855 protein-coding genes, 15 tRNA genes, 1 other RNA gene and 3 pseudogenes (2 of these 874 running past the window's edge) are annotated in these 895,572 nt (G+C 64.6%); 528 read left to right on the top strand and 346 right to left on the bottom strand.

Going from position 1 to position 895,572, the window contains the following annotated elements; genetic code table 11:
- Positions 1-73, bottom strand: partial view of a nucleoside-diphosphate sugar epimerase gene (locus ACOYR4_RS14665; RefSeq protein WP_422847112.1) — the beginning only. It extends 410 nt beyond the left edge of the window; only the first 73 of its 483 coding nucleotides appear in the window; the start codon lies at positions 71-73; its stop codon lies off the left edge, out of view.
- 142 nt (positions 74-215) lie between these two features.
- Positions 216-2,003: a DEAD/DEAH box helicase gene (locus ACOYR4_RS14660; protein WP_422847111.1), complete on the bottom strand. Its 1,788-nt coding sequence runs from the start codon at positions 2,001-2,003 to the stop codon at positions 216-218.
- Positions 2,004-2,301: 298 nt separating this feature from the next.
- Here ACOYR4_RS14660 and ettA point away from each other — a divergent pair, with 298 nt between their 5' ends.
- Positions 2,302-3,963 carry an energy-dependent translational throttle protein EttA gene (gene ettA, locus ACOYR4_RS14655; RefSeq protein WP_015014713.1) on the top strand — a complete coding sequence of 554 codons (1,662 nt, stop codon included), beginning with the start codon at positions 2,302-2,304 and terminating at the stop codon, positions 3,961-3,963.
- 59 nt (positions 3,964-4,022) lie between these two features.
- Positions 4,023-6,566, top strand: coding sequence for a DUF1631 family protein (locus ACOYR4_RS14650; RefSeq protein WP_422847110.1), 2,544 nt, complete (start codon positions 4,023-4,025; stop codon positions 6,564-6,566).
- A gap of 77 nt (positions 6,567-6,643) precedes the next feature.
- Here the strand turns inward: ACOYR4_RS14650 and ACOYR4_RS14645 are convergent, their stop codons facing one another.
- The 3 genes from ACOYR4_RS14645 to ACOYR4_RS14635 all read right to left on the bottom strand — a co-directional run bounded on the left by ACOYR4_RS14645 (position 6,644) and on the right by ACOYR4_RS14635 (position 9,595).
- Positions 6,644-8,065 (bottom strand): TAXI family TRAP transporter solute-binding subunit, encoded by a 1,422-nt coding sequence (locus ACOYR4_RS14645; RefSeq protein ID WP_422847109.1) that lies wholly within the window; start codon positions 8,063-8,065, stop codon positions 6,644-6,646.
- A gap of 225 nt (positions 8,066-8,290) precedes the next feature.
- Positions 8,291-8,788, bottom strand: a complete 498-nt coding sequence (locus ACOYR4_RS14640) for an EF-hand domain-containing protein (RefSeq protein ID WP_422847108.1) — start codon at positions 8,786-8,788, stop codon at positions 8,291-8,293.
- 9 nt (positions 8,789-8,797) lie between these two features.
- Entirely contained in the window at positions 8,798-9,595 is a 798-nt protein-coding gene (locus tag ACOYR4_RS14635; RefSeq protein WP_422847107.1) for a lectin, read from the bottom strand.
- A gap of 250 nt (positions 9,596-9,845) precedes the next feature.
- On the opposite strand from ACOYR4_RS14635, the gene ACOYR4_RS14630 reads away from it, so the two are divergent.
- Positions 9,846-11,429 (top strand): EAL domain-containing protein, encoded by a 1,584-nt coding sequence (locus ACOYR4_RS14630; protein ID WP_422847106.1) that lies wholly within the window; start codon positions 9,846-9,848, stop codon positions 11,427-11,429.
- Positions 11,430-11,475: 46 nt separating this feature from the next.
- Positions 11,476-11,997: a GNAT family N-acetyltransferase gene (locus ACOYR4_RS14625; protein ID WP_422847105.1), complete on the top strand. Its 522-nt coding sequence runs from the start codon at positions 11,476-11,478 to the stop codon at positions 11,995-11,997.
- An 83-nt stretch (positions 11,998-12,080) separates the two neighbouring features.
- Here ACOYR4_RS14625 and ACOYR4_RS14620 read toward each other — a convergent pair whose 3' ends face one another.
- The 8 genes from ACOYR4_RS14620 to ACOYR4_RS14585 form a co-directional block, all read right to left on the bottom strand.
- Entirely contained in the window at positions 12,081-13,091 is a 1,011-nt protein-coding gene (locus ACOYR4_RS14620; protein WP_110961188.1) for a P1 family peptidase, read from the bottom strand.
- A 77-nt stretch (positions 13,092-13,168) separates the two neighbouring features.
- Positions 13,169-13,540: a copper-binding protein gene (locus tag ACOYR4_RS14615; RefSeq protein WP_295943636.1), complete on the bottom strand. Its 372-nt coding sequence runs from the start codon at positions 13,538-13,540 to the stop codon at positions 13,169-13,171.
- Positions 13,537-14,076 (bottom strand): DUF411 domain-containing protein, encoded by a 540-nt coding sequence (locus ACOYR4_RS14610; protein WP_422847104.1) that lies wholly within the window; start codon positions 14,074-14,076, stop codon positions 13,537-13,539. The genes ACOYR4_RS14615 and ACOYR4_RS14610 overlap by 4 nt, the downstream gene beginning before the upstream one ends.
- A gap of 16 nt (positions 14,077-14,092) precedes the next feature.
- Complete coding sequence (locus tag ACOYR4_RS14605) at positions 14,093-14,599, bottom strand: cupredoxin domain-containing protein (RefSeq protein WP_422847103.1); 507 nt, start codon at positions 14,597-14,599, stop codon at positions 14,093-14,095.
- 14 nt (positions 14,600-14,613) lie between these two features.
- Positions 14,614-15,996 (bottom strand): multicopper oxidase family protein, encoded by a 1,383-nt coding sequence (locus tag ACOYR4_RS14600; protein WP_422847102.1) that lies wholly within the window; start codon positions 15,994-15,996, stop codon positions 14,614-14,616.
- 1 nt (position 15,997) lies between these two features.
- A complete protein-coding gene (locus tag ACOYR4_RS14595) occupies positions 15,998-17,425 on the bottom strand; it encodes a TolC family protein (protein WP_422847101.1) in 1,428 nt (475 codons plus the stop codon).
- Entirely contained in the window at positions 17,422-17,889 is a 468-nt protein-coding gene (locus ACOYR4_RS14590) for a hypothetical protein (RefSeq protein ID WP_422847100.1), read from the bottom strand. The genes ACOYR4_RS14595 and ACOYR4_RS14590 overlap by 4 nt, the downstream gene beginning before the upstream one ends.
- A 104-nt stretch (positions 17,890-17,993) precedes the next feature.
- Positions 17,994-18,494, bottom strand: a complete 501-nt coding sequence (locus tag ACOYR4_RS14585) for a hypothetical protein (protein WP_422847099.1) — start codon at positions 18,492-18,494, stop codon at positions 17,994-17,996.
- 267 nt (positions 18,495-18,761) lie between these two features.
- Between ACOYR4_RS14585 and ACOYR4_RS14580 the strand changes: the two genes are divergently transcribed.
- Complete coding sequence (locus ACOYR4_RS14580) at positions 18,762-22,286, top strand: EAL domain-containing protein (protein ID WP_422847098.1); 3,525 nt, start codon at positions 18,762-18,764, stop codon at positions 22,284-22,286.
- A 12-nt stretch (positions 22,287-22,298) separates the two neighbouring features.
- On the opposite strand, the gene ACOYR4_RS14575 is transcribed toward ACOYR4_RS14580, so the two are convergent.
- The 3 genes from ACOYR4_RS14575 to ACOYR4_RS14565 all read right to left on the bottom strand — a co-directional run bounded on the left by ACOYR4_RS14575 (position 22,299) and on the right by ACOYR4_RS14565 (position 24,678).
- Entirely contained in the window at positions 22,299-22,937 is a 639-nt protein-coding gene (locus ACOYR4_RS14575; RefSeq protein ID WP_422847097.1) for a YitT family protein, read from the bottom strand.
- Between the two features lie 184 nt (positions 22,938-23,121).
- Positions 23,122-24,003: a DUF3703 domain-containing protein gene (locus tag ACOYR4_RS14570; protein WP_422847096.1), complete on the bottom strand. Its 882-nt coding sequence runs from the start codon at positions 24,001-24,003 to the stop codon at positions 23,122-23,124.
- 3 nt (positions 24,004-24,006) lie between these two features.
- Entirely contained in the window at positions 24,007-24,678 is a 672-nt protein-coding gene (locus ACOYR4_RS14565; RefSeq protein ID WP_422847095.1) for a cation transporter, read from the bottom strand.
- A 73-nt stretch (positions 24,679-24,751) separates the two neighbouring features.
- Here ACOYR4_RS14565 and ACOYR4_RS14560 point away from each other — a divergent pair, with 73 nt between their 5' ends.
- The 4 genes from ACOYR4_RS14560 to ACOYR4_RS14545 all read left to right on the top strand — a co-directional run bounded on the left by ACOYR4_RS14560 (position 24,752) and on the right by ACOYR4_RS14545 (position 27,940).
- Positions 24,752-25,216, top strand: coding sequence for a Cd(II)/Pb(II)-responsive transcriptional regulator (locus ACOYR4_RS14560; protein ID WP_422847094.1), 465 nt, complete (start codon positions 24,752-24,754; stop codon positions 25,214-25,216).
- 157 nt (positions 25,217-25,373) lie between these two features.
- Complete coding sequence (locus tag ACOYR4_RS14555) at positions 25,374-26,174, top strand: MlaE family ABC transporter permease (RefSeq protein ID WP_015014693.1); 801 nt, start codon at positions 25,374-25,376, stop codon at positions 26,172-26,174.
- 54 nt (positions 26,175-26,228) lie between these two features.
- Positions 26,229-27,254 carry an MlaD family protein gene (locus ACOYR4_RS14550; RefSeq protein WP_309824880.1) on the top strand — a complete coding sequence of 342 codons (1,026 nt, stop codon included), beginning with the start codon at positions 26,229-26,231 and terminating at the stop codon, positions 27,252-27,254.
- Entirely contained in the window at positions 27,251-27,940 is a 690-nt protein-coding gene (locus tag ACOYR4_RS14545) for a hypothetical protein (RefSeq protein WP_422847093.1), read from the top strand. Before ACOYR4_RS14550 ends, ACOYR4_RS14545 begins: the two co-directional genes overlap by 4 nt.
- Positions 27,941-28,084: 144 nt before the next feature.
- On the opposite strand, the gene ACOYR4_RS14540 is transcribed toward ACOYR4_RS14545, so the two are convergent.
- The 6 genes from ACOYR4_RS14540 to ACOYR4_RS14515 all read right to left on the bottom strand — a co-directional run bounded on the left by ACOYR4_RS14540 (position 28,085) and on the right by ACOYR4_RS14515 (position 31,598).
- Positions 28,085-28,423, bottom strand: coding sequence for a hypothetical protein (locus tag ACOYR4_RS14540; protein WP_085944693.1), 339 nt, complete (start codon positions 28,421-28,423; stop codon positions 28,085-28,087).
- A 186-nt stretch (positions 28,424-28,609) separates the two neighbouring features.
- A complete protein-coding gene (locus ACOYR4_RS14535; RefSeq protein WP_015014689.1) occupies positions 28,610-28,795 on the bottom strand; it encodes a hypothetical protein in 186 nt (61 codons plus the stop codon).
- A 308-nt stretch (positions 28,796-29,103) separates the two neighbouring features.
- The gene (locus tag ACOYR4_RS14530; RefSeq protein ID WP_422847092.1) at positions 29,104-29,883 is read right to left on the bottom strand and encodes an alpha/beta hydrolase; all 780 of its coding nucleotides are present in this window, start codon (positions 29,881-29,883) and stop codon (positions 29,104-29,106) included.
- A 156-nt stretch (positions 29,884-30,039) separates the two neighbouring features.
- Positions 30,040-30,129: transfer RNA gene (locus tag ACOYR4_RS14525), tRNA-Ser, on the bottom strand.
- An 84-nt stretch (positions 30,130-30,213) separates the two neighbouring features.
- A complete protein-coding gene (locus ACOYR4_RS14520; RefSeq protein ID WP_295944349.1) occupies positions 30,214-31,131 on the bottom strand; it encodes an SPFH domain-containing protein in 918 nt (305 codons plus the stop codon).
- A gap of 41 nt (positions 31,132-31,172) precedes the next feature.
- Positions 31,173-31,598, bottom strand: a complete 426-nt coding sequence (locus ACOYR4_RS14515) for an NfeD family protein (RefSeq protein ID WP_060984862.1) — start codon at positions 31,596-31,598, stop codon at positions 31,173-31,175.
- 146 nt (positions 31,599-31,744) lie between these two features.
- Between ACOYR4_RS14515 and ACOYR4_RS14510 the strand changes: the two genes are divergently transcribed.
- Positions 31,745-34,111 carry an Orn/Lys/Arg decarboxylase N-terminal domain-containing protein gene (locus ACOYR4_RS14510; protein ID WP_422847091.1) on the top strand — a complete coding sequence of 789 codons (2,367 nt, stop codon included), beginning with the start codon at positions 31,745-31,747 and terminating at the stop codon, positions 34,109-34,111.
- Positions 34,112-34,288: 177 nt separating this feature from the next.
- Positions 34,289-34,849 carry a fasciclin domain-containing protein gene (locus tag ACOYR4_RS14505; protein WP_015014682.1) on the top strand — a complete coding sequence of 187 codons (561 nt, stop codon included), beginning with the start codon at positions 34,289-34,291 and terminating at the stop codon, positions 34,847-34,849.
- Between the two features lie 95 nt (positions 34,850-34,944).
- Here the strand turns inward: ACOYR4_RS14505 and ACOYR4_RS14500 are convergent, their stop codons facing one another.
- Positions 34,945-35,808, bottom strand: a complete 864-nt coding sequence (locus tag ACOYR4_RS14500; RefSeq protein WP_422847090.1) for a DNA ligase — start codon at positions 35,806-35,808, stop codon at positions 34,945-34,947.
- A gap of 95 nt (positions 35,809-35,903) precedes the next feature.
- A complete protein-coding gene (gene fabI / locus ACOYR4_RS14495) occupies positions 35,904-36,704 on the bottom strand; it encodes an enoyl-ACP reductase FabI (RefSeq protein WP_015014680.1) in 801 nt (266 codons plus the stop codon).
- Between the two features lie 104 nt (positions 36,705-36,808).
- Here fabI and ACOYR4_RS14490 point away from each other — a divergent pair, with 104 nt between their 5' ends.
- The 4 genes from ACOYR4_RS14490 to ACOYR4_RS14475 are packed head-to-tail and all read left to right on the top strand — an operon-like array spanning position 36,809 to position 42,391.
- Positions 36,809-38,635, top strand: coding sequence for an extracellular solute-binding protein (locus ACOYR4_RS14490; protein WP_422847089.1), 1,827 nt, complete (start codon positions 36,809-36,811; stop codon positions 38,633-38,635).
- Between the two features lie 18 nt (positions 38,636-38,653).
- Positions 38,654-39,685 carry a microcin C ABC transporter permease YejB gene (locus ACOYR4_RS14485; protein WP_422847088.1) on the top strand — a complete coding sequence of 344 codons (1,032 nt, stop codon included), beginning with the start codon at positions 38,654-38,656 and terminating at the stop codon, positions 39,683-39,685.
- A gap of 13 nt (positions 39,686-39,698) precedes the next feature.
- Positions 39,699-40,754 carry an ABC transporter permease gene (locus ACOYR4_RS14480; protein WP_209820275.1) on the top strand — a complete coding sequence of 352 codons (1,056 nt, stop codon included), beginning with the start codon at positions 39,699-39,701 and terminating at the stop codon, positions 40,752-40,754.
- A gap of 2 nt (positions 40,755-40,756) precedes the next feature.
- A complete protein-coding gene (locus tag ACOYR4_RS14475) occupies positions 40,757-42,391 on the top strand; it encodes an ABC transporter ATP-binding protein (protein ID WP_422847087.1) in 1,635 nt (544 codons plus the stop codon).
- 142 nt (positions 42,392-42,533) lie between these two features.
- On the opposite strand, the gene ACOYR4_RS14470 is transcribed toward ACOYR4_RS14475, so the two are convergent.
- Positions 42,534-43,133 (bottom strand): lipocalin family protein, encoded by a 600-nt coding sequence (locus ACOYR4_RS14470; protein ID WP_343735378.1) that lies wholly within the window; start codon positions 43,131-43,133, stop codon positions 42,534-42,536.
- 277 nt (positions 43,134-43,410) lie between these two features.
- Between ACOYR4_RS14470 and ACOYR4_RS14465 the strand changes: the two genes are divergently transcribed.
- The gene (locus ACOYR4_RS14465) at positions 43,411-44,028 is read left to right on the top strand and encodes a hypothetical protein (protein ID WP_422847086.1); all 618 of its coding nucleotides are present in this window, start codon (positions 43,411-43,413) and stop codon (positions 44,026-44,028) included.
- 157 nt (positions 44,029-44,185) lie between these two features.
- Here the strand turns inward: ACOYR4_RS14465 and ACOYR4_RS14460 are convergent, their stop codons facing one another.
- The gene (locus tag ACOYR4_RS14460) at positions 44,186-45,085 is read right to left on the bottom strand and encodes a LysR family transcriptional regulator (RefSeq protein ID WP_343735380.1); all 900 of its coding nucleotides are present in this window, start codon (positions 45,083-45,085) and stop codon (positions 44,186-44,188) included.
- 116 nt (positions 45,086-45,201) lie between these two features.
- Here ACOYR4_RS14460 and ACOYR4_RS14455 point away from each other — a divergent pair, with 116 nt between their 5' ends.
- The 4 genes from ACOYR4_RS14455 to leuD are packed head-to-tail and all read left to right on the top strand — an operon-like array spanning position 45,202 to position 49,278.
- The gene (locus ACOYR4_RS14455) at positions 45,202-46,227 is read left to right on the top strand and encodes a tripartite tricarboxylate transporter substrate binding protein (RefSeq protein WP_422847085.1); all 1,026 of its coding nucleotides are present in this window, start codon (positions 45,202-45,204) and stop codon (positions 46,225-46,227) included.
- 46 nt (positions 46,228-46,273) lie between these two features.
- Positions 46,274-47,173, top strand: a complete 900-nt coding sequence (locus ACOYR4_RS14450) for an alpha/beta fold hydrolase (protein WP_422847084.1) — start codon at positions 46,274-46,276, stop codon at positions 47,171-47,173.
- 30 nt (positions 47,174-47,203) lie between these two features.
- Positions 47,204-48,622 carry a 3-isopropylmalate dehydratase large subunit gene (leuC, locus tag ACOYR4_RS14445; protein ID WP_422847083.1) on the top strand — a complete coding sequence of 473 codons (1,419 nt, stop codon included), beginning with the start codon at positions 47,204-47,206 and terminating at the stop codon, positions 48,620-48,622.
- Positions 48,619-49,278: a 3-isopropylmalate dehydratase small subunit gene (gene leuD, locus ACOYR4_RS14440; protein WP_422847082.1), complete on the top strand. Its 660-nt coding sequence runs from the start codon at positions 48,619-48,621 to the stop codon at positions 49,276-49,278. The genes leuC and leuD overlap by 4 nt, the downstream gene beginning before the upstream one ends.
- Before the next feature lie 36 nt (positions 49,279-49,314).
- Here leuD and ACOYR4_RS14435 read toward each other — a convergent pair whose 3' ends face one another.
- Positions 49,315-50,301 (bottom strand): PhnD/SsuA/transferrin family substrate-binding protein, encoded by a 987-nt coding sequence (locus tag ACOYR4_RS14435; protein ID WP_422847081.1) that lies wholly within the window; start codon positions 50,299-50,301, stop codon positions 49,315-49,317.
- 259 nt (positions 50,302-50,560) lie between these two features.
- Between ACOYR4_RS14435 and ACOYR4_RS14430 the strand changes: the two genes are divergently transcribed.
- From ACOYR4_RS14430 to ACOYR4_RS14415, 4 genes are all read left to right on the top strand, one after another.
- On the top strand, positions 50,561-51,430 hold the full coding sequence (locus ACOYR4_RS14430) for a hypothetical protein (RefSeq protein WP_422847080.1): 870 nt from the start codon (positions 50,561-50,563) through the stop codon (positions 51,428-51,430).
- 23 nt (positions 51,431-51,453) lie between these two features.
- Entirely contained in the window at positions 51,454-51,915 is a 462-nt protein-coding gene (locus tag ACOYR4_RS14425; protein WP_422847079.1) for a hypothetical protein, read from the top strand.
- Between the two features lie 136 nt (positions 51,916-52,051).
- Positions 52,052-53,287, top strand: coding sequence for a hypothetical protein (locus ACOYR4_RS14420; protein ID WP_422847078.1), 1,236 nt, complete (start codon positions 52,052-52,054; stop codon positions 53,285-53,287).
- Entirely contained in the window at positions 53,272-55,476 is a 2,205-nt protein-coding gene (locus tag ACOYR4_RS14415) for an ATP-binding protein (protein ID WP_422847077.1), read from the top strand. Before ACOYR4_RS14420 ends, ACOYR4_RS14415 begins: the two co-directional genes overlap by 16 nt.
- 37 nt (positions 55,477-55,513) lie before the next feature.
- Here ACOYR4_RS14415 and ACOYR4_RS14410 read toward each other — a convergent pair whose 3' ends face one another.
- Positions 55,514-55,945 carry a hypothetical protein gene (locus tag ACOYR4_RS14410; protein WP_422847076.1) on the bottom strand — a complete coding sequence of 144 codons (432 nt, stop codon included), beginning with the start codon at positions 55,943-55,945 and terminating at the stop codon, positions 55,514-55,516.
- A gap of 176 nt (positions 55,946-56,121) precedes the next feature.
- On the opposite strand from ACOYR4_RS14410, the gene ACOYR4_RS14405 reads away from it, so the two are divergent.
- Complete coding sequence (locus ACOYR4_RS14405; protein WP_422847075.1) at positions 56,122-56,655, top strand: 2'-5' RNA ligase family protein; 534 nt, start codon at positions 56,122-56,124, stop codon at positions 56,653-56,655.
- 85 nt (positions 56,656-56,740) lie between these two features.
- Here the strand turns inward: ACOYR4_RS14405 and ACOYR4_RS14400 are convergent, their stop codons facing one another.
- Positions 56,741-57,634: a LysR family transcriptional regulator gene (locus ACOYR4_RS14400; protein ID WP_121942658.1), complete on the bottom strand. Its 894-nt coding sequence runs from the start codon at positions 57,632-57,634 to the stop codon at positions 56,741-56,743.
- A 106-nt stretch (positions 57,635-57,740) separates the two neighbouring features.
- Between ACOYR4_RS14400 and ACOYR4_RS14395 the strand changes: the two genes are divergently transcribed.
- From ACOYR4_RS14395 to ACOYR4_RS14380, 4 genes are all read left to right on the top strand, one after another.
- Entirely contained in the window at positions 57,741-59,105 is a 1,365-nt protein-coding gene (locus tag ACOYR4_RS14395) for an acyclic terpene utilization AtuA family protein (protein ID WP_422847074.1), read from the top strand.
- 11 nt (positions 59,106-59,116) lie between these two features.
- Positions 59,117-59,488 (top strand): AtuA-related protein, encoded by a 372-nt coding sequence (locus ACOYR4_RS14390; protein ID WP_422847073.1) that lies wholly within the window; start codon positions 59,117-59,119, stop codon positions 59,486-59,488.
- 45 nt (positions 59,489-59,533) lie between these two features.
- Entirely contained in the window at positions 59,534-60,526 is a 993-nt protein-coding gene (locus ACOYR4_RS14385) for a Bug family tripartite tricarboxylate transporter substrate binding protein (RefSeq protein WP_422847072.1), read from the top strand.
- A 183-nt stretch (positions 60,527-60,709) separates the two neighbouring features.
- On the top strand, positions 60,710-62,830 hold the full coding sequence (locus ACOYR4_RS14380; RefSeq protein WP_422847071.1) for an alpha/beta hydrolase domain-containing protein: 2,121 nt from the start codon (positions 60,710-60,712) through the stop codon (positions 62,828-62,830).
- A gap of 182 nt (positions 62,831-63,012) precedes the next feature.
- Here ACOYR4_RS14380 and ACOYR4_RS14375 read toward each other — a convergent pair whose 3' ends face one another.
- A complete protein-coding gene (locus ACOYR4_RS14375; RefSeq protein WP_422847070.1) occupies positions 63,013-63,906 on the bottom strand; it encodes a LysR family transcriptional regulator in 894 nt (297 codons plus the stop codon).
- Between the two features lie 136 nt (positions 63,907-64,042).
- On the opposite strand from ACOYR4_RS14375, the gene ACOYR4_RS14370 reads away from it, so the two are divergent.
- The 3 genes from ACOYR4_RS14370 to ACOYR4_RS14360 are packed head-to-tail and all read left to right on the top strand — an operon-like array spanning position 64,043 to position 65,948.
- Positions 64,043-64,909 carry an MBL fold metallo-hydrolase gene (locus tag ACOYR4_RS14370; RefSeq protein WP_422847069.1) on the top strand — a complete coding sequence of 289 codons (867 nt, stop codon included), beginning with the start codon at positions 64,043-64,045 and terminating at the stop codon, positions 64,907-64,909.
- 46 nt (positions 64,910-64,955) lie between these two features.
- Positions 64,956-65,288: a hypothetical protein gene (locus ACOYR4_RS14365; protein ID WP_288851276.1), complete on the top strand. Its 333-nt coding sequence runs from the start codon at positions 64,956-64,958 to the stop codon at positions 65,286-65,288.
- 3 nt (positions 65,289-65,291) lie between these two features.
- A complete protein-coding gene (locus ACOYR4_RS14360; RefSeq protein ID WP_422847068.1) occupies positions 65,292-65,948 on the top strand; it encodes a DsbA family protein in 657 nt (218 codons plus the stop codon).
- Positions 65,949-66,177: 229 nt separating this feature from the next.
- On the opposite strand, the gene ACOYR4_RS14355 is transcribed toward ACOYR4_RS14360, so the two are convergent.
- The 3 genes from ACOYR4_RS14355 to ACOYR4_RS14345 all read right to left on the bottom strand — a co-directional run bounded on the left by ACOYR4_RS14355 (position 66,178) and on the right by ACOYR4_RS14345 (position 68,391).
- A complete protein-coding gene (locus ACOYR4_RS14355; RefSeq protein ID WP_422847067.1) occupies positions 66,178-66,744 on the bottom strand; it encodes an AAA family ATPase in 567 nt (188 codons plus the stop codon).
- Positions 66,745-66,980: 236 nt separating this feature from the next.
- The gene (locus tag ACOYR4_RS14350; RefSeq protein ID WP_422847066.1) at positions 66,981-67,925 is read right to left on the bottom strand and encodes an NAD(P)/FAD-dependent oxidoreductase; all 945 of its coding nucleotides are present in this window, start codon (positions 67,923-67,925) and stop codon (positions 66,981-66,983) included.
- Positions 67,903-68,391 carry an Rrf2 family transcriptional regulator gene (locus tag ACOYR4_RS14345; RefSeq protein WP_422847065.1) on the bottom strand — a complete coding sequence of 163 codons (489 nt, stop codon included), beginning with the start codon at positions 68,389-68,391 and terminating at the stop codon, positions 67,903-67,905. The genes ACOYR4_RS14350 and ACOYR4_RS14345 overlap by 23 nt, the downstream gene beginning before the upstream one ends.
- Before the next feature lie 247 nt (positions 68,392-68,638).
- Here ACOYR4_RS14345 and ACOYR4_RS14340 point away from each other — a divergent pair, with 247 nt between their 5' ends.
- Positions 68,639-69,361: a class I SAM-dependent methyltransferase gene (locus ACOYR4_RS14340; protein ID WP_422847064.1), complete on the top strand. Its 723-nt coding sequence runs from the start codon at positions 68,639-68,641 to the stop codon at positions 69,359-69,361.
- A 121-nt stretch (positions 69,362-69,482) separates the two neighbouring features.
- On the opposite strand, the gene ACOYR4_RS14335 is transcribed toward ACOYR4_RS14340, so the two are convergent.
- On the bottom strand, positions 69,483-70,433 hold the full coding sequence (locus tag ACOYR4_RS14335; protein WP_422847063.1) for a LysR family transcriptional regulator: 951 nt from the start codon (positions 70,431-70,433) through the stop codon (positions 69,483-69,485).
- Between the two features lie 118 nt (positions 70,434-70,551).
- Between ACOYR4_RS14335 and ACOYR4_RS14330 the strand changes: the two genes are divergently transcribed.
- Positions 70,552-70,950 carry a tautomerase family protein gene (locus tag ACOYR4_RS14330; RefSeq protein ID WP_056063965.1) on the top strand — a complete coding sequence of 133 codons (399 nt, stop codon included), beginning with the start codon at positions 70,552-70,554 and terminating at the stop codon, positions 70,948-70,950.
- 49 nt (positions 70,951-70,999) lie between these two features.
- Complete coding sequence (locus tag ACOYR4_RS14325; RefSeq protein WP_422847062.1) at positions 71,000-71,476, top strand: cupin domain-containing protein; 477 nt, start codon at positions 71,000-71,002, stop codon at positions 71,474-71,476.
- A 180-nt stretch (positions 71,477-71,656) separates the two neighbouring features.
- Here ACOYR4_RS14325 and ACOYR4_RS14320 read toward each other — a convergent pair whose 3' ends face one another.
- A complete protein-coding gene (locus ACOYR4_RS14320) occupies positions 71,657-73,318 on the bottom strand; it encodes a DUF4435 domain-containing protein (protein WP_422847061.1) in 1,662 nt (553 codons plus the stop codon).
- 212 nt (positions 73,319-73,530) lie between these two features.
- On the opposite strand from ACOYR4_RS14320, the gene ACOYR4_RS14315 reads away from it, so the two are divergent.
- The 23 genes from ACOYR4_RS14315 to ACOYR4_RS14205 all read left to right on the top strand — a co-directional run bounded on the left by ACOYR4_RS14315 (position 73,531) and on the right by ACOYR4_RS14205 (position 101,250).
- Positions 73,531-74,781 (top strand): ROK family transcriptional regulator, encoded by a 1,251-nt coding sequence (locus ACOYR4_RS14315; RefSeq protein ID WP_422847060.1) that lies wholly within the window; start codon positions 73,531-73,533, stop codon positions 74,779-74,781.
- Complete coding sequence (locus ACOYR4_RS14310; RefSeq protein WP_422847059.1) at positions 74,778-76,355, top strand: sugar ABC transporter ATP-binding protein; 1,578 nt, start codon at positions 74,778-74,780, stop codon at positions 76,353-76,355. Before ACOYR4_RS14315 ends, ACOYR4_RS14310 begins: the two co-directional genes overlap by 4 nt.
- A complete protein-coding gene (locus tag ACOYR4_RS14305) occupies positions 76,336-77,391 on the top strand; it encodes an ABC transporter permease (protein WP_422847058.1) in 1,056 nt (351 codons plus the stop codon). Before ACOYR4_RS14310 ends, ACOYR4_RS14305 begins: the two co-directional genes overlap by 20 nt.
- Before the next feature lie 203 nt (positions 77,392-77,594).
- Complete coding sequence (locus ACOYR4_RS14300) at positions 77,595-78,575, top strand: substrate-binding domain-containing protein (protein WP_121419798.1); 981 nt, start codon at positions 77,595-77,597, stop codon at positions 78,573-78,575.
- A 112-nt stretch (positions 78,576-78,687) separates the two neighbouring features.
- Positions 78,688-79,698, top strand: coding sequence for a sugar phosphate isomerase/epimerase family protein (locus ACOYR4_RS14295; protein WP_295942296.1), 1,011 nt, complete (start codon positions 78,688-78,690; stop codon positions 79,696-79,698).
- 56 nt (positions 79,699-79,754) lie between these two features.
- Positions 79,755-80,918: a Gfo/Idh/MocA family protein gene (locus ACOYR4_RS14290; RefSeq protein WP_422847057.1), complete on the top strand. Its 1,164-nt coding sequence runs from the start codon at positions 79,755-79,757 to the stop codon at positions 80,916-80,918.
- 678 nt (positions 80,919-81,596) lie between these two features.
- Entirely contained in the window at positions 81,597-82,448 is an 852-nt protein-coding gene (locus ACOYR4_RS14285; protein WP_422847056.1) for a type IV pilin protein, read from the top strand.
- Between the two features lie 22 nt (positions 82,449-82,470).
- Positions 82,471-83,304, top strand: coding sequence for a type II secretion system protein (locus ACOYR4_RS14280; RefSeq protein WP_422847055.1), 834 nt, complete (start codon positions 82,471-82,473; stop codon positions 83,302-83,304).
- A 63-nt stretch (positions 83,305-83,367) separates the two neighbouring features.
- Complete coding sequence (locus ACOYR4_RS14275) at positions 83,368-84,300, top strand: type II secretion system protein (RefSeq protein ID WP_422849668.1); 933 nt, start codon at positions 83,368-83,370, stop codon at positions 84,298-84,300.
- Positions 84,301-84,804: a hypothetical protein gene (locus ACOYR4_RS14270; protein WP_422847054.1), complete on the top strand. Its 504-nt coding sequence runs from the start codon at positions 84,301-84,303 to the stop codon at positions 84,802-84,804.
- Positions 84,801-86,114, top strand: a complete 1,314-nt coding sequence (locus tag ACOYR4_RS14265; protein ID WP_422847053.1) for a hypothetical protein — start codon at positions 84,801-84,803, stop codon at positions 86,112-86,114. Before ACOYR4_RS14270 ends, ACOYR4_RS14265 begins: the two co-directional genes overlap by 4 nt.
- Positions 86,111-86,698 (top strand): hypothetical protein, encoded by a 588-nt coding sequence (locus ACOYR4_RS14260; RefSeq protein WP_110961231.1) that lies wholly within the window; start codon positions 86,111-86,113, stop codon positions 86,696-86,698. Before ACOYR4_RS14265 ends, ACOYR4_RS14260 begins: the two co-directional genes overlap by 4 nt.
- Positions 86,699-86,830: 132 nt before the next feature.
- Entirely contained in the window at positions 86,831-88,627 is a 1,797-nt protein-coding gene (gene mshL, locus ACOYR4_RS14255) for a pilus (MSHA type) biogenesis protein MshL (RefSeq protein ID WP_110961232.1), read from the top strand.
- Between the two features lie 500 nt (positions 88,628-89,127).
- The gene (locus ACOYR4_RS14250; RefSeq protein ID WP_209820241.1) at positions 89,128-89,589 is read left to right on the top strand and encodes a tetratricopeptide repeat protein; all 462 of its coding nucleotides are present in this window, start codon (positions 89,128-89,130) and stop codon (positions 89,587-89,589) included.
- Positions 89,586-91,091 (top strand): ExeA family protein, encoded by a 1,506-nt coding sequence (locus ACOYR4_RS14245; protein ID WP_422847052.1) that lies wholly within the window; start codon positions 89,586-89,588, stop codon positions 91,089-91,091. Before ACOYR4_RS14250 ends, ACOYR4_RS14245 begins: the two co-directional genes overlap by 4 nt.
- Positions 91,075-92,820: a GspE/PulE family protein gene (locus ACOYR4_RS14240; protein WP_099730536.1), complete on the top strand. Its 1,746-nt coding sequence runs from the start codon at positions 91,075-91,077 to the stop codon at positions 92,818-92,820. Before ACOYR4_RS14245 ends, ACOYR4_RS14240 begins: the two co-directional genes overlap by 17 nt.
- Positions 92,821-92,842: 22 nt before the next feature.
- Positions 92,843-94,114 (top strand): type II secretion system F family protein, encoded by a 1,272-nt coding sequence (locus tag ACOYR4_RS14235; protein ID WP_291442392.1) that lies wholly within the window; start codon positions 92,843-92,845, stop codon positions 94,112-94,114.
- A gap of 80 nt (positions 94,115-94,194) precedes the next feature.
- Positions 94,195-94,782 carry a hypothetical protein gene (locus tag ACOYR4_RS14230; RefSeq protein WP_422847051.1) on the top strand — a complete coding sequence of 196 codons (588 nt, stop codon included), beginning with the start codon at positions 94,195-94,197 and terminating at the stop codon, positions 94,780-94,782.
- Complete coding sequence (locus ACOYR4_RS14225) at positions 94,779-95,561, top strand: prepilin-type N-terminal cleavage/methylation domain-containing protein (protein ID WP_422847050.1); 783 nt, start codon at positions 94,779-94,781, stop codon at positions 95,559-95,561. Before ACOYR4_RS14230 ends, ACOYR4_RS14225 begins: the two co-directional genes overlap by 4 nt.
- Positions 95,562-95,589: 28 nt before the next feature.
- Complete coding sequence (locus ACOYR4_RS14220; RefSeq protein WP_422847049.1) at positions 95,590-97,926, top strand: hypothetical protein; 2,337 nt, start codon at positions 95,590-95,592, stop codon at positions 97,924-97,926.
- Positions 97,923-99,158 carry a type II secretion system protein gene (locus tag ACOYR4_RS14215; RefSeq protein ID WP_422847048.1) on the top strand — a complete coding sequence of 412 codons (1,236 nt, stop codon included), beginning with the start codon at positions 97,923-97,925 and terminating at the stop codon, positions 99,156-99,158. Before ACOYR4_RS14220 ends, ACOYR4_RS14215 begins: the two co-directional genes overlap by 4 nt.
- Positions 99,155-100,474 (top strand): type II secretion system protein, encoded by a 1,320-nt coding sequence (locus ACOYR4_RS14210; RefSeq protein ID WP_422847047.1) that lies wholly within the window; start codon positions 99,155-99,157, stop codon positions 100,472-100,474. The genes ACOYR4_RS14215 and ACOYR4_RS14210 overlap by 4 nt, the downstream gene beginning before the upstream one ends.
- Positions 100,475-100,500: 26 nt before the next feature.
- A complete protein-coding gene (locus tag ACOYR4_RS14205; protein WP_422847046.1) occupies positions 100,501-101,250 on the top strand; it encodes a type II secretion system protein in 750 nt (249 codons plus the stop codon).
- Between the two features lie 42 nt (positions 101,251-101,292).
- Here the strand turns inward: ACOYR4_RS14205 and ACOYR4_RS14200 are convergent, their stop codons facing one another.
- Both ACOYR4_RS14200 and ACOYR4_RS14195 read right to left on the bottom strand, forming a co-directional pair.
- Entirely contained in the window at positions 101,293-101,643 is a 351-nt protein-coding gene (locus tag ACOYR4_RS14200) for a hypothetical protein (protein ID WP_422847045.1), read from the bottom strand.
- 282 nt (positions 101,644-101,925) lie between these two features.
- Complete coding sequence (locus ACOYR4_RS14195; RefSeq protein WP_422847044.1) at positions 101,926-103,410, bottom strand: PLP-dependent aminotransferase family protein; 1,485 nt, start codon at positions 103,408-103,410, stop codon at positions 101,926-101,928.
- A 141-nt stretch (positions 103,411-103,551) separates the two neighbouring features.
- Here ACOYR4_RS14195 and ACOYR4_RS14190 point away from each other — a divergent pair, with 141 nt between their 5' ends.
- The 12 genes from ACOYR4_RS14190 (at position 103,552) to ACOYR4_RS14135 (ending at position 120,441) form a co-directional block, all read left to right on the top strand.
- Positions 103,552-104,364, top strand: coding sequence for a c-type cytochrome (locus ACOYR4_RS14190; protein WP_422847043.1), 813 nt, complete (start codon positions 103,552-103,554; stop codon positions 104,362-104,364).
- A gap of 14 nt (positions 104,365-104,378) precedes the next feature.
- Positions 104,379-105,659, top strand: coding sequence for a c-type cytochrome (locus ACOYR4_RS14185; protein WP_422847042.1), 1,281 nt, complete (start codon positions 104,379-104,381; stop codon positions 105,657-105,659).
- 60 nt (positions 105,660-105,719) lie between these two features.
- Positions 105,720-106,121: a thioredoxin family protein gene (locus ACOYR4_RS14180; protein ID WP_015014655.1), complete on the top strand. Its 402-nt coding sequence runs from the start codon at positions 105,720-105,722 to the stop codon at positions 106,119-106,121.
- Positions 106,122-106,322: 201 nt separating this feature from the next.
- On the top strand, positions 106,323-109,673 hold the full coding sequence (locus tag ACOYR4_RS14175) for an SNF2-related protein (protein WP_422849667.1): 3,351 nt from the start codon (positions 106,323-106,325) through the stop codon (positions 109,671-109,673).
- 276 nt (positions 109,674-109,949) lie between these two features.
- Entirely contained in the window at positions 109,950-110,546 is a 597-nt protein-coding gene (gene rimP / locus ACOYR4_RS14170) for a ribosome maturation factor RimP (RefSeq protein WP_422847041.1), read from the top strand.
- Positions 110,547-110,626: 80 nt separating this feature from the next.
- Positions 110,627-112,111, top strand: a complete 1,485-nt coding sequence (gene nusA, locus ACOYR4_RS14165; RefSeq protein ID WP_015014652.1) for a transcription termination factor NusA — start codon at positions 110,627-110,629, stop codon at positions 112,109-112,111.
- 24 nt (positions 112,112-112,135) lie between these two features.
- Positions 112,136-115,003: a translation initiation factor IF-2 gene (infB, locus tag ACOYR4_RS14160; RefSeq protein WP_422847040.1), complete on the top strand. Its 2,868-nt coding sequence runs from the start codon at positions 112,136-112,138 to the stop codon at positions 115,001-115,003.
- 24 nt (positions 115,004-115,027) lie between these two features.
- Complete coding sequence (rbfA, locus tag ACOYR4_RS14155; protein ID WP_044400872.1) at positions 115,028-115,399, top strand: 30S ribosome-binding factor RbfA; 372 nt, start codon at positions 115,028-115,030, stop codon at positions 115,397-115,399.
- A 3-nt stretch (positions 115,400-115,402) separates the two neighbouring features.
- Positions 115,403-116,383, top strand: coding sequence for a tRNA pseudouridine(55) synthase TruB (truB, locus tag ACOYR4_RS14150; protein ID WP_422847039.1), 981 nt, complete (start codon positions 115,403-115,405; stop codon positions 116,381-116,383).
- Between the two features lie 163 nt (positions 116,384-116,546).
- On the top strand, positions 116,547-118,373 hold the full coding sequence (typA, locus tag ACOYR4_RS14145) for a translational GTPase TypA (RefSeq protein WP_015014649.1): 1,827 nt from the start codon (positions 116,547-116,549) through the stop codon (positions 118,371-118,373).
- Between the two features lie 101 nt (positions 118,374-118,474).
- Positions 118,475-119,350 (top strand): DMT family transporter, encoded by an 876-nt coding sequence (locus ACOYR4_RS14140; RefSeq protein ID WP_422847038.1) that lies wholly within the window; start codon positions 118,475-118,477, stop codon positions 119,348-119,350.
- Complete coding sequence (locus tag ACOYR4_RS14135) at positions 119,347-120,441, top strand: enoyl-CoA hydratase/isomerase family protein (RefSeq protein ID WP_209820225.1); 1,095 nt, start codon at positions 119,347-119,349, stop codon at positions 120,439-120,441. Before ACOYR4_RS14140 ends, ACOYR4_RS14135 begins: the two co-directional genes overlap by 4 nt.
- Before the next feature lie 134 nt (positions 120,442-120,575).
- Here the strand turns inward: ACOYR4_RS14135 and ACOYR4_RS14130 are convergent, their stop codons facing one another.
- The 4 genes from ACOYR4_RS14130 to smpB all read right to left on the bottom strand — a co-directional run bounded on the left by ACOYR4_RS14130 (position 120,576) and on the right by smpB (position 123,082).
- Positions 120,576-121,484: an anti-sigma factor gene (locus ACOYR4_RS14130; protein ID WP_422847037.1), complete on the bottom strand. Its 909-nt coding sequence runs from the start codon at positions 121,482-121,484 to the stop codon at positions 120,576-120,578.
- Between the two features lie 22 nt (positions 121,485-121,506).
- Complete coding sequence (locus ACOYR4_RS14125; RefSeq protein WP_422847036.1) at positions 121,507-122,058, bottom strand: RNA polymerase sigma factor; 552 nt, start codon at positions 122,056-122,058, stop codon at positions 121,507-121,509.
- Positions 122,059-122,092: 34 nt separating this feature from the next.
- Positions 122,093-122,464, bottom strand: coding sequence for a hypothetical protein (locus tag ACOYR4_RS14120; protein ID WP_422847035.1), 372 nt, complete (start codon positions 122,462-122,464; stop codon positions 122,093-122,095).
- 144 nt (positions 122,465-122,608) lie between these two features.
- A complete protein-coding gene (gene smpB, locus ACOYR4_RS14115; protein WP_060983841.1) occupies positions 122,609-123,082 on the bottom strand; it encodes an SsrA-binding protein SmpB in 474 nt (157 codons plus the stop codon).
- Between the two features lie 129 nt (positions 123,083-123,211).
- Between smpB and ACOYR4_RS14110 the strand changes: the two genes are divergently transcribed.
- Positions 123,212-123,652 carry a type II toxin-antitoxin system RatA family toxin gene (locus tag ACOYR4_RS14110; protein WP_015014642.1) on the top strand — a complete coding sequence of 147 codons (441 nt, stop codon included), beginning with the start codon at positions 123,212-123,214 and terminating at the stop codon, positions 123,650-123,652.
- A complete protein-coding gene (locus ACOYR4_RS14105; protein ID WP_422847034.1) occupies positions 123,645-123,992 on the top strand; it encodes an RnfH family protein in 348 nt (115 codons plus the stop codon). The genes ACOYR4_RS14110 and ACOYR4_RS14105 overlap by 8 nt, the downstream gene beginning before the upstream one ends.
- Positions 123,993-124,043: 51 nt before the next feature.
- On the opposite strand, the gene ACOYR4_RS14100 is transcribed toward ACOYR4_RS14105, so the two are convergent.
- Positions 124,044-124,568, bottom strand: a complete 525-nt coding sequence (locus tag ACOYR4_RS14100; RefSeq protein ID WP_422847033.1) for a DUF4124 domain-containing protein — start codon at positions 124,566-124,568, stop codon at positions 124,044-124,046.
- A gap of 108 nt (positions 124,569-124,676) precedes the next feature.
- Here ACOYR4_RS14100 and guaB point away from each other — a divergent pair, with 108 nt between their 5' ends.
- From guaB to ACOYR4_RS14065, 7 genes are all read left to right on the top strand, one after another.
- Positions 124,677-126,152, top strand: coding sequence for an IMP dehydrogenase (guaB, locus tag ACOYR4_RS14095; protein WP_015014639.1), 1,476 nt, complete (start codon positions 124,677-124,679; stop codon positions 126,150-126,152).
- Positions 126,153-126,244: 92 nt separating this feature from the next.
- On the top strand, positions 126,245-126,502 hold the full coding sequence (locus ACOYR4_RS14090) for a type II toxin-antitoxin system Phd/YefM family antitoxin (RefSeq protein WP_110961258.1): 258 nt from the start codon (positions 126,245-126,247) through the stop codon (positions 126,500-126,502).
- Positions 126,499-126,933, top strand: coding sequence for a type II toxin-antitoxin system VapC family toxin (locus ACOYR4_RS14085; RefSeq protein ID WP_056063857.1), 435 nt, complete (start codon positions 126,499-126,501; stop codon positions 126,931-126,933). The genes ACOYR4_RS14090 and ACOYR4_RS14085 overlap by 4 nt, the downstream gene beginning before the upstream one ends.
- Positions 126,934-126,945: 12 nt before the next feature.
- Entirely contained in the window at positions 126,946-128,562 is a 1,617-nt protein-coding gene (gene guaA / locus ACOYR4_RS14080; RefSeq protein WP_422847032.1) for a glutamine-hydrolyzing GMP synthase, read from the top strand.
- 301 nt (positions 128,563-128,863) lie between these two features.
- On the top strand, positions 128,864-130,120 hold the full coding sequence (locus ACOYR4_RS14075) for a tyrosine-type recombinase/integrase (protein ID WP_422847031.1): 1,257 nt from the start codon (positions 128,864-128,866) through the stop codon (positions 130,118-130,120).
- 155 nt (positions 130,121-130,275) lie between these two features.
- Complete coding sequence (locus tag ACOYR4_RS14070) at positions 130,276-131,097, top strand: type IV toxin-antitoxin system AbiEi family antitoxin domain-containing protein (protein ID WP_422849666.1); 822 nt, start codon at positions 130,276-130,278, stop codon at positions 131,095-131,097.
- A complete protein-coding gene (locus tag ACOYR4_RS14065) occupies positions 131,081-132,028 on the top strand; it encodes a nucleotidyl transferase AbiEii/AbiGii toxin family protein (RefSeq protein WP_422847030.1) in 948 nt (315 codons plus the stop codon). Before ACOYR4_RS14070 ends, ACOYR4_RS14065 begins: the two co-directional genes overlap by 17 nt.
- A 269-nt stretch (positions 132,029-132,297) precedes the next feature.
- On the opposite strand, the gene ACOYR4_RS14060 is transcribed toward ACOYR4_RS14065, so the two are convergent.
- A complete protein-coding gene (locus ACOYR4_RS14060) occupies positions 132,298-132,678 on the bottom strand; it encodes a helix-turn-helix transcriptional regulator (RefSeq protein ID WP_422847029.1) in 381 nt (126 codons plus the stop codon).
- A gap of 136 nt (positions 132,679-132,814) precedes the next feature.
- Between ACOYR4_RS14060 and ACOYR4_RS14055 the strand changes: the two genes are divergently transcribed.
- From ACOYR4_RS14055 to ACOYR4_RS14040, 4 genes are read left to right on the top strand one after another with little or no spacing between them, the layout of a single operon-like run.
- Positions 132,815-133,753 (top strand): hypothetical protein, encoded by a 939-nt coding sequence (locus ACOYR4_RS14055; RefSeq protein WP_422847028.1) that lies wholly within the window; start codon positions 132,815-132,817, stop codon positions 133,751-133,753.
- A gap of 12 nt (positions 133,754-133,765) precedes the next feature.
- Positions 133,766-134,245, top strand: coding sequence for a hypothetical protein (locus ACOYR4_RS14050; protein ID WP_422847027.1), 480 nt, complete (start codon positions 133,766-133,768; stop codon positions 134,243-134,245).
- A 19-nt stretch (positions 134,246-134,264) separates the two neighbouring features.
- Positions 134,265-135,080, top strand: coding sequence for a TIGR02391 family protein (locus ACOYR4_RS14045; RefSeq protein WP_422847026.1), 816 nt, complete (start codon positions 134,265-134,267; stop codon positions 135,078-135,080).
- 13 nt (positions 135,081-135,093) lie between these two features.
- Positions 135,094-136,377: a hypothetical protein gene (locus ACOYR4_RS14040; RefSeq protein WP_422847025.1), complete on the top strand. Its 1,284-nt coding sequence runs from the start codon at positions 135,094-135,096 to the stop codon at positions 136,375-136,377.
- A 46-nt stretch (positions 136,378-136,423) separates the two neighbouring features.
- Here ACOYR4_RS14040 and ACOYR4_RS14035 read toward each other — a convergent pair whose 3' ends face one another.
- On the bottom strand, positions 136,424-139,072 hold the full coding sequence (locus ACOYR4_RS14035) for an AAA family ATPase (protein ID WP_422847024.1): 2,649 nt from the start codon (positions 139,070-139,072) through the stop codon (positions 136,424-136,426).
- Positions 139,073-139,476: 404 nt separating this feature from the next.
- Here ACOYR4_RS14035 and radC point away from each other — a divergent pair.
- Both radC and ACOYR4_RS14025 read left to right on the top strand, forming a co-directional pair.
- Positions 139,477-139,983: pseudogene (gene radC / locus ACOYR4_RS14030) on the top strand (RadC family protein).
- A 281-nt stretch (positions 139,984-140,264) separates the two neighbouring features.
- On the top strand, positions 140,265-140,615 hold the full coding sequence (locus ACOYR4_RS14025) for a DUF2958 domain-containing protein (RefSeq protein WP_422847023.1): 351 nt from the start codon (positions 140,265-140,267) through the stop codon (positions 140,613-140,615).
- Between the two features lie 60 nt (positions 140,616-140,675).
- Here ACOYR4_RS14025 and ACOYR4_RS14020 read toward each other — a convergent pair whose 3' ends face one another.
- Positions 140,676-141,269 (bottom strand): DUF3892 domain-containing protein, encoded by a 594-nt coding sequence (locus tag ACOYR4_RS14020; RefSeq protein WP_422847022.1) that lies wholly within the window; start codon positions 141,267-141,269, stop codon positions 140,676-140,678.
- A 297-nt stretch (positions 141,270-141,566) separates the two neighbouring features.
- On the opposite strand from ACOYR4_RS14020, the gene ACOYR4_RS14015 reads away from it, so the two are divergent.
- The 3 genes from ACOYR4_RS14015 to ACOYR4_RS14005 all read left to right on the top strand — a co-directional run bounded on the left by ACOYR4_RS14015 (position 141,567) and on the right by ACOYR4_RS14005 (position 144,751).
- Entirely contained in the window at positions 141,567-142,394 is an 828-nt protein-coding gene (locus tag ACOYR4_RS14015; RefSeq protein WP_422849665.1) for a DUF932 domain-containing protein, read from the top strand.
- Between the two features lie 66 nt (positions 142,395-142,460).
- Entirely contained in the window at positions 142,461-144,479 is a 2,019-nt protein-coding gene (locus ACOYR4_RS14010) for a ParB N-terminal domain-containing protein (RefSeq protein ID WP_422847021.1), read from the top strand.
- A gap of 62 nt (positions 144,480-144,541) precedes the next feature.
- Positions 144,542-144,751 (top strand): hypothetical protein, encoded by a 210-nt coding sequence (locus ACOYR4_RS14005; protein WP_422847020.1) that lies wholly within the window; start codon positions 144,542-144,544, stop codon positions 144,749-144,751.
- Positions 144,752-144,978: 227 nt separating this feature from the next.
- Here ACOYR4_RS14005 and ACOYR4_RS14000 read toward each other — a convergent pair whose 3' ends face one another.
- Positions 144,979-145,605, bottom strand: coding sequence for a TetR/AcrR family transcriptional regulator (locus tag ACOYR4_RS14000; protein WP_422847019.1), 627 nt, complete (start codon positions 145,603-145,605; stop codon positions 144,979-144,981).
- Between the two features lie 59 nt (positions 145,606-145,664).
- Between ACOYR4_RS14000 and ACOYR4_RS13995 the strand changes: the two genes are divergently transcribed.
- Positions 145,665-146,189 (top strand): DinB family protein, encoded by a 525-nt coding sequence (locus ACOYR4_RS13995; RefSeq protein WP_422847018.1) that lies wholly within the window; start codon positions 145,665-145,667, stop codon positions 146,187-146,189.
- Positions 146,190-146,386: 197 nt separating this feature from the next.
- Here ACOYR4_RS13995 and ACOYR4_RS13990 read toward each other — a convergent pair whose 3' ends face one another.
- Positions 146,387-149,653: an AAA domain-containing protein gene (locus tag ACOYR4_RS13990; protein ID WP_422847017.1), complete on the bottom strand. Its 3,267-nt coding sequence runs from the start codon at positions 149,651-149,653 to the stop codon at positions 146,387-146,389.
- Between the two features lie 990 nt (positions 149,654-150,643).
- On the opposite strand from ACOYR4_RS13990, the gene ACOYR4_RS13985 reads away from it, so the two are divergent.
- Positions 150,644-150,958 (top strand): DUF736 domain-containing protein, encoded by a 315-nt coding sequence (locus ACOYR4_RS13985; protein ID WP_422847016.1) that lies wholly within the window; start codon positions 150,644-150,646, stop codon positions 150,956-150,958.
- A gap of 63 nt (positions 150,959-151,021) precedes the next feature.
- On the opposite strand, the gene ACOYR4_RS13980 is transcribed toward ACOYR4_RS13985, so the two are convergent.
- Positions 151,022-151,312, bottom strand: a complete 291-nt coding sequence (locus tag ACOYR4_RS13980) for a helix-turn-helix domain-containing protein (RefSeq protein ID WP_422847015.1) — start codon at positions 151,310-151,312, stop codon at positions 151,022-151,024.
- A 299-nt stretch (positions 151,313-151,611) separates the two neighbouring features.
- Between ACOYR4_RS13980 and ACOYR4_RS13975 the strand changes: the two genes are divergently transcribed.
- The 9 genes from ACOYR4_RS13975 (at position 151,612) to ACOYR4_RS13935 (ending at position 159,093) form a co-directional block, all read left to right on the top strand.
- Positions 151,612-151,962, top strand: coding sequence for a DUF2958 domain-containing protein (locus ACOYR4_RS13975; protein ID WP_422847014.1), 351 nt, complete (start codon positions 151,612-151,614; stop codon positions 151,960-151,962).
- 365 nt (positions 151,963-152,327) lie between these two features.
- The gene (locus ACOYR4_RS13970; protein WP_422847013.1) at positions 152,328-153,083 is read left to right on the top strand and encodes a DUF7011 domain-containing protein; all 756 of its coding nucleotides are present in this window, start codon (positions 152,328-152,330) and stop codon (positions 153,081-153,083) included.
- A 126-nt stretch (positions 153,084-153,209) separates the two neighbouring features.
- Entirely contained in the window at positions 153,210-153,506 is a 297-nt protein-coding gene (locus ACOYR4_RS13965) for a helix-turn-helix transcriptional regulator (protein WP_422847012.1), read from the top strand.
- Between the two features lie 26 nt (positions 153,507-153,532).
- Positions 153,533-154,399 carry a replication initiator protein A gene (locus ACOYR4_RS13960; protein WP_422847011.1) on the top strand — a complete coding sequence of 289 codons (867 nt, stop codon included), beginning with the start codon at positions 153,533-153,535 and terminating at the stop codon, positions 154,397-154,399.
- 241 nt (positions 154,400-154,640) lie between these two features.
- Positions 154,641-155,279 carry a ParA family partition ATPase gene (gene parA / locus ACOYR4_RS13955; protein ID WP_422847010.1) on the top strand — a complete coding sequence of 213 codons (639 nt, stop codon included), beginning with the start codon at positions 154,641-154,643 and terminating at the stop codon, positions 155,277-155,279.
- The gene (locus ACOYR4_RS13950; RefSeq protein WP_422849664.1) at positions 155,276-155,536 is read left to right on the top strand and encodes a chromosome partitioning protein ParB; all 261 of its coding nucleotides are present in this window, start codon (positions 155,276-155,278) and stop codon (positions 155,534-155,536) included. The genes parA and ACOYR4_RS13950 overlap by 4 nt, the downstream gene beginning before the upstream one ends.
- The gene (locus tag ACOYR4_RS13945) at positions 155,533-156,078 is read left to right on the top strand and encodes a DUF2840 domain-containing protein (RefSeq protein WP_422847009.1); all 546 of its coding nucleotides are present in this window, start codon (positions 155,533-155,535) and stop codon (positions 156,076-156,078) included. The genes ACOYR4_RS13950 and ACOYR4_RS13945 overlap by 4 nt, the downstream gene beginning before the upstream one ends.
- Positions 156,075-156,686 carry a S26 family signal peptidase gene (locus ACOYR4_RS13940; protein ID WP_422847008.1) on the top strand — a complete coding sequence of 204 codons (612 nt, stop codon included), beginning with the start codon at positions 156,075-156,077 and terminating at the stop codon, positions 156,684-156,686. Before ACOYR4_RS13945 ends, ACOYR4_RS13940 begins: the two co-directional genes overlap by 4 nt.
- A gap of 436 nt (positions 156,687-157,122) precedes the next feature.
- Entirely contained in the window at positions 157,123-159,093 is a 1,971-nt protein-coding gene (locus ACOYR4_RS13935; RefSeq protein ID WP_422847007.1) for a relaxase/mobilization nuclease domain-containing protein, read from the top strand.
- 106 nt (positions 159,094-159,199) lie between these two features.
- Here the strand turns inward: ACOYR4_RS13935 and ACOYR4_RS13930 are convergent, their stop codons facing one another.
- Positions 159,200-160,096: an AraC family transcriptional regulator gene (locus tag ACOYR4_RS13930; RefSeq protein WP_422847006.1), complete on the bottom strand. Its 897-nt coding sequence runs from the start codon at positions 160,094-160,096 to the stop codon at positions 159,200-159,202.
- 290 nt (positions 160,097-160,386) lie between these two features.
- Here ACOYR4_RS13930 and ACOYR4_RS13925 point away from each other — a divergent pair, with 290 nt between their 5' ends.
- The 3 genes from ACOYR4_RS13925 (at position 160,387) to ACOYR4_RS13915 (ending at position 163,953) form a co-directional block, all read left to right on the top strand.
- On the top strand, positions 160,387-160,764 hold the full coding sequence (locus ACOYR4_RS13925; protein WP_422847005.1) for a nuclear transport factor 2 family protein: 378 nt from the start codon (positions 160,387-160,389) through the stop codon (positions 160,762-160,764).
- Positions 160,765-160,897: 133 nt separating this feature from the next.
- Positions 160,898-161,287, top strand: coding sequence for a nuclear transport factor 2 family protein (locus tag ACOYR4_RS13920; protein WP_422847004.1), 390 nt, complete (start codon positions 160,898-160,900; stop codon positions 161,285-161,287).
- 143 nt (positions 161,288-161,430) lie between these two features.
- The gene (locus ACOYR4_RS13915; RefSeq protein WP_422847003.1) at positions 161,431-163,953 is read left to right on the top strand and encodes an excinuclease ABC subunit UvrA; all 2,523 of its coding nucleotides are present in this window, start codon (positions 161,431-161,433) and stop codon (positions 163,951-163,953) included.
- A gap of 150 nt (positions 163,954-164,103) precedes the next feature.
- On the opposite strand, the gene ACOYR4_RS13910 is transcribed toward ACOYR4_RS13915, so the two are convergent.
- Entirely contained in the window at positions 164,104-164,520 is a 417-nt protein-coding gene (locus ACOYR4_RS13910) for a winged helix-turn-helix transcriptional regulator (protein ID WP_422847002.1), read from the bottom strand.
- 92 nt (positions 164,521-164,612) lie between these two features.
- Here ACOYR4_RS13910 and ACOYR4_RS13905 point away from each other — a divergent pair, with 92 nt between their 5' ends.
- Positions 164,613-165,473: an SDR family oxidoreductase gene (locus ACOYR4_RS13905; RefSeq protein ID WP_422847001.1), complete on the top strand. Its 861-nt coding sequence runs from the start codon at positions 164,613-164,615 to the stop codon at positions 165,471-165,473.
- Between the two features lie 85 nt (positions 165,474-165,558).
- Positions 165,559-166,029 (top strand): cupin domain-containing protein, encoded by a 471-nt coding sequence (locus ACOYR4_RS13900; RefSeq protein WP_422847000.1) that lies wholly within the window; start codon positions 165,559-165,561, stop codon positions 166,027-166,029.
- A gap of 79 nt (positions 166,030-166,108) precedes the next feature.
- On the opposite strand, the gene ACOYR4_RS13895 is transcribed toward ACOYR4_RS13900, so the two are convergent.
- On the bottom strand, positions 166,109-167,059 hold the full coding sequence (locus ACOYR4_RS13895; protein WP_422849663.1) for a DMT family transporter: 951 nt from the start codon (positions 167,057-167,059) through the stop codon (positions 166,109-166,111).
- A gap of 118 nt (positions 167,060-167,177) precedes the next feature.
- Between ACOYR4_RS13895 and ACOYR4_RS13890 the strand changes: the two genes are divergently transcribed.
- From ACOYR4_RS13890 to ACOYR4_RS13800, 19 genes are all read left to right on the top strand, one after another.
- A complete protein-coding gene (locus tag ACOYR4_RS13890) occupies positions 167,178-168,065 on the top strand; it encodes a LysR family transcriptional regulator (protein WP_422849662.1) in 888 nt (295 codons plus the stop codon).
- 381 nt (positions 168,066-168,446) lie between these two features.
- A complete protein-coding gene (locus ACOYR4_RS13885) occupies positions 168,447-169,391 on the top strand; it encodes a LysR family transcriptional regulator (RefSeq protein ID WP_422846999.1) in 945 nt (314 codons plus the stop codon).
- Positions 169,388-169,663 carry an EexN family lipoprotein gene (locus ACOYR4_RS13880; RefSeq protein WP_422846998.1) on the top strand — a complete coding sequence of 92 codons (276 nt, stop codon included), beginning with the start codon at positions 169,388-169,390 and terminating at the stop codon, positions 169,661-169,663. Before ACOYR4_RS13885 ends, ACOYR4_RS13880 begins: the two co-directional genes overlap by 4 nt.
- A 221-nt stretch (positions 169,664-169,884) precedes the next feature.
- Positions 169,885-171,888 carry a conjugal transfer protein TraG gene (locus ACOYR4_RS13875; protein WP_422846997.1) on the top strand — a complete coding sequence of 668 codons (2,004 nt, stop codon included), beginning with the start codon at positions 169,885-169,887 and terminating at the stop codon, positions 171,886-171,888.
- Positions 171,885-172,349, top strand: a complete 465-nt coding sequence (locus ACOYR4_RS13870; protein WP_422846996.1) for a CopG family transcriptional regulator — start codon at positions 171,885-171,887, stop codon at positions 172,347-172,349. Before ACOYR4_RS13875 ends, ACOYR4_RS13870 begins: the two co-directional genes overlap by 4 nt.
- A gap of 50 nt (positions 172,350-172,399) precedes the next feature.
- Positions 172,400-173,386 (top strand): P-type conjugative transfer ATPase TrbB, encoded by a 987-nt coding sequence (trbB, locus tag ACOYR4_RS13865; RefSeq protein WP_422849661.1) that lies wholly within the window; start codon positions 172,400-172,402, stop codon positions 173,384-173,386.
- Entirely contained in the window at positions 173,383-173,760 is a 378-nt protein-coding gene (locus ACOYR4_RS13860; protein ID WP_422846995.1) for a TrbC/VirB2 family protein, read from the top strand. Before trbB ends, ACOYR4_RS13860 begins: the two co-directional genes overlap by 4 nt.
- Positions 173,757-174,026 carry a VirB3 family type IV secretion system protein gene (locus tag ACOYR4_RS13855; RefSeq protein WP_422846994.1) on the top strand — a complete coding sequence of 90 codons (270 nt, stop codon included), beginning with the start codon at positions 173,757-173,759 and terminating at the stop codon, positions 174,024-174,026. The genes ACOYR4_RS13860 and ACOYR4_RS13855 overlap by 4 nt, the downstream gene beginning before the upstream one ends.
- A gap of 10 nt (positions 174,027-174,036) precedes the next feature.
- The gene (gene trbE, locus ACOYR4_RS13850) at positions 174,037-176,457 is read left to right on the top strand and encodes a conjugal transfer protein TrbE (protein WP_422846993.1); all 2,421 of its coding nucleotides are present in this window, start codon (positions 174,037-174,039) and stop codon (positions 176,455-176,457) included.
- A complete protein-coding gene (trbJ, locus tag ACOYR4_RS13845) occupies positions 176,454-177,218 on the top strand; it encodes a P-type conjugative transfer protein TrbJ (protein WP_422846992.1) in 765 nt (254 codons plus the stop codon). The genes trbE and trbJ overlap by 4 nt, the downstream gene beginning before the upstream one ends.
- A 10-nt stretch (positions 177,219-177,228) precedes the next feature.
- A complete protein-coding gene (locus ACOYR4_RS13840) occupies positions 177,229-177,522 on the top strand; it encodes a hypothetical protein (protein WP_422846991.1) in 294 nt (97 codons plus the stop codon).
- A complete protein-coding gene (trbL, locus tag ACOYR4_RS13835; protein WP_422846990.1) occupies positions 177,519-178,898 on the top strand; it encodes a P-type conjugative transfer protein TrbL in 1,380 nt (459 codons plus the stop codon). The genes ACOYR4_RS13840 and trbL overlap by 4 nt, the downstream gene beginning before the upstream one ends.
- Positions 178,899-178,922: 24 nt before the next feature.
- Positions 178,923-179,627, top strand: a complete 705-nt coding sequence (gene trbF / locus ACOYR4_RS13830; RefSeq protein WP_422846989.1) for a conjugal transfer protein TrbF — start codon at positions 178,923-178,925, stop codon at positions 179,625-179,627.
- The gene (gene trbG, locus ACOYR4_RS13825; RefSeq protein ID WP_422846988.1) at positions 179,624-180,616 is read left to right on the top strand and encodes a P-type conjugative transfer protein TrbG; all 993 of its coding nucleotides are present in this window, start codon (positions 179,624-179,626) and stop codon (positions 180,614-180,616) included. The genes trbF and trbG overlap by 4 nt, the downstream gene beginning before the upstream one ends.
- A 2-nt stretch (positions 180,617-180,618) precedes the next feature.
- Entirely contained in the window at positions 180,619-181,896 is a 1,278-nt protein-coding gene (locus ACOYR4_RS13820) for a TrbI/VirB10 family protein (RefSeq protein ID WP_422846987.1), read from the top strand.
- Positions 181,893-182,156, top strand: coding sequence for a DUF2274 domain-containing protein (locus ACOYR4_RS13815; protein ID WP_422846986.1), 264 nt, complete (start codon positions 181,893-181,895; stop codon positions 182,154-182,156). The genes ACOYR4_RS13820 and ACOYR4_RS13815 overlap by 4 nt, the downstream gene beginning before the upstream one ends.
- A gap of 254 nt (positions 182,157-182,410) precedes the next feature.
- Positions 182,411-183,535, top strand: a complete 1,125-nt coding sequence (locus ACOYR4_RS13810) for a hypothetical protein (RefSeq protein ID WP_422846985.1) — start codon at positions 182,411-182,413, stop codon at positions 183,533-183,535.
- A 336-nt stretch (positions 183,536-183,871) separates the two neighbouring features.
- Positions 183,872-184,459 carry a 2'-5' RNA ligase family protein gene (locus ACOYR4_RS13805; protein ID WP_422846984.1) on the top strand — a complete coding sequence of 196 codons (588 nt, stop codon included), beginning with the start codon at positions 183,872-183,874 and terminating at the stop codon, positions 184,457-184,459.
- Between the two features lie 105 nt (positions 184,460-184,564).
- The gene (locus tag ACOYR4_RS13800) at positions 184,565-185,635 is read left to right on the top strand and encodes a DUF6352 family protein (protein WP_422846983.1); all 1,071 of its coding nucleotides are present in this window, start codon (positions 184,565-184,567) and stop codon (positions 185,633-185,635) included.
- 100 nt (positions 185,636-185,735) lie between these two features.
- Here ACOYR4_RS13800 and putA read toward each other — a convergent pair whose 3' ends face one another.
- Entirely contained in the window at positions 185,736-189,482 is a 3,747-nt protein-coding gene (gene putA, locus ACOYR4_RS13795; RefSeq protein ID WP_422846982.1) for a trifunctional transcriptional regulator/proline dehydrogenase/L-glutamate gamma-semialdehyde dehydrogenase, read from the bottom strand.
- A gap of 127 nt (positions 189,483-189,609) precedes the next feature.
- Between putA and ACOYR4_RS13790 the strand changes: the two genes are divergently transcribed.
- The 3 genes from ACOYR4_RS13790 (at position 189,610) to rlmD (ending at position 192,004) form a co-directional block, all read left to right on the top strand.
- A complete protein-coding gene (locus ACOYR4_RS13790; RefSeq protein WP_015014569.1) occupies positions 189,610-190,083 on the top strand; it encodes an Lrp/AsnC ligand binding domain-containing protein in 474 nt (157 codons plus the stop codon).
- A 92-nt stretch (positions 190,084-190,175) separates the two neighbouring features.
- Complete coding sequence (locus tag ACOYR4_RS13785) at positions 190,176-190,472, top strand: hypothetical protein (RefSeq protein WP_422846981.1); 297 nt, start codon at positions 190,176-190,178, stop codon at positions 190,470-190,472.
- A 68-nt stretch (positions 190,473-190,540) separates the two neighbouring features.
- Positions 190,541-192,004: a 23S rRNA (uracil(1939)-C(5))-methyltransferase RlmD gene (gene rlmD, locus ACOYR4_RS13780; RefSeq protein ID WP_422846980.1), complete on the top strand. Its 1,464-nt coding sequence runs from the start codon at positions 190,541-190,543 to the stop codon at positions 192,002-192,004.
- A gap of 70 nt (positions 192,005-192,074) precedes the next feature.
- Here the strand turns inward: rlmD and ACOYR4_RS13775 are convergent, their stop codons facing one another.
- Positions 192,075-192,449 (bottom strand): hypothetical protein, encoded by a 375-nt coding sequence (locus ACOYR4_RS13775; RefSeq protein ID WP_060985215.1) that lies wholly within the window; start codon positions 192,447-192,449, stop codon positions 192,075-192,077.
- Between the two features lie 115 nt (positions 192,450-192,564).
- Positions 192,565-193,260 carry a Bax inhibitor-1/YccA family protein gene (locus ACOYR4_RS13770; protein WP_015014565.1) on the bottom strand — a complete coding sequence of 232 codons (696 nt, stop codon included), beginning with the start codon at positions 193,258-193,260 and terminating at the stop codon, positions 192,565-192,567.
- Positions 193,261-193,481: 221 nt separating this feature from the next.
- Here ACOYR4_RS13770 and ACOYR4_RS13765 point away from each other — a divergent pair, with 221 nt between their 5' ends.
- A complete protein-coding gene (locus tag ACOYR4_RS13765) occupies positions 193,482-193,889 on the top strand; it encodes a GlcG/HbpS family heme-binding protein (RefSeq protein ID WP_015014564.1) in 408 nt (135 codons plus the stop codon).
- 252 nt (positions 193,890-194,141) lie between these two features.
- Here the strand turns inward: ACOYR4_RS13765 and hemP are convergent, their stop codons facing one another.
- The 9 genes from hemP to ACOYR4_RS13720 all read right to left on the bottom strand — a co-directional run bounded on the left by hemP (position 194,142) and on the right by ACOYR4_RS13720 (position 201,827).
- Positions 194,142-194,366, bottom strand: a complete 225-nt coding sequence (hemP, locus tag ACOYR4_RS13760) for a hemin uptake protein HemP (RefSeq protein ID WP_422846979.1) — start codon at positions 194,364-194,366, stop codon at positions 194,142-194,144.
- A gap of 270 nt (positions 194,367-194,636) precedes the next feature.
- Positions 194,637-195,050, bottom strand: coding sequence for an ExbD/TolR family protein (locus tag ACOYR4_RS13755; protein ID WP_015014562.1), 414 nt, complete (start codon positions 195,048-195,050; stop codon positions 194,637-194,639).
- A 3-nt stretch (positions 195,051-195,053) separates the two neighbouring features.
- The gene (locus ACOYR4_RS13750; RefSeq protein ID WP_015014561.1) at positions 195,054-195,770 is read right to left on the bottom strand and encodes a MotA/TolQ/ExbB proton channel family protein; all 717 of its coding nucleotides are present in this window, start codon (positions 195,768-195,770) and stop codon (positions 195,054-195,056) included.
- A gap of 25 nt (positions 195,771-195,795) precedes the next feature.
- Complete coding sequence (locus ACOYR4_RS13745) at positions 195,796-196,485, bottom strand: energy transducer TonB (RefSeq protein ID WP_422846978.1); 690 nt, start codon at positions 196,483-196,485, stop codon at positions 195,796-195,798.
- 103 nt (positions 196,486-196,588) lie between these two features.
- Complete coding sequence (locus tag ACOYR4_RS13740; protein ID WP_056063825.1) at positions 196,589-196,861, bottom strand: (2Fe-2S)-binding protein; 273 nt, start codon at positions 196,859-196,861, stop codon at positions 196,589-196,591.
- A gap of 136 nt (positions 196,862-196,997) precedes the next feature.
- Complete coding sequence (locus tag ACOYR4_RS13735; protein ID WP_422846977.1) at positions 196,998-198,140, bottom strand: alpha-hydroxy acid oxidase; 1,143 nt, start codon at positions 198,138-198,140, stop codon at positions 196,998-197,000.
- A gap of 114 nt (positions 198,141-198,254) precedes the next feature.
- The gene (locus tag ACOYR4_RS13730; protein WP_060986085.1) at positions 198,255-198,947 is read right to left on the bottom strand and encodes a Fe2+-dependent dioxygenase; all 693 of its coding nucleotides are present in this window, start codon (positions 198,945-198,947) and stop codon (positions 198,255-198,257) included.
- A gap of 66 nt (positions 198,948-199,013) precedes the next feature.
- A complete protein-coding gene (locus ACOYR4_RS13725; RefSeq protein WP_291443144.1) occupies positions 199,014-201,236 on the bottom strand; it encodes a TonB-dependent receptor in 2,223 nt (740 codons plus the stop codon).
- Positions 201,237-201,506: 270 nt separating this feature from the next.
- The gene (locus tag ACOYR4_RS13720) at positions 201,507-201,827 is read right to left on the bottom strand and encodes an SWIB/MDM2 domain-containing protein (protein ID WP_015014555.1); all 321 of its coding nucleotides are present in this window, start codon (positions 201,825-201,827) and stop codon (positions 201,507-201,509) included.
- Between the two features lie 307 nt (positions 201,828-202,134).
- Here ACOYR4_RS13720 and rraA point away from each other — a divergent pair, with 307 nt between their 5' ends.
- A complete protein-coding gene (gene rraA / locus ACOYR4_RS13715; protein ID WP_422846976.1) occupies positions 202,135-202,647 on the top strand; it encodes a ribonuclease E activity regulator RraA in 513 nt (170 codons plus the stop codon).
- A 15-nt stretch (positions 202,648-202,662) separates the two neighbouring features.
- Here the strand turns inward: rraA and ACOYR4_RS13710 are convergent, their stop codons facing one another.
- A complete protein-coding gene (locus ACOYR4_RS13710) occupies positions 202,663-203,577 on the bottom strand; it encodes a DMT family transporter (RefSeq protein ID WP_422846975.1) in 915 nt (304 codons plus the stop codon).
- Positions 203,578-203,670: 93 nt separating this feature from the next.
- Here ACOYR4_RS13710 and ACOYR4_RS13705 point away from each other — a divergent pair, with 93 nt between their 5' ends.
- The 12 genes from ACOYR4_RS13705 (at position 203,671) to ACOYR4_RS13650 (ending at position 216,042) form a co-directional block, all read left to right on the top strand.
- Positions 203,671-204,093, top strand: a complete 423-nt coding sequence (locus ACOYR4_RS13705) for a gamma-glutamylcyclotransferase family protein (RefSeq protein ID WP_422846974.1) — start codon at positions 203,671-203,673, stop codon at positions 204,091-204,093.
- 252 nt (positions 204,094-204,345) lie between these two features.
- The gene (aceA, locus tag ACOYR4_RS13700; protein WP_015014551.1) at positions 204,346-205,677 is read left to right on the top strand and encodes an isocitrate lyase; all 1,332 of its coding nucleotides are present in this window, start codon (positions 204,346-204,348) and stop codon (positions 205,675-205,677) included.
- Positions 205,678-206,198: 521 nt separating this feature from the next.
- A complete protein-coding gene (locus ACOYR4_RS13695) occupies positions 206,199-206,990 on the top strand; it encodes an ABC-three component system protein (RefSeq protein ID WP_422846973.1) in 792 nt (263 codons plus the stop codon).
- Positions 206,977-207,195 (top strand): ABC-three component system middle component 7, encoded by a 219-nt coding sequence (locus tag ACOYR4_RS13690; protein WP_422846972.1) that lies wholly within the window; start codon positions 206,977-206,979, stop codon positions 207,193-207,195. The genes ACOYR4_RS13695 and ACOYR4_RS13690 overlap by 14 nt, the downstream gene beginning before the upstream one ends.
- Positions 207,188-208,807 carry a DUF2326 domain-containing protein gene (locus tag ACOYR4_RS13685; RefSeq protein WP_422846971.1) on the top strand — a complete coding sequence of 540 codons (1,620 nt, stop codon included), beginning with the start codon at positions 207,188-207,190 and terminating at the stop codon, positions 208,805-208,807. Before ACOYR4_RS13690 ends, ACOYR4_RS13685 begins: the two co-directional genes overlap by 8 nt.
- Before the next feature lie 657 nt (positions 208,808-209,464).
- Positions 209,465-210,223: a hypothetical protein gene (locus ACOYR4_RS13680; RefSeq protein ID WP_422846970.1), complete on the top strand. Its 759-nt coding sequence runs from the start codon at positions 209,465-209,467 to the stop codon at positions 210,221-210,223.
- Positions 210,224-210,373: 150 nt separating this feature from the next.
- The gene (locus tag ACOYR4_RS13675; protein ID WP_422846969.1) at positions 210,374-210,781 is read left to right on the top strand and encodes a hypothetical protein; all 408 of its coding nucleotides are present in this window, start codon (positions 210,374-210,376) and stop codon (positions 210,779-210,781) included.
- 119 nt (positions 210,782-210,900) lie between these two features.
- Positions 210,901-211,455 (top strand): hypothetical protein, encoded by a 555-nt coding sequence (locus ACOYR4_RS13670; RefSeq protein ID WP_422846968.1) that lies wholly within the window; start codon positions 210,901-210,903, stop codon positions 211,453-211,455.
- 108 nt (positions 211,456-211,563) lie between these two features.
- Positions 211,564-211,749, top strand: a complete 186-nt coding sequence (locus ACOYR4_RS13665) for a hypothetical protein (protein ID WP_010458148.1) — start codon at positions 211,564-211,566, stop codon at positions 211,747-211,749.
- A 4-nt stretch (positions 211,750-211,753) separates the two neighbouring features.
- Entirely contained in the window at positions 211,754-211,903 is a 150-nt protein-coding gene (locus tag ACOYR4_RS13660; protein WP_010458146.1) for a hypothetical protein, read from the top strand.
- 637 nt (positions 211,904-212,540) lie between these two features.
- Positions 212,541-214,301: a DNA primase family protein gene (locus tag ACOYR4_RS13655; RefSeq protein ID WP_422846967.1), complete on the top strand. Its 1,761-nt coding sequence runs from the start codon at positions 212,541-212,543 to the stop codon at positions 214,299-214,301.
- 556 nt (positions 214,302-214,857) lie between these two features.
- Positions 214,858-216,042 carry a tyrosine-type recombinase/integrase gene (locus ACOYR4_RS13650; protein ID WP_422846966.1) on the top strand — a complete coding sequence of 395 codons (1,185 nt, stop codon included), beginning with the start codon at positions 214,858-214,860 and terminating at the stop codon, positions 216,040-216,042.
- 225 nt (positions 216,043-216,267) lie between these two features.
- On the opposite strand, the gene ACOYR4_RS13645 is transcribed toward ACOYR4_RS13650, so the two are convergent.
- The 3 genes from ACOYR4_RS13645 to ACOYR4_RS13635 form a co-directional block, all read right to left on the bottom strand.
- Positions 216,268-217,533 carry a hypothetical protein gene (locus ACOYR4_RS13645; RefSeq protein ID WP_422846965.1) on the bottom strand — a complete coding sequence of 422 codons (1,266 nt, stop codon included), beginning with the start codon at positions 217,531-217,533 and terminating at the stop codon, positions 216,268-216,270.
- 828 nt (positions 217,534-218,361) lie between these two features.
- Complete coding sequence (locus ACOYR4_RS13640; RefSeq protein WP_422846964.1) at positions 218,362-219,138, bottom strand: peptide chain release factor family protein; 777 nt, start codon at positions 219,136-219,138, stop codon at positions 218,362-218,364.
- 344 nt (positions 219,139-219,482) lie between these two features.
- Positions 219,483-219,914, bottom strand: a complete 432-nt coding sequence (locus ACOYR4_RS13635; RefSeq protein ID WP_422846963.1) for a hypothetical protein — start codon at positions 219,912-219,914, stop codon at positions 219,483-219,485.
- Between the two features lie 529 nt (positions 219,915-220,443).
- On the opposite strand from ACOYR4_RS13635, the pseudogene ACOYR4_RS13630 reads away from it, so the two are divergent.
- The 11 genes and pseudogenes from ACOYR4_RS13630 to ACOYR4_RS13580 form a co-directional block, all read left to right on the top strand.
- Positions 220,444-220,671, top strand: a pseudogene (locus ACOYR4_RS13630) (isocitrate lyase); the annotation flags it as partial.
- A gap of 317 nt (positions 220,672-220,988) precedes the next feature.
- Positions 220,989-222,908, top strand: coding sequence for a threonine--tRNA ligase (thrS, locus tag ACOYR4_RS13625; RefSeq protein WP_422846962.1), 1,920 nt, complete (start codon positions 220,989-220,991; stop codon positions 222,906-222,908).
- 152 nt (positions 222,909-223,060) lie between these two features.
- Positions 223,061-223,597 carry a translation initiation factor IF-3 gene (infC, locus tag ACOYR4_RS13620; RefSeq protein ID WP_043565452.1) on the top strand — a complete coding sequence of 179 codons (537 nt, stop codon included), beginning with the start codon at positions 223,061-223,063 and terminating at the stop codon, positions 223,595-223,597.
- Between the two features lie 184 nt (positions 223,598-223,781).
- Positions 223,782-223,985 (top strand): 50S ribosomal protein L35, encoded by a 204-nt coding sequence (gene rpmI, locus ACOYR4_RS13615; protein WP_005795135.1) that lies wholly within the window; start codon positions 223,782-223,784, stop codon positions 223,983-223,985.
- Positions 223,986-224,010: 25 nt separating this feature from the next.
- Positions 224,011-224,370 carry a 50S ribosomal protein L20 gene (gene rplT, locus ACOYR4_RS13610; protein ID WP_005795139.1) on the top strand — a complete coding sequence of 120 codons (360 nt, stop codon included), beginning with the start codon at positions 224,011-224,013 and terminating at the stop codon, positions 224,368-224,370.
- Between the two features lie 207 nt (positions 224,371-224,577).
- Complete coding sequence (pheS, locus tag ACOYR4_RS13605) at positions 224,578-225,630, top strand: phenylalanine--tRNA ligase subunit alpha (protein WP_309824640.1); 1,053 nt, start codon at positions 224,578-224,580, stop codon at positions 225,628-225,630.
- A 71-nt stretch (positions 225,631-225,701) separates the two neighbouring features.
- Positions 225,702-228,149 carry a phenylalanine--tRNA ligase subunit beta gene (gene pheT / locus ACOYR4_RS13600; protein ID WP_422846961.1) on the top strand — a complete coding sequence of 816 codons (2,448 nt, stop codon included), beginning with the start codon at positions 225,702-225,704 and terminating at the stop codon, positions 228,147-228,149.
- A gap of 25 nt (positions 228,150-228,174) precedes the next feature.
- Positions 228,175-228,501, top strand: coding sequence for an integration host factor subunit alpha (locus ACOYR4_RS13595; protein ID WP_110961273.1), 327 nt, complete (start codon positions 228,175-228,177; stop codon positions 228,499-228,501).
- A gap of 97 nt (positions 228,502-228,598) precedes the next feature.
- Complete coding sequence (locus ACOYR4_RS13590; protein WP_422846960.1) at positions 228,599-229,033, top strand: MerR family transcriptional regulator; 435 nt, start codon at positions 228,599-228,601, stop codon at positions 229,031-229,033.
- Between the two features lie 30 nt (positions 229,034-229,063).
- A tRNA-Pro gene (locus ACOYR4_RS13585) sits at positions 229,064-229,140 on the top strand.
- 236 nt (positions 229,141-229,376) lie between these two features.
- Entirely contained in the window at positions 229,377-229,688 is a 312-nt protein-coding gene (locus ACOYR4_RS13580) for a single-stranded DNA-binding protein (RefSeq protein ID WP_422846959.1), read from the top strand.
- Between the two features lie 76 nt (positions 229,689-229,764).
- On the opposite strand, the gene ACOYR4_RS13575 is transcribed toward ACOYR4_RS13580, so the two are convergent.
- From ACOYR4_RS13575 to ACOYR4_RS13545, 7 genes are all read right to left on the bottom strand, one after another.
- Positions 229,765-229,971, bottom strand: a complete 207-nt coding sequence (locus tag ACOYR4_RS13575) for a hypothetical protein (protein WP_422846958.1) — start codon at positions 229,969-229,971, stop codon at positions 229,765-229,767.
- Between the two features lie 366 nt (positions 229,972-230,337).
- Positions 230,338-230,413 (bottom strand) — tRNA-Thr (locus ACOYR4_RS13570).
- An 11-nt stretch (positions 230,414-230,424) separates the two neighbouring features.
- Positions 230,425-231,432: a class 1 fructose-bisphosphatase gene (locus ACOYR4_RS13565; RefSeq protein WP_056063775.1), complete on the bottom strand. Its 1,008-nt coding sequence runs from the start codon at positions 231,430-231,432 to the stop codon at positions 230,425-230,427.
- A 23-nt stretch (positions 231,433-231,455) separates the two neighbouring features.
- Positions 231,456-234,212 carry an aminopeptidase N gene (pepN, locus tag ACOYR4_RS13560; protein ID WP_422846957.1) on the bottom strand — a complete coding sequence of 919 codons (2,757 nt, stop codon included), beginning with the start codon at positions 234,210-234,212 and terminating at the stop codon, positions 231,456-231,458.
- Positions 234,196-234,870: an HAD family hydrolase gene (locus ACOYR4_RS13555; RefSeq protein WP_422849660.1), complete on the bottom strand. Its 675-nt coding sequence runs from the start codon at positions 234,868-234,870 to the stop codon at positions 234,196-234,198. Before ACOYR4_RS13555 ends, pepN begins: the two co-directional genes overlap by 17 nt.
- A 9-nt stretch (positions 234,871-234,879) precedes the next feature.
- A protein-coding gene (gene prfB / locus ACOYR4_RS13550; protein ID WP_110961277.1) for a peptide chain release factor 2 occupies positions 234,880-235,984 on the bottom strand; the annotation gives its coding sequence in 2 pieces (ribosomal slippage) (positions 234,880-235,902 and positions 235,904-235,984; 1,104 coding nt in all).
- Between the two features lie 485 nt (positions 235,985-236,469).
- Complete coding sequence (locus ACOYR4_RS13545; RefSeq protein WP_060987474.1) at positions 236,470-237,378, bottom strand: alpha/beta fold hydrolase; 909 nt, start codon at positions 237,376-237,378, stop codon at positions 236,470-236,472.
- Positions 237,379-237,535: 157 nt separating this feature from the next.
- Here ACOYR4_RS13545 and ACOYR4_RS13540 point away from each other — a divergent pair, with 157 nt between their 5' ends.
- The gene (locus ACOYR4_RS13540; protein ID WP_422846956.1) at positions 237,536-238,597 is read left to right on the top strand and encodes an aldo/keto reductase; all 1,062 of its coding nucleotides are present in this window, start codon (positions 237,536-237,538) and stop codon (positions 238,595-238,597) included.
- Between the two features lie 93 nt (positions 238,598-238,690).
- On the opposite strand, the gene ACOYR4_RS13535 is transcribed toward ACOYR4_RS13540, so the two are convergent.
- Positions 238,691-240,115 carry a M20 family metallopeptidase gene (locus ACOYR4_RS13535; RefSeq protein WP_422846955.1) on the bottom strand — a complete coding sequence of 475 codons (1,425 nt, stop codon included), beginning with the start codon at positions 240,113-240,115 and terminating at the stop codon, positions 238,691-238,693.
- Between the two features lie 25 nt (positions 240,116-240,140).
- The gene (locus ACOYR4_RS13530) at positions 240,141-241,139 is read right to left on the bottom strand and encodes a Bug family tripartite tricarboxylate transporter substrate binding protein (protein ID WP_422846954.1); all 999 of its coding nucleotides are present in this window, start codon (positions 241,137-241,139) and stop codon (positions 240,141-240,143) included.
- A gap of 177 nt (positions 241,140-241,316) precedes the next feature.
- Between ACOYR4_RS13530 and ACOYR4_RS13525 the strand changes: the two genes are divergently transcribed.
- The 3 genes from ACOYR4_RS13525 (at position 241,317) to plsY (ending at position 243,593) form a co-directional block, all read left to right on the top strand.
- The gene (locus tag ACOYR4_RS13525; RefSeq protein WP_422846953.1) at positions 241,317-242,276 is read left to right on the top strand and encodes a LysR family transcriptional regulator; all 960 of its coding nucleotides are present in this window, start codon (positions 241,317-241,319) and stop codon (positions 242,274-242,276) included.
- A gap of 71 nt (positions 242,277-242,347) precedes the next feature.
- Positions 242,348-242,839, top strand: a complete 492-nt coding sequence (locus ACOYR4_RS13520; RefSeq protein ID WP_110961282.1) for an aminoacyl-tRNA deacylase — start codon at positions 242,348-242,350, stop codon at positions 242,837-242,839.
- Between the two features lie 61 nt (positions 242,840-242,900).
- Positions 242,901-243,593: a glycerol-3-phosphate 1-O-acyltransferase PlsY gene (plsY, locus tag ACOYR4_RS13515; protein WP_110961283.1), complete on the top strand. Its 693-nt coding sequence runs from the start codon at positions 242,901-242,903 to the stop codon at positions 243,591-243,593.
- A gap of 36 nt (positions 243,594-243,629) precedes the next feature.
- Here the strand turns inward: plsY and ACOYR4_RS13510 are convergent, their stop codons facing one another.
- Genes ACOYR4_RS13510 through ACOYR4_RS13500 form a run of 3 tightly spaced genes read right to left on the bottom strand, consistent with a single transcriptional unit; the run spans position 243,630 to position 245,854 of the window.
- Positions 243,630-244,649, bottom strand: coding sequence for an HD-GYP domain-containing protein (locus ACOYR4_RS13510; RefSeq protein WP_015014475.1), 1,020 nt, complete (start codon positions 244,647-244,649; stop codon positions 243,630-243,632).
- Positions 244,650-244,665: 16 nt separating this feature from the next.
- Entirely contained in the window at positions 244,666-245,367 is a 702-nt protein-coding gene (locus ACOYR4_RS13505; RefSeq protein ID WP_296336656.1) for a retropepsin-like aspartic protease family protein, read from the bottom strand.
- 1 nt (position 245,368) lies between these two features.
- Complete coding sequence (locus ACOYR4_RS13500) at positions 245,369-245,854, bottom strand: YajQ family cyclic di-GMP-binding protein (RefSeq protein WP_015014473.1); 486 nt, start codon at positions 245,852-245,854, stop codon at positions 245,369-245,371.
- Positions 245,855-245,930: 76 nt separating this feature from the next.
- On the opposite strand from ACOYR4_RS13500, the gene murB reads away from it, so the two are divergent.
- Entirely contained in the window at positions 245,931-247,004 is a 1,074-nt protein-coding gene (murB, locus tag ACOYR4_RS13495; RefSeq protein WP_422846952.1) for a UDP-N-acetylmuramate dehydrogenase, read from the top strand.
- 224 nt (positions 247,005-247,228) lie between these two features.
- On the opposite strand, the gene argG is transcribed toward murB, so the two are convergent.
- The 4 genes from argG to ACOYR4_RS13475 form a co-directional block, all read right to left on the bottom strand.
- Complete coding sequence (gene argG / locus ACOYR4_RS13490) at positions 247,229-248,566, bottom strand: argininosuccinate synthase (RefSeq protein WP_015014471.1); 1,338 nt, start codon at positions 248,564-248,566, stop codon at positions 247,229-247,231.
- A gap of 85 nt (positions 248,567-248,651) precedes the next feature.
- On the bottom strand, positions 248,652-248,969 hold the full coding sequence (locus tag ACOYR4_RS13485) for a pyrimidine/purine nucleoside phosphorylase (RefSeq protein ID WP_295942278.1): 318 nt from the start codon (positions 248,967-248,969) through the stop codon (positions 248,652-248,654).
- A 163-nt stretch (positions 248,970-249,132) separates the two neighbouring features.
- A complete protein-coding gene (locus ACOYR4_RS13480) occupies positions 249,133-249,795 on the bottom strand; it encodes a glycine zipper 2TM domain-containing protein (RefSeq protein ID WP_422846951.1) in 663 nt (220 codons plus the stop codon).
- Between the two features lie 135 nt (positions 249,796-249,930).
- Positions 249,931-250,323, bottom strand: a complete 393-nt coding sequence (locus ACOYR4_RS13475; RefSeq protein WP_422849659.1) for an arsenate reductase — start codon at positions 250,321-250,323, stop codon at positions 249,931-249,933.
- A gap of 52 nt (positions 250,324-250,375) precedes the next feature.
- Here ACOYR4_RS13475 and folC point away from each other — a divergent pair, with 52 nt between their 5' ends.
- The 12 genes from folC to ACOYR4_RS13415 all read left to right on the top strand — a co-directional run bounded on the left by folC (position 250,376) and on the right by ACOYR4_RS13415 (position 260,086).
- Positions 250,376-251,701: a bifunctional tetrahydrofolate synthase/dihydrofolate synthase gene (gene folC, locus ACOYR4_RS13470; RefSeq protein WP_291442512.1), complete on the top strand. Its 1,326-nt coding sequence runs from the start codon at positions 250,376-250,378 to the stop codon at positions 251,699-251,701.
- Between the two features lie 22 nt (positions 251,702-251,723).
- The gene (locus tag ACOYR4_RS13465; protein ID WP_422846950.1) at positions 251,724-252,572 is read left to right on the top strand and encodes an SPOR domain-containing protein; all 849 of its coding nucleotides are present in this window, start codon (positions 251,724-251,726) and stop codon (positions 252,570-252,572) included.
- Between the two features lie 25 nt (positions 252,573-252,597).
- Positions 252,598-253,086, top strand: coding sequence for a CvpA family protein (locus tag ACOYR4_RS13460; RefSeq protein ID WP_422846949.1), 489 nt, complete (start codon positions 252,598-252,600; stop codon positions 253,084-253,086).
- A gap of 78 nt (positions 253,087-253,164) precedes the next feature.
- Positions 253,165-254,670: an amidophosphoribosyltransferase gene (gene purF, locus ACOYR4_RS13455; RefSeq protein ID WP_060986307.1), complete on the top strand. Its 1,506-nt coding sequence runs from the start codon at positions 253,165-253,167 to the stop codon at positions 254,668-254,670.
- A gap of 143 nt (positions 254,671-254,813) precedes the next feature.
- Positions 254,814-256,235 carry a glutamate--tRNA ligase gene (gene gltX, locus ACOYR4_RS13450; protein ID WP_422846948.1) on the top strand — a complete coding sequence of 474 codons (1,422 nt, stop codon included), beginning with the start codon at positions 254,814-254,816 and terminating at the stop codon, positions 256,233-256,235.
- A 65-nt stretch (positions 256,236-256,300) separates the two neighbouring features.
- Positions 256,301-256,376 (top strand) — tRNA-Ala (locus ACOYR4_RS13445).
- A 32-nt stretch (positions 256,377-256,408) separates the two neighbouring features.
- Positions 256,409-256,484 (top strand) — tRNA-Glu (locus tag ACOYR4_RS13440).
- 53 nt (positions 256,485-256,537) lie between these two features.
- Positions 256,538-256,614 (top strand) — tRNA-Asp (locus tag ACOYR4_RS13435).
- Positions 256,615-256,678: 64 nt separating this feature from the next.
- Positions 256,679-256,754, top strand: a tRNA-Ala gene (locus ACOYR4_RS13430).
- 34 nt (positions 256,755-256,788) lie between these two features.
- Positions 256,789-256,864, top strand: a tRNA-Glu gene (locus ACOYR4_RS13425).
- 52 nt (positions 256,865-256,916) lie between these two features.
- A tRNA-Asp gene (locus ACOYR4_RS13420) sits at positions 256,917-256,993 on the top strand.
- A gap of 210 nt (positions 256,994-257,203) precedes the next feature.
- On the top strand, positions 257,204-260,086 hold the full coding sequence (locus ACOYR4_RS13415) for a bifunctional diguanylate cyclase/phosphodiesterase (RefSeq protein ID WP_422846947.1): 2,883 nt from the start codon (positions 257,204-257,206) through the stop codon (positions 260,084-260,086).
- A 227-nt stretch (positions 260,087-260,313) separates the two neighbouring features.
- On the opposite strand, the gene ACOYR4_RS13410 is transcribed toward ACOYR4_RS13415, so the two are convergent.
- The 3 genes from ACOYR4_RS13410 to ACOYR4_RS13400 form a co-directional block, all read right to left on the bottom strand.
- Positions 260,314-261,072, bottom strand: coding sequence for a 3-hydroxyacyl-CoA dehydrogenase (locus ACOYR4_RS13410; RefSeq protein ID WP_260667383.1), 759 nt, complete (start codon positions 261,070-261,072; stop codon positions 260,314-260,316).
- Positions 261,073-261,191: 119 nt separating this feature from the next.
- A complete protein-coding gene (locus ACOYR4_RS13405) occupies positions 261,192-262,244 on the bottom strand; it encodes an extracellular solute-binding protein (RefSeq protein WP_060986320.1) in 1,053 nt (350 codons plus the stop codon).
- 389 nt (positions 262,245-262,633) lie between these two features.
- Positions 262,634-263,182 carry a phasin family protein gene (locus ACOYR4_RS13400; RefSeq protein WP_015014459.1) on the bottom strand — a complete coding sequence of 183 codons (549 nt, stop codon included), beginning with the start codon at positions 263,180-263,182 and terminating at the stop codon, positions 262,634-262,636.
- A 198-nt stretch (positions 263,183-263,380) separates the two neighbouring features.
- Between ACOYR4_RS13400 and ACOYR4_RS13395 the strand changes: the two genes are divergently transcribed.
- The 9 genes from ACOYR4_RS13395 to ACOYR4_RS13355 all read left to right on the top strand — a co-directional run bounded on the left by ACOYR4_RS13395 (position 263,381) and on the right by ACOYR4_RS13355 (position 274,442).
- Positions 263,381-264,313 carry a histone deacetylase family protein gene (locus ACOYR4_RS13395; protein ID WP_060986310.1) on the top strand — a complete coding sequence of 311 codons (933 nt, stop codon included), beginning with the start codon at positions 263,381-263,383 and terminating at the stop codon, positions 264,311-264,313.
- A complete protein-coding gene (locus ACOYR4_RS13390; protein ID WP_015014457.1) occupies positions 264,310-264,792 on the top strand; it encodes an acyl-CoA thioesterase in 483 nt (160 codons plus the stop codon). The genes ACOYR4_RS13395 and ACOYR4_RS13390 overlap by 4 nt, the downstream gene beginning before the upstream one ends.
- A 252-nt stretch (positions 264,793-265,044) precedes the next feature.
- Positions 265,045-266,265, top strand: coding sequence for a nicotinate phosphoribosyltransferase (gene pncB / locus ACOYR4_RS13385; protein WP_209820190.1), 1,221 nt, complete (start codon positions 265,045-265,047; stop codon positions 266,263-266,265).
- A 76-nt stretch (positions 266,266-266,341) separates the two neighbouring features.
- A complete protein-coding gene (locus ACOYR4_RS13380; protein WP_422846946.1) occupies positions 266,342-267,754 on the top strand; it encodes a sodium:proton antiporter in 1,413 nt (470 codons plus the stop codon).
- 176 nt (positions 267,755-267,930) lie between these two features.
- Positions 267,931-268,914 (top strand): 2-hydroxyacid dehydrogenase, encoded by a 984-nt coding sequence (locus ACOYR4_RS13375; protein WP_422846945.1) that lies wholly within the window; start codon positions 267,931-267,933, stop codon positions 268,912-268,914.
- 75 nt (positions 268,915-268,989) lie between these two features.
- A complete protein-coding gene (gene rmuC, locus ACOYR4_RS13370) occupies positions 268,990-270,843 on the top strand; it encodes a DNA recombination protein RmuC (protein WP_422846944.1) in 1,854 nt (617 codons plus the stop codon).
- The gene (locus ACOYR4_RS13365) at positions 270,840-272,039 is read left to right on the top strand and encodes an MFS transporter (RefSeq protein WP_422846943.1); all 1,200 of its coding nucleotides are present in this window, start codon (positions 270,840-270,842) and stop codon (positions 272,037-272,039) included. Before rmuC ends, ACOYR4_RS13365 begins: the two co-directional genes overlap by 4 nt.
- 40 nt (positions 272,040-272,079) lie before the next feature.
- Positions 272,080-273,417 carry a hypothetical protein gene (locus tag ACOYR4_RS13360; protein ID WP_422846942.1) on the top strand — a complete coding sequence of 446 codons (1,338 nt, stop codon included), beginning with the start codon at positions 272,080-272,082 and terminating at the stop codon, positions 273,415-273,417.
- A 47-nt stretch (positions 273,418-273,464) separates the two neighbouring features.
- Complete coding sequence (locus ACOYR4_RS13355) at positions 273,465-274,442, top strand: FecR family protein (protein ID WP_422846941.1); 978 nt, start codon at positions 273,465-273,467, stop codon at positions 274,440-274,442.
- A gap of 56 nt (positions 274,443-274,498) precedes the next feature.
- Here the strand turns inward: ACOYR4_RS13355 and ACOYR4_RS13350 are convergent, their stop codons facing one another.
- From ACOYR4_RS13350 to ACOYR4_RS13330, 5 genes are all read right to left on the bottom strand, one after another.
- Positions 274,499-275,362, bottom strand: coding sequence for a TIGR00730 family Rossman fold protein (locus ACOYR4_RS13350; RefSeq protein WP_015014451.1), 864 nt, complete (start codon positions 275,360-275,362; stop codon positions 274,499-274,501).
- 119 nt (positions 275,363-275,481) lie between these two features.
- A complete protein-coding gene (gene crcB, locus ACOYR4_RS13345; RefSeq protein ID WP_043565422.1) occupies positions 275,482-275,865 on the bottom strand; it encodes a fluoride efflux transporter CrcB in 384 nt (127 codons plus the stop codon).
- Positions 275,866-275,987: 122 nt separating this feature from the next.
- On the bottom strand, positions 275,988-277,292 hold the full coding sequence (locus ACOYR4_RS13340; RefSeq protein ID WP_422846940.1) for a TRAP transporter large permease: 1,305 nt from the start codon (positions 277,290-277,292) through the stop codon (positions 275,988-275,990).
- 20 nt (positions 277,293-277,312) lie between these two features.
- Entirely contained in the window at positions 277,313-277,822 is a 510-nt protein-coding gene (locus ACOYR4_RS13335; RefSeq protein WP_015014448.1) for a TRAP transporter small permease, read from the bottom strand.
- Between the two features lie 18 nt (positions 277,823-277,840).
- A complete protein-coding gene (locus ACOYR4_RS13330) occupies positions 277,841-278,824 on the bottom strand; it encodes a TRAP transporter substrate-binding protein (protein WP_422846939.1) in 984 nt (327 codons plus the stop codon).
- Between the two features lie 173 nt (positions 278,825-278,997).
- Between ACOYR4_RS13330 and ACOYR4_RS13325 the strand changes: the two genes are divergently transcribed.
- Both ACOYR4_RS13325 and ACOYR4_RS13320 read left to right on the top strand, forming a co-directional pair.
- Positions 278,998-279,534: a winged helix DNA-binding protein gene (locus ACOYR4_RS13325; protein ID WP_422846938.1), complete on the top strand. Its 537-nt coding sequence runs from the start codon at positions 278,998-279,000 to the stop codon at positions 279,532-279,534.
- Between the two features lie 92 nt (positions 279,535-279,626).
- Positions 279,627-283,277, top strand: coding sequence for a hydantoinase B/oxoprolinase family protein (locus ACOYR4_RS13320; RefSeq protein ID WP_422846937.1), 3,651 nt, complete (start codon positions 279,627-279,629; stop codon positions 283,275-283,277).
- A 79-nt stretch (positions 283,278-283,356) separates the two neighbouring features.
- Here the strand turns inward: ACOYR4_RS13320 and mnhG are convergent, their stop codons facing one another.
- From mnhG to gyrA, 16 genes are all read right to left on the bottom strand, one after another.
- Positions 283,357-283,755: a monovalent cation/H(+) antiporter subunit G gene (gene mnhG, locus ACOYR4_RS13315; protein ID WP_110961963.1), complete on the bottom strand. Its 399-nt coding sequence runs from the start codon at positions 283,753-283,755 to the stop codon at positions 283,357-283,359.
- Positions 283,752-284,030, bottom strand: coding sequence for a K+/H+ antiporter subunit F (locus ACOYR4_RS13310; RefSeq protein WP_015014443.1), 279 nt, complete (start codon positions 284,028-284,030; stop codon positions 283,752-283,754). The genes mnhG and ACOYR4_RS13310 overlap by 4 nt, the downstream gene beginning before the upstream one ends.
- Positions 284,027-284,578, bottom strand: coding sequence for a Na+/H+ antiporter subunit E (locus ACOYR4_RS13305; protein ID WP_422846936.1), 552 nt, complete (start codon positions 284,576-284,578; stop codon positions 284,027-284,029). Before ACOYR4_RS13305 ends, ACOYR4_RS13310 begins: the two co-directional genes overlap by 4 nt.
- Entirely contained in the window at positions 284,575-286,296 is a 1,722-nt protein-coding gene (locus ACOYR4_RS13300; protein ID WP_422846935.1) for a monovalent cation/H+ antiporter subunit D, read from the bottom strand. Before ACOYR4_RS13300 ends, ACOYR4_RS13305 begins: the two co-directional genes overlap by 4 nt.
- Before the next feature lie 159 nt (positions 286,297-286,455).
- Positions 286,456-286,821 carry a Na+/H+ antiporter subunit C gene (locus ACOYR4_RS13295; protein ID WP_108625301.1) on the bottom strand — a complete coding sequence of 122 codons (366 nt, stop codon included), beginning with the start codon at positions 286,819-286,821 and terminating at the stop codon, positions 286,456-286,458.
- Positions 286,812-289,757, bottom strand: coding sequence for a monovalent cation/H+ antiporter subunit A (locus ACOYR4_RS13290; protein ID WP_422846934.1), 2,946 nt, complete (start codon positions 289,755-289,757; stop codon positions 286,812-286,814). The genes ACOYR4_RS13295 and ACOYR4_RS13290 overlap by 10 nt, the downstream gene beginning before the upstream one ends.
- 115 nt (positions 289,758-289,872) lie before the next feature.
- Positions 289,873-290,334 carry a ComEA family DNA-binding protein gene (locus tag ACOYR4_RS13285; protein WP_422846933.1) on the bottom strand — a complete coding sequence of 154 codons (462 nt, stop codon included), beginning with the start codon at positions 290,332-290,334 and terminating at the stop codon, positions 289,873-289,875.
- Between the two features lie 34 nt (positions 290,335-290,368).
- Positions 290,369-291,526 carry a lipopolysaccharide assembly protein LapB gene (gene lapB, locus ACOYR4_RS13280; protein WP_422846932.1) on the bottom strand — a complete coding sequence of 386 codons (1,158 nt, stop codon included), beginning with the start codon at positions 291,524-291,526 and terminating at the stop codon, positions 290,369-290,371.
- Complete coding sequence (locus tag ACOYR4_RS13275; RefSeq protein ID WP_422846931.1) at positions 291,516-291,845, bottom strand: LapA family protein; 330 nt, start codon at positions 291,843-291,845, stop codon at positions 291,516-291,518. The genes lapB and ACOYR4_RS13275 overlap by 11 nt, the downstream gene beginning before the upstream one ends.
- A gap of 132 nt (positions 291,846-291,977) precedes the next feature.
- Positions 291,978-292,325, bottom strand: a complete 348-nt coding sequence (locus tag ACOYR4_RS13270) for an integration host factor subunit beta (protein ID WP_192421921.1) — start codon at positions 292,323-292,325, stop codon at positions 291,978-291,980.
- 74 nt (positions 292,326-292,399) lie between these two features.
- Positions 292,400-294,085, bottom strand: a complete 1,686-nt coding sequence (gene rpsA, locus ACOYR4_RS13265) for a 30S ribosomal protein S1 (protein WP_056063647.1) — start codon at positions 294,083-294,085, stop codon at positions 292,400-292,402.
- Between the two features lie 195 nt (positions 294,086-294,280).
- Positions 294,281-296,311, bottom strand: coding sequence for a bifunctional 3-phosphoshikimate 1-carboxyvinyltransferase/cytidylate kinase (locus tag ACOYR4_RS13260; RefSeq protein WP_422846930.1), 2,031 nt, complete (start codon positions 296,309-296,311; stop codon positions 294,281-294,283).
- A gap of 135 nt (positions 296,312-296,446) precedes the next feature.
- On the bottom strand, positions 296,447-297,319 hold the full coding sequence (locus ACOYR4_RS13255; RefSeq protein WP_015014432.1) for a prephenate dehydrogenase: 873 nt from the start codon (positions 297,317-297,319) through the stop codon (positions 296,447-296,449).
- Between the two features lie 12 nt (positions 297,320-297,331).
- Entirely contained in the window at positions 297,332-298,429 is a 1,098-nt protein-coding gene (gene pheA, locus ACOYR4_RS13250; RefSeq protein WP_015014431.1) for a prephenate dehydratase, read from the bottom strand.
- A gap of 65 nt (positions 298,430-298,494) precedes the next feature.
- The gene (gene serC / locus ACOYR4_RS13245) at positions 298,495-299,604 is read right to left on the bottom strand and encodes a 3-phosphoserine/phosphohydroxythreonine transaminase (RefSeq protein ID WP_422846929.1); all 1,110 of its coding nucleotides are present in this window, start codon (positions 299,602-299,604) and stop codon (positions 298,495-298,497) included.
- A gap of 95 nt (positions 299,605-299,699) precedes the next feature.
- Positions 299,700-302,366: a DNA gyrase subunit A gene (gene gyrA, locus ACOYR4_RS13240; protein ID WP_295942738.1), complete on the bottom strand. Its 2,667-nt coding sequence runs from the start codon at positions 302,364-302,366 to the stop codon at positions 299,700-299,702.
- Positions 302,367-302,589: 223 nt separating this feature from the next.
- Here gyrA and ompA point away from each other — a divergent pair, with 223 nt between their 5' ends.
- The 4 genes from ompA (at position 302,590) to ssrA (ending at position 305,111) form a co-directional block, all read left to right on the top strand.
- Positions 302,590-303,234, top strand: coding sequence for an outer membrane protein OmpA (ompA, locus tag ACOYR4_RS13235; protein ID WP_291442575.1), 645 nt, complete (start codon positions 302,590-302,592; stop codon positions 303,232-303,234).
- Between the two features lie 90 nt (positions 303,235-303,324).
- The gene (ubiG, locus tag ACOYR4_RS13230; protein WP_015014427.1) at positions 303,325-304,035 is read left to right on the top strand and encodes a bifunctional 2-polyprenyl-6-hydroxyphenol methylase/3-demethylubiquinol 3-O-methyltransferase UbiG; all 711 of its coding nucleotides are present in this window, start codon (positions 303,325-303,327) and stop codon (positions 304,033-304,035) included.
- A 1-nt stretch (position 304,036) separates the two neighbouring features.
- Complete coding sequence (locus ACOYR4_RS13225) at positions 304,037-304,711, top strand: HAD family hydrolase (protein ID WP_422846928.1); 675 nt, start codon at positions 304,037-304,039, stop codon at positions 304,709-304,711.
- 13 nt (positions 304,712-304,724) lie between these two features.
- Positions 304,725-305,111, top strand: a transfer-messenger RNA (tmRNA) gene (gene ssrA, locus ACOYR4_RS13220).
- A 118-nt stretch (positions 305,112-305,229) separates the two neighbouring features.
- Here ssrA and ACOYR4_RS13215 read toward each other — a convergent pair.
- The 28 genes from ACOYR4_RS13215 to ACOYR4_RS13080 all read right to left on the bottom strand — a co-directional run bounded on the left by ACOYR4_RS13215 (position 305,230) and on the right by ACOYR4_RS13080 (position 321,647).
- The gene (locus ACOYR4_RS13215) at positions 305,230-306,318 is read right to left on the bottom strand and encodes a tyrosine-type recombinase/integrase (RefSeq protein WP_422846927.1); all 1,089 of its coding nucleotides are present in this window, start codon (positions 306,316-306,318) and stop codon (positions 305,230-305,232) included.
- A gap of 47 nt (positions 306,319-306,365) precedes the next feature.
- On the bottom strand, positions 306,366-306,641 hold the full coding sequence (locus ACOYR4_RS13210; protein ID WP_422846926.1) for an excisionase: 276 nt from the start codon (positions 306,639-306,641) through the stop codon (positions 306,366-306,368).
- A complete protein-coding gene (locus ACOYR4_RS13205) occupies positions 306,638-306,961 on the bottom strand; it encodes a hypothetical protein (protein ID WP_422846925.1) in 324 nt (107 codons plus the stop codon). Before ACOYR4_RS13205 ends, ACOYR4_RS13210 begins: the two co-directional genes overlap by 4 nt.
- Positions 306,958-307,149 (bottom strand): hypothetical protein, encoded by a 192-nt coding sequence (locus ACOYR4_RS13200; protein ID WP_422846924.1) that lies wholly within the window; start codon positions 307,147-307,149, stop codon positions 306,958-306,960. The genes ACOYR4_RS13205 and ACOYR4_RS13200 overlap by 4 nt, the downstream gene beginning before the upstream one ends.
- Before the next feature lie 199 nt (positions 307,150-307,348).
- The gene (locus ACOYR4_RS13195) at positions 307,349-307,768 is read right to left on the bottom strand and encodes a DUF7448 domain-containing protein (RefSeq protein ID WP_422846923.1); all 420 of its coding nucleotides are present in this window, start codon (positions 307,766-307,768) and stop codon (positions 307,349-307,351) included.
- Between the two features lie 61 nt (positions 307,769-307,829).
- On the bottom strand, positions 307,830-308,045 hold the full coding sequence (locus tag ACOYR4_RS13190; RefSeq protein WP_422846922.1) for a hypothetical protein: 216 nt from the start codon (positions 308,043-308,045) through the stop codon (positions 307,830-307,832).
- The gene (locus tag ACOYR4_RS13185; RefSeq protein WP_422846921.1) at positions 308,032-308,241 is read right to left on the bottom strand and encodes a hypothetical protein; all 210 of its coding nucleotides are present in this window, start codon (positions 308,239-308,241) and stop codon (positions 308,032-308,034) included. Before ACOYR4_RS13185 ends, ACOYR4_RS13190 begins: the two co-directional genes overlap by 14 nt.
- A complete protein-coding gene (locus ACOYR4_RS13180; RefSeq protein WP_422846920.1) occupies positions 308,234-308,734 on the bottom strand; it encodes a hypothetical protein in 501 nt (166 codons plus the stop codon). The genes ACOYR4_RS13185 and ACOYR4_RS13180 overlap by 8 nt, the downstream gene beginning before the upstream one ends.
- Positions 308,727-309,863, bottom strand: coding sequence for a hypothetical protein (locus ACOYR4_RS13175; RefSeq protein ID WP_422846919.1), 1,137 nt, complete (start codon positions 309,861-309,863; stop codon positions 308,727-308,729). Before ACOYR4_RS13175 ends, ACOYR4_RS13180 begins: the two co-directional genes overlap by 8 nt.
- The gene (locus tag ACOYR4_RS13170; RefSeq protein WP_422846918.1) at positions 309,860-310,411 is read right to left on the bottom strand and encodes a hypothetical protein; all 552 of its coding nucleotides are present in this window, start codon (positions 310,409-310,411) and stop codon (positions 309,860-309,862) included. The genes ACOYR4_RS13175 and ACOYR4_RS13170 overlap by 4 nt, the downstream gene beginning before the upstream one ends.
- 1 nt (position 310,412) lies before the next feature.
- Entirely contained in the window at positions 310,413-311,279 is an 867-nt protein-coding gene (locus ACOYR4_RS13165) for a hypothetical protein (protein WP_422846917.1), read from the bottom strand.
- Between the two features lie 24 nt (positions 311,280-311,303).
- Positions 311,304-311,636 (bottom strand): hypothetical protein, encoded by a 333-nt coding sequence (locus ACOYR4_RS13160; RefSeq protein WP_422846916.1) that lies wholly within the window; start codon positions 311,634-311,636, stop codon positions 311,304-311,306.
- A 26-nt stretch (positions 311,637-311,662) separates the two neighbouring features.
- Positions 311,663-312,019, bottom strand: coding sequence for a hypothetical protein (locus ACOYR4_RS13155; protein WP_422846915.1), 357 nt, complete (start codon positions 312,017-312,019; stop codon positions 311,663-311,665).
- Entirely contained in the window at positions 312,016-312,429 is a 414-nt protein-coding gene (locus ACOYR4_RS13150; protein ID WP_422846914.1) for a hypothetical protein, read from the bottom strand. The genes ACOYR4_RS13155 and ACOYR4_RS13150 overlap by 4 nt, the downstream gene beginning before the upstream one ends.
- A 35-nt stretch (positions 312,430-312,464) precedes the next feature.
- Entirely contained in the window at positions 312,465-312,647 is a 183-nt protein-coding gene (locus ACOYR4_RS13145) for a hypothetical protein (protein ID WP_422846913.1), read from the bottom strand.
- Positions 312,644-313,534, bottom strand: coding sequence for a recombination-associated protein RdgC (locus ACOYR4_RS13140; RefSeq protein ID WP_422846912.1), 891 nt, complete (start codon positions 313,532-313,534; stop codon positions 312,644-312,646). Before ACOYR4_RS13140 ends, ACOYR4_RS13145 begins: the two co-directional genes overlap by 4 nt.
- Before the next feature lie 59 nt (positions 313,535-313,593).
- Positions 313,594-313,902: a KTSC domain-containing protein gene (locus ACOYR4_RS13135; protein ID WP_422846911.1), complete on the bottom strand. Its 309-nt coding sequence runs from the start codon at positions 313,900-313,902 to the stop codon at positions 313,594-313,596.
- Between the two features lie 62 nt (positions 313,903-313,964).
- Positions 313,965-315,755, bottom strand: a complete 1,791-nt coding sequence (locus ACOYR4_RS13130; protein ID WP_422846910.1) for a YqaJ viral recombinase family protein — start codon at positions 315,753-315,755, stop codon at positions 313,965-313,967.
- A gap of 67 nt (positions 315,756-315,822) precedes the next feature.
- On the bottom strand, positions 315,823-316,932 hold the full coding sequence (locus tag ACOYR4_RS13125; protein ID WP_422846909.1) for a RecT family recombinase: 1,110 nt from the start codon (positions 316,930-316,932) through the stop codon (positions 315,823-315,825).
- Positions 316,929-317,129, bottom strand: a complete 201-nt coding sequence (locus tag ACOYR4_RS13120) for a hypothetical protein (protein WP_422846908.1) — start codon at positions 317,127-317,129, stop codon at positions 316,929-316,931. The genes ACOYR4_RS13125 and ACOYR4_RS13120 overlap by 4 nt, the downstream gene beginning before the upstream one ends.
- Positions 317,130-317,231: 102 nt before the next feature.
- Positions 317,232-317,846: a hypothetical protein gene (locus tag ACOYR4_RS13115; RefSeq protein WP_422846907.1), complete on the bottom strand. Its 615-nt coding sequence runs from the start codon at positions 317,844-317,846 to the stop codon at positions 317,232-317,234.
- On the bottom strand, positions 317,843-318,067 hold the full coding sequence (locus tag ACOYR4_RS13110) for a hypothetical protein (protein WP_422846906.1): 225 nt from the start codon (positions 318,065-318,067) through the stop codon (positions 317,843-317,845). Before ACOYR4_RS13110 ends, ACOYR4_RS13115 begins: the two co-directional genes overlap by 4 nt.
- Positions 318,064-318,255, bottom strand: a complete 192-nt coding sequence (locus ACOYR4_RS13105) for a hypothetical protein (RefSeq protein WP_422846905.1) — start codon at positions 318,253-318,255, stop codon at positions 318,064-318,066. The genes ACOYR4_RS13110 and ACOYR4_RS13105 overlap by 4 nt, the downstream gene beginning before the upstream one ends.
- Entirely contained in the window at positions 318,252-318,707 is a 456-nt protein-coding gene (locus tag ACOYR4_RS13100; protein ID WP_422849658.1) for an SAM-dependent methyltransferase, read from the bottom strand. Before ACOYR4_RS13100 ends, ACOYR4_RS13105 begins: the two co-directional genes overlap by 4 nt.
- 41 nt (positions 318,708-318,748) lie before the next feature.
- Positions 318,749-318,943 (bottom strand): hypothetical protein, encoded by a 195-nt coding sequence (locus ACOYR4_RS13095; RefSeq protein WP_422846904.1) that lies wholly within the window; start codon positions 318,941-318,943, stop codon positions 318,749-318,751.
- A 296-nt stretch (positions 318,944-319,239) separates the two neighbouring features.
- The gene (locus ACOYR4_RS13090; RefSeq protein ID WP_422846903.1) at positions 319,240-319,806 is read right to left on the bottom strand and encodes a hypothetical protein; all 567 of its coding nucleotides are present in this window, start codon (positions 319,804-319,806) and stop codon (positions 319,240-319,242) included.
- 1,239 nt (positions 319,807-321,045) lie between these two features.
- Positions 321,046-321,252 (bottom strand): hypothetical protein, encoded by a 207-nt coding sequence (locus ACOYR4_RS13085; RefSeq protein ID WP_422846902.1) that lies wholly within the window; start codon positions 321,250-321,252, stop codon positions 321,046-321,048.
- On the bottom strand, positions 321,249-321,647 hold the full coding sequence (locus tag ACOYR4_RS13080; protein WP_422846901.1) for a hypothetical protein: 399 nt from the start codon (positions 321,645-321,647) through the stop codon (positions 321,249-321,251). Before ACOYR4_RS13080 ends, ACOYR4_RS13085 begins: the two co-directional genes overlap by 4 nt.
- Before the next feature lie 72 nt (positions 321,648-321,719).
- Between ACOYR4_RS13080 and ACOYR4_RS13075 the strand changes: the two genes are divergently transcribed.
- Positions 321,720-322,421: an SOS response-associated peptidase gene (locus ACOYR4_RS13075; RefSeq protein ID WP_422846900.1), complete on the top strand. Its 702-nt coding sequence runs from the start codon at positions 321,720-321,722 to the stop codon at positions 322,419-322,421.
- 2 nt (positions 322,422-322,423) lie between these two features.
- Positions 322,424-322,720, top strand: a complete 297-nt coding sequence (locus ACOYR4_RS13070) for a hypothetical protein (protein ID WP_422846899.1) — start codon at positions 322,424-322,426, stop codon at positions 322,718-322,720.
- Positions 322,721-323,437: 717 nt separating this feature from the next.
- Here the strand turns inward: ACOYR4_RS13070 and ACOYR4_RS13065 are convergent.
- The 4 genes from ACOYR4_RS13065 to ACOYR4_RS13050 form a co-directional block, all read right to left on the bottom strand.
- On the bottom strand, positions 323,438-324,448 hold the full coding sequence (locus tag ACOYR4_RS13065) for an SDH family Clp fold serine proteinase (protein ID WP_422846898.1): 1,011 nt from the start codon (positions 324,446-324,448) through the stop codon (positions 323,438-323,440).
- A 55-nt stretch (positions 324,449-324,503) separates the two neighbouring features.
- Positions 324,504-324,776: a thermonuclease family protein gene (locus ACOYR4_RS13060; RefSeq protein WP_422846897.1), complete on the bottom strand. Its 273-nt coding sequence runs from the start codon at positions 324,774-324,776 to the stop codon at positions 324,504-324,506.
- Positions 324,777-324,938: 162 nt separating this feature from the next.
- Positions 324,939-325,358 (bottom strand): hypothetical protein, encoded by a 420-nt coding sequence (locus tag ACOYR4_RS13055; protein WP_422846896.1) that lies wholly within the window; start codon positions 325,356-325,358, stop codon positions 324,939-324,941.
- Positions 325,359-325,399: 41 nt separating this feature from the next.
- Positions 325,400-326,155 carry a LexA family transcriptional regulator gene (locus ACOYR4_RS13050; protein WP_422846895.1) on the bottom strand — a complete coding sequence of 252 codons (756 nt, stop codon included), beginning with the start codon at positions 326,153-326,155 and terminating at the stop codon, positions 325,400-325,402.
- Between the two features lie 74 nt (positions 326,156-326,229).
- On the opposite strand from ACOYR4_RS13050, the gene ACOYR4_RS13045 reads away from it, so the two are divergent.
- From ACOYR4_RS13045 to ACOYR4_RS12840, 42 genes are all read left to right on the top strand, one after another.
- Positions 326,230-326,451, top strand: coding sequence for a hypothetical protein (locus ACOYR4_RS13045; RefSeq protein WP_422846894.1), 222 nt, complete (start codon positions 326,230-326,232; stop codon positions 326,449-326,451).
- A 367-nt stretch (positions 326,452-326,818) separates the two neighbouring features.
- Complete coding sequence (locus tag ACOYR4_RS13040; protein ID WP_422846893.1) at positions 326,819-327,046, top strand: hypothetical protein; 228 nt, start codon at positions 326,819-326,821, stop codon at positions 327,044-327,046.
- Entirely contained in the window at positions 327,043-327,306 is a 264-nt protein-coding gene (locus ACOYR4_RS13035) for a hypothetical protein (RefSeq protein WP_422846892.1), read from the top strand. Before ACOYR4_RS13040 ends, ACOYR4_RS13035 begins: the two co-directional genes overlap by 4 nt.
- On the top strand, positions 327,306-327,587 hold the full coding sequence (locus tag ACOYR4_RS13030) for a hypothetical protein (protein WP_422846891.1): 282 nt from the start codon (positions 327,306-327,308) through the stop codon (positions 327,585-327,587). Before ACOYR4_RS13035 ends, ACOYR4_RS13030 begins: the two co-directional genes overlap by 1 nt.
- A gap of 112 nt (positions 327,588-327,699) precedes the next feature.
- Complete coding sequence (locus tag ACOYR4_RS13025; protein ID WP_422846890.1) at positions 327,700-328,605, top strand: hypothetical protein; 906 nt, start codon at positions 327,700-327,702, stop codon at positions 328,603-328,605.
- Positions 328,598-329,959: a replicative DNA helicase gene (locus ACOYR4_RS13020; protein WP_422846889.1), complete on the top strand. Its 1,362-nt coding sequence runs from the start codon at positions 328,598-328,600 to the stop codon at positions 329,957-329,959. The genes ACOYR4_RS13025 and ACOYR4_RS13020 overlap by 8 nt, the downstream gene beginning before the upstream one ends.
- Before the next feature lie 8 nt (positions 329,960-329,967).
- Positions 329,968-330,198 carry a hypothetical protein gene (locus ACOYR4_RS13015; RefSeq protein ID WP_422846888.1) on the top strand — a complete coding sequence of 77 codons (231 nt, stop codon included), beginning with the start codon at positions 329,968-329,970 and terminating at the stop codon, positions 330,196-330,198.
- A 1-nt stretch (position 330,199) separates the two neighbouring features.
- Complete coding sequence (locus ACOYR4_RS13010; RefSeq protein ID WP_422846887.1) at positions 330,200-330,388, top strand: hypothetical protein; 189 nt, start codon at positions 330,200-330,202, stop codon at positions 330,386-330,388.
- Positions 330,385-330,567, top strand: a complete 183-nt coding sequence (locus tag ACOYR4_RS13005) for a hypothetical protein (protein WP_422846886.1) — start codon at positions 330,385-330,387, stop codon at positions 330,565-330,567. Before ACOYR4_RS13010 ends, ACOYR4_RS13005 begins: the two co-directional genes overlap by 4 nt.
- Entirely contained in the window at positions 330,564-330,854 is a 291-nt protein-coding gene (locus tag ACOYR4_RS13000; RefSeq protein WP_422846885.1) for a hypothetical protein, read from the top strand. The genes ACOYR4_RS13005 and ACOYR4_RS13000 overlap by 4 nt, the downstream gene beginning before the upstream one ends.
- A complete protein-coding gene (locus tag ACOYR4_RS12995) occupies positions 330,851-331,201 on the top strand; it encodes an endonuclease (RefSeq protein WP_422846884.1) in 351 nt (116 codons plus the stop codon). Before ACOYR4_RS13000 ends, ACOYR4_RS12995 begins: the two co-directional genes overlap by 4 nt.
- The gene (locus ACOYR4_RS12990) at positions 331,194-331,715 is read left to right on the top strand and encodes a hypothetical protein (protein ID WP_422846883.1); all 522 of its coding nucleotides are present in this window, start codon (positions 331,194-331,196) and stop codon (positions 331,713-331,715) included. Before ACOYR4_RS12995 ends, ACOYR4_RS12990 begins: the two co-directional genes overlap by 8 nt.
- Complete coding sequence (locus tag ACOYR4_RS12985) at positions 331,712-332,230, top strand: nuclease domain-containing protein (RefSeq protein ID WP_422846882.1); 519 nt, start codon at positions 331,712-331,714, stop codon at positions 332,228-332,230. Before ACOYR4_RS12990 ends, ACOYR4_RS12985 begins: the two co-directional genes overlap by 4 nt.
- Positions 332,231-332,240: 10 nt before the next feature.
- Positions 332,241-332,912, top strand: a complete 672-nt coding sequence (locus ACOYR4_RS12980) for a hypothetical protein (RefSeq protein ID WP_422846881.1) — start codon at positions 332,241-332,243, stop codon at positions 332,910-332,912.
- A gap of 216 nt (positions 332,913-333,128) precedes the next feature.
- Positions 333,129-333,205, top strand: a tRNA-Met gene (locus tag ACOYR4_RS12975).
- A gap of 430 nt (positions 333,206-333,635) precedes the next feature.
- The gene (locus ACOYR4_RS12970; RefSeq protein ID WP_422846880.1) at positions 333,636-334,184 is read left to right on the top strand and encodes a helix-turn-helix domain-containing protein; all 549 of its coding nucleotides are present in this window, start codon (positions 333,636-333,638) and stop codon (positions 334,182-334,184) included.
- The gene (locus ACOYR4_RS12965) at positions 334,177-335,451 is read left to right on the top strand and encodes a terminase large subunit domain-containing protein (RefSeq protein ID WP_422846879.1); all 1,275 of its coding nucleotides are present in this window, start codon (positions 334,177-334,179) and stop codon (positions 335,449-335,451) included. Before ACOYR4_RS12970 ends, ACOYR4_RS12965 begins: the two co-directional genes overlap by 8 nt.
- An 8-nt stretch (positions 335,452-335,459) precedes the next feature.
- Positions 335,460-336,833, top strand: a complete 1,374-nt coding sequence (locus tag ACOYR4_RS12960) for a DUF4055 domain-containing protein (protein ID WP_422846878.1) — start codon at positions 335,460-335,462, stop codon at positions 336,831-336,833.
- Positions 336,833-337,939, top strand: a complete 1,107-nt coding sequence (locus ACOYR4_RS12955) for a phage minor head protein (RefSeq protein ID WP_422846877.1) — start codon at positions 336,833-336,835, stop codon at positions 337,937-337,939. The genes ACOYR4_RS12960 and ACOYR4_RS12955 overlap by 1 nt, the downstream gene beginning before the upstream one ends.
- 7 nt (positions 337,940-337,946) lie before the next feature.
- Positions 337,947-338,255 (top strand): hypothetical protein, encoded by a 309-nt coding sequence (locus tag ACOYR4_RS12950; RefSeq protein ID WP_422846876.1) that lies wholly within the window; start codon positions 337,947-337,949, stop codon positions 338,253-338,255.
- Positions 338,255-338,476, top strand: coding sequence for a hypothetical protein (locus ACOYR4_RS12945; RefSeq protein ID WP_422846875.1), 222 nt, complete (start codon positions 338,255-338,257; stop codon positions 338,474-338,476). Before ACOYR4_RS12950 ends, ACOYR4_RS12945 begins: the two co-directional genes overlap by 1 nt.
- A gap of 138 nt (positions 338,477-338,614) precedes the next feature.
- Entirely contained in the window at positions 338,615-339,394 is a 780-nt protein-coding gene (locus ACOYR4_RS12940) for a DUF6651 domain-containing protein (protein WP_422846874.1), read from the top strand.
- A 64-nt stretch (positions 339,395-339,458) separates the two neighbouring features.
- Positions 339,459-340,763 carry a P22 coat - protein 5 family protein gene (locus tag ACOYR4_RS12935; protein ID WP_422846873.1) on the top strand — a complete coding sequence of 435 codons (1,305 nt, stop codon included), beginning with the start codon at positions 339,459-339,461 and terminating at the stop codon, positions 340,761-340,763.
- 54 nt (positions 340,764-340,817) lie between these two features.
- Positions 340,818-341,069: a HeH/LEM domain-containing protein gene (locus ACOYR4_RS12930; RefSeq protein WP_422846872.1), complete on the top strand. Its 252-nt coding sequence runs from the start codon at positions 340,818-340,820 to the stop codon at positions 341,067-341,069.
- Between the two features lie 3 nt (positions 341,070-341,072).
- Positions 341,073-341,558 (top strand): DnaT-like ssDNA-binding protein, encoded by a 486-nt coding sequence (locus ACOYR4_RS12925; protein ID WP_422846871.1) that lies wholly within the window; start codon positions 341,073-341,075, stop codon positions 341,556-341,558.
- On the top strand, positions 341,555-341,914 hold the full coding sequence (locus ACOYR4_RS12920) for a hypothetical protein (protein ID WP_422846870.1): 360 nt from the start codon (positions 341,555-341,557) through the stop codon (positions 341,912-341,914). Before ACOYR4_RS12925 ends, ACOYR4_RS12920 begins: the two co-directional genes overlap by 4 nt.
- Positions 341,915-342,310, top strand: a complete 396-nt coding sequence (locus ACOYR4_RS12915) for an HK97 gp10 family phage protein (protein WP_422846869.1) — start codon at positions 341,915-341,917, stop codon at positions 342,308-342,310.
- Complete coding sequence (locus ACOYR4_RS12910; RefSeq protein ID WP_422846868.1) at positions 342,307-342,708, top strand: phage tail terminator-like protein; 402 nt, start codon at positions 342,307-342,309, stop codon at positions 342,706-342,708. Before ACOYR4_RS12915 ends, ACOYR4_RS12910 begins: the two co-directional genes overlap by 4 nt.
- A gap of 137 nt (positions 342,709-342,845) precedes the next feature.
- Positions 342,846-343,487, top strand: a complete 642-nt coding sequence (locus ACOYR4_RS12905; protein WP_422846867.1) for a phage tail protein — start codon at positions 342,846-342,848, stop codon at positions 343,485-343,487.
- A gap of 118 nt (positions 343,488-343,605) precedes the next feature.
- Positions 343,606-344,100, top strand: coding sequence for a phage tail assembly chaperone (locus ACOYR4_RS12900; protein ID WP_422846866.1), 495 nt, complete (start codon positions 343,606-343,608; stop codon positions 344,098-344,100).
- The gene (locus tag ACOYR4_RS12895; protein ID WP_422846865.1) at positions 344,019-344,420 is read left to right on the top strand and encodes a DUF1799 domain-containing protein; all 402 of its coding nucleotides are present in this window, start codon (positions 344,019-344,021) and stop codon (positions 344,418-344,420) included. The genes ACOYR4_RS12900 and ACOYR4_RS12895 overlap by 82 nt, the downstream gene beginning before the upstream one ends.
- Before the next feature lie 34 nt (positions 344,421-344,454).
- Positions 344,455-344,745 carry a zinc ribbon domain-containing protein gene (locus tag ACOYR4_RS12890; RefSeq protein ID WP_422846864.1) on the top strand — a complete coding sequence of 97 codons (291 nt, stop codon included), beginning with the start codon at positions 344,455-344,457 and terminating at the stop codon, positions 344,743-344,745.
- Between the two features lie 87 nt (positions 344,746-344,832).
- Positions 344,833-350,586 carry a tape measure protein gene (locus ACOYR4_RS12885; protein WP_422846863.1) on the top strand — a complete coding sequence of 1,918 codons (5,754 nt, stop codon included), beginning with the start codon at positions 344,833-344,835 and terminating at the stop codon, positions 350,584-350,586.
- Positions 350,583-351,518 (top strand): hypothetical protein, encoded by a 936-nt coding sequence (locus ACOYR4_RS12880; protein WP_422846862.1) that lies wholly within the window; start codon positions 350,583-350,585, stop codon positions 351,516-351,518. The genes ACOYR4_RS12885 and ACOYR4_RS12880 overlap by 4 nt, the downstream gene beginning before the upstream one ends.
- Positions 351,518-352,192: a hypothetical protein gene (locus ACOYR4_RS12875; RefSeq protein WP_422846861.1), complete on the top strand. Its 675-nt coding sequence runs from the start codon at positions 351,518-351,520 to the stop codon at positions 352,190-352,192. The genes ACOYR4_RS12880 and ACOYR4_RS12875 overlap by 1 nt, the downstream gene beginning before the upstream one ends.
- On the top strand, positions 352,192-353,040 hold the full coding sequence (locus ACOYR4_RS12870) for a hypothetical protein (RefSeq protein ID WP_422846860.1): 849 nt from the start codon (positions 352,192-352,194) through the stop codon (positions 353,038-353,040). The genes ACOYR4_RS12875 and ACOYR4_RS12870 overlap by 1 nt, the downstream gene beginning before the upstream one ends.
- Positions 353,040-353,459: a hypothetical protein gene (locus tag ACOYR4_RS12865; protein WP_422846859.1), complete on the top strand. Its 420-nt coding sequence runs from the start codon at positions 353,040-353,042 to the stop codon at positions 353,457-353,459. The genes ACOYR4_RS12870 and ACOYR4_RS12865 overlap by 1 nt, the downstream gene beginning before the upstream one ends.
- Positions 353,459-353,923, top strand: coding sequence for a hypothetical protein (locus tag ACOYR4_RS12860; protein ID WP_422846858.1), 465 nt, complete (start codon positions 353,459-353,461; stop codon positions 353,921-353,923). The genes ACOYR4_RS12865 and ACOYR4_RS12860 overlap by 1 nt, the downstream gene beginning before the upstream one ends.
- Positions 353,924-353,932: 9 nt before the next feature.
- Positions 353,933-354,610 (top strand): hypothetical protein, encoded by a 678-nt coding sequence (locus ACOYR4_RS12855; protein ID WP_422846857.1) that lies wholly within the window; start codon positions 353,933-353,935, stop codon positions 354,608-354,610.
- Positions 354,610-354,930, top strand: a complete 321-nt coding sequence (locus ACOYR4_RS12850) for a hypothetical protein (protein ID WP_422846856.1) — start codon at positions 354,610-354,612, stop codon at positions 354,928-354,930. The genes ACOYR4_RS12855 and ACOYR4_RS12850 overlap by 1 nt, the downstream gene beginning before the upstream one ends.
- The gene (locus tag ACOYR4_RS12845; RefSeq protein ID WP_422846855.1) at positions 354,927-355,394 is read left to right on the top strand and encodes a lysozyme; all 468 of its coding nucleotides are present in this window, start codon (positions 354,927-354,929) and stop codon (positions 355,392-355,394) included. Before ACOYR4_RS12850 ends, ACOYR4_RS12845 begins: the two co-directional genes overlap by 4 nt.
- A complete protein-coding gene (locus ACOYR4_RS12840) occupies positions 355,391-355,753 on the top strand; it encodes a hypothetical protein (RefSeq protein ID WP_422846854.1) in 363 nt (120 codons plus the stop codon). Before ACOYR4_RS12845 ends, ACOYR4_RS12840 begins: the two co-directional genes overlap by 4 nt.
- Before the next feature lie 118 nt (positions 355,754-355,871).
- On the opposite strand, the gene ACOYR4_RS12835 is transcribed toward ACOYR4_RS12840, so the two are convergent.
- Together ACOYR4_RS12835 and ACOYR4_RS12830 are read right to left on the bottom strand one after the other, a co-directional pair.
- Positions 355,872-356,150, bottom strand: coding sequence for a hypothetical protein (locus tag ACOYR4_RS12835; RefSeq protein ID WP_422846853.1), 279 nt, complete (start codon positions 356,148-356,150; stop codon positions 355,872-355,874).
- A gap of 365 nt (positions 356,151-356,515) precedes the next feature.
- Positions 356,516-356,704, bottom strand: a complete 189-nt coding sequence (locus ACOYR4_RS12830) for a hypothetical protein (protein ID WP_422846852.1) — start codon at positions 356,702-356,704, stop codon at positions 356,516-356,518.
- 30 nt (positions 356,705-356,734) lie between these two features.
- On the opposite strand from ACOYR4_RS12830, the gene ACOYR4_RS12825 reads away from it, so the two are divergent.
- The 16 genes from ACOYR4_RS12825 to ACOYR4_RS12750 all read left to right on the top strand — a co-directional run bounded on the left by ACOYR4_RS12825 (position 356,735) and on the right by ACOYR4_RS12750 (position 372,265).
- The gene (locus tag ACOYR4_RS12825) at positions 356,735-357,202 is read left to right on the top strand and encodes a Spy/CpxP family protein refolding chaperone (RefSeq protein WP_209820163.1); all 468 of its coding nucleotides are present in this window, start codon (positions 356,735-356,737) and stop codon (positions 357,200-357,202) included.
- Between the two features lie 17 nt (positions 357,203-357,219).
- Positions 357,220-357,546: a hypothetical protein gene (locus ACOYR4_RS12820; protein ID WP_422846851.1), complete on the top strand. Its 327-nt coding sequence runs from the start codon at positions 357,220-357,222 to the stop codon at positions 357,544-357,546.
- Positions 357,547-357,563: 17 nt separating this feature from the next.
- Positions 357,564-358,250, top strand: a complete 687-nt coding sequence (locus ACOYR4_RS12815; protein WP_422846850.1) for a response regulator transcription factor — start codon at positions 357,564-357,566, stop codon at positions 358,248-358,250.
- Positions 358,247-359,629, top strand: coding sequence for a sensor histidine kinase (locus ACOYR4_RS12810; RefSeq protein WP_422846849.1), 1,383 nt, complete (start codon positions 358,247-358,249; stop codon positions 359,627-359,629). The genes ACOYR4_RS12815 and ACOYR4_RS12810 overlap by 4 nt, the downstream gene beginning before the upstream one ends.
- Positions 359,630-360,035: 406 nt before the next feature.
- Entirely contained in the window at positions 360,036-361,001 is a 966-nt protein-coding gene (locus ACOYR4_RS12805; protein WP_422846848.1) for an ABC transporter substrate-binding protein, read from the top strand.
- A gap of 22 nt (positions 361,002-361,023) precedes the next feature.
- Complete coding sequence (locus tag ACOYR4_RS12800) at positions 361,024-361,860, top strand: ABC transporter permease (protein WP_060986336.1); 837 nt, start codon at positions 361,024-361,026, stop codon at positions 361,858-361,860.
- Positions 361,857-362,636 (top strand): ABC transporter ATP-binding protein, encoded by a 780-nt coding sequence (locus ACOYR4_RS12795; RefSeq protein ID WP_422846847.1) that lies wholly within the window; start codon positions 361,857-361,859, stop codon positions 362,634-362,636. The genes ACOYR4_RS12800 and ACOYR4_RS12795 overlap by 4 nt, the downstream gene beginning before the upstream one ends.
- A 29-nt stretch (positions 362,637-362,665) precedes the next feature.
- Positions 362,666-363,478 carry a histidine utilization repressor gene (gene hutC, locus ACOYR4_RS12790; RefSeq protein ID WP_291505708.1) on the top strand — a complete coding sequence of 271 codons (813 nt, stop codon included), beginning with the start codon at positions 362,666-362,668 and terminating at the stop codon, positions 363,476-363,478.
- A gap of 64 nt (positions 363,479-363,542) precedes the next feature.
- A complete protein-coding gene (gene hutH, locus ACOYR4_RS12785) occupies positions 363,543-365,081 on the top strand; it encodes a histidine ammonia-lyase (protein WP_422846846.1) in 1,539 nt (512 codons plus the stop codon).
- Between the two features lie 39 nt (positions 365,082-365,120).
- On the top strand, positions 365,121-366,845 hold the full coding sequence (gene hutU, locus ACOYR4_RS12780) for a urocanate hydratase (protein WP_422846845.1): 1,725 nt from the start codon (positions 365,121-365,123) through the stop codon (positions 366,843-366,845).
- Complete coding sequence (locus ACOYR4_RS12775) at positions 366,846-367,703, top strand: phytanoyl-CoA dioxygenase family protein (protein ID WP_209820156.1); 858 nt, start codon at positions 366,846-366,848, stop codon at positions 367,701-367,703.
- Complete coding sequence (locus ACOYR4_RS12770; RefSeq protein WP_209820314.1) at positions 367,703-368,329, top strand: HutD family protein; 627 nt, start codon at positions 367,703-367,705, stop codon at positions 368,327-368,329. The genes ACOYR4_RS12775 and ACOYR4_RS12770 overlap by 1 nt, the downstream gene beginning before the upstream one ends.
- 72 nt (positions 368,330-368,401) lie before the next feature.
- Positions 368,402-369,697 carry an imidazolonepropionase gene (gene hutI / locus ACOYR4_RS12765; protein ID WP_422846844.1) on the top strand — a complete coding sequence of 432 codons (1,296 nt, stop codon included), beginning with the start codon at positions 368,402-368,404 and terminating at the stop codon, positions 369,695-369,697.
- Positions 369,694-371,076: a formimidoylglutamate deiminase gene (locus ACOYR4_RS12760; protein ID WP_422846843.1), complete on the top strand. Its 1,383-nt coding sequence runs from the start codon at positions 369,694-369,696 to the stop codon at positions 371,074-371,076. The genes hutI and ACOYR4_RS12760 overlap by 4 nt, the downstream gene beginning before the upstream one ends.
- A 34-nt stretch (positions 371,077-371,110) precedes the next feature.
- Positions 371,111-371,926, top strand: a complete 816-nt coding sequence (gene hutG / locus ACOYR4_RS12755; RefSeq protein WP_422846842.1) for an N-formylglutamate deformylase — start codon at positions 371,111-371,113, stop codon at positions 371,924-371,926.
- 123 nt (positions 371,927-372,049) lie between these two features.
- Entirely contained in the window at positions 372,050-372,265 is a 216-nt protein-coding gene (locus tag ACOYR4_RS12750; protein WP_015014410.1) for a hypothetical protein, read from the top strand.
- Between the two features lie 29 nt (positions 372,266-372,294).
- On the opposite strand, the gene asd is transcribed toward ACOYR4_RS12750, so the two are convergent.
- The 6 genes from asd to ACOYR4_RS12720 form a co-directional block, all read right to left on the bottom strand.
- Positions 372,295-373,146 carry an archaetidylserine decarboxylase gene (gene asd, locus ACOYR4_RS12745; protein ID WP_015014409.1) on the bottom strand — a complete coding sequence of 284 codons (852 nt, stop codon included), beginning with the start codon at positions 373,144-373,146 and terminating at the stop codon, positions 372,295-372,297.
- 64 nt (positions 373,147-373,210) lie between these two features.
- Complete coding sequence (locus tag ACOYR4_RS12740; RefSeq protein ID WP_015014408.1) at positions 373,211-373,924, bottom strand: ABC transporter ATP-binding protein; 714 nt, start codon at positions 373,922-373,924, stop codon at positions 373,211-373,213.
- A 1-nt stretch (position 373,925) separates the two neighbouring features.
- The gene (locus ACOYR4_RS12735; RefSeq protein ID WP_056063566.1) at positions 373,926-374,699 is read right to left on the bottom strand and encodes an ABC transporter ATP-binding protein; all 774 of its coding nucleotides are present in this window, start codon (positions 374,697-374,699) and stop codon (positions 373,926-373,928) included.
- Positions 374,692-375,690 carry a branched-chain amino acid ABC transporter permease gene (locus tag ACOYR4_RS12730; protein ID WP_422846841.1) on the bottom strand — a complete coding sequence of 333 codons (999 nt, stop codon included), beginning with the start codon at positions 375,688-375,690 and terminating at the stop codon, positions 374,692-374,694. Before ACOYR4_RS12730 ends, ACOYR4_RS12735 begins: the two co-directional genes overlap by 8 nt.
- A 58-nt stretch (positions 375,691-375,748) precedes the next feature.
- On the bottom strand, positions 375,749-376,612 hold the full coding sequence (locus ACOYR4_RS12725; protein ID WP_015014405.1) for a branched-chain amino acid ABC transporter permease: 864 nt from the start codon (positions 376,610-376,612) through the stop codon (positions 375,749-375,751).
- Positions 376,613-376,723: 111 nt separating this feature from the next.
- Entirely contained in the window at positions 376,724-377,911 is a 1,188-nt protein-coding gene (locus tag ACOYR4_RS12720) for an ABC transporter substrate-binding protein (RefSeq protein ID WP_015014404.1), read from the bottom strand.
- A gap of 545 nt (positions 377,912-378,456) precedes the next feature.
- Between ACOYR4_RS12720 and ACOYR4_RS12715 the strand changes: the two genes are divergently transcribed.
- The 4 genes from ACOYR4_RS12715 (at position 378,457) to ACOYR4_RS12700 (ending at position 381,483) form a co-directional block, all read left to right on the top strand.
- Positions 378,457-379,626, top strand: a complete 1,170-nt coding sequence (locus ACOYR4_RS12715; protein WP_422846840.1) for an HPP family protein — start codon at positions 378,457-378,459, stop codon at positions 379,624-379,626.
- A 302-nt stretch (positions 379,627-379,928) separates the two neighbouring features.
- Entirely contained in the window at positions 379,929-380,180 is a 252-nt protein-coding gene (infA, locus tag ACOYR4_RS12710) for a translation initiation factor IF-1 (protein ID WP_015014402.1), read from the top strand.
- Between the two features lie 185 nt (positions 380,181-380,365).
- Positions 380,366-380,442 (top strand) — tRNA-Pro (locus ACOYR4_RS12705).
- Between the two features lie 297 nt (positions 380,443-380,739).
- Complete coding sequence (locus ACOYR4_RS12700) at positions 380,740-381,483, top strand: DUF1624 domain-containing protein (RefSeq protein WP_015014401.1); 744 nt, start codon at positions 380,740-380,742, stop codon at positions 381,481-381,483.
- A gap of 101 nt (positions 381,484-381,584) precedes the next feature.
- Here ACOYR4_RS12700 and ACOYR4_RS12695 read toward each other — a convergent pair whose 3' ends face one another.
- The 6 genes from ACOYR4_RS12695 to ACOYR4_RS12670 all read right to left on the bottom strand — a co-directional run bounded on the left by ACOYR4_RS12695 (position 381,585) and on the right by ACOYR4_RS12670 (position 386,317).
- Complete coding sequence (locus ACOYR4_RS12695) at positions 381,585-382,370, bottom strand: foldase protein PrsA (RefSeq protein WP_015014400.1); 786 nt, start codon at positions 382,368-382,370, stop codon at positions 381,585-381,587.
- 68 nt (positions 382,371-382,438) lie between these two features.
- Positions 382,439-382,699 carry a BolA family protein gene (locus ACOYR4_RS12690; RefSeq protein ID WP_060987418.1) on the bottom strand — a complete coding sequence of 87 codons (261 nt, stop codon included), beginning with the start codon at positions 382,697-382,699 and terminating at the stop codon, positions 382,439-382,441.
- A gap of 15 nt (positions 382,700-382,714) precedes the next feature.
- Entirely contained in the window at positions 382,715-383,254 is a 540-nt protein-coding gene (locus ACOYR4_RS12685) for a septation protein A (RefSeq protein WP_422846839.1), read from the bottom strand.
- Between the two features lie 24 nt (positions 383,255-383,278).
- Complete coding sequence (gene msrB, locus ACOYR4_RS12680) at positions 383,279-383,692, bottom strand: peptide-methionine (R)-S-oxide reductase MsrB (RefSeq protein WP_060987416.1); 414 nt, start codon at positions 383,690-383,692, stop codon at positions 383,279-383,281.
- Entirely contained in the window at positions 383,689-385,170 is a 1,482-nt protein-coding gene (locus tag ACOYR4_RS12675; protein ID WP_422846838.1) for a protein adenylyltransferase SelO, read from the bottom strand. Before ACOYR4_RS12675 ends, msrB begins: the two co-directional genes overlap by 4 nt.
- Positions 385,171-385,249: 79 nt before the next feature.
- On the bottom strand, positions 385,250-386,317 hold the full coding sequence (locus ACOYR4_RS12670; RefSeq protein WP_422846837.1) for an AraC family transcriptional regulator: 1,068 nt from the start codon (positions 386,315-386,317) through the stop codon (positions 385,250-385,252).
- Between the two features lie 185 nt (positions 386,318-386,502).
- Here ACOYR4_RS12670 and ACOYR4_RS12665 point away from each other — a divergent pair, with 185 nt between their 5' ends.
- Positions 386,503-388,236, top strand: coding sequence for a carboxylesterase/lipase family protein (locus tag ACOYR4_RS12665; RefSeq protein ID WP_422846836.1), 1,734 nt, complete (start codon positions 386,503-386,505; stop codon positions 388,234-388,236).
- A 46-nt stretch (positions 388,237-388,282) separates the two neighbouring features.
- On the opposite strand, the gene ACOYR4_RS12660 is transcribed toward ACOYR4_RS12665, so the two are convergent.
- A complete protein-coding gene (locus ACOYR4_RS12660; RefSeq protein WP_015014393.1) occupies positions 388,283-388,969 on the bottom strand; it encodes a Crp/Fnr family transcriptional regulator in 687 nt (228 codons plus the stop codon).
- 288 nt (positions 388,970-389,257) lie between these two features.
- Between ACOYR4_RS12660 and ACOYR4_RS12655 the strand changes: the two genes are divergently transcribed.
- The 20 genes from ACOYR4_RS12655 to ACOYR4_RS12560 all read left to right on the top strand — a co-directional run bounded on the left by ACOYR4_RS12655 (position 389,258) and on the right by ACOYR4_RS12560 (position 411,374).
- Positions 389,258-390,901 (top strand): 3-(methylthio)propionyl-CoA ligase, encoded by a 1,644-nt coding sequence (locus ACOYR4_RS12655; RefSeq protein WP_422846835.1) that lies wholly within the window; start codon positions 389,258-389,260, stop codon positions 390,899-390,901.
- Between the two features lie 187 nt (positions 390,902-391,088).
- Positions 391,089-392,321, top strand: a complete 1,233-nt coding sequence (locus tag ACOYR4_RS12650; RefSeq protein WP_060987411.1) for a branched-chain amino acid ABC transporter substrate-binding protein — start codon at positions 391,089-391,091, stop codon at positions 392,319-392,321.
- A gap of 95 nt (positions 392,322-392,416) precedes the next feature.
- Positions 392,417-393,370 carry a branched-chain amino acid ABC transporter permease gene (locus ACOYR4_RS12645; RefSeq protein WP_056063520.1) on the top strand — a complete coding sequence of 318 codons (954 nt, stop codon included), beginning with the start codon at positions 392,417-392,419 and terminating at the stop codon, positions 393,368-393,370.
- A 4-nt stretch (positions 393,371-393,374) separates the two neighbouring features.
- Positions 393,375-394,697, top strand: coding sequence for a branched-chain amino acid ABC transporter permease (locus ACOYR4_RS12640; RefSeq protein WP_422846834.1), 1,323 nt, complete (start codon positions 393,375-393,377; stop codon positions 394,695-394,697).
- A gap of 2 nt (positions 394,698-394,699) precedes the next feature.
- On the top strand, positions 394,700-395,485 hold the full coding sequence (locus ACOYR4_RS12635) for an ABC transporter ATP-binding protein (protein ID WP_422846833.1): 786 nt from the start codon (positions 394,700-394,702) through the stop codon (positions 395,483-395,485).
- Position 395,486: 1 nt separating this feature from the next.
- Positions 395,487-396,182, top strand: a complete 696-nt coding sequence (locus tag ACOYR4_RS12630; protein WP_060987409.1) for an ABC transporter ATP-binding protein — start codon at positions 395,487-395,489, stop codon at positions 396,180-396,182.
- Positions 396,183-396,371: 189 nt separating this feature from the next.
- The gene (locus ACOYR4_RS12625) at positions 396,372-398,471 is read left to right on the top strand and encodes a 3-hydroxyacyl-CoA dehydrogenase NAD-binding domain-containing protein (protein WP_422846832.1); all 2,100 of its coding nucleotides are present in this window, start codon (positions 396,372-396,374) and stop codon (positions 398,469-398,471) included.
- Between the two features lie 41 nt (positions 398,472-398,512).
- Positions 398,513-399,688, top strand: a complete 1,176-nt coding sequence (locus ACOYR4_RS12620; RefSeq protein ID WP_015014385.1) for an acetyl-CoA C-acyltransferase — start codon at positions 398,513-398,515, stop codon at positions 399,686-399,688.
- Between the two features lie 3 nt (positions 399,689-399,691).
- Complete coding sequence (locus tag ACOYR4_RS12615) at positions 399,692-400,192, top strand: PaaI family thioesterase (protein ID WP_238990648.1); 501 nt, start codon at positions 399,692-399,694, stop codon at positions 400,190-400,192.
- A gap of 115 nt (positions 400,193-400,307) precedes the next feature.
- The gene (locus tag ACOYR4_RS12610) at positions 400,308-402,176 is read left to right on the top strand and encodes an acyl-CoA dehydrogenase (protein WP_422846831.1); all 1,869 of its coding nucleotides are present in this window, start codon (positions 400,308-400,310) and stop codon (positions 402,174-402,176) included.
- On the top strand, positions 402,176-402,385 hold the full coding sequence (locus tag ACOYR4_RS12605) for a hypothetical protein (RefSeq protein ID WP_343734623.1): 210 nt from the start codon (positions 402,176-402,178) through the stop codon (positions 402,383-402,385). Before ACOYR4_RS12610 ends, ACOYR4_RS12605 begins: the two co-directional genes overlap by 1 nt.
- Before the next feature lie 323 nt (positions 402,386-402,708).
- Complete coding sequence (locus tag ACOYR4_RS12600; protein WP_015014381.1) at positions 402,709-403,500, top strand: SDR family oxidoreductase; 792 nt, start codon at positions 402,709-402,711, stop codon at positions 403,498-403,500.
- 153 nt (positions 403,501-403,653) lie between these two features.
- Complete coding sequence (locus ACOYR4_RS12595) at positions 403,654-404,085, top strand: PaaI family thioesterase (RefSeq protein WP_108625350.1); 432 nt, start codon at positions 403,654-403,656, stop codon at positions 404,083-404,085.
- A gap of 114 nt (positions 404,086-404,199) precedes the next feature.
- Positions 404,200-405,216, top strand: coding sequence for an NADP-dependent oxidoreductase (locus ACOYR4_RS12590; protein ID WP_422846830.1), 1,017 nt, complete (start codon positions 404,200-404,202; stop codon positions 405,214-405,216).
- Entirely contained in the window at positions 405,216-405,668 is a 453-nt protein-coding gene (locus ACOYR4_RS12585) for a GNAT family N-acetyltransferase (protein WP_422846829.1), read from the top strand. Before ACOYR4_RS12590 ends, ACOYR4_RS12585 begins: the two co-directional genes overlap by 1 nt.
- 54 nt (positions 405,669-405,722) lie before the next feature.
- A complete protein-coding gene (locus ACOYR4_RS12580; protein ID WP_422846828.1) occupies positions 405,723-407,390 on the top strand; it encodes an isovaleryl-CoA dehydrogenase in 1,668 nt (555 codons plus the stop codon).
- Positions 407,391-407,419: 29 nt separating this feature from the next.
- Positions 407,420-408,361, top strand: coding sequence for a glutathione S-transferase family protein (locus ACOYR4_RS12575; RefSeq protein ID WP_422846827.1), 942 nt, complete (start codon positions 407,420-407,422; stop codon positions 408,359-408,361).
- A gap of 148 nt (positions 408,362-408,509) precedes the next feature.
- On the top strand, positions 408,510-409,415 hold the full coding sequence (locus ACOYR4_RS12570; protein ID WP_209820137.1) for an SDR family oxidoreductase: 906 nt from the start codon (positions 408,510-408,512) through the stop codon (positions 409,413-409,415).
- A gap of 101 nt (positions 409,416-409,516) precedes the next feature.
- Positions 409,517-410,122: a methylated-DNA--[protein]-cysteine S-methyltransferase gene (locus ACOYR4_RS12565; RefSeq protein WP_422846826.1), complete on the top strand. Its 606-nt coding sequence runs from the start codon at positions 409,517-409,519 to the stop codon at positions 410,120-410,122.
- 226 nt (positions 410,123-410,348) lie between these two features.
- Entirely contained in the window at positions 410,349-411,374 is a 1,026-nt protein-coding gene (locus tag ACOYR4_RS12560) for a diguanylate cyclase (RefSeq protein ID WP_422846825.1), read from the top strand.
- A 33-nt stretch (positions 411,375-411,407) separates the two neighbouring features.
- Here the strand turns inward: ACOYR4_RS12560 and ACOYR4_RS12555 are convergent, their stop codons facing one another.
- The 3 genes from ACOYR4_RS12555 to ACOYR4_RS12545 form a co-directional block, all read right to left on the bottom strand.
- Positions 411,408-412,490: a DUF72 domain-containing protein gene (locus ACOYR4_RS12555; protein ID WP_422846824.1), complete on the bottom strand. Its 1,083-nt coding sequence runs from the start codon at positions 412,488-412,490 to the stop codon at positions 411,408-411,410.
- 45 nt (positions 412,491-412,535) lie between these two features.
- Positions 412,536-412,940, bottom strand: a complete 405-nt coding sequence (locus ACOYR4_RS12550) for a hypothetical protein (protein ID WP_422846823.1) — start codon at positions 412,938-412,940, stop codon at positions 412,536-412,538.
- 241 nt (positions 412,941-413,181) lie between these two features.
- Positions 413,182-413,475, bottom strand: a complete 294-nt coding sequence (locus ACOYR4_RS12545; RefSeq protein WP_422846822.1) for a DUF4148 domain-containing protein — start codon at positions 413,473-413,475, stop codon at positions 413,182-413,184.
- Positions 413,476-413,748: 273 nt separating this feature from the next.
- Here ACOYR4_RS12545 and ACOYR4_RS12540 point away from each other — a divergent pair, with 273 nt between their 5' ends.
- The 3 genes from ACOYR4_RS12540 to ACOYR4_RS12530 all read left to right on the top strand — a co-directional run bounded on the left by ACOYR4_RS12540 (position 413,749) and on the right by ACOYR4_RS12530 (position 418,308).
- Positions 413,749-416,118: a Tex family protein gene (locus ACOYR4_RS12540; RefSeq protein WP_422846821.1), complete on the top strand. Its 2,370-nt coding sequence runs from the start codon at positions 413,749-413,751 to the stop codon at positions 416,116-416,118.
- Between the two features lie 87 nt (positions 416,119-416,205).
- Positions 416,206-417,036 (top strand): HDOD domain-containing protein, encoded by an 831-nt coding sequence (locus ACOYR4_RS12535; RefSeq protein WP_015013848.1) that lies wholly within the window; start codon positions 416,206-416,208, stop codon positions 417,034-417,036.
- 99 nt (positions 417,037-417,135) lie between these two features.
- The gene (locus ACOYR4_RS12530) at positions 417,136-418,308 is read left to right on the top strand and encodes a patatin-like phospholipase family protein (RefSeq protein ID WP_422846820.1); all 1,173 of its coding nucleotides are present in this window, start codon (positions 417,136-417,138) and stop codon (positions 418,306-418,308) included.
- 60 nt (positions 418,309-418,368) lie between these two features.
- Here the strand turns inward: ACOYR4_RS12530 and ACOYR4_RS12525 are convergent, their stop codons facing one another.
- Together ACOYR4_RS12525 and ACOYR4_RS12520 are read right to left on the bottom strand one after the other, a co-directional pair.
- Positions 418,369-421,191 (bottom strand): EAL domain-containing protein, encoded by a 2,823-nt coding sequence (locus ACOYR4_RS12525; protein WP_422846819.1) that lies wholly within the window; start codon positions 421,189-421,191, stop codon positions 418,369-418,371.
- A 268-nt stretch (positions 421,192-421,459) separates the two neighbouring features.
- Positions 421,460-422,596 (bottom strand): iron-containing alcohol dehydrogenase, encoded by a 1,137-nt coding sequence (locus tag ACOYR4_RS12520; RefSeq protein WP_422846818.1) that lies wholly within the window; start codon positions 422,594-422,596, stop codon positions 421,460-421,462.
- Positions 422,597-422,693: 97 nt separating this feature from the next.
- Here ACOYR4_RS12520 and ACOYR4_RS12515 point away from each other — a divergent pair, with 97 nt between their 5' ends.
- The 3 genes from ACOYR4_RS12515 to ACOYR4_RS12505 all read left to right on the top strand — a co-directional run bounded on the left by ACOYR4_RS12515 (position 422,694) and on the right by ACOYR4_RS12505 (position 425,453).
- Complete coding sequence (locus ACOYR4_RS12515; RefSeq protein WP_422846817.1) at positions 422,694-423,563, top strand: 2-keto-4-pentenoate hydratase; 870 nt, start codon at positions 422,694-422,696, stop codon at positions 423,561-423,563.
- A gap of 61 nt (positions 423,564-423,624) precedes the next feature.
- Positions 423,625-424,587 (top strand): alpha/beta hydrolase, encoded by a 963-nt coding sequence (locus tag ACOYR4_RS12510; protein ID WP_422846816.1) that lies wholly within the window; start codon positions 423,625-423,627, stop codon positions 424,585-424,587.
- A gap of 8 nt (positions 424,588-424,595) precedes the next feature.
- A complete protein-coding gene (locus ACOYR4_RS12505; protein ID WP_015013854.1) occupies positions 424,596-425,453 on the top strand; it encodes a YbgC/FadM family acyl-CoA thioesterase in 858 nt (285 codons plus the stop codon).
- 63 nt (positions 425,454-425,516) lie between these two features.
- On the opposite strand, the gene ACOYR4_RS12500 is transcribed toward ACOYR4_RS12505, so the two are convergent.
- The gene (locus ACOYR4_RS12500) at positions 425,517-426,434 is read right to left on the bottom strand and encodes a YgfZ/GcvT domain-containing protein (RefSeq protein ID WP_422846815.1); all 918 of its coding nucleotides are present in this window, start codon (positions 426,432-426,434) and stop codon (positions 425,517-425,519) included.
- 45 nt (positions 426,435-426,479) lie between these two features.
- Here ACOYR4_RS12500 and mltG point away from each other — a divergent pair, with 45 nt between their 5' ends.
- The 6 genes from mltG (at position 426,480) to ACOYR4_RS12470 (ending at position 431,175) form a co-directional block, all read left to right on the top strand.
- Positions 426,480-427,466, top strand: a complete 987-nt coding sequence (gene mltG, locus ACOYR4_RS12495) for an endolytic transglycosylase MltG (protein WP_310047005.1) — start codon at positions 426,480-426,482, stop codon at positions 427,464-427,466.
- A 24-nt stretch (positions 427,467-427,490) separates the two neighbouring features.
- Positions 427,491-428,168 (top strand): dTMP kinase, encoded by a 678-nt coding sequence (gene tmk, locus ACOYR4_RS12490; RefSeq protein ID WP_422846814.1) that lies wholly within the window; start codon positions 427,491-427,493, stop codon positions 428,166-428,168.
- Complete coding sequence (locus ACOYR4_RS12485; RefSeq protein ID WP_422846813.1) at positions 428,165-429,172, top strand: DNA polymerase III subunit delta'; 1,008 nt, start codon at positions 428,165-428,167, stop codon at positions 429,170-429,172. The genes tmk and ACOYR4_RS12485 overlap by 4 nt, the downstream gene beginning before the upstream one ends.
- 15 nt (positions 429,173-429,187) lie before the next feature.
- Positions 429,188-429,547: a PilZ domain-containing protein gene (locus tag ACOYR4_RS12480; protein ID WP_015013859.1), complete on the top strand. Its 360-nt coding sequence runs from the start codon at positions 429,188-429,190 to the stop codon at positions 429,545-429,547.
- 150 nt (positions 429,548-429,697) lie between these two features.
- Entirely contained in the window at positions 429,698-430,504 is an 807-nt protein-coding gene (locus tag ACOYR4_RS12475) for a TatD family hydrolase (protein ID WP_422846812.1), read from the top strand.
- Positions 430,501-431,175: an ankyrin repeat domain-containing protein gene (locus tag ACOYR4_RS12470; RefSeq protein ID WP_422846811.1), complete on the top strand. Its 675-nt coding sequence runs from the start codon at positions 430,501-430,503 to the stop codon at positions 431,173-431,175. Before ACOYR4_RS12475 ends, ACOYR4_RS12470 begins: the two co-directional genes overlap by 4 nt.
- A gap of 108 nt (positions 431,176-431,283) precedes the next feature.
- On the opposite strand, the gene msbA is transcribed toward ACOYR4_RS12470, so the two are convergent.
- Positions 431,284-433,086: a lipid A export permease/ATP-binding protein MsbA gene (gene msbA / locus ACOYR4_RS12465; RefSeq protein ID WP_422846810.1), complete on the bottom strand. Its 1,803-nt coding sequence runs from the start codon at positions 433,084-433,086 to the stop codon at positions 431,284-431,286.
- A 140-nt stretch (positions 433,087-433,226) separates the two neighbouring features.
- Here msbA and tolB point away from each other — a divergent pair, with 140 nt between their 5' ends.
- The 5 genes from tolB to ACOYR4_RS12440 all read left to right on the top strand — a co-directional run bounded on the left by tolB (position 433,227) and on the right by ACOYR4_RS12440 (position 436,869).
- Positions 433,227-434,546 carry a Tol-Pal system beta propeller repeat protein TolB gene (gene tolB / locus ACOYR4_RS12460; protein WP_422846809.1) on the top strand — a complete coding sequence of 440 codons (1,320 nt, stop codon included), beginning with the start codon at positions 433,227-433,229 and terminating at the stop codon, positions 434,544-434,546.
- 44 nt (positions 434,547-434,590) lie between these two features.
- Positions 434,591-435,133, top strand: coding sequence for a peptidoglycan-associated lipoprotein Pal (gene pal / locus ACOYR4_RS12455; RefSeq protein WP_015013864.1), 543 nt, complete (start codon positions 434,591-434,593; stop codon positions 435,131-435,133).
- Positions 435,133-435,924 (top strand): tol-pal system protein YbgF, encoded by a 792-nt coding sequence (gene ybgF / locus ACOYR4_RS12450; RefSeq protein WP_422846808.1) that lies wholly within the window; start codon positions 435,133-435,135, stop codon positions 435,922-435,924. Before pal ends, ybgF begins: the two co-directional genes overlap by 1 nt.
- Positions 435,921-436,751, top strand: coding sequence for a tRNA threonylcarbamoyladenosine dehydratase (locus ACOYR4_RS12445; RefSeq protein WP_422846807.1), 831 nt, complete (start codon positions 435,921-435,923; stop codon positions 436,749-436,751). The genes ybgF and ACOYR4_RS12445 overlap by 4 nt, the downstream gene beginning before the upstream one ends.
- A gap of 42 nt (positions 436,752-436,793) precedes the next feature.
- Positions 436,794-436,869, top strand: a tRNA-Lys gene (locus ACOYR4_RS12440).
- 142 nt (positions 436,870-437,011) lie between these two features.
- On the opposite strand, the gene ACOYR4_RS12435 is transcribed toward ACOYR4_RS12440, so the two are convergent.
- Entirely contained in the window at positions 437,012-438,076 is a 1,065-nt protein-coding gene (locus tag ACOYR4_RS12435) for an AI-2E family transporter (RefSeq protein WP_422849657.1), read from the bottom strand.
- A 242-nt stretch (positions 438,077-438,318) separates the two neighbouring features.
- On the opposite strand from ACOYR4_RS12435, the gene ACOYR4_RS12430 reads away from it, so the two are divergent.
- From ACOYR4_RS12430 to ACOYR4_RS12410, 5 genes are all read left to right on the top strand, one after another.
- Positions 438,319-441,198 carry a 2-oxoglutarate dehydrogenase E1 component gene (locus ACOYR4_RS12430; protein WP_015013899.1) on the top strand — a complete coding sequence of 960 codons (2,880 nt, stop codon included), beginning with the start codon at positions 438,319-438,321 and terminating at the stop codon, positions 441,196-441,198.
- Between the two features lie 51 nt (positions 441,199-441,249).
- A complete protein-coding gene (gene odhB / locus ACOYR4_RS12425; protein WP_422846806.1) occupies positions 441,250-442,524 on the top strand; it encodes a 2-oxoglutarate dehydrogenase complex dihydrolipoyllysine-residue succinyltransferase in 1,275 nt (424 codons plus the stop codon).
- A 90-nt stretch (positions 442,525-442,614) separates the two neighbouring features.
- The gene (lpdA, locus tag ACOYR4_RS12420) at positions 442,615-444,042 is read left to right on the top strand and encodes a dihydrolipoyl dehydrogenase (RefSeq protein ID WP_209819511.1); all 1,428 of its coding nucleotides are present in this window, start codon (positions 442,615-442,617) and stop codon (positions 444,040-444,042) included.
- 80 nt (positions 444,043-444,122) lie between these two features.
- Complete coding sequence (zapE, locus tag ACOYR4_RS12415; protein ID WP_015013902.1) at positions 444,123-445,220, top strand: cell division protein ZapE; 1,098 nt, start codon at positions 444,123-444,125, stop codon at positions 445,218-445,220.
- Positions 445,217-445,915 carry a hypothetical protein gene (locus ACOYR4_RS12410; RefSeq protein WP_422846805.1) on the top strand — a complete coding sequence of 233 codons (699 nt, stop codon included), beginning with the start codon at positions 445,217-445,219 and terminating at the stop codon, positions 445,913-445,915. The genes zapE and ACOYR4_RS12410 overlap by 4 nt, the downstream gene beginning before the upstream one ends.
- Before the next feature lie 152 nt (positions 445,916-446,067).
- Here the strand turns inward: ACOYR4_RS12410 and ACOYR4_RS12405 are convergent, their stop codons facing one another.
- A complete protein-coding gene (locus ACOYR4_RS12405; RefSeq protein ID WP_015013904.1) occupies positions 446,068-446,874 on the bottom strand; it encodes a PP2C family protein-serine/threonine phosphatase in 807 nt (268 codons plus the stop codon).
- A 107-nt stretch (positions 446,875-446,981) separates the two neighbouring features.
- Here ACOYR4_RS12405 and ACOYR4_RS12400 point away from each other — a divergent pair, with 107 nt between their 5' ends.
- The gene (locus tag ACOYR4_RS12400; RefSeq protein WP_172727569.1) at positions 446,982-447,185 is read left to right on the top strand and encodes a YdcH family protein; all 204 of its coding nucleotides are present in this window, start codon (positions 446,982-446,984) and stop codon (positions 447,183-447,185) included.
- Positions 447,185-449,257: an ATP-dependent DNA helicase gene (locus ACOYR4_RS12395; protein WP_422846804.1), complete on the top strand. Its 2,073-nt coding sequence runs from the start codon at positions 447,185-447,187 to the stop codon at positions 449,255-449,257. The genes ACOYR4_RS12400 and ACOYR4_RS12395 overlap by 1 nt, the downstream gene beginning before the upstream one ends.
- On the opposite strand, the gene ACOYR4_RS12390 is transcribed toward ACOYR4_RS12395, so the two are convergent.
- The gene (locus ACOYR4_RS12390; RefSeq protein WP_015013907.1) at positions 449,220-450,017 is read right to left on the bottom strand and encodes an outer membrane protein assembly factor BamD; all 798 of its coding nucleotides are present in this window, start codon (positions 450,015-450,017) and stop codon (positions 449,220-449,222) included. The genes ACOYR4_RS12395 and ACOYR4_RS12390 overlap by 38 nt on opposite strands.
- Positions 450,018-450,224: 207 nt before the next feature.
- On the opposite strand from ACOYR4_RS12390, the gene dnaE reads away from it, so the two are divergent.
- The 3 genes from dnaE to clpA all read left to right on the top strand — a co-directional run bounded on the left by dnaE (position 450,225) and on the right by clpA (position 456,631).
- Positions 450,225-453,758 (top strand): DNA polymerase III subunit alpha, encoded by a 3,534-nt coding sequence (gene dnaE / locus ACOYR4_RS12385; RefSeq protein WP_422846803.1) that lies wholly within the window; start codon positions 450,225-450,227, stop codon positions 453,756-453,758.
- A gap of 98 nt (positions 453,759-453,856) precedes the next feature.
- Positions 453,857-454,225, top strand: a complete 369-nt coding sequence (clpS, locus tag ACOYR4_RS12380) for an ATP-dependent Clp protease adapter ClpS (RefSeq protein ID WP_015013909.1) — start codon at positions 453,857-453,859, stop codon at positions 454,223-454,225.
- 57 nt (positions 454,226-454,282) lie between these two features.
- On the top strand, positions 454,283-456,631 hold the full coding sequence (gene clpA / locus ACOYR4_RS12375; protein ID WP_110958534.1) for an ATP-dependent Clp protease ATP-binding subunit ClpA: 2,349 nt from the start codon (positions 454,283-454,285) through the stop codon (positions 456,629-456,631).
- A 110-nt stretch (positions 456,632-456,741) separates the two neighbouring features.
- Here clpA and ACOYR4_RS12370 read toward each other — a convergent pair whose 3' ends face one another.
- Complete coding sequence (locus tag ACOYR4_RS12370; RefSeq protein ID WP_422846802.1) at positions 456,742-458,913, bottom strand: AsmA family protein; 2,172 nt, start codon at positions 458,911-458,913, stop codon at positions 456,742-456,744.
- A 195-nt stretch (positions 458,914-459,108) separates the two neighbouring features.
- Between ACOYR4_RS12370 and ACOYR4_RS12365 the strand changes: the two genes are divergently transcribed.
- The gene (locus ACOYR4_RS12365) at positions 459,109-460,026 is read left to right on the top strand and encodes a pseudouridine synthase (RefSeq protein ID WP_422846801.1); all 918 of its coding nucleotides are present in this window, start codon (positions 459,109-459,111) and stop codon (positions 460,024-460,026) included.
- Between the two features lie 271 nt (positions 460,027-460,297).
- On the top strand, positions 460,298-462,196 hold the full coding sequence (locus tag ACOYR4_RS12360) for a Cache 3/Cache 2 fusion domain-containing protein (RefSeq protein ID WP_422846800.1): 1,899 nt from the start codon (positions 460,298-460,300) through the stop codon (positions 462,194-462,196).
- A 56-nt stretch (positions 462,197-462,252) separates the two neighbouring features.
- Here the strand turns inward: ACOYR4_RS12360 and ACOYR4_RS12355 are convergent.
- From ACOYR4_RS12355 to gabT, 7 genes are all read right to left on the bottom strand, one after another.
- Positions 462,253-462,326 (bottom strand) — tRNA-Gly (locus ACOYR4_RS12355).
- 108 nt (positions 462,327-462,434) lie between these two features.
- A complete protein-coding gene (locus ACOYR4_RS12350; protein ID WP_422846799.1) occupies positions 462,435-463,931 on the bottom strand; it encodes an NAD-dependent succinate-semialdehyde dehydrogenase in 1,497 nt (498 codons plus the stop codon).
- Between the two features lie 165 nt (positions 463,932-464,096).
- On the bottom strand, positions 464,097-464,915 hold the full coding sequence (locus ACOYR4_RS12345; RefSeq protein ID WP_137745621.1) for an ABC transporter permease: 819 nt from the start codon (positions 464,913-464,915) through the stop codon (positions 464,097-464,099).
- 41 nt (positions 464,916-464,956) lie between these two features.
- Positions 464,957-466,219, bottom strand: coding sequence for an ABC transporter permease (locus tag ACOYR4_RS12340; protein WP_422846798.1), 1,263 nt, complete (start codon positions 466,217-466,219; stop codon positions 464,957-464,959).
- 59 nt (positions 466,220-466,278) lie between these two features.
- Positions 466,279-467,310 (bottom strand): ABC transporter substrate-binding protein, encoded by a 1,032-nt coding sequence (locus ACOYR4_RS12335; protein ID WP_422846797.1) that lies wholly within the window; start codon positions 467,308-467,310, stop codon positions 466,279-466,281.
- A 99-nt stretch (positions 467,311-467,409) separates the two neighbouring features.
- On the bottom strand, positions 467,410-468,507 hold the full coding sequence (locus ACOYR4_RS12330) for an ABC transporter ATP-binding protein (RefSeq protein ID WP_422849656.1): 1,098 nt from the start codon (positions 468,505-468,507) through the stop codon (positions 467,410-467,412).
- A 43-nt stretch (positions 468,508-468,550) separates the two neighbouring features.
- Positions 468,551-469,855, bottom strand: coding sequence for a 4-aminobutyrate--2-oxoglutarate transaminase (gene gabT / locus ACOYR4_RS12325; RefSeq protein ID WP_422846796.1), 1,305 nt, complete (start codon positions 469,853-469,855; stop codon positions 468,551-468,553).
- Positions 469,856-470,045: 190 nt separating this feature from the next.
- Between gabT and ACOYR4_RS12320 the strand changes: the two genes are divergently transcribed.
- On the top strand, positions 470,046-471,464 hold the full coding sequence (locus tag ACOYR4_RS12320; protein ID WP_422846795.1) for a PLP-dependent aminotransferase family protein: 1,419 nt from the start codon (positions 470,046-470,048) through the stop codon (positions 471,462-471,464).
- Between the two features lie 176 nt (positions 471,465-471,640).
- On the opposite strand, the gene ACOYR4_RS12315 is transcribed toward ACOYR4_RS12320, so the two are convergent.
- From ACOYR4_RS12315 to ACOYR4_RS12275, 9 genes are all read right to left on the bottom strand, one after another.
- On the bottom strand, positions 471,641-472,315 hold the full coding sequence (locus tag ACOYR4_RS12315; protein ID WP_209819527.1) for a GntR family transcriptional regulator: 675 nt from the start codon (positions 472,313-472,315) through the stop codon (positions 471,641-471,643).
- A 67-nt stretch (positions 472,316-472,382) separates the two neighbouring features.
- Positions 472,383-473,405 carry a TRAP transporter substrate-binding protein gene (locus tag ACOYR4_RS12310; protein ID WP_422846794.1) on the bottom strand — a complete coding sequence of 341 codons (1,023 nt, stop codon included), beginning with the start codon at positions 473,403-473,405 and terminating at the stop codon, positions 472,383-472,385.
- A gap of 60 nt (positions 473,406-473,465) precedes the next feature.
- Positions 473,466-474,731, bottom strand: coding sequence for a TRAP transporter large permease (locus ACOYR4_RS12305; RefSeq protein ID WP_422846793.1), 1,266 nt, complete (start codon positions 474,729-474,731; stop codon positions 473,466-473,468).
- A 46-nt stretch (positions 474,732-474,777) separates the two neighbouring features.
- Positions 474,778-475,413: a TRAP transporter small permease gene (locus tag ACOYR4_RS12300; protein ID WP_043565346.1), complete on the bottom strand. Its 636-nt coding sequence runs from the start codon at positions 475,411-475,413 to the stop codon at positions 474,778-474,780.
- Positions 475,414-475,558: 145 nt separating this feature from the next.
- Positions 475,559-476,908, bottom strand: a complete 1,350-nt coding sequence (locus tag ACOYR4_RS12295) for an FAD-dependent oxidoreductase (protein ID WP_422846792.1) — start codon at positions 476,906-476,908, stop codon at positions 475,559-475,561.
- Complete coding sequence (locus ACOYR4_RS12290) at positions 476,899-477,165, bottom strand: 2Fe-2S iron-sulfur cluster-binding protein (protein WP_422849655.1); 267 nt, start codon at positions 477,163-477,165, stop codon at positions 476,899-476,901. Before ACOYR4_RS12290 ends, ACOYR4_RS12295 begins: the two co-directional genes overlap by 10 nt.
- Positions 477,166-477,191: 26 nt before the next feature.
- Positions 477,192-478,322, bottom strand: a complete 1,131-nt coding sequence (locus ACOYR4_RS12285) for an NAD(P)/FAD-dependent oxidoreductase (protein WP_422846791.1) — start codon at positions 478,320-478,322, stop codon at positions 477,192-477,194.
- 27 nt (positions 478,323-478,349) lie between these two features.
- Complete coding sequence (locus ACOYR4_RS12280) at positions 478,350-479,297, bottom strand: 4-hydroxyproline epimerase (protein ID WP_422846790.1); 948 nt, start codon at positions 479,295-479,297, stop codon at positions 478,350-478,352.
- Between the two features lie 36 nt (positions 479,298-479,333).
- A complete protein-coding gene (locus ACOYR4_RS12275) occupies positions 479,334-480,251 on the bottom strand; it encodes a dihydrodipicolinate synthase family protein (RefSeq protein WP_291442755.1) in 918 nt (305 codons plus the stop codon).
- Between the two features lie 290 nt (positions 480,252-480,541).
- On the opposite strand from ACOYR4_RS12275, the gene alaS reads away from it, so the two are divergent.
- Both alaS and ACOYR4_RS12265 read left to right on the top strand, forming a co-directional pair.
- Positions 480,542-483,169, top strand: a complete 2,628-nt coding sequence (alaS, locus tag ACOYR4_RS12270) for an alanine--tRNA ligase (protein ID WP_422846789.1) — start codon at positions 480,542-480,544, stop codon at positions 483,167-483,169.
- Between the two features lie 101 nt (positions 483,170-483,270).
- Positions 483,271-486,252 (top strand): HD domain-containing phosphohydrolase, encoded by a 2,982-nt coding sequence (locus ACOYR4_RS12265; RefSeq protein WP_422846788.1) that lies wholly within the window; start codon positions 483,271-483,273, stop codon positions 486,250-486,252.
- A gap of 119 nt (positions 486,253-486,371) precedes the next feature.
- Here the strand turns inward: ACOYR4_RS12265 and ACOYR4_RS12260 are convergent, their stop codons facing one another.
- The 5 genes from ACOYR4_RS12260 to ACOYR4_RS12240 all read right to left on the bottom strand — a co-directional run bounded on the left by ACOYR4_RS12260 (position 486,372) and on the right by ACOYR4_RS12240 (position 491,437).
- Positions 486,372-487,427, bottom strand: a complete 1,056-nt coding sequence (locus tag ACOYR4_RS12260) for a GGDEF domain-containing protein (RefSeq protein WP_422846787.1) — start codon at positions 487,425-487,427, stop codon at positions 486,372-486,374.
- A gap of 39 nt (positions 487,428-487,466) precedes the next feature.
- On the bottom strand, positions 487,467-488,240 hold the full coding sequence (trmB, locus tag ACOYR4_RS12255) for a tRNA (guanosine(46)-N7)-methyltransferase TrmB (RefSeq protein WP_296340004.1): 774 nt from the start codon (positions 488,238-488,240) through the stop codon (positions 487,467-487,469).
- On the bottom strand, positions 488,237-489,262 hold the full coding sequence (gene gluQRS, locus ACOYR4_RS12250) for a tRNA glutamyl-Q(34) synthetase GluQRS (RefSeq protein WP_422846786.1): 1,026 nt from the start codon (positions 489,260-489,262) through the stop codon (positions 488,237-488,239). Before gluQRS ends, trmB begins: the two co-directional genes overlap by 4 nt.
- Positions 489,259-490,263 carry an NAD(P)/FAD-dependent oxidoreductase gene (locus tag ACOYR4_RS12245; protein WP_404976510.1) on the bottom strand — a complete coding sequence of 335 codons (1,005 nt, stop codon included), beginning with the start codon at positions 490,261-490,263 and terminating at the stop codon, positions 489,259-489,261. The genes gluQRS and ACOYR4_RS12245 overlap by 4 nt, the downstream gene beginning before the upstream one ends.
- 235 nt (positions 490,264-490,498) lie before the next feature.
- The gene (locus tag ACOYR4_RS12240; protein WP_056744595.1) at positions 490,499-491,437 is read right to left on the bottom strand and encodes a LysR family transcriptional regulator; all 939 of its coding nucleotides are present in this window, start codon (positions 491,435-491,437) and stop codon (positions 490,499-490,501) included.
- Positions 491,438-491,541: 104 nt separating this feature from the next.
- Here ACOYR4_RS12240 and ACOYR4_RS12235 point away from each other — a divergent pair, with 104 nt between their 5' ends.
- From ACOYR4_RS12235 to ACOYR4_RS12215, 5 genes are all read left to right on the top strand, one after another.
- A complete protein-coding gene (locus tag ACOYR4_RS12235) occupies positions 491,542-492,243 on the top strand; it encodes a pirin family protein (RefSeq protein ID WP_110958555.1) in 702 nt (233 codons plus the stop codon).
- Positions 492,244-492,283: 40 nt separating this feature from the next.
- Positions 492,284-492,697, top strand: coding sequence for a DoxX family protein (locus ACOYR4_RS12230; RefSeq protein ID WP_015013937.1), 414 nt, complete (start codon positions 492,284-492,286; stop codon positions 492,695-492,697).
- Positions 492,698-492,850: 153 nt separating this feature from the next.
- Positions 492,851-493,405, top strand: a complete 555-nt coding sequence (locus tag ACOYR4_RS12225) for a flavodoxin family protein (RefSeq protein WP_060987534.1) — start codon at positions 492,851-492,853, stop codon at positions 493,403-493,405.
- Between the two features lie 59 nt (positions 493,406-493,464).
- On the top strand, positions 493,465-493,872 hold the full coding sequence (locus ACOYR4_RS12220) for an OsmC family protein (RefSeq protein ID WP_422846785.1): 408 nt from the start codon (positions 493,465-493,467) through the stop codon (positions 493,870-493,872).
- Entirely contained in the window at positions 493,869-494,768 is a 900-nt protein-coding gene (locus ACOYR4_RS12215) for a pirin family protein (RefSeq protein ID WP_422846784.1), read from the top strand. Before ACOYR4_RS12220 ends, ACOYR4_RS12215 begins: the two co-directional genes overlap by 4 nt.
- A gap of 60 nt (positions 494,769-494,828) precedes the next feature.
- Here ACOYR4_RS12215 and ACOYR4_RS12210 read toward each other — a convergent pair whose 3' ends face one another.
- The 4 genes from ACOYR4_RS12210 to ACOYR4_RS12195 all read right to left on the bottom strand — a co-directional run bounded on the left by ACOYR4_RS12210 (position 494,829) and on the right by ACOYR4_RS12195 (position 499,111).
- Positions 494,829-495,605, bottom strand: a complete 777-nt coding sequence (locus tag ACOYR4_RS12210) for a sulfurtransferase (protein WP_422846783.1) — start codon at positions 495,603-495,605, stop codon at positions 494,829-494,831.
- Positions 495,606-495,692: 87 nt separating this feature from the next.
- A complete protein-coding gene (locus ACOYR4_RS12205) occupies positions 495,693-496,547 on the bottom strand; it encodes a MinD/ParA family protein (RefSeq protein ID WP_015013942.1) in 855 nt (284 codons plus the stop codon).
- Positions 496,548-496,557: 10 nt separating this feature from the next.
- Positions 496,558-497,331, bottom strand: coding sequence for a GGDEF domain-containing protein (locus ACOYR4_RS12200; protein ID WP_043566426.1), 774 nt, complete (start codon positions 497,329-497,331; stop codon positions 496,558-496,560).
- A 91-nt stretch (positions 497,332-497,422) separates the two neighbouring features.
- Positions 497,423-499,111, bottom strand: a complete 1,689-nt coding sequence (locus tag ACOYR4_RS12195) for a SulP family inorganic anion transporter (protein ID WP_422846782.1) — start codon at positions 499,109-499,111, stop codon at positions 497,423-497,425.
- A gap of 178 nt (positions 499,112-499,289) precedes the next feature.
- Between ACOYR4_RS12195 and ACOYR4_RS12190 the strand changes: the two genes are divergently transcribed.
- The 4 genes from ACOYR4_RS12190 (at position 499,290) to ACOYR4_RS12175 (ending at position 502,625) form a co-directional block, all read left to right on the top strand.
- Complete coding sequence (locus tag ACOYR4_RS12190; protein WP_082753545.1) at positions 499,290-499,781, top strand: BON domain-containing protein; 492 nt, start codon at positions 499,290-499,292, stop codon at positions 499,779-499,781.
- A gap of 133 nt (positions 499,782-499,914) precedes the next feature.
- A complete protein-coding gene (locus tag ACOYR4_RS12185) occupies positions 499,915-501,150 on the top strand; it encodes a PLP-dependent transferase (RefSeq protein ID WP_422846781.1) in 1,236 nt (411 codons plus the stop codon).
- Between the two features lie 95 nt (positions 501,151-501,245).
- Positions 501,246-502,115, top strand: coding sequence for a DUF2189 domain-containing protein (locus ACOYR4_RS12180; protein ID WP_422846780.1), 870 nt, complete (start codon positions 501,246-501,248; stop codon positions 502,113-502,115).
- Positions 502,116-502,445: 330 nt separating this feature from the next.
- Positions 502,446-502,625 (top strand): hypothetical protein, encoded by a 180-nt coding sequence (locus tag ACOYR4_RS12175; RefSeq protein ID WP_060987529.1) that lies wholly within the window; start codon positions 502,446-502,448, stop codon positions 502,623-502,625.
- A 20-nt stretch (positions 502,626-502,645) separates the two neighbouring features.
- Here the strand turns inward: ACOYR4_RS12175 and ACOYR4_RS12170 are convergent, their stop codons facing one another.
- Positions 502,646-503,326, bottom strand: a complete 681-nt coding sequence (locus ACOYR4_RS12170) for an arylesterase (protein WP_422846779.1) — start codon at positions 503,324-503,326, stop codon at positions 502,646-502,648.
- 15 nt (positions 503,327-503,341) lie between these two features.
- Here ACOYR4_RS12170 and ACOYR4_RS12165 point away from each other — a divergent pair, with 15 nt between their 5' ends.
- From ACOYR4_RS12165 to ACOYR4_RS12150, 4 genes are all read left to right on the top strand, one after another.
- Positions 503,342-504,043, top strand: a complete 702-nt coding sequence (locus tag ACOYR4_RS12165) for an ABC transporter ATP-binding protein (RefSeq protein ID WP_056063137.1) — start codon at positions 503,342-503,344, stop codon at positions 504,041-504,043.
- Positions 504,044-504,161: 118 nt separating this feature from the next.
- Positions 504,162-504,908: a 23S rRNA (guanosine(2251)-2'-O)-methyltransferase RlmB gene (gene rlmB, locus ACOYR4_RS12160; protein ID WP_060987527.1), complete on the top strand. Its 747-nt coding sequence runs from the start codon at positions 504,162-504,164 to the stop codon at positions 504,906-504,908.
- Positions 504,909-504,942: 34 nt separating this feature from the next.
- The gene (locus ACOYR4_RS12155) at positions 504,943-505,668 is read left to right on the top strand and encodes an SIR2 family NAD-dependent protein deacylase (protein ID WP_422846778.1); all 726 of its coding nucleotides are present in this window, start codon (positions 504,943-504,945) and stop codon (positions 505,666-505,668) included.
- Between the two features lie 178 nt (positions 505,669-505,846).
- Positions 505,847-507,013: an ABC transporter substrate-binding protein gene (locus ACOYR4_RS12150; protein WP_422846777.1), complete on the top strand. Its 1,167-nt coding sequence runs from the start codon at positions 505,847-505,849 to the stop codon at positions 507,011-507,013.
- 89 nt (positions 507,014-507,102) lie between these two features.
- Here ACOYR4_RS12150 and ACOYR4_RS12145 read toward each other — a convergent pair whose 3' ends face one another.
- The 3 genes from ACOYR4_RS12145 to ACOYR4_RS12135 all read right to left on the bottom strand — a co-directional run bounded on the left by ACOYR4_RS12145 (position 507,103) and on the right by ACOYR4_RS12135 (position 509,344).
- Positions 507,103-508,059, bottom strand: coding sequence for an aldo/keto reductase (locus ACOYR4_RS12145; protein WP_422846776.1), 957 nt, complete (start codon positions 508,057-508,059; stop codon positions 507,103-507,105).
- A 77-nt stretch (positions 508,060-508,136) separates the two neighbouring features.
- Positions 508,137-508,751, bottom strand: coding sequence for a chromate transporter (locus tag ACOYR4_RS12140; protein WP_422846775.1), 615 nt, complete (start codon positions 508,749-508,751; stop codon positions 508,137-508,139).
- The gene (locus ACOYR4_RS12135; protein ID WP_015013955.1) at positions 508,748-509,344 is read right to left on the bottom strand and encodes a chromate transporter; all 597 of its coding nucleotides are present in this window, start codon (positions 509,342-509,344) and stop codon (positions 508,748-508,750) included. The genes ACOYR4_RS12140 and ACOYR4_RS12135 overlap by 4 nt, the downstream gene beginning before the upstream one ends.
- A gap of 249 nt (positions 509,345-509,593) precedes the next feature.
- Here ACOYR4_RS12135 and ACOYR4_RS12130 point away from each other — a divergent pair, with 249 nt between their 5' ends.
- A complete protein-coding gene (locus ACOYR4_RS12130) occupies positions 509,594-510,439 on the top strand; it encodes a fumarylacetoacetate hydrolase family protein (RefSeq protein ID WP_309824375.1) in 846 nt (281 codons plus the stop codon).
- Between the two features lie 117 nt (positions 510,440-510,556).
- Here ACOYR4_RS12130 and ACOYR4_RS12125 read toward each other — a convergent pair whose 3' ends face one another.
- Positions 510,557-510,841, bottom strand: a complete 285-nt coding sequence (locus ACOYR4_RS12125; RefSeq protein ID WP_309824373.1) for a DUF6150 family protein — start codon at positions 510,839-510,841, stop codon at positions 510,557-510,559.
- Between the two features lie 280 nt (positions 510,842-511,121).
- On the opposite strand from ACOYR4_RS12125, the gene ACOYR4_RS12120 reads away from it, so the two are divergent.
- Entirely contained in the window at positions 511,122-511,829 is a 708-nt protein-coding gene (locus ACOYR4_RS12120; protein WP_309824371.1) for a VIT family protein, read from the top strand.
- Between the two features lie 144 nt (positions 511,830-511,973).
- Here the strand turns inward: ACOYR4_RS12120 and ACOYR4_RS12115 are convergent, their stop codons facing one another.
- From ACOYR4_RS12115 to ACOYR4_RS12105, 3 genes are all read right to left on the bottom strand, one after another.
- Positions 511,974-513,356, bottom strand: a complete 1,383-nt coding sequence (locus tag ACOYR4_RS12115) for a type II toxin-antitoxin system HipA family toxin (RefSeq protein ID WP_422846774.1) — start codon at positions 513,354-513,356, stop codon at positions 511,974-511,976.
- Positions 513,357-513,395: 39 nt separating this feature from the next.
- Positions 513,396-513,698 carry a helix-turn-helix transcriptional regulator gene (locus ACOYR4_RS12110; RefSeq protein WP_422846773.1) on the bottom strand — a complete coding sequence of 101 codons (303 nt, stop codon included), beginning with the start codon at positions 513,696-513,698 and terminating at the stop codon, positions 513,396-513,398.
- 68 nt (positions 513,699-513,766) lie between these two features.
- Positions 513,767-514,726 (bottom strand): LysR substrate-binding domain-containing protein, encoded by a 960-nt coding sequence (locus tag ACOYR4_RS12105; RefSeq protein ID WP_422846772.1) that lies wholly within the window; start codon positions 514,724-514,726, stop codon positions 513,767-513,769.
- A gap of 93 nt (positions 514,727-514,819) precedes the next feature.
- On the opposite strand from ACOYR4_RS12105, the gene ACOYR4_RS12100 reads away from it, so the two are divergent.
- Genes ACOYR4_RS12100 through ACOYR4_RS12085 form a run of 4 tightly spaced genes read left to right on the top strand, consistent with a single transcriptional unit; the run spans position 514,820 to position 519,983 of the window.
- A complete protein-coding gene (locus tag ACOYR4_RS12100; protein WP_309824367.1) occupies positions 514,820-516,184 on the top strand; it encodes a D-serine ammonia-lyase in 1,365 nt (454 codons plus the stop codon).
- Between the two features lie 55 nt (positions 516,185-516,239).
- Positions 516,240-517,226 (top strand): tripartite tricarboxylate transporter substrate binding protein, encoded by a 987-nt coding sequence (locus ACOYR4_RS12095; protein ID WP_309824365.1) that lies wholly within the window; start codon positions 516,240-516,242, stop codon positions 517,224-517,226.
- 34 nt (positions 517,227-517,260) lie between these two features.
- Positions 517,261-518,823: an amidase gene (locus ACOYR4_RS12090; protein ID WP_422846771.1), complete on the top strand. Its 1,563-nt coding sequence runs from the start codon at positions 517,261-517,263 to the stop codon at positions 518,821-518,823.
- A gap of 14 nt (positions 518,824-518,837) precedes the next feature.
- Positions 518,838-519,983 (top strand): NAD(P)/FAD-dependent oxidoreductase, encoded by a 1,146-nt coding sequence (locus tag ACOYR4_RS12085; RefSeq protein ID WP_422846770.1) that lies wholly within the window; start codon positions 518,838-518,840, stop codon positions 519,981-519,983.
- 36 nt (positions 519,984-520,019) lie between these two features.
- Here the strand turns inward: ACOYR4_RS12085 and ACOYR4_RS12080 are convergent, their stop codons facing one another.
- The 3 genes from ACOYR4_RS12080 to ACOYR4_RS12070 all read right to left on the bottom strand — a co-directional run bounded on the left by ACOYR4_RS12080 (position 520,020) and on the right by ACOYR4_RS12070 (position 522,491).
- Complete coding sequence (locus ACOYR4_RS12080) at positions 520,020-520,235, bottom strand: YjfB family protein (RefSeq protein WP_015013966.1); 216 nt, start codon at positions 520,233-520,235, stop codon at positions 520,020-520,022.
- Between the two features lie 102 nt (positions 520,236-520,337).
- A complete protein-coding gene (locus ACOYR4_RS12075; protein WP_422846769.1) occupies positions 520,338-521,753 on the bottom strand; it encodes a dihydrolipoyl dehydrogenase in 1,416 nt (471 codons plus the stop codon).
- A 144-nt stretch (positions 521,754-521,897) separates the two neighbouring features.
- Positions 521,898-522,491 carry a YigZ family protein gene (locus tag ACOYR4_RS12070; RefSeq protein ID WP_309824357.1) on the bottom strand — a complete coding sequence of 198 codons (594 nt, stop codon included), beginning with the start codon at positions 522,489-522,491 and terminating at the stop codon, positions 521,898-521,900.
- A 226-nt stretch (positions 522,492-522,717) separates the two neighbouring features.
- On the opposite strand from ACOYR4_RS12070, the gene ACOYR4_RS12065 reads away from it, so the two are divergent.
- Entirely contained in the window at positions 522,718-522,921 is a 204-nt protein-coding gene (locus ACOYR4_RS12065; protein ID WP_309824355.1) for a hypothetical protein, read from the top strand.
- Between the two features lie 46 nt (positions 522,922-522,967).
- On the opposite strand, the gene ACOYR4_RS12060 is transcribed toward ACOYR4_RS12065, so the two are convergent.
- The gene (locus ACOYR4_RS12060) at positions 522,968-523,513 is read right to left on the bottom strand and encodes a GNAT family N-acetyltransferase (RefSeq protein ID WP_422846768.1); all 546 of its coding nucleotides are present in this window, start codon (positions 523,511-523,513) and stop codon (positions 522,968-522,970) included.
- A gap of 62 nt (positions 523,514-523,575) precedes the next feature.
- The gene (locus tag ACOYR4_RS12055) at positions 523,576-524,538 is read right to left on the bottom strand and encodes a bifunctional helix-turn-helix transcriptional regulator/GNAT family N-acetyltransferase (RefSeq protein ID WP_422846767.1); all 963 of its coding nucleotides are present in this window, start codon (positions 524,536-524,538) and stop codon (positions 523,576-523,578) included.
- 191 nt (positions 524,539-524,729) lie between these two features.
- On the opposite strand from ACOYR4_RS12055, the gene ACOYR4_RS12050 reads away from it, so the two are divergent.
- Positions 524,730-527,141 (top strand): YgiQ family radical SAM protein, encoded by a 2,412-nt coding sequence (locus tag ACOYR4_RS12050; protein WP_422846766.1) that lies wholly within the window; start codon positions 524,730-524,732, stop codon positions 527,139-527,141.
- Between the two features lie 126 nt (positions 527,142-527,267).
- Here the strand turns inward: ACOYR4_RS12050 and ACOYR4_RS12045 are convergent, their stop codons facing one another.
- The 3 genes from ACOYR4_RS12045 to ACOYR4_RS12035 form a co-directional block, all read right to left on the bottom strand.
- Entirely contained in the window at positions 527,268-527,729 is a 462-nt protein-coding gene (locus ACOYR4_RS12045) for a hypothetical protein (RefSeq protein ID WP_422846765.1), read from the bottom strand.
- Between the two features lie 193 nt (positions 527,730-527,922).
- Entirely contained in the window at positions 527,923-528,633 is a 711-nt protein-coding gene (locus ACOYR4_RS12040; RefSeq protein WP_422846764.1) for a DUF1294 domain-containing protein, read from the bottom strand.
- Between the two features lie 18 nt (positions 528,634-528,651).
- Positions 528,652-529,542, bottom strand: a complete 891-nt coding sequence (locus tag ACOYR4_RS12035; protein ID WP_422846763.1) for a CoA transferase — start codon at positions 529,540-529,542, stop codon at positions 528,652-528,654.
- 134 nt (positions 529,543-529,676) lie between these two features.
- Between ACOYR4_RS12035 and ygiD the strand changes: the two genes are divergently transcribed.
- Complete coding sequence (gene ygiD / locus ACOYR4_RS12030; protein ID WP_422849654.1) at positions 529,677-530,582, top strand: 4,5-DOPA dioxygenase extradiol; 906 nt, start codon at positions 529,677-529,679, stop codon at positions 530,580-530,582.
- Positions 530,583-530,695: 113 nt separating this feature from the next.
- Here the strand turns inward: ygiD and ACOYR4_RS12025 are convergent, their stop codons facing one another.
- Together ACOYR4_RS12025 and ACOYR4_RS12020 are read right to left on the bottom strand one after the other, a co-directional pair.
- Entirely contained in the window at positions 530,696-531,310 is a 615-nt protein-coding gene (locus ACOYR4_RS12025) for a nucleotidyltransferase family protein (RefSeq protein WP_422846762.1), read from the bottom strand.
- A complete protein-coding gene (locus ACOYR4_RS12020; protein WP_015013978.1) occupies positions 531,303-532,499 on the bottom strand; it encodes an amino acid aminotransferase in 1,197 nt (398 codons plus the stop codon). The genes ACOYR4_RS12025 and ACOYR4_RS12020 overlap by 8 nt, the downstream gene beginning before the upstream one ends.
- 106 nt (positions 532,500-532,605) lie before the next feature.
- On the opposite strand from ACOYR4_RS12020, the gene uvrB reads away from it, so the two are divergent.
- The 16 genes from uvrB (at position 532,606) to ACOYR4_RS11940 (ending at position 545,052) form a co-directional block, all read left to right on the top strand.
- A complete protein-coding gene (gene uvrB, locus ACOYR4_RS12015) occupies positions 532,606-534,696 on the top strand; it encodes an excinuclease ABC subunit UvrB (RefSeq protein ID WP_422846761.1) in 2,091 nt (696 codons plus the stop codon).
- Positions 534,697-534,948: 252 nt separating this feature from the next.
- Entirely contained in the window at positions 534,949-535,485 is a 537-nt protein-coding gene (gene iscR / locus ACOYR4_RS12010) for a Fe-S cluster assembly transcriptional regulator IscR (protein ID WP_015013980.1), read from the top strand.
- 115 nt (positions 535,486-535,600) lie between these two features.
- Positions 535,601-536,821 (top strand): IscS subfamily cysteine desulfurase, encoded by a 1,221-nt coding sequence (locus ACOYR4_RS12005; RefSeq protein ID WP_056063047.1) that lies wholly within the window; start codon positions 535,601-535,603, stop codon positions 536,819-536,821.
- 39 nt (positions 536,822-536,860) lie between these two features.
- A complete protein-coding gene (gene iscU / locus ACOYR4_RS12000; protein WP_422846760.1) occupies positions 536,861-537,262 on the top strand; it encodes a Fe-S cluster assembly scaffold IscU in 402 nt (133 codons plus the stop codon).
- A 25-nt stretch (positions 537,263-537,287) separates the two neighbouring features.
- Positions 537,288-537,611 (top strand): iron-sulfur cluster assembly protein IscA, encoded by a 324-nt coding sequence (iscA, locus tag ACOYR4_RS11995; protein WP_015013983.1) that lies wholly within the window; start codon positions 537,288-537,290, stop codon positions 537,609-537,611.
- 81 nt (positions 537,612-537,692) lie between these two features.
- Complete coding sequence (hscB, locus tag ACOYR4_RS11990; RefSeq protein ID WP_422846759.1) at positions 537,693-538,211, top strand: Fe-S protein assembly co-chaperone HscB; 519 nt, start codon at positions 537,693-537,695, stop codon at positions 538,209-538,211.
- A 78-nt stretch (positions 538,212-538,289) separates the two neighbouring features.
- Complete coding sequence (hscA, locus tag ACOYR4_RS11985; RefSeq protein ID WP_060984593.1) at positions 538,290-540,161, top strand: Fe-S protein assembly chaperone HscA; 1,872 nt, start codon at positions 538,290-538,292, stop codon at positions 540,159-540,161.
- Between the two features lie 40 nt (positions 540,162-540,201).
- On the top strand, positions 540,202-540,540 hold the full coding sequence (gene fdx, locus ACOYR4_RS11980) for an ISC system 2Fe-2S type ferredoxin (RefSeq protein WP_015013986.1): 339 nt from the start codon (positions 540,202-540,204) through the stop codon (positions 540,538-540,540).
- Positions 540,540-541,253, top strand: a complete 714-nt coding sequence (gene dnaQ / locus ACOYR4_RS11975) for a DNA polymerase III subunit epsilon (RefSeq protein ID WP_056063030.1) — start codon at positions 540,540-540,542, stop codon at positions 541,251-541,253. The genes fdx and dnaQ overlap by 1 nt, the downstream gene beginning before the upstream one ends.
- Positions 541,254-541,290: 37 nt before the next feature.
- Positions 541,291-541,365 (top strand) — tRNA-Val (locus tag ACOYR4_RS11970).
- Positions 541,366-541,415: 50 nt separating this feature from the next.
- Positions 541,416-541,490 (top strand) — tRNA-Val (locus ACOYR4_RS11965).
- A gap of 156 nt (positions 541,491-541,646) precedes the next feature.
- Positions 541,647-542,684, top strand: coding sequence for a histone deacetylase family protein (locus tag ACOYR4_RS11960; protein ID WP_422846758.1), 1,038 nt, complete (start codon positions 541,647-541,649; stop codon positions 542,682-542,684).
- A gap of 39 nt (positions 542,685-542,723) precedes the next feature.
- A complete protein-coding gene (locus ACOYR4_RS11955; RefSeq protein WP_422846757.1) occupies positions 542,724-543,821 on the top strand; it encodes an NAD(P)/FAD-dependent oxidoreductase in 1,098 nt (365 codons plus the stop codon).
- Positions 543,822-543,966: 145 nt separating this feature from the next.
- The gene (locus ACOYR4_RS11950) at positions 543,967-544,269 is read left to right on the top strand and encodes a DUF883 family protein (protein ID WP_008904788.1); all 303 of its coding nucleotides are present in this window, start codon (positions 543,967-543,969) and stop codon (positions 544,267-544,269) included.
- 52 nt (positions 544,270-544,321) lie between these two features.
- Positions 544,322-544,717, top strand: coding sequence for a phage holin family protein (locus ACOYR4_RS11945; protein ID WP_015013990.1), 396 nt, complete (start codon positions 544,322-544,324; stop codon positions 544,715-544,717).
- The gene (locus tag ACOYR4_RS11940) at positions 544,714-545,052 is read left to right on the top strand and encodes a hypothetical protein (protein WP_422846756.1); all 339 of its coding nucleotides are present in this window, start codon (positions 544,714-544,716) and stop codon (positions 545,050-545,052) included. Before ACOYR4_RS11945 ends, ACOYR4_RS11940 begins: the two co-directional genes overlap by 4 nt.
- 116 nt (positions 545,053-545,168) lie before the next feature.
- On the opposite strand, the gene ACOYR4_RS11935 is transcribed toward ACOYR4_RS11940, so the two are convergent.
- The gene (locus ACOYR4_RS11935) at positions 545,169-546,224 is read right to left on the bottom strand and encodes a quinone-dependent dihydroorotate dehydrogenase (protein WP_422846755.1); all 1,056 of its coding nucleotides are present in this window, start codon (positions 546,222-546,224) and stop codon (positions 545,169-545,171) included.
- Positions 546,225-546,260: 36 nt separating this feature from the next.
- On the opposite strand from ACOYR4_RS11935, the gene rpiA reads away from it, so the two are divergent.
- The gene (rpiA, locus tag ACOYR4_RS11930; RefSeq protein WP_422846754.1) at positions 546,261-546,950 is read left to right on the top strand and encodes a ribose-5-phosphate isomerase RpiA; all 690 of its coding nucleotides are present in this window, start codon (positions 546,261-546,263) and stop codon (positions 546,948-546,950) included.
- Positions 546,951-547,087: 137 nt separating this feature from the next.
- Here the strand turns inward: rpiA and ACOYR4_RS11925 are convergent, their stop codons facing one another.
- The 5 genes from ACOYR4_RS11925 to ACOYR4_RS11905 form a co-directional block, all read right to left on the bottom strand.
- Positions 547,088-547,735: a DUF4124 domain-containing protein gene (locus tag ACOYR4_RS11925; RefSeq protein ID WP_422846753.1), complete on the bottom strand. Its 648-nt coding sequence runs from the start codon at positions 547,733-547,735 to the stop codon at positions 547,088-547,090.
- Positions 547,736-547,803: 68 nt separating this feature from the next.
- Positions 547,804-549,849 (bottom strand): M3 family metallopeptidase, encoded by a 2,046-nt coding sequence (locus ACOYR4_RS11920; RefSeq protein WP_422846752.1) that lies wholly within the window; start codon positions 549,847-549,849, stop codon positions 547,804-547,806.
- A 69-nt stretch (positions 549,850-549,918) separates the two neighbouring features.
- Positions 549,919-550,773: a bifunctional methylenetetrahydrofolate dehydrogenase/methenyltetrahydrofolate cyclohydrolase FolD gene (gene folD, locus ACOYR4_RS11915; RefSeq protein ID WP_422846751.1), complete on the bottom strand. Its 855-nt coding sequence runs from the start codon at positions 550,771-550,773 to the stop codon at positions 549,919-549,921.
- A 72-nt stretch (positions 550,774-550,845) separates the two neighbouring features.
- On the bottom strand, positions 550,846-551,472 hold the full coding sequence (locus ACOYR4_RS11910; protein WP_015013997.1) for a response regulator transcription factor: 627 nt from the start codon (positions 551,470-551,472) through the stop codon (positions 550,846-550,848).
- Positions 551,469-554,030 (bottom strand): PAS domain S-box protein, encoded by a 2,562-nt coding sequence (locus ACOYR4_RS11905; RefSeq protein WP_043565349.1) that lies wholly within the window; start codon positions 554,028-554,030, stop codon positions 551,469-551,471. The genes ACOYR4_RS11910 and ACOYR4_RS11905 overlap by 4 nt, the downstream gene beginning before the upstream one ends.
- Positions 554,031-554,197: 167 nt before the next feature.
- Here ACOYR4_RS11905 and aceE point away from each other — a divergent pair, with 167 nt between their 5' ends.
- The 5 genes from aceE to ACOYR4_RS11880 all read left to right on the top strand — a co-directional run bounded on the left by aceE (position 554,198) and on the right by ACOYR4_RS11880 (position 562,379).
- Positions 554,198-556,906 (top strand): pyruvate dehydrogenase (acetyl-transferring), homodimeric type, encoded by a 2,709-nt coding sequence (gene aceE, locus ACOYR4_RS11900; protein ID WP_060984580.1) that lies wholly within the window; start codon positions 554,198-554,200, stop codon positions 556,904-556,906.
- 19 nt (positions 556,907-556,925) lie between these two features.
- Positions 556,926-558,611 carry a dihydrolipoyllysine-residue acetyltransferase gene (gene aceF / locus ACOYR4_RS11895; RefSeq protein ID WP_422846750.1) on the top strand — a complete coding sequence of 562 codons (1,686 nt, stop codon included), beginning with the start codon at positions 556,926-556,928 and terminating at the stop codon, positions 558,609-558,611.
- Positions 558,612-558,630: 19 nt separating this feature from the next.
- Positions 558,631-560,481, top strand: a complete 1,851-nt coding sequence (lpdA, locus tag ACOYR4_RS11890) for a dihydrolipoyl dehydrogenase (RefSeq protein WP_422846749.1) — start codon at positions 558,631-558,633, stop codon at positions 560,479-560,481.
- Between the two features lie 48 nt (positions 560,482-560,529).
- On the top strand, positions 560,530-560,739 hold the full coding sequence (locus ACOYR4_RS11885; protein ID WP_422846748.1) for a DUF3079 domain-containing protein: 210 nt from the start codon (positions 560,530-560,532) through the stop codon (positions 560,737-560,739).
- Positions 560,740-560,957: 218 nt separating this feature from the next.
- Positions 560,958-562,379, top strand: a complete 1,422-nt coding sequence (locus ACOYR4_RS11880) for an aspartate kinase (RefSeq protein ID WP_209819583.1) — start codon at positions 560,958-560,960, stop codon at positions 562,377-562,379.
- A 108-nt stretch (positions 562,380-562,487) separates the two neighbouring features.
- Here ACOYR4_RS11880 and ACOYR4_RS11875 read toward each other — a convergent pair whose 3' ends face one another.
- The 7 genes from ACOYR4_RS11875 to ACOYR4_RS11845 all read right to left on the bottom strand — a co-directional run bounded on the left by ACOYR4_RS11875 (position 562,488) and on the right by ACOYR4_RS11845 (position 568,863).
- The gene (locus tag ACOYR4_RS11875) at positions 562,488-563,843 is read right to left on the bottom strand and encodes a four-carbon acid sugar kinase family protein (RefSeq protein ID WP_422846747.1); all 1,356 of its coding nucleotides are present in this window, start codon (positions 563,841-563,843) and stop codon (positions 562,488-562,490) included.
- 3 nt (positions 563,844-563,846) lie between these two features.
- Positions 563,847-565,127, bottom strand: coding sequence for a ribulose-bisphosphate carboxylase large subunit family protein (locus ACOYR4_RS11870; RefSeq protein ID WP_422846746.1), 1,281 nt, complete (start codon positions 565,125-565,127; stop codon positions 563,847-563,849).
- Between the two features lie 74 nt (positions 565,128-565,201).
- Complete coding sequence (locus ACOYR4_RS11865) at positions 565,202-565,744, bottom strand: VOC family protein (RefSeq protein WP_056644354.1); 543 nt, start codon at positions 565,742-565,744, stop codon at positions 565,202-565,204.
- 103 nt (positions 565,745-565,847) lie between these two features.
- Positions 565,848-566,648, bottom strand: a complete 801-nt coding sequence (locus ACOYR4_RS11860) for a transporter substrate-binding domain-containing protein (RefSeq protein ID WP_309824302.1) — start codon at positions 566,646-566,648, stop codon at positions 565,848-565,850.
- Between the two features lie 51 nt (positions 566,649-566,699).
- Positions 566,700-567,482, bottom strand: coding sequence for an amino acid ABC transporter ATP-binding protein (locus tag ACOYR4_RS11855; protein ID WP_422846745.1), 783 nt, complete (start codon positions 567,480-567,482; stop codon positions 566,700-566,702).
- Between the two features lie 14 nt (positions 567,483-567,496).
- Positions 567,497-568,183 (bottom strand): amino acid ABC transporter permease, encoded by a 687-nt coding sequence (locus ACOYR4_RS11850; protein WP_422846744.1) that lies wholly within the window; start codon positions 568,181-568,183, stop codon positions 567,497-567,499.
- Complete coding sequence (locus ACOYR4_RS11845; RefSeq protein WP_422846743.1) at positions 568,180-568,863, bottom strand: amino acid ABC transporter permease; 684 nt, start codon at positions 568,861-568,863, stop codon at positions 568,180-568,182. The genes ACOYR4_RS11850 and ACOYR4_RS11845 overlap by 4 nt, the downstream gene beginning before the upstream one ends.
- 229 nt (positions 568,864-569,092) lie before the next feature.
- Between ACOYR4_RS11845 and ACOYR4_RS11840 the strand changes: the two genes are divergently transcribed.
- Entirely contained in the window at positions 569,093-570,139 is a 1,047-nt protein-coding gene (locus ACOYR4_RS11840) for a LacI family DNA-binding transcriptional regulator (RefSeq protein WP_422846742.1), read from the top strand.
- A 21-nt stretch (positions 570,140-570,160) separates the two neighbouring features.
- Here ACOYR4_RS11840 and ACOYR4_RS11835 read toward each other — a convergent pair whose 3' ends face one another.
- Complete coding sequence (locus ACOYR4_RS11835) at positions 570,161-571,111, bottom strand: DMT family transporter (RefSeq protein ID WP_298450648.1); 951 nt, start codon at positions 571,109-571,111, stop codon at positions 570,161-570,163.
- Positions 571,112-571,532: 421 nt separating this feature from the next.
- On the opposite strand from ACOYR4_RS11835, the gene ACOYR4_RS11830 reads away from it, so the two are divergent.
- Positions 571,533-572,438 carry a LysR substrate-binding domain-containing protein gene (locus ACOYR4_RS11830; RefSeq protein WP_094286206.1) on the top strand — a complete coding sequence of 302 codons (906 nt, stop codon included), beginning with the start codon at positions 571,533-571,535 and terminating at the stop codon, positions 572,436-572,438.
- A gap of 8 nt (positions 572,439-572,446) precedes the next feature.
- Here the strand turns inward: ACOYR4_RS11830 and ACOYR4_RS11825 are convergent, their stop codons facing one another.
- Positions 572,447-573,208: a DeoR/GlpR family DNA-binding transcription regulator gene (locus ACOYR4_RS11825; RefSeq protein WP_422846741.1), complete on the bottom strand. Its 762-nt coding sequence runs from the start codon at positions 573,206-573,208 to the stop codon at positions 572,447-572,449.
- 158 nt (positions 573,209-573,366) lie between these two features.
- Between ACOYR4_RS11825 and ACOYR4_RS11820 the strand changes: the two genes are divergently transcribed.
- Positions 573,367-573,999: an NUDIX domain-containing protein gene (locus ACOYR4_RS11820; protein ID WP_422846740.1), complete on the top strand. Its 633-nt coding sequence runs from the start codon at positions 573,367-573,369 to the stop codon at positions 573,997-573,999.
- A gap of 21 nt (positions 574,000-574,020) precedes the next feature.
- On the opposite strand, the gene ACOYR4_RS11815 is transcribed toward ACOYR4_RS11820, so the two are convergent.
- On the bottom strand, positions 574,021-576,393 hold the full coding sequence (locus ACOYR4_RS11815; protein ID WP_422846739.1) for a penicillin acylase family protein: 2,373 nt from the start codon (positions 576,391-576,393) through the stop codon (positions 574,021-574,023).
- 138 nt (positions 576,394-576,531) lie between these two features.
- On the opposite strand from ACOYR4_RS11815, the gene ACOYR4_RS11810 reads away from it, so the two are divergent.
- Both ACOYR4_RS11810 and ACOYR4_RS11805 read left to right on the top strand, forming a co-directional pair.
- Positions 576,532-577,629, top strand: coding sequence for a GlxA family transcriptional regulator (locus ACOYR4_RS11810; RefSeq protein WP_422846738.1), 1,098 nt, complete (start codon positions 576,532-576,534; stop codon positions 577,627-577,629).
- A gap of 157 nt (positions 577,630-577,786) precedes the next feature.
- Positions 577,787-578,752: a class I SAM-dependent methyltransferase gene (locus ACOYR4_RS11805; RefSeq protein ID WP_422846737.1), complete on the top strand. Its 966-nt coding sequence runs from the start codon at positions 577,787-577,789 to the stop codon at positions 578,750-578,752.
- A gap of 111 nt (positions 578,753-578,863) precedes the next feature.
- Here ACOYR4_RS11805 and ACOYR4_RS11800 read toward each other — a convergent pair whose 3' ends face one another.
- On the bottom strand, positions 578,864-579,367 hold the full coding sequence (locus ACOYR4_RS11800; protein ID WP_422846736.1) for a flavodoxin family protein: 504 nt from the start codon (positions 579,365-579,367) through the stop codon (positions 578,864-578,866).
- A gap of 122 nt (positions 579,368-579,489) precedes the next feature.
- Between ACOYR4_RS11800 and ACOYR4_RS11795 the strand changes: the two genes are divergently transcribed.
- Entirely contained in the window at positions 579,490-582,294 is a 2,805-nt protein-coding gene (locus ACOYR4_RS11795) for a PAS domain S-box protein (RefSeq protein WP_422846735.1), read from the top strand.
- 31 nt (positions 582,295-582,325) lie between these two features.
- On the opposite strand, the gene ACOYR4_RS11790 is transcribed toward ACOYR4_RS11795, so the two are convergent.
- On the bottom strand, positions 582,326-582,841 hold the full coding sequence (locus tag ACOYR4_RS11790; protein ID WP_422846734.1) for an EVE domain-containing protein: 516 nt from the start codon (positions 582,839-582,841) through the stop codon (positions 582,326-582,328).
- A 314-nt stretch (positions 582,842-583,155) separates the two neighbouring features.
- On the opposite strand from ACOYR4_RS11790, the gene ACOYR4_RS11785 reads away from it, so the two are divergent.
- Positions 583,156-584,268, top strand: coding sequence for a DUF3592 domain-containing protein (locus ACOYR4_RS11785; protein WP_422846733.1), 1,113 nt, complete (start codon positions 583,156-583,158; stop codon positions 584,266-584,268).
- Positions 584,269-584,293: 25 nt separating this feature from the next.
- On the opposite strand, the gene alkB is transcribed toward ACOYR4_RS11785, so the two are convergent.
- From alkB to ACOYR4_RS11760, 5 genes are all read right to left on the bottom strand, one after another.
- Positions 584,294-584,947, bottom strand: coding sequence for a DNA oxidative demethylase AlkB (alkB, locus tag ACOYR4_RS11780; protein WP_422846732.1), 654 nt, complete (start codon positions 584,945-584,947; stop codon positions 584,294-584,296).
- A gap of 64 nt (positions 584,948-585,011) precedes the next feature.
- The gene (locus tag ACOYR4_RS11775) at positions 585,012-585,776 is read right to left on the bottom strand and encodes a 2OG-Fe(II) oxygenase (RefSeq protein ID WP_422846731.1); all 765 of its coding nucleotides are present in this window, start codon (positions 585,774-585,776) and stop codon (positions 585,012-585,014) included.
- The gene (gene ada / locus ACOYR4_RS11770) at positions 585,773-586,906 is read right to left on the bottom strand and encodes a bifunctional DNA-binding transcriptional regulator/O6-methylguanine-DNA methyltransferase Ada (protein ID WP_422846730.1); all 1,134 of its coding nucleotides are present in this window, start codon (positions 586,904-586,906) and stop codon (positions 585,773-585,775) included. Before ada ends, ACOYR4_RS11775 begins: the two co-directional genes overlap by 4 nt.
- Positions 586,907-587,133: 227 nt before the next feature.
- Entirely contained in the window at positions 587,134-589,944 is a 2,811-nt protein-coding gene (locus ACOYR4_RS11765) for a DEAD/DEAH box helicase (RefSeq protein WP_422846729.1), read from the bottom strand.
- 39 nt (positions 589,945-589,983) lie between these two features.
- Positions 589,984-590,856: a helix-turn-helix transcriptional regulator gene (locus ACOYR4_RS11760; RefSeq protein ID WP_422846728.1), complete on the bottom strand. Its 873-nt coding sequence runs from the start codon at positions 590,854-590,856 to the stop codon at positions 589,984-589,986.
- A gap of 166 nt (positions 590,857-591,022) precedes the next feature.
- Here ACOYR4_RS11760 and ACOYR4_RS11755 point away from each other — a divergent pair, with 166 nt between their 5' ends.
- From ACOYR4_RS11755 to ACOYR4_RS11745, 3 genes are all read left to right on the top strand, one after another.
- Complete coding sequence (locus tag ACOYR4_RS11755) at positions 591,023-591,499, top strand: DUF3237 domain-containing protein (protein ID WP_295938946.1); 477 nt, start codon at positions 591,023-591,025, stop codon at positions 591,497-591,499.
- Between the two features lie 70 nt (positions 591,500-591,569).
- Positions 591,570-592,607, top strand: a complete 1,038-nt coding sequence (locus ACOYR4_RS11750) for a Bug family tripartite tricarboxylate transporter substrate binding protein (RefSeq protein WP_422846727.1) — start codon at positions 591,570-591,572, stop codon at positions 592,605-592,607.
- Positions 592,608-592,774: 167 nt separating this feature from the next.
- Positions 592,775-594,454 (top strand): DUF6351 family protein, encoded by a 1,680-nt coding sequence (locus tag ACOYR4_RS11745; RefSeq protein WP_172727527.1) that lies wholly within the window; start codon positions 592,775-592,777, stop codon positions 594,452-594,454.
- 79 nt (positions 594,455-594,533) lie between these two features.
- On the opposite strand, the gene ACOYR4_RS11740 is transcribed toward ACOYR4_RS11745, so the two are convergent.
- From ACOYR4_RS11740 to ACOYR4_RS11730, 3 genes are all read right to left on the bottom strand, one after another.
- Positions 594,534-595,049 carry a hypothetical protein gene (locus tag ACOYR4_RS11740; RefSeq protein WP_110958627.1) on the bottom strand — a complete coding sequence of 172 codons (516 nt, stop codon included), beginning with the start codon at positions 595,047-595,049 and terminating at the stop codon, positions 594,534-594,536.
- A gap of 96 nt (positions 595,050-595,145) precedes the next feature.
- The gene (locus ACOYR4_RS11735) at positions 595,146-595,397 is read right to left on the bottom strand and encodes a GlsB/YeaQ/YmgE family stress response membrane protein (RefSeq protein ID WP_015014032.1); all 252 of its coding nucleotides are present in this window, start codon (positions 595,395-595,397) and stop codon (positions 595,146-595,148) included.
- Positions 595,398-595,480: 83 nt separating this feature from the next.
- A complete protein-coding gene (locus ACOYR4_RS11730) occupies positions 595,481-596,188 on the bottom strand; it encodes an adenylate/guanylate cyclase domain-containing protein (RefSeq protein ID WP_422846726.1) in 708 nt (235 codons plus the stop codon).
- 159 nt (positions 596,189-596,347) lie between these two features.
- Between ACOYR4_RS11730 and ACOYR4_RS11725 the strand changes: the two genes are divergently transcribed.
- Positions 596,348-596,797, top strand: coding sequence for a hypothetical protein (locus ACOYR4_RS11725; RefSeq protein WP_422846725.1), 450 nt, complete (start codon positions 596,348-596,350; stop codon positions 596,795-596,797).
- A gap of 44 nt (positions 596,798-596,841) precedes the next feature.
- Here ACOYR4_RS11725 and ACOYR4_RS11720 read toward each other — a convergent pair whose 3' ends face one another.
- Entirely contained in the window at positions 596,842-597,429 is a 588-nt protein-coding gene (locus tag ACOYR4_RS11720; RefSeq protein ID WP_291442932.1) for a C40 family peptidase, read from the bottom strand.
- A 196-nt stretch (positions 597,430-597,625) separates the two neighbouring features.
- Here ACOYR4_RS11720 and ACOYR4_RS11715 point away from each other — a divergent pair, with 196 nt between their 5' ends.
- The 4 genes from ACOYR4_RS11715 to ACOYR4_RS11700 all read left to right on the top strand — a co-directional run bounded on the left by ACOYR4_RS11715 (position 597,626) and on the right by ACOYR4_RS11700 (position 602,138).
- Positions 597,626-598,798 (top strand): PQQ-dependent sugar dehydrogenase, encoded by a 1,173-nt coding sequence (locus tag ACOYR4_RS11715; RefSeq protein WP_422846724.1) that lies wholly within the window; start codon positions 597,626-597,628, stop codon positions 598,796-598,798.
- 204 nt (positions 598,799-599,002) lie between these two features.
- On the top strand, positions 599,003-600,532 hold the full coding sequence (locus ACOYR4_RS11710) for a thymidine phosphorylase family protein (RefSeq protein WP_422849653.1): 1,530 nt from the start codon (positions 599,003-599,005) through the stop codon (positions 600,530-600,532).
- A gap of 2 nt (positions 600,533-600,534) precedes the next feature.
- Positions 600,535-601,446, top strand: coding sequence for a ribose-phosphate diphosphokinase (locus tag ACOYR4_RS11705; protein WP_422846723.1), 912 nt, complete (start codon positions 600,535-600,537; stop codon positions 601,444-601,446).
- Positions 601,447-601,535: 89 nt separating this feature from the next.
- Entirely contained in the window at positions 601,536-602,138 is a 603-nt protein-coding gene (locus tag ACOYR4_RS11700; RefSeq protein WP_137745505.1) for an isochorismatase family protein, read from the top strand.
- An 85-nt stretch (positions 602,139-602,223) separates the two neighbouring features.
- Here ACOYR4_RS11700 and chrA read toward each other — a convergent pair whose 3' ends face one another.
- Positions 602,224-603,576, bottom strand: coding sequence for a chromate efflux transporter (chrA, locus tag ACOYR4_RS11695; protein ID WP_422846722.1), 1,353 nt, complete (start codon positions 603,574-603,576; stop codon positions 602,224-602,226).
- Positions 603,577-603,761: 185 nt separating this feature from the next.
- Here chrA and ACOYR4_RS11690 point away from each other — a divergent pair, with 185 nt between their 5' ends.
- Positions 603,762-605,747, top strand: a complete 1,986-nt coding sequence (locus ACOYR4_RS11690; RefSeq protein WP_422846721.1) for a propionate--CoA ligase — start codon at positions 603,762-603,764, stop codon at positions 605,745-605,747.
- A 51-nt stretch (positions 605,748-605,798) separates the two neighbouring features.
- On the opposite strand, the gene ACOYR4_RS11685 is transcribed toward ACOYR4_RS11690, so the two are convergent.
- From ACOYR4_RS11685 to ACOYR4_RS11665, 5 genes are all read right to left on the bottom strand, one after another.
- Positions 605,799-606,245: a GNAT family N-acetyltransferase gene (locus ACOYR4_RS11685; RefSeq protein WP_060986499.1), complete on the bottom strand. Its 447-nt coding sequence runs from the start codon at positions 606,243-606,245 to the stop codon at positions 605,799-605,801.
- A gap of 97 nt (positions 606,246-606,342) precedes the next feature.
- A complete protein-coding gene (locus ACOYR4_RS11680; protein ID WP_422846720.1) occupies positions 606,343-610,161 on the bottom strand; it encodes a sensor domain-containing protein in 3,819 nt (1,272 codons plus the stop codon).
- Positions 610,162-610,330: 169 nt separating this feature from the next.
- Entirely contained in the window at positions 610,331-611,257 is a 927-nt protein-coding gene (locus ACOYR4_RS11675; protein WP_422846719.1) for a DMT family transporter, read from the bottom strand.
- The gene (locus tag ACOYR4_RS11670) at positions 611,254-611,805 is read right to left on the bottom strand and encodes a methylated-DNA--[protein]-cysteine S-methyltransferase (protein WP_422846718.1); all 552 of its coding nucleotides are present in this window, start codon (positions 611,803-611,805) and stop codon (positions 611,254-611,256) included. Before ACOYR4_RS11670 ends, ACOYR4_RS11675 begins: the two co-directional genes overlap by 4 nt.
- A gap of 80 nt (positions 611,806-611,885) precedes the next feature.
- The gene (locus ACOYR4_RS11665) at positions 611,886-613,505 is read right to left on the bottom strand and encodes a DNA-3-methyladenine glycosylase 2 family protein (RefSeq protein ID WP_422846717.1); all 1,620 of its coding nucleotides are present in this window, start codon (positions 613,503-613,505) and stop codon (positions 611,886-611,888) included.
- A gap of 151 nt (positions 613,506-613,656) precedes the next feature.
- Here ACOYR4_RS11665 and ACOYR4_RS11660 point away from each other — a divergent pair, with 151 nt between their 5' ends.
- Genes ACOYR4_RS11660 through ACOYR4_RS11650 form a run of 3 tightly spaced genes read left to right on the top strand, consistent with a single transcriptional unit; the run spans position 613,657 to position 617,215 of the window.
- A complete protein-coding gene (locus ACOYR4_RS11660; protein WP_422846716.1) occupies positions 613,657-615,045 on the top strand; it encodes a phosphomannomutase/phosphoglucomutase in 1,389 nt (462 codons plus the stop codon).
- A gap of 20 nt (positions 615,046-615,065) precedes the next feature.
- Positions 615,066-615,845, top strand: a complete 780-nt coding sequence (locus ACOYR4_RS11655; protein WP_422846715.1) for a carbon-nitrogen hydrolase family protein — start codon at positions 615,066-615,068, stop codon at positions 615,843-615,845.
- The gene (locus ACOYR4_RS11650) at positions 615,842-617,215 is read left to right on the top strand and encodes a 3-deoxy-D-manno-octulosonic acid transferase (protein WP_422846714.1); all 1,374 of its coding nucleotides are present in this window, start codon (positions 615,842-615,844) and stop codon (positions 617,213-617,215) included. The genes ACOYR4_RS11655 and ACOYR4_RS11650 overlap by 4 nt, the downstream gene beginning before the upstream one ends.
- A 52-nt stretch (positions 617,216-617,267) precedes the next feature.
- Here ACOYR4_RS11650 and ACOYR4_RS11645 read toward each other — a convergent pair whose 3' ends face one another.
- From ACOYR4_RS11645 to ACOYR4_RS11620, 6 genes are all read right to left on the bottom strand, one after another.
- A complete protein-coding gene (locus ACOYR4_RS11645; protein WP_422846713.1) occupies positions 617,268-618,602 on the bottom strand; it encodes a TolC family outer membrane protein in 1,335 nt (444 codons plus the stop codon).
- A 102-nt stretch (positions 618,603-618,704) separates the two neighbouring features.
- On the bottom strand, positions 618,705-619,046 hold the full coding sequence (locus ACOYR4_RS11640; protein WP_422846712.1) for a rhodanese-like domain-containing protein: 342 nt from the start codon (positions 619,044-619,046) through the stop codon (positions 618,705-618,707).
- 33 nt (positions 619,047-619,079) lie between these two features.
- Positions 619,080-619,793, bottom strand: coding sequence for a protein-L-isoaspartate O-methyltransferase family protein (locus ACOYR4_RS11635; protein ID WP_422846711.1), 714 nt, complete (start codon positions 619,791-619,793; stop codon positions 619,080-619,082).
- Positions 619,794-619,834: 41 nt separating this feature from the next.
- Entirely contained in the window at positions 619,835-623,017 is a 3,183-nt protein-coding gene (locus ACOYR4_RS11630; RefSeq protein ID WP_422846710.1) for an efflux RND transporter permease subunit, read from the bottom strand.
- Between the two features lie 15 nt (positions 623,018-623,032).
- Complete coding sequence (locus ACOYR4_RS11625; RefSeq protein ID WP_422846709.1) at positions 623,033-624,226, bottom strand: efflux RND transporter periplasmic adaptor subunit; 1,194 nt, start codon at positions 624,224-624,226, stop codon at positions 623,033-623,035.
- Positions 624,227-624,228: 2 nt separating this feature from the next.
- Positions 624,229-624,987, bottom strand: coding sequence for a TetR family transcriptional regulator (locus ACOYR4_RS11620; protein ID WP_422846708.1), 759 nt, complete (start codon positions 624,985-624,987; stop codon positions 624,229-624,231).
- A gap of 232 nt (positions 624,988-625,219) precedes the next feature.
- On the opposite strand from ACOYR4_RS11620, the gene ACOYR4_RS11615 reads away from it, so the two are divergent.
- From ACOYR4_RS11615 to ACOYR4_RS11505, 23 genes are all read left to right on the top strand, one after another.
- Complete coding sequence (locus tag ACOYR4_RS11615) at positions 625,220-626,032, top strand: GntR family transcriptional regulator (RefSeq protein WP_015014064.1); 813 nt, start codon at positions 625,220-625,222, stop codon at positions 626,030-626,032.
- Between the two features lie 46 nt (positions 626,033-626,078).
- Positions 626,079-627,281 (top strand): ABC transporter substrate-binding protein, encoded by a 1,203-nt coding sequence (locus tag ACOYR4_RS11610; RefSeq protein ID WP_422846707.1) that lies wholly within the window; start codon positions 626,079-626,081, stop codon positions 627,279-627,281.
- A 96-nt stretch (positions 627,282-627,377) separates the two neighbouring features.
- A complete protein-coding gene (locus ACOYR4_RS11605; protein WP_110959148.1) occupies positions 627,378-628,250 on the top strand; it encodes a branched-chain amino acid ABC transporter permease in 873 nt (290 codons plus the stop codon).
- Positions 628,247-629,218 carry a branched-chain amino acid ABC transporter permease gene (locus ACOYR4_RS11600; protein ID WP_298450825.1) on the top strand — a complete coding sequence of 324 codons (972 nt, stop codon included), beginning with the start codon at positions 628,247-628,249 and terminating at the stop codon, positions 629,216-629,218. Before ACOYR4_RS11605 ends, ACOYR4_RS11600 begins: the two co-directional genes overlap by 4 nt.
- Positions 629,208-629,969: an ABC transporter ATP-binding protein gene (locus ACOYR4_RS11595; RefSeq protein WP_422846706.1), complete on the top strand. Its 762-nt coding sequence runs from the start codon at positions 629,208-629,210 to the stop codon at positions 629,967-629,969. Before ACOYR4_RS11600 ends, ACOYR4_RS11595 begins: the two co-directional genes overlap by 11 nt.
- Entirely contained in the window at positions 629,966-630,682 is a 717-nt protein-coding gene (locus ACOYR4_RS11590) for an ABC transporter ATP-binding protein (RefSeq protein ID WP_422846705.1), read from the top strand. The genes ACOYR4_RS11595 and ACOYR4_RS11590 overlap by 4 nt, the downstream gene beginning before the upstream one ends.
- A gap of 67 nt (positions 630,683-630,749) precedes the next feature.
- Positions 630,750-631,715 (top strand): tripartite tricarboxylate transporter substrate binding protein, encoded by a 966-nt coding sequence (locus ACOYR4_RS11585; protein ID WP_422846704.1) that lies wholly within the window; start codon positions 630,750-630,752, stop codon positions 631,713-631,715.
- Positions 631,712-632,998: a 3-isopropylmalate dehydratase large subunit gene (locus tag ACOYR4_RS11580; RefSeq protein WP_422846703.1), complete on the top strand. Its 1,287-nt coding sequence runs from the start codon at positions 631,712-631,714 to the stop codon at positions 632,996-632,998. The genes ACOYR4_RS11585 and ACOYR4_RS11580 overlap by 4 nt, the downstream gene beginning before the upstream one ends.
- On the top strand, positions 632,995-633,495 hold the full coding sequence (locus ACOYR4_RS11575; RefSeq protein WP_422846702.1) for a 3-isopropylmalate dehydratase: 501 nt from the start codon (positions 632,995-632,997) through the stop codon (positions 633,493-633,495). The genes ACOYR4_RS11580 and ACOYR4_RS11575 overlap by 4 nt, the downstream gene beginning before the upstream one ends.
- On the top strand, positions 633,488-635,188 hold the full coding sequence (locus ACOYR4_RS11570; protein ID WP_422846701.1) for a hydantoinase B/oxoprolinase family protein: 1,701 nt from the start codon (positions 633,488-633,490) through the stop codon (positions 635,186-635,188). The genes ACOYR4_RS11575 and ACOYR4_RS11570 overlap by 8 nt, the downstream gene beginning before the upstream one ends.
- Positions 635,185-637,269, top strand: a complete 2,085-nt coding sequence (locus ACOYR4_RS11565) for a hydantoinase/oxoprolinase family protein (RefSeq protein ID WP_422846700.1) — start codon at positions 635,185-635,187, stop codon at positions 637,267-637,269. The genes ACOYR4_RS11570 and ACOYR4_RS11565 overlap by 4 nt, the downstream gene beginning before the upstream one ends.
- Positions 637,266-637,901, top strand: coding sequence for a cysteine hydrolase family protein (locus ACOYR4_RS11560; protein ID WP_422846699.1), 636 nt, complete (start codon positions 637,266-637,268; stop codon positions 637,899-637,901). The genes ACOYR4_RS11565 and ACOYR4_RS11560 overlap by 4 nt, the downstream gene beginning before the upstream one ends.
- Before the next feature lie 8 nt (positions 637,902-637,909).
- On the top strand, positions 637,910-639,334 hold the full coding sequence (locus tag ACOYR4_RS11555; RefSeq protein WP_422846698.1) for an FAD-dependent oxidoreductase: 1,425 nt from the start codon (positions 637,910-637,912) through the stop codon (positions 639,332-639,334).
- Between the two features lie 4 nt (positions 639,335-639,338).
- The gene (locus ACOYR4_RS11550) at positions 639,339-640,202 is read left to right on the top strand and encodes an isocitrate lyase/PEP mutase family protein (RefSeq protein ID WP_422846697.1); all 864 of its coding nucleotides are present in this window, start codon (positions 639,339-639,341) and stop codon (positions 640,200-640,202) included.
- 229 nt (positions 640,203-640,431) lie between these two features.
- A complete protein-coding gene (gene msrA / locus ACOYR4_RS11545) occupies positions 640,432-640,974 on the top strand; it encodes a peptide-methionine (S)-S-oxide reductase MsrA (protein WP_422846696.1) in 543 nt (180 codons plus the stop codon).
- A 201-nt stretch (positions 640,975-641,175) separates the two neighbouring features.
- On the top strand, positions 641,176-641,601 hold the full coding sequence (locus ACOYR4_RS11540) for a transcriptional repressor (RefSeq protein WP_422846695.1): 426 nt from the start codon (positions 641,176-641,178) through the stop codon (positions 641,599-641,601).
- Positions 641,598-642,281, top strand: a complete 684-nt coding sequence (locus ACOYR4_RS11535; protein ID WP_422846694.1) for an ATP-binding cassette domain-containing protein — start codon at positions 641,598-641,600, stop codon at positions 642,279-642,281. Before ACOYR4_RS11540 ends, ACOYR4_RS11535 begins: the two co-directional genes overlap by 4 nt.
- Complete coding sequence (locus tag ACOYR4_RS11530; RefSeq protein ID WP_422846693.1) at positions 642,278-643,516, top strand: FtsX-like permease family protein; 1,239 nt, start codon at positions 642,278-642,280, stop codon at positions 643,514-643,516. Before ACOYR4_RS11535 ends, ACOYR4_RS11530 begins: the two co-directional genes overlap by 4 nt.
- Positions 643,517-643,581: 65 nt before the next feature.
- Entirely contained in the window at positions 643,582-643,833 is a 252-nt protein-coding gene (locus ACOYR4_RS11525; RefSeq protein ID WP_060984366.1) for a hypothetical protein, read from the top strand.
- Between the two features lie 42 nt (positions 643,834-643,875).
- On the top strand, positions 643,876-644,505 hold the full coding sequence (locus ACOYR4_RS11520) for a DUF3299 domain-containing protein (RefSeq protein WP_422846692.1): 630 nt from the start codon (positions 643,876-643,878) through the stop codon (positions 644,503-644,505).
- A 57-nt stretch (positions 644,506-644,562) separates the two neighbouring features.
- Complete coding sequence (locus tag ACOYR4_RS11515; protein WP_238990659.1) at positions 644,563-645,024, top strand: hypothetical protein; 462 nt, start codon at positions 644,563-644,565, stop codon at positions 645,022-645,024.
- Between the two features lie 479 nt (positions 645,025-645,503).
- The gene (locus ACOYR4_RS11510; RefSeq protein WP_422846691.1) at positions 645,504-647,621 is read left to right on the top strand and encodes a TonB-dependent receptor domain-containing protein; all 2,118 of its coding nucleotides are present in this window, start codon (positions 645,504-645,506) and stop codon (positions 647,619-647,621) included.
- Between the two features lie 298 nt (positions 647,622-647,919).
- Entirely contained in the window at positions 647,920-649,542 is a 1,623-nt protein-coding gene (locus ACOYR4_RS11505) for a sensor domain-containing diguanylate cyclase (protein WP_110958664.1), read from the top strand.
- 41 nt (positions 649,543-649,583) lie between these two features.
- On the opposite strand, the gene modC is transcribed toward ACOYR4_RS11505, so the two are convergent.
- From modC to modA, 3 genes are read right to left on the bottom strand one after another with little or no spacing between them, the layout of a single operon-like run.
- On the bottom strand, positions 649,584-650,672 hold the full coding sequence (gene modC / locus ACOYR4_RS11500) for a molybdenum ABC transporter ATP-binding protein (protein ID WP_422846690.1): 1,089 nt from the start codon (positions 650,670-650,672) through the stop codon (positions 649,584-649,586).
- Positions 650,669-651,352: a molybdate ABC transporter permease subunit gene (gene modB, locus ACOYR4_RS11495; RefSeq protein ID WP_422846689.1), complete on the bottom strand. Its 684-nt coding sequence runs from the start codon at positions 651,350-651,352 to the stop codon at positions 650,669-650,671. The genes modC and modB overlap by 4 nt, the downstream gene beginning before the upstream one ends.
- Before the next feature lie 36 nt (positions 651,353-651,388).
- The gene (gene modA, locus ACOYR4_RS11490) at positions 651,389-652,156 is read right to left on the bottom strand and encodes a molybdate ABC transporter substrate-binding protein (protein WP_422846688.1); all 768 of its coding nucleotides are present in this window, start codon (positions 652,154-652,156) and stop codon (positions 651,389-651,391) included.
- Positions 652,157-652,251: 95 nt separating this feature from the next.
- On the opposite strand from modA, the gene ACOYR4_RS11485 reads away from it, so the two are divergent.
- Positions 652,252-653,004, top strand: coding sequence for a TOBE domain-containing protein (locus ACOYR4_RS11485; RefSeq protein WP_422846687.1), 753 nt, complete (start codon positions 652,252-652,254; stop codon positions 653,002-653,004).
- 48 nt (positions 653,005-653,052) lie between these two features.
- Here ACOYR4_RS11485 and ACOYR4_RS11480 read toward each other — a convergent pair whose 3' ends face one another.
- Positions 653,053-653,448: a DUF2845 domain-containing protein gene (locus ACOYR4_RS11480; RefSeq protein WP_343736280.1), complete on the bottom strand. Its 396-nt coding sequence runs from the start codon at positions 653,446-653,448 to the stop codon at positions 653,053-653,055.
- Positions 653,449-653,586: 138 nt separating this feature from the next.
- Between ACOYR4_RS11480 and ACOYR4_RS11475 the strand changes: the two genes are divergently transcribed.
- The 5 genes from ACOYR4_RS11475 (at position 653,587) to ACOYR4_RS11455 (ending at position 658,695) form a co-directional block, all read left to right on the top strand.
- Positions 653,587-654,312, top strand: a complete 726-nt coding sequence (locus tag ACOYR4_RS11475; RefSeq protein WP_422849610.1) for a response regulator transcription factor — start codon at positions 653,587-653,589, stop codon at positions 654,310-654,312.
- A 56-nt stretch (positions 654,313-654,368) separates the two neighbouring features.
- Positions 654,369-655,706: an ATP-binding protein gene (locus tag ACOYR4_RS11470; RefSeq protein WP_422849652.1), complete on the top strand. Its 1,338-nt coding sequence runs from the start codon at positions 654,369-654,371 to the stop codon at positions 655,704-655,706.
- A 1-nt stretch (position 655,707) separates the two neighbouring features.
- Positions 655,708-656,808 (top strand): ABC transporter ATP-binding protein, encoded by a 1,101-nt coding sequence (locus ACOYR4_RS11465; protein WP_343736283.1) that lies wholly within the window; start codon positions 655,708-655,710, stop codon positions 656,806-656,808.
- Positions 656,809-656,880: 72 nt separating this feature from the next.
- Positions 656,881-657,585: an HAD family hydrolase gene (locus ACOYR4_RS11460; RefSeq protein WP_422849609.1), complete on the top strand. Its 705-nt coding sequence runs from the start codon at positions 656,881-656,883 to the stop codon at positions 657,583-657,585.
- Between the two features lie 153 nt (positions 657,586-657,738).
- Positions 657,739-658,695 (top strand): AEC family transporter, encoded by a 957-nt coding sequence (locus ACOYR4_RS11455; RefSeq protein WP_422849608.1) that lies wholly within the window; start codon positions 657,739-657,741, stop codon positions 658,693-658,695.
- A 27-nt stretch (positions 658,696-658,722) separates the two neighbouring features.
- On the opposite strand, the gene pdxH is transcribed toward ACOYR4_RS11455, so the two are convergent.
- On the bottom strand, positions 658,723-659,364 hold the full coding sequence (gene pdxH / locus ACOYR4_RS11450; protein WP_422849607.1) for a pyridoxamine 5'-phosphate oxidase: 642 nt from the start codon (positions 659,362-659,364) through the stop codon (positions 658,723-658,725).
- Positions 659,365-659,480: 116 nt separating this feature from the next.
- Between pdxH and ACOYR4_RS11445 the strand changes: the two genes are divergently transcribed.
- The 6 genes from ACOYR4_RS11445 to ACOYR4_RS11420 all read left to right on the top strand — a co-directional run bounded on the left by ACOYR4_RS11445 (position 659,481) and on the right by ACOYR4_RS11420 (position 665,657).
- The gene (locus ACOYR4_RS11445; protein ID WP_015014099.1) at positions 659,481-660,053 is read left to right on the top strand and encodes a TetR/AcrR family transcriptional regulator; all 573 of its coding nucleotides are present in this window, start codon (positions 659,481-659,483) and stop codon (positions 660,051-660,053) included.
- Positions 660,054-660,199: 146 nt separating this feature from the next.
- Positions 660,200-660,661 carry a (2Fe-2S)-binding protein gene (locus ACOYR4_RS11440; RefSeq protein ID WP_015014100.1) on the top strand — a complete coding sequence of 154 codons (462 nt, stop codon included), beginning with the start codon at positions 660,200-660,202 and terminating at the stop codon, positions 660,659-660,661.
- 15 nt (positions 660,662-660,676) lie between these two features.
- Entirely contained in the window at positions 660,677-662,959 is a 2,283-nt protein-coding gene (locus ACOYR4_RS11435) for a molybdopterin cofactor-binding domain-containing protein (protein ID WP_422849606.1), read from the top strand.
- 435 nt (positions 662,960-663,394) lie between these two features.
- Positions 663,395-664,270 carry a hypothetical protein gene (locus ACOYR4_RS11430; RefSeq protein ID WP_422849605.1) on the top strand — a complete coding sequence of 292 codons (876 nt, stop codon included), beginning with the start codon at positions 663,395-663,397 and terminating at the stop codon, positions 664,268-664,270.
- A complete protein-coding gene (locus ACOYR4_RS11425) occupies positions 664,267-664,854 on the top strand; it encodes an AAA family ATPase (protein WP_422849604.1) in 588 nt (195 codons plus the stop codon). The genes ACOYR4_RS11430 and ACOYR4_RS11425 overlap by 4 nt, the downstream gene beginning before the upstream one ends.
- On the top strand, positions 664,851-665,657 hold the full coding sequence (locus ACOYR4_RS11420; protein WP_422849603.1) for an HNH endonuclease: 807 nt from the start codon (positions 664,851-664,853) through the stop codon (positions 665,655-665,657). Before ACOYR4_RS11425 ends, ACOYR4_RS11420 begins: the two co-directional genes overlap by 4 nt.
- Positions 665,658-665,887: 230 nt before the next feature.
- Here the strand turns inward: ACOYR4_RS11420 and ACOYR4_RS11415 are convergent, their stop codons facing one another.
- The 3 genes from ACOYR4_RS11415 to ACOYR4_RS11405 form a co-directional block, all read right to left on the bottom strand.
- Positions 665,888-666,097, bottom strand: a complete 210-nt coding sequence (locus ACOYR4_RS11415) for a hypothetical protein (protein ID WP_422849602.1) — start codon at positions 666,095-666,097, stop codon at positions 665,888-665,890.
- A 26-nt stretch (positions 666,098-666,123) separates the two neighbouring features.
- Entirely contained in the window at positions 666,124-666,543 is a 420-nt protein-coding gene (locus tag ACOYR4_RS11410) for a hypothetical protein (RefSeq protein WP_422849601.1), read from the bottom strand.
- Between the two features lie 439 nt (positions 666,544-666,982).
- Positions 666,983-668,218 (bottom strand): alpha-hydroxy acid oxidase, encoded by a 1,236-nt coding sequence (locus ACOYR4_RS11405; RefSeq protein ID WP_422849600.1) that lies wholly within the window; start codon positions 668,216-668,218, stop codon positions 666,983-666,985.
- A gap of 119 nt (positions 668,219-668,337) precedes the next feature.
- Here ACOYR4_RS11405 and ACOYR4_RS11400 point away from each other — a divergent pair, with 119 nt between their 5' ends.
- Positions 668,338-669,237 (top strand): LysR family transcriptional regulator, encoded by a 900-nt coding sequence (locus ACOYR4_RS11400; protein WP_422849599.1) that lies wholly within the window; start codon positions 668,338-668,340, stop codon positions 669,235-669,237.
- An 87-nt stretch (positions 669,238-669,324) separates the two neighbouring features.
- Complete coding sequence (locus tag ACOYR4_RS11395) at positions 669,325-669,888, top strand: nucleotidyltransferase family protein (RefSeq protein ID WP_422849598.1); 564 nt, start codon at positions 669,325-669,327, stop codon at positions 669,886-669,888.
- Between the two features lie 28 nt (positions 669,889-669,916).
- Here the strand turns inward: ACOYR4_RS11395 and ACOYR4_RS11390 are convergent, their stop codons facing one another.
- Positions 669,917-670,441 carry a superoxide dismutase family protein gene (locus ACOYR4_RS11390; protein WP_060983890.1) on the bottom strand — a complete coding sequence of 175 codons (525 nt, stop codon included), beginning with the start codon at positions 670,439-670,441 and terminating at the stop codon, positions 669,917-669,919.
- Positions 670,442-670,540: 99 nt separating this feature from the next.
- Positions 670,541-671,134 carry a gamma-glutamylcyclotransferase gene (locus ACOYR4_RS11385; protein ID WP_422849597.1) on the bottom strand — a complete coding sequence of 198 codons (594 nt, stop codon included), beginning with the start codon at positions 671,132-671,134 and terminating at the stop codon, positions 670,541-670,543.
- A gap of 107 nt (positions 671,135-671,241) precedes the next feature.
- Between ACOYR4_RS11385 and ACOYR4_RS11380 the strand changes: the two genes are divergently transcribed.
- Entirely contained in the window at positions 671,242-671,763 is a 522-nt protein-coding gene (locus tag ACOYR4_RS11380; RefSeq protein WP_422849596.1) for an OmpA family protein, read from the top strand.
- A 115-nt stretch (positions 671,764-671,878) separates the two neighbouring features.
- Here the strand turns inward: ACOYR4_RS11380 and gloA are convergent, their stop codons facing one another.
- Positions 671,879-672,292, bottom strand: a complete 414-nt coding sequence (gene gloA, locus ACOYR4_RS11375; protein WP_015014110.1) for a lactoylglutathione lyase — start codon at positions 672,290-672,292, stop codon at positions 671,879-671,881.
- Complete coding sequence (locus ACOYR4_RS11370; RefSeq protein ID WP_422849595.1) at positions 672,289-672,840, bottom strand: PaaI family thioesterase; 552 nt, start codon at positions 672,838-672,840, stop codon at positions 672,289-672,291. Before ACOYR4_RS11370 ends, gloA begins: the two co-directional genes overlap by 4 nt.
- 73 nt (positions 672,841-672,913) lie before the next feature.
- On the opposite strand from ACOYR4_RS11370, the gene ACOYR4_RS11365 reads away from it, so the two are divergent.
- Genes ACOYR4_RS11365 through ACOYR4_RS11350 form a run of 4 tightly spaced genes read left to right on the top strand, consistent with a single transcriptional unit; the run spans position 672,914 to position 676,590 of the window.
- Positions 672,914-673,393: a MarR family winged helix-turn-helix transcriptional regulator gene (locus ACOYR4_RS11365; protein WP_422849594.1), complete on the top strand. Its 480-nt coding sequence runs from the start codon at positions 672,914-672,916 to the stop codon at positions 673,391-673,393.
- Positions 673,383-674,642 carry an MFS transporter gene (locus ACOYR4_RS11360; protein ID WP_422849593.1) on the top strand — a complete coding sequence of 420 codons (1,260 nt, stop codon included), beginning with the start codon at positions 673,383-673,385 and terminating at the stop codon, positions 674,640-674,642. The genes ACOYR4_RS11365 and ACOYR4_RS11360 overlap by 11 nt, the downstream gene beginning before the upstream one ends.
- Positions 674,643-674,678: 36 nt before the next feature.
- A complete protein-coding gene (locus ACOYR4_RS11355) occupies positions 674,679-675,182 on the top strand; it encodes a MaoC family dehydratase (RefSeq protein WP_422849592.1) in 504 nt (167 codons plus the stop codon).
- Between the two features lie 31 nt (positions 675,183-675,213).
- On the top strand, positions 675,214-676,590 hold the full coding sequence (locus ACOYR4_RS11350; protein ID WP_422849651.1) for an MATE family efflux transporter: 1,377 nt from the start codon (positions 675,214-675,216) through the stop codon (positions 676,588-676,590).
- A gap of 75 nt (positions 676,591-676,665) precedes the next feature.
- On the opposite strand, the gene ACOYR4_RS11345 is transcribed toward ACOYR4_RS11350, so the two are convergent.
- Both ACOYR4_RS11345 and ACOYR4_RS11340 read right to left on the bottom strand, forming a co-directional pair.
- Positions 676,666-677,463, bottom strand: coding sequence for an SDR family NAD(P)-dependent oxidoreductase (locus ACOYR4_RS11345; protein WP_422849591.1), 798 nt, complete (start codon positions 677,461-677,463; stop codon positions 676,666-676,668).
- 72 nt (positions 677,464-677,535) lie between these two features.
- Positions 677,536-677,922 (bottom strand): hypothetical protein, encoded by a 387-nt coding sequence (locus tag ACOYR4_RS11340; protein ID WP_422849590.1) that lies wholly within the window; start codon positions 677,920-677,922, stop codon positions 677,536-677,538.
- A gap of 232 nt (positions 677,923-678,154) precedes the next feature.
- On the opposite strand from ACOYR4_RS11340, the gene ACOYR4_RS11335 reads away from it, so the two are divergent.
- From ACOYR4_RS11335 to ACOYR4_RS11230, 22 genes are all read left to right on the top strand, one after another.
- On the top strand, positions 678,155-678,469 hold the full coding sequence (locus tag ACOYR4_RS11335) for a hypothetical protein (protein WP_422849589.1): 315 nt from the start codon (positions 678,155-678,157) through the stop codon (positions 678,467-678,469).
- A 2-nt stretch (positions 678,470-678,471) separates the two neighbouring features.
- Positions 678,472-678,675, top strand: coding sequence for a hypothetical protein (locus ACOYR4_RS11330; RefSeq protein WP_422849588.1), 204 nt, complete (start codon positions 678,472-678,474; stop codon positions 678,673-678,675).
- A gap of 211 nt (positions 678,676-678,886) precedes the next feature.
- Entirely contained in the window at positions 678,887-679,120 is a 234-nt protein-coding gene (locus ACOYR4_RS11325; RefSeq protein ID WP_422849587.1) for a hypothetical protein, read from the top strand.
- 2 nt (positions 679,121-679,122) lie between these two features.
- The gene (locus ACOYR4_RS11320; RefSeq protein ID WP_422849586.1) at positions 679,123-680,421 is read left to right on the top strand and encodes a protein rep; all 1,299 of its coding nucleotides are present in this window, start codon (positions 679,123-679,125) and stop codon (positions 680,419-680,421) included.
- A 41-nt stretch (positions 680,422-680,462) separates the two neighbouring features.
- Positions 680,463-680,636, top strand: coding sequence for a hypothetical protein (locus ACOYR4_RS11315; protein ID WP_422849585.1), 174 nt, complete (start codon positions 680,463-680,465; stop codon positions 680,634-680,636).
- A 281-nt stretch (positions 680,637-680,917) separates the two neighbouring features.
- Entirely contained in the window at positions 680,918-681,355 is a 438-nt protein-coding gene (locus ACOYR4_RS11310) for a hypothetical protein (RefSeq protein ID WP_422849584.1), read from the top strand.
- Positions 681,352-681,999: a hypothetical protein gene (locus tag ACOYR4_RS11305; protein WP_422849583.1), complete on the top strand. Its 648-nt coding sequence runs from the start codon at positions 681,352-681,354 to the stop codon at positions 681,997-681,999. The genes ACOYR4_RS11310 and ACOYR4_RS11305 overlap by 4 nt, the downstream gene beginning before the upstream one ends.
- A 93-nt stretch (positions 682,000-682,092) precedes the next feature.
- The gene (locus tag ACOYR4_RS11300) at positions 682,093-682,257 is read left to right on the top strand and encodes a hypothetical protein (RefSeq protein ID WP_422849582.1); all 165 of its coding nucleotides are present in this window, start codon (positions 682,093-682,095) and stop codon (positions 682,255-682,257) included.
- A 12-nt stretch (positions 682,258-682,269) separates the two neighbouring features.
- A complete protein-coding gene (locus ACOYR4_RS11295) occupies positions 682,270-683,109 on the top strand; it encodes a major capsid protein P2 (RefSeq protein ID WP_422849581.1) in 840 nt (279 codons plus the stop codon).
- A 2-nt stretch (positions 683,110-683,111) separates the two neighbouring features.
- Positions 683,112-683,393, top strand: coding sequence for a hypothetical protein (locus ACOYR4_RS11290; protein ID WP_422849580.1), 282 nt, complete (start codon positions 683,112-683,114; stop codon positions 683,391-683,393).
- A 2-nt stretch (positions 683,394-683,395) separates the two neighbouring features.
- Positions 683,396-683,656 carry a hypothetical protein gene (locus ACOYR4_RS11285; RefSeq protein WP_422849579.1) on the top strand — a complete coding sequence of 87 codons (261 nt, stop codon included), beginning with the start codon at positions 683,396-683,398 and terminating at the stop codon, positions 683,654-683,656.
- Positions 683,635-684,036: a hypothetical protein gene (locus ACOYR4_RS11280; protein ID WP_422849578.1), complete on the top strand. Its 402-nt coding sequence runs from the start codon at positions 683,635-683,637 to the stop codon at positions 684,034-684,036. Before ACOYR4_RS11285 ends, ACOYR4_RS11280 begins: the two co-directional genes overlap by 22 nt.
- The gene (locus tag ACOYR4_RS11275; RefSeq protein WP_422849577.1) at positions 684,029-684,562 is read left to right on the top strand and encodes a hypothetical protein; all 534 of its coding nucleotides are present in this window, start codon (positions 684,029-684,031) and stop codon (positions 684,560-684,562) included. Before ACOYR4_RS11280 ends, ACOYR4_RS11275 begins: the two co-directional genes overlap by 8 nt.
- Complete coding sequence (locus ACOYR4_RS11270; RefSeq protein WP_422849576.1) at positions 684,559-685,128, top strand: hypothetical protein; 570 nt, start codon at positions 684,559-684,561, stop codon at positions 685,126-685,128. The genes ACOYR4_RS11275 and ACOYR4_RS11270 overlap by 4 nt, the downstream gene beginning before the upstream one ends.
- 325 nt (positions 685,129-685,453) lie before the next feature.
- Complete coding sequence (locus ACOYR4_RS11265; RefSeq protein ID WP_422849575.1) at positions 685,454-686,146, top strand: glycoside hydrolase family 104 protein; 693 nt, start codon at positions 685,454-685,456, stop codon at positions 686,144-686,146.
- A 2-nt stretch (positions 686,147-686,148) separates the two neighbouring features.
- Positions 686,149-686,532, top strand: a complete 384-nt coding sequence (locus ACOYR4_RS11260; RefSeq protein WP_422849574.1) for a hypothetical protein — start codon at positions 686,149-686,151, stop codon at positions 686,530-686,532.
- Between the two features lie 2 nt (positions 686,533-686,534).
- Positions 686,535-686,969 carry a hypothetical protein gene (locus tag ACOYR4_RS11255; protein ID WP_422849573.1) on the top strand — a complete coding sequence of 145 codons (435 nt, stop codon included), beginning with the start codon at positions 686,535-686,537 and terminating at the stop codon, positions 686,967-686,969.
- Entirely contained in the window at positions 686,969-687,379 is a 411-nt protein-coding gene (locus ACOYR4_RS11250; RefSeq protein WP_422849572.1) for a hypothetical protein, read from the top strand. The genes ACOYR4_RS11255 and ACOYR4_RS11250 overlap by 1 nt, the downstream gene beginning before the upstream one ends.
- 2 nt (positions 687,380-687,381) lie before the next feature.
- Entirely contained in the window at positions 687,382-687,537 is a 156-nt protein-coding gene (locus ACOYR4_RS11245; protein ID WP_422849571.1) for a hypothetical protein, read from the top strand.
- Positions 687,534-687,962 (top strand): DUF1353 domain-containing protein, encoded by a 429-nt coding sequence (locus ACOYR4_RS11240; protein WP_422849570.1) that lies wholly within the window; start codon positions 687,534-687,536, stop codon positions 687,960-687,962. Before ACOYR4_RS11245 ends, ACOYR4_RS11240 begins: the two co-directional genes overlap by 4 nt.
- Positions 687,959-688,123 (top strand): hypothetical protein, encoded by a 165-nt coding sequence (locus ACOYR4_RS11235; protein WP_422849569.1) that lies wholly within the window; start codon positions 687,959-687,961, stop codon positions 688,121-688,123. Before ACOYR4_RS11240 ends, ACOYR4_RS11235 begins: the two co-directional genes overlap by 4 nt.
- Entirely contained in the window at positions 688,120-688,272 is a 153-nt protein-coding gene (locus ACOYR4_RS11230; RefSeq protein WP_422849568.1) for a hypothetical protein, read from the top strand. The genes ACOYR4_RS11235 and ACOYR4_RS11230 overlap by 4 nt, the downstream gene beginning before the upstream one ends.
- 175 nt (positions 688,273-688,447) lie before the next feature.
- On the opposite strand, the gene ACOYR4_RS11225 is transcribed toward ACOYR4_RS11230, so the two are convergent.
- The 6 genes from ACOYR4_RS11225 to ACOYR4_RS11200 form a co-directional block, all read right to left on the bottom strand.
- The gene (locus tag ACOYR4_RS11225) at positions 688,448-688,798 is read right to left on the bottom strand and encodes a hypothetical protein (RefSeq protein ID WP_422849567.1); all 351 of its coding nucleotides are present in this window, start codon (positions 688,796-688,798) and stop codon (positions 688,448-688,450) included.
- Between the two features lie 261 nt (positions 688,799-689,059).
- Positions 689,060-690,799 (bottom strand): SulP family inorganic anion transporter, encoded by a 1,740-nt coding sequence (locus ACOYR4_RS11220; RefSeq protein ID WP_422849566.1) that lies wholly within the window; start codon positions 690,797-690,799, stop codon positions 689,060-689,062.
- A gap of 16 nt (positions 690,800-690,815) precedes the next feature.
- On the bottom strand, positions 690,816-691,172 hold the full coding sequence (locus ACOYR4_RS11215; protein WP_422849565.1) for a TIGR01244 family sulfur transferase: 357 nt from the start codon (positions 691,170-691,172) through the stop codon (positions 690,816-690,818).
- A gap of 1 nt (position 691,173) precedes the next feature.
- Positions 691,174-691,623, bottom strand: coding sequence for a DUF6691 family protein (locus tag ACOYR4_RS11210; protein ID WP_422849564.1), 450 nt, complete (start codon positions 691,621-691,623; stop codon positions 691,174-691,176).
- 32 nt (positions 691,624-691,655) lie between these two features.
- Positions 691,656-692,087, bottom strand: coding sequence for a YeeE/YedE family protein (locus ACOYR4_RS11205; RefSeq protein ID WP_015014120.1), 432 nt, complete (start codon positions 692,085-692,087; stop codon positions 691,656-691,658).
- Positions 692,081-692,416, bottom strand: a complete 336-nt coding sequence (locus ACOYR4_RS11200; RefSeq protein ID WP_422849563.1) for an ArsR/SmtB family transcription factor — start codon at positions 692,414-692,416, stop codon at positions 692,081-692,083. Before ACOYR4_RS11200 ends, ACOYR4_RS11205 begins: the two co-directional genes overlap by 7 nt.
- A gap of 99 nt (positions 692,417-692,515) precedes the next feature.
- Here ACOYR4_RS11200 and ACOYR4_RS11195 point away from each other — a divergent pair, with 99 nt between their 5' ends.
- From ACOYR4_RS11195 to ACOYR4_RS11165, 7 genes are all read left to right on the top strand, one after another.
- A complete protein-coding gene (locus ACOYR4_RS11195; protein ID WP_422849562.1) occupies positions 692,516-693,376 on the top strand; it encodes an MBL fold metallo-hydrolase in 861 nt (286 codons plus the stop codon).
- Positions 693,377-693,422: 46 nt separating this feature from the next.
- Positions 693,423-693,803: a rhodanese-like domain-containing protein gene (locus ACOYR4_RS11190; RefSeq protein ID WP_108498613.1), complete on the top strand. Its 381-nt coding sequence runs from the start codon at positions 693,423-693,425 to the stop codon at positions 693,801-693,803.
- Between the two features lie 85 nt (positions 693,804-693,888).
- Complete coding sequence (locus ACOYR4_RS11185) at positions 693,889-694,080, top strand: YgaP family membrane protein (protein WP_015014124.1); 192 nt, start codon at positions 693,889-693,891, stop codon at positions 694,078-694,080.
- A gap of 65 nt (positions 694,081-694,145) precedes the next feature.
- A complete protein-coding gene (locus ACOYR4_RS11180; RefSeq protein WP_291446655.1) occupies positions 694,146-694,511 on the top strand; it encodes a carboxymuconolactone decarboxylase family protein in 366 nt (121 codons plus the stop codon).
- Between the two features lie 139 nt (positions 694,512-694,650).
- A complete protein-coding gene (locus tag ACOYR4_RS11175; RefSeq protein WP_422849561.1) occupies positions 694,651-695,187 on the top strand; it encodes a molybdopterin-dependent oxidoreductase in 537 nt (178 codons plus the stop codon).
- A gap of 27 nt (positions 695,188-695,214) precedes the next feature.
- Positions 695,215-698,301, top strand: a complete 3,087-nt coding sequence (locus tag ACOYR4_RS11170) for a response regulator (protein WP_422849560.1) — start codon at positions 695,215-695,217, stop codon at positions 698,299-698,301.
- Complete coding sequence (locus ACOYR4_RS11165) at positions 698,294-699,484, top strand: response regulator (RefSeq protein ID WP_209819665.1); 1,191 nt, start codon at positions 698,294-698,296, stop codon at positions 699,482-699,484. Before ACOYR4_RS11170 ends, ACOYR4_RS11165 begins: the two co-directional genes overlap by 8 nt.
- 25 nt (positions 699,485-699,509) lie before the next feature.
- On the opposite strand, the gene bioB is transcribed toward ACOYR4_RS11165, so the two are convergent.
- The 9 genes from bioB to scpA form a co-directional block, all read right to left on the bottom strand.
- Entirely contained in the window at positions 699,510-700,553 is a 1,044-nt protein-coding gene (bioB, locus tag ACOYR4_RS11160; RefSeq protein ID WP_422849559.1) for a biotin synthase BioB, read from the bottom strand.
- Between the two features lie 354 nt (positions 700,554-700,907).
- A complete protein-coding gene (locus tag ACOYR4_RS11155) occupies positions 700,908-701,297 on the bottom strand; it encodes a phosphopantetheine adenylyltransferase (RefSeq protein WP_422849558.1) in 390 nt (129 codons plus the stop codon).
- A 90-nt stretch (positions 701,298-701,387) separates the two neighbouring features.
- Positions 701,388-701,753, bottom strand: a complete 366-nt coding sequence (locus tag ACOYR4_RS11150) for a hypothetical protein (protein WP_422849557.1) — start codon at positions 701,751-701,753, stop codon at positions 701,388-701,390.
- Positions 701,754-701,783: 30 nt separating this feature from the next.
- On the bottom strand, positions 701,784-702,254 hold the full coding sequence (locus ACOYR4_RS11145) for a VOC family protein (protein ID WP_060987719.1): 471 nt from the start codon (positions 702,252-702,254) through the stop codon (positions 701,784-701,786).
- A 110-nt stretch (positions 702,255-702,364) separates the two neighbouring features.
- Positions 702,365-704,413 (bottom strand): acetyl-CoA carboxylase biotin carboxylase subunit, encoded by a 2,049-nt coding sequence (locus ACOYR4_RS11140; protein WP_422849556.1) that lies wholly within the window; start codon positions 704,411-704,413, stop codon positions 702,365-702,367.
- Positions 704,414-704,422: 9 nt separating this feature from the next.
- Positions 704,423-704,833, bottom strand: a complete 411-nt coding sequence (gene imm45 / locus ACOYR4_RS11135) for an Imm45 family immunity protein (RefSeq protein WP_082753581.1) — start codon at positions 704,831-704,833, stop codon at positions 704,423-704,425.
- A 15-nt stretch (positions 704,834-704,848) separates the two neighbouring features.
- Positions 704,849-706,381 carry an acyl-CoA carboxylase subunit beta gene (locus ACOYR4_RS11130; RefSeq protein ID WP_060987717.1) on the bottom strand — a complete coding sequence of 511 codons (1,533 nt, stop codon included), beginning with the start codon at positions 706,379-706,381 and terminating at the stop codon, positions 704,849-704,851.
- 35 nt (positions 706,382-706,416) lie between these two features.
- Complete coding sequence (gene meaB, locus ACOYR4_RS11125; RefSeq protein WP_209819671.1) at positions 706,417-707,445, bottom strand: methylmalonyl Co-A mutase-associated GTPase MeaB; 1,029 nt, start codon at positions 707,443-707,445, stop codon at positions 706,417-706,419.
- Positions 707,442-709,610, bottom strand: coding sequence for a methylmalonyl-CoA mutase (scpA, locus tag ACOYR4_RS11120; RefSeq protein ID WP_060987716.1), 2,169 nt, complete (start codon positions 709,608-709,610; stop codon positions 707,442-707,444). The genes meaB and scpA overlap by 4 nt, the downstream gene beginning before the upstream one ends.
- Positions 709,611-709,753: 143 nt before the next feature.
- Here scpA and ACOYR4_RS11115 point away from each other — a divergent pair, with 143 nt between their 5' ends.
- On the top strand, positions 709,754-710,389 hold the full coding sequence (locus ACOYR4_RS11115; protein ID WP_015014137.1) for a GntR family transcriptional regulator: 636 nt from the start codon (positions 709,754-709,756) through the stop codon (positions 710,387-710,389).
- Positions 710,390-710,573: 184 nt separating this feature from the next.
- Entirely contained in the window at positions 710,574-712,430 is a 1,857-nt protein-coding gene (locus tag ACOYR4_RS11110; protein ID WP_422849555.1) for an AMP-dependent synthetase/ligase, read from the top strand.
- 16 nt (positions 712,431-712,446) lie between these two features.
- Here ACOYR4_RS11110 and ACOYR4_RS11105 read toward each other — a convergent pair whose 3' ends face one another.
- Positions 712,447-713,550: a saccharopine dehydrogenase NADP-binding domain-containing protein gene (locus ACOYR4_RS11105; RefSeq protein WP_422849554.1), complete on the bottom strand. Its 1,104-nt coding sequence runs from the start codon at positions 713,548-713,550 to the stop codon at positions 712,447-712,449.
- A 138-nt stretch (positions 713,551-713,688) separates the two neighbouring features.
- Here ACOYR4_RS11105 and ACOYR4_RS11100 point away from each other — a divergent pair, with 138 nt between their 5' ends.
- Complete coding sequence (locus ACOYR4_RS11100; protein WP_422849553.1) at positions 713,689-714,177, top strand: Lrp/AsnC family transcriptional regulator; 489 nt, start codon at positions 713,689-713,691, stop codon at positions 714,175-714,177.
- Between the two features lie 93 nt (positions 714,178-714,270).
- Here ACOYR4_RS11100 and ACOYR4_RS11095 read toward each other — a convergent pair whose 3' ends face one another.
- Positions 714,271-714,858: a lysophospholipid acyltransferase family protein gene (locus ACOYR4_RS11095; protein ID WP_422849552.1), complete on the bottom strand. Its 588-nt coding sequence runs from the start codon at positions 714,856-714,858 to the stop codon at positions 714,271-714,273.
- 599 nt (positions 714,859-715,457) lie between these two features.
- Between ACOYR4_RS11095 and ACOYR4_RS11090 the strand changes: the two genes are divergently transcribed.
- From ACOYR4_RS11090 to ACOYR4_RS11080, 3 genes are all read left to right on the top strand, one after another.
- Positions 715,458-716,351 carry an alkane 1-monooxygenase gene (locus ACOYR4_RS11090; protein WP_422849551.1) on the top strand — a complete coding sequence of 298 codons (894 nt, stop codon included), beginning with the start codon at positions 715,458-715,460 and terminating at the stop codon, positions 716,349-716,351.
- A 282-nt stretch (positions 716,352-716,633) separates the two neighbouring features.
- A complete protein-coding gene (dusA, locus tag ACOYR4_RS11085; protein ID WP_422849550.1) occupies positions 716,634-717,635 on the top strand; it encodes a tRNA dihydrouridine(20/20a) synthase DusA in 1,002 nt (333 codons plus the stop codon).
- Positions 717,577-718,215: a GNAT family N-acetyltransferase gene (locus ACOYR4_RS11080; RefSeq protein WP_422849549.1), complete on the top strand. Its 639-nt coding sequence runs from the start codon at positions 717,577-717,579 to the stop codon at positions 718,213-718,215. Before dusA ends, ACOYR4_RS11080 begins: the two co-directional genes overlap by 59 nt.
- Before the next feature lie 51 nt (positions 718,216-718,266).
- On the opposite strand, the gene ACOYR4_RS11075 is transcribed toward ACOYR4_RS11080, so the two are convergent.
- On the bottom strand, positions 718,267-721,110 hold the full coding sequence (locus tag ACOYR4_RS11075; RefSeq protein ID WP_422849548.1) for a bifunctional diguanylate cyclase/phosphodiesterase: 2,844 nt from the start codon (positions 721,108-721,110) through the stop codon (positions 718,267-718,269).
- Between the two features lie 224 nt (positions 721,111-721,334).
- Between ACOYR4_RS11075 and ACOYR4_RS11070 the strand changes: the two genes are divergently transcribed.
- The 3 genes from ACOYR4_RS11070 to rsxB all read left to right on the top strand — a co-directional run bounded on the left by ACOYR4_RS11070 (position 721,335) and on the right by rsxB (position 724,918).
- Positions 721,335-722,423: a GTP pyrophosphokinase gene (locus tag ACOYR4_RS11070; RefSeq protein ID WP_422849547.1), complete on the top strand. Its 1,089-nt coding sequence runs from the start codon at positions 721,335-721,337 to the stop codon at positions 722,421-722,423.
- A 204-nt stretch (positions 722,424-722,627) separates the two neighbouring features.
- Entirely contained in the window at positions 722,628-724,199 is a 1,572-nt protein-coding gene (locus tag ACOYR4_RS11065; RefSeq protein ID WP_422849546.1) for a polyhydroxyalkanoate depolymerase, read from the top strand.
- A complete protein-coding gene (gene rsxB / locus ACOYR4_RS11060) occupies positions 724,196-724,918 on the top strand; it encodes an electron transport complex subunit RsxB (protein WP_422849545.1) in 723 nt (240 codons plus the stop codon). Before ACOYR4_RS11065 ends, rsxB begins: the two co-directional genes overlap by 4 nt.
- Positions 724,919-724,976: 58 nt before the next feature.
- Here rsxB and ACOYR4_RS11055 read toward each other — a convergent pair whose 3' ends face one another.
- Entirely contained in the window at positions 724,977-726,464 is a 1,488-nt protein-coding gene (locus ACOYR4_RS11055; protein ID WP_422849544.1) for a methyl-accepting chemotaxis protein, read from the bottom strand.
- 179 nt (positions 726,465-726,643) lie between these two features.
- Here ACOYR4_RS11055 and dapC point away from each other — a divergent pair, with 179 nt between their 5' ends.
- From dapC to ACOYR4_RS11025, 6 genes are all read left to right on the top strand, one after another.
- Complete coding sequence (gene dapC, locus ACOYR4_RS11050) at positions 726,644-727,849, top strand: succinyldiaminopimelate transaminase (protein WP_209819684.1); 1,206 nt, start codon at positions 726,644-726,646, stop codon at positions 727,847-727,849.
- Positions 727,850-727,865: 16 nt separating this feature from the next.
- Complete coding sequence (gene dapD / locus ACOYR4_RS11045) at positions 727,866-728,699, top strand: 2,3,4,5-tetrahydropyridine-2,6-dicarboxylate N-succinyltransferase (protein WP_060987303.1); 834 nt, start codon at positions 727,866-727,868, stop codon at positions 728,697-728,699.
- Between the two features lie 68 nt (positions 728,700-728,767).
- The gene (locus ACOYR4_RS11040) at positions 728,768-729,931 is read left to right on the top strand and encodes a PilT/PilU family type 4a pilus ATPase (RefSeq protein WP_060987304.1); all 1,164 of its coding nucleotides are present in this window, start codon (positions 728,768-728,770) and stop codon (positions 729,929-729,931) included.
- Between the two features lie 164 nt (positions 729,932-730,095).
- On the top strand, positions 730,096-731,283 hold the full coding sequence (gene dapE / locus ACOYR4_RS11035) for a succinyl-diaminopimelate desuccinylase (RefSeq protein ID WP_422849543.1): 1,188 nt from the start codon (positions 730,096-730,098) through the stop codon (positions 731,281-731,283).
- Positions 731,280-732,194 carry a 50S ribosomal protein L3 N(5)-glutamine methyltransferase gene (gene prmB / locus ACOYR4_RS11030; protein WP_422849542.1) on the top strand — a complete coding sequence of 305 codons (915 nt, stop codon included), beginning with the start codon at positions 731,280-731,282 and terminating at the stop codon, positions 732,192-732,194. The genes dapE and prmB overlap by 4 nt, the downstream gene beginning before the upstream one ends.
- A 129-nt stretch (positions 732,195-732,323) precedes the next feature.
- Positions 732,324-734,351, top strand: a complete 2,028-nt coding sequence (locus tag ACOYR4_RS11025) for an ABC-F family ATP-binding cassette domain-containing protein (protein WP_422849541.1) — start codon at positions 732,324-732,326, stop codon at positions 734,349-734,351.
- A gap of 491 nt (positions 734,352-734,842) precedes the next feature.
- On the opposite strand, the gene phbB is transcribed toward ACOYR4_RS11025, so the two are convergent.
- From phbB to ACOYR4_RS11005, 4 genes are all read right to left on the bottom strand, one after another.
- Positions 734,843-735,580: an acetoacetyl-CoA reductase gene (gene phbB / locus ACOYR4_RS11020; protein ID WP_056062618.1), complete on the bottom strand. Its 738-nt coding sequence runs from the start codon at positions 735,578-735,580 to the stop codon at positions 734,843-734,845.
- Between the two features lie 255 nt (positions 735,581-735,835).
- A complete protein-coding gene (locus tag ACOYR4_RS11015) occupies positions 735,836-736,618 on the bottom strand; it encodes an EAL domain-containing protein (protein WP_422849540.1) in 783 nt (260 codons plus the stop codon).
- A gap of 272 nt (positions 736,619-736,890) precedes the next feature.
- On the bottom strand, positions 736,891-738,069 hold the full coding sequence (locus ACOYR4_RS11010) for an acetyl-CoA C-acetyltransferase (protein WP_060985858.1): 1,179 nt from the start codon (positions 738,067-738,069) through the stop codon (positions 736,891-736,893).
- A 70-nt stretch (positions 738,070-738,139) separates the two neighbouring features.
- Entirely contained in the window at positions 738,140-739,840 is a 1,701-nt protein-coding gene (locus ACOYR4_RS11005; RefSeq protein WP_110958727.1) for a PHA/PHB synthase family protein, read from the bottom strand.
- 122 nt (positions 739,841-739,962) lie between these two features.
- Between ACOYR4_RS11005 and ACOYR4_RS11000 the strand changes: the two genes are divergently transcribed.
- On the top strand, positions 739,963-740,304 hold the full coding sequence (locus ACOYR4_RS11000) for a hypothetical protein (protein ID WP_422849539.1): 342 nt from the start codon (positions 739,963-739,965) through the stop codon (positions 740,302-740,304).
- On the opposite strand, the gene ACOYR4_RS10995 is transcribed toward ACOYR4_RS11000, so the two are convergent.
- From ACOYR4_RS10995 to ACOYR4_RS10985, 3 genes are all read right to left on the bottom strand, one after another.
- Entirely contained in the window at positions 740,224-741,147 is a 924-nt protein-coding gene (locus ACOYR4_RS10995) for a polyphenol oxidase family protein (protein WP_422849538.1), read from the bottom strand. The genes ACOYR4_RS11000 and ACOYR4_RS10995 overlap by 81 nt on opposite strands.
- Complete coding sequence (maiA, locus tag ACOYR4_RS10990) at positions 741,126-741,794, bottom strand: maleylacetoacetate isomerase (protein WP_422849537.1); 669 nt, start codon at positions 741,792-741,794, stop codon at positions 741,126-741,128. Before maiA (ACOYR4_RS10990) ends, ACOYR4_RS10995 begins: the two co-directional genes overlap by 22 nt.
- 103 nt (positions 741,795-741,897) lie before the next feature.
- Positions 741,898-742,353 carry a MarR family winged helix-turn-helix transcriptional regulator gene (locus tag ACOYR4_RS10985; protein ID WP_043566498.1) on the bottom strand — a complete coding sequence of 152 codons (456 nt, stop codon included), beginning with the start codon at positions 742,351-742,353 and terminating at the stop codon, positions 741,898-741,900.
- A 122-nt stretch (positions 742,354-742,475) separates the two neighbouring features.
- On the opposite strand from ACOYR4_RS10985, the gene ACOYR4_RS10980 reads away from it, so the two are divergent.
- The 3 genes from ACOYR4_RS10980 (at position 742,476) to ACOYR4_RS10970 (ending at position 744,078) form a co-directional block, all read left to right on the top strand.
- On the top strand, positions 742,476-743,171 hold the full coding sequence (locus tag ACOYR4_RS10980) for a fumarylacetoacetate hydrolase family protein (protein ID WP_116749809.1): 696 nt from the start codon (positions 742,476-742,478) through the stop codon (positions 743,169-743,171).
- A gap of 113 nt (positions 743,172-743,284) precedes the next feature.
- Positions 743,285-743,836 (top strand): NUDIX hydrolase, encoded by a 552-nt coding sequence (locus tag ACOYR4_RS10975; RefSeq protein ID WP_015014179.1) that lies wholly within the window; start codon positions 743,285-743,287, stop codon positions 743,834-743,836.
- Positions 743,837-743,844: 8 nt separating this feature from the next.
- A complete protein-coding gene (locus ACOYR4_RS10970) occupies positions 743,845-744,078 on the top strand; it encodes a DUF1737 domain-containing protein (RefSeq protein ID WP_015014180.1) in 234 nt (77 codons plus the stop codon).
- A 57-nt stretch (positions 744,079-744,135) separates the two neighbouring features.
- On the opposite strand, the gene ACOYR4_RS10965 is transcribed toward ACOYR4_RS10970, so the two are convergent.
- The 7 genes from ACOYR4_RS10965 to ACOYR4_RS10935 form a co-directional block, all read right to left on the bottom strand.
- Positions 744,136-746,430 carry a penicillin-binding protein 1A gene (locus ACOYR4_RS10965; protein WP_291446689.1) on the bottom strand — a complete coding sequence of 765 codons (2,295 nt, stop codon included), beginning with the start codon at positions 746,428-746,430 and terminating at the stop codon, positions 744,136-744,138.
- A 118-nt stretch (positions 746,431-746,548) separates the two neighbouring features.
- Complete coding sequence (gene ligA / locus ACOYR4_RS10960; protein WP_422849536.1) at positions 746,549-748,636, bottom strand: NAD-dependent DNA ligase LigA; 2,088 nt, start codon at positions 748,634-748,636, stop codon at positions 746,549-746,551.
- A 14-nt stretch (positions 748,637-748,650) separates the two neighbouring features.
- Positions 748,651-749,766, bottom strand: coding sequence for a cell division protein FtsZ (locus ACOYR4_RS10955; protein ID WP_422849535.1), 1,116 nt, complete (start codon positions 749,764-749,766; stop codon positions 748,651-748,653).
- 16 nt (positions 749,767-749,782) lie between these two features.
- Positions 749,783-753,307, bottom strand: a complete 3,525-nt coding sequence (smc, locus tag ACOYR4_RS10950) for a chromosome segregation protein SMC (RefSeq protein WP_422849534.1) — start codon at positions 753,305-753,307, stop codon at positions 749,783-749,785.
- 261 nt (positions 753,308-753,568) lie between these two features.
- Positions 753,569-754,642, bottom strand: coding sequence for a GGDEF domain-containing protein (locus ACOYR4_RS10945; protein ID WP_291446693.1), 1,074 nt, complete (start codon positions 754,640-754,642; stop codon positions 753,569-753,571).
- A gap of 131 nt (positions 754,643-754,773) precedes the next feature.
- Entirely contained in the window at positions 754,774-757,878 is a 3,105-nt protein-coding gene (locus ACOYR4_RS10940; RefSeq protein ID WP_422849650.1) for a bifunctional diguanylate cyclase/phosphodiesterase, read from the bottom strand.
- Between the two features lie 271 nt (positions 757,879-758,149).
- On the bottom strand, positions 758,150-759,601 hold the full coding sequence (locus tag ACOYR4_RS10935) for a short-chain fatty acyl-CoA regulator family protein (protein ID WP_422849533.1): 1,452 nt from the start codon (positions 759,599-759,601) through the stop codon (positions 758,150-758,152).
- Between the two features lie 148 nt (positions 759,602-759,749).
- On the opposite strand from ACOYR4_RS10935, the gene ACOYR4_RS10930 reads away from it, so the two are divergent.
- The 10 genes from ACOYR4_RS10930 (at position 759,750) to ACOYR4_RS10885 (ending at position 771,084) form a co-directional block, all read left to right on the top strand.
- The gene (locus ACOYR4_RS10930; RefSeq protein ID WP_422849532.1) at positions 759,750-760,148 is read left to right on the top strand and encodes an acyl-CoA thioesterase; all 399 of its coding nucleotides are present in this window, start codon (positions 759,750-759,752) and stop codon (positions 760,146-760,148) included.
- The gene (prpC, locus tag ACOYR4_RS10925) at positions 760,145-761,308 is read left to right on the top strand and encodes a bifunctional 2-methylcitrate synthase/citrate synthase (protein WP_422849531.1); all 1,164 of its coding nucleotides are present in this window, start codon (positions 760,145-760,147) and stop codon (positions 761,306-761,308) included. Before ACOYR4_RS10930 ends, prpC begins: the two co-directional genes overlap by 4 nt.
- 24 nt (positions 761,309-761,332) lie before the next feature.
- Positions 761,333-763,969, top strand: coding sequence for a Fe/S-dependent 2-methylisocitrate dehydratase AcnD (gene acnD, locus ACOYR4_RS10920; protein WP_422849530.1), 2,637 nt, complete (start codon positions 761,333-761,335; stop codon positions 763,967-763,969).
- Positions 763,970-764,010: 41 nt separating this feature from the next.
- Positions 764,011-765,213 (top strand): 2-methylaconitate cis-trans isomerase PrpF, encoded by a 1,203-nt coding sequence (prpF, locus tag ACOYR4_RS10915; RefSeq protein WP_422849649.1) that lies wholly within the window; start codon positions 764,011-764,013, stop codon positions 765,211-765,213.
- A gap of 64 nt (positions 765,214-765,277) precedes the next feature.
- Complete coding sequence (locus ACOYR4_RS10910; RefSeq protein ID WP_015014192.1) at positions 765,278-766,150, top strand: isocitrate lyase/PEP mutase family protein; 873 nt, start codon at positions 765,278-765,280, stop codon at positions 766,148-766,150.
- 132 nt (positions 766,151-766,282) lie between these two features.
- Complete coding sequence (locus ACOYR4_RS10905) at positions 766,283-767,632, top strand: diguanylate cyclase domain-containing protein (protein ID WP_422849529.1); 1,350 nt, start codon at positions 766,283-766,285, stop codon at positions 767,630-767,632.
- A gap of 35 nt (positions 767,633-767,667) precedes the next feature.
- Positions 767,668-767,997, top strand: coding sequence for a hypothetical protein (locus ACOYR4_RS10900; RefSeq protein WP_422849528.1), 330 nt, complete (start codon positions 767,668-767,670; stop codon positions 767,995-767,997).
- A 225-nt stretch (positions 767,998-768,222) separates the two neighbouring features.
- A complete protein-coding gene (locus ACOYR4_RS10895; protein WP_422849527.1) occupies positions 768,223-768,690 on the top strand; it encodes a CopD family protein in 468 nt (155 codons plus the stop codon).
- 100 nt (positions 768,691-768,790) lie between these two features.
- A complete protein-coding gene (locus ACOYR4_RS10890; protein ID WP_422849526.1) occupies positions 768,791-770,638 on the top strand; it encodes an ABC transporter ATP-binding protein in 1,848 nt (615 codons plus the stop codon).
- A 119-nt stretch (positions 770,639-770,757) separates the two neighbouring features.
- Complete coding sequence (locus ACOYR4_RS10885; protein ID WP_108625571.1) at positions 770,758-771,084, top strand: EthD family reductase; 327 nt, start codon at positions 770,758-770,760, stop codon at positions 771,082-771,084.
- A 33-nt stretch (positions 771,085-771,117) separates the two neighbouring features.
- Here ACOYR4_RS10885 and ACOYR4_RS10880 read toward each other — a convergent pair whose 3' ends face one another.
- Positions 771,118-773,154 (bottom strand): tetratricopeptide repeat protein, encoded by a 2,037-nt coding sequence (locus ACOYR4_RS10880; protein WP_422849525.1) that lies wholly within the window; start codon positions 773,152-773,154, stop codon positions 771,118-771,120.
- Between the two features lie 252 nt (positions 773,155-773,406).
- Here ACOYR4_RS10880 and ACOYR4_RS10875 point away from each other — a divergent pair, with 252 nt between their 5' ends.
- Positions 773,407-773,706, top strand: coding sequence for a helix-turn-helix transcriptional regulator (locus ACOYR4_RS10875; protein ID WP_309824061.1), 300 nt, complete (start codon positions 773,407-773,409; stop codon positions 773,704-773,706).
- 68 nt (positions 773,707-773,774) lie between these two features.
- Here ACOYR4_RS10875 and ACOYR4_RS10870 read toward each other — a convergent pair whose 3' ends face one another.
- A complete protein-coding gene (locus ACOYR4_RS10870) occupies positions 773,775-774,767 on the bottom strand; it encodes a Bug family tripartite tricarboxylate transporter substrate binding protein (protein ID WP_422849524.1) in 993 nt (330 codons plus the stop codon).
- Between the two features lie 38 nt (positions 774,768-774,805).
- A complete protein-coding gene (locus ACOYR4_RS10865; RefSeq protein ID WP_422849523.1) occupies positions 774,806-775,903 on the bottom strand; it encodes a lactonase family protein in 1,098 nt (365 codons plus the stop codon).
- 375 nt (positions 775,904-776,278) lie between these two features.
- Between ACOYR4_RS10865 and ACOYR4_RS10860 the strand changes: the two genes are divergently transcribed.
- From ACOYR4_RS10860 to ACOYR4_RS10845, 4 genes are all read left to right on the top strand, one after another.
- Positions 776,279-777,250, top strand: coding sequence for a Bug family tripartite tricarboxylate transporter substrate binding protein (locus ACOYR4_RS10860; RefSeq protein WP_060984441.1), 972 nt, complete (start codon positions 776,279-776,281; stop codon positions 777,248-777,250).
- Positions 777,251-777,299: 49 nt separating this feature from the next.
- Positions 777,300-778,211 (top strand): 5-dehydro-4-deoxyglucarate dehydratase, encoded by a 912-nt coding sequence (kdgD, locus tag ACOYR4_RS10855; protein WP_422849522.1) that lies wholly within the window; start codon positions 777,300-777,302, stop codon positions 778,209-778,211.
- 159 nt (positions 778,212-778,370) lie between these two features.
- Positions 778,371-778,835, top strand: a complete 465-nt coding sequence (locus ACOYR4_RS10850; protein ID WP_209819717.1) for a nuclear transport factor 2 family protein — start codon at positions 778,371-778,373, stop codon at positions 778,833-778,835.
- A 76-nt stretch (positions 778,836-778,911) separates the two neighbouring features.
- Positions 778,912-779,877, top strand: a complete 966-nt coding sequence (locus ACOYR4_RS10845; protein WP_422849521.1) for a 2-hydroxyacid dehydrogenase — start codon at positions 778,912-778,914, stop codon at positions 779,875-779,877.
- Between the two features lie 65 nt (positions 779,878-779,942).
- On the opposite strand, the gene ACOYR4_RS10840 is transcribed toward ACOYR4_RS10845, so the two are convergent.
- A complete protein-coding gene (locus ACOYR4_RS10840; RefSeq protein WP_422849520.1) occupies positions 779,943-781,244 on the bottom strand; it encodes a M20/M25/M40 family metallo-hydrolase in 1,302 nt (433 codons plus the stop codon).
- 96 nt (positions 781,245-781,340) lie between these two features.
- The gene (locus tag ACOYR4_RS10835; protein WP_295944772.1) at positions 781,341-782,207 is read right to left on the bottom strand and encodes a LysR family transcriptional regulator; all 867 of its coding nucleotides are present in this window, start codon (positions 782,205-782,207) and stop codon (positions 781,341-781,343) included.
- Positions 782,208-782,304: 97 nt separating this feature from the next.
- On the opposite strand from ACOYR4_RS10835, the gene ACOYR4_RS10830 reads away from it, so the two are divergent.
- Entirely contained in the window at positions 782,305-782,712 is a 408-nt protein-coding gene (locus ACOYR4_RS10830; protein ID WP_295944775.1) for a nuclear transport factor 2 family protein, read from the top strand.
- A gap of 1 nt (position 782,713) precedes the next feature.
- Here ACOYR4_RS10830 and ACOYR4_RS10825 read toward each other — a convergent pair whose 3' ends face one another.
- Complete coding sequence (locus ACOYR4_RS10825; protein ID WP_422849519.1) at positions 782,714-783,640, bottom strand: LysR substrate-binding domain-containing protein; 927 nt, start codon at positions 783,638-783,640, stop codon at positions 782,714-782,716.
- Between the two features lie 107 nt (positions 783,641-783,747).
- On the opposite strand from ACOYR4_RS10825, the gene metE reads away from it, so the two are divergent.
- Positions 783,748-786,141, top strand: a complete 2,394-nt coding sequence (metE, locus tag ACOYR4_RS10820; RefSeq protein ID WP_422849518.1) for a 5-methyltetrahydropteroyltriglutamate--homocysteine S-methyltransferase — start codon at positions 783,748-783,750, stop codon at positions 786,139-786,141.
- Between the two features lie 13 nt (positions 786,142-786,154).
- On the opposite strand, the gene ACOYR4_RS10815 is transcribed toward metE, so the two are convergent.
- Positions 786,155-787,120 carry a ketopantoate reductase family protein gene (locus ACOYR4_RS10815; protein WP_422849517.1) on the bottom strand — a complete coding sequence of 322 codons (966 nt, stop codon included), beginning with the start codon at positions 787,118-787,120 and terminating at the stop codon, positions 786,155-786,157.
- Positions 787,121-787,450: 330 nt separating this feature from the next.
- Between ACOYR4_RS10815 and ACOYR4_RS10810 the strand changes: the two genes are divergently transcribed.
- From ACOYR4_RS10810 to ACOYR4_RS10785, 6 genes are all read left to right on the top strand, one after another.
- Positions 787,451-787,984: a MarR family winged helix-turn-helix transcriptional regulator gene (locus tag ACOYR4_RS10810; protein WP_422849516.1), complete on the top strand. Its 534-nt coding sequence runs from the start codon at positions 787,451-787,453 to the stop codon at positions 787,982-787,984.
- Between the two features lie 33 nt (positions 787,985-788,017).
- Complete coding sequence (locus ACOYR4_RS10805) at positions 788,018-789,496, top strand: efflux transporter outer membrane subunit (protein ID WP_422849515.1); 1,479 nt, start codon at positions 788,018-788,020, stop codon at positions 789,494-789,496.
- A 67-nt stretch (positions 789,497-789,563) separates the two neighbouring features.
- Positions 789,564-790,898 (top strand): HlyD family efflux transporter periplasmic adaptor subunit, encoded by a 1,335-nt coding sequence (locus ACOYR4_RS10800; RefSeq protein ID WP_422849514.1) that lies wholly within the window; start codon positions 789,564-789,566, stop codon positions 790,896-790,898.
- Between the two features lie 16 nt (positions 790,899-790,914).
- Positions 790,915-792,558 (top strand): DHA2 family efflux MFS transporter permease subunit, encoded by a 1,644-nt coding sequence (locus tag ACOYR4_RS10795; RefSeq protein ID WP_296339865.1) that lies wholly within the window; start codon positions 790,915-790,917, stop codon positions 792,556-792,558.
- A gap of 262 nt (positions 792,559-792,820) precedes the next feature.
- A complete protein-coding gene (locus ACOYR4_RS10790) occupies positions 792,821-792,979 on the top strand; it encodes a DUF3309 family protein (protein ID WP_007856361.1) in 159 nt (52 codons plus the stop codon).
- Positions 792,980-793,237: 258 nt separating this feature from the next.
- Positions 793,238-794,917, top strand: a complete 1,680-nt coding sequence (locus ACOYR4_RS10785; RefSeq protein ID WP_422849513.1) for a PAS domain-containing sensor histidine kinase — start codon at positions 793,238-793,240, stop codon at positions 794,915-794,917.
- Positions 794,918-794,950: 33 nt separating this feature from the next.
- Here the strand turns inward: ACOYR4_RS10785 and ACOYR4_RS10780 are convergent, their stop codons facing one another.
- The 5 genes from ACOYR4_RS10780 to ACOYR4_RS10760 all read right to left on the bottom strand — a co-directional run bounded on the left by ACOYR4_RS10780 (position 794,951) and on the right by ACOYR4_RS10760 (position 798,256).
- Positions 794,951-795,523 carry a hypothetical protein gene (locus tag ACOYR4_RS10780; protein ID WP_422849512.1) on the bottom strand — a complete coding sequence of 191 codons (573 nt, stop codon included), beginning with the start codon at positions 795,521-795,523 and terminating at the stop codon, positions 794,951-794,953.
- Between the two features lie 170 nt (positions 795,524-795,693).
- Complete coding sequence (locus ACOYR4_RS10775; RefSeq protein ID WP_422849511.1) at positions 795,694-796,146, bottom strand: YiiD C-terminal domain-containing protein; 453 nt, start codon at positions 796,144-796,146, stop codon at positions 795,694-795,696.
- 107 nt (positions 796,147-796,253) lie between these two features.
- Positions 796,254-796,739, bottom strand: coding sequence for an NUDIX hydrolase (locus ACOYR4_RS10770; RefSeq protein ID WP_422849510.1), 486 nt, complete (start codon positions 796,737-796,739; stop codon positions 796,254-796,256).
- Positions 796,740-796,866: 127 nt separating this feature from the next.
- On the bottom strand, positions 796,867-797,769 hold the full coding sequence (locus tag ACOYR4_RS10765) for a LysR family transcriptional regulator (RefSeq protein WP_422849648.1): 903 nt from the start codon (positions 797,767-797,769) through the stop codon (positions 796,867-796,869).
- A gap of 4 nt (positions 797,770-797,773) precedes the next feature.
- Entirely contained in the window at positions 797,774-798,256 is a 483-nt protein-coding gene (locus tag ACOYR4_RS10760; protein ID WP_110958762.1) for a MarR family winged helix-turn-helix transcriptional regulator, read from the bottom strand.
- Positions 798,257-798,382: 126 nt separating this feature from the next.
- On the opposite strand from ACOYR4_RS10760, the gene ACOYR4_RS10755 reads away from it, so the two are divergent.
- The 11 genes from ACOYR4_RS10755 (at position 798,383) to mmsB (ending at position 808,914) form a co-directional block, all read left to right on the top strand.
- Positions 798,383-799,585 carry a 3-hydroxybenzoate 6-monooxygenase gene (locus tag ACOYR4_RS10755; protein WP_015014223.1) on the top strand — a complete coding sequence of 401 codons (1,203 nt, stop codon included), beginning with the start codon at positions 798,383-798,385 and terminating at the stop codon, positions 799,583-799,585.
- A gap of 65 nt (positions 799,586-799,650) precedes the next feature.
- Positions 799,651-800,784 carry a cupin domain-containing protein gene (locus ACOYR4_RS10750; protein ID WP_015014224.1) on the top strand — a complete coding sequence of 378 codons (1,134 nt, stop codon included), beginning with the start codon at positions 799,651-799,653 and terminating at the stop codon, positions 800,782-800,784.
- A gap of 84 nt (positions 800,785-800,868) precedes the next feature.
- Positions 800,869-801,576, top strand: coding sequence for a fumarylacetoacetate hydrolase family protein (locus tag ACOYR4_RS10745; RefSeq protein ID WP_422849509.1), 708 nt, complete (start codon positions 800,869-800,871; stop codon positions 801,574-801,576).
- Between the two features lie 15 nt (positions 801,577-801,591).
- Entirely contained in the window at positions 801,592-802,230 is a 639-nt protein-coding gene (gene maiA / locus ACOYR4_RS10740; protein ID WP_422849508.1) for a maleylacetoacetate isomerase, read from the top strand.
- Positions 802,231-802,295: 65 nt separating this feature from the next.
- Positions 802,296-803,351, top strand: coding sequence for a Bug family tripartite tricarboxylate transporter substrate binding protein (locus ACOYR4_RS10735; RefSeq protein ID WP_422849507.1), 1,056 nt, complete (start codon positions 802,296-802,298; stop codon positions 803,349-803,351).
- A gap of 255 nt (positions 803,352-803,606) precedes the next feature.
- Positions 803,607-805,130: a CoA-acylating methylmalonate-semialdehyde dehydrogenase gene (locus tag ACOYR4_RS10730; RefSeq protein WP_291444726.1), complete on the top strand. Its 1,524-nt coding sequence runs from the start codon at positions 803,607-803,609 to the stop codon at positions 805,128-805,130.
- Between the two features lie 189 nt (positions 805,131-805,319).
- The gene (locus ACOYR4_RS10725; RefSeq protein ID WP_422849506.1) at positions 805,320-805,700 is read left to right on the top strand and encodes a lysozyme inhibitor LprI family protein; all 381 of its coding nucleotides are present in this window, start codon (positions 805,320-805,322) and stop codon (positions 805,698-805,700) included.
- Between the two features lie 45 nt (positions 805,701-805,745).
- Positions 805,746-806,912 (top strand): acyl-CoA dehydrogenase family protein, encoded by a 1,167-nt coding sequence (locus tag ACOYR4_RS10720; RefSeq protein ID WP_422849505.1) that lies wholly within the window; start codon positions 805,746-805,748, stop codon positions 806,910-806,912.
- Positions 806,913-806,974: 62 nt separating this feature from the next.
- On the top strand, positions 806,975-807,478 hold the full coding sequence (locus tag ACOYR4_RS10715; protein ID WP_422849504.1) for a TfoX/Sxy family protein: 504 nt from the start codon (positions 806,975-806,977) through the stop codon (positions 807,476-807,478).
- Between the two features lie 33 nt (positions 807,479-807,511).
- Positions 807,512-807,913 carry a DUF488 family protein gene (locus tag ACOYR4_RS10710; protein WP_060985436.1) on the top strand — a complete coding sequence of 134 codons (402 nt, stop codon included), beginning with the start codon at positions 807,512-807,514 and terminating at the stop codon, positions 807,911-807,913.
- A gap of 116 nt (positions 807,914-808,029) precedes the next feature.
- On the top strand, positions 808,030-808,914 hold the full coding sequence (mmsB, locus tag ACOYR4_RS10705; RefSeq protein ID WP_422849503.1) for a 3-hydroxyisobutyrate dehydrogenase: 885 nt from the start codon (positions 808,030-808,032) through the stop codon (positions 808,912-808,914).
- A 120-nt stretch (positions 808,915-809,034) separates the two neighbouring features.
- On the opposite strand, the gene ACOYR4_RS10700 is transcribed toward mmsB, so the two are convergent.
- The 4 genes from ACOYR4_RS10700 to icd form a co-directional block, all read right to left on the bottom strand.
- Complete coding sequence (locus ACOYR4_RS10700) at positions 809,035-812,667, bottom strand: EAL domain-containing protein (protein ID WP_422849502.1); 3,633 nt, start codon at positions 812,665-812,667, stop codon at positions 809,035-809,037.
- 18 nt (positions 812,668-812,685) lie between these two features.
- Positions 812,686-813,099 carry a response regulator gene (locus tag ACOYR4_RS10695; protein ID WP_015014235.1) on the bottom strand — a complete coding sequence of 138 codons (414 nt, stop codon included), beginning with the start codon at positions 813,097-813,099 and terminating at the stop codon, positions 812,686-812,688.
- Positions 813,096-814,946: a PAS domain S-box protein gene (locus ACOYR4_RS10690; protein ID WP_422849501.1), complete on the bottom strand. Its 1,851-nt coding sequence runs from the start codon at positions 814,944-814,946 to the stop codon at positions 813,096-813,098. Before ACOYR4_RS10690 ends, ACOYR4_RS10695 begins: the two co-directional genes overlap by 4 nt.
- A gap of 388 nt (positions 814,947-815,334) precedes the next feature.
- On the bottom strand, positions 815,335-816,594 hold the full coding sequence (icd, locus tag ACOYR4_RS10685) for an NADP-dependent isocitrate dehydrogenase (RefSeq protein ID WP_015014237.1): 1,260 nt from the start codon (positions 816,592-816,594) through the stop codon (positions 815,335-815,337).
- Positions 816,595-816,819: 225 nt separating this feature from the next.
- Here icd and ACOYR4_RS10680 point away from each other — a divergent pair, with 225 nt between their 5' ends.
- Both ACOYR4_RS10680 and ACOYR4_RS10675 read left to right on the top strand, forming a co-directional pair.
- Positions 816,820-817,023: a hypothetical protein gene (locus tag ACOYR4_RS10680; RefSeq protein WP_015014238.1), complete on the top strand. Its 204-nt coding sequence runs from the start codon at positions 816,820-816,822 to the stop codon at positions 817,021-817,023.
- Positions 817,024-817,221: 198 nt separating this feature from the next.
- Positions 817,222-817,761 (top strand): DUF192 domain-containing protein, encoded by a 540-nt coding sequence (locus ACOYR4_RS10675; protein WP_422849500.1) that lies wholly within the window; start codon positions 817,222-817,224, stop codon positions 817,759-817,761.
- Between the two features lie 172 nt (positions 817,762-817,933).
- Here the strand turns inward: ACOYR4_RS10675 and ACOYR4_RS10670 are convergent, their stop codons facing one another.
- Entirely contained in the window at positions 817,934-818,515 is a 582-nt protein-coding gene (locus ACOYR4_RS10670) for a superoxide dismutase (RefSeq protein ID WP_422849499.1), read from the bottom strand.
- A 211-nt stretch (positions 818,516-818,726) separates the two neighbouring features.
- On the bottom strand, positions 818,727-820,052 hold the full coding sequence (xseA, locus tag ACOYR4_RS10665; RefSeq protein WP_422849498.1) for an exodeoxyribonuclease VII large subunit: 1,326 nt from the start codon (positions 820,050-820,052) through the stop codon (positions 818,727-818,729).
- 352 nt (positions 820,053-820,404) lie between these two features.
- Here xseA and ACOYR4_RS10660 point away from each other — a divergent pair, with 352 nt between their 5' ends.
- The 6 genes from ACOYR4_RS10660 to adk all read left to right on the top strand — a co-directional run bounded on the left by ACOYR4_RS10660 (position 820,405) and on the right by adk (position 824,555).
- Positions 820,405-821,052, top strand: a complete 648-nt coding sequence (locus ACOYR4_RS10660; RefSeq protein WP_015014242.1) for a MotA/TolQ/ExbB proton channel family protein — start codon at positions 820,405-820,407, stop codon at positions 821,050-821,052.
- A gap of 5 nt (positions 821,053-821,057) precedes the next feature.
- On the top strand, positions 821,058-821,492 hold the full coding sequence (locus tag ACOYR4_RS10655; RefSeq protein ID WP_015014243.1) for an ExbD/TolR family protein: 435 nt from the start codon (positions 821,058-821,060) through the stop codon (positions 821,490-821,492).
- Positions 821,493-821,497: 5 nt separating this feature from the next.
- Entirely contained in the window at positions 821,498-822,607 is a 1,110-nt protein-coding gene (lpxK, locus tag ACOYR4_RS10650; RefSeq protein ID WP_422849497.1) for a tetraacyldisaccharide 4'-kinase, read from the top strand.
- 28 nt (positions 822,608-822,635) lie between these two features.
- Entirely contained in the window at positions 822,636-822,818 is a 183-nt protein-coding gene (locus ACOYR4_RS10645) for a Trm112 family protein (protein WP_056062396.1), read from the top strand.
- Positions 822,815-823,645 (top strand): 3-deoxy-manno-octulosonate cytidylyltransferase, encoded by an 831-nt coding sequence (gene kdsB / locus ACOYR4_RS10640; RefSeq protein ID WP_422849496.1) that lies wholly within the window; start codon positions 822,815-822,817, stop codon positions 823,643-823,645. Before ACOYR4_RS10645 ends, kdsB begins: the two co-directional genes overlap by 4 nt.
- Before the next feature lie 253 nt (positions 823,646-823,898).
- Positions 823,899-824,555 carry an adenylate kinase gene (gene adk / locus ACOYR4_RS10635; protein WP_060983883.1) on the top strand — a complete coding sequence of 219 codons (657 nt, stop codon included), beginning with the start codon at positions 823,899-823,901 and terminating at the stop codon, positions 824,553-824,555.
- Positions 824,556-824,707: 152 nt separating this feature from the next.
- On the opposite strand, the gene ACOYR4_RS10630 is transcribed toward adk, so the two are convergent.
- From ACOYR4_RS10630 to ACOYR4_RS10620, 3 genes are read right to left on the bottom strand one after another with little or no spacing between them, the layout of a single operon-like run.
- Positions 824,708-825,178 (bottom strand): DUF6152 family protein, encoded by a 471-nt coding sequence (locus ACOYR4_RS10630; protein ID WP_422849495.1) that lies wholly within the window; start codon positions 825,176-825,178, stop codon positions 824,708-824,710.
- A 41-nt stretch (positions 825,179-825,219) separates the two neighbouring features.
- Positions 825,220-825,639: a hypothetical protein gene (locus ACOYR4_RS10625; protein WP_422849494.1), complete on the bottom strand. Its 420-nt coding sequence runs from the start codon at positions 825,637-825,639 to the stop codon at positions 825,220-825,222.
- 20 nt (positions 825,640-825,659) lie between these two features.
- Positions 825,660-826,619 carry an asparaginase gene (locus ACOYR4_RS10620; RefSeq protein ID WP_422849493.1) on the bottom strand — a complete coding sequence of 320 codons (960 nt, stop codon included), beginning with the start codon at positions 826,617-826,619 and terminating at the stop codon, positions 825,660-825,662.
- Between the two features lie 83 nt (positions 826,620-826,702).
- Here ACOYR4_RS10620 and lexA point away from each other — a divergent pair, with 83 nt between their 5' ends.
- The 3 genes from lexA (at position 826,703) to ACOYR4_RS10605 (ending at position 829,523) form a co-directional block, all read left to right on the top strand.
- Positions 826,703-827,377 carry a transcriptional repressor LexA gene (lexA, locus tag ACOYR4_RS10615; RefSeq protein WP_110958782.1) on the top strand — a complete coding sequence of 225 codons (675 nt, stop codon included), beginning with the start codon at positions 826,703-826,705 and terminating at the stop codon, positions 827,375-827,377.
- A 383-nt stretch (positions 827,378-827,760) separates the two neighbouring features.
- Positions 827,761-828,060, top strand: coding sequence for a hypothetical protein (locus ACOYR4_RS10610; protein ID WP_209819750.1), 300 nt, complete (start codon positions 827,761-827,763; stop codon positions 828,058-828,060).
- Between the two features lie 455 nt (positions 828,061-828,515).
- On the top strand, positions 828,516-829,523 hold the full coding sequence (locus ACOYR4_RS10605) for a D-2-hydroxyacid dehydrogenase family protein (RefSeq protein WP_015014252.1): 1,008 nt from the start codon (positions 828,516-828,518) through the stop codon (positions 829,521-829,523).
- Between the two features lie 130 nt (positions 829,524-829,653).
- On the opposite strand, the gene ACOYR4_RS10600 is transcribed toward ACOYR4_RS10605, so the two are convergent.
- The 4 genes from ACOYR4_RS10600 to ACOYR4_RS10585 all read right to left on the bottom strand — a co-directional run bounded on the left by ACOYR4_RS10600 (position 829,654) and on the right by ACOYR4_RS10585 (position 833,507).
- Complete coding sequence (locus ACOYR4_RS10600; protein ID WP_060984712.1) at positions 829,654-830,781, bottom strand: branched-chain amino acid ABC transporter substrate-binding protein; 1,128 nt, start codon at positions 830,779-830,781, stop codon at positions 829,654-829,656.
- 131 nt (positions 830,782-830,912) lie between these two features.
- A complete protein-coding gene (locus ACOYR4_RS10595) occupies positions 830,913-831,164 on the bottom strand; it encodes a hypothetical protein (protein WP_238990671.1) in 252 nt (83 codons plus the stop codon).
- Between the two features lie 344 nt (positions 831,165-831,508).
- A complete protein-coding gene (locus ACOYR4_RS10590; protein WP_422849492.1) occupies positions 831,509-831,943 on the bottom strand; it encodes a DNA polymerase III subunit chi in 435 nt (144 codons plus the stop codon).
- A 7-nt stretch (positions 831,944-831,950) separates the two neighbouring features.
- Positions 831,951-833,507, bottom strand: coding sequence for a leucyl aminopeptidase (locus ACOYR4_RS10585; protein WP_422849491.1), 1,557 nt, complete (start codon positions 833,505-833,507; stop codon positions 831,951-831,953).
- Positions 833,508-833,530: 23 nt separating this feature from the next.
- On the opposite strand from ACOYR4_RS10585, the gene lptF reads away from it, so the two are divergent.
- From lptF to ACOYR4_RS10560, 5 genes are all read left to right on the top strand, one after another.
- Complete coding sequence (gene lptF / locus ACOYR4_RS10580; RefSeq protein ID WP_291444684.1) at positions 833,531-834,637, top strand: LPS export ABC transporter permease LptF; 1,107 nt, start codon at positions 833,531-833,533, stop codon at positions 834,635-834,637.
- A complete protein-coding gene (gene lptG, locus ACOYR4_RS10575) occupies positions 834,634-835,743 on the top strand; it encodes an LPS export ABC transporter permease LptG (protein WP_015014258.1) in 1,110 nt (369 codons plus the stop codon). The genes lptF and lptG overlap by 4 nt, the downstream gene beginning before the upstream one ends.
- Positions 835,744-835,765: 22 nt before the next feature.
- Positions 835,766-836,137, top strand: a complete 372-nt coding sequence (locus ACOYR4_RS10570; protein WP_110958787.1) for a sirohydrochlorin chelatase — start codon at positions 835,766-835,768, stop codon at positions 836,135-836,137.
- Positions 836,138-836,210: 73 nt separating this feature from the next.
- Positions 836,211-837,152 (top strand): CysB family HTH-type transcriptional regulator, encoded by a 942-nt coding sequence (locus ACOYR4_RS10565; protein ID WP_056062356.1) that lies wholly within the window; start codon positions 836,211-836,213, stop codon positions 837,150-837,152.
- Positions 837,153-837,229: 77 nt separating this feature from the next.
- A complete protein-coding gene (locus tag ACOYR4_RS10560) occupies positions 837,230-838,396 on the top strand; it encodes a pyridoxal phosphate-dependent aminotransferase (RefSeq protein ID WP_422849490.1) in 1,167 nt (388 codons plus the stop codon).
- 22 nt (positions 838,397-838,418) lie between these two features.
- Here the strand turns inward: ACOYR4_RS10560 and ACOYR4_RS10555 are convergent, their stop codons facing one another.
- The gene (locus ACOYR4_RS10555) at positions 838,419-839,321 is read right to left on the bottom strand and encodes a DMT family transporter (protein ID WP_422849489.1); all 903 of its coding nucleotides are present in this window, start codon (positions 839,319-839,321) and stop codon (positions 838,419-838,421) included.
- Between the two features lie 251 nt (positions 839,322-839,572).
- Positions 839,573-840,820: an ISL3 family transposase gene (locus ACOYR4_RS10550; protein ID WP_422847186.1), complete on the bottom strand. Its 1,248-nt coding sequence runs from the start codon at positions 840,818-840,820 to the stop codon at positions 839,573-839,575.
- Between the two features lie 373 nt (positions 840,821-841,193).
- On the opposite strand from ACOYR4_RS10550, the gene kdpF reads away from it, so the two are divergent.
- The 6 genes from kdpF (at position 841,194) to ACOYR4_RS10520 (ending at position 849,495) form a co-directional block, all read left to right on the top strand.
- Positions 841,194-841,289 (top strand): K(+)-transporting ATPase subunit F, encoded by a 96-nt coding sequence (gene kdpF, locus ACOYR4_RS10545; RefSeq protein ID WP_044394814.1) that lies wholly within the window; start codon positions 841,194-841,196, stop codon positions 841,287-841,289.
- On the top strand, positions 841,286-843,079 hold the full coding sequence (kdpA, locus tag ACOYR4_RS10540) for a potassium-transporting ATPase subunit KdpA (RefSeq protein ID WP_422849488.1): 1,794 nt from the start codon (positions 841,286-841,288) through the stop codon (positions 843,077-843,079). The genes kdpF and kdpA overlap by 4 nt, the downstream gene beginning before the upstream one ends.
- A gap of 20 nt (positions 843,080-843,099) precedes the next feature.
- Positions 843,100-845,166 carry a potassium-transporting ATPase subunit KdpB gene (gene kdpB, locus ACOYR4_RS10535; protein ID WP_422849487.1) on the top strand — a complete coding sequence of 689 codons (2,067 nt, stop codon included), beginning with the start codon at positions 843,100-843,102 and terminating at the stop codon, positions 845,164-845,166.
- A 173-nt stretch (positions 845,167-845,339) separates the two neighbouring features.
- Positions 845,340-845,957 carry a potassium-transporting ATPase subunit KdpC gene (gene kdpC / locus ACOYR4_RS10530; protein ID WP_422849486.1) on the top strand — a complete coding sequence of 206 codons (618 nt, stop codon included), beginning with the start codon at positions 845,340-845,342 and terminating at the stop codon, positions 845,955-845,957.
- 67 nt (positions 845,958-846,024) lie between these two features.
- Positions 846,025-848,751 (top strand): DUF4118 domain-containing protein, encoded by a 2,727-nt coding sequence (locus ACOYR4_RS10525; RefSeq protein WP_422849485.1) that lies wholly within the window; start codon positions 846,025-846,027, stop codon positions 848,749-848,751.
- A 21-nt stretch (positions 848,752-848,772) separates the two neighbouring features.
- Positions 848,773-849,495, top strand: a complete 723-nt coding sequence (locus ACOYR4_RS10520) for a response regulator (RefSeq protein ID WP_422849484.1) — start codon at positions 848,773-848,775, stop codon at positions 849,493-849,495.
- A gap of 7 nt (positions 849,496-849,502) precedes the next feature.
- Here the strand turns inward: ACOYR4_RS10520 and ACOYR4_RS10515 are convergent, their stop codons facing one another.
- Positions 849,503-850,468 carry a helix-turn-helix transcriptional regulator gene (locus ACOYR4_RS10515; RefSeq protein WP_422849483.1) on the bottom strand — a complete coding sequence of 322 codons (966 nt, stop codon included), beginning with the start codon at positions 850,466-850,468 and terminating at the stop codon, positions 849,503-849,505.
- Between the two features lie 94 nt (positions 850,469-850,562).
- Between ACOYR4_RS10515 and ACOYR4_RS10510 the strand changes: the two genes are divergently transcribed.
- Positions 850,563-851,171 carry a glutathione S-transferase family protein gene (locus tag ACOYR4_RS10510; RefSeq protein ID WP_422849482.1) on the top strand — a complete coding sequence of 203 codons (609 nt, stop codon included), beginning with the start codon at positions 850,563-850,565 and terminating at the stop codon, positions 851,169-851,171.
- A gap of 186 nt (positions 851,172-851,357) precedes the next feature.
- Here ACOYR4_RS10510 and rng read toward each other — a convergent pair whose 3' ends face one another.
- The 7 genes from rng to ACOYR4_RS10475 form a co-directional block, all read right to left on the bottom strand.
- Positions 851,358-852,848 carry a ribonuclease G gene (gene rng, locus ACOYR4_RS10505; protein WP_422849481.1) on the bottom strand — a complete coding sequence of 497 codons (1,491 nt, stop codon included), beginning with the start codon at positions 852,846-852,848 and terminating at the stop codon, positions 851,358-851,360.
- 24 nt (positions 852,849-852,872) lie between these two features.
- Positions 852,873-853,487 (bottom strand): Maf family protein, encoded by a 615-nt coding sequence (locus ACOYR4_RS10500; RefSeq protein WP_060987548.1) that lies wholly within the window; start codon positions 853,485-853,487, stop codon positions 852,873-852,875.
- A gap of 264 nt (positions 853,488-853,751) precedes the next feature.
- Positions 853,752-854,219: a 23S rRNA (pseudouridine(1915)-N(3))-methyltransferase RlmH gene (gene rlmH, locus ACOYR4_RS10495; RefSeq protein ID WP_007858784.1), complete on the bottom strand. Its 468-nt coding sequence runs from the start codon at positions 854,217-854,219 to the stop codon at positions 853,752-853,754.
- A gap of 70 nt (positions 854,220-854,289) precedes the next feature.
- Positions 854,290-855,138, bottom strand: a complete 849-nt coding sequence (gene rsfS, locus ACOYR4_RS10490) for a ribosome silencing factor (protein ID WP_422849480.1) — start codon at positions 855,136-855,138, stop codon at positions 854,290-854,292.
- 184 nt (positions 855,139-855,322) lie between these two features.
- Entirely contained in the window at positions 855,323-856,303 is a 981-nt protein-coding gene (hemF, locus tag ACOYR4_RS10485; RefSeq protein WP_422849479.1) for an oxygen-dependent coproporphyrinogen oxidase, read from the bottom strand.
- Positions 856,303-857,583: a phosphoribosylamine--glycine ligase gene (gene purD, locus ACOYR4_RS10480; protein ID WP_343735791.1), complete on the bottom strand. Its 1,281-nt coding sequence runs from the start codon at positions 857,581-857,583 to the stop codon at positions 856,303-856,305. The genes hemF and purD overlap by 1 nt, the downstream gene beginning before the upstream one ends.
- Before the next feature lie 114 nt (positions 857,584-857,697).
- A complete protein-coding gene (locus ACOYR4_RS10475) occupies positions 857,698-858,417 on the bottom strand; it encodes a YebC/PmpR family DNA-binding transcriptional regulator (protein ID WP_087745583.1) in 720 nt (239 codons plus the stop codon).
- A 241-nt stretch (positions 858,418-858,658) separates the two neighbouring features.
- On the opposite strand from ACOYR4_RS10475, the gene ACOYR4_RS10470 reads away from it, so the two are divergent.
- From ACOYR4_RS10470 to ACOYR4_RS10460, 3 genes are all read left to right on the top strand, one after another.
- Positions 858,659-860,197 (top strand): helicase HerA-like domain-containing protein, encoded by a 1,539-nt coding sequence (locus ACOYR4_RS10470; RefSeq protein ID WP_422849478.1) that lies wholly within the window; start codon positions 858,659-858,661, stop codon positions 860,195-860,197.
- Positions 860,198-860,377: 180 nt separating this feature from the next.
- A complete protein-coding gene (locus ACOYR4_RS10465) occupies positions 860,378-861,190 on the top strand; it encodes a glycine-rich domain-containing protein (protein ID WP_146871024.1) in 813 nt (270 codons plus the stop codon).
- 180 nt (positions 861,191-861,370) lie between these two features.
- The gene (locus ACOYR4_RS10460; protein ID WP_422849477.1) at positions 861,371-862,213 is read left to right on the top strand and encodes an enoyl-CoA hydratase-related protein; all 843 of its coding nucleotides are present in this window, start codon (positions 861,371-861,373) and stop codon (positions 862,211-862,213) included.
- Between the two features lie 53 nt (positions 862,214-862,266).
- Here the strand turns inward: ACOYR4_RS10460 and ACOYR4_RS10455 are convergent, their stop codons facing one another.
- Both ACOYR4_RS10455 and ACOYR4_RS10450 read right to left on the bottom strand, forming a co-directional pair.
- A complete protein-coding gene (locus ACOYR4_RS10455; protein WP_422849476.1) occupies positions 862,267-863,715 on the bottom strand; it encodes a M20 family metallopeptidase in 1,449 nt (482 codons plus the stop codon).
- An 11-nt stretch (positions 863,716-863,726) separates the two neighbouring features.
- On the bottom strand, positions 863,727-864,728 hold the full coding sequence (locus ACOYR4_RS10450) for a tripartite tricarboxylate transporter substrate binding protein BugE (RefSeq protein WP_110958799.1): 1,002 nt from the start codon (positions 864,726-864,728) through the stop codon (positions 863,727-863,729).
- Between the two features lie 258 nt (positions 864,729-864,986).
- On the opposite strand from ACOYR4_RS10450, the gene ACOYR4_RS10445 reads away from it, so the two are divergent.
- From ACOYR4_RS10445 to ACOYR4_RS10425, 5 genes are all read left to right on the top strand, one after another.
- A complete protein-coding gene (locus ACOYR4_RS10445) occupies positions 864,987-865,961 on the top strand; it encodes a LysR family transcriptional regulator (protein ID WP_110958800.1) in 975 nt (324 codons plus the stop codon).
- A gap of 201 nt (positions 865,962-866,162) precedes the next feature.
- Positions 866,163-867,137: a threo-3-hydroxy-L-aspartate ammonia-lyase gene (locus ACOYR4_RS10440; RefSeq protein WP_422849475.1), complete on the top strand. Its 975-nt coding sequence runs from the start codon at positions 866,163-866,165 to the stop codon at positions 867,135-867,137.
- Positions 867,138-867,220: 83 nt separating this feature from the next.
- A complete protein-coding gene (upp, locus tag ACOYR4_RS10435) occupies positions 867,221-867,850 on the top strand; it encodes a uracil phosphoribosyltransferase (protein ID WP_056062295.1) in 630 nt (209 codons plus the stop codon).
- 299 nt (positions 867,851-868,149) lie between these two features.
- A complete protein-coding gene (locus ACOYR4_RS10430; RefSeq protein ID WP_422849474.1) occupies positions 868,150-869,160 on the top strand; it encodes a BMP family protein in 1,011 nt (336 codons plus the stop codon).
- A 175-nt stretch (positions 869,161-869,335) separates the two neighbouring features.
- Positions 869,336-870,247: a 5'-methylthioadenosine/S-adenosylhomocysteine nucleosidase gene (locus tag ACOYR4_RS10425; RefSeq protein WP_422849647.1), complete on the top strand. Its 912-nt coding sequence runs from the start codon at positions 869,336-869,338 to the stop codon at positions 870,245-870,247.
- A 46-nt stretch (positions 870,248-870,293) separates the two neighbouring features.
- Here ACOYR4_RS10425 and ACOYR4_RS10420 read toward each other — a convergent pair whose 3' ends face one another.
- Entirely contained in the window at positions 870,294-870,716 is a 423-nt protein-coding gene (locus ACOYR4_RS10420; RefSeq protein WP_422849646.1) for a DUF4087 domain-containing protein, read from the bottom strand.
- Between the two features lie 5 nt (positions 870,717-870,721).
- Entirely contained in the window at positions 870,722-871,621 is a 900-nt protein-coding gene (locus tag ACOYR4_RS10415) for a glycoside hydrolase family 19 protein (protein WP_422849473.1), read from the bottom strand.
- Between the two features lie 187 nt (positions 871,622-871,808).
- Here ACOYR4_RS10415 and ACOYR4_RS10410 point away from each other — a divergent pair, with 187 nt between their 5' ends.
- The 4 genes from ACOYR4_RS10410 to ACOYR4_RS10395 all read left to right on the top strand — a co-directional run bounded on the left by ACOYR4_RS10410 (position 871,809) and on the right by ACOYR4_RS10395 (position 876,131).
- Positions 871,809-873,353, top strand: coding sequence for an ABC transporter ATP-binding protein (locus ACOYR4_RS10410; protein ID WP_422849472.1), 1,545 nt, complete (start codon positions 871,809-871,811; stop codon positions 873,351-873,353).
- Positions 873,354-873,355: 2 nt separating this feature from the next.
- On the top strand, positions 873,356-874,042 hold the full coding sequence (locus ACOYR4_RS10405; RefSeq protein WP_422849471.1) for a hypothetical protein: 687 nt from the start codon (positions 873,356-873,358) through the stop codon (positions 874,040-874,042).
- A complete protein-coding gene (locus ACOYR4_RS10400; RefSeq protein ID WP_422849470.1) occupies positions 874,032-875,093 on the top strand; it encodes an ABC transporter permease in 1,062 nt (353 codons plus the stop codon). Before ACOYR4_RS10405 ends, ACOYR4_RS10400 begins: the two co-directional genes overlap by 11 nt.
- Positions 875,094-875,207: 114 nt before the next feature.
- A complete protein-coding gene (locus ACOYR4_RS10395) occupies positions 875,208-876,131 on the top strand; it encodes an ABC transporter permease (protein ID WP_422849469.1) in 924 nt (307 codons plus the stop codon).
- 34 nt (positions 876,132-876,165) lie between these two features.
- Here ACOYR4_RS10395 and ACOYR4_RS10390 read toward each other — a convergent pair whose 3' ends face one another.
- On the bottom strand, positions 876,166-876,525 hold the full coding sequence (locus tag ACOYR4_RS10390) for a VOC family protein (RefSeq protein WP_422849468.1): 360 nt from the start codon (positions 876,523-876,525) through the stop codon (positions 876,166-876,168).
- A gap of 71 nt (positions 876,526-876,596) precedes the next feature.
- Here ACOYR4_RS10390 and ACOYR4_RS10385 point away from each other — a divergent pair, with 71 nt between their 5' ends.
- Together ACOYR4_RS10385 and ACOYR4_RS10380 are read left to right on the top strand one after the other, a co-directional pair.
- Positions 876,597-877,880: an amidohydrolase family protein gene (locus ACOYR4_RS10385; RefSeq protein WP_422849467.1), complete on the top strand. Its 1,284-nt coding sequence runs from the start codon at positions 876,597-876,599 to the stop codon at positions 877,878-877,880.
- Between the two features lie 150 nt (positions 877,881-878,030).
- Positions 878,031-878,819: a hypothetical protein gene (locus tag ACOYR4_RS10380; RefSeq protein ID WP_148279960.1), complete on the top strand. Its 789-nt coding sequence runs from the start codon at positions 878,031-878,033 to the stop codon at positions 878,817-878,819.
- A 40-nt stretch (positions 878,820-878,859) separates the two neighbouring features.
- Here the strand turns inward: ACOYR4_RS10380 and ACOYR4_RS10375 are convergent, their stop codons facing one another.
- The 10 genes from ACOYR4_RS10375 to ACOYR4_RS10330 all read right to left on the bottom strand — a co-directional run bounded on the left by ACOYR4_RS10375 (position 878,860) and on the right by ACOYR4_RS10330 (position 890,020).
- A complete protein-coding gene (locus ACOYR4_RS10375; RefSeq protein WP_422849466.1) occupies positions 878,860-879,993 on the bottom strand; it encodes an ABC transporter permease in 1,134 nt (377 codons plus the stop codon).
- Position 879,994: 1 nt separating this feature from the next.
- Positions 879,995-882,805, bottom strand: coding sequence for a ribosome-associated ATPase/putative transporter RbbA (gene rbbA / locus ACOYR4_RS10370; protein ID WP_422849465.1), 2,811 nt, complete (start codon positions 882,803-882,805; stop codon positions 879,995-879,997).
- Positions 882,769-883,839: an HlyD family secretion protein gene (locus tag ACOYR4_RS10365; RefSeq protein WP_422849464.1), complete on the bottom strand. Its 1,071-nt coding sequence runs from the start codon at positions 883,837-883,839 to the stop codon at positions 882,769-882,771. The genes rbbA and ACOYR4_RS10365 overlap by 37 nt, the downstream gene beginning before the upstream one ends.
- 227 nt (positions 883,840-884,066) lie before the next feature.
- Positions 884,067-884,720: a DUF1569 domain-containing protein gene (locus tag ACOYR4_RS10360; protein WP_422849463.1), complete on the bottom strand. Its 654-nt coding sequence runs from the start codon at positions 884,718-884,720 to the stop codon at positions 884,067-884,069.
- 132 nt (positions 884,721-884,852) lie between these two features.
- The gene (locus tag ACOYR4_RS10355; protein ID WP_422849462.1) at positions 884,853-886,079 is read right to left on the bottom strand and encodes a GGDEF domain-containing protein; all 1,227 of its coding nucleotides are present in this window, start codon (positions 886,077-886,079) and stop codon (positions 884,853-884,855) included.
- A gap of 221 nt (positions 886,080-886,300) precedes the next feature.
- Complete coding sequence (locus ACOYR4_RS10350) at positions 886,301-887,557, bottom strand: hypothetical protein (protein ID WP_422849645.1); 1,257 nt, start codon at positions 887,555-887,557, stop codon at positions 886,301-886,303.
- Positions 887,557-888,321 carry a hypothetical protein gene (locus tag ACOYR4_RS10345; RefSeq protein WP_422849461.1) on the bottom strand — a complete coding sequence of 255 codons (765 nt, stop codon included), beginning with the start codon at positions 888,319-888,321 and terminating at the stop codon, positions 887,557-887,559. Before ACOYR4_RS10345 ends, ACOYR4_RS10350 begins: the two co-directional genes overlap by 1 nt.
- 5 nt (positions 888,322-888,326) lie before the next feature.
- A complete protein-coding gene (locus ACOYR4_RS10340) occupies positions 888,327-888,902 on the bottom strand; it encodes a hypothetical protein (protein WP_015014300.1) in 576 nt (191 codons plus the stop codon).
- Complete coding sequence (locus ACOYR4_RS10335) at positions 888,899-889,195, bottom strand: DnaJ domain-containing protein (RefSeq protein WP_015014301.1); 297 nt, start codon at positions 889,193-889,195, stop codon at positions 888,899-888,901. Before ACOYR4_RS10335 ends, ACOYR4_RS10340 begins: the two co-directional genes overlap by 4 nt.
- Positions 889,196-889,306: 111 nt before the next feature.
- The gene (locus ACOYR4_RS10330) at positions 889,307-890,020 is read right to left on the bottom strand and encodes a YebC/PmpR family DNA-binding transcriptional regulator (RefSeq protein ID WP_060984321.1); all 714 of its coding nucleotides are present in this window, start codon (positions 890,018-890,020) and stop codon (positions 889,307-889,309) included.
- A gap of 217 nt (positions 890,021-890,237) precedes the next feature.
- On the opposite strand from ACOYR4_RS10330, the gene ACOYR4_RS10325 reads away from it, so the two are divergent.
- From ACOYR4_RS10325 to ACOYR4_RS10315, 3 genes are all read left to right on the top strand, one after another.
- Positions 890,238-891,467 carry a nucleoside recognition domain-containing protein gene (locus ACOYR4_RS10325; protein WP_422849460.1) on the top strand — a complete coding sequence of 410 codons (1,230 nt, stop codon included), beginning with the start codon at positions 890,238-890,240 and terminating at the stop codon, positions 891,465-891,467.
- A 444-nt stretch (positions 891,468-891,911) separates the two neighbouring features.
- Entirely contained in the window at positions 891,912-892,469 is a 558-nt protein-coding gene (locus ACOYR4_RS10320) for a LysM peptidoglycan-binding domain-containing protein (RefSeq protein ID WP_422849459.1), read from the top strand.
- Entirely contained in the window at positions 892,469-892,903 is a 435-nt protein-coding gene (locus tag ACOYR4_RS10315; RefSeq protein WP_422849458.1) for a lysozyme inhibitor LprI family protein, read from the top strand. Before ACOYR4_RS10320 ends, ACOYR4_RS10315 begins: the two co-directional genes overlap by 1 nt.
- Before the next feature lie 420 nt (positions 892,904-893,323).
- Here ACOYR4_RS10315 and ACOYR4_RS10310 read toward each other — a convergent pair whose 3' ends face one another.
- Complete coding sequence (locus ACOYR4_RS10310) at positions 893,324-894,088, bottom strand: hypothetical protein (RefSeq protein ID WP_422849457.1); 765 nt, start codon at positions 894,086-894,088, stop codon at positions 893,324-893,326.
- Positions 894,089-894,190: 102 nt separating this feature from the next.
- On the opposite strand from ACOYR4_RS10310, the pseudogene ACOYR4_RS10305 reads away from it, so the two are divergent.
- Positions 894,191-894,510, top strand: a pseudogene (locus ACOYR4_RS10305) (IS3 family transposase); the annotation flags it as partial.
- Positions 894,511-894,611: 101 nt separating this feature from the next.
- Here ACOYR4_RS10305 and ACOYR4_RS10300 read toward each other — a convergent pair.
- Positions 894,612-895,572 carry the 3' portion of a protein kinase domain-containing protein gene (locus ACOYR4_RS10300; RefSeq protein ID WP_422849456.1) on the bottom strand. 359 nt of this gene lie beyond the right edge of the window, so the window shows 961 of its 1,320 coding nt (coding positions 360-1,320); its start codon lies off the right edge, out of view; its stop codon occupies positions 894,612-894,614.

Genomic DNA, 895,572 nt, shown 5'->3' with positions numbered 1-895,572 from the left:
TTTGGCTGCCTGCTGCAGCCATGGTGGTGCCCAGGGTGATGTAGACGTCATCCACCGGGGGCAAAGCAGACATCGCCGCAAAATCCACCGCATGCAGTTGCAGGCGGGGATGGGCCAGCGCGGGGGCTCGCCGCCCCTTGGCATGCAGCACATGGACTGTCGTGCCCGAGGTCTCGGGCGCGCCCGCTGCGGGGGCAGAAGGCGCCTTGCGTGACTCAGCGGTTAAAAGAGCCGCGAGGACCGCCTGGCCCACGAGACCCGTTGCCCCGGCCACCACCGCTACCCGCGCCTGATCCGCCGCCATAGCCACCACCTCCAGAGTTGCGATACCCACCGCCACCACCACGGCGACCGCGTTCAGCCATGCTGTCCACGCTGGTGCGCATGGGGTCGGGCTGACCGCCCGCACCATGGCCCGAGCTGCGATGGCCTGGATTGCTGTGACCCAGGTGGGTGCCCAGGTGCGCATTGGCACGGGGGGGTTGTGCGTCATCGTAGCGATGGCCGCCACCGCCCTCTGGGCGTGGGCCCCGGCTGCGTGCTGGTGCCTGGGATGCGCCGTCACGTGGGCCGCCGCGACCACCACCTTGTCCGCCACGGCCGCCGCCGGCCGGGCCCTGGGCGTTGCGGGGCGCGCCGCCGCCGGAGCGGCCACCGCCGCCATTGCCGGCACGAGGGCCGCGCTCGCCGCCGCCACCCTGGCCGCCGCCTTGGCTGGCCTTGTTGGTGCGGATGCGTTCCATCATTTCGGTACGGGCGGCCTTGGCGGCAGCCTGCATCACGTCGCGGCTCGGGGGCTTGCCAGCGCCGCCCCAGATGGTCTGGCGACCCATGGCGATGGGCTCGGCCTTTTCACCAGGCTCGGGGCCAAAGCCTTCGATGACTTGCACGGGGATCTGCTGCTTGGTGAAGCGCTCGATGTCCATCATGAAGCCTTCCTCGTCCATGCAGACCAGGCTCACGGCTTCACCCGTGGCGCCTGCGCGGCCCGTGCGGCCGATGCGGTGCACGTAGTCTTCAGGGACGTTGGGGATTTCGTAGTTGACGACGTGCGGCAGGTCATCAATGTCGATGCCGCGCGCAGCGATATCGGTGGCCACCAGGGCGCGGATCTCGCCGCTCTTGAAGCCTGCCAAGGCCTGCGTACGGGCGCTCTGGCTCTTGTTGCCGTGCAGTGCCATGGCCTGTACACCGTTCTTGGTCAGGAACTCGGCCACGTTGTTGGCGCCGAACTTGGTGCGCGTGAACACCAGCACCTGGCTCCAGTTGTGCTGCTGGATGATGTGCAGCAGCACCTGCTTTTTCTTGCCGCGGCCCACGGGGTGGATCACCTGCGAGATGCGTTGCACCGTGGTGTTGCGCGGGGTGACCTGAATGCTCTGGGGGGTCTTGAGCAGGGTGTTGGCCAGCTCGCGGATCTCATCGCTGAAAGTGGCCGAGAACAGCAGACTTTGCTTGTCATTGGGCACCAGGGCCAACACCTTCTTCACGTCGTGGATGAAACCCATGTCCAGCATGCGGTCGGCTTCGTCCAGCACCAGCACTTCCACCGTGGACAGGTCCAGGAAGCCCTGTTGCTGCAGGTCCAGCAGGCGGCCGGGGGTGGCCACCAGGATGTCCACGCCACGCTTGATGCGGTCGATCTGCGGGTTCATGCCCACGCCGCCGAAGACCACCGTGGAGTTGATGTCCAGGTACTTGCCGTATTCGCGCACAGATTCTTCGACCTGGGCGGCGAGTTCGCGGGTGGGCGTCAGTACCAGGGCGCGGATGCCCTTGCCGCCAAACTTGTTCTTGGGTGCAGTGCCTTGCGAGAGGCGGTGCAGCATGGGCAGGGTGAACGCGGCGGTCTTGCCGGTGCCAGTCTGCGCGCCGGCCAGAAGGTCGTGGCCTTCCAGAACAGCGGGAATGGCCTGGGCCTGAATGGGCGTGGGGGTTTCATAGCCCGTTTCGTGCACGGCCTTCAGGATGGCAGGAGCCAGGTTCAGTTCGTCAAATGTCATGTCATTGGATGCGCCCGTCCGGGGCGCTGGGTATCCGCCTGTCGTGCAACCGGGAGGTTGCCGAGCCAGTCTCAGGCTGATGAGGTTCAGGATTGGGAGCCCGGAAGCGTGGCTTCCTTCGTCCCCAGCAGTGTGCTGATGTGGCGGGCAACTGGAGCCCACAACGGGGGTATTGTCGCATGGACCGATAATCCAAGGTTTGAGAGCGCGTTCGGCGTCCTTTTGGATTGCTCCAAATGGTCCTCCAAACACGCTCGGATGCAGACTTCCTGCCCACTTTCGCAAGCTAGAACCCTCCATGGCCCAATACGTTTATTCGATGAATCGCGTCTCCAAGACCGTGCCGCCCAAGCGGCAGATCTTGAAGGATATCTCCCTGAGCTTTTTCCCGGGCGCCAAGATCGGCGTGCTGGGCCTGAACGGCTCGGGCAAATCCACGCTGCTGAAGATCATGGCGGGCGTGGACAAGGAGATCGAGGGCGAGGCCATCCCGATGCCGGGCATCAAGATCGGCTACCTGCCCCAAGAGCCGCAGCTCAACAACGAGCACACGGTGCGCGAAAGCGTGGAAGAGGCCATGGGCGAAGTGTTTGCCGCCAAGGCCAAGCTCGAAGAGGTGTATGCCGCCTACGCCGAGCCCGATGCCGACTTTGACGCCCTCGCTGCGGAGCAGGCCCGCCTGGAAGCCATCATCGCCACCGCCGGCACAGACTCCGAGCACCAGCTCGAAATCGCGGCCGACGCACTGCGCCTGCCCCCATGGGATGCCAAGGTCGGCCTGCTGTCGGGGGGCGAAAAGCGCCGCATCGCACTGTGCCGCCTGCTGCTGTCCAAGCCCGACATGCTGCTGCTGGACGAGCCCACCAACCACTTGGACGCCGAGTCGGTCGACTGGCTGGAGCAGTTTCTGCACCGTTTCCCCGGCACCGTGGTGGCTATCACCCACGATCGCTACTTCCTGGACAACGCCGCCGAGTGGATTCTGGAACTGGACCGGGGCTACGGCATCCCCTACAAGGGCAACTACAGCACCTGGCTGGACCAGAAGCAGGCCCGCCTGGAGTCCGAGCAAAAGGGCGAAGAGGCCCGTGCCAAGGCCCTGAAGAAGGAACTGGAGTGGGTCCGCCAGAACGCCAAGGGCCGCCAGGCCAAGAGCAAGGCGCGTATCGCACGCTTCGAGGAACTGAGTGACTACGAATACCAAAAGCGCAACGAAACGCAGGAAATCTTCATTCCTGTGGCCGAGCGCCTGGGCACACAGGTCATCGAGTTCAAGAATGTCACCAAGTCGTTTGGTGACCGCGTGCTCATCGACAACCTGTCCATGAACATTCCGGCCGGCGCCATCGTCGGCATCATCGGCCCCAATGGCGCCGGTAAATCGACCCTGTTCAAGCTCATTGCGGGCCGCGAACAGCCAGACAGCGGCGAAGTCGTGATCGGCTCGACCGTGAAGATGGCCTTTGTGGACCAGCACCGTGATGCCCTGTCGGACGACAAGACCGTGTGGGAAGACATCTCCGGCGGCCTGGACATGATCAACATCGGCAAGTTCACCATGGCCAGCCGCGCCTATGCGGGGCGCTTCAACTTCAACGGCGGCGACCAGCAAAAGAAGGTGGGCATGCTGTCGGGCGGTGAGCGCGGCCGACTGCACCTGGCCAAGACGCTGATTGCGGGCGGCAATGTGCTGCTGCTGGACGAGCCTTCGAACGACCTGGACGTGGAAACCCTGCGCGCGCTGGAAGACGCTTTGCTTGAATACGCGGGCACAGTGTTGGTTATCAGCCACGATCGCTGGTTCCTGGACCGTATTGCCACGCACATCCTGGCCGCCGAAGGTGACAGCCAGTGGACGTTCTTTGACGGCAATTACCAGGAGTACGAGGCCGACAAGAAGAAGCGACTCGGTGAAGAGGGCGCAAAGCCCAAGCGGATGCGTTTCAAGGCCCTCAAATAAAGGCCGAGGTCAAGTAGGATTGCATCTGGAAACCTCTTGCCCGATTCCTCCCTCCCACCATGTCCCTGCCCGCATCGCGTCTGAGAACCGTTTTCCGCGCCTGCGTTGTCAACGCCGTTCGCCGGGGCGAGGCACTGATGGGGCAGCTCGTCAAGGTCACCCAGAGTGCCTTGACCAGCGAGGAGTCGGCTAGCCGCAACATCCAGCAGCGCAATTTGCTCAGCGATGCGCTGCGCCTGCTCAACGAGCATGAAGCAGCGCTGGTCAAGGGCTATCCCATGGCCCTGCTCGAAATCTTTGCCGAAGGCCCTGCAGTCGCTAAAGGACGCAGTTCGGCCGACGACACCGGCATGGACTTTGGCGAGCTTTCGCTCATGGACGAAAGCGAGATGCAGGCCCAGGTGGAGCTATCCAAGGCCCAGCAGTCTGCGCTCCATGCCACGGACGCCGTGCTGGCAGAACTCAACACCCTGGTGAGCGCTGCCCAAGGTTTGCGCAGTGTGCAGCCTGAACGCAATCCGCTGCGGCCCGAGAGCTACATCCGCGCGCTGCAGCAGGTGGTGGGTGAGACCGGCGTTTCCGCAGAGGTCCGCCAGCTGTGGATGCAGCACATGCGCGACCTGTTGGGCAAACTGCTGGCCGAGGAATACAAAAAAACCGCCCAGAGCCTGCGCGAGCATGGCGTGCAGCCGGTGGGCTACGCGGTGCTCGGCACGCCTGCGGGCGGCGGACGCGGCGCAGGCCCGGGCACCGGTTACGGCGGGTCTGGCTACGGTGGCCCCGGCACGGGGTACGGGGGCGGTTATTCGGGCTACGGCCCTTCGATGAATGCGCCCATGGGCGACTATGGCAACACCGGCTACGGGCGTGGCATGGGCCCCAGCACGGGCTGGAGCGGCGAGTCGCAGCAAGGTGCCATGGTGCCCATGCCTGTGGATGCTGCCGAAGAGGCGCTGCTCACCGTCGGCATCCTGCGTCAGATGCTGGCGGGGGGCGATCCCTTTGCCCCTCCTCCGGTCTATGGAGCCGTGCCGGCTCAGGCGGTGGTGGTGCCCAGCGGTGCGGGTCAGCCGGGTTGGGTGGACCCCCGTGCGGGAGCCGTCAGCGCCCAGTCATCGCTGGCCGGGGGCTACTACCCGTCGGGTGCGGCTGCTGAAGCGATTGAAGACATGGCCCAGCTGGAGCGGCTGGTGGGCCGACTGGCAGGGGGCGGCACAGTCAGCCAGCCCGGGTCCTTGCCCGTGCCTTTGGCCGGCTGGCGGGGGCCTGGCGTGGCACCGGTGGTCTATGCCGCCGTGCCAATGGAGGCCGCAACCCAGTCCACCGCCATGGCGGTGGAGGTGGTGGGGCGCATGATGGCCAACATCGCGCAGGACGCCCGCTTGTTGCCTCCCGTGCAGCAGGCGGTCAAGAGCCTGGAGCCCGCGCTCAAGCAACTGGTGCACCACGACGGACGGTTTTTTACCGACAGCAATCACCCCGCGCGCCGCCTGCTGGACGAGCTGACGCAACGCAGCCTGGCATTCACTGCAGAGACGGAGCCTGGTTTCAGTCGTTTCATGCGGCTGGTGACGGAGGCGGTGGGCCACCTGTCCGCCCATGAGGTCAAGGATGCGGGGCCCTTCGATACCGTGCTCAAGGCGCTGCAGTCGGCCTGGGACACCCAGGAACAAAAGATCAAGGCCCATCAGGAGGCCGAACAGAAAGCCAAATTGCAGGCCGAGCAGCGCGAACTGCTGGCCGAGAAGATCGCAGCCGATATCCGCAAACTGCCCGATGTGGACAAAGTGCCGTCGGACGTGCTGGATTTTGCGGCGGGCCCCTGGGCTGACGTGGTGGCGCTGGCGCAGGTGATGCGCGGTGACGATAGCCAGGACGATGACCCCAGCGGTTATCTGGCGCTGGTCCCGGTGCTGCTGTGGACGGCGCAGCCGGACCTCACCCGCCAGGAGACGGACCGCCTCAATGAGGCCATCCCTGGCCTGCTGGCCAAACTGCGCAAGGGGCTCAAGACCATCAATTACCCGGCGGTGCAGACCAGCGCTTTCTTGCAGCGGCTGGTGGCGTTGCACCAGGCTGCTTTTGAAAAGCCGGCGCATGCTGCCCCCGCACCGGCCCCTGCGCCCGAGCCCGAAGCGGTCTCCGAGGTGGCAGAACTGGCCGAACCGCCCGAGGCGTCCGCTGCTGCTCCTGCCCCGCAGGACAGCGCCCAGGCTCCGTTGGACACGCCGGACCCTTATGCTGACTTTGTCATCGGGGCGTGGGTGGAACTGGTGACCAATGGCCGGGTGGTGCGCACCCAGCTTACGTGGGCCAGCCCGCATGGCACCCTGTTTCTGTTCACTGCGCCCGATGCCAGCACCCAGTCCATGACCCGCCGCATGCGCGACAAGCTGGCGGCTGAAGGCTCTCTGCGCGTGGTACCGGCCCAGCTTCCCAAAGCCGCCAAGCCGGCGGCCCGCGCTTCGGGCGTTGCGGAGACGGGTGGGGCAGACCGCAAGTCGTCTGAGGGTCGTACGGGCTCCAGCTCCCGAATGGCGCCGCTGTCCAAGTCCGCGCCTCTGGCCCCGGCTTCGGGTGCCAAGACCCCCAAGAATCGCTGAGCGGAAAGACACCTGCGCTGCGGGTGGCTCTTTGAGTGCTGCCAGCGGCCTTGTGCCACTGGCCACTGAAGCCTGGGTCAATGCCCAGTTCCTGCTGCGCTCCCTGTTCCCTTCATGCTGTTTTCAGTCATCCCCTCGCCCGGAGTGCTGTAGTCGGTCGATCCTCCAGCCCCCTCCGACGCGCGCAGCAGTTTTTTGCGCACCAGGTGGATGTGGTTGCGCAGGGCATACAGCTCGTCCGCATACGACAAAGGCACGCTCACCTTTTCGGCCTGGGCTTCCAGGTTGTCCAGGGTGCGCAGCAGGGTTGCAGGGTCGCTCTTGCCCATCTCCAGGTCGTTCTCGATCTCACGCAGGCGGCCATACCAGCGGAACACCCGTGACCGCACCCGGAACTGGTAAAGCGGCGGGACGATGCGCGACAGCGGCAGCATGATGGCCAGCAAGATGCCCAGCACCAGCCACATACGCTCGATCAGGTTGGCCAGCCAGAACGGCAGGTAGCGTTGCAGCATGGGCACCGGCTCATTCATGGCCCGGTCGCCCTCCTTGGCAATCGGCAGCTCGCTGCCGCGCGTGTTGGGGAACTCACGCGCCCGGTTGAACCAGCCTGCGCCGCTGTGCAGCTTTTGGGCGTTCTGGGCAAACAGGGTGAGCAGGGCGGGGTGTGTGCCGTCGCGCGCCAGCAGGGACGTGGTGGTGGCCACGAGCCGGACATCGCGCTGGGGCACGTTGGCCGCAAGGTCCACCACGCCGCGTGGCAGCGTCACGGGGGTGAGGAACGGAAACCGCCGCGCGTAGGCCTCGTGCTGCGCAAAGTCCAGCAGTTGCACACCGGGAGTCTGCAGCAGCATCTGCACCATCAGCGATTCGGGCGCCGAGGCAAACACCAGGGCATCCAGCCGGCCGGCGAGGAAATCCACCGTGGCAGGCGTCTGCTCCAGCCTCGACAGCTTGACCGACACCGGCTCCACCTTGTTGGCCTGCAACAGGCGCTCGATCAGCGTGGGAACGCCGCTGCCCTCCGACCCCACATTGACCCGCCAGCCGCGCAGCTGCCGCAGGCTATCAAGCCGGGGGGCGTTGTGCATGCGCTCTGCTGCGTCGGTGCGGTAGAAAAGCCACAGCGGCTCCACAAACAGGCTGCCCAGGGACACGAGGTTGTCCGGGTCATCGGGCTGCAGCTCAGCCGTACCGCCCTGCACAAAGGCCACGTCAGCCTGGCCGTCCCTCAGCAGCTGCAGGTTGTGCGACGAGCCCTCGCTGGGCAGCAGTACCACATCAATCCCGTCGACAGCCAGTGCCTTCTGGTAGCGCTTGCCAAACTCTTCATAGGCACTTTGGGCGGGGCCGGTGGCCAGAGTCACCGTCTTGGGCGGATTGGGGTTGAGCCACCAATAGGCCAGCACCAGCAGCCCGACCGCCAGGAAGGCGAGGGGGCCCGCCGACACAATCAGATCGCGCAGGGTGAGAAAGGTGTTGCGAAAGGCCTGGGGCATGGGGGATGGACCAACGGAGCGAAAACAGGGCGAAAGTGGCGCTTCGGCCAACCGGGATGACCCGCCAGCGCAACAGGGTTCGTTCCGGAGCCCTGTTACGCAATCAGCAAGCCGGTGGATTATCTGGGCAGGAGCTACAGCGCCACGTATCCGCACTTGTCTTCACGCTCCAGGAGTTACCCCGGCCTGGAATACCTGGGGCGTTGAATTCGCCAGCGTAGCCTTCTACTGCGGCAAGCGCCTGCGCTGGCGCTCGTAGGCCATGCATTCCTGCAGCGAGAGCATATCGTTCTGGTCCACATCTGCCGCTTCGAAGTAGGCCATGCGAGCCTGCACCACCTCGGTGAACGACAGCCTTCCGTCCCCATCCTTGTCAGCTGCAGCCAGCCGCCTCAGCTGGCCTTTGCCGATGCGGGGCAATTGGCTGAGGTGGGCGAGATGGACGTAACCCTCTGCATCGGGGCTCAAGCTGTGCCAGCCCTGCACGATGTCCTGGTGAAACTCGTCCAGCGACACGTTGCCGTCGTGGTTGAGGTCGGCCGCCGAGCAGATGGCTTGCAGCCTGTGGGTGAGGGTTGAGGTCACCGGTTTGTGGGCCTTGGCAGGGCGGGGTGGCGTGGTGGGCGACGATACCGCCGTGTCGGCTGCGTTGGCTGTGTGGGCCGCCAGTGCCAGCACGAGGGAGCAGGCGCTTGCAGAGATCCGTTGAAGATTTTTTTGCATGGGGGCTCCTTACCACCACCAGCGTTGGCTGGGGCTGCGGTTGCAGGGCCACACCATCGTGTGCGCCCCGGGGCGGACCTGGCCGGCGTCCACATCCAGGCATTTGCCGGTGAGCTGGCTCACGATCTGCCCACCCCGGGTGAACCAGCTCTGGCTGCGCGAACCTGAGCAGGACCACAGCACCACCCGAGCGCCATCCCGTGGGTCGCCACGGTCCACATCCACGCACAGGTCGCGTACGCGGATCTCGCCCCCGCGCCCCACCGCAAAACGCTGTGATGCCGTGCCGTTGCATTCGTACACCTGCAAGGTGGTGCCAGGCTGGAACTTGCCACCCCGCACATCGAGGCACAGGCGGCCGTCCACGCGGATCTCGCGCCCCCAGTCGCCGCCCTGGCCGGGGTAGCCCGGGTACTCGGGGCGCCGGTCGTCGTCGTGACGGTTGTGGTTGGCCAACAGGGCAATGCCCGCAATGGCGGCCACGGCCGCTACCGCCGCCCCGGCATTGGAGCCGCTGTTGTTGCCGGAGGCATAGGTCCGCATAATCTTGAAGCGACCACCGCAACCACCGTTGGTCCACAGCTCGCGGTTGGTAAGGTCGTAGCCCCAGGTGCGGTTGAAGCGGCACGCTCCCTGGGTTTGTTCCACCAGATCCACCTGGGTCACATCGTCCGCCAGGCGGTAGGAGGTGTAGCCGCCGCTGGACTGCAAATCCACCAGCTGGTCCTGCGCCAGTGCGGGCGGCGTGCCCACGAGCAAGGGCAGGCACAGCAGCCATGCACGTTTCTGAAACGTATGGTCTCTCATGGGTTGACTCTCCTTGTTCCGATCCGGGGCCATGGGGATAGGGTGGGGTGGCCGGGCCCAACCTTTGGGCACATCCCACCCGCTGCATCATAGGACGGCCAGCCCCCCTCATGATGGGGTGTCGGCAGCGCCACAACAACGCGAGCGGTAGAAATCCCGCTGGAGTGGCGGTACCTGTTACGGCATGATGGGGAGGTGCCGGGGCAGACCGTCATCTGCCTGTGTTTTCCCCCATCCACCGCCGTGCTCGATGAAACGCTTCTATGTCGTTGCCTCCATCCCACTGCTGTTGGCGGCGCTGATTCCCATAGCAGCATCCCTGTGGGTGGCTCATCGCAAGGCCAAGGATGACCAGATCGCTTACCTGACCTCGTTGGCCGATGAGGTGCTGCGGCGCGGTGTGGCCTCGCGCCAGCAACTGGTGGCTGCGCTCAACGATCTGGACGGCGATCCGCACCCCGCTTGCAGCCAGGCCAGCCTCACGCGCATGCAGCAGCTGGTGGGTACCTCGTTCTATCTGCAAGGCATGGGGTCGGTGAAGGACGGGGCTTTGGTCTGCAGCACCCTCACGGCGGGCCATGAAGTGGTGCCGCTCACCGGTAACCACATGGTCACCTCGACGGGCATTTCCAGCTGGATTGGCGCCCGCTTGCCCTTTGCCCCGGAGCAGCCTTTCAACATCTACGCGCGCAACGGCCATGCGGTGATCATTCACCCGGGCATCGTCATCGACATGCCTGTGCTGCATGCAGATGTGGCGTTGGGGCTTCTGATTAGCACGCCAAAAGCCCTGATCCGCTCCAAGGGGCCGCTGGACACCCAGTGGCTGGATCTCTACACACCCGATGTGAACAGCGTGGTGAAAAGCGAAACCCACTACATCGTCTTTCGAGTGTCGAAGGACAACAACATCGCGGCAGTTGCGGCGGCTCCCAAGGCGTTGGCCCACGAAGGGCTGAAGACCCAGGCGCTGATCCTGGCACCCTTGGGTCTGTTCGCCAGTGCCCTGTTTGCGCTGGGGGTGGCGGTGCTCACCCGGTGGCAGCTGTCGCCGCGCGTCCGGCTGCGGGCGGCCTTGCGACGGCGTGAATTTTTTGTGCTCTACCAGCCCATCGTGGACCTGCAAACCGGCCAGTGGGTGGGGGCCGAGGCGCTGCTGCGCTGGCGTCGCCGCAACGGCACCCTGGTGCCACCCGATGAATTCATTGCCGAGGCCGAGAGGGCTGGGGTGATTGCGCACATCACGCGGTACGTGATCGACATGGTGCTGGCGGACCTGCCCGAGATGCTGAAGGCCCGCCCGGGTTTTCATGTGAGCCTGAACCTGTCGCCCCAGGACCTGGTAGCCGATGGGCCCGTGCAGTACTTGCAGCGGCGCTTCAGCGCCATGGAGTTTCCGGCAGGCGCGCTGATGCTGGAAGTCACCGAACGGGGGCTGGTGGATATAGAAGCCGCGCGGCCCGCGCTGCAGGCGGCGCGGCAGATCGGTGCGTCCATTGCGCTGGATGACTTTGGCACGGGCTACTCCAGCCTGTCGATGCTGGAGTCCATTGACATCGACACCCTCAAGATCGACCGCATTTTCATCGCCAGCATCGGTGCACAGGCCGCCATCAGCCCGGTGACTACCCACATCATCGAAATGGCCCACACCCTTCAACTGGCGCTGATTGCCGAGGGCGTCGAGACGCAGGACCAAGTGGACTTCCTGCTCGCACGGGGTGTGCGCCAGGCCCAGGGCTGGAAGTTTGCCCGCGCCATGCCCCTGGGGGATCTGCTGGCCGGGTTGCGTGCAAGCGGCCGTGCCACCCCGGCGGATGCAGCGGGGATGTAGCCGGGGTACAGGCTTTCAAGCTCAGGCTACTTGCAGAATACGGGGCATGCACATTGCACTGCTCGCCCCAGCCCAGCACGAGTCCCTGGTAGACCTATTGTGCGAACTCCATGCTTACTATCGCGCGCCCGACGACCCGCAGCCAGCACCCGCGCGCGAACAAATCCGGGTCCATCTGCGGGAGCGGCTGCTGTCCGAGACCTCACCGCTGCGCCTGGTGGTGGCGGTGCGTGCAGACGGCCCGGTGGTTGGCCTGGCCGCCATCGTGCTGCAGCACTCCCTGGTGGACCCACACCCGCACAGCAGCGGGCAATGCCAGGTGAAAGAGCTCTATGTGGGTGAGCAGGCCCGCAATGCGGGTGTGGGGCACGCGCTCATGGCATGGGTCGCACGCTATGCGCTGGAGCATGGGTGCGCCCGCATGGACTGGAATGTGAAGGCCGGCAACCACCGCGGGCGGGCGTTTTATGAGGGGCTGGGCGCGACCCGGGTGGCTGACCGACTCAGCTACCGGCTGGAGCGTGAGGGCATGGACAAGCTGGTGGGCGCGACGGGCACAGCCCGTTGAATCTCCCAGGGCGTTGCTCGCGGCAGGGCGACTGCGCAGGCGTCCGGCGAACCTTATCGCATCGCCCCCATGCGGTGGATAGCTTATCGGCCCAGTTCCGCCGCCGATGGCAGGTACAACCCCTCGGCTGTGGTGATCGCGCGCGCAGCGCGTGCTGCCCGCGCCGTGGCGATGGCCGTGGCCTCGGCTGCCATGGTGGCCAGCACCATCATGCCCAGGCTCTTGCCGCTGCGGCCCGTGCCCAGGCTGAAGAGGGTGTCGCCGTCGGACATGGTGTGCACGGGGTTGATGCTGCGCGCCAGCCCGTCGTGCGCGGCCACGGCCAGGCGGTGGGCCTGCACCTTGGTGATCACGGCGTCGGTGGCGACCACGCCGATGGTGGTGTTGGTGCCCGCCAGCAGGGGCTGGGGCGGGTCGCCGCGCAGCAAGGCGCGGCGTGTGTCGCGCAGGCGCAGGCCGTCGTCGGTACGGGCTCCGGCAATCACTTGGGCGGTGTCCGGGTCGATCACGTCGCCCAGCGCATTGCAGGCGATGAGCGCGCCCACTGTGACCCCGTCCACGGTGACCGAGGCGGTGCCGATGCCGCCCTTCATGGCGCGCTGGATGCCGAAGATCTTGCCCAGCGCCGCGCCGGTGCCCGCGCCCACGTTGCCTTCGGCCGGGTCGGCGGTGGAGGCTGCCTCGCACGCCGCGTAGCCCGCTGCCGCATCGGGGCGGATGCGCATGTCGCCCACCAGCAGATCGAACAGCACGGCGGCAGGCACGATGGGCAGGCGGCCCACGGCCACATCAAAGCCCACGCCGCGCTCTTCGAGCCAGCGCACGGCGCCGGTGGCGGCGTCCAGCCCCCAGGCGCTGCCGCCTGCAAGCATGATGGCGTGCACCTTGTCCACCAGGTTGGAGGGGTGGAGCAAATCCGTCTCGCGCGTGCCGGGGGCGGCACCCCGCACATCCACCCCGGCCACGGCGCCCTCGCGGGTGATGATGACGGTGCAGCCCGTGGGGCGGCGGGTTTCGGTGAAGTGGCCGACCTCGATGCCGGCCACGCGGGTGATGCTGCCAGCGTCGCCAGCCAGTGTGTTGGAGGAACTCATGGCCGTTGATTATGGTGCCCATGCGCCGTCCGACAGTTGCGCAGCATCAGGGCCCTGGCGCTGCGCGTGGAGTCGCTTCAGGGCGCTTTCTCGATCCGCTGGACGTGGTATGCGCCGCTGATCTGCTCGGCCCGAAAACGCACCTTGTCACCGGGTTTCAGATCGCCCACCACGCTGGCGTCGGCCACGCGGAACACCATGGTCATGGGCGGCATCTCCAGGTTCTTGATCTCGCCGTGCTTGAGGGTGAGGCGCAGGGTGCGCGGGTCCCAGCGGGTGATTTCGCCTTCGCTCAGATCCGCCGGTGGCGCGGACGGTGCGGTGGCGGCGGGGTGGTGGCTGCTGTGGCTGTCTGCGGCAGCCCCTGCGGGCGCCTGCGCCAGGGCGGGCCCTGCAACCAGGACGAGCAGGGCGGCAGCCAGCGGGATGGAGAAGAAGTGCTGGGTCATGTGGATGCCTTTTTGTTGTAGCTGTTGAAGATGCGCGTGCTGCCGTCGTGGGCCACCAGCAGCACGTCGTACGGGTCGCGCCGGTCGCCATACACGGCGCCGTCCATGCCTGGCGATCCCACGGGCATGCCCGGTACGGCCAGGCCCAGGGCCTTGGGCTTTTGCTGGAGCAGCTTGCGCACATCGCTGGCGGGCACGTGGCCTTCCACCAGGTAGCCGCCCACCAGCGCGGTGTGGCACGACCCCAGCTTTGGCGGCAGGCCCAGACGGGCGCGCACGGCGTTGTTGCCAGTGGCATGCACCTTCACGGCAAAGCCGTTGGCTTGCATGTGGTCCACCCAGTCCTGGCAGCAGCCGCAGTTGGGGTCTTTCCACACTTCCAGCGGCGTGGTGGTGGTGGTGTTGGCGGCGCGGGACCCAACCGGCAGCAAAGCGACGGCCAACCCCGCGCCCAGCACGGGCAGGGTGGTGGTGAGCCATTGGCGGCGGGCCGGACTGGCTGGGGTGTATGGGGAACGGTGACGTTGGAGGGGCATGGTGTTTCTCCTGGCATTAGGGGTTGCGGGGCAGCACGGTGATGGTGCCGGTCATGCCGGCCTGGTAGTGGCCGGGGATGAGGCAGGCAAAGTCAAAGCTGCCTGCGCGGTTGAAGTGCCACACGATGTCGCCCTTCTTGCCCGCCGCCACATGGGCCATGTAGGGCTCGTCGTGCTCCATGCCGGGGTGTTTTTTCATCAGCTCCGCGTGCTGGTCCAGCTCGGCCTTGGTGCCGATCACGATCTCGTGCAGCACCTTGCCTTGGTTCTCGGCACGCAGCCGCACGGTGTCTCCCTCCCGCACCTCGATGTGGCGGGGGCTGAACCGCATGTCGTCGCCCATGCGCACGGTGATGGTGCGGCGCACCTGCTGGGCATCGCCTGCAATGCCCCAGTCCTTTTGCTCTTTGACCATGGGGGCTGTGGTGGTTCGGTGGGGCATGTTTTCATGCCCATAGGCAGAAAAAGTGCCGAATGCGCTAGTGCATATTGCCCAGGTAGCTATGAATTTGATAGTGTTCATGGTGATTGGTAGCGTCAATGTTGGTGGCCGCTGGCAGCTGGCTTGCGCGCATTGGCGGCGCCCGGGGCCGTACCCGGGGTGTCGGTACGTGCAGGGCGGGGCGTGGCAGCTGGCGCGCCTTGCCATTCAAAGGCCTGGGTGCCGCGTGGCTGCCTGTAGTCGCCGGGGTCGGCGTAGCTGCCTGCGGGCTGATCGGCACGCACCTTGAGGGTGGTGAACATGCCGCCCATCTCCAGCGGGCCAAAGGGGCCGGTGCCGGTCATCATCGGGAAGGTGTTGTCGGGCAGCGGCATCTCCATGGCACCCATGTCGGCCATGCCGCGCTCGCCCATCACCATGTAGTCGGGCACGATCTTCTGGATCTTGCCCACCAGTCCGCGATGGTCCACGCCGATCATGGTGGGCACGGCGTGCCCCATGGCGCCCATGGTGTGGTGGCTCTTGTGGCAGTGCAGGGCCCAGTCACCCGGCTCGTCGGCAATGAACTCCACCTGCCGCATCTGCCCCACCGCCACGTCGGTGGTCACCTCGGGCCAGCGCGCGCTTTTGGGCACGGGGCCGCCGTCGGTGCCGGTCACTTCAAACTCGTGCCCGTGCAGGTGGATGGGGTGGTTGGTCATGGTGAGGTTGCCCACCCGGATACGCACGCGCTCGCCCTGCCGCGCCACGAGCGGGCTGATGGCAGGGAACACCCGGCTGTTCCAGCACCAGATGTTGTGGTCCAGCATGGTGTTGACCTTGGGGGTCATGCTGCCGGGCTCCACGTCGAAGGCGTTGAGCAGGAAGGCGTAGTCGCGCTGGACCTTGGCGATCTGCGGGTGACTGCCCTTGGGGTGGGTGATCCACAGGCCCATCATGCCCATGGCCATCTGCACCATCTCGTCGGCATGCGGGTGGTACATGAAGGTGCCGGGGCGCCGCGCCACGAACTCGTACACAAAGGTCTTGCCCGGCTGGATGGCGGGCTGGGTCAGGCCACCCACGCCGTCCATGCCATTGGGCAGGCGCTGGCCGTGCCAGTGGATGGTGGTGTGCTCAGGCAGGCGGTTGGTGACAAAGATGCGCACGCGGTCACCTTCGACCACCTCGATGGTGGGGCCGGGGCTCTGGCCGTTGTAGCCCCACATGTTGACCATGAAGCCGGGCGCTACTTCGCGCACCACGGGCTCGGCCACCAGGTGGAACTCCTTGACACCCGCATTCATGCGCCAGGGGGCGGTCCAGCCGTTCAGGGTGACCACGGGGTTGTAGGGCCGGCCCGTGGGCGGGTGCAGCGGCGGCGCGGTGTCTGCGCTGGACTGCATTGCGGGCTCGGGCAGCGCGGCCAGGGCCACGCGGCTGACGGAGGCTGCAGCCACGGCCGTGGCGGCGCCAGAAAAGAAATTGCGGCGGTTCATGTCAATGGCCTTGTGGGGTGGTGGAGGCTGCGGCGCCGGAGGTGAGGCCCTGCAGGGCACCGGGCGAGGTACCCGTCAGCGCCAATTGCAGGTCGGTCTCGGCCAGCCAGAAGTCGCGCTGCGCTTCGATGGCGTTGGCCACGGCCTGCGTGCTGTTGCGTGCTTCGGCCAGCATGTCCCACACGCTGGCCAGCATGCCGTTGTAGCGCAGCGTGGTTTCGTCGCTGATGAGCTGGCGCAGGGGCACGACCTCCGCCTGCTGTTGGCGCGCCAGGTCCAGGGCGGTGCGGTAGGTGAGCCAGGCGGCACGCACCTCGCTGCGGGCGCGCACGGCGGTGTCTTGCAGCTGGGCGGCGCTTTGCTCCACCTCGGCCTGGGCGCGGGTACGGGCTGCGCCGCCCCAGTCGAACAGGGGCAGGGGCAGTTCGATCTCCCAGCCGCGCTTGATGTCGCTGCTGCCGGTGGCTCGCTCGGTCGCGGTGTTGCGGCTGTAGGCCAGTCCGATGTCGCCAAACACGGCGCTAGCGCGGCTCCAGCCCTGGCGCACTGCCTGGGTGTCGAGCTGGCGGCGCGCGGCCTGCACATCCAGCCGCTCGCGCAGGGCGGTGGCTTCGATACCGTCTGCGGGCAAGGCGGTGGCGGGCAGAGGGGGCAGCTGCGGTGCCAGCTGGTATTGCGCCTGCGCCCCCCACACACCCAGGCGGCGGTTCAGGTCCTCGCGGGCGGTGGCGGCCGCCAGCCGGGCGCGGGCGCGCTGGCTGTTGGCCTCGTGCAGCACGGCTTGCTCGCGGGCCTGCTGCAGGCGGCTCCAGTTGCCCACCTGCGCCATGCGGCGCGCCAGCTCGGCTCCTACCTCGGCGGCTTCGACCATGCGGTCGTGCGTGGCAGCCACCTGCTCGGCCGCCACGGCGCGCAGCCAGGCACGGCGGGTGTCTGCGGCCAGTTGCACCACGTCCTGTGCGGCTTGCAGCGTGGCGATCTGCAGGCGCTCGGCTTCGCGCTGGGTGCGCCAGGGCAGGGTGATCAGATCCATCAGGCCAAAGGCGAGGGTGCGTTCGATCTCACGCTCCTGGCTATTGGTGAAACGCCCCAGGGTCAGGTGCGGGTTGGGCAGCGAGATGGCTTGCACCCGCTCGGCATCGGCCACGCTCAGTGCGGCCAGCCGGGCTTGCAGGCCGGGGTTGTTGAGCAGGGCAATGCGCACGGCGGCGTCTTGTGTCAGGGGCTGGGCAAGCCAGCCATCAATGGACTGCTGGGCCTTTGCGCGGGCGCTCCGGTCCATCGCGGGCAAGGCCGCCTGCGCTACGCCGGCGGTACGGCCTGCAGTCAGCGCTGCGACATCACTGCGCAGGCCGTCGGACGACACGCTGGCGCAGCCCGCCAGCAGGGTGGCGGCAGCCAGCACGGAAAGGCGGTGGGTGCTGGTCATGGCTTGCCCTTCTGTTCGGGGTGGTGGGCGGGGTGGGCACTCCCTGCGCTGCCGTGGTGCATCTCATGGGCTGTGCCAGGCGGCTTTCCATGGGGCATGCGGTGTTGCATGCCCTGGTGGTGTGGCATGGGGGCTGCTGCGGAGGCTGCGGGCGCGGGGGGCGGTGCGGAACCGCGCTGCGCCTCCCAGGCCACGATGTCCGCATGGCCGCGCGGGAACGCGCCCACGGCCTCGTGTGCCTGGCGCCAGGCCTGGGGAGTGGGCAGGGCGTCCACCAGCGGGGGCTGCGGTGGCATGGCCGTGTAGGGCAGGGGAGCGGTGGGTGCATCGGCGCGGGTAGCGTCGGGTGCAGATGGGCTCTGGGCTTGCGCCAGCAAGGGCGACAACAGGGCGAGACAAGCCAGTCGCATGGGCCACGATGGCCCGGGCGACGGCGAGGAGAGAAAAATAGCAGGGGCGCGCATGGCGATCTCCAGACAACGAACGAAAAAACACGGCGCTGCCGCCCGATGGGCCCCGTGGTGCGGGGTCAATCAGGCCGTGGCAGACGCACTTCGGGCGTCGGAGATCAGGCGATGGGTGGTTTGATGGCCAGCGCTGCGGGGGCGCTGTCAAACTGCGCGGAGGCCAGGGGCAGCAGGGCTCCGGCCGGCAGGGGGGCGGGGGTCAGCGATGCGGGCAGGCCCAGCATGGCCGAATGGCAGATTTCGCAGGCCGAGCAACTGGCGCTGTGGTGGTCGTGGTCGCCGTGAGTCGGGCAGCCAGCGCCGTGGTCCTGGCACGCTGCAGAGTGGCTGGCAGTAGTGTGGTCGAGGGCGGGCTCGGCCGCCGGACCATCATGGTGGGCGTGGGCGTGTGCCAATCCCTCGGCCTGGGCAAGGGTCGCGGAATGATCGTGGGGGTGGCTGTGGTCGTGGGCCATGCCTTCCGCCATGGGCTGATGCGCCGCAGTGTGCTGCGCCGGGCCTGCAGGCAGCAGCGGCGCCACAATGCCCGCCGCCATGGCCGTGCCTGTCAGGCCCCGAAGGACCAGCACCACCATCAGCAGGAAGAAAAAGCCGCGACGCATCCTTCAATGATACGGCGGGGCGGCCCAAGGTTCCACTGGCACGCCCTTTTCTGGCCCGGCGCGCCGGGGCAACCGGCCAAGGACCGTGAGGGCAAACCCGCGCAAATCGTGCATGCCTTTTTGGAACATGGGCAGTACCATGTGACGAAACACGTCGGTTCCCACCTGTCCATTTTTCCGCAGGTCCCGGCCAATGTGTTTCCAAGCGTCTTTCTCTTGCACAGAAAGGTCGGTATGCCCCCATGGGTCGCTGGAATGTGGAGCACCTTGTCCGCGCGGATTCGCTGGCTGGTGCTGTGGGCCACGCTGCCAGCGGTGCTGCTGGTGGTGTACCAGGCACGGACCCACCGCACAGACGCGATCGCTGCCGCTGAAGAGCGCGCGCTACAGACCCTTCAGTCGGTGGCCGGTACCCAGCAACGGCTGATTCAGAACACCCGCCAGTTTCTGCAGCAGCTGGCCGCCATGCCGCAGGTGCACGACCCCGCCGCCCCCCAGTGCGGGCGCTACCTGGCCGAAGTGCTGTCGCTCAACACCACCTACGTCAACATTGGTGTGCCTCGTGCGGATGGCGAGCTGCTGTGCAATGCGCGGCCGCTGAAGGCGCCTGTCAATGTGGCCAACCGCCCTTATTTTCAGCAGACGATCTCTGGGCGGGACTTTGCGGTGGGCAGCTTCCAGGTGGACCGCGCTGCCCAGGTGGCCAGTGTCAACTTTGCCTACCCGGTGATTCCGCCGGGCACGCAAGACGTGGTGGCGGCTGCCGTGGCGGTGGTGTCGCTGGAGTGGTGGAGCCTGCGGCTCACCGACCTGGGACTGCCGGACGGCGCGGTGGCCCGCGTGTCCGACCCCGACGGCCGCGTGCTGGCGCGCTACCCGCCCGATGCCAGCGAGCTGGGGGCTCCGTTTGCCGATGGCGAGTTCCGCGCCCTGGTGCTGCAGACCCCGCAGGGCCAGCGCCAGCGCACGCGCGCGGATGGCACCCCTGAGCTGGTGGTGTTCCAGCCACTCATCGAGGCGGGCGGTAAACCCGTGGCCACCATGAGCCTGGCCGTGCCGCTGGACAACCTGTACGCCACAGCCAACCGCCGCATGTGGACCGAGATGGCGTTCTTGCTGGGTGGCCTGGTGCTGTCCTTTGCCGTGGCGCAGGTGGGGGTGCGGCGCGGCGTGATGCGGCCCCTGCGGCGCCTGCTGCATGCCACGGACGAGCTGGCCGAGGGACGCTATGTGTCGCGCGTGCCCGCCACGGGCCTGCAGGAGCTGACCGAGCTGGGCCGCCGGTTTGACCGCATGGCGCTGACCCGCCAGAAAGCCGAGGCCGAACTGCGCCAGAGCGAGGAAAACCTGGCCATCACGCTGCACTCCATCGGCGATGGCGTGATCGCCACCGATGCGCAGGGCCGCGTCACCCGCATGAACGCGGTGGCCGAGCGCCTGACGGGCTGGCCCCTGGCGCAGGCCACGGGGCAGCCCTTGCCCGAGGTTTTCCACATCGTCAACACCGGCACCCGCGAGCCGCAGATAGACCCGGTGCAGCTGGTGATGGACCGGGGCCAGGTGGTGGCATTGAGCAACCACACCACCTTGCTGGCCCGGCATGGCGCCGAGTACCACATTGCCGACAGCGCCGCCCCCATTCGCAACGCGCAGGGGCAGATCGTGGGCGTGGTGCTGGTGTTCAGCGACGTGAGCGAGTCCTACCGGGTGCGTCGCAAGCTGGAGGACAACGAGGCGCGCTTTCGCACCCTTACGGCGCTGTCGTCCGACTGGTACTGGGAGCAGGACGCGCAGTTTCGCCTCACGCATGTCGAGGGCCGGGCCGATGACCGGCTGGTGCAGGAGGCCGCGCTGCACATGGGCAAGACCCGCTGGGAGCTGGCCGCACCGGGCATGAGCGATGCGCTGTGGGAAGAACACCGCGCGCTGCTGGAGCGCCACCAGGAGTTCCGCGACTTCGAGTTCGAGCGCCGCGACCAGCAGGGCTGCTCGTACTGGGTGTCCATCAGCGGCACGCCCGTGTTTGATGACGACGGTGTGTTTTGTGGCTACCGGGGCGTGGGCAAGGACATCTCGGCCCGCAAGCGCGACGAGAACGAGCTGCGCATTGCGGCCATTGCGTTCGAGTCCCAAGAGGGCATGATCGTCACCGACGCGGACACGCTCATCCTGCGCACCAACCGCGCGTTCAGCCGCATCACCGGCTACAGCGCCGATGAGGTGGTGGGCCGCCGCACCAGCCTGCTGGCCTCGGGCCACCACGACAAGGCGTTTTTTGATGCCATGTGGGCCAGCCTGGCCAGCACCGACGAGTGGAAGGGCGAGCTGTGGAACCGCTGCAAGAGCGGCGAGGTGAACCTGCACTTCATGGCCATCACCGCCGTCACGGACCAGCACGGGGTGCTAACGCACTACGTGGCCACTCTCAGCGACATCACCCAGCGCGCGGCGGCGGCGCGGGAGATCGAGCACCTGGCGTTCTACGACCCGCTCACCCACCTGCCCAACCGCCGCCTGATGATGGACCGCCTGCAACAGGCGTTTGCCACCAGTGCGCGCGCGGGCCTGCAAGGGGCCCTGCTGTGCCTGGACCTGGACCACTTCAAGACCCTGAACGACACCCTGGGCCACGACATGGGCGACGTGCTGCTGCAGCAGGTGGCCCAGCGGCTCACGGCCTGCGTGCGAGAGGGCGACACCGTCGCGCGGTTGGGCGGCGACGAGTTTCTGGTGCTGCTGGAAGACCTGGGCGCCCTTGCCACCGATGCGGCCGAGCAGGCGCAGGCGGTGGGCGAAAAGATTCTGGCCGCGCTCAACCAGCCCTACCAGCTCGCATCGCACCACGTGCACAGCACCACCAGTGTGGGCGCCGTGCTGTTCAGCGGCCAGGGGCAGACGGTGGAAGATGTGGTCAAGCACGCCGACTTGGCCATGTATGCCGCCAAGACCGCAGGGCGCAACGGCATCCGGTTTTTTGACCCGCGCATGCAGGCCGCTGTCACGGCCCGCGCGGCGCTGGAGAACGACCTGCGCACGGCGCTGGAACAGGGCCAGTTCACGCTGCACTACCAGGTGCAGGTAGGCTGCGGCAAGCATGTGGTGGGGGCCGAGGTGCTGATCCGCTGGAACCACCCGGCGCGTGGCATGGTGCCGCCGTTCGAGTTCATCCCGCTGGCCGAAGAGACCGGGCTGATCCTGCCCATCGGCCTGTGGGTGCTGCAGACTGCCTGCACCCAGCTGCGCCGCTGGCAGGACGACCCGGCCACCGCCCACCTGCAACTGGCGGTGAACGTGAGCGCCCGCCAGTTCCGCCAGGCCGACTTCATGGAGCAGGTGGTGGCCGTGCTGCGCCAGACCGGGGCGCGGCCTGACCGCCTGAAGCTGGAGCTGACGGAGAGCCTGGCGCTGGACAACGTGGACGACACCATCGCCAAGATGAACGCGCTGCGCGCGCTGGGCCTGCGCTTTTCGATGGACGACTTTGGCACCGGCCAGTCGTCGCTGTCGTACCTCACGCGGTTGCCGCTGGACCAACTCAAGATCGACCAGAGCTTTGTGCGCAACATCGGCATCCAGCACACCGACGCGCTCATCGTGCAGACCATCATCGGCATGGCGCAGAGCCTGGGCATCGACGTGATTGCCGAGGGGGTTGAGACCGAGGCGCAGCGCGCGTTTCTGGAGCGCCACGGCTGCACGCTGTGGCAGGGCTACCTGTTCAGCCGCCCGGTGCCCATCGAGGCGCTGGAGCAGCGGCTGCACAGTGGGCTGGGCTGGCAGGTGTCGTCGTAGTACTACACCACCCTAAACCGCCATGTAGCGGCCCGGCCGGTGGTTCATGGCCAGCACCAGGTTGAGTGCCACGGCACCTGCAATCGACCAGGCCACACGCAGGGGCTCCACCGTCCACAGGGCCAGCAGCACGATGACGCAGTCCACGGCCATCTGCACCTTGCCCGCGCGCCAGCCGTAGCGGTCCTGCAGGTACAGCGCGGCAATGCCCACGCCGCCCAGGCTGCAGCGGTGGCGGAACAGCACGAGGAAGCCCGTTCCCGTGATCAGCCCGCCGGCAATGGCCGCGTACAGCGGCTGCAGCTGCGCAAATTGCAGGAACTGCGACTGCAGCTCGGTCAGCAGCGACAGCAGCAGCACCGCGATGAAGGTCTTGACCGTGAACGCCCGGCCCAGCTTGCGCAGCGCCAGCCAGTAAAACGGCAGGTTGAGCACAAAGAAGATCTTGCCAAAGCCGATGCCCGTGGCGTAGTGCAGCAAAAACGCCAGCCCCGCCGTGCCACCTGTGAGCAACCCCGCGCTGGTGAAAAACGCCACCCCCACCGAGATGAGCAACACTCCGGTGAAGATGGCCACGGCGTCTTCCGTCAGGCTGTGGGGCACGACCAGCGGGGCAGGGGTTGCGGGGGCGGCAGGGGCGCGGGAGGGCATTGGCAAAAAGCAAAAGGGATGAAGGCTGTGCTCGCGGCCCCCGGGGCAGAGGGCGGCGCACAGGCAGTGGATTGGACCATGCAAGCCCCATGCCGGGCTTGTCGTGCGTCAAATTCCGGGTGCCCGGTGGCAGCACTGTTCGTGGTTGTTTACTCCTGATTTGATAGCTGGTAGCGCTTATAGATCAAGCGCCATCGCCAGTTTTTTGCAGAAATGGGACGGGCTGCAGGCGCGCAGCGGCCATGGCCCCGTCAATCAGCCGCTTGATGTGTGGCTGCGGCCCCATGGGCGCCAAGGCACTCACCCGTGCCCGGCCCGTGTTGCCGATGGGCAGCCGCGCCAGCGCATGGCCCAGCGGCACCAGGGCCAGCCGCAGCACCTGTCCACCGGCCTCGCGCAGGTCGCGCAACTGCAGGGCGTAGCGCAGCATGGCTGTGTGTGACCGCCAATGCAGGGACAGCGTGGTCTGCCCCAGTACATGCGCGGCCTCCAGCCAGCGCCAGCGGGTGGCGGGCGGTGCGCCGGCATCGCTCGCAAATGCTGCCAGCAGGTGGTCGAACGCGCGCTGCGTGTGCAAGGGGTCAGCTATGGGATCTGCCGCGTGGCGCGCCGCCAGCTGGCGCCAGCGCCGCTGTCGGTGCCGGTAGAACACCTGGGCAAACGCCGCGCTCAGGGGCGTCATCAGCCAGGGCAGGTGGCGCGCGACCACGTCGATGTCGTCGGTGTAGAGCGTGCGGCCGTCCGGCATCGGCTGCAGCGTGATGCGGTGGTCCCAGCGCCGCATCAGCGTGCCCTCGCCGTTGTCGCGCAGCGTGGGCCATGCGCCGTCCTGCGCGGCGGGCTCGATGGAGATGCGCACGGTTTGGGTGCCCAGGGGCAGCAACCCCAGCAGCCGCATCTGCAACGGCAGATCCCCGGGGGACCAGTGGCTGGGCCAGGGCGCGCCGCCGGGGCGCGTGAACCGCACCAGGGGCGCCGTGATGTGGCGAAAAACGGCAGTGCTTTGCAGTTGCGCAGCCACCCATTCGGGCGGTGCATGGAGCGGAGTGGACAGGCGTACGCGCATGGCTCAGTGCCCGTGGGCTGCGGGGGCGTCTGCGGTGCTGGCCAGCTCTTGCCGTGCATGGCGGATCACGCTCCAGCCGCCGCTGATGGCCAGGCCGGCCATGACGGCGGCCACCACCAGATCGGGCCAGGCCGTGCCCGTGCCCAGCACTCCCAGCGCAGCGGCCATCACTGCCAGGTTGCCCAGCGCGTCGTTGCGCGTGCACAGCCACACGCCGCGCATGTTGGCATCGCCCTCGCGCCAGGCGTAGAGCAGGGCGGCCACCCCCAGGTTGGCCGCCAGCGCCAGCAGGCCCACGCCACCCATGGTGAAGGGCTCGGGCGGCACCCCTTGCCACACCCCCCACGCCACCCGGCCGATCACGAACACGCCAAAGGCCAGCATGCTGGCCCCCTTGAGCAGCGCGGCACGTGCCCGCCAGGTCAGCGCCATGGCCAGCACCCACAGCGACAGGCCGTAGTTGGCTGCATCGCCCAGAAAGTCGATGGCGTCGGCCAGCAGCGACGCCGAGCCCGACTGGGTGCCCGCGCCCAGTTCCACCACAAACATGGCGGCGTTGACGATGAGTGCAATCCACAGGATGCGGCGGTAGCGCGGGTCTGCGCTGGCGGGGGCTTCGTGGCTGTGGCCGGGGGCGCCGTGGTCGTGGTGGCCGTGATGGCAATGGGCGGACATGGTGTTTTCTCCTGGCAGTTTTGGAAAGCGATGGCATCATTGGAAACCTTGAAGTCACTTGAAGGTCAAGCCCATGGACCCCCACGCTGCACAGTTCCGCATCGGCGAGGCCGCTCAGCAGTCCGGCGTGTCGGCCGCCAACATCCGGTATTACGAAAAAGAGAGGCTGCTGCCGCCCGGCGCGCGCGGCGACAACAGCTACCGCCTGTACAGCAGCGCCGACGTGCACCAGCTGCGTTTCATCCGCCTGTGCCGCGCCATGGACATGTCGCTGGACGAGGTCAGGACCTTGCTGGCGCTGGACTGGGACAGCAAGACCGACTGCCATGCCGCCTGCGACACGCTGGATGCACACCTGGTGCATGTGCGCACCCGCCTGGCCGAGCTGCAGGCGCTGGAGGCCGACCTGCAGGCGCTGCGCAGCCGCTGCGATGGCGCGGACGCCACCTGCCACATCATCGAAGCGCTGCATGCGCGGGCTGACGCGCAGCCCGTGGGCGCCATCGCCATGCCCAGCCAGGGCAAGCGCCATGTGTGAGCAGTTGTTGTGCGGTGTGGCTGTGTAGGGGCTAATTGCTACCTAATTAATAGCTGCTCAGGCATATCCTTCTAGCGCTACCGCCCGAAAATGGCCCAAATATCTCCAGAAGCCTGCCATCGACTGCCCTGGCGCATGCCCCCGCTATGATCCGCCCATGATCTCGCGCCTTCCCGGCCTCTCCCTGCCCGAACGTGTGTGGAACACGGCGCGGCGCTGGGCGGTGGCCTGGTGGCGCATCCTGTATCTGGGCGCGGTGGTGCTGGTGCTGGTGTTGTCGCCGTCCAGCTACGGCAAGGGCACCCGCCGCGCGCTGGCCCGGCACCTGTACCTGGACACGGCGCCTGTGCTGCTGGGCTTCACGGTGCTGGCGGCGCTCATCAGCCTGGTGCTCACACGCATTGTGGTGGTCACGGCGCTGAGCTACGGGTTGTCGCGCTATGCGCTGGAGATGGTGATCCGCGTGCTGGTGCTGGAGCTCATCCCGCTCACGGCCGCCTTGTTTGTGGCCATGCGCTGCACCATTCCCAACGGCTCGCAACTGGCTCACCTGCGGCTCACGGGCCGGTTCGAGGCGCTGCGCCGCCAGGGCTCTGATCCGGTGCGCATCGAACTGCTGCCCCGCGTGATTGCCGGGGTGTTTGCCTGCGTCACGCTGGCTGCGCTCAGTTGCGTGGTGGCGCTGGTGCTGGCGTACCTGGGGGTGTACGGCTTCAATATGGCGGGGCTGCCGAGCTACACGCGCATGTTCGGACAGGTGTTTTCGCCCAGCGTGACCATGGTGTTTGTGCTCAAGACCCTGTTCTTCAGCCTGGCCGTGGCGCTGATCCCCATGGCTGCCGGGCTGTATGACAGCGGCGAACGCACCCAGCCCGACTCGGAACTGGGCGGCCTGGCCCGCATGTTTGCCGTGCTGCTGCTGATCGAGGTGGCCTCGCTCATGGGCAACTACTACTGACGGCCTGCGCCAGTCGCACCCACTCGCACCCCCCCCCCCGCACAACCCCACGACATGAACGACCACTCTCCCAAGCCGTCGCAAGGCCCCGCTGCACCTCCCGCCGGGGCTGACATTCCCCCGGTCGAGACCCTGCGCCCGGTGGCCTATCTGGAACTCAAGGCTGCAGCGCTGCTGCTGTTCACCCTGGCCCTCATCGTGGGTTCGGGCCTGTACCTGCTGTATGCGCGGGGCGCTTTCGAGCCCACGCAGACGCTGGTGCTGACGGCCGATGACTCCGAAGGCGTGGTGGTGGGCATGGACATGACCTTCTCGGGCTTTCCCATTGGCCGCGTGCGGCGCATCGAGCTGGCCGAATCGGGCAATGCCCGCATCCTGGTGGACGTGCCCCGCAAGGACGCACACTGGCTGCGCGAGTCCAGCGTTTTCACGCTGGTGCGCGGTCTGGTGGGGGGCACCAACATCCGGGCGTACTCCGGCATCCTGACCGACCCCGCACTGCCCGATGGCGCCGTGCGGCCCGTGTTGCGCGGCGACGCGACGGCGGAGATCCCGCAGCTCATGGCCACCGCACGCGAGCTGCTGACCAACCTGAACGCCCTGACGTCGCCCGACGCCGCGCTGGGCAGCACCCTGACCAACGTCAAGGCCCTCACCGAGCGGCTCAATGGCCCGGGCGGTGCCTTGGGCGTGCTGATGGGCAACGAAACCGATGCGAAAAAGATCGTGGCCACGCTGGAGCGCACCAACGCGCTGCTGGCGCGCTTGGACGGCATGGCCGCCCGCGCCGATAAACAGGTGTTTGGCAGCGAGGGCAACAAGGACGCGCTGGTGCCCGAGGTGCGCGCCACCGTGGCACAGCTCAACGGCTTGCTGACCGACACCCGCACCAGCCTGAAGAAGGTGGACGCGGTACTGGTGGAGGCCCAGGCCATCGGTGCCAATGCCCGCGAAGCTACGACGGACCTGGGCGCGCTGCGGGCTGAGGTTGAGAGCAATCTGCGCAAGGTGGAAAGCCTGGTCAACGAGATCAACCGCAAATGGCCCTTTGCACGCGACACGGAGCTGAAGCTGCCATGAACCCCTCTGCTGCACTTCGTTTGCGGGCTGCGTTGCGGCTCCTGTCCATCGGCTGCGCCTTCGCGTTGGCTGCGTGTTCCAGCCAACCCCCGGTGCCCGACTGGCAGATGAACGCCCAGGGCGCGACTCAGAAGGCCATCGAGGCCTACCTGTCTGGCAATGCGCGCGTGGAAAAGCTTGAATGGGACCGTGCTCGCGCCGAAGTGGCGCGCACGGGCCGCCCCGATCTGCTCGCCCGCCTGGAGCTGATGCGCTGTGCGGCCCAGGTGGCGAGTCTGGTCACCGAACCCTGCGAGCGTTTTGAGGCCTTGCGGGCCGATGCCGCAGCGCCCGAGCAGGCCTACGCCGACTATCTGGCGGGCCGCGTTCAAGCCGGTCAGGTGGCTCTGTTGCCACCCGCACAGCGTGCCGTCGCTACGGCGGGCAACGCTACCAGCTTGGCGGGCATTGCCGACCCTCTTTCACGCCTGGTGGCGGCGGGTGTCTTGTTGCAGACAGGGAAGGCCAGCCCCGCAGTCATCGCCACAGCCACCGAGACTGCGTCGGCACAGGGCTGGCGCAGGCCGCTGATGGCGTGGTTGCTGCTACAGGTGCAACGGGCTGAAGCCGCTGGAGACGCTGCTGCAGCCGACGCCTTGCGCCGCCGCGTGAGCGTGGTTGAGCAGTCGGCGGGCTTGCCCCGTTAGCCAGTCACGCCACGCGGGGGCGATGGGTAAGGCATTGGATACCGGGAGCGAGGCGCCGTCAAAGTGGCTGCTTCAACAGGCGCGCTCGCAGTGACTTTGGGCCCGTAGCAGGGCTCTGGTCGCCGCTGGTAGCAGCCGCTTCTATCAACGCAAGCGAGCCTGCAATTGGGTCTCGATGTCGTCCCGCTCCATGGCGAACTGCTGGGGGCTGATTTCGTTGGACTCCAGCTTGCGGGCTACAGACAGCAGCAGCACGGTGTTTTCAAGGCGCGTGTCCTGCTGCAGCGAAGGGGGCAGGGCGGTCAGGCGGTCAAAGCTTTGCTTGTAAAGCTCGCTCCAGCTCATGGCCCCTGCCTGCGCCTGGGCCCTGGCACCGTCATACCAGCGCGAGAACTCATCCAGGGCGTTGTCGCGGGGGCTGGAGCAGCCAGCCAAAACGGCCAGCAGCGCGATCGATCCCCAGAATTTTGGGTAATGAATCAAGGAAAAACGGTTTGCAGAGATGCGAAAACGTGTGGTCACGATCGTCCTCCATTCCAGAATGCCACCGAAAACTCCCGGTGTGCAGCGCCGAATGGTACTCCGATGCTATGCTTTTTGCTACTGTGTTGCTCTTTGGACCCACACACGCTGCAGCGCAGCGCCAACGATGCCGGCTCGCTCCGGCGCTCAGTGGTCCAGAAAGCTAGTGGACAAGATCTGATCCAGCCCCGTGAGCCCGTTCGACATCGAGTCCACAGACTGCACGGCCACGTCCGGCATCAACAACGACACCGCCGCCAGCACTGCCAGCACCACGGTGCCGATGAACGCGACCAGCGCGCGCGCTCCCGGCGGTAAGGAATGGCGTTTCATGATGAAGTCCTTTTCAGCAAAAAGGGGTGAGGGGCCGCAATGACCTCCCAGTGCAACCTCAATGGCTGCTGGCTAGGATTTCAGCAAAGTGCCGCAGTTCCGCGTGTAAGACAAGTGCGATACCGGGTGTCTATGGGCAGCTGTTACGGGCTGTTGCCTTTACAAAGAATCCAGAAACCTTCTGCTCCGCCCAACCTGGGGAATTTGCGGTGAAGAGGCCCGCTCACCGGCGGCTGGAGCGCACTGTGGACCTGCTGCGAGTGAGGCCATTGGAGCAACCCACTCGTGTCCTCCCCGCCGGATAGGGTTCAAGGCTTGGGCGCCTGAATCCACGCGGTAATTTGTCCAATCGCTTCCTGCTCCATGCCGATGAACCCATGCCAGTGCTGCGCCGCGCACTCGTCTCCCACCGGGTTGGAGCCGCCATCCACCACCATCAGCTTTTTGACGGGTGCCCGCGTCAGCCCTTGGAGGATGGCGGGCGTGTCGCTGGCTTGGCAGTGTTTGCAGCCGTCCCTGGCGTGGTGGTAGACCAGCACCGGCAGCTCGATGGCTTGCAGGTTTTGTGCGGGCACCGCGCCCGGTGTGCTTCGGCGCACGATGCTGGAGGTCAGCACCAGCCCTGCAATCGCCGGGTCTTTGACATGAATGGCCATGGCTGTCGCGGACACCGTGCCTCGGCTGGTGCCCACCACCCACACCGGCAGGTCCCTTTTGCGCTTCACAAATTCCAGCACCTTGGCGATGTCGGTCATGTGCGCCGCACCTGTGCGTTCGGTCCAGCCCAGCTCCATGTCGCTGGGCCGCCCAAAGATCGCCACGTTGTATCCATGCGCTGTGAAATACGGCGCAGACCGGACGAGAAAGTTGCCGCCGGTGGCGCGACCATCCTCCACTTTGCCGAACCCGCCCGCGCCGCCTGGAAAAAGAAGTACCGTGGCCTTGGCTTTCGGCGCAGCCTCCCAGAACAGCGTGTGGGTCACCCCGTCGCGGGTGGGCACTTTGAACAGCATCCCTTCCGCCCACGCTGGCACCATCAGGTTTGCCAGCCCCCAGCAGATACCGAAGAACTTCCAACGCATCAGCATGTGCAGACCTCCAGGGGGTTCATTGACAGCACATCAACCGGAGCGCCGCGTGGGCAAGGTTCAGCGCGTAGCCGTGGTACACAAAGCCACTGTGCGCAAGACAGGTCCGCCAGAAAACAAAAAACCCAGGTGACCGGAATCACCTGGGTTGATATGTGGCGGAGAGGGCGGGATTCGAACCCGCGGTGGGGATTAGCCCACACACGCTTTCCAGGCGTGCGACTTAAACCGCTCATCCACCTCTCCGAAGCTCTCGATTATAGCCACAGGATTGGGGCATTCCGGTCAGAGGTCGGTATCGCCTGAAAATTTACGCTGACAGATGCGCCGTCAGTCTGCCTTTTGGGAGGTCTGCACCATCTTCATGGCCGAGCCGATCAGCGCTGACACTTCGGTCATGTTGCTGGGCACGATGAGGGTGGTGGTGGCATCCGACGCGACCTGGCTGTAAGCATCCACGGCCCTTTCGGCCACCTTGAGTTGCACGGCCTGTTCGCCGCCAGGCTGGCGGATGGCGGCAGCCACGCGTTCGATGGCCTGGGCGTTGGCCTCAGCCACGGCCTTGATGGATTCGGCCTCGCCCTGGGCCTTGTTGATGACCGCCTGTTTTTCGCCCTCGGAGCGGGCGATGAAGGCCTCGCGTTCGCCCGTGGCGATGTTGATCTGTTCCTGGCGGCGGCCTTCAGATGCGGCGATAAGTGCGCGCTTTTCACGCTCCGCAGTGATCTGGGCCTGCATGGCGTGCAGGATTTCCTTGGGTGGCGTCAGGTCCTTGATTTCGTAACGCAGCACCTTCACACCCCAGTTCAGCGCGGCTTCGTCGATGGCCTGCACCACCTGCGCGTTGATGATGTCGCGCTCCTCAAAGGTTTTGTCCAGCTCCAGCTTGCCGATGACCGAGCGCAGCGAGGTCTGCGCCAACTGCGTCACAGCCATGATGTAGTTGCTCGACCCGTAGCTGGCGCGCATCGGGTCGGTGACCTGAAAGTACAGGATGCCGTCCACCTGCAACTGCGTGTTGTCGCGCGTAATGCACACTTGGCTGGGCACGTCGAGCGGAATTTCCTTCAGGCTGTGCTTATAGGCGACCTTGTCCACGAACGGGATCAGAAAGTTCAGGCCCGGGGTCAGCGTACCCGCGTATTTGCCCAGGCGTTCTTTCACCCAGGCATTTTGCTGGGGCACGACCTTGACCGAGCGGGCGATGAAGATCACGGCAATGATCAGGAGGACGATGGCAATTTCCATGAGAAGCCTTTCTTGGCGGTTCGGTAAAGGATCTGCGGTGCTTACAGCGGGTCCACCAGTAGGCGGTTGCCCACCAGTTCGGCGACCCGGTGCATGCCGGTCGAGGGGGTGACCCCGGGGCGGTGGATGGCCGTCCATTGGGCGCCCCGGTACTTCACGGTGGTGGTGCCGTCGGGGCTCCAGCTTTCGATGAGGATGGTTTCACCCACATCCATGTTCACACTGCGGTCCGCGCGTGCCGACGGGTCGCCAGGGCGTTTTTTGCGCACCAGGTAGCAGGCTACAACGGCCCCGCCGCCCACAATGGCGGCCGACACCATCTGCAATGCCGACGCCAGACCGAGATGGGCGGCCAGGGCGGCGGCCACCAGCCCCAGCGCCACCATGAGCAGATAGAACGTACCGGTCAGCAGCTCTGCCACGACCACGGCCCCCGCTGCCAGCCACCAGATGGTGGATGCCTCCATGTCGAACCTCCTCATGTGGTTGTGTTTGTTGCACCACATTCTGGGTCAAAAGAATGGCAGTTCAAAGGCGCGTCAACGTTATTCCTTACACTTCGCGCCTATTTCGTTTTTTGGCCGGGCAGGCCACGGCTCCCTGGAGGCTGCGCATGAAGTTTCGCTTTCCCATCATCATCATCGATGAAGACTACCGTTCCGAGAACACCTCGGGGCTTGGCATTCGTGCGCTCGCGCAGGCCATCGAGGCCGAGGGCTTCGAAGTGGTTGGTGTCACCAGCTATGGCGATCTGTCGCAGTTTGCCCAGCAGCAAAGCCGGGCCAGCGCTTTCATTCTGTCCATCGACGATGAAGAGTTCACGGTGGGCGAGGGGCTGGACCCCATCGTGCTGAGCCTGCGCAACTTCATTGGGGAAGTGCGCCGCAAGAACGCCGATGTGCCCATCTATGTTCATGGTGAGACCAAGACCAGCCGCCACCTGCCCAATGACATCCTGCGCGAGCTGCATGGCTTCATTCACATGTTCGAGGACACCCCCGAATTTGTGGCGCGCCACATCATTCGCGAAGCCAAGAGCTACCTCGAAAGTGTGCAGCCCCCGTTCTTCAAGGCGCTGCTGGACTACGCCGAAGACGGCTCGTACAGCTGGCACTGCCCCGGCCACTCGGGCGGCGTGGCCTTCTTGAAAAGCCCCGTGGGTCAGATGTACCACCAGTTCTATGGCGAAAACATGCTGCGCGCCGACGTGTGCAACGCGGTGGAAGAACTGGGCCAGCTGCTGGACCACAACGGCGCCATTGGGGAATCGGAGCGCAATGCGGCACGCATCTTCAATGCCGACCACTGCTTCTTCGTGACCAACGGCACGTCCACGTCCAACAAGATGGTGTGGCACCACACCGTGGCCCCTGGCGACGTGGTGGTGGTGGACCGCAACTGCCACAAGTCCATCCTGCACAGCATCATCATGACCGGCGCCATCCCGGTGTTCATGAAGCCCACGCGCAACCATTTCGGCATCATCGGGCCCATCCCCCAAAGCGAGTTCGAGCCCAAGGCCATTGAGGCCAAGATCAAGGCCAACCCCTTGCTCAAGGGCGTGGACGCCAAGAAGGTCAAGCCACGCGTGCTGACTCTCACGCAATCGACCTATGACGGTGTTCTGTACAACACCGAGACCATCAAGGGCATGCTCGACGGCTATGTGGATAACCTGCACTTCGACGAGGCCTGGCTGCCGCACGCGGCGTTCCACCCGTTCTATGGCAGCTACCACGCCATGGGCAAGAAGCGCACGCGGCCCAAGCATTCGGTGACGTACGCCACGCAGTCCATCCACAAGCTGCTGGCCGGCATCAGCCAGGCATCGCATGTGCTGGTGCAGGACTCGCAGACCACCAAGCTCGACCGCCACCTGTTCAACGAGGCGTACCTGATGCACACCAGCACCAGCCCTCAGTACAGCATCATCGCCAGCTGCGATGTGGCCGCCGCCATGATGGAGCCGCCCGGTGGCACCGCGCTGGTAGAAGAAAGCATCCTGGAGGCGCTGGACTTCCGCCGCGCCATGCGCCAGGTGGAGGACGAGTTCGGCAAGAACGACTGGTGGTTCAAGGTCTGGGGTCCTGAAAAGCTCACCGACGAGGGCATCGGCCGTGCAGAAGACTGGATCATCCGCAGCGACAGCAAGAGCAAGAAGGGCAGCAAGTGGCACGGCTTCGGCCAACTGGCCGACGGCTTCAACATGCTGGACCCGATCAAGTCCACCATCGTCACGCCTGGCCTGAGTCTGGACGGCAAGTTTGACAAGACCGGTATCCCTGCGTCCATCGTGACCAAGTACCTCGCCGAGCACGGCGTGGTGGTGGAGAAGACGGGCCTGTATAGCTTCTTCATCATGTTCACCATCGGCATCACCAAGGGCCGCTGGAACACGCTGCTGACGGCGCTGCAGCAGTTCAAGGACGACTATGAGAAGAACCAGCCGATGTGGCGCATCCTTCCCGAGTTCTGCCAGCAGCACAAGCGCTACGAGCGCATGGGCCTCAAGGACCTGTGCCAGCACGTGCATGAGATGTACGCCAAGTACGACATCGCGCGCCTGACCACCGAGATGTACCTGTCGGACCTCACGCCCGCCATGAAGCCCTCGGACGCGTACGCGCACATTGCGCACCGCACCACCGAGCGCGTGGAGATCGACCACCTGGAAGGCCGCATCACCGTGGGCCTGGTTACGCCGTACCCGCCGGGCATTCCGCTGCTGATTCCGGGCGAAGTGTTCAACAAGAAGATCGTGGATTACCTCAAGTTTGCGCGGGAATTCGCCAAGCTGTGTCCGGGCTTTGAGACCGATATCCACGGCCTGGTGGAAGTGGAAGACGAGAACGGCCAGGTGCGCTACTACGCCGACTGCGTGGCAGAGCAAGGCAAGACTGGCAAGAACCCCAAGCCGCTGGCGACCGCCAAGAACCTGGTGCAGGTGGGCGACGACGGCCCGTACGGGCGCAACGTGTAAGCACGTCTTCGCGCTGGTGTGTGGGTGCACCAGCGTCTCGAAAATCGCTCCCCCGGCATGGCTGGTGGAGCGATTTTTTTATGCGCTTGAATCCGTTGTGGTTTTGGGGGCGTATTAACTATCAGCCGCGTGACTCTCATGCGGTGACTGTCTTCACAAACCACTCAGGAGATCTTCATGACCCTTCGATTCAACGCCCGCTTGGCCACCATCGCTCTGACGGCTGCCATGGCAGCTGCCGCAATGCCCGCTATGGCGCAGGTCATGGTGGGCGGCGCGCCCATGCTGGCCAGCAAGGACATCATCGACAACGCTGTGAACTCCAAAGACCACACCACCCTGGTGGCTGCGGTCAAGGCGGCAGGCCTGGTGGAGACGCTCAAGGGTCCCGGTCCGTTCACGGTGTTTGCACCCACCAATGCGGCATTTGCCGCACTGCCCGCCGGCACGGTGGACACGCTGCTCAAGCCCGAGAGCAAGCCCACCCTGACCAAGGTGCTCACCTACCACGTGGTGGCGGGCAAGTACGACGCTGCTGCGTTGTCCAAGATGATTGCCGATGGCAAAGGCATGGCCAGCCTCAAGACGGTGGCAGGCGGAACACTCACCGCCAAGGCCAGCGGCAATGCCGTCATGGTGACCGACGAAAAGGGCGGTACGGCGACAGTGACGATTGCCGACGTGTACCAGTCCAACGGTGTGATCCACGTGGTGGACAAGGTCCTGCTGCCCAACTGATTGCACAACTAATGGGCGCGAGGCGGCATGCGCTGCCGCGCTCAGCTCGCGTATCGCCACCTCGTCGAAATCAGTTCGGGTTTGCGGTGGCCCCGTCAGCGGGTGGGCGGCATGTCGTCTCGCACCCGCACAAAACTCGCGAAGCGTGGCAGGCCGCTGTCGTGGGTGCCTCTGAAGCGGTAGGTCACCCAGCTGCCCACGGGCGGCGGGTGGTCGCGCTCCGCGTCGGTCAACCCTGCGCCCAGCCGAAACCGCTGGCCCGAAGGCATCTCCACCACCAGGGCGCCCAGCCGCCCGGCGTGGCGGCCCTGGCCGGGCAGATGGGCGACCACCTTGGCCTCGGTGTCTTCGTGGGTCTTGACCTTGATGAGGTCGTCACTGCGCCCTGCGCGGTACATCGATGCGCCCCGGTGCAGCATCAGCCCCTCGCCACCCGCGCGCACGGTGCGCAGCAGCAGCTTTTGCAGTGCGGCGTCACTCGCCACACGCTGCTGGAGCACCGCCTGCACCCATGGCTGGTCCAGCGACTCTACGAGCTGGTTCAGCGCGGGCAGGCGCTGGTCAAACGTGCCGCCGTGCGCGGGCAGGTCAAACACCATGAAGCGCATCTCGCGCCAGGCGGCATCGTCCGGCTGCTGCTGGCGCACGGTGGACTGGGCGTGGCTGAACCGGCCGCGTCCTGCCCACAGCTCGCCGTCCATGGGCGTGTCGGGCCAGCCGGCGGTGAACCAAGATGGGACCGCCACGGTTTCACCACCCCGCGTGCGCAGCGTATGGCCGTCCCAATAGCCGCGCACGCCATCGTATTTTTCGCTCACCCAGTAGTCCGCGAGGCGCATGCCGGGGCGGTACACATTGGCCAGCAACAGGGCGGGTGCATCGCCGGCCCAGGCCTGGGGGGTGGTCAGTGCGGCCAGGGGTGCGAGGCCCAGCAAAGCCAGGCAGTGTCTGCGGAGCATGATGGAGGTGCTATCAAAAAAATAGCTTCTAGCGCATGTTCTATCAGCGCTAGAAGCCTGTTTGGTTCAAAAATGCGGTGAGCCCGCTTGGCGGATTACACCTGGTCGGCGCTCAGGCCAGCGGTCTGGCTGAAGCCGCCGTCCACATAGGTGATCTCAGCCGTCATGCCCGATGCCAGGTCCGACAGCAGGAAGGCCGCCACATTGCCCACGTCTTCAATCGTCACATTGCGGCGCAGGGGCGAGGCGTCGGCCACACGGCTCAGCAGCTTGCCAAAGTCCTTGATGCCGCTGGCAGCCAGGGTCTTGATGGGGCCGGCACTGATGCCGTTGGCCCGGATGCTGCGGCCGTCTTCGGTGCGGCCCACGGCCTCGGCCAGGTAGCGCACGCTGGCCTCCAGGCTGGCCTTGGCCAGGCCCATGGTGTTGTAGTTGGGGATGGAGCGCAGCGCGCCCAGGTAGCTCAGGGTCAGCAGCGACGACTTGTCGTTCAGGTAGGGCAGGGCGGCCTTGGCCATGGCCGGGAAGCTGTAGGCGCTGATGTCGTGGGCAATGCGGAAGCCTTCGCGGCTCAGGCCGTCCAGAAAGTTGCCCGCAATGGCCTCGCGCGGTGCAAAGCCGATGCTGTGCACAAAGCCGTCAAACTTTGGCCAAGTCTGCGACAGGTCTGCAAACATGCGCGCGATCTGCTCGTCGCTGGCCACGTCGCAGTCAAACACCAGCTTGGAGTTGAACTCGGCTGCAAAGTCGGTGATGCGGTCCTTGAAGCGCTCGCCCACGTAGCTGAACGCCAGCTCGGCACCTTGCTCGTGGCAGGCCTTGGCAATGCCGTAGGCGATGGAGCGGTTGGACAGCACGCCCGTGATGAGCAGCTTCTTGCCGGTCAGAAAACCCATGTGAAATCTCCTTGTGGAATAGCGGAATGCAGGCTTGGCGCCCGGTGCATGTGGATATGCGGCTTTGGCTGCAAGCCCCTGCGAACGTAGTGCAGAATTGTCGCATGCGGTTTTGGCTGGCTTTGTTGCTGATGGGGAGTGCTGTTCCAGCGTGGGCAGCACATGCGTATGCCTTGTGGGGCGCGCCGCGCTATCCGGCGGGCTTTGCGCATTTCGACTATGTGAATCCCGAGGCCCCCAAGGGCGGTGAGTTGCGGCTGGTCAGCAACTTGCGCACGTCCACCTTTGACAAATACAACCCGTTCACCATCAAGGGCAACGCACCGGCCTACCTGTCGTCGCTGATGTTCGACTCGCTGCTGGTGGGCTCCATGGACGAGACCGCAACCGGCTATGGCCTGTTGGCCGAAGATGTGGAGGTCGCCCCCGATGGACTGACGGCCACCTTCCGGCTGCGGCCTGAGGCGCGCTTTCACAACGGTAAACCGGTACTGGCCCAGGACGTGAAGCACAGCTACGAAACGCTGGTCGGCCCCTTCACCTCACCCTCTTACAAGACCTTGCTGATCGAAGTGGCGGGCGTGGATGTGATCAACGACCGCACTGTGCGCTACCGCTTCAAGCAACCCAACCGCGAGCTGCCCATCACCGTGGGCGGCTTGCCGGTGTTCAGCCGCGAATGGGGTGTGGAAAACGGCAAGGCCAAGCCCTTTGACCAGGTGGTGATGGATATCCCAATCGGCAGCGGCCCTTACAAGATCGGGCCCGTGCGGTTTGGCAAGGACATCACCTACGTGCGCGACCCCCAGTACTGGGCGCGCGACCTCAACGTGCGCAAGGGCACGGCCAACTTCGACCGCATCCTGGTCAAGATCTACAAGGACAACACTGCGCGTCTGGAGGCCCTGAAAGCGGGCGAGTTCGACCTGATGCGGTTCTTCAGCGCAGGCGATTGGGCCCGCCGCGTCACGGGCAAGAAGTTCGACACCGGCGAGCTGGTCAAGGGCGAGTTCAAGCACAAGCTGCCGTCGGGCTTTCAGAGCTACGTGCTCAACACCCGCCGCCCGCTGCTGCAGGACGCGCGGGTGCGCGAGGCCCTGGGCCTGGCGATGGACTATGAGTGGATGAACCGCCAGATGTTCTACGGCGCCTACCAGCGTGTGAACGGCCTGTTTGGTAACACCGCCTGCGAAACCAAGGGCAGCCCGTCGCCCGAAGAGCTTGCGCTGATGGACCCCTACCGCAAGGACATTCCTGCGGCCGCCTTCGGTCCCATGACCGTGCCCCCGCGCACCGACGGCGATTCGTCACTGCGGGCCAACCTGCGCCGGGCGCAGGCTCTGCTCAAAGAGGCGGGCTGGGAGGTGCGCGATGGCGCCCTGCGCAACGCGAAGGGCGAGGCCATGGTGCTGGAGTACATGGACAGCAACGAAGGTGGCGTGCGCACTATCACCCCCTGGATCCGCAACCTGGAAAAGATCGGTGTCACGCTGCGCTTCCGCTCGGTGGACTTTGCGCTGTACCAGCAACGGCTGCAGAAGTTCGACTTTGACATCACCACGATTGCCTTTCAGGGCACCAACAACCCGGGCCAGGAGTTTGCCGACATGTTCGGCAGCCAGGCCGCCGACACGGAAGACTCCGGCAACTTCGCGGGTGTCAAGAACCCGGCGGTGGACGCGATGGTCAAGGCGATGACCTCTGCCAAAACCGAGGCGCAACTGCTGCCTGCCTGCCATGCGCTGGAGCGCATCATTGCGCACAGCCACTACCTGATTCCGCAGTGGACGGCCGGTACACATCGCATGGCGTACAACGCCTGGCGCCTGGCCAAGCCTGCCACGGTGCCGCCGTACTCCAGCGGTGAAAGCTGGGTCATCGACACCTGGTGGGCACGCATTCCCCCGCAGACCGCGCCCGACAAGAAATAACCACCCGCCAGCCCACCCATGTTTGCCTACATCCTCAAACGCGTGTTGCTGATGCTGCCCACCCTGCTGGGCGTGCTGCTGCTGACCTTTGTGGTGATTCAGTTCGTGCCGGGCGGCCCCGTGGAGCAGTACATGGCCGAGGCCAAGGCTGGCGTGGGCGGCGGCGGTGCCGAAGGCGGTGGCCTGAGCTACCGGGGCGCTCAGGGCGTGGACCCCAAGCGGCTGGAGCAGATCAAGGCCCTGTACGGCTTTGACAAACCGGCGCATGAACGCTTCATCCAGATGCTGGGCCAGTTCGCGCGTTTTGATCTGGGCAAGAGCTTTTTCCAGAACAAGGACGTGTGGCAACTGGTGGCAGAGAAGCTGCCGGTTTCCATCAGCCTGGGCCTCTGGACCTTCTTCATCAGCTACCTCGTCGCCGTGCCGCTGGGCGTGGCCAAGGCGGTGCGTGCCGGGTCGCGGTTTGACCTGGTGACCACGCTGCTCATCTTGCTGGGCTATGCCATCCCGGGCTTTGTGCTGGGCGTGGCGCTCCTGGTCATTTTTGGCGGGCAACTGCAGTGGTTTCCGCTGCGGGGGCTCACGTCGGCCAACTGGGACGAGCTGAGCTGGGGCGCGCGCATCGTGGACTATCTGTGGCACATCACGCTGCCGGTGATAGCCATGGTGCTGGGCAGTTTCGCCGTCACCGCGATGTTGACCAAGAACGCTTTCCTCGAAGAGATCCGCAAGCAGTACGTGCTCACGGCCCGTGCCAAGGGCCTGAGCGAGCGGCAGGTGCTGTGGAAGCATGTGTTCCGTAACGCGCTCATCCCCATCATTACCGGCTTTCCGGCAGCGTTCATCGGCGCGTTCTTTGCAGGTTCGCTGCTCATCGAGACCCTGTTCTCGCTCGACGGCCTGGGCCTGCTCAGCTACGAGAGCGTGATCCGCCGCGACTACCCCGTGGTGCTGGGCACGCTGTATTTGTTCACGCTGATCGGGCTAGTCACCAAGCTCATCAGCGACCTTTGTTATGTGTGGGTGGACCCGCGCGTGAAGTTTGACTAGCCCGAACGCACCGATGGCCCCGATGAGTCCTGCTGCTACCCCCATTTCACTCTCCCCGTCCCGCCGTGCCTGGCTGCGCTTCAAGCGCAACCGCCTGGGGTACTGGAGCCTGCTGATCTTCTGCGCCCTGGTGCTGGTGAGCCTGTGCGCTGAGCTGGTCAGTAACGACAAGCCACTCATCGTGCGCTACGAGGGGCAGACCTACTTCCCCCTGTTCAAGGACTACCCCGAGAAGACTTTCGGGGGCGACTTCGAGACCCCCACCGACTACCTGGACCCCTTCATCCAGGAGCGGCTGAGCATGGGCAGCAACTGGGCTCTGTACACCATCAACCGCTACGGCCCCAATACGCTCAACTACTTTGCCAAGGCGCCCAACCCCTCGGCCCCCACGGGCGACAACTGGCTGGGCACGGACGACCGGGGGCGCGACTTGCTGGCGCAGTTGCTGTACGGCTTTCGGGTGAGCGTGCTGTTTGGCCTGGCGCTCACCACCACGGGCGTGCTGCTGGGCGTTATCACAGGGGCCATCCAGGGCTTTTTTGGCGGCAAGACCGACCTGGCGTTCCAGCGCTTTATCGAGATCTGGGGCTCCATGCCCGAGCTGTACCTGCTCATCATCTTCAGCGCGGTGTTTGCGCCCAGCATTGCGCTGCTGCTCATCTTGCTGAGCCTGTTTGGCTGGATGGGCCTCTCGGACTATGTGCGTGCTGAGTTCCTTCGCAACCGCCAGCTCGATTACGTGAAGGCAGCCCGTGCGCTGGGCGTGAGCAACAGCCAGATCATCTGGCGCCACATCCTGCCCAACAGCCTCACGCCCGTGGTCACGTTCCTGCCGTTTCGCATGAGCGGCGCGATTCTGGCGCTGACCTCGCTCGATTTTCTGGGCCTGGGGGTACCGCCGGGAACGCCCTCGTTGGGCGAGCTGCTGAGCCAGGGCAAGAACAGCATTGATGCGTGGTGGATCTCGCTGTCCACCTTCGGCGTGCTGGTGGTCACTCTGTTGCTGCTGACCTTCATGGGGGACGCGCTGCGCGATGCGCTCGACCCCAGAAAGGCGGATCTGTGACCATGACGGCATCCGCCATGAAACCCGCGCTGCTCGAAGTCCACGACCTGCATGTGCGCTTCGGCGCCAAGGAGGTGGTGCGTGGCGTCAACTTCTCGTTGGCTGCAGGCGAAAAGCTCGCGCTGGTGGGCGAGTCCGGCTCGGGCAAGACCATCACGGCGTTGAGCCTGCTGCGCCTGGCGGGCAATGCCGCCATCACCGGCCAGGCCCTGCTGCAGGGGCGGGGCGACCTGCTGGCGATGACCGAGCGCGAGATGCGCGGCGTGCGCGGCGGCGACATCGCCATGGTGTTCCAGGAGCCCATGACCGCGCTCAACCCGCTGATGACAATTGGCCAGCAGATTGCCGAGATCCTGCTGCTCAAGAAGGGCCTCACCGGTGCCCAGTGCGCGCAGGCGGCCATCGATCTGCTGGCCCAAACCGGCATCTCAGAGCCCGCGCGCCGCGCCAATAGCTTTCCGCACCAGCTCAGCGGTGGCCAGCGCCAGCGCGCCATGATCGCCATGGCCCTGGCCAGCAGTCCCAAGCTGCTGCTGGCCGACGAGCCCACCACCGCGCTCGACGTCACCTTGCGCGGCCAGATCCTGGACCTGCTGAGCGACCTGCAGCGCCAGACCGGCATGGCGGTGCTGCTGATCACGCACGACCTGAACCTGGTGCGCCGCTTTGCCGACCGCGTGGCGGTGATGGAGCAGGGTGTGCTGGTGGAGCAGGGGCCTGTGGCCGAGGTCTTCAGCGCGCCCCAGCATGCCTACACCCGCCGTCTGATCGCCAGCCAGCCACGCCGCGATGTGATCGAGGCCGACCCGCCCGCAGGCACCGCGCCCGTGGTGCGGACGCAAGACCTGCGCGTGGTCTACCCCACGCCGCTGCCGGGCATCAAGGGCTGGTTCAAAAAAGGCGAGTTTGTGGCGGTGCAGGGTGCCACCTTGCAATTGCTGCCCGGTCAGACGCTGGGCGTGGTGGGCGAATCCGGCTCGGGCAAGTCCACGCTGGCCCAGGCCATCCTGGGGCTGTTGCCCTCGACGGGACAACTGCAGGTGGGTGGGCAGGCGTGGCAGCAGCCCGCCATGCGCAACACGCCCACCAACCAGCAATTGCGCCGCCGGGTGCAGGTGGTGTTTCAGGACCCGTTCTCGTCCCTGTCCCCCCGCCTCACGGTCGAAGAAATCGTGGGCGAGGGCCTGAAGGTGCATGAGCCCGCACTCAGCGTGGCCGAACGCCGCGCGAGTGTGGAGGCGGTGTTGGCCGAAGTAGGCCTGGCCGAGGCCCAGTACCCGCGCCTGCTGGAGCGCTACCCGCATGAATTTTCGGGCGGCCAGCGCCAGCGCCTGGCCGTGGCGCGCGCCCTCATCGTGCAGCCGCAGGTGCTGGTGCTCGACGAGCCCACCAGCGCCCTCGATGTGTCTATCCAGCAGCAAGTGCTGGGCCTGCTGCAGCGCCTGCAAAAAGAAAAGGGCCTGAGCTACCTGCTCATTACCCACGACGTGGACGTGATCCGCGCCATGGCGCACGATGTGCTGGTGATGAAGGACGGCGCGGTGCTCGAAAGCGGCAGCGTGACGGAAGTGGTGGACGCTCCCCAGCATCCCTACACCCAACGTCTGGTGGCCGCCGCCACAGTACCTGGCGGATAGTTTTTAGGGTTTTTGGGCTGCAGGCGCTAGTGGAATATGCGCGGCCTGCTATCAACTTTGAATGTTTTGCGTCCGCGTCCCGTGGCGCAGTTTGGTGGGTGAACCATGCATGGGGCCATGCCCCTTATGCTGCGTACGGTGATCAGGTTCTGACCGCTGGGCGCCGCGCATGTTGCTCCACGCCGGGCTGTGCCCAGACGAGCTTGCGCACATCCACGCCCAGGGCCTGCGCCCGCTCCATCAGGTGCTCGCGCACATGCCAGGGCAGGGTGGGTGTGCGGGACAGCACCCACACATACTCGGTGCTGGAGCCCACCACCAGGGCCCACTGGTAGTTCTCATCCAGCGCCACCACGTTGTAGCCGCCGTAAAACGGCCCGAAGAAAGACACCTTGAGCGCTGCGCGGTCGGGGCTGTCCACAAACTCGGCACGGCCCTCCGCTTCCTTCCACTGCTTGCGCACCGGGTCGTAGCCCCGGTTCACGACCTTGATGGTGTTGTCTGCGTTGCGGCTGTAGGTGGCGGTGGCTTGCGTCAGGCCGCGTTCAAACGAATTTTCGATGCGGGCCACCTCGTGCCATTGCCCTGTGTAGCGGCCCACGTCAAAGCCCGAGACGGGCTGCACGCCTTCGGGTGTGCGCGGCGTGGAGCAGGCCGACAACATCATCACCCCCATCAACGCGGCTGCACCCACGATCCAGGGCCAGGGGGAGCGGCGGGGCGTGGTGTGGATGGCTGGCATGGTGGTTTCTCCTGAGGGCTGTTGTTGTGGGGAGGGGCGCTGGCTGCAGCGCCTGCCTGGCAACCGACTGTAGGTACGGCGCCTGATGCCCGGTGTAGGAAGGCGCTGGCGCGTGGTGTCGGCGGCGCGGCGGACCGTGCTCGGTCGGTATGTCCCTCTGTACTCTTTGAATGGTCACTCGTGCTGTCTGAACCGTGCGGGGTTAGAGTGCAGCAAGGCAATCGCGGCGTGCCTCAGCTCCCTGGCGCATTTGGCCGTTCAGCCGTCAAGGAATCCCGTGAACCATTCCAGATCTTCATACCCTTCTGCATCGGCCTCGGTGCAGGCACCGCGACAAGACCTGCTTGCCGATGACCCGGCAACCCGCAGCTACCTGCAGGCGCGGCGCCAGACAGCGCCTGGCGCATGGAGCAGCGGCTTGCATCTGGGGGCGCAACAGGTGCTCTGGGCGGCGGGTGCCGATGCGCCCGCACCTTCCGTGAAGCTGAGCCTGCCCTTGGGCGGCGCGCGCACAGCACGCCAGTTCTTCCGCCATGCCGTGCCCACCCCCCTGGAGCTGGAAAACGCCATTGCGGTCGTGGAGGATGAGGTCTACGTGGCCCATCGGCAGCTACAAGGCTTGTTGCCCGGCGGGCAGGGGTGGGCCCCATGGTCTGCAGATGCAGCCCTGCATGAGCTGGCCACCTTGGCGGGCGTGCCGCCCGGGGCTCAACGCGTGCTGACGCTGGAGGCCATGGAGCGCCTGTTCAATCGGCTCGCCGCTGTCGCCGAGGGTCGCCCCGCAGCGCACGAGGGCCTGCCGGAAGACCCCGTCTTTGCCGGCACGCTGCTGGTGCTGCGCGAGCTGATGCACCACCTGCCGTTCGCCACCATGACATTGGTGGAGACGCCGTAGTCGCCATTCTGAAATTCGCCCGATGTGCGAGGCGCTTTCGCATGGGCTCTTGCACGGTGCCAGGGCATACAGCGAAGGTATCGGCGGGCCCTTGCAGCCCAGGCAGGCGCCGTGACGCGTCAACGCGATCGGCAAAGGCAGCCGGGCCTGCCGTCGGTCATGTGCGGGGCGGTGCGGCGAACCAGTCCCGCAGAAAGTCAGCCAGCGCCCGCGTCTTGGCCGACAGGTCGCTGCGCGTGGGGTAGACCAGCGTCACATCGGCGGCGGGCAGCGACCAAGTCGGCAGCACGCGCACCAGGCGGCCCGCAGCCAGGTGGGCCGCCACGTCCCATTCGGAGCGCATCAGCACCCCGTGGCCTTCCAGCGCCCAGGTGGTGGCGGCCGCGCCGTCGTTGGTGCTGAGCATGCCGCGCACCTTCACGGTCTCCTGCCGCTCGCCCTGGTGCAGGTGCCAGGTGCCATAGGTCTCGTCGCTCTCGCGGATCACGATGCACTGGTGGGCCAGCAGGTCGGACGGCTGCTCGGGCTCGCCGGCCTGGGCCAAGTAGGCGGGCGATGCGCACAGCACGCGCCGGTTGGCCAGCAGCCGCCGGGCCGTGAGGCGCGAGTCCGGCAGGTCGCCAAAGCGCACGGCCGCGTCAAAGCCTTGCTCCACCAGGTTCACGGGGCGGTCCGTCAGGTGCAGCTGGACCTCCACCTCGGGGTAGGCACGGGCAAACGCCGACAGCGCGGGCGCGATGTGCACACGGCCAAAGCCCAGCGTGGCGGCCAGCTTGATCAGCCCCCGGGGCGAGCTGCGAGCGCCGGCCACCGTGCGCTCCAGCGCCTCCAGGTCACCGAGGATGCGGGCACCGTCCAGCAGATAGGTCTCTCCCTCGGGCGTGAGGCGGATGCGCCGGGTCGTGCGGTGCAGCAGGCGCACGCCCAGCCGGTGTTCCAGCTGCGCCAGGCGCCGGCTGACCGCGGGCGGGGTGATGCCCATCTGCTGCGCGGCTGCGGCCAGGCTGCCCTCCTTCATCAGCAGGGCGAAAAAGCGCAGGTCCGAAAAACCGTCCATGAAGATACCTGATTCGTGCTTTGAATTTATGAATGAAGTAATTTTGACGGTATTTATGGCTTTGGACATCACTCCTAAGATCACATCCACAACAAATATCCGCAGGAGACAAACCCATGACCGCTGCTTTCACCACCACCCACCCGTCCTGTCCACGCAGCGCGTCCCGTCGCCTGGCGGCTGCCGCAGCGGCACTGGCCGCGCTGGCCCTGCTGTCGCCGGCTGCAGCCCTGGCGCAACCGGCTGGCTATCCCAACAAGGCCATCAAGCTCGTGGTTCCGTACGCACCGGGCGGCAGCGCCGACATCGCGGCGCGCCTGGTGACGGACGAATGGGGCAAGGCCCTGGGTGGTTCGCTGTTCATCGAGAACAAGGGCGGTGCGGGCGGCAACATCGGCGTGGACATGGTCGCCAAGGCCCAGCCCGATGGCTACACCATCGGCCTGCAGACGGTGTCGCTGGCCATCAACCCGGCGCTCACTGCCAAGATGCCATATGACACCTTGAAGGACCTGGCGCCCATCGGCATGGTGGCCAGCTCGCAGCATGTGCTGGTGGTCAACAACGCGGTGCCGGCCAAGAACCTCAAGGAGCTGCTCGCACTGCTCAAGGCCAAGCCAGGGCAATACTCTTACGGCTCGGCGGGCCCGGGCAGCACCTTCCACATGTCGGCCGAGCTGTTCAAGGCTGTGGCGGGAACGCCCATCGTGCACATCCCCTACCGTGGCGGCGGCCCGGCCATGATCGACACCATGTCGGGCCAGGTGGCCATGAGCTTCCCGGTGCTGTCGGCCGCACAGCCGCACGTGCAGGCCGGCAAGCTGCGCGCCCTGGGCGTTACCGGCACGAAGCGCTCGGCGCTGATGCCCGATGTGCCCACCATTGCCGAGGCAGGCCTGCCGGGCTACGCCTTCGAAACCTGGTTCATCGTGTTCGCGCCGGCTGGCACGCCCCGGCCCATCATCGACAAGCTCAACGCCACGCTGAACCAGGCCCTCAATACTGCGGCGCTCAAGGAGCGCATGGCCAAGGACGGGTTCGACCCCATCCCCTCCACCCCCGAGCAGGCCCGTGCACGGCTGGAGCAGGAAATGCCCCAGTGGGCCAAACTGATCAAAGAGCGCGGCATCACTGCAGAGTGAGCGGGCTCGCCTTCCACATCGCCCCACGGCCATCACCACCTCACCCATGACCACTTCACTTTTCCCCGGCTTCACGCCGCATCGCGTGCCCACGCCCGACGGCCAGCACATCCATGCACTGGTCGGCGGCACGGGCCCGGCCTTGCTGCTGCTGCACGGGCACCCGCAGACCTCGGCCATCTGGCACAAGGTGGCGCCCGTGCTGGCGCAGCACTTCACGCTGGTGCTGGCGGATCTGCGGGGCTACGGCGACTCGGCCAAGCCCGCCGGCGATGCCGAACATCTGCGCTACAGCAAGCGCACCATGGCCGCCGACATGCTGGCCGTGATGGCGCACCTGGGCCATGCGCGCTTTGCCGTGCTGGCCCATGATCGGGGCGCCCGCGTGGCGCACCGCCTTGCGGCCGACCAACCCGAGGCGGTCTCGCGCATGGTGCTGCTGGACATCGCGCCCACCCTGGCCATGTACGAGCAGACCAGCAACGCCTTCGCCCGCGCCTACTGGCACTGGTTCTTCCTGATTCAGCCCGCGCCGCTGCCCGAGCGCCTGATCGAGGCCGACCCCGCCGCCTACGTGCGTGACGTGATGGGCCGGCGCAGTGCAGGCCTGGCCCCGTTCGACGCGCGTGCCCTGGCCGAGTACGTGCGCTGCCTGGCCCTGCCGGGCACGGCCCACGGCATCTGCGAGGACTACCGCGCCGCCGCTGGCATCGACCTCGTGCACGACCGCGCCGACCGCGATGCGGGCCGCGAGCTCGCCATGCCTCTGCTGGCCCTGTGGGGTGAGCAGGGTGTGGTGCACCAGTGCTTTGAGCCGCTCAAGGAGTGGCAGCGCGTGGCGACTGACGTGCGCGGCCATGCGCTGCCCTGCGGCCACTACATCGCGGAAGAAGCGCCCGACGCGCTGCTGGAAGCTGCCCTGCCTTTCCTGCTGGCTGGCCAATAGCCCATTCCCCTCACACCCATCACGATGACCATGACCACACCCGCAACGCTCTACCAGAAGCTGGTGGCATCGCACACCGTGGCCGTTCTGGACGAACAGAACGTGCTGCTGTTTTGCGACCTGCACCTGATGAACGAATACACCAGCCCCCAGGCCTTCGCTGGCCTGCACGAGGCCGGGCACGGCGTGCCCATGCCGGGGCAAAACGTGGCGGTGGTAAGTCACATCATCCCCACGCACCCGGTGCGCCACCGGGTCATTCAAGACCCCCCTTCAGCGCTGCAGGCCAGCAACCTCAAGGCCAACTGCGACCGCCATGGCATCCCGTTGTTCGACACCAACGACCCGCTGCAGGGCATCGAACACGTGGTCGCGCCCGAGCACGGCATGGTGCGCCCTGGCATGGTCATCATCTGCGGCGACAGCCACACCACCACCTACGGCGCGCTGGGTGCGCTGGGCTTCGGCATCGGCACGTCCGAGGTGGAGCACGTGCTGGCCACGCAGACCCTGGTCTACCGCCTGGCCAAGGACATGCGCACCCGCGTCGACGGTGTGTTGCCCCTGGGCACCACCGCCAAGGACCTGATCCTGATGATCATCAGCCGCATCGGCGCACAGGGCGCGCGCGGCTATGTGGTCGAGTTCTGCGGCAGCGCCATCAGTGCGCTGTCGGTGGAGGCGCGCTTCACGCTTTGCAACATGGCAGTGGAAGCGGGCGCGCGCGGCGCACTGATTGCGCCCGACGCTACCGCCATCGACTACGTGCTGGCCAAGGCCCCCGACGTCACTGGCGACGTGCGCGCGCAGGCCCTGGCCCACTGGGCCACGCTGCGCAGCGACGAAGGCGCCGTGTTTGACGCGGAGCATGTGTTCGATGCGGCCGAGGTGGCCCCCTTCGTCACCTGGGGCACCAGCCCCGACCAGGCCATGGCCGTCAACGCCGCCGTGCCCCGGCCTGAGGACATCACCGACGCCGTGCAGCGCAGCAGCGCCGAGCAGGCCCTGCGCTACACGGCCCTGTCCGCCGGGCAGCCGCTGGCGGGCGTGCCGGTGCAGCACGTGTTCATCGGCTCGTGCACCAACGCCCGCATCGAGGACCTGCGCGAGGTAGACCGCGTCGTTGGCAGCCGCCGCGTGGCCTACGGCGTGCGCGCCATGGTCGTGCCCGGCTCGGGCGCGGTGAAGGCCCAGGCCGAGGCCGAAGGCATCGCCGCGCGCCTGGTGGCGGCAGGTTTCGAATGGCGCCAGCCCGGCTGCTCCATGTGCCTGGCCATGAACGACGACGTGCTGGCCCCGGGCCAGCGCTGCGCATCCACCACCAACCGCAATTTCGAAGGCCGCCAGGGCAGGGGGGCGATCACGCACCTGATGAGCCCGGCCATGGCCGCAGCCGCGGCCGTCACGGGTTGCATCACTGACGTCAGAACCCTGGAGGGGACCGCATGAGTGCCGACCACAACACCAGCTTGCGCGGCAGGGCCGCACTGCTCGACATCGCCAACCTGGACACCGACCAGATCATGCCCAAGCAGTTCCTGCGCGGCATCGACAAGTCGGGCCTGGCGCCGGGCCTGCTGTACGACCTGCGCTTTGACGGCGCCGGACAGCCGCGCGAAGACTTCGTGCTCAACCAGCCAGCTTTTGCCGGCACCGATGTGCTGCTGGCTGGCAGCAACTATGGCTGCGGCTCCAGCCGCGAGCATGCGGTGTGGGGCATGCAGCAGTACGGCTTCAAGGCGGTGGTGGCGTCGAGCTTTGGTGAGATCTTCTACTCCAACGCCATGAACAACCGCCTGTTGCTGGCGATGGTGAGCGAGGACGATGCCCAGGCCTTCATGCGCGAGGCCCGTGCCCACCAAGGGACGATGGCGATAGAGATCGATGTGGAGCAGCGCCAGGTGCGCACGGCAGGGCACAGCGCGCCCTTCACCATCTCCGAGCGCCACCGGCGCATGTTCATCGACGGCCTGGATGTGATTGGTGCCTCGTTGACCTACCGGGACGAGATCACGGCATTTGCCCAGCGCCACTGGGCCGCCCAGCCGTGGGTGAAGGATGTCGCGCGGCGCACGCGCGATCGGCTCAGCGCCGCATCCGCGTAGCCTTGACCGGTCGGCGCCTTGGCGCTGTGGGGGCGCCTACTTGGCGGCAGCCTTGGCCGCCTGCGCCGCCTTCTGCGTCTTGTTGTACACCTCCATCACCGTCGCAAAGTCGCGCTCAAAGTTGATGGGCAAAAAGGTGTCGTTTCCTGGCAGCAGCTGCCGCAGCTTGGGCGAAAAGCTGTAGCTGAAGGAGCACTTCTTCACACGCGCCTGCAGATCGGGCGAGACATCCTTGCCCATTGTCCAGGTCTCGGTCATGAAGGGTGGGCTCTCCCACAGCGTACGGATGCTGGAGCCTTTCACGTCGCCCTTCACCACCATGCGCTGGTACAGGTCGCTGGCCACGGCCGCCGCCGGGTAAAAGCCATGCATCACGCCCGTGACCGAGCGCTCATGGCCGTTGGAGAACACCACTTCGTAGTTCTGATCTGGCACCAGCCCGATGGCGGGGAAGAGTGCGCGCGGCGCCAGGTTGCCCGAGTTGGACGTGGGTGTGGTGTGCGCAATCTTCTTGCCCACCAGGTCCTGCGGCTTGGTGAAAGGGCTGTCCACGCGTGCGATGAGGATCAGCTTGTACGAATTGCGTTGCCCGCTGGCCTTGTTGCCCGGCACGCCGAACGGCGCGGGCTGGCCTGCCGCCACCAGTTGCGGCACCAGGCCGGGGTTGACCTGGGCCAGCTGGGCCTTGCCAGATACCAGGCTGTCGATGAGTTCCTTTTCGGCCAGCACGTCGATGTTGGTGCTCTTATCCAGCGACTCGCCCTGCTGGTTCTGCAAGTCGATGTTGCCGCAGCGCGCCAGGTGGTTGAAGTAGTCGCCCCACAGCAGCATGGTCTCGGCCTTGGCATAGGTCTTGGGCATGGCCACCACCAGCTTTTCGCGCGGGCTGTTGGTGAACTGGTTGGCGGCTTGCGCAGCGGCAGCAGGCTTGGCGGCGGCGGCACGCTCCGTCTGTGCAGCCACTGGGCCCAGGGTCAGGGCAGCGCCAGACAGCAGTGCATACAAGCGGGTATCGAATCGCATGGTTAAGGTCCCTCCGGTGTGTTGCTTTGGATCGGGCCGAGCCCGAGGGCCGAGAGTATGCAGGCGCTTTGGGTGATGATCGGGCACCCATGCGACTGCGTGCGGGCTCTCGGCACAGCCGCCAAGGCACTGGACGGTTTGTCAACCGACCGTCTGGTGCGCTGGACAAGGCCGCGAGGGACAGGCGTGGCAACGCCCGACACAATGCCTGCACGCCATCACGCAATACCCTTCATACGTTCACCACCGTTCCAGTCCCATGTCGCAAAACACCCTCACGCTGCAGCTGTTCTTTGAAGACCCGATCAAGCTCAAGACCTGCCAGCTGGTCTACCAGTACCTGTGCGCAGACAACACCGAGCAGGCCCAGCGCTGGGCCGACAAGCTGGGCGCACCTAGCCTGGAGGCCTTGTGGGATGGGGAATGGTTCAACCAGTCGGTCACTGCAGCGCCATCGCACCTGGTGCTGCAATTTGATACCGGCACCAGTGGCGACCTGCCTTTGCTGCAGATCGAAACCCTGTTCCGCCACGGCCTGCGGGCGGCGGTGCTGGAGGTCTTCTACGACCAGGTGGGCGAAACCGAACGCATGCACTTCGACCAGGGCCGCTGGGTGTCGCGCCAGGCATTCATGGACGCCAACCCGCAGTGGCGTGCGGTGGTCGAGCCTGTGCCACAGGTCGGCGAGGGCTGCGAAGACGACGATGCCGATGACCGCTACGCCTGCTCCAAAGACCCGGTCAAGCCGCTGGCCGTTGCCAAACTGCGCCAGCAGGAAGAAAAGCGCAAGCGTGAGGCCCGTGAGGCGGCTGAGGCGTTTGTCGAAATGGCGCGGGCCATGGGCAAAAGCGGCAAATCACCCGTGCAGGGGCTGATGGCTGTGCTGCTGTTGCGGGCCGGGTTCAAAGGGCTGGTGCATGCGGTGGTGTTCACGGTGGTCACCGTGCTGCTGTTCAAGGGCTTTTGGCTGTGGATGGGCCTGGGGCTGGTGCTGGCCGTGGCGCTGCCGCTGTACTACATGGCCACTGAACACAAAGCGCTGCGCGGGGAAGACGGCAGCGATGATGGAGACGGTGACGCCGACCAGCCTGGCGACGATGGCCCCGCCACGGTGATGGCAGCGCAGTAAAAGCATCTCAGGAGAACAACAACATGCTGACGCAAATCGAATGGTGGGGTGGGGTGATCTTTGTGCTGGGGGCGCTGACCTACCGCATGGTCATGGGGGCGCTGGAAAGGCCGGCGGACGGCATTCCCTGGTACCGGCTCATGATGCACGTGTTCTTTCTGGCCCCGGCCGCGCTGCTGGCGGGCTATTTCTACCCGCTCACGCAGCCCGCGCTGCAATACGGCTACCTGGCGCTGCTGGCCGTGTCGCTGCTGATCGTGGCCGTGATGCTGGTGCAGGAGATGACCGGCGATTCGGGTGAGAGCGAAGAAATGAGCCGCAGCAAAGAGCCCTTGAAGGAGGACGCAAAAGCCGAGGCCGAAGACCACGAAGAGCCCGGGTGGCTGATGTCGGTGGTCGGCGCCGTCGTGTTGTACAGCCCCGTGCTCACGGCGTGTGGCCTGGCCTGCACCAAGGCCTGGCCCATGGTGCAGCCGTTGCTCTGACGCATCGGCAATGCCGATCCTTTGCGGCCGGATGGCTTGGCAGCAATGACAATGCCCGCCAGCCACGTGCCGTTTATTGGCAGCAGGGGCCCTCTTTTAGTTTCAGCGCGTTTATCCCGCCACCGCCGCACCACACATGTCTGCCGATTCTTTTGCCGACCTCTTGTCGATCTACATGCGCCGCATTCGCGCCAGCGCCTCGGGCGTGGCCACCGAGATCGGCCTGAGCCGCGAGGCCGTCAACAACTGGCGCAACGGCATCTCGGTGCCCAACCCGCGCTCGCGCGACAAGCTGGTGGCCTGTACCCGCTACCTGCGCCTGACCGAGAGCGAGGCCAACCGGCTCCTCAGCGCCGCAGGGTTCGCGCCCGAGTTCCCGCTGCAAGCCGAGTCCACCGGCGCGCAGCCGTTTGCTGCGTTCCAGGACAAGGTGTTTGCGCAGCTGGCCCAGGCGGTGCCATACCCCATCTCGCTGCTGCTGTCGCCCGCGCACTGGGGGCAGCCGCCGTTCCGGCACGAGCTGCTGCAGCGCGCCCGCACGCAGTACGGCGAAGGCTCGGTGCTGCACATCCAGCCGCCCTACAGCGTGAGCACCGTGCCCGCCGAATACTTCGCCGCCATCGGCCGCCAGTGTGGGCTGGGCGATGTGGCGTCGGACTACGAGTTTGAATCCGCGCTGGAGCGCCGCCTGCTGGCGGGTGAGCGCATCTTCTGCCTGGTCAGCCGCTTTGAGCAGGGCACGCCTGCACTGCGCGAAACCCTGGCCGGCATCCTGCGCAGCCTGAGTGAGATGCACAGCGGCCGCCTGCACCTGCTGCTTTGCGGCGGGCAGGCGCTGGCCGACCTCAAATACCGCAGTGGCGATATGTCGCTGCTCAACATCGCACAAGTCCACCATTGGCCCGACCCGTCGCTGGCCGACCTGATGCAACTGGCCCGCCACCGCTGGCCCGAGCAGCCCTGGGCCGAGCCAGTGGTGGCCGCGCTGCAGGCCCTGAGCGGCGGCCACCCTGCGCTGTTTGAAGAAGGCCTGCAATGGCTGGTAGACCACCCCGGCGCGGGCGCCAGCCTGCACGAAGGCCAGCCCGCCTTCAGCGCCCTGCGTACCCACCTGGCCAGCAGCCCGCGCCTGTGGCAAACGTTTCTGCCGCTGGCGCAGGCGCCTGCCAGCCGGGCACGCCTGCAGCAGTTGCTGAGCGCCGACGACCTGGGCCGCGCGCGGCCCTACCTGCAGGACGATGACCTGCGCAGCCTGTTCTGGGGCAACCTCATTCTTGCGCGCGGCACCGGCGATGCAGCGCGGCTGCACTGGCGCAGCCCCACGGTGCGCGAGGCTGGCTGGATGGTGCTGGATTCATGTTCGGCCGACTGATGCCCTGGCTGTCCCGGCCCGTGGTGCGCGCCGTGGTCATCGCATTGGTCACGCTGTTTGTGGCCAGCGCCGTGTTCCTGCCCCAGCACAACCCGGCCACGCGGGGTCGGTTCATGGCGGCGATGAATGTGGGGCCGTTGTGGGGTGAGCTGGTGCAGTGGCGCGTGGCCATGGTCAACGCCCGTAACGAGCTGGATGCCTGGCCCACAGACATTCAGAAGTACGCGCCCCCCATTACCAACCCGCAGCTGCGCGTAACGTCCCCGCGCCCCAATGTGCTGCAGGCCGACATTGCCCACAACCCTGAATTTGGCAAGCTGGCGGGCACGCAGGTGGTGGTGGAGCTGCAGCCCGGCACCCACACCTGGACCTGCCGCCCCGGCAACCCGCCCATCCCGCAGGGCTACCTGCCCATCAACTGCCAGCAGGGCAGCACCGACGATTTCGAGCCCGCCAAGCCCGCGCCAGACGCCGACCCCTTTGGCTGGATGCGCTCGCTCATCACATGGTGCGCGGTCATCTTTGGCGTGGGTGCCGTGCTGTGGGTGGTGCGCCACCCGCTCATCGGTGCAGGCCAGCTGCGCCCCGCGCGTCTGCGCCGCACACCGCTGGCCCGCCTGCCGCACATCGACCGGCTGCTGCGCTGGCTGCGGCGGCTGGAGCCCACGCTGCAGGCCGCCGACATTCGCCTGGTGGACTGGCGCCGCGCAGTGGCCTGCGCCCAGGCCACGGGCAGCGAGCGCGCCCCGGCCCTGGCCCGCGCGCTGGCCGAACGCGTGTCCGCCCGCTGCCAGCCCAGCACCGACTGGGCGCTGCCCGGTGCGGTGTTTGAATGGTCGTTCCCGCCCGACTTGCCTGTCTCGCTGGACCGCTGCCTGGTCTTTGTGCCTACCCCCGTCATCGACGAAGCCACCGTGCTGCGCCAGCTGCGCGCCGTGCAAACCGGCAGCGACGTGCTGCTGATCCTGAGCGATCACAGCGTGGACACCCCCTGGCCGCTGCTGCACGCCCACACCCAAGACCGCGCCAACCTGCATGTGATGGCCGACAGCGCCAGCGAGACCGAATGGCTGATTGGCGGCGACGCCCTGCAAGTGTTGCTGCGCCTGCTGGCCGCGCAACTGCGCATCACCCGCATCTCGCCCTACCAGACGCGCGGTGGCGTCACGCGAGAGGGCGCCTTCTTTGGCCGCGCGCAACTGCTGGCCCGCGTCATCAACCGCGAGCCCGCCAACTACCTGGTGGTGGGCGGGCGCCAGCTGGGCAAAAGCAGCCTGCTCAAAGCCGTGCAGCGCCGCATGGCGGGCCACCCGCACACCGTGTGCCATTACGTCTCGCTGCGCGACCACCGCCTGGCACCGCGCATGGCGCTGCAGTTCGGCCTAGCGGCCGACACACCGCTCGAAGCCATCGTGGACCACCTGCAGGCGCAATACCAAGGCAAGCGCCTGGTGCTGCTCATCGACGAGGCCGACCTGTTCTTCCGTGACGAATCGGCCAATGGCTACGTGCAGCTCTCTACCCTGCGCGCGCTCAGCGAAGAGGGCCGTTGCTGGTTCATGCTGGCGGGCTTTTGGGATTTGTACGCCACGGCCGTGCTCGACTATCAAAGCCCGCTGCGCAACTTTGGCGAGGTGCTGACTATCGGCGGCCTGGAGCGCGATGCCTGCCGCGAACTGGCCACTGAGCCATTGCGCAAGCTGCGCCTGGGCTTTGACAACGAGCACCTGGTGAGCCGCCTGGTGGATGCCAGCGGCCAGCGCGCCAACCTGGTCGCCATCCTGTGCCAGGAATGCCTGGAGGCGCTGGCGCCCGGCGAACGCGTGATCGAAAAGAGCCACCTCGACCAGGCCCTGGCCTCGCAGGCCGTGCAAGACGCCCTGGCCGGATGGGGCCGCCTGAGCCATGACGAAGCCGCCTGCCGCGTCGACCGCATCGTGGTCTACCACACGGCCCAGGCGGGGCAGTCCAGCCTAGTCACACTGGCCCAGCTGCTGCAAAGCAATGGCATCGCAGGCGACGCACAGGCCCTGCGCCAGTCGCTGGCGCGCCTGCAACTGGCCTATGTGCTGCGCAAACACGAGGCAGGGGAATATCGCTTTGCCATCCCGCTGCTGCAGGACCAGTTTGAACCGGCGGAGGTGGAACTGCTGCTGCACCAGGAGCTGGCGGTGCTGGCGCGCGCTTAGTCCGTGCGGCCCGGCTCATGTCGTGAGCCGGCTGTGTTTACGGTAACTTGCGAGGTGGACTGCCCGCCAATCGCCTCAGCGCTTCAAGCTCCGTGGGCATGTGTAATACGCGGATGCCTGTCATGGCTTCGATGGCCTCTCGCTTTGACCAAATATCTGTTTTGTCACTGGTGATGAAGATGGAGCACCCGGCTTTGAGAGCGGAGTCGAGATGTTGCGCATCAACGCGTTTACCGATGAGTTTTCTCAGTGGCTCAAAGTTAGTTGTTGGTGCATCGTCATCCCAACTGCCCGTATCTTCAGCCCAGCTCAAATGGGCTTGTTCCCAAGTGGAAGCCGATCCTGGGACGAAATTTGTCACCTTCCGGCTGCGTTGTTCAAAAGGGAAGTAGTGAGTTGTGATCAGTCCGGAAGCCTCAAGCTCCGCGACCTCTTTCAACATGCCACCTATATCAACATAAACTTTCATCGTCCCATCCTGGGTGTAATTGAACAAGTGGCGTTTGTTATGGGAGCTTGATGTTGGACGTCTTCCATTTACGCTCCGCCGTGGCTTGGTCCAACAACGAACTGTCTCTCTGAATACTTGCTCTCAGTCTCAGCTAACAGTTGCTATTTTTCAGACTCAGTGCGGAGGTTACTCCCATGAATCCCACCCTGTACACCATTGCTTATCCCACCTGCGCGCCGCAAGACATGCAGGCCATCGAAACCTGGCGCGCCGCCAACGACCCCACCGGCCACGCGCTGGTGCGCCCGCATTTCACCCTGGTGTTTGCTAGCAACGCGGTGGACGAAGCCACCTACCTTGCCCATGTGGCGGCGGTGGCGACGCGAACGGCGCCCATCGCATTCCACTGCCGCTACGCCATGCTGGGGGCCGACGCCCACAGCCCGCGCGCCCATGCCTATCTGGTGCCGGAAGAAGGCTATGCCGCGTTGTCTCTGCTGCACGACGTGCTCTACACCGGCGCGCTGGTCGAAGCGCTGCGTCTGGACCTGCCTTACACCCCGCACATCACCGTAGGCACTTTCGAGTCAGCACCCATGGCGCGCGCGTGGTGCGCTGAGCGCAACCAGGCGGGCGTGTCTGTGCCCGGCCAGGTGGCTGCGCTGTGGGTGGGGCAAGTGGTGGATGGGCGGTTTGAACACCGGGGCCGGTTCGATCTGATGGGCTAGTTTTTTTTTGACGCAAAAACGGCCTTCACCTCGCGTCTATTGAGCGCTTCAAGCTATCAAATATGTAGCTTTATCGCTACGCCCCTCAAGGCCGCTGCGCCATCACCAGCGCATACAGCGCCTGCGCCGCCACCGACAAGCTCTCGTCCCGCCGCCGTACCAGGTAGATCTGCCGCGTCAGCCCCGGCAGTGACAGCGGCCGTGTGACCAGCCCCGGCTGGTCAAAGTGGAACAGCGTGAGTGCCGGCACCACGCTGATGCCCAGCCCCGCGCGCACCATGCCCATCACGGTGGCGAGCTGCTCCACCTCCATCAGCGTGTGCATGGCCTGCGGGTGCAGGGCGGCCTCCAGGTACTGGCGCACGCTGCTGGTGCGCGCCAGGTGGATGAAGGGCCAGGCGGCCAGGTCCTGCGCGGTGATGGCCTTGCGCCTGCGCGCCAGCGGGTGGTCGGCTGGGCACACCAGATAGAAGTTGTCGCTGCAAAACGGCTCGGCTTGCAGCGCGGGCGTGTCGGCGCGGATGGCGGCCAGTGCAAAGTCGGCATGGCCGCTGGCCACGCGGTCGATGCAGGGCTCGGACAGCACATCGGCAATGTCGATCTCGATGCCCGGGTGCGCCGTGCGGTACTGCGCCAGCACGCCCGGCAGCCAGCCCGCCGCCAGTGATGGCAGCAGCGCCACGGCCACACGCCCGCGCTGCAGTGTGGCGGCACTGCGCACGGCGGCCAGGGCGCTGGTGATTTCGGCACGGATGCGGCGGGCCGACTCCAGAAAGTTCTGCCCCTCGGGCGTGAGGTCCACATGCCGCGTGCTGCGGTCGAACAGGCGCAGGCCCAGGTCGTCCTCCAGCGCGCGGATGAGGGCGCTGAACGCGGGCTGCGACAGGTGGCACAACGTGGCGGCGCGCGTGAAGCTGCGCTGCTCGGCCAGCGCGAGGAAGGCATCGAGCTGGCGGCTGGAGAGGTGGGGGGCGCTCATGCGGGGTGGGTGTGATTCATCTGTTTTTCAGATGGATTCATCGTAACAATCGATTTCACAGAATACAGCCATGTTCCTACATTCACGGTCAGGAGACAACGGATTCATGCCGAACGAACAAAGAACCAAGCTGCTGGTCGGCTGCGCCGCCGGCTTCTCGGGCGACCGCACCGATGCCGCTTTGCCGGTAGTGCAGGCGCTCATCGCCAGCGGCCAGCCTGCGGTGCTCATCTTCGAGACCCTGGCCGAGCGCACGCTGGCCCTGGCCCAGCTGGCGCGCCGCACCGACCCCGATGCTGGGTATGAGCCGCTGCTGGTGGACCTGCTGCGCCCCGTGCTGGCACAGTGCCTGGCCCACGACGTGCGCATCGTCAGCAACTTTGGCGCAGCCAACCCGCACGGTGCCGCGCGCCGCATCCACGCCCTGGCGGCCGAGCTGGGCCTGGCCCGCCCGCGCATTGCCGTGCTGCAGGGCGACGACCTGAGTGGCCCAGAACACCGCGCGCTGCTGCGAGATGCGCTGGGCAGCGCGATGCCCACCGAGCCCATCGTCAGCGCCAACGCCTACATCGGCGCGCAGGCCATTGCCGATGCGCTGCGCGCGGGCGCCGACATCGTGGTCTGCGGCCGTGTGGCCGATCCGTCGCTGGTGTTGGGCCCCGCGCTGGCGCACTACGGCTGGGTGCTTCATGATTGGGACCGGCTGGCCCGCGCCACCATGGCCGGGCACTTACTGGAGTGCGGCGCACAGGTCACAGGCGGCTACTTTGCCGACCCTGGCTACAAGGATGTGCAAGGCCTGGCGCAACTGGGCTACCCCATCGCCGAGATCGACGCCGACGGCCACTGCACCATCACCAAGCCCCCGGGCACGGGCGGCTGCATTACCGAGCGCACGGTGAAGGAACAGCTGCTGTACGAGCTGCACGACCCGGCGGCGTACCTCACGCCCGACGTGGTGGCCGACATCACCACCGCCCGCGTGACTACCGTGGGCAACGACGCGGTGCGGCTGGAAGGCGTACAGGGCCATGCGCGGCCCGCCACGCTCAAGGTCAACGTGTGTTTTGAATCCGGCTGGTTTGCCGAGGGCGAAATCTCCTACGCCGGCCCGCGCGCCGAAGCCCGCGCCCGCCTGGCGGGCGAAGTGCTGCGCGAGCGCCTGAGCGGCCTGGGCCCGCTGCGCATCGACCTGATCGGCGTGACCAGCATCTTTGGCGACGACACCAGCCGCTGGCTGGATGTCCCCCACAACGACGGCAATGACGCCCGCGATGTTCGCCTGCGCGTGGCCCTGCAGCACCGCGACCACGCCAGCGCCCAGCGCCTGGTGCGCGAGGTAACCGCGCTCTACACCTGCGGCCCCGCAGGCGGTGGTGGCGTGCGCACGGCGATGCGGCCGCGCCTGGGCACGGTGTCGTGCCTGGTGCCGCGCGATGCGGTGGCCGTGCGTTTCGAGATGGTGGATTGAGGACTCAAGCCATGACCACTATAAACCTTCCCGTCACTGTTCCCTTGTATCGCCTGGCCCACAGCCGCACGGGCGACAAAGGCAACCGCTCCAACATCAGCGTCATCGCCTGGCACCCGGCGCTGTGGGATGTGCTGGTCGATCAGGTCACCGAGGCCGCCGTGGCACGCCATTTCGCGCAGCGCCGCCCGCGTCAGGTCACGCGCTACCTGCTGCCCCAGCTGCAGGCCATGAACATCGTGCTGGACGACGTGCTCGACGGCGGCGTGAACGATTCGCTCAACCTCGACAGCCACGGCAAGGCACTGAGCTACCTGCTGCTCGATATGCCCGTCACTGTGCCCGACCACCTGGCTGCGCACTTTGGCGGCCCCATGGCTTAGACGCCCCCTTTCGCTTTTTCATCCATACCAACACCAGGAGACAACATGACCCCTTCATCCCCCCGCCGCGCTCTGCTCGCCACTGCCGCCTTGCTGGCGCTCGGCGCATTGCACGCCCCCGCTGCGCTCGCCCAGGCGGCCGGTGCCTACCCGGCCAAGGCCATCACCTTTGTCGTGCCCTTTGCCGCAGGCAGCGCCACCGACCAGCTGGCGCGCGCGCTGGGCCAGTCCATCACCAACGACACCAAGCAGCCCGTGGTCATTGACAACAAGGCGGGCGCCAGCGGCATGATCGCCGCGTCGGCCGTGGCCAAGTCGGCGGCCGATGGCTACAGCGTGCTCATCACCACCAACACCACACACGCCGCCAACGAGCACCTGTACAAAAAGCTCTCGTACGACCCGGTGAAGGACTTTGCGCCCGTCACCGGCCTGGGCAAGGGCGGCCAGGTGCTCGTGGTCAACGCCAGCGCGCCCTACAAGAACGTGGGCGAGCTGCTGGCCTTTGCCAAGAAGAACCCCGGCAAGCTCAGCTTTGGCAGCGGCAGCTCATCGAGCCGCATGGCGGGCGAAATGCTCAAGCAGCTGGCGGGCGTGGACATCCTGCACGTGCCCTACAAGAGCAACCCGCTGGCCATCACCGACCTGCTGGGCGGGCAGATCGACTTGATGATCACCGACACCTCCACCGGCGTGCCGCAGGTCAAGGCGGGCAAGCTGCGTGCGCTGGGCTACTCCACGCAAAAGCGCAGCGCGCAATTGCCCGATGTGCCCACGCTGGACGAAGCGGGCGTGAAGGGCTATGACATGGGCTACTGGTTTGCGGCCTACGTGCCCGCAGGCACGCCCGCGCCGGTGGTGGCGCGCTTGAACGAGCTGCTCACGGCTGCCACCAAGAGCGCAGCGGCCAAGAGCTTCTACGACAACGCCGGCTCCGAAGCCTGGACCACCACGCCCGATGAACTCGCCAAGTTCCAGGCCGCCGAAACCCAGAAGTGGGGCAAGGTGATCAAGGCCGCAGGTATCGAAGCCGAATAAGCCACCGGCCAACCCACAGGCCCACGCACCGGGCCGTTTCATTCCCGTTTTGCTTCTCGCAGCCTGCCTTCACCGGCAGGTCTGGGCGAAGCCTTGCCCGCGCGCAGCGCAACAGACGCTGCCGCTTTGTTCCAGAGCCGCCCAAGCGGCCCACGCCACCACCCATCCAAGGAGACAGGCACCATGAAACCGCTTCATGCATTCACCAAACTCGCGCTGACGGCTGCCGCCGCAGCCGCCATCACCGCCTGCGGTGGCGGCAGCAACGACGCGCCCAAGGGTCCGGCCCTCAAGCTGGCCATCACCGCCACCGAAGCCTTCCCCGGCACCTACGGCGACGTAGGCGAATACGAGCGCGTGACCGGCACCGTCAGCGGCGAGGTGGACCCCAAAGACCCCAAGAACGCCGTCATCCAGGACCTGGCCCTGGCGCCCACCAACGCCAACGGCATGGTCGAGTACCAGGCCGACTTCGTCATGCTCAAGCCCAAGAACATGGCGAAAGCGAGTGGGGTGCTGCGCTATGACGCGCCCAACCGCGGCAACATCCTCACCATGCTCAACCCCACGGCCACGCCCAGCGATGCGGTGTACCTGGAGCGGGGCTATGTGATGCTCTATTCCGCCTGGCAGGGCGACGTGCCCAAGAGCACCGCCGCACGCCTGACGGTGACGGTGCCCGTGGCCAAAAACAAGGACGGCAGCAGCATCACCGGCCCCTACCGTGCCGAGCTGGTGCCCGCGGCCGCCAGCCCCGCAATGATGCTGCCCGGCGGCGTGTTCAACGGCACCATGATTCCGTACGAGCCCGCCAGCCTGGACAACACCCAGCCCGGCTACTCGCTCACCCGCCGCGCCAATGAGACCGATGCACGCGTGCCCGTGCCTGCCAGCGACTGGAAATTCGCCACCTGCGACACCGGAACCAACGCCTTCCCTGGCACACCCAGCCCCACCAGCGTGTGCCTGAAGGGCGGATTCGACCCAGCCTATCTGTACGAGCTGGTCTACGTTGCCAAAGACCCGAAGGTGATGGGCGTGGGCCTGGCTGCGCTGCGTGATACGGTCAGCTTCTTCCGCAGCAAGGCGGCCGATTCGAATGGCACACCGAACCCCTTGGCTGGCCGCATCACCCACACGCTGGGGCAGGGCACCTCGCAGTCGGGCAACGCCATGAAGACCTTCCTGCACCTGGGCTTCAACCAGGCGCTGGATGGCGGGAAGGTGTTCGACGGCATGTACGCCCACGTGGCGGCACGCCAGACCAACATCAACACCCGCTTTGCCGTGCCCGGCGGCGGTGGTGGCCTGCGCACCGACCACACCGCCTTCGGCCAGACGGCACCGCGCGGGCTGGACAAGGACTACCAGGACGACATCAGCGGCCGCCAGGGCGGCGTGATGAAGCGCTGCGCCGCCACCAACACCTGCCCCAAGTTCTTCCTGGGCCTGTCGGGCACCGAGTTCTGGCAGCTGCAGGGCTCGCCCGTGCTGACCGACGCCAACGGCACCAAGGACCTGGCGCAGCCCGACAACGCCCGCATCTACTACTACTCCAGCACCCAGCATGGCGGGGCAGGGGGCACGGCCAGCATTGCCTATGCCCCTACGCGCGCCACGTACCCCACGGGCACGGTGGCGCAGTTCAACGACACCTTCCGCGCGCTGTTCCTCAACCTCGAAGACTGGGTGGTGCGCGGCACGCAGCCACCCGCCAGCCAGGTGCCCAAGCTGGCCGATGGCACGCTGGTGCGGCCCGAGGCGCTGAGCTTCCCGGCCATGAAGGGGCTGACCTGGGCGGTGGGCGGCGTGCAGACGGCGATCCCGGACTTCAGCTACCGGGGGCTGTACAACAACTTCCCGCTGTTTGACTTTGGCCCGCAGTACATCCCGCAGGACGAGGCTGGCATTGCCACCGTGCTGCCCCCGCGCAATCTGGGCCGCGACTACGCCATCCTTGTGCCGCAGGTCGATGCCAGCACAGGCCTGACGCGTGCGGGCATCCGCAGCGTGGAGGCGCGTGCGCCGCTGGGCACCAGCATCGAGTTCAACTACGTGGCCACACCCGGCATCACCGACCTGGCCAACCTCACGGGCAGCTTCATCCCCTTCCACAAGACGCGCGCCGCGCGGCTGGCGGCGGGCGATGCACGCCCCTCGCTGGAAGAGCTGTATGGCACGCAGGAGGGGTATGTGGCTGCGGTGACGCAGGCCGCCAACGACCTGGTGGCCCAGCGCCTGCTGCTGCAGCGCGATGCGGACCTGCAGATTGCGCGTGCCAAGGCCGCTGCCGTGCTGCCCTGATGTGACGTGACGTGACTGCACGCACGCACGGCCCCGTGCCGTGCTGTCCCCTGCAGGCCCCCAATCCCTCTTTCACAAGGGTTGGGGGCATTTTTTTGGCCAAAGTGGCCGGATGCGCTAGAGGAACATGCCTGAGTAGCTATCAAAAGCGTAGTGGCTGTGTGTGGCCTGGCCAGCCGCCTTCACCAAGGCACCCGCGCAAACCGCTCCACCAAAAAATCCAGCAACGCCCGCACCGCAGGCGACAAGTGCCTGCGCGACGGGTACAGCGCATAGATCGTCATCACCGGCAAGTCCCACTGTGGCAGCACGGCCTGCAGCTCGCCGCTGTGCAGGTAGGGGTTGACCAGATAGGTTGGCTGCATCGCAATGCCGCCGCCTGCCAGCGCTGCGCGCATCAGCGTGGTGGCCTCGTTGGCGCTGAAATGGCCGCTCACGCCCACACGCTCCACCACATCGCCCTGCGTCAGCTGCCACACGCTTTTGCCAAAGTTGGCATAGCTCAGGCACCGGTGCTGCGCCAGGTCGGCAGGTTGCTGCGGCACGCCGTGGGCGGCCAGGTAGGCGGGTGATGCCACCAGCACCGAATCACACCGCGCCAGCGGCCGGCCGATGAGCAACGGGTCGGGCTCGGCGCTGATACGGATGGCCAGGTCGATGCGCTTTTCAACCAGGTTCAGTGACCCCTCGCTCGCGTCCAGATCGATCTTGAGCTGCGGGTGTTGTGCCAGAAAGTCCGCAATCGCCGCACCCATCTGCGCAAACGCAAACGACACGCTGCAGGTCAGCCGCAGCTGCCCGCGCAATGCGCCTTCAGTGGTGATGGCGGTTTCTTCTTCCAGGTCTTGCGACAGCGCCAGCATCTGCTGGCAGCGGCGCAGCGCATGTTCGCCCGCGTCGGTCAGCGTCACGCTGCGGGTGGTGCGCTGCAGCAGCCGCGCCTGCAGCCACTGCTCCATCTCGCCCACGTAGCGCGTGACCATGGCACGCGACATATCCAGTTTGTCGGCCGTGGCGCTGAAGCTGCCGCTGGTGGCGACTTCGGCAAACACATGCATGGCGGTCAGGCGGTCCATAACGTGAAAGTTTTGGGGTTATTTGATCGATTGGTGAAACAAATATGCGCGAATTATCGGGTTTATTAGATCGATTGGTGCAAATAAACTTCATTCCGTCCTCTGCACCACCGCTCAACACCCCGGAGAAACCACCATGTTCCGAACCACCCTCATCGCCGCCACCCTCGCCGTTGCCTTCACCGGCGCCCAGGCCGCCCAGCCGCTGCAGGTCAAGGTCTACAACGCCGACGGCAACAGCTTCAACGTCAACTCCACGCTGGTCTATGGCGAGAAAGAAGCCATGGTCATCGACGCCGGCTTTACCCGTGCCGACGCGCTGCGCATTGCCGCCAACGTGCTCGACACCGGCAAAGAGTTGAAGACCATCTACGTGAGCCAGGCCGACCCCGACTATTACTTCGGCGTCGATACGCTGAAAGAAATCTTCCCCCAAGCCGACGTGGTGACCACGCCCGCTGTGCTGGAGAAGATCAACGCCAAGCTGGCCGGCAAGATCGCCTTCTGGGGCCCCAAGATGGGCGCCAACGCGCCGCGCACGCCCGTGCTGCCCAAGGCCATCAGCGGCAACACGCTGAGCGTGGACGGCCAGACGGTCGAGATCCGCGGCACCACGGGCCCGCTGGCGCACCGCCCCTATGCGTGGATTCCATCCATCAAGGCCGTGGTGGGCAACATCGGTGTGTTTGGCACCAACATGCATGTGTGGACGGCCGACACCCAGACCATGGCTGAGCGCAGCGCCTGGGTGGCCCAGCTCGACGAAATGGCCGCCCTGCAGCCCACCGTGGTGGTGCCGGGCCACATGCCCGCAGGCACGGCGCTGGACGCCAGCAACGTGACCTACACCAAGGTCTACCTGCAAGCGTTTGAGAAGAACGCCGCCGCCACCAAGACCAGCGCCGAACTCATCGAGGCGATGAAAAAGGCCTACCCCGCAGCGCCCATGGGCCTGTCGCTGGACATCGGCGCTAAGGTCAACAAGGGCGAGATGAAGTGGTGAGATGACGTGTTGAAAGCTGTCAAAGCAAGTTGTTGAAAGGAACCAGATCGTGACCACGCACCCGCTCCAACAAGTCCTGCAGCACCTGCACGCCGGGCGCTGGAATGCGGCGCACGATCTGGTGCAGCACGACGGCTCCATGCTCGGCGCCTGGCTGCACGGCATCCTGCACCTGCAAGAGGGCGACCTGGAAGACGCCGAAAACTGGTACGACCGCGCCGCCCGCCATTTCCGCAGCCGGGGCACCCTGGCCGAAGAGATTGCGGCGTTTGAGGCCGCACTGGCCGCACACCTTACCCAGCTTGCCCAGGCTGCACCCGCAGCGGCACCAGCCGCCGCCACACCGCCTGATCCTGAAGATTCTGAAGAGAGACCCTGATCCATGCCCTCCACGCCCACCGTCACCGTGACGTACCTGTTCGACCCCCTGTGCGGCTGGTGCTACGCCGCCGCACCCGTGCTGGCCCGCTTGCAAGCCACGCCCGGCGTGCAGGTGGTGCTGGCGCCCACAGGCCTGTTTGCAGGCGCAGGCGCCCGGCCCATGGACGCGCAATTTGCCGCCTACGCCTGGTCCAACGACCAGCGCATCGCGCAGCTCACCGGCCAGCCGTTCAGCCAGGCCTATCGCGAGCAGGTGCTGGGCCAGCCGGCCGGGCGTTTTGACTCGGGCCCTGCCACGCTGGCCCTCACCGCCGTGGCCCAGACCGAGCCCGCGCGCGAGCTGGAGGCACTGCACTCCTTCCAACGCGCACGTTATGTGGACGGGCGCGACACCACGGGGCCCACCGTGCTGGCCGATGTGCTGAGCGCCCTGGGCCTGCATGCTGCTGCAGCGCTGGTGCGCGAACCCACCGATGCCCTGCGCGCCGCCATGCTGCAGCGCGTGGCTGCCGCCCGTGCCGACATGGAAGCCCTGGGCGCACAAGGCGTACCGCAACTCGCAGTGGGCAACGCCGCCACCGGCCGCCGCCGCGTGCTGGGCGGCCAGGCCTTGTACGGCAACTTTGATGCGCTGTTGCAGCAGGTGACCCAGGCCTGAGCGGCGCGACCACCGCAGCGCCGGGCCACTGCGGCAGATCGCTGCCTGGCCTGCGCCATGTCTTTAAGGCGACGCTGAAAAAGCCTCCGCGATGCGGCGGGCCCTGGGTCGGGATGGGCTGCAAGGCGCAAACCACAGCGATAGCCGTAGCTATCGCGAGGATTTGCAACGCTGCAGACCGTCCTGAGCCAGGGATGCGCCGGGCGCGAGAGGCTTGTTCAGCGTCGCCTTAAGCCCCGTGGTCCGCCACGGGCACCCACACCACGGTGTGGTTCGCGCACTCCACTTCGTCCGGCGGCTGCCACAGGTCGCTGGCCAGCTCAAAGATGTGCGGTGGCACCACCATCGAAAACGTGGCGCCCTGTTCGGCGTTGCGCCGCAACACACGCGCGCGCCGCACCTCGCGCGGGGCGTCCAGCACATACACCACCATGGCATCGGCCCATGGCCCCATGCGGGCGTAAAACGCATCGCGCTGGTGCTGCTGGATCAGGCCCACCTCCAGCACTACGTCGCCACCCGCGTTCAGCACGGCCTCGGCTGTCTTCCAGATCTGCTCCAAGCAACGCAGCGTGCGGGGTACGTACCAGGCCATGACGTCCGCCGCATCGGGCCGGTCGGCCGAAAACAGCGTGGCCATCCAGTCGTCCAGGTTCAGCGGCACGGCGCTGTGCAGCTGCACCAGCTGGCGCACAAAGGTGGACTTGCCCGCACCCACGGGCCCGATGACCAGATGGATGCGCGGGGAGGGGGCGGCGGCACCTGCGGGGGCCGTGTGTGTGGAAGTGGCGTGCATTGATAAGGGCTCTAGAAATGCAAAAAGCCCTCTCTGCAAGCAGGGAGAGCCTTCAATGCGATGGACCAAAAAGAAAAGCCCTCAACGGTGGTGGAGGGCTTTGCGGCTCGCTCAGGCCTAAGGGGCCGGACGCGATAGGGCAGTGTAGGTGCCCGCTGCGGGCTGCGTCAACCGTTGGTCCGTGTGCCGTGTGTTGAGTCCCCCAATCACACCCTGCGCGCACCCGGCAAGCTGGGTCACGCCCCAAACACCAGCGCCTGGTGCGCCCCCACACCCGCCAGCACGCCTTCGGCCGAGGCCAGCGTGGCGTTGTGCCGCATCAGCGTCAGGTCGCCAGCGGCATACACGCCGGGCACGGTGGTCATCTTGTTGGCATCGGTGCGAATGTACGGGCCCATGGGCCCATCGTCGAACGCGCAGCCCAGCTGCTCGGCCAGCGGGCTGGCGGGGCGGGTGGTGGCTGCCACATACAGCGCATCCAGCGGTACCACGCGCGCATCACCGCCACCGGTGGCCTGCAGGCGCACACCCTGCAGCACCTGGCCCGGGCCTTCCAGCGCGGCGATGGGCGCGGGCTCGATGGTGATGCCCAGCGCCAGCAGCCGCTCGCGCTCGGCGGTCTCCTGCGTGGTGTCGCCGTTCAGGAAGAGGGTGGTCGGGCCCCAGTCGGCAATCAGCTGCGCATGCATGGCCGAGCCTGTCGAGTGGTACAGCACGCCCAGCCGCTGGCCCGCAAATTCATACCCATGGCAATACGGGCAGTGCAGCACCGATGCGCCCCAGCGCTTGCGCAGGCCTGCAATCTCGGGCAAGCCATCCTGCACGCCAAACGCCAGCACCAGCTTGTGCGCCTCCATGTGCGTGCCATCGTCCAGCACCACTTCAAACCCGTTCTCTGGTGACCCGGCGCGTTGCTGCGCCCTGGCCGACACCACCGTGCCCTGCACAAAAACCACCGTGGGATAGGCCGCCAGCTTGCGCCGCGCCTGCTGGATCATCGCCAGCGGCGGCTCGCCGTCTTGCCCGAAGAAGCCGTGCGACGCCGCCGCAAACCGGTTGCGCGGCTGGCCTGCGTCCACCACGCACACCCGCCGCCGGGCGCGCGCTAGCTGCATTGCGGCCGATAGGCCGGCAAAGCTGCCGCCTATCACGATCACCTCATACGCCTGGGTGGTTGTCATTGCCGCTGTCGCCATGCTCAATCTCCTTGTGACCGTGGCACCCGGCCACCATGCGTTCATGAAACTCAGCCGAGAGCTGCGCCAGCGTCACTGCGCCTAGCCGCGCCAGCAGCGCTTCTTCGGCCGCCTGGTAGGCGTCGGTCAGCGCGCGGTTCACCGCTTGCTCCACGATGCAGCCGGGGCTCTCCACCCTGTTGCCCACCGCCAGCAGCGTGGGCGCGCCCAGCGCCTCGTAGATGTCGCGCAGCGTGATGTCGGTGAGCGGGCACGACAGCACCCACCCGCCACCATGCCCCTTGGCCGACGAAACAAACCCCGCATACCGCAGCCCCGCCATCAGGCGGCGCACCACCACCGGGTTGGTCTGCATTGCCTGCGCCATCGCCTCAGACGTGGCGGGCCCCTCCATCTCTGCCATGTGCAGCAGCGCGTGGAGAACATTGGAAAGTCGGCTATCTCGTTTCATGCAACATTAAAAGTTGCGTGATGCTAGCATGCAACCAGAAACAGTGCTGGCGCACGAACAGAAAACTACTGAATTGATAGCTGCTGGTGCTTGATGGATAAGCGCTAGAGGTCAATTTGGCTTGATTTCTGACAGATGTTTTCCACTCTAAACGTTCGGGTTGAGCCTGTCGAAACCCTGCGCTGACCTGGCAATGCCGTTGGACAAGTTCAACGCAAAAGCGCGTATCCACCACACGCAACACACCATGACCCAACCCACCACGTCCCCCTTCACCGACCCCGCCGCGGTCGCCCGCTATGCCGAAGGCCCCCGCCGCAACGTGCCCGGCTACGACAGCCTGCTGCCCATGGTTCGCATCCTGCTGGCCGAGCGCGTGCCCGCTCACGGCCGCGTGCTGGTGGTGGGCGCAGGCGGCGGGCTGGAGCTGGAAGACATGGCGCGGGCGCACCCCGGCTGGCGGTTCGACGGCGTGGACCCCAGCCAGCCCATGCTGGACCTAGCGGCGCAGCGGCTGCAAAGCGCGGGCATGCCCGGCGACCGAGTGGCGCTACACCACGGCTATGTGCAGAGCGCACCAGCCGGGCCATTCGACGGCGCGACGTGCCTGCTGACTTTTCACTTTGTGCCGCGCGAGGAGCGTGCGGCCATGGCGGCGGAGATCCGGCGGCGGCTCAGGCCAGGGGCACCGTTGGTGGTGGCACATCTGAGCGTGGCGGATGGCTCAGGTGCTGGCGGCGAGGGCGGGGCAGGGGAGCGCGACCTATGGCTGTCACGCTATGCCGCGTTTCAGGTGGCGTCCGGCGTGCCGCCCGAGCATGCGGCCAGGGCGCGGGACAAGATTGCTGCAGAGCTGGCGGTGCTGACGCCGCAGGAAGACGAAGCGATCCTTCGCGAGGCCGGATTCAGCGATGTGCAGATGTTTTACATGGGCTTTGCGTTCAGAGGCTGGGTGGCATCGGCCTGCTAGCAAGCAATGAAAGCGGGCCAGCTCATTGGACCCGCACGCCCGTACCTTGCTCACCCCCAGGCTGTCTTGCAGCTGGGGTCAGCAGCCCCCGGCCAGCCAGGCGGTGGTGCATAAAACGCCCTCAACGCACAGGCGCCAGCGCCCACCGGTCCTTCGCCGCTTTCGCCAAAAAATCAATCACCGCCTTCACCCTGGCCGCATTGCGCCGGCCCGGTGACGACACCGCGTACAGCGTGTGCACGGTGCGGGACGCAAAAGGCGCAAGCACCTCCACCAACCGGCCTTGCGCCACATCGGCTGCCGCAAGCGGGCTGGACAACATGCCGATCCCCGCGCCGCTCACCAGTGCGTGGTGCACCAGGGCCGAGCTGCTGGCGGCCAGGCGCGAGCGCACGGTCACCTCCAGCGGCTTGCCTTGTGCGTTGCCTTTTGGATTGTGAAAAGCCCATGTCACCGCCGGCCCCTGCGCGGTGTGCGTCACGGTGTGGTGCTGCTGTAGCTCGCTAGGCTCGGCGGGCGTGCCGTGCTGTTTCAGATATCCAGGGGCCGCGTACAGGCGCCGCTCGAACCGGCCCAGCGCGCGCGCCACCACCAGATCGCTGTGGCCCACGGTGGTGCGCAGCGCCACGTCGATGCCCTCCGTCACCAGGTCGGCCACGCGGTCATCGGCCAGCAGCTCCACCCGCAGCGCGGGGTAGCGCGCCTGCAGGTCCGCCAGGTGGGGCAGCACCAGCGCTTCGCAAATCTCCTGGCTGGAGGCCAGGCGCAAGGTGCCCGCCACGCGGCTGCGCTGGTCCGACAGCGATGCCCCTATGTCCTCCAGCTGCGCCAGCAAGGCACGCGCTTCCTGCGCCAGCTCTGCGCCCTCGGGCGTGGCCGACAGGCCGTGTGTGGACCGGCGCAGCAAGCGCACGCCGTAGCCAGCCTCCAGCCGGTCCACACCGCGCGCCACCACCGACACCGCCACATCCATCTCGCGCGCCGCCGCAGAAAACGAACGCAGGTCGAGCGACCGCACCAGCCACCGCAGGTCGGCCGGATCGGGGAGGAAGGAACGGGGTTCTTTTTTCATCGAGCGCGCCTTTGCGTGCGGAGCAAAAGCCATTATCGCCACGGGCGGTTTCCGTGGCGGGGCGCAATTTCTACAGTGAAGGCTCGTTCAACCCCATGAGTTTTTACAGGAGCCCTCCATGCCCATCCTCAACGTCAAAGTGTCCGCCCAACGCACGCCCGAGCTGTCTGCCCGCATTGCAGAAACCCTGCTCGACCTGACCACCCGCGTGCTCGGCAAGCGGCGCGACCTCACCGCCGTGGTCATCACCTTTGTCGACCCGGCCGACTGGTACGTCGCCGGCCGGTCGCTGGCCGACCTGAAACAGTCGAGCTTCTACTTCGACGTCAAGGTGGTGGACGAGACCAACACCAAGGCCGAGAAGGCGCGCTACATCGCCGAGGCGTTCGCAGCCTTTGAAGGCCTGCTGGGCGCGCTGCACCCCGAAAGCTACGTCTACGTGCAGGACGTGCGCGCCACCGCGTACGGCTTTGGCGGCCGCACGCAGGAGTACCGCCACCAGCACCCCGAGCAATAAGCAATCAATCAAGCAAGCCATCAACCAATAGCTAACCAGGAGCACCGACATGACGACGATGACGACAACGAACAACCACCTTACCGACGTGATCGTGGCCCAGACGCTGGAGCGCGCGGGCCTGGTGGACTGGATACCCGAAGGCGAAGGCAAGTGGTCCCTGCCCATCCAGTTCCTGCCCGACGATGCCGGCTGGGTGGAGCTGATGCGCCTGTCGCCCGGCACGCGGCTGGGCCTGCACCGGCACACGGGCGAAGTGAACGCCCTGACGCTGGCAGGCGAGCGCCGCCTGAACGATGGCCGCGTGGTGCGGCCGGGCGACTACATCCACGAGCCCGCTGGCAATGTGGACTGGTGGGAGGCGACGGGCACCGAGGAGCTGCTGGTGCATGTGGTGGTCAAGGGCAGCGTGGAATACCTGGGGCCGCATCACGCGGTGCTGCATCGGATTTCCACGGCGGATCGGCGGGCGGATTACCACCGGTGGTGCAAAGCGGTGGGGGTAGTGACGCGTGATCTGCACTAGGGGGTCGGCCAGGCGGGGCGCTCTATACGAAGTAGGCATGCAACTTTCGCACGGAAATGTGAGTAGAAATAAGCTACAGCGCTTATCGTTGTAGCGCTCGTAGCTATAAATTGTGGAGTAAACGCTCCCAACAACGGCTGCATGGGAATTCCTCTTCGAGGGGTTTGCAATGTCGATCTGCTAAGGATTTATTTTAATTTTTGGCAGGAATTCAGAGAAATGAAGTGGAATATTTCCAAAATCGCGTTTCGTCATTTCTCGCACCTTGTCTATATATGCTTCTTGTTTTATGTTAAAAAATCTCGTTATTTTTTTCGTTAGATCTTTTCTGTTGAAGGCTCTAATTATTCCATCGTAGTCGCGTTCGCTGACTAGGTGATTTGCTTCTTGAAGAGCGGTATTGTATATTTTCATTGTGTCGATCTGTTTGATGTGGTTTTGAAGCGCATTTGAGTAGTCTTCGATTGAAGCGTCTTTTGAGCCGAATTGGCCTAATTTTAAATTGACTATGTGACGCGTAGCATCCAGTGCATGAGTATGTATATTTCTTTGAAATTCATCTATAATAAATTCTTTGACTGATTCAAATACTAATTCTGGATCTAGCAAAAGCTGATTGGCCACCGCTTTGATAATTCCGGGCGCAAGGTATAAATTTTCTATTTCGGCCACTAGTGGTGTAAAAATTCCACTGCTGGCGTAAGCTTGTAGTTGCTCTTGGGATAGGTAGTCTCTATCTATCATGCCGAAGCATTCGATGCGATGTAGATCACGAAGTGATCTGAATACTTTTGTTGCTGCCAGAACCGATGCACATGAACCAACTGGTTTTATGGAGAATTGTGGATAAGTTAATTGGTATATCTCCAAATCGTACGAGTTGCTGGAACCTTCGACGAAGAGGACGGGCTTCCGGCTTCCCAGAACCTCAAGGTAAATGTCTTCTGGGATTGAGTCCTGAGACTCTATGCAAAACCAATTGAATTCCCCATTTAAATAATCTTTGAGGCAAACTTTTACAGCGCCAATTCGATCTGCTGCAAACATTAGGTCATGGGTCAAGTAAACAAATGTGCAGTCCGGCCGGGCTTTCTCGATGGCGTTCCATAGCGTATCTTGAATGGCCTTATGAAGATGTATTTCTGGTTCATCAACAACGATGATTGATTCATCTCTCGCACAGAAGCATTGCGCAATCAAGTAGAAAATTACTCGTTCTCCGTCGCTCATGGCGCGAGCAGGATAGCCCATCTCTTCGCTTCCAGTAGGAAGTGCACGTACTTCACCGCTTAGAAATTGGAGTTTGCGATGCGGAAGGACCGATTCCCACACAGTCTGAACTTTGCGGAGGAGATTTTCTGGGAGAGGGACTAGTACATCGCTTCTGCGCTGTTGTGCTTCATGCTCAAGTAGTTTGGTGTAGCTATCTGAAAATAGTAGTGTAAGTAGTTTTTCAAAATCATTTAAGGGGGCGGTTTCTAGGTTGCTTGATTTTCCATATCTGGCATTTAGTCTGAGCTGGCTTTTATTGCTTTCATAAGTCTGTTCATCCCAATTCACCGGGCGCGGCGCCCAGTGAAAAGCCTCTTCCGCTGCTTTATAACTTATTGGACTGGTGCTTTCGGGGAAAACCAGAGATCGTTGAGCTGTTATCCTATGAATTTTTGCCTTCTGGGGGCCTTTTAATTCAAGCCAACCCCCAAGCCTGCTTTTTCCCGCCCCGTTTGCCCCAATAACTACAATACTGGTTTGGCATTTCAGGAGCACTGGTTGTCCTGGCGCCGAAATTGAAGGAGGAAAGGTAACTTCTTTCATTTGAATTTCTTGGATTATTTCTGTCATTTGAATGCCTCGGGTCCGTGTCTATTTGTCTGCCTTGAGGATAAGGGGTGCGAAATTGAGGCGCAAGACGCTGAGTTACCGTTCAATCATCGTATCTTTGGCCTGAAATGGTCCAAAGTTCAGTCTTGCCCGGCCAAAGTAGACCGCATAGCATCCCTGTCAAGCACCCACCCCCATGAGGTGCTGCACAAAAACATGACAGGAGACAAGCCTTGCCATCCACCCGCTGGAGTCACTGCGGCACCGAAGACCTGAGCGTCTTGCAGACCATCTTCTGGTCCGCCGGCGCGTCGCGCAATGCGCTGGCGCAGCGCCTCGCCTATTCCAAAAGTAAGGCCAACGCCATGGTGGCGGCGCTGCTGGATGAAGGCTTGCTTGACGAGGTGGGCCTGCAGGAGTCCTCGGGCGGCCGGCGGGCCGAAACCCTGCGTTTGAGCGAAACCTTGGGGGTGGTGATTGGTGCCGACCTGGGCGCGACCAGCATGCAAATTGCCGTGATGCGGCCTGACATGACGGTGCTGGCGCGGCACCGCGAGCCGATCGATGTGCGCCAGGGGCCGGGCGTGATCCTGGCGCGGGTGCGGGGGCTGATGCGCGAGCTGCTGGCGCGCTGCGGGCTGGCGGCGCACCAGGTGATTGCCATTGGCATGGGCGTGCCGGGGCCGGTGGATTTTGAGAGCGGGCAGCTCGTCAACCCGCCGCTGATGCCCGACTGGGACGGCTTTTCCATCCGCGACTACCTGCGCGAGGCGTTTGCCGCGCCGGTGTTTGTGGACAACGACGTGAACCTGATGGCGCTGGGCGAGATGTACCGGCTGCAGCGCAACCTGCCCAACTTCTTGGTCATCAAAGTGGGCACGGGCATTGGCTGCGGCATTGTGTGCCACGGGCAGGTGTACCGGGGCGCCAATGGCTCGGCAGGCGATGTGGGCCACATTTGTGTGGACCAGCACGGCCCGCGCTGCCACTGCGGCAACCAGGGCTGTGTGGAGGCGATGGCCGCAGCGCCCGCCATGGCGCGCATGGCGATGGAGGCCGCGCAGCGCGGCGAAAGCGCCCTGCTGGCCGAGCGGCTGCAAAGCACGGGCACGCTGACGATTGAAGACGTGGCCCAGGCCAGCCGCACGGGCGATGTGGCGGCCAACGCCATCATCCAGCGCGCGGGCAGCCTGGTGGGGCAGATGCTGGCGTCCATCGTGAACTTCTTCAACCCGTCGCATGTGTTCATTGCGGGGCGGGTGACGGACATGGGGCCGCTGTTCCTCGCGTCGGTGCGGCAGAGCGTGTACCACCGGTCGCTGGCGCTTTCTACGCGGCACCTGGAGATTCAATACGCGCCGCTGGCCGACGATGCGGGCGTGGTGGGCGCGGGCGTGCTGGCGATGCAGGAGAGCCTGTCGCGCGCGGGCTCGATCTCCGGGTCGGGGTCGGCTGCGGGCGTTGGTGTGGGGGCTGTGCGATGAGCGTAGCCGTCGAGTTCCGCAACGTGACCAAGGCCTTTGGCCCGGTGCGCGTGTTGCACGGCGTGAGCTTTGCGCTGCAGCCGGGCCGCGTGTACGGCCTGCTGGGCGAGAACGGCGCGGGCAAGTCCACGCTGATGAAGATTCTGGCGGGGTACGAGAGCCCCACCACCGGCGAGGTGGTGGTGGACGGCGCGGTGCGTGCACCAGGCGGCGGATCGCGCGCGGCCGAGGCGCAGGGCATTGTGCTCATCCACCAGGAATTCAACCTGGCGGACGACCTGACGATTGCGCAGAACATCTTTCTGGGGCACGAGATCAGGCGCGGGCTCTTTCTGCCGCCGGGCCGCCCCAAGGCAGAAAGCGGCCCCCTCGGGGGGCAGGGAGCGACACGCAGTGCGCGACCGTGGGGGTCATGGTTCCTGGACGACAAGGCGATGCGCGAGAAGACGCGCGCTGCCTTGGCACAGGTGGGCTTGCCGCTGGACCCAGACACGCGGGTGCGCAAGCTCATCGTGGCCGAAAAGCAGCTGGTAGAGATTGCCCGCGCGCTGGCCCGCAATGCGCGCCTGCTCATCATGGACGAGCCCACCGCCACGCTGACCCCGGGCGAGACGGAGCGCCTGTTTGCGCTGATGGCCGGGCTGAAGGCGGCGGGCGTGACCATCATCTACATATCGCACAAGCTCGACGAGGTGGAGCGCACCACCGACGAGGTGGTGGTGATGCGCGACGGCCTACTGGTGGCGCGCGAGGCCACGGCCAGCGTGACGCGGCGGCAGATGGCCAACCTGATGGTGGGGCGCGAGCTGGCGGATTTGTTCCCGCCCAAGCTGCCTGCGCCGGAGGGTGGCGCGTCGGCCATCCAAGTGCGCGGCCTCACGGTGCCGGGCTGGGCCGAGGACGTGAGCTTTGACGTGCGGCGCGGCGAGATTCTGGGCTTTGCCGGGCTGGTGGGCGCTGGCCGCACGGAGCTGTTCGAGGGCCTGCTGGGCCTGCGCCTGCGCTCGGCCGGCACGGTGGAGCTGGCGGGTAAGCAGGTGAATCTGAAAAGCCCGCGCGATGCGGCCCGCCACGGCCTGACGTACCTGAGCGAAGACCGCAAGGGCAAGGGCCTGCACGTGCACTTCAGCCTGCGGCCCAACCTGACGCTGATGGCGCTGGAGCGCTATGCCAAGCCCTGGCTCGACCCGGCGGCCGAGCAGGCTGCGCTGCGCGATGCGGTGCAGGAGTTCGGCATCCGCACCGGATCGCTGGAGGTGCGCGCGTCGTCGCTGTCGGGCGGCAACCAGCAAAAGCTGGCGCTGGCCAAGGTGCTGCACCCCGGCCCCAGCGTGGTGGTGCTGGACGAGCCCACGCGCGGCGTGGACGTGGGCGCCAAGCGCGAGATTTATCACCTGGTGCAGCGCCTGGCGGCGCAGGGTCTGGCGGTGATCGTGATTTCGTCCGAACTGATGGAGCTGATCGGCCTGTGCCACCGCGTGGCGGTGATGCGCGCCGGGCGGCTGCAGACCACACTGCAAGAGCCAAATTTGACCGAAGAGGAGTTGATTGCACATGCCACAGGTACCCGCTGAAAACGCACCCACCGCAGCGGCTGCGGCAGCGCCCACCGCACCCGCGGTACTTGGCGAAGGCCGCCACGGCGGCGCCACGGCCTGGTGGGGCAGGTTGCACGGGCTGGGCCCGGTCATCGGGCTGGTGCTGCTGTGCATTGCGGGCACGCTGCTCAACAGCAACTTTGCCACCTACGACAACGTGATGAACGTGCTCACGCGCACGGCCTTCATCGGCATCATCGCGGTGGGCATGTGCTTTGTGATCATCTCGGGCGGCATCGATCTGTCGGTGGGGTCGATGGCGGCGCTGATCGCAGGCTCGGTCATCTTGTTCATGAACGCCATGGCGCCCGTGCTGGGCTCGCCGATGGCGGCCGTGGTGGTGGGCATGCTGCTGGCCGTGGTGCTGGGTGCGGTGTTCGGGCTGGTGCATGGCCTGCTCATCACCAAGGGCCGCATCGAGCCCTTCATCGTCACGCTGGGCACGCTGGGCATCTTCCGCGCGTACCTCACGTATTTTTCGAACGGCGGGGCGATCACGCTCGAAAACGATCTGTCGGACATCTACAGCCCGGTGTACTACGCCAACCTGCTGGGCGTGCCGATTCCGGTGTGGGTCTTTCTGCTGGTGGCGGTGGTCGGCGGCGTCATCCTGAACCGCACGGCCTACGGCCGCTATGTGCAGGCCATCGGCTCCAACGAACAGGTGGCGCAGTACGCGGCGGTGGACGTGCACAAGATCAAGATCCTCACGTACATGCTGCTCGGTGTGTGCGTGGGCATTGCCACGCTGCTGTACGTGCCGCGCCTGGGGTCCGCATCGCCCACCACGGGCCTGCTGTGGGAGCTGGAGGCGATTGCCGCCGTCATCGTGGGCGGCACGGTGCTCAAGGGTGGGGCGGGCAGCATCACTGGCACGGTGGTGGGGGCCATCCTGCTCTCGGTCATCAGCAACATCCTCAACCTCACCAGCATCATCAGCGTGTACCTGAATGCGGCGGTGCAGGGCTTCGTGATCATCGCGGTTGCCTTCATGCAGCGCGGCAAGAGATGACGGAGTGGCCGGAACAACTCTCCTGGCTTTGTTGCTGTCTGCGCTTGTATATCGCCGTGTCAGTCGCACTGTCTGCGACACAGCGCCTGGCCAGGACCGCTTCGCTGAGTTTTCCAGCCACTCTTTGCGTGCATTTGTTTTTCAAGGTGTTCCCCAGCCGGCCAGCTTCCATGGCCATATTTCAAAGCAACAGGAGACAACGCATGAACAGCCAACTTTCTTCTTTCACTCGCCGCCTGGCCCTCTCGGCCGTGGGGGCCGCCGCCTTCGCATTGGCCGCCCCCGCCATGGCGCAGGCCAACAAGACGGTGGTGGGCGTGGCCATCCCCTCGGCCACGCACGGCTTCACCGGCGGCATCGTGTACTGGGCCAACCAGGCCAAGAAGGACCTGGAGAAGGCCCACCCCGGCCTGCAGGTGATCGTGAAGACGGCAGGCGGCGCGCCCGAGCAGGCCAACCAGCTGCAGGACTTGGTCACGGTGAACAAGATCAACGCGCTCGTCATCTTCCCGTTTGAATCGGCCGCACTGACCAAGCCCGTGGCCCAGGTCAAGGCCAAGGGCGTGTACGTGACGGTGGTGGACCGCGGCCTGACCGACACCAGCGCGCAGGATGCGTACGTGGCCGGTGACAACACCGCGTTCGGCAAGATTCCGGCCGAGTACATCGCCAAGGCGCTTGGCGGCAAGGGCAACGTGGTGGCCATGCGCGGCATTGCGACCACGCTGGACAACGAGCGCATGGACGCGTTCAACAGCGTGCTGAAGAACCACCCCGGCATCAAGCTGCTGGACGCCAAGTACGCCAACTGGAACCGCGACGACGCCTTCAAGGTCATGCAGGACTACCTGACCCGCTTCCCGCAGATCGACGCGGTGTGGGCCGCCGACGACGACATGGCCGTGGGCGTGCTCAAGGCCATCGAACAGGCCAAGCGCAAGGACATCAAGCTGGTGTTCGGCGGCGCGGGCGCCAAGGGCATGATCAAGACGCTGATGGATGGCAGCAACCCGCTCATCCAGGCCAACGTGTCGTACAGCCCCAAGTTCATTTACGACTCGATCAAGCTCACGGCCGAGGCGCGCATCAAGGGCGAAAAGCTGCCTGCTAACACCATCATTCCTTCGGTGCTGATCACCAAGGAAACGGCGAAGGACTTCTACTTCCCCGACTCGCCGTTCTGATGGTGTTTTGAATCAAATAGGCCTGTAGCGCTTATTCATCAAGCGCAAGCAGCTATTGAAAGAATAGCTGTTTGCGACTTTGCATCTGCAACCCCCGCCCCTTGGAGCCGCCATGCCAAGACCCGTCACCCTCTTTACCGGCCAGTGGGCCGACCTGCCTTTGGCTGAACTCGCGCCGCTTGCCAAAAGCATGGGCTACGACGGCCTGGAGCTGGCCTGCTGGGGCGACCATTTCAACGTGCAAGAGGCGCTGTCGTCGCCCCAGTACATCAAAGACAAACATGCACTGCTGGCCCAGCACGGCCTGCAGTGTTTTGCCATCGGCAACCACCTGGTGGGCCAGGCCGTGTGCGATTTGATCGACGAGCGCCACCAGTCCATCCTGCCGCCCCACGTGTGGGGTGATGGCGAGCCCGAGGGCGTGCGCCAGCGTGCAGCGGCCGAGCTGGCCGACACCGCGCGTGCAGCGGCCAAGTTCGGCGTGAAGACGGTCACGGGCTTCACGGGTTCGTCGGTATGGCATTCGATCTATGCCTTTCCGCCCACTACGCAGGCGTATTGGGACAAAGGCTTTGCCGATTTTGCGAAGCGCTTCGGCCCCATCCTCGATGTGTTCGAGCAGCACGACATCAATTTCGCGCTGGAAGTGCACCCCACCGAGATTGCGTTCGACATCGCCTCGGCCGAGCGCGCGATTGCGGCGGTGGGCGGCAACAAGCGCTTTGGCTTCAACTACGACCCGAGCCACCTGGCCTACCAGGGCGTGGACTACATCAAGTTCATCCGCCAGTTTGGCCATCGCATCTACAACGCCCATATGAAGGACGTGTGGTGGGGAAAGGGTGACGGCACGGTGGGCACGTTCGGCGGCCACACCAGCTTTGGCGATGCGCGGCGCCACTGGGACTTTCGCAGCGTGGGGCGCGGGATGATCGACTTCGAATCCATCATCGTTGCGCTCAACGACATCGGCTACCAGGGCCCGCTCTCGGTGGAGTGGGAGGACAGCCGCATGGACCGCGTGCACGGCGCCACCGAGAGTGCGGCGTTCTGCAAGCGGCTCGACTTCAAGCCCGCTGCCGGTGCATTCGACGCCGTGTTTGCGCGGGACAAGCAGGCCTAGCCGCACCCCTGCATAAAACCGATAACAACAACACACAGCGAGCAAAGGCGTTTCGTATGTCCAGTCCTAGAAAGCTCCGCTACGCCATGGTCGGCGGCGGCCACGGCGCCTTCATCGGCGCGGTGCACCGAAAGGCGATGGCGCTCGACGGCCAGTTTGAACTGGTGGCGGGCGCGCTGTCGTCCTCGCCCGATCGGGCGCGCGCATCCGGCGCCGAACTGGGCCTGGCGGACGCCCGCAACCACGGCAGCTGGCAAGACCTGCTGGCCGACGAACTGCGCCGCCCCGCGCATGAGCGCATCGACCTGGTGAGTATCGTCACGCCCAACCATGTGCACCACCCGGTGGCGCTGGCGTTTGTGCAGGCTGGCTTTCATGTGGTGTGCGACAAGCCGCTGGTGCACACCAGCGCGCAGGCCGACGAGCTGGTGGCGGCCGTGAAAAAGGCGGGCACCGTGTTCGGCGTGACCTACAACTACACCGGCTACCCCATGGTGCGCGAGGCACGGAACCTGGTTCAGAGCGGTGCGCTGGGCCAGATCCGCAAGATCACCGTCGAATACAACCAGGGCTGGCTGGCCACGGCGGTGGAAGATGGCGGCGCCAACAAGCAGGCCGACTGGCGGCTGGACCCGGCGCGCAGCGGCAGCGCAGGCACGCTGGGCGACATCGGATCGCACGCCGAAAACCTTGCCGCCACCGTCACCGGCCAGCACCCCGCCTGGGTGTGCGCCGACCTCACCACCTTTGGCGCCGGACGCAGGCTGGACGACGACGCCCAGCTGCTGCTGCGCTACGACAGCGGCGCACGCGGCTTCATCGTGGCATCGCAAGTGGCAGCGGGGCTGGAGAACGACCTGCGCCTGCAGGTGTCGGGCACGCTGGGCACCATCACCTGGCGGCAGGAAGAACCCAACCAGCTCATCCACTCCCCCGTGGACGGCCCGCGCCGCATCCTCACGCGCGGCTCCCCCTGGCTCAGCCCGGCCGCGCTGCGCGCGGGGCGCATTCCTGCGGGTCACCCCGAGGCCTTCATCGAAGCCTTCGCCAACGTCTACCTGGGCGTGGCCGCCGACATCCGCGCACGGCAGGCGGGCACACCGCCCGACCCGCTATGCGCCGACTACCCGCGCGTGGAAGATGGCGCACGCGGCGTGCACTTTATCGAGCGGGTGGTGGCCTCTGCGGCCAGTGAGCAGAAGTGGACGGCGGTGCGTTGAGCAACGCTGGCGTTACACCGCCATGGATCTTCCGCACCTGCGATCAAAGAGATGAAACAGCGTTGAGAAGGGGCGCAACGCGCATACGCCCCTGGTTTGTTATGCCGGTGGTTTACACCCACACGCATGCCTCGCAGCTGCACCCTGCGAGGGTTGGGTAGCCGCGACCATCTCCGCCCCGACCTTTGGCGGGAGGTTCTGCGCTCGCTAAATGTTGCTCACTTTGCGGAGCCTTTCCGCCTGCCTGTCCGTGTGAGGTTGGCGCAAACGCCAGGCCTGTTGGCAAGTTCTGAATTCCCTGGATTTTTTGGTCAGGAAAACCCTGAGCTTGTCGATAGCTGTTAACTATTGAAAAGCATGACTAATTGTTTGTTTTTGTTGCTGTTGTGTCACTAATACATACGCACTATGGCTATGCGAGGGCACTTGCGCGATGCTTGCGCACCATCTTCTGAAGTTGGTGGTTAGACAAATAATGGCCGTAAGCCATTGATTCAAATCAAAAAAATAGATGGATGGGATGCGGGTCGGATGCCACCCAACAAGCGTTGCCAGCAGTGCCGCAAGGCAGTTGAGGGATGCAAAACGCGTGGATCGCTGACGCCAATTTTTAATTGTTTACTTTCGTTACGTTTAGTAATCTCCGCGCTCACTCTTCTTTCAACGCCTGAGGAAATCATGCGATCACTTTTCTCCGTCCTGCCTGCTCGGCGCGCACACTGTTCTCCCGGTTCCCGAGCGACGCAGGGTGGTTTTACCCTGGTGGAATTGGCTGTTGTGTTGGCCGTCATCGGCTTGATCATCGGCGCCGTGGCCATCGGCAAGGATGTGCAGCGCAATGCCGAGTACACGAAGATCAAGAACAAGTTCATTGACCAGTGGGAGCAGGCGTACAACCAGTACTACCAGCGCACCGGTGTGGTGGTGGGCGACAGCCAGACGGCGCCTCGCATCATGGTGAATGGCACTGCTTACACGGTGACCGGAACAACACCGTTGTCTGGTGGGGACATGACTGCCGTCACTCCGCCTGCACCTGTCTGTGCGCATGCGCCTGAAAGCGATAACGCAATTCGTAACTCTGCTACCGCCTTCGTGGCAAACACGAATGATCTGCGCCAGTACATGACACGAGCGGGTATCCGTATGCCCCCCGGCCGTGCCGAGGGCCAGGAGGATCTCTACGTTTACACAGACACCAATGGGTCACCACAGGAAATCCAAGTGTGTTTTCAGTGGAATCCGCCGAGCTCACCCGAGGGCGCAGGCAATGTGATGGTCATTGCCGGACTCACCCCTGACTTGGCCCGCATGCTGGACCAGATGATCGATGGCAAGCCTGACGCGCAAGAAGGTCGTTTCCGTCTGCGCGGCATTGCCAACGGCACGCCGAATGGACCTGGTGTGGAGTGGTCTGCCAACAACTCCTTTGGTCGGGGAGCCGGAACTCCCACGGCCACCGGCGCGGGCAACACCCGTGACGAAGAGCAGGTCATCACCCTGACCGCCATCTACAAGATGAACCAGTAATCAGGGCGAGGAATAAAACATCATGAACCAATTATTCAAGAACCTGGCCCTCCGTTCGCGCGCAACGCGTCAGCAGGGTTTCACGCTGGTCGAACTGGCGGTTGTGCTGGCGGTGATCGGCCTCATCATCGGTGCGGTGGCCATCGGCAAGGATGTGCAGCGCAATGCCGAGTACACCAAGATCAAGAACAAGTTCATCGACCAATGGGAGCAGGCCTACAACCAGTACTACCAGCGCAATGGTGTGGTGTTGGGAGACAGCCAGACTGCACCCCAGAACATGGTCAATGGCGAGCGCTTTCTGGCCGCAGGTACGCGATCTGGTCGCGATATGACGCGTGTTACGCCTCCCAACGCGATTTGCCGCGCTGCTGCAGGGCAGGGCATGACCCGAGGATTCACTGCTGGCACGGACCCTGATCTGCGCGCTTTGATGACGCGTGCTGGTATCCGCATGCCTCCCGGCCGTGCCGAAGGTCTGGAAGACCGCTATGTCTACCTGGATACCAATGGCAACCCGCAAGAAGTCCAGGTGTGCTTCCAGTGGAATGTGCCGTTGGGCAACGGATCTGCTGCGGATGCGGTGGGTGACGGCATGGGTAACGTGATGGTCATCACTGGCCTGACGCCCGACCTGGCACGCGCATTGGACCAAATGATCGACGGCAAGCCGGATGAGCGTGAAGGCCGTTTCCGTCGCCAGGGCGTGTTGAACAACGCAGGCGGCACTAATCCCAATGCGCCGGGGCAGGAGTGGCAAGCCTCCAACCGTGACCAGATCGGCACGAACAACGATCGTGCTTTTGACGAAGACCAAGTCGCCATCGTCACGGCCATCTACCGCATGAATCAGTGATGCGGCGTGATCCCTTCCACCATTGACTCTTTAAACAACTTATTTCCCTCGTCGGAGGTTTCAATGAAAAAGATGCATTCGTTTCGTGGGCTGGGCCGCAAGGTCCAGCAAGGTTTCACATTGGTCGAACTGGCCATCGTGCTGGCAGTCATCGGCCTGATCATCGGTGCTGTAGCTATTGCCAAGGATGTTCAGCGCAATGCGGAATATCAGAAGGCAGTTAACAAGTTTGCCTATCAGTGGAAGATGGCGTACGACCAGTACTACCAGCGAACCGGCGTGGTGGTGGGTGATTGCCAGCAAGCCCCGACGTACATGGTGGATGGTTCCGAAACCACAATCAATGGCGGTAATGCATGCACGCGTGCAGGATCTATGAATGTTCCTGGCATTCCAGCCAGCTTTGAGGGGCGAGGGGCAAAAATTTGCTCGGGCCAAGGGTATGCCGTAGACACTGTGGGTGACGGAGACGCAGCGTTGGCGACATTAAACCTGCGTACGCTGATGACTCGGGCTGGTGTGCGCATGCCCCCGGGCCGCGGCGAAGGACACGAAGACCGGTTTTTGTACATCGACTCCAACGGTAACCCTGCCGAGTTACAAGTTTGCTTCCAATTTAATGTCAGTGGCACTGCGAGTGGTGCTGGGAACGTGATGGTGATCCGTGGACTGACCCCTGACTTGGCCAGATTCATGGACCAAGTGATCGACGGAAAGCCCGATTCGCGCGAAGGCCGCTTCCGTATCCAAGGACGTCCTGCTCACGCCAATGGAGGTGCCAACCAAGCCAATGCCCCTGGTACGCAATGGGAGGCCAATAACACCCAAGGCAATAGTCTCGGAGCTGGTACTGGTGCGACAGCGATGACTAACAACGATGCTCGCCCTGGAATTGTCAACAACCCGAACAACAGCAACGGAGGGACAGCTGGAGGGCGTACGTTGGACGAAGACCAGGTTATCTTGCTGACCGCCCACTGGATCATGGAGCAGTAATTGAACGGCACCCGTACGCTCAAGCTGGCCTGTCTGGCGCTGGCCACTGCCCTGCTGGGCTGTGGAGCCTGGCTGGCGCAACGCGGTCTCAAGCAACTGGCTTGGGAGCGGCAGCAATTCGCGCAGTTGCAGCAGGGGCTCGAAAGCGCCCGCAGTCTTGTGCCTGAAGTGCAGCGGCGCGAGCAACTGGTGCGTTCTATCAAAGACGTTTCGCAACAGGTGGAGCGCATGGGTTTTGACCCGTCCCAGTGGGGCGAACGTCGGCTGCGCCGTGCCGTAGCCCCGGCGACGCGGGTCGAGGCGGCTCAGTTCCTGGGCGAACTGGGTCGTGGCGGAGCAGGGCAGATCTTCGTGGCGGATGTTTTTGAGATCGCTACTGTGTCGCCTGAAGCCAGCCTGTTCCAACCACCGATGCCCGGCGACCAAGGGCTTTTGCTGGGCGTCACGGGCACGCTGCACTTTCAGACGGCGTCTGTTTCTCCATCGCCGAAGGTGACCCCATGAGTGCAGAACATGTGTATCGCGTAGCCAGTTCCGGCTGGTTGCACTGCCACGGGCATCAGGTTGAAGAGGTTCCTGCATGGCCGCGCTTGACCCATAGTGCGCTGGTGGTGCTCGACATGGACGACGTCTACACCGACGTCTGGCGTTTCGAGGGCAAGACGGAATACGCCGCCGCGCTGGTTGAAAAGCGTGTGCGGACGCAGGGGCTGGTCGAAGGCGCCGCCCACGTGGTGGTGCACCGGCTGGTTAAGCTGCCGGGCGGCTTTCAAGTGTTCTTTTCGGCGATTTCGCTGGACTTGTGGCAGCGTTGCACTCAATGGGCCAAGGATCAGGACGACCATTGTCTGGTCATGATGGCTGGTGGCCTGCTGTGTGACGGCGTGGCTTCTGGCGGTGCGCGCATCGTGCTGACGCAACGGCGGCTGATGTGCTTCGTGCAATCGGAAGAGGGCATGGTCTTTGGCTCTACCCAGGCATTGGGGTCTGGGCCATCTGCCATGGCGAGTGCGGCCCAGGTACTGACGAGCAATCACAGTGCGTTGTTGACGCGGCTGGGCGCTGAGGCCGTTGAGTGGGGCACGCTGTGGTCCATGCAGCCCGCCGATGTGGACACCTGCCTTGCTGCGGTACGCAGCGTGGCGGGTGGTGCACCAGTGGTCATGCACGCGCAGGAGATGACGCTGGCTTCCGAGCGGGTACACACCGTCATGCCTGCGTTGGCACGCAAGGCGGCAGGCCGCCATGCCCTGAATCCAAGTCTGGAGCGGGTGGCATGGCGTGCAGAGCGCTGGGTGGCTCCGATTACGGTGGTGACGGCGCTCGTCGGCATCGTTCTGGCCATCGTGGGCGTGCTGGTCGGGCAACTGGCGGATCAGCAGCGCAATGCGGGCATGAACCAGCGCGCCGAGCTGGAGACGCTGCAAAGCCGAATCCAGGCGGTGTCGTCGGTCGAGGCTCCGCAGAAGCTGTTGCCGGTGGCTGAGTTCTCTCGCACGCTGGATGAAGGTGCCCGCCATGATCCAGTGGCGTTCATGGCCGTGTTGAAAGCTGCGTCGAACAAAGACATTCGGATTCAGCGCGTCCGCCTGGAAACCACAAACTCTTTGGGCGGTGCGCAACCGAGCAAAAAGGCCTTCCGTGTAGACGGCGTGGTGGCACCCGGTGCCTCGGCTTCCGTGACGCGTTGGGTTTCGCAGATGGCTGCGGCTGGCTGGACGCTCCGGGCGGTGGACCCCACCTTCACGCTGCCAGGTTCTTTCTCGTATGAGCTGGTGGCCAATGCAGCAGCACCAGGAAATGTGAAACCATGAAATACGCGGCTTTACTTCTCAATGGGCTTGCCATTCTTTTGCTCGGCTGGGGGCTGTATGGCGTTTTTCAGCTCACTCAGGCGCGCACTCCGTCGATGCGTCCCATGACCGTGGAGCTGGCGCCCTTGCCAACTGCTTTGCGGACGGATCAGGAGCGCGTTACCGAAGCTTTTGGCGCCATGTCCCGCATCCAGGCGCAGACGACGACGGCTGGTACTGATCCGCAGCGTCTGATTGCGCTGCCGGTGCCTGGTAGCGATGTGGTGGGCAGCGTGCAGATGCCGCGCCGTTCCCTGTCATTGCATCTGGATGATCTGGCATCGGAACGGCAGTCGGTGGTGATCGATGGCCAGTTGGCCCGTCAGGGTGCACGGCTGGAGGGTGGTGGACGCGTCGTGCAGGTACGCCCCAGCGAGGCGGTGGTTACGGAGCGGCTGGGTCGCCAGACACTGACGCTGCCTCAGGGCGATTTGCGGGTGGGCACGCTGCGCTGGCCCGACGGATCGCTGGCAAGCATCAATACCCAGGAATTCCGCTCGGGCCTACCGGGTGGACAACCCGGCCCCATCAAGAGCTTGCCATGACCACGAAGGCCTTCAGACAGCACACAGACTGCGTCGAGCACTGTTCGATGAGTGCATCGCGTTGTGTGTACCTGTTGGCTTCTCCTCATGACCATTTCAAGAAATCACGCTAGTAGCGCCAAGGACAGCGATATGAACAATCCTCCGTTTTTCAAGCCATTGGCGCTGGTATGTGCCGCCCTGGTGCTGGCTGGTTGCGCCAGCCCTTCGCCCCGTAGCGCTGCCAGCCTCCCGCCGCCAGACACCAGCGCGGCAGACCAGATGCGCGAGCACGCTGCGCAGGAGGCCCAGCGCTTGCTGGTGCATCAGCAGATGTTGCTGACCGAAATCAACAAGACGGCTGCGGCACCGGTCATTGCTCCAGTGGCTCCAGTGTTCGATCCCCTGGAAGGCAAGCTGATCAACGTGGCCATGTCCCGCGCCAGCATCAGCCAGATCTTGAGTGCATTTGCCGACGCAGGAAATCTGAACCTGATCGTTGATCCCAATGTGCTCAAGGGCGGTCAATTGGCAGATATGCACTTGCGCCAAGTGACATTGCGTGAAGGCTTCAATGAAGTCCTGCGTACTTACGACGTGGCTGGCGAGTTCCGTGGCAATACGCTGCGGGTGAACCTGACCGAGGAAAAGTTCTTCTCGCTGAACTTTCTGAACACCAAGACCAGCATCCAGATGGGCTCTGGCGGTAATGTCTTCGGCAGTACCAATTCGGGTGGTGGAGGCGGAAGCGGCAGTGGCAGCAGCGGTGGCGGCGGTTCGGGCGCCCAGCAGGGCAGCCTGACCATGTCGGGCTCTGGCGGCGGCAGCACGGACCCGTACCAGGAAATCGAGACAGCGCTGAAGTCGGTACTGGGCGACGCCAACCAGGACCGCCTGGCACAGCAGCAAATGCAGCAGCAGAACTTGACCATGACGACGCCGGGTTCTTCTTCGCCCTGGATTGGAAGCGGTGCCAACCCTACACGTCCAGCCCAGTTGCCACAGGCACCTTTGGCCACCATGACCGAGGACAGTGGCTTCACGCTGAACAAGATGACCGGCACGCTGTATGTGAAGGCCCGGCCCTCCAAGATGCGGGCGGTCGAAAAGATGCTGGCCCAAGTGCACAAGGTGCTGGGCAAGCAGGTGTATGTCGAGGCGCAGCTGATCGACGTACAACTGTCTGACAACTTCGAGTTCGGAGTGGACTGGACGTCTTTGCGCAGCCGTCTGGCGGCCGGCTTTGGCTCGTCGCCCATGCAGTTGGGTGGCAGTTCGGGCACGCTGCCAAATGCCGCCACTGGCTACCCTTCGCGGGCGATTTCCATTCCTGCAGCGCTGATCGGGAGCGTGGCTGGGCCTGCGCTGGGCGTTTCCTACCAGGGCAGCAATTACGGCATCGTGATCAACGCGCTGCGTTCATTTGGCAATCTCAAGGTCTTGTCCAACCCCAACGTGCAGGTACGCAATGGAACCCCTGCGTTGCTGTCGGTGGGCACCAGTTCGCGGTACGTCTCTCAGTCCGCATCGACGCAGACTGTGCCGGGCGGTGGAGCTTCCACCACCTCGTCCAGCGTACAGACCGACACGGTGTTCTCCGGCGTCATGGTAGGCGTGCTGCCCATGGTGCGTGATGATGGTCGCATCGAGCTGCTGCTGAACCCCATGCAGAGCGATGTGGACCCTGCAAGCCTGCAGTTGGTCTCGGTAGGGGGCGATAACCTGGTCTCCCTGCCCAAGGTGAGCTACAAGGGGCTGACCACGACCTTGAACGTGGGTGATGGGGACGTGGTGGTGGTTGGGGGGTTGATCGACCAGCGCAGTTCCAACAATGATCGCGGCGCACCCGGTGTCTCCGACGTGCCGTTGCTGGGCAAGTTGTTTGGCAACGAAAACAAGGTGCACGGAAGCCGTGAACTGGTGATCGTCTTGCGGGTGCGCGTGCTATGAGCCTCATCCACGACGCGCTGAAATCCATGGATGCGCCTCAAGATTCCAAGCCTGCCATGGCAAGGGCTTCCAAGGCGACGGTGCGTGCCCGTCCTGCGTGGCTGGATGCCATGCTGGCTTTTGCCGTCGTATTAGGGGCGGGGATTTTGGGATGGTTTGTCTGGCAGACCCAGATGAAGCCCAAGGCTCTGCCGCCGCCGATGGCTGCTGCGCCAAACCCGGTTCCTGCTCCAGCGCCGGCACCGGTGGCGGTCACTTCGCCGGTTGCTGAAACGGCTGCGCCTGCTGCAGCCCCTGCATCTACGATGGCTGCTGCGCCTGCACCAGCAGTCCCTGTGCCTGCAGCCGTGCCAGTTCCCGCTGTTGCTGCGGCGGCTCCTGCGCCTGCACCAGTGCAGTCACCGACTCCGGCTTCGGCAGTTGCCGTGGAGCCTGCGACTCCCAAGACGGTCGTGGCGGCCGGTCCGCGCGTTGAGACCGTTACGCCTGCAGCCGCTGCTGTGAATCGCAGCAGTACGACGCGACAGGCACGTGGTGTCACTCGCTCCACCACGGCGGCTGCGCCGGCTGTGGCTCCAGCCCCTGCCGTGGATGATGCACCCGTAGAGCTGCGCTTCGCCCGTTTCGTCGCCGCCATGAAAGAGTCGCGGACAGCCGATGCTGAGCGTGAATTGGCCGCATTGAAGGAGCGTCTGCCCGCGGGGTCTCTGGGACTCGTGCGCGCCCAAGCCTGGTTTGACCTGCGCGCCGGCCGCGATGCCGCAGCGGCAGATGGTTATCGCACCATCCTTGAGCGCCTGCCGGGTGACGAAGAGGCCGCCATCAACCTGGCCAGCATCCAGTCGCGCCAGCAAAAGACAGAAGAAGCGCGCGCAACCCTTGATGCCGCATCGCGACTGCAACCAGATTCGGCTGCGCTGCGGGCTGCATTGGCCCAGTTCACACCCGCTGCACGCCAATGACGGCCAATTCCATCTATGCCACGCTGGGGTTGTCGCGCAATCCGTTTCCGCCGACACCGGATGCGGGTTCGTACTTCTTCACGCCGCGGCTGGAGGAGGATTTCGCGGAGATCGTGCATTGCATTGAGGCGCGCAAGGGCTTTGTTCTTCTCACCGGAGAAGTGGGGCTGGGCAAGAGCACTTTGGTGCGGCGCCTGCTGGACACCCTCAGTGGCAAGAACTGCCACTCAGCGCTGATCCTGAACACCTTTTTGCAAGACAGCGCCCTTTTGTCTGCCATACAGTCAGACTTCGGTTTGCCGCCTTCGGACTCCGTGGAGCAGGGGCTCGCGCGACTCACAGAGTTCCTGATCGCGAGGCACCAGGCTGGCGAGATCAGCTTGCTGGTGATCGATGACGCGCAGAACCTCAGTGTGGAATCGCTGGAGCTGGTGCGGTTGTTGTGCAATCTGGAGACCGGCCAGGAAAAACTGTTGCAGATCCTGCTGGTCGGACAGCCTGAGTTGGAGGAGACCCTGGCGACGCCAGAGTTGCGTCAGCTCAAAAGTCGCATCATCAAACATGCTCGCCTGTCGGGTCTGCAAAAGGATGAAGTCACGCGTTATTTCGACTTTCGTGTGAACGCTGCGGGCGCAGAGGGGCGCCTTTCCATCGAACCTGCCGCAGCGGACGTTTTGCACCGCGCCACGCAGGGAAACCTGCGACGCATTCACTTGGTGCTGGACCGTTGTCTGTACGGTTTGGCGAGTACCAGGGCATCGGTGGTGACGGAATCCCTGGTTCAGCGTGCGGTGGCCGATCTGCCCGCGCTGGGGGATGAAGCTGCGGCGATTGCCAAGGTAACTGGCGGCACTCGTGGCCGCAAAGCCTGGGTGCTTGCTGGCTTGCTGGCGGGCACCACAGCAACCGTCGCCTTGGCCAGCTGGGGGTTGGCCACCCAACCCAGCGAGCATGTGGCGTCAGCCGCCGCAGTGGTGGCAGCCCCCACCCCTGAGGTAGTTCGGCCGACAGTGTCGGGCGCTGCGTCGGCGGTTCCGCCCAATGGCAGCTCTGCGGCCGCCGTAGTGGCAGCTGCACCGGCACCCAAGCTGCAGCCTTCGGCGGGGGTATCCGGGCGTGAAGCGTGCGAAAGCCAACTCAAGGCGGCGGCTGCTGCTGACGAGGTCGTGCACGTTTACCGTCTGCCTGATGGCATGGGGGACACCCTGAAACCATCGACTCGCCTGTGCCGTTTCAATGTGGACAAGGAGTCCTGGGTCGCATGGCTGGGGCGCAACAACACGCGCAACATCGAGGCCGCTGAACAGGTCACGCGCAAGGTACAGGCCAAGCTCAAGAGCATGGGCTTGCTGGACAAGCGTGAGCCGGACGACGGTTTTTTTGGTTCGAAGACTGGAGAGGCGTTCGCCCGCTTTCAACTGCAGCAGGGTCTGCCGCCCACTGGTAAACCCGACGAACTGACCTTCTTAATTCTGGAGCATCAGGATGCATCCCCCCGCTGAATCATTGCTAGAGGCCTCGGGCCAGTTGCAGCCCGCAGGCCCTACGGCCGAGGATCGCCTGGCGGTGCTGCGTGACAAGAGTCCTTCCCTGGGCGCTGCATTGGTCAATGCTGGCCTTGTGTCTGCAGTCGCCATCGACTACGTGTTGCAAAAGCAGAAGATCGAGAAGGTGCCTATGGGCAACCTTTTGGTGGAGCTGGGTTTCGCAAGTGCCAATGAGGTCGCGCGTCAACTCGCTGGCCAGCGCGGGCTGCGCTTTGTCAACGCCGACGAAATGCCAGAGCCCGATACAGCGGTAGCGGGCATCTTCAACCGATCGCTGTGCCTGACGTATGGTTTCCTGCCAGTGCGGGAAAACGACGAAGGTCTGATCGAGGTGGTGCTGGGCGACGCGCAGCCAGACACAGTGACCGAGCTTGTTCAGCGCAAGCTGGGCAAGGGTTGCCATTTCTTTCAGGGAGAGTTCGACAGCGTTGCACAGGCCATCCAGCAGCACTATTACTTTGCCGAGCACCCTCCTGCACGACTGATCGAGAGCGAGGTCCGCAAGCTCGAAGCCGACGTGGATCGTGCCTACAGCCCCGCTCGCTTGCTGGAGCACATGCTTCACCTGGCTGTACGCGAACGCGCGACGGATATTCACCTGGCGCCCACGGCGCGCAGCCGTTCGGTGTTGTTGCGGGTGGACGGTGTTTTGCGTCCTGTGTTTGCGCTCTCGCCGGCTTTGGACCGTTTGGTGGTCTACGTCAAGCTGCAGGCTGACATGGATGCCAGCGAACAGCGCTTGCCCCAGGACGGGAGCTTTACCGCACAGGTGATGGAGCACAACTTCACCATCCGTGTCTCCACCTTGATCTCCGAATTTGGCGAGCGCATGGTGCTGCGCCTGCTGCCCGAGCGCAGCAATCTTGACAAGCTGGCGGACCTCGGGTTCCTGGAGGAGGACGTGGCCGTCATGGCCAAGGCGTTCTCGCGTCCTCACGGACTCATCTTGATCACGGGCCCCACCGGCTCAGGCAAGAGCACAACGCTGCATGCCGCGCTGCGCATGCAGCCTTTGATTGAGCGCAATGTGCTGACCGTGGAGGACCCGGTGGAATATCGTGTCCCGGTCGCCTGCCAGACCGAAGTGAACCGCCGTGCGGGCTATGAGTTCGCCAATGCCATGCGGCACTTTCTGCGGCATGACCCCGACATCATCCTGGTGGGCGAAATCCGGGACTCGGAGACCGCGCGTGCAGCGTTGGACGCTTCCTCTACGGGTCACCTGGTGTTGTCTACCTTGCACGTGGGCAGCATTTTCGGAGTGATGCCTCGCCTCAAGCTCTTGGGGGTGGACACAGAAACGATCGCTGAAAACCTGGTGGCAGTGATCAACCAACGCCTCGTACGCCGCATCTGCCCGCACTGCGCCAAGCCACGTCTTGCGACTGATGATGAGCGCCGTTGGCTGGGGCAGGGCGCTGCAGGTGAAATGCTGCAGGTGTTCCATGGCGCCGGCTGTCACCATTGCCGTGACACAGGGTATCTGGGCCGCCTGCCGGTGTACGAAATGCTGGTGGTTAACCGGGATCTCGCGGATGCCATCGCCTCAGATGCCACACGGGCCGAAATGCGGCAGCGCGCGCTGGCAGCAGGCATGCGACCCATCTTGACGTTGGCGCGGCACCGCGTGTTGGCAGGTGAGACCACGATGGAGGAAATCCTCCGCACCGTGGGCGAGGACTGAGCCGCTTTGGCGGAAGCATTGCATGGCCAATCTCAACACTTATTACTACCGCGTACTGCTGCCTCACGGTGGGGTGCGCTCGGGTCTGTTGCGCCTGGCAGTCAAGCGCGACTTGTCTGCCCGCCTGAGGCTGGAGGCCGACACGGACGGCACGGTGATCAGTCTCTGGCGTTTTCCTGCATGGCTGGCAGTGGTGGCCGATGCGCTTTTGCACCTGTTCCGAAAGCAGGTGCGCGGCGAGGACCTTGCTGGCTTCCTTCGCGACCTGGGTCTCATGATGCGCGCGGGTGTTCCCGCCCTCGATGCGCTGACCACCCTGGTGGAAGAAAGCCACAGTGTGGGCAATCCGGCCATGGCGTCTGTCGCTCGCAATATGCTGGACGACCTGAACGCGGGTGTGGGCATGACCGAAGCTTTCAATCGGCACCCCAACGTGTTCCCCGAGACCGTGCGCAACCTGATCTCCATCGGGGATCAGACAGGTACTCTGGACCGCATGCTGGGCGAAGCCGCCGAGCACGTCGAGCGCATGATCAATATCCGGCGTGACATCAAGACTGCGCTGATCTATCCGGCGTTCGTGTTCGCCTCCATCATCGGCGTCGCCATCTTCTGGATTTACTACGTCGTGCCCAACATGGCGCGCCTTTTCAAGCAGCTGCAGGCGAAACTGCCGCCCATCACTGAAGGGCTGGTGGCGTTTGCTAACTTGCTGTCCACCCATCTGCCCTGGGTGCTGCTGGTCACTGTCATCGTCGTGTCTATCGGCGTCATTGCGTTCAGGCGGTCCGAGCGGTTCCAGCTTGCCACCTATACCCTGATGCACCGGTTGCCGATTGCTCGTACGTTGCTGGTGTCCTCTGGCATGGCGCACATCACTGAGCACCTCTCGATCTTGGTGCGTGCGGGGGTGGACATGGTGTCCAGCCTGCGCGTTCTGGGGCGTGCTACCAAGAACCGCTATTACCGTACCCGACTCATCCACGTGGCGGAATCGGTTTCGCGTGGGGAGTCCGTGTCTTCATCCATGCGGCGCGTGGGCGGTTTTCCTGCGATGGCAGTTCGCATGATTTCTGTAGGGGAAGAGTCCGGTAGCCTGGATCAGCAACTCTCACACCTTGCGGCGGACTATCGCAAGCGCCTGGAGGTGTTGGTGAAGTCGCTCGCCGAAATCCTCAAGCCTCTGATCATTCTGGTTGCCGGCGGCTTGTTTCTTTTCCTGATCGTTGCGCTGTTGTTGCCGGTGTACGACCTGGTGCGGCAGTCGGTCACGCAGAGCATGGGGGGCGGATAGTTATGTGTCTCCTGGGTTGCCTGCGAGTTTTCTTTTTTTTAATGACCCGCCCGCGGTTGCGCAGGGTTGGGTGCTAAAGCATGCGTAAGCCTTTATTGATTGGTGGTGGCCTGGGGCTGCTGGTGCTGGCCCTGGTAGCGGGTAGCTTCTGGCTGGCCGGGAATAGCGCCGAAACCACTCCGTCAACACCAGCAAGGTCGAACGTTAGTCAACGGGTTTCTTCGTTGTCCTCGTCTTCATCTCCGACCGGTCAGAGCCCTTCTTTGGCTGGAGGCAACAGCGCGGCTTTCCGTTCGCCACAAGAAGTGCAGGAGCGGCGGCGACGTCTGGCGGAGGTTCGTGCCGAATTCAATGCCTTGCGCGCCCAAGGGGTCAATGCGTCGCCGGAACGCATGCTTTCTTTGGTCAATGAACTTGAGGCGCTGGCACCGCCAGGGTTTGATCCACGCTATTACCAAGCCCTGCGCAAGATGCTCGAGTCCAGTGCGCGCATTCAGGTATTGAACAAGGAACTGCAAGCCATCAGCAAGGGCACATCTCCCAAAGATTTAGAGCGTCAGAAAGTGCTGATGGACGAAATGCGTGCGCTGGGTGAGCGTGTCGGCGCGGAAGCTCGGAATTTGCAAACCTACGCACCCAAGCCAGGGTCAGGGGCTAAAACGCCATGACTATTTGCTGCTTCCCGTCGCTCCACCTACATTTGTGGCGGCCTGCGCAGCGGGGGTTTTCTTTGTTGGAGGTGTCGGTGGTGCTCGTCGTCGCCGGCTTGATGTCATGGGCTGCCTTCAGTGGTTATGAGACGGTATCGGCGCAGCAGGAAATCGAACGGGGCCGGGCGGAGGCTCACCAGCTTCAGTCCGTTATCCGTGCATTTGCATTGCGGCACGGCCGGCTCCCTTGCCCTGACGCAGTAGGTACGGGCTACGAGTCGCTGAGTTCTGGCAGCTGCACATCGGGTACCCAGGTCGGGTGGTTTCCTTACACCTCCGCGGGGTTACCTACTCCTTCTGACCGGTTGCGTGCGCGCTATTCCGTGTTTCGCGGTGCGAACGTCGATCCGACGCAGGATGCCGATCTGGCGGTGGCGCTTGAGCGCTCTGGAGATACAGAAGGTGCGGATACGTTCAAGGACGTTACGGATCTCGTCGTGGCGCTCAACAACGCGTCCCGACTGCCTTTTGCCTCGTCAAGAACCCATATCACAGGTGATGGCGGTGCAAGCGGAAACATCGACTGCGCTACCAATGCCTTCATGGCGGTCGCGTACTGGGTTGTCGTCCCGCTACAGGACCGGGATAACGATGGCAGCCGTCTGGACCCACCTCATACGCTGAACAATGTGTGTGCCGCAAGCCCTTCTGCGCCACTGACTCGCTTCTCCGACGACGTGGTGATGGCGGAGTCGCCCATTCAGTTGGCGGGCTGGTTGCGTTCTAGCTTGCCATAGCGTTTCAATAAAAACACTTACAAGATCCATGCGTTCCTTCTTTTCCAAAGCCCCTGTATGCCGCCAGACAAGCTCTGACGCGCGTGGCTTCGGGCTCTTGCAGGTGCTGCTGCTGATCTCGGTAATGTCTGGCTTGGCCACGATCGGCTACCTGCAATGGCGTGAGCGCGCACTTATAGAGTCTTCGCGCCAGGAGAGGCAGGTGCTTGCTCAAGCGGATCAGGCGCTTGTTGCCTTTGCCACTGTGAACCATCGGTTGCCGTGCCCCGACACCAACCGCGACGGAGAGGAAGATTGCGGAACACTGACAGATCAAAAAGGCTGGCTGCCGTCCGTTACGCTGCGTCTCGCTGGCGTTGACCCCGGCGTGGATGTGGGCCAGCTGCGCTACATGGTGCAGCGAGGTGCAGGAGATAACAACCTAACTACGCTGACAGACTCGTGGAGACCACTGGCGTACGACGATGCAGGCACGACGTTCTTCAGCATGCGCGGAACTGGCTACCCCAGTGACATCCTCACGTTGACGGATCTTTGCCAACGCATTGATACGGCTCGTACCACCACGATATCTGCCGATATGGCCCGCGTGAATGCGTCCCCGGTGCGGTCCGTTGCCTATGCGTTGGCACATCCCGGTATCAATGATGCGGACGGCGATGGGGATCTTTTCGACGGAGCAAACGCAAACGGGGCAGCTAACGCCAATTTGATGGAAGACCCTGCGCGAAGGCCCTTGCTCGCAACCTACAACGACATTGTGCTGGAGCGTTCGTTCACCAGCCTGTTGGCTGCTTTTCAGTGCCAGCCTTTAATTGACTCCATCAACGCTGTTGCTCTCGGTGAGGACATCGTGAGTCAAGTGGCAGACATGAAAGCAGACAATATTGAAGCCGCACGGCGCGCCGTTGCGTTCTCAACGCTGGCCGCCGTCATGACCAGCCTGGAGATTGCGCTGGCTGTGGCAGAGGGTATATCGGATGCTGGCAATGCAGCTGCCGAGTGGGTGACCTGCGCAGCATCGCTGGGGCTGGCTGTCAATGCGTGTGCTGCCGCGCCGCAGCACACGGTAGCCATTGGGCTTGCGGGCGGGGTGGTGTACGCCAATATTGTGGCCGTAGCCTTGAATGCCACGGCTGCAGGTATTGCAGGAACAGCCCTCACCCTGGCAGACAGCTCTGCCACTGCCGCAGAAATTTGTCCTCCGCGTGATCAAACTCTGATCAACCAGATGCTGGCAAACGCCAAGACCGAACGAGACAACGCAGTGAATGCGCTTGCCGCTGTGGATGCTGAAATCGTCAATAAGACAAACGAGCGCAATACAGCAATCACTGTGCGCGACAACACAGTGGCGTCCTTGCGAGCGTTGCTGCGAGGTAGCGGCGCATCGTCGCAGATCGATGACCGTGTGGATCCGCTGCTTAATGCCGCACAGAGTTGGGGAAATTACTCCTACGCCTACGAGGCTGCCGTGGCCAACGTCAGCCGCGCCACTGAAGCGCGCGACACCTGGGCTGACAAAGTCGCTAGCTACGATGCGATGCTTGCTGACAGCGCGGGCTCGTTGGCGCGGCTCAACGCGGACATCGCTACGCTCGACGCTCAGATTGCCGCGACCAGCCCGAGCGACACCGACCGGTTGAATCTGTTGCGCGGGCAGCGCTCCGGTAAAGAAGCCGAAATTCGTATGTTGGAGAGCATTCCGCAGATACAGACCCTAACCAATCAAATTGCAGCGCTGGATGCGCAGATTGCCACCAATCCACCGAACAAGGCAGAGTTGGAGAAGGAGCGCGCGCGCAAGGCCCGTGAGTTGGACGCCAATCTGTTCCGTGCAGCTCGTGCGGATGCAGTCAATTCCCTGGCATCTGCCCAGGCGACGCTGAACACCGCAATCGCTGATCGTGATGCTGCGTCATCCAGCTTTGGTCAGGCGCGAACCCAATACCAAACCGCATATGCCAATCTGACCGGTGCTGGCCGTTACGCTGTGTATGACGGTAGCGGGAATGTGATTGCCTACCGGTGTACGAGCGGGTGTGCGCAAGGCGAAGTGAACATCACCAACGACCTCAACACCCTGTTGTGGAATCTATTCGGTTTTCCTGGCACTACAGCCCCTAACACAGATGCCACGTATCTGAAACCCTTGAAGCTACAGAAAGAACTGGACGCCTTGGTGAAGAAAAGGGAGGCCGCCGCAGAGCGCGCGACCAAAGCCCAAGCGCAAGTGACTCAGATGCAGGAAATGGTCGACAAACCAGCTGCCTGCAACACCACTGGGTCGGCTGTAGTACCTATGACGCCCGCCCAAGCTCAAACCATTCTGGAGAATGTGGATCGCAAGGGAGGCACGCGATGATGCTCAAACACCTCTCTGTTCGACGTCAATCCGGGTACTCTTTGGTGGAGCTAGGTGTAGCAATGGCCATCGTTGGCATCATCGGCGTCATTGTCTGGCGTTGGGTAGCCTCTACTCGGGAGCCGCTTGAGCGGCCGGCCATCGTGGGGCAGTTGGCGGAGGCGCAGGCTGCGCTGGAAGGGTTTGTGCTTGCGCAAAGCCGCTTGCCTTGCGCTGCATCCAACACGGGCGGCAATGAGAACTGCGCTGATGCCGCGGCTGTTTTTCTGCCATGGCGCACTTTAGGGTTGAGCAGCCGTTTCGGCCAACTGCACTACGGTGTGAACCGGGGGGGGACCGGGTTGAATCTTGCCCCCGAGGCGGGAGCACTCGCGCGATCGGTGTCACCTGACCTGAATCTCACACTGACTGGCATTCCATCCATCGATCCCGATTTGCCTTCCGATGCAGCGGTTGATGCCGCTCTGACTAAGGTGGAGGCCGCCATGACGGCCGCGACTGCTCAGCGCGCAGCGGATGCGAATGGCCTGGACTGGTGCCGGGTGCTGCGGCGGTTTGCTGCTAACCCCTCGGCGGCTGGTGTTTTGCAGGCGGGGAATGCGACCGACAGTATGCCTGTCGCGTTTGTAGTGGTGCACCCCGGGTTGAACAACATCTTCGAAGGAAGCAACGTCAGTGGCGGTGTGGGGGGGCGATTCTTTGATTTTCCTGGCCGGGCTCAATCCGCAAACTACGACGACATCGCGATCGGTGTTGGTCCAGCCGATTTGGCTGGGCGCATTGGCTGCGCTACTCGTTTGAGCGCCATGCAGGCCGCTGCTCAGGCGGCTTACACCGCTTATGACAATGCGCTTTTGACGCAGGAGTACTGGTCGCTGCGTGTGTTCGACATTGCGCAGGCCGAGTCTGCATTGTCAGGAGCCCAATCAGGTGTTGCCTTGGCGGCAGTCAACGCCGCCCTGGCGGGCGGTAGCTTGGCGTTGGCGATTGCATCAGCTTCCAATACGGAAGGGATCACCATATTCGGTATTGCACTGGCTGGTGTGAATCTTGGACTCGCAATAGCTGAGGTGACCTTGGCAGCAATTGACCTAAAAGAAGCTGAGGACGCGTTGCAAGCTTCCATCGACAAGGAGGCCGCTGTGCGCGCCTATGTGGTGCATTTGTATGAAACACTGGCACAGGCAATGAACTACGCTGTGCTGTTGGACCGCAAGGGACTCAATCCATGAAGCGCCCTACCATCAAGCGCCGTATGACGGGATTCACCCTGGTGGAACTGTCGGTGGTTTTACTTGCATTAGGGCTGATCCTGCCTGGTGCCGTGATCTTCTGGCAGTTATCAGAGCGCCAACGCGTAACCACACAGCAAATGGACGTGCAAAAGCAGGCACGTGATTCATTGCTGGGTTTTCTGCATTCCAACTATCGCTTGCCATGCCCAGCCGCCAATTCGCTCGGTTTGGAGGACTGCGCGAGCAACCGTCAGGTGGGATTTTTGCCGTGGCGTACCCTCAATCTTCCTCGGCCGGAAGCGGGAGCGCTGAGGTACGGCGTTTCTCGCGCGCCTGACTCTGCCTCTGCATCTTTGGATGAGGATTTGGCGGTGCGGCTGGATCGGATGAATCCGCTGAGAGTGCGCACACCGGATCCCAAACCACAGAATGCCGATGCCCCCAATCCGAACGCACCTCCGATCCCCGCCACCGCTGCTGGAATTCTGGGTGCGACCTATTCCGGCGACGATGCTATTCCGCTCAATTCGGCATGTAACGCGGCGAATGCGCCTCCTTGCCCGCTTGGAGTTGAAAACGCTGTCAATCTGATAGATATCTGTTTGGCGTTGAACCGAGGGGGGGATGGCCTCGTGCCTGCTGCGGGTCGATTGGCCACGCAGGTGGGAGCGAGCCGACGGGCTGCTGCGTTTGCAATCGCTGCTCCAGGAATGCTCGACGCAGATGGCAATGGTGCGGCTTTTGATGGGGCCAACGCGACTGCTGATAACGCTAATCCAACCTTTGAGGCGCCGGGCCGGGCTGTCACCGACATCTATGACGACATAGTGGTGGCAGCGAGCCATAACGAGCTGTTTTCCGAATTGAGCTGCGGCGCTTCGCTGTCTGCAGTATCCCATGCCCATTTCAACGTCGCCACAGGCTCGTTGGTAATGGAGCGAGCGATGTACGACTACCGAGATCAGCTCTACATCGCGGTGGTGTTGGCGCGGGCCGATGTGGCAGCCGCAGCTGCCGGCGTAGCGTCAGCGGTAGCAGGATCTCTGGACGCTGCAAAGGAGATGGTGTCCGCCGTGGCAGACACAACAATGTCCGTGGGTGCGCGTGCCTTTCAGATTGCTTTGGCTGCTGTGGGCATCGGGCTGGCGGTTGCCAGCGACGTGGCAGCGGCCTATGCAGTGATTGATGCCGCCTTGTCGTTGGCGGAGGCGGAACAGGTTCATAGTGACTTCGCGGCCCGCACTACGGCTATGACTAACCTGTCGCGCACCCTTAACGAGAACGCGCTGCGCGCCGATGCAATCGGCCATTGAACCCAATGCTTTTCGAGTTACGCACTATGACCCCCATTTCTGCATTCGCCGCCAGCGTCAGGGTATTTCGCCGCCAGCGCGGCTTCTCACTGATCGAATTGAGCGTAGTCCTTATCGTGATCGGGCTTGTGATTGGTGCCGTAGCTGTGGGTCGGGACCTCCAGCGGTCTGCCGCCAACCAGCGCTTGTCCACGGACTTCATTCAAGGGTGGCAACTGGCTTATGAGGCGTACTTCAATGGCGTGGGGCGCCCGCCTGGGGACAACCCATCCAACCCAACGGGCCGTGTCAACGGCAATGTCACTCCTGCGGGTACGGAGCTGTGTGGCACAACAATGATCAATCAATTTTTGGCAGCGGGAATTCGCGTGCCGACTGGGCGTACTGAGGGGCAGCAAGACAGGTACGTGTACCTCGACAGCAACGGTAACCCCCAGGAGGCGCGTGTCTGTTTTCAGAGCGTTGACTGGTCTGAACCCGCCGACACCGTGAACAATTACGTGCTCCGTCCACGCAATGTGATGGTGATTCGCGGTGTGACCTTTTCCTTGGCGGGCTCGCTGGACCAGCAGATTGATGGCCGCACCGATGCGCGTTTTGGAAGCTTGCGCGAAGGACCTCTGGCGAACGGCACAATCCCTGCTGCCAACACAACCAACAGTACTGGCATGAATTGGTCCATTGACGACCGTGTTGCGTTCGGTTCCACCGCGCCAACCTCGCTTGACGAGTCTCAGGTGGCCGTGACGACGGCCTACTTCAAAATGATGCGTTGAACTGAGCTCATGCCCTAACTGGTGCGATCAGAAAGCGCCGCCTCAAAATCCTGCCAGCTGAAACCGCTGGTCAAAATTCATCTTGCCCAACACCCGCAGCGCCGCGTTGCGGGTGGCGTTGTCCACCTTGCTGATGTCTAGGCTGTAGCGCTTGGCGGTGGACACCACATCCACACACTTGTGGCCCCATTGCACCGCCACCAGCAGGGCGGGGCGCTGGCCTGCCTCGGCGCCGACGGATACGCCGCGCTGCTCGGGCCGCAGCATGAATTCGAGGTGGGGGGTACGCACCAGGGTGAGGCGGTCGGCACCTTGCGGACCCAGGGCGAACGAGACCACCCAGTCGTCTTCGTCTTCCACCATCACAAACGGTACATGCTGGGGTGCGGCCATGGTGCTGGGCGTTGGGGTTAGGGGGCGGGGCGGGTGGGCCGCCGTGGTGCATTGCCCGGGGTGCGAGCGGGCGCCAGTATGCCGCCGCAAGCGCCATGCCTGCTGCGGGAGAACCCGAGGTTGGGCCTTTCCAACGCAGGGCCGGGTGTCAGCCTGGTGCAAGGCTGGCGCGGTGCCTTGTGGGGTGGGCAATGCGGTGGGGTCCAGGGGCTGCGCGATGGGTGCGGATGCCAGGGTTTGGCTAAAAATGGGACCAGGCGCCAGATTTGTATGCCTTTGTAGCTATTGTTTTGATAGTAATTTGGGTGTTTCCGCGCTCTCTGGTACGGCGGTCGCCAAGCCCGTGGCCAGTTGGCCCACGGTGGCCAGTGCGGCCTCCAGCCGGTGGTGGGCGGGGTGGCCGTAGTTGATGCGCACGCAATGCGCAAATCGCTGGTCGGCCGAGAAGATCTGCCCCGGCGCCAGGCTGATGCCCTGTTGCAGTGCCAGGCGGTGCAGCTCCAGCGCGTTGACCTGGGGAGGCAGTTCCACCCATAAAAAGTACCCGCCCTCGGGCCGCGACACGCGCGTGCCGGGCGGGAAGTGCTGGGCCACCGCAGCCAGAGCAATCGCCTGTTGTTGTTCCAGGCTGCGGCGCAGTGCGCGCAGGTGACGGTCGTACCCACCCTGGGCTAGGTATTCGGAAAGCCCCTGCTGCGACGGCGTGGCGGCCGAGAGCGTGGTCATCAGCTTGAGCCGCTGCACCGCTGTGGCTTGGCGGCCGGCTGCCACCCAGCCTACGCGATAGCCGGGCGCCAGGCTTTTGCTGAACGAACTGCAGTGCATCACCAGCCCCGCGCCATCAAACGCCTTGGCTGGGGGCGGGCGCTGGGGGCTAAAGTGCAGCTCACCGTACACGTCGTCTTCGATCAGCGGCACGCCGTGGCGCGCCAGCAGGGCGATGAGCTCGCGCTTTTTTTCCTCTGGCATCAGGCTGCCCAGCGGGTTCTGAAAGCTGGGCATCAGCCAACAGGCCTTGATGGGCTGGTGGGGTGTTTGCCGCTCCAGTGCTTGCGCCAACGCCGCCAGGTCGATGCCATCGCGCGGGTGGGTGGCGATCTCCAGCGCCTGCAGGTTCAGCCGCTCCAGCGCCTGCAGCGCGGCGTAGAAGGTGGGCGATTCGACCACCACCACGTCGCCCGGCTGTGTGACGGCTTCCAGGCAGAGGTTGAGCGCCTCCATGGCGCCGTTGGTGATGATGATTTCTTCCACATCCACCGCCGTGCCGTGCACGCCGTAGCGCAGCGCGATCTGCTGACGCAGGCGTTCGTCGCCGGGCGGCAGGCTTTGCACGATGTTCCACGGATCGAGCTTGCGCATGCCGCTGGCAAGGCACCGCGCCAGGCGCTCCAGCGGAAACAGCTCCAGCCCCGGAAAGGCCGAGCCCAGCGGCACCAGGTCGCGGTCGCGCGCCAGGCCCAGCACCTCGAACACCAGGTCGCTGATGGCCACCTCGGTGGAGGTGACTGCGGGCTGGGAGGGCTGGGGCTCGGCCGGGCGGGCCTCGGCGGCGCTAGGCAGCCGGGCGCTGACGTAGTAGCCCGAGCGCGGGCGCGCGTGGATCAGGCCCTGAGCCTCCAGCAGGTAGTACGCCTCGAACACAGTGGACGGGCTGATGCCCCGCGTGCGGCTGGCCTCGCGCACGGAGGGCACGCGGTCACCGGGGCGCAGCGCGCCGCTGTGGATGAGCTGGGCGATGGCGTCAGCGTGGCGTTCGTAGCGCTTCATGGGCGGGGCGGGGTTGATGCAGGGCAAACTGATCTGTATTTTTAACTCGAAACTGAATCTGTACTGTTTTTATGGTCGGGCGTAGAGTGGCGGACTGTGTGGGCGCACGCCCACCGACTGTTTCCCCAGAGATAAAAAGCCATGATCGATTGCCTGCGCAGCCTGCTGCGCCCCATTGTCTGCCTGCCTGCAGCCGCCGCCCTGCTGGCGCTGGCCTTGAGCGCTGGTGCTGTGGCCCAGACGGCGCCCCCTAATACCGCCGCTGCAGCGCCCGTGGCCACCGCATCCACGGCGGCCACGGTGCCCGCGTCGTCCATGGCGTCGCGCGTGCTGGCCTGCACCGCCTGCCATGGCAAGGAGGGCCGCGCCACGCCCGACGGCTACTTTCCGCGCATTGCGGGCAAGCCGGCTGGGTACTTGGCCAACCAGTTGCTCAACTTCCGCGACGGGCGGCGCAGTTACCCGCAGATGGGGTACCTGATCGAACACCTGACAGACGACTACCTGCGGGAGATGGCCGAGTACTTTGCCGCGCAGGACTTGCCGTACCCGCCACCGCTTGCGCCGCAAGTGCCACCCGCCGTGCTGGAGCGCGGGCGCGTGCTGGTGCAGCGGGGTGACGTTGCGCGCAACATCCCGGCCTGCGTGGCCTGCCACGGTGCGGCCATGACGGGTGTGGTGCCGTCCATCCCCGGCCTGCTGGGCCTGCCGCGTGACTACCTCAACAGCCAGCTGGGTGCCTGGAAGACCGGCCAGCGCCGCGCGCACGTGCCCGACTGCATGGCCGATATTGCCCGCCAGCTCACGCCCGATGACGTGAGCGCGGTCTCGGCCTGGCTGGCCGCCCAGCCCGTGGCGGCGGGTGGCAAGCCAGCCCGCACGTTGCCTGCCGCCATGCCTGCGCGCTGCGGCGGTGTGGCGGAGGTTCCCGTTGCTGCTGCAGCTGCACGCTGAGAAGGGATGCACCGATGAAACGCATCCTCTGGACCCTGTCTTCCGTGCTGGCGGCGCTGGGTATTGCCGCTGCCGTGCTGATCACCCTGAACCTGCGTGGCGAAGAGCCGCTGCCCGCCACCGAGACGCTGCAATCCACGCCTGCGCTGGTGCAGCGCGGCGAATACCTGGCCCGCGTTGGCAACTGCATGGCCTGCCACACGACCACAGGCGGCGCGCCGTTTGCAGGCGGGCGCGGTATCGAGACGCCGTTTGGCGTGGTGCACAGCTCCAACCTCACGCCCGACAGGGCGCAAGGCATTGGCAGCTGGACCTCGGCCGAGTTCTGGCGCGCCATGCACCATGGCCGCAGCAAGGACGGGCGGCTGCTGTACCCAGCCTTCCCGTACCCCAACTACACGCAGGTGACGCGCGAGGATTCGGACGCCATCTTTGCCTATCTGCAAAGCCTGCCCGCTGCGCCAGACGCCAACCGCGCCCATGCGCTGCGTTTTCCGTACAACACGCAGGCGGCATTGGCGGTATGGCGTGCGCTGTTTTTTGCACCCGGAGCGCCCGCCGCCGAACCCACGCAGACGGCCGAATACAACCGGGGCGCCTATCTGGTCAACGGGCTGGGCCACTGCACCGCCTGCCACACGCCGCGCAATGCACTGGGCGCCACGTCGGACGCCAAGGCGTTCACGGGCGGTCTGATTCCGGTGCAGAACTGGTATGCCCCCGCGCTCAATGCGGCGCACGAGGCGGGCGTGAAGGAATGGCGCACCGATGACGTGGTGGCGCTGCTCAAGACCGGTGTGGCCCCGCAGGGCTCGGTACTGGGCCCGATGGCCGAGGTGGTGTTCCGCAGCACGCAGTACCTCAGCGACGCCGATGCGCGCGCCATGGCTGTGTACCTGCAGGCCCTGCCGCAGCAGGATCACAAGGCGCCCGCCACCGTAGCCCCGCCCCCTGCCAGCGCAATGGCCCGGGGCGGCAAGGTGTACGAGCAGCAGTGCGCACAGTGCCACGGCGACCGGGGGCAGGGCGAGCCCGGCGCGTTTCCGGCGCTGGCGGGCAACCGCGCCGTCACCTTGGCCGACCCGACCAACCTGGTGCGCGTCGTGCTGCAGGGCGGCTACCTGCCCGCCACGGCAGGCAACCCGCGTCCGCATGGCATGCCGCCGTTTCAGCAGACGCTGTCGGACGAAGAAGTGGCGGCGGTGACCACCTTTGTGCGCAACAGCTGGGGCAACCAGGCGCCGGGTGTGGGTACCATCGAGGTCTATCGCGCGCGCGAGCGGCGCGGCATGTAGCGCCAGGCCCCAGGGCCAGCGCCCGCCGCCTCGCAGCGCGGCCCTCCAGGAGCCTTTTTGATGTCCAGTCCCGCCGCACTGCCCGAACCCACCCCCACGAGCCCGGGGGGCGCCACGCCCAGCGGCTGGTGGGCCGTGTGCCTGTGCGCAGCGTGGTGCGGCACCTGCGGCATCTACCGTCCCTTGTTCGACGAATTGGCCCGTGCGCACCCGGACGTGCGGTTTGAATGGGTGGACATTGAAGACGAGTCCGATCTGGTCGGGGACCTGGATGTGGAAACCTTTCCCACCCTGCTGATTGCCGACGGCGAGCGGGCCCTGTTCCTGGGGCCGCTGTTGCCGCAGGCGCCGGTGCTGACACGGTTGTTGACCAGCCTGCAGGGGGCGGCGCCCGGTGGTGCTGGCGTGGGGGGCGACGCCCAAGGCGTTTTTGACAGGGTGCGTGCTGCGCGCGGCGGCTAGTGGGCAGTCTTGCGGCCTGGTAGCGGTCGTTGCCGTAACTCCGCTCATTGTCTGAATGCTCTTTATTTGATAGCTGATAGCGCATGATTCACTAGCGCTACAGCCACTTTTTGCTCGAAATCCGTGTCCACACCCCGCCCACCCTGGTTCCCGCTCAATTCACTGCAGGCCCAGTGCGACAAGGGCGCGTGGGAGCGGGGCATGGAGCTGTACCGCCAGGCCGACGTGGTGCGTGTGGGTATCCGGCAGCCAGCCGAAGGCCGGTGGGCCCTGGCGGGTGAAGTTCAGGGCAGCTCGCCTCAGCCGTACGAGGTGTCAGTACAACTGGTGCTTGCGCCCAACGGCCAGGTCAAGCAATGGTCGGGCGACTGCAGTTGCCCTGTGGGGGCAGATTGCAAACACGCCGTGGCCCTGACCCTGGAGGCCGCGCACCGCGACCCGGCGCAGGGCCCGTCGTCCACGCGCGCTGCAGATGCGCTCAAGGCCATGCAGGAGCGCAAAGAGGCCCTGGCGCGCGCCGAGGCCGAGGCCCGCCTTCTTCACTGGCTGCAGGAGTGGGACCGTGCCCTGGGCGTTGCTGTGCCGCAAGAGCCGGTTGCACGGCCGGGGCGGCCCGAGTGTTATCTCTACCTGGTCTCCACCGTAGGGCGGGCGCGCACCAGCGTGCCGCAGCTGCAGCTGGAGGCCGTGGTGTCCTACCCCAAGCTCACGGGGGGCTGGTCCAAGCCGCAGCAGATCCGCACCCAGCCGGCCCCCGGCCAGGCGGTGTACGACCGCGCCAGCGATGCCGACCGCCGGGTGCTGCAGCTGCTGCGCGCCATGCCCCGCAGCGTGGGCTATTACTCGGCCTACAGCGTCGCGCCTATCGGCGTGCTGGAGGGCGCGGTGGGCCTGCTGGCGCTGGAGCAGGCAGCGGCCACGGGCCGCCTGTTTGTGGATGCGGGTGGGTCCACCGTGGGTGCGCCTTTGCGATGGGGCGACCCGTTGCCGATCACGTGGGCATGGCAGGCGTCTACTCCTCTACAAGGCGGCGAGGCCATCTGGGGCCTGCAGGCCAGTCTGCCGGGCGACACTGCGGTTCTGTGCGATAACCACCCGCCGCTGTATTTGGACGCCGTCCAGGGCGTTTGCGGCCCGGTGCACGCCGAGGGCCTGAGCTCCGCCCAGGTGGCCATGCTGCTCAAGGCGCCCGCGCTCGCTGCTGCCGCCCTGCGAAAGCACCATGCCGACGTGGTGCGCCGCATTGGCGGCGTGTTGCCGTTGCCTCCGGCGCTGGGACCGCTCACACAGGTGCGGGGGGTGAAGCCCGTGGCGCGCTTGCATTTGGCCCCGTCGCCTGCCGACAGGGTGGCCGAAATGGGGCTCATCGCCGCGCAGTTGCGGTTTGACTACCAGGGCCATGTGGGCTGGTGGGCTGGGCAGGATCTGGCAGTGCTGGTGCCAGGTGCCGACGGCGCCCAGGTGCTGCTGCAGCGCGATGCGGTGGCTGAACGCCATGCCGTCGAGCGCCTGGAGGGGCTGGGCCTCCTGGCCACGGACGACGGCCTGTTTGGCATCCCCGGCGAGCGCCCGCAGGACGACTGGATGCGCTGGGCGGACGACGGCTTTGCGGCGCTGCGCGACGCGGGGTTGGATGTCACGCTGGACGCGGCGCTGCATGGCTGGGTGCAACACGCCGACCGACTGGATGTGGTGCTGCAGCCTGCGGGTGACGATGCGGCCACATCGCCCTGGTTTGCGCTGTCGCTGGGCATGGAGATCAATGGTGTGCGCCACAACATCCTGCGCTGGCTGCCCGATTTGATTGCTGCCGCCGCAGCCCGGCCGCTGGACCCTGCCACGGGCCTGCCCCAGCTGCCTGCGCATGTCTACATGGCCTCGTTGACCGGCCCTGGTTTTGTGCGCCTGCCCACCGACGCGCTGCGGCCCTGGATGGCCGCGCTGCTCGATCTGGCCGGCGACCGCGCGCGTGATTTCAACGCCGACAGCCTGAAGCTTTCGCGCCTGGACGCCCTGCGCACCAGTGCTGCGCTGGGTGAGGGCGCGGTATGGCAAGGCGCCGCTGCCTTGCGCGGCATGGTGGCCCAGCTGCGCGGCGCCAGCGCCTTGCCCGAGGTGCCGCTGCCCGCCAGCGTGCGTGCCACGCTGCGCCCGTACCAGCAGCAAGGCCTGAACTGGCTGCAGTTTTTGCGGGCCCACGGCCTGGCCGGTGTGTTGGCCGACGACATGGGCCTGGGCAAAACGCTGCAGACCTTGGCGCACATCCAGGTCGAAAAAGACGCGGGGCGGCTGACTGCCCCCGCACTGGTCATCGCACCCGTGAGCCTGATGGGCAACTGGCAGCGCGAGGCCGCCCGCTTTTGCCCGGGCCTGCGGTGCCTGGTGCTGCATGGCGCGGGTCGGCACGAAGTGGCCGATGAAGTCACCGCGCACGACCTGGTCATCGCCCCGTATTCGCTGCTGCAACGCGACCGCGAACGCTGGCTGGCACACCATTGGCACCTGGTGGTGCTGGACGAGGCCCAGAACATCAAGAACGCCAGCAGCCAGGCCGCGCAGGTGGTGAGCGAGCTGCAGGCGCGCCACCGGCTGTGCCTGTCGGGCACGCCCATGGAAAACCACCTGGGCGAGATCTGGAGCCTGTTCCACTTCTTGATGCCGGGGTTTCTGGGCAGTCAAACGCGCTTCAAGGAAGTGTTTCGCACGCCCATTGAAAAGCAGGGCGATAGCGCGCGCATGGCGCAACTGCGGGCGCGCATCACCCCCTTCATGCTGCGGCGCACCAAGGCCCTGGTGGCCGAGGAGCTGCCGCCCAAGGTGGAATCGGTCATGCCCGTGGAGTTGACGGGCGCGCAGGCCGACTTGTACGAAACCATCCGCCTGGGCATGGAAAAGACCGTGCGCGAGGCGCTGCAGTCCAAGGGGCTGGCGCAATCGCAGATCACGATCCTGGACGCGCTGCTCAAGCTGCGGCAGGTGTGCTGCCACCCGCAGCTCGTGCCGCTGGAGGCTGCTGCCAAGGTCAAGACGTCGGCCAAGCTGGACCACTTGATGGCACTGCTGCCCGAAATGCTGGCCGAGGGGCGGCGCGTTTTGGTGTTCTCGCAGTTCACCAGCATGCTCACGCTGATCGAGGCGGAATTGAAGGCGCGCAACCTGCCCTGGGTCAAGCTCACGGGGCAGAGTGTCAAGCGCGACACGATCATCGAGCAATTCACCAGCGGGCGGGTGCCCCTGTTCCTCATCAGCCTCAAGGCGGGCGGGGTGGGGCTGAACCTGCCGCAGGCCGACACCGTGATCCATTTCGACCCCTGGTGGAACCCGGCGGTAGAGGACCAGGCCACCGACCGCGCCCACCGCATCGGCCAGATGCAAAGCCTGTGGGTGATCAAGCTGGTGGCGCAGGGCACGATTGAAGAGAAAATCCTGGCGCTGCAGGAGCGCAAGGCCGAGCTGGCCGGCAGCCTGTACAGCGGCGCGGCCGCCCGCAAGGAGCCGCTCTTCACCGAAACCGATCTGACAGAGCTGTTGCAGCCGCTATCAGTGTCATAGCTGGTAGCGCTTGTGGGGCAAGCGCAAGACGCTGATTTGGTACGCTGCGGCCCCGCAGGCCGCATGAACACTGGCTGGGGCCGGTTGACAACAGTTTCCTGAACCAGTGCCTTTGCAAATCAACAGTTTGCGCGCTACAATATGACTCTCACGACCAAACGGGCGGGTACCAACCGCCCGTTTTTTTTGGTCGAACGCTTTTGGAGCTCGAAGCTGTCGGGGAAGAGTCTCCGGGGGTTATCGGGTTTTTTGTTTTTCCGGGATTGAACTGAGCACGTGGCACTACAGCAAGTCGTTGAACAAATTGTGACGGGACTGGGATATGACCTGGTGGAGATTGAGCGCTCTGCCGGCGGCCTGTTGCGCGTCACCATCGACTTGCCCTGGGAGCAGCCAGCCGCTGATGCCCCCCAGCCCGTGATCGAGCAGTTCGTGACGGTCGAGGATTGCGAGAAGGTCACCCGCCAGCTGCAGTTTGCGTTGGAGGTCGATGGCGTCGAGTACAAGCGCCTCGAAGTGTCGTCCCCCGGTATCGACCGCCCCCTGCGCCACGAGCAAGACTTCGTGCGCTTCGAAGGTTCGGTCATCGACATCACCCTGAAGGCGCCCATTGGCGCCGCAGCAGCGGGAGGGCAGGTCAATGCCACCCGCAAGAAATTTCGCGGCACGCTGGAGCGGGCCGAGGCTGGTGGCTGGCAGATCGTCTGGAGCGACGAGCCGCCGGTCAAGCCAGGTCAAAGAGTCAGCAAGAAACGCGTGCCCGCCCCTTTGCAGGCCATGGGCTTCACCTTGGACGAGTGCCGGGATGTGCGCCTGGCGCCCATCGTGGACTTCAAGGGGCGTGCAGGCAAGGCCGGGGCAGCACCTGCCTGATTTGCTGCAGAAAATTGTGGGGTGGGTGGTCGCAGCGCGCAGCCCCCGCCCTCGGGTGATTGAAATAGGAGAGTCGTCGCATGAATCGCGAATTGTTGATGTTGGTTGAGGCCATTTCGCGCGAGAAGAACGTGGAGCGTGATGTGGTCTTGGGCGCCGTGGAGTCGGCCCTGGCCCAGGCTACCAAGAAGCTGTACCAGGGCGAGGTGGACATTCGCGTGTCGATTGATCGCGACAGCGGCAATTACGAGACTTTCCGCCGCTGGCTGGTGGTGCCCGACGACGCCGGTCTGCAGAACCCCGAAGCCGAAGAGTTGCTGATGGATGCCAAAGAGCGCATCCCGGACATCGAGGTGGGCGAATACATCGAAGAGGGCGTGGAGTCCGTGCCCATCGGCCGCATCGGCGCCATGGCTGCCAAGCAGGTCATCCTGCAGAAGATCCGCGACGCTGAGCGCGAAATGCTGCTGAACGACTTCATGTCGCGCGGCGAAAAGATCTTCACCGGCACCGTCAAGCGTATGGACAAGGGCGACATCATTGTCGAATCCGGCCGTGTGGAAGGCCGCCTGCGCCGCAGCGAAATGATTCCCAAGGAAAACCTGCGCAGCGGCGACCGCGTGCGGGCCATGATCATGGAAGTGGACCTGACCCTGCGTGGCGCGCCCATCATCCTGTCGCGCTCGGCACCCGAGTTCATGATCGAACTCTTCCGCAATGAAGTGCCCGAGATCGAGCAAGGTCTGCTGGAGATCAAGTCCTGCGCCCGTGACCCCGGCTCGCGTGCCAAGATCGCCGTTCTGAGCCACGACAAGCGTGTGGACCCCATCGGCACCTGCGTCGGCGTGCGCGGCACCCGCGTGAACGCGGTGACCAATGAACTCGCTGGCGAGCGCGTGGACATCGTGCTGTGGTCGGAAGACCCGGCCCAGTTCGTGATTGGAGCATTGGCCCCGGCCAATGTGTCCTCCATCGTGGTCGATGAAGAAAAGCATGCCATGGACGTGGTCGTGGACGAGGAAAACCTTGCCATCGCCATCGGCCGTGGTGGTCAGAACGTGCGCCTGGCGTCCGACCTGACCGGCTGGAAGATCAACATCATGGACGCCGCCGAAAGCGCGCAAAAGCAGGCCAACGAGACCGATACGGCCCGCAAGCTGTTCATGGAAAAGCTGGATGTGGACGAGGAAATCGCCGACATCCTGATCTCCGAAGGCTTCAACAGCCTGGAAGAAGTGGCCTATGTGCCGCTGCAGGAAATGCTGGAGATCGAAAGCTTCGACGAAGACACCGTGAACGAGCTGCGCGCCCGCGCCAAGGATGCGCTGCTCACCATGGAAATCGCCCGTGAGGAAAGCGTGGAAGAGGTCTCCCAGGACCTGCGCGATCTCGAAGGCCTCACCCCCGAGCTGATTGCCAAGTTGGCTGAGGGTGGTGTGCACACACGTGACGACCTGGCCGACCTGGCCATTGATGAACTGACCGACCTGACCGGACAGTCTGCAGAAGAAGCCAAAGCCTTGATCATGAAGGCGCGCGAACACTGGTTCGCGGGGCAAGAGTAAAGGTCAGGGAGGCACGAACCACATATGTCCAGTAACACTGTCGCCGAGTTCGCCACCGAACTCAAAAAATCGCCTGAAACCCTGCTCGACCAGCTCAAGGCTGCGGGCGTGGGTAAGGCTGCCCCCTCCGACGCATTGACCGAGTCGGACAAGCAAAAGCTGCTGGCTTACCTGCAGGCCAGCCACGGCACGGCTTCGGCCGACCGCAAGAAGATCACACTGGTCAAGAAGTCCACCAGCGAGATCAAGCAGGCCGATGCAACGGGCAAGGCCCGCACCATCCAGGTGGAAGTGCGCAAGAAGCGCACGTTCATCCAGCGCGACGAAGGCGCAGAGGCCACGGCCGAGTCCCAAGCAGCGGCTGCGGTGGAAGAGCCCGCCGTGTCGAGTGAGGACCTCGAACTCTCCCGCCGTGAGGAAGAAGCCCGCCGCCAGGCCGAGCTGATCCGTCGCCAGGAAGCGGAGTTGGCCGAGAAGCGTGCAGAGCGTGAAGCCCGCGAGAAGCGCGAGCGCGAAGCCGAAGAGCGCGCTGCCGCCTACGCTGCCCAAGAAGCCGAAAAGAAGGCCCAGGCCTCGGCCGTGAAGCAGGAAGCCACGCGTGAGCAGGCGGCTGAAGCTGCTGCGCGCGCCGCCGCCCAGACGGAAGCCCGCGAAAAGGCCCAGGCAGAAGCCAAGGCCCGCGCGGACGAAGAGTCTGCCCGTGCCCGCGATCTGGAAGAGCGCCGTCGCAAGGCCCTGGCCGAGGCAGAAGCCATTCGCGCCATGATGGCCACGCCCAAGAAGGCGGTCATGGTGGCCAAGAAGCCCGAGGAACCCAAGCCAGCGGCCAAGCCTGCTGCCGTGGGCGACGCCAAGAAGGGCACGCTGCACAAGCCCGCCGTTGGTACCGGTGGTGCGCGTACGGCAGCGGCAGCACCTGCCACTGCAGGCGCTCCCGGCGCTGGCAAGGAAGTCAAGTCGGCCAAGCTGTCGTCCAGCTGGGCCAACGAAACGGCCAAGAAGAAAGAAATCAAGACCCGCGGCGACAGCAGCGGTGGTGTGGGCCGTAACAACTGGCGTGGTGGCCCCCGTGGCCGTCGTGGTGACAACCGCGACCAGCGCGATGACCACCAGAACGCAGCCCCGGCAGAAGCCCGCATCATTGAAGTGCATGTGCCTGAAACCATCACGGTGGCAGAGCTGGCACACAAGATGTCGATCAAGGCCTCTGAAGTCATCAAGGCTCTGATGAAGATGGGCCAGATGGTCACCATCAACCAGCCGCTGGACCAGGACACCGCCATGATCGTGGTGGAGGAAATGGGCCACAAGGCGGTGGTGGCGGCGCTGGACGATCCAGAAGCCTTCACCGACGACGATGCAGGTCAAAAAGACGCCGAGCTGCTGCCACGCGCTCCGGTGGTTACCGTCATGGGCCACGTGGACCACGGCAAGACCTCGTTGCTGGACTACATCCGCCGCGCCAAGGTTGCTGCAGGCGAAGCCGGCGGCATCACGCAGCACATTGGTGCCTACCACGTGGAAACGCCACGCGGCATGGTGTCGTTCCTCGATACCCCTGGTCACGAGGCCTTCACGGCCATGCGTGCCCGTGGTGCCCAGGCCACCGACATCGTGATTCTGGTGGTGGCTGCCGACGACGGCGTCATGCCCCAGACCAAGGAAGCCATCAAGCACGCCAAGGCGGCCAAGGTGCCGATCGTGGTGGCCATCACCAAGGCGGACAAGCCCGATGCCAACCCCGACCGCGTCAAGCAAGAGCTGGTGGTGGAAGAGGTGGTGCCTGAAGAGTACGGTGGCGATTCGCCCTTTGTGGCCGTGTCGTCCAAGACCGGCATGGGCATCGACGACCTGCTGGAGCAGGTCCTGCTGCAGGCCGAAGTGCTGGAACTGAAGGCGCCGGTCGAAGCCATGGCCAAGGGCCTGGTGATCGAAGCCCAGCTGGACAAGGGCCGCGGCCCGGTGGCCACGGTGCTGGTGCAGTCCGGTACGCTGAAGGTGGGCGATGTGGTGCTGGCTGGCCAGACCTCCGGCCGCGTGCGCGCCATGCTGGACGAAAACGGTAAGCCCGCCAAGACGGCTGGCCCGTCGATCCCGGTGGAAATCCAGGGGCTGTCGGATGTGCCGCAGGCCGGTGACGAGTTCATGGTGCTGTCCGACGAGCGCCGTGCTCGCGAAATCGCGACCTACCGCGCGGGCAAGTTCCGCAACACCAAGCTGGCCAAGCAGCAGGCCGCCAAGCTGGAGAACGTGTTCAACGAGATGACTGCGGGCGAGGTGCAGACCCTGCCCATCATCATCAAGGCGGACGTGCAGGGCTCGCAGGAAGCGCTGGCCGCTTCGCTGCTCAAGCTGTCGACCGACGAGATCCGCGTGCAGCTGGTCTATGCCGGTGTGGGCGGTATCAGTGAGTCCGACGTGAACCTGGCGATTGCTTCCAAGGCCATCGTGATCGGCTTTAACGTGCGTGCCGATGCCGGTGCGCGCAAGCTGGCCGAGTCGAGCGATGTGAACCTGCATTACTACAACATCATTTACGACGCCGTGGATGAGTTGAAGGCCGCCATGTCCGGCATGCTGGCACCCGAGCAGCGCGAAGAAGCTCTGGGTACCGCCGAGATCCGCACGGTGTTCGTGGCTTCCAAGATCGGTACGGTGGCGGGTTCGTACGTCACCTCCGGCCAAGTCACGCGCAATTGCAAGTTCCGCCTGCTGCGCGACAACGTGGTCATTTACACCGGCGAAGTCGAGTCTGTGCGCCGCCTCAAGGACGATGTCAAGGAAGTCAAGGAAGGCTTCGAGTGCGGTATCAAGCTGCGCAACTACAACGACATCAAAGAGGGCGACCAGCTGGAGTTCTTCGAGATCAAGGAAATCGCGCGGACGCTGTAAGGCGAACGGTATAACAGCGACAACATGGCTGCGAAGAAATCATCCGCCCCCAACCGCGCCTTCAAGGTGGCCGACCAGATCCAGCGCGATCTGACGGAACTGATCGCGCGCGAGTTGAAAGACCCGCGCGTGGGCATGGTGACGCTGCAGGGCGTGGAAGTCACTCCCGACTACGCCCATGCCAAGGTGTTCTTCAGCCTGCTGACGGGTGACCCGGTGGAAACCCAGGCAGCCCTCAACCAGGCTGCCGGGTTCCTGCGCAACGGCTTGTTCAAGCGTTTGCACATTCACACCGTGCCTACGCTGCATTTCGTGTTCGACCGCACCTCTGAGCGTGCGGCTGACATGAACGCCTTGATCGCCAAGGCGGTGTCTTCGCGCGCGAAAGAGGACTAGTCCATGCACGCGCCACGCACCAGGGTGCAGCGGCGCCCTGTGCATGGGGTGTTGCTGCTCGACAAACCGCTCGGCCTTTCGAGCAATGACGCCTTGCAAAAGGCGAAATGGCTTCTGCGCGCCGAGAAAGCGGGCCATACGGGCACGCTCGATCCGCTCGCCACGGGCGTGTTGCCGCTGTGCTTTGGAGCGGCCACCAAGTTCAGCCAGCTGCAGCTGGACGCTCCCAAGACCTATGAAGCGATTGCGCTGCTGGGTGCCACCACGACCACCGGCGATGCCGAGGGCGATGTGGTCGAGCGGCGCGAGGTGCTGCCCGAGCAGGTGACGCCGGAGCGCCTGGCTGCCGTCCAGCAGCAGTTCACCGGCCCCATTCGCCAGGTGCCTCCGATGCACAGTGCGCTCAAGAAAGACGGCAAGGCGCTGTACGAGTACGCACGCGCCGGTGTCACGGTGGAGCGTGAAGCGCGCGATGTGGTGATCCATGTACTCAAGCTCACGCTGGTGCAGACAGATCAAGCGCAGCCAGCTATCAAAATAGTAGTGACCTGCAGCAAGGGTACCTACATCCGCACGCTGGGTGAAGACATCGGCGCCGCACTGGGCTGTGGTGCGCACCTCACCTTTCTGCGCCGCATCGATACCGGCGGGCTGGGAGTGGAGCGCTGCGTCACGCTGGCGCAGCTGGAGGCCATGCCCGAGGCTGAGCGTCTGGCCGCCCTGGAGGCGCCCGAGTCGCTGCTGGCACAACACATGCGTGTCACGCTGGACGGTGAGAATGCAGCCCGATTCCTGTCGGGCGTGCGTCGCCGTGGCAACTGGCCCGATGCCAGTGCCGTGGCGGTGTTTGGCGAGAGTCCTCCGGCGCTGCTGGGGGTTGGCCACATCGTGGGCGGGGAGCTGGTGCCGGACAGGCTCCTGAGTCCGCTGGAAATTCAACAAATTTTGGAAGGCATGCCGCAACCCGCGCCACATACCGCATGACGGATCGATTTGCACTTGCCATCGCCACGCAGCACCGCGTTGCAGCCCTTGCCCATGCGTCAGCATGGGCGGCGGACTGCGCCTCGTGCTGCGCGCCGGTGTCATTGTGCAAATACGACCCCTCATGCGGTATGTGACGCTGCTGCGGAACATTGGAAAAACTATGACGACGAAACAAATCCGCAACATCGCGATCATCGCCCACGTTGACCACGGCAAAACCACCATGGTCGACCAGCTGCTGCGCCAGTCCGGCACCTTCGCCGACCACGAAAAGGTCGTCGACACCGTGATGGACAACAACGCGATCGAAAAAGAGCGCGGCATCACTATCCTGGCCAAGAACTGCGCCGTGAGCTGGAAGGGCACGCACATCAACATCGTGGACACCCCCGGCCACGCGGACTTCGGCGGCGAAGTGGAACGTGCCCTGTCCATGGTGGACAGCGTGGTGCTGCTGATCGACGCGCAAGAAGGCCCCATGCCCCAGACGCGTTTTGTGACCAAGAAGGCCCTGGCCCTGGGCCTGCGCCCCATCCTGGTGGTGAACAAGGTGGACAAGCCCGGTGCCAACCCCGACAAGGTCGTGAACGCTGCGTTCGACCTGTTTGACAAGCTGGGTGCTACCGACGAGCAGCTCGACTTCCCCGTCGTGTACGCCTCGGGCATCAACGGCTGGTCGTCGCTCGAAGAAGGCGCTCCGGGCGAGCAATGGGGCCCAGACATGTCGGCCCTGTTCGACACCATCCTCAAGCACGTGCCGCCGAACTCCGGCAACCCTGACGCGCCCCTGCAACTGCAGATCTCGGCGCTGGACTTCTCCAGCTTCGTGGGCCGCATCGGTGTGGGCCGCATCAGCCAAGGCACACTCAAGCCCGCACAGGACGTGCTGGTCATGGAAGGCCCCGATGGCAAGACCACCAAGGGCCGCGTGAACCAGGTGCTGACCTTCCAGGGTCTGGACCGCATGCAGACTCCCCTGGCAGGCCCGGGCGACATCGTGCTGATCAACGGCATTGAAGACATCGGCATCGGCGTGACCGTGACCGACCCTGCCAACCCCGCGCCGCTGCCCATGCTGAAGGTGGACGAGCCCACGCTGACCATGAACTTCTGCGTGAACACCTCGCCCCTGGCCGGCCGTGAAGGCAAGTTCGTGACCAGCCGCCAGATCTGGGACCGCCTGCAAAAGGAACTGCAGCACAACGTGGCCCTGCGCGTGAAGGAAACCGACGAAGAAGGTGTGTTCGAAGTGATGGGCCGTGGCGAACTGCACCTGACCATCCTGCTGGAAAACATGCGCCGCGAAGGCTACGAGCTGGCCGTGTCCAAGCCCCGCGTGGTGTTCAAGGACATCGACGGCGTCAAGCACGAGCCTATCGAGCTGGTGACGGCTGACATCGAAGAAGGCCACCAAGGCGGCGTGATGCAAGCCCTGGGCGAGCGCAAGGGCGAGCTGGTGAATATGGAGTCCGACGGCCGTGGCCGCGTGCGCCTGGAATACCGCATCCCGGCCCGTGGCCTGATCGGTTTCACCAACGAATTCCTGAACCTGACGCGCGGTTCGGGCCTCATCAGCAACATCTTCGACAGCTACGAGCCGCACAAGGGCGATATCGGCGGTCGCAAGAACGGTGTGCTGATCTCCATGGACGACGGTGAAATCTTCACCTACGCCCTGGGCAAGCTGGACGACCGTGGCCGCATGTTCGTGAAGGCCAACGACCCCGTGTACGAAGGCATGATCGTCGGTATCCACAGCCGTGACAACGACCTGGTGGTGAACGCCACGCGCACCAAGCAGCTGACCAACTTCCGCGTGTCCGGCAAGGAAGACGCGATCAAGATCACGCCCCCGATTGACCTGACGCTGGAATATGGTGTGGAGTTCATCGAGGACGACGAACTGGTCGAGATCACGCCCAAGTCCGTGCGCCTGCGCAAGCGCCACCTGACCGAAAACGAGCGCAAGCGCGCTGCCCGTTCCTGATGGATAGGCGGGTTGGTCCATCGATGGATCGATAGACTGACCGTTTCCGACAAGGGCCACTGCAGCGCAGTGGCCTTTTTTCCGTCTGCAAGTTGGAACCCATGTTGAAACTCACACATTCCCGTGCCGTGGTGCTGATGGTGGCCGTGACCCTGATGTGGTCCATCGCCGGTGTGGTCACGCGCCACCTGGAGCATGCGGCGAGCTTTGAGGTGACCTTCTGGCGCAGCTTCTTCACGCTGCTGGCGCTGCTGGTCATCCTGCCGGTGCTGCAGGGCAGGGCGGTGTTTGCCTCGATGCGCCATGGCGGGCGGGCGTTGTGGATCTCCGGCGTGTGCTGGAGCGTGATGTTCACGGCGTTCATGGTGGCGCTGGTGCTGATGCCGGTGGCCAATGTGCTGGTGACCATGTCGGTGGGCCCCTTGCTCACGGCGCTGTTTGCACGGGTGTTCATTGGCCACCATATCGCTCCCCGCACCTGGGCCGCCATTGCGGTGGCTGGGCTGGGCATTGGCTGGATGTACGGTTCGCAAATGGCGGGCCTGCCACTGCTGGGCACCCTGGTGGCCCTGTGCGTGCCGGTGGCGGCGGCGGTGAACTGGACGGTGGTGCAGCACTCGCAGCGCCATGGCCATGCGGTGGACCTGGTGCCGGCAGTGCTGGTGGGTGCGGTGATCTCGGTGGTGGCGACCCTGCCGCTGGCGTTGCCGTTTCAGGCATCTTTTTACGACCTAGGGCTGCTGGCCCTGCTGGGCGTGGTGCAATTGGCGATTCCCTGCGTGCTGGCGGTGCGCTGCGGCAGGGTGCTCAAGGCGCCCGAAATGGCGCTGCTGGGTTTGCTGGAAGTGATTTTCGGCATCCTGCTGGCATGGCTGGGTGCGGGCGAGAAGCCCGCGCCAGCCGTGCTGACCGGAGGCGCACTGGTCATCGGTGCGCTGGTTTTCAATGAACTGTTGGGTTGGAAGGAACAAAAATGACGGAGACGGTTGTGTCTGAAGTGTTGAGCGAGGTGCGTGGCCAGGTGGGCTTCATCACCCTGAATCGTCCACGGGCGCTCAATGCCCTGTCGCTGGGCATGGTGCGTGACCTGATGGGCATCCTGCTGGCATGGCAGAACGATGCGCGGGTGCTGGCGGTGGCCATTCGTGGCAGCAACAAGGAAGGCCCGTTTGGGGCTTTCTGCGCGGGCGGCGATATCCGCTTTCTGCACCAGGCAGGCAGCCAAGGCAACCCGCTGATCGAGGATTTCTTCACCGAGGAATACGCGCTCAACCATCTGATCCACAACTACGCCAAGCCCTACATCGCGTTCATGGACGGCATCGTGATGGGGGGCGGCATGGGTATCAGCCAGGGCGCAGCCCTGCGCGTGGTGACCGAACGCACCAAGATGGCCATGCCCGAAACCGCGATTGGCCTGTTCCCGGACGTGGGTGGTGGGTACTTTCTGAGCCGTTGCCCCGGCCGAGTGGGCGAGTGGCTGGCCCTGACGGGCGACACCATCGGCGCAGGCGATGCCATTGCCTACCAGCTGGCCGATGGCTGCATGCCGTCAGACCGGCAGGCGGCGGTGTGGGACGCCCTGGCCACGCAAAGCTTTGCAGATGGCGCGGCTATCAAGGCCTATGTTGCTTCTCAATTTGTAGCGGCTCAGGCAAGTGGTTCTAGCGCTCAGGCCGATATTGATCAATATTTTGCGCTGCCAACCGTTGGCGAGATCGTGCGGGGTCTTGAAGCGGCTGACAGCGACTGGGCACGTGCCACGGCCGCCACGCTGCGCAAGCGTTCGCCGCTGATGCTGCATGTGGTGCTGGAACAAATCCGCCGCGCCCGCACTATGGGCCTGGCCGACGACCTGCGCATGGAGCGCGACATGGTGCGCCACTGCTTCTTCCTGCGCCCGGGGCAAAGCGAGACCGTCGAAGGCATCCGCGCCCTGGCTGTGGACAAGGACCATGCGCCCCGCTGGAATCCTGGCCGCATTGAAGACGTGACGCCGGACATGGTCACCCCGTTCTTTGCCAGCCCCTGGCCTGTGCACGCCCATCCGCTGGCCCATCTGGCCTGACTGGCGAAGGCTGTCCTAGGACGTTCGGCTGCGCCCCGGGCGCCTGTTCGAGACCTCTCCGGGCGCTCGCAGCGGTGACTGCGGGCCGGGAGGTCTGCGATCTGCCTGCCATGACTACTGCGATGTTCCCGCTTTTATGGGTTCAATTGCTGGTACACGGCGGTGGCCAGGGCCAGCAGATCGGGCCGCGAGAGCTGGCCGCTCAGCGCATAACCAAAGCCCCCATCTGTCCAGTAAAAGCCCGGTACGGGGCCTTCCTGTGTGAACTGGAACGCGGTAGCGGGAGCGGCCGCCAGCGGCGTTTCCTTGCTTCGTGGTGCCCCGCCTTTGTTTTCGCCCGCAGGGCGGGGCGAGGACGGCGCCAGAGCGCCCAGGTACAGCGTGATGCGCTGGCCGGCGCCATTCTGGTACATGAACTGCGCGCGCACGCCCGTGTCGCCCGGCAGCAAGCGGCCACCCACCAGTTCATAGCCTTGTGCACCGAGCGCGGGGACTTTGAGGGGTCGGTCCAGGCGCTTGGACAGCCATTGCACCAGGTGGTCTTGCTGGGCGGCAGTGACCTCTACCGGGTGGCGCACTTCGGGTTGGTAAACCGCATGGGCCACCGAGGCCTGTTGTGCAAAGCGCTGTGCCGGTTCGGCGGCCACCAGCGTGGTGCCCTGGCCCGCAGCGATGGTTTGACCGGACATCCCGGCGGGCCAATGGCTGCGCCCCGTCCAGCCCAGCACAAAGGCCAGCAACACGGATGCCGCCATTCCACCCCAGCGCCACCATTGCGCGTATTGCTCGCGTCGGTCGGTGGCACGCTGCGCTGCGGCCAGCAGGGCGTCGGGCACGGGGGCGTGGAGCAGGTCCTGGTGCAGGGCCTGCAGCCGCTGCCGCTGCGTCTGCCAGTGGGCCAGCGTGGCCTGGGCCTCCTCATCGTCCCGCAGTTGCTCGCGCAGTGCCTGGGCCTGCGCAGGAGTCAACTGGCCGTCCACAAGGGCGTGCCAGGCGCTGGTTTCTTCAGCGCGCGGTGGAGGGGTAGGGTGCTTGGGGTCCATGGCGGGGGATCGGGTCTGGGGGCTATTTGAGGCGGCGCAGCACTGGTGTGGTACTGCCTGCGGCCGTCACGGAGCTTGGCTGGGTGGCGGCTGTAGGGCCTGACGCGGGTTCGCGGTCCATGAGCACGCGCAGGCGCGTGCGGGCCCGCGACAGGCGTGACATGACGGTGCCCACCGGAATGCCCAGGATGCGTGCCGTGTCTTCGTAGCCCATGTCCTCCATCGCCACCAACAACAGCACGGCCCGCTGGTCGGCGGGCAGGCGCTGGAGACAGCGCTCCAGGTCCAGCGCATCGTCCGACCGGGACGGAGTGCCGGGCAGCTGATCTTGAACTTCGTCGATGTCCAGGGCTTGCAGCGAGGGCAATGCGCGGCGCTGGTTGAGGTACAGGTTGTGCATCAGGGTGAACAACCATGCGCGCAGGTCGCTTCCGGTGCGCCACAGCAGCCATTTGCTGCAGGCACGCTCCAGCGTGTCCTGCACCAGGTCATCGGCCGCCCAGGCATCGCCTGTCAGCACCCGCGCGTAGCGGCGCAGGGCGGGCAGCTGTTCGATGACCTGGGAGCGGTTCATTCCGCGCGAAGCCTGGGGTGCGCTGACCGGTTTGTTACGGCCGCGCGGTGCGCCAGACTTGGTTCACGCCGTCGCCCGTCTTGTCCCCGGGCTTGGCGTCCTTGGCCCAGTAATACAGCGGTTTGCCCTTGTAGGCCAGCTGGGTCTTGCCATCGTCGCGAGTAACCACGCTGTAGTCAGCGCCCGGGGCCTTGCTGGCCATCAGCGGCGGCCAGTTGGTGGCGCAGGGGCCGTTGCACACCGATTTGCCGCTGCCAGCCACATCGCGGTCAAACGTGTAAAGGGTCATGCCGTTTGCGCCGACCAGCACGCCGTCCATGGTCTTCACGGGCGAGTTGTCCATGGTGGCGCAGCCAGCCAGGGCGATGGCTGCGACGAGGGTGGTCATCGAGATCAGTTTCTTCATGGGTTTCTCCAGAGGGTGGTGCAGGCAAAGGCGAATGCTGTCTTGCACCGGGACAAACACATGGACGCGGCGGTTTATTCCACAGCGTCGCAAAAAAATCTCAAGGGCGGTCCGTGTACGCACAGACCCCATCGTGCAGCAGACTCAGCGGCTGCGGCTCTTCATGGCGCGTTCCACTTCGCGCTTGCCTTCACGGTCCTTGATGGTGTCGCGTTTGTCGTGCTCGGCCTTGCCCTTGGCCAGTGCGATTTCGCACTTCACGAAGCCGTTCTTCCAGTGCAGATTGACGGGCACCAGGGTGTAGCCCTTTTGCTCGACCTTGCCAATCAGCCGTTTGATGTCATCCTTCTTGAGCAGCAGCTTTTTGGTGCGCGCCGATTCCGGGTTGACGTGGGTGGACGCTGTCTTGAGCGGGTGGATCAGGCAGCCGAGCAGAAACAGTTCGCCATCGCGGATCAGCACATAGCCATCGGTCAGCTGCACCTTCCCCTCGCGCAGCGCCTTGACCTCCCAGCCGTGCAGCACCATGCCCGCCTCGTGGCGCTCCTCAAAGAAGTAGTTGTAGGCCGCTTTCTTGTTGTCGGCAATGCGGGATGTGGGATCGGGTTTTTTGGCCATGTAGTTCAGATGCGGCGCCCTGCGGGAGATAAAAGGTCTCCCTACATACAATTGTGGCCGTTCAGAGACCCGTGATTCTAGTTTCCCCGGCCGCCTTTCCCCTTCGAAAGCCGCGCGCCCACTGCCTGCATGAAAACCGTCCACAAGTCCGTCCTCATTTGGTACAGCCCCGAAGAGATGTTTTCCCTGGTCACCGGGGTGGAGCACTACCCGCAGTTCCTGCCCTGGTGCGACCACGCTGCGGTGCTGGAGCAGACCAGCGAGGGCATGACCGCTGAGGTGGGCATTGCGTTCAGCGGCATTCGCCAGACCTTCGTCACGCGCAACACGCACGAGGCGGGCAAGCGTGTGCAGATGCATCTGGTGAAAGGACCGTTTTCACGGCTGGACGGGGACTGGCACTTTCATCCCGTGGGAGACGGCACGCAGCGTGCGTGCAAGGTGGAGCTGCTGCTGAACTACGGGTTTGACAGCGCTGCATTGGCCGCGCTGGTGGGGCCGGTGTTTGACCGCATCGCGGGCAGTATGGTGGATGCCTTCGTCAAGCGCGCGGAACAGGTCTATGGCTGAGAAAGGCCCCGGCGTCCCGGCGACCCTCGCTATCTCCGTGGTTGCCTGCTTGGCGCCGCGCGAGGTGCGCGAATGGGTGCTGGATTTACCGGTGGGCGCTACCGTGGCAGATGCCTTGCGCGCCAGCTGTGGGGTGGAGGCGGGTGATGAGCCGTCGGTTGGCATCTGGGGCCGTGCCGCCAAGCTGGATGCAGTGCTGCAGCCCCTGGACCGTGTGGAAATCTACCGCCCCTTGAAGGTGGACCCCAAGGTGGCGCGCCGGGAGCGTTTTGCCCGCCAAGGCGCGCGCACCACCGGGCTGTTTGCGCGGCGCAGGCCCGGGGGCAAGTCGGGCTACTGAATCCCACGTGCTGGTCGGCGGGGGAGGCCGAAGCAGCACGTCACTCACAACTCAGCGTACGCAGTCGCTTGCGACGATCTCGTCGATGCGCTTGGCCTCTGCCGCGCGGGCGGGGCCGTCCAGGAAGATTTTTTCGCCCTGGGCATTGGCTTGGGTGATGGGCTTGCCTGCGTCGAACGCTGCTTTTGCCGCACGTGCGCGGGTGCAGTTTTCGGCTTTGGCCTTGGCGATCTTTTCGTCTTCAGCCTTTTTCTTGGCGGCTTCTGCGGCCTCAGCCTGGGCCTTCTTTTCTTCCAGCTCCTTGTCCTTGCCCGCGCCTGCAGCGCTGGCTGCGGCCTTGGGCGCTGCTGCCACGGCAGGGGCTGCATCGGAGGCTGCGGGTGCGGCAGGGGGCGCTGCACGTGCCGGACGGTTGCCGCCTGGCTGCTTCAGGATGCTTTTTTCAGGGATGTCGGGTGGCGGGGGGCGGTCGCTGAAGACCTTGCGTCCGTCTTTGTCTGTCCACTGCCATTGCGCCGCCGCGCCCATGGCCCAGGTGCAGGCCACGGCCAGCAGGAGAAGCTTGTGCATTTTCATTCGGACAAGTTTATCCATGTGATTCCCCCCCCGCCAGTGCGTTGGAGATGGGTGGGCGCGTTTTCGCCACATGCGGCGCGGGTACAATCCGTTTTTTGGAGCTTTCTCATGCGCCTTCTTGGAAAAGCGCTCACCTTCGACGATGTGTTGCTGGTGCCAGCGTACTCCCAGGTCCTGCCCAAGGACACGTCCCTCGCGACGAAACTCTCCCGCAATATCCAGCTGAACCTGCCGCTCGTGTCCGCCGCCATGGACACCGTGACCGAAGCGCGCCTGGCCATAGCCATTGCCCAGGAGGGCGGCATTGGCATCGTGCACAAGAACCTCACGGCGCAAGAGCAGGCCGCCCACGTGGCCAAGGTCAAGCGCTACGAATCCGGCGTGCTGCGCGATCCGGTGGTCATCACCCCCGAGCACACCGTGCTGCAGGTGCTGCAGCTGTCCGAGCAACTGGGCATCTCGGGCTTCCCGGTGTGCGACGGTGGCAAGGTGGTCGGTATCGTCACGGGCCGCGACCTGCGGTTTGAGACCCGATACGACGTCAAGGTCCACCAGATCATGACCCCGCGTGAGAAGCTCATCACGGTCAATGAAAAAGAGGGCACCACGCCTGCACAGGCCAAGGCGCTGCTCAACAAGCACAAGCTCGAACGCATCCTGGTCGTGAACGACGCCTTTGAACTCAAGGGCCTGATCACGGTGAAGGACATCACCAAGCAGACTAGCTTTCCCAACGCGGCCCGCGATGCCGCAGGCCGCCTGCGCGTAGGCGCTGCGGTGGGTGTGGGCGAGGGCACCGAAGAACGCGTCGAAGCGCTGGTCAAGGCCGGCGTAGACGCCATCGTGGTGGACACGGCCCACGGCCACAGCAAGGGCGTGATCGACCGCGTACGGTGGGTCAAGCAGAACTATCCGCAAGTGGACGTGATCGGCGGCAACATTGCCACCGGTGCCGCTGCGCTGGCACTGGTTGAGGCCGGTGCTGATGCCGTCAAGGTCGGCATCGGCCCAGGCTCCATCTGTACCACCCGCATCGTGGCCGGCGTGGGCGTGCCCCAGATCATGGCCATCGACAACGTGGCCACGGCACTCAAGGGCACGGGCGTGCCGCTGATTGCCGACGGCGGCATCCGCTACAGCGGTGACATCGCCAAGGCCCTGGCCGCTGGCGCTGGCACCGTGATGATGGGCGGCATGTTTGCTGGCACCGAAGAAGCACCTGGCGAGGTGATCCTGTTCCAGGGCCGCAGCTATAAGAGCTACCGCGGCATGGGCTCCATCGGCGCCATGCAGCAGGGCAGCGCTGACCGCTACTTCCAGGAATCGAGCACGGGCAACCCCAATGCCGACAAGCTGGTGCCCGAGGGCATCGAAGGCCGTGTGCCCTACAAGGGCTCGATGGTCAGCATCGTCTACCAGATGGCGGGCGGCGTGCGTGCATCCATGGGCTACTGCGGCTGCGCCACCATCGAAGAGATGAACAACAAGGCCGAGTTCGTCGAGATCACCACTGCTGGTATCCGCGAAAGCCACGTGCACGATGTGCAGATCACCAAAGAAGCGCCGAACTACCGCGCTGACTGATCGTTGTAAGCCGATCTGGCCTGATTGAAAAAATCTGGTCAGACTGATATAGTCTGGTCTGAATTCACCATTCAGGCCAGACTTTTTTATTTATGCAGTCCGTTGGCATCTACGAAGCCAAAAGCAGGTTCTCTGCCTTGATCGAACTGGTCGAGCAGGGCGAGGAAGTGCGCATCACCCGTCACGGCAAAGAGGTAGTACGCATGCTGCCGGTGCGCCGCCGCCCAGTGATTTCTGACGAACAGATTGCGCGCGAACTGGGCCAGATGGACGCGTTGCATGCCAGCATTCAACCCGCAGGGGCAACGACGGTGGACGGCTTGCGCCGTGCAGGGCGGAGCACTGCATGACCGCTTTCGTGCTTGATGCCTCGGTCACTGCCGCCTGGTTGTTGCCGGACGCGGCCAGCGAACACACCCGCCGCCTGTACGCCCTGATCCGCCGCGATGAGGTCGAGCCGCAGGCGCCCAACCTCTGGCACTGGGAGTGCCACAACATACTGGCCACCGGTGTGAACAGCGGGCGCATTCCAGCCGCTTCCGTCGAAGGCCTGTGGGGCGTGCTCGAAGCAATTCGGCACCGCGTTGAATTGCACGAACTGGCCCCTGCCCAGCACAAGGCCGTGCTCGACGTGGCATTGGAAACCGGTCTGCCCACCTTTGATGCTGCGTACCTGTGGCTGGCCCGTTCGCTGCGCCTGCCTTTGGCCACCTTTGATTCTCACCAGATCGCTGCCGCCCAGCGCAGCGGCGTCCCGCTTCTTGATCTCTCCAGCCTCTGACGGACCACCACCATGCAACACCAGAAAATCCTCATCCTCGATTTCGGCTCGCAAGTCACCCAGCTCATCGCCCGCCGCGTGCGCGAGGCCCATGTGTACTGCGAAGTGCACCCCTGCGACGTGACCGACGAATGGATCCGTGACTACGCCAAGGACGGCTCGCTCAAGGGCGTGATCCTGTCGGGCAGCCACGCCAGCGTGTACGAGGTGGACGACAAGGCACCCAATGCAGTGTTCGAGCTGGGCATCCCTGTGCTGGGCATCTGCTACGGCATGCAGACCATGGCCCAGCAGCTGGGCGGCAAGGTTGAAGGCTCCAACACCCGCGAATTTGGCTACGCCGAAGTGCGCGCGCACGGCCACACCGAGCTGCTCAAGGGCATTGAAGACTTCGCCACCCCCGAAGGCCACGGCATGCTCAAGGTGTGGATGAGCCACGGCGATAAGGTCACGGCGTTGCCTCCGGGCTTCAAGGTCATGTGCTCCACACCGTCGTGCCCCATTGCTGGCATGGCCGACGAAAGCCGCCATTACTATGCCGTGCAGTTCCACCCCGAAGTCACGCACACCGTGCAGGGTCGCGCCTTGCTGGAGCGTTTTGTGCTGGGCATCTGCGGCACTCGGGCCGACTGGGTCATGGGCGACTACATCGAAGAAGCCGTGCAGAAGATCCGCGAACAGGTGGGCGATGAGGAAGTGATCCTCGGCCTGTCGGGTGGCGTGGATTCGTCCGTGGCGGCAGCTCTGATCCACCGCGCCATTGGCGACCAGCTCACCTGCGTGTTTGTGGACCACGGCCTGCTGCGCCTGAACGAGGGCGACATAGTCATGGACATGTTCGAAGGCAAGCTGCACGCCAAGGTCATCCGCGTGGACGCGAGCGACCTGTTCCTAGGCAAGCTGGCCGGGGTGAGCGAACCTGAGCAAAAGCGCAAGATCATCGGCGGCCTCTTTGTGGACGTTTTCAAGGCCGAAGCCGCCAAGCTCAAGGCCGGCACCGGTGGCCACAAGGGCGCCACCTTTTTGGCCCAGGGCACGATCTACCCTGACGTCATCGAAAGCGGCGGCGCCAAGAGCAAGAAGGCCGTCACCATCAAGAGCCACCACAACGTGGGCGGCCTGCCCGAGCAGCTGGGCCTGAAGCTGCTGGAACCCCTGCGCGACCTGTTCAAGGACGAAGTGCGCGAACTGGGCGTAGCCCTGGGCTTGCCGCCCGACATGGTCTACCGCCACCCCTTCCCTGGCCCTGGCCTGGGCGTGCGTATCCTGGGCGAGGTGAAGAAGGAATACGCCGACCTGCTGCGCCGCGCCGACGCGATCTTCATCGAAGAGCTGCGTAACTTCAAGGACGAAGCGACCGGCAAGACCTGGTACGACCTCACCAGCCAGGCCTTCACCGTGTTCCTTCCCGTCAAGAGCGTGGGCGTGATGGGCGACGGTCGCACGTATGACTACGTGGTGGCCCTGCGCGCTGTGCAGACCAGCGACTTCATGACCGCCGACTGGGCCGAGCTGCCTTACGCGCTGCTCAAAAAGGTTTCGGGCCGCATCATCAACGAAGTGCGTGGCATCAACCGAGTGACATATGACGTGAGCAGCAAGCCACCAGCGACGATCGAGTGGGAATGAAATCAGGTCCTTCGGGGACTATCGTGACCTATCGAAAAACTGTCGTAACGTGTTGATTTAGAAAGAAATACGTCACGGCAGCTATCGGTGGCTATCGCCGACCAGCAAAACGGATTGGCGGTAGAGGTGACGGTAGAAACCGGAGGCCGGATTAAGACCCTCCCGTTTACTATCCAGACCAAACCGGTCTTTGACGGTAAACCGCTCCTCAGGAAAGCTTGTTTCATGCGGCTTTCCGAGCATCAGCAGGTCTCCTGACCCCTGACGGTAAAAGCCGTCATGAACAGGAGGAAAAATCTCGATGCTTACCGACACCGCACTACGCAATCTCAAGCCTAAGTCCAAGATTTACAAGGCTTCCGACCGCGACGGCATGTACGTAACGGTATCAACCACCGGTACCGTCACCTTCCGCTACGATTACCGTCTCAACGGCCGGCGCGAGACGCTGACCATTGGACGGTATGGGCCGTCCGGCATTTCGCTCGCGATGGCCCGCGAAAAGCTGCTGGACGCCAAGAAGGCCGTCGCCCAGGGCAAGTCCCCGGCGCATGAGAAGCAGCGCGAGAAGCGCCGCCTGACCGCCGCCAAGAACTTCGGCGACATGACCGCCCAGTGGATGGCCGGTGCCCGGATGGCCGACAGCACGCGAGCGATGCGCAAGAGCATCGTCGATCGGGACATCCTGCCGGCCTTCCAGAACCGCCTGCTCAACGAAATCACCGCCGACGACTTGCGCGCCCTGTGCGGCAAGGTGAAAGGGCGGGGCGCCCCGGCCACCGCAGTGCATATCCGCGACATCGTGAAGCAGGTCTATGCCTTCGCCATCCTGCATGGGGAGAAGGTAGACAACCCAGCGGCCGACGTAGGCGCAGCCTCGATTGCGACCTTCGTGCCCAAGGACCGCGCCTTGTCGCCGCTGGAGATCCGCCTGATGTCGCGGCAGATGGAGTCGGTGGCCACCTATCCGACCATTCGACTGGCGTTGCGAATGATCCTGCTGACGCTTGTGCGCAAGAGCGAGCTGATCGAGGCCACCTGGGACGAGGTCGATTTCGAGAACGCGACCTGGACCATTCCGAAGCAGCGGATGAAGGGGCGCAACCCGCATGTGGTCTACCTGTCGCGCCAGGCGCTGGACATCCTGGTGGCGCTGCACACCTGCGCGGCCGGCTCGAAGTTCGTGCTGCCATCGCGCTACGACTCCGACCATTGCATGTCTCACGCGACCCTCAACCGGGTCACGCAGATCGTCGCGCAGCGGGCCAAGGCCGCAGGCCTGCCGCTGGAGCCGTTCACCGTCCACGATCTGCGCCGTACAGGTTCGACGTTGCTCAACGAGATCGGGTTCAACCGAGACTGGATCGAGAAATGCCTTGCGCACGAAGAAGGGCGTTCCTCGCGCTCGATCTACAACAAGGCCGAGTACGCCGAGCAGCGGCGCCACATGCTGCAGGAGTGGGCCAACATGGTCGATCACTGGATCGACGGGCAGACCTACGTGCCGAAGCTGATGCCGGACAACGTGGTCGTGCCGGTGCTCAGCGCGGCTTTGTAAGGGAGGGCCGCATGATGCCCTCATCGGTACTCTCCGTCGACGCCCAGGGCAAGGTTTGTGCACATGGCGAAAAGATCACTCTGGGTGATCTTTTCAAGCCCTTATCAAACTGGTCGGACTTGGCGAAGGTTTATAAATCTGTTATTTTGGGCACTATGGATGCTCAAAATTCTGGAAAACTAAACCACTTGTTGGCCGAACTGGGCGATACCCGCTTGGTGTCAAGCCGATGGCTACGAGCGCACGGCTACTCCAACAGCCTGGTGGCGCGCTATGTGAGCAGCGGCTGGCTGGTGTCGCCAGCGCGTGGCGTCTACATGCGCAGGGGCGGGCGGCTGCAATGGGATGGGGTGGTCCGCAGCCTGCAGATCGGCGAGGGCATGCCGCTGCACGTCGGGGGACATTTCGCACTGGCCCTGCAGGGACACGAGCACTACTTGCGTCTGGGCGATGCCGGGGTGATCACGCTGTATGGGCCACAGCAACCGCCGGGCTGGTTGGGCAAGCTGTCGCTGGAGCTGCGCTTCGAGTACCAGGGCAAGGGTCCGCTCGATCTCCAGGTCGTGCCTGTCACTGCGGAAGTCTCCGAGAAGGCGTTGTCGGAAGCGGGTCTGGCTTGGCATTCAGCAGCACCTGGGACTGATGCGCTGGTTTGCTCGACGCCCGAGCGTGCCATGCTGGAACTGTGCGACAGCGTTTCGGATGCGGCTGGGGTCTACGAGGTCGATGCGCTGATGCAGGCCATGACCACGCTGCGGCCGCAGCGCGTCGGCCTGCTGCTGCGCTGCTGCCGCAGCATCAAGGCGAAACGGTTGTTCTTGGCCCTGGCCGATCGCCACCGGCATGCGTGGCTGGCGCACGTGTCGCTGGAGGATGTCGATCTGGGTCGGGGCAAGCGTGCGCTGGTGCCCGGTGGGCGCTTGCATCCGACCTACCAGATCACCTTGCCGGGAGACCTCGATGAGCACCTGGCTTGACCAATGGGACCGGCGCTACACCGACCGCGTGCGGCTGCTGGTCGAAATCCTGCCGGTGCTGGCGCAGGAGCAACGCTTTGCGCTAAAGGGCGGCACCGCCATCAACCTGTTCGAGCACGATCTGCCGCGCCTGTCGGTGGATATCGACCTGGCCTGGCTGCCTGTGCATGACTATGCCGAGGACGCGAGGCTGATCGCCGAAGCACTGGGGCGACTGGCGGATGTACTGCGCGCCCGGCCTTTGCAATTGCAGGTGCAGACCTCGGCGGGTGAGGGCGGGGCGGTCACTCGCTTGGTGGCCAGCCGCAACCGTGCACGCGTGCAGATCGAGACGACGCCGGTGATGCGCGGCACGGTGCATCCGGTGCGAACCATGGTCGTGCGGCCACGGGTGGAAGATGCGTTCGGCTTCGCCGAGGTGCAGGTTCTGGACTTTGCCGACCTCTACGCCGGCAAGCTCGCGGCAGCGTTGTCGCGGCAGCATCCACGCGACCTTTTCGATGTCGGCCTGCTGTTGCAGGACGACCGTGCGGACGAGGCGCTCTGGCGCACCTTCCTCGTGTACCTGACGTGCAGTCCCAAGCCCGCATGGGAGATGCTGACGCCGCGCGTGCCTGCGGATTTCTTGGCCACCTTCGAGGCCCATTTTAAGGGTATGACGGCCGAGCCTATCGGTGTGGCTACGTTGCTGGAGAGCCGTGAGCGCCTGTTGGCACGCGTAGCGCATTGGCTGAATGCACCGTCATGTGCCTTTCTGGAATCCGTCGAGGATGAGCAGCCGGATTTCGGTTTGATCGGACTTGCGCATGCGGCCGAGTTGCCAGGTGTGCGACGCAAGCTCCACAACCTGGCTCAGCGCACGGTGGCCAAGCGTGCGGCAGATCGCCAGCAGCTTGACGAAACGCTGGCGCGGATCGCCGGTGCCAGATGACGAAGGAGGCTGCCGCGATGGTTCACGATTTCACACTGGTCTATGCACTGGACTCGGGCATGGGGTCGCAGGAGGACGTCCTTCGCCAAGTGGCGAACAGCGACTGCACCGATGCCACGGTCGGCTGGGGGCGGCCGGGTCATTTCGACTTGGCTTTCAGCAGGGAGGCGAGCGACCACGATGCTGCGGTCACGCTTGCCACGGCGCAGATGGCACAGGCGCTGCCCGGGGCGGTACTGGTCCGGGTGGACAAGCATTTGATGGTGACGTCATCCTCGAACAGGGCGGTGTCGGCGCAGCCTCACGTCCGGTCCGCTGGACGAGTTGGTCTTCGCTGATCGAGAGGCTTGCTTGCGGCCTTCGATCCAGGCTTCGACTTCTTCCAAGTCCCAAACGACGCAACGGGCGGTGAGGCGGAAGCGGCGTGGGAATTCGCCGCGCTGTTCCATTTCATAGATCGTCGTCTCGGCCAGAGGCACGATCTGGTGCAGTTCGTGGCGGCGGATGGTGCGGCGGAAGGGCAAAACGCCGTGCTTCGGGAACTGGGGGAGATTGCCGTAGGCGATCGAGCCGGGCAGGGGGAGGGCGGACGGCGAGCGCATCTCGGTACCGTTGACTCGGCCTATGTTTCCTGTCGGGTTATTCTCCATGTCGAACTCCGTGGTTGTCCGGCGATATGAGTTGCCACCGCATGACGACATGGTGGCTTTCAATGGCTATCGCGGGAACTCACTGGAGCGTAGAGAGGCGTACTGAAGACAAATAGCCAAGGAAAAGGGGGAGGGTATGGCGACGATAACGGTTTCTCCGATTCATTTCGAGGACTACAGCGGCATCCAGTTTGAGCGCCTTGTCTTTGCATACCACGTGCGCGCTGGCTGGCGTGACCTGATCTGGCATGGCCAATCGGGAGGCGACCAAGGGCGGGACATCGCGGGTATCGAGCCATTCGACGACCAGCCGGCACGCAAGACCATCATCCAATGCGCGAACCGGGACACGCTGACCCTAGCGAAGGCCAAGGGCGATATGTCCAAGGCGGTCAAAGCCGCTGGCGGGGCGCCGAATGCTTTCAAGTTCGTCTCTCGTGGCCCTGTTTCGGACGTCAGCCGAACTCGGATCGAGCAAGCCGCGGCATCCCTCGGGGTTGCGCATGTGACGATATGGTCAGGCGTGGAATTCGAGGAGAACCTGCGGCTTCGCGCCGAGTACCTGCTGCATCGTTTCGTCCATGGCATCGAGTTTCCCGACGCTGAGATGGAGATCCGAAAGTTTGTGGACGACTTCCCCGATCTCTCGGATGCCGATGTACTGCAGTTGATGGCGGCCGTGTTCGATCGCCCGGTCTTTCGGACACCGTTTCAGCAGGAAAGCTCCCTGCCTGCCTTTCAGCAGGCGATCGAAGACACCATTGGCGCACTCAACACCGGCGTTTGGCGGACGCGCGAGGGAGACGAGATCAGGCGTATCCCCTCGATCCATCATCTTCGAGATCAACGCATCCAGGCAGTGCTTGCAAAGGTAGTTCGTCAAGTCGATGAGCTGCGCCGCATCTTTGTGACCCATCTCAAGGAAGGTGAGATCAGGCATTGTGGATGCGGTCAGCCGAATTGCCCCACGTACATGCTCACGCATCGCGTTGCCGAAGAACTGGACGAAGCCAGACGGAAAATTCTGACGATGTTTCGATCGGTGTATGCGCCCTTTGACGTGAGTCTTCAGTAGGCGAGCATGGAAATGGCATTGTCCGAAGAACAAATTCAGTATCTCAATCACCATCCGCCAGGCGAGGCCGTGGCTCGCGCGTTGTCCGAACTACTGGTCAATGACCGTGACTTGCTCGGTATCGACGCCAACGAACGATCCATCACCTTTCGCTTCGCGATGTATCTCCAACGGCATTTTCCTGATTGGACCGTAGATTGCGAATACAACCGGGATGGCGCTGAGCCGAAGAGGCTCGGACATCTGGAGCTGTATCCGGACAGCGAGGATGATGAGGCGAAGACCGTATTTCCAGATGTGATCGTTCATCGACGGGGCACGAGAAACAACTATCTGGTCTTGGAGTTCAAGAAGTCAACGAGCCGTGTTGACCGGCAGATCGACCTTCGGAAACTTCGGGGCTATAAGCAGCAGCTTGGCTACGAGCATGCCCTGTTTGTGGAGGTTGGAACCGAGGGGCGGGCGGTCATCACCATGCTTGAATGGGCTTGAGAGGTAACAGGGAAAACTCATGACACGCATTCCACCGTTCAGCTCACAGCACCTTGAAGCTGCGTGCCGCGTGCTCGCCGATACCGAGCGTGGCCTGAGCGGCACGCAGATCGAACGCCTGCTGCAAGAAATCGAGATTGCCGACACGTCGCCCGGCATGACCAAGTGGAAGCGGTTGTTCAATGCGCTGGCCGGCGCGCAAAACCACCACCAAATCGGCAACCATCTCATCATGTTCATCAATCGCGCGATGAACCCGGTGAGCTATGCCCGCGATCCCGCGACGTTCGCCTGGCGGCGCGACGAACTCAATGTCGTCCTTGCCTTCTCCGGTTTCTACGTGCGAGACGACGGCAAGGTCGGGTACGCCGACAAGGCCACGACGCTTGATGCCGCTCGCGCCCGCGCGGGACGACTCAAGGCCGCGCTGGAAAGCCGCGTCGTCCATGCGGAAGTGCTGAACTACTGCCGCGCCGAGTTGCTGGACGAGAACTACTTCCATGCCGTGTTCGAGGCAACGAAAGGTGTTGCGGAGCGGATTCGCCTGTTGTCGGGCCTGAACGGCGATGGCGCGGACTTGGTGAACAAGGCATTCGCAGGCCAGCAACCCGTTCTCGCCTTGGGACCGCTCACCACCGAGTCCGAAAAGAGCGAGCAGAAAGGCTTTGCCAACTTGCTGATCGGCCTATTTGGTGCTGTGCGCAATCCGCTGGCCCATGCGCCCAAGACGAATTGGCCCATGTCCGAACAGGACGCACTGGACATCCTGACGCTGGTATCGCTGATTCACCGCAAGCTGGATGGCACCACGAAATTAGCGGCCGTATCGCCGTAAGGGAGAGACAGGAATGGACGAGGCGATCGTTGTCTTCTCTCGAAAAGGGATTTTCCAGACCACGATCGCCGCGCGCGACGTTCGCAGTCGGGAACATGCGCGCAAGCTGTGGCCCCTGGTATCTCCCGGCGCATCACGGCAGATGGTGACGTGGGTCAGTCCTTCCTTCGAGAGTGGGAAGTTGCGTCGGCGCTCCCATTTCCGGGTGCTTCCTGCCCAGCACACCTTCAACCCCAAAGCGCACTTCGACGATGAAGAGTCCAGCCGGTGGCGCGCCGTGCAGGAAAGCCCTGAACACCGGCGGGCGAAAGAACTTGTCGCGGCTGAACTCTCACGACGCCTGCATGCCGGGCTTGCGATGCCGTGGGCGTTCAAGGATGCGGATGCGTCGGACTATCCGCTGGAAGGCAACTTGTTGCTCGGCGCCGACCAGGTGGCAACCGAGCATCCCCTGGAGACGCCCTTCGGCAGCAAATTCCGGCTTGACGTGGCTGTGCTCGGGCCGCCGGTCCAGGCCGAGCCGATGGTGCTGGGCGGCGTTGAAATTGAACTCGGCCACGCCTTTGACGGGCGGAAGGCGCTGATCGGGAAGTCGCTCGGATTTCCGCTGATCTCCATCGACATCACCGAGATGAGGCTGGACGAACTCACGCCCGAGTGGGCTCAGCAGGTATTGACCGCGACCACGCGGAGCCACGAGCAAGGACGTCGGCAGACCTACATCTATCTCCACGACCTGCTGTACCCCCTCTACGCGCAATTGCCGGCGTTTCTGGACGACGAGCAGCGCCATCAGTTCCTTGTGTTTGCCGACAATGAGACCCTGAACAAGTTGGTGCGCTGGATGAACCTGCTCGCCGAAAAGCTGGAGTACCCGAAGGGTACGGTCGCCGTTGCTTTGGTCAATGGCAAGAACGAGCAGTCGCGCAAGATGCTGGAACGCGCAGGGCAGGTGGTTGGCCCTGACTGGAGTGAGTTCAACGGCCAGCGATGCCTACGGCTGACCCTGCCGCGTCCCAAAGGCCCGGCGGATCTCCAGGCTCATCGCTTCCACATGACGATGGCGCGCATCCTGCTGTCGCACACTGATGCGCTCGTTGGCTACAAGTATTGCAACGGCGTGGACAACAACCATCCCGAAGATGACGTGTGGGTTGCGCATCGCTGGATCGCCGACCTGAAAACCCATACCCAGCACCGCGTATTACCAAAGCGGCTGGCCGAACCGATCAACAGGTTGATCGCTGTGGTCTCTGATTTGCATCGCAATCACGCGGCTGCCAGCCAAGAAGCGTGACCGACTTGACGCCTCGTGCGGTCTTGGTTGTCTGACCAATACTCTCTCAGGCAGATGCGCCTTGGATGCCAGCCCCTGCAGCAACCGGCGGCCCGGCCTTGCGCTTCTTTGCGGTCTCTTCCGAACGCTTGTGCACCTGTGCGCGCCAGTTTTCCAGCGCGAGGATGTCTGCGAGCAGTTCGTCCGGCTCGGGAACAGCAACGCCACCCATCATTGCCTTGTCATGGGCATAGTTGGAGCACTTGCTCATCCCCGCGTTGACCTGCGCATAGTCATCATCGTCCACACTCACACCGACGAGTCGCTGTGTTTCCACGCCCTTGCGGAATCGGAGAATGACTTCGCGCAGAAGGACTTCTTCCACAGCACGCTCCCATGCCATGCGCAGGCGGAAGTACGCATCAACGGTCTGCCGGCGATGCTCCTGCTCCTCACCTTCCTTATGCAGTTTAGCGATGGCCTGTTGCTGCGCCTTCAACGCGCCGATGCGCTTGCTGGCGTTCTTCCCCTCGAACGGCAATTCCGGGTCCGCTATGCCGAAGCCTTCAGCGCGCCGCGTCAGGCTTTGCGTGGCTACTGCGGCACCCACTTGCTTCGCCTCCTCGGCCAGCAGACAGAGGAAATAGATGTCGTGCGTGAAGATGATGACCTGCCGCTGCATCGCTTCAGCAGCGAGGCGCTTGGCCACGCGCTCGCGCCGACGGTGATCGAGCGATGACACTGGATCGTCGAAGACGATTCCTCCCTTGCCGCCGCTCAGACCTACCTCGGCAAGGAACGAGCCGATCGCGATGGCGCGTTGCTCGCCTTCGCTCAGGATTTCACCGGGACTACGTACCTGCGGTAGCTGTAGCTTCAGCTTATGCAGCGCTTTCCCTCGGTCAGCACGGCTTTGCAGAGAAACGCTCAGGCTTCCCACGCCCAGGGCTTTGAATTCGCGGTTCAACGCATCGGCCAGCTCCTTGGAGACGACTTTCTCCGCCAGTTCCGACGCCTTGAGGGATATGGCGTTTGTCCTGACGGCGGTTAGACAGTTCTTCAGCTTTCCCTGGTGTTCCAACTTCGCCACCGCCGTAACCACTGCCTCCTTGACCTGGCTGAGTTTTACGCGGGCGTCCAACTCGCCAAATTGCTTCTGCAATGCAGCGCGGGCTTCTTCATTCGAGGCCTTCTCCAAAGCCTCAGCTTCGGCATTCAGCTTGTCAGCGAGCGTCTGCAACCGTTCAGCCGGACTGAGCAGCGCTTGATCCAGACCCGTCCAGTCATGGGAGACGACCGCAGCCTTGATCGCTTCATGCCGAACCGTCAGTGCGGCCTCGAAAGCCTTGGTGTCGGCCACCAGAGGTGGGTCGATTTCTTCAATTTCCGCCTGCGTCGCCTCATCAAGGTTCAACGCCATGACCGAGGCGGCAAACGGACGGTACTCGGCAGCGAGCGCTTGGCGCCTCGCCTGGGCCGTCTTCTCCGCTTCCGCTTGTATGAACGCCTCAAATCGCAGCAACCGTTCCGCGCCTGCGGCCAGTGGCTGCTGACACAGCGGGCACGCGGCGTCTGCTCCCAAATCTGGGAACTGTTTGTCCGGATGAGCTTCTAGCGCGAACTTCCGGGCTGCATCAAACAGTTCCCGCCATGCTTCTCCACCAGTTCCCGGCAGAAGGTTTTCCCCTTCCTTGAAACTCTTCGCCGCGAGGGCTGCGGCTGCCTGTGCCGTGCGAAAACCATCGGCCAGTGCCTTCAACTTAGCGATAGTTTCAGGGCCGACCACAAGCCCTTTCTCGACAGAATTTTTGGCGATTGCTGCGACACGGCGCGCGCGCAAGCGCAAGAGACCCGCCTTTTCCTTCGGGTTGTTCTCTTTGAGACTTTTCTCCAGCGTTTCCCTCTGTTCAAGTTCTTCTGGCTTGAGCGCAGCGAGAGTTTCAACCTGCGCAGTGCTGGTTTTTGCAGAGAGCGCCGCGATCAGCTTTCCGACGGCAGTTTCCCCCTGTAGGTGCGCAAATGCAGTGAGATCCACCGCCGACTGCTTTTGCTCGGCCTCGACGGAAATTTTGAGTTGTTGACAGACCTTGGCAAGTGCCTCGAATACGTCCAGACCATACGGCACGTAAGAGAAGTCATCCTCGTTATCCAAATAAGCACGCGCGCAATGTGCGTCGAAAATGGCGAAAGACGAAAGCTCTGGAGGCGCCTCTTTCCCTTGCTGCCAGACTACCTCTTTGAGTGCGCCATCAATGGATATATCGAAGGAGGCCTGGGCATTGCCAGCCTTGGCTCCTGGCAAATTGGCATTGGGATGGATGGGTTCCGATTGATCGCGCGCCCGACAGGCACGCTTGAGAACACGCGAGTATCCTGATTTTCCAGAGCCGTTATCGCCATATATGACGGTCATGCCGACCGGACCAACCGCCAACTGCTGATTTTCTGCAATTGCGTTGACGTTGTGCAGATTCTTGATGGCCCGAAGCTCGATATGCGTGGTCGCCTCAACTTGTGCTGGAATCTGGTCAGCCGTTAGCGGCTGGGGCTGGCGGTTCTTCGGGTCTAGAATTCCGTGGGCCAGCTTGAGCAAGGCATACAAATCCTCATGATCTTGTGGCGTCAGCGCTTGTTTCGCCAGTAGGCGAGAAACCGCATCGCTCTGCCACGCCGGAAGCCCCTGCGTCCAAGCCAAGATTTCCTGCAATATCGCCATGAGCCCTCCCTGTCTCTATTGGTTACTTGGTATGACCCCAGTTTAACTATGTTGCATTCCATTGGGGAGTGAACTTCAAAACGCAGCAGCGTCCCGGCATTCCGCCGTCGGGCTCGCGGGCTGTGCCCCGCGCCTCGTGCCGAGTCGCGGCCATCCGGCTTTGATCCCTGACGCCTCCGGCCCTTGAGGGCCTGCGCGCTGCGCTTGCCCATCCGTCATCTCTGCGGGTGGTGGGCTGTGGGCGGTCTTGCTGTTCCCTTCACCGTATCACGGCGTTCTCGCCGTCAAGGGTTGCGCGCCTTTTGCGCTTGCGGCCGTGGCCGTCTTCGACCCTGTGACGGCTTGCGCTGCGCCGTGTAGCGGCCGGTTCCAGGCAATTCCGCCTGAGCAACCGGAGCACGATCATGTCGCAACTTTCTCTGTCTCTCGATTCTTCGCTGCTGGTGCGTGACGCGCAGGGCCGTTACCTGCTGGCGTCGGCGGACCAGATTCTGGCGGCGGCACGCCAGGTCATCGATCTGAAGAATCCACGCGGGACACTGTTCACTTCGCCGGCGCTGGTCAAGGACTACCTGCGCACCAAGCTGGCCAGCTTCGAGCACGAAGTCTTCGCGGCGCTGTTCCTCGACAGCCAGCATCGGCTGATCGAGTACGTGGAACTGTTCCGCGGCACCATCGACTAGGCATCGGTGTATCCGCGCGAGGTGGTGAAGGAGGCCCTGCGGCTCAACGCGGCAGCGGTGGTCTTTTCGCACAATCATCCGAGCGGGAGTCCCGAGCCGAGCCAGGCCGACAGGGTCCTGACCCAGCGCCTCAAGGAGGCCCTGGCGCTGGTGGACGTGCGCACGCTGGATCACATCGTCGTGGGTGGCGCAGTCACTACGTCATTCGCCGAATGTGGCCTGCTCTGACCACGGGGGCTTCGGCCCCCTTTCTTTGCTGCGCCCAGCGGTGCAACTCCGGCCCTCGCGGGCCTGCGCGTGCTACGCACATGCCGAAGGCAGGTCTGCGTGGGTGGTGGGGTGGGGCGGTCTTGCTGTTCCCTTCATCGTGCCACGGCGTTCTCGCCGTCAAGGGCTGCGTGTGCAAGCACGCTGGCAGCCTCCGGCCGTCTTCGACCCCTGACCGCTTGCGCTGCGCCGTGACCCGGAGGTGACGGGCAATTCCGCCCGGCAATCAGCAGGAGTTCACCATGAACAACGCACTCATCACTGACGAGCAGCGCATCGTGCTGCTGGCTAATGGCCGCGAATCCTTGCAAAACCCGGACTTCGATTCGGAGCCCGTGGTCAAGCTCTTTACGCCGGACGCCGGCGCGACCTGGCTGCTGACCGAGATTGATCCCGACGACCACGATCACGCCTTCGGCTTGTGCGACCTGGGCTTGGGGATGCCGGAACTTGGCTGGGTCAGCCTGGGCGAGTTGGCGACTGTGCGCGGTGGGCTGGGCCTGCCGATTGAACGTGACCTGTCGTTCCGCGCCGAGAAGCGGTTGAGCGCCTACGCGCGCGATGCGCGGCGGGCCGGGCGGGTCGTCGTGTGACCCGGCCCTGGGGCGTCGCAGGACGCTCCTTCAACCCCGACGCGAGGCAACACGAGCCCCTTAGAACTCCGGCAGGTTCTCCAGATTGTCCCGCTTGGTGCTGTTCTTGTTGGTCGTCAGGTAGACATCGTCTATGAGATGCACCTGCGCACCAAGCTTCCATTTGCCGTCTGGGGCTTTCGTTCTGGTCTGGAATGTCGCTTTGCCGAGGCGAATGAGGTCGGCCACGAAAGCACGTGACACGGTGCGGTTGGGGCCTACTTCTGCGGGCTTTTCCTCTTTCACCTGAACGAATTCGATGTGGCTCCGGTCTTGGTTGTACCTGACGGCCGTGATGCAAAAATCTGCCATATCCCTCCCCTTGTAGATGGCGAACATCGAGAGGGAAAGTGGGGGTGCTTGCGTAGATTTCAACTGCTGCAACCATCCATACCTGCTCAAGCTGAAATAGGCGTCCCCGGCCAAGAAGACATGGCCGGTCGCGCTGTCGTGCTGCGCATCGAGCCTCGCTGCGCGAGTCTCGCCCCATTCGGGCTTCCATCGTTCCCTCGCTCCGCTCAGCTGACGCCTCCGGCCCGGCTTCCAGATCCGGGCCTGCGCGCTTCGCTTGCCGTGCAGTCGGCACACAGAGGCGGCCGTTGCCTGTTCAGCCATCTTCCCTGACTCCATCACCTTGCTCGCGACTGTAGCCCGCGTCCGTGTGCCGTCAAGGCGCGCAGGGCCGTGTCCTCGGCTACGCCTGCGGGCCGCACCAACCCCGCGCTTGTTTCCTTGACGGCTCCCGTCCGCGTGCTCCTGACCGTCGCGGGCGATGAACTCAGGAAAGACGGTGGCAACGAGGCCAACCGGGTTCTTCGTGCCGACCGCACCAACAGCCGAAAGGCTGGGCTCCGAATCTTGGAATCCGGTGTGCGGTGTGAACAGCAAACCCTTTTTGTCAGGAGAAAGACCATGCAACTCGCATCCCGTTTCGCTTCCCGTTCCCCGTCGCTGCGCAGCGATTCCCCGCTGTCCGATGACCAAATCCGCCGCGTGGCTCCGTCCATCTTCGCGGACGCCCCGCATGAAAGCCGTTCCGAGCGGTACAGCTACATCCCCACCGCCGCCGTGCTGACCGAACTGCGCAAAGAAGGCTTCCAGCCCTTCATGGTGACGCAGACCCGCGTGCGCGATGAAGGCAAGCGGGAACACACCAAACACATGCTGCGCCTGCGCCACGCCAGCCAGATCAACGGCGCGGAAGCCAATGAAATCGTGCTGCTCAATTCCCATGACGGGACGAGCAGCTATCAGATGCTGGCCGGGATGTTCCGCTTTGTTTGCAGCAATGGCCTTGTCTGCGGCGACACCGTGGCCGATGTGCGCGTACCCCACAAAGGCGACGTGGCCGGGCACGTCATCGAAGGCGCCTATCAAGTATTGGGCGGCTTCGAGCAGGTGAAGGAATCGCGTGACCTGATGCGCAGCATCACGCTGGACGATGGCGAAGCCGAAGTGTTCGCCCGCGCCGCGCTGGCCCTCAAGTACGACGACCCGGACAAGCCTGCGCCCATCACCGAATCGCAAATCCTGATGCCGCGCCGGTTCGACGACCGCCGCCCCGACCTGTGGAGCGTGTTCAACCGCACGCAGGAGAACTTGACCAAGGGCGGATTGCATGGCCGCGCCGCGAATGGCCGCAGGCAGAGCACGCGCCCGGTACAGGGCATCGACCAAAACATCCGTTTGAACCGCGCTCTGTGGCTGCTGGCCGATGGTATGCGCGCCCTCAAAGCCTGAATCCTTCCTCCCGCCGGAGGGGCGGTTTCCCCTCCATTCCTTGTTTCATTCGATTGGAGATACACCATGAACGCCATTACCCAAACCGAAGCCCGCGCCATCCACGCCGCCACGCTGGAAGCAGCTGATCCGTCCAAGAACCTGATCCTGGTTCCGCTGTCGCGGCTGGTGCTGCGCCCCACGGGCCGCAACGTGCGCAAGACCCCGCGCTTGTCCGTCCCTGAACTGGCCGCGAGCATCCAGCGTGTGGGCCTGCTGCAAAACCTCATCGTGATTGCCGCCCCCGATGGCGAGCATTACGAAGTCGTGGCCGGTGGCCGTCGCTTCGCAGCCCTCAAGCTGCTGGCAAAGAAGCACCGCATTGCCAAGAATTGGGAGGTGCCTTGCCTACTGGTGGCCGATGGCACGGCCCGTACCGCCAGCCTCACCGAGAACGTGCAGCGCGAAGCCATGCACCCGGCAGACCAGTTCGAGGCATTCGCCGCGCTGGTGGCCGAAGGTCGGCCCATCGAAGACATTGCAGCGGATTTCAGCGTTACGCCGCTGGTGGTTCAGCGGCGCTTGAAGCTGGCGAACGTCTCGCCGCGCCTGATGACCGACTATCGCGCCGATGCCGTCACGCTCGATCAGTTGATGGCGCTTGCTATCACCGACGACCACGCCGCGCAGGAAAGTGCGTTCTACGATGCGCCGACGTGGCAGCGCCACCCATCCAACCTGCGCGAACGCGTGACCGAGCGCGAAATCGACGCCTACCGGCATCCGCTGGTGCGATTCGTGGGGCTGGATGCCTACGAGTCCGCAGGCGGTGGCGTGCGCCGCGACCTGTTCGCGGAAGGCGATGCGGGCGTGTATCTGCTTGACGCCGCACTGCTGGAACGGCTGGCGCAAGACAAGCTGGCAGGCATTGCCGCCGAGGTGAAGGCCGAAGGCTGGGCATGGGTGGATGCCACGCCCGGCGTGACCCATGCCGATCTGCATGCCTTCCAGCGTGCGCCGAGGGGGCGCCGCGAACCGACCAAGCGCGAGGCACAGCGCATCGAGAAGCTGCAAGCCAAGATGCAGGAAGTGGGCGAAGCCCTTGACGCCGCACTGGAGGCCGAGGACGAGGACAAGGCCGACGCGCTACAAGAGGAAGGCGAAGCCCTGGGCGAACAATTGCAGGCGCTGGAAGATAGCTTGCAGGACTACAGCCCGACCGTGAAGGCCGCTGCCGGTGCCATCGTCACCACCGGCCGCAACGGCGAGGCCGTGATTCATCGCGGCCTGCTGCGCGAGGCCGAGGCCAAGGCGCTTCGCACGCTGGAACGGCTGCGGCAGGGTTTCGGCAGCGACGATGCTGCGAACGACGCCGAAGGCGAGGACGACGAGCAGCCCAAGACCGTCGCCATGTCCGACCGGCTGGCGCAACGCTTGAGCGCCCACCGCACGGCGGCGCTGCAAATCGAAGTGGCGCGGCATCCGCAGGTGGCGCTGGCCGCGCTGGCGCATGGCATGGTGCAGGCCGTCTTACAGGCAAGCCACTATGGGACCGACCTACCGCTGGGCGTGCGCCTCACGGTGCAAGACCGGCTGGAAAGCATGGCCCCGGACTGGCCGGAGTCTCCTGCCGCAGTGGCCCTGCGCGAACTGCAACAGGCATGGAACGGCAAGCTGCCCGAGAACAGCGCCGAACTGTTCGCCGCGCTACTGGCGATGGAGCAAGGCGAGCTGGTCAAGCTGCTGGCCGTGTGCGTGGCCTCCACGGTAGACGTGGTGACACCCCGCGCCACGCCGCACCAGCCCAGCAAGGAACTGGCGCAGGCAGTGAGCCTCGACATGGCTGCGTGGTGGCAGCCGACTGCAGAAGGCTACTTCAAGCACGTCCCGAAGGCCGCAATCCTGCAAGCCTTGGGCGAGTACGCGCCGGATCACGTCACCCGGCTGGCGACGCTCAAGAAGGCCGACATTGCCAGCGAAGCAGAGCGGCTGGCTTATGGCACGGGCTGGATGCCTGCCGTCTTCAAGGCCGAAGGCCTGCGGGAGGGCGCCCCGGAGGATGCCGAAGGCGTGGCGGATGAGCCTGCCGAGGCGCTGGCCGCTTGATCCGCACAGAAGGCAAGCGTCCCGGCTTGGACCGGGGCGCTTCGCTTGATAGGAAAACTGCCATGACCCGCACCACCACTAGCCGCTCGCGCATGGCGGCGGTTTATGCCGTCGGCAGGGTACGCGCTCGCCGCTGGCACGGCGATGGCGACGTGCGCGGCTACCGTCCGCCTCGCGGCTGGACGGCCCGCGCCGATCTCACGGACATTCACCCCATCATGGGCCGCACCCTGCCGCGCGCCGTGTGGTGGTTCATCGAGACGAGGGAATGACCCTCACCCCCGGTCCAGGCCGTTACGCCCTGGACCGGGGGATTCAAAAAAATCCGGGCGCGGCGGTGGCCGCGCCCGGTGATGAAGCACCAAAGCCCAGACACGACGCCGCCACCTTCGCAGAGGCTCAGGCGGCGACGTTGAAGACATTGTTGTATTGCGCGAGGTCTTTGGCCATGGGCTTTCGTAGTTGGCCATTGCCACTCAACGGGATGGTCATGGGTGCTTTAAAGGCCGGCGACGTCGGTCAAGTACAGCAGCAGCATACGCACGAGTTCCGTCCTGACGGCGGTCGATTCCAGCTCACCACGGCGAACAGCGTTATGGATGACCCCGTCCAGCACGTCGGAGACGAGGGTGCCGGTCAGCGCATCAGCGGCAGAGCCTCGACCGCCACGATAGTGCGCGATGGCGTTGGCATGACAGCCGAGGTATTCCGTCTCGAAGGCGCTGTGCGGGTCGCGTAGCCCTTCTGCTGCTGACACCTCGTCCAGCAGAACCTGATGCAGGCCGGGGTTCCCGGAGTGCACCGCAATCATGTCGTCCACGAGTTGTTCGACGTACTGCCGTAGGCTTTTCCCGGCAGGAGGCTTCTGCACCGCTGCCAAGCAGTCATCCAGGTGCTTGCGGCGGATTGCGTCGATCAGTGCGTGCTTGTCAGGAAAGTATTGATAGAGGGACCCGATGCTCACGCCAGCTGCCTCGGCCACAGCGTTGGTCGTGAATCCTGCCCAGCCGCGCTGCCCCAGAATGCGAGCCCCCGCCTGGACGATCGCCTCAACCGTCGTGCGGGAACGTGTCTGGCGAGGTTGCTTGCGCATAGGCGGCGTGGCAAAAGGAATGCGAGTAGACATGCGGTCTTACGTACCGGAGGATGTGAGCTATTAACTCACATTCTGAAAGGATCTGGATCATGAGAGTTTTGACATCGATCCAAGGCTTGTTCCGCTATCAGGCCTGGGCCAACGAAGAACTTCTCGGCAAGCTCGAAAGACTCGATCCCGAGCGCCATGCCCAAGAACGGCATGACGCGCTGCGACTGCTCAACCACACCCTGATCGTCGGCCGGATCTTCGCGGGGCATCTGAACCGGCAATCGCACGGCTTTACGGCGGACAACACACCCGACACGCCAACGCTGGAGGCCCTGAAGGACGCCATCGGTACGTCAGACCGCTGGTATCTGGACTACCTGCACAAGCTGGCGCCTGAAGTGCTGACCGAGCCCTGGCCCTTTGTCTTTACCGATGGGGACAACGGCTTCATGACACGCGAAGAAATGCTCATGCACGTAATCGTCCATGGCACATACCACCGGGGCGAAGTGGGCCGCATCCTTCGCTTGGCTGGCGCAGATCTTCCATGGGACACCTTTGCGGTCTACCTGCATCGGAGCGAGCCAGTGAGGCGCCGTGTGTCAGTTACGCTGGCGCCATAGTTCAGATGCTCTGCGCTGGCGCGATCTCGGCGACAGGCAGAGGCTGGCAACAACCCGCTCAATGCACTGCGCTCCGTGCCACCTTTGCCGTCACCGCCATTCGGCTTCAATCCCTCGCGCCAGCGGTGCCGCGCGCTTCGCTTGCCTTCAGGTGATCGGTGTACAGTCCGCGCGGACTGATTCCAGCCCCGGAACGACTACTGAGGTTGGGCTGTCAACACCGCTTCGCGCTCGGGGAGGCGCTGGAGCGGCAAGAGATCCATGACATCGCAAAACAACGACCGGTTCTGCCAGTCGTTCCGGTCGCCGATCACGTAGAAGCGCCGCTTTGCCCGTGTGGCCGCCACGTTCAACAGGTTGGGTTCCGAGACCGCCCAATCCCGTGCGCCGGAACCTTCGGTATTGCCGCCCAACACCATGATGACGACCGGAGCCTCTTTGCCCTGCATGGTGTGGATGGTTCCGGAAACCATCGTGTCACCGAGCAGGCGTTTGAGGTTTTCCTGGACAGCCTTGAAGGGCGTGATGACCGAGATGTCGGCAGCATCCACGCCGTCCATGCGCAACAGGGCGAGCAGTGCCCGCAAAGCCTCTCCCTCGGCCGGCACCCAGTTCCCGTCGGATGTTCCGCTGGCGTGAATCCATCCGGTCGGCAGGCGCGCGCGTGTCTCCTTGTCGGCGCGCGGTGCGATGGTGCCGTACACCATGGCGCCGTCGTAGGCAATGCGGTTGGCCAGCCCGTGCATCGGCTTGTCGCAGCGCCGATGCACGACCAAGGGCAGCCCCACCCACGTTTTGCTTCCGGCCGGTCCTGCCAGACGGCCCCATGTCGTAGCCTGGTCTGCCAAGGTCTGCGCGGACTGTCTGTTGGGGAGCCAATGCGCATCGACGCGGTAGCGCGTGCGCATGTGTTCCAGCACTGCGTCGGACACGGTGACGATAGGCTTGAGCTGAAGAGGGTCGCCCACCAGCAGCGCGCGCCGGGAGCGCCACAGCGCACCCACCGCTGCTTGCGGAGGTGCCTGTCCGGCTTCATCAACCAGCAGCCAGCCGATCTCCCCCGGCCCCAACGAGCGGAAAGAGCGTGCGAACGAGGCAAAGGTGCTGCTGAGCACCGGCACGACCATGAACAACGAGGCCCAAGCCGAGCGAATCGCCTCGCGCGAGAGTCCCTGCAGGTGCGCGCCGGTCAACATCGCGTTGATCAGGAACAGGTTGGAGCGCATCCGTGCCGCCTCCAGCTCGAAGAACGTCCGATGCAGCTTCAGTGCCTGGATGAAGACGCGCGCTCGGGCCCGTCGCCAGCCCTCGATGTGCCAGGGTTCGGCCAGTTCGATGGCGTCGCCACGACCGATGACGCCGCCGCGCAGCCATGCCAGCAGATGGTCGGCCCGGCAAGCGCTGGCCAAATCGCTGGCCTGTTGCGTCAGGGATTGATTTTCCGCCTGCAATTTTTTCAACGCCTGCTGCGCATTGGCGATCTGCCGATCCAGTTGCTGCCTGGAGTCCTCGAACTGCTTGGCGAGCCGCGCGATGCGGTCGAACTCGGCCTTGGCGAGGCCATGCCGGTCTTGCAGCAGTTTCAGCGCAGCGTTCCAGGTGCGCGACGCACCCCACAGACTGCATAGGTTCACCCAGAAGCCTGGCTTGCTGGCCTGGTGCTGTGCAAGCGCCTCCAGCGCATGTTTGAACGCCGCATTGGCGGGGCGGCCTTCCTCGGCATCCAGGCGCGCCTGTTGTTCCGTCGTGTGCTCCAAGCGCTGTTCAAGCGCTTGCACGGTGGCGATCGTCTCGGCGATCTTCTTTCTGGTCGTTTCCAGCGTCTGGATCAGAGCGCGGATGCGGGAGGCATCGGCGCACGCCGAGCGAACCTGCGCCTTGGCCGCCTCGTACTCGGCGACCGCCTGCTGCCACAGGGCTTGGCGTTGTACCGATGTGCGCTCCTTGTTGAGCTGGTTGTGCACGCCGAGCCATTCCTTCAGGCCTTGCGGCGCCTTCTTCTGTGGTGGCGGAGATGCTTGCTGGCCATCGGCCTGGGCAGTAACGGCCGGGCCGGCAAACAGAGGCTTGGCGACATTCTCATCGTCGGTTTCGTCGCTGGCTTCCTCGCTGTTGTCCGCCTTGTCTTGGCTGACCGATGGACTCTGCCCATAGAAGTAGCGGTCCACGAACGCCTTGCGCCGCGCCTTGCTGCCCAGCGCACCAGAGATCAATCCCCAGGCCGGCTTGCCGGTGATCAGCTCGCCCAGGTCGGCGAAGTGCTCGGCCTCGGGCAGCCAGCTCTCGTCGATCTTGTCGCGCTGGGGCAGTTCAAGGGTGACGTTCTCTACGGCGCCGTTGTTGGACGAAGCGACCACGATCTCGAAGCCGTACAGCGCAGGATTGAGCTTGAAGGCGACCTGTTCCTTGCCGCCATCGTTGCCGGCTTCGCGCGCGTTGCTGGCGAAACCGTCGGATGCGCGGCGCAGCGTGGCAAGCACGTCGGCCCGGCTGGTGATGATGGCGGCGATCAAGTCGCGCAGCAGGGTCGTCTTGCCCGTGCCCGGCGGGCCATTGACTCCCAGAAGTCCCTGTCCGTCAGCGAGCTTGGACAGAACGGTGTTCACTGCCAGTTGCTGGGAATGCACAAGCCCCAGGTGCCGTTCGGAGGGCCAGCAGCTATCGGCATGGGCCTGCGGCATCAGCCGCTCGATCAGCGACCGGGATGCGTCGTCGCTGTCGATGTGCAGCCGCGGTTGCGGATTGTGGCGGCGCAAGTATTGGTTCAGCGCTTCGCTCGCCACGCCCTTGCTGAGGCTGTCAGCAACGGTGGCCAGGTCGTCGAGCAGGAAGTTGTTGAGCGGATCATCCTCCGATGCGGGCTTGTCGGGTTTGACGGGTTGGGAACGGAATCGCAGTGGTGGGCGCTCAACACTCGCAAAGAAGTCCGCCACGCCGAGGAACTGCAGCACCCACCGGGTGAAGTCCCGCAGCGCGCCGCCGGACACCTGACCTTGCAGCTGCGAGAGCGCCTGCTCGGCGGCGGCCCGTCGATCGTCCTCGAATCCACGTGTCCAGTCCTTTCTCGCCAACGCCCGTCCGAGGAACCAGGCTTCGCTGGAGAGCACGAAACTGTCCTCTACAAGTTGCCCACTCATGGTGAACTTCGCGGCGAACAGCGCTGACTCTCGGTGCTGTGGTTCGCGGTAGCCCTGGTCGGCGCCGTACAGGTCCTGGAGTGCGGCGGCGACGAGCCGACTGTCGTACAGGTGGGCATAGAGCGTGTGGCTCCATTCGCGCTTGTCGGGAAGCCGTTGCTTGCTGACGATGCTCTCGGGTGCCCAAGGAGGGATGGGGCGTGCGCACGGCGTGTCGTGAAGGAATGCGCCATAGGCGCTGCTGCGCTTTTTGATCTTGGGGGCCGATTGCGGTTGCAGCAACTCGACTGCATGCCAGTACCGGACGATGTTCTCGGACTCCTTCAAGATGCCTTCCCTTTCATGTTCTTGGTTTGCTTCAGGGTCCACGCTGCGGGTATTTGCCATCCATCGGCTTGAATTGCCGTGGATGCTGTGCGCATGCGGGACACCTCAGTGATGCACTGATTTTGCATGTTGCCATGCCCTGGCTTTCCCACGGACGCTGTGTTTCGCCGTCGTGGTGGCTGACAAAGTGGAAAACGGGGAGCCGTGTAGCGTGTCGGTGCGCCGCACCGCCGGGCTTTTCGGGCTACGCCCCGTGCCGACTTCGCTGTCACGGCCATCCGGCTTCAATCCCTCACGCCTTCGCGCCATGCGGCGCTGCGCGCTTCGCTTGCCTCCAGGGGATCGGCGCAAGGCCCATCCCCCGCCGCGCGCGGCTTGGCGCCCCTTGAATACCGCCGAACCGGCTTTCGCCGGATCGGCCAGGCCTGCGTCCCGCCGGCGAAGGGTAGGGCGGGGCGGGGGTGGATACGCCGTGGCTTGCTGCGCCAGGTTGTGGAAATGCGTGCCGTCCTCGACGCTGGCAGTTGGCCTATCACGTCACGAAGGACGGTTCACGGACACCCCACCCGGCATCGTTATGGAGCTTCCACGCCACGCCTCAAGACTGGCGCCGCAAGGTGCGGCGGGGGTGTTCTCGCCTGTCGTCGGGGTGTTTGACCTGGCCCGCGTCAGCAAGCATGCCGGTGCAGCCTTCGTGCGGGGATGCCGAGTCGGCCAGTCTCCTTTCGGAGTGGTTCGGCCCAAGGCGTCCTTGTCTCGTTGTGAATCCTGGCGGTGGCGCGGCTGCGCCTCGGGCTTCATGGCTGCAACCGTCCGGCGAAAACAATTTCCCCGCCGCTGCGCGGCTTCCTCGCGGGACAAATTCTTTGCGCCTTCCGGTTCTCCACTGCGTTGCGACCGCGTGCGGTGCAGCCCGCCCGTCCCCCGCCGGCCGGATCACAACAAGGACGCGATGGGCGCGAACCTTGTTCAACCGAAAGGAAAAACATCATGGCCAACATCGGCACCTTCACCGCAGACAAAGACGGTTTCACCGGCACCCTTCGCACCCTGACGCTCAACGTCAAGGTCAAGCTGGTTCCCAACGACAAGGGGGACAACGAGAAAGCCCCAGACTTCCGCGTCCAGGCCGCCAGTCACGACATCGGCGCGGCGTGGAAGAAGACCAGCGAGGCCGGACGGGAGTACCTTTCCGTGACCCTCGACGATCCTTCGTTCCCGGCAACGGTCTATGCCCGCTTGATCGAAGGCGAGGACGGCACGCACGACCTGATCTGGTCGCGCAACAAGCCGCAGCCGGCCTGACGGCCCCAAGCGCCCCGCCCATGGCGGCGGGGCCTTGTGCTGCTCTTCGCAGCACGACAACTGCTACGACCTGGCAGCCGCGAGCTGGCTTTCTGTCTCGGTCATTAACACGGCGGTACTGCATCCGAGCGCGCTGGCAAGCTTGAAGATGATCGCCAGCGTGGGCATGTGCTCGCCGCGCTCGACCTTGCCCACATGAGAACGCTCGATGCCGGCCAGATTTGCCAGCGACTCCTGTGCAATGCCACGTTCTGCCCGCAATGCGCGCACCGCCGCGCCGAAGGCTTGCGCCAACTCGGCATCGAAAGTGGTAACGCCGGCCGGTCGGCCGGGTTGAACGGAACGCTTCTGCATAGACAGAAGCGTCCTGTTTAGAGACAATTAAAACCACGTTATCTTTAACTCAAATCCTGCGGATTTGCCTGCTTCCGTGCTTTTACGGAAAACCGCATCTGCGGATTTCGCCAGAACCGAGAAGCCGTATCCGTGCCTTCACTGACCCACCCAATTCCGCTTTTCCGTTTCCGTGCATGTGCGGATTCGATGGTTTGCGCTTGCGTGTCTCCACACGAAAGCGCGCATCCGGTTCAGTGGTTCCACGCTTTCGCGGAAAGGCGGTTTCGTGCATCCTCGGTTCCGTGGGGTTCCTGACCATGACCCAACCATTCACTACTGCCGATGAGCGTACGCAGCTGCTCGCCAACGGCGCAGCGCGCGCTGCTGGTCAGGGCATCGACCCGCGACCCGTGGTGCGGCTGTTCACGCCGGATGCGCACGCCACCTGGTTGCTGGCCGCGCTCGACCCGGCCGACGGCGATACGGCCTGGGGCCTCATTGATCTCGGCATCGGTATGCCGGAGTTGGGAACGGTCAAGCTGTCCGACCTGGCAGGCATCGTCGGGCCGCGTCAGCAGCCCATCCAGCGCGATCTGTATTTCCGAGCATCGCGGCCGTTGTCGGAGTACGTCCGGCTGGCGCAGATCGACGGCTCGATCCCTGACTGATCGAGTTGCTGGCCGCGCTTCGGCGGCCATCCAGACACGGGCCCTTGCGGCGCATTGTGTCTATTTCGGTCTGGCTTATGACATTGGCAATCTGAATCGCCGCTCTTGCGCCAATGCGGTGCATCCTGATCCAAATGGACATGATGCCTGGCGCGGCTTGCGGCAGGGTGTCCGGTACTGCGCCCCATTTCCGGGCGGTGCAGCCGTCGCATTCGGACGATTCACGTAAGACTTCGGAGCCAATCCGTCTTGACACCGCTCGTTACAGATTGAGTGTATCCCTTTGCTGGGGCGCGTTGAGGTTTTGATGGCGTGGCTCCAGCGTGCCGACGTGGCGACGAACCCTGACAACAGGAGGTTGCCTCATGGCTGATCGGAGCGCCGAACCCTGGTATCCCACCGCCGCGTATCTCTACGTGCTGCACCTGGATGATCTTGCTCTGGCTTGGGAGTATTTGCGCCGCCATCCCGACTACCGCCGCGACTGGCTGCGCCGTCGCCGCAAACCGGACGCCGCCCACAGTTGGGGGCTGCGCATGCTGGAAGACCCGGCCTTGGATGCGCGCGACGCGCATCCGGCCTGGTTTGCTGGCCATCCCTGCATAGCGCAGTTGCACCCGGACATCGACCCGCCACCGGATGCAGTCGCATTCGAACTGTGGCGCATTCCCGGACACAAGCATCTGATCCACGATGGCCAACGCCTGACGCTTGCTGCGCGTTGGCCCGGCTGCTGCCTGCGCCTGACGTTGGCGCCTGGTCTGGAGGATGGCATGGCCTACGTCTACGCCATCCGCGCGTGCGACATGCCTTGCGCGCGCCACTGCGTGCTTCGTGCCGAACTGGACAAGCTGACCGTGACCGCCGAAGGCTCGCCCGCCGCAGCGGCCCAGCCTCGCCCCGCGCCGACCACGCTGCAGGAGTTGCACACCCTGCAGGCACTCGACGCCAGCTTGGCAGGGGCGTCCCTGCGTGAAATCGCTGAAGGCCTGTTCGGCGCCGACGCCGTCGTCAACGGCTGGTACGCCGATGGTGGCTTGCGGTCGCGCGTACGCCGTCTGGTGCGACGCGGCCTGACGCTGATGCGCGGCGGCTATCGCCGCCTAGCCCAACTACCGTGACTTGAGCAGGGTCGTTTTACCTTCACTGCAAAACGACCCTCAACGGGACGCATCCCTTTCCTGAGACTGCCTCCATCTGGCCGCGCTGGTGCGGCCAGGCTGTCCTGATCGATGGAGGCTTACCCGATGCGACCCGCTCCCTTGCGGCCTGCTGCCGCGCCCGCTACATCCCTGCAGCCCGCTGCTGCAGCACAACCCCAACGCTACCTCACCAACGACGAAGCCGCCGAATACCTGCGCTTGTCGCCGCGCACGCTGGAAAAACAGCGCGTGATTGGTGGTGGACCGAAGTTCCGCAAGTTCGGCCGTCGCGTCATGTACGCGGTGGCCGACCTCGATGCCTGGGCCGACCAACGCAGCTTCGAGGCCACGTCCGATCCCGAGTACGCCGAGCACCACTCGGCTGACAGCCGTGCGCGCTGATCGGCGCTTCGCCGGTGGCCATCGCCATGTCCAGCCCTTCGCTGCCGTCCCGATCACCGGGGCAGCGGCCAGCGCAGGAGCGGGAACAGCTCGACCTGTTCCGCGCGCTGCCGGGCGACATGGCGCCGCGCGACAGCCAGGATTTGATGGCCTTTCCCTTCTTCTCGTTGGCGAAGTCCAAGCGTGTCCAGCCGATCGACTTCCGCGCCGGCGGCGTGACGATCCGCGTGGAGGGAACACAGGAGCACGGCATCGCCACGATCTGGGATGCCGACATCCTGATCTGGGCGGCCAGCCAGATCGTGGAAGCGCGCGATGCGGGCATCCGCCCGTCGCGCTTCATGCGCGCCACGCCCTACGAGATCCTGCGCTTCATCGGGCGCGGCACGTCGCTGCGCGACTACCAGCGCCTCAAAGCGGCCTTGGATCGGTTGCAATCGTCCACGGTGGCCACCTCCATCCGCGAGACGACGGGGCGGCGCCTGCATCGCTTCTCCTGGATCAACGAATGGAAGGAGCTGGCCGACGCCCGCGGCACGCCGCTGGGCATCGAGCTGATCCTGCCGGACTGGTTCTTTGTCGGCGTGATGGACGCTGCGCTGGTGCTGACCATCGACCCAGCGTATTTCAAACTCACGGGCGGCATCGAGCGCTGGCTGTACCGCCTGGTGCGCAAGCATGGTGGCAAGCAGCCGGGAGGCTGGCAGTTCGACTTCAAACACCTGCACCGCAAGTCGGGCAGCACTGCCAAGCCCTACGACTTCGCCTGCGATCTGCGCGCGCTGGTGGCGCGGCAGTCGATGCCGGGCTACGTCCTGGGCATCGAGCGGATGCCGGACGACGGGGCCGAACTGCTGACCTTCCGGCCCGTGCTGCGGACGGCACGGGGATAACTCGGGAAGAAACTGTGAATGGCCTCGTGCTATCAGGCGTGCCGGGTGTCGTGCTATCGGGCGTGGCCCTATCGTGCTATCAGGCGTGCGAACTCGCCGCAAAGCCAGTAACGGTGAGGGTTTGCGGCCCCTCTAACTTCCCTAACTTAAATTCAATAACTTTTAGTAGAAGCGCACCGTTTCGGTGGACAACCACAAAACGGCACGGCCAGGCACGCATTCCAGCAAGGGGGGGCGCGCAATGATCGTCGCCCTGCTCAACCAGAAAGGCGGCGTCGGCAAGACCACGCTCGCCACCCACATCGCCGGCGAGCTGGCCATGCGCGGCCTGCAAGTCGTGCTGCTCGACGCCGATCCGCAAGGCTCGGCGCTGGACTGGACGCAGCGGCGCGCCCAACAGGGCTTGCCGCGTTTGTTCAGCGCCGTGGGCCTCGCACGCGAGACGCTGCACCAGGAGGCACCCGAGCTGGCACGCAGGGCCGATCACGTCGTCATCGATGGCCCCCCGCGCATCGCTGCGCTGGCACGCTCGGCGCTGCTGGCGGCCGAGCGCGTGCTGATCCCGGTGCAGCCCAGTCCCTACGACTTGTGGGCGTCCGCCGAGATGGTGGCGCTGATCCGCGAAGCGCAGGTGTTCCGGCCGGCGCTGCGCGCGGCCTTCGCCATCAATCGGCGCATCAGCACGACCATCATAGGTCGCGAAGCGCGCCAGGCGCTGGCCGACCAGCCGCTGCCCGCGCTGCGCTCGGAGGTGCATCAGCGCATCGTTTTCGCCGACAGCGTGGCTGCCGGCCGGCTGGCCCGCGAGACGGCACCTGACAGCGCCGCCGCGCGCGAGGTCACCGCGCTGGTCGATGAACTGCTGCGGTGGCCGACATGACCGCAGAGCGATCTGTGCGGGGCAAGCGCGTCGGCATCGGCGCACGTCCGCCAGCGAACCCGCACGCAGAGGCGTGGGTTCGCCAGGGCGAAGCCGACGCCTTGCAGAAAGGCGACCTCTACACCGCGCGCCTGACCCTCGACATCACCCCCTCGATGCGCGCACGCATCAAGGTGTTGGCCTTCACACAGGGCGTGACGGTGGCCGAACTGCTGCGCGGATTGTTGGAACGCGAGTTCCCGGAGAACACACCATGAACGCTCACGCTTTGGCAGCCATGCCCGCCACGTCACCTGCAGTCACGCCGTCTCTCGCAGCGCTCGCCGGGCGTGTCGGCGCTGCATCGCTGACCCGCGTATCGCTCGCCCACGTCGAGCAACGTATCGACCTCTACCTGCGGTTCGGCGAACCGATGCGCACCATCCGGCTCGACCGCTGGCGGCGCGTTGCGATATTCCCGCCCGGCGCGTTGTTCTGCCGCATCCGCTGGCATGCCAACGACTACGGCACGATCCGCTGGCAACTTATGGTGATGCAGGCCTGCACGCCGCTGGACGCCGCGCAGCGCATCCCCGGCGTGCTGCCCGGTGCGCGGTTGCTGCTGCACGCCGAGGGCGAGCCCGCCGTGCGCGCCGTGCTGGCGCAGATCGACGCCATCGAAGCGCTGGGTATCGCCACCATCGACGTGTCGCCCGCTTACTGGCGCACGCTGGGCAACCGACTCGCTGCACGCCTGCCGTTGCCTGAATACACCGCTGAACGACACGCCGCCTGGCTGGCCGGGAGGACGCTGCCATGACGACGCTTTCCACACCCGCCAGCGCCACGGGAACGGCCCCGCATCCTCGCTCGCGCCTGCGCGCTCGCTTTGTGCTGGCGGGCCTGTCGGCCTGCGGCCTCGCTGCGCTGGCCTGGGTGTCCTTCCTGCCCGACAACATGCGGCCACTGCCGCGCTTCACCTACAACCCGTCAGACAGTGTGGCGGTTGGCTGGTATCGCGTCGAACCTATCGACCACCGGGCCGACTCGCTGCCACGTCCGTTGTCCGTGGACAGCATCGTGCTGGTTCCTCTGCCGACCGACGCCGCCGCACTGGCCGCGCAGCGCGGCTACCTGCCGACGCGCGTGCCGCTGCTCAAGCGCGTGGGTGCGATTGCGCCGCAGGAGGTGTGCGTCGCTGGCCGCAGAGTGCGCATAGACGGCGTGCCGGTGGCCGCCGTGCTGCCCGCCGACCGCTTCGGCCGCCCGCTGCCATCCTGGCAGCAGTGCCGCCGTCTCGAACCGGGCGAACTGTTCCTGTTGAGCGTAACCAACCCGGCGTCGTTCGACAGCCGCTATTTCGGCCCGGTGCGCGCATCCGCCGTGCTCGGCGTCGCGCATCCGGTCTGGCTGGAGACACGCCGATGATGGCCGCCGATTCGCTGCGCTTCATCGTGTCATCCGGCGTGTCGTTCCCCTGGCCGTCACCGTGTCGTCGCGCGTGTCGTTCGAGCGCATCCGCGCCGCACTTCGCGCAGCATCCGGTGCCGCTTTCCCACGTGCAGGCGTCTTGCCTCGAACACGCCTGGCCTGCGGCCGTCGGCGTGTTCACTGGCGCGCTGGCTGCTCGCTCGGCAGCGCCGCCGGGCCGCCGACGCCCGGAGCGTCAGCGCAGAGCAAAGGCGGAAGGCAAGATAAAAGGTCGCGGCACACAGCCGCTTGAAAACCCTGTCTGCACGTGGGGTTGGCGCGGCACGCGCCAAGGGGCAGCAGCGTGCCGCGAGAGTGCGCAATGCCGCATCGACGTTGGCGAAAGCGCGTGCTTCGCGCGCTGGAGTGCGACGGCCTTGGATGGAGCCGCACCATGAGCAACCGCAACAATCAGAACGACAGCGAACGTTTTCGTGTCCGTCCCGGTGCGCCGAAGCAGCGGGGCGACGCCTTCATCAACAAGGTGCTGCGCCAGACCAACAAGGCCGGTGTGAAGCTCGGCAAGACCGCCGGCAAGGTCGGCCAGCGGCCCGGTTCCCGGCTGGGGCGCGGCCACGTTGCGGCGCGCTTTGCCGGTCGCGGGTTGGGCGCGAACGCACGGCGCGTCACGATCAAGGTGAGGCTCGTCAATCTGGCGCAGGCCGGGCCACGCTCGACCGCCGCGCACTTGCGCTACATCGAGCGCGAAGGCGTCGATCGCCAAGGCGGGCCAGGCCACGCCTACGGACCGACGACCGACGATGCTGACCTCGAAGCGTTCAAGGAGCACGGCGAAGGCGACCGACACCAGTTCCGATTCATCGTCTCGCCCGAGGATGCCGAACAGCTCGACGACCTGCGCACCTACACGCGGCACCTGATGGCGCGCATGGAGGCCGACCTGGGCACGCGGCTGGAATGGGTGGCGGTCGATCACTGGAACACCGACAACCCACACACGCACGTCGTCCTGCGCGGCAAGGACGACACCGGCAAAGACCTCATCATCTCCCGCGACTACATCGCCGAAGGGATGCGCCGGCGGGCCGCCGAACTGGCGAACGAATGGCTGGGGCCGCGCACTGAGCTGGAGATGCAGCGCGCCATGCTGCGCGAGGTGGAACAGGAGCGATGGACAGGACTGGATCGCACCTTGCAGCGCGAGGCCGGCGACGATGGCTTGGTGCGTATCGAGCGCTTCGCCGAACCCCGGCTGCAACGCCAGCGGCAAATGCTGATCGGTCGCCTGCAGCGCTTGCAGCGCATGGGCTTGGCGACCGAGCAGCAGCCCGGCGTGTGGGCCGTCCATGCCGAGGCCGAACTGACCTTGCGAGCCATGGGCGAGCGCGGCGACATCATCCGCACGATGCAGCGGGCCATGAGCGGCGAGCAGCGCGAGCTGGCCGTGTTCCAACCCGGCGAAGATGTCCGCGCCATCGTCGGCCGCGTCGCCGGCAAGGGGCTGGCCGATGAGCTGAACGACAAGGGCTATCTGATCGTCGATGGCACGGACGGCAAAGCGCACTACGTCGCGCTGCCGCCGCGCTCGGAGCTGGAGCAGTATCCGACCGGCGCCGTGGTGGAAGTGAAAGGCGCGGCCGACGTGCGCGCCGCCGCCCGCGACATCGCCGCGCTGGCCGTCGATGGCGTGTACCGCGCCGATCATCACCTGGCCGTCGCGCAAGGTCAGGCCACGTCCGACCGTGATCCGCGTGAGGTGGTGGCGGCGCATGTGCGTCGGCTCGAAGCTCTGCGCCGTGCGGGCATCGTGGAACGTGAGGCCGAAGGCGTCTGGCGCGTGCCTGCCGACTTGGCCGACCAGGGCCGCCAGTACGACGCTCAACGCCTTGGCGGTGGCGTGGTGGTGGAGCTGAAATCGCACCTTCCCATTGAGCGGCAGGCCCGCGTGATCGGCGCCACCTGGCTCGACCAGCAGTTGATCGGTGGCGGCAGGGGGCTGGGCGACCTGGGCTTTGGTTGTGAGGTCAAGGATGCGCTACGCCAGCGCGCCGACTTTCTGGCCGAGCAGGGATTGGCCGAGCATCGTGGACAGCGCGTCGTCCTTGCCCGCAACCTGCTGGCGACGCTGCGCGGGCGCGAGCTGGCGCAGGCCGCGAAGGACATTGCCACCGAAACCGGGTTGGAGCATCGTCCGGTGGCCGAGGGGCAGCGCGTGGTCGGCATCTATCGGCGCAGCGTCATGCTTGCAAGCGGACGCTACGCGATGCTCGATGACGGCATGGGATTTAGCCTAGTACCGTGGCGGCCGGTGATCGAGCAGCGGCTGGGGCAGCAACTCGCCGCGACAGTGCAAGGCGTTCGCGTGTTGTGGGAAATTGGACGGACACGAACACAAGGTGTTTGACATACGGTCAACTCAACTTCAACTCGAAGGGCGGTTCACAAGACACAGGAACTTCTTGCCCCACAAGACACAATTCCTGCATGGGAAATGCGGGTGTTGTGGACGCTTATGTATCAATGGATTGCGCCTCGGAAATATGCATCCGTCGAAACTCCGCCGGCGTGCAGCGCGCCTCGCGTCTGAAGAACTTGCTGAAGTTGGTGGGTTCGTCGAAACCGAGTTTGTCGGCAATTGTGGCGACGGAATAGTTCGTGTGCACCAGTAGGCGCTTTGCTTCCAGAGCAATCCGCGCAGCGATGAAGGCCTTGGCCGTCATACCCATTGATGCCATGACGGCGCGTGCCAGCGTTTTTTCGGTGTAACCGAGGTGGCTGGCATATTCAGCCACCTGATGCCACTGCAGAAAGCGTTCTTCTACAAGCTGCTGAAAACGCCTGAAGCGTTGCGATGCAGGAGAAACCAGTGGTTCCTGTGTCTGTCGTCTGCCTTGCAGAATACTCAGCCGCGTCAGTAGTGTATGTAGCTGATGGCGCAATAAGGTATGCACGTCTTCCTGCTGCGCGTCGATCAGCGTGTCCTCGCGGATCTGCTGAAGCAAGTCCGTTATCTTTCGCAGCTCTTGGCTACTAAGGAGCATGTGTTCAGGCAGCTTTTCCAAATCGAGCACGAGTTTGAGATCGTGGGCGGTTGTCGACACGGGCAAGACGAATTCGGGCTTGAATAGAACGTTCCATCCGTCCCAATCTTCACTTTGTCCATAGTTGTGGGCTTGTCCAGCGCGCACAAAAACAAGCGATCCCGGTTCACAGGATATCGACTTGAAGTCGACCATTTGGGTGCTCTTGCCCTGCGTGACGCACACCAAGGTATGAAACTCGTACCTGTGCGTGACCCGTACCTGTTCTTTGCCCCTGCGTCTGAGGTCGGCCATAGAAAAAACTTCTAGGTCGAGTTGGTAGGGGGCTTGTGGCCGATAACCCAGCCGTTGGATTTCTGTGCTCATCTTTCCGCTTCCTAGGTCCGGACTGTACCTCCTTCTTGTTCAATATTGCGCAAATTGTCCAATAAGTATCCCAATTAGTCCAAAAAGTACTGCTGATTATCGCTAATGTTGTCTAAAAATAACCATTGTGCGCAGCACTTGTCAAGGCGAACGTTGAGGCGGTCAGTAGCGGATGCAGGCCCGTGTGGCCACCCTTGCAAAAGCTAAGGCGTGCAGAGTTAATGCCTTTGTCAAAGTGTTGTTTCGCAAATTCAATCAGTAGCTTTTCTTAACCAAATCAACGAAGCAACATGACTCAGACAGAAACAAACAAGCAAATCGTCACCGCCGCATATCAAAGGATTTTTGGAGACCTGGATATCACAGGCGTGGACGAATATATGAGTGCGGACTTCATTCAACACAATCCGACCATTGCGGATGGTCCAGAGGGGGTCAAGGCACTTGTGCAAATGTTGATCTCACAAGGTGTCCCGAAACAGAAGTGCACGTTCAAGCATGTGGTTGCCGAGGCGGACACTGTCATCCTGCATTCTCGTTACGAAATGGCGGGCAAAGAATGGCGCTTCATTGATATTTATCGCATCGCGAATGGAAAGTTGGCCGAGCACTGGGACGCCATGATGCAGATGCCTGATGTGCGGAGCAATAACAACCCGATGTTCTAACTGGAAATTCATGGGTATCACCTCCCGCCAGAGATTGCTCGGCGTACTTCTTCTTGTCTCCGGCCTCGCCGGGGGCACCGTCCCAGCATGGGCACAACATTCTTTCGCAACTGCATCATCAAAGGAACGCACTATGAACACCATCGACATTGCCAAGGCTTACATCAAGGCCGTACAAACCGGCGATCAAGCCACACTGGGCAGCATCATTTCGCCTGACGTGATTTGGCACCAGCCGGGCAAGAACCGGTTTTCCGGCACACATCGGGGTATGGTTTCTGTCGGCCCGATGCTGGGCGCGATGATGGAAGCGTCCCAAGGGACGTTCGCAATCACCCGCGCCGACCACTACATGGCCAATGGGGACTGGGTTGCCATCACCATCGAATTTGCGGGTGAGGCCAATGGCATCAAGCTCAAGCAAGCTGGTGTGGATCTGATCCGTATCGAGGGCGGCAAGATCGTCGAAGTGCGCCTGTTCTCTAGCGATCAAGCGCAAGAGGATGCGTTTTGGGGCCAGTGAGCACTTGGCTTTGCAGCGGTAGGCGAGTGCCCATCCCCGCGCGCAGCGGAGGCTCGTCTTCCTGGCTACAGGTGCAACCGTGATGGCATGCGCCAGGTAGCCCAGCGCCGAAGAGATCGCGAACGATTCAAGAAAGAAATCGCATGAGCATCGACCAGTTCTCTCCAGCCGCCGATGGGTTCCTTGTCACCCAGGTGCGTGGTGCACGTGTGCACAACCTAAGGAACATCGACGTCGATGTGCCCTTGCAGCAACTGGTGGCCATTGCGGGGGTATCGGGGTCGGGCAAGTCGTCGCTGGCGATGGGGGTGTTGTACGCCGAGGGGTCACGCCGGTACATAGAGGCCTTGTCGACTTACACGCGTCGCCGCATGTCTCACACGGCACGGGCCACAGTAGACTCGGTGCGGCACATACCTGCGGCACTCGCGCTTCGCCAGCGACCCGGCGTGCCCGGTGTGCGTTCGACCATTGGGACTTCGACAGAACTGCTGAATGTCCTGCGGGTGATGTACTCCCGCCTCGGCTCGCACCTGTGTCCCAACGGACACCGGCTGGATCCCACCATCGACGTTGCTGCGAACAAAGATCTGGTCTGCCCGGTGTGCGCGGAGGTGTTTTACCCGCCCGGCGCTGAGTCCCTCGCCTTCAATTCCGACGGCGCCTGCCCCACTTGCGCAGGAACCGGAGTGGTGCGCGAAATTGAGGACCGGGCCCTGATCCCCGACCCGTCGAAGACCATCGACGAGGGGGCTGTGGCGCCATGGGGAATGTTCGGGCTTGCGGTGATGCCGCAGGTGGTCGCAGAACTGGGTGTCCGAACCGACATCCCGTACGCCAAGCTGACCAAGCAGGAGCAGCACATCGTGCTCGATGGCCCATCCGAAAAGCGACAGATACGGGTTCCATCGAAGTCAGGCAAGTTGTTCGACCTCAACTTCACCTACCGGAACGCCCGCGAGGCCGTGCGCGAAGCGATGAATAACGCCACCAGCGAGAAAGGCCTCGCCCGGGTGAACCGGTTCATCGCCGCCTGCAGCTGTCCGAGCTGCCACAGCACCCGCCTCTCCGAGAAGGCACGGGGCACCCAGGTGGCCGGCATCAACTTGGCCGACGCGAGCGCGAAGACCCTCAGCGAGGCCCTCGATTGGGTCCGCACCATCCCCGCCACCCTGCCTGCGGACATGCGCCCCATGGCCGAGATGATCACTGGCCAGTTCGTCGAGATGGGCCGACGGCTGATGCAGCTCGGCCTGAGTTACCTCACCCTGGATCGGGCGAGTTCCACCCTCTCGACCGGGGAGCGTCAGCGCGTCCAGCTCGCGCGGGCCGTGCGTAATGAAACCACTGGAGTGCTGTACGTCCTGGACGAGCCCTCCATTGGTTTGCACCCGGCCAACATCGAAGGCCTCATCGGGGTGATGCGTGACCTGTTGACCAATGGAAACTCCGTCGTCCTGGTCGACCATGATGTACAGGTGCTCCGTGAGGCCGATTGGCTCATCGAGATCGGACCCGGCTCCGGCACCGCAGGTGGCTCCATCCTCGCCCAGGGCTCCGTCGATCAGGTCGGCGAAGAGCCAGCGTCGTTGATCGGTGGTTTCCTCGTCGGTCGCGAACCGGTGACCATCCGTGACCGCGTCTCCGAGGCCGAGATGTTTGCGCACGGATCGATCCGGCTGTCGACCATACCGATCCACACGGTCCGTGCGCTCGATGCTGCGATTCCCAAGGGCCGACTCACCGCTGTCACGGGCATGTCCGGCTCGGGCAAGACGACCCTCGTACTCGACAGCCTCGTTCCAGCCCTTGCCGCCGCCCATGCCGGTGTTCAGTTGCCCCCGCACGTCAAATCCCTGGATGCCGAGGGTGTGACGCAAGTGAACGTCGTCGACGCAACCCCGATCGGCACCAACGTGCGCTCCACGGTCGCCACCTACAGCGGCGTGCTCGACGACCTGCGCCGTGCGTACGCGGCCACCCTTGCCGCGAAGAAGGCCGGACTGACAGCCGGCGACTTCTCCTACAACACCGGCTCACTGAGGTGCCCTCGCTGCGAAGGAACCGGCCAAGTTGTGCTCGACGTGCAGTTCCTACCCGACGTCGACATCCCTTGCACCGACTGCAGTGGTACCCGTTACGCCCCAGAGGCTACCCGAATACGGCTCGACACGACCGAGGGAGACCGTTCACTTCCCGAACTGCTCGGCGCTACCGTCGCCGATGCCGCCAGACTCTTGATGGGTCAGCCGAAAGTGCGCAAGAAGCTGCAGACCCTCATCGATCTTGGCCTGGGCTACCTCACCCTCGGCGAGGACACGCCCACCCTCTCCGGCGGGGAGGCCCAGCGCCTCAAGCTTGCCGCCGAGTTGGGACGCAACCACACCGGGACGCTCTTTGTCTTCGACGAGCCCTCTGTCGGCCTCCATCCTCTCGACATCCGTGTTCTTTTGGGCGTTCTCGACCGGCTGCTCAGGACAGGAGCCACCGTGATCGTGATCGAACATGACCTCGATATGATCTCGAACGCCGACCATGTCATTGATCTCGGTCCTGGCGGCGGTGCGGATGGCGGCCGGATCGTCGCGACCGGCACCCCTGCGCGCATCGCTGCGAATCCGGACAGCGTCACGGGTCGCCACCTAGCTGGGCTCGTGTTCCGGTAACGGGAGAGATCATCGACCGGTCTCTGGAGTTGCTCCGCTGGTGATCGCCTCGCGAATGCTGCAGGCAGCCTGCTGCTGTAAAGGTCTACGTCTGCGCGAGCCAGGCGGCAAGGCAACGGCGCCAAGCTCATTGCCACCGTGCTTGTCCGTTCATTTTGAGTGCTGCGATTCGCCCTTGCCGAGCTGGCTGAATGGGCATTCAAGGATAGCGCCGGATTCGGTGGCTTCCTGACGGTCTTCTTCCGCAGCGATCTCTTCCGGCACTGCGTCCCCCCACTTTCGCATCGCATCCAGCACATCGCGCAGTCCCTCACCCAAGGGCGTGAGTTCGTAAACGACGCGCGGCGGTGTCTCGGCATACGCTGTGCGCGTGACCAGCCCATGGCGTTCGAAGCCTTTGAGCCGGTGCGTCAGCGTGTGCGCGCTGATGCCGGGCAGCGCCTCCCTGAGTTGCGTGAACCGTTGTGGTCCGTGCAGCAACTCGCGCACGATCAGAGTAGCCCATGGGCCGTCAAGGAGTGTCAGGAACCGGGCGACTCCGCAGCAAGGCGTCTTTTTTTGATCCATGGTCGGAATTCTTCCATTGGTGCATTTGACGTAACCGATGCAAATATTACACCATCAATACTCTTTCAACTGCATTATTGTGAGGAACTGACATGACTTATGTGATCCATGGCGCTACCGGAGCCCAAGGTGGCCCGCTTCTGGCTCGCCTGACCGGGTCGGGCCAACGCGCTGTAGCCGCTGTGCGCAACACGGTGGCCGCCAAAGGTGTGCCTGCCGTCGCGGTCGACAACGCCTCGGTAGATTCGCTGGCTGCCGCTTATGAGGGCGCCAAAGGCGTCTTTATTCATCTGCCGGTGGTGGCTGAAGCAAATCGGCTTCAGTACGCCCGCAACATCGCGCAAGCCGTTGGCCGCGCCAAGCCGCGGCGGGTGGTGATCTCCACCAGCGGATGGGTGGTGGACGAGCCCAACTCCCCGCTGCAGAACCCGCCTGACAGCGCGATCGCGACGCTCATCCGCGAGGTTCAGCAAACCGGGGTTTCGCTGGCGGTCGTGGCACCGCGCCTGTTCTTCGAGAATTTGCTCAACCCCGTCGTGCTGGGGGCAGTGAAGTCGGAGGGCATTCTTCGCTATCCGTTGCGGGCGGACTACCCAGTGTCGTGGAGTTCTCATCTGGATGTCTCCGAGGTCGCCGAGCGCCTGTTGCTGGACATATCCGTGACCGGAGTGGTCGGGGTCGGTCAGGCCCCTGGCATCACCGGAATGGATCTGGCGGCGGGCTTTTCGAGCTACCTCGGTCGCCCGGTGTCGTTCAGCAGCCTGCTGCCCGAAGCCTTCGGCGAGTTGATCGCCCCCTTGTTTGGCGCGGATGCGGCGGCCGGGGTGGTCGCAGGCTACCAGGCGCAAGCGAGAGCTTCCGCAAACGCGATCACCCAGGACACGAGTGCACAGCGTCTGCTGGGGCTGACGCCGCGGTCGTTGCAACAGTGGCTGACCGACATATCCGCCTGAATACAGGAGCAACCTATTACCAACTTCCGCTTCCCATACGACGGGGTGCGGAAGACCCCATCCTCAACCCAAGAGAAAAATCCAAATGAAATTTTTTGTGAAACGCACTGTGGAAGCATGGACCCTGTCCGCTATTGTCGCCCTGGGGGCCGTTGCCCATGCGGCTGAACTGACGGCACCCAAGATCGTGTCGCCCGAAGTCGCTCAATGGACCCCGATGATTCCCCAGATGGGCAACAAGGGGCCGGCATTCTCGATCGTGTTTGGGAAGCCGGGGGTGATTGGCCAGCCCTTCGGTGGCATGTTCCGGGTGCCTGCAGGCGGTGAATCACCGTTGCACACCCACACCTCGGACTATTGGGCGGTCATGGTGTCCGGCACCGAATCGGCACGCGAGAAGCTTGAAGACGCGCCCACGAAGATTGTTCCCGGCGCCACCTGGTTCCAGCCCGCCAAAGCTCCGCATATCAACAGATGCATGGGGCCCGAAGAATGTGTGTTCTTCGTCTATTACCCGAACGGGATGGACTACATCCCCACCGACACCACGAAGTGACGTGCCACTGGAGCGGGCGTCACCCCGCTCCAGTGGCACGGTGGATGCTCCGTTCCTGCCGCCGGTGATGTGGCCGACTTTATTTCCGATTCGTCAAGAAGACACCGATGGTTGACACGGCGCCGCCGGCCAGCATGGACGCCAGCACCGCTTCACCCAGCACGCCAGCGGAGAGCAAGACGCCGAAGGCCGGCACCAGGTTGGTGAAGACAGCCGTTCGGGAGGGGCCGACCGCTTGGATGCCTTGGATGTACCAGATGAACGCGACGACGGTGCCGATGGCGCCCAGGTAAAGCACCGACGCCCAGACCTGCCAGCCTAAGGTCGACCAACGAACCGTTCCAAGCTCGCCTATGGCACCCACGGACAGAAAGGCGAGCCCCCACAAAGCGGCGTAGGTGGTGGCGGCAATGGCGGACATCGACTCCATGGCTATTCTGGAAATCAGCGTGTATGCGGCCCAGCTCAAGACAGCCATCAACATCAGCATCTCCCCCAGGCCGATCGATGCGCCGATGTCTCGCAGGGCCCCTGCGAGATCGCCTCGGGTGATCACGATCAACGCACCGACCAGGGCGATGCCAATGCCCACCCAACGCTTCGATCCCAGCCGCTCCCGGAAGACCAAACTGGCTAACAACGCGGTGACGATGGGCGTCAGACTGACGAACAGGGCGGTTCGGCCCGCAGGAATGCGGGCCAGCGCGCCGAAGAAGCACACGTTGTAGAGAAAGATGCCTGTCAGGCCCATGGCGGCGGTGGTCAGCCACTGCGACCGGATCAGGCGGGGCAGCCCCCCTTCGAGTCTGTGGGCGACCCAGACCAGCAGCAGGGCCGCCACCAGGAATCTGCCGAATGCGGCCGCCATCGAAGGCAGCGCCTGAGCCAGAATCCTGCCGGCGATGAAGGTGCCTCCCCAGAACAAGGCGACCATGACCAACCTGAAGCCCAGCCCCGGACTGAGTGCCAGAGTCCCGCTTGACGTTTGTGGGGGCGGTGCCAGCGTTAGGGAAGTTGTTGGTGTCGTCATGGTTGGGGCCGCAAGATAGTGGCTTCTGTTGATGGATTCGTCGCGCACAGTCAGATGTTATTGTTCATTCGTTGTCATAGTAAAATGAGCAAACACTCATGATGAATGAGGCCCTAACATAACTTTCACGCAACTCGAAATCTTTGCCGTCGTCGCAGAACTCGGTGGCTTTACGGCAGCCGGGCAGAGGCTGGGAATCACTCAGTCGGCTGTGTCTCACGCACTCAAGCAACTGGAAACCGAGTGGGGAGTGACGTTGCTATCGCGTGGGCCGACCGGCATCGAGGTCACGGAGGTCGGCCAAAGCCTGTTGCTGCGCGTGCGCGAACTGCTGGGTGTTTCCGAGGCGATCCGGCAGGAAGTTGCAGCAGTGCGGGGGCTGAACCGAGGGGTGCTGCGCATCGGCTCGTTCGGCACCACGTCGTCATTGCAGGTGCTGCCCCAGATCTTGGAGCGCTTCACGCAAAGTCATCCAGAGATCGATGTCTTCGTAGATGAAGGCGAGGACGACGAGGTGAGCCAATGGCTCATCGAGCGCAGGGTGGATGTGGGGTTCGTGGTGCTCCCCGACGAGCGGTTCGATACTGTTCCCTTGGTGGAGGATCAGTTGGTCGCCCTGATGCCGGCCACGCATCCGCTGGCGGCCAAGAAGGACGTGTCGTTGTCCGAGGTCTGCACGATGCCCTTCATCATGACTTTGGCGGGCAGTGCTTCCGCCATCCAGCGCCTCTTTGAGCAAGAGAGACTGCACCCCACGGTGAAACAGCGCTACGCACAGATCATCACCATCATCAAAATGGTGGAAAGCGGCTCAGGCTTTTCGATTGTGGCCGATCTGGCAGCGCCTGAACCTGTCATGGCGCTGTGCCCGGGGGTTGTCAAAAAGCCGTTGGACCCCAGGGTGAAACGATCTGTCGGTCTGGCGGTGCTGAAACGAGCGCACGCCAGCCCCGCTACCGAAGCCTTCCTGAAGGTGGCAAAGAGTGTCGCGGTCTCCTTGCGTTAAGCCTGATCTAAAACTGCTGATGCGCACTTGGTGCAACCGTTCTTCCCAGTCCATAAAGTCAGTCGTCTGGCATTGTTGGTGAGCGCCAAGCAGACCTTGAGCCACCGGACATAAAGCGACTTCTCAGCATCGGACCTCCACAGATTCAACGCTGGGCACCAGCGCAACGTTGTAGGCAACTGGCTGTGGCTGTATGCATCCATGTTCACACTCTCTATTAGTGCATTTGACGTAACTCGTTATCAATATGCACTATTTGGCCTTGTTCTTCGTAGGCAACCACGAACTGCCTAAGGCAGTGATAGGTGCAGCGCTTGCGGCATTTTTCAACGCGATCCGCATTCAGACTACTTGACAAAGGTATCTCATAGAGGTTCAGCCATGGAGTTTCGCCACCTTCGATGTTTTCTTGCAGTTGCTGAAGAACTCCACTTTGCTCGCGCTGCCGAGCGACTACACATTGAGCAGTCACCGCTGTCGAGAGCAATTAGAGAGCTGGAAGACGAGCTGGGAGCATCGTTGTTCGCCCGCACTACGCGAAACACTCGCCTAACACATGCGGGAAGAATGTTTTTGGAACACGTACCCCGCATTTTTACTGCTCTAGAGCAAGCTCGCGACAGCGTCAAGGCAGCCACCAACGGATTCCACGGCCAATTGCGCATAGCGCTTTCTGATGGTGTAACTCCAAGTTGCTTTTCAGCATTATTGGCACTCTGCCGACAGGAGGAACCTGAGATCGAAGTTCGTTTGGCTGATGTACCATTTCCGCAACAGATAAAAGGGCTGCACGATGCTCTCTATGACGTAGGGTTTTCTCAATCTGACGAATCTGGCAATGGACTTATTGCCGAACCCATTTGGCATGACTCCGTACTGATTGCAGTGCCCGCACGCCACCCCTTGCTCGCATATAAACAGATCCCATTAGACGAGGTGCTACGTTATCCGTTGGCGCTTGGCGATGCGCGGATATGTGAAGGACACGCTCGCCAAATTGACCGCATATTACGTCAATCGAGTATGAACCCATTGATCGTCGAACGAGTCGCGTCCTTCGACCTGATGATGACTTTGGTCTCAGCCGGTTTTGTTCTTGGACTGGCCGGAGCTTCGCAAATGGCCGCCAGCCGTGAACCAAGCGTCGTGGCGCGACCGCTGGCCGGTGGCCCGCACCTGCTTACGACCTACCTGCTGCGTGTAGGTGGTGAACCGTCGGATTCTCTGTGCCGGTTCATCGAACGGGTCTATGCCGTCGAGCCCCCCAATGGAAAAACATCTGCTGCACGCATAAAGCCCGACTCACCGGAGGAAATTGATCCATGAAGAATATCTTCCCGCTTCTGCTTGCCGCAGCGCTGGTGGCTTGTGGCAAGCCCGAGCCGACTGCGACAAACAACAGCACTGCCTCAACCGAAACCGTCGAGTCGCTCGTAGCCAATCCCGAACGGCTGAAATCACTGCGCCAGCAGTGCAAAACTGATCGTGCAAAGCTCGGCGACGAACTCTGCAACCGAGTGGCCGAAGCCACGAACCGACGTTTCCTTGGCGACGGCAAAACGCCCTACACGCCACCGAAGGAACAACCCAAGTTCTGATTCCGGTCGGTTTCCCCTAGAAGCCGTACTTTTTGCTCGATACGCCGCAGCGCACCGTCGCTTGCGGCGTTTTTACTTGCTGCGCCGCTACATGAATTGATGCTGTATCGAGCACCTTTGTCCCGATAACGGTCTTTGACCGCCTTTGATCCAACCCCGAATCTCGCGCATGCGGCACGTTTTCGTGCCACTTGCCACGCAGGAGAAATCGGGAGGTCTGGATGCAAGGTCAAGGTGTGCTGTTCGGGCAGATCGTTGCTGTTTTCAGCATCGTGATCGCCGGCGTGTGGGGTGCCACGCAATGGACAGCCACCACCCTGGGCTACCAGCTACGCCTGGGTTCGCCCTGGTTCGATTTCTTCGGCACACCGGTTTACCACCCCTGGCGGCTGTTCGAGTGGTGGTTTTTCTTCGATGCCTACGCGCCGCACGTCTTCGACATCGGCGGCGCGATCGCAGGTGGCAGCGGCCTGGTCGCGGTGCTGGTCGCCATCGCCATGTCGGTGTGGCGTTCGCGGCAATCGAAGCTGGTCACGACCTACGGCTCGGCGCGCTGGGCCGATGCCACGGACATCCGCAAAGCCGGGCTGAATCAGCCAGCAGGCGTTTTTCTCGGCCTCCATGACGGGCAGTACCTGCGGCACGAAGGACCGGAACACGTCCTGACCTTCGCGCCGACGCGATCCGGCAAAGGTGTCGGCCTGGTGGTGCCGACGCTTCTTTCCTGGCCCGCGTCCGCTGTCATCCACGACATCAAGGGTGAGAACTGGCAGATCACCGCCGGCTGGCGCTCGCGCTTCTCGCACTGCCTGCTGTTCAACCCCACCGATGCCAAGTCAGCGGCCTATAACCCGCTGCTGGAGGTCCGGCGCGGCGCGCATGAGGTGCGCGACGTGCAGAACATCGCTGACATCCTGGTGGACCCGGAAGGCGCGCTGGAACGCCGCAACCATTGGGAGAAGACTTCGCACGCGCTGCTGGTCGGCGCCATCCTGCATGTGCTCTATGCGGGCGAAGACAAGACGCTGCGCGGCGTTGCCAACTTCCTGTCCGATCCCGCGTGCCCGTTCGAGCTGACGCTGCACCGGATGATGACGACGCGGCACCTGGGCGATGCCCCGCATCCCGTCGTTGCTTCGGCCGCGCGCGAAGTGCTCAACAAGAGCGACAACGAGCGCTCGGGCGTGCTGTCCACGGCCATGTCCTTCCTCGGCCTGTACCGCGACCCCACGGTGGCCGAAGTCACGTCGCGCTGCGACTGGCGCATTGCCGACCTGATCTCGGCCAAGCATCCGGTCTCGCTGTACCTGGTCGTGCCACCTTCGGACATCAGCCGCACCAAGCCGCTGGTACGCCTGATCCTCAACCAGATCGGCCGGAGGCTCACCGAATCACTCGATGGCTCGGACGGCATTGCGCGGCGCCACAAACTGCTGTTGATGCTCGACGAGTTTCCCGCGCTGGGCCGACTCGATTTCTTCGAGACGGCGCTGGCATTCATGGCCGGCTACGGTATTCGCAGTTTCTTGATCGCGCAGTCGCTCAACCAGATCGACAAAGCCTACGGGCAGAACCATTCCATCCTGGACAACTGCCATGTCCGGGTGACGTTCGCCACCAACGACGAACGCACGGCCAAGCGCATCTCCGAAACACTCGGCACTGCGACCGAGTTGCGCGCACAACGCAACTACGCTGGCCACCGGCTCGCGCCGTGGCTGGGACACCTGATGGTGTCGCGGCAAGAGACGGCGCGGCCACTACTCACCCCTGGCGAGGTGATGCAGCTTCCGCCCGACGAGGCCGTGGTGATGGTCTCCAGCGTGGCACCGATCAAGGCCAAGAAACTGCGTTACTACGCCGACGCGAACTTCAAGCGGCGCGTGCTGCCGCCGCCCGTGCTCGCAGCCAGCCGCTACGCCGACGCACCGCCTCGGCAGCCCGACGACTGGAGTGGTCTGACGATCCCCACGGTACCAACCGCACCCACCGCTGCGGCCTTGATCGACAGCGAAGCCGGCGCCGCCGACGACGGTGGGCCGCGTCGGCAACCAGAGCTGTCCGAGGTCACTGAGTACCACCCCGAACAGGAGCCAGCGCCCAACGACCTGGCGCTGCTCGATGACGACGACTTGCCGTTGCCGCTTCCCCGCCAACTCGATCCGTCCATGCAGCGCACGGCCCGGCTCGCATCCCTCGACCCTGACGACGGAATCCAGCTATGAGCCAATACCGCCTCAACCTGTTCATCTCGCCCGAGCACGCCAAACGCCTGGACGAGTTGGCCGCCAAGAAGGGCGTGTCCAAGTCCTCCATCGTCGCGGCAGCGCTGGCCTCCTGGCTGTCGCCCGACGCAGGCGACCAGCGCGAGGCGGCCATCGCCAAGCGGCTCGACCGGCTGACGCGCCAGTTCGAGCGGCTGGAGCGCGACCAGAACATCGAGATCGAAACGCTGGCGCTGTTCATCCGCTACTTCCTGACGGTCAGCACGCCAGTGCCAGAAGCCCACCAGGACGCGGCCCGCGCACAGGGGAAAGCACGCTTCGAGCAGTTCGTCGAACAGCTCGGCCGCCACCTGCTGCGCGGGCGCAGCCTGGTGCGCGACGTGGTGGAGGAACTGCAGCCCGACAGTGCGCGAATGGACGACGCGGCTGCGTTGGCCGAGACGCAGGAGCGTCCCCAGTGAGTGCCGTCTTGCAGTCGCCGCTTGCTGCGTCGCTGGACCGCCGCGTCCGCATGCTGCGCACGGCCATGGGGCCGGTGATCGCCGCCGCGCTGGAAGACCCGGACGTGGTGGAAATCATGCTCAATCCCGACCGGTCGCTGTGGGTGGATCGCTTGTCCTCCGGCCGCGCACCGCTGGGCGTGGAGCTGTCCGAGCAGGACGGTGAACGCATCATCCGGCTGGTCGCGGCACACGTCGGCGCCGAAGTCCATCGCGGCCAACCGCTCCTGACTGCCGAGCTGCCCGAAACGGGCGAACGCTTCGAGGGCATTCTGCCGCCCGCTGCACCGGGGCCTGCCTTTGCGCTGCGCAAGCGGGCCGTGAACATCATCGGCCTGGATCGGTACGTCGCCGACGGCATCCTGTCCGCCCCACACGCCGAGTTCCTGCGCCACGCGGTGCGCGAGCGGCAGAACATCCTGATCGCTGGCGGCACCAGCACTGGCAAGACGACGCTGGCGAACGCCTTGCTCGCCGAGATCGCCGTCACCGGCGACCGCGTGCTGGTGCTCGAAGACACCATCGAACTGCAATGCGCCGCGCGCGACCACGTGCCGCTGCGCACGCGCGCTGGCGTGGTCTCCATGACAGAGCTGGTGCGCGCCACGATGCGCCTGCGCCCTGACCGCGTAGTGGTTGGCGAGGTGCGTGGCGGCGAGGCCCTGGATCTCATCAAGGTATGGGGCACCGGCCACCCCGGCGGTATCGCCACCATCCACGCCGGTTCCGCGCTGGGCGCGTTGCTGCGCCTGGAACAGTTGGTTCTCGAAGTCGCGGTGAATCCGCCGCGCGCACTGATTGCCGAGGCGGTGAACGTCGTCGTGTTCATCGTCGGCCGTGGCCGCAAACGCCGTATCGAAACCATCGCCCGCGTCGCCGGCTTCGACGGCGCGGGCTATCGCTTGGCGGACGTGCTGGAAACACCGCTTCCCGAGCTGCCGCTGCTGTCTTCCGAGCTTCCTTCCCTTTCCCTCAACCCGCCTGGAGAACTTCCATGACGCACGCCCATGCTTTCCGCTTTTCCGCAAATCCGGCTTCGTTGCTTGCACGCCTGCGGCGCCTGGCAGCACCGGCCCATCAGGGCCTGCTGCTGGCTGGCGTGATGCTGATGACCGCCGGTACCGCGAAGGCCGCCGGTTCCTCGATGCCCTGGGAAGGGCCGCTGCAATCCATCCTTGAATCCATCCAGGGGCCGGTGGCGCGGATCATCGCAGTGATCATCATCATTTCCACCGGCTTGGCGCTGGCCTTCGGCGACACGTCGGGCGGCTTTCGCAAGCTGATCCAGATCGTCTTCGGTCTGTCCATCGCGTTCGCCGCATCCTCGTTCTTCCTGTCGTTCTTCAGCTTCTCGGGCGGAGCCGTCATATGAGCACGGCCACCGACCTGCCAGGCTTTGAGGTGCCACTGCACCGCTCGCTGACCGAGCCGATCCTGCTGGGCGGCGCGCCGCGCACCGTGGCGATCGCCAACGGCACGTTGGCCGCCGCCGTCGGGCTGGGACTGCAACTGTGGATTCCGGGCCTGGTGCTCTGGATCGCCGGCCACGCGCTCGCCGTTTGGGGAGCGCGCGTCGATGCGCAGTTCATGCAGGTGTTCGCCCGCCACATCAAGCACAAGCCGCTGCTGGACGTGTGAGGACCGAGCCATGATGAACTTCGCCGAATACCGTCAGCGCCCGGCCTTGTTGGCCGACTGGCTGCCGTGGGCCGGGCTGGTTGCGCCCGGTGTGGTGCTCAACAAGGACGGCAGCTTCCAGCGCACGGCACGCTTTCGTGGGCCGGACCTGGACAGCGCGACGCAGAGCGAGCTGATCGCCACCACGGCGCGGCTGAACAACGCACTGCGCCGACTGGGCTCGGGCTGGGCGCTGTTCATTGAAGCCGAACGTCGGCCGACGGCGGACTATCCGCACTCGGATTTCCCGGAGCCTTTGTCCTGGCTGGTGGACGAAGAGCGGCGCGCGACCTTCGAGGACTCCGGCCACCACTTCGAGAGCGGCTATCACCTCACGTTGCAATACCTGCCGCCGGAAGAATCCCGCGCCCGCGCGGCCAAGCTGCTGTACGAGAACACACCGAGCGTCGGCGTGGACTGGCGCGAACGCCTCGCGGCCTTCATCGCTGAAACCGACCGCATCTACGACCTGCTCGATGGCGTGATGCCGGAGATCGCCTGGCTGGACGATGGCGCAACGCTGACCTACTTGCACGCGACCGTCTCGGCGCGGCGCTATTCACTGACGGTGCCGGAAGTGCCGTTCCATCTCGATGCGCTGTTGGCCGATGCGCCACTGGTCGGCGGCCTCGCGCCTATGCTGGGCAACCAGCACCTGCGCGTGGTGACGGTGCGTGGCTTTCCGACCTCGACCTGGCCGGGGATTCTGGACGACCTCAACCGCCTGGGCTTCGCCTACCGCTGGAGCACGCGCTTCCTGTGCATGGACAAGGCCGAGGCCGAGAAGGAGCTGGGCCGCCTGCGCCGGCAATGGTTCGCCAAGCGCAAGAACGTCCTCGCGCTGCTGCGCGAGACGATCTTCCAGCAGGAGTCGCCGCTGGTCGATACCGACGCCAGCAACAAGGCCGGCGATGCCGATGCGGCCTTGCAAGAACTGGGCAGCGATCAGGTCGCCTTCGGCTACGTCACCGCGACCGTGACCGTGCTGGATGGCGACGCCGACGTGGCCGACGAGAAGCTGCGCCATGTGGAACGCGTCATCCAGGGGCGCGGCTTCGTGACGATCCCGGAAACGCTGAACGCCGTGGAAGCCTGGCTGTCGTCGGTGCCGGGCAATGCCTACGCCAACGTCCGCCAACCCATCGTTTCGACCTTGAACCTCGCGCACCTGATGCCGGTGTCGGCGGTGTGGGCCGGGCCGGAGAAGAACGAGCACCTCGACGGCCCGCCGCTGATCGTCACGCGCACCGAAGGCGCGACGCCGTTCCGGCTGGTGACGCACATCGGCGACGTGGGGCATACGCTGGTGGCTGGCCCGACCGGCATGGGCAAATCGGTTCTGCTCGCCACGCTGGCGATGCAGTTCCGCCGCTATCCCGGTTCGCGGATCTTCTCCTTCGACATGGGGCGCTCGATGCGCGCCACCATTCTTGGCCTGGGCGGCGAGCACTACGACCTGGGCGCTGACGGTTCCATCGCTTTTCAGCCGCTCGCGCGCATCGACCGCGAGGGCTACCGCACCTGGGCCGCCGAATGGGTTGAAGGCCGCCTGCGGCACGAGGGGATCAACGTCGGCCCGGACGAGAAAGCGGCCATCTGGTCGGCGCTGGTCAGTCTCGCGGGCGCGCCCGTGGAGCAGCGCACGCTCACTGGCCTGTCGGTGCTGCTGCAATCCAACGTGCTGCGCCAGGCGCTCGCAGCCTACGTGCTGGGCGGCGCACACGGCAAGCTGCTGGACGCCGACCGCGACCGGCTGGGCGCCGCAGACGTGCAGTGCTTCGAGATGGAGGAGTTGATGCACAGCAAGGCCGCGGTGCTGGCCGTGCTGGGCTACCTGTTCGCGCGCTTCGATGAGCGTTTCGACGGCGCGCCGACGCTGCTGATCCTCGACGAGGCCTGGCTGTTCCTGGATGACCCGGTGTTCGCCGCGCGCATTCGCCAGTGGCTCAAGACGCTGCGCAAGAAGAACGTCAGCGTCATCTTCGCCACGCAGTCGCTGGCCGACATCAAGGACTCGACCATCGCGCCCGCGATCATCGAGAGCTGCGCCAGCCGCATCTTCCTGCCGAACCCGCAGGCCACCGAGCCGCAGATTCGCACGATCTACGAGGGCTTCGGCCTGAACAGCCGGCAGATCGAGATCGTCGCCACCGCCCAGCCCAAGCGCGACTACTACTACCAGTCGCGTCTGGGCAACCGCCTGTTCGACCTGGACCTCGGGCCCGTCACGCTCGCCTTCGCGGGCGCTTCCACACCGCAGGACCAGCGCCTCATCGACGAGGTGTCCACCTCCGTTCCCCCCGTCGGTTTTGCTCCGGCCTGGCTGCGGCAACGCGGCCTGGACTGGGCGGCCGACCTGTTCCACCACCACCCCAAAGGAGAACTGCCATGACGTTCCGTGCTTCCTTCAAACCCCGTCTGATCGCGCTGGCTACCGCTTGCGCACTGACCATCGGTACCGTGCAGCCCGCGCACGCGCTGTTCGGCATCGGCGACATCGTGCTCGACCCGAGCAACCTGGTGCAGAACACCATGACGGCCGCGCGCACGCTGGAGCAGATCAACAACCAGATCAAGCAGCTTCAGAACGAGGCGCAGATGCTCATCAACCAGGCGCGCAATCTGGCGAGCCTGCCGTTCAACGTGGTCAACCGCCTGCGCTCGAACCTGGAGACAACCAAACAACTCATCGCGCAGGCGCGAGGGCTGGCCTACGACCTGTCGCGCATGGATGCCGAGTTCGCGCGGCTGTACCCGGAGCAGTACGCGGCCACCGTCAGCGGCGACCGGATGTACCAGGACGCGCGCGAGCGCTGGAAGAACACGCTGGGCGGCTTGCAGACCGCGATGCGGATGCAGGCGCAGGTGTCGCAAAACCTGTCCCAGGACGAGGGCGTTCTGGCCGATCTGCTCAGCCAGAGCCAGTCGGCCACCGGCGCCTTGCAGGCCATGCAGGCAACCAACCAGCTCCTGGCCCTGCAAGCCAAGCAGTCCATCCAGTCGCAGCAGCTCCAGCTTACGCAGGACCGCGCGGCCTCGCTGGAACTGGCCCGGCAGGCGGCCGCCGTCGAGCGTGGGCGCGAAGTCACGCGCCGCTTCCTCGGCAGCGGCACGGCCTACACGCCGCAGTCCGTAAGCTTCTATCCCAATTGACGGGCAGAGCATGAAACACGCGCCCGTCCTGTTCTTTCTCGCTTGCCTGCTGGCCGGTTGCGACCGGCCGCAGGTCTTGTCGGTGGATGCGCTGGCCGACGATCCGGCGCGGCTGCATGCGCTTCGTGCGCAATGCGACAGCGGCGAGCACGACGGCGCCTTCTGCGCGCAGGTCGCCCAGGCCGACCTGAAGCGCTTCCTCTCCGGGCACACAGGGCCGGACGAGTACCGGACGCTCGCTGACCTGCCGGCGATTCCGGCCAGCTTCGACACCTCCACAACCTCGCAGGACGAACGGCCATGAACGACGTTGCCATCATCGACCGCTTCCTCAACGTCTTCTCCACCTACATCGACTCAGGCTTTGGCCTGCTGCGAGGCGAAGTCGCTTTCCTGACAGCCACGCTGGTCGCCATCGACATGACGCTGGCGGGGCTCTATTGGGCATTGGGGCACGCCACCGGCCAGGGCGAAGACGTGATGGCCAAGCTCCTGCGCAAGGTGCTCTACGTCGGTGCCTTCGCCTACATCATCGGCAACTTCAACTGGCTGGCGAGCATCGTGTTCCGGTCGTTCGCGGGCCTGGGCCTCACGGCTTCCGGCTCGACCCTGACCATGGAGACCTTCCTGCAGCCGGGGCGCCTGGCCAAGACCGGCATCGACGCCGGTGCGCCCATCCTGCAGCAGATCAGCGAGATGGCCGGATTCCCAGAGGTGTTCATCAACATCGCGCCCATCGCCGTGATGTTCCTCGCGTGGCTCGTGGTCATCCTCTGTTTCTTCGTGTTGGCGGTACAGCTTTTCATCACGCTGATCGAGTTCAAGCTGACCACGCTCGCCGGCTTCGTGCTGGTGCCGTTCGCGTTGTGGAACAAGACGGCCTTCCTCGCCGAGAAGGTGCTGGGCAACGTCGTGTCTTCGGGCATCAAGGTGCTGGTGCTGGCAGTGATCGTCGGCATCGGCACCGGGCTGTTCGCCGAGTTCCAGGTCACGCCCGACGAGCCTTCCATCGACCACGCCTTGGTCGTGATGCTGGCTTCGCTCTCACTGCTGGCCCTGGGCATCTACGGGCCGGGCATCGCCACGAGTCTGGTGTCCGGGGCGCCGCAGCTCGGCGCGGGCGCGATGGCCGGTGCGGCGGTGGGCGCAGCGGGAACCGCCGTTGCGGTCGGTGCCGCCGCGACAGGCGTTGGCAGCGCGGTGGCCGCCGGAGCACGCATGGCACCAGCCGCCGCCAAGATGGCCGCCAGCGGCGCCCGTGCCGCAGCCTCGACCGCCGGCAGTGCGCGGTCGGCCTATCAAGCGGGTTCCGCAGCCGCTGGCAGTGGTCTCAAGGGCGCCGTGGCCGGCGTGGGCAATGTCGCCAGGAGCGGCGCGCAGGCGGTCGGCCAGAAGGCCGCCGCCGGGGCACGCTCGCTCAAGGAGCGCGCGGCGGCCGCCTTCCGCCCGGACGACGCCGGAGCGGCGCCCAGCGGTGGCGCTGCCGCGGCCACACAAGGCCAGTCCGCTGCCAGTGAGGCCTCGGCAGATGCCACCCATCAGGAGCAACCCGCCTGGGCCAAACGGTTGCACCGCCGCCAGCAGATTAGCCACGCCGCCACGACCGCCGCCCACTCGCTGCGCGGAGGCGACGGCGGTGGTTCGAGCAGCGGCCCGAGCCTGCGCGATTCCGACGATTGAAGCGATTCACAAGGAGAACCAAGCATGCGATTCAAACGACCGCAGGTGCGCTATGCCGATACGCCGCAGCCTGCCACCCCCTACCAATCCGCCGCGCAGGTCTGGGACGATCGCATCGGCTCGGCCCGCGTGCAGGCCAAGAACTGGCGGCTGATGGCTTTCGGCTGCTTGTCGCTCGCGCTGCTGATGGCGGGCGGGCTGGTCTGGCGTTCGGCGCAGTCCATCGTCACGCCCTACGTGGTGGAGGTGGACCAGGCCGGGCAGGTCCGCACCGTTGGCGAAGCCGCCACGCCGTACCGGCCGAACGATGCGCAGGTCGCCTACCACCTGGCGCACTTCGTCACGCTGGTTCGCGCGCTGTCCATCGACCCCATCGTCGTTCGGCAGAACTGGCTTGATGCCTACGACTACACCACCGACCGCGGCGCGGCCGTGCTCAACGAGTACGCGCGCGCCCATGACCCGTTCGTTCGCGTCGGCAAGGAGTCGGTGACGGTGCAGATCACCAGCGTCGTGCGCGCCAGCGACACGTCATTCAACGTGCGTTGGACCGAGCAGCGCTTCGTCAACGGTGCACCTGCAGGCACCGAGCGCTGGAACGCCGTGATTTCCACCGTGCTGCAAACGCCGCGCACCGAGCAGCGCTTGCGCAAGAACCCACTGGGCATCTACGTCAACGGTCTGTCGTGGAGCCGCGAACTCGATGCCACCGAAGGAGCCAAGCCATGAACCTGTCTTTCCGCATTTACGCTTTCGTGTTGACGCTTGTGGCCCTGGCGGGCTGCGCCACGCAGGGCACGCCGCCGCCGACCATCTCGCTCGACGAGCCGGTGCAGGCCCAGCCGCTGCCCGATCTGCCCAAGCCGGTTGAGGTGGTGGAGGTGCCCAGGGTGCTGCCGATACCGGCGCAGATGAAACCGCTGCCGGAGGGCAGCGACACCAAGACAGCGCCAGAACCCGCCGATGAGAAGATCCGCGTCTCGCGTGCCAACGCCGAGGCGCGCATTGCGCCGACGCGCGAGGGTTACGTCAACGCGATTCAGGTCTGGCCCTTCACCGATGGCGCGCTGTATCAGGTCTACGCGGCGCCGGGACGGGTCACGGTCATCTCTCTGCAAGCGGGCGAGGAGCTGGTGACGGTCGCCGCCGGCGACACGGTGCGCTGGATCGTCGGCGATACCTCCAGCGGCACCGGTGATGCGTTGCGCGTCAGCGTGCTGGTCAAACCGATCCGCTCGGGCCTCAAGACCAACCTGGTCGTCACCACGAGTCGGCGCACCTACCTGATCGAGCTGACCTCGACCGAACGCGCCTGGATGGCGTCGGTGTCGTGGGAGTACCCGAAAGACCGGATGCTGGCTTTGCAGCGCCAGGCACAGGCCGCGCAGGCGACCGCCCCGGTCGATACGGGCCTGTCGCTGGAGAAGATTCGCTTCCGCTACGCCATCAGCGGCAGCAATCCACCGTGGAAGCCGCTGCGCGCCTTCGACGACGGCGAGAAGGTCTATATCCAGTTCCCACCAGGCATCGCACAGGGCGAGCTGCCGCCGCTGTTCGTGATCGGTGCGCAGGGTGATGGGCAACTGGTGAACTACCGTTTCCGCGCGCCGTACTACATCGTGGATCGGCTGTTCGGCGCGGCCGAACTGCGCTTGGGCGGTGACAAGGGCGACATCGTGCGGATCGAACGCACGGACGGCGTAGCGCGGGGGAACTGACCATGAGCCAGGACGACATTCCTGATCTTGCCGCGCCGCAGGCGGGCAAGGTTGCCCCCGAGGCGGTGGCGCTGCGCACACAGCCGCGCCCGGTGACGCGCTTGAACAGGCGCAGCTTGGCGATCCTGGCCGGAGGCCTCGCCGTTGCCGTGCTGGGCGCCACGATGTGGTCGCTGCAACCGCGCAAGCGCGGAGCGAACGAACAGACCGAGCTTTACAACGTGGATCGCGTCTCCCGCTCAGAAGGACTCGACAAGCTGCCAACCGACTACTCGAAGCTGCCGCCACAGATACCGGAACTGGGGCCGCCGCTGCCGGGCGACCTGGGTCCGGCCATCGTGAAATCGCAGCAGCCCGTGGTGCCCACCTACACGCCGCCAGGCCAAGACCCGGCTGCCGCTGGGCGCGACGCACAGCGCAAGGAAGCGGAAGCGGCGGCGGGCTCGTCGGTGTTCTTCCGTTCGGGCGGTCAGCGCGCCGCTGCAGCGCCGACGCAGGTCGCCACAGCCAGTCCAGCGTCTGGCCTGTCGGGCTTCGACCCGATGGCCGCCGGGCCGGCCTCGACGGCGGCCCAGCCTACCGACCCGACCGCTGTGCAGAACCGGCAAGATCAGAAAGAGGCATTCCTGAAAGCCGGTTCCACGGAAACCCGCAATTCCGGGAATCTGAAGATGCCAGCTTCGCCGTATCAAGTCATGGCCGGCACGGTGATCGCGGGCGCCTTGGTTACAGGCATCAAGTCCGACCTGCCGGGCGACGTGATCGCCACGGTGACGGAGCCGATCTACGACACGGCGACGGGCAAGTTCCTGCTGATCCCGCAGGGCTCACGCATCCTGGGCCGCTACAACAGCCAGGTGAGCTACGGGCAGAGCCGGGTGCAGGTGGTGTGGAACCGGATCATCCTGCCCGACACGTCCTCGCTGACGCTGGACAACCTGGCGGGCACCGACCCGGCTGGCCACGCTGGTCTGGAGGATGGCGTCGATTGGCATTGGGACCGCATCTTCGCCGGCGCTGCGTTGACGACGCTGCTGGGCATCGGCGCCGAGCTGGCTGCGCCGGAAAGCCGCCAGAACGGCGATCGCGTCGTCATCGCCGGGCGCGACAGCCTGCAGGATAGCGTGAACCAGGTCGGGCAGGAGATGACCCGGCGCAACCTCAACATCCAGCCCACCTTGACGGAGCGGCCAGGCCTGCCGGTGCGCATCATCGTCAACCGGGATCTGGTGCTGCGGCCATATCAACCGCTGTTCTTCAATCGGGGGACTTCGCGATGAGCACGGCACGCAAGCTGCGGCTGGGGCCGCTACCCAAGACCGAGAGCGTCAAGCTGACCTTCACGTGCCCGACCAGCCTCAAGGCGGACCTCGACCGCTACGCCGCGCTGCACGCGCAGACCTATGGCGAAGCGGTGGATGCGATGGCGCTGATCCCGCACATGCTGGAGGCGTTTATGGTCAGGGATCGAGGGTTCCGGCGACAAAAGGAGGAGGGCAGACGGGGCGCTCCGCGTGCTCCAGCGCCGGAGGGCAGCTGAGGACTGTTTGGGGTGCTTCGATAAGTTGTCGAAGTTCGGCTACAACCGAAAGCACCATCTCAAACAACTGGCGGTCGGAGGCTGGGCAGGGTGAGGATGCGCGGGAAGGGCGTGATTTACTGAACAGTGAAAATGGCGATTTGGTCGAATATTCTGTACGGTTGCTGCAACGCCGTGGTGTTCGATTCGTACTGAGCGAGCCCGACCATCTCAAGCCAAAGTCCGTTCGACCCGACAAGAAACGCAAACCCCCCGTGACCTCAGCCCAAATTGTCGAACGATTCGCGTTGCATCGCGCCACGCCGCAAATCACGGCCGACGAGCACGCGCGACGCCGAGTCATCGAACTCGGCGAATGGGTGATGGCACGAGACCGCATCTACCTCGACAAGTGTTTCTGGATTTACCTGCGGGGCGCGCGAATGCGGGCGCCGTGCCCACCAGGTGTATCGGATCTTCTGGATGCCCTCGTTGCAGGTGTCGCGGCAGGGCGGCTGGTCTGTCCCATCAGCGATGCGCTGTTCCTTGAACTGATGAAACAGTCGGACCTGACCACGCGCGGTGCGACTGCCGAATTGATCGACGAACTGAGCTGCGGCGTCACGCTTTGCCACGAACCGACCCGCGTCGCGACGGAAGTCGCTCACTTCCTTCATGCGAACGCCGGTCACAGCGTGCATCCGCTGGAACACTTGGTCTGGACAAAGGTCCCGTACATCCTGGGTGTTCAGCATCCGGTGGCCACGGCCTTCCCGGAAAATGAGCAGCTTGTGATCCAGAAGGCGTTCTTCGACCACCTGTGGGAGTTTTCTCTTTCGAAGATGGTGGCGACCATCGGGAGCGACCGACCGCTCACTATGCCGTTCGGCGACATCGCCAATCGCTTGAACCGCGAGAACGCAGTGCATGCGCCTTCAATGAAGAGCTTCGCGCAGGTCTACCGCGACGAGATCAATGGCGTGCTGGAACTCGCAGCCCCGATCGCCGCCGACGTGCTGCACGATATGGCCAGGAAGGCTCTTGGTCCTGCAGCCCAGCCCTCGGCGGAAGAGCGGGAAGAAATCACCAGGCAGTGTCTCGGCCTGCTGCGGGCGGCAATCCGGAAGCCAGCCGGTCGGCGGGCCTTGCGTACTTTGCAGGTCGGTGCTTTGTTGCATGCGGCCTTGCGCTGGAACCGCACGCAGAAGCTGGACGCCAACGACATGTTTGACTTCCATCACGCAGAAGCGGCGCTGGGCTACTGCGACGTGCTCCTGACCGATGGGCCCATGCACGCACTCTTGAAGCAGCGGCACCTGGCCATCGAGCGCGACTTTCCGTGCCGAGTCATGTCCTCCGTTGAGGAGGCTGCCGAATGGGTTCGGCACCGTATCGCGTGATGCCCGATGACGGCCGTTCTCACCAGCGGATTGCGCCGCGATGCAACGGCTGAAGTTTTCGCCCTTGTTCGGTATCATGTAGGTCGATTGACGATGGTGTTGCCAGAGTGGTCGCCCCGCAAATCGCTCCATCTCCCGCGCCAGCAAAAGATGTGCGCTTCTGACGGTAAAAGTGACGGTAACGCCCTATGTTGATCACAGCCAATCCCTTTAACCACGCGGGTTTAGGCGACCTGTTGATGATCGAGTGGGAGTAAGTGGGGGGTAAATCAAAATACTGTTTATTTGAACAGTATTGGCGCACAATGCGACGGATCTTCCGGAGCTTTGTGTGCCATGTCCCAGCTTCACGATCTCTACTATTTTCTCTTCCCCACGCCGCTTGCCGCCGAGACGGCCAAGGAGTTGCTGCGGCGCCTCCAAGGACCCCGTGGGGCGGGCAGAGGCGAGCCCATGTCCTTGGATCGGCTGCACATCACGCTCCATCACCTGGGGCGCTTCCTGAGCAGCATCCCCCGAGAGGTAATCGACTTGGCGCTGGCGGCGGGTAGCGCCATGGACTACGAACCGTTTGGGGTCCGCCTCGACGTGCTGCAGTCCCGGGGCGGCTTTGAGAAGGGGGCTTTCGGCACGGTCGAGCTGGCGCCACAAGCGGGCGCCGCGCGTGAATTGCGAGGATTTCAACATGCGCTTGGCAACACGATGCGCCGCATGGGGTTTGCAGAGATTCAGATCCGCAGTCATTTCAACCCGCACATGACTTTGCACTACAGGCACGAACGCATTGACCGAATGGTGGTCGCTCCCGTGGCGTGGACCGTGACGCAGTTTGCCTTGGTAGACAGCCTCTACGGCCTGGGCAGGCATGATGTGCTCGCGCGCTGGACCTTGAAGGCACGGCAACAGGTCTTTGTTGACTGGTGACCTTGCGAAGCAAGCGGATACCCATGTGGACTTGCTGTGCTGCATCGTGGTGCGGAAGCTTCCGCAGCTACCATCCTCTGAGGTCATTGGCTCTCTCATTTCTTCATGACGACATTTCACGATTTCTGGTCAGGTTGTGGTTTCCAAACACTGGATCGCGATGCCCGTGGCTGGCTGCCCCCCACCGACGGATACCTGCGTTGGCTGCTGGCCCGGCCAGAGCTGGCGCTGGTGCCAGAGTCATGCGCTGCTGAGATCGCACTGCATGAATCGCTCAAGGTGTCTCCCGCGCGGGCGGTCACCTCGGCGGAGCTGGCTGCATTGCAGGACGACGACGCCCGCGAAAACTACACCGTGTTCCTGCGCTTCCGCGATGGCCTGCTGGCCACCGGCACGCTGGAGGCTTATTACCTGCAGCTCATGCGCAGTGGCGCGGTGAACGTGCCCGCCGTGTTTATCGACGCCGTGGTGCAGGCCCTGTTGCGCAATGTGCTGGATGACTGCAACGATGCCTTTGAAGCCCGCGCCGCCGAGATGCTGTTTCGGCCCCAGCGCATCACATTGCAAGACGGGCAAATGCTGGCAGGCGACCGGGATACGCTCGACATGCTCAACGAGACGGCGGGTCTGGGCGAGGTGGGGCGTCTGCTGCTGCAAAGTGGCGCGCTGCAGCCCACAGCGCAGGTCAAGGTGCTGTCGGCCGACAATGCGGGGCAATATTGGCAGGAGAGCGACCGCCATCACTTTCTGCTCGACCTGACCCACGAGCTGACGCAGGACCTGAGCCATGGCCTGACCTTCAAGATGACCCGTGCACGATCTGGCTTGAAAGCCCTGGCCCGTGTGCTGGAGCGCTGGGTGGCGCATCTGCTGGGCGTGCAGGTGCATGTCGAGCCAGTGCACCAGGTCACCGACAGCGCGTGGCGCTGGCATGTGGGGCTGGATGTGGAGTCCACTGCCATCCTGAACGACCTGTACCAGGACCGCCCGGTGGAGGCCGAGCGCATGCAGCGCCTGGTGAGCCTGTTCACGCTGACCTTCGCCAACCCGGCCGAGATGCGGGCCGATGTGGCGGGCAAGCCGGTGTACTTGGGGCTGGCCACCAACGCCGAGGGCGTGGTGCGGATCAAGCCGCAGAATCTGTTGCTGAATCTGCCGTTGGCATCGGCATCTTGATCGCTATTGAATCTATAGCTGCTAGCGCATGATTAACAGGCTCTAGCAGCCCATTTGATTCAAAAATGCTTTCCTCGGTTGGTAGCCCGGTAACAGGACCTCATCCAATCGTCATCAGGCTTGCGTTTCCGCCCGCTGCTGCGGTGTTCACGCTCAGCGCCCGTTCGATCAGCAGGCGCTCCAGCGGGATGTCCGTGGCGCCGGGCTGCAGCGCGGTCACGCCCACGATGGGCCCAGGGCGGTGGGCGAGGCTGGTGCATACGGCTTGCAGCGATGCGGCGTCGCCATGGTGCAGCACGGCGTCCAATGCCACGGCGCCATCGCTCAGGGCGTTGTCTTGCAGCATGACCTGGGCCTGCACGTGCGTGGGCAGCTTTGCGCGCAGCCCGGCGTGGGCGCTGGGCCACAGGGCGGTGCCCCCGCTGGCGAGCACGGCTGCCGTCTGCACCAGGAGGTCGTCCGCGCTTTGCGCCATGCACAGCACGCGGGCGCGGGGGGCCAGGGTGTAGACATTGCGCTCGCCGGTGGGGCCGGGCAGGGTGCGGGCGGTGCCGCTCTGCGTTTTTTGTGCAAAGCGCTGGCAGTGGCCCGCCAGTGCCAGGTTGCCTTGGTTGTGCGCCCATTGCTGCAAGGTGCCCAGCGGGGCCAACTGACGCTCGCGCCGCTCGGTGTCCGGTGGGCTGGTGCGGTCAGCCTCGGCCAAGGTGCGGGCCAGCGCATCGGCTGGACGCTGCGACAGCAGGCGCAGCAGGTACAGCGGCCCGCCCGCCTTGGGGCCCGTGCCTGACAGGCCTTCGCCGCCAAAAGGCTGCACGCCCACCACCGCGCCGACCATGTTGCGGTTCACGTACACGTTGCCGGCGTGGGCGCGGTTGACCACGCGGGCAATGGTTTCGTCGATGCGGGTGTGCACGCCTTGTGTGAGGCCGTAGCCGGTCGCGTTGATCTGGTCGAGCAACTGGTCCAGGTCGTTGCGGGCATAGCGCACCAGATGCAGCACGGGGCCGAAGACTTCGCGTTGCAGCTCGCCGATGTGGTTCAGCTCGATCAGCGTGGGCGGCACAAAAGTGCCCGGTGCTGCGGCTGCCGACACATGGTTCGGGTGCTGGAACACGCGGTGACCTTGGGCCTTGAATTTGTGGATGTGCTGGGTGATGCCTGCCTGCGCTTCGGCATCAATGACGGGGCCCACGTCCACGCGCAGCTCCGCAGGGTTGCCCACGCGCAGTTCGCCCATGGCGCCTTGCAGCATCTCGACCACGCGGTCGGCAGCTTCTTCCTGCACGCACAGCACACGCAGGGCCGAGCAGCGCTGGCCAGCGCTGTCAAAGGCGGACGACACCGCATCGCCCACCACCTGTTCCACCAGGGCGGATGAGTCCACGATCATCGCATTCTGCCCACCCGTTTCGGCAATCAGCGGGATGGGGCGGTCTGCGGCATCCAGGCGCCCGGCCACCGTGCGCTGCAGGATGCGGGCGACTTCGGTGGAGCCGGTGAACATCACGCCCATCACACGCTCATCGCCAATCAAACGTGCGCCCACGGTGTCGCCCTGGCCGGACAGCAACTGCACGGCGGCGCGGGGCACACCGGCCTGCCACAGCAGGCGCACGGCCTCGGCGGCGATCAGCGGGGTTTGCTCTGCCGGCTTGGCCAGCACGGGATTGCCTGCGGCCAATGCTGCGGCCACCTGGCCCATGAAGATGGCAAGCGGGAAGTTCCAGGGGCTGATGCAGGCCACGGGGCCCAGCGGGATGTGGGTGGTGTTGTCGAAGGTGCTCTGCACCTGCGCGGCGTAGTAGCGCAAGAAGTCCACGGCTTCGCGCACTTCGGCCACGGCGTTGCTGGCGCTCTTGCCCGCTTCGCGCATCAGCAGGCCCAGCAGGGGCTGCATGCGCTCTTCCAGCAGGTCGGCGGTGCGCAGCAGGGCTGCGGCGCGCTCGGCGGGTGGCGTGGCGGCCCAGGGGGCTGCAGCGGCCTGGGCGTGCGCCAGGGCCTGGCCTACGTCGGCGGTGGTGGCTTCTTGCACCTGGCCCACCACGTCGTGGTGGTTGGCGGGGTTGCGCACGGGCTGGGTGGGGCCTGTGGGCACATCAGCGGCCAGCAGGGGCGCTGCCGTCCAGGCGTGGCTAGCGGTGGCTTGCAGCGTGGCGGCCAGCTCGGTCAGCGTGTTTTCGTTCGACAAATCCAGCCCGCGTGAATTGCTGCGGTGGGCTCCGTACAGCGCCGCTGGCAGGGGGATGCGCGGGTGGGGCAGGCCGGCAGTGCCTTCGGTGGCGGCTTGTTGATCCACTACCTGCACGGGGCTTTTCACCAGCTCATCCAGCGCAATGGTTTCGTCGGCAATGCGGTTCACAAACGAGGTGTTGGCGCCGTTCTCCAGCAAGCGGCGAACCAGGTAGGCCAGCAGGGTTTCGTGCGTGCCCACGGGGGCGTAGATGCGGCAGGGGCGGCCCAGCTTGCCCGCAGTGATGGCGCCCACCACCTGCTCGTACAGCGGCTCGCCCATGCCGTGCAGGCACTGGAATTCGTACTGCCCTGCGTAGTAGTTGCTGCCCGCCAGTTGGTAGATGGTGGCCACTGTCTCGGCGTTATGCGTGGCGAACTGAGGGTACACGGCCTCGGGTGCTGCCAGCAGTTTCTTGGCGCAGGCGATGTAAGAAATGTCGGTGTGCACCTTGCGGGTGTAGACGGGGTAGTCCGTGAGGCCATCAACTTGGGCGCGCTTGATTTCGCTGTCCCAGTACGCGCCTTTGACCAGGCGCACCATCAGGCGGCGTTGGGTGCGGCGGGCCAGGTCCACCACGTAGTCGATGACGAAGGGGCAGCGCTTTTGGTAGGCCTGGATGACGAAGCCAATGCCGTTCCAGCCCGCCAGGGTGGGCTCGTGGCACAAGCGCTCCAGCAGGTCCAGCGAGAGCTCCAGCCGGTCGGTTTCTTCGGCGTCGATGTTCAGGCCAATGTCGTATTGCTTGGCCAGTGCCGTCAGGCGCAGCACCAGCGGATACAGCTCGTCCATTACGCGGCCAAACTGCGCACGGTTGTAGCGCGGGTGCAGGGCCGAGAGCTTGATGGAGATGCCTGGCCCTTCGTAGATGCCGCGCCCGGCCGAGGCCTTGCCAATGGCGTGGATGGCCTGCTCGTACGACGCGTAGTAGCGCTTGGCGTCTTCGCTGGTCAGTGCCGCTTCGCCCAGCATGTCGTACGAATAGCGAAAGCCCTCGGCCTCCATCGTACGGGCGTTGCGCAGGGCCTCGTCAATGGTTTCGCCCGTCACAAACTGCTCGCCCATCATGCGCATGGCCATGTCCACGCCCTTGCGGATCAGGGGTTCGCCGCCCTTGCCGATCAGGCGGCTGAGCGAGCTACCCAGGCTGCTTTCGCTGTGCGTAGCCACCAGCTTGCCGGTGATGAGCAGGCCCCAGGTGGCGGCGTTGACGAAGAGCGAGGGGCTCTTGCCCAGGTGGGTATCCCACTGGCCGTGGCTGATCTTGTCGCGGATGAGCGCGTCGCGCGTGGCCTTGTCGGGGATGCGTAGCAGCGCCTCGGCCAGGCACATCAGCGCCACGCCTTCTTGGGACGACAGCGAAAACTCCTGCAGCAGCCCCTGCACGATGCCAGCGCGCCCAGCGCTGGCCTTGCGTTCGCGCAGCGCCTTGGCGATGCGCAGGGCCAGTTGCTCGGCCGCTGCGGCTTGATCGGCAGGCAGGCGGGCCTGGGCCAGCAGCGGGGCCAAGGCCTCGGGCTCGGGGCGGCGATAGGCGGCGGTGATGGCGGCGCGCAGCGGGTTGCTCAGCGGCGTGCGGGGTGCGAAGTCTGCAAACGGGGCGGAGGGCTGCGTCATGGCGATGTCTTTCGGTGGTTTGGAGGGCCAAACAAGCCGTTGGGCGTGTTACTGGCGATGATCCTTGGGTTGCTGGTGAATAAATGTTCGAAAATGGTGGTTCAGGCAGAATAAATCGCTAATACAAATGCAAACAGAACCCGATCTGGACCGCATCGACCGCAAGATCCTGTCAATCCTGCAGGAGGATGGACGCATTGCCAACCTCAAGCTGGCCGAGGCCGTGGCCCTGTCGCCCACGGCCGTGCTGGCACGGGTGCAACGCCTCACGCGCGATGGCTTCATCCTGGGCTACGAGGCGCGGCTCAACCCGCTCAAGCTGGGCGCGGGCATGCTGGTGTTTGTGGAGGTGCTGCTGGACCGCACCACGCCCAACGTGTTCGACCAGTTCAAGGCGGCGGTGCAGGTGCACCCCGAGATCATGGAATGCCACATGGTGGCGGGCGGGTTTGACTACCTGCTCAAGACCCGGTCCGCCGACATGAACGCCTACCGCGTGTTTGCGGGCAATGTGCTGTGGCAGCTGCCCGGCGTGCGCGAGACGCGGACCTATGCGGTGATGGAAGAGGTCAAGCACACCAACCACCTGTACCTGCGCTGACCGCACACCGTGCGCGTACACCCACCGGATTGGCGGTGCTGGCATAAGCCCGCATAATTCCCTGCAGATTCGCTTGCATGAGGAGCCACACTATGACGACCGCTTTTCCCTATGCCGCCGCAGCCCTGGTGGCTGCCCTGTTCAGCCAGACGGCCGCTGCATCCTGCTACGTCGTCTATGGCCCCGACAAGGACATCGTGTACCGCGCCCCGGAGCCGCCAGTGGACATGTCGCGGCAGATCCACGAAACCCTGCCCTCGGTTGCGCCAGGCTCGACCCTTGTGTTTTCTCCCGACAACTTTGGCTGTGAACTCACCATCAACAAGCTGCCACTGACGGCTGTGTCCGCGCCCGGTGGCATGCGGCCTGCGCGCGCTGACCGGGGCTGATCGGGGCTGACATGGGCAGTTCGCCCGGGTGCGGCCAGCGGGCATGCCGCGCCTGAGACAATCGGGGGATGAGCGCACCGAAAGAACTATCCCCCTCGTTTGAACCCACCGAGCAGAACGCTCAGGACAACCTGCCCGAAGGCTGGCTGCATGTGCAGTCCATGGACCTCGACGCCCAGGGCGTGGCCCGCAAGCCCGACGGCAAGGTGGTCTTCATCGACGGCGCCCTGCCATTTGAGCTGGTCACCGCCAACACCCACCGCAAAAAGAACAACTGGGAGCAGGCCAGCCTGGTGGCGATCCACCGCGAATCGTCCCAGCGCGTACGGCCGGATTGCCCCCACTTTGGCCTGCACGCAGGCGCCTGTGGCGGCTGCAAGATGCAGCATCTGCACGTCGGTGCCCAGGTGGCCGTCAAGCAGCGGGTGCTGGAGGACAACCTCTGGCACCTGGGCAAGGTGAAGGCCGAGACCATGCTTCGTCCCATCGAAGGGCCCGCCTGGGGCTACCGCTACCGTGCCCGTCTGGCCGTGCGCCACGTGATCAAGAAGGGCCAGGTGCTGGTGGGCTTTCATGAGCGCAAGAGCCGGTACATCGCCGACATGCAGACCTGCAAGATCCTGCCGCCGCATGTCGATGCCATGCTGATGCCCCTGCGCGCCCTGATTGCCAGCCTGGACGCCCGCGACACCTGCCCGCAGATCGAACTGGCCTGTGGCGACACCGTGACCGCGCTGGTATTGCGCCACCTGGAGCCGCTCTCCGCCGAGGACATCGCCCGGCTGCGTGCCTTTGGCGCAGAGCACCACGTGCAATGGTGGTTGCAGCCCAAGGGCCCTGACACGGTGAAGCTGCTGGACGAGGGCGGCGAGCCGCTGTCGTACGCGCTGCCGGACTTTGGCATCACCATGCCCTTCAAGCCCACCGACTTCACCCAGGTGAATCCGCATATCAACCGGGTGCTGGTGAGCCGCGCGCTGCGCCTGCTGGACGTGCAGCCGCACGAGCGCGTGATCGACTGGTTCTGCGGCCTGGGCAACTTCACGCTGCCGCTGGCCACGCAGGCGCGTGAGGTGCTGGGCATTGAAGGCAGTGAGGCCCTGGTGGCCCGGTCGCGCGAAAACTATGCCTTGAATCAGGACCAGGCGCCCGACCATAAAGCGCTGGCAGCTACTGATTTTGTAGCGCGTAACCTGTTCGAGATGACACCGGAGATGCTGGTGGCCGACGGCGCTGCCGACAAGTGGCTGGTGGACCCACCCCGCGAAGGGGCATTTGCGCTGGCCAAGGCGCTGGCCGACATCGAGCAGGCACGCATTGGCGCCGAGGGCGCTGGCCCGTTGCCCTCAGGGGCCGAAGGCTGGACGCCCCCGAAGCGCATTGTGTACGTGAGCTGCAACCCGGCCACCTTGGCGCGCGACGCGGGGTTGCTGGTGCATCTGGCCGGCTACCGGTGCACGGCGGCGGGCATGGTCAACATGTTTCCGCACACGGCCCATGTGGAAAGCATGGCGGTGTTCGAGCGGGTCTGAGAGTCCGTGAGAAAGAGGGTGCGCGGAGGGTCAGCCCTCCGTCCCGTGCCATCGCCACCCGGGCGTCACGTCAGCTGCGGTTGCGGCTGGCGGCGGGGTCGCGGGGTTCGGTTTCGATGTCGGGTGCGCGTTCGCTGCGTTCGGGCTTTTCCACCTTGCCCAGCACCGAGGGCGTGCCCTCGATCTTGTTCTCCCGCATGTAGGCGTCCATGTCCTTCCAGCCTGCAAACACCGAGGCCTTGGACGCCTTGGGGTTGAGGGTGTAGCAGTCTTCCAGCCCCCGCAGTGCGTGGCGGCAGGCACCCCCGATGGCCTTGGCCTCGGCATCGCGTTGCGCCACGCGCGGATCAGGGCCCAGGCCCGGGATCTTGTCGCAGCCGGCAAGCAGCAACAGGCCCGCCAGAACCATCAGGCGCAATGCGGTGGAGGGGCTTTGTGGACACATGTACTTGCATTATCGGCACACTGGCCGCGCTATTGAGGCTTCATCTTGGTGCTTGGCCCACAAAAAAGGCTCCCGAGGGAGCCTTTTGATGGACGTCAGGGACGACTGGCAGGGCTCAGTCGCGCTCGCCACCCATGATGCCCAGCAGGGCCAGCAGGCTCTGGAACACGTTGAAGATGTCCAGGTACAGGGCCAGCGTGGCGCTGATGTAGTTGGTTTCGCCGCCGTCCAGGATCTGCTTCAGGTCATACAGCATGTAGGCGCTGAAGATGCCGATGGCCAGCATCGAGATCACCATCATCCCCACGCCCGAGCCGACGAACACATTGATGATGCCGCCCACCATGAGCACCAGGGCGCCCACCATCAGCCACTTGCCCATGCCCGACAGGTCACGCTTGATGACGCTGGCCAGGCTGGCCATCACGAAGAACACACCGGCCGTGCCGGCAAATGCAGTCATGATGAGGTCGGTGCCGTTCTTGAAGCCCAGCACCATGCCGATCATGCGCGACAGCATCAGGCCCATGAAGAACGTGAAGGCCAGCAGCACCGGCACGCCAGCGGCCGAGCGCTTGGTCTTTTCGATGGCGAACATGAAGCCGAACGCGCCGCCCAGGAACACGATCAGGCCCAGGCCGCCGGTCAGCGAACGGGTGATGCCTGTGGCCACGCCAATCCAGGCGCCCAGCACCGTGGGGATCATGCTCAGGGCAAGCAGCCAATAGGTATTGCGAAGCACCTTGTGGCGCTCTTCCTGCGAGATGCCATAGCCCGCAGAGTGGCCCAGGGTGGTGACTTGGTCATTCATCTTGTGTCTCTCCTTGTTGGCCTGCACGACGCAGACGAGAGAAATTCTAGGGTGAGAGCGTTTTTTGCCCCCCAAAAACCGCACCCGGTCACCTACTTTTGGTAAGGATACTTTCACCCTGGCTGGGTGCAACGGCGCGGGGGATGCCGGTATGCTCGGCTCTCTTTGTGTGTCGGGCGGCCTGTGGCGCCTGGCTTCCTCCCCATCTTTCGGATATCTCCATGAAAACCAAGCACGAACTCGAACTGGCCGACGTCAAGGCCGTGGCCGCCGCCGCTGAAGCTGAAGCCCTCAAGAACAACTGGGCCGTGACCATTGCCATCGTGGACGATGGCGGCCACCTGCTGTGGCTGCAGCGCCTGGACGGTGCAGCGGCCGTGTCGTCGCACATCGCCCCATCCAAGGCCCGCACGGCCGCTCTGGGCCGCCGCGAAAGCAAGGTGTATGAGGACGTGATCAACGGCGGCCGCACCTCGTTCCTGAGCGCACCCACCATTGACGGCCTGCTCGAAGGCGGCGTGCCAATCATGAAGGACGGCCAGTGCCTGGGCGCCGTGGGCGTGAGCGGCGTGAAGTCCACCGAAGATGCGCAGATCGCCCGCGCGGGCATCGCAGCCCTGGGCCTCTGATTCGGTTGCACTCCCAGCAGGGATTGCATTTGCTCCTAATTTGATAGCTGCAAGCGCATATTCCACTAGCGCGTGGTGCCAAAAAGGCTTCAAAACCTGTGGGAGCATAAAAAAACCGGCCTGTGGGCCGGTTTTTTGTTGGCGGGGCCGGGGGCAGCAAAAAAAGCCTGGCTACGCGGGCGCAAACCCGTTGGCTGGCAAAAACGACCCTTTCGAGCTTGTTGCAAGCCCGGGAGTCGCCCCACGATGAAACTATTTGGTCAGGATGAGCTTGCCCAGCTTGGTGGCCTGCAGGCGGTACACCGAGCCGTTGTGGCTGATGGCGACAGTCTTGTGGCCTTGCAGCAGCACGCTGCTGTCCAGCGCGGCGGTGGCGCCCTGCGCGCCGGACGACGATGCCTCGCCAGATGCCGGGGCGCCAGCCGGGTCGGCAGACGCTGTGCGGCGGAGCGGGGCGGAGGTCAGGGAGGCTTGCATGGAGGTTTCCTGGGTCATTGCAGTGCGTTTTGTTAATGATAACGATTCGCAATTACAAGTCAAGCGAACTGTGTGTTTCTTTTTGTTCCTGCGCCTGACCTGCATCAGGCGCAAGGCCGGGGCTTTGTGCGCTGCGGGCGCCGGGTAAGCAGGCGATGAGCCCGCTGCAGAAGCCCAACCTCTTTGCCGCCCGCCAGCGCGTCCCCTCATGGGTAGGCTGGCAGGGCGCGCAGCACGCACAGGGGGCTGCAGCTAGCTGTCACCGTGCCGTTACTGCCCCTGTGGGTCCGTCACAAACCCGATCTTGCGCACGCCAGCGCGCTGCGCGGCGGCCATGGCCTGGGCCACGAATTCGTAGCGCACGTTCTTGTCGCCACGGATGTGCAGGTCCGGCTGGGGCTCCTTGGCGGCCTCGGCCTGCAGGCGGGGGAAGAGTTCTTCTTCGGACACCTGCGATTCGTTCCAGAAGAACTTGCCATCGGCCGACACCGACAGGCGCACGGTCTCGGGCTTGACGTTCTCGGGCTGGTTGGTGGCGCGGGGCAGGTCCACGTTCACCGCGTGTTTCATTACCGGCACGGTGATGATGAAGATGATGAGCAGCACCAGCATGACGTCCACCAAGGGCGTCATGTTGATCTCGTTCATCACGTCATCGGTGTCGTCTTGGGTTCCAAAGGCCATGGCTTAGCTGCCTTTCTTCATGGGCAGCACCTTGCCGGGCTCGCCAGCGTTCACGCGGGCGCCGGTCACAAAGTAGGCGTGCAGGTCATGGGCAAAGCTGTTCAGGCCGTTCAGGATGGACTTGTTGCCGCGCACCAGCGCGTTGTAGCCCAGCACGGCAGGGATGGCCACGGCCAGGCCCAGGGCGGTCATGATCAGCGCCTCGCCGATGGGGCCCGCCACCTTGTCGATGGTGGACTGGCCCGAGGTACCGATGGCCAGCAGCGCATGGTAGATGCCCCACACGGTGCCAAACAGGCCGATGAACGGGGCCGTGGAGCCCACCGACGCCAGGATGGCCAGGCCCGAGGACAGGCGGGCGGTGAACTCGTCGATGCAGTTGCGCAGGCAGCGGGTCACCCAGTCGCTCACGTCCAGGCTGTCGTGCAGATGGGCCTTGGTGTTGCGGTGGTGGGCGGTGGCTTCGCGGCCCTCCAGCGCCAGGTGGCGGAAGGGGTTGGTCGGGTCGGCGCCCAGCTTGGTCAGGCCAGCGGCAAAGTCTTCGCTGTGCCAGAAGTCCTGGGCGGCGCGGGCGTGTTTCTTGAACTTGATGATGTCCAGCGCCTTGATGAGGATGACGATCCACGAGGCCAGCGACATGGCCAGCAGCAGGATGGCGACGGCGCGGGTGACAAAGTCACCCTGGATCCAGACGTTGGCGATGCCGAATTGCGATTCCATGAAAACTCCCTGAGCGGTGATTGGTTTATTCGAGAACAAAGTTGACGGGGACGAGGTTCCACATGGCCTCGGGCACGCCGTTGCGTTTGCCGGGCACAAAGCGCCAGCGCATCACGGCGTCCTGGGCCTGGCGGTCCAGCCGGTCAAAGCCGCTGGACTTGTTGACCTCGACTTTCTGCGGCACGCCGTCGGTGCCGATGAGCACCCGCAACACCACCTTGCCTTGCTCGCCCATGCGTTTGCTGATGGCGGGGTAGCTGGGCTTGGGGTTGTTGAGGTAGGCCGCGTCGCTGGACGGCAGCTCGATCTTGGGCGGTGCAGGCGGTGCCGGCGGCGCAGGCGCGGGGGCTGGGGGCGCCACGGGGGCCTCGATGGGCGGCGCGGGTGGCTGGGGTGTGGTGATGCCCGTGGGGGCATTGGGCGCAGGCGTGGGGTCGGCAATCGCCACCGGCATCGGGGCCGGGCGCGGCGCGGCCTTGGGGGCTGGCTTGGGCGGCGGAGGAGGGGCCGGTGGCGGTGGGGTGACCTTGGGCGGGGCGGGTGGTGCGATGAATTCGCTGAGCAGCTCGGCCGGCACGATCACTTCGGCCGCCTTGCGTACCAGGCCGGACTGCAGGGCCCAGATGCCGGCCACATGCAGCGCCACCACGGAGCCGACGATCACGGCATTGCGGCTCACACCACCGGGGGAGGCAAAACGATCAGGGTGAGACATAAAACGAAAGGAAGGGCAGCGCCGCCCCTAGCATAGGGCGGACGCTGCCGGGTAAACCCGGATTATTTGCGAAAGATCCACCAGGCCGAACCTGCGACCAGGATCAGGCTGCCTGCGAGGGTAGAGAGGAGTTCCATGACTTGCTTTCCAGGATGGAGCTGGCAAGCTGGATCGTCTGCGGCGCCGCATCGTTGCGCAAGGCGGCTACCGGGTTCGAGACACTGCACTGCGCTACCACGTCGCGGGCGCAGCTTTCGCAGCATCCGCATTGGGTAGCCACGCCCAGTTCGAACTGGATCTCATCGAAGCTCATGCCGGCACGGGCATGGCGGGCAATCTCACGGTCCGAAACCCGGCGGCAAACACAGACGATCATGGCGGCAGGCAGTGTGGCTGGCTGTTGAAAGGATGATTGAGATTATAAATACGAATCTATCGCATTTGCAATAAATCATTCCTGCCGACAGGGGGAACGTGACACCTGCCTTTGGCGGGTTACCGATACCCCCGCTTTAGCCTGGGCCCGATGGGGCTCCGTCCTGCCCCTCCAGCAGTGCAGGCGCGGCCTCTGCCAGGGTGGCGCAGCCGGTCAGTGCCATGGCGGCCTCCAGCTCGTCGCGCAGCAGGCGTAGCACATGGGCCACGCCCGCCGCCCCTGCATTGGCCAGGCCCCACACGGCAGGGCGACCCACCAGCACGGCCGATGCGCCCAGCGCCATGGCCTTGAGCACATCGGTGCCGCGCCGGATGCCGCCGTCCACCAGCACCGGTACCGCGCCGCCCACGGCCTGCACCACGCGAGGCAGGGCGGTGGCGGTGGCGGGGGCCGTGTCGAGCGTGCGCCCGCCGTGGTTGGACACGATGAGGCCCGCCGCGCCCACCGACACGGCCTGGCGCGCGTCGGCGGGGTGCAGCACGCCCTTGAGCAGCACCGGCAGCCGGGTGATGGACTGCAGCCACGCGATGTCGTCCCAGGTGGGTGCATGGTGCAGCAGTCCGTCGAACAAGGTGCTCTGGCCGGGGCTCAATGCGGAAGGGGCGGGGACCTGTAGGCCCGTCAGGTTGACCGGGCCCACGCCAGGCGGCAGCCGAAAACCCGCGCGCCGCTCCCGGTCGCGCACGCCGCTGGTGGGGGCGTCCACCGTGAGCACCAGGGCCTCGTAGCCGGCCGCTTCGGCGCGCTGCACCAGCGCCTGGGTGAAGCCCCGGTCCGGCTGCAGGTAGAGCTGAAACCACAGCGGGCCGCGCCCCGGGTCGGGCAGCACGGCCTGGGCCACGCTCTCCAGCGACACGCTGGCCTGGGTGCTGAGCACCACGCCCGCGCCCAGCGCTGCTGCGGCGTAGGCCATGGCCAGTTCGCCATCGGGGTGCGCCAGGCGCTGGAAGGCCACGGGTGCGAGCAGGATGGGGTGCGCCAGCGTGCGGCCCAGCAGCGGCACGCGGGTGTGCCCACCCGCCAGCGGTCGCAGCACGCGGGGCCACAGGGGCAGGGCGTCCCAGGCGCTGCGGTTGGCGCGCAGGCTGATCTCGTCGGCCGCACCGCCGCTGAAGTACGCCCAGGCGTTGTCGTCCAGCTGAGCGCGCGCGTGCTGCTCGTGGTCGGCCAGGGTGACTAGGCCCGGAGGGATGGTGTGGCGTGCAGGAAGTGGGGTCATACAAACAAAAATAGCACCAAGCGCTAGTGGATCATGCGCTGGGTGCTATCAAAATAGTAGTTTTTTGGGGTGTCTCATACCCCCAGTAGCTGCAGTGGGGTAGGAGCCTACGGTTCACACATCGGCCCACATGCGCAGCAGGTTGTGGTACGTGCCCGACAGCGCGATGGCCGACGGGTCGGTGTCGCCGTGGGTCTGGCGCAGCTTGAGCAGGGCCATGTCCATGTCGAACAGCAACTGGCGTTGCTCCAGCCCGCGCACCATGCTCTCCACCCAGAAGAAGCTGCTCACGCGGTGGCCCCGCGTGACCGGTGCGACCTGGTGCACGGTGCTGCTGGGGTACAGGATCATGTCGCCCGCAGGCAGCTTGATGCGCTTCTCGCCCAGGGCTTCTGCAATCACCAGCTCGCCGCCCTCATAGTCCTCGGGCGGGGTGAGGAACAGCGTGCACGACAGGTCGCTGCGCACCCAGCAGTTGTCGGCGCGGGAGTGCATGACGGCGCTGTCCACGTGGTTGCCATAGAAGTTGGCGCCGTCTCCGTACTTGTTGAACAGCGGGTTGTAGATGCGGCGCGGCAGAGCCGCCGAAAAGAAGAGGGCGTTGCGATTCAACGCGGCCTTGACCAAACCCTGGAGCTGGGCGGACAGCTCGCTGGCTTGTGCCAGCTGCAAGTTGTTTTTCTGGTGCACCGCCTGGCCGCCCGCGCTGCGGGCGCCATCCACCCAGGGGGCATCGGCTGCCCAGAGCTTTTGCCGGAAGAACGCGACCTCGTCGGCGGTGAGAACGTCTTGGATGTGCAGGAACATGGAGCCATTGTGAACCGGTCCCGGGCGGTGCCGGGGCCGGTTCATTCGAGGGACTTCAGAGGTGCGTCAGAAGCGTGTCTTCAGCGTCAGCTGCACAGCGCGCGGGGCACCGGGCGTGTAGAAGCCGCGGTACAGGCCTTCGGCATACGTGCGGTCGAACAGGTTGCTCACGTTCAGCTTCAGCGAGGTCTTGTCGTCAAACGCGTACTCGGCCATGGCGTCCACCACCGCAAAGCCGCTGGCGTACACGGCGCGCGAGCCCTCGGGGTTCTGCTTGGCGCGGTACGTCAGGCCGGCGCCCACACGCAGCTTGGACGTGACGGCATAGGTGCTCCACACGCTGCCGCTGTGCTTGGGCGTGAGGCCGGGGCGGTCGCCCTGCACCTGTGCGCCGCCGCCGTTGGAGGCCAGCACCACGTTGCTCTTGTCGATCTTGGCCGACGGGATCCAGGTGTGGTTGAAGAACAGTTCCCACTTCGGTGTGAGGCGGCCGGCCAGGTTGAACTCCATGCCGGTGGCGTGGCGCTTGCCCGAGAGCAGTTCCTGCGCGGCAGCGGTGTCTGGGTCGGTGTTGCGCTCGTTGTACTTCTGGCTGTAGAAGGCGGCCACACCCAGCAGGGCGCGGCGCTCGAACAGCTCGAACTTGCCGCCGACTTCGATGTTGCGGCTCTTTTCCGGGTCGGTGTTGGCCGTGCGCGCCGTGGTGGCACCGGGGTTGCCAAACTGGTAGGTGTCGCCCGAGGTGTTGTACGAAGTGCCGTACGACACGTAGTACGAGGTCAGCTCGTCAGGCTGGAAGATCAAGCCCATGCGGGGGCTGAACAGGCTGTCGGAGCGCGAGTTGCTCAGGTTGCCTGCGGCATTGCGGTACGAGGCGCGGAAGTTGTCGTAGCGCAGGCCGCCTACAAGCTTGAGTGTGTCGGTCAGCGAGACCGTGTCCTGGAAGTACAGGCCCAGGTTGCGCGATGTGAAGGTGTTCCACTGCACCGGCGCACGGCCGTCGGCCACCCAGGCGCCATCGTTGGGCGTGCCCACGGTGGTGGTGGGGCGGGTGGTGGTGTTGGCGTAGTTCTGGTTGCGCTTGGCGTCGTCGTCGTAATAGTCCACGCCGGTCAGCACCGCGTGCTTCTTGCCACCCCAGGTGTAGGTGTTGTTGTAGTCGCTTTGCACCTGCAGCACGTTGCTTTCGCCCACGCGGCCTTTGGAGCCACGGGTCAGCACGGTGCTGCTGTTGATCTGGTCGAGCGTGATGGCGCTGTTTTGGAAGCCGATGGTGCTGGCCAGCAGGTCGCGCTCGTACTTGCCGTAGCGCAGGCGCGTGGTCAGCTCGCCGTTGTCGTCAAAGCGGTGGATGTGGCCCAGCGTGACGTATTGCGAGGTGGTGTCGTTGTGGTCGCTGGCCAGGCCGTAGTACTTGCCCGCTTCCAGCGGCATGTTGATCTTGCCGTCGGCCGAGAGGCGCCAGGGGTGGTTGTAGAGCGGGCGGCCCTTGGATTCGAGGTAGTACAGGCCGATGGAGAACTCATCGCGCGTGCCGATGCCCCAGGCAAACGTGGGCGCAATGCCGCGCTTGTCCTGCTTGGCGCCGTAGTTGTCGTACTCCTGCACCATGGCGTTCAGGCGGAAGGCCGCGTTCTCGCCCGTCACCCAGTTGAAGTCGCCCGTGGCGCGGTGGTACTTGCCGGTGCCCAGCGTGTAGCCGGCTTCGTGCTGGTCGATCAGCAGCGGGTACTTGTTGACCTGGTTGACCACCCCGCCGGTCGAGCCCTTGCCAAACAGCATGGAGGCCGAGCCCTTGAGCACTTCGATACGGTCGTTGTTGAAGGTGTCGCGCTCGATCAGCGGAGCGTCCTTCATGCCGTCCACGTAGATGTCGCCTGCCAGACCCAGCGAAAAGCCGCGCAGGCGCACGTCTTCTTCACCGGTCTCGCCGGACTGGAAGGTCACGCCCGCGGTGGTGCGCAGCACTTCGCGGAAGTCGTCCTGGTTGCGGTCGTTCATCAGCTTTTCGGTGAACACCGTCACGGACTGTGGGATGTCCTTGATGTCCTGCTTGCCCTTGCCCACGGTGGTCTTCTTGATGAGCAGGGTGTCCTTGCCCTGGACTTCGGCGGTTTCCTTCACCGTCACGGTGGACAAGGTGGTTTCTGGCGTGCTGGTCTGCGCCATGGCGCCCATCGAGGCGGCCAGCATCAGCGCGCCCAGCGGCAGCAGGGCCTTGTCGGACGATGCGGCTTGCGAGGGCACAGCAGCGGGAGAAACAACAAATGCGGGAGAAGAACGCAGCATGCCGCTGCGGCGCTGGGCGCGAGATTTAGCCAAGAGGGCCTCCGTCAATAGGGGTGTGCAGGTGGCGCGCAGGGGCACCAAGAGCAGGCGAGAGGCAGTGGCTAGATCAACATGGCTGTGCGTCGTCGTGCAGCTTTATGTTACATCAAATGCGGGTCATTCTCATTTGCATTGATGCGAGCGCGCCACACTTCGACAGGGTAGGGACGTAAAAAAACCGGCAGAGCCGGTTCTTTTACGGGTGCGACACAGGTCGCAAAGCGCCAGGGCTTACTTGACGTGCTTGCCGATCAGGCCAGCCAGTTCAAACATGGAGACCTGGGGCTTGCCGAACAGCTCCTTGAGCTTGGCGTCGGCGTTGATGTTGCGCTTGTTGGTGGCGTCCTGCAGGTTGTTGGCCTTGATGTAGACCCACAGCTTGCTGATGATCTCCGTGCGCGGCAGAGGTGCCGAGCCCACCACAGCGGCCAGCGCGGGGCTGGGCGTGAGCGCCTTCATGAATGCGGCGTTGGGGGTCCGCTTCTTGGCGGGTGCAGCGGCCTTCTTGGCTGCTGGGGCTGTGGTTGCCGGAGCTTTTTTTGCAGTTGCCATGTTGGGTTGTCCTTGTTGGGAATAAATTTTTACCAGCGAAAACGACGCTTTCCCACTGGCAGGCCGATGCTAATGGGAAAAAAACGCGTTTCCAAGGGAGAAACGGCTTTTTTTGCCTCGATTTGTAGCGGTGGCGCCGCGCAGCGTGCAGCAATTCGCCGCAGGGCCGCGCCAGCCTTGACAAAAGCCCATGGCTGGGTGGCCTGGCCTATGCCTGCGTGGAGCCGTGGCTGTCAGGGCTTGTATTGCGCCGACAATCTTGGCTTGGCCCGTTTCACTGACCCACTCTTTGAAAGATTTTGTCCCTATGTCCGCAGCTTCTAACCCTCCCTTCTCCACCTGCGATTTCTGCGATGTGCACAAGGCCGATACGAGCGGTGCGTTCCGCGTCTTGCCGCCTGTTTTCCAGAGCTATGGCGGCAAGCCGGTGTTTGCGGGCCCGGTTACCACGGTCAAATGCCACGAAGACAACTCCCTGGTCAAAGCCGCCGTGGAGTCGCCGGGCGAGGGCCGCGTGCTGGTGGTGGATGGTGGGGGCTCCCTGCGCCGCGCGCTGGTGGGTGGCAACCTGGCGGCTGCAGCGGCGCGCAACGGCTGGGCGGGTCTGGTGGTGGATGGCTGCGTGCGCGACGTGGCCGAACTGAACGCCGCTGGCGTGGGCATCCGGGCGCTGGCGCTGATGCCGCTGCCCACCGAGCGCCGGGGCGAAGGCCAGCGCGATGTGGCGGTGCTGATCCAGGGCGTGTGGGTGCGGCCCGGCGACTGGCTGTATGCCGATGCCGACGGCATCGTGGTCAGCGCGCAGGCGTTGACTACTTGACGGTTGGTGTGCAGGTCAGGATTGGTCGGGGCGGTCGCCCCGACCAACGCGCAGTGCTGCGCGCGAGGGCAGGGTGGCCAGCAGCACGCTGGCCAGGGCGATGGCAAAGGCAACCAGTTGCATGCCCGTCAACGCCTCGCCCAAGAACAGCACGCCCACCATCGCCGCACTCATCGGCAGCATGACCGAGAAGACGCCGCCCTGCGCTGCGGGCACGGCCTTGAGCCCGGTCATCCACAGCCACACCGTCCACATGCAGGCGGCCAGCGCGTAAAACAGCAGCAAGACCCAGGTGCCCCAGCCTACCGAAGCAAACGGAAAGTCCAGCGCCAGGTACAGGCCAAACGGCGTCGTCAGCACAAAGCCCCACAGGTTGATGAGCGAGGTGATGCGCTTGGGCCCCAGGCTGCCGGTGAGCTTCTTGCCGATCACTGTGTAGGCGGCCTCGCAAACCACGGCCCCCAGCAGCAGCATCTGGCCCCACCAGGCGTGGTTTGCAGTGTTTTTGGCTCCAAGCGCTGGTTCCATATGCGCTGCGCGCTCTGGTTTTGATAGTGAAAACAGGGCGATGCCCACCACTGCGCAAAGCACTGCCATCCAGGTGCGGGGCGCCACCCGCTCACCCAAAAATGCCCAGCCCATCAACGCCACAGCCGCAGGAATGGCCGCCATGGTGACGCCTGCCGAAACCGCATCGGTCAGGCTCACTCCGTAGATCATGCAGATGGTGAACAGAAAGTTACCCAGAAAGGACTCCAGGAACAGCAGCCGTTTCGTCTGTGGTGTCAGTGGCGGCTCGTTGTCGGGCTTCTTGAGCCAGTGCAGCATGGCGATGCCCCCGATGCCAAAGCGCATCCAGGCCAGCAAGAGCACGGGCAGCACGGCCGCGAGCGGTTTGGAGAGTGCCACATAACTGCCTACCAGCGACATGCTGAGGGCCAGGCACAGATAGGCGAAAGGGCGGCTGGGCGGAGGCGTATTCACTAGACTGGGACGCTGTTCAAACAAAAAAGACTGCGCATCATGCCCGAGCCTTCTTCGCCAGTTGCAGCCCCACGCCATGTGTTTGTGTACGGCACCTTGCGCCGCGGCGGGTCGAACGACATCACGCGCTTGTCGCCTGCGCCGCGCTGGGTGGGGTTTGCGCAAGTTTCAGGGATGCTGTTCCATCTGGGGGCTTACCCCGGCATGACCCTGGGCGGCGACCGGCCGGTGCATGGCGAGGTGTATGCCATCGAGCCCGCGCTGGAGACCGTTCTGGATGCCATCGAGGGGTTGGGAGGAAACCACCCGACCGATGAGTACCGCAAGCGCGAAATTGCGGTGACGGTGGAGGGCCAAGCGCTGTCTTGTCTGGTGTACGAGATCCATCCCCGATATGCGCAGGGCGCACGCCAGATCGAGCATGGTGACTGGCTCAGGGCAGTTGGCGCTACACCCATCTGAATTCTCACAATACGAAAGTTGAATTTCTTGATGTGGGATGCGATAGATGTTGCATTGCCGCAATTTTTCTCGATATGAGAAATCAATTTCCATATCGAGAAATCACGTGTTTAAGTGGTTGTTTTGAAAGAAGAAAATTTATCTCTTCTATAAGACATAAGAGCTTGTGCAAGTCTTATAGAAGACTTAAAGTTGTCTTCAAGGGCGGCACACAGCAGCCCGGCGTTTTCAACCAACCCCTGGAGTGATCTCATGCCCCAATCCCTCAACGAACAACTGAGCCGCGAACAGCAAATTGCCGCCCTGGAAAAAGACTGGGCGACCAACCCCCGCTGGAAGGGCGTGAAGCGTGGTTACTCCGCAGCCGACGTGGTGCGCCTGCGTGGCTCGCTGCCTATCGAGCACACGCTGGCCAAGCGCGGCGCTGAAAAGCTCTGGGACAAGATCAACGGCGGCGCCAAGAAGGGCTACGTGAACGCTTTCGGCGCCATTTCTGCCGGTCAAGCCATGCAGCAAGCCAAGGCCGGCCTCGAAGCCGTGTACCTGTCGGGCTGGCAAGTGGCTGCCGACGGCAACACCAGCGAAACCATGTACCCCGACCAGTCGCTGTACGCGTATGACTCGGTGCCCACCATGGTTCGCCGCATCAACAACACCTTCAAGCGCGCTGACGAAATCCAGTGGGGCCGTGGCATCAACCCAGGCGACAAGGAATTCATCGACTACTTCCTGCCCATCGTGGCCGACGCTGAAGCTGGCTTTGGCGGCGTGCTTAACGCCTTCGAGCTGATGAAGAACATGATCGCTGCAGGCGCAGCCGGCGTGCACTTTGAAGACCAACTGGCTGCCGTGAAGAAGTGCGGCCACATGGGTGGCAAGGTGCTGGTGCCCACACAAGAAGCCTGCGAAAAGCTGATCGCTGCACGCTTTGCCGCTGACGTGATGGGCGTGTCCACCATCGTGCTGGCTCGTACCGACGCCGAAGCCGCCAACCTGATCACTTCCGACCACGACGCCAACGACAAGCCTTTCCTGACCGGCGAGCGTACGCAAGAAGGCTTCTACCGCGTGAAGAACGGTCTGGAACAAGCCATCAGCCGTGGCGTGGCCTACGCCCCCTACGCGGACCTGGTGTGGTGCGAAACCGGCGTGCCAGACATCGGCTTTGCCCGTGAGTTTGCGCAAGCCGTGCACGCTGCCTGCCCCGGCAAGCTGCTGTCGTACAACTGCTCGCCATCGTTCAACTGGAAGAAGAACCTCAACGACAAGCAGATCGCTTCGTTCCAGGAAGACCTGTCGGCTCTGGGCTACAAGTACCAGTTCATCACCCTGGCTGGTATCCACATCAACTGGTTCAACACCTTCCAGTTCGCCCATGCATACGCCCAGGGCGAAGGCATGAAGCACTACACCGAAATGGTGCAAGAGCCAGAATTCGCAGCACGCGAAAAGGGCTACACCTTCGTGTCGCACCAGCAGGAAGTGGGCGCAGGCTACTTCGACGACGTGACCACGGTGATCCAGGGCGGTTCGTCCTCCGTGAAGGCCCTGACGGGTTCGACCGAAGAAGAGCAGTTCCACTGATCTGACACACCTTGGCGCTCGGTCGGGCGCTGAGGTTGGTTCGATGAAAACCACCAGATGCTTCGGCGTCACGGTGGTTTTTTTGTTTTCAGCGGCGCAGTTTGAGGTCGGAGTTGCCACGCCAGTCACAGTCTGCGGATGGCTTAGTTCCGTGAACCGATTGTGAATGGCCGCCCCTATGTGCATCTCGGTGAGCTAACGTTCAAACGTGCGCGGTACGACCCGCCCGGCAGGCCCTCTATGCGGTGGAGTCTTGGCTCAAGGTCTCATATGTCCGACTGTCAGCATATGACGTGCTACAACATGTGCATTAAGGTTGCGAACTGAAATACTGCGGGAGGAGATTGTGTTCAACAGATTGAGGCGCACAAGCGTCATTGAGTCTGCCAGCACTCCGTTCCTAGAAAGGGCGAGACTGGCCTATACGAGCCTTAGGACGTCGGTGCCAGTTTTTGTCGGAGTAGTGGGCATCCAGCCTCGTGGCCTTAGCCACCTCTTCAACCGATCAGAGTAGCTAGCCGATGACCACGACAGCGACGAAGCCAAAGCGAATTGACTACACGGACAACCAGCACAGCATCTTGTACGCGGAGACGGGGGGCTGCTGTCCTTTGTGTAGGGCTCCAATTCTCTTCCGTAAGCCCGGGGCTAAGAAGATCACGAAAAGCTACGAGATTGCTCATATCTTTCCCCTCCATCCTACGCCCGCTCAAAAAGCGGCGCTCGCCGGGCGGACGCCCCCTACTGACATCAACGGTCTAGAAAACGTTATTGCGTTGTGCCCGACCTGTCACACACGCTTCGACAAAAATTTCCAGATTACTGAGATGGACCGCATCCGAAAGGTAAAGGATGGGTTCCTAGCTAATGCAAAAGCCAAGGAGACGGCGGCCCAATATGTAATTCAACAAGAGGTATTTGGAATACTCGACACCATCGCGACTATGGGAAGTGCCATTGCAACGATACCGCCTGTGCAGTTCGATATATCCACCATCGAAAAAAAGCTTCGAAATGACATGAGCCCGCTGCAGCAGAGTGAAATAAAGCTCTATGCAACTAGCTACTACATCCGGATTCGAGATCATATTCGGCTTCTTGAGCAAAATGACCAGCTTTCAATAAGAATTCTGCAGTCGCAAATAAAAACTTACTATCTTGAGATGCAGCGACAGCATCCTAATAATAAAGATGCTGTTTTTAGCTATGTGGCTGAGTGGATAAGCGGCAGGACAGGAAAAGCACTAATTGCAGCCAGAGTTCTTACTTCCTTCTTTGTCCAGAATTGCGAGGTATTTGATGTTGGTGCCTAGTAAATTCACAAGACTTGAAGAGTCCACCATCTTCAAGATGGCGAAAATTCTACGAGGTAGGCCTGATTATGAGAGTTTGTTGGAGCTTTATCACCGAACCCGAGGCGTTTTTCAAGACGCAAGTGAGTTCCTCCATGCAGTTGACGCACTATATGTACTCGGAATGCTAGAGGTAGACGAATTGGGGCAGGTTAATTATGCTTAAAGCAATAAGTTGTGAGTATTTTAGCCAGGGTGAGATTGTTTTTCGTAAAGGGCTGAACATTGTTTTGGGAGATGATGATGCACGAAATTCCATCGGAAAATCAACTGTTTTAATGGTAATTGACTTCGTCATGGGAGGAACGACCTTTCTCAAGGATGAAGCAGGCGTTATTCGAGAGCTGGGGCATCACTATTACAATTTTTCTTTGGAATTCAATGGTAGGATTTTTTATCTCTCACGCGATACGGCGTCGCCGGAGATAATTCATCTTTGCGATGATGAATACATTCGGATTGGCGAAAAGTCACTTGATGAATACAAAAAATTCCTGGAGTTAAATTACGATCTGGAAGGCCTGGAGACATCATTTAGATCGATAGTTAATCCCTATTCGCGGATATGGAGAAAGGGAGGGCTTGATCCGAATCAGCCGTTTATCGGTGCCGCCAAAGAGGCGAACGCTATAGCAATTTCTAGAATTATTGATATGTTTGGGCGAAGCTCGGACATAGCTGCCGAGCGGGCTGTCCTTGAGGCGCAGAAGGAGAAGAAAACACTTATAAATAAATCTATGGGTGCAAATATAATTCCAAACATTAACAAGAAAAAGCGCGAGGAGAATATTCGGCTGATCGAAGAGAATGCTGGGAAAATTCGGCAACTCAAGGATGGTTTTGGCGGCGCTTTAAATGCCTATGAATCACTATTTGACGAAGAACTTAAGAAACAGCAATACCGAAAAAATGATCTATCAGCATCTCGCGCTGAGTTGCAGAACAAGATTCGGCGTTTGCAAAGAGAGATGTCTGGAATCACCCCTCGGCTTGCTGCAAATATCACGCTTTTGACAGATTTTTTTCCCGCCATCGATGTTGAGCGCTTAGAGCAAGTCGAAGCGTTTCATCAGAAAATTGGAGCGGCTGTTAAAAAACAATTAAAAGAAGAACTCGCGAATGCACAGCTTGAAGACGAAGCCATGGGCGCTGAAATTGCTGCCATTGAGAGTTATATTCAGGTAAGACTTAGCTCCAGGGGGATGCCTGACGATATTTTTAAACAGGTTTTTGATCTGAAGGAAAATACAGACAGAGCGATAGAGGAAAATAAACATTATGACCAGAGGGTAAACCTGGAGGATGCTATCAAGGCTACCAGTGCAAGACTCGACGGAATATATAAAAAGATTTTTCTCGAACTTGAAAATCGTATTAACTTAAAGCTGAAGGCCTTTAATGCAGTTGTGTATGGTGCATCCAGGGCTAGTTCAGAGTTGCGTTTCAAAAGCGCCAGTTCATATCAGTTCACATCCCCTGCGGATTCTGGAACGGGGGCGTCTTATGCAGGCTTGATCGGATTTGACCTTGCAATGCTCTCGCTAACGAAGATTCCTTACATCATCCATGACTCGGTTATCTATAAAAACATTCAAATAACAGCGGTCAAGAGAATTCTGCGCATCTTTGCGGCAGCTAAGGCAAAGCAGACTTTTATATCATTCGATGAAGGGAAGAAGTACGGCCAGGATTTTGTCGCGTTCCTTGAGCGCTTCACTGTCTTGAAACTAGCTCATGACAAGTTGCTTTACAAGAAGGACTGGCGTGACCGCAAGTGAGGCCATCGTCACTCGCCTTGTGTTCAGAATCAACTGTTAGGATCTTGATGAAAATGGAGGCGTCGACGGATTAGGCGTTAGGTATTGAACAACCAACGCAGCTCTAAGATGTGCAACCGAAGGCGGTCGATCTATAGACCGCCGCCCCATTGGTACGGCCGAAGTACTTGAGAGGGACAACGGCTAGCCTTTGTGCCAGAGGAATGGTGGCGGAGACGGTCCTTCACGCCTACGTCGACGCCGAGGACTGAATCGCCCCAGTTTTTGAGGAGGCTCTTTTCTTGTGGGTTCCTCCGGAGGTGTCAAGTACTAAGCTCGGCGAAAAACGGGCACTCACTCACTGCTTCGCTGATGCATATGCAAGCGGCGAACTGAAAAGGCTCTGCGTAGACTGGAATTGACACCGATCCCGCCACAGCCCCCCACACCGAAAGACCCGGGGACACTAAAGCAGAGGACTACCGTCTAGGAATTCGATCAACTCAACTCGTGATTCATCGCACCCCACCGGGCGCCCCTGGAGCAATCCTCAGGCGCTTTTTCTTTGTCTGACCACTTCATCAAAAAGGAAAGCCATCTATGCAAACCTACCGAGACCATGATGTCCTTGAGTAAATAAAAATTGTTAAACAACTAACTTTAACTTGAGAGGTAAAAATGAAAATTCAGGAGCGTGAAAATAATTATCTGTTTTGCATAGGCGCAATTGTTTTTGGAGTGATTTTTCTTGCGGCTTGTACGAAGAATGTGTCAGTTGATGCAGGTGATATTGCAGTACTTTCCGACGCTTGCAAGGCCTTAAGCAAAAAAGAGGCAAAGGATGCTTGTTATGTCTCTCTTGCTAAAATCGCTGGTGATGCTGTAAAAAATATAAAGATAGAACCAGAATTAGGGATTGCGAAAGAGGAGATCGCTTTCAAGGGTGTCCCTCTGGATAAGCCAGATCGAATGGAAGATTTAATGGCGATCTGTAGGCAGGTTAAAGACAATTTAGAAAGTGTTAGCTCTGGCTACAAGAAGGAAAGCCAATGTAGAGCTTCAGATGGGCGTACGTGGTTTCAGGTTGGTTATGGGTCTTTGGAGAAAGCGTATTTGCACTTTAAGTTAGGCGATGCGGGGGAGTTATTAAATGTGTGGGGTAGTTTGAAAAACTACGAAGTCCAGCCCTTGGTAACTGTTTTGTCGGAAAAGTACGGTCCGCCGAAAATTCAAGAGGAGGAAGTTCGAAATGGATTGGGTAACACTTTCAATAAGCAGGTAATAACTTGGATTGATCATAGTGGTAATATTATATTGATAAATAGTATTTACGATAAGGTGGATGAGGGGCGTTTCGAGATTCAATCTGCTTCTTACTTGAAAGGTAATGTTGATAAGGCAATACAAAAAATTAATGCTGGAAAAGAGCGGTTATAGTATTGGTGAATAAAACGTATTTTCATAACCCGATCGCATATAGCTGGGTTCAACTGTTATAGCAATTTAAACAGGACCAACTGGCGCCCCTGGAGCAATCCTCGGGCGCTTTTTCTTTGTCTGACCACTTCATCAAAAGGAAAGCTGCCTATGCAAACCTACCGAGACCACGACGCCTTGAACCGACTGGCAAGTACCGAGAATGCTCTGGGCCTTCACACTCTGGTGGCTGAACGGCTGTCAGAAGAAGCTTTCACCGAGATCAATGACTGGGCATCGCTGCTGCATGTCGTAGTGATGGACCCGGAAGACACCCCCCAGGCCCTGGAGCAGCAACTGGGCTTCACCGTCCTTCATAACCGCTGGAATGGACTGGCGAACGATCACCCCGACTTCACGCCCTCCTGGGATGCGCTGGAGGTGTACGAACATTGGTATGTGCTGACCTTCATCCTGAGTGACGACGGTTTCGGCATTGTGGTGTTCATGCCCCGGGGTATCCCCCATGCACTGGCATTGCTCTGCGATCGCTATGCCCAGGAGGGCCACCCCCGATGACAAAGCAAGCCCTACCGCAACACCTGCTGGAACCACCTCACAGCGACCACCAAGCCACCTTCGGGTGGCATTTTTTTGCTCATCCCAAACTGAGAAAAACCGCGTATCTGAAATGAGGAATGTTCCTCGACAACCCATCAAAAGGACCACCAATGACAGATGCCAATCAACCCGATACCAATCCAGAAACCATCACCATCACTACCCTGCGCACCGACCAGTGCCCGTCCTTGTCCAGCCGCTCCACGCTCACCTACGAGCTGGGAAATGATCCCGAACGTCGCCTCCACCTGCGTGTGACCCACAACACCGGCAAGGGGCACCACAACCCTTCCTGGGTCGCCTATGACGCTGTAGAGCCTTTGTTGATGGCGGCGACAACGCTATCCGCATCGGCCTTGGCAAAGCTCTTTGCGGGCACCTCGGTGAACACCGCTGGCTTTGTGATGGCGGTTCTCAAGCACCTGGGGGTTCTGCAAGCAGTGACGGACAAGCGGCATGCCTACCAGTACGTGGAAGGAGTCGATTGGAAGGCCCTGCTCCAGGCGCCCAATCCATCCGCCATTCAGTCCGCCAAAGAGCCCACCAATCAGCCCACCAATCAGCCCACCACCCGTCCTGTGAAGGATGACAAGGCTCGCGGTAAGCGGGCAGGGGCCTTGGCCGCTCCATAAGCCAGCCTCTGCGAACACCTGCAGACCCCCTCATTGCAAGCGGTAAGTCCACCCACCGGCGACACCCTCGCCCGGACCTATTACCTCTGCCTTGCTTTAGGAGTCTTCATGGCCGCTTTACTTGCCGCTTCCCTGACCACTGTTCTCGTCCTTCACCTCATGGCCTCCGGCGCCCGCTGGTTGTGCCTGGTGGGACTGGGCCTCTTGGTCTATGCCTTTCCGTTGCACTTCCTCGTGATCGTGCTGATCGCTGCGGGGCTTGTGTACTACCTCGACACCCATAGAAAGAAGTAATTTCATGACTTATCAAGACTGCGTTCTCACTGCCGCCACTGCCATGCTGGACCGGGACATTCCGGTAGAGCTTTTGCCCCTGACTATCACCAGCCATGCAGCAGGCCTCCTCGGGTGGGAGGCGGAGCGCCTGGGCACCCCGGCCTGGGACTGATACCCGACCCATCACCCCGCAGCAACCTGCCCGTCTGCGGCCAACCTGGGCAGCTCTTGCCCGCCTCCCGGACCCGGCCCTCGCGCGCTGGCCTGCCGGAACCCCTCTCCCAGGAACACCCTGAAGACGAATGCCGTGTGACACGGAGGCTTTGCCGTGGGTGATCGAGGGAGGGACGCAAAAGAGATACCCCGGGGTGGTGCCGCATGGTGCTGCTCCGGGGTGGCTCGGTCTTTATTTTTGCTGTCGCTAGTCGTACAGCTTTCTAAGTTGCATAGATGTACGAACTTTGCTGAACCGGCACTTGGGAGCCGCGCATGCAATGTGCAAATCTATGGTCCATGCGAGCATAGTGTGCAATTTGGCGACTTTAGCCAAAGGCATCGCTGCGAAGTTGGTTAATACAAAAATGCAACTAACTGACGGTGATGCGACCTATACTCCGCTCCACGTGCCTCCTAGGGCGTCTTTTCGGAGGTCTCGCAGAGGCTGTGGCAGGTGGCCGCAAAAGCCCCGAGTGCCCTTCGCATCATGAAATTGGAGAGCGTTCTTCAGGGGGATGAACATGAACACGATGATCCGCTGCGCTGAGAGGCAGCGTTTGCGATCTCAAACGATTGATGATGAGGACCATTGAATGGAGAAGAGTTTTGTGTGGGATATGGAGGAGAGTGAGAGCGCGCTCGGGCATTTGGCTGCTCCCAGCAAGTGCGCGGGAGAAAGTCTAGTCGCCACAGATGGCGATGCGGGAGCTGAGAGCAGCTTTGCGCAAGCAGGACTGGTGCCAGCGCCTGGTCAAGCAGATCAGGTCGATGCGGACGTTAGCGCTGCAATCGCTGACATCATTGAAAAAACGCGCAGCAAATGTGGCGCTCCGTTTGAGCCTGAAGCGCTTCGCACTTTGCATGCGTTGCGTGAGGGAGACTTAGCTGAGTGGATGGAAGTTCGCACGACGCTCAAGCAAGTCAACAAGGGTGTTTCGCTCTCGCAATTGGACAGCGAAATGCGTAAGTTCGCGAGAAAGCAAAAGAAAGTTGTGCCGACGCACCACGGCTATGCAATGGACGTTCTTAAGCACATGGCCATCGGACTGTTCAACCCGGTCTCTGTCAGGGGGACCCTGTACATACCCCGCGCAAACTCAAGGCTGTGGGAGCCGCTGTCATTTGGCGAACTCGAAAAGGTCGTGGCAGAGCTTCATGACGATAAAGAGAACTGCCTGCGCCAGGAGGACTACTGCAGCATCGCAAGCCACGCGCGGGCTATCGCAACCAACGATACCTTCTTTGAGAAAGCTCCCGAAGGTGTGGCGTGCCTGCGTAGCTTCTACAGCGCACGGGACGGGAAGGTTTGCAAGGAGCTTCTGAGCTTGAAACACCGCCAAACAGTGGCGCTGGACTTCGAGCCGGAGGACCTTCCTACCCCGCTGTATGACGCGTTCATGCACGAAACTTTCTGCTCCAAGGTGGAGGGCGAAGAAGAGGGGCAGCGGCGCCTTATGGAGGAATTTGCCGGTGCAGTAATGCTGGGGGTCGCCCACCGGTATGAAAAAGCATTTGCCTGGCTGGACCGTTATGGGCGCGCTGGAAAGGGCACCCTGGAAAAGATCTACAACAATCTGGTTCCCGACGAGTTGTGTTCCGCCGCATCTCCCACCTTGTGGGGCAAGGAGTACTACTTGGCGATGATGGCGGGGAAACGTCTGAATGTGGTGGGCGAGCTGGCGGAGCATCTTCCTATCCCCGCCGCTGAGTTCAAGTCGGTACTGGGCCGCGACGAGGTCGTGGGAAGGTTTCCAACGCAGCCGCCCTTCACGTTTCGGAACACGGCTGGACACCTGTTCATGAGCAATCACATGATCAGAACCAATGACCACTCGGCTGCATTCTTCTCGCGCTGGCTGCTGGCGGAGTTCCCCAACAGCCGTCTCAAAAGCGGTTTGCCACTGGATGCCGGTCTATCGGATCGCATCGCCAAGAGTGAAATGCCCGGTATCGCCTACAAGGTGCTGCAAGCGGGAGCTCGTGTGCTTCAGCAAGGAGGCTATTCGCCCTCCAAGGTGCACGACCGTCTGATGGCTCAGTGGCAGCGCTCGGCCAGTTCCGTGGATGAGTTCATTCATGAATGTTGCGAGTTGGGAGCTTCGCTTCACTGTCGGCGGTCCTCGCTGTATGCAACATACCGCTCATGGTGTGAAGAGAACGGACGCAAGCCCTTTGCCAAGAGTGCCTTCAAGGAAAAGCTGGAATTCAACCTGCAGTTGGGTATCAAGCTGGCGACGCTGGATGGCTACGAGATCTTCCGGGGTATACGCATGAAGCCCGATCTGACTGCTGAGTCGGATTTGGAAGGCCCTTCGGTTCCCGCCCCGGTCAGCGATCAGCCTGCGGACTTTTGAAGGTCCTGCACAGCCACCTCCCCAGAAGTGTGAAAAGTGGGTTTTTCGCCGCCAAACTTTGGTAGGAAAGAGAAAACCCCGGGCTTTTCGGCGACCCAATGGAACCTGTAGCCAATGACCATATTGGTGATCCCGTCGCTGCGCCAATCCCTCTGCATGTAGAGCAGAGCGGCACCTTCCCAGTCCTCGCCGTGCCGTAGCAAGCCAGCTGGGCTTTGCTGCTTTCTCGCTTCCGCCTCTCGTCCATCCCGCCCCTTGTGCTGCTGCGCAGGTCGCGGCGTGGGCGTCCTCTTCGACACAGGCTTGGTCAAGACATGGCCGAGTCCTTCGTCGCACTCATCGACCCCTTCCTTCAATCCGCGCCCTTGAGCGCATCCATCAAAGGAGATCCCATGCTTTTTGCCTTCCTGCCTCTATGGCTATCCATCGCGTGGTGGCCTCACCGCAGCCTCCCGCAACCCCTGATCGCCCCGCCAGCCACCCGCCGATGTACCGAGGGTGAGCCTGAACGCACCCCTGCCGCTATTCACTTTCACCCCCAACAAGGAGACGCGTCATGCCCAATGTGAATCTCGATGCCCAATTCGTCCGCGATGCCGTCTGCCAAGAGGGCAGGGGCAAGACCGACTATTACGACAACGCCATCACCGGCTTCATTCTGGAAGTCCGTGCCACCGGAGGAAAGACCTATAGCCTTCGATACCGTGATCCCCACGGAAAACAACGTCAGCGCAAGATTGGTGACGCTAAGTCCATCACTTTTGAGAAGGCGCGGCAGGCTGCGGAGAAGCTGCGTGCGAAGGTCGTGTTGGGTGAGAGTCCTGCTGATGACAAGAAAGCCCTTCGCCAAGTGCCGACGCTGGAGAGTTTCATCAATGACAAGTACCTGCCGCACATCCGTGCTCACCGCCGCAATTTCCAGTCCACGATCAGCTTTCTGAATCATCACATCCTGCCTCGGTTCGGAAGCCTGCATATGGACGGCATTACCTCCGTCATGATCGAGCAGGCGCATCAGGAAATGCGCGCGAAGGACTATGCACCCGCTACAGCCAACAAGTTGCCGGTGCTCATGAAAATCATCTTCAACTTGGCGAAGAAGCAAGGCGTGCAAGGTGCGTCCCAGAACCCGGCCAACGGTGTGGCGCTGTTTCAGCTCAACAACGCCAAGGAGCGATTTCTGACGGGCGAAGAAACAACTCGACTGCATGAAGCCCTTGCGCGCAGCGAAAACACGCAGCTCAAGCACATCGTGGCTTTGATGCTGATGTTTGGTTGCCGTAAGCGGGAACTCCTCGACGCCAAGTGGGAGGACTTCGATCTGGAGCGGCATATCTGGCGCATCCCCATGTCCAAGACCGGTAAAGCGCGCACTATTCCCATCTCATCCAAGGCGCTGGAGGTGCTGCAGCAACTGCGAAGGTGGAAAGGTTGTGCGTACGTGGTCCCCAACCCGGAGACGCTCAAGCCGTTTGCCAATCTGTACTGCTGCTGGAACACGGCACGCAAACGAGCGGGTTTGCCAGACGTTCGGATGCATGACCTCAGGCACAGCTTTGCCAGCAACTTGGTGAACGCGGGTCAGTCGATCTATACAGTGGGCAGGCTCCTGGGGCACTCCCAGGTCAAGACGACGCAGCGGTATGCCCATCTGTCTGACAGCACTTTGTTCGCTGCAGTAGACGTTGCGGCAAATGCTGCGGTGCCCACCATCGGAGCTTCCATGGCGGCACAGGCGTAAAGGTGTTCTGCATCCTCCCCGCTCACAGGACTATGGTTCTGCTGAGCGGGGCGGCAGTAGAGTAGCCGCTTAGTCTCGTGCATTGACCCGGAGGGGGCGCTTGAAAGAAATCCATCGCAACATTCACTTCTTGCCCAAGCTCTACCTGAAGCAACGGGCGCAAGGCGGTCGGGATGCGACACCTAGTGAACGCATGCCAACGGTCCCGAGCAGGTCTAAGCAGAGCTACGCAGGTTGGGCCCTGACGGCCTCCATGACCTTCGCTCCCAGCTGACGGGTATTCATGTCTTTGCCAGCCCCATTCGTGACCTCGACCCCTAGCTTCGCCGCAAGGTCGCGCAGGACACGGATCGTCGGAGTGCAGGCCACACCGTTTTTCGTGATGGTGATGGTTGTGCTCTGATCCTGCATGATCTCGAAGCCATCGTAGGCCACCACTTCAGGCTCGCTTGTCGGTGAGGACAGCTCGACAGAGACGTTTGCAGCAGGTAGCAGGTCCACGATGCTGGAGATTGCGTCCATTACTTGATCGCCCCAACGCTTGGAGACAGCGAGCGTACAGCCCTCGGCCTGGAGAAGCATGTTGTCTTGGCTGAAGTAGCCGCTACCTGGGTTCCCTGTCCGCTCCAGGAGTTGTGCCTCGCTCAGTAGGCCAGGTGCTGACAAGAATGTTGAGTCCCCCTTCCACGGCAACGCTCCTGATATCGCATCAACTTTCACCCCCTGTCGAAGGGCTTCCGCGATGATTTCGTAGATGACGCGACGACCCGCCAGGTTGGCGAAGGTCCTGCCATCAATAGACAGGTTGTACTTGGTCATATTCCGCTCGGAGGATCGCGCAACGGCCTGTTGAGCTTCCTTTTCGCGGATGGCCACTTGGTAATGTGCTGCTTCGGGGAGTGGTATCACCTGTTGCACATCAAGCAGCAAGCGACCGTCGAGCAGGTGAGGGCGCATCTGCACACACCGCAGGTCAAGCCCTTGCTTGTTGAGCCATAGGACTGTCGTGCTCAGTTCGGTGCCGAAAGTGGCTGCAGCCAGGACGATGCGAACCTCCTCATCCAACTCAACACGCTCACCGTCATCCAACTCAAGGAAGTCGCGTATTGCGCGCTCGGGGTCAGTCGTTGAGCCAATGCTCGTGAGGTACTTCCGGTGAGCCTCGACTGCTTGTTCGAAGCGCATGGCGCTGATCATTGCCGCGTAGCGAATCGCCTGCAGCTCCATGCTGGCCCCATCCTCTCGTTTGAGTTCTACCACTACCAACTTGCGGTCTTTGTCGAGGCATAGCAGGTCGATGCGCCTGTTGGCGCCTACCCAGTCGCCAAACTCTTCGGCAAGGACCATCGTATCCACACCTGGTGTGATCGCCGAGATCTGTGCACGCAATGCCTTCTGCAGGTGTGTTCTCTCATAAACCCCCATGCTGGAGAAGCTAGTGAGTGGGATAGGGGAAAGAGCGTTTTCACTACTCATTTCGTAGAGGGCCATGGTCGTCAGGGTACTGCCGTCAATATTTCATTCGACTATAAACGTGGGACGTGATCGATTTGCCAGCTAGGATTCATTGATGTCCTCTTCAGCCTCCCTGGAAATTGGATCCTCTGAATGGCAAAAAGCCCGTTGTCTTGAGCGCAAATGCCCGCTGCATTCCGGCATGGATGAAGAAGCTAAGGGGAAAGTCCTGAAAGACTTGTGTCAAGCTGCATAGGTACGAGGATATTGACGTAGTGCACATCAAGATGGCTGTCAGGTGCCCTTTTGACATTCATGATCGTCTGTAGCTGCACGCCTCGCTGCTGATCGACTCTTTCAAGCGGCGGCTCAAGGCCGGTCTTGGACTTGCGTTGGCTGCCGACGAGTGCGGACTACTATCGGCCATGATCTGACATTGACGCGACGGGGGAACCGATGGGATGGATCTGGATTGGCCTCGGTGCCGTATTGCTCTGGATGGGCTGGGATGCCATCGGCACGCTCAAGACTAAGCGCCTTTCGAGCCGTGAGTTGGCAGAGCGGGTTTATGGTGCTGGAGCTCCCGAACTACCTGAGCACGTTGAGCTTCGCGTAAGAACGAGTTGGCTCATTCAAGGCTCTTCGCTAGCCTCGCTCATGGGGCTTGCCTTCTGTGTCTGTGGACTGGCATGTATCGTCGGCGGCGTCGCGCTGATTTTGGAGTAGCGATCCGGGCAAAGATGTTCGCCTTGGGCCCGCTAGCGTCTCTCGCCGTGGGGCTGAAAGCGGACACGTAACGCATGACATGAAATGCAGAGGACGGACGGAGCCGGTTGGCTCTCCCCTCGATCAAATGGTTAGGCTTTATCTGCATTCTTTGAGCAGAGATGCAAGGAGAAGAAGTGCCTCTTCGTAGTTCTTTGCTCGGTTCCGGTGCGTGGTGCTTCGAGAGAGTATTCCCGTGGTTCTATGTCGCAGCCTGACGCAACTCGCCGTTTTCGCAGTCATGCGACTTGGCCTGGAGAACTCATGCAGGAAGTACTCAAGCTCCAGCTCGTCGGTAGGTATCGCGGCCTCGCACCACTGGGCAGCTCGCACCAACCGAAAACTGATACCTCCAACAAGTCTTCGCCGAAGTGTCTGAGGCAAAGCGCGAATTGCTTCGTTCGAAAGTGACCCCGACAGTTTCAGCACTGCCGCTGATAAGTCGCCATCCCCGTTTCGCCATTCCTCGTCAAGGATCTCGGTCATTGAAAGGTCAATCTTTGCATCGACACAAGCTTTTAGAGCCTCTCCAAGCCACGCTTTGCAGGGGACATCTTCTCTCAGAAGAATGTATAGCTCAGGTGAAACGACCACTCTTGCCAGGGAATCAAACACTGGCGCTTCGGCGGGTACCGGTTCTGCGGTTAGGAATTCACTCAACAACGCACCGGCTCTCTCTCCCCGTGGCGCGACCGAGGAATTTGCCAGTCGCTGAGACAAGGGGTGTTCAGGATGCCGTTCCAGATATGCGTCGACCGCAAGCTTTGCCTCGTAGAGACCAAGTCCATTGAGACCTTGAAGCGTCTTAATTGCCAAAACTGCGCTGATCTCTAGAGCCTGTAACACTTCTGCCGGAAGGCCATCTGGATGCGCCATGGTTGATTGTTCGCAGGTCATCGCATGAAGCCTGATGCCCGCAAAATCTGCGGTATGAGCTGGATCCTCCGGGATATTCTTCGCACAGATTCCTCCTGCAAGTGTCTTTCAGCAGAGTTTGCAATCGGGTGCCTGTTTAAACATCCAACTATCAAAAATCCGCGAAACCCGGCACGCGTTAAGTCAACAAACTATAGCGTGCTTGCGGTCTGGACCGGGCCAGCCGACTGTACGGTCGTGGCAGCGATCGATCCGTTTTGTATCAAGGGCAGCTTTAGGGAAGGGATGTCCAATGTCGGCTCAGGGCCCGTATGGGTTTTATGGGCGGCGGCAGCTTCTTTGCGTCAGCCTTGCTCGCTAGCTGCGCGGCAGTCGTCAGCCAGCAGCCATTCAGCATCCGCAGGGCGCTTGATCCAGAGGTCCCGCCAGGCGTTTCGGCTCGTGCCCGTGACGGTGTTGGCCAAGCGGCTGGGGGTGATTGGCTCGCCTTCGTAGATCAGCTTGTCGCCCTTGACCTTGGCGTAGTACCAGTCGCCCTTGTATTGCATGCGCACTTCGGTGGAGTCGGGCAAGAACAGGCCTTTCCACTGGTAGCCCAGGTTCGAGGGCTGAGCCTGGCGAAGCAACTCGGGCTTCCAACTGGCGTTATCTAGCCAGTAGTCGATGGCGTCCTGCACCGCGAGCACAGGGTCGCGAGCATCACCCTGAGCCTTGAGAAAGTCTGCCAGCTCCAAGAACTGACGGGTGGCCACAGGGATCGAGATTTGCGTTTCCATGCTTAAAACTCCGTTTTCGAACGTAAATGAACTTTAATAGTGTGAAAACGCAATGTCAAGCAAAAAAGAGGAGAAAAAAGTAAGGCGGCTCGGAGTGGGGCACTCGATCCCGTGGTCCTAGAGCATCTCTCGGAGACCAACGGTCGGTGTCCCGCTCAAACCTGACGGTCGCCGCGCCCTTCCTACGACAACTGGTGGCGTCCACGGACAGTGTCTCTTTCTGCATTCAGCCAAGAGTCGGCGTTTTGGGCCGATTGGCGGGACGAGCAACTGCAGGCCGAGAGAGACTTTCAGGCTTGACCAAAAACAGTGAAAATTAACGGCAGGACCGCGCTGCCCCGCTCAGCTGGGGTTGGGTGGTTGGTGGGTGCGGAATGGCGAAAAACCGCCAGGTTGTTAATCCCGTTGGCCCAGGGGGCGAGGCATAGCGGACGTAGTTGGGTGATCGGTGGGTAGTCCCGAGAAGCTGTGCCAAAAAAGCCAAAAAGTTGTTGCAAATCTTAAGCTTACGGCTGGCCTCTGCCTGCTCAACACCTTCCAGTTCGCCCATGCATACGCCCAAGGCGAAGGCATGAAGCACTACACCGAAATGGTGCAAGAGCCAGAATTCGCAGCACGCGAAAAGGGCTACACCTTCGTGTCGCACCAACAAGAAGTGGGCGCAGGTTACTTCGACGACGTGACCACCGTGATCCAGGGCGGCTCGTCCTCCGTGAAGGCCCTGACGGGTTCGACCGAAGAAGAGCAGTTCCACTGATCTGCGAGGCTTGGCGCCACTTTGTTGTGGCGCCAAATGCACTCGACAAAAGCCCGAAGCATCTGCTTCGGGCTTTTTTTCTGGGTGCTGGGGTTAAAATCCATTGAAATTCACTGCACAAGAGCGAGAAAGGCAATCTGGTTATGACACCGCGAACTACATCGGAGATGTTGACCGGCCTTTGAGGCTGGCTGTTCGCGCCTGCACGAGATTGCACACACCTCCAAAAAGCGCGGACCTGTTCCGCGCTTTTTTGTTTTACGGGCCTGGCGCGTGCCCGCATCCATTGCACTGATCACAGAGAAAGAGTTGCTCCCATGATTCACATTACGCTTCCCGACGGTTCGCAGCGCGAGTTTCCTGGCCCCGTCACGGTGGCTGAGGTCGCAGCCTCCATTGGCTCGGGTCTGGCCAAAGCCGCTTTGGCGGGCAAGATCGGCGACAAGATAGTGGACACCAGCTACCAGATCACGGCTGATAGCCCGCTGTCCATCGTGACGGCCAAGGATGCGGATGGTCTGGATGTGATCCGCCACTCCACCGCCCACTTGCTGGCCTATGCGGTCAAGGATCTGTTTCCTGATGCCCAGGTCACCATCGGCCCGGTGATCGAAAACGGCTTCTACTACGACTTTGCCTACAAGCGCCCCTTCACGCCCGAAGACCTAGTAGCCATCGAAAAGCGCATGGCCGAATTGGCCGCCAAGGACGAGCCCGTGGTGCGCCGCGTATTGCCGCGCGACGAGGCCGTGGCGTATTTCAAGGGCTTGGGGGAGCACTACAAGGCCGAAATCATTGCCAGCATCCCCAGCAACGAAGACGTCAGTTTGTACCGCGAAGGCAATTTTGAAGACCTGTGCCGAGGCCCGCACGTGCCCAGCACCGGCAAGCTCAAGTTCTTCAAGCTGATGAAGGTGGCGGGTGCCTACTGGCGCGGTGACCACCGCAACGAAATGCTGCAGCGTGTCTACGGCACGGCCTGGGCCACCAAAGACGAGTTGCAGCAGTATTTGACGATGCTGGAGGAGGCTGAGAAGCGTGACCACCGCAAGCTCGGCCGTGAGCTGGACCTGTTCCATATCGACGAGCACTCGCCCGGTACGGTGTTCTGGCACCCCAAGGGCTGGACGGTGTGGCAGGAGGTCGAGCAGTACATGCGCCGCGTGTATCGCGAGAACGGCTACCAAGAGGTGAAGGGGCCGCAAATCCTGGACCAAGGGCTGTGGGAGAAAACGGGCCACTGGGATAAATACCGCGAGAACATGTTTGTGACGGAGTCGGAAAAGCGCGACTACGCGCTCAAGCCGATGAACTGCCCCGGGCACATCATCATCTTCAAGCAAGGTATCAAGAGCTACCGCGACTTGCCGCTGCGCTTTGGCGAGTTCGGTCAGTGCCACCGCAATGAACCCACGGGGGGGCTGCACGGCATCATGCGCGTGCGTGCTTTCACTCAGGATGACGGCCATATCTTCTGTACCGAAGACCAGATCCAGTCAGAGGTGGTCGCGTTCACCACGCTGCTACAAAAGGTCTACAAGGACTTTGGTTTCACGGACATCATCTACAAGCTGTCCACACGCCCCGAAAAGCGCATCGGCAGTGAGGAAAGCTGGGACCGTGCGGAAAACGCCTTGGCAGAGGGCTTGCGCGCGTCCGGTTGCGAGTTTGAGTACCTTCCTGGCGAAGGCGCGTTCTACGGCCCCAAGATCGAGTACACGCTCAAGGACGCTCTGGGGCGACCATGGCAATGCGGCACGATCCAGGTCGATCCCAACATGCCCGAGCGCCTGGATGCAGAGTTTGTGGGCGAGGATGGTGGCCGCCATCGGCCCATCATGCTGCACCGTGCCATCGTGGGAAGCCTGGAGCGCTTCATCGGAATTCTGATCGAGCAGCATGCGGGCGCCTTGCCCACCTGGCTTGCTCCCGTGCAGGTTTCGGTGCTCAACATCACGGACGCGCAGTCCGATTACTGTCGTGAAATCGCAGCAAAACTGCAAAAAGCGCTGCCCAATCAAGGCCTTAGGGTGGCCCTGGATCTGCGTAACGAGAAGATTACGTATAAAATACGGGAGCATTCGATGCAAAAGCTGCCCTACATCCTCGTCGCAGGAGACAAGGAAAAGGCGGCGGGAGCCGTTGCAGTGCGAGCCCGAGGTAATCGTGATCTCGGCGTGATGTCGGTCGATGCGTTCATTGAATTGATCGCCAACGACATCGCCACCAAAGCCTGATTTTGTACAAAAAACTGCTTTGCCGCTCGTGGACTGTGCGGGAACAGCTACTTTATTTGTAGCATTTTGATTCAAGGAAGATAGCCATCGCTACTGAATTTCGTGATCGTCGCCAGCGGGAAGAGCGCAAGCACCGCCTGAACCGTGAAATCATGGCCCCGGAAGTTCGCCTGTCCGGGCCTGACAACGAGCCCTTGGGTGTTGTCAGTCTCATGGAGGCCTTGCGGATGGCCGGTGAGCTGGACGTGGATCTGGTGGAAATCGCTGCCACGGCGAACCCACCGGTGTGCCGTCTCATGGACTACGGCAAGTTCAAGTACCAAGAGCAAAAGCGTGCGGCAGAAGCCAAAGCCAAGCAGACGGTCATTGAGATCAAGGAAGTCAAGTTCCGTCCCGGTACGGACGATGGCGACTACAACATCAAGATGCGTAACATTCGCCGTTTTTTGGCAGATGGTGACAAATGCAAGATCACGCTGCGGTTCCGCGGTCGCGAAATCACGCACCAGGAACTCGGTCTGGCTTTGCTGAACCGGATTCGTGACGAGTTGGCGGACAGCATCATCATCGAGCAGTTTCCCAAGCTGGAAGGCCGCCAGATGATCATGATGATTGCCCCCGGCAAGAAGAAGCCTGCGGCCAAGCCAGCGTCTGAAGGCGCTGCGCCAGCAGCAGGTCAAGCGGCATAAAGCTGCAGATTGATATGGAATTTTGAGCACATACCCCTCACAAGGCGGAGTGCTTGAAAAGGTGGTGCCTTCGGGCATTGCCGAGCGTAAGGCGAAAGCCTTTCGATAAAAGTGGCTCGGGGCCAACAAGTTTGCAGATCGGTTTGCAAACGCCTCACGAGCACAATGAAAAAGGAGCATTCACATGCCCAAAATGAAGACCAAGAGCAGCGCGAAAAAACGTTTCCGCGTTCGTCCCGGTGGCACCGTCAAGCGCGGTCAAGCCTTCAAGCGTCACATCTTGACGAAGAAGACCACCAAGAACAAGCGCCACCTGCGTGGTGCAGTGAATGTGCATGAGACCAACATGGGCTCGATCGCACAAATGCTGCCCAGCGCTGGCCTTTAATAACTGACGAACAAGGAGTACATACATGCCTCGCGTCAAACGTGGTGTAACGGCCCGTGCCCGTCACAAGAAAGTTCTCGCCCTTGCCAAGGGTTTCCGTGGTCGCCGCGGTAATGTCTTCCGTATCGCCAAACAGGCGGTAATGAAGGCTGGGCAATATGCCTACCGTGACCGCCGCACCAAGAAGCGCGTGTTCCGCCAGTTGTGGATTGCCCGTATCAACGCCGCTGCCCGTGAACTGGGCCTGACTTACAGCCAGTTCGCCAACGGCCTGAAGAAGGCTTCCATCGAGATCGACCGCAAGATGCTGGCCGACCTCGCAGTGCACGACAAGGCTGCCTTTGGCAGCATCGTGGAGCAAGTCAAGGCCAAGCTGGCTGCTTGAGTTCACGATGAGCGGCTATCTTTTTGATAGCTGCTTGCGCAATAACAGCAAGGGCTAGGGCTTGTAAAGGCACTAGCCCTTGTTCATTTTCACGGGTCGATAAAAACGACTTACGCAAAACAGGCTGCTGAGGCAAGACGCTTGCCACATGGCATATGCCAATGGCACTTGTGCATCCTTGTTTGCGTAAGTCATGAAAGAGTCGTTATGAACGAGTTGGATTCCCTGGTTGAGAGCGCGACGCAACTGTTTGCCCAAAGTGCCACCCCCGCTGACCTCGAAAACGCCAAGGCGCAGTTTTTGGGCAAGTCGGGTCGCGTGACGGAGCTCATGAAGGGCATGGCGCAGCTGTCCGTCGAGGAAAAGAAATCCCGCGGTGCGGCCATCAACGTCGCCAAGCAGGCCATCGAAGCGGCGCTCACCGCGCGCCGCCAGGCGTTGGCCGATGCGGAACTGCAACTGCAGCTCAAGGCCGAAGCGCTGGACGTGAGCCTGCCAGGTCGCCAGCGCGGGCAGGGGGGGGTGCACCCCGTTTCGCTCACCCTGGAACGTATCCAGGGCATTTTCGGTTCCATGGGTTTTGACGTGGCCGAAGGCCCCGAGATTGAAACTGACTGGTTCAATTTCACCGCATTGAACACGCCGGAAGACCACCCCGCGCGGTCCATGCACGACACGTTCTACGTGGAAGGCGGCACCGCCACCGCACCCAACCTGCTGCGCACGCACACCAGCCCCATGCAGATCCGCCATGCGGTGCAGCACGTGAAGAAGCATCGCGCCGCGCTGGATGCCGGTCAGGCTATGCCCGAAATCCGCGTGATCGCCCCTGGCCGCACCTACCGTGTGGACAGTGACGCCACGCACTCGCCCATGTTCCACCAGTGTGAAGGCCTCTGGATCGGCGAGAACGTGAGCTTCAAGGACCTGAAGGTCATCTTCACGGATTTCTGCCGCACGTTCTTCGAAAGCGACGACCTCGTGTTGCGCTTCCGTCCCAGCTTCTTCCCGTTCACGGAGCCCAGCGCCGAGATCGATATCCAGTTCCAGACGGGCCCGCTGGCGGGTCGTTGGCTGGAGGTCGCGGGTTCGGGCCAGGTGCATCCCAACGTGGTGCGCAACATGGGCCTCGACCCCGAGAAGTACATCGGCTTTGCGTTCGGCATGGGGCCAGACCGCCTGACCATGCTGCGCTACGGCGTGAACGATCTGCGCCTGTTCTTTGACGGCGACATCCGTTTCCTGTCGCAGTTCCAGTAAAGCCCGCCGACTTCACGCAGCGCGCATGGCCAGCCCAGCGCCGCGCACCTTCCGTACAAGAGTGTCCGACTATGCAATTTCCTGAATCCTGGTTGCGCGAGTTCTGCAACCCCCCCTTGACGACGGCCGAACTGGCTGAAACGCTGACCATGGCGGGCCTCGAAGTAGAGGAGCTGCGTCCCGTGGCCCCACCGTTCACCAAAATCGTTGTGGGCGAGATCAAAGAAGCCGTCCAGCACCCTGATGCCGACCGCCTGCGCGTGTGCCAGGTGGATGTGGGGCAGGGCGCCCTGCTGAACATCGTGTGTGGCGCACCCAATGCCCGCGTGGGCATTAAGGTGCCATGCGCCCTGGTGGGTGCCGAACTGCCGCCGGGTGATGACGGCAAGCCGTTTCTCATCAAGGTGGGCAAGCTGCGCGGCGTGGAAAGCCAGGGCATGTTGTGCTCGGCGCGCGAGCTCAAGCTGTCGGAAGACCACGGCGGCCTCCTGGAGCTGGATGCCGCAGCGCCGGTGGGTCAGGACATCCGTGCGTACCTGAATCTGGACGACACGCTGTTCACGCTCAAGCTCACGCCCAATCTGGCGCATTGCCTGAGCGTCTATGGCATTGCACGCGAGGTGTCTGCACTGACGGGTGCACCGCTGCAAAGCCCCGCGTTCCCTGCGGTGGCTGCCAAGCTGGCGGACACGCTGCCGGTGAAGGTGAGCGCTCCTGATCTGTGCGGCCGCTTCTCGGGCCGCATAGTGCGCAATGTGAACACGCGCGCCGCCACGCCCCAGTGGATGCTGGACCGTCTGGCCCGTTGCGGTCAGCGTGGCGTGTCGCCGCTGGTGGACATCTCCAACTACGTGATGTTCGAACTGGGCCGCCCTTCGCACATTTTTGATCTGGACAAGATCCATGGGGGCCTGGACGTGCGCTGGGGCAAGCCGGGCGAGCAACTCAAGCTGCTCAATGGCAACACCATCACCGTGGACGACAAGGTGGGGGTGATCGCGGATGACAGCCAGGTGGAGTCCCTGGCAGGCATCATGGGCGGTGACGCCACGGCTGTGTCGGATGACACCAGGCACATCTACATCGAGGCCGCTTTTTGGTGGCCCAAGGCGGTGGCGGGCCGCTCGCGCCGGTTCAACTTTTCGACAGATGCCGGTCACCGGTTTGAGCGTGGCGTGGACCCGAGCCTCACGGTGGAGCACATCGAGCGCATCACCCAGCTGGTCATTGACATCTGCGGCACGCCCGACACCGCCTGCGGTCCCATGGATGATCAGGCCGTGAACCTGCCTGCGCCCCAGCCCGTCACGCTGCGCGTGGCGCGCGCCGCCAAGGTCATCGGCATGCCGCTGACGCAGGCGCAGTGCGCAGACGCCTTGCAGCGCCTGGGCCTGCCGGTGGTGCAGGGCGATGGCACGCTCACGGTCACGCCGCCGTCGTTCCGTTTCGACATCACCATCGAGGAAGACCTGATCGAAGAAGTCGCCCGCATGGTGGGCTACAACAACCTGCCGACCACCCCGCCTTTGGCGCCCATCACGCCCAAGCTGGCGCTGGAGGCTACCCGCAACCCGTTTGCGGTGCGCCGCTCGCTGGCAGCGCTGGGCTATCAGGAAACGATCAACTTCAGCTTTGTGGAAGAGCGGTGGGAGCACGAGCTGGCTGCCAATCCGCAGCCCATCAAGCTGCTGAACCCGATTGCCAGCCAGATGAGCGTGATGCGCTCGACTTTATTGGGTTCTTTGCTGCAAGTTTTGAAGTTCAATCTCGACCGCAAGGCCGAGCGGGTACGTGTCTTTGAGCTGGGCCGCGTGTTCCTGCGGGACGGCAGCGTGCGCAATACCGACACCACGGTGGAAGGTTTTCACCAGCCCATGCGTGTGTCGGGTCTGGCCTACGGCCCGAACGACATGCTGCAGTGGGGGCGCAAAGAGCAGGCCATCGATTTCTTCGATGCGAAGGGCGACGTGGAAGCCCTGATGGCACCTTTGCGTGCAACGTTCGAACCCGGCAACCATCCTGCCATGCACCCCGGCCGCTGCGCGCGCGTTCTGGTCGGTGGTCGCGCGATTGGTTTTGTGGGCGAACTGCATCCGCAATGGCGTCAGTCGTGGGATCTGCCCCAGGCGCCTGTGATGTTCGAGCTGGAGCTGGACGCTGTGTTGCAGCGTGTGGTGCCACAGTTCAAGCCCGTGACTAAACACCAAGCGGTCGAGCGCGATCTGGCCGTGGTGGTGGCCGAGCGTGTGACCCACGCCGACATCATGGGCGCGGTCGAGCAGGCTGTTCCCGGCGGCATGTTGCGCTCTGCGGTGCTGTTCGACGTGTACCGACCCAAGGCGCTGCGTGCTGGCGAAGAGGCACCCGCAGGGGGTTTGGCACCCGGTGAAAAAAGCCTGGCTGTGCGCCTCACCCTCGGCCGTGACGAAGCCACGCTCACCGAGGCGGAAATCGACGCCGCAGTGCAGTCCGTGATAACGCAGCTGACGCAGCGCACAGGCGCTCGTCTGCGGGTGTGACGATGTCCAAGGGGAGTGACCAACCATGATCGAATTTGCAGTCGAAAGCCTGGAGACACCGGCACTGACCAAGGCGCAGTTGGCAGATCTGTTGTTCGATCAGATCGGCCTGAACAAGCGCGAGTCCAAGGACATGATTGACGCCTTCTTCGACCTGATCGCCCAAAGCCTGGTCGAGGGCAAGGACGTCAAGCTCTCGGGCTTTGGCAACTTTCAGATCCGGACCAAGGCGCCCCGTCCCGGGCGCAATCCGCGCACGGGAGAGGCCATTCCCATCAAGGCGCGCCGTGTGGTGACCTTCCACGCCAGCAGCAAGCTCAAGGAGCAGATCCAGACGGCGGCTGCTGCGTGAATTTGTGCTGTTTTTGTTGCCAAGATGTTCTTGGTGGCTGGCGGCGCAGGCTGGTCTGCAGTACGCTTGAAAGCTTTCCCGTTTGAACCTGCATCTCATGGGCACCACCCTCCCTTCCATTCCCGCCAAGCGATACTTCACGATTGGTGAGGTCGCGGAGCTGTGCGGCGTCAAGCCGCATGTGTTGCGTTACTGGGAGCAGGAGTTCACGCAGTTGCGCCCCATGAAGCGGCGCGGCAACCGCCGCTACTACCAGCACCATGAGGTGCTGATGATTCGTCGGATTCGTGATCTGCTGTACGACCAGGGCTTCACCATCAGTGGGGCGCGCAATCGCCTGCAAGAGCTCGCCCATCCGGTGCGGGATGGAGGGGGTGCCGACGAGGCTTCCGTGGCGCAAGATACCGAGCTGCCCAGCATGCTGGTGGACAGCGCACTCGACCTTTCCATCGTTGCTGCAGGCTTTTCTCTGGACTCCAATGCAGTGCGCCAAGAATTATTTGAAATTCGTGCGCTACTTTCTCTGAACTGAGCTTTTTTCTGCATATAATCTAAGTCTTGTCGGCGTGTAGCGCAGCCTGGTAGCGCACTTGCATGGGGTGCAAGGGGTCGCGAGTTCGAATCCCGCCACGCCGACCATTGTTAGCAAAAGCCCAGAACCGAAAGGTTCTGGGCTTTTTTGCTTTTTGCCGATTCGGGCTCTATCTGCATCAGCGCTGACACTGGATGGGCGGTCCTCCAGATTCACACTGGCGCCTCTGCGTCGTGAAGGCGGCGAAATCAAGAGCCCGTGGTGGCTATGCCAGCCGGACGGCGGCGAAGGATGGCTACTAAGGCATAACAGCCCAGCGCCCCGTGATGGGCAAGGAGACCCCATGATTGATGGCTTGGTAGCCGGACGGCTATATGGTGAGGCGGAGCGCCGCACGGACAAGGCGGGCAAGGCTTACAGCCTGGCGAAGGTCAGGGCCAGTACCGCAGAAGGCGAAGTGCTGTTCGTCAACGTCATCGCCTTTGATGATGATCTGTGCACGTCCCTGCATCGATTGCGCGATGGTGATTCCGTGGCGCTGTCTGGCAGCTTGAATCCCCGTGTGTGGACAGACAAGCAGGGCAATGCAAGGCCCGCACTGGATATGGTGGCGCATCGCCTGATCAGCATGCCGATCTCCGACGCTGAGCAATAGGGATGCCGCGCTCCGCCGGCGATGTATGGTGACTTTTAGGCGGGATGAATGCCTGCGCGGGCGGCAGGTTTGAGGCCTAGCCGGTCTTTCGGGCGTTGGCCGAAGGATTGGGGGCAAAACCCAAGGCTTTGAGCTCATCCTCGCTCATGTGCAGTTCGGTCAATTCGGGCTGGCGCGCCTCAATGGCTCGCCGCCGTTCGAAATTGGTGGGTGGACCTTTTTCTTCCTGGCGGCGATCCTTGCCGCTGCGGCGGTCCATGCTGCCTCTGCGTTCGACACTCATGATGCTGCTGGTGGTGGTGGATGGAGTGAGGTGGGTTACGTACACAGCCGGCCGCCAATGGATGGGTCATCTTTGGGCGTCGACTGAGGCACACAGTCTGCATCAGTTGCTGGCATTTGCAAACATCCAAGGTGCCATCTTCGCTCTGCATCTGGCACAAGAAACGATTGTTGACGAAGGCGGGTGCCTGTCGTGGGGGGGGGGGGGCTTGTTGCTGGCCGATGCCTTGCCGCCGAAATGGCCGTTTTGGAGGGCGTCGGCCGCCATCCTATGGTCGGCGAGCCTGCGATGCAGTGGGTCGATTTCTTGACCTTTCGAGGCTGCCAAGAAAAAAGCCCTGACTCTTGCGAATCAGGGCTTTTCATTTGGTGCCGGAGAGATGAATCGAACACCCGACCTTCTCATTACGAATGAGCTGCTCTACCGACTGAGCTACACCGGCTTAGCCTTGGATTATAGCGTGGAATGATAGCTGGTCACGCGCTCAACCTCATTTTTTGAGCCGAGGATCACGCTGACGCGCTCATGGAGCTGAGTGGGCTGGATGTCGAGGATGCGTTGCTTGCCGTTGGTGGCAGCGCCACCGGCTTGTTCGACCAGCCAGCCCATGGGGTTGGCCTCGTACATCAGGCGCAGCTTGCCGGGCTTGTTGGGTTCGCGCTTGTCCCAGGGGTACATGAAGACGCCACCACGGGTCAGGATGCGGTGGACGTCGGCCACCATGCTGGCAATCCAGCGCATGTTGAAGTCCTTGCCACGCGGGCCTTCCTTGCCCTGCAGGCATTCGTCGATGTAGCGCTTCACGGGTTCGTCCCAGTGGCGCATGTTGCTCATGTTGATCGCGAATTCCTTGGTGTCCTCGGGGATGCGCACGTTCTCCTCGGTCAGCACGAAGGAGCCCTGTTCGCGGTCGAGGGTGAACATGGCTACGCCATCGCCCACGGTGAGCACCAGGGTGGTCTGCGGGCCGTAGATGCAATAGCCCGCGGCCACTTGCTGCGTGCCGGGCTGCAGGAAGTCGCCTTCCTCTACGCCCCGATCACCGTCGGGCTTCTTCAGCACGCTGAAGATGGTGCCGATGCTCACATTCACGTCGATGTTGCTGGAGCCGTCGAGGGGGTCGAACAGCAGCAGGTATTCACCCTGTGGGTAGCGGTTGGGCACCAGATAGATGCCGTCCATTTCTTCGGACGCCATGGCCGCCAGGTGGCCGCCCCATTCGTTGGCTTCGATCAGCACCTCGTTGGCGATGATGTCGAGCTTTTTCTGGATCTCGCCCTGCACGTTTTCGCTGCTGGCCGTACCCAATACGCCGCCCAGCGCGCCTTTGTTCACGGCGTGGCTGATGCTTTTGCAGGCGCGCGCCACCACTTCGAGCAGCAGGCGCAGCTGCGAGGGGATGAGGCCGTCCACCCGTTGCTGCTCAACGAGGTAGCGGGTCAGGCTGATGCTTTTTGCCATGTCAGTCTCTTCTCGGTCGTGGTTTATTCGGCAAGCGCGCGGGTCACCACCTCACGCACATCGTTGGACAGATCGGGCTTGGCGGCGACGCGGGCGATGGCCTCGCGGGCGGCGCTGCGCCACGGGTCTGCCAGCTTTTTCCAACGGTCGAGCGCGCGTGCGAGGCGGGCGGCGACCTGCGGGTTGATGGCGTCCAGCTCGATCACGCGGTCGCTCCAGAACACGTAGCCCGCTGCGTCCGACCGGTGGAACGCGCCGGGGTTGGCACTGCAGTAGCTGAAGATCACACTGCGTGCGCGGTTCGGGTTCTTGAGGCTGAAGTCCGGGTGCGACATGAGCTGGCGCACGGCGGGCAACACGTTGCCGCCACGGTCCGGGGCGCCGGCTTGCAATGCAAACCACTTGTCGATGACCAGCGGCTCGTCCTTGAACATGGCGTGAAAGCGCGCCAGGGCAGGAGCGGCCAGCTCGCTGCCACTGGCTACCAGGGCGGTCAGGGCGTTGAAGCGGTCCGTCATATTGCCAGCCACCTTGAAGCGCTGGTAGGCCTTGCCAGGCCACACCACATCGCCTGTCTTCTGCGCGGCAATGCACAGCATGTGCAGCGCCAGGCCGCTGAGCGCGCGGCGGCCGGAGGAGACGGGGTCGGGGCGGTAGCCGCCGGTGTCCTGGTTCTGCTCCCAGGCAGTTTCCCAGTCGGACTGCAGCGCCAGTGCCAGCTCTTCGCGCATGGCTTCGCGCACCGCGTGGATGCGCTGCGGGTCCACTACGTCCAGCTGCTCGGCGATGTAGGTTTCGGAGGGCAACGTGAGCACCAGCTCCTTGAACGCTGCATCCAGGGCCGGGTTGCGCAGCACGCTGCGCATGGCTTCCACAAACTCTGCAGACAGGATGGCTTGGTCAAATCGGCCGGTAGCGCTAATTTTATATGCCTCGTTAGCTATTGTATTGATAGCAATTCGCAGTGCCAGGCGCTGGCCTGCTTCCCAGCGGTTGAAGGCGTCGGCGTCGTGCGCCAGCAGGGTGAGCAACTGCGCGTCGGTGTAGTCGATATCCAGCACCACGGGCGCGCTGAAGCCGCGCAGCAGCGAGGGCACCGGCTCGGCATCCAGGTTGGTGAAGGTCAGCGTCTGCGATGCTTCGGTGAGCACCACCACGCGCGAGGTGGCGTGGGTAGCACCTTCTGCAGCGCCTTCGCCCGCAAGGTGCAAGGGCAGGGCGGCACCGGTGGTGGCGTCGATCAGGCCCAGCTCCACCGGGATGACGAAGGGCAGCTTCTCGCTCTGGCCGGGCGTGGCCGCGCAGCTTTGCGACAGCGTGAGGGCGTAGCAGCGCGTGGCGGCGTCGTAGCGGCCTGTGGCGCGCACACGGGGCGTGCCGGCCTGGCTGTACCAGCGCTTGAACTGCGCAAGGTGCTGCGTGAGCGGGCTGGCCGGGTTGGCATCGGCGATGGCCTGCACGAAGTCGTCGCAGGTCACAGCCTGGCCGTCATGGCGCTCGAAGTACAGCTTCATGCCCTTGGCAAAGCCTTCGCGGCCCACCAGGTTGTGCTGCATGCGCACCACCTCGGCACCCTTTTCGTAGATGGTGACGGTGTAGAAGTTGTTGATCTCGACGTAGCTGTCGGGCCGCACCGGGTGGGCCATGGGGCCTGCGTCTTCGGGGAACTGGGCGGTGCGCAGCACGCGCACGTCCTCAATGCGCTTGACGGCGCGGGCCGAGGGGCTGCCCGCCAGGTCCATGCTGAACTCCTGGTCGCGGAAGACGGTGAGGCCTTCCTTCAGGCTCAGCTGGAACCAGTCACGGCAGGTGACGCGGTTGCCGGTCCAGTTGTGGAAGTACTCGTGGCCGACCACGCTTTCGATGTTGGCGAAGTCGGTGTCGGTGGCGGTGGCTTCGCTGGCCAGAACGTACTTCGTGTTGAAGATGTTCAGGCCCTTGTTCTCCATGGCGCCCATGTTGAAGTCGCTGGTGGCGACGATCATGAAGCGCTCCAGGTCCAGCGGCAGGCCGAAGCGGGCTTCGTCCCAGGCCACGCTGTACATCAGCGAGTTCATGGCGTGTTCGGTCTTGCCCAGATCACCGGGGCGCACGTAGACCTGCAGCAGGTGGTCGGTGCCCGAGCGGCTCTTGATCTTCTGCTCGCGGGCCACCAGCTTGCCCGCCACCAGGGCGAACAGGTAGCAGGGCTTCTTGTGCGGGTCGACCCACTTCGCAAAGTGGCGGCCGTCTTCCAGGTCCCCGCTGTCCACCAGATTGCCGTTGCTCAGCAGCACCGGGTACTGGGCCTTGTCGGCGCGCAGTGTGACGGTGTAGCTGGCCATCACATCGGGCCGGTCCAGGAAGTAGGTGATGCGGCGGAAGCCCTCGGCCTCGCACTGCGTGAAAAAGGTGCCCTGGCTCACGTACAGGCCCATGAGCTGCGTGTTCTTGGCGGGGCAGCAGGTGGTGAAGATTTCGAGCGCAAAGGGCTCGGAGCCTTCCGGCAGGTTCTCCAGCACCAGGCGGGTGCCTTCCATCTTGAACGATGTGCCCTGTCCGTTGACCAGCACGCGCGCCAGGTTCAGGTCGTCACCGTCGAGCTTGAGCGGCTGCGCGGCCACGTCGGGGTTGCGGCGCAGCGTCATGCGGTTGAGCACGCGCGTCTTGGCCGGGTCCAGGTCGAAGGTCAGCTCCACGCTGTCGATCCAGTAGGCGGGGGCGGTGTAGTCCTCGCGGCGGATGGCGATGGCCGGGGCTGCGCCGTCTCCGCTTCCGTCGGCTTTATGCAGTTGCAACATGGATGCTCTCCAGAAAGTCGGTGTTCATGAGTTCGGTGTAGTCGCGCACGGCGGCCAGCACATGAGGCCCGGCCAGTTGCTCGGGCGTGTGGGTGCTGCAGATGGCCACGGCGCGCATGCCCGCGCGGCGTGCGGCCTCGATGCCGAAGGGCGCATCTTCAAAAACGATGCAATGCGCCGGGTCAGCCGCGATGCGGCGTGCGGCTTCGAGAAAGATGGCGGGCTGGGGCTTGCCAGGCAGGCCCTCGTCGCCGCGCACGATCGCTTGCGGCGCGGGCTCCAGGCCGAGGTGGCCCAGGGCGAATTCCACGTTGCCGATGTCGCCGGCCGTGCCCACGGCCACCTTGAGGCCGCGCGCGCGCACCTGAGCTACAAACTGGCGAAAGCCCGCCACCTCGGCAAAGCGCGGGGCGAATAGCTCGCGGTAGATGGTTTCTTTTTCGTGCGTGAGCGCGTCGGCCTCGTCCTGCGACACAGGGCGGCCCAGCAGTTCCACGATGCACTCGGTGCCATTGCGGCCCGTGGTGCGCGCCATGAGGTCGGGCACGTCGATGTCCATGCCCCGGCGGCGTGCAAACTCGACCCATGCCTGGGCGTGCCAGGGCATGGAGTCGATCATGGTGCCGTCCATGTCGAAGATGATGGCGTCGGTGCGCATCCGCATCGCTCAGACGCCTTGCTTCAACGAAGCTTCGATGAAGGCGTCCAGGTCGCCGTCCAGCACCTTTTGCGTGGCCGAGATTTCGACGTTGGTGCGCAGGTCCTTGATGCGGCTGTTGTCCAGCACATAGCTGCGGATCTGGTGGCCCCAGCCCACATCGGTCTTGGTGTCTTCCAGCTTTTGCTGCTCTTCCATGCGCTTGCGCATTTCGAAGTCGTACAGGCGGCTGCGCAGGCGCTGCCACGCCACGTCGCGGTTGCTGTGCTGGCTGCGGCCGTCCTGGCACTGCACCACGATGCCGGTGGGGATGTGCGTCAGGCGCACGGCCGAGTCGGTCTTGTTGATGTGCTGGCCACCCGCGCCGGAGGCACGGAAGGTGTCGGTGCGCACGTCGGCAGGGTTGATGTTGATCTCGATGGAGTCGTCGATCTCGGGGTAGACGAACAGCGACGCAAACGAAGTGTGGCGGCCGCCGGAGCTGTCGAACGGGCTCTTGCGCACCAGGCGGTGCACACCGGTTTCGGTGCGCAGCAGGCCGAAGGCGTATTCGCCCTCGATCTTGATCGTGGCGCTCTTGATGCCGGCCACGTCGCCCGGGGTTTCTTCTTCGACCGTGGCCTTGAAGCCCTTGCGCTCGGCGTACTTGAGGTACTGGCGCAGCAGCATGCTGGCCCAGTCGCAGGCCTCGGTGCCACCAGCGCCTGCCTGGATGTCCACAAAGCAGTTGAGCGGGTCGGCCTCATTGCGGAACATGCGGCGGAACTCCAGCTCCTCGATCAGCGGCTTGAGCTTGGCCGCCTCGGCCTCGATGGTCATGAGGCCGGCCTCGTCGCCTTCCTCCTTGCTCATCTCGTACAGCTCGGCGTTGTCGGCCAGCTCACGGGTGAGCTTGTCGAGCGTCACCACCACGCTGGAGAGCGACTTCTGTTCCTTGCCCAGTTCCTGGGCCTTCTTGGGGTCGTTCCAGACCGCGGGGTCTTCCAGCGATGCGTTTACCGTGCGCAAGCGTTCGAACTTGGCATCGAAGTCAAAGATACCTCCGTAACTCAGCGGTGCGCTGAGCCAGGTCTTCGAGGGTGGTGCCGATGAGGTTGATGCGTTCTGCGTCCATGATTCTTGTCCTGCGTGTTCTGTGGAATAACCCGCGATTTTCTCATGGGAAGGGTAAGAGCCTGTTCAAAGTCTTTTTGTAGTCGCACAAGTCCCTTGCCGGGATAGGATGCAAGGCGCGGTGCGCAGTGGATAGCTCGGCTATCCACAAGCGCCGCAACGCAGCAAACCGCCCGGCAAGGCACTTGCCCGAAGGGTTGGAGCGAAATCGGGCCGATGAACTTGGAGTGTTGGCGCCCCGGCTGCTTGCATGGGCATGAGCCCATGCGGCGCATCCGAAGCATCCACTCATCCCGATTGCGCTCCAATGCGATCTCCAAAAAGACTTTGAACAGGCTCTAAGTGCCCCGGCAATGCTCTTTGCGCGGGGCGATCGCTGCAGCGGCGCGTGGAGCCCGGCGGGCAATCTGCCGGGTGAATATCAAAAATGATAGCTACTCAGGCAATATGCACTAGCGCTTGGAGGCGCTAGGGCGTCAAATTGCCTCAGGCAGCATCCAAAAACGCTTCGATCAGCTGCGCTACCTGCTCGGGCTGGTCGTGGTGCAGCATGTGGCCTGCGTCTTGCACGACGGCCGTGCTGCAGGTGCGCACATGGGTCAGGCGCTGGTGATATTCGTCCAGGGTGTACCGGCCGTTCCACCACTGGCCCAGGCTGTCGCCACTGGCCTCGATGGCCAGCACGGGTGCGGTAATGCGTTCGTAGATGGCCAGGGCCTCGTCTGCGCGGTACAGCTGCGCGCTGGTGATCTTGTGGGCGGGGTCGCCCAGGATTTCCCACTGCCCCTGCGCGTTGGGCCGTGCCCAGTGCTGGGCCAGCCATTGGGCCTTGTCTTCGGACAGGCGGGGGTTGGTCTTCATCAGGCGGCGGGCCACGCCGTCGGCGCTGTCATAGGTCTTGAGTTCCTTGGTGCCCTGGTGCAGCTGCTTGATTTCGTCGATCCATTGCGCGTAGCGCGTGGGCGCCTGCGCGGGGCGTGTGGCGGGCAGGCCAAAGCCTTCGAGGTTGACAAGCTTGCGCACCCGCTCGGGCCGCACGCCGCCATACATCATGGCCACGTTGCCGCCCATGCTGTGGCCTACCAGGTCAATGGCTTCGCCGGGCGCGTAGTGGTCCAGCAGCAGGTCCAGGTCGGCCAGGTAGTCGGCAAACACATAGTGGTCCACCGGTGCACCGGTGGTCAGGCCGAAGCCGCGCCAGTCTGGCGCGATGATGCGGCGTGGTTGGCGCAGCGCATCCACCGTGAACTGGTAGGAGGCACTGACGTCCATCCAGCCGTGCAGGAGCACCAGCGTGGGCAGGTCGCTGTGCTCTGGGCCCCAGTGGCGGACGTGGTAGTTGAGGTGCCGCAGCGCCAGTGTGCTGCTGCGCGAAGGGGTGAGAACTTGGTACATGCTGTGCCAATGTTACGTTGCCGCCGCGCTGGCGGGGCGCCCTGCGGTGTCACCAAGGAGTCCGGCGCCCGGCAGGTTTTGGCGATCGCTTGTACCATCGTCAGCCGGGGTCGCAGTAGGCCCTGTTTCCTTTTCCACCATCTGGAGCCTCCACCGCATGAACACCGTCCGCTTGGGTCAGAGTGACCTGCTTGTCACCCCCATTTGCCTGGGAACCATGACCTTCGGCGAGCAGGTCAATGAGGCCGACTCGCATGCCATCCTGAGCCAGTCGCTTGCGCGCGGCGTGAACTTCATCGACACGGCCGAGATGTACGCTGTGCCCGCCCGGGCCGAGACCTTTGGCGCGACTGAAACCATCATCGGCAACTGGTTTGCCAAGAACCCCGGCGCGCGCCAGAAGCTGGTGGTGGCCACCAAGGCGGCGGGCCCATCGCGCGGCATGCCCTGGGTGCGCGAGGGCAAGGGCATGACGGCGGCCGATATCGTGGCGTCGTGCGAAGGCAGCCTGCGCCGCCTGCAGACCGATGTGATCGACCTCTACCAGATCCACTGGCCCGAGCGCCATGTGCCCGCGTTTGGCAATCTGTATTACGACCCCGCCAAGGAAACGTCGCAAACCCCCATCCGCGAGCAGCTGGAGGCGCTGGCCGGGCTGGTGAAGGCGGGCAAGGTGCGCTACATCGGCCTGTCGAACGAAACCCCCTACGGCGTGCACGAATTCGTGCGCCTGGCCGAGCAGCATGGACTGCCGCGTGTCGCCACCGTGCAGAACCCGTACTGCCTGATCAACCGTACCTGGGAAAACGGGCTGGACGAAACCTGCCACCGCCTGGATGTGTCGCTGCTGGCCTATTCGCCCCTGGGCTTTGGCCTGCTGACGGGCAAGTACGACGAAAGCGGCATCACCGGCCCCAACGCTCCCCAGGGCGCGCGCATTGCGTCGTATGAATCGGTGCGCAAACAGCGCTGGGGCCGACCTGAGGCGCTGGAGGCATCGCGCCGCTACAACGCCTTGGCCCGCGCCAACGGCATGACGCCGACGCAGATGGCGCTGGCGTTCTGCTACACCAAGTGGCAAGTGGCCAGCACCATCATCGGCGTGACGTCCGTGGCGCAACTGGAGGAAGACCTGAGCGCCTGGGGCACGACGCTGTCACCCGAGGTGCTGAAGGCCATCGACGCGATCCGTTGGGAGCTGCGCGACCCTGCGCTGTGACCGGGGGCAGGGCGTGGCCCTGTGAATCGGCAAGATCAAACAATGGGGCCGTGCAGGCCCCTTTGTTTTTCTGCGAGTCGGTGCGCGCTGCCGTCAGGCCGTCGCCTCATGCCCGGCGGTGCGTCCTTCAGTCCACGGTGTCCCTTGGGGCTCACCCAGGTCCCAGAACAACCCGGCCATCACCGCCAGCCCTTCTCGTGCCACGGGTGCCAGCAGATGCTCGTTGGGCGCATGTTGGGCGCAAGCGGGGTAAGAGTGGGGCACCCACAGCGTGGGCAGGCCCAGCTGGTCGGCAAATATGTCGTTGGGCAGCGAGCCTGCCAGGTTGGGCAGCAGCGTGGCGGGCTGGCCTGCGCTGGCCTGCAGCGAGGCCATGGCCCAGTCCACCCATGGGTTGTGCAGGTCAAGCCGCGTGGCACCACACAGCATGCCCATGGTGATCTCCACCTGGCTGAACCCATGCGCATCCAAGTGCTTGCGCAGCGTGGCTTGAACGTTTTTCCAATCGGTGCCCACCACAAACCGCAGCTGGCAATGCGCCACCGCCTGCGATGGGATCGCGTTGATCGGCCGCAGCGCATTGCCTGCGCCCAGAGCCAACACCTCCAGCGTGTTCCAGCCCACCAACTGCTCAGCGGGGGTCAGGCCAGGCTCGCCCCAGCCGGGCGTGAGTGCAGGGTCGTCCGCGCCTGCGCCGATCACCACATCCTGCAGGGCCGTGCGCAGCTTGTCGGGTACTGCCGGTGGCAGCAGACCTTGAACCAGAATGCGGCCCTTGTCGTCCACCAGCGTGGCCAGTGCATGGGTAAGCACCGTGGCCGGGTTGGCCAGCACGCCGCCCCAGTTGCCCGAGTGATAAGCCTTGTCGCGGCTGCGCACGGCGAGCGAAAAATTGATGGCACCGCGTGAACCCAGGAAGAGGGTGGGGTGGCCCGCATTCACACGGGGGCCGTCGCTGGCCACGAACAGGTCGGCCTTCAATGCATCGCGGTTTTGCTCACAGAAGGCGCCCAGGCCGGGCGAGCCCGCCTCTTCACCCATCTCCATGAGCAGCGTCACGTTGAAGCCCAGGCGGCCGCCTCGGGCCTTGATGGTGTGGGCCAGTGCGGCCAGGCTCACGGTGTGCTGGCCCTTGTTGTCGGCCGTGCCCCGGCCGTACCACCGCTCGCCTTCTATGGTCAGCTCCCAGGGCGAAAGGCCCTCGCGCCATTGCGTGTCCTGCCCGTTGACCACGTCGCCGTGGCCGTAGGTGAGCACGGTGGGCAGCGCAGGGTCTTCCACACGGCGTGCCACCAAAAAGGGGCCGCCTTGCGGCGAGGGGTTGTCGAGCACCTCGCATGCAAAACCCAGAGGCGTGAGCCAGGGCACCATTTCGTCGGTGAGGTAGGCGCGCAGTTCGGGCGGCACCTTGCCGGTGTCGCTTTCGGTGCGCCAGGCCACACGGCGGCGCAGGTCGGTGGCAAAGCTGCCTTCGTCAAAGTAGCGCTGGACGTTTTGAATGAGCTGTTGGCGGTTCATCGTGCAGGTCCTGTTCATGTGTTCTTCAATCCACCACGATCTTGGCGCGGTGGGCCAGCGCGCGGTAGCGGCCGATCTCGTCATCGATCATGGCGCGCGTGGCCACGGGGCCCAGGTGCACGGGTTCCATGCCCTGGGTGCGCATTTGTTCCTGCAGGCCACTGTCGCGGGTGACGGCTTCTACCTCGGCCACCAGCTTACGGATGACGGACGGTGGCGTCTTGGCGGGGGCGGCGATGGCGTACCACGCGTCGAACACGGCGTCGGGCAGCTTGAGTTCCTCCACCGTGGGCACCCCTGGCAGCATGCTGGAGCGCGACTTGCCAGCAATGGCCAGGGCGCGCAGCTTGCGGGCCTTCACCTGCGGCGCCGCAGCGGCCACGGTGTCGATGCCCAACTGAATTTCGCCGCCCATGAGGGCGATCAGCGACTGGCTGCTGCCCCGGTAAGGTACGTCCTGCAACTGGATGCCCGCGGCCTGCTCCAGCAGCGCGCCTGCCAGGTGCGGGCCGGACCCCGAGCCGAAAGTGGCGTAGTGGATGCCCTTGGGCTTGGCCTTGGCCGCTGCGATCAGCGCATTCAGGTCTTTGTAGGGCGCGCTGGCGCTGACGACCAGCACCAGCGGTGCCCGGGCCACGGTGGCCACGGGCACCAGGTCCTTGGCCGGGTCATAGGGCAGCTTGCTACGCAACGCCGGGTTGACCGTGTAGCTGGTGGAGCCCGAGACCAGCAGCGTGTAGCCGTCCGGGTCGGCGCGCACCACGGCTTCGGTGCCGATGATGGTGGAGGCGCCCGGTTTGTTGTCGACTACCACCGCCGCGCCCAGGCGGCCAGTCAGCTTCTGTGCCAGCGCACGTGCCACCACGTCGGTGCCGCCGCCGGGCGGGAAGGGCACCACCATGCGCACCGGGCGCTGGGGCCACGCGTCGGCGGGGGGCGTAGTCTGGGCCGAGGCCAAGCTGGCATGGCCGGCAAGAACTGCCAGGGTGGCAGACAGGAAAGAGGCTCGAACAAGGCGTTTCATGCGGACTCCGGTGGTAGGGCCCCGGCAGCGGGCGCGTGGCTCCATGACGTCACACGCCGCCCACGCAAGGGCATGGGTGAATTGGAGCCTCAAGCCATGCAAGATGGATGCTGGTTTACCATTGCTTGGAATAGAGATTTGGCAACTAACCATTGCCTTTTTGTGATTCAAACAACCATGGCCATTTCACTGCTCAGCCTGCCCTTGCGTTACTTTCTGGAGGTGGCGCGCACCGGCTCCGTCAACCAGGCGGCGCAGCGCCTGCATGTGGCTGCGTCGGCCGTGAGCCGCCAGCTGGGCAAGCTGGAAGACAGCCTGGGCGTGGTGCTGTTTGAGCGCCAGGCCCGGGGCATGACGCTGACCGAGGCAGGCACCCGGCTGCTGGCCCACGCCAGTGCACACGATGCGCAGGCGCTGGAGCTGGTCGAGCAATTGCAGGATCTGTCTACCCAAGGTGCCCTGCGGGTGCGGCTGGCGTGTACCGAAGGGTTTGCGGCAGCGTTCATGCCGCTGGTCATGGCGGGGTTTCGGCAGGCGCACCCGCAGGTGCAGTTGCAGTTGCAGGTGGCCGTGCCGCAAGAGGTGTCGGCCCTGGTGCTGCGCGGCGAGGCGGATCTGGCGCTGAAGTACAGCACGGCACCCGAGAAGGGCCTGCAGGTGCTGCACTCGGCCATCGCACCCATTTACGCCGTCATGCCCGCGCAGCACCCGCTGGCGCGCCAGCGCAGCGTGAGCGTGGCCGATGTGGTGCGCTACCCGCTGCTGCTGGGCGCCGCCAACACCACAGGGCGGCAGCTGTTTGACCTGAGCTGTGCGGTGCAGGGGCTGCGCTATGTGCCCGCCGTGGAGAGCAATTTCTCATCGGCCCTGCTGCCGCTGCTGAGCGGGCAGGACGTGTTGCTGGCCAGCTACCTCACGGCGGCGCGCTGGGTGGAGGCGGGCCTGCTGGCAGCTCGGCCTTTTGACGAGGCGCAGCTGCAGCAGCGCCGCCTGCAGGTCTTGGCGGCCGAGGGGCGCAGTCAGTCCACATTGGTGCGGCAGTTCACGCAGGCGCTGGTGGTCGCCATTGAGGAATACGGCAAACGCAAGGTGGGGCGACGCCGCAAGGCCGCTGCAGCGCCTGCCACGGTGTTCTGACACGTCGCTGCAGGATTCAACGCGCTCACATTTGGATACGGATACCATCGGTGCCCTAGCCGCACCACACCATGGCCAAGAAAGAACACGTTTCCGAGACCCAAGCCACCCAGCTGCTCAAGGCGAACAAGGTGGCTTTCACCGAACACCCGTATGAGTATCTGGAGCACGGCGGCGCCATGCACAGCGCCGAGGTGCTGGGTCTGGACCCCTACACCGTGGTCAAAACCCTCGTCATGCAAGACCAGGACGCCAAACCGCTACTGGTGCTGATGCACGGCAACCGCAAGGTTTCGACCAAGAACCTCGCGCGCCAGATCGGCGCCAAGTCGGTCGAGCCCTGCTCGCCCGAGGTGGCCAACCGGCACAGCGGCTACCTGGTGGGCGGCACGTCGCCGTTCGGCACGCGGCGCACCATGCCGGTCTATATCGAAGAAACCATCCTCGCGCTGCCCCGCATTGCCATCAATGGCGGGCGCCGGGGCTTTCTGGTGCAGTTGGACCCGCAGGTGTGCGTGCAACTGCTGGGCGCCAAACCGGTGCAGTGCGCGCTGGCAGAATAGGCCGCCGTGCGATACATACAGCCCGTCAGAAGGCTGACCCAATGATTTCCAAGGAGTTGTTTTGACCGCCGTCTATCCCGTTCTTGCCACTGTGGCCGCCTACCTGCTGGGCTCGCTGTCGTTTGCCGTCATCGTGACGCGCGTCATGGGCCTGAGCGATCCGCGCACCTATGGCAGCAAGAATCCCGGCGCCACCAATGTACTGCGCTCGGGCAGCAAGGCGGCGGCCATCGTGACTCTGCTGCTGGACGCGATGAAGGGCTGGCTACCGGTGGCGCTGGTGATGTGGTTTGGCCACCCCTATGGGCTGGAGGACGGCACCGTGGCGCTGGTGGGTCTGGCTGCTTTCCTGGGGCACCTGTGGCCGGTCTTCTTCCGGTTTCAGGGCGGCAAGGGCGTGGCGACGGCGCTGGGCGTGCTGGTGGGCATCAGCGGCTGGCTGGGCCTGGCCACGGCGGCCACCTGGCTCATCATTGCGTTCTTCTTCCGATACTCGTCGCTGGCCTCGCTGGTGGCGGCTGCGTTTGCTCCGGTGTACTACCTGATGGTGGATGGCGTGGTCTGGTATGCCGAGGGCACGATTGCGGCCTCGATCGTGGTCATGGCGCTGCTGTTGGCCTGGCGCCACCGCGAAAACATCCAGCGCCTGATTGCGGGCACGGAATCGCGCCTGGGCAGCAAAAAGGCGAAACCTGTCGAGGGTGAAGAGAGCGCCAAGGCAAAGCCGAAAGCAAAGCCCAAGGCCAAACACTGATGTAGCCACGCGCCCGGTTTGGGCGCGTGCCCTGCGTCAGAGCGCGCCGGGCGCTGTCACTAGCCCGCGCAGCCCCGCGCTGTGCTGTGCGGCATACAGTCCCAGCCGCACCATGGTGCGGTGGTTCAGCTCCAGGCTCACGGCGGACCGGGCCAGGGCCGACTGGATGCGGGGCTTGCCGCTGGCAGTCTGGTACAGGCTGGGCTGACTGCGGTGGTTGCCGGTGTTGTCCAGCAGGCTGGCCACCAGCGGGTGGTTGGCCTTGTCGCTGCGGCGCAGCACGATGGCGGTTTCGCCGTTGTCCAGCTTGACGAAGGTGCCCGGGGGGCACAGGCCGATGGAGCGCACCAGCGTGTAGCTGACCTCGTCGCGCTGGTCCACTTCTTGTCCTACGATGGCGCGCACCGAGTCGGTAGCGCTGCGCCCGGCGCGGGATTTGCGCGGGCTGATCATGGCGGCATAGCGGTCAATGGTGCCGAGGACACGGGTGAGCCGGTCGATCGGCTCCTGTTGGGCCAGGGGCACGCGCTCTGCAATGCTGGCATGGTGTTGCCCCACCACATCCAGCCAGAGTTGATCGTTGATGAACAGGCGCTCCAGCAGCAGCATGCTGTCTTCGGGGTGGCTCTTGATGGCCTCCTGCTGCTCGGCCGTGGGGCGTTCACGCTGCACGGCCAGTTCGTCCTGCAGGGCTGTCATGCCGATGTTCATGGTGAGCGCCGCCCGCACCAGGCTGTCCCGCTCGCGCTGCGGCAGCTTCAGCTCCAGCGCCATGATGTGGCACAGCGTGCCACACACCAGTGCGTGCGATGCGCTGTAACCCACGGTGGATGTGGACGCGTGCTGGAACATCAGGTACAGCGCTGCGTCGATGTCGTGCGCCACCAGGTCCTGCAGCCAGGCATCGAACTGCCGCACCTTGCCCGGAAAGTCCTGCACCTGCAGCGGCCGGCTCAGCAGCACCGACAGGGCTGACTCCAGGTCGGACCATAGGCTGAGCAGGTCCTCGTACTCCCCTTCGGAGTGCGCGTGGGTGGAGGCAGGGTGTGCAGACATTGGAGGTGTATAGACGTCAGTGGCGCTTTTCCAGCACCATCTGGTCATTGGTGCGTGTCATCTGGAACTCGTTCAGAAAGCTGTTGCCCAGCAGCACGTAGGGCATGGGCTGCGAGGTGATGATCGCCTCCACCCCAAAGACTTCGACGTCGCCAATGCGGATGGAGTCCAGCTTCATGCGCCAGCCCTGGGCGACACCATTGGCGGTGTTCACGCGCACCGGCTGGCCGCTTTGATAGTTCAGGCCCATGCGCTCTGCATCGGGTCGCCCGATGGCGACGGTGGAGGCTCCGGTGTCCACCATGTACTGCATGACCTGCCCGTTGATGGTGCCGCTGTTCACAAAATGCCCGCGGCCGTCGGCCACCAGCTGAATGCGCTTGCCGCTGCCACTGCGTCCGCCCACGCTGACGGGCGCTTCGCCCAGCCGCAGCGTGCGCCGCGCGCCCTGGATCTCGACAGTGGCCTCGTCCTTGGCGACAGCGATGACTTTCACCCCCTGGAACTCGTCCCCCGCGCCCACCGCCTTGGGCGGGCTGGCGTTCACCACCAGCAGTGCCTTGCTGCCCAGCACACCCGCCAGCGCCACGGCCTGCGCATGCGCCCATGCGGGGGCCAGCAGCAACCCGATGCACAGGGCGACGGGGCGCTGATAACGGCGCAGCCCCTGCGAGAGCGGGGGAACGGCCCGCAAGGCCTCAGGGGGGTGTTGTTTCATATCAGTCGCGGAAGTTGTCGAATGACAGCGGCACGTCCGTCACGTCCTTGCGGATCAGGGCCATCGCGGCCTGCAGGTCGTCGCGCTTGGCGCCGGTCACGCGCACCTTGTCTTCCTGGATGGCGCCTTGCACCTTGAGCTTGCTTTCCTTGAGCAGCTTCTGGATCTTCTTGGCCAGCTCGCTCTCGATGCCGTTGCGCACCTTGATGACCTGCTTGACCTTGTCGCCGCCCATTTTCTGTACGTCGCCCATGTCCAGAAAACGCACGTCCACATTGCGTTTGGTGAGCTTGTTGCGCAGCACGTCTTCGATCTGGGTGAGCTGGAAATCGGCGTCGCCGATCAGCGTGATGTCCTTGTCCTTGATCTCGATGCTGGCGGCGGTGCCCTTGAAGTCGAAGCGGGTGGCGATCTCTTTCGCGGTGTTCTCGACGGCGTTCTTCACTTCAACCAGGTTGGCTTCGCAGACGGTGTCAAAAGATGGCATGGTGGGTCTCAATCAATCTCGGGAAACAAAGGTGGCTCGCAGGCCGCCAGCAGGGGCCGGTGCGACAATCGGGCCAATGGTAGTCGAGAAAAACGCCCCTTTACAGCCCTGCAACACCTTCGGCATTGCTGCACGCGCCCAGACCCTGGTGCGTGTGCGTTCAGTGGATGACCTGCTGGCTGTGCTGGCCGACCCGGAACTGGCACCCGCACCCAAGTTTGTGCTGGGCGGGGGCAGCAACATCATCCTGACGGGCGATGTGAAGCCCGTCGTGCTCAAGATGGAAATCAAGGGCCTGCGCCTGGTTGAGGAAACGCCCAAGGCCTGGATCGTGGAGGCGGGTGCTGGCGAGGTCTGGCACGACGCCGTGGCCTGGACGTTGGCGCATGGCTATCCCGGTCTGGAGAACCTGGCCCTGATCCCGGGCACCGTCGGGGCATCGCCCGTCCAGAACATTGGCGCCTATGGCGTCGAGCTGCAGGACCGCTTCGAGTCGCTCGACGCCATCGATCTGGCCTCGGGCCAGTCGTTCAGCCTGGATGCCGCGCAATGCGGCTTCGGCTATCGCGATTCGGTCTTCAAGCACGCCCCTTCTGAGGCGCAGGACGGCAGCGGGCTGCCGCGCGGCATGGGGCTGGCCGGCCGGGCGGTGATCACCCACGTGCGCTTTCGTCTGCCTAAACCCTGGAAGCCGGTGCTGGGCTACCTGGACCTGGAGCGCCGCCGCGCCGAGGCGGGGGTGGAGCACCCCAGTGCCCAGCAGATTTTTGACTGGATCTGCGACATTCGCCGCGCCAAGCTGCCCGACCCTGCCGTGGTGGGTAATGCAGGTAGCTTCTTCAAGAACCCTACTGTATCGCCCGACCAGTGCGCCGACATCATCGCCCGCGAGCCCAAGATCGTGCACTACCCCATGCCGGACGGCAGCATCAAGCTGGCGGCGGGCTGGCTGATTGATGCCTGCGGGTGGAAGGGCAAATCCATCGGCAAGGCTGGGGTGTACGAAAAGCAGGCCCTGGTTCTGGTCAACCGGGGGCGGGGGGCCGAGAGTGTGACGGGGGGCGAGGTGATGACCCTGGCCAAGGCCATCCAGACCAGCGTGTACGAGCGCTTTGGCATCCGGCTGGAGCCCGAGCCGGTGGTGGTGTAGCGCGCGAAATGTTTTGCGGCCCTTGTGCCTCGGGCGTGCATGGGTAGCGCCTGCTCTGATGCGGCAATGAAAAAAACCATCCCATGGGGTGGCTTTACTCATTGATTGATAGCTGCTGAGGCATATTGCACTAGCGCTACCAGCCATTTTCATCCCGAAAGAACTGCCAAGGTGCTCCCGGCGGCACCCAGGAGACTTCTGGCAGCTGAGGGCTTCTTCAGGGTTTACTTGCGGTCGTTTTCCAGCTGGGCCAGGGCGGCATTGCCTCCCAGCGACAGCAGGCCAGCGCGCGAGTACACGCCCAGCTTGTCGCGCGTGTCCACGATGTCCAGGTTGCGCATGGTCAGCTGGCCGATGCGGTCCAACGGGCTGAACGGCGCGTCCTCCACCTTTTCCATCGACAGGCGTTCGGGCGCGTAGGTCAGGTTGGGCGACTCGGTGTTGAGGATGGAATAGTCGTTGCCGCGGCGCAGCTCCAGCGTCACGGTGCCGGTCACGGCGCGCGCCACCCAGCGCTGTGCGGTTTCGCGCAGCATGATCGCCTGGGGGTCGAACCAGCGGCCCTGGTACAGCAGGCGGCCGAGCTTGAGGCCGTTCACACGGTACTGCTCGATGGTGTCTTCGTTGTGGATACCACTCACCAGGCGCTCGTAGGCAATGTGCAGCAGCGCCAGGCCGGGGGCCTCGTAGATGCCGCGGCTCTTGGCTTCGATGATGCGGTTCTCGATCTGGTCGCACATGCCCAGACCATGGCGGCCGCCGATGCGGTTAGCCTCCAGGAACAGCTCCACCGGGTCGTTGAACTCGACGCCATTCAGGGCCACGGGCTGGCCTTCTTCGAAGCGCACCGAGACTTCCTCGGCCTTGACGACCACGTCATCCTTCCAGAAGGCGACGCCCATGATGGGGTTCACGATGCGGATGCCGCTGTTGAGGAACTCCAGGTCTTTCGCCTCGTGCGTGGCGCCCAGCATGTTGCTGTCGGTGCTGTAGGCCTTTTCGGCGCTCATCTTGTAGCCGAAGCCTTCCTTCGTCATGAAGGCCGACATTTCGGCGCGGCCGCCCAGTTCGTCGATGAACAGCTGGTCGAGCCAGGGCTTATAGATCTTGAGGGACGGGTTGGTCAGCAGGCCGTAGCGGTAGAAGCGCTCGATGTCGTTGCCCTTGAAGGTCGAGCCGTCGCCCCAGATGTTGACGTCGTCTTCCTTCATCGCGGCCACCAGCATGGTGCCGGTCACGGCGCGGCCCAGGGGCGTGGTGTTGAAGTAGGTGGCACCAGCGGTGCGCACGTGGAAAGCGCCGGCCTGCAGCGCGGCGATGCCTTCGTGGGCGAGCTGCGTGCGGCAGTCGATCAGGCGGGCCTTCTCGGCGCCGTATTCCATGGCCTTGCGCGGAATCGCGTCGTAGTCGGGCTCGTCGGGCTGGCCCAGGTTGGCCGTGTAGGCGTAGGGCAGGGCGCCCTTGTTCTTCATCCAGCGCAGCGCGGCGCTGGTGTCCAGGCCGCCGGAAAACGCGATGCCGACCTTCTGGCCGAGGGGGAGGTTCTGGAGGATGGTTGCCATGGAGTTTTCTTCAAAAATGATAGCTGCCAGCGCATTGTGGAATTGCGCTAGAGGCCAAAATCAATCAAATTTCAGCCCGAGCATCTCAGCCGAAATGGCAGATGTAGTGGTAGGCCTCTGTCACGCGGATGTCGAACTTGGAGTTGCCAGGCACGCTGAACTTTTCGCCTACGGACGATTTCACCCACGCATCGGTACCCGCCAGCTTGTATTCGCACGAGCCTGCCACGCATTCCATGATTTCAGGCGCGCCGGTGTTGAACGTGAGCGTTGCGGGCAGCACCACGCCCACCGATTTCTTCGTGCCGTCCGGGAAGGTGATGCCGTGGCTCACGCACTTGCCGTCAAAGTACACATTGGCCTGGGTGGTGACGGACACGCCGTCGATTTTTTCGGTGGTCATGGATGCACGGGTAGGAATGGAGGAAACCCGCGATTTTAGGGCAGGGTGCTGACTCCCCGGGCGGCGCGCTGCCACGAAATTCGCGCACGTGACCGCACGCACCATGAAAAAGAGCCCCGAAGGGCTCTTGGTTCACTGGGCTGCGCAGCTTGGCTGCCTGCGCTTAACGCCAGTAGGGGTTGCGGTGGTGCGGGTAGTAGGGGCGACCGCTGTCGTAGCCATACTCAATCACCGTCACTGGAGGCGTCACATAGGTGGGGGGCGCCTGGTACACCGGCTGCACAGGGTAGGTGGAGGTCACCACCCCCGGCTGGCTGTACACGCCCTGGGCGGCATACGGGTCGGGCTGTGTGGAATAGGTCTGGCCAGCGGGCTGCACGTTCACGGGGATCCAGCGGCCGGGATCGTTCTGGGTGCGGGTGGTGTACTGGCGGCCTGCGTATTCATACACCACGTTGTAGCCCACGGTGCGGTTTTCGTAGTAGGTCTCGGTGGTGCAGCGCTGCACATTTTGGTACTGCGGCTGGCCGTTGCCCTCGATCTGGTTACCCACCACGGCTCCTCCCAGCACCCCGATGGCGGTGGCTGCGGCGCGGCCGCTGCCCTTGCCGATGGTGTTGCCCACTGCGCCACCGGCAATGGCACCGATCACTGCACCGGCGCCCGTCGTGCGGTTGCCGCTGTACACGGTCTCATTGCCACACACCTGCTGCGGAACGCCGACCTGCTGAATGATGGGCGTGGCAGACAGCACACGGCCTTGTTCCTGAGCGCTGGCCACGAAGGCGACGGCTGCCAGGGCAGAAAAAATCACGATCTTTTTCATGGAGAAACTCCTTTCGGGTCGGTACATAACGCACCAGACTGAAGAAAAGTTTAGGCCCGCAAGGTCAATTCGGGGTCCGGACGCCGTAAATCTGCGTAAAGATTTGTGCGATTTTCCCGCGTTCTTCGTCCCAAGTCAGCCTTTGGATGCGCGATTGGGCCCGGCGGGCCACTGGTCCGGCACAAATCCGATCGTGACATGCAGGCCTTGGGCGTCCTGCCACTGCACCACGGGGCGCTTGATCACGCTGGGTTGTTGCTGCACCAATGCGCTGGCGGTCGCGTCGTCCTGCACCGATGCCTGGGTGGCTGCGTCCAGCTTGCGCCAGGTAGTCCCCTGGCGATTGACCAGCTTTTGCCAGCCGACCGCCTTCAGCCAGCCAGGGAGCAGGTCGGCAGGAACACCCTGCTTCTTGAAGTCATGAAACTGGATATCCAGCCCTTGTTCGGCAAACCAGGCGCGGGATTTTTTGACGGTATCGCAGTTGGGGATACCGTAGACGGTGATGACGGTGTTCATGCCGCGCATCATCCTCGAAATTGCCGGGGTGAATGCGGGCTCGGCGACAATCCCGGGCTGTATGCAAACCAAACCCCACACCCTGGAAGGCTGGCTGCGCCACTGCGAGCAGCTGCACCCCCGCAATATCGACATGGGCCTGGACCGGGTCGCGGAAGTCGCCCGCCGCATGGCACTGCGGTTCGAGTGCCCGGTGATCACGGTGGCGGGCACCAACGGCAAAGGATCGACCTGCGCCATGCTGGAAGCCGTGGCGCTGCAGGCAGGTTATCGCACCGGCGTGTACACCTCACCGCATCTGGTGCACTTTGAAGAGCGCTGCCGGGTGCATGGAGAAATCGTCTCGGCGGCCGATTTGGTACCGCATTTTGAGGCAGTGGAGGCCGCCAGAATCCAGAACGGCAATGAGGTCTCGCTTACGTATTTTGAGTTCACCACCCTGGCCATCTTGCGCTTGATGAGCCATGCGTTGCTGGATGTGGCGATTCTCGAAGTCGGCCTCGGAGGACGCCTGGATGCCACGAACGTGATCGATACCGACTGCGCCATCATCACCAGCATCGACATCGATCACACAGAGTTTCTGGGCCCGGACCGCGAGAGCATTGGCCGCGAGAAGGCGGGCATCATGCGCACGGGGCGCCCAGCCATCGTGAGCGACCCCATGGCGCCGCAGAGCGTGGTGGACCACGCGCGAGAGATCGGCGCCGATTTGTGGAGTTTTGGGCGCGATTTCAATTTCTCGGGTGACAAGCAGCAGTGGAACTGGGCTGGTCGTGGGCGGCGCTACGCCGGGCTGGCTTATCCGTCCCTGCGTGGGGCCAACCAGCTGGTGAACGCCTCGGGCGTGCTGGCGGCTTTTGAGGCATTGCGTGAGCGACTGCCTGTGACTGCCCAGGCTGTCCGCAACGGCATGGCCATGGTGGAGTTGCCGGGGCGCTTCCAGATCGTGCCGGGGCAACCGACCCTGGTGCTGGACGTGGCGCATAACCCGCACTCCGTGGCCGCGCTCACGGCCAATCTGGATGCGATGGGTTTTTTTCCTACCACTCACGCGGTGTTTGGCGCGATGGCGGACAAGGACCTGGCGCCCATGCTGGCCAAGGTCGGGCCTTTGGTGGATCGCTGGTATTTCACCGACCTGCCCACGCCGCGCGCAGAGTCGGCTGCCGTGTTGCAGCAGAAGTGGAATGCTGTGCACATGGTGGCGGGCGGTCGCCGAGACGTCACCTCCAGCTTGCATGCCGACCCGCTGCAGGCCCTGCAGGCGGCGGTGGCCGCCGCAGACCCCGCTGATAGAATTGTGGTCTTTGGCTCGTTCTATACGGTGGGTGGAGTGTTGATCAACGGAACACCCCGCTTGCACGCCAAACATCTGGGCGCCTGAGCGCCTCACGAGTCCTTAGTCCATGGCATTTTTCAAGTTCCGGTGGCCCGGTCAGGGTGAGCAGCAACAGGCCGAAAAGCCGTCCAAGCGCTCGCGCACACCCCAGGCTGAGAGCATCGAAGTGATGCGCCGCCGCGCCCGGCACCGTTTGATCGGCGCCGCAGTGCTGGTGCTGGTGGGGGTGATCGGGTTTCCTCTGCTGTTTGATACCCAGCCACGGCCCATCCCCGTGGACATTCCCATCGAGATTCCGGACCGCAACAAGGTGGCGCCCCTGGTGGTGCCCGCGCCGGTGGCTGATGCACCCGCCGCCAAGCCCGCGGCCCCCGCGACACCGGAGCCTGCTCCGACGGCTGCGGCGCAGCGGCCTGCGCCTTCGCGTACGGCTGCTGCCAATGGCTTGGCGGACGGTGAAGAGCTGGTGCCGAGTGCTCGCCCGGCTCCCTCCAAACCCACTCCTCCTCCGGCAGCTGCACCTGCAGCCGCCAAGCCTGAGGTGAAACACGAGGCCAAGCCGCCTGCGGCGCCCGCACCTTCTCCGGCCCCAGAGCCCAAGCCTGCACGCGCAGATGATTCGGCGCGAGCCCGTGCCCTGCTGGAAGGCCGCAGCACCGAGGCGCCCGCCGCTGCCGGTGCCGAGGAGGCGCGCTTCATTGTTCAGGTAGGGGCCTTCGCCGATGCCGAAAAGGCCCGCGAGGCACGTACCAAGGTGGAGCGGGCGGGTCTCAAGACCTACACGCAGGTGGTGGACACGAAGGACGGGAAGCGCACCCGTGTGCGCGTGGGCCCGTTCACCAATCGGGCAGAGGCAGACAAGGCAGCGGCGCGCATCAAGGCGCTGGACCTGTCCGCTTCGGTGCTCACCCTGTAAACGTTAGTCGGACTGCCGTTTGTCCATGGCCGCGCTGGATTGGGTGTTTGTGGCCGTGTTGCTGGCCTCCATGCTGATCGGTGCGTGGCGCGGTCTGGTGTTTGAGGTGTTGTCGGTATTGGGTTGGGTGGTGTCGTTTTTTGTGGCGCAATGGTTTGCGGCTGATGCTGCGGCCTTGTTGCCCATGGGCGGGTCGGGTGAGTCGTTGCGATACGCCGCCGGCTTCGTGGTGGTGTTTGTGGCTTCGGTTTTTGCCTGTGGTTTTCTGGCCTGGGTGGCCAAAAAGCTGGTGGAGGCTGTGGGGCTGCGCCCGGCAGACCGCACCTTGGGCGCTGTTTTTGGTGTGTTGCGCGGCCTCGTTTTGTTGCTTGCAGTGGCTGTGGTGGCGGGTATCACCCCCGTGCACGAGGCACAGTGGTGGCAGGAGTCGCAGGGTGCACTGGTCTTGACCGAGGTGCTCAAGGGGTTGAAACCGGCGCTGCCGGACGAATTTGGAAGGCATCTGCCTTCGTGAGATCGAAGCGGCAGCGGTCAGAAGCTGCTGCCGTTGGATGACCGCGGGGCTGTTCCCGCAAACGGATGGAATACAACTATGTGTGGAATCGTCGGCGTCGTCAGTCCTGCGCCCGTCAATCAGCTGATCTATGACGCTTTGCTGCTCTTGCAGCATCGTGGCCAGGATGCTGCTGGCATCGTGACCCAGCAGGGCCGCAAATTCTTCATGCACAAGGCCAAGGGCATGGTGCGCGACGTTTTTCGCACGCGCAACATGCGTGCTCTGCCGGGCAACGTGGGCCTGGGCCAGGTGCGCTACCCCACCGCCGGCAACGCCTACAGCGAAGAAGAGGCACAGCCGTTCTACGTCAACGCCCCGTTCGGTATCGTGCTGGTGCACAACGGCAATCTGACCAACGCGCGCGAACTCCGCACCGAGCTGTTCCAGACAGACCACCGCCACACGAATACGGAAAGTGACTCGGAAGTCCTGCTGAACGTGTTTGCGCACGAACTCGAGCGGGCCACGCGCGGCGTGCCTCTGCAGCCCGAGGATGTTTTCACGGCCGTGCGTGCGGTGCACAAGCGCATCAAGGGTTCCTATGCCGTCATCGCGCTGATCGCAGGCCACGGCCTGTTGGCCTTCCGCGACCCGCACGGCATTCGCCCGCTGGCCATGGGCCGCAGCCAGGACGGCACCGTGATGGTGGGCAGCGAGTCGGTGGCGCTGGAAGGCACCTCCCACGTGTTCGAGCGCAATATCAACCCGGGCGAAGCGATTTTCATCACGCTCGATGGCCAGGTTCACGCCAGCCAGTGCGCTGAGAACCCGCAGCTCAATCCGTGCATTTTTGAGTTTGTGTACCTCGCGCGGCCTGATTCTGTGCTGGACGGCATTTCGGTCTATCAGGCGCGTCTCAACCTGGGTGAAGCCTTGGCCAAGCGCGTGGTGTCCACCGTGCCGCCGAACGAGATCGATGTGATCATCCCCATCCCCGAGTCCAGCCGCCCCAGCGCCACGCAGCTGGCGCATCTGCTCGGCGTCCCGTACCGGGAAGGCTTCGTCAAGAACCGTTACGTGGGTCGTACCTTCATCATGCCGGGGCAGGGCGTGCGCAAAAAGTCGGTGCGCCAGAAGCTCAACGTGATTGGCAGCGAGTTCAAAGGCCGCAACGTGTTGCTGGTGGATGACTCCATCGTGCGTGGCACGACCAGCCGCGAGATCGTGCAGATGGCCCGCGACGCAGGTGCCCGCAAGGTGTACCTGGCCAGCGCGGCGCCTCCGGTTCGCTACCCCAACGTCTATGGCATCGACATGCCCACCAGCAGCGAACTGGTGGCCCATGGCCGTACGGTCGAAGAAATTCGCCAGGCCATCGGCTGCGACGCTCTCATCTACCAGGATGTGGATGGCATGAAGAAGGCCGTGGGTGCGCTCAACAGCGCTATCGTCGGCTTCGATGCCTCGTGCTTTGACGGTGTGTATGTGACTGGCGACATCACGGCGGAAGGGATCGCCAGCCTGAATGAAGGGCGCGTGGGTGCGGAAGAAGGCGAGGAAGACACCTCGCGCCTTGCTTTGCCCAACGCGCAAGAAGCGTAGCCAAGGGCTTGCGCAGCCCTCAGGGCCATCGCAAGCGATGCTGGACTTTTGGCACAGCGGGCGATGCTGTTTCAGTACTGACTGCGCCCGATGGATTGACCCCACTTGAGAACTGGCCCCGTTGAGGGCCAGCATTGATTTTTATGACTGAAACCACTGCTTCCAGCACGGGCCGCGTACGCACCCGCTTTGCTCCTTCACCCACAGGGTTCATCCACCTGGGCAACATCCGCTCGGCCTTGTACCCCTGGGCGTTTGCCCGCGCCACGGGCGGGGACTTCATTCTGCGCATTGAAGATACCGACCTGGAGCGCTCCAGCCAGGCGGCGGTGGACGTCATCATCGAGGGCATGGCTTGGTTGGGCCTGAACCACGACGAAGGCCCTTTCTATCAGATGCAGCGGATGGATCGTTACAAGGCGGTCCTGGCAGAGTTGCAGGCTGCCGGTCATGTGTATCCCTGCTACATGAGCGTGGCCGAGCTGGATGCGCTGCGCGAGCGGCAGATGGCTGCCAAGGAGAAGCCACGCTACGACGGCACATGGCGCCCCGAGGCTGGCAAAACTCTGCCCGCCATTCCAGAAGGCGTGCAGCCCGTGCTGCGCTTCAAGAACCCACAGGGTGGCGTCGTGGCCTGGGACGACAAGGTCAAGGGCCGCATCGAGATCAGCAACGATGAGCTGGATGACTTGGTCATCGCGCGGCCCGATGGCACGCCCACCTACAACTTCTGCGTGGTGGTGGACGATATCGACATGGCGATCACGCACGTGATCCGTGGCGATGACCACGTGAACAACACTCCACGCCAGATCAACATCTTCCGCGCCCTGGGCAAGGAACCTCCGGTCTATGCCCACCTGCCCACCGTGCTGAACGAGCAGGGCGAGAAGATGAGCAAGCGCAATGGTGCCAAGCCTGTGACGCAGTACCGTGATGAAGGTTATCTGCCCGATGCCATGGTGAATTACCTGGCCCGCTTGGGCTGGAGTCACGGCGACGATGAAATCTTCAGCCGTGAGCAGTTCCTGCAGTGGTTCAACCTCGACCATCTGGGCCGCAGCGCGGCGCAGTTCGATGAAGCCAAGCTGCGCTGGGTGAATGCCCAGCACTTGAAAGCCATGGCAGACGATGCTTTGGCGGCGCTGGTGGCTCCGCAATTGCAGGCGCGTGGTGTTTCGGCCGAGGCGCTGGCCGATGGGCGTCTGCCCCGCATCTGCGCACTCTTCAAAGACCGGTGCGACACCACCGTCGCGCTCGCCAACTGGGCGCAGGTTTTTTATGGTGATGTGTCGTCCGTGGATGCCGAGCGCGCGCAGCATGTCACTGACGCCATTGCACCGGCTCTGGACGCGCTGGCCGATGCGCTGTCTGCGTGTGAATGGGACAAGGCTTCCATCAGCGCGGCGTTCAAGCAGGTGCTGGGTGCCCATGGCCTGAAGATGCCTCAACTGGCCATGCCTGCGCGCGTGCTGACGGTCGGTACCGCCCACACGCCATCGGTCGATGCCGTGCTGGAATTGGTTGGACGTGAAAAAGTTGTAGCGCGTTTGCGAAACCGCTAAAAATCTGTCTATAATTCAAGGCTCAGGTGATGACAACAAATACCAAGTGTTTGAAGTCATTTAGTGGGGGTATAGCTCAGCTGGGAGAGCGCTTGCATGGCATGCAAGAGGTCATCGGTTCGATCCCGTTTACCTCCACCACATCGCTTGATAACGGTTAGTTCCAAGGTTTTGACCCTATCGTCTAGAGGCCTAGGACATCACCCTTTCACGGTGAGTACCGGGGTTCGAATCCCCGTAGGGTCGCCAAGTTTGTAGCACTTGGCTTGTGTTGAGAAATACAAGCGAAAAGCTGCCTGCCAGGAGTGGTAGTTCAGTTGGTTAGAATACCGGCCTGTCACGCCGGGGGTCGCGGGTTCGAGTCCCGTCCACTCCGCCAGTCAACAGTTTTTGCAGTCCTTTTGAGTGCAAAAGCTTTTCTTCGGTGCAAGCCGAAGAAGTTTGGGGGTATAGCTCAGCTGGGAGAGCGCTTGCATGGCATGCAAGAGGTCATCGGTTCGATCCCGTTTACCTCCACCAAATTTGTCAGTAGTTCGGTTAGTTCCAAGGTTTTGACCCCATCGTCTAGAGGCCTAGGACATCACCCTTTCACGGTGAGTACCGGGGTTCGAATCCCCGTGGGGTCGCCAAGTTGTAGCGCTTGGCTTGTGTTGAGAAATGCAAGCGAAAAGCTGCCTGCCAGGAGTGGTAGTTCAGTTGGTTAGAATACCGGCCTGTCACGCCGGGGGTCGCGGGTTCGAGTCCCGTCCACTCCGCCAGATATCAACCGCTGCAGTCGCAAGGCTGCAGCGGTTTTTTTATGCCTCTTTGGCTACGTCATGTGCTCGCATGGCTGTGCAGGTATCCTGAGACAGGTTCCGCTACTGGGGTTCAACCTGTTACAAGTGGTAGGGCCTGTGCAAGAATCAGCGATAGTCGGCTGCACAGCCATACCGCCCAGGCGGCTCTCACAGACCCATCCCGCGCCTATGAACCTTTTTCGGCTGCAGATTCACCCACAGCACCTGGCCAGCTTCAAAGCCGTGGCGCCGGTGCTTTACTTGTTGACCGGTGGGGTGATTGCAGCCTGGGCCTATTTTTCGGTGGCCAGTCCGCAGCGGGTGGGGCACTACCTCACGCTGCACCAAGTGCTGGAGACGCTGTCCATTGCTGTGTCTGCCCTGGTGTTTGCGGTGGGTTGGAAGGCGCACAGCCTCAATCCGCAACGCAATGTGCTCATCCTGGCCTGTGGCTTTCTGGGCGTGGCGATCCTCGATTTTTCGCACATGCTGTCATTCGCCGGCATGCCCGACTACATCACGCCCAACTCGGTGGCCAAGGGCATCAATTTCTGGTTGCCCGCGCGATACCTGGGGGCTCTGACGCTTCTGGGTGCGGTGGCGCTGCATTGGCGCGTGCCCGGCGATGCAGCAGCACCTGGCCCTGGCAGATTTTTGGTGCTGGCGCTGGTACTGGCCGTTGTTGCAGTCATCCACGCCGTTGTGTTCTTGTTTCCACAGTGGTACCCGCAGACCTACGACGACCAGGGGCTTACACGGTTCAAGATTGCTTCCGAGTACGGCGTGGTGGCCTTGTACGCGGCGTCGCTGGGCGTGCTGCTGCACTGGGCGCGGGAGCGTGCCGCCTTTGATGTGGCCAGGTTGTTCGCCGCCGTGTGGGTGATGGCCCTGAGCGAGTTTTTTTTCACGTTCTACGTCGTCGCGACCGACCCCTTCAATCTGCTGGGCCATGTGTACAAGGTGGTGGGGTACTACTACCTGTACCGGGCCATTTTTGTGGGCACCATCGAGGCGCCGTACCGGGTACTCAAGCAGTCCGACAAGGCCATGCGGGCCGTGCTGGACGCCGTGCCTGACCTGATGTTCGAGGTGACCCGCGACGGTCGCTATGTGCAGATCCATACGCGCCAGCCTGAATTGCTGCTGATGCCCGCCAGCGAGGTCGTGGGGCGTTCGATCCACGACATCCTGCCTCCTGCGGCGGCAGGTGTGGCGCAGGCTGCGATCAATGCCGCAGCGGAGCAGGGCCTGGCCCGCGACTTCCAGTACGCACTGGACCTGCCCGATGGGCAGCACTGGTTTGAGTTGTCCGTGGCGCGCAAGGGAATGGACGATGAAACGGATGATCACTTCGTGGTGCTGTCCCGCGACATCACGCAGCGGGTACAGATGCTGGATACCTTGCGCAAGCTGCGGCATGCCGTGGAGCAGGCGCCCAACTCCATCTTCATTGCAGGCGCTGACGGCAACATCGAATACGTGAACCCCGCGTTCACCGCCACCACAGGCTACAGCCCCGAGGAGGTGATTGGCCGTAACCCGCGTCTGCTGAGCGCCGGGGCCACGCCTGCCAGCGTGTATGCCGACCTGTGGGCGCATCTGACATCCGGCCGTCCGTGGCGCGGCGAGTTCGTCAACCGCCGCAAGGGCGGCGGCGAGTACAACGAGTCCGCCATCATCTCGCCACTGCACGACGAGCAGGGCCGCATCACCCACTATCTGGCGGTGCAGGAAGACGTGACGGAGCGCCGGCGTGATGAGGAGCGCATCCGCAAGCTGATCAACTTCGATGCGCTGACGGGCCTGCCCAACCGCACGATGTTCGCGTCCCGGTTCAGCCAGGCCCTTGCACTGACGCAACGCAGCGGCCATCAGCTCGCGCTGCTGTACCTGGACCTGGATCACTTCAAGAATGTGAACGACTCGCTCGGTCACCAGGTAGGGGACGGCTTGCTCATCGAGATCGCACACCGGTTGCAGTCGGTGGTGCGCGATGAGGACACGGTGTCCCGGCAGGGCGGGGATGAGTTCGTGATCGTGCTGCCGCTCACCGATGCGCAGCAGGCGGCCCATGTGGCCGACGAGCTGCAGGCGCAGGTGCGCCGTATCTGCAAGCTGGAGCACCACGAGCTGGTGGTGACTTCTTCCATCGGTATCGCGATGTACCCCGAGGATGGGGGGGACTTCGAGACCCTGGCGCAGCGCGCGGATGCGGCCATGTTCCGTGCCAAGGAGTCCGGGCGTGACACCTACCGGTTCTTCTCGGCAGACATGCAGGCCCGGTCGCTCAGGGTGCTGCAGATCGAGAATGCCCTGCGCAGTGCTTTGGTGCTGGGCCAGTTGACACTGCACTACCAGCCACAAATCCGGCTGAAGGATCGGCGATTGGTGGGGGTGGAGGCCTTGCTGCGCTGGACGCACCCCGAGCTGGGCGCCGTCAGCCCGGCCGAATTCATCCCGGTGGCAGAGAGCAGTGGCCAGATTCTGGGCATCGGTGAATGGGTGCTGCGCACTGCGCTGGCCCAGGCCCGGCAGTGGCGTGATGCAGGCCATACCGAGCTGGTGGTTGCGGTGAACCTGTCGATGGTGCAGTTCCGCCACCCGGGTCTGGTGGACATGGTCCGACGGGCGCTTGCCGACAGCAACGTGCCCCCGCAGATGCTGGAGCTGGAGCTGACCGAAAGCATCGCCATGGATGCACCGGAGCAGGTGATTGCCATCGTGCGGCAGTTGTATGACCTGGGCGTGCAGCTGTCCATCGACGACTTTGGCACCGGGTATTCGTCGTTCAGCTACATCCAGCGCCTCAAGGTGCACAAGCTCAAGATCGACCAGTCGTTTGTGCGCCATCTGGGTGAAGACCCCAGTGCGCCCCACATCGTGCGCGCCATCATTGGCCTGGCGCAAAGCCTGGACCTGGAGACCATTGCCGAAGGTGTGGAAACGGTGGCGCAGCGCGATGTGCTTTTGGGACTGGGCTGCGACACGGGGCAGGGCTACCACTTCAGCCGCCCCGTGCCTGCCGCCGACTTGCAGGGGCTTCTCACCCAGGGCCACGCGGTATTGGGTTGAGAGGGCCGGAGGTCGAGACGAGAGTCACCGCCCAAAGAAAACCGCCGCGTTGTGAGCGCGGCGGTGGGGGTATCAGCAAAGGGTTTGGCTCGCGGCAGTCCCGTGGCCTGTGCAGGCTCCTAGTGGACTGTTTTGGTGCCAAACCGGCACCATGCGTTAGAGGAATATGCCTGAGATGCTATCGAAAGAGTAGCGTTCAGGTAGGCCTCTTCGACTTCTGCCCCAGCTCAGCGTGGAGCCAGGCGAATGGCACCGTCCAGACGGATTACCTCACCATTGAGCATGTCGTTCTCGAGGATGTGGCGCACCAGCTTGGCGTAGTCCTGGGGGGTGCCCAGGCGGCTGGGGAAGGGCACGCCTGCGGCCAGCGCGTCCTGCACTTCTTGCGGCATGCCAAACAGCATAGGGGTGCCGAAGATGCCGGGCGCAATGGTCATGTTGCGGATGCCGTTGCGTGCCAGGTCACGGGCAATCGGCAGGGTCATGCCCACCACGCCGCCCTTGGAGGCTGCATAAGCGGCCTGGCCGATCTGGCCGTCATAGGCAGCCACGCTGGCCGTGGAGATCAGCACGCCACGCTCGCCGGTGGATTCGGGCTCGTTCTTGCTCATGGCCTCAGCGGCCAGGCGGATCATGTTGAAGCTGCCGATCAGGTTGACCGTGATGGTCTTGCTGAACAGGGCCAGCGCATGCGCGCCGTTCTTGCCCACGGTCTTCTCGGCAGGGGCGATGCCGGCGCAGTTCACCAGGCCCACCAGTTTGCCCAGCGACACGGCCTTGGCCACCACGGCCTGGCCGTCGGTCTCGTTGCTCACATCGCACTTCACGAACGCGCCGCCGATTTCCTTGGCTACGGCCTCGCCTTTTTCGGCCTGCATGTCGGCAATGACCACGGTGCCGCCCTGGGCGGCCAGCATGCGTGCCGTGCCTTCGCCCAGGCCCGATGCGCCGCCGGTGACGATGAATACCTTGCCTTGGATGTCCATGGTTGTCTCCAGTAAGTGACGTTAACGTAAACGTCAATTATGGCGCATCTCCCTGCCGTGCTGAACGCGAAAAAAAGCCCGGACCAGGCCGGGCTTGTGGTGGGTGAGGGCAGGGCAGGTTACTGGAAGCCCACGCGGTCCAGCATCTGCTGCACCTTGGTGGTGTTTGCACCCACCGCGCTGATCGGGATGGTCTCGCTCTTGAAAGGCTTGCCACCGGTCATGGCCTTGAGTGCCGGGTTGTCCAGCGCCACGCCCTTGGCTGCAGGCCACTCGTTGTTGCCATTCGCAAAGTAGTTCTGTGCCTCGGGGCTGGCCAGGTATTCGAGGAACTTGATGGCGTTGGCCTGGTTCTTGGAGTGCTTGGCCACTGCGCCGCCAGCGATGTTCAGGTGCGTGCCCCAGGATTCCTGGTTGGGGAACACCACGCCCACCTTGTTGACCACGGCTACGTCTTCGGGCTTGTTGGACCGCATCATGCGCGCCAGGTAGTAGGTGTTGGTCACGGCGATATCGCACTCGCCGGCGGCCACGGCCTTGATTTGGTCGGTGTCGCCGCCCTTGGGCGGGCGGGCCAGGTTGGCCACCATGCCCTTGAGCCAGGCTTCGGCCTTTTGTTCGCCCATGTGTTCCGTCACCGCGCCGAACAGGCTCAGGTTGTAGGGGTGCGAGCCGGAGCGGATGCACAGCTTGCCCTTGTTTTTGGGGTCACCCAGTTCTTCGTAGGTGTCCACATCGGACTTTTGCATCTTGACCTTGTTGTAGACGATCACGCGCGCACGGGTGGACAGGCCAAACCACGAGATACCGCCGTCCGCTGCCGGCTGGCTGCGCAGGTTGGCGGGGATGGCATCGTTCAGCACCTTGGACTGGATGGGCTGGAACAGGCCGTCCACCTCGCCCTTGTAGAGGCGGGCAGCGTCCACCAGCAGGATCACGTCAGCGGGAGAAGCAGCGCCTTCTGCCTTCAGCCGGGCCAGGATGCCGGCATCGTCGGCATCCACACGGTTGATCTTGATGCCCGTGGCCTTGGTGAAGCCGGTGTACAGGGCCTCGTCGGTGGAGTAGTGGCGGGCCGAGTAGAGGTTGACCACTTGTTCCTGGGCATGCACGGCACCTGCAGCGGCGGCCAGCGCACAAGCGCCCAACAAGGCTTTCACAGTCTTCGACATGGGTTGCATCTTTCGGGGTTGAAACTGCGGCAATGATAAAGCAAACGCGAATTATTCTTGATCAATGTCTGGCCAAAGGCCGGATTTGGCGTCCGGGTTTGAGGTGGCGCAAGGGCCCAATGCGCTGGGCACTGGGTCGCCTCCAGTGGATGAGTTCTTAACGCGGGCCGGTTCCAGTGCCCGCTGTTTTGACCACTGCAGCGGGCAGGCCAAAAAAAAAGCCCGGTCGTAAAACCGGGCTTTAAAAGGATCCTTGAAACGGGGGTTTCGAGAGGATCCAAGGAGACAACTGGGGCACTGTTGACAAGGTCAGCAGCGCATGGGTTGAATTATCAGGGTATTCCCTGAATGCGGCCTAGAGGTTGCACTCCAGACCGCAGGTAAGGCGATTAACGCTTGCGGGGAGCGGCCGTCTTGGCAGCGTTGGCAGCGGTGTTGGCCACAGCGTTGAAGTTGGCTTCAGCCACGTCAGACGCTTGCTTGACAGCCTTTTGCACCGACTCAAACGCGTTGTTGGCGGCAGACACGGCGCTCTTCATAACGGCCACGGCGGTTTCAGAACCGGCGGGGGCATTCTTGGCGGCGCTATCCACCAGGTTGGTGAAAGCCTTCTGTGCGTCGGTAGCCTGGGCTTCGAAAGCCTTGCCGAACTCGGCACCGGTGCCCGAAGCGATGTCATACAGGTGGCGGCTGTAAGCGGCGGTCTTTTCAGCCAGGGGCTGGAACAGGCCGGCTTGCAGGGCCAGCAGTTCTTGGGCGTCCTTCACGGCCAGCACGGCTTGCGTGTGGTTGGCGGCTTCGGACAGCGCAGCGCGCGAAGCGGTGACGTTCAGTTCGACCAGCTTTTCCACGCCTTCGAAAGCCTTGGAGGTCAGGCCAAACAGGGTTTCGATGTTGGCCTTGTGGGACGCCAGGATTTGTTCTGCGGTCAGCGACATGTCATATCTCCTAAAAATGAGGGCCCATGGGGCCGGGGTGGTTCACAGACATCTGCGCTGACCTTGACCTGATAGTCATGTTGCAGTGCAGCATGGGTTAATTTTAGGGACTTGCGGCGCTATTGCAAGGGGTTTTTGTTGCAGCGCAGCAAATTAGACACGATCACCCAGAAATCCTCGGCTTGCCACAATCGTGTCATGCACGCTTACTACGCCGACCACTTCGTGTTGCCCCTGCCCGAGGGCCACCGCTTCCCCATGGCCAAGTACCGCATGCTGCGCGACCGGATTGCAGAGCATTTGCCGGGCGCCGTACTGAAAGAGGCACTGCCCGCATCCGATGAGGCGCTGGCGCGCGTGCACAGCCCGCAGTACATCGACGCTGTGGCCCACGGCACGCTCGCGCCCGCCGCCCAGCGGGAGATCGGCTTTCCCTGGAGCCCGGCCATGGCCGAACGCGCGCGCCGCTCGGTGGGCGCCACCCTGGCCGCTACCCGCGCCGCGTGGCGCGAGGGGGTGGCGGGCAACCTGGCTGGCGGCACGCACCACTCGTATGCCGACAAAGGCAGTGGCTTTTGTGTGTTCAACGATGTGGCGGTGGCTGCCCGGCAGGCACAGGCCGACCACCTGAACGATGGCTCGGGCTGGCCGCTGCAGGTGGCGGTGATCGACCTGGATGTGCACCAAGGCAACGGCACAGCCCATATCTTTCAGGGGGACGACAGCGTGTTCACCCTGTCGCTGCATGGCGCACGCAACTTTCCGTTTCGCAAGGAGCCGAGCGACCTGGATGTGGAGCTGCCCGACGGGTGTGCGGATGATGAGTACCTGCACGCGCTGGACCAGGCCTTGGAGACGCTGGACCACCGCTGCAAGCCGGATCTAGTGTTTTATCTGGCGGGGGCGGACCCCCACGTGGGTGACCGGCTGGGGCGTCTCGCCGTCACCCACGATGGGCTGGAGGCACGCGACCGGCGGGTGTTTGACTGGGCCTGGCAGCGGCGCATTCCCACGGTGTTCGTGATGGCGGGCGGTTATGGCAACGACCTGGAGGACACGCTGCAGGCGCAACTTACCACCTGGCGCGTGGCCTGGCAGTACCACCAGCGCTGGCAGAATGTGCGGCCATGACCTCTGCCGCCAGCCCCTCTCCTGTCGCTTCTTCCGCGCCGGTCCGCCCGGCTCCGCAGCCGCGCAGCGCCTACCGCGTGTTTCGCCCCATCACCACACGCTGGGCCGACAACGACGTTTATGGGCATGTGAACAACGTCGTGTACTACAGCTGGTTCGACACGGCGGTGAACGCCCATCTGATCGACCAGGGCGTGCTGGACATCCATGCGGGCCAGACCATCGGCCTGGTCATCGAGACCCAATGCAATTACTTCGCGCCACTGGCGTTCCCGCAGACCGTGGAGGCGGGCATTCGCGTGGCGCGGCTGGGCGGCTCCAGCGTGCGTTACGAGGTGGGCCTGTTTGCGCAGGGCGAGCCGCTGACGGCGGCGGCGGGCCACTTCATCCATGTGTACGTGGACCGCGAAACCCGCCGCCCGGTGGCCGTGCCAGACGCATTGCGCAACGTGCTGCAGGCGCTGGTCATGCCCGGCTAATGGGCAGTGGATCGGCGGTTAATCAGTGGCTGCAAACCGTAGCTACTGATTTGATAGCGTCAGGCGCAGTTGCGATGTGCGCCTGGGCCCTGAACAGCCTGAATGGCCGACGGCGGCTGAACACTGGCTGACGCCGCCCGCCGTGCCGCCCACCGGGCGCCGTGATGGCCTACACTTTGCGGCTTTGTTGTCCGGTCTGCGGCCGGAGCATCGCGTGCCCAGCGTGCGCGGTTTCTGAGGCTTGCCCTGTCCATGATCATCACCAGCCTGCTCGACACCGACCTGTACAAGTTCACCATGATGCAGGTGGTGCTGCACCAGTTTCCGGGCGCGCAGGTCGAATACAAGTTCAAGTGCCGCAACCCCGGCGTGCAGCTGGCGCCGTTTGCCAACGAAATCCGCGACGAGATCCGTTCGCTGTGCAGCCTGCATTTTCAGGATGCCGAGCTGGCCTACCTGCGGTCGCTGCGGTTCATCAAGAGCGACTTCGTGGACTTTCTGGGGCTGTTCAGGCTCAACGAGAAATACATCACCGTCGTGCCCCAGCACAACGGCGAGATAGACATCACCATCCGCGGGCCCTGGCTGCACACCATCCTGTTCGAGATTCCGGTGCTGGCCATCATCAACGAGGTGTACTTTCGTAACACCCAGAAAGTGCCCGACTTTCCGGAAGGCCGCCGCCGGCTCGATGCCAAGATCGCGCTGCTGCAGGGCGAAGGCCTGTCGGACCTCAAGATCGCCGACTACGGCACGCGCCGCCGCTTCAGCCGCGCCTGGCACGAAGAAGTGCTGCGCGTGCTGGTGGCCCGCCTGGGCACCGGCGACCGCCGCCCGGGTGCGCCCGCAGGCCCCGGGCAGTTTGCGGGCACCAGCAACGTGCTGTACGCGATGAAGCTGGGCGTGACCCCTTTGGGCACCATGGCGCACGAATACCTGCAGGCCTGCCAGGCGCTGGGCCCGCGCCTGCGCGACAGCCAGGTGTTCGGCTTCGAGATGTGGGCCAAGGAATACCGCGGCGACCTGGGCATTGCGCTGTCGGACGTGTATGGCATGAGCGCCTTCCTGCGCGACTTTGACCTGTACTTCTGCAAGCTGTTCGACGGCGCGCGTCACGACAGCGGCGACCCGTTTGCCTGGGGGGAGCGCCTGCTGGACCACTACCGCAAGAACCGCGTGGACCCGCTGACCAAGACGCTGATCTTCAGCGATGCGCTCACCATCCCGCGCACCATCGAGCTGTACCAGCAGTTCCGGGGCCGCTGCCAGCTGGCGTTTGGCATTGGCACCAATCTGACCAACGACCTCGGCAGCCCACCAGCCCACGAGCCCTTGCAGGTGGTCATCAAAATGACGCGCTGCAACGACCAGCCCGTGGCCAAGCTGTCGGACACGCCGGGCAAGGGCATGTGTGATGACGAGAAGTACCTGGCCTACTTGCGCCAGGTGTTTGAGATTCCCTCGCCGGTGTGACCTTGCAGCGCAGGTGTCGCGCGGGTGCCGACACCTTGCCCCCTGATTTTTTAGCAATGAGACGGAGACAAGAACCATGAAATTCTCGCGCGGGCTGGCAGTGGCCGGCCTACTGGCGGCGTTGCCGGGTCTGGCACTGGCGGCCGATATTGATGGCAGCGCGTTGTCGATGCTGTGGGGCGTGCCCTTTGCCGGCATTCTGCTGTCGATTGCCTTGATGCCGCTGTTGGCTCCTATCTTCTGGCACCACCACTTCGGCAAGGTTGCTGCCGGCTGGGCGCTGGCTTTTCTGGTGCCGTTTGCGCTGGTGTTTGGCCCGGGCGCCGCGGGCGCAAGTTTTGTCCACGCGCTGGTGGCCGAATACATTCCGTTCGTTATCCTGCTCACCGCGCTGTTCACCGTGGCGGGGGGCATCTACATCCGGGGCAACCTGCATGGCAGCCCGGCGCTCAATACCGCCATCCTCGCTATTGGCGCGGTGCTGGCCAGCGTCATGGGCACCACGGGGGCGTCGATGCTGCTCATCCGCCCGCTGATCCGCGCCAATGACAACCGCAAGCACACGGCGCATGTGGTGGTGTTTTTTATCTTCATCGTCTCCAACGCCGGGGGCTCGCTCACGCCGCTGGGCGACCCGCCGCTGTTCCTGGGCTTCCTGAAGGGCGTGGACTTCTTCTGGACGGTGAGCCACATCTTCCCCGAGACCCTGTTCCTGGTCGGCTCCCTGCTCGCCATCTTTTTCGTGATGGACTCCTGGTACTACCACCGGCGCGAAGAGGTGCTCAGGGCCGACCCCACCCCCGACACCAAAGCCATCGGCTTTGACGGCAAGGCCAACTTTGCGCTGCTGGGCGTGGTGGTGGCGCTGGTGCTGCTCAGCGGCCTGTGGAAATCGCAGGTCGCGTTCACCATCGCCGGGGCCGAGGTAGGCCTGCCCGGCATCGTGCGGGACGTGGGCCTGATCATCGTGGCGCTGGTGTCCCTGCGTATCACGCCCAAACAGGTGCATGAAGACAACCAGTTCAGCTGGGGCCCCATGCAGGAGGTCGCCAAGCTGTTTGCGGGCATCTTCCTCACCATCATTCCGGTCATTGCCATGCTCAAGGCGGGCGTCAATGGTCCGTTTGGCGCCGTGGTGTCTGCCGTTACGCGGCCTGACGGCACCCCCGACCCGGCCATGTACTTCTGGGCGTCCGGGCTGCTCAGCTCGTTCCTCGACAACGCGCCGACCTACCTGGTCTTCTTCAACACCGCCGGGGGTGACCCGGCCGTGCTGATGACCACCCTGGCTCCCACGCTGGCTGCCATCTCGGCCGGCTCGGTGTTCATGGGCGCCAACAGCTACATCGGCAATGCGCCCAACATGATGGTCAAGGCCATTGCCGAAGACCGGGGCGTGAAGATGCCCAGCTTCTTCGGCTACATGCTGTGGTCGGGGGGCATTCTGGTGCCGCTCTTTATCGTCATGACTTTCATCTGGTTTAGATAGTGAACATCCCCCTGCGCGGCTGCGCCGCTTCCCCCTTCTCTCGCACCGCTGCGCGCTGCGGGAAGGGGGACGCCGCCCTCGCTGCAGGGCGGCCTTTGCTCGGCGGCCACTGGCTTGGTCCACGCCAGTTTTTATAGGCCAACGTGCCTTGCGAATAGTTTGGAGATTGAAGACTTATGAGCAAACCCCGCATCCTGGTCGCCCGCGCGATCTTTCCCGACATCGTGGACCGCTTGCGTGAGCATTTCGACGTCGAATCCAACCCCGACGACGTGATCTGGACCCCGCAAGAGCTGGCCGTGCGCCTGGCCGACAAGGACGGTGTTTTGACCACCGGCAGCCAGCGCATCGATGCCGCGCTGCTCGCCGCCGCGCCGCGCCTCAAGATATGCGCCAACATGGCCGTGGGCTACAACAACTTTGACGTGGATGCCATGACGGCGGCTGGCGTGCAGGGCACCAACACGCCCGATGTGCTCACCGAGACCACGGCCGACTTCGGCTTTGCATTGCTGATGGCCACGGCCCGCCGCATGACCGAGAGCGAGCATTACCTGCGCGCCGGAAAGTGGACCAAGTGGAGCTACGACATGTTCGCAGGCAGCGACATCCATGGCAGCACGCTGGGCATCATCGGCATGGGCCGCATCGGTCAGGGCATTGCCAAGCGCGGCGCGCACGGCTTTGGCATGAAGGTGATTTACCACAACCGCTCGCGCTTGTCGCCCGCGCTGGAGGCCGAATGCAAGGCCACCTACGTGGGCAAGGAGGAACTGCTGCGCACCGCAGACCATGTGGTGCTGGTGGTGCCCTACACGGCAGCGTCGCACCACACCATCGGCGCGGCCGAGCTGGCGCTGATGAAGCCCACGGCCACGCTGGTCAACATTGCGCGTGGCGGCATCGTGGACGACGCGGCGCTGGCGGTAGCCTTGCGCGAGCGCCGCATTGCGGCTGCTGGGCTGGATGTGTTTGAAGGCGAACCCAGCGTGCACCCCGATCTGCTGACCGTGCCCAACGTGGTGCTCACCCCGCACATTGCCAGCGCCACCGTGCCCACCCGGCGTGCCATGGCCAACCTGGCGGCGGACAATCTGATCGCCTTCTTCGACGGGCGTGGGCCGCTCACACCGGTCAATCAGCCCGCCAGCCTGCGTTGATTTCAAGTTTCGAGTCCAGTCGACCGGATGCGCTAGTCGAATATGCGCTGATAGCTATCAAAACCATAGTAAACCTTGACCACTGACACCCTTGTTCTCCTGGCAGCGCTGGCACCGGCGCTGGTTCTTCTGGTGGTGCTGTTGCTGCGCCGTCCCCGCGTGGATCTGCCGCCCGAGTGGCTGGCACGCCTGCAGTCGCTGGAGCAAACCACGCAGGCCACCCAGATTGCCGTGGCCAAGAATGACGGCGCGCTGGACGGCATGGGGCAGCAGCTGCGCGGCTTTACCCAGACCACACAGTCCACGCTGGAGACCCTGCGCCACGCGGTGGATGAACGCCTGGCCCAGGCGGTGGCCGAGTCCCGCAACGGCCGGGCGGAGCTGCTGGCAGCTTTCGGCGTGTTTGAAGGGCGGCTGGACCAGCGCCTGGCGGCTTTCGATGCCGCGCTGACGCAGCGCCAGGCCGCGCAGGACGCCGCCCTGGCCCAGCGGTTTGACGCCTTGCAGAACGCCGTGGCGGGCCGGCTGGAAGAGAGCAGCAAGGCCTTGCTGGCCCATCTGGCCCAGGGCCAGGCCGATGCGGCAGCCGCGCGCACCGAGCTGTCGGCCACCCTGGTGGGCTTTCGCACCGAGCTGACCACCACCACCGCCGCGCTGGCAGCCGAAAGCGTCAAGTCCCGCGAAGCCATGGCCGAAAGCACGGTACTGTTTGAAAAGCGCATCCAGGAGCGCTTTGAGGCCCTGCAGGCCGCCACGCGCCTCACGCTCGACTCGCTCAAGGGCGATATCCAGACGCAGCTGGGCGCCATGTCTACCGCGCTCAAGGACCAGCTCGAAGCCAACGGCTTTCAGATCAAGAACCAGTTCTCGGTGCTGCAAGACGCCGTGTCGCAGCAGCTCACTGGCATGGTGCAGGGCAGTCAGCAGAACGCCGAGCAGCTGCGCAACGCGCTCAACGAACGCCTGGCCGCCATCCAGGCCGACAACGCCACCAAGCTCGAAGAAATGCGCCGCACGGTGGATGAAAAGCTCCACGCCACGCTGGAGCAGCGCCTGGGCGAGTCCTTCAAGCTGGTCAGCGACCGGCTCGAACAAGTGCACAAGGGCCTGGGTGAGATGCAGACGCTGGCGGGCAGCGTGGGCGACTTGAAGCGCGTGATGACCAACGTGAAGACGCGCGGCACCTGGGGCGAAATGCAGCTGGGCGCCATCATCGACAACGTGCTCACGCCCGACCAGTTCGCGCGCAACGTCAAGACCGTGCCGGGCAGCGACGAGCTGGTGGAGTTTGCGATCCGCCTGCCCGGCAAGAGCGACGAGCATCCGGTGTGGCTGCCCATCGACTCCAAGTACCCCGTGGAGCAGTACCAGCGCCTGCTGGACGCGCAGGACGCGGCCGACAAGGCAGCCATCCAGTCGGCGGGCAACGCGTTCGAAACCTCGATCAAGCTCGAAGCCAAGAAGATCTTCGCCAAGTACGTGTCCCCCCCGCACACCACTGACTTTGCCGTGCTCTACCTGCCTACCGAAGGCCTGTTTGCCGAAGTCATGCGCCGCCCCGGCCTGGTCGAAGCCGTGCAGAACGACTGCCGCGTGATGATCACCGGGCCGGCCAATCTGGCCGCCATGCTCAATAGCCTGCAGATGGGTTTCAAGACGCTGGCGATTGAAAAGCGTTCGTCCGAGGTCTGGAGCCTCTTGGGCATGGTCAAGACCGAGTTCGCCAAGTTTGGCGATGTGGTCGAGGCCACCAAAAAATCCATTGACGCCGCCGCCAAGAAGTTTGACGAGGTGGGCGTGCGAACCCGCGCCATCCAGCGCAAGCTGCGCGATGTGCAGGAGCTGCCTGCGCCGGGCGCGGCCGGTCCACTGGTGGGTGGCAGCACGCCGGCATTGCCCGGTCTGGACCCCGAGGAAGACCTGCAGTGAACTGGGCTCTGGCGCGCCTGATTGCGGGCCAGATCTGCGTGCACGCCTGCATGGCGGGCATGCGTATGGCCGCTCCGCTGCTCGCCCTGCGCGAGGGTCACAGTGCCGCGGCCGTGGGGGTGTTGCTGGCACTGTTTGCCCTCACGCAGGTCTTTCTGGCCCTGCCGGCAGGTCGCTATGCAGACCGGCACGGCCTGAAGCGCCCCGTGGGATACGCGGTGGCGGTGGCATCGGCCGGGGCGGCTCTGGCGCTGGTGTTCCCCGTTTTTCCGGTGTTATGTCTCGCGGCATTGATGACCGGCGGCGCCACCGGGGCCGCCACCATCGCCCTGCAGCGCCATGTGGGGCGCGCCGCGCACGACGCCACGCAGCTCAAGCAGGTGTTCAGCTGGCTGGCCATCGGGCCTGCGGTGTCCAACTTCATCGGGCCTTTCTGCGCGGGGCTCATGATCGACAACGCCGGCAGCGCGGCGGGCAGCACTGAAGGCTACCGCGCCGCCTTCGCGTTGATGGCCGTGTTGCCCCTGCTTACCTGGTTCTGGGTGCGCGACACGGTCGAGCTGCCGCCGGTGATCGCCGCAGCAGGCGGCCCTCCCCAGCGCGCGTGGGATCTGATGAACGAGCCGCCGTTCCGCCGCCTGCTGCTGGTCAACTGGATCTTGTCTTCGTGCTGGGATGTACACACCTTTGTGGTGCCGCTGCTCGGGCACGAGCGGGGCTTGTCGGCGTCGGTCATCGGCTCCATCCTGGGCGCGTTTGCGATTGCTGCTGCCGTCATCCGGGTGCTGATGCCCATCGTGGCCGAGCGGCTGCGCGAGCGGGTGGTAGTGGCGGGCGCCATGGTCGCTACGGCCGTGCTGTTTGGTGTGTACCCGCTGCTGCACAGCGCGCTGGCCATGGGCGTTTGTTCAGTGCTGCTCGGGTTTGCGCTGGGCTCGGTGCAGCCCATGGTGATGAGCCTGCTGCACCAGATCACGCCGCCCGCGCGCCACGGCGAGGCGCTGGGCCTGCGGCTCATGGCCATCAATGCATCCAGCGTGCTCATGCCCATGCTGTTTGGATCGGCCGGGGCGGTGATTGGCGTGGGAGGCCTGTTCTGGGTGGTCGGCTGCGCCGTGGGCACGGGTGCACGCACGGCGTGGCGCATGGGTGAAAACCACCCTCCAGAGTCCCCCAAAAGGGGTAAACAGGTGTAAATTGCCTCCACCCGGCAGCGGGTTTCGAGAGGGGGCGTTCATGTACCTGCGAATTTGGTCACGGCGCGTGCTGCCATGGTGCGCGGTTCTGGCCTGGGGCGGTGGTTTGTCATGCGCAGCGCGGGCTGATGAGCTGGTACAGCAAGCGCTGGCGCTGGTGCAACAAGGCCAGGCACTTCAGGCGTTTCGCTTGCTGGATGCCCAGGAGGCCCAGCGGGCTGGCGACCCGGTATTCGACGCCGCCATGGGCGATGCTGCCCACGCAGCCGGGCAGTACACGCGGGCCATCATGGCACGCGAGCGTTGGCTGGCCGCACAGCCCGGCAACATGGAGGCCCAGGTGGCGCTGGGGCAATCCCTGCAGGCCGTGGGCGACCGCCGGGGCGTGATGGCTTTGCCTGCACCCGTGCAGGCCGCACTGATTCCCGTGGATGCCGGGCACACGCTCGATCAGTTTTTGTATTCCTACGATCGGCTCGATGCCGGAGGACGCTCTTCGCTCAAGGGCTATTTGGAGCTGGGCGTCGGCCACGACTCCAATGCCAACGCAGCGCCCGTGGTGGGCGACCTGCAGTCGCCTGTGCCCGGCACCCCGGCGTGGGCGCTGCTGCCTGAGGCGCTGGCAACCTCCGGCAACTATGTGGTGGCGCAAGCGGGGCTGCGGGGGCGGGCAGTGCTCAACGCGCGCTGGTCGGTGGTGAGCACAGCCGTCGGGGCTGCCCGGCACTATGGGGGCGGCGCAGACCGGTTTGACCACACGGCACTGGATGGCACCCTGGGGCTGGCCTGGCGGGCTGAGCGCCATGAACTGATTGCGTCTGGCCAAGGGTCTTACTACGCGCTGGACGGCACGCGGCTGCGGACCATGGGCGGCGTGCTGGGCGAATGGATTTACCGCATAGACGGTTTTCGCCAGTGGGGCAGCTTTGTGCAGGTGCTCGACGTGCGTTACCCCGACCAGCCGCTGCGCAATGTGCGCCGCAGCGTGGTGGGCACGTCGTATTCCCATTTGTTCCGCAACGGTTCGTCGGCCTATGGTGGCGTGTACGGTGGTCAGGAGCGCGCGCAGGCCAGCGGCGCCGACGCACTGGGCCACCGGCTGTGGGGCCTGCGGGCGGGCGGGCAGTGGCCTCTGGCGCCTCAATGGTCTGTGTTTGCCAGTGCAGACTGGGAGCACCGGCGCTACGGCGGGCAAGACCCGTTTTTTGCGGTCACCCGTACCGACCGGCAGGCCCAGGTGGCCCTGGGGTTGAACTGGACCCCATCGCCGGGGTGGCGGGTCACGCCGCAATGGGCGTTCACGCGCAACGCGTCCACGCTGCCCATCACCGACTATGAGCGCCGGGTGTTCTCCATCACCGTGCGCCGGGAGTTCTGAATGCTGTTACGTCGCTGGTCCTGTGCCGATGCACCTGGGAGTTGTCTATGACGTCAGACCAAAAATATGCGCGGCTGGCGCTGCTGATGGGCATGGTGGCGGCGTGGCCGCTGACCGGGCTGGCCGCTGCGGGGCTGGTGCAGTTCACTGCGGGAGACGTGCAACTGCGGCGGGGCGAGACCTTGTCGCGCCTGTCCAAGGGCTCCGAACTGGATGGGGGCGATGTGGTGCTGACCGGCACCGAGGGCAGGGCGCAGATACGCTTCTCCGACGGGGGGCTGGTGGCCTTGTACCCCGACTCGCAGTTCACCGTCACCCGATATGCCGACGGGGCAGGAGCGGGCGAAGACCATTTTGTGGTGAACCTGCTGCGGGGCGGGATGCGTGCCCTCACGGGGCTCATCGGCAAACGCAATCCCGCCAACTACAAGGTGGTCACACCGACGGCGGTGGTGGGCATCCGGGGTTCCGCTTTCTTACTGGCCATCGATGCCAACGGCCAGGTGTTCGTCTCAGGGGAGCAGGATGAGATCGAGGTCTGCACCCAGGCGGGCTGTGTGGGTGTGACGGCGGGCGAGGCCGTGCTGGTGGTCTCAGACCGGGACTTGCCTGTCTATACCCATACCCGTGCGTTGTTGCCGGTGCCCCAGGTCCAGACACCCTTGCTGGCGGGCGACCAGCTGGATGTGCAGGGGCGCCGCGCCTTTGTCTACATCGTTCCGGCGCCGGTCCCTGTGCCCGTTCCACCGCCGCCAGAGGCAGCGCCGCCGCCAGCGCCCGTGCCGGTTTCTCCACCACCTCCCACTGGCACACCGCAGCCGGGCACTCCGGCGCCACCTGCACCTACGCCGACCACGCCACCGCCACCTACGCGGCCTACGACACCGCCACCGCCGGCGACAACGGCGCCGCCACCTGCCACGACGGCGCCTCCGCCGCCTACGGTGCGGCCGCCCATCGTGTTCATCCCGGTCCTGCCGATCATCCTGCGGCCGCCACCTCCGCCGCCGCCTGTCATCAGGTAGCAGAAACAGGCATAACACCCCGCCGACGCGTGTGCGCACCGGCGGGGTGTTGGCTTTTACAGCTTGTAGAACGCCCGGATCAGGTCCCAGGCTTCCTGGGGTTCATCGGTGTAGTGAAACAGGTTGAGGTCCTGTGCAGAGATGGTGCCTTCTTCCACCAGCACATCGAAGTTGATGAGACGCTTCCAGTAGTCCGTGCCGAACAGCACGATGGGCACGGGCTTGGCCTTTTTGGTCTGGACCAGGGTCAGCACTTCAAACAGCTCGTCCAGCGTGCCAAAGCCGCCAGGGAAGGCCACCAGCGCCTTCGCACGCATCATGAAATGCATCTTGCGCAGCGCGAAGTAGTGGAACTTGAAGGACAGCGAGGGCGAGATGAAGCGGTTGCCGCTTTGCTCGTGGGGCAGGGCAATGTTCAGGCCCACGTTCAGTGCGCCCGCATCGTGAGCGCCCCGGTTGGCGGCCTCCATGATGCCCGGGCCGCCGCCGGTGCAGATGTAGATGCGGTCGGCAGGGCGCTGACGCTCGCTGTAGTCGGCCACCAGCTTGGCGAACTGGCGGGCCAGGTCGTAATAGCCCGCGTTGCGCACGGCCAGGCGCGCGCGGCGCACGCGCTCGGCATCCCCACTGGCTTCGGCGTCGGCCAGCTGGGCAGCGGCTTCGTCGGGCGCCACAAAGCGCGCGCTGCCGTACACCACCACGGTGCTTTCGATGCCTTGCTCGGCCTGGCCCAGGTCGGGCTTGAGCATTTCGAGCTGAAAGCGGATGCCGCGCGTTTCGCGGCGGAACATGAATTCGGGGTCGGCAAAGGCCATGCGGTTGGCATCGGCCTGCAGGGGGTTGCCGTTGTGGGCGTGGTTGTGCAGCTCGGCCCAGGCATCGGCCAGGCGGCGTTCATTGAGTTGGGTGTTGGCTTCCATGAGGGGCTCGCGTATCGGTAGGTGAACAGTGAAGAAAGGGGCAGCACCGGCAGCAGCAGGTTTGGGCCCATGCAGTGTGGCGTGGATTGATGACGAAATGACGTGCTAGTGCAGGAATATCAAGCGCGAGATGCTATGAAATACGAAGCACTTTGCATGCCAAGCACTGTGAGGCCCAGGGAGCCCAACAGGTGCAGTGCGGTGGTGCCCAGTGCCAGTGCGTAGCGCTGCACCATCAGCATCTCAACGACTTCGGCCGAGAAGCTGGAGAAGGTGGTGAGTGCGCCCAGAAACCCGGTGACGAGTGCCAGCCGCCATACGGGGTCCAGCTGGGGCATGGCGTGGAACACGGCCACACACACGCCAATGAGGTAGCCTCCCACCAGATTGGCGGCAAGTGTGCCCCAAGGAATCAGCCCGCCGGGGCTGAGCCACAGGCCCAGGCGCCAGCGCGCCAGTGCGCCCACACAGGCGCCGATGCAGATGGCAAGAACGTTCAACATCGGGCCATTGTCGCCGGATTTTTGGAGCGTCGGACGGGCTGCTCTCCATCCCCCAAAACGCCAAGCGGGGCGTCCCCGGTGGGGGCGTCCCGCTTGGTGGTGCCTGCTGGCAGCAGGTGCGTTCAGCGCGCCGACATCTGCTGTGGCAACCAGGTCACGATGCCGGGGAAGACATAGATCAACGCCACGGCGCCACACATCAGCAAGAACATGGGCATGGCCACCTTGGCAATCCAGGGCAGCTGGCGCCCCGTCATGCCCTGTAACACAAACAGGTTGAAGCCCACAGGCGGCGTGATCTGCGCCATCTCGACCACCAGCACGATGAAGATGCCGAACCAGATGGTGTCGATGCCAGCCGCCTGCACCGTGGGCATGAGCACGCCCATGGTCAGCACCACCATCGAGATGCCGTCGAGAAAGCAGCCCAGGATGATGTAGAACACCGCCAGCGCCACGATGAGCTGCGCCTGGTTCAAGCCCAGCGACGCAATCCACTCCGCCAGGTGGCGCGGCAAGCCGATGTAGCCCATGGCCAGCGTGAGAAAAGCGGCTCCGGCCAGTATCAGCGCGATCATGCAGTACAGGCGCGTTGCGCCCATCAGCGAGTCCTTGAACGTGCCCCAGGTCATCGAGCCCTGCACGGCCGACAGCACCAGCGAGCCCACCACGCCCACGGCCGCTGCCTCGGTGGCGGTGGCAAAACCGGTGTAGATGGAGCCCAGGACGGCCGCGATCAGCAGCACCACGGGGATCAGGCTGCGCGATTCCGACAGCTTTTGCATGAAGCTCATGCGCACGTCGGCGGCAGGCACCTGCTCGGGATGGCGGAGCGCCCACAGCATGATGTAGCCCGAGAACAGCGCCGCCAGCAGGATGCCCGGCAGCACACCCGCAATGAACAGCTGCGAGATCGACACCTCGGCCGACACGCCGTACACGATCATGATGATGGACGGCGGGATCAAGAGGCCGAGCGTGCTGGCCCCGGCCAGCGTGCCCACCACCATGTGCTCGGGGTAGCCCCGGCGCGTCAGCTCGGGCAGCGTCATCTTGCCGATGGTGGCGCAGGTGGCAGCGCTCGACCCCGACACAGCGGCAAAGATGGTGCAGCCCACCACGTTGGTGTGCAGCAGCCGGCCCGGCAGCGCCTGCACCCAGGGGGCCAGGCCCTTGAACATGTCTTGCGACAAGCGGGTGCGGAACAGGATTTCACCCATCCAGATGAACAGGGGCAGGGCCGTGAGCGTCCAGCTGGAGGCGCTACCCCAGATGGTCACAGCCATCGCATCACCCGCCGGGCGGGCAGAGAACAGCTGCATGGCGATCCAGGCGACGCCGGAGAGGGTGAGCCCGATCCATACGCCGCTGCCCAGAATCAGGAACAGCGACAGTACGAGCAGGCCGGTTATGGCGAGATCACTCATGGTAGGTCGTGCAGCAGGGGTTATTCATTGCGCAATGCTTCGCCAGAGGAGGCATCCACACGCTTGCCCATCATCTCCAGCACCAGCTCGTCCAGGAACGCGATGGCCAGAATCACCGTGCCCACGGCCATGGCGATCTGTGGAATCCACAGGGGTGTGGCGTCACTGCTGGTGGAGATGTCGTGGAACTCGTGCGACTGCCAGGCCAGCTTGCAGCTGTACACCGCAAACAGCACGGCCAGCAGGGTGGCAATCGCCAAAGCCCATATCTCGAACGCTTTCTTGGCGCCGCCCTTCAAAAAGTTGAGCAGCAGCGTGACGCGGATGTGCTCGCCGCGCTTCAAGGTGTGGGCGAGTGCCAGGAAGCCCGATGCGGCCATCAGGTAACCCGCATAGGCGTCCGTGCCCGGCACGTGAAAGTGGAACTGCCGGCTGGCGATGGACAGCAGCACCATCCCCAGCAGGCCGACCATGAAAAGCGCCGCCAGGGCGGCGGCGCTGTCGTACAGAAAGTCCAGCAGACGACGCATGTGCGTGGGCGCCTGGGCTTATTTGCGGTAGGCGTCGATGAGCGCCTTGCCTTCGGGGCCGGCCTTGTCCAGCCATTCCTTGAGCATGGTGTCCCCCACCTTGGCCATGTCGGCCTTCAGCGCGGCCGGTGGGGTCACCACGTCCATGCCGTTGGCCTTGAGCTTGGCGACGGTGTCGGTGTTGACCTTGGCGCTGTTGGCCCAGCCGCGTGCTTCGGCGTCGACACCAGCCTTCAGCAGCGCTTCCTGGCTGGGCTTGTCGAGGGCGTCAAACGCCTTCTTGTTCACCAACACGGCGTTCTTGGGCAGCCAGGCCTGGGTGTCGTAGTAGAACTTGAGGTGTTCGTACAGCTTGCTGTCCACACCGGTGGCGCCCGAGGTCATTGTCGATTCGACCACGCCCGTGGCCAGGGCCTGCGAGAACTCCGCAGCCTGCACCGTCACGGGCTGGGCACCGACCAGCTCGGCAATGCGGGCGGTGGCAGGGCTGTAGGCGCGCCACTTGATGCCCTTGAGGTCAGCGGCAGAGGCCAGCGGCTTCTTGGTGTAGATGCCTTGTGGAGGCCAAGCCACCGCGTACAGCAGCATCATTCCCTGCTCAGCCAGCTTCTTTTCCAGGAAGGGCTTTTGGGCGGCGTAGAGCTTTTTGGAGGCGTCGTAGCTGTCGGCCAGGAAGGGCAGGCCATCCACGCCAAACAGCTGCCACTCGTTCTGGAAGTTGGCCAGCAGGATCTCGCCCATCTGCGCCTGGCCGCCTTGCACGGCACGCTTGATTTCGGGGGCCTTGAACAGCGCGGCGTTGGCATGCACCGTGATCTTGAGCTTGCCGCCCGTGGCCTTGTCCACATCGCTGGCCAACTGCACCATGTTCTCGGTGTGGAAGTTGGTGGCAGGGTAGGCGGCGGCCAGGTCCCACTTGGTCTGGGCGAATGCCGAGGTGGCAGACAGGCCCGCAGCCAGGGTCAGGGCGAGTGCGGTCACGGGGAAGATTCGACGCTGCATGGATATTGCTCCGCAAGGTTGGTGTGTAACAAATCACTGTATCGGAAGGCGGTCGGATTGCGATAGGTGTTTTGCCTAAACGCTGACAAATTGCCAACAAATTACCATCGACTTGCCTACAATGCACATGCATAACCCGTGCCAATTCAAGCGTCTGCCCACCTGAGCCCGCCATGAAATCTGACCCCAAGCCCAAGGGCAAAGCCGACTCCGGGCCCATCGTGTCATCGGCGCACCTGGTGTCGGCGCAAAGTGCGGAGATGAGCGAGTTCGAGTTTGGCCTCATCGTGGCGGGCAATGCGTTTCACCGCTGGGTGGTGCACTGCATGGCGGCCGCGGGGCTCAAGGACCTGACGCCGCTCGATGTGGTGGTGCTGCACCACGTCACGCACCGTGCGCGCGACAAGCGACTGGCCGACATCTGCTTCATCATGAACGTGGAAGACACGCACCTGGTGAACTACTCGCTCAAGAAGCTGCAGACCCTGGGCGTGGTCGCTTCGCAAAAAAACGGCAAGGAAGTCACCTACGCCGCCACCGACACCGGCCGCGCCTACGTGCAGCGCTACCGCGAGATCCGCGAGAGCTGCCTGATCGATGCGCTCAAGGCCGATGACGCGCTCAACCGCGACATTGGCGAGCTGGCCCGCTTGCTGCGTGTGCTCTCGGGCATGTACGACCAGGCGGCGCGCTCGGCCGCGTCGTTGTGACTCTGGGCCTCCGATTTTTGAGTTTTTGAATGAAAAGCGGCTGTAGCGCAGTTGCTAAGTGCGCTGGCAGCTATTGATTAGATAGCATCACCATGTCCAACCAACCTTCCCCTATGTCCCGCTGGCAGTTCTGGATCGACCGTGGAGGCACCTTCACTGACGTGGTGGGCATGAGGCCTGACGGCACCTTGGTCACGCACAAGCTGCTGTCCGAGAACCCCGAGCAGTACAAGGACGCGGCGGTGGCCGGCATTCGCCACCTGCTGGGCTTGCAGCCGGGCGAGACTGTGACGCCCGCGCTGGTGGAGTGCGTGAAGATGGGCACCACCGTGGCCACCAACGCGCTGCTGGAGCGCAAGGGTGAGCCCACTTTGCTCATCACCACCAAGGGTTTTAAAGACGCGCTGCGTATTGCGTACCAGAACCGCCCGCGTCTGTTTGACCGCCACATCGTGCTGCCCGAGCTGCTGTACGAGCGCGTGGTCGAGGCGCAGGAGCGCATGGGCGCGCACGGCGAAGTGATCGAGCCGCTGGACGAAGCGCATTTGAAGGAACGCCTGTGGGCTGCCTACGACGCGGGCCTGCGCAGCGCGGCCATCGTGTTCATGCACGGCTACCGCTATACCGCACACGAAGAGGCTGCGGCCCGCATTGCGCGCGAGATCGGCTTCACGCAGGTCAGCGCATCGCACGCCACCAGCCCCATGATGAAGCTGGTGAGCCGGGGCGACACCACCGTGGTGGATGCGTACCTCTCGCCCATCCTGCGCCGCTATGTGGACCAGGTGGCGAGCGAAATGCCGGGCGTGAAGCTGTTCTTCATGCAGTCGTCGGGCGGCCTCACCGATGCGCAGGTGTTCCAGGGCAAGGACGCGATCCTGAGTGGCCCGGCAGGTGGCATTGTCGGCATGGCACGCACCGCCGGGTTGGCTGGGCACGACAAGGTCATCGGCTTTGACATGGGCGGCACCAGCACCGATGTGAGCCACTACGCGGGCGAGTTTGAGCGCGAGTTCGAGACGCAGGTGGCGGGTGTGCGCATGCGGGCGCCCATGATGAGCATCCACACCGTGGCAGCCGGCGGCGGCTCCATCCTCGGTTTTGATGGCGCACGTTTCCGCGTCGGCCCCGAAAGCGCGGGTGCCAACCCTGGCCCCGCCAGTTACCGCCGGGGCGGCCCGCTGGCCGTGACGGATGCGAACGTGATGGTGGGCAAGATCCAGCCCGCGCACTTTCCCAAGGTGTTTGGCCATGCGGCCAACGAGGCGCTGGATGGTGATGCGGTGGCGCAGAAATTTGGCGACCTGGCCGCGCAAACGGGCCGCAGCGCCGAGGACGTGGCCCACGGCTTCATCCAGATCGCCGTGCAGCAGATGGCCAACGCGATCAAGAAGATCAGCGTGGCGCGCGGCTATGACGTGACGCGCTACACCCTGCAGTGTTTTGGCGGCGCAGGCGGCCAGCATGCGTGCCTGGTGGCCGATGCACTGGGCATGACGCGCGTGTTTGTGCACCCGCTGGCCGGTGTGCTCAGCGCCTATGGGATGGGCCTAGCGGACCAGAACGTGATCCGCGAACAGGCCGTAGAAACGAAGCTGGTGCCTGAGGCACTCGCGGGCATCGAGGCCACGCTGGACCAACTGGCCACCACCGCGCGCACCGAGCTGGAGCGCCAGCAGGTGGGCGCGGGCACAGCCGTGGTGCACCGCCGCGTGCATGTGCGCTACGAGGGCAGCGACTCGGCGCTCATCGTGCCGTTCGGCTCGTTGGCCGAGATCACCGCAGGCTTTGAAGCCGCATACCGCCAGCGCTTTGCCTTCCTCATGCAGGGCAAGGGCCTGGTGGTGGAGGCCGTATCGGTCGAGGCCGTGGTGCCCGGCGACGCGCCCGTGGAGCCACGCCATGCGCTGCAGCCCGCACGCGAGGTGCCGCGCCGCAGCACCGTGCGCATGTACACCGGTGGCGTGGACGGCGTGCCCGCGTGGCACGATGCGGCATTGGTGGTGCGCGAGGACCTGCGCCCCGGCGACCTGATCCCCGGCCCGGCCATCATTGCCGAGAAGAACGCCACCACCATAGTCGAGCCCGGCTGGGAAGCGCAGCTCACCGAGCTGGACCACCTGCTGCTCAACCGCCGCGTGGCGCGCGCTGTGCAGCATGCTGTGGGCACTACCGTGGACCCGGTGCTGCTGGAGGTGTTCAACAACCTGTTCATGAACATCGCCGAGCAGATGGGGCTGCAACTGCAGAACACGGCGTACTCCGTCAACATCAAGGAGCGCCTGGACTTCAGCTGCGCGCTGTTCGATGCCGAAGGCAACCTCATCGCCAATGCTCCGCACATGCCCGTGCACCTGGGCTCGATGGGCGAGAGCATCAAGACGGTGATCCGCGAGAACGCGGGCAAGATGCAGCCCGGCGATGTGTTCGTGCTCAACGACCCGTACCACGGCGGCACGCACCTGCCGGACATCACGGTCATCACGCCGGTCTACATCGCCGACGAGGCCACGCCCACGTTCTACGTGGGCAGCCGGGGCCACCATGCCGATGTGGGCGGCACCACGCCGGGCTCCATGCCACCGTTCTCCACGCGCATCGAGGAAGAGGGCGTCCAGATCAACAACGTGAAGCTGGTGGAGCGCGGCGTGCTGCGCGAGGCGGAGATGATTGCGCTGCTTTCAAGCGGCGAATACCCCAGCCGCAACCCGCAGCAGAACATGGCGGACCTGCGCGCGCAAATCGCCGCCAACGAAAAAGGCCAGCAGGAGCTGCGCCGCATGGTGGCCGAGTTTGGGCTGGACGTGGTGCAGGCCTACATGCGCCATGTGCAGGACAACGCCGAAGAGTCGGTGCGCCGCGTCATTACACGCCTGAAGGACGGGCAGTTCACCCTGCCGCTGGACAATGGCGCGCAGATCAGCGTGGCCGTGAAGGTGGATGCGCAAAGCCGCAGCGCCACCATCGACTTCACCGGCACCAGCCCGCAGCAGACCAACAACTTCAACGCGCCCACGGCGGTGTGCATGGCGGCGGTGCTGTATGTGTTCCGGACGCTGGTGGATGACGACATTCCGCTGAACGCGGGGTGCCTCAAGCCGCTCAACGTCATCATCCCGCCGGGGAGCATGCTCAACCCCAACCCCCCAGCCTCGGTGGTGGCGGGCAATGTGGAGACCTCCACCTGCATCACCAACGCGCTGTACGGTGCGCTGGGCCTGATGGCGGCGGGGCAGTGCACCATGAACAACTTCACCTTTGGCAGCACGCGCTACCAGTACTACGAGACCATCTCGGGTGGCAGCGGCGCGGGTGGGGTGTGGGATGCGAATGGGCAACTGGCGGGCGGTTTTGACGGCACCAGCGTCGTGCAGTGCCACATGACCAACTCGCGCCTGACGGACCCCGAGGTGCTGGAGTTTCGTTTTCCGGTGCGGCTGGAGGGTTATGAGATCCGCAAGGGCTCGGGCGGTGCGGGGCAGTACAAGGGCGGGGACGGCGGCATTCGCCGCGTGCGCTTCCTCGAACCAATGACGGCCAGCATTTTGTCCAACGGCCGCCACCATGGCGCGTTTGGCATGGCGGGCGGCCAGCCGGGTGCCGTGGGCATCAACAAGGTGGTGCGCAGCGATGGCCGGGTGGAGCTGCTGGACCACATTGGCCAGGCCGAGATGGCGCCGGGCGATGTGTTTGAGATTCACACCCCCGGTGGCGGCGGGTTTGGCGTGCCAGGGGCAAAATAAGCGCCAAAAATGCTGCAGGCGCATGTTTCATATGCGCCTGCAGCTATCAAATCAGGAGTAATTGCTCAGGAGCGAGTGATCAGGAGTCTTTGGCTTCTGTGCCGCCATCCACCTTGGGCTGGCTCAGGCTGGGTGGCACATCGCGCCCGGCCTGTCGGGCGCGGAACAGCGCCGCGCGCATCAGAAAGATCGACATGATGGGCACCGTGATCGCCACGAATACGGCAATCAGCAGCGCATGCAACGCCAAGCTGCTATCGGCTACCGAGAAGTACAGCACGGTGCCATGCATGATCAGCCAGCAGCCCAGCGTGGCGATGATGGAGGGGGCGTGTACCCGTTCAAAAAACGTGGGCAGCCGCAGCAGTCCGATGGAGCCCAGCAGGGCCAGCGCAGCACCGGCTAGCACCAGCACGGCCACGATGATTTCCAGCCACAGTGGAAGAACCGCCGTGACGGTGGTGGCAGCGTCGGTCATTCGATCACCTCACCGCGCAGCAAAAACTTGGCCATGGCCATGGAGCCGACAAAGCTGAACAGCGCCAGCAGCAGCGCGGCCTCGAAGTAGTTCTTGCTGCCATAGAGCAGCCCCAGCACCAGCATCATCAGCATGCCGCTCAGGTACATGCAGTCCAGCGCCAGCACACGGTCTTGCGCGGACGGGCCCTTGAGCAGTCGGATCAACGCACAGCCCATGGCCAGCGCGAGCATGAGCAGGGCGGCCGGCAGGGCCCAGTCCAGCACGGGGGTCATTCAAAAATCTCCATCAAGGGGGCCTCGTAGCGCTGCTTCACGTCAGCGATCACCGTGGCGGGGTCGTCCAGCTCCAGCACGTGCAGCAGCAGCATGCTGCGGTCCAGCGAAATCTCGGCCCAGGCGGTGCCAGGTGTGATGCACACGATCATCGCCAGCACGGCCAGTGCGTTGGGGTCCCGCACGTCCAGCGGGATGTGCACAAAGCCCGCAGGGTGGCGCCTGCGGCCGGGCGCCAGCAGCAGGCGGGCCACGGCCAGGTTGGACCGGGTGGTATCTGCCACCACCGTGAGTGCCAAGCGCAAGACGGTGCCTGGCTTGCGAATGCGCACCGGCAGCGGGCGCAGCCCGGCCGTCAGCAGCGGGATGGCCAGTGCCAGCACGGCGCCGAGCACCAGGTGGCCTGCACTCAGACTGCGGTTGAGCAGCAGCCACAGTCCCAGCAGCGCCAGCGAGAGCAACGGCGCCGGGACCAGGCGTCGCAACAGACCGGGGCGCGGGGGAACGGCTGGGGCGTTGGATGCCGTCGATGGGCCTGGCTGGGTCATGGCTTGCTCCCCGGTGGCATGGTTTCAGGCGCCGCCGCAGGCGAAGGCGCGACAGGTGCAGCGGTCATCACCGCACGCACGTAGGTGCCCGGCGCATGCAGGGCATCGGCGGTGGCCTGGGTGTAGCGCATCACTGCACCGGCTTGCCATACCAGCGCCACACACGCCAGCAGCAGCAGGGCAATGGGCAGTCCCTCCAGCACCAGCAGCTGCGGTGAAGCCCGGCCCTGGGCCGACCAGAAATGGCGAATGCCCGCGCGCGTGAGCGCCAGCAGTGCCAGCAGCCCAGAGCCCACCAGCAGCGCCACCAGCGTCCAGCCCGCAGCGCCCAGGCGGAAGCCCTGGGCCGCGCCCAGCCCCAGCGGGTTGAGCAGTGCATGGATCATGGCGAACTTGCCGACAAAGCCGGGCAGGGGGGGCAGGCCCGCAATCACCAGCGTGCAGGCCATGAACGCCAGGCCCAGAAAGGCCGCAGCGGCGGGGATGACCTGGCCGATCAGCGCCTGTTCCTTGTCGTCCAGGTTCATGCCCTCGGTGGGCACCAGGTCGGCCGACAGAAAGGGGGCGTCATCGGTCTGCTCGTACGGCGCGAGGTTGGCTCCGTCATTGCGCCAGCGGTCAATCAGGTCGGTGAGCAGGAACAATGCACTCACAGCCAGCGTGGAGCTGAGCAGGTAGTACAGCAGCCCGCTGGTGAGCAGGTTTTGCCCGAAGCCCACAGCGGCCAGCAGCGTGCCCGACGACAGCACGGCGCTGAACCCGGCCAGATGCCCCAGGCGCTGCGATCCCAGCATGCCAATGGCACCAAACGCCATGGTCAGCATGCCGCCGCCAATGAGCCACTGGCTGCCAAACAGCGCGGATTCACCCGCCTCGGCGCCAAACAGCAGCGTCCACAGCCGCAGCACGCTATACACGCCCACTTTGGTCATGAGCGCAAACAGCGCACCCACAGGCGCAGTGGCCGCACTGTAGGCGGGCACCAGCCAGAAGTTGAGCGGCCACACGGCGGCCTTGATGAGGAACGCGACCGCCAGAATGGCGGCGGCCGCGTGCAGCAGACCCCGGTCTGCCACGGCCACGCCCGCAATGCTCTGTGCCAGGTCGGCCATGTTGAGCGTGCCGGTGATGCCGTAGAGCATCGACACCCCGATGAGGAACAGCGACGATGCCGCGAGGTTGATGGCGATGTAGTGCAGACCCGCCGACACGCGCGGGCGGCCCGAGCCGTGCAGAAGCAGCCCATAGGACGCAGCCAGCATGATCTCGAAGAACACGAACAGGTTGAACAGGTCGGCCGTGAGAAACGCCCCGGCCAGCCCCATGAGCTGGAACTGGAACAGCGGGTGAAAGTGCACACCCGCCCGGTGCCAGCGCGCGGCCGAGAACAGCACCGTGGCCAGCGCCACCGTGCTGGTCAGCACCAGCATCATGGCCGACAGGCGGTCGATGACCAGCACGATGCCGAACGGCGCCGGCCAGTTGCCCGGCAGGTACACGCCCAGGCTGGTCTGCACGCTGGGCTCCTTGGCCTGCACCAGCAGCAACACAGCCACCACCAGGCCGACCAGGGTCGATGTGATGTTGAGAGTGACCTTGGTGCGCTGGCGCTCTTCGCGCAGCAACAGCATGAGCCCGGCTGTGAGCAGCGGCAGCGCAATGGGCGCGAGGATCAGGTGCGGCATCAGCCGCTCCAGTAAGAAATGCACGGATGTCATGTCAGGACTCCATGGCGCTGCGCATGAAAAGGGCGCGCCTCAGGCCAGGGCAGCCGAGCCAGGGCCGCCCCGCCGCGAGGGCTGCGTCCCCCTGCCCGCAGCGCACAGCGCTGCGAGAGCGGGGGGAAGCGGCGAAGCCGCTCAGGGGGGTGTTCTTCATCATGGCATTTCCTGCGCATCTTTGGCGCGCGTGCCGTCCACATGGTCGGTGCCGGCCATGCCGCGCGATGCCAGGAGCACCACGAGGAAGAGGGCGGTCATGGCAAAGCCGATGACGATGGCCGTCAGGGTGAGCGCCTGGGGCATGGGGTCGGCATAGTGGGCCAGGTCTTGCGGCACCCCGGGCTGCAGCACGGGCTCCTTGTCAATCGCGAGGCCCAGGCGGCCCATGCTGAAGATGAACAGGTTGACGGCATACGACAGCAGCGACAGGCCCATGATGACCTGGAAGGTTCGCGGCCGCAGCAGCAGCCACACGCCGGAGCCGGTGAGCACGCCGATGGCCAGGGCCAGTATCAGTTCCATGGGCCTTCTCCCGGTGTGGCGGCGGCCTGGGCTTCTTCGGCCGCGCGTGCGTTGTTGTAGCGGTGGCTGCGCACCGACTGGTGGGCAATGCCGGTGAGGATGAGCATGGTGGAGCCCACCACCAGGGTGAACACGCCGATGTCGAAGAACAGCGCGCTGGCCACATGGATCTCACCCACCACGGGCAGCGAAAAATGCGCCGTGTGGCTGGTCAAAAACGGATAGCCCCAGGCCAGTGCGCCCAGGCCCGTGGCCAGTGCGGCGAGCAGGCCCACGCCAATCCAGCGCCTTGGGTACAGCGGCAGGTGGGCCTCGACCCACGAGGTGCCCGACACGATGTACTGCAGCAGCAGGGCCACCGAGAACACCAGCCCCGCCACAAAGCCGCCGCCGGGCTCGTTGTGGCCGCGCATGAACAGGTAGACCGCCACCAGCGTGGCAAACGGCAGCATCAGCCGCACCAGCACGGCGGGCACCATGAGGTAGCCCACGGCGGTGTCGGCGGTCTGGCGTGGGTTGGCCAAGTCGGTATCCACATCGGCGGGCAGTGCGCGTTGCTGGGGCGGCAGATCCATCACCTCACGCGCAGGGCGAAAGCGCCGCAGCAGCGCATACACCGTGAGGGCTACGATGCCGAGCACCACGATCTCGCCAAAGGTGTCAAAGCCCCGGAAATCCACCAGCATGACGTTGACCACGTTGGTGCCGCCCCCTTCGGTAAGCGCACGCTCCAGGAAGAAGGTGGAGGTGCTGTCGGGGAAGGGGCGGCTCATCATCGCGAACGACAGCAGGGCCATGCCACCCCCTGCGGCCAACGTCAACGCCATGTCGCGGTAGCGGCGCAGCTGGGTGCGGCGCTCTTCGGCCAGCGTGGGCACGCGCAGGCTCTCGTCGCGCCGCGGCAGCCAGCGCAGGCCCAGCAGAATGAGGATGGTGGTCACCACCTCCACCACGATCTGTGTGAGCGCCAGGTCGGGCGCCGAGAACCAAAGGAACGTGAGGCACACGCACAGCCCGGAGCCACCCAGCAGCGTCAGTGCCGCCAGGCGGTGGTACTTGGCCTGCCAGGCTGCCGCCACGGCGCACACCGCACCCAGCAGCCACAGCAGCGCAAAGGCAGGCGACAGCGGCAACTGCACCCGGTCGCCAATCGGCAGGCCCCGCGCCCACAGGGGCAGGGTACCCGCCACCAGTGCGGCGCACACCAGCCACAGCATCTGCCACTGCAGGCGACCGGTGCCCAGCAGGCGGCGGCCATTGCGGCCCATCAGGCTGAGCAGGGCCAGCGTGGCCTCAAACGCCCGCTGGCCGCTGATGCGGCGCATGACCGGAGGGGCATCGATGGCGCCCTTTTCGCGCTGCCAGCGCAGCAGGGCGTAGAGCGCAATGCCCCCGCCCAAAGCGACCAGGCTCATCACAAACGGGGTGTTGAACCCATGCCAGACCGCCAGGCTATAAGTGGGCAGCTCGCCCCCCACCACGGGCCGTGCGGCGGCGGCCAAGTAGGCTCCCACCGACCATGCAGGCAGCGTGCCCACCACCAAGCAGGCCAGCACCAGCAGTTCGACCGGCACGCGCATCCAGTGCGGGGGCTCGTGGGGATGACGCGGCAGGTCCGTAGCGGGCGGGCCGAAGAACACATCCACCGTGAAGCGCAGCGAATACGCCACGCTGAACATGCCGGCCACCGTGGCGGCCACCGGCAGCAGCCATTCGAGCAACGGTGTGGTATTCACGTACACCGTCTCGGCAAAGAACATTTCCTTGGACAGGAAGCCGTTGAGCAGCGGCACGCCCGCCATGGCCGCACTGGCCACCATGGCCAGGGTGGCGGTGATCGGCATCATGGTGCGCAGGCCCGACAGGCGGCGTATGTCACGCGTGCCGCTTTCATGGTCCACGATGCCCACTGCCATGAACAGCGAGGCCTTGAAGGTCGCGTGGTTCATGATGTGGAACACAGCGGCCACGGCCGCCAGCGGGCTGTTCAGGCCCAGCAGCAGGGTGATGAGACCCAGGTGCGAGATGGTCGAGTACGCCAGCAGCCCTTTCAGGTCGTTCTGGAACATGGCCGCATAGCCACCCACCAGCAGCGTGGTCAGGCCCGCGCCGCCCACCAGCCAGAACCACTGCTCGGTGCCCGCCAGCGCCGGCCACAGGCGTGCCAGCAAAAACACGCCCGCCTTGACCATGGTGGCCGAGTGCAGGTACGCCGACACGGGCGTGGGCGCGGCCATGGCGTTGGGCAGCCAGAAGTGGAACGGGAACTGCGCGCTTTTGGTCAGCGCGCCCAGCAGAATGAGGACGAGTGCTGTGGTGTAGAGCGGGTGGTTCTGGATGAGCTGCCTCGCCACCAGCACATGGTCCAGGTCGTAGCTGCCCACGATGTGGCCCAGCACCAGCATGCCCGCCAGCATGGCCAGCCCCCCCGTGCCCGTCACCGTCAGCGCCATGCGTGCGCCGCGCCGCGCGTCCTTGCGGTGATGCCAGTAGCCGATCAGCAGGAAGGAGAACAGGCTGGTCAGCTCCCAGAAGAACGCGATCTGGATGATGTTGCCCGACAGCACTACGCCCGCCATCGCGCCCATGAAGGCCAGAAAAAACGAGAAGAAGCGCGGCACTGGGTCTGCGGGCGACATGTAGTAGCGCGCGTACAGCACCACCAGGCTGCCCACGCCCAGCACCAGCATGCAGAACATCCACGCAAAGCCATCCATGCGGATCACGAGGTTCAGGCCCAGTGCGGGCAGCCAGGTCAGCTCTTGCCGGATCACGCCGCCGTCTGCAATCTCGGGGAAGTACAGCGCCGCCTGGGCTGTGCAGAACACGGCGATAAGTCCCGCCAGGGTGGACTCGGTATTGCGGGCGTTGGACGGCAGAACCGCTGCCAGCAGGCTGCCGATGAAGGGGAGAAGGATGAGGGTGATCAGGGGCATGCGCGATTGATTTTAGGGGCAGCCCCTAAAAACCCTGCCCGACCCTCGCTGTTGGGTATGCCATGCCGCAAAAAAACAAGCCCGCTGGAGCGGGCTTGCTGCTTGTGAAGCGTGCTTAGTTTTTGCTAGCGCCTGTTGCTAGGGCGGGCGCTGCCGCTGTCGGTGCCGCAGTGGCTGTTGCAGGTGGTGTTGCTGGCGTGGTTGCCGTTGCGGCGTCCTTGTCAGCGCCGCCACGGGCTTTGCGGTCTGCTGTGTGGGAGCTGTTGTGCTTTTTGTTGTTTTTGGCTTCTGCCTTGGCAGCTGCCGCCGCGCTGTACTTCTTGCCGTTGACGGTCAGGCCCTCTTTGGAGAAGTTGACGGCACTCTTGTTGCCCACGCCGCCCACACGGCCGATGAAGTCGGCCCAGTCCTTGAACGGAGCGTTCTGCCGCTCCTGCAAGATGCGCCCCGACAAGCCGGGGCCGATGCCCTTGATGCCGTCGAGTTCAGCCTCGGTAGCGGTGTTCACGTCCACGGCGGCCCAGGCGGCGGTAGCGAGCAGGGTGGCAACCAGCAGGGTTAGCAGTTTTTTCAGCATGGCGAGGAGCTTAGGGTGTTGAGGATGAAGGCTCTTAGAGTTCTTCGACCCGGCGCGCCGGGTAGCTGTCCCAGGTCTGGCAGCCGGGGCATTGCCAGAAATGCTGGCGCGCTTCAAAACCGCAGGCCGCGCAGCGATAGCGGGTGAGGGGTTTGACGGCATGGTCCAGCGCACGTTGAACCTGGGGGTGGAATTCTTCGTGTTCCAGCTTTTCGGTGGCCAGCCATTTGGCGGCGGCGACCAGAGAGCGTTCCTTGTCCAGGTGCTCCACATAGCGCTGGCGGGCAGACGAGCGGGTGGCTTCGTCGGCGGCTTCCATGGCCACGATGCTTTCCAGCACGTCCAGCGAAGGCGCTTGCGCATAGTGTGCCTGCAGCAGGGCGTGGACTTCGGGGGTGCGGCCGATGGCTGTTGCGGCTTCGACCATCAGCGGGGCGGCCAGGGGCAGCGCAGCGGGGTTGCGCTCGCCCAGCGACTTGAGCGTGGACAGCACGGCAGCCGGCTGACCCATCAGGCGCTGCAGGCGAGCCAGTTCGATGCGTGCGCGCGCTGCCTCGGGGGCGGCAGCCACGGCTTGGTCCAGCAGGGCCTGGGCGCCGGGCAGGTCGCCCTGCGCGATCAGCGCCAAGGCCTGCTCGCACAGGTAGTGGGCCTGCCGCGTGCTGAAGTCGCCCTGGTCGGCGGCGTGCATCTTGCGGGCGATGCTGGCGGCATGGGGCCAGTCGCGCGAGCGTTCGTAAATGGCCAGTAGCGCCAGGCGGGCCTGGGCCTCGAATGGGGTGCCCTCCAGGCGCTGCAGCGCGTCTTCGGCGCGGTCAAGCAGTCCGGCCTTCAGGAAGTCGAGGGCCAGCGCATGCTGGGCACGCTCGCGGTCGGTGCGGGAAAGGTCGCCGCGCGAGAGCAGATGCTCATGCACCCGCACGGCGCGGTCGTACTCGCCCCGGCGGCGAAACAAATTACCCAGGGCGAAGTGCAGCTCTGAGGTGTCGGGGTCGTTCTGCACGGCCTCGATGAAGGCGTCGATGGCTTGGTCCTGCTGCTCGTTGAGCAGGAAGTTCAGGCCCTTGAAGTACGCCTTTGGGGCGCGGCGGTTTTCGGCGCGCAGCTGGCGCAGGTCAAACCGCGACGCCAGCCAGCCCAGCACAAAGGCCAGGGGTAAGCCCAGCAGTATCCAGCTCAGGTCAAATTCCATGGATCGAGGGCAGGTCAGGAGGTGGTGGGGGCACTGCTGGGGTGGGGCTGGTGGCGGGGGGCGCTGTGGGCGCAGGTGCCACAACGACAGCGGCTTGGGCGCGGCGTGCGGCGTTACGGTGGCGCCACCAGCGCGGCACCATGCCCAAGGCCCCAACGACCAGGCCTGCGGCGAACGCGGTCAGCACCACCAGTACCAGCGGCGCGCGCCATTGCGTGCCAAAGAAGAAATGCACGGTCGCGTCCTGCTGGTTGTTCAGCGCGAAGGCGAAGAGCGTAAAAAAAATGGCTGCCTTGAGCAGCCACAGGAGGTATTTCATCGGTCTCCCCAGTGGTGGGGCGATTCTAAGAGCTTGGCGCAGTGGGCCTGCGCATTGCTGCACGGAGGCCAATACAAGCCAAAACGGCAGCAGGCGCTAGTGAGTCATGCGCTTGCTGCTATCAATTTGGTATCAGTTGCCCAGGGTGCCTGTGGCAGGCGGGGCCTTTTCTTCCATTTCGGCCGTGCGTTTGTCCACGGCTTCGCGCAGGGCCTTGCCTGGCTTGAAATGGGGCACACGCTTTTCGGGAATGGCCACAGCCTCGCCACTGCGTGGATTGCGGCCCATGCGGGGAGGGCGGTGGTTGACCGAGAAGCTGCCAAAACCCCGGATCTCGATGCGGTGCCCGCGCACCAGGGCCTCGCCCACGGCGTCCAGAATGGTCTTGACGGCGTATTCGGCATCCCGGTGGGTGAGCTGGCCGAAACGGGCGGCCAGTTCTTCGACGAGGTCTGAGCGGGTCATGGAATCTTGGGACATGGGCAGTCAGTCTTGGCTGAAAAAAGAGCGGGCGCCGAGGCGCCCGCTGTCTGACCGTTTAACGGGTCAGCGCTTTACTTTTCCGAGTTGTCCAGCTTGGCGCGCAGCAGGGCGCCCAGGCTGGTCGTGCCGGCGCTTTCGCGGCTCGATTGCTGGCTCAGGTTGGCCATGGCGCCTTGTTCGTCAGCCATGTCCTTCTGCTTGATCGACAGCTGGATGTTGCGGGTCTTGCGATCCACGTTCACCACCACGGCCGTGACTTCGTCACCTTCCTTCAGCACGTTGCGGGCATCTTCCACGCGGTCACGGGAGATTTCCGAAGCGCGCAGGTAGCCCACGATGTCTTCGCCGAGGTCGATTTCAGCGCCACGGGCGTCCACGGTCTTGACCTTGCCGGTCACCGTCTGGCCCTTGTCGTTCACGGTCACGAAGGTCGTGAATGGGTCGCCGTCGAGCTGCTTGATGCCCAGCGAGATGCGTTCGCGGTCCACGTCCACGGCCAGCACGATCGCTTCGACTTCCTGGCCCTTCTTGTAGTTGCGAACAGCGGCTTCGCCGGGTTCGTTCCACGACAGGTCGGACAGGTGCACCAGGCCGTCGATGCCGGCAGCCAGGCCCACGAACACGCCGAAGTCGGTGATCGACTTGATCGGACCCTTCACGCGGTCGCCGCGCTTCGTGTCCTGTGCGAATTCTTGCCATGGGTTGGCCTTGCACTGCTTCATGCCCAGGCTGATGCGGCGCTTGTCTTCGTCGATTTCCAGAACCATGACTTCGACTTCGTCGCCCAGCGAAACCAGCTTGGCGGGAGCGATGTTCTTGTTGGTCCAGTCCATTTCAGACACGTGCACCAGGCCTTCGATGCCGGGTTCGAGTTCGACGAACGCGCCGTAGTCGGCAATGTTCGTGATCTTGCCGAACAGGCGGGTGCCTTGGGGGTAGCGGCGGTTCACGCCCATCCATGGGTCGTCGCCCATTTGCTTCAGACCCAGGGACACGCGGTTCTTTTCGGTGTCGAACTTCAGGATCTTGGCCGTGATTTCCTGACCAGCGGTCACCACTTCGGAGGGGTGACGCACGCGGCGCCATGCCATGTCGGTGATGTGCAGCAGGCCATCGATGCCGCCCAGGTCCACGAACGCACCGTATTCGGTGATGTTCTTGACCACGCCCTGAACGATGGAGCCTTCCTTCAGGGTTTCCATCAGCTTGGCGCGCTCTTCGCCCATGGAGGCTTCCACCACAGCGCGGCGGCTCAGCACCACGTTGTTGCGCTTGCGGTCCAGCTTGATGACCTTGAATTCCATGGTCTTGTTTTCGTACGGCGTCAGATCCTTGATCGGACGGGTATCGATCAGCGAGCCGGGCAGGAATGCGCGGATGCCGTTGACCAGGACAGTCAGGCCGCCCTTGACCTTGCCGGACGTGGTGCCGGTGACGAATTCGCCGGATTCCAGGGCCTTTTCCAGGCTCATCCAGGAAGCCAGACGCTTGGCGGTGTCGCGCGACAGGATGGTGTCGCCGTAGCCGTTTTCGATGGAGCCAATGGCCACAGACACGAAGTCACCCACTTGGACTTCGACTTCGCCCTTGTCGTTCTTGAACTCTTCCAGCGGCACGTAGGCTTCGGACTTGAGGCCAGCGTTCACGACCACGAAGTTGTGCTCGACGCGCACGACTTCAGCGGTGATGACTTCGCCTGGGCGCATTTCCGTGCGCTGCAAGGATTCTTCAAAAAGGGCGGCAAAAGATTCGGACATGTGTTTCCTTGCCACAAACAGGATTCCGGTAGCACCATTGCTACCGTTTTTATAGCTGCTTGCGGTGGTTTTTTGCGGCAGAGCCGCGGGTTAGGTTGTCGATCCACACAACCTGTGCGCTGACGCGCGAGAGGGGCTGCGTGGGCCTGTGGCAAGGCCTTTCGGCACTGCCTGGAGCCCGAGGGCTCCACGTTGTCAGCGCTGCGCAGAAGCTGCGAAGGGCTGACGCTCCTGCCACCAGGCCAATACCTGTTCGACGGCTTGTTCAATCGTCAAATCGGAGTTGTCCAGGACCAGAGCGTCTTGCGCGGGCTTGAGGGGCGCAACGCTGCGGGAGCTGTCCCGGGCGTCGCGCGCTTCCAGATCCGCGCGAAGATCTTCGATACTAGCCGAAAAACCCTTAGAAATCAACTGCTTATAACGACGCTCTGCGCGGCAGGCGGCGCTGGCCGTGAGATACACCTTCAAGGGGGCCTTGGGGAAGATCACGGTGCCCATGTCGCGCCCGTCGGCCACCAGTCCCGGCAGGCGCTGGAAGCTGTGCTGCAGGTCCACCAGCGCCGTGCGCACGGCGGGCAGGGCGGACACACGCGAGGCGTTCATGCCGGCTTCTTCGGTGCGGATGGCTTCGGTCACATCGTCGTTGCCCAGCCACACCTTGCCGCCCTCAAACCGCACCGGCAGCGTCTGGGCCAGGGTGGCGATACGGGCTTCGTGGTCGGAATCGATGGTGAGACCCGCCCGCAACGCGGCCAGAGCGGTGATGCGGTACATCGCGCCGGAGTCGAGGAAGCGATAGCCCAGGCGCTGCGCCACCGCCGCCGCCACCGTGCCCTTGCCCGAGGCCGTGGGGCCGTCGATGCAGATGACCGGGATGTGGGCGGTCTCGACCAGAGCAACCGAGAACAGGGCCTCGAAGTAGTCCGGGAAGGTCTTGGCTACGCACTTGGGATCTTCGATGCGCACCGGCAGACGCGCCGGGTTGAACGCGGCCAGCGAGAAGCACATGGCCACGCGGTGGTCGTCGTAGGTGTGGATGCTGGCGGCTTTCCAGTCGGTGACCTGGCCCGGGGGCGTCACGCGGATGTAGTCCGCGCCTTCCTCCACCGTGGCGCCGAGCTTGCGCAGCTCGGTGGCCATGGCGGCGATGCGGTCTGTTTCCTTCACGCGCCAGCTGGCGATGTTGGTCAGCGTGGTCGTGCCCTCGGCATACAGGGCCATCACGGCCAGCGTCATGGCCGCATCAGGGATGTGGTTGCAGTCCAGGTCAATGGCCTTCAGGGGCCAGGCACCGCGCTCGATCTGCAGCCAGTTGGGGCCGCCCGTGACCACAGCACCCATGGCGCGCGCGGCTTCGACAAAACGGATGTCGCCCTGGATCGAATCCAGGCCCACACCCTGAATCTTGATGCCTTTTTGGCCGCTAGTGCTAGAGGTAATTGCGCCAAGTGCTATGAAATAGCTAGCGGATGAGGCGTCTGCCTCCACATGGATGCTGCCGGGTGACTGGTAGCGGCTGCCTGCCGGTATGGTGAAACGCTGCCAGTTCTGGTGCTCGACCACAATGCCAAAGCGTGCCAGCAGCTGCAGCGTGATGGCGATGTAGGGTTTGGAGATCAGCTCGCCCACCACCTCGATCACGATGGCCTGCGTGCCCGCCGCCAGCGGCAGCGCCATGAGCAGGGCAGTGAGGAACTGGCTGGACACATCGCCGCGCACGCGGATGGGCTCCGCTACCGCCAGCGGAGGCACGCCCTGACCATGGGCGATCTTGAGCGGCGGGTAGCCGTCGTTGCCCAGGTAGTCGATCTGGCAGCCCAATTGGCGCAGCGCATCGATGAGATCGCCAATGGGGCGCTCGTGCATGCGCGGCACGCCAGACAGCTCGAACTCGCCGCCTAGCAGCGCCAGCGCCGCCGTGAGTGGGCGCATGGCCGTGCCCGCATTGCCCAGGAACAGCTTGGCGGGGGATTGTGGCAGGCGGCCACCCAGGCCGGTGATGTGCACCGTGCTTCCCGCTTCATCCACCGTGCACCCGATCTGGCGCAGGGCGTCCAGCATCACGCGCGTGTCGTCGGACGCCAGCAGGTCGTGCACGGTGGTGGTGCCGTTGCTCAGCGCTGCCAGCAGCAGCACCCGGTTGGAGATGCTCTTGGAGCCTGGCAGGTGGACTTCGCCTGCAGCGGCTTGCAAAGGGGGGAGATCGAGGAATGCGGTGCTGTACATCAGTGTCTTTCGTCCATTGGTGCAAGCGCCCGTCATGACTGGCGCAGGCCCATCCCAGTGCACCCGTGGAACTGGCTTTGCCAGGCCACCGGGTGCGTCCCCCTTGGGGGAAGGCGCCGTAGGCGACTCAGGGGGTTATTTTCTCTTCGCGCCCATGCGCCAATGCGCACGGGTTTCGCTGGCCAAGGTCAGCATGTCTTCAAGCGCCTGGGCATTGCCTTTTTCCATGGCCTGCTCGATGTTGCGCAGGGCCTGCTGGAACAGCTTGGACTGGGCAATCAGCTCGTCGCGGTTGGACAGCAGGATGTCGCGCCACACCTTGGGGTCGCTGGCGGCAATGCGGGTGAAGTCGCGGAACCCGGGGCCTGCGAGGGACAGGAAGTCATCGCCGTGCGTCTGGCCCGTGATGCTGTTCATCATTGCGAACGCCAGCAAATGCGGCAGGTGGCTGACGGCGGCAAAGGCCGCGTCGTGCGACTCCGGCGACATGCTGGTCACGCGGCAGCCCAGCGCTGTCCAGATCTTTTCGGCGTCCTGCAGCTGGGCGGTGAGGGTGCGTTCGGTGGGAGTCAGGATCACCTGGCGCCCGCTGTAGAGGTCTGCCTCGGCGTGTTCCACGCCCGACACCTCGCGCCCCGTGATGGGGTGCGCGGGCACGAAGGAGCCCACTTGGTCGCGCAGCGAACGTTGTGCGGCCTGCACCACATCGGACTTGGTCGAACCCACATCCATGATCAGCATCTGGGGGGTGACAAGGTGCTTGATGGCCTTGAGGGTGGCTTCGGTAGCCGCCACGGGGACTGCCACCAGCACAATGTCTGCGCCTGCCACGGCCAGCAGGGCAGAGGGTGCCTCGACGTCGATCACGCCCAGCTGGCGGGCGCGGTCGGTGGTGGAGGGCGACTTGCTGTACCCCACCACGCGCTTGACCAACCCGGCCTTCTTCATGGCCAAGGCGAACGAGCCTCCCATGAGTCCGCAGCCGATCAGCCCCAATTGTTCGAACATGGCGACGGCTCCTTATGACGAGACAGGGTAGGTCCCCAGGACCTTGTAGAACGCGCACAGGCTGCGCAGTTCTTCCAGGGCCCGCGCGACATGCGGCTGGGCAGGATGGCCATCGAGGTCGATGTAGAAGTAGTACTCCCACTGGCCCGTGCGGGCAGGGCGCGACTCAAAGCGCGTCATGGACACACCGTGCGTCTTGAGCGGCACCAGCAGGTCGTGTACGGCGCCTGGCCGGTTGGGCACCGAGACCACGAGGCTGGTGCAGTCCTTGCCGGACGGAGGCGGTGTCTGCAGCGTGTGTGGCAGGCAGATGATGGCGAAACGCGTGCGGTTGTAGGCGTCGTCCTGAATGGCGTGGGATACGATGTGCAGGCCGAACTGGGTGGCCGCGCGCTCGCTGGAGAGGGCCGCCCAGGCAGGGTTGGTGGTAGCCAGCCGCGCGCCTTCGGCGTTGCTGGACACCGGGCGGCGCTCGGCGTGCGGCAGGTGCTTGGACAACCAGGCCTGGCATTGGGCCAGCGCCTGCGGATGGGCCAGCACCACCTCGATGCCGTCCAGCGAATTGCTGGTGCGCAGCAGGTTGTGGCGCACCAGCAGGCTGACCTCGCCGACCACATGCGTAGGTGTGTGCAGGAACAGGTCGAGCGAGCGGGTGACCACACCCTCGGTGGAGTTCTCCACGCCCACCACGCCGTACTGCGCGCTACCCGCTGCCGTGGCGTGGAACACCTCGTCAAAGTTGGCGCAGTACATCAGGTCGGCAGCACCGCCGAAGAATTCAATCGCGGCCTGTTCGCAGAATGTCCCCTCCGGGCCGAGCACCGCCACGCGCTGGGGCGATTCGAGCGCCAGGCAGGCGGACATGATTTCGCGCCAGATGGCAGCCACATGCGGGCCCTTGAGCGGGCCGGGATTGGCGTTGGTGATCTTCTCAATGACCTGTGCCACGCGGTCGGGGCGGAAGAAAGGCGTGCCTTCGCGCTTTTTGACCTCGCCCACCTGTTCGGCCACCAGCGCCCTCTGGTTCAGCAGCGTGAGCAGTTGCTGGTCGATGCTGTCGATTTGCACGCGCAGGCTGGCGAGGTCGGGTGAGGCTTGCGGATTGTTCATGGACGGTGGGGTGGCGGTGCGTGCTCGGGGAGCCGATTTCTGTTGCTGTCGTGTCGGGTGCGCGCTCAGGCGTGCTTTTGCTCAAATTCTCGCATGTAGTCCACCAGCGCCTGCACGCCCGCCAGCGGCATGGCGTTGTAGATGCTGGCGCGCATGCCACCCACGGACTTGTGGCCCTTGAGCTGCAGCAGACCGCGCTCCTTGGCGCCGGCCAGGAAGGCTTCGTTACGGCTTTCGTCACGCAGGAAGAACGGGATGTTCATGCGCGAGCGGCAGTTGGCCGCCACTTTGTTGACGTACAGCTGCGATTGGTCGATGGCGTTGTACAGCAGCGTCGCCTTGGCAATATTGCGCTGCTCCATGGCGGCCACGCCGGTCAGGCCACCTTCGGTCTGGCGCTTGAGCCACTGAAAGGTCAGCCCGGCGATGTAGATGCCCCAGGTGGGCGGCGTGTTGTACATGGACTGGTTGTCGGCCACGATTTTGTAGTCGAAGGCGCTGGGGCAGGCGGGGAGGGCATGGCCCAGCAGGTCTTCGCGCACGATCACCAGCGTGAGGCCAGCGGGCCCCAGGTTCTTTTGCGCGCCGCCAAAGGCCAAGCCCACGCGGCTCCAGTCCACAGGCCGCGAGGCCACATGCGACGAGAAATCGATCACCAGCGGCGCATCGCTGCCCAGCGCCTTGAGGTCGGGCAACTGGTGGAACTCCGTGCCGTGGATGGTTTCGTTGCTGCACAGGTGCAGGTAGCTAGCGCCCCGGCTTACCGTCCAGGAGGCTGGGTCCGGCACGGTGGTAAAGCCCGTGTCTTCGCCCGTGGCGACGATGTTGACTTCAGACGCGTATTTGCGTGCTTCCTTTTGCGATTTCTGGCTCCAGCTGCCGGTCACCACAAAATCGACCACGCCGGCGCGCGACAGGTTGAGGGGAACGATGGCGTTTTCGGCCAAGCCACCGCCTTGCATGAAGAGGATCTTGAAATGCGACGGCACAGCCAGCAGCTCGCGCAGGTCGGCTTCCGCCTTTTCGTAGATAGACAGAAACTCCTTGCCGCGATGGCTCATCTCCATCACGCCCATGCCACTACCGTGCCAGTCCAGCATCTCGGCGGCGGCTTGTTCCAGGACTTCGGAGGGGATGGCGGCGGGGCCAGCGGAGAAGTTGTAAGGACGTGTCATGTTCAGGGCTAAAAATGCATCAGGCGCTTATTCAATAAGCGCCTGATGCTTTGCTTTTGATAGCATTTGCGGGGCGTCTTCACGCCCTGCGGTGGTCAGGCGTCGGGGGCTTCGGGGGCGGGGGATGCGCCGCCGCTGTCTGGGCCTGCGTCCCCATCGGCTTCTGCATCCGTCACATTGGCATCGTTCTCCACAATGCGCTGCAAGCCGCTGAGTTTGGAGCCCTCGTCCAGTGCGATCAGCGTCACGCCCTGCGTGGCACGGCCCAGCTCGCGAATCTCGCTCACGCGGGTTCGCACCAGCACGCCCTTGTCGGTGATCAGCATGATCTCGTCGTCAGCATGCACCAGCGTGGCCGCAACGACCTTGCCGTTGCGCTCGCTCTGCTGGATGGCGATCATGCCCTTGGTGCCACGACCATGACGGGTGTACTCGACGATGCTGGTGCGCTTGCCGTAGCCGTTCTCGGTGGCGGTCAGCACGCTCTGCGTCTCGTCTTCGGCGACCAGCATGGCGATCACGCTCTGGCCGTCCTCCAGCATCATGCCGCGCACACCACGCGCTGCTCGGCCCAGCGGACGCACGTCGTTCTCATCAAAGCGTACGGCCTTGCCACCGTCGCTGAACAGCATCACATCGTGTTTGCCATCGGTGAGGGCTGCGCCGATCAGGTAGTCACCGTCATCCAGGTTCACGGCGATGATGCCGCCCTTGCGGGGGTTGCTGAACTCGTCCAGCGCAGTCTTTTTCACGGTGCCCATGCTAGTCGCCATGAACACGAAACGGTCGGCCGGGAAGCTGCGCATGTCGCCGGTGAGCGGCAGCACCACGTTGATCTTCTCACCGTCCTGCAGCGGGAACATGTTGACGATGGGGCGGCCGCGCGAGCCGCGCGAACCGGCGGGCACTTCCCACACCTTGAGCCAGTACAGGCGGCCCCGGTTGGAGAAGCACAGGATGTAGTCGTGCGTGTTGGCGATGAAGAGCTGGTCGATCCAGTCGTCTTCTTTGGTCGCCGTGGCCTGCTTGCCACGCCCGCCACGCTTCTGGGCGCGGTACTCGGACAGTGGCTGGCTCTTGATGTAGCCGGTGTGGCTCAGCGTCACCACCATGTCGGTGGGGGTGATCAGGTCTTCGGTGGAGAGGTCCTGCGCACTGTATTCAACGATTGAGCGGCGTGCGCCCAGCTTGTGCTGGCCGAATTCCTGTTTGATGGAGGTGAGTTCGTCGCCGATGATGACCGACACGCGCTCGGGCTTGGCCAGGATGTCCAGCAGGTCTTCGATGACCGCCATGACTTCCTTGTACTCGGCCACGATCTTGTCCTGCTCCAGGCCCGTCAGGCGCTGCAGGCGCATCTGCAGGATTTCCTGGGCCTGCGTTTCGGACAGTCGGTACAGGCCATCCTGGCCCATGCCGAATTCTTTTTCCAGACCTTCAGGGCGGTAGTCGTCAGCGTTGATCACGCCGCCATCGGCGCGCGTGCGCGTCAGCATTTCGCGCACGAGTTTGCTGTCCCACGAGCGGGTCATCAGCTCGGCCTTGGCCACCGGGGGCGTTGGGGCGTTGCGGATGATGGCGATGAAGTCGTCGATGTTGGCCAGCGCTACAGCGAGGCCTTCCAGCACATGGCCGCGGTCACGCGCCTTGCGCAGTTCGAACACCGTGCGGCGCGTTACCACTTCGCGGCGGTGCTGCAAGAAGACGCTGATCAGGTCCTTCAGGTTGCACAGGCGGGGCTGGCCGTCGATAAGCGCCACCATGTTCATGCCGAACGTGTCCTGCAGCTGCGTCTGCTTGTACAGGTTGTTCAGCACCACCTCGGGTACTTCGCCGCGCTTGAGTTCGATCACCAGGCGCATGCCCGACTTGTCGGACTCGTCCTGGATGTGGCTGATGCCTTCGATCTTCTTTTCGTGCACCAGCTCGGCCATGCGCTCCTGCAGCGTCTTCTTGTTGACCTGGTAGGGCAGCTCGTCCACGATGATTGCCTGGCGCTGGCCACGGTCGATGTCCTCGAAGTGGCACTTGGCGCGCATGACCACCTTGCCGCGCCCAGTGCGGTAGCCGTCCTTCACGCCATTGATGCCATAGATGATGCCGGCCGTAGGAAAGTCGGGCGCCGGAATGATCTCCATCAACTCGTCAATGGTCGCCTCCGGATTGCGCAGCATGTGCAAACAGGCATCGACCACTTCGTTGAGGTTGTGGGGCGGGATGTTGGTGGCCATACCCACCGCAATACCTGCGGATCCATTCACCAGCAGGTTGGGCAGCTTGCTGGGCAATACCAGCGGCTCTTTTTCGCTGCCGTCGTAGTTGGGGCCGAAATCGACGGTTTCCTTGTCAATATCGCCCAGCATTTCGTGCGCGATTTTGGCCAGACGGATTTCGGTGTACCGCATGGCCGCAGCGTTGTCGCCGTCCACCGATCCGAAATTACCCTGTCCGTCTACCAGCATGTGACGCAGCGAAAAATCCTGCGCCATCCGCACAATGGTGTCGTACACCGCCGAGTCGCCATGCGGGTGGTATTTACCAATCACGTCGCCAACGATACGGGCCGATTTTTTATAAGGTCGGTTCCAGTCGTTGTTGAGCTCATGCATCGCATACAGAACGCGACGGTGCACGGGCTTCAGGCCATCGCGCGCGTCGGGCAGTGCACGACCCACGATCACGCTCATCGCGTAATCGAGGTAACTGCGCCGCATCTCTTCTTCAAGGCTGATCGGCAGGGTTTCTTTGGCAAACTGGGTCATTGGGACGGCGGAGGCGGCAAAGGAGAGCCATTTTAGGCGTAAGACCGTGTAGCGACGACGCAACATATCGAAGCAATTCAGGTTTTGTCCTACGGGCCCCGAACGGCGTGCACAGCTTTTGCCCTGTTACGTATGGCACAATCGTTTGAACGCTTAGGGTGGTGGTCACCCCAGGCGTCCTGATTCGCAGCGCGGCTGCGGCTTTTTCCCCAAGAGGAGAACCATGAAGAAACTGAACAAAGTGGCGATGTTGTTTGCCTCTGCAGCGCTCGCAACCGCCGCTGGCGCACAAACCGTTGACAACTGGCGCGATGCTTCTGGCCAACTGGTCTGGAAGAACGGTACCAACGAATACTGCTGGCGCGATGCCAACTGGACGCCTGCTACGGCAGCTCCTGGCTGCGACGGCGCAATCGCTGCTCCCGCACCTGCCGCTGCACCAGCTCCTGCTGCTGCTCCAGCACCCGCTGCCGCTCCTGCACCCGCACCCGCACCAGCCCCCGCCGTTGCCACCAAGGTGACCTACGCTGCTGACGCCTTCTTCGACTTCGACAAGTCGGTGCTCAAGCCAGAAGGCAAGGCCAAGCTGGACGACCTGGTCTCCAAGGTCAAGGGCATCAACCTGGAAGTGATCATTGCCGTGGGTCACACTGACTCCGTCGGCTCCGATGCTTACAACCAGAAGCTGTCGGTGCGTCGTTCTGAAGCCGTGAAGGCTTACTTGGTGTCCAAGGGCATCGAAAAGAACCGCGTGTACACCGAAGGCAAGGGCGAAAAGCAGCCCGTGGCTGACAACAAGACTGCCGAAGGCCGTGCGAAGAATCGTCGCGTGGAAATCGAAGTGGTCGGTACCCGCGCCGCTAAGTAATCTTCGGATTGCTGCACAAAAAAGCCCCGCTCGCGGGGCTTTTTTGCGTCTGGGGCTTTTCGCGTGCTCCCTTCATGGACAATCAGCGACATGATCGAAACCGTCAATGCAGATCCGGCCGAACTGGCCAAGTTTTCAGAATTGGCCCATCGGTGGTGGGACCCTGACAGTGAATTTCGTCCGTTGCATCAGATCAACCCGCTGCGGCTTGACTGGATTCATGGGCTGAGCGCCTTGACTGGCAAGCGCGTGCTGGATGTGGGCTGTGGCGGGGGCATTCTGGCTGACTCCATGGCACGCAAGGGTGCGGATGTGCTGGGCATCGATCTGGCAACCAAAGCGCTGCGCGTGGCGCAACTGCACGCCCTGGAAGCGGGCACCCAAAACGTGCAATACCGTGAAATCAGCGCCGAGGCGATGGCCGCCGAGCAGCCTGCTGGTTTTGATGTGGTGACCTGCATGGAGATGCTCGAGCATGTGCCCGATCCTGCCTCTGTGGTTCGAGCTTGCGCCACCTTGGTCAAACCCGGTGGCTGGGTGTTCTTCTCCACCATCAATCGCAACGCCAAAGCCTTCATGCTGGCCATCGTGGGGGCGGAATACGTGCTCAATATGCTGCCGCGCGGCACCCACGAATACGCCAAGATGATCCGTCCCAGTGAGCTGGCGGGACATTGCCGCAGTGCAGGCCTGGATGTGCTGCACACCAAGGGACTGGAATACAACCCCCTCACGCGTCGCTATTGGCTCAGTGCCAACACCAGCGTCAATTACCTGTTTGCGACGCGTCGCCCGGGCTGATATGGCTACCGTTTTTCATGGCATTCGCGCAGTTCTGTTTGATCTGGATGGAACTTTGATCGACAGCGCCCCAGACCTCGGCGCGGCCGCAGACAAGATGCGCACCGACCGAGGCCTGCCTTCGCTACCTCCCGCCCGATACCGCCCCATGGCGGGTGCAGGGGCTCGCGGCATGCTGGCAGAGGCCTTTGGCATGGGCCCAGACCACCCTGACTTTGCCGTTATGCGGGAAGAGTTTTTTGTGAACTACGAGTCCCGCATGACCGAACAGACCACCATTTTTGACGGTGTGCCTGAATTGGTTCGCCAGATTCTCGGTCGCAATATGGTATGGGGCGTGGTCACCAACAAGGCTGCCCGCTTTACGGACCCGCTCACGCAGGCCATCCCGCTGTTTGCCACCGCCTCGGCCGTGGTCAGTGGTGACACCACGCCGCACGCCAAGCCGCATCCTGCCCCTTTGCTGGAGGCGGCTGCCCGTTTGCGTGTGGCTCCTGAGCATTGCATCTACGTGGGCGACGACGAGCGGGACATCGTGGCGGGCTTGGCAGCGGGCATGGGCACAGTGGCCGCCACCTACGGCTACTTGGGCGCGAAGACCGATCCTTCGGAGTGGGGTGCACACGCCGCAATTAAATCTCCTGGCGAGCTCTTGCAATTGCTCGTGAGCGCCTAAAATAGAAAGCCTAGGGGCTGTCCTGGTTTCGACGTGGGTTCGGGATCAGTGTGGTGCATGTCGAGCTTGAGTCACGCTCGTAAATCTCGATTTAACAAACTAACTGCAAACGACGAACGTTTCGCACTCGCTGCTTAATTGCCAGTGAGCCTTGCAACAGTTGGCCGATGGGCTGGGCAAGGGGGTTCTGAGCAATCAGTGCCTCCCGGCTGCAAGGATAATTACATGGGCTGGCTTCCATCCGGGTACCTTGGGTGGAGGCGAGAAAATAGGGTGCTGGCGGCCCATGTAGCGTGCGACTGCGCGACATGGGTAGCGAGATCCAAATCAGACCGCTAAACATGTAGATCTGCCTGACGAAGGCTTGCGGACGCGGGTTCAATTCCCGCCAGCTCCACCACTCAAGACACCGCCACACACTGTAAACACCAGTCTGTGGCGGTTTTTCTTTGCCTTTCGGGGTCTGGTGGTGTCCAGAAAATCGCACCGATTTCGCACGCGAATCGCACCGATCCAATTCATCCCACGATGCGCAATTCCGCCTTGGGCTTCTGGTAGTCCTCGCGGATGAACTTGCCGTAGGTGCGGAATACCATTTCCACGTCCTCATGCCCCAACTGCTGGGCGACATACCAGGGGTTCTGGCCCGCCGTCAGCAGCGTTGACGCATAGGTGTGTCGGACCTGATAGGGGTTGCGGTAGGGCACCTTCGACCGCTTCATCAGTGGCATCCATAGCGTCTTGCGCACCTGCGCATCCGTTTCCCATGGCTGCAGGCTGCTCGGGTTAAGCCAGACCCTGGCGCCGCGCATCAAGCTGATGGCCTTCTGGGCGGTCAGCGCCGCCACCGCCTCGGCATTGAGCTCCAGGTCGCGGATGCCGGCCGCCGTCTTGGGCGCCTTGATCACCCCCACGACCTGGTTCAACTCAATGCGGGCTACTCGACGCTCCCAGTCGATGTGTCGCCACTCCAGCGCCTGCAGCTCGCCCGGGCGCAACCCGGTGTGGAACCAGAACTGCACCATCGGGCGCTCATCTGGACGGCAGGCCTCAAGGATCGCGCTGCGCTCCTCAGCCGTGAAGGGCTGGATCACGTAGTCGCTGGCCTTGGCCGTCTGCCTGATGAGCTTGGTGAGGGCGATGCGGTCGAACGGGTTGAAGTCGATCAGCTCATCGTTCAGCGCATCCTCGAAGATGCTGCGCAGGGGGATCAGGGTGTTGCGAATGGTCTTGCTGGTGCAGTCCATCTCGCTGATCCATTCGCGCAGGGCGCTGGGTGCCACCTCGCGCACGGTCAGGCCATGCCAGCGGCGCATGCGCTCCCCCGTGATGGCCTTGGCATACCCACGGTAGGATGACTTGGCCATCTGGCTGTTCTGCACTTGGCGCTCGTAGGTTTCGAGCTGGCGCTGCAGCAGCACTTCCATCAGCAGTGCGTCTTTGGGGTTCGCCTTTGCACGGGGGCTGTCCGGGAAGTAGTCCGCATAGACGAATGTCCCGTCACCGATCTTGCGGCGCACCTCTTCACGCAGGATAGCCGCGCGCTGGATGCTCGACTTGTTGATGGGGCAGGGCGGCAACAGCTCCCTGCATTCCTGGCCGTTCATGGTGAAAGCCACTTGGATGCGGTCACCGGCAACGAATTGCCGGATCTTCACGCCCGGCGGGGTTGGGGGAGTTGGTCGTTTATCCACTGGTCGGCCGCTTTGATGTTGACGTACAGACGCCTGGCTACGACGGCAACCTGCTGCCCTTCCTTCCAGACGCCGCTCTTCTTGCGCTGCTTCACCGTTTCACGGGTGACGCCCGTCATGTCCTGGTACTTGCTGGCCAGAACCCACTCGGGCTGCGGCGCGACTGTGCTGCCATCCTGCGCAGCTTCTGTAACAAAACGTGAATCGTTGTCTGCCTGCTTTTTGGCGCTGGTCATGGTGTGTTTCTCCCGTACTTCTCAGCCAGGCCAGACCCGGCGATTGCATAGTTCCGCCCGCCCAGGTGGACAAGCGTGGGTTCAGGTTCGGGCTTCCAGGTGCACAGGCCATCGGGCCCGATGACGGCGCCTTGTTGTGCCCACAGGGTTACGGCTGTCCAGAAGGGCGAGCGCTCCCCGGGCTGCTTGTCGGCCAGCTCTCCGTCGTCGTCCTGCACGGCTGACCCGCTGTAGGGGTGCATTTCAAAGCGCCACACCTTGCCCGTGGCGTCCTTGATCCGGCGGTCTGGGCCGCCGTAGCTGATGTGGATGGTTTTCATTGCTGAGTCCTGGCCGGTGCGGCAAAGAATGCGGTCCCGGCGGCCGTGGGTTTGTGGTTGATGCCCTGCAGTAAGCCTTTGCGGTGCAGTGCTTGCAGCGTGCGCGGATCTTTGGTGGGCGTTTGCCCAACCGTTGCCCGCCACAGAGCATTACGCTGCGCAGGGGACAGCGAGGGACGATTGGTCATGGTTTCTTTCCTCCCTGCCGCTTCCGCAGCCAGGTGAAGTGCGGCGGATCTCCCGCCTGTTGATACTGGGCCCACAGTTCCAGCCCTGCTGGGCACCGCTCCCTTGAACCAGGGGCAGTGCCAGCGGCGCGGCATGTGGGGCAGTTGGAGTGGTGGAGCTGGTAGGCGCGGTCTGCGGCGTGCCAGTCGGGGGCCGGTGTCATTCGGCGTTGCGCGTTCTCTTGAAGAAGTCCACGCGCTCGCTGTAGTAGCCATTGCTGCTGCCAAACCAGCGCAGATCAATGTAGCCTTTGATGGTCGCCAGCTTGTAGAAGGTCCATGTTTGACTCTCTGGCTCGTATTCGTGGGTGAAGCCTTCTGGCGTGTCGCTGCTGCTGGATTCCTCGGCTACCAAAAGTGGATGCCCGATCAAATCAGCAACATCGCCGACCACACTTTCGATGGAGACACTTTCGCAGCAGCTCTGATCGTGCAGCATGAAGAACTCGCGGCCGTCGGCTGTCTTGAAGACAACGAATTCGCTGTCTTTTTCCAGGCCTTCAATTGCGGCCAAGGTCGCGCCGAGCAAGTCTGAAAACTTGGCATCTTTGCGCTCTTCCCATGGGATGTATTCGCTCATTTCGTTTCTCCAAAAAGAAAACCCCGCATGAGCGGGGCTGTTGATGGGGTGGTGGTGCCTGTCAGGCAGTGGGTGGCGGCGGCGCGAGGCGGGCGCGGCCCGCGGTGATGGCCAACTCGCTGCGCACAAGAGATCGAGTCATTTCGCAATGGCACTCCAACGCCTCCACCAATTGCAGGATCAGCGCCTCGTCATCCTGGCGTTGCTTGTTCAGGCGAGCGATGGTGCAGTCGTCACAACCCAAGGTCAGAGGCATGCCGTGTTCACACGTCGCCATGCTGGCCTCCTTTGATCTTGATGGCGTGTAGCAGCTGCACTACGGGGATCAGTGCCCCGAAGATCGCGCCCAGAAAGAGCCCGATCACAACGTCAAGCAACGACACTTCCCGCTCAGTGAACTTCCATCGCAGGATTGCGATGGCGCCGGAAAGCGCCCAAAGCATTGCAAGGACCACCTCTAGCCGCTCATCCATGCTGGCCTCCTTTGATGCCGTGGGCGGCTTCGATTACGTCCTGCGCGTGTTTGCGCATGTTCTTCCGTCCAGGCTCTGGCATGAATTCCCATGGGTACTCCATGCACTCGGCCAGCTTCTTCGCTGCTGCATCAATCTGCTCATCCGTCAGCGTCACCGCCCCGGCCTGCGCCTGGGTGTGTGACATGCGTTTAACGTGCGGCATCCGCTCAATTACTGCGCTCATGGCTGCGTGGAACTCGGCACAGATGGTTTCGGCGTCGTCAATTCCGGGGTGCACATCACCTGCACGATCAACAAAGCGCATCGCTGTGCGGCCCAGCTCGGCGTCCCATTGGATGGCGTACGGGCGGTTCCCCGCCACTGCTGGCGGCGTGCCCCACTTGGCGAGGACTGCGCGTGCGAAGCTATAGACCCGAGTGGCTTGTGGCCCGCAGTCTCCCAAGTAGGCCGCGACAAGCGCATCAATTTCGTCGTTTGTCGGCTCAGTCATGGTTTGCTCCTTGCTTGCGGGCTGCGCTCTCAGCGCCTTGCACCCAATCCATGTCTAACACGTCGCAGATCGCATTCCACGCCCGCGCCATAGCAACACCGCCGTGCTCCCTGTTGTCCAGTGCAAAGTGGTAGTCACGGATAGCCTGGATGATCTTTGCCAGCCGCGCCGCATCCTCCAGCACGCTGTCTGCCGCCTGGGCGGGTTGGGTGGGGGCGATATTGGCCTGATAGAAGGCGCCGTCAAGAAACGCTCCGGCGAACTTGCGCGCCATGTTCTCGCACTCAACTTCGCGGCCAAGGTAGAGCTGCTGCTTACCGTCCCCAGCCACCACTGCGAAGCGGTGAAACATGCTTTCGTGTGCAGGGACCACTTTGTAGCGCGCCAGAGCTATCGCATCTACGTCGTCATCCATCCCACCCGCTGGTGCCGTCACGCTGTCTGCCGGGGCACTGGCTGCGCGGGCCATCCATGCAGCCCTGGCAAAAGCCCACATGCCATCGTAGGCGGTTCCTTGCTCTCCGTTGAACCACTCGTTGTATGCGGTGGCCTCTGCGTCAATCAGTGGAGATTGCGCGCCCCCTGCCGACTGCGTTGAGGTGTTTGCTCGCTCGTATTGAGTGATGCGATCAATGATTCGATCAAGTAGGCGCTGGTTTTGTGTGCTGCAACCGCAGTCCGACATAATCATTTCAGCCAGCCACTGAATGGCTACAGACTCCCCCGTTTGCTGGGTAGCTGGCGCTGGCTGGCTGTCTGCCTGGGGCGTGGGGGAGGGCTGGGGTGTCCACTTGACCTCGGCTGGGCGCATTGCCTTCACCGTGCCGTCGCTCATCAGGTAGTCGTTGATCCCGGTGCTGCCACCGTAGCCCATTGCTTTGACGGCTACTGGCGCTGCCGCAGCCGATGGGGCGGGCTGCTGTGCCATGTTCGATTCAGCGCCGTTTTTCGACACGTCACCTGCGACGTGTTCAATGTCTGCTGGATTTTGAACATGAGTGGCGGTCTGCTGTGCCTCTACCAGGGCGGCAAGTCTGGCGACCGCATCCAAGACGCCCTCTCCTGGCGCAAGTTGCGCTGCGGTGTACAGCTCGTGGGCCAGCGCTTCTGCCCCTTGTTGGTTTGTCATGATGGGTCCTTTTGAATGAAGCCAATACGGCCATCTAGAATCGCGGCCTTGATAGTGTTGAGTTCCCAGCTGTAACTGGTGGCGTCCACGTAGACCCGCAGGCCCTCGCGGTAATCATGGCCCTTGCCCCTAATGAAGGCGTCGGCAGCGTCGCGAGTGAAGTGCTGACAGACGAATTCCCACCGTTCCTCGACGTAGAACAGAGTCGAATCGGGATACAGCTTCGACAGCGCATCGCTCATGTCGTACCCGTCTGCACCAAGAAATGACCCGCCAGCGGCTTCGTTTAGTGCTGTCTTTTCTTCATCCTCAAGGTCTTCAAAGAACGCTTCTGGCGTTTCCTCGTGACCATCGGTGAGGATGCGCCTGATGTCGGAAAGCTCTTCGGGTACGGCTTGCCAAACACGCTTTTCCACAAGGAAAACAGCGTCTGCGGTGTAGTGCCGCTTCACTCCTTCGCCTACGCAGTCGTGATGCAGGCGGGCCACGAAATCTGCCCATGTTTCAGCGGTCAGCTCTGCGCCCTTGGCCAAGGTGAGTTTTTCCATATCACTCCCCCTTTCCGCTATCCGCAGATGAGGTGGGCGAGGGAGGAAGTGGTATCCAGTGGGTGATGCGGTCTTGGCTGATCGAATCGACCACGTTCGCGCCATCCCATCCGCCTTCTGCATCAACATGCTCATGGCTCACGCTCCAAGAGCCAAAAGCCCAACAGCCAACAAACGGATTGGTGCTGTACTGCTCCCAAAGAAGTAGGTACGTTCCATCCTTCGGCGCCGTGGTAATGTCCTGCCACCCTCCCACCATTCCCTCTGGGGGAGAGGGGTGGAGGTAGAGGGGCATGGGCCGTTCAAAAGACTTCCCTCTTTCCAGTTTCGTGGTGATCGTGGCGGAGAGCGAGCGGCTGTTTGCCAGCCAGCTGAGCGCTCGCTCATCGACCCACGCCACTGGCTCACTCCCCGCACTTGCTGCGCTATCCCGCAGCCCCTGCGCATCTACGCCTGCCCATGCCTTCGCCCCGCGCTCTGTCAGTGCTGACAGGTCGGGCATTTCCTGCGGCTGGCCCATCAGCGGGCCACTCCCCGCACTTACGGTGAGGGATGCGCAGGCCGCGTCACGCAGAACATCGACGCAGCTAAGCGCAGCCTCTCGGTCTGACTCGCTTTTGAAAGTCGCGCTGCGAAGGAAACTTCGGATGTTCCGCTCTGCTACGGTCAGTAGCTCGTTTCCTTGAGGCGTTGGCCGGCCGTTTTCCGAGGAACGCGCTGCGCGGGCGACCCAGCCAAGCCAGCTTGCCTCAACGTGGGAGTGCTTGAACACGGGACGCCCCCATGCGTCTGGCACTTCGTCTAGCTCCAGGTGTCGGTGTGCGGCCTTGAAAGCCTCGCGCTCCTTGCTGTCTGTTTTATCGGTCATTGGGAATCCTTGGTGAACGGCTAGTTACGCGGCCTTCTTGAGCGGCGCCCAGACGGTTGATGCGGGCTTGGCCTCTTTCTCACCTAGCCACCACACACCGCCCTTGCCGTCATCGCAGCGGTCTTTGGTGCGCACAATCGGTTGCTTTGCTCCCACGTTCTTTTTGAGCCACTTGGCGTAAGCGTGGGCAATACCACCGGCGCGGCCTTCTGGGCAGACGATGCGCTGCCCCTGCTTAACCTTGCGGAACAGTGGGGCGTACTTTCCCTCTTCGGAGCGCTCGCGCCCTGTGTACGGGTCGTTGGAAATGCTCAGTTCAGACGGGTCGATGGCTTTGTATTTGGCGGTCTTGGTCATGGTTGCTCCAGAAACAGAAAGACCCGCTATTGCGGGCCTGTGTGTGGGGTGGGTTGTGGCTTCCAAAGCGTTCGAACACGCTCCCAGGCCGCCCGGTCGCAGTCGTGGCCCAGCGGCTTGTATTCCTCGCCACGCTCGCGGGCCTCGTCGTCGCGCGCAAACTCTTCTTCCAGATCGCGCTGAATCAGCTTGCGCACGCTCTCGGGGAAGTTCTCCCAGTTCGCAAAAATCCAGCGCTCGCAGTCGCCAACGATGTACGTCATGCGGCCCAGGCAGTAGCGGAAGGCTGCAACGGCCATGAGCCCATCGCTGCCCCATGCGCCTTGCTCTGAGAGTGTGGTGGGCACGTAGCGGCGGCCCTGCTTTTTGTAGAGCTGAGTCATGGGCGCCTCATTTGTTGCTGGATAACCCTGCGCACAACATCCAGCGCGGCCATCATTTGCAATGGGCTGCTGGCATCGGTGATGACTTCGTGTGCGTCCATGGCTTGGGCGATTGCAGCGCGTTCGACGGGCAGCATGTCCCACTTGGCCCAGCGTTCGTGCCTGGCGCGCAGCGCGCGCATGGCGTCCTGCCCGCACTCCAGAACACAGGCAAGGCCATCATCAATCTCCAGCGCGCGGACCTTCGCAAGATTCAGCGCCATCGCCACGCGGTCGAAATCGTCGTTGTCTGCCGTGCCGTCTGCCAGGCGCTCAAAACAGGCGCGGGTCTTGATGTGCTCGGCTGTCGTGTCGCCTTCCTCAAAAGGCCGTGCCCGGTCCAGCATGCGGATACCTGCCAGCGGGTCCATGTGACGGCGCTTGCGTGCGTAAGCGGTGGTCTTTCTCACTGCCGCCCCCGGTACTGCAATTCCTTGCCCTCATACCGCCCGCCCATGGTGCTGTTCAGGTGCGGGATGGCCTGGTGGTCTTTCAGGGTGATGCGCTCTTTCTCGCGCTGGGCTTCCCATTTGGTTTGCGGGACTGGGTTGGACAGGGCGAAGCCTGCGGGTTTGGTGGGTTTTGTCATGGCATTGCCTCCCCGCCCAGCGCCTCGATCAGGTCCGGGATCAGCTTGACCAGCTCGCCCGTGGCAATCGCCACATCGGTATCGAACCCGCCATCGTCGGCTTTAGTGCCCTCGAAAGCGGTGTCCAGGAAGGCCAGCTTGCGCACCTGCAGGCCTTCGGTCAGCAGGAAAGAAACCCGGTCATCCCAGGTCATTGCCAGCTTGGTAGGCAGCTTGCCTGCGTCGATGTGGCCCTGCACCTCTGCTATGTCCAGCGGGTGGCGGCCGTACTTCACGACGGCCTTTTCCTCGTTGGCACTTTTCAGTTCGCACTCGCGGTCCACCGTGAAGCCCACGGGCGGCTCCTGCTCCTTGAGCCAGTGCGCCATGGCGGCCTGGGGGCTGGTCTGGGTGCTGAGCAGCGACACGGACAGGCCGGGCAGCGCCTCAACCAGCAGCGTGACCACCTCATCGGCGCGGCCCTGGCTGCCCGTATCCAGCACCAGCAGGCGGTTGCTCGGGTCGAGCCAGACCCACATGCTGGCCTGTTTGGTGAATGCCATGGGCAGGAGATCCAGCTTGGCCTCGTCCTTGAGCTCGCGGGATTCCTTTTTTCCGGGCTTGCGGCCCGTCTCCTGCTCGATGCGGTCGGCCTTCTCCTTCACCTTGCGCGCCAGCACGCTGGCCGGGATGGCCTTGGTTTCGGTCATCAGGCGGGCGATCCACTGGCCGCCGATGCTTTCGACCAGGGCGCCGTGGGCCTCGCCGCGGGGTGGCACCCAGCCGCAGGACTTCTCCTGGGTGGCGCCGCACTCAATGAATGGAGCCTTGGCCAGGGCTTCCTCGGCAGCCTGCAGGTCGGGGGCCCAGCCTTGGGCGATGCGGTAAATGACAAGGGACTTGAACATGGGGACTCCACAAAAAAGCCACCTCTGTGGGTGGCTTGGGGTTTGGGTTGCTGGGCGGGTCAGGCGGCGGCCTTGGCCTCTTCACCCTTCGCCTTCGGCGCCGGGAACTTCTTGAACGGCAGCGGCTTGATGTGCTGACCGAAGAACGTGCCGATGGACTCGGCGGCCACGAACTTTGCGTGCAGCTCGGGCTCCACATTGGGGTAGTGGTAAATGTGGCCCGGGCCGCGCGTGAACTGGCAGGCCAGCGTCTTGGTGCTGGGGTCGTAGCCGATGCAGGCCACCTGGTTGCTGGTGACAGGCGCCATGGGAATGGGCGTGTAGGGCTCGTCGGAGAAAGCGGCGGGTTCGATGCGTTTGATGTTCACGGTGATCTCCAGAATGAAAGCGGCCCGCGCGTGGCGGGCCTTGGTTGCGGGGTGGGGCGGGATCAGGCTGCGACTGCAGTCCGGGATTTCAGAAACTCAGCCTTGGCGGCCAGGGCCTGCGCGGCGATGGCTTCACAGATTTCTGGGAAGTCATCCTCGTGGTACAGCGGTGCCGCGCGCTCGCGGCCGGCTGGCTCGAAGCCCAGGGCGCGCAGGTCTTCGGCCGTCACGGTCATGTGGCCCAGGCGCTCTTTGATGGTTCCAATGCGCAGGGTTGGCACGCTGGTGCGGGCCGCTGGTGCTGCAATGGGCACAACCGTCGCGCGCTGCGCTGTCCCGATCACCTTGTGGGCGTCCAGCCCGGCCACAGCCTCGGCATGCTGCTCACGCACCAGGGTGCCCAGGTCGGCGGCCACCGCTGGGTGCAGCGTTTCCGCCTTCGCTGCCTGGGTGATGGCAGCTTGCGCGGCGCGTTCATCGGCGGCCAGCTTCTCGCGCGCCTCACGGTCGGCGCGGTCTGCTTCCTCCTTGCGGATGCGCTCGCGGTCGGCTTCCTGGCGCTCCCGCTCTGCCGTCACCCGGTTGGCGATGATCGCGGCCAAGTCGTCTGGAGCCTTGAGCACCAGAGCAGCGGCATCGTGCACCACCAGCCCGCTGGCCTGCAGCGTCTTGACGTTGGCGTGGATGCGGTTGGCGATCTCGCTGGCGGCGATCTTGGCGCGGGCCAGTTCGTCGTTCACGGCGCTGCGCAGACTGTCCACGGTGCGCTTGTTCTTCACCGCTGCACCGAAGTCGGCGGGCACGGTGGGCATGTAGGCGGCTGGCATCGCTGCATTCAGCGCGGCAATGTGTCCAGCCAGCTCTTTCTGCCCGCGCTGCACCTCGGCCAGCTTGATGTCGTCTTTGCGCGCCTTGACCAGTTTTTCCAGCGCCAGGCCCTTGGCATCGAAGGCGGCGGCAATCTCGCGCACGGTGTTGAGCGCGGTGTTGATGTCGCCCATCTGGCCCATGGCCTGCTCTATCGCCAACTCCAGCTTGTCGGCGGAGTCCCGGCAAAACTTCGCGTCGGCGTCAGCGTCGGCAAAGTCCTGATCGGTGGCCAGCTCGGTGTTGATGGCTGCGATGTAGGCCAGCGCGGCGGGCTTGTACTGCTCCAAGTTGCAGGCCACCAGCTTGCCTTCCACGCGCATGTCGAACACCACTGGCAGGCTGGCCACGACTTTCTTCACGGCGGGGGCGGGCGCGGCTTCGGGCGGCACCCAGGCGGCCACGTCCTTGTGCAGCTGTGCCCAGCCCGCAATGATCTGCGCGCGCAGCTCTGGGTTTGGGTAGTACCAGCAGTGCAGTTCCTCGATCAGCTGGTCCTGGTCGTCCCAGTCGCTCGCCATGAACAGGACGCGCTCGCAGCGTGACACAGCGCACTGCTGCTCCATCTGGATCTGGTACTCCATGGGCAGGTCGGCGCCCGTGCAGCCGGGTGTCTGCAGTGCCGCGCGCAGCCGCTGATTCAGGCGCTTGTGCTCAAACGCCACGTCTTCCAGCATGGTGAGCCCGTCGAAGCTGGCCGACAGGCGCGAGTCTTCCAGGGAGCCAGTGCAGGGGTACAGATCCTGGCCGATGATCTTTTCAGCCAGCGGGCGGGCCAGCGCCTCGAAGTGGTGGCCGCTGTCAAACAGGCGCTGCTTGGCTGCGTCCACCTCGGGGGTGATGCCGGTGGCCAGTTCCGCAATCAGTTGCTCCCGGGTCTTGTAGGAGCTGCGGCCCATCATGGCTGGGGCGTCGCTGGCATTGTCGTGAGCGGAGCGGTATGCGTGCCATTCCGGGGTGCCTTGCACCAGTTCATGGGTAATCATGGAAATTCCTTTGAATCGCTGCACAGCGCATATGCAATAAGCGCTGGCAGCTATGCTTGTGATAGCGTTATGCGGCTTCCAGAGCGAACTTGCGTTGCTCGAAAAGGTCTTTCAGCTCGATGCGGTGCTGCGGGTCTTCCACTTCGCCGATCAGGTCGGCAGCTATGGAAAGGGCGTCCAGGTCGCTGGCCTTGTTCATCCGATCGGACACTTCCGCAAAGGTGAACTTGTGCGGTGCATCTGCGGGCGCTGTGTTCTCGCTCTTGGGCTGCACGTCCGTGACCTGCTGAGCGGCGGGCTTGGCCGCTGCTTTTTCGTCCTCGGTGAGTGGCGCGCGGATGGCGTCCTCTTGTTCCTGCGCCAGGGTGCCCTTGGTCTTGATCTTGGACACCACGCTGTTGGCCGTGGCCTTGCCAGCCGCGATAGCTGCGCGCCAGGTGGGCAGCAGCTGGGCGAACTGCTCGGGCGAGTAGGCCGGCTGCTGTTCCTGCCCTCGGGCCGGGGTCAGATCCTCGGCCATGCCCATGAACTTCTCGCCGGGCTCGGCCAATTCGTCCGCTGTATAGACGCCCAAGATCACGTCTGGGGCATACAGGCGGGCCCACTTTTTCTGCGCGAGGTACGCCAGCTGCTGCTTGGGGTCGTCCGCCCACTGGGTGGAGTTGCGCACCCGGGCCTGGGCCAGAAGCAGATCCAATGACCGGGGCGTCGATTCACCCTTTACCGTCGCCCAAACACGGATGCCGCATCCTTCTTCGTCGGCCATCGTCCAGGCGGGCGCGCGGTACTCGCCCTTTTCGCTGCGCTTGATCGTGAACTTCCCGATCACTTTTTCCCAGGGGCCGTACCACTCGAAGTTGAATCGGTCCTTCACCACCTTGGACGTGTTGATGACGGCAGCCACCAGTTGCCCCTCGTAGCCCAGAGTGCCGTTGACCAGGTGGGTTTTCTGAGCCACTGCAATGGGGTTCATGCCCCACTGCATGGACTGCAGGACCACGGCGAAGCAGTCGCCCTTGCTGCCGCGCAGGTGCTGCGGGATGGTGGTCTTGCCGCTGGCCATCAGGTCAGCAATGCGCTCCAGTCGGTCCAGACTGGCGGGGTCCATCAGGAGCGAGAAGCTGCTGGCGCTGTTCACCGCCAGGGCGTTGGATTCTGTCGTGGTTACTGCATTCATGTGAACCTCATTCGGTGGTTGTTTCGGATGGTCTTGATCGGCCTCTTTGGCCGGTTGGGCTCACCCAGGTGGAGCGCTCCGCAGAACTCGCAGCGGTAGGTGCTCATGGGCTTGCCGTGTTTCTTGTTGGAGCGCTTGCGCGCTTTCTCGGCCAGCTCGTAGGTGGTGATGGCCGACTTACCGGTGGGGCAGTCCATGGCATCAGTCCCTCGCCACAAGCCACGCCATGCGCAGTGCGCGGATGGGCCCGTTGCACTGGCGGTAGATGCGGTAGAGCATTGCGAAGTCGCGCAGGCGGTTCATGGCAGCCTCCGGAACTCGATGGCCCATACCCAGGGGTTGGCGGCCCAGCTGTCGGGGCCGTTGATGCCTATCCAGAGCTGTCTGAATGCCTGCACTGCGGTGGGCCACACATCCTCGTCTTCGCGGTTGCGACCCCAGTGATAGCCACCGCTTCGGCCCTCCTCATCGCACGTTGGTCCATATGCGATGCCCTCGGCCATCGCATCCGCCTCGCTGATGTCCTGCAGGCGCTCCACGCGCACGCTGGTGATTTCCAGGCTAATGCGGCTGGCCCAGCGAGGCATGAACATGCTGGGGCGATATTTCCCGAATCCGGGCTGGTGTGGGGCGTCGGCCTCGTACCAGATCCGATGTGCAGGGTTCAGGTCGCGCGGCGGCAGGTGATCCACCTCCGCGACCGCGCGCCATGCTTCACGCACCCAGAGCTGGTCGCCCTTGTAGCCGTAGGGGCACAGCCCGTTTTCGGGCAGGGCCACGAACTCAGGCGTGAAGCCATCGCGTTCAAGCCATTCCAGCGCAGTGTCTTTCACGATCCTCCGCGTCAGCGTCTTCGTGTCGGCCAGAGTGGCACGCACCATTGGTGCGATGTAGCGCAGGGGGCGCTGTTTCATGGCAGCACTTCCCGCAGGCAATCAGCCTCTTTGTCGGCAACCCAGACGGCAGTCTCTCCAGGACGACAGGCCCGGCGCTGGAACTCCCGGAGGGCAAAGTCGCGGGCGTGCTGTGCCGCGCGCATTTCTTCGGTTTCAGGTATCGGATCGGGTTCGTGCGCAGCCACAGTGGCCATGCCCAAGCCGATAACCACGGCGATCAGTCCAAGGATGTTGTTCATGGGGTATCTCCCTGTTCAATGGATTCCGGGTCCAGCTCCGCGCCAATGGCGGCAGCCTCTGCCCTGAGTGCGGCCGCGCGGGCGGCCTCGTCGTTGCGGCGCTTGGTTTCGGCCTGGGCTGCCATGGATGCAGCCAGGGCATCGCGGCGGGCGCTGGTGAAGTGCGGGGCGTTGATGGGGTCGATCACGTAGCACCGCCTTTCATGAAGACGATCCAGTGCGTCATTCCCCGGCGCCCGCTGACCTGCCCAAAAAGAGGACTCTCGGGCGTGGTGGCCAGCACCTCAGCAAGCTTCACTTGGGTTTCGTTCCACTTGAACACCAGCACGCCGCCGGGCTCCAGGACGCGGAAGCACTCGGCAAACCCCTGGCGCAAGTCATCGCGCCAGTCTTGGCCCAGCTTCCCGTACTTCGCGGCCAGCCAGCTGCGCGGGCCAGCGCGCACGACGTGTGGCGGGTCGAACGCCACCAGTTTGAAACTGCAGTCGGGGTAGGGCAGGGCCCGGAAGTCCAGCAGCACATCGGGCTCGATGCGCAGGGTGCGCGTGCCGTCCTCGCGGTGTGAACGGTCGGTGACGGTGATCGTTTCGCGGCGCTGGTCGCCGAAGACCGCGCGGGAATCGGCCTTGTCGAACCACATCATTCGACTGCCGCAGCAGGGATCGAGAACTACTGCGCCACTCACGACCACATCCCCATGTGCGCGTTGTGCTGCACCTGATCCACCAGGGCGCGGTGGTTGTACGAGGCCTCGCGGTGCTGCAGGTACTCCAGATCGGCCCGGACTCGCAGGGCTTCAAATTCATCGGGGGAGATTGGCGGCGGTGCGCCAGGGATGCGCAGCAGCGGCTGCACAGTGGGGTGTACGTTTTGCATTGCGCCTCCTAATCAAGCAGCCGTTGCTGGCCGCGCTTTTCAAGTTCTTGTGTGCTGGGCTCAATCACGCCCCGGCGTTTTGGCCTCACGGCTTGCGGGTTGAAATACGCCCGAAGCGCTTTGAGCCACGCCTTGTAGGCCCACCCGCTCCGCTGTGCGTAGGGGTAGTTTTTTGAGCACCACCGGCGCAACTCGGGCTTTGACATTTCCGGGTGCGCTTTGATCTGCTCTTGCAGCCATGCGGCCGCGTCGTCTGTCCAACTCGACATTGCTGGGCTCCAGAAAAGAAAAAGCCCTCACTGGGAGGGCTCAAGAAAATCGGGCGGGAGGATGACGGCTACCTCTCCGGGGCACCAACTCAAGGGCGGTTCTTCTCTGATCGCTGCATTGAGCGCATCGAATGCCGCCATCAACCGGTCGCTTACCTCGCCGTCTTCTGGGAGGTCATCGACGAAGTGCTCGTTTGGGTCAATCTCGCTGGCCATGTTTGGCTTGCAAAACACCAAGCGCGCATCCTCGGGTTTGATGTCGTTATCAACCAGCCAGTCCGCTATTGCTTCTGCGTCAAAGAAGTAGGTATCCCCATCGAACACCGCGACCGGTTCCCCGTCGTATGCCCGGCGTGGCATCGAAGCAAACTTCGCGTCCATGCGCTCCTCTCGGCACATCCGGCACCAGCCGCGCGTCTCAACAACGCCGTGCGCTGGGTTCTGGCTGCAGACGCGGTGAGTCGATCCGTCGTATCGGGCCATGTGCTCGTCCTGGCCCCAGAAGCGACCAGTTCTTGATACCCAGCCCGTGACCGTCTGGAGGCTCGCGGCTTCATCGGATTCGTAAAGGACAGGCTTTTTGTCAGCTGGCATGGAGCGCTCCGAATAAAAAAGCCCACGCGAGGTGGGCGAACCCCTGCACAAAGCAGGAGGGGAGGGAGAGGGTGGGGCGGCGTGGCTTTCTCAGCCCGGCGTGCGGTGGTTCCTGTATGCCGGTATCCCGTACTCGCGGCTCTGTCGGCGTTCCACCTTCACAGCAGCCACAGGGTCAATCCGCTCGGCGTTGCCGCCCCGAAAAAGGGGCGGGGCTTCCACCCGCTGCGCACTCGGCCAGGAACCCCCGACCCGCTCTTGATGGCCGAACACTGGCCCGCAGGGATACAAACCCGAGGCAGATACGCTGCCTGTTCACTGCCGTACTTCCGGCCCGCGCCACTCCAAGGCAACGGGCGCCTGCGCTGACCATCGCATCAGTGCCAGCTCGTGACGCTGATGCGATGGCCCTCTTTCGAGGGCATCGCCGGTTACTCAATCCGGCTCCACTGTGGGAAGGGTCGGGCCCAAGCTATGACGCTCTGAGGCTACGTGTGCTTTGTGGCGGCGTCTCCTGGCTGTCGCGGGGTGGGCACTCCCGCAGCCATCGGCCAACTTGAATCCCATGCTGTCTGTCGCGCAGCTTTCGCGTGCTTGTGCTGTACGGCCGGGTTGTCCGGCTCAGTTGGTGGTCATGTGTTCTCCTTCGCAGCGCTTGGCTGCCTGGTTGTTGAGGTGCTATCGCCCGCACCGGGAAGGGCGGCTCTTTTGTCTCACGCGGTGTGCCCTGCCGCGTCGTCGGCACCTCGCGGCGCCTTCGCATACTCCGTTTACCCACTTCGGGGACTGGAGACGGTTTCCCGCGCCACGCGCTGTTGACCACTGCGTGCGGCTATTGCTCTGCTCTATGCGGGAGGGTGATGTGTTGGGCGGGCAGGGCGCTACTCCTGCGAGACCGACCGCCATTCCATTCCCCGCTTGCACGGATCAAAACGGACCAAGCTTCCAAAGGCCACCAAGCTCACCGGTTGCGTTTCTGCGCTGCTGGCGGGTGTCTATCCCGCAAGCTCTCAACGCCGCCGCCCAACACATCACCCTCAGTTTTTAAGGAACCGTTCCGTGGTGACCGCCGATCCGCTCACCCTGTCGCTGCGTTTTGCAGCGATGGATGAATTGTTAGCCTTGGCTAAGTTTATGTCAATAGCCTAGGCTAAGTATTTTTGAAAATAGTTAGCTTGGTATGCAGGGACGAAAAAAAGCCCGCGCAAGGCGGGCCAAGGGCACTGCGAAGTGTTGGGTTCAGAACGGGGCAGGAGACCTCACGATCTCGATAGGCCCGAGGCCTGAATAGATGAGTTCGTTGGAGCCGGTTGTGCGGACCTCCCACCAATCCGGGTGCACCTCCTTGAGCGCATAGGCATCTGGCTCCAGCGGCAGCTTCCGCTCTTCGGGGAAGCCGAACCAGGGCGGCAGCCGCAGCAGGGTGGGGTGGTTGATCGTGCTCATTGGTAGTCCAGGGGGGCGAACGGGTCTTCGATGTCGTTGTCGTTCTCGGCGCTGAACCCTGTGGAGTGGGTGACGCGGATGCGGGCCAGCAGCGGCTGAGCGTCGGCCGGGTCCAGCGCGCAGAGCCACGACTGGCTCACCCGGCGGGTGTTGGCCTTGGTGTTCGACCGCCCGACGCGCTCATTGCCGGTCAGGTGCATCACCCCATCTATCCGGGCCAGGCGGGCGTAGTACAGCGGCAGGATCAGGTCTTTCCCGCCACGCCGGTCGAGAAGGTGCGCCTCCATCCGGGGGCCGTAGCTATCCAAAGGAGAGCGCTTGAACTCCAGCCAGCCACGCACCGGCTGCTGGTGGATCAGTTCTGCTCCTGCGAGGCGGTGGCCGTTTGAGCGCATTCGAAAAATATGGCAAATCACTGTATGAATTTACAGTATATTGAATGCCAACGGAATAGGTAGGATGACCCAATGTGCAACCGATACGAGGCCCCGCCGCGCTCCCAGATCGAGCTGGAATGGGCCGCGCGTCAGGTGGTGGAGCAGGACTGGGACAAGGTTTTGTTCCCCCGTGGGCGGGGTGCATTCATCCGCCGCACGCGGGACGACTCCGGGTACAGCCGCGAGCTGGTGACGGGGCAGTGGGGCCTGATCCCATGGTTTGCCAAAGAGGCGAAGCTGCCGTACCAGACCAACAACGCCCGATCAGAAGAGCTGGCGGCCAAGGCCAGTTTCAAGATGCCCTGGGCGCGCGGGCAGCGCTGCATCATCCCGGCTGAGACGTTCGATGAGCCGTACTGGGGCCCCTACGACGCCCAGTTCAAGAAATGCGAGTGGTGGCGGTTCCGCCGTGCCGATGGCCGCCCCTGGGGCCTGGCCGGGCTATGGAACACCTGGACTGACAAAGCAACCGGCGAGGTGCACGAGAGCTACACGATGCTGACCATCAATGCCGATGGCCACCCGCTGATGGGGCGCATGCACAAGAACGAACTCGATCCCAAGACCAAGAAGCCGCTGCCGCTGGAGCAGCAGGACAAGCGCAGCGTGATCCCTATCGAGCCGGCGGACGTGGACGCCTGGCTCGCCGGCACCCAGCAAGAAGCCCAGGCGCTACTGCGGCTGGCGCCGGTGGAAATTTTTGATGCACGCGCCGTCGGCGCACAGGAGTGACCATGACCCAAGACGAGCAGATCAAAGCACTGCAAGATGAAGTGAAAACCCTCAAGGACCAGGTATTCGTGCTGACGGACAAGGCGAATCAGGCCCTGATCTACGCCGAGTCGCTGTCAGCATTGACCTTGGCGCTTGCGTCGCAGTCCAAGGACAGGAAGGATCTTCTGGGCAAGTACCTGCATATGTGCAGCCAGGTTGACGGCAGCCCCATGGACAAGAAGCGCACGGAGTTCGAGCACCAAGTGAAGGACATGATCCGGCGGAACACGATTGCGCACCTGGAAATGAAGTACTGAGCTCGGCTGCCAAGCACTCCATGCGTAATGCCAGAGTCGGGCGAGTGGGCATGAGAAAAGGCACAACGTCGTGCAGACCAGGTAAAATTGCGTTGTCCGGGATCGCGAACCCGGCCGCGTCTGGGGAACCCCACCGCACAGCCGAACGGCAAACGCCCCGGCGCCCGTCTTGCCCGCGACCGCGGAAACGGGAATAGCTTTAAACCTATTCCGTTGACCGTGACCCGACTTGCAAAACTCCGTACCCGTGCATTCTTCGCGCAGCAGTGCCGCTGCATCTACTGCAACCTCCCGATCTGGGAAGGCCCCTACAAAGACCGTCTAGCGTCAGCTCTCGGGATTCCCGAGTCGCTGGTTCCGTACCTCCAGAGCACCGCTGAGCATCTGGTAGCACAGCAGGACGGCGGGCCAGATGCGCCGGTGAACATCGCTGCAGCATGCCAGTGGTGCAACTGGAAACGGCATGCCCATCGGCACAACTGTGCGCCTGACCCAGTTACGTTCCAAGCTGAGGTGCATAGGCTGATGGCTGCAAAGCGCTGGCATCCTGCCGCCAGGTGGGCGAGTAAGTCGCTGCCTGGGTGCGCAGGGCAAAGTGTCCGGGCATGAAAAAGCCACCCGAAGGTGGCTGAGACATACGCTGATCGGGCGCTGCGAAAAGAAGCCCGCTCTATGCGGGCTAAAAATCATGCAGGCGCAAAGCGCGACTCTACTGAATCATTTCGCTTTCTTGCTCGCTGGCGTTCTTGCTGAAGCAGATCTTCCATTGTTGCTGGCTCTAGATCCTGCTGCTGCCGAACTGGCTCTTTTCGAGCTATTGGCGGTGCTTTTGGCCGCTGGGGTTTGTTTGCTGGATGTTGGCTGGGGTGGAACTGCATAAGCTTCCTCCGGTGTAACGATTTCAAAGGATGGCTGCTCGCTAGGGTGAAGCGCAATCTTTCCCAGATTTTTAAGCATCTGGTACTCGCTGTCTGTAGGACGCCGTATGGAGCGAAACAAATAGGCGGCCTCTTCTCGATCAATTACAAAGCCATGAGACGGGTATCCTTGGATGAGGCTCTGCAAGGCATTTGCCTTGAGACTTCTAGTTTTCATGTTTAGGCGTAAAGCATACGCTTCGCCAACGGCCATTGATCTGGCGATCTCCCCCATTTTCTGAGGGTCTATCTGCCGATAGATGGGTTCAAACAGGCCTTTGGTCACGTTCGCCGAGATCTCAGACGCCATCTTTAGCGTCACCAAACCATGCGTGCCGTCCTTAATTTGTCGCATAAACGAGTCGAAGAACTTGAACGCTTCAACTTCAAGACACTCTAATGCCTCATTGATCACGAGCCCTGAGTCGCGTTCATCGAGTTCATCACGACGCGCCAGCTGAACGTCGAGAGGCCCAAGTTCTGCTTCGTCTGCCATCGCAATTTCGTTTGCCGCAATGACGCACAGAGTTCCGGCACTTTTGCACCATCCGCCTACCAATGCTGTCGTTTTCTCGTAAGTGAGTTGGATTGCGCGACACATCCGATATGCATTCTCTGGCACGCCTCCAGGGGTGGTAATGACCCAAACAGCATTCTTCGGCCGTGCCGCATCCTGTTGGCGCTTCCGGAGCTTAGGCAAAGCCTCTTGGTCAAGCGCGGGGTAGCACGGACCATTGAATATCAAAACATCACACTTGTTGTCTTTGGCAAAAGCCAAAACTAAGTCTCTGATCTTTGGATCTAGCGCCATCGTTTCCCTCCTTTGGTATCACGATGTTACTGAATGGTTCCCTCTTGGCATAGGTTTATTGTCTCCGCCACTCCCAAGGCGCCACAGCCTCCTGAGCCCAAAGCCCGCGCCGCGCATCTCGGGCATCAGCCTCCAGCCCCCGCAGGTGCTCATACCCCTTCCCGTACTTCACATAGAACCAGGCCATCCCTGAGCGCACCTGCTCAGTGGCCGCGTCATGGCCCTGGCACTCCACATCGCCTACGGTGCGGCCGTACTTGTCATGGGTTCGAGGGGTGATGGTGGCGACTTGCTCGAAGCAGAGCTGGGCCAAGTGCTGGCGAGACACCTGACCGAAGGCCTGGCGCTTCTCGGGTGCGTCAATCGCACTGATGCGGACGGTGACCTGTTCGTAGGCACCTGGCTCGCCACAGCGGGCGGTCAGGGTGTCACCGTCTGTGATGGCGATGACGAGGCAGAGGAGGGTGGAAGCGTTCAGAGTTTTCGCCCGTCACAGACCATAGGCTTTGCATGAGGGCTTGTTGACTTGAAATTCATCCAGGACTTTGTCAGATTGGTTCAAATACCGGTATCGAATCTGAAACCCGCGACGTTGAAAAAAATCGTCGCCCTTCATTGCTGAACAGACTCCAGGAAAAATCTCGCTGCGAGTTCCAGCCCTCCATGCAGCCAACTCTTTTTCGGTCGCATCTGCCCGAATCGCGAGCACATATTCGTGGACCAGGACATTGCCTTGGGCGTAAGCCCTCGCAGACCTCGTAACCCCGTCGTTTGGAATGCCCCGTTTGTAGCTATTGTTTGCGCCGACTGCTGCTGCTTCGGCATATTTCTCCACAGCATCTGCAGCCGCGGCGAATGCTGACACGAGCGATGCGCCCAGGAAGAGTGCGGCGAATGTAAGTCTTTTCATAAGTTTGACCTGTTGGTCACTTTCAGGTCGACTTCTGGCATTCAATACTGCTCGCTGCGCCACACCGTCAGCACCTTTCCAAGCACCTCGAAGTGGGGGTTCTTTGGTGACATCGGGTATGGCGGGTAGTCCGGGTTCTTGGAAATGATGTTGAGCATCACCCCATCCCCGTGGGGGTCCGGCACCCGCTGGATCATCTTGATGTAGCCCTCATCCCCGACACGGAAGAAGTAGACCCCTTCGTGAGTGACTGTCTTCACGCCCGTGTCCACCAGCAATGGATCGCCAGGATTGAACATGGGCCGCATTGATGGCCCGAAGCCAGTGACGATGCAGAGATTCCGGATGCCTGTGTGGTTGGGCACATTCAGGCGAAGCCATTCATGTGTCACGCGCCAGCTCTTGATGGTGCCTGGCTGATCGTCCAGCAGTAGGCGCCCGGTGGTGTCCATGCCGCCGCCAGTGTCGAACTCGGTGATTACCAGGTCGGGCGGCGCGCCTGGCGCATCCGATGGCGCTTCATGGGGTGCTGGCGCACGCGACGGCAGATGGCCCACCTCGCCATTCGAAAACTTGGGCAATTTCCCCTCCGCGAGCCATGCGGGCGTGACGGCAAGGCCATACCGCGCAATCAGTTTCTCGGCGTTCTCGCGGCTGATGGTGGCTACTTTCTCCGGGTTGCCAAACCAGTTTGAAACGCTGGCTCCCGAGACGCCGCAAAGACGCGCGATCTCAGTGCGCAAACCGCGCTCCTGTGGTTCAGGGAAAACTTCTGCCAGGCGGTTTTGCAATGTCATGGTTAGCCTAGCCTAACTTTTGTTTTGTTAGCCTGGGCTTGCTTTTAATCTTAGCCTTGGCTAATATGTGGCCCATGAACGTAGCCGCCACAGAAATCATCGACCGACTCGGAGGCACTGCAAAGGTGTCACGCATGTTCGGTATTTCCATGCCGAGCGTCAGCGATTGGAAGCATGACGGCATTCCACATGCCCGAGTGATGTTCCTGCGAGCCGCCCATCGCAAGACCCTCGCTGGCTGCGATCTGGATGCGGCCACGGCGCCGCGCAAAGCCGAGACCGCCCAAACGGCCTGAGACATGACCACCAACAAAACCCTCCTGGCCGCTACCACGGCTTGCTCCTGCACCAGCAGGGGCCTTTTTGATGACTCCACCCACACGGCCGCGCGCCGTCCGGCTGCCCTCCGTGGCGTCGGTTGCGTGGTCTGGGGTCATCAAAAAGGCGAAGTTTTTTGCGTCTTGCATGTCAAAAATTTTTGCCCCACCGCAACCGGTAACTCAACCGGTAATCCGTTGATTTCTTTCTATCGAGGCAGCGATGGAACAACTTGCACTTCCCCTCATGGGGCGCTTGGACTGTCCGTCCACTGCTCCTGTTTCGCTAGTAAACATGGCCGGTTCGTACCGCGAGGCTGTCAGGCTCGCATGGCGACTGCGTCGGGTGCACTACGCGACACAGCGGCAACTGGCGGCCGAGGCCGGGCTGTATGCCCCGCATGTGTCGGACTACCTCTGCGCGGACGACAAGCCGTCGCGGCGCAGCTTGCCTGCGGAGCACATCCCAGCATTCGAGGCGTTCGTGGGCAATACGCTGGTGACGCAGTGGATCGCTTCGAAGGCCAAGCTGACCGTGTTGGAGGAACTGCAGGCAACCAAGGCAGCCGCATGAACCATAGCCTCCCCCTCAACGCCTTCCAATCGGTTCGCCCACGCGGCCCTGATCTGGACATCCCCGCAGCAGCCCCCCGCAAGACCAACCGCAGCACAGCACCAATTGAGGGGAATGTGCAGCAGGCCCTAGACCGGAACGGCCGCCGCACGGTGAGCCTGTCGCCGCGCACTGCTGGTGCCATCACCATCGAATCGCGCGAGCAAAGCGCTGCCAGCGTCGCGAAGCGCCGCAAGATCAGCAAAGGGGGCACCAAGTGATGCAAGCCCAGCACCTGGTTCGCGCCAGCGACCCTCTCTCCAGCGTTCTCGCAGCAGAGCGCGCCATAAAGTTCGCAGGCAACCACTGTGACCGCATTCTGGCCGCGCTCAAAGCAGCAGGCCAAGCCACACCCCACGAACTGGAAGTCACCACCGGATTGACCGTGGTGCAGATCGATCGCAGATTGCCCGACCTCCAGAAGGCCGGCAAAGCGCAGGTCGTGCAGCGTGGCGGCATGGACCTCATGCGCGGGAATGCGCGGGTGTGGGAGGCGGTATGAGCTGGGAAGCCTACGAAGCCGCGAAGCGCGCATGGATTGCAGCGCATCCCGACGCAACACCCGAGCAATACGACGCTGCCATGCGCGCCATTGCCAAACGGATGGGGGTCTGATGCGCGACTACGGCAAGGTCTACGGCACGTTCTGGTCAAGCCAGACGACACACACGCTGTCTGATGACGGCAAGCTGCTGGCCCTCTATCTGATGACCTGCTCGCACGCGACCATTGCGGGCGTGTTCCGCCTGCCTGACGGCTACGTTGCAGAGGACATCGGCTGGGATCACGAGAGGGTTCAGAAAGGGTTTGCGGAACTGTTGGCAAAGGGTTTCGCTAACCGTTGCGAAACCACGAAATGGGTGTGGGTTGTGAAGCACCTGGAGTGGAACAAGCCGGAGAACCCGAACCAGCGCAAATCCGCCGCGAAGATCGCTCAGTCTGTTCCTGCGGAATGTGGCTGGAAGCTAGATTTCATGCGGGCTTGTGCCGAATCTCTCGGATTGGAAGCTCCAGAAAGTGGAAACCGTTCGGAAACCGTTGGCGAACTGTTCCCTAACCAGGAACAGAAGCAGGAGCAGGATATAGAAGAAGCTAAAGCTTCTTTGTCGGCTTCTTCGCAGCCGCCGGATGTGGACGAGCTTGACGATGGTGTGCCACCGTGCCCGTTCGACAGCTTGATCGACAGCTACGAGGCTGCGTTGCCGCTGTTGCCAACGGTGCGACGTTCGCTGTTCGCGAAAGGCGCCAACGGCAAAGCGCTGCGAACCCGCTGGCGCTGGGTGATGACTGCCAAGCACGAACGCGGAGAGCGCAAGGGCGAGCGTCTGGCGACTACTGCCGAAGAAGGCAAGGCTTGGTTCACGCGGTATTTCGAGTACGCGGCAGATAGCGACTTCCTGTCGGGGCGTGACGGCAAGTTCCGGGCCTGCGACATGGGTTGGCTGGTGAAGGCTGAGAACTTCGAAAAGGTCCTGTCGGGCAAGTACCACCACGAGCAACGCGAGGTGGCCCATGCGTGAACCACGCGCCATCCCCGCGAGCCTGGAGTCCGAAGCGGGCGTTCTGGGTGGCCTGATGCTGGACAGCGAGGCCATCAACCGGGTGCCAGAACTGACGGCCGAGGCATTCCACAACGAGGCCCACGCCAACATTTTCCGGGCGATTCAGGCGCTGGCAGTGGCCGGACAGCCTACCGACATGGTGTCGGTGTTCACCGAAATGCAGCAGGCGGGCCACGCCATCGAGCTGTACGAGCTGAACGAAATCGCCCAGTACGTGCCCAGCGCGGCCAGCATCCGCCGCCACGCTGGCGTGGTGATGGACACCTACCGGCTGCGCCAGCTGATGAACGCTGGATCGGAAATTGCCGACCTTGCCATGACGCCCGGACACCAAGCCGCCGAGCAGATCGACAAGGCCCAGATGATGCTGGCCAAGCTGGCGACCGTGAAGGCCAAGCGCGACCCGCAGCACATCAACCAGTCTCTGGCGAACTACCTGCAGCTGCTGCAGGACATGAGCGAAGGCAAGAACCCGGCCATCCCCACCGGCATCGGTGGACTGGATTCCATCCTGAACGGTGGGCTGCGCAAAGGCGAGGTTTTCGTCTTGGGGGCTCGGCCGAAGCATGGCAAGACGGCGCTGTCGCTGACCATGGCCCGCAACATCGCGCGCGACTACAACGTGCTGTTCCTGAGCCAGGAAATGCCGATCAACCAGCTGATGCACCGGCACACAGCCGCCAGCGGCCCGTTCGACCTGGCCCGCATCCTGGCTGCCAAGGCGGAAGACCACGACATGTGGACTGCAGTGACCGATGCTGCCCGCCGGTTGGGTGAGTTGCACCTTGTGCATGACGATCAATGCGCCCTGTCGCTGATGGATATCCGCCGCAAGACCCTGCAGGTGCGCCGCGCGCATGGTCTGGATGTGCTGTTCATTGACTTCTTGCAGCTGATGAGCGGGGCAGGGGAAGAGAACCGCAACCGCGAGCTGGACATCATCGTGAACGGCATCAAGGCCATGGCGATGGACCTGGACGTGGCGGTGGTGCTGCTCAGCCAGATGAGCCGCAAGGCCGATGAGCACTACGGCCGGCCCACGATGACCCACCTGCGCGACTCTGGCGCCATTGAGGCCGCCGCCGACCAGATCGCCGTGCTGTTCACTGACTGGGCGCACCCGCTGAGCAAGCGCACCCAGGAATTCCAAGGCTACTCCGAGTTGGAGATCGTGGCCCACCGCAACGGACCCCAGGGCGTCGTGCCGCTGGAGTTCGTTGGCAAGTACCAGCAGATGGGCGACTGGATCGGCCCACCGCCCGTGCACACAAAACCTGCTGCAGCGCCCGCCGCGCGCGGTGCCAACTTCTGAGGACTGACATGAGCACAGAAACCCACGCGCTCCTTTGGAGCAAGAAATCCAACTGCTTCCACATTGAACCATTGCCTGCCACCGTGAACAACGGGCTCCGCTTTTTCCGATCCAACAGCACCAACGACTACTTGGTCATAGGGGTTGGAAGTCGGGACGAATGCGGCAAAAAGGCCGACGAGTTGCGCCCCCTGTTGCGAGAGCGTGAAGAAGTGCGCCGTCTTTTTGGGACTGAATGACATGCCTCAGAAATTGCACTGCGCCCGCTGCGGCCGCATCACCCTGCACCCCGCTGTTGTCATCGGCGCCCAGCCCTTCGGCCGCGTCTGCGCACGCAAGGCCGGACTGATCGAACCCAAGCACCGGGGCCGGGCATCCGAGGCATGCCGGGATACCCGCACCCTGGATCTGTTTGGAGGTGCCGCGTGAAGTTGCAAGCCCTCTCCAATGGAGCCCGCTTCGTTCTGCTGCGCACCGGCCAGCGGTTTGAGGTACTGGGCCGCCGCAATGGATACCAGATGAACGTGAAGCGCGCTGACGGCACTGAAGGGCGGCTGCATCACTCCTGTTTTGTGAAGCCGATCGTGAAGGCTGGAGGCGCCCTGTGAGCTACATGCAAGAAGCCAACGCCATCGCCGATCGGCTGCGCGGCAAGGCCCCGGCCCGCCGCAAGAAGGCCGCCGCAGCATCAGAACTGCAGCTGCAGGTGCTGGACTTCATGCGCACCTTCCTGTCCGAGAACGACCAGCTCCCGCCGGTGCACAGCGTCGCCAAGCGGTTCGATTTGGCGATCTCCAGCGCAGACTGGCACATCAGGGCGCTGCTGCGCCTTGGATTCCTGGAGCGCAACGCCGTTGGCAAGCTGCGGTTTGCAAGGGGAGGGCGCACGGCATGACAACGCTGCAGCTCACTCTGCCATGGCCGCCCACGGCCCTGAGCCCGAACGCCCGCCAGCATTGGTCGGCCCTGTCGCGCGCCAAGAAGGCCTACCGCCACGCCTGCGCCATCACCGCCCGCCAGCAGGGCGCTGGCCGCACCGATGCCAAGAAGCTGCACGTCTCCCTGGTGTTCGTGCCACCTACGCGCAGGGCCTACGACCTGGACAACCTGCTGGCCCGCATGAAATCCGGCCTGGATGGCTTGGCCGACGTGCTGGGGGTGGACGACAAGCACTGGTCCCTCACCATCGCCAAGGCCGACGAGGTGGGCGGCATGGTCAGGGTGGAGGTGTCCCATGGCTGAAATCACCCTGGTGCGCCAGGAGCCCGTGCAGATCACCGAGGCCGACAAGGCCGTGGCCCGTCGCGTCATCTTTGGCATCGTGGACGGCCTGGGCGAGCGCGGCAAGAAGCAGTGGCGTCGCCTCTGGAACAACATCCTGCGCCTGGAGCCGGGCGAGATGGTGGAGCTCAAGACTCACCAAGCCCGGCTGGGCTGGTATCACCGCAAGCACATGGCCATGGAGCAGGCGGTGTTCGAGAGCCAGGACCGCTTCGAGAACTTCGCAGGCTTCCGCGACTGGCTCAAAGTCGGGGCAGGGCATTGCGAGTGGTATCCCGGCCCCAAGGGCGGTGTGTTCCCAGTGCCCAACTCCACCAGCTACGCCAAGCTGGAGCAGGGCGCCATGGAGCAGTTCCATCACGACGCCGTGGAGTTCCTGCGCACTGAGCATGCGGGCAAGACGCTGTGGCGCCATCTATCTCCGGTGGACCGCATCACGATGATCGAAACCATCCTGCAGGGGTTCAACGAATGAAGCGCACCGGCTTCCGCTCCCGCGCACCCCGCCGCGAGCAGCGCGACCCCGACCGCGTGAGAGCCATGCCAGCCGTCACGCCCGGCGCATTCCGCGCGCCGCAGCCGGTGGTGGCCGCGCCCGCCGCAGCGCCTAAGTCGGTCGCCCAGCGAAACGCTCACCTCCGCGACATGGCCCGGGGCATGCCCTGCCTGCTGCGCGTGCCCGGCATCTGCACCCAAGACCGCGCCACGGTCGTGTGCTGCCACAGCAACCTGAGCATCCACGGCAAGGCCGGAGCCCGCAAGGCGGACGACCACTACAGCGTGTGGGGCTGCGCTGCGTGCCATTCCTGGCTGGATCAGGGGCCAGCGCCGCGCGCGCAGAAGGCTGCCGCATTCATGGCCGCCCATCTGGCCCAGGTGCTGGAGTGGCGCGCCATCGCCTTCGACAGCCGCAGCCAGGCGCGGGACCGGGCCGCCGCTGAATGGGCGCTGGAGCGGCTGAATGCGACGGCAACGATTTCGATGAACTGAAAGGGAGACCATGTACCAAGACGACCGCCGCACCATTGAGGAAAGCTACGCATCGGCCACGGCCAGCTCGGACCTGCGCTGCGACACCCGCGAGGGCGCGCCGCGCTCCGACACGGACCTGCTGATCGCCGCCGGCTGGTCGCCCAGCCGCATCGGGGCCGCACTGCTGCGCCTGCACACCGAGTGGGACGGCGCCGAGCACCTGCGGCCAGCAGCCGGTGCGGACTTCAGCCGCGCAGCCCAGCAACGCCCAGCCGACACCCAGAAGCCGCCGCAGACACCGGCCTCCGCACGGGCCCAGGCCGAAAAGCTGGCCGCCGAGCACAACAAGCAGCAGGCCAAGCTGCTCATGTCGCACCTGAAGACTATGCCCGTCGTCCGCGAGCAGCTAACCCTGCAGCTCTTGAAGTGGAAGGTGGAAGACGCCGAGCAGGTTGCCGGGGCGCTGCTTCGCTGGTGGCTGGCCCCTAACTGCCACGCCTGCCACGGCCGAAAGTTCGAGGTGATCCCCGACACCGGCCGCCTGTCGAGCAAGCACTGCAAGCCCTGCGGTGCGACGGGAAAGTTACGGATTCCGCACGGGGAGGCGGGGCGCAGGTTGGCGAACTGGATGGACGACTGCGTGGGCATCGCGCGCAACTCGATCAGAAAGCGCTTGCACACCACAATGGGGCGCGACTAGAATTGCATCCGTCGATTGCAGAGGGTGCTGACCCTCTCGCGCGGCGACTCTCCGCTGAACGTCACCACGCAACAGCCTGGCTCCGCCTGTAGCGACGTGGGAAGACCTCGATAGGAGAACTCGCCCTGAATTTTTTAAGTTCTTCCGCCAAGAAGATGTCCTGTGTGCGAGCACAGGAGAGCCCGCACGGTTTGCCCTGCGGGCTTTTTCATTTGTCGCGGTGTAGCTCAGCCTGGTAGAGCAGCGGGTTCATACCCCGCGCGTCGTCGGATCGAAGCCGACCACCGCTACCACGTTCGCGGGCCTGCTGAAAAATCTTGTCGGGCCCCGTTCCCAAAAGCAGCAGCGCCCGCAACACACAACCACCCCGGAAGCTGGACGGGAGCGCCACGGGGGCGCTGAACTCCTGCGGATTCCCATCCGTCACCAGCAGAGGCGCGACGGCAAGCCCTGCCCGCATGTGCGAGTTGTCCGAAGGGCTCTTAACTGGGGATGTGCATGAACGAGGCAAGCATGAACGGCGGTGGAAGCCGTTGCATCGAGGTGGACGGTCCGCAGGGCGTCGAGCGTAGGCCTATCGACCATGTGCAGGTTGACACCCGCGACCGTGCTGCCCGGGTGGTTCCTTGGTTGCGCGCTGGCGAAGAGGTTTTCCAGACGCTTGACGGCCGCTGTGCTGTTGTGCAGACCGGGTAGCCGCCCAGAACATTGAAAGGGTCTTCCATGGGCCGAAAGTCAAAGCTCACGGAACGACAGTGGGAGCAGATCGGGAAACGGCTGCTGGCTGGTGAGTCTGGCAGAGCCCTGGCCAAGGAATTCGGGGTTTCCGAAGCCACCATTCGGGGCCGCTTTTCCGCGCAAGTTGCAGAAATAAAAACCGTTGCAAATCAAATAGTTGCAACGGAGCAGGCCTTGAAGGCCTTGCCGATTTCCGCGCAGATTGCTGCGCATAACCTCGCAGATGAACTGATCGCAATCAGCACGCATCTGGCGGGGGCCGGGAAGTTTGGCGCGGCCACTGCGCACCGACTCTCCGGCATCGCGCACGCAAAGGTGCAAGAGATTGATGACGCCGCGCCGCTAGACGAGGAAAGCATGGACGCCCTCAAGGGTGTTGCAGTCCTCACGCGCATGGCGAACGAATCCAGCCAGATCGGCATGAACTTGCTGCAGGCCAACAAGGACAGCATCAAGGAGATGAACCAGAAGATGAAGCCGCCACCGAAGCGCGTGGTGGTGGAAGTCGTGGACGCGAGCGCGCCGGATGCCTAGGCTCAATCAGCCGCAGGCGCAGTTCCTGGGGCTGGACAAGAAGTTCAAGGCCCTGGTCGCCGGGTTCGGCTCAGGAAAGACCTGGACCGGATGCGCCGACCTGTGCAAGTTCGCATGGGAGTGGCCCGGCGTGAATGCGGGCTACTTCGCGCCGACCTACCCGATGATTCGGGACATCTTCTATCCGACCATGGAAGAGGTGGCCGACGACTGGGGCCTCGAAGTGGACATCCACGAGAGCAACAAGGAAGTCCACGTTTACAGCGGCGGCGAGTACCGCAGCACCATCATCTGCCGGTCGATGGAGAAGCCCGGCAGCATCGTGGGTTTCAAGATCGGTAAGGCGCTGATTGACGAGCTGGACGTGATGCCCATCCTCAAGGCTGAGCAGGCATGGCGCAAGATCATCGCCCGCATGCGCTACAACGTGGATGGGCTGCGCAACGATGTGAGCGTGACGACGACACCCGAGGGCTTCAAGTTCGTCTATCAGCAGTTTGTGAAGCAGCTGCGGGACAAGCCAGCGCTGCAGGAGATGTACGGCCTGGTGCAGGCCAGCACGTATCAGAACGCGAAGAACCTGCCAGCCGACTACATCCCGTCGCTGCTGGCGAGCTACCCCCCGCAGCTGATCAGCGCCTACATTCGCGGCCAGTTCGTGAACTTGGCCAGCGGGAACGTGTACCCCAACTTCGACCGGAAGCTGAACCACACGCCGGAGAAGATCAAAGACAAAGAGGCGCTGCACATCGGCCTGGACTTCAATGTGCTGAACATGACGGCGGTGGTCAGCGTGATACGCGCCGACCTGCCGCTGACGCTGGAAGAACTGACCAAGGTGCGGGACACGCCGACCATGGCGCGCATGCTCAAAGAGCGGTATGTGAACAAGGGTCACCCGGTGGTGGTCTACCCCGACGCCAGCGGTGGCAACACCAGCAGCAAGAACGCCAGCGAGTCGGACCTGACCATCCTCAAGCAGGCGGGCCTGCAGATCAGCGTGAACCCGACGAACCCTGCCGTGAAGGACAGGGTGAATGCGGTGGACGCGATGACCCTGAACGCCGACGGCGCCCGGCGCTGGAAGATCAACACGGACGCCTGCCCGGCTCTCACCGAGGCGCTGGAGCAGCAGGCATGGGGCGCAAATGGCGAGCCCGACAAGACAACGGGGCATGACCACCCGAACGACGCGGTCGGTTACTTCCTGGTGAAGCGCTGGCCGATTGTGAAGCGCACGGTTTCGGTAGCGCCCCTGCGCGTGTGAAAGACGACATGGCCCAAAAAGTTCAACACCAATCCAGCGAAGTGCAGGCACTGGCCCATAACTGGCCCATTGCCGAAGCCCTGCTGGGTGGCACGCGGGCCATGCGGGCAGCCGGAACCGCCTTCCTGCCGAAGTGGCCCGGCGAGGAAAAGGAAAGCTACGACGCCCGCCTGGCAACGGCCACTCTGTTCCCTGCCTTCGGCCGCACGCTGGGCGTGATGTCCGGCAAGCCCTTCAGCAAGCAGATCACGCTGGGTGAAGACACCCCGCCGAAGATCAAGACCTGGTGCGAAGACGTGGACCTGCAGGGCAACAGCCTGCACACCTTCGCCGCCATGATGATGGACGAGGCTTTGGGCTTCGGGCTGGCTGGCATCCTGGTGGATTACCCCCGCGTGTCGGGGGCCCGCACACTGGCCGACGAGCGAGCCATTGGCGCCCGCCCGTACATGGTGGCCATCCGGCACGGCCAGATCCTGGGCTGGAAGGCTCAGCGCAGCAACGGCGCCACGGTGCTGACGCAGCTGCGCCTAGCCGAGAGCAAGGAAGAGGACGACGGAGAGTTTGGCGTGAAGCAGGTGCCGCGCGTGCGGGTGCTGACGCCGGGAGCCTGGGCGGTCTACATGCCCGGCTCCAAGCAGGAAGACGACTGGGTTCTGGAAGAGCAGGGCACCACGACGCTGAAGTCCATCCCCTTCGCTCCGGTCTACGGCCGCAAGCGCGGCTTCATGGATGGCGTCTCCCCGCTGCTGGATCTGGCCTACCTGAACGTCAAGCACTGGCAGAGCCAGAGCGACCAGGACACGATCCTGCACGTCGCCCGGGTGCCCATCCTGGCAATGATCGGCGCAGATGACGACACCAAACTGACGGTGGGCGCCTCGTCAGCCGTGAAGCTTCCGATGGATGCCGACCTGAAGTTTGTGGAGCACACGGGCGCAGCCATTGAGGCCGGCGCCAAGTCCCTGGAAGCGCTGGAAGACCAGATGATCCAGACCGGCGCCGAACTGCTGGTCCAGAAGCCCGGGCAGCGCAGCGCCACGGAAGCAAGCAACGACGCCGAGGCCAACAAGTCGGAGCTGCAGCGCATCACCGAGGGGTTCGAGGACTCGCTGGACCAAGCGCTGCAGTTCATGGCGGCCTGGGTGAATGAAAAGCAGGGCGGCCATGCCAGCCTGTTCAAGGACTTCGGCGCGGCCACGCTGACCGAGGCCGGCGCTCAGTTGGTGATCTCCATGCAGCAGGCCGGTTTCATCACGAAGGCCACGGCCATCAAGGAACTGCAGCGGCGCGGCATGTTGGCTGCCGACATCGACGCCCTAATGGAACTTGACGCCGTGCAGGAGGAAGGCCCGGCCCTGGGTACTGTCGGGGCGGTCTGATGGATTCGGTCAACGACCTGCTGCAGTCCGAAGCGATCCGCCACCAAGTGGCACTGCAGGGGCTGAGCAACAACGTGGTGGCGCGGATCATTGCCGTGCTCAACCGCAGCGACAAGCGCATCTTTGCGGAACTGGCCGACAGGCTGGAGCGCATGGACGCAACCAGCTTCTCCATCGAGCGGCTGGAATCGATGCTGACCAGCGTGCGCAGCATGAACACCCAGGCGTTCGCCGAGGTGGAGCGCGAGCTTACGCAGACGCTGCGGGAATTCGTGGCCTACGAGGCGGCCTACCAGAACCAGGTGCTGGTGGCCCATGTGCCCGTGGTGGTGCAGGTGGCCAGCGTGGCGCCCGAGGCTGTGTATGCGGCGGCCATGGCCCGTCCGTTCCAGGGCGTGATGCTGCGCGAGGTGTGGAAGGAGCTGGACGGCAAGAAGATGCGCCAAGTGCGCCAGGCCATCGCCAGCGGATTCGTGGAAGGCAAGACCACCGACCAGATCATCCGGGAGCTGCGCGGCACCAGGGCGAAGGGATTTGCAGACGGCCTGATCGAGGTCACGCGGCGCGATGCCGAAGCGGTGACCCGCACGGCGCTCGGCCACATGGCGCGGTTTGCCCAGGACATGACGGTAGAGGCGAACACCGACCTGATCAAGGCGCTGGTGTGGTCATCGACCATCGACCTGCGGACCTCGCCGCCATGCCGGGCTCGCGACGGCAAGCAGTACACGACGGCGCACAAGCCCATCGGGCACGCGCTGCCATGGCTGGGCGGCCCTGGTGCGCTGCACTGGCGCTGCCGCAGCCATGCGACCTACGTGCTGAAGTCGCACAAGGAACTGGGCATTGATGTGCCCGAGGTCGTGGTGGTGGGCAAGACCCGGGCGAGCATGGACGGCCAAGTGCCGGTAGAGACTACCTACGCGGAGTGGCTAAAAAAGCAGCCGTCGGCGCGCCAGATCGAGGTGCTGGGCCCCACGCGGGCGCGGCTGATGAGCGAAGGAAACCTCCCTCTGGAGCGGATGTACTCGCAGAACGGGCGGTATTTGACGCTGGACCAGCTCAGGGAAAAGGACGCGGAGGCTTTCAAGCGGGCCGGAATATGATGCGCGGGTGCCAGACCTCCGCATAGTCCCACCCGCTGAACCCGACGCCAAGCAGGCCGCCATCGAGCGCGTCAAGGCCATGAAGCGCGCGCCGGGCATGTTGCAGTGCTCCAAATGCGGCGGCCGCGACACTATGACGGTGGTGACTGGCTCCTACATCGGTGAGGACGGCAAGATCAAGCGCGGCACGGTGACGGCGGATAAGGTCTGCTACCACTGCGACAAGCGGGGCATCCTGAGCTTCATGGTGCAAGACCCGCCACGGCTGGTGAAGGAGCCGAAACCCAGGCGAACGAAGCCGAAGGCTGTGAAGTGATGGAAGATGATGATGCAAAGAGGGTGCTGCAGCAGCATCTCGATTGGGCGAATGGGAAGAACTGCCCCGGGATTGGGCGCGCTGAATTGAACGCGGCTATTGAGGCTGTCGGGAAGAAGCAGAACTTCCCCGTCGGTAACGTTATGCGAGATCTTGAGCAAGGCGGATTCAGTGATCCGGCCTTTCTGGTACAGATTAAATTTCTGGCGTGCGGCCAATAGTCTGGCAACCGCCAAATCAACAACCCGCCCTGGGCAACCTCGGCGGGTTTTTTCATGCCCAGACGCCGGATGGCTGAGGGCGCATCGGGCCGGATGGCTCACCCGTACTGAGGGCGGATGCCCAAGGAAACAGCAACCATGCCATTTAAATTCGACGCCAACGGCGCAATCGTCCTCCAAGAAGTCAACGGCCAGAAGCTGCCCGTGTTCGTGCATGCCGACGGCAAGGAAACGGCCTTCGATGGTGACAGCACCATCGCCACCATTTCCCGTCTCAACGGTGAAGCCAAGAGCCACCGTGAACGCGCAGAAGCCGCCGAAGGTGCGCTGAAGCCATTCAAGGATGCCGGGATTCAAGACCCCGTGGCAGCCGCGAAGGCCCTCAGCACCATCAAGAACCTGGACGACAAGAAGCTGGTGGATGCCGGCGAAGTCGAAAAGGTGAAGGCCGAAGCCATCAAGGCCGTGGAGGATAAGTACGCCCCCGTGGTGAAGAAAGCGACCGAACTGGAGCAAGCCCTGTACGGCGAAAAGATCGGCGGTGCGTTCGCGCGCTCCAAGGTCATCGCTGACAAGTTCGCCATCCCGGCGGACCTGGTGCAAGCCCGCTTCGGAAACGCTTTCAAGATCGAAGAAGGCAAGACCGTCGCCTACGACGCCCAAGGCAACAAGATTTTCAGCCGCGCTCGCCCCGGTGAGTTGGCCGACTTCGAAGAAGCCCTGGAAACCCTGGTGGACCAGTACCCCTACAAGGACCAGATCCTGAAGGGCACTGGCGCATCTGGCGGTGGCGCCCATGGCGGCAATCAAGGTGCTGGCGGGAAGAAGACCATGACCCGCGCGCAGTTCGATGCTCTGGACCCGACGGCGAAGGCCGCTGCGGTCACCGGCAAGGATGCCGTGCAGATCACCGACTGATCTCGTTCAACCATCCCACAATCGGGCCGCCATGTGCGGCCTTTTTCATTTCCGAAAGGCCATCATGAAAGCCACTCTCTCCAAACTGCGCTTTGTCGCACTCGCTCTGGTCGCGGTCGTCGCGGCCATCCTGCCCATGGCCACCGTCGCCGCTGCTGCGGCCCGCGTGTTCGAGCTCACGCACTCCTGGGTCACCCAGAAGAAGCAGGATTTCGCCCTGGGCGCCAACACGCTCACCGGCCTGATTCCGACGCTCTACGAAGCGCTGAATGTGGTGTCCCGCGAAATGGTGGGCTTCATCCCCGCCGTCCGTCGTGACAGCAACGCCGAGCGTGCCGCCGTTGGCCAGACCGTTCGCATCCCGCTGGGTGAATCCGGCGCGCTGGAAGACATCACGCCCGGCGCTACCCCCGCCAACAGCGGTGACACCACCGTGGGTTTTGCCGACATCACGATCAGCAAGTCCAAGGCTGCGCCCATCCGCTGGAACGGTGAAGAGCAGAAGGCTGTTGGCTCCACTGGCACCTACAACCAGATCCTGGCCGACCAGTTCGCCGACGGCATGCGCAAGATCGTGAACGCCATGGAAATCGACCTGGCTTTGTCTGCGAAGACCGGCGCATCCCGTGCCTACGGCACCGCTGGCACCACGCCCCTGGGCACTGCTGGCGACCTGTCCGACCTGGCTGGCGTGGCTCGCATCCTGGACGACAACGGCGCCCCTGTGGTCAACCGTCAACTGGTGCTGAACTCGGCCTCCATCGCCAACCTGCGCGGCAAGCAGTCTGTGCTGTTCAAGGTTAACGAAGCCGGTTCCAGCGACATGCTGCGCACTGGCATGACTGACCTGCTGCAGAACATGGCCGTGCGCTACTCGGCAGGCATCCAGCAGCACGTCAAGGGCACCGGCGCCAGCTACGTGACCTCCGGCAGCACCGCCGCAGGTGTGCGCGACATCGCGCTGATCACCGGCTCCGGCACGGTGCTGGCCGGTGATGTGGTGACCTTCGCCGCTGACTCGACCAACAAGTATGTGGTCGGCACCGGCGTGGCCGCACCAGGCACGATCAGCCTGAATCGCCCTGGCGCGCTGATGACCATCCCGACCAGCAACGGGTTGACCGTGGGCAACAGCTACACCGGCAACTTCGCGTTCAGCCGCAACGCCCTGGTGCTGGCCTGCCGCGCTCCTGCGGTGCCCGAAGGCGGCGACTCTGCCGACGACTCCATGATGATCACGGACCCCGTGACTGGCCTCACCTTCGAGGTGCGCGTGTACCGCCAGTACCGCCAGGTCAAGTTCGAGATCTGCATGGCCTGGGGCACTGGCGTGACCAAGCCTGAGCACATCGCCACTCTGCTGGGCTGATGAGCTGCTGGGGGCTTCGGCCCCCGGCCTATTTCCTGCGAACCGGAGAACACCATGACCGACAACGAACTGATCCCTGTCACCAAGCACGGCGAATACCTCGAAGTGCATCCCGTCGCCCTCGCGCAGCATGAAGCCCTCGGCTGGGTGAAGTGCGCCCGCCAGGAGTCTGCCGACGACGAACCCGACGGCGCCAAGAAGGCTACCGTGGCCGAGCTGCGCGAAGCGCTGACCGCCAAGGGCATCGCCATCCCCGACGGCGCCAAGAAGGCCGAACTGCAAGCCCTGCTGGACGCTGCCCAGTAAGCCATGGCCCTGATCGTCGCCCCCGCCACGGGCGCGGAGTCCTATATCTCCGTCGCCAACGCCGACGCCTACCACGTAGCCCGTGGCAATGCCGCTTGGGCGCTCCTGTCTCCTGAGGCCAAAGAGCAGGCCCTGCGCAAAGCCACGGACTACATGGGCGCGTACTCCGGCCGCTGGAAGGGCGCTCGCGTCAGCTCCGGCCAGGCGCTGGACTGGCCCCGCGCTGGTGTAGTGGTGGACGGCTACGAAATCGACTGGGAAACCATCCCGGCCGCCATTGCCAACGCCTGCGCCGTCCTGGCGCTCAAGGCATCGGCTGGTGATATCGCCCCGGATCTGGGCCCGCAGAAGCAGAGCGTGAAGGTGGGGCCGATTGAAACCACCTACGCTGCCGGCACGCGGCAGGTGACGCGCTACCAGTCGGCTGAAACGCTGCTGGCGCCGTATCTGGCGGGGAGCGCTGGGCAGGCGAAGGTGGTCCGGGCATGACCTTCTACGTCGAAATGGCCCAGGTGGCCGACGAAATCCTGCGCGAGTTCGGCGCCTCGGGCACGCTCACATACAAGACCCGCAGCGGGCAATACGACCCAGACCTGGGCGACTACCCCGAGGTTGAGGTGCCGCAGGCCTGCACCGCCGCAGTGTTCCCCGTGGACCAGAAGCTGGTGGATGGCACTACGGTGCTGGCTACCGACGAGCAGGCGTACCTGTCGGCTGTCGGCCTGAGCATCCCGGAGCCCACACACGTCCTGACGCTGGGCGGCGTAGCCCGCACCGTGGTCAGCGTGAAGAACCTTGCCCCGGCCGGCACCTCTGTGCTGGTGGAACTGATCGTGAGGCGATGAATGGGATTCGCTGCCGACCTCAACAAGCTCTGTGAGCGCGCTGGCGACAAGGCCGCCCTGGTGGTGCGCCGCGCCGCGCTGGAGCTGCAGAGCGGGATGATTGAGCGGTCCCCCGTGGACAGTGGGCGCTTCAAAGGCAACTGGCAGTGCGGCATCGGCACCATCAACACCGACACCAGCCAGGGCGAGGACAAAAGCGGGCAGGGCGCACTGGGCCGCACTGCCACCACGCTGCAGGGCTGGAAGCCCGGCCAGACCATCGTGCTGAGCAATTCGCTGCCGTATGCCAAGCGCCTTGAGAACGGCTGGTCCGACCAGGCGCCCTCCGGAATGGTCCGCCTGACCGTGCAGGCCTACAGCGATGCCGTGAAGAAGGCCGTGGAGAGCATCAAGTGACCATCGCACTCATCGAAGCCGCACTGGAAGAGCGCCTGCTCGCAATCGCGCCAGCCATCGCCACCGCGTTCGAGAACAAGACTTTCACGCCCGCGGCCGGCACGGAATACCAGCGCATCAACCACCTGACCAACACCCCAGTGGATCACGCCGTCACGCTGGACGTGACCGAGGACCGGGGAATCCTTCAGGTGTCGCTGTTCTACCCACTGGACAAGGGCCGGGTTCCCGCCAAGACGCGGGCCCAGTTGATCCGCGACCAGTTCAAGCCTCCGCTGACGCTCACCAAGGGCGCGGTGAAGGTCGAGATAACCAAGACGCCAAGCATCGGCAGCGGCTACCCGGATGGGGACCGCTACATGGTGCCGGTGTCCATTTACTGGCGCGCCTTCAGTTAGGCCGCCGCACCAGCAACAAGGCCCGCCGCGTGCGGGTTTTTTTGTGCCCGCAAGGGCTTCACAGCACCCCGCACGGCGCAGGCCCTGCGGGTTTTTTTATGCCCCTTGCGGGCGATTGAACCCAAGAAAGGCCCACCATGTCGGCATTCCTCCCTGACGGCGCAACCGTCGCTCTTGCAACCGCTTACGGCTCCGCCAAGACGGTTTCCGCAATCACCAACGCCAACCCCGGTGTGATCACTGCCGCAGCCCACGGCATGGCCAACGGCGCGTTCTACGAGCTCACCTCGGGCTGGCAAAAGGTCAACGGCCGCGTGTTCAAGGCTGCCAACGTGGCCACCAACGCGACGGACCTGACGGGCATCGACACCACGGACACGACGCGCTTCCCTGCAGGTTCCGGCACCGGCAGCCTGCGCGAGATCACCGCGTTCACGCAGATCGCGCAGATCCTGGAGTTCACCACCAACGGCGGCGACCAGCAGTTCTCGAACTTCTCCTTCCTGGAAGAAGATTTCGAACGCCAGCTGCCTACCGTGACCAGCGCCCAATCGATCCAGATTGGCATTGCCGATGACCCGACGCTGGCTGGCTACATCGCCCTGAAGGCCGCTGGTGAAGCCCGCGCAATCCGTGCGCTGAAGGTCACGCTGCCCAACGGGTCCGTGCTGCTCTACAACGGCTACGTCTCCTTCAACGAGACGCCCACTCTGACCAAAGGCAGTGTGATGCAGGTACGCGCAACGGTCTCCCTGCAAGGCCGCCCAACCCGCTACTAAGCGGCATCCATCCCCGGCCTCAGGCCACCCCAGCACCGACCCGGCTCTGTTCGCTCCTTCGAGGGGGCGGCAGGGCTGGGCACGGGCGTTTTTTCTCTCCCTCGAAAGAACCATCACCATGGCAACCAAACTCGTCATCGGCAAGGCCGCCCCCAAGTCGTTCCCCATGAAGGTCGAAGTTCCGACCCCACATGGGCCATGCGAGATCAACTTCGAGGCGAAGTACCTCCCATCCACCGAATGGGCGAAGTTGCGCGAGGCGCATGCTGAAGCGATCAGCAAGGCTACCCAGGAGTTGTTTGACGCTGCAAAGGTGGAGGCCACGCGCGCCTACACCATCGCCTCGCAGAATGCCCCCAAGGTCGCCACGACAGAGGAAGAGCGCGAGAAGGAAATCCTTGCGCTAATGAAGCCCATCAAGGGCAGTGAGTTCGAAACCCTGAAAGCCAAGTTCAGCGGCGAACTGATTTCCAAGATCGTGACACACTGGGACCTGGACGACACCCTCTCCGTTGCCAGCCTCACCGAAATGTGCGACCAGTACCCTGGATCGGCCGAGGCAGTGTTCAAGGCCTACAACGAGACGCGCGAGGGCACCCGCACAAAAAACTGAGTGACATCGGGCGGGCCATCTACGAGAAACCGCTCGATGCCAAGAAGCTGGCGGTCTGGGGGCTGAAGCCCTCGGATTACCCTGACAAGATCGTAGAAATTTGGCCTGAGCACGAAGACGCATACCGGTCGTTCGTGGCAGTCTCCACCCAGTGGCGGGTCGGCGGGATGGGCGGTGCGCCAGGGCTGGACTACCAGGCGGTGTTCGCCACGCTGGCCAGCCTGCACCGCAACAAGACAGAAGCTGAGCGTGACGCCATCTTTGCGGAGCTGCAGGTGATCGAGCGCGCGGCCCTGGACGAGATGAACCGGAAGGACTGATTCGCTACCATGTGGGCTTCTACATGGAGGGGATATGGAAATCTTCTTGGGTTGGTTGGTGTGCTCAATAGTCATCGGCGTGATCGCCAGTTCGCGCGGGCGCAGCGGGTTCGCCTGGTTTCTGATCGCTGCTCTGCTGTCGCCATTGATCGGCCTCATCCTGGTGCTGGTGTTCCCAAAGCTTGGGCAGGCGGCAGCAGCGGTTGATGAGACTGGCGAGAAGATCACCGCCGAGTCGCACGTCAGGTGCCCGGATTGCCGGGAGTTGGTGCGCAGAGACGCACGCAAGTGCAAACACTGCGGGACGGCGCTGATCCCCCAGTGAGCAAATAGACACTGCACAAACCCGCTTCGGCGGGTTTTTTCATTTCAAGGCTCGCCTTTTGGCGGGCCTTTTTCTTTGGGCGCTCGCATGACGCAAGAAATCGAATCCATCGGTCTCGGGATGGATACCAGTGGCGTGGAAAGGGGGATCAAGGCCCTCGACGTCCTGGCGAGCAAAGGTGCGCCCGTTGAAAAGGCCATGGCTGGCATCGAGGGCGCCACTGAGCGCACCGGGAAGAGCCTGAAATCGCTCGGCGACAGCGCTGGCAAGGGTCTTGATGATGTCGCCAAGAAGGCAGCGCCAGCGGCTGATGGCCTGAAGAAGGTAGAGGCTTCTGCCACCGAAGCCGAGAAGTCCGTCAAATCCATTGGCAAGGGCGGTAGCGCTGGGCTCGATGCGTTGGGCAAAGCCGCCGCTACGGCATCCACCGGGATGCGTAGTTTGGGCTCCGCATCGACTGCCGCCGACAAGGGTTTTCGCAGCCTTGCAACAGCGGCGACGGAAGTGGCTGCTTCGGTTCGGGCAGAGGCGGCAGCCCTGACTGGGTTGCAGGCTGGGTTTGGAGCGGTCAACGCATCCAACCTGGCTGCCGCCAAGTCCATGGAGGAATTCCGCCGTGCAGTTGCGGCGTCCACCGCCGCCGTGGAGTCCCTGGCCGCTAAAGCGACCGCCTTGGACAAGCTGGACCAGGCCGGCGGAAAGGCCGCCAGTGGCGTCAAGGGCCTCAAGACCGCTTCGGAGGGTGCATCGCAGTCAATGCTGGCTTTGGCCAGTGCTGGTGCTACCGCCTTCATCGGGAGTGCGCTGGTCCGTGGTGTTGCCGAGACCACGAAGGCCATCTATGAGGCCAGCGCTGCGGCTCAGCGGTTCCAGACCACGCTGGACTTCGCCAGTGGCGGCCGTGGTGCTCAGGAGATCGCCTACCTGCGCGTGGTGACCAAAGAACTCGGTTTGCAGTTCAACTCCACAGCGCAAGCCTACGCAGGATTCCAGGCTGCAGCAAAGGGGACGGCGCTCGAAGGCCAGAAGGCCCGCGCGGTCTTTGAGTCAATCGCCAAGGCTAGTGCCGTGATGGGGCTGTCCGCCGACCAGACGAGCGGCGTTCTGCTGGCCCTGCAGCAGATGATCAGCAAGGGCACAGTGCAGGCTGAAGAGCTGCGCGGTCAACTTGGCGAGCGCCTGCCAGGTGCTTTTCAGATCGCAGCCAAAGCCATGGGCGTCACCACGGCCGAACTCGGCAAGATGCTCGAGCGCGGCGAGGTGGTGGCAAACGACTTCCTGCCAAAGTTCGCGAAGGCCCTGGAGGAAAACCTTGGCGGTGCCGCCGAGAAGGCTGCGACTCGTCTAGACGCTTCGGTCAACCGCGTAGATGCGGCGTTCACCCGCATCAAGCAGAACGCCGGGGACAGTGGTATCAGCAAGTTCGTGGCTGGTCAGTACGAGATCCTTGCAGATGGCCTCGACGGCGTTTCCACATCCATGGAGCGCGCGCGCGCCCAGGGCGCCGGGTTCTTCGGTCAGTTGGCGGCTGGATCTGGCGCGGTGCTCAAGTTCATCAACCCGCTGCAGGCCTTCAGTTACAGCGCTGTCGAAACCGGAAATGCACTGAAACAGGCTGAGGCGGAAATGGTCCGCCTTCAGGCCCGTGGGGATGACAAGAGCAAGAACATCTACATCCAGAACTCCTACTTCCAATTGCAGGAGTACATCAAGGAGTTGCGGCGCGCGAAGGATGAGCAGGACAAGCTGACCGGCGCCGGGCCCAAGGATCCGCGCGATCAGTCTGGATTCCCGACCCGCACGCAATCCATCACGGCAGAAAACGAGCGTGTTGCCGGCGTTCAGGCGGCCATGGCCAAGGTCGTAAATGGTCTTTCCGGGGTCAAGGACGGCTTCTACAAAGACCTGAATGCGCTGTACGCCGGGTACAAGAACGGCCTGATCGGGCTGGCCGACTACCAGAAGCAGGTTGCCAAGCTGATCAAGGACAGCGGCACGGCCAAGCCCGATGCTGGCGCAAACGCGGCCCTGAACGACTCTCTGGCGGCCCAGCTCCAGGCCTACAAGAACAACGACAAGGCCATCCTGGACAGCCGCAAGGCGTTTTACGACGCGCAGGCTTTGCTCGTAAAGCTGGGCGGCAAGTCCGAGCTGGACGCCATTGACGAGAGCCTGGCCAAGGAAGAAGAAGTCTGGGCCCAACGCAAGGCCAACTTTGAAGCAGAGCTGGCCCAGGCCGCCAAGAAGAAGACCTCGCAGGCCGAGGTGGCGCGCATCACGGGCCAGATGCAGGACGCCGAGCGGGACTACGAGCAGAACATCGCGAAGCTGCGTGCTGAGTCCGCGCTTGCTGACGCCAAGTCCCTGGATGCCCTGGAAGCCCGCGTTGCGGGCCAAGAGAAGGCTTCGCGCGCCGCCATGGAGCAGGTGCGCATGGCAGAGCTGGAAGGCAAGGCCATCGGTCTCACCGGGGACGCTCTGCGCGTGTTCAACCAGCAGCAGCTGGAGAGCAGCATCCCGCTGGCGCTCAAGATGCAAGCCGCGTGGGCAGATCAGGCAGGCGCGCTGGGCGACCTGGGCCGCGCCGCGCGCGATCAGATCCAGGCCATGCGCGAGCTGGCCAAGGCGCAGGGCGAGAACCGCGCTGCCCAGATGGTGTACGAATACGCCAAAGGCATCGAGGACAGCAACCGCCTGCTGCAGGCCGAAATCGGCCTCATGGGAATGTCGGAGCAGGCACGCACGACCGCTCTGGAGCAGCTTCGCATCCAGCTCGACCTGGAGCAGAAGATTGCCTTCGTGAAGGCCAACGTGGCCGACACAGACAAGCAGGCAGCCGACATCGCAAAGCTGCAGGCCAGCGCATCCATAGCCAAGGCGAATGCTGCGAACAAGGCATTCCTGGACGAATGGAAGACCTCCGTCGGCAAATACGACGACATCTTCCGCCAGGGCTTCGCCGACATGCTGAACAACGGCAAGGATGGCTGGAAGAGTTTCACTCGCTCGCTGGTCACGACCTTCAAAACCACGGTCGCCGACCAGATCTACAAGATGTTCGCTCAGCCATTCGTGGTGAACATCGTCGGCAACCTGCTGGGCCTGGTTGGAGGAGGTGCGGCCCAGGCAGTGGCAGGCGCTGCGTCTGGCGGCTCTGCGCTGGGCACCATCGGTAGCGCTGCCAGCGGCCTGTCTGCTCTGACCGGCACATTCGGCATGGGCCTGCGTGCTGGCCTGTCCGGCTTGTTCGGAGAGGCTGGGCTGGCTGGCACGATCAGCGCAGGCACAACCGCAATCGGTGCGGGCAACATCGCTGGGGGCCTTGGCACGCTGGCGGGTCCGCTTGCCTTGGTCGGCGGTGGTTTGCTGGTGCTCAATTCCTTGCTCAAAAGCACCAAAGGTGAAACCCGCACCGGCGGCCAGTTCGGCGTATCGTTCGACGGCACCGTGACCAACCAGCGCCGGGGCCAGACCTACACCTACCAAGGCCAGCAGTTCGACCGCGACTTCTCCAACGGCCAGCGCAACGCGCTGATCGCGGGCCAGGCCTACCGCCTGGAAGGCGACCCGGTGCAGAACGAGCAGGCTATTCGCGATGCGGTGTCGGGCACGGCCAGCGGCATCAATGCCTTCCTGAAGGCGCTGGGCAGCAAGGCCACGCTGACCGGTTTCTCTGCGGGCCTGGAAACCTCCAGCAAGGGCCGGGGCGGCGTGTTTGCAGGCGGCATCTTGTCCGATGGCACCACCTTCGGCGAGAGCGGAAAGGGCGACAACTACGCGGGCACGCTGTACGAGAAATTCAGCACCAACAGCCCCGACTTCAAGACCGCGCTGGAGAACTTCACGCTCGACCTGAAGCAGTCCACCATCCAGGCGCTGCAGTCCGTCACCGACATCCCGGAGACGGTCAAAAAGATGCTCAAGGGCGTGGACGCCGAGGGACTGAGCGAAGAGGCTGCCAACGCGCTGCTGGAGTCCATCAATGCCCAGATCGTGGGTGTGCAAAACCTCACCAGCGCATTCGAGGCCATGGGCCTGGATGAGCTGGCGCAGATGGGCTTTGACGCCGCTGCAGGCCTTGCCGCTGCTGCGGGTGGTTTTGACAAGTTGCAAGCCAACCTGAACACCTACTACGACAACTTCTACACCGACGAGCAAAAGCGCGCCAACTTGCAAAAGCAGTTGGACAAGCAGTTTGCAGCGCTGGGCATCGACGTGCCTAAGAACCGCGAGGAATTCAGCCGCCTGGTAGAAGACACCCTGGCGCAGGTGGATGTGCAGGACAAGGCGCGCGCCTCCCTGTCCAAGCAGATCAACGACGCCGTGGCAGGCGCTGGCAAGGACGGCTTCACGCTGGCCGATGCCGCTGGCCGCAGCCTCGTATCGACCATCAATCCTGCGCTGCTAGGCAACGGCCCTGCCGACCCGGCCCTTGCTGGCAAGCTCAACGGGTTCCTAGCTGGCGTCAGTGACCTGGCGTCCAAAGGCCTGGACCCGGCCGCGTTCGACAAAGGCCTTGCCGGACTGATCGATGTCAACGCCGAGGTGCTGGGCATTGGCAAGGACGCGTCCAAGACGGCCGCCACCCTGCTGGCTCTGTCTGGCACGTTCGCACAGCTGAACGAGTCTGCCGACGACGCAGCCGCCCGCATCGCCAAGGAGCAGGCCGACGCCCGCGACAAGGCCCTGCGCGGCCTGGAGCGCGCCATCGCCAAGGAGAAGGAGGCGCTGCAGTCGCAGATCGACGTGGCGAGCGAAGTGGCGGACACCATGAGTGGCCTGTTCGACCTGCTCAAGTCCAACGTGCAGGAGCTGTATGGCGAGGTGGACTCCACCCGCGCCATGCTGGCCGTGCAGGGCAACGACTTCATCACCCAGGCGCTGGCCACCGCCCGCACCACGGGCTACCTGCCCGACCAGACCCAACTGGCCGACGCCATCAGCGCCGCGCGTGGCGGTCTGGACTCCGCTGGCTACGCCAGCCAGTTCGAGCTGGACCGCGACCGCCTGGTGCTGGCCGGAAAACTGTCGGAGCTGGGAGGCCTGACCGGCAAGCAGCTCACCAGCGCTGAGCGCACGGTGAAGGAGCTGGAGGCCCAAAGCGACCAGCTGGACAAGACGCTCGACTACTGGAAGCAGCAGATCGACATCGCCAACGGCACGTATGAAGCCACCCTGAGCGTCACTGAAGCCATCAAGGATCTTGAGGCGCTGATGTTCCCGAAGGCTTCTTCGGCCAGTTCTGCAAGTGGATCTGGTCGCGCAGGAGGGCCTACCGGTGCTGGGGGGACGGCCTTTGGCCCTGGGGCAAACACCTCGACTAAGTATCAGACGCCAGTGGGCGGCTACACGGGCGGCACCATCTATGCAGGCGTGAGCCTCGATCAGGAAAAGCGGCTCGACAAGTATGCCGCTGGGTATCACGCCTTTGACGGCACTGGCGATGCGGAAGGTTTGAACAAGTGGATCGCCGACAACAAGCTCACCCCAGAAGACCTTGCAGGCCTGTCTGGCCTGTACGAATCGGACTGGGAGCGTTGGTACAAGGCCAACAACATTCCCGCATTCGCAGTCGGCACCAACTACGTGCCGCGCGACATGCTGGCTCAGATCCATGAGGGTGAGGCCATCGTGCCCAAGGCTTACAACCCGGCGGCCAATCCAGGCATGAGTGGCGGTGGGCAGACGGAAGCGCTTTTGGCAGCGCTGCTAGAGCAAAACGCTCGCCTAGAAACCCGTCTCGCAGCCATTGAGGGGCACACCCAGGACACCAGCCGCGCCACCAACGGCGACCCGATTTCCCCGGTGCCCATGGCGCTTGTTGAGGACGAAACCGTATGAACATCCTCGTCCCCATCACCATCACCGACGCCATGATCGGCGCGGGCACCACCATTGCAGAGCCTGCGGCTGGCGAAACGGCGTGGGTGTCTGCTGGCAACTATGTGTTGGGCGACCGCCGCATCCGCGCAACCACGCACCGCGTCTACGAATGTGTGCAGGCTCACACCGGTCGCACGGCTCTGCCTGAGGTCGATACGGCCTATTGGCTCGACGCGGGACCGACCCAACGCTATGCCCCGTTCGACACCTATACCAACACGGCCGCCACGGCCACCACCAGCATCACCTACGTGCTGAGCCCTGGCTACTTCAACGCTATCAGCCTGTACGGCCTCACCGGCACGCAGATCGTGGTGAGCGTGAAGGATGCGCCCGGCGGCACAGAAATCTATCGCTACCCGGCCACCGGCGCTGCGAGCCTCACCGAACCGCCCACGGGCTGGTACGACTACATGTTCGGCAAGCGCCGTGCCATTCAAAAGCTGGTGCTGAGCAATCTGCCCATCCGTCCCACGGCTGAACTTACCGTCACCGTCACTGCGGCCTCGGGTGCGGCGGTGGGTATCGGAATGATCAACGTGGGCGACCTCACCCCGCTGCTCGGCGATGCGGAGTGGGGCGGTGTCACGGGTGGCGCGTCGGCAGAGCCAACTAGCTACAGCTACATCAAAACCAACGACGACGGCACCACCACCATCAAGCGGCGCGGGAAGGCCACCAACCTGCGCGCATCAGTTGTCATCCCGCGCCAGAAGGCAGACGCCGCCCTGGCCACCGTGCAGCAGGTGCTCGATGTGCCGGTGTCGTGGATCGCCACTACCTCCCAAGGCTTCGACGGCCTGAACGTCTTTGGCATCGGCAGCTGCTCCATGAGCTACGACAGCTACGGCATTGCCACCCTGCAGGTCAATGTGAAAGGACTTATCTAATGGCAATCGTTGCCCCAACTCCGGTCGATGCGCTTCCCACGGCGCCAGACCCCAACGACCGCGCTACGTTCGATTCGCGGGCGTACCCGTTCCAGCAGGCTCTGAGCGGCGCCTACCGCACACAGATGAATGCGCTTGCTGCCAACGTCAACAGCAACGCGACAGAAACGCAGTCGCTGGCAAATGCCGCATCCTCTGCTGCAGCATCAGCTGCCGACGTGCAGGCTGTGGTGTTGGGCGCGGCCAACTTCAAAGGGCTCTGGTCCAGCTTGACGGGCCCACTGCTCAAGCCTGCCACCGTGAAAGACAACGGGCGGTTCTGGCTGCTGCTGGCTGACTTGGCGGATGTGACGGCAGCAGTGCCAGGTGTGTCCGCGTCATGGACCGCCCTGGACACCGGCGTGGCGCCAACCCAGTACATCACCAGCAACACCACGGTGGTGCCAGGCGTGCGCTACATCATCGGCGCCACTGGCATCACGCTCAACATGACCGGCGTCACCTGGGTGAAGGGTGACTACTTCGGCGTGCGCGAGGCCATCGGCGCTGGCACCTACACCATCAATTTCGGCACCACCAAGGACCGCACGCTGACGCGCGGCAGCTACGTGGTGACGGCTGGCTATCGCCAGCTCGACCGCACCTACGAAGACGCAACCCGAGGGCTTATCTGATGCCGAACACTCTCAACACGCTGGACAACATTGGAGGCGGCAGCAACGGCGCCACGGCCTTCACGCTCAACTTTGATGTAAGCGGCACCTTCACAGCGCCGTTTGCGCTGACCGTCAACCTGGTGGTGCAGGCACCAGGCGGATCTGGTGGGGCGGGCAATGTGGCGCTGGGGGGGAATTCCGGGCCGTGGGGTATCAAGCAAATCAGTATGGCTGCTGGCGATGTGCTGGCCATCACCATTCCCGCCGCTGCGGCCGGCGTGACGGGTAGCGGGGTTGCTGGCAACAACGGCGGAACGACGACCGTCACGCTCAACGGCGTCACCATCCTGACGGCTACCGGCGGCGAGGGCGGACCAGCTTCGGCAAGTTTTGCAGCGCTCAATCCTGCCACGGTGGTGTCCGCGATCACGGGGGCTGATGTTTGGTATCCAGGGCTTCAGTCGGGCGCCATGACGACTGGAGGTATCGGTGGGCGCACGGGCGGCGCAGCAGTCAATGTGACCGGCAACGGCAAGGGGCGGTCATCGTCGTTGAGCGCGAGTGATGCCAGTGCGGGCGGAAGCATCGGCATCGCTTCGACGGCAACCCCCGGCATTGCAGTGGATCCGGTCAACACCATCAACATCCTCACCTTTGGCATCTACCCGACAGGTAACGTCGGCAAAGGTGGCAACGGCAACAGCAGCGGAGACGGTAGCGCTGGCGGATCCTTTGCTGGCGGTGGCGCTGGATCAGCTAAAGGCGGTGCTGGCGGCTGGGGCGGTGGCGGCGGCGGATCTGGGTCTGGCCTCAGTGGGCCTGGCGGCCCTGGCTATGTCAGTCTCAGAATCGTGAAGGATCAATGATGCGCATCGAAATCTTGGACGGTGAAACCGTCATCAACACCATCTTGGCTGACGAAGAGTTTGCAGAGCAGCACTATCCAGGAGCGTGGCGGGTGGCGGCGGTGCAGGATGAGCCCACATCCCCACCGCCCCACATCACGAAGTTGGCCTTTCGCAACCGATTCACGCGCGCGGAGAAGGTGGCCATTGAAATGGCGGCTCTCGACAACCCCGCCGCGCCCCTTGCTCAGCGGCAGCAGGCGGCGGCGTTGCGCGCGGATCTGAAAGACCAGCAGGACGCCACATATATCGACTTGGCCCGCGCGGATCTGCAGGCCGGTGTGCAGGCGCTGGAGGCGGCTGGCCTGCTGGCTGCGGGCAGGGCAGAGCAGATCCTGACCGCGCCCATTACCGACATCGAGCGCTACAAGGGGCCCTGATGCGCGCCGCCTTCTACAAGGCCACCCGCCCCGGCGTGCAAGGCATCTACAGCCACGCCGTGCAGTGGGTGGACCGCGGCCCCTACAGCCACTGCGAGCTGGTGTTCTCCGATGGCATGAGCGCCAGCGCCAGCTGGATGGATGGCGGTGTGCGCTTCAAGCGCATCGACTACGACCCGGACCACTGGGACTTCATTGAACTGCCCGACCACCTGGAGCCCGCTGCACGCGCCTGGTTTGAGGCGCACGAGGGCGAGCCCTACGACTTGCCCGGCAACCTGCGCTTCGTCTTCTGGCTGGTGCGCGAGGCGCCCGAGGGCTGGTTTTGCAGTGAGGCCTTGGCCGCAGCGTTGGGCGTCCTGGAGCCCTGGCGATTGGGCCCCAACGGGCTGGCGGCGCTGCTGCTCAGCATGTACCCACAGCAACCCCCTCAAACCCGCTCTGGCGGGTTTTCTTTTGCCTGAAGGAACCCCATGAACTACATCAAGCACCTGCGGGCGGCCGGTGTGCCAGATCACTACCACCCGGTCGCCATCGCCGCCCTGGAGGGCGCCCGCGAGCGCGCGCAGGGCCTCACCTGGGCAAAGTGGCGCGTGCGCCTGTTCAAGGCGGGCAAGATCGCCCGGCTGCTGCCCTGGGCGGCCGAGCGCCTGGTGGACGTGCGCCCCGACCTGGCCGACTGGGACATAGCGCCCATGGTCAACATCACCGCGCACGGCGACAACGTGCCGTGGGTGGAGACACCCGAGGGCGGTCGCCCCGCGCCGGGCCAGTGGCTGGACCCGGCAGACGCGCAGGCGGTGGCGGCCAACTACTGGCTACCCGGTACGCATCCACGTTCCCCAGAGAGCCGCAAGGCTTGGTACAGGCGAAACGCCGGGGAGTACCGCGCTTGGCGCCTCGGTGTCCCGGTAGACCTGTCCACCGGTGTGCAGGTGTGGCGCGGCAATGGCGCCACCGTGTACCGCTGCGGCGACGCATGGCAGGTCATCGCACAGGACAAGCTCCTGTTCATCCCTGTTGTGGTCCGTGTCGGCTACGAAATCAGCAACCTCTGGCGCGAGTCGGACGGTGCACAACTGTGGTTCCCGATTCCAGGCGCAGACCTGCGGGCGCCAGTCACTTGGTCTGTTTTGCCTGGGAGGGCCTGATGAACGATGAAAACCTGCAGCAGATCCACGACGAACTCGCCGAAGGAGACAAGCGCATGGACTCACTCACAGACGAAGTGACAGCGATAAAGCTGGAGCAGGCCCAGTTCCGCGTGGAGTTGGCAGAGAACACCAACGCCACAAAACGCATCGAGGCCAACACGGCGGAAATGCTGGATGTGTTCGAGAGCTGGAAAGGCGCCATGAAGGTGCTTACCTGGATCGGCAAGGCCGCAAAGCCGCTGGGGTATGTGGTGGGGTTGGGAGCGTCGATTGCCGCGTTCTGGGCCGCGCTCAAGGGCGGAGTGAGTCCTAAATGACGCCGCGCCAAAGACTGGCCGCCAAGATCGGCGGCGGGGCGCTAGCCCTTGCGCTCCCACTGGTGGCGCACTTCGAGGGCACGGTGTACCGCACCTACCGCGACCCAATCGGCATCATCACCAGCTGCACTGGTCACACCGGGCCAGAGTTGCGGATGGGGCAGACCTTCACTCAGGAGGAATGCGATGCGCAACTGATGGGCGACCTGCTCAAGCACACCGAGGCCATCGACTGCATCAAGCGCCCGCTGACCGATGGGCAGAAAGCCGCGTTCCTGTCGTTCGCCTTCAACGTGGGTAACAGTGCTTTTTGCGGCTCAACCCTGGTGCGCAAGGCAAGCGCTGGGGACATGGCCGGGGCCTGCGCCGAGTTATCCCGCTGGACCTTGGCTGGCGGGAAAGAGCTTCCCGGCCTGGTTCGTCGTCGCGCAGCAGAGCGGGCGGTATGTGAGGGGAAATCATGATCGCAGGCCTCTACACCTACGCAGCCACCGCACTTGTGGCCCTTGCTGTCGGCTTCGGTGGCGGATGGAAAACGCAGGGCTGGCGCTGGGACGCCTCCGAAAAGCAGCGCCTCGAGCAAGAGGCGAAAGACCTGCACCGCGCCAACGAGCGCGCGCAGGCATCAAGCAGCACTTTTGAAAGCAAGAGGACCGCCAATGAAACCAAATACCGCACTGTCACCGTCACGGTCAAAGAGTTTATTGATCGCCCTGTGTATCTCAATCAGTGCATGGATGCTGACGGGTTGCGCGTCCTCAACGAGCAAATCTCAGGCAATCCCAATCCCGGCAAACTTGGACTCAAGCTGCCCAGCTCTTGAGCGGCTGACAGGCGTCACCGGGCGGGAAGTTCTGCCCTGGGCGACGCTCACGGTGCGCATGTACTACGACTGCCAGGCCAAGGTTGATGCGCTGCGGGAGGCGTGGCCGAAGTAGCGCTCAGGCCGTGGGCATCTTGTCGAAGGCGGCCAGCGGCATTTCTGTGCCGTCATGCGCCACCAGCACCCCTGCCGTAGTTTCTGACACTTCCACCGGGCAGTCATTGAACTTGCCCACCTCTGGGGCGTATCCAGGTATGGAGACACCCCCATACAGCTGCGTCAGCCGCAGGTCATCGGCCTGTTTCTGGGTCAGGACCAGCTTCTGCGGCCTCGTTCCTGGGAACTTGATCCAGTGCACGCGGAAGGCATTCGACACCCGGCGGTGCAGTTCGGCCATGCCTGGGTGGTGTGGGGGGAGATCAACGATGTTTTGGGCTGCCATGGCGGGGGATTGTGCCCTCGGCGGATGTCTCGTCCTGTTTCAATTTCTAACAATTGTCGGTGTCTGTCGGTGTCGTGTGGATAGGCCGAATTCGCACGGATTTCGCACCGATTGACAGAATGCGGCGCCAGATAATGTGCGGACGCGGGTTCAATTCCCGCCAGCTCCACCAAATACAAACCCCCAACCGGTCACGGTTGGGGGTTTTTCCTTTTTTACGGTTTTTGAGCGTCCGAGCGAGGCTTTTCGCGGTATCTGCTCGATCCGCTCATGCCCGCTGCTGCTTCCGCCATGGAAAGCCGTGATTCAGTCTCTCCGCGTCAATGTGCAGTGCTGCGTGCCTCGGCTTCGCACGGGAAACACCAGACAAAGCGAGCCCACATATTGGCATCTGCAAAATAGGCGACCCGCCAGCCTCTTTCGCCAACGCCGCCCAAGAAACAAAATGAAATAAACCGAAACTGGGTCGAGACCACGTTCCAGGCCGCCGCGGGCACCATCAGGGTCATGTTCCATACCGTCTTTGAAAGGACTGCATCATGAAACCCTGGATCAAGAAAACGCTGATGGGCATTTTTGGTGCGTCCATCGCGGTGGGTGGGCTGACGGCCTGCTCCAGCGGGCACCATCAGCGCGGCCCGATGACTGCGGAAAAGATGGCCGAAGTGCGCGGCAAGATGGTGGACCGGGTGAGTAGCAAGCTCGACCTGAACGAGGCGCAAAAGACCAAACTCAATGCGCTGGCCGATCAGCTGGAGGCCCAGCGTGCGGCGTTCATCGGCAAGACGGCAGACCCCCGTGCCGAGGTGCAGGCCATTGTCGCGGGCGACAAGTTTGACCGGGCGCGGGCGCAGTCGCTGCTTGAAGACAAGACGCGCGCGGTGCAGGCCCACAGCCCGGCAGTGGTCAACGCGATGGCTGACTTCTATGACAGTCTGAACCCAGACCAACAGCAAAAAGTGCGCGAGCTGATGCAGCGGCGCAAGGGCTGGATGGCCCGCGGCTAAAGGGCAGGGAGCATTGCATGTCACCCACGCTGGAACCTATCCACCGCCTCGCCCAAGGCGTTCGTGTGCACGGGCCTGCGCTGCTGTCGGGGGTGCCGGAGCCTCACGATGAGCTGATGTCTCTGGTCTGGGGGCCGCGCTTTGACCGCGAGCATGCGATGGGCCTGGTAGCCCGCCAGCCCTCGGTGGCAGCCCACGCGCTGCCCGCCTTGCTGGCGGCTGCCGACCATTTTGACGCGCTGCACGCTGGTGCGCAGGGCCGTTTACGCCGGCTCATCGTGCGGCACCGCGCATTGTGTGCGGCAGGCGCTTCTGTCGATAAGCCTCGTGGGGAGCGCGCCTGACGGTGTGAGAATTGCTCATGCACCGCATATTGCTGATTGACGACGACGCGCAGTTGGGCGCGCCCCTGGCCACTTACTTCCAGCGTTTTGAGCTGGAGCTAGTGCACGCCCTTCGGCCCAGCGATGGCCTGGCGCAACTGACAGCCGGCGGCTTCGACGCGGCCATCCTCGACGTCATGCTGCCGGAAATGGACGGCTTCGAGTTGTGCCGCACCATCCGCAAGCAGGGCGACCTGCCCATCGTGATGCTGACCGCACGCGGCGAGGTGATGGACCGTGTGGTGGGGCTGGAGCTGGGGGCCGACGACTATCTGCCCAAGCCCTTCGAGCCGCGCGAGTTGGTGGCACGCCTGCAGACGGTGTTGCGCCGGCGCCGGGCACCGGGGCTGGGCGCTGCAGCGGGCTCACTGGAGTTTGAGGGCCTGTCCATCGATGCCGCGCGCCGCAGCGTACAGCGCCACGGCGTGGTGGTGGAGCTGACCGGCACGGAGTTCGACCTGTTGCACCTGCTGGCGCGCGAGCCGGGCAAAGTCTTCAGCCGGGACGACATCCTGAACCAGCTGCGCGGTCATGAGGCTGAGCTGTACACCCGCGCGGTGGACATCGTGGTGAGCCGGTTGCGCAAAAAGCTGGAGCCGCTGGACTGCATCAAGACGCTGCGCAATGTGGGCTATTCCCTGGCCCTGCGTCGCGCTGCCCCATGAAGAAGATTTGTTCTCCCGTTCACGACCCGAACTGCCCCTGGCACCGCCGGGCGCGCCACGCGGTGGGGCATTCGCTGCGCATTCGGCTGGTGCTGGTGTTCATGGCCTTGGCCGTGGCCGTGGCGGTCACGTTCATGGGCGGTGTGCAAAAGGCCGTGTCTGTGGGTTGGCGCGAAGCCGCTCGGCCGCTGTTGATGGACTATGTGGACCGCTTGGCGGCCGAGATTGGCAGCCCGCCAAGCATTGAGCGCGCGCAGGCAATCGCCAGCCGCCTGCCGCTGACCTTGCGCATCGACGGCCCGCAGATCCATTGGGCCTCGCACCCCGATCAGCAGAACCCTGACTGGATGAGCGACAAGGTCCGCCAGGAAAGCCGCTGGACCGGTGACGAGAACGGACACAGCCTGCTGCGCCGCACGACGGCCGATGGGCACCACATCGAGTTCGGGCTGAACGCGCTGTCCTGGGACAAGCGCCCGCGCATTGCGTGGGGCACGCTCACCGTGCTGCTGCTGCTCACGGCGCTGGCCTATGTGTATGTGCGGCATCTGCTGCGGCCGCTGGATGACATTCGCCAGGGGGCGCAGCGTTTTGGCAACGGCAACTTTGCCCAGCCCATCCCGGTGCGGCATGCCCACCGGCCGGACGAGCTGGGCCAGCTGGCCGAGACCATCAACACCATGGGGGATGACATCCACCAGATGCTGGAGGCCAAGCGCGCGCTGCTGCTGGCGATGAGCCATGAGTTGCGCAGCCCTCTCACGCGGGCTCGCCTGAACACCGAGCTGCTGCCCGAAACGGCCGACGTGCAACCCCAACGCCTGGCGCTGATGCGTGACCTGGGCGAGATGGCAGGCCTCATCACGGACCTGCTGGAAAGCGAGCGCCTCGCGGGCCGCCATGCGGCGCTGCACCGCGAGCCCACCGACGTGGCCGAGCTGGCGCGCGAAGTGGTGGCCGACCTGTGCTCCCGCCATGCGGGCGCCGCAGACATTGCCTTGCACACAGCGCCGGACTTGCCCGCAGTACGGCTCGACCGATCCCGCCTGCGGCTGCTGCTGCGCAACCTGCTGGACAACAGCCTGCGCCACAGCGAGTCGGGCGCCTTCCCGCCCGAACTGCACCTGCGGCTGGTGGATGAGGGCAGGGTGCTGGAGCTGGAGGTGCGTGACCATGGGCGCGGCGTGCCCCCCGAGCACCTGCCCCACCTGGCCCAGGCGTTCTATCGGCCGGACACCGCACGCCAGCGCGCCACCGGTGGCGTGGGGCTGGGCTTGTACCTGTGCCGCCTGGTGGCGCAAGCGCACGATGGGCAGCTGAACATGCGCAATGCAGAGCCCGGCCTGTCGGTCACCGTGCGTCTGCCGGTGGTGGAATAGGCCGCCCGCCAGCGGCATAGACAGGCTGGCCTGCGCGCCGGCAGGTGGCGTCGCACCGGCGCGGCCAGAGCAGCGCACAGGCCTGGTGCGCGGGAGAACTGGCCGCACCAAGGGCCATGGCAGGCCTTACAAGGCAAATTCATAGTCGTTTTGCTCTGTAGCGCAGGTATTTATTGCGCTGATAGCTATCAAATCAGGAGTAATTTCTGCCACCCGGGGCCACCCGAGAAGTCGCCATCCTCCCTGGCCTCGTTCTTGCTCAAGATCGTCACCTCCTCGCATGAGTCGGATTTTTCAGTGTTTACCCTGTATATACAGGTATGCTGAAACTGTCATCATGGCCTCCGGTACGCAGGTGCGTTCCGGTGGGCAGGGCCAAGGTACTTTCTTCAAACAGGAGCAGATGATGACTCGATCGGTTGTGAAATGGACGTCGCTGGCAGCGGCTGCAGCATGCGTAGTTGGCCTGGCCGCACCGGCCCAGGCGCAGGACACCAAGATTGTGCTGGGCATGTCCGGCTGGACAGGTTTTGCACCGCTCACGCTGGCCGACAAGGCCGGCATCTTCAAGAAGAACGGCCTGGACGTGGAGATCAAGATGATCCCGCAGAAGGACCGCCATCTGGCCCTGGCCTCCAAGTCCATCCAGTGCGCCGCCACCACCGTCGAGACGCACGTCGCCTGGAACGCCAACGGCGTGCCCATCGTGCAGATCTTCCAGATGGACAAGTCCTACGGCGCCGACGGCATCGCAGTGCGCGGCGACATCAAGAGCTTTGCGGACCTCAAGGGCAAGACCATCGGAGTGGATGCGCCCGGCACCGCTCCGTACTTCGGCCTGGCCTGGATGCTGAGCAAGAACGGCATGAGCCTCAAGGACGTGAAGACCACCACGCTGTCGCCCCAGGCCGCAGCACAGGCCTTCGTGGCGGGGCAGAACGACGCTGCCATGACGTACGAACCCTACCTGTCCACCGTGCGCGAGAACCCCAGCGCCGGCAAGATTCTGGCCACCACACTCGACTACCCCATGGTGATGGACACCGTGGGTTGCGACCCCACCTGGCTCAAGGCGAATGGCAAGGCCGCACAGGCGCTGGCCAACTCGTACTTCCAAGCACTGGACATGATCAAGGCCGACCCGACCAAGTCCAACGAGATCATGGGCGCGGCCGTCAAGCAGACGGGCGAACAGTTTGCCAAGTCCTCGTCCTTCCTGCGCTGGCAGGACAAGGCCGCAAACCAGAAGTTCTTTGCCGGCGAACTGCAGTCCTTCATGAAGGACGCCACGGCCATCCTGTTGGAGGCGGGCATCATCCGCAAGGCGCCGGATGATCTGAACGCGACGTTCGACGCGAGCTTCATCAAGTAAACAGACGGAAGAAGAGCGCTCCATGTCCGCCGTGCAACCCCTGTCCGTTTCTGAGCCAAAGGCCACCGTGCGCCGGCGCTCCCTGGCCCCGCTGGAGCCCGTGAGCAGCCGATCCCGCTGGATGCTGGGGCTGGCCTTTTTCGCCCTGTTCGTGGCGGTGTGGGCGTTCTTTACCCTGGGCGGCTTCGTGTCGCCCACCTTCCTGGCCAGCCCCGTCACCATGGTCAAAGAAGGCTGGCTGCTGTTCACCGAATACGGCTTCATCAAAGACATCGGCATGACCATCTGGCGCGTGGTCGGTGGCTTCATCCTGGCAGCGGTCATTGCCGTTCCGCTGGGCATTGCGATGGGCGCGTACAAGGGGGTCGAGGCGTTCTTCGAGCCCTTCATCTCGTTCTGCCGCTACCTGCCTGCGTCGGCCTTCATTCCGCTGCTGATCCTGTGGGCGGGCATTGGCGAGGCGCAGAAAATCCTCGTCATCTTCATCGGTTCGGTCTTCCAGATCACGCTGATGGTGGCCGTCACCGTGGGTGGTGCGCGGCGCGACTTGGTGGAGGCCGCCTACACGCTGGGCGCGGGCCACAAGGGCATCGTCACGCGGGTGCTGATCCCCGGCGCGGCGCCCGAGATCGCCGAGACCCTGCGCCTGGTGCTGGGCTGGGCCTGGACCTATGTGATCGTGGCCGAACTGATCGGCTCGTCCAGCGGCATCGGCCACATGATCACCGACAGCCAGTCGCTGCTGAACACTGGCCAGATCATCTTCGGCATCATCATCATCGGCCTCATCGGGCTGGTGTCCGACTTCGCCTTCAAGGCGCTCAACCACCGTCTGTTTGCCTGGAGTTTTGTGCGATGAGCAGCGTATCCATCCAAGCCGTCTCGCGCACCTTTGAAGGGCACAAGGGCCAGCGCACGCAGGCCCTGCTCCCCGTCGATTTTGAAGTGCGTGACAACGACTTTGTCACCATCCTCGGCCCCTCGGGCTGCGGCAAGTCCACGCTGCTGCGCATCGTCGCGGGCCTGGACCATGCCACCAGCGGCCGGGTGCTGCTGGACAGCGTGCCGGTCGAAGGCCCGGGCGCGGACCGGGGCATGGTGTTCCAGAGTTACACGCTGTTCCCCTGGCTCACCATCGAGCAGAACATCCGCTTCGGCCTGCGCGAGCGGGGCATGCCCGAGGCGCAGCAAAAAGAGCGCGCCGCGTACTTCATCGCCAAGGTGGGCCTGCGCGGCTTTGAGCAGCACTTTCCCAAGCAGCTGTCGGGCGGCATGCAGCAGCGCACCGCCATTGCGCGCGCGCTGGCCAACGACCCCAAGATTTTGCTGATGGACGAGCCCTTCGGTGCGCTGGACAACCAGACCCGCGTGCTCATGCAAGAGCTGCTGCTGGGCATCTGGGAGGCCGAACGCAAGACGGTGCTGTTTGTGACCCATGACATCGACGAAGCCATCTTCATGGCTAACCGCGTGGCCGTGTTCAGCGCGCGGCCCGGCCGCATCAAGACCGAGCTGGCGGTGGACTTGCCGCACCCACGCCACTACACGATCAAGACCAGCCCCGAGTTCATGGACCTCAAGGCGCGCCTCACCGAAGAGATTCGCGCCGAATCCATGGCAGCGGACCTGCACTGATCTGAACCCGCAACAGCCCCGCACCCCCCATGAGCGCCCGTCCATCCCGCCGCACCACCGCCGCTGCACCGCGCAGCGCCACGCCTGCCAAGGCCGTGGCCGCCGTGGCTGCGCCTGCGCAGGCCATGGCGCTGTACGAGCAGGTCAAGGACCACATCTCTCGCAAGATTCAGGAAGGCATCTGGCGCGCGGGCGACCGCCTGCCGTCCGAGAACGAGCTGGTCACCCAGTTCGGCATCTCGCGCATGACGGTGAACCGCGCGTTGCGCGAACTGGTGGAGCAGGGCCGCATCGTGCGCGTGGCCGGTGTGGGCAGCTTTGTGGCCGAAGACAAGCCCCAGTCCACGCTGCTGCAGATTGCCAACCTGGCGAGCGAAATCCGCCAGCGCGGGCACGACTACCGCTGCGACGTGCTGACGGTGGAGCGCACCTCTGCCACGCTGGAAGTGGCGGCCGCGCTGGACCTGCGCACGGGCGAGTCGGTGTTCCACTCGCTGTGCATCCACCGCGAGGACGGCCTGCCCGTGCAGTTGGAAGACCGCCACGTCAACCCACGCCAGGTGCCCCAGTTCGCCGCGCAGGACTTCACGCAACTGCAACCTTCCGAATACCTGGTGCGCAACGTGCCTTTCGACCAGATAGAGCATGTGGTCGATGCCGTCATGCCCACCGCCGAGCAGGCCGCGCTGCTGGAGATGTCTCCGCAGGAGCCCTGCCTGTTGCTCACCCGCCGCACCTGGTCGCGCGGCGTGCCGATTACCGTGGTGCGCTGCCTGCACCCCGCCACCCGCTACCGCCTGGGCAGCCGCTTCCGAGCCGACGGCAACCCCGTCGCCGGTTGAAAGATTTTGCCAGAAACGCAAGATTTTTTCGCTTGTACCTACTTGTATATACAGGATCAACGCCATGACACAGAACGCATCTCCCATCACCCTGCACCCCGGCCGCGTCACGCTGGCCGAGCTGCGCCGCATCCACGCTGGCCCCGTGCAACTGGTGCTCGATGCGTCGGCACGCGCGGGTTTGCAGCAGTCCCTGGCCACGGTGCAGCGCATCGTGGATGAAGACCAGGTGGTCTATGGCATCAACACCGGCTTCGGCAAGCTGGCCAGCACCAAGATTGCGCACGACCGCCTGGCTGAACTGCAGCGCAACCTGGTGCTGTCGCACAGCGTGGGCACGGGCGACCCGCTGCCTGATGACGTGGTGCGCCTCATCCTCGCGACCAAGGCCGTGAGCCTGGCGCGCGGCCACTCGGGCGTGCGGCCCGAGCTGGTGGATGCGCTGCTGGCCCTGGCCAACGCCAACGTGCTGCCGGTGATCCCGGCCAAGGGCTCGGTGGGGGCATCCGGCGACCTGGCGCCGCTGGCGCACATGGCCTGCGTGCTGATCGGCGAAGGGCAGGCGAAGGTGGACGGCAAGGTGGTGCCGGGTGCCGAGGCCATGCGTTCCATCGGCCTGCAACCGTTTGTGCTGGGCCCCAAGGAAGGGCTGGCGCTGCTCAACGGCACACAGGTGTCCACCGCGCTGGCGCTGGCCGGGTTGTTCGGCGCCGAGAGCGTGTTTGCTGCCGCGCTGGTTGCCGGCTGCCTGTCGCTTGAAGCCATCAAGGGCTCGGTCAAGCCGTTTGACGCGCGCATCCATGAGGCGCGCGGCCAGGCCGGGCAGATCGCAGTGGCCGCCGCCGTGCGTGCGCTGCTGGACGGCAGCGCCATCGACCCCTCGCACCCCAACTGTGGCCGCGTGCAAGACCCGTATTCCATCCGCTGCGTGCCACAGGTGATGGGCGCGTGCCTGGACAACCTGCACCACGCTGCGCGCGTGCTGACCATCGAGGCGAATGCGGCGTCCGACAACCCTCTGGTCTTTGACAACGGCGATGTGATCTCCGGCGGCAACTTCCACGCCGAGCCCGTGGCCTTTGTGGCCGACATCATCGCGCTGGCCGTGGCCGAGATCGGTGCCATTTCTGAACGCCGCCTGTCGCTGCTGCTGGACCCAGGCCTCTCGGGCCTGCCCGCGTTCTTGATCCGAGACAGCGGTGTGAACTCCGGCTTCATGATCGCCCAGGTCACCGCCGCAGCATTGGCCGCAGAGAACCAATGCCTGGCCAACCCCAGCAGCGTGACCAGCCTGCCCACATCGGCCAACCAGGAAGACCATGTCTCCATGGCCACCTACGGCGCGCGGCGCCTGGGCGACATGGTGCGCAATGCGGCCGTGATGGTCGGCATCGAGGCCATGGCGGCCGCGCAGGGCATGGAGTTCGACCGCAGCCTTAAATCCTCGCCGCTCATCGAAGCGCAATTCGCCGCCATCCGCGAGCGCGTGGCCTACCTGGAGCAGGACCGCTACCTCGCCCCCGACATCGAAGCCATGCGCGCCTGGGCCCAGCAGTCCACATGGCCCGCAGCGCTCACGCAATGCCTGCCCAGCTTCGCCTGATTTTTTCCACGCACACCCACTGATTCACAGGAGCCCACCATGAACGCCAACGACGCCATCATCGCCGCCGCCTCCAACGCTGACCCCCGCCACGACGCCAGCCGCGTGATCCGTGCGCCACGCGGCAGCCAGCTCACCTGCAAGAGCTGGCTCACCGAAGCGGCCTACCGCATGATCCAGAACAACCTCGACCCCGAGGTGGCCGAGCGCCCGCAAGACCTGGTGGTGTACGGCGGCATCGGCCGCGCGGCGCGCAACTGGGAGTGTTTTGACCAGATCCTTGCCTCGCTCAAAGACCTGAACGACGACGAGACCCTGCTCATCCAGTCCGGCAAGCCCGTGGGCGTTTTCAAGACCCACGCCAACGCACCCCGCGTGCTGCTGGCCAACTCCAACCTGGTGCCCAAGTGGGCCAACTGGGAACACTTCAGCGAGCTGGACCAGAAGGGCCTGTTCATGTACGGCCAGATGACGGCGGGCAGCTGGATCTACATCGGCACGCAAGGCATCGTGCAAGGCACGTACGAGACCTTTGCCGAGGCAGGCCGCAAGCACTTCGGCGGATCGCTCGAAGGGCGCTGGATCCTGACGGCAGGCCTGGGCGGCATGGGCGGCGCTCAGCCGCTGGCCGCCACCTTTGCGGGCGCGGTGTCGCTCAACATTGAATGCCAGCAAAGCAGCATTGACTTCCGCTTGCGCACGCGCTACGTGGACAAGCAGGCGCGTGACATTGACCACGCGTTTGAGTTGATCCAGCAGCACACCGCAGCCAAAGAGGCTGTGTCGATTGCGCTGCTGGGTAACGCCGCAGAAATCCTGCCCGAGCTGGTGCGCCGCGCCAAGGCCGGTGGCTTGAAGCCCGACCTCGTCACCGACCAGACCTCGGCCCACGACCTGGTCAACGGCTACCTGCCCGCAGGCTGGACGGTGGCGCAGTGGCGCGCCGCGCAGCAGGATGTGACGCAGCATGAGGTGCTGAAGAAGGCGGCGGCCAGGTCGTGTGCGGCGCATGTGCAAGCCATGCTCGACTTCCAGCACATGGGCATCCCGGTGGTGGACTACGGCAACAACATCCGCCAGGTGGCGTTTGACGAAGGCGTGAAGGACGCGTTCGACTTCCCCGGTTTTGTGCCCGCCTACATCCGCCCACTGTTCTGCGAAGGCAAGGGGCCATTCCGCTGGGTGGCTCTGTCGGGCGACCCGGAAGACATCCGCAAGACCGACGCCAAGATCAAGGAGCTGTTCCCCGAGAACAAACACGTGCACCGCTGGCTCGACATGGCGGGCGAGCGCATCGCCTTTCAGGGTCTGCCCGCACGCATCTGCTGGTTGGGCCTGGGCGAGCGCCACATCGCGGGCCTGGCCTTCAACGAGATGGTGAAGAACGGCGAGCTCAAGGCCCCCATCGTGATCGGCCGCGACCACCTGGACACCGGCAGCGTGGCCAGCCCCAACCGGGAGACCGAAGGCATGAAGGACGGAACTGACGCCGTGAGCGACTGGCCGCTGCTCAACGCGCTGCTCAACACCTCGGGCGGCGCCACCTGGGTCAGCCTGCACCACGGCGGCGGCGTGGGCATGGGCTACTCGCAGCACTCGGGCATGGTCATCGTGGCCGACGGCACGGATGCGGCAGCTGCACGGCTGGCCAATGTGCTGGTCAACGACTGCGGCAGCGGCGTGATGCGCCATGCCGATGCAGGTTACGAGCTGGCCGTGGAAACGGCCAAGAAGCAAGGGCTGAAGCTGCCGATGGTGAAGTGAATGGCCAGCTTTGCCCAACGCCTGCATGAGCGACTGAGCGACGCGCAAGTCGCCGACTTCGCCCGCGACGGCGCCATCTGCATCAAGCAGCTGCTCACGCCCGATGAAGTCGCTCTGCTGCGCGACGGCATAGACGCCAACCTGGCCGCGCCCAGCCCGCGCGCCAAGGTGGCCAGCCGGCCGGATGACCCGGGCCGATTCTTCGAGGACTTCTGCAACTGGCAGGACATCCCGCAGTTTGGCCGCTTTGTGCGCGACACCCCGCTGGCCCTGGCCGCGCAGCGCCTGATGCAGTCCCGCACCGTGCGGCTGTACCACGACCATGTGCTGGTCAAAGAGCCGGGCACGCGCCAGAAGACGCCCTGGCACCAGGACCAGCCCTACTACAACATCGACGGCATGCAGAACGTGAGCATGTGGATACCGGTGGACCCGGTATCCCGCGCGGCCACGCTGGAGTTTGTGGCGGGCTCGCACAAGGGCCCGTGGCTCATGCCGCGCACCTTCATGGACAACCAGGCCAAGTGGTTCCCCGAAGGCAGCCTGCAGGACCTGCCCAACGTGGAGGCCGACCGCGATGCCTTCCCCATCGTGGGCTGGGAGATCGAGCCCGGTGACGTGGTGTGTTTCCACATGCTCACGCTGCATGCGGCCGGTGGTGTGGAAGGGCCCCATCGCCGCCGGGTGTTCTCGGTTCGCTTTCTGGGCGACGACACGCGCCATGCGCCCCGGCCCTGGAAGACCTCGCCCGAGTTCCCCGGCCTGGCCGATGAGCTGCCCGCCGGGGCTGAGATGGATCACCCGCTGTTCCCTCTGCTGGTGGATGGCAACGACGTGCCACAGGGAGAACGGGCGTGATGCAGTTTCTGGACCTGGCCGCCACACCCTCGGTGCCCTGGAAAAACGGCGGCGGCAGCACGCGCGAACTGGCGTGCTGGCCGCCCGGCGCGGGCATGGACAGCTTTGCGTGGCGCGTGAGCGTGGCCACCATTGCGCACCCTGGGCCGTTCTCGGCCTTCCCGGGGGTGGACCGGCAGATCATGCTGCTGGAGGGGGATGGCGTACGGCTGCAAGCCGCAGCGGGACAATGGCAGCACGCGCTGACGCAGCGCTGGGAGCCGTTTTCGTTCTCCGGCGAAGAGCCGGTGGACTGCCGCATGCTCGGCGGTGTTTCCACCGACTTCAACCTGATGCTACGCCGGGGTGAGTGGACCGGGAGCCTGCAGGTGCTGCGCGATGCGTTGCCGCCCGTGGAGGGACCTGCCGCAGGCCTGTGCATGGTGCTGCAGGGCACCTGGCGATGCGAGGGCAGTGATACCCACCCGGCGCGGATGTTGGCCGCGGGGCAGGGCCTGTGGTGGGTGAACGAAAGGGGCGAAGCAGCGCCATCGATCACCCCCATGCGCGGCGCCGAAGACGCCATGTCTGCCGACGATGCACCGGTGCTGGCCTGGGTGGCCTTGCACAGGGGCTTCGCACCATAATTTGAATCAAACGGGCTGCAAGCGCTAGTGGAATATGCGCAAGTAGCTATATAAAAGATAGCAAATCAATCCATGAACACAGCAGCAGGTAGCAACCAGCAGAGCGCGGTCCCGCCAATATCTTCTGCCCCCAGTGCCGATGGCGTGTGGACCCACCTGCGGCCCGTGGCCGCGTTGTGGTCGGCGGATGTGCCGGTGCCCGAGGGCGCGCTGGCCTGTGTGGTGGTGCAGGGCGGCTTCGTGCAGTGGGTGGGCCCGCAGGCCCAGGTGCCAGCAGCCTTTGCGGCCTTGCCTCGCATTGACGGCAGGGGCGCCGTCACCACCCCCGGTCTGGTCGATTGCCATACCCACCTGGTGTACGGCGGGCAGCGCGCCAACGAGTTTGCGATGCGGCTCGCAGGCGCCACGTATGAAGAGGTTGCAAAGGCGGGCGGGGGCATTGTGTCGTCGGTGCGCGCCACGCGCGAGGCCGGCGAAGACGAGCTCTTTGCCCTGGCTGCGCCGCGCCTGCAGGCGCTGCTGGCCGAAGGCGTGTGCGCGATTGAGATCAAGTCCGGCTACGGCCTGGCGCTGGAGCACGAACGCAAGCAACTACGCGTGGCCCGCCGTCTGGGCGAGGCCTTTGGCGTGACGGTGCGCACCACCTTCCTCGGCGCGCATGCGCTGCCGCCCGAATACGCTGGAAAACCTGGAGGTAGCCAGGACTACACCGACCTTATTTGCAACGAGATGCTGCCTGCGCTGGCGGCCGAAGGTCTTATCGATGCGGTGGATGTGTTCTGCGAACGCATCGCCTTCACGCTGGCGGAGACCGAGCAGGTCTTCCAGGCCGCGCGCAAGCTCGGCATCCCTGTCAAGCTGCATGCGGAGCAACTGTCCGACATGGGGGGCTCGGCGCTGGCCGCGCGCTACGGTGCGCTGTCGTGCGACCACATTGAGCACCTGTCGGCCGACGGCATCGCTGCCATGAAGGCTGCTGGCACCGTGGCCGTGCTCCTGCCCGGCGCCTACTACACGCTGCGTGACACGCACCTGCCCCCCATTGCGCAGTTGCGCGAGGCCGGTGTGCCCATGGCCGTCTCCACCGACCACAACCCCGGCACGTCGCCCGCGCTCAGCCTGCTGCTCATGGCCAACATGGCCTGCACGCTGTTCCGCCTGACGGTGCCCGAGGCGCTCGCAGGCATCACCACCCACGCCGCGCGCGCGCTGGGCCTGCAAGACACCCACGGCCTTCTCGCATCCGGCAGGCCCGCCAACTTTGTGCTGTGGCCCGTGGGCGAGGCGGCAGAACTGGCCTACTGGCTGGGCCAGAAGCCCACCTGCACCATCGTGCGGCAAGGGCGCATTCACGGAGTCATGCCATGACGCAACAGCTGTTCGCCACCGATGCCTTGCTGCCCACGGGCTGGGCGCGCAATGTGCTGATCACCTGGGATGGGGCAGGGCGCATCACTGCCGTCACGCCCGACGCGCAGCCCGCCGGTGCCGCCGTAGCCCCGGGCCCCTTGCTGCCCGGCATGCCCAACCTGCACTCGCACGCCTTCCAGCGCGCGTTTGCGGGCCTGACCGAGTACCGGGGGGAAAGCCAGGACAGCTTTTGGAGCTGGCGCAACCTGATGTACCGCTTTGCGGCGCGCATCACGCCCGAATCGCTGGAGGCCATTGCGACCTGGCTGTATGTGGAGATGCTGGAGGCGGGCTACACCAGCGTGTGCGAATTCCACTACGTGCACCACGACCAGGGCGGCACGCCCTATGCCGATGACGCCACGCTGTCGCTGGCACTGCTGCGTGCCGCGCAGCGCGCGGGCATTGGCATCACGCTGCTACCGGTGCTGTATCAGACGAGCGGCTTTGGCGCCAAGCCACCGCGCGCGGACCAGGCACGCTTCATCCGCAGCACGGACAACATGCTCTCCTTATTGGAGCGCCTTGCGCCCGCGGCACAAGCGCAAGGGGCCGTTTTGGGCCTGGCACCGCATTCGTTGCGTGCAGTGCCGCCCGACAGTCTGGCGGCTGCCGTGCAGGGCCTCACGGCGCTCAATGCGCAGGCGCCCATCCACATCCATATTGCCGAGCAGACGCAGGAGGTGGATGACTGCGTGGCCTGGAGCGGTCAGCGCCCGGTGCAGTGGCTGCTGGAGCACGCACCCGTGGACGAGCGCTGGTGCCTGGTGCATGCCACGCACATGACCCCGCAGGAGTACCAGGACGCAGCGCGAACGGGCGCCGTGGCGGGCATCTGCCCCACCACCGAGGCCAATCTGGGCGACGGCATCTTCGACATGCCGATGTGGCTGCAGCACGGTGGGCGCTGGGGGGTGGGCTCGGACAGCCATGCCTGCGTGAATGCGGCCGAGGAACTGCTGATGCTCGAATACGGCCAGCGCCTTTCGCTGCGCCAGCGCAATGTGCTGGCCACCGCCGCGCAACCCGAGGTGGCCACGGCCATGACCTTGCAGGCCGTGCAGGGCGGGGCGCAGGCCGCCGGCCGCGCCATTGGCGGTCTGGCCGTGGGTGAGCAGGCCGACCTGGTGGCGCTGGATGCGCAGCATGTGGCGCTGCGCGATTTGTCCGCACACAGCATGTTGTCGGCCCATGTATTTGGCAGCCACCGCACATCGGCCATCGACAGCGTGTGGGTGGCGGGCCAGCAGCGCATTGCGTGTGGCCGGCACACGCTGCACGATGCGGCGGCCCATGCGTTTGTGGCGGCGCGCTCGGCCACCATTGCACCCGACTGAAGCGTCCGATTGAATTCATACCCGTGAGCTTGTGATGACCGATACCTCTCCACCTCCTTTTGTCTTTTACCCCGGCACTGCGCCGCTGCTGGTGTCCATGCCCCATGCAGGCACCTACGTGCCGCCCGCGCTGGCCGCGCGCTTCACGGATGAGGCCCGCCAGGTGCCCGATACCGACTGGCACATGGAGCGCCTCTATGCGTTTGCCAAAGAAATGGGGGCCTCCATCCTCGTGGCCACGCACTCGCGCTATGTGGTCGACCTGAACCGTCCGCCCGATGGCGCCAGCTTGTACCCGGGGCAGAGCGTGACCGGCCTCTGCCCGGTCGATACGTTCGACGACACGCCCATCTACGCAGCAGGCGATGTGCCCGATGACGCAGAGATCGCTGCGCGCCGTGAGGCTGTCTGGGCGCCATACCACGCGCAACTGCGTGCCGAGCTGGACCGTATCCGAGCGCAACACGGTGTGGCGGTGCTGTGGGACGCCCACTCCATCCGCTCGGTGCTGCCGCGCTTTTTTGAAGGCAAGCTGCCCGACCTGAACCTGGGCACGGCCAACGGTGAAAGCTGCGACCCGGCGCTGGCGCAGGAACTGCTGTCCATCGCCAAAGAGGCCCAGGGCTACACCGCCGTGCTCAATGGCCGCTTCAAGGGTGGGCACATCACGCGCCACTACGGGCAGCCCGCGCAGAACATTCACGCGGTGCAGCTGGAAATGACGCAGTGCAGCTACATGCAGGAGGCCCTGCCGTTTGACTACCTGCCCGAGGTGGCTGCGGGCGTGCAACCCCACCTGCGTAGTATGTTGGAGGCCGCGCTGGCCTTTGCGGCAGCGCAATCGGCGTGAGGCTTACGCCCCAGGGCGGGAAGTATCGGTGCTAGTATGGGCTGGTCGGTCCGCCATGGACCGCCGCCCGGGCCCACCCCACATCCACGCAGGGGCCCGTCATCGCGGGAGGAGCCGCACCCCATGGACCCCACCGCGTACTACTACATGCCTTTGTTCAAGCCAGGCACCTTCGTGCAATGGAACCACCAGCGCGAAACCGTGAGCCACGTGGTGGTGCGCCGCCACGCTCTTATGGTGTATCTGGTGGGGCATGAATCCCCTGTGTACCCTGAAGCGCTGCACCTCGCGCCCACCGCCTTCCGGCTCACGCGCACGCCCGACGCCGACGGTTCGTAAGCGCGTCGCGTCGGCCAAGGGGCTGAAGGTCAGCCCCCAGAGCGCTGTGCCATGGCTTCACCCAGCTGGATGGGGCGCGTGGGTGACCACTGCGGGTTGAATTGCAGCGGCCCTTGTGGGAACAGCATCACCACGGTGGAGCCGAGCAGGAAGCGGCCCATTTCTTCACCCTGCTGCAGACTTACCTGGCCCTTCGCGTAGTCCCACTGCCGCAGCACACCGGTGCGCGGCGGGTTCACCTGCCCGTGCCACACGGTGGCCATGCTGCCCACAATGGTCGCACCCACCAGTACCAGCACAAACGGGCCGTGGGCCGATTCAAAAAAGCACACCACGCGTTCGTTGCGCGCAAACAGGCCGGGCACGCCGCGTGCAGTGGTGGGGTTCACCGAAAACAGGTCGCCCGGCACATGCACCATGCGCGTCAGCTCGCCCGCGCACGGCATGTGGATGCGGTGGTAGTCGCGTGGGCTCAGGTACAGCGTGGCGAAGTGGCCGTTGTCAAAACGTGCCGCAGCAGCGGCGTCGCCACCCACGAGGGCGGTGGTGGAGTAGGTGTGCCCCTTGGCCTGAAAGACCTGGTCCTTGGCGATGGGGCCGAACTGGCTGATGGCGCCATCCACGGGGCAAATCAAATCGGCTTGGGCCAGTGGGCGGGCGCCGGGCTTGAGCGCCCGCGTGAAGAAGTCGTTGAACGAGGTGTAGCTGGCGATGTCGGGGTTGGCCGCCTCGGCCATGTTGACGTTGTAGCGGCCCACAAACCAGCGGATCACCGAGGTGGTGAGGCCGCCCAGCCGGGCCGATGCAAACTTGCCAGCCAGGGTGGTCAGTGCCTGCTTGGGCAGGAGGTATTGCGGCAGAACTGCCAGGCGATCAGACACGGGCGAACCCCTCAAAGACGAAAGCGGACGATTCTATCGGCGGGGCGCTATCGCCCGCACGGGGTCATACCCCGAGGTACTGCTCCAGCAGCAGGGGCTGCGCATGCAAGGCGTCCGAGCTGCCGTCAAACACCACCTGGCCCTTGACCAGGATGACGTTGCGGTCGGTGATCTGCGTGACGTGCTTCCAGTTCTTGTCCACGATCACGCTGCTGATGCCGCTGTCCTTGATGAGGCTGCAGATACGCCAGATCTCGCGTGCGATCAGCGGTGCCAGGCCTTCAGTGGCTTCGTCGAGGATGAGCACGTCGGGGTTGGTCATCAGCGCGCGGCCGATGGTGAGCATCTGCTGCTCGCCGCCGCTGAGCTGCTGGCCGCCGTGGCCCAGGCGTTCCTTCAGGCGCGGAAATGTCTCCAGCACGCGCTCGTAGGTCCAGTCCCGCTGGCCGCGCGTGCCTGCGCGGGCGGCCATCTGCAGGTTCTCGACCACGCTCAGGTTGCCGAAGATGCCCCGGCCCTCGGGCACGTAGGCGATGCCCAGACGCGCCACCTCGTAGGGCGGTTTGCCGGTCATGTCGCGGCCTGCCACGGCCACGCTGCCCGAGCGGGGCTTGACCAGGCCCATCAGCGACTTGAGCAGGGTGCTCTTGCCCATACCGTTGCGGCCCATGAGGCCGATGGTCTCGCCCTGGCCCACGGTGAAATCAATGCCGTGCAGGATGTGGCTGCTGCCGTAGAAGGTGTGGATGCCCTTGGCATCGATCCATGGAGTGGTCATGTCAGTGGTCCTCTCCCAGGTAGGCGGCCTGCACGGTGGCATCGGCGCGTACCTCGGGCGGTGTGCCGTGCGCAATCACCTCGCCGTTGACCATCACCGTCAGACGGTCGGCCAGCGCAAACACCGCATCCATGTCGTGCTCGACCAGCATCATGGCGTGGGCGGGCTTGAGGCGCTGCAGCAGCTCCACCATGCGTTCTGCCTCGGCCACGCCCATGCCAGCCAGGGGCTCGTCGAGCAGCAGCACCTGCGGCTCGGTGGCCAGGGTCATGGCAATTTCGAGCTGGCGCTGCTCGCCGTGGCTCATGGCTCCCGCGATGGCCATGCGCCGGTCTTTGAGGCCTGACAGCTCGATAGCGCTTTCAAGACGTGCGCTGGTTGCTCTGTTTTTGATAGTGTCCGAGCGGGTGTCCTGCCACCAGCGCAAGGGGTTCCAGGGTTGCTGCGCATCGCGCGACTGGGCGGCCAGGCGCACGTTTTCGTGCACGGTGAGCGGCAGGAAGATGTTGGTCTTCTGGTAGCTGCGGCCCAGGCCCTGGCGTGAGATGCGTTCAGGCGCCCAGCCGGTCACATTGGTGCCGCCCAGCAGCACTTGGCCCGAGGTGGGGGGCAGGTCGCCCGAAAGCAGGTTGGTCAGCGTGGACTTGCCCGCGCCGTTGGGGCCGATCACCGCGTGGATCTTGCCCCGCCACAGGTCTACCGAGACACCATTGACGGCGGCCAGGCCGCCAAAGCGCTTGGTGACCTTCTGTGCAGACAACAGGACTTCAGCCATGGTGCGATCCCTCCGAGGCCTTGGCTGCGCCCCGCTGCGCAAACATGCCCAGCAGCCCGCGCGGTGCTGCGACCACCACCAGCACGATGAAGCCGCCCATCAGCAGTTGCCAGTGTTTGCTGATGTCCTTGAACACGTGCAGCAGGTACTCGAACGCAAACGCACCCACGATGGCGCCTGCAAAGTTGCCCATGCCGCCCAGGATGACCATCATGATGGCGTGGGCGCTCATGTGAAAGCCCATGAGTTCAGGATTCACATAGCCGGTCTGCGCGCCCCACAGGTACCCCGCCAGGCCCGCCAGCGCCCCGGCAATGGTGAAGGCGGTGAGCTTGTAGCCCCGCGTGCCAAAGCCCATGGCGCGCATGCGGTGCTCGTTGATGCGGATGCCTGCCAGCGCGCGGCCGAGTGGGCTCCACAGCAGGCGGCGCAGCAGCACATACACCAGCACCACCAGCGCCAGTGTGAAGTAGTAGAAGGTCTTGCGGCCCTCCAGATCGAACGGCAGCCAGCCGAACAGCGCCGCATCAGGCCGGAAGTTGATGTACAGGCCGTCCGATCCCCCCAGCACCTTGTTGTCGAAGAACAGGTAGAACACCATCTGCGCAAAGGCCATGGTGACCATGATGAAGTAGATGCCGTGGGTGCGCACCACAAAGAACCCGATCACCAGTGCCACCAGGCCGGACACGGCTACGGCCAGCGGCAGCGACCACCACAGGCTGACCGGCATGTCCGCCGGGGTGAGAAAGGCGAGGGCGTAGCCCGCCACACCAAAGTACGCCGCGTGGCCCAGTGATACCAGCCCGGTCACGCCCTGCAGCAGATCCAGGCTCATGGCAAAGATGGCCATGATCATCATGCGGGTGACCATTTGTACGTAGAAGTCGCTGCCCACCACGGGGAACAGCAGCAGCGCAGCCAGCCCCATTGCCAGGGCGAACTGCACGCTGCGTGGCAGCACTTCGATATTGGCGCGAGGGGTGCTCATGAGGGGCTGCCGGGCAGGGATGCGTATGGCATGTGCGAAGTGCCGAGCGTGGGGGTAGTCATTGTTTGAAGAGGCCTTCAGGTTTCCACAGCAGCACCGCCGCCATCAGCATATAGACCAGCATGCCCGCTGCCTGTGGCAGCAGCACCTTGCCAAACGTATCGACAAAGCCCACCAGCAGCGCCGCAATGAGCGCACCGCGTACCGAGCCGATGCCACCGATCACCACCACCACAAAACACATGATGAGCACCGATGAGCCCATGTTGGGATACACGCTGGATACGGGTGCAGCCACCATGCCCGCAACCGCCGCCAGGCCCACACCGAGCGCAAACACGATGGCATGGATCAGCTTGATGTTTACGCCCAGGGACTCGGCCATGTCGCGGTTGAATGCGCCAGCGCGGATCTTCATGCCCAGGCGGGTCTTGGAGATCAGCAGGTACAGCGCCACAGCCAGCGCAATGCACACGCCCGAGATGAACAGCCGGTAGACCGGGTAGGAGAGGGTGTCTGTGAGCGGGATCGACCAGTCCAGTACCTTGGGGATGGGCACGCCATGCACATCGTCGCCCCACAGGATGGAGCGCAGTTCTTCAAAGATGTAAATCAGCCCGAAGGTCAGCAGCACCTGGTCCAGATGGTCGCGGTGGTAGAAGTGGCGGAACAGCAGCCATTCGAGCGCCAGCCCGAAGACCACCGACAGCAGCGCGCCGCCTACGATCGCGAGTGCCAGGCTGCCGAAATGCCCCGACAGCGAATATGCGAGGTAAGCCCCCAGCATGTAAAAGCTGCCGTGCGCCAGGTTCACCACGCCCATGATCCCGAAGATCAGCGTGAGCCCGGCCGCCAGCATGAACAGCAGCAGGCCGTATTGCACGCTGTTGAGCAGCTGGATCAGGAACGTCGCGAAATCCATGGAGGGCTGGGTTTGGAGTGCAAAAAATCAACCCGCGCAGAACGAGGCCGGCGGAGGAAGCCCGGCACGCAAGCCGGGCGGTTGGGGCGGAAAATGGGCCGACCGAACGGCTTAGCCCATGCGGCAACCGGCGCCGCTGTCGGCCAGTGCCTTGGCGGCCACGCCGATCACCTTGTTTTCCTTGTTCTCCACCCGGCGCAGGTAGATGTCCTGCACGGGGTTGTGGGACTTGCTCATCGTCCACTTGCCGCGTGGGCTGTCGATGACGGCGCTTTCCATCGCCTTGATGACGGCTGGTTTGGCAGACAGGTCGCCCTTGACCGCGTTGGCGCCCTGCACCAGCAGCAGGCCGGTGTCGTAGCCTTGCACGGCGTACACATCGGGCTGGCTGCGGAAGGCCTTGGCGTATTCCAGGCGGAACTGCTTGTTGCGCGGTGTGTCGAGCGAGTCGCTGTAGTGCATGGTGGTGATGATGCCGTCGGCCGCTGGGCCCGCAGCGTCCAGCACGCCTTCGGTCAGGAAGCCCGAGCCATACAGCGGAATCTTGTCCTTGAGGCCGGCGGCCGCGTAGTCCTTGATGAACTTGGCCGCGCCGCCACCGGCAAAGAAGCAGGCCACGGCATCGGGCTTGAGCGCGGCAATCTCGGTCAGCAGCGCCTGGAATTCGACGTTGGGGAAGGGCAGGCCCAGTTCCTTGACGATGGTGCCACCCGCCTTGGTGTAGCTTTCCTTGAAGCCCTCGAAGGCCTCATCGCCAGCCGCGTACTTCCAGGTGATCCACACGGCCTTCTTGTGGCCCTTTTCGACCATGGCCTTGCCCAGCGCCAATGTGGGCTGGGAATTGCTGAACGAAGTGCGGAACACGTTGGGGGCACACAGCGCGCGGGTGGCTGCGTGTACGCCTGCGTTGGGGATCAGGTTGAGCACGCCGGTGTCGCGCGCCACCTTCTGGATACCCATCTGCACGCCCGAGTGCACGGTACCGATCAGCACATCCACCTTGTCGCGCTGCACCAGCTTGCTGGCGTTTTCCACGCCCTTGCTGGGCTCGGACTCGTCATCCACCTTGAACCATTCGATCTCGCGCCCGCCGAGCTTGCCGCCTTGCTGGTCGATGGCCAGGCGCACGCCGTTTTCAATGGCCACGCCCAGCTGGGCAAATGTGCCGGTGTAGGGCAGCATGAACCCCACGCGCACTTTGCCGCTTTGCGCACGCACGATGGAGGGCAGCAGCAGGCCCGTGGATGCTGCGCCAACGAGGGCGGCACTGCGGCTGATGACGAGGCGGCGGGTGGTCATGGGGCTTGTCTCCTTTGTTTAGGCTTAAAGTAATTTACTGCAAGCGTTCGGTGGTGAATACCTATGGGTTACCCGTACCAGCGCTCGTTTCGGGTTTCAAGAGCGGGGGGAGCTTCACGGCTTTTTTGTCTTCGCTGCTGAGAAGCCTGACGGATCGGTGCGGCATGGATGCCAATGTGGATGGTCACTGCAGCCCAACGGAAAATTTGAAACATGAATTAAAATGCATGTATTGAATTTTTGTGCAGTATAGAGCGTGTTTTTGGATTGGGGTGGTCGATTTGGGCTTGCGTTCTAGGTAGTTTCCAGCAGGGCGCGCAGCCGCGACACCGACCAGGCCACGGCAACTCCCTGTCGCACCGAAAACCTCCCGTGCCCCAGCAGCATGGCGCTGCCTGCACAATCGTGGTTTGATCATCCAGTCCGTCGCATATGGTCAGACGGCCTGGCCGGGCGATAGCGTTGTGGACTGCACCGCAGCCCACCATCCCGCAGTCTGTGCCGAGTTGATGCAGCTTGCCGCTGCATCCGCATTTTTATTCTGTATGCCTTCTTCTCCCTCCGACCTGTCTCCTTCCGCCCCAATCCGGCCATCTTGGGCGGCTCGCTTGACCGAATGGCTGCGTCATTTCTGGCCCGCTCCGTTGGGGATTGATGGCAAGGAGCGTCTGAGGTTTGTGGTGGGCGCGGTGATCGGTGTGCTGCTCACAGCATGGCTCAGTCGCTGGTGGGCCCAGGGCAATGGCTCGGGCCCGTGGATGGTGGCTTCGCTGGGCGCCAGTGCCGTGCTGGTGTTCGGCATGCCTTCCAGCCCGCTGGCCCAGCCCTGGCCGGTTTTGGGGGGCAGCACGTTGTCGGCGCTGGTCGGGGCGGTCTGTTCTGCGTTGATTTCAGACAAGGCCTTGGCGGGGGCGGTGGCTGTGGGGCTGGCGATTGCGCTCATGGTGCCTTTGCGTTGTCTGCATCCGCCAGGCGGGGCCATGGCCTTGTACGTGGTGCTCACCTCGGGCGATGGCTGGCACCTGGCCGCGTTTCCGGTGCTCTTCAACGTGGTGCTGCTGTTGATTGCCGCCGTGGTCTACAACGGGTTGACGGGCCGCCGCTATCCACACCCCCAGCGCGTCGCGCCGAAGGCGGCAGCAAGCCAGGGGGCCTTCACTGCATCGGACGTGGATGCGGCGCTGGCCCATTACAACCAGGTGCTCGACGTGAGCCGTGCAGACCTCGAAGGGTTGTTGCACCTGGCGGGTCGTGCTGCTTTCCAGCGGACGCTGGGGGAATTGCGCTGCGCGGACATCATGTCGAGCCCGCCGTACGCTGTGGAGGCCGGCGTGTCGCTCAAAGAAGCGTGGGCGCTGATGCGGCTGCAGCAGATCAAGGCACTGCCCGTGGTGGATGCCCAGCGCCACGTCATCGGCATCGTGACGGTGGCGGACTTCATGCGGCTGGCGAATCTGGACACCCACGAGGGGTTGGGGCAGCGCCTGCGCACGCTGGTCATGGGGCGCGGCGGGCAGCCTCAGACTGTGGGCGAGATCATGTCGCACCCGGTCCAGGTGGCGCGTGCAGGGCAGCACGCGATGGATCTGGTCCCCCTGTTTTCGCAGGGTGGCCACCACCACATTCCCATCGTGGATGACGTGGATCACCTCGTGGGCATCATCACCCAGACCGACCTGGTGCGTACGTTGGCCTCCGCAGTGCAGGCGCGATAGCGGGCGGCAGCTGAGGTCCTGATGAATGGGCGCGGCGCCCACGCCACAGAGGGGCCCCGCCGTGCCATAGGCAACTTACAGGTTGTCGCGGTACAATTGACAGGCTTTGCGCAGCGCTGACGCCTGTTCATTGACGCCGTCTCCCGGCCCTCTGCCTGATCTGCGCCCTGGGTGCAGCGACTCCCACCGCCCGCCATGCACCGTGTGTCGAGTTTCGACAACGCTGCAGCTGCCGTGGTGAATGCAAAAAACCGCTCAGGCGCCGACCACAGAACATTTGCTTTGAAGAGATAGAGAAACACATGGCCAAAGAAGAACTCATTGAAATGCAGGGCTCCGTCACGGAAGTCTTGCCGGACTCGCGCTTTCGCGTCACGCTGGACAACGGTCACCAACTGATCGCCTACACCGGCGGCAAGATGCGCAAGCACCACATCCGCATCCTGGCGGGTGACAAGGTGTCGCTCGAAATGTCTCCTTATGACCTGACCAAGGGCCGCATCACCTTCCGCCACCTGGCAGGTCGTGGCCCTGGCCCGTCGTCCAGCCGCTGATCGTTTCTTTCCCGGTCCGTGGCAGACCGGGGAAGGTGTTTGATTTTTCTGGTTCGTCTTTTGCCATGTCGCAGCCTTTGGGCCTTTCCCCCGTCATCTGTTCGCCTTGCCACTTGCTAAAAAAAATCAAAAAAGCAGGCGTTGAATCCAAAACGGGGAATTCGGCGGGTTAGAATACGAGCTGTCGGAGCGTAGCGCAGCCTGGTAGCGCATCTGCTTTGGGAGCAGAGGGTCGCGAGTTCGAATCCCGCCGCTCCGACCAATGTTTGAAGGCCTTGCAGCACATGCTGCAAGGCCTTTTTTCTTGCTCGCTTCGAGGCATCGCGTCGCAACAAACAGGCTCACTGGCGGCGGATCAAGGCCATGTTCAGCGGGTATGTCGGAAGGCAGGCCGAATCTCCGTACCATTGGCTCCATCGCCCACAAACGCCCTTAGATGCTCATTTGCACCTGACCCTGCCGCGCACAGGTGCTTGCCGCTACCCCCATGACTCTTTCTGTGCATTCCAAAGCCGCTGAGGCTTCCGCATCGCAGCCCCGTGGGCCTGACTCTCTTGCCATGCGTCGTTACGACGCCGTCGATGCATTGCGTGGCGTAGCGATGGTGTGGATGACGGTGTTCCACTTCTGTTTTGATCTGAGCCACTTCGGTCTGTGGCCGCAGAATTTCCGTGTCGATCCTTTCTGGACCACGCAGCGCACCATGATCGTGAGCCTGTTCCTGTTCTGTGCAGGGCTGGGGCAGGCCATCGCCTGGCACCAGGGGCAGGGCTGGCGCAGGTTTGGGCGTCGGTGGATGCAGATCGCCGGGTGCGCATTGCTCGTATCTGCCGGGTCGTTTGTGATGTTTCCAGCCAGCTTCATCTATTTTGGTGTGCTGCACGGCATGGCGGTGATGTTGCTCATCGCTCGCTGTACCGCTGGTTGGGGGCGCTGGTTGTGGCTGGCCGGATTGGTTGCGGTGGCCTTGCCGTGGGCCGCGCAGCAGCTTCTGACGGGGGTATGGGCAGATGCCGCACCTTGGTTCAATGGGCGAGCACTGAATTGGCTGGGGCTGGTGTCGCGCAAGCCGTTCACCGAAGACTATGTGCCCGTGTTGCCGTGGCTCGGTGTGCTCTGGTGGGGGCTCGCGGCAGGCCAATGGGCGGTGCGAGCGCGCAAGGGTTGGCTGCAATGGCGGCTACCCGCCGGGCTCACGCCGCTGGCAACGCTGGGGCGGTGGAGCCTGAGCTACTACATGGCCCACCAGCCGGTGATGATTGGCTTGCTGATGGCGGTGGTGTGGGTGATGGGGCGGACTTGAGCCTCGTGAATTAGGTGGGATTGCGGCACAGCCTGAGCCCATAAAAAAACGCGACCGAGGTCGCGTTTTTTTGTTGCCAGAACGGCTGAGTGCCCGTTGGCTTATTCCACCTTGGCCTTGGCGCGCAGGTCTTCCTGGAACTTGGCCAGCTTTTGCTGTTGCAGCTGTTGTGCGACTTGTGGCTTCACCTCTTCGAGCTTGGGCAGCTCGGCCTGGCGCACATCGTCCAGGCGGATGATGTGCCAGCCAAACTGGCTCTTCACGGGCGTCTCGGTCATCTTGCCCTTTTCGAGCTTGACCAGCGCTTCGGTGAATTCGCTCACGTAGCTCGATGGGTTGGCCCAGTCGAGGTCGCCGCCTTTGGCGCCGGAGCCTGGGTCCTTGGACTGCTTCTTGGCGATATCTTCAAACTTCGCGCCCTTCTTGATGGACGCGATGATGGCCTTGGCGTCGGCTTCCTTTTCCACCAGGATATGGCGGGCCTTGTATTCCTTGCCGCTGTTGGCAGCCACGAACTTGTCGTATTCGGCCTGGATTTCAGCGTCCGTGACGGGGTTCGTCTTCTGGAAATCGGCGAACAGTTCGCGGATCAGGATGGCCTGGCGGGCCAGTTCCAGCTGGGATTTGTAGTCTGCCGAGGTTTCCAGGCCGCGCTTTTGGGCTTCCTGCATGAAGATTTCACGGGCGATGACTTCTTCCTTGATCTGGCCTTCGATGTCGGGCGTCACAGGGCGGCCCGAGCGTTCCACCTGCTGCTTGAGCGCTTCGACACGTTCCTTGGGAACCGCCTTGCCGTTGACGATGGCGACATTCTGGGCGGAAACGGGCAGGGCCAACGTGCCCAGCACGGCAGCGGCCACCAGGCCGGACAGGAGCTGTTTCTTCATGCGAAATCCAAAAAAATAAGGGGTTTGTTTGCCAGCTGAAATCCGGCAGCTATAGATCTGGGGCCGGTTCAGAGAACTTCAATGGCGAGGGCGTGAACGCCTTGGTCAATAAATTCTTGCAGCGCATCATACACAAGGCGGTGTTGGGCCACTCGGGTGCGTCCTGTAAAGAAAGGTGACGCGATCCGCACCCGAAAATGCGTGCCAAATCCGGTGCCGTTGGCGCCTGCGTGGCCTGCGTGGGCCGCGCTTTCGTCCAGCACCTCCAGGTGGCTGGGGGTGAGGCGGTCGGCCAGTGTCTGGTGCATCTGGTCTGCGATGGAGGTCATGGGCTTTATGCGTGTTCAGGTGGTGGGCTCATCGCCCTTGAGGTGGGGGGCGATGTAGATGCCCTGAGCCACCAGGAAGACCAGCGGAAACGCATAGCCCCAGAGCTTGAAGTCCACCCAGGCCTCGGTGCTGAAGTTCATCACCACGTAGGCGTTGATGGCCGACATGAACGCGCAATAGACGATCCAGGCCACGTTCAGGCGCTGCCAGACGGCGTCGGGCAAGTCCAGCTGGCTCCCCAACAGCATCTTGAGAAAGTTCTTCTTGAGCGCCCACAGCGCCACCGCCAGGGCCATCGACATCGCACCGTAGAGCACAGTGGGTTTCCACTTGATGAACCGGTCGTCCTGCAGCACCAGCGTGAGCGTGCCGAACAGCAGGATCAACACCAAGGTGACCTTGTGCATGGTCTGCAGGCGCCGGTCGATGGCATAGATGATGGCCATCTGCAAGGCCGTGGCCGCCATGAGCACTGCGGTGCCTACGTAGATGCCGTAGAACTTGTAGGCCCCGAAGAACAGCAGTATGGGGAAGAAGTCGATCAGAATTTTCATGGAATCAGCAAGAAATGCCGGGCTTCAGCGGTCTCCGGACTCGAAGTCCAGCGATGCCGAGTTCATGCAATACCGCAGCCCGGTAGGCGCTGGGCCATCTTCAAACACATGGCCCAGGTGCGCCCCGCATTGTGCACACACCGTTTCGGTGCGGACCATGCCATGGCTGCGGTCCACGATTTCGGTGATGGCGCCGGGGACGGCTTCGGAAAAGCTGGGCCAGCCGCAGCCCGCGTCAAACTTGGTGACCGAGTCGAACAGCTTGGCACCGCAGCAGATGCAGTGGTAGCTGCCGTCGGCCCAGTGGGCTTCGTACTTGCCCGTGAAGGGGCGCTCGGTGGCGGCATGGCGCGTGACCTGGAAGGCCACGGGTTCGGCGCCTTTTTCGCGCAGTACGGCTTGCCATTCGGCATCTGTCTTCTGGATAGGGTGGGTCATGATGAACAGCTGATCTCGATGGAAGACGCCCAGTCGGGCGGGAAGGCGGCGTAGGCGTCGTGCCCGGGGTGCTCGGCAAACGGGCGCTCCAGCAGCCGCTGCAGGGTTTGGAGTTCGCCAAAGTCGCCAAGTTTCGCCGCACGGATGGCCTGTTCGCCCAGGTGGTTGCGCAGCACGAACTTGGGATTGGTTTTGAGCATCAAATCGGCTTGATGCGCTACATCCATATGCCTCGAATGCTCTGAATATAGTAGCAACCATTGGTCACAGCCGGCGCGGTCTGCAAACAGGTCGCGTACGGGCTCCATGTCTTGGGTGCCCACGGCGTGCGACAGGCGACGCCAGAAGATGGGGTAGTCCACCCCGTTCTGGGCCAGCAGCAGCAAGATGCCGTCGATGAGTGCGCCATCACCATCGCTGGCCTCTACCAACCCCAGCTTGGCGCGCATTTGGGCCATGAAGGCTTCTGGGAAAACCGTCTTGTAAGACTCCAGCGCCTGCTTGGCCAGGTCCTGGTCCTCGATCAGGGGCAGCAGCGCCTGCGCCAGGCAAAACAGGTTCCAGTACGCCACATTGGGCTGGCGGTTGTAGGCGTAGCGGCCTTGCGAGTCGCTGTGGTTGCACACGTGGCCGGGCACAAAAGCGTCCAGAAACTGAAAGGGCCCATAGTCAATCGTCAGTCCCAGGATGCTCATGTTGTCGGTGTTCATCACCCCGTGGCAAAAGCCCACGGCCTGCCACTGCGCCATGAGGCGCGCGGTGCGCTCGCTCACCGCCTGCAGCAGGGCGGCGTAGGGGTTGCCTGCCAGGCCGGTGCCGTCCCGGCATTCGGGGTAGTAGCGGTCGATGACGTAGTCGGCAAGCGTTTGCAGCGCGGCTTCCTGGCCGTTGGCTGCAAAGTGTTCAAAGTGGCCAAAGCGCACAAAGCTGCGCGCCACGCGGGTGACGACAGCAGCGGTCTCGATCTCCTCGCGGCGCACTTGCCCTGGGGAGCCAGTGATGCACAACGCGCGCGATGTCGGCACACCCAGGCCGTGCATGGCTTCGCTGCACAAAAACTCGCGGATGCTGGAGCGCAATACCGCGCGGCCATCGCCCATGCGTGAATAGGGCGTGCGTCCCGCACCCTTGAGCTGGACCTCCCACCCCGAGGCTGTCTCACCGAGCAAGATGGCCCGTCCATCGCCCAGCTGGCCGGCCCAGACGCCAAACTGGTGCCCGCTGTACACGCTTGCTAGGGGGCGGGAACCTGCCAGCAGGCGGTTACCGGTGAAGGCTTGCAGTGCCTCGTCGCTGCGCAGGGCGGCTTCATCCAGCCCCAGCAGTTGCGCCACGGCGGGGCTGGTGCCTACCCAATGGGGCGTGGGCAGAGGGGTGGGGCGCAGTTCGGTGAAAAAGTCGGGGCCCAGCGCGGCAAAGCGGTGGTCCCAGGCGAGGCCGAGGTCGGTGCGGGCGTCGCTGTCGGCGGTCAGGGTCATGGGCTGGATTGTCTCGCAGGCCGGATGTCCCGGCGCCCACAGGGCCATGGCAGGGTGGGGAGGGCTAGCACTGCAACCGTTAGAGCGACGCTGCCGCTGCCAGGAAGGCTGCGCTGGGTGCGGGCTGCACCAGCTGCTGGCGGTACTGGCCTGGTGGCATGCCGAACCAGCGCTTGCAGGCCCTGAAGAGGTTGCTCTGGTCGCTGAACCCCAGCTGGTCGGCGACCTCGGCCAGGCTGCGGCGTGGGTCGGCCAGATACTGGCTGGCCAGCTCGCTGCGGGTGTCGTCCAGCAGTTGCTGAAAACTCACCGACTCTGCCTGCAGCCGGCGCTGCAGGGTGCGGTCGGTCAGGTGCAGGCGTGCCGCCACGTCCTCGCGGCGGGGTTCGCCCAGGTGCAGCATGCGAGATATCTCGGTGCGCACCTTGGCGCTGACCAGCGACTGGCCCAACGGGCCTAACTGCCCCAGCTCGGCCTCCACTAGTTGTTCGTGCAGCGCCCACAGGCTGGGGTTGTGGGTGGGGATGGGTTGCAGCAGGTCGGCTTCGGCCATCAGAAAGCGGTTCACCGGCTGGCCAAAGCGGGGTGGCACGCCGAATGCCGCGCGATGCCGCGTGTCGTCGGCCGGTGCTGGGGTGACCAGCTCCACGGCCAAGGGTGTGAGGTCGCGCCGGGTGAGCCAGTCGCACAGCGTCAGCAGGGTGAGCACCGCAAACTCCACCCGCTGCCGCGGTATGGGGCGCGAGGCGCCGATGTGGTTGAGCACCAACCAGTAGCCGCGCGGGTCCCGCTCCATCGAGAACGTGGTGGCGTCCGAGATCAGCGCCATGTGGCGGTCCAGGTGTCTGAAGCCTTCGAGCAGATTCGGCCCCGAGGCGAGTGCATGGCCCACCAAGTCCAGCTTGCCGTAGCGCGCAGCCAGTTGGCGGTCCAGGCCCAGCCCTGGGCGGGCGTAGTGCTGGGCCGCGGCCTCCCACAAGCGACTGACGCGGTCCACATCCACGCGGGTGTGGGGGTGTTGCAGGCTCTCCAGATCGATGTCGGCCTGCGCGCACAGGGCCTGCACTGGCAGGCCCTCGGCCGCAAACAGCTCGGCAATACCGCGCACCCAGGCGGCAGAGCTGGTGCGCTGCGGCAGCGGGTTCATGGGCAAGTCCCTGTCTCAGGGTTTACGCGCGGGTGGTGTTCTGAAGTCACTGTTTTGGTGTGGTTGCGATAGTGGGTTGTAGGCCAGGCGTTTCCACAATCGGCGCCGAGGTCGGGCCCAGGCGCGAGTGTGATGCGTTCTGCAGGCCCGCCCCATTCCTGAAAACCCCGAAGGAGACAAACAACATGGCCTATTTTGCAAAGAGCCTGCGCTGGGGCGCAGCCTGTCTCGCCGCTGTGATGACCACGGCGTGTGGTGGCTCTGGCGGTACGCCGCCCGAACTGCGCGAAACCCGCTACGGCATGGTGCGCGGTACGGACGACAGCGCCACCAGCGGCACCTATGCCTGGAAGGGCGTTCCCTACGCCCAACCCCCCGTGGGGCCCCTGCGCTGGCAGCCGCCTGCAGAGCCCGCCGCCTGGATGGGCGAGCGCAGCGCCACCCGATTTGGAAACGCCTGCCTGCAGATGGGCCGCATTTACGGACCAGGGGCCAACAACCGCTTTGACGACACGATTGGTCAGACGCTGAACACGCCGCTGGGCAGCGAAGATTGCCTGACCCTCAACATCTGGCGCCCGGCCACCGCGCAGGACAACCTGCCGGTGCTGGTCTTCATCCATGGCGGCAGTGCCATCTCGGGCTACACCGCTGACCCGGTGTACGACGGCGCGGCGCTGGCCAAGTCAGCCAATGCCGTAGTGGTCACGGCCAACTACCGGCTTGATGTGCTGGGGTATCTGCAGTTGCCCGCGCTGCATGCGGGCAACAGTGGCAGTGGAGGCAACGCGGGCAGCAGCGGCTACACCGGCAACTATGCGTTGCTGGACGTGGTGCAGGCGCTGCGGTTCGTGCAGGGCAACATCGCCCGGTTTGGCGGCAATGCAGGCAATGTCACGTTGATGGGGCAGTCGGCGGGGGCCATCAATGCCCTGGCGCTGCTGACGGCGCCGCAGGCCAGCGGGCTGTTCCACAAACTGGTGCCGATCAGCGGGGGGATTTCCCTGGCGACCAACTTGCCCGCCGGGTCCATCCCCACACTCAACCCGCTCTCCCGCTACGCCACACAGGCCAGCCAGCTGCTCGCGCATCTGGCCGTGGCCGATGGCCTGGCGCCCGCATTGCCAGAAGCCCAGGCTTTGGTGGCAGGTTGGCCCCCCGCGCAGGTGGCCAGCTACCTGCGCGGCAAGGATGCGCGGGTCATCTTGCAGACGGTGCTGGCGAAGGGGCTGACAGGCTCCGGTCCCATCCCGGACGGTGTGGTGGTGCCGGCCGATCCGATTGCCGAGATCGGTGCGGGGCGGTATCACAAGGTGCCCGTGCTGTCCGGCTACACGGCCGAGGAGGGCAAGCTGTTTGCCCCCTTCCTGGTGCTGCTGGGCGGCAAGCCCGGCATGAAGATCAGCGATGCCGACCGCTTCGCGATGATGCAGCGCTTTGACCCCGATGCGCCCACGACCCTGACTGCGGCGGACATTCTGGATGCGTCCTACCTGCCGGTGACGGCCCCAGGCACGGGCTACAACGCACGCACACAGCTGCTGGGCAATGTGTTCATTGGCGCCAGCCGCGACAACCTGCTGAACGCCCTGCGCAGCCAGCAGAGCAACGTGTGGAACTACCAGTTCAACTGGGCCCAGCAGCCCGCACCGTGGAACGATGTTTACGGCGCGGCCCATGCGTTCGACCTGCCGTTTGTGTTTGGCAACTTCGGTCCCTCGGTGTTTGCGAAGGCGACCAACAGCACCGCCAACCAGCCGGGGCGCCTGGCCTTGTCGCGAGCCATGATGGACAGCTTGCGGGCGTTTGTGCACACCGGTGATCCCAACAACGCCACGCTGGGCCAGACCTGGCAGCCCTGGCCCCGCAAGTTCATCTTTGATGCGGACCAGAAGGCGGTGCGCCTGAGCGTTCAATGACCCTCGCGCTGCAGATGCTGAACAGCTCTTGGCCGAATGCGGCTGGTCAGTGTGCGGCCGTGGCGGCGAGGTATGCGTTCAGCGCCTCGTCGTCCACGATGGCCACACGCCCGAAGTCCAGCGACACGATGCCCATGCCCTCCAGCGAGCGCAGCACCTTGTTCACGGTCTGCCGCGACAGGCCCACCAGTTGCCCCAGCTCCTCCTGCGTGAGGTTGAGCCGCCGCGTACTGCGCCAGAACAGGCGGCTGAGGTACAGCGCCACGCGGTGCTCGGTGGACTGGGTGCGCCCGGCTTCGATGATGGTCATGGCCTGGCCCAGCCGCATGTTCAGGTGCAGCACCAGGAACTGGTTGAACGCCAGACTGGTCTCGCGCAGCGTGGCAAACAGCGGCAGGGGCAGGCACAGCAGGGTGGTGGGGCGCAGCGCCACCACGTGGTACCTGCGGGGCTCCGGCTTCATGGCCGAGCCTTCGCCAAACCATTCGCCATCGGGCACTCCGATGAAGGCGGACGACCGGCCCTGGCTGGTGGGGCTCTGCAGCATCACCAGGCCTGACAGCACGGCATGCCAGCCCTGCACGGCGCTGCCGGCTGGCATCATCACCGCGCCCTTGTCGGCCTGCTCGGCAAACACCTCTTCGCGCAGCCGCTCCTGCATGGCGGCAGGCAGGCCCGCGAACCAGGGCTGGGCGGCGATGAAGCGTTGGGCAGAAGGTGCGGCGCAGAGCATGGGCCTGATTGTCGCTGCAGCGGTGCCTGCGGTTCAGGGTATTCCCTTGCCCTTTGTCAGTGGGACGACAAGTGTTGGCAGCCATGCCTGTCGGGCGCACACTCCGCAGCGGTTCACGGGGTCCGGCGATGGTGCAGCCATGCCGCCTCCGATGCCACGCCAGCGCGGTGGTGCGGCGTGCGTGGGTTCATCCCAGTGGCGTGCGGGGGCACGACGCGGGCGACACCCGGATGCCGGTACGCGCGCTACGATGACCGTTCCATTCACTACAACATCCAAGGAGTATTCATGCTGGGCTTGATGCAGAGTCAACCGTTGCTGATTTCGTCGCTGATCGAATTCGCAGAGCGCCACCACGGCGACGCCGAAATCGTGTCCCGACGGGTGGAGGGGGACATCCATCGCTACACGTACCGCGACCTCGCCGCACGTGCCCGCCGCCTGGCCAATGCGCTGGATGACCAGAAGCTCCAGTTCAGCGACCGGGTGGCCACGCTGGCCTGGAACGGCTATCGCCACATGGAGATGTATTTCGGCGTGAGCGGATCGGGCCGGGTGCTCCACACCGTCAATCCACGCCTGCACCCCGACCAGATCGCCTGGATCATCAACCACGCCGAAGACCAGGTGCTGTGTTTTGACACCACCTTCCTGCCCCTGGTGCAGGCGGTGCATGCCAAGTGCCCCACTGTCAAGAAATGGGTCGCCCTGTGCGACGCCGACAAGCTGCCTGCCGACACAGGCATTCCCGGCCTGACCAGCTACGAAGCCTGGATTGGCGCGCACTCGTCCGACTACGCTTGGCCCGAGTTTGACGAGAACTCCGCATCCAGCATGTGCTACACCAGCGGCACCACGGGCAACCCCAAGGCCGCGCTGTACAGCCACCGTTCCACCACGCTGCACGCCTACGCTGCGGCGCTGCCCGACGTCATGTGCCTCTCGGCCCGCGACTCGGTGCTGCCGGTGGTGCCCATGTTCCACGTCAATGCCTGGGGCATTCCGTACTCGGCTGCACTCACAGGCTGCAAGCTGGTGTTCCCCGGCCCGGCGATGGATGGCAAGTCGATCTACGAACTCATCGAAGCGGAGAAGGTGAGCTATGCCGCAGGCGTGCCCACCGTGTGGCAGATGATGCTGGGCCACATGAAGCCTGCAGGCCTCAAGTTCTCCACCCTGCGCCGTACGGTCATCGGCGGCTCGGCCTGCCCGCCCGCCATGATCCACGCGTTCAAGGAAGACTACGGCGTGGAGGTGCTGCACGCCTGGGGCATGACCGAGATGAGCCCGTTGGGCACGCTGTGCACGCTCAAGAACAAGCACCTCGCCATGTCCAAGGACGAGCAGATGAAGATCCTGCAAAAGCAGGGCCGTGCGATTTATGGTGTGGACATGAAGATCGTGGGGGGCGACGGTAACGAGCTGCCCTGGGACGGAAAGACCTACGGGGATTTGCTGGTCAAGGGCCCCTGGATTGTGGGCAGCTACTTCAAGGGCGAGGGCGGCGACCCGCTGGTGCGCGACGCGCAGGGCCGGGGCTGGTTCCCCACCGGTGATGTGGCCACCATCGATGCCGACGGCTTCATGCAGATCACGGACCGCAGCAAGGACGTGATCAAGTCCGGCGGCGAATGGATCAGCTCCATCGACATCGAGAACATTGCCATGGCCCATCCCGCCATTGCCATGGCAGCGTGTGTGGGTATGCCGCACCCCAAGTGGGACGAACGCCCCATCGTGGCCGTGGTCAAGCGCTCCGGTGCGGAGGTCACGCGCGAAGAGCTGCTGGCCTTCTACGAAGGCAAGACGGCCAAGTGGCAGATCCCCGATGACGTGGTGTTTGTCGATGCCATTCCGCTGGGTGCCACCGGCAAGATGCTCAAGACCAAGCTGCGTGAGCAGCTCAAGGATTACAAGCTTCCCGGCCTGTGATCAGGGTGGGGCAATGCATGTGTGTGCATCGTTTGCGAACGCCATTTTTTGCACTGCCCCAGGCTGGTGCGCGCTCGGGGGAGCGCTGCGCCAGTCACGTGTGCGACGCTGGTAGGGGCAATCCCTGAGCATCGCTTTGTTGCAACGCGGTACGCTGCGTTGTGTCGATTTACAAGGAGACAAAAGCATGAAGTTCGCTATTAAGGCTGTAGCAGCCTCGGTAATCTTGGCAAGCGCTGGCGGGGCCTTCGCTCAAAAGGGCGAGACGGTCAAAATCGCCTGGCTCGACCCCCTGTCTGGCCTGATGGCAGCCGTGGGAACGAACCAGCTCAAGAGCTTCCAGTTCATCGCTGAAGAGTTCAACAAGAAGAACCCTGCCGGCGTCAAATTTGAAATCATCGGCATCGACAACAAACTGAGCCCGCAGGAAACCACCAGCGCACTGCGCTCGGCCATGGACCAGGGCGCGCGCTACGTGGTGCAGGGCAATGGCTCTGGCCCGGCCCTCGCCATCATGGACGCGCTGGAAAAGCACAACGCGCGCAATCCCGGCAAGGAAGTCCTGTTCCTGAACTACGCCGCTGTGGACCCAGACCTCACCAACAGCAAGTGCAGCTACTGGCACTTCCGTCTGGACGCAGACACCTCCATGAAGATGGAAGCGCTGACGACCTACATGAAGGACCTGCCAGAGGTCAAGAAGGTCTACCTGATCAACCAGAACTACTCGCACGGCCACCAGGTCTCCAAGTTCGCCAAGGAGATGATGCAGCGCAAGCGCCCCGACGTGCAGTTCGTGGGGGACGACCTGCATCCTCTCGCCCAGGTGCGTGACTTCTCGCCCTACATCGCCAAGATCAAGGCATCGGGCGCTGACAGCGTGATCACCGGCAACTGGGGCTCTGACCTGGCGCTGCTGATCAAGGCCGCGAACGACGCAGGTCTGAACAACGTCAACTTCTACACCTACTACGGCTCGGTCACGGGCAGCCCGACCGCCATGGGCGCCGCTGCCGCAGGCCGCGTGTATATGGTGGCTTATGCCCACATGAACCTGCCTGGCCCGCTGAACCAGATCGTGGTGGACTACAAGAAGAAGTTCAACGACGACATGTACACCGGTGCCGTGTACCACGCCTTCACCATGCTGTCAGAAGGCTTCGTGAAGGCCAAGTCCACCGACCCCGTCAAGGTGGCTGCAGCGTTCGAAGGCATGAAGTTCAAGAGCTTCAACGGTGAAGTCGAGATGCGCAAGACCGACCACCAGTTGCAGCAGGGCCTGTTCATTTCCAAGTGGGAAAAAGCCGGCGGCAAGTACCCCATCGACTCGGAAAACACCGGCTACACCTTCGTGCCGCTGAAGTACTACGAACCCTACGTGGCCAGCACGCCCACGTCGTGCCAGATGAAGCGCCCCTGATGTGGCGCTGGCGCTGGGACCCTGTTCCCAGCCGTCAGAACTTCGAGGCCCGACGTACTCGGGCCTTTTTTTTCCCTCCGTGATGAAAAATTCCAATGAATCCTGAGTTTTTCGTGATCTCTTTGCTGAACGGCGTGAGCTACGGGCTCCTGCTTTTCATGCTGAGTTCCGGCCTCACGCTGATCTTCAGCATGATGGGCGTGCTCAACTTTGCACACACCAGCTTTTACATGCTGGGTGCCTATTTCGCGTTCACCATCTCCGGGGTGGTGGGCTTCTGGCCAGCGCTGGTGCTGGCTCCGCTCGTGGTGTTTGTGCTGGGCGCTGCATTTGAGCGCTATGCCTTGCGCCGGGTGCACAAGTTCGGCCATGTGCCCGAGCTACTGGTCACGTTCGGCCTGTCGTACCTGATCCTGGAAGTCGTGCAGCTGGTTTGGGGCCGCTCCACGGTGCCCTACGGCCTGCCCGAGCAACTGCAGGGGCCGCTGTTCTCGCTATACGGCACCCAGTTTCCCAAGTCGCGTTCGTTTGTGATGCTGGTGGCGCTGTTGATGCTGCTGTCGGTATGGCTGCTGCTCACCCGCACACGCATCGGGCTGGTGATCCAGGCGGCTCTCAAGTACCCAGAGATGGTCGAGGCGCTGGGCCACAACGTGCCGCGCGTGTTCATGCTGGTGTTTGGCGGCGGTGCCGCGCTAGCGGGCCTGGCAGGCGTGATCGGCGGCAACACCTATGTCACCGAGCCTGCGATGGCCGCATCCGTGGGCTCCATCATCTTCGTGGTGGTGGTGGTCGGCGGCATGGGGTCGCTGGCAGGGGCCTTCATTGCTTCGCTGCTGATCGGTGTGGTGCAGACCTTTGCCGTGGCGCTGGACTACTCGCTGATCCACGTCTTCAAGGCAGTGGGTGTGGCCGTGACCGACCAGACCTTCGGCTACCCCTTGCTCAAGCTCACGATTTCCCAGGTGGCGCCCATCCTGCCGTACCTGTTCCTCGTGCTGATCCTGATCTTCCGCCCCAAGGGCCTGTTGGGCACGCGGGAGGACTGAAGCCATGAATTCGACCACTCATCCTGTTTCTGGTGCCACGTCGCACTACCGGTTCAAGCCCTGGAACGTGGGGCGCTTTGTGATCTGGACGCTGTTTGCTGTCGCACTGATCGTCGCGCCCATGCTGTTTCGCAGCAGCCTGGCGCTGACCATGCTCTCGCAGATCGGCTACCTCATCATCATCTGCCTGTCGTACAACATGTTGCTGGGGCAGGGCGGCATGCTGAGCTTCGGCCACGCGGTGTACACCGGCCTGGGCTCGTTCATTGCGATCCATGCGATGAACATGGCGGGCAAGGGCAGCTTCAGCATTCCCCTGGTGCTCATCCCCATCGTGGGCGGACTGGCGGGGGCGTTCTTTGCGATCTTGCTGGGTTTTGTCACGACCAAGAAGTCGGGCACCACGTTCGCCATGATCACGCTGGGCATTGGCGAGCTGGTGGCCTCGATGGCGCTGATGTTCCCCGAGTTCTTCGGGGGCGAAGGCGGCATCACCACCGACCGCGTGTACGGCCAGTCGTTCTTCGGCATCACCTTCGGTCCTGCGATTCAGGTGTACTACCTGATTGCCGTTTACTGCTTCATTTGCACGGCGGCGATGTTCGCCTTCACCGGCACACCGCTGGGCCGCATCCTGAATGCAGTGCGTGACAACCCCGAACGTGTGGAGTTCATTGGCTACAACACGCAGCGCGTGCGCTACTTCGCCTTCATCATCGCGGGCTTCTTTGCTGGCATTGGTGGTGGCCTGGCCACGATCAACTTCGAGATCGTGACGGGTGCCGACAGCCTGAACGTGGTGCGCTCGGGTGGCTACCTGCTGTTCACCTTCCTGGGCGGGGCCACGTTCTTCTTCGGTCCCATCATTGGCGCGGTGTTGCTCGTGCTGGCGTCGGTGCTGCTGTCCGAGCTGTCCAAGGCCTGGCTGCTGTACCTGGGCCTGGTGTTCCTGTTCATGGTGATGTACGCGCCCGGCGGCGTGGCCAGCCTGATCATGATGAATCTGCGCCTGGCCAAGTTTGGCAAGCTGCGCCAGCTGTGGACCTCGTACCTGGCCCTGGGCGGTACCGCCCTGGTGGGTGTGATGGGTGCGGCCTGCATGATCGAGATGACCTACCACCTGCAGCTCAATGCAGCGCTGGGGCCAGAGCTGACCTTCCTGGGCGCCACGCTCAACGCCAAGGGCTTTACCAGCTGGTTTGGCGCGGTGTTTGTGATGGTGACGGGCTTTGCCCTGTTTGAACTCTGCCGCCGCCAGTTTGTGCGCCAGTGGAGCAAGATTCAGGAAGAAATAGAACATGAAATCAAGCGTGGGGAGGCTTTGTAACCATGGCGGCTGACAACGCAACCTATGCGCTCGAACTGCGCGACCTGCGCAAGAGCTTTGGCAAGACCGAGATCATCCGCGGCGCCAACCTGGCCGTTGCGCCCGGTGAGCGCGTGGCCATCATCGGCCCCAACGGTGCCGGCAAGTCCACGCTGTTCAATCTGATCAGCGGGCGCTTCGCGCCCACCAGTGGCGACGTGATCCTGAACGGCCAGCGCATCAATGGCATGGCGCCGTACGAGATCAACCGGCGCGGGCTTTCGCGCAGCTTCCAGATCACCAACATCTTCCCCAAGCTGTCGGTGTTCGAGAACCTCCGCTGCGGCGTGCTGTGGAGCATGGGCTACAAGTACACGTTCCTGCGCTTCCTGTCGAACCTGCACGATGCCAATGAGCGCGCCAAGCAGCTCATGGAGATGATCAAGCTCGACAAGAAGCGCGACACGCTGGCCATGAACCTCACCTACGCCGAGCAACGCGCGCTGGAGATCGGCATCACCATCGCGGGCGGTGCCAACGTGATCTTGCTGGACGAGCCCACGGCCGGCATGAGCAAGACCGAAACCTCGCGCTTCATCCACCTCATCAAGGAAGTGACCGAGGGCCGTACGCTGCTGACCGTGGAGCACGACATGGGTGTGGTATTCGGTCTGGCCGACAAGATCGCTGTGGTGGTGTACGGCGAGGTGATCGCCTTTGACACGCCCGACAAGGTGCGCGCCAACCAGCGCGTGCAAGAGGCCTATCTGGGATCGGTCGTCGCGGAAGAGCAGGGGGCGGGACACTGACATGCTGAAAATCGAAAATCTCCACGCCTACTACGGCAAAAGCCATGTGCTGCATGGCGTGACCTTTGACGTGCAGCCCGGTGAAATCGTGGCCCTGCTGGGGCGCAATGGCTCGGGCCGCTCCACCACCGCCAAGGCCATCATGGGCCTGGTGGACTGGGAGGGCACCCTGAACTGGAAGGGGCAGGACCTCAACGGCAAAAAGGCCTACGAGATTGCGCACCTGGGGGTGGGCTACGTGCCGGAAAGCCGGGACGTGTTCCCCAACCTCACCGTGCACCAGAACCTGATGCTCGGCCAGAAGGGCAGCGGCAAGAACAGCCGCTGGTCGTTCGACGACATGTACGAGATGTTCCCGCGCCTCAAGGAACGCCAGCATACCGAGGCAGGCGTGATGTCCGGCGGCGAGCAGCAGATGCTGACCCTGTGCCGCACGCTGATGGGCGACCCCGACCTGATCATCATTGACGAGCCCACCGAGGGCCTTGCGCCCAAGATCGTCGAGCTGGTGGGACAGTACCTGCAGACCATCAAGTCGCGCGGCATTTCGGTGCTGCTGATCGAGCAGAAGCTGACCATTGCGATGAAGATCTCGGACCGCGCACTGGTGATGGGGCACGGCTCCATCGTGTTCCAGGGCACACCGGATAGCCTGCGGGCCGACAGCTACATCCGCAAGGAATGGCTTGAAGTGTGAGCACATCCGGCAAAACCTGACCGAGAGGCGCCCGAGAGCTGGAGGCGCCTCTTTTTTTGCCTGGCCCCATGGCATGTCACGAAACCCACTTGTCCCGCCCGGGACAAATTGACACGCCAAATGGTTTTGAAGTCTCTACAATAAAAACGCACGATCGTTCTTTTTCACTTTCCAAGGAACAACAGCACCATGACCGCTGAATACAAAGTCCACGGCTCCGTTGCCGTGATCACCATGGCCAACCCTCCCGTCAACGGACTCGGTCTGGCGACCCGCCAGGGCATCGTGGACGGCCTTGGCCGTGCCAATGCCGATGCAGCGGTCACGTCCATCGTGATCACCGGTGCCGGTGGTGCGTTCTCTGGCGGCGCCGACATCAAGGAGTTCGGCACCGACAAGTCGCTGCAAGAACCCAACTTGCTGTCGGTGATTGCCGCCATCGAAAACTCGGCCAAGCCCGTCGTGGCCGCCATGCACAGCGTCGCCATGGGCGGCGGGCTGGAGCTGGCCCTGGGCTGCCACTACCGCATTGCAGCGCCTGGCTGCTCGATCGCACTGCCCGAAGTCAAGCTGGGCCTGATCCCCGGCGCAGGTGGCACGCAGCGCCTGCCCCGCGTGATTGGTGTCGAAGCCGCGCTCAACCTCATCGTGAGCGGCGAGCCCGTCAAGAGCGAAATGATCGGCGCCGTGCCCGGCCAAAAGCTGTTCGACAAGATGGCCGCATCGGCCGAGTCGCTGGCGGCAGAAGCCCTGGAGTTTGCGCAGAGCGTGGCCGATACCCGTCCTCTGCCCCTGGTGCGCAACCTGCCTTGCAAGCACCCCGAAGGCGATGCGTACTTCCAGTTCGCGCGCAACATGGTCAAGGGCATGGCCAAGAACTTCCCCGCGCCCGCCAAGTGTGTGGACGCTGTTGAAGCTGCCACCAAGAAGAAGTTTGCCGAAGGCATGCTGGTCGAGCGCGAAATCTTCATCAACCTGATGTGGACGCCTGAGTCGCGCGCACTGCGCCACCTGTTCATGGCAGAGCGTGCAGCCAGCAAGATTCCCGATGTCGCATCCGACACCCCCAAGCGTGACATCAAGCTGGTGGGCGTGATTGGCGCCGGCACCATGGGCGGCGGCATTTCCATGAACTTCCTGAACGCGGGCATCCCCGTCAAGATTCTGGAAATGAAGCAGGAAGCCCTGGACCGTGGCGTGGCCACGATCAAGAAGAACTACGAAGCCCAGGTCAAGAAGGGCAAGCTGAAGCAAGACAAGTACGAGCAGCGCATGGCCCTGCTGAGCACCACGCTGAGCTACGACGACCTCAAGGACTGCGACCTGATCATCGAGGCCGTGTTCGAAGAGATGGGCGTGAAGGAAGCGGTGTTCAAGCAGCTCGACGCTGTGGCCAAGCCTGGCGCCATCCTGGCCTCCAACACTTCCACACTCGACGTGGACAAGATCGCCGCCTTCACCAAGCGTCCGCAGGACGTGGTGGGCATGCACTTCTTCAGCCCCGCCAACGTGATGAAGCTGCTGGAAGTGGTGCGTGGCAAGGAGACCGCCAAGGACGTGCTGGCCACCGTGATGGCCATTGGCAAGAAGATCAAGAAGACCTCCGTGGTCTCGGGCGTGTGCGATGGCTTCATCGGCAACCGCATGATCGAGCAGTACAGCCGCCAGGCCGGCTTCCTGCTGGACGAAGGCTGCACGCCCCAGCAGGTGGACAAGGCCATCGAAAAGTTCGGCTTTGCCATGGGCCCGTTCCGCATGGGCGACCTGGCCGGCAACGACATCGGCTGGGCCATCCGCAAGCGCCGCGCCGTCGAGCGCGCCGACATGAAGTACAGCCGCACCGCCGACAAGCTGTGTGAGCTGGGCCGCTTTGGCCAGAAGACCGGCGCAGGCTGGTACGACTACCAGGCTGGCAAGCGCGATGCGATCCCTAGCGACCTGGTCAACAAGATGATCGAAGACCACCGCAAGGAACTCGGCATCACGCCCCGCAAGATTTCGGACGAAGAAATCGTGCAACGCCTGGTGTTCGCTTTGGTCAACGAAGGTGCGCACATCCTGGAAGACGGCATTGCCAGCAAGTCCGGCGACATCGACATGGTGTACCTGACCGGCTACGGCTTCCCTATCCACCGTGGCGGCCCCATGCACTACGCCAGCGAAGTGGGTCTGTTCAACGTGGTGCAGGCCATGGACCGTTTTGCCAAGAACCCGCTGGACGACGCAGCGTTCTGGAAGCCCGCTCCGCTGCTGGCCAAGCTGGCCGCCGAAGGCAAGGCCTTCCAGTAAGCCGCCCGCGTGCACCCATCTACAGATTCAAAGGAATTCACATGACCTCCGCAGTGATTGTTTCCACCGCCCGCACGCCACTCGCCAAGAGCTGGAAGGGTTCGTTCAACATGACGCACGGCGCCACCCTGGGCGGCCATGCCGTGCAGCACGCCGTGTTGCGCGCCGGCATCGACGGTGCTGACGTGGACGACGTCATCATGGGTTGCGCCACGCCCGAAGGCGCCACGGGCAGCAACATCGCGCGCCAGATCGCGCTGAAGGCCGGCCTGCCCATCACGGCATCGGGCGTGACCGTCAACCGTTTCTGCTCGTCGGGCCTTCAGACCATTGCCATGGCCGCTCAGCGCATCATCGCGGGCGAGGCCGATGTGTTTGTGGCCGGGGGCGTCGAAAGCATCTCCTGCGTGCAGCAAGAGATGAACCTGCACATGATCCAGGACCTGGCCCTGGCCAAGCAAAAGCCAGAGATTTACTGGAGCATGCTGCAGACCGCCGAGCAAGTGGCCAAGCGCTACAACATCGGCCGCGAAGCCATGGACGAATACGGAGCTGCCAGCCAGCAAAAGGCTTGCGCTGCCCAGGCCGCCGGCCTGTTCGACGCCGAAATCGCCCCCATCACCGTGACGGCCGGTGTGGCCGACAAGACGCTGGGCCTGATCACCAAGCAAGTTACGGTGAGCAAGGACGAAGGCACGCGGGAAGGCACGACGGTAGAAGCCATCAGCGGCCTGCGCTCGGCGCTGCCCGGTGGTCTGATCTCGGCCGGCAACGCCAGCCAGTTCTCTGACGGTGCTGGTGCCTGCGTAGTCACCAGCGAAGAGTACGCCAGCAAGAAGGGCCTCAAGCCCCTGGGCCGTTTCCTCGGCTTTGCGGTGGCCGGTTGCGAGCCTGACGAAATGGGCATCGGCCCCGTGTTTGCCGTGCCCAAGGTGCTCAAGAAGCTGGGCCTTACGGTGCAGGACATCGACCTGTGGGAGCTGAACGAAGCCTTTGCTGTGCAGGTGCTGTACTGCCGCGACAAGCTGGGCATCCCTGCCGACCGCCTGAACGTGAACGGCGGCGCCATTGCCCTGGGGCACCCCTACGGTGTGTCGGGCCAGCGCCTCACGGGCCACGCCCTCATCGAAGGCAAACGCCGTGGCGCCAAGAAGGTGTGCGTGACGATGTGCATTGGCGGCGGCATGGGCGCCGCCGGCATTTTCGAGGTGCTCTAAACCATGTCCGGACAGGCCTCCTCGCCACCGCGCACCGACATCCCCGATGTCGTGGTGTCGCCCGAGGTCTTCCTGGCCATGGGGCGTGAGGTACTGGCATCTCAGCCGTTCAGCATCCTGGTGGGGGCGCGGCTGCATGCCTTGTCGCCCGGGCAGTGCGAGCTGCACCTGCCCGTCACGCCCCAGCTGCTGCAACAGCATGGTTTTGTGCACGGGGGCGTGCTGAGCTATGTGGCCGACAACGCCCTGACGTACGCCGGGGGCACCGCCATGCGGGTGCCCGTGGTGACGTCCGAGTTCAAGATCAACTACCTGCGGCCTGCGGTGGGCGAACTGCTCATTGCCCGTGCACAGGCGGTGCACCATGGCCGCGCGCAGGCCGTGTGCCGCTGTGATGTGTTTGTGGTGCAGGCGGGCACCGAAAAGCTGTGCGCCGTGGCGCAAGGCACCATTGCCGCACTGCCACCGCGCGATGGCGCAGCGCCGGCCCCTGCAGGCGCCTGATGGTGGCAAGGGATGGGAGCATGTTTCTCCTCACTCCTGTGCCGTTTACTCCTTATTTGATAGCTGCTGGCGCATGATTTATCTGCGCCTGCGGCCGTTTTAACCCTGAAATGCCATGAGCCTACGTCCCACCGTCGATTTCCTGCTCTACCAGTGGCTGGACGCCGAGAAGCTGCAAGCCCGCGAGCGCTTTGCGGACCACTCCCGCGAAACCTTCGATGCCGTGCTCGACACCTCCGAGCGCATCGCGCGCGAGAAGTACGCGCCCTTCAACCGCGTGGTGGACACCGAAGAACCCCGCACCGAGACCGAGCCCGACGGCACGCTGCGCGTGGTGCTGCCGCAGGCCACCTACGAGGCACGGCGCGCCTATGCAGAATCGGGCCTGCTGAGCGCCGCACAGGACTACGACATTGGCGGCATGCAACTGCCCTACACGGTGGAGGCGGCGGCCAACAGCTTTTTTGCAGCCGCTTCGATCAGCATTGGGTCCAACCTACTGACCTCGGGCAACGCCAACCTGCTCATGGTGCATGGCACCGACCTGCAAAAGCAGGTGTTTGCGCTCAATGAATTCAACGGCCGCTGGTCGGGCACCATGTGCCTGTCGGAGCCGCAGGCGGGCTCGTCGCTGTCGGATGTCGCCACGCGCGCCGTGCCGGATGGCGAGGGTTTTGAAAGCGACCCGCTGGGCCCGCGCTACCGCCTCAAGGGCAACAAGATGTGGATCAGCTCGGGCGACCATGAGCTGACCGAAAACATCGTGCACCTGGTGCTGGCCAAGATCCCCGGGCCGGACGGCAAGCTGGTGCCTGGCACCAAGGGCATTTCGCTGTTCATCGTGCCCAAGAAGCTCGTGGACACCAACGGCCAGCTCACTGGCGTGCGCAACGACGTGGCGCTGGCGGGCCTGAACCACAAGCTGGGCTGGCGCGGCACCACCAACACGCTGCTGAACTTTGGTGAGGGCAAGTACCCCGTGGACGGCCAAGCCGGCGCGGTGGGCTACCTGGTCGGCCAGCCCGGCAAGGGCCTGCACTGCATGTTCCACATGATGAACGAGGCGCGCATCGGCATCGGCATGGCCGCCACCATGCTGGGCCTGGCGGGCTACTACGCCAGCCTGGACTACGCCAAGAACCGACCCCAAGGCCGCCCCGTGCAGGGCCCCAAGGACGGCGCGGCTGCCGTGGTCAAGGACGCAGCCCAGCCCCAGGTGCGCATCGTCGAGCACGCAGACGTCAAGCGCATGCTGCTGGCGCAAAAGTCGTACGGCGAGGGCGCGCTGGCGCTCAACCTGTTCTGCGCGCGGCTGGTGGACGAGCAACATACGGGCGATGCCGCAGCGGCCGACGAGGCCCGCCTGCTGCTGGAGGTGCTGACCCCCATCGCCAAGAGCTGGCCCAGCGAATGGTGCCTGGAGGCCAACAGCCTGGCCATCCAGATCCATGGCGGCTATGGCTACACGCGCGACTTCCCGGTGGAGCAGTACTGGCGCGACAACCGCCTGAACATGATTCACGAAGGCACCCATGGCATCCAGGCCATGGACCTGCTGGGCCGCAAGGTGCTGATGGAAGGCGGCCGCGGCCTGCAACTGCTGGCCGGGCGCATCAACGCCACCATCGAGCGCGCCATCCAGGTGCCCGCGTTTGCTGCCCACGCCAACGCGCTGGGCAAGGCGCTGCAGGACGTGGGCGCCGCCACCAAGGCCGCCTGGGCCACAGGGCAACCGGCCGATGCGCTGGCCAATGCCGTGCCCTACATGCAAGCCTTTGGCCACACGGTGCTGGCCTGGGTGTGGCTGGACGTGGCTCTGGCTACGCTGGCGGCCGATGCCGCGCTGGCACAGCCCGCCAGCATGGGCCGCATGGGCGCCATGCGCTTCTTTTTCCATTACGAGCTGCCCAAGATCGGCGCCTGGCTGCAAGTGGTCAGCACGCGCGACGCGACCTGCGCCAGCTTTCCGGAAGAGGCGTTCTGATGGCGGCTCCGAGCACGTTGCAGCGCTTGCAAAAACTCATCTGGGTGCTGATCTACGGCGGCCTGCTCACGCTGGTGCTGGGCATTGCCACTGCGCGCACCGACGCATCCACTGGCTGGGTACTGATGGTGGGCGGGGGCGTGGTGGCGGCCGTGGGCGTGGTGCTGATCGCCTTGCGCGCGCGGCTCAAGGCCGACCCCCAGGGCTGAGAGGCTGAGAGTCTTTTTATCCATGCCCGCCTTGCACGCCAAAACGCCCCCGCTCGTCGTTGCAAATGCTCGCCATAGCCCGGGCTATGGCTGTGCTTTGCGCCTCGATCCGAGGCGTTGTGGCGCGCCTTTCGGGCTTGGCTAAAAGCTCTCAGCCTCTGACGCCACCTTTTGCTGCGGTGGCCGACGCGGCGGCGACACAATGCAGCCTTCTGGCGCCGCACAATGGCTGCCTGTATTCCACCCCCTGGCTGGCGCATCCCAGCGCCGGGCTGTGGTCTGAGAACATCCATCGACTGGCAAAAATCCAAGGAGACATTCACATGACACGCACCATCCAACAACTGTTTGACCTGACGGGCAAGACCGCCCTGGTGACCGGCGGCTCGCGCGGCCTGGGCCTGCAACTGGCGCATGCGCTGGGCGAGGCGGGCGCCAAGATCGTGCTCAGCTCGCGCAAGGCCTCCGACCTGGAAGAAGCCGCTGCTGACCTGAAGGCCGCCGGCATCGAGGCCAGCTGGATCGCCGCCGACTGCGCCAAGGAAGAAGACATCCGCCGCCTGGCTGACGAGACCCTGCAGCGCCTGGGCCATGTGGACATCCTGGTCAACAACGCCGGTGCCGCCTGGGGCGCCCCGGCCGAAGACCACCCCGTGGAAGCGTGGGACAAGGTGATGAACCTGAACGTGCGCGGCTACTTCATCCTGAGCCAGCACATCGCCAAGCACAGCATGATCGGCCGCCGCAGCGGCAGCATCATCAACGTGGCGTCCATCGCGGGCCTGGGCGGCAACCCCAAGGGCATGAACACCATCGCTTACAACACCTCCAAGGGCGCGGTGATCAACTTCACGCGGGCGCTGGCGGCCGAATGGGGCGCGTACAACATCCGCGTCAACGCGATCTGCCCCGGCTTCTTCCCCAGCAAGATGACGGTGGGCACCCTCAAGGCCATGGGCGAAGAGGCGCTGGCCGCGCACGCCCCGCTGGGCCGCCTGGGCGATGATGAAGACCTGAAGGGCCTGTGCGCGCTGTATGCGTCGGATGCGGGCAAGCACATCACCGGCCAGTGGCTGGCGGTGGACGGTGGCGTGAGTATTGTTACTGGAGGGTAGGCAGGGTACAACCCCCTGAGCGGCTGCGCCGCTTCCCCCTTCTCTCGGCTTCGCCGGGAAGGGGGACGCAGCCCTCGCTGCGGGGCGGCCCTTGCTCGGCTGCCCTGGTTGGGGCCGCGCCAGTATTGGAGAGTTGTGTTCTGAGGAAATGCCTTGAAAAGTTTCGGTGTCGAAATCCCTTTTGTCAGCCACCTCGGCTTCACGCTGCACCGCATGGAGGACGGCGAGTCCGAACTGCGTTACGAAGCCAAGCCCGAGCACCTGAACTCGTTTGCCGTGACCCACGGCGGCGCGTCGATGACGCTGCTGGACGTGACCATGGCGACGGCCGCGCGCAGCGTGACGCCGGACATGGGCGTTGTCACCATCGAGATGAAGACCAGCTTCATGCAACCCGCACGCGGGCCGCTGGTGGCCAAGGGGCGGCTGATTCACCGCACGGCCACCATGGCGTTCACCGAGGGCACGGTGTACGACGCCCAGGGCAAGGTGTGCTGCCACGCCACCGGCACGTTCAAGTATGTCAAGCGCCTGCCGGTGGACGGGCGCAATGTGAACGACCTCAAGGTCATCTCCACCGACTGAGTCGGTGGGCGAGGTGACCAGCACGGTTTAGAGCCTTTTTGCCTGCAAGCGCAATGATTACATGCGCTGGCAGCTATCAAAAACATAGTATTGAATTTTCTGAAGGAGCTTTCCATGCCACGCAACCAACAAATCGTTCTCGACAACCGCCCCCAGGGCGAAGCGGTGGCCAGCAACTTCAAGCTGGTCGCGACCGACACGCCCGAGCTGCAGGACGGCCAGGTGCTGGTGCGCCACCACTACCTGAGCCTGGACCCCTACATGCGTGGCCGCATGAACGAGAGCAAGAGCTACGCGGCGTCGCAGCCGCTGGGCGAAGTCATGATTGGTGGCACTGTGGGTGAGGTGGCCGAGAGCAAGCACCCCAAGTACGCTGTGGGCGACAAGGTGGTGGGCATGGGCGGCTGGCAGGAATACAGCGTGGTCAATGCCGACCAGCCCGGCGCGCTGCGCAAGGTGGACACCACCCATGTGCCGCTGTCGCACTACCTGGGTGCCGTGGGTATGCCCGGCGTGACGGCCTGGTACGGCCTGGTCAAGATCATTGCGCCCAAGGAAGGCGACACCGTGGTGGTGAGCGCCGCCACCGGCGCCGTGGGCAGCGCTTTTGCAGCGCTCGCCAAGGCCCGTGGCTGCCGCGCGGTGGGCATCGCAGGCGGTGCGGACAAGTGCAAGTACGCCGTGGAAGAACTGGGCTTTGACGCCTGCATCGACTACAAGCAGCACAGCGACGTGAAGGCGATGTCCAAGGCGCTGAAGGAAGCCTGCCCCAACGGCATCGACGGCTACTTCGAGAACGTGGGCGGCTGGATCATGGACGCGGTGATGCTGCGCATGAACGCCTTCAGCCGCATCGCCCTGTGCGGCATGATCGCTGGCTACGACGGCGCACCGCTGCCCATGGCCAACCCCGCACTCATGCTCATCAACCGCATGAAGGTCGAGGGCTTCATCGTGAGCGAACACATGGAAGTCTGGCCCGACGCACTCAAGGAACTGGGCACGCTGGTCGGCACCGGCAAACTGCGCCCGCGCGAAACCATTGCCCAAGGCATTGCGGCTGCACCAGAGGCCTTCCTCGGCCTGCTCAAGGGCAAGAACTTCGGCAAGCAACTGGTCAAGCTGATCTGATGATGCTGAAGTGGACCTGGGCCCGCTTTGATGACCTGGGCGTGCATGCGCTGCATGACGCCCTGGCCTTGCGCTGCAAGGTCTTCATCCTGGAGCAGGGCCCGTACCAGGACCCGGACGGTGCCGACAAGCAGTCCCACCACCTGCTGGGCTATGACGAGGCGGGTGCGCTGCAAGCCTGCCTGCGTGTGGTGGACCCGGGCGTGAATTACCCCGAGCCCTCCATCGGCCGCGTGGTCACCTCCAAGGAGGCGCGTGGCAACGGCACGGGCAGGGCGCTGATGCAGGAGGGCATCGCCCGCTGCAGCCAGGCCTGGCCGGGCCGGGACATCCGCATCAGCGCGCAGGCGCACTTGCGGGGCTTTTACGGCAGCCTGGGCTTCGAGGCCGTGTCGGACGAATACCTGGAAGACGATATCCCGCACGTTGAAATGCTGAGAAAGGCGGGCTGACGCCGCCGCAGCCCCCGCCACCATTCACCCCCGCCCAACCGTGAAGGAGCCGACATGACCTTGCCCACCGTCACCCTGGCGCGTACCCATGACGTCTTCAACCAAAGCACGCCCTGGGCGGACGTGAACCTGTTCACCACCAACCAGCCGCTGCAGGACGCGCTGCGCCTGCATGCACCGGGCCTGGGTGTGGCGGGCCTCACCGCGCTGGGCGCCGAGATGGGCTCGGCCGAGATGCTGACTCACGCGCGCCTGGCCAACACCCACAAGCCCCAGCTGCGCACGCACGACCGCTTTGGCCACCGCACCGATGTGGTGGAGTTCCACCCCAGCTACCACGCGCTGATGGGCGCCGCATTGCGCCACGGCCTGCACGCCACGCCCTGGTCGCGCCAGGACACGGGCCACGCCCACGTGGAGCGCGCGGCGGGCTTCATGCTGTTTACCGAGGCGGAGCCGTCCATCCTCTGCCCGGTGTCGATGAGCTACGCCGTCACGCCTGCTTTGCGGGGCAATGGCGCCGTGTGGGCCGACTGGAACAAAGGCTTGACCAGCACGCAGTACGACCCGCGCCTCGCACTGTTCTCGCAGAAATCCGCGCTCACCATGGGCATGGGTATGACCGAGAAGCAGGGCGGATCGGACGTGCGCGCCAACACCACCCAGGCCGTGCCCGATGGCGACGATGCCTGGGGCGCGCGTTATCGCATCACGGGACACAAGTGGTTCTTTTCCGCCCCCATGTGCGATGCGTTCCTGATCCTGGCGCAGGCACCCGGCGGGCTCACCTGCTTCTTCCTGCCGCGTGTGCTGCCCGATGACACGGTCAATGCGATCCGCATCCAGCGCCTGAAAGACAAGCTGGGCAACCACGCCAACGCCAGCTCCGAGGTCGAGTTCATCGACGCGATGGCCTGGCGCGTGGGCGAGGAGGGCCGGGGCGTGGTGCAGATCCTGGAGATGGGCACCATGACGCGCCTGGACTGCGCCCTGGGCACCAGCGGCCTCATGCGGCAGGCGCTCAGCATTGCGCTGCACCACACGCGCCAGCGCTCGGCCTTTGGCAAGAAGCTCATCGAGCAGCCGCTGATGCGCAATGTGCTGGCCGATTTGGCGCTGGAGAGCGAAGCCGCCACCGCGCTGTCAATCCGCCTGGCGAGCGCCTTCGACAAGAAGGCCACTAGTGAGCACGAGGCGGTGATGGCCCGCCTGCTCACGCCCGTGGCCAAGTTCTGGGTCTGCAAGCGCGGCAGCGTGTTTGCGCAGGAGGCCATGGAATGCCTGGGCGGCAACGGCTATGTGGAAGAGGGCGGCGAGGGCGTGATGGCCCGCATCTACCGCGAGATGCCGCTCAACTCCATCTGGGAAGGCGCGGGCAACATCATGGCGCTGGATCTGATGCGCGCCGTGCGCCGCGCCGATGCCGCCGCCGCGCTCGACGCCGAACTGGCCCCCGCACGCGGCGCCCACCCGGCGCTGGACCGTCTGGCAGGTGCCTTGCCCCTGCGCGTGGACGCCATGACCACCGAAGCCGAGGCCCGGCGCCTTGCGCAAGATGTGGCGCTGGCCGTGCAGGCGGCGCTGCTGCTGCGCAGTGCGCCCGGCGCCGTGTTCCGCGCGTTTTGCGACTCGCGCCTTTCCGGCGACTGGGGCTACAGCTTTGGCACGCTGGGCGCGGGTGTCAACCTTGACGCCATCCTGGCCCGCGCGCTTCCGGCCTGAGCCCTTCCACAGATTTATATGGAGACCCCATGTCCCACCTCATCCTGCACCACTACCCATCGTCCCCGTTTTCCGAAAAAATCCGTGCGGTACTGGGCTTCAAGCAACTGGCCTGGAAGTCCGTCATCATCCCCAGCGTCATGCCCAAGCCCGATGTGGTGGCGCTGACCGGTGGCTACCGCAAGACGCCGTTCTTGCAGATCGGCGCCGACATCTATTGCGACTCGGCCCTCATCTGCGACGTGCTGGAGCACGAACAGCCCGAGCCCGTGCTGTACCCGCCGCACCTCAAGGGCGTGGCGCGCGTGTTTGCGCAGTGGGCCGATTCCACGTTGTTCTGGGCGGCCATGGCCTACAACCTGCAGCCCAAGGGCGCTGCGGTGCTGTTTGCCAACCTGCCGCCCGCCGCTGCGCAGGTATTTGGCGAGGACCGCCGCGAGATGAGCGCAGGCATGCAGCGCCTGCGCCCGGCCGACGCCACGGCCGCCTACCGTTCGTACCTGCGCCGCATCGCCCACATGGCCGAAGAGCATGAGTTCCTGTTCGGCGCCGAGCCCTGCCTGGCCGACTTTGCGGCCTACCACCCGCTGTGGTTCACGCGCCAATGCGTGCCGGTGATGGCAGACATCTTTGCCGCCACGCCCGCCGTGCTGGAGTGGATGGACCGCATCGCTGCGCTGGGCCATGGCCGCATGGAGAAGTTCAGCGCCGCCGATGCCATCACCGTGGCCGCCGGCATGGAGCCGCTGCCGCTGACGGACGATGTGTTCCAGGACGAGCACGGCATCCCGCTGGGCAGCCAGGTCACGATTGCCGCCGAGAGCTTTGGCACCGAGCCAACCGAAGGTGAGCTGATTGCCGCCACCCGCACCCGTTACACGCTGCGCCGTACCGATCCGCGCGCGGGTACGGTGCACGTTCACTTTCCCCGCATCGGCTACGTGCTGCGGCCGGTGACGTCTGCGTCCTGACAAACGGCAGCCTTTTTGATCGCACCGCGCCCGGTGCGCTCTGCGTGTTCGGGCGGCGGTGGCCGAAGCTAGGTGTCGGCATGAGAGCCGTCCCGTGTTTCACGACCGCACCCCATCATCCATTGATAACCCCTAGGAGACACAAACCATGATCGACAACTTTGCCGGCAAAACCGCCGTCCTCACCGGCGCAGGCTCGGGCTTTGGCCTGGAATGCGCACGCATTGGCGCCCGCCTGGGCATGAACTTGGTGCTGGTGGATGTGCAGCAGGATGCTCTGGACGCCGCCACTGCCGAGATGCAGGCCGCAGGCGCCCAGGTGCTGGCGCGTAAGGTGGACGTGTCGAACGCCGCGCAGATGGAGCAGCTGGCCGCCGATGTGCAGCAGCGCTTTGGCGCACCGCACCTGGTGTTCAACAACGCGGGCGTGGGCGCGGGCGGCCTGGTGTGGGAGAACTCGGTCAAGGACTGGGAATGGGTGCTGGGCGTGAACCTGTGGGGCGTGGTGCACGGCGTGCGCCTGTTCACCCCCATGATGCTGGCAGCCGCCAAGGCCGACCCGGCCTGGCGCGGCCACATCATCAACACCGCCAGCATGGCGGGCCTGCTGGCAGCGCCCAACATGGGCATCTACAACGTGAGCAAACACGCGGTGGTGGCCCTGTCGGAAACGCTGTACCAGGACCTGTCGCTGGTCACCGACCAGATCGGCGCCAGCGTGCTGTGCCCCTTCTTTGTGCCCACCGGCATCAACCAGAGCCACCGCAACCGCCCCGGCGACCTGCCTGCCGAAAAGCCCACCAAGAGCCAGCTCATCGGCCAGGCCATGAGCGACAAGGCTGTGGGCAGCGGCAAGGTGACCGCGGCCGAGGTGGCGCAGAAGGTGTTCGACGCCGCCGCACAAGGTCAGTTCTACATCTACAGCCACCCCAAGGCCCTGGCCTCGGTGCAGACGCGCATGGAAGACGTGATGATGGGCCGCAACCCCACCGACCCGTTTGCCGCCAAGCCCGAGCTGGGCGCACAGCTGCGCGCGGCACTGCGGGCGGACTGACCAGCGCAACGCGCCCACAGACGCCTGGCGACAGGTGTTTGAATAAAAATAGCTGCATGCGCTAGTGCAATATGCGCAAGCAGCTATTAAATACATAGCATATGTCTCCGGATGCTCCGCTGAACGCTGATGCCCACGAGGCCGCATGGGGCCACGCCCTGTTCGACACGGCGCTTGGCCCCTGCGGCATTGCCTGGGGGCCCGGTGGTATTGCGGCCGTGCAACTGCCCGAGGCCGATGCACCGGCCACCCAGGCGCGCCTGCTGCGCGGGCTGGGGCAGGGCACCTATCCGCAGGTGCTGCCGCCGGCCGTTCCGCCAGCCGTTGTGCGCCATGCCATCGCAGGCATCCAGGGTTTGCTGGCCGGGCAGGCGTTGGACCTGCGGGAGGTGCCGCTGGACATGTCGGGCGTGTCGGCGTTTCACCAGCAGGTGTACGCCATTGCACGGGCCATTCCGCCGGGCCAGACGCGCACGTATGGCGAGGTGGCAGAGCAACTGGGCAGCAAGGGCCTGTCGCGCGCCGTGGGGCAGGCGCTGGGCCTGAACCCGTTTGCGCCCGTCGTGCCCTGCCACCGGGTGCTGGCAGCGGGTGATAAACCCGGCGGCTTTTCTGCCGGGGGCGGCGCGCTGACCAAGATGCGCATGCTAGAGATCGAAGGAGCCTGCCTGGGCGGTACGCGTTCGCTGTTTGGCAGCGCGGACTAGCCCAGGGGACTTGCTCCGCCAAGCGCCATTCATCGGTCATTGCAGGTGGCCTGCGTTGCTGGCTGCACAAGTGTGTTACGGAGTGCTACATTTGTTGAAGCGCCTGTTTTTTGTGCAGTAGCGAGGCGCCTCGCGCTCCGTGCACCAAGGCATCGCGTCCAGGGCTGCAGTGGCTGCACCTTGACCTCCCATCCCTCCGCTCCCGGCCTTCAGGAGAAAGTTGCCCATGTCACCCGAACGCCAACGACTGGCCCGCATGCTGTTTGACGAGTACATCGCCATGTATGCGTCGCGCGATGCCCGGTTGGTGGACCGCTTCAGCGAGAACTTCAGCGGCTTTGCGGGCAGCAGCGACAAGCTCATCAAGTCCCGCAGCGAGTGGGTGAACATCACACAGCTCGACTTTGCGCAGGTGCCCGGGCACATCGGCATCGAGATGCGAGACATCTTCCCCCAGGAGCTCGGGGCCGATGTGTTGGCCGTGACGGCGTTTTTTCACATCCACCTGCCCAACCCTGATCCGCTGTTTGCCAGTGAGACGGCCCGTTTGGTGCTTGTCTTCCGGCAAGAGGGCGACGACTGGAGGATTGCGCACAGCAGCATCTCCATCCCTTACGGCCTCGCGCGCGACGGCGAGGTGTACCCCGCCAGCCGCCTGCAGCAGCGCAACCAAGAACTGCAGGCCCTGGTGGACGAGCGCACGCAGGCGCTGGCGCAGGCCAACAACCAGCTGCAACTGCTCAGCAACACCGACGGCCTGACGGGCATTGCCAACCGCCGCCACTTTGATCAGGCCCTGGCCCATGAATGGGCGCGTGCCCAGCGGGCCCATGCCCCGGTGTCGCTGATCATGCTGGACGTGGACGTGTTCAAGCACTTCAACGACCACTACGGCCATCTCGCGGGCGATGCCTGCCTGAAGTCCCTGGCCCTGACGCTGGCGCAGACCGGGGGACGCCGCGACGGCGACGTGGTGGCGCGGTTTGGCGGTGAGGAGTTTGTGGTGCTGCTGCCCGGCGCCGATGCCCCCGCTGCGCTGGAGGTGGCCCAGCACATCCAGCAGGCCATCCTGGCCCTGGCCCTGCCGCACGAGGGCGCCCCCCACGGCATCGTGACGGTGAGCTTTGGTGTGGCCACCATGGCGCCCGAGCGCGAGCAACTGGCCGAAGAACTGGTGCGGCGCGCGGACCGCGCGATGTACCGCGCCAAACAAGGTGGGCGCAACCGCATCGAGCAGGCGCCGGAGTCATAGAGCCGAACGGGGCGTGACGGAGCGCCGGCGTCTTTATCGGGCCGCCAGCTTTGCGATCTCTTCCGCTACCCCTCGCACCGTGAGCGGCGCGCAGCCCTCTGCATGGTTGCTGATGGTCACGAAGGCGTTCTGCCCTCGGCCTGTGATACCCGTGATCACTGCGGCCAACGCTGCCCGGGTTTCCAGGTCCGGGTGGTGCAGGCGGTCGTACGGCTCGTAAAGCCGTTCAGCTTCTTCATAGCCGTAGGGGCCATGCACAGGGTTCAGGTTCCAGCGACACACCAGCGGGCCGGGCCACAGCGCGCGCAACATGGGCAACTGGTCCTGCAGCGGAGGCATCTTGGCATGCAGCCCCAGGCAATAGGTGGCGCCCGCCTCGCGCAGCACGGCCGCAAAGTCCGGCGTCAGCCACTCGGGGTCGCGCACCTCCACGGCAATCACGCCGTCAGGCGCCAGGGGTGCCAACGGGGGCAGGGCCAGCAGCATGGCGCGCAGGCGATCCAGCAAGGCAGGCATGCGATCCAGCTGCGCCAGCGGCAGGGGGCTGAGCTGGAACACCAGCGCGCCCAGCTTATGGCCCAGCCCCTGCAGCGCAGGCTCCACACACTCACTGCGCGCCAGCTCGGGGCTCAAGAACGCCGGGTTGGGCTGGCGGCCCCGTCCGTCTTCACTGCGCACGAGTGCGTCCGTCACTACGCTGGGCGCCTTCACCACAAACCGGAAATCGTCGGGCACCTGCGATGCGTAGCGTTCGTACTGGCTCACCGTGAGCGGGCGGTAGAAGCTGCGGTCGATGCTCACCGTGCGCATCAGCGGGTGCTGGGCGTACACGGCCAGCCCTTGTTTGGACAACTGCGTGTCGGAATGCTCGCCCTCCCACACCAGGCCTTTCCAGCCGGGGTAGGTCCACGACGAGGTGCCCAGGCGCAACCGGGGCGGCAGGGCGGCGGCCAGGGCGGTCAGCGCACCGTCCGGAGCGATGGGCGCCACGGTGCCAGACAGTGAGCGCCGTGTGGGGGTATCGGTGCCTGGCACGATGGGCGAAGCGGGTGCCGAGGCTGCAGCTTCTGCCGGCGGCGGTTTGGGCAGCGTGTCGCCAAAAAGATCGTCTTGCATGCGCTGGGGTGGGGCGGCTAAGAGCAGAGCGAGGGGGCCAAGGCGCTACGCGCCGCCAAACAGCCCGCTCTCGTCCAGCAGGTCAAACGCGATCTGGGGCTGGGCGTCCATGCTCTTCTTGATGGCAGCCGGAATGGCCTGCCGCGTCTTGCGGCACAGGCCCGGCTGTTCATGCACCAGGATCGCAATGCCCCGGAGGGTGCGCACCTCGTTCGGGCTTTGGGTGATGGACAGGCGAATGCCCAGTTGTTGCTCCATGCGCTCCTGCATCCTGCGCAGGTCGGCCAGGCTGCCCAGGTTCTCCAGCCGCTCCAGCATCTTCTTCTCTTCGCTGCGCGTGAGCATCAGGATGCGCACATCGCTGCCTGGCGTCTGGAGTAGCGCATCCCGGTCGCACACGCAGGTGCCGGGAGGGCATTCGGTGCGGATGGGGAAGGAGGGAAGGGACATGGAACGGCGTGTGAACAGTCCTTCATTCTATGAAGGGCTGGCGGTGCCCAGCGTGTGGCTGCCCGTAAGCCCATGCAGTCCACCAACAAAAAGGGCTCCCAAAAGGAGCCCTTTTTGCCTGCCCGCCCCTGCGGTTCAGTTAACACTCCCCATGGCAGCAGCACCCGCACCGCGCGAAGTGCCACCACCATGGGAAGTCCCGCAACTGCTTCAATCCAACTCAAGCAGTTGGTCTGCCAAATTACATGGCGCTGAATTCACCCGAAGGGATCTGGCCGGTGCGAACAGCTTCAGCAGCCTGGGCACGTACGGCAGAACGGTCGGCGGTGGACTTGTAAGTCACCACGCGCGAACCTGCGGGTTCCATGCTGTGGGTACGGGCTTCGGTGACGGCTTCGGCAGCCACTTCAGCGCGGGTGCGGTTCGTATCGAACTTCAGGGCAAATTGCGAGCCATCGGCTTCGTCAGCATGGGCACCAAAAGCGGCGAAAGCGGCAACAGCGGCGACGGAGAGGAAACGGGCGGTCTTGTTCATGATGAAAATCCTTGAAAGTTAAAAAGCGTCTCAAAAAAGCCGGGTCAAAAACCATTCCTGAACCGGGTTCGGTGAGTCGCCTTGCGGGTTCGGCTCATCGATGGGATGAACTGTACGCCGATGGTGTTCAGAGAAAAACCACTCAGTCGCAAACTAACTGTTCCAGTATCGAGAACAATCCGCCGCCCCGTCTCCGGGCTGCCAAACCGCCTGTGGCAAACTCGCGCGCTTCGCTTTTTTGTTTGACCGAGTTTCAGAGAGTCCGCCCCACCCATGCAGCAGATCGTTCGGCAGTTGGCCGCAGAAATCAAAGTCAGTGAACAACAGGTGCGTGCAGCGGTGGAGCTGCTGGACGGCGGTGCCACGGTGCCCTTCATCGCCCGCTACCGCAAGGAAGTGACGGGCGGGTTGGACGACATTCAGTTGCGCGAACTGGAGGCACGGCTGGCCTATCTGCGCGAGCTGGAAGACCGCCGCGTGGCCGTGCTCAAGGCCATCGACGAACAAGGCAAGCTGACCGACGCGCTGCGTGCCGCCATTGCCGCCGCGCCCACCAAGCAAGAGCTGGAAGACATCTACCTGCCGTTCAAGCAAAAGCGCCGCACCAAGGGCCAGATTGCGCGCGAGTTCGGCATCGAGCCGCTGGCCGACAAGCTGTTTGCCGACCCCACGCTGGACCCTGCCGTGGAGGCCGCCGCGTTCACCAAGCCGCCCGAAGTGCTGGACGACGGCAAGCCCGGCGCCGATTTCTCCACCGTGCCCGCCGTGCTCGACGGTGTGCGCGACATCCTCTCCGAGCGCTGGGCCGAAGACCCGGCGCTGGTGCAGAACCTGCGCGAGTGGCTGTGGGCCGAGGGCCTGCTGCGCAGCAAGAAGGTGGACAGCAAGAACGAGAACGACCCCGAGGTCTCCAAGTTCCGCGACTACTTTGACTACGACGAACCCATCGGCCGCGTGCCCTCGCACCGCGCGCTGGCGGTGTTCCGGGGGCGCGGGCTGGAGATCCTGGAAGCCAAGCTGGCGCTGCCGGTGGAGGCCGAACCCGGCAAGCCCAGCATCGCCGAAGGCAAGATCGCCCTGCACCTGGGCTGGAGCCACCAGGGCCGCAAGGCGGACGACCTGATCCGCAAGTGCGTGGCCTGGACCTGGCGCGTCAAGCTCAGCCTCTCGACCGAGCGCGACCTGTTCGCCCGCCTGCGCGACGAGGCCGAGAAGGTGGCCATCAAGGTGTTTGCCGACAACCTGCGCGACCTGCTGCTGGCCGCACCGGCCGGCCCGCGCGTGGTGATGGGGCTGGACCCCGGCATCCGCACCGGCGTGAAGGTGGCGGTGGTGGACGCCACGGGCAAGCTGGTGGAGACCGCCACCGTGTATCCGCACGAGCCCAAGCGCGACTGGGACGGCTCGCTCTTCACCCTGGCCAAGCTGGTGGAAAAGCACGGCGTGAACCTGATCGCCATCGGCAACGGCACGGCCAGCCGCGAGACCGACAAGCTGGCGGCTGACCTGATCAAGATGGCGGCCAAGGCGGACCGCAGCATCGAGAAGGTGGTGGTGAGCGAGGCGGGCGCCTCGGTGTATTCCGCCAGCGAATACGCCAGCCAGGAGATGCCCGATGTGGACGTGAGCCTGCGCGGCGCCGCCTCCATCGCCCGCCGCCTGCAGGACCCGCTGGCCGAGCTGGTCAAGATCGATCCCAAGAGCATCGGCGTGGGCCAGTACCAGCACGACGTGAACCAGAGCGAGCTGGCACGCACCCTGGGCACGGTGGTGGAAGACTGCGTGAACTCGGTGGGCGTGGACCTGAACACGGCCAGCGTGCCGTTGCTCAGCCGCGTGTCGGGCTTGTCGGGCAGTGTGGCCAAGGCCGTGGTGCGCTGGCGCGAGGCCAATGGCGCGTTCAAGAGCCGCAAGCAGCTGATGGAAGTGGCCGGCCTGGGCGCCAAGACCTTTGAGCAGAGCGCGGGCTTCTTGCGCATTCGCGGCGGTGACAACCCGCTGGATATGACCGGCGTGCACCCCGAAACCTATCCCGTGGTCGAGCAGATCATGGAGAAGACCGGCAAGCCCGTGGCCGAGATCATGGGGCGCGCCGATATGCTCAAGACGCTCAAGCCCGAACTGTTCGCCAACGAAAAATTTGGCGTGATCACCGTCAAGGACATCCTGGCCGAGCTGGAAAAGCCTGGCCGCGACCCGCGCCCCGACTTCAAGGTGGCGCGCTTCAACGACGGCGTGGAAGACATCAAGGACCTGAAGGAAGGCATGATCCTCGAAGGCACGGTGAGCAACGTGGCCCAGTTCGGCGCCTTTGTGGACCTGGGCGTTCACCAGGACGGCCTGGTGCATGTGAGCCAGCTGGCGCACAAGTTCGTGAACGACGCGCGCGAGGTGGTCAAGACCGGCGACATCGTCAAGGTCAAGGTCATGGAGGTGGACGTGGAGCGCAAGCGCATCGGCCTGTCGATGAAGCTGGACGCCGCGCCACCCCGGCAGGGCGGCGACCGGGGCGCACCCCGTGACAACCGCTTTGAGGGCGCAGGCCGTGGCTATGCACAGCCCCAGCGCCGTGGCCCCGAGCCTGTGCAGCAGTCGGCCATGGCGTCGGCATTTGCGAAGTTGCAACAGGCCAAAGGCCGCTGACGCAGCCCGCTGTGCCGCCGGTGGTTTTTTGGCCGTGCAGGGGCCCATAATCGCCAGCACCTGAACCAACCACCGGCGCCGTACCCCATGGAGTTGAACGCACTGCTGGCCCAACCTGTGGCACTGCCCAGCCTTCCGCGCGCCGTGGCGCTGCTGATGAGCGAGCTGGCCCACGCTGAGCCCAGCCTGCGGCGCCTGAACCAGCTGTTTGGCACCGACCCGGCCCTGGCCGCGCGCCTGCTGGAGCTGGCCAATTCCCCCACCTTCCAGTTGCCCGGGCAGATTGCTGGCATCCCCGAGGCGCTGGCGCTGCTGGGCACTGCACAGCTGCGCACACTGGTCACTTCGGCCCCGCTGGGCACTACCTCACGCTCGGTGCCTGGGGTCAACATGCAGCAGTTCTGGCGTTACAGCCTCAACACCGCCAAGCTCGCGCGCTCGCTGGCAGGCATCGTCCACCACAACCAGATCGCGGCCTATACCGCCGGTTTGCTGCATGCGCTGGGCGAGCTGGTGATCCACCTGGCCGACCCTGAGAAGGCCCAGTCAGTCAACACCCTGGTAGCGCCATTTGACCTGCGCCGCGACAAGATCGAGCAGCGCATCTTTGGCTACAGCTATGGGCAGGTCACCGCGGGCTGCGCGCGCCGCTGGCAACTGCCTGAGGTGGTGATTGATGCCCTGCAGCACCAGCATGCGCCGTTTGACAACAAGGTGTACGAACCCTTGGCGGGCGTGATCCACCTGGCCGCCTGGCGCGCCCGCGCCCGCGAGGCCGAGCTGAACGAGAAGGAGCTGGCAGTGTCCTTCCCCGGTGAAGTGGGGCTGGCCCTGGGGCTCGACATCGACATGGTGCTGCAGCAAGACCCCATCGACTGGACCGCCCGGCCGGAGGCGGCGGCGGACTTCATCGTCTAGCAGCCCGGTAGCGGGTCAGGCGGTTGCCGTAGGAAGGCGCTGCTGGGGCGGTCTACGGATTGACTGTGCTGCCCCAGCCGCTTTGCGACAATCGGCGCCATGAAAGCACTGCGCATCCACGCTGGCCCCCGCGCCCGCCAACACCTGGAACAACAGGGCCTGCGGCCCGCTGACGTGGGCGTAATCCCGGCAGCAGCTGGCGGTCCCAAGGGACTGATCCTGGGGCCGATGGACCGGTTCATTTTTGGGGAGTGGCTGCCGCGCTCCGATCAGCCCGTGCACCTGGTGGGCGCCTCAATTGGCGCCTGGCGCATGGCCACGGCCTGCCTGCAGCAATCGGTGGCGGCTTTTGAGCGGCTGGAGCACGACTACATCCACCAGGACTACGAGCTGCCACCCGGAAAAAAGCGCCCCACGGCCGCCCATGTGAGCGAGCGGTTCGGCCAGAACCTGGAGGCGTTCTACGGCGGGCGGGTGCAGGAAGTGCTCAGCCACCCCCGCTACCGCCTGCACATCGTCACGTCCCGGGGCCGCCATGTGCTGGGGCGTGAGCATGCGCTGGGCACGCCGCTGGGGTATCTGGGGGCGTTTGTGACCAACACCGTGCACCGCAAGGCGATGGGGGCCTGGCTGGAGCGGGTGGTGTTTTCCTCGTCGGGTGCGGCACTGCCTTTTGCCACGACCGACTACCGCACCCGGCAGGTGGGGCTGAACGCAGACAATTTCATGCAGGCGCTGCAGGCCAGCTGCTCGATCCCGTTTGTGTTGCAGGCCGTGCACAACATCCCGGGCGCGCCCCGGGGCGCCTACTGGGATGGGGGCATCACCGACTACCACCTGCATCTTGCCTATGGTCTGCCGAACAGTGGTGCTTCTGAATTGATAGCTGCTCAGGTAATGAGTACTAGCGCTTCCGGCGGAAAAGGCTTCAAAACCGCGTCCGAGCCGTTGCGTGCGGGTGCTGGCGGCATCGTGCTCTACCCCCACTTCCAGCACCGCGTGGTGCCGGGCTGGCTGGACAAGGGGCTGAAGTGGCGCCACAAGGCCACGTCGGCGCTCGACAACATGGTGGTGCTGTCACCCGACCCGGACTGGGTGCGCCGATTGCCCAACGCCAAGCTGCCCGACCGCAACGACTTCACCCACTACGGCACGGACAGCCGTGCCCGGGCCCAGGCGTGGCTCGCGGCCACGCGCGCCAGCCAGCAGCTGGTGGATGAGTGGCGCGAATGGCTGGAGCGGCCGGACATGGGCGCGGTGCAGCGGTTGTAGTGCGGCGGGGCCGCAGCGCCATCGTCGCCCGCTGGGACCGCTGCGCTGGCCGAAGGATTCTCAGATCGAGGCAGACCGGCGCGCTGCCTCTTGCACCGCCCGCGCAGCATGGCGTGCAGCGTGGTCGCGGGCCCAAGGCAGCACATCGGCCGCAGGCATGGGCTTGGCAATGCCGTACCCCTGCGCGCGTTCGCAGCCCAGCTCCAGCAGCTTGGCGCAGTGCTCGGCGGTTTCGACCCCTTCGGCCACCACATGGCGGTGGAACGCAGCCGCCAGCGCCACGATGGCTTTGACGAGGGTGAGGTCGTCGCCGTCCTCCAGGATGCCGCGCACGAAGGACTGGTCGATCTTGATGGTCTCGGCGGGCAGACGCTTGAGGTACGACAGCGACGAAAAGCCGGTGCCGAAGTCGTCCAGCGCAAAACGCACGCCCAGGGCCTGGCAGCTTTGCATCATGCGGCGCATGTACTGCATGTCTTCCAGCGCAGCAGATTCCAGAATCTCCAGCTCCAGCCGTGCGGGAGACACCTCGGGGCAGGTGTGCAGGATGTCCTTGAGCCGCTGTACGAAATTGGGCCGGTGAAAGTGGGGCGCTGCGATGTTGACGCTGACCTCCCATCCCATGCCCGCATCGCTCCACACCCGCATCTGCGCCAAGGCCTGGCGCAGCACCCATTCGCCCAGTTCAACCTGCAGATCCGTGTCCTCCACCAGCGGCAGCACGTGCTGGGGGCCCAGCAGCCCCTCCTGCGGGTGTTGCCAGCGCAGCAAGGCTTCGAGCCCGATGATCTCGCCCGTGCGCAGGTTGACCTTGGGCTGGTAGTGCAGCACCAGTTCGCCCGCGTGCAGTGCGCGGGCCACCCGCGTCTGGCGGGTGTGCTGGGTCTGCACGGCGTGGTCGTGTTGCACGTCGAACACGTGCAGCTGGTTGCGCCCGAAGCTCTTGGCCTGGCACATGGCCTGGTCGGCGTGGCGCAGGAGGGTGTCGGGGTTGGCGTCGTCTTGGGGAAACACGGCCACGCCAATGCTGACGGTGATGTTCACCAGGCGGTCGTCAATCGCATAGGGCGCGGCCAGTTGTTGCATCAGCACGGCCAGGCGCGCCTCGATGGCGGGCACATCGGGCTGTTCGCCCAGCAGCAGTACAAACTCGTCGCCGCCCATGCGGGCCACGGCTTCTTGGGGTGTGATGAAGGCGCCCAGGCGCCGGGCCACTTCCTTGAGCAGGCGGTCGCCCACGCGCTGGCCAAAGGTATCGTTCACCGCCTGGAAGTGGTCCAGGTCCAGCATGCTCACTGCCAGCAGCAGCTGATGGTTGCGGGCCACAAACAGGGCGTGCGTGAGCTTTTCGGCCAGCGCTGCGCGGTTGTACAGGCCGGTGAGCGCATCGTGGCGGGCGTGCCAGGAGATCTGATGGCGCAGGTTGCGCGTTTCGGTCACGTCGCGGAACACCAGCACGCAGCCTGTGGCGTGGCCGTTGCCCTCGCGGATGGCGGCGGCCGTGTACTCGATGGCGTAGCGCTCGCCCGAGCGGTGGATCAGCACCTCGTAGGTGGCCTGCTGCAGCCCGCCAGGCTGCGTGTCGCGTTCGGCGGCCGCGCTGGCGGTGCGGCTGGCGGGCTCTTCGTACAGGCGAAACACGTCGTCCAGCTGCCGGCCCAGCGCCTGGTCGGCGGTAAAGCCGGTCATGAGTTGCGCGGCCTCGTTGATGGTCTCGATGCGCCCACCCAGGTCGGTGGTGATGACGCCGTCGCCGATGGAGGCGAGGGTGACCTCGGCACGCTCCTTTTCGGCGCGCAGGGCCTCCTGGGCGCGTTTGCGTTCCGTCACGTCCACCAGCGTACCGATGGTGCCGGCCAGTTCGCCGTTGGTGCTGGTGAAGGGCGCTTCGTAGTAGGCCATGTCCAGCGGGGGCTGGTGAGGCGGGCGGATGCGGATTTCGTTGTCGTGCGCACTGGCGATGTGGGCCGACCGTTCCGGGGCCAGTTCGGCAGGCAGGCTGGCGCCTGCGGCGCCGTCAGCACCTGGCTGTGACTGGAACAGGCGCTGCCATGCGCGGTTGGCGTCCAGGTAGGTGCCGTCGGCATGGCGCACAAACACGGGCAGGGGCAGGGCATCGATCAACTGGCGGGTGAAGTGCAGTTGCTCGCTTTGCTGGCGCTGTGTTTCATGCAAGGACAGCACCAGGGACTGCACCTTGCCCGCCATGTCGTTGAAGGTCTCGGCCATGGCGCGGGACTCCAGCGTGCCGGTGACTTCCATGCGGGTGCTCAGATAGCCTTGGCGAAACGCATCGGTGGCCTGGGCCAGGCGCTGCAGCATGCGGGCATTGGCGCGCAGCAATAGCGTCAGCAAAAAGAAGATGGTGAAGATGTTGAGTGCCGAGATGCGCGCCTGCACCAGCACCGTGGCCCACACCTGGTCTGTCAGGGGCTGCGGATGGGCCGTTACCGTCAGTCGGCCCGATGTGCCATCTGCCAGCGCCAGGCCGGACTGCTGCACCGGGGCAGAGAGGTCCAGCCAGTCGGTAAACCATTTGGGAGCAACGGCGGGGTAGGGAAAGGCGGTGACCTCGATGGCGGGCTGGTCGGCGGCCTGCCATTTGATGGAAGCCACTGCCGGCGCGGCCTGCGCCAGCCCCTCGGTCAGGATACGGGTGATGGTGTCGGCATCGGGCGCGGGCTCGGCGGCCAGTCGCAGCTGCAATGGGTCGCTGGCGCGCCGCAGTTCGGTGGAGCCTTGCTGCAGGGCTTCGTCAGTTTCTGCAGCCAGCAGGTAGTGGTAGCGCACCCCCGTGACCAGCAGGATGATCGCCACGATGGACACATACAGCCGGGGGTAGGTGCCCCGCAGAAGCCAGGTGGTGAGATTTCCGGTGCGCATTGACGGTGGTCCTCCCCACAACCCCTGTGGTAATGAATGGTTAATTAATTGTTGACAGCGGCGAGTCTATCTTGTGAGAAGTTGTGAGCGCGGTTTTGCGCAGCACCACCGGCTGGGTGTTGCTGATGTGTGACGTTTTGTAAAACTTCGGAGCTACCGGCGCGCGCAAGGTGCTCCTGACAAGGGCACTGGCACGCGTCGGTTTCCCGCGCCATGGGCTGCCGCGCTCAGGTGCACGGCAGTTGCCCGAAGGGCGATGCGGCTGGGCTCAGAGCGACTGCGCCAGCAAGTCGCGGTATTCCTCGGGCGTGGCGATGCGCGGGTTGGTCTTGTGGCAGTGGTCGGCCATCGCACCCTTGATGATGTCGTCGAACATGCTTTCGGTCACGCCCATGGCGGCCAAGCCCGAGGGCAGGCCCAGGCGGGCGTTCATGTCGCGGATGGCTTCGGGGATGTCGCCTGCGCTGGCCAGGCCCATGGCGTGGGCCATGCGTTCCAGGCGCTTTTCCTTCTGCACCGATTCGGCCTGCGCGTTGAAGCGCACCACGGCGGGCAAAAACATGGCATTGAGCGTGCCATGGTGCAGGCGCGGGTTTACGCCGCCCAGGCTGTGGCTGAGCGAGTGCACGGCGCCCAGGCCCTTCTGGAAGGCCATGGCGCCCTGCATGCTGGCGCTCATCATGTGCAGGCGTGCATCGCGGTCGCTGCCGTTTTTGGTGGCCTGTTCGATGTTCGCCCAGCCGCGTGTGAGGCCGTCCAGCGCAATGCCGTCGGCGGGTGGGTTGAACGCGGCAGACATGAAGGTTTCCATGCAGTGCGCAATTGCGTCCATGCCCGTGGCAGCCGTGAGCATGGGGGGCAGGCCGAGGGTGAGTTCCGGGTCGCAGATGGCGGTCTTGGGCACCAGGTTCCACGAGTGAAAGCCGAGCTTGCGGTGGTCGTCCACGATGATGATGGCGCCGCGCGCCACCTCGCTGCCCGTGCCGCTGGTGGTGGGCACGGCAATCAGTGGTGCGGCACGGTCGGTGATGCGCGGCGAGCCGCCCTCGATGGTGGCGTAGTGGGTGAGGGGGCCTTCGTGCGTGGCGGCAATCGCGATGCCCTTGGCGCAGTCGATGGCCGAGCCGCCACCCACGGCAATCAGGCCGTCGCAGCCCTGGGCCTTGTACATGTCCACGGCAGCGCGCACGGCGGCTTCGGTGGGGTTGGACGGGGTCTGGTCAAACACGGCCACCGTCATGCCCGGCAGCGCATCGAGCGCCTTTTGCAGCACGCCTGCGGCCTTCACGCCGGGGTCCGTCACGATCAACGGGCGGGTGATGCCCACGCGCTCGCATTCCTGCTTGAGCAGTTGGACAGCGCCGAATTCAAACTGGATCTGGGTGACGTAGTAGATGAAAGCCATGGTGCAACAGGATGTGTGAATGGGAGTGCCAGCGATTACGATAGCTCGCCAGCCCTTGAAACGAGTTCTGAGCTCACTTTATAAGGAGGAGACACGCGTGAAAACGAAGCAAACCCTGATGGCGGCCCTGGTAGCCGTCGCATCTGCGACAAGCGCCCAGGCCCAGTGCCTCACCGACGCACAGGCCGCCGACCTGGTGGCCAACTATGTCGCCAAGACCCCCGCCGCCAACCCCGAGAACCTGACGGACGCCGATGGCGCCTGCACACGAGGCAAGGTCAACGCTTTGCTGGCCCAGCGCATGGGCAAGGTGATTGGCTACAAGGCCGGCCTTACCAACCCCGCCGTGCAAAAGCGCTTCAACACCGACAAGCCCGTGTGGGGCAAGCTGTATGAAGGCATGGTGCTGCCCAGCGGCGCCACGGTGGATGCGGCCTTCGGTGCCCGCCCGCTTTACGAGGCCGACATGCTGGTGCGTGTGAAAAGCGCCGCCATCAACCAGGCCATAACCCCCATGGACGTGCTGGACGCCGTGGACCAGATCATCCCCTTTATCGAGTTGCCCGACCTGATGGTGCAGGCGCCGCCCAAGCTCAACGGCGCCGGCGTGACCGCCATCAACGTGGGTGCACGCCTCGGAGTGGCGGGCGCGCCCATTGCCGTGCCGGCTTACCGGGGCGAACGTTTTGCGATGCTGAAGGCCCTGGCCGACATGAACGTGTCGTTGACCGATGGCACCGGCGCGCGCCTGGGCGGCGGCAAGGGCAGCGACATCCTGGACCACCCGCTCAATGCCGTGGTGTGGCTGGCTGGAGCGCTGGCGCAGGAGGGCCTGGCCATGCAGCCGGGCGACCTGATCAGCCTGGGCTCTTTCTCCGCATTGCTGCCGCCCAAGGCTGGCTTGTCGGTGACGGCCACGTATGACGGCTTGCCCGGCGCTACACCCGTGCGACTGAGCTTCAAGTAACCCACCCCTCAGCGGCCCGCCGCCGCGCGGGCCGTTGTCTTTTTTGCCGAGACCCCGACCGTTGACCGATCTGCACATCCACCACACCCGCCTGACCCCGCAGATGCGCAGCGTGCTTGAACGCATGGCCCGCGCCGGGCACCCGCCGCTGCACACGCGCACGCCGCAAGAGGCACGCATCGCCTACCAGGCAGGCGCCGACGTGCTGGAGGTGCCCAAAGCCGCGCTGGCGCGGGTGGAAGACCTGCAGATCCCCACCCGCGACGGTGCACAGCTGCCCGCACGGCTGTACGCGCCCAGTACGGACAAGGGCCTGCCCGTGCTACTGTACACGCACGGAGGCGGCTTCACCATCGGCAACATTGCCACGCACGACATCCTGTGCCGCGAGCTGGCGCGTCTGGCCGGTTGCATGGTGGTCTCGCTGGACTACCGGCTAGCGCCGGAGTACCGCTTTCCCACGGCCAGCAACGATGCGTGGGATGCGTTGCAATGGCTCGCTGCCAACGCTAAGGGCCTGGGCGCTGACCCCCAACGCCTGGCCGTGGGCGGTGACAGCGCAGGCGGCACACTGGCCGCCGTCAACGCCATCCTGGCGCGCGATGCGGGCCTGCCTCTGGCGCTACAGCTGCTGATCTACCCCGGCTGCGCAGCCCACCAGGACACGCCTTCGCACGCCACTTTTGCGCGCGGCCTGGTGCTGGAAGAGCCCGCCATCAGCTGGTTCTTTGGCCACTACGTGACCACGCGCGAGGAGCGCGAAGACTGGCGGTTTGCCCCGCTGCTGGCGCCGGACGTGGAAGGCGTGGCGCCCGCCTGGATCGGCCTGGCCGAATGCGACCCGCTGGTGGACGAAGGCGTGGACTACGCCGACAAGCTGCGCCTGGCGGGCGTGCCGGTGGACCTGGACATCTACCGCGGTGTGACCCACGAATTCATCAAGATGGGCCGCGCCATCCCCGAGGCGCGCAAGGCCCATGCCGACGCGGCCCGTGCGCTGCGCCTGGCTTTTCACCTGGAGTAAACCAACCCATGCAACGCAGTGATTTCCGTTGTTTCCACCGCCTGCGCGTGCGCTGGGCCGAGGTGGACATGCAAAAGATCGTGTTCAACGCGCACTACCTCATGTATGTCGATACCGCCATGTCCGAGTACTGGCGCGCGCTGGCGCTGCCGTACGAGGCGAGCATGCTGGCGCTGGGCGGCGAGATGTATGTGAAGAAGGCCACGGTGGAGTACCACGCTTCGGCGCGGCTGGATGACACGCTGGATGTGGGCCTGAAGTGCGCGCGCATTGGCAATTCGTCGTGCCTGTTCACGGCGGGCATTTTCTGTGGCGACCGGCTGCTGATCTCGGCCGAACTGGTCTATGTGTTTGCCGACCCGGCCACGCAGACATCTCGCCCCGTGCCGCCCGCATTGCGCGCGATCTTTGAAGGCTTTGAAGCGGGCGCCGAGATGGCCGAGGTGCGCACGGGCGACTGGAACACTCTGGGTCGCGATGCCGGCCGCGTGCGCACCGATGTGTTTGTGCACGAGCAGGGCATCCCGGCCGAGGTCGAGGCCGATAGGCATGACATCTCGGCGCGCCACGCTGTGCTGTACAACCGGCTGGGCATGCCCGTCGCTGCGGGCCGCCTGCTGCAGCACGCGCCCGGTGTGGGCCGCATCGGCCGCATGGCGGTGGACCGGTCGGTCCGCGGCGCGCAGTGGGGTCGCCAATTGCTGGATGCGCTGGTGGACGCGGCGCGTGCCCGGGGCGATGCCGAAGTGCAATTGCACGCCCAGCGCAGCGCCGAGGGCTTTTACCGCCGGGCGGGGTTCGCGGTGGTGGGCGAGCCGTACGAAGAGGCGGGCATTGCGCACATTGCCATGGCCCGCAAGCTCTGATGGTTTGCTATTGAAAAGAGAGCTGCTCGGGCATGTTCGACTAGCGCATTTGCCCGATTTGGCTCAAATATCGTCCAGCAGCGGGTAGGGCAGGGGCAGCAGCGACAGCGCCACGCCGTCTGCTGCACCCACCTGCAGTGCGCCCTCTTGGGCGGCACTAATCTGCAGCGACACGATAGTGTCAAACCCGCCGCCCGGCGCAGCGGCCACCTGCACCACGGTGCCGCAAGGCTGCTCCAGGTCGCTGGTGCTGAACACCTCGGCACCCACCGCCACCTCGGCCGCTGCGTGGGCAATGTAGGCGCGGCGCTTGAGTGTGCCCCGGAACTGGCTGCGCGCCACCACTTCCTGGCCGGGGTAGCAGCCTTTCTTGAAGTTCACGCCACCCACAGACTCGTAGTTGAGCATCTGGGGCACAAAGGTTTCGACCACCGGCGTGGTCAGCGTGGCGACGCCGCTAGCGACTTCGCTCCAGAGCCACAGCGTCGCATCCAGCGCAGGGCCTGCGGGCGCGGGCTCCGTGGCGGGGGCCACCCACAGGGCGCGCGGGGTGCCGTTGGCGGGGTACAGGTGCACCACCGTTGCAGTGCCTAAATCGGCCTTGGACCAAGCTGGTTGTGCGCTACCAGCTACGGCATTGATAGCGTCTCCAGCGATGCCATACAGCGCAAAGTCACCGGTGGCATCCGTCAACTTGGCCTTGGCGCGCAGTACAAACATCGACAGGCGCTTGAGCGTGGCAGGCAGCAGGTCACGGCTGCAGACCAGCAGCACCTCGGTGGCGCTGCGCTTGAAGCCGATGAAGCTGGCCTGCATGCGGCCCTTGGCCGACAAGAAGGCCGCGAGGCGGGCCTGGTCCATGCCGAGCAGGGCGAAATCCTGGGTGAGCTGGCCGTGCAGAAACTTGGCGGCGTCTTCGCCTTCCACGCGAATCACGCCGAGGTGGGACAGAGGGGCAATGCCATTCAAGGGGTAGGTCATCGCTGAATTATGATGCCCTGATTCATACATATTGGTAGCAGGGTTGTGCGACGTTTACTGGCTTTGATCGTGTTGGTGGGGATCGCACTGGGCGGCGCTGCGTATTGGTGGCTGCACCAGCCGCTGGACCTGGGCCCCGAGCCGCTGGAGCTGGCCATCGAGCCCGGCACCACGCCGCGCGGCGTGGCCCGCGATGTGGTGGCGGCTGGGGTCAAGACGGACGCTCGCCTGCTCTACGCCTGGTTCCGCGTCTCGGGGCAAGACCGCGCCATCAAGGCCGGCAACTACGAACTCCCGCCCGGCACCACGCCCATCAGTCTGCTGCAAAAGCTGGCCCGGGGTGAAGAGGCGCTGCGCGCGCTCACCCTGGTGGAAGGCTGGAACTGGCGCCAGGTGCGCCAGGCGCTGGCCAAGGAAGAGCAGCTCAAACACGACGCTGCCGCCCTGACCGACGAAGCGCTGATGGCCCAGCTGGGCCGCCCCGGCGTGGCGCCCGAGGGGCGGTTCTTCCCGGACACCTACACCTACGCCAAAGGTTCCAGCGACATCGCCTTGCTGCGCCGGGCGATGCACGCCATGGACCGCCATCTGGAGGCGGCCTGGGCCCAGCGCGCAGCCGATACGCCGCTCAAGTCAGCGGACGAAGCGCTGACGCTGGCCAGCATCGTGGAAAAGGAAACTGGCAAGGCCAGCGACCGGGGCCAGATTGCGGGCGTGTTCGTCAACCGCCTGCGGGTGGGCATGCTGCTGCAGACCGACCCCACGGTGATCTATGGCCTGGGCGAGAAGTTCGACGGCAACCTGCGCAAGCGCGACCTGCAGACCGACACCCCCTGGAACACCTACACCCGCGCTGGCCTCCCGCCCACGCCCATCGCCATGCCCGGCAAGGCCTCGCTGCTGGCCGCCGTGCAGCCCCAGGCCACGCGCGCGCTCTACTTTGTGGCCAAGGGCGACGGCACCAGCCACTTCAGCGCCTCGCTGGAGGAGCACAACCGCGCCGTCAACCGCTACCAGCGCGGGCAGCAGTAAACCGTTTCTTGAACCAAGGCGCTCATGTCACGACCCGGTCTGTTCATTACGTTTGAAGGTATCGACGGTGCAGGCAAGTCCTCGCACATCGAAGGCCTAGCCGCCGCGTTCCGCACCCAGGGCCGCACCGTCACCGTTAGCCGCGAGCCCGGTGGCACGCCACTGGCCGAAAAGCTGCGCGAGATGGTCCTGAACGACCCGATGGATGCGCTCACCGAGTCCCTGCTGATCTTTGCCGCCCGCCGCGACCACCTGCGCAATGTGATCGAGCCCGCTTTGGCCCGGGGCGACGTGGTGCTGTGCGACCGGTTCACCGATGCCACGTTTGCCTATCAGGGCGCGGGGCGGGGATTTGATCTGGGTGTGCTATCAACTTTGGAGCATCTCGCGCAGACGGGACTAGCGCCTCAGGCTGGTTTGATGCGTGAGCCCGATCTGACGGTGTGGTTTGACCTGGCGCCCGAGGTGGCGGCCGAGCGCCTGGCCGGTGCGCGCGTGCCTGATCGCTTCGAGGCCCAGCCGGTGGAGTTCTTCCGTCGCGTGGCCCAGGGCTATGCCGACCGCGCCGCTGCGGCGCCCCAGCGTTTTGCGCGTCTGGACGCTGCGCAGGAGCGCCACCGCGTGTGGCAGCAGCTCACCAGCGTGTTTGTCCGCAAAGGCTGGCTGGCCATCATGGTGGCTACGCAGGGAGGGCCGCAATGAGCGAAGCCGCCGTGGCGCTGGCGCCTTGGATCGCCGCACAGCGCACCAGCCTGCTGGCCCAGCGCGGCCATGCGTGGCTGCTGCAGGGGCCGTCGGGCCTGGGGCAGTACGCCCTGGGGCTGGAGCTGGTCCGCGCATGGCTGTGCAATACACCAACGGAGCAGGGCGCCTGCGGCCACTGCGGCAGCTGCCACGCCATCGATGTACGCACCCATGCTGACTTGTGCGTGCTGATGCCCGAGGTGCAGATGATGGCGCTGGGCTGGCCGCTGTCGGAAAAGGCCCAGGCCGATATCGACGACAAAAAGCGCAAGCCCAGCCGCGAGATCCGCGTGGAGGCCATGCGCGACGCGGTGGAGTTTTCGCAGCGCACCTCGGCACGCGGCAAAGGCAAGGCCGTGCTGGTCTACCCGGCCGAGCAGATGAACCATGTGACGGCCAACGCATTGCTCAAGACGCTGGAAGAACCGCCCGGCGACGTGCGTTTTGTGCTGGCCAGCGAGGCTGCGCACCAGCTGCTGCCCACCATCCGCAGCCGCTGCCTGGGTCACACCATGGTCTGGCCGGCCGAGGCCGATAGCCTCGCGTGGTTGCAGGCCCAGGGTCTGGCCGGGGATGCGGCAGCGTCGTTTCTGCGCGCGGCAGGCGGGCGGCCCGAGGATGCCCTGGCGCTGGCCCAGTCTGGCCGCAGCCCGCAGGCCTGGTCTGCCTTGCCGCAGGCGGTGGCACGGGGCGATGTGACGGCGCTGGGCGACTGGGCCCCGGCCCAGGTGATCGACGCGCTGCAAAAGCTCTGCCACGACCTGCTGGCCGCCAGCGTGGGCGCCGCGCCACGCTACTTTGCTCCGGTCGACCTGCCCAAGACGCCGCCGCTGGGCGCGCTCACGCGCTGGTCGCGCGCGCTGTCCAAGGCCGCGCGCACGGCGGACCATCCGTTCAATGGCGGGCTCATGCTGGAGGCGCTTGTCGCCCAGGCGCGAAACACCCTACACTCCAGACACTAAGCCGCACCCCCACCCATGAGCAGTCCATCCACCGCGCCCCGTCCCAGCGTCATGCAGCTGGCCATCAAGGAAAAGGCCGCGCTTTATGCCGCCTACATTCCTTTTTTTGCCGAAGGGGGCATTTTTGTGCCCACCCAGCGCGACTACAAGCTGGGCGACGATGTGTATGTGCTACTGACCTTGCCGGATGACACCCAACGCTACCCCGTGGCAGGCCGCGTGGCCTGGGTCACACCCGCCCGTGCCGCAGGCAACCGCACCCAGGGCGTGGGCATCCAGTTCCCCAAGGACGAAAAATCCCGCCAGCTCAAGGCCAAGATCGAGGAATTGCTGGGAACTGCGCTGGGCTCGGACCGTCCTACCCAGACGATCTGACCGCGCCGCCGCCGCCCCCGTGCCGACCCGCGCTGGCTGGTCGGCTTTTTTGTTTAGGACTTGCGCAAACAAGGATGAACCGCCGGTTTCCTATTTGGAAACCCCCTTCCTGAAGCGCGTTTTGCGCAAGTCGCGTTGTTTTGCTATCCCATGTTCACCGATTCGCACTGTCACCTCAACTTCCCGGAACTGGTCAGCCAGCTGCCCGCCATCCGCCAGGCCATGGCCGAGGCGCAGGTCACCCGGGCCCTGTGCATCTGCACCACCATGGAAGAGTTCGAGGGCGTGCACGCCCTGGCCCTGGCCCATGACAACTTCTGGAGCACAGTGGGCGTGCACCCCGACAACGAGGGTGTGACGGAACCCAGCGTGGAGGACCTGCTGGACCGCGCCGCAATGCCCCGCGTGGTGGCGATTGGCGAGACCGGCCTGGACTATTACGGCATGGAAGACCGCAAAGGCGGGCGCAGCATTGCCGACCTGGAATGGCAACGCGACCGTTTCCGCACCCACATCCGCGCAGCGCGGGCCTGCGGAAAGCCGCTCATCATCCACACGCGCAGTGCGTCCGATGACACGCTGGCCATCCTGCGGGAAGAGGGCGAGGATGGCGTAAGCAACCAGGCGGGCGGCGTGTTCCACTGCTTTACCGAGTCCATGCAGGTGGCGCGCGCCGCGCTGGATCGGGGCTACTACATCTCGTTCTCGGGCATCGTCACCTTCAAGAGCGCACAGGAGTTACGCGACGTGGTGGCCTTTGTGCCGCTGGACCGCATGCTCATCGAGACCGACAGCCCCTACCTGGCCCCGGTGCCCTACCGCGGCAAGACCAACAATCCGTCGTATGTGCCCCATGTGGCCCGGCAGGTGGCCGAAACCAAGGGGCTCGCGCTGGAGGTGGTGGCAGAGGCCACCAGCCGCAATTTCGACCGCTTGTTCCCGGAGGTGATGGCATGAGCCTGCAACGACGTTCTGCCCTGGCTGCTGTGGCGCTGGGCCTGGTGTCTGCCCGGGCCTGGGCCGGTGCCTATGAAGATTTTTTTGTAGCCATCCTGCGCGATGACGGGGATTCAATCACTGCGCTGCTGCGCCGGGGTTTTGACCCGAACACGCGCGACCCCAAGGGGCAGGTGGGGCTCACGATTGCCCTGCAAAATGGCGCAAACAAGGCCGTTGCTGCGCTGCTGGCATCCCGCCGGCTGAATGTAGAGGCCCGCAACGCCAAGGACGAAAGTCCGTTGATGATGGCTGCCATCAAGGGCAATGTGGAGGCCGTCAAGGCGCTCATAGCGCGCGATGCCGATGTCAACAAGACGGGTTGGACGCCGCTGCACTATGCCGCATCGGCAGGCTCGCCGCAGCATGCGGTCATCATTTCATTGCTGCTCGAAAACCACGCCTACATCGACGCAGCATCGCCCAACGGCACCACACCGCTGATGATGGCGGCGCATTACGGATCTACCGAGGCCGTGCAGTTGCTGCTGGATGAAGGGGCCGACCCTACGCTCAAGAACCAGCTGGGCTTGACCGCCGCCGATTTCGCCTTGCGTGTGAGCCGTACCGAGTCTGCGGAGAGAATCGCCGCGGCCATTCGGAAGCGCCAGCCCAACCAGGGCAAGTGGTAGCCAGGTAGCCAAGGCAGGCGCCAGCCGCACATGGAGGGCTGGTGCAAAGCTGGCCCTGCGGGCTGTTGAGAAATCAGCAAAGGCCAGCACCAGTCGTGCCGCGCCTGCTCATTCAGCGATGGTCCCTGAGCCCGACGCGGCGCGTGTCTGCAGCCGCGCATACAGTCCACCCTGCGCCATCAACTCGCTGTGGGTGCCTTGCTCGGCGATGCGCCCGCGCTCCATCACCACCACGCGGTCGGCATGCTCGATGGTGGAGAGCCGGTGCGCAATGACCAGGGTCGTGCGCCCTTGCATCAGGCGCTGCAGGGCTTCCTGCACCAGCCGTTCCGATTCGGTATCCAACGCCGAAGTCGCCTCGTCCAGGATGAGGATGGGAGCGTCCTTGTACAAGGCCCGAGCAATGGCCAGCCGCTGACGCTGCCCTCCGGACAACTGCGTGGCGTTGTGCCCCACCACCGTGTGGATGCCCTGCGGCAGACCGGCCACGTGCTCGGCGAGGTTGGCGGCAGCGAGGCATTCCAGCACGCGGGTTTCGTTCACGGCCTGGCCCAGAGCCACGTTGGCGGCAATGGTGTCGTTGAACATCACCACGTCCTGGCTCACCATCGCAAATTGCGATCGGAGGGACGCCAGGTCCCAGTCCTGCAAGGCATGCCCGTCGACGGCGACGGTGCCTGCGGAAGGCAGGACAAAACGCGGCAGCAGGTTGACCAGTGTGGTCTTGCCGGCACCTGAGGGGCCCACCAGCGCGACGATCTCGCCCGGGGCCACCTGCAGGTTGACCCCATCCAAGGCGGGGGCGTGGTCGGCGCCGAACGATACGGTGACGTTGCTCAGCGTGAGCGCGCCTTGCACCCGGTCCTTGCGGTAGGTGCCGCCGGTTTCCGCGCCGGTGTCGCCCAGCAGCCCCAGGCCGCGCTCCAAGGCGGCGACGCCCCGGGTCACGGGGCTGGCCACATCCGCCAGGCGCCGGATGGGCGCGATCAGCATCAGCATGGCCGTGATGAACGACACAAACCCACCCACGGTCACATCCTTCACATCGACGGCACCCCGGCTCTGCCACAGCGCAATGCAGATCACCACCGACAGCGCGGCGGCGGCCAGCAACTGGGTCAGCGGCGTCATCGCCGCAGAAGCGATGGTGGATTTGATGGCCAGGCGGCGCAGGCTGCGGCTTAGGTCGGCAAAGCGCTGCGCCTGCCCCCCCTGTGCGCCATGCAGGCGCACCATGCGATGGGCCAGCACGTTTTCTTCGACCACATAGGCCAGCTCGTCTGTGGCCTGCTGGCTGCTCTTGGTGAGGTGGTACAGCCGCCGCGACAAGGTCTTCATGATCCAGGCGACCCCTGGAACCACAACGGCAACGATCAGCGTGAGCTGCCAATTGAGGTACAACAAATAGACCAGCAGCGCGACCAGCGTGAACCCGTCGCGCGACAGGCCGAGCAGGGCCTGCACCAGCAACGTGGCGCCAGTCTGCACTTCATAGACCACCGTGTTGGAGAGCGCGCTAGCCGACTGGCGCCCAAACAATCCCATCTCAGAGGCCAGAACACGATCAAACAGCGCCTGGCGCAGTGTCAGCATGCCTTCGTTGGCAATGCGTGCCAGCGCGTACTGGCCCACAAACTGGGCCACGCCACGTACGAAAAAGACCCCCAGAATCGCCAGGGGCACCATCCACAGTTGCAAGGTACCCTGGGTAAAGCCCTTGTCCAGCAGGGGTTGCAGCAGGGCGGGGATCAAGGGCTCTGTGATGGCGCCCACCAGTGTGGCAACAATGGCCAGGCTCCAGGCCATTCGCTGGTCGCCAAAGTACACCGACAGCCGCTTCAGGCGCGCCATCAAGGTTGTGGGGGGATTGGGTGCGGGGGCAGGCGTCGTGCCCGTGTCGGTGGCTTGCATGTCGGCCGGATTCTACGTTTGTGCCATGTGAAGCCTGTCCGGCACGGTGTGTCGCGCACAGTTTGTCACAGGGGGCTCGCCGCTGTGTGTAACATTCGGGTTTGCCCTTTCGGCACTTGTTCGGCCACTGCTGGATGCCAATGACCACAGATCGAATCTCCCAACACCCATCTTCCGCAGCCCCGCTGCTTCCCTTGCGCCGCCAGTTGCTGGCCGCACTCATCGCCTCTCCCTCCATTCCCGCGCTTGCTCAGTTCCGAGTGGAAGTCACCGGCGTCGGGCTGACCCAATTGCCCATCGCCATCGCTCCATTTCGGGGTGAGGCGCAATCACCCCAAAAAATCGCAGCCATCGTCCAGGCAGACCTGGAGCGCAGCGGGCAGTTCCGCGCGATTGATGCAACGGGGGCAGCGCTGGATGAAACCGCGCGGCCAGATGTCGCGCTGTGGCGCCAGAAGAGTGCGGATTCGCTGGCCACTGGCAGCGTCACGCGGTTGGCGGATGGGCGCTTTGATGTGCGCTTTCGCCTGTGGGATGTGGTCAAGGGGCAAGACCTGGGTGGGCAGAGTTTTGTCGTTACGCAGGGCGACCTGCGCCTGGTCTCGCACCGCATTGCCGACTTCATCTACGAAAAGCTCACCGGCGAGCGCGGCATCTTCTCGACGCGCATTGCCTATGTGACCAAAACCGGCCCCCGCTACAGCCTGTGGGTGGCAGATGCCGACGGCGAAAACGCCCAGTCCGCACTGTCGAGTCCCGAGCCCATCATTTCGCCCGCGTGGTCCCCCAATGGCGGCCAGCTGGCGTATGTGTCATTCGAGTCGCGCAAGCCGGTGGTGTATGTGCACGATGTGGCCACAGGTCGCAGACGCTTGATCGCGAACTTCCGTGGCTCCAACAGTGCACCAGCCTGGGCACCAGACGGCCGCACGCTGGCAGTGACACTGAGCCGCGACGGTGGTTCGCAGCTGTACACCATCGACGCGAATGGCGGCGAGCCGCGCCGACTGATGCAAAGCTCTGGCATCGATACCGAGCCCGTGTTCTCAGGCGACGGCCGCAGCATCTTCTTCGTGAGCGACCGGGGTGGTGCGCCGCAAATCTACAAGGTTGGCGCGTCCGGTGGCAATGCGGAGCGCGTGACCTTTACCGGCACCTACAACATCTCGCCCAGCGTGAGTCCCGACGGTCGCTGGCTGGCCTACATCTCCCGCGTGGGGGGGGCGTTCAAGCTGCACGTGATGGACCTGTCCACGGGCACCGTCAATGCAGTGACTGACACGACGGCCGACGAAAATCCCAGCTTTGCACCCAACAGCCGCCTCATTGTTTACGCCACCCAGCACCAGGGCCGTGAGGCCCTCATGACCACCACGTTGGACGGCAAGATCAAGGCGCGTCTCGCCGGCCAGGCCGGCGACATCCGCGAGCCGGACTGGGGTCCGTTCCAAAAGCAATGAACTTATTTGCAATTTCAGTTATCAAGCCTTCAGGAGAAATTTGGATGATGAAACGTATTACCCTTGCCCTCACCGTTGCCGCTCTCATGGCGGGCTGCAGTTCTGGCGTGAAGCTGGACGATGTGCCTGTCGAGGACAAAAATGCGACTTCCACCATGGGCGGTGCCAACAACGGCGCCAATTCCGGCAACACGTCGCAAAGCGGCGTGGCTGGCGTGGACCTTGGCCAGTCCGGCCGTGACGGCGCAGGCCCCGTCGGCGTTGCTCGCGTCGTGTACTTCGACTACGACAGCTACGTGATCAAGCCCGAGTTCCAGTCGATGATCGAAGCACACTCCCGCTTCATCAAGGCGGCTCCCAATCGCAAGGTCATGATCGAAGGTCATACCGATGACCGTGGCGGCCGCGAGTACAACCTGGCACTGGGCCAGAAGCGTGCAGAAGCCGTGCGCCGTTCGCTGGGCTTGCTGGGCGTGCCTGACAGCCAGGTCGAGGCCGTGAGTTTCGGCAAGGAAAAGCCTGCAGCCCAAGGCACCACCGAAGACGCCCGCGCCCAGAATCGCCGCGCTGAACTGTCGTACCGTTGATGGCCCCCGCTGCACCGGTTTTTTCGCTGCGGGCGCTGGCAATGGCCGCGATGCTCGCCGCGTCGCTGTCTTCCGCCCATGCGGCGATCTTTGAAGACGGCGAGGCGCGGCGCGCCATCCTGGAGATGCGACAACGCGTGGATGGCCTGCAGTTGTCTCAGCAGCGCTCTGCGGAAGAGGTGCGCAAGCTCGGCGAAGAAAACGCTCAGCTGCGCCGCAGCCTGCTGGATTTGCAGACCCAGATCGAGACCCTGCGCGCCGAGCAGGCCAAGCTGAACGGCCAGAACGAGCAGCTGCTGCGCGATGTAGGTGAGCTGCAGCGCCGTCAGAAGGATATTGCCCAAGGCGTGGACGAGCGGTTGCGGCAGTTCGAGCCCATCAAGGTCACGGTGGATGGCCGCGAGTTTCAGGCAGACCCGGCGGAAAAGCGGGACTTTGAAGCGGCCCTGGCTGTGTTTCGGTCTGGCAAGTTCCCTGACGCCAGTGCCGCTTTCGCAGCCTTCGTGCGGCAGTATCCGCGCAGCGGCTACGTGCCTTCTGCGCGTTTCTGGCTGGGCAATGCCCAGTACGCGACCCGCGAGTACAAGGACGCCATCGGCAATTTCAAGCAGATGCTGGCCGAGGCCCCCACGCACGCACGTGCGCCCGAGGCCGCGCTGTCCATCGCCAATTGCCAGATTGAGCTCAAGGACACCCGCACCGCGCGCAAGACGCTGGAAGACCTTCTGCGAGCCTATCCGCAGTCTGAAGCGGCCGTTGCTGCCAAAGAGCGCCTCTCAAGGCTCAAATGACGGCGGTTGGTGTGGCCTTGGCCTCGCGACCTGCCGCAGACGAGGCGGCGGAGCACGCATTGGAGCGTCGCTTCGGCGGGCTTCAGCGACTCTATGGCGTGCAGGGTGCAGCCAGAATCCGTGCCGCCCACGTTGCCGTGGTCGGCATTGGCGGTGTCGGATCCTGGGCTGCGGAGGCGCTTGCTCGCAGTGGCGTTGCTCAAATCACCTTGATCGATTTGGACCATGTCGCTGAATCGAACATCAACCGCCAGATCCACGCATTGACCGACACCGTAGGGCAAGCCAAGGTTTTGGCCATGCGCGATCGCATCGCGCAAATCCACCCGGAGTGCACCGTCAACTGTGTTGAGGAGTTTGTGGAGCCCGGAAATTGGCCGGATTTGTTGCAGACGCCTGTGGATGCACTGATTGATGCGTGTGACCAGATCAAGGCCAAAACGGCGTTGTCGGTGTGGGCGCGGGCCCATGGTGTGCTGCACATCACCGTAGGCGCAGCAGGTGGCAAGCGGCATGCGCACAAGGTGGATGTGGATGATCTTGCATTCACGACCCACGACCCGCTGCTGGCCCAAATGCGCTACCAGATGCGCAAGCACCACGGCGCGCCGCGTGAGGGCAAGAAGATCGGGGTCCCCTGTGTTTTCAGCCGCGAGGCGGTAGCTCCGCCAGACGCCTCCTGCAACATCGATGGCGATGGATCTTTGAACTGCCATGGCTACGGATCGGTGGTTGCCGTGACTGCGACCTTCGGTCAATGCGCTGCCGGCTGGGTACTCGATAAACTTGCAACTGATTCCAAATCGGCGGGGAAAAAGACGCTATAATCCAAGGCTTTGCAGCAATCGATACGATGGTTGCAATCGGTCGGGACGTTAGCTCAGTTGGTAGAGCAGCGGACTTTTAATCCGTTGGTCACAAGTTCGAATCTTGTACGTCCTACCACCCGATTCAAAAACGTATTTTCAAGTGCGTTTTCCGCCAAAAGCCTCCCTCGGGAGGCTTTTGTTGTTGGTGCTCAGCTTATCTGCGGCCATGGGGCGTGATGCCCAGGCATATTGGCACGCCTGGCCTAGGCAAAGCGGTATCACTGGGTGGGTGCGTCTGTTTCAGCCGATGGTGCAAAGAGGTCCCAGCTGGCCATGAACAATGCTGCAATCACGGGGCCGATCACAAACCCCGTCAGGCCGAACAAGGCCATTCCGCCCAGGGTGGAGATCAGCACGATGTAATCGGGCATCTTGGTGTCCTTGCCCACCAGCACGGGGCGCAAGATGTTGTCTACGAGCCCGATCACAAAGACTCCAAACGCCGTCAACACCACCCCTTGCCACACGGCACCGGTTGCCAGAAAGTAGATAGCGACGGGCACCCAGATCAGCCCGGCACCCACTGCGGGCAACAGCGACAGGAAGGCCATCAAAACCCCCCACAGCACTGGGCCCTGGATGCCCAGGATCCAGAAAATCATGCCCCCCAGCGCGCCCTGAGACGCTGCCACCACAATGTTGCCTTTGACCGTGGCTCGGATCACTGTGGTGAATTTGCCCACCAGCTGACGTTTGTGAGCTTCTTCCAGGGGGGTGGCCTGACCGATGCGCTTCGCCAGGCTGGCACCGTCGCGCAGCAGGAAGAACAGCAGATACAGCATGATGCCGAAGCTGACGATGAACTCGAGTGTGTTCTGGCCGATGCTTAGCGCCTGCGTCGCAACGAATTGACTGGCCTGCACTGCAAAGGACGAAAGCTTTTGTTGAAGCTCGCTCACGCTGGTCAGTTGCAGGCGATCGAGCAGGTTGACAGCCCAGGCGGGCAGGGCGGCGATGACCTGTTGCAGGTACAGCCCAAAATTGATCTGGCCGGAGCGTACGCGCTCATAGATGGCGGTGGCTTCTTGAATCAACGACACCGTGATGGCAGCCATGGGCAGGATCACCACCACCAGGCACAGGCCAAGCGTGCACAGCGCAGCCAGTGTGGGGTGCCTTGGCATTTTTCTCAGCAATTTGCGATGCAGTGGCGCAAAGAGGATGGCAAGAATGACACCCCAGAAAACGGCTCCGTGAAACTGCCACAGGATCGCGCCGAACGCGATGGTGACGACGGTGAGGAGCAGCAAAAAGGCTTTGTCCTGGAGGTGTTGATGCGGCATGGAGTTGGGGTTGCAATGGGATAACCGGAATGTACGCGAGGCGCCGGTCGAAGCGGATTTTTGGACGGTGCAGTGATGGCTGCATCCATTTTTTAGGGGTGGACTTCGGTTCAGTGGCACAATGGCGGTCGTACCAAGGCCCTTCCCCAGCCACAGTCGCATCCGCCAACCGGTTCAGCCGTGTCGCGGAAGGTTTCTCAACCAGCTAATGCTTTCCCAAGGAAAGCGGAGGTCAGCGGAATATGAGCGATACGACATCCGTCTATCAAGCCTACCAAGGCAACACTTACCTCTTCGGCGGCAATGCGCCCTATGTCGAAGAGATGTACGAGAACTATCTCGCCAACCCCGGTAGCGTGCCCGATACGTGGCGCGAGTACTTTGATGCACTGCAGCACGTCCCGGCCGTGGATGGCAGCAACGCCAAAGACGTCCCGCACCTGCCCGTCATCAATGCCTTCGCAGAGCGCGCCAAGCAAGGCGGCACCAAGGTGGTGGTGGCGACCGGCGCTGACTCGGAGCTGGGTCGCAAGCGCACGGCCGTACAGCAACTGATCGCCGCCTATCGCAACGTGGGTCAACGTTGGGCCGATCTGGACCCGCTCAAGCGGACCGAGCGCCCCGCAATTCCTGAGCTGGAACCCTCTTTCTACGGTTTTAGCGACGCCGATCAGGAGACCGTGTTCAACACCAGCAACACGTTCTTCGGCAAAGAGTCGATGACCTTGCGCGAGTTGATCAACGCGCTGCGCGAGACGTATTGCGGCTCCATCGGTGCCGAATACATGTACGCCACCGACCAGAATCAGAAGCGCTGGTGGCAAGAGAAGCTGGAAACCATCCGCAGCAAGCCCAACTTTGGCGCGGACAAGAAGAAGCAGATCCTGGACCGCCTGACGGCCGCTGAAGGCCTCGAGCGTTTCCTGCACACCAAGTACGTAGGTCAAAAGCGTTTTTCGCTCGAAGGTGGTGAGAGCTTCATCGCTGCGATGGATGAACTCATCCAGTCTGCCGGCGCCAAGGGCGTGCAGGAAATCGTGATCGGTATGGCCCACCGTGGCCGTCTGAACGTGCTGGTCAACTCCCTGGGCAAGATGCCCAAGGACCTGTTCGCAGAGTTCGACCACACCGCTCCCGAAGACCTGCCCGCAGGTGACGTGAAGTACCACCAAGGCTTCAGTTCGGACGTGACCACCCCCGGCGGCCCGGTTCACCTGTCGCTGGCATTCAACCCTTCGCACCTCGAAATCGTGAACCCGGTGGTCGAAGGCTCTGTGCGCGCTCGCATGGATCGCCGTGCCGACCCCCATGGCAAGCAGGTTCTGCCCGTGCTGGTCCATGGCGACGCAGCTTTTGCGGGCCAGGGCGTCAACCAGGAAACGTTGGCGCTGGCCCAGACCCGTGGCTACTACACGGGCGGCACGGTGCACATCATCATCAACAACCAGATCGGTTTCACCACCTCCGATCCCCGCGACGCACGCTCCACGCTGTATTGCACCGACATCGTGAAGATGATCGAGTCGCCCGTGCTGCACGTGAACGGTGATGACCCAGAAGCCGTGGTTCTGGCGACCCAACTGGCGCTTGAATTCCGCATGGAATTCAAGAAAGACGTCGTGGTGGACATCATCTGCTTCCGCAAGCTGGGCCACAACGAGCAGGACACCCCGGCTCTGACGCAGCCCCTGATGTACAAGAAGATCGGCGCACACCCCGGCACCCGCAAGCTGTACGCCGACAAGCTGGCCACCCAAGGTCTGGGCGAGTCGCTGGGCGATGACATGGTCAAGGCCTACCGTGCCGCCATGGACGCGGGCAAGCACACGGTCGATCCGGTGCTGACCAACTTCAAGAGCAAGTACGCCGTGGACTGGAGCCCGTTCCTGGGCAAAAAGTGGACGGATGCTGGTGACACCGCCATCCCGCTGGCCGAGTGGAAGCGCCTGGCCGAGAAGATCACCACCATCCCCGATAGCGTCACGCCACACCAGCTCGTCAAGAAGGTGTACGACGACCGTGCTGCGATGGGCCGTGGCGATATGCCCGTGGATTGGGGTATGGGCGAGCACATGGCGTTTGCTTCGCTGGTGGCCAGCGGCTACCCAGTGCGCCTGTCCGGCGAAGACTGCGGCCGTGGCACGTTCACGCACCGCCACGCCGTGATCCATGATCAAAAGCGCGAGAAGTGGGACATCGGTACGTACGTGCCGCTGCAAAACGTGGCCGACAACCAGGCCCCGTTTGTTGTGATCGACTCCATCCTGTCCGAAGAGGCGGTGCTGGGCTTCGAGTACGGCTATGCATCGAACGACCCCAACACCCTGGTGATCTGGGAAGCGCAGTTCGGCGACTTCGCCAACGGCGCGCAGGTGGTGATCGACCAGTTCATCGCCTCGGGCGAAGTGAAGTGGGGCCGCGTGAACGGCATCACCCTGATGCTGCCCCACGGCTATGAAGGCCAGGGCCCTGAGCACAGCTCGGCCCGCCTGGAGCGCTTCATGCAGCTGGCTGCCGACACCAACATGCAGATCGTGCAGCCCACCACGGCCAGCCAGATCTTCCACGTGTTGCGTCGCCAGATGGTGCGTGATCTGCGCAAGCCGCTGATCATCATGACGCCCAAGTCGCTGCTGCGTAACAAGGACGCCACCTCGCCGCTGTCCGAGTTCACCAAGGGTAGCTTCCAGACGGTGATCCCCGAGCAGGATGAAGCGATCGTGAAAAAGGCCGCCAAGGTCAAGCGCGTGATCGCATGCTCGGGCAAGGTGTACTACGACCTCGTGAAGAAGCGCGCCGAGAAGGAAGCCGACGATGTGGCGATCCTGCGTGTCGAGCAGCTGTACCCCTTCCCGCACAAGGCGTTCTCTGCCGAACTGAAGAAGTACCCGAACGCTACCGACGTGGTGTGGTGCCAGGACGAGCCACAGAACCAGGGCGCCTGGTTCTTCGTGCAGCACTACATCCACGAAAACATGCTCGAAGGCCAGAAGCTGGGCTACTCCGGCCGCGCTGCTTCGGCATCGCCAGCCGTGGGTTACTCGCACCTGCACCAGGAACAACAAAAGGCGCTGGTGGACGGCGCGTTTGCCAAGCTCAAGGGTTTTGTCCTGACCAAGTAAGGCCAGCTGCGACCCGACAACAGAACAAAACCCCATTCCGAAAGAATTGATATGGCTATCGTAGAAGTCAAAGTCCCCCAGCTGTCCGAATCCGTGGCCGAAGCCACGATGCTGACCTGGAAGAAGAAGGCCGGTGAGGCCGTGGCCGTGGACGAAATCCTGATCGAGATCGAAACCGACAAGGTCGTGCTCGAAGTGCCCGCGCCATCGGCTGGCGTGCTGGCAGAAATCATTCAGGGCGACGGCGCCACGGTGGTGGCGGACCAGCTCATCGCCAAGATCGACACTGAAGGCAAGGCCGGTGCTGCAGCTCCTGCTCCGGCAGCCGCAGCTCCCGTGGCTGCGGCTGCACCTGCTGCCGCCCCCGCCGCTGCTGGCGGCTCCAAGGGTGATGTGGCCATGCCTGCTGCCGCCAAGCTGTTGGCCGACAACAACCTGTCTGTGTCGGCCGTGGCCGGTTCGGGCAAGGACGGCCGAGTGACCAAGGGTGACGTGCTGGCCGCTGTGGCCGGTGGCGCCAAGGCTGCCGTGGCTGCCGTGGCTGCGCCGAGTGTGATCCCCACAGGTGTGCCCACCAAGGCATTGCCCCAGGTGGCAGCGCCCGCTGGCAAGGAAGACCTGAGCGGCCGTCCCGAGCAACGCGTGCCCATGAGCCGCCTGCGCGCCCGTGTGGCCGAGCGTCTGCTGCAGTCGCAGTCGACCAACGCCATCCTGACCACGTTCAACGAAGTGAACATGGCCCCCGTGATGGACCTGCGCAAGAAGTTCCAGGACAGCTTCACCAAGGAACACGGCACCAAGCTGGGCTTCATGTCCTTCTTCGTGAAGGCTGCGGTGCACGCCCTCAAGAAGTACCCCGTGCTGAATGCATCGGTGGATGGCAACGACATCGTCTACCACGGCTATTTCGACATCGGTATCGCAGTGGGTTCGCCACGCGGTTTGGTGGTCCCCATTCTGCGCAATGCCGACCAGATGAGCTTCGCCGACATCGAGAAGAAGATCGCCGAGTTCGGCAAGAAGGCTGCCGAAGGCAAGCTGGGTATTGAAGAAATGACCGGCGGTACGTTCTCCATCTCCAATGGCGGCACGTTCGGCTCCATGCTGTCCACCCCCATCATCAACCCGCCTCAGTCGGCCATCTTGGGCGTGCACGCCACCAAGGACCGCGCCGTGGTCGAAAACGGTCAGATCGTGATCCGCCCGATGAACTACCTGGCCATGTCCTATGACCACCGCATCATCGACGGCCGCGAAGCCGTGCTGGGCCTGGTGGCGATGAAGGACGCGCTGGAAGACCCATCGCGCCTGTTGTTCGACATCTGATCCCCTGACTGCATCGACCCACCCGCGTGGCCCGGCCTCTGGTCCTGCCCGCCGGTGGGTCTTTCTCCAACTGACTGAACGAGATTTCCCATGAGCAAACAATTTGATGTGATCGTCATCGGTGGCGGCCCCGGTGGCTACATTGCCGCCATCCGCGCCGCCCAGCTGGGCTTCAACGTCGCCTGTATCGACGAATGGAAGAACGACAAGGGCGGCCCCGCGCCCGGCGGCACCTGCACCAACGTCGGCTGCATCCCTTCCAAGGCACTGCTGCAGTCGTCCGAGCACTTCGAGCATGCGAACAAGCACTTTGCCGAGCACGGCATCACGGCGACCGGCGTCAAGATGGACGTGGCCAAGATGATTGCCCGCAAGGACACCGTCGTGAAGCAGAACAACGACGGCATCCTGTACCTGTTCAAGAAGAACAAGGTCAGCTTCTTCCATGGCCGTGGCTCGTTCGCCAAGGCCGTCGAGGGGGGTTACGAGATCAAGGTGGCGGGTGCCGCTGAAGAGACGCTGACCGGCAAGCAGATCATCATCGCCACCGGCTCCAACGCCCGTGCGCTGCCCGGCACGCCGTTTGATGAGGAACTGGTGCTGTCCAACGATGGCGCGCTGCGCGTTGGCGCCGTGCCCAAGAAGCTGGGCCTGATCGGCTCGGGCGTGATCGGCCTGGAAATGGGCTCGGTGTGGCGTCGCCTGGGTGCTGAAGTCACCATCCTTGAAGGCCTGCCGACCTTCCTGGGTGCCGTGGACGAGCAGATCGCCAAGGAAGCCAAGAAGGCCTTCGACAAGCAGGGTCTGAAGATCGAGTTGGGCGTGAAGGTCGGCGAGATCAAGACCGGCAAGAAGGGTGTGAGCATTGCCTACACCAACGCCAAGGGCGAAGCCCAGTCGCTGGAAGTGGACAAGCTCATCGTCTCCATCGGCCGCGTGCCGAACACCATTGGCCTGAATACCGAAGCTGTGGGCCTGCAACTGGACGAGCGCGGCGCCGTCGTGGTGGATGCGGACTGCAAGACCAACCTGCCCGGCGTCTGGGCCGTGGGCGACGTGGTGCGTGGCCCGATGCTGGCGCACAAGGCCGAGGAAGAGGGCGTTGCCGTGGCGGAGCGCATTGCAGGCCAGCACGGGCACGTCAACTTCAACACCATCCCTTGGGTCATCTACACCAGCCCCGAGATTGCATGGGTGGGCCGCACCGAGCAGCAGCTCAAGGCCGACGGCGTCAAGTACAAGGCCGGCAGCTTCCCGTTCTTGGCCAACGGCCGCGCACGCGCGCTGGGCGACACCACCGGCATGGTCAAGATGCTGGCCGATGCCGAGACGGATGAAATCCTGGGCGTTCACATCGTGGGCCCACAGGCCAGCGAACTGATCGCCGAGGCCGTGGTGGCCATGGAGTTCAAGGCCAGCAGCGAAGACATCGCGCGCATCTGCCACGCCCACCCCAGCCTGAGCGAAGCCACCAAAGAAGCAGCGTTGGCAGTGGACAAGCGCACTCTGAACTTCTGATTGAGGTTTCAATCAGCTGCAAGCGCATGATTTACATGCGCTCGCAGCTATTATTTTTGTAGTATCAGAGCATCCACAAAGTGACCGTCAAACAGGCTTACCTGGCCGAGCTGGCCGCCAAAGGCTACCAAAGCGACCCCGCCCAGCTGCGTGCAGTGGATGCCCTGCAGCGCTGTGCTGACGAGTGGGCCCAGTACAAGGCGCGGCGCTCCAACGCGATCAAGAAGCTGATCAACCGCCCCGAGATTCCGCGCGGCGTATATATGTACGGCGGCGTGGGGCGGGGCAAGAGCTTTTTGATGGAGTGCTTTTTTGACGCTGTGCCCCTGAAGCGTAAGGTGCGCTTGCACTTTCACGAATTCATGCGTGAAGTACATCGCGAACTGGCAGCCCTCCAGGGCACGGTTAATCCGCTGGACGTGTTGGGCGAGCGCATCGCCAAACGCTACAAGCTCATTTGTTTTGATGAGTTCCATGTGGCGGACATCACGGACGCGATGATCCTTCACCGTTTGCTGGTGGCGTTGTTCGACAACGGTGTGGGCTTTGTGACCACTTCCAATTTCAAACCGGACGACCTTTACCCCGGAGGCTTGCATCGCGACCGCATCCTGCCTGCGATTGACCTGCTCAATGAGCGGCTCGAAGTGGTCAACGTGGACAACGGCACCGACTATCGCCGCCGGACGCTGGAGCATGTGAAGCTGTATCACACGCCACTGGGCCCTGAGGCGGACGCCGAGATGAACCAGGCGTTCGACCAGCTCGCCGAAGTGCATGACGAAGACCCCGTGCTGCATATCGAGGCGCGCGAAATTCGAGCCCGGCGCAAGGCCGGCGGGGTGGTGTGGTTTGACTTCAAGACCCTGTGCGGCGGGCCCCGGTCGCAGAACGACTATCTGGAGATTGCGACGCAGTTCCATACCGTGCTGCTGTCCGATGTTCCGTACATGCCCGTGAGCATGGCATCGCCAGCGCGGCGGTTTACCTGGCTGGTGGACGTGTTGTACGACCGCAGGGTCAAACTCATTCTGTCGGCGGCCGTGCCGCCTGAGCAGCTGTATACCGAGGGGCCACTGGCGCACGAGTTTCCACGCACGGTGTCGCGGCTCAACGAGATGCAATCCAAGGAATTTCTGGCGCTGGAGCGCCGCACGGTGGATACGGGGTTGACATGAGCAAGACCGGTGGGCGTTTGTGGTCTGCGTTGGTGGTGCTGGCTTGCTCAGTGGTGCCTGTGCTGGTTGCTCCGGCCCGTGCTGCCACGGAGGCGGGGGCAGAGTCCGCATCTGCGTCGGCAGCAGCGCATCGAAAGACGGAGCGTGACCGTATCGCACGCGAACGCGAGGCGCTGACAGCCCGGCGCCAGCAGGAAGAGGCGGTGTGCTACCAGCGCTTTGCGGTGGAGGATTGCTTGCGTGGTGTACGCGCCAAGGCGCGGGAGACCCACGACCGGCTGCGCGCGCAGGAAATCGAACTCAACGACGCCGAGCGCAGGGAGAAAGCGGCAGAGCGCCTGCGGGCCATCGAGGACAAGCAAACAGCCGTCCCCCCCGCGGCCAAGCGTGCGGAGGCACAGGTTCGCAAGCCAGCGGCTGATCCAGACGCTGCCAAGGCGCAGCGCGACTCAGAAGCGCACCAACGCGCGCAGCAACAAAACAGCCGCGCCCAGGCTCAGGCGACTGAGCAGGCCACACGTGCTGCCGCCAACGCGGATCGCGCGGCCCAGTCGCGTGCCAAACATGAACAGGCGCTCCAGGCTGCGGAGGAGCGTCGCGCGCGGGTTGAAAAATCCAGAGCCGATGCCTTGGCCCAAGGCCGCAAACCTGCTGCGCCCTTGCCGGCGCCTGCCGCGTCTGCGCCGATGCGTTGAATTGGGAAAACCCGCAGGGGGACCGGCGATCAGAAGGGGCGGGAGATCCCAGGCACATCAGCCAATAGGGAGGCAGGGTGGGGTAGTCTCATCACTACCCGATGAAATCCCTGCACTACCCCTGCTCCCGGCTGGTGGAGCGGACGAGATCCTCAGGGCCGGCCCATGTCCAGGGGCGTCAGGCGCGCAATTTTTTTCTCTTCGGCCAACGCCTCGATCTTGACGACCACCAGCGACAGGTTATCGCCGCCTCCACGTGCGCGGGAGCGGGCTTTTTCAATCAGGAACTCTGTCGCCTCCCGGGGGGACAGTGAATCGACCACCGATGCCAGCTCAGTAGGAGAAAAGTAGTGCCACACCCCATCACTACAGGCCAGCAAGACATCGCCCGGCTGAAGCTGCGGAATCACATGGGTCGTGATGGGCGGGTCACTTTCGGTGCCCAGGCAGCCCACCAGGATGTTGGAGTGGGGATGGTTGTTGGCTTCGGCTTCCGTCAGCTCACCCCGGTCGACCAGCGCTTGCACATAGGAGTGGTCGCTGGTGCGAAACGCCAGCCGGGAACCCTGAAAGTGATAAATGCGCGAGTCGCCCGCGTGGACCCAGTGACAGTCACCCCGGGGGTTGATCAGAAACGCCGCGATGGTGCTGTGGGGTTCTTGCTCTGCCGAGATGGCGGTCAGCCGAATGACGATGTGCGCCTCTTCGACCATGTTCTTGAGCATTGCCACCGGGTCGTCGGTGTCGGGCGAATAGCGCTCAAACAACTGGCGCGCCGTCATCATGACCTGGTCCGACGCCTTGCGCCCGCCGCTGCGGCCACCCATACCGTCGGCGACCACACCCAGCACGCAGCCGTTGTGCCGCTCATGGGAGATCAGTGCCACCTGGTCTTGCTGGTATTCGCGGTCACCCTTGTGGATGCCGGTGGAGGCGATGAGGCGAAACGCTTTGGTCATGCTGCAGATTGTGGGGGCGCCTACGCGAACGCCTGTCGTGGAAAGCGGGCCAAACGCGTATTATCCGCCCGCCTGTGGCATTTTTGCCATGCCCGTGGCCCCCTGCCTTGAAACCCAGTCTGCACTCCCCCCACCGCCAGTTGATCGAACTGCGCATGGAACATGCCGAACTCGATGCGCTCATCGACCGGTGTACGCCCGATGCGGCGCCTGACGAACTCACTTTGCGCCGTCTCAAAAAGCGCCGGCTGGTGCTGCGGGACGCCATGGAGCGGCTGGAGCGGCAACTCGAACCCCAAGAGCCCGCCTGATGTCGTTGGTGGCCATGGTGCCCGAGGTGTTTGCCCCCGGTGGTGTGTTGGCGCGGGCAGATGGGCATTTTCAACCGCGTGACGGCCAGACCCAGATGGCCGTTGCGGTGGCTGAGACCATCGCAGAAGGGGGTGCGCTGGTGGTGGAGGCGGGTACCGGTGTGGGCAAGACCTACGCCTATCTGGTGCCCGCCTTGCTGAGTGGTGAGCGGGTGCTGTTGTCTACCGCGACCAAGGCCCTGCAGGACCAGTTGTTCGCGCGCGACCTGCCTCGGCTGGCCCAGATCCTGGGGCTGCCCGTTCGCATGGCCCTGTTGAAGGGGCGCGCCAGCTATTTGTGTCTGCATCGCGTGCAGCAGGCACGCCTGGATGTCCAGGCCCAGGACCGTGGCGTCGCCCGCGTGCTGGCCAAGGTGGAGGACTGGTCGCGCCAGACCGTATCCGGCGATCTGGCCGAGCTGACCGGATTGGATGAGCGCTCGCCGGTGATTCCGTTGGTCACTTCGACGCGTGAGAACTGCCTGGGGTCCTCGTGTCCCCGCTTTCGGGAATGCCATGTGCACCGCGCGCGGCGCGAGGCGTTGGCGGCAGACATTGTGGTCATCAACCACCACCTGTTCTTTGCCGATGTGGCGGTGCGCGAGTCGGGCATGGCCGAGTTGCTACCGACGGTGCGTGTGGTCGTTTTTGATGAGGCCCACCAGATCAATGAGACCGGCGTTCAGTTTCTGGGGACGCAGATGTCCACGGGGCAATGGATGGACTTTGCCCGCGACCTGCTGATCGCCGGACTACAACATGCGCGCGGGTTGGCGGACTGGGCGGGGCTGTCGCAGATTCTGGAGTTGTCCGCACGGGACCTTCGTCTGGTCGTTGGCAACGCGATTTTCCAGGGGGCGAATGGCGTTGCAGCAGGAGCCAGAATGCGCTGGACGGAAGAGGCCCCCGAAGGTCTCTCGGCCGCTGCGTGGCATGCCGCGTTGCACGCATTGGGCTCGGCGTGCGCGCAGTCGCTGGACGCGCTGGACATGGTGAGCGAAATATCGCCCGATCTGGAGCGTCTGTACGAACGTGGCAGTGCACTGTTGGCACGGCTGGCCAGGTTTTCGGGCCCTTGTCAGGCCGATGCGGTGCGTTGGCTCGATGTGGGCAACCAGTTGCGCCTGATCGAGTCTCCGCTGGACATTGCAGACGCCATGCGCACCCGGATTCTGACGTCGCCCGCAGAAACCTCGGAAGGGGGAGCCTGGCCGGAAGAGCCAGCCGTAAATGTGGGCAGGGCGTGGATTTTCACGTCTGCGACGCTGGGTGCCGACGAGGCCTTGACCTGGTTCACCGAACGAGCCGGACCGAAGGATGCACGCATCCTTCGCGTGGCCAGTCCGTTCGACTACGCCCGACAGGCGGCTTTGTATGTGCCGCGCCAGTTGCCATCGCCTGCGGATCCGTCCCACAGCCGCAGCGTGGCGGAGTGGGTTGCGCTGGCCGCCGAGCCGCTGGGCGGGCGTACGCTGGTGCTGACCACCACACTCAAGGCCTTGCGCACCATTGGCGACGCCCTCAAAGCGCGTTGGCAGACCTCTGGCGCGTTGGAGGTGTTGGTGCAGGGTGAGTGGCCCAAGCGGCGCTTGATGGAGCGTTTTCGCGAAGGCGCATCACACGGCCGACCGGGTTGTGTGCTGGTGGCCTCGGCTTCGTTCTGGGAGGGGTTTGATGTGCCAGGCGACGCTCTGCAACTGGTGGTCATCGACAAGCTGCCGTTCCCACCCCCGGGAGATCCGTTGGTGGAGGCGCGCACCCAGCACATCGAAAGGGCAGGTGGCAAAGCGTTTACATCCTACGCGCTGCCGGAGGCGGCGGTTGCGCTCAAGCAGGGGGCCGGGCGCTTGATCCGGCATGAAACCGACCGGGGTATCTTGGTGGTGGGCGATACACGCCTGGTGACGATGGGTTACGGCAAGCGCTTGCTGGCCGCATTGCCTCCGATGCGCAGGCTGGAATCGCCCGAAGAATTCGAGTCTGCGTTGATGGCGCTTACCAAACCTTCCACCACGGATCCGACTTGCCCTTGAAGCCGCCATTCAGATAGGCGCTTTGTGGGTAGGACTTGTCCATCACACGGCGGGCGTCGTCGCGCAGCTGGGTCATTCCGAGCGCGTCGTAGGACTGGATCAGGATATACAGCGCCTCTTCAAGCGCTGGCACACCTTGGTAGTCTGCCAATGCCACTTGTGCGCGGCCAATGGCAGCCACATAGGCGCCACGTTGGAAGTAGTAGCGCGCCACATGCACCTCGTACTGCGCCAGCGAATTGACGATGTAGGTCATGCGCTGGCGCGAGTCCTGCGCGTAGCGGGATTCAGGAAAGCGCGTGACCAGTTCGCTGAAAGCTTCAAAGGAGTCTTTGGCGGCTTTCTGGTCGCGCTCGGACAGGTCTTGGCGCGAGATGAACGAGAACAGGCCTAGGTTGTCGTTGAAGTTGACCAGGCCTTTCAGGTACAGCGCATAGTCCAGAGCCGGGCTTGCAGGGTGCAGCTTCATGAACCGGTCGAGCGTGGCGATGGCCTGCGCCTTTTCGCCCGCCTTGTAGTGGGCATAGGCCTTGTCGATCTGCGCCTGTTGGGCCAGGGGAGTCCCTGCAGCACGGCCCTCCAGCTTTTCCAGCAGCGGAACGGCCTTGTCGTAGGCCCCGCTGTTCATTTCGTCCTGGGCTTCCGAGTGAATGCGATTGGGACTCCAGCCCGCCGTTTTATCGACCGTGGTGCTGGAGCAGCCAGCCAGCAAACCAGCTAGCAGCAGGGCGGAAACAAGGGGCAGTGGGGCACGCAGCATCGCAAGCAGCTTTCAGCAAAGAAAAAAGGAGGTGCGCCAAAAGGGGCTCAGGGTTTTTGCTGTGGGCGAATGCACTGAACACACCCGACACGCAAGCTGCCACCACCATTTCAGGCACGAAAAGCATTGTACCGGCGGCGCCTGCCGCGCCAAGGCGCAGCGGGCGCCAGTGCTACCGTGAGCCGCCGGGGTTTCTACAATGCCTGCATGTTTGTTCATTTGCGCCTGCACACCGAGTTCTCCGTCGTTGACGGTACCAATCGCATCGACGAGGTGGCCAAAGCCGCTGCCAAAGACGGCCAGCCCGCTCTGGCTATCACCGATCTCAACAATCTCTTTGGCGCGATCAAGTTCTACAAAGAGGCGCGGGGAAAGGGTGTCAAGCCCATCCTGGGCGCGGAGATTTTTCTCGAAGGCGAGGCCGGTGCCCCCCCGTCGCGTCTCATCGTTCTGGTTCAGAGTCGGCAGGGGTATCTGAACCTTTCGGAGCTGTTGGCCCGCGCCTGGACGCGCAACGTTGTGAAAAACCTGGCGTTGAGCACCTGGGCATGGCTGGAGGAGTTATCCGAGGGATTGATCGCGTTGTCTGGCGCTCAGGCCGGTCCGGTAGGGCAGGCGCTGATGAAGGGGGATGAGTCGGGCGCTGCGGACATTGCATTGCGTTTGGCGGGGATTTTTCCGCACCGGTTTTATGTGGAACTTCAACGCGCTGGCCGGACTGACGATGAAGTCCATGTGGTTGCGGCAGCACAGCTCGCTGCACGACTGAGCCTGCCCGTCGTCGCAACCCACCCAATTCAGTTTGCCGGGCCCGATGACTACGAGGCGCATGAGGCCCGCATCTGCATCGCAGAAGGGGAAATCCTGGCCAACCCCCGCCGGGTGCGCAAGTTCACTCGCGACCAGTATTTCAAGACCTCTGCGGAGATGGAGGCCTTGTTTGCTGACCTGCCATCGGCCATTGCCAATACGGTCGAGATCGCGCAACGCTGCAATCTGACCCTGGTGTTGGGCAAACCGCAGTTACCGGACTTTCCGACGCCCAATGGCATGCCCATCGATGAGTATTTCCGCTACGCGTCGTTCGAAGGGTTGGAGGAGCGCCTCAAGCATCTCTTCCCAGACGAGACCGAAAGAGACAAGCAGCGACCACGCTATGTGGAGCGACTGGAGTTCGAGCTGGGCACCATTCTCAAGATGGGGTTTCCCGGCTACTTCCTGATCGTGGGTGACTTCATTCAGTGGGCGAAGAACAATGGCTGCCCGGTGGGGCCGGGCCGTGGTTCAGGTGCCGGTTCGCTGGTCGCCTATGCGCTGAAGATCACCGACCTGGACCCGCTGCAATACAACCTGCTGTTCGAGCGCTTTCTGAACCCAGAGCGCGTGTCGATGCCTGACTTCGACATCGATTTCTGCCAGTCCAATCGCGATCGGGTGATTGACTATGTCAAGGACAAGTACGGCAAAAATGCTGTGAGCCAGATCGCCACCTTCGGCACGATGGCGGCCAAGGCGGCCATCCGCGACGTGGGCCGAGTCATGGACATGAGCTACACATTCTGTGATGGCATCTCCAAGCTGGTGCCCGGCAAGCCCGGCATGTCCTACACCCTGGCCTATCCGCCCGAGGTGAAGAAGGAAGGCGACAAGAACAATTACGCGCTGGAACTGGAGCCCACGCTCTACGAGCGCGTGCGCAAGGAAGAAGACGTCAAGACCGTCATCGAGATGGCGCAAAAGCTCGAGGGCATGACGCGCAACATCGGCATGCATGCTGGTGGTGTGTTGATCGCGCCCGGCAAACTCACCGATTTCTGCCCGCTGTACCAGCAGCCAGGCAGCGAGTCGGCCGTGAGCCAGTACGACAAGGACGACGTGGAAGCCATCGGACTGGTCAAGTTCGACTTTTTGGGGTTGGCAACGCTCACCATTCTGGAGATTGCGCGCGAGTTCATCATCAAGCGCCACAAGGGCCAGGAGAACTTTGCGTTCGAGAACATTCCGCTCGACGACGGGCCGACGTACCGGCTGTTCTCCGAGGGCAAGACTGAAGCGGTATTCCAGTTTGAAAGCCGCGGCATGCAGGGCATGTTGAAAGAGGCGCGCCCCAGTCGGTTGGAAGACCTGATTGCCCTGAATGCGTTGTACCGGCCAGGGCCTATGGACCTGATTCCCAGCTTCGTGAATCGAAAGCATGGCAAGGAAGAGGTCATCTACCCGCACCCGCTGGTGGAGCCTGTGCTGGCCGAAACTTACGGGATCATGGTGTACCAGGAGCAGGTGATGCAGACCGCTCAGGTCCTGGGCGGTTACAGCCTGGGCGGCGCCGACATGCTGCGCCGGGCCATGGGCAAGAAGAAGGCCGAGGAAATGGCCGAGCACCGCGCCATCTTCCGCAAGGGAGCTGCCGAGAAGGGCATCAGCCAGGAGAAGGCTGACGAGGTGTTCGACTTGATGGAGAAGTTTGCGGGCTACGGCTTCAACAAGTCGCACGCAGCGGCTTATTCCCTGCTGGCGTATCACACCGGCTGGCTCAAGGTGCACTACACCGCCGAGTTCTTCTGCGCCAACATGACGGTGGAAATGGATGACACCGACAAGCTCAAGGTGTTGTTTGAAGACGCGCAAAAGATGGGGCTGTCGTTTGAGCCGCCTGATGTGAACCGGGGCTTCTACCGGTTCGAACCCGTCACCGACAAGATCATCCGTTATGGCCTGGGGGCCGTGAAAGGCACGGGTCAACAGGCGATTGAAGCCATCGTCGCCGCCCGCGAAGGGCGCGGGGAGGGGCCACAGGGGTCAACGAAGGGGCCTTTCAAGAGCCTGTTTGATTTCTGTGTGCGAGTGGACAAGGCCCGCATGAACAAGCGAACGGTGGAGGCACTGATCAAGGCTGGCGCCTTTGACTCCATCCATCTCAACCGGGCAGCCCTGGTGGCTTCGATTGACCGTGCGTTTGACTTTGCCGCCGCAACGCTCGCCAACGTGAACCAGGGGGGGTTGTTCGACATGATGGGCGACGATGCCCATGGCTCCAGCACGCAGGAACCAGACCTGGTGGATGCAACGCCCTGGGGCATCAAGGAGCGGCTCACGCTGGAAAAAACCGCCGTGGGGTTCTACCTGTCTGGCCACCTTTTTGATGAAGTGGCGACGGAGGTGCGCCGTTTTGTGCGGACCCAGATCGACGAGCTGCTGGATAGCCGTGAGCCCCAGGTCCTTGCCGGCATCATCAGCGACTTCCGGGTCATCAACGGGCAACGGGGCAAGCTGGGGCTCTTCAAGCTGGACGACAAGTCGGCGGTGATCGAAGCGTCTGCGGATGAAGCGCTGCTCAACACTTACCGCAACCAGCTCAAGGAGGATGAGTTTGTGGTGATGATGGGACGGTTGCAACTGGATCACTTCAGCGGTGGCCTGCGCGTCAAAGTGCAGCAGGTGTGGGATTTGGCGGGCGCGCGTTGCCGGTTTGGCAAATATCTGCATGTGACCGTGGGTGACAAGGCGCCAGATGTGCCGCGCCTGGTGCGCGAATTTCCGCCGGTGCGCGAAGAGATTGCCGAAGGGGAGTTGGTGCACGGGCTGCGCGTGCGGATGGGGGTGCGTTGCCAGTCGGACGACGCGACCGCAGTGGCGGAGTTGCAACTGGGCGAGAACGCGCGCTTTTACCCCAGCGATGCAGCCCTCGCGGCGTGGACGGCCCAAGTAGGCGCCGGTGCTGCCAATGTGGTCTATGAGTGACGGATTGTTCCGCCAGAGTTTCGGTCAGCGGCTGGCTTGAAAAATACCTGCCCCACAACCAGCTTCTCCTGCAGCAGCACCTTCTTCGGGTCGCTAGAATGATTTTCATGGCAACAAAACCACCTTCACCCCCCACCGCGCCGCCGGTGACTCGGCCAGCGCGGGATGACGGCGGTTCGGTCGTGCTCGAGAGGCGCACCCAAAAGACCCAGCCGCCCCAGATGTACCAGGTGGTCATGCTCAATGACGACTACACGCCCATGGAGTTCGTCATCGTGGTGCTGCAGGAGTTTTTCAGCAAGGACCGCGAAACGGCCACCCAGATCATGTTGAAGATCCACCTGGATGGCAAAGGCGTTTGCGGCGTTTATTCGCGCGACGTGGCCGCCACCAAGGTAGAGCAAGTGCTTGACGCCGCCCTCAAGGCGGGCCACCCACTGCAATGTGTCAGTGAGCCTGTTGAATAACAGGTCTTTTGTCCCGATCTACAGTTATCCCTTCCACGCAAGCACAAAGGAGTTCACATGATTGCCCAGGAACTGGAAGTCAGCTTGCACATGGCCTTTGTTGAGGCCCGTCAGCAGCGCCACGAGTTCATCACCGTGGAGCATCTGTTGCTTGCATTGCTCGATAACCCCAGCGCAGCGGAGGTGCTGCGCGCATGTTCGGCCAACATCGATGATCTGCGTTCATCGCTGTCGAACTTCATCAAAGACAATACGCCCCAGGTCGCCGGTAGCGACGAGGTGGACACTCAACCCACCCTGGGCTTCCAGCGGGTGATCCAGCGCGCCATCATGCACGTGCAGTCCACGGGCAACGGCAAGAAAGAGGTGACGGGCGCCAATGTGCTCGTGGCCATCTTCGGCGAGAAAGATTCGCACGCCGTGTACTACCTGCACCAGCAGGGCGTCACGCGCCTGGACGTGGTCAACTTCATTGCCCACGGCATCAAGAAGGGCGAGCCGCCAGAACCCGCCAAGGCTGAGAACCAGGCCGAGGGCGAAGAAGGCGGTGGTGGCGAGCGCAATGAGAAAGCCTCGCCGCTGGAACAGTTCACCCAGAACCTGAACCAAGCGGCCAAGGACGGCAAGATCGACCCGCTGATCGGCCGCAACTACGAGGTTGAGCGCACGATCCAGATTCTGTGCCGCCGTCGCAAGAACAACCCGCTGCTGGTGGGCGAAGCCGGTGTGGGCAAGACCGCGATTGCCGAGGGCCTGGCTTGGCGGATCACGCAGAACGATGTGCCTGAGATCCTGGCGGAGGCCACGGTGTACTCGCTCGATATGGGCGCGTTGTTGGCGGGCACCAAGTACCGTGGCGATTTCGAGCAGCGCCTCAAAGGCGTGCTCAAGTCGCTCAAGGACAAGCCCAACGCTATCCTGTTCATTGACGAGATCCACACCCTGATCGGTGCGGGCGCGGCCTCAGGTGGCACCTTGGATGCGTCCAACTTGCTCAAGCCTGCGCTGTCCAGCGGCCAGCTCAAGTGCATTGGTGCAACCACCTTCACGGAGTACCGTGGCATCTTTGAAAAGGATGCTGCGCTGTCCCGCCGCTTCCAGAAGGTGGATGTGGTCGAGCCCAGCGTGGCCGAGACCATCGACATCTTGAAGGGCCTTAAGAGCCGCTTTGAAGAGCACCACAGCGTGAAGTACGCCGCTGCGGCCCTGCAGGCTGCGGCCGAACTGAGTGCCAAGTACATCAACGACCGCCATTTGCCTGACAAGGCCATCGACGTGATCGACGAAGCCGGTGCCGCGCAGCGCATCCTGGTGCCCAGCAAGCGCAAGAAGACCATTGGCAAGGCCGAGATCGAAGAGATCGTGGCCAAGATCGCGCGCATTCCGCCCGCCAACGTGTCCAACGACGACCGCGGCAAGCTGCAGACGCTGGAGCGTGACCTCAAGAGCGTGGTGTTCGGTCAGGACAAGGCGCTTGAGGTGCTCGCCAGCGCTGTCAAGATGGCGCGTTCGGGTCTGGGCAAGGGCGACAAGCCCATCGGCTCGTTCCTGTTCAGCGGTCCCACGGGCGTCGGCAAGACCGAAGCGGCCAAACAGCTTGCCTACATCATGGGCATCGAGCTGATCCGCTTCGACATGTCCGAGTACATGGAGCGCCATGCCGTGAGCCGCCTGATCGGCGCCCCCCCGGGCTACGTGGGCTTCGACCAAGGCGGTCTGCTGACCGAAGCCATCACGAAGAAGCCGCACGCGGTGCTGCTGCTCGACGAGATCGAGAAGGCACACCCTGACATCTTCAACGTGCTGCTGCAAGTCATGGACCATGGCACGCTGACTGACAACAACGGCCGCAAGGCCGACTTCCGCAACGTGCTCATCATCATGACCACGAATGCCGGCGCCGAGACCATGAACAAGGCGACCATCGGCTTTACGAACCCGCGTCAGGCGGGCGACGAGATGGGCGATATCAAGCGCCTGTTCACGCCCGAGTTCCGCAACCGGCTGGATGCCATCGTCAACTTCAAGGCGCTCGACGAGCAGATCATTCTGCGCGTGGTGGACAAGTTCCTGCTGCAGCTGGAGACGCAGCTGGCCGAGAAGAAGGTGGAGGTCACCTTCACCGACGCCTTGCGCAAGCATCTGGCTAAGAAGGGCTTTGACCCCCTGATGGGCGCGCGCCCGATGCAGCGCCTGATTCAGGACACGATCCGCCGTGCCTTGGCCGACGAGCTGCTGTTTGGCCGCCTGACCGAGGGTGGGCGCCTGACTGTGGACATCGAGATGAAGAAGGACGACAAGGGGGTGGAAACACCCGAAGTGCTTCTGGACATCCAGCCTTTGCCCAAGAAGGAGCGCTCGGCGAAGTCTGAACCTGCAGAGCCGGAAGAGGCAACGACCGACTGACCTTGCGTTCTTAGCAAATCCACGAAAAGCCCATGGCGTCAGCCGTGGGCTTTTTCATTGGCGATGGCCGCTGGGGGCATACACCACCAGGGGCGATGTAGATGTGTTTTCTAACGTGCTGTGGTGCGCGCGGCTGGAGCGCCAACCTGCCCCGCCTTGACTGGTTGCGCGGCCTGAGCAAGCAAGGGCGCACACTGCGCATCGTCGTCAGCTCCGGGGACTGTGACCGGTATCAGCGCCAGCGCTGCAGGCGCGGCCACCGCAGCGGCAATGGCTGCACCTGCGCGCAGCAGCAAGGGGCCCGGTTCTGCTCCCACGTTGGGCTTGCCCAGCGTGCCGCGCACATATAACGGAGTGCGCAAAGAAAAGAACTTCCACTCCAGGGATGCAGGCTTCACGCTGAGGTTCAGGCGTTCGTCCGCCATGTCGATGGTGCCGGTGACATCCACCACCGCTTCGTTGGTGCTCAGCTTGGCAGTGCGGACTGTGGCAACCCCTTCGCGCACTGCTAGGTCTGCCACTGCGCAACGGAGTTGCACCTCCTTGTCGTCGCCAAACAGTTTGCCAATCACAATGCTGCCGACGTTGAGCGCAGCGCGGTCCAGCAGTTCGCGGCTCAGGGTTCCTTCGCGCACGTACAGGCGCGCCTCGCCATTGCTTGTGCCGAGCCATTGCGCCACGGAGTTGCCTTGGCCATTCAATGCGATGGCACCGTCCAGCCGGCCTAGGCTTTTACGCGTCAATTCCACCTCGGGGAACAAGGCAGCGAGTCGCAGGTTTTGCACGCGGGTATCCATGCGTACCTTGAGCGGTCGTTTGCGACTATCCAGCACCAGCTTTGACTCAATCTGGCCTTTGGCTACGCCAAAGTGCAAAGGCTCCAGGCGCAGCACTGCATCGTCGAGCACCGCGTGCACGCTGAGGTCTTCCAGTGGCAGGCTGTCGGGACGGATCACTCGTTGTCCCGAGAATTTCAGATCCATGTCCATGTTGCTCCAACGATCGGTGGCAAAGGCCGCGTTGGGCAATACCCTGCCATTCCGACCCGCTGGGGCCTTCGCCGTGGTGGCTGTCCCGAGCACTGGCCCCAGGTCTGCAAGCCGCAATTGGTTGGATGTGATGGCTCCCGACAGCTTGCCGCGCGGCGCTCCTGATACAAAGCGCAGATTGCCGTGGAGGTCGCTCTGACCGACTGTTCCGGTGAAGTCACGGTAGTTCCACACGGCGCGGCCTGGCTGCAGGCTACCCTGCAGTCGGCCCTGCGTTTGAAACGCAGGTGTGTTGGGCAGAACCAGGCCCGTGAGCGGGTACAGATCCGCCATGCTGGCGCCCTTGAGCATCACCTGAAAATCCATGCCTGACAGGGCGCCCGGGTTGGCCAAAATGCCCTGAACCGCTGTTCCCACACTGCCCGCCTTGGCTGTGAATTGCAGTGGGTAGTTCACTTCCTTGTCACGCAGTGTGAGGACGGAGCCGGCCTTGCCGTGGCCTTCGATGCGCGCTTTGCCCAGCGTACCCGTCACATCGAATCGCACACCATAGCGTGGGGAGCCAGAAGCAAAGTCTGCGCTGGCCGCAGACGAGGCTGCTGCGTGTGGCGGCGCCATTGCCGTATCTTCTGGCAAGGTATCGACACGGGCGGTCAGATCAAGGTCCTGTGTGGCGTCGGAATACCCCAGTCGGCCTTTACGAACCACCAGCTGATGGACACTGAACGACCAGCGAGTCTTCGTATCGGTGGGGTCTTTTTGGGGGAAGGTCCAGTTGTTGGTGCCATCGCGCAGCCGAGCCAGTGAGATATCCGGGCCCGAGAGTTCCAAGGTATCAATCACCACTTCACGAGCCAGCAACGGCCAGAGCTTGAGCGACGCGCGTGCCACCTCCGCGCTGGCCGTGGGGCGCGGTTCTGCGCTCTTCCCTGTGCGGGCGAACCCTGGCGGGTCTTGCAGAACCAGCTGCGTGCCCTGCACGGTGACGCCGGGTATCCAGCGGTGCCAGCCCTCTTCGAGGGGCTGCGGCCAGTGCCAGGAAGCGGACAGGTCGCCTTCCACCGCAAACTGTCGTCCGCTCGCTCCGCTGGCGGCTTGGTTCAGCCAGGGCTTGGCGCGGTTCCAGTCCCACTGGGTCAAAGTCACCGCGCCAATCAAGAGCAGCCCCATCACGCTCGCCGCCACACCCCAGGCTATGCGTACCCCGCGGCTGCCTTGTCTCCTTGGGAATGCGGGTTGAGCTACGGGGCGGGGCGATGGGTTGGTATCGTGGTTGGTCGGAGGGCTCGTCATAGAGCGGTCATGCTAGCCCGCAGAACGTGACTTTGGGCCCCTCAGACTGAGTCGCAGGCCTTTTGGCGCGCTTGTCCTACAGGGTGGGAACGGGTGGACAATCTTCTTGCCGTGCGGGGCTGGGGACACGTCGGCCCATGCGGGGTTTGATGCTGCGCGGTTACGCATGTCGATCCCTCCTAGAATTCGCAAGCCATGCACAACCCCCGTCATCCCCATGTTCTCCCGGTGCGCGACGGGGTGAGCCCCAGCTGTGTGGTGCTGCCCACACGCGGGCAGGGGAGCATGCTGGATTTCCTGGCGCGGCGACTGCCCGCAGTGTCCCGTGATGGCTGGTACGACCGCATGAAGGCGGGCGATGTGGTGGATGAGCACGGGCAGGCTGTTCAGCCCGAACGGCCTTTCGAGGGTGGTGTGCGTCTTTACTACTACCGCAGCCTCCCGGCGGAGCCCGCGTTGCCTTTCTGTGAAACCGTGCTGTACCAGGACGAGCATCTGGTAGTGGCGGACAAGCCGCACTTCATGCCGGTCACGCCCTCGGGCCGTTATCTGCAAAACACCTTGCTGGTGCGGCTGAAGCGTCGGCTGGGGTTGCCCGAGTTGTCACCACTGCATCGCATCGATCGTGATACAGCCGGACTGGTGATGTTGTCGGTGCAGCAGCGCACCCGTGGTGTCTACCAGGCCTTGTTCCGTGACCGGCAGATCATCAAGCACTACGACGCGATTGCGCCCTGGCGCGCGGATGTAGTTTTTCCCCGCGACCATGTCAGCCGTCTGGAAGAAAGCCCGCAGTTCTTTCGCATGCACGAAGTGCCCGGCGAGCCCAACAGCCACACCCACATGCAGGTGCTGGAGGTGGCCGGCGATTGGGCGCGCTACCGTCTGTCACCCATCACCGGCAAGCGGCACCAGTTGCGCGTGCACATGGCGGCCCTTGGACTACCGCTGCGCAACGATCCGTTCTACCCTGTGGTCAACGACCCGCCCGAAGGTGACTATTCGCGGCCCCTGCAGTTGCTTGCAAGATCACTGAAGTTTGTGGACCCGGTCACGGGGGCCCAGCGTGTGTTCGAGAGCCGGCAGTCCCTGCAGCTACCCATGGGTGGGTAGGCGCTCTGAACGCGCTTGCGCTGGCAGGACGTGGGTTTTCTTGCCGCGCATTGGGGATATTTGCAAGGGTTTTCCCTAATTCTCGACGGGCCATTGCTGATTGAGCCGTTTGCATTACGGGGCGAATCGGGTACTTTGTCTTTCTCATATGCATGCCATTGCATAAATTACAGAAAAGTACCAGATGATTTCGTCAAACAGTCGCCACTCAGTGGCTTTCAAACTTTCGGCAACCGCTTTGTTCAGCCTGTTGGTGGTTTTGCTGGCCACCATGGGCATTGTCAGTGGCCTGCTGTGGAAAGACTTCGGCCGCCTATCGCGGGACGATGCTAAGCAGTACGCCGCCCAGGTGCGCATGCTGGTGCAGACCTTTGACGACACCGCACAAGAGCAAGCCAAGCGGGACTTCACCCTGTTCAAGGCGAATTTCCCGGGACAGTTCTCTGTGGCCGAGGCGCCCGGTGCGGACGGAAAGCCCGAAGCTGTGCTGTCGTTTCAAGGCGCGTCCGTTAACGGCGATTTCGAGGTGGTTGACCGCTTTTCCAAAGACAGCATGGGCGCCGTGGCGACCATTTTTGCGCGCACGGGGGATGACTTCGTCCGCGTGACCACATCGCTCAAGAAGCAGGACGGTGAGCGCGCCTATAAAACCTTGCTGGACCGCAAGCACCCTGCCTATGCCCTGATGAATGAGGGCAAGACATACATCGGCCGCGCCAGCCTGTTTGGCCGCGAGTACATGACCGTGTACGAGCCCATCCGCGATGGTAACCGCACCATCGGCATCCTGTTCATTGGCTCCGATATGGGCGCCATCCTGGGCAAGCTCGATACAGTGATGGCGGGGCAGAAGCTGTTTGCGACCGGAGCGGTCTATGCGGTCAACCTCTCGGCAGGCCCGGCGCGGGGCAGTATTTTTGGCCTGCCGGGCGCCGATAAGTCCCTCAAGGTGGATGAAAAGGACGAACAGGCCAAGGCATGGATGGCGTCGTTGGCGGCAGTGGGGCAGTCGGGTGACTTTGAGTCGGATTGGTCCCCGCGCCGCAGCGGCGAGGGTGACCACGCCACACGTTACCTGGCAGTGGAGCATTACAAGCCTTGGAACTGGGCCATCGTTGCCGAAGCGCCCCTGACCGAAATGATGAGCGAGGCCCGCAATGTGCTGGCCTGGCTGTGGCTGGGTGTGGTGGTGGCGCTGGCGCTGCTGACGGTGGTGCTGGTGCTGGCCACCCGCCGCCTGGTGGGCGCCCCTGTGCAGCAGTTGAGCGCCGCGCTGGCCTACTTGGCGCAGGGCGATCTCACACATGCGGTGTCAGTGCGGTCCCGCGACGAAATCGGCACCCTGGCCCAGGCGATGGAGGGCTTCCGGGTCCGCCTGGTGGAAAGCCTGGGCACTGTGCGCACCAGCGCCGACAGCGTGTCAGCCGCCAGCACGGAAATTGCCCAGGGCAATCAGGACCTCTCAGGCCGCACCGAGAATCAGGCGAGCGCGCTGGAGCAGACGGCGGCGAGCATGGAGCAGCTGGGCGCCACGATCCGCCACAACGCCGACAGTGCCAGCCAGGCCAATCAACTGGCCGTGGGCGCCAGCCGCGTGGCACAGCAGGGTGGAGAGGTGGTGTCCAAGGTGGTCAGCACCATGCAGGACATCAACAGCAGCAGCCAGAAGATTGCCGACATCATCGGCGTGATCGACGGCATTGCGTTCCAGACCAACATCCTCGCGCTCAACGCGGCCGTGGAGGCCGCCCGCGCGGGTGAACAAGGCCGTGGCTTTGCGGTGGTGGCCGCCGAGGTGCGCAACCTGGCCCAGCGCACCGCCGCCGAGGCCAAGGCCATCAAGGAGCTGATTGGTGCCAGCAGCGCCATGGTGCAGCAGGGCTCTGTGCTGGCCGATGAGGCCGGGACCACCATGCAGGAGGTGGTCCGCGCTATCCGGCGCGTGGCCGACATGGTTTCCGAAATCAGCGCCGCGAGCAATGAACAGACCGCCGGTGTGGGCCAGGTGGGTGAAGCCGTCACCCAGCTCGATCAGACCACGCAGCAGAACGCCGCCCTGGTGGAGGAAATGGCCGCCGCCGCCAGCAGCTTGCGCACGCAGGCGCAGCAGATGGTGGAGGCGATTGCACGGTTCAATCTGGGGCAGGAAAACGCATCCTCGCGGCGCTGAGTGCATTGTCCCATGAAAAAACCCGCCAGGCTTCTCGGCCTGGCGGGTTTGGCATATGGAGCGGGTGAAGGGAATCGAACCCTCGTATGAAGCTTGGGAAGCTGCCGTTCTACCATTGAACTACACCCGCGAAGCCTCGGATTATAGGCAGCATCGGCAGACTGTAGCTTGTGCCCCCAACTGAGAGTCACTCCAGCGTTTTTATGACGGTTGCAGTGAGAGGCTATCCGCGCTGCGCTCACTTGCCACTCAAGACATCCCCTACGCACAGGTACTTGATCTCCACATAGTCGTCCATGCCGTAGTGCGACCCTTCCCGGCCCAGGCCTGACTGCTTGACGCCGCCAAAAGGCACATGCTCGGTGGCCAGGATGCCCACGTTGGCGCCGACCATGCCGTATTCCAGCGCTTCGGTCACGCGGAAGATGCGGCCCACGTCGCGGCTGTAGAAGTAGCTGGCCAGGCCGAATTCGGTGTTGTTGGCTGCGTCGATGGCTTCCTGCTCGGTCTTGAACTTGAACACCGGGGCGAAGGGGCCGAAAGTTTCTTCACGGGCGCAGAGCATGTCGGCCGTGGCGTTGGCTACCACCGTGGGTTCAAAGAACTGGCCTGAGCCCAGGGCGGTGAGGCGCTGGCCGCCCGCCACGACCTGGCCACCCTTGGCCAGCGCGTCGTCCACGTGGCGCTGCACCTTGGCCAGCGCGGCTTCCTCGATCAGCGGGCCCTGGTTCACGCCAGCTTCAAAGCCGTTGCCCACCTTGGCCGTCTTCACCTTGGCGGCGAACTTGGTCACGAACTCGTCGTACACGCCTTCCTGCACATAGAAGCGGTTGGTGCACACGCAGGTCTGGCCCGCATTGCGGTACTTGCTGGCAAAGGCGCCTTCCACGGCGCTGTCCACATCGGCGTCGTCGAACACGATGAAGGGCGCGTTGCCGCCGAGCTCCAGCGACATCTTCTTGACCGTGGGGGCCGACTGCGCCATCAGGATGCGGCCCACTTCGGTGCTGCCCGTGAAGCTGATGTGGCGCACCACGTCGCTAGCGCACAGCACCTTGCCGATGGCAATGGAGTTGTCGCTGTCGGCGGGCAGGATGTTGAACACGCCGGCCGGGATGCCCGCGCGGATGGCCAGCTCGGCAGCGGCCAGGGCGGTCAGCGGCGTCAGCTCCGCCGGCTTGATGACCACAGGGCAACCGGCGGCCAGCGCGGGCGCGACCTTGCGCGTGATCATGGCCAGCGGGAAGTTCCATGGCGTGATGGCCGCGCACACACCGATGGGCTGCTTGAGCACCAGCAGGCGGCGGTTGTTGTCGAACTGGGGCAGGGTCTCGCCATTGATGCGCTTGGCTTCTTCGGCAAACCACTCCACAAAACTCGCCCCGTAGGCCACTTCGCCCTTGGCTTCGGGCAGGGGCTTGCCCTGTTCGGCGGTCATGATGCGGCCCAGGTCGTCCTGGTTCGCCATCAGTAGGTCGTACCACTTGCGCAGGATGATGCTGCGCTCCTTAGCGGTTTTGGTCTTCCAGGGGCCCCAGGCGGCGTTGGCGGCGGCAATGGCGGCCTCTGCATCGGCCGGGCCCAGGTTTGCCACATCGGCCAGTTTCAGGCCTGTGGCCGGGTCGTTCACGTCAAAGCGACTGCTGCCTGCGACCCACTGGCCGTTGATGAGGCCGTCGGTCTTGAGCAGTGTGGGGTCGTTCAGCAGGGCGAGGGGGGAGGTCTTCATGTCCATGGGAGTGCTTCCAGAAAGAGGGGCGTGACGAAGGAAAGACGAAAGGAAAGCCAGACGCTAAAAAGCTTGACGCATTTGCCCTCAGGGCCGAGGTCTAGCCAAAGGCTAGCACGCCCGGACGCATTGCGTTGGTCGCCAAGGTGGCAGCCACTGGCAGCATGTCGGTCATGCGCGGCGGCCGCGCAGCCATTCCAGTGCCAGCAGCAGGCTGGTGGTGAACAGGATGAGCAGCGTGGCCACCGCGGCAATGGTGGGCGAGATGTTTTCGCGGATGCCGTTGAACATCTGGCGCGGCAGGGTGGACTGGTCCGCCCCGGCCAGGAACAGCGTGACCACGACCTCGTCGAACGAGGTGGCAAACGCAAACAGCGCGCCCGAGATCACCCCCGGTGCAATCACTGGCAGCGTGATGCGGAAGAAGGTGTTCAGTGGCGTTTCGCCCAGGCTCAGAGAAGCCCGCACCAGGTTGTGGTTGAAGCCCGCCAGTGTGGCCAGCACGGTGGTCAGCACAAATGGTGCGCCCAGCGCGGCGTGCACGACGATGAGGCCCAGGTAGCTGTCGGCCAGCCCGAGCGGCGCAAAGTACAGGTAGGTGGCCACGCCCACCACGATGATGGGCACCACCATGGGCGCGATCAGGATGCCCATGAGCAGTCCCTTGAAGCGGAAGTCCGCCCGCGACAAACCCACCGCCGCCAGCGTGCCCAGCACCGTGGCAATCAGCGTGGCCGCAGGCGCCACGATGAAGCTGTTGCGCGTGGCGCGCGCCCATTCGGCGGATTCGAACAGGTTCTGGTACCACTTGAGCGACCAGCCGTGGATGGGGTAGGCGAGGAACGAACTCTCGGAAAACGACAGCGGCACCATCACCAGAATGGGCGCCAGCAAGAAGGCGAGCACGGCCACACACAGCGCGCGCACGGCCCACCAGCCGAGCTTGTCGGCCAGCGTGGCATAGAGGGGGAAGGAGGGAAGGCGGAACATGGTCAGTGGCTTTCTGCGTCAGAAGATGGGTCCACCTGGGGTCAGCCCAGGCTCAACTCGGCCTTGCCAAAGCGCCGGTACACGCCATACAGCACCAGCGTGGCCGCCAGCAGCAGGGCGCCCAGCGCGCAGGCCATGCCCCAGTTCACTTCCACATTGGTGTAGCGGGCGATGTAGTAGCTCAGCATCTGGTCGTCCGCCCCGCCCAGCAGCGCGGGCGTCACGTAGTAGCCAATGGCCAGGATGAAGACCAGCAGCGCGCCCGCGCCAATGCCGGGGTAGGTTTGCGGCACATACACCCGAAAAAACGCTGCCACCGGCGAGCTGCCCAGCGACACCGCCGCGCGCAGGTAGGTGGGGGGCACGCTTTTCATCACGCTGTACAGCGGCAGGATCATGAAGGGCAGCAGGATGTGCACCATGGCAATCACCACGCCCGTGCGGTTGAACAGCAGTGCCAGCGGCTGCTCGATCAGGCCCAGCCCCATCAGCCCCCGGTTGACCAGCCCTTCGGACTGCAGCAGCACGATCCACGCAGCCACGCGCACGAGGATGGAGGTCCAGAACGGCACCAGCACCAGGATCATCAGCACATTGGCCGGGCGGGCGGGCAGGGTGGCCAGCCACCAGGCCAGCGGGTAACCCAGCAGCAGGCACACCAGTGTGACCACCAGGCTGATGTGGAAGGTGCGCAGCAGGATGCCGCCAAACGCGCGCTGTTCCTCGGGCATGCGCTCGATGTGGCCCAGTGCGTCGCGCTGCAGGTCCACCGAGGCGAGCAGGTAGTCGGGCGTCCAGCGGGCGCCGTTTTTGGCGATGGCCTGCCACAGTGGGGCTTCGGCCCAGCGCGGGTCTTTGTCCAGCAGCTGCGCGCGGATGGCCTCGGGTGTGCCCTCCACGGGCAGCGCGCGGTACGCGCCCATGATGAGCGAGCGCGCGCCGGGCACTTCGGTGTTGAGCCGCCGCGCCAGCGCCCCGGCGTCGGAGCTGTCGGGCAGGCGGGCCAGGTCTTGCACTAGCGCTGCGTAAGCGGGTGCGCCGGGGGCGTCCTTGCGGTCCCAGCCGTCCAGCGCGCGCATGGTGGCGGGCAGGGCGTTGGCGACCTCGGGGTTTTCCACCGCGCGCTGCAGCAGCGCGGCAATGGGCACCAGCAGCGTGATCAGCAGGAACACCAGCAGGGGCAAGGTCAGCGCAAAGGCGCGCCATTTGCGGCGCGACTCGGCGCGCGCCAGGGCCTGGCGCAGCGCACCGGGGGGGCTGCCTTCGGGGGCAATGGCGTGGGGATGGGCCAGGGTGGCTTGCATGCGGGTGTCCTGCTCTCAGCGTTTCACAAGGGCATCTTCAAAGGGGCAATACAGGAGGCTTACTGGGTGGCCCAGGCGGCAAAGCGCTTCTCCAGCGCCTCACCCTGGTCGGCCCAGAAGCCCACGTTGAATTGCAGCGCTTCCTTGGCGTTGGTGGCCGAGGTGGGCAGGTCGTCCAGCACCTTCTTGTCCAGCGACGCCAGCGCCTTGCTGTTGGCCGGGCCGTAGGCAATGTTCTGCGCGTAGGCCGCTTGCTGCGGCGTCTGCATGGTGAAGGCGATGAACTTCACGGCCGCATCCTTGTTGGGCGTGCCCTTGGGGATGGCCCAGTAGTCCAGGTCGTAGATGCCGCCGGGCCAGTAGATCTTGAGGTTGCGGCCTTCGCGGTTGGCGGCGTCGATCCGGCCGTTGAACACCGTGGTCAGCGCCACATCACCCGCCACCAGGAACTGGGGCGCTTGGGCACCGGCCTCCCACCACTGGATGTTGGGCTTCAGTTCAGTCAGCTTCTTGAACGCGCGGTCGGCACCGTCCTTCGTGGCCAGCACCTTGTACACGTCGGCAGGCTTGACGCCGTCGGCCAGCAGTGCAAATTCGAGGTTGTAGCGTGCGCCCTTGCGCATGCCGCGCTTGCCAGGGATCTTTTTGGTGTCCCAAAAGTCGGCCCAGCTGGTGGGCGGGGTCTTGAGCTTGTCGCCGTTGTAGGCCATGACGGTGGACCACACAAAGATGCCCACGGCGCACTCGTGCACGGCGGCGGGCAGCAGGTCGGCCTTGGGCATGATCTTGCTGTAGTCCAGCTTCTCGTACAGGCCTTCATCGCAGCCGCGCGCGGCGTCGGGCGATTCGACCTCCACCACGTCCCAGGTCACCTTCTTGGTCTCGACCATGGCTTTGACCTTGGCCTGCTCGCCGTTGTATTCCACGGCCACGATCTTGGTGCCCTGCTTTTCGTAGGGCTCGTAGAACGCCTTTTTCTGCGCGTTGGCATTGGCGCCGCCGAAGTTCACGACAGTGAGTTGCTGTTGCGCAAAGCTGGGCAGGGCCAGGCAGGCAGCCAGGGATGCGCAGGCGATGAGGCTCTTTTTCATGGTGCAGATTTCCTTGGGTAGTGGAGGAACGGGAACGGGGATAGGACGGACAGGTGAACGGGACTGGTGGTGGGGGCGCAGCGGGGTAGTGCAACGCCCTCACACGGCGTAGATGCGTGTGGCGGCGGGCGGGAACTCCAGCAACACCTGGTCGCCCGGCTGCGCGTGGTTGGTGCTCAGGGGCGACAAGGCCCGCTTGACCGTGGCCGGCTCCTGGCCGTGGCCCAGCTCGCAGACCAGGCGCAGGTGGTCGCCGTAGTAAATGGTGCGCGCCACGGTGGCGGGGATGGCGTTGGGCCTGGGGTATTCGGACTGCGGGTGCAGCACGATGCGCTCGGGCCGCACGCAGGCCTGCACCCGCGCGCCCACGGGGGCCTGGTTCACGTTGATGCCGGGCAGCAGAAAGCCGCCGGGCATCTGGATGGCCGCGTCGGCCCCGGCGCCCTGCAGCGTGCCCGAGAGCACGGTGCTGTCGCCCACAAAACCCGCCACAAAGCGGTTGCTGGGGGTTTCGTACAGGCTCTCCACATCGGCCAGCTGCTGGATCACGCCTTCGTTGAACACGGCCACGCGGTCGCTCATGGTCAGGGCCTCGCCCTGGTCGTGCGTCACGTACACAAAGGTCACACCCAGCTGGCGGTGCAGCTCTTTCAGCTCGATCTGCATGTGCTCGCGCAGTTGTTTGTCCAGCGCACCCAGGGGCTCGTCCATCAGCACGAGCTGCGGGTTGAACACCAGTGCACGCGCCAGCGCCACACGCTGCTGCTGGCCGCCCGACAGGCGCGCGGGCAGTCGGTCAGCCATGCCGCCGAGGCGCACCATGTCCAGTGCCTTCTTCACGCGTTCGGCCTGCTCGGCCTTGGGCACCTTGCGCACCGTCAGCGGGTAGGCTACGTTCTCTCCCACCGTGAGGTGGGGGAAAAGCGCGTAGTTCTGGAAAACCATGCCAAAGTTGCGCTTGTGCGGTGGCGTGCGCGTGATCTGCTTGCCGTCCAGCAGGATGTCACCTGCGGTAGGCGACTCAAACCCGGCCAGCATCATCAGCGTGGTGGTTTTGCCCGAGCCCGACGGGCCCAGCAGGCTCAAAAACTCGCCGCGCTGGATGTCCAGGTCCAGCGCGCGCACCACCAGCTGCTCGCCGTCGTAGGTCTTTTGCACGCCGGTAAAGCGCACCAGGGGTTCGGCAGGCTGGTTCATGGCGGGCGGCGCCTGGTAGGTGGAGTGGAGGGCCGGGCGCATGTCAGTTCGTGGCCGCAGCCACGACCTCCAGGCTGTCGGCCAGGATGGCCAGACCTTCGAGCAGCAGCTCGTCCGAGGCGGTCAGCGGCACCAGGATGCGGATCACGTTGCCATACGTGCCGCACGACAGCAGGATCAGCCCACGCCGCGCGGCCTCGGCCACCACCTGCTTGGTCAAGGCGGCGTCGGGGCGGCTGAGGTCGCCGTTTTCGAACAACTCAATCGCCACCATGGCGCCCAGGCCGCGCACATCGCCAATGGCAGGCACCTTGGCTGCGATGTCTTTCAGGCCTCGCACCAGCAGCGCGCCCATGTCCTGGCTGCGGGCCAGCAGCTTCTCTTGTGCAAACGCTTCGATCACGGCCAGCGCAGCGGCGCAGGCCACGGGGCTGCCCGCGTAGGTGCCACCCAGGCCACCGGGGGCGGGTGCGTCCATTACATCGGCCCGACCCACCACCCCTGCCAGCGGAAAGCCGCCCGCCAGCGACTTGGCGGTGGTGATCAGGTCGGGCGCCACGGGCCACTGCTCGCTGGCAAACCAGGTGCCGGTGCGGCCCGCACCGGTCTGCACCTCGTCGGCAATCAGCAGGATGCCGTAGCGGTCGGCCAGCGCCTTCAGGCCACTGATGAATTCGGGTGGGGCGACGTAGAAGCCGCCTTCGCCCTGCACGGGTTCGACGATGAAGGCCGCCACGCGCTCGGGCTCGATGTCGTTCTTGAAGATCAGCTCCACCGAATGCAGCGCCTGCTCCACGCTCACGCCGTGCAGTGCATTGGGGAACAGCGCGTGGTAAGTCTCACCCGGGAACGGGCCAAACCCCGTCTTGTACGGAACGACCTTACCGGTGAGGCCCAGCGTGAGGTTGGTGCGGCCGTGGTAGCCGCCGGTGAAGGCGATTACGCCGGGGCGCTTGGTGTAGGCGCGGGCGATCTTGACGGCGTTCTCCACGGCCTCGGCGCCGGTGGTGAGCAGCAGGCTCTTCCTGGCAAACGCGCCGGGGGCCAGCGTGTTCAGGCGCTCGCACACTTCCACGTAGGGCTCGTACGCCACCACCTGAAAGCAGGTGTGGGTGTACAGGTCCAGCTGCGCCTTCACGGCGGCGATCACCCCAGCATGCAGGTGGCCGGTGTTGAGCACGGCGATGCCGCCGGCAAAGTCGATGAAGCGGCGGCCCTCCACATCCCAGAGCTCGGCGTTGCGGGCCTTCTGGATGAAGAGGTCATGGGCCTGGCCCACGCCCCGGGCGACGGCGGCGTGGCGGCGGGTGAGAAGGGCGGCGTTGGTGAAGTGGCGGTCTTGCTGCATGGTGGTCGGCGTGGTGGTTGACGAGGAAATGAAGGAATGGGGCGGATTCTGGAAGTCGCGCCACACACCGTCCATGTACAGCGCAGCGCTGTTTGGCGCGCACTGTGCAGGTCTAAAATCCTGTACAGGCAATCCCTGATTTGGTGTGCGCCAAGCCGGTGCACAATTCGCCTCCTTTTTTCCCCTCCTGATGCTCACTCTCAGCCCGGACCTGCAGACACCGCTGGTCAGCCAGATCGTTGATGGGCTGCGGGGCCTGATCGTTGGGCAGGTGCTCAAACCCGGCAGCAAGCTCCCGTCCATCCGCGCTTTTGCCGCTGCGCATGGCGTGAGCGTGTTCACCGTGGTCGAGGCCTACGACCGCCTGGTGGCGCAGGGCTGGCTGGTGTCGCGCGCCAACGCGGGCTTTTTTGTGAAGCGGCGGGGCGACGAAGGCGCAGCGCCCGGCGCTGGTGCGCCAGAGCGGCCGGTGCCCCGTTTTGATGCGCGCTGGTACCTCAAACAAATTTTTGAAAACCGCAACCTGCCCATGAAACCGGGTTGCGGCTGGCTGCCACATGACTGGCTATTTGGCGATGCGGTCAAGCGCAGCATGCGCCAGCTGTCGTCCGATGGGCCCGAGCTGGACGGCTACGGCCTGCCCCACGGCCACATGGCGCTGCGCATGGTGGTGGCCGAGTCGCTGGCCGAGCACCACCTGGCGGTGGATGCCGACCAGGTGCTGCTGACCCAGGGCTCCAGCCAGGCGCTGGATCTGGTGGCGCGCCGCCTGGTCAAGCCCGGCGACGTGGTGCTGGTGGACGACCCCGGCTACCCTAACCTGCACTTCATGCTGCGTTTTGCGGGCGCGCAGGTGGTGGGCGTGCCGCGCACCCCCACGGGCTATGACCTGCCCGCGCTGGAGGCGCTGCTGGCCGCACACCGGCCCACGGTGTTCTTCACCCAGCCGCGCCTGCAAAGCCCGACCTGTTCCATGGCGTCGGTCGCGCACCTGCACCGGCTGCTGCAGTTGGCCGAGCAACATGGTTTTGCGCTGGTGGAGAACGACATCTACGCCGACATGGATTCGACCGTACGCCCCTCGCTGGCCAGCCTGGACCAGCTCAGCCGCGTGGTCTACATCGGCAGCTTCTCCAAGACCATCTCGCCCAATCTGCGCACGGGCTACGTGGCAGCGCGACGCGATCTGCTGGATGAGCTGGTGCAGCTCAAGATGATCTCGGGCCTGACGTCCTCCGAGATCACCGAGCGCATCACCTTCGGCGTGGTGACCGACGGCCGCTGGCGCAAGCACCTCAAGTCGCTGCGCGAGCGCCTGGCCGAGGCGCACCGCGCGGTGGGCCGGCGGCTGTTGAACCTGGGCTTCGAGCTGTTCCATGAGCCCGAGGCGGGCATGTACCTGTGGGCGCGCCACCCTGATCTGCCCGACAGCGCCGAGCTGTCGAAGGAGGCCACGGGCGCGGGCATCATGCTCGGCCCCGGCCAGCTCTTTTTAGTGGAGCCGCGCCCCACGGGCTGGCTGCGCTTCAACGTGTCGTTCAGCCAGGACGAGCGGCTGTGGCGCTTTCTGGAGCAGCGCATCCTGCTGGGGCAGCAGGTGGCGGAATAGGGCGGTTCCATGCGCTGAGAGCCTGCGCGCAGTCCCCTGCGGGATCGCAAACAGCCTCTCTGAATGCGTTTTCAAGCATTTTTGGCACCATGCGCTAGTGCAATATGGCTTGTTTGCTATCAAATATGTAGTATGCGGGCAAGCTACCCCGCTTTCCTTGCCGGAGGGCCTGGAGCCTACCGGTCGATGATGCGCCGCGCAAACCGCTCCAGGTACTCCATCAGCTGCTCTGCCCCGGCCATGGCGTGCGCTTCGTCACCGCTGGCAATGCCCTGGGCCAGCTGCATGTGGGCGCGCGCGCCTTCGGACACCTCGCCCTCGTGCTGGTAGGCATACCAGAAGCGCCTGCATTGCACGATGAGCGGCTGCACACATTTGACGGCCGAATGGTTCTGGCTGGCCTGGTGCACCACCACGTCCAGCGCGTGGTCGGCCTGCATGTAGTCGTCCAGGTGGCCACGTGCGGCGGCTTCCACCATTTTTTCGGCGCACTGCACGATGGCCTGGCGCTGCGGCGCTGTGGCGCGCCGCGCGGCGCATGACGCGATCAGGCGCTCCAGCACGCGGCGGGTCTGGATCACGTCCAGGTGGTCGGCCAGGTCGATGTGCGACACCAGCAGTCCGCGCCGGGGCTGCTGCGCAATCAGCCCGATGGAGACCATGCGCAGCAGCGCCTCGCGCACGGGGGTGCGGCCGAGGCCCGTGCTTTCCACAATCTCGGCCTCCACCACGGGCGAGCCGGGTTGCAGCTGCAGGGTGGAGATCATGGCCTCGATGGCGTCATAGGCCACGTCGGCCGCGCGCCGTTTGGGCGCGGGGTCTCGCTGGGGGGATGCACTGCGGGTGGTCATGGGGAATAGGGTTGGAGCTGGCGTGGGGTCGCGGACCGCATCTTAGTGGCTCGCGACTTCCTCAACTTCAGCCGAGGCTGGCGCCCGCCTTGCGCAGCTCGGCAATCTGCGGCGTCTTGGGCAGCCACAGCTTGTCAAACTCCTGGATGGTGCTGTCGGGGTTGAAGGCCGATGCGGTCTTGAACGCGATGGACGTGCCCTTGAACTTCTCGATCAGCCCGGCCTCGGTGGTCACGATGTCGTTGATCTGCGCATCGAGCGACTGGGCCACGAGCTTGCGGATGAGGTCCTTGTCCTTGGCGTCCAGCCCTTGCCAGATGCGGCCGGAGACCAGCGGTGCAAACGGCATGAACAGCGCATTCATCTGCAGCAGCGTCTTGGCCACCTTGTCAAAGCGCTGATTCCACGAGAACTCGATGTCGGCCTCCAGCCCATCGACCTGGCCGTTGCTCATCGCATCGAACACCTGGGGTGTGGGGATGGGCGTGGGGGCGGCGCCCAGCATTTGATAAAAGTCGCGGTACACGGGCGTGGGGTTGATGCGCAGCTTCATGCCCTTGATGTCGGTGGGCAGGTTGATGTCTTTGGTGGAGAACACGGCGCGCATGCCGGTGATGCCCCAGCCCAGGCCGATGGTGCCGGTCTCGCGCGGCAACACCTCCAGCAGCTTGGTGGCGGCCGGGTGTTTGACCAGCTTGGCCACGGCGGGCGTGGAGCGCACCAGATAGGGCGCATTGATGGCCGCGATGCTGGCCACACGCGAGCCCAGCTCGGCCGCCTGGATCCAGCCCATATCGAGCGCACCGGACTGCAGCTGCTGCATCATCGCCGCCTCGTTGCCCAACTGGCCCGAGTGGAAGACGGTCACGCTCAGGCGGCCGTCGGTTTCCTTTTTTAGTGCCTCGCCAAACTGCAGCGCGGCGCGGTTCCACGAGTGGCCTGCGGGCGTGATCAGGCCCAGGCGGAATTCCTTGGCGTCGGCGGCCCGCACCAGGGCCGGAAAGCCCAGCCCCGTGACGGCGGCTGCGGCCACGGCGTGGCGCTGGATGAAGTGGCGGCGGGAGACGGGGCGGGCAGGCTGGGTCGTCATGGTGAACTCCGTGTGAAAGAACGTTGGGAGGGGGACGGATCTGTCGAACGGCATGCCCCGCTACTTGAGCAGGCCGAGCGACAGGCTGGGGAACAGCGACAACATCACCAGCGCCACGCAGCTGATGATGAAAAATGGCAGGGTCACGATGAACATCTTTCCGGGCTTGGCCCCGGTGACGGCTGAGGCGACAAAAAAGCTCAGGCCCACGGGTGGAGTCATCAGCCCCAGCACCAGGTTGACGACGATCACCACGCCAAAGTGGCGCGGGTCGATGTGATAGACCTCGGTGGCAATCGGCAGCAGGATGGGCGCGGTCATGATGAGTCCGGGGATGCCGTCGATCACCGTGCCGATGACCAGCAGGATGACGTTGGTGAGCAGCAGGAAGGTGACCGGGTCGTGCGCCACGGTCTGTACCCAGGCGGCCACCATCTGTGGCACCTTGCCGTAGATCAGCAGCCACGAGAACACGGCCGCCGCCGCCACCAGAAACAGCACGATGGCCGAGTAGATCGCTGAGCGCAGCAGGATGGCCGGCATGGCGCTGAAGCGGAATTCCTTGGTCACATACCGGCCCACCAGGGCCGAGACCAGCGCGCCCACGGCGGCCGATTCGGTGGGATTGGCCACGCCACTCAGGATGGAGCCGACGATGATGATGGGGATGAGCAGCGTGGGACTGGCCTGCACCACGGTGCGCGCGCGCTGGGCCAGCGTGCGTTTTTCGCTGCGCGGGTAGTTGTAGACAAAGCCCATGAGCGCGATCACGACAAAGAACAGCACGGTGAGCAGCACGCCGGGCAGGATGCCGGCAATCAGCATGTCGCCCACGGCCACCTGGGCCAGCACGCTGTAGACCACAAACATCACCGAGGGCGGAATGATGGGCCCCAGCATGCCGCCATACACCGTGAGGCCTGCCGCAAAGGTCTTGTCGTAGCCCTGCTTCTCCATCTCGGGCACCATGACCTGCGACATGATGGCCACCTGCGCAGTGGCCGAGCCGATGATGGAAGACACCAGCATGTTGGCCAGGATGTTCACATAGGCCAGGCCGCCTTTGACGGAGCCGATGAAGGCCATGGACAGGTCCACCAGCCGCCGCGTGATGCCGCCGCTGTTCATGATCTCGCCGATCAGGATGAACAGCGGAATGGCAATGAGGCCATAGCTGTCCACCCCACCAAACATCTGCATGGGAAAGGACTGGAACAGCACCGGGCTGCCGATGCTGAGGATGTACACCGCGCCCGACAGGCACAGGCACACGCCGATGGGCACGCCGACCATCAAGGCGGCAAGGAAGAACAGGGTGGTGATCATGGTCGGGGCTCGGGTGGGTTTTGCTGGTGTGAGTGCGCGGCAGCGTTCAGTTCACGGCGTCGGCGTTGACCACGTCGAAGCCCGCGTGCTGCACACGCTCTGCGGCGCCCATGTCTTCCAGCAGGTTGGCCAGCGCATGCACGCTGAAGGTGGCCGAGAAGATCGGCAGGATGAGCTGCAGCACCCAGGTGGGCCAGTTCAGCGTCTGGGTGCGCTCGGTGTAGAGGAAGTTGAAGCTCTCGGCCGCAAACTCCTTGGCGTCAAAGCCGTAGCGTGCAATGCCGATGGGGTCCATCCACACCCAGCACATCAACAACATGGCCAGGCCAAACAGCAGCACGCCGAAGGTGGCCACCACTTTGAACGCCTGGGCACCCCGCGCGCCGAGGTGGTCGGTCAGCATGGTCACGGCAAAGTCCATGCGCAGCCGCGTCATGACCGACGCGCCTACAAAGGTCAGCCACACCACGGTGTAGACCGCCGCTTCGTCCACCCAGTAGATGGGCATCCCGGTGTAGCGCGTGACCACGTTGAGCAGGATGAGCAGCACCAGCAACGTCATCAGGCCCGTGAGCACCTGCCGCTCGGTGCGCAGGATGTGCGAGGACAGCGCCAGCACCCAGCGAACAGGTGCACGTGGCGTGGCAGCGGGTGGTGGGGCGGGGCTGTGGGTGGATGGCATGGTGCAGTGCTCGGGGTGCAAGGAGCGTGGGCATGTGGCTTGGGGAGGTTGGATTTTTAATATCTGATAGATATATTTGAAAGCAAGATGAATGCCTGTTGCTTGTGGGGGGACGTCGCTGCAGAGCTGGAGAAAAGGCTTCGGGTCAGGCAGGCGTCGCTGCGCTGGGGCCTTCCGGCGCAGGCCCGCCGCAGGCGGCCAGGGTGCCGATGCGTGCAGGTGCCAGCAGGTGCCGGGGCGCGGTCGGTGTCCACCCAAACAGGTGCTGTGTGGCTGCACCGCAAATGCGCCCCTGGCAGGCGCCCATGCCGCAGCGGGTGTGCAGCTTGGCGTCGATCCAGCCCTGGCGTGGTGCCAGGTCGGCATAGGCCACGTCTTCGCAGCGGCACACCAGGGTGTCAGGCCGGGGCAGGGCCTTGAGCTGCTCGTTCAGCACAAACGAGGACTGCAGCGCCTGGGCAAACCTTTCCCAGCGCGCAAGCTGCGAGCGCAGTGCCTGGGCCTGCTGCACGTGGCCTGCGGCTGTGTGGCCTGCAATGGCGCCCTGCACCAGGGCACGTTCGCTGCCGCCAAAGCCCGTGCTTTCCCCGGCCGCCAAAACGCCGTGCACCGTGGTGCGCATCTGCGCGTCCACTGCCAGACCGAGGCCGCCGCTCAGCGGTCCGCCCAGCACGCAACCGAGTAGCTGGCCCAGCTGGGTGTTGGGTACCAGGCCAAAGCCGCAGGCCACGCGGTCGCAGGCGATGGTTTCTTCTGCGTGCGCGCCATTGCGCAGCCGCACAGACTGCACCTGGGTGGTGCCTTGTGCCTCCAGAACATGGGTGCTTGCGCGCAAGCCCGGGTGGATCAAGGTGAGCGCCTGCAGCGCCTTGGCCGGCCAGCGTGGCAGTTGCGCCGCAAAGCGCGCGAGTGCTGCCCAGGAGGCCTGCTCGGCAATGCGCACCACGGTGGCGCCCGCCTGCGTGGCCGTGGCGGCAGCCGCCAGCAGCAGCGGGCCGGTGCCAGCGATCACGATGCGCTGGCCGCGCACGTCCAGCCCCGCCTTGATGAGGGCCTGCAGCGCACCCGCACCCGTCACGCCGGGCAACGTCCAGCCGGGGAAGGGCAACAGCAGCTCGCGTGCGCCGGTACACAGGATGATGCGGTGGCTGTGCTGGGTCCAGCCCCGGTCAGCGTCTTCCAGCAGCAGGGCGGGGGCCTTGTCGGTGGGCTGGCGTGCGCCCAGGCCTACCACCCGGGTACCGGTCAGCACGCGGATGTTGGCGTGTTTGGCCAAGGCCGCACGGTGCTGCTGTGCCAGCGGCGGCAGGGCCACCTGCGGGCCGTCGCGCCAGATCTGGCCGCCGGGCTGGGGGTTATTGTCCACCACAGTGATGGCTGCGCTGCTGGGCGCAGCGGCAAGGGCCGCCGCCATGCCTGCCGGGCCCGCGCCGATGATGAGGATGTCGCAGCGTTCGTGCATGGGGGCGGGTGCGGGCATGGGGGTCAGGGGCATGGTGTGGCGATCCCGGGAGCCGTGCCCGCATCGGTGTCGATGGCCATGCCTTCGGCGCATACCGTCTGGCAGGCCAGGCGGATGCGGCCCTGGATGCGCACGCGGCATTCGTGGCACACGCCCATGCCACACAGCGGCGCGCGCGCCTCGCCAGTGACCGAGCGGCGGGTGGTGCCCGGCGGTTGTTGCGCCAGCGCGGCGGCCACGCTGGTGCCCGCTGGCACTTGCCGGGGATTTCCGTTCACGACGATCTGCACGGTCGGGGTGTGGGAGGCGGGGCGCGTCATGCAGCACCCCGTGAATCAAGAAGCTGCGCGGCAAAACGCTGCGCGGCGTAGGGCATGGGGTCGATGGGCGGGGTGCTGCCGGTGATCTGCGCGGCCAGCAGCTGTGCGGTGGCGGGGGCCGTGGTCACACCCAGCCCCTCATGCCCCACGGCCAGCCACAGGTGGGGGTGCGTCGGGTGCGGGCCGATGATGGGCAGGCTGTCGGGCGTGGCAGCGCGAAAACCCGTCCAGGTACGAATCGCGTTCAGATCCGCCAGACCGGGCAGGTAGCCGAGCGCGCGCTGCAGCATGCGCGCGAGCACAGCGTTGTTGACGGCCGGATCGGTGGTGTCGAACTCGCGCGACGAGCCGATCAGCAACTGCCCGGTGGGCCGGGGCTGCACGTTGAAGGCCACCGAAGTGCCATCGCTGTGGTGGGCGCTGGTGATGTAGCCCAGCTCGACCAGCTGGTGGTGCACGGTGCCGGGGTAGCGGTCGGTGATGACGAGGTGGCCCTTTTTGGGGCGCAGCGGCAGGCCGGGGCACAGCTGCGGGGCCTGGATGCCGCTGGCCAGCACGATGGCGCCCGCGCTGCGCTGGCTGCCATCGCGCAGGGTGACGGCGTGGCCATTGATCTGTGTGGCTTCAGCTTGTTCAAAAACAACTTTCCCATGCGCTACGGCCTGGTCCAGCAGCCATTGCGCGGCGCGCGGTGCGTAGACCACGCTGTCGCCTTTCACCTTCAGCGCGCCCGCCAGGCCGGGGCGCAGCGCGGGTTCTGCGCGGGCGAGGGCGGTGGCATCCAGCATCTCGCAGGCCACGCCTTGTGCTTGCAAGGTGGCGCGCTTGGCGTATGCGGCCTGCAGCTCTTCCTCGTTGGCAGCCAGCCAGAGCGTGCCACAGGCGGTGAAGGCGCAGCCTGCATCCATCTGCGGTGCCCAGGCGTGCCAGAGGTCGAGCGACGATTTGCTCAGCGCCAGCTCAGCCGGGTTGTCATCCATCACCACCAGATGGCCCATGCCTGCCGCCGTGGCACCGCCCAGGCGCGCATCAATGATGCGCACCGACAGCCCGGCCTGCACGAGCGCATGGGCACAGGCCGCGCCGACGATGCCAGCGCCGATCACGAGGACGTCGGTGGTTTGCATGAGGCCTGCGCTGTGGGGGAAGACGGTTTACAGCCGGATGCCCCAGCCGAAGGGGTCCGCGCCGTCGATCAGCAGGGTCGCTTCGGCACTCATGTAGGCACGGCCACGCAAGGTGGGGATGAGCTTGCCATCGTCCTGCAGCGTGTAGCTGGCCTCGAACTGGCTGCCGATGATGCTGGCCTGGCGCCACACCTGGCCCGGCTGCAGCTTGCCATCGGCGGCCAGGCAGGCAATTTTGGCGCTGGTACCGGTGCCGCAGGGCGAGCGGTCGTAGGCTTTGCCGGGGCACAGCACGTAGTTGCGGCTGTCCGCGGGATCATCGGTGCTGTCGTCGTCAGCAAATAGTTCGATGTGGTCGATCTCGCCACCGTTGTCGCCGCGAATGCCCTGGTCCTTCAGGGCCTGCTGCACGGCGCAGGTGTAGTGCATCAGTGCCTCCAGGTTGTCGCTCGCCACGCGCTGGCCGTGGTCCGAGATCAAAAAGAACCAGTTGCCACCCCAGGCCACATCGCCCACCACGCGGCCGTAGCCGGGCACATCCACCGCCAGCTGGTGGTGCAGGCGGTAGGCGGGCACATTGCGCACGCTCACCGATCCGTCGGTGTGCAAGGTCGTGGTGACGGTGCCCACCGGCGTTTCGATGCGGTGATCGCCAGGCTGGATGCGGCCCATGTGGGCCAGCGATGCGATCAGGCCAATCGTGCCGTGGCCACACATGCCCAGGTAGCCGCTGTTGTTGAAGAAGATCACGCCCGCCGCGTTGGCGGGGTCTTGCGGTGCGCAGAGCAGCGCGCCCACCACCACGTCGCTACCGCGCGGCTCCAGCACGGTGGCGGCGCGCCAGGCATCGTGCTCGCGTGCCAGCCGCTCGCGCCGCTCGGCCATGGTGCCAGTGCCCAGGTCCGGAAATCCGCCAATGACAAGCCGGGTGGGCTCACCGCCGGTATGGGAGTCGATCACTTGGATGTGTTGCATGGTGCTGTGGTCGTGGTGGGGCAGTGGCTTAGTGTCTCAGGCCACAGACTGGTACTGGGTCGGGCGGGTTTCGAGCGCTTTGCGCACCACGCGCTCGACAAACGCCCGTTCTTCACCCACCAGCGGCAGGCGGGGGCGGCGCATGTGCTCGGTGCCCACACCCACCAGCACGTCGATTAGCTTGAGGTTCTGCACCAGCTTGTTCGATACATCGAGGTGCAGCATGGGCGTCATCCATTGGTACAGCGGCAGGGCTTCAGCAAATTTGCCCGCCTTCATCAGCTCGTACAGCGCCACCGTTTCGCGCGGGAAGGCGCAGCCCACGCCGGCCAGCAGGCCGTCGCAGCCCAGGGCCAGGCCTTCGTAGGCCAGGTCGTCCACGCCCAGGAAGAGCTGGTAGCGGTTGCCCACGGTGTTGCGCAGGTCGGTGATGCGGCGGATGTCGCCTGTGCTTTCCTTGATGGCGGCAATCCATTCGCAGTCGGCCAGCTCCAGCATGTGCTCGGGCTTCAGGTCCACGCGGTAGGCGACGGGGTTGTTGTAGACCATGAGCGGGCGCTGGGCGGCATGGGCCATGGCCCGGACGTTGGCCATGGCCTCGCGGGCGTCGGCCACGTAGATCACCGAGGGCATGACCATGTAGCCCGCCACACCCAGCCGATTGCCTCCGTCGATGTAGCGCAGGGCCTCGCGGGTGCTGGTCTCGGACACATTGGCCAGCACGGGCACGCGGCCGTCGGCTGCTTCCAGGGCAATTTTGGCGACCTGGAGCTTTTCTTCCAGCGTGAGGGTGCTGGCCTCGCCCAGCGAGCCGCAGGTGACCAGCCCGTGAATGCCGTTGCGGATCTGGAAGTCGATGTGCCGGGCCGTGCCTTCGGCGTCGATGGACTCGTCGGCATGGAACTTGGTGGTGACGGCGGGGAAGATGCCTTGCCAGCGGGGTTGTGGGTTCACAGGGTGCTCCTTGGGTGCGTTGGGCGATGAAGTTATTAATATATTAACAAGATATCAAAAGCGCGCAAGCGAATTTTCGAGCGCGGGCCATTGGTCGCTGGGCGAATTGGAGGCGAGGGGCAGGCATGGAGCCTGCAAATCCTGTGCCGCCCTTTGCTGTCGCACCGCTGCCACGGGCGCCAGGGCTGCAAACCTATAATGAAAGGTTGGTCCCCATAGGGGCAGCGACAGGCAGCGCACAGGCGCGGGTCCTGCGGTCTGCCTGCTCCGTGCAACCACTCCACAACACCATGAGCACTCCCACTTTTTCTGTCGCTGACATCCGCAAGTCCTTCCTGGACTTCTTCGTCTCCAAGGGCCACACCGTTGTGGCGTCCAGCCCCCTGGTGCCTGGCAACGACCCCACGCTGATGTTCACCAACTCGGGCATGGTGCAGTTCAAGGACGTGTTCCTGGGCACCGACAAGCGCCCTTACAACCGGGCGGTGTCCGTACAGGCCTGCCTGCGTGCCGGCGGCAAGCACAACGACCTGGAGAACGTGGGCTACACCGCGCGCCACCACACCTTCTTTGAAATGCTGGGCAACTGGTCGTTTGGCGACTACTTCAAGCGCGAGTCGCTCAAGTGGGCGTGGGAACTGCTCACCACCGTCTACAAGCTGCCGCCCGAGCGCCTGCTGGCCACGGTCTACCAAGAGGACGACGAGGCCTATGACATCTGGACCAAGGAAATCGGCCTGCCGCCCGAGCGTGTGATCCGCATCGGCGACAACAAGGGCGGTCGCTACAAGTCCGACAACTTCTGGATGATGGCCGACACCGGCCCGTGCGGCCCTTGCAGCGAAATCTTCTACGACCACGGCCCTGAGATCCCTGGCGGCCCTCCAGGCAGCCCCGACGAAGACGGCGACCGTTTCATCGAGATCTGGAACAACGTGTTCATGCAGTTCAACATGGACGAAACCGGTGCTGTCACCCCGCTGCCCGCTCCCTGTGTGGACACCGGCATGGGCCTGGAACGCCTCGCCGCCATCCTGCAGCACGTGCACAGCAACTACGAGATCGACCTGTTCGACCAGCTCATCCAGGCCGCAGGCCGCGAAACCGGCGTGACCGACCTCAACAACAAGAGCCTGCGCGTGATTGCCGACCACATCCGCGCGACCGCTTTCCTGGTGAGTGATGGCGTGATCCCCAGCAACGAAGGCCGTGGCTACGTGCAGCGCCGCATCGTGCGCCGCGCCATCCGCCACGGCTACAAGCTGGGCAAGAAGACGCCGTTCTTCCACAAGCTGGTGGCCGACCTGGTGCGCCTGATGGGCGATGCCTACCCATCGCTGCGCGAGCAGGAGCAGCGCATCACCGACGTGCTCAAGACCGAAGAAGAGCGTTTCTTTGAGACGCTGGCCAACGGCATGGAAATCCTGGACGCGGCGCTGGACGGCGGCGCCAAGGTGCTGCCTGGCGACGTGGCCTTCAAGCTGCACGATACCTACGGTTTCCCGCTCGACCTGACCAACGACGTGTGCCGCGAGCGCGACGTGGAAGTGGACGAAGCCGGCTTCAAGACCGCCATGGAAAAGCAGAAGGCCCAGGCACGTGCTGCTGGCAAGTTCAAGATGGACAAGGCGCTGGAGTACACCGGTGCTGCCAACCAGTTCACCGGCTACGAGCACCTGGCCGAGACTGCAAAAATCGTAGCTATCTACGTAGACGGGACCAGCGCTGCAGCCCTGAAAGCGGGTCAAAACGGCGTGGTGGTGCTGGACACGACCCCGTTCTACGCCGAAAGCGGCGGCCAAGTGGGTGACGAGGGTGTGATCAATAGCGGCTCCGCCCGCTTTGCGGTGGGCGATACCCTCAAGATCAAGGCCGATGTGTACGGCCACCACGGCACGCTGGAAGAGGGCACGTTGAACGTGGGCGACACGGTGCAGGCCCAGGTCAACACGGCCGTGCGCGCCGCCACTATGCGCAACCACTCGGTCACGCACATCATGCACAAGGCCCTGCGCGAAGTGCTGGGCAGCCACGTGCAGCAAAAGGGCAGTTTGGTCAATGCCGACCGCACCCGTTTCGACTTCGCCCACAACGCGCCCGTGACCGCTGCCGAGATCCGTGAGATCGAGCGCCGCGTGAACGAGGAAATCCTGGCCAACACGGCCACCGACGCGCGCGTGATGGACATCGAATCGGCCCAGAAGACCGGCGCCATGATGCTGTTCGGCGAAAAGTACGGCGAAACCGTGCGCGTGCTCGACATCGGCACCAGCCGCGAACTGTGCGGCGGCACCCATGTGCAGCGCACGGGCGACATTGGTCTCTTCAAGGTGGTGGGCGAAGGCGGCGTGGCCGCAGGCGTGCGCCGTATCGAGGCCGTGACGGGCGCCAACGCGCTGGCCTATCTGCAGAACCTGGAAGACACCGTGAACCAGGCCGCCAGCACCCTCAAGGCGCCGGTCGCCGAGCTCAATGGCCGCATCAGCCAGGCGCTGGACAATGCGCGCGCCCTGGAGAAGGAAGTCGCTGCGCTCAAGGGCAAGCTGGCCTCCAGCCAGGGCGACGAGCTGGTGAACCAGGCGGTGGAAGTCAAGGGCCTGAAGGTACTGGCTGCCGCGCTGCCCGGTGCCGACGCCAAGACCCTGCGCGACACCATGGACAAGCTCAAGGACAAGCTCAAGACCGCTGCCATCGTGCTGGCCGCTGTGGACGGCGACAAGGTGCAGATTGCTGCGGGCGTGACGGCCGACAGCGTGGGCAAGCTCAAGGCCGGTGAACTGGTCAACTTTGTGGCCCAGCAAGTGGGCGGCAAGGGCGGCGGCAAGCCCGACATGGCCATGGCTGGCGGCACCGACGCGGCCAAGCTGCCTGCAGCGCTGGCCTCGGTGACGGGCTGGGTCACGCAGCAACTGGGCTGATGTCCCGGGCCACCACAGCGGCACCGGCCGCTGTGGTGTGGCAGCCATGGCTGCCAAAAAGAGGGTGACGGAACGCGGGCTTTCACCCTAAAGTGCAGCGCATGGACACCCTGCGCGACAGCCCCCAAGACCCGCCGCCGTCCGCTGTGCTGCGCGGCACTGGTGCTGCTTTGGCGGGCCAAGGCGGCCACCTGCCGTGGTGGCGCCGTATCACCATCCCCTTTGAGGTCCTGATCGCCACCGTGGTGGTCACCGCCATGCTGTTGCTGACAGCGTTGCTGGTGTACCAGGTCAGCACCAGCGCGCGCCAGGCCATCATTGCGGCGTCGGACGAGAGCGCGCAGCGCATCAGCCAGCTCATCGCCGAACGGGTGCACCGCATCGTGGACCCTGCCGATGCCACCATCCGCCTGCTGGCGTTCGACCCGGTGGCCTCGGCGTCTACCTTGCCAGCACGGCTGCGACGCCTGCCCGTGCTGGCGCGGCTGCTGGAGCAGAACCAGCTGCTGTCGGCAGTGTTCATCGGTTACCCGGATGGGCAGTTTCTGCTGGTGCGACCGGTGCGCAACGAGGCTTTGCGGGTGCGGCTGGATGCACCGCCCAAAACGGCGTACCTGGTGCAATCCATGGCGCGAGAGCGTGGCCTGGCGGGCATGGTGGGGCGCTGGAGCTATTACGACGCAGACTTGCGGCTGATCGACTCCGCCGTCCTCCCTGAGTACCGCTACGACCCCCGCACCCGTCCCTGGTATGCCGAGGCGCTGGAGCAAAACACGCAGATCCTGACGTCGCCCTATGTGTTCTTCACCACGCAGGAGGTCGGCATCACCCTGAGCCAGCCCAGTGAGGACGGGCGTGCGGTGATTGGCCTGGACGTGGCCCTGACCGACCTGGGACATGAGATCAGCGGCCTGCGCCTGATGCCCCGTACCGAGATTGCGGTGGTGGACAAAGACCGCCGCGTGCTGGCCTACCCCGACATGTCGCGCGTGCTGCTGCGCGATGGCAACACGCCCGGCCTTCGGCTGCGTGCGCTGGACGACCTGGGCGTGCCCAGCCTGCAAGCGCTACAGGCGCTCGGCCTGAAAGATGGCGAGTCGCGCCGCCTGCAGGCCGATGGCGAGGAATGGCTGGGCCGCTCGCTGCCGCTGGCGTCGATGCGCTGGCAGGGGCTGCAGATTCTGATGGCGATTCCCACCAAGGAGCTGCTGGCCGACGTGAACAGCAATTTGCGCCAGCAGGTGTGGCTGTCGGTGTCGCTCATCGGTCTGATGCTGCCGTTGGGCTGGCTCGCCGGCCGACGGGTGGGACGCAGCCTGTTCGGGCTCGCGTTGCAGGCCAGGGCGCTGGCGCGGTTTGATTTCCGGCGGCCCGAACGGCGGGTGTCGCCCGTGCGCGAGGTGCGCGACCTGGGGCAGGTGATGGACCGCATGTCCGACACCATCCAGGAGTTCCTGCACATCACCCACCACATCAGCGCCGAATCGCGCACTGACCTGATGCTGTCGAGTGTGCTGTACGAGCTGGTGCGCGCCACCAGTTGCACCGGCGGTGCGGTGTACCTGGTGGACCCGCAACGCACCGGCTTGCTGCGCGCGGCCCGCCATTGCGAGGACCCGGAGCAGCAATCCCGCTACCCCGAGCACCTGGCCATGGTGCATTTCATCAACCACACCGAGTCCCAGCCTGGTGACCAGCACGAAGACGACGATGACACCGAGCCCGCTCGCGTGCTGCGCGTGCAGCTGCGCACCCGCGACGGGCAGCCCCTCGGCCTGCTGGTGCTGCGCTACATCGCAGACCAGACGCAGGACGACGCGCATTTCCGGGCCTTTGTCGAAAAGCTGTCGGGCACGCTATCGGTAGCCATTGAGACCCGCAGCCTGATCGAAGGCCAGAAGAAGCTGCTGGACGCCGTCATCCGCCTGCTGGCCGACGCCATCGACGCCAAGAGCCCCTACACCGGCGGCCACTGTGAGCGGGTGCCCGAGCTGGCCGAAGCACTCATGGACCGCATGTGTGCAGCCAAAGACGGCCCGTTTGCCCAGGTCACCATGACCGACGCCGAGCGCTACGAGTTCCGCCTGGGGGCCTGGCTGCACGACTGCGGCAAGGTCACCAGCCCGGAGCACATCATCGACAAGGCCACCAAGCTGGAAACGCTCTACAACCGCATTCATGAGGTGCGCATGCGCTTTGAGGTGTTGTGGCGGGACGCAGAGCTGGACTACTGGAAGCAGCATGTGTCGGGCGTGGACCCGGTGCGCCTGCAGCGCGAGCTGCTGCAACGGCGCGAACAGTTGCAGGACGACTTTGCCTTTGTGGCCCGCTGCAACGTCGGGGGTGAATTCATGGCCGAGGCGGACATCGCCCGCCTCAAGGCCATTGGCCGCCAGATCTGGCAGCGGCATTTTGACGACCGCCTGGGCCTGTCGGCGGCCGAGATGCTGCGGCTTTCGACCGTGCCGGTGCGCCCCTTACCCGCCAACGAGCCGTTGCTGGCCGACCGGCCCGAGCACATCGTGTCCTGGGGCGCCCGCAAGCCGCCGGTGGAGGCGGGCAACCCCGCCAACCGCTGGGGCTTCGACATGGTGCTGCCGCCGTACGAGGCGCACCTGGGTGAGCTGCACAACCTGTCCATCCAGCGGGGCACGCTCACCGCCGAAGACCGCTTCAAGATCAACGACCACATCGTGCAGACCATCATCATGCTCAGCGGTCTGCCGTTTCCGCCGCACCTGGCGCGCGTGCCGGAGATTGCCGGGTCCCACCACGAAAAGCTGGACGGCACCGGCTACCCGCGGCGCCTGAAGGCGCCAGAACTGACCTTGGCCGACCGTGTGATGACCCTGGCCGATATCTTTGAGGCACTGACTGCGGCCGACCGGCCCTACAAGCCACCGAAGACGCTGTCCGAGTCGCTCAAGATCATGACCCACATGGTGCGCGAGCGGCACATAGATGCCGAGGTGTTCCGCTTCTTCCTGACCAGCGGTGTGTGGCGTGACTACGCAGAGCGCTTCCTGACGCCTGCGCAGCGCGATGAGGTCAATGTGGAGGCGATCCTGGCATCGCTGGGCTGACAGGGGGCACCGCACTGCGCACTGCGCACTGCACGGTGGCCGATGGAATCCGGCCTGGTCAGTGCCCGCCTTTGCGTACCGGTTCGTAGAAAGTGGGGGCTGGGGAGGGCGCAGCCCGCTCAGAACAATTCGACGTCGTCGTTGGCGACCTTGGTCGCCAAGTGCCCGCTGGCCACCAGATCGTCGTAGAAGCAGACCTGGTTGCGGCCATGTTCCTTGGCGTAGTACAGCGCCTGATCGGCCTGGCCCAGGATTTCGACGGGCGAACCGCGCGTGGTACTCACAAAACCCAGGCTCACCGTCACCTGGCCCACCTGCGGGAAGTGGTACTCCTGCACGGCCAGCCGGAAGCGGTTAAACACCTTGTGGGCAGTGCTCAGCGTGGTGGAGCGCAGCAGCACCACAAACTCTTCGCCGCCAAAGCGGAAGATGCGGTCGTGGCTGCGGAACGAGCTGCGCAGGATGTTGGCGATCAGGATCAGCACTTCGTCACCATAGAGGTGGCCGAAGCGGTCGTTGACCTGCTTGAAGTGGTCGATGTCCACCACCGCCAGCCATTGCTGCACGGGCTCGTTGTCGCTGGCCACGGCGGTTTCTTCGGCCGCAAAGGACTCGGTGACTGCGCCAGACCGGCTGGCCAGCCCGCTCATGGTGTAGCGGGAGAATTGCTCGTCAAACGTCTTGCGGTTGAACAGGCCGGTGAGCGCATCGCGCTCGCTGTAGTCGAGCAGGCTCTGGTAGTTCTGGTAAACCTGAAACACACCCATGAGCACGTCAAGCTTGTGGGCCGAGAACGGGCGCGACTGGGTGATCTCCAGGCACGTGCTGACCTTGTCGTGCATCCACACCGGCAGCCAGAGCACATGGCGGCCCCGGCGGGGTGAGGCCAGGGCGCGCTCGCCCCGGTTGTCCATGCAGTCCCGCAGGGCGGGGTACTGGTCCAGCGGCTCCCTGCGGGGGTCGGCTGCAGCTTCGGAGTCGGTGGACACCAGCTGGCCGTTGTCCACCCAGGTGCGGGGGCGCACATGGGGCACGCCGCCCTCTGTGAACAGTTCCAGGGCCCGCACCTCGATGATGCTGCTGAGTTTCTGCAGCGTGGACAGCACCGACACCTCCAGCCGCAGGTGGTCGCGGTGGCCAGTCATCTCCACCAGGTTTTGCAGGATGGGTTTCATAGGCGGTGTGCTGCGGGCCGATCGGGGCATGTCGTGGGGTCAGTTACGGCGCACAAACACCACGTCCCACACCCCATGGCCCAGTCGCAGGCCACGGTTTTCGAATTTGGTCAGCGGGCGGTAGTCGGGTTGCGGTGCAAAGCCGTCTGCGGTGTTTTGCAGCAGGGGCTCGGCGCTCAGTACCTGCAGCATCTGCTCTGCGTAGGGTTGCCAGTCGGTGGCGCAATGTAGGTAGCCGCCGGGCTTGAGGCGTGCAGCCAGCTTGGCCACCAGCGGGGGCTGGATCAGGCGGCGCTTGTTGTGCTTTTTCTTGTGCCAGGGGTCGGGGAAGAAGATGTGCACGCCGTCGAGGACGCCGGGCGGCAGCATGTGGTCGATCACCTCCACGGCGTCGTGCTGCAGGATGCGGATGTTGGTCAGCCCTTGTTCGCCAATGCGCTTGAGCAGGGCGCCCACGCCGGGCTCATGCACCTCGCAGCACAGAAAGTTGTCGTCTGGCCGCACGCGGGCGATATGGGCCGTGGCCTCGCCCATGCCAAAGCCGATCTCCAGCACCAGCGGCGCGCTGCGGCCAAAGGCGGCGGTGGCGTCCAGCGGCGCGGGGGTGTAGGGCAGAACAAAACGTGGCCCAAAGTCTTCAAAGGCCTTGGCCTGGCCCGTGGTGGTGCGGCCGGCGCGGCGCACAAAGCTCTTGATGGTTTTGGGGTGGGTCACACCGGCGGGGGCAGAGCCCTGTGCAGTGGGCGCTGTGGGGGCGGTGGAGGCTGCGGGCGCAGCACTGGCGGGGGCGGAGGCTGTGGTCAATTCGGTCACGGTGGGCCATTGTAGTTTCGTCGCCACGCCGCGACCCACTGTGCCAGTGCGTCGGGTATGCAAATGTTGTGCAGATTTGCCACAGCGGGCAAGCCCAGGGCCAGCGCGGCGTGCGACAAGGCCCGTAAAGGGTTGTCCAGGTCCAGCGCCTGCGCGCCGTTTTGTTTGGAGAGCTTTTCGCCGTTGTCACCGCACACCAGGGGGGTGTGCAGATAGCGCGGCGTGGGCAGTCCCAGCGCCTGCTGCAGCAGGATCTGGCGCGGCGTGTTGTCGGCCAGGTCTTCCCCCCGGACCACGTCGGTGATGCCCTGGTCGGCATCGTCCACCACCACGGCCAGCTGGTAAGCCCACAACCCGTCTGCGCGGCGCAGCACAAAGTCGCCTACGGTGTTAGCCACCTGTTGCTGCTGGCGTCCCAGGCGGCGGTCGCGCCACTGCAGCACGCCATCTGCTACTGAATAGATAGCGCTCCAGGCATGATCCACTAGCGCAATAGGCTGTTTTGGCTTGAAATTGGTCACATTGAATCGCCAGGAGCGCCCCGTGCGGCCGTTCAGCCCCTGGCGGCAAGTGCCGGGGTAGGGCAGCGCCGCATGCCGCTCGCGGGCATGGCCCTGGGCGGCATGGGCGTCTTCGATGTCCTTGCGTGAGCACGCGCAGGGGTAGGCATCGCCCTGCGCCACCAGCTGGTCCAGGGCGCGCTGGTACAGACTGCTGCGCGCAGACTGCCACTGGGGCGGGGCATCGGGGTGCAGGCCACAGGTGGCCAGTTGCTGCAGGATGAAGGTGTCGGCCCCTGGCACGCAGCGGGGCTGGTCCACATCCTCAATGCGCACCAGCCACCGGCCGTTGTGTGCACGTGCATCCAGCCAGCTGGCCAGCGCGGCCACCAGAGAGCCCGCATGCAGCGGGCCTGTGGGGGAGGGAGCAAACCGCCCCACATAGCGCCCCACATTGCGCTCCTCTGGGCGTGCTGTGGGGCTACCCCCGTCGTGCGGCGTTGCTCCTACGCCCCCCGTCATGCCACGGCAAGTGCCAGTTCCAGTCCCGACACAAAGGCATCTTCCAGCCGGTGCCCCAGGCACCAGTCACCGCAGGCGCCCAGGCCCGCCTTGGCGTCCCACAGGTGGCTCTTGCCCAGCGGGTGGGTGGTTTGCGCATAGCGCCAGCGGCGGGTGTCGGCATGCGCAGGCTCGGCCCGGATGCCGGTGACCTCGGCAAATGCCTTGAGCAGCTTGGCCTGCACGCGGGCTTCGTCGTCTTCGAGGTGTTCTGCCGACCAGGCGGGGCTGGCCTGCACCGTCCAGCGCTCCACCACGTTGCGGCCCGGCTTGGACGACTCGCGCGCCAGCCAGGCAATGCGGTGGTGGGTGCTGCGCGCTGCGTTCCATTGCGGGCCCAGTGTGGTCAGGCCCGGGCGCACGGCCTGGGGGTAGGCCAGCATCAGGGTCCAGCAGGGCGCGATGGCCACCTTGGACATGGCGTCGGCCAGCGGGGAGTCGAGCCCGGAGCCGGAAATCAAGGCCTGTGCGGGCACCGAGGGCTGGGCCAGCAGTACCGCGTCAAAGCCCGCATACACATGCTGCTCGCCGCCAGCGCCTTCGGTGCGCAGTTGCCACCCGGGTGCGTTCACGGCGTCGGGTTCGATGCGGGTGACGCGGGTGTGGGTGACCAGCTGGCCTGCCTGGGCCAAGGGTTCCGCCCAGGTGGTCACCAGCGACTGCATGCCCGGGGTGGCGACCCAGTGGGCTTCGCGGTGGGGCAGTCCCACGGCGGCCACCCGGCCTGCGGCGTCCAGCACCTGGACCGAATTGGCGCTCCAGCGCTTGCAGATGCCGGGCACGGTGTCGATGGCTCGGGCAAAGCGCGGGTCGCGCACGGTGAAATACTGGGCACCGGCATCAAAGTTGCCAAAGGGGCTGTCGATGGTGGCGGTGCGGCCGCCGGCCTGGTGGGACTTTTCAAACACCGTCACCCGGTGGCCGGCCTGGACCAGGGTGCGGGCACAGACAATGCCCGCCATGCCCGCGCCAATGATGGCGAAGTGGCGCTGCGGTTTACCGGAGGGGGTGATGGAGGTGGCGGGCGCTGCGGAAGCTGCAGGGGCCGGGGCGCTGGTGCGTCGGAGCCGTTTGGCGGGGAGAGGATCAGGTTTGCTCATGGGAGGCCTTTCGGTGACGGTCGGCAAAAGAAATGCGATGCAAAACCAACAGCAACCACTCTACACGCGGTGCCGGCCTGTGCGCACTTGATCAGGGTCACAAATGATGGTGGTTTTCCAGCAGAGCGCGGCGTGTGGCGGGGCTTTGCAGCTGGTTCAGCCACCACTGCAGCGCGCGGCCGGGGGCGGTGAAGCCAGGGCCGCCCCAGGCGTAGTGCACGCGCACGTTGCGCTCCGGCCGGGCCACGCGGCGCGCCACCAGGCGGCCGGCCTCCAGGTAGGGGCGCACCATGGGTTCGGGCAGAAAACCGCCACCCAGGCCGCGCAACTGCACGCGCACCTTGGCCTGCATGGTGTCCACCGTCAGCACGTCCTGCCCGCCCAGCAGGCCCATGGTGGCGCCGCCACGGGTGGCCGAGTCGGCCACGGCCACGGCGCGGTGCTCCAGCAGCGTGGCGTCGGAGATCGGCTCGGGCGCGGTGGCCAGCGGGTGGTGGGGCGCCACCACGTAGATGAAGAGCACATCGCCCAGCAGCCCTTGCTGCAGGCCGGCCACGTTGTTGCTGGCCACGGATACGCCAATGGCCAGGTCGGCGCGGCCGGAGGTCAGCGCCTCCAGCGTGCCGGTCATGATGCCGTCGCGCAGCTTGAGGCGCGTGGGGGGCTTCATGGCGTAGAACGCGTCCACCAGCTCCAGCAGGGTGTGGGGCGAGATGATGCCGTCCACCGACAGCGTGAGCTGCGGCTCCCAGCCCGTGGCCACGCGGCGCACGCGGTGGGCCACGGCGTCGATGTCCTGCAGCAGGCGCGCGCCTTCGCGCAGCAGCTCTACCCCGGCCTCGGTGGGGCGGGCCTGGCGGGCGCTGCGGTCAAACAGCAGCACGTCCAGTGCGTCTTCGATCTGGCGCACGCGGTAGGTGAGGGCGCTGGGCACCAGGCCCAGTTGCCGTGCGGCGGCGGCAAAGCTGCCGGCCTCGGCAATCACCTGCAGCATGGTCAGTGCATCGGGGGTGAGGACATCGCGGGCGTTTTGCATGGTGGCGCCATGTTAATTCAGATTATTTGAACATTGCCATCAATCCGTCTGTGCCCGCAGCGGGTGTGGCAGTCCTACAGTCGAGTCTTGAAAGGAGCACTCACATGCTGACTGTTCGTAAATCGCAAGACCGGGGCCACGCCGACCATGGCTGGCTCAATTCCTTCCACAGCTTCTCGTTCGCCGGGTACTACGACCCCGCCCACATGGGCTTTGGCAACCTGCGCGTCATCAACGAAGACCGCATTGCGCCGGGCACCGGGTTTGGAACCCATGGCCACCGCGACATGGAAATCATCAGCTACGTGCTGTCGGGCGAACTGGCCCACAAGGACAGCATGGGCAACGTCAAGGGCATCCCGCCCGGTGACGTGCAGCGCATGAGCGCAGGCACTGGCGTGCAGCACAGCGAGTTCAACCACGCTGCGGGCCAGACCACGCACTTCCTGCAGATCTGGATTGAGCCCAACGTACGCGGCATTCCGCCCAGCTACGAGCAAAAGACCTTTGCCGAGGCGGAAAAGCGCGGCGCCCTGCGCCTGGTGGCGTCGCCCGATGGCGCGCAGGGCTCGGTCAAGATCCATGCCGATGCGGCCTTGTATGCGGGTTTGCTGGATGGGGACGAGTCCGTCACTCTGGCGCTGAACCCCGCCCGCAAGACCTATGTGCACCTGGTGCGCGGCGCGCTGACCGCCAACGGCCAGACCCTATCGGGCGGCGATGCGCTGCTGATGGAAAAGGAAACCACCTTGTCTTTGACCCATGGCCACGACGCCGAGGTGCTGGTGTTTGACCTGGCCGCCTGATTTTTACTTCGTAACCACTTTCACTCAGGAGTTCTTCACCATGTTCACATCACTGCAAAACCCCTTGGCCCTGGCATCGCGCCTGCTGCTGGCCGCCCTGTTCCTGCCTGCGGGCATTGGCAAGCTGACCGGCTTTGCCGGTACCGTGGGCTATATCACGTCGGTGGGCCTGCCCATGCCCACGGTGGCCGCAGCCATTGCGGCGGCGGTTGAAGTGCTGGGCAGCCTGGCGCTGATCTTTGGCGTGGGCACCCGGTTCGCCGCGCTGGCGCTGGCCTTCTTCACGCTGGTGGCCAGCTTCTTCTTCCATGCCTACTGGAACCTGCCCGCTGACAAGCAAATGATGCAGCAGCTCATGTTCTTCAAGAACGTGGGCGTGACCGGCGGCCTGCTGGCCCTGGCAGCCTTTGGCGCCGGTGCGTGGAGCCTGGACGCACGCCGCTCGGACCGCTGATCCGGTCTGTCGATAAAGGGCCTGCAGCCCGCAGGGGTGCAGGTTCTGGCATTCAATCGCGTGGTTGTTTGTTGTTCTGTAGGCAGTTCGTCGGTCGTTTTTTTGGTTTTTCCCCTGGTCTCGTTCCCTCATCGTTTCAACAGGAGTTATCTCATGGCACACATCGCAGTTGTTTACCACTCGGGTTATGGTCACACGCAGCGTCTGGCGCAGGCGGTGGCGGAGGGCGCAGGCGCCCAGCTGGTCGCCATTGACGCAGAAGGCAATCTGCCCGAAGGTGGCTGGGAAACGCTGGCCGCAGCCAGTGCCATCATTTTTGGCTCGCCCACGTACATGGCCGGCCCCAGCTGGCAGTTCAAGAAATTTGCCGACGCCTCGTCCAAGCCCTGGTTCAGCCAGGCCTGGAAGGACAAGCTGTTTGCAGGCTTCACCAACAGCGCCAGCACCAACGGCGACAAGCAGATCACGCTGGACTACATGTTCCACCTGGCCATGCAGCACGGTGGCATCTGGGTGGGCAACGGCATGATGCCCGCCAACTCCAAGGCGGCCACGCGCAACGATGTGAACTGGATCGGCTCGTTCAGCGGCGCCATGTCCCAGTCGCCGTCCGACGCCTCGGCTGCCGAGATGTTCCCCGGCGACCTGGAGACGGGCAAGCAGTTCGGCCAGCGCGTGGCCGACGTGGCCCGCCGCCTCTCTCGTTAAGGCGCAGTCGCCTTTTGGCGCTACAGTGGCGCGCCCCAATACAACCAGGAGAACACCCCATGGCAGTTGAATTGCGGCGCGTCCCCGGCGCGCCCATGGCCCAGACCGTGCACATCCGTGCGCACGACCTTGTGGCCGATGGCAGTGTGGAAGAGGGCGGCACCGACAGCGGCCCCAACCCGCACGACCTGTATGACGCTGCCCTGGGGGCCTGCAAGGCGCTCACGGTGCTGTGGTACGCACGCCGCAAGGGCCTTCCGGTGGACGATGTGCAGACCGTGGTCGAGCGCGACGCCTCGGCCGAGCGTGCGGGCGTCTACCGTCTCGCGACCCGGCTGCAGGTCAGCGGCGACCTCACCGATGCCCAGATTGCCGAGCTGGAAACCGTGGCGCAGAAATGCCCTGTGCACAAGCTGATGACCACGGTGACGACCGAGATCAGCACTTTGGTGGAGCGTGCGGCATGAGCGATACCCCCAGCACTTCTTTTCTGCCCCTCACGGGCCATGCCAAGGACCTGGGCGGCGGCTTTACCGTGCGCCGCCTGCTGCCCGCTGTGCAGCGCAAGGCCGTGGGGCCCTTCCTGTTTTTCGACCACTTCGGTCCGGTGACGGTGGCTCCGGGTGACAGCCACGACGTGCGTCCCCATCCGCACATTGGCCTGGCGACGGTGACCTACCTGTTCTCGGGCGCCATCATGCACCGCGACAGCCTGGGCTATGTGCAGCAGATCGAACCCGGCGCCATCAACTGGATGACGGCCGGGCGGGGCATCGTGCACTCCGAGCGCCGCCCGGAGAGCCTTGCAAACCAGCCGTATGTGAACCACGGCATCCAGCTGTGGGCTGCGCTGCCACTGGCCCACGAAGAAGCCGACCCCTCGTTTGTGCATACGCCTGCAGCGGCCATCCCACAGGTGCAGGTGGATGGGGCCAGCGTGCGGGTGCTGATTGGCGAGGCGTTTGGTCAGACCTCACCGGTGGCCACGTATTCGCGCACCTTGTACCTAGACGTGCAGCTGCCTGCGGGCGCCACCCTGAAGATCCCGGCACTGGTGCCCGAGCTGGCGGTGTACACCGTGGATGCACCGGTGTCGTTGAACGGCGCTCAGGTGCCTGCGCACATTCTGGCGGTGGCGGAACCCGGCCAGCCCCTGCCTTTGACGGCCGGTGAGAGTGCCGTGCGCCTGATGGTGATCGGCGGCGAGCCGCTGGATGCGCCGCGCCACATGTGGTGGAACTTTGTCTCCAGCCGCAAGGAGCGCATCGTGCAGGCCGCCAGCGACTGGGAGGCACAAGCGATGGGCCAGGTGCCGGGCGAGGTGGAATGGATTCCCCTGCCGGAACACCGCTTCAAAGCCTGATCAAAGCATGATGTTGAGATGAAAATGGGCTGTAGCGCTAGTGCATCAAGCGCTGGCAGCTCATGATTTGATAGCGTTTTCTGCGGCCGCTGCGGGAGCGTCGGTGGCAAGCCCGGTGTCCAGCACGCGGCGCTCGTCAAACACAAAGCACCCGCCGTGGTAGTGCGCGCCATCCGTCAGCTCAAAGTACTTCAGGATGCCGCCCTCCAGCTGGTAGACATGGGGCAGGCCTTCCTCGCGCATGAGGATGGCGGCTTTTTCGCAGCGGATGCCGCCGGTGCAGAAGCTCACCACGGTCTTGTCCTGCAGTTTGGCCTTGTGGGCGCGCAGCGCGGGCGGAAACTCGGTGAACTTGTCGATGCGCCAGTCGATGGCGTTGTCGAACGTGCCTGCGTCCACTTCAAAGGCGTTACGGGTGTCGAGCGTGACCACTTCGCGGCCTTCGTCGTCGTGCCCCTGGTCCAGCCAGCGGCGCAGCGTGGCCGGGTCTACCGAGGGCGCGCGGCCTGCGGCAGGGCGGATGGTGGGGTGGTCCATGCGGATGATCTCGCGCTTGACCTTGACCAGCATCTTGCGAAACGGCACCGTGGCCGACCAGCTCTCCTTGGGCTCCAGGTCGGCAAAGCGGGCATCGGTGCGCAGCTGCGCGACAAACCCCCGCACGGCATCGGCCGGGCCCGCAAGAAAGAAGTTGATACCTTCCTCCGCCAGGAGGATGGTGCCCTTGAGCTGGGCGGCCACCGCACGCTCATGCAGCACATCGCGCAGCGCGGCGGCATCGGGCAGCGGCACAAACTTGTAGCAGGAGATGTTGAGGACGGTGTCGGTAGGGTTCACGGCAGTAAAAAAGCACAAAGGCCCGCTGGCGGGCCTGTGGGTCACAGTGGCCAAGCTGCGCCTCAAGCGCCGCTCGGCGTATCCGGGTCAGGCCGCCGGTGACAGCAGCGTGGACTCGATCTTGTTGGCCAGCTGCGCAATGGCCAGCGCCGCCGGGCAGCCGGGGGTTTGCAGCAGCAACAACTGGCGGCGCATCACGGCATCGCGCACCGAGGGGTCGGCCGGGATGTCGCCCATGTGGATCAGGCGCATGGGGCGGCCGGATTCGGTGCTCACAAAGCGGTCGAGCACCTGCTGCAGCTGGCTGGTGATGGCGCGGCCATCGCCCGGACGGGCGGCCTGGTTGATGACCATGCGCACATGCTGGCGCTTTTGCTGCATGGCCAGTACCTTGATGGCGGCGTAGGCATCGGTGAGTGAGGTGGGTTCGGGCGTGGCCACGATCAGCACCTCGGACGCCAGCGACACCGAGAACAGCACCACGTCGGAGATACCGGCACCGGTATCGAGCAGCACCACGTCGTAGCGGGGCGTGAGTGCCTGGATCACGTTCAGGAACTGGTTGCGCACCTCGGGCGTGAGGCGCGAATATTCCACCATGCCCGATCCGGCCAGCAGCACATCAAAGCCACCAGGCGCGGCGATCACGGCGTCGTCCAGCGCGGCTTTGCCGGTGAACACGTCGTGCAGGGTGATCTTGGGGTGCAGGTTCAGCACCACGTCCAGGTTGGCCAGGCCCAGGTCGGCGTCGAGCACCAGCACGCGCTGGCCTCGGCGGGTGAGGGCTGCGGCCAGGTTGGCCGATACGAAAGTCTTGCCCACGCCGCCTTTGCCGCTGGTCACCGCAATGATGCGGGCACCAGAAGCGGCCGAGGCCAGGGGGGCGGCAGGGCCTGCAGGGGCTGCAGGCGTGGTGGGTTGGGGGGACAGCGCGTCGCTCATCATCTAACTTTCAGTAGGCGCTGCCTGTTGGGTTGGGGTCCAGTGGAGGCAGATCGCCCCAACCCGAGGGGGTGTAGAGCGGGCCAAACAACAGGCTTTTCTCTTCGGCACTGACAGTGCTGTCGGGTTGTTCCTCGATGCTGACACGGTTGCGGCCCGACGCCTTGGCCTGGTAGAGCTGGTGGTCGGCGCGGTCGGTCCACAGCAGGGTGGTGGATCGGATCCACTGCATGGCGAACGCGCCACCAATGCTCACCGTCACGTTCAGTTCGACTGTCGGGGAGATGCGGATGGGCGTGTTGGCCACTGCGCGCCGGATGCGTTCTGCCACCACGCGGCCAAAGGCGGCCTGGCAGGCGGGCAGCACCACCGCAAATTCTTCGCCGCCGTAGCGGGCCAGGGTGTCCATGGGGCGCACACAGGCGCTGAGCGTGCGGGCCACCGACTGGAGCACCACATCGCCAGCCAGATGGCCGTGGGTGTCATTCACCCTTTTGAAGTGGTCGATATCCAGCATCAGCAGCAGGGCTGCCTCGCCGGAGCGGGTGACGCGATCGATTTCACGTTCCAGCACGGCACGGAAATGTCTGCGGTTCGCCAGTCCCGTGAGCGGGTCTTTGAGCGACAACTCGCACAGGCCGTCGATCAGACCCTGCAAATAAAGGGAAGGCACCTCGCGGTGCAGTGCTGCCTCGCTGCCGCCGGCCTGAGCCACCAGTGCGTGGGCAGTATCCAGGCGAAGGTCGCGCAGATCTACCAGATGAGAGGCCGCTGAGTCAGACACAAATTGGAACAAAGAGAGTTGGGCAAGTGTACCAGCGCGTCAGCAAGAACAAGGCCGTGGCACAGCGGTCGCAGCGTAGGTAAAACCCGGCTCACGCCCGCGCCACGGGCTCGGGAAGCTGCTGCAGTGCCACCAGCGCCTCGGCGTCGGTCCGGTACATGGCCAGCCCGGGGCGCAGGTCCAGCAGCCCGGCCTGGCGCAGCACCTGCTCCACCGGCAACTTCAGGCCACTCAGATGCAAGGTGCCGCCCCGCAGTTCCATCTGCGCCAGCAGTTGGGCAAAGGTTTCGACGCCCGTCACATCGATGCGGTTGATAGGTTGGGCCAGCAGGCACAGGTGCACCACCTCGGGGTGGGCGGCCAGGTGCTCGGTCACGCGCCGCTCCAGCGCGCTGGCGGAGGCAAAGTCCAGCTCCGCATCCATGCGCAGCGCCAGCAACCGGGGGGCGAGGGGTGGCAGCTGCCACAGGTGCCGGTCGCGCAGGCTGCCGTCCGGGTGCAGGCCCACCTCGATGATGCGCGGGTGCAGGCGCTGGTACAGGAAGTGGCTCAGGTTCATCAACAAACCCACCAGTACGCCCCAGTACATGCGCGGGGCGGTGGCCAAGGTCAGGGCAAAGGTTACGCCACCGATCACGGCTTCCACGCGCGATACCCGCCACAGCCGCAGCAGGGTGCCCGGCTTGATGAGGCTGGTGACGGCCGTGACCACGACCGCCGCCAGCACCGACTGCGGGACGTGGTACAGCGCGGGCGTCAGCCACAGTAGAACGACCAGCACCAGGCTGATTGCAAACAGCGTGGCCCAGCCCGTCTTGGCGCCGGCGTAGAGGTTGATGGCCGAGCGCGAGAAGGATGCGCTGGTGGCAAAACTGCCGCACAGGCCGCTGCTGATCTTGGCCAGGCCCTGGCCGATCAGGTCCTGGTTTTCGTTCCACTGCTCCTTGGAGCGCTGGCTTTCCACCTTGGCGCTGGACGCGGTCTCCAAAAAGCTCACCAGCGTCACCACCAGCACGGGCATGACCAGTGCGCTGAAGCTGGACCAGGGCAGGGCGCCCGGCCAGTAAGGGGCGGGCAAGCCCGAGGGCAAGGTGCCTACCACGGCCCCGCCAGCGTCGGCGTAGCCCAGGGCCCAGCTCAAGGCGCCTGCCGCGCCCACCACCACAATCGCGGCCGGAAACTGCGGCAGCCAGCGGCGCGCCAGCATCAGCAAGCCCAGGCTGCCCAGGCCAAACCCTGCGGCCGTCAGGTCAAACAGGCCGGGTGAGGGCGTCGAGAGCAGAGCGCCCCAGTCGGCTGCGCGCAACCCGGTCAGCGCCGCCAGTTGCGAGCCCAGGATCAGCAGCGCTGCGGCCTGCGTAAAACCATTGAGCACGGGCGAGGTCACGAGGTTGAGCAACCAGCCAAATCGCGCGATGCCCATCACCATCTGCAGCAGCCCCGACAGCAGGGCCATCCACGCGGCCAGGGCCACCCACTGCGCACTGCCGGGTTCGGCCAAGCCGGTGAGGGAGGCGCCGATCAGCAGGCTGGTCAGCGCGGTGGGGCCCACCCCCAGCCGGGTGGAGGAGCTGAACAGCACGGCGACCAGCGCCGGAATCAGGGATGCATAAATGCCGGTGACCAGAGGCATGCCCGCCAGCGCAGCGTAGGCCACGCCCTGGGGTACCAGCATCAACCCTACCGTCATGCCTGCCCAGAACTCGCCTTTGAGCAGTTGCCGATCCGGGCGGGGCCATTTCAAAAAAGGAAGCCAGCGTGCGAGCGAATGCAGGGTCATGCCCTCGATTGTCGCGCGCCCGGGACCTCGGCGCCCCGGCTCTTCCCAATAGGCAAGGGCACCGGTGGTGGCGGACCGCAGGCTCCTTCGTCCTACAGGCACTTCGGCCCTGTCCGACCCGCAGGCCTCGACCGGTTGCCTACAGTCTGCCCATGTCTTAACCGCAAGGAGTCAAAGCATGAATTCCCAAAACCTGATGGATCGTCCCGCCCACCGCATCGCCAGCATCCTGGCCGTCAGCGCCCTGGCCCTGGGTCTCGCCGCATGCGGCAAGACCGAAGAGCCCACCGTGGGCCAGCGTCTGGACTCTGCGGTCGAAAAGACCGAACAAGCCGCCGCCGACGCCCGAGTGAAGGCCGAGAGCGCCATGCAGACCGCCGAAACCAAGATGGAGCAGGGCGCCGCCAATGCAGAAGCCAAGGCCAAGGACGCCGCCAACACCGCCAAGGGCGCGATTGACGACGCCACCATCACCGCCCAGGTGAATGCGGGCTTGGCCAAGGACCCCGATCTGAGCGCGCTCAAGATCAACGTGGACACCGTGAACGGCAAGGTCACTCTGAACGGCCCTGCGCCCTCTACCGTAGCCCGTGACCGTGCGGAAACCATCGCCAAGAGCGTGACGGGCGTGACCTCGGTCAACAACCAGCTGGTCGTCACCGCCAGCTAATGTCGGACCACAGGGCGGGCGGCGTATGCCGCACCGCCCTGATTCCCGCACCCACGCGCCGCCCGGCTCACCACCGGGCGGCGCGCTCCCCCCCCCCCCCCCCCCCCCCCCCCCCCCCCCCCCCCCCGCTACCATGGCTGGCATGAAAGACCACGACATCGATCTTGCCACCCACCTCGTCCACCACGACTACCAGCCCCCGGCTGGTTTTGTTGCCCCTCAGCCCGGGGTGTTCAAAGCCTCCACGGTCATCTTCCCCAACGTCGCGGCCATGCGCTCGCGGGAGTGGAAGGACAAGAGCGGCTACACCTACGGCCTGCACGGTACGCCCACCACCTTCATCCTCGAAGAACGCCTGTGCGCGCTGGAAGGTGGCCTGCAGTGTGTGCTGGTGCCCAGCGGCCTCGCCGCCATCGCGAACGTGGGAATGGCCTTGCTCAAGTCCGGCGATGAGGTGCTGATCCCCGACAACGCCTACGGTCCCGGCAAGGACTTTGCCAACGGCGAGCTGGCCCGTTTCGGCATCACCCATGCGTTTTACGACCCGCTGGACCCGGCCGACCTGGCCGCGCGCATCACCCCCGCCACCCGGCTGGTGTGGCTGGAGGCGCCGGGCTCGGTGAGCATGGAGTTTCCTGACCTGTGCGAGCAGGTGCGCATCTGCCGTGCCCGCGGCGTGACCACGGCGCTGGACAACACCTGGGGTGCGGGTCTGGCGTTTGCGCCGTTTGACCTGACGGGCGATGGCAGCCTGGGGGTGGACATTTCTGCCCATGCGCTCACCAAGTACCCCAGCGGTGGTGGCGATGTGCTCATGGGCAGCGTCATCACACGCGACCTGGGCCTGCACATGAAGATCAAGCTCACCCACATGCGGCTGGGCCTGGGCGTCGGCGCCAACGATGCGGAGGCGATCCTGCGTGCGTTGCCCAGCATCGGTCTGCGCTATCGCGCCCACGACGAAGCCGCGCGCCAGCTGGCGCGCTGGTTGCAGCAGCAGCCCGCCATCGCGCAAGTGCTGCACCCTGCGCTGGAGGGCGCGCCCGGTCATTCCCACTGGAAGGCTCTGTGCGGCGCTGCCGAGGGCGGGCAGGGCGCGGCGGCCGGCCTGTTCAGCGTGATGATCGACGCGCGCTACACCCAGCAGCAGGTGGATGTCTTCTGCGACAGCCTGCGCCTGTTCAAGCTGGGCTACAGCTGGGGCGGCCCCATGAGCCTGGTGGTGCCCTACACCATCGCCAGCATGCGCAGCCGCCCGTCGCCCCACCTGAAGCCGGGCACGCTGGTGCGTTTTTCCATCGGGCTGGAGGCGGTGGAGGACCTGCGGCGTGATCTGCAGCAGGCGATGGAGCGGGCCTTCCCCGCCTGAGCTGCCCTTCGGCCTTCTGCCCAGGGTGTAGATGTGGGGCGGGCTACGGGCTTTCCTCAGTGGCGCAGCCGAACGCGCGGGCTTAGTGTGGCAGCATGAACGCGACATCTTCCAAGCCCGGGCCGGACACCGTTGGTACCCCAGACACCTCCGAGGCCCGGCAGGCCGAGGCCATCGCCGACCGCGTAAAGGCCCAGACGGCGCAACCTGTGCAGCTGCAGCCGTTGCATCTGGCCGACCCTTTTCGGTGGCTGATGCGGGGGCTGGACGACGTACGGGCAGCGCCCGGCATTGCGGTGTTTTACGGCGTGTGCTTCTGGGCCATGGCCGTGGTGCTGGGCTGGGTGTTTCGCACGCGGCCGGAGTACACCATGTCCATGGCCAGCGGTTGCCTGCTGCTGGGGCCGTTTCTGGCCATGGGGCTGTATGACACCAGCCGTCGGCGCGAGGCCAGCCTCCAGCCGCAGCTGAGCGAATCCCTGACGTGCTGGGACAGCCACATGGGCAGCATGGGCATGCTGGTGCTGGTGCTCGTGGTGCTGGAGCTACTCTGGGGCCGCGCATCGCTGGTGGTATTTGCCGTGTTTTTCAACACCGGCATGCCGTCCACCACGGGCGTGCTGCAGGCGGTGTTCAACCCGCAGAACTGGAGCTTTGTGGCGGTGTACACGGTGGTGGGCGGCGTGTTTGCGGCACTGGTGTTTTCCACCTCGGTGGTGTCCATCCCCATGATTCTGGACCGTGATACCGACGCGCTGACTGCGGGCATCACCAGCATGCGTGTGGTGGTCGAAAACCCCGGCGTGATGCTGCTGTGGGGGGCATTGATCACCCTCATCGTGGCCGTCTCGCTGTGGTTCTGGGGCGTGGGCCTGCTGCTGGCGGGGCCTGTGCTGGGTTTTGCCAGCTGGCACGCCTACCGGGCTGCCGTCATCCCGCTGCCGCGCACTGCGGCGATGGGCTAAGAACCTGTTCAAAGTCTTTTTGGAGATTGCATTGCAGTGCAATCGCGGCGAGTGGAAGCTTTGGGTGCGCCGCATGGGCTCATGCCCATGCAAGCAACCGGGGCGCCAAAACTCCAAGTTCATCGGCCCGATTTCACTCCAACCCTTCGGGCAAGTACCTTGCCGGGCGGTCTACGGCGTTGCGGCGCTTGTTGATAGCCGAGCTATCCACTGCGCACCGCGCCTTGCATCCCATCCCGGCAAGGTACTTGTGCAACTCCAAAAAAACTTTGAACAGGTTCTAAGAGCCCAGCCTGTTACAGTGGGTCTCAACTTCAGGAAGCAACTACCTTGGCAACACCCAACTACGGATACGAAAAGCGCCAGCGCGAACTCGCCAAAAAGCAGAAAAAAGAAGACAAGCTGAGGGCCAAAGCGCAACGCAAGCCAAACGATCCGCAGGGGGATGACCAGCCCGCTGACGAGCAGCCAGAGGGCGACGCGGGCCATCCCGAACAGCCTGCGGGTTGAATGACCCGCCTGCGTCGCGTCTAACGCAGCAGTTTTTTCAGCTCTGGCCACACATTGGCCAGCATTTGCGGATGCGCCTCGGCGCGCGGGTGGATGCGGTCAGGCTGGAACAGGCGCGTGGGGTCTGGCCCATCTGCCACCCCTTTCAGGAAAAACGGCACCACCGCCGCCTTGTGGGCCTGCGCCACGCTGGTGAACAGGCCCGCAAACTTGTTGGCGTAGTCGGTGCCGTAGTTGGGCGGCACCTGCATGCCCACCAGCAGCACCTTGGCCCCGGCCTTTTGGGCCGTCTGCGTCATCCAGGTCAGGTTTTCTTCGGTGTTCTTGAGCGGCAGCCCGCGCAGCGCATCGTTGCCGCCCAGTTCGATCACGACGTGCGTTGGCTTGTGCTGGGCCAGCAACGCCGCCAGGCGCGAGCGGCCGCCCGAGGTGGTCTCACCACTTACGCTGGCATTGACCACGGTGGCCGTGAGCTTGTCCTGTGCCAACTGCTTTTCCAGCAGCGCCACCCAGCCCGTGCCCCGCGCCAGGCCGTATTCGGCACTGAGTGAGTCCCCCAGCACCAGGATCACGGGCGTGCGCCCCGCAGCCCCCGGCTTGGCGGTGGCCTGCGCAAAGGCCATGGGGGCACAAAGCCCCACCACCAGGCCGATAGATGCGCTCAGGATAAAGTGGCGCCGTTGCTGCAGATTGCGAATCAAAGTAAAGAGCCTTTCATGTCCGAACCCTCCCCGCTGCCCAAGACACCGCCCGCCACCCCCATCATTGCCGTGGAGCATGTGTTCAAGTCGGTGACGGATTCCACCGGAACCCTCGACATTCTGCGGGATATCGATTTCCGCCTGGCTGCCAGGGAAACGGCGGCCATCGTCGGCGCCTCGGGCTCGGGCAAGAGCACGCTGCTGTCCATCATCGCGGGGCTCGATACCCCCACGCGCGGAACGGTGCGGCTGGACGGCCACGACCTGTTTGCCATCGATGAAGATGCGCGGGCTGCATTGCGGGCCCAGAAGGTGGGTTTTGTGTTCCAGAGCTTCCAGCTCATGGGCAACCTCACAGCGCTGGAGAACGTCATGCTGCCGCTCGAGCTGGCCGACCGCCGCGATGCACGCAAGGCCGCCACCGAGATGCTGGCGCGCGTGGGGCTGGGGCAGCGCTTGTCGCACTACCCCAAAGTGCTGTCAGGCGGCGAGCAGCAGCGCGTGGCCCTGGCTCGGGCGTTTGTGGTGCAGCCGGCCGTGCTGCTGGCTGACGAACCCACAGGCAGCCTGGACTTTGCGACGGGCGAAACCATCATGAAGCTCATGTTCGAGCTCAACCGTGAGTTGGGCACGACCCTGGTGCTGGTGACCCACGACCGCGCGATTGCAGCCCAGTGCGAGCGGCGCATCACCATCGACGCAGGGCGTGTTGTGTAAGGGGTTGGCAGGATTATTCGAGCTTTTTAGGCCGCAGGCGCTAGTGCAACATGCGCAAGCAGCTATGAAATTGATAGTGTCCTAATGGATAGTGTCGCGCCCAGCGGATAATCCCTCCATGTCCAGCCCCAAAGTTCTCTTCGGCTTTCACGCCGTGGGCGTGCGTCTGAAGACCGCGCCGCAATCCATCATCGAGATTTACTACGAAGCCACGCGCCGCGATGCGCGCATGCGCCAGTTTCTCGACCGCGCCCGCGAGGCCGGTGCCCGCCTCATCGAAGCTGACAGCGTGCGCATTGCCAAGTTGGCTGGCAGCCACGGCCACCAGGGTGTGGCTGCGCGGGTCGAGCCCGTGAAGGTGGCCACCTCGCTAGATGAACTGCTGGAAGACCTCGAAGCCGCTGGCATTGAGCAGCCCCTGCTGCTGGTGCTGGACGGCGTGACCGACCCGCACAACCTGGGCGCCTGCCTGCGCGTGGCCGATGGTGCGGGGGCCCATGCCGTCATCGCCCCCAAGGACCATGCAGTGGGCATCAACGCCACCGTGGCCAAGGTGGCCAGCGGCGCGGCCGAGACCATGCCGTACTTCATGGTCACCAACCTGGCGCGCACGCTGAATGAACTCAAGGAGCGCAACATCTGGTGCATCGGCACCAGCGACGATGCGCCCAAGACCATCTACCAGGTAGACCTGAAAGGCCCCGTGGCCCTGGTGCTGGGCGCCGAAGGCGACGGCATGCGCCAGCTCACGCGCAAGACCTGCGACGAGCTGGTCAGCATTCCCATGAAGGGTGCGGTCGAAAGCCTGAACGTGTCGGTGGCCAGCGGCGTGTGCCTGTACGAGGCGCTGCGCCAGCGGACCTGATCCCTGGCCTGCTGCACGCATCAACGAGGGTTCCATGCTGGACACCGTGAAAGCCTGGGTCCGGCACAGCCAGCGCATCGCCGTGCTGACTGGCGCCGGGGTCAGCGCCGAATCCGGCGTGCCCACCTTCCGCGATGCGCAGACGGGGTACTGGGCACAGTTCCGCCCCGAAGAAATGGCAACCGAGGCGGGCTTTCGCGCCCACCCACAGCGGGTGTGGGACTGGTACCAGTATCGGCGCGACCTGCTGGCCGGGGTATCGCCCAACGCCGGGCATCGGGCGCTGGCGGACTTTCAGAGCCGCCACCCCGGCCGCATCACCCTGATCACCCAGAACGTGGACGGCCTGCACCAGCGCGCGGGTAGCACCGGCGTGCTGTGCCTGCACGGCGACATTTTTCAGGACCGCTGGCTCAACACCCCGCGCAACTGCTGCTTCGTCGAGCACGCAGTGGCCGGCCACCCGCCGTACTGCGACCGCTGCGGCAACCTGCTGCGCCCGGGCGTGGTGTGGTTTGGCGAGCCTTTGCCGCTGGCGACATTGGAAGCCGCCGAACAGGCGGCCAGCCTGTGCGACCTGATGCTGGTGGTGGGCACGGCCGGTGCGGTGTACCCCGCCGCGGGCCTGGCCCACCAGGCACGGGCCGCCGGTGCCTGGGTGGTGGTGCTCAACCCCGCACCCAGTGCGCTGGATGAGGTGGCCCACCAGGTGCTGAAGGGCACGGCGGCCACGTTGCTGCCCCAGCTGTTGGACGACTGAGCGTACGCGGGGCAGAACGTGTTGGTGGGTAGCGCCGCCTCTGGTGTTTCCCGGGGCTAGTGTCTAAGTAGAAACCCTGGTTTGATGTGCCGCCGCCACCCTTTGTCGCCCATTGGACAGGTGCAAAGGGGCGGAGCCCGGTAGCCTCCGCCCCCTTGCTTTACCCGCCTTGCACACCATGAGCCGTCGCCAATTTCTTTTGCGTGCCACCCAGGCCGTCGCCGCCACTGCCCTGCCCGCATGGGCCCACACCGCGATGGCGGCCGAAGAGGCGCTGACCGCGCGCTCTGTTACCCTGGGCTGCTCCATTGCGCTGACGGGCCCGCTGGGGCAGGCGGGCATCGAGCAGGTGGCGGGCATGAAGGCCGCTTTTGCCGAGGTGAATGCCGCCGGTGGCGTGTTGGGCCGCGAAATCCGCATGGAGGTCAAGGACGACGGCTACGTGGCTGCACGCACGCTGAAGAACGTGACCGAGATGGTGGAGGCGCAGTCGGTGTTCGCACTGATCTCGCCGCTGGGCACGGCCAACACCGCGTCCATCCTGCCACTCATCGAGTCCAAGGGCATCCCCACCGTGGGTCCGGTGACTGGCGCCACATCGCTGCGTGCAGCGGCCAACAAGCACGTGTTCTTCCTGCGCCCCAGCTACCGCGAAGAAACCCAGCGCCTGGTCAAGCAGATCGTGGAGATGGGCCTCAAGCGCATTGCGGTGGTGTACCTGGACAACCCGTTTGGCAAAGAGGTGCTCAAGGACATGTCCACCGCGCTGGACGAGATCAAGGTCGAGCGCGGCGGCGAGTTTGCGCTGGCTGTGGACGGCAAGAACGGTGCCGAGCTGGCCGACAAGGTGGCGGCCGAGCGCCCCGGCGCCGTGCTGCTGGCCACTACGGGCACGGCCAACACCGCGTTTGTGCAGGCCTTCCGTGCCAAGGCGCAAGGCGTGCCGCTGGCCGGCCTGTCCGTCACCGTGATCTCGTCGGAGCTGCCCAAGCTGGCGGCCTCCACGCGCGGCCTGGCGCTGGTGCAAGTGTTCCCTGATGCCAATTCGCAAAAGTCGGTGGCGGTGCGCAAGTTCCAGGCCACGATGAAGGCCACGGGCGGTGACCCGGCATTCTTGAACAGCAACAGCGCGCTGGAAGGCTGGCTCAACGCGCAGATCATGATCGAAGGCCTGAAGAACGCAGGCAAGGAGCCCACGCGCGAACGCCTGCGCGCCGGGCTGATGGCCATCCGGTCTCTGTCGTTTGGCGACTTCAACGTGGGCTTTGGCAACAAGGCGCCCTACATCGGATCGGACGCCATCTACCTGGCGATCTACGCGGAGAACGGTCGCCGGATCAGCTGATGGGCTGAGGGGCGTCATTCCATTCACCCCGTAACCCGTCAAGCCATACGCCTAGGGCCCGCGCACGCGCGGGTTCTTTTTTGTTGGGTTCAGCCTTGGGCGCTGGCAGCGTCCAGCTGGGACAGTGCATCGCTGTCCAGTTGCAGCTGGGTGGCCTTGACCAGCTCATGCAGCTGGGCCACCGACGTGGCGCTGGCAATGGGCGCGGTGATGCCCGGTTGCACCATCTGCCAGGCCACGGCCACTTGGCCGGGCGTGGCGTTGTAGCGGTGCGCGACGGCGTCCAGCGCCGCCAGAATGTGCAGCCCCCGGTCGTTGAGGTACTTGGCCGTCGTGTTGGCGCCGCGTGCGCTCTTGGCGGCGTCGGCCGCCGTGCGGTACTTGCCCGTGAGGAACCCGGCGGCCAGCGCATAAAAGTTGATCACGCCGACCTGCTGCTGCACGCACAGCGGCTGCAGCGCGTCTTCAAACACGGCGCGGTCATACAGGTTGAACAGCGGCTGCAGGCTTTCGTAGCGGGGCAAGCCCAGGCGTTCGCTGGTCTGCAGCGCCTTCTGCAAGCGCGCGGCGCTGTAGTTGGAGGCACCGATGGCGCGCACTTTGCCGGCCCGGATCAGGTCGGCATACGCGCCCAGCGTGTCGGCCAGCGGCACGGTGGTGTCGTCGTCGTGTGACTGGTACAGGTCGATGTGGTCGGTCTGCAGCCGCTGAAGCGATGCCTCTACCGCCTGGCGGATGTAGGCAGGGCGCAGGCCCACCTTGCCGTCCCCCATGTCCTTGCCCACCTTGGTGGCCAGCACGATGTGGTGGCGCTTGCCGCTGCGCTTGAGCCAGCGGCCGATCACCGATTCGGATTCGCCCCCTGTGTGCCCTGGCGCCCAGCGCGAGTACACATCGGCGGTGTCGATGAAGTTGAAGCCTGCGTCCACCCACGCGTCGAGCAGTGCGAACGAGGTGGCTTCATCGGCCGTCCAACCAAACACATTGCCGCCAAAACACAGGGGCGAGACCTGCAGGCCCGATCGGCCCAGGGAGCGGAGTTGCATGGATGTGCCTTTCAAAAAAGAGAAAGAAATCGTGCCCGTTGCCGGGGTTGCGCAGCACACCCCGGCCTCTCAAACCCTCAGACCAGCCCCAGCGCACCCAGCAGTGCACCGGCGCCCAGCATCCACAGCAAGTGCAGCTTGGTGCGCCACACCAGCACCGTGGCCGTGGCGGTCAGCAGCCACAGGGGCCAATCGGTGGTCCATTCGCCATGGGCGCGGGCCAGCACCCAGGACGTAGCGACCAGCAGGCCGATCACGACCGGGGCCATGCCCTGCTTGAAGGCGCGCACGCCGCGCCGTTCGCGGTTGCGGTGGCCCCAGCGTGTGGCCGTCCAGGTCAGCAGACTGCTGGGCAGCATCACGCCCAGCATGCACACCGCCATGCCCAGGGCGCCCAGTAGCCAGCCGGCCACGCCAAGGCCGCCGGCGTTGATGCCGACGTTCCAGCCCAGCAGGGCAATGAACAACACGTTGGGGCCCGGTGCGGCCTGGGCGATGGCGATGGAGGCGTTGAACTGCGGGTCGGTCAGCCACGCCTGGCGTTCGACCAGAAAGCGGTGCATGTCGGGCGCGGTGGCAATGGCGCCGCCCACGGCCAGCAGCGACAGCGACAGGTAGTAAAGGAACAGGTTGAACCAGTCGCCGATGCTCAGGGCCATCAGCGGCGCGGTGAGGGGGGCGGCGGTGCTCATGGCGCGAGCTTTCTCCAGGTCAGCAGGCAGGCGGCCCCGCCGATTACCGGCAGGATCCAGAACAGCGGCCAGCGCAGCCAAGCCATGGCGATGATGGTCAGTGCCGTGATGGCCAGGCACAGGGGGCGGCCCAGCGGGTGGTTGCGGATGGAGACAAAGAGCTTGATGCCCACCCCGGCAATCAGGCCCGCCGCCACAGCCCCCATGCCACGCAACGCGCCGGCCACGGCTGGTTGGGCCGAGAACTGCGCGTACACCACCGCCAGTGCCAGCACCAGCATGAGCGGAAAGGTCAGCATGCCCGCCAGCGCCGCAAAAGCGCCGCGCAGGCCAAAGTAGCGGTCCCCAATCATGATGCTGAGGTTGACCACGTTGGGCCCCGGCATGATCTGCGCCACGGCCCAGTCTTCGACGAACTCCTCGTTCGTCATCCAGCGCTTTTTCTCCACCAGCTCGCGCTGCACCACCGCCAGCACCCCCCCAAAGCCCTGCAGGGCCAGCCAGGTGAAGGACCAGAACAGGTCGGTCGGGTTGCGGGGCTGCGGGCGCGCGGGCGTTTCGGGGGAAGGAGGCGAGGCGGTGGCGGGTGCCATGGGTGCAAGATGGAGTGAAAGGTGGCTGGTGCGCCGGTGATTCATACCTCGATAGCTATCATTGTGATAGCTGCTGGGTGAAGCGGCGGCCCCCGTGATGTTACGCGCGCGCCGGGCTGTGTGCTGGCAGCGGGGCGTCGCCATCGGGCAAGTCTGGGGCGGCCAATGGTGCACACGCGCAAGGCGGCGTGCCGCTATGCTGGTGGGTGGTCTAAGAGACACATTCATCCCAAGAGACAAGGACACCCCATGAAACTCATCCGCTACGGCCAGCCTGGTGCAGAACGCCCCGGCCTGGTAGACGCCCAGGGCACGCTGCGTGACCTGTCCATGCTGTTGCCCGATATCGGCCCCGCACAGCTCAACCCCCGCACCTTGTCCGCGCTGGCCGCCATCGACGCCAGCCGCCTGCCTGCGGTGTACGGCTCGCCCCGCCTGGGCAGCCCGGTGGGCGGTGTGGGCAAGATCGTGTGCGTGGGCCTCAACTATGCTGACCACGCCAAAGAGGCGGGCATGCAGCCGCCCGCCGAGCCGGTGCTGTTCATGAAAGCCGTGACCGCTTTGAGCGGCCCCAATGACGATGTGCGCATTCCCCCCGGCGCCACCAAGACGGACTGGGAGGTAGAGCTGGGCATCGTCATCGGCACCCGCGCCCGCCATGTGACCGAGGCCGATGCCTTGAGCCATGTCGCCGGCTATGTGCTGGCCAACGATGTGTCAGAGCGTGCCTGGCAGATCGAACGTGGCGGCCAGTGGGACAAGGGCAAGAGCTATGACACCTTTGCGCCCATCGGCCCCTGGCTGGTCACGGCCGACGAGGTGGCCGACCCCCACGCCATCGACCTGTGGCTGGAGGTGAACGGCCAGCGCGTGCAAAACGGCAGCACGCGCAATTTCATTTTTGGTGTGCCCACCGTGGTGTCGTACATCAGCCAGTTCCTGACCCTGGAGCCGGGCGACCTCATCCTGACTGGCACCCCAGCGGGTGTGGGCCTGGGGCAAAAGCCCACGCCGTGGTTCCTCAAGCCCGGCGATGTGGTGCGCCTGGGCGCCACGGGGCTGGGCGAGCAGCTGCAAAAGTACGTCGGTGGTTGAGGTCTCCTACAGCGGCTCCTGACTTGGCGGAGGAGGTTGGCGGGGGCCGTGTACCCGTGCAACCTGCATCCGCATGGCCGGAGGGCTTGGTGGGCGCTTCAGGCGTGTTCGGCGTCGTCAGGCCAGCTTGCCCTTGAGCGCATGTCCCAGGGTGCGCCAGCCGGCTTGCTCTGCATGCGCCACCTTGAAGATCCTGAGATCGGCCTGGCTCTCGCGTTTGACCTTGAAAATCTTGAAGTTGGCCTGGTTCTCGTAGTTCACAAAGAACCACAGCGCATCGCCCGTGGCCTGTGTGGCATAGCCCACCTCGTGCCAGCACAGGTCGGCCTGGCTCTCATAGGCCACTTCGCACACGCGTGCATCGGCCTGGTTCTCGTATTTCACTTCCAGAATCTTGGCCATGGGCGTCCTTTTGGGGGTGTGGGCGGATGATCTTGAAACTGACGGTGTCTCAACACGGAGCTTTCAACGCCAGGAACCTGCGCAGGCGGTCTTTCACCAGTCTTTGCAGGGAGTACCTGCGTGGCGCTGCCTTGCGAGGTTATCCAAAACTGTGGAGATCGGACAGCCTGCGGTGCAAGAGGATGTAAACAAACTTCAACCCGCAGTGGCGCCCCGGGTGGCTTGGCGTGCCGGGCAGCGGTAAGGTAGGGGCCTGTACACCTCCACCGCGAAAGCCGCTATGCCCCACACCCCGCGCCGTTCCCACGCCGAAGGCCACCGTTCTGATCGCATTGGCTGGCTCCGCGCGGCCGTGCTGGGGGCGAACGACGGCATCGTCTCCACCGCCAGCCTAGTGGTGGGTGTGGCGGCCGCGCAGTCCAGCCAGTCCACCATCGTGATGACGGCGGTGGCCGGGCTGGTGGCGGGTGCCATGTCGATGGCAGCGGGCGAATATGTGTCGGTGCATTCGCAGGCCGACACCGAAAAGGCGGACCTGGACCGAGAGCTGGCCGAGCTGGCTGCTGACCCGGCGGCCGAGGCGCGCGAACTGACCGCCATCTACGTCGCCCGAGGCCTGACCCCTGAACTGGCTCAGCAGGTGTCGGCGCAACTCATGGCGCACGATGCGCTGGGCGCCCATGCGCGGGACGAGCTGCAGGTGTCCACGGCACTCGCTGCCCGTCCGGTGCAGGCGGCCCTGACTTCGGCGGCCAGCTTTGCGGTGGGGGCCGCACTGCCGCTGGCTGTTGCCGTGGTGTCGCCTGCCAGCAGCCTGCTGTATGCGGTGGCAGGTTCTGCACTGGTGTTTTTGGCATTGCTCGGGGCCTTGGCTGCACACACGGGCGGCGCGGGCATGGTTGTGGGTGCCTGGCGTGTGACTTTCTGGGGCGCACTGGCCATGGCGATCACGGCGGGGGTGGGCGCTTGGTTTGGGGCGCCGGTGTAAGGAGCAGGAAGAGACCGCCAACGAACCAAAGCCTCAGCGCAAGCACCTTCCGCACTGGGCACGAGTATTTGAACCGAATAGTTGAGCCAAATCGGTCTGCAGCGCTAGTGAAATATGCGCTGACAGCTATTAAATCGTGAGCAGTCAGCCCCCGCCTGCCGCGCCCGTACGGGCACCCTGGCTGATGCGGACGGCACCGGCCAGCCGCTGTTGCACATTGGTGCGCACTGCGGGCGGCGCATCGTGCAGCAGCACGGGCCAGTCGGCCTGGGCCTGTTTGACCACATCGCGCAGCAGCGCCAGGTGCCGGGGCACCCGCAGCAGCCCGGCGGATTTCATCAGGCCTTCCATGTCGTCCCAGGTCAGTGCCCGCAGGGTTTTGTCGATGGCGCGGTTCACCGCGTATTGCTGGTCGGGCACGCCTTCAAAAAACGCGGCCACGCACACGGGGTCGTACACCGGGGCCAGTCGGGGCACGCGGCCGTCGGGGTAGACCAGGGCCCAGTTTTTCAGGTGCGCGTCGGTGTTGCCCATCAGAATGAAGGCCACCATGCGCGCCAGAAACTCGCGCGTGTCCTGCACGGGTTGGCGGCTCAGGCGGTTGAGCACGCGCAGCATAGTGGCCCAGTCCTGCAGCACGCCCTTGCCGTGCGACTTGCCGTATTTCTGGCGCGGCGTGTAGCCCAGCACCTGGTTGAACTCCTCCATGTGCACGCGGGCGCCGCCGGGCAGGTGGTCAAAGCGCTGCACGGCCAGGATGTCGTTGAATGGGACGGTGTCGGGCAGGTCGGCCTCGGCACGGGTGATGACGCGCACGTCGGCGCAATGCAGGTCCAGCGCCTTGCACAGCTGGTAGCCCGTGTACTCGTTGGCCACCAAGTCGGGGTGGGCGGTGGTGGGCAGCTTCAGGATGACGCTGCCCGCCGCGCCTCGGCGGTGCACGGTGTAGCGGCGGCCGTCCGGCACCGCGCTGAACTTGGTCACCACGCCCGGCAGCGAGGCCGCGTCTTCCACCGGGAACTCCACAAACCCCGGTTCCAGCACATCCAGCCCCTGGGTGGTGTGCCAGTAGCGCACCACGTCCGGGATGCCGTCTTGCGCGGGCACGGGTTCCACCTCCAGCGCGCCCATCAGGTCGTGGCCTGCTGCAGCCAGCAGCTCGAACTCGTCGTCGGGGCTGCAGCCCCGCTCGCGCGCCAGCCGCTCGCGGTTGTGGCCCTCGGGCAGCAGATTCTGAAAGTACACCGGCCAGCGCCCATCGGTGCGCACCAGCCGCGCATCGCGCGCTGACGCCAGGATCTGCTGCGTGGCCGCCTCGTCCGCGCCCTGGTAGCTGAGCGACAGGGTGGGGCGCTGCGGGTTGCGGATGTAGCTTTCGTCAAACGACACCCGCAGGATGTCGCCGTACTGCGAGAGGTAGCCAATCGCTTCACGGCGGCTTGCTGTCGTACCCGACTCGCTCGCGCTGCCGTCCGCCTGCGGGGGGCGGTGCAGGTACAGGCGCAGGTAGCGGATGGAGGTGCTCATGGGGCTTGGGTCAGGCAGTACGCTCGGGCGTCGCCAGGCTCAGCGGCGCAGGCTGTCCACGACCGAGGGGGGCGCATCCACCCCCTCGGGCTGGCCCAGAAACTTGCCGCCGGACTGAATGAATGCTTCCAGGCTGGGCCGCAGGCCGCTGGGCACGGCAATGATGTCCATGCCCAGCACCCGCGCCATTTCGGCCAGGGTGGAATAGCGGGGGTCCAGGTCGCCGCCTTCGGTGCGCTGCACCGTCATGCGGGAGAGGCCTGCGCGCTCGGCCAGCTGGGCCTGGGTCATCTGGTGGGCTTTGCGGGCGGCGGCGAGGGTGGGAATGAGATCGGTTGACATGATGCTATTTATACTCTTTTTATAATAAAAGAGTAGAAAAATATACAGACATCTGCGCCTGACTCGGCTTAGGGCGAAGCCAATGGAGGCAATACCTCGCTGCGCTCTGCGCAAAACCGCTGCGCTTCCTGCATCAGCCACTCCCGCACCAGCTCCATCGCTGGGCTCGGGTGGGTGGTTGTCACAAACGAATACGCCGCGCGCGATGGTACGCTGCACCCCAGCAGCGGCACCAGGCGCCCGGCCTTCACGTCCTGCAGCACCAGCGCGGCGCGTCCCATGGCAATACCCTGACCTGCGAGCGCGGCGCCCAGGGCGAGTTGCGACAGGTTGAACTGCTGGCCGCCCGCCCAGGGTGGGGGCGTGGTGCCCCTTTGCGCAAACCAGTGTTGCCATTCCTCATAGGTGTCCGCGCCATCCCAGGCGCTGCCGTCGTGCAGCAGCCAGTCGCCCTGCAGATCCTCGGGCGTGGTGATGGGCGGGTACCGGGCCAGGAACTCGGGGCTGGCCACGGGGATGAGCCATTCGTCGAGGAACACGGTGGCGTTCAGGTCGCGGTAGCCGCCCAGGTCAAAGCGCACGGCGGCCTCCACGCCATCGCGCACCATGCGGGTGCGGTCCAGGGTGTGGAACTCGCCAAACACGCGCAGCCCGGTGTGCGGGTGCTGGCGGAAGAAGTCGCCCAGCCGGGGCGTGAGCCAGCTCATGGCGAAGGACGGTGAACAGCTCAGCGTGGCGGTGGCGGCCTCGGCCGGTTGGCGCATCTGGGCCAGGGTGCTTTCGATGGCGTCAAAACTCTCGCGGAGCACCACGGCCAGCCATTTGCCCTCGGGCGTGGGCACCAGCACGCGCGGGGTGCGCAAGAAGAGGGGGCGGCGCAGCCAGTCTTCAAGCTGCTTGACCTGCTGGCTTACCGCCCCCTGGGTGATGCACAGCTCGGCCGCCGCCTTGGTAAAGCTGCCGTGGCGGGCCGCTGCATCAAAACTGCGCAGCCAGGCGAGCAGGGAGGGGGAGAGGCGAATATCCATTATTAATACTAATGTTTCGCTCAATATAAATGGTTTGTGATGGTGGCGTGACAGGCGAAGAATGGGGGCAACACTCTTCGAGACATAGCTGCCATGACGACTGCCCAGACCCAACCTGCCGTGGATGCCTTGCTGGCTGCCCGCTTGCGCAATGCCCAGCCTGCTTTGTGGACCAACGCAACCCGGGAGGTGCAGCCTGCCGCAGCGATGTCCGCATTGGGCAGAACTATTAGTCTGGATGATACGAAAGCAGCGGCGGCGCGTTTGGCGCGTTTTGCCGGGCTGCTGGCCCAGGTGTTCCCCGAGCTGGCCGCAACAGGTGGCGTGGTGGAGTCGCCCCTGCTGCCCGCCGCCGCGCTGCAGCCCGCATTGGACATGAGCGAGGGGCAAGGCCGCCTGTTCATCAAGGCCGACCACAGCCTGCCCGTCGCCGGCTCCATCAAGGCCCGGGGCGGTATGCACGAGGTGCTGGAGTTTGCCGAGGGGCTGGCGCTGCAGCACGGCCTGGTGCAGCCCGGTGGTGACTACCGCGCGCTGGCGACGCGGCAGGCGCGCGAGGTGCTGGGCCGCTACCAGGTGGCGGTGGGCTCCACGGGCAACCTGGGCATGAGCATCGGTGTGGTGGCGTCGGCCCTGGGCTTCCAGGCCACGGTGCACATGTCTGCCGATGCCAAGGAATGGAAGAAAGACCGCCTGCGCCAGCGGGGTGTGCAGGTGGTGGAACACACGGGCGACTACGAGCGTGCCGTGGCCGCAGGCCGTGCCGAGGCGGCCAGCAACCCGCTGTGCCACTTTGTGGACGACGAGCAATCGTTCTCGCTGCTGCTGGGCTACAGCGCGGCGGCGCAGCACCTGCAAAAGCAACTGGCCGAGCAGGGCGTGGCGGTGGATGCCGAGCACCCGCTCATCGTTTACCTGCCTTGCGGCGTGGGTGGTGCGCCAGCGGGCATCACCTTTGGCCTGCGGCAGGTGCTGGGGCCGCATGTGCACTGCTTTTTTGCAGAGCCGGTGCAGTCGCCGTGCTTCATGGTGCAAATGATGGCCGATGCAATGCAAGGTGTGGGGCAGCACCCCTCGGTGTACGACTGGGGCCTGACCAATCGCACCGAGGCCGATGGCCTGGCCGTGCCGCGTGCATCGCTGCTGGCGGCCGAGCTGATGCGGCCGCTGCTGTCGGGCGTGTTCACCGTGGCCGACGACACCCTGTTTGCGCACCTGGTGCGGGTGCTGGACGCCTTGGGCGAGCGCATCGAGCCCTCGGCCGCCGCAGGCTTCTGCGGCCCGGCAATGTTGACCGGCACCACGGCAGGGCAGGCCTGGCTGCGCAGCACGGGCATCGACGCTGTGCTGCACCAGGCTACGCATCTGGTCTGGACCACGGGCGGCCTGCTAGTGCCCGATGCGCAGTACCAAGGCTTTGTGCAGCGCGGGCGGGCCGTGCTGGCTGCGCAGGCCTGATGGCTGAGCACCTTCTTTTCTCTTTTTTCTTTTCACTTTTGTCTGGAGCCACGCCATGAACCGCAAGCAACTGCTTTTGTCTGCCGTCCTCAGCGCCGCCCTGGGGGCCACTGCGTGGACTCCGGCCATGGCGCAGGAGGCCGCCTTCCCCACCAAGCCGATCACGCTGGTGATTCCGTTCCCACCCGGTGGCGCCACCGATGTGCTGGGGCGGCTGATCGGCAAAAAGCTGGGCGACAAGCTGGGCCAGAGCGTGGTGATTGACAACCGTGCGGGGGCTGGCACGGTGATTGGTGCAACGTCGGTGGCGCGGGCAGCCCCCGATGGCTACACGCTGCTCATGAGCTCGGGCACCACGTTCACCGTCAATCCTGCGGTGCGAGCCAAGCTGCCGTACGACCCGGTCAAGAGCTTTGAGCCCATCGGCATCACGGGCCGCACTGGGTTGATCTTGCTGGCTAACAAGGATGTGCCTGCCAACGACCTGAAGCAGTTTGTGGCCCTGGTGAAGGCGGCTCCCGACAAGTATTCGTATGGCTCGTTCGGCACGGGCACCACCTCGCAGTTTGCGGGCGAGATGTTCTTCCACGCGGCGGGCCTGAAGATCCAGCATGTGCCGTACAAAGGCAGCGCGCCCGCCATGACCGACCTGCTCGGCGGGCAGATCCCGTTCACCGTCGATACCGTGTCGGCCGCGCTGCCGCAGCTCAAGGACGGCAAGATCAAGGTCATTGCGGTGACGTCTGGCAAGCGCTCGGCCCTGCTGCCCAAGGTGCCCACGCTGGGCGAGAGTGGCTACCCTGGCCTGGAGATGGACACCTGGCTCGCCATGGTGGCGCCGCGTGGGCTGCCACCGGCCGTGAAGTCACGGCTTGAGCTGGCGCTGGCCCAGGTGGTGTCAGACCCCGAGACGCGTGACAAGATGATCGCGGTAGGGTTCGAGCCGTCCTATGCTTCGTCCAAGGTGTTGGCCGAGCTGATCGACAAGGAGCTGCCGCTGATGCGCGCCATTGCACAGCGCGCAGCCATCACCGCAGACTGAACCCGTGTGACGAGAACAAGGAGACAAGCCCGAGATGACCGCAACAAGCCCCCAAGCCCTGGTTGAGCTGACGGCCAACGAACTGCGCCACCGCATTGGCACACGCGAGATTTCGCCGGTGGAGCTGCTCGACGCCTGCATCGCCCGCATCGAGGCGGTGAACCCGCACGTGAATGCCGCCACCGCCACCTGCTACGACCGCGCCCGCACCGAGGCCAAGGCGGCCGAGCAGGCGGTGCTGCGCGGCGAGCCGCTGGGCCTGCTGCATGGCCTGCCCATGGGCGTGAAGGACCTGGAGGCCACGGCGGGCTTGCTGACCACCTATGGATCGCAGATCTACCGCGAGCACATTCCGGCCGAGGACAACGTGCTGGTGGCGCGCCTGCGCGCAGCGGGCGCCATCGTCACGGGCAAGACCAATATCCCCGAGATGGGCGCGGGCGCCAATTCGCGCAACACCGTGTGGGGCGCCACGGGCAACCCGTTCAACCCCAACCTGAACGCTGGGGGCTCGTCGGGCGGCTCGGCCGCTGCGCTGGCGTGCGACATGCTGCCGGTGTGCACGGGCTCGGACACGGGTGGGTCGCTGCGCATTCCGGCGTCCATTTGTGGCGTGGTGGGTTTCAGGCCCTCGCCCGGTGTGGTGCCAAGCTCGCGCAAGCTGCTGGGCTGGACGCCGATTTCGGTGGTGGGCCCCATGGGCCGGACGGTGGAAGAGGCCTGCCTGCAACTGGCCGCATCAGCGGGCATGTCGGCGGGTGACCCGCTGAGCTACCCGCTGGACCCGATGAGTTTCTTGCTGCCTGAAACCGTGGACCTGAGCCGCCTGCGCGTGGCCACCACCGAGGACTTCGGCGCCTGCGCTGTGGACAACGGCATCCGCGCCGTGTTCCGCAACAAGGTGCAAGCCATGAAGCACCTGTTTGCGCGTTGCGACGCCATCGACATCGACCTGGGCGATGTGCACCGCTGCTTTGATGTGCTGCGCGCCGAGGCCTTTGTGGCGAGCACGCGCGAGGCCTACGAGCGCGACCCCGCCAGCCTGGGCCCCAACACCCGCGCCAACTACGAAATGGGCGCCGCCATGACGCTGCTGGACAGCGCCTGGGCGCAGGCAGAGCAGACACGCATCCTGGCGCGGTTCCAGAAGCTGTACGAGGATTACGACATCATCCTCGCGCCCACCACACCCGTGTCGCCGTTCGCCTGGACCGAGCTGTTCGCCAGCCACATCAACGGCGAGCCGCAGGCCAACTACTACCGCTGGCTGGCGCTGACCTACGTGACCACGCTGACCACCCACCCAGCGCTGAGCCTGCCGTGCGGGTTGGACGACGCTGGCATGCCGTTTGGCCTGCAGATCGTGGGCCGCTTCCGTGCCGACCGGCACACGCTGGGCGTGGGGCATGCGCTAGAGCAGGCGTTCAAGGGCATCACAGGGCTGGCGCGGCCCCGGCCCGACATCGCCAAGCTGATGCAGACGCGCGCCGAACCCGCGCTGACCTCCATCGTGACCGTGGCACCCGACCCCCGAGATGTCCGCAGCCTGCCGCGTGACGACCGTGCGGCATCGGCAGCGCAGGTGTCGGCGGTTTAAAAGGAGACACCAACATGCAAACCGTGGACACCATCGTGATTGGCGCAGGCATTGCCGGGGCCTCCGTAGCCTGGCAACTGGTACAGCCCGGCGCCGCAGGGCAGGGCGCCAGCGTGCTGCTGCTGGAGCGTGAATCGCAGCCGGGCTACCACACCACCGGACGCTCGGCCGCGCTCTACATGGCTACCTATGGCACGCCCAACATCCAGGCGCTGACCCGGGCCAGCCGCGCGTTTTACGATGCGCCGCCGCCCGAGTTTGGCGCCGACCCCATCCTCTCGCCCCGGGGCGTGGTCTATGTGGCTGGTCCCGACCAGCTGGACTTGCTGAAACAGACCTACGAGGAAGCGCACGCCACCTCGCCCAACGTGCAATGGGTGGACAAGCCCGAGCTGCTGGCGATGCTGCCCTGCCTCAAACCCGAGGCTGTGGCTGCCGGCATGAGCGAGCCCGAGGCGGCCGACATTGATGTGAACGCCCTGCACCAGGGCTACCTGCGCGGCCTGCGCCAGCGCGGCGGCCAGGTGCTGACCCACGCCGAGGTGACGGCCGTGCGCCGTGACGGCGACGTGTGGCAGGTGACGCTGGCCGACGGGCGGGTGTTTGCCGCCCCCACCATCGTCAACGCTGCGGGTGCCTGGGCCGATGTAGTGGCAGGCCTTGCGGGTGTGCCGCCGATCGGGCTGGAGCCACGCCGCCGCACGGCGTTCACCTTCCCGGTGCCCGAGGGCATGGACGCTACCCATTGGCCCGCCGTGATCGGCATTGACGAAAGCTTCTACTTCAAGCCCGACGCAGGGCAACTGCTGGGCTCACCGGCCAATGCCGACCCCACGCACCCGCACGATGTGGTGCCCGAGGAGCTGGACGTGGCCACCGGGATTTATCACATCGAGGAAATGACCCGGTTCCAGATACGCCGCCCATCGCACACCTGGGCCGGGTTGCGCTCGTTTGTGCGGGATGGCGACATGGTGATTGGCTGGGACAACCATGTGCCCGGCTTCTTCTGGCTGGCCGGGCAGGGCGGGTATGGGATTCAGAGTGCTGCGGGCGCCTCGTTGTTGGCGCGGCAGCTGCTGGGGGGCGAGCCGCTGGCCGACGAGCTGGTGCGCGAGGGCGTGGGGGTGGAAGGGCTGTCGCCCGCGCGTTTGCGCTAAGCCGCCAGGGCCGAGAGAGAGGGGGGGCTCAGCCCCTCAGGCGAAGGTGTTGACGTTGGTCCCCAGCGTACCGCTGGTGGCCAGCTGAGGCTGCGGCATGGACTGCTGCATGGCGTCGATCATGGTGGCAGCCGACACGGCCTGCATGTCCAGCGCCTTTTTCAGCACCACCATGTTCAGGGCGTCGGACGTCTTGGCGCTGGCCAGGCTGGTAGCGGTGTTGACGATGCTGTTGGTCAGGGCGACGTCCATGGTGACTCCTTGAGGCAATGGTGGTTTATCGGCACTACAAAAGCGAGCTTGAGGGTTGTTACATGTGCAGGGGGCGGTGAAGCTGCGCTGTTCTGCGTTGCCTTAGTCCAGCGCAGGCACCCCCAGGGCCGGGCAGGCGGCCAAGTCGGAAGTGCGGGCGTTCGGCAACTGTCGGGCTGCGTCGCGCAAGGCGGTGCGCAGGCCTTCTTCCAGCGTGGGGTGGTAGAACGGCATGCCCAAAAGATCATGCACGGTCAGCTGCTGCTGCACGGCCAGGGCCAGCAGGTGGGCGAGGTGCTCGCCATCGGGGGCGCACAACTCGGCACCCAGCAGGCGACCACTCGTATGGTCGGCATAAACGCACAGGCGTCCCTGGTTGCGCTGCGCGGTGCGGGCGCGGCCCTGGTTTGCGTAGCTGGCGGTGCCAGTGATGGTGCTGTGCGGGTTCATGTCGGTCACGCGCGGCCCCACCACCGCCACGTTGGGGTCGGCGAACACGATGGAGAGCAAGCTGCGGCGCCGAAATCGCGTGGGCCTTGGGGCCAGGGCGTTCAGGCCTGCAATGTGGCCTTCATCGGCCGACTCGTGCAGCAACGGGGTGTGGGTGTTGGCGTCGCCCGCCAAAAACACCGGCAGGTCGCCAATCTGTTGGGTTTGCGGGTCTACGGTGGGCAAGCCGCGCGCATCCAGCGGCACGCCCAGCGTCTCCAGGCCCAGGTGTTCGATGTTGGGCACCCGGCCCATCGCGGCGATGACCTGGTCCACCACCACGCGGTTGGCGCCACTTGCCACCTCGATGCCTCCGGGCACCTCGCGCAACTGCGCCTCGGCGCCCATGTGCAGGACCATGTCTTGTTTCAGCAGAGCGGCCAGCTCGGCATTGAGCGTGGGATCGCTCAGGCCGGCCAGCGTGTGACCGGTGGTGAACGCCGCCACCTGCAAGCCCAGCCGTGCAAGGGATTGCGACAACTCCACCCCGATCGGTCCCATGCCAATCACTGCAACGCGGGGGCCGAGACTGGGTTGCTCGAACAAGGTGTCGGTGGTGAGCATGCGGTCGCCAAACGCCAGCCATTCATCGGGCACGCGGGGGCGTGACCCCGTGGCGATGATGATGCTGCGTGAGGAGTAAGCCGTGCCGTCGATGTCCACCGCACGTGGCCCCAGCAGCGTTGCACGCCCTGACCTCTGGGCGCTGCCCAGCCCGTTGGTGGCCTGGGTGGCTCCTGCCACGAAGTCATCTCGCAGTGCGCGCACGCGCGGCAGCACGGCAGGCAGGTCGGCGGTCAGACCACTCGCGCCGCGCAGACCGAATTCTTCAAAGGTGTGGCGGCGGTGGAAGGCGTTGGCTGCCTCGATCAGCGCTTTGGACGGCATGCAGCCCACGCGCGCGCAGGTGGTGCCCCAGGGGCCTTCGTTCACGATGAGGTAGCGGTCGGTGCGCTTGCGCACTTCGCGCAAGGCGGCCAGGCCCGCCGTGCCGGCGCCGATGATGATGGTGTCGAGCGGTTGGGGCATGGGGCTCTTTCGGAGTCGGAAAAGCCGGAGTGTGTAGCGTGAACGGCCCCACCGCTGTAGGCATGCACGCCGTTTTGCGAGGGCGCTGTGGGGCTGGCTTGCCGGGGCGCTTCCCAACCCTTTGTATGAAAGCGTAGCCCGGGGTCAGGCCTCGACATCCGACCAGCCCACGCGGCCTTGCCCATGGTCGTTGATGCGTTGCACAAAGGGCGTCGCTTGTGTTTGGGGCAGGCGCAGTTGCAAGGTGACCAGGGTGCCATGCTGAACGTCCACCAGTTCGGCACCCGCCGCCTCGATTTCTCGGCGCAGCAAGCCCTCCAGGGCATAGGGCACCTGGCATTGCAAGGTGGTCATGCGCTGCAGCGTGACCTTGGGGGCGGTGAGCAGCGCCTGGGCAATGGTGTCGGTGTAGGCGCGCACCAGGCCGCCGGCGCCTAGCTTGACGCCGCCAAAGTAGCGCACCACCGTGGCCAGCACGCCTTCCAGGTCCTGGTGGCGCAGCACGTCCAGCATGGGGCGGCCAGCGGTGCCGCCGGGTTCGCCGTCGTCCACCGCAGCAGACTGGCCGCCCGCCAGCAGGGCCCAGCAGATGTGGGCGGCGCCGGGGTGCTGCTTGCACAAGGCATCGACGGCGGCCTGGGCGCTGGCGCGGTCGGCCATGGGTTGCACGCAGCCGATGAAGCGGCTTTTCTTGATGATGAGTTCGCTGTGCGCCGGGGCGGCCAGAGTCTGGGGCATGGGGCAGCGAGTTTACGGCGAGCGCGTCGGGTGCTCGCATCGGGCTGTGTGTGACGGAAGTCACAGTCCTGACCCTGAAGGGTATGGATAGCCACCAATCGCGTCGCGAATGTGCGTTCTGTCACACACACCTTAGGCGTGCGTTCCTACACTGGGGACTTGTCGCTGTGGCCTACGCTGCTGCTACGCATTTGAAAGCAACTGGGCCATCAGAAAAGGAACCGCCATGTTTGCCACTTCGCTCTCTGCACCTTTGCCTACCTCTCTCGCCAGCCATCTGTTTGGCCGTTTTATTGCCCCCTCTGGCGCCCAGGCATCGAGCCCCAGTGCGTTGGCATCGGCCGCCGCAATGCCCAGCGCGATGGACGAGCAGGATGACGATGCGATGCCGGACCTAGCACAGCGCGTCCGGGAAATTGGCGAGTGGTGATACGGCGCCCTGCGTGATGTGACAAACCACGCAGTGGAGCGCGTGTTTATTCGGTGTTGTCTACGCCGCCTTGTGCCTTCTCTAAGTCGCGTGCCATGAGCACGCTGGTGTAGTTGGTCAAAGGGCGCCAGTCGCACTCGCCCACCACCCGGTAACCCCAGGATTCATACATTGCTATCAAAGCGGTAGCGGGTTGTGCAGTGTCCAAAGCCATCACCCGGGCGCCTGCCTTGCGGGCATAGTCCAGGGCATAGGCATGCAACTGTTTGCCGTAGCCCCGGCCTTTGGCGTCGGGGCTGATACAGAACTGGCACAGCGACCACACCGCAGGCTCGCGGTAAAGCGGTACGGTGGACTCGGGTTGCGGCGGTCGCAGCGTGGCGGTGCCCACATAGTCGTTTCCATCCAGCATCACCAGCCCCGTGCCAGAAGCAAATCGCTTGGCTGTGTCTTCCACGGACTGGTGGGTGCCCCAGTAGCGCAGGCCCCGCTGCGCGTGGGGTGCGTAGGCGGAGTGGATGAGGGCGGTCAGCCTTGCCAAGTCATCGTCGGCCGTGACGGGGCGAATCAAAAGCGGATTGGACAAAGTCATCGAGATGCTCCGTGGCCTCGCGTTGGGCGCTGCTGGTCAGGCAGCGGGTTGGGTAGCCTCATTCAAAGCTTCAGCTCCCAGGTTTCTCCCACCAATTGCTGACCAAAGCCTTCATAGGGCTCGGTCTTGACCAACTGAAAACCCCGTTGCGCATAGATACCGCGCGCCGCCGTCAGGCAGCTGTTGGTCCACAGCACCATCTTCTTGTAACCTTTTGCACGTGCAAAGGCAATGCATTCGTCGGTCAGGCGGGCGCCCAGGCCGAGGCCCCTGGCTTTGGGGCTGAGGATGAGCATGCGCAGCTGCGCCGTGGTGGGCGATTTGCGCACCACAAATACGGAGCCCACGCGCTCGCCGTCCAGCTCGGCGATCCAGGCCTTCTCCCACGCGGGCTGAAACTTGCGCAGAAACTGCGTCGCGATGTCTGCCACCAAGGCCTCAAACCGGTTGTCCCAGCCGTACTCGCGCCAATAGATCTCGCCATGCTGCTGCACCACCCAGCCCATGTCGCCGGGCAGGGGGTCGCGCAGAACGGCGACGCGCGTGCCGTCCGCGGCGTTGGAGGGGGCGGACAGCAGGGTTTCGATCCGCTCCATGGCCTCCACCACCTCTTGGCGCCGCGCCGGGGGCAAAGGCGCGAGCAGTGCGGCGGCCTCGTCGCGCGAGCGCTGCTGCAGCGGCTCGAACACCTCGCGCCCGGCAGCGGTGAGCGTGACCAGGCTTTGTCGCGCGTCCTTGGTGCTGGCGTGGCGTTCTATCCACCCTGACTGCTCAAAACGCCGCAGTATCCGGCTCATGTACCCACCGTCCAGGCCGAGCTCCCGTGCGAGTTCGCTGGCCACGGGTGCCTCGCGGTGGGCCAGTTCATACAACACGCGCACATCGGTCAATGACAGCTTGCTGCCCAGGTATGGGTCCAGCACGCCAATGCGGCGGGTGATGAAGCGGTTGAAGCGGCGCACGGCCTTCACCGCGCTCGGGGAAACGGGGAGGGGGGCGGAAGGGGCGGGGGCAACGTTGCTCATGAATGCCTTTGTCAGTTAATTAATTGACAAAGGCAAGTATATGCTTGATGGTCATCAAACCTGTACCGGTGAGGGGCAAGGGCTACCAAGGGGACAAAAACCGTCTGCCAACGTAAAATCACGGGTTATCCACCACAGACGCGCCCTCCAAAGGCCCCCATCGCACCGGGGGCGGCCGCGACCCCCTTTGCATGAACGCCCCCGTTGACGTCTCCTTTTTTGCGCGCGCCGCAAAGCCCTTGACCAGCTACCGTCCGTACTGGGCCAAGCGCTTTGGCACGGCCCCGTTCCTGCCAATGAGCCGCGCCGAGATGGAGAAACTGGGCTGGGACAGCTGCGACATCATCCTGGTGACGGGCGACGCGTATGTGGACCACCCCAGCTTCGGCATGGCCGTGATCGGCCGCACGCTGGAAGCCCAGGGCTTTCGCGTGGGGATCATCGCCCAGCCTGACTGGCAGAGCGCCGAGCCCTTCAAGGTGCTGGGCAAGCCCAACCTGTTCTGGGGCGTGACGGCGGGCAACATGGATTCGATGATCAACCGGTACACCGCCGACCGGAAGATCCGTAGCGATGACGCCTACACCCCCGGCGACGTGGGCGGCAAGCGCCCCGACCGCGCCGCCATCGTCTACAGCCAGCGCTGCCGTGAGGCCTACAAAGACGTGCCCATCATCCTGGGCGGCATCGAAGGCAGCCTGCGCCGCATCGCCCACTACGACTACTGGAGCGACAAGGTGCGCCGCTCCATCGTGGTGGATAGCAAGTGCGACCTGCTGCTGTACGGCAATGCCGAGCGTGCGCTGGTCGAGGTGGCCCACCGCATTGCTGCGCGCGAGCCGGTCGAGAAAATCACCGACGTGCGCGGCACGGCTTTTGTGCGCCGCCCCGACGATGAAAGCGGCAAGGGTTGGTTCGAGATCGACTCCACCACCGTGGATGAGCCCGGTCGTGTGGAAGCCCACATCAACCCTTACATGACTACCAGCGAGCAGGCCGCCGCGCAAGGCAGTACCTGCAGCAAAGACGATGGAAGTGCTACTGATTCTGTAGCGGTTGCCGCAGATAGCACCAGTGCTACCGAACAAAATAGCCCCAATCCCGCCATCCAGCCGATCCAGTTCGTTGCCAACCCCGCGCTCAAGGTCAAGCTCAAGGTCCCTCCGCGCGAGAAGACCGTGATCCGCCTGCCCAGCTACGAGCAGGTCAAAAGCGACCCCGTACTCTACGCCCACGCCAACCGCGTGCTGCACCTGGAGACCAACCCCGGCAACGCCCGCGCCCTGGTGCAGGCTCATGGCGAAGGCGCCACGGCGCGCGACGTGTGGATCAACCCGCCGCCCATCCCGCTGACCACGGCCGAGATGGACCATGTGTTCGATCTGCCCTACGCGCGCGGCCCGCACCCCAGCTACGCCGACGAGAACGGCAGCCACGACGGCGCGACGAAGATCCCTGCGTGGGAGATGATCCGCTTTTCGATCAACATCATGCGCGGCTGCTTTGGGGGCTGCACGTTCTGCTCCATCACCGAGCACGAGGGGCGCATCATCCAGAGCCGCTCCGAGGATTCGATCATTCAGGAGATCGAGGACATCCGCGACAAGGTCAAGGGCTTCACCGGCACCATCTCCGACCTGGGCGGCCCCACGGCCAACATGTACCGCCTGGGCTGCCGCTCGCCTGAGATCGAAGCCGCCTGTCGCAAGCCCAGCTGCGTGTACCCGGGCATCTGTCAGAACCTCACCACCGACCATGGCCCGCTGATCAAGATCTACCGCCGTGGCCGCGCATTGAAGGGCATCAAGAAGATCCTCATCGGCTCGGGCCTGCGCTACGACCTGGCCGTGAAGTCGCCCGAGTACGTGAAGGAGCTGGTGCAGCACCACGTGGGCGGCTACCTGAAGATCGCGCCCGAGCACACCGAGCAGGGCCCGCTCACTAAGATGATGAAGCCGGGCATCGGCAGCTATGACAAGTTCAAGCAAATGTTCGAGAAGTTCAGCGAAGAGGCGGGCAAGAAGCAGTTCCTGATCCCGTACTTCATCGCTGCGCACCCGGGCACGAGCGACGAGGACATGATGAACCTCGCCATCTGGCTGAAAAAGAACGGCTTTCGGGCCGACCAAGTGCAGACCTTCTACCCGAGCCCCATGGCCACGGCCACGGCCATGTACCACTCGGGCCGCAACACCCTGACCCGCGTGCGCCGCCAGATGCGCGACGAGGCCGAGGAATCGGTGGACATCGTGCGCGGCGAAAAGCGCCGCCGCCTGCACAAGGCCTTTTTGCGCTACCACGACCCGAACAATTGGCCGCTGCTGCGCGAGGCGCTCAAGGCCATGGGCCGCGCGGATTTGATCGGCAACGGCAAGCACCACCTGATCCCTACCTTCCAGCCCTTGACGGACGGCGGGTACCAGAGCGCGCGTCGCAAGAACTCCACGCCCACAGGCGTGAAGGCTGCAACGGCTGCACCCGTCAAGCAGGTCAAGCCGATGAAGCCCGGTCAACCGCAGAAGGGCCGCATCCTGACCCAGCACACCGGCCTGCCACCGCGCGTCACCGGTGCCGCCAAGCCGTCCGCACGCAAGCCGCGCTGAGATCGGTGGCGGCAGCCGCGTGCCATTGACAGTGGGCGCGGTGGATGAGACGCCGAAAGGCTCCTGGCGCAGTTATGCAGCCGCCATGACCCTGCCTCTCAGAGTGCTGGGCGATTTCGTGGAGCCTCAACCCTCTGCCGCGTGGGTGCCCACCACCACCGACTGCGGGCCAGTGCTGGAGGGCTGCGAGATCAGGTCTTCGATGATGAAGGTGCGGTAGTAGAACGCTGTGACTGCACCTTCGGGCGCAATAGCGCTCACCACGCTGTCGGCCTCGTCTTTGTCTGCCATGGCGATCAGCAGGCCGTGGTGCCCGGTGCCCGCCAGGTCGGCAATGCGCCGCACCATGTCGCCTTCGGCGCCCACAGACGGGAGCGGCGCGTCTGCCGTACCCAGCGTGTGCACAATTTCTTGCAGGATGACCTCGGGGCTGGCGTACGCAATATCGCCCTGGTGGCTTGCCGCCTGCAGCGCGAGCGCTGCCTGGCGCGTGCAGTCTTCATCGGGGAACAGTGCGAACACCTGGCCGGTGGGGTAGAAGATGCCGCCCATGTTGGTCATGGACGAATCAAGGACGAAGGGTTTCATGGACATCTCCCAAGGTGTTTCAGACCTTGGGATTGAAACCGGGTGCCTGTAAACACTGTGTAGGTCTGCGGGCTGTCTTTGCGTCAGCCTGCGGTGCGCTGTTGTAGATCAGGGCTCGCTGATGTGCAAAAAGTGCCTGTTGCGCTAGTACTTCAAGGTCTCTTTGCTATCAAATTTGATAGCGACGGCGGCGCTACAAGCCACGCAACCATCCGCCCAGCCAAGCGACCACGGCCGCGCAGTGCAACACCACGGTGGCCCAATACACCGCGCGGAACTCCGTCTTGCGCGATTTGTGCCGCAGCCATTGCTGGGCAAACCACGCGCCCGGCCAGCCGCCCGCCAGGCTCAGCAGGTGCAGATGGCTCTCTTTGGTGCGCCACTGGCCGTTTTGCGCGGCGCTTTTGTCCATGGCGTAGACCAGAAAGGTCAGAAGGTTGACGCCTATGGCGGCGCCCAGCACCCACCATGGCAGCCGACCTGCCCAGAGGCCCCAGGCCAGCAGCCCCACCCAGCCCAGCATCAGCAGGTGTATCAGCGCTGAACCGGCGGCGGTGGACGGCTGGCTGGCCGCAGCAAGGCGTTTGCGTGGGGCAGACTGTGTCTGACCTGCGCGCTGCGCAGGCGTACGACGTGTTGGGCGCGGAGATGTTGACTGCGCTCGTGTTTGGCTTTGGGGCTGGAAGGCTCCAACGGTTGGAGCCACAGGCAACACGGCCATGGCCCGGGGCCCCTTGCCGCCCACGTGAATCTCTTCGTACACGACGGTAAGCCCTTCACGCGGCGGGGTGCTGCCCCGGTAGTCCCGCACATGAAAAAACACATCGGCAGACGTGTCCGGGCTGCGGATAAAGCCAAAGGCGCGGCTGGCGTCCCAGCGAACGACGGTGCCTTGCTTCTGCATCGGTCAGCGCGCCCGTCTTCAAGCCAGGGTGTGCAGCGGGATGTCCTGCGCCACCGCCAACGCATCGAGTTGTGCACGGGTCTGAGTCCGCAGAAAAGCCGCCACAGCCGCGTGGGTGTCGGGGGAGCGCAGCACCTTCGGGTCACCCGTAGCAGGCAGGCCTGCAGCAGCGCACAGGCTGGCGGCAAAGTGCGGCTCCAGCGCGGCCACGGCCACGCGGCCGTCGGCGCAGGGGTAGATGCGGTAGCCCGCGTGGTGGCCGCCCACGTCGCCGTCGGGCGTGGTCAGGCCCCAGTGGCGCGGTTGGGCCAGCCAGGCGGCGGCGTCGGCCAGGGCCACTTCGATGCACACGCCGCTGCCGGTGTGGGCGCGCTCCAGCAGGGCCTGCAGCACGGCTTCGCTGGCCATCAGGGCGCCGCCCATGTCGGCGTAGAGCGTGGGGGGCATCTCGGTGCCCGTCACGAGGCCGGCATCGGCCAGATAGGTGAGGTCATGGCCCGGTTCTTCGGCCCGCTCTGCCGCTGCGCCCACGATGCGCACCAGCGACAGGCGCGGGTATTTGGCCTGCAACGCTTCCCAGCCCAGGCCCAGCTTGGTGAGCGCCGAAGGGCGGAAGGAGGTGATCAGCACATCGGTGCGGACCAGCTCGTCATGCAGCGCGGCCTGGCCTTCGGGCGTCTTGAGGTGGGCGTGCACCACCCGCACGCCATCGTGCAGCGTGGCATAGGCTGCGGGGCTGTAGATGCCCATGGGGTCGGCGCTGGGGTAGCCCGGCGCGGGAGGAGGTTCGAGCTTGGTGCATTCGGCCCCCATGCGCGCGCAGCGCATCAGGGCGGCGGGGCCGGGCAGGTTGAGTGCGAGGCTCAGAACACGGGTGTTGCGCAGGGGCTGGGGCAGGGCGGTGGGCATGGGTGGGAAGGTGTCTCGGTGTTGTGGTTTTTGAATGGAGGGGGTGACGCCGGAACTTCGCGGTACGCCCCGGCTCACTCCCTGCGTTATACATAATTTGTTACGCTCCCTGACCAATGCAACGCAGAACCTCTTTGGCCGCCCTCACGGGCCTGGCCGCCTTTCCGGGAGCTTTCATGACCACGTCCCTGAGCAGTGCTGCCACGGCGCCCGCGCTGCAGGCGCTCAAGCCTTCGCCCCGCATGCCGGTGATGTTTGTGGGCCATGGCAGCCCCATGAACGCCATCGAGGACAACGCCTGGCGCCGCAGCTGGCAGGCCATGGGCGCGGAGCTGATGGCGCGCGCGGTGCAGCCACAGCTCATCCTGTGCGTGTCGGCCCACTGGCTCACGCGCGGTGGCTGGCAGCTGACGGGCATGGCCAACCCCAAAACCATCCACGACTTTGGCGGCTTCCCCCAGGCGCTGTTTGACCAGCAGTACCCCGTGCCGGGCGCCCCGGCGGTGGCACGCAGCCTGGCCAAGGAGCTGAAATCCCCGGCCACGGGCGCTGCGCTGGGTGTGGACGAGGGCGAATGGGGACTGGATCACGGCACGTGGTCGGTGCTCAAGCCCATGTTCCCCCAGGCGCGCATCCCGGTGATGCAACTCAGCATGGACTACAGCCGCCCTCCGGCCGAGCACTATGTGCTGGGACAGCAGCTCAAGGCCCTGCGCGAGCGGGGCGTGCTGATCGTGGGCAGCGGCAACATCGTGCACAACCTGCGCGCATCCCGCCGTGGCTCGGCCGCCAACGAAGCGTATGACTGGGCCACGGAGTTCGACACCGTGGTGCAGGAGCAGATCAAAAAGGGCCAGCTGGGCGCCATGCAGGACTTCCAGAAGCTGGGTGCCGTCGCCCAGCAGGCGCACCCCACTCACGAGCACTATCTGCCGTTGCTCTACGCAGCCGGGGCCGTCTTGCCCAGCGAGATGCCACGCTTCTTCAACACGGGCTACCAGTCAGCATCGATCTCGATGCGGTCGGTGCTGTGGGGCTGATCTCCGCGCTCTGAGGTTGATTGCTTCTCTTTTGATAGCTGTCAGCGCATGTATTTCTAGCGCTTGAGGCCAAAAACGCTTGAAATCGCCGCGTCGTCATTGTGAAACGGCCTTCAGGCCGCCACGTGACCTGCGGCCTGGATCGTCAGCCACGGCCAGCGCTCTCGGTAGCTTTGTGCCTTGGCCTCAAACAACGGCAGGTGCGGGCAGGCTGGGTTGGGTTTGAGCAGCCCGGCGTACAGCTCTTCCAGCCCGTACGGCGCGTACAGCGTGGGTTGAGCAATGCTGGGGGCGTTGGAAGGTTGCAGACCCACGCAGGTGCAGGGCACCAGAAAACGCTCGATCCCGTTGCGGGCGGATTGCAGCGGTGCATACGGATAGCCAAACCAGCGCTCGTACCAAAGGTGCACCCGGGCCTGGTTCTTGGCTTCGACGGTGATCGGCAGGTCGGCGAAGAGGGCGGCGGCGCGGTCCTGAACGGCCTGTTCTGCTGCTTCGGACAGATCCGATGCATCGAAGTAAAACAGGTCGTAGTCCTTGATGTGCGCCGTGGGCGCCAGACCAGAGCGCAGGTTCCACACCGTCGGGAACAAGCAGCCCGCCACCAGCCACGCATCGGGCAAGCCCAGAAACGGCAAACGCTCCAGAAGGGCCGCGTTGTGCGGGTTCTGGAGCGCTTCGCTCACAAAGCGGCGCGTGAGCGCCGCCTGCTCATTGTGCTCAGACAACCTTGGCGATCGCTTGGCAGACGTAGTCGATGTTCTTGCTGTTCAGGGCGGCGACGCACATGCGGCCGGTGTCGGTGCCGTACACGCCGAACTCATTGCGCAGGCGCACCATCTGGTCCTTGGACAGGCCGGAGTAGCTGAACATGCCGATCTGGGTGGTGATGAAGCTCATGTCCTGCTTCACACCAGCGGCCTTCAGGCCATCGACCAGCTTCTGGCGCATAGCCTTGATGCGCACGCGCATTTCGGCCAGTTCCTTTTCCCACATCGCGCGCAGCTCGGGGTTATTCAGCACGGCAGCGACCACCGCACCGCCGTGGGTGGGCGGGTTGGAGTAGTTGGTGCGGATGACGATCTTGAGCTGGGACAGCACGCGGCTGGCTTCTTCCTTGTCCGTGCACAGCACCGACAGGCCGCCCACGCGCTCGCCGTACAGGCTGAAGCTCTTGGAGAACGAGGTGGACACAAAGAAGTTCAGGCCAGCGGCGACGAACTTCTGAATGACGGCGCCGTCTTCGGCGATGCCGTGGCCGAAGCCCTGGTAGGCCATGTCCAGGAAAGGTGTCAGGCCCTTGGCCTTGACAGCAGCAATGACCTGGTCCCACTGCTCGGGGGTGATGTCATAGCCGGTGGGATTGTGGCAGCAGGCGTGCAGAACGACGATGGTGCCGGGAGCGGCAGCGTTCAGGCTGGCCAGGAAACCTTCGAAGTTCACGCCGCGCTTTTCGGCGTCGTAGTACGCGTACGTGTCCACTTCAAAACCGGCGTTGGTGAACAGCGCGCGGTGGTTTTCCCAGCTGGGGTCGGAGATCAATACCTTGGCGTTGGGGCTGACCTTCTTCAAGAAGTCAGCACCGATCTTCAGGCCGCCGGTACCGCCGATGGCCTGCACGGTGGCCACGCGGCCGGACTTCACGGGTTCGCTGTCGGCGCCGAACACCAGGCTCTTGACGGCGTTGTCATAGGCCACGATGCCGTCGATGGGCAGGTAGCCACGGGCCGTAGGCTTTTCCATCATGGTCTTTTCAGCGGCCTGCACGCACTGCAGCAGGGGCAGCTTGCCGTTGTCGTCGAAATAAACGCCAACGCCCAGGTTGACCTTGTTGGGGTTGGTGTCGGCGTTGAATTGCTCGTTGAGGCCCAGGATGGGGTCGCGGGGGGCCATTTCGACGGCGGTGAACAGAGACATGAAAATCCTTGAAAGGTTGTCAGTAGCGAAGAATCCGGGCGTGGTGTACTGTGCCGGGTTCCGCCGATTTTAACGGGCGGCCTGCTCCACCCGTTGACCACGCCCCATGCCAGATATCACCGAAGTCATAACTGAAAAGCAAGACGGCGAGTTCGTCCGCTTCCCTGATTCCCCCTTCGAACTGTTCCAGCCCTATCCCCCCGCAGGCGACCAGCCCGAGGCCATTGCCAAGCTGGTGGAGGGTCTGCATGACGGCGAAACCTTCCAGACCTTGCTGGGTGTGACGGGCTCGGGCAAGACCTTCACCATGGCCAACGTGATCGCGCGCATGGGCCGCCCGGCCATCATCTTTGCGCCCAACAAGACGCTGGCCGCGCAGCTGTATAGCGAGTTCCGCGAGTTCTTCCCCAAGAACGCCGTGGAGTATTTCGTGAGCTACTACGACTACTACCAGCCCGAGGCCTATGTGCCGCAGCGCGACCTGTTCATCGAGAAGGACAGCGCGATCAACGAGCACATCGAGCAGATGCGGCTTTCGTGCACCAAGAGTCTGATGGAGCGGCGCGATGTGGTGATCGTGGCCACCGTGTCGGCCATCTACGGCATTGGCGAGCCCGAGAGCTACCACCGCATGGTGATGACGCTGCGGGTGGGGGACAAGGTGGGGCAGCGCGATGTGATTGCCCAGCTGATCCGCATGCAGTACCAGCGCAACGAGGCGGATTTCAGCCGGGGCAAGTTCCGTGTGCGCGGCGACACCATCGATGTGTTCCCGGCCGAACACTCCGAGCTGGCGATTCGCATCGAGCTGTTTGACGACGAGATCGAGAGCCTGCAGTTGTTCGACCCGCTCACCGGCCGCGTCAAGCAGAAGATTCCGCGCTTTACGGTGTACCCCAGCAGCCACTACGTGACGCCGCGCGACAAGGTGCTGGCCGCCGTCGAGACCATCAAGCTGGAACTGGCCGAGCGCCTGCAGCAGCTGGTGGCCGACGGCAAGCTGGTGGAGGCGCAGCGGCTGGAGCAGCGCACGCGGTTTGATCTGGAGATGCTCAGCGAGGTGGGTCACTGCAAGGGCATCGAGAACTACACGCGCCACCTGTCGGGTGCCGCGCCAGGCGATCCGCCCAGCACCCTGACCGACTACATGCCCAAGGACGCGCTCATGTTCTTGGACGAAAGCCACCAGATGATCGGCCAGCTCAGCGCCATGTACAACGGCGACCGAGCGCGCAAGACCACGCTGGTGGAGTACGGCTTTCGGCTACCGTCGGCACTGGACAACCGGCCGCTCAAGTTCGAAGAGTTTGAGCAGCGCATGCGGCAGGTGATCTTTGTCTCGGCCACACCCGCCGACTACGAAAATACCCACTCAGGCCAGGTGGTGGACCAGGTGGTGCGCCCCACGGGCCTGGTGGACCCGGTGGTGGAGGTGCGACCCGCCACCCATCAAGTGGATGATGTGCTTCAAGAAATACGCATTCGGGTTGAAAAGCACGAGCGCGTACTCATTACCACGCTGACCAAGCGCATGGCCGAACAGTTGACCGACTACCTCACGGACAACGGTGTGAAGGTGCGCTACCTGCACAGCGATGTGGACACCGTGGAACGTGTGGAGATCATCCGGGACCTGCGGCTGGGCGCGTTTGACGTGCTGGTGGGCATCAACCTGCTGCGTGAAGGACTGGACATCCCCGAGGTGTCGCTGGTGGCGATCTTGGATGCCGACAAGGAAGGCTTCTTGCGCGCAGAGCGCAGCCTGATCCAGACCATTGGCCGTGCTGCACGGAACCTGAACGGCCATGCCATCCTGTACGCCGACCGCATCACCGACTCCATGAAAAAAGCCATGGGCGAAACGGAACGCCGGCGCATCAAGCAGATCGCATACAACGAGGCCAATGGGATCACGCCGCGCAGCATTGTCAAGCGGGTAAGAGACCTGATTGACGGGGTGTACAGCGAAAAAGCGGGCAAGGACGCTGAACGCCTGGAGCAAGAAGCCCTGCAGCGTGCGCAGGTGGAGGACATGTCCGAGAAGGACGTGGCGCGCGAGATCAAGCGCCTGGAAAAGCTCATGCTGGAACACGCGCGCAACCTGGAGTTCGAGCAGGCCGCCCGCGTGCGCGACCAGCTGACGCGGCTCAAGGACCAGGCGTTTGGAGCCCATGGCAGCGATTCCGTAGCCTTGTAGAAAAGGATTGCGGCTGCGTGTGTGATGAGAAATTACTATTGAGTCGATTAATAACTATTTGGTTTTTTAACCCGACAGAATCAATAGGGATTTGTGCTATACTCGCACAAAACACTCAACAAAACAGCCCAACGATGAAGGGCTCCGCGGCAGTGGACTGTGCGGAGTAAGGGGCGGAGACGGTGCCACGCTGGCAAACAGTCAGCGCTGGCGGTTTCTTCAACGAACAAGCCTTAGCACAAGGAGCTTGCGATGCGTCTCACAACCAAAGGCCGTTTTGCGGTCACCGCCATGATTGATCTGGCTCTGCGCCAGAACAACGGCCCCGTCACGCTGGCTGCCATCAGCCAGCGCCAGCAGATTTCGCTGTCGTACCTGGAGCAACTCTTTGGCAAGCTGCGCCGCCATGAGCTGGTGGAATCCACCCGTGGCCCCGGCGGCGGTTACACGCTGGCCCGCAAGGCAGGTGACATCACTGTGGCAGACATCATCGTGTCGGTAGATGAGCCCATCGACGCCACGCAATGCGGTGGCAAGGAAAACTGCCTGGGTGAAGCCGGTCGTTGCATGACGCACGAGCTGTGGGCTTCGCTGAACCAGCGCATGGTCGAATTCCTGGATTCCGTCACCCTGCAAAAGCTGGTGGACGAGCAGCTCGCCAAGGGCGTGCAGATCGAAGACAAGCCCGTGGTGCGCCGTGCCATCTCCACCACCCCTGTGGTTAAACCCATTCGCGTGAATGCCCCGAACTCGGTGTTTGCGCTTGGCAACGTCTTCGCTAAATCCTGACCCCTGATGCGTGGTGCTGGCCCTGGGGTCGGCACTGCCCTGACCGCGTTTTATTCGTTTTCTTGTTTGTTCTGCCTCTTCTGTTTGCCAGCCAGAACCTTTTACTGAGCCAGCCATGGACATGACCCCGCACTTTCCCATTTACCTCGACTATGGCGCCACGACCCCGGTAGACCCCCGCGTGGTGGACGCCATGATTCCCTGGTTGCGTGAGCACTTTGGCAACCCGGCATCGCGCAGCCACGCCTGGGGCTGGGAGGCCGAAGAGGCGGTGGAAAAAGCGCGTGTGCAGGTGGCAGACCTGATCGGTGCCGATCCCCGCGAAATCGTCTGGACCAGTGGTGCAACCGAGTCCATCAACTTGGCCCTGAAGGGCGCCGCGCATTTCTACAAAGGCAAGGGCAAGCACCTAATCACGCTCAAGACCGAGCACAAGGCCGTGCTGGACACCATGCGCGAGCTGGAGCGCCAGGGCTTTGAAGCCACTTACCTGGACGTTCAGGAAGACGGCTTGGTCAACATGGACGCGCTCAAGGCGGCCATCCGCCCCGACACCGTGCTGATCAGCATCCTCTTCGTGAACAACGAAATCGGCGTGATCCAGGACATCCCTGCCATCGGCGCGCTGTGCCGCGAAAAGGGAATCCTGCTGCATGTGGATGCTGCCCAAGCCACCGGCCGTGTCGAGATCGACATGAACGTGCTTCCCATCGACCTGATGAGCATGACCGCCCACAAGACCTATGGCCCCAAGGGCATTGGTGCGCTGTACGTGCGCCGCAAGCCCCGCGTGCGGCTGGAAGCCCAGATGCACGGCGGCGGTCACGAGCGCGGCATGCGCTCGGGCACCTTGCCCACGCACCAAATCGTGGGCATGGGCGAGGCCTTCCGCATTGCCAAGGAAGAAATGGCAGAGAGCAATGCCAAGGCCAAGGCCTTGCAGCAGCGCCTGCTCGACGGCCTCAAGGATATCGAACAGGTCTACATCAACGGCAGCCTGGAGCGCCGTGTGCCGCAGAACCTGAACATGAGCTTCAACTTCGTCGAAGGCGAATCGCTCATCATGGGCATCAAAGGCCTGGCGGTGTCGTCGGGCTCGGCCTGCACCTCCGCCAGCCTGGAGCCCAGCTATGTGCTGCGCGCTTTGGGCCGCAGCGATGAGCTGGCGCACAGCAGCCTGCGCATGACCATTGGCCGTTTCACGACCGAAGAAGAGATCGACTACGCCATCTCCACCATCCGCGAGAACGTGGCCCGCCTGCGCGAGTTGAGCCCGCTGTGGGAGATGTACAAGGACGGCATCGACATCAGCACCATCCAATGGGCTGCGCACTGATTCCGCACAAATTCTGGACGTATTGAAGAGGTACACATCATGGCTTACTCAGACAAAGTGGTTGACCATTACGAAAACCCCCGCAACGTGGGTTCGTTCGACAAGGGTGACGATTCGGTGGGCACCGGCATGGTGGGCGCGCCCGCCTGCGGCGACGTGATGAAGCTGCAGATCAAGGTGAACCCCGAAACCGGCGTGATCGAAGATGCCCGGTTCAAGACCTATGGCTGCGGCTCGGCCATTGCCTCGTCGTCGCTGGTGACCGAGTGGGTCAAGGGCAAGACGCTGGACGAAGCTGCAGCGCTCAAGAACAGCGAGATCGCCGCAGAACTGGCTTTGCCGCCCGTCAAGATCCACTGCTCCATCCTGGCCGAAGATGCGATCAAGGCTGCCGTGCTGGACTACAAGACCAAGCACGCCGCCACGACCACCGCCGCCTGATTGTTTGACAGATAGATCGAGAGACATGGCCATTACGCTGACCGAAGCCGCCGCCCGGCACGTCAACCGCTACCTGACCCGTCGGGGCAAGGGGTTGGGCGTGCGCCTGGGAGTCAAGACGACAGGCTGCTCAGGGCTTGCCTACAAGCTCGAATACGTGGACGAGAGCGAGCCTGAGGATATCGTGTTCGAGAACCACGGCGTCAAGGTGCTGATCGACCCCAAGAGCCTGGCCTACATTGACGGCACTGAGCTGGACTTCGTGCGTGAAGGCCTGAACGAAGGTTTCAAGTTCAACAACCCCAACGAGCGGGACCGCTGCGGTTGCGGGGAGAGCTTCCGCGTCTGAGTCCCCTTCGTTGATGTCACACCAAACCGCCAACGCGCTCTGTGCTGGCGGTTTTTTCTTGGATTTCCTTCTCGCCTCTGCATGAACCTGCAATCTGACGACTTCGAACTGTTTGGCCTCGCGCGCCGCTTTGCGCAGGAGCGCAGCGCCGTCGACACGCGCTGGAAGGAACTGCAGCGCGAGGCCCACCCCGACAAGTTTGCCGCGCAGGGCGCTGCGGCACAGCGTGTGGCCATGCAATGGTCGGTACGCATCAACGAGGCGTACCAGCGGCTGAAGGACCCGATGCGCCGCGCTGCTTACCTGTGCGAACTGCACGGTGCGCCCATCCGCGCCGAAGACAACACCGCCATGCCCGCTGCCTTTCTGATGCAGCAAATGGAATGGCGCGAGGCGCTGGAAGATGCCCGCGCAGACAGCGAGCTGGACGCGTTGGATGATGAGGTGGCGCAAGCCCGCCGTGCCGCGCTGGCGCAGTGCGAGCAACTCATCGACCAGCAGCAGGACTATGCAGGCGCAGCCCGTCAGGTCAGAGCCCTCATGTTCATTGCGCGATTTGCTGACGACATTGAGCGTCGCCGAGAGCAACTGGGACAATAGGGCGGTTTTGCATTCCCAAAGGGCCCCCTCGCGTGTTGATGCGATGGCGGGCTCCACCACGTAGAGATCCGAAATTTCATGGCGCTTCTGCAGATTTCCGAACCTGGCCAATCCCCCGACCCGCACCAGCGGCGCATTGCAGTGGGCATTGACCTGGGCACCACCCATTCTTTGGTCGCGGCGGTGCGCAATGGTGTGTCCGAATGCCTCCCCGATGCCCAGGGCCGGGTGCTGCTGCCCTCGGTGGTGCGCTACCTCGCCAACGGCGGGCGTCAGATCGGCTATGACGCCGTGGCGGCGCAAGCCCAGGATGCACGCAACACCATCGCCTCGGCCAAACGCTTCATGGGGCGTGGCCTGAAAGACGTGGCAGAGGCAGGAAAGTTGCCGTACGATTTTGTGGTCGCCAATGATGCCGGCGCGGGCGGCATGGTCAGTCTCGCTACGGTGGATGGCAACAAGTCACCCGTCGAGATCAGCGCCGAGATCCTCGCCACGCTGCGCTACCGGGCCGAAGACACCTTCAACGACGATCTCTACGGCGCGGTGATCACCGTGCCCGCGTACTTTGACGACGCCCAGCGCCAGGCTACCAAGGATGCGGCCAAGCTCGCGGGCATCAACCTGCTGCGTCTCATCAACGAGCCCACGGCGGCAGCGATTGCCTATGGCCTGGACAACGCCAGCGAGGGCGTCTACGCCGTGTATGACCTGGGTGGGGGTACGTTTGATATTTCCATCCTGCGCCTGACGAAGGGGGTGTTCGAGGTGATCGCCACGGGCGGCGACTCTGCCCTCGGGGGCGATGACTACGACGCCGCGCTGGCAGAGTGGGTACTGCAACAGGTGGGGCAACAGGCGGTCACGCCTGCCGACAAGTCGGCCGTGCGCATGGCGGCGCGCCAATGCAAAGAGGCGCTGACTGCTACTGATTTGGTAGTGTTCAAGGCAGATTTATCTAGCGCTTCCGTGCAGTTTGACGTCAAACGTTCGGATTTTGATGCCGTTACCGCCGATCTGACTGCCCGCTCCATGGCGGCTGTGCGCCGTGCCCTGCGCGATGCGCATCTGGCGCGCGACGAGGTGCAGGGCGTGGTCATGGTGGGCGGCTCCACCCGCATGCCGCAGGTGCAACGGGCCGTGGCAGAGTTCTTCGGCAAGGAACCGTTGACCAATCTGAACCCGGACGAAGTGGTGGCCTTGGGAGCCGCCATCCAGGCCAACCAGCTGGCAGGTAACAACACCGCAGGTGACCTGCTGCTGCTGGATGTGATTCCGCTGTCTCTGGGCATCGAGACCATGGGCGGCTTGGTGGAGCGCATCGTCTCGCGCAACGAGACCATCCCCACTGCCAAGGCGCAGGACTTCACCACCTACAAGGATGGACAGACTGCTTTGGCCATCCATGTGGTGCAGGGCGAGCGCGATTTGGTGCAGGACTGCCGCAGCCTGGCGCGCTTTGAGTTGCGCGGTATTCCCCCCATGGCGGCAGGTGCTGCGCGCATCCGTGTGACCTTCACCGTCGATGCCGATGGCCTGCTGAGCGTGGCCGCCAAGGAGCAGGGCAGTGGGGTGGAGGCTCGCATTGATGTGAAGCCATCGTATGGCCTCACGGACGACGAGATCGCGCGCATGCTGCAGGACGGCTTTGCCACGGCCGCGCAGGACATGAAGGCCCGTGCCGTGGTCGAGGCCCGTGTGGACGCAGACCGCATGTTGATCGCCACGCAAAGCGCACTGGATGCGGATGGCGACGTGCTCAGCCCCAAGGAGCGGGCCGCCATCGACGCACTGATGGTGGCCCTGCGCCACCAGCGCGACAGCGACGATGCAGCGGCTATCGAAGCAGCCACGGAAGCCCTGGCCAAGGGCACCGAGGCTTTCGCAGCCCAGCGCATGAACCGCGGTATCCAGCAGGCCCTGGCCGGTAAGAACGTCGCAAGCCTGTGATGTGCCCCTGCGCATCCCTCTGACAAGAAGAAAACACCCCATGCCCGTCATCAAGATCCTTCCCCATCCCGAATATTGCCCCGCAGGCACCGAAATCACGGCGCCTGCAGGCACCTCGATCTGCGAAGCCCTGCTGGACAATCACATCAACATCGAGCACGCCTGCGACATGAGCTGCGCGTGCACCACCTGCCACGTCATCGTGCGCCAGGGGTTGAATTCGCTGAATGCGGCAGAAGAAGAGGAAGAAGACCTGCTGGACCGCGCCTGGGGCCTGGAGCCGCAGTCACGCCTGTCGTGCCAGGCCATCCTGGCGCAGACCGATCTGGTGGTCGAAATTCCGAAGTACACCATCAACCACGCCAAGGAAAACCACTGATGTCCCGGCAAATTGTTCTGGACACTGAGACCACCGGCCTTTCGGCCGAAGGTGGTGACCGCATCATTGAACTGGGTTGTGTGGAGCTGCTCAACCGCAAGCTGACCGGCAACAATCTGCACCTGTACTTCAACCCGGGCCGCGACAGCCACGAGGACGCGCTGAAGGTGCACGGCATCAGCAACGAGTTTCTGAAAGACAAGCCCAAGTTTGCGGATGTGGTGGATGACATCCTGCAGTACCTGCAGGGCGCCGAGATCATCATCCACAACGCAGCGTTTGACGTGGGCTTCCTCAACAAGGAGCTGGAGCTGGTGGGGCGCCCGGCGTTTGGCACCTATGTGCAGAGCGTGACCGACACGCTGGCCATGGCCAAGGAGATGTACCCGGGCAAGCGCAATTCGCTCGACGCCCTGTGTGACCGCCTGGGCGTGGACAACTCGGGGCGTACGCTGCACGGCGCCTTGCTCGACGCAGAGTTGCTGGCCGACGTCTACATCAATCTCACACGCGGGCAGGATGCCTTGCTGATCGCCGATGATGGCCACGACAGTGCTGACGGAGTGAAGGTGGCTGCCATTGATTTGCGTGGCCTTGCGCTGCCCGTGCTGCGGGCGAGCGAGCAGGAGCAGGCGGCGCATGCCGAGGTGCTCACGCAGATCGACAAGGCCAGCGGTGGCAAAACAATTTGGAGAACTCTCCAATCGGCCTGAAAAGCTGTGCCATAATAGAAGGCTGTCGCAGCGACAAGGGTGATTAGCTCAGCGGTAGAGCACTGCCTTCACACGGCAGGGGTCACATGTTCGATCCATGTATCACCCACCAGTTGCTGCCAGACTTTTCGCAGCGGTATCTTTCTCCAAGGTGCTTGCGACGGGTGATTAGCTCAGCGGTAGAGCACTGCCTTCACACGGCAGGGGTCACATGTTCGATCCATGTATCACCCACCAATTTGAAAATCCCTGCAGGTTCTTGGCCTGCAGGGATTTTTTCTTTTCCGGTCCGAGAGGCCCTGCAGACCGCAAAACCGTCGTAGGGATCGGTGATGGAGCTTTGCGGGGGGCTGGCGCGCTACATTTGTCCCTCGTACCTGCAACGCAGCATCCATGATCACCTTCCACAATCCCTTGCACCAGGGGCATGCGCCCGTCCACGAATTCTTCCGGGGCGAACGTGTGCCGTGTTTTGAAAAGCCCGCACGGGTGGACTATGTGGAGGAAGCCCTGCGCGCACGCGGCCACACCATGGCGGCTCCTGATGTGGACTGCAGTGCCGTGCTGGAACAAGTGCATGCACCGCGCTACCTGGCCTTTCTGCAAACTGCCTGGCAACAATGGCTGGCGCTGGACCCCGCCAACGCTGCGGTACAACCCTTTCCGTCGGTGTGGCCAGTGCGTACGCTGCGCAGCGATGTGGAGCCCAACAACTTCGTAGCGCGCCTCGGTCTGTATTCGATGGACAACGGCACCCCCATGGCGGCAGGCACCTGGGCCGCAGCCAAGGCCGGGGCAGATGCGGCAGCCAGCGCAGCGGCTCGCGTAGCGCAAGGCACGCGTGCCGCGTTTTGCTGCACACGGCCGCCAGGACACCATGCGGGCCCGGACTTCATGGGCGGCTATTGCTTTTTGAACAACGCCGCCGTGGCCGCACAGACCCTACGAAACCAGGGCGCCCAGCGTGTGGCGGTGCTGGACGTGGACTACCACCATGGCAACGGCACGCAGAGCATCTTTTACGACCGCAGTGATGTGCTGTTCATCAGCATCCACGGCGACCCGCGCACGGAGTACCCCTTTTACCTGGGCCACGCCGATGAGACGGGCGAGGGGGGTGGCGGCGGTTTCAACCTCAATCTGCCTTTGCCCGCCGGCACCAGCGCGGCGACCTGGTTCGAAGCGTTGGAGAAGGCTTGCGCCCGCATCGCGGAGCACCGCGCCGATGGGCTGGTGATATCGCTGGGGCTGGATGCCTTCGAGGGCGATCCCATCTCGCGGTTTGCACTGGCTTCGTCAGATTTCACGCGCCTGGGCGAGCGGCTGGCGCGGCTCGGTCTGCCCACGGTGTTCGTGCTGGAGGGCGGTTATGCGGCGGCCGAGCTGGGTACCAATGCCGTCAACGTGCTCGATGGTTTTGAACAGGCCTGACCCAGCACCCGGCAGGGGATGATGCATGGAGACACACGGATGATCGATACGGTGGATTGTGTGGTGGTGGGCGCGGGCGTGGTTGGCCTGGCAGTGGCCCGTGCGCTGGCGCTGCAAGGTAGGGAGGTGATGGTGCTGGAAGCGGCAGACGCCATCGGCACCGGCACCAGTTCGCGTAATAGTGAAGTGATTCACGCGGGGCTGTACTACCCCGCAGGGTCGCTCAAGGCCCGCCTGTGCGTGCGGGGCAAGGAATTGCTCTATGCCTACTGCGCGGAGCGCGGCGTGCCCCACCGCCGTTGCGGCAAGTTGTTGGTGGCCACCTCTGCCGCCCAGTTGGACAGCCTGGAAGGCATCCAGGCGCGCGCCCGTGCCAACGGAGTGCTGGACCTTCAACGCCTGAGCCGTGAAGAAGCCCTGGAGATGGAGCCCGCGCTGGCCTGCGTCGGTGCCTTGCACTCGCCCAGCACCGGCATCGTCGATAGCCATGCGCTCATGCTGGCGCTGCAGGGCGATCTGGAGCATGCGGGTGGTGTTGTGGCGCTGAATTCGCCACTAGCGCTAGCCTCTATTGGCTCTGATGCTATTGATTTGGAAGCGGTGGATGGCACGCGTCTGCGCGCTCGCACCGTGGTGAACGCCGCTGGGCTGCATGCCCCCGCACTGGCCGCGCGATTTGCCGGTCTGGCCCCGCAGCATGTGCCCACGGCGTTTTACGCCAAGGGCAACTACTTCACGTTGACGGGCAAGGCGCCTTTCAGCCGGCTGATTTACCCGGTGCCCGAGGCGGCTGGTTTGGGTGTGCACCTCACGCTGGACCTGGGCGGACAAGCCAAGTTTGGCCCGGACGTGCAGTGGGTGGATTCGCCTGACGATCTGCAGGTGGACCCCGCGCGCGGCGATGCCTTTTATGCCGAAGTGCGCAGATACTGGCCTGGTTTGCAGGATGGCGCTCTGGCCCCCGGCTATGCAGGCATGCGCCCCAAGATTCACGGGCCGGATGCACCGGCGGCAGATTTTGTCATTCAAGGGCCCACCGTGCATGGGGTGGCGGGGCTGGTCAACCTGTTTGGTATCGAGTCGCCCGGCTTGACAAGTGCCCTCGCCATTGCGGAGCATGTGGCTGCGCTGGTTTGATCTGCGGCAAGCCATTTGCAATCAGTAACCTCTTGCGTCCCCGTCCTACGAGGGGTTTCTGCGCGGATGGCTAAGATGAACTTCAGTCCTCCACGTTGGCGTGCGGGATTTCCCATCACTTTTGGCACTACACAGAAAGGCTTGTATGACTGCTTCTGACACCACGACCACCCAGGGCGAACTGGAAAAGCTGGTTTCCGATCTGCGGGGGCTGTTGGCCAACAAGGATCTGGACGCAGTGCCCGAAATCAAGTTGCTTCGCCAGCGCCTGGACGACGGCATGCACAACGTGCGTGAATCTGCCGTTCGCGCCGCCCAGGACGCAGCACGTCAGGCCAAGGAAGCGGCATTGGCGGCTGACCGTTATGCCCATGACGAACCGTGGCGTGTGGCAGGTGCGGCGCTGGCTGTGGGCGCGTTGGTCGGTTTCCTGCTGGCGCGCCGTTGATTGCCGCTGATCCCTCATCCGATATGACGGCACGGCACAAAGGCGACAAGACATGAATTGGCTCTCGCTGCTGGGGCTGGAGGGCTTGGCCGCCCGCTGGCGCGCCAACCTCATCGAGGGCGCCATCGCCGCCGAAGACCGTATGGACCTGGCCCGCCTCGAATGGGCGGACCTTAAGCAGCGCCTTCAGCAATTGCTGGTGCTCACCATTCTGGTGGCCGGGCTCACGGTGGTGGCGCTCATCATGGTGTCGCTCGCCGTGTTGGTGCACTTTTGGGACTCGCCACAGCGCACGCTGGTGGCATGGCTGGTGGCTGGCGTGTGGGCTGCTGGCTGGGCGGCTGCCACGGTCTCGTTGGTGTCTGTGGCCCAACGTGCGGGCAGTGGTTTTGCGTTGACGCGGCGAGAGCTCGCGCAGGATTGGCGTGACATCAAGGAGCGCTTGTGAGTACCCCACATCCCACCACTACGTTGCAGACTGCGCCTGTGGCGCGGACTGTCCCCACCGTGGAGCAGCAGCGCGTGCTCGACCGTATCGAACTGCAGCGTGAGCGGCTGCGTGCCCGCCGCGTAGCCCGGGCCCAAGCCCGCGCGCTCGCGGAGCAGGCTGGAGGCCCCACGGGCGGTGAGGACGCTTCGCTGGCACTGCGCGCCGCCGGGTTTGCGCGGGAGCATCCGCTGGCGGTGGCCGCCATGGCAGGCGTTGCACTGGTTGCTGGCCCGCGTAGACTGATTCGGTGGGCGGGTATTGTGCTGCCGATGGTGATGCGCCTGCGCCGCTGAACATGGCTGCGGGGCAGGCCAGTAACCTGCGGCTTGCCCGTTAGAAAAAGCAAAACGGAGCCCTGTCACCAGCGGCTCCGTTTTTTCGTCAGGCGGGCTTCGCGCAGCCCTGCAGGTCAGCGCAACGCCTTGATGGCTTTGGCGGCTTTTGCAACGAGCGCCGGGCCTTCGTAGATCAGGCCCGTGTAGATCTGCACGACATCCGCGCCTGCGCGAATCTTGCTCACGGCGTCGTCAGCGCTCAGGATGCCGCCCACACCAATGATGGGGAAGCCGCTGCCCAATGCGGCGCGCAGTTGCCGGATGACCTGGTTGCTGGCTTCCAGCACCGGGGCACCGCTCAGCCCTCCCGTCTCTTCCGCGTGGCGCATGCCCTGCACTGCGGTGCGGCTGATGGTGGTGTTGGTGGCGATCACGCCGTCCATGCCGTGGCGCTGCAGCGTCGCAGCGATGACGGCCACCTGGGCTTCGTCCAAGTCGGGGGCAATCTTCACAAAGACCGGAACGCGCCGCTGGTGCTGGGTGGCCAGGGCCTCACGCCGCTCGGCGATGGCGCCTAGCAGGGCATCCAGAGCGGCGTCGTTTTGCAGCGCACGCAGGTTCTGGGTGTTGGGCGAGCTGATGTTGACCGTGACGTAGTCGGCATGGGGGTACACACCCTCCAGGCAGATCAGGTAGTCGCTGGTGGCGTTATCGATGGGCGTGGTGGCGTTCTTGCCGATGTTCAGGCCAAGCAGCATGGGGCGCTGCTGGCGGGTCTGCTTGCGAAACTGCGCCTGCTGCACATTGCGCAAAAAGGCTTCCAGGCCTTCGTTGTTGAAGCCAAGGCGGTTGATGAGGGCGCGGGCCTCGGGCAGACGGAACATGCGTGGCTTGGGGTTGCCTGGCTGCGCCTTGGGGGTTACGGTGCCCACTTCCACAAAGCCGAAACCCATGGCCCCCAGCGCGTCGATGCAGCGTGCATTCTTGTCCAGCCCCGCCGCCATGCCCACGCGGTTGGGAAATTGCAGCCCCGCCAGGGTAATAGGGTCGTTCACCGTTTCGTTGCACCAGGCCCACTGCAGCGGCGTGCGCTGCCCGCGCGCCAGCATGTCCATGGTGAGTTCGTGGGCGGCCTCGGCATCCATGCCGAAGAGAAAGGGGCGGGTGAGGGCGTAGGGGATGAGGGACATGGAGGGATAATTCAGGATTACCCCCGATTTTCTCCCATGACGACCACCACTCCCCTGACCCAAGACGAACTCAAGACCCTGGTAGGCCAAGCCGCGCTGCAATACGTGGTGCCTGGCGAGATTGTGGGGGTGGGCACCGGCTCCACCGTGAACAAGTTCATTGATGCCCTGGCGGGCATGAAGGACCAGATCAAGGGCGCGGTGTCCAGCTCCGTAGCCAGCACGGAGCGCCTGAAGGCACTGGGCATTGCCGTGTTCGATGCCAACGAAGTGTTTTCACTGTCCGTCTATATCGACGGCGCCGACGAAATCGACGGCCAGGGCCACATGGTCAAGGGCGGCGGTGCTGCATTGACCCGCGAGAAGATCGTGGCAGCTCTGGCCGAACGCTTTGTGTGTATCGCAGACGAATCCAAGTTGGTGAAGGCTCTGGGCCAGTTTCCGTTGCCAGTGGAAGTGATCCCGATGGCTGCCAACCACATTGCGCGCCGTTTTGCGTCCATGGGTGGACAGGCCAGCCTGCGCCTCAAGGACGGACAGCCGCTGGTGACCGACAACGGCCAGCACATTCTGGACGTGAAGGGCCTGTCCATCACCGATCCGCTGGCGTTTGAATCCGAGATCAACCAATGGCCTGGCGTGGTGACCGTGGGGGTTTTTGCCCACCAGAAGGCTTCCGTGTGCTTGCTCGGCACGGCGCAGGGGGTGAAGACGATCACCTATTGACGATTAGGGCGGTGGATGGGGGGCGCTCTCACGCTCGCCGCCTGTCGATACAAAGCCAATGCAAAAGGGGCCTTTACAGGCCCCTTTTTTATGGGTGAGCAAATGGTCTCACGGCAGGTAGCGGCCACCTGGCACTGTCAGAACCGGATACCTGCCGGATTGCTAGGCGTGGGGCCATCGTTTGCGGGTGGTGCCGGCGTGGGCCGTACAGGAGCTTTTGGAGGGGCCGCTGGTGCCGCTTCTACCGGCTTGGCTGCGACCAGAGGTGCGGGCGCTGGCTGGCGATAGTTGCTCGGCAACTGAGATTGTTTGGGGTAGCCCGCCGCGTCAAGGTATTGGATCCACTCGGCGTCAGAAAAACCCACCAACTGTTGACCCCCGATGGTGCCAAAGGGCAGGCTGGAATTGCCGCTCAAGCGCTGCAGTGCCGCGATGTCCTCATTGCTGACCACAGTGCGTTCGGTGTAAGGCACACCGCGTGACGTGAGCAAGTTGCGCAAGCTGCCGCAGGGCGCGCAGTCGCTGCCGGTGTAGATGGTCACCGGGTACCGGTTGGCAATCTGCCGCAGTTCGTAGGGCAACGCTCCGTTGCCAGCCGCGGGGCTTGCCGGGGCGCCACTGCTGCGCGCTGGCTGGGCAGTAGCCTCGGCGGGGGGGCGGTCCGAAAAGGTCACCTTGCCGTCCGGACCGACAATGCGATAGACCGCCTGCGCCTGAGCACCTACAGATGCCAAGGCCAACAACAAGGAGGCAGCTGCAGCAGGAGCGAACTTAAGACGGGGCATATGGGTTCTCCTCATTCGTGTGGGCTGTGTTTGTTGTGGGGCAGTCTGCGGTTTGTTCGGTCTAAGCCTCAGGCAGTCGGCTCTTCTGCCATCCCCTGGTGGCGCAGCAGGGCATCCAGGCTGGGTTCCCGTCCACGGAAGGCTTTGAAGGATTCCATGGCGGGGCGGCTGCCGCCCGCCTCCAGGATGGCCTCTCTGTAGCGCCGTCCCGTTTCGGTGCTGGGCAAGCCGTCGCTGCCGGCGGTTTCTTCAAAGGCGGCGTAGGCGTCGGCGCTGAGCACTTCCGCCCACTTGTAGCTGTAGTACCCAGCGGCATAGCCACCTGCAAAGATGTGGCTGAAGGTGTGGGCCGTGCGGCTGAAGGCGGGCGGCTGCAGCACAGCCACTTCTTGCCGCACCTGGGTCAGCAGGGGCATGAAGTCCTGGGCCGGGTCGTGCTCGGTGTGCAGCAGCATGTCGAACAACGCAAACTCGATCTGGCGCAGGGTCTGCATGCCACTCTGGAAGTTCTTGGCGGCGATCATCTTGTCGAACAACGCGCGCGGCAGCGGCTCACCGGTGTCCACGTGGGCGGTCATGTGCCGCAGCACATCCCATTCCCAGCAGAAGTTTTCCATGAACTGGCTGGGCAGCTCCACGGCGTCCCATTCCACCCCGCCGATGCCGGAGACATCGCGTTCGTTCACCTGCGTCAGCATGTGGTGCAGTCCATGACCAAACTCGTGGAACAGCGTGATCACGTCGTCGTGCGTCAACAGGGGCGGCTTGCCGTCCACACCGTCTGCAAAGTTGCAGACCAGGTGGGCGACGGGCGTTTGCAACACACCTGTGTCGGGGCGCTGCCAACGCGTGCGCACGTCATCCATCCAGGCGCCGCCCCGTTTGCCGGTGCGGGCGGGCTGATCGAGGTAGAACTGGCCCACCAGTTGGCCGTTGCGCTCGATGCGATAGAACTCCACCGCGGGGTGCCATACCGGTGCCGCGTCGCGGCGGATGGACACCTCAAAAAGCGTCTCAATGATCTTGAACAGGCCTGCCAGCACCTTGGGGGCTGTGAAGTACGCCTTGAGTTCCTGCTCGCTGAAGGCGTAGCGGGCTTCCTTGAGCTTTTCGGAGATGTAGGGCCAGTCCCAGGGCTGCGGGTCGGTCAGACCCAGGTGTTCTGCGGCGAAAGCGCGCAGATCGGCCACGTCCTTCTCCGCATAGGGACGGGCGCGGCGGGCGAGGTCGCGCAGGAACTGGATGACTTCGGTGGGGGACTGGGCCATCTTGGGCACGACAGACACTTCGCCAAAGTTGGTATAGCCCAGCAAATGGGCTTCTTCCCGGCGCAAGGCCAGGATTTCGGCGATCAGCGCCGTGTTGTCGAACTTCTGGCCATCGCCCTCGGCCTGGTCCGAGGCCCGGGTGACATAGGCGCGGTACAGCTTGGCACGCAGATCGCTGCGGGTGGCAAATTGCATCACCGGCAGGTAGCAAGGCATCTTCAGGGTGAGCTTGTAGCCTGGCTTGCCTTCCGCCTGCGCGGCCGCCAGAGCGGCTTGCTGCACATCGGCAGGTACACCGTCCAGTTCTTCGGCGGTGGCGTAGTAGGCAAAGGCGTCGGTGGCGTCGAGCGCGTTCTCGCTGAACTTCTGGCTCAGCTCGGCCTGGCGTTCCTGGATCTGTGCGAACCGCTCTTTGGCGGCCCCTGTCAGTTCGGCACCGCTGAGCACGAAGTTGCGCACCGCGTTGCGGTGGGCTTGGCACTGCTCGGACGTCAGGGTGGCTGGGTCGATGGCCTTGTACTTGGCGTAGAGGCGTTCGTCGGCGCCAAGGCGTGTCCAGAACTCGGTGACGCGGGGCAGGGCGGCGTTGTAGGCGGCGCGTAGCTCCGGGGTGTCCGCCACGCTGTTGAGGTGGCTGACGGCGCCCCAGGCGCGTCCGAGCTGTTCGGTGGCTACATCCAGCACCTTGGCGATGGCGTCCCAGCGGGCAGGAAAGTCGGGCGCCGTGACGGTCTCCAAGGCCTGGTTGGCACGCTCCAGCAGCACATTGACCGCAGGGGCGACGTCCTGCGGAGTGATGCGGTCAAAGGCGGGGAGGTCGGAGAAGTCGAGGAGGGCGTTGCTCATGCGGGGTTAGATGGCGCCAGGCGGCGCAGGTTCAAGTTGCAAAGCGGCTGGCGTCTTCCCCGGGCGCTGTCAGCGCGCGGCGGTCCGCTCGGTGGCTTCGAGGGTGTTCACCAGCAGCATGGTAATGGTCATGGGTCCAACCCCGCCAGGGACGGGGGTGATCCAGCCCGCCACTTCCTTGACGCCGTCAAAGTCCACATCGCCGCACAGTTTGCCGTCGGCCTTGCGGTTGATACCCACGTCGATCACGATGGCGCCAGGCTTGACCATGTCCGCCGTGAGCGTGTTGGCACGGCCTACCGCAGCCACCACGATGTCGGCCTGGCGGGTGTGGTAGCCCAGGTCGGGGGTGCCACTGTGGGTGACCGTGACGGTGGCGTTGGCCTGCAGCAGCAGCAGGGCCATGGGCTTGCCCACGGTGTTGCTACGGCCGATGACCACGGCGTGCTTGCCCTTGATCGATTGGCCCGTGGACTCGATAAGCTTCATGCTGCCGTAGGGTGTGCAGGGGCGGAAGCCGTCCAGCCCGGCCATGAGTTCGCCAGCCGACAACACGGAGTAGCCGTCTACGTCCTTGGAGGTCGCAATGGCTTCGATGACCTTGTGCGGGTCGATGTGTTTGGGCAACGGCATCTGCACCAGAATGCCGTGCACCGTGGGGTCGGCATTGAGGGCTTCGATGCGTGCCAGCAGCGCAGCCTCGCTAAGATCAGCGTCGTACTTTTCAAAGATGGAGCGTACGCCGCTGTCCTCGCAGGCCTTGACCTTGTTGCGCACATACACGGCCGAGGCTGGGTCTTCGCCCACCAAGATCACTGCCAGGCCTGGTTGATGGCCCCGGGCGGTGAGCGCAGCAGCGCGTTGCGCCACCTCGCTGCGAAGTTGGCGAGAAAGGGCGTTGCCGTCGATGAGTTGGGCTGTCATGTCAGAAATACAAGTCAAAATGGCCGGTGGCGCTAGTGGAATATGCGCTGATAGCTATCAAAATAAGAGCGATCAGCCCTTGGGCGCGTTCTGTCCCAGGGCGATCTTGAGCAGGTCCGCCACAGTGTTGGCGTTGAGCTTTTCCATGATGTTGGCGCGGTGCGCCTCCACCGTCTTGATGCTGATGCCCAGGTCGTCGGCAATCTGCTTGTTCAGGCGGCCGGCGACGATGCGTTCGAGCACTTGGGCTTCGCGGCTGGTGAGCTTTGAGAGCAGAGCGTCGCGGCTGGCGGCCTGCTGGTAGCCTGCGAAGCTCTCGCGGGCGTGGTCTAGCATGCGCTCGACCAGACCGACCAGTTCTTCCTCGTCAAACGGCTTCTGGATGAAGTCGAGCGCGCCCTTCTTCATGGTGTTCACGGCCATGGGCACGTCGCCGTGGCCGGTGATGAACACGATGGGCAGGGGGGACTTGCGTTCGATCAGGCGGTCCTGCAACTCCAGGCCCGTCATGCCGCCCATGCGGATGTCCACGATCAGGCAGGCCACTTCGCGAGGGTCGTAGCGCGAGAGAAAGGTCTCAGCCGAATCAAAGCAGCGTACCCGGTAGTCCTTGCCTTCCAGCAGCCACTGCAGGGAATCGCGAACTGCTTCGTCGTCGTCCACAACGTAAACAGTGCCTTTTTTCGGAATCAAGCTCATGCAACAGTCCTTGGGTTTTGTTCGTTTGCTACTGAATTTGTAGTGGCATCGGCAGGCTTGGCAAGCGGCAGCCAGAAGGAGAACCTGCAGCCTGTAACCTCCGAGCCATTGTAGAGGTTCTCCGCCTGCATCCGGCCCTGGTGCGACTCGACGATGCTGCGGCACAAATTGAGGCCCATGCCCATGCCTTCCTGCTTGGTGGAGAAGAAGGCTTCGAACAGGCGCTCCAGCACTTCCGGGGCCAGGCCCTTGCCGGTGTCCTGCACCGAGAACTCGACCACCTGGCGGTCATCGATCTGCTTGGGCACCACACGCAGTTCCACGCTGCGGTTGGGGGCCGGGCGGTCGGCGTGCTGGATGGCTTCGGCGCCGTTCTTCATCAGGTTGACCAGCACCTGCTCGATCAGGATGGTGTCGGCCATCACCTGCGGCAGGCGCGCGGCGACGTAGTGCGTCAGGCGCACGTTGTGCCGGCGCAGTTCGATGTCGGCCAGCTCCACGGCTTCGTTGACCATCGAGTGCACATCGGCCAGCGCGCGGTTGGGCTCGCTCTTTTTCACGAACGAGCGGATGCGCTGGATGATCTGGCCTGCGCGCTGGGCCTGGTGGGCCGTCTTTTGCAAGGCCGTGAGCAGGGCCTCTTCGGTGAGCTGGCCGCTCTGGATGCGCGAGACCATGCCGCTGCAGTAGTTGTTAATGGCCGTGAGCGGCTGGTTCAGCTCGTGCGCCACGCTCGATGCCATTTCGCCCATGGTGATGAGGCGGCTGACCGACTGCGCACGCTCGGCCTGCCGTTGGGCTTGCTCTTCAGCCAGTCGGCGCGGAGTGATGTCGGTGGCAATCACCATCTGGGCCAGGCGGCCGTCCACCCAGTTCAGGTAGCGCGAGCGCACTTCCAGCCACTTGCCCAGATCGGGCAGGTAGATTTCGGCGTTTTCGCTGCGGGCGCTGGTCAGCGTGTCGGTGGGCAGGCCCATCAGGCCGTCCTCATCGTCCATGCCGCTTTGCTCCTTGCCCGCCACCGGCACCACGCCGGCCTGCGCCACCAGTTGCAGATGTCCCCCGGTTTGTGAGCCGAACCACTGGCGGTAGAGCTTGTTGGCGAACAGCAGTTCTTCGCTGCCCAGGGGAGCCACCGACACCGAGGCGTCCAGCGACTCCAGCACGATGGTGAAGCGCTCGTGCGACGCCGACAGCTGTTCGCGGATGCGGTTGGGCTCGGTGATGTCGGTCATCGACGTCATCCAGCCCGTTTGCTGGCCATGGGCGTCGATCAAGGGGGATACGTACAGGCGTGCGTCGAACAGCGTCCCGCTCTTGCGCTTGACGCGTACCTGGAAGCCGCCCGCCATGGTGTTGCCCCGCAGCTCGTCGCGCAGCTTGGCCTGCAGGGTTTCGTGGTCGGCCTCAGGCCAGTAGGGGAAGGGGGCCTTCAGTCCCACCAGCTCTTCCGCGCTCCAGCCTGTCATCTGGCAAAAAGCGGCATTCACGTAACTGATACGACCTTCCATGTCGAGGGCGCGCATGCCGGTGAGGATGGAGTTTTCCATCGCCCGGCGGAAGTTGGTTTCGGCCACCAGGGCCTCTTGCGCCTGCATGCGGCGGCGGGTGTGGCGCCAGGTGGCGATCAGCATCCAGGCGGTCATTGCGCTCAGCGTACCTACCAGCCAGAACAGGCCGCTGCCCACCACGCCGAGCGACGTGCGGTAAGCCTGTGCGCGCAGCACCAGGCCGTTGCCGACGGGAGAGACGGGCACTTCATACTCGTTGGCCTTGGGTGTCCAGGGTAACAACTGCGTGGCCTTGTTGCGCGGGCCCAGCGGCGTGCCCGCCAGCACCTGGTTCTTGCTGTCGAGCAGGGTCACTGCATAACGCGCCAGCACTTCGGTGGGGGTGCCATAGCGCAGCAGGCTGTCGATGGAGTACTCACCCAGCACCACGCCGCTGAACTTGCCCTGGTTGTTGAGGGGCACCTGCAACTGCAGCAGCGGGGCGGCGTCGCCCGTGGTGGCTGCCGGCTGGGCGTACACCGGTTGCTGCAGGTCCCGCGCCAGGCCAAAGGTGTCGGCCGTCTCGCCGGGCTTGAGCACTTCACCTGCAATGCGCAACTCGCCACTGGCCAGCGTGGGGGCGGCCTGGCTCGCGCGGATACGTCGGCGGTCGTCAATCCAGGTGATCGCCTGCAGTTCCGGGTACTGGCTGATCAGCGCTTCGGCGCGGCTGATGAACTCGGCCTTGCCGAGGTCCTGGTTGGACAGGTCGCGTGCAATGCGCATGAGCTGCTCTTGCCGTTCCAGCAGGCGCAGGCGCACCCGCTGCTGTGCGTATTCCACGTCACGCCGCAGGGCTTCTTGCTCGCGCTCGGCCTCTTCTGCGCGCAAATACCAGAACGCCGCCACGATGGCCGCCAGAAACATCAGCACCGCCGCCAGCGGGGCCAGTGCGGCAAACCGGTCTTGCCGGGTGGGCGACAAGCCGCGCCACCACTTGCGCCACCAGCGAATGGGCGCAGCCACGGTCGGGGCCGTGGGGGAGGGGGCGGTGGGCATCGAATCCATGCGTGGAGTGTAGAGGAGCCCTGGCGGGGTCCCAGTCTGCTGGGTCATGTGCATTTGCAGCAAATTATTGCAATATGAAATGCATAAGCACCATTTGAAATTACGAAAAAATATGCGAAACTAGAGCCAACGTACTAAATTGCTGCCACACCTACAGGAGACAAAGCATGTCAGCTCAGCCCGACCCTCAGGCCGGTTTCGGCATCGGTTCCGATACCGACCAGCAAGAGACCCGTGAATGGATGGACGCGCTGTCCGCCGTCATCGACAAGGAGGGCCCGGAGCGCGCCCACTTCCTGTTGGAACAACTTCTTGAACACGCCCGCCAGAGCAGCATCGATCTGCCGTTCTCTGCGAACACGGGCTACGTCAACACCATCGAGCCTGAAAAAGAGGCCCACTGCCCCGGCAACATCGCCATCGAAAAGCGTCTGCGCGCCTACATGCGCTGGAACGCCATGGCCATGGTGGTGCGTGCCAACCGCCTGAACCCCGCCGATGGCGGCGACCTGGGCGGCCACATCGGTTCGTTTGCTTCGGTGGCCAGCATGTTTGGCGCCGGTTTCAATCATTTCTGGCATGCCGAGAGCGAAGGCCACGGCGGCGACCTGCTTTACATCCAGGGCCACAGCGCCCCCGGCATCTATGCCCGTGCCTACCTCGAAGGCCGCCTGACCGAAGAGCAACTCGATAGCTTCCGCCAGGAAGTCGATGGCAAGGGCCTGTCCAGCTACCCGCATCCCAAGCTGATGCCCGAGTTCTGGCAGTTCCCCACGGTGTCCATGGGCCTGGGCCCGCTGATGGCCATCTATCAGGCGCGCTTCCTCAAGTACCTGCACGCCCGTGGCATCGCCAACACCGAAAACCGAAAGGTCTGGGTGTTCTGCGGCGACGGCGAAATGGACGAGCCCGAATCCCTGGGCGCGATCGGCCTGGCCGCGCGTGAAAACCTCGACAACCTGGTCTTCGTCATCAACTGCAACCTGCAGCGCCTGGACGGCCCGGTGCGTGGCAATGGCAAGATCGTGCAAGAACTCGAAGGCGAGTTCCGTGGCGCGGGGTGGAACGTGATCAAGCTGCTGTGGGGCAATGGCTGGGACGAGCTGCTGCGCCGCGACAAGAGCGGCAAGCTCAAGCAGCTGATGATGGAAACGCTGGACGGCGACTACCAGGCCATGAAGGCCAATGACGGCGCTTTTGTCCGCAAGAACTTCTTCGGCAAGTACCCCGAAACCCTCAAGCTTGTCGAGCACATGACCGACGAAGAGGTGTTCGAGCTGCGCCGTGGCGGCCACGAGCCCGCCAAGGTGTACGCAGCCTTCCACGCCGCCAACGAGCACAAGAATCAGCCCACCGTGCTGCTGGTCAAGACCGTCAAGGGCTATGGCATGGGCAAGGCCGGTGAAGGCAAGAACACCGTGCACCAGACCAAGAAGCTGTCGGACGAAGATATCAAATACATTCGCGACCGCTTCAACATCCCGATCCCTGACAGCCAGCTGGCCGAGATCCCGTACTACAAGCCCGCCGACGACACGCCGGAAATGCAGTACCTGCACGAGCGTCGCAAAGCCCTGGGCGGCTACCTGCCGCACCGCCGCGTAAAGGCTGACGAGAGCTTCACCGTGCCCGCGCTGGACACCTTCAAGGCCATCCTGGAGCCCACGGCCGAAGGCCGCGAAATCTCCACCACGCAAGCCTACGTGCGCTTCATCACGCAACTGCTGCGCGACCAGGCCCTGGGCCCCCGCGTGGTGCCCATCCTGGTGGATGAGGCGCGTACCTTCGGCATGGAAGGCCTGTTCCGCCAGATCGGCATCTACAACCCCAAGGGCCAGATGTACACCCCGGTTGACCGCGACCAGGTGATGTACTACAAGGAAGACAAGGCCGGCCAGATCCTGCAGGAAGGCATCAACGAAGCCGGCGGTATGGCCAGCTGGATCGCTGCCGCCACCAGCTACAGCACGAACAACCGCATCATGGTGCCGTTCTACGTGTACTACTCCATGTTCGGCTTCCAGCGCATTGGCGACCTGGCCTGGGCGGCGGGTGACATGCAGGCGCGTGGCTTCCTCTTGGGCGGCACTTCGGGCCGTACCACGCTGAACGGTGAAGGTCTGCAGCACGAAGATGGTCATAGCCACATCCTGGCCAACACCATCCCCAACTGCGTGAGCTACGACCCCACCTTTGCCCACGAAGTCGCAGTGATCATGCACCGTGGCCTCAAGCGCATGGTCGAGCAGCAAGAGAACGTCTTCTACTACATCACGCTGCTCAACGAGAACTACAGCATGCCGGGCCTCACGGCGGGTACCGAAGAGCAGATCATCAAGGGCATGTACCTGTGCAAGCCCGGCGCCGAAGGCGACAAGCGCGTGCAGCTGCTGGGCTCGGGCACCATCTTGCGTGAATCGCTGGCCGCGCAAACCCTGCTGGCCGCCGACTGGGGCGTGCAGGCCGACGTGTGGAGCTGCCCGAGCTTCAACGAACTGACCCGCGAAGGCCAGGACGTGGACCGCTGGAACCTGCTGCACCCGCTGGAAACACCCCGCGTGCCCTTCGTGGCGCAGCAGCTGGGCACCAGCACCGGCCCTGTGGTCGCATCCACCGACTACATGAAGGCCTATGCCGAGCAGATCCGTCCCTTTGTACCCAAGGGCCGCAATTACAAGGTGCTGGGCACCGACGGCTTTGGCCGCAGCGACTTCCGCAGCAAGCTGCGCGAGCACTTCGAGGTGAACCGCCACTACATCGTCGTGGCCGCCCTCAAGGCACTGAGCGAAGACGGCGTGCTGCCCGCCACCAAGGTGGCCGAGGCGATTGCCAAGTACGGCATCAATGCTGACAAGATCAACCCGCTCTACGCATAAAACGAACGGAGACAGAACAATGGCATTGGTCAACATTCAAGTCCCGGACATCGGGGACTTCGACGAAGTGGGCGTGATCGAGTTGCTGGTCAAGGTCGGCGACAGCGTGAAGGCCGAGCAGTCGCTCATCACCGTCGAATCCGACAAGGCATCGATGGAGATCCCCTCCAGCCATGCGGGCGTGGTCAAGGAACTCAAGATTGCGCTGGGCGACAAGGTCAAGCAAGGCTCCGTGATTGCTGTGGTGGAGTCCGCTGACGCAGGCGCTGCAGCAGCCCCGGCCGCTGCACCGGCTCCTGCCGCAGCTGCTCCCGCGCCCGCCCCAGTGGCGGCGCCAGCACCGGCTCCTGTTGCTGCGGCCCCTGCGGCTGCTGGCCCGGTCGAAGTGCGCGTGCCCGACATCGGCGACTTCAAGGACGTGGCCGTCATCGAGATGTTGGTCAAGGTCGGTGACACCATCAAGGTCGAGCAATCCCTGTTCACCGTCGAATCCGACAAGGCCTCCATGGAGATCCCATCGCCCGCCGCGGGCGTGCTCAAGGAGCTCAAGGTCAAGATCGGTGACACCGTCAACATCGGTGATCTGGTCGCTGTGCTCGAAGGCGCTGCCACCGCAGCAGCACCGGCGGCAGCCCCCGCACCCGTTGCGGCCGCTGCACCGGCACCTGTGCCCGTGGCCACCCCTGCTGTGGCTGCCGCCGCAGCACCTGTCGCTGCCACTGCCTCGGTGCCTGTTCCCGCCCACCAGCCCGGCACCCCCACCGCAGGCCTGCCCCATGCCTCGCCCTCGGTGCGCAAGTTCGCCCGCGAGCTGGGCGTGCCCATCGACGAAGTCAAGGGAACCGGCCCCAAGGGCCGCATCACCCAGGACGACGTGGCTGCCTTCACCAAGCAGGTGATGGCAGGCGTCGTGCAGACCAAGGCCCAGGCCGCCAAGGCGCCCGCTGCGGCGTCCAGCGGCTCTGGCGTGGGTCTGGACCTGCTGCCCTGGCCCAAGGTGGACTTCACCAAGTTCGGCCCGGTGGAGCGCAAGGACCTCTCGCGCATCAAGAAGATCAGCGGTGCCAACCTGCACCGCAACTGGGTCGTCATCCCGCACGTCACCAACCATGACGACGCGGACATCACCGACCTCGAAGCCTTCCGCGTGCAGTTCAACAAGGAGAACGAGAAGAGTGGCGTCAAGGTCACCATGCTTGCCTTCATGATCAAGGCCGCCGTGGCCGCACTCAAGAAGTTCCCCGAGTTCAACAGCTCGCTCGACGGCGATCAGCTGGTGATGAAGAACTACTTCCACATCGGCTTTGCGGCCGACACGCCCAATGGCCTCGTGGTGCCCGTCATCCGCGACGTCGACAAGAAGGGCATCGTCCAGATCTCGCAAGAGATGGGTGACCTGGCCAAGAAGGCGCGCGATGGCAAGCTGGGCCCCGCCGACATGACCGGTGGCTGCTTCTCCATCAGCTCGCTGGGCGGCATTGGTGGCCGTTACTTCACGCCCATCATCAACGCGCCGGAAGTCGCCATCATGGGCGTGTGCAAGAGCAGCCTGGAGCCCAAGTGGGACGGCAAGCAGTTTGCGCCGCGCCTGATGCTGCCCCTCTCCCTGAGCTGGGACCACCGCGTGATCGACGGCGCCGCCGCCGCACGCTTCAACGTGTACTTTGCCTCGCTGCTGGCGGACTTCCGCCGCATCGTGATGTAACGGAAGGGCAAGACACACCATGGCAATCATCGACATCAAGGTGCCCGACATCGGCGACTTCGCCGAAGTGGCCATCATCGAAGTGCTGGTCCAACCCGGCGACACCATCAAGGCCGAGCAGAGCCTGATCACGGTGGAGTCCGACAAGGCCTCCATGGAGATCCCCTCCAGCCATGCTGGGGTGGTGAAGGAACTGAAAGTGAAGCTCGGCGACAAGGTCGCTGAAGGCTCGGTGGTGCTGACGCTGGAAGTGCAGGGCGCAGGTGCGGCAGCCCCAGCACCTGCGGCCGCCCCAGCGCCCGCAGTTTCTGAGCAAAAACAGGCCCCGGTGCTTGTCCAGCAAGTGCAAGCAGCTATCAATCCAGTAGCTTCTAGCTTTGCTGGCTCGGCCGATCTGGACTGTGACGTGCTCGTCCTCGGCGGCGGCCCCGGCGGCTACAGCGCCGCCTTCCGCGCGGCCGACCTGGGCCTCAAGGTCGTCATCGTCGAGCGCTACGCCACCCTGGGCGGCGTGTGCCTGAACGTGGGCTGCATCCCGTCCAAGGCACTGCTACACGTGGCAGCAGTCATGGACGAAGTCAGCCACATGGCCGACTTGGGCGTGGACTTTGGTGTACCGGCCGTCAACATCGACAAGCTGCGCGGCCACAAGGAAAAGGTCATCGGCAAACTCACCGGCGGCCTGGCCGCCATGGCCAAGATGCGCAAGGTGACCACCGTGCGTGGCTACGGTGCTTTTGTCGGCGCCAACCATCTCGAAGTGGAAGAAACCACCGGCACCGGCCAGGAGAAGACGGGCACCAAGAAGGTCATCGCCTTCAAGAAAGCTATCATCGCCGCCGGCAGCCAGGCCGTGCGCCTGCCCTTCATGCCCAACGACCCGCGCGTGGTCGATTCCACCGGCGCCCTGGCGCTCAAGGAAGTCCCCAAGCGCATGCTCATCTTGGGCGGCGGCATCATCGGCCTGGAAATGGGCACCGTCTACAGCACGCTGGGCGCACGCCTGGACGTGGTGGAAATGATGGACGGCCTGATGCAGGGCGCTGACCGCGATCTCGTCAAAATCTGGCAGAAGATGAACGCCAAGCGCTTCGACAACATCATGTTGAAGACGAAAACCGTCGGCGCCGAAGCCACCCCCGAAGGCATCAAGGTCACGTTTGCGCCCGTAGAGGAGGGTGGCACTGCCCCCGAGCCGCAGGTGTACGACCTGGTGCTGCAGGCCGTGGGCCGCACGCCCAACGGCAAGAAGATCGCGGCCGAGAAGGCGGGCGTCGCCGTCACAGACCGTGGTTTCATCAACGTCGACATCCAGATGCGCACCAACGTGCCGCACATCTTCGCCATCGGCGACATCGTGGGCCAGCCCATGCTGGCGCACAAGGCGGTGCACGAGGCGCATGTGGCGGCTGAAGTCATTGCTGGCGAACTGCAGGGCAACAAGGAGCTGGCAAGCGCTGCCTTCAACGCCCGCGTGATCCCGAGCGTGGCCTACACCGACCCCGAAGTGGCCTGGGTGGGCCTCACCGAAGACCAGGCCAAGGCCCAAGGCATCAAGGTCAAGAAGGGCCTGTTCCCCTGGACGGCCTCCGGCCGCGCCATCGCCAACGGCCGCGACGAGGGCGTGACCAAGCTCCTGTTCGACGACTCGCCAGAGGCCCACGGCCACGGCAAGATCCTGGGCGGCGGCATGGTCGGCACCCACGCGGGCGACATGATCGGTGAGATCGCCCTGGCCATTGAGATGGGTGCAGACGCTGTAGACATCGGTAAAACCATCCACCCGCACCCCACGCTGGGCGAAAGCATCGGTATGGCGGCGGAGATTGCGCATGGCAGCTGCACGGATGTGCCGCCGCAGAAGAAGTGATCTGACGATCCGAGCGAAGGCAGCAGTCGCAACCGCCTGAGCGCCGCCATGGCAGCAGCCAAAAGGTTCCCCCAAGCCCCCGCCCATCCGGAGCGGGTGTGCTGGGGGTGCGATTGTTACTGCCCAGCCAATGCCATGCGCTGCGGCAATGGCTCTGACCGCACCCAGCACCCTGCAGAGCTGTTTGGCGAGGACTGGGACCAATGGGGCCTGTGCGCCGAAGAGGCCGCCGCAGCGCCCCCCGAGCCACTCTCCTGAACGCCGCCACGTCCCCAGTCTGGTGATGGATCGGCGCCTGGGGCGTGCGCCTGCTTCGCAGGTCCACGCTATTCGAGCGCTGACGGCTCCTTTATCAAGATCGCCTGCGTCAAAGTACCCCGGTAAAAGTCGTGGAAAATAGAGGGTTTCCTGCCGCTGAGCCCCTTGGCAGAGCATCCGTCCAGCTTTCCAACCTTTTTGCTCCCCTGAGCCTGTCCATGCAAGACGTTCAAAACTCCAAGATCTCTGTCGAGAAGATCGGCGGTACCTCCATGACCGCCTTCGGCGATGTGCTGCGCCATATCGTGCTGCACGACCCCAAGCGCATTAACGGCCGAATCTACGTGGTGTCCGCCTACTCGGGCGTGACGAACCAGCTGCTGGAGCACAAGAAGACGGGTGAGCGCGGCATCTATGCCCTGTTTGCCGAAGGCAAGGGCTACCAGGACGCGCTGACCCAACTGGCTGCCAGCCTGAAAAAACTCAACGCCGGCTATGCCGACCTGGGCCTGCCACTGGATGTGGCCGATGCCTTTATTGACCAGCGCATTGCCCAGGCGCGTGAATATCTGAACGCCATGCAGCACGTGCTGGCCAGCGGCTATCTCAGCCGCAAGGACGTGTTGCTCGCGGCGCGCGAAGTGCTGGCCTCGATTGGCGAGTCGCACAGCGCGTTCAACTCTGTCGAGATCCTCAAGGCCAATGGCGTCAATGCACTGCTGATGGACCTAGCCGGTTTTGACGACAACGAAGCCTGGACCATTGACGAGCGCATTGCCAACAGCTTCAAGGGCCTGGATCTGAGCGACAAGGTGGTGGTGGCCACCGGCTACACCAAGGGCACCGAAGGCATCATGCGCGAGTTTGACCGGGGCTACTCCGAGGTCACCTTCAGCAAGATCGCCGTGGAAGTGCGCCCCGCCGAGGCTGTGATCCACAAGGAATTCCACCTCTCGTCCGCCGACCCCAATTTGGTCGGCCTGGAAAACGCCATCGTGGTGGGCGCCACCAATTACGACGTGGCCGACCAGCTGGCTGACGTGGGCATGGAAGCCATCCACCCCAAGGCTGCGAAGCCGATGGAACTGGCCGGCATCCCGATCCGCCTGAAGAACACCTTTGAGCCCGACCACCCTGGCACGCTCATCACCAAGGATTTTGTGGGCGAGCGCGCGCGCGTGGAGATCGTCACGGGCACCGACAAGGTCACGCTGATCGAGATCCACGACCCCAGCATGGTGGGTACCGTGGGCTTTGATGCGGGCCTGATGAACGTGTTTTGCAAGCACGATGTGAGCTACATCCTGAAGGCCACCAACGCCAACTCCATCGCCCATCTGGTGTGGGACAACCAGGTCACGCCCGAGCTGGTGGCCGAGCTGCAGAAGGACTACCAGGTCGTGACGATCAAGCCCAGCGCCATCGTGTGCACCATTGGCTCCAACATTGGCATCCCTGGCGTGCTGGCCAAGGCCGCGCAGGCGCTGGCCGATGCGCGTGTCAACGTGAACTGTGTGTCCCAGACCCTGCGCCAGGTGAACATGCAGTTCGTGATCGAACGTGAGGACTACAAGACCGCGATCAAGGCGCTGAACATGGCGCTGTGCGTGAACTCGGGGACCCCGGTTCCTCGCGTGTGATGGGATGGCGGTGGGTGTGCCTGCCGCATTGCTTTCCTCTCAGGCCTCCGCACAAGGCCCGTCAGCCAGCCCGCCTTGAGCGGGCTTTTTAACGCCTGGATATTTCCGTCAGCCCGCGCCCAGCAGTCTTTCGAAAAGGTCCGTTCCGCCCATCTGTCCCCCCTTGAGCATCAGCTCTAGCCCGTGGCGCGACGGATCTGTGCTGTGCGCGCGGCTTAGCGTGACCCCGGGGCAGACCGTGGTGTGGTACGACAGCCCCCACAGCTGCAGCGCCTGCACTGCGTGGCTGGAGGTATCGCCCCCTGCAATGCCAATGCGCCCCAGCGGCGTGCCGTTGTCGGCCTGCGCCTGCACCACGCGGGCGACCAGGGCCGCACTGGCGGGGGCGACGGCCGCCGAAGCGCCACTGGACGGAGCAGAAGCGCCGTCCGTGGGACCTGTGTAGGCCAGCACGTGATGGCCCTGCTGCAGCCCGGCGCATATTGCGCGTTGGGCGGCCTGGGCGTAGTCGGTGTCATGGGTCAGCCGATGCGCTTCCACCGGGATGCGCTGATAAGACGTTGCGGCCTGGACCTGGGCCGCTGTGATGGGTGACAGGCTGCCCGCCCAAGCGAACACAGGGCCAGGCGATGGTGCCAAGGCAGGGGCGGGTTGGCTGGTCTGGGTGCCCCAGCACGCGATCAGCGCCTGCGCCACGGAGCTGGGCCCTACAGCGAGCAAGCGGGCGCGTTGGGCTTGTTGCCACAGCAGGCGCCCCACGCTGGCCAACTGGTCTGCACTGGTCAGGTCCAGCAGCGTAGGCACGAATGGCGCGTCGGACACATTCGGTATATCGGGCGCAGCGCTCGCGCCAAGGTCCAGCAGGGTTTTCAGAGAGCCGGGCAAGGTGTCTGCTTCGTACTGCGGGTAATGCAGTGCCGTGATGCCTTGCAAACCCTGCTGCGCCAGGTGCACCCGCAAGTCGGCCTCGGCCATGGGCGTCACCGGATGCTGGTGCATCGTCGGGTGCCGGTCAATGCGGTAGACGGCTCCCCCCGTGCCGGCTGCTGCAAACAGGTTGCTGAATGCACAGTACCTGCCGAGGCTGGGCTGGCCGCCGAGGATGGGCACCCAGCGGTTGTCCACGTTGGGGTGCAGCGTTTCGATGGCGCAGGCGATGTTGCCGACATGCGGAGCGCTGTCGAAGGTGGAGCACACCTTGTAGTGCAACACGGTGGGCGCGATCTGCCTGAAAAAGCGGCCCACGGGGGCCAGTTCGGCGCGCATGGCCTCAGGCGGCATGGCGCGCGCGGCGCCTGCAATGCCCACGGCGTCCAGCGGCCCGGCGGCGACCAGAGCTTCTGCGCTGGGCACGCCCATGAACAGCATGGACCGCAGGCCCGCCTGGGCCAGCACGGCCAACGTGTCCGTGGCGCCCGTGAAGTCGTCGCCGTACCAGCCAAACCGGGGAGCTGTGGTGGACATGGTTCAGTGCTTCTTGCCAAAGAAGTCAATGGCGTGGCGCAGTTCAGCAGCATGTTCCGCGCGCTGGGCCAGCGTCTCGCCGTTCTGCACCGCGTCCCAGGCCTGCTGCAGGCTGGCCACGCCAGCGGCCGCGCCATCGGGGTGGGCCAGGATGCCGCCGCCGGACATGAACAGCAGATCGTTGCTGCGCACGCTGTCCCAGGTGGCGGGCACCGTGCCGGCCCACTGGCCGTTGGAAAAGGCGGGCAGCACGCGGTCGTCCAGCCCTTCGCACAGCGGGGCCAGTGTGTCGTGGGCGGACTCGATCACTTCCTCATCGGTCTGCGAGAACTTGCCCTGCAGACCGTGCACATGCATGTGGTCCACACCCGCCAAGCGCCACAGCGTCTGCCAGGCGTTGAACGAAAAGCCCAGCAGCGGGTGGCGCGACAGGGCGCCGTAGCCGTTGCGGTGGCCGTGCAGCGCCAGCGAGGTGTGGCGGCGCAGCGTTTGCACGGCGGAGTAGCCGCACCAGTTCAGGCTGACCATCACACAGCTGCCACCTTCGGCGGCAATCAGATCGGCGTGGCGGCGCATGGCGTCGGTCTCGTCGGTGATGTTGAACGCCACCATCACGAGCTTGCCGGTCTTGTCCTGGTGGGCCCGCACACGGCGCATCACGGATTTCACGCGGTCGGCCAGCGGGGCGTGCACCGGGTTGGCGCACACCTCGTCATCCTTGATGAAGTCCACCCCAGCGGCGCACAGGCGGCCTGCCAGGTCACCGGTTTCTTCGGCCGACAGGCCCACGTTGGGTTTGATGATGGTGCCGATGAGCGGGCGGCCCTGCACGCCGGTCAGCGCGCGTGTGCCTGCAATACCTTGGCGGGGCATATCAAACTGCTCGCGGTAGGCGCGCGGCAGCTTCATCGACTCCAGTCGCAAGCCGGTGACCTCGCCCAGGTCGAACAGGTTGCCCGACACCGTGGCCGCCAGCGTCGGCAGGTTGGGGCCGATGTTGCCGCACGGAAAGCTCACGCGCAGCCGGGCGCGCTGCCAGGTCTGCGGCGTGCCGAACATGCCGCGCCGCTGCATCCAGCCGTTGGGCAGCGAGGGGGCGGGTGCCACGTCCAGCAGGTCGATGAATTCGACCGTGGCGCGGGCGCGTTCGCGCAGCGCATCGGTCTCGCCCTCCACCCGGGTGAAGGTGCCACACGATTGCTCGCCCGCCAGCACTTCAGCCACCTGGGCGGGGTCCAGCGGGGTTTCGATCAGGTAGGTGGCTTCAAAGCGGTCTGGAGACATGGGCACAGTGCACTATGGTTTTGATAGCTACTAGCGCTTTATCAATAGGCACTAGAGGGCTATTTGGCTTGAAATCAGATCTTGGAGAGGTCCGGGAAGGGCCGTACCGGGTCGGTCTTGCCGTCCCAGGTTTCCGACTCGGCGCGGATCAGGTCAAACATGCGGCCTTTGGGGCCGGCCACTTCCGACAGCTCGATCACCGTGCCGGGGTGGTATTCGGTGTCGAAGTACACAAACCGCCCCTTTTCGCCCACCTCGCCACTCATCACCGCCTTGAAGCCCTGGGCAGTCAGGCGCGCCAAGTCCGCGTCGTAGTCGCTGGTCCAGTAGGCCACGTGCTGCAGCCCGGTGCGCCCGGCCTGCAAAAAGTCGCGGTACATCGAGGGCACGTCGTTGCGGGTCTGGATCAGCTCGACCTGCACGTAGCCCGAGTTGGCCAGCGCCACCGAGTTGTGCGGTTCGTGCGACTCGCCCCGGTAGACGTAGTTCTTGATCGGAACCTTGGGGTTGTAGAACCAGGGGCCCACGCCCAGGGTCTTGCTCCAGTAGTCCATGGCGGCTTCGATGTCGTGGACCACATAGCCCAGCTGGCGGATGGCGCCGAAATGACGGCTCATAAGAATTTCCTTTGATGGTGATGGTGCAGGGCAGGGCGCAGCCGGGCGGGTGGCATCGCCCACCGCCCGTCATGCCGCCCCACGGCGCTGGGTTGGAAGGCGCTTACTTGGCGCCGTCGATGATTTCCTTGGGGATCGGCACGCCCGCGTACTTCAGGTGGATGTCGTTGAGCTTGCCGTTGGTCAGGTTGGTCTTGATCCAGCCGTTGACGGCCTTCATCAGCTCGGGTTGGCCCTTGCGCATGGCGATGCCCAGCTGGTAGGACTGCAGGATGAACTTGGTCTCGAACTCGCGGGCGGGGTTCTTCTTGGCGATGGCCGCGATGATGGGCGGCGTGATGGCCACGATGTCGGCCTGGCCCGTGGCAGCGGCGGTGATGGAGGCGGATTCATCGTCAAAGCGCACCACCTTGGCCTGCGGCGCGCGCTCGGTCAGGATCTTGTCCTGCGGGCCGCCGCGCGTCACGGCCACGGTCTTGCCGGCCAGGTCGTCGATGCTGGTGAGCTTGAGGCTCTTGGGCGCGCCCACGGCCGCCTGGATGGCGCCGTAGGGCATGGAGAAGTCCACGGCCTTCTGGCGCTCGGGCGTGATGGAGAGCGACGAGATGATCAGGTCCACCTTGTTCGACAGCAGGTTGGGGATGCGCGCGGAGTTGGTGGTGTTGACGATCTCCAGCGTCAGGCCCAGGTCCTTGGCCAGCAACTCGGCCGCTTCCACGTCCGAGCCCACGGGCTTCATCTTCTCGTCCACATAGCCATAGAACGGCGCGCCAAAGTCGATGCCCACGCGCAGTTTGCCTGCGGACTTGATCTCGGCCAGGTCTGCCATGGCGGGCAGGCACAGGGCGGCTGCGGCGGTGGCGAGCAGGGCGCGGCGCAGGATGCGGGTGCGGGAAGCGGTCATGTGAAATGTCTCCTGGTGGTTTTTGGCAAGGGAATCAAAAAAGGGAACGGATCACAGCCCGTGCGACAGAAAGTCGCGCAGCTCGGCCGTTTGCGGGTTCTTCAGCATGTCGCCGGGGCCGGTCTCCCAGACCTTGCCCTCGTGCATGTAGATCACGGTGTCGGCCACGCGCGCGGCGAATTCCATCTCGTGGGTGACCAGCACCATGGTCATGCCGCCCTGGGCCAGCGATTCGATGACGCGCAGCACCTCACCGGTAAGCTGCGGGTCCAGCGCCGAGGTCACTTCGTCGAACAGCATCACCTGCGGCTCCATGGCCAGCGACCGGGCAATGGCCACGCGCTGCTGCTGGCCGCCCGATAGCTGCTCGGGGTAGGCCTGCGCCTTGTCGGCCAGGCCCACCTGCTGCAGGGTGCGGGCGGCAATGGCGCGCGCCTGGGCGGCGGGCAGGTTCTTGACGGCCTTGGGCGCGAGCGTGATGTTCTGCTCCACCGTCAGGTGCGGGAACAGGTTGTAGCTCTGGAACACGATGCCCACGTCCTGGCGCAGCTGGCGCAGGTCGATGGCCGGGTCGTGCACCGCGTGGCCGCACACGTGGATGGTGCCGCTGTCGATGATCTCCAGCCGGTCGATGCAGCGCAGCGCTGTGCTTTTGCCCGACCCGCTCTTGCCAATGATGGCCACGACCTGGCCCTTGGGAATGGAAAACGACACGCCCTTGAGCACCTGGTTGCTGCCAAAGCGCTTGTGCACATCCTTCAGCTCAACGACGGTGGGCGCAGGCGAAGCCGCTGGCTGGGAGGGTTGCGCGGCAGCGTCTCGGGCGAGGTTCATGGTGTCTTCTCGTTTCATGCGGTGGTCACAGAAGGGGTGGCTGTGCCACGGTTTCCAAACTGCTGGCGCTGCTCCAGCTTGCGGCTCCAGACCGACAGCGGGTAGCACATCGCGAAGTACACGATGGCAATCACCAGGTACACGGTGAACGGCTGGAAGATGGAGTTGTTGATGAGCTGCCCGGCACGCACCAGCTCGATGAACCCCACGATGGACGCGAGCGATGTGTTCTTGACGATCTGCACCATGAAGCCCACCGTGGGCGGGGTGGCAATGCGCACCGCCTGGGGCAGCACCACCAGGCGCATGCGCTGGGTGCGCGACAGGGCCAGGCATTCGGCCGCCTCCCACTGCGTGCGCGGCACCGATTCGATGCAGCCGCGCCAGATCTCGCCCAGGTAGGCGCTGACGTAAACAATCATCGCGATGCTGGCGGCCACGATGGCGGGCAGCTCCAGCCCCATGATGGACAGGCCGAAGTAGCACAGGAACAGCACCACCAGCAGCGGCGTGCCCTGGATGATCTGGATCCACGCAATAGTGGCCCAGCGCACCGCCTTGATGGGGCTGACGCGGCACAGCGCAATCACGCCCCCGGCCAGGCCGCCGCCCACAAAGGCGATCAGCGACAGGCCGATGGTCCACAGCGCGCCGAACAGCAGGTACTGCAGGTGGTAGGCATTCAGTCCGCCGTCGATCATTTGGCGCTCCTCAGTTTGCGTTGGCGCGTGAACACGATCTGGCCGAACAGCCACAGCCCGGCACGCATCAGCAGCGACAGCACCAGGTAGGCCACGGCGACCAGGATGTAGGCCTCGAAGGGGCGGAAGGTTTCAGACTGCACGCGGGCCGCGATGGCCGTGAGCTCCTCCACCGAGATCTGCGAGGTGATGGACGAGGCCAGCATTAGCAGCACAAACTGGCTGGTGAGCGCGGGGTAGACCTTCTCCATGGCCGGGCGCAGCACCACATGCCAGTACACCTGCCGCCGCGTCAGGCCCAGGCATTCGGCGGCCTCGATCTGGCCCTTGTGGATCGAGTCCATGCCGGCGCGCATGATTTCGCAGGTGTAGGCCGCCACGTTGATCACCAGCGTCAGCAGCGCCGCCGCAAACGCTGGCACTTTCCAGCCGAGGCTGGCCAGGCCAAAGAACACCAGGAACACCTGCACCAGCAGCGGCGTGTTGCGCAGCACTTCCACGTAGGCGCCACAGGCCTTGGCCACCCAAAGGGGGTGGCCGCGCCGGCCAATGGCCAGAAGCGTGCCGCCGACAAAGCCGAAGACGGTGGCCGGGAAGGACAGCAGGATGGTCATCCAAGCCCCTTGCAGAAACTGGGGCCAGTTCGCCAGCACGCTGGCAAAGTCGAATTCGTATTGCATGGAGCCGCAGCAGCGATCTAGCCCAGGCGGGCGGTGCAGGGCGCGTGTCGGCGGAAGGAAGAAGGGATAGCAGGCATGGGCTTGTCTCCTGTGCAGTCGGTCTGTGCCGCCGCAATCTAGGGTTTGTACTGATCGAATTTGATGCCTTTCGGCACCGAAACTGCAGTGATACTATCCGCAGAATCCATCAAATGCCAGCAAATGCAATGATGGATTTTGATTGATTTTTATGTCCAAACACCCCCGCATCCCCGATATCGCCCAGTTGTCCGGCGTCTCCACCGCCACGGTGGACCGGGTGCTCAACCAGCGCGCGGGCGTGCGCAGCGCCACCGTGCAGCGCGTGATGCAGGCGGCCATCAGCCTTGGGTATTTGCCGCAGGCAGAGGCGCAAGCGACGCTGCAGGCCCAGCCGCAGCCCCTGCGTTTGATGGTGCTGATCCCCGAGGGCAGCAACCGCTTTTTGCAGATGCTGGGCGATGTGATCGGCTACGCGCAGGAGCACTGGGCACCCTTTAACGTGCGCTGCCAGGCGGCCTACATCGAGAGCTTCAACCCGGATGCTTTGGCCAAAGCGCTGCTGCACCACGGCAAGCGCTGCGACGGCATTGCCTTCATGGCGTTGGAGCACCCCGTGGTGCGCGAGGCCGTGGCGCAACTGGCCGAACAGGGCGTGCCCACCGTCACGCTGATCTCGGACCTGTCGAGTTCGCGCCGGGCGGCCTATGTGGGGCTGGACAACCGCGCGGCGGGCCGTACCGCCGGCTACCTCATTGCCCGCTTCATGGGCCCGCTGGCGCACGGCCGCAACGCGCGCGTGGCGATGATCGTGGGCTCGCTGCGCTACCGTGCGCACGAGGAGCGCGAGGCGGGCTTTCTGCACTTGTTTGAAGAGCAGTTTCCGCTGGTGCAGGTGGTGGGCGTGCGCGAGGGCCAGGACGACGCCGAGCGCAACTACCAGCAGGCGCGCAGCCTGCTGGAGCAGCACCCGGACCTGGCCGGCATCTACAACATCGGCGGCGGCGCCGAAGGCATCGGCCGCGCCCTCAAGGAAGCTGGGCTGGAGCACAAGGTGGTCTTCATCGGCCACGGCCTCACGCCGGACACCCGCGCGCTGCTGATCGACGGCACCATGGATGCGGTCATCACCCAGAACCCGCTCGGCGCGGTGATGAACTGCGTGCGCATCTTTGCCAACCTGCGGGACGGGCGGGACGCCACGAGCGGCGTGGAGGCCACTCGCAGCCAGGTCATCTTTCGGGAAAACCTGCCCTAGCCAGTCTGGCCGACGGCGGGCCTACATTGCAGGCTTGGCAGCCTTCGGCAAGGGTGTCGGTGCGCTGCGGCGCCCGATCAGCATCACCCCCGCGAGCACCAGCGCCGCACCACCCATCTGCCACCAGGTCAACGGTTCATCCAGCAGCCAGACACCAAAAAAGATCGTCAGGATAGGCCCCAGAGTGCCGATCAGCGCGGTCTTGGAGGCGCCGATGCGGCGGATGGCGGCCGAGGTCATGAACACCGGCAACACCGTGGAGAACACGGCCATGCCCAGCGCATGCAGGTAGACCGGCGCGGGCTGCACCAGCGCACCCGCAGGCTGCGACACCACAAAATGCAGCAGTGTGGCGCCCGTGGAGACCAGCATCGCCAGCGCCGTGAAGCGCGCCGCGCCCATGCGGCGTATGGCCGGCTCGCTGCCCGCCTGGTAGAACGCATACGAGACGGCCGAGCCAAACACAAACCCTGCGCCTACCAACACGGCGTGTGAATCGCCCGCCACATGCAGGTCGTGCGCAAAGGCCAGGCCAATGCCTGCGTAGGACAACAACAGCGCCCCCAGCTCCCGGCGAGATGCCCGCTTGCCCATGAAGAGCACGCCGATCACGATGGTGAGCGTGGGGTAGGTGAAGAGGATCAGCCGCTCCAGGCTGGCGGTGATGTACTGCAGGCCGATGAAGTCGAGAATGCTCGCGCCGTAGTACCCCAGCAGGCCCAGTGCCACGATGGCCAGCCAGTCGCGCCCCGCCAGCGGGGCCAGGTTGCGGCTGGCGCGCCAGCCCACCCAGGCGAACACGGGCACCGAAAACGCCATGCGCAGGCACAGCAGGGTGACGGAATCCACCGGTACGGCCTGGGGCACGGCATAGGCCAGCTTCACAAAGATGGCTTTGAACGAGAAACCCAGCGCCGCGAGGATGGCGAGGGCGAGACCAAGGCGTTCGGAGGACCAGTTTTTCCAGGGCATGTGTCGGGTCAGCGCGTTTCGTGCGGTTTGACCGAACGATTTGCGTACTTTGTATCGGGATGGCTGGCATCCTGCCTTCGAATGCTGCAAGGCACAATTGCTGATCCAGCAACCATGCGTTCGTTAATGACGAACGTTAAGAACGTGTTCACGATCTCTCAGGGGTCGCGCAGCGGTCTTTGCGGGATGGGATGCAAGGCGCGGTACGCAGTGGATAGCTCGGCTATCCACAAGCGCCGCAACGCTGCAGACCCGCCCGCAAAGACCACTGCCCGAAGGGTTGGAGCGAAATCGGGTGATTGGACGCCCCGGCCGCTTGCATGGGCACGAGCCCATGCTGCGCATCCGAAGCATCCACTCATCCCGATTTCGCTCCAACGCGATCCCCTGCGATATCGTGAACACGTTCTGAAAGCCCGCTTTGAACTACGACCTCACCGACCTGCGCCTGTTTGTCGCCATTGCCGAAGAGCGCAACCTCACACGCGGCGCCGCACGTGCCTACCTGGCGCCGTCGTCGGCCAGCCACCGGCTGCGGCGGCTGGAGGAGGCGCTGAACACCTCGCTGTTTGAGCGCCAGACGCGCGGCGTGGCGCTGACCCGTGCAGGCGAGGCACTGCTGCGCAACGCCCGCCAAGTGCTGGCCAGCATTGAGCAGATGCATGCCAACCTCTCGCCCTTTGCCACCGGCATTCGCGGCCATGTGAGCCTGTGGGCCAACACACATGCCACCCATACCTTTTTGCCGGACGACTTGGCGGGCTTTCTCAAGCGGCACCCCCAGGTCAGCGTGAGCCTGGAAGAGCGCACCAGCGCCGAAATTGTGGTGGCCGTGGCCAATGGCGAAATCGAGGTGGGCGTGCTGGCAGACAGCGGCACGGGCGCCGGGGTGGAGCTGGCGCCCTACCGGCAGGACCGCCTGGTGCTCATCGTGCCCGCAGGCCATGCACTGGCAGGGCGTGGCCGCGTGGGCTTTGCCGAGGTGCTGGACCAGGCCTTTGTGATGCTGCACGCGGGCTCGGCCATCCACACCTTCACGACCAATGCCGCCGCCGCGCTGGGGCGGCACCTGGATGTGCGCATTCAGGTGCGCAGCTTCGAGGCCGTGTGCCGCATGGTGGGCGCGGGCGTGGGCATCGGCCTGGTGCCCCGGGGTGCGGCCCTGCAGGTGGCGGGCCTGAGCGAGCCGCCGGTGCTGGTGGAGCTGGACGAACCCTGGGCGCAGCGCGATCTGCAGATCTGCGTGCGCAAGGGGGCGGTACTGACGGGCTTTGCTGCAGCCCTGGTCTCACATCTGCGCCTGGGCGCTGGCACCGCTACTGTCTGATGGCCTGATCAACCTGCAGCAACCTCCACCTTGGCTCCACCGGCCTGCAGCTTTTTGCGCAGGACCTGCGGCGTGGTGGCAGGCACTACCAACGCGGCTAGTTCGCGCAAGGGGGCCACACTGAATGGCGATGCCGTGCCCAGCTTGTCGATCGAGGCTAGCACCACCGTTTCTGCCGCCCGCTGGTGCAGGGCACGTTTGACGGCGGCTTCTTCAAAATCTCCCGTGGTCAGACCGGCCTCGGCATGCACGCCGGTCACGCCCATCAGGTACAGGTCGGCCTGCAACTGGGCGGCGGCCTCGACCACGCTGGCACCCACATTCACCATGGAGTGGCGGAACAACCGCCCTCCCAGCATCAGCACATCCACCTGCGTGTGCCCAGCCAGCGCCACCGCTACGGTGGGGCTGTGCGTGACCACGGTGGCGCGCAAGTCCAGCGGCAGGTGCTGCACCACCTGCAACGACGTGGTACCCCCATCCAGGATCACCACCTGGCCGGGCAACACCAGCGCTGCCCCGGCGCGGCCCAGGGCGCGTTTGTCTTCGGGGGCCAGTTGCTCACGCACCCGCAAGCTGCCCACTGCGGCCGAGGCGGGCAGGGCGCCGCCGTGCACGCGCTGCAAGCGGCCCTCCGCAGCCAGTTCGCGCAGGTCGCGCCGCACGGTGTCTTCCGAGATGCCCAGCTCCTCGCTGAAGGCCTTGGCCACGATCTGGCCGTCTTGCTGAAGTCGAGCCAGCAGCAGCTGTTTGCGTTGGGTGGTCAGCATGAAGGGTTAAATCCGGTGATTGCACGAAGTTGCATGTTTGTGCATGATATTGCGTAAATCAATCTTGTCAAAACCATGTACTTACCACCAGACCACACTGCCTTCCTGCAGGCGCCCGCCGTATGTCACCACCCAAGCCGGCCAAAAGGGAGCCTTGCATGAGCCGCGCCGTGCCCGATGTCCCCATCGCCGAGCTGAACGCCCGCTCCGAGCATGTGAAGCTGCTGGATGTGCAGGTGCTCTCCGACAACTGGTACGTGCTGCGCAAGGTCACCTGCTCGCTGCGCAGGCGCGACGGCCAATGGCAGACGATGAGCCGCGAGGCCTACGACCGGGGCAATGGCGCCGCACTGCTGTTGTTCGACCCGCGTCGCAGCACCGTGGTGCTGACGCGCCAGTTCCGGCTGCCCGCCTTTCTCAACGGCTGCGCCGATGGTCTGTTGATCGAGACCTGCGCAGGCCTGCTCGACGGTGATGACCCCGAAACCTGCATCCGCCGCGAGGCCGAGGAAGAAACCGGCTACCGCGTGCGCCAGCCGCGCAAGGTGTTCGAGGCGTACATGAGCCCGGGCTCGGTGACGGAAAAGCTGCACCTCTTCGTGGCGGAGTACGAACCCGGCGACCGCATCCTCAGCGGCGGTGGCCTGGAGGGAGAGGGCGAGGACATTGAGGTGATTGAGATGCCGCTGGCCGACGCCCTGGCGGGCATTGCCAACGGCACGATCCAGGATGGCAAGACCATCATGCTGCTGCAGCACGTGGCCTTGGAGCTGCGAGGCACCGCCCTGTAAAAAGGCGGCGCCCGCAGGTCATCAGGGCCGCACCAGCCGCAGCGGTTCGCCCACGCGCGCCTTCACCACGTCGTCGCGTTGGAAGGGCAGGGTGTGCCAGCGCTTGGCCGAGAACTCGCGCATCTGGTCATTGGCGTGGGGCGATGCAGGGTTGGTGGACTGGCCGTAGGTCAGGATGGCCTGGGCCACCGGGCCCTTGGCGTCGAAGGTCACGGTCTGCACATAGCTGGTGCCGTAGTCGATGCGCAAGCCTGCCTTGTTGATGGGCGCGGGCTCCTGGCGGCCCAGGTTGTTGAGCACGCCTTCAAACTCCTCACCGCCGTGCAGCGCAATCGCTTCTTCGGTGATGGCGGGGCGTTGCACGCTGCCCAGCGTGGCGTCGAGCGTGTAGCCGCTGGTGCGGATGGCCTTGACGGCGCCGTCCAGCGCCTCCCACACCTTTGCGGCGGTGGTGGCGTCATCCATCTTCAGGCCTGCCGGGGTGGCCACGGGTTGCGCAGGGTCGAAGGGCACGCGGTGCACGCCGGGGATGTTGCGCGCGGTGCGCCAGAACTCGCGGAACACATGGGCGCCGCGGGCATCCACGTTGTTGCGACGGTCCCAGCCTTTCAGGGCCGCGCAGCCGTCACGGGATTCGGCCGTGGGGGCCTTGTCACACGCGGCCAGCAGGTCGGGCACCACCACCTGGGCCATGAAGTTGCGGTTCTCAAACAACTGGCCCTGAATGGCCTGCAGCGTGACCTTGCCCCGGCCGAGCATTTCAGGAATCTCGGCCAGCCCGGCACGGGTGCGCGGCCGGGTCAGGCTGGCGTCGCCCACCAGGGGTGAGATGCCCTCAAACTTCTGGCCGGGGTGGGTGTAGACAAAGCTGTCGTTGCTGTTGTGCACCCAGTCCGTGCGGAAGGCCACGGGCATGCGGCCGATGGGGATGAGCCCCGGCACGGGCGATGCGCTGTCGCGGCGCCAGTCGCAGTCAGCGCGTGATCCGTTCAGCACCACCAGGCCCGCAGCGGCGCGCAGCGCGGCGGCGGGCTGGCTGGGTGCGCAGCGGGCGAGCTGTGCGGCATCCACATCGGGCACCACGCTCACGTCGGCATACATGGCCTGGCCGCTGCGGTCGGCGGCCAGGGTGTTCACCCAGAGCAGGCCCAGGTTGGCGTGGGCCTTGTGCAGGTCTTGTACCGAGCGGGCACGCGCAAAGGCCAGGGCTGCATCCATCATGCGGGTGTTGCCGGTGTTGGCGTCACGCAGGGCGTAGGCGGTCTTGGCGTTCCAGGTCAGGCCCGCGCGGGGCACCACCACCAGCGGGCCCCAGCGGGTGGACCACACCGTGTGCTCTTGCGTCTGCAGCTTGCCGTCCGGGCCGGGGATCTGGGCGCTGACCTTGCGGGCGGTCATCTTCTCGGGCTTGCCGTCCACCAGGTAGGTGGTGGGGTCGCCCTCGGCCAGCGTCACTTCGTAGAACGTAAAGCGCTTGCCGGTGGACACCGTGTGAGACCAGGCCACGTCCTTGTTGAAGCCGATGGAGACCATGGGATAGGTGCCAATGCCCACGCCCATCACGTCCATCTGGCCGGGGATGGTGAGGTGCATTTCATAGAAACGGTTGGGGCCGCTCCACGGGAAGTGCGGGTTGCCCAGCAGCATGCCGCTGCCGTTGACCGTCACGTCCTTGCCAAAGGCCCAAGCGTTGGAGCCCAGGGGCGAGTCGAGCAGGCCCACATCGCGCAGCGCCTGGGCGGCATCGGCCAGGTTCACGTCAGAGGCGGGTGCCTGCGCCGCCTTGGCCGCGGGCGGCTGGGCGCCCAGCATGCCATCGGCCAGCGCAGCAATACCGGCCTGCACGGCCACCACCTCGGCCATGCGGCGGTATTGGGCCAGGGTCATGGGCTGCACCCAGGGCTTGCCCCGGCAGGCATCGGGCAGGGTGGCGGCGTTGTCGGCCAGGAAGCGGTTGTAGCCCGCCACATAACCACGCGCCATGGCCTGCGTTTCGGCACTGGTCTGGGCCCAGGCGCGCTCCAGCATGGCGTCGTCCATGTGGGCTGCCATGAACAGGTCGATCTGCGCGTTGGGGATGTAGCGGCGGCCCAGCAGCCCGATGGTCTGCGCGCCGAAGGTGCTGCTGCGCTGGCCGCGTGCTGTGACGAGCTGGTCGGCCGTCATGCAGACGTTGTCTTGCGCGTAGGCGTACGCCACGCCGTAAGCCAGCGATTCTGGGTCGTTGGCGGTGATGTGCGGAATGCCGTAGGTGGTGCGCTCGATGGTCACGCTGCGGTTTGCGCCTGCACCTCCGGGCTGGCTGGCGCAGCCCGCCAGGAAGAGGGCGGTGCAGGCCGCTGCCAGGGTGGTCAGGGCCATTGAAAGGCTGCGATGGGTTGAGGGTTCGTGCATGGGTGGGTGTCTCCGTTTGTGTGGTCCCGCAACGCAGGGCAATGGCTGCGTGGCGCTGTCGTCGCATGGTCATGCTACTGCCCGGTAACACTGTCAAGCGGTGGCGGTTTGGCCACAAAGGGTGGCAAGATCGCCACCATGCCGACTGCCAAAACTGCACTGCCGTCCTGCCTGAACGTGGGCATCCTCTGGGGGCACGGCAGCATTGCTAGCACCGCCGCCGCTGCAGTGGACGCCCTGCGCGCCATGAACATGCTGGCGGCGATGCGCCCTGGGGGCGCGCAGCCTGTGGTGCGCTGGTTCTGGCTGCGCATGCCGCAGGAGCGCGATGCCACACCGCCGCCGGTGCCCGGCGCAGACCTGGGCCCTGAGGCACTGGATGTGGTCGTCATCCCCGGCTGGCTGGTCCCCACCGGGCCGCAATTGCGCGAGATCAGTCAACGCTACAGCCAGCACTTTGGCGCCATGCTGCGGGGCCACCTGCAGCGGGGCGGGCTGGTGGCAGCGCTGTTCAACGGGTCCAGCCTGCTGGCGCACTGTGGCCTGCTGGCGGGGCGCAAGGCGGCGTTGCCCTGGGTGTTTGCGCCGTCCATCGTGCTGCAGTCCAGCGAGAGCGGCGCCAAGACAGCCAATGTGGCGGAAGTGATCTGGCAGCGGGAGCGAACCTGGCAGCGCGATGGCGCCCTGTGGACCACGGCCTCGCTGCAGGACACCCTGGCGGCCATGCTGGACCTGCTGGCCCAGACACCTGCGGCCGAGCTGGCGCATGCCGCATCGCACGCGCTGCTGTTCGACCCCCAGCGCCAGCTGACCGCCACCACCGCCATGGAGACCCCTACGGGCCACCCCCTGGCGGCGGGCGCGCTGGAGCAGGCGCGGCGCTGGCTGCAGGACCACCGCAACGAGCCCTACAGCCTGCAGGCCACGGCCCGGGCCGCCGCCACCAGCCCGCGCACCTTGCTGCGCTGGTTTGCCCAGGTGCACGGCGAAACACCGCAGGACTACCTGCACCGGCTGCGCACGGCCCAGGCCCAGGCGCTGCTGCAGACCACCTACTTGACGGTGGACGATGTGGCGCAGCAATGCGGCTACAACGACACGGGCAGTTTTCGCAAGGTGTTCACCCGCGTGGCGGGGGTGACGCCAGGGGCCTACCGCCAGCGCTTCAAGCTGCGTACATCGCGCAAGCAGTGGCTAGGGCGGCAGGGGCTGCCTGGCGACGATTCGCTGGTCTAGGCAGGCCGATGGCATTCGCAGTCGCTGGTGGGTGTTAGCGCCAGTGCCGGCGGCGATAATGCGGCATTGCTATTGAATCAATAGCTGCTCAGGCACGATTTACTAGCGCTTGGTGCCGTTTTGATTCTCAAACTGTTTTTTGCCGCCATTTTTCTCCATGCAAGCCCTGCTCGACGCCATTGCCACCATGCCCCTGCCCACCGACGCCCAGCGCGTCTTCCACGGTCGGGGTGGGCTGTTTCCGGGCTGCGAGCAGTGGGTGCTGGACGCGTACCCGCCGGTGCTGGTGCTGACCAGCTTTGCGCCAGCCAGCGACGCCGAACTGGAGACCATTGGCGCTGCGCTGCAGGTGCGCTGGTCTCACATTGCACCTGCGGGCGAGCCGCTGAACTGGGTGTTCCAGCATCGGGGCGAGGCCCTGCGCATTGAAGGGCGCAGCGAAACGCGCCTGATGGCCGGTGCCGTGCCCGACCCCCATGTGGTCACCGAAGCGGGCGTGCGCTACCGCGTGCATGTGCTTCGCGGCCAGAACCACGGCCTGTTCCTGGACATGGCCGCGGGCCGCCGGTGGGTGCATGACTACGCCGCCGCGCGCAGCCAGGACCGCTACGGGCTCAAGGTGCTGAACCTGTTTGCCTACACCTGTGCGTTTTCGGTGGTGGCGCTACAGGCGGGCGCCAAGCAGGTGGTCAATGTGGACATGAGCCATGGCGCCATCGGCATCGGGCAGCAGAACCACCAGCTCAACGGCATCACCTCGGGCGCCACCTTCCTGCCGCACGACATCTTCAGCAGCTGGGGCAAGATCAACCGCAGTGGGCCCTACGGCCTGGTCATCGTGGACCCGCCCAGCTACCAGAAGGGCAGCTTTGTCGCCACCAAGGACTACGCCCGCCTGATGCGCCGCCTGCCCGATCTGCTGGCCCCTGGCGGCCATGCGCTGCTGTGCCTCAATGCGCCGGAGCTGGGCCTGGCCTTTTTGCAGGACCAGATGCAGGAGCTGGCGCCCGATCTGCGGTTTGTGGAGCGTGTGGCCAATCCACCTGTGTTTGCCGATGTGGATCCGCAGCGCGCGCTGAAGGTGCTGCTGTACCAAGCGCCTGAACTGGCGGTGGCAGCCTAAGAGCGGCTGGCAAAACTCAGCGAAGCGGTTCTGGCTAGGCGCTGTGTCGCAGGCAGTACGAGCAGTACGACAAGACACAGCAACGACGCCAGAAGAGTCTTGTTAGCCGCTCTAAAACACCCCCATCCCCAGCCCCGCCGCCATGGCCTCCCCCAGCGCGCGGCAGCGCTCCAGGTCGGCCGGGCCAATCTGCTTGGGTCCCAGGATGGCCTCGGGCGTTTGCGCGTGGGTGCAGACGATCAGTGTGTCTGCTATAGGCCGCAGGCGCCAGCCGGTGGCAATCCGTGCGATCTGGCGGGCGGCGTTGGTGCCGTCGCTGCCAGCGCAGACCAGGCTGGCATAGGGGCGGCCATTGATCTGGTCGAGTGCGCTGTAGTAGGTGCGGTCAAAAAAGTCCTTGAGCAGGCCGCTGACCGCCGCCAGGTTTTCGGGCGTGGCAAACAGGTAACCATCGGCCGCCAGCACATCGGCTACCTGGGCCTCGGGTGCAGGCAAGAGCCGTACCGCCACCCCGCTGCCAGCCGCCTGGGCGCCGGCAACGACGGCCTCCACCATCTGGCGGGTGCCGCCGGTGTGGGAGTGGTAGACGACAAGCAGGGTTTTGGTGGCATGCATGGCGCCAGCATAGAGGACATGCATGCGGGTTTCTCCCCGCGCTGCTTTGCGCCACACTGCGTATGCGGCGCAGGGTTCGCTGACAGAATGGAGGCGTTCTGCATCCTGCATTTCCCGATTTCATGCGTCTGACTTCCTCCGTGTCCCGCTGGCTGCACACCACGCGAGCGCGCCTGACCCTGCTGTTTGGCGGTACTGCGGTGGCCACCGGCTTGGCGGTGGGCTTGCTGGCCGACGAGTTGTTGACGCGCCAGCTCACGGACCTGAGCGGGCAGTCGCTCATGAACTCCAGCCAGCCGATTGCGCTGGCACTGGCCCAGGGCATGCAAGAGCGCGAGCGCGAGATTTCGCTGCTGAGCCACCTGCCCATGCTGACCCAGGGGTCGGGTTACGACCCGCAACTGCAGGCCCACCTGGAGCAGATCCGGCAGTCCTATCCGTTCTATTCATGGATCGGTGTGACCGACACCCAGGGCGTGGTACAGGTGGCGACGGGCAACCTGCTGCAGGGCCAGGATGTGTCCCAGCGGCCCTGGTTTGGCGCGGGCAGCCAGGGCCCCTACGTGGGCGATGCGCACGACGCGGTGCTGCTGGACAAGCTGCTGCGCGCGCCGGGCAGCCAGGTGCCATTGCGCTTCATGGACTATGCCTCGCCGGTGCGTGGTCAGGACTCCACTTTCAAGGGCGTGGTCGCCGCCCATGTGAACTGGGCCTGGGTGCAGGACATCATCCGGCGTGCCAGCCCGGCGTCGCCCTTGGCGAGCGGGCTGGAGGTCATGCTGGTCAACAAGGATGGCGTGATCAACACCGAAGGTGCGGTGGATCAGCCCCGTGCGTCCTTGCCCATCCTGCCGGAGCCCGGCGCTTTCCGCGTGATGTCTTGGGGCGGTGCATCCCCGCAGCCGTACCTGACGGCGGTCGTGTCGGTGCGCGCGCAGACCGCCACCGACCTGGGCTGGTTGTTGGTCACGCGGCAGCCGCTGGAGATGGCCCTGCAGCCCATCAGCCGCCTGCACACCCTGCTGGCACTGTTGCTGGGACTGATGGCAGCGTTGCTCGCCGGGCTGGCCTACGCGGTGGCACGGCGATTCAGCCAGCCGCTGGAGCGCCTGGCCCAGGCCGCCCAAGAGGTGCAGGCCACCGGGCAGGTGGCCGCGCTCCATGTCGATGTGAAGACGCTGGAGTTTCAGCACCTGCGTTCGGCCCTGGAGAACATGGCGCAAGGCCTGCTGGAGGGGCGTGCCGCGCTGCAAAGCGCCAATGCCGTGCTGGAGCACCGTGTGGCCGAGCGCACGCAGGCCCTGCACCAGAGCGAGCAGCGGTATCTCTCCATCCTGGAAGACCAGACCGAGATGATTTGCCGGTTTGACGCCAGCAACCGCATGACCTTTGTGAACGAGGCGTTCTGCCGGCTGTTCCACCTGCGCCGCGACGAGGTCGTGGGCCAGGTGTGGGCGCCCATCGTGCACCCGGACGACCTGCCCATGGTCACGCGGGCGCTGCAGGGCGTCAGCCCCGCGCAGCCCCTGGTGGTGGTGGAAAACCGCGTGGTGGCGGGCGATGGCGCCATCCGCTGGTGCCAGTTCAGCAACCGGGCGCTCTATGACGACGACGGCCAGTTGGTGGAGTGGCAGTCGGTAGGGCGCGACGTGACCGAGCGCCGCCAGCTCGAAGCCGAGCTGGCACAGGCCTCCGAGCGGTTCCAGGACCTGTATGACCACGCCCCCTGCGGGTACTACGCGCTCGACCGCCAAGGCAAGTACGTGCACCTGAACCTGCTGACCCTGCAATGGCTGGGCCTGCCGCGCGAGGAGGTGATTGGCAAGCTGGGGCCGGCCGACTTTTTCGACGACGAAGGCAAGGCACTGTTCAACGCGTGTTTCCCGGTGTTCTTGCAGAACGGCAAGATCGGGCCGCTGGAGTTCAACCTGTGCGGCCGGGGTGGCGAGCAGCGCCGGGTGAGCGTGTCGTCCACCGCCATCCTCAATGTGCAGGGCGACTACGTGATGAGCCGCTCCATCATGTACGACGTGAGCGAGCTGCATGCCGCGCGCCAGCAATTGCACACGCTGAACCTGGAGCAGCAGGCGATGCTGGACAACGACCTGATTGGCATTGCCAAGGTCAAGGACCGCGTCATCGTCTGGCGCAACCCTGCGCTGGAACGCATCTTTGGCTATGCGCCCGGCACGCTGCAGGGGCGCACAACCGAAGAGATGTACGTGGACCAGGAAGACTTTCTGGCCTTTGGCCGCGACGCTTATGCGGTGCTGGCCTCCGGCCAGCACTACCGGCAGCAGCGCCGGATGCGTAAGGTGACGGGCGAGATCGTGTGGATCGACGTCAACGGGGTGTTGCTGGAGGGACAGGGCGAGTCGCTGTGGCTCATGCAGGACATCACGGCCATGAAGCAGTACCAGGAGCAGGTGGAGCACATCGCGTTCCATGATGCGCTCACCCACCTGCCCAATCGGCTGCTGCTGGCCGACCGCATGACCCAGGCCTTTGCGCTGAGTGACCGCACCCAGACCCAGGCAGCGGTGTGTTATTTCGACCTCAACGGCTTCAAGCCCATCAATGACCGCTACGGGCACGACATGGGCGACGAGGTCCTCAAGATCACTGGCCGCCGCCTGCTGGAGCAGGTGCGGGGCAACGACACGGCCGCCCGCATCGGGGGGGATGAATTTGTGCTGGTGCTCACCGCCGTGAAGGACCCGGCCGAGGTGGACCAGGCGCTGAGCCGGGTGATGGCGGCCATTGAACAACCCATTGACCTGGGCGGGGGCCGCGTGGTCCGTGTGTCGGCCGCCGTGGGGACGGCGCTTTACCCCCGCGACGGCACCACGAGCTTCGAGCTGCTGCGTGCGGCGGACCAGGCCATGTACGCCGACAAGGGGCATGTGTCGGCCGAGCGCAGCTTGTGACCTTTCCTGGGCCCCACTGCACCAATACCTTTCAGTCGCCCTGCATCAGCACTCCAGTGATGTAGTCCCACTCAGACGCCTCCACCGGCGTGATCGAAAGGCGGCTGCCCTTTTGCAGCACCCGCATGTCCGCCAGTGCCGGGTGGGCGCGCAGCTCGGCCAGGCTGATCAGCCGCGTCTTGCGAACGGCCTGCACGTCCAGCAACAGCCAGCGAGGGTTGTCTGCCGGGGACTTGGGATCGTGGTAAGGCGATGCGGGGTCGAACTGGGTGGGGTCGGCGCGGGTGCCGCTGGCCACGCGGGCCAGGCCGGCAATGCCGGGCTCGGGGCAGCTGGAGTGGTAGAACAGCACGCCGTCACCCACCTGCATCGCATCGCGCATGAAGTTGCGGGCCTGGTAGTTGCGCACGCCGGTCCAGGGCACAGTCGCGCCGGGCGCGGCCAGGGCGTCATCGATGGAGCACTCGTCCGGCTCGGACTTCATGAGCCAGAACTGTGCGGGCCGAGCGCCGGGGGCGATGCTGGAGGGGGAAGAGGCAGTGACCATGCACGCATTCTGTCAAAGATGGAGCGGGTTATGGCAGGTGCCGGCGGGTCTGGAGGTGCTGCTGACGTATGGTGTTTGCTATACAAGTGATAGCTATTTGGGTATGTTCGACTAGCGCTTGTGGCCCAAAACACCACAAAAGACCCGTAAGCCCATCGCATGGGGCCCGCCACCCGCACAGGCGGATTGCGGTGTGCTGGAGCGCGCCGCAGAATCTGGCATGGCAAGGTTCGTAGCCTCCATCGGCCGACAGGCTGCCATTCCCTCGGCATTCTCAGCCCGCCAGTGGGCAGCGATTTTTTCCCCGTTCATTCATGGCCAGACACTCATCCACACCCGCCGCGCAACGTACCCCCAGCTCGGTTGTAGGCAAGACCCAGCGCGCGGGCGGCTGGCTGCTGGGCCTGTTTGCCCTGCCATTTGCAGCCGTGGGCGTGGGCATGCTGCTGCTCAGCGTGCTGCCCACGCTGTACGACTGGGCACGCATGCAGTGGTGGCAACCCGTGCCCGCCGCGCTGGTGGCGGCGCGCCTGGAGACCAGCCGCAGCAGCAAATCCAGCTCCTACACCGTCAAGGCCAGCTACCGCTACCAGGTGGCGGGGCGTGAGTACCAGGGGGACCGCGTAGCGATCAGTGGTGGGGGCGACAACGTGGGCGATTTTCAGGAAGCGCTGGGTGCGCGGCTGGAGCAGGCGTTGCGCGATGGCGCGCCGGTCCAGGTGTGGGTCAGTCCGTCCGACCCGACGGAGGCCGTCATTGACCGCAGCCTGCGGCCCGGCCTGCTGGCCCTGAAGATGGTGTTTGTGGTGGTGTTTGGCGGCGTGGGCGTCGGTCTGCTGGTGCATGTGCTGCGCCCCACCCGCGCCGCGCAGGGCAGTGCGGGCAGCAGCGGCCAGCCCCTGACGGCGGGCATGCCCGGGCGGGTCGAGCGCATACCCGGCGGGGTGGCCATGTACTTTCCGGCCGGCCGGTGGTGGGGACTCAAGCTGGCGCTGGCAGTGATGGGGGCCGTGTTTCTGACCGTGGGGGCGCTGGTACCTTGGGAGCAGGAGTCCTCCGGCGAGGTCGGGCCGTGGCTGTTCCGCCTGCTGTTCGGTGGTGTGGGCGGTTTGGTGCTGCTGGGCAGCTTCTACGCCCTGGCCAACAGCCTGCGGGTGCAGCTGGACCACAACGGCCTGCGCACCGAGCGGCGCCTGCTGGGCCTGATGCTCCGCTGGCACCAGGTGCCCCCGCACGACATTGCCCGGCTGCGGGTGGTGGAGAGCTACACGGTGGAGAGCAACAGCACACGCGACGTTTACTACCGCATCACAGCCGAGCTGCGGGGCGGGCGGCAGCTCACCATCGCCCAGGACCTGAAGGGGCGTGCCCAGGCCGACAAGCTGCTGGCGTCTATTGGCGGCTGGACCGGCTACGCCACGCGTTGAGTCGAGCAGAGTCGCCGAGACGACCTCAACCGGCCTTTCTGAAGGTGAGGTTGATGCGGTGCGCACCCGTCAACGGGTGGTGCGCCTCGGGCAGGGGCAGCACTCCATGAAAGCGCAAGCGCGCCGGTCCGCCCCACACCACCACATCGCCGTGCAGCAGCGCAATGCGGCGGGTCTTGTCCGCCCGCTGCGCGCCGCCCCACAGAAACATCGCCGGAACGCCCAGCGACACGGACACGATGGGATGGGCGTAGTTGCCTTCGTCGCGGTCCTGGTGCAGCGACAGGCGCGTGCCGGGGGCATAGCGGTTGATGAGGCAGGCGTCGGGCGCAAAGCCGGCGAAGCCAGCCGTTTCAGCGGCTTCGCGCGCGAGTTGGCGAAACAGCAGCGGCATGGTCGGCCAGCTCTGGCCGGTCTGCGGGTCGATGGGGTCATAGCGGTAGCCGCTGCGGTCACTCACCCAGCCCAGTGCGCCGCAGTTGGTCATGGCTACCGACATGGTCAGGCCTCCGGGGGTGACGAGATGCCTGAACGGGGCCTGGGCGGTGATCTGCTGCACGGCAGCCAGCAACTCCGCCGCCTGCGCCAGCGCATAGCCGCGCAGCACCACGGCGCCGGGCTCCAGCACCTCGGGTGGCCCGGCGGGCTGCGGTGGGTCGTCGAACAGGCTGGCGGTCATGGCATGGGTCGTTGTGGGCGAGTGTGCTGCCTGCAAGGGCACTGCGGGCACTGTGGGCGCAGCGTCACTCAGCATCATGAAAGCTGATGCCCAGCGTGTGCCGCTGCCCGCTGCGCAGGCGGCTCACGCCATGGCGCATCTGCACGCGGTACGGTCCACGCGTGCCCTGCACGGGGCGGTGGTGCACGGCAAACACCACGGCGTCGCCGCGCGATAGCGGCACCACCTCGGCCCGCGACTGCATGCGCGGGCGCTGTTCGGTCAGCACGAACTCGCCGCCGGAGAAGTCGCGCCCCGGCTCCGACAGCAGGATGGCCACCTGCAGCGGAAACACATGCTCGCCGTACAGGTCCTGGTGCAGGCAGTTGTAGTCGCCCGGTCCGTACTGCAGCAGCAGCGGGGTGGGGCGCACCTGGCCGGCGGCGTGGCAACGGGCGATGAAGTCGGCATGCTGTGCGGGGTAGCGCACGTCGATGCCCATCGCGGCGTTCCACTGGTTGGCGATGGGGGCCAGATGCGGGTACAGCGCCTCGCGCAGACCCGCAACCCGGTCAGGCAGCGGGTAGCTGAAATACCGGTATTCACCCTGGCCAAAGCCGTGGCGTTGCATGACCACGCGGCTGCGAAACGTGCCCTCGGGCGCGTGCCCGTACAGCCGGGTCAGCACGGCGCATTCGGTGGCGTCCAGCAGTTGGGGCAGCACGGCATTGCCCTGCTGGTGCAGGGCCTCGGTGGTGCGTTGCCAGTCGATGGCGGCCGCGCGTTGCTGCCACAGGCCGTCCGCTGGCGTGCCGGATGTTGAAAGAGTCGAAAGAGCCGCCACGCTCATGCCACCTTCTCCGCCAACAGCGGGGCCGCTTCTGCGTCGGACTCGCGCGCCAGCAGGGCGCGTTTGCGCTCCACGCCCCAGCGGTAGCCCGACAGCGCGCCATCGCTCTTCACCACCCGGTGGCAGGGAATGGCCACGGCCAGCCCGTTGGCTGCGCAGGCCTGGGCCACAGCCCGCACGGCCTTGGGGCTGCCGATGCGCTGGGCCACCTCGGCATAACTGGCCGTCTGACCGGCCGGGATGGCCTGCAGCACCCGCCACACCCGCTGCTGGAACGCGGTGCCGCGCACATCCAGCGGCAGGTTCAGCCCCAGGCCCGGGGCCTCGACAAACGCCACCACCTGCGCCACCAGGGCTTCAAACGCGGTGTCGCCGCCAATCAGGCGGGCCTGCGCAAACCGGTCCTGCAGCTCGCGCAGCAGCGCGTCGGGGTCGTCGCCCAGCAAGATCGCGCAGATGCCCCGGTCGCTCTGCGCCACCAGAATCGCGCCCAGCGAGCACTGGCCGATGGCAAAGCGGATGTCTTGCGACGCACCCCGTGCGCGGTACTGGCTGGGCCGCATGCCCAGCACCTGGGCAGACTGTTCGTAAAACCGGCTGCTGGACTGGTAGCCCGCGCCATAGATGGCGTCCGTCACCGAGTCCGTGGTCGGGCTGTCGAGCGCACTGCGCAGCCGCTGCGCGCGCTGGGCCACCGCATAGGCCTTGGGGGTGAGGCCCGTGGCCTGCTTGAAGATGCGGTGCAGGTGCGAGGCACTCAGCCCCACGCGGGTTGCCAGTGCATCGAGGGTGGGTGCCTCGCCGGGCGCGGCGCTTTCGATGATGCGGCAGGCTTCCGTCACCAGCGCCGCGTGGTGCGACAGCGCGGTGGCCTGGCGCGGCTTGCAGCGCTGGCAGGGGCGGAACCCGGCGCGCTCCGCATCGTCGCAACTGGCATGGAACAGCACGTTCTCGGGCCGGGGTGTGCGCGACGCGCAGCTGGGGCGGCAGTACACGCCCGTGGTCTGCACCGAGTACCAGAACGTTCCATCGGCCCCAGCGCTGCGTGCCAACACCACTGCCCAGCGCGGGTCAGCCTGGGTGGCGGTGGCTTGCGCGGCCTTGGTGCTGGGACGGTGGCGGGTGGGCATGGGGGCGCTGTGGGGAAAGAGGGTGGTCACATTCATCATGGTGCAGGGCTCACAAGGTGGGTTGCAATGCCATGCACTCTAGGGACGGAGGCCGTGGGGCGCACTCCGAAGCTTGCTTTTGAATTCTGCGCTTTTGCGCAAGGCTCCCCGCACGGATGAGTGTGCTCACTTATTGATAGCTGCCAGAGCATGTTTTACTAGCGCTACAAGGTAAAAACGCCCAAAACTCAGGTTTCAGGTGGCTGCAGCGGCCGGGGCCGCCGTTTGCCTGTGCCACCCCAGCGCGGCGCGTCTTCGCCGGGTATGCCCAGCGGGTTGTTGGCCGGTTCGGTCAAGGGGGCCAGCAGCGCGTGCAGGTCGGCCTCGCTGAACTTGACTGCGCCTTCGGCATCGTGCCCCAGCACGCCCTGGGCCAGCGCGCCCTTGCGGGCCTGCAGCTCCAGCATGCGCTCTTCGATGCTGCCTTCCACCACCAGCTTGTAGACAAACACCGGCTGGTCTTGCCCGATGCGGTGGGCGCGGGCGGTGGCCTGTTCTTCGACGGCGGGGTTCCACCACGGGTCGAGGTGGATCACGGTGTCGGCGGCCGTGAGGTTCAGGCCCAGGCCACCGGCCTTGAGGCTTACCAGCAGGATGGCGGCGCTTGCGTCGCCCTGCGCCTGGAACTGCCGCACCACCGCGCCGCGCTGGCGGGGCGGCGTCTGGCCTGTGAGGGTGAGGTAGGGCAGGGCCAGGGTGTCGAGCAACTCGGCCGCCAGCGCCAGCATTTCGGTGAACTGCGAGAACACCAGCACGCGGCGGCCTTCATCGACCAGGGCGGGCAGCAGGTCGGCCAGCAGTTCGAGCTTGGCGCGCTCCATGGTGTGGGCGGTTTTCGTGGTTCCTTTGACGAGGCGTGGATCACAGCAGACCTGGCGCAGCTTGAGCAACGCGTCCAGGATGGCGATTTGTGAACCTTCAAAGCCCTGGCGCTCCAGCGCACGGCGCACCTGTTTGTCGGCCGTGGTGCGCACGGCCTCGTACAGCTCGCGCTGCTTGCCTTGCAACTGCACGCGCAGGATGGTTTCGGTGCGTGGTGGCAGCTCGGTGGCCACGTCCTGCTTGCGGCGGCGCAGGATAAAGGGGCGCACGCGCTGCGACAGCAGCTCGGCGCGCAGGGTTTCGCCGTTTTCCTCGATGGGCTTGCGCCAGCGGGCGTTGAAGCCGCGCACATCGCCCAGAAAGCCGGGCATCAAAAAGTCAAACTGCGCCCACAACTCGCCCAGGTGGTTCTCCAGCGGCGTGCCCGTCAGGCACAGCAGGTGCGATGCCTGCAGCTTGCGCAGTGCGCGGGCGCTGCGGCTGCCGGCGTTCTTCACCATCTGGGCTTCGTCCAGGATCAGCAAGTGAAAGGGCTGCGCGGCCAGTGCGTCCACATCGCGCCAGAGCAGGGGGTAGGTGGTCAGCACCAGGTCATGGTCTGCGATGTGCAGGTAACGTTTGCCACGGTCGGCGCCATGCAGGGCCAGCACGCGCAGGCTGGGCGCCATGCGCGCGGCCTCGGCCTGCCAGTTGAAGAGCAGCGAGGTGGGTAGCACCACCAGCGCCGGGCGCTTCAGCCGCCCGGCCTCCTTTTCGGTCAGCACGTGGGCCAGCGCCTGTGCGGTTTTTCCCAGGCCCATGTCGTCGGCCAGGATGCCTCCCAGGCCCTGGGCGCGCAGGTATTGCAGCCAGGCCAGCCCTTCGAGCTGGTACGGGCGCAGTTGTACCTGCAGCCCCTGCGGCGCGGCCACCGGCTGGGGCGTGCCGATAGAGCGCAGGCGCTTGGCGAGCTGTGCCAGGCCCGCATCGCCCTGCAACTGCCAATCGTTGTTCCAGCCGTTCACCGTGCCCACGCGGTGCGCCAACACCAGCCCGGCGCGCAGGGCCTCGATGCGGCGGGCCTCCCAGGCGCCCAGGCGCAGCGGGTCGCCATCCTTGAGTTGCTTTCGGGTGGGGTCGGTCAGCAGGTCCACCATGGCGCCCACGATGGCCTTGAGCGGCCCGGCGGGCGCCTCGATGCGCTTGCCGCCGGGCGCACGCAGCGAAATGATGGCGATGTCATCGATGGCCGCCATCTGCCGCGCGTTGAGCCAGCGGGCGTCGCGCCGCAGCAGGTCGGCCAGCATGGGGGCCAGGTCCAGCGTTTGCCCATCGATCTCGATGCCCAGGCTGAGCAGCCAGGCGCCCTCGCGCTCAGGCAGCATGAGCTTTTGCACGGGGCGCTCTCGCGGGGCCAGCGGGCCGTCCACTTCCTTGCCCAGCAACTCGCCGGTGTCGGGGGCGATCAGCAGCTTCCAGCGCTGCACGGGCACGCTTTCGTGCGCAAAGCCGGGGTGCACCACCACGGTCCAGCCTTGGGTGCGCAACTGGGGAACCACATCGGCCCAGAAGTCGCCAAAGTGCGCCTCTTGCGCCAGGGTCCACACGGGGCCCAGCGTGGCAGCGGCTGCGCGGTGGCGCCACTGCAGGTTTTTGGCGTCTACGGGGGTGAGGCCCAGGTCCCACACACGGTCCATGGCATCGGCCTCGGCGGCCAGGTTGCGCTGCATGCGCACCACCGGGCCACCGGTGTCGAACAGGTCTTGCACGGGGGCCGGGCGCGCGTTGAGGATGGAGGTGGGCGCGGGCGTCTGCCAGGTGGCGCCGCTGTCGGTGCGGTAGGTCCAGTCAATCTGCACCAGCGTGACGCTGTCACCGCGCGGGCCCAGCTTGCCCTGGGGCGCCATGCCCAGCAGACCATCGCCCCGACCCAGCGTCATGAGGGTGATGCGCGGGCGAAAGTGGCCGGGGACTACGCCATCGGGTGTGTTGGGCGCCGGGCTGTGGCCCGGCGGGTGGCTGCCATCGCCCCTCAGCTGGGCCATGACCTGCGCGGCCTCGGCATCGGTCAGCGGGGGTAACTGCTGCAGGGCGGCGCTGTCAGCCCGGTTGCGCAGGGCCTGGGCCCATTGCGCGACCACGTGGGCACGGCCTGCAGGGGGCGTGGGTGGAACGGGCAACGGCGGCAAGCTGGGCATGGGCTGGCATTGTGCCCATGCGCAGTGCGGCGCTGGATGCTAAGCGTTGCGTTGGGTGCCCAGCGCCAGCGCAAACAGCTCGTTGCGAAAGTGGATGCCCAGGCGGCTGAAAGCGCGGTTGCGGTAGGTTTTGACGGTGGGCAGGCTCAGGCCCAGGTCGCAAGCAATGCCCTCTTGCGTCATGCCTTGCAGCAGGCGGGCGCACACGTCCAGCTCGCGCTCGGTCAGCCCTGGGTGGGCGCGCAGCAGGCGTTCGCGCAGCGCAGGCAGGCTGTGGGACAGTGCGGGCACCGTGGCCTGCGCCGGGGGCTGCAGTGCGGGTTGCAGCACGCCGGGGCGCTGGGCCAGGGCGATGTGCTTGCGGGTCAGCGCCAGCAGCACCGGGGCCATGCCCTCAAAGTCGCTGATCTGCCGGTCCTGGAAGGGCTTTTGGTGCTGGTGGCGGTAGAAGTTGACGGCAAAGACCGAGCCATCGCTCTCGTGTTCGACCACCGACACCCGCTCGGCCACGCCATGGGCCTCGTAAACGCGGGCGCGGTGCTCCGCATCTACCTCGGGCGCCGTCAGGTGGCACAACTGGGTGGGTGCTTCGGCCGGGGCAGCTTCGTCCAGCGAGCGGCCCCAGGTGCGGTCGGTGCGGTAGGGGCCCGAGAGGTAGGCCCACCAGCAGTCCTGTGTGGTGTCGGGGATGCCGTAACTGGCCGACATGAACAAGGTGGGTTTGCAATAGCGCCCGGTGCGGTACACCGACCACGACGCTGCGGGCAGCACGGGGGCCAGCTCTTGCAGCATGCCGCAGGCAAACCCGTCGTCGCCCAGCTGGTGAACCATGGCGCCCAGGGCCGAGCCCGTGAGGTTGGGCGTGGGGGCAATGCCGCTGCCCGAGGTGCTTGCAGGGAGCCAGTGCCTCATGAATCGCGCGGGGTGTGCCGGGTGGGCGTTGTCATGGCTGTCATCTTCAGGGATGACAGGGGTCAAGCACCACGGGATTTACGCTAGGTGCAACCCCGCAAGCAGGCTGGGTGCAAGCCGTCCAGCATGCGCCATCCCCTTGCCAGACACCCGAAAGATGGAGCCCATGACCGAACCCGTGCCCTTTGTGGAACCCCGTTTGCGATTTTTTGCCGACCTGCGCGTGGAGGTGGGCGTGCCCCAGGAGGTGGGCCGCACCGTGCACGGCCTGCGCCGGCTCATCCCCATCCTGGGCGGAAAGGCCCAGGGCGATGGCTGGCAGGCCCGGGTGATGCCTGGCGGGGCGGATTTTCAGCTCATCGTGAGCGACACCCTGGCCGAGCTGGACGCGCGCTACACGCTGGAGGCGGATGGCGGCGACCTGATCTATGTGCAAAACCGCGCTGTGCGGTCCGGCCCGCCGGAGCTGATGGCCCGCCTGGTGCGTGGCGAGGTGGTCGACCCAACGCAAATCTACTTTCGCTGCAGCCCCCAGTTCGAGACAGCGTCTCCCGCGCTGCGATGGATTGGCGAGCGCATGTTCACCGGCACCGGGGCGCGGTTCCCCGACGCCGTGGCCATGCGGTTCTGGGAGCTGATGTAGCCGCACCGCAGTCCTGCTATTCCTTTTTTTGATGACCGACAGCACACAACAACACCCTGGAGACCTTGTCATGACCTCTTTTTCCACGCTCACCCGCACCCTGTCCCGTGGACTGTCCCGCCGCCATGCCCTGCGCAGCGTCTGCCTGGCAGCTACGGTGGCGGCGGGCCTGGCCCCTGCCACCGGCGCCCTGGCGCAGACGGCAAGTTACCCCAACAAGCCGGTGCGCATCATCGTGGGCTTTCCGGCGGGCACGGGGCCGGACATCGTGGCGCGGCTGCTGGCGCAAAAGCTGTCGGAAGGTTGGGGCAACCTGGGCGTGATTGTGGACAACAAGCCCGGCGCCGGGGGCCTGATCGCTGCGACCGAGGCCGCACGCGCCGCCCCCGATGGCTACACGCTGATGCTGGGCGAAACCGGCCAGCTCAGCATTGCGCCCAGCAGCTACAACAAGCTGCCGTACGACCCGCAAAAGGACTTTGCCCCTGTGAGCCAGGTGGTCACCGCCGACTTTGCGTTGCTGGTCAACCCGCAAAAGGTGCCGTCGCGCAATGTGAAGGACTTTGTGGCCTGGACCCAGCAACAAAAAGGCCTGTTCCTGGCCACCTTTGGCGCGGGCACGCCGGGTCACTTCGGCGCCTTCATGTTTGGCGAGGCCGTCAAGCTCAAGCCCGAACCGGTGCACTACAAGAACACCACCGATGCGCTGGGCGGCCTGTTCAGCGGTGACGTGCAGGGCGTGTTTGCCAGCGTGGGCCTGGCCGCGCCCAACGTGAAGGCCGGCAAGCTGGTGGCGCTGGGCACCACAGGCGGTACCCGGTCCAACGCACTGCCCGATGTGCCGACCATCAAGGAGCAGGGCTACCCCAGCCTGGAGTTCAACTCGTGGTTTGGCATCGTGGCCCCGGCCAAGACGCCCCCCGAGATCGTCGCCAAGCTGAGCGCCGACATCATCAAGGCCGTGCAGTCGCCCGAGGGCAAGGCCAAGATGGAAGAGGCCGGTTTCCGCGTGACGGGGACCAGTCGCGAGGAGTTCGCCCGCATCATCGCGGCCGACACGGTCACTTGGGGCAAGGCCGTGGCGGCCACGGGCTTCAAGGCCGACTGAGTCGGTACGGGCCCGTTATCACAGGGCGCAAAGCCCTGCGATAGCAGCAAGGCCCTTCGCCCACAAAAAAACTGCGCGCCTTTCTCAGCGACGCCCTGACGGCCGTCGCCGGGCGTTCCTGCGCCGATGGTTCAACCCCACAAGACCGATTCACCGAGGAGACCACCATGCCATCCCTGTCATTGGACACCCCCATCGCGCAACGCGTTGCGCTGCCCGCCGCCATGCTGCTGCCGTTATTGCTCAGTGCCTGCGGCGGCGGCAACGCCGTGCTGGTTACCGAGAGCGCCAACCCGGCCGCCGCTTGCGCCGCATTGAGCACCAACGCGCAGCTCAGCAACACCAACTTGTCCACCAGCTATGTGCCACCCGGCACGCGCCGCCCCGGTGGCGCTGCGACGGGCGACTTTTTGCCCGGGCACTGCGTGGTCACGGGCGCCATCAACCCGCGTGTGGGTGTGGATGGCAAGAACTATGCGATCGGTTTTCAGCTCAGCCTGCCCGACCGCTGGAACGGGCGCTTTCTGTTCATCGGCGGGGGCGGCAACGACGGCATCCTGCGCGACACCTCGCTCAGCTCCAGCATTTCGGGCGGCACGCCGTCGCCGCTGGGGCAGGGCTTCGCGGTGGTGTCCACCGATGCGGGCCACACCGGCACCAGCGCCAGCTTTGGCGCCGACCCGCAGGCGCGCATCGACCATGCCTACAACTCCTACGACAAGACAGCCGTGGCCTCCAAGTCGCTCATCAGCACGCGCTACGGCCGCAAGCCGGACTACTCTTACTTCTCGGGCTGCTCGGGCGGCGGCCGCCAGGGCATGATGTTCTCGCAGCGGTTCCCGGACTACTTTGACGGCATCACTGCGGGTGCGCCCGCCATGCGCGTATCCAGCGGCGCCACCGTGGCCGCCATGTGGAACACCATCCAGTTCAACGCCATTGCGCCGCAAGACGCCAGTGGCAACCGCATCCTCTCCAAGGCCTTCAGCAACAGCGACCTCAAACTGGTGGCCACTGCAGTGAATGCCACCTGCGACGCCGCCGACGGCGTGGTGGACGGCCTGGCCCAGAACGTCAATGCCTGCAAGGCGTTTGACCCCGCCGTGCTGCAATGCACGGGCGGCAAGACCGAAAGCTGCCTGTCGTCTGCCCAGGTGGGCGCGCTCAAGAGCGTGTTTGCCGGGCCCCGTAACTCTGCCGGCAAGGCGCTGTACACCGGCCAACCGTGGGACGCCGGGCTGGCGGCACCGGGCTGGCGGTCGTGGACGCTGGGCAACTCGACCACGGCCACGCCCGATGCGCGCTACATCACGTTGATGGTGGATGCCCTGGTCAACGAGTTCTTCACACCGCCCGATCTGTCGTTCAACCCGCTGGCGTTCAACTTCGACACCGACCCCGCACGCATGGCAGCATACTCGGCCATCTACGACACCTACGCCGACGACAAGCTGGCGGCCTACAAGCAGCGCGGCGGCAAGCTGTTGTTCATCCACGGCATGTCCGACCCGATCTTCTCGGCGTTTGACACTGTGGACTACTACGAACGCCTGGCGGCGAACAACGGCGGCGTGGCGGCGACGCAGAGCTTTGCGCGGACCTTTCTGGTGCCGGGCATGAACCACTGCTCGGGCGGTCCGGCTACCGACAACTTTGACTCGATCCAGACCATGGTGGACTGGGTGGAGAAGGGCATCGCACCGCAAAGCATTGCGGCCAAGGCGCTGCCCACCAACACCGACTTCCCCAACCGCACGCGTCCGCTGTGCCCCTACCCGCAATTTGCCAAGTACAAGGGCTCGGGCAGTGTGGAAGATGCCAGCAGCTTTGTCTGCTCGGCCAGTTGACGTGCAGCCGGTACGGCGTCGCTACGAAGAAAAAAGGGCCCCCGGGCCCTTTTTTCTTGTTGCCACCTCGCTCGGGGAGTCAGTGTTTTACCGCAGAGGCTGACGCCGGCGGCGGCAAGCGCAGTTGGGCCTGCTGCACCACACGGATGCAGTCGCGCAAATGCTGCTCCCCCAGGTAGCGCAGGGTGGCGTAGCCAATGGTCGCCGCCACTGCCTGGCCCGCCAAAGGCACGTATTTGGCGACCTGCTTGGTGCTCAGCCGCAGCCCCACAGTCTGGGTGGCCCGCAGGACCAGTTCGCGGGTGATCAGCTTGCCGATGAGCACCGACCCCACCAAGCCCACCGCCTTTTGCACCTGCTCCCGCTTTTTGGGGTCCAGCTGGTCGATCTGCTCGGCTGTGAGGCCGAACTCAGCGTTGATCTGGGGGATCAGGCGGGAGAGCAGGGCGGCATCCACCGCCCAGTCCAGCCCCGGCACAGGCACCACGCTGGCCGCTGCTGCCACCACCGCGCGGCGGTGCAGCAGCTTGCGGGCGCGGCGCACGGCCGCAGCCAGTTCAGGGTCTCCGGCAGCCATTTGCAGTGAGGTGGGCATGGGTGGCAATTTGAAAGAGGGTGGGTGGACGAACGTGGGTGTTTAAGAACAGGTTCTAAGCACCGATGTGGGCAGCTCAGCGCGTTTTATCAAGTCTCAAGACTTGCCCTTGACCAGGCCGTACACCACCAGCAGGGCGACGGCTCCGAGCACCGAGGCAATCCAGCCAGCGCTGTCCCCCTGCGCATACCAGCCCAGGGCCATACCAACATAGCTGGCCAGAAAAGAGCCTGCAATACCCAGCAGCGCCGTCATGATCCAGCCCAGCTTGTCGTCCCCGGGTTTGACGGCCCGGGCGATCAGGCCCACCACCAAACCAATCAGCAACATCCCCAGCAATGACAGCATGTTTTTCCCCTTGATAGTTGGTTCAGACGATGGAGTCACTTTACAGATCGGGCAGTCCAAATGCTGTCGGACAATGCCCCCTGTTAGCGTCCCGCAGGCAGGGATGTGGTGGGAGATGGGGCGGCCGAGGGATGCAAGGGGCGGTCAAAGAGGCAGCGATCAAAGCGGTAAGCGTGCAATTCCATCCCCGATATCTGGTGGTCGGTGCGTGAGCACACGTAGCGCCCAGTGGGCAGGCTGGTCCAGGCCGCCTCGGTGAGCAGGATCTCGTTGGCCATGGCAATGTCTTCGCCCAGTTTGCAGGCGCAATTCATTTCGGGACCAAACAGGTCTTCGCGCGCAATCACCAGAGTGGGGCCAAAGCCAATGCCTGCGCTCACGTTTAGCGCCCGCTCGGGGGGGAGTACGGTGTTCATGGCGCTCAGGGCGCGCAGGGTGTCCAGGGCGGCCTCAAGCGCTTGCTCGGGCGTGGCGAAGACTGCAAACAGGTTGTCGGCCTCCTGCTTGATGACCTCGCCGCCGTTGCCCTCGATGGCCGGGCGCGCCGCCTGCTCCATCTGGTGGATCATCGCCAGGAAATGGATGATGCCGTGGCTCTGGGTGATGCGTGAGAAGCCGCACATGTCCAGCACCAGAATGGCCACGCTGCGCACAAACGCCTGTTCAATCGCGGCATCGATCACGCCGGTGCCGCTTGCAGGCGTCTGGTTGCGCTCAGACAGCAGGCGCCGTAGATAGCCCTTGTCATGTGCAGCCGCTGCGTCGGGTGGCAGTGCGGGAGAGTGGTTCATGGCAATGCCCTGTGGGTCGTGTCCGACATGGTAGCGCGGCTGGTGCTGGCGCTGAGCAGGTCACGCACGGGGCTACAGTGGGGCATGCAAAGGGCGGTTGGGTGCATCTCGCAGTTGCAATCGCCGCAAACTTTATCAAGACAGAAAGGTGTACCGACCATGTTCACTTCGTCCTCCACTCTCCTCACTTCTGGCTCCGTGGCATCGGCCGGGGCCCAGCGCCGGTCATGGAGCCTTTGGGTGGCGCGTCCAGCTGCCGTACTGGTGTCGGCCCTGGCCTTGGGCGGTGCGCTGTCGTTACCGGCCGCCGCACAGTCCCAAAGCGACGAGGCTTCGCTGGCTCGGGGGGCAGTGCCTGACACCACGCCGCAGCAGCGTTATCAGTCTGCGATTCGCGAAGCGGGTGGTGGGCTCAAGGTAAGCCTGGAGGAGTGCCGTGCCATGCCGACGGCTGAGCGCAAGGGTTGTGAATCCGAGGCCCGGGCGCGCTACCAGGCCGATATGTCAGCTGCCAAGGCGCTGCTGCGAGGCGATCCATCTGCTGGGCCCGTCAATGTGACGGGTGGCCCCATTCGCAGCACGGAGACGGTGTACGTGGTCAAGCCTTGATCCCCACGGCTTGCTAGTGGAGCTAGCCGGGAGCGTTTCAGGGACTACTTCTGAGCTTGGGGTGCCTGAGCGCTCTCGACACCCTCGCCGGGGGTCACGCGGCGAGCACCGTTAAAGCGGCGCGCCCAGTAGGCGATGCTCATGTCCTCCACCCGGATCTCAGAGCCGCTGCGGGGCGAGTGGATGAACTTGCCGTCCCCCACGTAGATGCCCACGTGGCTGAAGTTGCGGCGCATGGTGTTGAAAAAAACCAGGTCGCCGGGTTGGAGTTCTTTCTTGTCGATGACCTGGGTGGCAGCCGCCTGCTGATCGGCACGGCGGGGCAATAGCAGGCCCACGGTCTGTTCGTAGATGGCGCGCACAAAGCCGCTGCAGTCAAAACCGGTTTCGGCACTGTTGCCGCCGCGCTTGTAGGGCACGCCCAAAAAGCCCATGGCGTTGACCACCAGGTCACCCGCATGGCCGGCAACGGTCTGGGCTTTGTCTGCCACCTTGTGGCTCACGTCTTCAAGTCGGGTGAGAAGCCCTTTGTCCGCGAGCAAGCGGTCCATATCGTCAGAATTGGTGCCCTGGGGCGCAGCATGCGCTGCGGTGGCGCAGGCAAGGATGAGGATGCATAACCATCTGGACATGGGGGCGAAGGGTAACACGATATGGTTATTTATAAAAAATAATCGTTTTTACAAGCTGTTGATTTCATTCAGATAAATCGGTGGTTCCAGCCTTTTCACAGACAACTGCAGCTTGCAAGATGTGCGCCAGACGGGCGCTGTACCGCGCTGGTGCGGGATAGAGGGCATGGCCCGGGAATACAAGGAGGTTGAAGGCATGGGTTGGACACCAAATCGGCCGGTAGCGCCGTTGCACAAAGCGCAGCTAGCTCTGTTTTTGATAGTGACGGGCGCGCAGACCGGCGCCCATGCCCAAAATGCGCCCGCCCCTGCGCCAGCGGTGTCACTGGTGCCCGTTGCCACCGGTCTGGCGCATCCCTGGGCGGTGGCCTTTTTGCCCGGCGGGCAATTTTTGGTGACCGAGCGCCCGGGGCGCCTGCGCGTGGTCAGTGCAACGGGGCAGGTGGGGCCTGCGCTGGCAGGGGTGCCGCCGGTGGCAGCGGGCGGGCAGGGCGGCCTGCTGGACGTGGTGACCGACAACGACTTTGCCCGCACCCGCCGTATCTACTTCTGTTTTGCCGAGCCCGCCGCAGGTGGCACGGCGGGCAACAGCACGGCGGTGGCGCGCGCCACCCTGTCGGCAGATGCCAGCAGCCTGCAGGACGTGCGCATCATCTTCAGCCAGCGGCCCAAGGTCGAGAGCGCGCTGCATTTCGGCTGCCGCATTGCCCAGGCCAGCGACGGCAACCTGTTTGTGGCGCTGGGCGAGCGCTACCACCGCAAGGACGATGCCCAAAAGCTCGACAACCACCACGGCAAGGTCATCCGCATCACGCCCGATGGAGCAGCGCCGCCCGACAACCCGTACGTGAAGCAGGCCGGCGCCTTGCCCGAGATCTGGAGCTACGGCCACCGCAACCCCCAGGGCGCCACGATGGCCCCCGACGGCAAGCTGTGGATGCACGAACATGGCCCGCAGGGCGGTGACGAAATCAATCTGCCTCAGCCCGGGCGCAACTACGGCTGGCCTGTCATCACCTACGGCGAGAACTACGGCGGCGGAAAGATGGGCGAGGGCACGGCCCGCTCCGGCATGGAACAGCCGCTGCACCACTGGACACCGTCCATCGCCCCCTCGGGCATGGCGTTCCTGACCAGCACACGCTACGGCACGGCGTGGCAGGGCAGCCTGTTTGTCGGGTCGCTCAAGTTTGGCGCCCTGCACCGGCTGGAGGTGGCGGGTGGCAAGGTGCAGAAGGAAGAACGGCTGTTGCAAGGCAACGGTGAGCGCATTCGCGACGTGCGCCAGGGGCCCGACGGCCTGCTGTACCTGCTGACCGACAGCCCGCAAGGGCGCTTGCTGCGGTTGCAGCCCGCTGCGGCGCCGTGACCGGTTTTGCTTGACGCACATCAAGCAATTCCGGAGATGAGAGCCCGAACCCGCTGACCCGGGGTGATCCCGCAGCCTGTGCGGGCATTTTCGGTATAGGCTGGTGCGATGCACGCTGAGCCCACCACCTCGTCACCTACCGCTCCCTTGGTCAACCCGAGCGTCGCCTCGGCCGACCCCGCAGGCACGCAGTCCCGCTCCCAGCTGGCCCTGCGCCGCGTGGCCATAGACACCTGGCGCGAGAACGTCGCCTACCTGCACCGCGACTGCGCCGTATATCGTGCCGAGGGCTTCCAGGCCCTGTCCAAGATCGAGGTGCGCGCCAACGGCCGCCGCATTCTGGCCACGGTCAACGTGGTGGACGACCTCGCCATCGTGGGCTGCAATGAACTGGGCCTGTCGGAAGACGCGTTTGCCCAGCTGGGCGTGGACAACGGCCATACCGTGTCGGTGGCCCAGGCCGAGCCGCCCGAGTCCATGGGTGCGCTGTTCCGCAAGATTGCCAGCGAGCGCCTCACGCGCGAGGACTTTGGCGCCATCGTGCGCGACATTGCCGACCACCGGTATTCCAAGATCGAACTCACCGCCTTTGTGGTGGCCTGCCACCGCAGCGAGCTGGACCGGGAAGAAGTTTTCTTTTTGACCGACGCCATGGTGAACAGCGGCCGGCGCCTGGACTGGCACGAGCCACTGGTGGTGGACAAGCATTGCATCGGCGGCATCCCCGGCAACCGCACCACCATGCTGGTCGTGCCCATCGTCGCCGCGCACGGCATGTTGTGCCCCAAGACCTCGTCGCGCGCCATCACCTCGCCCGCTGGCACGGCCGACACCATGGAGGTGCTGGCCAAGGTGGAGCTGCCGCTGGAGCAGCTGGCCGACATCGTGCGCGACTACCGGGGCTGCTTGGCCTGGGGCGGCACCGCCAACCTGTCGCCCGCGGATGATGTGCTGATTTCGGTGGAGCGGCCACTCTCCATCGACTCGGCCGGGCAGATGGTGGCGTCCATCCTGTCCAAAAAGGTGGCCGCCGGAGCCACGCACCTGGTGCTGGATATTCCCATCGGCCCCACAGCCAAGGTGCGCTCCATGCCCGACGCCCAGCGCCTGCGCCGCCTGTTTGAATATGTGGCGCGGCGCATGGGCCTGTCGCTGGACGTGGTCATCACCGACGGCCGCCAACCTGTGGGCAAGGGCGTGGGCCCGGTGCTGGAGGCCCGCGACGTGATGCGCGTGCTGCAAAACGACCCGCGCGCGCCCGACGATCTGCGGCAAAAGGCGCTGCGCCTGGCCGGGCGCCTGATCGAATGCGACCCCGATGTGCGCGGCGGCGACGGCTACGCGATTGCGCGCGATATCCTCGACTCGGGCCGGGCACTGGCGCGCATGAACGCCATCATCGCTGCCCAGGGGAGCACAGGGTTTGACCACAACCACCCAGCGCTGGGTGCGCTGACGCTGGACGTGGTGGCACCGGCCAGCGGCGTGGTGGCGGGCATCGACAACTACCAGATCGCCCGCGTGGCCCGCCTGGCCGGTGCGCCCAAGGTGCCGGGCGCTGGTGTGGACCTGATGCACAAGCTGGGCGACACCGTGGCCGCTGGCGACCTGCTGTACCGCGTGCATGCCAGCTACCCGGCCGACCTTGAGTTTGCGCGCCACGCGTGCGAACGCGACAGCGGCTACCGCCTGGGCACGGCCGACGAAGTGCCGCGCGTGTTTGTGGAGTTCTGACCATGTCTGCGCCACAAGCCTCCTGTCTGCTGTACTTTGACGATGAAGAAGCACCCGCCTTGCGCCTGGGGCAGGCTGCGGGCCTGCCCGCCCAGGCCATCGAGCGCCACCGCTTCCCCGATGGAGAACTCAAGCTGCGCCTGCCGGTGGACGACACGGGCCGCCTGCCGCTCCGCGCCGTGCTGCTGCGCAGCTTGCACCAGCCCAATGAAAAACTGGTGGAGCTGCTGCTGGCCGCACGCACGGCCCGCAGCCTGGGAGTGCAGCACCTCACGCTGGTGGCACCGTACCTGGCCTACATGCGGCAGGACATCGCCTTCCACCCGGGCGAGGCCGTGAGCCAGCAAGTGGTGGGCGGGTTTTTGGGCGGGCTATGCGATGCCGTCATCACCGTGGACCCGCACCTGCACCGCATCGACCGGCTGGAGCAGGCCATCCCTGTGCCGCAGGCCGTGGTGCTCAGCGGTGCCGAGCCGCTGGCCGACCTGATTGCCCTTCGCCGCCCGAATGCTCTGCTGGTGGGGCCCGATGGCGAATCCGCCCAGTGGATCGCCCAGGCCGCCGCGCGCCACGGCTTTGACCATGCCGTCTGCACCAAGGTGCGCCATGGCGACCGGCAGGTGGCCATTGAACTGCCCGCGCTCAACGCCCAGGGGAGGGCGGTGGTGCTGCTGGACGACATGGCCAGCACCGGCCGCACGCTGGCGCTGGCCGCACGGTTGCTGCTGCAGGCGGGCGCTACCTCGGTGGACGTGGCCGTGACGCATGCGTTGTTTGCGGGCGATGCATTGCAGGCGATGCACGACGCCGGGGTAGGGGAGGTGTGGAGCACGGACTGCATTCCGCACCCGAGCAACGCAGTGGCCATGGCTGGGCCGCTGGCGGCGGCGTTGCGGCCGGTCCTGGCTGCGTAAGGGGCACTGCCGGGCTGCGACAATGCGCCATTCCCCTGCGCACCGTCCCGGCCAGCGCATTCCAGAACACGCACACGATCGAACACACCATGCTGCTTGACGCCACCGAATCCCAACTCGTCCTGGTCGATTACCAGGAGCGACTGATGCCAGCCATCCACGAAGGCCCCGCCGTACTTGCCAACGCCCGCCGCCTGGCCGAGATCGCCCGCATGCTGGACGTGCCCGTGTGGGGCACAGAGCAAAACCCCTCCCGCCTGGGCGCCAACGACGCCGCGCTGCGCGCCCTGTGCCAGAAGACCCTGGCCAAGATGCACTTCAGCGCTGCCGAAGAAGGTCTGGGCGAATGGCTGCGCCCGCCAGCCAAGCCCCAGGGCGGCAACGCGCGCAGCCTGCCCAAGCACCTGCAAAAGCCCGCCCAGCAAGCGCCCGAGCGCGGCACCATCGTGATTGCCGGGTGCGAAGCCCATGTCTGCCTGCTGCAGACCGCGCTGGACCTGATCGACGACGAGTTTGAAGTGTGGGTGGTGACCGACGCCTGCGGCTCGCGCACCGAACGCAACCGCGATGCCGCCTTCGACCGCCTGGCTGGCGCGGGCGCCGAACTGGTGACCACCGAGATGGTGGCGTTTGAATGGCTGGGCAGCTGCGAGCACCCGGCGTTCAAGGACGTGCTGGGGCTGATCAAATAATCAGTTTTGAGCCAAATTGGCTGCTAGCGCTTGATATTCAAGCGCTAGCAGCTATCAAAATCATAGTGATTGGAGTGAGTTTCGGTCAGGCGAAGTAGGGCACGGCCACTTTGACCAGCAACCCCACCACCGCACAGCCGCCCAGCAGCGGCATGACGCCTAGCTTGAAGCGGAACAGCGCCACCAGCGCCCCCACGGCGATGACGGCCGATACGGCGTCAAAGCGGCCGCCAAAGCCCTGCGGCCACAGCAGGTGGTAGGCAAAAAACAGCGCCAGGTTCAGGATCACGCCCACCACAGCAGCCGTGATGGCCGACAGCGGCGCGGTGAATCCCAGCTTGCCGTGCGTGGCCTCCACCAGCGGGCCGCCCGCCAGGATAAAGATGAACGAGGGCAAAAAGGTCACAAAGGTCACGACCGTGGCCGCCGCCACGGCGCCTGCAAAGAGGGCGTCCGGCCCCCACACCTGCTGCAGCCAGCCGCCCACAAAACCCACAAACGCCACCACCATGATCAGCGGGCCGGGCGTGGTCTCGCCCAGGGCCAGACCATCGATCATTTGCGGGCCGCTGAGCCACTGGTAGTGCTCCACCGCGCCCTGATACACATAGGGCAACACAGCATAGGCGCCGCCAAAAGTGAGCATGGCCGCCTTGGTGAAGAACCAGCCCATCTGCGTGAGCGTGCCTTGCCAGCCCTGCGTAGCCACCAGCAGGCCCATGGCCGCCAGCCACAGCCCCAGCCCCGCCAACAATACCTTGACCAGGTGGACGCGAGAAAAGCGCGCATGGGCAGGCGTTGGCGTGTCGTCATCGATCAGCGCGGGGCCATAGCCCTGGTGGGCATTGGCATGGCCGCCCCCCAGTGCAAACACGGCGGGCCAGCGCTGCGCGCCAAAGTAGCCGATGAGCCCGGCCGCCAGCACGATGGCGGGGAAGGGCGTGTCGAACGCGAAGATCGCCACAAACGATGCGGCAGCGATGCCCCACATCCAGCCGTTCTTGAGCGCGCGGGTGCCGATGCGGTGCGCGGCATGCAGCACCAGTGCCGTCACGGCGGGCTTGATGCCGTAGAAGATGCCCGCCACCACGGGCACATCGCCAAAACGCAGATACACCCACGACAGCCCGATCAGGATGAACAGCGAGGGCAGCACAAACAGCGCCCCCGCCACGATGCCGCCCCAGGTGCGGTGCATGAGCCAGCCGATGTAGGTGGCCAGTTGCTGGGCCTCCGGGCCGGGCAGCAGCATGCAGTAGTTGAGGGCGTGCAAGAAGCGGTTTTCGCTGATCCAGCGGCGCCGCTCCACCAGCTCGGCGTGCATGATGGCGATCTGGCCAGCCGGCCCGCCAAAGCTGATGAACCCGAGCTTGAGCCAGAACCAAAAGGCTTCGCGGAAAGGGACGGAGGTGGGGGCAGGGGACTGCGCTGTTTGCATGGCCCCGGAGTGTGACAGGCCTGTGTGACGCTTGCCGACATATCCATATTCCAGCGGCACTTCGAACCCTTGTGGCAGCGAACAAGGGCCGCCACGTCAGTTTGCCGCAAGCCCGTCATGAATAATTATGAATTCAAAACCTGCTGTCCTGGCAGGGCGAGAGAGATGCCGAGGAGACACCCACAATGACCGCACACAGCACCTACGCCGACTTCTACCGCCAGTCCATCGACCACCGCGACACCTTCTGGAGCGAGCAGGCGAAGCTGATCGACTGGAAGACGGCGCCCCAGCAGGTGTGCGACTACAGCAACCCGCCGTTTGCCAAATGGTTTGTAGGCGGCACCACCAACCTGTGCCACAACGCGGTCGACCGGCACCTGGCCACGCGAGCCAGCCAGGCGGCGCTGGTGGCCATCTCCACCGAAACCGACACCGAACGCAGCTACAGCTTTGCCGAGCTGCACGCCGAGGTGCAGCGCATGGCGGCCGTGCTGCTGTCGCTGGGCGTGAAGAAGGGCGACCGCGTGCTCATCTACATGCCCATGATTGCCGAGGCCGCGTTTGCCATGCTGGCCTGCGTGCGCATTGGCGCGCTGCATTCGGTGGTGTTTGGCGGCTTTGCCTCGGGCTCGCTGGCCTCGCGCATTGAAGATGCCGAGCCCGTGGCCGTGGTCAGCGCCGATGCTGGGTCGCGCGGCGGCAAGGTGGTGCCCTACAAGCCGCTGCTGGACGAAGCCATTGCGCTGTCCAAACACAAGCCCGCCGCCGTGCTGATGGTGAACCGGGGCCTGGCGCCCATGCACCTGCAGGCGGGCCGCGACCATGAGTGGGCGCCGCTGCGCGAGCAGCACCTGAACACCGTGGTGCCTTGCGAGTGGGTGGAATCGACCCACCCCAGCTACACGCTGTACACCAGCGGCACCACCGGCAAGCCCAAGGGCGTGCAGCGCGACACGGGCGGCTACACCGTGGCGCTGGCGGCGAGCATGAAGCACATCTTTGATGCCAAGGCGGGCGATGAGGTTTTCACCGCCGGGCCGCCCCAAGGTGAAAACGCGGCCCCCTTGGGGGGCAGCGACCCGCGCGAGCGGCGGAGCGTGGGGGTCTTTTTCGCCACCAGCGACATCGGCTGGGTGGTGGGCCACAGCTACATCGTCTACGGCCCACTGATCGCGGGCATGACCACCATCATGTACGAAGGCCTGCCCACGCGGCCCGACGCGGGCGTGTGGTGGAACATTGTCGAGAAGTACCAAGTCACGCACATGTTCTCGGCCCCCACGGCGGTGCGGGTGCTCAAGAAGCAGGACCCGGCCTACCTCGCCAAGTACAACGTGAAAAGCCTCAAGGCCCTGTGGCTGGCGGGCGAGCCGCTGGACGAGCCCACCGCCCAGTGGATCAGCGACGCGCTGCAAGTGCCCATCATTGACAACTACTGGCAGACTGAAACCGGCTGGCCCATTCTGACCCTGGCCAATGGCGTGGAAAAACAAACCACGCGCTTCGGCAGCCCGGGCAAAGCCATGTACGGCTACGGTGTGAAGCTGATCGATGAGGCCACGGGTGAAGAGCTGACAGGCCCCAACCAGAAGGGCGTGGTCGCCATCGAGGGCCCGCTGCCCCCCGGCTGCATGCAGACCGTGTGGCGCGACGACGCCCGCTTTGTGAACACCTACTGGAAGAGCATCCCCGGCCGCCTGATCTACAGCACCTTTGACTGGGGCATCCGCGATGCGGACGGCTATCACTTCATCCTGGGCCGCACCGACGACGTGATCAACGTGGCCGGCCACCGCCTGGGCACGCGCGAGATCGAGGAGAGCATTGCCTCCCACCCCAATATCGCCGAAGTGGCGGTGGTGGGCGTGGCCGACAGCCTCAAGGGCCAGGTGGCCATGGCGTTTGCCGTGGTGCGCGACGCCTCGGGCCTGACCGATGACGCCGCACGCCTCAAGCTCGAAGGCGAGGTGATGAAGCAGGTGGATCACCAGCTGGGCGCCGTGGCGCGACCGTCGCGCGTGTACTTCGTGACCGTGCTGCCCAAGACCCGCAGCGGCAAGCTGCTGCGCCGCGCCCTGCAGGCCGTGGCCGAGCGGCGCGACCCGGGCGACCTGACGACGATGGAAGACCCGGCTGCGCTGCAACAGGTGAAGGACCTGGTGGGCTGATTTCAACTCACCGCCGACCAGCAGGGTGGGCGCCGTGCTGGTCCTGCCGAGTCACTGCGGTGGCTTGGCCACAAACGCCTGTTTGCCGTGGCGGTCGAACCCCGCCTGCTCGTAAAAGCGCAGGGTGTGTTCGTCCTTGCGGCCTGTCATCAGCATGACCTTGTAGCAGCGCTCTCGCCAGGCATGGGCCAGGGTGTGCTGCAGCAGCGCGTGCCCCCAGCCCTCGCTGCGGTGGGCGGTGTGTGTCACCACGTTCTCGATGACGCCATAAGGGCGGCAGGCGCGCGTGAGGTTGGGGATGACGGTCAGCGTGCAGGACGAAACCAACTGGCCCTCATCCCACCCTCCAAAGTACCGAATGCGCGGGTTGGCGAGCGCCTCAGTCCATACGGCTTGCACCTCGGGTCCAGAGGGCAGCGGGTCGTCATGCTCGTGCAGGTGGGTGTACAGGCCAAGCAGAGGGGCAAGGTCTTCGGCGCGGAGTTCGCGGATGTTCAAGGCCAGCCTCCAGGGGACGAAGAGAATGCTTGGTTACTACCAAAATCATAGCTTCCGGCGCATATGGCACTAGCGCTTGGCAACGATTTCAGTGTTTTCAAATGGGCCGGTTGCGCTGCCACCCTGCAGGGGGCTGCCAATGGGGTGTCCAGCCGATGAAGTCCTCCAGCGGCATGGGCCGGGCGATGCAGTAGCCCTGCGCCTGCAAACAGCCCAGCTGCAGCAGCATCTGCCCCTGTTCGACGGTTTCCACCCCCTCGGCAATCACCCGGTAGCCGAACGAGCGGGCCAGGCCGATCACGCCCTGAACGATGGCCAGGTCGCCGGGGTCACCCATCATGCCGTGCACAAAGCTCTGGTCGATCTTGAGCGTGTCCATGGGCAGGCGGCGCAGGTAGGTCAGCGACGAGTAGCCGGTGCCAAAGTCGTCCAGCGCTACGGTCACGCCCATGGCACGCAAGGCGTTCAGGGTGTCGGCCACGGCGCTCAGGTCGTACAGGGCAGCGCTTTCGGTGATCTCGATCTCGACCAGGTGCGCGGGCACGCGGGGGTGCCGCGCCAGGCAACCGGCAACCCAGTCGGCAAAGCCCGGCTGCTGCAGGTGCTGGGCGGCAATGTTGATGCTCAGCGGCATGGGCATGCCCCGATCCTGCAACTGCTCCAGCACCGTGAGTGCCGCCTCGGCCACCCATTCGCCAAAGCCGATCTCCAGATCGGTGCCCTCCAGCAGCGGCAAGAATTCGCCCGGTGGCACCAGGCCCCGCTCGGGGTGTAGCCAGCGCGAGAGCACTTCGGCGCCCACCACGGTGCCGCTGCGCATGTCCACCTTGGGTTGCAGGTACAGGGTGAACTGGGCTTGCGCCAGCGCCTCGCGCAGGTAGTGCCCCTGGGCGCGCAGCAGTTGCACGGCGCGCTCCTGGGCGGCGTCGAATTGGTGAAAACGGTTGCGCCCGGCCTGCTTGGCGGCATACATGGCTTGGTCGGCATGGCGCAGCAGGGTGTCGGCGTCGGCGTCGTCCTGCGGGAAGATGGTGTAGCCAATGCTGGCCGTGACGACCACGCGCTCGGTGTCCAGCGTGTAAGGGGCCGAGACGCTTTCCATCACGCGGCCCAGAATGCGCTCGCAGTCGGCCACCGACTCCAGCCCGGGCATCAGGATCACGAACTCGTCGCCCCCCAGCCGGGCCACCGTGTCCACCGGCTGCAGTGCGCGCGTGAGCCGGCCGCCCACCACCACCAGCAGGCGGTCGCCCGCGCCGTGGCCCAGGCGGTCGTTCACGGGCTTGAAACCGTCCAGGTCCAGGTAGGCCACGCCCAGCTGCTTGCCGGTGTCACGGGCCTGGGCCATGCATTCCTGCAGCTTGCGCGCCAGCAGCACGCGGTTGGGCAGGCCGGTGAGGGCATCGTACAGCGCCAGGCGCTGCAGCATGACCTCTTGCTCGCGCTGTGGGGTCACGTCAATGGCCACACCCAGCATGCGGGCTGGCCGGCCTTGCTCGTCAAAGCCGACGATCTTGCCCAGGTTGCGCACCCAGCGCACCGGTTCGCTCGGCTGGTTCAGCCGCCAGGTGGCGTCGAACGGTGTGCCCAGGTGGGCGGTGTGGCGCGCCAATTCCGCAGTGATGCGGTCGATGTCGTCTGGGGCGATGGCCGTGGTCCATTGCACGGCCGCCGTGGTGTCGCCGGTCGCCGCCAGCCCGCGCATGGCGCGCCAGCGGCGGTCGCCTGTGACCAGGCCGGTCTGCAGGTCCCAGTCCCACAGGCCCAGCGATGCGGCGGAGATGGTGAGCGACAGCAGGGCCTCGCGTTCACGCACCTGTACTTCGTTGCGCTTGCGGTCGGTGATGTCGTGCACCGAGAACAGCCAGCAGGGCTCGCCGTCAAACTCGGTGGCGCGCATCGACTGCAGCACCGTGCGTCGGGGGCCGTTGCGCACGTTCAGCGTCACTTCGTAGTCGCTGAGGTGGCCGGTCTGGCTGACTTGCTCCATCAGGCGTTGGCGGTCTTCGGCCGTGAAGATGCCCAGCTCCACGGCGGTGCGGCCAATCGCTTCCTCGCGGGGAATGCCCAGCATGTCGACCCAGGCGGGGTTGATGTCCACATAGCGGCCGTCGCTGCGGTGCGACAGGCCCATGGGGTAGGGCATGAGGTGGAAGATGCGGGAGAAGCGCTCCTCGGACTGGCGCAGGCGCTGGTCGGCGCGCTTGGCCTCGTCGATGTCTTGCATCACGCCGCGCACCTTGACCACGCGGCCGTTCTCGATCACCGGTTCGCCGCTTGCGCGCACCCACAGCAGATGGCCGTCGGCGTGATAGACCTCCATCTCCATGCTCCACTCGGTGCGCGAACGGATGCTCTGGCGGAATTTTTCGCGCAGCGCCTCGCGGTACTGCGGGGCCACATGGCGGTCGATGTAGTCGCTGGGCGGCGGCTGGTTGGGGGACAGGCCGTGGATGTCAAAACACACGTCCGACCAGTACACCAGTCCGCGCCCGCGCTCGTCCTCCCACGCGCCCAGCCGGGCCAGGCGGCCGGCTTGCTGCAACTGGTGGTACAGCGCCCGAAGTTCGTCGCTGGTGCGTTGGGCTTCGGTCATGTCGTGGAAAACGAAAACAAAGCAGTTTTCGCCATTCACAAGCACAGAGCGTGCCGACATCAGGCCCGGCACCTGCACCCCTTTGCTTTGCGCGACCAGGGGCAACCGGTCCACCTTGCCCTCGCGCTGGTAGGTCTCCAGCAGCCGCTTGCGCTCGTGCTCGTTGGCCCAGATCTGCAGCTCTGACGAGGTGCGGCCCAGAACCTCCTCGCGCCTGAAGCCCAGGAGCTCGCAGAACGCCGGGTTCACGTCGATGTAGCGCCCGTCGGCGATGCGGGTGATGCCTGCCGGGTCGGGCAGCGTCTGGTAGAAGGTGGTGTATTTGGCCTCGGCAGATTGCAGCGCCTCCTCGGCCTCGCGGTGGGCAGTGATGTCCACGTCCATGCCGATCAGGCTGGCGGGGCGACCCTGGGCGTCCCGCCTGGCAACGGTGCCGCGCGACATCAGCCAGCGCCACCGGCCCTGAGTGTCCCTGACGCGGAACTCGGCCTCGTAGCTGTCCTCCAGCCCGTCCATGGCGCGCGCCAGCTTGGCGGCATTGCGTTCGGCGTCCAGCGGGTGTCGCCGGGCGTACCAGCGCTGCCAGAGGTCGGGCGACTGCATGTCGGCACGGGTGATGCCGTAGGCCTCGTAAAACCGGCCGTCACACGAAAACTGGCGCTCGACCACATCCCACTGCCAGCGGCCACCCCCCAGGGCGTCCAGCGCCAGGCGCAGCTGGTGCTCTTGCTGGCCCAACTTCTGCTGGATCTCGCTGCGCGCCAGCTTGGCGCGAGCCCTGTCTGCGATCACCAGCCAGCCAATCCCCAGCATTAGCACGCCAGCGCCGTGATGCCAGTGCAGGGTCTGGGTGCCCAATCCGGCGTCCGTTGTGGCGCCCATGGCCAGCGAAACCACCAGCGGCAGCGTGAGGGTCAGGCCCGCCAGCGGTGCCCAGTCGGGCCAGGCCCAGCGCCTGCCCAGGCTGCGCCAACCCCAGCCAGTGGCCAGTGCGCCCCCCAAAACGGAGGTGGCGGGCCAGGCGGCCGAAGTGTCGGTCCAGAGGGCGGCCTGCAAGGCCAGCAGGGCGGTAATGGCCGCCGCCGGCACGCCAAAGAACAGCGCCATGAACGCCGTGGCAGTGGGGTAGGCCACGATGTGCAGCTCTGGCGCGTTCCAGCGCAGGGCCTCAAAAGCGGCGATGGAGACCAGCCCACCCGCCACTCCGAGCAGGATCAGCGTGCGCCGGGAAGGGTGCAGCGACTCTTGTGGTGACAGCCAGACCGGCACCAACAGCAGCAGCATGAGGGCCGTGCCTGCCAGTAGCGTGTTGTCACCCATGGCGTTTTCCTTGGGCGGCCTGGTGCCGCGAACACGCCTTAGAGGGGGCTGGATGGGCGCTAACGACGGGCGGGCGACCCTGCGGGAGGAGCGGGGGCATGTCGCGACCCGTGTCGCATGGGGCTTTCCTCAGAAAGCATGCACCCGATAAAAAAACCATGTGTCAAGTTTAGGCCTGTTCTGAGGCGGCCCGGGCGGGACGCAGCGTCCTGATAAGTCCGGTTGACAACAAGGTGCCACACACGATCACCAGCGCGCAGCCCACCATCCATGGCGTGATGCTCTCGCCCAGGAACAGCGTGCCATACAGCACGGCAAACACGGGCGTAATGAACGTGACGGCCAGCGCCCGGCTGGGGCCTGCGTGCTCGATCAGGCGAAAGTACAAGATGTAGGCAATGCCGGTGCACAGCACGGCAATCGCCAGGATGGCCGCCCAGGCGCGCACCCCGGGCATCTGGGCAGGCCACAGCCACAGCGTGGGCAGCGCCAGACCGAGCGCCGCGCCCAGCTGGCTGCCGGCGGCCGTGGCCAGCGGCGGCAGGCCCGTGAGGTGGCGCCGCGCAAAACTGGCCGACACGCCGTAGAACGCCGATGCCAGCAGGCAGGCCGCAATGGCCCAGTGGGCATGGTCGGTCTTGAACCCGGTGCCGGCGGGGGCGCGCCAGGCCAGCAGGGCCACACCCACAAAACCGAGCGCCAGCCCCACCCAGCGCAGGCGGTTGATGCGGTCGCCCAGCCACACCCAGGCAATCAGCGCGCCAAACAGCGGCACCGTGGCGTTGAGGATCGAGGTCAGGCCCGTGGCAATGTGCAGCACCGCCCACGAGAACAGCGAGAACGGAATCGCCGAATTGATAACGCCCGCAAACAGGATGGGCCGCCAGTGCGCGCGCAGTGCAGGCCAGTGGCCCTGGCGCAGCATGATGGGCCACAGGAACACCGTGGCCAGCGCCACCCGCAGGCCGGCAGTGGGCAGCGGGCCAAAGTCCGACGCGCCCAGGCGCATGAACAGGAACGACGCGCCCCACAGTGCGGCCAGCAGAATGAATTCGCCGATCCAGGTGGACACGGGCCGGGTGGCGGGGCTGTTCATGCAGTGGCTTTCATGGGAGGGGCTGCGGCGGCCAAAAGGGGTGCATTCTCCAGCGTCAGCAAAGCCCTCTTGCGATCGAGGCCGCCTGCATAGCCCGTCAGGCTGCCATCGGCACCCAGCACACGGTGGCAGGGCACCACCACGCTCAGCGGGTTGCGGCCCACCGCCGCACCCACGGCCCGCACGGCGCTGGGGTTGCCCAAGTGGCGGCCCAGCGCGCCGTAGCTGGTGGTCTGGCCCCGGCCAATCTGCAGCAGCGCGCGCCACACCGACTGCTGGAATGCTGTGCCGCCCGACAGGTCCAGCGGGAGATCAAAGTGCTGGCGCTCTCCGGCCAGGTACTGCTGCAGCTGCTGCGCGGCCTCTTGCAACACGGGGTAATGGCCTGGACCCAACGCCCAGGCGCTAGGGCCGTGCAGTTGGGCGGTGGGCTCGTGGCGCTGGCCTTCAAACCAAACGCCCGACAAGCCGATGGGGGAGGCGGCCAGCCGGACGGGCCCCAGCGGGGTGTCGGCCCGTGCCTGCACGGTGAGGGGGTGAAACTGCATGTTGAGAAGTCGCTAGAGGGTGATAAGGGACGTTTTGGGGCGAAATCGGCACCATGCGCTAGTGCCTATTGCCTGAGGTGCTATGGTTTTGATAGTTTCTGGGCGTCTGCAGGTTCAGGCGTGCCGGCACCGCTGCTGCCAGCGTCCCAGGCCCGCAGCACGGCATAGCTGCGCCAGGGGCGCCAGGCTTGCGAGGCTTCTTGCGCAGCGCGTGCCGGGTTCTTGTGCTGCTGCACCCCCAGCGCCTTGTGCAGTGCCACGTCACCCGCCGGAAAGGCGTCGGGCCAGCGCAGCACCCGCATGGCGATGTACTGCGCCGTCCAGTCACCAATGCCGGGCAGGGCGCACAGGGCGACGGTGGTGCTGGGCACGTCGGCGCCCGCATGCAGGGCGAGGGCGCCGCTGTCCACCGCGCGGGCCAGCGCCACGATGGCCGCCTGCCGCTGGCGCACGATGCCCAGTTGGCCCAGCGTGTCGCCGTCGGCGCGGGCCAGGGTGGCTGCGGTGGGAAACAGCCGGTGCAGCTCGGGCCAGGGCGTGGCGATGGGCTCGCCCAGCCGCTCCACCAGCCGCTGGCCTAGTGTCCGCGCGGCTGCCACGGTGATCTGCTGGCCCAGCACGGCGCGCACGGCCAGCTCAAAGCCGTCAAACGCGCCGGGCACGCGCAGGCCGTCGCCGTCCGGGAAATGCGGGTGCAGCACGGCGTTGATGGCCGCCGGGTCGGCATCCAGGTCCAGCATGGCACGCACCCGGCGGATGACCAGCGGCAGCACTGGGTACAGGCTGTCGCTGGTTTGCAGAAGCACCTGGTTGCGCGCCACGTCAAAGCGGGCGCTGAACCAGCCCGTGGTTTCCGGGGCGAGGCCTGCGCTGCCCGATGCCGGATGCTGCAGGCGCACTGTGCGGCGCAAGGTGGCCTCCTGGGGCAGCACCCATTCCACACCGTGGAACTGGCGCCGCTCAAAAAACGCCAGCAGCGCTGCCACATCGAATGGTGGCCGCCACGCCAGGCGCAGCGTGCTGCTGGCTCCAGGCCCGTCTGCGTGGACGGGCGCCGCTCCACGGCGGCGCAGCTGGGTGGGGTTGAGGCCATAGTGGCCCACAAAGGCTGCGTTGAACCGCCGCACGCTGGCGAACCCGCTGGCCAGCGCCACCTGCGTCACGGGCATGGCGGTGTCGGTGAGCAGCTGCTTGGCCGTGAGCAACCGCCGTGTCTGCAGATATTGCAGCGGCGAAACGCCCAGGGCCGCCTCAAAAATGCGGCGCAGATGCCGGTCGCTCACGCCCAGCCGCTCGGCCAGGCGGGCCACGGTGGCGCTGCCCTCGCCGGGTGCGGCCGGTGTGGGCCAGAGGTCGGGGGCATCCAGCAGGCGCACGGCCTGCTGCACCAGGATGCCGCTGGCGTCTTGCACCGACCACGCCATCGCCTGGGGGGCCAGCTCGGGCCGGCAGCGCAGGCAGGGGCGAAACCCGGCGCTTTCGGCCTGCGCTGCCAGCGCAAAAAACCGGCAGTTTTCGCGCCGGGGTGTGCGCACGGCGCAGACAGGGCGGCAGTAGATGCCGGTGGACATCACCCCGGTGAAAAAATGCCCGTCAAACCGCGCGTCGCGCGCCTGCAGCGCCAGGTAGCGGCCTTCGTCGGCTGCCGTGTCGGCGGTAGGGTTGGAGGGCAGGGCGGTGGAGGTCATGGGCCAGATCATAGGAGCCTGGCGCCCGGCCACTGGCCGTTTTCGGACCTGTGCCTTGGGCGGGTGTGGGGCTGGCGCCTGCGGCATCGACTGACAAACACCGGCGAGGCCGCCGCCTACAATGCAGCGGACTTTTCAACCCCTCCGCGAAAGGCCCCCCTGCGTGCAACCGACCCCCGCCATCTTCAAAGCCTATGACATCCGCGGCATCGTGCCGTCCACCCTGAACGAAGACGTGGCCCTGGGCCTGGGCCGGGCCTTTGGCACGGCAGCCCGTGCAGAAGGGCAGACCACCGTGGCGGTGGGGCGGGATGGCCGCCTGTCAGGCCCCGCCATGTCGGCGGCGCTGATCCAGGGGCTGGTGGAGGCAGGCATCGAGGTGATCGACGTGGGCCTGGTCACCACGCCGTTGCTCTACTTTGCGGCCAGCACGCTGTGCAGCAGTGGCATCCAGGTCACGGGCAGCCACAACCCCAAGGACTACAACGGCTTCAAGATGGTCCTGAACGGCCGCGCCATCTATGGCGACGAGATCCAGGCCCTGCGCCGCACCATGGAGCAGGAAAGCTGGCAGCTGGTGCCCGGCGGCGCGGTGCGCCATGTGGATGTGCTGCCTGCGTACCGCGAGCGCATTGTGGGCGATGTGAAGCTGGCCCGCCCCCTCAAGATCGTGGTGGACTGCGGCAATGGCATTGCAGGCGCCTCGGCGCCCGCCATCTTCCGGGCGCTGGGTTGCGAGGTGACCGAGCTGTTCTCGGAGGTGGACGGCAACTTCCCCAACCACCATCCCGACCCGAGTAAGCCCGAAAACCTGCGCGACCTGATCGAGGCCCTGAAGAGCAGCGACGCCGAGCTGGGCCTGGCCTTTGACGGCGACGGCGACCGCCTGGGCATCGTGACCAAAGACGGCACCAACATCTTCCCCGATCGCCAGATGATGCTGTTTGCGCAAGACGTGCTCTCGCGCGTGCCGGGTGGCGAAATCATTTTCGACGTGAAGTGCACCCAGCGCCTGGCGCCCGCGATTGCGGCGGCCGGCGGCGTGCCGGTGATGTTCAAGACCGGCCATTCGCTGATCAAGGCGCGCATGAAGGAGACGAACTCTCCCCTGGGCGGCGAGATGAGCGGCCACATCTTCTTCAAGGAGCGCTGGTACGGCTTTGACGACGGCACCTACGCGGGCTGCCGCCTGCTGGAGATCCTGAGCCGGAGTAATGACCCCAGCGGCGTGCTGAACGCGCTGCCCACCAGCTTCTCCACCCCCGAGCTGAACGTGGCCTGCGCCGAGGGCGAACCGCACCGCCTGACCGCCGAACTGCAGGCCCTGGCCGCCGAAACCTTTGCCGCCCCCGCCGCCATCAGCACCATCGATGGCCTGCGCGTGGACTGGCCCGATGGCTTTGGCCTGATCCGCGCCAGCAACACCACGCCCGTGCTGGTGCTGCGCTTTGAGGGCCACACCCCCGAAGCCCTTGCCCGCATGGAGGCTGCCATGCTGGCGCTGCTGCACCGGGTCAAGCCCGACGCCCATGTGGGCGCAGCCAGCCACTGACATTGCCTGCCGCACGCCCGATGCTCTCGCTCTCCACCCCCCTGTGTGTCGCAGCCGCCCAGACGCCGTCGGCGCCTTGCGATCTTCAGCGCAACCTGCAAACGCACCTGGCCTGCGTGCGGGCCGCTGCCCATCAGGGCGTGCAACTGCTGCAGTTCCCGGAGCTGTCGCTCATCGGCTACGAGCCTTCGCTCATGGCCGACCATGTGCTGACGGCCGACCACCCCGTGCTGGCAGCCTTGCGCCAGGCGGCCCAGAGCCATGGCATGGCGCTGGTGGTGGGTGCTCCTGCAGCGCCGGTGGAGGCAGGCGCACGGCCCGCCATTGGAGCCTGGCTGCTGGGGCCGGACGGAAGCGTGGCGCTGTACCGCAAGCGCCATCTGCACGACAGCGAAGAACAATTTGCCAGCGCGGGCGCGGACGACGCGCAGGTGCAACTGGTGGCCGGCGAGCCCACGGCACTGGCCGTGTGCGCCGACATCACCCATCCCGAGCATGCCCAGGCCGCCCGTGGTGCTGGCGCGGCCCTGTATGCGGCGGGCGTGCTGATCTCTGAAAAGGCCTATGCGGCCGAATCGGCCATGCTGGAAGGCTACGCGCGCGACCACGACATGGCCGTACTCGCGGCCAACTACAGCGGCACGTCCGGTGGCTACGTGAGTGCGGGGCGCAGCGCCTTTTGGGCGCCCGGTGGCCGCTGTGTGGTGGCTGCGCCGGATGACGCGCCCTGCATCGTCTGGGCTGCGCGCAGCGACAGCGGCTGGGCGGGTGGTGTGCTCAGCGTGTCTGTGCCCGCATGACCGTCGCGCGGGCCCTGTATTCGCTGCTGACCTGGAGCGCGCAGCCGCTGCTGCGCCGCAAGCTGCGCCGCCGTGCGGTGGCCGAGCCAGGGTACGCCCACGCGGTGGGCGAGCGCTTTGGTCGCTACCCGGCCCCCATCGACAGCCTGATGCCCCACAGCAGCACCGACCCGCTGGGCCGGTTTGTGTGGGTGCATGCGGTGTCGCTGGGCGAAACCCGGGCCGCCGCCATCTTGTTGGCCCAGTTGCGAGAGCAGCTACCGGGCATGCGCCTGCTGCTCACCCATGGCACCGCCACGGGACGGGCCGAGGGCGAAAAGCTGCTGCTGCCCGGTGACGTGCAGGTGTGGCAGCCCTGGGACACGCCGGGCGCCGTGGGTCGGTTTTTGCGCAAGTTCCGCCCGGCCATCGGCATCCTGATGGAAACCGAGGTGTGGCCCAACCTGGTGGCGGGCTGCCGGCAGCGGCGCATTCCGCTGGTGCTGGCCAATGCGCGCTTCAACGAGATATCGCTGCGCAAGGCGCAGCGCCTGTCAGCCCTGGCGCGACCCGCCTACGCAGGGCTCACGGCCGTCTGGGCCCAGACCCAGGAGGACGCCACGCGGCTCGCAGCCATCGGCGCGCCGGTGCGTGGCGTGCTGGGCAACCTCAAGTTCGACGTGGTGCCCGACGCACAACTGCTGGAGCGGGGCCGCGAGTGGCGCACCCGCACCGGCTGCCCCGTGGTCTTGCTGGCCAGCAGCCGCGAGGGCGAAGAGGCCATGTGGCTGGAGCAGATCCAGAAAATACGACAAAAATCGCCCCAAGCGCTAGTGGATCATGCCTCGGCAGCTATCAATAGTGAAGCGTCTGGCGATGATCTGCCGCCCGTGCAATGGCTCATCGTGCCGCGCCACCCGCAGCGGTTTGACGAGGTGCACCAGTTGCTGCAGCGCGCAGGCCTGTCGGTGTCGCGCCGCAGCACCTGGGCCGCAGCGCCTGGAGCGGCTGAGGTGTGGCTGGGAGACTCCATCGGCGAAATGGCGCTGTATTACGGCTTGGCCGATGTGGCCTTGCTGGGCGGGAGTTTTGCACCGCTGGGGGGCCAGAACCTGATCGAGGCGGCCGCTTGCGGTTGCCCTGTGGTGCTGGGCCCGCACACCTTCAACTTTGCCGAGGCGGCCGAGCTGGCGTGCGCGGCAGGTGCTGCACAGCGGGTGCCTGACCTGGCGCAAGGGATAGCGGAAGCTGCAGCGCTGGCAGGGGATGCCCGCGCGCACGAAGAAGCCAGCGAGCGGGCCACCCGCTTTGCCGCCACGCACCGAGGGGCTGCGCAGGCCACGGCGCGTGCGATTGTGGCGATGGTGCAGCCCGAGGGCGGCCTGCACTAGGCCTCAGCAATTCGTGCACGGGATGCACCCCGGCGCGGGGTGCAAGGACCCATTACTTGGCCAGCAGTGCGTTGACCGCTTCGATGTCCTGCTGCGACAGCGTGCCCGCCGCCTGGCGCAGCTTGAGCCCGCCCAGCAGCACGTTGTAGCGGGCCTGGGCCAGGTCACGCTTGGTCTGGTAGAGCTGGCTTTGGGCGTTGAGCACGTCGATGTTGATCCGCACACCCACCTGGTAGCCCAGCTTGTTGGCATCCAGCGCGCTCTGGCTGGAGGCTTCGGCTGCTTCCAGGGCCTGCACCTGGCCCTGGCCGGACTGCACGCCGTAGAACGCGGCGCGCGTAGCCTGTGCCACGTTGCGGCGGGCGGTCTCCAGGTCGGCTTCGGCCTTGGTTTCCAGCGCCAGGGTTTCCTTCACGCGGTTTTGCACGGCAAAGCCGGCAAACAGGGGCAGGTTCAGCGCCACGCCCACGCTGGCGGCATTGCTGCGGGCCGTGACGCCGGGCGAGGTGATGGTGCCGTGCAGGTTGCGCGTGACGTTGTAGCCCGCCTGCAGGTCCACCGTGGGCAGGTGGCCGGTTTCGGCCTTTTTGGTTTCCAGTCGCGCAATATCCAGGGCAATGGCAGCCTGGCGCACGCCGGGCTGCTGGTCGCGAGCGGTATCCACCCAGGTGGTGACGTTGTCAGGCACCACGCTGGGCAGTTGCACGGGCAGGGCCAGGGGCAGGGGTTTGGTGCCGGTGATGCCGACCAGCTGGTCCAGCGCCAGGCGTTTCACGCGCAGGTCGTTTTCGGCAGCGATCTCCTGGGCAATCACCAGGTCGTAACGGGCCTGGGCCTCACGCGAATCGGTCACCGTGGTGGTGCCGACTTCAAAATTGCGCTTGGCAGCAGCCAGTTGTTCGGACACGGCGGCCTTTTGGGCCTGCACAAAGGTGAGGGTGTCTTGCGCCGCCAGCACATCAAAGTAGGCCTGGCTCACCCGCACCAGCAGGTCTTGCGTGGCTGCGTCCAGCTGCGCCTGGGCCACGTCCACACCGCGCTGGCCTTGCTCCAGCGTGATGCGGTTGGCGGGGCGGTACAGCGGCTGCGAGGCGTTGATGCCCACCGTCTGCGCCGTACCGGTGTTCTCGATCTTGGGTTTGCTCAGCTCCACGTTGGAGCGGGTAAGGCCCCCGGTCAGTGCCGCCGAAGGCAGCAGGCCGGCGCGGGCCTGGTCGGCCTTGCGGGCGGCGGCGTCCAGCTGCGCACGCGCCGCCTGCCAGGCCGTGTCATAGGTGCGGGCGGATTCCACCAGCTCCAGCAGGCTCTGCGCCTGGGCCGGCGCACACAGCGCTGCGCCCAGCGCCAGGGACAGGATGGACAGGGACAGGGGCCTAAACGGTGTCATCGGGGGGTCCTTCGGAAGAGTCTGCGAATCGAATCAGGGCGGGCAACGGCGGGCAGCATGGGGCCACAAGGCGAAAAGTGCGGTCCATACAACCCCATGGCATCAGTAGCGCGGCACCGCCGGGTCGCTTTCGTGCGACCAGGCGTCGATGCCACCGGTGATATTGGCCAGATGCTCGAACCCGTGGTGCTGCAAGAACGAGGCCACGCGCAGGCTGCGTGCGCCGTGGTGGCACAGGCAGGCGATGGGACGCGCGGGGTCCAGCTCAGCCAGGCGCGCGGGCACCTCGCCCATGGGGATGGCCACCAGCTCGAACCCGTCGGCACGCACACTGGCGGTCTGCAGCTCCCAGGGCTCACGCACGTCCAGCACCAGGGGCCGGCTGCCTTCCGGCGCGGAGGCAAACCAGGCAGACAGCTGGGCGGGGCGGACGTGATCGATCATGCAAAACTCCGAAGACAACCGAAGGGCAGGGGGTCAGAACGTGAAGCCAGAGGGCTCGGGGAAGTTCACCAGGCGCGGCGCGATGGTGTCCCACGGCGACGTGGTCTCAAAGCGGTCGCCGGTGCGGCGGGTAACGGTGAAACGCATCACGGGCTCGCTGCCCACGATGGCGCCCAGTCGGCCACCGTCACGCAGCAGGGCCAGCAGGTGGCTGGGCACCTCGGCCACGGAGCCGCTGAGCACGATCACGTCGAACGGACCGTCCGGGATCGCATCGCGGGCACCGTCGCCCTGGCGCACGTCGGCGTTTTGCACGCCGGCATCGCGCAGGTTCTCTCGGGCCATTTCGGCCAGCTCGGGGTCGATTTCGAGGGAGACCACACGTTCGGCACGAGCAGCCAGTAGGGCGGCCATGTAGCCCGAGCCTGCGCCGATTTCGAGCACGCGGTCGGTGGGCAAAACCCGCAGGTCTTGCAGAATGCGGGCCTCTACGCGGGGCTGCAGCATGCTGTGTCCCTTGCGGACGGCCTCTTCGGCGTCATTGCCCAGCAGCGGGACTTCAATGTCCATGAAGGCCATGCTGCGGTAGGCCGGGGGCACAAAGTCTTCGCGGCGCACCACGGCCAGCAGGTCCAGCACGTCGGCATCGAGCACGTTCCAGGGGCGGATCTGCTGCTCGATCATGTTGTAGCGGGCCTGGGCGACGGGGTCGCTGATGTTGGCGGACGTGTTCAGGGGCAGGTTCATGGGATTTCTCCGTGGGGCAGATGCAAGGCCGATCGGGACGATCAGGACAAACCTTCGATTTTAGGCGCTGCCGGGGCGCGTCCCATCTTGCGAAGGGCCCACTGGGCCAAGTCGTCCATGTAGCAATACACCACCGGCACCACCACCAGGGTCAACAGGGAAGAAGTAATCACGCCGCCAATCACCGCCTGGCCCATGGGCGCGCGCTGTTCCGAGCCTTCGGACAGCGCAAACGCCAGGGGCACCATGCCGAAGATCATGGCCAGCGTGGTCATGAGGATGGGGCGCAGCCGCACGCGCGCGGCCAGCAGCAGGGCATCGGCGCGGGGCAAGCCGGGCACGGTCTGGCCCTGGTCGTTCACGTACTCCTCGCGGGCGCGGATCGCAAAGTCCACCAGCAAGATGGCGTTCTTGGTCACCAGGCCCATCAGCATCACCACCCCGATGATGGAGAACATCGACAGCGTGGAGCGGAACATCAGCAGCGCCAGCACCACACCGATCAGCGTGAGTGGCAACGACGTCATGAGCGCCAGCGGCTGCAGGAAGCTCTTGAACTGGCTGGCCAGGATCATGTAGATGAAGATGATGGCCATGGCCAGCGCCGAGATGGCGTAGCCAAACGATTCGGCCATGTTCTTGGTGGAACCGCCAAACTGGTAGCGATAACCGGGCGGGAAGGTCACGGTCTCCAGCGCCTTCTTGATGTCGTTCGACAGTTCACCGGCCGAGCGCTGGGACACGTTGGCGTTCACCGCCACTTCGCGGGTCAGGTCGCGCCGGTTGATCTGGTTGGCGCCGGTGGATTCGGTGACGCTGGCAACCTGATTCAGGCGCACGATGCGGGTCGTGCCGTCGGCGGCGGCCAGAGCAAAGGGCAGGCGTTCCAGGTCGGCCGGGGTGGTGCGGGCCTCCGGCGCCAGGCGCACGTTCACGTCATAGGTCTGGTCGTCGGGCGCGCGCCAGTTGCCCACGGTGGTGCCTGCCACCAGCGTGCGCAGCGACGCCGCCATGGGCGCTACCGACAGGCCCAGATCCGATGCCACTTCGCGCTTCACATCCAGCGCAATCACGGGCTTGTCGGGCTTGGCACTGGTGTCCAGGTCCACGAGGCCCGGGATGCCGCGGATCTTCTCGGTAACGATTTTGGTCAGACGCTCCAGCTCGCGCAGGTCAGGCCCCTGCAGCGAGAACTCCACCTGCTTCTGTCCGCCCACTGCATCCAGCAGCCCCACATGGGTCACGGTGATGCCGGGCACGGTCTTGAGGCGTTCGCGCAGTACGTCCGACATCTGGTCCACGCTGCGGCTGCGGTCCTTGCGGTCCACCAGCCGCACATAGATGCTGGCGTACATCTTGCCCTGGGCGTTGCCGGTGTTGATGGTGGACAGCGTGTAGCGCACCTCGGGCATCTCGCGCAGGATGGCCTCCACCTGTTTGGCCTTGGCTTCGGTGGCTTCGAGCGAAGAACCCACCGGGGTGTAGAAGTTCAGCGTGGTTTCCGAAAAGTCGGCCTTGGGCACGAACTCGGTGCCCAGCAGCGGCACCATCACCACGCTCAACACGAACACCGCCAGCGCGATCACCATGGTGGCCAGCTTGTGCACCAGCGACCAGCGCAGGATGTGCTGGTAGCCCTCGGCCAGCGCATCGGTGGCGCGGTCAAACCAGCCGGTGACGCGGCCAATGGTCTTGTCGTAGAAGGTGACGGGCGCCGTCTTTTGGCCGTGCGCATGGATGCTGGGGTCGTGCCACACGCTCGACAGCATGGGGTCGAGCGTGAAGCTCACAAACATCGAGATCATCACCGCCGCAACGATGGTGATGCCGAACTCGTGGAAGAACTTGCCGATGATGCCGCCCATGAAGCCGATGGGCATGAACACCGCCACGATGGACAGCGTGGTGGCCAGCACCGCCAGGCCGATCTCCTGCGTGCCGTCCATGGCGGCCGTGTAGGCGCCTTTGCCCATCTGCACATGGCGCACGATGTTCTCGCGCACCACGATCGCATCGTCGATCAGCAGGCCCACGCACAGGCTCAACGCCATCAGCGTGATCATGTTGATGGTGAAGCCGAACATGTTCATGAACAGGAACGTGCCGATCAGCGCGATGGGCAGGGTCAGCCCCGTGATGACAGTGGAACGCCAGGAGTTCAGGAACAAAAACACGATGAGCACCGTGAGGATGGCCCCCTCGATCAGCGTCTGGCGCACGTTGTTGACGGCCACGCGGATGGGGCGGGCGCTGTCGCCGATGGTCTCCAGCCGCACGCCGGGTGGCAGCTGGTTCTTTAGCTCGACCACGGCGGCATTCAGGCCATCGACCACCTCGATGGTGTTCTCGCCCTGCGACTTTTGCACCGACAGCAGCAGCGTGCGCTGGCCGTTGTAAAGCGCCAGGCTTTCCACCTCTTGCGCGCCGTCGTTCACGCGGGCGACCTGGTCCAGGCGCACCGGCGCTCCGTTCTTGCGGGCGACGATGATCTTGCCGAAGTCCTCGGGCCGCTCCATGCGCGCGTCGATCTGCACCACGCGCTCCTGCGCCAGCGACCGGATCGCGCCCACGGGCAGGTCCTGGTTCTCGTTGCGCACGGCATTGGCCACCTGGTCGGGCGTCACGCCAAAGGCCTCCAGCGCCTGCGGATTCAGGTAGATGTTGATTTCGCGCTTGGTGGCGCCCACCAGGTTCACCGCGCCCACGCCACGCACGTTCTCCAAGCGCTTTTTCAGGATCTGCTCGGCCCAGGTGGTCAGTTCTACCGCGCTGCGGTCCGACTTTTCGTCAGGCAACACGGCCAGGGACCACACGGCGCGGCTGGCGGGGTCGAAGCGCAGCACGCGCGGCTCCTTCACCTCGGTGCGCAGCAGGGGGCGCACGGTGGCCACCTTTTCACGCACGTCTTCAGCGGCCTTGCGGCCGTCGATGTGGAGCTGGAACTCGATGATGACAACCGCCGTGCCCTCGTAGCTGCGGGAGGTGAGGGCGTTGATGCCCGCGATCGAGTTGACGCCTTCTTCGATCTTCTTGGTGACCTCGCTCTCGACGATTTCAGGCGATGCGCCGGGGTAGTCCACGGTGACGACTACCACAGGGAAGTCGATATTGGGGAACTGATCGACCTTGAGGCGCTGGTACGAGAACAGACCCAGCACGACGATGGCGAGCATCACCATCGTGGCGAACACGGGGTTTTTGAGGCTGACTTTGGTGAACCACATGGCGAGTCAGCCCGCTCAGGGTGCCGTGCGCGAGGCAGCTTGCGCGGGTGCAGGCGCGGAGGCCTGGGACGCGACAGCGGCCTGCGCTGCGGTCACAGGCGTGCCTTCGCGCAGCGAGCCCATGCGGCCCGCAATGACGGTGGTGCCCACGGTCACGCCATCCACCGCCACCAGGGTCTGTCCGTTGACCACGGCGCGGGCACCGGTCTGCACCGGTGCATAGGCCACGCGGCCGTCCTTGATGGTCTGCAGGTAGGGCGCGGGCTTGTCGGTGCGCACGGCGTCCAGAGGCACGGTCAACACCTGGGCGCTGCCGGTGGTCAGCAGGCCTTGCACAAACAGGCCCTGGCGCAGGCTGGCGGTTTGGGCTGGCTGGTCTACCCGCAGATAGACCGGCACCGTGCGGCTGCCCGCCTGGGCGCTGGGGTTGATGCGCACCACCGTCGCTTGCACCGGGGTTGCAGCGCCTTCCACCGTCAGTTGGGCCTTCTGGCCCACGCGCACGGCCAGCGAATCGGCGGGGGTGAGCAGGGCTTCGAGTTCCAGGCGGGACAGGTCCACCACTTCAATGATGCGGGCGTCTACAGGCACCCGCTCGCCCGGCTGGGCAAGGCGCTGCGCGACCAGGCCGCTGATCGGGCTCTTGAGCACGGTGTCCTCCAGCGCCTTGCGCGCCACGTCAGCAGCCGACACAGCGGCCTGGTAGCTGGACTGCGCTGCCTCCAGGCTGGCCTGCGAAGTGACCAGCGCGGTGGCGGAGATAAAGCCCTGGTCCACCAGCGCGCGGTTGTTGTTGTACTGCCGCTGGTTGATGTCCACCTGCGACTTGGCGGCATCGGCTTGCTGCTGGGCCTGGCGCAGTCGCGCGCGGGCTTCGGTGGGGTCGATTCGTGCCACTTCCTGGCCCGCCTTGACGGTATCGCCCTCGCGCAAGGTCAGGCCCTGCAGTTCGCCCGCCACACGGGCCTTCACCATGGCCGAGTCCACCGCGCGCAAAGAGCCCGACACCGGCACCCCCAACGAGAGCTGGGACGACTGCACGGTGACCACCTCATCGGCAGCCAGTTGCAGCGGAGCCTCGGCGCGCTGGGTAGATGCCTCGGCCAACGCCTTTTGCTGCGCCTGCCGCGCCGCCATGGCCCGCCACACGCCACCACCGAGCAACACTACAACGATGGCCGCAGCCATCCAGGGAATCCAGCGTTTCATGGTCAGGAGGTGCGCGAGCGCTTGGCGGAGGGGGTGAGAGAAGAGGGGGAGGGTTGTGCGCCAGCCGACGGATCGTGACTGGCGCTTGTGCCGGCGGATGCCTCAGGGCGCACACACAGGCCGTGGAGGATGTTGTCCGCCTGGGTCTCGATGTACTGCTCGGGCGTCATCTCCATCGAGTCGGGTACGCAGGCGCCCAGCGAGTGTTTCCACAGCGTCAAAAAGATCATGGGCGCCAGCACCAAGTACACCGCGTAGTCCAGGTTCACCGGGCGGAACTCGCCCCGGGCAATGCCCCGCTCCAGGATGCGTCGCACCAGCGCCTGGCCGGGAAGGATGACCTCTTGCTGATAGAACTGGGCGATTTCGGGGAAGTTTTGCGCCTCGCTCAGCATCAGCTTGGTGATGCCGGACGCCTTGGTGGCGCCAATCCGCTCCCACCAGACCTGGTAGCAATACCGCAGCACCTCACTGGTGGTGCCCACAAAGCTTTCCAGCTCGTTGTTCCATTCGGCAAAGCGCCCGGCGATGTTCTCACGCACCACGGCCTTGAAGAGTTCTTCCTTGCTGGGGAAGTACAGAAACAGCGTGCCTTTGGACACTCCGGCGCGCGCCGCCACCTCGTCCACCCGTGTGGCGGCAAACCCCTTCTCGACAAACAGGTCGAGTGCGGCCTCCAGCAGCTCTCCCGGGCGGGCTTCCTTGCGGCGCTCGCGTTTGGTGCTGGTCGTGGCAGTGGAGGTTGGGGGGGGAGTGGTCAAACCGGCTATTTTTAATGACTGACTGGTTAGTAATGTAGCCAATGCCTGTAGGAGCGTCAATGCGGCCGTGCCCTGTGCCGCCAAAAAAGGCGCGTGTTGGGTGTCGAAGCGCCGTTGGCTGGCACGGCGGTTGCGTGCACTCGGTGCTGTGCACCGGCAACGCAAATGTCCTCAGCATGGCAAATTTCACTCCTAAATGTCTTATTGACAGGACATTAGAACTATTCCTAATATGACTTCCATGCCGTCCAACAACCTGCCACTCCCCAAGTACCACCAGATCTATCTGGTGCTGCGCGAGCAGTTGCAGGAAGGCCGGTTTGCCGATGGCTTGCCGGGCGAGCTGGCGCTGATGCGGCAGTTCGCTGTGGCGCGTGTCACGGTGCGCCGCGCGCTGGAGCTGCTGGAGGGCGAGGGCATGATCTCCCGCGAGCCCGGCCGGGGCACCCGGCCGGTCCCCCCCGCTGCGACCCACGCAAACGACGCAGGTGGCGACGGCGAAAACAGCCGGGCGCACCTGACCGGCCTGCTGGAGAACCTGGTCAGCATGGGCCTACGCACCTCCGTCAAGGTGCTGGATGTGGATACCGTTACCGCGTCCCGCGCGGTGGCCGGGGCGCTGAACATCGCAGTCGGCGATGCCGTGCAAAAAGCGGTGCGCGTTCGTAGCACCAAAGAGGGGCCGCTGTCGCATATCACCACCTATGTCCCTGCCGACATAGCGCGCCAGTTTGGGCGGCGTGAGCTGGCACGCAAACCCATTCTGGTGCTGCTTGAAGAATCCGGCGTCAAGGTAGGCCGCGCGCACCAGACCATTTCGGCCAAGCTGGCCGATGCCGTGGTGGCCAGGCACCTGGATGTCTCGGTGGGATCGGCGCTGCTGGCCGTGCGCCGCCTCATTTACGACGACCAGGAGCGCCCGGTGCAATGGCTGCACGGGTTGTACCGGCCAGACCGCTACGAATATGAAATGCAGCTGTCCCGCGTGGGCAGCATCGATGCCAAGGTCTGGGTCAGCAAAGAGCTGTCGGCCCAGTTTCACTGAATTCCATCCCCCACCTCAACCCTACCTACCTGCCAGGAGAATGCCCATGAGTACTCGCCGCCATTTCATGACCCAGTCGGCTGCCGCCGCGTCGGCACTGGCCTTCCCACTGGTGGGCGGTGCCCAGGCCAAGTCCGTCAAGGTGGGGGTGCTGCACCCCGTGACCGGGGCACTGGCCTATTCGGGCCAGCAATGCCGTGAAGGCGCGATGATGGCCATCGAGGACATCAACAAGGCGGGCGGCATCAAGGCCCTGGGCGGTGCCAAGCTCGAAGCGCTGCTGGGCGACGCGCAGTCGCAGCCCCAGGCCGGTGCCGCCGAGGTCGAGAAGATGAATGAAGCTGGCGTTTCGGCCGTGGTGGGGGCGTTTGCCTCGGCCATCTGCCTAGCCACCACGCAGGCCGCCGCCAAATACAACCTGCCGCACATCGTGGACGTGGGTGTGGCCGACCAGATCGTGGAACGGGGTCTGAAGAACACCTTCCGTTTTGGCCCGGGCTACAAGAAGTGCACTGAAACCGCCATGGCCAACCTGCATGTGCTGAACACCGCAGCCGGCAAGCCCGCCAAGACGGTGATGATCATCCACGAGGAATCGCTGTTTGGCTCGGGCACTGCCCAGCTGCTGTCGCGCGAACTGCCGGGCTACGGCTACGAAGTCAAGGAGGTCATCAAGCACGCCAATCCCACTCGCGATTTCAACAATATCGTGCTGCGCATGAAGGCGGTGAACCCGGACATCGTCATCCCCGCCAACTATTACAACGAATACGCGCTGCTGGTGCGCACCATGCAGCAGCAAAAGGTCACGCCCAAGGCCATCTACTCGGTGCTGGGCGGCGCGGCATCGAGCTACAAGTTCGTCAAGGAGTTTCCGGACGCGGCCAACGGCATCATCGACTGCAACCACTGGTTCAACCCCAAGGACAAGCGCGCACAGGACCTGAAGAAGCGCGTCGAAGCCAAGGGCCTGTTCTTCAGCTACGAGCTGTTCATGACCTACACCTCGATGTGGCTGCTGGCCGATGCGCTGGAGCGCGCCAAGTCGGCAGACCGCGCAGCCCTCATCGATGCCCTGGAGAAGAGCACTTTTGCCGATCACATCATGCCGTACGGCCCGACCAAGTTCGTCAATGGACAGAACCAGGGAGCCCAGCCGCTGATGACCCAGGTGCTGAACAAGGACATCAAGGTCATCATCCCGCGCGACTACCGCGAAGCGGACCCGCTCTTCCCGCTGAAGGCCTGACACCCACCACTTTTCAGCCCTGACGACAGGGGCTGCGGGGCGCTCTTCGCCGGGGCGTCAGGCCGCGCCTTTGCCTGCCGGGTGCCAATACCCTCCATGTTCGACCTCAGCATCCTCTTTCCGTCGGTCCTCAACGGCCTGACCACGGGCGCGGTGTATGCCCTTATCGCTCTCGGGCTCACGCTGATTTACGGCGTGCTGCACATCATCAACTTCGCGCATGGCGCGTCGCTGATGTTGGCGCTGTACGCGGTGTACCTTCTCAAGCAGCACTTCGGGCTGGACCCGTACCTGGCCCTGCCCATCCTGGTGCCGGGCATGTTCGCCCTGGGTTATGCGCTGCAGCGCCTGGTCATCAACCGCGCCAGCCATGGCAAGGACGAGAACATCCTGCTCGTCACGCTGGGCATCTCCATCGTGATGGAAAACCTCGCGCTGCTGTTCTTCAAATCCGACACGCGCACCATCGATACGGCCTACACGCTCACCACCGTGGCGGTGGGGCCCGCCATGATCGCCTTGCCCAAGCTGGTCGCCTTTGCCGGTGCGCTGGTGGTGTCTGCCGTGCTGCTGTGGATCGTGGGCCGCACCGACCTGGGCCGCGCCATCCGCGCCGTGGCCAAGGAGAAGCACGGCGCCAAGCTCATGGGCATCAACGTGGACCATGTGTATGCCATGAGCTTTGGCATTGGTCTGGCCTGCCTGGGTGCTGCCGCCTGCTTTCTGCTGCCCGCGTACTACGTGAACCCGCAGGTTGGCAGCGGCTTTGTGCTGGTCGCGTTCACCATCGTGGTGCTGGGCGGCATGGGCAGCTTTACCGGCGCGCTGGTGGGCGGTTTGCTGATCGGGGTGGTGGAGTCGCTGGGCGGCCTGTACCTGGGTGAATCGCTGGGTCAGATCGGCATTTTTGCCATCTTCATCGCAGTGTTGCTGTTCCGCCCGCAGGGGTTGTTTGGAGCCAAGGCATGAAGCAGCTTGCAAGCATTGGATTGTTTGCCGTCGTCGTGGCGGCCATCGCGGCGTTTTCCGACTCCGGCGTGTTGCTCAACTTCGTGATGATGTCGCTCTACGCGGCACTGCTGGCGCAGGCGTGGAACATCCTCGGGGGCTTTGGCGGTCAGTTCTCGTTCGGACACGCACTGTTCTTCGGCACGGGCGCCTACATCCAGGCCATCGCGCAGATGCAAGGGGGCATCAACCCCTGGATGGCTTTGCCCATGGCGGTGGCTGGCAGCGCGCTGGTGGGGCTGTTTGTGGGCGGGCTGTCGTTCCGCTACGGGCTCAAGGGCTCGTACTTTGCGCTGGTCACGCTGGCCTTTGCCGAGGTGTTTCGCATTCTGGCGCTGTCGGTGCCGTTCACCGGCGCAGGTGTGGGGCTGATGCTGCCGCTCAAGGAGTCGCTCTCCAACATGCAGTTTGGCTCGCGCAAGGGCTTTGTCTTCCTGATCCTTGCGCTGGTCACGCTGGCGCTGCTGGTCAGCTGGTGGCTCAAGAACTCGCGCTTTGGTGCCTGGCTGCAGGCCGTGCGCGACAACGAAGACGCGGCGCGCGCCATCGGCGTCAACCCCTTCGGCGTGAAGATGGGCGCCATTGCCCTGTCGGGCGGCTTCATGGGGGCAGCCGGGGCGTTCTATGTGCAGGTGTTCCAGTACATCGACCCAGGCATTGCCTACGGTTCGGTCACGTCGGTAGAGGCCCTGGTGGCGGCCATCGTGGGTGGCATTGGCACTGTCTGGGGGCCTGTGCTGGGTGCGCTGGTGCTGCACATCCTGGCCGACGTCACGCGCAACCTGTTCGGCCAGCTGCCCGGCATCAACATGGTGATTTACGGCGTGGTGCTGGTGCTCATCGTGATGTTCCTGCCCCGTGGCATTGCGGGCATCGGACAGTCGGTGGTGGCGGTGTGGAAACGTTCGGGAGGCCGCCATGGCGAATGACCTATTGCAGCTCAGCGGGCTGAGCAAATCCTTCGGCGGCCTGAAGGCCGTGCAAAACGTGAGCCTGGCGGTGCCTGAGGGTTCGCTGACCGCACTGATCGGCCCCAATGGAGCAGGCAAGACCACGCTGTTCGCCCTGATGTCGGGCTTTGTGCGGCCCGACACAGGCACCGTGCGCTTTGCGGGCCAGGACATTACCGGCCAGGCCCCGCACCTCAACGCCCGACTGGGCATGACGCGCACCTTCCAGATCGTGCAGCCATTCGCAGCGCAGACCGTGCGTGAAAACATTGCCGTGGGCGCCCACCTCAAGGAGCCCAGCCGCCGTGCCGCCCTGGCGTTGGCCAGTGAAGTGGCGGCCCGCGTGGGCCTGGCCCCGCAGCTGGACAAACCTGCAGCCGACCTCACGGTGGCCGGCCGCAAGCGCCTGGAGCTGGCCCGCGCCCTGGCCACCCGGCCACGCCTGCTGCTGCTCGATGAAGTGCTGGCCGGCCTCAACCCCCAGGAGATTGCCGAGATGATTCCCGTGGTGCGCGGCATTGCCGATGGTGGCGTGACCGTGTTGATGATCGAACACGTCATGCAGGCCGTGATGAACCTGGCCGAGCATGTGTGGGTGCTGGCCCAGGGCCAGCTCATCGCGCAGGGCAACCCCGCGCAGGTCACCTCGGACGAGCGCGTGATCGAGGCCTATCTGGGCCACGGCACCGCCGCCCGTTTGCGCGCCGCCGCACCGCAGGAGGCTGCATGAGCACCGCCCCTTTGCTGGAGATCATCGGCCTGCGCGGCGGCTACGGCCGGGTGGAAGTGCTACGGGGTGTGGATCTGCAGGTGCTGCCTGGCGAAACCGTGGCGCTGCTGGGCAGCAACGGCGCAGGCAAGTCCACGCTCAACAACGTGGTCTGCGGCATCTACAAGGCCTGGGCGGGCAAGGTGGCGTTTGATGGGACCGACCTCAGCGGCGCCCACTACACCGACGTCGTCAAGGCGGGTCTGATCCAGGTGCCCGAAGGCCGCAAGATCTTCCCCAACCTGAGCGTGATGGAGAACCTGGCGCTCGGCAGCTTCACTCGGGCGCGCGAGCGCCGCGCGGAGAACATCGATAAGGTATTTGCCACCTTTCCGCGCCTGAAGGAGCGCACCCTGCAGCTCGCCGGCACCATGAGCGGCGGCGAGCAGCAGATGCTGGCCATTGGCCGCGGAATGATGGCCGAGCCGCGCCTGCTCATCCTTGACGAGCCCTCGCTGGGCCTGTCGCCGCTGCTGGTCGAAGAGATGTTTGGCCTGATCCGGGAGCTGCGCTCCACAGGCCTGGCCGTAATGCTGGTGGAGCAGAACGTGGGCCAGTCCCTCGAAATCGCCGACCGCGCCTACGTGATGGAGAACGGAAGCATCCGCTTCTCGGGTGCCCCTGCCGACTTGCTGCGCAGCGACGACCTGCGCCGCGCCTACCTGGGGCTGTGATGCCTGCACGTACCCCGCAAGCCACCACCCCACAAGTCACAGAACCACAGGATTGGAGACACACCCCATGACTTCACGCCGTCACCTTTTGCTTACCTTGGGCGCCGCGCCCGCCCTATGGCAGGGCCCGCTGGCGCTGGCCCAAAGCAACACCCCCATCCGCATCCTGGTGGGTGCCCCGGCAGGCGGCTCCACTGACACGCTGGCGCGCACCCTGGCCATTGAAATGGGCCGCCTGCTGGGCCGCACCGTCATTGTCGAGAACCGACCTGGCGCGGGCGGCAACATCGCGGCTGATGCGGTGGCCAAGGCCGCGCCCGATGGCAATACCCTGCTGATGAGCTTCACCAGCCATGCCATCAATGCCAGCCTTTACAAGACGCTGCCGTTCGACCCCATCAAGGACTTCACGCCGCTGACCTGCGTGGCGACCTCGCCCTCGGTGCTGGTGGCCAACCCCGCCGTGCCCGCCAAGGATGTGCGCGAGCTGATCGCCCTGGCCAAGGCCAAGCCGGGCAAGCTCAACTTTGCGATCGGCGCTGTGGGCTCGTCCCTGCACCTGGCGGGGGACGCGTTCAAGATGCAGTCGGGTGCCTACATCGTCAACATTCCATACCGGGGCACCGCGCCCGCCCTGCAGGACGTGCTGGCCGGGCAGGTGGAACTGATGTTTGCCGCCGTGGGCAATGCCCAGGCGCAGATCCGCGCGGGCAAGCTCAAGGCGCTGGGGGTGACCAGTGCACAGCGCCTGCCCGCGTTCCCCGATGTGCCCGCGATTGCCGAGGTGCTGCCCGGTTATGAGTCCAGTGCCTGGTTCGGGCTGTTCGGCCCGGGGCAGATGAATCCGGAGCTGGCCAAGCGCATCAGCGACGCCGCGCGCCAGGCCATTGCGTCGCCCGATGTAAAGCGGCGCCTGGAGCACGAAGGTGCCGTGCCCGTGGGCAACAGCCCCGAAGAGTTTGCGCGCTTTGTGCAGGCCGAGATGCGGCGCTGGGCCAAGGTGGTGCAGTTTTCCGGAGCCAAGCCCGAATGAGCCTCGCATCCAGCCCCCCGAGCACGCTGGCGCAGAAGCTCGTGGCCCGCGCCAGTGGCCGCGACCGCGTAACGCCCGGCGAGATCGTCAATTGCCGTGTCGATCTGGCCATGTTCCACGACTCGTCCGGCCCGCGCCGGCTCAAGCCCATGCTGGAAGAGCTGGGCGCCCAGATCTGGGACAAGCGCCGCGTGGTTCTGGTGATGGACCACTACCTGCCCGAGCGCGACGACGAATCCCGCCGCATCGTGCGCATCGCCCGCGACTGGGCGCGCGAGCAGGATTTGCCCCATGTGTACGACGGCCAGGGCATCTGCCATGTGGTGGTGCCCCAGCACGGCCACATCCGCCCCGGCATGTTCTGCGTGGGCGGCGACTCGCATTCGCCCACGGGCGGCGCGTTTGGCGCCTACATGTTTGGCATCGGCAGCACCGAGATGCTGGGCGTGGTCGTGACCGGTGAAATCTGGCTGCGCGTACCGCACACCCTGCAGATGCACTGGAGCGGCCAGCTGGCTGCGGGCGTGACCGCAAAGGACATGATGCTGCACATGATTGGCCGCTTTGGCATGAACGGCGGCCAGTACCAGGCCGTGGAATTTGCCGGGCCCGCCGTGCAGGCGCTGGGCATGCAAGAGCGCATGACCCTGTCCAACATGAGCGCCGAGCTGGGCGCCCAGGCCGGTCTGATTGCCCCCGACGCCACGACAAGCGACTGGCTCCGTGCGGCGGGCGTGCCTGATGCGGACCTGCAGGGCCTGGATGCCTGGCACACGGACGAAGGCGCTGACCTGACGCGCCACACTTTCGACGCCACCACACTCACGCCCCAGGTCGCCGCCCCGCACAGCCCCGCCAACGCCGCACCCGTGGCGCAGCATGCAGGGCAGGGCATCGACGTGGCCTACATCGGCGCCTGCACCGGCGCCAAGCTGGACGACCTGCGCGCCGCCGCCAGCGTGCTGCGTGGCCAGCGAGTGGCCCCCGGCGTGCGCCTGATGGTGGCGCCTGCCAGCCAGCGCGACCAGGCCGCCGCCCAGGCCGAGGGTGTGCTGCAGGTGCTGCAGGACGCAGGCGCCGAGCTGTTTCCCACCACCTGTGGGGCCTGCGCGGGCTATGGCGACACGGTGGGCGACGCCACCAACGTCATCTCCAGCACGGCGCGCAACTTCAAGGGCCGCATGGGCGCGCCCACGGCGCAGGTGTACCTGGCCTCGCCCTACACGGTGGCAGCTTCGGCGCTGCGTGGCTGCATTACTGACCCCCGAGAGGTGTTGGCATGACGAGCATCCATCGCGTCTGGAAGTTGGGTGCCGACATCGACACCGACGTGCTGGCCCCCGGCCACGCCATGAAGCACGGCATCGACGTGCTGGCGCGCCATTGCCTCGAATCCGTGCGCCCCGACTTTGTGGCGGACGTGCGCAAAGGCGATGTGATCGTGGCCGGACCCAACTTTGGCATTGGCTCATCGCGCGAGCAGGCGGCTGCCGTGCTGGTGCGCCTGGGCGTGGCGGCGGTGATTGCGCCGTCGTTCAGCGGGCTTTACTTTCGCAACGCATTCAACCTGGGCCTGCTGCTGCTGACCTGCCCCGAGGCCGATGCCATCGGGGAGGGGGAGGGCATCACCCTGAACGAACAAACACCGTCGGTCACCACCGCCCAGGGGCGTGTGCTGGCCTGCGACCCGATTCCCCCGTTTCTTTTGGACATGGTGCGCGCCGGTGGGCTGATGAACCAGCTGCGCGCCCGCTTTGGCAAGGAGCCGCTGCATGGCTGAAAACATCCCAACCCCGTCACCCATGGATCCGGTCACGCTGGCCGTGCTGCGCGGTCGGCTGGAACAGATCGCTGACGAGATGGACGCCACGCTGTACCGCAGCGCGTTCAACCCCATCATTGCCGAGGCGCATGACGCGTGCCACGGTCTGTACGACGCCGCCACCGGCGACACGCTGGTGCAAGGCAAGTCTGGCCTGCCCGTGTTTGTGGGCGCCATGGCCTTTGCCGTGCGCGCGGCCATGCGGGCGGCGGGCGAGCGCGGCGGCATCACGGCGGGGGATACCTGGCTGTTCAACGACCCCTACGAGGGCGGCACCCACGCCAACGACTTCAAGCTGGTGCGCCCGTTCTTCCGCAACGGGCAGCTGTTCTGCTTCTTGGCATCGGCCGCGCACTGGCACGACGTGGGCGGCGCCGTGCCTGGCAACTACAACCCGGCTGCTACCGAGTGCTGGCAAGAAGCGGTGCAGATCCCGCCCGTGCGCATCGTGCGGGGCGGTGTGTTTGACGACGACGTGCTCGCCATCCTCAAGGCCAACACCCGCCTGCCCGACAGCCTGTGGGGCGACCTGAACGGCCAGCTGGCCGCGCTGGACCTGGGCGAGCGCCGCCTGCACGACCTGCTGGACCAGTATGGCGACACCCAGGTGCAGCAGGCCATGGGTGAGCTGCGCACGCGTGCCGTCAAGCTCATGCAGTCGCATATTGCGGCGCTGCCCGACGGGCGCTACAGCTTCAGCGACATCCTGGACAACGACGGCGTAAAGGACGAGCCGCTGACCATTGCGCTCGACATGACGGTGCAGGGCGACCGCCTGACGCTCGACTTCTCGCGCACCTCGGCGCAGTGCGCGGGACCGGTCAATATCTCGCGCGCCACGGCCATTGCGGCGTGCTATGTGGCGCTCAAGCACTTGTTCCCGGATGTACCTGCCAATGCCGGCGTGCTGGACGCGGTGGACTTTGTGCTGCCCGAGGGCCTGGTCATCAGCGCCGCGCGCCCGCGCCCCGTGGGTGGCTACACCGAAACCATCCTGCGCATGATCGATGTGATCTTCAGCGCCACCGCGCAGGCCGACCCGAAGCGCGCCATGGCCCAGGCCTACGGCACCATCAACGCGCTGTCCATCGCCGGGCTGCGCACCGACCCCGCGCGGAAGGGCCAACGCTGGGTCATGTTCAGCTTCTTCGGCGGCGGCCACGGAGGGCACAGCGATGGCGATGGCCTGAGCCACGGCAACGCGCCCATCTCCACCGCCACCATCCCGCCGCTCGAAATCCTGGAGGCGGCGTACCCCGTGCGCTTCACGCAGTGGGCGCTGCGGCCCGATTCGGGTGGCGACGGCCAGCACCGGGGTGGCCTGGGCGCCATCTATGAGATTGAGCTGCTGGAGCAGGATGCCGAGGTGTTCATCTTTGGCGAGCGTGGCAAGGCCGCACCCCAAGGCATTTCGGGCGGTAGCGCTGGTTCCATGAACGTCTTCAGCTATGAAAACAATAGTGAATGGAAGCAGCCACCCATGCGCTCCAAGATGATTGGCATCCGCCTGAAGCAGGGCGAACGCGTGCGCCTGGAGACCCCCGGTGGTGGTGGCTACGGCACCCCGGCTGCGCGGGATGCCGCGGCGCGTGAGAAGGATCTGGCGATGGGCTATGTGAGCGCCCCCGCCGTAATGAAAGGCAAGGCATGAGCAGCGGCAAGGTTTCGGACAAGGCTTTGAACGAGGCATCCTATGTGGTGGGCGTGGACGTGGGCGGCACCTTCACTGACCTGTTTGTGCTGGATGAGCGCGACGGCAGCGCCCGCATCGTCAAGGTGCCCAGCACCCGGGGTGAGGAGGCGCGCGGCTTCATGAACGGCGTGGCGCGCGTGGCCGACTCGGCCGGGCAGATCGCCACCATCGTGCACGGCACCACCGTAGGCACCAATGCGCTGCTGGAGCGCAAGGTGGCGCGCACCGGCATCATCACCACGCGCGGCTTTCGCGACGTGCTGGAGATGCGCCGCCGCGACCGGCCCCAGACCTGGGGCCTGCGTGGCAGCTTCGAACCCATCGTGCCGCGCGACCTGCGGCTGGAGGTGGACGAGCGCGTGCTGGCCGACGGCACGGTGCACACACCGGTGGATGTGGAGCAGGTCAAGGCCCAGGCGCGCGCACTGCTGGCGGCGGGCTGCGAGGCCGTCTGCGTATTCTTCATCAACACCTACGCCAACCCCGCCAACGAGCAGGCCGCCGTGGCTGCCGTGCGCAGCGTGTGGCCCAACCCGCATGTGACGGCCGCCAGCGAGGTGCTGCCCGAGATCCGCGAGTTCGAGCGCTGCTCCACCGCCACGCTCAATGCATCCCTGCAACCCGTGGTGGGCAGCTACCTGGAGCGGCTGGAAGGCGACCTGCGCACGCAGGGCTTTGGCGGCGAGCTGCTCATCGTTCAAAGCAACGGCGGCGTGATGTCGCGCCAGACGGCCTGCGATGTGCCGGTGCGCACCGCGCTCTCGGGCCCGGCGGCGGGCGTGATTGCCTGCGCGGCCATTGCACGTGCGGCAGGCTTCCCCGATGTGATTACCGGCGACATGGGCGGCACCTCGTTCGACGTGTCGCTGGTGGCCAAGGGCGAGGCGGCGTTGGCCGCACAGACGGCCATTGAATTTGGCATGGTCGTGCGCTCGCCCATGATCCAGATCGAGACCATTGGCGCGGGTGGTGGCTCGATTGCCTCGGTGGATGCCAGCGGCATGCTGCAGGTGGGCCCCGAGTCGGCCGGTAGCATCCCCGGCCCGGCCTGCTATGGCCGGGGCAACACCCGGCCCACGGTCACCGATGCCAACGTGCTGCTGGGCCGTATCGCCGCCGACCGGCCCCTGGGCGGTGGCCTGCTGGCCGCCATGGACGCGCAAAAGTCGCGCGACGCCATCGAGACCCATGTGGCCCGACCCCTGGGCCTGGATGTGATGGCAGCCGCCGAAGCCATCCTCACGGTGGCCAACGCCAAGATGGCGGGCGCTGTGCGCGTGGTGTCCATCGAGCGCGGGCACGACCCGCGCCAGTTTGCCTACATGCCCTTTGGCGGCGGCGGCGCACTGCATGTGTGCGCCATGATGCGCGAGGTGGGCGTGGGCACGGGCATCGTGCCGCGCTACCCCGGCGTCACCTCCGCCCTGGGCTGTGTGATGGCTGACATGCGCCACGACGCGGTGCAGACGCTGAACAAACCCCTGGTCGACCTGGACGTGGCCGACCTGCGCCAGCGCGTGGCCACACTCGCAGCCACCTGCCAGCAGCGCCTGGACTCAGCGGGCGTGAAGTTTGTGGAAGTGCAGGAAATCATTGCGCTCGACATGCTCTACGCCGGGCAGACCCACACCGTGCAGGTGCCCGTGGCGGCTGATGCGCTGAGCCACGAAGGCATCCGCGCAGCGTTCGAGGCCGCCTACCGCGCCGCCTTTGGCCGTGTGCTTGACGGCATTGCCGTGCGGGTGATGAACCTGCGCTACGCCCGCGTGGGCGTGCGCCCCAAGTTCGACCTGACGGTACTCGCCCCGCAGACCACTACCGTGAACCCGTCGCTGGGCGTGCAGCGTGTGTTCCACGCCGGCCGCTGGTGGGACGCCGCGCGCCACGCACGGCTGGACCTGCCCGTGGGCACCCGCATCGACGGCCCGGCCATCCTGGAGCAGCCCGACACCACGGTGTGGCTGGAGCCTGGCTTCAGCGCCACGGTCGATCCGCTGGGCAATCTGCTGGTGCGGGCCGACGCGGGGGACGGAGCATGAGCCACGACGCCATCGACCCGCGCCACACGGCGCTGGTCATCATCGACCTGCAAAACGACTTTCTGGCGCCGGATGGCGCCTATGCACGCGGCGGCGCGGTGAGCGCAGCCGCCCAGGCCTTGCCGCCCCGGGTGGCAGCGGTGGCTAAGGCGCTCAAGGCGGCGGGTGGCATGGTGGTGGGCAGCCAGTTCACCCTGTGGCCCGATGCGCAGGGCGAGCCCATGGTGTCGCCCCACCTCAAGGCCTTGCGCCCGTTTCTGCGCCGTGGCGACTTTGCTCCCGGCAGCACGGGCCAGGCCCATGTGGCCGAGATCGCACCGTGGGTGGACGTGTCGGTGTGCAAGGTGGCGTATTCGGCCTTCTTCAATACCCAGCTCGACTGGGTGCTGCGCCGCGCGGGCATCACCACCGTGGCCGTGTGCGGCATCGTCACCAACGGGGGCGTGGCCAGCACGGTGCGCGATGCGCACATGCGCGAATACCACACGCTGGTGCTGTCCGACGGCTGCGCAGCCTTCAGGCAGGAAGTGCATGACACCTCGCTGGCCGACATGGCCAACGTGGCCCAGGTGCTGACCTGCGCCGACTTTGCGGCCGCTGTGACTGCCGCTATTGCGGCCCCTTCCGCATGAATGCGCCCATGAGCACGCCTACGACCACGCCCCGTATATGCCACGCCGAGCACCTACCCGGCACCGTAGCGCAGGACGCCCATGTGCCCGTACTGATCGTGGGTGGCGGTGCCTGTGGCCTCACGGCGGCGTTGATGCTGCACGACGCCGGTGTGGACTGCGCCGTGCTGGAGCGCGATGCCACGCCGCTGGGCTCCTCGGCCCTGTCATCCGGCTTTATCCCTGCGCCCGGCACGCAGGCGCAGCATGCGGCGGGCATTGACGACAGTGCGGAGCGTTTTGCAGCTGACATCAGCGCCAAGGCCAAGGGCAGGGCGGCGCCGCACTTGGTGCAGGCCTACGCCCAGGCCATTGGCCCGGCGCTCGATGCATTGCAAGAACGCCACGGCCTGCAGTGGCAGGTGCTCGATGGATTTCTGTACCCCGGCCACAGCGTGCGCCGCATGCACGCCACGCCCGAGAAAACCGGCGTGGGCCTGATGGGCCGCCTGGCCAACGCGGTGACAGCGGCGGACATTCCGCTGATCACCGAAGCCACCGTGCGTGAGCTGTGGGTCAACGCCCAGCAGCGCGTGATCGGCGTGGGCTACGAGCGGCCCGACGGCACGCTGGAGCACCTGGCCTGCGACGCACTCATCCTGGCCTGCAACGGCTTTGGCGGTAACCCGGCCATGGTGCGCGAGTTGCTGCCCGAGATGCGCGACGCGCTGTTCGCCGGCCACACCGGCAACGACGGCAGCGCCATCGCCTGGGGCCGAGAGTTGGGGGCGCGACTGGCCGACCTGGGCGGCTACCAGGGCCACGGCTCCTGGGCCATTCCGCAGGGCGCGCTGATCTCGTGGGCGTTGATGATGGAAGGCGGCATCCAGGTCAATGCGCTGGGCGAGCGCTTTCACGACGAGACACAGGGCTACTCCGAAGCCTCGGTGCATGTGCTGGCGCAACCGGGCGGCGTGGCGTGGAATGTGTTCGATGCGCCCATCCTCGCATTGGCGCGCAGCTTTCCGGACTTTGTCGATGCCGAGGCGGCCGGTGCCGTCAAGCACTGCGACAGCGTGCAGGCACTGGCGGCCACCATTAGCTGCGAAGAATCAAAATTGATAGCTACTCTCGCAAGCCTGACGGGCGGTGGTGGCCAAAATGAGGCAAATCACCGCACTTTTACCCGTCCACTGCAGGCACCGTTCTGCGCCGTCAAGGTGACCGGCGCGCTGTTCCATACCCAGGGCGGGCTGGACATCGACGCCCAGTGCCGCGTGCTCAGCCAGCACGGCCAGCCATTGCCCAATCTGCTGGCCGCAGGCGGCGCCGCGCGGGGCGTGTCGGGCGACGCGGTCTGGGGCTACCTCTCCGGCAACGGCCTGCTCAGCGCCGTGGCTGGTGGCTACATCGCTGCGCACACGGCGGCCGAACTGACCCGCCAGAAAGTTTGAAGACATGACCGCCTCATCGTTGAAAGAACGCCTTCACCAACCCCGCGCCATCCTGGCCCCCGGCGTGTACGACGCCCTGAGCGCCCTGGTGGCCGAGCAGGCGGGCTTCGAGGCGCTGTACCTCTCGGGCGCCTCCATTGCCTACACGCGTCTGGGCCGCTCCGACGTGGGCCTGACCACCTACACCGAGGTGGAAGACACCCTGGCCCGCATCACCGAGCGCGTGCGCACGCCCGTCATCGTCGATGCCGACACCGGCTTTGGCAACGCACTCAACACCCAGCGCACCGTGCGTGGCTTTGAGCGCGCAGGCGCGGCCATGATCCAGATCGAAGACCAGGGCTTTCCCAAGCGCTGCGGCCACTTGGATGGCAAGACGGTGGTGCCGGTGGCCGAAATGCGCGGCAAGCTCCACGCCGCGCTGGACGCGCGCCGCAGCGCCCACACGCTGATCCTGGCCCGCACCGACGCGCTGGCCGTCGAGGGCATCGACGCCGCCTTCGACCGCGCCGAGGCCTACTTGGAATGTGGCGTAGACGCGCTGTTCATCGAAGCCCTGCGCACCCCCGAGCAAATGGACGCAGCCTGCCAGCGCTTTGCCCACCGCATCCCGCTGCTGGCCAACATGGTCGAGGGCGGCAAGACACCGATCCAGAGCGCGCAAGAGTTGCAGCAGCGCGGCTTTCGCATCGTGATCTTCCCGGGCGGCACGGCCCGCGCCGTGGCGCACACGCTGCAGGGCTACTACGCCAGCCTGCGCACGCACCAGACCACGACGCCGTTCAAGGACCGGATGATGGACTTTGACGGCCTGAATGCGCTGATTGGCACGCCTGAGCTGATGGCCCAGGGCCGACGGTACGAGTAAGCCGCCGACGGTTTACGAACCTGTTCTAAGAGCGGCTAACAAAACTCAGCGAAGTGGCCCTGGCAAGGCGTTTCGCCGCAGGCAGTACAAGTAGTACGACAAGGCGAGACAACGACGCCAGGGGAGTTTTGTTAGCCGCTCTAAGGCCAATGCCCCCGCCCACACTGCGGCGGGTGAGGGCGCGTACCATGCCGCCAACGTTCTTCCCCCGAACTGCATGGAGACCCACATGGCCCACAACCCACAAACCATCACCCTCGGCGGCGGCTGCTTCTGGTGCACCGAAGCCGTGTTCGACCGCGTGCGCGGCATCACTGACGTGGAAAGCGGCTACACCAACGGCCACACCATCAACCCCACCTACGAGCAGATCTGCCAGGGCGACACCGGCCACGCGGAGGTGGTGCGCCTGACGTTCGACGCCGACGAAATCAGCCTGGAAGAAATCCTGGAAATCTTCTTCCACACCCACGACCCGACCACCCTCAACCGCCAGGGCAATGACGTGGGTACGCAGTACCGCAGCGGCATCTACTACGACAACCCCGAACACGGCGAGATCGCCAACACCATGATCCGCCAGATGTCGCAAGACAAGCTGTTTGGCGCGCCCATCACCACCGAGGTGAAGCCACTGCAGAACTACAGTACGGCCGAGGCTTACCACCAGGACTACTTTGCAAACCACCCCAACGCGGGGTACTGCGCGTTTGTGGTGGGGCCGAAGGTGGAGAAGTTCAGGAAGACGTTTGCGCGGTATTTGAAGGGCTGACGCTGCGACGCAGATGACCATCAAGGGGGCGGCATCTGCATGTTGCTCTGTGGGTTCACCGAAGGGAGGGTGAGCAAATTCCTCGGGGTGACGCTTCGTGCGGGCATAATGCAACCCGATTGCGTTATGCGCAGTTCATCCGCACCACCCATGCCCTTACCGTCCCCTCAACGTCTCCAGTCCTGGTCGCTTCCTTCCGGTATGCGCGCCACCCGCGCCACCAGGGCGTTGGCGGCGGTGTACCAAGCCCGGCCGGACGCAGCCCTGTCAGAGCCCGAGGTTGAGACGGCCCTGGCCCAAGCAGGTGTTGCCGTCAACAAGGTCACCGTCTACCGCATGCTCGACCGTTTTGCCGCCGCCGGGCTGTTGCACAAGCAGGTGGATGCCGCGCGTGTGACACGCTATGCGCTGGCGCCGAAGGGTGAAGAGGGCGCTGCCCCCAGATTCGAATGCGACGACTGCCATCGCCAGTTCCGCCTGTCGCAGGGTTCGGCCAAGGTGCAAAAGGCCCTCCAGCAGGTGCTGCAGGCGCTGGCCACCGCAGGGCATGAGAGTCTGGCGGTGGATGTTGCCGTGCACGGACGCTGTGCCGACTGTGCGCACTCGGCAGAGGGTGCCGCCGCATGATCCGTACCCGGGGGCTTTCCTACACCTATGCCACGGCTGGCGCGGCGCCGCTGCGCTTTCCGGATGTGGACCTGCGCCATGGCGGCACGCTGCTGCTGCGGGGGCGCTCGGGCACCGGCAAATCCACCTGGCTGGCGCTGATGGCGGGGCTGCGCGGTGCCAGCGGGGGTGACCTGTTTGTGGCGGGCACCCAGCTGGGCACGCAGCGTGGGGCCGAGATTGATGCCTGGCGTGCCCGCACCATTGGCTTTTTGCCGCAGAAGCTGTACCTCAGCAGTGCACTCACCGTGGCGGACAACCTGGCGCTGGCGTACTTTGCGGCCGGGCTTCCGCGCGACGATGCGGCGATCCAGCGCGCCCTGGCGCAGGTGGGGGTCTCCGAGTTGGCCGCGCGCAAGCCGCATCAGCTTTCGGGCGGGCAGGCGCAGCGCGTGGCGCTGGCACGCGCCGTGCTGCTGGCGCCGCAAGTGCTGCTGGCCGATGAGCCCACGGCCAGCCTGGACGACGAGGCAGCTGCGGATGCGCTGGCGTTGCTGCAGCAGAGCGCCGCCGTCTGCGATGCCAGCCTGGTGATTGCCACGCATGACCAGCGTGTGGTGCCCGCCCTGGCGGGTGTCCAGACCCTCGATTTGAATGAAATCGGCACGGAGCGCCGGTTGAATATGCCTGAGCAGCTATGAATTCAGGAGTATTCAAGCTCGCTCGCCTGTCCTGGCGTTACCTCTGGTCCCGCCCGCTGGCGGCCGTGCTCAACCTGCTGGTGCTCACGCTGGGCCTGGCCGCCATCACGCTGGTACTGCTGGTGGCCACACAGCTCGACAAGGCGTTTGAGCGCGACCTGAGCGGCATCGACCTGGTGGTGGGCGCCAAGGGAAGCCCGCTGCAGCTCATCCTGGCGGGCGTGTTCCACATCGACGTGCCCACGGGCAACATCCCGCTGCAAGAGGTGCAGACGCTGCAGAAGAACCCGCTGGTGGCGCAGGTGATCCCGCTCAGCCTGGGCGACAGCTACCAGGGCTTTCGCATCGTGGGCACCACGCCGGACTACATCACGCACTACGAGGCCATGCTGGCCGAAGGCGCGCTGTGGCAGCAGCCCATGGACGCAGTGCTGGGCGCCAGCGTGGCGCGTGGCATTGTGAAAGCCAGCCACCAAGGCGCGCCGCTGGTCGGCGCCACCTTCATCGGCAGCCATGGCCTGGGTGGAGGAGGGCATGCGCACGGCGACCACCCCTATCGCGTGAGCGGCGTGCTCGCGCCCTGCGGCTGTGTGCTGGACCGGCTGATCCTGACCAGCACCGAATCCGTCTGGATGGTGCACGAAACCGCCACGGCCAACGATGCCGAAGACCTGGAAATACTGAAGGAAGAGCGCGAAGTGACCGTGGCCCTGGTGCGCTACCGCACGCCCATGGCCGCCATCACGCTGCCGCGCCTGATCAACGGAGGCACGTCGATGCAGGCGGCGGCGCCCGCCATCGAGGTCACACGCCTGCTGCGCCTGTTGGGCGTGGGCGCCGACGTGTTGCGTGCCTTTGGGGGCGTGCTGCTGGCCGTGGCCGCGCTCAGTGTGTTCATCGCCTTGTGGAATGCCGTGCGCGAGCGCCGCGCTGACCTGGCCATGCTGCGCATGCTGGGCGCCCCCCCGGGCCGCGTGGCCGGGCTGGTGCTGTGGGAGGCCCTGTGGCTGGCCGCGCTCGCGTCCATGCTGGGGCTGCTGCTGGGCCACGGGCTGGCGCTGGTCTTGGGTTGGGCTTTGCAGGCGCAAGGTTTGCTGCCGGTGACAGGCTGGATCTGGCTGCCCGCCGAAGGCGGGGTGCCGCTGCTGGCCGCAGGCGTGGCGGCGCTGGCGGCGCTGCTGCCGGCCATGCAGGCCTACCGGACCGATGTGGCCGACTTGCTCAGCCAGCCATGACCGTCCCGTTGAACACCCCCGTTTTTGTTTGACCCAATTCTCTGAATCACCTGGAAGGACCCACCATGAAGCACCTGATCTCCGCGCTCGCCCTGGCCCCCATGCTCCTCGTTGGTGCGCTGGCCCACGCCCAAGCCCACAACGACAAGGACACCCAGGAAGACATCGCCCGCCACCGTGCGATGGCTGCCGCGCACGAGGCGGCTGCAAAATGCCTGGAATCCGGCAAGGGCCACGACCAGTGCCAGAAAGATTTGCAGGCTGCGTGCCGGAACCTGGCCATCGGAAAATACTGCGGCATGAAGCATGCGCACTGATCGCCTGTTTGTCTTGAAGCTTGTTCGCCCGGAGTCCCCGCCATGCCCCGCACCTTGAACCCCTTGCCCGTCACCGGCCAGATGGCTCGCCTGGCTTGTATTGCCGCCGCGTTGGCAGTGGCAGGCGGTGCACATGCGCAGCAAGGCGGTGCCACCAAGCCCGCGCCGGGCGCTTTTGAGCGCGTCAAAGAAGGCGCGGCCGCAGCACCGGTGCTGTCGTCGCCCCTGCCTGCGGGTGCGGGCACTGCCGTGCCAGCCGGGTCGGGTGCGGGGTATCACAGCCCCAACAGCCCGATTGCCCCGCTGCCCCAGCGCAACGACGTGGTGCCCTGGTCGGTGCTGACCGATTTGAGCAAGAAGACCACCAAGGACGGCATCCTGCCCGTGTTCAACGACGCCCAGAAGGGCATGGACAAGACCACGCAGCGCATCCAGGGCTTCATGGTGCCGCTGGATGCCAAGCCGACGCAAACGCACTTCATCCTCACCTCCGTGCCGCTGACCTGCTCGTTCTGCACGCCGGGCGGGCCCGAGAGCATGGTCGAGGTCAAGGCCAAGACGCCCGTGCGCTATTCGCTGGAGCCCGTGGTGGTGGAAGGCAAGTTCACCGTGCTCCCTAATGATCAATATGGCCTGTACTACCGCGTGGTGGACGCGGTGCCGGTGAAATAATCCACGGCTTTTGCAGCTGCAGCCTCTGCCGCAATCCTTTTCCCTTTCGTTCCTGACGTGACCCGCGCGCTTCTTCGTCCCCAGTACCTGCCGTCCGCCGCCCTGCGCAGCGCGGTGATGCGGCGCGTGGCGTTGGCGTGGCTGCTGCTGGCCCTGGTGGTAGTGCCCACGCTGGGGCGGCTGCACCAGGTGGTGCACGGAGGTGCGCTGGACCAGGCCCATGCCGGGCTGCTGGCCGCGCCGTCGTCGCTGCCCGGGCAGCCGACGTGGGCCCCAGCCCCCACTGCGCGGCCCGCTGCCACACCCGGCCACGGTCTGTGGCTCCCCTATCTGCTGGCCCACCACGCGCCGGTGGACTGCCTGTTGCTCGACCAACTGGCGCTGGGCGACGCATTGCAGGCCGCCCCGCTGGCGCTGCCCGTGGCCGATGCGCCACTGCCGCCCGCCATACACGCGGCGGGGCGAGCGAGCACACCCCACATTGCGCTGTTCCACGCGCGCGGCCCGCCGGTCGCCTGACGCGCAGCGCACCTCTAGGGACCCTCTGCACGAATCAAGCGGCAAGTGGGCGCAGCGGATCGGGAAGGGCAGCAAGGCGCAAAACGCAGCAATAGCGGTAGCTATTGCGAGTATTTGCAACGCGGCAGACCGCCCGAGCCCGCTGATGCACACGGCGCGCTGATTTGTGCAGAGGGTCCCTAGCCCCACCTTCTCAGCCGGCGTAACCGCTGTGTGCCTTGCAGGGCAACGCGGCGGTGTTGTGCCTGCTGGCGCAGGGCGCGGTATGCAAGCCGCTGTATGCAGGCCGATTTGGCGGCTGCCAGCGGCCGTACCACGGCGCGCAGCCCATCATTACTCCTGTTTTCATAGCTGCGAGCGCATATTTCACTATCGCTTGCAGCGGTTTTATTCATCAACCCGCGCCCAGGGCGCGGGTCGGCATGCGCAGGCGCGTTGGCACCGCCAGCGCCGCGCATGCCTTGTTGCAGGCCACCACCATGACCCACACCTTTTCTACCCACCGCTTTGTTTCCCGCCGCACCCGTCCGGCCCTCCACCCCGTGGCCCTGGCAACCCTGCTAGCGCTGTCCGGCACCAGCGTTGCCACCCATGCGCAGACTGCACCCGCGCCCGCTGCGGCGGCGGACGCCGCACCCAGCCTGCCCGCTGTCACCGTGTCGGCCAGCGGCCTGCAACTGGGCGCCAGCGACATGACCACCCCCGCCACCGTGCTGGAAGGCGATGAACTGGTGCGCCGTCGCGAGGCCACGCTGGGCGAAACGCTGAACAGCGAGCCCGGCATCACCAGCAGCCACTTTGGTGCTGGCGCCAGCCGCCCCATCATCCGCGGCATGGACGGCCCGCGCGTCAAGGTGCTGAGCGATGGCGCCGAGCTGCACGACGCCTCCACCATCAGCCCCGACCACGCCGTGGTGTCCGAGCCGCTGCTCGCCACGCAGATCGAGGTGCTGCGCGGCCCCTCGGCCCTGGTCTATGGCAACGGCGCCGTGGGCGGCGTGGTCAACGTGCTGGACGGCAAGGTGCCCACCGCCATTCCGCAAAAGGGCTACGAAGGCAGCGCCGAGCTGCGCGCCAACTCGGGGGCGGGCGAAGGTGCCGGGGCCTTCTCGCTGACCGGCGGTGCGGGCAACCTGGCCGTGCATGTAGAAGGCGTGGCGCGGGATGCGGGCGACTACCGCGTGGGCAAAGGCTGGTCGGGCGGCAGCAAGGTTCTGGGCAGCTTCAACCGCACCGACACTGGCAGCGTGGGCCTGTCGTGGGTCGGCGACCAGGGCTACCTGGGGGCGGCATACACCCGCCAGACCGCCAAATACGGCCTGCCTGGCCACAACCACAGCTTTGACGGCTGCCACACCCATGGCGATCACCTGCACTGCGGCGCCCATGCGGACGACGAAGCCGACGGCCATGACCACGACCATGACGCTGCGGCAGGCGATGTGCCGGTGGTGGACCTGCGCAGCGAACGCTTTGACGTGCGGGGCGAGCTGCGCAACCCGTTTGCGGGCTTCTCGGCCCTGCGGCTGCGCGCGGGCGTCACCGACTACAAACACGATGAGGTCGAAGACGGCGCCATCAGCACGACCTTCAAAAACAAGGCCTACGACACACGCGTGGAGCTGCAACACGAGCCCATCGGCGGCTTCAAGGGCGTGATCGGCCTGCAGACCTCGCAGCGCAAGTTCAGCGCCGAGGGCGAGGAGGCCTATGTGCAGCCCACCGTGACCCGCAAGACAGGCCTGTTCGTGCTGGAGGAGTACCGCTGGAACGACTGGCGCTTTGAAGCCGCCCTGCGTCACGACCGCCAGACGGCCGAGGCCCAGACCAGCGGCATCGAGCGCAGCCACAACGGCACGTCGGCATCGCTGGGCGCGGTGTGGAAGTTCACGCCCGGCTACCAGGTGGGCACCTCGTTCACCCGCGCCAGCCGTGCCCCGTCGGCCGAAGAGCTGTACGCCCAGGGCCTGCACATGGCCACCAGCACGTATGAACGCGGCAATGCCGATCTGCGCTCCGAAATCTCGCAGAACATCGATGTCAGCCTGAAGAAGACCAGTGGCGACACCACCTTTGGCGTGAGCATCTTCCGCAACCGCATCAACAACTACATCTACGGCCGCACCCTGGACGAGCTGGATGGGCTGCAGCTGCTGCAGTACAGCCAGGCCGACGCCACCTTCACCGGCGTTGAAGGCCAGGTGCGCCAGCGCCTCACGCGCAATCTGGGCATCACTTTGTTTGGTGACACCGTGCGCGCCAAGCTGGACGGCGGTGGCCTGCTGCCGCGCATCCCGGCCACCCGCGCCGGTGTGCGGCTGGACGCCAACTGGCAGGCGTGGGAAGGGCAGGTGGAATGGGTGCAGGTGGCCCGCCAGAACCGCGTGGCCGACTTTGAAACCGCCACGCCCGGCTACGGCATGCTGAACCTGGGCGTGAGCTACAACGGCCAGTTCAGCAGCGGCACGCCCTGGCAGGTGTACCTGAAGGCCAACAATCTGACGGACCGCCTGGCCTATGCACACACCTCGTTCATCAAGACCGCTGCGCCGCTGATGGGCCGCAACATCACGCTGGGGGTGAAGGTGGCGTTCTGACAGTTGATGCCGTCGTGACGTGCGTGAGCCAGCGCGGGGGAGGGCGTTGCTGGCTCACGAACCTCCAGGCTCCTAACCAGCCGGACCAGGGAGGACTTGGATGCATGCCATACTTGGTTCACATGGTTGATTTTCCGATCCGTGAAGGCGCCGTTGCCTGAGTCCCCGTGATCGCGCACGCCCGATGCTGGAACGGGATTGACTGCCCGGCAGGCCGCCCCAAGTCGGCTGCGCGACACGTGAAGGACTTGTTCATCGCGGCCCTGCATGTCTCTGACCTGTTTTGCGATACCCCTGCATGCCCACCACTCCCGCGCCGTCCGCAAACCTGTTGCAACTGCTCCCCGAGGCGGTGGTGCAGACCGATGCGCTGTGGGAGATCACCTATCTGAACCCGGCGTGGCACAAGCTCACCGGCCATTCAGTGGAAGCCGCTCTGGGCAGGTCTTTGCTGGAGTTCGTGCATCCCGATGACATTGGCACCATGCGCTCAGGCATGCCGGTGTTCCGCCTGCGCTTTGCCGACGGGGACTACCGCTGGGTGCGTCTGCAGTTTCACCCAGAGACGGATGCGGCAGAGCGGGTGATCAGCCGCCAGGGTGTCCTGATCGAGATCACCGAGGTCACCGAGCAGGTGCTGGTGGAGGTGCGCCAGCGCTTTTTGCGCTTGCTGGAAACCATTGACGGTGTGGTGTGGGAGGCTGAAATTGGCGTGGGCAACACGTTTCTGAGCCCGCAGGTCGAACGCTTGTTCGGCTACTCCGTCGAGGAGTGGCGGGCCGACCCGGGCTTCTGGCGGGCGCATGTGCATCCCGATGATCTGGAGGAGGCCCTGCGCATCGACGATGCCGCTTACAACGCCACGCACAGCCATGCCTACGAGATGAGCTACCGGCTGATTGCCAAGTCGGGCAAGGTCGTGTGGGTACGTGACCTGTGCCGCGCGGTGGTCGAGTTGGGTCGACCGAACCGCATGATCGGCCTGATGATCGACGTCACCCAGCAGAAGAACACCGAAATCGAGTTGGTGCGCTCCGAAAACCGCTATTCGCTGGCGACGCGCGGCTCCAATGACGGCATCTGGTATTGGGACTTGCGCACGGACACCCTGCATGTGTCAGGGCGCTTTCTCCAGATCGTCGGGCTGGGGAGCCGCGATCATGTGTATGAGGGCGGCTGGCGCTTTCTGGAGCAACTCATCGACCGCGAGGATCGCGCTCGTGTGCAGGAAGCCTACAGCAGGCACCTGTCCGGAAACAGCGCGAAATTTTCGGTGGACTTCCGCGCGTTCCACGGAGCGGGGCGGCTGGTATGGGTCAATTGGCGCGGGCTCGCCGAGTTTGAAGACGGCGTTGCGGTGCGCATGGCGGGCTCGTTGAGCGATCTGGCCGAGCGTGGCAGCTCCTACGATGCGCTGACCAACTTGCCTGGTCGGCCATTGTTCCGCGACCGCCTTGCACAACTGATCACGCTGCACCAGGGCGACGGGGTGAACGGGGATGGAGTGCCCACGCGCGGTGGGGCCACGATGTTCGCTGTGCTGCTGCTGGACCTCAACGGGTTCAAGGCGGTCAATGACTGCTACGGACACCATGTGGGCGACCAGCTCTTACAGCAGGTGGCGCGGAGGCTCGAATCCTGCGTGCGGTCGGTGGATCTGGTCGCCCGCATGAGCGGCGACGAGTTCAATGTGCTGTTGGAGTCCATTGACCCCGCCGAAGCCAGCCAACGCGCCCAGCAGATTGCCGCCGCGCTTGCTGCGCCCTATGTGATTGGCGAACACACCGTGATCAGTGGCGCGAGTATCGGGTTGGTCAGCAGCGCGTCCAGGCTGGCGACGGTGGACGACTACCTGCGCGCGGCAGACACTGCCATGTACCGGGCCAAAAGTCAGTCACTCGGCGTGTGCGTTTTTCAGTAAGGCGCCGTATCCAGGCGCAGCTGCGGCGGTTAGTGGCTGGATCAGGGAACAATCGCCACCGATTTGACCTGTGCCCACACCGCGCTGCCGGGCGCCACGCCCAGCGCGTGCAAGGCCCGGTGGGTGACCCGCGCCAGCAAAAATGACTCGCCACAGCGCAGCCGCACCAGCGCTTGCGAGGGGTGCGCGTCGGGCGCGATGGAGTCGATCACACAGGGCAGGTGGTTCTGGATGCTCGTCTGCATGGGCTCCTGCACCGTCAGGCTCACGTCGCGGGCCAGCACGCGCAGCCGCACTGTCTGGCCCACAGGCAGGCCGCTGTCGCGCAGCCACATGGCGCCACCCGCAAAGCCCACGCGCGCCAGGTGCCAAGTAGTGTCCCGATCCAGCACCTGGCCGCGCAGCAGCGCGCCCGCGTCGTCGCCCAGCACCACCGGCAGTTGCACGGACGACAGCACCTGGTCCACCGGCCCGGCGGCCGTTACCTGGCCACCCTCCAGCACCACCAGGTGGTCGGCCAGCCGCGCCAGTTCGTCGGCGGAGTGCGTGACATACAGCATGGGGATGTGCAGCTCATCGCGCAGGCGCTCCAGCCAGGGCAGGATCTCCTGGCGCCGCGCCAGGTCAAGGGCGGCCATGGGTTCGTCCAGTAGCAGCAGGCGGGGCGAGGTTGCCAGGGCGCGGGCAATGGCCACCCGCTGGCGCTCGCCGCCCGAGAGCTGACCCGGCTGGCGCTGCAGCAGGCGGCTGATGCCCAGCAGTTCGATGGCGGCCTGCAGCGTGGCCTCCGCCTGCGCAGACCGGGCGCGCTTGAGGCCGTACCGCAGGTTGCCCAGTACGTCGAGGTGCTCGAACAGGCTGGCCTCCTGGAACACATAGCCCAGCGCCCGCTGGTGCGTGGGTAAAAACACCCGGGCGGCATCGTCTTGCCACACCTCGCCGGCCACGGCCACCAGGCCAGGGCGTGCGCGCTCCAGCCCCGCCACGCAGCGCAGCACGCTGGTCTTCCCCGAGCCCGAGGCGCCAAACAGCACCGTGATGCCGCTGCCGGGCAGGTGCAGGTCTACGGCCAGTTCAAAGTCGGCACGCGGCAGCGCGAGCCGGATGCGCAGGTCGCCGGGCGCACTCACGGCAGCACCCGCGAGCCACGGTTCTTGAGCAGCGCCAGGCACAGCAGCACCACGAACGAGAACAGCATCATGCCGCCCGCCAGCCAGTGCGCCTGGGCGTATTCCATGGCTTCCACATGGCCGTAGATCTGGGTGGAGACCACCTGCGTCTTGCCCGGGATGTTGCCGCCAATCATCAGCACTACTCCAAACTCGCCCACCGTGTGGGCAAAACTCAGGATGGCCGCCGTGAGCAGGCCGGTATGGGCCTGCGGCAAGGCCACCGTAAAAAACGCATCCACCGGGCTAGCCCGCAGGGTGGCGGCGACCTCCATCGGGCGGCGGCCCATCGATTCAAAGGCATGCTGCAGCGGCTGCACCGCAAACGGCATGGAGAACACCACCGACCCGATCACCAGGCCGGTGAAGGTGAACGACAGCAGGCCCCAGCCCATGGCCTGCGTGAACTGCCCCAGCGGCCCGGCGGGCCCCATGGCCACCAGCAGGTAAAAACCGAGCACCGAAGGCGGCAACACCAGCGGCAGGGTCACGAAGGCGCCCACCGGCCCCTTCCACCAGGACTGCGTTTGCGACAGCCACCAGGCCAGCGGCGTGGCGATCAGCAGCAGCACGAGGGTGGTGAGGGTGGCGAGCTGCAGGGTCAGCCAGACGGCTTGCAGTGCTTCAGGGCCCAGGGGCATGGAGGAAAACGGCGGTGGCGGGGATGGGTGAGTATCTCAGTGCTCATAGCCAAAGCCACGGATCACCGCCTGCGCCTTGTCACTCTTGAGGTATTGCAGCAACGCGGCCGCTGCGGCGTTGCCCTGGCCCTTGTTCAGCAGCACGGCGTCCTGGCGCAGAGGGGAGTAGAGCGTTGCAGGCACTGCCCACACCGAGCCCTCCACCAAACGGCCATCGGCCATCACCTGCGACAGGGCGACAAAACCGAGCTGGGCATTCTGGGTGGCGACGAACTGGTGGGTTTGGGCAATGTTCTCGCCCTGCACAAACTTGGGCCGCAGGGTGTTCAGCACGCCCAGATGGGTCATCACTTCCACGGCGGCGGCTCCGTAGGGGGCGAGCTTGGGGTCGGCCAGCGCGATCTTGTCGAAGGTGCCGGATTTGAGCACCTGGCCCTGCGCATCCACCAGGCCGGGCTGCTTGCTCCACAGGGCCAGCTTGCCAATGGCATAGGTAAAGCGGCTGGCATCGACCGCCAGGCCTTCCTTGGCGAGCTTGGCCGGGGTGTCATCGTCGGCGGACAGCAGCAGGTCAAACGGCGCGCCGTTCTTGATCTGCGCATAGAACCGCCCGGTGGAGCCAAAAGCCAGCGTGGCTTTGTGGCCGGTGTCCTGCTCGAACAGGCGGGCAATCTTTTGCATCGGGGCCGTGAAGTTAGCCGCCACGGCTACCGACACCTCGCCCGCGTGGGCTGAAAACGCCATCGCCAAAGAGGCGGCCAGGGACAACAGGAAACGCTTCACGGCAACCTCGCTATTCTTCATTGGAATAGCGGGACTGTAGCATGGCCGCTGCTTCGCTATTCCACTGATGAACAGCGGTACCGCAAACGTCCGTACCACGCAGTTAACATGCCCGCATGAGCAATTCTTCCCTGCCCCTGGCCGATGTGCTGGGCCACGAGGTCACGGACAAACGCATCGACATCCTGCGCCGCATCGGCGAGGTGGGCTCCATTTCCGAGGCGGCGCGGGGCGCGGGCGTGAGCTACAAGGCCGCCTGGCAAGCGCTGGAGACGCTGACCAACCTGGCCGGCGTGCCGCTGGTCGAGAAGGTGGTGGGCGGCACCGGCGGCGGCGGGGCTGCACTGACCCCGGCAGGCCAGCGGGTGCTGCAGGCTGCCCATGCGCTGGCCGCTGCGCGCCAGCAGGTGCTGGGCCGATTGAGGAGCGACGACGACGCAGCGACCGGCCGGGCCGCCCTGGCTTTGCGCACCAGCATGCGCAACCAGTTTCCTTGCACCGTGGGCAAGGTGCGGGCCGCGGGCGGGCAGGTACGTGTGCAGCTGCTGCTGGCGGATGGGCAGGCGCTGCACGCATCCATCACCCGGGTCAGCGCACAGTTGCTGGATTTGAAGGCTGGGCTGGGTGTGCTGGCGCTGTGCAAGGCAACGGCGGTTCAGGTGGCCCCGGACCCGGCCAGTCCCGGATGCAATGCCATGGCCGGGGTGGTGCGGAGCGTGGCCCGGGGCGCTGCCCCGGAGGTAGTACTGCAGCTGCCCAGCGGCATCCAGCTGGTGGGCTTTGCTGCTGCAGGAGCCAAGGTTCGAACGGGCCAGCAGGCCACGGCGGTTTTTGACGAATCCAGCATCGTCATCGCCGCGACTTTTTGAGGGTTGACCGCCCTCCAGCGCATTTGACATCAGGGCCAGCGGCCCCCACTACCGGCTGCGGTCGCCGTCGCGCACAGATTCGATGGCGCCGTTGTAGATGCGAACTACGCCCAGGAAGGTGCCAGGCCCCCGGTCGTATGTCCACTCTTCCATGGGCACGCACTGGTTGGCAAGCACCGCTGCGGGGCTGCCCGGACGGTAGGGCGTCACCACCCAGCCCAGCTGCAGCATGGAAACGCACACGCCCTGGCGATAGATGGGGTCACCACATTTCTGGAGCAGCGTCACCGGAGAGTCTCCCTTGCCCACCAGCGAACCATTGCAGCGCAGGGACTGCGAGGCCTGGGCGGGCAGCACCGTGCACAGGGCCAGTGCGGCTGCCAGCAGTTGCAAGGTCTTTCGGCAAGTGCCTGACGGCGCGGGCTGGGTCAAAAGTGATCTCATGGCGGCGGATTCCAGAAGGCTGGACCTCACTGTACAGCGGCCTGACGCAGAAGGACGAACCCGCCTTTCGCTTCGCTTTCATGGCCCGTCCGTAGAAGCACAGTGGCCCGGGCCTGCCGCAGGCGGCATGATCGGGGGATGAAACTGTTGTTGGTCGAGGACGATTTTGATCTGGCCGGCGCCCTTAGCCGCAGCCTGGTGGCGCGTGGGTTCGAGGTGTTGTGCTGTGCCGATGGCAAGGAGGCCCTGGCGGCCGCGCGGCGCACCGCGTTTGACGTGATCACGCTCGACCTTTCGCTGCCGGGCCTGGACGGGCTGGAGGTGCTGCGGCGCCTGCGCGATGGCGGCAGCACCACGCCGGTACTGGCATTGACGGCCCGCGCGGCGGTCACGGACCGGGTGGCGGGTCTGGAGGCCGGGGCCGATGACTACCTGGCCAAGCCGTTTGACCTGGACGAACTGGTGGCGCGGCTGCGGGCCCTCACGCGCCGCGTGGGGCGCGACGGGCAGTTGCGCTGCGGGGCGCTGTACCGCGAGCCGGGCAGCGGCGTGTTCTACAACGATGCCTTGCCGCTGGAGTTGTCGCAGCGGGAGTCCGAACTGCTGCGGCTGCTGATGTCGCGCGTGGATCGGGTGGTCAGCAAGGAAGAGCTGCGCACCCAGGTGTTTGCCAACACGGACGAGCAGGTGCAAGCCGACGCGGTGGAAGTGGTGGTGCACCGGCTGCGCAAGAAGCTGGTGGGCACCAACGCCGAGATCGTGACCTTGCGCGGCGTGGGTTACCTGCTGTGCGACGCCGACAGCATGGCCGCCCACAAGACGGACAAAGCCGACAAGTCCGATAAGGGCGGGGTTGTCCGGTGACGCTGCGGCGGTGGCAGCGGCGGCCCTGGCGGCCGCGGGGCGGCTCATTGCAGCGGGTGCTGCTGGTGGGCTGGCTGGTGCCGCTGTGGGGGCTGGTGGCCGTGATCTGCGTTGTGCAATGGACCTATCAGGCGCAGCATGACGCCACCGCACAAGATGAGGCCCTGCGCCAGGCGTTGGCGCACTGGCCTGCAGAGCTGTCAGCAGAGCCTGCCGCATCCCTGCCTGCCCAACCAGTGCCCGGTGTCTGGTATCGCGAGAGCAATCTGGACGGCGAACGCCTGACGGGCAGCGCCGACCTGCCGCGTGTGCCCCCCACCGAGGCGGTACGTGACCCGGGTGCGGTGCACTTTTACCTGGCGCAGGTGGGCGACCGGCTGGTGCGGGTGGCCGTGACCTTGTACCAGCCCACCGTGGCGAAGGGGGCGCAAGCCACAGCTGCGCCCGTGGTGCGCCAAGTGGCACGCCCGCTGGGCGAGCGCCTGCCCGGTGCGCGTAGCCTGCTGGGCGGTGGCTCGGGCCTGTGGTGGGTGCTTCTGCTGGCACTGGCGATGACCGCCGTGGCGGTGCTGCTGGCGCGGGCGGCGTCGGGATGGCTGCAGCATGCCGATGTGTCGCTGATGCGGCCGCTGAGCACCGACGCTGCGGTCACGACAGAGCGTATCTACGAAGGCCCGTCGGAACTCGCGCCCGCCGTGCAGCATTTTGCCGAGCTGCAACACAGCCAGAGCCGCTGGATCGAGGAGCAGCGGCGCTTTCTGGCCGATGCCACCCACCAGCTGCGCACCCCCATGGCCGTGCTGCGCACCCAGTTGCAGGCCGCCATGGCAGGCGACATGCTGGTGGGCGATGCGCTGCAGCAGATGCTGCACACCGTGGACCGCGCCTCGGGCCTGGCCAACCAGTTGCTCAGCCTGAGCAAGGTGGAGCAGCTCAAGCGCATGGGCGAGCTGCCCAGCGTGGACCTGAACGCGATTGCCCGCGAGGCCGTGATGGAACTGGCCCCGCTGATTGCGGCCAAGCGGCTCGACTTTGCGTTGGAGGGCCCCGACACGTTGTGGGCACCCGGCGACGCGGCGCTGCTGGGCGAGCTGATGCGCAACCTGCTGGCCAACGCCATCCACCACACGCCCGTCCATGGGCGGCTGGGGGTGCTGCTGCGCGATAGCACGGGGCGGCGCGAGGTGCTGGTGTGGGACGAGGGCCCTGGCATCGACGATGCTGTGCGGCAGCGATTGTTCCAGCCGTTTTCGGCCGGGCAGGGTGGGGTGGGGCTCGGTTTGTCCATCTGCCGGCAGATTGCCGAGGCGATGGGCGCGCAGGTCACGCTGTTCAACCGCATGGACGCGGGGCAGGTCATCGGCGTGGATGCCGTCGTGACCTGGGAAGAATGAGATGCCCGTGACGCCCCCCTCTGAGACACCAACCGTGCATGGCATCGAGTTCCGGGATGTCAGCAAGCGCTACGGCTCGTCGCCCGGCGCCCCGCTGGTGGTGAACCACATCAGCTTCAGCGTGCCGCGCGGCACGCTTACCACCATCCTCGGGCCATCGGGCTGCGGCAAGACGACCACGCTGCGCCTGATTGCCGGGCTCGAATCACCCACATCGGGCCGCATCTTTATCGACGGGCAGGATGTGACCCCCCTCGGCCCGGCGCAGCGCAATGTCAGCCTGGTATTCCAGAACTACGCGCTGTTTCCGCACATGAACGTCATCGACAACGTGGTCTACGGCTTACACCTTTCGGGCTTGGGCAGGCAGCAGGTGCGCGAAAAGGCCCGCGCCATGCTCGACACCGTGGGCCTGCACGGCCTGGACCAGCGCAGGCCGCACGAGCTGTCGGGCGGGCAGCAGCAGCGGGTGGCGCTGGCGCGGGCGCTGGCGCTGGAGCCCGCGGTGCTGCTGTTCGACGAACCCCTGTCCAACCTGGATGCCCGCCTGCGCCGCGCCATGCGCGAGGAAATCCGGGCCCTGCAAGAGCGCCTGAAGCTCACTGTGGCCTATGTCACCCACGACCAGTCCGAGGCCCTCGCCGTCAGCGACCAGATCGTGGTGATGGACCGGGGCGCTATCGCCCAACGCGGCGCGCCCAGCGCGCTGTACGAGCAACCCACGTCCGAGTTTGTGGCCGGTTTCATGGGCGAGGCCATGCTTTTCGCAGCCCAGAACCACGCGCCCAGCCCGGGCAGCACCGCGGACACCGGGTATGCGCAGCTGGGCCCGCTGCGCGTGCCGTCACCCGCCGCACTGCCCACAGGCCCGGTCAAGATCGCCGTGCGCCCGGAGGCCTGGGTGATTGGCCCGGCCACATCGGCGGGCCTCGCCGCGCGGGTCATCCGCTGCACCTACCTGGGCAGCGTCATGGAATACACCTTTGCCAGCGCCCTGGGCGCCATTTTTGTGGTGTCGCCCCTGGTGGAGTTGCCGCTGGATGTGGGCGCCCCGGTCAGCCTGACGCTCGCAGACCATGGCGTATCCGTGGTGGCTGGATAAGGCGCGCGGCATTTGCCCGGTATGCGCACTGCATGCACCACGCCGTTTTGTTAACTCCCTGTTTGATGAGCCATGCCTCTGGACTACACCGTTGCTGTTTTTGACCTGGACAACTGCCTGATGGATGCGCGGGCGGTGGGCCCCTTGTTCGAACCCGCGTTCGAGGCTGTGCGGCAAGCCAACCAGGGCGCACTGAGCCCGCAGGCCCTGGATCAGGCGCTGCAGGCCTGCTGGTTCACCGCGTTCGACCTGGTGGCCCAGCGCCACCATTTCACGCCCGCCATGCGCGTGGCGGGATGGCGGCAGTTCAGCCAGATGGAAGCCACAGCACCGCTGCAGGGCTATGCCGACATCGCCCTGCTGCCTCGCATTCCGTTGCGGCGTTACCTGGTCACCAGCGGCTTTCGGCGCCTGCAGGACAGCAAGATCGATGCACTGGGAATCCGGGCCTGGTTCGAGCAAGTTCTCATCGACGCAATTGACGCGCCGCCCACCGGTGCGGGACATGGCAAGCAGGCCCTCTTTGAACAGATCCTGGCCCGCGAGGGTTGCAAGCCCCGCCAGATGCTGGTGGTGGGCGACAACCCCTTGTCCGAGCTGGCGGCCGGGCGCGCGCTGGGGGCCACCACCGTCCAGACGGTGCGGCCGGGTGTCGAGCCTTGGCCGCTGGCAGACTATCGGGTGGAGGGGCTGGAAGGGCTGCTGGCCCTGCTGTCGGCGGACGCACCGCGCGCCGCAGCGGATATGCCCCCAGCGGGCCCAGACCACAGGTTTTGAAAGAAATCAGTGTCAAGCGCTAGTGCAATATGCGCTGATAGCTATTGAATATGTAGCAAATCATGGCTGTGCGGCGAGCGCACCACGCCGAATCGGCAGGGATCATGGGAGACAATCGGCGCCCACCCTTGCCGACCTGGCGCGCTTTTCTTCGTGAACTCTCCTGTCTTCACCTCGCTGATCCCCGTCATCCTGTTCATTGCCATCGGCTTTTATGTGGGGCGGCGCGGCTGGATACGTGCCGAATCCGTCAAGGACCTGGCCAACCTCGTGTTCATGGTGCTCACGCCCGCGCTGCTGTTTCGCACCATGAGCACGGTGCACATCGAAGACCTCAACTTCGGCCCCGTGGGCATCTACTTTGTGGCGTTTGGCGTGGTCTATGCCGCCTCGTTGGCGGTGCAGGGCTTCAACACGCTGGGCGCCGCGCGGGCGCTGGCCAACACCTTCAGCAACACGCTGATGATCGGCGTACCGCTGGTGGGCCTGGTGTTTGGCGAGGCAGGGCTTGTCACGCTGTTCACCCTGATCTCCGTGCACTCGCTCATCCTGCTGACGGCCGCCACGGTGGTGTTCGAGCTGGCGGCCGCGCGCGAACACGCCGGGCGCCCGGGCGGCGTGCAGCAGCCCATGTGGCGCACCGTGCTGCAGGCCATCCGCAACGGCATCGTGCACCCGGTGCCGCTGCCCATCATTGCGGGCCTGCTGTTTGCGCAGACCGGGCTGGTGGTGCCCGAGGTGGTGGGCAAGCCCCTGCAGCTGCTGGGCCAGGCGCTGGGGCCGATTGCGCTGCTGCTGGTGGGGGTGACGCTGGCATTCACCAAGGTCGGCCACCAGTTCAAGGCCGCGCTGCGCATTGCGCTGGTGAAGTGTGTGGTGCACCCGCTGGTGCTGGCCAGCATGGGCTGGGCGCTGGGCCTGTCGGGCATGCCGCTGGCCGTGATGATCGTCGCAGCATCGTTGCCCGTGGGGGCCAACGTGTTTTTGTTCTCGCAGCGCTATCGCGTGGCCGAGGAAGAGGTGACGGCCAGCGTGGCGGTGTCTACCGCGCTGGGGCTGGTCACCATGCCGTTGGTGATTTTGGCGGTCACTCGCTGGGTCGCGGGCTGAGCCAGCGACCCAGGGCCCAGGTTCAGGTCAGGGCGCCAGCCGCTCCCGCACCCATTCGCCTGCGTCCAGCCGGTAGCGCAGCCGGTCATGCAGTCGGCTCTTGCGCCCCTGCCAGAACTCCCACTGGTCGGGCTTGAGGCGGTAGCCGCCCCAGTGCGGCGGGCGGGGCGGTTTCAGCATGAATTGCGCACCGTACTTGGCCGCATTGGCCACCAGCACGCTGCGGCCTGCAATGACCTGGCTTTGCGGACTGGCCCAGGCGCCGATGCGGGAGTCGAGCGGGCGGCTGTGGAAGTATTCGTCGCTTTCCTCGTCGCTGACCTTCTCCACCACGCCTTCGATGCGCACCACACGCTCCAGCTCCACCCAGTGGAACTGCAGGGCGGCATAAGGGTTGCCGGCAATCTGCCGGCCCTTGCGGCTGTCGTAGTTAGTAAACCAGACGATGCCGCGCTCGTCATAGCCCTTGATGAGCACGATGCGGGTGCTGGGTCGCAGGTCGCTGCCCACGGTGGCCAGTGTCATGGCGTTGGGCTCGGGCACTTCGGCGCTGATGGCTTCCTTGAGCCACTGGTCAAACTGCTGCAGGGGGGCGGCGTGCGAGGCGTCTTCGTTGAGTTCGGCGCGCTCGTAGCTCTTGCGGAGGTCGGCGATGGAGTTCGTGGTCATGGCCACGATTGTGCATCCCTCGTACGATGGCGCTTTGCGCTAGGGCAGGGTGCCGCGACCACTCACAAGGGTTTTGATAGTGGTCGAATTTGTGTTCGCTTATATTCCTGGTTCCAATGAAACCCAAAGACGACGAAAAACAGCGTGCCATTGCCCAGGCCACCTTTGAACTGGTGGCCCAGCGGGGCCTGAGCGGCCTGACCCTGGCCGACATCGCCCGGGCAGCGGGCGTGGCCACAAGCACGCTGTACGTGTACTACCCGTCCAAGGACGAACTCATCAGCCAGCTGTACCAGGACGCCAAGACCGTCACGGCCGCGCGCATCATGGACGGCATAGAACCTGGCATGCCCTACCGCGCACGGGTGCGCCGCGCCTGGGGCAACCTGCTGCGCCATCGGCTGGACCAGTACGCCGAAGTAGTGTTCCAGGAGCAGTACTACAACTCGCCCTGGTTCACCCAGGGCAACCGCGAATTTTCGACCCGGCTGATGGCGGGTTTTTTCGCGCTGATGGAAGAAGGCCAGCAGCAGGAGATCCTCAAAGCCGTGCCCATTCCGCTGCTCACGGCCAGCCTGGTGGGCTCGGTGCGGGAGACCGGCAACCTGATCCGCACCCAGGTGCTGCCCGATGACGAGGCCGTGCACCAGATGGCGTTTGGGCTGTGCTGGGATGCCATCAAGGCGTAAATCGGGTCGCTGCAAAAACTTGGCTTTTGCGGTTTAATCGAATAGTTATTCTCTTAAAACAACAAAGCGGCTCGACCTCTGCCCACGCCGCCCTACCGATTGCGCTGTGCTTTTGAGCGCTGACCTTCACCCCAAGGAGTCCCACGATGCCCACCCTCAATATCAACGGCAAAGACACGGCCGTGGATGCCGACGAATCCACCCCCATCCTCTGGGCCCTGCGCGACACGCTGGGCATGACCGGCACCAAGTTTGGCTGCGGCCAGGCGTTGTGCGGCGCGTGCACCGTGCACCTGAACGGCGCGCCGGTGCGGTCCTGCATCACGCCCATCTCTGCGGCGGCAGGCCAGAAGATCACCACCATTGAAGCCATTGCCGCCGATGACAAGGTGGGCAAGGCCGTGCACGCCGCCTGGGTGAAGCACGATGTGGCCCAGTGCGGCTACTGCCAGAGCGGCCAGATCATGAGCGCCACCGCGCTGCTCAAGGGCAAGAAAAAGCCCACCGATGCCGACATTGACGCTGCCATGGCCGGCAACGTGTGCCGCTGCGGCACCTACGTGCGCATCCGCGCCGCCATCCACGACGCTGCCAAGACCCTGGCCTGATTGAAGGAGACCACCATGCACTTCGAACCCCATGCCCTGCAGGGCCAGGCACAGCATTTCATGCCAAAACACCTCCAATCGCTAGTGGATAAAGCGCAAGGCGCTATCACTTCGGGAGCAATCGACGTATCGGACGGCGTGGCGCGCCGCACCTTCCTCAAGGTGTCTGCGGCCTCGGGCTTTGCACTGGGTGCGTTTCCGCTGGTGTCCGCGGCGCAGGGCGCGGCGGCTGCGGCGCCCACAGGCCTCAAGCCGCACGAACAGCCCTCGGCCTTTGTGCGCATTGATGCCGATGGCACCGTCACCGTCACCATCAACCGGCTGGACTTTGGCCAGGGCGTGCAGACCGGCCTGCCCATGATCCTGGCCGAGGAACTGGATGCCGACTGGAGCAAGGTGCGCAGCGTGCACGGCGACGCCAACCCGGCCTATGCCGACCCTGCGTTCGGCATGCACCTCACGGGCGGCTCCAACTCCATCAAGAACTCGTATACCCAGTACCGCGAACTGGGCGCACGCACCCGGGCCATGCTGGTCGGGGCGGCTGCCGCGCAATGGGGTGTGGACGCGTCGGCCCTGCGCACCAGCAACGGCTTTGTGGTCGGCCCCGGCGGCAAGAAGCTGGGCTACGGCCAGTTGGCCGAAGCCGCCATGAAGCAGCCCGTGCCCGAAAAGGTCACCTTGAAGGACCCCAAGCAGTTCCGCCTGATCGGCAAGCCCACCGGGCGGCTGGATGCCAAGGCCAAGTCGAGCGGCCAGCAGGACTACGGCATCGACGTACGCTTGCCCGGCATGCTGACAGCCGTGGTGGCCCGCCCGCCCGTGTTTGGCGCCAAGGTGAAGTCGCTGGACGACAGCGCCGCCAAGGCCATCAAGGGTGTGAAGGCCGTTCTGCGCGTGCCCACAGACCGGGGCGGCGAGGGCATTGCCATCGTGGCCGACGGCTACTGGCCTGCCAAGCAGGGGCGCGACGCGCTGAAGGTGGAATGGGACACCAGCGCGGTGACCAAGCCCGACACCACTGCGCTGCTGGCGCAGTACCGCGAACTGGCCGCCAAGCCGGGCAATGTGGCCATGCAGGCCGACATGGCACCGCTGGCGGGCGCCCCCCACAAGATCAGTGCCGAGTTCGTCTTCCCGTACCTGGCGCATGCGCCCATGGAGCCGCTGAACTGCACCGTGAAGCTGGACGGGGACAAGGCAGAACTCTGGATGGGCACCCAGATGCCCGGCCTAGACGCCATGGCCGCCGCCAAGACGTTGGGCCTGCAGCCGCAGAACGTCAAGGTCAACACGCAGATGGCCGGTGGCGGCTTTGGCCGCCGTGCCATCCCCACCAGCGACTACGTGGTGGAGGCCTGCGGCGTGGCCAAGGCCGTGCGCACTGCCGGCATCACTGCGCCGGTGCGCACGCTGTGGAGCCGCGAGGACGACATCAAGGGCGGCTATTACCGCCCCATGCATGTGCACCGCGCCGAGATCGGCTTTGACGCCAAGGGCAAGATCCTGGCGTGGGACCACACCATCGTCGGCCAGTCCATCACCAGGGGCTCGCCGTTCGAGGCCTTCATGATCAAGAACGGCATTGACGCCACGGCCATCGAGGGCATGAAAGAGCCCTACGACGTGCCCATGAAGCTGTCGGTACACCACCCTGACGTGAACGTGCCGGTGCTGTGGTGGCGCAGCGTGGGCTCCACCCACACGGCCTACGCCATGGAGACGCTGATCGACGAAGTGGCCCGCACAACCAAGCAAGACCCGGTGGCCTATCGTCTGGCCCTGATGGGCGACAAGCACCCGCGCCACAAGGCGGCGCTGCAACTGGCCGTCGCCCAGTCGGGCTACGGCAAGAAGAAGCTGGCCGCAGGCCGCGCCTGGGGCGTGGCGGTGCACGAGTCGTTCGAGTCGGTGGTGGCCTATGTGGTCGAGGCTTCCGTCAAAGACGGAACGCCCAAGCTGCACAGCATCACCGCAGGCGTGCATTGCAACCTGGTGGTCAACCCCAAGAGCGTCGAAGCCCAGGTGCAAGGCGCCGCGCTGATGGGCCTGGGTACCTGCCTGCCCGGTGCCGCCATCACGCTCAAGGACGGTGTGGTGGAGCAGAGCAACTTCGGCGACTACGCCGTGCCCCGCATCACCGACATGCCGCAGGTGACAGTGCATATCGTGCCCAGCGCCGATCCGCCAAAGGGCATGGGCGAACCCGGCCTGCCTCCGCTGGCGCCGGCGTTTGCGAATGCCATCGCGCAGATCACGGGCAAGACGCCACGCGAGCTGCCGTTTAAGTTGGCTTGATAAAGCTTGTTGGAGTGAGAGCGCCGGGTTTGGGAGAGCCCGGCGCTTTTTTTATGACCTATCCATCTGCTTCGGGTCGGTGTCCGACCATAGCATTGCTCTGGTTGTGTTTTGGCACGCAGCTTTCGGCCTAGCTCAAGCGGCAGAGAAATGACTGCAATGCAGCGATTGCGGCCGTTCACGGATGCGCCATCACGTCAATGCCATTCCCCAAAGCAGTCAAATTTATGCACCTGCCTTTGCCGCATCTTTAGGTGAGCAACTGACGTAGGTAAGCGATAGGATGGGTACGGGGATTCAGGGGGCTATCTCCGACAGGCGTTGACTCGGCACGTTCCGAATTGGGTAACCTACAGGGTTTGAAGTGAGCTTAGGTGTGCCCGCATTCCTGCTCGAGTAAGACTCTTCTTCAAGAACTCTTAAAGAATATAACCCATGGTCAATCTACCAATTTATGTTGGAACTGCTGCAACTGACGCGCAATTCCCGCACCTACTTTTGACGCGGTCCACTTGGGATGACTATGGATATCAGACCTCGTTCAAGCTCTACTTCTTTAAGGAAACTGGAGAGAAGGTCTCTATCGGCACGATAAAGATAGGTAAGAAAAATCAAAAACATGGACGCACGCTTCTTCCACAAATAATTCAAAAACCACTCGACCAAGACTACTTTTCGCTGGGGCAAACTGAAGATTTTTATAAAAATCTCAAAGAATGCTTGATGGCTGAGCAATATAATAGCGTTTTGCGGAACTTGCGCGACGTAACTGTCATAAACGGTCTTTTGGACAAAGTACGTGAAGAGCAAGTATTCTCTTCATCCCTGTCTCGCTTTTTGGGGGCGCAAGCGTTGGTCAAGCCCGGGCTATCCGAAGATACGGTAGAAATCTCGTTTTCATGCAGCCTTCATGGCTCGAAGCTCTCAACTCTATGTCGCTTGAAATTCAACCAGACTTCAAATATTCCAGGTGTTTTAAATGCAATGGTTGGTAAAAATGGTGCAGGAAAGACACAACTTTTAGCAAACTTCGTTGCATCAGTATTGGGCTTGGCCGAACGAGGAGTAACCATAGTTGGCCGAGAGTCAATAAGAAAGGTTATCGTTATCTCTTATAGCATATTCGATAGATTCTTTCTTCCTGACCACATTAAGGTACCCGGAACTTCCAGTAGGACCGAATACCTCACAAAAGACCTGAGATACGCCTACATCGGCATGCGTGAAGCATCTAAAGACGGGGGACTGGAACCAAGATTGCAAGTTCAACCACCTTTTCGCGTCGATTTACATCATCTATCCGGGAGTTGATTGAACAACGCGCGTACGACGATTGGCTTCAATCGATTTCGCCAATCCTGACAGAAGCCGGCTTTTCTGAAAGTGACCTTGCTGACGAGAGCTCAGTACGCCGCCGGTTCAGCAAACTCGGGGCAGGTCATAAAGCGACACTGTCAATGCTTACGGATTTATATCGCGAAATTGAACCCGGCGCACTTGTCGTTATTGATGAGCCGGAAAATCACCTTCATCCTGCGTTGCTTTCGACGACGATGCATATTTTACGCACCTTGCTTCAGCAAAGGAAGTCTTTCGGACTCGTATCCACACATTCACCAATTGTTATCCAAGAGATTCCGTCAAAATATGTCCAAATTCTGAAGAAAATTGATGGCCAAGCCGAATTCGAGAGGTTGAGCGTCGAATCATTTGGCACAAGCGTAGATAGTCTCATTGCGTGCGCCTTTGGAATGCCCGCCGACATGCCAAGTTATGTAGATGTTCTAAAGAGTCTAGCAAAAAACAAATATGAACTAGATGACATTGAAGCTGAGCTGGAGAGACCCTTGAGCGCTGAAGCGAGGAGCTTCTTTTGGAGCATGAAAAATTTATGAAGAATATTCCTGTCGTAAGCGCAATTGAGGATGTATCTAGCTATGAAAGAGTCATAGCCTCCACTCGAGGCGAGAAGAAATCTGTCCTAGATTCGGAGAAGTCGAAAGTTACGACTGCCTTGAATAAATATTCCGATGCAATCGTAAATGGAACAGCAAAGCCATTGGGATTCACGGACGATTGCAAAGACTTTCATTATTCGCTGTATGACGGTACTTCGATTGTTATTAAGCAGCTCAAAAGTGATTTGAGAAGTAGCTATGATGGACACAATTGTCCTTACTGCCAGATTGACTGTGTCTCCCACATAGATCATTTCCTACCGCGATCAAAATTTCCCGAGTTATCTGTATCGCGTCAAAATTTATTAATGTCTTGTGATACTTGTAATTCAGTCTTAAAAAAAGAGATTTGGGGAAATAAGTTGCGACAGAAAATTATGCATCCAATGTTGAATGAAATTTTGAATGATGTATATCTCATTGCAGATGTTAACTATGTACCCCAAGCCATTCGAGTTGATTTTAAAATTCAAACAGGGCTGACCCTTTCGCCATTGCTTAATAGACACTTTTCGACGATGAATTTGAACGATAGGTACCGCACGCGCGCCACTCTTTTGGAAGTGCCAAAGATGTCGAAAATATTGGCGGCTGAGCCTACGACTCCTAAAAAGACGAATCGTCTTAATATTTTTGTTCAGGATCAAATATTGGTAAACGAACCAAATTCGATGGAACACGCTTTCTACTCAAAAGTCCTTGCTATAGTTCCCGCCATTGCCACGGGCGGGCTGACCTGACGGGTTTCTTCGAACCAGTCTACACCTGCACCGCAAATTAAGTGCCCGATTTCAGGTATACACCGGTCATGCGATTTGTAGCCCTTCGAATGACCGGTGATGAACGCCGTTGCCGCTCAGGTCATAGTTCTCGAGGGACCCAGATCAGCCTATAGCGGTATCCCATCCCTCCTAACACCTTTGGTGTGCGGTTGCGAATGGTGGGTGTTAAGCCATGGGCTTAGCGGCGCTCAATACTCTAGTTCCGCCCCCAGATCGCCCAGCTTTTTCGCAAAAGAGTCCCTGCGTTTTGCCGCCTTTGCCGCTGTTTCGGTGGCGGCTTGAATGGCCTCAGGGCCTTTATTGGCAGCAGCTTTGATCAGTCCGAACTTGCGAGCGGCATCCGCCTCGGCCCGCTTGAAAGTGGCAATCAGTTCAGCATGCGCAACGGATCGGTTCACAGTGGCTCCTTTATCGATCAGCGCCGTCACGCTTCAATTTGGACGCTGGCGCGAAGCAAGGCCGTTTTCAATTCGCGCGTTGCCGGTTTGGAAATATCCACCTTTTGCACCGCCAACTCGAACGAAGAACCTGGCTTGATGCTGGTGGGCAGTATCTTTTTGGCCGGAAGCTTGGCAGGGTAGGTGCCTTTGCCCGGACACATGCGAACGGAAAACCCGAATTCTTCGAGCAGGCCTTTGGCATACAGCTCCGCCAATTGGTGAAACGATACGAAGGTGGAGCGTTTTACGTCTTTGAGTCCGGGCTGGCTGACGTCGCGAACGAGCTCGAATTTGCCCAGTGAATCGCGCTGCGTATCGGTAAACGGGTGCAGCAAGAAAGTCTGGCGAACGCCATCCTTTTTAGACACCAAAGTGTGCTCGACGGTTATATCGGTTAGCAGCATATTTTTTCTATCTCCGCGAGTTGCGGTTTGCACGGCCACATCCGCTAGCGAGCCTCACTCAAAATCTCAGATTTTGTTGTCAAACCCCGTCACCGGGGAGCACGATGCGGTCAAAAATCGTCCGCGGGGCGGGGACTTTAACTGAAGGGCCGTCCATGGCAGTTCCATAGTGCACGGCAAACAAACCGGTTCGGGCCAAAACTGCCTGCCCATGGTGGTTGAGTGAAAGTTCGAAATCAGCCTGAGGCCGTTTGCGGCGCTGCAGACCAATCCTATTGAATGAAAAGTACTATTAGCGCTTTGCAGATAAGCGCTGACAGCTATCAATATTGAAGTGATCGACAGGGCATTGTTGGCGGCGCGGCCATCACTTCATTTCAAACTAGGCTGGTTGACTTTGCGCCCTGGAGACCCTCCGAGGAGCGTGCCCCGCAGTCCCTCAGCCTATCCGCCGGTCCATGAGATGCTCTGGCCCCAGCGCTGCACAGGTGGTAGCGCCCAGCATCGCCAGGTTGCGGTCGACCTCGGCGCGCAATAGCTCGATGGCCGCTGCTACGCCCGCCTCGCCGTCCACTGCAGCGGCGTAGTTGAAGGGCCTCCCCACAAACACTGCCTGCGCGCCCAGTGCCAGGGCCTTGATCACATCGGTGCCCCGGCGGATGCCGCCGTCCAGCATCACCGTCATGCCGCTGCCCGCCTGCTCGACAATCGCGGGCAGCACGCGCAGCGGGGCCACGGCGCCGTCGAGCTGGCGGCCGCCGTGGTTGCTGACAATGATGCCGTCCACCCCGTGCTGGCGGGCCAGGGCGGCGTCCTGCGGGCTGAGGATGCCCTTGACCACTAGCGGGCCGCGCCACTGGCGGCGGATGTGGGCGATGTGACTCCAGTCAAAGTGGTCGCGCGCGGCAAAGTCGCGCTGCACGCGCGAAGACAGGATGGGTGCGCCGCGCTCGGCAAACGAGTTTTCAAAATGTGGCATGCCGTGGCGTGCCAGCGTGCGCAGCAGCGTGCCCGCCAGCCAGCGCGGGCGCACCATGCCGTCCCACGCCAGGCGCAGGCTGGGGCGCAGCGGGGTGGAGAAGCCCGCGCGGATGTTGTTCTCGCGGTTGCCGGCCACGGGGATATCCACCGTCACCACCAGGGTCTGCACGCCTGCCGCAATTACGCGCCACAGCAAGGCGTCGATGCGTTCCGGTGTGCCGGGCAGGTAGGCCTGGAACCAGGTGCCGGGGGCTGCGGCCATCACTTCTTCCAGCCGGATGAGGGAGCTGCCGCTCTGCACGGCCGGAATACCCGCCGCTGCCGCCGCACGGGCCAGCACGATGTCGCTCCGGTAGGCCGACAGCGCCGCTATGCCCATGGGCGCGATCCCGAAGGGGCTGGCGTAGCGCTGGCCGAACAGGGTCACGCCCTGGTCACGCTCGGCTACGTTGCGCAGCACGCGGGGGACAAGGGCGATCTCGCGGAACGCCTGGCGGTTGTCGTCCAATGCCAAGTTGTCCTCGGCCGCACCGGCCACGTAGCCAAAGATGGGGCGTGGCAGCACGCGGCGGGCGGCGGCTTCAAAGTCGTCCAGCGACAGCAGATCGGCCGTGCGGCCGCTCCGGCGCGTGCCGTTGAAAGCGCCCCAGGCGTTGGGGGAGGGCGGTTGGGGTGTGTAGGAGGGGGTGGACATGGCGTGGTTTCAGGCAAAAGCAAACGAGGGCTGGAAAGCAGTGTCCTGAAATCGCAATAATCAAGAAAGCGAATTTATTGCGAATCATTTGTTTGCCAAATTAGAAATAACTTCACGACATGACCCTCAAACAGCTCGAAGCTTTCTACTGGGCCGCCACCTGCAGCAGCTTTGCCATGGCGGCCGAGCGGGTGCACTTGTCGGTGTCGTCCCTGTCCAAGCGGATCGCCGAGCTGGAGGCCTCGCTGGGCCAGGTGCTGTTTGACCGCGCAGGGCACCGCGCGGCGTTGACGGAGGCAGGCACGCGGCTATTGCCACTGGCGGGTGGGTTGCTGCAGCAGGCGGACCGTTTGCAGCAGGAGATGGGTAGCACCACTGGCCTGCGCGGCCCCTGCCGACTGGGGGTGGGCGAGTTGACGGCAATTACCTGGCTGCCTCGTTTGGTCTCGGCCCTGGCGGCGGCGCATCCGGCGCTGGAAGTGTCTGTGCATGTGGATGTGGGCGCGGTCCTGGCGGAGCGGCTGGACAAAGGCGAGCTGGATGTGGCCGTGATTGCAGGCCCCGCCAGTCGCAGCACGCTGACGTCAGTGCCGTTGGCGCATGCGCGCTTTGCCTGGTGCGCAGGTCCTGGCGTGGCGCGCAGCCTGCATCAGATGGACGCCGACGCTGTGCAGTCGCACCCTCTGGTGACCCTCCCGCAGGGCTCGGGGGTGACCCACCTGATCGACAACTGGCTGCGACAGGCCGATGCGCGTCCCGCGCGCCGATTGATGTGCAACCACTGGGGCGCGATTGTGGGCTTGCTGGCACAGGGCAGCGGCATTGGCTTGCTGCCCGAGGGCTGGGCGCAAGCCCTGTGCGAACGGGGCGTGCTGCAGCCGCTGGACAGCCCGGTGCCCCTGGGCTCGCTCGGCTACGCGCTCCACAGCCGTCGGGACGACCTGCGGCCCCTGGTGGGCATGCTGCACGGCATGGCGTCACAGCACGCGGATTTCACGGGGGGGAGCGGCGCGTTCTGACGGCCTGATGCGCGGATGGTGGCCCTAGAATCGCGCCGACTGCAAGCCGCAGCCGCCGGTCCCCGGAACCTGTTCAAGCGCAACCCCATGCTCCAAACAACCTCGCTCCCCGTCGTTCTGGTGCTGGCCTCGGGCCGGGGAGCGCGTTTTGCTGCATCCGGCGGTGCGGTGCACAAGCTGCGCGCGCCCTTGGGGACAAAAACCGTGCTGGAGCACACCCTGGATGCCGTGCGCGCCAGCGGTTTGCCCTGGCACTTGGAAGATGCAGGCCACCCCGGCATGGGAGATTCGATCGCTGCGGCTGTGCGCGCCACGGCCCAGGCGCCCGGCTGGTTGGTTTTGCCGGGGGATTTGCCACTGATCCGCCCCGACACCTTGCGCACCATGGCCGCCGCGCTGGCAGACCCGGACTGCGCCGTCGCCATGCCGGTGTACCAGGGCGAGCGCGGTCACCCCGTGGGGTTTGCGGCTGCATGTTTGCCCAGCCTGCTGGCGCTGACTGGCGAGCAGGGCGCCGCCAGCGTGGTGCGTGCGCAAGCGCAGCAGGGCAGGGTACGGCAGGTGAAGGTGGATGACGAAGGCACGGTGACCGACATAGACACCGTGCCAGACCTGGAGCGCGCCGCACAGTTGCTGGCGGCGCGCGGGTAGCGGCGGCGAAGGCCGCTTTCGCTTTCCTTTACTTGGACGCGATCACCGCACAGGCCAGGCGCGGGCCTGCGTTGCCGGTGGGCTGCGTCTGGTAATCGTCGGGGTCGCGGTGAACGATCAGGCCCTTGCCGACGATGTCGGTGGTCGGACCGCCCACACTGATGGATTTCGACACAAAGCTGAAGGCGGCCACGCCGTACTTGTCGGCCTTGAGGCTGGGCAGGTCGCCGGTGTGGTGTTCGGCAGCGCCGTGGGCACCGTGGGGTTTGGCAGTGGGGTTGAAATGTCCGCCGGTGCTCATGCCGTCGCCGCTACTGCAGTCACCCTTTTCGTGGACGTGAAAGCCATGCTCTGCGCCCGGCTTGAGTCCACGCACCTCGCCAGACACCTGCACGCCATCACCCGTCTGCACGAACGTGACCGTGCCGTTGGCGGTATTGCCACGGGTGGGCTCCAGCTTGGCGGTGGCGCGGTTGCCGGACAGATGGGAGGCGCAACCCACCAGCGCCACAGCCGCCAGGGAACACAGTGCAAAAGCAAAACGAATCTTCATGACTCAAACTCCTCGGTGCGAATGAATGAACGCGGGATTGAACCCGATACAAAGGCGCAGTCTCGCAAGCCACTGCCCGCGAGTCCAGAAAAATGTGCACTATGACTCTTTTTGGGCCAGTGCGATCAACCGGGCCAGAGCCCGGTCATGGATGCCGTGCTTTCGCAACTCGTCATAAGTGGCCTGGGCGTAGTCCCGCGTGGTGCCGTAGCGCCCGCAGGCCTCATCAAAGATGCGGCGGTATTCATGGTCGGGCAGCTCGCCGGTGTGGTTGGGGCTTTTGCGGGACAGGGTGAAGGCCAGCGCACTCACCGGCCCCTGGGGTGTCTGGCAGGTGAGCCAGCGCGGGTCATACACGGCGGTAGGCATCTCGCGCTGCCACAGGTTGATCATCACCTGCCGCGCATGGGCCTTGTCTATGCGGAACACCATGCCCCGGCAGCTGCCGCCCGACAGCATGCCGAACACCAGGCCCGGGCACTCGGGCGTGCCCCGGTTGATGCGGCTCCACATCTTCAGCGCCCGGTGCCAGCCGTGGACCTTGGCGGGGCGGCGCTCGGCATAGTCAAAATCCGGCCGCCAGATGAGCGAGCCATAGCCAAAGATCCACAGGTCCTGCTGGCCGCCCCATTCCTGGAGGGCACGCTCCAGCATGGGTGCCGGGTCTCGCAGTGGGGCGGGCAGATTCGTCATGGCTTCACTCTACAATCGAAAGCTTTGCTGCAATCGGCCAGGGCCTTGTTTTCGCACTCTCTTCAGGGTCGGCCAACCACTTTTTTCATCACTACAGGGATCCCTTCATGTCCAGCTCTGACGACGATAGCCAAGAACGTTTTGCCCTCGGTTTTCTCTTTGCACTGATTGCGTTGGTGATCTCCGTGGTGGTGGGCACCGTGGTGGTCAAGCGTCTGGGTGCCAAGGCCCCGGCACAGCCCGCAGCGGTGGTTGTGGACGCTGCTCCGGCCGCACCGGTTGCCGTCGAAGAAGATGTTGCCAGCGTGCGCGTTGAAAACGGTGTGGTGAAGTTCTACTTTGCAACCGCCAAGGCCGAACTGGCCGCAGGCGCCAACGAAGCCCTGGCTGATGTGGTCAAGGGTGTGGCTGAAGGCAAGAAGGCCGTTGTTTCGGGCTTCCACGACGCGACGGGCGACGCGGCCCTGAACGCAGAACTGGCCAAGCAGCGCGCAGTCGCCGTGGCCGAAGCGCTCAAGGCCCTGGGCGTGGGCGAAGACAAGGTCGAGCTGAAGAAGCCCGAAGAAACCACCGCGACCGGCAGCAACGCCGAAGCACGCCGTGTGGAAGTGACGCTGGGCGGCCTGTAAGCGCTGTCTCCCTCCCCAACAAAAAAACCCGGCAGTGCCGGGCTTTTTTTATGGTCAAAATGGCCGCTTGCGCTGGTGGAACATGCGCAAGCAGCTATCTATTTAATAGTAGCAGTTACCGCAGCCCCTGGCCGCCTGCGCCTTCGGCGCGCTGGATCAACTCGATCTTGTAGCCATCGGGGTCAGTCACAAACGCGATCACCGTGGTGCCGCCCTTGACCGGGCCGGGTTCGCGCGTCACGTTGCCGCCCGCCGCCTTGATCTTCTCGCACGCTGCATACGCATCGGGCACACCCAGGGCAATGTGGCCGTAGGCCGTGCCCATGTCGTAGCTTTCCACACCCCAGTTGTAGGTCAGCTCGATCTCGGCCTGGCCGGGGTTGCCGCCCTCAAAGCCCAAAAAGGCCAGCGAGTATTTGTACTCGGGGTTCTCGGACTGGCGCAGCAGCTGCATGCCCAGTACCTTGGTGTAGAAATCAATCGAGCGTTGAAGGTTGCCAACGCGCAGCATCGTGTGGAGGAATTTCATCCCTTCGATTGTGCAGGCAAGTCAAAAACCAGGCAGGTGGTGGTGGCGTGGGCGTACAGCGTGCCGTCCGGCCCCACCAGCCGCGCCTCGGCCGTGGCCAGCTGGCGCCCGCAGTGGATCACGCGGCCCTCGGCACGCACCCGCTGCACCTTGGGCGTGATCGCCCTGACCAGGTTGATGCCCAGCTCGGCCGTGGTGTAGCCGCGCCCGGGCTCCATGCGGGTGTGGATGGAGCAGCCCAGGGCGGAGTCGAGCAGGGTGGCAAACCAGCCGCCGTGTACCGTGCCCATGGGGTTCAAGTGCTCTGCACGAGGTGTGCCCTGGAAGATGGCGATGCCTTCGCCCACTTCGACGATCAAGAAGTCCAGCGTCTTGGCAATGGCCGCGTAGGGCAGCTCGCCGCGCAGCATGGCCTGCATTTGCTGCAGGCCGTTCAGGTGGGCAATCTGGTCGCGGGTGGCCACGCCAGGGCCAGGGCCTGCATCCAGCGTGGCGAGGATGTCGCGCTCCTGCGCCAGCCAGTGTTCGAGGTGATTGTTAGAGGTCATGGTGTGTCCGGGTTGTTGATGGGGGCGAAACTTTTAGATTGCATATGCAATTATTGTAGATACAATTAAATGCATGCAAGCCGAACCGTCCACCCTGGCCCTCGTGCTGCCGCAGGGCTGCACCAACTTCAAGCTGCGCCAGCTGATGCGCCGCGTCGCCAACCACTACGACGCCGAAATGGCGAAGTGCGGGCTCAAGACCACCCAGTACTCGCTGCTGTCCCACGTGCTCAAGCTCGGGCCGATCCGCCCGGGCGATCTGGCAAGCGAGATGAAGATGGATGCCTCCACGCTCACGCGCAACCTGCGTCCACTGGTCGATGCAGGTTGGGTGACGCTGAAGGCAGGCACGGACGCACGCAGCCGCCTGGTGCACATCACCGATGCGGGCCGCGACAAACGCGCGGAAGCGCAGCGCCACTGGAAAGCCGCGCAACTGGCGCTGAATGAAACGCTGGGTGTGGAACGCGTGATGGCGCTGCATGCGCTGGTGGACGATTCACTCGATTTGCTGGCAGCGCTGCCAGCGCCGGAGGCAGGGCATGACGAATAACACGACCCCTCAAGCCGCAGCCAGGTCTGCCGCGCCACTGGCCCTGTGGCTGGTGCTGCTGGCCGCAGCAGGCACCTTTGCGATGACGATGGGCACACGCCAGACCATGGGTCTGTTCCTGTCCGCGCTCAACACCTCCACCGGCCTGGGCATTGGCAGCATCAGCCTGGCGTTTGCGTTTGGGCAGCTGTGGTGGGGCCTGACCCAGCCGTTTGCCGGCGCGGTGGCAGACCGCATCGGCACGGGCCGTGTGATCCTGATAGGTGTGGCGCTGGTGGCGCTGGGCACGTTCATCACGCCGTACATGACCACCACGGCCGGGCTGATCTTTGCGATTGGCGTGCTGGCCGCGGGTGGCGCGGGCATGGCCGGGCCGTCGGTGCTGATGGCGGCCACTGCGCGGTTGGTGCCGCTGCAAAAGCGCGGACTGGCCAGCGGTATCGTCAACGCGGGCGGCTCGTTCGGTCAGTTTGTGATGGCGCCCATCGCCATCAGCCTGACGGCCGCCGTGGGCTGGGCCAGTGCCATGCAGTGGCTGGGCGTGCTGGTGCTGCTGGCGCTGCCGGCGGTGTGGGTGCTCAAGGGCAACTCCAACGCGCTGGCGGCGCAGGCTGCGGCGGCGTCCGGCCAGAAGGCGCTGACCGCGCGCGAGGCCATTGCCCAGGCGTTGGCCACGCCCAGCTACCGGTATCTGGCGGCGGGCTTTTTGGTGTGCGGATTTCACGTGGCGTTTTTGGCCACGCACTTGCCCGGCGTGATTGCGGCCTGCGGGCTGTCGCCCGAAATAGGCGGCTGGTCGCTGGCAGTGATCGGGCTGTTCAACATTGTGGGTAGCCTGGCCATGGGCTGGGCGGTGGGGCGCTGGCGCATGAAGTCGCTGCTGTCGCTGTTGTATGCGGTGCGTGGCCTGGCGGTGCTGATCTTCCTGTTCGCCCCCAAGACACCCGCCGTGGTGCTGATCTTCGCCGCCGTCATGGGCATCACGTTCCTGTCCACGGTACCCCCCACAGCCGGACTGGTCGCCAAGATGTTTGGCACGGCCAACATGGCGATGTTGTTTGGCATCGTGATGCTGTCGCACCAGATGGGCGGCTTCCTGGGCGCCTACCTGGGCGGCAGCGTGTTCCAGGCCACCGGCAGCTATGACTGGGTCTGGTACATCGACATCGTGCTGGCCCTGGGCGCAGCGCTGGTCAACCTACCCATCCGTGAAGCACGCCTGGCCCGGCCCGCCGCCACGGCCGCCTGAACGAACCAACACCCCCTCTTCAAGAAAGCCATCGAAATGACGCAGTCTCCGGCCAGCCACGCCTCGACAATCACAAAGCCCCCGATCTACCTGGAAGACTTGTCGGTGGGCGACCAGTTCACCAGCGGCGAACACGCCATGGACGAGGCGCAGATCACCGCGTTTGCCGCGCAGTTCGACCCGCAGCCCTTTCACCTGGACGACGCCGCAGCCCGTGACACGCTGTTTGGCGGCCTGGCCGCCAGCGGCTGGCACACGGCGGCCGTGACCATGCGCTTGCAGGTGACCAGCGGCCTGCCGATTGCGGGCGGCATCATCGGCGCTGGCGGCGAGCTGACCTGGCCCCGGCCCACGCGCGCCACCGATGTGCTGCATGTGGTGAGCGAGGTGGTGCAGATCCAGCCCTCCAAGTCCAAGCCCGACCGGGGCATGGTCACCGTGCGCAGCGAGACGCGCAACCAGCACGGCGATGTGCTGCAGCTGACTACCGTGCGCATCGTCGTGCCACGCAAGCCTGCAGCCGGTGGGGCAGGGGCCTGACGTGTCCGAGGCACTGAACCCACGCACCCGCATGCTGCTGGAGGCGCCCATCGCGCCCACCTTGCTGCGGCTGGCCGCGCCCAACGTGCTGGTGATGCTGGCGCAGGCGGGCGTCGGCCTCATCGAGACCTACTTTGTCGGCAAGCTGGGCACGGATGCGCTGGCGGGCATGGCGCTGGTGTTTCCGGTGGTCATGTTGATGCAGATGACCTCGGCAGGCGCCATGGGCGGCGGCATTGCATCGGCCATTGCCCGCGCCTTGGGTGCACGGCGGCGCCAGGATGCCGATGCGCTGGTGCTGCATGCGCTGGCCATTGCAGCAGTGTTTTCGCTGGTCTTTACCGTGGGCGTGGTGGGAGGAGGGCGCTGGCTCTACACCCGCATGGGCGGCACCGGCGGCGCGCTGGATGCGGCGCTGGTCTATTCCAACTGGGTGTTTGCGGGCGCGTTTCTGGTCTGGCTGTTCAACACGCTGTCGGCCGTGATCCGGGGCACGGGCAACATGGCTGTGCCGGCGTATGTCACAGTGCTGGGTGCGTTTGTGCTGGTGCCGCTTTCGCCGCTGTTCATCTTTGGCTGGGGCCCTATGCCCGGCCTGGGGATTGCTGGGGGCGCCATTGCGCTCATGGCCTATTACCTGATCGGCAGCGTGGTGCTGGCCGCCTATCTGTGGTCACCGCGCAGCCTGCTGCGGCCGTCGCTGGCACACATCCGGTTTCGCTGGGTGTTATTCAAGGACATCCTGCGGGTGGGCCTGGTGGGTACGGTGTCTACCGTTGCCACCAATCTGGCGATTGGCGTGACCACCGCGTTGGTAGGTGGCTTTGGCACGGCTGCCATTGCGGGTTACGGCACCGCATCGCGGCTGGAATACCTGCTGGTGCCGCTGGTGTTTGGCCTGGGTGCACCGCTGGTGGCCATGGTGGGCACCTGTATCGGTGCAGGCCAGCGCGAGCGCGCCTTGCGCGCCACCTGGATCGGCGCGGCCATGGCGTTTGTGATGGCCGAGGCGATTGGCCTGTGGGCGGCGGCGTTTCCCGGCGCATGGCTGTCGTTGTTCAACAGCGACCCCGCCATGCTGGATGCGGGGGCGCTGTATCTGCGGACCGTCGGCCCGGTGTACGGTTTTTTCGGCCTCGGCCTGGTGCTGTACTTTGCCTCGCAAGGGGCAGGGCGCCTGCTCTGGCCCGTGATCGGCAACATCGTGCGCCTGGCGGTGGCCGTCACCGGCGGCTGGCTGGCCCTGCGCTGGGGCGGTGGACTGGCTGCCGTGTTTGCGGCGCAAGGGGCAGCGCTGGTGCTGTATGGCCTGGTAAACGCCTGGGCTATTGCCGGCGGCGCCTGGTTCGGCCCGGTCGGCTGGCCGCGCAGCACCTCAGGGCTGCTGCAGCGCATGCCACAGGTCTGAAAATCATAAAAATAGCTGCTAGCGCTAGTGAATCATGCGCTGGCAGCTATCAAAACAGGAGTATCCTGGACTGCGTCAGACCGGCACGGTGTAGTTGAGCGTCATGCGCCCGCCGTCCACGGTCACGATCTCGCCAGTCACATAGCTCGCCGCGTCGCTCGCCAGCCAGGCCACCACATCGGCAATCTCCGACGGCTCTCCCAGCCGCTTCATGGGCGTGCGGCTCATGATCTTGTTCTTGGCCTCATCGCTGGTCAGCACCGCCTTGGCGGCCAGTTCGGTGGCAATGGTGCCCGGCGCTACGGCGTTCACGCGAATGTTCTTGTCGGCCAGCGCCAGCGCCATCACGCGTGTGAGCTGGTTCACGCCGCCTTTGCTCACGTTGTAGCTGGAGATGTTGGGAATGGTCAGCACCCCATTGACTGAACTCATATTGACGATGGCGCCGCCACCGGAGGCGACCATGGCCCGCGCCACCGCCTGACCGACCAGGAACGAGCCTTTGAGATTGACGCGCAGCACGGCATCAAAGTCGGCCTCGGTCACGTCCAGAAAATCTGCCGCGCGGAAGATGCCGGCGTTGTTCACCAGAACGTCGATGCGCCCATGGGCCGCCAGGGTCCGGGCCACCAGCGCATCTACCTGCGATTTATCGCCCACATCGCAGCGGACATACAGCGCGTTCAGCTCCTGTGCGAGCGCCTGGCCGCGCGCATCGTCCACATCCACGATCATCGGCTTGGCGCCTTCGGCCGCAAAACGGCGGACACACGCCTCGCCAATGCCTTGGGCGCCCCCGGTGACGATGCAGACGCGATCACGAAGGCCGAAGTGGATGTGGGATGTGGAAGGGGCTTGGGTGGGAAGTGTCATGGGCGATGATGGTAGCGGTACGGGCAGATAACAGAGTCCAGATCGACCGATGCGATACAGTCGTCTGATTTACTAATTACTAGATACGATGTATAAATGTTCTGCCTGAGAAGGCTGAGCTAACTTCGCGTCAGCATTAGAGATTCCGCCCACACCCAGCGCCACCAAAATGGTGGCCGCCGTGCCGCCCATGCGCCGGATCACCTTCTTCCAGGCGTCGGCGTCTTCCTCCTTGGCTGCAGCCTCCGCGCGCTCCAGCTCGATCTCGGCCACCACGGCGGCGGGCTGCTCACCCAGCAGCTCGGCCACCCTGAAACACATCAACGGGCCCATCGCACCCTTTCCTGCCTGCCATTCGCTCACTCGGTGGCGGCTCACGTTCAGCAGCTTGGCTAGGGCGTAGTCGCTGACGATGTTGTGTTTTGCCTTCACGGCGGCGAGGTATTCACGTGTATTCATGGCTGGCGTCCTTAGGCAGTGTTCCTAAGGCGGGAGTGTCTCCGAACGTTCGGACCATCGCAACAGATCGACAAACAGAACGTTCTTGACACTTGACGTAGGTCTGAGTCCAGACCTATAGTCGCGCCGTCCCCCGGTCAGACCACATCAACCCGGAGGGCTGGCGCTTTCAACCTGGTTCCTGCTGGCCAGGGGACACCCTCGATGGCGCCGGACCTCTCGAAAGCGCCACATGTCCGTTACGAATTCCTTAGCCGCAGGAGTGCAGCCCAGCTGCTCATTGGCCGAAGGGGAGGGGGCCTCGGCTCCCTCCCCGGGTTGTGTCCTGACCATCGACACACAAGGCCTCAGAGACTTCATCGCTGCAGAGCGTCGGCTTGACGCCGCCGTGGTCTATATGCGGAAGCTGTTCAGGAAGTCGAAGTCTGGTACCGCTGATGACGCGGCCATCAATACGGCGTTGGTTGCCGTTCTGGTCAAGTGGGAAGACACCATCTTTGAAATCCGTCGGCGCGGCGGCCTGCTGCACATCGGTGCGGGGGTCTGACCATGGCAACCACCATCAAGACTGCCCCGGGCGAGCAGGTAACCGTCGCCCCCACGCTGATCCCTGTCTTAGGCGGTGTGCCTGAGGCCCGTGTCCAGCTGATCTTGCGCCGTGGCCCCATCGTCATCGACCGCAAGCTGTCTCCGGCAGATGCCTACAGCCTGGGCATGGCCCTGTGTGCAGCGGCTGGGGACGCCGCGCCATGAGTTGCTCTTCAGCCTCTTTCTCGGGGTTCGTGAAGCACTTCGATGAACCAAGGGAGCCCGAGGGCCTAGGCACCTGCCTGGGCTGTGGTGCAGCCCTCGATTCTCTGGCGCACAGCTGCAGCTACTGCCAGCGGCAGACGCCCCACGGTGCGCGCCAAGCCCGCCTCGGCCGCCTGGGCAGCAACCAGGGACCGAAAGAGGGGACAACCCCATGAGCACGCCCACCACCGCGCGCCCTGTGGCTGACAAGCCCATGTTCCCCCAGCTCCCAAACGAAGACCTGCAGATGGCCCTGGCGATGGTCACCACGGCCCACGGCTGGCTGCAGGAGGCCTATCGGCTGGTCGAGGGTCACTACACCCTGCGCATCCAGTGCGAGACCGCTGGCAAGAGCGCCAAGCACCTGCGCGAGATGATCGCGGCCCGCACCAAAGGCGGGGTGTAACGATGTCTCGGTATACACGCGAAATCCATACACACGGCGGCGATCTCCACGCGCGGCTCGATACACAGCGGCAGGGTCTGAAACGGCGCCACACGGCCCTGCGCACCTCGCAATCCATCCTGTTCGTCAAGAACCTGGAGCCCAAGGCCCAACACCGCACGGTCTGGTGCCACCGCCACGTGATCGACGATGTGGCGATGCCGGTGTTCCGCAAGTTCGACGGTGCCCGGGCACGCCTGGGCAAGGTCAAGACCTGCGGCAGCGTCTGGGCCTGCCCGGTATGCGCGGCCAAGGTGGCCGAGCAGCGCCGCCGCGAGCTGCAGCACGCCATGGTGTCGCACGTCGCCGCCGGCGGGCACGCCTACCTGCTGACCTTCACCTTTCCCCACTACGTGGGCCAGCCCCTGGCCGAGCTGATGGAGCCTTTCGGCAAGGCCCGCCAGTCGTTCCAGAACTGCCGCAAGTGGAAAGCGGTGATGGAGCGGGCCAACAAGATCGGCGTGGTCAATTCCCTGGAAGTGACCTACGGCGGGGCCAACGGCTGGCATCCACACCTGCACATGCTGGTGTTCTGTGACGCCGGGGCGTTCGCCGAGGGCCCAGCCGATGATGCTGGCCGCCTCAACAGCGCCGCCATCGAGCACCTGCGCGGCCACTGGGTGCGCCTGCTGGAAAAGCGCGGCCTCGTGGACGCCAGCAACCGCAACTGGGCCGGTCAGTACGCATTGGACGTACGGGGCGGCAAGGATGCGGCCGACTACATCGCCAAGTGGGGCCACGATGAGACCTGGGGCATGTCCTCCGAGCTCACCAGCAGCCACGCCAAGATCGGCAAGCGCGACAACTGGGGCGCGCGCGAGCACTACACCCCCTTCCAGCTATTGGAGCTGGCCCGGGCTGGTGATGGGCACGCGATCTGCGCCTTCCGTGAGTTCGTGGCCGAGTTCGACGGCCGCCGGATGCTCACGTGGTCGCGCGGCCTGAAGGATCACTTCGGCATCGACGAGATCGACGACGACGAAGCCGCCGCCGAGCCCGAATTGAGCCTCGATGACGAGCACCAAGTCGGGACCATCGAGCAAGAGCAGCTGCAGGTGCTCACCCGTTACGGAAAGCTCGGCGACTTCCTCGCCCTGGTGGCCCAGCACGGCCACATCCCCGAGGCCCAGCAGCTGATAGACGACTGGATCGAGGCCGTCGCCGATGCCGGTGGCAGGCAGGGCAGGGGAGACATCCTTGTCGATCGCCTGCGGCTCACCGATCACAGCTACTTTTTCGTCCCCGATCTGGTCGAGGGCTGAAGCCGGCCGGGCGGTCCCCGGAGTTCCAAAGGAGTCCATCCATGCGTTTCTCGATCTGGCAATCTGTGCAAGTCTCGAACCCTGAACACCCTCGCTTCGGCCAAGCGGGATCGGTGCAAGGCATCAACCCCGAAACCCCCAACGAAGTGGCGGTGAAGTTCGACCTCGACAGCATCATGGTCGTGGTCCCCGTTGCTGACCTGAAGGCCCTGTAAGCCATGGCCCGCACGTCTGCAAAAGTTGGGCGCGGGCCTTGCCCTAGCTGCGGTGAACGTGTCAGCTTTCACCGGACGGCGGGCGGCATGCTGAACTACGAGTGCTTCGGCTGTGATCAGAACGGCTATGCACACAAGGGCGGAAAGTCTGAGGCCGACTGGCTGGCAACCCTTGAAAAAGCCCCAGCCCCGGTAGCCGACCCCACCCCGGCACCAGCTCCGGGCCCGGCGCCGGTACCGGCACCACCAACCCGTAAATCCGCCCTCCTGATCGGTTGACCATGACCACCAAGCCCGAAGCCATCGACCCCCTCGAACAAGTCACGTTCACCCCGGTGGACGCACCATCGGGCCCCGCGCAGGCCCAGCAGCAGGCCGAGGCCGACGAAGCCGCGCAGCAGGAAGCGGCCATGCTCCAGCAGGTCAGCCTGGGCATCTCGCGCATCGTCTTCGCTGGCCTGCGTGCCGTGCGCTCGGCCATCGCCAAGAGCATGCCGGAGATCATGGAAGAGTGGCCCGACGATGTGCTGCGCGGCCCGGCCGACGCCGCCGCCCCGGTGCTGCAGCGCTACATGACCCGGATCACCGAACTGGCCGGCCGGAACCCCGAAGTCGCCATGCTGGTGATCTCCCTGGTGCCCCTGGCCATGGGCTATGTCACGGCCCTGGAGAAACACGGCCGCACCATCGAGGCCACCCCGGTGAAGGAATCCGCGTGACGCCTTTTCGCTGGGCAGCATTCGGCGCCACCGGCACCGGCAAGACGGCATGGGTGGTGCAGCAGCTGCAGAAGCTCAAGCCCCGCCGCCTGATGGTGTGGGACCCCAAGCACGACGACATGCTGAACGGGGTGGGCGAACCATTCACCGACTGGGCCGCGTTCGTCCGGGCCTGCCGGGGCAAGGCCTTCCAGGCGCGCTACCTGATGAACCACGACTTCAACCAGCACGAGCAGTTCGCCCGGTTCTGCGAGCTGGCATGGCGTGAGGGCAACGTGGTGCTGTTCGTGGATGAACTGGCCGAGGTGACCAAGGCCAGCCACGCGCCAGCCGCCTGGAAAAAGATCGTGAACGTGGGCCGCCGTTACGAGAACGGCACCAAGTCGATCAGCATCATCGGGGCCAGCCAGACCCCGACCGAGGTGGACAAGTCCTTCCTGAACAACTGCGACTTGATCCACACCGGCCGCTTGGGCAACGTGGCCGCCGCCAAGACCTTCGCGCAGCAATGGGGCATCAACGTGGCCGAGATCACCGGCCTACAGCCCCTGCACTGGTTGGAAAAACGCGACACATCGCCAGAAATTTCGCGCGGAATGCTGAAATTTTCTGGCCGCCAGCAGGCCCCAAAACGGGCGCCTTAGGCGGTGTGCCTTAGGGCACGGATTTGGTTTTTTGTCCCTCGGGCGGTCTCATCGGGTTGTCTTTTCAACCAACCCCGGACGCCTGAGGCCGACATGAACCTGACCACTTCCCAGCTCACCAAAATTGCAATCGCGCTGGGCGGTTGCTTCGCAGCCTACAAGTTCATCGACAACCCCGCAGCGCGCACCATGGCGCTCGGCGTGGCCGGTGTCATCGTGGCCCGCCAAGTGCCCTACATCCAAGACGCACTCAACTGATCGGGGCACGCAATGAACAAGCAAATTGCCCTTGATCCGTTCCAGAACGTTGTCGCGTCCGGTGTCGCTATCTCGGACATGACGAAGCTGCTCGGCTCGGTGCTGGAGAAGCTGACCCTCACCCTCGGCGGTACCTTCACCAAAAGCATGATCTCCAAGATCGAGCTGAAGGCCAACGCCAAGACCATTTTCGAAACCGATGGCTCGAAACTCGATGCATCGAACCTGTACAACGGCGGCGCCTCGGACGTGACGATCCTGAAGATCGACTTCATGGACCGTAAGGCCGTGACGCCCAACGCGCGCCAGGCAGGCGCCATCGATCTGAGCCAGCCATCGGGCATCCGCACGTTGCGCCTGGAAGTGACGATCAGCGGCGCCACCAGCCCGACGCTGGTTGGTGTGGCCGATGTGTCGCCACCCACCAACGATCCGGCCGAGGCACTGATCCGCCCGCTGATCGCGCGCCGTCATCGTTCGACCCAAGTGATCGGCGGTGCAGGCACCTTCGCCCTGCTGGTCCCCCACGTGGACCCCGCTGGTGGTGGCTCCAACTACCGCCGCATCTACATCTACAGTGCCAACATGACGGCCCTGAAGACCGTGCGCGAGGGCATCACCGAGCACGAGCTGACCAAGCTGCAAAACGAAGCGCTGCAGAAGGACAACTTCAAGGTGCCGCAGGCCAATCTGGTGGTGTTCGACCCAGTGCAAGACGGCCAGCTGTCCGGCCGCACCTGGGACACCCGCCGCGAGGTGGGAATTGCCAGCGCGATCTTCTATGGCACGTTCTCGGCCGGTGAAACCATCACCATCGAGACCGAAGAACTGCTGCCCTACGGCCCGTACTGACCATGACCAACGCGGAACTGATCGACCAACAGGACCGCCTTCGTCCACTCCGCATGTTTGTCGGGGTGTTCTCGGGTGCTCTTGCGGGCTATGACCAGGCGCTGGCGACGGAAGACGCCACGTCCTGGAATCTCGCTGGGCAGTACCAGACCATCGGCCCCGGTGGCGTTGCCATCGAAGGCCGGCCGATTGCCATCGGCCGCACCGGGGGCGTGTACATCTCGCCCATGCTGGTGCTGATGGGCCTGGGCGCTGCCGCAGTGCTGCTGCTGCGAAAGGGTTAGGAATGGCTGCGGGCCTCTCTCTCTCCCTGCCGTTCGGCGGCGGTGCTGGTGGCGTGGGCTTCGGCATGGGCCTGCCGCCTATCGGGTTTTCCAGCTCGGCCAGCTCGGGCATGGATCAACGGGGCGCGAGCTTCGGTGCCAGCAACGGCGACTTCATCGTGAACATGGGCGGCTCTGGCGTATCGCTGCAAGGGGCCTCCGGTGGAATCAACTGGTGGCTGATCGCCGCAGGAGTCGCCGCGTGGTACTTCCTGCGCAAGTAACCCCCACCGCCTGGACGCTGGAGATGATCGAGGCCATGCGGCCATCGGTCGAGGCCAGCCCCTGGGGCGGCTTGGCGGTACCGCGCGAAGCGCTGCACGGCTCCCACCTGTTCACCTTCACCGATGGCGGCCAGCGTGCGCTGGTGGCCCTGCGCCCGGTGGTGTTCGGGCGCGGTACCCGCCTCGATGTGGTGGGTCTGGTGAGCCAGGGTGATCGCCTGCACGGTGCCGAGTTCGACGAAGCCCTGATGGGCACCGCGCGCTGCTTTGGCGCCAGCGTCCTGGCAATGACCACCGCCCGAGAACACATTGAACGCCAGTGCCTGCGCCAAGGGTGGGAACGCACTGGTTCCGTGATGACGAAAGCAATCCATGTCTGAAAGCAACAGCGATACCTCGCAGAGCACCAACCAGACCGACAACCGCAGGGTGATCGGGCAGGGCGGTGCATCGGCTGAAGGTGGATCGACCATCACGATCAACACGTTGGACGGCAACGCCGTGAACGCCGCCTTCGCCTATGGCAACGATGTCGGAAAAACCGCCTTCGGCTTCGGAAACCGAGCCTTCGAATTTGCGGGCGACACGGTGATGGAAGCGCTGGGGTTTGGTGGCAAGGCTCTGAACGCTGCGCTCAACGCCAACAGCGACGCGCTGGCCTTCGCGGAATCCACCAACAACACCGCACAGCGCAACGCCTACAACTTCGCCAGCGACGCCCTGGGCGGATCGCTCGGTCTGGCTACCTCGGCCATGAACAAGGCCTTCAACAGCGCTGAGTACGTGGGCTCTATGGTCAAGGACGCCTACGCCGACGCAAAGGGCCGGGGCGCGCTGACCGACAAGATTCTGATCGCCGCCGTGCTCGCCATGGCGTGGGTCGCTTACACATCGGTGAAGAAATGAAGCCATCCGCCATCTACTCGTTTCAGGTGCCCGCCAGCGGCGTGTACCAGCTCCCTGTGATCGGGGAGTATTTCAAGATTCTGTCGGCCGATGGCGCGGTAGATGTGCGCGCTGAATGGGGCACGCTCAAAGGCCTGGTTGCAGGCCAGGGCCTGGAAGCCACGCCATTCCAGCGCCTGGAGATCACCGATGTATCGGGCGCAAACAACAACCTGCGAATCTTCATCGGTGATGAAAAATTTATCGATGGCCTGGGCGGATCGGTCAGCGTGTCTCAGACCGTGGTGGCCCGCACCTCGGCATTCACCAACCTGAACAAGACGGTGACCAATGCCAGCGCCCAGCTGCTGGCGGCCAACCTAGCGCGCCAGTACCTGCTGATCCAGAACAAAGATACAGCCGGGAACCTCTACGTGGGCTTCGGCGCTGGTGCGGCCACAGTCGCAAACGGCGTGCGCATCATCCCGGGCGGCGCGCTGGAGCTGGTGGGCGTGTGTACCACGCAGGCCATCCAGTGCATTGGCGATATCGCCAGCAATGCCAACGTCGTGACGGTGGAGGGCTGACCATGCCAGTTTCACAGGGAAGCGCGGGCGGACTGCCGGGGGCAGTACTCAAAGCGTGGGTGCGTTTCAACGGCGCGGGGGCGATTATTAACTCGCTCAACGTGTCAAGTGTTGTACGCACTTCGGCGGGCAACTATGACATAACGTTTTCAACGCCGATGGGATCAACAAGCTATGTCGGTCGCTGCACGACTGGGGCAATAAGTACAGGGGCTTCGCAGCTGCTATTGCAGTTCACCGTAGCCACTGTCAATGGAGCCTCTGTACGGTCTACGAATACGTCTTTGACGGGCTACGATGGGGCGCATCTGTGGGAGTTCTATGAATGACCCAATCCCGCCTCTTGTTCCTGCTGGCCGGGGCCGTGGTGGTGCTGGTCGCGGTGGATCTGGCGAAGCGCCAGCAAGGGCAGGGCGCACCGGCCTGGGACGGCATCTTGCCCGATGGGTGGCAAGGCCTCGCGCCAGAGTGGGCGGGCGGTGAGACTGACCAGACGACAACGATTTTTGAGGATGTGATCGTGAGCCTGACCCCCAGCACCTACGCACCGGTCAATGTGCCGGCCGATGTGGCCGCCAGCAACGTGCGCGCCTTCTTGGACATGATCGCCTTCAGCGAAGGCACCAAGGGCCACGGTGATGACGGCTACAACGTCCTGTACGGCTACGGTGAGTTCGACAGCTACGCCGACCACCCACGCCAGTACATCCCTTTCCGCAACACCACCACCAGCGCGGCCGGTCGATACCAGATTCTGGCGCGCACCTGGGACGGTGTACGCGGGAAGCTGGGCCTCCCAGATTTTTCGCCAGCCAGCCAGGACGCTGCCGCCGTGGAACTGATCCGCGAGCGGGGCGCCCTCGGTGATGTGCAGGCCGGTCGCACCGTGCAGGCCATCAACAAGGTGGCGAAGGTGTGGGCCAGCCTGCCAGGCGCTGGCTACAACCAACCAGAACGCAAACTTTCCGCCCTGCTGTCGGCCTACGCCAGCGCAGGCGGTCAAACCACTGAGGCCTGACCATGTCCACCGCATCTTCCCCCGGTCCAAACAACCTGCTGCTGCTTGCCGTGCTCGGCATCGGCGCCTACTACCTGATGACCCGCCGCGCGATGGCGCAGCCGATGTACCAGGGCCAAGCGGGCCGCGCAGCCCAAAACGCATCGATCATCGGCGCAGGACTGAACGCCCTGGGCAACCTGTTCAAGGGTGGCGGCTCCAGCGGCTCCACCGTGCCTTACCTGGGCACCTATGACGGCCGGTCGCAAACCCAGTGGGATGTGACGCCGCAGGGTCCGGACGGCCCGCGCTACAACAACCCCAGCGCCTATGTGGCCGGAGATGGCGTGGCGGTGAACCCCCCATTCGATAGCGCCTACGACTTCACCAACGAGCCCTGGTACTGACCATGGACCGAAAAGCCATCATGGGGATCGCTGCGGTCGCGGGGATCGGCCTGCTGATGTACCTGCGAAAGTCTGGGGATTCATCGGCCATCGCTGGCGCATCGTCGCTGCTCGGCTCGGCCGGTGGTGGTGCCAGCTGGGCCAGCCAGCCAATCGTCATCAACACAACGGCCGCAAAACCTGCAGTCACGGACGGCAGCGCAACAGGTTCAACACCGGCCAAGGCCCCGGCACCAGCCCCAGCCCCAGCCCCAGCCCCAGCGGCCAGTACCCCCTGGAGCATGACGGCGGCCGAGCCTGATCCCACCTGGGGCGGTATGGGCTGGATACGCAGCAACGGAAAGCCTGTGGCCGATGGCTACGCCCTGGGCCACCTGACGCCAGAACAGCGTGCGGGCCGCTCCGACGCTGAAATCATCACCCGGCTCATCATCTGATGAAAATCGCCCCTGTCTCCGCCGACCTCCTGATAAAGCTGGCCCTGCTGGCCGGTGGCGTGCTGGTCGCGGCCTACGTGGTGCGCAAGGCATCCACGGCCGCCAGCGACGCGGCGGGCGCGGCCTGGGATGCCACCAGCCAGGCGGTGCGCGATGGGGCCTGGGCCGTCACGCCCTGGAACAACGACAACGTGATTTATCAGGGCGTCAACAACACCCTGTTCCCTGACGGCTCCGACACCCTCGGCACCTGGCTGTATGGCCTGCTGCACCCCGAGCCATCGCCCCCGATGTACGTCCCCGACTCGCCCGCCTGGAACACGCAGGGCGGCCAGTGGAACAACCCCAGCGCGTACACCGCGCCATCCGGCCAGGGCGGCGCCGCCTTTGGCATCTACCCAAGGCCCTGACCATGAAAAAAACCGCCATCGCCCTCGCCATCGCCACCCTGTGCGCCTCCCTGGCTGGCTGCGGCGGCCTGCATGTCTCCTGGGTGGCGACGGCCAGCTATAACGCCGACGCCATCACGCAAAGCCAGGTGCAGCACCAGGACGAAAGCAAAAAGTGAAGTTCACCAGCACCCTGCAGCTCGAACGCCTGGAAGACACCAGCCGCGACGGCCGGGGCACATGGCGCCTATTGGCCGCCCTGGGCTACGACTCCGACCTGATCGGCCACGTGGACGTGCCGCAGGGCTTTGTCACCGACCTGGCCAGCGTGCCCCGCCTGCCGGTGGCCTTCTTCCTGGCCGGTGGCCTCGCTCACGCTGCGGCCGTGGTGCATGACTGGCTGTACACCACCCACCAGACCGACCGCGCGACGGCCGATGCCGTGTTTCGGGAAGCCGCGCAGGCCTGCGGCGTGAGCCCGTGGCGGGCCTGGGTGATGTGGCTGGGGGTGAGGGCAGGGGGCGCATCGTCCTGGGGCGCTGATGGCCCCGCGCAGCCCCCTGGCGTGTCGATTCAAATCCAACAAGAGGGACTATTGCCATGAACTTTGAGACCGTGCTGCAGGTGGCCGGATATGTGGGGGGGTGCATCGCTGCATACGCCGCCATCCGGGCCGATCTATCCCGTATCGGCCAGATTGCCCAGCAGGCCTACGACTCGGCAGACAAGGCCCATGAACGCATCGACCGGATCATCAGCAAATGAAAGCCTTCCTTCCCACCCCGGCCGAGTTCGGCCGTGAAGCCCTGATCTTGATCGGCGGTGCCCTGATCGCCGCCTTCTTGATGCGCCAGCTCCCTGGCGTCCGTTCGTACATCCGCGACGCCTGGGGAGAGCCAGGCGGGCACACCTGACAGGAGAACCACCATGGCACGACGCCGCATGCCCCCCCGCCACAAGTCCGGCCCCAAGAAGGGCCAGTTCAAGAAGCGCCGCTGACCACCAGCGCGAGACTCCAGAAACATCAAAGCCACCGCAAAGGGTGGCTTTTTTTATGCCCAGCGCTTGACCAGCAAGCACCAGCAGCTATCAATTTTGAATCAACTGCAGCACGACGACACCGGCCGCCCGGTAGTCCCGGTCGTTCGCTGCCTGCCAGGCGGCCGGCGCACGCCAGTTCGCCGCGGCTTCCAGCTCCCTGATCTTGCCCAGCAGGAACTGGTGAGACCAGTGGGCCTCGCTGCAGGCATCGGCAAAGCCCCAGCTGGTGAGCCAGTACAGCGCCTGCAGTGGCGCGGCCGGTACCGGGGTTTCCTCGCGCAGCCACCTGCGCATGGTGTTCTCGTGGACCGCGAGCACCTTGCATGCCCGGGCAAAACCAATCTCGTCAACAAACAGGCGCAGCTGAGCCGCGCCACCAACACGTGGCACTTTCAACATGGGGTTCCTCTTGGGTGTTTTTGCTACGAGCTGGCGCCGCTCAGGGGCCATGATGGCCGGGGCACCAGGGGCCTGTACAGGCAAAAGAAGCCAGGGCGGCTTCAGGCGAAGGCAACGGACGGCATGAGGCCATCGATCCACCGCGCCTTCTTCTTGCGGCGAGTAGATACGATGTATATTATGTTAAATGTAAAATCTACTTCTTTAAAGCTCTCTGCGGATCAGGACGTCCGTCGACGCCCCATCGGTCAATGTCAATGGCTAGATAGCCGCCGCCGGATCCCCGTACCGAGCCACCATGCTGCCAGCCCGCCTTGCGTATTCAAACGCAGCATGGGTGCTCAAAAAAATCCGTCCTTCCAACCGCTGGCCAAGTTCTGTGCCTTGCAAACGGTCAAGCACAGGCCCTTTCACCTCGGACAGCAGCAGTGCCGCCCCTCGCTGGGCCAGGCTGCGCTCCAGATCGGTCAGTACGCCCAATGCCGTCGTGTCGATCTGGTTGATGGCTGAGCACACCAGAAGCACGTGGCGTGTATCCGGTTGAGCGGCTACCAGCGCCTCCACACGGTCCAGCAAAGCGTCCGAATTGGCGAAATACAGGCTTTCATCCACGCGCACGGCAATCAGACCGGGCTCTGTATTCACCGTGTGACGGGTCACATTGCGAAAGTGCTCCGTGCCTGGCACGCGCCCCACCACCGCAATGTGCGGATGGCTGCTGCGCCATACCAACGTGCCCAGCGACAACGCCACCCCCATCAGGATGCCGACTTCCACGCCAAAAGCGACCACGCCCCCTGCAGTGGCCAGCAGGGCCATGGCGTCGGCCTTGTCGTAGTGCCACGCCTCGCGCAGTGTCTCCACGTCGATCAGGGACACCACCGCCACGATGATGGTGGCTGCCAGCACGGCGTGGGGCAAATAGTGAAACAGCCCCGTCAGCGCGGCAATCACCACACCCATCAGCACGGCAGAAATGACACCTGCCAGAGGCGTATTGGCCCCGGCCGCAAAATTGACGACCGAGCGCGCAAAGCCGCCCGTGACGGGGAACCCACCCGACAGCGCGCTGGCAACGTTGGCAGCCCCCAGGCCCAGGAGTTCCCGGTTGGGCTGAATGCGCTGCTGACGCTTGAGCGCCAGCGATTGCGCCACCGACACGCTTTCGACAAAGCCCACCAGTGAGATCAACAGCGCAGGCAACCACAGCGAGCCCACAGACGCCATCGACACCGCCGGCAACCCGAGTTGCGGCAGGCCTTGGGGCACCGTGCCCACAATGCTGACCCCCGCCGTCTGGTCCCAGCGCATGGCGGCGACCAAGGCGGTGGACACCATCACGGCCAACATGGGCGCCAGCTTGGATGCGATATCCGCCAGGCGCGGACTGGCACCCAGGCGAACCAGCCATGGGGAAAAGGACTTGCGCGCCAGCACCAGAAACAACACGCTGCCCGCACCAATTCCCAGCGTGACGAGGTTGGTGCCAGGCACGGCGTGGACCAGTTGAACCAAGGTATCAAAGACGTCGTTGCCGCCAGCCTTCACGCCCAGCAGGTGCTTAATCTGCCCCACAGCAATGAGCACAGCCGAGCCAGAGATAAAACCGCTGATCACCGGATGGCTCAAAAAATGGGCCAGAAAACCCAGTCGCAACACCCCGAACAGCAGCAACATGCCCCCGGACAGCAGCGACAGCAGCATGGCCAGCGCCACGTAGTCGGGCGATCCAGCGGCGGCCAGGGGCTGCAGGGCGCTCGCCGTCATGAGCGAAGCCACTGCCACCGGGCCCACGGCCAGCGTCATGCTGGACCCCAGCGCTGCGTAAGCAATGATCGGCAGGATGCTGGCGTACAAGCCCACCTCGGGCGGCAAGCCCGCCAGCAGCGCGTAGGCCAGGCTCTGCGGAATCAGCATCACCGTCACGATCACACCGGCAACCATGTCGCCGGAGAGCCAGGACTTCTGGTAATTGCGAACCCAGCCGGGGATGAAGTTCATGAGGGTTCCTGGGTGATCAGGACGCTTCAGCGTCCAAGTTCTGCGTCAGCCCAAACAACTGGGCAGACCGGGCGCCGGAACGGCAAAACGCCAGTGTGGGTTTGGGGGCTGAGATCAAAGCCTGGTGCATGGCCTGAACCTGTTCCGGTGTGATGGAGCCGCTGACCACGGGCAGGTACACATAGTGCAGCCCGGCCGCCGTGGCTGCATGCTCCATTTCAGGGCTGGTGGGCTGTGCGCCACCGCCCTCCCCGTCGGGCCGGTTGTTGATGATGGTCTTGAAGCCCTGCTGGGCCAAAGAGGCAAAGTCCGTGGTGGCCAACTGCGGCGACACAGCAAAGTCAGGGGTCAGGGCAATGATTTGCAGCGGCATATCAGCGGCCTCCGGTCTGTGTGGCTGGGGTACGGTGGGACATGCGTTCGGCCAGTTCAAACAGCCACATGCCCGCCAGCATGGCGATCACAAACACGATGGCTTTGGGCTGGCCTGCACCCGCCGAAACAATGGCTGGCCCGGGGCAAAAACCGGCGATACCCCAGCCCGCGCCAAAGATGAGGCTTCCGACGACCAGACGGCGATCAATGTCGCGCGACGTGGGCAGGTGCATGGCGCCGCCCAGAAAGCTGGTGGTCCGCTTCTTGGCCACGGCGAAGGCAAACACGCCCACCGCAATGGCTCCGCCCATCACAAACGCCAGCGATGGATCCCACAAGCCGGCCAGGTCCAGAAAGCCCAGCACCTTGCCCGGGTCGGTCATGCCCGAGACGATCAGGCCCAGTCCGAAAATCAGGCCCACCACAAACTCCGAAATACGATTTTTCATAGCGATCAATGCTCCGATGAATGGGGATACGCTCAGGCCAGCGCGTGCCGGATGAGGAAGACGGTGACGAACCCTGCCCCCATGAAGGCCAGGGTGGCCACCAGGGACCGGGGCGACATGCGCGAGAGTCCGCACACGCCGTGGCCGCTGGTGCAGCCCGATCCGTAACGGGTGCCGACACCCACCAGCAGGCCGGCGATCACCACCATGCCCCAGTTCGCATCAATGCGCGGCTGCGTGGGGCCGACCACCAGCCAGTAAAGGCCAGGCGCCACCAACATGCCCAGCAAAAAAGCCAGGCGCCAGCCCATGTCGCCCGCGCGGGGGCGCAGCAGCCCTCCCACAATGCCGCTGATGCCCAGAATGCGCCCGTTGAGAAGCACAAAAAGCGCCGAAGCAAGGCCCAGCAAAACGCCGCCAGCCAGGGCAGCCCAAGGGGTGAAATGGGTCCAATCGATCAGCATGGTTTGCTCTCCTGCTCAGGGCCACAAAATTGTTCAAACAGCACATTCATCACCGCCAGGGCCTGGGGGCTGGCGATCTCGTAATAGATGTTTTTGCCTTCGCGGCGGGTGTTGACGAGACCCTCCTCGCGCAATACGCCCAGCTGCTGCGACAAGGTGGGCTGGGAGATGCCCACCAACTCCTCCAGCTCGCCCACCCGCTTTTCGCCCTGCGTCAGCTGGCATAGCAGCAGCAGGCGGTCGGGGTTGGACAAAACCTTCATCAAGCGGCAAGCGCTGTCGGCGGACCTGCGCAAGGCTTCCAGGTCCATTTGTGCTTCTGAGTGCATGATGGCGCGCTCCTTTTCAAATTCGATGTTGATATTCTATTGACTAACAATCTATTTGTCAATAAACTATCAACATCGAAATTAATACGGAGCCCTTCGATGAAACCCCAGATAGAAGCCTTCTTTGATGACGCAACCTGGACGGTGAGCTATGTGGTGTTCGATCAGCCTGGCGGCCACTGCGCGGTGGTGGATTCGGTGCTGGACTACGACCCGAAGTCGGGCCGCACCCGCACACGGTCTGCCGACAAGATCATCGCGTTTGTGCAAGGTCAGGGATTGACGGTGCAATGGATTCTGGAAACCCATGCCCACGCAGACCATTTGTCGGCAGCACATTACCTTCGCGACAAGCTGGGCGGAAAGATCGCCATTGGCGCGTCCATCACGCAGGTGCAGGACGTGTTCAAGAAAGTCTTTCATCTGGAGCCCGAGTTCCGCCCGGATGGCAGCCAGTTCGACCAGCTGCTGCACGACAACGAGGTGTTCCACATCGGCCAGCTGCAGGCCCAGGCGCTGGCAGTGCCCGGCCATACCCCCGCATGCATGGCCTATCAGGTCGGTGATGCCGTGTTTGTGGGCGACACCCTGTTCATGCCCGACGTGGGCACCGCGCGCTGCGACTTCCCCGGCGGCAATGCCCATACGCTGTACCAATCGGTGCGCAAATTGCTCAGCCTGCCGGATGAAACCCGCCTGTTCATGTGCCACGACTACCCCCCTGCGGGGCGCGCCGTGGCGTGGCAAACCACGGTAGCCGACCAGCGGGCCAAGAACATCCATGTGCACGACGGGGTGAGCGAGGAAGCTTTTGTGGCGCTGCGCACCCAGCGCGACGCGACGTTGGAGATGCCCGTGCTCATCCTGCCCTCGGTGCAGGTCAACATCCGTGCGGGGGAAATGCCGCCGCCGGAAGCCAATGGCGTGACCTATCTCAAGATTCCCGTCAACGCGCTGTGACACGCTGCCGCATCCGCACCACCCTACCCACCGCAGGAACGCCGACATGAAAACAGCCCACGATCTCGTCACTGCCGCCAAGGCACTGGTGCAAGAGGTTCCACTGGACCAGGCCGACGAAGCCATCCGCACCGCCGACGTGCTGATCGATGTGCGAGAGGCGGACGAATACCAGGCAGGACACATCCCGGGCGCGATTCACGCATCGCGCGGGGTGCTGGAGTTCCGCCTCAGCAGCACACCCGAACTCAGCGCGCGTGACCTCAAGGTTGTGCTGTACTGCAAGACCAGCGGCCGTGCCGCACTGGCCGCGCGCGCCATGCACGACATGGGCTATCTGCAGGTGCAGTCCATCGCCGGCGGCTTTGACGCCTGGGTGGCTGCAGGCAAGCCTGTCGCGGCGCCTGCGTCCCCCTCATTCGACTGACCGGGCAGCGAGCGCATTCCGTGTTCGCTGCGCTTGTGCAAGCAGGGCCCATCCCGGGCCACAACCTCAGAGCAAGGAAATCATCATGAACATCAACGTAGGAACCGTGGACCGTGTGCTGCGCGTCTTGGCAGGCCTGGTCCTGATCGCACTGGCCGCCACCGGCACGGTGGGCTGGTGGGGATGGCTGGGCGTGGTGCCACTGGCCACCGGCCTGTTTCGCTTCTGCCCGGCTTACACGCTGCTTGGCATCAACACCTGTCCCATGAAGAAATAAACCGCCGACAGGCGCCGGCACACACAGAGTCCGGTGCCCTCAAGGCCGCAGCAAGGAACCATTCCATGAGTACGTTCGACCACACCAGCCTGATCCAGGGCATCAACGAAAGCCTGGCCACCTTCCGCAAGGCCCAGCCTGACGCCATGCGGGGCTTTGCGCAGCTTGCGCAGGCCTCCATGGCGGAAGGGGCGTTGACCAGCAAGCACAAGGAGCTGATTGCCCTGGCCATCGGCGTCACCCAGCGCTGCTCCGGGTGCATCGGTTTTCATGTCAAGGCACTGCAAAAGCTCGGTGCCACCCGCGCAGAGCTGGAAGAGATGTTGGCTGTGTGCGTTTACATGGGCGGTGGCCCGGCTCTCATGTACACGGCCGAGGCCCTGAAGGCCTGGGACACCATGGCCGCCGCCAGCGCCCCCACCGCAGCCTGACGCAACGGCCCTGCCATCCGTCCGCTGCCGTCGCACGCTCGACACCCCGGCGGGTCATCCGCCAAACCCGTGGTGATAAATCGGTTTACATTTTGGGCATCTATCCGCGAGACTGTTACCAAAACAGGAGGGGGTGTCCATGCAATCTCATCGTCGTTATGGGTTGGAACGGGTGTTGTCCAAGGCATGGGCCGCAGGGGGCATCTGCGCCGCATTGCTGGCCGCGAGCAACGTGCAGGCGCTCGAGCCACCCACCGGCCCTGTCATCCTCACCATCGACGGCGCCATCACGCAAACCAACCGGGGCCCGCAGGCGCAGTTCGACATGAAGATGCTGGAGAAGCTGCCGCAGCACAGCTTCTCCACCCAGACCCCCTGGTACCCCAGCGCCGTCACTTTCACAGGCCCCCTGCTCCGCGATGTGCTGGCAGCAGTGGGTGCCAAGGGCACCAAGATCACGGCAGTGGCCCTCAATGACTACAAGACCGAGATCCCGGCGGACGACGCCACCAAACACGACGTGATCGTGGCGCGCCTGATGAACAACCGGCCCATGCCCATCCGCGAAAAAGGCCCGCTGTTCATCGTTTACCCCTTTGATACCAAGGCCGAGTTGCGCAGCGAGCTGTATTACAACCGGGCAGCCTGGCAGCTCAACGCACTGCACATCCGGTAGTCGCCCTCCCCGCCCCGGCCCACCCGTATGCTGCGCAGCCAACACATCCTGCGGCTCATCATTGCGGGGCTGGTGTTGGCCTATGTGGCCATAGCGGCGGTGCAATACAGCCAGTACCGCAGTGTGGAAGCCGTCATGCGGCGCGGTGATGTGAATGCGCTGTGGTCGTTCTTGCAGCTCAATGTGGAGTATGAAAAGCTGGACCACGCGCTGCACCAGTTCGAGCTGGACCCCACCAGCATCACCATGGACAAGCTGGAGCTGCGCTACGACCTGTTCCTGAGCCGGTTCAGCGCGCTGGAAAGTGGTACCTCGCGCACGCTGATGCAGGACGAGCCCATCTACAGCACTGCGCTGGCCGCCCTGCAGCGGTTTGTGGCAGCGGGCGACAGCTACTTTGGCGCCAGTGTGGACGCCACCTCCAGCCAGACCAACATGCGGCGCCTGCGCATCGAACTGGATGGCTTGCGCGAGACGGTGCAAGAGCTGTCGCTCAGCGCTTCGCGCGTGTCTGCCCTGCTGGGCGACTCGCGCAACGCCGAGGTCAAGCACCAGACCTTGTTGACCACCGGGCTCACCGCCTTCCAGGCGCTGCTCACCTTTTTGCTCGCTTTTGCCATGGCGCGGCAGTTCTTGCAGCGCGAAAAGGCCACGGCCCAGGCCATGGCAGCGCAGACCGAGCTGGTGGAAGCCCTCAAGCGCAACGAGGAGGTGCTGGAGGCGCGCGTGGCGGAGCGCACGGTGGAGCTGCAAAAGGTCAACGCGGCCCTGCGCGAACACGAGGACGAGCTGGAGATTGCCCGCGCCCGCGCCGAGGATGCATCGCAGATGAAGTCGGACTTCCTGGCCAACATGAGCCACGAGATCCGCACCCCCATGAACGCGGTGATCGGCATGAGCCACCTGGCCCTGGGCACCGACCTCACTCCGCGCCAGCGCGACTATGTGGAAAAGATCCAGCGCTCTGGCCAGCACTTGCTGGGCCTGATCAACGACATCCTGGACTTCAGCAAGATCGAAGCCGGCAAGCTCGAAGTGGAGGTCGTGGACTTTGACCTGCGCGGCGTGCTGGACAACGTGGCCAACCTGGTCAGCGACAAATGCGCCCACAAGGGCCTGGAGCTGCTGTTCGATGTGGACCCTGCCCTGCCCGATGACCTGCGCGGCGATCCGTTGCGCCTGGGGCAGATCCTGGTGAACTACGCCAACAACGCCGTCAAATTCACCGACAAGGGCGAAATCATCGTGCGCGTCACCGAGACCTCGCGCGACGACACCGGCGTGTTGCTGCGCTTTGAGGTGCAGGACACCGGCATCGGCCTGACGCCCGAGCAGCAGTCGCGGCTGTTCCGGTCGTTCGAGCAGGCCGACACCTCTACCACGCGCAAATACGGCGGCACCGGCCTGGGGTTGGCCATCTCCAAGAAGCTGGCCGGGCTGATGGGGGGCGAAGTGGGAGTACAAAGTCAGCCGGGGGCCGGCAGCACGTTCTGGTTTACCGCCCGTCTGGGGCTGGGCAACCCAAGCCATGCGCCCCTGCTGCCCACGCCCGACCTGCGCGGGCGGCATGTCTTGGTGGTGGACGACAGCGAGCAGGCCCGGCACATCCTGGGCGAGATGCTGGCCCGCATGAGCTTTTCGGTCACCACGGCCTCTTCCGGAGAGGAGGCCGTGGCCCAGGCCCGCGCTGCCGAACAGGCCGGTCGCCCTTGTGAGATTGCATTCGTGGACTGGAAGATGCCCGGCATTGACGGGTTTGACACCCACCGCGCGCTCGCCCAGCTGCAGCACCCACCCCACACGGTCATCGTGACCGCTGCAGGCCGCGACGATGTGCAAAGCGAGCTGGAACGCGCCGGGCTGCAACTGATGCTGTCCAAGCCCGTCAGCCCCTCGCAACTGTTTGATGCCGCCATGCAGGCACTGGGCGGACAAGCCCGGTCGTCCGACGGGCGTGCCGCACAGGCACCCCGTCGCGCCACGCACCTCTCCGCCATTGCGGGCGCACGGGTGCTGCTGGTGGACGACAACGACCTGAACCAGCAGGTGGGCGCCGAGCTGTTGAGCGGCGCGGGCCTGGTCGTGGATGTAGCCCAAAACGGGCAGGTGGCACTGGACATGCTCGCCCAGACCCCTTACGACCTGGTGCTGATGGACATGCAAATGCCTGTGATGGACGGTCTGACCGCCACCCGGCACCTGCGCCAGACCCCCGCCTGGGCCCAGTTGCCCGTGCTGGCCATGACAGCCAACGCCATGAGCCGGGACCGTGACCTGTGCCTGGAGGCAGGCATGAACGGCCACTTGGCCAAACCCATCGACCCGGACGAACTGTTTGCCGCGCTGCTGCAATGGATTGCCCCACGGGCCACCGATGCGACTGAGACAGACCGCCTCAACGCCGAACTTCAAGGGCAGCCAGCGGGTGACGTAAATAACCCGCAAGCACCGCCCCACCCTGCCCCCGCGCCTTCTGCCGATGACGCATTGCGCCGCATCCCAGGGCTGGATGTGACCGCCGGCCTGCGGCGCGTGCTGAACAAACGCCCCGCCTACGAGGGCCTGCTGCGCAAGTTTGTGGCGGGGCAAGCACATGCCGTACAGGCCACACGCACGGCCCTGGCCGCCGGGCGGCACAACGAAGCCCAGCGCGCCATGCACACACTCAAAGGCACAGCCGGCACCATCGGCGCCAGTGCACTCGCTGCCCTGGCGCAACGGGCGGAAGAAGCCATCGCCCAGAAGACCTCACCCGAACTGACAGAGCCATTGCTGGAGCCCGTCGAAGCGGCATGCCTGGCACTGGTCATGGCGCTACAGCAAGCCCTGCCCTCAGACGAAGTTGCTGACGCGGACACTGGTCCTGGCCTGCAGATCGACGCATCGGCTGCGCGTGCGCTGGTGGCGCAGCTCGACGCCCTGCTGTCCGACGACGATTCCGACGCCATCGAAATCTTCAAGGATTCCGCGCCCGCGCTGCAAACCCTGCTCGGGCCCGCGTATGGCCAAATGAAGCGGTCGCTGGATAGCTACGACTTTGTGGAGGCACTGGCCATACTGCGGCAGACCCCCATCGCACACCATGATTACAAGGAGGACCCGGTTCATGAATAGCCCATTCGCACCCAGCGGCAAATGCACGGTGCTGGTCGTAGACGACACGCCCGACAACCTCTCGCTGATGAGCGACCTCCTGCGCACTGACTACAAGGTCAAACTCGCGCCCAGTGGCGAGCGTGCGCTGCAGATCGTGGCAGGCGACAGCAAGCCCGATCTGATCCTGCTGGACATCATGATGCCGGACATGGACGGCTACGAGGTACTGCGCCGCCTGCAGTTCAACCCCGACACTGAAGACATCCCCGTGATCTTCCTCACCGCCATGAGCGCGGCCGAGGACGAGAGCATTGGCCTGGAGCTGGGCGCGGTGGACTACATCACCAAGCCCATCAACCCCGCCATCGTGATGGCACGGGTGCGCAACCACCTGCAGCTCAAGCGCGCGCGCGACTTTCTGGCCCAGCACAACCATTTTCTGGAGCAAGAGGTGGCCAACCGCACGCGCGCCATGGCCGAGCTGCAGGACGCCACCATCCGCGCCATGGCCTCGCTGGCCGAAACGCGCGACAACGAAACCGGCAACCACATCCGGCGCACGCAGCATTACATGGAGACGCTGGCCCGCCACCTGCAAAACCACCCGCGCTTCAAGGACGAGCTGACCGACGCCGCCATCGAGACCATCTTCAAGTCCGCCCCGCTGCACGACATTGGCAAGGTGGGCATCCCCGACCGCATCCTGCTCAAGCCCGGCAAGCTCACGCCGGAAGAGTTCGAGATCATGAAGACGCACACCACCCTGGGGCGCGACGCCATCATCGCGGCCGAGACCGGCACCACACAGGACAACCCGTTCTTCCGGTACGCCAAGGAGATCGCCTACAGCCACCAGGAGAAATGGGACGGTTCAGGCTACCCCGAGGGCCTGGTGGGCAACACCATCCCGCTGTCTGCGCGGCTGATGGCCGTGGCCGATGTGTATGACGCACTGATCTCCGAACGCGTCTACAAGCCCGCCTACTCCCACGAGCAGGCAGTAGAGATCATCCGCGACGGCCGAGGCAGCCACTTCGACCCCGACATGGTCGATGCCTTCCTGACTTTGTCCGAGGAGTTCCGGCGCATCGCCCAGCAGTTTGCCGACGCCGAACCCGCGCGGCTGGCCGAGGTGGACCGGCTGGCCGCCGACCTGCCCATGGAACGCATCGAACTGACTTCGCGCGAAGAGCCGCTCTGAGTGGCTGTGCTCCGCGCCGGGGGCATCAAGCGCTGTGGCTGTGCCCGTCCAGGGTGGTGGTCGTGGTGCGGTGCCCGTTCAGCCCCAGCTTGGCCAGCAGTTGCACATCGGCATCCACATCGGGGTTGCCCGTCACCAGCAGCTTGTCGCCATAAAAGATCGAGTTGGCCCCGGCCATGAAGCACAGCGCCTGCACCGCTTCACCCATCTGCTGGCGCCCGGCCGACAGGCGCACGCGCGCCTTGGGCATGGTGATGCGGGCCACCGCAATCACGCGCACGAAGTCAAATGGGTCGATGGGTTCACTGTCGGCCAACGGCGTGCCGGGCACGCGCACCAGGCTGTTGATGGGCACCGACTCGGGGTACGGCTGCAGGTTGGCCAACTGCGCAATCAGGCCCGCACGGTGCACCGGCGCCTCGCCCATGCCCACAATGCCACCGCAGCACACGCTGATGCCCGCGTTGCGCACGTTCTGCAGCGTGTCCAGCCGGTCCTGATAAGCGCGGGTGCTCACCACGTCGGTGTAGTACTCGGGCGCGGTGTCCAGGTTGTGGTTGTAGTAGTCCAGCCCGGCGTCCTTGAGGGCCTTTGCTTGGTGCGATTCGAGCATCCCCAGCGTGGCGCAGGTCTGCAAGCCCAGGCCCTTTACCGCACCAATCAGCGCGCTGACTTTTTCAATGTCGCGGTCCTTGGGCGCACGCCAGGCCGCACCCATGCAAAAGCGTGTGGCGCCAGCGTCCTTGGCAGCCTGGGCTGCACGCACCACTTCCTCCACTTCCATGAGTTTTTCGGCTTTCACGCCCGTGTCGAACTCGGCCGCCTGCGGGCAGTAGCCGCAGTTTTCAGGGCAGCCGCCGGTTTTCACCGACAGCAGCGTGGCCAGCTCGATGTCGCCCGCAGGCCAGTGCTGGCGGTGCACGGTTTGCGCTTCAAACAGCAGGTCCATCAAAGGCTTGTCGAGCAGCGCCTGGATGGCCTCGACCGACCACTCACCCTGCACGGCCGGCACAGGGACGGGGCGATGAATTTGGATGGGCTGGGGGGCGGAGAGGGTTGCATTGGCCATGGGTGGAGTCCTTTCGAGAGCCTGCTGCTGCATGCACCAGGGATTGCATCAGTGATCACACAAAGCGCCACATCACGGTGTTCCAAAGAGCCACCCTGCGTCGCTATCACCATGATTTTGAAGGAGATTTTGGTGCAATTACCCTCAACATGGTCACAAAAGGTGCCACTGTTTCTAGGCCCGTAACTGCCCCGATCTTTCGGGACAAAAACGCAGAAAAAGGCGGCCGTTGGCTGCTGTAGAGCGCACGTTCAAACGGCGGCAAAACCCGCCCGCACAACGTGCTCCCAACGGGCGGCTTTGGCTTACATCTTGCAGCCGGGGCCCGCTTGCGCGGCCCGAAGTTAGACCAAGTTAGATGCAGGCCAGGCCCCGCTCGGACCGCGCTCTGGCCACAGCGCCCGCAACCAGGCACACCAACGCCAGCCCGTCAGCCACCACAATGCGCTGCAAATGTGTGTTGAAGCCGCCGGTGGACCACGCCAGCAGCAGGAACGAGAGAACACTGACCGCGCCCACAGTCAGCCCCAGCCACTGGTAGCGGGGCTTGAACGCCGCCGCCATGCAGACGCCACCCACAATGCCAAACAGCACGGCACGGTGGCGCAACAGGATGAGGGTGTTCGGATCAGAAGGGGTCGTGCCGTAGAGGCTCGCCAGTGGCGCAGCGCCGAACACGCCGAGCAACGGAATCAGGTGGATGGCACCTGCGAGCAGCAGGGCCAAAGAAGCAATTTTTTGCATGGGCAGACGACACCAAAGACAAGGTGCCGCTGTTGTAGCCCCCGTCGGGGCTGGCGACCATGACGTGCCCGGTCATGGACGCCGCGCGGTTCAGCGCCCCAGCATCTGCTCCAGCGCCTCGCGGATGGCGCGGGGTTTGTTGTCCCCATCGTCCATTGCAGAGCAGGTGGGGCTGCGCTCTACCTCCGGGCCGCTGGTGCCGACCCGGGCGAACAGGCGTTCGCAGTCGCAACGCAGCGTGGCCAGCGTCTTGCGAGACCGCTGGTGTTTCACTTCCGCCACCCAGCAGCGGTCTGCGCAGCCGCAGGACCGGTACTGCAAGGTTTCCCCCGCCCTGCCCCAATCGAGCGGATAGGCGCCAGTGCCGCCTGCGGCTCCGGCCCCTTGCCCTGCCAGCGCCAACACGAGCGCACACACCCTGGTGCCGACCCGAAGCGCACGCTGCAGTGAAAACACGGAATGCACGGGAGTTGGCGATCGCGCCGTTCAGCCCAGCGCCGCAATCACATCCGCCGGGGCCTGCACCAGCTCGATCAGCACGCCCTCACCGGCAATCGGAAACTCGTCATTGCTCTTGGGGTGCAAGAACGTGATGTCGTAGCCCGCAGCGCCCTTGCGGATGCCACCGGGGGCAAAGCGCACACCCTTGGCGGTGAGCCATTCCACAGCCTTGGGCAGGTCGTCGATCCACAGGCCAATGTGGTTGAGCGGCGTGGTGTGCACGGCTGGCTTTTTCTCGATGTCCAGCGGCTGCATGATGTCCACCTCCACCTTGAAGGCACCCTTGCCCATGGCCAGGATGTCTTCGTCCACGTTCTCGCGCTCGCTCTGGAAAGTGCCGGTCTGCTCCAGGCCCAGCATGTCGACCCACAGCGTCTTCATCCGCTGTTTGTCGGTGCCACCAATGGCGACCTGCTGGATGCCCAGGACCTTGAAGGGGCGTGGGGTCGTGCTCATGATTACTCCTGATTTGATAGCTGCCAGCGCATATTCTTCTAGCGCTAGCGGCCAAAAAGACTAAAAAAGGGGCGCAAGGCCCCTCCAGATGGGCTGTCGGGCCCTTGGGATCACTGGAATTCCAGGATCACCTGATCGACCGCCAGCGACTCGCCCTTGCCCGCCACGATCTTGCCCACCACGCCGTCTTGCGCGGCGAAGAGGATGTTCTCCATCTTCATGGCTTCGATCACAGCCAGCTTCTCACCCGCCTGCACCTTCTGGCCGGGCTGCACCGCCACATCCACCAGCAAACCGGGCATGGGCGAGAGCAGGAACTTGGACAGGTCTGGCGGCGCCTTGAAGGGCATCAGCTTGTGCAGGCGGGCGCCCAGCGGTGACAGCACCAGCGCGTCGATCTGCGTGCCGTTGTGCGCAATGCGCAGCGCCAGCGGGTTCTTGCCCACACCGCGCTCCACCTGTGCGGTGAAGCCCTGGCCGTTGCATGCGCCCTGCACCCGGATCTGACCCAGCGTGGCGTTGCTACTGATCTGATAGCTGTTACCGCCTACAGAGACTGAGCTAGAGCCCGATTTGTCTTCAAAGTCAGAGACCGTGACTTCGTGGTGCTGGTTCTGCCCCTCGGCGCCCAGCGTGACCACCACAAACTGCTCGCCCACCTTCACCTCATGCCCCGCCAGCTGGCCGCTGATGCCAGAGGCGCGCGCGCGGTAGCGGCGGTTCATGTAGGCGGCCAGCGCCACCAAAAACAGCGGGTCGCTGTGCGGCACGTCTTCGGCGTGGAAGCCCTTGCCGTAGTTCTCGGCAATGAAGCCGGTGTTGAAGTCGCCCGTCACAAACTTGGGGTGCGCCAGCAGTGCGGCCTGGAACGGGATGTTGCTGCTGATGCCGCGAATCACAAAGCCGTTGAGCGCTGCGCGCATCTTCGCAATCGCGTCATTGCGGTCCGTGCCGTGCACGATGAGCTTGGCGATCATCGAGTCGTAGTACATGGGGATCTCGCCGCCTTCGTACACGCCCGTGTCCACCCGCACGCCCAGCTTCTTGCTGATGTCGGACTGGAACATGGATTCCTCCGGCGGCTGAAAGCGCACCAGACGGCCGGTAGACGGGAGGAAGTTGCGGAACGGGTCTTCGGCGTTGATGCGGCACTCGATGGCCCAGCCGTCGCGCTTCACATCAGCCTGCGTCAGCGGCAGCTTCTCGCCTGCGGCCACACGAATCATCAGCTCCACCAGGTCCAGGCCGGTGATGCACTCCGTCACCGGGTGCTCCACCTGCAGGCGGGTGTTCATTTCGAGGAAGTAGAAGTCCTGGTCCTTGCCAACCACAAATTCCACGGTACCTGCGGATTGGTACTTGACGGCCTTGGCCAGCGCTACGGCCTGCTCACCCATGGCCTTGCGGGTGGCGTCGCTGATGAAGGGCGATGGTGCCTCTTCAATCACCTTCTGGTGGCGGCGCTGGATGGAGCACTCGCGCTCATTCAGATAGATCACATTGCCGTGGCTGTCGCCCAGCACCTGGATCTCGATGTGGCGCGGCTCCTGCACAAACTTCTCGATGAAGATGCGGTCGTCGCCAAAGCTGTTGCGGGCTTCGTTCTGGCAGCTGGCAAAGCCTTCAAACGCTTCCTTGTCGTTGAACGCCACGCGCAGACCCTTGCCCCCGCCGCCGGCCGAGGCCTTGATCATCACGGGGTAGCCAATGCCCTTGGCAATCTCCACCGCCTGCTCGGGGCCCGCTATGGCATCGTTGTAGCCAGGAATCGTGTTGACCTTGGCCTCGTTGGCCAGCTTCTTGGACGCGATCTTGTCGCCCATGGCCGCAATCGAATGCGCCTTGGGGCCGATGAAGGCAATGCCTTCATCCTCGCAGCGCTTGGCAAAGGCTTCGTTTTCAGAGAGGAAGCCATAGCCGGGGTGCACGGCTTGCGCGCCGGTCTGCTTACAGGCGTCAATGATCTTGTCGGCCAGCAGGTACGACTCACGCGATGGCGCGGCGCCAATGTGCACGGCCTCGTCGGCCAGCTTGACGTGGCGGGCTTCCTTGTCGGCGTCGGAATAGACGGCCACTGTCTTGATGCCCATCTTGCGGGCAGTCGCGATGACGCGGCAGGCGATTTCGCCACGGTTGGCGATCAGGATTTTTGTAAACATTGCTTTGCCCTACTCAACTTTGAGATCCCGCGACGCAGCGGCTTCGCGGTGGTTGATACACATATTGCTTGGGTATTGAGGAATCACTAGCACTTGCTCCACAGAGCATTCTGGATAGATCCATCGTTCCCAATTCGTCTTGAGCCATTCGACAGACAACGAGGTTGCACCCAGCTGAAACCTCGCTTCCAGAGGAAGTTCGATCAGCGTGAGTCCAGCTTTTTGACCGGTACAGACGACCAAACTCAACCCGCAATCGGAAACCCGTGACTCCAGACACATCAAATCAACGACTGGCTCGTACGGCCACTGAGCGGCCGTGATTCGAAGCACCGTTCCGCGCCAAAGCTCTGGCTCCACCACCTGCGGCAGCGGATGCCAATCGGCACGAATTTGAGGCTGAAGATCAGCGGTGTCCATGCTAGAGCGCCCGTATCACAGCGGAATGTTGCCGTGCTTGCGCCAGGGGTTCTCCAGCTTCTTGTCGCGCAGCATCACCAGACTCCGGCAAATCCGCTTGCGCGTCTCGTGCGGCAGGATCACGTCGTCAATAAACCCCCGTGCCCCCGCCACAAACGGGTTGGCAAAGCGTTCCTTGTATTCCGCCTCACGCGCGGCCAGCTTCACCGGGTCGTTCTTGTCTTCGCGGAAGATGATTTCCACCGCGCCCTTGGCGCCCATCACCGCAATTTCAGCGTTGGGCCAGGCCAGGTTCACGTCGCCGCGCAGGTGCTTGGAGCTCATCACGTCGTACGCGCCGCCGTAGGCCTTGCGGGTGATGACGGTGATCTTGGGCACGGTGCACTCGGCGTATGCGTAGAGCAGCTTGGCGCCGTGCTTGATGATGCCGCCGTACTCCTGGCTGGTGCCGGGCATGAAGCCGGGCACGTCCACAAACGTGACCACGGGGATGTTGAACGCATCGCAAAAGCGCACAAAACGCGCGGCCTTGATGGAACTCTTGATGTCCAGGCAGCCCGCCAGCACCAGCGGCTGGTTGGCCACGATGCCCACGGTCTGGCCTTCCATGCGGGCAAAGCCGATGATGATGTTCTTGGCGTACTCGGGCTGCAGCTCGAAGAAGTCCCCGTCGTCCACCGTCTTGAGGATCAGCTCCTTCATGTCGTAGGGCTTGTTGGGGTTCTCGGGCACCAGGGTGTCCAGGCTCAGGTCCATGCGGTCGGCCGGGTCGTTGCTGGGGCGCACGGGGGCTTTTTCGCGGTTGTTGAGCGGCAGGTAGTTGTACAGGCGGCGCAGCATCATCAGCGCCTCTACGTCGTTCTCAAACGCCATGTCGGCCACACCGCTCTTGGTGGTGTGGGTCACGGCGCCGCCAAGTTCCTCGGCGGTGACTTCTTCGTGCGTCACGGTCTTCACGACCTCGGGGCCGGTGACGAACATGTACGAGCTGTCTTTCACCATGAAGATGAAGTCCGTCATGGCGGGCGAGTACACGGCGCCACCGGCGCTGGGGCCCATGATCATGCTGATCTGCGGGATCACGCCGCTGGCCAGCACGTTCTTCTGGAACACATCGGCATAGCCGCCGAGGGACGCCACGCCTTCCTGGATGCGGGCGCCGCCCGAGTCGTTGAGGCCGATGACCGGTGCGCCGACCTTCATGGCCTGGTCCATCACCTTGCAGATCTTCTCGGCATGGGTCTCGCTCAGGGCACCGCCGAACACCGTGAAGTCCTGGCTGAACACGAACACCAGGCGGCCGTTGATCATGCCGTAGCCCGTCACCACACCATCGCCGGGGATCTTGTTGTCCTCCATGCCAAAGTCTGTGCAGCGGTGCTCGACGAACATGTCCCATTCCTCGAACGTGCCGTCGTCCAGCAGCAGCTCGATGCGCTCGCGCGCGGTGAGCTTGCCCTTGGCGTGCTGCGCATCAATGCGCTTTTGCCCGCCGCCCAGGCGTGCCAGCGCACGCTTTTTCTCCAGTTGATCCAGGATGTCTTGCATGGTCGTCCTTTGGTGAATGGGTTGGTGTCTACTATTTATTTGATAGCTGCCAGCGCATGATTTGATTGCGCTTGGAGCAGATTTCGTGCTGCAGTGGATGCCGCAATGCGCCCCGCGGCCACATCGGCCTGCATCTGGGGCAGCAGCTCTTTGACCTGCGGGTGCTGGCGAAACGCGAGCTTGAGGCCCGCGTCGATGCGCTCCCACATCCAGGCCAGCGCCTGCTTCTCGCGCCGCGTGGCCAGACGGCCGTTGGCGGTTTGCAGCTGGCGGAACTGCGTGACGGCGGCCCAGAAAGCATCCACGCCCTGCCCCAGCAGCGCGCTGATCTGCACGACCTTGGGGTGCCACAGCGTCTCGTCGTGGTGTGCGTTCTCGGGGTTGCCGTGTTGGCTGAGCAGGCGCAGGCTCGACGTGATCTGCGCCTCGGCCCGCGTGGCAGCGTTCTTGTCGATGTCGGCCTTGTTGATGACCACCAGGTCGGCAATCTCCATCACGCCCTTCTTGATGGCCTGCAGGTCGTCGCCTGCGTTGGGCAGCTGCATCAGCACGAACATGTCCGTCATGCCCGCCACGGCAATCTCGCTCTGGCCCACGCCCACGGTTTCGACGATCACCACGTCGTAGCCTGCGGCCTCGCAGACCAGCATGGCCTCGCGCGTCTTCTCTGCGACTCCGCCCAGCGTGCCGCTGCTGGGGCTGGGGCGGATGTAGGCCTTTTCGTGCACCGACAGGTGTTCCATGCGCGTCTTGTCGCCCAGGATGGAGCCACCCGAAACGGTGCTGGACGGGTCAATGGTGAGCACAGCCACGCGGTGGCCCTGGCCGATGAGGTACAGGCCCAGCGCCTCGATGAAGGTGGACTTACCGACACCAGGCACGCCGCTGATGCCGAGGCGGAACGCTTTGCCCGTGTGCGGGAGCAGCTGGGTCAGCAGCTCGTCGGCCTGGGCGCGGTGGTCCACCCGCGTCGATTCGAGCAGCGTGATGGCTTTGGACATGGCGCGGCGTTGCACTGCCGCCGTGCCCTGCACCACCCCCTCCAAAAGCGCCGCAGGGGTCACGCCACCGCCTTGCGAATCTGCTCCAGCACATCCTTCGCGCTGGCCGGGATGGGGGTGCCTGGGCCATACACGCCCTTCACGCCGGATTCGTACAAAAAGTCATAGTCCTGCGCCGGGATCACCCCGCCCACGAATACGATGATGTCGTCGGCACCCTGGTCCTTGAGCGACTGGATGATGGCGGGCACCAGCGTCTTGTGGCCCGCAGCCAGCGTACTCACGCCCACGGCGTGCACGTCGTTTTCGATGGCCTGGCGAGCGCATTCCTCAGGCGTCTGGAACAGCGGGCCCATGTCCACGTCAAAGCCCAAATCGGCAAACGCAGTGGCCACCACCTTGGCGCCACGGTCGTGGCCGTCCTGGCCTAATTTTGCGATCATGACCCGTGGGCGGCGCCCCTGCTCTTCGGCAAAGGCGTTGATTTCGGTCTTGAGTTTGTCCCAGCCTTCGGCCGAGTCATAAGCAGCTGCGTACACACCGGTCACCTTTTGTGTGTCGGCGCGGTGGCGCCCGTAAACTTTTTCCAGGGCATCGCTCACCTCGCCCACCGTGGCGCGCAGGCGCACAGCCTGGATGGACAAATCGAGCAGGTTGCCCTCGCCGCTCTCCGCTGCTGCAGTCAGGGCGTCCAGCGCAGCCTGCACCTTGGCAGCATCGCGGGTGGCCTTGATCTTTTGCAGGCGGGCAATCTGGCCGTCGCGCACCTTCATGTTGTCAATCTGCAGGATATCGACCGGGTCTTCCTTGGCCAGCTTGTATTTGTTGACGCCGACGATCACGTCCTTGCCACTGTCGATGCGTGCCTGCTTCTCCGCCGCAGCGGCTTCAATCTTGAGCTTGGCCCAGCCGCTGTCCACGGCCTGGGTCATGCCGCCCATGGCTTCGACCTCTTCGATGATCTTCCAGGCGGCGTCGGCCATGTCCTGGGTCAGCTTCTCCATCATGTAGCTGCCGGCCCAGGGGTCGATCACGTTGGTGATGTGGGTCTCTTCCTGGATGATGAGCTGCGTGTTGCGCGCAATGCGGGCGCTGAACTCAGTGGGCAGCGCAATCGCTTCGTCAAAGCTGTTGGTGTGCAGGCTTTGCGTGCCGCCAAACACGGCCGCCATGGCCTCGATGGTAGTGCGCACCACGTTGTTGTAGGGGTCTTGCTCGGTGAGGCTCCAGCCGCTGGTCTGGCAGTGGGTGCGCAGCATCAGGCTCTTGGGGTTCTTGGCGCCCGTGGCCTTCATGATGCGGCACCACAGCAGGCGCGCGGCGCGCATCTTGGCGACTTCGAGGTAGAAGTTCATGCCGATGGCCCAGAAGAAGCTCAGGCGCCCGGCGAATTCGTCCACGTCCATGCCCTTGGCGATGGCGGTCTTCACATACTCCTTGCCGTCGGCCAGGGTGAAGGCCAGCTCCAGGGCCTGGTTCGCCCCGGCTTCCTGCATGTGGTAGCCGCTGATGGAGATCGAGTTGAACTTCGGCATGTTCTTGGCCGTGTACTCGATGATGTCGCCAATGATCTTCATCGACGGCTTGGGCGGGTAGATATAGGTGTTGCGCACCATGAACTCTTTCAGAATGTCGTTCTGAATGGTTCCGGAGAGCTTGTCTTGCGAGACGCCCTGCTCTTCCGCCGCCACCACATAGCCCGCCAGCACGGGCAGCACGGCGCCGTTCATGGTCATCGACACGGACACCTTGTCGAGCGGGATCTGGTCGAACAGGATCTTCATGTCCTCGACCGAATCAATCGCGACGCCCGCCTTGCCCACATCGCCCGTCACGCGGGGGTGGTCGCTGTCGTAGCCCCGGTGGGTGGCCAGGTCAAACGCCACCGACACGCCCTGCCCGCCTGCGGCCAGCGCCTTGCGGTAGAAGGCGTTGGATTCTTCAGCGGTGGAAAAGCCTGCGTACTGGCGGATCGTCCAGGGCCGCACCGCATACATGGTGGCCTGGGGACCGCGCAGGTAGGGTTCAAAACCCGGCAGCGTGTTGGCATAAGGCAGGCTGGCCGTGTCTTCGGCGGTGTACAGCGGCTTGACGGTGATGCCATCGGGCGTGACCCAGTTGAGGGCGCTGACATCGCCCCCCGGCGCCGACTTGGCTGCGGCCTTGGCCCAGGCTTCCAGCGAAGACGCGGCGAACTCTGGGGCGTTGTTGGTGGGTTTGTCACTCATGGCAAAAGCTACTCCGAAGATGGCATGGGGGCGTCCAACACGGCGTACAGGCGGTGACCGCACGGGTGCTGTGGTGTGGCGGCGAGTTTACATCATTCATAATTATTGATTCAAAATATTCCGTGCAGCTTACAATCCGCCCCATGTCTGCCCTCACCCTCACTCCCCGCGCGCTCTACGAAGAAGTGGCCGAGCAATTGCGCCAGCGCATCTTCCGCCGCGAACTGGAGCCCGGCAGCTGGATCGACGAGCTCAAGATTGCCGAGGAATTCGGCATCAGCCGCACGCCACTGCGCGAAGCGCTGAAGGTGCTGGCCGCCGAAGGCCTGGTCACGATGAAGGTGCGCCGTGGCGCCTATGTGACGGAGATGAGCGAAAAAGACCTGCGCGACGTGTACCACCTGCTCAGCCTGCTGGAGAGCGACGCCGCAGGCGTGGTGGCCGAGCGCGCCACCGACGCCCAGTTAAAGACCCTGCAGGACCTGCACGCCGAGCTGGAAGCCGCCGTGGCCGACCGCGAAAAGTTCTTTGCCATCAACGAGCGCTTTCACATGCACCTGCTGGAGATGGCCGACAACCGCTGGCGCAGCCAGATGGTGGCCGACCTGCGCAAGGTGATGAAGCTCAACCGCCACAACTCGCTGTTCAAACAAGGGCGCATTGAAGATTCGCTGGGCGAGCACCGCGCCATCCTGGCCGCCATGGTGGCGCGCGACGCCAAGGCCACGGTCAAGGCCATGCAGGCGCACTTTGCGCAGGGGCTGGAAGCAGCGACCTGAGGTGCTGCGGGCCGTGCTGGCATGCACCCACGCGGCCACGATCATTCCGCAAACAGGAACGCACCATTTGCAACACATGGGGTGATCGCACACGGCCCGGCCCAGGTTGCGCTCGTTATCATCCCCCGGGTTTCCACCGAGGCCGTGGCGCCGCACGCCACAGCAGCCTCCACCGCCGAGTTTGATGACCTCTACCCCCGCCGATATCGCCAGCGTGCAAACGCTGCCCCAGCTCCTGGCCTACCGCGCCGCCCGCACCCCCCAGGCCGAGGCCTACCGGGCGTTTGACTCCTCCCGCCAAGCCTGGGCCAGCCTCACCTGGGCGCAGACCGCAGAGCGCGTGAACACCTGGGCCCAAGCCCTCGCCGCCATGCAGCTGCCACCGGCCGCGCGCGTGGCCATCTTGCTGCCCAACGGCCTGCATGCCATGTGCGCCGACCAGGCCACGCTGGCCACTGGTGGCGTGCCCGTGCCGCTGCACGCCATCGACAACCCGGGCAGCATCGCCTACATCCTGGCCGACTGCGAGGCCTCGATGCTCATCGTGAGCCAGGCCGAGCAGTGGGAAAAGATCCGCGCCGTGGGCACGCCGTTCCCAGCCCTGCGCGCCGTGGTCATTAGCGATGACGACGACGCCTTCAAGCCCACCCCGGCGTCTATCGACAGCCCGGCCGTGGGCTCGCTCGCGCAGTGGCTGACGGGGGCGGGGCAAACGGGCGCTCCTACGACCGGCATGGGCCCGCAGGCCGATGACCTGGCCGCCATCGTCTACACCTCTGGCACCACCGGCAAACCCAAGGGCGTGATGCTGACCCACCGCAACGTGGTGAGCGACGTGAAGGCCGTGCTGGAGCGCATTGCTCCCACGGTGGACGACGTGTTCCTGTCGTTCCTGCCGCTGTCGCACACCTTTGAACGCACGGGCGGCTATTACCTGCCGATTGCGGCGGGCAGTTGTGTGGCCTATGCCCGGTCGGTGGCCCAGCTGGCAGAAGACCTGAAAATCATACGCCCCACCGTGCTGGTGTCGGTGCCGCGCATTTACGAGCGCATCCACGCCAAGCTGATCGAAAAGCTATCGCCCACACCCTGGAAGATGCAGCTCTACGAAGCCGCGCAGAGCAAGGGCTGGGCCCGGTTTTGTGCCGCACAGCGCCTGCCGGCCCCCACGCCGGATGCCAGCAGCCAGGCTGCAGGCTGGATGGCTGCCCTGCCCTGGCCGGTGCTGCAGGCCCTGGTGGCCAAGCCTTTGCTGGCCCAGTTTGGCGGCCGCGTGCGCGTGGCGGTGAGTGGCGGCGCCCCGCTGTCGCCCACCATTGCCAAGTGTTTTCTGGGCCTGGGGCTGCCGCTGATCCAGGGCTACGGCATGACCGAGACCGCGCCGGTTGTGTCGGTCAACGCACTGGACGACAACGACCCCGCCTGCGTGGGCAAGGCCTTGCCCGGTGTGGAGGTGCGCATTGGCGACAACCACGAGCTGCAGGTGCGCGGCCCCATTGTGATGAAGGGCTACTGGAAGCGGCCGGAAGACACCGCGCGCATCCTGAGCCCCGACGGCTGGTTGGGCACGGGCGACCAGGCCGACATCGTGAACGGCCGCATTTACATCAAGGGCCGCATCAAGGAAATCATCGTCACCTCGACCGGCGAGAAGATTCCCCCCGGCGACCTGGAACTGGCGCTGCTGGCCGACCCGTTGCTGGAACAGGCCTTTGTGGTGGGTGAAAACCGCCCCTTCATCGCCTGCGTGGCCGTGCTGAACGCAGGCGAGTGGCAGCGCCTGGCCGCCGACCTGGGCCTGAACCCCCAGGCGGCGGACAGCCTGAACCACCCCAGCGTGCACCGCGCCGTGCTGGCGCGCATCGAAAAGAACACCGCCAGTTTTGCCCGCTATGCCGTGCCGCGCACGGTGCATCTGACGCTCGATCCATGGACGATTGAAAACACCTTCATGACCCCCACGCTCAAGCTCAAGCGCAACAACCTGATGGCGCACTTTGCCGAGGCGATTGAGGGCATGTACCAAAAGCCGGGGCGTTGAGCCAGTCAAGACGGGCTCAGTGCACCAGCTCGCCTTCCCGCGCGTAGGCGGAGCCAAAGCGGTTGGCCAAAAAGTCGTCAAGCGCGACAGCCTCCTGCCCCACAAAGCCCTGCTGCGGCAGCCGCCCCTGCGCCACCAGGTCCAGCGCCGTGCAGATGCCTGCCGCCGTAGTGAGCTGGATGGCGCTGAGCCGGTGCCCCGCCACCTCGGTGCCCACGATGTGGGCGGAATACGAATCCTGCACCAGCCGCCCGCCCTTGAGGCCTGATGCGGTGGCAAACACCACGATCACGTCCTGGTCGGTGGTGGGGATGGCGGTTTCGAGAATGTCCTTGAGCAGATCGCGCCGGTCGCGCAGGCGCAGGTCATTGAGCAGCAGTTTGAGGATGGCGTTGTGGCCCGGGTAGCGGATGGACTGGTAGTCCACCTGCCGCGCCTTGCCCGCCAAGGTTTCTGTCAGCGTGCCCAGCCCGCCCGAGGTGTTGAAGGCCTCGTACTCCACACCGTCCAGCGCAAAGGTCTCCAGCCCCTCCAGCGCGGGCACCGTGGTGCGCACGCCATCCACAATGGCCTCGCAGGGGTTGCAGTATTCGTTGATGAGGCCTTCGGTGCTCCAGGTCAGGTTGTAGCGCAGGGCACCCTGGGGGTAGCGGGGCAGCGCCCCCACACGCATGCGCAGCGTGTGCAGGGTGTCAAAACGCCGGGCCAGATCGTTGCCCACGATGCCGATGAAGCCCGGCGCCAGGCCACACTGGGGCATGAGCACGCTGTGGGCCGTGGTGGCCAGGGCGCGGATGGCCTGGGTGCTGGCCACGTCTTCGGTCAGGTCGAAGTAATGCACGCCTGCCGCAGCACACAAGGTGGCCACAGGCACGGCGCGGTGAAACGGCAGCGCGTTGAGCACGGCATAACGCCCGTCGATGGCGGCTTGCAGGCTGGTGTCGTCTCCGATCAGACGGGTTGCTACGCCCAAAGCAGCCACCTCAGCCAGGCGGGCCGGGTCGCGGTCGGCCACCAGGATGTCGTAGTCACCGGCCTGCTGCAACAAGAGCGCCATGGCAAAGCCGATGTGGCCTGCACCCAGGATGGTGATGGCGTGGCGGGAGGAAAAGGCGGTCATGGCAGTGCTCCTGGTGTGTGCTGGCGGCCGGGCCGCAGCGGTGGTGAAAGATGCCTTGATGCTAGGCAAGGGCAGTGTCAATGTGTAGCTGTCATATCGTCGAAAAATCGCTCCTATAACGTCATAACGGCGAATATCATGACCGCTATGACTTTTGAGCCCTCAAACCCCACCGCCCGACCCACGCTGGACGCTACCGACCGCCAATTGCTGAGCCTGCTGCAGGCCAATGCCCGCGAAGGCACGGCGCAGCTCGCCCGCAAGCTGGGGCTGGCGCGCACCACGGTGGTGGCACGCATTGCGCGGCTGGAGCGCTCGGGCGTGGTGGCAGGCTACGGCGTGCGGCTGGGGGCACGGCTGGATGCCACTACCGTGCGGGCCTGGTGCAGTATCAGCGTGCTGCCCAAGGCAGCGCCCGCCGTGCTGCGTGCGCTGGAGGCGATGGTAGAGGTCGAAGAGGTCTCGGCCGTGAGCGGGCCGTTTGACTACCTGGTGTTCTTGCGTTGCACCAGCCACGAGCAGCTCGATACCCTGCTCGACAAGGTGGGCCAACTGGACGGCGTGCACCAGACGCAGACCAGCATCGTGCTCAGCCGCAAGATCGACCGACGCAGCGTGGGAGCCTGAATACCGCCCCACCGCTCATACTACTTTTTTGATAGCTTTCAGCGCTTTCTACATAAGCGCCAGAAGCCGATTTCACTCAAAAAACCAACAAACTCAGGCCTCGAACTGCGTCGGGTTCTTACCCCGGATGGGCGCATAAAACGCCTTGATGCTCGCCATGTCGCGCTCCACATCGCCCGTGGGCTCAAACACCGGGCCCAGCCCGCCGACCTTGCGGCCGTAGTCCACAAACGCCAGCACGATGGGAACACCCGCCTGCTGGGCGATGAAGTAGAAGCCCGTCTTCCAGTGCCGCGTCTTGCCCCGCGTGCCTTCGGGCGGCACGATGAGCTGCATGGGGCCGTCGGCATCGCGCATGGCCTGGGCCGAGCTGGCGACGAGGTTGTTGGCCTGGCTGCGGTCCACCGGGATGCCGCCCAGCCAGCGCATCACCCCGCCAAACGGCGCCTTGAACAGGCTGTGTTTGCCCATCCAGTACACCCGCAGCCGCAGCGAAAACGCGAGCATCAGCGTGTAGGGCAGGTCCCAGTTGCTGGTGTGCGGTGCGGCAATGAGCACGCTTTTGGCGGCGTGGACAGGCAAGGCGCCTTCGACCTTCCAGCCGGTGATGCGCAGGGTGAAGCGGGAAAAAGCGCGCAGGAGCGTGTTGACAACCGGCGTGTCAAAAATGGTGTGGTGCATGGGAAACGGGTGACAGAACGGGGCCTGGAGCGCTGGAGCGGGTGAAAAACCCGGGCTGTGCAGGCATCGAGAGCGTCGCGAGTATCTCTGATCAGGGCAATGCCCCGCCTTGACGCAAGGCAAATGACCGTCGCCATCACATCCTTTCGCCCCATGCCAGGCGCTATTGTTGTGATAGCTGTTAGGGCAATAAAAATAGGCGCTAACGGGTGTTAGCGCCAAGTTCTCGGTAGCAGCGACTGCCGTGCCAAATAAAGCTGGCGTTTGCACCCCACAGGTCCAGAATCCGCCCCCAGCAGGCCCGTGTTCTCACTGCCGCCCCATGCTGCAAGCCCAGCGCCCCACCACCCCGCCCTACCGCGACCGCAAGCGGTATGCATGGCTGCTGTCGCTGGTGGTGCCCTGCACCGTGGGCGTAGGCCCGGCGTTGATGGCCTGGACGGGCAATCCGCTGTCGCTGTGGGCGCCAATGGCGTTTTTCTACCTCGTCGCCCCGTTGCTCGACGGGATGCTGGGCGTGGGACCAGAGCAACCCGCCCGAATCCGCCTTGCCTGCATTGGAAAACGACCGGTACTAGCGCCGCATCACCTTTCTGCTGGTGCCGGTGCTGTGGGCCGCCTTCATCTTCAGCGCCTGGTGGGTGGCCACGCAGCCCCTGCCCTGGCACGGCGTGCTGGCGATGGTGCTGACCACGGGCACGGTGGGCGGGTTCTGCATCAACCTGGGGCATGAGCTGGGTCACAAGAACACGGCGCTGGAGCGCTGGCTTGCCAAGCTGGTGCTGGCGCCCACGGCCTATGGGCACTTCTTCATCGAACACAACCGGGGCCACCACCGCGACGTGGCCACCCCGGCCGACCCGGCTTCGTCGCGCATGGGCGAGTCCATCCACCACTTTGTGCTGCGCGAGATGCCCGGTGCTGCACGCCGCGCCTGGGCGCTGGAGAAAGACCGCTTGGCCCGCCAGCACCTGCCGTTGCTGTCCTGGCACAACGAGATCCTGCAGCCCGCGCTCATCACGGCGCTGCTGTGGGCCGGGCTGGCGCTGTGGCTGGGTGTGGCCATCCTGCCGTTTTTGCTGGCGGCGTCGTTCTGGGCCAACTTTCAGCTGACCTCGGCCAACTATGTCGAGCACTACGGGCTGCTGCGCCGCAAGGACGCCAGCGGCCACTACGAACCTTGCCGCCCCCAGCATTCGTGGAACAGCAACCATGTGTTCTCCAACTGGGCCCTGTTCCATCTGCAGCGGCACTCCGACCACCATGCCCACCCTCTGCGCCGCTACCAGTCGCTGCGCCACTTTGACGAGGTGCCGCAACTGCCCATCGGCTACTTCGGCATGTTCACGCTGGCCTATGTGCCGCCACTGTGGCGCCGCGTGATGGACCCGCGCCTGCTGGCCCAAGTGGGCCGCGATGCCGCCCACATCAACATCGACCCGCGCCAGCGGGCCGCGATCGTGCGGAAATACGGGTTGCGCGACCTGGGTTAGGACGGTTGGATGGGGTGGCGACCGTTCACAGTACGTCCGCTGGGCCAAACACCTCGGCCCTTGCACTTCATTATTGATAGCACGCAGCGCAATCAGCACTAGCGCCTGCACCTGTTTTGACTCAAAAACCTCCTGCGACACCTATTGCGCAGCCAGTGGGATAATCCTGGGCTCGCACCTGCAGCCCCGCAGCGCCCCCGACCAGAGGGGCCGCTCTGCTGCAGAACCTTCCCTCCCCGCCTTTGCTGTTTGCCCGTGGAAACCACCCTGAGCCCCTGGCGCATGTCCGTCGCCCCCATGATGGACTGGACTGACCGCCACTGCCGTTACTTTCACCGGCTGCTGACCCGCCAGACCCTGCTGTACACCGAGATGGTGAACGCAGGCGGCATTCTGTATGGCGGCACCGAGCGCCACCTGCGCTACAACGCCGAAGAGCACCCCGTGGCCCTGCAGCTGGGCGGCAACGAGCCCGACAAACTGGCCCAGGCCGCCAGGCTGGGTGAGGAATGGGGCTACGACGAAATCAACCTGAACTGCGGTTGCCCCAGCGACCGCGTGCAGCGCGGCGCCTTTGGAGCCAGCCTGATGAAGGCCCCCCAGCTGGTGGCCGACTGCGTGAAGGCCATGAAGGACGTGGTGAGCGTGCCCGTCACCGTCAAGCACCGCATCGGTATCGACAAGGTGGAGGACTACGGCTTTGTGCGCGACTTCATCGGCACCGTGGCCGAGGCAGGCTGCACCGTGTTCATCGTGCATGCGCGCAACGCGTGGCTGCAGGGCCTGAGTCCGAAGGAAAACCGCGACATCCCTCCCCTGCGCTACGAGGTGGTGCACCGCCTGAAGGCTGAGTTTCCGCAGTTCACCATCGCCATCAACGGCGGCATCACCACGGATGACGTGGTGCAGGAGCAGTTGCAACATCTGGACGGCGTGATGATCGGCCGTGAGGCGTACCACAACCCCTGGTGGCTGGCCCGCTGGGACCAGCTCTACTACGGCGGCGCCCCCTGCCCCCTGACCCGCGAGGAAGTGGAGCTGGCCATGGTCGAGTACATGGAGCGCGAAGCCGCGCAGCATGGCACCCCCTGGCCCCACATCGCCCGCCACATGCTGGGCCTGCGCCACAGCCTGCCCGGCGCCCGCATCTGGCGCCAGGTGTGGAGCAACCATCTGCTCAAGGACCGCCCCGCGCGGGAGGTGCATGCGCTGGCAATGCAGGCCTATGCAAGTGGAACGTCCGAGCCAGAAGCCGCTCACGCGCAACCGGCGTTGTCGGTCTGAACTGAATCATCGACTGGTCGGAGCTGTAACGCAGGCGGTGATGAGCAAACGCGCGAATAGTCCGTCCACAGTGCAGGTGTGTTTGCGCCCGCCCGTCGCGGCTGATGGCGCACGGTTTGTTGCACTGGCCCAGCACAGCAGCACGCTGCACGCGCCCTGGACTTCAGCCCCTTCAACCCCGGAAGCGTTTGCCAGCTATCTCGCACAAATGAACCTGCCCACGCACCGGGCGATGTTGGTGTGTACGCCGGACCAGCATGATGGCAGTGAGCAGATCGCAGGGGTCTTCAACCTTTCCCAGATCGTGATGGGCGACTTTTGCAGCGCCTACCTGGGCTATTACATCTTTGCAGGGTTTGAGCGCCGGGGGCTGATGGGCGTGGGTTTGCGGCATCTGTTGCGCTATGCCTTTGGCACTCTGAAGTTGCACCGGCTGGAAGCCAACATCCAGCCCGGTAATGAGGCGTCCATCGCCCTGGTGCGCAGCTGCGGATTTCAGCAAGAAGGGTTTTCGCCCCGCTACCTCAAGATCAATGGCCGCTGGCGCGACCATGAGCGCTGGGCCATCGTGGCCGATTGAGTCAGAGAATTTGTCTGCGCTCGCCAGACCTCTGTTACGGGATGTCCACTATCAAGATGACCGGGACTCCAACCGCCCCACCCACGCCGCCAGCGGCTCCGGCCGACCGAACAGGTAGCCCTGCAGGCACTCGCACTGGCTCTCAACGAGAAAATCGGCCTGGGCGCGTGTCTCCACCCCCTCGGCCACTACACGCAAGTTGAGGTGGCGGGCCACCGAGATGATGGACTGCACGATGGCTGTGTCGTTGGGGTCGTCGGGTGTGTCGTCCACAAAGCTCTTGTCGATCTTCAGCTCGTACAGCGGGAGCCGCTTGAGGTAGGCCAGGCTCGAATAGCCGGTGCCAAAGTCGTCGATGGAAAAGCGCACACCCAGCTGCACGATCTCGGTCATGCGGGCGATGGTGTCGTCCAGGTCTTCGATCAAAAGGCTTTCGGTCACCTCCAGGATCAGCAGGGCCGGGTTGGCGCCGGTGTGGGCCAGGATGTGGCGCACGCGCTCGACAAAGTCGTCCTGGCGAAACTGCCGCTCGCTCACGTTGACCGAGAGCGACAGCGCGTGCCCTGCCCCCTGCAGGCGCGCCAGGGTTTCGCAGGCCTGCTGGATCATCCAGTCGCCCATGCGCAGGATCAGGCCCGAGGCCTCGGCAATGGGGATGAAGCGGCTGGGCGGGACGTTGCCGCGCACGGGGTGGTCCCAGCGCATCAGCAACTCGCCGCCCACCACGTTGCCGGCCGCATCCACCTGGTTTTGCACAAAGGCCGCCAGTTGGCCCAGCGCCTGCGCTTTTTTAAGGTCCTGCTCCAGCGCCAGACGCTCCTGCACGTCGGCCTGCATGGCAGCCTCATAAAAGCGGATGCGGTTGCGCCCCAGGTCCTTGGCGCGGTACATGGCCGTGTCGGCCTCGCGCAGCAGGTCTTCCACGCCTTCGCCTCGTTTGGGGAAAAGCGTGATGCCGATGCTGCCGGTGGTGCTGTAGAGGTGGGTGTCGATGGTGTACGGCGCCTCCAGCGCGGTACGCATTTCTTCGGCCACCAGCAGCGCGGCGCGCCCGGCGGACTCCATGTCCGACGCCACGTTGTGCACCAGCACCACAAACTCGTCCCCTCCCAGGCGGGCCACGGTGTCGCCCGGGCGTTGCAACTGCGTGAGCCGCCGGGCCACCTGCATCAGCAGCATGTCGCCCACCGTGTGCCCGCGCGCGTCGTTGATCTGCTTGAAATTGTCCAGGTCGATGTAGAGCACAGCCCCCACCTGGGCGGCCTTTTGCGCGTTGGCCAGCGCGTGTTCCATGCGGTCCAGCAGCATGCGCCGGTTGGGCAGGCCGGTGAGCGCATCAAAGTAGGCCAGCTGGTGTGAGCGCGCCTCGGCCTGCTTGCGCTCGGTGATGTCGCGCGAGAGCGCGATGAACCGGGGTTCGTCCCCAGGCGCAGCACTCTCCTTGCGCGCAATCGACAACTCAAACCAGTGGGTCACGCCGCCCAGCTCCAGCCGGAACTGGTGGCCCGACGAATACCCGGTGTGGTGTGCCGCTTGCAGCGCCGCATGGCAGCCGGCAGCGGCCTCGGGCGGCACCACATCGCGCAGCAGGCGGCCCAGAAACATCTCGGGCGGCACAGCCAGCTCACCTGATCGGGCAGAACGGTAGTGGTAAATGCAGCCGTCCAGCCCCAGCTCGAACAGCAGGTCAGGAATGGCGCTGAGCGTGCTTTCGAGGTCGTCGCGGGTGGCGCGCAGTTCGGCCGTCATGTCCCGCGCCAGGGCCACGGCACGCTCGCGCCCCGTAGCGAGCAGCCAGGTGAACCAGGCCAGGATCAGGCTCAGCACCGTTCCCAGCAGTGCCACCGGGTGGTGTCCATCGTCCTGAAAGCGCTGCACAAAGCCAGGCTGGGGCGCCATCTGCAAGGTCCAGCGCCGCCCTCCCAGCTCCAGCTCGCGCCGCGCCTGCAAAGGCTGCCCACCCGCCCCCAGGGCCGGCGCCTTGAGGTTGCTGAAAAGCTGCACACTTGCGGCGGCACCGGCGTCTCCAGCGATGGCAACGGGGGACACGGCACCCGCGCCCGGGGTGCTGTCCATGATCTGCAGGCCGATGTCGGCGTCAAATTCACGGGACATGCCGTGGATCACATCCTCCATGCGAAACGGCGCCGACACCCAGCCCGCCAGCCCTTGCCGCCTGCCCTCCACCGTGCCGTTGTCGGCGTCGGCGCGGTACAGGGGCATGTACATCACCAGCCCTGGGGCTGCGTTTTGCATCAGGGTCAGCCGCCCGGACAGTGCCAGCGCTCCGGTGTCGCGGGCCCGGTCCAGCGCCTCCTTGGCGGGTGGAAGGGTCAGCACATCAAAGCCCAGGGCCTTGAGATTGGGGCCCTCCAGCGGTTCGATGTGGGTGATGGGGGCCATCAGTGCGCGCTCGCCGGGTGGGCGCACCGCATATTGGTCGAAGCCCCGCTGGCGCATGTCCTCCAGGTGGGCCGTCAGCGCATTGCCGGGGAACTGCAGGATCAGCGACACCCCCTGCAGCCCGGGCCGGGTCGCCTGCAACTGCAGCGCACTCACGTAGGCCTGGAACTCAGCCCGGTCGATGCGCTCCGAGCCTTCAAAGTAGCCTTTGACGCCGCGCAGCACCACCTCGTAGGTCGCCATGCGGTCCTTGAGGTTGTAGGCGATCTGGTCGGCCGCCACCTCAAAGTTCTGCTCGCGCTTGGCCCGCGTGTTCTTCTCTTCGCTCTGCCAGTACAGAAAGGTCAGGCCCAGGGTCAGCAGCGCAATCAGCGGGGGCAGCACCACGGGCAACCAGCGGTGGTTGCTCGTGCCCGCCACCCCTTCGGGCGCCCACGCCACCGGCCCCTGCGGTGCAGGCGCATCGGTGTGCGGAGCGGGTTCTGGAGTCATGGCATCCTGGGTGATGGAAGCGCGTCGGCGGTACACAGGCTGTGGACCCGAGGGGCTGCACCATTATGAGCATCTGTCCTGCGCCGAAAAGGGGCATTTGCGCGCAAACTGCACACTGCTTGCGAACGCTGCGCGGCTATGCTCGCACCCGCTGTGCGGCAGTCCCGTGCCTGCGCACCAGCTCTCACCAATCAACCCGGCAACACTCAACCCAAAGGCCTGGCATGGCATCGCTTGATTTCGATCTGGAGGAATCCCAATTTCGCAGCTGGTATGCGGCGCAAGCCGTGGCGCTGGAAGACGCCTGCGCAGCGCTCACGGCGCGTGTGGCGACCGTGGTGACCCAGGCGGGCGGCGTGGACATCACCAAGGTCGAGGGCCGGGTGAAAGATGTGGATGAATGCGTGCGCAAGTTCGTGCGCAAATACCGGCCGGCGCTGGAAGAGAGCAACACGCCCTATGACATCCAGGCCTACATCACCGACCTGGTTGGCGTGCGGGTGGTGTGCCTGTATGAAGACGAGCTGGAAAAGATCGCCCAGATCGTGCGTGCCCATTTCGCGGTCATTGATGTGACCGACAAGGTGTCGGCCGTGGAGAGCACCGAGGCGTCGTTTGGCTACAAGGGGCTGCACCTGGACCTGCGGCTGAGCGTGGCCGAACGTGACCTGCCGGAGCACGCGGCGTATGCCCAGTGGCCCTTCGAGCTGCAGGTGCGCACCATCATCCAGGACTCGTGGAGCGTACTGGACCACAAGATCAAGTACAAAAAATCCATCCCGGGGCAGCTCAAGCGGCGCATCAACGTGCTGTCGGCCCTGTTCGAACTGGCCGACCGGGAGTTCCGCCAGATCCGCGATGCCACGGCGGCAGAACTGTTGCAGGCCCCGGACGAAACTGCCGAACCCGCACCCGACGCGGCCGCAGATTTGCAGGCCCCTGCCCGCGCTGCAGCCCCCAGCAGCGAGCTCAATGCCTTCACCTTCCTCAAGATCGCCACGCATTTTTTCAAGGACTTCGAGTTTGAACCGTCCAAGGTGGATGGCTTTGTGGACGACATCCAGGCTTGGTCGGCGGGCATGACACGCGCCCGTTTCAACAGCCTGATGCGGGAGACGATTGGCGTGGTCAAGCGCTACAAGCAGCACTTTGAAGACCAGAACCCCCAGGCCAGCTTCAACCCCTACACGGTGATCCGGCACTGCCTGTACCTGAGTAACAAGACCGCCTTCCGCCCCGCGCTGCGCAATTCGGCCCGCGAGTCGTTCGAGGCCTGGCTGAGCGACAACGCAGAGCCCAAAGTGCAGGGTTGAGGCGAAAATCGGCGCAAGCGCTAGTGCCAATTGCCTGAATAGCTATCATTTTGATAGCTTCGCAGCCTTCGTCGCCGAAGCGGCGCTCCGCCCCTGGGGTCACGTCAATTTGTCGCATAGGCGACTGGACATTGGTGGTTTTACTCCATGCGCTTGTTACCAAGTGCTGCTATATTGCACTGCAACAAAACGGAGTTTCGCCCCATGCTGTACCACCTCTACGAAACCCAGCGCTCCTTGATGGAGCCCTTCACAGATTTTGCGCAGGCGGCTTCCAAGTTGTTCAGCAACCCGGTCTCGCCGCTGAGCCAGACTTCGGTGGCCCAACGCATGGCCGCCGGCTACGACCTGCTCTACCGCCTGGGCAAGGACTACGAAAAGCCCGCCTTCGACATCCCCACCGTAGACGTGGACGGCATCGGCGTCGCCATCCATGAGCGCATCGAGGTGGACAAGCCGTTTTGCGAACTGCGCCGCTTCAAGCGCTTTTCGGACGACCCCGCCACGCTGACCAAGCTCAAGGGCCAGCCCGTGGTGCTCATCGTGGCGCCGCTGTCGGGCCACTACGCCACGCTGCTGCGCGACACCGTGCGAACCATGCTCAAAGACCACAAGGTCTACATCACCGACTGGAAAAACGCTCGCCTGGTGCCGCTGTCGGAGGGGGAGTTCCACCTCGATGACTACGTCAACTATGTGCAGGACTTCATCCGCCACCTGCAAGGCATCTACGGCAACTGCCACGTGATCAGCGTCTGCCAGCCCACGGTGCCGGTGCTGGCTGCTGTGTCGCTGATGGCCAGCCGCGGCGAGAAGACACCCCTGACCATGACCATGATGGGTGGCCCCATCGACGCCCGCAAGTCGCCCACGGCAGTGAACAACCTGGCCACCAACCGCAGCTACGAATGGTTTGAGAACAACGTGATCTACCGCGTGCCGGAGAAATTCCCTGGTGCCGGCCGCCGCGTTTACCCGGGCTTTTTGCAGTACACCGGCTTTGTGGCCATGAACCCGGACCGCCATGCGTCCAGCCACTACGATTACTTCAAGAACCTGATCAAGGGCGACGACGCCAGCGCCGAGGCCCACCGCAAGTTCTACGACGAGTACAACGCCGTGCTGGACATGGATGCGGACTATTACCTCGAAACCATCCAGACCGTGTTCCAGGACTACAAGCTGGTGAATGGCACCTGGGACGTGCGCTCACCTGACGGCAAGCTCGAACGCGTGCGCCCACAGGACATCAAGACCACCGCCCTGTTCACCGTGGAAGGCGAGCTGGACGACATCTCCGGCTCGGGCCAGACCGAAGCCGCCCACGACCTGTGCAGCGGCATCGTGCGGAAAGAGCAGCGCCACCTGGAGGCCAAGGGCGCAGGCCACTACGGCATCTTCAGCGGCCGCCGCTGGCGCGACATCGTGTACCCCAAGGTGCGTGCCTTCATCCTGGAACATGAACTGCCCGCCAAGCCCGTGGCTTCGGCTGCAGCGCCCAAGCTCGCTAGCGCCTCGCCCGCCCCCGCCAAGGCGGCACCGGTAGCCAAAACCACCACGGCCAAAGCGCCCAAGGCAGCTGCAAAGCCTGCGCCAGCCCGTCCTGCGGCCAAGCCCGCCGGTGCCACCGCAGTGGCCACACGCTGGGTGCAACCCGCAGCCACCCCCACGGGTGCCGCCCAGGAGCCCACTGCGGACCTAACCACGGCGCAGAACAGCGCCACGGCGGCGCCGTCCACCCGCAGCAGCGGCAAGAGCAAGGCGCGCAAGGCTTGAGCCACCCCGCTTCCGCCAGCACCGCCCCAGCCCACGCTGCCTTAGCTGACCTCGCAGCGCGGATCGATGCCGCCCTGCCCCAGACGCAGTGCACGCGCTGCGGCTACCCCGACTGTGCAAGCTTTGCGCAGGCCATCGCCCAGGGCGAGGCTGCCATCAACCAGTGCCCCCCCGGGGGCGCTGAAGGTGTCGCACGCCTCGCCGCCATCACGGGCCACGCCGTGGTGCCTTTGAGTGCTGACCACGGCGTGGAGGGACCACGCACGGTGGCTTTCATTGACGAAGCGTGGTGCATCGGCTGCACCTTGTGCATCAAGGCCTGCCCCACCGATGCCATCGTGGGCTCCCACAAGAAAATGCACACCGTCATCGAGCCCTACTGCACAGGGTGCGAGCTGTGCATCCCCGTTTGCCCCTTGGACTGCATCCAGCTCGACAACGCAAGCGGTGGCGCGACCGGGTGGGCCGCATGGTCTGATGCGTTGGCACTTCAAGCCAAGCAGCGCTACCAGCAACACCGCCAGCGGGTGCCGCTGGAAGATGCAGAGGACGATGGATTCGGTGCACAGGCCGATTCCACAACAACCGCCTTGTCATCAACCGCCTTATCGCGCCCGGCGGCCAATGCAGTGGCTGCTGAGGGCATAGAAGCACGCAAGGCGGCCATTGCCGCCGCCATGGAGCGCGCGCGCCAGCTGCGTGAAAAAGGGTCGCGCTGAAAGCGGCACCCCAAAAGCGACGCCCAGGTCTCTGGACGAGAAACTGCTGGTCTGCGGACTACCGCGCGGCCAGTGACTTGTACACGCCGCAGCCCACGTACCAATCGCCCACGCGGCTCACGTAAGACATCTTGGTTTGCACCGCGCCCGTGGCCGGGTTGGTGATGTCGTACTCCACCCAACCTGGAGCGCGGTCGGCCTGGGCCACGATGTCGCTCACCAGCCGGTCGCCTGCAATGCCGGGGATGTCCTGCACGCGGGTATCCACCTTGGCCTGATTGCCACCAAAGGCCAGGTAGGTGCCGCCAGCATCCAGCACAAACACATACATGTCGCGGTCATGGTAGGGCTGCGTCTTGTCGGTGATGCTGCGCAGAAACTGGTCGCGCGAGGTGGTCTTGTGCAGCGCCACTGCCTTGTTCACCAGCGCCACTGCCTCGTCGGCCGTACCCTGCTGCAGCCGGAACGCCGCCACCGCCTGGGACAGGGTGGAGGCGCGGTGCTCCAGCGCCTCAGCCTGCGAAACGGCGTGGCCCACCATCTGGGCGTTGTGCTGCGTGATCTGGTCGAGCTGCTGCACGGCAGAACTGACCTCGCTCAAGCCCGTGCTTTGCTCGGCGCTGGAGCCGGAGATCTCGGTCATGCTGGCCGCCACGCTGCGAATGCCGCTGGCCATGTTGGCAATGCCTTCGCCAGCCGAGCGGATTAGGCCCGCGCTGGCCTCCACCTGGTTGACCGAGGCGCCGATCAGTTCACGGATCTCGCGCGCCGCGTCGCCCGAACGCTTGGCCAGCGTACGCACCTCACCCGCCACCACGGCAAAGCCTCGGCCCTGCTCACCGGCGCGGGCGGCCTCGACCGCCGCGTTCAGGGCCAGGATGTTGGTCTGAAACGCAATGCTGTCGATGACACCGATGATTTCGGTCATGCGGCGTGCGCTTTGCTGGATGGCCTCCACCGACTGCACGGCTCGCGCCATGGCCTCGGCCCCGCTGTCGGCAGCCTTACGCACCTCGGCGGCACGGGCATCGGCGCTGCGCGCGGTCTGTGCGTTGTTCTGCACGGCCGACGAAAGCTGCTCCACGCTGGCAGCCGTCTGTTCCAGGTTGGCGGCTTGCTGTTCGGTGCGTTCAGCCAGGGAGCGGTTGCCTTGCGCCAGGCTCTGCCCCGCATGGGCCACCAGTGCCGCGTTGCTGCGAATGTCCGCCACCATGGATGAGAGCGTGAGCACCATCCGGTCGAGCGATTGGGCCATGGACCCGACCTCGTCCCGTCCGTTGACGCCCGCACGGGCCGACAAGTCGCCCCGAGTGGTCTGCTCCATCGCATGCGCCACGCTCTGCAGGTCGGAGGCCAGCCCCATATACAAAGCGCACAGGGCATAGAGAACCACGGCACCCGCCAGCGCCACAGCCCACCACGGGGCATCCATGGCGGCCATCGCCAGGGCGCCCGCCATCAACACACCCAGCGTGATCAGTTTGCCCGGCAGGTGCCACCTGCGCATCCACCAGAGTCCGGGGCGCAGCGGTAGGAATCCAGACATCTTGTCTCCGTTATCGTTTTTGAAAGGGAGCCATGCTAGGTGTCCGCTCTTACGTCGGATTGACAACCCCATCCGGCGCGCGGGGCCCGCCTCAGCGCATTGCCCCGCCCATTGCCATGGCGTGGACGACACCTGGCACCACGCCTTGGGCGCACGCCCTTCGCCCATAATGTCGCTCCATGAATCCCCTGCTCTCCCATCTCCAGCCCTACCCCTTCGAGCGGCTGCGGCAACTCTTTGCGGGAGTCACCCCCCCGGCGGCCTACAGCCCCATCAGCCTGGGCATGGGTGAGCCACGCCATCCTACACCGCAGTTCATCAAAGATGCACTCAGTAACAACCTGGGCGGACTGGCCAGTTACCCAGCCACCGCAGGCGAACCCAAGCTGCGCGAGGCCTTCACACAATGGATACAACAGCGCTATGCGCTGACCCTGGACCCGGGCAGCCAGGTGCTGCCGGTCAACGGTTCGCGCGAGGCACTGTTTGCGTTCGCGCAGACCATCATCGACCCATCGCAAGGCCAGCCGCTGGTCGTTTGCCCCAATCCGTTCTATCAAATCTACGAAGGTGCCGCCCTGCTGGCGGGCGCCCAGCCGTATTACGCGGCCAGCGACCCCAGCCGCAACTTTGCGGTGAACTGGGACGCCGTGCCCGAGGCTGTGTGGCAACGCACACAGTTGCTCTTCGTGTGCTCCCCCGGCAACCCAACGGGCGCCGTGATGCCGCTCAGCGAGTGGAAGAAACTGTTTGAGCTGAGCGACCGCTACGGCTTCGTGATTGCCTCGGACGAGTGCTACAGCGAAATCTATTTCCGCGACGAACCGCCGCTGGGTGGCCTGCAGGCCGCAGCGCAACTGGGGCGTGGCCACTTCAAGAACCTGATCTCTTTCACCAGCCTCTCCAAGCGTAGCAACGTGCCCGGCATGCGCAGCGGCTTTGTGGCTGGCGACGCCGCGCTGATCAAATCCTTCTTGCTCTACCGCACCTACCACGGCAGCGCCATGAGCCCCATCGTGCAGGCTGCCAGCATCGCCGCCTGGAGCGATGAAAAGCATGTGGTGGAAAACCGGGCGCTGTACCGCAAAAAGTTTGCCCAGGTCACGCCGCTGCTGGCCGGCGTGATGGAAGTTGCCCTGCCCGACGCCGGTTTCTACCTGTGGGCCAAGGTGCCAGAAGCTCTGGGCATGGACGATGCCGAGTTCGCGCGTGCCCTGCTGGCTCAATACAATGTGACGGTGCTGCCCGGCAGCTACCTAGCCCGCGAGGCCCAGGGGAGCAACCCCGGCGCGCAGCGCGTGCGCATGGCCCTGGTGGCCGAAGCCGAAGAATGCGTGGAAGCCGCGCTGCGCATCGTGCAATTCATCCAATCCCGTACTGCCTGATCTGATCGACAACAACATGACCCAACAACTCCAAACCCTCATCGACAACGCCTGGGAAAACCGCGCCAGCCTCTCGCCCGCCGCCGCCCCCAAGGAGATCCAGGACGCCGTGGAGCACGTGATTGCCGAGCTGAACAACGGCAAGCTGCGTGTGGCCACCCGCGAAGGCGTGGGCCAGTGGACCGTGCACCAGTGGATCAAGAAGGCCGTGCTGCTGTCCTTCCGCCTGAAGGACAACGAAGTCGTCAAGGCTGGTGACCTGGGCTTTTACGACAAGGTACAGACCAAGTTTGCCCACCTGTCCGAAGAAGAAATGAAGGCCACCGGCGTGCGCGTGGTGCCACCTGCTGTGGCCCGCCGTGGCAGCTTCATTGCCAAGGGCGCGATCCTGATGCCCTCGTACGTCAACATCGGCGCCTACGTGGGCGAAGGCACCATGGTCGACACCTGGGCCACCGTGGGCTCGTGCGCGCAGATCGGCGCGGGCGTGCACTTGTCCGGCGGCGTGGGCATTGGCGGCGTGCTGGAGCCTCTGCAGGCCGGCCCCACCATCATTGAAGACAACTGCTTCATCGGTGCCCGTTCCGAAGTTGTCGAAGGCGTGGTGGTGGAAGAGAATTCCGTGCTGGGCATGGGCGTGTACCTGGGCCAGAGCACCCCGATCTTCAACCGCGCCACCGGCGAAATCAGCTATGGCCGCGTGCCTTCGGGCTCGGTGGTGGTGAGCGGCAACCTGCCCAAGACCGCCGCCAACGGCGCACCTTACAGCATGTACGCTGCCATCATCGTCAAGCAGGTGGACGCGCAAACCCGCTCCAAGACCAGCATCAACGACCTGCTGCGCGACTGATTGCGCTGCATGAGCGCGGCCTGATGGGCCGCCTTGCCGACAGAGACTGACAACAAGAGGGAAACACCATGAGCACGATGGAACGAATTCTTCGCCTGATGGCAGAGAAAAAGGCCTCCGACGTCTATCTGTCGGCCAACGCCCCCGCGCTGATCAAGATCAACGGCGAGTGCGTGCCCATCAACAACCAGATCCTGCCGCCCGACGCACCGCGCAACCTGCTGTCTGAAGTGGTCCCCCCGGACCGCATCGAAGAGCTGGAAGAAACCGGCGAACTCAACATGGGTGTGCCGCTCAGCGGTGTAGGGCGCTTCCGGGTCAGCGCCATGCGCCAGCGCGGCAGCTACGCGGTCGTGATCCGCTTCATCTCGCAGCAGATCCCCGAGTTCGACACCTTGGGTCTGCCCCCGGTGATGCGCGAGCTCATCATGGAAAAGCGCGGCCTCATCCTGATGGTGGGCGCCACGGGCTCGGGCAAGAGCACCTCGCTGGCGTCGATGATCGACACCCGCAACGAGGCGCTGACAGGCCACATCCTCACCATCGAGGACCCGGTCGAGTACCAGTTCAAGAACAAGAAGTCCATCGTCAACCAGCGCGAAATCGGCAGCGACACCCAGTCCCTGCAAACCGCCCTGAAGAACGCGCTGCGCCAGGCGCCCGACGTGATCCTGATCGGCGAAATCCGCGATCGCGAAACCATGTCGGCCGCCATTGCGTACGCGCAGTCGGGCCACCTGTGCCTGGCCACGCTGCACGGCAACAACAGCTACCACGCGCTCAACCGTATCCTGAGCTTCTACCCGGTCGAGGTGCGCCCCACCATGCTGGGCGACCTGGCATCGGCCCTCAAGGCCGTGGTGTCGCAGCGCCTGGTGCGCAAGACCGACGGCGGTCGGGTGCCTGCGGTCGAGGTCATGCTCAACACCAAGCTGGTGTCCGATCTCATCGAAAAAGGCGACTTCTCGGGCGTGCGCGAAGCCATGGAGAAATCCATGGCCGAAGGATCGCAGACCTTCGAAGAAGCGCTGGCCCGCCTCATCATGGACGCGCAGATCGACCGCAAGGAAGGCATGGCTTATGCCGATTCGCCTACCAACCTGATGTGGCGCCTGCAAAACGACTTTTCCCTGGCCGCCAATGCCGCCAAGGCCCAGAAAGAAGCACGCGATGCCCCCGACGATACGCCGTCGTTCACCGAGATCGTGCTGGACGTCAAGCCGGCGGCATGATGTGATGCCGCACGAAGCGGCCTGCGGAGTCCTTCCTCAAGGGGACGCCGCGTTCGGTGTTGAGCGCCTCTTAAAAAGCAGTTCTTGCAGAGGCTACGGAGTATCGCTACCCGCCTCCATGATCGCAGCTTGGCTGCGTGTCTCCATTTCCTGATTCTGATCCCATGTCCCGAACCCTGCACCTGGCTGAACAGCTCATCTCACTGCCTTCCATCACACCGGAGGACGCCGGTTGCCTGGACCTGCTGGCCGCGCGGCTCGCCCCGCTCGGGTTTGTGTGCGAACGCCTGGACAGTGGCCCCGCCAACTTCCGCGTCAGCAATTTGTGGGCAAAGCGGCCGGTAGCGCAGGCGAATCATGCCTCAGCAGCTATCAAAACCGTAGTATTCGCGGGGCACACCGATGTCGTCCCCACCGGTCCATTGGCCCAATGGAGCAGCGACCCGTTCGTGCCCACCCACAAGGACGGCAAGCTCTATGGCCGGGGTGCCAGCGACATGAAGACGTCTATTGCCGCCTTCGTGGTTGCAGTGGAGGAGTTCCTGGCCGCCACACCTGCTCCGTTGATCGAGCTGGCATTTCTCCTGACCAGCGACGAAGAAGGCCCCTCCGTCGATGGCACCAAGGTCGTGGTGGAACAGCTCAAGGCGCGCGGCGAAAGACTCGATTACTGCATCGTGGGCGAACCCACCTCCGTCGAGAAAACCGGAGACATGATCAAGAACGGACGGCGCGGCACCCTGAGCGGCAAGCTCAGCGTGCGTGGTATCCAAGGCCACATTGCCTATCCGCAGCTGGCCCGCAACCCCATCCACCAGGCTCTGCCCGCGCTGGCAGAACTAGCCTCCACCGTGTGGGACAACGGCAATGCCTTCTTTCCGCCCACCAGCTGGCAAATCAGCAACATGCATGGCGGCACGGGCGCAACCAACGTGATCCCCGGGGAAGTGGTGATCGACTTCAATTTCCGCTTTTCGACCGAATCGACGGCAGAGGGCTTGCAGCAGCGAGTGCACGCCGTGCTCGACCGACATGGCCTGGAATACGACCTGCGCTGGACGCTCGGCGGCCAGCCCTTCCTTACGACGCCCGGTGAACTGGTGGGCGCCGTGCAGCAGGCCATCGCGTCCGAGACAGGTATCACCACCGAACTGTCCACCACCGGAGGCACCAGCGACGGCCGTTTCATTGCGCAGATCTGCCCCCAGGTGATCGAACTGGGCCCCCCCAATGCCACGATCCACAAGATCGACGAGCATGTGGTGGTGGCCGGCATCGAACCCCTCAAGAACATTTACCGCCGCACGCTGGAAAACCTGCACGCTCAGGCCCTGGCGGCGGTGACCGCATGAGCAGCACGAACCATCCCCTGACCGGCAACACCGTCGGTGCGCTGGTCGAATCTGGCGCCCAATGGCTGGCCTCTGCCGGGGTGTTCTTTGGCCACGGCACCACCAACGCCCATGACGAAGCCTCCTGGCTGGTGCTGTGGCGCCTGGGCCTGCCGCTGGACAGTGATCTCTCCGACGCGCCAGATTCCATCAAGAATCAGGCGGTAGCGCCCGATCAGCTTGCCCTGGCAGCTACACTTTTTGAAGAACGTATCCGTACACGCAAGCCCGCCGCCTACCTCACGCGCGAGGCCTGGCTCCAGGGCGTGCCCTTCTACGTGGACGAACGCGCCATCGTGCCGCGCAGCTTCATCGCAGAACTGCTGGCCGATGGCAGCGTGGACGGCTTCCTGAGCGATAACACCCGCCAAGTGCTGGACCTGTGTACCGGCAACGGCAGCCTGGCCGTGCTGGCCGCCATGGCCTGGCCCGAAGTCGAAGTGACCGGCGCTGACATCTCGGCCGACGCCCTGGCCGTGGCCCACATCAACGTGGACAAACACGGCCTGCAGGACCGCATCAGGCTGCAGCTCTCCGATGGCCTGGCCGCCCTGCCCGGCCCCTGGGACTTGATCCTCTGCAACCCGCCCTACGTCAACGCCGACAGCATGGCCGCGCTGCCCAGCGAGTACCGTGCCGAGCCTGAACTGGCCCTGGCCGGTGGCGCTGACGGCATGGACTTTGTGCGCCAGCTGTTTGCCACGGCTCCCGACTGCATGACTGAGGACGCCGTCATCATTCTGGAGATCGGCAACGAGCGGGCGCACTTCGAGGCGGCGTTTCCGCAACTGCCGGTTTTTTGGCTGGAAACCAGTGCGGGAGAAGACCAGGTTTTGCTGGTCACCCGGCGGGCCCTGGCCGCCCAAACCTAGCTCACGGCACAATAGAGCCCCTGCGCCACCTTGGGCAGCTGCAACGGCTCTGCCGTTCACAACTGCGCTGGCCCCCAGAGTTTTGTATGCCACCCGCCTCGCGCGGGTGTGCTTTTTTCTGATTCCCGGATGATCACCCTCAAGAACGTTACCCTGCGCCGAGGCACGAAAGTCGTGCTTGACAGCGTGTCCACCACCATCAACCCCGGCGAAAACGTCGGGCTTGTGGGGCGCAATGGCGCAGGCAAATCCAGCCTGTTTGCACTGCTTAGCGGCAAGCTGCATGAAGACGGCGGAGACTTTCACATTCCGTCGAGCTGGCGCATGGCCGAGGTCGCGCAGAACATGCCCGAGACCGACCAGTCGGCCACCGACTTTGTGCTGGAAGGCGACACACGCCTGGCCGAGGTGCAGCGCCAGCTGGCCGAGGCTGAAGCCAGCGACGATGGCATGGCCATTGCCCATGCGTATTCCGACCTGCACGACGCCGGCGCCCACGATGCCGTGGCCCGCGCCCAGGCCCTTATCCTGGGGCTGGGTTTTCGGGTGAGCGAACTCGACCAGCCCGTCAACAGCTTTTCGGGTGGCTGGCGCATGCGCCTGCAATTGGCGCGCGCGCTGATGTGCCCCAGCGATTTGCTGCTGCTGGACGAGCCCACCAACCACTTGGATCTGGATGCACTCGTCTGGCTCGAAGCCTGGCTCAAGCGCTATGCAGGCACCATGATCGTGATCAGCCACGACCGCGAGTTTTTGGACGCGATCACCAATGTCACCCTGCAAATCCAGCAGGGCGAATTGAACCGCTACGGCGGTAACTACAGCAAGTTTGAAGAACTGCGCGCCCAGCAACTGGAGCTGCAGCAAGCCAGCTTTGCCAAGCAGCAGGAGAAGATGGCGCACCTGCAGAAGTTCATCGACCGCTTCAAGGCCAAGGCCAGCAAGGCCAAGCAGGCGCAAAGCCGGGTCAAGCAACTCGAACGTATGGAGAAAATCGGACCGGTGCTTGCCGAGGCCGAGTTCACTTTCGAGTTCAAGGAGCCAGCCAACCTGCCCAATCCGATGCTTGCCATCAGCGACGCCTCGTTTGGCTATGTGGACGAAGAAGGTACGCCCACCACCATTCTCACGGGCGTCAACCGCTCGGTGCTGGCTGGGCAGCGCATCGGTATCCTGGGCGCCAACGGACAGGGCAAGTCCACGCTGGTCAAGACCATTGCGCGCACCATGAAGCCGCTCGCGGGCAGCATCACGGAGGGCAAGGGGCTGAACATCGGGTACTTTGCGCAGCAAGAGCTCGATGTACTGCGCCCCAGCGAAAACCCGTTGGAGCACATGATCCGTCTGGCCAAGGAGCTAGGGCCGGATGCCAAACAGCCGAGCCGTGAGCAGGACCTGCGCAGCTATCTGGGCAGCTTCAACTTCACCGGCGATATGGTTAAACAAGCCGTAGGCACCATGAGCGGTGGTGAAAAGGCGCGCCTGGTCCTGGCCATGATTGTCTGGCAGCGCCCCAACCTGCTGCTGCTCGACGAGCCCACCAACCACCTGGACTTGGCCACGCGCGAGGCGTTGGCCATGGCACTCAACGACTTCGACGGCACCGTCATGCTGGTCAGCCACGACCGTGCACTGCTGCGCTCGGTCTGCGAGGACTTCTGGATGGTGGGCCGGGGTGTGGTCGGTCCGTTCGACGGAGACCTCGACGACTACCAGCGATACCTGCTCGAAGAATCCAAGCGCCTGCGCGAAGAAGCGCGGCTTGCCGAGCAGGCACAACAACAGGCCTCACAGGCTCCTGTTGCAGCCCCAGCCGTCGCACAGCCAACGTTGGTACCTTCCGTGGCTGCGCCCTCTTCCCCCGCCGCACGCGACGGACGAGAGCAGCGCAAGCTGGATGCCCAGACCCGTCAACAACTGGCCGAAAAGACCCGTCCGCTCAAAAAAGAGCTGGAGCAGATCGACAAACGCCTGGCGGCCTTGAGTGCAGAACGCACCGCATTGGAGCAAAAACTGACGGAAACCCTGCCTCCCGCAGAGATCGCCGAATGCGGCCGGCGCCTGAAAGCTGGGAACGACGAAACGGAAAAACTGGAGGAGCGCTGGCTGGAAATTTCTTCTGCGCTCGAAGAAATTTCAGCGGCTTCTGTGGGATGAAGATGTAAAGTCCTGTAAATTTTCGCCAGAATTTTCAGGACTTTACCAAACCATATATGAATGTATAGCTATAAAAAATGTAGCTATTTTTTGGACCAATCTACAGGCTATTGCGGTTGCATTTTTTTGCGAAAGGCTGTCAACGAACCACGGACGGGCCGCGTTGTTGGTACATCACAGGAGTTTTCCACCATGAATACCACCGCAATCTTGTCCGCCTGGCCCGAAGACGAACGCGACCGCAAGCGCGCTCCCGCCCGCATCTGAAGGCGCTGCAGCCCAGCCTCTGTTGTGCATAACGATGCCGCCGCGCAGCACACGATAAGCATAAACCGTACCAAAACAGGAAAAATGTAGGTGCCTACATAGACCCCGCATTTTTCAGACGGCCCTAGCAAGGCCAGATCCATCGATCTGCAGTCCTTGCAAAGCCCAACAAAAAACCCCGCTTTCGCGGGGTTTTTTGTTGGCTCAACAGAGATGTGCCACTCTCAGCCCATGTGCAGGCCACCATTGACCGAGAAGTCTGCACCCGTGGCGTACCCGCCCTCTTCCGAGGCCAGCCAGGCGATGATCGAGGCAATTTCGCTCGGTTCGCCCAGGCGCTTGACCGGGACAGTGGCAACGATCTTTTCCAGCACATCTGGGCGGATCGCCTTGACCATGTCTGTGCCGATGTAGCCGGGGCTAACCGTGTTGACGGTAACGCCCTTGGTGGCCAGCTCTTGCGCCAGGGCCATCGAGAATCCGTGCATGCCCGCCTTGGCTGCGGAATAGTTGGTTTGACCTGCCTGGCCTTTTTCGCCATTGACCGAACTGATGTTGATGATGCGGCCCCAACCCTTTTCCACCATGTCCGACACTACTTGCTTGGTGACGTTGAACATGCTGTTGAGGTTGGTTTCGATCACAGCGTCCCAGTCTTCGCGCGACATCTTGAGGAACATGCGGTCGCGCGTGATGCCGGCGTTGTTCACCAGCACGTCGATGGTCCCGTGCTCTGCCTTGGTCTTGCCGAAAGCTTCCACCGTGGAATCCCAATCACCCACGTTACCGACCGACGCATAAAACGTGTAGCCCAGGGCCTTTTGCTCGGCCAGCCACTTGGCGTGGTCCCGTGTCGGGCCACAACCAGCGATGACCTTGAAACCTTCCTTGTGCAGGCGCTGGCAAATGGCGGTACCGATGCCTCCCATGCCACCGGTGACATACGCGACTTTCTGGCTCATGTGATTTCTCCTTGTTAGTGATTGGCTCAGGGCCCACTCTACCGAAGAAATTGGACGCTGCCGTGAAGGAAAACACTGAAGCCCTTTCCTTTTTGACATATCCACATGCGTCACACCATTGACGCAAGACAAGCTTAGCGATGGGTCACAGGAATGGTGCCTTCAGATGCACCCAAACCACGCAACCACCAAGCGCTTATTGACTGTTGTACAGCAGAAAGACGCCCCCGGAGGGAGCCGCCAGGGAGTAGGCGACTAGGCGCGCCGTGGCGCCAGCGGCAAGGATTCCCACCCTGGTTTGGCAAACAGATAGCCCTGCTGGTAGCGGACGCCCAGCGATCTCAGGTAGGCCGACTCTGCTGGGGTCTCAATGCCCTCGGCCACGATGTCGATGGATAAACGCTGGCATACCAGCACGATGCCGCACACAATCGCCTGCCGCACCGGGTCCTGGTCGATGTTGCGGATCAGCTCCATGTCGATCTTGAGCACATGGGGCTGGAATTGAACCAGCATGTTCAGCCCCGCATAGCCCGCACCAAAGTCGTCGATGGCCGTGATGAGGCCCTGGCGCCGGTATTCATTGAAGATGGATTTGAGGTGGGCGCCGCTGGTGACCTGTTCGCCCTCGGTCACCTCGAACATGATGCGGTTGTGCGGAAAATCGAATTCCTCTGCCGCTTCCATGGTGGCGCGGATACAGGTCTCCGCCCGGTACACCGCGTTGGGCAGAAAATTGATGCTCAGTCGGCAGTCTGGCAAGCTGGCCAGCCCGAGGCGCGACGCGAGTTCAATCGCCTTGACGCGGCAGGCCTGGTCAAAGCGGTAGCGGTTGGTGTCATCCACCCACGACAGCACCGTCCCGGCCGACTCGCCATCCACACCGCGCACCAGCGCTTCGTAGGCGAACGGACGATTCAACTCCAGATCCATGATGGGCTGGAACGCCATCGTGAAGTCGAACGGAAGCTGCGTCTTGTCACGACAGGATTGGCAGCCCACGGGTTCGAAGGGTTGGGCAAAAATGGTCACTGTCATGGGCAAACATGGTAATGCATCATTACAAACTTGCGGTCTTATGGTGCCGATGCAGGGACAGCGTTTCCCGAGGTGCGCGCCAGTCTGAATCAGAGGGTGGTGATTCAGAGAGGGCTCTCTCAGACGCAATACAACTCCCTCTTTAATTGGCTGCTAAAGACAAGCAACAAAAAAGGCCGCATGGACATGCGGCCTTTTGAGGCGGGGGTAGGTAGCACCTTCGATCAATGCATCGTTGGCACTACTCAGCTATGCCAAGCTGAGGCTGACGCTTAACGCTCCACCGCCAGCGACACGCCCATGCCACCGCCGATGCACAGCGCGGCCAAGCCCTTCTTGGCGTCACGGCGCTGCATTTCGTGCAGCAGCGTCACCAGGATGCGGCAACCCGACGCACCGATGGGGTGGCCGATGGCGATAGCGCCACCGTTCACATTGACCTTGGCAGGGTCGATTGCCAATTCCTTGTTCACCGCGCAGGCCTGGGCGGCGAAGGCCTCGTTCAGCTCGAACAGGTCCACATCGGCCGCATTCCAGCCTGCGCGCTGCAAGGCCTTGCGCGAGGCCGGCACGGGGCCCATGCCCATGGTGGCGGGGTCCAAGCCGCTGGTCCCAAACGCGGCGATGCGGGCCAGAGGCTTGAGACCCAGGGCCGCAGCCTTCTTGGCGCTCATCACCACCACGGCGGCGGCGCCATCGTTCAGGCCCGAGGCATTGCCCGCCGTCACGCTGCCCGCCTTGTCAAACGCGGGGCGCAGTCCCGCCAGGGCTTCGGCGTTGGTCTTGCGGTTGAGGTATTCGTCGGTGTTGAAGAGGATGGGGTCGCCCTTCTTTTGCGCCAGGCTCACGCCGACGATTTCATCGACAAACTTGCCGGCATCTTGGGCTGCGGCTGCCTTTTGCTGGCTGGCCAGGGCCAGGGCATCCTGCATGTCGCGGGTGATGCCGTATTGCTTGGCCACGTTTTCAGCCGTGATGCCCATGTGGTACTGGTTGTACACGTCCCACAGGCCGTCCACGATCATGGTGTCCACCAGCTTCCAGTCGCCCATGCGCTGGCCGTCGCGCGAGTTGGGCAGTACGTGCGGTGCCAGGCTCATGCTCTCCTGGCCGCCGGCCACGACGATCTCGCTGTCACCCCAGGCCACGGCCTGGGCAGCCAGCATCACGGCCTTGAGGCCAGAGCCGCACACCGCGTTGATGGTGAGTGCGGGGGTTTCCTTGGCCACGCCTGCTTTCATCGAAGCCTGGCGCGCCGGGTTCTGACCCACGCCAGCTGCCAGCACCTGGCCCATGATGACTTCGCCGATCTGGTCGGACGAGAGGCCTGCGCGGGCGATGGCTTCGCGGATCACGATGGCGCCGAGGTCGGCCGCGGGCGTCTTGGCCAGCGAGCCACCAAACTTGCCCACAGCAGTGCGGGTGGCCGAAACGATGACGATGTCTTCCATGGAATGTCCTTGTAGTGGTGAGTGGTGGTTCAGTGATTCTCGCAGCGACAAAAGTCAGGACTTTTGCGTATCAGGCTTTCTGCTTGACGTAGCGGCCGGGCGCGGGCTCGATGGCCTTGAATTTGGTGCCTTTGCCATAGGCCTTGGGCGCTGCAATCTGTTTGCCAGCATGGCTCTTGAGCCAGCCTGACCAATCGGTCCACCAGCTGCCGGGGTGCTCGGTGGCACCGTCCAGCCATTGGTCGAGCGTGCCGGGGAACTTGCCGTCGGCGCGAATCCAGTGGCTGCGCTTGCCCTTGGCGGGTGGGTTGATCACGCCCGCGATGTGGCCTGACGCGCCCATCACAAAACGCTTCTTGCCTGGCAGCACCTGGGTGGATGCGTAAGCGGCCGTGGCCGGCACAATGTGGTCTTCGCGCGAGCCATAGATGTAGACCGGCAAATCGAGATTGCCCAGGTCCAGCTTTTCGCCGCACACCGTGAGCTTGCCGGGTTTGACAAGGTTGTTCTCCAAGTAAAAATTGCGCAGGTACCAGGCGTAGAACGGGCCGGGCAGGTTGGTGCTGTCGCTGTTCCAGTACAGCAGGTCAAACGGCGGCGGCGTTTCTCCCTTGAGGTAGTTGCCCACCACGTAGTTCCAGACCAGATCGTTGGGGCGCAAGAAGCTGAAGGTGGACGCCAGGTCCTGTCCCTTCATCAGCCCGCCATGGCCCATCTGCATCTCACGGAACTTGACGAAGGCCTCGTCGATGAACACGTCGAGGATGCCGGTGTCGCTGAAGTCAATCAGCGTGGTAAGAAAGGTGGCACTGGCCACGGGCTCGTCGCCACGCGCCGCCAACACAGCCAGCGCGTTGCTGAGGATGGTGCCCCCCACGCAAAATCCCAGCGCGTTGATCTGCTCGGCGCCCGTGATGTTCTGTACTACGTCGATGGCGGCCATAGCGCCATCTTCCACATAGTCGTCCCAGGTCTTGTGAGCCAGGCTGTCGTCGGGGTTGCGCCAGCTCACCACAAAGGTGCGGTGGCCTTGCTCGACGGCGTAACGGATCAGCGAGTTCTCGGGCTGCAGGTCGAGGATGTAGAACTTGTTGATGCAGGGCGGCACCAGCAAAAATGGCCGCTCGTACACCTTGGCAGTGAGGGGCTTGTATTCGAGCAGCTGAAACAGTTCGTTCTCGTACACCACCGCGCCTTCGGTGGTGGCCACATTGCGGCCCACCTCGAACAGGCTTTCGTCGGTCATCGACACATGGCCCTGCGTGATGTCGTGCAGCAGGTTCTGCATGCCCTTGGCGATGCTCTCGCCCTTGGTCTCGATGGCTTTCTTCTGCGCCTCGGCGTTGAAAGCGAGGAAGTTGCTGGGCGCCATGGCGGCCATCCACTGCTCCACGCCAAAGCGGATGCGGGCCTTGGTCTTCTCGTCGGCCTCGACCGCCTCGGCCAGGCCCATCAGCGTGCGGGCGTTGAGCAGGTAGGCAGCCGCAGAAAACGCCGCCACGGGGTTGCTGGCCCAGCCTTCGCCGGCAAAACGCTTGTCTTTGACCTCCGGGGTGCCCTGCAGGCCCTGGGCCCACAGCTCCTGAGCTTCTTTGAGGTACTGCTGCTGCAACGCCTGCAGTTTGGTCTGCGACAGCTTCAGAGGCGCTGCGGCAGGTACCTGCGCCCCGAGGTCCAGTTTCTGAAACGATTGCAGCGCCTGCGACCAGCTTTGCCCGAAAATCTGTTGGAACTGCTGGGCGCTCTCGGCCCAGGGTGATTCAGAAGTCATGCTCATTCCTCAATGGTTGGTCGCTCGCAGCGGCTGGGGCCTGATTTTTGTTTCGCGGGTTCATTGTTGCCCACCCCATGGGGCATGGCAACGAATTCAACGCTTTCAGTGCACACAAATCAATGTACCTCATCGTCATCGCCTGGACCTACGTCACGCTCATGATGGCGGTGGCCGAGGCCACCAGCCCACAGGGCACTGTGCTGGGCGCCATCATCACGTTTGCGTTGTATGGCCTGCTGCCCATGGGCATTCTGGTCTACATCCTGGGCACGCCGTCGCGCAAGCGCAAGATCAAAGCGCGGGAGGCGGCCGAACAGGCTGCGTATGACGCGGAACAGGCCGCAGCCCGCGCGACCGATGCGGGCGCCGAACCCGCAGCGTCAGCCGCGCCAGATGCAGGCGGCAAAGCGCCCGCTGCCGCCGAGGGCAACGCTGTCGCGGCGGTGCGAAAAGAACCGTGAGGCCTGCGTGACGGTGCACCAGGGTGCGGTGCTGTCATTGCCGTAAATGGCGGTGATGCCCATGGCACGCAGGCGCAACCGGGCCAGCCCTGCCAGATCGCACAGGTACTTGCCCGGTGCATCGGGCCGGGCCACAAAGCACTGAGCGGCCGCAGCGCCCAGGGCACCCGGGGCGTCGCAGAACGCTGCACGCACCTCCGCCCCGACCTCGAAAGCCGTGGGGCCGATGCAGGGGCCTAGCCAAGCCACCGTGTGGGCAGCAACCTCTGAAGCGTACGGAGAGCCAGGCGCCATTGCTGCATTTTTGATAGCTGCAGAGGCGTGATGTACTAGCGCTTCATGGCAAAAACGCTTGAAAACCGATTCCAGCACGCCCTGCCCTGCGTGCCCGGCCAGTCCGCGCCAGCCGGCGTGGGCTGCAGCCACCACTTGGCCTGAGCGGTGCGCCAGCAACACGGGCAAGCAGTCGGCCACCATGATGGTGCAGACGGCGCCGGGTGCACTGGCCACGCAGGCGTCGGCCTCTGTCCCGTCGGGCGTGCCCGCATCAAGCAGCGCCACGCCTTCGCCATGCACCTGACTCAAGAACACTGCACGCGTGCCCGGGGTCGTGGCTTGCAAGGCGGATTGAACGATCTGCCGGTTGGCGGCCACCGCCTGCGGATCGTCGCCCACATGGGCGCCCAGGTTCAACTGGTCGTACGGTGCGCGGCTCACGCCGCCCGCGCGCGTGGTGCACAGCGCATGCACACCGGGCGGTGCAGGCCAGTCGGGCACCAGCCAGTCTGCGTGCAGGCCCTGTACCGACGAAGACGCAGCCGTCACGCTTCGTTGTCCGGGCACGCCGAGGGCTGCGCCTGCTGGAACGCGGGCAGTGCCATGCAGGCGTCGAACGCACTCATGGTGCGCAGCAGGCCATCCAGGCTGACCTTGAAGCGCTGGGCATTGAAGATCTGCGGCACCAGGCAGCAGTCGGCCAGCGTGGGCGTGTCGCCCCAGCACAGCACCGAGGGCGCCATGCCCTGCGCAGCGCGCTCTTGCGCCAGCAGGTCAAGTTGCCGCTCGAACGCCTCCAGACCACTGCGAACCCAGTGGTGGTACCAGGCGTTCTTGGCATCCTCGTCCACCTTCAGTTCATGCACCAGGTACCTGAGCACACGCAGGTTGTTGATGGGGTGGATTTCGCACGCCACCATCTGGGCCAGTGCGCGCACCCGGGCCCGCGCCAACGGGGTGGCGGGGAGCAAGGCAGGCGTGGGATGGGTTTCGTCCAGATATTCGATGATGGCCATGGACTGCGACAGCGCCGTGCCGCCATCGGTCACCAGGGTGGGCACCAGCGCGTCCCCGATGCGGCCCGCGTAATCGGGTGCCTTGTGCTCGCCCTTGACCAGATGCACGGGCATGTAGTCGTACGGCAGGCCCTTGAGCTGCAGCGCGATGCGCACGCGGAACGAGGCGGAGGAGCGGAAGTAGTTGTAGAGCTGCATGGCGGAGCGGTGCCTGGGGTCGATCAAACAAGGAATGAAGCCTGTGCGGCATGGCGCCGACAGGCCAGAGAAAGAGTGCGCCCGGCGACCAAGGGCATATCCGTCAGGCGCCCGATGTGCCCGCCGGGTCCTGGTGGTTGTAGACGACTTTGGAGAGCAGCACCATGAGGTCGGCGCTTTCCTGGGCGGTGAGCGGTGCCGTGAGGCGCTCCTGCACGCGCTGGGCGGCATCGCGCATCTGCAGGGCGGCCACTTCGCCTTCGGGCGTGATCCACAGCAGCTTGCGGCGGCGGTCGCGGGTGTCGGGCTCGCGGCGGATCCAGCCGCGCTTTTCCAGTCGCCCGATCACCGAGCCGGACGTGGCCGCATCGAACGCCACGCGGGCGGCCAGGGTGACCTGGTCTTCGCCCGGCTGGGCCAGCAGTTCGTGCAGGATGGCGAACTGCACCGGCGTCACGTCAAATCCGGCCGTCTCTTCCATGAAAAGTGCCACGGTCCGCTGGTGGGCGCGGCGCACCAGGTGGCCCGGCGTGTTGTGGAAATCGAAGCTCTTTGCCATGGGCGCGAGTGTAGCGCCCCCCAGCAGAGGGCCTGCGCCCATGGCACACTGCCACACTGCGGCGCGCACCGTACTGCGCCCGGCTTTTTTGACAGCATTCCCAGAACCATTGAAAGGCAGACATGAGCTACGTGTTTCCTCCAGCCCCCGTGGTCAGCGTGCCCGTGGTGGGCAGCGGCGAACGGTTTCCGGTACACCGCATTTACTGCGTGGGCCGCAACTACGAAGAACACGCCAAGGAGATGGGCTTCACCGGCCGCGAGCCACCCTTCTTCTTCCTCAAGCCTGCGGATGCCATTGTGGTCGTCAACGCGGGCGAAACCGGGCAGCTGCCCTACCCCAGCCTCACGGCCAACCTGCACCACGAGATCGAGCTGGTGGTGGCCATTGGCAAGGGTGGCAAGAACATCCAGGCCGCCGACGCTTTCAGCCACATTTATGGCTACGCCGTGGGCCTGGATATGACCCGCCGCGACCTGCAAAACGACATGAAGAAACAGGGCCGCCCCTGGTGCATTGGCAAGGGCTTCGACGCCAGCGCGCCCATCGGTCCCATCACGCCGGCAGCCCAGGCAGGTGACGTGGCCAACGCGCCCATCTGGCTGCAGGTCAACGGCGCCGACCGCCAGCGCAGCACCGTGACCCAGCTGATCTGGAACATTGCCGAGACCATCGAGCACCTGTCGGCCGCGTGGGAGCTGCAGCCCGGCGACCTGATCTACACCGGCACCCCCGAAGGCGTGGGCGCCGTGGTGCGTGGCGATACGCTTGAAGGCGGTGTGGGCGGCCTCACGCCTTTGCGCCTGACCGTGGTGTGAGCGCCACCGGGCGGCCCCGCCGCCCGGCCAGGCGAACGCAATGCTACGACTTTCATAGCTGGTAGCGCATGTTGCACTAGCGCTACCAGCCCATTTGACCCTCAAACCCCTGCATGACCTACCGCAGCCCCATCAAACATTGCCGCGCCTGTGGCACCGCCGTGGTGTACCGCCTGCCGGACGACGGCGACACCAAACAGCGTGCTGTCTGCCCCGCGTGCAACACGGTGCACTACGAGAACCCGCTCAATGTGGTGGGCACGGTGCCCGCGTTGCCCGATGGCCGCATCCTGCTGTGCAAACGCAACATCGAACCCCGGTGGGGCAAATGGACGCTGCCCGCAGGCTTCATGGAGCTGGACGAAACCACGGCCCAAGGGGCGGCGCGTGAGACCGACGAAGAGGCTGGCGCGCAGATCGAGATCGGCCCCCTCTTCAGCCTGCTGAACGTGCGCCGCGTGGGCCAGGTGCACCTGTTCTACCGCGCCACGCTGCTGAGCGACCAGTTCAACCCAGGCTACGAAACGATCGAGGCCCGGCTGTTTGCCGAAGACGAAGTGCCCTGGGACGAGCTGGCGTTCCGCACCGTCAAGGAAACGCTGGAGTGCTACTTTGCCGACCGCAAGGCAGGCACCATGGGCATGCACTTCATCGACATCGAATAGGCGCGGCCATGACGGTTGCCACCTCCACAGCATCACCCGCAAACACCACGCAGGCCAGTGCGCCGCCGGATGGCCTGCCCGCCTACCGCCTGCTCACCGGTCCCGACGACGCCAGCTTCTGCCGCCGCGTGAGCGACGCGCTGGCGCTGGGCTATCGGCTGTATGGCTCACCGGCGGCCACCTTCAACGGGCAGACCGTGATCGTGGCCCAGGCCATCGTGTGGCCCGGCGTGGTGGACTGACAAGGGCCTGGTCGCCGGGCGTCATCCAGCGGCGCGCAACCCCTGCGCCGCGCCCACTCATTCGCCCCCCACCCGCTCCTCTGCGGGCACCGGTGGCGACACCGAACCCGGTGGGTCGGTAGTGACCGGCGGCAAACCGCCCGCACCCGCAGGCCGGGGCGGCATGCCGGGCACCGGGGCCTGCTGCGGGTCGGTGCGGAACAGGCCACGAATCCAGTCACGCATGGTGCTGAGCGAGCTGTCGGGCGGTGGCGGTGGGCTGGTGTCAAACTCATCCACAAACCGGTCATTGCCGTCGATCACCTTGTTGCGAATGGCCTGCTGCATGAACTCGCCCACCATGGGCAACGCACTGCGCGCGCCCTGCCCCCAGTAGTCGCTGCGCAGCGTGATGCGCCCGTCATTGAAGCCAGCCCAGGCACCCGCCACGACGCGGGTGTGCATCAGGATGAACCAGCCATCGGTGTTGTCTTGCGTGGTGCCGGTCTTGCCCGCCACGTCGGCCTGGATGCCATAGCGCGTACGGATGGCCGTGGCCGTACCCCGGTCCACGGCACCGCGCATGGTGTTGCGCAGGGTCTGCGCTGCCCGGGGTTGGAAGACCTCTTCAGGCACGGGCTTGGCAAAGGTCTCCAGCACCTTGCCATTGCGGTCTTCGATGCTGGTGATGAGCACGGGCTCCACATAACGGCCCAGGTTCACGATGCTGCTGTAGGCCGAGATCATCTCCTTGAGCGTGACCGGGCTCGTGCCCAGCGCCAAGGAGGGCACCTCTTCCAGCTTGGACTGCCGCACGCCCAGGGCGCGCGCCACTTCGGCCACGCGGGCCGGGCCCACCTGCTGCATCACCTGTGCGGTGATGGTGTTCTTGGAGAACGCCAGGCCGTCGGCCAGTGTCATGGGCTGGTCGCTGGGCGGGCCACCATCGGTGGGGCGCCAGACGCGGCCTCCGCCCAGCGGGATTTCGACGGCGGTATCCATCAGCGTGTCTTCAGGCGTTGCTCCGTTGGCAAAAGCAGCGCCATACACAAACGGCTTGAAGGTCGAGCCTGGCTGGCGGCGCGCTGCCTGCACGTGGTCGAACGGGTCTTGCGCAAAGTCGCGGCTGCCCACCCAGGCCAGCACATGGCCGGTGACCGGGTCTTGCGCCAGAAAGCCCGCCTGCACACGCGTCTTTTCGGCGCGCAGCTTGGCCATGAAGGCAGCGTCGTCCAGCAGCGCCTTCAGCGCGTCGTCGGGCGTATCGCCCTTGTCCACGGCCGCGCGGTACTCGGCGCTCTCGCGCACCAGGGTCTGCACCAGCTCGTTCTTGGGCCCCCAGCCGTTGCGCTGTGACCAGGCAGTGTCGGCCACACCTTGCAACTGCCGACCCTGCCGCGCCACCGCCTGGTTGGCATAGGCCTGAAGGCGCGAGTCGATGGTGGTGCGGATCACCAGGCCGTCCGAATACAGGCTGTAGCCCTTACTGTCGGCCCAGTCGATGAGCTGCTTGCGCAGCTGGATCGCAAAATGCGGCGCCGGGCCCATGACCTCGGTCTGGCGTTCAAAGTTGATGCGCAGCGGGCGTTTTTGCAGGGTCTCGAACTGCTTGGCATCGAGCTTGCCGCGCTTGACCATCTGCGACAGCACCGTGTTGCGGCGGGCCTGCGCGCGCTCGGGGTTGAGCACCGGGTTGTAGTAGGCCGTGCCCTTGAGCATGCCGATCAGCGTGGCGCTTTCCAGCACGTTGAGCTTGTCGGCCGACTTGTCAAAGTAGGTGCGCGCGGCCATCTCGATGCCGTAGGCGTTGTAGAGAAACGGCACGGTGTTGAGGTAGGTCTCCAAGATTTCGTCCTTGGAATACGACGCCTCGATCTTGAGCGCGGTGATCGCTTCCTTAAGCTTGCGGGTGAGCGTGCGCGAGCGCCCGATTTCCTCCGGGAACAGGTTGCGCGCCAGCTGCTGGGTGATGGTGGAGCCGCCCTGCGGGTCGCCACGCAGCGTCAACACCACCGACGACGCCGTGCGCCGCCAGTCCAGCCCGAAGTGCTTGTAAAAGCGGTGGTCTTCGGTCGCTATCAGCGCATCAATCACGTTGGGCGAGATCTGGTTCAGCTCCACCCACTCGCGGTTGGCCCAGCGGTATTCGGCCAGCAGCTTGCCGTCGGCCGACATGAGCTGCGCAGGCAGCTCGCTCTTGGCCTTGCGGATGTCGCTGATACCGGGGGTGAAAGGCACGAGCGCCAGCGTGAACACCAGCAGCGCAGCGGGCACCGCCACCACCGTCCACAACAGCAGGCGCCGCACGGGCCGGGGAACCCAGGCCAACAGGCCCGCCATGCGGGCCCGGAAAGAAAGCAGCCACTTGTGCATCAATGAATCGCCGGGAAATAAGGGGTCGCTTCAGGACCGCCCCACCAGGGGCCGGTCAGGAAGGAAAAAGGGGATGGAGAACGCAAAAGCAGAGTCGGGCATGGTGCACCGTGCTCCGTCAGACACCTTGGCCTGCCAACAGTTCCAGCATGCCGGCTTCGTCCAGCACGGGCACGCCCAGTTCCTGGGCCTTGACCAGCTTGCTGCCGGCTTCTTCGCCCGCCACCACGTAACTGGTCTTCTTACTGACTGAGCCGGCCACCTTGGCGCCTGCGGCTTCGAGCATGTCCTTGGCCGCGTCGCGGCTCAGGGTGGGCAAGGTACCGGTCAGCACCACCGTCTTGCCCGCCAGGATCTGCGGGGCACGCTCGGCCACCGAGCCTTCGGGCCAGGTCACGCCGCAGGCACGCAGCTGCTCGACCACTTCGCGGTTGTGCGGCTGTTCAAAGAAGGTGTGGATGGCCTTGGCCACGATGGGGCCCACGTCGTTGACGGCCAGCAGCTGCTCTTCCGGCGCATCCATGATGGCGTCGAGCACTCCAAAATGCCGCGCCAGGTCCTTGGCCGTGGCCTCGCCCACATGGCGGATGCCCAGGGCAAACAAGAAGCGCGGCAGCGTGGTCTGCTTGGATTTTTCGAGCGCCGCCAGCACGTTCTGGGCCGATTTCTCGGCCATGCGCTCCAGCGCAATCAGCGAGGTCAGGCCCAGTCGGTACAGGTCGGGCAGTGTGCGGATCACGTTGGCATCCACCAGCTGGTCCACCAGCTTGTCGCCCAGGCCCTCGATGTCCATGGCGCGGCGTGCGGCAAAGTGCAGGATCGCCTCCTTGCGCTGCGCGGCGCAGAACAGGCCGCCGGTGCAGCGGTGGTTGGCCTCGCCCTTTTCGCGCACCACGGCGCTGCCGCACACAGGGCAAGCTTCGGGCATGCGGAAGTTGGGCACATAGCCCGACCTTTGCCCGGGCATCACACCCACCACCTCGGGGATCACATCGCCCGCACGGCGCACGATGACGGTGTCACCCACGCGCACGCCCTTCTTGCGGATCTCGAACAGGTTGTGCAGCGTGGCGTTGGTCACGGTGACCCCGCCCACAAACACCGGTGCCAGGCGCGCCACAGGCGTGATCTTGCCGGTGCGGCCCACCTGCACATCGATGCCTTCGATCTTGGTGGCCATCTCCTGCGCCGGGTACTTGTGCGCCACAGCCCAGCGCGGCTCGCGGGTCTTGAAGCCCAAGTCGCGCTGCAGCTGCAGGGAGTTGACCTTGTAGACGACGCCGTCGATGTCGTACGGCAGCGCATCGCGGCTGGCACCCACCTGCTGGTGAAACGCTACCAATTCAGTAGCACCCACCGCAATTTGTACCTGCGCTGCCACCGGGAAACCCCAGGATTTCAACGTCTGCAGAATCTCGAAATGCGTGCGGAACACGGGCCCACCCTCGGCAGGCGGCGTGATGGCGCCCAGGCCATAGGCAAAAAAGCTCAAGGGCCGCTGGGCGGTGATGTTGGAGTCCAGCTGGCGCACCGCACCCGCAGCCGCATTGCGTGGGTTCACAAAGGTCTTGCCGCCCTGCTCCCGCTGGCGCTCGTTCAGCGCGTCGAAGTCGGCGCGGCGCATGTAGACCTCGCCACGCACTTCGAGCACAGAAGGCACGCCGTCGGGCAAGGTCAGCGGAATCTGGCGGATGGTGCGGATGTTGTGCGTCACCTCCTCGCCCACCTCACCGTCACCGCGCGTGGCGGCCTGCACCAGGCGGCCATTTTCGTAGCGCAGGCTCATGGCCAGGCCATCGAACTTGGGTTCTGCCACGTATTCAATGGCAGGGTCGGCATCACTCAGGCCCAGCTCGCGCCGCACGCGCGCGTCAAACGCCTGGGCGCCCGTGGCCTCTGTGTCGGTTTCGGTGTGGATGCTGAGCATGGGCACCGCGTGGCGCACGGGGGCCAGGCCATCCATCACTGCACCAATCACGCGCTGCGTGGGGGAGTCGGGGGTGACCAGACCGGGGTGCGCGGCTTCGAGCGCCTGCAACTCGCGGAACACACGGTCGTATTCGGCGTCGGGCACGGTGGGCTCGTCCAGCACGTAGTACTGGTGGGCCCACTGGTTGAGCTGGTCGCGCAGCGCTTTGATCTTGATAGCTGGCTGCGCTTGATCCACGGGCGCTGGGGCCGAAAAAAGATCCAAACTCTCGGTCATGGCCGCACCAGCGCTCAGCTGAACAGGCGCCGCGCCAGCACCGACCCCGCAGACAGATCCCGCCCATCGAGCTGGTCGTACAGCAGCTCCAGGTCGGCGGCGATCGGGTCCATGGCCATGGCGGGCAGCGGGGTGCCGTTCTGGTCACACAGCACGCCGTCCATGGCCTGGCACAGTGCGGCGGCCACATCGCGCAGGCGGGCAAAGGGCTGTTCGGTGCGGTGAACCTGGGCGACATCCAGGCTCAGGGTGATGTCGCGGATGGCGGACTGGTCGGGGTCGTCGGCCAGAGCAGCCTGGGTGTCGTAGCCCAGCGTGAGCAAAGGCGGCAGGCCCTGGGTGCTGGCGGGCAGCACCAGGCGGCCAGGCATGGCGCCGGGCACAAAGCCCAGGCGGGCAGCGTTCTGCTGCACGTAGCCCGGGCTCCACGCGGCCTGGCGGGCGCGCAGCATGAACATGAGCTGGGCATCGTGGTCGCTGGCGAACTGGTCCAGCTCGCGGGCGCGGGCCACTTCCTGCAGCATGTCGGGGAAGTCGGGAGCAGCGTTGATGGCGTCGGCAAAGGCCTGGGCCTTGACCACGAACTCGGAAAACTCGATCTCGTTGAGCGCGCCCATGCGGTTGGCGAGTTGCACGCCCGCCTGGAAGGACTGGTAGCGCTGACCGGGGGCCGGGGTTTCCCACTGCTGGGTGGCTTCGTTCAGGCCTTCGATGGCAAAGGGCTTGCTGCCTGCGCGGCGGGTGGGCGGCAGTGCGGCCAGGGCCGCGTCGCCGGACACCACATGCTCGGGCTGTAGCGAGGCGATCACATCGATGAGCGGGTCCAGCCCCGGGCGGCGCTCGGGCGAAAACGGCGGCACGGGCAGTTGCAGGGCGTCGCCCGCGTCCACGGTGTGTTCCGACGGCTCCGGTCCTCGGTCCAGGCCGTGGAACTCGCCGGGGGGCATCGCACCGGCCGCGCCCGCATCAAAGCCGGGCTCCAGGCGCTGCGCGGGCTCCGCCGCCGGGTCGTGCTCAGTAGGAAGGGCGCGCTTGGGCGCGTTGCGGCGCGAGGTCCAGGTGTTGTAGGCCACGATCAGGGCCAGCACCAGGCCACCGATGATGGCCAGACTCAGTTGCAATGTGCTCATGTTTGAATGAATGGGTTCAAGCGTCCACCATCGACAAAGCGGACTCCATGTCCACCGCCACGATGCGCGACACGCCCTGCTCCTGCATGGTCACGCCGATCAGTTGCTCGGCCATTTCCATCGCGATCTTGTTGTGGCTGATGAACAAAAACTGCGTGCCCTTGCTCATACTGGACACCAGCTTGGCATAACGCTCGGTGTTGGCGTCGTCCAGCGGCGCGTCCACCTCGTCCAGAAGGCAGAACGGCGCGGGGTTGAGCTGGAAGATGGCAAACACCAGCGCAATGGCCGTGAGCGCCTTTTCACCGCCTGACAGCAGGTGGATGGTCTGGTTCTTCTTGCCGGGCGGCTGCGCCATCACCTGCACACCCGAATCCAGGATTTCGTCGCCGGTGATGATGAGCTTGGCCTGGCCGCCGCCGAACAGCTCGGGGAACATGCGGCCAAAGTGCGCGTTGACGGTGTCGAAGGTGCCCGAGAGCAGCTGGCGCGTTTCGCCGTCGATCTTGCGGATCGCGTCTTCCAGCGTGTTCATGGCCTCGGTGAGGTCGGCGGTTTGCGCATCCAGGAACACCTTGCGCTCGCTGGCGAGCTTCAATTCATCCAGCGCGGCCAGGTTGACTGCGCCCAATGCCGCAATCTCGCGGTGCAGGCGGTCGATTTCGCCCTGCAGGCCGCCGATGCGCACATTGCCTTCGTCGATGGAGCGGGCCACGGCCTCCAGGTCGGCCTGGGCGTCTTGCAGCAAGGTGGTGTACTGCTCCAGGCCCAGGCGCGCGGCCTGTTCCTTGAGCTGGAATTCGGTGATGCGCTGGCGCAGCGGGTCGAGGGCACGCTCCAGCTGCATGCGGCGTTCGTCGCTGGCTCGCAGCTTGGTCGTCAGGTCGTCGTATTCGCTGCGCTGGGCGGCCAGGGCTTTCTCGCGCTCCATCTTGAGTTCCAGCGCGGCTTGCAGGCCGCCTTGCGCGGCGGCGTCGGACAGGCGGGCGAGTTCGTCGCGCGCACGCTGCTCTTCGTCGGCCAGTGCCTTGGCCTGCTGCGTGGCGGTTTCTATAGAGCGATTCAATTCGGCACGGCGCGCCTCCAGGCTGCGCTGCGAGAACGTGGCCTCTTGCGCCTGGCGCTCCAGCGTGCGCTGCTGCTCGCGGCAGGCAGCCAGCTTGCGCTCCGCCTCGATGACTTTGTCGCCCAGCTGGGCCTCGCGCTCCTGGCTGTCGGCCAGTTGCATGTCCAGCTCTTCAAAGCGCGCCTCGGCGGCCACACGGCGCTCCTGCAGGTCGGCCAGCTGGGCCTCGACCTCAGCCAGGTCGCCGTCGATCTGTGCGCTGCGGGCGCGGGTCTGCTCGGCCAGTTGCGTCAGGCGCAGGGTCTCCACCTGCAGCTCGTGCGCACGGCTCTGGGCCTCGGTCGCTTCGCGGCGGGCGGACACCAGGCGCTGCGAGGCGTCGGCATAGGCGGCCTCGGCGCGGACTAGGGCGGTGCGCGATTCTTCGGCGATCAGGGCCTGGGCGCGCAGTTCCTTTTCAAGGTGCTCGATCTCTTGCGCGCGGGCCAACATGCCGGACTGCTCGGAGTCCTGCGCATAGAAGCTCACGCTATGAGCGCTGACGGCATGGCCCGTGGGCACAAACACCGTCTCCCCAGGTTGCAGCTGGCTGCGGCGGGCCAGGGCTTCGTCCAGCGTGGGGGCCGTGTAGCAGCCCTGTAGCCAGTCGGTGAGCACGGCGCGCAGACCCGCGTCATTGAGGCGCAGCAGATCGGACAGGCGCTGGTGCTGGGACGGCGCCTCGGGCTGGCCGGCTGCAGGCGCGCTGTAAAAGGCCAGGCGCGCTGGGGGCGCATCGTTGCCGCCGGAGCCCAGAAAACCGCGCACCATGTCCAGGCGCCCGACTTCCAGCGCGGCCAGACGCTCGCGCAGGGCGGCCTCGAGCGCGTTTTCCCAGCCGGGCTCGATGTGGATGCGGCTCCACAGGCCTTGCAGGCCATCGAGGCCGTGTTTGGCGAGCCAGGGGCGCAGCTTGCCGTCCGTCTTGACCTTTTCCTGCAGGGCCTTCAGAGCCTCCATGCGGGCCGACAGCTCGGCCTGGCGCGCGCTTTCGGCGTTCACCGCCTGCTGGCGGGCGCGGCGGTCTTCGTCCAGCTGGGGCACGGACTCCTGCAGCTCGTACAACCGTGCCTCGGTGGTTTCGGCCATCTCCTGCGCTTCTTCCAGTTGCTCGCGCAGGTTGGTCAGGCGGGCTTCATCGGGCGCAGCCAGCGCGTTGCGGTCGGTGCGCAGGCGTTCAAAGCGGGCGTCCAGCTGGCGGCTTTGTTCGTCAAAGCTGCGCTGCTCGGCGGCCAGCACGCCAATCTGCTGCTGTACCTGCACGACGCTGCTGCGCTGCTCGGCCGTGCGGGCCTGGGCCTGGCGCAAGGCTTCTTCCAGGTCGGGCAGCTGCATGGCCTGCTCTTCGACCTGGGCGGCGAGCAGTTCGGCGCGCTCTTCGGCGTCCACACCGGCACCGGCCAGGTTTTCCAGCTCCACATCGGCGTCTTCCTTGCGGGCCTGCCACTGGGCGATCTGCTCGGCCAGTTGCACCAGGCGCTGTTCCACGCGCTGGCGGCCTTCGACCACGTAGCGGATCTCGGCTTCGAGCTTGCCGACCTCGGCCGTGGCTTCGTAGAGCTTGCCCTGGGCCTGGTTGACCTGGTCACCGGCGGCGTAGTGGGCCTGGCGGATGGTTTCGAGGTCGGACTCCACGGCGCGCAGGTCGGCCATGCGCGATTCGAGGTCGTTCACGGCCTGCAGGCCATCCAGGCGCACCTTGTTCTGCTGCTCTTCGGCCTCGGCCCGCTTCAAAAACCACAGCTGGTGCTGCTTGAGCGTCGCGTCAGCATGCAGGGTGTTGTACTTGGCGGCCACCTCGGCCTGCTTTTCGAGCTTTTCGAGGTTGGCGTTCAGCTCGCGCAGGATGTCTTCCACCCGCGTGAGGTTTTCGCGCGTGTCCGACAGGCGGTTTTCGGTCTCGCGGCGGCGCTCTTTGTATTTGGAAACACCGGCGGCCTCTTCGAGGAACAGTCGCAATTCCTCAGGGCGGCTTTCGATGATGCGGCTGATGGTGCCCTGGCCGATGATGGCGTAGGCGCGGGGGCCGAGGCCGGTGCCCAGAAAAACGTCCTGCACATCGCGGCGGCGCACGGGCTGGTTGTTCAGAAAGTAGCTGCTGGTGCCATCGCGGGTGAGCACGCGGCGCACCGCGATTTCGCCAAACTGGCCCCACTGGCCGCCCGCGCGGTGGTCGGAGTTGTCGAACACCAGCTCCACACTGGCGCGGCTGGCCTGCTTGCGGGTGGTGGTGCCGCTGAAGATCACGTCCTGCATGCTCTCGCCGCGCAGCTCGCTGGCCTTGCTCTCGCCCAGCACCCAGCGCACCGCGTCCATGATGTTGGACTTGCCGCAGCCATTCGGCCCCACCACGCCGACCAGTTGCCCGGGCAGCATGAAATTGGTGGGTTCAGCGAACGACTTGAAGCCGGAGAGCTTGATCGAGGTAAGACGCACGGATCAGATGGCGGGTAGATGCAGAAGAGACGCGGCGGTCAACCAGGGCGCCGGTGCGCAGTCCCGGCGTACAACACACCGGCAGGGCCGGGTGTGGGCAAGGCCGGAATGATACCGCGCCGCCTGCCTGGCCCTGGCGCTCAAGGGCCGCTGGAGGCGCCCGCAGGCCGGTTGGCACCAAAAATCCAGCCAAATCGGCCTGATGCGCTAGTGCAATATGGCTTTATTGCTATCGATTTTGATAGCCAAAGGCGACGACCATCAAGGCAGCACACACACCTGGTTACGCCCGCCCGACTTGGCCTTGAACAGAGCTTCGTCCGCGCGGGCCACTGCCTGGGGCAGGTGCTGCAGCGCAGAGATCTCGCACGCGCCAATGGACACGGTGAGCTGCTCGGGCTCGGTGATGCCCTCCACCGCGCGACGCAGCTTTTCGGCCACCTTCAGCGCGTCGGGCAGTGCGGTCTGGGGCAGGCAGACCAGAAACTCCTCGCCGCCCCAGCGAATGATCTCGTCGCCGCGCCGCAGGGCATCGGTCAGCACCCGGGCCACTGCCTGCAGGGCCTTGTCGCCCGCATCGTGGCCAAAACGGTCGTTGATGCTCTTGAAACGGTCCAGGTCCATGAGCAGGATGGACGAAGCGGGCTCAAACAGGGAGGCCCGGTACACACGCCGGTCGATCAGGTCCACCGCGTGGCGGTTCAGCAGCCCGGTCAGCGCATCGTGGTAAGCGGCGCGCTGCAGCTCCTGGCGCTCGGCGGCCACGGTCATGAGCGAGCCGAACAGCTCGGCCAGCCCCGCAAACAGGCTCTCGCCAACCTCGTCAAAGTAGCCATCGCGGTCGGCGTACAGCACAAAGATGCCGCTGTAGCCATTGAAGGTGGAGGCAATGGGCAAGGCCAGCACATGGTGAATACCGTGGTGGCGTGCCGCCTCGCGCCAGGGGCCAAACGGGGAAAGCTGCGACACCGTGAAAGGGCCAGCAGACTTGCCCTCCAGCGTGGTAAAGGCAGGGCCGATGCGGGTGAGCAGGTTGCGCTCGATGGTCAGCGACTCGGCATAAGCGACCGCCGGGCCTGCGTACACCTGCGGGCGGATGGTCTGCGTGTCGGTGGGGCCGAACCAGGTCCACGCCAGGCGGATGTGGCTGGTGACATCCACAATGGCCTGGCACACCCCGCGGATGATCTCCAGCTCGCTGCGCCCCAGGATCAGCTTGGCAGAGCGCTTGAGCAGCATCTCGGCAATCACCGAGCGCTCGCGCTGCGCGTCAAACCCCGAGGCTACGGGGGCCTGTGGTGTGGAGGCGGACGTCGGAGACTTCTTGAAAAACATGGAAACGACAGCGGTCAAGCGCCCGCATCATAGGTGGCGCGGCCAGCCTGCGGGTGCAAAGGGTCTACGGCGTCGCGTTGCTGGCCGCACCCCTTCCCTGGCCCCGCACGCCCGGCGCAGGGCCGATGCCATCAATGGCCTCCATCCAGGGTGCCATCCAGTGCACCGTTCGTGCGGCGAACCAGTGCCTCGAACTCGGCCACGGCCACGGGCGGGCTGAGCAAAAAGCCCTGCCATGCGTGGCAGTGATGGCGCTCCAGAAACTCGCGCTGCGCCTCGGTTTCCACGCCCTCCGCGATCACGCGCAGGCCCAGGCTGGTACCCAGGGCCACCACCGTGCGCGCAATGGCGGCGTCGTTGGGGTCGGTGAGCACGTCGCGCACAAAGCTCTGGTCGATCTTGAGCTGATCCAGCGGCAGGCGCTTGAGATAGCTGAGCGATGAATAACCAGTGCCAAAGTCGTCCAGCGAAAAGCCGACACCGTAGCCTCGCAACTGGCCCATCTTGTCGATGGTGTCTTCCACGTCCTGCAGCAGCAGGCCTTCGGTCATCTCCAGCTTGAGCTGGTGGCCGTCGGCCCCTGCCCCCGCGAGTGCGGCGAGCACCTGGGCCACAAAGCCGGTCTGGTGGAACTGCCGGGGACTCACGTTGACCGCCAGGCTCAGCGTGGCCAGGTCGGGCTGCTGAGCCCACGCGGCCAGACGGCGGCAGGCCGCCTGCAGCACCCATTCGCCCAGCGGCAGGATCAGGCCGGTTTCTTCGGCCAGCGGGATGAAATGCGCGGGCGAGATGAAGCCGTCGCGCGGATGGCGCCAGCGCAGCAAGGCCTCGGCGCCGATGATGCGGCCGTGGTCGATCTGGGGCTGGTAGTACAGCTCGAACTGGCCCTGGGCCAGGCCCACGCGCATGTCCAGCTCCAGCGTGGCGCGGGCGCTGACCACGGCCTGCATCTGGGGGTCATAAAAGCGCAAGGTGTCGCGCCCCGCATTCTTGGCCTGATACAGCGCCAGGTCAGCGCGCTTGAGCAGTTCATCCACCGTCTCGCGTGTGCCGCTGTAAATGGTGACGCCCATGCTCAGCGAGCTGTGGTGCGCGTCGCCGTCGATCTGGTACGGCTCGCGCAGCACGCCCAAGATGCGCTGGCCCACGTCTTCGGCGCGTGCAGCGGCCTCTTCAGGGCTGTCGCCCAGGTCTTCCAGCACCACCACAAATTCGTCGCCGCCCTGGCGGGCCACGGTGTCGTCCTCGTGCACACAACTGCGCAGGCGGTGCGCCACCTGAAGCAGCAAGGCATCGCCCCGGTCGTGGCCCCGGGTTTCGTTCACCGTCTTGAAGTTGTCCAGGTCCAGCATCAGCAATGCTCCGCTGCGCTGGTGGCGCGCGCTCGTAGCCAGTGCCTGCTGCAGCCGGTCCATCAGCAGACGGCGGTTGGGCAAGCGGGTGAGCGGGTCGTAGTAGGCCAGCTGGTTGATCTCTTCCTCCGCCGCCTTGCGCTCGCTCAGGTCCTGCATGGTGATCAGGCGCCCACCTTCGACAAAGATGCCGGAGATCTCCACCGGCTTGTATTTGCCGTCAGCGCAGCGAATGGTGTATTCGGCCAGCGGGATGATGCCCTGGTGCGAGGTGTCCAGCAGCCGCTGGCGGATGGCCTCCCGCTCGGTGGCGTCGGGGTAGGCGCGCTGCCACCAGGTGTTGGTGTCGGGCACTTCCTCCTGCGTGTAGCCACAGATCTGCACATAGCGCGCGTTGCGAAAGCTGATGAGACCGTCGTCCTGCACCAGGCACAGGCCCATGGGCAGGCGCTCCAGGATGCTGCGCAGGCGTTGCTCGTTGGCGCGCAGGTTTTCTTCCATGCGCTTGCGGGCTGTGATGTCCTGCACCACGGCAATGTGGTAGCCCGGCGCAGAGCCCGAGGCCCACATCGACGACACGGTGAGGTCGCCCCAGACCTCGTGCCCGTCCTTGTGGATGTAGCGTTTTTCCAGCCGGTATTCGGGCACGTCGCCGCTTTGCAAACGCCGGACATGGGCCAGATCCGCCGCCAAGTCGTCGGGGTGGGTAAGGCTCTGAAAGGTCATGCCCACCAGCTCCTGGGGGGTGTAGCCCAAGATGTCGGCGTAGCGCTGGTTGGCACGCACGAACTGGCCCGTGGCCGAGTCCACCTGCGCGACCCCCACCGTGGTCTGGTTGAACAGTGCCCGAAAGCGCTCCTCGCTCTCGCGCCGCGCCTCGTCGGACAGTTGTGCGCGCACCAGCGCCAACGTGCGCTGGCGCACCAGCAGGGCCACGGTGGACGCCAGCAGCAGCGACACCAGCGCGGCGGCCAGCCCGGCCAGCCATGGCAGGCGGGTTTCAGACGGGGTGAGGAACGACCGGGTGGGGTAGAAGGTGAGCTGCCAGCGCCGGTCGTGCACCGCCAGCACACGCACCAGGGGCCGGGCCCCGGGCAGGCCAGGGGCGGTCTGCTCCAGCAAGGGGCGCACGGCGTTGTCACCCGAGTTGGGGCGCACGGGCCCCAGGTCGTCCATGGCAACGGCGATCCCGTTCAAATACCCTTGGCTGCCCAGCCCCTGCACCAGGTCATAGACCCGCAGCGTGGAGGCCACCGCACCCACAAAACGCTGCTCGGCCGTGCCAGCCGTGGGGTCGAACACCGGCACGCGGATGACGATGCCCGCGCGGTGCGAGGATTCCTGCAGCAGGTCGAACGGGGCCGACACCACGGTCTGCCCGCTGTCGCGGCTGTAGCGCATCGCCGCCAAGTTGGTGGGCTGTGCGCTGATGTCCAGTCCCAGCACGCCCTCGTTGCCAAACATCGGCCAGAGGTACTCGGCCACAAAGTATTCGGGCCGGTCACCGGGCGGGTGGATCTTGAATTGGGGCAAGCCTTCGGGGGACAGCGAGGTGTCGGCCCGCACCCGGGCCTCGTAGGCCTCGCGCTCGGGCCCGGGCACCCAGCGCGTGAAGGACAGGTTGCGCACGCCGGGGTACCGCTGGCCCACCTCCATCTCGCTGGCGGCGCGTTCAAAGTCCAGGCGCGACAGGCGCGGGTTGGCGGTGAAGAGGCCCCGCAGCCCATTGACCACCTCAGTATGGCCTGCGATGCGCTGGCTGAGTGCGTCGGAGAACGCTCTGGTTTCCTGTGTGAAGCGGGCCTCCTCAATCTGGGCCATCGACGCTGCCTGATGCTGCGCCAGCCACAGGCTCAGCACCAGGCCCAAGGCAGCCACCCCAATGCCCGCCACCCAATGCCGATAACGGCTTTGGGGCGCCTGCGCAGCCAGCGGGGAGGGATGGAAAGAAGTCAGAGACGCACCTTTGCGTTACCAGCCCCCAATGGGGCCGGAGGCCATGCAAGTTGCGCAGGATAGCGGCAATCCAGCCACCGTGGAGCCAACATTTGGTTACGGCGAAAAATTTAAGAAAAAAGTGCCTCCAGCGCCACAGTGGCATGCCTGACAAGCTATGAATTGATGAGCATATTTCATAGTCCACGCACCCACGGGTTTACCCGATGGCTGCGCCCGTGGCCACCGGGTACGGCGCAAACCGGCTGTGGTTTTCGTTCACATCCAGCGCCCGTCCGATGGGCGGAAACGCGCGCTGAGGGCAGGCGTCGCGCTCGCACACCTTGCAGCCCATACCGATCGGTACGGCGGCCTCGGGGCGTGCCAAGTCCAGCCCGCGCGAGTACACCAGCTGCGGCGCGTGGCGGATGTCGCAGCCCAACGCCACCGAGAACTCCTTGCCCGGCACGCCCCACCCGCCCCCGCTGCGCGACACGGTGCGCGCCACCCACAGGTAAGCCCGCCCATCCGGCATGCGCGCCACCTGCGGCACGATGCGCCCGGGCTGGGCAAAGGCCTCGTACACGTTCCACAGCGGGCAGGTGCCGCCAATCTTGCTGAAATGAAAGTGGGTGGCTGACTGCCGCTTGCTGATGTTGCCCGCCCGGTCCACGCGGATGAAGAAAAACGGCACCCCCCGTGCGCTGGGCCGCTGCAGGGTGGACAGGCGGTGGCACACGGTCTCGAAGCCCACGCCAAACTGCTGGCCGAGCCGGTCGATGTCGTAGTGGTGGGCCTCGGCCGCCTGCAAAAAAGCGGTGTAGGGCAATACCAGCGCCCCCGCAAAGTAGTTGGCCAAGCCGATGCGCGCCAGCGCGCGGGCCTGGTCGCTGGACAAACCCGCGCCAGCGGCCAGGCGTTGCAGCTCTGCGCCCTGCTCCAGAAACGCCAGCTGCGTCGCCATCTGAAACGCGCGCTGCCCCCGCTCCAGCCCGGCCGCCAGCTGCAGCACGCCGGTGTCGGCCTGGAACACGCGCTGCGCCTGCCCCGGCAGGTCGGCCACATCCACCACCCGCACGCCGTGGGCGGCCAGCAGGCGCCGGGCCAGCGCCTCGTCGGCACGGCCGGGCAGCAGGCCCCAGGCGGCGGCGCAATGCTCGGCGGCGTCGTCCAGCTCGGCGATGTGGTTCTGCCGTGCAAAGAAGAAGTCGCGCACTTCTTCATAAGCCATGGGCGGGTGGTGGGCCATGGCGCCTTCGCCGCCCCGGTCGTTGCCCAGGGCGGCCAGGCGTTCGAGCGCCTGGCGGTGCCGCTGGTGCAGCGCAAGCAGCGTGCGCGCCACGGCGGGCATACCGGCGGCCAGCTCGCGGATTTCGGCGAGCGACACAGCATCGCCCGCGCCCTCGCCGCCCACACCCGCCGGCAGGTCGGCCAGCACCTCGCGCAGGCCGGTGATGAGGCGAGCCTCATCGTCATCGGAGAACCGCTGCACATCCACGCCGAACACGGCGTTGATCTTGAGCAGCACCGGCACGGTGAGCGGGCGCTGGTTCTGCTCCAGCTGGTTCAGGTAGCTGGCCGACAGGTCCAGCGCGCGCGCCAGCGCCACCTGGGTCATGCCGCGCTCTTCGCGCAGGCGGCGCAGGCGCACGCCCATGAAGGTTTTTTTCATTGTTTCTTTCGCTCTCCGGCCGCGCCATTCGTTCGCAAAACCAATCTGCAAACAATTCGCAAACTTTGCAAATTGCAGGCACCACCTTCGCAATCATTCGCCAATTCAGACCTTACACAGGGGCGCCATTGTGCGTAAATTGCGAAGCATGACAACCCCTCAAGGCACCGTCGAGCTGACGGAAATCGTCTTCCCCGCCGAAGCCAACCACTACGGCACGCTGTTCGGCGGCAACGCCCTGCAGCTCATGGCCAAGGCGGCGTTTCTGGCGGCACGCGGTGCCGCAGCGCGCGACGTGGTGATGGCGGGCGTGACCGATGTGCGTTTTCTGGCCCCAGTGCCCGTGGGCCATGTGCTCACGCTGCGCGCCTGGGTCAGCCGCATGGGCCGCAGCTCGCTCACCGTGTGTGTGAACGGCCTGGCCGCCACGCTGGGCTCGCCGCCAGAGGCCGTGCTGCAGGGGGTTTTCGACATGGTGGCCGTGGACGCCAAAGGCCGCCCCACGCCCATCGCCAACGCCTATCTGAACCCGGAGGAGACCCCATGACCACCCCCACCACCGTTGAAACCCCGGGCTTCAAGCCCAAGAAATCCGTGGCCCTGTCGGGCGTGACGGCGGGCAACACCGCCCTGTGCACCGTGGGCCGCACGGGCAACGACCTGCACTACCGGGGCTACGACATCCTGGACATTGCCGAGGTCTGCGAGTTTGAAGAAATCGCCCACCTGCTGGTGCACGGCAAGCTGCCCACGCGCGCCGAGCTGCGTGCCTACAAGGCCAAGCTCAAGGCCCTGCGCGGCCTGCCGCTGTCGGTCAAGCAGGCGCTGGAGCAACTGCCCGCCGCCAGCCACCCCATGGACGTGATGCGCACGGGGGTCTCGGCCCTGGGCTGCGCGCTGCCAGAAAAGGACGACCACAACCTGCCCGGTGCGCGTGACATCGCCGACCGGTTGATGGCATCGCTGGGCTCCATGCTGCTCTACTGGTACCACTGGGCCAGCTCGGGCCGCCGCATCGAGGTGGAGACGGACGACGACTCCATCGGCGCGCACTTTTTGCACCTGCTGCACGGCACAGTACCCAGTGCGGCCTGGGAGCGCGCCATGCACACCTCGCTGAACCTGTATGCCGAGCATGAGTTCAATGCCTCCACCTTCACCGCCCGCGTGGTGGCCGGCACGGGCAGCGACATGTATTCGGCGATCACCGGCGCCATCGGTGCGCTGCGCGGCCCCAAGCACGGCGGCGCCAACGAGGTGGCCTTCGAGATCCAGAAGCGCTACGACAGCCCCGACGAGGCCGAGGCCGACATCCGCCGCCGCGTGGAGGCCAAAGAGGTCGTGATCGGCTTCGGCCACCCGGTCTACACCGTGAGCGACCCGCGCAACGTGGTCATCAAGGGCGTGGCGCGCAGCCTGTCGCACGAGGCGGGCAGCACCAAGATGTTTGACGTTGCCGAGCGGCTGGAATCGGTGATGTGGGAGGTGAAAAAGATGTTCCCCAACCTCGACTGGTTCAGCGCCGTGAGCTACCACATGATGGGCGTGCCCACCGCCATGTTCACACCGCTGTTCGTCATTGCACGTACCAGCGGCTGGGCTGCGCACATCATTGAGCAGCGCATCGACAACAAGATCATCCGGCCGAGCGCGAACTACACCGGGCCCGAAGACCTGGCGTTTGTGCCCATTCAAGACCGCAAGTAAAACAACGCCCCCAGCCCCACGCCCATGAACACCCTGTATCGCAAGCCGCTGCCCGGCACGCAGCTGGACTACTTCGACGCCCGCGCCGCTGTCGAAGCCCTGCAGCCCGGCGCCTGGGCCACCCTGCCCTACACCGCCCGCGTTCACGCCGAGAACATCGTGCGCCGCGCCGACCCGGCCACCGTCAACGACTGCCTACGCCAGCTCATCGAGCGCAAGCGCGACCGCGACTTCCCTTGGTACCCCGCACGCGTGGTGTGCCACGACATCCTGGGCCAGACCGCATTGGTGGACTTGGCGGGCCTGCGCGATGCGATTGCCAAAGAGGGCGGCGACCCGGCCCAGGTGAACCCCGTGGTGCCGGTGCAGCTCATCGTGGACCATTCGCTCGCTGTGGAGTGTGGCGGGTTCGACCCCGAGGCGTTTGCCAAGAACCGCGCCATCGAAGACCGCCGCAACGAAGACCGCTTTCACTTCATCGAGTGGACGAAAAAAGCCTTTGCCAACGTGGATGTGATCCCGGCGGGGAACGGGATCATGCACCAGATCAATCTGGAAAAGATGTCGCCCGTGGTCCATGCCGACCGGGGCGTGGCCTACCCCGACACCTGCGTAGGCACCGACAGCCACACCCCGCATGTGGATGCGCTGGGCGTGATCGCCATCGGCGTGGGCGGCCTGGAGGCCGAGAACGTGATGCTGGGCCGCGCATCGATGATGCGGCTGCCCGAGATCGTAGGCGTGGAGCTGACCGGCCAGCGCCAGGACGGCATCACCGCCACCGATGTGGTGCTGGCGCTCACCGAGTTCTTGCGCAAGGCCAAGGTGGTGGGCGCGTACCTGGAATTCTTTGGCGAAGGCGCCGCCAAGCTCACCATTGGCGACCGCGCCACCATCTCCAACATGGCGCCGGAATATGGCGCAACGGCGGCGCTGTTCAGCATCGACGAGCAGACGCTGGACTACCTGCGGCTGACCGGCCGCGAGGCCAGCCAAGTCAAGCTGGTCGAGACCTATGCCAAAACCGCTGGCTTGTGGGCCGATGCGCTCGCGGACGCCGTGTACGACCGCACCCTGCGCTTTGACCTGTCTACCGTGGTGCGCAACCTGGCTGGCCCCTCCAACCCCCATGCGCGCCTGGCCACCTCGGACCTGGCCGCCCGGGGCATTGCGGGCCCCTGGGCTATGCCCTCGCCGGGCGAAGGCACGATGCCCGATGGCGCCGTGGTCATCGCCGCCATCACCAGCTGCACCAACACCAGCAACCCGCGCAACGTGATCGCGGCCGCGCTGCTCGCGCGCAGCGCTCACCGGCTGGGCCTCACACGCAAGCCCTGGGTCAAGACCTCACTCGCGCCCGGGTCCCGCGCGGTGGAGCTGTATTTGAAGGAAGCCGGTTTGCTGACCGATCTGGAGGCGCTGGGCTTTGGCATCGTGGCCTTTGCCTGCACCACCTGCAACGGCATGAGCGGTGCGCTGGACCCTGCGATTCAGCAGGAGATCATCGATCGCGACCTGTACGCCACCGCCGTGCTCTCGGGCAACCGCAACTTTGACGGGCGCATCCACCCGTACGCCAAGCAGGCGTTCCTGGCCTCGCCGCCCCTGGTGGTGGCCTATGCGATTGCGGGCACGGTGCGGTTTGACATCGAAAAGGATGTGCTGGCGGTGGTGGATGGCCAGCCTATCCGGCTCAAGGACCTGTGGCCCAGCGATGAAGAAATCGACGCCGTGGTGAAGGCCGCCGTACAACCCGCACACTACCGCGCCGTGTACGAGCCCATGTTTGCCACCCGACACGACGATGGCCCGCGCGTGTCGCCGCAATACGACTGGCGGCCACAGTCCACCTACATCCGCCGCCCGCCCTACTGGGACACCGAAGGCATCGGCGCACTGGCCGCCCACCCGCGCACCCTGCAGGGCATGCGCCCGCTGGCCATCCTTCCCGACAACATCACCACCGACCACCTCTCACCGTCCAACGCCATCCTGCCCGGCAGCGCGGCGGGCGAGTACCTGGCGCGCATGGGCGTACCCGAGGAGGACTTCAACTCCTACGCCACGCACCGGGGCGACCACCTCACCGCCCTGCGCGCCACCTTTGCCAACCCACAACTGGTCAATGAGATGGCCGTGATCGATGGCAAAGTCCAAAAAGGCTCGCTGGCCCGCGTGGAGCCCGAGGGCCAGGTGATGCGCATGTGGGAGGCCATCGAAACCTACCTGCACCGCCGCCAGCCGCTCATCATCATTGCGGGCGCCGACTACGGTCAGGGGTCGAGTCGCGACTGGGCCGCCAAGGGTGTGCGGCTGGCGGGGGTGGAGGTGGTGGTGGCCGAGGGCTTTGAGCGCATCCACCGCACCAACCTGATTGGCATGGGGGTGCTGCCGCTGGAGTTTGGGGCGGGGGTCAACCGCAACACGCTGGGGCTGGATGGGACGGAGGTGTATGACGTGGAGGGAGGCATACAACCCCGCACCGAACTCAGCCTGGTCATCCGCCGCAAAAATGGCGAGGTCACCCGGGTGCCCATGACATGCCGCCTCGACACGGCCGAAGAGGTCTCTATCTACCAGGCGGGCGGCGTGCTGCAGCGCTTTGCGCAAGACTTTCTTGCCAAGAATACAGAACAAAAACAGGCTCTGGCGCACGCCTAGTAAGCGCCATACGCTATCAAATTTGATATTTCTCCATGAGCATCTCCCCCGCACCACAGATCCGCATCCCCGCCATCTACCTGCGCGGCGGCACCAGCAAGGGCGTGTTCTTCTGCCTAGACGACCTGCCCGCCCCCGCCCAGCAATCCGGCCCGGCGCGCGACGCCCTGCTGCTGCGCGTGCTGGGCAGCCCCGACCCGTATGGCAAGCAGATCGACGGCATGGGCAATGCCTCGTCAAGCACCAGCAAGGCAGTGATCCTGTCGCGCAGCACGCGGCCGGGGCATGACGTGGACTATCTGTTTGGCCAGGTGTCCATCGACCAGCCCTTCGTGGACTGGAGCGGCAACTGCGGCAACCTCTCGGCGGCGGTGGGGCCCTGCGCCATCCACATGGGGCTGATCGATGCGGCGCGCCTTCCGCAAGACGGCACCTTTCCGGTTCGCATCTGGCAGGCCAACATCGGCAAGACCATCGTGGCGCATGTGCCCATGGCCCACGGACAGGTGCAGGAGACGGGCGACTTCGAGCTGGACGGCGTGACCTTTGCTGCGGCCGAGGTGGCGCTGGAGTTCATGGACCCGGCGGACGATGGGGAAGAAGGCGGCGCGATGTTCCCCACCGGCAATGTGGTGGACACGCTCGAAGTACCCGGCGTCGGCAGCTTTGCCGCCACGCTGATCAACGCGGGCATCCCCACCATTTTTCTCAACGCACAGGAGCTGGGCTACACCGGCACCGAGCTGCAAGGCGCAATCAATGGCGATGCGGCGGCACTCGCGCGCTTCGAGGCCATCCGCGCCCATGGCGCCTTGCGCATGGGGCTGATCCAGCAACTGAGCGAGGCCGCCACCCGCCAGCACACGCCCAAGATCGCGTTCGTCGCGCCGCCTGCGAGCTACACCGCCGCCAGCGGCAAAACCATCGATGCCAAAGACATCGACCTGCTGGTGCGCGCGCTCTCCATGGGCCAGTTGCACCACGCGATGATGGGCACAGCGGCGGTGGCCATCGGCACCGCCGCCGCCATTCCGGGCACGCTGGTCAACCTGGCGGCAGGCGGCGGCGTGCGCAGCAGCGTGCGGTTTGGCCATCCCTCGGGCACCCTGCGCGTGGGGGCCGAGGCGGCGCAACTCAACGGCCAGTGGAAGGTGACCAAGGCCCTCATGAGCCGCAGCGCCCGCATCCTGATGGAAGGCTGGGTGCGTGTTCCTGCGGACACTTTTAAAGCAAAAATGGCCTGAAGCGCTAGCGAATCATGCGCCAGCAGCTATCAAATATATAGCTACTCAATTCACCAACCACAACATGAATACCAAACAACAACTCAAGACGCTGGCCCAGGCCCGCCGGGGCGTCATCGTGCCCGGCGCCTTCAACGCCCTCTCGGCCCGCGTGGTGGCCGACCTGGGCTTTGAAGCCCTTTACGTGACCGGCGCAGGCGTGACCAACATGTGGTTCGGCCTGCCCGACCAGGCCTTCATGGGCCTCACCGACATTGCCGACCACACGGCGCGCATCCGGGACGCGGTAGAGCTGCCGCTCATCGTCGATGCCGACACCGGCTTTGGCAACGCGCTCAACACCTACCACGCCGTGAGGGTGCTGGAGCGCGCGGGGGCCGACTGCATCCAGCTCGAAGACCAGGTCAGCCCCAAGCGCTGTGGGCATTTCAACGGCAAGGAGGTGATTGCCACCGACGAGATGCTGGGCAAGATCAAGGCCGCCGTGGACGCGCGCCGCGACGCAGGCACCCTCATCCTGGCTCGCACCGACGCCTGCGCCACCCAGGGCTTCGAGGCCGCCGTGGAGCGCGCCCGGCGGTTTGAGGAGGCTGGCGCCGACATCCTGTTTGTCGAAGCTGTCACCACCCTCGACGAGATCCGCGCCCTGCCCCAGCGGCTGGCCGCGCCGCAGCTGATGAACATGGTGATTGGCGGCAAGACCCCCATCACCAGTGCCGAAGAACTGGCCACCCTGGGCTATGGCCTGGTGCTGTACGCCAACGCGGCGCTGCAGGGCGCGGTGGCAGGCATGCAAAAGGCGCTGACGGCGCTGCGCGACCACCAGCGCATCGACGAAGACCCCGCCCTCGTGGCACCTTTTGCCGAACGCCAGCGGTTGGTGCGCAAGGCCGACTGGGATTCGCTGGAGGCCAAGTACGCCAGCGGGAGGCCATAGCGTCGCAAACGGTGCGAATGGCTTGGACGGATTGAACCAAGCAAACACCTGTCTCGTTTTTGCATTCGAGACAGCACAAGCGGTTGGCGCGGAGCACAATGGGTGAATCCGCCACACCGTGCACGCCGCCTGATGCAAAGCATTTCTTCACTGAACCTGGCGAACTTGTTGCTGGACGCCGTCTGCGTCGTTCAAACAGACAGCACGATCGTGTTTGTCAGTGCCGCGTTCGAACGCATCTTTGGATACAAGCCCGAGGAAGTCATTGGCAAGCGCATGCTGGACATGGTGCACCCCGACGACCTACCCGCCACGCAACGCCAGGCCCAGAGCGTGACCCAGGGCGAGCTGCAGCTGCAGTTTGAAAACCGCTATGTGCGCAAGGACGGCTCTATCGCCCACATTCGCTGGACGGCACGCTGGTTGCCCGACAGGCAAGTCCGGCTGGCCGTGGCCCATGACATCACGGAGCGCAAGGCCGCAGAGTCAATGCAAGCGGTGATCTACGCCATCTCCGAAGCCGCGCACACCACGCACAACCTGCAGGCGCTGTTCCAGCACATCCACCAGATCGTGGGCGGGCTGTTGCCAGCCACCAATTTTGCGGTGGCTCTGTATGACGCGCTGAGCGACCGGCTTAGCTTTCCGTACCACGTCAACGAGTACCTGCCAGCACCTGCGACGATGGGCCTGGCCGACGACGCCCGCTATGCCGAGGTGATCCGCGGCGGTGCCACCCTGCTGCTGACGCCGGATGCGCCCATGGCACACGCCCTTGGTGGCGAGCACCAACCCTTGTACTGGCTGGGCGTACCCCTGCAGACGCAGCGCGGGCCGCTGGGCGCGCTGGTGCTGCAAAGCTATACCGAGCAAGGCCGCTACACCGACAAGGACAAGGAGCTGCTGCAGTTCGTCTCCACCCAGGTGGCGGCCGCCATTGAACGCAAACAGATGTATGAGCGCCTGGAGCACATGGCGCAGTACGACCAGCTTACGCACCTGCCCAACCGCCAGCTGTTTCTGGACCGGCTCAAAACGGCCCTGGCCCGCGCACGGCGCGAGCAGACGCTGCTGTCGCTGCTTTTTATTGACCTGGACCGCTTCAAGGAAGTGAACGACACGCTGGGCCACGCCATGGGCGACCTGCTGCTGCAGCGGGTGGCACAGCGGCTGCTCGAATGCGTGCGTGCGTCCGACACCGTGGCGCGATTGGGAGGCGACGAATTTGTGGTGCTGCTCGAAGGCGGCCAGGCCCGCGAGCATGCGAGTGCAGCGGCCCACAAGATCCTCGCGGCCTTTGGGCAGGACTTTGACCTGGAAGGCCAGCGCCTGTACATCCAGCCCAGCATCGGGGTGGCCATCTACCCCGAGCATGGCGGCGAAGAACACCGCCTGCTGGGCCACGCCGACGAGGCCATGTACCTGTCCAAGCGCAACGGCGGCAATCAGGTGCGGGTGGCGCTGGCGCCCCCGTACTCCTGATACGCCTGAAGCCCCCGACGCACAGGGACCGAACCGTGCAGCCGCCGTCCACGCCCGTGAGCAGCGCCTCTTTCAACGGGCAGCCCCAAGGTGTCAAAGCCGTCATGCTGCAGCTCGCCGTGCGCTTGGGCCTGACTGCCGTAGCCGTGCCAGTGGCGCTCGCGGTGACGCTGCTGCTCTATCCGGTGTGGTCATGGCTGGAGCGCACCACGGGCATCGAAAGCGTGGGCCACAGCGGGCCCGCCGACTGGTGCTACCTGGCAGTTTGGGCGCCGATGGCTGCAGCCCTGCTTCTGCCTCCGCTGTGGAGACTGGTGCTGGCACTTTGGCGTGGAGTTGAAGGCCTCGCGAACACCCCGCACTGAGCGCCATGTGCAGGCGCTAAGGGCAACACCCAACCAAACCCTGTCTCTGTGCATCCCTGGAACGCAGAGACTTAATCACCAGTGCCTTAGGGGTTCTTGGGCGCAGGCCGGTCGCCCCCAGCGGATCGTCGCACAATGCGGCCTTGCACCCGCAGCCCCTCGGCCGGATGCTCCGGCCCCTCTCCCGGCCCCTTCATCCCACCCGGCGCGCAGCGCCGCACACCCATGCTCTACAACGCCCTGAAGCTTGTCCATGTCTTGTCCATCATCGTGTGGGTGGGGGGCATGGTGTTCGCCCATTTCTTTCTGCGGCCTGCCGCGCAGTCGCTGGAGCCGCCGCAGCGCGTGCGGCTGATGCATGACGTGCTGCAGCGCTTTTTTGCGGCCGTCACTGCCGCTGTGGTGCTGGTGCTGGGTAGCGGCCTGTGGATGATCGGCCGCGCGGCCAAGCAGGCCGTGCAGACGGGCGGCGTGTTCTCCATGCCGCTGGACTGGACCATCATGGCCACGCTGGGCCTGGTGATGATCGCTATCTTTGGCTATATCCGCTTTGCACTGTTCCGGCGCCTGCAGCGTGCTGTGGCAGCCTCAGACTGGCCCAGCGGCGCCAAGGCCCTGGGCAGCATCCGCAGCTGGGTGGGCGTGAACCTGGCGCTGGGTGTGGTGATCGTTGTGGTCACCCTGCTGGTCTAGCCCCACCTGGCCCTCGCTCGCATTTCGTATTGATTGGATGGGCACGCAAGCTGCCGCCCTGCGCGGCAGCACACACCGCGTGGCCCCAGGAGTTTTGACGTTGTTCCGTTTTTTCGAAAGCCGCCTCCCCCCCTACCCCGCTGCCGAGCCGCACTTGCCGCCCAAGGCCTTCTTGGCCTTTGTGTGGGACTGCACCCGGGGACTGCGGGGCTACGTGGCCGCCATGGCAGGCCTGTCTGCAGCCATTGCCGTTTACGAGGCTCTGCTTTTTGCCGTGCTGGGCGTGGTGGTGGACTGGATCTCCACCTCCGCATCTCCGGGCACGCTGTGGGCCGAACGCAAAGCGGCGCTGATCGGCATCACCGCGCTGCTGCTGGCGTCGGTGGTGCTGGTCGCCTGGCAGACCAGCATCAAGCACCAGGTGCTGGCCATCAACTTTCCGCTACGCCTGCGCTGGAACTTCCACCGCCTGATGCTGGGCCAGAGCATGGCGTTCTATGCCGACGAGTTTGCGGGCCGCATCACCACCAAGATCATGCAGACCGCGCTGGCCGTGCGCGACATGATCTTCACGACCACCGACGTGGTGATCGGCATGGGCATCTACCTGGTCACCATCCTCGTGCTGCTGGCCGGTTTTGACGCGCGGCTGCTGCTGCCCTTTGCCGCCTGGATGGTGGCCTATGGCCTGGCCTGCTGGTACTTTGTGCCGCGCCTGGGACAGGTGGGCAAGCAGCAGGCCGATGCGCGCTCGGTGATGACCGGGCGTATCACCGATGCGTACACCAACATTGCCACCGTCAAGCTCTTCTCGCACACGCGGCGCGAATCCGAATTTGCGCGCGCGGCGATGGACGCATTCAAGCTCACCGGCTACGCGCAGATGCGGCTGGTGAGCCTGTTCGAGATCGTCAACCAGCTGCTGGTGGTGGCCATGATTCTCGGTGCATGCGGCACCGCCCTGTGGCTGTGGTCTGCGGGCGAGGTGGGTGCGGGCGCCGTGGCCGCCGTCACGGCCATGACGCTGCGCGTGTCGGGCCACGCCCACTGGGTGATGTGGGAGATGACCACCCTGTTTGAAAGCGTGGGCACCATCCAGGACGGCATCAACACGCTGACCCGACCACGCACCGTGGTGGATGCCCCCGATGCCAAACCCCTGGTCGTGACCCGGGGCGAGGTGCGCTTTGAGGACATGAGCTTTGCCTACGGCAGCGGCCCCGATGCGCGCCCGGTCATCGACCGCCTCAACCTCACCATCCGCCCCGGCGAAAAGATTGGCCTCATTGGCCGCTCGGGCGCAGGCAAGTCCACGCTGGTCAACCTGCTGCTGCGCTTTCATGATGTGCAGTCCGGCCGCATCCTCATCGACGGACAGGACATTGCGCAGGTCACCCAGGACAGCCTGCGCCGCCACATCGGCATGGTCACGCAAGACACCTCGCTGCTGCACCGGTCCATGCGCGACAACATCCTGTACGGCCGCCCCGATGCCAGCGAGGCCGACCTGCACCAGGCGGCCGAGCGTGCCGAAGCGGCCGACTTCATCGCCACCCTCACCGACTTGCAGGGCCGCACCGGCTACGACGCCCATGTGGGCGAGCGCGGCGTGAAGCTCTCGGGCGGCCAGCGCCAGCGTGTGGCCATTGCACGCGTGATGCTGAAAGACGCGCCCATCCTGCTGCTGGACGAAGCCACCAGCGCGCTCGACTCCGAGGTGGAAGCCGCGATCCAGCAAAGCCTGGACGGCCTGATGAAAGGCAAGACCGTGATTGCCATCGCCCACCGCCTGTCCACCATCGCCGCCATGGACCGCCTCATCGTGATGGACGGGGGCCGCATTGTGGAAGAAGGCACACACGCCCAGCTGCTGGGCCAAGGCGGCGTGTATGCCCGCCTGTGGGGACATCAGAGTGGCGGGTTCCTGGGCGAATCCGAAGGGGACTGAGCCCGCAGAGACAGACAGGCGCCCAGCCGCATGGGCGACACGCTGTCGCGCACGCGGCTGTGCCGCGGGTGTGTTGTCCCTACGGTGGCGGGTTTCAACCACCGGATGGAATCGCACCGATGATCAAAGTCACCGCCGTTTACCGCTGGCGTGAAGGCGCCACCTTCAACCACGACTACTACCACTCCGAGCACATGCGCATCGCCCGCGCAGCATTGCAGCCGCTGGGCCTGGTGCGGCTGGAGAGCGACCGTGTTCTCTACCCTGGCGAGCCGCGCCCGGGGCAGATCGTGGCGCTGACCAACGCGTTCTTCAGCGACCTGAAGCAAGCCCAAACGGCCGCCAAGGCGACGATGGCTGAGCTGTCGGCAGACATCCCCAACTACACCAACATCCAGCCCGATTCGTACTTTGCGCAGGTGCTGGAGCACCCTGTCACCGCCTGACGGCCTCGTGGGTTTGCGGTGGGTGGCCCACCCCTACCCACGTTCACGCAAGGCCTTGAACAGCAGGCCCAGGCACACGCCCATGCCCAGCAAGGGGATGGCCGCCAGCACCGCCACCACGGCACGCGCCAGGGGCGACCAGTCAAAGTCGCGCGCCGTGCGCCACGTACCCAGCGCGGCGATCAGGCCCAGCACCAGCATGCCCATGCGGAAGCTGGCTCCGGGTTTGAAGAAAGCCATCAGCAATGCCCCGTTGGCCACACCAATGCACAGTGCCGCATGGCCCAGGTGCCATGCAAACGTGGAGGTGGAGTGCCCATAGCGGGCATCGTCATGGGCATCGCCCTCGTCGTCCTCTTCGCTGCGATGCGTCGGGCCTGTGCGGCTGCGCGATGAGCTGGGCGCCTGCGAACGCGGAGTTTGTGGCTCTGGCGGCCTGGCTGTAGCTGGCGACGGCGGGGCGCCATCGCCCCGCCCCCACTCGCCTGCGGACAGACCCGCCGCCGCCGCTGCGCCCACCACTCGAGCGGCGGCCCCGCCAGGAGCCTGAAGACTCGAGGCGAGTCCACGCTCTTGCAGCACGGCGCGCAGCCGCCCCGGCTCGCGCAGCGCCATCACCAGCGCCCGCACGGGCCCCTGCTCTTGCGGCTTGAGGCGCAGGTCTGCCACCTGCATGGTGGTGCCCCGTGTGTTGGCCAGCATGAACAGCGCTTTGGCCACCAGCGCGTCCTTGGGGCCGCCCTTGCCGCTTTCGATGAAGGTGCCCAGGTTGTAGGTGGCGTCGGCGTGGCCCGCCTCGGCGGCCTGGGCATACCAGGCGCGGGCCTGCGCAAGGTTCACAGGGCCGCCATAGCGGCCGTGCTCGTCGCTGGTGCCCAGGTGAAAAGCCGCGTGCGGGTCCCCTTCGCGGGCGTACCAGGCTGGCAGGTCGCGCAGGGGGTTGCCCGTCCACACCAGGGGTGCTGCGGCACCAGGTGCAGACGCAGCCGCAGCGATGGGTGCCAGGCTGAGGCCGCCGGGCGATTCAGAGGCCTCCTGGGCCAGCTTCTTTTGCTGCACCCGCTGCCGCTGCTCTTGCGCAGCGGCGTTCCACTTCGCGGCCTGCTGCGCGTCGGCCGGGCCACCCCAGCCACGCTCGAACATCACCGCCAGCAGGCGTTTGGCGGGTTCATGGTCCCAGTCTGCAGCACGCTGACACCAATAGCGGGCGTTTTCAAAGTTGGGCTGCTCCCAGCCGATCACGGTCTCCAGCGCCCGCAGAAAGGCGGCCACCTCGTGGCCCTGGGCCGCTGAGGGCTCCAGCGCATCTGCCGCTTCGATGCGCTTGCGCGAGTACAAGGCCAGTTGCTCGCTGCGGGCCACGGCGTCATCCACCGCCTTGCGCTCTTCGTCCACGATCTGCAGCAGTGGCTCGCCCGGCGCGGCCTTCAGCCGGGCCATCAGGGCCTGGATGCGGGCCTTGGCCTTGTCCGGAAAGCGCTCGTAGAAGGCTTGGGCGTCCTTGCGGGTCTCTGCATCGTGCGCACCCATGAGCTGCAGGGCCGCCGCCAGATCGAAATGCCTGCGCTGGCCCATGGTGCCAAATCGCAAGGCCCGGCCCAGCGCATACAGCGCAAGGGGGTTGCCCCGCGCGGCCCAGCGCCGGTACTCGGCCCAGGCCCTCGCGTCATCGCCCGTCTGCCGCGCCCGTGCCGCGTGGCGCACCTGCAGATCGGGCTCTTCAGGAGCATCGCCGTTGGCCAGGTAGTGCACGCCACTTTGCGGGTCATACAGGTTCAGGCCCAGGCGGGCCGCCTGCTCCCAGCCATCGTCAAACGGTGGCCCCCAGTCCGGAAAGCGGGTGTGGATGCCCACGCCAAAGGTCGGGTCGGTGATGTCAGGGCCGCCAAGGTAGATGTCCCAGAACCCGGGAAATCGCGGCTCGACGGCCTGGGCCCACGCTGCGTACTTGGGGTTCATCGGCACCTGGGGACCTGCCTCCACGCGCTCGTACTGCGCGTCCGCCTCGGCCTTGGTCGTGGGCCACGGCCAATCGGCGGGCTTTTCCCAGATCTGGATGGTGTAGCTCACGAATCCCTCCTCAGATGCCGCTCGGATGCGGCTTGTTGTGGGTGTTGACGTTCGTCAATTGCGAGCGAATTCTAGAAGCGCACCCCGCTCGCCTGCATCGCAGGCACTTCTCTGTTTTGTCCAGTGATGTGCCAGCACCACACCCGGATAACGCTCCCGTTTTTGGGTAAAAATGGGCTGTAGCGCTGGTATTTCATGCCCAATTAGCTCTTCTTTTTATAGCAAACCATGTCCACATCACCCCTTTCTGCCATGGCCCTTGACATGCCTGTGCCCAATGGCGAGCAGCTCAAGGCCGCGCGCGTTGCGGCCGGGCTCAGCCAGGCGCAAGCCGCCGAACTCATGGGCTACCCGCTGCAGACTGGCAGCCGGGGCGGCGTGCAGTCGCGCACCTGGCAGGCGCTGGAGAGCATGACCGACGAGCGCAACATGCAGGGGCCGGTGTTTGCGATGTTTTTGTTGCTCACCGGACAGCATCCCGATCTCGTGCTCGCGCCACGTTCTCCGTCGGCGGACACCCCTGCAAACGCACCTGCACCCGGCCCGCAATAAAAAAGGCGGAACGGCCCGAAGGCTGTTCCGCCAAGTCTTTACAGGGAGCAAAAGGGGTCAGCGGACGATCAGTCCACCTTGATGTTGGCCGCCTTGATGACCTGCGCCCACTTGTCCACTTCGGCTTTCTGGAACGTGGCGATCTGGGCCACGCTCATGTCAGCCGGCTCCATGCCAAACCCCTTGAGGCGGGTCTGCATGTCGGGCTGGGCGAGGATCTTGCGGATCTCGTCGTGCAGGCGGCTCACCACCGGGGTGGGCGTACCCGCCGGCACAAAAATCGCCTGCCAGGACTGCACCTCGAAGTCCTTGAGTTCGGCCACACCCGACTCCGCCACCGTGGGCACGTCGGGCATGGAGGCCAGACGCTTGGGCGACGTGACGGCGATGGCGCGCAGCTTGCCGCTTTGAATGTGCGGTGCAGCCACCACCGTGGTGTCAAACATCATGTCCACTTGGCCGCTGATCACGTCCTGGATGGCGGGGCCGCTGCCCTTGTAGGGAATGTGCGTGAACTTCACGCCCGACTTGTAGGCCAGCAGTTCCACTGCCAGATGCTGTGAGCTGCCCGTGCCAGCCGACGCAGACGACAGGCCGCCCTGCTTGCCCTTGGCGGCCGTCAGCACGTCCTTCAGGGTTTTGTAGGGACTGGCGGCGGACACCACCAGCACCACCGGGTTGGTGCCGATCAGCGTGACGGGGCTGAACGACTTGATGGGGTCGTAGCCCAGCTTGGGGTACAGGCTGATGTTGATGGCATGCGAGCTGACGGTACCGCCCAGCAGCGTGTAGCCGTCCGGGGCCGAGCGCGCGGCCGCCTCCGAACCGATGCTGCCTGCGGCGCCACCCTTGTTCTCCACCACCACCGTGGTGCCCAGGGCTGTGCCCAGTTGCTGGCCGATCAGGCGGGCCAGGGTGTCGGTGGTGCCACCGGCGGCAAAGGGCACCACGTAGCTGATGGGCTTGCCTGTGGGCCAGGTGGTCTGGGCCGTGGCGGGCAGCGCCATCAGCGCGCCTGCGGCTGCCAGGGCGGCGGATTGGACCAGGGTTCTGCGTTGCATGTGTTTGTCTCCTTGGGGTAATGAAAAAAGGGGTGATCTCAGGGCATGTCGACGATCTCGATCCAGTTGGGGTTCTTGCCCACTGGAACGCGGGTGGGTGCGCCGGGCAGACCCGTGGCTGCGTCGATGGGGTGCAGGGCGACGTGGTGTGAATCCTGCCCCGCGGCAATCAGGAAGCGACCTGACGCGTCCACCGCAAAACCGCGCGGCGTCTTTTCGGTGGGCACCTGCCCCAGCGGTTGCAGCTGCCCGGTGGCGGCATCGACGCGAAAGGTGCTCAGCGTGCTGGAGGTGCGCTCGGACGCATACAGCGTGCGGCCGTCGGGCGACAGGTGAATGTCGGCGGCCCAGGGCTTGCCGGTAAAACCTGCTGGCAATGTGGTGGTGCGCTGCAGCGGGCGCAGGGTGCCGCGTTCCTTGTCGTAGGCCATCACATGCACGGCTGCATCCAGTTCGTCCAACAGGTACAGGTGGCGCTGGTCGTGGCTCCAGACAAAGTGGCGGGGGCCGGATTTTTCGGGAGCCACTGGGGTCAACGCGGGCTCGTGGGCAGCGAGCTTGCCCGTCTCGGCATCGAACTTCCAGGCCGACAGGTGGTCGCCACCCAGGCTGGTCGCCAAGACATAGCGGTTGGCGGCGTCCGCGTGGATGGCGTGCGCGTTGGGGGCGGTGGGGATGAGCTGCTGCACCGCTCCCACGACACCGTCCTTGCCAATGCTGTTGACCGTGATCTTGTGGCCGGGGTAGGAGGCCGCAAACAGCCAGCGCCCGGTGGCGTCGGTGTCGATATTGGCCATGCTGTCGGCCAGCGGCGCCTCTCCCAGCTTGCGCAGCTTGCCGCTGGCCGGGTCAATGGCCAGGCTGACCACCCGAAACGGATGCGAGCGCAGCGCCACATAGAGCACGCGTTTGTCCGGGCTGACAGCCATGGGCATGGCGGTGCCCCCCACTGCAGTGGTGTCCACGGGCTTGAGCGTTCCGGCGGCGCGGTCCAGCTCCAGCACCGAGACATCCTCGCTGTCTGCGTTGGCCACGTACACCCACGTGGCGGCCTGCGCCGCCTGGGCGCCCAACACGGCAGCGAAGGCCAGCGCCACGGGCGCGGCCCGGCGATGGATGCGGAATGGGAGGGTCATGCAATGTCCTTTGAGAGTGGCCGCACGGCGGCTGCGAAGCGCGCTGGCCATCGTGGTTGCTGGGGTTTCGCTGCCTTGCTGGAGGCCACTTGGAGGGTGGCGAAACCGCTGGGTATTGCTCATTTGTGATATGTCGTCATACAACAAGGTTGGCATTCTGACCCAGGAAAGATGGGGATGAAGAAAGGGATTACCCGAAGTGATGCATGGACTAAAACGCCCGCCCATTGGCCTTTCCCAGCGATCTACAACTCAAAAATCTCAGTACAAACCCTGAAATTCCGTTGAATATGCCCACAACCCACGAGCAAGGGATTGTGTTTTTTCGAGCCTAGTTGTACGATGACTAACAACACAAACACACGGAGACCTTCCATGAGCCTGCAACGTCGCGCAATTCTTCTGGCCTGTACCGCCGCCCTGGCTGCGGCATCTGCCACGGCCCAGACCGCCGACTGGCCCACCAAGACCCTGCGCATCGTGGTGCCCTACCCGCCAGGCGGCAGCTCGGACATCATTGCGCGCTCCATCAGCCAGGCGCTGTCCGAGTCGCTCAAGCAAAGCGTGATCGTCGAAAACAAGCCCGGCGCCAACGGCAACCTGGGCGCTGACTTTGTGGCCAAGGCCGAGCCCGATGGCTACACCATGCTGCTGTGCGATGTGGGCGCACTGGCCATCAGCCCCTCGGTCTACACCAAGCTGTCGTTCGACCCGTCCAAAGACCTGCGCGGTGTGACCATGCTGGCCTATTCGCCCCACCTGCTGGTGGTGCACCCCTCGGTGCCGGTGAACAACCTCAAGGAGCTGATCGCCTACTCCAAGAAGAACGAGCTCAACTTTGCCGTGACGGCCACCGGCAGCGCGCCCCATCTGGCGGGTGTTGCGCTGGAGCGCGCCAGCGGCGCCCGCTGGCAGTACATCCCCTACAAGGGCGGCGTCACCGCCATCCAGGACACCGTGGCAGGCCAGACCCAGGTGCTGATGAACGGCATGCTGGCCACCCTGCCCCAGGTGCAGAACGGCAAGCTCAAGGTGCTGGGCGTGTCCAAGTCCACCCGCATGCCGCTGATCGGTGACGTGCCCACCATTGCAGAGCAAGGCGTAGCGGGCTACGAATCCGGCACCTGGCAAGGCGTGCTGCTGCCACGCGGCACGCCCGATGCCGTGGTGCAAAAGCTCAACAAGGCGCTCATCACCGCCATCCGCGCGCCCGAGATCCGCTCGCGCCTGGCCGGCCAAGGCGCCGAAGTGGTGACCATGACCTCTACCGAACAGGACCAGTTCTTCGCCAAAGAACGCGCGCGCTGGGCCAGCGTGGTGAAGGCCGCCAACATCAAGCTCGACTGAGCGCCAAGCACACCCGTTTCATTCACATTTCTCTCCCGCTGCACTGATCATGACCCCTCAAGAACTCAAAACCATCATGGGCTCCGGCCTGCTCTCGTTCCCCATCACCGACTTCGACGAGCAAGGCAACTTCCGCCCCAAGACCTACATCGAGCGCCTGGAGTGGCTCGCCCCTTATGGCGCCAGTGCTCTGTTTGCCGCTGGCGGCACGGGGGAGTACTTCTCGCTCTCAGGCCCCGAGTACAGCGAGGTCATCAAGACGGCGGTAGAGACCTGCCGGGGCAAGGTGCCGATCATTGCCGGCGCCGGTGGCCCCACCCGCACGGCCATTGCCCACGCGCAGGAGGCCGAGCGTTTGGGTGCCCACGGCATCCTGCTGCTGCCGCATTACCTGACCGAGGCGGGTCAGGAAGGTCTGATCGCCCATGTGGAGCAGGTCTGCAAGAGCGTGAAGTTCGGTGTGATCGTCTACAACCGTGACCGCACCAAGCTCACGGCCGAGTCCCTGGCCATCCTGGCCGAGCGTTGTCCGAACCTGGTGGGGTTCAAGGACGGGGTGGGCAATATCGAGACCATGTCTTCCATTTACATGAAGCTGGGGGACCGTTTCTCGTACCTGGGCGGCCTGCCCACGGCCGAGGTGTATGCGGCGGCCTACAAGGCGCTGGGCACGCCGGTGTATTCGTCGGCGGTGTTCAACTTCATCCCCAAGACGGCGATGGAGTTCTACAAGGCGGTGGCCAGCGATGACACAGCCACGCAGCACCGGCTGCTCAAGTCGTTCTTCATGCCGTACCTGGCCATCCGCAACCGGGTGGAGGGCTATGGCGTGTCGATCATCAAGGCAGGGGCACGCATCGTGGGCCATGACGGCGGACCGGTACGGGCGCCGCTGGTGGACTTGAAGCCCAGCGAGATGGAAGAGCTCAAGGCGCTGATTGACAAGCTCGGGCCGCAGTAAGAACCAGCGGGTTCAAGGCCTGCTCAGGGCCTGGTTCTCCAGGCCCTCGTTTTTTTCCCCAGTGAAAACCAACACCCCGGGCCCGGCCGTGCACAGGTCCGGGGGCAGTCCTGGCACGCCCATTCCACAACCATCAACACATCAACGGAGACAGACAAGATGTTCAAGCAAATCATTCTGGCCGCAGCCGCCGCCGTCACCCTTGCCGCGCTCGCAGGTTGCGCCACCGGCGCTGCAGCCACCGGCTCCTCGGCATCGGCCGAGCAAGCGGTGGCAGCCGCCGCAGAAAAGCTGCGTGTGGCCATGATCGACCCCACGCCTGCGGCGCTGACGGCCTTGGTGGCCGACGACCTGAGCTACGGCCACTCGGGGGGCCGCGTGGACACCAAGGACAGCTTTATCGGCGACCTGATCGCCGGCAAGTCCGACTTCGTGACCATTGCCATCACCGACCAGACCATCAAGGTAGTGGGCAACACCGCCATCGTGCGCCACACCCTCACGGCCGACACCAACGACTCGGGCAAGCCCGGCAAGGTGCAGATCAAGATCCTGGGCGTGTGGCAACAGCAAGGGGGCCAGTGGAAGCTGCTGGCGCGCCAGGCCGTGCGCGTCGCGGCATGATGTAGGCGCATCGGGGCGGCTGTGTGCCGCCGTGTGCCGCCCCTTGCATTTTTTGGCACTGTTGCCCCACGAAACCATGACCACGACTCCCCATCGCATCCTGCAAATCGGCCGCCTGCCCCTTCCCGCACTGGAAGCCGAACTGGCTGCCCGTTACAGCGTCGCCTGCCTGGCCGACCAGACCGATCCGGCGGCTTTTCTGGCGTCGCACGGTGCGGAGTTCATGGGGGTGGTGACCACCGCAGCCATCGGCCTCAAGGGCGAAGTCATTGCGGCATTGCCCAACCTTCGGGTCATCAGCAGTTTTGGCGTGGGTTTTGATGCGCTGGACATCGATGCAGCCAAGGCCCGTGGTGTGCAGGTGGGCTACACACCCGGCGTGCTCAACGACTGTGTGGCCGACATGGCGTTCGCGCTGATGCTGGATGTGTCACGCCACGTGGCCGCCAGCGACCGTTTTCTGCGCCGTGGTGAATGGCCGAAGGCCAGATACGCACTGGGCACCCGCGTGTCCGGCAAGCGGCTGGGCATCGTGGGCATGGGCCGCATCGGGCAGGCCGTGGCCGAGCGTGCGAGCGGCTTTCGCATGGAGGTGGGGTACCACAACCGCCGCCCGGCGCAGGAATGCGCACTGCCGTACTTCGAGTCGGTGACCGCGCTGGCGCAGTGGGCCGACTACCTCGTGCTCACCGTTGCAGGTGGCGCCGCAACGCGCCACCTCGTTAACCGCGATGTGCTGGAGGCCTTGGGCCCCAACGGATTTCTCATCAATGTGGCGCGTGGCACTGTGGTGGACGAGGCGGCACTGATCGATGCGCTGACCGAGCGCCGCATTGCCGGCGCCGGGCTGGACGTGTTTGAGAACGAACCCAGCGTGCCCGCCGCGCTGATGGCGCTGGACAACGTGGTGCTGACCCCGCACACCGCCAGCGCCACCCACGAAACCCGCCGCGCCATGGCAGACCTGGTGCTGGAGAACCTGGCATCCTTCTTTGCGACGGGCACCGTGCGCACGCCGGTGCCAGGCACGCCGGGCGCTTGAGCCCGCCACGGCGCCCTGTGTAACGCAGCTGCCCTCACAGGGAGGGCGTGGGGCAGTTCAGCGCGTCACTTCACGCGGTCGCGCGAGATGTCCATGATCATGCGCGTGGCCAGGTACAGGCGCGGCACGATGGTGTTGATCTGCACGTACTCCGCATCGTTGGAGTGCGCGCCGTAGCCCGACAGGCCCATGCCCTCCACCACCGCGCCCTTGGTCTTGAGCGCCGCAAACGCTGCGTCGGTGCCGCCGCCGGTGGCTTTCTCCACCACATTGAGCGACATGCCCAGCTCCTGGTAAATGACCTTGCCGTAACCCGCCACGCGGCGGGATGCGTCGCTGGCCTCCAGCGGCGGGCGGCGCACTTCAAACTTCACATCCACCTTGGATGCGGGCAGCAACTTGCTCTTGACCTTCTCTTGCAGGCTCTTCTCCAGCCCGTCAAAGTCCGCCACACGCAGCGCACGCGCATCCGCCTGGGCCGTGGCCTCGGCCGGAATCACATTGCGGTTGGTGCCGGCCTTCGACACCGTCCAGTTCAGCTTGAGCCCTTCGTCGGTCTTGGACAAATCCTTCATCTGCAGCAGCTGGTGCGACAGCTCGTACAGCGCGTTCACGCCGTCTTCGGGCTTGGCCCCAGCGTGCGACGCCTTCCCCTGCACCGTGAGGTAGGCCGCCCCAATGCCGCTGGTGGCCAGGCGCAGCGTTCCGTCGGTGCCGCCACCTTCGAACGACAACACCACATCTTGCTCAGCCGCCACGCGGGTGATGGTGCTGCGCCAGCCGGGCGAGCTGATTTCTTCGTCGCCGTTGATCAGCACGGTGAGCGTGCCGTAGTCCTTGAAGTTGAGCTTTTGCAGCAAGGCCACGGTGTGGATGATGAGCGCGATGCCCTGCTTGTCGTCCGAGATGCCAAGGCCATAGGCCTTGTCGCCATCGATGCGGAACGGCTGGCCTTTGAGCATGCCTTTCAGGTACACAGTGTCCATGTGCGCGATGAGCATGATCTTCTTGCTGCCCGTGCCCTTGAACACGGCCTGCACAGCAGGGCCCACCTTCTCGGGGGTATCGTCGAGGCGGTAGATATCGCTGGTCTGCAGCACGTCCACCGTGCCGCCCAATTGCTTGAGCTGGCTGGCAATGCGCTCGGCGATCTGGTTCAGGCCTTCGATGTCCTTGCTGCCCGACTCGATATGCACCAGGTCACGCAGGGTGTCGAGCAGCGGCTGCTGCTCCTTCTGGGCCAGCGCATGGACATCAACCACCGGCGCAGCGTGGGCCACGGCGGCGGCAAATGCCAGCGCCAGCGAGGCCATCAGGGGGCGGACAAAAGAAGGGGCTGAATGCGGGCGGCGCGGCGAGTGGTGCATGGTGCAAAGGCTCGGTGAAGGGATGAGGGAAGCGATTATGGAGTCTTGCAACGTCGATTTCAAACAACAAGTTTTTCTGCAATATTTCAACCAGACTCATCCTGCTGGCGCAAACACCTCGGGGCCCAGTCGCGACTTGCGGCCCCTGGGTTCAAACAGCCACATGCCATACAGCGGCAGGGATTCCGCCAGCCGCAGGGGCGCCACCAGCGCAGACGCACCGCCCAGCAACGCTGGGTGCGGCACAACAGCCAGCAGGTCGGACTGCGCCACCAGGTGCAGCAGGCTGGCAAAGTCGGGGCAGCGCACGGACATTTTGGGGGCGGGCATGCGGCGCACGCGGTGCGCTTCCGTCAACACATCCACCGGCCCGCTGACACTGGGCCCCACACAGGCCCACGCAGCACCCTGCAGTTGCACCAGCGACTGGGCCCGGGCCAGAGGGTGGCCTTTGCGCGCATAGACCTGGGGATGCAGCTCGTACAGGGGCCGCTCCACCACGTCGGGGTGCGCAAACTTGCGCGGCTTGGGTGCGATGACCGCATCAAAGCGCCGCTGCAGCAGGCCTTCCAGCAGGCTGCCCTCATCGGCCGTCGCCATCTCCAGGGAGCGCCGGGCGTTGGGCAAACACCAGCTGGCATACAGCAGCGGGCCGCAGACCAGCGCTGCTGAAGACGTGAGCCCCACCCGCAGCCGATGTCGGTCTGACGCAGCCACCGAAGCGCGGGGCAGCGCCTCCACCCCCTGTGCCAGCGGCAGTGCCTGCGCGGCCACGGCACGGGCGAGGTCGGTGGCCACATAGCGGCGCCCTTCACGCACCAGCAAGGGCTGTGCAAAGTGGGCTTGCAGTGCTTTCATGCCATGGCTGATCGCGGGCTGCGACACGCCGCAGGCATTTGCCGCCAAGGCAAACGAGCCTTTTTCGACGATCGCATGGAGGTATTGCAGATAGCGCAGATACATAAACACCTTTTATGTATAAGCCTCCATTGTCTCTTGTCGCACGGCGCGGACTTGGCGAAGCTACGCACTCCACTCCACGACCTTTGCAACGCCGCATATGAGCCCTACCCCCATCAACACCGTCCGCACCTACCTCGCCCACCTGCACGCCAGCCATACCGAGGGGCTGATCGCCTGCTTTGAAGACGATGGCGTGGTGCATTCGCCCTTTCTGGGCACCATGCGTGCGAGCGACTTCTTCCAAAAGCTCGCCCAGGCCTCCAGCGGCAGCGTGATCACGGTGCTGGATCTGTTTGCCTCCGCGCAGCCCAGCCGGGATGGATCGGTGCGCGTGGCGGCCTACTTCCGCTACGACTGGACCTTGAACGACGGCCGCGAGGTGACCTTCACCTGCGTGGACGTGTTCACGTTCGACGCGGGCAGCACGCGCATCCGCGACATGAACATCGTCTACGACACCCACCCACTGCGCGAAGAGGTGGGCGACAAGTACGCGCCGGACTAGGCTACAAAAGTTCTACGCCCTTGAGCGTCACAAAGCTCGTCTCGCGCGTCACCTGAACAAAGTCCTGCAGGTACGGCTTGGCAGACAGGCTGGGCAGGCACGCGGCGTGCAGCTCGCCGCGCAGGCCTTTTTCTCCAATGGGCCGCGCCGTCACATACCCCCGGTCCAGGTAACTCTGCACTGCCCACAGCGGCAGCGCCGCCACGCCGCGCCCGCTGGCCACCAGCTGCAGCATGGCCACCGTCAGCTCGGTGGTGCGGCGTGGGGGGCGTACACCGGCGGGCTCCAGCACCTGGCGGATCAGGTCCAGCATTTCGTCGGGCACGGGGTAGGTGATGATGGTCTGGTCGGCAAAGTCCTGCGCCACGAGGTGCGGTTTGGCCACCAGCGGGTGCGTTTTGGCCAGCAGCGCGCGGATTTCAAAGCCAAACAGCGCGTGGTAGTCCACGCCCGCCTCGTCACCATCCACCTCCGACACGATGGCCACATCGGCCCGGCCCTGGTGCAACAGGCCTACAGGGTCGGCGTGAAAGCCGCTCACGATGTCCAGCTCCACCTCGGGCCAGCGGGTGCGAAAGGCGTCCATGGCGGGCATCAGCCAGTCAAAGCAGGTGTGGCATTCCACCGCAATGCGCATCTGTCCGCCCTGCCCCAGCACCAGCCGGGCGATGTCGCGCTCGGCCCCTTCCACCTGCGGCAGCACGGCATCGGCCAGCGCCAGCAGGCGTTCGCCCACGGCGGTGAACTGGGGCGGCACCGATTTGCGCTCGAACAGCGGCTGGCCGTAGCGGTCTTCCAACAGCTTGATCTGGTGCGACAGCGCCGACTGCGTGAGGTTGAGCAACTGCGCGGCCCGCACCAGGCTGCCGCTGTCGCGCAGGGCCACCAGCGTGCGCAGGTGACGCACTTCCAGGATCGACTGGTTCATTATTAATTTTCAAGTTGATCGACTAAAACTTTCGTTTGAATAATAAAAGAGCCCGCGCGACCATCGGTGCTTCATTGCTTTGCTCCATTCAGAAGAAGGAAATCACCATGTCGCTCGCCGCAGTCGCCGTAACAGCCGCCACCCGCCGCCCCGTGCTCACGCACACCCTGGGCTTTCCGCGCATGGGGGCGCAGCGCGCGCTGAAATTCGCACTCGAATCCTTCTGGCGCGGCGACAGCACCGAAGCCGATCTGCAGGCCACGGCCGCCCAGTTGCGCCAGTTGCACTGGCAGGCGCAGGCCGATGCGGGCCTCGGCTTTGTGACCGTGGGCGACTTTGCGCTGTACGACCATGTGGCCAACCACATCCAGCTGCTGGGCTGCGAGCCTGCGCGTTTTGGCTTTGATGCCCACGCGCCCGAGCTGGCCCGCTACTTTGCGATGGCGCGGGGCGTGTCGGCCAAGGCCGCCGACGACCACCAGGGTTGCAGCGCCGGTTGCCAGGCTACGCACCACACCGCAGGCCAGCCCGCACTGGAGATGACCAAGTGGTTTGACACCAACTACCACTACCTCGTGCCCGAGTTCAGCGCCCACACCCAGTTCCACCTGGCCAGCGAGCGCCTGTTTGCCGAGGTGGCCGAGGCCCAGGCACTGGGCCACCGCGTCAAAGCCGTGCTGCTGGGGCCGCTGAGCTTCTTGTGGCTGGGCAAATCCAAGGCGGCGGGCTTTGACCGCTTCAGCCTGCTGGAATCCCTGCTGCCCGTGTACGAAACCGTGCTGGCGCGCCTAAAGGCCCAGGGTGTGGAATGGGTGCAGATCGACGAGCCCATCCTGGGCCTGGACCTGCCCGACACCTGGCGCCATGCGTTCGAGCCCAGCTACTGGCAGCTGGCCCGCAGCGCGCCCAAGCTGCTGCTGGCCACGTACTTCTCGCCCCTGGCCGAAAACCTGCGCCTGGCCTGCCAGCTGCCCGTGGCCGGGTTGCATGTGGATGCCGTGCGCGCACCCGACGAGCTGGTGGGCGTGGCGGACTGGCTGCCCTCGCACAAGGTGCTGTCGGTGGGCATCGTGGACGGCCGCAACATCTGGCGCACCGACCTGGATGCGGCGCTGCAAAAGCTGCGCCCTGTGGCTGACAAGCACCAGGGCGAGCTGTGGCTGGCGCCGTCGTGCTCGCTGCTGCATGTGCCGTTCAGTCTGCAGGCCGAAACGCAACTCGATGCCGAGGTGAAGTCCTGGCTGGCGTTTGCGGAGGAAAAGCTGGACGAACTGCGCGTGCTGTCCACCGCCTTGTCGCAAGGCGAGGCGGCCGTGGACGACGAACTGCACGCCGCCCGCACCGCCCTGGCCGCGCGCCGCGCCAGCCCGCGTGTGCACCGCGCCACCGTGGCGGCCCGCATTGCTGCCGCCGCGCCGGGCGCCGACCAGCGCGCCAGCGCCTTCCCCGCCAGGCAAAAGGCCCAGCGTGCGCGGCTCAAGCTGCCGCTGCTACCCACCACCACCATCGGCTCGTTTCCACAGACGGCAGAGATCCGCGCAGCCCGCGCCGCCTTCAAGCGCGGGGCGCTGGATGCAGCGCACTACCAACAAAAGATGGAAGCCGAAATTGCCCTGGCCGTGCGCAAGCAGGAAGCGTTGGGCATTGACGTGCTGGTGCACGGCGAAGCCGAGCGCAACGACATGGTCGAATACTTTGGCGAACAGCTCGACGGCTTTGCCTTCACCGCCAACGGCTGGGTGCAAAGCTATGGCTCGCGCTGCGTGAAACCGCCCATCATCTACGGCGATGTGGCCCGCCCCACGCCCATGACGGTGGCCTGGACGCAATACGCGCAGAGCCTGACCACCAAGCCCATGAAGGGCATGCTCACCGGCCCCATCACCATCCTGCAATGGAGCTTTGTGCGCGACGACCAGCCTCGCGCCACCACGGCCGACCAGATCGCCTGGGCCATCCGCGACGAGGTGTGCGACCTGGAGGCCGCAGGCATCGCCATCATCCAGATCGACGAGCCCGCCATCCGCGAGGGGCTGCCGCTGCGCCGCGCGGGGTGGAAGAGCTACCTCGACCGCGCCACCCGCGCCTTCCGCATCAGTGCCAGCGGCGTGCGCAACGACACGCAGATCCACACCCACATGTGCTACAGCGAGTTCAACGACATCCTGCCCGCCATCGCGGCCATGGATGCCGATGTGATCACGATTGAAACGAGCCGCTCGGACATGGAGCTGCTGCAGGGGTTTGGTGATTTCCGCTACCCCAACGAGATCGGCCCCGGCGTGTACGACATCCACTCGCCCCGCGTGCCCGGCGTGCAGGAGATGGCCGCGCTGCTAGAGAAAGCCGCCGAGGTCGTGCCCGTGGAGCACCTGTGGGTGAACCCCGACTGCGGCCTCAAGACCCGGGGCTGGCCCGAGACGGAAGCCGCCCTGCGCCACATGGTGCAGGCCGCGCAGGCCGTGCGTGAGCGGTTGCTGGAAGAATCGGCTCTGGCCTGACCGCGTCCGAAAATCAGCCTGCAGCGCGCTTGATCTCGGCCAACTTGACCAGCACCTGCAGCGCGTGGTTCAGCGGCGTCGGCACCCCCAATGCGGCGCCGCGCTTGACCACATAACCGTTCAGGTGGTCGATCTCGGTGGGTTTGCCCCGCGCCAGGTCCTGCGCGGTGGACGAATACTGGCTGGGCATGGTGCTGGCAATGCCACGCACCGCCGCCTGCACATCGCCCGGAATCGTCACCCCATCGGCCGCAGCCACCTCCAGACATTCGGCCACGATGTCGGCAATCACCTGCGTCACGCCGGGCACCTGCACCAGCGGGCCATAGGGCTGTTGCGACAGGGCCGACAGCGCGTTGTAGGCGCTGTTGAGCACCAGCTTGGCCCAGAGCGCGCCACGCACGTTGTCTGACACCTGGGTGGGAATGCCCGCTGCCGTCAACTGCCGGGCCACCTCGTCGCTGCGCGGCGAAGGCGCAATCACCAGCTCGCCCCGGCCGTGGTGCACCACATGCCCCGGGCCCCCCATGGCGGTGGCGACATACACCACGGCAGCGGCCACGGGGATGCTGGCGTCCAGCACCGCCCGCACGCGCTCGTCGTTGTCCACGCCGTTCTGCAAGGTCAACACCAGCGCCCCGGGCGCCAGGTGGGGGCGAATCTGCTGCGCGGCGTCTTCCGAGTCGGACGACTTCACGCAGAACAGCACCACGTCCGCGCCGTGCACGGCGCTGGCCTCGGTGCTGGCTGCCAGGGGCACCTGCACATCCATCGCTGCGGTCTGCAGCCGCAACCCGTTGTCGCGCACCGCCAGCACATGGGCGGGCCGCCCGATGAGCGTGACGGCATGGCCCGCGCGGGCCAGCAGGGCACCAAAGTAGCAGCCCACGGCGCCCGCGCCCATCACAGCAAAACGCAAGGGCGGGGAAATGTCCGAGGCGGTGGGCAGGGAGACAGAGGAATCAGCGGCAGCGGTCATGGCGGTGTCCCGGTGAGCAAGGTACGGAAGGGTCGAACAGCGAGGCGCCCCACTATATCGGTGGCGGCCTGAGCTCCAAATATCAAGGCTTTTTGGATTGATGCGCTAGTCGAACATGCCTCGAAAGCTATCAAATACGTAGCAAATTGACTGTACGTGAGATTGATCGCAGGGGCGCGCTTCGGTTGCATGCGCGAATTCCGGCACCGCAAACCGCCATCCGTTACACCCCGTCCGTGGGCCCCGCCCCAGCCCAAAGGCCCCTTTTCGGTGTCAGGAATTTAATCAATGCAAAGACAATAATTGTCTAGTCAATTAAATTCCTCACCCATGTCAGCCCCCCCCAAACCCAGCCAAGCCCCCGCGTTCTACAACGCCGAGCACTACGACCCCAGCAAGCTGGTGCCCGAAAACAGCGTCGGCTACCTGATGCGCAAGGTGATGTCGTCCATCCGCACGCAGGCCGATGCCCAGCTGTCGTTGCACGACCTGACGTACGCCCAGTGGCTGCCGCTGTTCAAGTTGTCGCTGTGCGAGACCGCCACGGTGGCCACCCTGGCGCGGGACCTGGAGACCGACCCCGCCTCCATGACCCGGTCGCTCGACCGCATGGAAGCCAAGGGCCTGGTGGTGCGGGAGCGCTCCATCGTGGACCGCCGCGTCGTGCAGCTCAAGCTCACGGCCGAAGGCCAACGCATTGCAGCCCTGGTGCCGCCCGTGCTGGCCGACGTGCTCAACGGCCACCTCAGCGACTTCAGCCATGACGAGTGGCAGCTTCTGCTGTCCATGCTGCGCCGCATGCTGGCCAACGGCGAAGCGCTGCGCCAGCAGACCCCCTCACCCACCGAACCCGCAGCTGGTTGATCCCGCCCTGTTGCCCTGCCCCTGGAGATTTCCGTGACCGCCACTGCCCCAACTCCCCTGTCCACCCGCTCCGCCCTCGCCGCCCACCTGGCGGTGTCGGCCGTTGCCCTGGCCGCCGCGCTGCTGCTGGTGGGCTGCGCCAACCCTGGCCCCGCACACACCCCGCTGGCGCAAACCACCCCGGCCGCCGCTGGTCTGACAGCAGCCACCACCGACGTGGTGGCCACCAGCCAGTGGTGGAAAGCCCTGGGTGACGAGCAGCTCAACACCCTGATCGACACCGCCCTGCAAGGCAACCCCAGCCTGGCCGTGAGCCGCGCCCGCCTGGAGCAAGCCGTGGCCCTGAGCCAGGTGCGTGAGGCCGCAAACGGCCCCCAAGCCACACTGGGCGTGGACGCCACCCGCCAGCGCTACACCGCCAACGGGCTGGTGCCCGCCCCCATCGCCGGCAACACCTACAACAGCGGCACCGTGCAAGCCACACTGAGCTGGTCGCCCGACTTCTTCGGCCAGCACGCCGCCGAGCTGCAGGCCGCCCTGGGCCAGGCCCGCGCCGCACAGGCCGATGCAGCCGCCGCCGCCAACACCCTGGCCGCCCAGGTGGGCCGCAGCTATGTGGCCCTGGCCCGGCTGGTGGCCCAGCGCGACGTGGCCCAACGTGCGCTGGAGCAGCGTGAAGAACAACGCAAGCTCACGCAAGAGCGCACCGCCGCAGGCCTGGACAGCCAGGTCGAACTGACCCAGGCCCAGGCCGCCGTGCCCGACGCCCGCACACAAATCGAAGCGCTGGACGAACAGATCACCCTGGGCCGCCGCCAGCTGGCCGTGCTGACCGGCCAGGCGCCAGATGCCCTGCCCCAGCTCACGCCCCGCCTTGCAGCCCTGCAACCCACCGCCGTGCCCGAGGTGCTGGGCGCCGACCTGCTGGGCCGCCGTCCCGATGTGGTGGCCGCCCGTTGGCGCGTGGAGGCGGCAACGCAAGGCGTGAACAGCGCGCGCAGCGAGTTCTATCCCAACATCAACATCGGCGCGTTCATCGGCCTGAACTCGCTGGGTCTGGACCGGCTGTTCAACGGCAGCTCACGCCAGATGGGCTTGACACCCGCACTGCGCCTGCCGATCTTTGACGGCGGCCGCCTGCGCGCCCAGCTGGGCGGCCGCGCGGCCGAGCTGGATGCCGCCATCGCCCAGTACAACGGCGCCGTGCTCGATGCGGTGAAGGAAGCCGGCGACGCCGTGGCCTCCATCCAGTCGCTCACCCGCCAGCAGGCCTTGCAGGACGAAGCCGTGGCCAGTGCTGAAAAGGCCTACCGCTTTGCGCAGGAGCGCTACCGCGCGGGCCTGGGCAACTACCTGGTGGTGCTATCCACCGAAAGCCAGGTGCTGGCCCAGCGCCGCCTGGCCGTGGACCTGCGCGCGCGCCAGCTCGACACCCGCCTGGTGCTGATGAAGGCCCTGGGGGGCGGCTGGACGGACGACACGGCCGTGCTGCACACCGCCGCCGCACACTGACCGGCCCAGAACGCCACACCGCCCTCTTCAAAAACACATAACAACACATTCCTGAAAGACCATTGCCATGACCGCTAAGAGCGAACCCCTCACCGCCAACGAGTCCAACACCGCCCGCCGCCGGGGCCTCACCCTGATTGCTGCCGCCGTCGCGCTGGTGGCCATTGGCTGGGGCGGCTGGCACTGGGCCAATGGCCGCCATGTCGAGACCACCGACAACGCCTACGTGGCGGGCAACGTGGTGCAGATCACGCCGCAAATCGGCGGCACCGTGGTGTCCATCGGCGCGGACGACACCGACTTTGTGAAGGCCGGCCAGTTGCTGGTCAAGCTGGACCCCGCTGACGCCCGCGTGGCGCTGGAACAGGCCGAGGCCCAGCTGGCGCAGACGGTGCGCGAAGTGCGCACCCTGTACGCCAACAACTCCACGCTGAAGGCGCAGGTCAGCCTGCGCAGCGCTGACCTGGCCCGCGCCCAGGCCGATGCTGCCCGCGCGCAAGACGACGTGAACCGCCGCACCCCGCTGATGGCCAGCGGTGCCGTGGGCAAGGAAGAGTTCCAACACGCCACCGCGCAGTTAGCCGCCGCCAAGAGCACCGTGGCCGCCGCCCAGTCGGCTGTGCTGGCCGCACAAGAACAACTGGCCGCCAGCCAGACGCAGACCGAAGGCACCTCCATCGAACAACACCCCAACGTGCAGCGCGCTTCGGCCCGCGTGCGCGAGGCCTACCTGGCCGTGCAGCGCGCCCAACTGGTCGCCCCGCTGGACGGCCATGTGGCCAAGCGCGGCGTGCAGGTGGGCCAGCGCGTGCAGGCGGGCGCCCCGCTGATGACGCTGGTGCCCCTGAACGACCTGTGGGTGGACGCGAACTTCAAGGAAAGCCAGCTCAAGACCTTGCGCATCGGCCAGCCCGCCGAGCTGGAAGCCGACGTGTACGGCACCAAGGTCACGTACCACGGCACCGTGACGGGCCTGGGCGCCGGCACCGGCGCGGCCTTTGCACTGCTGCCCGCACAGAACGCCACCGGCAACTGGATCAAGGTGGTGCAACGCGTGCCGGTGCGCATTGCGCTCGACCCCAAGGAAGTCGCCGAGCACCCGCTGCGCGTGGGCCTGTCGATGGAAGTGAAGGTGGACACTGCCGACCAGAGCGGCAAGACCCTGGCCGACACCCAGCGCACCACCCCCGTGGCCGCCACCGCCGTGTTTGACGAGCAGTTCAAGGCCGCCGACGACGAAGTGGCGCACATCATTGCCGCCAACCTGGGCCGCAGTGGCAAGTCCGCCGTGGCGGTGGCATCGCCCAAGGTGGGGAGCCAGCAGGCTGTGCAGGCCGTACAAGCTCAGAAGCACGCATCAGCCCCCGTGCAACCTGCAGTGCAAGCCCCCGTGGTGCAGTGAGAGGGGTTGACCGAGCATGACTGCCGCCAACCCCACTGCTGACGCCGCAGGCCAGGCCCTCGCTCCGGCGGCGCCTGCTGCGGTGTCGCCCCCTGCGGCGCCACCCGGCCCGCCCGCTGCCTATCCGCCACTGCAGGGCACCGCCTTGCTGCTGGGCACGCTGTCGTTGTCGCTGGCCACGTTCATGAACGTGCTGGACTCGTCCATCGCCAACGTCTCCATCCCCGCCATTGCCGGTGACCTGGGCGTGAGCCCCGGCCAGGGCACCTGGGTCATTACCAGCTTTGGTGTGGCCAATGCGATCTCGGTGCCGCTCACTGGCTGGCTCACGCAGCGCTTTGGCGCGGTGCGGCTGTTCACCATGAGCGTGCTGCTTTTCGTGCTGACCTCCTGGCTGTGCGGCTTTGCGTCGTCGCTGGAGATGCTGGTCTTCTTCCGCGTGCTGCAAGGCCTGGTGGCCGGGCCGATGATTCCGCTGTCGCAAACGCTGCTGCTGGCCAGCTACCCGCGCGCTCTGGCGGGCACTGCCCTGGCCCTGTGGGGCGTGACCACGCTGGTGGCGCCGGTGGTGGGGCCGCTCTTGGGCGGGTGGATCACCGACAACATCTCCTGGCCGTGGATCTTCTACATCAACGTGCCCGTGGGCCTGCTGGCCGGGGTGCTGACCTGGGGCATCTACCGCAAGCGCGAAACGCCCATCCGCAAGCTGCCGATTGACACCGTGGGCCTGAGCCTGCTGGTGCTGTGGGTGGGCGCGCTGCAACTCATGCTCGACAAGGGCAAGGAGCTGGACTGGTTTGCCTCGGGCGAGATCATCACCCTGTGTGTGGTGGCCGTGGTGGCGTTCGCCGTATTCCTGGTGTGGGAGCTGACCGAGAAGCATCCGGTGGTGGACCTGAAACTCTTCAAGGGCCGCAACTTCACCTTTGGTGCGCTGGCGCTTTCGGTAGCCTATGCGCTGTTCTTCGGCAACGTGGTGCTGCTGCCACTGTGGCTGCAGCAGTGGATGGGCTACACCGCGACCTCGGCCGGCATGGCGCTGGCGCCGGTGGGCGTGTTTGCCATCCTGCTCACACCGCTGGTGGGCCGCAAGGTCGGCCAGTGGGACCCGCGCCGCATGGCCACGGGCGCGTTCATCGTGTTCAGCACGGTGCTGTGGATGCGCTCGCAGTTCACGGTGCAGACGGACTTCATCCACATCCTAATCCCCACCCTGCTGCAGGGTGCGGCCATGGCGTTCTTCTTCATTCCGCTGACCACGCTGACGCTGGCTGGCGTATCGCCAGACCGCATCCCGGCGGCGGCAGGCTTGTCGAACTTCGTGCGCATCACCGCCGGGGCCATGGGCACGTCGATTGCCACCACGCTGTGGGAGAGCCGCGCCGCCATGCACCACGCGCACCTGACCGAAGGGCTGGTGCAAGGCCAGGGCGTGTTCGCGCAGACGCTGGACGGCTTGATGGCCTCTGGCCTCACGCAAATGCAGGCACTGGCGCAGATCAACCGGCTGATCGACCAGCAGGCCTTCACCCGCGCGGCCAACGACATCTTCCTGGGCTCGGCAGGTCTGTTCCTGCTGCTCATCGGGCTGATCTGGCTGACCAAACGCCCGGCACGCACCGGCGGCGCGGGCGCGGCAGACGCTGCGGGCGCCCACTGAGCCCGTCCGCCGCGTGCCAGGGGCCTCGCGGCGGACACTACAGGCCAAAACGGCCGCAAGCGCCAGGGGATTATGCGCTGGTAGCTATCATTTTTGACATGGCTGCGCAGTGAGTCAGCGGGGCCGCGCCCCGCTGCAGTCCGCGCATCCCACAGCCGGTGTCGGAAATCCCTGACCGCGCGGCGGGCGCGGCACCTGCGGGCAGTTCGCGGGGTGCACCCAACAATGCACTCACCGCAAACCACTCCAACAAGGAACTGCCATGTCACTCTCGCTGATTCTTCTGATCGTTCTGATCCTCATCCTGGTCGGCGCGCTGCCCACCTGGGGCCACAGCCGCTCGTGGGGCTACGGGCCCAGCGGCGGGATTGGTCTGGTGGTGCTGATCCTGGTGATCCTGCTGCTGATGGGACGGATATGACGGGTATCTGAACTCCCGGTACACGCCACACAGCGTCTGCCCAGGGGAAGTTTTCAAATGCACACAAGGGCCCTTTCGAGGGCCCTTTGTTTTGGGCGCTTTGTAGGGAGCGCGAGGTCTTGGGGCTACCCAGCCTCGGCCAGAAACGCCTAAATGATCAATTTGCATAAAAAATACAATTAAATTGATAATATTGGCATTTCAATCATTTATTTGATATAAACGATAAATTCAAAGAATTGCCGTACCACCCCCACCATGCCCTTTTCCCCCTCCGCCATTGGCAACATGCGGCAGTTTCAAATCCGCCTGCTGCGGGGCATCCTGCTGGCCAATGTGGCTTTTGAGCTGCTGTTGCTGGCAGCGGGCGCGGCTGGGCTGGTCGCCACACCCGGGTCATGGAGCCTCACCCTGGGAGCAGGCACCGTGTTCATGGCAGCGTTGTGGTGGGCCCTGCGCCGCTGGCCCCAGGTCTATGTTCCAGTGGCACTCATCCAGACCCTGATCGGGATGGCACTTTTTACCTATGCCCTGTGGCAGCCCCTGGGGCACGAGCTGCGCGCCGTGTGGTTCCTGATCGGCGTGGGTGCGGCCTACCTGCTGCTGGGGCGCGCGGCGGGTGTGGGCTACACCGCCGCGACCTTGGCCATCGTGCTGGGCAGCAACGGCATGCAAAGCGCGCCGTATTCGCTGCACGCGCTCATCATCTTCACGCTGGCTTTGTCGCTGAGCAGCCTGTGTTTTTACCTGTTCGTCAGTGAGGCGCTGCGCCTGTACCAGCACCTGTCCGATCGGGACCAGCAGTACACCTTGCTGACCGAAGGCGCCGCAGAAGTCATCTGGCGGATCAACCCCGACATGACGGTGGCGTACGTAAGCCCCGCCGACGAACGGGCGCGCGGCGTGCCTGCCCGCGACGTCATCGGAAAGTCCATCTTCAAAGCCCTGACGCCCGAGGGTGCCGAAGCACTGAGACAGGCTGTGCGCGAGCGGCAGCAACTGCTGACACTGCCCATGCGCTGTGCCAATGGCAGTGTGCGCTGGTTCGAGATGTCCAGCCGCCTGTACCGCGACGCCTCGGGCCAACCCGCCGGTTACCACAGCATCGGGCGCGACGTGACCGCCCGGCGGGAGCTGGAGCAGGCATTGCAGGCCGAGCGCGAGCACCTGGAGGCCCGGGTCAAGGAGCGAACGGCGGCGCTGTCCGTCGCCAAGGAGGCGGCCGAGGCCGCGCTCAATACCAAGCGGATCTTTCTGGCGAACATCGGGCACGAGTTGCGCACGCCCATGACCCTAATCCTGGGCATGACCGAGCTGGTGCGCAACCGCACGCAGGACGAACGCCTCAAGCCCATCCTGAACAACGTAATGGACGCGGCCACGGGCCTCACGCGCATGCTCAACGACCTCATCGACCTGGCCGCGCTGGAAACACGCCAGGTAGCGTTTCAGTTCGCCCCCCTGTCGATGCCCGAGCTGGCAGCCGATGCCTTGCAGCTGCTGGAGCCGCAGGCGCGCCAAAAGGGGCTGCAAATGTTCATGACCATCGACGGCGAGGGCAGCACGGCCCACCACGTGGGCGATGCCGAGCGCATTCAGCAAGTGCTGGTCAGCCTGCTGGATAACGCCGTGAAGTTCAGCCGCTCAGGCGCTATCCGCCTGGCCCTGCACACCGAGCAAGACACGCCGGACTCCACCGTATGGCGTCTGCGCGTCACCGACGAGGGCATCGGAATTGCGGCGGGCGACCAGCATCGCATCTTCACCTTGTTCGAGCAGGTGGACGGATCGACCACCCGCAGCTTCGAGGGCGCCGGGCTGGGGTTGGCGCTGTGCAAACGCCTGGTCGAGGGCATGGGCGGCAGCCTGGGTGTGGAGAGCGAGCCGGGCAAGGGCAGCAGCTTCTGGGTGTTGCTGCCGCTGCCCAAAGTGACCTGAGCGAGCCAGAACCCTGCAGTGCAGAGGGTCCAGTCAAACCGTGTGCGTGCGCCGCTCGGCCAGGCCAAACGCTGACGACAGGGCAGCAAACTCGTCCTTGCCCACGGTGCCATCGGCGTTGCCCGCACGGTCCATCACCTGCAGCACGGCCTGCGCAAAGGGGTCGGTAGTTGCCTGCTGGCCCCTGGTGCGCGCAAGACCCTTGAGGAATTCATCGTGGGTGATGACGCCGTCCTTGTCGGCATCAAAGCCTGCGGTGATCTGCTGCTTCTGGTCGTCGGTAGCGCCAAACCGCGTCAGCAGCGCCTGGAAATCGTCCTTGGACACCGCACCCGCTGCACGGCCACCGGGCAGTGCCGCTGTGGTCTGACCCGATGAACGACCCACGGCGGCTACCGTTTCCGCAGATGTCCCTTGAGTAGCCAACACGCCCTGCCCCGCCATGCCCGCCAGCGTCTGCGCCTCGGGGCTGAGCGTGACCACGGCCGAGGGCTCGGGCGCTGCCGCCTCGCCCCCACGCCGCGCAGACGCCTTGCCCGCGCCGCTGGCGGCTGCATTGAAAATCATCGACGCCACCGATGCGAGGCCGGAAATGAGAGGGGACATCGCCATGAACTCCTGTGTGGCGACCGCGTTGGCGACCCCATCCATCCGGAGTCCGCCGCATCGCCCAGGGCCACAAGGTTACGCGCCTGCCGCCCAGGCAATGGCGGGATCAGCGGGGGCTAAAGGGGCGAGTTTGGCCCCTCATGCAAGAGCGCCCCACTGCTCACGCTTCACGCATAGCCTGGGCCAAAGGCCACAAACTCGCCAGCGAGCGACCCCGCCACCTGCCCCTGGTAGTGCAGCGCTGCGGCCTGCGTGATCCGGCCCAGCCCCTTGCGGCGGATCATGCGGGTGAACGGCTCCCAGGCCGGCCGCGATGGCGCCAGGGCTACAGCCGTGAAGTTGCCGTCAATGGGCATGAGGTAGTCCATGGTGTTGCGCTGGATCACCAGCCGGCTGCCCAGCCCCTCAGCGGTGAGCCCCAGGTGCAGCATCGACCAGGCCGCCAGAATGGCCACAGCGGATGCGCTGCCCCCAAACACCGTTTCGCGGTGGTTAATGTTGGGCGCCAGGGGCGCCGTCAGCACCACTTGCTGCAACGATGCCTCCACCACGGTGATCTGCATGGCTTGGGACAGGGGGATGTGTTGGTGCAGGTAGGTTTGCAGTTCTGAAGGAGTCACAGGATTTCCCACTAAAAAGTGCCAAGCGCTGACCCTATCAAAACGCCGCACAGCGTCCAACGTGGTGCAGCGCAGCACTTGGCTACCACCGCCGCAACGGGTCGGTTTCAAAAGCCCGGGTCACGGTGAACGATGTGCACGACCTCAGCCCTTCCGTGCACCAGCCAGTGCCGCAGGTGCGCCGCCAGAAATGCAGGCCGCACATCAATGCCCTCCAGCTCGTCCGGCCCGAACCACGCGAACTCCAGCGCGCGCGAGCCCTCGACGCCCGCATAGGGCCCCGGGCGCGACAACAACAGGCTTCCGGGCAGCGGAATAGCGTGCAAATACAGCCCGATCTCGTGGTACGCGGTGCCAGCGTACGTGAAGAAGTTTTCCACCACACAGGCCAGCGGGCCGGGCTCCACGGGCTGGCCCAGTTCTTCCTGCAGTTCTCGGACCAGGGCTTGTGCCGCCGTCTCCCCCGCATCGATGCCACCGCCGGGCAACGCCCAGAAAGCGTCGCCCACCACCCGGTGCAGCAGCACGCGGCCCTCGCTCTGGATCAGCGCCGCTGCGCGTTGGCGCACGCGAAGCGGGCTGGGATGTGGCATGGGGTTCAAGACTCAGATCCTGATTGATTCTTCACTTCCATCCTTTGCCCTCCGATATCAAGCCAAAATGGCCTCTAGCGCTTACCTCAAAAGCGCAAACAGCTATTAATACAGTAGCAAAAGCAATTCACTGTCCATCCGCAGGCGGCAATAGCAACCCTTGCTGCGCCGCCACCGCTTCGCGCAAAAACGCCCAGGTAGCCTGCATGCGGGCCACATGTTTGTTGTCGCCCGGCATGGACATCCAGAAGGTGCGCTGAAAGCGTGCCACCCCTGGCAATACGGGCACCAGCGACGGGTCTTGCGCCGCCACAAAGGCGGGCAGCACTGCCAGCCCCGCCCCCACGCGGGCGGCTTCGTACTGGGCGAGGATGCTGGTGCTGCGCAGCGCGAAGTGCGCGGGGCGGTGCAGCTCGTCCAGAATCTGCAGTTCCTTGCTGAACAGCAGATCGTCCACGTAGCTGATGAAGGTGTGGCCCCGCAGATCGTCTGGCGTGTGGATGGGGGCATTGCGCTGCAGGTAGCTGCGCGCTCCATACAGTTGCAGCACGTAGTCGGTGAGCTTCACGACCACCACCGCACCGCGCGCCGGGCGTTCCAGCGAGATGACGATGTCCGCCTCGCGGCGCGACAGGTGTACCAAACGCGGCAGCGCCAGCAGGTCCACCACCAGGCCGGGGTGGTCCAGCGCAAACCGGGCCAGCTGGGGCGCCAGGATCAGGTTACCGAAGCCCTCGGTGGTACCGATGCGCACCAGGCCATGCAGGCCCTGGCGCACGCCGGGTGTGGCGTTTTCCACCGCCAGAAAGGCGGCCTCCATGGCCTCGACCTGGGGCAGCAGCGCGCGCCCGGCCTCGGTCAGCCGGTGGCCGCCGGCCTCGCGTGCAAACAGGGCGGAGCCCACCTGCTTTTCGAGCGCCTGCAGGCGGCGCGCCACCGTGGTGTGGTCCACGGCCAGGCGGCGCGCGGCCCCCACCAACGTGCCAGCGCGGGCCAGTTCCAGAAAGTAGCGCAGGTTGTCCCAGTCCATGGCGTCACCGGGCCCGCCGTGCAGCGCGTCCGTCCAGCGGCTCGCTGGGCGCACGGCTGAGCGCGTTGTTGCCCCGCACCAGCGTGCGCAGCATGTCCATGAACACCGCGCGCTGTTCGGGCGCGAGGGGTTCGAGCATGCGCTCCTGCGCGCGCAGCATGCCGGGCTCCACCTCTTCCAGCACACGCTGGCCTTCGGGCGTGAGGGTCAGCAGACGCACGCGGCGGTCTTCGGGGTGGGCATTGCGCTGCATCAGCCCGCGCGACTCCAGCCGGTCGATCACGCTGCCAATGGTGGAGGTATCAAAACCAATGGTGCGCGCCAGCGTGCGCTGGTCGATGCCCGGCTCGCGCCCCACGGCATACAGCGCAGCGTATTGCACAGGGGTGATGCCCGTGGCCTGCGTCTCCTCCAGAAACACGGCCACCGCAATCTGCTGCAGGCGGCGGATATGGAAACCAGGGAGGTTGTCGATCTCTACGGACATGAATCTAGGGTTTCTACCGATCTTGATGCGGGTCATTTTAGGCCCTACACTAATTATCAGTGTACTTTTGATATGTATACGGCTTATTGATCCACGTCAGTGGCACAACGGATGGAGACAGCGGCAATGACAGTTTTGAACACTCCCACGGCGCCCGTCCTGGTCGCTGGCGGCGGCATCGGTGGCGTGGCAGCAGCGCTGGCCCTGGCACGCCAGGGCTATGCGGTCAAGGTGCTGGAGCAGGCTCCGCAGCTCGGCGAGATCGGCGCGGGCATCCAGCTGGGCCCCAACGCTTTTGCCGCGTTCGACGCCCTGGGCATTGGCGAGCTGGCGCGGGCCCGCGCGGTCTACACCGACGAAATGGTGATGCATGACGCGCTGGACGAACACCTGGTCGGCCGCATCCCCACGGGCGAGGCTTTTCGCCAGCGCTTTGGCAACCCGTACGCCGTGATCCACCGCGCGGACATCCACACCTCGCTGCTGGAAGGGGCCAAAGCGCACGGCAACATCGAGACACTGACCGGCACGCGCATCGAGCGCGTGGAGCAAACCGGTGACACCGTCACCGTGTACGACCAGCATGGCGTGGCGCACCGGGGCCAGGCCCTGATTGGTGCGGATGGCGTGAAGTCCGTCGTGCGCCAGCAATACGTCGGCGATGCCGCCCGCGTGTCGGGCCATGTGGTGTACCGCGCCGTGGTGGAAAAGAACGACTTCCCCGAAGACCTGCGCTGGAACGCCGCCAGCATCTGGGTCGGCCCCAACTACCACCTGGTGCACTACCCGCTGCGTGGCGGCGAGCAGTACAACGTGGTCGTGACCTTCCACAGCCGCGAGCAGGAGGAATGGGGCGTGCGCGAGGGCAGCCGCGAAGAGGTGCAGAGCTACTACCGCGACTGCTGCCCGCGCGCCCACCAGCTGATCGACATGCCCAAGAGCTGGAAACGCTGGGCCACCGCCGACCGCGAGCCCATCGGCCAGTGGACGTTTGGCCGTGCCACCTTGCTGGGCGATGCCGCCCACCCCACCCTGCAGTACTTGGCCCAGGGCGCCTGCATGGCGCTGGAAGACGCGGTGACGCTGGGCGAGGCTCTCAAGCGCTGCCAACACGACTTCCCCCAGGCGCTGTCGCTGTACGAGCGCTCGCGCGTCGCCCGCACGGCACGCGTGGTGCTGTCGGCACGCGAAATGGGCCGAATCTTTCACGCCCAGGGCGTGGAGCGCCTGGTGCGCAACGACCTCTGGAAGGGCCGCAGCCCTGAGCGTTTTTACGACGCGATGGAGTGGCTGTATGGCTGGAAGGTCGACAACTGCCTGGCCGACTGAGCCAGCCGGGCGCCTTGCCCCATCGATCTTCTCCCCTACCCCCACATTCAACCCAAGGAATTCCCATGAGCGAGATGGATCCCGTACCGTCCCCCGTTCGCCTGTCCGCCGTGGCGGCCCCTGGCCAGCCCGAGCCCACCCCCGCGCTGGAGCAGCTGTACCGTGGCTTTGAGCAGGAAATGCTGGTGCCGCTGTGGACGCAGATCGGCGACCTGATGCCCCCCCATCCGCAGAGCAAGGCCAGCGCCCACCTGTGGCGGTGGGACCGGCTGGTGCCGCTGGCCGATGAAGCCGGCCGCATCGTGCCCGTGGGGCGCGGGGGCGAGCGCCGGGCCATCGCCCTGGCCAACCCGTCCCTGGGCGGGCGGCCCTTTGCCACCCCCACGCTGTGGGCGGCCATCCAGTACCTGATGCCGGGCGAAGACGCGCCCGAACACCGCCACACACAGCACGCGTTCCGCTTCATCGTGGAGGGCGAAGGGGTGTGGACCGTGGTCAATGGCGACTCGGTGCGCATGTCGCGCGGCGACTTCCTGCCCCAGGGCGGGTGGAACTGGCACGCCCACCACAACGCGGCCGACAAGCCCATGGCCTGGATCGACGGGCTGGACATTCCGTTCGCCTACTACACCGAGTCCCAGTTCTTCGAGGTGGGGCGCGACGCCATCAGCCCGGCAGAGCGGATCACGCCCATGCTCTCACGCTCCGAACGACTGTGGGCGCATCCGGGCCTGCGCCCGGTGTCGCAACTGCAGGACCAGCCCGTCACCCCCATGCTGGCCTACCGCTGGGTGGACACCGACAAGGCCCTCAACGAACAACTGGCGCTGGAAGCCGAGGGCCACCCCGCCACGCTGAGCCCCGGCCACGCCGCAGTGCGTTACACCAACCCCACCAATGGCCGCGACGTGCTGCCCACCATCCGCTGCGAGATGCACCGCGTGAGCAGCGGCGCCACCACCCGCACGCGCCGCGAGGTGGGCTCGTCGGTGTTCCAGGTGTTTGACGGCCAGGGCACTGTGAAGGTGGGAGACCACCAGTGGCAGGTGCGCCGTGGGGACATGTTTGTGGTGCCGTCCTGGCAGCCCTTCACCGCCCAGTGCGATGCCGGCCAGCCCTCGCTGGATCTGTTTCGCTTCAGCGACACACCGATTTTTGAGGCCGTGCATGCCTGGCGCGAACAAATCGAGCCTGCCTGACAACAACCCCGCCCCATTCATTCCTTGCAGCGTCTGCCCGCCCACGCGGGTGGGCCCTGCACTCCTCTTCGACCGGAAGCCCCGATGACTGCTACCTCTTACCTCTGGACCCCACCGCCCGTTCAATCGTTGCCAGTGCGCGGCAGCGCGCAGCGCCTGCCCATCCACCGCCTGTTCTTTGTGGGCCGCAACTACCACGCGCATGCTGTCGAGATGGGCCGCCCCGTGGACAAAAGCGTGGAGCGCCCCTTCTACTTCACCAAGGCGCCCCAGACACTGACCGCATCGGGCGCCACCGTGGCCTACCCGCCCGAGACGCAGAACTACCACTTCGAGATGGAACTGGTCGTGGCGATTGGCAAGGCCGGGTTCCGCATCCCGGCCGAGCAGGCGCATGAGCACATCTACGGCTACGCCTGCGGCCTCGACATGACCCGCCGCGACCTGCAACTGGTGGCGCGCGACAAGGGTCGCCCCTGGGACCTGGGCAAGGACGTGGAGCAATCCTCCGTGGCGAGCGAGGTCGTGCCCATGCCGGGCCAGGTGATCGAGTCCGGCGTGATCGAGCTGTCGGTCAACGGCGCGGTCAAGCAGCAGTCCAACGTGGACAAGCTGATCTGGAACATCCGCGAGATCATTGCTGACCTCTCGCTGTTCTACCACCTGCAGCCCGGCGACCTGATCTACACCGGCACGCCCGAAGGCGTGGGCGCCGTGGTGCCAGGCGACCACATCACCGGCCGCGTGGAGGGTGTGGGCGAAATCGCGCTGACCGTGGGCCAACCCGCATAAACCGAGGACCGCCCCATGAAGCTCTACAGCTTTTTCCGCAGCGGCACCTCGCACCGCCTGCGCATCGCGCTCCACCTCAAGGGCCTCACGCCCGACTACGTGCCGGTGGACCTGCGCGTCGACGAGCAGGCCGAAGCACCGTTCAAGGCCATCAACCCGCAGGGCCTGGTGCCGGCGCTGGAGCTCGACAACGGCCAGGTGCTGATCCAGTCACCCGCCATCATCGAATGGCTGGAAGAGCGCTATCCCACGCCCGCGCTGCTGCCTGCCGACCCGCTGGCCCGCGCCCAGGTGCGCGCACTGGCCGCCATCGTGGGCTGCGATGTGCATCCCATCAACAACCGCCGCATCCTGCAAACCCTGCGCAAACAGTTCGGCGCGGACGAAGCCGCCATCAACGCCTGGTGCGCCACCTGGATCGCCGCCGGGTTTGACGCCATCGAAGCCCTGCTGGCCCAAGACACCACGCGCGGCAGCTACTGCTTTGGCGGCGCGCCTAGCCTGGCCGACGTGTACCTGATTCCGCAGGTCGAAAGCGCCCGCCGCTTCGGCGTGGACATGGCCGCCTGGCCGCTCATTCGCGCAGTGGATGCCGCTTGTGCCGAGCTGCCCGCCTTTGCCCGCGCCGCCCCTGCGGCCCAGCCAGACGCCTGACGCAGCAAAACACCGCAGACACCACCGGCACACCCGCATTCATCACTACAACCAGGAGACAAACCATGCCCGCCTTCCCATCCGCCACTTCGGCGCCCCACCACCACGCCACCCTGGCCCCGCAGCGCGGCCTGCGCCGCCGTGCGTTCACCACCGCAGCCCTGCTGCTGGGCGGCGCCAGCGCCACCGGCCTGGCCCGGGCCCAGAGCAGCGCGCCCGCCTTTCCCACCAAGCCGGTCACCGTGGTCACCGCCTTCGCTGTGGGCAGCGGGCCCGATGCGGTGCTGCGCCTGGTGGCCAACAAGCTGTCGGTGGCCTGGAAGCAAAGCGTGACGGTGGACAACCGCCCCGGCGGCGGCGGTTTCATCGCCATCGAAGCCGCGCGCCGCGGCGCACCCGACGGACACACCCTGCTGCAGCTGGACAGCGAACACCTGTCCGCCCTGCCCCACCTCTACAAGCAACGCAACTTCCAGACGTTACAGGTCTTCGACCCGGTGGCGCCGCTGTTCCGCACGCCGTTCCTGGTTGCGGTGCCCACGCAGTCCCCCTGGAAGAACATGGGCGACCTGATTGCAGCTGCCAAGAAGGGCCAGGGTGCGGTGAGCTACGGCTCGTGGGGCGTGGGCAGCCCGGGCCACCTGGGCGGTGAGTGGCTGGACCTGGTGGACGGCACACAGATGACCCACGTGCCGTTCCGCGAGGTCAGCCAACTGTTCACCTCGGTTGCCAATGGCGACCCGGCCTGGAGCCTGGCCAGCATTCCGTCCAGCCAGGGCATCTACAAGGCCGGCAAGATCCGCTACCTGGCCGTGGCGGGGCCGCGCCGCATTGCGCAACTGCCCGATGTGCCCACGCTTGCCGAGGCCGGTGGCCCCGCGCAGGTGGATGTGAACTCGTTCGTGTCCCTGCTCGCCGTCAAAGGCGTGCCCGCACCGGTGCGTGCGCAGATCCACGCCGATGTGCTGAAGGTGCTGCAAGAGCCCGAAGTGCGCGAGAAATTCAACACCTTTGCGTTCGAGCCCCTGTCGTGGTCGGTCGAAGAAATCCAGCGCCAGGCAGGGGTCAAGTCCGAGCAGTACAAGCTGCTGATCCAGAAAGCCAACATCAGCCTGGAGTGACGGCCAGGGGCCTTGCGCCTGCACAAACTGCCGAATGACTCTCGCGCCCGCCTGGGGCCTTGCACCGCACATACGGACAAGGCCCCGGGCGGGCGCTGTGCCGTGAGGCAGTTCAAGCAGAGTGACGATGTGCAAATATGCAAAAACAAAGTGCAATTTTCTCTATTGCACCAGCAATTTCGCACAGCTAACATGGCGCGGTTCGAGGCACCTTGCCGCACCCCTGCACGCATTTTTTCCAGGAGACACACACCCATGAACGCACCCACTTCCCAGGCCGTGCTGGCCCCCACCGTCAAGCTGTTGATCGGCGGCCAGTTCGTCGAATCCAAGACCACCGAATGGCGCGATGTGGTGAACCCCGCCACGCAAGAGGTGCTGGCCCGCGTGCCCTTTGCCACGCAGGACGAAATCAATGCCGCCGTGGCCTCGGCCAAGGAAGCGTTCAAAACCTGGAAGAAGACCCCCATCGGCACCCGCGCCCGCATCTTCCTCAAGTACCAGCAGCTCATCCGCGAGAACATGGCCGAGCTGGCTGCCATCCTCACGGCCGAACAGGGCAAGACCTTGCCGGACGCCGAAGGCGACGTGTTCCGTGGCCTCGAAGTGGTGGAACACGCCGCCAGCATCGGCAACCTGCAACTGGGCGAGCTGGCCAACAACGTGGCCGGCGGCGTGGACACCTACACCCTGCTGCAGCCCCTGGGCGTTTGCGCAGGCATCACCCCCTTCAACTTCCCGGCCATGATCCCGCTGTGGATGTTCCCCATGGCCATTGCCACGGGCAACACCTTCGTGCTCAAGCCGTCCGAGCAAGACCCCATGGTGACCATGCGCCTGTGCGAGCTGGCGCTGCAAGCCGGCATCCCCCCTGGCGTGCTGAACGTGGTGCACGGCGGCGAAATGGCTGTGAACGCCATCTGCGACCACAAGGACATCAAGGCGATCAGCTTTGTGGGCTCCACCAAGGTGGGCACGCACGTGTACAACCGCGCCAGCCTCAACGGCAAGCGCGTGCAATGCATGATGGGCGCCAAGAACCACGCCATCGTGATGCCTGATGCCAACAAGGAACAAACCCTGAACGCCCTGGCCGGTGCCGCCTTTGGCGCTGCAGGTCAGCGCTGCATGGCGCTGTCGGTGGTGGTGCTGGTGGGCGAGGCACAAAAGTGGATTCCCGAGCTGGTCGAGAAGGCCAAGACGCTCAAGGTGAGCGCTGGTGTGGAAAAGGGTACGGACGTGGGTCCGGTCGTCTCGTGCGCTGCACTGTCGCGTGTGGAAGGCCTGATCGAGCGTGGCATTGCCGACGGCGCCAAGCTGGAACTGGACGGCCGCAAGCCCCAGGTGGCCGGCTACGAAAAAGGCAACTTCGTGGGCCCCACGGTGTTCAGCGGCGTCAAGCCCGGCATGGCCATCTACGACCAGGAAATCTTTGGCCCTGTGCTGTGCCTGTCGGCCGCTGCCGACATTGACGAAGCCATCGAATTCATCAACAGCAACCCCAACGGCAACGGCACCGCCATCTTCACCCAGTCGGGTGCGGCGGCGCGCAAGTTCCAGGAAGAGATCGACGTGGGCCAGGTCGGCATCAACGTGCCAATCCCTGTGCCAGTGCCGCTGTTCTCGTTCTCGGGCTCGCGCGCTTCCAAGCTGGGCGACCTGGGCCCCTACGGCAAGCAGGTCGTGTTGTTCTACACGCAGACCAAGACCGTGACGGCGCGCTGGTTTGATGACAGCACCATCTCGCATGGTGTGAACACGACGATTAGTCTGAAGTAACCCCCTGAGCGGCTTCGCCGCTTCCCCCTTTCTCTGCATCGCTGCGCGATGAGGAAGGGGGACGCCACCCGTGCGGCGGGGCGGCCCTTGCACGGTGGCACTGACCTGGGCCCCGCCGGTTTCAACGACTGCGCGCGGTGGTAAAAGCGGGGCATGCAAATTGATCTGACAACGATGCGGAGATGGTCCATGGTCTTCGGTGCTGCGTGCGCGATGCTGGTGGGTGCCAATGCCCACGCGCAGGCCGGTGCGGCCTGCAACCCCGGTGGTACCGTGGAAGAAACCAACGCCTGCGCCGTGCAAGCCTTCCAGGCGGCCGATACCGAGATCGCCGTCCTTTACGGCGACGTGATGCGCGCCCTGTCGGCCCACGAGCGGCCCCAGCTGCGGCAGGAGCACACCGCCTGGCAGCGCGAGCGCACCACGCGCTGCAAGCAGGCCCAGCGCAGCAACGAATCGCAACCCCAGTGGCCGCGCCTGTACCACGAGTGCCTCACGGCCGAGACCCAGGCGCGCCGCAAAGGCCTGATGCGCTGGCTGACGCTGGATCACCCGTCCGCCAAGCCATGAACACGCCCCACCCCAAAACAACAAAAAGCCAAGAGACAGAACACCATGGACTTTGAACTCACCGAAGAGCAGCGCGCCTTTGCCCAGACTGCGCGCGACTTTGCCCAGGCAGAGCTGGCACCCCACGCCGCGCACTGGGACGAAGAAGGCATCTTCCCCAAAGAAGCCATCGCCAAGGCGGGCGAGCTGGGCTTTTGTGGCCTGTACGCCCCCGAAGCCGCCGGTGGCCTCGCCCTGCCACGCCTCGACGCGACGCTGGTCTTCGAAGAAATGGCGGCGGTAGACCCATCCACCACCGCCTTCATCACCATCCACAACATGGCCACCTGGATGCTGGGCACCTGGGCCACACCCGCCGTGCGCGACCACTGGGGCCCACTGCTCACCACCGGCGAAAAGCTCGCCAGCTACTGCCTGACCGAACCGGGCGCAGGCTCCGACGCCGCGTCGCTCAAGACCCGCGCCGAGCTGGTGGGCAACGAATACGTCATCAACGGCGCCAAGGCCTTCATCAGCGGCGCAGGCAGCACCGATGTGCTGGTGCTCATGGCCCGCACCGGCGATGCGCAATCGGGCGCGGGCGGCATCAGCGCCTTTGCCGTGCCCGCCGATACGCCCGGCATCAGCTACGGCAAAAAGGAACAGAAGATGGGCTGGAACAGCCAGCCCACGCGCACCATCAGCTTTGACAACGTGCGCATCCCTGCCGACCACCTGCTGGGCCGCGAGGGCGAAGGCTTCAAGATCGCCATGAAGGGCCTGGACGGCGGCCGCATCAACATCGCCACCTGCTCGGTGGGCGCAGCCCAAGGCGCGCTCAACGCCGCGCAGCAGTACATGCAAGACCGCAAACAGTTTGGCAAACCCATCGCCAGCTTCCAGGCCCTGCAGTTCAAGCTGGCCGACATGGCCACAGAACTGGTCGCAGCGCGCCAAATGGTGCGCCTGGCCGCCAGCAAGCTGGACGCCGGTGCGCGCGACGCATCCACCTACTGCGCCATGGCCAAGCGCTTTGCCACCGACGCAGGCTTTACCGTGGTCAACGAGGCCCTGCAACTGCACGGCGGCTACGGCTACATCCGCGAATACCCGCTGGAGCGCCTGCTGCGCGACGCACGTGTGCACCAGATTCTGGAAGGCACCAACGAAATCATGCGCGTGATCATTGCGCGGCGCATGCTGGACGGGGATGCCACCGAGGCCATCCGGTAGCTACTAAATTCATAGCTATCCAGGCATATTGCACTAGCGCTACCGGCATTTTTTCTCTCACCATGCCCGCCCGCCCACTGTCTGACGAAACCCTGCACCTGATCGACGCCGTGCGCACGGCGCTCGCGCACCGCAGCGACGTGGAAGAGCGTGCCCTGTTTGGAACGCACGCCTTCTTTGTGGACGGCAAGATGTGCATCGCCGTCAAGGGCGAGGAGCTGCTGGTGCGTTTGCCGCCGGAACGGCACGGCGAGTTGCAGGAGATGCAGAACACGCGCGAACTCTCTCCAGGCGGCGGGATGAAGGGCTACTTCTGGGTGGAGCCCAACGGCTTTTCCACCCGGGCGCAATGGAGCTTCTGGATCGACGAAGCACTGGCCTACAACCCGCACGCCAAGGCGGCACCGCCCAAGAAAAAAAGGGATGCCGCCAACACCCAGCCAGCTCCTGCCAAGAAGGTCGCAGCAGCAGGCACGCGCGCGAAAAGCGCGACCACCAAGGCCGCCAAGCCCCTAGCCAAAAAGCCCGCGGCCAAGAAGCACAGCATCTTCGAAGCCGACGACTGACTCACCCCTCCACACCCCACCCGGAGCCCCACCATGCCCCTTCGCATCGTCCGCCTTGGCACCCCGCGCGCCGCTGGGGAAGGCACCCGCATCGGCACCGTGCGCCGCCCGCCGCGTGGCGTGCCCAAGGCCGAGTTCGCCAGCCGCGACTACTACGACGTGTGGTACCCCCTGCTCTCCCCCAGCGCCGACCTCATGGCCCAGGGCCAGCAGGTGCCTACTGGCCAAGAAGGCGACAAGGCTTGGGAGGCTTTCGCCAAACAGTTCCGCAAAGAACTGGCCCAGCCCGAGGCCAGCCGCACGCTGGATTTGCTGGCCGCGCTGTCGCACCACAGCGCGATGTCGCTGGGCTGCTACTGCGAAGACGAAGCGCGCTGCCACCGGTCGGTGCTCCGCGCTGAGCTGGCGGGCCGCGGAGCAGACATCGCCGATTGATTTCAGACGTTTTTGGGCGCAAGCGCTAGATGAATATGCGCTGGTAGCTATCAAATTCATACCCAACCCGAACCCTTTTCTTTCACCATCACAACGACATCCAGGAGCAACACAGCATGAAAATCGCATTCATCGGCCTCGGCAACATGGGCGGCCCCATGGCACACAACCTGCACAAGGCAGGCCACGAAGTGCGCGCTTTCGACCTCTCGCAACCCGCCCGCGACAAGCTGGCCGCAGACGGCGTGCCCATCGCCACCGATGCCAAGGCGGCAGTCGCAGGCGCCGAAGTCGTCATCAGCATGCTGCCCGCCAGCCAGCATGTGGAAGGCCTGTTCCTCGGCGCGGGCGACCTGCTGGCCCAGTTGCCTGCAGGCACGCTGATCATCGACTGCTCAACAATAGCCGCCGCCACCTCCCGCAAGGTGGCCGAGGCCGCCAAGGCCAAGGGCGTGGCCTTTATCGACGCACCCGTGTCGGGCGGCACCGGCGGCGCCATTGCAGGCACCCTCACCTTCATGGTGGGCGGCGATGCGGCCGACCTGGAACGCGCCCGCCCCGTGCTCGAAAAAATGGGCGCCAACATCTTCCACGCAGGCAGCGTGGGCGCGGGCCAGACGGCCAAGATCTGCAACAACATGCTGCTGGGCATCCTGATGGCCGGCACCAGCGAAGCCATTGCCCTCGGCGTAGCCAATGGCCTGGACCCCAAAGTGCTGAGCGAAATCATGCGCCGCAGCTCGGGCGGCAACTGGGCGCTGGAGAAGTACAACCCCTTCCCCGGCGTGATGGAAACTGCGCCCGCCAGCAAAGGCTATGCGGGCGGCTTTGGTACGGACCTGATGCTCAAGGACCTGGGCCTGGCGCAGGAGAACGCGATGGCGGTGAAGGCTGCCACGCCGCTGGGGGGTATGGCGCGTAATCTGTATGCGGCGCACAGCTTGGCGGGCCACGGCGCGCTGGATTTCTCCAGCATCATCAAGATGGTGCAAAAGGGCTGAAAGCGAATACGCCGAGGACCCAGGGCTGGGGGCGCTGCTGATCTTTGCGGCCACCTCGTCCACTGTGGGCCTCACGCCGCACCCACCATGCCGACCTGCAGGTCGGCATTTTTTTGCCCGCTATTTCGCCATCAGCGTGTGGAGGAACTGCGCCTCAAACACCTCGGCGGGCACCGGCTTGCTCAACAGGTACCCCTGTATCTCGTCGCAGCCAAGCAGTGCCAGATGGCGGGACTGGTCCTCGGTCTCCACCCCTTCGGCGACCACCTTCAGGCCCAGCGAATGCCCCAGGTTGATGATGGTGGAGACCAGCGCCACACCCTGCGGGCCCGAGGCCATGTTGAGGATGAAGGACCGGTCGATCTTGAGCGTGTCCACAGGCAGTTTGGCGAGGTAGCTCAGCGATGAGAACCCCGTGCCGAAGTCGTCGATGGCGATGGTGATGCCCATCTCGCGCAGTGCATGCAGGCTGGCGGTGCTGTGCTGCACGTCGTCCATGACCATGCTTTCGGTGATCTCCAGCTCCAGCCCGGCAGCGGCCCTTGCGTCATGGGCCACGGCGTCGCGCACCTCGGCAATGAAGCCCCGGTGCCGCAGCTGCAGAAACGACACATTGACGGCCACCCGCAGGGGCGCAAGCCCTGCCTGGCGCCAGCGCAGGTTGTCGGCCAGGGCCTGGCGCAGCGCCCAGCGGCCCACGTCGTAGATCAGGCCGGTTTCTTCCAGAATGGGGATGAACTGCGCGGGCGGCACCAGCCCCCGGCGCGGGTCGTTCCAGCGGATCAGGGCCTCGGCCCCGGCGATGGCGCCCGAGGCCAGGTGCTGCTTGGGCTGATAGTGCAGCACGAACTGGCCCTGTTCCAGCGCGTCGCGCAGGCGCCCCTCCAGGCTCAGGGCTTCGGCCACGCGGGTGTTCATCTCCGAGGTGTAGAACAACAGGCTGTCGGCCGAGGCTTTGGCCTTGTTGAGGGCTGCCTCGGCGTTGCGCAGCAGGGTTTCTGCATCGGCACCATCCATGGGGTACAGCGCGACACCGGCCTTGGCGGCCATGCGTAGCTCGGTGCCGCCCAGCACAAAGGGCGCATCCAAACAGGCGCGCATCAGGCCATCCAGCGCCAGCGCCACCGCGCCTGCATCCCGCGCGTCAGTCACGGCGATGCCAAAGCTGTTGACGCCAATGCGCGCCACGTCGTACGCGTCGCCCGCCGCCTGCTGCAGCCGCTGCGCCACCTGCTTGAGCAGTTCGTCGCCCTCCTGGCGCCCCAGCGTGTCGTTGACGAACCGAAACCGGCTGATGTCCATGAGCCCCATGCCGAGCAGCGTCTTGGCGCCTTCGCGTGGCCGCAGGTGCTGGCCGCTGCGCTCCAGGAACAGGGTGCGGTTGGGCAGACCGGTGATGTCATCGTAGTACGCCAGGTAGTTCAGCCGCTCTTCCTTGTCGAGGTGGTCCATGGCAAAGCCGATGTCGCCCGCCAGCTCGGTCAGCAGGTGCATCTCGTCATCGTCAAAGAACCCGGCTTCGTCGGCAAACAGGGCAATCACGCCGACCACCTCGTGCGCCACCAGCAGGGGCAACACGGCCATCGACGCCACGCCGCGCGCAGCCAGCTCCTGGGGGACGAGGATGCGCGGGTCGTTCTGAATGTCCTCACACACCACGGACTGCCGGGTGCGCACCACGCTGGCGCTCAGGCTTTCGCCCTCTCTCGGGGTTTCGCTCAGCCACAACCGGCGCCGCACATGCATGAGGAACTCCGCCCCGGCCCCGGCAAGCGCTACCGGCACCACCTCTTGCAGGGCGTGGTCCACGCGACCGATCCAGGCGATCTTGAACTGGCCGTGCTCCACCGCGATGCGGCAGGCCTCGCGGAACAGCTCGTCGCGCTGGCGCACCCGCACGATCAGGGTGTTGATGCCGCTGAGCACGGCATACACGCGGTTCAGCCGCTTGATGCGCCGCTCGGCGTCGCGGCGTGCCGTGATGTCCTCACCCAGGGCCGCCACCCCCGTCACCTGCCCGCCCACGGAGCGCAGCACCGTGTTGTTCCAGTGCACCAGGCGCCGCTCGCCAGACCGGGTCAGGATCTCGTTGTCGTAGTGCCAAGCCGACGGCCGGTCGGCCAGCACGTCGGCAAAGACGCTGCGCACATCGCCCATCTCGGGCGGCACGAACAGATCGAACCAGTTGCGGCCAAACACTTCGTCGCGCTGCCAGCCCGTCAGCCGCAGCAGGTAGTCGTTGCAGTAGGTGATGCGGCCTTCACAGTCCAGCATCAGCGAGATCATCTCGACTTTGTCGAGCATGTCGTTGAAGCGGCGGTCGCTTTCGTGCAGTTCTTCTTCGGCGCGCTTTTCCTTGGTGATGTCCTGGATGGTGTTGAACCAGCGGCCCAGCTCGCCCCGGCCCGCTTCGTCCTCCAGGGGCTCCATCACCTGGCGCAGGTACAGCGGCTGGCCGTCGCCACGCACCACGCGGTAGGTAAAGTCCATGCGCGCGCCCTGGTGCGCCGCCTGCAGCGCGTGGCGGCGGAACATGTCGCGGTCATCGGGGTGCACCAGCGCCAGCCAGTCGCGGGCCGAGCGGGGCATGGCGCTCTCGTCCAGCCCCAGCATGTCAGGCAAGGTGTCCAGCCAGCTCTCAAAGGCGCCGTCAGGCCCGCTGATGACGTGGGATATCTTGGCCAGCGCCTGGGCCCTGCGCAGGCTGGCCTTGTTGGCACGCAGGGCATCCACAGCCCGCTGGCGCTCTTGCACCTGCACCTGCAGTTGCTCGGCGTGCTGCTGGATCTCCTGGTACAGGCTACCGTTTTCGTAAATACGGCCCACCTGCGCACCCAGGATGGCCAGGACTTTTTCGTCGTCGGCGCTGAAGGCGTCCGCCCCCTGCTTGTTGGCCAGGCACAGCCAGCCGTAGGAGAACGACAGCGACACGATGGGCGCGATCACTGCCGTGTGCACCGGGGGATATCCTGCGGGCAAGCCCAGCGCCACGGGGTCACCCCCTGGGTTGACCAGGCGGTGGGGTCGGCGTTCGGCCCGCAGCTGGCCCAGCAGCCCGTGCGACACCACGGGCAGATCAACAGGCCCGTTCTGCAGGGCCGGGTCCATGCCGCTGGTGCAGGTGATGGCGCCGTCGCTGTGCTTGCGCACCACGCACAGCACGGCGTACTGCGCGCCCACCAGCTCGCGGGCACCTCGGCACACATTGGCCAGCAGGACCTGCGGGTCGCGCTCTGAGGCCAGCTGCAGGTTCAGGTCGGTCAGTGCGGACAGGCGTCGGTTCATGGCTGCCAGCTCGGCCACGTTGCCGGTGAGCTTGTCCGTCATCAGCTGCAGGTGGCGGGTCTGAAAGCTGTGCTCCAGCGCCACCGAGGGCTGATGGCGGATCTGCGTGAGCGCCTGTTCGATGGCCGCCAGAATGTCTTGCGGCTCACAGGGCTTGAACAGCACCTGGGTGACGCCGCAGGCCTCGGCCAGACGCAGGGCTTCTTCCTCCTGGTAGTGCGCGCTGCAAAAGATCACCTGCGTGGCCGCCAGGCCATGGTCGGAGCGTAGCTGCCGCACGAACTCAAAGCCGTCCATGGTCGGCATCAGGATGTCGGAGATCACCAGGTCCGGCCGCTCGGCACGGACCAGGGCCAGCGCCTCGGCGCCATCGGCCGCCTCCAGCGCCTGATGGCCGCTGTGCCCGATGAGCGTGACCACCAGCGCGCGGTTGGCGGGGAGGTCATCAACGACGAGGATCTTTGCCATGCTGTACGTGCTGGGGATTCAACCTGATTGAGGGGGTGTTTGCCGGGCACTGGCCAAAAACGCCTCGATCTGCTGCACAAAGGTTTCGGGCGTGATGGGCTTGGACAGGTGTTCATTAAAACCGACTTCGAGGGCCTTCTCACGGTCGCCCGGCATCGAGAAGGCCGTCACCGCGACCAGAGGCACCACCCGCCAGCGCGGGCTGGACCGCAGGCCCCGGGCCACTTCGTAGCCGTTCATCACGGGCATCTGCAGATCACACAGCACGATGTCCGGCCCCTCGGCCAGCGCCAGGTCCAGCCCCACGGCGCCGTTCTCAGCGGCCAGCACCCGGTGGCCTGCAGCTTCGAGCAGATAGGTAACCAGCATGCGGCTGGCGTCATCGTCTTCGATGACCAGAACGGTGGCGGGATGGGTGGTGGTGGTCGTCATGCCACATGCTCCGGCAATTGCAGGGTGAATGTGCTGCCCAGGCCCTCGGTGCTGTCAAAACCCAGCGTGCCACCCAGGGCCTCGGCCAGCTTGCGGCTGAGGTGCAGGCCCAGGCCCGTGCCCTCGTGGTGGCGGCGGTCTGCACTTTCTACCCGCGAAAACGCCTCGAACAGCCGGGGCTGCTCCTGCAACGGTATGCCCGGGCCGGTGTCCTGCACACGCAGTTGCACCGCGCGGCCGGTGGGCAGCTGCAAATCCTGCAGCACCACATCCACCCGCCCTTGTTGCGTGAACTTGATGGCGTTACCCACGAGGTTGATGAGAATCTGACTGAGCGCACGCCGGTCGGTGAGCAGCAAGACATCGACCGGCGGCGTGTGCACCGCAAAAGCCAGGCCCTTGCGCCGTGCCTCCATTTCCAGTGTCGCAGACACTTCTTCGATCAGGGTCTTGCAGTCCACGGGCTCCAGGTTCAGCGTGACCTTGTTGGCGCTGAGCTTGGCCACATCCAGCAGATCGTTGATGAGCGACAGCAGGTGCTTGGCGCCCGTCTGCACGATGCGCAGCTGCTTGTCCTGCTCGGCATTCAGCGGCCCGGGCAGCTTCATGAGCAACGTGCCGGTGAAGCCGATGATGGCGTTGAGGGGCGTGCGCAGCTCGTGGGACATGCTGGCCAGAAAACGGTCTTTCACCAGGGCCGCGTTCTCCAGCTCCAGGTTCTTGTCACGCAGCACCTGCTCGATGCGCTTGCGCTCGGTCACATCACGGATGGCGCTGGAGACAAACAGGCCCTCTTCCGTCTCCAGCGGGCTCAGGCTGATCTCGACCGGGAACTCGCTGCCGTCCTTGCGCAGGCCGTGCAGCTCCAGCCCTGCCCCCATGGAGCGAGTGCGTGGTTCGGCAAAAAAATTGCGCCGGTGGTCGGGGTGCCGGGCGCTGAAGCGCTGGGGCACCAGCAACTCGATGGGCTGTCCCAGCAGCTCGTCGCGGCTCCAGCCGAACAGTTTGACCGCCTGCGAGTTGACGAGGACGATGTGCCCCTCGCGGTTGACGATGACCATGGCGTCCGGCGCGGCCTCCAGCAGGTCCTTGAACTTCTGGTCCGCACGCTTGCGGTCGGTGATGTCGCGGATGGCACTCATCACCATGGTGCCCTCTTCGGTGTCGATGGGGCTCAGGCTGATCTCGACCGGAAACTCTCCACCATCCTTGCGCAGGCCGTGCAGCTCCAGCCCCGCCCCCATGGTGCGGGTGCGTGGCTGGCCAAAAAAGCCGCTGCGGTGGCCCAGGTGGGCGCCGCGGTAGCGGTGGGGCAGCAGCACCTCCACCGCCTGCCCCAACAGTTCGGCACGGGGGTAGCCAAACACCCGCTCGGCCTGGGAGTTGACGAGCACGATGCGCCCGGTCACGTTGACCATCACGATCGCATCGGGGGTAGATTCGAGCAGATCGCGAAACCGCGCCTCCAGCAGCTTGGCGTCGCGCTGCACCTTGAGCTGCGTGACATCCTTCTTGCTCGACAGGAAGTACAGCACCTGACCACTGGCATCGCGTACGGCCTTGGTCGATACATTGACGTGCACCAGCGAGCCATCCTTGCGACGGCGCACCGCCTCTTGCACCGAGGTGCCCAGGCGCAGGGCCTCTGCCCGGAAAAGGTCCTCTTCGTGCGCGCGGCCCTGGGGCACGATCAGGTCGAGGACGGAGCGCCCCTGCACTTCGGCCTGCGAATACCCAAAGATCAGCTCGGCCGCCGGATTCCACTCCAGCACCACGCCCTGGGGCGACAGCACCAGCAATGCATCGGGGTTTTGCTCCCAGTACGCGGCAGAAAATTCAGTCGCCATGCAGCCCTCTCGCTCCGGATGGGGCTGCATCGCAGTGCTGGCTGTGCCTGGGTGCGCCCTGCGTTGGCCCCGGTGTCGGTGTTTTTGGTGTGGGTGGTGAGGGCACACAGCACTCTCATCATGCTGTGTACTGTTGCCACCCCTCGCCGCCTTGCGTGGTCCCTGCTCCGAGACAGCAGGGGACAACGCAAGGCGGCGAGAGCGCCGAACCATATTAGGGGGGAACGCGGCAAAACTCCAACACTGAAGTGCCAATACTGCAACCCGCAGCGATCCACGGCAAAGCGCAACAGCCATGCCCCAAAACGGAAAGCCCCCGAACCCATCAAGGATCGGGAGCATCAACACGTCACCGACCGCGCCGTGTGCGTGGCGGCGCTGTGCGGTCTTACATGTTGTCGATCATGACCTGTCCGAACCCGGAGCAGCTCACCTGGGTGGCGCCTTCCATCAGGCGGGCAAAGTCGTAGGTCACCTTCTTGGAGGCGATCGACTTCTCCAACGAGCTGATGATCAGGTCGGCAGCAGCGGTCCAGCCCATGTGGCGCAGCATCATCTCGGCCGAAAGGATTTCGGAGCCGGGGTTCACGTAGTCCTTGCCCGCGTACTTGGGCGCGGTGCCGTGGGTGGCTTCAAAGCAGGCCACCGAGTCGGACATGTTGGCGCCAGGGGCAATGCCGATGCCGCCCACCTGCGCAGCCAACGCGTCGGAGATGTAGTCACCGTTCAGGTTCAGCGTAGCCACGACTGAATACTCGGCCGGGCGCAGCAGGATTTGCTGCAGGAAGGCATCGGCGATGCTGTCCTTGATGGTGATCTCCTTGCCGTTCTTGGGGTTCTTGAGGCGGCACCAGGGGCCGCCGTCGATGAGTTCAGCACCGAATTCTTTCTGCGCCAGCGCATAGGCCCAGTCGCGGAAGCCGCCTTCGGTGTACTTCATGATGTTGCCCTTGTGCACGATGGTCACGCTGGGCTTGTCGTTGTCAATGGCGTACTGGATGGCCTTGCGCACCAGGCGCTCGGTGCCTTCGATGGACACTGGCTTCACGCCCAGGCCGGACGTGTTGGGGAAGCGGATCTTCTTGACACCCATCTCGTCCTGCAGGAACTTGATGAGCTTCTTGGCCTTGTCGGACTCGGCTTCAAATTCGATGCCAGCGTAGATGTCTTCCGAGTTCTCGCGGAAGATCACCATGTTGGTCTTTTCAGGCTCCTTCAGCGGCGAAGGCACGCCCTTGAAATACTGCACCGGGCGCAGGCACACATACAGGTCCAGTTCCTGGCGCAGCGCCACGTTCAGCGAGCGGATGCCGCCGCCCACCGGCGTGGTCAGCGGGCCTTTGATGGAGACCACGTACTCGCGCAGTACCTGCAGAGTTTCGTCGGGCAGCCACACATCGGGGCCATAGACCTTGGTGGACTTTTCGCCCGCGTACACCTCCATCCAGTGGATCTTCTTTTTGCCGCCGTAGGCCTTGGCCACGGCCGCATCGACCACCTTGATCATGACGGGCGTGATGTCCAGGCCCGTGCCGTCACCCTCGATGAACGGGATGATGGGCTCGTCCGGCACATTCAGGGACATGTCGGCGTTGACGGTGATTTTCTGGCCTTCGGCAGGCACCACGATGTGCTGGTAGGTGGTCATGGGTGGGAAGTCTCCAGTATGCGCCGAGTCTGATTCGGTCGATGAGGGGCAAAGCGAGGAAAAGAGGCACCGCCACAGGCGTGGCAGTGTGGTTTCAAACCATTCTAATGACAAAAAATTTCGTCGAAGACCCTGTCAACGGGCCGCGCGCTGCTATCGTTGCGAATGGAGCCGTACGGAATTCGTCCGGCCCTTCAACCTTCGTTCACACTGGAAACGGCATATATGAAAAAACTCCTCGCTGTCCTCGTGGCCGGTCTGTTCACTGCTGGTGCTTTTGCACAGGCACCCGCAGCCGCCCCTGCCACCACCACTCCTGCAGCCGCTCCCATGACGGCCCAGGCAGCAGCACCGGCTACCAAGAAGGTCGCCAAGAAAAAGACCCACAAAAAGGTCGCCAAGAAGAAAACTGCCCACAAGGCCGCCTGAACCAGCTTTGCAAGGCCTGACGTACCCGCCACTGGGCCCGCAGGCCTTCGCTGATTCAAAACCGCCCGCTCCTGCGGGCGTTTTCTTTGGTGCTGCAGACGCCCTGCGCACCGCCTGAACTTTTCGCGACCGCTGCAGTCCGTCTCTGGCGCAGTTGCCGCACTTCGTGTTGTCTTTTTTTGCCAGAAAGCCCCGCCCATGACCGCCTCACGCGCCCTCCCAGCCTTCCCGCTCGCCGCCCTGCGCGCGGCGACCGGTGTTCCTAGTCGCGCCCGCCGCGCCGTCGGGGCCTGGTGTGCTGGGCTGCTGGTGGGCGCACTGGCAGTGCCCGCCGGGGTCGCCCAGGCGCAGGAAGGCCCCCAGATGAACCTGCGGCGCGTGGAGCTGACCGCTGGCATGCACCGCATCGACGCCCAGGTCGCCTTGACCCCGCAGGAGCGCCAGACGGGCCTGATGTACCGCAAGGAAATGCCCGCGCACGAGGGCATGCTGTTTGTCTTTGAGCAACCCTCGCAGCAGTGCTTCTGGATGAAGAACACTTTGCTGCCGCTCACGGCGGCCTTCATTGCCGATGACGGCACCATCGTGAACCTGGAGGACATGAAGCCCCAGACACTGGATTCGCACTGTTCGGCCAAGCCCGTGCGCTACGTGCTGGAGATGAACCAAGGCTGGTTTGCCAAGAAGGGCATCAAGGCCGGAGCGAAACTCGGCGGAACCCCGTTTGCCCGGCAGTAATGCATGCGACTGCTGACGCTATATTTTCAATAGCATCACAGGAATGATTCACTAGCGCATCCGGCCAAAAAGACGTCAACTTTTCTGTGGAGCAACAAAAAACGGCCCGAGGGCCGTTTTTTGTTGTCGCTGCGATGTGAGCTGAGCGCCACACCGCAAATGCACGGAGCGATCAGGCGAAGTTGGCTTCAGCAAACTTCCAGTTCACCAGCTTGTCGAGGAAGGTCTCGACGAACTTGGGGCGCATGTTGCGGTAGTCGATGTAGTACGCGTGTTCCCACACGTCCACCGTCAACAGGGCCTTGTCGGCGGTGGTCAGGGGCGTGCCGGCGGCGCCGGTGTTCACGATGTCCACGCTGCCGTCGGCCTTCTTCACCAGCCAGGTCCAGCCCGAACCGAAGTTGCCCACGGCGGACTTCACAAAGGCTTCCTTGAAGGCGGCGTAGCTGCCCCACTTGGCATTGATGGCTGCGGCCAGCGCGCCCGAGGGCTCACCGCCACCTTGGGGAGCCATGCAGTTCCAGAAGAAGGTGTGGTTCCAGATTTGCGCAGCGTTGTTGTAGATGCCGCCGCTCGACTTCTTGACGATCTCTTCGAGCATCATGGATTCGAACTCGGTGCCCTTTTGCAGGTTGTTGAGGTTCACCACGTAGGCGTTGTGGTGCTTGCCGTGGTGGTACTCCAGGGTTTCCTGGCTGTAGTGCGGGGCCAGGGCGTCGATGGCGTAGGGCAGCGGGGGAAGGGTGTGTTCCATGGTGGTGTTTCCTCGTGGTTTGAAATTCTGGGATGCCGTCTGCAACGCGGGCTTTCCTGAGCAATGCAGTCGGACACAGCGCGAAGGGGGCATTGTAGGAACATCAGGTGACCTGTGCAGCATGTGGGCTCCCGGATTCCACCCGCACCGCCACAAACCGCCCATGTCCTACAGGCGGGCTGCCAGCCGCCCACCGCCCTGCACGATCCGGTTACAAGAGTCGGGGCTGCGACACCGTGACATCCACGGCCCCATCGGACAGCGTGGCCCGCAGTGCGTCGCCCGGCTGGGCCTGGCGGATGCTGGTGACGGCCTGGCCGCTGGTGTCGGTCAGCAGCGCATAACCGCGCTGCAGCACGAGGCGCGGGTCCAGCAATTCCAGCCGCAGGGCGGCACGCTCCAGCCGTTCGGCGTTCTGCGCCACGCTGCGTTGCAGAGTCTGGGGCAAATGGGCCTCCAGCGCTTGTTGGCGCTGTGCCAGGCGCTGCATTTTCAGGAGCACTCCATGGCGCATGCGCTGCGCAAGGCGCGCCAGCTGCAACTGCTGGCGCGCCACCAGGCCCGAGGGGCGCCCCAGGCGGGCTGCGGCCTGGTCCAGGCGCTGGTGACGGGTATCGAGCTGACGCTGCACGCCATCGCTGAGGCGGCCTGCCAGCAAATCCAGCGCTCCCAGCCAGACCTCGCGCGGCTGGGCCACCAGCTCGGCCGCCGCCGTGGGCGTGGGAGCGCGCAGGTCGGCGCAAAAGTCGGCGATGGTGAAATCTGTCTCGTGCCCCACCCCGCTGACCAGGGGCACCGGGCTTTGCACGATGGTGCGGGCCAGTTGCTCGTCGTTGAAGGCCCACAGGTCCTCGATGGAGCCGCCTCCCCGCACCAGCAGAATGACGTCAATGGGCGGATTAGGATTCGAATCACCCCCCTGCGCCCGCCCCGCTTGCGCCAGCAGATACAGTTTTGATAGTGCCGCAATGATCGACGGCGGGGCGGCCACACCCTGCACCTGCGCGGGCACCAGCACCACCGGAATGTGCGGCACCCGGCGGCGCAACGCCGTCACCACATCGTGCAGCGCGGCCGCACCCGCCGATGTGACCAGGCCAATGCCGCGCGGCTGCAGCGGCAGCGGGCGCTTGCGCGCCGTGTCGAACAGGCCTTCGGCGTCGAGCTGCGCCTTGAGGCGCAGGAACTGCTCGAACAGCGCGCCCTGCCCCGCACGCTGCATGCTCTCCACGATGAACTGCAGATCGCCCCGCGCCTCATACACACCGAGGCGCCCGCGCACTTCCACCAATTCGCCATCTCGCGGCGAAAAGTCAAGCAGCGTGGCTGCGCGGCGGAACATGGCGCAGCGCAACTGCCCGTTGGCGTCCTTGATCGAAAAATAACAATGACCGCTGGACGCGCGCGAGAAGCCCGTGATCTCGCCGCGCACCGCGACAGGATTGAAGCGCGCCTCCAGGGCATCAGCAATGGCGCGGCACAGCGCGCCAACTTCCCAGATACGGGGCGCCGCTGCTGGGCTTGAGCGGTCAAACATGAGAAATGGCGCGCGTTGGCGTGGCGCCCCCCATGCGAGTACTCCACAGTTTCGGGCCAGCGGGCGCTGCCTTCAACCCGGACACCCCAATCGGCCGCAAAACACGAAAACACGTGCAAGTTGTTGATTTATATATGTTTTTCATTGCACAATTTTTCATCAATCTGTTGCAAGCACGGCGCGGAGCCACTTTGCGGGGCTGCGGATGTGGGTTGCCCACAAAGTTATCCACAGTTTTTGTGGGTGAGCGCAACGAGGGGAAGCGTGCGCGATAACGTAACGGTTTGTGACGCAGTGGCCGCCACAAGCTGGGCCATAATCACCGATTGCTTTCATCTGCGCGGAGAGAGATTTGCTGTCCATCATACAAGCCGCAGGCTGGCCCATCTGGCCCCTGATCGCGTGTTCCGTCCTGGGACTGGCACTGATTTTTGAACGTTTTCTGGCCCTGAAAACGGCCCGCGTGGCCCCCCCAAAACTTCTCGACGAAGCCATCACGGTGTCGTCCAAGGCCCTGCCCACCCCCGATGTGGTGAACCAGCTTGCCCAGAACTCGGCCCTGGGCGAAGTGCTGGCCAGCGGTCTGCGCACCCTCAACAGCAACCCCCAGTGCAGTGAAACCGACCTGCGCGCCGCGATGGAAGGTACAGGCCGCGCAGTGGCTCACCGGCTGGAGAAGTACCTGTCGGCCCTGGCAACCATCGCCTCGGCTGCGCCGCTGCTGGGCCTGCTGGGCACCGTCATCGGCATGATCGAGATCTTTGGTTCGCAAGCCGGCGGCGGTGGTGTGGGCCAGGCCATGGGCGGTGGCAACCCGGCACAGCTGGCACATGGCATCTCGATTGCGCTCTACAACACGGCATTTGGCCTGATCGTGGCCATCCCCTCCCTGATCTTCTGGCGCTACTTCCGGGCCCGCGTGGACGCGTATCTGCTCACGCTGGAACTGGCATCGGAGCAGTTCGTTCGCCACATGCTGCGCCTGCGCAAAGCCAAATAAGCGCCATGAACTTTCGCCCCCGCGCCAAGGATGAGCCCGAGATCAACCTGATCCCGTTCATCGACGTGCTGCTGGTGATCCTCATCTTTCTGATGCTCACCACCACCTACAGCAAGTTCACGGAGCTGCAGCTCACCCTGCCCGTGGCCGATGCCGAGCAACAGCGCGACCACCCCAAGGAAGTGATCGTGTCGGTGGCCGCAGACGGCCGCTACGCCGTCAACAAGACCGGCGTGGAAGGCAAGAGCGTGGATGCCATCGCCCAGGCGCTGCGCACCGCCGCCACCGCAGGCCGCGACAGCGTAGTCATCATCAGCGCCGACGCCATGTCGCCGCACCAGTCCGTGGTCACCGTGATGGAGGCCGCGCGCCGCGTGGGCCTCACGCAGATCACGTTCGCCACGCAATCGTCCGCGTCGGGCCGCGCGGCCAGCCGCTGACGGGAATGGCCGCTTCAGGGCCGCAGCCGCCCCGGGCTTCGGCCCCGCAAGCCCCTCCGCCCTCCTCTGCCACGGCCGAACAGCGGCTGCAGAACATCTGGCAGTCCCGGGGTCCAGCGGCGTGGGCGCTCTGGCCCGTCTCTCTCATGTATGGCGCCTTGGTGGCCCTGCGCCGCTGGCTGTACCGCCGGGGCTGGCTTCGGTCCGAGCACCCGGGCCGCCCTGTCATCGTGGTGGGCAATGTGATTGCCGGTGGCGCGGGCAAGACCCCCGTGGTCATCGCACTCGTCAAACACTTGCAGGCGCGTGGTCTGCGCCCGGGCGTAATCTCGCGCGGCTACGGTCGCAGCACACATGACTGCCGTGCCGTGCAACCCGACAGCCCCGCCAGCGAGGTGGGCGACGAGCCGGCCTTGATTGCCCGCAGCGTAGCGGGGGGCGGCACGGTGCCCGTGTTTGTGGCCCCACGGCGCATCACCGCCGCACGCGCGTTGCTGGCAGCCCAACCCGATACCGATGTGATCGTCTGCGATGACGGCTTGCAGCACCTCGCACTGCGGCGGGACCTGGAGATCTGCATCTTCAACGACCAAGGCATCGGCAACGGCTTTCTGCTGCCCGCAGGCCCGCTGCGGGAGCCCTGGCCCCGCCCTGTGGACATGGTGCTGCATGCAGGCAGCGCACCGCCGCGCGGCACCAGCGCGCCGGCATTTGCCCTCCAACGCAGCCTGGCGCCCTATGCCCTGCAATCGGACGGCCACCACGTGCCACTGGCACAACTGCAAGGGCAGCCCCTGCATGCGGTGGCCGCCGTGGCCCGACCCGCCGAGTTCTTTGCCATGTTGCGCAACCAGGGCCTGACGCTGGAGCACACCGAGGCCTTACCCGATCACTATGATTTTGATAGCTGGCAGCGCATATCCGACCAGCGCCTACGGCTAATTTGCACAGAAAAGGACGCGGTGAAGCTCTGGACGCGCCATCCGGACGCGCTGGCCGTGCCACTGACCACGCAGATGGACCCGCGCTTTTTTGCCGTCCTGGACGATTGGCTCCATCAAGCAGTCGCCGGCTCCGCAGCCCAAAGGCCGCCGCTATCATCTGCCCCTGCCTGAACGAACCCACCCGGAAAGCCTCTCCCCCATGGACCCCAAACTGCTTGAACTGCTGGTCTGCCCCGTCACCAAAGGCCCTTTGACGTATGACCGCGAGGCACAGGAACTCGTCTCGCGCAGCGCGCGGCTGGCCTACCCGGTGCGCGACGGAATCCCCGTGCTGCTGGAGAACGAAGCCCGCACCCTGACCGACGAGGAACTGGAGCAGTGAGCGCCCCCGTAGCCACTGCCGCCCACAGCCCCTTCACCGTGCTGATACCGGCACGCATGGCGTCGAGCCGCTTGCCCGACAAGCCCCTGGCCGACATTGCGGGCCTGCCCATGGTGGTGCGCGTGGCCCAGCGTGCTGCGCAGAGCGCCGCAGTCCGCGTGGTGGTGGCTGCAGACGACCCCCGCATCCTGCAAGCCTGCGCAGCCCATGGCGTGGCTGCCGTCATGACCCGCGCCGACCACGCCAGCGGCAGTGACCGGCTGGCCGAGGCCTGCACACAACTGGGGCTGCAGGGCGACGATATCGTTGTCAACGTGCAGGGCGACGAACCGCTGATAGACCCCGCACTCATCAACGCCGTGGCCGCCCTGCTGCAGGAACACGGTGGGCAGCGCCCCGAAGCCAGCATGGGCACCGCCGCCCATGCCATCGCGTCCCTGGCCGACTACACCAACCCCAATGTGGTGAAGGTCGTGCTGGACGCGCGGGGCCTGGCCCATTACTTCAGCCGCGCGCCCATCCCTTTTGGGCGCGACCATACAGGCACGGCCTGGTGGCAGGGTGCAGCACAGGCCGCCCAGCCCGGCGTGAAGGCACTGCAAGACTTCGCACCGCTACGCCACGTGGGCATCTACAGCTATCGCGCGGGGTTTCTGCGGGAGTTTCCACAACTGGCGCCTGCGCCGACCGAGGCCATTGAGGCGCTGGAACAGCTGCGTGCACTGTGGCACGGCCATCGCATCGCCGTTCACCTGGCAGACGCGGCGCCGGGCCCTGGCGTGGACACCGCAGAGGACCTGGAGCGGGTCCGCGCACTGTTTCGCTGACAGTTTTCAGCCGCCAACGATCCGCGTTGGCGTGCATGTTGGATGCATCCGGGGTCGCACAGATGACCCTCGCAGCGCTTCCATGGAGGCACCGGCCAAGAAACGGTCACCCATGTAAGTCCGCGCAAGGTGGTCACATGCTATCCTCAACTGTAACGAGAGCACCGCATCCCGGGCGCACAGAACGGCTTCAGGCGCCCTTCGAACGTCCCCGCCAGCGGCGCCACCCGATTTCTAACCTTCGAGGACATCCATGAGACTGATTCTGTTGGGCGCGCCTGGCGCCGGAAAGGGCACGCAAGCCACATTCATCTGCCAGAAGTACGGCATCCCCCAGATCTCCACCGGCGACATGCTGCGTGCAGCCGTCAAGGCCGGCACCCCCCTGGGCCTGCAGGCCAAGGCCGTGATGGACTCGGGCGCCCTGGTCAGCGACGACATCATCATCGGTCTCGTCAAGGAGCGCATCACGCAGGCAGACTGTGCCAACGGCTTCCTGTTTGACGGTTTCCCCCGCACCATTCCGCAGGCCGACGCCATGAAGGCCGCCGGCGTCAAGCTCGACTACGTGCTCGAAATCGATGTGCCCTTTGACGCCATCATCGAACGCATGAGCGGTCGCCGCTCGCACCCTGCCAGCGGCCGCACCTACCACGTCAAGTTCAACCCACCCAAGGTCGAAGGCAAGGATGACGTGACCGGCGAAGAGCTGATCCAGCGCGAAGACGACAAGGAAGAAACCGTCAAGAAGCGCCTGCAGGTCTACAGCGACCAGACGCGCCCCCTGGTGGATTACTACAGCAACTGGGCCAAGGCCGAACCCGCCGCAGCGCCCAAGTACCGCGCCATCAGCGGTACGGGCAGCGTGGACGAGATCACTGCGCGCGCGCTGCAGGCGCTGGCCAGCTGATGCAATGAACCAAGGGCCAAGATCCGCCTAACGCACGTTGGGCGCTCAAACCTCCTGAAAGCGACGCACTGCACCAGGGCGTCGCTTTTTTCATGGGCCGCCCCGCCGCGCGGTGGCCGCGACAGCCGCCCGCTGCGGGCATGTGCCTGGCATCAGGCGGGGCTGGACCGCAAGCCGTAGGCCTTGCCGTCCACAAACAGGTATTCGGCGCGCAGCACTGCCTCGCCCTTTTCGTCCCGCAGGCCAAAGCCCACCACCGACACGGCCGTACCCGGCTTGATCTCTGGCACCTGCCAGGCCTGCATGCGGGTCAACGGAGCCAGCTCAACCTCCCAGACGCGGTCCTTGCGGGTGGGCAGCACGGTTTTGGCTAGCAGTGCGCGTCCGTCCACCGGCGCGGTCTGCGCAGGCACAGGCCGCTGGGCAAAATCTGGAGGCAACCGGAGCGCAGCGGGCAATTCGAGCTCCAGCTCTGCATGCGGGTTTTGCCACCGCACCTTGCGCGCCGTGCCCTCCAGATACAGCGGTCGGTCCGCATCAAAACTGCTCCAGCCGTGGTGCGCGTGTGCCCCCAAAGGCAAGGCACCAGCGGCGATCAGCACATGACGACGTTGCAAGCCCATAAAGACTCCCGTAGGAATAAAACCCGGTTCAAGGGGTCATATCAAAGGTACGCAATCCAGCGGCCACAGGCCACCACCGACAGCCAGATCACGGTGGACACCAGCATCTGCACGCGCGCCAACCCGTCCAGGCTTGCAAGCGAACCGCGTGCATGAAACCACGCCGCGTTGCAGCCCGCAAGCATTAACAACAGCATCTTCAAGGTAAAAGCGCGGTTGCTGAGCAGCTCCGCAGGCTGGGTGGCAAACATCAGCAGCCCCGACGCTGCGGCCAATCCGAAGCCGCACAGCGCCACAGTGAGACTCAGCCGCGCGAGGTCTTTCACCGGCAGTGCCACACCACGTCCGAAGACCCGCAACTCCAGCAGCACCAGATTGCCCAGCAGCAACGCAATACCGATGATATGGACGACCTCCAGCGCGGGGTAAGCCCAGGCGTGTGTCTTGAGTGCGGTGAACACGGCTGCCGGCCCTTTTTAGATCAATGCATCCGCAGCAAATCCAGCATCAGGGCAACCCGCGCCTTCACCGGCGACAGGCCTTGCGAGGCGGGAAGCACATCACCCGGCTTGGGCAGCACCTGCCCCTCCGCGCAGCGGGTGGAGCGCACCACCCGCACCCCGGCGTTCTGCGCGCGCACCAAAGCGGCTTCCAGATCGTGGTGGATCGTGCCATTGCCGGTGCAGGCCACCACCAAGCCCTGCACGCCCTCTCGCACCAGTGCATCTACCGCCCTGCCCGATGCCCCTGCATGGTTCATGACGATTTCCACCCACGGCCAAGTCGCAGCGCTCACTATATTATTCATAGCATCATCAGCATTATTTACGGGCACTACTGGGCTATCGCATGCCCAACGGACCACACTCTCTTCCACCCACCCCAGAGGTCCAGCATCCCCCGAGCTGAAGGCATTGACGCGGTAGGGATGCACTTTTTGCACATGCCGTGCGCCATGCACTTCACCCGCAGCAACGGCCAGCACACCTGTGGCACCGGGCGCCAATACCGTTGCCACCGCGTCCAGCAGGTTCTGGGGGCCATCGGGGGTCAAGGCTGTAGCAGGCCGCATCGCGCAGGTCAGCACCACGGGTTTGGCGGCGTCCAGCACTTCGTGCAAGAACCACGCCGTTTCTTCCAGCGTGTCTGTACCGTGGGTAATGACCACCCCCCTCACCTCCGAGTCATTCAGATGGTGGGCGCAACGCAATGCCAGCGTGCGCCACACCTCACCATCCATGTCCTTGCTGTCGATCTGCGCAACTTGCTCTGCAACCAAGGCGCCGCCTGCCAGAGCCTGCAGACCGGGCACGGCCGTCAGCAGTTGTTCCACGCCCACCTGCGCGGCGGTGTAGCCAATGTTGTCCCCCGCTTGGGCCGAGGTGCCCGCAATCGTGCCACCGGTGCCCAAAACCACAATTTTTTGCCCACTCACTTGCATACTCCGAAAAACTGGTGAAAAATACAGTTACTGGATTAAAAAACAGTTGTTCATCACTGTAACCGCCTGCACCGGAAACCACCATGCTCGACAACCCCAAACTCACCGCCCGCCAGCAGCAGATTCTGGATCTCATCCAGACCGCTATCGCACGCACCGGCGCGCCTCCCACCCGCGCAGAAATCGCGGCCGAGCTGGGTTTCAAGTCAGCCAACGCGGCAGAAGAACACCTTCAGGCGCTGGCCCGTAAAGGGGTGATTGAGCTGGTCAGCGGCACCTCACGGGGTATCCGCCTGCGCGGCGACACGGTGCGCTCCATCAACGCCGCGCGCGGCAGCCAGTTCAGCCTGCCCATCCCGGGCCTGTCGCAACTGGTCTTGCCTTTGGTAGGACGGGTGGCTGCGGGGTCGCCCATTCTCGCGCAGGAACATGTTGACCAGACCTACAGCGTAGAAAACAGCCTCTTCCAGCACAAGCCCGATTACCTGCTCAAGGTGAGGGGCATGTCGATGCGTGACGCGGGCATCATGGATGGCGATTTGCTGGCTGTTCAGTCCACCCGCGAAGCCCGCAACGGCCAGATCATTGTCGCCCGCCTGGGTGACGACGTCACCGTCAAGCGCCTTCGCCGCACCGCCAACGCCATTGAGTTGCTGCCCGAGAACCCCGACTATCCCGTGATCGTGGTGCAGCCGGGTGAGCCCTTTGAGATCGAAGGCCTGGCAGTGGGCCTTATCCGCAACACCATGCTGATGTAGCACGCGCTCAGGGGCCGCACCGTGGGTGGCGGGCGTTTGGTGGACAGATTCTGGTCAGTACACCAGCCCTGCGATGCGGGTCCCGTTGAGTGCCAACAACTCCCAAGCTATGTGTGATGAATCGGCGGGGCAACTGCCTGCACCGCAGGGGATGGTCTCGCGCTGCTTTTGGGTGTTCTGGTACTTAGCCACTTTGCAATCCTGCCTATGTTCAACCCCCGACTTTCGGAGTTTTCACATGGGAAATGCTTTGTTCACCCTTTCTGCCCTGCAGAGCCCTGTTCGCAGCCTCAAAAAGCTGTTTGCGAGTGCGGAGCTAGCGTCTGCAGACAAGACGACCCTACCGGCGCAAGCAGAGACAAGAGAGTCCACTGAATTTGGGAATGCATCGCCCTTTATTTCCCAAAGACGGGCTGCAGACGTTGCAACACTTCATCGTGCTGAACAGCACCAAGGACAACGCGCTCCTCGCGGGAACTGGCCTTTTACGGCCAAACCACCTGCACGAGCGCCAGAATGCCCTGCCCGTTTGCCCGACACGCAGCGCTCTTTTCTGCCAACACACATGGGCGGCAGCAAACGGCAAGCTTTCCTATCAGCGGTGGGTACGGCTTCCTGCGGCCCACGAACAACCAAAGTGCTGCGCCGGGCTTCTGACGCCGCAGGTACCGGACGCCTGGTGATTGCAGGCCGCATGGCAGATGTCTGCGCAGAGCTGGACCGTTTGGCGGCATCCGAGGCTGTCAGGGCCTGATTTACTGGACATTGGGGGTCTAAGGTGGCAAACGCTCTTTGATATTCCCCACTGTGGCGGCCTTCCCTTCAGACTACGGAGCTACAGCTGATGAGGTGGTGTCAGGATTGCACCCACAGCCCCGAGGCTGGTGCTGAGCCTTACCAAATCTTGATCGACACCAAACACTGAGACCCAGCTGCGCCAATCGTGCGGTCGTGCGGTCGTGCGGTCGTGCGGTCGTGCGGTCGTGCGGTCGTGCGGTCGTGCGGTCGTGCGGTCGTGCGGAGTGATAAGGCCATTTCTGGTATTTCCGCAGCACTCCGTCACCAAAAACTCGGGGCTTTGGCATGCCCACAGGGCTTGGGTGGCTCTTCTCCGCGCCCACCAAGGCACAATGTCGGGATGAACATTGTGATCCTCGACGATTACCAGGATGCAGTGCGCAAACTGCATTGCGCATCGCGGCTCGACGCATACACCGCCAAGGTCTACACCAACACGGTCAAGGGGCTGGGGCAGCTTTCGGTGCGGCTCAAAGATGCAGACATCATCGTGCTGATCCGTGAACGCACCCAGATCACGCGCCAATTGGTCGAGAAGCTCCCTCGGCTCAAGCTCATTGCACAAACCGGCAAGATTGGCAGCCACATTGATGTGGCGGCATGTACCGAGCGCGGCATTGCCGTGGCAGAGGGAGTTGGGTCCCCTGTGGCACCCGCTGAGCTGACCTGGGCCCTGGTGATGGCCTCCATGCGCCGACTGCCCCAGTACATCTCCAACCTCAAGCATGGCGCCTGGCAGCAGTCTGGTCTCAAGACCGCCTCGATGCCCGCCAACTTCGGGATCGGCAACGTGCTGAGGGGCAAGACCCTGGGTATCTGGGGCTATGGCCGCATCGGACAACTGGTGGCTGGATACGGACGCGCGTTTGGCATGAACGTGCGCGTCTGGGGTCGAGAGGCATCGCGTGCGCAGGCGTTGACAGACGGCTACCAGGCAGCGGCCACACGGGAAGAGTTCTTCTCGCAATGCGACGTGATCTCTTTGCACCTGCGCCTGAACGACGAGACGCGCGGCATCATCTCGCTCGAAGACCTTTCGTGCATGAAGCCCACTTCGCTGCTGGTCAATACATCACGCGCAGAGCTGATCGAGCCAGACGCCCTGATCGCGGCCCTCAACCGGGGTCGTCCAGGCTTGGCAGCAGTGGATGTGTTCGAGAGCGAACCTATCCTGCAAGGCCACGCCCTACTTCGTCTCGAAAACTGCATTTGCACGCCACATATTGGGTACGTGGAACAGGACAGCTATGAGCTCTACTTTGGTGCGGCTTTTGACAACGTGGTGAATTTCATCAAAGGCACACCCACCAACATCGTGAACCCAGGCTCACTACAGGTGAGGCGCTAGCGGCTGTCGGTCATCCACCAGCTCCAATTACGCGACTGGCTGCACCTCGCAACAAAAAGGCTTCCCGAGGGAAGCCTTTTTTGATGGCCGCAGGGCATCGAAACGCCCCACAGCAGCAAGCCACACTCAATTACAGAGGTGTCTTCTTGCCGTCCTTGTAGACGTACAGCGTGATGGCTGGGTTCTTCATTTCGCCGTTGGGCTCGAAGGCGATGGTAGAAGTCACGCCCTTGAAGTTGGCCTTGGCCAGTTCGTTCACGTACACCTTGGGGTCCACGGAGTTGGCGCGCTTCATGGCGTCGACCAGCAGGAACGTGGCGTCATAGGTGTAGGGGCTGTACACCTGGAACTGGCCAGGGTACTTGGCGTCGTACTTGGCCTTCCAGGCGGTGCCGCCAGGCATCTTGGCCAGCGAGGAGCCGCCTTCAGCGCAGATGACGTTGGCCAGGGTCTTGGCGCCAGCAGCCAGCTTGGCGATTTCAGACGTGCAAACGCCGTCACCACCGAAGTACTTGACGTTGGCCATGCCCAGTTGCTCCATCTGGCGCAGCATGGGGCCGGCTTGAGGGTCCATGCCGCCGTAGAAGATAGCGTCGGGGTTCTTGGCCTTGATGGCGGTCAAGATGGCCATGAAGTCGGTGGCCTTGTCGGTCGTGAACTGCTCGTCCACCACCTTCATGCCCTTGGCCGTAGCGGTCTTCTTGAACACGTCGGCAACGCCTTGGCCGTAAGCCGTACGGTCATCGATGATCGCAACGGTCTTGAGCTTCAGCGTGTCCACAGCGTAGAACGCCAGACCAGCGCCCAGGGCGTTGTCGTTGGCGATGATACGGAACGTGGTCTTGTAGCCAGGCTTGGTCAGGTTGGGGTTGGTTGCAGCGCCCGTCACCATGGGGATGCCGCAATCGTTGTACACCTTGGAGGCGGGAATCGTGGTACCGGAGTTGAGGTGGCCGACAACGCCAACGACCTTGGAGTCGCACAGCTTTTGTGCAGCAGCAGTGCCCTGCTTTGGATCGGCAGCGTCATCTTCAGCTTGCAGCTCGAATTTGATCTTCTTGCCGCCGATGGTGACGCCTTGAGCGTTCAGCTCTTCAATGGCCATGCGGGCGCCATTTTCGTTGTCCTTGCCGTAGTGGGCTTGGGCGCCGGAAACCGGAGCCACGTGGCCGATCTTGACCACCTGCTCTTGTGCAGAGGCCACACCAGCAACAGCCGCGATAGCAGCAACCACGGTCAGTTTCAACTTCAATTGCATATCAAATCTCCAGTAAAGATAAACGCTGAGAATCTTCTTGTGTCTCAACGCAGGCGAACATATCGCAATTTACGGGCCAGATCATTAGGGAACACGATTAAACGCGAGAGAAACCACAGGGGAATACCCTGTCATCCCTTTGGCGCAGGCGGCGCACCACTGGCCAACTCGTCAGCCACGGCTTCATACACCGCATGCCGGACCACCGATTCGATCTCTTCGCGCAGGCGTGGCAGCACAGAACGCGTCTGCTCCTGCACCACTGTGGCGATTGCCTCGCGAAGGCGCTGATCGAGCACCACATCCACACGCTGCATGACGCGGTGCACCATGTATTCCTCCATCCCTTCGGGCAAGGCGCGGGCTGCAACAGGTGCGGACACTGGTGGCATCCCTACGGAAGTTGCAGCAGCGAAGGTTGATGGGCGTTGTTGGGCAGATGAAGCCGCAACGCGAGACGCTTGAGGAGAAACCACCGGTGGTGGCGGAACCCAGGGCGGAGCGACAGGACGCGCCACAGCGACTGGCGCACTGCCCTGTTGAATCGGAGCGGGCCGCACTGCGGGCTGCGCTGCCTTTGCCAGCGCAGCCGACTGCGATGGAGAAAGAACTGTCGTACGCGCTGCTGGATTCGTAGCGCCCGGCGCCGGGGCTGCGGCGTCGGGCACTTGCACCACTTCGGTGAGCGTGGGTACAAAGCGCGGAGGGGTCTTGGGTGGAAGCGCCATCAGCCCGCTTTCAGCACCAGATCATGGCGGGTAATGGCATAGCCACGGGACGCGTAATGGCGCCATCGCGTGCGCGCCTGGGCACGGTCGGACTCGTCCTGGGCACTCACGACTTCCACCAGGCGGTCAAACCGGCCAAAACCCTCTGGCACTTCCGCATGAAGATTCAGCAAGACTTCGTGGTGCGGCGCCAAGCGTGCATCTTGCGCCAGCAATACCGGCGAAGCCTGAACGAGATCCTCGTCAGCATCGGCGTGGCAATGAGCCACAAAGTCCTGGGGGGCCATCAACCAGAGCATGCGGTCCAGCGTCTGGAGCGCGTCCGCCGGCGCTGCGATGACCAGGCGAGCTCCGCTACGCTGCACCTTGCGCGCAAACCGGCATGCATACGCCAGCTTGTCGGGCGCATTGAAGTGAAAGGCCACCTCGGTCATGGCACAGTCAAGCAGACTTGCTGCCAGCGGGCCGCTTAGCAGCAGGCTTTCGGGCAGTGCCCGTAGCCGCCTTGCTGGTCGCAGAGCGCGACGTGGACTTGGGGGCCTTTGCCGTACGGACCGGCGACCTGGACTGTTCGAGCACATAGTGCACCAGCAGCCCCACGGGCCGGCCTGTAGAACCCTTGGCCGCCCCACCTTTCCACGCGGTGCCTGCAATGTCCAGATGCGCCCACGGCATGTCGCCCACGAACTTTTGCAAGAACTTGGCAGCGGTGATGGAACCACCCGCACGACCGGCCACATTGCCCATGTCGGCAAAGTTGCTCTTGAGGCCGTCCGCATAGTCGTCATCCAGGGGCATGCGCCAGCAAAGGTCTTGCGCGGCTTCGCCGGCCTTCTGCAAAGACTCCGCCAGACCATCGTTGTTAGCGAACAGGCCGCTGCGCACGCCGCCCAGCGCGATCACGCAGGCACCCGTCAGTGTGGCGATATCCACCACCGCGGCAGGCTTGAATCGCGCGGCGTAGGTCAACGCATCGCACAACACCAGGCGCCCCTCTGCATCGGTGTTCAAAATCTCGATGGTCTGGCCGCTCATGCTGGTGACCACATCACCCGGCTTGACGGCGCGCCCGTCTGGCATGTTTTCGCAAGCCGGGATCAAGCCGACCACATTGACGGCAGGCTGCAACTCTCCCAGCGCGCGGAAGGTGCCCAGCACGCTGGCAGCGCCGCACATGTCGAACTTCATCTCGTCCATCTCGGGCGCGGGCTTGATCGAGATACCGCCGGTGTCAAAGGTGATGCCTTTGCCCACCAGAACGATGGGCGCCTGGTCCTTGGCTGCGCCGTTGTAGCGCAGCTCGATGAAACGCAGCGGCTCTTCAGAGCCCTTGGCCACCGCCATGAAAGCGCCCATGCCCAGGCGCGCCACCTCTGCGGGGCCATGCACCTTGCACTGGATGCGTGGCAGCTTGGCGAGGGTTTTGGCTGCGTCAGCCAGCAGACTGGGGGTGGCATGGTTGGCCGGGCGGTTGCCCCATTCCCGCGCAAACTCCACGCCAGCCACCAAGGCCACACCGCTGTCAAATCCGTCACGCGCGCTGGCCGCATCCGGCACGCCCACCACACAGCGGCTAAGGCTGCGTGCCTCCACCTTGGTCTTGGTGGTGGTGTACACATAGCTCACATCTGCCACGGCCTGAACAGCAGCGCTGACGGCCGCCGCCTGGGCCTCGCCCGCGAAACACAGCACCACGCGCTTGGTGTGTGGCGCCTTGATGGCGCCGCCCAGCGACTGCAGCGCCTGGCGCGTTGCGCGCGCCGAGCCGTCACCCAGGCCCACCAGCACCACGCGGCGGGCTGCGACGGCTGGCACCTGGTACAGCTGCAGGTGTTTACCGGCTTTGGTGGTCAGATCTCCATTCTTGAGCGCCAGGGCTGCCAGGGCGGACAGCGCATCCTTGCCGGGCTTGAAGCCCTCGGGAAGCAGGACGATCAGCAGGTCGCATTTCTCCGAAGCTGCCGCAGCAAGTTCAAGGGTCTTGAGATCAAAGTTCATAATTGGTGTTTTCCTTCGAGCCAATGTTATTCGATTCATCCATCCGCAAGGAGCTGGCGCGCAGCTTCGGCGCGACCCTTGTGGTGCTGGTGACCGTGGTCATGACCATGATGCTCATCCGCACGCTGGGTCAGGCCTCCAAGGGCAGCGTTAGCCCGTCCGACGTGATGCTCGTCATGGGCTTCACCGTATTGGGGCAGTTGCCCACCATTCTCAGCCTCAGCCTGTTCATCGCTGTCGTCGGCACGCTGTCGCGCATGTACCGCGACAGCGAAATGGTGATCTGGTTCGCCAGCGGGCGCGGCCTGATCAGCCTGGTGCGCCCCCTGTTGCGATTTGCCTGGCCGGTGATGGTGGTGATCGCCGTGCTGTCGTTGCTGGTGTGGCCATGGGCCAACTCCCAGATCCAGGAACTCAAGACCCGCTACGAGCAGCGCAGCGACATCGACCGCATCGCCCCGGGCGAGTTCCAGGAATCCTCCAACGGCAGCCGCGTGTTCTTCATTGACAAGGACACCCCGGACACACTGGCGGCCAACAACGTGTTCATTGCTGCGAATGACGGCAAACGCGAATCCGTCACCTCCGCCCGCAGCGCCCGGCTGGAGACCCAGGGCGGTGAACGCATGGCCCTGCTGAGCGACGGCCAGCGCCTGGAGACCTCGCGCGACAAGCCTGGCGTGAAGATCAGCGAGTTCAGCCTGTACGGCACCCGCATCGGCAGCGCCCCCCCCGGGTCGGCAGAAGAACAGGCGGTGAAGACACGCACCACCTACGACCTCGTGATGCAGCCTCTGCCCGCCTACCGCGCCGAGCTGGGATGGCGGCTGGGCCTTGCACTTGCCGCCCTCAACTTTGTGCTGCTGGGCCTGGCCGTGGCCAGCGTCAACCCGCGTGCAGCGCGCAGCACCAGCATGGTGTTCGCGCTGTTTGCCTTTATCGTCTACTACAACCTCATGACCCTGGGCCAGAGCTGGGTGGGTGCCGACCGGCTGGGCCTGACCAGCTTCATGGTGATGCTGCATGGCGGCATGCTGGCGGCCTCGCTGCTGGTACTGGCGGTGCGCCACAACCAATGGACGGTGCGACGCCTGTGGCGATCTGCTGAGGCGGGAGGACAGTCCGCATGAAAACCATCCGCCGCCTGATCCACCGCGAGGCCCTGGGCGCCGTCACCTTCGTCACCGTAGGTTTTCTGGCCCTCTTCTTCTTCTTTGACCTGGTGGATGAACTCCGCTGGGTGGGCCGTGCCGGGGAGGATGGCTACCAGCTATCGCACGCGCTGCTGTTTGTGGTGCTCAGCATTCCCAGTCACCTGTATGAACTGCTGCCCATCACGGTACTGATCGGCACCATCTTCGTGATGGCGCGCCTGGCCCAAAGCTCGGAGTTCACCATCATGCGCACCAGCGGCATGGGCCCATGGCGGGCGCTGCGCACCCTGCTCACGCTGGGTGGCGTCTTCGTGCTGCTGACCTTTGCGGTCGGTGACTACCTGGCCCCCCTGACGGACCGCACCGCCCAGCTCATCAAGGTGCGCTACCTGGGGCGGCTGACAGCAGGCGCCACGGGAGCATGGCTCAAAGAACGGCAGGAAGACCATTCCTTTGCCGTCAACGTGCGCGCGCTCACCCCCAATGGCGGCATGCTGGACGTGCGCATCTTCGAGTTTGACGAGAAGGGGCGCCTGGCGTCGCAGACCCGGGCTGCGTCGGGGCAGTTCGGCACCGATGGATCGTGGACCCTGGAGAAGGTGCAGCGTAGTCACTTTGAACAGCAAAGCGACAAGAACGAGGCCCGCGTGGAGCACCTGGAAAGCCCCTCCCTGCAGTGGCCGACCAAGATCAGTGCCGACATGGTGGCGGCCTCTTTGCTCAAGCCCGACCGCATGGCCACCCTGGACCTCTTTCAGTTCATTCGGCACCTGAACGCCAACGGCCAGTCCGCCCAGAAGTACGAGATCGAGTTCTGGCGCAAGGTGTTCTACCCCTTGAGCTGTCTGGTGATGGTGGTGCTGGCGCTGCCTTTTGCGTACCTGCATTTCCGCTCGGGCGGCATCGCGGGCTACGTGTTCGGCGGCGTGATGGCGGGTATCAGCTTCTTCCTGCTCAACAACGTTTTCGGCTATGCGGGCAACCTGCAAAACTGGTCGCCATGGCTGACAGCGGCGGCGCCTGGCCTGATCTATTCCCTGCTCTCGCTGGCGGCGTTTGGCTGGCTGGTGCTGAGACGCTAACACCCTGACCTTGCCTCGCCCAATGACCCAAGCCATCGTCCTGTTTGCCCACGGGTCCCGCGACCCCTTGTGGCGCGCCCCCATGGAGGCAGTCGCAACGCGCATTGCGGCGCAAAGCCCTGGCCGCCAAGCTATCTGCGCCTACCTGGAACTGTGTGAACCCTCCCTGCCAGACGCCGTCCGGCAACTGGTGGACGATGGGGCCACCGCTGTCACGGTGGTTCCGATGTTCCTGGGCACCGGCAAACATGCCCGGGAAGACTTGCCCTTACTGGTGCAAGAGCTCCGCACCGCACATCCTGGAGTTCAATTCCATGTGCAGACAGCCATCGGAGAAGACCCCCGCATGACGGCCCTGATGGCAGAGATCGCCTGCGAAAGCCCGCCGATCTGAAATTTCCGAGAGTGCGGCCCGCTTGCTTAGACGATTGCAGCATAATGATGCAATCCTTTAGGCTATATTCGATATGAATCTGCACCAATTCCGCTTCGTTCAAGAGGCTGCGCGCCGCAACCTCAACCTGACCGAGGCCGCCAAGGCCCTGCACACCTCGCAGCCGGGCGTCTCCAAAGCCATCATCGAGCTGGAAGAAGAACTGGGCGTTGACATCTTTGCCCGCCACGGCAAGCGCCTCAAGCGGATTACCGAGCCCGGCCAGCATGTGCTCAAAAGCATCGAGGTCATCATGCGCGAGGTGGGTAACCTGAAACGCATTGGCGAGCAGTTCAGCGCGCAAGACAGCGGCACCCTCAGCATTGCCACCACCCACACCCAGGCCCGCTATGTGCTGCCCGTGCCCGTGGCGCGGCTGCGCGAGGCCTATCCCAAGGTCAACGTAAGCTTGCACCAGGCCACGCCCCACGAAGTGGCCCGCATGATCATCGACGAAGTGGCCGAAATCGGCATGGCCACCGAATCGCTGGCCGACTACCCCGAACTCGTCACCCTGCCCTGCTACGAATGGCAGCACGTGCTGGTCGTGCCCAACGACCACCCGCTGGCACAAAAGGAACGTATTGGTTTGGACGATCTGGCCCATGAGGCGCTGATTACCTACCACCCCTCCTTCACCGGCCGGGGCAAGATCGACCATGCCTTTGCGGCGCGCAAGCTCACGCCCCGCATCGTGCTCGAAGCCATCGACTCGGACGTGATCAAGACCTATGTGCGCTTGGGCCTGGGCATCGGCATCGTGGCCGAGATGGCCATGCGCGATGACCCCGTGGGCGACCTGGCTGTGCGCCCCGTGGGCCACCTGTTTGGGCAGAGCGTGGCCCGCGTAGCCTTCAAGCGCGGCGCCTACCTGCGCAACTTTGTCTACAAATTTGCCGAGCTGCTCAGCGACCGCCTGAGCCGCGAGCTGATTGCCCGCGCGATGACGGGGCATGTCAACGACTACGAACTCTGACCTGCGCTCCCCACCAGAAGCCCCCCTGACTCTTCCCGAATTTCCCCGCCTTTCCCCGCCTTTCAAGCTGCTGCGCCATGACCTCCACCACCGCCCGCACACCCGCCTTCCCTAGCAAGCTGCCCAATGTCGGCACCACCATCTTCACAGTCATGTCCGCCCTGGCCACGGAACACAAGGCCGTCAACCTGGGCCAGGGCTTCCCCGACTTTGAATGCGCGCCCGAACTGGTGAACGCCGTCACCGCCGCCATGCAAGCTGGTCACAACCAATACCCGCCCATGACCGGCGTGCCCGCCCTGCGCGAAGCCGTGGCCCGCAAGATCGAGGCGCTGCACGGCCGCGCCTACAACCCCAACACCGAAATCACCATCACCGCGGGCGCCACCCAGGCCATCATCACTGCCATCCTGGCTATCGTGCACGCAGGCGACGAGGTGATCGTGCTCGACCCGTGCTATGACAGCTATGTCCCGAACATCGAGCTGGCCGGTGGCAAGGCTGTGCGCGTGCCGCTCACGCCCGGCACCTTCCGCCCTGACTTTGCCAAGATCAGCGCGGCCATCACGCCCCGCACCCGCGCCATCCTCATCAACAGCCCGCACAACCCCAGCGCCACCATCTGGACCGCCGAGGAAATGCGCCAGCTCGAAGACCTGCTCGCGCCCACCGACATCCTGCTGATCAGCGACGAGGTGTACGAGCACATGGTGTTCGACGGCGCCGAGCACCAGAGCGCCGCGCGCTTTCCGGGCCTGGCGGCGCGCGCCTTCATCGTGTCGAGCTTCGGCAAGACCTTCCACGTCACCGGCTGGAAAGTCGGCACCGTGGCGGCCCCCGCCGCGCTGACGGCCGAGTTCCGCAAAGTGCACCAGTTCAACGTGTTCACCGTCAACACGCCGGTGCAGCATGGCCTGGCGGCCTACCTGCAAGACCCCACGCCCTATCTGCAACTGCCCGCGTTCTACCAGGCCAAGCGCGACCTGTTCCGCGAGGGCTTGGCGGGCTCGCGCTTCAAGCTGCTGCCCAGCACCGGCAGCTACTTCCAGTGCGTGGACATTTCGGCGATCAGCGATTTGAACGAGGCCGATTTCTGCCAGTGGCTCACCCGCGAGGTGGGCGTGGCGGCGATTCCGTTGTCGGCGTTCTACGGCGACGGGTTTGACCAGCGTGTGGTGCGGTTCTGCTTCGCCAAGAAGGACGAGACGCTGCGCGCTGCGCTGGAACGGTTGCGCAAGCTCTGATCTGCAGGGCCCTCCAGGGCTCTTACTTCGTCTGCCGCGCCAGCCACACACCCGCAGCCGCCAGCGCCATCCCGGCCAGCGCCCAGCCGCTGAGCGTCTCGCCAAACATGGCCCAGGCGATCAGCGCTGTGGTGGGCGGGGTCAGGTAGAACAGGCTGGCCACATTGACCGCGCCGCCCCGGCGGATGAGCAGGTTCAACAGGCTCACGGCCCCCAGTGAGAGCACCAGCACCAGCCAGCCCAGCGCAAACACAAACTCGCCGGTCCACGATATGGCCATGGATTCGGTGGCGTAGGCGACCGCAGCCATGGCCACCGCACACGGCAGGTACTGGATCACCGAGCCCGTGCGCAAGTCGAACGAGGGGCAAAACCGCTTCTGGTACAGCGTGCCCGCCGTGATGCCCAGCAGCGCGACCACCGCCGGCAGCAGCATGCCCAGCAAAGCATCCACCGGCACGGTAGCCACCTTGCCAGCCACCACCAGCGCCACGCCGGTAAAGCCCAGGGCCAGGCCCGCCCATTGGGCAGGCCGCACCTTCTCGCCCAGCAAAGCCCCGGCCACCAGGGCTGTCAGCAGCGGCTGCAAGCCCACCACCAACGCCGTGATGCCCGACGGCAGCCCGTGCCCAATGGCCATGAACACCCCGCCCAGGTAAACGCCATGCACCAGCAGGCCCGACACCGCGATGTGACCCCAGGCCCTGCCCGTCGATGGCCAGGGCGCACGCACCACCGCCACCACAGCCAGCATGAGCACGGTGACGATGGCAAAGCGCAGCCCGAGAAAGGTCAGCGGCTCCACATACGGCAGCCCCAGCTTCGCGCCGATAAAGCCGGTGCTCCAGAGCGCCACAAACAGCAGAGGGACAAGGGAATCGAGCGGACTGGAAGCGCTGGGACGGAGCGGTGTGGCCTGGGTCATGAAGCAAAGATGCGTGATACAGGGTGGGGATGATCGCAGCTTGCGAGCGCCTTTGCTGCAGGCCGATGTGCGCGTCCTCCAATGACCCGGTGCGAGAACGGACAGACCTCAAGGTGCGCCACACCTGTCGAGCGTACAGACGCCCGAAACAGTGCCAGAACCGGCAAACCCGCGCTTCAAGGCAAAACTTTGAATAAAAACGGCTCTCTTCCATTTCGGGTGGAAAGCCACATTCCCCACCAGAGCCATGGTCAGGCCCTTGCTTTTTGCAAAGGACAGCCCGGCAGGTGAGTGAGCTTTCCCGCGATCAGGAACGCCATGGCGATGAAGTGATCGGTGGTGCCATAACCACGCGCCTTGGCCTTGGCTGCTTGCAGCAGTGAGTTCACCGCCTCCACATAGCCGGTGTGCAGGTGAGAGGCATCAAACGCCTGGAGTATTCCCGCCCAGTGCTGCTGGATGGTCTTGGCCAGATCAGTGAAGGGCCGCAAGCGGCTGCGCTGTGCCCATCGCAGCCACTTTTTGATTGCCAGCTCGCTTTGTGCAGCCTGAGTCTGAGCGAGCGCACTGCGGTAGATGTCCCGCAGCGCCTCCTTCATCCGCCACGCCCTGGCGGTCTTCAATCGGGTGCGGGGCAGCCAATCCATCTTTGCCTGCTCTTTGTCCGTCCACTTGGCTTTGTCCTTGAGCCAGCACCAACGCGTCTTCTTGAGCCAGCGCTCGCCCCGGGCCTCATCCCGCCGCACTGCGTCCACGGCCCGGTTGGCCAGTTGCACCACATGGAATCCATCAAAGGCAATGGCCGCTTGGGGCAAGTGCTGGCCAGCTCCTGCGATGAAGGCCTTGGACATGTCCATGCACACCACTTGGATGGCTTCGGCCTTGCCTTGGTGGCTCTTGAAGTCCTCGGTAAATCTCTGAACCGTGCTGGCATCCTTGCCGGATGTGGCGTAGATCAGTCGCGCTCGCTCTAGATCGTGCACCAGGGTGATATAGCTATGGCCTTTGGCGCAACTGGTCTCATCGATACCAATGACCGCCACACCCGCGTAGCTCTCCTTGGCGCGCGCCAAGCCAACATGGGCATCGATCTGGCGCCACAAGGCGTTGTCCGCGCAGCGCAGGATGCGCGCACACGCGGCCACCGGCATCTCACGGGCCAGCGTCAGAGCCAGCGCCTCGAACATGAGCGTGAAGCGGCTGCCCTCTCGCGCCCAGGGAACACTCAGCTGGCTCGTAGAGCCGCAGGCGCTGCACGACACCCGAGGCAGAGCGCAGTGCACGTAGGCTTCAAACTGAAAGAAATCCAGATGCCGCCAGCTACGCTGGCGGTGGTCATGCAGTCTCTGGTCAGCTGCGGCGCAAACGGGACAGGCTGCACTGCCGGATTGCCAGACCACGTACAGGTCGATGCGGCTGCGCTCGACGTCCAGTGCAACACGCTCCACAGCCCAGGGCGCGGCCAGCCCCAACGCTTGGCAGAACAACGCTTCTTGCATCGGGAGGGCTCCTGTTCAGGGGGTGTCAATGGATTTATTTGAACTGTAGTGTTCCACCCGAAATGGAAGAGAGCCATAAAAACAGCCTGTAGCGCTTGAATATCATGCGCATGAAGCTATAAATTCAATAGCAAACTACCACACATCTTTCTGCCCACCCGGCCTGGCGTCCGCGCATCTTGATGCGATCTTGATACCCCACCCCGCACTCTTGCGCCCGTCTTGATGCGGTCGTTCCTAGCATCGGTCCATGTCTCAAGGAGGACGATATGGACTGGATATTGATGGCGGTGGGAGGCCTGCTGTGGCTGGCCGTCTATGGCTTAGCCAAGGGTTGCGCGCTGCTGCAACGCCAGGCGCAAGGGGGGCGGTCATGACCAGCGGCTGGATGATTCTGGCGGCCGTGCTGGCTGCGGGCCTTTTGGTGTACCTGGTCGCCGTGCTGCTGCGGCCGGAGGACTTCTCATGAGCACCGGTGCCTGGCTGCAATTGGCGGTGTTCATGGCACTGCTGATGGCGCTGGCTTGGCCGCTGGCGCGCTACATCGACACCGTGATGGCGGGCCGCTTTGCCCTGGGGCGGCGGCTGGAGGGGCCGCTGTTCCAACTGGCAGGCGTGCGGCCCGATGAAGAAACCGGCTGGCTGCGCTACGCACTGGGCCTGCTGGTGTTCAACGGCCTGGGCGTGCTGGCGGTGTATGCCCTGCAGCGCTGGCAAGCGGTGCTGCCGCTCAACCCTCAGGGCATGGCTGCGGTGGCTCCGGACTCGGCCTTCAACACGGCCATCAGCTTTGTCACCAACACCAACTGGCAGGGCTATGGCGGCGAGAGCACCATGAGCTACCTCACGCAGATGCTGGCGCTGACGGTGCAGAACTTTCTGTCTGCCGCCACGGGCCTCGTCGTCGTCGTGGCATTGGTGCGCGGCTTTTCCCGGCACTCCGTACAAAGCATCGGTAACGTATGGGCCGACCTGACCCGTGCGACGCTGTGGGTGCTGCTGCCCTTGTCGCTGGTGCTGGCCGTGGTGTTTGCAGGCCAGGGCGTGATCCAGAACCTGTCGCCCTATACCGAGGTGCAGACTCTGGAGCCCGTGCACTACGAAGCCCCCAAGCTGGATGCTGCCGGGCAGCCAGTGCTGGACGCGCAAGGTGCCCCGGTCACCGAGCCTGCGACACAAACCACCCAAACCCTGGCGATGGGCCCCGTGGCCTCACAGCTCGCCATCAAGATGCTGGGCACCAACGGTGGCGGCTTCTTCAACGCCAACTCGGCCCACCCGTTCGAGAACCCCTCAGCCGCCAGCAACCTGCTGCAGATGCTGGCCATCTTCCTCATCCCCGCCGCGCTGTGCCTGGTGTTTGGCCGCATGGTGGGCGATGAGCGCCAGGGCTGGACGATTCTGGCCACGATGAGCCTGCTTTTCGTCGTCGCGGTAGTGGCGGCCACCGCCTTCGAGCAGCAGGGCAACCCGCTGCTGGCATCGCTGGGTGTGGACCAGACTGCCAGCGCCCTGCAGGCGGGCGGCAACATGGAAGGGAAAGAAACGCGCTTCGGCATCGCCACCTCGGCCCTGTTCGCAGTGATTACCACAGCGGCCAGCTGCGGCGCGGTGATTGCCATGCACGACAGCTTCACGCCCCTGGGTGGCATGGTGCCCATGGTGCTCATGCAGATGGGCGAGGTGGTGTTTGGCGGTGTCGGCTCGGGCCTGTACGGCATGCTGGTGTTCGCCATCATGGCGGTGTTCATCGCCGGACTGATGATTGGCCGCACGCCCGAGTACCTGGGCAAGAAGATCGAGACGCATGAGATGAAGCTCGTTGCCATCGCCATCCTCGTCACGCCCCTGCTGGTGCTGCTGGGCACCGCCGTGGCGGTGATGAGCGAGGCGGGCCGCGCAGGCCTCTCCAACCCCGGCGCACACGGCTTCAGCCAGGTGCTGTATGCGCTGTCTTCCGCCGCCAACAACAACGGCAGCGCCTTTGCGGGCCTGTCGGCCAACACCCCGTTCTACAACGTGCTGCTGGCCGTGGCCATGTGGCTGGGCCGCTTCGGCGTGATCGTGCCCGTGCTGGCCATGGCCGGGTCCCTGGCCGCCAAGAAGCGCGCTACGGCCACCGACGGCACCTTGCCCACCCACGGCCCGCTGTTTGTGGCTCTGCTGGCGGGCGTGGTGCTGCTGGTGGGCTTGCTGAACTATGTGCCCGCCTTGGCGCTGGGCCCGGTGGTAGAGCATCTCCTGCTCACACCCCGTTAAGAAATGGCTGGGAGATTGTGATGACTCGCAAAACATTGACTCTGTTCGACCCCACCCTGGTGCGCCCCGCACTGCTGGAGGCCTTCAAGAAGCTGGCCCCCCGCGTGCAATGGCGCAACCCGGTGATGTTTGTGGTGTACGTGGGCAGCGCCTTCACCACCGCACTGGCCGCCAGCAAGCCCGAGGGCTTCACGGCTGCCGTGGCGCTGTGGCTGTGGTTCACCGTGCTGTTCGCCAACTTTGCCGAGGCCATGGCCGAAGGCCGCAGCAAGGCTCAGGCAGCATCGCTGCGCGGCCTGAAGAAACAGACCTGGGCCAAGAAGCTCGACGGGCAGTTTGACCGCACCACCCCGCGCTCCGAGCTGTCCTGGCTGCCGCTGGAGGCCGCCAACCTGCGCAAGGGCGACGTGGTGCTGGTGGAAGCCAGTGACACCATCCCCGCCGATGGCGAGGTGATCGACGGCGTGGCCTCGGTGGACGAAAGCGCCATCACCGGCGAATCCGCCCCGGTGATCCGCGAATCGGGCGGCGACTTCAGCGCCGTGACCGGCGGCACCCGCGTGCTGTCCGACTGGATCGTGGTGCGCGTGGCCGTGAACCCTGGCGAGACCTTTGTGGACCGCATGATCGCCATGGTGGAGAACGCCAAGCGCCACAAGACACCCAACGAGATCGCGCTGACCATCTTGCTGGTGGCGCTGACCATCGTGTTCCTGGGCGTGGTGGTCACGCTGCTGCCGTTCTCGCTGTTCAGCGTGCAGGCCAGCGGCGCGGGCGAGCCTGTCAGCCTGGTGGTGCTGGTGGCCCTGCTGGTGTGCCTGATCCCCACCACGATTGCAGGCCTGCTCAGCGCCATTGGCGTGGCGGGCATGAGCCGCATGATGCAGGCCAATGTGATCGCAACCTCGGGCCGCGCCGTGGAGGCTGCGGGCGATGTGGACGTGCTGCTGCTGGACAAGACCGGCACCATCACCCTGGGCAACCGGCAGGCCAGCCAGTTCGTGTCCGCCCCCGGCGTGACCGATGCCGCATTGGCCGATGCCGCGCAGCTCGCATCGCTGGCCGACGAAACCCCCGAAGGCCGCAGCATCGTGGTGCTGGCCAAGCAGAAGTTCAACCTGCGTGAGCGCGACCTTTCCAGTCTGCAGGCCCAGTTTGTGCCCTTCACTGCCCAAACGCGCATGAGCGGCGTGGACCTGCCCGGCCCGCGCCTGCTGCGCAAAGGTGCCGCAGACGCCATCCGCAAGCAGGTGGAGGCACTGGGCGGGCGCTTCCCTACCGCCGTGCAGACGGCGGTGGACGATGTATCGCGCCGCGGCAGCACCCCACTGGTGGTGGCCGATGGTGCCCATGTGCTGGGCGTGGTGGAACTCAAAGACGTGGTCAAGGGCGGCATTAAGGAGCGTTTTGCCGAGCTGCGCCGCATGGGCATCAAGACCGTGATGGTGACGGGCGACAACCGCCTGACGGCCGCCGCCATTGCCGCCGAGGCCGGTTTGGACGACTTTCTGGCCGAGGCCACGCCCGAGGCCAAGCTGCAGCTCATCCGCAGCTACCAGGCCAATGGCCAGCTGGTGGCCATGACCGGAGACGGCACCAACGACGCGCCCGCCCTGGCCCAGGCCGATGTGGCCGTGGCCATGAACACCGGCACCCAGGCCGCCAAGGAGGCGGGCAACATGGTGGACCTGGACAGCAACCCCACCAAGCTCATCGAGATTGTGGAGACCGGCAAGCAGATGCTGATGACACGCGGCTCGCTCACCACCTTCAGCATTGCCAACGACATCGCCAAGTACTTCGCCATCATCCCGGCGGCGTTTGTCACCACCTACCCGCAGCTGTCTGCCCTGAACTTCATGCACCTGGCCAGCCCCTCGTCGGCCATTCTGTCGGCCGTGGTGTTCAACGCGCTGATCATCATCTTTCTGATCCCGCTGGCCTTGAAAGGCGTGGCCTACCGCGCCGTGGGTGCCGCCGCGCTGCTACGCCGCAACCTGGCCATCTACGGGCTGGGGGGCATGGTGGTGCCATTCATTGGCATCAAGTTGATCGACATGGTGCTGGCGGCTATGGGCGTGGCTTGAACAAGGACCTCCCCCTGTGTCGCTTCGCGCCTTCCCCCTCCTCTCGCTTCGCTGCGCTGCGCGGGGAGGGGGACGACACCCTCACTGCGGGGCGGCCCTTGCTCGGTGTCCCCTGGCCTGGGCCGCGCCAGTCTGATGCGCAGCTCCCGGAATTTGATTGAAAGGAAAATCGTATGCCTATCCGTATCCCCCGCGACGACGTGCCCGCCAGCACCGGCGGCCTGCTGCGCCCCGCCCTCACCCTGTTTGTCGTGCTGTCCCTCATCACCGGCCTGCTGTACCCACTGGCCGTGACGGGCGTGGCGCAAACGGCCTTCCCACACCAGGCCAACGGCAGCCTCATCACGCAAGCTGGCAAGGCCGTGGGCTCCGAGCTCATCGGCCAGTCGTTCACCGAGCCCGGCCACTTTTGGGGCCGCCCTTCGGCCACCGCACCCATGCCCTACAACGCATCGGCCTCGGGTGGCTCCAACCTGGGCCCCACCAACCCGGCGTTGACCGATGCCGTCAAGGCGCGCATTGAAGCCCTGCGTGCTGCCGCCCCCGGTAACACACAACCCGTGCCCGTGGACCTGGTCACCGCCTCGGCCAGCGGGCTCGACCCGCACATCAGCCCGGCAGCCGCCGCCTACCAAGCCGAGCGTGTGGCCCGCGCCCGCAGCCTGCCCGTGGCACAGGTACAGGCCCTGGTGCAGCAGCACACCGAAAGCCCCTGGCTGGGCCTGCTGGGTGAGCCGCGTGTGAACGTGCTGGCCTTGAATCTGGCGCTCGATGCGCTACCAAAACAATAGCTGCATGCGCTTGATGAATAAGCGCCAGAGGCCAATTTGAATACAAATTGATGGATACACTGTAGCCATGCAGGATCGCCCCGACCCCGACGCGCTGCTGCAGCGCATCCAGCAAGAGCAGGCCCAGCAGCAGCGCGGGCGGCTCAAGGTGTTTTTTGGCGCCTGCGCCGGGGTGGGCAAGACCTTTGCCATGCTGTCCGCCGCCCGGGCGGCGCAGGCGCAGGGCCTGCCCGTCACCATCGGCGTGGTCGAAACGCATGGCCGCACCGACACCGAGGCGCTGACCGCACATCTGCCGCGCCTGCCGCTGCGCGCCCTGCCCTACAAAGACCGCACCCTGCCCGAGTTTGACCTGGACGCCGCCCTGGCCTGGGGCGCTGCGAACCCCGAGGGCCTGGTGCTGCTGGACGAGCTGGCCCACAGCAATGTGGCCGGATCGCGCCACCCCAAGCGCTGGCAAGACGCCGAAGAACTGCTGGCCGCAGGCATCGACGTGTGGTCCACCATGAACGTGCAGCACCTGGAGAGCCTGAACGACATCGTGAGCGGCATCACCGGCATCCGCGTGTGGGAGACGGTGCCCGACCAGTTCTTTGACGCGGCCGACGAAGTGGTGGTGGTGGACCTGCCGCCCGACGAGCTGCTGGCGCGCCTCAAAGCTGGCAAGGTCTACCTGCCCCAGCAGGCCGAGCGCGCCGCCGCCAACTTTTTCCGCAAAGGCAACCTGCTGGCCCTGCGCGAGCTGGCCCTGCGCCGCACCGCCGACCGGGTGGACGACGAAATGCGCGCCTACCGCCGCGCCAGCAGCACCACGCATGAGGCCGTGTGGCCCAACCGCGAGGCCCTGCTGGCCTGTGTGGGCACGGGCGACAACGCCGAAAAAGTGGTGCGCAGTTGCGCCCGCTTGGCCGCCCAGCTCGACCTGCCCTGGCACGCCGTGCATGTGGAAACGCCCGAGCAGCAAGGCCAGTCGGCCACCCTGCACCCGCAGGTGGAGCGCACCCTGAAGATCGCCCAGCAACTGGGCGCCACCGCCTGCGCCGTGCTGCCCGCCGCCCGGCCCGCACAGGCCCTGGTACGCTACGCACGTGAACACAACCTGGTGCGCGTGGTGATGGGGCGCAGCACCCGGCGCTGGCCGTGGCAGGCCACGCTGGCCGAGCAGATCGGACAAAGTGCCAGCGACCTGGACCTGCTGCAGGTGGGCGCACTGCCTGGCCGCGATGCCGCTACAGACCGGAAAGCCCCCCGCACCAGCACCGCAGCCCCTCGCGCGGCGTTCTGGCCGGGCTATATCGCCGCCGCGCTCGCCTGCTGCATCGCCGCTGTCATTGCGACACCGCTGGCCAACGTGCTGGAGCTGACCAACATCGTCATGCTGTTCTTGCTGGTTGTGGTGGGCGTGGCGCTGCGTTTTGGTCGCGGCCCGGCCATCATGGCCGCGTTCCTGGGAGTGGGGTTCTTTGACTTTTTCTTTGTGCCGCCCCGCTTCAACTTTGCGGTGAGCGATGCGCAATACGTGGTCACCTTCGCTGTGATGCTCGTGGTGGCCCTGGTGGTGGGCCAGCTCACCGCCGGGCTCAAGGTGCAGGCCGAAGCCGCCACAGAGCGCGAACACCGCGTGCGCAGCCTGTACGACATGGCGCGTGACTTGTCGGCCGCGCTGCTGCCCGAACAGGTGGCGGAAATTGGCGCACGCTTCATCACCGGCGAATTCAGCGCGGGCAGCACGCTGGTGGTGGCCGACGACGACAACCGCCTGCAGGTGCTACCCGGTGGCACCGCCCCCGTGGACATGGCTGTGGCGCAATGGGCGTTTGAGCGCGGCGAGCCTGCGGGCCGGGGCACGGACACCTTGCACTCCAGCCCCACGCTGGTGCTGCCCCTGAAGGCGCCCATGCGCATCCGTGGCGTGCTGGTGGTGGCCATGCCGCAAGGCCAAATACCAGGCGTAGAACCGCGCCGCCTGCTGCAGACCTGCGCCTCGCTGCTGGCCATTTCGCTCGAACGCATCCACTACATCGACGTGGCGCAAAAGAGCACCGTGCAGATCGAGTCCGAGCGGCTGCGCAACTCGCTGCTCTCGGCCATCTCTCACGATTTGCGCACGCCGCTGGCCTCGCTGGTCGGCCTGGCCGAATCGCTGGCCATGGTGCAGCCACCATTACCCGCTCACCAACAAGAGCTGACCGGCGCCATTCAGCAATCCGCCCAGCGCATGAGCGCGCTGGTCAACAACCTGCTGGACATGGCCCGCCTGGAGGCCGGGGCCGTGCAGCTCAACAAGGCCTGGCAGCCGTTGGAAGAAGTGGTAGGCAGCGCCCTGGCCGCCTGCGCCCCAGCCATCGCCGCGCACCGTATCGAAGTGACCCTGCCGGGCGACCTGCCGCTACTGCAAATCGACGCCGTGCTGATGGAGCGCGTGCTGGTCAACCTGCTGGAAAACGCCGCCAAGTACACCCCCGCAGACACCACCCTCCACATCAACGCGCAGCCCCACAGCGACGCGGTGGCCTTGAGCATCACCGACGAAGGCCCCGGGCTGCCCAAAGGCCGCGAAGAGCTGCTGTTTGAAAAGTTCGAGCGCGGAGCCCGCGAAAGCGCCACACCCGGTGTGGGCCTGGGGCTGGCGATCTGCCGCGCCATCGTGCAGGCGCATGGCGGCAGCATCCGGGGCGATACGATCCACAACGCCCAGGGGCAGCCTGCAGGTGCGCGCTTTACGCTGCTGCTGCCACGCGGCACACCGCCCACCGACCTAGGCACCGATGCAGACACCACCAGCGAAGTTTGACCGCGCGGCCCAGCAACCCCCATGACCGACCTGCCCACCCACATCCTCATCGTTGAAGACGAAGCCGACATCCGCCGCTTTGTGCGCCTGACGCTGGAGAGCGAAGGCCACACCGTGCACGAGGCCGCCACCCTGCAACGCGGCCTGATAGAGGCCGGTACCCGCCGCCCCGACCTGGTGGTGCTGGACCTGGGCCTGCCCGATGGCGACGGTGTGGACTTGATCCGCGACCTGCGCACCTGGTCGGCCATGCCCATCATCGTGCTCTCAGCCCGCAGCGCCGAGGCGAGCAAGATCGCAGCGCTGGACGCGGGGGCCGACGACTACCTGGTCAAGCCCTTTGGCTCGGGCGAGCTGATGGCCCGCGTGCGCGCCCAGTTACGCCGCAGCCAGCGCGCATCCGGCGCCGAAGCCACGCCCGTCATCCAGTTCGGGGCCATCACCGTGGACCTGGCCCGCCGCACCGTGGAGCGCAGCACAGGCGGCAATGGTGAAGGCAATGACAGCGAGGCCCTGCACCTCACGCCCATCGAATACAAGCTGCTCACCTACCTGGCCTCCCAGCCCGACCGCGTCATCACCCACGCACAGCTCCTCAAGGCCGTGTGGGGCCCAGGCCATGCTGAAGACACGCACTACGTGCGCGTGCACATGGCCAACCTGCGCAAGAAGGTGGAGGACAACGCCTCCATGCCCCGGCACTTGCGGACTGAGGCGGGCATTGGGTACCGGTTCGTACCCTGACGCCCACTCACGAACTGCGCGCACCAGTGCAGCGCAAAGCCCGCTCCCCCGCCACGCGCAGCCGCTGCTGCAGCGACGCGGGCGCCAGCACCTCAAACTCCACCTCCAGCGCCATGAGCCAGAACACCAGCGCATCGCTGGCGGTGCATTCGAGCTGGCACTGCTGCCCATCGGCCAGCGTCGTGACCACACCGGCCGACTGCGGAATGCGCCGCGCCATTTCTGCATAAGGTGCATGCAGCACCACCCGCGCCTGGTCGGGGTGCGGCGCTGCAGTGATGGAGCGGGACACATACGCCTTGAGGTCGCCGCCGTCCGGCCCGGGGCGCGGCGAGAAATGCGCGCCGACTTCGGGCTTTGCCACCATGCGGTCGATGCGGAAGGTGCGCCAGTCGCCACGGTCGCAGTCCCAGGCCACCAGGTACCAGCGCATGCCAGTGTGCACCACGCCCTGTGGCTCCACCGAGCGCTGGGTAGCGCGCCCCTTGCCGTCTTCGTACGAGAAGCCAAGCCGCAACTGGTCGCGGCAGGCCGATGCCAGCGTGGCCAGCAGCGAGGCCTCTACCACGGGCCCGGTGCGGTCCAGCGGCAGGATGGTGGAGCGCAACGCGTCCACCTGCTCACGCAGCCGCAGGGGCATGGCCTGCTCCAGTTTCACCAAGGCGCGCAAGGCGGGCTCTTCAATGCCGCCCACGGCACCCGCAGTGGCGGTGCGCAGCGCAATCGATACGGCCAGGGCTTCTTCATCGTCTAGCAGCAACGGGGGCAACGCCTGCCCCGCGCGAAAGGCATAGCCGCCCGCCACGCCACTGCTGGCCTGCACCGGGTAGCCCAGCTGGCGCAGGCGGTCGATGTCGCGCCGCAGCGTGCGCGGATGCACTTCCAGCCGCTCGGCCAGCTCGGGCCCCATCCAGTGGCTGCGGGTTTGCAGTAGTGACAGCAGGCGCAACAGGCGGGTGGATGAGGTGAGCATGCCGCCACTGTACGTTGAATCGAGGACTGAAATTGTCCGCAATGGTTCTTACAGTGACTCCACCTTTTCTTCCACCACTTGCAAGGAGTTCTTCATGTCCATCGTCCTTTACTGGCACCCCATGTCCAGCGCCACCCCCATCGCCTGCGCGCTCACCGAACTGGGTGTGCCGCATGAGCGCATCAAGATCGACATCCGCACCGGCGAGCAGCGCCGCCCCGACTACCTCGCCCTCAACCCGAACGGCAAGGTGCCCACGCTGACGGTGGACGGCGCGCCGATGTTTGAGGCCCTGGCCATCCACCTGTGGTTGGGCCACCGTTTTGGCGTAGAGCGCGGCCTGTGGCCTGCCGCCGGCACGCCCGAGGCGTTGCAGGCGCTGTCGTGGTGCACCTGGGCGTACGTGACCTATGGCACGGTGCTGGTGCGCCTGCAGTTGGCCACGCAGGGCGAAGAGGCGCTGCGCAGCCCTGCCCATGCACAGGCAGCCACAGCGGGGCTGAACGACCTGCTCACCCTGCTGGATGCCCGCCTGGCAGCCCAGCCCTGGATGCTGGGCGCGGACTATTCGCTGGTGGATCTGGTGGTGGGCTCGGTGCTGGGCTACAGCGTGTACCTGGGTGCCCCTGTTAACGCACACCCGCATGTGCAGGCGTGGCTGGCGCGGGTGCAGGCGCGCCCATCGATGCAGATCGAGGCCTGAGAGGCTGAGAGCCTTTTATCCATGCCCGCTTTGCACGCGAAAACGCCCCGGCTCTTCGTTGCAAATACTCGCCATAGCCCGAGCTATGGCTGTGCTTTGCGCCTCGATCCGAGGCGTTTTCGCGCGCCTTTCGGGCTCGGCTAAAAAACTCTCAGCCTCTGAACGCGCAGTCGATCAACGCTGCTGCTACAGCAGCACGATGTCGTACTGCTCCTGCCCCATCGCACTTTCTGCCTGCAGCGAGATCGGTTTCTTTATGAAATCGGAGAGCCCGGCCAGGTGCTGGCTTTCCTCGTCGAGGAACAGCTCCACCACCCGGGCCGACGCCACCACCCGGAACTCGCGCGGGTTGAACTGGCGCGCTTCGCGCAGGATCTCGCGCAGGATGTCGTAGCAAACGCTGCGCGCGGTCTTCACGCTGCCTTTGCCCTGGCACACCTCGCAGGGCTCGCACAGCATGTGGGCCAGGGATTCGCGGGTGCGCTTGCGCGTCATCTCCACCAGGCCCAGTTGCGAGAAGGTGCCGGACGACATGGTCTTGACCCGGTCGCGGGCCAGCTGCTTTTTGAACTCCGACAGCACGGCCTGCTGGTGGTCTTCGCGCACCATGTCGATGAAGTCCACGACGATGATGCCGCCCAGATTGCGCAGGCGCAGCTGGCGCGCAATGGCCTGCGCGGCCTCCAGGTTGGTCTTGAAGATGGTGTCGTCAAAATTGCGAGCACCCACATAGCCGCCGGTGTTCACGTCGATGGTGGTGAGCGCCTCGGTCTGGTCCACGATGAGGTAGCCGCCCGACTTCAGGTCCACCCGGCGTCCCAACGCCTTTGCCACCTCTTCGTCGATGGAGTACAGGTCAAAGATGGGCCGCTCGCCCTTGTAGTGCTGCAGCTTGCCGGCGGCTGCGGGCATGAACTCCTGCCCGAAAGCGCGCAGGCGCTGGAACTGCTCCATCGAATCAATGCGGATGGTCTGCGTGTGATCACCCACCAGATCGCGCAGCACGCGCTGCAGCAGGTCCAGGTCCTGGTGCAGCAGCGACATGGCGGGCAGCTTGAGCGATGCCTCCTTGATGCGCGCCCAGGTCTTGCGCAGGTAGGCGATGTCTTCAGCCAGCTCGGCATCGGTGGAGTCTTCGCCATTGGTGCGCAGGATGAAGCCGCCGCCACCGCCCGTGGACTTGTCGCCCACCAGCGCCTGCAGCCGCGCGCGCAGGGCATCGCGCTCGGCGGGCGGGATCTTCTGCGACACGCCCACATGGTCGTCCTGCGGCAAAAACACCAGCAGGCGACCTGCGATGCTGATCTGCGTGGACAGCCGCGCGCCCTTGGTGCCGATGGGGTCCTTGATGACCTGCACCATGAGCGCCTGGCCTTCGAATACCTGCTTTTCGATGGGCACCTGTGGCTCATTCTTGCGGGCGAATGCGGGCGGCTCGCCATCGGGCTGGCGCTGCCACACATCGGCCACATGCAAGAAGGCCGCGCGCTCCAGCCCGATGTCGATGAAAGCGGACTGCATGCCTGGCAGCACGCGCGAGACTTTGCCCAGGTAGACGTTGCCCACCAGGCCACGCTCCAGCGTACGCTCCACATGCAGCTCCTGCACGGCGCCGTGCTCGACGATGGCCACACGGGTTTCCTGGGGCGACCAGTTGATCAGGATGTCTTGTTGCATGGCTCTGGAACCTGTTGTTCTTGCTTATAGGGGGAAGCCTGCGGCACGGAGCAGCTGTGCGGTCTCGTACATCGGCAGCCCCATGATGCCCGAATAGCTGCCCGCCAGGTGTTCCACATACGCCGCCGCCCTGCCCTGGATGCCGTAGGCGCCCGCCTTGCCCAGCGGCTCGCCCGTGGCCACATACGCATCGATCTGCGCCGAGGTCATGGCAGCGAAGGTGACGCGCGACACCGACAGGGCCGTCAGCCGCTTGGCCCCCACCTGCAGCGCCACGGCGGTGAGCACGCGGTGCTCGTGGCCCGCCAACTCGGCCAGCATGCGCGCCGCATGGGCGGCATCATCCGGCTTGCCGTAGATAGTGCGGCCCAGCGCCACAGTGGTGTCGGAGCACAGGATGGGCGCATCGGGCAACTGGCGCCGTGCACGCCGGGCTACGGCCGCGTCGAGCTTGAGAGCGGTCACGCGCTCCACATAGGCCGTGGGCGCCTCGCCGGGCAGTACCACCTCGATGGCTTCGGCGTCCTCCGCCTCGTCACCCTCCACATTGGGCAGCAGCAACTCGTGCCGCACGCCCAGCTGTTCAAGCAACTGGCGACGGCGTGGGCTCTGGGAGGCGAGGTAGATGAAGTCGGGCATGAACGGATTTTGAATAAAAATCGGCTAGGGATGTCTTGCATCACCCTCGCAAGTCGGTGGTGGCGCGGATCGGGATAGACCGCAAGGCGTCTTTTTGCAGCCAATAGCCCCGCTATTGGCAAGAAAAGCAACGCAGCGGACTGCCCGAGGCCGTGTTATCACAGACCGCAGGAAGTGATGTAGGACATCCCATACGCTTATTCATCAAGCGCTAGCAGCTATGAAAACAGGAGTAACACAGACCAGCATCACAAAGGGCCTGCTTCATTCACGATGGTAGGGATGCCCGGCATTCACCGACCAGGCGCGGTACAGCTGCTCGATCAGCAGCACGCGCACCATGGCGTGCGGCAGGGTCAGGTCCGACAGGCGAATCCGCTCGTGCGCCGCCTGCCGAAAGGCGGGGTCCAGCCCATCGGGGCCGCCGATGACCAGCGCCACATCGTCACCGCCCAGCTGCCAGCCCTTGAGCCGTTCGGCGAGGGCCTTGGTGGTGAGGTTGGTGCCTCGCTCGTCCAGTGCCACCACGCGCGTGCCGCGCGGAATGGCGGCCTCGATGCGCTCGCGCTCGGCGGCATAGAGCGTCTCCAGCGTCTTGGAGCCGCGAGGCTCGGTCTTGACGGCCTTGAGTTCGACCTTGAGTTCGGGCGGGAAACGTTTGGCGTAGTCGTCGTACGCGGTCTGCGCCCAGTCGGGCACCCGCTGCCCGACCGCCACAATGAGCAGCTTCATGGATCAACCTGGATGCGTGAGGGGCAGCTACCGCAGCGCGCCACGAAAGGGGCACCGCTGCGGAAACGGATCAGCCCTTGCTACGAGCAGGCGCCTTCTTGGCCGCCGGCTTGGAGCCCGATGCGGAAGCTGGCTTGGCGGCTGCCCGTGCAGGGGACTTGGCTGCCGGCGACTTCTTGGCAGCAGGCTTCTTGGCGCCAGCGGGCTTGACCACAACGGTCTTGACGGGGGTCTTGGTGGCGGGCTTCTTGGCGGCTACTGCGCCCGGGGTCTTGCTGGCTGGCTTGGTAGCGCTGGTCTTGGCGGCAGACTTTGCGGGTGCGGCCTTGGCCGCAGTTTTTGCTGCAGGCTTCGGTGCTGTTTTGGCTGCAGTCTTCGCAGCGGTCTTGGCGACCGCCTTGACGGTGGCCTTGCCAGAACGGGCGGCCACCGTGGAGGTGGCGGCCTTCTTGGCGGGCGCCTTGCCTGCGGCCTTGGCAGCCTTCTGGGCCGACTTCTTCTCGGCCAGTTCGGTGGCGGCGCTGGACTGGGGCTTGGCGGCGCCCAGCTTCAGGCGCACGGGTGTGTCGCCCCACAGCTCTTCCAGACGGTAGTACTGGCGGATGGCGGGCTGCATGATGTGCGCCACGGCCGGGCCGCAGTCCACAATGATCCATTCGCCGTTGTCCTCGCCTTCGATGCGGGGCTTGCTGAAACCGGCTTCCTTCACCGCATCGCGCACGCTGGCAGCCAGGGCCTTGGTCTGGCGGTTGGAGGTACCCGATGCCACGATCACCCGTTCAAACAGCGGCGAGAGATGCTCGGTGTTGAAAACCTGGATGTCTTGCGCCTTGACGTCTTCCAGGCCATCAACGATGGCGCGCTGGAGTTTGGTGACGTCTTTTTTGGCGGCGGTTTCCGATTTGGTGGAGGTGGTCATCAGGCGGTGATTAGAAAGGGAATGGAATCAATATAGCGTGCAACGCAGCGCACAGCCAGCGGGCTGAGCCTTGGGTGTTGCGCGGGAGTTGTGCTGGGGCGCTGCAGCAGTGTGAGGTGTTTTTTGCCTCTTGCGCTCATGTGAAAAGCGCGGGCAGCTATTGAAATTATAGCTTTTGCGCTTTTCAAGGCTTTCGGGACGCAGGGACAGCGCCCTCCGCAAGCCAGTCGCGCCGCACCAAAAAACGCTGCGTGAGCTCAGCTTCAGTCGAATCGGCCGCGTCAGAGCGCTGGTAGGACCACGACACCAGCGGCGGCATCGACAACAGGATGGACTCGGTGCGCCCGCCCGACTGCAGGCCAAAGTGCGTGCCCCGATCCCAGACCAGGTTGAACTCGACATAGCGGCCCCGGCGGTACAGCTGGAAGTCGCGTTCGCGCTCGCCATAGGCCATGCCCTGGCGCGTCTCGACGATGGGCAGGTAGGCGCTCAGGAATGCGTTGCCCACCGACTGCGTCATGGCCAGGCTCTGCTCAAAGCCCAGTTCCGAGAAATCGTCATAGAACACGCCACCCACGCCGCGCTGCTCGCTGCGGTGCTTCAGGTAAAAGTATTCGTCGCACCATTGTTTGAAGCGCGGGTACTTGTCGTCACCAAACGGCGCCAGCGCATCGCGGCAGGTGCGGTGAAAGTGCACCGCGTCTTCCTCGAACCCGTAGTACGGTGTGAGGTCCATGCCGCCGCCAAACCAGCAGGTCGGCGCCTGCCCCGGATGACCGGCGGCGATCATGCGTACGTTCATGTGCACCGTGGGCACATAGGGGTTGCGCGGGTGGAACACCAGCGACACGCCCATGGCCTCGAACGGTGCACCCGCCAGCTCGGGCCGATGCTGCGTGGCCGAAGGCGGCAGTTGGGGGCCGCGGACATGGCTGAAGCCACAACCGGCACGCTCGAACACGCGGCCGCCTTCCATGATCTTGGTGATGCCGTCGCCCTGCAGCGGCTCGCCGGGCGGCTTGCTCCAGGCATCGGCCAGAAAGCGTGCGCCGCCCTCGCCTTCCACGGATTCCAGCGCATCGGTGATGCGCGCCTGCAGGCCCACCAAGTAAGCGCGCACGCGGGCCACCGTGTCGGCGGCGTTAAGGCTTTGCGCGTCTGCCATCAGCTTTTCAGGGCACGGAAGCCGATGTCGCGGCGGTACTGCGCGCCATCAAACTGGATGCCACGTGCCACGTCGTACGCACGTTGCTGCGCCTGCTTAACGCTGTCGGCCAGCACCGTCACGCACAGCACCCGGCCACCCGTCACGCTGACCACGCCGTCTTTCAGCTGCGTACCCGCATGGAACACCACGGCATCGTCCGCCTCAGCCGGCAGGCCGGTGATGGGGTCACCCTTGCGCGGATTTTCCGGGTAGCCATGGGCTGCCATGACCACGCCCAGCGCGGTGCGGCGGTCCCATTGCAGTTCCATCTGGTCGAGCTTGCCGTCGGCGGCAGCGGCCATCACGTCGCTGAAGTCGCTCTTCAGGCGCATCAGGATGGGCTGTGTTTCGGGGTCGCCCATGCGGCAGTTGAATTCGAGCGTCTTGGGCTGGCCCTTGGCATCGATCATCAGCCCTGCGTACAGGAAGCCGGTGTAAGGAATGCCGTCCTTTTCCATGCCGCGGATCGTGGGCAGGATGATCTCGCGCATGGCGCGGGCATGTACATCGGCCGTGACCACGGGCGCGGGGGAGTAGGCGCCCATGCCGCCGGTGTTGGGGCCTTCGTCGCCGTCCTTCAGGCGCTTGTGATCCTGGCTGGTGGCCAGAGCCAGCACGTTCTTGCCGTCGCACAGCACGATGAAGGAGGCTTCCTCGCCTTCCAGGAACTCCTCGATCACCACGCGCGCGCCGCCTTCGTTGTGGGTCACGCCGTATTTGTTGTCCACCAGCATGAAGTCCACGGCATCGTGGGCTTCCTGCAGCGTCATGGCCACGACCACGCCCTTGCCAGCCGCCAGGCCGTCGGCCTTGATGACGATGGGCGCGCCCAGGCGGTCCACAAACGCGTGGGCGGCTGCCGGGTCGGTGAAGGTGTCGTAGTCGGCCGTGGGAATGCCATGGCGGCGCATGAAGGCCTTGCTGAACGCCTTGGAACTTTCGAGCTGGGCAGCAGCCTTGGTGGGGCCGAAGATGCGCAGGCCGTTGGCACGGAACTCATCGACCACACCGGCCGCCAGGGGCGCCTCGGGGCCCACCACGGTCAGCGCGATCTTCTCGGCCTGGGCCCAGGTGCGCAGCTCGCGCACATCAGAGATCGCCACGTTTTCGAGCTTGGGGTTCAGGGCCGTGCCACCGTTGCCGGGTGCAACATACACCTTGGTCACCTTGGGGGACTGGCTCAGTTTCCACGCCATCGCGTGTTCACGGCCGCCGCCACCAATCACAAGTACTTTCATAGGAACCTTTGGTGAACCCGGCCCAGAGCGCTGCGCTGCTGGGTGGGGTTCGGGGGAATATCAGTCGGAAAACAGGTCAGGGCAAGAAAAAAGCGGTGATCTACGGGTGCAAAGTCACAGCGCCGCGTTGTGGTAGACCTCCTGGGTGTCGTCCAGGTCTTCCAGTACGTCCAGCAGCTTTTGCATCTTGGCGGCATCTTCGCCGGTCAATTCGATCGTGTTTTCAGGCCGCATGGTCACGCCCGCCACTTCGGCCGTCAGGCCAGCGGCCTCCAGCGCGTTTTTCACGGTTTCAAAGTCGGCCGGGGCAGTCAGCACCTCCACCGCGCCGTCTTCGTCGGTCACCACGTCTTCGGCGCCGGCCTCCAGTGCCACTTCCATCACCTTGTCTTCGCTGGTGCCGGGGGCAAAAATCAGCTGGCCACAGTGCTTGAACTGGAAGACCACCGAGCCTTCGGTGCCCATGTTGCCACCATGTTTGCTGAACGCGTGGCGCACTTCGGCCACGGTGCGCACGCGGTTGTCGGTCATGGTGTCGATCATGATGGCCGCGCCGCCAATGCCGTAGCCTTCGTAGCGGATTTCTTCGTAGGTCAGGCCTTCGGCATTGCCCGTGGCTTTGTCGATGTTGTACTTGATGCGGTCGGCGGGCATGTTGGCCGCCTTGGCCTTGTCCACCGCCAGACGCAGACGGGGGTTGGCAGACAGGTCACCGCCACCGGCACGGGCGGCTACAGTGATTTCACGAATGATGCGGGTCCAGATCTTGCCGCGTTTTTCATCCTGGCGCCCTTTGCGGTGCTGGATATTCGCCCATTTACTGTGTCCTGCCACGAGAAGTCCTTTTGTATTGATTTAATCTAGCTGGCAGATTTTACTTTTTGCTGAACCCAGGGAACCTCTGCAAGCGTCGCGCGGAAAGTGTGCGCTGCGGGTCGGGATGGGCTGCCAGGCACAAAGCGCAGCAATAGCCGCAGCTATTGCGAGCATTTGTAACGCAGCAGACCGCCCTAGACCGCAGATGCACACGGCGCGCGACGCGTGCAGAGGTTCCCTCACCCCGAGGAAACCCGAAATGGCTGAACCCCTCCTGATTGCCAAGCACGACACCATCGAATGCCACCTGTTGCCCGGCCTGGCCAACCGGCACGGGCTTATCACCGGCGCCACCGGCACCGGCAAGACCGTGACCCTGCAAACCCTGGCCGAAAACTTCTCGCGCATCGGCGTGCCGGTGTTTATGGCCGACGTGAAGGGCGACCTGACTGGCGCCAGCCAGCCCGGCAAGATCGGCGACAAGCTGGCGGGGGTGCTCAAGGAGCGCGGCCTGGACCTGCCAGAACCCCTCGCCTGCCCCACCACGCTGTGGGATGTGTTCGGCGAGCAGGGCCACCCGGTGCGCGCCACGGTGTCCGACATGGGCCCGCTGCTGCTGGGCCGCATGCTCAACCTCAACGAGACGCAGCTGGGCGTGCTCAATCTGGTGTTCAAGATCGCTGACGACAACGGCCTGCTGCTGCTGGACCTGAAAGACCTGCGCGCCATGCTGCAGTACGTGGGAGACAACTCCAAAGAGTTCACCACCGAGTACGGCAACGTCAGCGCCGCCAGCGTGGGCGCCATCCAGCGCGGCCTGCTGCAGATCGAGCAGCAGGGCGGCGACAAGTTCTTTGGCGAGCCCATGCTCAACATCCAGGACTTCATGCAGACGGTGGACGGCCATGGCGTGGTCAACATCCTGGCGGCGGACAAGCTCATGAACTCACCGCGCCTGTACGCCACGTTCCTCTTGTGGATGCTGTCTGAGCTGTTCGAGCAACTGCCCGAAATCGGCGACCCCGAGCAGCCCAAGCTGGTGTTCTTCTTCGACGAGGCCCACCTGCTGTTCAACGAGGCGCCCAAGGTGCTCATCGAGCGCATTGAGCTGGTGGTGCGCCTGGTGCGTTCCAAGGGCGTGGGCGTGTACTTCGTCACCCAGAACCCGCTCGACATCCCTGACAGCGTGCTGGCCCAATTGGGCAATCGCGTGCAGCACGCGCTGCGCGCCTTCACCCCGCGCGACCAGAAGGCCGTGAAGGCCACGGCCACCACCATGCGGCAAAAGCCGGGGCTGGACATCGAGACTGCCATCACCGAGCTGGCCGTGGGCGAGGCGCTGGTGAGCTTTCTGGACGCCAAGGGCCGCCCCAGTGTGACAGAGCGGGTGTTTGTGCTGCCCCCGGGCAGCCAGCTGGGCCCCATCACGCCGCAGCAGCGCCAGGCGCTAATGGCCAGCTCGCTGGTGGCGGGTGTGTACGAAAAAATGGTGGACCGCGAGTCGGCCTATGAAAAACTCAAGGGCCGCGCAGCTGAAGCAGGCACGCAGGCAGGCAATGCAGCGGGCGGCGGCAACGGCAAGGTGGCCGCCGGCACGCCCGCCGAAGAAGGCGGGGGCCTGCTGGGCGGGCTGAACGATGTGCTGTTTGGCAGCACCGGCCCGCGCGGCGGCAAACGCGATGGCCTGGCGCAAACCATGGCCAAGTCCGCCGTGCGTACCATGGGCACCACAATTGGCAAGGAGATTTTGCGGGGTGTGCTGGGCGGCATCTTTGGCGGCGGCAGCAAGCGCCGTTAACTCCGTTGGTATGGCGCCCGGCTTCATCAACCGGCGCCTCTCCCCCTGCGGCTTGCCTCTCTTGCAAAAGCGCATCACATGGCGCCTGTGACGGTTTGACGACACCCTGCAAGTCGTCACAAATCAGTCACATGGCTGCCGTGAAATCGCCATACACAACAACAAAAAGAAGGAGGGACGATGACACGGATCGAAAACGTTCTGCTGCGCTGGGGCGGCAAGGTCATGCTGCTGGCCATTGGGGTGTGGGTGGCAGCCATCCTCGGCATCTTTGCCGGCGCTTGGCGCCTGCGCTGGCCCTGGGTCCTGTACTTCATTGCCACCGTGATCTTCACGGCGCTGGTGATCCAGTGGACCAACGCGGTGCGCCAGCGTTACATCCGCGAGGCTCCCCTGCCCCGCTTTCTGCAGCGCAAGCTGCGCGAGACCTACCCCCACCTGAGCACCCGCGACTGTGAACTGGTGGAACGCGGCCTGCGCCAGTTCTTCATGGCCTGCCTGCGCAGCAACCAGCAGTTTGTGGCCATGCCCTCCAAGGCGGTTGATGCGCTGTGGCACGAATTCATCCTGCACACCCAGGCGTACAAGCTGTGGTGCCAGAACGCGCTGGGGTTCTTCCTGCACCACACCCCCGCCGAGGCACTGGGCCACAAGGCGCGCCACAACGACGGCCTGCGCCGCTGCTGGTACTGGGTGTGCAAGGAAGAGTCCATCGACCCCAAGGCGCCCAGCCGCCTGCCCCTGCTGTTTGCACTGGACGCCAAGTTCGCGATTGCCGGGGGCTTCAGCTACGTGCCCGATTGCTCCGACATCGCGCGCAAGAGCGACGCCGGCGGCAGCGGCGGCGACAGCTACTGCGGCACCAGTTTTTCGGACGGCAGCTACAGCGGCAGTTCGGGCGACTTTGGCGGCGCCGAGAGTTCGGATGCAGGCAGTGACGGCGGCGGGGATGGCGGAGGCGATGGCGGCGGTTGTGGCGGCGGCGGGGACTGAGCGCCTGGTCCACCCGACCCAATCGCCCCCGCTGGCGGCACAAAGCCAGCCCCAATCACTCTCTTTTTGATAGCTAACGAGGCTTGATGCACTAGCGCCAACAGCCAAAATTACCTGAAATCACGCCCAGTCACCCAGGCGACGACTGCGCCTGTGCCCACCGGTCTACAGTGGCACCCCATGAACACCCTCACCTGCTTTTCCCTCAGCATCACTGACCACGTGGCCCATCTGGTTCTGAACAAACCCGAGGCCATGAACACCATGCACCCCACCTTCTGGCGCGAGCTGGACGCGGTGCTGGCCCGGCTGCACCGGGCGGGCGAGGCGCGGGCGCTGGTCATCAGCAGCACCGGCAAACATTTCAGCGCCGGCATGGCGCTGGAGACCTTTGGCGGCGCCATCACCATGGACGACCAGAGCCCCGAGGGCCGGGCCGCCATCTTCGACCTGCTGACCGACATGCAGGCCACCTTCACCCGCATCGACAACCTGCGCATCCCCGTGATCATGGCCATCCACGGCGGCTGCATCGGCGGTGCGGTGGACATGGTCACGGCAGGCTGCATCCGCTACGCCACGCAGGATGCGTTCTTCTGCATCCAGGAGATCAACATCGGCATGGTGGCCGACGTGGGCACGCTGCAGCGCCTGCCCAAGCTCATCCCGCTGGGTGTGGTCAAGGAGCTGGCCTACACCGGCCGCCGCCTGAGCGCGGCCAAGGCCTTGGACTACGGCCTGGTCAACGAGGTGTTCGACACACAGGAGACCTGCGTGGCCGCCGCACTGCAGTGCGCCAAGGAGATCGCGTCCAAACCCCCGGTGGCCATCTGGGGCACCAAGCAGGCCGTGAACTACGCGCGCGACCACAGCGTGGAAGACAGCCTGCGCCAGATGGGCTGGCTGCAGGGCGCCATCTGGAGCAACCAGCATGTGCGCGAATCGGTCACGGCCATGAAGCAAAAACGCGCGGGCGAGTTCCCGGCACTCACACCGCTGCAGCGGTTCAGCGAACTGGGTTGATGCGCTGAACAAGCACTGGCAGGCGCCGCCGCAGGCGAATCACGGTGGTCCCATCAACCCGCAGCGCGCGGCTGGCTCGGCAACGGAGCATCTGCCGGGATGGGGCAGACATAAGGCTGGCCACCTCGGCGCTCCAGCAATTCGGCCTTGGCCTGCTCGATCAGCTCCGGCTGCTCCAGCAACACAATCGCCGTGGCGGCCAGGATTTGCGCTGCGTGCACCATGCCCGCGTGTGCCAGCTCGGACTGCCCTTGCGACACCATCTGCCATGAATGCAACGGCGTGCCGAAGGCGTAGCAGGCCACCCAGGCCTGCACGGTGGGGGTGATCCAGCTCACGTCCGCCACGTCGGTTGAGCCGAACAGGGTTTCCTCGACGGCAGGGTCGTAGGGCGCGATGCCTTCGAAGATCGCCGGCATCTTGCCCCGCAGCACACTGGCCAGCGGGCGGCTGACCTGCTCGACATCGGCAGCGTCCAGCGTCGCCTGAAAATCCCCCGCCAGCTTGTGCTGCGCGGCATCGACCTTCAGCTGCCCCAGTGCCTGCATCTGCGCGTACATCACCTGGTTCAGCGTGCGGTTTTGCAGCAGGTTGGAGCAGGCCTTGTCGAACACGATTTCGACACGGCAATCCGTCATCAAGGCAGCACCACGCGCCACGTTCTGCACACGCTCATACAGCTCGGCGGCATCGCGGTTGTTGCGTGCGCGGATCAGGTACAGCACCTCGGCGCGCGCCTGAACCACGTTGGGTGATAACCCGCCCGAGTCGGTGACCGCATAGTGGACCCGCGCATCCGCAGGCATGTGCTCGCGCATGTAGTTCACACCGACATTCATCAACTCCACAGCATCCAGGGCACTGCGGCCCAGGTGCGGCGAGTGGGCCGCGTGCGAGGCGCGCCCGTGAAAGACGAAACGCGCCTGCACATTGGCCAGCGTGGCCTGGCTCAGCACCCCGGTAAAGCTGCCCGGGTGCCACGTCAGCGCCGTGTCCACATCATCGAAGACCCCTGCGCGTGCCATGAAGGTCTTGCCCGAGCCACCTTCTTCGGCCGGGCAGCCGTAGAACCGCACGCGCGCCTGCTGGCCCGAGCGGCGCAGGTGCTCTTGCAACGCAATGGCGGCAAAGTGTGCCGAGGTGCCCAGCAGATGGTGGCCGCAGCCGTGCCCGGCCAGGCCGGGGCTGTCCACGGACGGCTGGCACACCAGCGCACCGCTTTGCTGGTTGAGGCCCGAGAGCGCGTCGTACTCGCCCAGAAAGGCCAGCACCGGGCCTTCGTCGCCCCACTCCGCCATGAACGCGGTGGAGATACCGGCCACGTCGCGCGTGATCCGAAAGCCCGCTGCGGCCAGCCCGTCGATGTGCAGCTGGGCAGACCCGCGCTCGGCGTAGCGCAGCTCGGCCAGGGACCACACTCTGTCGGCCAGCCCCGCCATCCGGGGCCTCTCACGGTCAAAAAAATCCTGCAGATCCTGAATCGATTGCACGGCAGCAGTCATCGCACCGCCCCTTATTCAGGCTTCACGCCCAGCTTGTCCAGCAGCGCCTTGTTGCGCTGGAGGTCAGCGGCGATCTGCGATGCAAATTTGCTCTGGTCCATCTCCACCGCTGTCGCACCCATGGTCTTGAGGCGGCCTTGCACATCGGGCGAACGCAAGGCGCTGACGGCCGCGTCCTGCAGCCGCTTGATGACGGGCGCAGGCGTACCCGCAGGCACAACCAACCCGAACCAGCTCATCCCCAGCTCATTGAGGTCGGCGTGGCCCAGCTCCTTGAAGGTGGGCACATCCGGCAGCTCGGACACGCGGCGGTCGGCGGCCAGCACCATGGGCACCAGCTTGCCGCCCTTGATGTGCGGCATGGCCGAGGGCAGCTGGTCTGCCATCACCTGCACCATGCCTGCCAGGGCATCGTTGAGCGCGGGGCCGTTGCCACGGTAGGGAACGATCTGGATATCGGTCTTCAAGGTCTCGTTGAACGACGCCATCATGAGGTGGCCCAGCGTTCCGAGGCCGGGCACGCCCACGCTGTAGTCGCCGGGCTTGGCTTTAACCTTGGCCATGAAGCCCTGGAAGTCCCTGACGCCCATGCTAGGGTGCACCATGTAGACCGAGGGCAGGGTCACGAGCTTGACCACCGGTACCAGCTTGCCCTCCAGTTTGGCCGCGCGGGTGAAGATGGAAGGGTTGACCGTGGCCGTGCTCACCGTGGCCATGCCGATGGTGTAGCCGTCGGGCGCAGACTGGGCGATGGTCTCGGTGCCCAGCAGGCCGCCAGCACCCGCCTTGTTGTCCACCACCACCGATTGCCCCAGGCTGGCGCGCATGCCCTCGGCCACCACGCGGGCCACGATGTCGGTGGAGCCACCGGGGGCAAACGGCACGATCAGCTTCACAGGCTTGCTCGGGTAGTTGTCTGCAGCTTGCGCTGCCGGGGCTGCCACCAGCAGGGCGGAGGCAGCTGCGGCGCACAGTGTGGACACAACGGTCCGCCGTGCCAGAAACGAAGTCATTGTGGACATGGGTAGCGCTTTCGTGAATGGATGGATGGGTCTGGATCAGCCGGAAGGGCGCGGTGCGCAGGGCCACCGGGCATGCCTGCTACTGATATCGACTATAGGAATTTCAGACTCTCTGCAGGTCGCGGTATTCTTCGAAAGGTATAAGCCTTGTCGATAGCTCCGACGGGATAGCAACCATCGCAGTGGCGAATCACGCTGCTGCCGGATCTCTATCGCTTCTCCTTATTTGCCAGTCTGGACAGGAGCCCCATGGCCCTCTCAACCCCACCCACCGATTCCGACAACCTGGACGACCCCGCGCCCCCGCAAGGGCAGGTGCTCTATGCCCGCCTGGCCCGCCACGCGCGCCTGCGCCAGTTGCAGCTGCTGGTGGCGCTGCAGCAGTGCGGCTCCGTCCTGCAGGCCGCCGCTTCACTGCACATGAGCCAGTCCGCCGCCACGCAGGCGCTGGCAGAGATGGAGCGCATCCTGAGCGTGCGCCTCTTCGAGCGCCATGCGCGGGGCATCCGGCCCACGCTGGCGGGCCAGACGCTGGTAGACACAGCCCGCGGAGTGCTCGCCGCGCTGGAGGAAGCGGCAGAGTCTCTGGCCGCCATCCGGCGCGGCGCTGCCGCTGCACTGCGCCTGGGCGCCACCCCCGCGGCCACGCAGGCCATCCTGTCGCCCTTGCTCGCAGAGTTCTACAAAACCCAGCCCCGGGTGCACATCGACGTCCAGGAGGACTCAAGCCAACGGCTGCTGCCGCTCTTGCTCAACGGCGGGCTCGACGCGGTGTTCTGCCGCGAGCCGGTGCTGCTGCCAGCGTCGTACGTTTTCAAGCCGCTGCAGCCCGATGAACCGGTGATCATGGCCAGCACCCGCCATCCCCTGGCCAAGCGCCGGGGCATCGCGCTCTCGGCGCTCAAGGATTCACGCTGGGTGCTGCCCACCGCCACCATCGCCGTGCGCGAGATCTTCGAGCGTGAAGTGCTGGCGGCCCTGCCCGATGCGCTGCAGTTCCCGGTGTCGACCGTCTCGCTCCCCGTGTTCGCCAGCCTGCTGAACCAGCCCGATGCCGTGGCGCTGGTCCCCCAGAGCATTGCGCCCGTGCTGCCGTCGGGCGCGCAGCTGTGCCAGCTGGATGTGAAGCTGAGCAGCCCCCTCCCCCCGTTGGGCGTGGTGCACCGGCGCGAGCAAATACCCGCCATGCTGATCCGGATGCTCAAAAGCTGGCGCAACAAGTAGCGCGATGGCCAAGCCCCACACATGCCGTGCCGTTACCTACCGTCGCTGGCAGTGCTGCGCAGCTCTGCCATCACTACGCATTTGATAGCAAAGATCACCCAACCATCAATCGGTAGCGGCCATTCTTATGCCAACAATCTGCTTGACGGGCTATCATGTACCCACCAGGGGCAGGCTGCGCCCCGCAGCGAGGACACCGCTATGACCGAGCACACCGCTCCCCCACCCACCTACGACGATGTGGCCGCTGCCGCGCACCGGCTCAAGGGCATGGCGCACCGCACGCCCGTGCTGCGCTCCAGCACTGCCGACGAGCGGCTGGGCGCCCAGCTGTTCTTCAAGTGCGAGAACCTGCAGCGCACCGGCGCCTTCAAGTTCCGGGGCGCATTCAACACCCTGGCCCAGTTCACCGACGAGCAGCGCGAACGCGGCGTGCTCGCCTTCTCGGCCGGTAACCATGCCCAGGCCGTTGCGCTGTCAGCCCGGCTGCTGGACATGCCGGTCGCCATCGTCATGCCCGAGGACGCCCCCGCCTCCAAGATGGCCGCCACGCGCGACTATGGCGCCCAGGTCGTCACCTACAACCGCTACACCGAAGACCGCGAGGCCATCAGCCGCCGCCTGGCGCTGGAGCGCGGCATGACCCTGGTGCCCCCATTCGACCACCCCCATGTCATCGCCGGTCAGGGAACGGCGGCCAAAGAGCTTTTTGAAGAAGTGCCCGACCTGGACTACCTGTTCGTCTGCGTCGGTGGCGGCGGTCTGCTGGCGGGCAGCCTGCTGGCCGCCGAGGCGCTGGCGCCGCAATGCCGGGTGGTAGGGGTAGAGCCTGCAGCGGGCAACGACGGCCAGCAGTCGTTCAAAGCCGGGCATGTGGTGCAGATCCCCACGCCCCACACCATTGCCGACGGTGCACAAACCCAGGCGCTGGGCCAGCTCACCTTCCCCATCATCCAGCGCCTGGCCGACGACATGGTCACCGCCACCGACGAGCAGCTGGTGGAATCCCTGCGCTTTTTTGCCGAGCGCATGAAGATCGTGGTTGAGCCCACAGGCGCCCTGGCCTTCGCTGGGGCCCAGCACGGCAACGTGGACATCCATGGCGCGCGCGTCGGCATCCTCATCAGCGGCGGCAACGTCGATCTGTCGCGGCTGGCACGGTTTCTGGCAGACTAGCCCCCACTTTTTTAATCACCGCGCGGCAGAGCGCGCCGGTGCATCCGCACCGAGGCCTCTGCCCTTCTCCTTTCAGGTTCCCCATGAGCAACGTCACCGTCATCACCCACCCCCTCGTCCAGCACAAGCTCACGCTGATGCGCAAAAAAGACGCCAGCACCAACAGCTTTCGCCGCCTGCTGGGCGAGCTGTCCACGCTGATGGCGTATGAAGTGACCCGCGACATGCCGCTGCAGGATGTGCAGATCGAAACCCCGCTGGAGACCATGACCGGCAAGATGATCGACGGCAAGAAGCTGGTGCTGGTCTCCATCCTGCGGGCGGGCAACGGCTTTCTGGACGGCATGCTCAACGTGGTGCCCGGCGCCCGTGTGGGCCACATCGGCCTGTACCGCGACCCGGCCACGCTGCAGCCCGTGGAGTACTACTTCAAGATGCCGTCCGAAATGGACGAGCGCGACATCATCGTGGTGGATCCGATGCTGGCCACCGGCAACTCGGCCGCAGCCTGCGTGGACCGCCTCAAGAAGCTCAACCCTCGCTCCATCAAATTCGTCTGCCTGCTGGCCGCCCCTGAAGGCGTGGCCACGCTGCAAAAGGCCCACCCCGACGTGCCGATCTTCACCGCCGCCATCGACCGCGAGCTGAACGACCACGGCTACATCCTGCCGGGCCTGGGCGATGCGGGCGACCGCATTTTTGGCACCAAATAAGCGCACAACGTCAGCGCCCGTGCACCAGCCACCGCAGGGCTTGCCGCCCAGCGGTGGCTTTTTTTCGTCATCGGGGTTCACTGCGTTGCGTAACAGCCCATTGCGGGCCCTACCCTGGTGGGGTGCCGCAGGCGGATTTTCGGAAGCTCTGCACGCACGCACCATTTTTTTACCAACTGGTGGCTTTCCTCTGGCAGACTTGCCGCTGGTTTGCAGTTACACCGCCACCGACTGGCGCGCTCCTTGCTTGGTAGCAGCACACCCAACCTCCTTGTTTGCTTGTCTGAAGGAACCCCACCATGACCACTCGCCGCATCTTCACCGGACGCCTGCTCTGCACCTCCATGGCCCTCTCGGTCGCCATGGCGATGGCGCCCTCTTTGGCCTTCGCGCAGTCCAAGCTCAAGGTCGCGGCGATCTACACAGTGCCTTTTGAACAGCAATGGGTCAGCCGCATCCACAAGGCCCTCAAGGCCGCCGAAGCACGCGGCGAGATCGAATACAAGGCCAGCGAAAACGTGAGCAACGCCGACTACGAGCGCGTGATGCGCGAGTACGCCACCGGCGGCAACCAGCTCATCGTGGGCGAAGCCTTTGCGGTGGAAGCCGCCGCCCGCAAGGTGGCCAAAGACTTCCCCAAGACGTCCTTCCTGCTTGGCTCCTCCGGCAAACCGCAGGCGCCCAACTTCAGCGTGTTCGACAACTACATCCAGGAGCCCGCCTACCTCAGCGGCATGGTGGCCGGCGGCATGACTAAGACGAACAAGATTGGCATGGTCGGCGGCTTCCCCATCCCCGAGGTCAACCGCCTGATGCACGCCTTCATGGCGGGCGCCAAAGAGACCAACCCCAAGGTCGAGTTCACCATCACCTTCATCAACAGCTGGTTCGACCCACCCAAGGCCAAGGAAGCCACCTTCGCCATGATCGACAAGGGCGCCGACGTGCTCTACGCCGAGCGCTTTGGGGTGAGCGATGCCGCCAAAGAAAAAGGCAAGCTCGCTATCGGCAACGTGATCAACACCCAAGAGCAGTACCCCGACACCGTGGTGGCCTCGGCCCTGTGGCACATGGAGCCCAGCATCGACCGCGCACTCAAGCTGGTCAAGGAAGGCAAGTTCACCGCCGAGGACTACGGCCCGTATTCGATGATGAAGCACAAGGGCTCTGAACTCGCGCCCCTGGGCACGTTCGAGAAGAAGGTGCCTGCCGACATCGTCGCCAAGGTCAAGGCCAAGGAGGCCGACATCCTGGCCGGCAAGTTCACCGTGAAGGTGGACGACAGCCAGCCCAAATCGACGGCCAAGTAAGCACGGCGTGCAGCGGGCGCCCTGCCCGCTTGCCCTCTCTCTATTGCGTAAACAGGCCACCCTCACAACGCGGTGGCCTGTTTGTTAGACACTCCCGCAATGAACCGCTGACAAGGCCCTCATGACCTCACTTTCCGTCGCAAAAGCCTCGCTGGCGACCCGCTGTTCACGTCTTATGGGCGCTCTGGCACTGGCCGCCATGGTCTCAGGCTGCGCTGCCCCCGCGCCCGGCAAGACGGCAGTGCGGCTGGACGATACACCCCGCATCGCCGTCATCTCCGCCTTTGCGCCCGAGTTGACCGTACTGCTTCCCCAGGTGCAGCAACCCGCCAAGCACAGCATCAACGGCGTGGAGTTCACCTCCGGCACGCTGGAGGGCAAACCTGTGGTGATGTTTCTCTCCGGCATCAGTATGACCAACGCGGCCATGAACACCCAGCTGGTGCTGGATCGCTTCAACGTGAGCCACGTGGTCTTCAGCGGCATTGCGGGCGGCGTCAACCCCAGCCTGCACATTGGCGATGTCACGGTGCCTGCGCAGTGGGGCCAGTACATGGAATGGCTGATGGCGCGCGAAGACCAACCCGGCCAATACAGCGCCCCCGCCTGGATGAAAAGCGAGCTGACGATGCCCGCCTTCGGCATGATGCACCCGCGCCCCGTCGAAGTGCGCTCGGCCGCCCAGCCACAGCTCTCGAAAAAATTCTGGTTTGAAGCCGACCCCAAGATGTTGGCCACCGCCCGCAGCCTGCAGAACGTGGGCCTGGAGCATTGTCTGGCCGCCACCTGCCTCAAGCAGCGCCCGCAACTGGTGGTGGGCGGCAACGGCGTGTCGGGCCAGGCCTTTGTGGACAACAAGGCCTTCCGCGAATACGCCTTCAAGACTTTCGAGGCCAACGTGCTCGACATGGAAACCGCCGCCACCGCCATGGTAGCCCACAGCAACGGCGTGCCTTACATCGCCTTCCGCTCGCTGAGTGACTTGGCCGGTGGCGGCGAGGGCGAGAACGAAATGGGCACTTTCATGGGCCTGGCAGCCGCCAACTCGGCCAAGGTGTTGCGGGCGTTTCTGGCAGCCTGGCATTGAGTGGCACCACCTGTCACCTCAATCCAGCACCGACACCATAAGACCCTCACTTTAGGGGATTGAACGGCTCTTGGCCCTTGATCGCAGGATCCTTGCGGCAGGCTGCCAGTGGCATAGCTCGCGCCTGTACAACCTCGAGAATTTTCCGATCCTCCCGGTCAATGCGGGCCTTCATGCAAACGCATCCGTAGCCAGCGCTACCATGGCCCGTGCGCACCCAGCGCGCCGACGGAAAGGTAGGCACGCTGCCCAAGGCCCGGTGCCCGCCCTGCATTCCAACCATCCAACTACCTTCGCGATCAATGAAATCCACATTCCCAGGGGTAGGGTTGTCTAGCCATCCGCACAATGTGGGCGGAGTAGCCTTCGCGCTTTCACCAGCCAAGGCCTGAGCAGCGGCGAGCGGCAGAATACCAGCCACACTAACGAAGGCTGCGAGCCCCCCCAATACTGCTCTCAGTCGATACATCCGCATCATGGAGTCACCTCCTCAAGGGTTCTGGATATTCGAGCCTTGAGCAGGATTTTCTCGAACTGCTGGGCGATGCTAGCTATGTCACTCGCATGGTCGCTGCCGTTCACCATGCTGCGGGCCGCCACATAGTTCGTAGAGCCAGCGCTGAAGTATTGTGAGAAGCTGCGACCATTGGCAAACCCACGGCCGGTCCGCATGCCCTGCGACATCAGTGCGTAAGCCACCTCCGGAGTCTTCACGAGTTCAGGGTTTAACAGCAGATCGAGTCCACGCCCTAACGCAACGCCAGCGACTGCATAGTTGGACCACCAAGTTAGCTGAACATACCCGCGGCCAAAATACGCCTGTTCAACTCCATCATCCTCTGTATATGCTGCGTCGGCCGTGCCGCCCTCAGTCGTCCCCATCTTGGCCTTTTTCGTGAGTGGTGTGATTAGTCCGGTGGGCGACACGATGAACTGATCACCGTCCTGCTCCGTGATCCGAACCGAACCACTGGGAAGTTTCTTGACCTTCACGGGCTCGTAATATCTGCGTCCTTTGCCCCGCCCAACTTCGTCCACAGGGGCCATAGTCATCAGCCACTTGCGCTCACGCAACATGACTGGTTGGTTGTGCTTGTCCAGCAGCGGACGGCCCTTTTTGGTAAGGGCGGGGCGGGCAACGGTGATCGGAGAAGTTGTCTCCCACAAGACCGTTGCCAGCATGTAGGCCACTTGCCGTACATCAGTAACGCCGGGATCTCGCTCCATCATGCCCAACAAATTAAGCATATTGGGAATCGCGGCCGCGTTATACCGTCCGCTCTTGCTGAACTGCGCCGTGAACTCGTCTTGGAAAATCGAACGGTCATAGAGGCCGGAATGCCCGAAATCAGTCTTCTGGGAGTTGGTAGTCATGCGGAATAAATGAAATTGATATGTGGCTGCAACAGGCACTAGGAACCGGGGCTCTGCCATCCTATGCAGAGACAAAAGGTAGGCGCGGCGGGTCAGCGCATCTATTTGCAACTGCTGTGACAGAAATACGCAGCACTAAAGAACACCATGGTTCGATCTGGCATCAATCTTGAATACCATCTAGCCCATGACCTCCGACGTGCTGCAGCTCAGGAAAATCACCAAACGCTTCGGCAAGCTCATCGCCAACGACGCCATCAGCCTGACCTTGGCACGCGGCGAAGTGCTGGCCCTGCTGGGCGAAAACGGCGCGGGCAAGTCCACGCTGATGTCCATCCTGTTCGGGCACTACGTGGCCGACGAAGGCAGCATTGAAGTCTTCGGCCAGCCCCTGCCGCCCGGCCAGCCGCGCGCGGCACTGGCGGCGGGCATTGGCATGGTGCACCAGCACTTCACGCTGGCCGACAACCTCACGGTGCTGGACAACGTGCTGCTGGGCAGCGAGCCAATGTGGCAGCCCTTCTCGCGCCGCCGCGAGGCGCGCGCCAAGCTGCTGGCCGTGTCGCAGCAGTTTGGCCTGCCGGTGAGCCCCGATGCGAAGGTTGGCAGCCTCTCGGTGGGCGAACGCCAGCGCGTTGAAATCTTGAAGGCGCTCTACCGGGGCGCTCGCATCCTCATCCTGGACGAACCCACCGCCGTGCTCACCCCGCAGGAGAGCGAGGCGCTGTTCGACACCCTAGCGCAGATGGTGGCGCAGGGCCTGTCCATCATCTTCATCAGCCACAAGCTGGGCGAGGTGCTGCGCGTATCGCACCGCGTGGCCGTGCTGCGCCAAGGCAAGTTGGTGGCCGAGGCGCCCGCACAAGGCACCACGCAGGGGCAACTGGCGCAGTGGATGGTGGGCCATGCGATCGAAGCGGCCGAGCGCCGCCCCGCCAAGAATGTGGGCGAGCCCATCTGCACCCTGGCCAACGTCAGCACCGCGCCCACGGGGCGCGACAGGTTGAACGATGTGTCCCTCAGCATGCGCGCAGGCGAGATCGTCGCCATTGCAGGCGTCAGCGGCAATGGCCAGGTAGCGCTGGCCGATGTGCTATGCGGCGTGCGCAGCGTCACCACCGGCCAGGTCACCCTGCGCGGCGCGGCGCTGCAAGCCAGGCCCGCATGGCTGGTCAGCCAGGGCGTGGCCCGCATCCCCGAAGACCGCCACGCCGTGGGCGTGGTGGGTGACCTGCCCGTGTGGGAGAACGCGGTGGCCGAACGCCTACGCGGCCCCTGGTTCGCGCACCCGTGGTTCCGCGCCTTCTGGGTCAAACGCCGTGCGGCGCGCCAGCATGCGCAGCGCGTGGCTGAGACGTTTGACGTGCGCGGCGGCGGGCCCGATGCGCCCGCGCGGTCGCTGTCGGGCGGCAACATGCAAAAGCTCATCCTGGGGCGGGCGCTGATGCCGCCGAAGGATGTCGGCGGCGCGCACGCCGCGCCTCCCCAGCTCATCGTGGCCCACCAGCCCACGTGGGGGCTGGACATTGGCGCGGTGATGTTCGTGCAGCAGCAGCTCATCAACGCGCGCGATGCAGGTGCGGCCGTGCTGCTGATCTCGGACGATCTGGACGAAGTGCTGGCGCTGGGTGACCGCGTGGCGGTGATGCACGACGGCCACCTGAGCGACGCGAAGCCTGCGGAGGAGTGGACGCGCGAGGCTGTTGGTCTCGCCATGGCTGGGGCGAATTGACTATGGCGGTCAAGACTATTGATTGGGACTCCAGAAGAACGCGAGCGCTGCTTGAAGCTAAGTTTGGTATTTCCTACACGCTAGTCGTTATCAAGCACTTTGGGGCGGTTGTACAGCGCTTGAACTTTGCCTCGGACCGAATTACCTCTGCCAGAACATTTCTCTCGACCGACATCGCTGCGTTAGCTGATTTGGATGAACTAGGTTTTGCCATGTTTGGTGCATCTGAATTGCAAGACGACTTCAACGACGCTCTGTACAAAATTCGAAGAGAGTTGGTTGGTGCACTCCACGACATTCACTGCACGCTCGATTGTTTGGCCAAAGGAGTAGCAAAGATTGCCAAGATGGATTTGGATTCGAGATCACTGAAGTACTCATGGCAAATCCGAGATCAACTGATTGCTAAAGGAATCCCTTTGTCTCGTGCCATCACGGGTATTTCGCAAGACCCAGCGTTCAAACATTTGAGCGAACTCAGTAACGAGTCGAAGCACTCGGCGGTGATACCCGCTCCGCTCTCTCTTTCCGCTAATGAGTACAAGATCGTTTTTGACCCACTCGCCCAATACGCTCGCGTCGAAGCTTTTACGTTCTTGGAATCCGTGATTGATCTTGTTATTGGTCAACTGAAAGTTGCTGGCGAAGAAATCAATCAATATCTAGAGACCCTTCCCAATGCGGCTTGAAAAACGCAACCACACCTCCCCCGCCGCCTACGTGCTGGCACCGGTGAGTGCCGTGGTGTTCACACTGATCGTCAGCGCTTTGCTGGTGCTGTGGGCTGGTGCGCCCGTGGGGCAGACCTATGCGCTGCTGCTCCAAGGCGCGTTCGGCTCTGTGTTTGCGCTGACAGAGACCCTCACCCGCGCCACGCCACTGATCCTGACCGGGCTGGCAGCAGCCGTGGCCTTCCGCGCGCGGCTGTTCAACATCGGGGCCGAGGGGCAGCTTTACGCCGGGGCGCTGGCCGCCGTGGCCGTGGGCGGCATGCATGGGGGCACGGGGTTGGAATGGTCGCCGTATGTGCTCTTTCCGCTGATGATGCTTGCGGCCGCGCTGGCGGGCGCGGCGCTGCTGCTGGGCCCGGCGCTGATGAAGGCGCGGCTGGGGGTGGACGAGGTCGTTACCACGCTGCTGCTCAACTTCATCATGCTGCTGCTGGTGTCGGCGCTGCTGGACGGGCCGATGAAAGATCCGCTCTCCATGGGCTGGCCGCAGAGTGTGGCGCTGCAGGGCGATCTGGAACTGTCCAAACTGGTGCCGCAGACGCGGCTGCATACGGGGCTGCTGTGGGCTGTGTCGCTGGCCGTGATGCTGTGGGCACTGCTGGCGCGCACGGTACCGGGGTTTGACATTCGGGCTGCCGGGGCCAATGCACGCGCTGCCGCGTTTGCGGGTGTGCCGATCACCCGTACCGTCGTGCTGGTCGCACTGCTCTCGGGCGGGCTGGCCGGGCTGGCGGGTGCCATCGAGGTGGCAGGCCGCACCAGCTATGTGACGCTCGATATGTCGCCCGGCTATGGCTACAGCGGCATCGTGATTGCGATGCTGGCCGGGCTGCACCCGCTGGGCGTGATTGCGGCGGGCACCTTTGTGGCGGGCGTGCTGGTGGGGGCCGACAGCATGAGCCGCGCGGTGGGTGTGCCCACCTACATTGCGGATGTGATCGTGGCGACCTCGCTGATTGCGGTGCTGGTGGCCGGGCTGCTCACCCAATACCGCGTGCGCTGGAAGTGATGCAGCCATGACAAGTCGTGCAAACCACTATTTCAAGCCAAATCGGCCTGTAGCGATAGTGAATAAAACGCTAGCTGCTATCGAAATAGAAGCAAAACTCCACGGAGCAGCCGCATGACCGAACTGCTCGACATCCTCGCCAACCCCGCGTTCTGGATTGCCACCCTGCGGGTCGCCACCCCGCTCATCCTGGGCACCCTTGGGGTACTGCTGTGCGAGCGTGCAGGCGTGCTGAACCTGGGCATTGAAGGAATCATGGTGGCCGGGGCCTTCACCGGCTGGCTCACGGTGTATGCAGGCCATGGGCTGTGGACGGGGGTGCTGGTGGCAGCGCTGGCAGGCGCTGTCTTCGGGCTATTGCATGCGTGGCTCACCGTGGGGCTGGCGCTGTCGCAGCATGTGTCCGGACTGGGCATCACGCTGCTGGCCACGGCGCTCAGCTACTACGGGTACCGGGTGAGCTTCCCCAAGGTGAATACGCCGCCCATCATCGAGCCCTTCGCACCGATGGAATGGCTGGGCATTCCGATCCTGTCGGCGCAGACCCCGCTCACGCTGCTGGCGCTGCTGCTGGTGCCCCTGCTGGCCTGGGTGCTGATGCGCACCCCGCTGGGCCTGGCCGTGCGCATGGTGGGCGAGAACCCGCAGGCGGCCGAGGGCCAAGGCATTTCGGTAGCCGCCACGCGCACCGGCGCTATCGTGGCCGGGTCGGCGCTGATGGGCATAGCGGGCAGCTTCCTCACGCTGTCTGCGTTCAACGCGTTTTTCTTCAACATGATCAACGGGCGCGGCTGGATCTGCGTGGCCCTGGTGGTGTTTGCATCGTGGCGGCCCGGCAAGGCGCTGCTGGGTGCGCTGCTGTTTGCGTTCTTCGACGCGCTGCAACTGCGCCTGCAGCAGGCGGGTGATGCGTGGCTGCCCTATCAGGTGTATTTGATGCTGCCTTACCTGCTGTCCATCCTGGCGCTGGTGCTGGTGGCGCGCAAGGCGGCCTATCCGCAGGCGTTGATGAAGCCTTACCGCAAGGGGGAGCGATGAGAAGGTGCGAATGAACCCACCACGCCCGATTCATTCACACCGTCTGGTCGGACCACACCGCAAACTCGTTGCCGCTGGGCTCTGTGAAATGAAAGCGCCGTCCTCCCGGAAAGTCGAACACCGGCTTGACCACATGGCCACCTGCCGCCTCCACCTTGGCCAATGTGGCTTCGAGGTCTGCGCTGTAGAACACCAGCAAGGCGCCGCCAGTGGCTGGAGTGGAACAAAGGCTGGCGCGGAAGAAGCCGCCGTCCAACCCCTGGCCCGAGAAGGCCGTGTATTCGGGGCCATAGTCCACAAAGGTCCATGCAAAGGCCTTTTCAAAGAACGACTTGGTGGCGGGCACATCGCACGCGGCAAATTCGACGTAGTTCAGCTTTTCATGTGCGTTCATCGGATGACCCTTTCTTCTTGAGACCCCGCAGTGTGCCTGCACGCCCAGACGAATCTCTAAACTCTCCCACCATGCTCGATCTGCTCATCACCCACGCCACCCTGCCCGACGGCCGCCAGAACATGTCGATTGCCGTGCAAGGCGGTCGCATCACCGAAGTGACCGAAGGCCTGCAAGCCCCCGCACATGAGACGGTGGATGCAGGCGGCCTGCTGGTCAGCCCGCCGTTTGTGGACGCGCATTTCCACATGGACTCGACCCTGAGCTACGGCCAGCCGCGCGTGAACGAGAGCGGTACGCTGCTGGAGGGCATTGCGCTGTGGGGCGAGCTCAAGCCCACGCTAACCCACAACGCCATCGTTGAACGCGCCCTGCAGTATTGCGACATGGCCGTGGCGCGCGGCCTGCTGGCCATCCGCAGCCATGTGGACACCAGCCACCCCAGCTTGCTGCCCGTGGAGGCGCTGCTGGATGTGAAGCAGCGTGTGGCGCCCTACCTGGATTTGCAACTGGTGGCCTTTCCGCAAGACGGTGTGCTGCGTGCGCCCGGGGGGCTCGACAACATCAAACGTGCGCTGGATATGGGTGTGGACGTGGTGGGCGGCATTCCGCACTTCGAGCGCACCATGGCCCAAGGGGCCGAGAGCGTGAAAATCCTCTGCGAACTGGCCGCCGAACGGGGCAAACGCGTGGACATGCACTGCGACGAGAGCGATGACCCGCACTCGCGCCACGTGGAAACCTTGGCGTACGAAACCCTGCGCCTGGGCCTGCAGGGCCGCGTGACGGGCTCGCACCTCACCTCCATGCACAGCATGGACAACTACTACGTGAGCAAGCTGATGGCACTGATGGCCGAGGCCGACCTGGGCGTGGTGGCCAACCCGCTCATCAACATCACGCTGCAAGGCCGCCACGACACCTACCCCAAGCGCCGGGGCATGACCCGCGTGCCTGAGCTGATGGCCGCAGGCCTGACGGTGGCGTTTGGTCACGACTGCGTGCTGGACCCCTGGTACAGCGGCGGCAGCGCCGACATGCTGGAGGCCGCGCACATGGGCTTGCATGTGGGCCAGATGACCAGCCAGGCCGCGATGCGGCAGTGTTTTGATGCGGTGACGGTGAACCCGGCACGCCTGCTGGGCCTGGAGGGCTATGGCATTGCGCCCGGCTGCCATGCAGACTTCGTGCTGCTGCACGCACGCACCCCCGTCGAGGCCATCCGCCTGCGCGCTGCGCGGCTGGGGGTGTGGAGGCGCGGCCAGCGGGTGGCGAGCAGCCCAGCGCCGGTGGCACAGTTGCGCCTGCCAGGGCGGCCAAGCAGTACAAATTTCATTTCAACGGGCAGCTCTTGAGGTCTGTCGCAGTTCGCATGCCTCGACGCCGAACGCCACGACCTCGGGTGACCCTGCGTGCCAGACGACTACCATCGGGACACTCCCGCGGGGAATGATCATCTCGTGCTGCACCACCTCCAGCGCCTTAACCCCTTGGTCGCTTTCGCCATGCACAAACAACTCCTCCTCTTCATTGCGGCGCTGACATTCAGCGCCACTGCCAGGGCGGAAGCAAGCCTTGCGGATCTGATTTTCATGATGCCCAAGCTCGTCTTGATGGGTATCTACAACGAGTTGGCCAGGCCCTGGCTGCTGGCGGGCCTGTGGGGTGCTGCCGCATTGTTCTGGCTGGTGCGCGCGATCACCGGCCGAGATGCCGTCGGCGAACTGCTGGATACGTTCACCTACCCACGCAAGCCCTGGATCAATACCAGCAGCTACGGTGCTATGGCTTTGCTGGCAATGGCCACGCTGCTTTATGTGCTGGTGGGCTACGCCCTGTGGGGAGCCCCCCAGCGCTATGAGGGGCCCCGCTTTCCTCAGCATTCAGCACAGCCATCGCAGGGGCCTGGTGTCAAGCACACCCTGCCCTACCCCCATGGCAAATCACCAGACAACCGGCGAGGCGAATGGCCCAAATCCAGTGGTCGCTTGCTCGGCCAACCTTATCTGGCCGCTGGTGGGGACACCCTGATCACGCTGGGTAATCCCGGCGATGAAGGACTATGGGTGCGCCTGTGCGCAGCGGATGCCAACCCCTGTTCCCCGCTGAGGCAGGTCTACTTGTCGCCCCGCGGAGGCTACACATTGGACCGCGTGGATGAAGGCAAATACCGCGTGGTCTTTACCCAGACCAGTGGCAAGAACCTGTCAGGAAGCACACGCGCGTTCTCAGTCACCGGAGACCGAAGAGGCAGCTTCAATCTGCCCCTGAACGAATTCGACACCAAGCCATGACACTCTCGCCAAGTGTGGGACACAGGAAGCGCTGGTGCGCTCAAGCCATGCGCGCAATCGTCTTGCGAAACCGCGCCAGCGCCAGGCTGAACAGCACCGCCCCAATGCCCAGCAGCCACACCAGCGACGGCCACACCACCGCCCAGCCCGCGCCCCGGTAGAGGATGGCCTGGGCCAGCTCGGTGAAGTGCGTGGTGGGCGCCAGCGCCATGCAGTACTGCACCCACAGGGGCATGCTCTCGCGCGGGGTGACGCCGCCAGACAGCATTTGCAGCGGCATCATCACCAGCACCATCAGCAACCCAAACTGCGGCATGCTGCGCGCCACCGTGGCCATGAAGATGCCCATGGACGTGGTGGCAAACAGGTGCAGCGTGGCCCCCAGCAGAAACAGCGGCACCGAGCCCTCGATGGGTACGCCAATCGCCCAGCGGATCACCGCCGTGAGCGAAATCCACGTGGCGACCAGCACCACCAGCGCCATGGCCCAGACCTTGGCCAGCATGATCTCGCCGGGCGTCACAGGCATCACCAGCAGATGCTCCACCGTGCCATGCTCGCGCTCGCGGATCAGTGCGGCGCCCGTGAGGATGATGGAGAGCATGGTCACGATGTTGATCAGCTCCATGAGCGACCCGAACCACGCGGGGTTCAGCGCCGGGTTGAAGCGCGAGCGCACCGTCAGCTCGATGGGCTGCGCGGCCACGGCGCGGTCGCGCTGCACAAACTCGGCCGCCTCCAGCTGCACGATCTGCTGCACCGCCCCGTTGGCCGCAAACGCTTGCCCCATGCGGGTGGCGTCGATGTTGAGCTGAACCTGCGGCACCCGGCCTGCCAGCACATCGCGCTGGAAATGGGCGGGGATGTGCAGCACCAGCGTGAAGCGGCCAGCGTCCAGCCCCGGGTCCACCTCGCGCATGCTGATCATGGCCGGGCGCGTGAACTGGGGTGCGTAGAACGCGGTGGCGATGCGCTGGGACAAGGCCGAGTCGTCCTCATCCACGATGGCAATGGGCACGTGGTAGAGCGTCTCGGGCTGTGCCATACCCGCCGAGTACACCGCCAGCGTGGTGGTGTAGACGATGAGGAACAGCATGGCCGGGTCGCGCCACAGGCTCCACAGCTCCTTGATGCCGAGGCGAAAAATGTTCGACCACCGTCCACGCAGTGCCATGTCAGGTCTCCTGCTTGCGTAACAGCAAGATCGCCGCGCCGATGATGACCGGCACCGCCACCAGCATGGGCCAGAACTCGGCCTGCAAGTCCTGCAGCGTGAGGGCCTTGTTGAACACGCCCCGGCTGATGGTGAACATGTGGCTGGCCGGATAGACCTCGCCCACCCAGCGCGCGAATCCGGTCATGGACGACACCGGGTTGATGAGCCCCGCAAACTGCACCGCCGGGATGAGCGTACCCACCATGGCAAAAAACATGGCAGCAATCTGGCTGCGCGTAACGGTGGAGGCCAGCAGCCCCATGCCCGTGGAACACAGGCTGAACAGCACGGCCCCCAGCGTGAGCGTGGCAAAGCTGCCGGTGATGGGCACGCCAAACACCGTCACGGCCGCCAGGCACATGAGGCCAAAGTTGAACAGCGCCAGCAGCACATAGGGCAGCTGCTTGCCCAGCATGAATTCGGTGCGCGTGGTGGGCGTCACATACAGGTTGATGATGGAGCCCAGCTCCTTCTCGCGCACCACGGCCAGGGCCGTGAGCATGGCGGGCAGCATGAGCAACAGCAGCGGGATCACGGCGGGCACCATGGACGGCAGGCTGCGCACGTCGGGGTTGTAGCGGTAGCGCGGCTCCACCTCCAGCAGGCCCCGGGGCACCACGCCCGTGCGGCTGCGGCTTTGCTCCACCAGCCACTGCTGGTGCAGGCCCTGGGCGTAGCCGATGACGGTTTCGGCGCGCTGGGGCATGGCCCCGTCCACCCAGGCACCGATCTGCACCGGCTGGCCGCGTGCCACGTCGCGCGCAAAGCCGGGCGGGATCTCCAGCGCCAGCGATATCTCGGCGGAGCGCATGCGCGCATCCAGCTCAGCGTAGGTGGTGATGGGCGGCTGCTCGGTGAAGTAGCGCGAGCCCGCCAGGTTCAGCGTGTAGGTGCGACTCAGCGCGGTCTGGTCCCGGTCCAGCACGGCAAAGCGCAGGTTCTCCACGTCCATGCTGATGCCGTAGCCCATCACGAACATCAGGATCAGCGAGCCCAGCAGCGCCATGGCACCACGCACCGGGTCGCGGCGCAGCTCCAGCGATTCGCGCCACTGGGTGCTGTGGATGCGGGCCAGGCTCTGGCGCAGGCGGGTGGGCCAGGTGGGGGCGTTGGGGGCGGACACCGGCGATAGCGCAGCGGGCTCCGAAGCCTGCGCAGGCACAGACACAGGAGCCTGGGCCTTGCCCGCAGCATCTTCCAGGTAGCCGATGAAGGCTTCTTCCAGCGTGGCGGCGCCGCGCTTGGCAACAATCTCCTGCGGCGCGGCGCTCTCCAGCACGCGCCCCGCATGCATCAGCGAGATGCGGTCGCAGCGCTCGGCTTCGTTCATGAAGTGGGTGGAGATGAAGATGGTGACCTTGTCGCGCCGTGCCAGCTCCACCATCAGGCGCCAGAAGTGGTCGCGCGCCATCGGGTCCACGCCCGAGGTGGGCTCGTCCAGGATCAACAGCTCGGGCTGGTGCACCATGGCCACGGCCAGCGACAGGCGCTGGCGCATGCCCAGGGGCAGCTTCATGGGCAAGGAACTGCGCACGGCCTGCAGGTCAAAGCGCTCCAGCATCGCCGTGACGCGCGCGGGCACCTCGGCCTCGGGCACGTGGAACAGGCGGGCATGCAGTACCAGGTTCTGCTCCACCGACAGCTCGCTGTACAGCGAAAACACCTGCGACATGTAGCCCACGCGCCGCCGTGTGGCCATGTCCTTGGGGTCCACCGGCTGGCCAAACAGCCAGGCCTGCCCGTCACTGGCGGGCAGCAGGCCGGTGAGCATCTTCATGGTGGTGGACTTGCCGCAGCCGTTGCTGCCCAGAAAGCCAAAGATCTCGCCGCGCTGGATGCGGAAGCTCACATGGTCCACCGCCACAAAGTCGCCAAAGCGCATGGTGAGGTCGCGCGCCTCGATGGCGACGTTGGCGGCATCATGGGCCCGCGACCGGTCCAGCGGCGGAATCTGCACCGCCTGGTGGCCCCGGCGCTTGGCCTCGGGCAGCAGGGCCACAAAGGCCTGCTCCAGCGCATCGTGCCCGGTGCGGGCCATCAGCTCGACCGGGGTGCCGGTGGCCATAATGCGTCCCTCGTCCATCGCCACCAGCCATTCAAAGCGCTGGGCTTCCTCCATGTAGGCCGTGGCCACGATCACGCTCATGTCGGGCCGCGCGGCGCGGATGCGGCCGATCAAATCCCAGAACTGCGCGCGTGCCAGCGGGTCCACGCCGGTGGTGGGCTCGTCCAGGATGAGCAGGTCGGGGTCGTGGATGAGCGCGCAGCACAGCGCCAGCTTCTGCTTCATGCCGCCCGAAAGCTTGCCCGCAGGCCGCGCCAGAAACGGGTGCAGGCCGGTACTGCGTGTGAGTTCATCAATACGGCGGCGCCGCTCGGCCGCGTCGTGCCCGAACAGGCGGCCAAAGAACTGCAGGTTCTCTTCCACCGACAGTGTGGGGTACAGGTTCTTACCCAGGCCCTGCGGCATATAGGCGATGCGGGGGCACACGCGGCTGCGGTGGCGGCTTTTGGCCATGTCGCCGCCCAGCACCTCCACCGTGCCCTGCTGCACCGCGCGGGCGCCTGCCACCAGCGCCAGCAGGCTGGACTTGCCCACGCCGTCCGGCCCGATCAGGCCCACCATGCGGCCCGCAGCCACCTCCAGGTCGATGCCATCGAGCGCCACCGTGCGCCCGTAGCGCTGGCCCACGCCACGCAGGCGAGCCACGGGAGCCGCGCTGCCGGGGATGCTCACTGGTCGGCCTTGACGGCGAGGTTGGCAGGCCATTCCACCGCAGGGTCCACCCGCAGCCACGCCACGCCGGGCAGACCGGTCTTGACCTGCTCCTGGTGGCGCAGCAGCAGTGCCTTGTCGATCTGGGCCCGCACGCGGAACATGAGCTTCTGGCGTTCGCTGGCGGTCTCCACCGTCTTGGGTGTGAACTGCGCCGTGCTGGCCACAAACGACACAGTGGCCGGTATCACAAAGCCCGGCGCGGCATCGAGCACGATGCGCACATCGCTGCCCAGCGCCACACGGCCCGCCACGGTTTCCGGCAGAAAGAAGGTCATGTACACATCGGTCAGGTCCACCAGCTGCAGCACCCGCGCGCCCGCGCCCACCACCTCGCCGGGCTGCACCACACGGAACTGCACCCGCCCGTCGCGCGGGGCCTTGAGCTCGCTGTCGGTCAGCTCCACATCGATGCGGGCCAGCGTGGCCTCCAGCGCGCGCACGTTGGCCTCGGCGCTGGTCACCTGCGTGCGCGACGCGCCAATGCCCGCCTGCGCCGCATTGGCCTGCGCCTTGGCCGCGACCACGGCGGCCTGCTGGCTGCGCACCTTGGCGCGGTCGTCGTCCAGCAACTGGCTGGAGAAAAAACCTTCGCGCGCCAGCTGCTCAGAGCGTGGCAGGCGGCGGCGGGCGGTGTCGAGGTCGCTTTCGCGCTGGGCCACGACCGCCAGTGCAGCCTGGTAGTCGCTTTCGCGCTGTGCCACCTGCACCTGCGCGCTGCTGATGGCCAGCTGCGCCTGCTGCAGCCGGGCTACGGCCTCTTCGCGCTGGGCTTGCAAGCCGTCGATCTGCATACGGGCCACGGGCTGCCCCGCCTTCACGAAATCGCCCTCGGCCACCAGTATGTCCTGCACCCGGCCCGCGAGCTTCGTGGCCACGGCGATCTCGGTGGCCTCGATGCGGCCGTTGCCGCTCACAAAGCCCGGGCCCGGCCCCTTGGGCTGCCAGGGCGCCCACCGCACGACCAATACGGTGCCCAGCAGCAACAGCGCTGCGACGGCCGCATAAATTTTCCACTTGCTGCCCATGGCTCTGATCCTCTTTGGTGCGGAGGCAGAGCGCATTGGCCGTCACGTCAGCGAAGGCGCCTCACCTCAAAAAGTATCGTAAGCGCAGGGCCCTCATGGGCTGCGCGCAGTCGGCCGCCTCCCTTGACTTGCATCAATTTGGCTGCAATTGCGTGGGTCTTGCGGCTGCGCTGCGGAGCCGGTCCAGCAGCTTCAGACGAGCGCAGCTTCCGTCTTCAGCGCCGGAGCTACCCGCGCCCATCAAAGGCCGACAGATGGTTGGCCAGGTGCATGGCGTGCGCCTGCTCGTACTGCGCCTGGGTCAAGGCGCCATAGGCAAAGTGAGGCTGCAGTGCACCGGTGTGGAGGGCAAAGTCCTGCACCGCCTGGCGCAGGCGTGCCATGGCGGCCGATGGGTCCGTGGTCTGCGCATCGAGGGCCGGGGCGCCCGGAATGGGCTCGGCCAGGTTGTGGCTCATGCGGCCCCGCAGAGTAAACACCTTGAAAGCTGCGGCGCCCAGGGTGTTCTGAAACAGCGCTGACTTGGGCGACGGAAAGCCTTGCAGCGAGTATTCAATGCTCTGCGCGCAATGCACCAGCGTCTGCGCCCAGGTCCAGGCCGTGGCGGGTTCCAGCGCGTGGACCGAGGCAGCATTCAGTCGCTCGGCCTCGCCCATGGCATCGTGCAGGGTGGCGAAGACCAGTCGTCGGTCGTTGCCCGGTTGGTGCAGAAAATAACCCGCAGCGCCAGCGGCTGCGAGCGCGGCTCCAGCCCCGGTGGCCAGAAATGCCCTGCGGCCGGGCGCTACGGGCGACGCAGAAGGCGCGGGCTGTGTGCCAGCGGATTGGGGGGCTGCAGCGTGGGCGTCGCTGGGAGCGCCAGGAGGGGTGGGGACTGCCATGGGGTTGTCTGCTCGCATCACCGGGGGCGGGGTGAAAAAGGCGATTGTGACGGGCAACATCGACTTTGTGACCCATGCCGCCACCGCCAGGGTCGGGCAGCCGACACAGCCCGCCACGGCGCAAGGCAGCTCCTATGCCGCCAGGGTGGTCCGCGTGGCAGGCTGGTTGGTGGTGGTAGCCGGGGCCAGGGGTGCAGCAGGGACCACGGTCATCTCCACGCGGTTGCGCCCCCGTTCCTTGGCCAGGTACATGGCCTCATCCGCACGCTGCAGGGCCGTGCCTGCGGACTCGCTGCCCGCGCACACGGTGACGCCGACACTCACCGTGAGCGCGATGCTGCGCTGTTCCGTCACCACCGGGTGGGCCTCCACCATGGCGCGCAGCCGCTCGGCCACCGCCACGGCGCCACCTGCCCCCGCATTGGGCAAGAAGATGGCGAACTCTTCGCCCCCCAGTCGGCCCATCACGTCTTCCTTGCGCAGGCAGCGCTGGGCCAGCATCACAAAATGGCGCAGCACATCGTCACCCGCGCGGTGGCCCCAGCTGTCGTTGACCTTCTTGAAATGGTCCAGGTCCATCACCAGCACGGGCAGCGTCGTCTGCGTGCGCTGGGCGTTGCTGATGGCTTTGTCCAGCAGGGTCAGAAACGCGCGGCGGTTGAACACATTGGTCAGCGGGTCCACCTCGGCCAGATGGCGCAGTTCGTTGGTGATGAACTCATTGGTGAGCATGAGCGCACCAAACGCCACCAGCACCAGCGCCAGGGTGGACTCCAGCACCACAAACTGCGACAGCGCAGCCACCATGCCCGTCTCGGGCTGCGCCCCATCGGCGGGCGCGGCCAGCTTGAACAGCAAAGGCCGCACCAGCAAGAACGCTCCATGCACGCCCACCGTGGCCGCAAACAGGTAACGTGCGGGCACCTTGTGAAAGCCTCCACGGGCCAGTGTGTGCGCGGCCGCAATGAACAACACCCCAGGCACCAGACCCGTCAGCACGATGCGCACCTGTACGTTCGGCTTGACCAGGGTAAAAAACAAGGCCGTACTCAGCAGAAGCGCCAGGGCCAGAGCGGCAACACCGTGCCCCAAGGGCGCCCTGCCCATGTACTCGCGTGCGCCCAGCAGGCACAGGTATGCAGTCAAAGCAATGGAAGACTGCGCCAGCACGACAGACAACGGCAGCGGCACATGGTCGCGCAGCAGCAGGTTGATGCAGAAGACGGTGGCGCAGAACAGTGCCTGCGCCCAGAACCGAAGCCCGGGAATGCGTCTGTTGAAGAGCCACACCGCGGACAGGACGCCAGTGACCAGCGCTGCAAGAATGGCCGCGACGATAAGGAGGGTGGGGCTGTGCACAGAGGGTACAGACAGGCGATGGCAATGAGGCTCACAACGCGACGCCATCGCCCAACGCCCGGCTGCTAAGGCTTGAAGGCTATGCGATGACTGTCAACGTTAACAATGGTAACCGAGAGCCTTGACTGCCCCGCGACTCTTTCGCGGGCATCCATGCAGTGCTTGAGCTACTGCCTGGAGCCTCTCAGGCCGCCCCCTCGCTCGGCCTATGGGCGCACCTGTCAGCCCACCACGTGGCATTCGCGCCGCAGCAGCGCCAGTGCGTCGTGCATCTGGTAGTCACGGTCGCTGGTCAGCGTGGCCTGCGCGTCTTGCACAAAACCGGACCACAGGGCCAGGTAGTCTTGCTGGAAGGCGGCCGCCGCATGGGTGCGGATGAAGTCGGCCGCCAGCTCGGGCTGCAGGCCGGACTTGCGGATCTTGCGCACCAGGCTGGCGGCGGTTTTCTCGGTCAACAACGTCTTCTTGGGCGCGCCAGCGGCCAGGCACAGGAACAGCGTGAGCAGGGAGTGCTCGTCCTCGTTGCCTGCGGTCGCCTTCGTCCAGGTCTTGCTGGCGGGCTGCGGAGGCTCGTCGTCTTCCTCCAGAGCGTCCAGGCTGCGGTGAAAGCTGTCCACTTCGGCCAGCGGGTCGTCCAGCAGGAAGTACCGCGCCCGAAATGCGCCCATGGGGCGCAACAGGGTGCGCAGGGGCGCAGTGGACTGCAGCAGCTTGGGCAAGTCCGCCAGCACCGTAGCGCATTGGGCCTGTAGCACATCGCGCAGCTCTGCGGGCACACCAGCGGGCAAGCGCAGCGCCGTCGGCACGGTTGCCTTCTTTTTGCGCAGTGCCGTCACCAGCTTTTCAAACGCCGGGGCGCTGGGCCACTCACCCGCCGCCATGGCCTTGGGGTTCAGCGCCTGCATCAGGAGCCCTGTGCGAATCACCGCCTCGGCATCGGCACCAGCAGTTTCCAGCTCGTCGGTATCCAGGTCGTATTGCGCGGCCAGCCATTCGGCGGCGGCGATGGCCTGGGCGATCTGGCTGCGGCGGGCCAGCTCCGCGCGGTATTCGGCATGGCTGCGCAGCGACCAGGCAGCCAGCAACGGGGTTTCGGCATCGGCATAGCCGGCCATGCCAAAGTTGCTGCTCTCGGGCATGGCGATCAGCCGCTTGAGCATGTCCGACCCGCCCTTGGAGCGCGACAAAAAGGAGTTGTCGCGCAGCGACACCGCCGCCTTGGCCAGATCTCCGTCCGTGGTCTCCAGCAGGTACAGGCTGATGAGGTTGACCATGCGGTCCCGCGCCTTTTCCAGCTCGGGCCGCAAAAACTCACTGCCAAAGTAGCGCGCAATCTGCACCATGCCCTTGGGCGCATCGGTATGGATGGCCGCCAGCCGGTCCGCATCGAGGATGCCGTGCTGCACGCCGTAGACCAGCGCCTTTTCAAAGAAAGGACGGGCGTCGTGCAGTTGCAGTGCCGAGCTTTGGGACATCATCAAATCGCGGATTCTTCGTCAGAGGCGCGGGCAGCGGGTGTGGCCTTGCCCCGGTCTGTCTCGCTGGTCTCGAACTTGCCGTCGTCTTCCTCGGCGGGAGTCTCGTCACCCTCTTCCAGGCCCAGGTCAAACGCACGGGCCTTGGCGCGCAGCACCAGCAGCATTTCAATGAACAGGTCGCGGCACTCGTAGCGCAGCAGCCAGGCCATCTGCATCCAGTCGCGGTCGGCCACCTCGTCCAGGTCCACGCGCGGCTGCACATAGCCCGAGGCCAGTAGCTCGTCGTCGCTCAGCGTGACACCGTAGTCTTCTGTCGCGTCAAACGTGCCGGTGCGGGCAAAGGCTTCGATGCGGCTCCACTTTTCCGCAAAGTAGTTGGCCAAGGCCTCGGCGCCGCCTTCCAGGTCGCCAACGGCGGTGAGGAATTCCACCGGGTCGGCATCGTCGCGGAAGACCACGGCGTTGACCATGTTGCGCAGGTGGGTGTGGGTGAGGTCTTTGTACTGCTTTTCCAGCACCATGGCGCGGGCAAACTGCTCGGGCGTGACCAGCATGTTGACCACGGACGCCTTGGAGTCGTCGTACTCACGCATCACGGCCAGGATGTCCTTGGGCGCGAGCTGGTCCAGCACCACCATCAGGGCGTTGTCGCCTTCGGCATCGGCCAGCTCGGCCAGCGCGGATTCGGCGCCCACGATGTCACCGGCTGCGATGAGGCTGGTGGTTTTGGTGATCAGGGCCAGGTGTTGGTTGCTGCTGCTCATGGTCGTCATTCCTTGCGCTCAAAGCCCACGTCGGCCAGCCAGTTGGCGCTGGCCTCTTCGCGCGTGCGGCTGTTGTGTGGGTCCACCGCGTCGTCGGCACTCAGGGCGCTGTAATCGTCGTCGTGCTCGGCGGCGTCTTCACTGTCCTCTTCGGCATCGCTGTCCCCATGGGCAGCGGCAGCGGGGGCCATGTGGGCGTGCTGCTGCAGGTATTCCAGGCCAGCAGCCACGGTCAGAAAGCGTGCGCCCTGGGGCTCGCGCAGCACCGTCTGCGCCAGACTCTGCGCCCAGGGCTCCAGCGCCACGGCGTGGCCCAGGCTGTGCCAGTCGGGCAACTCATTCACGGGCAGGCTCAGCAGGTGCTCCAGCGCTGCCGGTTGGGTGAAGCGAAAGCCCCGGTGGAACACCACGGCCACCATTTCGGGGGCCAGCTCCATCATCTGCACCAAAAACGCCATCTCGTTGCGCTTTTCAGCCAGGCGCTTGCGCAGCACGTCGTTGCCCTCGGAGTCCGACACCAGGTCATCCAGCTCGGCCTGGTAGGCCGAGCGCAGGTCATAAAAATAGGGAGAAAGTTTCACAGGGCAGAAGGGTGAGAAAGGATGCGCGCGCTGTAGGCCTGCCAGATCTCCTGGGCGGTCTGCAGCGGGTCGTCCAGCAGGTTGCGGCGGCGGTTGTCGTCATAGGCCTGGCGGGCGTCGTCGTCCGACAGCACCTCGTAGGCCTTTTGCACTTCAGCAAAGCGTTGGGCCGCGTCGGGGGCGGTATTGCGGTCGGGGTGGTAGAACGAGGCCTTCTGGCGAAAGGCCTTCTTGATGTCCGCCAGCGACGCGTTGGCCGCCAGCCCGAGGGCTGCGTAGTGGTCAGCAGTCATGAAACAGTGGATGGGTCCGTCAAAACAAGAGGTGGCCAGCCAACGGATGGAGTGGGCGGAATGCTGCGCGGCACCGTATGCGGTACCTGCTCCAGCACCAGCCCGCTGGCATCAGCCTCCCAGGCTCACAAACACGTTTTGTACGTCGTCGTTCGAATCGATGGCGGCCAGGAAGTTCTCCACCTCCTCCAGCTGTTCGGCCGTGAGGTTGGCGGGGTTCACCGGATTCTTGGGCTTGTAGCCCAGCTTGGCAGTCAGCACCGTGAAGCCGTGGGCTGGCAGCGCGCGGCTGACCAGATCCAGGTCGGTGGGGTCCGTCCAGAAGACGGTGGTGCCTTCTTCGTCGCCGGCTTCAAAGTCCTGCGCACCGGCTTCGATGGCGGCCAGCTCGGGGTCGGCATCGGCGTTGGCACGCTCGGCTTCGATGATGCCCACGTGGTTGAAGTCCCACGCCACCGAGCCAGATGTGCCCAACTGGCCCTTGCGAAACAGCACGCGCATCTCGGGCGCGGTGCGGTTCACGTTGTCGGTCAGGCATTCGACCATCACGGCCACCTGGTGGGGGGCAAAGCCTTCGTAGATCACGCGTTCGTAGCTGACGGCGTCGGCGCCGGTACCGGAGCCCTTCTTGATGGCGCGCTCCAGCGTGTCCTTGGGCATCGAGGCCTTGCGGGCCTGCTCGACCACCAGGCGCAGGCGCGAGTTGCTGGCCGGATCGGCGCCGCCACGTGCGGCCACGGTGATTTCCTTGACCAGCTTGCCAAACAGCTTGCCCTTGGCATCGGCCACCAGAGCCTTGCCTTTTGCTTTCCACTGCGCGCCCATGGGGGTTACCTTTGTGTGTGGGTTGGGGGGTATTTGCCGTGGGTCGCCCCGCGCGGCAAAAACCCTATAGTTTACCCGGCGCCCCAGAATCACCCCAGGCACACAACCCTGGCATTGTCGTGGCGGCGCCAAACCCGCTGCCAACGGCCCCGCCCTGCCCTCAGCAGCGTGTAATCTCGGCCAAACACCCACCCTCCCCTCAGCGCCCCCCTCTCCCATGCTCAACACCCTGTGGCTCGGCTTCTTCCTGACAGCGGCGGTGGCTGCGCTGGCCCAGTGGCTGGTGGGCGGCAATGCCGACATCTTCTCGGCCATGGTGCAGGCCCTGTTCCAGATGGCCAAGCTCTCGGTCGAGGTGATGGTGCTGCTGTTTGGCACGCTCACGCTGTGGCTGGGTTTCTTGCGCATCGCGGAAAAGGCGGGCCTGGTGGACGCGCTGGCGCGCTGGCTGGCGCCGCTGTTTGCCAGGCTCATGCCCGGGGTGCCGCGCGGCCACCCCTCGCTGGGGCTGATTACCCTGAACTTTGCGGCCAACGCACTGGGGCTGGACAACGCCGCCACCCCCATGGGCCTCAAGGCCATGAAAGCGCTGCAGGAGCTGAACCCGCAGCCCGACACCGCCACCAACGCGCAGATCCTGTTCTTGGTGCTCAACGCCTCGTCGCTCACGCTGCTGCCGGTCACCATCTTCATGTACCGCATGCAGCAGGGCGCGCCCGACCCAACGCTGGTCTTTTTGCCCATCCTGCTAGCCACGTCCGCATCCACCCTGGTGGGCCTGCTGAGCGTGGCCGTGGTGCAGCGCCTGCCGCTGTGGAATCCAGTGGTGCTGGCCTACCTGATGCCGGCGGCGCTGGTGCTGGGCGGCTTCATGGCGCTGCTCACCACGCTCAGCGCTGCGGCTCTGGCCTCGCTGTCGTCGCTGCTGGGTAACCTCACACTGTTTGCGCTGGTGGTGCTGTTTGTGGTGCTGGGCGCGTGGCGCAAGGTGCCGGTGTATGAGGCGTTTATCGAAGGCGCCCGCGAGGGGTTTGATGTGGCCAAGGGCCTGCTGCCCTACTTGGTGGCCATGCTGTGCGCGGTGGGCGTTTTCCGCGCCTCGGGGGCGCTGGGCTATGTGCTGGACGGCATCCGCTGGTGCGTGACCACGCTGGGCGCTGATGCCCGGTTCGTGGACGCTTTGCCTACTGCCCTGGTCAAGCCGTTTTCAGGCAGCGCGGCGCGCGCCATGCTGATCGAAACCATGCAGACCCAGGGCGTGGACAGCTTTGCTGCCCTGGCCGCCGCCACCATCCAGGGCAGCACCGAAACCACCTTTTATGTGCTGGCCGTGTACTTTGGAGCGGTGGGCATCCAACGCGCACGGCACGCCGTGGGCTGCGCGCTGCTGGCCGAGCTGGCGGGCGTGGTGGCGGCGATTGGCGTTTGCTATTGGTTTTTTGGGTGAGCTCGCTTGGGTGAGCGAAAAGGAAAGACCCTAAGTTGCTCAAACCGCAGGGCACTGACCTATCGAGCCCGAGCGTCCAAGCAAACCTTGGATACAAAACAACCGCCAATCTCACGTTTTGTTCCACAAGTCGGCGGACTCCTCCTTCTAGCATGCGAGCCGCTCTGACCGTGATCGCAACTGAACCCATAGCTGTTCATCTTGAACCGGCAGGCGCCTGCTCACCATACACTCATAACGGCAAACACACCCAAAATCATGGAAACCCAAAGCCCAGCAAAAGACAAATTCCAACAATAGGCAGAAGGCATCAACAATGCCGCCCCGGGTGATGTCCGTTGGAACCAATGGGACTGTGAAATCCAACTCGCGCTGAGCGAGTTCAACCAGCACTTGCAAGGCGTCGCAAACTACCTTCCTCCAGATTGGCGGTTCATCAAATCCATGTTGTGGGTGGAATCCGGGGCAGGCAATGCGCAATGGCGCGTCAAGCCCATGCAGATCGGCGTCGCGGGCGACCCTGGGCTGAAAGCTTCTCTGTCCGGTGACGAAGGCGGAGAACTGATCTTGCCGCCCCTATGGCGTGGCCGCCTCACCATGGATTCCGCCCGCACCATGCCCGCCCACAACATACGGGCGGGGATCGGCTATCTGCTGATGCGCATGGCTTATTTCGAGCACCAGGAAGTGCCATCTTCAGACACTGCTATCCATGAGACATCCGTGAAGAAGGGGGACAGCCTGAGCCGGACTGCCCAACAACAAGGAACGACGGTCGCCATGCTGCAACGCATGAATGCCAACTCTGCGGCACTACAAATCGGGCAAAAGTTGATCTTCAGAAAAGCCTCCATACAACGCGTGATTACCGGCTGGCGCCCACTGACGTCGCAATTGGCCCTGACCCGCTACAACGGTGAAGGCGACCCCAACTACGCGCGCAAGCTGGACCACGCCATGGCGGTAGTACGCGCAGGCAAGGAAGTCAAATGCGTTCCTTGATGTCCGTCGTCTCTTCCTATCAACGCCTCGGCTTGTCTGCGCTATGGGCCGTTCTCGCGTTGATAGCCCCTGCCAGCGTGATCGCGTCTGTGGAGGACTGCGACGCTTACTCTCAGGCAGACAGGCTCGCATGCCTTAGTAAAGAGGCAGCTGCCAGCGAGATCGAACTGACGCAAGCACGTACCGCCTTGACGTTCGCCATCGACCGCTGGGACGAAGATGCCAAATACAAAGCAGCAGCTAGGCGCCAGTTGGATGCCGCAGACCAAGCTTTTGCCAAACACCGCACCGCGCACTGCAAGCTGCAGCAGTCCCTTGGCGGCGGCGCGGTCGGCAATGGCCTCGAAATGCGCCGGTTGCTCTGCGTTGAAGCCTTGAATACTGCAAGGGCCGCGCAGCTGCAACAAATGGCCAAGAGCCTGCCGCAGCAGTAAACACCCAGCGGATCCAACAAGGCGGAGAGATCGCCGATCCGATTTTTCAGGTTCGCTGGCTTGGTGCATGCGGCGGGGGCGCTAGTGATGCATGAGAAACCATCGGCGCAGCGACGCGACCGTCCTCACGCCACCCCAAGAGAGCCTGATGAAAGACGCACCACGACGGTGTCAAGGCCTGCGGTTGATTGGGCAGCGCAATCGCGCTTTGGCCTGCTCGAGCTACGCAGGGCCGTACCTCCGGGAGGTCAAAGACCGTTCAAGGCTGGGTGTAGTCGTACGCTTCGCGCTCGCGAATGAGTACTATCGGTCAGGAGCAGCCTGCGCTGCGGCATTAGATGAAAGCGGACGCTCAACCGCTACGTTCAGCCGCGCCGCTAGGCGTCGGCTGCAACAGTGGGTTAGGTTTCGGATACATGATCACTTGTGGCCGATTGGCTTCTTCTTGCTCGCAGCAACGATCGGATCCATGTTGATCGCTTCAGAGCCAGAGCTTGCTGCAGCCCAAAAGGCGAGGCTCTTTGAGGCCGCAGCGGCCGCAAGCCTCTCAGCAGCAAGGCTGTACCTCTCTGAAATTTTCGCTAAGGCGTGATCCACCAGCGCGACAAACGGCTGCTCCTCGCCGAAAGTCTGTACAAAGTCGGGTTGGACTCGATTTGTTGCAAATCGCAAGTCCATTGCATGCCGCGACACGGGGACTAGCAACACATATGACTCCGCGTACTCGACTTGCAAATCGCCGCTGTGCGCAGCGAAGTTGTGACGCAGATTCATGTAGTAATCATGAGGCTCGCGGAAAGGCTCATCCAGCCAGTCGCGCTGCATCTGCGCCTTCCGCCCGTTCGCTTCTGTGAATGCCTTGGCGTAGAAGGCAAGCGAAGCAACAAATAGCGCCTTCGCCGTGTCAAATCGAGCTCGATCTTGTGCATGAACATACTGCGTATCGGCTGGCCGGTGGGCGAAATCATCACCGATGAGTTGTTGCGCTTGCTCTATCCAGCGACGAGCGTTTGCGAGGTCCTTTTGGATCAGCGTTAAGCCGGACGCCTGCTCCGCAGCGCGCCCTGCCAACTTCACCTTAGAAACCAGCCGATCCTTCCATAGGTAGTGCACTGTTGCCTCACCCGTTTGTGGATCGATAAATCGCTCAACCCGAAGATGGGGTACGGCTTTGTCTGATTGCATTGAAAACCCAGGTTTGGGGACAACTAACGTAAGTTAGACCGCAAAGCCTGCGGGATAAACTGGACGGCGAGGGACATTCTGGAAACTGATTTCTACCGGAAAGCCACTGTCACCGTCCACTCGGATCAGGGCAGTCAGTTCACTGGGCATACATGGCAAGACTTCCTGCGCGCTCACAACCTGGTTCCAGCATGAGCCGTCGGGGCAATTGCCATGACAACGCCGTGGCCGAAAGCTTCTTCCAACTTTTGAAACGGGAGCGAATCCGCTGCCAAATCTAACCAACCCGCGATCAAGCCAGAGCCGATGTCTTCAACTACATCGAGATGTTTTACAACCCTAAGCGAAGCCACGGCACTGCCGGAGATACCTCATCGGTAGAGTTCGAAAGATACCATTTCCAACGGCTCGAAAGTGTCTAGGGAGTCCGGGGCGATCCATAAATCGCTATTAGCTATCAATTTAATAGCTCCATTTCCACCAAACCGAGCGCCACATCAACCAGCCTACGCGCGGGGCCCCCTCACTCCGGTTCACTCAACCCCTGCTCCCACTCGGCCAGTTGCTCGTTGGTGGCGATCAGCCGCCCGACCAGCAGCTTGATGAAGGCCTTGTCAAAGCGCGACTGCAGATCTTCCGACGCCTCGCGCAGCGCGGGGTTGCGCACCTTGAGCACCAGCACCTCGGTTTCGGCCACGGCGGTGGCGGTGCGGATGCGGTTGTCGGGGCGCAAGTAGGTCATCTCGCCCAACGTCACGCCGGGGCCCAGCGTGCTGAGGTTCCAGCCCTGGCGGCTGACGGCCACCTGGCCCTCGATGAGGATGCAGAACGAGTCGCCGGGCGTGTTCTCGCGCATCAGCACCGTGCCCTGCTCCAGCCGGCGCCAGCTGCCCAGGCGCATCAGCTCCCACAGGGCCACGTCGTGAAAGTCGGCAAAAAACGGCAGTGCTCGCAGGCGCGCAAAGCGCTCGGCCTCGGTGTCTTGCGACTTCTGGCGGGGCAGGCCCCGGTGCGCGGCCAGCAGCGCCTGGGCAAAGTCGGCCCAGGTGGCAAAGCGGTCGGCGGGCTGCTTGGCCAGCGCACGCAGCAGCACCTCGTCCACATGCGCTGGCAGCGACGCGCGCAGCAGGCTGGGCCGCGTGGGCGTCTCGTTGCTGATCTTGTAGAGCGTGGCGAAGTCGGTATCGCCATCAAATGGGCGCCGGCCCGTGAGCAGCTCGTACACCACCACGGCCAGCGAGAACATGTCGCTGTGGTGGGTGAGGTCCTGCTCGCGCACCTGCTCGGGCGACATGTACGACGGCGATCCCACCAGGCCGGACAGCTGGGTGGCATCGCTGCGCAGCGACAGGGCCGCGCCAAAGTCGGTCAGCTTCACATCGCCACCACGCGCCAGCATCAGGTTGGCGGGCTTAATGTCGCGGTGCACCAGGCCCTCGCGGTAGGCGTATTCGAGCGCGTTGCAGCACTTGAAGGCAATGTCC

The organism is Acidovorax sp. M14, assembly GCF_049331375.1.
Lineage (GTDB): Bacteria > Pseudomonadota > Gammaproteobacteria > Burkholderiales > Burkholderiaceae_C > Acidovorax.
The sequence above is the reverse complement of the archived record's forward strand: the minus strand, read 5'-3'. Positions and strand labels throughout refer to the sequence as shown.

Bases quoted from the DNA above. Each gene is read 5' to 3' on its own strand.
- ACOYR4_RS10350 (WP_422849645.1), bottom strand. From the start codon at position 887,557: ATGATGTCCCAAAGCTCGGCACTGCAACTGCACGACGCCCGTCCTTTC.
- tolB (WP_422846809.1), top strand. From the start codon at position 433,227: ATGACCACAGATCGAATCTCCCAACACCCATCTTCCGCAGCCCCGCTG.
- ACOYR4_RS10760 (WP_110958762.1), bottom strand. From the start codon at position 798,256: ATGTCCGTAGAGATCGACAACCTCCCTGGTTTCCATATCCGCCGCCTG.
- ACOYR4_RS12330 (WP_422849656.1), bottom strand. From the start codon at position 468,507: ATGAACCAGCCTGCCGAACCCCTGGTGCGCTTTACCGGCGTGCAAAAG.
- ACOYR4_RS12165 (WP_056063137.1), top strand. From the start codon at position 503,342: ATGTCCGAACCCTCCCCGCTGCCCAAGACACCGCCCGCCACCCCCATC.
- guaA (WP_422847032.1), top strand. From the start codon at position 126,946: ATGCAACACCAGAAAATCCTCATCCTCGATTTCGGCTCGCAAGTCACC.
- ACOYR4_RS11310 (WP_422849584.1), top strand. From the start codon at position 680,918: ATGACCACCAAGCCCGAAGCCATCGACCCCCTCGAACAAGTCACGTTC.
- folC (WP_291442512.1), top strand. From the start codon at position 250,376: ATGCAAACCAAACCCCACACCCTGGAAGGCTGGCTGCGCCACTGCGAG.
- ACOYR4_RS11885 (WP_422846748.1), top strand. From the start codon at position 560,530: ATGGCAGCAGCCAAAAGGTTCCCCCAAGCCCCCGCCCATCCGGAGCGG.
- ACOYR4_RS14280 (WP_422847055.1), top strand. From the start codon at position 82,471: ATGAACCAATTATTCAAGAACCTGGCCCTCCGTTCGCGCGCAACGCGT.
- ACOYR4_RS10790 (WP_007856361.1), top strand. From the start codon at position 792,821: ATGTCACTCTCGCTGATTCTTCTGATCGTTCTGATCCTCATCCTGGTC.
- rlmH (WP_007858784.1), bottom strand. From the start codon at position 854,219: ATGAAGCTGCTCATTGTGGCGGTCGGGCAGCGGGTGCCCGACTGGGCG.
- ACOYR4_RS14450 (WP_422847084.1), top strand. From the start codon at position 46,274: ATGACCACTTCACTTTTCCCCGGCTTCACGCCGCATCGCGTGCCCACG.
- ACOYR4_RS11525 (WP_060984366.1), top strand. From the start codon at position 643,582: ATGAAGCACCTGATCTCCGCGCTCGCCCTGGCCCCCATGCTCCTCGTT.
- ACOYR4_RS13255 (WP_015014432.1), bottom strand. From the start codon at position 297,319: ATGTTCGAACAATTGGGGCTGATCGGCTGCGGACTCATGGGAGGCTCG.
- ACOYR4_RS13920 (WP_422847004.1), top strand. From the start codon at position 160,898: ATGAACACCATCGACATTGCCAAGGCTTACATCAAGGCCGTACAAACC.
- ACOYR4_RS12505 (WP_015013854.1), top strand. From the start codon at position 424,596: ATGCAACGCAGTGATTTCCGTTGTTTCCACCGCCTGCGCGTGCGCTGG.
- ACOYR4_RS10800 (WP_422849514.1), top strand. From the start codon at position 789,564: ATGACCGCTAAGAGCGAACCCCTCACCGCCAACGAGTCCAACACCGCC.
- ACOYR4_RS12340 (WP_422846798.1), bottom strand. From the start codon at position 466,219: ATGCAAGCCACCCTGGCCCATCCCCACGCCATTGCCCCCGAAGGCAGC.
- ACOYR4_RS14265 (WP_422847053.1), top strand. From the start codon at position 84,801: ATGAGTGCAGAACATGTGTATCGCGTAGCCAGTTCCGGCTGGTTGCAC.
- ACOYR4_RS11360 (WP_422849593.1), top strand. From the start codon at position 673,383: ATGACGAATAACACGACCCCTCAAGCCGCAGCCAGGTCTGCCGCGCCA.
- ACOYR4_RS13725 (WP_291443144.1), bottom strand. From the start codon at position 201,236: ATGCTGCGTTCTTCTCCCGCATTTGTTGTTTCTCCCGCTGCTGTGCCC.
- rplT (WP_005795139.1), top strand. From the start codon at position 224,011: ATGCCTCGCGTCAAACGTGGTGTAACGGCCCGTGCCCGTCACAAGAAA.
- ACOYR4_RS11560 (WP_422846699.1), top strand. From the start codon at position 637,266: ATGAGCCACGACGCCATCGACCCGCGCCACACGGCGCTGGTCATCATC.
- ACOYR4_RS12105 (WP_422846772.1), bottom strand. From the start codon at position 514,726: ATGGATATTCGCCTCTCCCCCTCCCTGCTCGCCTGGCTGCGCAGTTTT.
- ACOYR4_RS13160 (WP_422846916.1), bottom strand. From the start codon at position 311,636: ATGACCAAGACCGCCAAATACAAAGCCATCGACCCGTCTGAACTGAGC.
- ACOYR4_RS11480 (WP_343736280.1), bottom strand. From the start codon at position 653,448: ATGAGATCACTTTTGACCCAGCCCGCGCCGTCAGGCACTTGCCGAAAG.
- ACOYR4_RS11255 (WP_422849573.1), top strand. From the start codon at position 686,535: ATGGACCGAAAAGCCATCATGGGGATCGCTGCGGTCGCGGGGATCGGC.
- ACOYR4_RS10765 (WP_422849648.1), bottom strand. From the start codon at position 797,769: ATGGACTGGGACAACCTGCGCTACTTTCTGGAACTGGCCCGCGCTGGC.
- rbbA (WP_422849465.1), bottom strand. From the start codon at position 882,805: ATGGCCTGCCAACCTCGCCGTCAAGGCCGACCAGTGAGCATCCCCGGC.
- ACOYR4_RS12925 (WP_422846871.1), top strand. From the start codon at position 341,073: ATGGCCCTGATCGTCGCCCCCGCCACGGGCGCGGAGTCCTATATCTCC.
- ACOYR4_RS10425 (WP_422849647.1), top strand. From the start codon at position 869,336: ATGGGCGCTCTGGCACTGGCCGCCATGGTCTCAGGCTGCGCTGCCCCC.
- ACOYR4_RS12410 (WP_422846805.1), top strand. From the start codon at position 445,217: ATGAGCAAGACCGGTGGGCGTTTGTGGTCTGCGTTGGTGGTGCTGGCT.
- ACOYR4_RS11395 (WP_422849598.1), top strand. From the start codon at position 669,325: ATGCTCCAAACAACCTCGCTCCCCGTCGTTCTGGTGCTGGCCTCGGGC.
- ACOYR4_RS13590 (WP_422846960.1), top strand. From the start codon at position 228,599: ATGGGCACCACCCTCCCTTCCATTCCCGCCAAGCGATACTTCACGATT.
- ACOYR4_RS11860 (WP_309824302.1), bottom strand. From the start codon at position 566,648: ATGACCGCTTCCCGCACCCGCATCCTGCGCCGCGCCCTGCTCGCCACC.
- ACOYR4_RS13155 (WP_422846915.1), bottom strand. From the start codon at position 312,019: ATGACTCAGCTCTACAAAAAGCAGGGCCGCCGCTACGTGCCCACCACA.
- ACOYR4_RS10700 (WP_422849502.1), bottom strand. From the start codon at position 812,667: ATGGCAAAGATCCTCGTCGTTGATGACCTCCCCGCCAACCGCGCGCTG.
- ACOYR4_RS11100 (WP_422849553.1), top strand. From the start codon at position 713,689: ATGACCGCTATGACTTTTGAGCCCTCAAACCCCACCGCCCGACCCACG.
- tmk (WP_422846814.1), top strand. From the start codon at position 427,491: ATGTCACGACCCGGTCTGTTCATTACGTTTGAAGGTATCGACGGTGCA.
- ACOYR4_RS12930 (WP_422846872.1), top strand. From the start codon at position 340,818: ATGACCGACAACGAACTGATCCCTGTCACCAAGCACGGCGAATACCTC.
- ACOYR4_RS10745 (WP_422849509.1), top strand. From the start codon at position 800,869: ATGACTGCTACCTCTTACCTCTGGACCCCACCGCCCGTTCAATCGTTG.
- ACOYR4_RS12600 (WP_015014381.1), top strand. From the start codon at position 402,709: ATGACACGCACCATCCAACAACTGTTTGACCTGACGGGCAAGACCGCC.
- ACOYR4_RS13735 (WP_422846977.1), bottom strand. From the start codon at position 198,140: ATGACCCCACTTCCTGCACGCCACACCATCCCTCCGGGCCTAGTCACC.
- kdpF (WP_044394814.1), top strand. From the start codon at position 841,194: ATGACCAGCGGCTGGATGATTCTGGCGGCCGTGCTGGCTGCGGGCCTT.
- ACOYR4_RS11465 (WP_343736283.1), top strand. From the start codon at position 655,708: ATGCCCGTGACGCCCCCCTCTGAGACACCAACCGTGCATGGCATCGAG.
- ACOYR4_RS13900 (WP_422847000.1), top strand. From the start codon at position 165,559: ATGAAATTTTTTGTGAAACGCACTGTGGAAGCATGGACCCTGTCCGCT.
- ACOYR4_RS12545 (WP_422846822.1), bottom strand. From the start codon at position 413,475: ATGAACAAGACCGCCCGTTTCCTCTCCGTCGCCGCTGTTGCCGCTTTC.
- ACOYR4_RS14575 (WP_422847097.1), bottom strand. From the start codon at position 22,937: ATGCCCTCCCGCGCCCCTGCCGCCCCCGCAACCCCTGCCCCGCTGGTC.
- ACOYR4_RS12875 (WP_422846861.1), top strand. From the start codon at position 351,518: ATGGCAATCGTTGCCCCAACTCCGGTCGATGCGCTTCCCACGGCGCCA.
- ACOYR4_RS10570 (WP_110958787.1), top strand. From the start codon at position 835,766: ATGACCCAAGCCATCGTCCTGTTTGCCCACGGGTCCCGCGACCCCTTG.
- ACOYR4_RS11380 (WP_422849596.1), top strand. From the start codon at position 671,242: ATGTCCAGCTCTGACGACGATAGCCAAGAACGTTTTGCCCTCGGTTTT.
- ACOYR4_RS12555 (WP_422846824.1), bottom strand. From the start codon at position 412,490: ATGCAAGACGATCTTTTTGGCGACACGCTGCCCAAACCGCCGCCGGCA.
- ACOYR4_RS13030 (WP_422846891.1), top strand. From the start codon at position 327,306: ATGCAAGCCCAGCACCTGGTTCGCGCCAGCGACCCTCTCTCCAGCGTT.
- ACOYR4_RS10440 (WP_422849475.1), top strand. From the start codon at position 866,163: ATGACCGAGCACACCGCTCCCCCACCCACCTACGACGATGTGGCCGCT.
- iscA (WP_015013983.1), top strand. From the start codon at position 537,288: ATGGCCATTACGCTGACCGAAGCCGCCGCCCGGCACGTCAACCGCTAC.
- ACOYR4_RS12720 (WP_015014404.1), bottom strand. From the start codon at position 377,911: ATGACCACCCGCCGCCTCGTCATCAGCCGCAGTGCCGCCCTCGTTGGC.
- ACOYR4_RS14515 (WP_060984862.1), bottom strand. From the start codon at position 31,598: ATGGAGGCATCCACCATCTGGTGGCTGGCAGCGGGGGCCGTGGTCGTG.
- ACOYR4_RS11800 (WP_422846736.1), bottom strand. From the start codon at position 579,367: ATGCATGCCACCAAAACCCTGCTTGTCGTCTACCACTCCCACACCGGC.
- ACOYR4_RS12195 (WP_422846782.1), bottom strand. From the start codon at position 499,111: ATGACCCTGCATTCGCTCGCACGCTGGCTTCCTTTTTTGAAATGGCCC.
- ACOYR4_RS11290 (WP_422849580.1), top strand. From the start codon at position 683,112: ATGACCAACGCGGAACTGATCGACCAACAGGACCGCCTTCGTCCACTC.
- ACOYR4_RS10690 (WP_422849501.1), bottom strand. From the start codon at position 814,946: ATGGCGACTGAATTTTCTGCCGCGTACTGGGAGCAAAACCCCGATGCA.
- ACOYR4_RS13650 (WP_422846966.1), top strand. From the start codon at position 214,858: ATGCCCAATGTGAATCTCGATGCCCAATTCGTCCGCGATGCCGTCTGC.
- ACOYR4_RS13960 (WP_422847011.1), top strand. From the start codon at position 153,533: ATGTCCAGCCCTTCGCTGCCGTCCCGATCACCGGGGCAGCGGCCAGCG.
- ACOYR4_RS10360 (WP_422849463.1), bottom strand. From the start codon at position 884,720: ATGGCAGTCCCCACCCCTCCTGGCGCTCCCAGCGACGCCCACGCTGCA.
- ACOYR4_RS14050 (WP_422847027.1), top strand. From the start codon at position 133,766: ATGGCATTGTCCGAAGAACAAATTCAGTATCTCAATCACCATCCGCCA.
- ACOYR4_RS12305 (WP_422846793.1), bottom strand. From the start codon at position 474,731: ATGATCACCACCCTGTTCTTCCTTGCCGCCTTGATGGTCGGCGTGCCC.
- ACOYR4_RS14135 (WP_209820225.1), top strand. From the start codon at position 119,347: ATGACGGAGACGGTTGTGTCTGAAGTGTTGAGCGAGGTGCGTGGCCAG.
- ACOYR4_RS12960 (WP_422846878.1), top strand. From the start codon at position 335,460: ATGGCCCAAAAAGTTCAACACCAATCCAGCGAAGTGCAGGCACTGGCC.
- ACOYR4_RS11185 (WP_015014124.1), top strand. From the start codon at position 693,889: ATGAACATCAACGTAGGAACCGTGGACCGTGTGCTGCGCGTCTTGGCA.
- lptG (WP_015014258.1), top strand. From the start codon at position 834,634: ATGAAAACCATCCGCCGCCTGATCCACCGCGAGGCCCTGGGCGCCGTC.
- ACOYR4_RS11180 (WP_291446655.1), top strand. From the start codon at position 694,146: ATGAGTACGTTCGACCACACCAGCCTGATCCAGGGCATCAACGAAAGC.
- ACOYR4_RS13690 (WP_422846972.1), top strand. From the start codon at position 206,977: ATGTTGGTGCCTAGTAAATTCACAAGACTTGAAGAGTCCACCATCTTC.
- ACOYR4_RS13340 (WP_422846940.1), bottom strand. From the start codon at position 277,292: ATGAGTGATCTCGCCATAACCGGCCTGCTCGTACTGTCGCTGTTCCTG.
- ACOYR4_RS11550 (WP_422846697.1), top strand. From the start codon at position 639,339: ATGACCGCCTCATCGTTGAAAGAACGCCTTCACCAACCCCGCGCCATC.
- ACOYR4_RS13225 (WP_422846928.1), top strand. From the start codon at position 304,037: ATGGCTACCGTTTTTCATGGCATTCGCGCAGTTCTGTTTGATCTGGAT.
- ACOYR4_RS11690 (WP_422846721.1), top strand. From the start codon at position 603,762: ATGACCGCACACAGCACCTACGCCGACTTCTACCGCCAGTCCATCGAC.
- ACOYR4_RS13015 (WP_422846888.1), top strand. From the start codon at position 329,968: ATGAGCACAGAAACCCACGCGCTCCTTTGGAGCAAGAAATCCAACTGC.
- ACOYR4_RS11250 (WP_422849572.1), top strand. From the start codon at position 686,969: ATGAAAATCGCCCCTGTCTCCGCCGACCTCCTGATAAAGCTGGCCCTG.
- ACOYR4_RS11345 (WP_422849591.1), bottom strand. From the start codon at position 677,463: ATGACACTTCCCACCCAAGCCCCTTCCACATCCCACATCCACTTCGGC.
- ACOYR4_RS10735 (WP_422849507.1), top strand. From the start codon at position 802,296: ATGCCCGCCTTCCCATCCGCCACTTCGGCGCCCCACCACCACGCCACC.
- ACOYR4_RS11765 (WP_422846729.1), bottom strand. From the start codon at position 589,944: ATGCCCAGCTTGCCGCCGTTGCCCGTTCCACCCACGCCCCCTGCAGGC.
- ACOYR4_RS12110 (WP_422846773.1), bottom strand. From the start codon at position 513,698: ATGTCAACCGATCTCATTCCCACCCTCGCCGCCGCCCGCAAAGCCCAC.
- ACOYR4_RS12065 (WP_309824355.1), top strand. From the start codon at position 522,718: ATGTTTGCCACTTCGCTCTCTGCACCTTTGCCTACCTCTCTCGCCAGC.
- ACOYR4_RS13480 (WP_422846951.1), bottom strand. From the start codon at position 249,795: ATGAAAAAGATCGTGATTTTTTCTGCCCTGGCAGCCGTCGCCTTCGTG.
- ACOYR4_RS10830 (WP_295944775.1), top strand. From the start codon at position 782,305: ATGAGCCCTACCCCCATCAACACCGTCCGCACCTACCTCGCCCACCTG.
- putA (WP_422846982.1), bottom strand. From the start codon at position 189,482: ATGACGCAGCCCTCCGCCCCGTTTGCAGACTTCGCACCCCGCACGCCG.
- rng (WP_422849481.1), bottom strand. From the start codon at position 852,848: ATGCAACAAGACATCCTGATCAACTGGTCGCCCCAGGAAACCCGTGTG.
- ACOYR4_RS10450 (WP_110958799.1), bottom strand. From the start codon at position 864,728: ATGACTTCGTTTCTGGCACGGCGGACCGTTGTGTCCACACTGTGCGCC.
- ACOYR4_RS10930 (WP_422849532.1), top strand. From the start codon at position 759,750: ATGACAACCCCTCAAGGCACCGTCGAGCTGACGGAAATCGTCTTCCCC.
- pncB (WP_209820190.1), top strand. From the start codon at position 265,045: ATGATCATCACCAGCCTGCTCGACACCGACCTGTACAAGTTCACCATG.
- ACOYR4_RS10935 (WP_422849533.1), bottom strand. From the start codon at position 759,601: ATGAAAAAAACCTTCATGGGCGTGCGCCTGCGCCGCCTGCGCGAAGAG.
- ACOYR4_RS11015 (WP_422849540.1), bottom strand. From the start codon at position 736,618: ATGACAGTGACCATTTTTGCCCAACCCTTCGAACCCGTGGGCTGCCAA.
- ACOYR4_RS14650 (WP_422847110.1), top strand. From the start codon at position 4,023: ATGTCCCTGCCCGCATCGCGTCTGAGAACCGTTTTCCGCGCCTGCGTT.
- aceA (WP_015014551.1), top strand. From the start codon at position 204,346: ATGCCCCAATCCCTCAACGAACAACTGAGCCGCGAACAGCAAATTGCC.
- ACOYR4_RS11215 (WP_422849565.1), bottom strand. From the start codon at position 691,172: ATGCCGCTGCAAATCATTGCCCTGACCCCTGACTTTGCTGTGTCGCCG.
- ACOYR4_RS10345 (WP_422849461.1), bottom strand. From the start codon at position 888,321: ATGAGCAGCAGCAACCAACACCTGGCCCTGATCACCAAAACCACCAGC.
- ACOYR4_RS14350 (WP_422847066.1), bottom strand. From the start codon at position 67,925: ATGACAACCACCCAGGCGTATGAGGTGATCGTGATAGGCGGCAGCTTT.
- iscU (WP_422846760.1), top strand. From the start codon at position 536,861: ATGGCTTACTCAGACAAAGTGGTTGACCATTACGAAAACCCCCGCAAC.
- gyrA (WP_295942738.1), bottom strand. From the start codon at position 302,366: ATGACCCAGTTTGCCAAAGAAACCCTGCCGATCAGCCTTGAAGAAGAG.
- ACOYR4_RS12570 (WP_209820137.1), top strand. From the start codon at position 408,510: ATGATCGACAACTTTGCCGGCAAAACCGCCGTCCTCACCGGCGCAGGC.
- ACOYR4_RS12300 (WP_043565346.1), bottom strand. From the start codon at position 475,413: ATGCCATCCACCCACAGCCCCGCCCCACCACCCGCTGCCACGCCACGT.
- ACOYR4_RS10795 (WP_296339865.1), top strand. From the start codon at position 790,915: ATGACTGCCGCCAACCCCACTGCTGACGCCGCAGGCCAGGCCCTCGCT.
- ACOYR4_RS11850 (WP_422846744.1), bottom strand. From the start codon at position 568,183: ATGATCGACGGCGGACTGAATGCCTACCACCTGCAGTACCTGCTGTTC.
- maiA (WP_422849508.1), top strand. From the start codon at position 801,592: ATGAAGCTCTACAGCTTTTTCCGCAGCGGCACCTCGCACCGCCTGCGC.
- ACOYR4_RS11575 (WP_422846702.1), top strand. From the start codon at position 632,995: ATGACGAGCATCCATCGCGTCTGGAAGTTGGGTGCCGACATCGACACC.
- ACOYR4_RS10785 (WP_422849513.1), top strand. From the start codon at position 793,238: ATGCCCTTTTCCCCCTCCGCCATTGGCAACATGCGGCAGTTTCAAATC.
- ACOYR4_RS11355 (WP_422849592.1), top strand. From the start codon at position 674,679: ATGACGCAGTCTCCGGCCAGCCACGCCTCGACAATCACAAAGCCCCCG.
- ACOYR4_RS14195 (WP_422847044.1), bottom strand. From the start codon at position 103,410: ATGAAGCGCTACGAACGCCACGCTGACGCCATCGCCCAGCTCATCCAC.
- ACOYR4_RS14045 (WP_422847026.1), top strand. From the start codon at position 134,265: ATGACACGCATTCCACCGTTCAGCTCACAGCACCTTGAAGCTGCGTGC.
- ettA (WP_015014713.1), top strand. From the start codon at position 2,302: ATGGCCCAATACGTTTATTCGATGAATCGCGTCTCCAAGACCGTGCCG.
- ACOYR4_RS12825 (WP_209820163.1), top strand. From the start codon at position 356,735: ATGAAACCCTGGATCAAGAAAACGCTGATGGGCATTTTTGGTGCGTCC.
- ACOYR4_RS12815 (WP_422846850.1), top strand. From the start codon at position 357,564: ATGCACCGCATATTGCTGATTGACGACGACGCGCAGTTGGGCGCGCCC.
- ACOYR4_RS11945 (WP_015013990.1), top strand. From the start codon at position 544,322: ATGAATTGGCTCTCGCTGCTGGGGCTGGAGGGCTTGGCCGCCCGCTGG.
- ACOYR4_RS11210 (WP_422849564.1), bottom strand. From the start codon at position 691,623: ATGAAAAATCGTATTTCGGAGTTTGTGGTGGGCCTGATTTTCGGACTG.
- gluQRS (WP_422846786.1), bottom strand. From the start codon at position 489,262: ATGACGGGGGGCGTAGGAGCAACGCCGCACGACGGGGGTAGCCCCACA.
- ACOYR4_RS13745 (WP_422846978.1), bottom strand. From the start codon at position 196,485: ATGTCTCACCCTGATCGTTTTGCCTCCCCCGGTGGTGTGAGCCGCAAT.
- ACOYR4_RS11585 (WP_422846704.1), top strand. From the start codon at position 630,750: ATGACTTCACGCCGTCACCTTTTGCTTACCTTGGGCGCCGCGCCCGCC.
- ACOYR4_RS11270 (WP_422849576.1), top strand. From the start codon at position 684,559: ATGAAGCCATCCGCCATCTACTCGTTTCAGGTGCCCGCCAGCGGCGTG.
- ACOYR4_RS14430 (WP_422847080.1), top strand. From the start codon at position 50,561: ATGTCGCAAAACACCCTCACGCTGCAGCTGTTCTTTGAAGACCCGATC.
- ACOYR4_RS13555 (WP_422849660.1), bottom strand. From the start codon at position 234,870: ATGCGCACCGACGCCATCATCTTCGACATGGACGGCACCATGATCGAC.
- ACOYR4_RS14335 (WP_422847063.1), bottom strand. From the start codon at position 70,433: ATGAAAAAAGAACCCCGTTCCTTCCTCCCCGATCCGGCCGACCTGCGG.
- ACOYR4_RS12520 (WP_422846818.1), bottom strand. From the start codon at position 422,596: ATGGCTTTCATCTACTACGTCACCCAGATCCAGTTTGAATTCGGCGCT.
- ACOYR4_RS12485 (WP_422846813.1), top strand. From the start codon at position 428,165: ATGAGCGAAGCCGCCGTGGCGCTGGCGCCTTGGATCGCCGCACAGCGC.
- ACOYR4_RS11405 (WP_422849600.1), bottom strand. From the start codon at position 668,218: ATGTCCACCCCCTCCTACACACCCCAACCGCCCTCCCCCAACGCCTGG.
- purF (WP_060986307.1), top strand. From the start codon at position 253,165: ATGTGTGGAATCGTCGGCGTCGTCAGTCCTGCGCCCGTCAATCAGCTG.
- ACOYR4_RS13390 (WP_015014457.1), top strand. From the start codon at position 264,310: ATGACCTCTGCCGCCAGCCCCTCTCCTGTCGCTTCTTCCGCGCCGGTC.
- gabT (WP_422846796.1), bottom strand. From the start codon at position 469,855: ATGCAGCAAGACCGCCACTTCACCAACGCCGCCCTTCTCACCCGCCGC.
- ACOYR4_RS14470 (WP_343735378.1), bottom strand. From the start codon at position 43,133: ATGCCAGCCATCCACACCACGCCCCGCCGCTCCCCCTGGCCCTGGATC.
- ACOYR4_RS12610 (WP_422846831.1), top strand. From the start codon at position 400,308: ATGAGCCTACGTCCCACCGTCGATTTCCTGCTCTACCAGTGGCTGGAC.
- ACOYR4_RS11615 (WP_015014064.1), top strand. From the start codon at position 625,220: ATGACTTCCATGCCGTCCAACAACCTGCCACTCCCCAAGTACCACCAG.
- dnaQ (WP_056063030.1), top strand. From the start codon at position 540,540: ATGTCCCGGCAAATTGTTCTGGACACTGAGACCACCGGCCTTTCGGCC.
- ACOYR4_RS12640 (WP_422846834.1), top strand. From the start codon at position 393,375: ATGAATTCGACCACTCATCCTGTTTCTGGTGCCACGTCGCACTACCGG.
- ACOYR4_RS11055 (WP_422849544.1), bottom strand. From the start codon at position 726,464: ATGTCTGGATTCCTACCGCTGCGCCCCGGACTCTGGTGGATGCGCAGG.
- ACOYR4_RS11005 (WP_110958727.1), bottom strand. From the start codon at position 739,840: ATGACTTCTGAATCACCCTGGGCCGAGAGCGCCCAGCAGTTCCAACAG.
- ACOYR4_RS13095 (WP_422846904.1), bottom strand. From the start codon at position 318,943: ATGCAAAACGTACACCCCACTGTGCAGCCGCTGCTGCGCATCCCTGGC.
- kdpB (WP_422849487.1), top strand. From the start codon at position 843,100: ATGACTCGCAAAACATTGACTCTGTTCGACCCCACCCTGGTGCGCCCC.
- argG (WP_015014471.1), bottom strand. From the start codon at position 248,566: ATGGCAACCATCCTCCAGAACCTCCCCCTCGGCCAGAAGGTCGGCATC.
- ACOYR4_RS13680 (WP_422846970.1), top strand. From the start codon at position 209,465: ATGAAAATTCAGGAGCGTGAAAATAATTATCTGTTTTGCATAGGCGCA.
- ACOYR4_RS12735 (WP_056063566.1), bottom strand. From the start codon at position 374,699: ATGGCTGAAGTCCTGTTGTCTGCACAGAAGGTCACCAAGCGCTTTGGC.
- ACOYR4_RS13580 (WP_422846959.1), top strand. From the start codon at position 229,377: ATGATTGATGGCTTGGTAGCCGGACGGCTATATGGTGAGGCGGAGCGC.
- ACOYR4_RS11155 (WP_422849558.1), bottom strand. From the start codon at position 701,297: ATGCAAAAAATTGCTTCTTTGGCCCTGCTGCTCGCAGGTGCCATCCAC.
- ACOYR4_RS14020 (WP_422847022.1), bottom strand. From the start codon at position 141,269: ATGGCTGAACAGGCAACGGCCGCCTCTGTGTGCCGACTGCACGGCAAG.
- ACOYR4_RS12155 (WP_422846778.1), top strand. From the start codon at position 504,943: ATGCTGGACACCGTGAAAGCCTGGGTCCGGCACAGCCAGCGCATCGCC.
- ACOYR4_RS10375 (WP_422849466.1), bottom strand. From the start codon at position 879,993: ATGGCACTGCGTGGACGGTGGTCGAACATTTTTCGCCTCGGCATCAAG.
- ACOYR4_RS14015 (WP_422849665.1), top strand. From the start codon at position 141,567: ATGCAACTCGCATCCCGTTTCGCTTCCCGTTCCCCGTCGCTGCGCAGC.
- ACOYR4_RS12335 (WP_422846797.1), bottom strand. From the start codon at position 467,310: ATGAAAAAGAGCCTCATCGCCTGCGCATCCCTGGCTGCCTGCCTGGCC.
- ACOYR4_RS13685 (WP_422846971.1), top strand. From the start codon at position 207,188: ATGCTTAAAGCAATAAGTTGTGAGTATTTTAGCCAGGGTGAGATTGTT.
- ACOYR4_RS12700 (WP_015014401.1), top strand. From the start codon at position 380,740: ATGCGTCGTTACGACGCCGTCGATGCATTGCGTGGCGTAGCGATGGTG.
- dnaE (WP_422846803.1), top strand. From the start codon at position 450,225: ATGTTTGTTCATTTGCGCCTGCACACCGAGTTCTCCGTCGTTGACGGT.
- ACOYR4_RS14455 (WP_422847085.1), top strand. From the start codon at position 45,202: ATGACCGCTGCTTTCACCACCACCCACCCGTCCTGTCCACGCAGCGCG.
- ACOYR4_RS14610 (WP_422847104.1), bottom strand. From the start codon at position 14,076: ATGCCCCTCCAACGTCACCGTTCCCCATACACCCCAGCCAGTCCGGCC.
- ACOYR4_RS13805 (WP_422846984.1), top strand. From the start codon at position 183,872: ATGTCCCAGCTTCACGATCTCTACTATTTTCTCTTCCCCACGCCGCTT.
- ACOYR4_RS13205 (WP_422846925.1), bottom strand. From the start codon at position 306,961: ATGAAAACCATCCACATCAGCTACGGCGGCCCAGACCGCCGGATCAAG.
- ACOYR4_RS12085 (WP_422846770.1), top strand. From the start codon at position 518,838: ATGCAAACCGTGGACACCATCGTGATTGGCGCAGGCATTGCCGGGGCC.
- ACOYR4_RS11535 (WP_422846694.1), top strand. From the start codon at position 641,598: ATGATCCGTACCCGGGGGCTTTCCTACACCTATGCCACGGCTGGCGCG.
- infA (WP_015014402.1), top strand. From the start codon at position 379,929: ATGGCCAAAGAAGAACTCATTGAAATGCAGGGCTCCGTCACGGAAGTC.
- ACOYR4_RS10405 (WP_422849471.1), top strand. From the start codon at position 873,356: ATGGCGGTCAAGACTATTGATTGGGACTCCAGAAGAACGCGAGCGCTG.
- msbA (WP_422846810.1), bottom strand. From the start codon at position 433,086: ATGCAAGCCACCGACACGGGCACGACGCCTGCCCCCGCACCCAATCCC.
- ACOYR4_RS13460 (WP_422846949.1), top strand. From the start codon at position 252,598: ATGGCCGCGCTGGATTGGGTGTTTGTGGCCGTGTTGCTGGCCTCCATG.
- ACOYR4_RS10780 (WP_422849512.1), bottom strand. From the start codon at position 795,523: ATGTCCCCTCTCATTTCCGGCCTCGCATCGGTGGCGTCGATGATTTTC.
- ACOYR4_RS13790 (WP_015014569.1), top strand. From the start codon at position 189,610: ATGCAAACAGAACCCGATCTGGACCGCATCGACCGCAAGATCCTGTCA.
- ACOYR4_RS13740 (WP_056063825.1), bottom strand. From the start codon at position 196,861: ATGATCGTCTGTGTTTGCCGCCGGGTTTCGGACCGTGAGATTGCCCGC.
- iscR (WP_015013980.1), top strand. From the start codon at position 534,949: ATGCGTCTCACAACCAAAGGCCGTTTTGCGGTCACCGCCATGATTGAT.
- ACOYR4_RS13855 (WP_422846994.1), top strand. From the start codon at position 173,757: ATGAGCACGGCCACCGACCTGCCAGGCTTTGAGGTGCCACTGCACCGC.
- dusA (WP_422849550.1), top strand. From the start codon at position 716,634: ATGTCCGTCGCCCCCATGATGGACTGGACTGACCGCCACTGCCGTTAC.
- ACOYR4_RS11960 (WP_422846758.1), top strand. From the start codon at position 541,647: ATGATCACCTTCCACAATCCCTTGCACCAGGGGCATGCGCCCGTCCAC.
- ACOYR4_RS13055 (WP_422846896.1), bottom strand. From the start codon at position 325,358: ATGAAAAGACTTACATTCGCCGCACTCTTCCTGGGCGCATCGCTCGTG.
- ACOYR4_RS14400 (WP_121942658.1), bottom strand. From the start codon at position 57,634: ATGAGCGCCCCCCACCTCTCCAGCCGCCAGCTCGATGCCTTCCTCGCG.
- rpsA (WP_056063647.1), bottom strand. From the start codon at position 294,085: ATGTCCGAATCTTTTGCCGCCCTTTTTGAAGAATCCTTGCAGCGCACG.
- ACOYR4_RS12585 (WP_422846829.1), top strand. From the start codon at position 405,216: ATGATGCTGAAGTGGACCTGGGCCCGCTTTGATGACCTGGGCGTGCAT.
- fdx (WP_015013986.1), top strand. From the start codon at position 540,202: ATGCCCGTCATCAAGATCCTTCCCCATCCCGAATATTGCCCCGCAGGC.
- ACOYR4_RS11040 (WP_060987304.1), top strand. From the start codon at position 728,768: ATGAGCACGATGGAACGAATTCTTCGCCTGATGGCAGAGAAAAAGGCC.
- ACOYR4_RS12770 (WP_209820314.1), top strand. From the start codon at position 367,703: ATGCAGTTTCTGGACCTGGCCGCCACACCCTCGGTGCCCTGGAAAAAC.
- ACOYR4_RS13510 (WP_015014475.1), bottom strand. From the start codon at position 244,649: ATGTCTGCACACCCTGCCTCCACCCACGCGCACTCCGAAGGGGAGTAC.
- ACOYR4_RS11385 (WP_422849597.1), bottom strand. From the start codon at position 671,134: ATGACGAATCTGCCCGCCCCACTGCGAGACCCGGCACCCATGCTGGAG.
- ACOYR4_RS11420 (WP_422849603.1), top strand. From the start codon at position 664,851: ATGAAGAATATTCCTGTCGTAAGCGCAATTGAGGATGTATCTAGCTAT.
- ACOYR4_RS13100 (WP_422849658.1), bottom strand. From the start codon at position 318,707: ATGTGGTTCGACAAGGCCGATTCCCGCGCGGTCTTCGGCGACCAGCGC.
- ACOYR4_RS11650 (WP_422846714.1), top strand. From the start codon at position 615,842: ATGACCGTCGCGCGGGCCCTGTATTCGCTGCTGACCTGGAGCGCGCAG.
- ACOYR4_RS12940 (WP_422846874.1), top strand. From the start codon at position 338,615: ATGCCATTTAAATTCGACGCCAACGGCGCAATCGTCCTCCAAGAAGTC.
- ACOYR4_RS13530 (WP_422846954.1), bottom strand. From the start codon at position 241,139: ATGAAACGCCTTGTTCGAGCCTCTTTCCTGTCTGCCACCCTGGCAGTT.
- acnD (WP_422849530.1), top strand. From the start codon at position 761,333: ATGAACACCCTGTATCGCAAGCCGCTGCCCGGCACGCAGCTGGACTAC.
- ACOYR4_RS10670 (WP_422849499.1), bottom strand. From the start codon at position 818,515: ATGGAACACACCCTTCCCCCGCTGCCCTACGCCATCGACGCCCTGGCC.
- ACOYR4_RS13770 (WP_015014565.1), bottom strand. From the start codon at position 193,260: ATGAATGACCAAGTCACCACCCTGGGCCACTCTGCGGGCTATGGCATC.
- ACOYR4_RS13930 (WP_422847006.1), bottom strand. From the start codon at position 160,096: ATGAGCACAGAAATCCAACGGCTGGGTTATCGGCCACAAGCCCCCTAC.
- ACOYR4_RS12810 (WP_422846849.1), top strand. From the start codon at position 358,247: ATGAAGAAGATTTGTTCTCCCGTTCACGACCCGAACTGCCCCTGGCAC.
- ACOYR4_RS12115 (WP_422846774.1), bottom strand. From the start codon at position 513,356: ATGAGCACCTCCATCCGCTACCTGCGCCTGTACCTGCACCGCCCCCCG.
- ACOYR4_RS12475 (WP_422846812.1), top strand. From the start codon at position 429,698: ATGTTCACCGATTCGCACTGTCACCTCAACTTCCCGGAACTGGTCAGC.
- ACOYR4_RS12935 (WP_422846873.1), top strand. From the start codon at position 339,459: ATGAAAGCCACTCTCTCCAAACTGCGCTTTGTCGCACTCGCTCTGGTC.
- ACOYR4_RS13670 (WP_422846968.1), top strand. From the start codon at position 210,901: ATGTTCCTCGACAACCCATCAAAAGGACCACCAATGACAGATGCCAAT.
- ACOYR4_RS14085 (WP_056063857.1), top strand. From the start codon at position 126,499: ATGACCGCTTTCGTGCTTGATGCCTCGGTCACTGCCGCCTGGTTGTTG.
- ACOYR4_RS14460 (WP_343735380.1), bottom strand. From the start codon at position 45,085: ATGGACGGTTTTTCGGACCTGCGCTTTTTCGCCCTGCTGATGAAGGAG.
- ACOYR4_RS12920 (WP_422846870.1), top strand. From the start codon at position 341,555: ATGACCTTCTACGTCGAAATGGCCCAGGTGGCCGACGAAATCCTGCGC.
- mmsB (WP_422849503.1), top strand. From the start codon at position 808,030: ATGAAAATCGCATTCATCGGCCTCGGCAACATGGGCGGCCCCATGGCA.
- ACOYR4_RS11640 (WP_422846712.1), bottom strand. From the start codon at position 619,046: ATGATCGATCACGTCCGCCCCGCCCAGCTGTCTGCCTGGTTTGCCTCC.
- ACOYR4_RS14130 (WP_422847037.1), bottom strand. From the start codon at position 121,484: ATGGACCCCAAGCACCCTACCCCTCCACCGCGCGCTGAAGAAACCAGC.
- ACOYR4_RS11350 (WP_422849651.1), top strand. From the start codon at position 675,214: ATGCTGCTGGAGGCGCCCATCGCGCCCACCTTGCTGCGGCTGGCCGCG.
- ACOYR4_RS13305 (WP_422846936.1), bottom strand. From the start codon at position 284,578: ATGACCCAGCCAGGCCCATCGACGGCATCCAACGCCCCAGCCGTTCCC.
- ACOYR4_RS10965 (WP_291446689.1), bottom strand. From the start codon at position 746,430: ATGCACAAGTGGCTGCTTTCTTTCCGGGCCCGCATGGCGGGCCTGTTG.
- ACOYR4_RS14090 (WP_110961258.1), top strand. From the start codon at position 126,245: ATGCAGTCCGTTGGCATCTACGAAGCCAAAAGCAGGTTCTCTGCCTTG.
- ACOYR4_RS10605 (WP_015014252.1), top strand. From the start codon at position 828,516: ATGAACATTGTGATCCTCGACGATTACCAGGATGCAGTGCGCAAACTG.
- ACOYR4_RS12370 (WP_422846802.1), bottom strand. From the start codon at position 458,913: ATGACGAGCCCTCCGACCAACCACGATACCAACCCATCGCCCCGCCCC.
- ACOYR4_RS12365 (WP_422846801.1), top strand. From the start codon at position 459,109: ATGCACAACCCCCGTCATCCCCATGTTCTCCCGGTGCGCGACGGGGTG.
- ACOYR4_RS12180 (WP_422846780.1), top strand. From the start codon at position 501,246: ATGAACGCGACATCTTCCAAGCCCGGGCCGGACACCGTTGGTACCCCA.
- ACOYR4_RS14600 (WP_422847102.1), bottom strand. From the start codon at position 15,996: ATGAACCGCCGCAATTTCTTTTCTGGCGCCGCCACGGCCGTGGCTGCA.
- ACOYR4_RS10845 (WP_422849521.1), top strand. From the start codon at position 778,912: ATGACCACGACTCCCCATCGCATCCTGCAAATCGGCCGCCTGCCCCTT.
- ACOYR4_RS13465 (WP_422846950.1), top strand. From the start codon at position 251,724: ATGGCATTTTTCAAGTTCCGGTGGCCCGGTCAGGGTGAGCAGCAACAG.
- ACOYR4_RS12980 (WP_422846881.1), top strand. From the start codon at position 332,241: ATGTACCAAGACGACCGCCGCACCATTGAGGAAAGCTACGCATCGGCC.
- ACOYR4_RS10395 (WP_422849469.1), top strand. From the start codon at position 875,208: ATGACCGAACTGCTCGACATCCTCGCCAACCCCGCGTTCTGGATTGCC.
- ACOYR4_RS12235 (WP_110958555.1), top strand. From the start codon at position 491,542: ATGCTGACTGTTCGTAAATCGCAAGACCGGGGCCACGCCGACCATGGC.
- ACOYR4_RS11460 (WP_422849609.1), top strand. From the start codon at position 656,881: ATGCCTCTGGACTACACCGTTGCTGTTTTTGACCTGGACAACTGCCTG.
- ACOYR4_RS11300 (WP_422849582.1), top strand. From the start codon at position 682,093: ATGAACCTGACCACTTCCCAGCTCACCAAAATTGCAATCGCGCTGGGC.
- ACOYR4_RS13130 (WP_422846910.1), bottom strand. From the start codon at position 315,755: ATGATTACCCATGAACTGGTGCAAGGCACCCCGGAATGGCACGCATAC.
- ACOYR4_RS14175 (WP_422849667.1), top strand. From the start codon at position 106,323: ATGGAGCTGTACCGCCAGGCCGACGTGGTGCGTGTGGGTATCCGGCAG.
- ACOYR4_RS14410 (WP_422847076.1), bottom strand. From the start codon at position 55,945: ATGAAAGTTTATGTTGATATAGGTGGCATGTTGAAAGAGGTCGCGGAG.
- pal (WP_015013864.1), top strand. From the start codon at position 434,591: ATGATGAAACGTATTACCCTTGCCCTCACCGTTGCCGCTCTCATGGCG.
- ACOYR4_RS13020 (WP_422846889.1), top strand. From the start codon at position 328,598: ATGCGTGAACCACGCGCCATCCCCGCGAGCCTGGAGTCCGAAGCGGGC.
- ACOYR4_RS13925 (WP_422847005.1), top strand. From the start codon at position 160,387: ATGACTCAGACAGAAACAAACAAGCAAATCGTCACCGCCGCATATCAA.
- ACOYR4_RS11165 (WP_209819665.1), top strand. From the start codon at position 698,294: ATGAATAGCCCATTCGCACCCAGCGGCAAATGCACGGTGCTGGTCGTA.
- ACOYR4_RS12820 (WP_422846851.1), top strand. From the start codon at position 357,220: ATGTCACCCACGCTGGAACCTATCCACCGCCTCGCCCAAGGCGTTCGT.
- ACOYR4_RS12615 (WP_238990648.1), top strand. From the start codon at position 399,692: ATGTCCGGACAGGCCTCCTCGCCACCGCGCACCGACATCCCCGATGTC.
- ACOYR4_RS12965 (WP_422846879.1), top strand. From the start codon at position 334,177: ATGCCTAGGCTCAATCAGCCGCAGGCGCAGTTCCTGGGGCTGGACAAG.
- ACOYR4_RS11110 (WP_422849555.1), top strand. From the start codon at position 710,574: ATGACCTCTACCCCCGCCGATATCGCCAGCGTGCAAACGCTGCCCCAG.
- ACOYR4_RS11645 (WP_422846713.1), bottom strand. From the start codon at position 618,602: ATGACACCGTTTAGGCCCCTGTCCCTGTCCATCCTGTCCCTGGCGCTG.
- ACOYR4_RS10365 (WP_422849464.1), bottom strand. From the start codon at position 883,839: ATGGGCAGCAAGTGGAAAATTTATGCGGCCGTCGCAGCGCTGTTGCTG.
- ACOYR4_RS14285 (WP_422847056.1), top strand. From the start codon at position 81,597: ATGCGATCACTTTTCTCCGTCCTGCCTGCTCGGCGCGCACACTGTTCT.
- ACOYR4_RS11145 (WP_060987719.1), bottom strand. From the start codon at position 702,254: ATGAGCACGACCCCACGCCCCTTCAAGGTCCTGGGCATCCAGCAGGTC.
- ACOYR4_RS14585 (WP_422847099.1), bottom strand. From the start codon at position 18,494: ATGCGTCGCGGCTTTTTCTTCCTGCTGATGGTGGTGCTGGTCCTTCGG.
- ACOYR4_RS13215 (WP_422846927.1), bottom strand. From the start codon at position 306,318: ATGAACGGCCAGGAATGCAGGGAGCTGTTGCCGCCCTGCCCCATCAAC.
- ACOYR4_RS12265 (WP_422846788.1), top strand. From the start codon at position 483,271: ATGGACACCCTGCGCGACAGCCCCCAAGACCCGCCGCCGTCCGCTGTG.
- ACOYR4_RS11630 (WP_422846710.1), bottom strand. From the start codon at position 623,017: ATGTGGTTCACCAAAGTCAGCCTCAAAAACCCCGTGTTCGCCACGATG.
- ACOYR4_RS10330 (WP_060984321.1), bottom strand. From the start codon at position 890,020: ATGGGCGCGCAGTGGAAAGCAAAAGGCAAGGCTCTGGTGGCCGATGCC.
- ACOYR4_RS14060 (WP_422847029.1), bottom strand. From the start codon at position 132,678: ATGGAGAATAACCCGACAGGAAACATAGGCCGAGTCAACGGTACCGAG.
- prpC (WP_422849531.1), top strand. From the start codon at position 760,145: ATGACCACCCCCACCACCGTTGAAACCCCGGGCTTCAAGCCCAAGAAA.
- ACOYR4_RS13545 (WP_060987474.1), bottom strand. From the start codon at position 237,378: ATGTACCAAGTTCTCACCCCTTCGCGCAGCAGCACACTGGCGCTGCGG.
- ACOYR4_RS13045 (WP_422846894.1), top strand. From the start codon at position 326,230: ATGAACGTAGCCGCCACAGAAATCATCGACCGACTCGGAGGCACTGCA.
- msrA (WP_422846696.1), top strand. From the start codon at position 640,432: ATGGCCCACAACCCACAAACCATCACCCTCGGCGGCGGCTGCTTCTGG.
- imm45 (WP_082753581.1), bottom strand. From the start codon at position 704,833: ATGGACACCGCTGATCTTCAGCCTCAAATTCGTGCCGATTGGCATCCG.
- ACOYR4_RS14635 (WP_422847107.1), bottom strand. From the start codon at position 9,595: ATGAGAGACCATACGTTTCAGAAACGTGCATGGCTGCTGTGCCTGCCC.
- ligA (WP_422849536.1), bottom strand. From the start codon at position 748,636: ATGACCGAGAGTTTGGATCTTTTTTCGGCCCCAGCGCCCGTGGATCAA.
- dapE (WP_422849543.1), top strand. From the start codon at position 730,096: ATGTCCCGAACCCTGCACCTGGCTGAACAGCTCATCTCACTGCCTTCC.
- ACOYR4_RS10865 (WP_422849523.1), bottom strand. From the start codon at position 775,903: ATGACCCTCCCATTCCGCATCCATCGCCGGGCCGCGCCCGTGGCGCTG.
- ACOYR4_RS10725 (WP_422849506.1), top strand. From the start codon at position 805,320: ATGGTCTTCGGTGCTGCGTGCGCGATGCTGGTGGGTGCCAATGCCCAC.
- ACOYR4_RS12565 (WP_422846826.1), top strand. From the start codon at position 409,517: ATGTCTCCGGATGCTCCGCTGAACGCTGATGCCCACGAGGCCGCATGG.
- ACOYR4_RS10850 (WP_209819717.1), top strand. From the start codon at position 778,371: ATGTTCAAGCAAATCATTCTGGCCGCAGCCGCCGCCGTCACCCTTGCC.
- ACOYR4_RS10675 (WP_422849500.1), top strand. From the start codon at position 817,222: ATGACCGCCTCACGCGCCCTCCCAGCCTTCCCGCTCGCCGCCCTGCGC.
- hutI (WP_422846844.1), top strand. From the start codon at position 368,402: ATGAACACAGCAGCAGGTAGCAACCAGCAGAGCGCGGTCCCGCCAATA.
- ACOYR4_RS13010 (WP_422846887.1), top strand. From the start codon at position 330,200: ATGCCTCAGAAATTGCACTGCGCCCGCTGCGGCCGCATCACCCTGCAC.
- icd (WP_015014237.1), bottom strand. From the start codon at position 816,594: ATGACCACCTACCAGCACATCGTGGTGCCTGCCGAAGGCCAGAAAATC.
- ACOYR4_RS12690 (WP_060987418.1), bottom strand. From the start codon at position 382,699: ATGACCTCCATCGCAGACCAGATGCACCAGACACTGGCCGACCGCCTC.
- ACOYR4_RS13765 (WP_015014564.1), top strand. From the start codon at position 193,482: ATGAAAACCAAGCACGAACTCGAACTGGCCGACGTCAAGGCCGTGGCC.
- ACOYR4_RS12040 (WP_422846764.1), bottom strand. From the start codon at position 528,633: ATGCAGAAGCAAGGCACCGTCGTTCGCTGGGACGCCAGCCGCGCCTTT.
- ACOYR4_RS12470 (WP_422846811.1), top strand. From the start codon at position 430,501: ATGAGCCTGCAACGACGTTCTGCCCTGGCTGCTGTGGCGCTGGGCCTG.
- ACOYR4_RS11745 (WP_172727527.1), top strand. From the start codon at position 592,775: ATGCCATCCCTGTCATTGGACACCCCCATCGCGCAACGCGTTGCGCTG.
- parA (WP_422847010.1), top strand. From the start codon at position 154,641: ATGATCGTCGCCCTGCTCAACCAGAAAGGCGGCGTCGGCAAGACCACG.
- ACOYR4_RS10525 (WP_422849485.1), top strand. From the start codon at position 846,025: ATGCAGGATCGCCCCGACCCCGACGCGCTGCTGCAGCGCATCCAGCAA.
- ACOYR4_RS11835 (WP_298450648.1), bottom strand. From the start codon at position 571,111: ATGCCCTGGAAAAACTGGTCCTCCGAACGCCTTGGTCTCGCCCTCGCC.
- ACOYR4_RS14545 (WP_422847093.1), top strand. From the start codon at position 27,251: ATGAACCCCTCTGCTGCACTTCGTTTGCGGGCTGCGTTGCGGCTCCTG.
- ACOYR4_RS13310 (WP_015014443.1), bottom strand. From the start codon at position 284,030: ATGACCCCCGTGCTGGACTGGGCCCTGCCGGCCGCCCTGCTCATGCTC.
- ACOYR4_RS12205 (WP_015013942.1), bottom strand. From the start codon at position 496,547: ATGAGCGACGCGCTGTCCCCCCAACCCACCACGCCTGCAGCCCCTGCA.
- ACOYR4_RS13880 (WP_422846998.1), top strand. From the start codon at position 169,388: ATGAAGAATATCTTCCCGCTTCTGCTTGCCGCAGCGCTGGTGGCTTGT.
- ACOYR4_RS14355 (WP_422847067.1), bottom strand. From the start codon at position 66,744: ATGCACGCCACTTCCACACACACGGCCCCCGCAGGTGCCGCCGCCCCC.
- ACOYR4_RS13190 (WP_422846922.1), bottom strand. From the start codon at position 308,045: ATGGCGACGTGTGAACACGGCATGCCTCTGACCTTGGGTTGTGACGAC.
- murB (WP_422846952.1), top strand. From the start codon at position 245,931: ATGGTAGTCGAGAAAAACGCCCCTTTACAGCCCTGCAACACCTTCGGC.
- hutG (WP_422846842.1), top strand. From the start codon at position 371,111: ATGACCGATACCTCTCCACCTCCTTTTGTCTTTTACCCCGGCACTGCG.
- ACOYR4_RS11330 (WP_422849588.1), top strand. From the start codon at position 678,472: ATGGCAACCACCATCAAGACTGCCCCGGGCGAGCAGGTAACCGTCGCC.
- ACOYR4_RS13185 (WP_422846921.1), bottom strand. From the start codon at position 308,241: ATGGATGAGCGGCTAGAGGTGGTCCTTGCAATGCTTTGGGCGCTTTCC.
- ACOYR4_RS11935 (WP_422846755.1), bottom strand. From the start codon at position 546,224: ATGTCCCTCATCCCCTACGCCCTCACCCGCCCCTTTCTCTTCGGCATG.
- ACOYR4_RS14075 (WP_422847031.1), top strand. From the start codon at position 128,864: ATGCTTACCGACACCGCACTACGCAATCTCAAGCCTAAGTCCAAGATT.
- ACOYR4_RS12100 (WP_309824367.1), top strand. From the start codon at position 514,820: ATGACGACTGCCCAGACCCAACCTGCCGTGGATGCCTTGCTGGCTGCC.
- ACOYR4_RS13110 (WP_422846906.1), bottom strand. From the start codon at position 318,067: ATGAACAACATCCTTGGACTGATCGCCGTGGTTATCGGCTTGGGCATG.
- ACOYR4_RS11445 (WP_015014099.1), top strand. From the start codon at position 659,481: ATGAAACCCAAAGACGACGAAAAACAGCGTGCCATTGCCCAGGCCACC.
- ACOYR4_RS14055 (WP_422847028.1), top strand. From the start codon at position 132,815: ATGGCGACGATAACGGTTTCTCCGATTCATTTCGAGGACTACAGCGGC.
- ACOYR4_RS11910 (WP_015013997.1), bottom strand. From the start codon at position 551,472: ATGAGCTTGATTCCGAAAAAAGGCACTGTTTACGTTGTGGACGACGAC.
- ACOYR4_RS14025 (WP_422847023.1), top strand. From the start codon at position 140,265: ATGAACAACGCACTCATCACTGACGAGCAGCGCATCGTGCTGCTGGCT.
- ACOYR4_RS11510 (WP_422846691.1), top strand. From the start codon at position 645,504: ATGACCCACACCTTTTCTACCCACCGCTTTGTTTCCCGCCGCACCCGT.
- ACOYR4_RS12835 (WP_422846853.1), bottom strand. From the start codon at position 356,150: ATGGCCGAACTGCACCGCCGGGTGTCGAATGCCTTCCGCGTGCACTGG.
- ACOYR4_RS13050 (WP_422846895.1), bottom strand. From the start codon at position 326,155: ATGACATTGCAAAACCGCCTGGCAGAAGTTTTCCCTGAACCACAGGAG.
- ACOYR4_RS10875 (WP_309824061.1), top strand. From the start codon at position 773,407: ATGGCCCTTGACATGCCTGTGCCCAATGGCGAGCAGCTCAAGGCCGCG.
- ACOYR4_RS14415 (WP_422847077.1), top strand. From the start codon at position 53,272: ATGTTCGGCCGACTGATGCCCTGGCTGTCCCGGCCCGTGGTGCGCGCC.
- ACOYR4_RS11570 (WP_422846701.1), top strand. From the start codon at position 633,488: ATGGCTGAAAACATCCCAACCCCGTCACCCATGGATCCGGTCACGCTG.
- ACOYR4_RS10565 (WP_056062356.1), top strand. From the start codon at position 836,211: ATGAATCTGCACCAATTCCGCTTCGTTCAAGAGGCTGCGCGCCGCAAC.
- ACOYR4_RS10430 (WP_422849474.1), top strand. From the start codon at position 868,150: ATGACCACTCGCCGCATCTTCACCGGACGCCTGCTCTGCACCTCCATG.
- ACOYR4_RS11735 (WP_015014032.1), bottom strand. From the start codon at position 595,397: ATGCTGTCATTGCTGGGGATGTTGCTGATTGGTTTGGTGGTGGGCCTG.
- ACOYR4_RS11610 (WP_422846707.1), top strand. From the start codon at position 626,079: ATGAGTACTCGCCGCCATTTCATGACCCAGTCGGCTGCCGCCGCGTCG.
- ACOYR4_RS11335 (WP_422849589.1), top strand. From the start codon at position 678,155: ATGTCCGTTACGAATTCCTTAGCCGCAGGAGTGCAGCCCAGCTGCTCA.
- ACOYR4_RS14505 (WP_015014682.1), top strand. From the start codon at position 34,289: ATGACCCTTCGATTCAACGCCCGCTTGGCCACCATCGCTCTGACGGCT.
- ACOYR4_RS10600 (WP_060984712.1), bottom strand. From the start codon at position 830,781: ATGCAATTGAAGTTGAAACTGACCGTGGTTGCTGCTATCGCGGCTGTT.
- phbB (WP_056062618.1), bottom strand. From the start codon at position 735,580: ATGAGCCAGAAAGTCGCGTATGTCACCGGTGGCATGGGAGGCATCGGT.
- ACOYR4_RS11760 (WP_422846728.1), bottom strand. From the start codon at position 590,856: ATGAGGCACTGGCTCCCTGCAAGCACCTCGGGCAGCGGCATTGCCCCC.
- ACOYR4_RS12655 (WP_422846835.1), top strand. From the start codon at position 389,258: ATGCTGGGCTTGATGCAGAGTCAACCGTTGCTGATTTCGTCGCTGATC.
- ACOYR4_RS13870 (WP_422846996.1), top strand. From the start codon at position 171,885: ATGAGCCAATACCGCCTCAACCTGTTCATCTCGCCCGAGCACGCCAAA.
- ACOYR4_RS10655 (WP_015014243.1), top strand. From the start codon at position 821,058: ATGAACTTTCGCCCCCGCGCCAAGGATGAGCCCGAGATCAACCTGATC.
- ACOYR4_RS13150 (WP_422846914.1), bottom strand. From the start codon at position 312,429: ATGGACCCGCTGGCAGGTATCCGCATGCTGGACCGGGCACGGCCTTTT.
- mnhG (WP_110961963.1), bottom strand. From the start codon at position 283,755: ATGACCGACGCTGCCACCACCGTCACGGCGGTTCTTCCACTGTGGCTG.
- folD (WP_422846751.1), bottom strand. From the start codon at position 550,773: ATGACAGCCCAACTCATCGACGGCAACGCCCTTTCTCGCCAACTTCGC.
- ACOYR4_RS13395 (WP_060986310.1), top strand. From the start codon at position 263,381: ATGCACGCTTACTACGCCGACCACTTCGTGTTGCCCCTGCCCGAGGGC.
- ACOYR4_RS11755 (WP_295938946.1), top strand. From the start codon at position 591,023: ATGACCGAACCCGTGCCCTTTGTGGAACCCCGTTTGCGATTTTTTGCC.
- ACOYR4_RS12855 (WP_422846857.1), top strand. From the start codon at position 353,933: ATGAACTACATCAAGCACCTGCGGGCGGCCGGTGTGCCAGATCACTAC.
- ACOYR4_RS13165 (WP_422846917.1), bottom strand. From the start codon at position 311,279: ATGACCGATAAAACAGACAGCAAGGAGCGCGAGGCTTTCAAGGCCGCA.
- ACOYR4_RS14210 (WP_422847047.1), top strand. From the start codon at position 99,155: ATGAAGCGCCCTACCATCAAGCGCCGTATGACGGGATTCACCCTGGTG.
- ACOYR4_RS13115 (WP_422846907.1), bottom strand. From the start codon at position 317,846: ATGAAACAGCGCCCCCTGCGCTACATCGCACCAATGGTGCGTGCCACT.
- ACOYR4_RS11260 (WP_422849574.1), top strand. From the start codon at position 686,149: ATGTCCACCGCATCTTCCCCCGGTCCAAACAACCTGCTGCTGCTTGCC.
- ACOYR4_RS14645 (WP_422847109.1), bottom strand. From the start codon at position 8,065: ATGCCCCAGGCCTTTCGCAACACCTTTCTCACCCTGCGCGATCTGATT.
- ACOYR4_RS14010 (WP_422847021.1), top strand. From the start codon at position 142,461: ATGAACGCCATTACCCAAACCGAAGCCCGCGCCATCCACGCCGCCACG.
- ACOYR4_RS10895 (WP_422849527.1), top strand. From the start codon at position 768,223: ATGCTCTACAACGCCCTGAAGCTTGTCCATGTCTTGTCCATCATCGTG.
- ACOYR4_RS13380 (WP_422846946.1), top strand. From the start codon at position 266,342: ATGAAATTCTCGCGCGGGCTGGCAGTGGCCGGCCTACTGGCGGCGTTG.
- ACOYR4_RS12005 (WP_056063047.1), top strand. From the start codon at position 535,601: ATGGACATGACCCCGCACTTTCCCATTTACCTCGACTATGGCGCCACG.
- ACOYR4_RS10420 (WP_422849646.1), bottom strand. From the start codon at position 870,716: ATGTATCGACTGAGAGCAGTATTGGGGGGGCTCGCAGCCTTCGTTAGT.
- ACOYR4_RS11275 (WP_422849577.1), top strand. From the start codon at position 684,029: ATGTCTGAAAGCAACAGCGATACCTCGCAGAGCACCAACCAGACCGAC.
- ACOYR4_RS13905 (WP_422847001.1), top strand. From the start codon at position 164,613: ATGACTTATGTGATCCATGGCGCTACCGGAGCCCAAGGTGGCCCGCTT.
- ACOYR4_RS14290 (WP_422847057.1), top strand. From the start codon at position 79,755: ATGTCCAGTCCTAGAAAGCTCCGCTACGCCATGGTCGGCGGCGGCCAC.
- ACOYR4_RS14070 (WP_422849666.1), top strand. From the start codon at position 130,276: ATGGATGCTCAAAATTCTGGAAAACTAAACCACTTGTTGGCCGAACTG.
- ACOYR4_RS12905 (WP_422846867.1), top strand. From the start codon at position 342,846: ATGTCGGCATTCCTCCCTGACGGCGCAACCGTCGCTCTTGCAACCGCT.
- ACOYR4_RS11725 (WP_422846725.1), top strand. From the start codon at position 596,348: ATGTTCACTTCGTCCTCCACTCTCCTCACTTCTGGCTCCGTGGCATCG.
- ACOYR4_RS13520 (WP_110961282.1), top strand. From the start codon at position 242,348: ATGGCCAAGAAAGAACACGTTTCCGAGACCCAAGCCACCCAGCTGCTC.
- ACOYR4_RS14535 (WP_015014689.1), bottom strand. From the start codon at position 28,795: ATGAAACGCCATTCCTTACCGCCGGGAGCGCGCGCGCTGGTCGCGTTC.
- ACOYR4_RS11115 (WP_015014137.1), top strand. From the start codon at position 709,754: ATGTCTGCCCTCACCCTCACTCCCCGCGCGCTCTACGAAGAAGTGGCC.
- ACOYR4_RS13710 (WP_422846975.1), bottom strand. From the start codon at position 203,577: ATGTCGCTGGTAGGCAGTTATGTGGCACTCTCCAAACCGCTCGCGGCC.
- ACOYR4_RS11265 (WP_422849575.1), top strand. From the start codon at position 685,454: ATGACCCAATCCCGCCTCTTGTTCCTGCTGGCCGGGGCCGTGGTGGTG.
- ACOYR4_RS13995 (WP_422847018.1), top strand. From the start codon at position 145,665: ATGAGAGTTTTGACATCGATCCAAGGCTTGTTCCGCTATCAGGCCTGG.
- ACOYR4_RS14500 (WP_422847090.1), bottom strand. From the start codon at position 35,808: ATGCTCCGCAGACACTGCCTGGCTTTGCTGGGCCTCGCACCCCTGGCC.
- ACOYR4_RS13120 (WP_422846908.1), bottom strand. From the start codon at position 317,129: ATGGACTGCCCCACCGGTAAGTCGGCCATCACCACCTACGAGCTGGCC.
- ACOYR4_RS13300 (WP_422846935.1), bottom strand. From the start codon at position 286,296: ATGACATCCGTGCATTTCTTACTGGAGCGGCTGATGCCGCACCTGATC.
- alaS (WP_422846789.1), top strand. From the start codon at position 480,542: ATGAGCACTCCCACTTTTTCTGTCGCTGACATCCGCAAGTCCTTCCTG.
- ACOYR4_RS11190 (WP_108498613.1), top strand. From the start codon at position 693,423: ATGAAAACAGCCCACGATCTCGTCACTGCCGCCAAGGCACTGGTGCAA.
- ACOYR4_RS13415 (WP_422846947.1), top strand. From the start codon at position 257,204: ATGAACCTTTTTCGGCTGCAGATTCACCCACAGCACCTGGCCAGCTTC.
- infB (WP_422847040.1), top strand. From the start codon at position 112,136: ATGTCCAGTAACACTGTCGCCGAGTTCGCCACCGAACTCAAAAAATCG.
- ACOYR4_RS10410 (WP_422849472.1), top strand. From the start codon at position 871,809: ATGACCTCCGACGTGCTGCAGCTCAGGAAAATCACCAAACGCTTCGGC.
- ACOYR4_RS13475 (WP_422849659.1), bottom strand. From the start codon at position 250,323: ATGCGCGGCATGAACACCGTCATCACCGTCTACGGTATCCCCAACTGC.
- ACOYR4_RS11365 (WP_422849594.1), top strand. From the start codon at position 672,914: ATGCAAGCCGAACCGTCCACCCTGGCCCTCGTGCTGCCGCAGGGCTGC.
- ACOYR4_RS13410 (WP_260667383.1), bottom strand. From the start codon at position 261,072: ATGGACATCCAAGGCAAGGTATTCATCGTCACCGGCGGCGCATCGGGC.
- ACOYR4_RS12840 (WP_422846854.1), top strand. From the start codon at position 355,391: ATGATCGCAGGCCTCTACACCTACGCAGCCACCGCACTTGTGGCCCTT.
- ACOYR4_RS11840 (WP_422846742.1), top strand. From the start codon at position 569,093: ATGTCCAAACACCCCCGCATCCCCGATATCGCCCAGTTGTCCGGCGTC.
- clpA (WP_110958534.1), top strand. From the start codon at position 454,283: ATGATTGCCCAGGAACTGGAAGTCAGCTTGCACATGGCCTTTGTTGAG.
- ACOYR4_RS10460 (WP_422849477.1), top strand. From the start codon at position 861,371: ATGAACACCCTCACCTGCTTTTCCCTCAGCATCACTGACCACGTGGCC.
- ACOYR4_RS14240 (WP_099730536.1), top strand. From the start codon at position 91,075: ATGCATCCCCCCGCTGAATCATTGCTAGAGGCCTCGGGCCAGTTGCAG.
- ACOYR4_RS14035 (WP_422847024.1), bottom strand. From the start codon at position 139,072: ATGGCGATATTGCAGGAAATCTTGGCTTGGACGCAGGGGCTTCCGGCG.
- ACOYR4_RS12185 (WP_422846781.1), top strand. From the start codon at position 499,915: ATGGCTGGCATGAAAGACCACGACATCGATCTTGCCACCCACCTCGTC.
- ACOYR4_RS12430 (WP_015013899.1), top strand. From the start codon at position 438,319: ATGAGCGATACGACATCCGTCTATCAAGCCTACCAAGGCAACACTTAC.
- trbL (WP_422846990.1), top strand. From the start codon at position 177,519: ATGAACGACGTTGCCATCATCGACCGCTTCCTCAACGTCTTCTCCACC.
- ACOYR4_RS11950 (WP_008904788.1), top strand. From the start codon at position 543,967: ATGACTGCTTCTGACACCACGACCACCCAGGGCGAACTGGAAAAGCTG.
- rbfA (WP_044400872.1), top strand. From the start codon at position 115,028: ATGGCTGCGAAGAAATCATCCGCCCCCAACCGCGCCTTCAAGGTGGCC.
- ACOYR4_RS11820 (WP_422846740.1), top strand. From the start codon at position 573,367: ATGAGCCGCGCCGTGCCCGATGTCCCCATCGCCGAGCTGAACGCCCGC.
- lpdA (WP_209819511.1), top strand. From the start codon at position 442,615: ATGAGCAAACAATTTGATGTGATCGTCATCGGTGGCGGCCCCGGTGGC.
- ada (WP_422846730.1), bottom strand. From the start codon at position 586,906: ATGCCCACCCGCCACCGTCCCAGCACCAAGGCCGCGCAAGCCACCGCC.
- odhB (WP_422846806.1), top strand. From the start codon at position 441,250: ATGGCTATCGTAGAAGTCAAAGTCCCCCAGCTGTCCGAATCCGTGGCC.
- ACOYR4_RS14190 (WP_422847043.1), top strand. From the start codon at position 103,552: ATGATCGATTGCCTGCGCAGCCTGCTGCGCCCCATTGTCTGCCTGCCT.
- ACOYR4_RS10825 (WP_422849519.1), bottom strand. From the start codon at position 783,640: ATGAACCAGTCGATCCTGGAAGTGCGTCACCTGCGCACGCTGGTGGCC.
- ACOYR4_RS11595 (WP_422846706.1), top strand. From the start codon at position 629,208: ATGGCGAATGACCTATTGCAGCTCAGCGGGCTGAGCAAATCCTTCGGC.
- ACOYR4_RS12295 (WP_422846792.1), bottom strand. From the start codon at position 476,908: ATGCCCCTGACCCCCATGCCCGCACCCGCCCCCATGCACGAACGCTGC.
- ACOYR4_RS10945 (WP_291446693.1), bottom strand. From the start codon at position 754,642: ATGTTTTTCAAGAAGTCTCCGACGTCCGCCTCCACACCACAGGCCCCC.
- ACOYR4_RS12985 (WP_422846882.1), top strand. From the start codon at position 331,712: ATGAAGCGCACCGGCTTCCGCTCCCGCGCACCCCGCCGCGAGCAGCGC.
- hemP (WP_422846979.1), bottom strand. From the start codon at position 194,366: ATGCAAGCCTCCCTGACCTCCGCCCCGCTCCGCCGCACAGCGTCTGCC.
- ACOYR4_RS12435 (WP_422849657.1), bottom strand. From the start codon at position 438,076: ATGCCGCATCAACACCTCCAGGACAAAGCCTTTTTGCTGCTCCTCACC.
- ACOYR4_RS11235 (WP_422849569.1), top strand. From the start codon at position 687,959: ATGAACTTTGAGACCGTGCTGCAGGTGGCCGGATATGTGGGGGGGTGC.
- ACOYR4_RS12620 (WP_015014385.1), top strand. From the start codon at position 398,513: ATGACCTCCGCAGTGATTGTTTCCACCGCCCGCACGCCACTCGCCAAG.
- ACOYR4_RS10645 (WP_056062396.1), top strand. From the start codon at position 822,636: ATGGACCCCAAACTGCTTGAACTGCTGGTCTGCCCCGTCACCAAAGGC.
- ACOYR4_RS14325 (WP_422847062.1), top strand. From the start codon at position 71,000: ATGACGACGATGACGACAACGAACAACCACCTTACCGACGTGATCGTG.
- ACOYR4_RS11705 (WP_422846723.1), top strand. From the start codon at position 600,535: ATGTCTGCGCCACAAGCCTCCTGTCTGCTGTACTTTGACGATGAAGAA.
- ACOYR4_RS13750 (WP_015014561.1), bottom strand. From the start codon at position 195,770: ATGGAATCGCAATTCGGCATCGCCAACGTCTGGATCCAGGGTGACTTT.
- kdgD (WP_422849522.1), top strand. From the start codon at position 777,300: ATGACCCCTCAAGAACTCAAAACCATCATGGGCTCCGGCCTGCTCTCG.
- ACOYR4_RS13320 (WP_422846937.1), top strand. From the start codon at position 279,627: ATGTCCAACCAACCTTCCCCTATGTCCCGCTGGCAGTTCTGGATCGAC.
- ACOYR4_RS10335 (WP_015014301.1), bottom strand. From the start codon at position 889,195: ATGACTGCTGACCACTACGCAGCCCTCGGGCTGGCGGCCAACGCGTCG.
- ACOYR4_RS13175 (WP_422846919.1), bottom strand. From the start codon at position 309,863: ATGACAAACCAACAAGGGGCAGAAGCGCTGGCCCACGAGCTGTACACC.
- ACOYR4_RS14110 (WP_015014642.1), top strand. From the start codon at position 123,212: ATGAAAACCGTCCACAAGTCCGTCCTCATTTGGTACAGCCCCGAAGAG.
- hutC (WP_291505708.1), top strand. From the start codon at position 362,666: ATGAGCGCCCGTCCATCCCGCCGCACCACCGCCGCTGCACCGCGCAGC.
- ACOYR4_RS12990 (WP_422846883.1), top strand. From the start codon at position 331,194: ATGGCTGAAATCACCCTGGTGCGCCAGGAGCCCGTGCAGATCACCGAG.
- ACOYR4_RS12575 (WP_422846827.1), top strand. From the start codon at position 407,420: ATGTCCCACCTCATCCTGCACCACTACCCATCGTCCCCGTTTTCCGAA.
- ybgF (WP_422846808.1), top strand. From the start codon at position 435,133: ATGGCCCCCGCTGCACCGGTTTTTTCGCTGCGGGCGCTGGCAATGGCC.
- ACOYR4_RS14485 (WP_422847088.1), top strand. From the start codon at position 38,654: ATGTTTGCCTACATCCTCAAACGCGTGTTGCTGATGCTGCCCACCCTG.
- ACOYR4_RS12500 (WP_422846815.1), bottom strand. From the start codon at position 426,434: ATGACCTACCCCTTGAATGGCATTGCCCCTCTGTCCCACCTCGGCGTG.
- aceE (WP_060984580.1), top strand. From the start codon at position 554,198: ATGTCAGCTCAGCCCGACCCTCAGGCCGGTTTCGGCATCGGTTCCGAT.
- ACOYR4_RS14475 (WP_422847087.1), top strand. From the start codon at position 40,757: ATGACGGCATCCGCCATGAAACCCGCGCTGCTCGAAGTCCACGACCTG.
- ACOYR4_RS13085 (WP_422846902.1), bottom strand. From the start codon at position 321,252: ATGAGCACGATCAACCACCCCACCCTGCTGCGGCTGCCGCCCTGGTTC.
- ACOYR4_RS12135 (WP_015013955.1), bottom strand. From the start codon at position 509,344: ATGGCACCCGCCACCGCCTCGCCTCCTTCCCCCGAAACGCCCGCGCGC.
- ACOYR4_RS12060 (WP_422846768.1), bottom strand. From the start codon at position 523,513: ATGACTTTGTCCAATCCGCTTTTGATTCGCCCCGTCACGGCCGACGAT.
- ACOYR4_RS12650 (WP_060987411.1), top strand. From the start codon at position 391,089: ATGAAGTTCGCTATTAAGGCTGTAGCAGCCTCGGTAATCTTGGCAAGC.
- ACOYR4_RS11175 (WP_422849561.1), top strand. From the start codon at position 694,651: ATGCAATCTCATCGTCGTTATGGGTTGGAACGGGTGTTGTCCAAGGCA.
- ompA (WP_291442575.1), top strand. From the start codon at position 302,590: ATGAAGAAACTGAACAAAGTGGCGATGTTGTTTGCCTCTGCAGCGCTC.
- ACOYR4_RS12310 (WP_422846794.1), bottom strand. From the start codon at position 473,405: ATGACGACCCAGCCTGCCCGCCCCGTCTCCCGCCGCCACTTCATCCAG.
- ACOYR4_RS10905 (WP_422849529.1), top strand. From the start codon at position 766,283: ATGCAAAGCATTTCTTCACTGAACCTGGCGAACTTGTTGCTGGACGCC.
- ACOYR4_RS12630 (WP_060987409.1), top strand. From the start codon at position 395,487: ATGCTGAAAATCGAAAATCTCCACGCCTACTACGGCAAAAGCCATGTG.
- ACOYR4_RS11070 (WP_422849547.1), top strand. From the start codon at position 721,335: ATGGCATCGCTTGATTTCGATCTGGAGGAATCCCAATTTCGCAGCTGG.
- ACOYR4_RS13720 (WP_015014555.1), bottom strand. From the start codon at position 201,827: ATGGCAACTGCAAAAAAAGCTCCGGCAACCACAGCCCCAGCAGCCAAG.
- ACOYR4_RS11875 (WP_422846747.1), bottom strand. From the start codon at position 563,843: ATGTCCACCACAGCTCCCCGGTTTGGCTGGTACGGCGACGACTTCACG.
- typA (WP_015014649.1), top strand. From the start codon at position 116,547: ATGACGACGAAACAAATCCGCAACATCGCGATCATCGCCCACGTTGAC.
- ACOYR4_RS11205 (WP_015014120.1), bottom strand. From the start codon at position 692,087: ATGCTGATCGATTGGACCCATTTCACCCCTTGGGCTGCCCTGGCTGGC.
- ACOYR4_RS14225 (WP_422847050.1), top strand. From the start codon at position 94,779: ATGACTATTTGCTGCTTCCCGTCGCTCCACCTACATTTGTGGCGGCCT.
- ACOYR4_RS10970 (WP_015014180.1), top strand. From the start codon at position 743,845: ATGACGGTTGCCACCTCCACAGCATCACCCGCAAACACCACGCAGGCC.
- rraA (WP_422846976.1), top strand. From the start codon at position 202,135: ATGTCCGCAGCTTCTAACCCTCCCTTCTCCACCTGCGATTTCTGCGAT.
- ACOYR4_RS12695 (WP_015014400.1), bottom strand. From the start codon at position 382,370: ATGAAGAAACAGCTCCTGTCCGGCCTGGTGGCCGCTGCCGTGCTGGGC.
- ACOYR4_RS11740 (WP_110958627.1), bottom strand. From the start codon at position 595,049: ATGCCCACCTCACTGCAAATGGCTGCCGGAGACCCTGAACTGGCTGCG.
- trbJ (WP_422846992.1), top strand. From the start codon at position 176,454: ATGACGTTCCGTGCTTCCTTCAAACCCCGTCTGATCGCGCTGGCTACC.
- ACOYR4_RS14625 (WP_422847105.1), top strand. From the start codon at position 11,476: ATGCACATTGCACTGCTCGCCCCAGCCCAGCACGAGTCCCTGGTAGAC.
- ACOYR4_RS10390 (WP_422849468.1), bottom strand. From the start codon at position 876,525: ATGAACGCACATGAAAAGCTGAACTACGTCGAATTTGCCGCGTGCGAT.
- ACOYR4_RS12285 (WP_422846791.1), bottom strand. From the start codon at position 478,322: ATGCAAACCACCGACGTCCTCGTGATCGGCGCTGGCATCGTCGGCGCG.
- modB (WP_422846689.1), bottom strand. From the start codon at position 651,352: ATGCCCCTGGGCCCTGAAGCACTGCAAGCCGTCTGGCTGACCCTGCAG.
- ACOYR4_RS13950 (WP_422849664.1), top strand. From the start codon at position 155,276: ATGACCGCAGAGCGATCTGTGCGGGGCAAGCGCGTCGGCATCGGCGCA.
- ACOYR4_RS12885 (WP_422846863.1), top strand. From the start codon at position 344,833: ATGACGCAAGAAATCGAATCCATCGGTCTCGGGATGGATACCAGTGGC.
- ACOYR4_RS11795 (WP_422846735.1), top strand. From the start codon at position 579,490: ATGCGTCTGACTTCCTCCGTGTCCCGCTGGCTGCACACCACGCGAGCG.
- kdpA (WP_422849488.1), top strand. From the start codon at position 841,286: ATGAGCACCGGTGCCTGGCTGCAATTGGCGGTGTTCATGGCACTGCTG.
- ACOYR4_RS10510 (WP_422849482.1), top strand. From the start codon at position 850,563: ATGTCCATCGTCCTTTACTGGCACCCCATGTCCAGCGCCACCCCCATC.
- hutU (WP_422846845.1), top strand. From the start codon at position 365,121: ATGAACGCCAACGACGCCATCATCGCCGCCGCCTCCAACGCTGACCCC.
- ACOYR4_RS14370 (WP_422847069.1), top strand. From the start codon at position 64,043: ATGTTCCGAACCACCCTCATCGCCGCCACCCTCGCCGTTGCCTTCACC.
- ACOYR4_RS13350 (WP_015014451.1), bottom strand. From the start codon at position 275,362: ATGGAAGCCAACACCCAACTCAATGAACGCCGCCTGGCCGATGCCTGG.
- ACOYR4_RS14330 (WP_056063965.1), top strand. From the start codon at position 70,552: ATGCCCATCCTCAACGTCAAAGTGTCCGCCCAACGCACGCCCGAGCTG.
- ACOYR4_RS12230 (WP_015013937.1), top strand. From the start codon at position 492,284: ATGTTCACATCACTGCAAAACCCCTTGGCCCTGGCATCGCGCCTGCTG.
- ACOYR4_RS13970 (WP_422847013.1), top strand. From the start codon at position 152,328: ATGGCTGATCGGAGCGCCGAACCCTGGTATCCCACCGCCGCGTATCTC.
- ACOYR4_RS11750 (WP_422846727.1), top strand. From the start codon at position 591,570: ATGACCTCTTTTTCCACGCTCACCCGCACCCTGTCCCGTGGACTGTCC.
- ACOYR4_RS10885 (WP_108625571.1), top strand. From the start codon at position 770,758: ATGATCAAAGTCACCGCCGTTTACCGCTGGCGTGAAGGCGCCACCTTC.
- ACOYR4_RS14530 (WP_422847092.1), bottom strand. From the start codon at position 29,883: ATGCTGATGCGTTGGAAGTTCTTCGGTATCTGCTGGGGGCTGGCAAAC.
- ACOYR4_RS10985 (WP_043566498.1), bottom strand. From the start codon at position 742,353: ATGGCAAAGAGCTTCGATTTCCACAACACGCCGGGCCACCTGGTGCGC.
- ACOYR4_RS10835 (WP_295944772.1), bottom strand. From the start codon at position 782,207: ATGTATCTGCGCTATCTGCAATACCTCCATGCGATCGTCGAAAAAGGC.
- ACOYR4_RS11665 (WP_422846717.1), bottom strand. From the start codon at position 613,505: ATGATCTGGCCCATGACCTCCACCGCCCTGCCCTCCAACCCTACCGCC.
- ACOYR4_RS14395 (WP_422847074.1), top strand. From the start codon at position 57,741: ATGCCGAACGAACAAAGAACCAAGCTGCTGGTCGGCTGCGCCGCCGGC.
- ACOYR4_RS13935 (WP_422847007.1), top strand. From the start codon at position 157,123: ATGAGCAACCGCAACAATCAGAACGACAGCGAACGTTTTCGTGTCCGT.
- ACOYR4_RS14125 (WP_422847036.1), bottom strand. From the start codon at position 122,058: ATGAACCGCTCCCAGGTCATCGAACAGCTGCCCGCCCTGCGCCGCTAC.
- ACOYR4_RS10860 (WP_060984441.1), top strand. From the start codon at position 776,279: ATGAGCCTGCAACGTCGCGCAATTCTTCTGGCCTGTACCGCCGCCCTG.
- ACOYR4_RS10755 (WP_015014223.1), top strand. From the start codon at position 798,383: ATGACAGTTTTGAACACTCCCACGGCGCCCGTCCTGGTCGCTGGCGGC.
- ACOYR4_RS12775 (WP_209820156.1), top strand. From the start codon at position 366,846: ATGGCCAGCTTTGCCCAACGCCTGCATGAGCGACTGAGCGACGCGCAA.
- ACOYR4_RS12345 (WP_137745621.1), bottom strand. From the start codon at position 464,915: ATGTTCCGCCTTCCCTCCTTCCCCCTCTATGCCACGCTGGCCGACAAG.
- ACOYR4_RS10325 (WP_422849460.1), top strand. From the start codon at position 890,238: ATGCTCAACACCCTGTGGCTCGGCTTCTTCCTGACAGCGGCGGTGGCT.
- ACOYR4_RS14550 (WP_309824880.1), top strand. From the start codon at position 26,229: ATGAACGACCACTCTCCCAAGCCGTCGCAAGGCCCCGCTGCACCTCCC.
- ACOYR4_RS14375 (WP_422847070.1), bottom strand. From the start codon at position 63,906: ATGGACCGCCTGACCGCCATGCATGTGTTTGCCGAAGTCGCCACCAGC.
- ACOYR4_RS11680 (WP_422846720.1), bottom strand. From the start codon at position 610,161: ATGGGTGACAACACGCTACTGGCAGGCACGGCCCTCATGCTGCTGCTG.
- ACOYR4_RS11730 (WP_422846726.1), bottom strand. From the start codon at position 596,188: ATGAACCACTCTCCCGCACTGCCACCCGACGCAGCGGCTGCACATGAC.
- ACOYR4_RS14630 (WP_422847106.1), top strand. From the start codon at position 9,846: ATGAAACGCTTCTATGTCGTTGCCTCCATCCCACTGCTGTTGGCGGCG.
- ACOYR4_RS13275 (WP_422846931.1), bottom strand. From the start codon at position 291,845: ATGAAATACCTCCTGTGGCTGCTCAAGGCAGCCATTTTTTTTACGCTC.
- ACOYR4_RS13895 (WP_422849663.1), bottom strand. From the start codon at position 167,059: ATGACGACACCAACAACTTCCCTAACGCTGGCACCGCCCCCACAAACG.
- ACOYR4_RS13915 (WP_422847003.1), top strand. From the start codon at position 161,431: ATGAGCATCGACCAGTTCTCTCCAGCCGCCGATGGGTTCCTTGTCACC.
- ACOYR4_RS12860 (WP_422846858.1), top strand. From the start codon at position 353,459: ATGCGCGCCGCCTTCTACAAGGCCACCCGCCCCGGCGTGCAAGGCATC.
- rpiA (WP_422846754.1), top strand. From the start codon at position 546,261: ATGACGACCACCACTCCCCTGACCCAAGACGAACTCAAGACCCTGGTA.
- ACOYR4_RS13755 (WP_015014562.1), bottom strand. From the start codon at position 195,050: ATGGCCTTTGGAACCCAAGACGACACCGATGACGTGATGAACGAGATC.
- ACOYR4_RS10710 (WP_060985436.1), top strand. From the start codon at position 807,512: ATGCCCCTTCGCATCGTCCGCCTTGGCACCCCGCGCGCCGCTGGGGAA.
- bioB (WP_422849559.1), bottom strand. From the start codon at position 700,553: ATGGCCAATGCAACCCTCTCCGCCCCCCAGCCCATCCAAATTCATCGC.
- ACOYR4_RS11675 (WP_422846719.1), bottom strand. From the start codon at position 611,257: ATGAACAGCCCCGCCACCCGGCCCGTGTCCACCTGGATCGGCGAATTC.
- ACOYR4_RS13125 (WP_422846909.1), bottom strand. From the start codon at position 316,932: ATGAATGCAGTAACCACGACAGAATCCAACGCCCTGGCGGTGAACAGC.
- ACOYR4_RS14200 (WP_422847045.1), bottom strand. From the start codon at position 101,643: ATGGCCGCACCCCAGCATGTACCGTTTGTGATGGTGGAAGACGAAGAC.
- ACOYR4_RS14425 (WP_422847079.1), top strand. From the start codon at position 51,454: ATGCTGACGCAAATCGAATGGTGGGGTGGGGTGATCTTTGTGCTGGGG.
- ACOYR4_RS11230 (WP_422849568.1), top strand. From the start codon at position 688,120: ATGAAAGCCTTCCTTCCCACCCCGGCCGAGTTCGGCCGTGAAGCCCTG.
- maiA (WP_422849537.1), bottom strand. From the start codon at position 741,794: ATGCAGCTCTACAACTACTTCCGCTCCTCCGCCTCGTTCCGCGTGCGC.
- ACOYR4_RS12020 (WP_015013978.1), bottom strand. From the start codon at position 532,499: ATGTCTCTGTTCACCGCCGTCGAAATGGCCCCCCGCGACCCCATCCTG.
- ACOYR4_RS12560 (WP_422846825.1), top strand. From the start codon at position 410,349: ATGTCACCCGAACGCCAACGACTGGCCCGCATGCTGTTTGACGAGTAC.
- ACOYR4_RS12145 (WP_422846776.1), bottom strand. From the start codon at position 508,059: ATGCAACTCCGCTCCCTGGGCCGATCGGGCCTGCAGGTCTCGCCCCTG.
- ACOYR4_RS11410 (WP_422849601.1), bottom strand. From the start codon at position 666,543: ATGCTGCTAACCGATATAACCGTCGAGCACACTTTGGTGTCTAAAAAG.
- ACOYR4_RS13285 (WP_422846933.1), bottom strand. From the start codon at position 290,334: ATGCTGAAAAAACTGCTAACCCTGCTGGTTGCCACCCTGCTCGCTACC.
- ACOYR4_RS12970 (WP_422846880.1), top strand. From the start codon at position 333,636: ATGGGCCGAAAGTCAAAGCTCACGGAACGACAGTGGGAGCAGATCGGG.
- ACOYR4_RS11025 (WP_422849541.1), top strand. From the start codon at position 732,324: ATGATCACCCTCAAGAACGTTACCCTGCGCCGAGGCACGAAAGTCGTG.
- ACOYR4_RS11700 (WP_137745505.1), top strand. From the start codon at position 601,536: ATGCTGCTTGACGCCACCGAATCCCAACTCGTCCTGGTCGATTACCAG.
- ACOYR4_RS10955 (WP_422849535.1), bottom strand. From the start codon at position 749,766: ATGAGCACATTGCAACTGAGTCTGGCCATCATCGGTGGCCTGGTGCTG.
- ACOYR4_RS14100 (WP_422847033.1), bottom strand. From the start codon at position 124,568: ATGAAAATGCACAAGCTTCTCCTGCTGGCCGTGGCCTGCACCTGGGCC.
- ACOYR4_RS14295 (WP_295942296.1), top strand. From the start codon at position 78,688: ATGCCAAGACCCGTCACCCTCTTTACCGGCCAGTGGGCCGACCTGCCT.
- lpxK (WP_422849497.1), top strand. From the start codon at position 821,498: ATGGCCGCTTCAGGGCCGCAGCCGCCCCGGGCTTCGGCCCCGCAAGCC.
- ACOYR4_RS13965 (WP_422847012.1), top strand. From the start codon at position 153,210: ATGCGACCCGCTCCCTTGCGGCCTGCTGCCGCGCCCGCTACATCCCTG.
- ACOYR4_RS12605 (WP_343734623.1), top strand. From the start codon at position 402,176: ATGGCGGCTCCGAGCACGTTGCAGCGCTTGCAAAAACTCATCTGGGTG.
- ACOYR4_RS12955 (WP_422846877.1), top strand. From the start codon at position 336,833: ATGGATTCGGTCAACGACCTGCTGCAGTCCGAAGCGATCCGCCACCAA.
- trbF (WP_422846989.1), top strand. From the start codon at position 178,923: ATGCGATTCAAACGACCGCAGGTGCGCTATGCCGATACGCCGCAGCCT.
- ACOYR4_RS13500 (WP_015014473.1), bottom strand. From the start codon at position 245,854: ATGCCATCTTTTGACACCGTCTGCGAAGCCAACCTGGTTGAAGTGAAG.
- ACOYR4_RS11905 (WP_043565349.1), bottom strand. From the start codon at position 554,030: ATGGATTCGATGCCCACCGCCCCCTCCCCCACGGCCCCGACCGTGGCT.
- ACOYR4_RS13665 (WP_010458148.1), top strand. From the start codon at position 211,564: ATGGCCGCTTTACTTGCCGCTTCCCTGACCACTGTTCTCGTCCTTCAC.
- ACOYR4_RS11080 (WP_422849549.1), top strand. From the start codon at position 717,577: ATGCAAGTGGAACGTCCGAGCCAGAAGCCGCTCACGCGCAACCGGCGT.
- ACOYR4_RS12665 (WP_422846836.1), top strand. From the start codon at position 386,503: ATGGCCTATTTTGCAAAGAGCCTGCGCTGGGGCGCAGCCTGTCTCGCC.
- ACOYR4_RS12845 (WP_422846855.1), top strand. From the start codon at position 354,927: ATGACGCCGCGCCAAAGACTGGCCGCCAAGATCGGCGGCGGGGCGCTA.
- ACOYR4_RS14620 (WP_110961188.1), bottom strand. From the start codon at position 13,091: ATGAGTTCCTCCAACACACTGGCTGGCGACGCTGGCAGCATCACCCGC.
- ACOYR4_RS12045 (WP_422846765.1), bottom strand. From the start codon at position 527,729: ATGAAACCCTTCGTCCTTGATTCGTCCATGACCAACATGGGCGGCATC.
- ACOYR4_RS14340 (WP_422847064.1), top strand. From the start codon at position 68,639: ATGACCCAACCCACCACGTCCCCCTTCACCGACCCCGCCGCGGTCGCC.
- ACOYR4_RS13800 (WP_422846983.1), top strand. From the start codon at position 184,565: ATGACGACATTTCACGATTTCTGGTCAGGTTGTGGTTTCCAAACACTG.
- ACOYR4_RS12645 (WP_056063520.1), top strand. From the start codon at position 392,417: ATGAATCCTGAGTTTTTCGTGATCTCTTTGCTGAACGGCGTGAGCTAC.
- ACOYR4_RS12140 (WP_422846775.1), bottom strand. From the start codon at position 508,751: ATGAGCACCGCCGCCCCCCTCACCGCGCCGCTGATGGCCCTGAGCATC.
- ACOYR4_RS13975 (WP_422847014.1), top strand. From the start codon at position 151,612: ATGACCCAACCATTCACTACTGCCGATGAGCGTACGCAGCTGCTCGCC.
- ACOYR4_RS10380 (WP_148279960.1), top strand. From the start codon at position 878,031: ATGCACAAACAACTCCTCCTCTTCATTGCGGCGCTGACATTCAGCGCC.
- ACOYR4_RS14320 (WP_422847061.1), bottom strand. From the start codon at position 73,318: ATGACAGAAATAATCCAAGAAATTCAAATGAAAGAAGTTACCTTTCCT.
- ACOYR4_RS13210 (WP_422846926.1), bottom strand. From the start codon at position 306,641: ATGACCAGCGCCAAAAAGCAGGCAGACAACGATTCACGTTTTGTTACA.
- ACOYR4_RS10515 (WP_422849483.1), bottom strand. From the start codon at position 850,468: ATGCTCACCTCATCCACCCGCCTGTTGCGCCTGCTGTCACTACTGCAA.
- ACOYR4_RS11295 (WP_422849581.1), top strand. From the start codon at position 682,270: ATGAACAAGCAAATTGCCCTTGATCCGTTCCAGAACGTTGTCGCGTCC.
- clpS (WP_015013909.1), top strand. From the start codon at position 453,857: ATGATTTTCATGGCAACAAAACCACCTTCACCCCCCACCGCGCCGCCG.
- ACOYR4_RS11505 (WP_110958664.1), top strand. From the start codon at position 647,920: ATGCCCACCACTCCCGCGCCGTCCGCAAACCTGTTGCAACTGCTCCCC.
- ACOYR4_RS13575 (WP_422846958.1), bottom strand. From the start codon at position 229,971: ATGAGTGTCGAACGCAGAGGCAGCATGGACCGCCGCAGCGGCAAGGAT.
- ACOYR4_RS13070 (WP_422846899.1), top strand. From the start codon at position 322,424: ATGACCCAAGACGAGCAGATCAAAGCACTGCAAGATGAAGTGAAAACC.
- ACOYR4_RS12750 (WP_015014410.1), top strand. From the start codon at position 372,050: ATGGACCCCACCGCGTACTACTACATGCCTTTGTTCAAGCCAGGCACC.
- ACOYR4_RS14520 (WP_295944349.1), bottom strand. From the start codon at position 31,131: ATGGAAATTGCCATCGTCCTCCTGATCATTGCCGTGATCTTCATCGCC.
- trbB (WP_422849661.1), top strand. From the start codon at position 172,400: ATGCTGCGCACGGCCATGGGGCCGGTGATCGCCGCCGCGCTGGAAGAC.
- ACOYR4_RS10810 (WP_422849516.1), top strand. From the start codon at position 787,451: ATGTCAGCCCCCCCCAAACCCAGCCAAGCCCCCGCGTTCTACAACGCC.
- rlmD (WP_422846980.1), top strand. From the start codon at position 190,541: ATGAGCGCACCGAAAGAACTATCCCCCTCGTTTGAACCCACCGAGCAG.
- ACOYR4_RS12685 (WP_422846839.1), bottom strand. From the start codon at position 383,254: ATGAAAATTCTGATCGACTTCTTCCCCATACTGCTGTTCTTCGGGGCC.
- ACOYR4_RS13985 (WP_422847016.1), top strand. From the start codon at position 150,644: ATGGCCAACATCGGCACCTTCACCGCAGACAAAGACGGTTTCACCGGC.
- ACOYR4_RS12715 (WP_422846840.1), top strand. From the start codon at position 378,457: ATGCCTTCTTCTCCCTCCGACCTGTCTCCTTCCGCCCCAATCCGGCCA.
- ACOYR4_RS14205 (WP_422847046.1), top strand. From the start codon at position 100,501: ATGACCCCCATTTCTGCATTCGCCGCCAGCGTCAGGGTATTTCGCCGC.
- ACOYR4_RS12995 (WP_422846884.1), top strand. From the start codon at position 330,851: ATGACAACGCTGCAGCTCACTCTGCCATGGCCGCCCACGGCCCTGAGC.
- ACOYR4_RS13535 (WP_422846955.1), bottom strand. From the start codon at position 240,115: ATGAACCGCCAACAGCTCATTCAAAACGTCCAGCGCTACTTTGACGAA.
- ACOYR4_RS12130 (WP_309824375.1), top strand. From the start codon at position 509,594: ATGAAACTCATCCGCTACGGCCAGCCTGGTGCAGAACGCCCCGGCCTG.
- smpB (WP_060983841.1), bottom strand. From the start codon at position 123,082: ATGGCCAAAAAACCCGATCCCACATCCCGCATTGCCGACAACAAGAAA.
- ACOYR4_RS14140 (WP_422847038.1), top strand. From the start codon at position 118,475: ATGTTGAAACTCACACATTCCCGTGCCGTGGTGCTGATGGTGGCCGTG.
- ACOYR4_RS14595 (WP_422847101.1), bottom strand. From the start codon at position 17,425: ATGACCAGCACCCACCGCCTTTCCGTGCTGGCTGCCGCCACCCTGCTG.
- ACOYR4_RS11920 (WP_422846752.1), bottom strand. From the start codon at position 549,849: ATGAGCAACGCCCTCCTCGACTTCTCCGACCTCCCCGCCTTTGACCGC.
- trbG (WP_422846988.1), top strand. From the start codon at position 179,624: ATGAACCTGTCTTTCCGCATTTACGCTTTCGTGTTGACGCTTGTGGCC.
- hscA (WP_060984593.1), top strand. From the start codon at position 538,290: ATGGCGCTTCTGCAGATTTCCGAACCTGGCCAATCCCCCGACCCGCAC.
- ACOYR4_RS13405 (WP_060986320.1), bottom strand. From the start codon at position 262,244: ATGTCGAAGACTGTGAAAGCCTTGTTGGGCGCTTGTGCGCTGGCCGCC.
- ACOYR4_RS11925 (WP_422846753.1), bottom strand. From the start codon at position 547,735: ATGCCCCGTCTTAAGTTCGCTCCTGCTGCAGCTGCCTCCTTGTTGTTG.
- ACOYR4_RS13270 (WP_192421921.1), bottom strand. From the start codon at position 292,325: ATGTCCCAAGATTCCATGACCCGCTCAGACCTCGTCGAAGAACTGGCC.
- ACOYR4_RS11555 (WP_422846698.1), top strand. From the start codon at position 637,910: ATGAGCACGCCTACGACCACGCCCCGTATATGCCACGCCGAGCACCTA.
- rpmI (WP_005795135.1), top strand. From the start codon at position 223,782: ATGCCCAAAATGAAGACCAAGAGCAGCGCGAAAAAACGTTTCCGCGTT.
- ACOYR4_RS13505 (WP_296336656.1), bottom strand. From the start codon at position 245,367: ATGAAACAACACCCCCCTGAGGCCTTGCGGGCCGTTCCCCCGCTCTCG.
- ACOYR4_RS11530 (WP_422846693.1), top strand. From the start codon at position 642,278: ATGAATTCAGGAGTATTCAAGCTCGCTCGCCTGTCCTGGCGTTACCTC.
- ACOYR4_RS10455 (WP_422849476.1), bottom strand. From the start codon at position 863,715: ATGACTGCTGCCGTGCAATCGATTCAGGATCTGCAGGATTTTTTTGAC.
- ACOYR4_RS12395 (WP_422846804.1), top strand. From the start codon at position 447,185: ATGTCGTTGGTGGCCATGGTGCCCGAGGTGTTTGCCCCCGGTGGTGTG.
- ACOYR4_RS10975 (WP_015014179.1), top strand. From the start codon at position 743,285: ATGACCTACCGCAGCCCCATCAAACATTGCCGCGCCTGTGGCACCGCC.
- adk (WP_060983883.1), top strand. From the start codon at position 823,899: ATGAGACTGATTCTGTTGGGCGCGCCTGGCGCCGGAAAGGGCACGCAA.
- ACOYR4_RS14565 (WP_422847095.1), bottom strand. From the start codon at position 24,678: ATGTCCGCCCATTGCCATCACGGCCACCACGACCACGGCGCCCCCGGC.
- ACOYR4_RS11105 (WP_422849554.1), bottom strand. From the start codon at position 713,550: ATGACCGCCTTTTCCTCCCGCCACGCCATCACCATCCTGGGTGCAGGC.
- ACOYR4_RS10680 (WP_015014238.1), top strand. From the start codon at position 816,820: ATGAAAAAACTCCTCGCTGTCCTCGTGGCCGGTCTGTTCACTGCTGGT.
- ACOYR4_RS13170 (WP_422846918.1), bottom strand. From the start codon at position 310,411: ATGGAAAAACTCACCTTGGCCAAGGGCGCAGAGCTGACCGCTGAAACA.
- scpA (WP_060987716.1), bottom strand. From the start codon at position 709,610: ATGAGTGACAAACCCACCAACAACGCCCCAGAGTTCGCCGCGTCTTCG.
- ACOYR4_RS12280 (WP_422846790.1), bottom strand. From the start codon at position 479,297: ATGCAACACATCCAAGTGATCGACTCCCATACCGGCGGTGAGCCCACC.
- thrS (WP_422846962.1), top strand. From the start codon at position 220,989: ATGATTCACATTACGCTTCCCGACGGTTCGCAGCGCGAGTTTCCTGGC.
- hemF (WP_422849479.1), bottom strand. From the start codon at position 856,303: ATGGCAGACGCGCAAAGCCTTAACGCCGCCGACACGGTGGCCCGCGTG.
- nusA (WP_015014652.1), top strand. From the start codon at position 110,627: ATGAATCGCGAATTGTTGATGTTGGTTGAGGCCATTTCGCGCGAGAAG.
- ACOYR4_RS13840 (WP_422846991.1), top strand. From the start codon at position 177,229: ATGAAACACGCGCCCGTCCTGTTCTTTCTCGCTTGCCTGCTGGCCGGT.
- ACOYR4_RS12360 (WP_422846800.1), top strand. From the start codon at position 460,298: ATGGGCATTGTCAGTGGCCTGCTGTGGAAAGACTTCGGCCGCCTATCG.
- ACOYR4_RS12625 (WP_422846832.1), top strand. From the start codon at position 396,372: ATGACCGCTGAATACAAAGTCCACGGCTCCGTTGCCGTGATCACCATG.
- gloA (WP_015014110.1), bottom strand. From the start codon at position 672,292: ATGAAATTCCTCCACACGATGCTGCGCGTTGGCAACCTTCAACGCTCG.
- leuC (WP_422847083.1), top strand. From the start codon at position 47,204: ATGACCACACCCGCAACGCTCTACCAGAAGCTGGTGGCATCGCACACC.
- ACOYR4_RS11605 (WP_110959148.1), top strand. From the start codon at position 627,378: ATGTTCGACCTCAGCATCCTCTTTCCGTCGGTCCTCAACGGCCTGACC.
- ACOYR4_RS13035 (WP_422846892.1), top strand. From the start codon at position 327,043: ATGAACCATAGCCTCCCCCTCAACGCCTTCCAATCGGTTCGCCCACGC.
- ACOYR4_RS11805 (WP_422846737.1), top strand. From the start codon at position 577,787: ATGCAAGCCCTGCTCGACGCCATTGCCACCATGCCCCTGCCCACCGAC.
- ACOYR4_RS14360 (WP_422847068.1), top strand. From the start codon at position 65,292: ATGCCCTCCACGCCCACCGTCACCGTGACGTACCTGTTCGACCCCCTG.
- ACOYR4_RS10555 (WP_422849489.1), bottom strand. From the start codon at position 839,321: ATGACCCAGGCCACACCGCTCCGTCCCAGCGCTTCCAGTCCGCTCGAT.
- ACOYR4_RS10770 (WP_422849510.1), bottom strand. From the start codon at position 796,739: ATGCCACATCCCAGCCCGCTTCGCGTGCGCCAACGCGCAGCGGCGCTG.
- ACOYR4_RS13660 (WP_010458146.1), top strand. From the start codon at position 211,754: ATGACTTATCAAGACTGCGTTCTCACTGCCGCCACTGCCATGCTGGAC.
- ACOYR4_RS11520 (WP_422846692.1), top strand. From the start codon at position 643,876: ATGCCCCGCACCTTGAACCCCTTGCCCGTCACCGGCCAGATGGCTCGC.
- ACOYR4_RS12590 (WP_422846830.1), top strand. From the start codon at position 404,200: ATGCCACGCAACCAACAAATCGTTCTCGACAACCGCCCCCAGGGCGAA.
- leuD (WP_422847082.1), top strand. From the start codon at position 48,619: ATGAGTGCCGACCACAACACCAGCTTGCGCGGCAGGGCCGCACTGCTC.
- ACOYR4_RS12055 (WP_422846767.1), bottom strand. From the start codon at position 524,538: ATGAGCAACGTTGCCCCCGCCCCTTCCGCCCCCCTCCCCGTTTCCCCG.
- ACOYR4_RS13945 (WP_422847009.1), top strand. From the start codon at position 155,533: ATGAACGCTCACGCTTTGGCAGCCATGCCCGCCACGTCACCTGCAGTC.
- ACOYR4_RS13675 (WP_422846969.1), top strand. From the start codon at position 210,374: ATGCAAACCTACCGAGACCACGACGCCTTGAACCGACTGGCAAGTACC.
- ACOYR4_RS12890 (WP_422846864.1), top strand. From the start codon at position 344,455: ATGGAAATCTTCTTGGGTTGGTTGGTGTGCTCAATAGTCATCGGCGTG.
- modA (WP_422846688.1), bottom strand. From the start codon at position 652,156: ATGAAGAATAGCGAGGTTGCCGTGAAGCGTTTCCTGTTGTCCCTGGCC.
- ACOYR4_RS13695 (WP_422846973.1), top strand. From the start codon at position 206,199: ATGACCACGACAGCGACGAAGCCAAAGCGAATTGACTACACGGACAAC.
- ACOYR4_RS14390 (WP_422847073.1), top strand. From the start codon at position 59,117: ATGACCACTATAAACCTTCCCGTCACTGTTCCCTTGTATCGCCTGGCC.
- ACOYR4_RS11225 (WP_422849567.1), bottom strand. From the start codon at position 688,798: ATGTTGAAAGTGCCACGTGTTGGTGGCGCGGCTCAGCTGCGCCTGTTT.
- ACOYR4_RS13525 (WP_422846953.1), top strand. From the start codon at position 241,317: ATGGCCATTTCACTGCTCAGCCTGCCCTTGCGTTACTTTCTGGAGGTG.
- ACOYR4_RS12035 (WP_422846763.1), bottom strand. From the start codon at position 529,542: ATGCCCACCGCCCTGCCCCAGCCCCTGCGCAACACCCGTGTTCTGAGC.
- ACOYR4_RS12550 (WP_422846823.1), bottom strand. From the start codon at position 412,940: ATGTCCCTTCCCTCCTTCCCCATCCGCACCGAATGCCCTCCCGGCACC.
- ACOYR4_RS10870 (WP_422849524.1), bottom strand. From the start codon at position 774,767: ATGCAACGCAGAACCCTGGTCCAATCCGCCGCCCTGGCAGCCGCAGGC.
- ACOYR4_RS13875 (WP_422846997.1), top strand. From the start codon at position 169,885: ATGCAAGGTCAAGGTGTGCTGTTCGGGCAGATCGTTGCTGTTTTCAGC.
- ACOYR4_RS14245 (WP_422847052.1), top strand. From the start codon at position 89,586: ATGACGGCCAATTCCATCTATGCCACGCTGGGGTTGTCGCGCAATCCG.
- ACOYR4_RS11855 (WP_422846745.1), bottom strand. From the start codon at position 567,482: ATGAACCTCGCCCGAGACGCTGCCGCGCAACCCTCCCAGCCAGCGGCT.
- rlmB (WP_060987527.1), top strand. From the start codon at position 504,162: ATGTCCAGCCCCAAAGTTCTCTTCGGCTTTCACGCCGTGGGCGTGCGT.
- fabI (WP_015014680.1), bottom strand. From the start codon at position 36,704: ATGGGTTTTCTGACCGGCAAGAAGCTGCTCATCACGGGCGTGCTGTCC.
- ACOYR4_RS13730 (WP_060986085.1), bottom strand. From the start codon at position 198,947: ATGTTCCTGCACATCCAAGACGTTCTCACCGCCGACGAGGTCGCGTTC.
- ACOYR4_RS13140 (WP_422846912.1), bottom strand. From the start codon at position 313,534: ATGTTCAAGTCCCTTGTCATTTACCGCATCGCCCAAGGCTGGGCCCCC.
- ACOYR4_RS14615 (WP_295943636.1), bottom strand. From the start codon at position 13,540: ATGACCCAGCACTTCTTCTCCATCCCGCTGGCTGCCGCCCTGCTCGTC.
- ACOYR4_RS14380 (WP_422847071.1), top strand. From the start codon at position 60,710: ATGAAACCGCTTCATGCATTCACCAAACTCGCGCTGACGGCTGCCGCC.
- ACOYR4_RS12190 (WP_082753545.1), top strand. From the start codon at position 499,290: ATGAATTCCCAAAACCTGATGGATCGTCCCGCCCACCGCATCGCCAGC.
- ACOYR4_RS13360 (WP_422846942.1), top strand. From the start codon at position 272,080: ATGTACCTGCGAATTTGGTCACGGCGCGTGCTGCCATGGTGCGCGGTT.
- ACOYR4_RS14480 (WP_209820275.1), top strand. From the start codon at position 39,699: ATGGCCCCGATGAGTCCTGCTGCTACCCCCATTTCACTCTCCCCGTCC.
- ACOYR4_RS10980 (WP_116749809.1), top strand. From the start codon at position 742,476: ATGAGCTACGTGTTTCCTCCAGCCCCCGTGGTCAGCGTGCCCGTGGTG.
- ACOYR4_RS10590 (WP_422849492.1), bottom strand. From the start codon at position 831,943: ATGACCGAGGTGGCCTTTCACTTCAATGCGCCCGACAAGCTGGCGTAT.
- ACOYR4_RS12070 (WP_309824357.1), bottom strand. From the start codon at position 522,491: ATGCCCCAGACTCTGGCCGCCCCGGCGCACAGCGAACTCATCATCAAG.
- ACOYR4_RS10310 (WP_422849457.1), bottom strand. From the start codon at position 894,088: ATGCAATCAGACAAAGCCGTACCCCATCTTCGGGTTGAGCGATTTATC.
- ACOYR4_RS11340 (WP_422849590.1), bottom strand. From the start codon at position 677,922: ATGAATACACGTGAATACCTCGCCGCCGTGAAGGCAAAACACAACATC.
- ACOYR4_RS12215 (WP_422846784.1), top strand. From the start codon at position 493,869: ATGAGCGATACCCCCAGCACTTCTTTTCTGCCCCTCACGGGCCATGCC.
- ACOYR4_RS14660 (WP_422847111.1), bottom strand. From the start codon at position 2,003: ATGACATTTGACGAACTGAACCTGGCTCCTGCCATCCTGAAGGCCGTG.
- ACOYR4_RS11315 (WP_422849585.1), top strand. From the start codon at position 680,463: ATGCGTTTCTCGATCTGGCAATCTGTGCAAGTCTCGAACCCTGAACAC.
- ACOYR4_RS11325 (WP_422849587.1), top strand. From the start codon at position 678,887: ATGAGCACGCCCACCACCGCGCGCCCTGTGGCTGACAAGCCCATGTTC.
- ACOYR4_RS11065 (WP_422849546.1), top strand. From the start codon at position 722,628: ATGCTGTACCACCTCTACGAAACCCAGCGCTCCTTGATGGAGCCCTTC.
- aceF (WP_422846750.1), top strand. From the start codon at position 556,926: ATGGCATTGGTCAACATTCAAGTCCCGGACATCGGGGACTTCGACGAA.
- ACOYR4_RS12805 (WP_422846848.1), top strand. From the start codon at position 360,036: ATGACTCGATCGGTTGTGAAATGGACGTCGCTGGCAGCGGCTGCAGCA.
- ACOYR4_RS12830 (WP_422846852.1), bottom strand. From the start codon at position 356,704: ATGACCCTGATGGTGCCCGCGGCGGCCTGGAACGTGGTCTCGACCCAG.
- ACOYR4_RS14220 (WP_422847049.1), top strand. From the start codon at position 95,590: ATGCGTTCCTTCTTTTCCAAAGCCCCTGTATGCCGCCAGACAAGCTCT.
- ACOYR4_RS13295 (WP_108625301.1), bottom strand. From the start codon at position 286,821: ATGGAACTGATACTGGCCCTGGCCATCGGCGTGCTCACCGGCTCCGGC.
- ACOYR4_RS10720 (WP_422849505.1), top strand. From the start codon at position 805,746: ATGGACTTTGAACTCACCGAAGAGCAGCGCGCCTTTGCCCAGACTGCG.
- ACOYR4_RS11075 (WP_422849548.1), bottom strand. From the start codon at position 721,110: ATGACTCCAGAACCCGCTCCGCACACCGATGCGCCTGCACCGCAGGGG.
- ACOYR4_RS11625 (WP_422846709.1), bottom strand. From the start codon at position 624,226: ATGAAACGCTGGATTCCCTGGATGGCTGCGGCCATCGTTGTAGTGTTG.
- ACOYR4_RS13025 (WP_422846890.1), top strand. From the start codon at position 327,700: ATGCGCGACTACGGCAAGGTCTACGGCACGTTCTGGTCAAGCCAGACG.
- dapD (WP_060987303.1), top strand. From the start codon at position 727,866: ATGACCCAACAACTCCAAACCCTCATCGACAACGCCTGGGAAAACCGC.
- ACOYR4_RS10750 (WP_015014224.1), top strand. From the start codon at position 799,651: ATGAGCGAGATGGATCCCGTACCGTCCCCCGTTCGCCTGTCCGCCGTG.
- lpdA (WP_422846749.1), top strand. From the start codon at position 558,631: ATGGCAATCATCGACATCAAGGTGCCCGACATCGGCGACTTCGCCGAA.
- infC (WP_043565452.1), top strand. From the start codon at position 223,061: ATGGCCCCGGAAGTTCGCCTGTCCGGGCCTGACAACGAGCCCTTGGGT.
- ACOYR4_RS12580 (WP_422846828.1), top strand. From the start codon at position 405,723: ATGACCTTGCCCACCGTCACCCTGGCGCGTACCCATGACGTCTTCAAC.
- ACOYR4_RS11430 (WP_422849605.1), top strand. From the start codon at position 663,395: ATGGTCAATCTACCAATTTATGTTGGAACTGCTGCAACTGACGCGCAA.
- rsfS (WP_422849480.1), bottom strand. From the start codon at position 855,138: ATGACCACCTCCACCAAATCGGAAACCGCCGCCAAAAAAGACGTCACC.
- ACOYR4_RS11095 (WP_422849552.1), bottom strand. From the start codon at position 714,858: ATGCACCACACCATTTTTGACACGCCGGTTGTCAACACGCTCCTGCGC.
- ACOYR4_RS13335 (WP_015014448.1), bottom strand. From the start codon at position 277,822: ATGCGTCGTCTGCTGGACTTTCTGTACGACAGCGCCGCCGCCCTGGCG.
- ACOYR4_RS12405 (WP_015013904.1), bottom strand. From the start codon at position 446,874: ATGACCAAAGCGTTTCGCCTCATCGCCTCCACCGGCATCCACAAGGGT.
- ACOYR4_RS13820 (WP_422846987.1), top strand. From the start codon at position 180,619: ATGAGCCAGGACGACATTCCTGATCTTGCCGCGCCGCAGGCGGGCAAG.
- pepN (WP_422846957.1), bottom strand. From the start codon at position 234,212: ATGTTGCAACTGCATAAAGCCGACGGAAGCGGAGACGGCGCAGCCCCG.
- ACOYR4_RS11565 (WP_422846700.1), top strand. From the start codon at position 635,185: ATGAGCAGCGGCAAGGTTTCGGACAAGGCTTTGAACGAGGCATCCTAT.
- ACOYR4_RS14215 (WP_422847048.1), top strand. From the start codon at position 97,923: ATGATGCTCAAACACCTCTCTGTTCGACGTCAATCCGGGTACTCTTTG.
- prmB (WP_422849542.1), top strand. From the start codon at position 731,280: ATGAGCAGCACGAACCATCCCCTGACCGGCAACACCGTCGGTGCGCTG.
- ACOYR4_RS13775 (WP_060985215.1), bottom strand. From the start codon at position 192,449: ATGTGTCCACAAAGCCCCTCCACCGCATTGCGCCTGATGGTTCTGGCG.
- ACOYR4_RS12125 (WP_309824373.1), bottom strand. From the start codon at position 510,841: ATGGCCAAGATTCTGGAAGTGAAATACGAGAACCAGGCCGATGCACGC.
- ACOYR4_RS13940 (WP_422847008.1), top strand. From the start codon at position 156,075: ATGACGACGCTTTCCACACCCGCCAGCGCCACGGGAACGGCCCCGCAT.
- ACOYR4_RS10910 (WP_015014192.1), top strand. From the start codon at position 765,278: ATGAATACCAAACAACAACTCAAGACGCTGGCCCAGGCCCGCCGGGGC.
- ACOYR4_RS11785 (WP_422846733.1), top strand. From the start codon at position 583,156: ATGGCCAGACACTCATCCACACCCGCCGCGCAACGTACCCCCAGCTCG.
- gltX (WP_422846948.1), top strand. From the start codon at position 254,814: ATGACTGAAACCACTGCTTCCAGCACGGGCCGCGTACGCACCCGCTTT.
- ACOYR4_RS13705 (WP_422846974.1), top strand. From the start codon at position 203,671: ATGCCCGAGCCTTCTTCGCCAGTTGCAGCCCCACGCCATGTGTTTGTG.
- ACOYR4_RS13330 (WP_422846939.1), bottom strand. From the start codon at position 278,824: ATGCAGCGTCGAATCTTCCCCGTGACCGCACTCGCCCTGACCCTGGCT.
- ACOYR4_RS14305 (WP_422847058.1), top strand. From the start codon at position 76,336: ATGCCACAGGTACCCGCTGAAAACGCACCCACCGCAGCGGCTGCGGCA.
- ACOYR4_RS11810 (WP_422846738.1), top strand. From the start codon at position 576,532: ATGCCGACTGCCAAAACTGCACTGCCGTCCTGCCTGAACGTGGGCATC.
- ACOYR4_RS12945 (WP_422846875.1), top strand. From the start codon at position 338,255: ATGGAAGATGATGATGCAAAGAGGGTGCTGCAGCAGCATCTCGATTGG.
- ACOYR4_RS10500 (WP_060987548.1), bottom strand. From the start codon at position 853,487: ATGCCCGACTTCATCTACCTCGCCTCCCAGAGCCCACGCCGTCGCCAG.
- ACOYR4_RS12670 (WP_422846837.1), bottom strand. From the start codon at position 386,317: ATGAACCCGCTGCCGCAGCGCACCAGCTCTGCCGCCTGGGTGCGCGGT.
- ACOYR4_RS14300 (WP_121419798.1), top strand. From the start codon at position 77,595: ATGAACAGCCAACTTTCTTCTTTCACTCGCCGCCTGGCCCTCTCGGCC.
- ACOYR4_RS14405 (WP_422847075.1), top strand. From the start codon at position 56,122: ATGAATCCCACCCTGTACACCATTGCTTATCCCACCTGCGCGCCGCAA.
- ACOYR4_RS10320 (WP_422849459.1), top strand. From the start codon at position 891,912: ATGTTGTGGGTGGAATCCGGGGCAGGCAATGCGCAATGGCGCGTCAAG.
- ACOYR4_RS12445 (WP_422846807.1), top strand. From the start codon at position 435,921: ATGACGGCGGTTGGTGTGGCCTTGGCCTCGCGACCTGCCGCAGACGAG.
- ACOYR4_RS12740 (WP_015014408.1), bottom strand. From the start codon at position 373,924: ATGACCACTCCATGGATCGATGCCAAGGGCATCCACACCTTCTACGGC.
- ACOYR4_RS14065 (WP_422847030.1), top strand. From the start codon at position 131,081: ATGAGCACCTGGCTTGACCAATGGGACCGGCGCTACACCGACCGCGTG.
- ACOYR4_RS12075 (WP_422846769.1), bottom strand. From the start codon at position 521,753: ATGCCCCAACCGCTCGACACCATCATCATCGGCGCCGGCACGGCGGGC.
- pheA (WP_015014431.1), bottom strand. From the start codon at position 298,429: ATGAACAATCCGCAAGCCTCACCCGACCTCGCCAGCCTGCGCGTGCAA.
- ACOYR4_RS14180 (WP_015014655.1), top strand. From the start codon at position 105,720: ATGTCCAGTCCCGCCGCACTGCCCGAACCCACCCCCACGAGCCCGGGG.
- ACOYR4_RS13655 (WP_422846967.1), top strand. From the start codon at position 212,541: ATGGAGAAGAGTTTTGTGTGGGATATGGAGGAGAGTGAGAGCGCGCTC.
- ACOYR4_RS11590 (WP_422846705.1), top strand. From the start codon at position 629,966: ATGAGCACCGCCCCTTTGCTGGAGATCATCGGCCTGCGCGGCGGCTAC.
- ACOYR4_RS14435 (WP_422847081.1), bottom strand. From the start codon at position 50,301: ATGCGATTCGATACCCGCTTGTATGCACTGCTGTCTGGCGCTGCCCTG.
- ACOYR4_RS13325 (WP_422846938.1), top strand. From the start codon at position 278,998: ATGAAATCTGACCCCAAGCCCAAGGGCAAAGCCGACTCCGGGCCCATC.
- hutH (WP_422846846.1), top strand. From the start codon at position 363,543: ATGACACAGAACGCATCTCCCATCACCCTGCACCCCGGCCGCGTCACG.
- ACOYR4_RS11320 (WP_422849586.1), top strand. From the start codon at position 679,123: ATGTCTCGGTATACACGCGAAATCCATACACACGGCGGCGATCTCCAC.
- ACOYR4_RS13200 (WP_422846924.1), bottom strand. From the start codon at position 307,149: ATGACCAATCGTCCCTCGCTGTCCCCTGCGCAGCGTAATGCTCTGTGG.
- ACOYR4_RS13075 (WP_422846900.1), top strand. From the start codon at position 321,720: ATGTGCAACCGATACGAGGCCCCGCCGCGCTCCCAGATCGAGCTGGAA.
- ACOYR4_RS12850 (WP_422846856.1), top strand. From the start codon at position 354,610: ATGAACGATGAAAACCTGCAGCAGATCCACGACGAACTCGCCGAAGGA.
- ACOYR4_RS12090 (WP_422846771.1), top strand. From the start codon at position 517,261: ATGACCGCAACAAGCCCCCAAGCCCTGGTTGAGCTGACGGCCAACGAA.
- chrA (WP_422846722.1), bottom strand. From the start codon at position 603,576: ATGCAAACAGCGCAGTCCCCTGCCCCCACCTCCGTCCCTTTCCGCGAA.
- ACOYR4_RS11200 (WP_422849563.1), bottom strand. From the start codon at position 692,416: ATGCACTCAGAAGCACAAATGGACCTGGAAGCCTTGCGCAGGTCCGCC.
- ACOYR4_RS11715 (WP_422846724.1), top strand. From the start codon at position 597,626: ATGGGTTGGACACCAAATCGGCCGGTAGCGCCGTTGCACAAAGCGCAG.
- ACOYR4_RS12880 (WP_422846862.1), top strand. From the start codon at position 350,583: ATGAACATCCTCGTCCCCATCACCATCACCGACGCCATGATCGGCGCG.
- truB (WP_422847039.1), top strand. From the start codon at position 115,403: ATGCACGCGCCACGCACCAGGGTGCAGCGGCGCCCTGTGCATGGGGTG.
- ACOYR4_RS14185 (WP_422847042.1), top strand. From the start codon at position 104,379: ATGAAACGCATCCTCTGGACCCTGTCTTCCGTGCTGGCGGCGCTGGGT.
- alkB (WP_422846732.1), bottom strand. From the start codon at position 584,947: ATGACCGCCAGCCTGTTCGACGACCCACCGCAGCCCGCCGGGCCACCC.
- ACOYR4_RS12635 (WP_422846833.1), top strand. From the start codon at position 394,700: ATGGCGGCTGACAACGCAACCTATGCGCTCGAACTGCGCGACCTGCGC.
- ACOYR4_RS11540 (WP_422846695.1), top strand. From the start codon at position 641,176: ATGCGCGCCACCCGCGCCACCAGGGCGTTGGCGGCGGTGTACCAAGCC.
- hscB (WP_422846759.1), top strand. From the start codon at position 537,693: ATGAACCTGCAATCTGACGACTTCGAACTGTTTGGCCTCGCGCGCCGC.
- ACOYR4_RS12315 (WP_209819527.1), bottom strand. From the start codon at position 472,315: ATGACCACCCGCAGTGCATCCCCCCAGCGAGACCCCGCGCCCAAACGG.
- ACOYR4_RS11600 (WP_298450825.1), top strand. From the start codon at position 628,247: ATGAAGCAGCTTGCAAGCATTGGATTGTTTGCCGTCGTCGTGGCGGCC.
- ACOYR4_RS12870 (WP_422846860.1), top strand. From the start codon at position 352,192: ATGCCGAACACTCTCAACACGCTGGACAACATTGGAGGCGGCAGCAAC.
- ACOYR4_RS13635 (WP_422846963.1), bottom strand. From the start codon at position 219,914: ATGGAAACGCAAATCTCGATCCCTGTGGCCACCCGTCAGTTCTTGGAG.
- ACOYR4_RS10520 (WP_422849484.1), top strand. From the start codon at position 848,773: ATGACCGACCTGCCCACCCACATCCTCATCGTTGAAGACGAAGCCGAC.
- ACOYR4_RS12760 (WP_422846843.1), top strand. From the start codon at position 369,694: ATGACGCAACAGCTGTTCGCCACCGATGCCTTGCTGCCCACGGGCTGG.
- ACOYR4_RS12900 (WP_422846866.1), top strand. From the start codon at position 343,606: ATGGCAACCAAACTCGTCATCGGCAAGGCCGCCCCCAAGTCGTTCCCC.
- ACOYR4_RS10715 (WP_422849504.1), top strand. From the start codon at position 806,975: ATGCCCGCCCGCCCACTGTCTGACGAAACCCTGCACCTGATCGACGCC.
- ACOYR4_RS10465 (WP_146871024.1), top strand. From the start codon at position 860,378: ATGACACGGATCGAAAACGTTCTGCTGCGCTGGGGCGGCAAGGTCATG.
- ACOYR4_RS12725 (WP_015014405.1), bottom strand. From the start codon at position 376,612: ATGGATTTCGCGACGTTCCTGATCCAGCTGCTCAACAGCGTGCAATAC.
- ACOYR4_RS11870 (WP_422846746.1), bottom strand. From the start codon at position 565,127: ATGTCTCCAGACCGCTTTGAAGCCACCTACCTGATCGAAACCCCGCTG.
- ACOYR4_RS13145 (WP_422846913.1), bottom strand. From the start codon at position 312,647: ATGACAAAACCCACCAAACCCGCAGGCTTCGCCCTGTCCAACCCAGTC.
- ACOYR4_RS14235 (WP_291442392.1), top strand. From the start codon at position 92,843: ATGGCCAATCTCAACACTTATTACTACCGCGTACTGCTGCCTCACGGT.
- ACOYR4_RS14105 (WP_422847034.1), top strand. From the start codon at position 123,645: ATGGCTGAGAAAGGCCCCGGCGTCCCGGCGACCCTCGCTATCTCCGTG.
- ACOYR4_RS12120 (WP_309824371.1), top strand. From the start codon at position 511,122: ATGCCCCACACCCCGCGCCGTTCCCACGCCGAAGGCCACCGTTCTGAT.
- ACOYR4_RS12530 (WP_422846820.1), top strand. From the start codon at position 417,136: ATGAAAGCACTGCGCATCCACGCTGGCCCCCGCGCCCGCCAACACCTG.
- ACOYR4_RS10550 (WP_422847186.1), bottom strand. From the start codon at position 840,820: ATGCAAGAAGCGTTGTTCTGCCAAGCGTTGGGGCTGGCCGCGCCCTGG.
- ACOYR4_RS13485 (WP_295942278.1), bottom strand. From the start codon at position 248,969: ATGACCACCGAAAAAATCGACGGCGTGTCCGTCACCACCCAGGCCAAT.
- xseA (WP_422849498.1), bottom strand. From the start codon at position 820,052: ATGTTTGACCGCTCAAGCCCAGCAGCGGCGCCCCGTATCTGGGAAGTT.
- uvrB (WP_422846761.1), top strand. From the start codon at position 532,606: ATGCCAGATATCACCGAAGTCATAACTGAAAAGCAAGACGGCGAGTTC.
- ACOYR4_RS12540 (WP_422846821.1), top strand. From the start codon at position 413,749: ATGCAGCAGATCGTTCGGCAGTTGGCCGCAGAAATCAAAGTCAGTGAA.
- ACOYR4_RS13065 (WP_422846898.1), bottom strand. From the start codon at position 324,448: ATGGCGCTAGATCCAAAGATCAGAGACTTAGTTTTGGCTTTTGCCAAA.
- ACOYR4_RS12865 (WP_422846859.1), top strand. From the start codon at position 353,040: ATGCGCATCGAAATCTTGGACGGTGAAACCGTCATCAACACCATCTTG.
- ACOYR4_RS11865 (WP_056644354.1), bottom strand. From the start codon at position 565,744: ATGAGCCGTCATTTCGGCGCCATCCGCCAGCTGGGCTATGTGGTCCAC.
- ACOYR4_RS11440 (WP_015014100.1), top strand. From the start codon at position 660,200: ATGCCCACCCTCAATATCAACGGCAAAGACACGGCCGTGGATGCCGAC.
- ACOYR4_RS10840 (WP_422849520.1), bottom strand. From the start codon at position 781,244: ATGCACCACTCGCCGCGCCGCCCGCATTCAGCCCCTTCTTTTGTCCGC.
- ACOYR4_RS10630 (WP_422849495.1), bottom strand. From the start codon at position 825,178: ATGGGCTTGCAACGTCGTCATGTGCTGATCGCCGCTGGTGCCTTGCCT.
- ACOYR4_RS10695 (WP_015014235.1), bottom strand. From the start codon at position 813,099: ATGACGACCACCACCACCCATCCCGCCACCGTTCTGGTCATCGAAGAC.
- lptF (WP_291444684.1), top strand. From the start codon at position 833,531: ATGTTATTCGATTCATCCATCCGCAAGGAGCTGGCGCGCAGCTTCGGC.
- metE (WP_422849518.1), top strand. From the start codon at position 783,748: ATGTCGCTCGCCGCAGTCGCCGTAACAGCCGCCACCCGCCGCCCCGTG.
- ACOYR4_RS12240 (WP_056744595.1), bottom strand. From the start codon at position 491,437: ATGCAAAACGCCCGCGATGTCCTCACCCCCGATGCACTGACCATGCTG.
- ACOYR4_RS13980 (WP_422847015.1), bottom strand. From the start codon at position 151,312: ATGCAGAAGCGTTCCGTTCAACCCGGCCGACCGGCCGGCGTTACCACT.
- ACOYR4_RS14310 (WP_422847059.1), top strand. From the start codon at position 74,778: ATGAGCGTAGCCGTCGAGTTCCGCAACGTGACCAAGGCCTTTGGCCCG.
- ACOYR4_RS13540 (WP_422846956.1), top strand. From the start codon at position 237,536: ATGAACACCGTCCGCTTGGGTCAGAGTGACCTGCTTGTCACCCCCATT.
- ACOYR4_RS14640 (WP_422847108.1), bottom strand. From the start codon at position 8,788: ATGCAAAAAAATCTTCAACGGATCTCTGCAAGCGCCTGCTCCCTCGTG.
- ACOYR4_RS13815 (WP_422846986.1), top strand. From the start codon at position 181,893: ATGAGCACGGCACGCAAGCTGCGGCTGGGGCCGCTACCCAAGACCGAG.
- ACOYR4_RS11130 (WP_060987717.1), bottom strand. From the start codon at position 706,381: ATGCAAGACATCCTGGATCAACTGGAGAAAAAGCGTGCGCTGGCACGC.
- ACOYR4_RS12095 (WP_309824365.1), top strand. From the start codon at position 516,240: ATGAACCGCAAGCAACTGCTTTTGTCTGCCGTCCTCAGCGCCGCCCTG.
- ACOYR4_RS13090 (WP_422846903.1), bottom strand. From the start codon at position 319,806: ATGCCAGCTGACAAAAAGCCTGTCCTTTACGAATCCGATGAAGCCGCG.
- ACOYR4_RS10445 (WP_110958800.1), top strand. From the start codon at position 864,987: ATGGCCCTCTCAACCCCACCCACCGATTCCGACAACCTGGACGACCCC.
- crcB (WP_043565422.1), bottom strand. From the start codon at position 275,865: ATGTTGAACGTTCTTGCCATCTGCATCGGCGCCTGTGTGGGCGCACTG.
- ACOYR4_RS11720 (WP_291442932.1), bottom strand. From the start codon at position 597,429: ATGTCCAGATGGTTATGCATCCTCATCCTTGCCTGCGCCACCGCAGCG.
- ACOYR4_RS11775 (WP_422846731.1), bottom strand. From the start codon at position 585,776: ATGAGCGTGGCGGCTCTTTCGACTCTTTCAACATCCGGCACGCCAGCG.
- ACOYR4_RS13595 (WP_110961273.1), top strand. From the start codon at position 228,175: ATGATCGAATTTGCAGTCGAAAGCCTGGAGACACCGGCACTGACCAAG.
- ACOYR4_RS13195 (WP_422846923.1), bottom strand. From the start codon at position 307,768: ATGAGCGAATACATCCCATGGGAAGAGCGCAAAGATGCCAAGTTTTCA.
- guaB (WP_015014639.1), top strand. From the start codon at position 124,677: ATGCGCCTTCTTGGAAAAGCGCTCACCTTCGACGATGTGTTGCTGGTG.
- ACOYR4_RS11825 (WP_422846741.1), bottom strand. From the start codon at position 573,208: ATGCTGACCACCCAACGCAAACAGCTGCTGCTGGCTCGACTTCAGCAA.
- ACOYR4_RS11635 (WP_422846711.1), bottom strand. From the start codon at position 619,793: ATGAACCTGCCCCTGAACACGTCCGCCAACATCAGCGACCCCGTCGCC.
- pheS (WP_309824640.1), top strand. From the start codon at position 224,578: ATGAACGAGTTGGATTCCCTGGTTGAGAGCGCGACGCAACTGTTTGCC.
- ACOYR4_RS13260 (WP_422846930.1), bottom strand. From the start codon at position 296,311: ATGTACAGCACCGCATTCCTCGATCTCCCCCCTTTGCAAGCCGCTGCA.
- ACOYR4_RS12220 (WP_422846785.1), top strand. From the start codon at position 493,465: ATGGCAGTTGAATTGCGGCGCGTCCCCGGCGCGCCCATGGCCCAGACC.
- ACOYR4_RS11435 (WP_422849606.1), top strand. From the start codon at position 660,677: ATGCACTTCGAACCCCATGCCCTGCAGGGCCAGGCACAGCATTTCATG.
- ACOYR4_RS14510 (WP_422847091.1), top strand. From the start codon at position 31,745: ATGAAGTTTCGCTTTCCCATCATCATCATCGATGAAGACTACCGTTCC.
- mshL (WP_110961232.1), top strand. From the start codon at position 86,831: ATGAACAATCCTCCGTTTTTCAAGCCATTGGCGCTGGTATGTGCCGCC.
- ACOYR4_RS14040 (WP_422847025.1), top strand. From the start codon at position 135,094: ATGGACGAGGCGATCGTTGTCTTCTCTCGAAAAGGGATTTTCCAGACC.
- ACOYR4_RS13180 (WP_422846920.1), bottom strand. From the start codon at position 308,734: ATGACTGAGCCGACAAACGACGAAATTGATGCGCTTGTCGCGGCCTAC.
- ACOYR4_RS14275 (WP_422849668.1), top strand. From the start codon at position 83,368: ATGAAAAAGATGCATTCGTTTCGTGGGCTGGGCCGCAAGGTCCAGCAA.
- ACOYR4_RS12080 (WP_015013966.1), bottom strand. From the start codon at position 520,235: ATGGACGTCGCCCTGACCAACAGCATCGTCAACACCGCTACCAGCCTG.
- ACOYR4_RS10400 (WP_422849470.1), top strand. From the start codon at position 874,032: ATGCGGCTTGAAAAACGCAACCACACCTCCCCCGCCGCCTACGTGCTG.
- ACOYR4_RS11170 (WP_422849560.1), top strand. From the start codon at position 695,215: ATGCTGCGCAGCCAACACATCCTGCGGCTCATCATTGCGGGGCTGGTG.
- dapC (WP_209819684.1), top strand. From the start codon at position 726,644: ATGAATCCCCTGCTCTCCCATCTCCAGCCCTACCCCTTCGAGCGGCTG.
- ACOYR4_RS14385 (WP_422847072.1), top strand. From the start codon at position 59,534: ATGACCCCTTCATCCCCCCGCCGCGCTCTGCTCGCCACTGCCGCCTTG.
- ACOYR4_RS12150 (WP_422846777.1), top strand. From the start codon at position 505,847: ATGAGCCGTCGCCAATTTCTTTTGCGTGCCACCCAGGCCGTCGCCGCC.
- ACOYR4_RS14120 (WP_422847035.1), bottom strand. From the start codon at position 122,464: ATGAAGAAACTGATCTCGATGACCACCCTCGTCGCAGCCATCGCCCTG.
- trbE (WP_422846993.1), top strand. From the start codon at position 174,037: ATGATGAACTTCGCCGAATACCGTCAGCGCCCGGCCTTGTTGGCCGAC.
- ACOYR4_RS11390 (WP_060983890.1), bottom strand. From the start codon at position 670,441: ATGAAGATTCGTTTTGCTTTTGCACTGTGTTCCCTGGCGGCTGTGGCG.
- ACOYR4_RS13885 (WP_422846999.1), top strand. From the start codon at position 168,447: ATGGAGTTTCGCCACCTTCGATGTTTTCTTGCAGTTGCTGAAGAACTC.
- ACOYR4_RS14260 (WP_110961231.1), top strand. From the start codon at position 86,111: ATGAAATACGCGGCTTTACTTCTCAATGGGCTTGCCATTCTTTTGCTC.
- ACOYR4_RS11815 (WP_422846739.1), bottom strand. From the start codon at position 576,393: ATGCACGAACCCTCAACCCATCGCAGCCTTTCAATGGCCCTGACCACC.
- ACOYR4_RS11475 (WP_422849610.1), top strand. From the start codon at position 653,587: ATGAAACTGTTGTTGGTCGAGGACGATTTTGATCTGGCCGGCGCCCTT.
- ACOYR4_RS12730 (WP_422846841.1), bottom strand. From the start codon at position 375,690: ATGAGCACCCCTCGCGCCAATATCGAAGTGCTGCCACGCAGCGTGCAG.
- ACOYR4_RS12660 (WP_015014393.1), bottom strand. From the start codon at position 388,969: ATGCTCTGCGCCGCACCTTCTGCCCAACGCTTCATCGCCGCCCAGCCC.
- ACOYR4_RS11000 (WP_422849539.1), top strand. From the start codon at position 739,963: ATGTACCTCATCGTCATCGCCTGGACCTACGTCACGCTCATGATGGCG.
- ACOYR4_RS13565 (WP_056063775.1), bottom strand. From the start codon at position 231,432: ATGGCAAAAAGCATCAGCCTGACCCGCTACCTCGTTGAGCAGCAACGG.
- ACOYR4_RS11400 (WP_422849599.1), top strand. From the start codon at position 668,338: ATGACCCTCAAACAGCTCGAAGCTTTCTACTGGGCCGCCACCTGCAGC.
- ACOYR4_RS12800 (WP_060986336.1), top strand. From the start codon at position 361,024: ATGTCCGCCGTGCAACCCCTGTCCGTTTCTGAGCCAAAGGCCACCGTG.
- ACOYR4_RS12225 (WP_060987534.1), top strand. From the start codon at position 492,851: ATGGCACACATCGCAGTTGTTTACCACTCGGGTTATGGTCACACGCAG.
- lapB (WP_422846932.1), bottom strand. From the start codon at position 291,526: ATGGAATTTGACCTGAGCTGGATACTGCTGGGCTTACCCCTGGCCTTT.
- ACOYR4_RS11880 (WP_209819583.1), top strand. From the start codon at position 560,958: ATGCAAGACGTTCAAAACTCCAAGATCTCTGTCGAGAAGATCGGCGGT.
- lexA (WP_110958782.1), top strand. From the start codon at position 826,703: ATGCTCGACAACCCCAAACTCACCGCCCGCCAGCAGCAGATTCTGGAT.
- ACOYR4_RS10620 (WP_422849493.1), bottom strand. From the start codon at position 826,619: ATGCAAGTGAGTGGGCAAAAAATTGTGGTTTTGGGCACCGGTGGCACG.
- ACOYR4_RS14570 (WP_422847096.1), bottom strand. From the start codon at position 24,003: ATGCGCGTACGCCTGTCCACTCCGCTCCATGCACCGCCCGAATGGGTG.
- ACOYR4_RS11195 (WP_422849562.1), top strand. From the start codon at position 692,516: ATGAAACCCCAGATAGAAGCCTTCTTTGATGACGCAACCTGGACGGTG.
- upp (WP_056062295.1), top strand. From the start codon at position 867,221: ATGAGCAACGTCACCGTCATCACCCACCCCCTCGTCCAGCACAAGCTC.
- ACOYR4_RS10815 (WP_422849517.1), bottom strand. From the start codon at position 787,120: ATGACCGCTGCCGCTGATTCCTCTGTCTCCCTGCCCACCGCCTCGGAC.
- ACOYR4_RS14590 (WP_422847100.1), bottom strand. From the start codon at position 17,889: ATGCGCGCCCCTGCTATTTTTCTCTCCTCGCCGTCGCCCGGGCCATCG.
- ACOYR4_RS11220 (WP_422849566.1), bottom strand. From the start codon at position 690,799: ATGAACTTCATCCCCGGCTGGGTTCGCAATTACCAGAAGTCCTGGCTC.
- ACOYR4_RS12350 (WP_422846799.1), bottom strand. From the start codon at position 463,931: ATGGACATGAAGACCTCCCCCCTCGCCCTGCTGAACGACCCCACACTG.
- ACOYR4_RS12675 (WP_422846838.1), bottom strand. From the start codon at position 385,170: ATGACCCTGACCGCCGACAGCGACGCCCGCACCGACCTCGGCCTCGCC.
- ACOYR4_RS12795 (WP_422846847.1), top strand. From the start codon at position 361,857: ATGAGCAGCGTATCCATCCAAGCCGTCTCGCGCACCTTTGAAGGGCAC.
- ACOYR4_RS12245 (WP_404976510.1), bottom strand. From the start codon at position 490,263: ATGGCGGGCATTGTCTGTGCCCGCACCCTGGTCCAGGCCGGCCACCGG.
- ACOYR4_RS11485 (WP_422846687.1), top strand. From the start codon at position 652,252: ATGAGCAATTCTTCCCTGCCCCTGGCCGATGTGCTGGGCCACGAGGTC.
- ACOYR4_RS11010 (WP_060985858.1), bottom strand. From the start codon at position 738,069: ATGGAAGACATCGTCATCGTTTCGGCCACCCGCACTGCTGTGGGCAAG.
- ACOYR4_RS14345 (WP_422847065.1), bottom strand. From the start codon at position 68,391: ATGAAACGAGATAGCCGACTTTCCAATGTTCTCCACGCGCTGCTGCAC.
- ACOYR4_RS10470 (WP_422849478.1), top strand. From the start codon at position 858,659: ATGGCTGAACCCCTCCTGATTGCCAAGCACGACACCATCGAATGCCAC.
- ACOYR4_RS12320 (WP_422846795.1), top strand. From the start codon at position 470,046: ATGCTCACTCTCAGCCCGGACCTGCAGACACCGCTGGTCAGCCAGATC.
- ACOYR4_RS10315 (WP_422849458.1), top strand. From the start codon at position 892,469: ATGTCCGTCGTCTCTTCCTATCAACGCCTCGGCTTGTCTGCGCTATGG.
- ACOYR4_RS13640 (WP_422846964.1), bottom strand. From the start codon at position 219,138: ATGGCGCATCCAGATGGCCTTCCGGCAGAAGTGTTACAGGCTCTAGAG.
- ACOYR4_RS12535 (WP_015013848.1), top strand. From the start codon at position 416,206: ATGGAGTTGAACGCACTGCTGGCCCAACCTGTGGCACTGCCCAGCCTT.
- ACOYR4_RS14420 (WP_422847078.1), top strand. From the start codon at position 52,052: ATGTCTGCCGATTCTTTTGCCGACCTCTTGTCGATCTACATGCGCCGC.
- ACOYR4_RS12260 (WP_422846787.1), bottom strand. From the start codon at position 487,427: ATGAAACCCATCCTGCAAAACCTGGTGGAGATGACTGGCCACCGCGAC.
- pheT (WP_422846961.1), top strand. From the start codon at position 225,702: ATGCAATTTCCTGAATCCTGGTTGCGCGAGTTCTGCAACCCCCCCTTG.
- ACOYR4_RS13290 (WP_422846934.1), bottom strand. From the start codon at position 289,757: ATGCCCCTGATCACCCTCATCCTTCTCCCCTTCATCGGCAGCCTGCTG.
- ACOYR4_RS10730 (WP_291444726.1), top strand. From the start codon at position 803,607: ATGAACGCACCCACTTCCCAGGCCGTGCTGGCCCCCACCGTCAAGCTG.
- ACOYR4_RS11955 (WP_422846757.1), top strand. From the start codon at position 542,724: ATGATCGATACGGTGGATTGTGTGGTGGTGGGCGCGGGCGTGGTTGGC.
- ACOYR4_RS14230 (WP_422847051.1), top strand. From the start codon at position 94,195: ATGCGTAAGCCTTTATTGATTGGTGGTGGCCTGGGGCTGCTGGTGCTG.
- pdxH (WP_422849607.1), bottom strand. From the start codon at position 659,364: ATGACCACGAACTCCATCGCCGACCTCCGCAAGAGCTACGAGCGCGCC.
- ACOYR4_RS11245 (WP_422849571.1), top strand. From the start codon at position 687,382: ATGAAAAAAACCGCCATCGCCCTCGCCATCGCCACCCTGTGCGCCTCC.
- ACOYR4_RS14000 (WP_422847019.1), bottom strand. From the start codon at position 145,605: ATGTCTACTCGCATTCCTTTTGCCACGCCGCCTATGCGCAAGCAACCT.
- kdpC (WP_422849486.1), top strand. From the start codon at position 845,340: ATGCCTATCCGTATCCCCCGCGACGACGTGCCCGCCAGCACCGGCGGC.
- ACOYR4_RS13645 (WP_422846965.1), bottom strand. From the start codon at position 217,533: ATGGCCCTCTACGAAATGAGTAGTGAAAACGCTCTTTCCCCTATCCCA.
- ACOYR4_RS11670 (WP_422846718.1), bottom strand. From the start codon at position 611,805: ATGCAGTTTCACCCCCTCACCGTGCAGGCACGGGCCGACACCCCGCTG.
- ACOYR4_RS10385 (WP_422849467.1), top strand. From the start codon at position 876,597: ATGCTCGATCTGCTCATCACCCACGCCACCCTGCCCGACGGCCGCCAG.
- ACOYR4_RS12525 (WP_422846819.1), bottom strand. From the start codon at position 421,191: ATGCGCACCGGAAATCTCACCACCTGGCTTCTGCGGGGCACCTACCCC.
- ACOYR4_RS12390 (WP_015013907.1), bottom strand. From the start codon at position 450,017: ATGCTGCGTGCCCCACTGCCCCTTGTTTCCGCCCTGCTGCTAGCTGGT.
- ACOYR4_RS13860 (WP_422846995.1), top strand. From the start codon at position 173,383: ATGACGCACGCCCATGCTTTCCGCTTTTCCGCAAATCCGGCTTCGTTG.
- ACOYR4_RS11285 (WP_422849579.1), top strand. From the start codon at position 683,396: ATGGCTGCGGGCCTCTCTCTCTCCCTGCCGTTCGGCGGCGGTGCTGGT.
- ACOYR4_RS13375 (WP_422846945.1), top strand. From the start codon at position 267,931: ATGAGCAAACCCCGCATCCTGGTCGCCCGCGCGATCTTTCCCGACATC.
- ACOYR4_RS13400 (WP_015014459.1), bottom strand. From the start codon at position 263,182: ATGTCGCTGACCGCAGAACAAATCCTGGCGTCCCACAAGGCCAACATC.
- ACOYR4_RS11845 (WP_422846743.1), bottom strand. From the start codon at position 568,863: ATGCAATACGAATTCGACTTTGCCAGCGTGCTGGCGAACTGGCCCCAG.
- ACOYR4_RS12480 (WP_015013859.1), top strand. From the start codon at position 429,188: ATGAGCAGTCCATCCACCGCGCCCCGTCCCAGCGTCATGCAGCTGGCC.
- serC (WP_422846929.1), bottom strand. From the start codon at position 299,604: ATGACACGTCCTTACAACTTCTCCGCTGGCCCCGCCGCCATCCCCTCC.
- ACOYR4_RS10560 (WP_422849490.1), top strand. From the start codon at position 837,230: ATGACCTCCACCACCGCCCGCACACCCGCCTTCCCTAGCAAGCTGCCC.
- ACOYR4_RS11580 (WP_422846703.1), top strand. From the start codon at position 631,712: ATGAGCCTCGCATCCAGCCCCCCGAGCACGCTGGCGCAGAAGCTCGTG.
- ACOYR4_RS12915 (WP_422846869.1), top strand. From the start codon at position 341,915: ATGGGATTCGCTGCCGACCTCAACAAGCTCTGTGAGCGCGCTGGCGAC.
- ACOYR4_RS10610 (WP_209819750.1), top strand. From the start codon at position 827,761: ATGCATCGCCCTTTATTTCCCAAAGACGGGCTGCAGACGTTGCAACAC.
- ACOYR4_RS11790 (WP_422846734.1), bottom strand. From the start codon at position 582,841: ATGGTCACTGCCTCTTCCCCCTCCAGCATCGCCCCCGGCGCTCGGCCC.
- ACOYR4_RS14005 (WP_422847020.1), top strand. From the start codon at position 144,542: ATGACCCGCACCACCACTAGCCGCTCGCGCATGGCGGCGGTTTATGCC.
- ACOYR4_RS14560 (WP_422847094.1), top strand. From the start codon at position 24,752: ATGGACCCCCACGCTGCACAGTTCCGCATCGGCGAGGCCGCTCAGCAG.
- ubiG (WP_015014427.1), top strand. From the start codon at position 303,325: ATGATCGAAACCGTCAATGCAGATCCGGCCGAACTGGCCAAGTTTTCA.
- purD (WP_343735791.1), bottom strand. From the start codon at position 857,583: ATGAAAGTACTTGTGATTGGTGGCGGCGGCCGTGAACACGCGATGGCG.
- ACOYR4_RS11655 (WP_422846715.1), top strand. From the start codon at position 615,066: ATGCTCTCGCTCTCCACCCCCCTGTGTGTCGCAGCCGCCCAGACGCCG.
- ACOYR4_RS10585 (WP_422849491.1), bottom strand. From the start codon at position 833,507: ATGAACTTTGATCTCAAGACCCTTGAACTTGCTGCGGCAGCTTCGGAG.
- ACOYR4_RS14555 (WP_015014693.1), top strand. From the start codon at position 25,374: ATGATCTCGCGCCTTCCCGGCCTCTCCCTGCCCGAACGTGTGTGGAAC.
- ACOYR4_RS14490 (WP_422847089.1), top strand. From the start codon at position 36,809: ATGCGGTTTTGGCTGGCTTTGTTGCTGATGGGGAGTGCTGTTCCAGCG.
- ACOYR4_RS13355 (WP_422846941.1), top strand. From the start codon at position 273,465: ATGACGTCAGACCAAAAATATGCGCGGCTGGCGCTGCTGATGGGCATG.
- ACOYR4_RS10415 (WP_422849473.1), bottom strand. From the start codon at position 871,621: ATGACTACCAACTCCCAGAAGACTGATTTCGGGCATTCCGGCCTCTAT.
- ACOYR4_RS14605 (WP_422847103.1), bottom strand. From the start codon at position 14,599: ATGAACACTATCAAATTCATAGCTACCTGGGCAATATGCACTAGCGCA.
- ACOYR4_RS11370 (WP_422849595.1), bottom strand. From the start codon at position 672,840: ATGACCTCTAACAATCACCTCGAACACTGGCTGGCGCAGGAGCGCGAC.
- ACOYR4_RS13080 (WP_422846901.1), bottom strand. From the start codon at position 321,647: ATGCGCTCAAACGGCCACCGCCTCGCAGGAGCAGAACTGATCCACCAG.
- ACOYR4_RS11140 (WP_422849556.1), bottom strand. From the start codon at position 704,413: ATGTTTACAAAAATCCTGATCGCCAACCGTGGCGAAATCGCCTGCCGC.
- ACOYR4_RS13910 (WP_422847002.1), bottom strand. From the start codon at position 164,520: ATGGATCAAAAAAAGACGCCTTGCTGCGGAGTCGCCCGGTTCCTGACA.
- msrB (WP_060987416.1), bottom strand. From the start codon at position 383,692: ATGACCCACCCTATCCAGAAGACAGATGCCGAATGGCAAGCCGTACTG.
- ACOYR4_RS13785 (WP_422846981.1), top strand. From the start codon at position 190,176: ATGACGACCGCTTTTCCCTATGCCGCCGCAGCCCTGGTGGCTGCCCTG.
- ACOYR4_RS12050 (WP_422846766.1), top strand. From the start codon at position 524,730: ATGAACGCCCCCGTTGACGTCTCCTTTTTTGCGCGCGCCGCAAAGCCC.